This is a genomic window from Halomonas cibimaris (genome assembly GCF_055379665.1).
Genome location: NZ_AP043828.1, coordinates 113,902 through 1,036,647 on the forward strand (window position 1 = coordinate 113,902; position 922,746 = coordinate 1,036,647).

At 62.0% G+C, this 922,746-nt stretch carries 772 protein-coding genes, 24 tRNA genes, 9 rRNA genes, 2 other RNA genes, 27 pseudogenes and 1 riboswitch (2 of these 835 cut by a window edge); of the genes and pseudogenes, 372 read left to right on the forward strand and 462 right to left on the reverse strand.

What is annotated here, in order from left to right; translation table 11 throughout:
* Positions 1-439: the 3' end of an HlyC/CorC family transporter gene (locus ACZ415_RS00555; RefSeq protein WP_344702871.1), read on the forward strand. It extends 443 nt beyond the left edge of the window; only the last 439 of its 882 coding nucleotides appear in the window; the start codon falls outside the window, past its left edge; its stop codon occupies positions 437-439.
* Positions 440-462: 23 nt separating this feature from the next.
* Positions 463-1,953: an apolipoprotein N-acyltransferase gene (gene lnt, locus ACZ415_RS00560; protein ID WP_344702869.1), complete on the forward strand. Its 1,491-nt coding sequence runs from the start codon at positions 463-465 to the stop codon at positions 1,951-1,953.
* Here the strand turns inward: lnt and aroC are convergent.
* Together aroC and prmB are read right to left on the reverse strand one after the other, a co-directional pair.
* On the reverse strand, positions 1,943-3,013 hold the full coding sequence (gene aroC, locus ACZ415_RS00565; protein ID WP_344702866.1) for a chorismate synthase: 1,071 nt from the start codon (positions 3,011-3,013) through the stop codon (positions 1,943-1,945). The two genes, lnt and aroC, sit on opposite strands and share 11 nt — an antisense overlap.
* 13 nt (positions 3,014-3,026) lie before the next feature.
* On the reverse strand, positions 3,027-3,893 hold the full coding sequence (gene prmB / locus ACZ415_RS00570) for a 50S ribosomal protein L3 N(5)-glutamine methyltransferase (protein ID WP_344703095.1): 867 nt from the start codon (positions 3,891-3,893) through the stop codon (positions 3,027-3,029).
* Between the two features lie 264 nt (positions 3,894-4,157).
* Here prmB and ACZ415_RS00575 point away from each other — a divergent pair, with 264 nt between their 5' ends.
* Entirely contained in the window at positions 4,158-4,739 is a 582-nt protein-coding gene (locus tag ACZ415_RS00575; protein WP_344702864.1) for a Smr/MutS family protein, read from the forward strand.
* Here the strand turns inward: ACZ415_RS00575 and ACZ415_RS00580 are convergent.
* The 3 genes from ACZ415_RS00580 to ACZ415_RS00590 form a co-directional block, all read right to left on the reverse strand.
* Complete coding sequence (locus tag ACZ415_RS00580) at positions 4,736-5,788, reverse strand: patatin-like phospholipase family protein (protein WP_344702862.1); 1,053 nt, start codon at positions 5,786-5,788, stop codon at positions 4,736-4,738. The two genes, ACZ415_RS00575 and ACZ415_RS00580, sit on opposite strands and share 4 nt — an antisense overlap.
* Before the next feature lie 21 nt (positions 5,789-5,809).
* Positions 5,810-6,715, reverse strand: a complete 906-nt coding sequence (locus tag ACZ415_RS00585; RefSeq protein ID WP_344702860.1) for an alpha/beta fold hydrolase — start codon at positions 6,713-6,715, stop codon at positions 5,810-5,812.
* A gap of 124 nt (positions 6,716-6,839) precedes the next feature.
* Entirely contained in the window at positions 6,840-8,303 is a 1,464-nt protein-coding gene (locus tag ACZ415_RS00590; protein ID WP_344702858.1) for a sodium-dependent transporter, read from the reverse strand.
* A 262-nt stretch (positions 8,304-8,565) separates the two neighbouring features.
* Here ACZ415_RS00590 and ACZ415_RS00595 point away from each other — a divergent pair, with 262 nt between their 5' ends.
* Positions 8,566-9,816 carry a M20/M25/M40 family metallo-hydrolase gene (locus ACZ415_RS00595; protein WP_344702856.1) on the forward strand — a complete coding sequence of 417 codons (1,251 nt, stop codon included), beginning with the start codon at positions 8,566-8,568 and terminating at the stop codon, positions 9,814-9,816.
* 132 nt (positions 9,817-9,948) lie between these two features.
* Positions 9,949-11,408: pseudogene (locus ACZ415_RS00600) on the forward strand (SLC13 family permease).
* Positions 11,409-11,538: 130 nt separating this feature from the next.
* Here the strand turns inward: ACZ415_RS00600 and ACZ415_RS00605 are convergent.
* Positions 11,539-11,979 (reverse strand): DUF411 domain-containing protein, encoded by a 441-nt coding sequence (locus ACZ415_RS00605; RefSeq protein ID WP_344702849.1) that lies wholly within the window; start codon positions 11,977-11,979, stop codon positions 11,539-11,541.
* A gap of 86 nt (positions 11,980-12,065) precedes the next feature.
* Here ACZ415_RS00605 and ACZ415_RS00610 point away from each other — a divergent pair, with 86 nt between their 5' ends.
* On the forward strand, positions 12,066-12,293 hold the full coding sequence (locus tag ACZ415_RS00610) for a hypothetical protein (protein ID WP_344702847.1): 228 nt from the start codon (positions 12,066-12,068) through the stop codon (positions 12,291-12,293).
* Positions 12,294-12,322: 29 nt separating this feature from the next.
* On the opposite strand, the gene ACZ415_RS00615 is transcribed toward ACZ415_RS00610, so the two are convergent.
* From ACZ415_RS00615 to ACZ415_RS00675, 13 genes are all read right to left on the reverse strand, one after another.
* Complete coding sequence (locus ACZ415_RS00615) at positions 12,323-13,816, reverse strand: MFS transporter (protein ID WP_344702845.1); 1,494 nt, start codon at positions 13,814-13,816, stop codon at positions 12,323-12,325.
* 417 nt (positions 13,817-14,233) lie between these two features.
* Positions 14,234-14,321 (reverse strand) — tRNA-Ser (locus tag ACZ415_RS00620).
* Positions 14,322-14,427: 106 nt separating this feature from the next.
* Positions 14,428-14,961: a YiiD C-terminal domain-containing protein gene (locus ACZ415_RS00625; RefSeq protein WP_344702843.1), complete on the reverse strand. Its 534-nt coding sequence runs from the start codon at positions 14,959-14,961 to the stop codon at positions 14,428-14,430.
* A 3-nt stretch (positions 14,962-14,964) separates the two neighbouring features.
* Complete coding sequence (locus ACZ415_RS00630) at positions 14,965-15,525, reverse strand: nitroreductase family protein (RefSeq protein WP_344702841.1); 561 nt, start codon at positions 15,523-15,525, stop codon at positions 14,965-14,967.
* A gap of 46 nt (positions 15,526-15,571) precedes the next feature.
* Complete coding sequence (gene queF / locus ACZ415_RS00635) at positions 15,572-16,417, reverse strand: NADPH-dependent 7-cyano-7-deazaguanine reductase QueF (RefSeq protein WP_344702839.1); 846 nt, start codon at positions 16,415-16,417, stop codon at positions 15,572-15,574.
* Positions 16,418-16,458: 41 nt separating this feature from the next.
* Complete coding sequence (locus ACZ415_RS00640; RefSeq protein WP_344702837.1) at positions 16,459-17,232, reverse strand: ABC transporter permease; 774 nt, start codon at positions 17,230-17,232, stop codon at positions 16,459-16,461.
* The gene (locus ACZ415_RS00645) at positions 17,229-18,203 is read right to left on the reverse strand and encodes an ABC transporter ATP-binding protein (RefSeq protein WP_344702835.1); all 975 of its coding nucleotides are present in this window, start codon (positions 18,201-18,203) and stop codon (positions 17,229-17,231) included. The genes ACZ415_RS00640 and ACZ415_RS00645 overlap by 4 nt, the downstream gene beginning before the upstream one ends.
* A gap of 227 nt (positions 18,204-18,430) precedes the next feature.
* Positions 18,431-18,505: transfer RNA gene (locus ACZ415_RS00650), tRNA-Gly, on the reverse strand.
* Positions 18,506-18,557: 52 nt separating this feature from the next.
* A tRNA-Glu gene (locus ACZ415_RS00655) sits at positions 18,558-18,633 on the reverse strand.
* 18 nt (positions 18,634-18,651) lie between these two features.
* Positions 18,652-18,726, reverse strand: a tRNA-Gly gene (locus ACZ415_RS00660).
* A 35-nt stretch (positions 18,727-18,761) separates the two neighbouring features.
* A tRNA-Glu gene (locus ACZ415_RS00665) sits at positions 18,762-18,837 on the reverse strand.
* Positions 18,838-18,855: 18 nt separating this feature from the next.
* Positions 18,856-18,930: transfer RNA gene (locus ACZ415_RS00670), tRNA-Gly, on the reverse strand.
* Between the two features lie 23 nt (positions 18,931-18,953).
* Positions 18,954-19,029: transfer RNA gene (locus ACZ415_RS00675), tRNA-Glu, on the reverse strand.
* A gap of 185 nt (positions 19,030-19,214) precedes the next feature.
* On the opposite strand from ACZ415_RS00675, the gene msrB reads away from it, so the two are divergent.
* From msrB to htpX, 4 genes are all read left to right on the forward strand, one after another.
* Positions 19,215-19,613: a peptide-methionine (R)-S-oxide reductase MsrB gene (gene msrB, locus ACZ415_RS00680; protein ID WP_344702833.1), complete on the forward strand. Its 399-nt coding sequence runs from the start codon at positions 19,215-19,217 to the stop codon at positions 19,611-19,613.
* A gap of 118 nt (positions 19,614-19,731) precedes the next feature.
* Positions 19,732-20,691: a ribosome biogenesis GTPase YlqF gene (gene ylqF / locus ACZ415_RS00685; RefSeq protein ID WP_344702831.1), complete on the forward strand. Its 960-nt coding sequence runs from the start codon at positions 19,732-19,734 to the stop codon at positions 20,689-20,691.
* 53 nt (positions 20,692-20,744) lie between these two features.
* The gene (locus ACZ415_RS00690) at positions 20,745-21,992 is read left to right on the forward strand and encodes a pyridoxal phosphate-dependent aminotransferase (RefSeq protein ID WP_344702829.1); all 1,248 of its coding nucleotides are present in this window, start codon (positions 20,745-20,747) and stop codon (positions 21,990-21,992) included.
* 126 nt (positions 21,993-22,118) lie between these two features.
* Positions 22,119-23,024, forward strand: a complete 906-nt coding sequence (gene htpX, locus ACZ415_RS00695) for a protease HtpX (protein ID WP_344702827.1) — start codon at positions 22,119-22,121, stop codon at positions 23,022-23,024.
* A gap of 20 nt (positions 23,025-23,044) precedes the next feature.
* On the opposite strand, the gene pdxB is transcribed toward htpX, so the two are convergent.
* The gene (pdxB, locus tag ACZ415_RS00700) at positions 23,045-24,199 is read right to left on the reverse strand and encodes a 4-phosphoerythronate dehydrogenase PdxB (protein ID WP_344702815.1); all 1,155 of its coding nucleotides are present in this window, start codon (positions 24,197-24,199) and stop codon (positions 23,045-23,047) included.
* 118 nt (positions 24,200-24,317) lie between these two features.
* Here pdxB and ACZ415_RS00705 point away from each other — a divergent pair, with 118 nt between their 5' ends.
* Positions 24,318-24,599, forward strand: coding sequence for a hypothetical protein (locus ACZ415_RS00705; protein WP_344702813.1), 282 nt, complete (start codon positions 24,318-24,320; stop codon positions 24,597-24,599).
* Between the two features lie 158 nt (positions 24,600-24,757).
* A complete protein-coding gene (locus ACZ415_RS00710) occupies positions 24,758-25,438 on the forward strand; it encodes a CBS domain-containing protein (RefSeq protein ID WP_344702811.1) in 681 nt (226 codons plus the stop codon).
* 14 nt (positions 25,439-25,452) lie between these two features.
* Here the strand turns inward: ACZ415_RS00710 and ACZ415_RS00715 are convergent, their stop codons facing one another.
* Both ACZ415_RS00715 and rlmKL read right to left on the reverse strand, forming a co-directional pair.
* The gene (locus ACZ415_RS00715) at positions 25,453-25,788 is read right to left on the reverse strand and encodes a glutaredoxin family protein (protein WP_344702809.1); all 336 of its coding nucleotides are present in this window, start codon (positions 25,786-25,788) and stop codon (positions 25,453-25,455) included.
* Positions 25,785-28,034: a bifunctional 23S rRNA (guanine(2069)-N(7))-methyltransferase RlmK/23S rRNA (guanine(2445)-N(2))-methyltransferase RlmL gene (rlmKL, locus tag ACZ415_RS00720; RefSeq protein ID WP_344702807.1), complete on the reverse strand. Its 2,250-nt coding sequence runs from the start codon at positions 28,032-28,034 to the stop codon at positions 25,785-25,787. Before rlmKL ends, ACZ415_RS00715 begins: the two co-directional genes overlap by 4 nt.
* A 410-nt stretch (positions 28,035-28,444) precedes the next feature.
* Here rlmKL and rmf point away from each other — a divergent pair, with 410 nt between their 5' ends.
* Positions 28,445-28,654, forward strand: a complete 210-nt coding sequence (gene rmf, locus ACZ415_RS00725) for a ribosome modulation factor (protein ID WP_344702805.1) — start codon at positions 28,445-28,447, stop codon at positions 28,652-28,654.
* Between the two features lie 23 nt (positions 28,655-28,677).
* On the opposite strand, the gene ACZ415_RS00730 is transcribed toward rmf, so the two are convergent.
* The 5 genes from ACZ415_RS00730 to ACZ415_RS00750 form a co-directional block, all read right to left on the reverse strand.
* Positions 28,678-29,718, reverse strand: a complete 1,041-nt coding sequence (locus tag ACZ415_RS00730; protein WP_344702803.1) for a quinone-dependent dihydroorotate dehydrogenase — start codon at positions 29,716-29,718, stop codon at positions 28,678-28,680.
* Between the two features lie 174 nt (positions 29,719-29,892).
* Positions 29,893-34,728 carry an NAD-glutamate dehydrogenase gene (locus ACZ415_RS00735; protein ID WP_344702801.1) on the reverse strand — a complete coding sequence of 1,612 codons (4,836 nt, stop codon included), beginning with the start codon at positions 34,726-34,728 and terminating at the stop codon, positions 29,893-29,895.
* Positions 34,729-34,895: 167 nt separating this feature from the next.
* Positions 34,896-36,014 (reverse strand): tRNA (uridine(54)-C5)-methyltransferase TrmA, encoded by a 1,119-nt coding sequence (gene trmA, locus ACZ415_RS00740; protein WP_344702800.1) that lies wholly within the window; start codon positions 36,012-36,014, stop codon positions 34,896-34,898.
* A 32-nt stretch (positions 36,015-36,046) separates the two neighbouring features.
* Positions 36,047-36,862 (reverse strand): glutamate racemase, encoded by an 816-nt coding sequence (gene murI / locus ACZ415_RS00745; RefSeq protein WP_344702798.1) that lies wholly within the window; start codon positions 36,860-36,862, stop codon positions 36,047-36,049.
* Between the two features lie 127 nt (positions 36,863-36,989).
* Positions 36,990-37,538: a hemerythrin domain-containing protein gene (locus tag ACZ415_RS00750; protein ID WP_344702796.1), complete on the reverse strand. Its 549-nt coding sequence runs from the start codon at positions 37,536-37,538 to the stop codon at positions 36,990-36,992.
* 266 nt (positions 37,539-37,804) lie between these two features.
* On the opposite strand from ACZ415_RS00750, the gene ACZ415_RS00755 reads away from it, so the two are divergent.
* On the forward strand, positions 37,805-39,130 hold the full coding sequence (locus ACZ415_RS00755) for a replication-associated recombination protein A (protein ID WP_344702794.1): 1,326 nt from the start codon (positions 37,805-37,807) through the stop codon (positions 39,128-39,130).
* Positions 39,131-39,134: 4 nt separating this feature from the next.
* Here ACZ415_RS00755 and lolA read toward each other — a convergent pair whose 3' ends face one another.
* Both lolA and ACZ415_RS00765 read right to left on the reverse strand, forming a co-directional pair.
* Complete coding sequence (lolA, locus tag ACZ415_RS00760) at positions 39,135-39,788, reverse strand: outer membrane lipoprotein periplasmic chaperone LolA (protein ID WP_344702792.1); 654 nt, start codon at positions 39,786-39,788, stop codon at positions 39,135-39,137.
* A 162-nt stretch (positions 39,789-39,950) separates the two neighbouring features.
* Complete coding sequence (locus ACZ415_RS00765; RefSeq protein ID WP_344702790.1) at positions 39,951-42,854, reverse strand: DNA translocase FtsK; 2,904 nt, start codon at positions 42,852-42,854, stop codon at positions 39,951-39,953.
* A gap of 259 nt (positions 42,855-43,113) precedes the next feature.
* On the opposite strand from ACZ415_RS00765, the gene aat reads away from it, so the two are divergent.
* A complete protein-coding gene (aat, locus tag ACZ415_RS00770) occupies positions 43,114-43,872 on the forward strand; it encodes a leucyl/phenylalanyl-tRNA--protein transferase (RefSeq protein WP_344702788.1) in 759 nt (252 codons plus the stop codon).
* Positions 43,873-44,019: 147 nt separating this feature from the next.
* Positions 44,020-44,238 carry a translation initiation factor IF-1 gene (gene infA / locus ACZ415_RS00775; protein ID WP_007111068.1) on the forward strand — a complete coding sequence of 73 codons (219 nt, stop codon included), beginning with the start codon at positions 44,020-44,022 and terminating at the stop codon, positions 44,236-44,238.
* A gap of 149 nt (positions 44,239-44,387) precedes the next feature.
* On the opposite strand, the gene clpA is transcribed toward infA, so the two are convergent.
* From clpA to icd, 3 genes are all read right to left on the reverse strand, one after another.
* On the reverse strand, positions 44,388-46,664 hold the full coding sequence (gene clpA / locus ACZ415_RS00780; RefSeq protein ID WP_344702785.1) for an ATP-dependent Clp protease ATP-binding subunit ClpA: 2,277 nt from the start codon (positions 46,662-46,664) through the stop codon (positions 44,388-44,390).
* Positions 46,665-46,817: 153 nt separating this feature from the next.
* Entirely contained in the window at positions 46,818-47,144 is a 327-nt protein-coding gene (gene clpS, locus ACZ415_RS00785; RefSeq protein WP_464387786.1) for an ATP-dependent Clp protease adapter ClpS, read from the reverse strand.
* Positions 47,145-47,405: 261 nt separating this feature from the next.
* Positions 47,406-48,677, reverse strand: coding sequence for an NADP-dependent isocitrate dehydrogenase (gene icd, locus ACZ415_RS00790; RefSeq protein ID WP_344702783.1), 1,272 nt, complete (start codon positions 48,675-48,677; stop codon positions 47,406-47,408).
* A gap of 191 nt (positions 48,678-48,868) precedes the next feature.
* On the opposite strand from icd, the gene ACZ415_RS00795 reads away from it, so the two are divergent.
* From ACZ415_RS00795 to ACZ415_RS00830, 8 genes are all read left to right on the forward strand, one after another.
* The gene (locus ACZ415_RS00795) at positions 48,869-49,456 is read left to right on the forward strand and encodes a pseudouridine synthase (RefSeq protein WP_344702781.1); all 588 of its coding nucleotides are present in this window, start codon (positions 48,869-48,871) and stop codon (positions 49,454-49,456) included.
* Entirely contained in the window at positions 49,453-49,911 is a 459-nt protein-coding gene (locus ACZ415_RS00800) for an NUDIX domain-containing protein (protein WP_344702779.1), read from the forward strand. Before ACZ415_RS00795 ends, ACZ415_RS00800 begins: the two co-directional genes overlap by 4 nt.
* Positions 49,912-49,986: 75 nt before the next feature.
* Entirely contained in the window at positions 49,987-51,087 is a 1,101-nt protein-coding gene (gene mnmA / locus ACZ415_RS00805; protein WP_344702777.1) for a tRNA 2-thiouridine(34) synthase MnmA, read from the forward strand.
* Positions 51,084-51,725, forward strand: coding sequence for a high frequency lysogenization protein HflD (gene hflD, locus ACZ415_RS00810; RefSeq protein ID WP_344702775.1), 642 nt, complete (start codon positions 51,084-51,086; stop codon positions 51,723-51,725). Before mnmA ends, hflD begins: the two co-directional genes overlap by 4 nt.
* A 53-nt stretch (positions 51,726-51,778) precedes the next feature.
* Positions 51,779-53,164, forward strand: a complete 1,386-nt coding sequence (gene purB / locus ACZ415_RS00815; RefSeq protein ID WP_344702773.1) for an adenylosuccinate lyase — start codon at positions 51,779-51,781, stop codon at positions 53,162-53,164.
* A gap of 33 nt (positions 53,165-53,197) precedes the next feature.
* Positions 53,198-54,373, forward strand: a complete 1,176-nt coding sequence (locus tag ACZ415_RS00820; protein ID WP_344702771.1) for a cupin domain-containing protein — start codon at positions 53,198-53,200, stop codon at positions 54,371-54,373.
* A 260-nt stretch (positions 54,374-54,633) separates the two neighbouring features.
* Positions 54,634-56,232 (forward strand): isocitrate lyase, encoded by a 1,599-nt coding sequence (locus ACZ415_RS00825; protein WP_344702769.1) that lies wholly within the window; start codon positions 54,634-54,636, stop codon positions 56,230-56,232.
* 288 nt (positions 56,233-56,520) lie between these two features.
* Complete coding sequence (locus tag ACZ415_RS00830; protein WP_344702767.1) at positions 56,521-56,988, forward strand: outer membrane lipoprotein; 468 nt, start codon at positions 56,521-56,523, stop codon at positions 56,986-56,988.
* A 139-nt stretch (positions 56,989-57,127) separates the two neighbouring features.
* On the opposite strand, the gene ACZ415_RS00835 is transcribed toward ACZ415_RS00830, so the two are convergent.
* A complete protein-coding gene (locus ACZ415_RS00835) occupies positions 57,128-57,406 on the reverse strand; it encodes a hypothetical protein (RefSeq protein WP_344702765.1) in 279 nt (92 codons plus the stop codon).
* Positions 57,407-57,611: 205 nt separating this feature from the next.
* Between ACZ415_RS00835 and ACZ415_RS00840 the strand changes: the two genes are divergently transcribed.
* Positions 57,612-58,100, forward strand: coding sequence for an FKBP-type peptidyl-prolyl cis-trans isomerase (locus ACZ415_RS00840; RefSeq protein ID WP_344702763.1), 489 nt, complete (start codon positions 57,612-57,614; stop codon positions 58,098-58,100).
* Positions 58,101-58,177: 77 nt separating this feature from the next.
* Here ACZ415_RS00840 and ACZ415_RS00845 read toward each other — a convergent pair whose 3' ends face one another.
* From ACZ415_RS00845 to ACZ415_RS00860, 4 genes are all read right to left on the reverse strand, one after another.
* On the reverse strand, positions 58,178-59,362 hold the full coding sequence (locus ACZ415_RS00845) for an MFS transporter (RefSeq protein WP_344702761.1): 1,185 nt from the start codon (positions 59,360-59,362) through the stop codon (positions 58,178-58,180).
* A gap of 30 nt (positions 59,363-59,392) precedes the next feature.
* A complete protein-coding gene (locus ACZ415_RS00850; protein ID WP_344702759.1) occupies positions 59,393-60,019 on the reverse strand; it encodes an NlpC/P60 family protein in 627 nt (208 codons plus the stop codon).
* A gap of 83 nt (positions 60,020-60,102) precedes the next feature.
* Positions 60,103-62,136, reverse strand: coding sequence for a YbeU/YbeR family protein (locus ACZ415_RS00855; protein WP_344702757.1), 2,034 nt, complete (start codon positions 62,134-62,136; stop codon positions 60,103-60,105).
* 124 nt (positions 62,137-62,260) lie between these two features.
* Positions 62,261-62,497, reverse strand: coding sequence for a GlsB/YeaQ/YmgE family stress response membrane protein (locus ACZ415_RS00860; RefSeq protein ID WP_344702755.1), 237 nt, complete (start codon positions 62,495-62,497; stop codon positions 62,261-62,263).
* Positions 62,498-62,738: 241 nt separating this feature from the next.
* Between ACZ415_RS00860 and ACZ415_RS00865 the strand changes: the two genes are divergently transcribed.
* From ACZ415_RS00865 to ACZ415_RS00885, 5 genes are all read left to right on the forward strand, one after another.
* Complete coding sequence (locus ACZ415_RS00865; protein WP_344702753.1) at positions 62,739-63,629, forward strand: aldose epimerase family protein; 891 nt, start codon at positions 62,739-62,741, stop codon at positions 63,627-63,629.
* Entirely contained in the window at positions 63,626-63,823 is a 198-nt protein-coding gene (locus ACZ415_RS00870; protein WP_344702751.1) for a hypothetical protein, read from the forward strand. Before ACZ415_RS00865 ends, ACZ415_RS00870 begins: the two co-directional genes overlap by 4 nt.
* A gap of 4 nt (positions 63,824-63,827) precedes the next feature.
* The gene (locus ACZ415_RS00875) at positions 63,828-65,225 is read left to right on the forward strand and encodes a YcjX family GTP-binding protein (protein WP_344702749.1); all 1,398 of its coding nucleotides are present in this window, start codon (positions 63,828-63,830) and stop codon (positions 65,223-65,225) included.
* A complete protein-coding gene (locus tag ACZ415_RS00880; protein WP_344702747.1) occupies positions 65,222-66,280 on the forward strand; it encodes a YcjF family protein in 1,059 nt (352 codons plus the stop codon). The genes ACZ415_RS00875 and ACZ415_RS00880 overlap by 4 nt, the downstream gene beginning before the upstream one ends.
* Positions 66,281-66,359: 79 nt before the next feature.
* The gene (locus tag ACZ415_RS00885) at positions 66,360-68,300 is read left to right on the forward strand and encodes an exoribonuclease II (protein WP_344702744.1); all 1,941 of its coding nucleotides are present in this window, start codon (positions 66,360-66,362) and stop codon (positions 68,298-68,300) included.
* Positions 68,301-68,402: 102 nt separating this feature from the next.
* Here ACZ415_RS00885 and sucD read toward each other — a convergent pair whose 3' ends face one another.
* The 9 genes from sucD to sdhC form a co-directional block, all read right to left on the reverse strand.
* Entirely contained in the window at positions 68,403-69,275 is an 873-nt protein-coding gene (sucD, locus tag ACZ415_RS00890) for a succinate--CoA ligase subunit alpha (RefSeq protein WP_344702742.1), read from the reverse strand.
* A complete protein-coding gene (gene sucC, locus ACZ415_RS00895) occupies positions 69,275-70,441 on the reverse strand; it encodes an ADP-forming succinate--CoA ligase subunit beta (RefSeq protein ID WP_344702740.1) in 1,167 nt (388 codons plus the stop codon). The genes sucD and sucC overlap by 1 nt, the downstream gene beginning before the upstream one ends.
* A 245-nt stretch (positions 70,442-70,686) precedes the next feature.
* Positions 70,687-72,126, reverse strand: coding sequence for a dihydrolipoyl dehydrogenase (gene lpdA, locus ACZ415_RS00900; protein WP_344702738.1), 1,440 nt, complete (start codon positions 72,124-72,126; stop codon positions 70,687-70,689).
* A 108-nt stretch (positions 72,127-72,234) separates the two neighbouring features.
* Positions 72,235-73,848: a 2-oxoglutarate dehydrogenase complex dihydrolipoyllysine-residue succinyltransferase gene (gene odhB / locus ACZ415_RS00905; protein WP_344702737.1), complete on the reverse strand. Its 1,614-nt coding sequence runs from the start codon at positions 73,846-73,848 to the stop codon at positions 72,235-72,237.
* A 54-nt stretch (positions 73,849-73,902) separates the two neighbouring features.
* Positions 73,903-76,731: a 2-oxoglutarate dehydrogenase E1 component gene (locus ACZ415_RS00910; protein ID WP_344702736.1), complete on the reverse strand. Its 2,829-nt coding sequence runs from the start codon at positions 76,729-76,731 to the stop codon at positions 73,903-73,905.
* Positions 76,732-76,971: 240 nt separating this feature from the next.
* Positions 76,972-77,682, reverse strand: a complete 711-nt coding sequence (locus tag ACZ415_RS00915; protein WP_344702734.1) for a succinate dehydrogenase iron-sulfur subunit — start codon at positions 77,680-77,682, stop codon at positions 76,972-76,974.
* 26 nt (positions 77,683-77,708) lie between these two features.
* A complete protein-coding gene (gene sdhA, locus ACZ415_RS00920) occupies positions 77,709-79,484 on the reverse strand; it encodes a succinate dehydrogenase flavoprotein subunit (protein ID WP_344702732.1) in 1,776 nt (591 codons plus the stop codon).
* A gap of 3 nt (positions 79,485-79,487) precedes the next feature.
* A complete protein-coding gene (gene sdhD, locus ACZ415_RS00925) occupies positions 79,488-79,835 on the reverse strand; it encodes a succinate dehydrogenase, hydrophobic membrane anchor protein (RefSeq protein ID WP_344702730.1) in 348 nt (115 codons plus the stop codon).
* On the reverse strand, positions 79,829-80,206 hold the full coding sequence (sdhC, locus tag ACZ415_RS00930; protein WP_344702728.1) for a succinate dehydrogenase, cytochrome b556 subunit: 378 nt from the start codon (positions 80,204-80,206) through the stop codon (positions 79,829-79,831). The genes sdhD and sdhC overlap by 7 nt, the downstream gene beginning before the upstream one ends.
* A 473-nt stretch (positions 80,207-80,679) precedes the next feature.
* Here sdhC and gltA point away from each other — a divergent pair, with 473 nt between their 5' ends.
* Positions 80,680-81,966 carry a citrate synthase gene (gene gltA / locus ACZ415_RS00935; RefSeq protein WP_344702726.1) on the forward strand — a complete coding sequence of 429 codons (1,287 nt, stop codon included), beginning with the start codon at positions 80,680-80,682 and terminating at the stop codon, positions 81,964-81,966.
* 588 nt (positions 81,967-82,554) lie between these two features.
* Here gltA and ACZ415_RS00940 read toward each other — a convergent pair.
* From ACZ415_RS00940 to gltX, 3 genes are all read right to left on the reverse strand, one after another.
* Positions 82,555-82,630 (reverse strand) — tRNA-Glu (locus ACZ415_RS00940).
* Between the two features lie 48 nt (positions 82,631-82,678).
* A tRNA-Ala gene (locus ACZ415_RS00945) sits at positions 82,679-82,754 on the reverse strand.
* Positions 82,755-82,890: 136 nt separating this feature from the next.
* Positions 82,891-84,372: a glutamate--tRNA ligase gene (gene gltX / locus ACZ415_RS00950; protein WP_344702724.1), complete on the reverse strand. Its 1,482-nt coding sequence runs from the start codon at positions 84,370-84,372 to the stop codon at positions 82,891-82,893.
* Positions 84,373-84,593: 221 nt separating this feature from the next.
* On the opposite strand from gltX, the gene ACZ415_RS00955 reads away from it, so the two are divergent.
* Positions 84,594-85,130 carry a helix-turn-helix domain-containing protein gene (locus ACZ415_RS00955; RefSeq protein WP_344702722.1) on the forward strand — a complete coding sequence of 179 codons (537 nt, stop codon included), beginning with the start codon at positions 84,594-84,596 and terminating at the stop codon, positions 85,128-85,130.
* Here ACZ415_RS00955 and ACZ415_RS00960 read toward each other — a convergent pair.
* The 3 genes from ACZ415_RS00960 to ACZ415_RS00970 are packed head-to-tail and all read right to left on the reverse strand — an operon-like array spanning position 85,115 to position 87,759.
* Positions 85,115-85,714, reverse strand: a complete 600-nt coding sequence (locus ACZ415_RS00960) for a hypothetical protein (protein ID WP_344702720.1) — start codon at positions 85,712-85,714, stop codon at positions 85,115-85,117. The two genes, ACZ415_RS00955 and ACZ415_RS00960, sit on opposite strands and share 16 nt — an antisense overlap.
* 12 nt (positions 85,715-85,726) lie before the next feature.
* Positions 85,727-86,881 carry a L,D-transpeptidase family protein gene (locus tag ACZ415_RS00965; protein WP_425552720.1) on the reverse strand — a complete coding sequence of 385 codons (1,155 nt, stop codon included), beginning with the start codon at positions 86,879-86,881 and terminating at the stop codon, positions 85,727-85,729.
* Between the two features lie 44 nt (positions 86,882-86,925).
* Complete coding sequence (locus ACZ415_RS00970) at positions 86,926-87,759, reverse strand: TlpA disulfide reductase family protein (protein WP_344702718.1); 834 nt, start codon at positions 87,757-87,759, stop codon at positions 86,926-86,928.
* Positions 87,760-87,977: 218 nt separating this feature from the next.
* Between ACZ415_RS00970 and dusA the strand changes: the two genes are divergently transcribed.
* The gene (gene dusA, locus ACZ415_RS00975) at positions 87,978-88,994 is read left to right on the forward strand and encodes a tRNA dihydrouridine(20/20a) synthase DusA (protein ID WP_344702716.1); all 1,017 of its coding nucleotides are present in this window, start codon (positions 87,978-87,980) and stop codon (positions 88,992-88,994) included.
* On the opposite strand, the gene ACZ415_RS00980 is transcribed toward dusA, so the two are convergent.
* Positions 88,972-90,015 (reverse strand): succinylglutamate desuccinylase/aspartoacylase family protein, encoded by a 1,044-nt coding sequence (locus tag ACZ415_RS00980; RefSeq protein WP_344702712.1) that lies wholly within the window; start codon positions 90,013-90,015, stop codon positions 88,972-88,974. The two genes, dusA and ACZ415_RS00980, sit on opposite strands and share 23 nt — an antisense overlap.
* A 90-nt stretch (positions 90,016-90,105) precedes the next feature.
* Here ACZ415_RS00980 and ACZ415_RS00985 point away from each other — a divergent pair, with 90 nt between their 5' ends.
* On the forward strand, positions 90,106-90,741 hold the full coding sequence (locus ACZ415_RS00985; protein WP_344702709.1) for a TetR family transcriptional regulator: 636 nt from the start codon (positions 90,106-90,108) through the stop codon (positions 90,739-90,741).
* Positions 90,742-90,752: 11 nt separating this feature from the next.
* On the opposite strand, the gene ACZ415_RS00990 is transcribed toward ACZ415_RS00985, so the two are convergent.
* The 5 genes from ACZ415_RS00990 to ACZ415_RS01010 form a co-directional block, all read right to left on the reverse strand.
* Entirely contained in the window at positions 90,753-91,406 is a 654-nt protein-coding gene (locus ACZ415_RS00990; protein WP_344702707.1) for a hypothetical protein, read from the reverse strand.
* A gap of 224 nt (positions 91,407-91,630) precedes the next feature.
* Entirely contained in the window at positions 91,631-94,810 is a 3,180-nt protein-coding gene (locus tag ACZ415_RS00995) for an efflux RND transporter permease subunit (RefSeq protein ID WP_344702705.1), read from the reverse strand.
* The gene (locus ACZ415_RS01000; protein ID WP_344702703.1) at positions 94,810-96,072 is read right to left on the reverse strand and encodes an efflux RND transporter periplasmic adaptor subunit; all 1,263 of its coding nucleotides are present in this window, start codon (positions 96,070-96,072) and stop codon (positions 94,810-94,812) included. The genes ACZ415_RS00995 and ACZ415_RS01000 overlap by 1 nt, the downstream gene beginning before the upstream one ends.
* A gap of 110 nt (positions 96,073-96,182) precedes the next feature.
* The gene (locus tag ACZ415_RS01005; RefSeq protein ID WP_344702702.1) at positions 96,183-97,637 is read right to left on the reverse strand and encodes a TolC family outer membrane protein; all 1,455 of its coding nucleotides are present in this window, start codon (positions 97,635-97,637) and stop codon (positions 96,183-96,185) included.
* A gap of 117 nt (positions 97,638-97,754) precedes the next feature.
* Positions 97,755-98,594 carry a fructosamine kinase family protein gene (locus ACZ415_RS01010; RefSeq protein WP_344702700.1) on the reverse strand — a complete coding sequence of 280 codons (840 nt, stop codon included), beginning with the start codon at positions 98,592-98,594 and terminating at the stop codon, positions 97,755-97,757.
* Between the two features lie 139 nt (positions 98,595-98,733).
* On the opposite strand from ACZ415_RS01010, the gene ACZ415_RS01015 reads away from it, so the two are divergent.
* Positions 98,734-99,045 carry a YqfO family protein gene (locus ACZ415_RS01015; protein ID WP_344702698.1) on the forward strand — a complete coding sequence of 104 codons (312 nt, stop codon included), beginning with the start codon at positions 98,734-98,736 and terminating at the stop codon, positions 99,043-99,045.
* A 77-nt stretch (positions 99,046-99,122) separates the two neighbouring features.
* Here the strand turns inward: ACZ415_RS01015 and ACZ415_RS01020 are convergent, their stop codons facing one another.
* The 3 genes from ACZ415_RS01020 to ACZ415_RS01030 all read right to left on the reverse strand — a co-directional run bounded on the left by ACZ415_RS01020 (position 99,123) and on the right by ACZ415_RS01030 (position 101,397).
* A complete protein-coding gene (locus ACZ415_RS01020) occupies positions 99,123-99,974 on the reverse strand; it encodes a flagellar motor protein MotB (protein WP_344702696.1) in 852 nt (283 codons plus the stop codon).
* A 2-nt stretch (positions 99,975-99,976) separates the two neighbouring features.
* Positions 99,977-100,771 carry a MotA/TolQ/ExbB proton channel family protein gene (locus tag ACZ415_RS01025; protein WP_344702694.1) on the reverse strand — a complete coding sequence of 265 codons (795 nt, stop codon included), beginning with the start codon at positions 100,769-100,771 and terminating at the stop codon, positions 99,977-99,979.
* Between the two features lie 197 nt (positions 100,772-100,968).
* On the reverse strand, positions 100,969-101,397 hold the full coding sequence (locus ACZ415_RS01030; protein WP_344702690.1) for an OsmC family protein: 429 nt from the start codon (positions 101,395-101,397) through the stop codon (positions 100,969-100,971).
* A gap of 282 nt (positions 101,398-101,679) precedes the next feature.
* Here ACZ415_RS01030 and yghU point away from each other — a divergent pair, with 282 nt between their 5' ends.
* Entirely contained in the window at positions 101,680-102,540 is an 861-nt protein-coding gene (gene yghU / locus ACZ415_RS01035) for a glutathione-dependent disulfide-bond oxidoreductase (RefSeq protein ID WP_344702688.1), read from the forward strand.
* Positions 102,541-102,568: 28 nt separating this feature from the next.
* Here yghU and ACZ415_RS01040 read toward each other — a convergent pair whose 3' ends face one another.
* Positions 102,569-103,561, reverse strand: a complete 993-nt coding sequence (locus ACZ415_RS01040) for a lipid A deacylase LpxR family protein (RefSeq protein ID WP_344702685.1) — start codon at positions 103,559-103,561, stop codon at positions 102,569-102,571.
* Positions 103,562-103,772: 211 nt separating this feature from the next.
* On the opposite strand from ACZ415_RS01040, the gene ACZ415_RS01045 reads away from it, so the two are divergent.
* The 7 genes from ACZ415_RS01045 to ACZ415_RS01075 all read left to right on the forward strand — a co-directional run bounded on the left by ACZ415_RS01045 (position 103,773) and on the right by ACZ415_RS01075 (position 108,808).
* A complete protein-coding gene (locus ACZ415_RS01045) occupies positions 103,773-104,168 on the forward strand; it encodes a VOC family protein (protein ID WP_344702683.1) in 396 nt (131 codons plus the stop codon).
* A gap of 124 nt (positions 104,169-104,292) precedes the next feature.
* Complete coding sequence (locus ACZ415_RS01050) at positions 104,293-104,682, forward strand: DUF4870 family protein (protein WP_344702681.1); 390 nt, start codon at positions 104,293-104,295, stop codon at positions 104,680-104,682.
* A 4-nt stretch (positions 104,683-104,686) separates the two neighbouring features.
* Positions 104,687-105,616, forward strand: a complete 930-nt coding sequence (locus ACZ415_RS01055; RefSeq protein ID WP_344702679.1) for a lysophospholipid acyltransferase family protein — start codon at positions 104,687-104,689, stop codon at positions 105,614-105,616.
* A gap of 62 nt (positions 105,617-105,678) precedes the next feature.
* Positions 105,679-106,029: a DUF4870 family protein gene (locus tag ACZ415_RS01060; RefSeq protein ID WP_344702677.1), complete on the forward strand. Its 351-nt coding sequence runs from the start codon at positions 105,679-105,681 to the stop codon at positions 106,027-106,029.
* Positions 106,030-106,091: 62 nt separating this feature from the next.
* Positions 106,092-106,760 carry a thiaminase II gene (tenA, locus tag ACZ415_RS01065; protein ID WP_344702675.1) on the forward strand — a complete coding sequence of 223 codons (669 nt, stop codon included), beginning with the start codon at positions 106,092-106,094 and terminating at the stop codon, positions 106,758-106,760.
* 39 nt (positions 106,761-106,799) lie between these two features.
* Entirely contained in the window at positions 106,800-107,570 is a 771-nt protein-coding gene (gene deoC, locus ACZ415_RS01070; protein WP_344702673.1) for a deoxyribose-phosphate aldolase, read from the forward strand.
* Between the two features lie 110 nt (positions 107,571-107,680).
* Positions 107,681-108,808, forward strand: coding sequence for an aminotransferase class V-fold PLP-dependent enzyme (locus ACZ415_RS01075; RefSeq protein WP_344702671.1), 1,128 nt, complete (start codon positions 107,681-107,683; stop codon positions 108,806-108,808).
* Between the two features lie 23 nt (positions 108,809-108,831).
* Here the strand turns inward: ACZ415_RS01075 and ACZ415_RS01080 are convergent, their stop codons facing one another.
* Positions 108,832-110,247, reverse strand: coding sequence for a hypothetical protein (locus ACZ415_RS01080; protein WP_344702669.1), 1,416 nt, complete (start codon positions 110,245-110,247; stop codon positions 108,832-108,834).
* Positions 110,248-110,434: 187 nt separating this feature from the next.
* Between ACZ415_RS01080 and ACZ415_RS01085 the strand changes: the two genes are divergently transcribed.
* Together ACZ415_RS01085 and ACZ415_RS01090 are read left to right on the forward strand one after the other, a co-directional pair.
* On the forward strand, positions 110,435-111,271 hold the full coding sequence (locus ACZ415_RS01085) for a J domain-containing protein (protein ID WP_344702667.1): 837 nt from the start codon (positions 110,435-110,437) through the stop codon (positions 111,269-111,271).
* A gap of 64 nt (positions 111,272-111,335) precedes the next feature.
* Positions 111,336-111,767, forward strand: a complete 432-nt coding sequence (locus tag ACZ415_RS01090; protein ID WP_344702665.1) for a hypothetical protein — start codon at positions 111,336-111,338, stop codon at positions 111,765-111,767.
* Here ACZ415_RS01090 and ACZ415_RS01095 read toward each other — a convergent pair.
* Positions 111,684-114,122 carry a mechanosensitive ion channel family protein gene (locus ACZ415_RS01095; protein WP_425552715.1) on the reverse strand — a complete coding sequence of 813 codons (2,439 nt, stop codon included), beginning with the start codon at positions 114,120-114,122 and terminating at the stop codon, positions 111,684-111,686. The genes ACZ415_RS01090 and ACZ415_RS01095 overlap by 84 nt on opposite strands.
* A gap of 76 nt (positions 114,123-114,198) precedes the next feature.
* Between ACZ415_RS01095 and ACZ415_RS01100 the strand changes: the two genes are divergently transcribed.
* Both ACZ415_RS01100 and ACZ415_RS01105 read left to right on the forward strand, forming a co-directional pair.
* Entirely contained in the window at positions 114,199-115,206 is a 1,008-nt protein-coding gene (locus tag ACZ415_RS01100; RefSeq protein WP_344702663.1) for an amidoligase family protein, read from the forward strand.
* A gap of 49 nt (positions 115,207-115,255) precedes the next feature.
* Positions 115,256-115,930 carry a gamma-glutamyl-gamma-aminobutyrate hydrolase family protein gene (locus ACZ415_RS01105; RefSeq protein WP_344702661.1) on the forward strand — a complete coding sequence of 225 codons (675 nt, stop codon included), beginning with the start codon at positions 115,256-115,258 and terminating at the stop codon, positions 115,928-115,930.
* On the opposite strand, the gene nfi is transcribed toward ACZ415_RS01105, so the two are convergent.
* The gene (nfi, locus tag ACZ415_RS01110) at positions 115,899-116,600 is read right to left on the reverse strand and encodes a deoxyribonuclease V (RefSeq protein WP_344702659.1); all 702 of its coding nucleotides are present in this window, start codon (positions 116,598-116,600) and stop codon (positions 115,899-115,901) included. The genes ACZ415_RS01105 and nfi overlap by 32 nt on opposite strands.
* A gap of 73 nt (positions 116,601-116,673) precedes the next feature.
* Positions 116,674-118,374 carry a DEAD/DEAH box helicase gene (locus tag ACZ415_RS01115; protein WP_344702657.1) on the reverse strand — a complete coding sequence of 567 codons (1,701 nt, stop codon included), beginning with the start codon at positions 118,372-118,374 and terminating at the stop codon, positions 116,674-116,676.
* A 598-nt stretch (positions 118,375-118,972) separates the two neighbouring features.
* On the opposite strand from ACZ415_RS01115, the gene ACZ415_RS01120 reads away from it, so the two are divergent.
* A complete protein-coding gene (locus ACZ415_RS01120) occupies positions 118,973-119,533 on the forward strand; it encodes a PRC-barrel domain-containing protein (RefSeq protein ID WP_344702654.1) in 561 nt (186 codons plus the stop codon).
* 59 nt (positions 119,534-119,592) lie between these two features.
* Here the strand turns inward: ACZ415_RS01120 and ACZ415_RS01125 are convergent, their stop codons facing one another.
* The gene (locus ACZ415_RS01125; protein ID WP_344702652.1) at positions 119,593-120,507 is read right to left on the reverse strand and encodes a LysR family transcriptional regulator; all 915 of its coding nucleotides are present in this window, start codon (positions 120,505-120,507) and stop codon (positions 119,593-119,595) included.
* Positions 120,508-120,826: 319 nt separating this feature from the next.
* Between ACZ415_RS01125 and ACZ415_RS01130 the strand changes: the two genes are divergently transcribed.
* On the forward strand, positions 120,827-122,548 hold the full coding sequence (locus ACZ415_RS01130; RefSeq protein ID WP_344702650.1) for a peptidoglycan DD-metalloendopeptidase family protein: 1,722 nt from the start codon (positions 120,827-120,829) through the stop codon (positions 122,546-122,548).
* A gap of 15 nt (positions 122,549-122,563) precedes the next feature.
* On the opposite strand, the gene ACZ415_RS01135 is transcribed toward ACZ415_RS01130, so the two are convergent.
* A complete protein-coding gene (locus ACZ415_RS01135; RefSeq protein ID WP_344702648.1) occupies positions 122,564-124,225 on the reverse strand; it encodes a L,D-transpeptidase family protein in 1,662 nt (553 codons plus the stop codon).
* 97 nt (positions 124,226-124,322) lie between these two features.
* On the opposite strand from ACZ415_RS01135, the gene ACZ415_RS01140 reads away from it, so the two are divergent.
* The 4 genes from ACZ415_RS01140 (at position 124,323) to ACZ415_RS01155 (ending at position 128,495) form a co-directional block, all read left to right on the forward strand.
* Positions 124,323-125,048: a murein L,D-transpeptidase catalytic domain family protein gene (locus ACZ415_RS01140; protein ID WP_344702646.1), complete on the forward strand. Its 726-nt coding sequence runs from the start codon at positions 124,323-124,325 to the stop codon at positions 125,046-125,048.
* Between the two features lie 19 nt (positions 125,049-125,067).
* On the forward strand, positions 125,068-126,927 hold the full coding sequence (locus ACZ415_RS01145) for an ABC transporter ATP-binding protein (RefSeq protein ID WP_344702644.1): 1,860 nt from the start codon (positions 125,068-125,070) through the stop codon (positions 126,925-126,927).
* Positions 126,928-127,012: 85 nt separating this feature from the next.
* The gene (gene ltaE, locus ACZ415_RS01150; RefSeq protein WP_344702642.1) at positions 127,013-128,020 is read left to right on the forward strand and encodes a low-specificity L-threonine aldolase; all 1,008 of its coding nucleotides are present in this window, start codon (positions 127,013-127,015) and stop codon (positions 128,018-128,020) included.
* Between the two features lie 82 nt (positions 128,021-128,102).
* Complete coding sequence (locus ACZ415_RS01155) at positions 128,103-128,495, forward strand: septal ring lytic transglycosylase RlpA family protein (RefSeq protein ID WP_344702640.1); 393 nt, start codon at positions 128,103-128,105, stop codon at positions 128,493-128,495.
* Here the strand turns inward: ACZ415_RS01155 and ACZ415_RS01160 are convergent.
* The 4 genes from ACZ415_RS01160 to guaB form a co-directional block, all read right to left on the reverse strand.
* On the reverse strand, positions 128,492-128,983 hold the full coding sequence (locus ACZ415_RS01160) for a nucleoside deaminase (protein WP_344702638.1): 492 nt from the start codon (positions 128,981-128,983) through the stop codon (positions 128,492-128,494). The genes ACZ415_RS01155 and ACZ415_RS01160 overlap by 4 nt on opposite strands.
* A gap of 54 nt (positions 128,984-129,037) precedes the next feature.
* Positions 129,038-130,303, reverse strand: coding sequence for a dicarboxylate/amino acid:cation symporter (locus ACZ415_RS01165; RefSeq protein WP_344702636.1), 1,266 nt, complete (start codon positions 130,301-130,303; stop codon positions 129,038-129,040).
* Positions 130,304-130,578: 275 nt separating this feature from the next.
* Positions 130,579-132,156: a glutamine-hydrolyzing GMP synthase gene (gene guaA, locus ACZ415_RS01170; protein WP_344702634.1), complete on the reverse strand. Its 1,578-nt coding sequence runs from the start codon at positions 132,154-132,156 to the stop codon at positions 130,579-130,581.
* 63 nt (positions 132,157-132,219) lie between these two features.
* Positions 132,220-133,689 carry an IMP dehydrogenase gene (gene guaB / locus ACZ415_RS01175; RefSeq protein WP_344702632.1) on the reverse strand — a complete coding sequence of 490 codons (1,470 nt, stop codon included), beginning with the start codon at positions 133,687-133,689 and terminating at the stop codon, positions 132,220-132,222.
* A gap of 229 nt (positions 133,690-133,918) precedes the next feature.
* Between guaB and xseA the strand changes: the two genes are divergently transcribed.
* Positions 133,919-135,127 carry an exodeoxyribonuclease VII large subunit gene (gene xseA, locus ACZ415_RS01180; RefSeq protein WP_344702630.1) on the forward strand — a complete coding sequence of 403 codons (1,209 nt, stop codon included), beginning with the start codon at positions 133,919-133,921 and terminating at the stop codon, positions 135,125-135,127.
* A gap of 33 nt (positions 135,128-135,160) precedes the next feature.
* Here xseA and argA read toward each other — a convergent pair whose 3' ends face one another.
* The 3 genes from argA to ACZ415_RS01195 all read right to left on the reverse strand — a co-directional run bounded on the left by argA (position 135,161) and on the right by ACZ415_RS01195 (position 138,566).
* Entirely contained in the window at positions 135,161-136,474 is a 1,314-nt protein-coding gene (argA, locus tag ACZ415_RS01185) for an amino-acid N-acetyltransferase (protein ID WP_344702628.1), read from the reverse strand.
* A 131-nt stretch (positions 136,475-136,605) separates the two neighbouring features.
* Positions 136,606-137,874 carry an inorganic phosphate transporter gene (locus ACZ415_RS01190; protein WP_344702626.1) on the reverse strand — a complete coding sequence of 423 codons (1,269 nt, stop codon included), beginning with the start codon at positions 137,872-137,874 and terminating at the stop codon, positions 136,606-136,608.
* Between the two features lie 11 nt (positions 137,875-137,885).
* Positions 137,886-138,566, reverse strand: a complete 681-nt coding sequence (locus ACZ415_RS01195) for a TIGR00153 family protein (protein WP_344702624.1) — start codon at positions 138,564-138,566, stop codon at positions 137,886-137,888.
* Between the two features lie 151 nt (positions 138,567-138,717).
* Between ACZ415_RS01195 and ACZ415_RS01200 the strand changes: the two genes are divergently transcribed.
* Positions 138,718-139,626, forward strand: coding sequence for a CYTH domain-containing protein (locus ACZ415_RS01200; RefSeq protein ID WP_344702622.1), 909 nt, complete (start codon positions 138,718-138,720; stop codon positions 139,624-139,626).
* Between the two features lie 122 nt (positions 139,627-139,748).
* A complete protein-coding gene (locus tag ACZ415_RS01205) occupies positions 139,749-140,636 on the forward strand; it encodes an ion transporter (protein ID WP_344702620.1) in 888 nt (295 codons plus the stop codon).
* A gap of 69 nt (positions 140,637-140,705) precedes the next feature.
* Here the strand turns inward: ACZ415_RS01205 and ACZ415_RS01210 are convergent, their stop codons facing one another.
* Together ACZ415_RS01210 and ACZ415_RS01215 are read right to left on the reverse strand one after the other, a co-directional pair.
* On the reverse strand, positions 140,706-141,332 hold the full coding sequence (locus tag ACZ415_RS01210; RefSeq protein ID WP_344702617.1) for an L-threonylcarbamoyladenylate synthase: 627 nt from the start codon (positions 141,330-141,332) through the stop codon (positions 140,706-140,708).
* 87 nt (positions 141,333-141,419) lie between these two features.
* Positions 141,420-142,349, reverse strand: a complete 930-nt coding sequence (locus tag ACZ415_RS01215; RefSeq protein WP_344702615.1) for a PHP domain-containing protein — start codon at positions 142,347-142,349, stop codon at positions 141,420-141,422.
* Positions 142,350-142,516: 167 nt separating this feature from the next.
* Here ACZ415_RS01215 and ACZ415_RS01220 point away from each other — a divergent pair, with 167 nt between their 5' ends.
* Positions 142,517-142,816, forward strand: coding sequence for a YciI family protein (locus ACZ415_RS01220; protein WP_344702613.1), 300 nt, complete (start codon positions 142,517-142,519; stop codon positions 142,814-142,816).
* Between the two features lie 53 nt (positions 142,817-142,869).
* A complete protein-coding gene (gene mnmC / locus ACZ415_RS01225) occupies positions 142,870-144,906 on the forward strand; it encodes a bifunctional tRNA (5-methylaminomethyl-2-thiouridine)(34)-methyltransferase MnmC2/FAD-dependent 5-carboxymethylaminomethyl-2-thiouridine(34) oxidoreductase MnmC1 (protein ID WP_344702611.1) in 2,037 nt (678 codons plus the stop codon).
* A gap of 13 nt (positions 144,907-144,919) precedes the next feature.
* Here the strand turns inward: mnmC and ACZ415_RS01230 are convergent, their stop codons facing one another.
* From ACZ415_RS01230 to ccmA, 13 genes are all read right to left on the reverse strand, one after another.
* Complete coding sequence (locus tag ACZ415_RS01230) at positions 144,920-145,195, reverse strand: YheU family protein (protein WP_344702609.1); 276 nt, start codon at positions 145,193-145,195, stop codon at positions 144,920-144,922.
* A 25-nt stretch (positions 145,196-145,220) separates the two neighbouring features.
* The gene (gene ligA / locus ACZ415_RS01235) at positions 145,221-147,293 is read right to left on the reverse strand and encodes an NAD-dependent DNA ligase LigA (RefSeq protein WP_344702607.1); all 2,073 of its coding nucleotides are present in this window, start codon (positions 147,291-147,293) and stop codon (positions 145,221-145,223) included.
* Positions 147,294-147,394: 101 nt separating this feature from the next.
* Positions 147,395-148,864 (reverse strand): cell division protein ZipA, encoded by a 1,470-nt coding sequence (locus tag ACZ415_RS01240; protein WP_344702605.1) that lies wholly within the window; start codon positions 148,862-148,864, stop codon positions 147,395-147,397.
* A gap of 290 nt (positions 148,865-149,154) precedes the next feature.
* Positions 149,155-152,646: a chromosome segregation protein SMC gene (smc, locus tag ACZ415_RS01245; RefSeq protein ID WP_344702603.1), complete on the reverse strand. Its 3,492-nt coding sequence runs from the start codon at positions 152,644-152,646 to the stop codon at positions 149,155-149,157.
* Positions 152,647-152,657: 11 nt separating this feature from the next.
* Entirely contained in the window at positions 152,658-153,893 is a 1,236-nt protein-coding gene (gene ccmI / locus ACZ415_RS01250; RefSeq protein WP_344702600.1) for a c-type cytochrome biogenesis protein CcmI, read from the reverse strand.
* Positions 153,890-154,360, reverse strand: a complete 471-nt coding sequence (locus ACZ415_RS01255) for a cytochrome c-type biogenesis protein (RefSeq protein WP_344702598.1) — start codon at positions 154,358-154,360, stop codon at positions 153,890-153,892. The genes ccmI and ACZ415_RS01255 overlap by 4 nt, the downstream gene beginning before the upstream one ends.
* Positions 154,351-154,878 (reverse strand): DsbE family thiol:disulfide interchange protein, encoded by a 528-nt coding sequence (locus tag ACZ415_RS01260; RefSeq protein ID WP_344702596.1) that lies wholly within the window; start codon positions 154,876-154,878, stop codon positions 154,351-154,353. Before ACZ415_RS01260 ends, ACZ415_RS01255 begins: the two co-directional genes overlap by 10 nt.
* Positions 154,875-156,887 (reverse strand): heme lyase CcmF/NrfE family subunit, encoded by a 2,013-nt coding sequence (locus ACZ415_RS01265; protein WP_344702594.1) that lies wholly within the window; start codon positions 156,885-156,887, stop codon positions 154,875-154,877. The genes ACZ415_RS01260 and ACZ415_RS01265 overlap by 4 nt, the downstream gene beginning before the upstream one ends.
* Positions 156,888-156,974: 87 nt before the next feature.
* Positions 156,975-157,451, reverse strand: coding sequence for a cytochrome c maturation protein CcmE (gene ccmE / locus ACZ415_RS01270; RefSeq protein WP_344702592.1), 477 nt, complete (start codon positions 157,449-157,451; stop codon positions 156,975-156,977).
* Entirely contained in the window at positions 157,441-157,674 is a 234-nt protein-coding gene (gene ccmD, locus ACZ415_RS01275) for a heme exporter protein CcmD (protein ID WP_344702590.1), read from the reverse strand. Before ccmD ends, ccmE begins: the two co-directional genes overlap by 11 nt.
* Positions 157,675-158,415, reverse strand: coding sequence for a heme ABC transporter permease (locus ACZ415_RS01280; protein WP_344702588.1), 741 nt, complete (start codon positions 158,413-158,415; stop codon positions 157,675-157,677).
* Positions 158,416-158,426: 11 nt separating this feature from the next.
* Complete coding sequence (gene ccmB, locus ACZ415_RS01285) at positions 158,427-159,152, reverse strand: heme exporter protein CcmB (RefSeq protein WP_344702586.1); 726 nt, start codon at positions 159,150-159,152, stop codon at positions 158,427-158,429.
* A gap of 56 nt (positions 159,153-159,208) precedes the next feature.
* Positions 159,209-159,898: a cytochrome c biogenesis heme-transporting ATPase CcmA gene (gene ccmA / locus ACZ415_RS01290; RefSeq protein ID WP_425552726.1), complete on the reverse strand. Its 690-nt coding sequence runs from the start codon at positions 159,896-159,898 to the stop codon at positions 159,209-159,211.
* Between the two features lie 178 nt (positions 159,899-160,076).
* Between ccmA and ACZ415_RS01295 the strand changes: the two genes are divergently transcribed.
* Together ACZ415_RS01295 and ACZ415_RS01300 are read left to right on the forward strand one after the other, a co-directional pair.
* Positions 160,077-160,712, forward strand: coding sequence for an IMPACT family protein (locus tag ACZ415_RS01295; protein WP_344702582.1), 636 nt, complete (start codon positions 160,077-160,079; stop codon positions 160,710-160,712).
* A 38-nt stretch (positions 160,713-160,750) separates the two neighbouring features.
* Positions 160,751-161,698 carry a tRNA dihydrouridine synthase gene (locus tag ACZ415_RS01300; protein ID WP_344703087.1) on the forward strand — a complete coding sequence of 316 codons (948 nt, stop codon included), beginning with the start codon at positions 160,751-160,753 and terminating at the stop codon, positions 161,696-161,698.
* Positions 161,699-161,766: 68 nt separating this feature from the next.
* Here the strand turns inward: ACZ415_RS01300 and ACZ415_RS01305 are convergent.
* The 9 genes from ACZ415_RS01305 to ACZ415_RS01345 form a co-directional block, all read right to left on the reverse strand.
* Positions 161,767-161,843, reverse strand: a tRNA-Arg gene (locus tag ACZ415_RS01305).
* A 101-nt stretch (positions 161,844-161,944) separates the two neighbouring features.
* Positions 161,945-162,021, reverse strand: a tRNA-Arg gene (locus tag ACZ415_RS01310).
* 23 nt (positions 162,022-162,044) lie between these two features.
* Positions 162,045-162,137, reverse strand: a tRNA-Ser gene (locus ACZ415_RS01315).
* A gap of 133 nt (positions 162,138-162,270) precedes the next feature.
* Positions 162,271-162,462: a carbon storage regulator CsrA gene (gene csrA, locus ACZ415_RS01320; protein WP_344702580.1), complete on the reverse strand. Its 192-nt coding sequence runs from the start codon at positions 162,460-162,462 to the stop codon at positions 162,271-162,273.
* Between the two features lie 191 nt (positions 162,463-162,653).
* Entirely contained in the window at positions 162,654-163,904 is a 1,251-nt protein-coding gene (locus tag ACZ415_RS01325; protein ID WP_344702578.1) for an aspartate kinase, read from the reverse strand.
* Positions 163,905-164,014: 110 nt separating this feature from the next.
* Entirely contained in the window at positions 164,015-166,624 is a 2,610-nt protein-coding gene (gene alaS / locus ACZ415_RS01330; RefSeq protein ID WP_344702576.1) for an alanine--tRNA ligase, read from the reverse strand.
* A gap of 158 nt (positions 166,625-166,782) precedes the next feature.
* Positions 166,783-167,202, reverse strand: a complete 420-nt coding sequence (locus ACZ415_RS01335) for a regulatory protein RecX (RefSeq protein WP_344702574.1) — start codon at positions 167,200-167,202, stop codon at positions 166,783-166,785.
* Between the two features lie 53 nt (positions 167,203-167,255).
* On the reverse strand, positions 167,256-168,353 hold the full coding sequence (gene recA, locus ACZ415_RS01340; protein ID WP_344702572.1) for a recombinase RecA: 1,098 nt from the start codon (positions 168,351-168,353) through the stop codon (positions 167,256-167,258).
* A gap of 80 nt (positions 168,354-168,433) precedes the next feature.
* On the reverse strand, positions 168,434-168,958 hold the full coding sequence (locus tag ACZ415_RS01345; RefSeq protein ID WP_344702570.1) for a CinA family protein: 525 nt from the start codon (positions 168,956-168,958) through the stop codon (positions 168,434-168,436).
* A gap of 147 nt (positions 168,959-169,105) precedes the next feature.
* On the opposite strand from ACZ415_RS01345, the gene mutS reads away from it, so the two are divergent.
* Positions 169,106-171,676, forward strand: coding sequence for a DNA mismatch repair protein MutS (gene mutS / locus ACZ415_RS01350; RefSeq protein WP_344702568.1), 2,571 nt, complete (start codon positions 169,106-169,108; stop codon positions 171,674-171,676).
* A 160-nt stretch (positions 171,677-171,836) separates the two neighbouring features.
* Positions 171,837-172,160: a ferredoxin FdxA gene (gene fdxA, locus ACZ415_RS01355; RefSeq protein ID WP_344703084.1), complete on the forward strand. Its 324-nt coding sequence runs from the start codon at positions 171,837-171,839 to the stop codon at positions 172,158-172,160.
* A 607-nt stretch (positions 172,161-172,767) separates the two neighbouring features.
* On the opposite strand, the gene eno is transcribed toward fdxA, so the two are convergent.
* The 10 genes from eno to pilM form a co-directional block, all read right to left on the reverse strand.
* A complete protein-coding gene (gene eno / locus ACZ415_RS01360; RefSeq protein WP_344702566.1) occupies positions 172,768-174,057 on the reverse strand; it encodes a phosphopyruvate hydratase in 1,290 nt (429 codons plus the stop codon).
* 72 nt (positions 174,058-174,129) lie between these two features.
* Entirely contained in the window at positions 174,130-174,993 is an 864-nt protein-coding gene (gene kdsA, locus ACZ415_RS01365; protein ID WP_344702564.1) for a 3-deoxy-8-phosphooctulonate synthase, read from the reverse strand.
* A gap of 6 nt (positions 174,994-174,999) precedes the next feature.
* On the reverse strand, positions 175,000-176,664 hold the full coding sequence (locus ACZ415_RS01370) for a CTP synthase (protein ID WP_344702562.1): 1,665 nt from the start codon (positions 176,662-176,664) through the stop codon (positions 175,000-175,002).
* A gap of 137 nt (positions 176,665-176,801) precedes the next feature.
* Entirely contained in the window at positions 176,802-177,902 is a 1,101-nt protein-coding gene (gene aroB, locus ACZ415_RS01375) for a 3-dehydroquinate synthase (RefSeq protein WP_344702560.1), read from the reverse strand.
* A gap of 40 nt (positions 177,903-177,942) precedes the next feature.
* Complete coding sequence (aroK, locus tag ACZ415_RS01380; protein ID WP_344702558.1) at positions 177,943-178,500, reverse strand: shikimate kinase AroK; 558 nt, start codon at positions 178,498-178,500, stop codon at positions 177,943-177,945.
* The gene (locus tag ACZ415_RS01385) at positions 178,500-180,302 is read right to left on the reverse strand and encodes a type IV pilus secretin PilQ (RefSeq protein ID WP_344702556.1); all 1,803 of its coding nucleotides are present in this window, start codon (positions 180,300-180,302) and stop codon (positions 178,500-178,502) included. Before ACZ415_RS01385 ends, aroK begins: the two co-directional genes overlap by 1 nt.
* Before the next feature lie 54 nt (positions 180,303-180,356).
* Positions 180,357-180,893, reverse strand: a complete 537-nt coding sequence (locus ACZ415_RS01390; RefSeq protein ID WP_344702554.1) for a pilus assembly protein PilP — start codon at positions 180,891-180,893, stop codon at positions 180,357-180,359.
* Complete coding sequence (locus ACZ415_RS01395; RefSeq protein WP_344702552.1) at positions 180,890-181,549, reverse strand: type IV pilus inner membrane component PilO; 660 nt, start codon at positions 181,547-181,549, stop codon at positions 180,890-180,892. The genes ACZ415_RS01390 and ACZ415_RS01395 overlap by 4 nt, the downstream gene beginning before the upstream one ends.
* Positions 181,546-182,136 carry a PilN domain-containing protein gene (locus ACZ415_RS01400; RefSeq protein ID WP_344702550.1) on the reverse strand — a complete coding sequence of 197 codons (591 nt, stop codon included), beginning with the start codon at positions 182,134-182,136 and terminating at the stop codon, positions 181,546-181,548. The genes ACZ415_RS01395 and ACZ415_RS01400 overlap by 4 nt, the downstream gene beginning before the upstream one ends.
* Positions 182,133-183,197 carry a type IV pilus assembly protein PilM gene (pilM, locus tag ACZ415_RS01405; RefSeq protein WP_344702548.1) on the reverse strand — a complete coding sequence of 355 codons (1,065 nt, stop codon included), beginning with the start codon at positions 183,195-183,197 and terminating at the stop codon, positions 182,133-182,135. Before pilM ends, ACZ415_RS01400 begins: the two co-directional genes overlap by 4 nt.
* A gap of 188 nt (positions 183,198-183,385) precedes the next feature.
* Here pilM and ACZ415_RS01410 point away from each other — a divergent pair, with 188 nt between their 5' ends.
* The 3 genes from ACZ415_RS01410 to ACZ415_RS01420 all read left to right on the forward strand — a co-directional run bounded on the left by ACZ415_RS01410 (position 183,386) and on the right by ACZ415_RS01420 (position 187,981).
* Positions 183,386-185,887, forward strand: a complete 2,502-nt coding sequence (locus ACZ415_RS01410; RefSeq protein ID WP_344702546.1) for a penicillin-binding protein 1A — start codon at positions 183,386-183,388, stop codon at positions 185,885-185,887.
* A gap of 136 nt (positions 185,888-186,023) precedes the next feature.
* Positions 186,024-187,019, forward strand: a complete 996-nt coding sequence (ubiU, locus tag ACZ415_RS01415; RefSeq protein WP_344702544.1) for a ubiquinone anaerobic biosynthesis protein UbiU — start codon at positions 186,024-186,026, stop codon at positions 187,017-187,019.
* Between the two features lie 38 nt (positions 187,020-187,057).
* A complete protein-coding gene (locus tag ACZ415_RS01420; protein WP_344702542.1) occupies positions 187,058-187,981 on the forward strand; it encodes a U32 family peptidase in 924 nt (307 codons plus the stop codon).
* 14 nt (positions 187,982-187,995) lie between these two features.
* On the opposite strand, the gene ubiT is transcribed toward ACZ415_RS01420, so the two are convergent.
* Together ubiT and hemN (ACZ415_RS01430) are read right to left on the reverse strand one after the other, a co-directional pair.
* Positions 187,996-188,469 carry a ubiquinone anaerobic biosynthesis accessory factor UbiT gene (gene ubiT, locus ACZ415_RS01425; RefSeq protein ID WP_344702540.1) on the reverse strand — a complete coding sequence of 158 codons (474 nt, stop codon included), beginning with the start codon at positions 188,467-188,469 and terminating at the stop codon, positions 187,996-187,998.
* A 19-nt stretch (positions 188,470-188,488) separates the two neighbouring features.
* Positions 188,489-189,874 carry an oxygen-independent coproporphyrinogen III oxidase gene (gene hemN, locus ACZ415_RS01430; RefSeq protein ID WP_344702538.1) on the reverse strand — a complete coding sequence of 462 codons (1,386 nt, stop codon included), beginning with the start codon at positions 189,872-189,874 and terminating at the stop codon, positions 188,489-188,491.
* Positions 189,875-190,180: 306 nt separating this feature from the next.
* On the opposite strand from hemN (ACZ415_RS01430), the gene ACZ415_RS01435 reads away from it, so the two are divergent.
* From ACZ415_RS01435 to ACZ415_RS01465, 7 genes are read left to right on the forward strand one after another with little or no spacing between them, the layout of a single operon-like run.
* A complete protein-coding gene (locus tag ACZ415_RS01435) occupies positions 190,181-190,483 on the forward strand; it encodes a c-type cytochrome (protein ID WP_344702536.1) in 303 nt (100 codons plus the stop codon).
* A 57-nt stretch (positions 190,484-190,540) separates the two neighbouring features.
* Positions 190,541-192,676 carry a transcriptional regulator NosR gene (gene nosR, locus ACZ415_RS01440; protein WP_344702534.1) on the forward strand — a complete coding sequence of 712 codons (2,136 nt, stop codon included), beginning with the start codon at positions 190,541-190,543 and terminating at the stop codon, positions 192,674-192,676.
* A 3-nt stretch (positions 192,677-192,679) separates the two neighbouring features.
* Positions 192,680-194,554 carry a TAT-dependent nitrous-oxide reductase gene (gene nosZ, locus ACZ415_RS01445; protein WP_344702532.1) on the forward strand — a complete coding sequence of 625 codons (1,875 nt, stop codon included), beginning with the start codon at positions 192,680-192,682 and terminating at the stop codon, positions 194,552-194,554.
* Positions 194,555-194,559: 5 nt separating this feature from the next.
* Positions 194,560-195,915, forward strand: coding sequence for a nitrous oxide reductase family maturation protein NosD (locus ACZ415_RS01450; RefSeq protein ID WP_344702530.1), 1,356 nt, complete (start codon positions 194,560-194,562; stop codon positions 195,913-195,915).
* On the forward strand, positions 195,912-196,838 hold the full coding sequence (locus ACZ415_RS01455; protein WP_344702528.1) for an ABC transporter ATP-binding protein: 927 nt from the start codon (positions 195,912-195,914) through the stop codon (positions 196,836-196,838). The genes ACZ415_RS01450 and ACZ415_RS01455 overlap by 4 nt, the downstream gene beginning before the upstream one ends.
* Positions 196,835-197,659 carry an ABC transporter permease subunit gene (locus tag ACZ415_RS01460; RefSeq protein WP_344702526.1) on the forward strand — a complete coding sequence of 275 codons (825 nt, stop codon included), beginning with the start codon at positions 196,835-196,837 and terminating at the stop codon, positions 197,657-197,659. The genes ACZ415_RS01455 and ACZ415_RS01460 overlap by 4 nt, the downstream gene beginning before the upstream one ends.
* Before the next feature lie 31 nt (positions 197,660-197,690).
* Positions 197,691-198,230 carry a nitrous oxide reductase accessory protein NosL gene (locus ACZ415_RS01465; protein ID WP_344702524.1) on the forward strand — a complete coding sequence of 180 codons (540 nt, stop codon included), beginning with the start codon at positions 197,691-197,693 and terminating at the stop codon, positions 198,228-198,230.
* A 22-nt stretch (positions 198,231-198,252) separates the two neighbouring features.
* Here ACZ415_RS01465 and ACZ415_RS01470 read toward each other — a convergent pair whose 3' ends face one another.
* The 9 genes from ACZ415_RS01470 to ACZ415_RS01510 form a co-directional block, all read right to left on the reverse strand.
* Complete coding sequence (locus ACZ415_RS01470; protein WP_344702523.1) at positions 198,253-198,648, reverse strand: ribonucleotide reductase subunit alpha; 396 nt, start codon at positions 198,646-198,648, stop codon at positions 198,253-198,255.
* Positions 198,649-198,716: 68 nt separating this feature from the next.
* Positions 198,717-200,273 (reverse strand): cytochrome D1 domain-containing protein, encoded by a 1,557-nt coding sequence (locus ACZ415_RS01475; RefSeq protein ID WP_344702522.1) that lies wholly within the window; start codon positions 200,271-200,273, stop codon positions 198,717-198,719.
* Complete coding sequence (gene cobA, locus ACZ415_RS01480; RefSeq protein WP_344702521.1) at positions 200,270-201,133, reverse strand: uroporphyrinogen-III C-methyltransferase; 864 nt, start codon at positions 201,131-201,133, stop codon at positions 200,270-200,272. Before cobA ends, ACZ415_RS01475 begins: the two co-directional genes overlap by 4 nt.
* A gap of 27 nt (positions 201,134-201,160) precedes the next feature.
* Positions 201,161-202,363, reverse strand: a complete 1,203-nt coding sequence (nirJ, locus tag ACZ415_RS01485; RefSeq protein ID WP_344702520.1) for a heme d1 biosynthesis radical SAM protein NirJ — start codon at positions 202,361-202,363, stop codon at positions 201,161-201,163.
* Positions 202,364-202,377: 14 nt separating this feature from the next.
* Positions 202,378-202,923, reverse strand: coding sequence for a siroheme decarboxylase subunit beta (gene ahbB / locus ACZ415_RS01490; RefSeq protein ID WP_344702519.1), 546 nt, complete (start codon positions 202,921-202,923; stop codon positions 202,378-202,380).
* On the reverse strand, positions 202,898-203,365 hold the full coding sequence (locus tag ACZ415_RS01495) for an Lrp/AsnC family transcriptional regulator (RefSeq protein ID WP_344702518.1): 468 nt from the start codon (positions 203,363-203,365) through the stop codon (positions 202,898-202,900). Before ACZ415_RS01495 ends, ahbB (ACZ415_RS01490) begins: the two co-directional genes overlap by 26 nt.
* Positions 203,365-203,877: a siroheme decarboxylase subunit beta gene (gene ahbB, locus ACZ415_RS01500; RefSeq protein ID WP_344702517.1), complete on the reverse strand. Its 513-nt coding sequence runs from the start codon at positions 203,875-203,877 to the stop codon at positions 203,365-203,367. Before ahbB (ACZ415_RS01500) ends, ACZ415_RS01495 begins: the two co-directional genes overlap by 1 nt.
* Positions 203,874-204,434 (reverse strand): Lrp/AsnC family transcriptional regulator, encoded by a 561-nt coding sequence (locus ACZ415_RS01505; protein WP_344702516.1) that lies wholly within the window; start codon positions 204,432-204,434, stop codon positions 203,874-203,876. The genes ahbB (ACZ415_RS01500) and ACZ415_RS01505 overlap by 4 nt, the downstream gene beginning before the upstream one ends.
* A 78-nt stretch (positions 204,435-204,512) precedes the next feature.
* Positions 204,513-206,234 (reverse strand): cytochrome D1 domain-containing protein, encoded by a 1,722-nt coding sequence (locus tag ACZ415_RS01510; RefSeq protein ID WP_344702515.1) that lies wholly within the window; start codon positions 206,232-206,234, stop codon positions 204,513-204,515.
* Positions 206,235-206,574: 340 nt separating this feature from the next.
* Between ACZ415_RS01510 and ACZ415_RS01515 the strand changes: the two genes are divergently transcribed.
* The 3 genes from ACZ415_RS01515 to ACZ415_RS01525 all read left to right on the forward strand — a co-directional run bounded on the left by ACZ415_RS01515 (position 206,575) and on the right by ACZ415_RS01525 (position 209,323).
* Positions 206,575-206,961 carry a c-type cytochrome gene (locus tag ACZ415_RS01515; RefSeq protein ID WP_344702514.1) on the forward strand — a complete coding sequence of 129 codons (387 nt, stop codon included), beginning with the start codon at positions 206,575-206,577 and terminating at the stop codon, positions 206,959-206,961.
* Between the two features lie 3 nt (positions 206,962-206,964).
* Positions 206,965-208,221, forward strand: coding sequence for a cytochrome D1 domain-containing protein (locus ACZ415_RS01520; protein WP_344702513.1), 1,257 nt, complete (start codon positions 206,965-206,967; stop codon positions 208,219-208,221).
* A gap of 175 nt (positions 208,222-208,396) precedes the next feature.
* On the forward strand, positions 208,397-209,323 hold the full coding sequence (locus ACZ415_RS01525) for a sensor domain-containing diguanylate cyclase (protein ID WP_344702512.1): 927 nt from the start codon (positions 208,397-208,399) through the stop codon (positions 209,321-209,323).
* A 13-nt stretch (positions 209,324-209,336) separates the two neighbouring features.
* On the opposite strand, the gene ACZ415_RS01530 is transcribed toward ACZ415_RS01525, so the two are convergent.
* The 4 genes from ACZ415_RS01530 to ACZ415_RS01545 form a co-directional block, all read right to left on the reverse strand.
* Complete coding sequence (locus ACZ415_RS01530; protein WP_344702511.1) at positions 209,337-209,588, reverse strand: YkoF family thiamine/hydroxymethylpyrimidine-binding protein; 252 nt, start codon at positions 209,586-209,588, stop codon at positions 209,337-209,339.
* Between the two features lie 73 nt (positions 209,589-209,661).
* Complete coding sequence (gene dinB / locus ACZ415_RS01535; protein ID WP_344703082.1) at positions 209,662-210,708, reverse strand: DNA polymerase IV; 1,047 nt, start codon at positions 210,706-210,708, stop codon at positions 209,662-209,664.
* A 33-nt stretch (positions 210,709-210,741) separates the two neighbouring features.
* Positions 210,742-212,211, reverse strand: coding sequence for a protein adenylyltransferase SelO (locus ACZ415_RS01540; protein WP_344702510.1), 1,470 nt, complete (start codon positions 212,209-212,211; stop codon positions 210,742-210,744).
* Between the two features lie 42 nt (positions 212,212-212,253).
* Positions 212,254-213,132, reverse strand: a complete 879-nt coding sequence (locus ACZ415_RS01545) for an NAD-dependent protein deacetylase (protein ID WP_344702509.1) — start codon at positions 213,130-213,132, stop codon at positions 212,254-212,256.
* Positions 213,133-213,219: 87 nt separating this feature from the next.
* Here ACZ415_RS01545 and ACZ415_RS01550 point away from each other — a divergent pair, with 87 nt between their 5' ends.
* Positions 213,220-214,395 (forward strand): FAD-dependent monooxygenase, encoded by a 1,176-nt coding sequence (locus ACZ415_RS01550; RefSeq protein WP_344702508.1) that lies wholly within the window; start codon positions 213,220-213,222, stop codon positions 214,393-214,395.
* Here ACZ415_RS01550 and ACZ415_RS01555 read toward each other — a convergent pair.
* Both ACZ415_RS01555 and ACZ415_RS01560 read right to left on the reverse strand, forming a co-directional pair.
* On the reverse strand, positions 214,392-215,252 hold the full coding sequence (locus ACZ415_RS01555) for a universal stress protein (RefSeq protein ID WP_344702507.1): 861 nt from the start codon (positions 215,250-215,252) through the stop codon (positions 214,392-214,394). The two genes, ACZ415_RS01550 and ACZ415_RS01555, sit on opposite strands and share 4 nt — an antisense overlap.
* Before the next feature lie 63 nt (positions 215,253-215,315).
* Positions 215,316-216,800, reverse strand: a complete 1,485-nt coding sequence (locus tag ACZ415_RS01560) for a SulP family inorganic anion transporter (protein ID WP_344702506.1) — start codon at positions 216,798-216,800, stop codon at positions 215,316-215,318.
* Positions 216,801-217,052: 252 nt separating this feature from the next.
* Between ACZ415_RS01560 and ACZ415_RS01565 the strand changes: the two genes are divergently transcribed.
* Positions 217,053-218,072, forward strand: coding sequence for an isocitrate dehydrogenase (locus ACZ415_RS01565; protein WP_344702505.1), 1,020 nt, complete (start codon positions 217,053-217,055; stop codon positions 218,070-218,072).
* An 88-nt stretch (positions 218,073-218,160) separates the two neighbouring features.
* Here the strand turns inward: ACZ415_RS01565 and ACZ415_RS01570 are convergent, their stop codons facing one another.
* Positions 218,161-218,937, reverse strand: coding sequence for a ZIP family metal transporter (locus ACZ415_RS01570; protein WP_344702504.1), 777 nt, complete (start codon positions 218,935-218,937; stop codon positions 218,161-218,163).
* A gap of 65 nt (positions 218,938-219,002) precedes the next feature.
* Complete coding sequence (locus tag ACZ415_RS01575; RefSeq protein ID WP_344703080.1) at positions 219,003-220,031, reverse strand: CNNM domain-containing protein; 1,029 nt, start codon at positions 220,029-220,031, stop codon at positions 219,003-219,005.
* Between the two features lie 173 nt (positions 220,032-220,204).
* Between ACZ415_RS01575 and ACZ415_RS01580 the strand changes: the two genes are divergently transcribed.
* Positions 220,205-221,452, forward strand: a complete 1,248-nt coding sequence (locus ACZ415_RS01580; RefSeq protein ID WP_344702503.1) for a dicarboxylate/amino acid:cation symporter — start codon at positions 220,205-220,207, stop codon at positions 221,450-221,452.
* 121 nt (positions 221,453-221,573) lie between these two features.
* Entirely contained in the window at positions 221,574-223,115 is a 1,542-nt protein-coding gene (locus ACZ415_RS01585) for a cryptochrome/photolyase family protein (protein ID WP_344702502.1), read from the forward strand.
* 67 nt (positions 223,116-223,182) lie between these two features.
* Here ACZ415_RS01585 and ACZ415_RS01590 read toward each other — a convergent pair whose 3' ends face one another.
* The 11 genes from ACZ415_RS01590 to doeA all read right to left on the reverse strand — a co-directional run bounded on the left by ACZ415_RS01590 (position 223,183) and on the right by doeA (position 234,311).
* Positions 223,183-223,458, reverse strand: a complete 276-nt coding sequence (locus ACZ415_RS01590; RefSeq protein WP_344702501.1) for a TIGR03643 family protein — start codon at positions 223,456-223,458, stop codon at positions 223,183-223,185.
* A 35-nt stretch (positions 223,459-223,493) separates the two neighbouring features.
* Positions 223,494-224,672: a class I SAM-dependent methyltransferase gene (locus tag ACZ415_RS01595; RefSeq protein WP_344702500.1), complete on the reverse strand. Its 1,179-nt coding sequence runs from the start codon at positions 224,670-224,672 to the stop codon at positions 223,494-223,496.
* Positions 224,673-225,431: 759 nt separating this feature from the next.
* Positions 225,432-226,688, reverse strand: coding sequence for an ISL3 family transposase (locus ACZ415_RS01600; protein WP_464387777.1), 1,257 nt, complete (start codon positions 226,686-226,688; stop codon positions 225,432-225,434).
* Positions 226,689-226,937: 249 nt separating this feature from the next.
* Positions 226,938-227,417, reverse strand: coding sequence for a hypothetical protein (locus ACZ415_RS01605; protein ID WP_344703569.1), 480 nt, complete (start codon positions 227,415-227,417; stop codon positions 226,938-226,940).
* Between the two features lie 166 nt (positions 227,418-227,583).
* Positions 227,584-228,333 carry an IS5 family transposase gene (locus ACZ415_RS01610; RefSeq protein WP_344703567.1) on the reverse strand — a complete coding sequence of 250 codons (750 nt, stop codon included), beginning with the start codon at positions 228,331-228,333 and terminating at the stop codon, positions 227,584-227,586.
* Positions 228,334-228,743: 410 nt separating this feature from the next.
* Complete coding sequence (locus tag ACZ415_RS01615; RefSeq protein ID WP_344703565.1) at positions 228,744-229,211, reverse strand: S-ribosylhomocysteine lyase; 468 nt, start codon at positions 229,209-229,211, stop codon at positions 228,744-228,746.
* A gap of 27 nt (positions 229,212-229,238) precedes the next feature.
* A complete protein-coding gene (locus tag ACZ415_RS01620; RefSeq protein ID WP_344703563.1) occupies positions 229,239-229,586 on the reverse strand; it encodes a putative quinol monooxygenase in 348 nt (115 codons plus the stop codon).
* 327 nt (positions 229,587-229,913) lie between these two features.
* Complete coding sequence (locus ACZ415_RS01625) at positions 229,914-231,410, reverse strand: NAD-dependent succinate-semialdehyde dehydrogenase (protein WP_344703561.1); 1,497 nt, start codon at positions 231,408-231,410, stop codon at positions 229,914-229,916.
* Between the two features lie 164 nt (positions 231,411-231,574).
* Entirely contained in the window at positions 231,575-232,075 is a 501-nt protein-coding gene (locus tag ACZ415_RS01630; RefSeq protein WP_344703560.1) for an Lrp/AsnC family transcriptional regulator, read from the reverse strand.
* 2 nt (positions 232,076-232,077) lie between these two features.
* Positions 232,078-233,094 (reverse strand): N(2)-acetyl-L-2,4-diaminobutanoate deacetylase DoeB, encoded by a 1,017-nt coding sequence (doeB, locus tag ACZ415_RS01635; protein WP_344703557.1) that lies wholly within the window; start codon positions 233,092-233,094, stop codon positions 232,078-232,080.
* Positions 233,095-233,111: 17 nt separating this feature from the next.
* A complete protein-coding gene (gene doeA, locus ACZ415_RS01640; RefSeq protein WP_344703555.1) occupies positions 233,112-234,311 on the reverse strand; it encodes an ectoine hydrolase DoeA in 1,200 nt (399 codons plus the stop codon).
* Positions 234,312-234,543: 232 nt separating this feature from the next.
* Here doeA and ACZ415_RS01645 point away from each other — a divergent pair, with 232 nt between their 5' ends.
* From ACZ415_RS01645 to ACZ415_RS01670, 6 genes are all read left to right on the forward strand, one after another.
* A complete protein-coding gene (locus tag ACZ415_RS01645) occupies positions 234,544-235,479 on the forward strand; it encodes a 2-hydroxyacid dehydrogenase (RefSeq protein ID WP_344703553.1) in 936 nt (311 codons plus the stop codon).
* Between the two features lie 86 nt (positions 235,480-235,565).
* On the forward strand, positions 235,566-236,240 hold the full coding sequence (locus tag ACZ415_RS01650) for a hypothetical protein (RefSeq protein ID WP_344703550.1): 675 nt from the start codon (positions 235,566-235,568) through the stop codon (positions 236,238-236,240).
* Positions 236,241-236,288: 48 nt separating this feature from the next.
* Entirely contained in the window at positions 236,289-237,215 is a 927-nt protein-coding gene (locus ACZ415_RS01655; RefSeq protein WP_344703548.1) for a LysO family transporter, read from the forward strand.
* A gap of 36 nt (positions 237,216-237,251) precedes the next feature.
* Positions 237,252-237,479, forward strand: coding sequence for a DUF1656 domain-containing protein (locus tag ACZ415_RS01660; RefSeq protein ID WP_344703546.1), 228 nt, complete (start codon positions 237,252-237,254; stop codon positions 237,477-237,479).
* A gap of 1 nt (position 237,480) precedes the next feature.
* Positions 237,481-238,341 (forward strand): HlyD family secretion protein, encoded by an 861-nt coding sequence (locus ACZ415_RS01665; protein ID WP_344703544.1) that lies wholly within the window; start codon positions 237,481-237,483, stop codon positions 238,339-238,341.
* Position 238,342: 1 nt separating this feature from the next.
* Positions 238,343-240,409, forward strand: a complete 2,067-nt coding sequence (locus ACZ415_RS01670; RefSeq protein ID WP_344703542.1) for an FUSC family protein — start codon at positions 238,343-238,345, stop codon at positions 240,407-240,409.
* On the opposite strand, the gene ACZ415_RS01675 is transcribed toward ACZ415_RS01670, so the two are convergent.
* Together ACZ415_RS01675 and ACZ415_RS01680 are read right to left on the reverse strand one after the other, a co-directional pair.
* Positions 240,406-241,119 (reverse strand): ZIP family metal transporter, encoded by a 714-nt coding sequence (locus ACZ415_RS01675; protein ID WP_344703540.1) that lies wholly within the window; start codon positions 241,117-241,119, stop codon positions 240,406-240,408. The two genes, ACZ415_RS01670 and ACZ415_RS01675, sit on opposite strands and share 4 nt — an antisense overlap.
* Before the next feature lie 45 nt (positions 241,120-241,164).
* The gene (locus tag ACZ415_RS01680) at positions 241,165-242,394 is read right to left on the reverse strand and encodes a DUF945 family protein (protein WP_344703538.1); all 1,230 of its coding nucleotides are present in this window, start codon (positions 242,392-242,394) and stop codon (positions 241,165-241,167) included.
* 183 nt (positions 242,395-242,577) lie between these two features.
* Here ACZ415_RS01680 and ACZ415_RS01685 point away from each other — a divergent pair, with 183 nt between their 5' ends.
* The 4 genes from ACZ415_RS01685 (at position 242,578) to dauA (ending at position 247,099) form a co-directional block, all read left to right on the forward strand.
* Positions 242,578-244,014, forward strand: a complete 1,437-nt coding sequence (locus ACZ415_RS01685; RefSeq protein ID WP_344703536.1) for an ATP-binding protein — start codon at positions 242,578-242,580, stop codon at positions 244,012-244,014.
* A gap of 47 nt (positions 244,015-244,061) precedes the next feature.
* On the forward strand, positions 244,062-244,763 hold the full coding sequence (locus ACZ415_RS01690) for a response regulator (protein WP_344703534.1): 702 nt from the start codon (positions 244,062-244,064) through the stop codon (positions 244,761-244,763).
* 104 nt (positions 244,764-244,867) lie between these two features.
* Complete coding sequence (locus ACZ415_RS01695; protein WP_344703532.1) at positions 244,868-245,266, forward strand: hypothetical protein; 399 nt, start codon at positions 244,868-244,870, stop codon at positions 245,264-245,266.
* A 99-nt stretch (positions 245,267-245,365) separates the two neighbouring features.
* On the forward strand, positions 245,366-247,099 hold the full coding sequence (dauA, locus tag ACZ415_RS01700; protein ID WP_344703530.1) for a C4-dicarboxylic acid transporter DauA: 1,734 nt from the start codon (positions 245,366-245,368) through the stop codon (positions 247,097-247,099).
* On the opposite strand, the gene exaC is transcribed toward dauA, so the two are convergent.
* From exaC to ACZ415_RS01720, 4 genes are all read right to left on the reverse strand, one after another.
* The gene (exaC, locus tag ACZ415_RS01705; protein ID WP_344703528.1) at positions 247,096-248,616 is read right to left on the reverse strand and encodes an acetaldehyde dehydrogenase ExaC; all 1,521 of its coding nucleotides are present in this window, start codon (positions 248,614-248,616) and stop codon (positions 247,096-247,098) included. The genes dauA and exaC overlap by 4 nt on opposite strands.
* 124 nt (positions 248,617-248,740) lie before the next feature.
* Entirely contained in the window at positions 248,741-249,169 is a 429-nt protein-coding gene (locus tag ACZ415_RS01710) for a universal stress protein (protein WP_344703526.1), read from the reverse strand.
* 23 nt (positions 249,170-249,192) lie between these two features.
* A complete protein-coding gene (locus tag ACZ415_RS01715; protein WP_344703524.1) occupies positions 249,193-251,823 on the reverse strand; it encodes a TRAP transporter permease in 2,631 nt (876 codons plus the stop codon).
* Positions 251,824-252,064: 241 nt separating this feature from the next.
* On the reverse strand, positions 252,065-253,051 hold the full coding sequence (locus tag ACZ415_RS01720) for a TAXI family TRAP transporter solute-binding subunit (protein ID WP_344703522.1): 987 nt from the start codon (positions 253,049-253,051) through the stop codon (positions 252,065-252,067).
* Between the two features lie 286 nt (positions 253,052-253,337).
* Between ACZ415_RS01720 and tnpC (ACZ415_RS01725) the strand changes: the two genes are divergently transcribed.
* Entirely contained in the window at positions 253,338-254,780 is a 1,443-nt protein-coding gene (gene tnpC, locus ACZ415_RS01725; protein ID WP_464387731.1) for an IS66 family transposase, read from the forward strand.
* 46 nt (positions 254,781-254,826) lie between these two features.
* Here the strand turns inward: tnpC (ACZ415_RS01725) and ACZ415_RS01730 are convergent, their stop codons facing one another.
* From ACZ415_RS01730 to lldD, 5 genes are all read right to left on the reverse strand, one after another.
* Positions 254,827-255,342 (reverse strand): DUF192 domain-containing protein, encoded by a 516-nt coding sequence (locus ACZ415_RS01730; protein WP_344704085.1) that lies wholly within the window; start codon positions 255,340-255,342, stop codon positions 254,827-254,829.
* The gene (locus ACZ415_RS01735; protein WP_344704087.1) at positions 255,339-255,857 is read right to left on the reverse strand and encodes an ureidoglycolate lyase; all 519 of its coding nucleotides are present in this window, start codon (positions 255,855-255,857) and stop codon (positions 255,339-255,341) included. Before ACZ415_RS01735 ends, ACZ415_RS01730 begins: the two co-directional genes overlap by 4 nt.
* A gap of 22 nt (positions 255,858-255,879) precedes the next feature.
* A complete protein-coding gene (locus ACZ415_RS01740; protein WP_344704089.1) occupies positions 255,880-256,710 on the reverse strand; it encodes a bifunctional allantoicase/(S)-ureidoglycine aminohydrolase in 831 nt (276 codons plus the stop codon).
* Between the two features lie 31 nt (positions 256,711-256,741).
* Positions 256,742-257,671, reverse strand: coding sequence for an allantoinase PuuE (puuE, locus tag ACZ415_RS01745; RefSeq protein ID WP_344704091.1), 930 nt, complete (start codon positions 257,669-257,671; stop codon positions 256,742-256,744).
* 120 nt (positions 257,672-257,791) lie between these two features.
* Positions 257,792-258,940 (reverse strand): FMN-dependent L-lactate dehydrogenase LldD, encoded by a 1,149-nt coding sequence (lldD, locus tag ACZ415_RS01750; protein ID WP_344704093.1) that lies wholly within the window; start codon positions 258,938-258,940, stop codon positions 257,792-257,794.
* 424 nt (positions 258,941-259,364) lie between these two features.
* Between lldD and ACZ415_RS01755 the strand changes: the two are divergent.
* The 5 genes and pseudogenes from ACZ415_RS01755 to ACZ415_RS01775 all read left to right on the forward strand — a co-directional run bounded on the left by ACZ415_RS01755 (position 259,365) and on the right by ACZ415_RS01775 (position 265,529).
* Positions 259,365-261,070 (forward strand): annotated as a pseudogene (locus ACZ415_RS01755) (L-lactate permease).
* A gap of 27 nt (positions 261,071-261,097) precedes the next feature.
* Entirely contained in the window at positions 261,098-262,597 is a 1,500-nt protein-coding gene (gene glcD / locus ACZ415_RS01760; RefSeq protein ID WP_344704095.1) for a glycolate oxidase subunit GlcD, read from the forward strand.
* A 17-nt stretch (positions 262,598-262,614) separates the two neighbouring features.
* Positions 262,615-263,715 carry a glycolate oxidase subunit GlcE gene (gene glcE, locus ACZ415_RS01765; protein WP_344704097.1) on the forward strand — a complete coding sequence of 367 codons (1,101 nt, stop codon included), beginning with the start codon at positions 262,615-262,617 and terminating at the stop codon, positions 263,713-263,715.
* A gap of 14 nt (positions 263,716-263,729) precedes the next feature.
* A complete protein-coding gene (gene glcF, locus ACZ415_RS01770; RefSeq protein ID WP_344704099.1) occupies positions 263,730-264,962 on the forward strand; it encodes a glycolate oxidase subunit GlcF in 1,233 nt (410 codons plus the stop codon).
* Positions 264,963-265,118: 156 nt separating this feature from the next.
* Positions 265,119-265,529 (forward strand): heme-binding protein, encoded by a 411-nt coding sequence (locus ACZ415_RS01775; protein ID WP_344704101.1) that lies wholly within the window; start codon positions 265,119-265,121, stop codon positions 265,527-265,529.
* A 272-nt stretch (positions 265,530-265,801) separates the two neighbouring features.
* Here ACZ415_RS01775 and ACZ415_RS01780 read toward each other — a convergent pair.
* From ACZ415_RS01780 to ACZ415_RS01805, 6 genes are all read right to left on the reverse strand, one after another.
* A tRNA-Asp gene (locus tag ACZ415_RS01780) sits at positions 265,802-265,878 on the reverse strand.
* 100 nt (positions 265,879-265,978) lie between these two features.
* A tRNA-Val gene (locus ACZ415_RS01785) sits at positions 265,979-266,054 on the reverse strand.
* 27 nt (positions 266,055-266,081) lie between these two features.
* Positions 266,082-266,158 (reverse strand) — tRNA-Asp (locus ACZ415_RS01790).
* Between the two features lie 38 nt (positions 266,159-266,196).
* A tRNA-Asp gene (locus ACZ415_RS01795) sits at positions 266,197-266,273 on the reverse strand.
* A gap of 88 nt (positions 266,274-266,361) precedes the next feature.
* Positions 266,362-266,437, reverse strand: a tRNA-Val gene (locus ACZ415_RS01800).
* Positions 266,438-266,572: 135 nt separating this feature from the next.
* The gene (locus tag ACZ415_RS01805) at positions 266,573-267,118 is read right to left on the reverse strand and encodes an alpha/beta family hydrolase (RefSeq protein WP_464387732.1); all 546 of its coding nucleotides are present in this window, start codon (positions 267,116-267,118) and stop codon (positions 266,573-266,575) included.
* A 357-nt stretch (positions 267,119-267,475) separates the two neighbouring features.
* Here ACZ415_RS01805 and ccoN point away from each other — a divergent pair, with 357 nt between their 5' ends.
* From ccoN to fnr, 11 genes are all read left to right on the forward strand, one after another.
* Entirely contained in the window at positions 267,476-268,903 is a 1,428-nt protein-coding gene (ccoN, locus tag ACZ415_RS01810) for a cytochrome-c oxidase, cbb3-type subunit I (RefSeq protein ID WP_344704103.1), read from the forward strand.
* An 18-nt stretch (positions 268,904-268,921) separates the two neighbouring features.
* Positions 268,922-269,530 carry a cytochrome-c oxidase, cbb3-type subunit II gene (ccoO, locus tag ACZ415_RS01815; RefSeq protein WP_344704105.1) on the forward strand — a complete coding sequence of 203 codons (609 nt, stop codon included), beginning with the start codon at positions 268,922-268,924 and terminating at the stop codon, positions 269,528-269,530.
* Positions 269,531-269,533: 3 nt separating this feature from the next.
* Positions 269,534-269,755 carry a cbb3-type cytochrome oxidase subunit 3 gene (locus tag ACZ415_RS01820; protein ID WP_344704107.1) on the forward strand — a complete coding sequence of 74 codons (222 nt, stop codon included), beginning with the start codon at positions 269,534-269,536 and terminating at the stop codon, positions 269,753-269,755.
* Entirely contained in the window at positions 269,752-270,681 is a 930-nt protein-coding gene (ccoP, locus tag ACZ415_RS01825) for a cytochrome-c oxidase, cbb3-type subunit III (RefSeq protein ID WP_344704109.1), read from the forward strand. Before ACZ415_RS01820 ends, ccoP begins: the two co-directional genes overlap by 4 nt.
* Positions 270,682-270,840: 159 nt before the next feature.
* Complete coding sequence (gene ccoG / locus ACZ415_RS01830; protein WP_344704111.1) at positions 270,841-272,277, forward strand: cytochrome c oxidase accessory protein CcoG; 1,437 nt, start codon at positions 270,841-270,843, stop codon at positions 272,275-272,277.
* Between the two features lie 5 nt (positions 272,278-272,282).
* Entirely contained in the window at positions 272,283-272,846 is a 564-nt protein-coding gene (locus tag ACZ415_RS01835) for a FixH family protein (RefSeq protein WP_344704113.1), read from the forward strand.
* On the forward strand, positions 272,846-275,314 hold the full coding sequence (locus tag ACZ415_RS01840; protein WP_464387733.1) for a heavy metal translocating P-type ATPase: 2,469 nt from the start codon (positions 272,846-272,848) through the stop codon (positions 275,312-275,314). The genes ACZ415_RS01835 and ACZ415_RS01840 overlap by 1 nt, the downstream gene beginning before the upstream one ends.
* The gene (gene ccoS, locus ACZ415_RS01845) at positions 275,311-275,547 is read left to right on the forward strand and encodes a cbb3-type cytochrome oxidase assembly protein CcoS (RefSeq protein WP_344704117.1); all 237 of its coding nucleotides are present in this window, start codon (positions 275,311-275,313) and stop codon (positions 275,545-275,547) included. The genes ACZ415_RS01840 and ccoS overlap by 4 nt, the downstream gene beginning before the upstream one ends.
* On the forward strand, positions 275,544-276,257 hold the full coding sequence (locus ACZ415_RS01850; RefSeq protein WP_344704119.1) for a sulfite exporter TauE/SafE family protein: 714 nt from the start codon (positions 275,544-275,546) through the stop codon (positions 276,255-276,257). The genes ccoS and ACZ415_RS01850 overlap by 4 nt, the downstream gene beginning before the upstream one ends.
* A gap of 85 nt (positions 276,258-276,342) precedes the next feature.
* Positions 276,343-277,722 carry an oxygen-independent coproporphyrinogen III oxidase gene (hemN, locus tag ACZ415_RS01855; RefSeq protein WP_344704121.1) on the forward strand — a complete coding sequence of 460 codons (1,380 nt, stop codon included), beginning with the start codon at positions 276,343-276,345 and terminating at the stop codon, positions 277,720-277,722.
* A gap of 81 nt (positions 277,723-277,803) precedes the next feature.
* The gene (gene fnr, locus ACZ415_RS01860) at positions 277,804-278,556 is read left to right on the forward strand and encodes a fumarate/nitrate reduction transcriptional regulator Fnr (RefSeq protein ID WP_344704123.1); all 753 of its coding nucleotides are present in this window, start codon (positions 277,804-277,806) and stop codon (positions 278,554-278,556) included.
* A gap of 172 nt (positions 278,557-278,728) precedes the next feature.
* On the opposite strand, the gene ttcA is transcribed toward fnr, so the two are convergent.
* Together ttcA and ACZ415_RS01870 are read right to left on the reverse strand one after the other, a co-directional pair.
* The gene (ttcA, locus tag ACZ415_RS01865; RefSeq protein ID WP_344704125.1) at positions 278,729-279,631 is read right to left on the reverse strand and encodes a tRNA 2-thiocytidine(32) synthetase TtcA; all 903 of its coding nucleotides are present in this window, start codon (positions 279,629-279,631) and stop codon (positions 278,729-278,731) included.
* 116 nt (positions 279,632-279,747) lie between these two features.
* Positions 279,748-281,559 (reverse strand): DUF294 nucleotidyltransferase-like domain-containing protein, encoded by a 1,812-nt coding sequence (locus ACZ415_RS01870; RefSeq protein ID WP_344704127.1) that lies wholly within the window; start codon positions 281,557-281,559, stop codon positions 279,748-279,750.
* 286 nt (positions 281,560-281,845) lie between these two features.
* Between ACZ415_RS01870 and ACZ415_RS01875 the strand changes: the two genes are divergently transcribed.
* The 4 genes from ACZ415_RS01875 to ACZ415_RS01890 all read left to right on the forward strand — a co-directional run bounded on the left by ACZ415_RS01875 (position 281,846) and on the right by ACZ415_RS01890 (position 288,595).
* Positions 281,846-282,106 (forward strand): DUF4212 domain-containing protein, encoded by a 261-nt coding sequence (locus tag ACZ415_RS01875; RefSeq protein WP_344704129.1) that lies wholly within the window; start codon positions 281,846-281,848, stop codon positions 282,104-282,106.
* Positions 282,107-282,112: 6 nt separating this feature from the next.
* Complete coding sequence (locus ACZ415_RS01880) at positions 282,113-283,918, forward strand: sodium:solute symporter family protein (protein ID WP_344704131.1); 1,806 nt, start codon at positions 282,113-282,115, stop codon at positions 283,916-283,918.
* Between the two features lie 171 nt (positions 283,919-284,089).
* Entirely contained in the window at positions 284,090-284,614 is a 525-nt protein-coding gene (locus tag ACZ415_RS01885) for a hypothetical protein (protein WP_344704133.1), read from the forward strand.
* A 96-nt stretch (positions 284,615-284,710) separates the two neighbouring features.
* Positions 284,711-288,595 (forward strand): PAS domain-containing hybrid sensor histidine kinase/response regulator, encoded by a 3,885-nt coding sequence (locus ACZ415_RS01890; protein WP_344704135.1) that lies wholly within the window; start codon positions 284,711-284,713, stop codon positions 288,593-288,595.
* Between the two features lie 9 nt (positions 288,596-288,604).
* Here the strand turns inward: ACZ415_RS01890 and ACZ415_RS01895 are convergent, their stop codons facing one another.
* Entirely contained in the window at positions 288,605-289,267 is a 663-nt protein-coding gene (locus tag ACZ415_RS01895) for a response regulator transcription factor (RefSeq protein WP_344704137.1), read from the reverse strand.
* 250 nt (positions 289,268-289,517) lie between these two features.
* On the reverse strand, positions 289,518-291,467 hold the full coding sequence (gene acs, locus ACZ415_RS01900) for an acetate--CoA ligase (protein WP_344704139.1): 1,950 nt from the start codon (positions 291,465-291,467) through the stop codon (positions 289,518-289,520).
* Positions 291,468-291,860: 393 nt separating this feature from the next.
* Here acs and ACZ415_RS01905 point away from each other — a divergent pair, with 393 nt between their 5' ends.
* On the forward strand, positions 291,861-292,529 hold the full coding sequence (locus tag ACZ415_RS01905) for a YecA/YgfB family protein (protein ID WP_344704141.1): 669 nt from the start codon (positions 291,861-291,863) through the stop codon (positions 292,527-292,529).
* 61 nt (positions 292,530-292,590) lie between these two features.
* Here the strand turns inward: ACZ415_RS01905 and ACZ415_RS01910 are convergent, their stop codons facing one another.
* The 6 genes from ACZ415_RS01910 to ampD form a co-directional block, all read right to left on the reverse strand.
* Positions 292,591-293,283, reverse strand: a complete 693-nt coding sequence (locus tag ACZ415_RS01910) for a class I SAM-dependent methyltransferase (RefSeq protein ID WP_344704165.1) — start codon at positions 293,281-293,283, stop codon at positions 292,591-292,593.
* Positions 293,280-294,011, reverse strand: a complete 732-nt coding sequence (tsaB, locus tag ACZ415_RS01915) for a tRNA (adenosine(37)-N6)-threonylcarbamoyltransferase complex dimerization subunit type 1 TsaB (RefSeq protein WP_344704143.1) — start codon at positions 294,009-294,011, stop codon at positions 293,280-293,282. The genes ACZ415_RS01910 and tsaB overlap by 4 nt, the downstream gene beginning before the upstream one ends.
* A complete protein-coding gene (gene adk / locus ACZ415_RS01920) occupies positions 294,011-294,676 on the reverse strand; it encodes an adenylate kinase (protein ID WP_344704145.1) in 666 nt (221 codons plus the stop codon). Before adk ends, tsaB begins: the two co-directional genes overlap by 1 nt.
* A 184-nt stretch (positions 294,677-294,860) precedes the next feature.
* A complete protein-coding gene (gene aceF, locus ACZ415_RS01925; protein WP_344704147.1) occupies positions 294,861-296,891 on the reverse strand; it encodes a pyruvate dehydrogenase complex dihydrolipoyllysine-residue acetyltransferase in 2,031 nt (676 codons plus the stop codon).
* A gap of 58 nt (positions 296,892-296,949) precedes the next feature.
* On the reverse strand, positions 296,950-299,634 hold the full coding sequence (gene aceE / locus ACZ415_RS01930; RefSeq protein ID WP_344704149.1) for a pyruvate dehydrogenase (acetyl-transferring), homodimeric type: 2,685 nt from the start codon (positions 299,632-299,634) through the stop codon (positions 296,950-296,952).
* Between the two features lie 352 nt (positions 299,635-299,986).
* Complete coding sequence (ampD, locus tag ACZ415_RS01935) at positions 299,987-300,574, reverse strand: 1,6-anhydro-N-acetylmuramyl-L-alanine amidase AmpD (RefSeq protein WP_344704151.1); 588 nt, start codon at positions 300,572-300,574, stop codon at positions 299,987-299,989.
* A 137-nt stretch (positions 300,575-300,711) separates the two neighbouring features.
* Here ampD and nadC point away from each other — a divergent pair, with 137 nt between their 5' ends.
* Positions 300,712-301,566: a carboxylating nicotinate-nucleotide diphosphorylase gene (nadC, locus tag ACZ415_RS01940; protein ID WP_344704153.1), complete on the forward strand. Its 855-nt coding sequence runs from the start codon at positions 300,712-300,714 to the stop codon at positions 301,564-301,566.
* A gap of 17 nt (positions 301,567-301,583) precedes the next feature.
* Here the strand turns inward: nadC and ACZ415_RS01945 are convergent, their stop codons facing one another.
* The gene (locus ACZ415_RS01945; protein ID WP_344704167.1) at positions 301,584-302,075 is read right to left on the reverse strand and encodes a GNAT family N-acetyltransferase; all 492 of its coding nucleotides are present in this window, start codon (positions 302,073-302,075) and stop codon (positions 301,584-301,586) included.
* 174 nt (positions 302,076-302,249) lie between these two features.
* Here ACZ415_RS01945 and tsaA point away from each other — a divergent pair, with 174 nt between their 5' ends.
* Entirely contained in the window at positions 302,250-303,035 is a 786-nt protein-coding gene (gene tsaA / locus ACZ415_RS01950) for a tRNA (N6-threonylcarbamoyladenosine(37)-N6)-methyltransferase TrmO (protein ID WP_344704155.1), read from the forward strand.
* Positions 303,036-303,068: 33 nt separating this feature from the next.
* Here tsaA and purC read toward each other — a convergent pair whose 3' ends face one another.
* The 4 genes from purC to ACZ415_RS01970 all read right to left on the reverse strand — a co-directional run bounded on the left by purC (position 303,069) and on the right by ACZ415_RS01970 (position 307,387).
* Complete coding sequence (gene purC, locus ACZ415_RS01955; RefSeq protein ID WP_344704157.1) at positions 303,069-303,788, reverse strand: phosphoribosylaminoimidazolesuccinocarboxamide synthase; 720 nt, start codon at positions 303,786-303,788, stop codon at positions 303,069-303,071.
* A 58-nt stretch (positions 303,789-303,846) separates the two neighbouring features.
* Positions 303,847-304,815 (reverse strand): lipoprotein, NlpB, encoded by a 969-nt coding sequence (locus ACZ415_RS01960; RefSeq protein ID WP_344704159.1) that lies wholly within the window; start codon positions 304,813-304,815, stop codon positions 303,847-303,849.
* 115 nt (positions 304,816-304,930) lie between these two features.
* Positions 304,931-305,815: a 4-hydroxy-tetrahydrodipicolinate synthase gene (gene dapA / locus ACZ415_RS01965; RefSeq protein ID WP_344704161.1), complete on the reverse strand. Its 885-nt coding sequence runs from the start codon at positions 305,813-305,815 to the stop codon at positions 304,931-304,933.
* Between the two features lie 315 nt (positions 305,816-306,130).
* The gene (locus ACZ415_RS01970) at positions 306,131-307,387 is read right to left on the reverse strand and encodes an ISL3 family transposase (RefSeq protein WP_464387777.1); all 1,257 of its coding nucleotides are present in this window, start codon (positions 307,385-307,387) and stop codon (positions 306,131-306,133) included.
* 111 nt (positions 307,388-307,498) lie between these two features.
* On the opposite strand from ACZ415_RS01970, the gene ACZ415_RS01975 reads away from it, so the two are divergent.
* Complete coding sequence (locus tag ACZ415_RS01975; protein WP_464387734.1) at positions 307,499-307,930, forward strand: peroxiredoxin; 432 nt, start codon at positions 307,499-307,501, stop codon at positions 307,928-307,930.
* A 17-nt stretch (positions 307,931-307,947) separates the two neighbouring features.
* Here ACZ415_RS01975 and ACZ415_RS01980 read toward each other — a convergent pair whose 3' ends face one another.
* Complete coding sequence (locus tag ACZ415_RS01980; protein WP_344703170.1) at positions 307,948-309,066, reverse strand: AI-2E family transporter; 1,119 nt, start codon at positions 309,064-309,066, stop codon at positions 307,948-307,950.
* The gene (locus ACZ415_RS01985; RefSeq protein ID WP_344703168.1) at positions 309,063-309,341 is read right to left on the reverse strand and encodes a sulfurtransferase TusA family protein; all 279 of its coding nucleotides are present in this window, start codon (positions 309,339-309,341) and stop codon (positions 309,063-309,065) included. The genes ACZ415_RS01980 and ACZ415_RS01985 overlap by 4 nt, the downstream gene beginning before the upstream one ends.
* Before the next feature lie 384 nt (positions 309,342-309,725).
* Here ACZ415_RS01985 and ACZ415_RS01990 point away from each other — a divergent pair, with 384 nt between their 5' ends.
* The gene (locus tag ACZ415_RS01990) at positions 309,726-310,745 is read left to right on the forward strand and encodes an IS30 family transposase (protein WP_344703166.1); all 1,020 of its coding nucleotides are present in this window, start codon (positions 309,726-309,728) and stop codon (positions 310,743-310,745) included.
* 45 nt (positions 310,746-310,790) lie between these two features.
* On the opposite strand, the gene ACZ415_RS01995 is transcribed toward ACZ415_RS01990, so the two are convergent.
* The 3 genes from ACZ415_RS01995 to ACZ415_RS02005 are packed head-to-tail and all read right to left on the reverse strand — an operon-like array spanning position 310,791 to position 313,164.
* Entirely contained in the window at positions 310,791-311,972 is a 1,182-nt protein-coding gene (locus tag ACZ415_RS01995) for an HNH endonuclease (protein WP_344703164.1), read from the reverse strand.
* On the reverse strand, positions 311,969-312,685 hold the full coding sequence (locus ACZ415_RS02000) for an OmpA family protein (protein WP_464387735.1): 717 nt from the start codon (positions 312,683-312,685) through the stop codon (positions 311,969-311,971). Before ACZ415_RS02000 ends, ACZ415_RS01995 begins: the two co-directional genes overlap by 4 nt.
* 8 nt (positions 312,686-312,693) lie before the next feature.
* Positions 312,694-313,164, reverse strand: coding sequence for a hypothetical protein (locus ACZ415_RS02005; RefSeq protein ID WP_344703160.1), 471 nt, complete (start codon positions 313,162-313,164; stop codon positions 312,694-312,696).
* Positions 313,165-313,246: 82 nt separating this feature from the next.
* Between ACZ415_RS02005 and ACZ415_RS02010 the strand changes: the two genes are divergently transcribed.
* Positions 313,247-314,665 carry an IS1380 family transposase gene (locus tag ACZ415_RS02010; protein WP_464387729.1) on the forward strand — a complete coding sequence of 473 codons (1,419 nt, stop codon included), beginning with the start codon at positions 313,247-313,249 and terminating at the stop codon, positions 314,663-314,665.
* 176 nt (positions 314,666-314,841) lie between these two features.
* Here the strand turns inward: ACZ415_RS02010 and ACZ415_RS02015 are convergent, their stop codons facing one another.
* From ACZ415_RS02015 to tnpA (ACZ415_RS02040), 6 genes are all read right to left on the reverse strand, one after another.
* A complete protein-coding gene (locus ACZ415_RS02015; protein ID WP_344703117.1) occupies positions 314,842-315,621 on the reverse strand; it encodes a hypothetical protein in 780 nt (259 codons plus the stop codon).
* Positions 315,622-315,665: 44 nt separating this feature from the next.
* Positions 315,666-316,678 (reverse strand): IS630 family transposase gene (locus ACZ415_RS02020; RefSeq protein WP_464387722.1). Its coding sequence is split into 2 segments (ribosomal slippage): positions 315,666-316,294 and positions 316,294-316,678, totalling 1,014 coding nucleotides; the frame shifts between segments, so codons are not numbered across the junction.
* Between the two features lie 65 nt (positions 316,679-316,743).
* On the reverse strand, positions 316,744-317,157 hold the full coding sequence (locus ACZ415_RS02025) for a hypothetical protein (protein WP_344703113.1): 414 nt from the start codon (positions 317,155-317,157) through the stop codon (positions 316,744-316,746).
* Between the two features lie 94 nt (positions 317,158-317,251).
* Complete coding sequence (tnpC, locus tag ACZ415_RS02030) at positions 317,252-318,694, reverse strand: IS66 family transposase (protein WP_464387713.1); 1,443 nt, start codon at positions 318,692-318,694, stop codon at positions 317,252-317,254.
* Between the two features lie 217 nt (positions 318,695-318,911).
* Positions 318,912-319,478 carry a tellurite resistance methyltransferase TehB gene (gene tehB / locus ACZ415_RS02035; RefSeq protein WP_344701757.1) on the reverse strand — a complete coding sequence of 189 codons (567 nt, stop codon included), beginning with the start codon at positions 319,476-319,478 and terminating at the stop codon, positions 318,912-318,914.
* A 149-nt stretch (positions 319,479-319,627) separates the two neighbouring features.
* The gene (gene tnpA, locus ACZ415_RS02040) at positions 319,628-320,041 is read right to left on the reverse strand and encodes an IS200/IS605 family transposase (protein WP_344701755.1); all 414 of its coding nucleotides are present in this window, start codon (positions 320,039-320,041) and stop codon (positions 319,628-319,630) included.
* A gap of 56 nt (positions 320,042-320,097) precedes the next feature.
* Here tnpA (ACZ415_RS02040) and ACZ415_RS02045 point away from each other — a divergent pair, with 56 nt between their 5' ends.
* Together ACZ415_RS02045 and ACZ415_RS02050 are read left to right on the forward strand one after the other, a co-directional pair.
* Positions 320,098-321,213 carry an RNA-guided endonuclease InsQ/TnpB family protein gene (locus ACZ415_RS02045; protein ID WP_464387736.1) on the forward strand — a complete coding sequence of 372 codons (1,116 nt, stop codon included), beginning with the start codon at positions 320,098-320,100 and terminating at the stop codon, positions 321,211-321,213.
* Positions 321,214-321,251: 38 nt separating this feature from the next.
* Positions 321,252-322,670 (forward strand): IS1380 family transposase, encoded by a 1,419-nt coding sequence (locus tag ACZ415_RS02050; protein WP_464387737.1) that lies wholly within the window; start codon positions 321,252-321,254, stop codon positions 322,668-322,670.
* A 406-nt stretch (positions 322,671-323,076) separates the two neighbouring features.
* Here ACZ415_RS02050 and ACZ415_RS02055 read toward each other — a convergent pair whose 3' ends face one another.
* Positions 323,077-324,072 carry an LLM class flavin-dependent oxidoreductase gene (locus ACZ415_RS02055; RefSeq protein WP_344701015.1) on the reverse strand — a complete coding sequence of 332 codons (996 nt, stop codon included), beginning with the start codon at positions 324,070-324,072 and terminating at the stop codon, positions 323,077-323,079.
* Between the two features lie 193 nt (positions 324,073-324,265).
* Between ACZ415_RS02055 and ACZ415_RS02060 the strand changes: the two genes are divergently transcribed.
* A complete protein-coding gene (locus tag ACZ415_RS02060) occupies positions 324,266-324,916 on the forward strand; it encodes a class I SAM-dependent methyltransferase (RefSeq protein ID WP_344701017.1) in 651 nt (216 codons plus the stop codon).
* On the opposite strand, the gene ACZ415_RS02065 is transcribed toward ACZ415_RS02060, so the two are convergent.
* Positions 324,911-325,357: a PACE efflux transporter gene (locus ACZ415_RS02065; protein ID WP_344701019.1), complete on the reverse strand. Its 447-nt coding sequence runs from the start codon at positions 325,355-325,357 to the stop codon at positions 324,911-324,913. The two genes, ACZ415_RS02060 and ACZ415_RS02065, sit on opposite strands and share 6 nt — an antisense overlap.
* A 214-nt stretch (positions 325,358-325,571) precedes the next feature.
* Here ACZ415_RS02065 and ACZ415_RS02070 point away from each other — a divergent pair, with 214 nt between their 5' ends.
* A complete protein-coding gene (locus tag ACZ415_RS02070) occupies positions 325,572-326,144 on the forward strand; it encodes a hypothetical protein (protein WP_344701021.1) in 573 nt (190 codons plus the stop codon).
* Positions 326,145-326,209: 65 nt separating this feature from the next.
* Positions 326,210-327,676: a phospholipase D-like domain-containing protein gene (locus ACZ415_RS02075; protein ID WP_344701023.1), complete on the forward strand. Its 1,467-nt coding sequence runs from the start codon at positions 326,210-326,212 to the stop codon at positions 327,674-327,676.
* A gap of 13 nt (positions 327,677-327,689) precedes the next feature.
* On the opposite strand, the gene ACZ415_RS02080 is transcribed toward ACZ415_RS02075, so the two are convergent.
* The gene (locus tag ACZ415_RS02080; protein ID WP_344701025.1) at positions 327,690-329,156 is read right to left on the reverse strand and encodes a peptide MFS transporter; all 1,467 of its coding nucleotides are present in this window, start codon (positions 329,154-329,156) and stop codon (positions 327,690-327,692) included.
* A 275-nt stretch (positions 329,157-329,431) separates the two neighbouring features.
* Between ACZ415_RS02080 and ACZ415_RS02085 the strand changes: the two genes are divergently transcribed.
* On the forward strand, positions 329,432-329,947 hold the full coding sequence (locus tag ACZ415_RS02085; RefSeq protein ID WP_344701027.1) for an iron transporter: 516 nt from the start codon (positions 329,432-329,434) through the stop codon (positions 329,945-329,947).
* 181 nt (positions 329,948-330,128) lie between these two features.
* The gene (locus ACZ415_RS02090) at positions 330,129-331,553 is read left to right on the forward strand and encodes a 4Fe-4S binding protein (protein WP_464387738.1); all 1,425 of its coding nucleotides are present in this window, start codon (positions 330,129-330,131) and stop codon (positions 331,551-331,553) included.
* A 175-nt stretch (positions 331,554-331,728) separates the two neighbouring features.
* Here the strand turns inward: ACZ415_RS02090 and ACZ415_RS02095 are convergent, their stop codons facing one another.
* Both ACZ415_RS02095 and ACZ415_RS02100 read right to left on the reverse strand, forming a co-directional pair.
* A complete protein-coding gene (locus ACZ415_RS02095) occupies positions 331,729-332,397 on the reverse strand; it encodes a cysteine hydrolase family protein (RefSeq protein WP_344701031.1) in 669 nt (222 codons plus the stop codon).
* Between the two features lie 30 nt (positions 332,398-332,427).
* Positions 332,428-332,967 (reverse strand): GbsR/MarR family transcriptional regulator, encoded by a 540-nt coding sequence (locus tag ACZ415_RS02100; protein ID WP_344701033.1) that lies wholly within the window; start codon positions 332,965-332,967, stop codon positions 332,428-332,430.
* Positions 332,968-332,987: 20 nt separating this feature from the next.
* Here ACZ415_RS02100 and recC point away from each other — a divergent pair, with 20 nt between their 5' ends.
* The 4 genes from recC to ACZ415_RS02120 all read left to right on the forward strand — a co-directional run bounded on the left by recC (position 332,988) and on the right by ACZ415_RS02120 (position 342,976).
* A complete protein-coding gene (gene recC, locus ACZ415_RS02105; protein ID WP_344701035.1) occupies positions 332,988-336,608 on the forward strand; it encodes an exodeoxyribonuclease V subunit gamma in 3,621 nt (1,206 codons plus the stop codon).
* Positions 336,605-340,435, forward strand: a complete 3,831-nt coding sequence (gene recB, locus ACZ415_RS02110; protein WP_344701037.1) for an exodeoxyribonuclease V subunit beta — start codon at positions 336,605-336,607, stop codon at positions 340,433-340,435. Before recC ends, recB begins: the two co-directional genes overlap by 4 nt.
* Entirely contained in the window at positions 340,432-342,495 is a 2,064-nt protein-coding gene (gene recD / locus ACZ415_RS02115) for an exodeoxyribonuclease V subunit alpha (protein WP_344701039.1), read from the forward strand. Before recB ends, recD begins: the two co-directional genes overlap by 4 nt.
* A gap of 187 nt (positions 342,496-342,682) precedes the next feature.
* Positions 342,683-342,976 (forward strand): hypothetical protein, encoded by a 294-nt coding sequence (locus ACZ415_RS02120; RefSeq protein ID WP_344701041.1) that lies wholly within the window; start codon positions 342,683-342,685, stop codon positions 342,974-342,976.
* Between the two features lie 126 nt (positions 342,977-343,102).
* Here ACZ415_RS02120 and ACZ415_RS02125 read toward each other — a convergent pair whose 3' ends face one another.
* Together ACZ415_RS02125 and tnpC (ACZ415_RS02130) are read right to left on the reverse strand one after the other, a co-directional pair.
* Positions 343,103-344,128, reverse strand: coding sequence for a zinc-binding alcohol dehydrogenase family protein (locus ACZ415_RS02125; protein ID WP_344701043.1), 1,026 nt, complete (start codon positions 344,126-344,128; stop codon positions 343,103-343,105).
* Between the two features lie 143 nt (positions 344,129-344,271).
* On the reverse strand, positions 344,272-345,714 hold the full coding sequence (gene tnpC / locus ACZ415_RS02130; RefSeq protein ID WP_464387713.1) for an IS66 family transposase: 1,443 nt from the start codon (positions 345,712-345,714) through the stop codon (positions 344,272-344,274).
* A gap of 264 nt (positions 345,715-345,978) precedes the next feature.
* Here tnpC (ACZ415_RS02130) and ACZ415_RS02135 point away from each other — a divergent pair, with 264 nt between their 5' ends.
* From ACZ415_RS02135 to ACZ415_RS02150, 4 genes are all read left to right on the forward strand, one after another.
* On the forward strand, positions 345,979-346,116 hold the full coding sequence (locus ACZ415_RS02135) for a hypothetical protein (RefSeq protein WP_344703911.1): 138 nt from the start codon (positions 345,979-345,981) through the stop codon (positions 346,114-346,116).
* 196 nt (positions 346,117-346,312) lie between these two features.
* Positions 346,313-346,774, forward strand: a complete 462-nt coding sequence (locus tag ACZ415_RS02140) for a DUF4870 family protein (protein ID WP_344703913.1) — start codon at positions 346,313-346,315, stop codon at positions 346,772-346,774.
* Positions 346,771-347,379, forward strand: coding sequence for a cytochrome c oxidase subunit 3 (locus ACZ415_RS02145; protein WP_344703915.1), 609 nt, complete (start codon positions 346,771-346,773; stop codon positions 347,377-347,379). Before ACZ415_RS02140 ends, ACZ415_RS02145 begins: the two co-directional genes overlap by 4 nt.
* 30 nt (positions 347,380-347,409) lie before the next feature.
* A complete protein-coding gene (locus tag ACZ415_RS02150; RefSeq protein WP_344703917.1) occupies positions 347,410-347,700 on the forward strand; it encodes a cytochrome C oxidase subunit IV family protein in 291 nt (96 codons plus the stop codon).
* Between the two features lie 14 nt (positions 347,701-347,714).
* On the opposite strand, the gene ACZ415_RS02155 is transcribed toward ACZ415_RS02150, so the two are convergent.
* From ACZ415_RS02155 to ACZ415_RS02185, 7 genes are all read right to left on the reverse strand, one after another.
* Entirely contained in the window at positions 347,715-347,933 is a 219-nt protein-coding gene (locus ACZ415_RS02155) for a hypothetical protein (protein WP_344703919.1), read from the reverse strand.
* Between the two features lie 23 nt (positions 347,934-347,956).
* Positions 347,957-349,900, reverse strand: a complete 1,944-nt coding sequence (locus tag ACZ415_RS02160) for a nitric oxide reductase activation protein NorD (RefSeq protein ID WP_344703921.1) — start codon at positions 349,898-349,900, stop codon at positions 347,957-347,959.
* A gap of 54 nt (positions 349,901-349,954) precedes the next feature.
* On the reverse strand, positions 349,955-350,782 hold the full coding sequence (locus ACZ415_RS02165) for a CbbQ/NirQ/NorQ/GpvN family protein (protein ID WP_344703923.1): 828 nt from the start codon (positions 350,780-350,782) through the stop codon (positions 349,955-349,957).
* 109 nt (positions 350,783-350,891) lie between these two features.
* Positions 350,892-352,247, reverse strand: a complete 1,356-nt coding sequence (locus tag ACZ415_RS02170; RefSeq protein ID WP_344703925.1) for a cbb3-type cytochrome c oxidase subunit I — start codon at positions 352,245-352,247, stop codon at positions 350,892-350,894.
* Positions 352,248-352,265: 18 nt separating this feature from the next.
* The gene (locus tag ACZ415_RS02175) at positions 352,266-352,718 is read right to left on the reverse strand and encodes a c-type cytochrome (protein ID WP_344703927.1); all 453 of its coding nucleotides are present in this window, start codon (positions 352,716-352,718) and stop codon (positions 352,266-352,268) included.
* Between the two features lie 147 nt (positions 352,719-352,865).
* Positions 352,866-354,020 carry a cytochrome P450 gene (locus ACZ415_RS02180; RefSeq protein ID WP_344703929.1) on the reverse strand — a complete coding sequence of 385 codons (1,155 nt, stop codon included), beginning with the start codon at positions 354,018-354,020 and terminating at the stop codon, positions 352,866-352,868.
* A gap of 73 nt (positions 354,021-354,093) precedes the next feature.
* Complete coding sequence (locus ACZ415_RS02185; protein ID WP_344703931.1) at positions 354,094-354,525, reverse strand: MarR family winged helix-turn-helix transcriptional regulator; 432 nt, start codon at positions 354,523-354,525, stop codon at positions 354,094-354,096.
* Positions 354,526-354,679: 154 nt separating this feature from the next.
* Between ACZ415_RS02185 and ACZ415_RS02190 the strand changes: the two genes are divergently transcribed.
* Positions 354,680-355,246 (forward strand): YIP1 family protein, encoded by a 567-nt coding sequence (locus tag ACZ415_RS02190; RefSeq protein ID WP_344703933.1) that lies wholly within the window; start codon positions 354,680-354,682, stop codon positions 355,244-355,246.
* Here ACZ415_RS02190 and ACZ415_RS02195 read toward each other — a convergent pair.
* Positions 355,188-356,357, reverse strand: coding sequence for an NnrS family protein (locus ACZ415_RS02195; protein WP_344703935.1), 1,170 nt, complete (start codon positions 356,355-356,357; stop codon positions 355,188-355,190). The genes ACZ415_RS02190 and ACZ415_RS02195 overlap by 59 nt on opposite strands.
* 173 nt (positions 356,358-356,530) lie before the next feature.
* Here ACZ415_RS02195 and ACZ415_RS02200 point away from each other — a divergent pair, with 173 nt between their 5' ends.
* Positions 356,531-356,914 carry a DsrE family protein gene (locus ACZ415_RS02200; protein WP_344703937.1) on the forward strand — a complete coding sequence of 128 codons (384 nt, stop codon included), beginning with the start codon at positions 356,531-356,533 and terminating at the stop codon, positions 356,912-356,914.
* Positions 356,911-357,378 (forward strand): glycine cleavage system protein H, encoded by a 468-nt coding sequence (locus ACZ415_RS02205; RefSeq protein ID WP_344703939.1) that lies wholly within the window; start codon positions 356,911-356,913, stop codon positions 357,376-357,378. The genes ACZ415_RS02200 and ACZ415_RS02205 overlap by 4 nt, the downstream gene beginning before the upstream one ends.
* Positions 357,379-357,504: 126 nt before the next feature.
* On the opposite strand, the gene ACZ415_RS02210 is transcribed toward ACZ415_RS02205, so the two are convergent.
* From ACZ415_RS02210 to ACZ415_RS02245, 8 genes are all read right to left on the reverse strand, one after another.
* Positions 357,505-357,600: transfer RNA gene (locus ACZ415_RS02210), tRNA-Sec, on the reverse strand.
* A gap of 22 nt (positions 357,601-357,622) precedes the next feature.
* Positions 357,623-359,548: a selenocysteine-specific translation elongation factor gene (gene selB / locus ACZ415_RS02215; RefSeq protein ID WP_344703941.1), complete on the reverse strand. Its 1,926-nt coding sequence runs from the start codon at positions 359,546-359,548 to the stop codon at positions 357,623-357,625.
* Positions 359,545-360,984 (reverse strand): L-seryl-tRNA(Sec) selenium transferase, encoded by a 1,440-nt coding sequence (gene selA, locus ACZ415_RS02220; protein WP_344703943.1) that lies wholly within the window; start codon positions 360,982-360,984, stop codon positions 359,545-359,547. Before selA ends, selB begins: the two co-directional genes overlap by 4 nt.
* Positions 360,981-361,913, reverse strand: a complete 933-nt coding sequence (gene fdhE, locus ACZ415_RS02225; protein WP_344703945.1) for a formate dehydrogenase accessory protein FdhE — start codon at positions 361,911-361,913, stop codon at positions 360,981-360,983. Before fdhE ends, selA begins: the two co-directional genes overlap by 4 nt.
* Positions 361,914-362,000: 87 nt before the next feature.
* Positions 362,001-362,618 carry a formate dehydrogenase subunit gamma gene (locus ACZ415_RS02230; RefSeq protein ID WP_344703947.1) on the reverse strand — a complete coding sequence of 206 codons (618 nt, stop codon included), beginning with the start codon at positions 362,616-362,618 and terminating at the stop codon, positions 362,001-362,003.
* Between the two features lies 1 nt (position 362,619).
* On the reverse strand, positions 362,620-363,543 hold the full coding sequence (fdxH, locus tag ACZ415_RS02235; RefSeq protein ID WP_344703949.1) for a formate dehydrogenase subunit beta: 924 nt from the start codon (positions 363,541-363,543) through the stop codon (positions 362,620-362,622).
* 1 nt (position 363,544) lies between these two features.
* Positions 363,545-365,980, reverse strand: coding sequence for a formate dehydrogenase-N subunit alpha (gene fdnG / locus ACZ415_RS02240; protein WP_464387739.1), 2,436 nt, complete (start codon positions 365,978-365,980; stop codon positions 363,545-363,547).
* Positions 365,981-366,028: 48 nt separating this feature from the next.
* Positions 366,029-366,619 carry a molybdopterin-dependent oxidoreductase gene (locus tag ACZ415_RS02245; RefSeq protein ID WP_464387740.1) on the reverse strand — a complete coding sequence of 197 codons (591 nt, stop codon included), beginning with the start codon at positions 366,617-366,619 and terminating at the stop codon, positions 366,029-366,031.
* 339 nt (positions 366,620-366,958) lie between these two features.
* Here ACZ415_RS02245 and modA point away from each other — a divergent pair, with 339 nt between their 5' ends.
* From modA to ACZ415_RS02285, 8 genes are all read left to right on the forward strand, one after another.
* On the forward strand, positions 366,959-367,771 hold the full coding sequence (modA, locus tag ACZ415_RS02250; protein WP_344703953.1) for a molybdate ABC transporter substrate-binding protein: 813 nt from the start codon (positions 366,959-366,961) through the stop codon (positions 367,769-367,771).
* A gap of 9 nt (positions 367,772-367,780) precedes the next feature.
* Positions 367,781-368,491 carry a molybdate ABC transporter permease subunit gene (gene modB / locus ACZ415_RS02255; protein ID WP_311883261.1) on the forward strand — a complete coding sequence of 237 codons (711 nt, stop codon included), beginning with the start codon at positions 367,781-367,783 and terminating at the stop codon, positions 368,489-368,491.
* On the forward strand, positions 368,488-369,573 hold the full coding sequence (gene modC / locus ACZ415_RS02260) for a molybdenum ABC transporter ATP-binding protein (protein ID WP_344703959.1): 1,086 nt from the start codon (positions 368,488-368,490) through the stop codon (positions 369,571-369,573). The genes modB and modC overlap by 4 nt, the downstream gene beginning before the upstream one ends.
* A 51-nt stretch (positions 369,574-369,624) precedes the next feature.
* Positions 369,625-370,449, forward strand: a complete 825-nt coding sequence (locus ACZ415_RS02265; protein ID WP_344703961.1) for a TOBE domain-containing protein — start codon at positions 369,625-369,627, stop codon at positions 370,447-370,449.
* Between the two features lie 146 nt (positions 370,450-370,595).
* Positions 370,596-371,864: an imelysin family protein gene (locus ACZ415_RS02270; RefSeq protein ID WP_344703964.1), complete on the forward strand. Its 1,269-nt coding sequence runs from the start codon at positions 370,596-370,598 to the stop codon at positions 371,862-371,864.
* A gap of 98 nt (positions 371,865-371,962) precedes the next feature.
* Positions 371,963-373,399, forward strand: coding sequence for a di-heme oxidoreductase family protein (locus ACZ415_RS02275; protein ID WP_344703966.1), 1,437 nt, complete (start codon positions 371,963-371,965; stop codon positions 373,397-373,399).
* A gap of 26 nt (positions 373,400-373,425) precedes the next feature.
* Positions 373,426-374,481 (forward strand): imelysin family protein, encoded by a 1,056-nt coding sequence (locus ACZ415_RS02280; RefSeq protein WP_344703967.1) that lies wholly within the window; start codon positions 373,426-373,428, stop codon positions 374,479-374,481.
* A gap of 3 nt (positions 374,482-374,484) precedes the next feature.
* A complete protein-coding gene (locus ACZ415_RS02285; protein WP_344703969.1) occupies positions 374,485-375,588 on the forward strand; it encodes a DUF1513 domain-containing protein in 1,104 nt (367 codons plus the stop codon).
* Positions 375,589-375,621: 33 nt separating this feature from the next.
* On the opposite strand, the gene ACZ415_RS02290 is transcribed toward ACZ415_RS02285, so the two are convergent.
* Positions 375,622-376,494: a LysR substrate-binding domain-containing protein gene (locus ACZ415_RS02290; protein ID WP_344703971.1), complete on the reverse strand. Its 873-nt coding sequence runs from the start codon at positions 376,492-376,494 to the stop codon at positions 375,622-375,624.
* 177 nt (positions 376,495-376,671) lie between these two features.
* Between ACZ415_RS02290 and ACZ415_RS02295 the strand changes: the two genes are divergently transcribed.
* Complete coding sequence (locus ACZ415_RS02295; protein WP_344703973.1) at positions 376,672-377,547, forward strand: DMT family transporter; 876 nt, start codon at positions 376,672-376,674, stop codon at positions 377,545-377,547.
* Here ACZ415_RS02295 and ACZ415_RS02300 read toward each other — a convergent pair.
* Positions 377,544-378,257 (reverse strand): TVP38/TMEM64 family protein, encoded by a 714-nt coding sequence (locus tag ACZ415_RS02300; protein ID WP_344703975.1) that lies wholly within the window; start codon positions 378,255-378,257, stop codon positions 377,544-377,546. The two genes, ACZ415_RS02295 and ACZ415_RS02300, sit on opposite strands and share 4 nt — an antisense overlap.
* Before the next feature lie 114 nt (positions 378,258-378,371).
* On the opposite strand from ACZ415_RS02300, the gene ACZ415_RS02305 reads away from it, so the two are divergent.
* Positions 378,372-380,612: a glycosyltransferase gene (locus ACZ415_RS02305; RefSeq protein ID WP_344703977.1), complete on the forward strand. Its 2,241-nt coding sequence runs from the start codon at positions 378,372-378,374 to the stop codon at positions 380,610-380,612.
* Positions 380,613-380,622: 10 nt separating this feature from the next.
* Here ACZ415_RS02305 and ACZ415_RS02310 read toward each other — a convergent pair whose 3' ends face one another.
* The 3 genes from ACZ415_RS02310 to ACZ415_RS02320 all read right to left on the reverse strand — a co-directional run bounded on the left by ACZ415_RS02310 (position 380,623) and on the right by ACZ415_RS02320 (position 385,764).
* On the reverse strand, positions 380,623-383,676 hold the full coding sequence (locus ACZ415_RS02310; protein WP_344703978.1) for an efflux RND transporter permease subunit: 3,054 nt from the start codon (positions 383,674-383,676) through the stop codon (positions 380,623-380,625).
* Positions 383,673-384,770 carry an efflux RND transporter periplasmic adaptor subunit gene (locus ACZ415_RS02315; RefSeq protein WP_344703980.1) on the reverse strand — a complete coding sequence of 366 codons (1,098 nt, stop codon included), beginning with the start codon at positions 384,768-384,770 and terminating at the stop codon, positions 383,673-383,675. The genes ACZ415_RS02310 and ACZ415_RS02315 overlap by 4 nt, the downstream gene beginning before the upstream one ends.
* Positions 384,771-384,843: 73 nt before the next feature.
* Positions 384,844-385,764 (reverse strand): GNAT family N-acetyltransferase, encoded by a 921-nt coding sequence (locus ACZ415_RS02320; protein ID WP_344703982.1) that lies wholly within the window; start codon positions 385,762-385,764, stop codon positions 384,844-384,846.
* Between the two features lie 131 nt (positions 385,765-385,895).
* On the opposite strand from ACZ415_RS02320, the gene ACZ415_RS02325 reads away from it, so the two are divergent.
* On the forward strand, positions 385,896-386,870 hold the full coding sequence (locus tag ACZ415_RS02325) for a tetratricopeptide repeat protein (protein ID WP_344703984.1): 975 nt from the start codon (positions 385,896-385,898) through the stop codon (positions 386,868-386,870).
* 5 nt (positions 386,871-386,875) lie between these two features.
* Here ACZ415_RS02325 and ACZ415_RS02330 read toward each other — a convergent pair whose 3' ends face one another.
* A complete protein-coding gene (locus ACZ415_RS02330) occupies positions 386,876-388,051 on the reverse strand; it encodes a MalY/PatB family protein (RefSeq protein WP_344703986.1) in 1,176 nt (391 codons plus the stop codon).
* 108 nt (positions 388,052-388,159) lie between these two features.
* Here ACZ415_RS02330 and ACZ415_RS02335 point away from each other — a divergent pair, with 108 nt between their 5' ends.
* The 4 genes and pseudogenes from ACZ415_RS02335 to ACZ415_RS02350 all read left to right on the forward strand — a co-directional run bounded on the left by ACZ415_RS02335 (position 388,160) and on the right by ACZ415_RS02350 (position 390,659).
* Entirely contained in the window at positions 388,160-388,459 is a 300-nt protein-coding gene (locus tag ACZ415_RS02335) for a hypothetical protein (RefSeq protein ID WP_344703989.1), read from the forward strand.
* Between the two features lie 97 nt (positions 388,460-388,556).
* Positions 388,557-389,078, forward strand: coding sequence for a DUF501 domain-containing protein (locus ACZ415_RS02340; protein WP_344703991.1), 522 nt, complete (start codon positions 388,557-388,559; stop codon positions 389,076-389,078).
* Between the two features lie 34 nt (positions 389,079-389,112).
* Positions 389,113-389,652, forward strand: a pseudogene (locus ACZ415_RS02345) (LOG family protein); the annotation flags it as partial.
* A 35-nt stretch (positions 389,653-389,687) separates the two neighbouring features.
* Complete coding sequence (locus ACZ415_RS02350; protein ID WP_344703993.1) at positions 389,688-390,659, forward strand: NAD(P)H-quinone oxidoreductase; 972 nt, start codon at positions 389,688-389,690, stop codon at positions 390,657-390,659.
* Here the strand turns inward: ACZ415_RS02350 and ACZ415_RS02355 are convergent.
* From ACZ415_RS02355 to ACZ415_RS02370, 4 genes are all read right to left on the reverse strand, one after another.
* Positions 390,643-391,149, reverse strand: a complete 507-nt coding sequence (locus ACZ415_RS02355; protein WP_344703995.1) for a 3'-5' exonuclease — start codon at positions 391,147-391,149, stop codon at positions 390,643-390,645. The two genes, ACZ415_RS02350 and ACZ415_RS02355, sit on opposite strands and share 17 nt — an antisense overlap.
* A 49-nt stretch (positions 391,150-391,198) precedes the next feature.
* Entirely contained in the window at positions 391,199-391,687 is a 489-nt protein-coding gene (locus ACZ415_RS02360) for a tetratricopeptide repeat protein (protein ID WP_344703997.1), read from the reverse strand.
* A gap of 457 nt (positions 391,688-392,144) precedes the next feature.
* A complete protein-coding gene (locus ACZ415_RS02365; protein WP_464387777.1) occupies positions 392,145-393,401 on the reverse strand; it encodes an ISL3 family transposase in 1,257 nt (418 codons plus the stop codon).
* Positions 393,402-393,443: 42 nt separating this feature from the next.
* Complete coding sequence (locus ACZ415_RS02370; protein WP_464387741.1) at positions 393,444-394,544, reverse strand: RNA-guided endonuclease InsQ/TnpB family protein; 1,101 nt, start codon at positions 394,542-394,544, stop codon at positions 393,444-393,446.
* A gap of 77 nt (positions 394,545-394,621) precedes the next feature.
* Between ACZ415_RS02370 and ACZ415_RS02375 the strand changes: the two are divergent.
* Positions 394,622-395,649: pseudogene (locus tag ACZ415_RS02375) on the forward strand (NADP(H)-dependent aldo-keto reductase).
* Between the two features lie 117 nt (positions 395,650-395,766).
* Positions 395,767-396,549 (forward strand): peroxide stress protein YaaA, encoded by a 783-nt coding sequence (gene yaaA / locus ACZ415_RS02380; RefSeq protein WP_344701240.1) that lies wholly within the window; start codon positions 395,767-395,769, stop codon positions 396,547-396,549.
* A gap of 7 nt (positions 396,550-396,556) precedes the next feature.
* Here the strand turns inward: yaaA and ACZ415_RS02385 are convergent, their stop codons facing one another.
* The 7 genes from ACZ415_RS02385 to ACZ415_RS02415 all read right to left on the reverse strand — a co-directional run bounded on the left by ACZ415_RS02385 (position 396,557) and on the right by ACZ415_RS02415 (position 402,883).
* Positions 396,557-397,132 carry an isochorismatase family protein gene (locus tag ACZ415_RS02385; protein ID WP_344701242.1) on the reverse strand — a complete coding sequence of 192 codons (576 nt, stop codon included), beginning with the start codon at positions 397,130-397,132 and terminating at the stop codon, positions 396,557-396,559.
* Positions 397,133-397,236: 104 nt separating this feature from the next.
* Positions 397,237-397,431 (reverse strand): hypothetical protein, encoded by a 195-nt coding sequence (locus ACZ415_RS02390; protein ID WP_344701244.1) that lies wholly within the window; start codon positions 397,429-397,431, stop codon positions 397,237-397,239.
* A 316-nt stretch (positions 397,432-397,747) separates the two neighbouring features.
* Positions 397,748-397,863, reverse strand: a 5S ribosomal RNA gene (gene rrf / locus ACZ415_RS02395).
* 81 nt (positions 397,864-397,944) lie between these two features.
* Positions 397,945-400,831 (reverse strand): 23S ribosomal RNA (locus ACZ415_RS02400).
* Positions 400,832-401,031: 200 nt separating this feature from the next.
* Positions 401,032-401,107, reverse strand: a tRNA-Ala gene (locus ACZ415_RS02405).
* A 65-nt stretch (positions 401,108-401,172) separates the two neighbouring features.
* Positions 401,173-401,249, reverse strand: a tRNA-Ile gene (locus ACZ415_RS02410).
* 100 nt (positions 401,250-401,349) lie between these two features.
* A 16S ribosomal RNA gene (locus ACZ415_RS02415) occupies positions 401,350-402,883 on the reverse strand.
* Together the 16S, 23S and 5S rRNA genes with 2 tRNA genes alongside form the textbook arrangement of a ribosomal RNA operon.
* 466 nt (positions 402,884-403,349) lie before the next feature.
* On the opposite strand from ACZ415_RS02415, the gene ACZ415_RS02420 reads away from it, so the two are divergent.
* Positions 403,350-405,200 carry a sensor histidine kinase gene (locus ACZ415_RS02420; protein WP_344701045.1) on the forward strand — a complete coding sequence of 617 codons (1,851 nt, stop codon included), beginning with the start codon at positions 403,350-403,352 and terminating at the stop codon, positions 405,198-405,200.
* A complete protein-coding gene (locus ACZ415_RS02425) occupies positions 405,193-406,575 on the forward strand; it encodes a sigma-54-dependent transcriptional regulator (RefSeq protein ID WP_344701047.1) in 1,383 nt (460 codons plus the stop codon). The genes ACZ415_RS02420 and ACZ415_RS02425 overlap by 8 nt, the downstream gene beginning before the upstream one ends.
* Here the strand turns inward: ACZ415_RS02425 and ACZ415_RS02430 are convergent.
* Positions 406,551-407,222 carry a metal-dependent hydrolase gene (locus ACZ415_RS02430; RefSeq protein ID WP_344701049.1) on the reverse strand — a complete coding sequence of 224 codons (672 nt, stop codon included), beginning with the start codon at positions 407,220-407,222 and terminating at the stop codon, positions 406,551-406,553. The genes ACZ415_RS02425 and ACZ415_RS02430 overlap by 25 nt on opposite strands.
* Positions 407,223-407,332: 110 nt before the next feature.
* Entirely contained in the window at positions 407,333-408,202 is an 870-nt protein-coding gene (locus ACZ415_RS02435) for a DMT family transporter (RefSeq protein ID WP_344701051.1), read from the reverse strand.
* Positions 408,203-408,321: 119 nt separating this feature from the next.
* Here ACZ415_RS02435 and ACZ415_RS02440 point away from each other — a divergent pair.
* Positions 408,322-408,398, forward strand: a tRNA-Arg gene (locus ACZ415_RS02440).
* Positions 408,399-408,594: 196 nt separating this feature from the next.
* Here ACZ415_RS02440 and brxL (ACZ415_RS02445) read toward each other — a convergent pair.
* The 12 genes from brxL (ACZ415_RS02445) to ACZ415_RS02500 all read right to left on the reverse strand — a co-directional run bounded on the left by brxL (ACZ415_RS02445) (position 408,595) and on the right by ACZ415_RS02500 (position 427,827).
* Entirely contained in the window at positions 408,595-410,655 is a 2,061-nt protein-coding gene (gene brxL, locus ACZ415_RS02445; RefSeq protein ID WP_344701053.1) for a protease Lon-related BREX system protein BrxL, read from the reverse strand.
* A 44-nt stretch (positions 410,656-410,699) separates the two neighbouring features.
* On the reverse strand, positions 410,700-413,033 hold the full coding sequence (gene pglZ, locus ACZ415_RS02450) for a BREX-1 system phosphatase PglZ type B (protein ID WP_344701055.1): 2,334 nt from the start codon (positions 413,031-413,033) through the stop codon (positions 410,700-410,702).
* Between the two features lie 54 nt (positions 413,034-413,087).
* Entirely contained in the window at positions 413,088-414,956 is a 1,869-nt protein-coding gene (locus tag ACZ415_RS02455; RefSeq protein ID WP_344701057.1) for an Hsp70 family protein, read from the reverse strand.
* Position 414,957: 1 nt separating this feature from the next.
* A complete protein-coding gene (locus ACZ415_RS02460) occupies positions 414,958-416,265 on the reverse strand; it encodes a hypothetical protein (protein ID WP_344701059.1) in 1,308 nt (435 codons plus the stop codon).
* Positions 416,258-417,364 carry a hypothetical protein gene (locus ACZ415_RS02465; protein ID WP_344701061.1) on the reverse strand — a complete coding sequence of 369 codons (1,107 nt, stop codon included), beginning with the start codon at positions 417,362-417,364 and terminating at the stop codon, positions 416,258-416,260. The genes ACZ415_RS02460 and ACZ415_RS02465 overlap by 8 nt, the downstream gene beginning before the upstream one ends.
* A gap of 36 nt (positions 417,365-417,400) precedes the next feature.
* Entirely contained in the window at positions 417,401-420,811 is a 3,411-nt protein-coding gene (locus ACZ415_RS02470; RefSeq protein ID WP_344701063.1) for an Eco57I restriction-modification methylase domain-containing protein, read from the reverse strand.
* Positions 420,812-420,919: 108 nt separating this feature from the next.
* A complete protein-coding gene (locus ACZ415_RS02475) occupies positions 420,920-421,378 on the reverse strand; it encodes a hypothetical protein (RefSeq protein WP_344701065.1) in 459 nt (152 codons plus the stop codon).
* Complete coding sequence (locus tag ACZ415_RS02480) at positions 421,375-422,688, reverse strand: AAA family ATPase (RefSeq protein WP_344701066.1); 1,314 nt, start codon at positions 422,686-422,688, stop codon at positions 421,375-421,377. Before ACZ415_RS02480 ends, ACZ415_RS02475 begins: the two co-directional genes overlap by 4 nt.
* 14 nt (positions 422,689-422,702) lie before the next feature.
* Positions 422,703-426,137, reverse strand: a complete 3,435-nt coding sequence (gene brxC / locus ACZ415_RS02485; RefSeq protein ID WP_344701068.1) for a BREX system P-loop protein BrxC — start codon at positions 426,135-426,137, stop codon at positions 422,703-422,705.
* A gap of 51 nt (positions 426,138-426,188) precedes the next feature.
* Positions 426,189-426,740 carry a BREX protein BrxB domain-containing protein gene (locus ACZ415_RS02490; protein ID WP_344701070.1) on the reverse strand — a complete coding sequence of 184 codons (552 nt, stop codon included), beginning with the start codon at positions 426,738-426,740 and terminating at the stop codon, positions 426,189-426,191.
* Entirely contained in the window at positions 426,733-427,551 is an 819-nt protein-coding gene (locus ACZ415_RS02495; protein ID WP_344701072.1) for a hypothetical protein, read from the reverse strand. The genes ACZ415_RS02490 and ACZ415_RS02495 overlap by 8 nt, the downstream gene beginning before the upstream one ends.
* Positions 427,552-427,608: 57 nt before the next feature.
* Positions 427,609-427,827, reverse strand: coding sequence for a helix-turn-helix domain-containing protein (locus ACZ415_RS02500; RefSeq protein ID WP_344701074.1), 219 nt, complete (start codon positions 427,825-427,827; stop codon positions 427,609-427,611).
* A 144-nt stretch (positions 427,828-427,971) separates the two neighbouring features.
* On the opposite strand from ACZ415_RS02500, the gene ACZ415_RS02505 reads away from it, so the two are divergent.
* From ACZ415_RS02505 to ACZ415_RS02520, 4 genes are read left to right on the forward strand one after another with little or no spacing between them, the layout of a single operon-like run.
* Positions 427,972-428,208: a hypothetical protein gene (locus tag ACZ415_RS02505; protein WP_344701076.1), complete on the forward strand. Its 237-nt coding sequence runs from the start codon at positions 427,972-427,974 to the stop codon at positions 428,206-428,208.
* Positions 428,201-429,364: a site-specific integrase gene (locus ACZ415_RS02510; RefSeq protein ID WP_344701078.1), complete on the forward strand. Its 1,164-nt coding sequence runs from the start codon at positions 428,201-428,203 to the stop codon at positions 429,362-429,364. The genes ACZ415_RS02505 and ACZ415_RS02510 overlap by 8 nt, the downstream gene beginning before the upstream one ends.
* 10 nt (positions 429,365-429,374) lie before the next feature.
* Positions 429,375-429,695: a hypothetical protein gene (locus tag ACZ415_RS02515; RefSeq protein WP_344701080.1), complete on the forward strand. Its 321-nt coding sequence runs from the start codon at positions 429,375-429,377 to the stop codon at positions 429,693-429,695.
* Positions 429,686-429,982 carry a hypothetical protein gene (locus ACZ415_RS02520; protein ID WP_464387742.1) on the forward strand — a complete coding sequence of 99 codons (297 nt, stop codon included), beginning with the start codon at positions 429,686-429,688 and terminating at the stop codon, positions 429,980-429,982. Before ACZ415_RS02515 ends, ACZ415_RS02520 begins: the two co-directional genes overlap by 10 nt.
* Before the next feature lie 64 nt (positions 429,983-430,046).
* Here ACZ415_RS02520 and ACZ415_RS02525 read toward each other — a convergent pair whose 3' ends face one another.
* Entirely contained in the window at positions 430,047-432,269 is a 2,223-nt protein-coding gene (locus ACZ415_RS02525) for a tyrosine-type recombinase/integrase (RefSeq protein ID WP_344701084.1), read from the reverse strand.
* 500 nt (positions 432,270-432,769) lie between these two features.
* On the opposite strand from ACZ415_RS02525, the gene ACZ415_RS02530 reads away from it, so the two are divergent.
* Positions 432,770-433,753 carry an IS30 family transposase gene (locus ACZ415_RS02530; protein WP_344701089.1) on the forward strand — a complete coding sequence of 328 codons (984 nt, stop codon included), beginning with the start codon at positions 432,770-432,772 and terminating at the stop codon, positions 433,751-433,753.
* Positions 433,754-433,802: 49 nt separating this feature from the next.
* Positions 433,803-435,221, forward strand: coding sequence for an IS1380 family transposase (locus ACZ415_RS02535; RefSeq protein WP_464387729.1), 1,419 nt, complete (start codon positions 433,803-433,805; stop codon positions 435,219-435,221).
* A 572-nt stretch (positions 435,222-435,793) separates the two neighbouring features.
* Here ACZ415_RS02535 and ACZ415_RS02540 read toward each other — a convergent pair.
* The 4 genes from ACZ415_RS02540 to ACZ415_RS02555 form a co-directional block, all read right to left on the reverse strand.
* On the reverse strand, positions 435,794-435,997 hold the full coding sequence (locus tag ACZ415_RS02540) for a hypothetical protein (protein WP_344703188.1): 204 nt from the start codon (positions 435,995-435,997) through the stop codon (positions 435,794-435,796).
* 180 nt (positions 435,998-436,177) lie between these two features.
* Positions 436,178-437,545, reverse strand: coding sequence for a sensor histidine kinase (locus ACZ415_RS02545; RefSeq protein WP_344703186.1), 1,368 nt, complete (start codon positions 437,543-437,545; stop codon positions 436,178-436,180).
* Complete coding sequence (locus ACZ415_RS02550) at positions 437,542-438,216, reverse strand: winged helix-turn-helix domain-containing protein (RefSeq protein WP_301515288.1); 675 nt, start codon at positions 438,214-438,216, stop codon at positions 437,542-437,544. Before ACZ415_RS02550 ends, ACZ415_RS02545 begins: the two co-directional genes overlap by 4 nt.
* A gap of 44 nt (positions 438,217-438,260) precedes the next feature.
* Positions 438,261-438,629 (reverse strand): PepSY domain-containing protein, encoded by a 369-nt coding sequence (locus tag ACZ415_RS02555; RefSeq protein WP_301515289.1) that lies wholly within the window; start codon positions 438,627-438,629, stop codon positions 438,261-438,263.
* Between the two features lie 160 nt (positions 438,630-438,789).
* Here ACZ415_RS02555 and ACZ415_RS02560 point away from each other — a divergent pair, with 160 nt between their 5' ends.
* The gene (locus tag ACZ415_RS02560; protein WP_344703180.1) at positions 438,790-439,266 is read left to right on the forward strand and encodes a PepSY domain-containing protein; all 477 of its coding nucleotides are present in this window, start codon (positions 438,790-438,792) and stop codon (positions 439,264-439,266) included.
* Between the two features lie 231 nt (positions 439,267-439,497).
* Here ACZ415_RS02560 and ACZ415_RS02565 read toward each other — a convergent pair whose 3' ends face one another.
* Together ACZ415_RS02565 and ACZ415_RS02570 are read right to left on the reverse strand one after the other, a co-directional pair.
* Positions 439,498-439,935: a lysozyme inhibitor LprI family protein gene (locus tag ACZ415_RS02565; RefSeq protein WP_344703178.1), complete on the reverse strand. Its 438-nt coding sequence runs from the start codon at positions 439,933-439,935 to the stop codon at positions 439,498-439,500.
* Between the two features lie 60 nt (positions 439,936-439,995).
* Positions 439,996-440,565 carry a methyltransferase gene (locus tag ACZ415_RS02570; RefSeq protein WP_464387743.1) on the reverse strand — a complete coding sequence of 190 codons (570 nt, stop codon included), beginning with the start codon at positions 440,563-440,565 and terminating at the stop codon, positions 439,996-439,998.
* A 40-nt stretch (positions 440,566-440,605) separates the two neighbouring features.
* Between ACZ415_RS02570 and ACZ415_RS02575 the strand changes: the two genes are divergently transcribed.
* Complete coding sequence (locus ACZ415_RS02575; RefSeq protein WP_344703174.1) at positions 440,606-441,115, forward strand: transposase; 510 nt, start codon at positions 440,606-440,608, stop codon at positions 441,113-441,115.
* Between the two features lie 180 nt (positions 441,116-441,295).
* A protein-coding gene (locus ACZ415_RS02580) for an IS3 family transposase (RefSeq protein WP_344703121.1) occupies positions 441,296-442,470 on the forward strand; the annotation gives its coding sequence in 2 pieces (ribosomal slippage) (positions 441,296-441,551 and positions 441,551-442,470; 1,176 coding nt in all).
* 25 nt (positions 442,471-442,495) lie between these two features.
* Here ACZ415_RS02580 and ACZ415_RS02585 read toward each other — a convergent pair.
* Positions 442,496-443,014 carry a recombinase family protein gene (locus ACZ415_RS02585; RefSeq protein ID WP_344701706.1) on the reverse strand — a complete coding sequence of 173 codons (519 nt, stop codon included), beginning with the start codon at positions 443,012-443,014 and terminating at the stop codon, positions 442,496-442,498.
* A gap of 88 nt (positions 443,015-443,102) precedes the next feature.
* Here ACZ415_RS02585 and ACZ415_RS02590 point away from each other — a divergent pair.
* The 3 genes from ACZ415_RS02590 (at position 443,103) to ACZ415_RS02600 (ending at position 445,485) form a co-directional block, all read left to right on the forward strand.
* Positions 443,103-444,670, forward strand: a protein-coding gene (locus ACZ415_RS02590) for an IS3 family transposase (RefSeq protein ID WP_344701704.1) whose coding sequence is annotated in 2 segments (ribosomal slippage) — positions 443,103-443,568 and positions 443,568-444,670 — 1,569 coding nt in all. Because the reading frame shifts where the segments join, the coding sequence is not laid out codon by codon here.
* Positions 444,671-444,931: 261 nt separating this feature from the next.
* Complete coding sequence (locus ACZ415_RS02595) at positions 444,932-445,165, forward strand: antitoxin MazE family protein (protein WP_254276018.1); 234 nt, start codon at positions 444,932-444,934, stop codon at positions 445,163-445,165.
* A gap of 14 nt (positions 445,166-445,179) precedes the next feature.
* Complete coding sequence (locus ACZ415_RS02600) at positions 445,180-445,485, forward strand: type II toxin-antitoxin system PemK/MazF family toxin (protein ID WP_464387744.1); 306 nt, start codon at positions 445,180-445,182, stop codon at positions 445,483-445,485.
* 125 nt (positions 445,486-445,610) lie between these two features.
* On the opposite strand, the gene ACZ415_RS02605 is transcribed toward ACZ415_RS02600, so the two are convergent.
* From ACZ415_RS02605 to ACZ415_RS02615, 3 genes are all read right to left on the reverse strand, one after another.
* Positions 445,611-446,489 (reverse strand): AEC family transporter, encoded by an 879-nt coding sequence (locus tag ACZ415_RS02605; RefSeq protein WP_344701697.1) that lies wholly within the window; start codon positions 446,487-446,489, stop codon positions 445,611-445,613.
* Between the two features lie 747 nt (positions 446,490-447,236).
* Positions 447,237-447,938: a M48 family metallopeptidase gene (locus ACZ415_RS02610; RefSeq protein WP_344701695.1), complete on the reverse strand. Its 702-nt coding sequence runs from the start codon at positions 447,936-447,938 to the stop codon at positions 447,237-447,239.
* The gene (locus tag ACZ415_RS02615) at positions 447,935-451,297 is read right to left on the reverse strand and encodes a type I restriction endonuclease subunit R (protein WP_344701693.1); all 3,363 of its coding nucleotides are present in this window, start codon (positions 451,295-451,297) and stop codon (positions 447,935-447,937) included. The genes ACZ415_RS02610 and ACZ415_RS02615 overlap by 4 nt, the downstream gene beginning before the upstream one ends.
* A 206-nt stretch (positions 451,298-451,503) precedes the next feature.
* Between ACZ415_RS02615 and ACZ415_RS02620 the strand changes: the two genes are divergently transcribed.
* A complete protein-coding gene (locus ACZ415_RS02620; protein ID WP_344701691.1) occupies positions 451,504-451,668 on the forward strand; it encodes a hypothetical protein in 165 nt (54 codons plus the stop codon).
* On the opposite strand, the gene ACZ415_RS02625 is transcribed toward ACZ415_RS02620, so the two are convergent.
* The 5 genes from ACZ415_RS02625 to ACZ415_RS02645 all read right to left on the reverse strand — a co-directional run bounded on the left by ACZ415_RS02625 (position 451,646) and on the right by ACZ415_RS02645 (position 458,228).
* Positions 451,646-452,260 (reverse strand): Fic/DOC family protein, encoded by a 615-nt coding sequence (locus tag ACZ415_RS02625; protein WP_344701689.1) that lies wholly within the window; start codon positions 452,258-452,260, stop codon positions 451,646-451,648. The genes ACZ415_RS02620 and ACZ415_RS02625 overlap by 23 nt on opposite strands.
* A gap of 112 nt (positions 452,261-452,372) precedes the next feature.
* Entirely contained in the window at positions 452,373-454,205 is a 1,833-nt protein-coding gene (locus tag ACZ415_RS02630; RefSeq protein WP_344701688.1) for a GmrSD restriction endonuclease domain-containing protein, read from the reverse strand.
* A 57-nt stretch (positions 454,206-454,262) separates the two neighbouring features.
* Positions 454,263-455,540 (reverse strand): restriction endonuclease subunit S, encoded by a 1,278-nt coding sequence (locus tag ACZ415_RS02635; protein WP_344701686.1) that lies wholly within the window; start codon positions 455,538-455,540, stop codon positions 454,263-454,265.
* Positions 455,533-457,950, reverse strand: a complete 2,418-nt coding sequence (locus ACZ415_RS02640; protein ID WP_344701684.1) for a type I restriction-modification system subunit M — start codon at positions 457,948-457,950, stop codon at positions 455,533-455,535. The genes ACZ415_RS02635 and ACZ415_RS02640 overlap by 8 nt, the downstream gene beginning before the upstream one ends.
* A gap of 41 nt (positions 457,951-457,991) precedes the next feature.
* Positions 457,992-458,228 carry a helix-turn-helix domain-containing protein gene (locus ACZ415_RS02645; protein WP_344701681.1) on the reverse strand — a complete coding sequence of 79 codons (237 nt, stop codon included), beginning with the start codon at positions 458,226-458,228 and terminating at the stop codon, positions 457,992-457,994.
* 153 nt (positions 458,229-458,381) lie between these two features.
* Between ACZ415_RS02645 and ACZ415_RS02650 the strand changes: the two genes are divergently transcribed.
* From ACZ415_RS02650 to ACZ415_RS02665, 4 genes are read left to right on the forward strand one after another with little or no spacing between them, the layout of a single operon-like run.
* Positions 458,382-458,630: a hypothetical protein gene (locus ACZ415_RS02650; protein WP_344701679.1), complete on the forward strand. Its 249-nt coding sequence runs from the start codon at positions 458,382-458,384 to the stop codon at positions 458,628-458,630.
* Positions 458,611-459,771 carry an Arm DNA-binding domain-containing protein gene (locus ACZ415_RS02655; protein ID WP_344701677.1) on the forward strand — a complete coding sequence of 387 codons (1,161 nt, stop codon included), beginning with the start codon at positions 458,611-458,613 and terminating at the stop codon, positions 459,769-459,771. Before ACZ415_RS02650 ends, ACZ415_RS02655 begins: the two co-directional genes overlap by 20 nt.
* Before the next feature lie 10 nt (positions 459,772-459,781).
* The gene (locus tag ACZ415_RS02660) at positions 459,782-460,102 is read left to right on the forward strand and encodes a hypothetical protein (protein ID WP_017429313.1); all 321 of its coding nucleotides are present in this window, start codon (positions 459,782-459,784) and stop codon (positions 460,100-460,102) included.
* Positions 460,093-460,389: a hypothetical protein gene (locus ACZ415_RS02665; protein ID WP_344701674.1), complete on the forward strand. Its 297-nt coding sequence runs from the start codon at positions 460,093-460,095 to the stop codon at positions 460,387-460,389. Before ACZ415_RS02660 ends, ACZ415_RS02665 begins: the two co-directional genes overlap by 10 nt.
* 11 nt (positions 460,390-460,400) lie before the next feature.
* On the opposite strand, the gene ACZ415_RS02670 is transcribed toward ACZ415_RS02665, so the two are convergent.
* The 3 genes from ACZ415_RS02670 to ACZ415_RS02680 all read right to left on the reverse strand — a co-directional run bounded on the left by ACZ415_RS02670 (position 460,401) and on the right by ACZ415_RS02680 (position 465,588).
* Positions 460,401-461,390, reverse strand: a complete 990-nt coding sequence (locus ACZ415_RS02670; protein WP_344701672.1) for an IS481 family transposase — start codon at positions 461,388-461,390, stop codon at positions 460,401-460,403.
* Between the two features lie 200 nt (positions 461,391-461,590).
* Positions 461,591-463,696 (reverse strand): TonB-dependent siderophore receptor, encoded by a 2,106-nt coding sequence (locus ACZ415_RS02675; RefSeq protein WP_169330545.1) that lies wholly within the window; start codon positions 463,694-463,696, stop codon positions 461,591-461,593.
* A 224-nt stretch (positions 463,697-463,920) separates the two neighbouring features.
* Positions 463,921-465,588 carry a multidrug ABC transporter permease/ATP-binding protein gene (locus ACZ415_RS02680; RefSeq protein ID WP_026106057.1) on the reverse strand — a complete coding sequence of 556 codons (1,668 nt, stop codon included), beginning with the start codon at positions 465,586-465,588 and terminating at the stop codon, positions 463,921-463,923.
* A 375-nt stretch (positions 465,589-465,963) separates the two neighbouring features.
* Between ACZ415_RS02680 and fhuF the strand changes: the two genes are divergently transcribed.
* The 9 genes and pseudogenes from fhuF (at position 465,964) to ACZ415_RS02725 (ending at position 476,341) form a co-directional block, all read left to right on the forward strand.
* On the forward strand, positions 465,964-466,725 hold the full coding sequence (fhuF, locus tag ACZ415_RS02685) for a siderophore-iron reductase FhuF (protein WP_017429320.1): 762 nt from the start codon (positions 465,964-465,966) through the stop codon (positions 466,723-466,725).
* Positions 466,709-467,650, forward strand: a complete 942-nt coding sequence (locus ACZ415_RS02690) for a helix-turn-helix transcriptional regulator (protein ID WP_017429321.1) — start codon at positions 466,709-466,711, stop codon at positions 467,648-467,650. Before fhuF ends, ACZ415_RS02690 begins: the two co-directional genes overlap by 17 nt.
* 317 nt (positions 467,651-467,967) lie before the next feature.
* Positions 467,968-469,962, forward strand: coding sequence for a TonB-dependent siderophore receptor (locus tag ACZ415_RS02695; protein ID WP_017429322.1), 1,995 nt, complete (start codon positions 467,968-467,970; stop codon positions 469,960-469,962).
* 118 nt (positions 469,963-470,080) lie between these two features.
* Positions 470,081-470,587 (forward strand): annotated as a pseudogene (locus ACZ415_RS02700) (ABC transporter ATP-binding protein); the annotation flags it as partial.
* Positions 470,588-470,869: 282 nt separating this feature from the next.
* On the forward strand, positions 470,870-471,781 hold the full coding sequence (locus ACZ415_RS02705; protein WP_017429324.1) for an ABC transporter substrate-binding protein: 912 nt from the start codon (positions 470,870-470,872) through the stop codon (positions 471,779-471,781).
* A 67-nt stretch (positions 471,782-471,848) separates the two neighbouring features.
* Entirely contained in the window at positions 471,849-473,837 is a 1,989-nt protein-coding gene (gene fhuB / locus ACZ415_RS02710) for a Fe(3+)-hydroxamate ABC transporter permease FhuB (protein WP_017429325.1), read from the forward strand.
* Between the two features lie 96 nt (positions 473,838-473,933).
* A complete protein-coding gene (locus ACZ415_RS02715) occupies positions 473,934-474,290 on the forward strand; it encodes an ArsR/SmtB family transcription factor (RefSeq protein WP_017429326.1) in 357 nt (118 codons plus the stop codon).
* On the forward strand, positions 474,287-475,003 hold the full coding sequence (gene arsH, locus ACZ415_RS02720) for an arsenical resistance protein ArsH (protein WP_017429327.1): 717 nt from the start codon (positions 474,287-474,289) through the stop codon (positions 475,001-475,003). The genes ACZ415_RS02715 and arsH overlap by 4 nt, the downstream gene beginning before the upstream one ends.
* 27 nt (positions 475,004-475,030) lie before the next feature.
* Positions 475,031-476,341, forward strand: a complete 1,311-nt coding sequence (locus tag ACZ415_RS02725; protein ID WP_017429328.1) for an arsenic transporter — start codon at positions 475,031-475,033, stop codon at positions 476,339-476,341.
* Here the strand turns inward: ACZ415_RS02725 and ACZ415_RS02730 are convergent.
* Both ACZ415_RS02730 and ACZ415_RS02735 read right to left on the reverse strand, forming a co-directional pair.
* Positions 476,338-477,216 (reverse strand): LysR family transcriptional regulator, encoded by an 879-nt coding sequence (locus ACZ415_RS02730; RefSeq protein ID WP_017429329.1) that lies wholly within the window; start codon positions 477,214-477,216, stop codon positions 476,338-476,340. The genes ACZ415_RS02725 and ACZ415_RS02730 overlap by 4 nt on opposite strands.
* Positions 477,217-477,305: 89 nt before the next feature.
* Positions 477,306-478,502: an IS4 family transposase gene (locus ACZ415_RS02735; protein ID WP_311882096.1), complete on the reverse strand. Its 1,197-nt coding sequence runs from the start codon at positions 478,500-478,502 to the stop codon at positions 477,306-477,308.
* Between the two features lie 165 nt (positions 478,503-478,667).
* Between ACZ415_RS02735 and ACZ415_RS02740 the strand changes: the two are divergent.
* Positions 478,668-478,766, forward strand: a pseudogene (locus ACZ415_RS02740) (VOC family protein); the annotation flags it as partial.
* An 8-nt stretch (positions 478,767-478,774) separates the two neighbouring features.
* Here ACZ415_RS02740 and ACZ415_RS02745 read toward each other — a convergent pair.
* A protein-coding gene (locus tag ACZ415_RS02745; RefSeq protein ID WP_344701659.1) for an IS3 family transposase occupies positions 478,775-479,949 on the reverse strand; the annotation gives its coding sequence in 2 pieces (ribosomal slippage) (positions 478,775-479,694 and positions 479,694-479,949; 1,176 coding nt in all).
* 246 nt (positions 479,950-480,195) lie between these two features.
* On the opposite strand from ACZ415_RS02745, the gene ACZ415_RS02750 reads away from it, so the two are divergent.
* Positions 480,196-481,208 (forward strand): IS630 family transposase gene (locus ACZ415_RS02750; RefSeq protein WP_464387722.1). Its coding sequence is split into 2 segments (ribosomal slippage): positions 480,196-480,580 and positions 480,580-481,208, totalling 1,014 coding nucleotides; the frame shifts between segments, so codons are not numbered across the junction.
* Positions 481,209-481,725: 517 nt separating this feature from the next.
* On the forward strand, positions 481,726-482,256 hold the full coding sequence (locus ACZ415_RS02755) for an RNA-guided endonuclease InsQ/TnpB family protein (protein WP_222120377.1): 531 nt from the start codon (positions 481,726-481,728) through the stop codon (positions 482,254-482,256).
* A 107-nt stretch (positions 482,257-482,363) separates the two neighbouring features.
* Here the strand turns inward: ACZ415_RS02755 and ACZ415_RS02760 are convergent.
* Positions 482,364-482,561: pseudogene (locus tag ACZ415_RS02760) on the reverse strand (helix-turn-helix domain-containing protein); the annotation flags it as partial.
* Positions 482,562-482,613: 52 nt separating this feature from the next.
* On the opposite strand from ACZ415_RS02760, the gene ACZ415_RS02765 reads away from it, so the two are divergent.
* From ACZ415_RS02765 to ACZ415_RS02790, 6 genes are all read left to right on the forward strand, one after another.
* Positions 482,614-483,626 (forward strand): IS630 family transposase gene (locus ACZ415_RS02765; RefSeq protein ID WP_464387722.1). Its coding sequence is split into 2 segments (ribosomal slippage): positions 482,614-482,998 and positions 482,998-483,626, totalling 1,014 coding nucleotides; the frame shifts between segments, so codons are not numbered across the junction.
* A 154-nt stretch (positions 483,627-483,780) separates the two neighbouring features.
* Positions 483,781-485,841, forward strand: a complete 2,061-nt coding sequence (gene betT, locus ACZ415_RS02770) for a choline BCCT transporter BetT (protein ID WP_017429341.1) — start codon at positions 483,781-483,783, stop codon at positions 485,839-485,841.
* Positions 485,842-485,981: 140 nt separating this feature from the next.
* Positions 485,982-487,907 (forward strand): helicase C-terminal domain-containing protein, encoded by a 1,926-nt coding sequence (locus ACZ415_RS02775; protein WP_344703256.1) that lies wholly within the window; start codon positions 485,982-485,984, stop codon positions 487,905-487,907.
* Between the two features lie 369 nt (positions 487,908-488,276).
* A complete protein-coding gene (locus ACZ415_RS02780) occupies positions 488,277-489,359 on the forward strand; it encodes a FliC/FljB family flagellin (RefSeq protein WP_344703258.1) in 1,083 nt (360 codons plus the stop codon).
* Positions 489,360-489,495: 136 nt separating this feature from the next.
* On the forward strand, positions 489,496-489,927 hold the full coding sequence (locus ACZ415_RS02785) for a hypothetical protein (RefSeq protein ID WP_344703260.1): 432 nt from the start codon (positions 489,496-489,498) through the stop codon (positions 489,925-489,927).
* Between the two features lie 102 nt (positions 489,928-490,029).
* Entirely contained in the window at positions 490,030-492,447 is a 2,418-nt protein-coding gene (locus tag ACZ415_RS02790; protein ID WP_344703262.1) for a tetratricopeptide repeat protein, read from the forward strand.
* A gap of 227 nt (positions 492,448-492,674) precedes the next feature.
* Here ACZ415_RS02790 and ACZ415_RS02795 read toward each other — a convergent pair.
* A pseudogene (locus ACZ415_RS02795) lies at positions 492,675-494,227 on the reverse strand (IS3 family transposase).
* 252 nt (positions 494,228-494,479) lie between these two features.
* On the opposite strand from ACZ415_RS02795, the gene tnpC (ACZ415_RS02800) reads away from it, so the two are divergent.
* A complete protein-coding gene (tnpC, locus tag ACZ415_RS02800; RefSeq protein WP_464387713.1) occupies positions 494,480-495,922 on the forward strand; it encodes an IS66 family transposase in 1,443 nt (480 codons plus the stop codon).
* A 109-nt stretch (positions 495,923-496,031) separates the two neighbouring features.
* On the opposite strand, the gene ACZ415_RS02805 is transcribed toward tnpC (ACZ415_RS02800), so the two are convergent.
* The 8 genes and pseudogenes from ACZ415_RS02805 to qatA all read right to left on the reverse strand — a co-directional run bounded on the left by ACZ415_RS02805 (position 496,032) and on the right by qatA (position 503,802).
* Positions 496,032-497,288, reverse strand: coding sequence for an ISL3 family transposase (locus ACZ415_RS02805; protein WP_464387777.1), 1,257 nt, complete (start codon positions 497,286-497,288; stop codon positions 496,032-496,034).
* A gap of 42 nt (positions 497,289-497,330) precedes the next feature.
* On the reverse strand, positions 497,331-497,993 hold the full coding sequence (locus tag ACZ415_RS02810; protein WP_344703212.1) for a hypothetical protein: 663 nt from the start codon (positions 497,991-497,993) through the stop codon (positions 497,331-497,333).
* 147 nt (positions 497,994-498,140) lie between these two features.
* Positions 498,141-498,565 (reverse strand): annotated as a pseudogene (locus ACZ415_RS02815) (integrase core domain-containing protein); the annotation flags it as partial.
* Positions 498,507-498,767, reverse strand: a pseudogene (locus ACZ415_RS02820) (hypothetical protein); the annotation flags it as partial. The pseudogenes ACZ415_RS02815 and ACZ415_RS02820, both read right to left, overlap by 59 nt.
* A gap of 143 nt (positions 498,768-498,910) precedes the next feature.
* Complete coding sequence (qatD, locus tag ACZ415_RS02825) at positions 498,911-499,660, reverse strand: Qat anti-phage system TatD family nuclease QatD (protein ID WP_344703210.1); 750 nt, start codon at positions 499,658-499,660, stop codon at positions 498,911-498,913.
* Position 499,661: 1 nt separating this feature from the next.
* Positions 499,662-501,029 (reverse strand): Qat anti-phage system QueC-like protein QatC, encoded by a 1,368-nt coding sequence (gene qatC, locus ACZ415_RS02830; RefSeq protein ID WP_344703208.1) that lies wholly within the window; start codon positions 501,027-501,029, stop codon positions 499,662-499,664.
* The gene (gene qatB / locus ACZ415_RS02835; protein WP_464387745.1) at positions 501,026-501,568 is read right to left on the reverse strand and encodes a Qat anti-phage system associated protein QatB; all 543 of its coding nucleotides are present in this window, start codon (positions 501,566-501,568) and stop codon (positions 501,026-501,028) included. Before qatB ends, qatC begins: the two co-directional genes overlap by 4 nt.
* 293 nt (positions 501,569-501,861) lie before the next feature.
* Positions 501,862-503,802, reverse strand: coding sequence for a Qat anti-phage system ATPase QatA (gene qatA / locus ACZ415_RS02840; RefSeq protein WP_344703204.1), 1,941 nt, complete (start codon positions 503,800-503,802; stop codon positions 501,862-501,864).
* Positions 503,803-504,109: 307 nt separating this feature from the next.
* On the opposite strand from qatA, the gene ACZ415_RS02845 reads away from it, so the two are divergent.
* Complete coding sequence (locus tag ACZ415_RS02845) at positions 504,110-505,528, forward strand: IS1380 family transposase (RefSeq protein ID WP_464387729.1); 1,419 nt, start codon at positions 504,110-504,112, stop codon at positions 505,526-505,528.
* Positions 505,529-505,761: 233 nt separating this feature from the next.
* Here the strand turns inward: ACZ415_RS02845 and ACZ415_RS02850 are convergent.
* The 7 genes and pseudogenes from ACZ415_RS02850 to ACZ415_RS02880 all read right to left on the reverse strand — a co-directional run.
* A pseudogene (locus tag ACZ415_RS02850) lies at positions 505,762-505,935 on the reverse strand (transposase); the annotation flags it as partial.
* A gap of 6 nt (positions 505,936-505,941) precedes the next feature.
* Positions 505,942-506,466, reverse strand: a pseudogene (locus tag ACZ415_RS02855) (IS630 family transposase); the annotation flags it as partial.
* A 10-nt stretch (positions 506,467-506,476) separates the two neighbouring features.
* A protein-coding gene (locus tag ACZ415_RS02860; protein ID WP_344701659.1) for an IS3 family transposase occupies positions 506,477-507,651 on the reverse strand; the annotation gives its coding sequence in 2 pieces (ribosomal slippage) (positions 506,477-507,396 and positions 507,396-507,651; 1,176 coding nt in all).
* Positions 507,652-507,730: 79 nt separating this feature from the next.
* A pseudogene (locus ACZ415_RS02865) lies at positions 507,731-508,215 on the reverse strand (helix-turn-helix domain-containing protein); the annotation flags it as partial.
* A gap of 715 nt (positions 508,216-508,930) precedes the next feature.
* A protein-coding gene (locus ACZ415_RS02870; RefSeq protein WP_344701704.1) for an IS3 family transposase occupies positions 508,931-510,498 on the reverse strand; the annotation gives its coding sequence in 2 pieces (ribosomal slippage) (positions 508,931-510,033 and positions 510,033-510,498; 1,569 coding nt in all).
* 78 nt (positions 510,499-510,576) lie between these two features.
* A pseudogene (locus ACZ415_RS02875) lies at positions 510,577-510,657 on the reverse strand (transposase); the annotation flags it as partial.
* A 90-nt stretch (positions 510,658-510,747) separates the two neighbouring features.
* A pseudogene (locus tag ACZ415_RS02880) lies at positions 510,748-511,956 on the reverse strand (IS3 family transposase).
* Positions 511,957-512,601: 645 nt separating this feature from the next.
* Here ACZ415_RS02880 and ACZ415_RS02885 point away from each other — a divergent pair.
* Positions 512,602-512,677: transfer RNA gene (locus ACZ415_RS02885), tRNA-Ser, on the forward strand.
* On the opposite strand, the pseudogene ACZ415_RS02890 reads toward ACZ415_RS02885, so the two are convergent.
* Both ACZ415_RS02890 and ACZ415_RS02895 read right to left on the reverse strand, forming a co-directional pair.
* Positions 512,653-513,150, reverse strand: a pseudogene (locus ACZ415_RS02890) (beta-keto acid cleavage family enzyme); the annotation flags it as partial. The gene ACZ415_RS02885 and the pseudogene ACZ415_RS02890 sit on opposite strands and share 25 nt — an antisense overlap.
* 93 nt (positions 513,151-513,243) lie before the next feature.
* Entirely contained in the window at positions 513,244-514,623 is a 1,380-nt protein-coding gene (locus tag ACZ415_RS02895) for an NAD-dependent succinate-semialdehyde dehydrogenase (protein WP_344701708.1), read from the reverse strand.
* A gap of 314 nt (positions 514,624-514,937) precedes the next feature.
* On the opposite strand from ACZ415_RS02895, the gene ACZ415_RS02900 reads away from it, so the two are divergent.
* Positions 514,938-516,485, forward strand: coding sequence for a BCCT family transporter (locus tag ACZ415_RS02900; protein WP_344701710.1), 1,548 nt, complete (start codon positions 514,938-514,940; stop codon positions 516,483-516,485).
* 45 nt (positions 516,486-516,530) lie between these two features.
* Here the strand turns inward: ACZ415_RS02900 and ACZ415_RS02905 are convergent, their stop codons facing one another.
* A complete protein-coding gene (locus tag ACZ415_RS02905) occupies positions 516,531-516,839 on the reverse strand; it encodes a monooxygenase (protein WP_344701712.1) in 309 nt (102 codons plus the stop codon).
* A gap of 251 nt (positions 516,840-517,090) precedes the next feature.
* Between ACZ415_RS02905 and ACZ415_RS02910 the strand changes: the two genes are divergently transcribed.
* The 9 genes from ACZ415_RS02910 to ACZ415_RS02950 all read left to right on the forward strand — a co-directional run bounded on the left by ACZ415_RS02910 (position 517,091) and on the right by ACZ415_RS02950 (position 529,836).
* Positions 517,091-517,744, forward strand: a complete 654-nt coding sequence (locus ACZ415_RS02910) for a transglycosylase SLT domain-containing protein (RefSeq protein WP_344701714.1) — start codon at positions 517,091-517,093, stop codon at positions 517,742-517,744.
* Between the two features lie 361 nt (positions 517,745-518,105).
* Complete coding sequence (locus ACZ415_RS02915; RefSeq protein WP_344701716.1) at positions 518,106-519,779, forward strand: c-type cytochrome; 1,674 nt, start codon at positions 518,106-518,108, stop codon at positions 519,777-519,779.
* On the forward strand, positions 519,776-520,429 hold the full coding sequence (locus ACZ415_RS02920) for a TorD/DmsD family molecular chaperone (protein ID WP_344701718.1): 654 nt from the start codon (positions 519,776-519,778) through the stop codon (positions 520,427-520,429). The genes ACZ415_RS02915 and ACZ415_RS02920 overlap by 4 nt, the downstream gene beginning before the upstream one ends.
* A complete protein-coding gene (torA, locus tag ACZ415_RS02925; protein WP_344701720.1) occupies positions 520,426-522,912 on the forward strand; it encodes a trimethylamine-N-oxide reductase TorA in 2,487 nt (828 codons plus the stop codon). The genes ACZ415_RS02920 and torA overlap by 4 nt, the downstream gene beginning before the upstream one ends.
* Before the next feature lie 256 nt (positions 522,913-523,168).
* Positions 523,169-525,205 carry a TonB-dependent receptor domain-containing protein gene (locus ACZ415_RS02930; protein ID WP_344701722.1) on the forward strand — a complete coding sequence of 679 codons (2,037 nt, stop codon included), beginning with the start codon at positions 523,169-523,171 and terminating at the stop codon, positions 525,203-525,205.
* Positions 525,206-525,343: 138 nt separating this feature from the next.
* A complete protein-coding gene (locus tag ACZ415_RS02935) occupies positions 525,344-526,711 on the forward strand; it encodes a GntP family permease (RefSeq protein ID WP_344701725.1) in 1,368 nt (455 codons plus the stop codon).
* 108 nt (positions 526,712-526,819) lie between these two features.
* A complete protein-coding gene (locus ACZ415_RS02940) occupies positions 526,820-527,791 on the forward strand; it encodes a glycine betaine ABC transporter substrate-binding protein (RefSeq protein WP_344701727.1) in 972 nt (323 codons plus the stop codon).
* Positions 527,792-527,852: 61 nt separating this feature from the next.
* Positions 527,853-528,563, forward strand: a complete 711-nt coding sequence (locus tag ACZ415_RS02945) for an SIMPL domain-containing protein (protein WP_344701729.1) — start codon at positions 527,853-527,855, stop codon at positions 528,561-528,563.
* A 148-nt stretch (positions 528,564-528,711) separates the two neighbouring features.
* Positions 528,712-529,836 (forward strand): RNA-guided endonuclease InsQ/TnpB family protein, encoded by a 1,125-nt coding sequence (locus ACZ415_RS02950; RefSeq protein WP_464387746.1) that lies wholly within the window; start codon positions 528,712-528,714, stop codon positions 529,834-529,836.
* Between the two features lie 96 nt (positions 529,837-529,932).
* On the opposite strand, the gene ACZ415_RS02955 is transcribed toward ACZ415_RS02950, so the two are convergent.
* Positions 529,933-530,559 carry an exopolysaccharide biosynthesis protein gene (locus ACZ415_RS02955; RefSeq protein WP_344701414.1) on the reverse strand — a complete coding sequence of 209 codons (627 nt, stop codon included), beginning with the start codon at positions 530,557-530,559 and terminating at the stop codon, positions 529,933-529,935.
* Positions 530,559-531,008, reverse strand: a complete 450-nt coding sequence (locus ACZ415_RS02960; protein WP_344701416.1) for a tellurite resistance TerB family protein — start codon at positions 531,006-531,008, stop codon at positions 530,559-530,561. The genes ACZ415_RS02955 and ACZ415_RS02960 overlap by 1 nt, the downstream gene beginning before the upstream one ends.
* A 168-nt stretch (positions 531,009-531,176) precedes the next feature.
* On the opposite strand from ACZ415_RS02960, the gene ACZ415_RS02965 reads away from it, so the two are divergent.
* Positions 531,177-531,917: a ZIP family metal transporter gene (locus ACZ415_RS02965; protein ID WP_344701418.1), complete on the forward strand. Its 741-nt coding sequence runs from the start codon at positions 531,177-531,179 to the stop codon at positions 531,915-531,917.
* A 77-nt stretch (positions 531,918-531,994) separates the two neighbouring features.
* On the opposite strand, the gene ACZ415_RS02970 is transcribed toward ACZ415_RS02965, so the two are convergent.
* The 3 genes from ACZ415_RS02970 to ACZ415_RS02980 all read right to left on the reverse strand — a co-directional run bounded on the left by ACZ415_RS02970 (position 531,995) and on the right by ACZ415_RS02980 (position 534,997).
* Positions 531,995-533,149: an iron-containing alcohol dehydrogenase gene (locus ACZ415_RS02970; protein WP_344701420.1), complete on the reverse strand. Its 1,155-nt coding sequence runs from the start codon at positions 533,147-533,149 to the stop codon at positions 531,995-531,997.
* Between the two features lie 151 nt (positions 533,150-533,300).
* Positions 533,301-534,062, reverse strand: coding sequence for an ABC transporter permease (locus ACZ415_RS02975; protein WP_344701422.1), 762 nt, complete (start codon positions 534,060-534,062; stop codon positions 533,301-533,303).
* Entirely contained in the window at positions 534,059-534,997 is a 939-nt protein-coding gene (locus ACZ415_RS02980; RefSeq protein ID WP_344701424.1) for an ABC transporter ATP-binding protein, read from the reverse strand. The genes ACZ415_RS02975 and ACZ415_RS02980 overlap by 4 nt, the downstream gene beginning before the upstream one ends.
* A 276-nt stretch (positions 534,998-535,273) precedes the next feature.
* Between ACZ415_RS02980 and ACZ415_RS02985 the strand changes: the two genes are divergently transcribed.
* Positions 535,274-537,007, forward strand: a complete 1,734-nt coding sequence (locus ACZ415_RS02985) for an OPT family oligopeptide transporter (RefSeq protein WP_344701426.1) — start codon at positions 535,274-535,276, stop codon at positions 537,005-537,007.
* 12 nt (positions 537,008-537,019) lie between these two features.
* On the forward strand, positions 537,020-537,562 hold the full coding sequence (locus ACZ415_RS02990) for a hypothetical protein (protein WP_464387747.1): 543 nt from the start codon (positions 537,020-537,022) through the stop codon (positions 537,560-537,562).
* Between the two features lie 97 nt (positions 537,563-537,659).
* On the opposite strand, the gene ACZ415_RS02995 is transcribed toward ACZ415_RS02990, so the two are convergent.
* The 3 genes from ACZ415_RS02995 to ACZ415_RS03005 are packed head-to-tail and all read right to left on the reverse strand — an operon-like array spanning position 537,660 to position 539,754.
* Complete coding sequence (locus ACZ415_RS02995) at positions 537,660-538,910, reverse strand: molybdopterin molybdotransferase MoeA (RefSeq protein ID WP_344701430.1); 1,251 nt, start codon at positions 538,908-538,910, stop codon at positions 537,660-537,662.
* Positions 538,903-539,424: a molybdenum cofactor biosynthesis protein B gene (gene moaB / locus ACZ415_RS03000; RefSeq protein ID WP_344701451.1), complete on the reverse strand. Its 522-nt coding sequence runs from the start codon at positions 539,422-539,424 to the stop codon at positions 538,903-538,905. Before moaB ends, ACZ415_RS02995 begins: the two co-directional genes overlap by 8 nt.
* A 15-nt stretch (positions 539,425-539,439) precedes the next feature.
* Positions 539,440-539,754 (reverse strand): DUF1244 domain-containing protein, encoded by a 315-nt coding sequence (locus tag ACZ415_RS03005; protein ID WP_344701432.1) that lies wholly within the window; start codon positions 539,752-539,754, stop codon positions 539,440-539,442.
* 264 nt (positions 539,755-540,018) lie between these two features.
* On the opposite strand from ACZ415_RS03005, the gene mobA reads away from it, so the two are divergent.
* The 4 genes from mobA (at position 540,019) to moaA (ending at position 544,661) form a co-directional block, all read left to right on the forward strand.
* Positions 540,019-540,618 (forward strand): molybdenum cofactor guanylyltransferase MobA, encoded by a 600-nt coding sequence (mobA, locus tag ACZ415_RS03010; protein WP_344701435.1) that lies wholly within the window; start codon positions 540,019-540,021, stop codon positions 540,616-540,618.
* Positions 540,615-541,904: a molybdopterin molybdotransferase MoeA gene (gene moeA, locus ACZ415_RS03015; protein ID WP_344701437.1), complete on the forward strand. Its 1,290-nt coding sequence runs from the start codon at positions 540,615-540,617 to the stop codon at positions 541,902-541,904. The genes mobA and moeA overlap by 4 nt, the downstream gene beginning before the upstream one ends.
* 270 nt (positions 541,905-542,174) lie before the next feature.
* Positions 542,175-543,545, forward strand: a complete 1,371-nt coding sequence (gene iscB, locus ACZ415_RS03020; protein ID WP_464387748.1) for an RNA-guided endonuclease IscB — start codon at positions 542,175-542,177, stop codon at positions 543,543-543,545.
* 72 nt (positions 543,546-543,617) lie between these two features.
* Positions 543,618-544,661, forward strand: a complete 1,044-nt coding sequence (moaA, locus tag ACZ415_RS03025; protein WP_344701439.1) for a GTP 3',8-cyclase MoaA — start codon at positions 543,618-543,620, stop codon at positions 544,659-544,661.
* Positions 544,662-544,703: 42 nt separating this feature from the next.
* Here the strand turns inward: moaA and ACZ415_RS03030 are convergent, their stop codons facing one another.
* Positions 544,704-547,787 (reverse strand): bifunctional diguanylate cyclase/phosphodiesterase, encoded by a 3,084-nt coding sequence (locus ACZ415_RS03030; protein WP_344701441.1) that lies wholly within the window; start codon positions 547,785-547,787, stop codon positions 544,704-544,706.
* A gap of 357 nt (positions 547,788-548,144) precedes the next feature.
* Between ACZ415_RS03030 and ACZ415_RS03035 the strand changes: the two genes are divergently transcribed.
* Entirely contained in the window at positions 548,145-548,516 is a 372-nt protein-coding gene (locus tag ACZ415_RS03035) for a hypothetical protein (RefSeq protein WP_344701443.1), read from the forward strand.
* A gap of 29 nt (positions 548,517-548,545) precedes the next feature.
* Here ACZ415_RS03035 and ACZ415_RS03040 read toward each other — a convergent pair whose 3' ends face one another.
* A complete protein-coding gene (locus ACZ415_RS03040; protein ID WP_344701445.1) occupies positions 548,546-550,225 on the reverse strand; it encodes a methyl-accepting chemotaxis protein in 1,680 nt (559 codons plus the stop codon).
* 209 nt (positions 550,226-550,434) lie between these two features.
* Between ACZ415_RS03040 and ACZ415_RS03045 the strand changes: the two genes are divergently transcribed.
* The 5 genes from ACZ415_RS03045 (at position 550,435) to ACZ415_RS03065 (ending at position 554,080) form a co-directional block, all read left to right on the forward strand.
* Positions 550,435-550,977, forward strand: coding sequence for a TspO/MBR family protein (locus ACZ415_RS03045; protein ID WP_344701447.1), 543 nt, complete (start codon positions 550,435-550,437; stop codon positions 550,975-550,977).
* Between the two features lie 38 nt (positions 550,978-551,015).
* Entirely contained in the window at positions 551,016-551,399 is a 384-nt protein-coding gene (locus tag ACZ415_RS03050; RefSeq protein ID WP_344701449.1) for a hypothetical protein, read from the forward strand.
* A gap of 37 nt (positions 551,400-551,436) precedes the next feature.
* Positions 551,437-552,449, forward strand: a protein-coding gene (locus ACZ415_RS03055) for an IS630 family transposase (protein ID WP_464387722.1) whose coding sequence is annotated in 2 segments (ribosomal slippage) — positions 551,437-551,821 and positions 551,821-552,449 — 1,014 coding nt in all. Because the reading frame shifts where the segments join, the coding sequence is not laid out codon by codon here.
* Positions 552,450-552,485: 36 nt separating this feature from the next.
* On the forward strand, positions 552,486-552,623 hold the full coding sequence (locus ACZ415_RS03060) for a hypothetical protein (protein ID WP_464387749.1): 138 nt from the start codon (positions 552,486-552,488) through the stop codon (positions 552,621-552,623).
* A gap of 38 nt (positions 552,624-552,661) precedes the next feature.
* Positions 552,662-554,080: an IS1380 family transposase gene (locus ACZ415_RS03065; protein ID WP_464387729.1), complete on the forward strand. Its 1,419-nt coding sequence runs from the start codon at positions 552,662-552,664 to the stop codon at positions 554,078-554,080.
* A 329-nt stretch (positions 554,081-554,409) separates the two neighbouring features.
* On the opposite strand, the gene ACZ415_RS03070 is transcribed toward ACZ415_RS03065, so the two are convergent.
* A complete protein-coding gene (locus tag ACZ415_RS03070; RefSeq protein WP_344701988.1) occupies positions 554,410-555,297 on the reverse strand; it encodes a sirohydrochlorin chelatase in 888 nt (295 codons plus the stop codon).
* A gap of 89 nt (positions 555,298-555,386) precedes the next feature.
* Here ACZ415_RS03070 and ACZ415_RS03075 point away from each other — a divergent pair, with 89 nt between their 5' ends.
* Positions 555,387-556,274: a DMT family transporter gene (locus tag ACZ415_RS03075; protein WP_344701991.1), complete on the forward strand. Its 888-nt coding sequence runs from the start codon at positions 555,387-555,389 to the stop codon at positions 556,272-556,274.
* An 11-nt stretch (positions 556,275-556,285) separates the two neighbouring features.
* Here ACZ415_RS03075 and ACZ415_RS03080 read toward each other — a convergent pair whose 3' ends face one another.
* Entirely contained in the window at positions 556,286-556,579 is a 294-nt protein-coding gene (locus tag ACZ415_RS03080) for a hypothetical protein (RefSeq protein ID WP_344701993.1), read from the reverse strand.
* A gap of 278 nt (positions 556,580-556,857) precedes the next feature.
* Positions 556,858-556,957: riboswitch (glycine riboswitch) on the forward strand.
* A 69-nt stretch (positions 556,958-557,026) separates the two neighbouring features.
* Between ACZ415_RS03080 and ACZ415_RS03085 the strand changes: the two genes are divergently transcribed.
* Complete coding sequence (locus ACZ415_RS03085) at positions 557,027-558,274, forward strand: D-amino acid dehydrogenase (protein ID WP_344701995.1); 1,248 nt, start codon at positions 557,027-557,029, stop codon at positions 558,272-558,274.
* Between the two features lie 43 nt (positions 558,275-558,317).
* Here ACZ415_RS03085 and hglS read toward each other — a convergent pair whose 3' ends face one another.
* On the reverse strand, positions 558,318-559,712 hold the full coding sequence (hglS, locus tag ACZ415_RS03090; RefSeq protein WP_344701997.1) for a 2-oxoadipate dioxygenase/decarboxylase HglS: 1,395 nt from the start codon (positions 559,710-559,712) through the stop codon (positions 558,318-558,320).
* A 304-nt stretch (positions 559,713-560,016) separates the two neighbouring features.
* Between hglS and ACZ415_RS03095 the strand changes: the two genes are divergently transcribed.
* From ACZ415_RS03095 to cydB, 5 genes are all read left to right on the forward strand, one after another.
* Positions 560,017-560,973 carry a sensor domain-containing diguanylate cyclase gene (locus tag ACZ415_RS03095; protein WP_344701999.1) on the forward strand — a complete coding sequence of 319 codons (957 nt, stop codon included), beginning with the start codon at positions 560,017-560,019 and terminating at the stop codon, positions 560,971-560,973.
* A gap of 63 nt (positions 560,974-561,036) precedes the next feature.
* The gene (cydD, locus tag ACZ415_RS03100) at positions 561,037-562,710 is read left to right on the forward strand and encodes a thiol reductant ABC exporter subunit CydD (protein ID WP_344702001.1); all 1,674 of its coding nucleotides are present in this window, start codon (positions 561,037-561,039) and stop codon (positions 562,708-562,710) included.
* The gene (cydC, locus tag ACZ415_RS03105) at positions 562,703-564,439 is read left to right on the forward strand and encodes a thiol reductant ABC exporter subunit CydC (RefSeq protein WP_344702003.1); all 1,737 of its coding nucleotides are present in this window, start codon (positions 562,703-562,705) and stop codon (positions 564,437-564,439) included. Before cydD ends, cydC begins: the two co-directional genes overlap by 8 nt.
* Positions 564,440-564,569: 130 nt before the next feature.
* Positions 564,570-565,982 (forward strand): cytochrome ubiquinol oxidase subunit I, encoded by a 1,413-nt coding sequence (locus ACZ415_RS03110; RefSeq protein WP_344702005.1) that lies wholly within the window; start codon positions 564,570-564,572, stop codon positions 565,980-565,982.
* On the forward strand, positions 565,979-566,977 hold the full coding sequence (gene cydB / locus ACZ415_RS03115) for a cytochrome d ubiquinol oxidase subunit II (RefSeq protein ID WP_344702007.1): 999 nt from the start codon (positions 565,979-565,981) through the stop codon (positions 566,975-566,977). The genes ACZ415_RS03110 and cydB overlap by 4 nt, the downstream gene beginning before the upstream one ends.
* A gap of 114 nt (positions 566,978-567,091) precedes the next feature.
* Here the strand turns inward: cydB and ACZ415_RS03120 are convergent, their stop codons facing one another.
* Positions 567,092-567,745 (reverse strand): peroxiredoxin, encoded by a 654-nt coding sequence (locus tag ACZ415_RS03120; protein WP_344702009.1) that lies wholly within the window; start codon positions 567,743-567,745, stop codon positions 567,092-567,094.
* Positions 567,746-568,134: 389 nt separating this feature from the next.
* Positions 568,135-569,190: pseudogene (locus ACZ415_RS03125) on the reverse strand (RNA-guided endonuclease InsQ/TnpB family protein); the annotation flags it as partial.
* Positions 569,191-569,515: 325 nt separating this feature from the next.
* On the opposite strand from ACZ415_RS03125, the gene uraH reads away from it, so the two are divergent.
* Positions 569,516-569,932, forward strand: a complete 417-nt coding sequence (uraH, locus tag ACZ415_RS03130; RefSeq protein WP_344702011.1) for a hydroxyisourate hydrolase — start codon at positions 569,516-569,518, stop codon at positions 569,930-569,932.
* A gap of 65 nt (positions 569,933-569,997) precedes the next feature.
* Here uraH and pyk read toward each other — a convergent pair whose 3' ends face one another.
* The 5 genes from pyk to ACZ415_RS03155 all read right to left on the reverse strand — a co-directional run bounded on the left by pyk (position 569,998) and on the right by ACZ415_RS03155 (position 576,145).
* Entirely contained in the window at positions 569,998-571,476 is a 1,479-nt protein-coding gene (gene pyk / locus ACZ415_RS03135; protein WP_344702019.1) for a pyruvate kinase, read from the reverse strand.
* 48 nt (positions 571,477-571,524) lie between these two features.
* The gene (locus ACZ415_RS03140; RefSeq protein ID WP_344702013.1) at positions 571,525-572,412 is read right to left on the reverse strand and encodes a 2-hydroxy-3-oxopropionate reductase; all 888 of its coding nucleotides are present in this window, start codon (positions 572,410-572,412) and stop codon (positions 571,525-571,527) included.
* Positions 572,413-572,494: 82 nt separating this feature from the next.
* The gene (hyi, locus tag ACZ415_RS03145; protein WP_344702015.1) at positions 572,495-573,271 is read right to left on the reverse strand and encodes a hydroxypyruvate isomerase; all 777 of its coding nucleotides are present in this window, start codon (positions 573,269-573,271) and stop codon (positions 572,495-572,497) included.
* 177 nt (positions 573,272-573,448) lie between these two features.
* Positions 573,449-574,597, reverse strand: coding sequence for an RNA-guided endonuclease InsQ/TnpB family protein (locus ACZ415_RS03150; protein ID WP_344702017.1), 1,149 nt, complete (start codon positions 574,595-574,597; stop codon positions 573,449-573,451).
* A 291-nt stretch (positions 574,598-574,888) separates the two neighbouring features.
* Positions 574,889-576,145, reverse strand: coding sequence for an ISL3 family transposase (locus ACZ415_RS03155; RefSeq protein WP_464387777.1), 1,257 nt, complete (start codon positions 576,143-576,145; stop codon positions 574,889-574,891).
* Between the two features lie 132 nt (positions 576,146-576,277).
* Here ACZ415_RS03155 and ACZ415_RS03160 point away from each other — a divergent pair, with 132 nt between their 5' ends.
* Entirely contained in the window at positions 576,278-577,897 is a 1,620-nt protein-coding gene (locus ACZ415_RS03160) for a methyl-accepting chemotaxis protein (protein ID WP_344703744.1), read from the forward strand.
* A 148-nt stretch (positions 577,898-578,045) separates the two neighbouring features.
* Entirely contained in the window at positions 578,046-578,519 is a 474-nt protein-coding gene (locus ACZ415_RS03165; RefSeq protein ID WP_344703746.1) for an META domain-containing protein, read from the forward strand.
* A 442-nt stretch (positions 578,520-578,961) separates the two neighbouring features.
* On the opposite strand, the gene ssb is transcribed toward ACZ415_RS03165, so the two are convergent.
* Positions 578,962-579,546, reverse strand: a complete 585-nt coding sequence (gene ssb, locus ACZ415_RS03170; protein WP_344703748.1) for a single-stranded DNA-binding protein — start codon at positions 579,544-579,546, stop codon at positions 578,962-578,964.
* Between the two features lie 30 nt (positions 579,547-579,576).
* Positions 579,577-580,983 (reverse strand): MFS transporter, encoded by a 1,407-nt coding sequence (locus ACZ415_RS03175; protein ID WP_344703750.1) that lies wholly within the window; start codon positions 580,981-580,983, stop codon positions 579,577-579,579.
* Positions 580,984-581,173: 190 nt separating this feature from the next.
* On the opposite strand from ACZ415_RS03175, the gene uvrA reads away from it, so the two are divergent.
* Positions 581,174-584,023 (forward strand): excinuclease ABC subunit UvrA, encoded by a 2,850-nt coding sequence (gene uvrA, locus ACZ415_RS03180; protein ID WP_344703752.1) that lies wholly within the window; start codon positions 581,174-581,176, stop codon positions 584,021-584,023.
* Between the two features lie 96 nt (positions 584,024-584,119).
* On the opposite strand, the gene ACZ415_RS03185 is transcribed toward uvrA, so the two are convergent.
* Positions 584,120-585,226 (reverse strand): alkene reductase, encoded by a 1,107-nt coding sequence (locus tag ACZ415_RS03185; RefSeq protein WP_344703754.1) that lies wholly within the window; start codon positions 585,224-585,226, stop codon positions 584,120-584,122.
* 39 nt (positions 585,227-585,265) lie between these two features.
* On the reverse strand, positions 585,266-586,264 hold the full coding sequence (locus tag ACZ415_RS03190; protein WP_344703756.1) for an NADP-dependent oxidoreductase: 999 nt from the start codon (positions 586,262-586,264) through the stop codon (positions 585,266-585,268).
* Between the two features lie 173 nt (positions 586,265-586,437).
* On the opposite strand from ACZ415_RS03190, the gene ACZ415_RS03195 reads away from it, so the two are divergent.
* On the forward strand, positions 586,438-587,436 hold the full coding sequence (locus tag ACZ415_RS03195; protein WP_344703758.1) for a LysR family transcriptional regulator: 999 nt from the start codon (positions 586,438-586,440) through the stop codon (positions 587,434-587,436).
* On the opposite strand, the gene ACZ415_RS03200 is transcribed toward ACZ415_RS03195, so the two are convergent.
* The 3 genes from ACZ415_RS03200 to ACZ415_RS03210 all read right to left on the reverse strand — a co-directional run bounded on the left by ACZ415_RS03200 (position 587,406) and on the right by ACZ415_RS03210 (position 592,424).
* Positions 587,406-588,317 (reverse strand): DUF481 domain-containing protein, encoded by a 912-nt coding sequence (locus tag ACZ415_RS03200; protein ID WP_344703760.1) that lies wholly within the window; start codon positions 588,315-588,317, stop codon positions 587,406-587,408. The genes ACZ415_RS03195 and ACZ415_RS03200 overlap by 31 nt on opposite strands.
* Positions 588,318-588,333: 16 nt before the next feature.
* Positions 588,334-589,116: a ribonucleoside-diphosphate reductase gene (locus ACZ415_RS03205; protein WP_344703762.1), complete on the reverse strand. Its 783-nt coding sequence runs from the start codon at positions 589,114-589,116 to the stop codon at positions 588,334-588,336.
* 74 nt (positions 589,117-589,190) lie between these two features.
* Complete coding sequence (locus ACZ415_RS03210) at positions 589,191-592,424, reverse strand: LAGLIDADG family homing endonuclease (RefSeq protein ID WP_344703764.1); 3,234 nt, start codon at positions 592,422-592,424, stop codon at positions 589,191-589,193.
* A gap of 300 nt (positions 592,425-592,724) precedes the next feature.
* On the opposite strand from ACZ415_RS03210, the gene ACZ415_RS03215 reads away from it, so the two are divergent.
* On the forward strand, positions 592,725-593,267 hold the full coding sequence (locus ACZ415_RS03215; protein WP_344703766.1) for a hypothetical protein: 543 nt from the start codon (positions 592,725-592,727) through the stop codon (positions 593,265-593,267).
* Here the strand turns inward: ACZ415_RS03215 and ACZ415_RS03220 are convergent.
* From ACZ415_RS03220 to ACZ415_RS03335, 24 genes are all read right to left on the reverse strand, one after another.
* Positions 593,235-593,921, reverse strand: a complete 687-nt coding sequence (locus tag ACZ415_RS03220) for an OmpA/MotB family protein (RefSeq protein WP_344703768.1) — start codon at positions 593,919-593,921, stop codon at positions 593,235-593,237. The two genes, ACZ415_RS03215 and ACZ415_RS03220, sit on opposite strands and share 33 nt — an antisense overlap.
* A gap of 4 nt (positions 593,922-593,925) precedes the next feature.
* Positions 593,926-594,723, reverse strand: coding sequence for a motility protein A (locus ACZ415_RS03225; protein WP_344703770.1), 798 nt, complete (start codon positions 594,721-594,723; stop codon positions 593,926-593,928).
* Between the two features lie 18 nt (positions 594,724-594,741).
* Positions 594,742-595,458 carry an RNA polymerase sigma factor FliA gene (locus tag ACZ415_RS03230; protein WP_344703772.1) on the reverse strand — a complete coding sequence of 239 codons (717 nt, stop codon included), beginning with the start codon at positions 595,456-595,458 and terminating at the stop codon, positions 594,742-594,744.
* A gap of 57 nt (positions 595,459-595,515) precedes the next feature.
* Positions 595,516-595,929, reverse strand: coding sequence for a flagellar protein FlhE (locus ACZ415_RS03235; protein WP_344703774.1), 414 nt, complete (start codon positions 595,927-595,929; stop codon positions 595,516-595,518).
* Between the two features lie 60 nt (positions 595,930-595,989).
* Complete coding sequence (locus ACZ415_RS03240; RefSeq protein ID WP_344703776.1) at positions 595,990-596,535, reverse strand: hypothetical protein; 546 nt, start codon at positions 596,533-596,535, stop codon at positions 595,990-595,992.
* Positions 596,532-598,778 carry a flagellar biosynthesis protein FlhF gene (gene flhF, locus ACZ415_RS03245; protein WP_344703778.1) on the reverse strand — a complete coding sequence of 749 codons (2,247 nt, stop codon included), beginning with the start codon at positions 598,776-598,778 and terminating at the stop codon, positions 596,532-596,534. Before flhF ends, ACZ415_RS03240 begins: the two co-directional genes overlap by 4 nt.
* A 52-nt stretch (positions 598,779-598,830) precedes the next feature.
* The gene (gene flhA, locus ACZ415_RS03250) at positions 598,831-600,915 is read right to left on the reverse strand and encodes a flagellar biosynthesis protein FlhA (protein WP_344703780.1); all 2,085 of its coding nucleotides are present in this window, start codon (positions 600,913-600,915) and stop codon (positions 598,831-598,833) included.
* Positions 600,912-602,069, reverse strand: coding sequence for a flagellar biosynthesis protein FlhB (gene flhB, locus ACZ415_RS03255; RefSeq protein WP_344703782.1), 1,158 nt, complete (start codon positions 602,067-602,069; stop codon positions 600,912-600,914). Before flhB ends, flhA begins: the two co-directional genes overlap by 4 nt.
* Positions 602,070-602,108: 39 nt before the next feature.
* The gene (gene cheZ, locus ACZ415_RS03260; RefSeq protein WP_344703784.1) at positions 602,109-602,804 is read right to left on the reverse strand and encodes a protein phosphatase CheZ; all 696 of its coding nucleotides are present in this window, start codon (positions 602,802-602,804) and stop codon (positions 602,109-602,111) included.
* 37 nt (positions 602,805-602,841) lie between these two features.
* On the reverse strand, positions 602,842-603,231 hold the full coding sequence (gene cheY, locus ACZ415_RS03265; RefSeq protein ID WP_344703786.1) for a chemotaxis response regulator CheY: 390 nt from the start codon (positions 603,229-603,231) through the stop codon (positions 602,842-602,844).
* 114 nt (positions 603,232-603,345) lie between these two features.
* Positions 603,346-604,821 (reverse strand): methyl-accepting chemotaxis protein, encoded by a 1,476-nt coding sequence (locus ACZ415_RS03270; protein ID WP_344703788.1) that lies wholly within the window; start codon positions 604,819-604,821, stop codon positions 603,346-603,348.
* A 21-nt stretch (positions 604,822-604,842) separates the two neighbouring features.
* Complete coding sequence (locus tag ACZ415_RS03275) at positions 604,843-605,904, reverse strand: protein-glutamate methylesterase/protein-glutamine glutaminase (RefSeq protein ID WP_344703790.1); 1,062 nt, start codon at positions 605,902-605,904, stop codon at positions 604,843-604,845.
* 60 nt (positions 605,905-605,964) lie between these two features.
* Positions 605,965-606,831, reverse strand: coding sequence for a protein-glutamate O-methyltransferase CheR (gene cheR, locus ACZ415_RS03280; protein WP_344703792.1), 867 nt, complete (start codon positions 606,829-606,831; stop codon positions 605,965-605,967).
* Positions 606,832-606,892: 61 nt separating this feature from the next.
* Positions 606,893-607,393 carry a chemotaxis protein CheW gene (gene cheW / locus ACZ415_RS03285; RefSeq protein WP_344703794.1) on the reverse strand — a complete coding sequence of 167 codons (501 nt, stop codon included), beginning with the start codon at positions 607,391-607,393 and terminating at the stop codon, positions 606,893-606,895.
* Positions 607,390-609,759 (reverse strand): chemotaxis protein CheW, encoded by a 2,370-nt coding sequence (locus ACZ415_RS03290; RefSeq protein ID WP_344703796.1) that lies wholly within the window; start codon positions 609,757-609,759, stop codon positions 607,390-607,392. The genes cheW and ACZ415_RS03290 overlap by 4 nt, the downstream gene beginning before the upstream one ends.
* A gap of 72 nt (positions 609,760-609,831) precedes the next feature.
* On the reverse strand, positions 609,832-610,782 hold the full coding sequence (motB, locus tag ACZ415_RS03295; RefSeq protein WP_344703798.1) for a flagellar motor protein MotB: 951 nt from the start codon (positions 610,780-610,782) through the stop codon (positions 609,832-609,834).
* Positions 610,779-611,648, reverse strand: a complete 870-nt coding sequence (motA, locus tag ACZ415_RS03300) for a flagellar motor stator protein MotA (RefSeq protein WP_344703800.1) — start codon at positions 611,646-611,648, stop codon at positions 610,779-610,781. The genes motB and motA overlap by 4 nt, the downstream gene beginning before the upstream one ends.
* A 79-nt stretch (positions 611,649-611,727) precedes the next feature.
* On the reverse strand, positions 611,728-612,312 hold the full coding sequence (gene flhC, locus ACZ415_RS03305) for a flagellar transcriptional regulator FlhC (protein WP_344703802.1): 585 nt from the start codon (positions 612,310-612,312) through the stop codon (positions 611,728-611,730).
* Positions 612,309-612,641: a flagellar transcriptional regulator FlhD gene (flhD, locus tag ACZ415_RS03310; protein WP_344703804.1), complete on the reverse strand. Its 333-nt coding sequence runs from the start codon at positions 612,639-612,641 to the stop codon at positions 612,309-612,311. The genes flhC and flhD overlap by 4 nt, the downstream gene beginning before the upstream one ends.
* Before the next feature lie 105 nt (positions 612,642-612,746).
* Positions 612,747-613,025 carry an EscU/YscU/HrcU family type III secretion system export apparatus switch protein gene (locus tag ACZ415_RS03315; RefSeq protein WP_344703806.1) on the reverse strand — a complete coding sequence of 93 codons (279 nt, stop codon included), beginning with the start codon at positions 613,023-613,025 and terminating at the stop codon, positions 612,747-612,749.
* Positions 613,018-614,247 carry a flagellar hook-length control protein FliK gene (fliK, locus tag ACZ415_RS03320; RefSeq protein ID WP_344703808.1) on the reverse strand — a complete coding sequence of 410 codons (1,230 nt, stop codon included), beginning with the start codon at positions 614,245-614,247 and terminating at the stop codon, positions 613,018-613,020. The genes ACZ415_RS03315 and fliK overlap by 8 nt, the downstream gene beginning before the upstream one ends.
* Positions 614,244-614,660, reverse strand: a complete 417-nt coding sequence (locus ACZ415_RS03325) for a flagellar protein FliT (protein WP_344703810.1) — start codon at positions 614,658-614,660, stop codon at positions 614,244-614,246. Before ACZ415_RS03325 ends, fliK begins: the two co-directional genes overlap by 4 nt.
* Positions 614,661-614,667: 7 nt before the next feature.
* Complete coding sequence (fliS, locus tag ACZ415_RS03330; RefSeq protein WP_344703812.1) at positions 614,668-615,084, reverse strand: flagellar export chaperone FliS; 417 nt, start codon at positions 615,082-615,084, stop codon at positions 614,668-614,670.
* Positions 615,085-615,220: 136 nt separating this feature from the next.
* Positions 615,221-616,909, reverse strand: coding sequence for an HD domain-containing phosphohydrolase (locus ACZ415_RS03335; RefSeq protein WP_344703814.1), 1,689 nt, complete (start codon positions 616,907-616,909; stop codon positions 615,221-615,223).
* Between the two features lie 187 nt (positions 616,910-617,096).
* Between ACZ415_RS03335 and ACZ415_RS03340 the strand changes: the two genes are divergently transcribed.
* Positions 617,097-617,465: a flagellar protein FlaG gene (locus tag ACZ415_RS03340; protein ID WP_344703816.1), complete on the forward strand. Its 369-nt coding sequence runs from the start codon at positions 617,097-617,099 to the stop codon at positions 617,463-617,465.
* A gap of 340 nt (positions 617,466-617,805) precedes the next feature.
* Here ACZ415_RS03340 and ACZ415_RS03345 read toward each other — a convergent pair whose 3' ends face one another.
* Positions 617,806-618,963: an IS701 family transposase gene (locus tag ACZ415_RS03345; RefSeq protein WP_311882712.1), complete on the reverse strand. Its 1,158-nt coding sequence runs from the start codon at positions 618,961-618,963 to the stop codon at positions 617,806-617,808.
* 67 nt (positions 618,964-619,030) lie between these two features.
* Complete coding sequence (fliE, locus tag ACZ415_RS03350) at positions 619,031-619,360, reverse strand: flagellar hook-basal body complex protein FliE (protein ID WP_344701224.1); 330 nt, start codon at positions 619,358-619,360, stop codon at positions 619,031-619,033.
* A 286-nt stretch (positions 619,361-619,646) separates the two neighbouring features.
* Here fliE and fliF point away from each other — a divergent pair, with 286 nt between their 5' ends.
* The 14 genes from fliF (at position 619,647) to fliR (ending at position 632,801) form a co-directional block, all read left to right on the forward strand.
* Positions 619,647-621,419 (forward strand): flagellar basal-body MS-ring/collar protein FliF, encoded by a 1,773-nt coding sequence (gene fliF, locus ACZ415_RS03355; protein WP_344701226.1) that lies wholly within the window; start codon positions 619,647-619,649, stop codon positions 621,417-621,419.
* Positions 621,416-622,420, forward strand: a complete 1,005-nt coding sequence (gene fliG / locus ACZ415_RS03360) for a flagellar motor switch protein FliG (protein WP_344701228.1) — start codon at positions 621,416-621,418, stop codon at positions 622,418-622,420. Before fliF ends, fliG begins: the two co-directional genes overlap by 4 nt.
* The gene (locus ACZ415_RS03365; protein ID WP_344701230.1) at positions 622,413-623,177 is read left to right on the forward strand and encodes a flagellar assembly protein FliH; all 765 of its coding nucleotides are present in this window, start codon (positions 622,413-622,415) and stop codon (positions 623,175-623,177) included. Before fliG ends, ACZ415_RS03365 begins: the two co-directional genes overlap by 8 nt.
* Positions 623,178-623,192: 15 nt before the next feature.
* Positions 623,193-624,611 (forward strand): flagellar protein export ATPase FliI, encoded by a 1,419-nt coding sequence (fliI, locus tag ACZ415_RS03370; protein WP_344701232.1) that lies wholly within the window; start codon positions 623,193-623,195, stop codon positions 624,609-624,611.
* Positions 624,608-625,060, forward strand: coding sequence for a flagellar export protein FliJ (fliJ, locus tag ACZ415_RS03375; protein ID WP_344701234.1), 453 nt, complete (start codon positions 624,608-624,610; stop codon positions 625,058-625,060). Before fliI ends, fliJ begins: the two co-directional genes overlap by 4 nt.
* A 315-nt stretch (positions 625,061-625,375) precedes the next feature.
* Positions 625,376-626,746, forward strand: coding sequence for an RNA-guided endonuclease IscB (iscB, locus tag ACZ415_RS03380; RefSeq protein ID WP_464387750.1), 1,371 nt, complete (start codon positions 625,376-625,378; stop codon positions 626,744-626,746).
* A gap of 72 nt (positions 626,747-626,818) precedes the next feature.
* A complete protein-coding gene (locus ACZ415_RS03385; RefSeq protein WP_344703390.1) occupies positions 626,819-628,150 on the forward strand; it encodes a flagellar hook-length control protein FliK in 1,332 nt (443 codons plus the stop codon).
* A gap of 148 nt (positions 628,151-628,298) precedes the next feature.
* Positions 628,299-628,775 carry a flagellar basal body-associated protein FliL gene (gene fliL / locus ACZ415_RS03390; protein WP_344703388.1) on the forward strand — a complete coding sequence of 159 codons (477 nt, stop codon included), beginning with the start codon at positions 628,299-628,301 and terminating at the stop codon, positions 628,773-628,775.
* A gap of 21 nt (positions 628,776-628,796) precedes the next feature.
* The gene (gene fliM / locus ACZ415_RS03395; protein ID WP_344703386.1) at positions 628,797-629,855 is read left to right on the forward strand and encodes a flagellar motor switch protein FliM; all 1,059 of its coding nucleotides are present in this window, start codon (positions 628,797-628,799) and stop codon (positions 629,853-629,855) included.
* Positions 629,852-630,472: a flagellar motor switch protein FliN gene (fliN, locus tag ACZ415_RS03400; protein ID WP_344703384.1), complete on the forward strand. Its 621-nt coding sequence runs from the start codon at positions 629,852-629,854 to the stop codon at positions 630,470-630,472. Before fliM ends, fliN begins: the two co-directional genes overlap by 4 nt.
* Positions 630,469-630,909, forward strand: a complete 441-nt coding sequence (gene fliO / locus ACZ415_RS03405; protein WP_344703382.1) for a flagellar biosynthetic protein FliO — start codon at positions 630,469-630,471, stop codon at positions 630,907-630,909. Before fliN ends, fliO begins: the two co-directional genes overlap by 4 nt.
* Positions 630,906-631,703, forward strand: coding sequence for a flagellar type III secretion system pore protein FliP (fliP, locus tag ACZ415_RS03410; RefSeq protein ID WP_344703380.1), 798 nt, complete (start codon positions 630,906-630,908; stop codon positions 631,701-631,703). Before fliO ends, fliP begins: the two co-directional genes overlap by 4 nt.
* A gap of 33 nt (positions 631,704-631,736) precedes the next feature.
* On the forward strand, positions 631,737-632,006 hold the full coding sequence (gene fliQ / locus ACZ415_RS03415) for a flagellar biosynthesis protein FliQ (protein ID WP_344703378.1): 270 nt from the start codon (positions 631,737-631,739) through the stop codon (positions 632,004-632,006).
* A 3-nt stretch (positions 632,007-632,009) separates the two neighbouring features.
* Positions 632,010-632,801 carry a flagellar biosynthetic protein FliR gene (gene fliR / locus ACZ415_RS03420; protein WP_344703376.1) on the forward strand — a complete coding sequence of 264 codons (792 nt, stop codon included), beginning with the start codon at positions 632,010-632,012 and terminating at the stop codon, positions 632,799-632,801.
* Between the two features lie 58 nt (positions 632,802-632,859).
* Here fliR and flgL read toward each other — a convergent pair whose 3' ends face one another.
* From flgL to flgB, 11 genes are all read right to left on the reverse strand, one after another.
* The gene (flgL, locus tag ACZ415_RS03425) at positions 632,860-634,122 is read right to left on the reverse strand and encodes a flagellar hook-associated protein FlgL (protein WP_344703374.1); all 1,263 of its coding nucleotides are present in this window, start codon (positions 634,120-634,122) and stop codon (positions 632,860-632,862) included.
* Positions 634,123-634,140: 18 nt separating this feature from the next.
* Positions 634,141-636,870, reverse strand: coding sequence for a flagellar hook-associated protein FlgK (gene flgK, locus ACZ415_RS03430; protein WP_344703372.1), 2,730 nt, complete (start codon positions 636,868-636,870; stop codon positions 634,141-634,143).
* Positions 636,871-636,965: 95 nt separating this feature from the next.
* Complete coding sequence (gene flgJ, locus ACZ415_RS03435) at positions 636,966-637,991, reverse strand: flagellar assembly peptidoglycan hydrolase FlgJ (RefSeq protein WP_344703370.1); 1,026 nt, start codon at positions 637,989-637,991, stop codon at positions 636,966-636,968.
* Positions 637,991-639,064, reverse strand: coding sequence for a flagellar basal body P-ring protein FlgI (locus tag ACZ415_RS03440; protein WP_344703368.1), 1,074 nt, complete (start codon positions 639,062-639,064; stop codon positions 637,991-637,993). Before ACZ415_RS03440 ends, flgJ begins: the two co-directional genes overlap by 1 nt.
* A 110-nt stretch (positions 639,065-639,174) precedes the next feature.
* Positions 639,175-639,807 (reverse strand): flagellar basal body L-ring protein FlgH, encoded by a 633-nt coding sequence (locus ACZ415_RS03445; RefSeq protein ID WP_344703366.1) that lies wholly within the window; start codon positions 639,805-639,807, stop codon positions 639,175-639,177.
* Between the two features lie 81 nt (positions 639,808-639,888).
* Positions 639,889-640,671: a flagellar basal-body rod protein FlgG gene (flgG, locus tag ACZ415_RS03450; protein ID WP_344703365.1), complete on the reverse strand. Its 783-nt coding sequence runs from the start codon at positions 640,669-640,671 to the stop codon at positions 639,889-639,891.
* 26 nt (positions 640,672-640,697) lie between these two features.
* Complete coding sequence (locus tag ACZ415_RS03455; RefSeq protein ID WP_344703363.1) at positions 640,698-641,456, reverse strand: flagellar basal body rod protein FlgF; 759 nt, start codon at positions 641,454-641,456, stop codon at positions 640,698-640,700.
* Positions 641,457-641,483: 27 nt separating this feature from the next.
* Positions 641,484-642,767 carry a flagellar hook protein FlgE gene (flgE, locus tag ACZ415_RS03460; RefSeq protein WP_344703360.1) on the reverse strand — a complete coding sequence of 428 codons (1,284 nt, stop codon included), beginning with the start codon at positions 642,765-642,767 and terminating at the stop codon, positions 641,484-641,486.
* A 63-nt stretch (positions 642,768-642,830) separates the two neighbouring features.
* Entirely contained in the window at positions 642,831-643,523 is a 693-nt protein-coding gene (locus ACZ415_RS03465; protein WP_344703358.1) for a flagellar hook assembly protein FlgD, read from the reverse strand.
* A gap of 3 nt (positions 643,524-643,526) precedes the next feature.
* The gene (gene flgC / locus ACZ415_RS03470; protein WP_344703392.1) at positions 643,527-643,937 is read right to left on the reverse strand and encodes a flagellar basal body rod protein FlgC; all 411 of its coding nucleotides are present in this window, start codon (positions 643,935-643,937) and stop codon (positions 643,527-643,529) included.
* Positions 643,938-643,958: 21 nt separating this feature from the next.
* Positions 643,959-644,375 carry a flagellar basal body rod protein FlgB gene (flgB, locus tag ACZ415_RS03475; RefSeq protein WP_344703356.1) on the reverse strand — a complete coding sequence of 139 codons (417 nt, stop codon included), beginning with the start codon at positions 644,373-644,375 and terminating at the stop codon, positions 643,959-643,961.
* A gap of 356 nt (positions 644,376-644,731) precedes the next feature.
* Between flgB and flgA the strand changes: the two genes are divergently transcribed.
* From flgA to ACZ415_RS03495, 4 genes are all read left to right on the forward strand, one after another.
* A complete protein-coding gene (flgA, locus tag ACZ415_RS03480) occupies positions 644,732-645,331 on the forward strand; it encodes a flagellar basal body P-ring formation chaperone FlgA (protein WP_464387751.1) in 600 nt (199 codons plus the stop codon).
* 88 nt (positions 645,332-645,419) lie between these two features.
* Complete coding sequence (flgM, locus tag ACZ415_RS03485) at positions 645,420-645,686, forward strand: flagellar biosynthesis anti-sigma factor FlgM (RefSeq protein ID WP_344703352.1); 267 nt, start codon at positions 645,420-645,422, stop codon at positions 645,684-645,686.
* Positions 645,687-645,722: 36 nt separating this feature from the next.
* Entirely contained in the window at positions 645,723-646,172 is a 450-nt protein-coding gene (locus tag ACZ415_RS03490) for a flagella synthesis protein FlgN (protein ID WP_344703350.1), read from the forward strand.
* Positions 646,173-646,269: 97 nt separating this feature from the next.
* Positions 646,270-647,019 carry an SDR family NAD(P)-dependent oxidoreductase gene (locus tag ACZ415_RS03495; RefSeq protein ID WP_344703348.1) on the forward strand — a complete coding sequence of 250 codons (750 nt, stop codon included), beginning with the start codon at positions 646,270-646,272 and terminating at the stop codon, positions 647,017-647,019.
* A 104-nt stretch (positions 647,020-647,123) separates the two neighbouring features.
* Here ACZ415_RS03495 and rrf (ACZ415_RS03500) read toward each other — a convergent pair.
* The 7 genes from rrf (ACZ415_RS03500) to ilvC form a co-directional block, all read right to left on the reverse strand.
* Positions 647,124-647,239, reverse strand: a 5S ribosomal RNA gene (gene rrf, locus ACZ415_RS03500).
* Positions 647,240-647,320: 81 nt separating this feature from the next.
* Positions 647,321-650,207: ribosomal RNA gene (locus ACZ415_RS03505) — 23S ribosomal RNA — on the reverse strand.
* Positions 650,208-650,407: 200 nt separating this feature from the next.
* Positions 650,408-650,483: transfer RNA gene (locus ACZ415_RS03510), tRNA-Ala, on the reverse strand.
* A gap of 65 nt (positions 650,484-650,548) precedes the next feature.
* Positions 650,549-650,625 (reverse strand) — tRNA-Ile (locus tag ACZ415_RS03515).
* Between the two features lie 100 nt (positions 650,626-650,725).
* Positions 650,726-652,259, reverse strand: a 16S ribosomal RNA gene (locus ACZ415_RS03520).
* A gap of 448 nt (positions 652,260-652,707) precedes the next feature.
* The gene (gene pssA / locus ACZ415_RS03525; RefSeq protein ID WP_344701638.1) at positions 652,708-653,556 is read right to left on the reverse strand and encodes a CDP-diacylglycerol--serine O-phosphatidyltransferase; all 849 of its coding nucleotides are present in this window, start codon (positions 653,554-653,556) and stop codon (positions 652,708-652,710) included.
* A gap of 229 nt (positions 653,557-653,785) precedes the next feature.
* On the reverse strand, positions 653,786-654,802 hold the full coding sequence (ilvC, locus tag ACZ415_RS03530) for a ketol-acid reductoisomerase (RefSeq protein ID WP_344701640.1): 1,017 nt from the start codon (positions 654,800-654,802) through the stop codon (positions 653,786-653,788).
* A 193-nt stretch (positions 654,803-654,995) separates the two neighbouring features.
* Between ilvC and ilvY the strand changes: the two genes are divergently transcribed.
* A complete protein-coding gene (gene ilvY / locus ACZ415_RS03535; protein ID WP_344701642.1) occupies positions 654,996-655,889 on the forward strand; it encodes an HTH-type transcriptional activator IlvY in 894 nt (297 codons plus the stop codon).
* Between the two features lie 83 nt (positions 655,890-655,972).
* Here the strand turns inward: ilvY and fur are convergent, their stop codons facing one another.
* Complete coding sequence (gene fur, locus ACZ415_RS03540; protein ID WP_344701644.1) at positions 655,973-656,440, reverse strand: ferric iron uptake transcriptional regulator; 468 nt, start codon at positions 656,438-656,440, stop codon at positions 655,973-655,975.
* A gap of 33 nt (positions 656,441-656,473) precedes the next feature.
* On the opposite strand from fur, the gene ACZ415_RS03545 reads away from it, so the two are divergent.
* Positions 656,474-656,968: an outer membrane protein assembly factor BamE gene (locus ACZ415_RS03545; RefSeq protein ID WP_344701646.1), complete on the forward strand. Its 495-nt coding sequence runs from the start codon at positions 656,474-656,476 to the stop codon at positions 656,966-656,968.
* Here ACZ415_RS03545 and ACZ415_RS03550 read toward each other — a convergent pair.
* Both ACZ415_RS03550 and ACZ415_RS03555 read right to left on the reverse strand, forming a co-directional pair.
* A complete protein-coding gene (locus ACZ415_RS03550) occupies positions 656,965-657,276 on the reverse strand; it encodes an RnfH family protein (protein WP_344701648.1) in 312 nt (103 codons plus the stop codon). The genes ACZ415_RS03545 and ACZ415_RS03550 overlap by 4 nt on opposite strands.
* 89 nt (positions 657,277-657,365) lie before the next feature.
* Positions 657,366-657,800, reverse strand: coding sequence for a type II toxin-antitoxin system RatA family toxin (locus ACZ415_RS03555; protein ID WP_344701650.1), 435 nt, complete (start codon positions 657,798-657,800; stop codon positions 657,366-657,368).
* A gap of 116 nt (positions 657,801-657,916) precedes the next feature.
* On the opposite strand from ACZ415_RS03555, the gene smpB reads away from it, so the two are divergent.
* The 5 genes from smpB to ACZ415_RS03580 all read left to right on the forward strand — a co-directional run bounded on the left by smpB (position 657,917) and on the right by ACZ415_RS03580 (position 662,634).
* A complete protein-coding gene (gene smpB / locus ACZ415_RS03560) occupies positions 657,917-658,411 on the forward strand; it encodes an SsrA-binding protein SmpB (RefSeq protein WP_344701652.1) in 495 nt (164 codons plus the stop codon).
* A 43-nt stretch (positions 658,412-658,454) separates the two neighbouring features.
* Positions 658,455-658,834: a transfer-messenger RNA gene (gene ssrA, locus ACZ415_RS03565) on the forward strand.
* Between the two features lie 277 nt (positions 658,835-659,111).
* Entirely contained in the window at positions 659,112-660,317 is a 1,206-nt protein-coding gene (locus ACZ415_RS03570) for a tyrosine-type recombinase/integrase (protein ID WP_017428894.1), read from the forward strand.
* 583 nt (positions 660,318-660,900) lie between these two features.
* The gene (tnpC, locus tag ACZ415_RS03575; protein WP_464387731.1) at positions 660,901-662,343 is read left to right on the forward strand and encodes an IS66 family transposase; all 1,443 of its coding nucleotides are present in this window, start codon (positions 660,901-660,903) and stop codon (positions 662,341-662,343) included.
* Positions 662,344-662,445: 102 nt separating this feature from the next.
* On the forward strand, positions 662,446-662,634 hold the full coding sequence (locus ACZ415_RS03580) for an AlpA family transcriptional regulator (RefSeq protein ID WP_344703253.1): 189 nt from the start codon (positions 662,446-662,448) through the stop codon (positions 662,632-662,634).
* Positions 662,635-662,922: 288 nt separating this feature from the next.
* Here the strand turns inward: ACZ415_RS03580 and brxL (ACZ415_RS03585) are convergent, their stop codons facing one another.
* The 5 genes from brxL (ACZ415_RS03585) to ACZ415_RS03605 all read right to left on the reverse strand — a co-directional run bounded on the left by brxL (ACZ415_RS03585) (position 662,923) and on the right by ACZ415_RS03605 (position 670,461).
* Positions 662,923-665,004, reverse strand: a complete 2,082-nt coding sequence (gene brxL / locus ACZ415_RS03585) for a protease Lon-related BREX system protein BrxL (RefSeq protein ID WP_344703251.1) — start codon at positions 665,002-665,004, stop codon at positions 662,923-662,925.
* Positions 665,005-665,124: 120 nt separating this feature from the next.
* Positions 665,125-667,755 carry a BREX-1 system phosphatase PglZ type A gene (gene pglZ, locus ACZ415_RS03590; protein ID WP_344703249.1) on the reverse strand — a complete coding sequence of 877 codons (2,631 nt, stop codon included), beginning with the start codon at positions 667,753-667,755 and terminating at the stop codon, positions 665,125-665,127.
* 72 nt (positions 667,756-667,827) lie between these two features.
* A complete protein-coding gene (locus tag ACZ415_RS03595; RefSeq protein ID WP_344703247.1) occupies positions 667,828-669,618 on the reverse strand; it encodes a GmrSD restriction endonuclease domain-containing protein in 1,791 nt (596 codons plus the stop codon).
* Between the two features lie 11 nt (positions 669,619-669,629).
* Positions 669,630-669,950, reverse strand: a complete 321-nt coding sequence (locus ACZ415_RS03600) for a hypothetical protein (RefSeq protein ID WP_344703245.1) — start codon at positions 669,948-669,950, stop codon at positions 669,630-669,632.
* Position 669,951: 1 nt separating this feature from the next.
* Positions 669,952-670,461: a hypothetical protein gene (locus ACZ415_RS03605; protein ID WP_344703243.1), complete on the reverse strand. Its 510-nt coding sequence runs from the start codon at positions 670,459-670,461 to the stop codon at positions 669,952-669,954.
* Positions 670,462-670,615: 154 nt separating this feature from the next.
* Between ACZ415_RS03605 and ACZ415_RS03610 the strand changes: the two genes are divergently transcribed.
* The 4 genes and pseudogenes from ACZ415_RS03610 to ACZ415_RS03625 all read left to right on the forward strand — a co-directional run bounded on the left by ACZ415_RS03610 (position 670,616) and on the right by ACZ415_RS03625 (position 674,643).
* Positions 670,616-671,869 (forward strand): IS256 family transposase, encoded by a 1,254-nt coding sequence (locus ACZ415_RS03610; protein WP_344703241.1) that lies wholly within the window; start codon positions 670,616-670,618, stop codon positions 671,867-671,869.
* Positions 671,870-672,082: 213 nt separating this feature from the next.
* Positions 672,083-672,380 (forward strand): annotated as a pseudogene (locus tag ACZ415_RS03615) (transposase family protein); the annotation flags it as partial.
* A 76-nt stretch (positions 672,381-672,456) separates the two neighbouring features.
* Positions 672,457-673,713 (forward strand): ISL3 family transposase, encoded by a 1,257-nt coding sequence (locus ACZ415_RS03620; RefSeq protein WP_464387777.1) that lies wholly within the window; start codon positions 672,457-672,459, stop codon positions 673,711-673,713.
* A 51-nt stretch (positions 673,714-673,764) separates the two neighbouring features.
* A complete protein-coding gene (locus ACZ415_RS03625) occupies positions 673,765-674,643 on the forward strand; it encodes a LysR family transcriptional regulator (protein ID WP_344702361.1) in 879 nt (292 codons plus the stop codon).
* 74 nt (positions 674,644-674,717) lie between these two features.
* On the opposite strand, the pseudogene ACZ415_RS03630 reads toward ACZ415_RS03625, so the two are convergent.
* The 8 genes and pseudogenes from ACZ415_RS03630 to ACZ415_RS03665 all read right to left on the reverse strand — a co-directional run.
* A pseudogene (locus ACZ415_RS03630) lies at positions 674,718-674,819 on the reverse strand (IS30 family transposase); the annotation flags it as partial.
* A gap of 43 nt (positions 674,820-674,862) precedes the next feature.
* On the reverse strand, positions 674,863-676,371 hold the full coding sequence (gene gshA, locus ACZ415_RS03635; protein WP_344702359.1) for a glutamate--cysteine ligase: 1,509 nt from the start codon (positions 676,369-676,371) through the stop codon (positions 674,863-674,865).
* 131 nt (positions 676,372-676,502) lie between these two features.
* Entirely contained in the window at positions 676,503-676,766 is a 264-nt protein-coding gene (locus ACZ415_RS03640; RefSeq protein WP_464387752.1) for a DMT family transporter, read from the reverse strand.
* Positions 676,767-676,790: 24 nt separating this feature from the next.
* A complete protein-coding gene (locus ACZ415_RS03645) occupies positions 676,791-678,017 on the reverse strand; it encodes an NAD(P)/FAD-dependent oxidoreductase (protein ID WP_344702357.1) in 1,227 nt (408 codons plus the stop codon).
* Between the two features lie 174 nt (positions 678,018-678,191).
* Positions 678,192-679,118 carry a bestrophin family protein gene (locus ACZ415_RS03650; protein ID WP_344702355.1) on the reverse strand — a complete coding sequence of 309 codons (927 nt, stop codon included), beginning with the start codon at positions 679,116-679,118 and terminating at the stop codon, positions 678,192-678,194.
* 63 nt (positions 679,119-679,181) lie between these two features.
* Complete coding sequence (gene fghA, locus ACZ415_RS03655) at positions 679,182-680,021, reverse strand: S-formylglutathione hydrolase (RefSeq protein ID WP_344702353.1); 840 nt, start codon at positions 680,019-680,021, stop codon at positions 679,182-679,184.
* A 52-nt stretch (positions 680,022-680,073) separates the two neighbouring features.
* The gene (locus ACZ415_RS03660) at positions 680,074-681,192 is read right to left on the reverse strand and encodes an S-(hydroxymethyl)glutathione dehydrogenase/class III alcohol dehydrogenase (protein ID WP_344702363.1); all 1,119 of its coding nucleotides are present in this window, start codon (positions 681,190-681,192) and stop codon (positions 680,074-680,076) included.
* A gap of 233 nt (positions 681,193-681,425) precedes the next feature.
* Positions 681,426-681,722 (reverse strand): hypothetical protein, encoded by a 297-nt coding sequence (locus tag ACZ415_RS03665; RefSeq protein WP_344702351.1) that lies wholly within the window; start codon positions 681,720-681,722, stop codon positions 681,426-681,428.
* A 399-nt stretch (positions 681,723-682,121) separates the two neighbouring features.
* Here ACZ415_RS03665 and ACZ415_RS03670 point away from each other — a divergent pair, with 399 nt between their 5' ends.
* The 3 genes and pseudogenes from ACZ415_RS03670 to ACZ415_RS03680 form a co-directional block, all read left to right on the forward strand.
* Positions 682,122-683,114: an IS30 family transposase gene (locus ACZ415_RS03670; RefSeq protein ID WP_344702349.1), complete on the forward strand. Its 993-nt coding sequence runs from the start codon at positions 682,122-682,124 to the stop codon at positions 683,112-683,114.
* The gene (locus tag ACZ415_RS03675) at positions 683,011-684,327 is read left to right on the forward strand and encodes an ISL3 family transposase (RefSeq protein WP_464387753.1); all 1,317 of its coding nucleotides are present in this window, start codon (positions 683,011-683,013) and stop codon (positions 684,325-684,327) included. Before ACZ415_RS03670 ends, ACZ415_RS03675 begins: the two co-directional genes overlap by 104 nt.
* A gap of 15 nt (positions 684,328-684,342) precedes the next feature.
* A pseudogene (locus ACZ415_RS03680) lies at positions 684,343-684,901 on the forward strand (IS5 family transposase); the annotation flags it as partial.
* 280 nt (positions 684,902-685,181) lie between these two features.
* Here the strand turns inward: ACZ415_RS03680 and ACZ415_RS03685 are convergent.
* From ACZ415_RS03685 to ACZ415_RS03710, 6 genes are all read right to left on the reverse strand, one after another.
* Positions 685,182-686,381, reverse strand: coding sequence for a vWA domain-containing protein (locus tag ACZ415_RS03685; RefSeq protein ID WP_344703137.1), 1,200 nt, complete (start codon positions 686,379-686,381; stop codon positions 685,182-685,184).
* On the reverse strand, positions 686,374-686,667 hold the full coding sequence (locus tag ACZ415_RS03690; protein ID WP_344703135.1) for a hypothetical protein: 294 nt from the start codon (positions 686,665-686,667) through the stop codon (positions 686,374-686,376). The genes ACZ415_RS03685 and ACZ415_RS03690 overlap by 8 nt, the downstream gene beginning before the upstream one ends.
* Positions 686,668-686,684: 17 nt before the next feature.
* Positions 686,685-688,039, reverse strand: a protein-coding gene (locus tag ACZ415_RS03695; protein ID WP_344703123.1) for an IS3 family transposase whose coding sequence is annotated in 2 segments (ribosomal slippage) — positions 686,685-687,580 and positions 687,580-688,039 — 1,356 coding nt in all. Because the reading frame shifts where the segments join, the coding sequence is not laid out codon by codon here.
* Positions 688,026-689,012 carry an ATP-binding protein gene (locus ACZ415_RS03700; RefSeq protein WP_344703239.1) on the reverse strand — a complete coding sequence of 329 codons (987 nt, stop codon included), beginning with the start codon at positions 689,010-689,012 and terminating at the stop codon, positions 688,026-688,028. The genes ACZ415_RS03695 and ACZ415_RS03700 overlap by 14 nt, the downstream gene beginning before the upstream one ends.
* Positions 689,013-689,051: 39 nt before the next feature.
* Complete coding sequence (locus ACZ415_RS03705) at positions 689,052-690,917, reverse strand: hypothetical protein (RefSeq protein WP_344703238.1); 1,866 nt, start codon at positions 690,915-690,917, stop codon at positions 689,052-689,054.
* A gap of 165 nt (positions 690,918-691,082) precedes the next feature.
* Positions 691,083-692,264: a hypothetical protein gene (locus ACZ415_RS03710; RefSeq protein ID WP_344703236.1), complete on the reverse strand. Its 1,182-nt coding sequence runs from the start codon at positions 692,262-692,264 to the stop codon at positions 691,083-691,085.
* A gap of 118 nt (positions 692,265-692,382) precedes the next feature.
* On the opposite strand from ACZ415_RS03710, the gene ACZ415_RS03715 reads away from it, so the two are divergent.
* From ACZ415_RS03715 to ACZ415_RS03725, 3 genes are all read left to right on the forward strand, one after another.
* Positions 692,383-692,523 carry a hypothetical protein gene (locus ACZ415_RS03715; protein ID WP_344703234.1) on the forward strand — a complete coding sequence of 47 codons (141 nt, stop codon included), beginning with the start codon at positions 692,383-692,385 and terminating at the stop codon, positions 692,521-692,523.
* Positions 692,524-692,584: 61 nt separating this feature from the next.
* A complete protein-coding gene (locus tag ACZ415_RS03720) occupies positions 692,585-693,016 on the forward strand; it encodes a helix-turn-helix transcriptional regulator (protein WP_344703232.1) in 432 nt (143 codons plus the stop codon).
* Between the two features lie 6 nt (positions 693,017-693,022).
* Complete coding sequence (locus ACZ415_RS03725; protein ID WP_464387754.1) at positions 693,023-693,124, forward strand: hypothetical protein; 102 nt, start codon at positions 693,023-693,025, stop codon at positions 693,122-693,124.
* A gap of 61 nt (positions 693,125-693,185) precedes the next feature.
* On the opposite strand, the gene ACZ415_RS03730 is transcribed toward ACZ415_RS03725, so the two are convergent.
* The 7 genes from ACZ415_RS03730 to ACZ415_RS03760 form a co-directional block, all read right to left on the reverse strand.
* The gene (locus ACZ415_RS03730; RefSeq protein WP_344703230.1) at positions 693,186-694,316 is read right to left on the reverse strand and encodes a hypothetical protein; all 1,131 of its coding nucleotides are present in this window, start codon (positions 694,314-694,316) and stop codon (positions 693,186-693,188) included.
* 19 nt (positions 694,317-694,335) lie between these two features.
* Positions 694,336-695,154 (reverse strand): hypothetical protein, encoded by an 819-nt coding sequence (locus tag ACZ415_RS03735; protein WP_344703228.1) that lies wholly within the window; start codon positions 695,152-695,154, stop codon positions 694,336-694,338.
* 100 nt (positions 695,155-695,254) lie between these two features.
* Complete coding sequence (locus ACZ415_RS03740) at positions 695,255-696,907, reverse strand: AAA family ATPase (RefSeq protein ID WP_344703226.1); 1,653 nt, start codon at positions 696,905-696,907, stop codon at positions 695,255-695,257.
* A 155-nt stretch (positions 696,908-697,062) separates the two neighbouring features.
* A protein-coding gene (locus ACZ415_RS03745) for an IS630 family transposase (protein ID WP_464387722.1) occupies positions 697,063-698,075 on the reverse strand; the annotation gives its coding sequence in 2 pieces (ribosomal slippage) (positions 697,063-697,691 and positions 697,691-698,075; 1,014 coding nt in all).
* A gap of 401 nt (positions 698,076-698,476) precedes the next feature.
* Entirely contained in the window at positions 698,477-698,695 is a 219-nt protein-coding gene (locus ACZ415_RS03750) for a hypothetical protein (RefSeq protein ID WP_344703519.1), read from the reverse strand.
* A gap of 62 nt (positions 698,696-698,757) precedes the next feature.
* Positions 698,758-699,297 (reverse strand): gamma carbonic anhydrase family protein, encoded by a 540-nt coding sequence (locus ACZ415_RS03755; protein WP_344703517.1) that lies wholly within the window; start codon positions 699,295-699,297, stop codon positions 698,758-698,760.
* Positions 699,298-699,365: 68 nt separating this feature from the next.
* Positions 699,366-700,706: a sodium-dependent transporter gene (locus tag ACZ415_RS03760; RefSeq protein ID WP_344703515.1), complete on the reverse strand. Its 1,341-nt coding sequence runs from the start codon at positions 700,704-700,706 to the stop codon at positions 699,366-699,368.
* Positions 700,707-700,926: 220 nt separating this feature from the next.
* On the opposite strand from ACZ415_RS03760, the gene prlC reads away from it, so the two are divergent.
* The 4 genes from prlC (at position 700,927) to ACZ415_RS03780 (ending at position 706,823) form a co-directional block, all read left to right on the forward strand.
* Complete coding sequence (prlC, locus tag ACZ415_RS03765; RefSeq protein ID WP_344703513.1) at positions 700,927-702,975, forward strand: oligopeptidase A; 2,049 nt, start codon at positions 700,927-700,929, stop codon at positions 702,973-702,975.
* Between the two features lie 59 nt (positions 702,976-703,034).
* Positions 703,035-703,289, forward strand: a complete 255-nt coding sequence (locus ACZ415_RS03770; RefSeq protein ID WP_344703511.1) for a YheV family putative zinc ribbon protein — start codon at positions 703,035-703,037, stop codon at positions 703,287-703,289.
* Positions 703,290-703,568: 279 nt separating this feature from the next.
* On the forward strand, positions 703,569-704,543 hold the full coding sequence (locus tag ACZ415_RS03775) for a TAXI family TRAP transporter solute-binding subunit (RefSeq protein ID WP_425552734.1): 975 nt from the start codon (positions 703,569-703,571) through the stop codon (positions 704,541-704,543).
* A 96-nt stretch (positions 704,544-704,639) separates the two neighbouring features.
* Complete coding sequence (locus ACZ415_RS03780; protein ID WP_344703507.1) at positions 704,640-706,823, forward strand: TRAP transporter permease; 2,184 nt, start codon at positions 704,640-704,642, stop codon at positions 706,821-706,823.
* Positions 706,824-706,935: 112 nt separating this feature from the next.
* Here the strand turns inward: ACZ415_RS03780 and metF are convergent, their stop codons facing one another.
* Positions 706,936-707,778 carry a methylenetetrahydrofolate reductase [NAD(P)H] gene (gene metF / locus ACZ415_RS03785; RefSeq protein WP_344703505.1) on the reverse strand — a complete coding sequence of 281 codons (843 nt, stop codon included), beginning with the start codon at positions 707,776-707,778 and terminating at the stop codon, positions 706,936-706,938.
* A 152-nt stretch (positions 707,779-707,930) separates the two neighbouring features.
* Between metF and ACZ415_RS03790 the strand changes: the two genes are divergently transcribed.
* Positions 707,931-708,869, forward strand: a complete 939-nt coding sequence (locus ACZ415_RS03790) for an AEC family transporter (protein ID WP_344703503.1) — start codon at positions 707,931-707,933, stop codon at positions 708,867-708,869.
* On the opposite strand, the gene ACZ415_RS03795 is transcribed toward ACZ415_RS03790, so the two are convergent.
* From ACZ415_RS03795 to ACZ415_RS03810, 4 genes are all read right to left on the reverse strand, one after another.
* On the reverse strand, positions 708,846-711,971 hold the full coding sequence (locus ACZ415_RS03795) for an efflux RND transporter permease subunit (protein WP_344703501.1): 3,126 nt from the start codon (positions 711,969-711,971) through the stop codon (positions 708,846-708,848). The two genes, ACZ415_RS03790 and ACZ415_RS03795, sit on opposite strands and share 24 nt — an antisense overlap.
* Positions 711,968-713,335: an efflux RND transporter periplasmic adaptor subunit gene (locus ACZ415_RS03800; protein ID WP_344703499.1), complete on the reverse strand. Its 1,368-nt coding sequence runs from the start codon at positions 713,333-713,335 to the stop codon at positions 711,968-711,970. The genes ACZ415_RS03795 and ACZ415_RS03800 overlap by 4 nt, the downstream gene beginning before the upstream one ends.
* A 46-nt stretch (positions 713,336-713,381) precedes the next feature.
* Positions 713,382-714,347: an arsenic resistance protein gene (locus tag ACZ415_RS03805; RefSeq protein WP_344703497.1), complete on the reverse strand. Its 966-nt coding sequence runs from the start codon at positions 714,345-714,347 to the stop codon at positions 713,382-713,384.
* A 72-nt stretch (positions 714,348-714,419) separates the two neighbouring features.
* Positions 714,420-714,893, reverse strand: a complete 474-nt coding sequence (locus ACZ415_RS03810) for a DsrE family protein (protein WP_344703495.1) — start codon at positions 714,891-714,893, stop codon at positions 714,420-714,422.
* Between the two features lie 225 nt (positions 714,894-715,118).
* Between ACZ415_RS03810 and ACZ415_RS03815 the strand changes: the two genes are divergently transcribed.
* From ACZ415_RS03815 to ACZ415_RS03830, 4 genes are read left to right on the forward strand one after another with little or no spacing between them, the layout of a single operon-like run.
* Complete coding sequence (locus ACZ415_RS03815) at positions 715,119-716,714, forward strand: tetrathionate reductase family octaheme c-type cytochrome (RefSeq protein WP_344703493.1); 1,596 nt, start codon at positions 715,119-715,121, stop codon at positions 716,712-716,714.
* Positions 716,714-717,388 carry a cytochrome b/b6 domain-containing protein gene (locus ACZ415_RS03820; protein ID WP_344703492.1) on the forward strand — a complete coding sequence of 225 codons (675 nt, stop codon included), beginning with the start codon at positions 716,714-716,716 and terminating at the stop codon, positions 717,386-717,388. Before ACZ415_RS03815 ends, ACZ415_RS03820 begins: the two co-directional genes overlap by 1 nt.
* A complete protein-coding gene (locus ACZ415_RS03825; RefSeq protein ID WP_344703490.1) occupies positions 717,385-718,431 on the forward strand; it encodes an efflux RND transporter periplasmic adaptor subunit in 1,047 nt (348 codons plus the stop codon). The genes ACZ415_RS03820 and ACZ415_RS03825 overlap by 4 nt, the downstream gene beginning before the upstream one ends.
* Positions 718,428-721,658 carry an efflux RND transporter permease subunit gene (locus ACZ415_RS03830; protein ID WP_344703488.1) on the forward strand — a complete coding sequence of 1,077 codons (3,231 nt, stop codon included), beginning with the start codon at positions 718,428-718,430 and terminating at the stop codon, positions 721,656-721,658. The genes ACZ415_RS03825 and ACZ415_RS03830 overlap by 4 nt, the downstream gene beginning before the upstream one ends.
* 143 nt (positions 721,659-721,801) lie before the next feature.
* Here the strand turns inward: ACZ415_RS03830 and ACZ415_RS03835 are convergent, their stop codons facing one another.
* The 4 genes from ACZ415_RS03835 to metK all read right to left on the reverse strand — a co-directional run bounded on the left by ACZ415_RS03835 (position 721,802) and on the right by metK (position 728,127).
* Positions 721,802-723,298 (reverse strand): DUF3360 family protein, encoded by a 1,497-nt coding sequence (locus tag ACZ415_RS03835; protein ID WP_344703486.1) that lies wholly within the window; start codon positions 723,296-723,298, stop codon positions 721,802-721,804.
* Positions 723,299-723,344: 46 nt separating this feature from the next.
* Positions 723,345-724,787 carry an IS66 family transposase gene (gene tnpC, locus ACZ415_RS03840; RefSeq protein WP_464387731.1) on the reverse strand — a complete coding sequence of 481 codons (1,443 nt, stop codon included), beginning with the start codon at positions 724,785-724,787 and terminating at the stop codon, positions 723,345-723,347.
* A 270-nt stretch (positions 724,788-725,057) separates the two neighbouring features.
* A complete protein-coding gene (gene ligB / locus ACZ415_RS03845; RefSeq protein WP_344702321.1) occupies positions 725,058-726,764 on the reverse strand; it encodes an NAD-dependent DNA ligase LigB in 1,707 nt (568 codons plus the stop codon).
* A gap of 139 nt (positions 726,765-726,903) precedes the next feature.
* Positions 726,904-728,127, reverse strand: coding sequence for a methionine adenosyltransferase (gene metK, locus ACZ415_RS03850; RefSeq protein WP_344702323.1), 1,224 nt, complete (start codon positions 728,125-728,127; stop codon positions 726,904-726,906).
* A gap of 215 nt (positions 728,128-728,342) precedes the next feature.
* On the opposite strand from metK, the gene tkt reads away from it, so the two are divergent.
* From tkt to ACZ415_RS03905, 11 genes are all read left to right on the forward strand, one after another.
* Positions 728,343-730,367 (forward strand): transketolase, encoded by a 2,025-nt coding sequence (gene tkt, locus ACZ415_RS03855; RefSeq protein ID WP_344702325.1) that lies wholly within the window; start codon positions 728,343-728,345, stop codon positions 730,365-730,367.
* Positions 730,355-730,708, forward strand: coding sequence for a CidA/LrgA family protein (locus ACZ415_RS03860; protein WP_017431398.1), 354 nt, complete (start codon positions 730,355-730,357; stop codon positions 730,706-730,708). Before tkt ends, ACZ415_RS03860 begins: the two co-directional genes overlap by 13 nt.
* Positions 730,698-731,411: an LrgB family protein gene (locus tag ACZ415_RS03865; protein WP_344702344.1), complete on the forward strand. Its 714-nt coding sequence runs from the start codon at positions 730,698-730,700 to the stop codon at positions 731,409-731,411. Before ACZ415_RS03860 ends, ACZ415_RS03865 begins: the two co-directional genes overlap by 11 nt.
* 46 nt (positions 731,412-731,457) lie before the next feature.
* Positions 731,458-732,489 carry a type I glyceraldehyde-3-phosphate dehydrogenase gene (locus ACZ415_RS03870; protein WP_344702328.1) on the forward strand — a complete coding sequence of 344 codons (1,032 nt, stop codon included), beginning with the start codon at positions 731,458-731,460 and terminating at the stop codon, positions 732,487-732,489.
* 41 nt (positions 732,490-732,530) lie between these two features.
* A complete protein-coding gene (locus ACZ415_RS03875) occupies positions 732,531-733,709 on the forward strand; it encodes a phosphoglycerate kinase (RefSeq protein WP_344702330.1) in 1,179 nt (392 codons plus the stop codon).
* A gap of 115 nt (positions 733,710-733,824) precedes the next feature.
* Positions 733,825-734,889 (forward strand): class II fructose-bisphosphate aldolase, encoded by a 1,065-nt coding sequence (fba, locus tag ACZ415_RS03880; protein ID WP_344702332.1) that lies wholly within the window; start codon positions 733,825-733,827, stop codon positions 734,887-734,889.
* A 109-nt stretch (positions 734,890-734,998) separates the two neighbouring features.
* Positions 734,999-735,727, forward strand: coding sequence for an HAD family hydrolase (locus ACZ415_RS03885; protein ID WP_344702334.1), 729 nt, complete (start codon positions 734,999-735,001; stop codon positions 735,725-735,727).
* Positions 735,728-735,824: 97 nt separating this feature from the next.
* Entirely contained in the window at positions 735,825-736,949 is a 1,125-nt protein-coding gene (locus tag ACZ415_RS03890; RefSeq protein ID WP_464387755.1) for an RNA-guided endonuclease InsQ/TnpB family protein, read from the forward strand.
* A gap of 112 nt (positions 736,950-737,061) precedes the next feature.
* The gene (locus ACZ415_RS03895) at positions 737,062-737,436 is read left to right on the forward strand and encodes a translation initiation factor Sui1 (RefSeq protein ID WP_464387756.1); all 375 of its coding nucleotides are present in this window, start codon (positions 737,062-737,064) and stop codon (positions 737,434-737,436) included.
* Positions 737,437-737,803: 367 nt separating this feature from the next.
* Positions 737,804-737,962 carry an RRXRR domain-containing protein gene (locus ACZ415_RS03900; protein WP_344702338.1) on the forward strand — a complete coding sequence of 53 codons (159 nt, stop codon included), beginning with the start codon at positions 737,804-737,806 and terminating at the stop codon, positions 737,960-737,962.
* Between the two features lie 116 nt (positions 737,963-738,078).
* On the forward strand, positions 738,079-738,987 hold the full coding sequence (locus ACZ415_RS03905) for a nuclease-related domain-containing protein (RefSeq protein WP_344702340.1): 909 nt from the start codon (positions 738,079-738,081) through the stop codon (positions 738,985-738,987).
* Between the two features lie 2 nt (positions 738,988-738,989).
* Here ACZ415_RS03905 and ACZ415_RS03910 read toward each other — a convergent pair whose 3' ends face one another.
* The 4 genes from ACZ415_RS03910 to ACZ415_RS03925 all read right to left on the reverse strand — a co-directional run bounded on the left by ACZ415_RS03910 (position 738,990) and on the right by ACZ415_RS03925 (position 745,322).
* A complete protein-coding gene (locus tag ACZ415_RS03910) occupies positions 738,990-740,324 on the reverse strand; it encodes a deoxyguanosinetriphosphate triphosphohydrolase (RefSeq protein ID WP_344702342.1) in 1,335 nt (444 codons plus the stop codon).
* A gap of 145 nt (positions 740,325-740,469) precedes the next feature.
* Positions 740,470-740,585, reverse strand: a 5S ribosomal RNA gene (gene rrf / locus ACZ415_RS03915).
* Positions 740,586-740,666: 81 nt separating this feature from the next.
* Positions 740,667-743,553 (reverse strand): 23S ribosomal RNA (locus tag ACZ415_RS03920).
* Positions 743,554-743,788: 235 nt separating this feature from the next.
* Positions 743,789-745,322: ribosomal RNA gene (locus ACZ415_RS03925) — 16S ribosomal RNA — on the reverse strand.
* Positions 745,323-745,862: 540 nt separating this feature from the next.
* Here ACZ415_RS03925 and pyrB point away from each other — a divergent pair.
* Positions 745,863-746,888, forward strand: coding sequence for an aspartate carbamoyltransferase (pyrB, locus tag ACZ415_RS03930; protein ID WP_344703735.1), 1,026 nt, complete (start codon positions 745,863-745,865; stop codon positions 746,886-746,888).
* Between the two features lie 17 nt (positions 746,889-746,905).
* Here the strand turns inward: pyrB and ruvX are convergent, their stop codons facing one another.
* The 7 genes from ruvX to ACZ415_RS03965 all read right to left on the reverse strand — a co-directional run bounded on the left by ruvX (position 746,906) and on the right by ACZ415_RS03965 (position 751,542).
* Entirely contained in the window at positions 746,906-747,388 is a 483-nt protein-coding gene (gene ruvX / locus ACZ415_RS03935) for a Holliday junction resolvase RuvX (RefSeq protein WP_344703733.1), read from the reverse strand.
* Complete coding sequence (locus ACZ415_RS03940; protein ID WP_344703731.1) at positions 747,388-747,957, reverse strand: YqgE/AlgH family protein; 570 nt, start codon at positions 747,955-747,957, stop codon at positions 747,388-747,390. The genes ruvX and ACZ415_RS03940 overlap by 1 nt, the downstream gene beginning before the upstream one ends.
* A gap of 72 nt (positions 747,958-748,029) precedes the next feature.
* Positions 748,030-748,995, reverse strand: coding sequence for a glutathione synthase (gene gshB / locus ACZ415_RS03945; RefSeq protein WP_344703729.1), 966 nt, complete (start codon positions 748,993-748,995; stop codon positions 748,030-748,032).
* Positions 748,996-749,098: 103 nt separating this feature from the next.
* Positions 749,099-749,788, reverse strand: coding sequence for a CvfB family protein (locus ACZ415_RS03950; RefSeq protein ID WP_344703727.1), 690 nt, complete (start codon positions 749,786-749,788; stop codon positions 749,099-749,101).
* Positions 749,789-749,804: 16 nt separating this feature from the next.
* Positions 749,805-750,524, reverse strand: a complete 720-nt coding sequence (locus ACZ415_RS03955) for a 16S rRNA (uracil(1498)-N(3))-methyltransferase (protein WP_344703741.1) — start codon at positions 750,522-750,524, stop codon at positions 749,805-749,807.
* Positions 750,525-750,563: 39 nt separating this feature from the next.
* A complete protein-coding gene (gene secB / locus ACZ415_RS03960; RefSeq protein ID WP_344703725.1) occupies positions 750,564-751,058 on the reverse strand; it encodes a protein-export chaperone SecB in 495 nt (164 codons plus the stop codon).
* Between the two features lie 61 nt (positions 751,059-751,119).
* Positions 751,120-751,542, reverse strand: a complete 423-nt coding sequence (locus tag ACZ415_RS03965; RefSeq protein ID WP_344703739.1) for a rhodanese-like domain-containing protein — start codon at positions 751,540-751,542, stop codon at positions 751,120-751,122.
* Between the two features lie 229 nt (positions 751,543-751,771).
* On the opposite strand from ACZ415_RS03965, the gene gpmI reads away from it, so the two are divergent.
* The 3 genes from gpmI to ACZ415_RS03980 all read left to right on the forward strand — a co-directional run bounded on the left by gpmI (position 751,772) and on the right by ACZ415_RS03980 (position 755,880).
* Positions 751,772-753,337, forward strand: coding sequence for a 2,3-bisphosphoglycerate-independent phosphoglycerate mutase (gpmI, locus tag ACZ415_RS03970; RefSeq protein WP_344703723.1), 1,566 nt, complete (start codon positions 751,772-751,774; stop codon positions 753,335-753,337).
* A gap of 49 nt (positions 753,338-753,386) precedes the next feature.
* Complete coding sequence (locus ACZ415_RS03975; protein WP_464387757.1) at positions 753,387-754,505, forward strand: murein hydrolase activator EnvC family protein; 1,119 nt, start codon at positions 753,387-753,389, stop codon at positions 754,503-754,505.
* A 130-nt stretch (positions 754,506-754,635) separates the two neighbouring features.
* Positions 754,636-755,880, forward strand: a complete 1,245-nt coding sequence (locus ACZ415_RS03980; protein ID WP_344703737.1) for a S41 family peptidase — start codon at positions 754,636-754,638, stop codon at positions 755,878-755,880.
* Here ACZ415_RS03980 and ACZ415_RS03985 read toward each other — a convergent pair.
* The 4 genes from ACZ415_RS03985 to ACZ415_RS04000 form a co-directional block, all read right to left on the reverse strand.
* The gene (locus tag ACZ415_RS03985; protein WP_344703719.1) at positions 755,877-757,130 is read right to left on the reverse strand and encodes a UbiH/UbiF/VisC/COQ6 family ubiquinone biosynthesis hydroxylase; all 1,254 of its coding nucleotides are present in this window, start codon (positions 757,128-757,130) and stop codon (positions 755,877-755,879) included. The genes ACZ415_RS03980 and ACZ415_RS03985 overlap by 4 nt on opposite strands.
* Positions 757,131-757,183: 53 nt before the next feature.
* Positions 757,184-758,401: a 2-octaprenyl-6-methoxyphenyl hydroxylase gene (gene ubiH / locus ACZ415_RS03990; protein ID WP_344703717.1), complete on the reverse strand. Its 1,218-nt coding sequence runs from the start codon at positions 758,399-758,401 to the stop codon at positions 757,184-757,186.
* A 125-nt stretch (positions 758,402-758,526) separates the two neighbouring features.
* Positions 758,527-759,864 (reverse strand): Xaa-Pro aminopeptidase, encoded by a 1,338-nt coding sequence (gene pepP, locus ACZ415_RS03995; protein ID WP_344703715.1) that lies wholly within the window; start codon positions 759,862-759,864, stop codon positions 758,527-758,529.
* Positions 759,865-759,932: 68 nt separating this feature from the next.
* Positions 759,933-760,511 (reverse strand): UPF0149 family protein, encoded by a 579-nt coding sequence (locus tag ACZ415_RS04000; RefSeq protein WP_344703713.1) that lies wholly within the window; start codon positions 760,509-760,511, stop codon positions 759,933-759,935.
* A gap of 215 nt (positions 760,512-760,726) precedes the next feature.
* Here ACZ415_RS04000 and ACZ415_RS04005 point away from each other — a divergent pair, with 215 nt between their 5' ends.
* The 3 genes from ACZ415_RS04005 to ACZ415_RS04015 all read left to right on the forward strand — a co-directional run bounded on the left by ACZ415_RS04005 (position 760,727) and on the right by ACZ415_RS04015 (position 761,935).
* Complete coding sequence (locus ACZ415_RS04005) at positions 760,727-761,023, forward strand: cell division protein ZapA (RefSeq protein ID WP_344703711.1); 297 nt, start codon at positions 760,727-760,729, stop codon at positions 761,021-761,023.
* Between the two features lie 49 nt (positions 761,024-761,072).
* A non-coding RNA gene (ssrS, locus tag ACZ415_RS04010) (6S RNA) lies at positions 761,073-761,256 on the forward strand.
* 43 nt (positions 761,257-761,299) lie between these two features.
* On the forward strand, positions 761,300-761,935 hold the full coding sequence (locus ACZ415_RS04015) for a 5-formyltetrahydrofolate cyclo-ligase (protein WP_344703709.1): 636 nt from the start codon (positions 761,300-761,302) through the stop codon (positions 761,933-761,935).
* Between the two features lie 459 nt (positions 761,936-762,394).
* On the opposite strand, the gene ilvA is transcribed toward ACZ415_RS04015, so the two are convergent.
* Positions 762,395-763,909, reverse strand: coding sequence for a threonine ammonia-lyase, biosynthetic (ilvA, locus tag ACZ415_RS04020; RefSeq protein WP_344703707.1), 1,515 nt, complete (start codon positions 763,907-763,909; stop codon positions 762,395-762,397).
* A gap of 199 nt (positions 763,910-764,108) precedes the next feature.
* Here ilvA and rpiA point away from each other — a divergent pair, with 199 nt between their 5' ends.
* Positions 764,109-764,783, forward strand: coding sequence for a ribose-5-phosphate isomerase RpiA (gene rpiA, locus ACZ415_RS04025; protein ID WP_344703705.1), 675 nt, complete (start codon positions 764,109-764,111; stop codon positions 764,781-764,783).
* Here rpiA and waaA read toward each other — a convergent pair.
* From waaA to ACZ415_RS04040, 3 genes are read right to left on the reverse strand one after another with little or no spacing between them, the layout of a single operon-like run.
* Positions 764,780-766,102, reverse strand: a complete 1,323-nt coding sequence (gene waaA, locus ACZ415_RS04030) for a lipid IV(A) 3-deoxy-D-manno-octulosonic acid transferase (RefSeq protein WP_344703703.1) — start codon at positions 766,100-766,102, stop codon at positions 764,780-764,782. The two genes, rpiA and waaA, sit on opposite strands and share 4 nt — an antisense overlap.
* Positions 766,103-767,533, reverse strand: a complete 1,431-nt coding sequence (gene hldE / locus ACZ415_RS04035) for a bifunctional D-glycero-beta-D-manno-heptose-7-phosphate kinase/D-glycero-beta-D-manno-heptose 1-phosphate adenylyltransferase HldE (protein WP_344703701.1) — start codon at positions 767,531-767,533, stop codon at positions 766,103-766,105.
* A complete protein-coding gene (locus ACZ415_RS04040; RefSeq protein WP_344703699.1) occupies positions 767,523-768,611 on the reverse strand; it encodes a glycosyltransferase family 9 protein in 1,089 nt (362 codons plus the stop codon). The genes hldE and ACZ415_RS04040 overlap by 11 nt, the downstream gene beginning before the upstream one ends.
* Between ACZ415_RS04040 and ACZ415_RS04045 the strand changes: the two genes are divergently transcribed.
* Positions 768,610-769,374, forward strand: a complete 765-nt coding sequence (locus ACZ415_RS04045) for a 3-deoxy-D-manno-octulosonic acid kinase (RefSeq protein ID WP_344703697.1) — start codon at positions 768,610-768,612, stop codon at positions 769,372-769,374. The two genes, ACZ415_RS04040 and ACZ415_RS04045, sit on opposite strands and share 2 nt — an antisense overlap.
* On the opposite strand, the gene ACZ415_RS04050 is transcribed toward ACZ415_RS04045, so the two are convergent.
* Genes ACZ415_RS04050 through ACZ415_RS04065 form a run of 4 tightly spaced genes read right to left on the reverse strand, consistent with a single transcriptional unit; the run spans position 769,362 to position 773,130 of the window.
* Positions 769,362-769,949 carry a YrbL family protein gene (locus ACZ415_RS04050; RefSeq protein ID WP_344703695.1) on the reverse strand — a complete coding sequence of 196 codons (588 nt, stop codon included), beginning with the start codon at positions 769,947-769,949 and terminating at the stop codon, positions 769,362-769,364. The two genes, ACZ415_RS04045 and ACZ415_RS04050, sit on opposite strands and share 13 nt — an antisense overlap.
* Entirely contained in the window at positions 769,937-771,067 is a 1,131-nt protein-coding gene (locus ACZ415_RS04055) for a glycosyltransferase (RefSeq protein ID WP_344703692.1), read from the reverse strand. The genes ACZ415_RS04050 and ACZ415_RS04055 overlap by 13 nt, the downstream gene beginning before the upstream one ends.
* Positions 771,064-772,356: an O-antigen ligase family protein gene (locus ACZ415_RS04060; RefSeq protein WP_344703690.1), complete on the reverse strand. Its 1,293-nt coding sequence runs from the start codon at positions 772,354-772,356 to the stop codon at positions 771,064-771,066. The genes ACZ415_RS04055 and ACZ415_RS04060 overlap by 4 nt, the downstream gene beginning before the upstream one ends.
* A gap of 24 nt (positions 772,357-772,380) precedes the next feature.
* Entirely contained in the window at positions 772,381-773,130 is a 750-nt protein-coding gene (locus ACZ415_RS04065) for a glycosyltransferase family 2 protein (protein ID WP_344703688.1), read from the reverse strand.
* Positions 773,131-773,207: 77 nt separating this feature from the next.
* Here ACZ415_RS04065 and ACZ415_RS04070 point away from each other — a divergent pair, with 77 nt between their 5' ends.
* Together ACZ415_RS04070 and ACZ415_RS04075 are read left to right on the forward strand one after the other, a co-directional pair.
* Positions 773,208-774,251 carry a glycosyltransferase family 4 protein gene (locus tag ACZ415_RS04070; protein WP_344703686.1) on the forward strand — a complete coding sequence of 348 codons (1,044 nt, stop codon included), beginning with the start codon at positions 773,208-773,210 and terminating at the stop codon, positions 774,249-774,251.
* A gap of 11 nt (positions 774,252-774,262) precedes the next feature.
* Positions 774,263-775,228, forward strand: coding sequence for a glycosyl transferase family 90 (locus ACZ415_RS04075; RefSeq protein WP_344703684.1), 966 nt, complete (start codon positions 774,263-774,265; stop codon positions 775,226-775,228).
* Here ACZ415_RS04075 and ACZ415_RS04080 read toward each other — a convergent pair.
* Positions 775,198-775,926: a glycosyltransferase family 25 protein gene (locus ACZ415_RS04080; RefSeq protein ID WP_344703682.1), complete on the reverse strand. Its 729-nt coding sequence runs from the start codon at positions 775,924-775,926 to the stop codon at positions 775,198-775,200. The two genes, ACZ415_RS04075 and ACZ415_RS04080, sit on opposite strands and share 31 nt — an antisense overlap.
* A gap of 293 nt (positions 775,927-776,219) precedes the next feature.
* Between ACZ415_RS04080 and ACZ415_RS04085 the strand changes: the two are divergent.
* Positions 776,220-776,330: pseudogene (locus ACZ415_RS04085) on the forward strand (NAD-dependent epimerase/dehydratase family protein); the annotation flags it as partial.
* 205 nt (positions 776,331-776,535) lie between these two features.
* Here the strand turns inward: ACZ415_RS04085 and ACZ415_RS04090 are convergent.
* The gene (locus tag ACZ415_RS04090; RefSeq protein WP_344703680.1) at positions 776,536-777,789 is read right to left on the reverse strand and encodes an RNA-guided endonuclease InsQ/TnpB family protein; all 1,254 of its coding nucleotides are present in this window, start codon (positions 777,787-777,789) and stop codon (positions 776,536-776,538) included.
* A gap of 70 nt (positions 777,790-777,859) precedes the next feature.
* Here ACZ415_RS04090 and tnpA (ACZ415_RS04095) point away from each other — a divergent pair, with 70 nt between their 5' ends.
* Positions 777,860-778,258, forward strand: a complete 399-nt coding sequence (gene tnpA, locus ACZ415_RS04095; protein WP_344703678.1) for an IS200/IS605 family transposase — start codon at positions 777,860-777,862, stop codon at positions 778,256-778,258.
* Positions 778,259-778,397: 139 nt separating this feature from the next.
* Here the strand turns inward: tnpA (ACZ415_RS04095) and tnpC (ACZ415_RS04100) are convergent, their stop codons facing one another.
* Positions 778,398-779,840 (reverse strand): IS66 family transposase, encoded by a 1,443-nt coding sequence (gene tnpC / locus ACZ415_RS04100; protein WP_464387731.1) that lies wholly within the window; start codon positions 779,838-779,840, stop codon positions 778,398-778,400.
* A gap of 56 nt (positions 779,841-779,896) precedes the next feature.
* On the opposite strand from tnpC (ACZ415_RS04100), the gene ACZ415_RS04105 reads away from it, so the two are divergent.
* From ACZ415_RS04105 to ACZ415_RS04160, 12 genes are all read left to right on the forward strand, one after another.
* A complete protein-coding gene (locus ACZ415_RS04105; protein WP_344702482.1) occupies positions 779,897-780,415 on the forward strand; it encodes a GDP-mannose 4,6-dehydratase in 519 nt (172 codons plus the stop codon).
* Between the two features lie 73 nt (positions 780,416-780,488).
* On the forward strand, positions 780,489-781,259 hold the full coding sequence (locus tag ACZ415_RS04110) for a hypothetical protein (protein ID WP_344702483.1): 771 nt from the start codon (positions 780,489-780,491) through the stop codon (positions 781,257-781,259).
* Between the two features lie 13 nt (positions 781,260-781,272).
* Positions 781,273-781,995: a hypothetical protein gene (locus ACZ415_RS04115; protein WP_344702484.1), complete on the forward strand. Its 723-nt coding sequence runs from the start codon at positions 781,273-781,275 to the stop codon at positions 781,993-781,995.
* Positions 781,986-782,807, forward strand: a complete 822-nt coding sequence (locus ACZ415_RS04120) for a capsule biosynthesis GfcC family protein (protein WP_344702485.1) — start codon at positions 781,986-781,988, stop codon at positions 782,805-782,807. The genes ACZ415_RS04115 and ACZ415_RS04120 overlap by 10 nt, the downstream gene beginning before the upstream one ends.
* 337 nt (positions 782,808-783,144) lie before the next feature.
* Positions 783,145-784,008, forward strand: a complete 864-nt coding sequence (locus ACZ415_RS04125; protein ID WP_344702486.1) for an RRXRR domain-containing protein — start codon at positions 783,145-783,147, stop codon at positions 784,006-784,008.
* A 72-nt stretch (positions 784,009-784,080) separates the two neighbouring features.
* Positions 784,081-786,192 carry a YjbH domain-containing protein gene (locus ACZ415_RS04130; RefSeq protein WP_344702487.1) on the forward strand — a complete coding sequence of 704 codons (2,112 nt, stop codon included), beginning with the start codon at positions 784,081-784,083 and terminating at the stop codon, positions 786,190-786,192.
* A gap of 157 nt (positions 786,193-786,349) precedes the next feature.
* Positions 786,350-787,480: a polysaccharide export protein gene (locus tag ACZ415_RS04135; RefSeq protein ID WP_464387778.1), complete on the forward strand. Its 1,131-nt coding sequence runs from the start codon at positions 786,350-786,352 to the stop codon at positions 787,478-787,480.
* On the forward strand, positions 787,480-787,917 hold the full coding sequence (locus ACZ415_RS04140; protein WP_344702489.1) for a low molecular weight protein-tyrosine-phosphatase: 438 nt from the start codon (positions 787,480-787,482) through the stop codon (positions 787,915-787,917). Before ACZ415_RS04135 ends, ACZ415_RS04140 begins: the two co-directional genes overlap by 1 nt.
* 63 nt (positions 787,918-787,980) lie before the next feature.
* Positions 787,981-790,176: a polysaccharide biosynthesis tyrosine autokinase gene (locus ACZ415_RS04145; protein ID WP_344702490.1), complete on the forward strand. Its 2,196-nt coding sequence runs from the start codon at positions 787,981-787,983 to the stop codon at positions 790,174-790,176.
* A gap of 130 nt (positions 790,177-790,306) precedes the next feature.
* Complete coding sequence (rfaH, locus tag ACZ415_RS04150; protein WP_344702491.1) at positions 790,307-790,837, forward strand: transcription/translation regulatory transformer protein RfaH; 531 nt, start codon at positions 790,307-790,309, stop codon at positions 790,835-790,837.
* A gap of 125 nt (positions 790,838-790,962) precedes the next feature.
* Positions 790,963-791,721, forward strand: a complete 759-nt coding sequence (gene nagB / locus ACZ415_RS04155; RefSeq protein ID WP_344702492.1) for a glucosamine-6-phosphate deaminase — start codon at positions 790,963-790,965, stop codon at positions 791,719-791,721.
* A gap of 93 nt (positions 791,722-791,814) precedes the next feature.
* The gene (locus tag ACZ415_RS04160) at positions 791,815-795,357 is read left to right on the forward strand and encodes a DEAD/DEAH box helicase (protein ID WP_344702493.1); all 3,543 of its coding nucleotides are present in this window, start codon (positions 791,815-791,817) and stop codon (positions 795,355-795,357) included.
* Positions 795,358-795,444: 87 nt separating this feature from the next.
* Here the strand turns inward: ACZ415_RS04160 and ACZ415_RS04165 are convergent, their stop codons facing one another.
* From ACZ415_RS04165 to ACZ415_RS04190, 6 genes and pseudogenes are all read right to left on the reverse strand, one after another.
* Positions 795,445-796,023, reverse strand: coding sequence for an ElyC/SanA/YdcF family protein (locus ACZ415_RS04165; RefSeq protein ID WP_344702494.1), 579 nt, complete (start codon positions 796,021-796,023; stop codon positions 795,445-795,447).
* Between the two features lie 196 nt (positions 796,024-796,219).
* Positions 796,220-797,236 carry a UDP-glucose 4-epimerase GalE gene (gene galE, locus ACZ415_RS04170; protein ID WP_344702495.1) on the reverse strand — a complete coding sequence of 339 codons (1,017 nt, stop codon included), beginning with the start codon at positions 797,234-797,236 and terminating at the stop codon, positions 796,220-796,222.
* A gap of 153 nt (positions 797,237-797,389) precedes the next feature.
* Positions 797,390-799,714: a tyrosine-type recombinase/integrase gene (locus tag ACZ415_RS04175; RefSeq protein WP_344702496.1), complete on the reverse strand. Its 2,325-nt coding sequence runs from the start codon at positions 799,712-799,714 to the stop codon at positions 797,390-797,392.
* The gene (locus ACZ415_RS04180; RefSeq protein ID WP_344702497.1) at positions 799,702-802,071 is read right to left on the reverse strand and encodes a site-specific integrase; all 2,370 of its coding nucleotides are present in this window, start codon (positions 802,069-802,071) and stop codon (positions 799,702-799,704) included. The genes ACZ415_RS04175 and ACZ415_RS04180 overlap by 13 nt, the downstream gene beginning before the upstream one ends.
* 1 nt (position 802,072) lies before the next feature.
* Positions 802,073-802,258, reverse strand: a complete 186-nt coding sequence (locus tag ACZ415_RS04185; RefSeq protein ID WP_344702498.1) for a hypothetical protein — start codon at positions 802,256-802,258, stop codon at positions 802,073-802,075.
* Positions 802,259-802,490: 232 nt separating this feature from the next.
* Positions 802,491-802,706, reverse strand: a pseudogene (locus ACZ415_RS04190) (IS1380 family transposase); the annotation flags it as partial.
* 64 nt (positions 802,707-802,770) lie between these two features.
* On the opposite strand from ACZ415_RS04190, the pseudogene ACZ415_RS04195 reads away from it, so the two are divergent.
* Positions 802,771-803,799 (forward strand): annotated as a pseudogene (locus tag ACZ415_RS04195) (IS1380 family transposase); the annotation flags it as partial.
* Between the two features lie 232 nt (positions 803,800-804,031).
* Here ACZ415_RS04195 and ACZ415_RS04200 read toward each other — a convergent pair.
* The 5 genes and pseudogenes from ACZ415_RS04200 to tnpA (ACZ415_RS04220) form a co-directional block, all read right to left on the reverse strand.
* Positions 804,032-805,450, reverse strand: coding sequence for an IS1380 family transposase (locus tag ACZ415_RS04200; RefSeq protein ID WP_464387719.1), 1,419 nt, complete (start codon positions 805,448-805,450; stop codon positions 804,032-804,034).
* Between the two features lie 38 nt (positions 805,451-805,488).
* Entirely contained in the window at positions 805,489-806,112 is a 624-nt protein-coding gene (locus tag ACZ415_RS04205; RefSeq protein WP_344702319.1) for a hypothetical protein, read from the reverse strand.
* A 651-nt stretch (positions 806,113-806,763) separates the two neighbouring features.
* Positions 806,764-807,365, reverse strand: a pseudogene (locus tag ACZ415_RS04210) (transposase); the annotation flags it as partial.
* A gap of 48 nt (positions 807,366-807,413) precedes the next feature.
* Positions 807,414-808,238 (reverse strand): Fic family protein, encoded by an 825-nt coding sequence (locus ACZ415_RS04215; protein ID WP_344702316.1) that lies wholly within the window; start codon positions 808,236-808,238, stop codon positions 807,414-807,416.
* A gap of 119 nt (positions 808,239-808,357) precedes the next feature.
* Positions 808,358-808,771: an IS200/IS605 family transposase gene (gene tnpA, locus ACZ415_RS04220; protein ID WP_344702314.1), complete on the reverse strand. Its 414-nt coding sequence runs from the start codon at positions 808,769-808,771 to the stop codon at positions 808,358-808,360.
* 56 nt (positions 808,772-808,827) lie between these two features.
* Between tnpA (ACZ415_RS04220) and ACZ415_RS04225 the strand changes: the two genes are divergently transcribed.
* A complete protein-coding gene (locus tag ACZ415_RS04225; protein WP_344702312.1) occupies positions 808,828-809,490 on the forward strand; it encodes an RNA-guided endonuclease InsQ/TnpB family protein in 663 nt (220 codons plus the stop codon).
* Positions 809,459-810,603: pseudogene (locus ACZ415_RS04230) on the forward strand (IS3 family transposase). The gene ACZ415_RS04225 and the pseudogene ACZ415_RS04230 overlap by 32 nt, the downstream one beginning before the upstream one ends.
* A 102-nt stretch (positions 810,604-810,705) precedes the next feature.
* Here ACZ415_RS04230 and ACZ415_RS04235 read toward each other — a convergent pair.
* Together ACZ415_RS04235 and ACZ415_RS04240 are read right to left on the reverse strand one after the other, a co-directional pair.
* Positions 810,706-810,825: a hypothetical protein gene (locus tag ACZ415_RS04235; RefSeq protein WP_464387758.1), complete on the reverse strand. Its 120-nt coding sequence runs from the start codon at positions 810,823-810,825 to the stop codon at positions 810,706-810,708.
* Positions 810,826-810,907: 82 nt separating this feature from the next.
* Positions 810,908-811,942 (reverse strand): DMT family transporter, encoded by a 1,035-nt coding sequence (locus tag ACZ415_RS04240; RefSeq protein ID WP_344703622.1) that lies wholly within the window; start codon positions 811,940-811,942, stop codon positions 810,908-810,910.
* Between the two features lie 107 nt (positions 811,943-812,049).
* Between ACZ415_RS04240 and ACZ415_RS04245 the strand changes: the two genes are divergently transcribed.
* Positions 812,050-812,955, forward strand: coding sequence for a LysR substrate-binding domain-containing protein (locus ACZ415_RS04245; protein WP_464387759.1), 906 nt, complete (start codon positions 812,050-812,052; stop codon positions 812,953-812,955).
* A 282-nt stretch (positions 812,956-813,237) separates the two neighbouring features.
* Here ACZ415_RS04245 and ACZ415_RS04250 read toward each other — a convergent pair whose 3' ends face one another.
* Together ACZ415_RS04250 and tnpA (ACZ415_RS04255) are read right to left on the reverse strand one after the other, a co-directional pair.
* Entirely contained in the window at positions 813,238-813,642 is a 405-nt protein-coding gene (locus ACZ415_RS04250; RefSeq protein WP_344703626.1) for a hypothetical protein, read from the reverse strand.
* Positions 813,639-813,791: an IS66 family insertion sequence element accessory protein TnpA gene (tnpA, locus tag ACZ415_RS04255; protein WP_425552738.1), complete on the reverse strand. Its 153-nt coding sequence runs from the start codon at positions 813,789-813,791 to the stop codon at positions 813,639-813,641. Before tnpA (ACZ415_RS04255) ends, ACZ415_RS04250 begins: the two co-directional genes overlap by 4 nt.
* A 169-nt stretch (positions 813,792-813,960) precedes the next feature.
* On the opposite strand from tnpA (ACZ415_RS04255), the gene ACZ415_RS04260 reads away from it, so the two are divergent.
* The gene (locus tag ACZ415_RS04260) at positions 813,961-814,299 is read left to right on the forward strand and encodes a type II toxin-antitoxin system RelE/ParE family toxin (RefSeq protein ID WP_425552739.1); all 339 of its coding nucleotides are present in this window, start codon (positions 813,961-813,963) and stop codon (positions 814,297-814,299) included.
* Positions 814,296-814,580, forward strand: coding sequence for a NadS family protein (gene nadS, locus ACZ415_RS04265; RefSeq protein ID WP_344703628.1), 285 nt, complete (start codon positions 814,296-814,298; stop codon positions 814,578-814,580). Before ACZ415_RS04260 ends, nadS begins: the two co-directional genes overlap by 4 nt.
* Before the next feature lie 390 nt (positions 814,581-814,970).
* Here nadS and ACZ415_RS04270 read toward each other — a convergent pair whose 3' ends face one another.
* The 7 genes from ACZ415_RS04270 to ACZ415_RS04300 all read right to left on the reverse strand — a co-directional run bounded on the left by ACZ415_RS04270 (position 814,971) and on the right by ACZ415_RS04300 (position 821,689).
* Entirely contained in the window at positions 814,971-815,762 is a 792-nt protein-coding gene (locus ACZ415_RS04270) for an SLC13 family permease (protein WP_344703630.1), read from the reverse strand.
* A gap of 119 nt (positions 815,763-815,881) precedes the next feature.
* Entirely contained in the window at positions 815,882-817,018 is a 1,137-nt protein-coding gene (locus ACZ415_RS04275; protein WP_344703632.1) for an RNA-guided endonuclease InsQ/TnpB family protein, read from the reverse strand.
* A gap of 134 nt (positions 817,019-817,152) precedes the next feature.
* On the reverse strand, positions 817,153-818,145 hold the full coding sequence (locus ACZ415_RS04280; protein ID WP_344703634.1) for a site-specific integrase: 993 nt from the start codon (positions 818,143-818,145) through the stop codon (positions 817,153-817,155).
* Positions 818,146-818,159: 14 nt separating this feature from the next.
* Complete coding sequence (locus ACZ415_RS04285) at positions 818,160-819,677, reverse strand: DEAD/DEAH box helicase (RefSeq protein ID WP_344703636.1); 1,518 nt, start codon at positions 819,675-819,677, stop codon at positions 818,160-818,162.
* Positions 819,674-820,399 carry a hypothetical protein gene (locus tag ACZ415_RS04290; RefSeq protein ID WP_344703638.1) on the reverse strand — a complete coding sequence of 242 codons (726 nt, stop codon included), beginning with the start codon at positions 820,397-820,399 and terminating at the stop codon, positions 819,674-819,676. Before ACZ415_RS04290 ends, ACZ415_RS04285 begins: the two co-directional genes overlap by 4 nt.
* Complete coding sequence (locus ACZ415_RS04295; protein ID WP_344703640.1) at positions 820,396-820,596, reverse strand: hypothetical protein; 201 nt, start codon at positions 820,594-820,596, stop codon at positions 820,396-820,398. Before ACZ415_RS04295 ends, ACZ415_RS04290 begins: the two co-directional genes overlap by 4 nt.
* A 391-nt stretch (positions 820,597-820,987) precedes the next feature.
* On the reverse strand, positions 820,988-821,689 hold the full coding sequence (locus ACZ415_RS04300; protein WP_344703642.1) for a plasmid pRiA4b ORF-3 family protein: 702 nt from the start codon (positions 821,687-821,689) through the stop codon (positions 820,988-820,990).
* A gap of 78 nt (positions 821,690-821,767) precedes the next feature.
* On the opposite strand from ACZ415_RS04300, the gene ACZ415_RS04305 reads away from it, so the two are divergent.
* The 24 genes and pseudogenes from ACZ415_RS04305 (at position 821,768) to ACZ415_RS04420 (ending at position 849,992) form a co-directional block, all read left to right on the forward strand.
* Positions 821,768-821,977 carry a hypothetical protein gene (locus ACZ415_RS04305; RefSeq protein WP_344703644.1) on the forward strand — a complete coding sequence of 70 codons (210 nt, stop codon included), beginning with the start codon at positions 821,768-821,770 and terminating at the stop codon, positions 821,975-821,977.
* Between the two features lie 829 nt (positions 821,978-822,806).
* Positions 822,807-823,780, forward strand: a pseudogene (locus ACZ415_RS04310) (IS30 family transposase).
* Between the two features lie 53 nt (positions 823,781-823,833).
* Positions 823,834-825,147 (forward strand): UDP-N-acetyl-D-glucosamine 6-dehydrogenase, encoded by a 1,314-nt coding sequence (gene wbpA, locus ACZ415_RS04315; protein ID WP_344703648.1) that lies wholly within the window; start codon positions 823,834-823,836, stop codon positions 825,145-825,147.
* A gap of 13 nt (positions 825,148-825,160) precedes the next feature.
* Positions 825,161-826,108 carry a Gfo/Idh/MocA family oxidoreductase gene (locus ACZ415_RS04320; protein WP_344703650.1) on the forward strand — a complete coding sequence of 316 codons (948 nt, stop codon included), beginning with the start codon at positions 825,161-825,163 and terminating at the stop codon, positions 826,106-826,108.
* 19 nt (positions 826,109-826,127) lie between these two features.
* Positions 826,128-826,697, forward strand: coding sequence for an acyltransferase (locus ACZ415_RS04325; RefSeq protein ID WP_344703652.1), 570 nt, complete (start codon positions 826,128-826,130; stop codon positions 826,695-826,697).
* Positions 826,698-826,833: 136 nt separating this feature from the next.
* Complete coding sequence (locus ACZ415_RS04330; protein WP_464387760.1) at positions 826,834-828,756, forward strand: hypothetical protein; 1,923 nt, start codon at positions 826,834-826,836, stop codon at positions 828,754-828,756.
* A complete protein-coding gene (locus ACZ415_RS04335; protein ID WP_344703656.1) occupies positions 828,753-829,808 on the forward strand; it encodes a ComEC/Rec2 family competence protein in 1,056 nt (351 codons plus the stop codon). The genes ACZ415_RS04330 and ACZ415_RS04335 overlap by 4 nt, the downstream gene beginning before the upstream one ends.
* A gap of 28 nt (positions 829,809-829,836) precedes the next feature.
* A complete protein-coding gene (locus ACZ415_RS04340) occupies positions 829,837-830,991 on the forward strand; it encodes a DegT/DnrJ/EryC1/StrS family aminotransferase (RefSeq protein ID WP_425552740.1) in 1,155 nt (384 codons plus the stop codon).
* 45 nt (positions 830,992-831,036) lie between these two features.
* Positions 831,037-832,482, forward strand: coding sequence for a lipopolysaccharide biosynthesis protein (locus ACZ415_RS04345; protein ID WP_344703660.1), 1,446 nt, complete (start codon positions 831,037-831,039; stop codon positions 832,480-832,482).
* Positions 832,482-834,068: an asparagine synthase-related protein gene (locus ACZ415_RS04350; protein ID WP_344703662.1), complete on the forward strand. Its 1,587-nt coding sequence runs from the start codon at positions 832,482-832,484 to the stop codon at positions 834,066-834,068. Before ACZ415_RS04345 ends, ACZ415_RS04350 begins: the two co-directional genes overlap by 1 nt.
* Positions 834,069-834,146: 78 nt before the next feature.
* A complete protein-coding gene (locus tag ACZ415_RS04355; protein ID WP_344703664.1) occupies positions 834,147-834,656 on the forward strand; it encodes an acyltransferase in 510 nt (169 codons plus the stop codon).
* A 3-nt stretch (positions 834,657-834,659) separates the two neighbouring features.
* Positions 834,660-835,622 carry a sulfotransferase gene (locus tag ACZ415_RS04360; protein WP_344703666.1) on the forward strand — a complete coding sequence of 321 codons (963 nt, stop codon included), beginning with the start codon at positions 834,660-834,662 and terminating at the stop codon, positions 835,620-835,622.
* On the forward strand, positions 835,619-836,563 hold the full coding sequence (locus ACZ415_RS04365) for a GNAT family N-acetyltransferase (RefSeq protein ID WP_344703668.1): 945 nt from the start codon (positions 835,619-835,621) through the stop codon (positions 836,561-836,563). Before ACZ415_RS04360 ends, ACZ415_RS04365 begins: the two co-directional genes overlap by 4 nt.
* A 39-nt stretch (positions 836,564-836,602) precedes the next feature.
* Positions 836,603-838,219 (forward strand): hypothetical protein, encoded by a 1,617-nt coding sequence (locus ACZ415_RS04370; protein ID WP_344703670.1) that lies wholly within the window; start codon positions 836,603-836,605, stop codon positions 838,217-838,219.
* A gap of 158 nt (positions 838,220-838,377) precedes the next feature.
* Positions 838,378-839,691, forward strand: coding sequence for an AAA family ATPase (locus ACZ415_RS04375; protein ID WP_344703672.1), 1,314 nt, complete (start codon positions 838,378-838,380; stop codon positions 839,689-839,691).
* Positions 839,692-839,693: 2 nt separating this feature from the next.
* Positions 839,694-840,134 (forward strand): hypothetical protein, encoded by a 441-nt coding sequence (locus ACZ415_RS04380; protein ID WP_344703674.1) that lies wholly within the window; start codon positions 839,694-839,696, stop codon positions 840,132-840,134.
* A gap of 176 nt (positions 840,135-840,310) precedes the next feature.
* Entirely contained in the window at positions 840,311-841,729 is a 1,419-nt protein-coding gene (locus ACZ415_RS04385; RefSeq protein WP_464387719.1) for an IS1380 family transposase, read from the forward strand.
* Between the two features lie 284 nt (positions 841,730-842,013).
* Positions 842,014-843,432 (forward strand): IS1380 family transposase, encoded by a 1,419-nt coding sequence (locus tag ACZ415_RS04390; protein WP_311883841.1) that lies wholly within the window; start codon positions 842,014-842,016, stop codon positions 843,430-843,432.
* Positions 843,433-843,695: 263 nt separating this feature from the next.
* A complete protein-coding gene (locus tag ACZ415_RS04395; protein WP_344703190.1) occupies positions 843,696-844,565 on the forward strand; it encodes a hypothetical protein in 870 nt (289 codons plus the stop codon).
* A gap of 55 nt (positions 844,566-844,620) precedes the next feature.
* Positions 844,621-845,973 carry a polysaccharide deacetylase family protein gene (locus tag ACZ415_RS04400; protein WP_344703192.1) on the forward strand — a complete coding sequence of 451 codons (1,353 nt, stop codon included), beginning with the start codon at positions 844,621-844,623 and terminating at the stop codon, positions 845,971-845,973.
* Between the two features lie 32 nt (positions 845,974-846,005).
* Complete coding sequence (locus tag ACZ415_RS04405; RefSeq protein WP_344703195.1) at positions 846,006-847,124, forward strand: O-antigen ligase family protein; 1,119 nt, start codon at positions 846,006-846,008, stop codon at positions 847,122-847,124.
* 111 nt (positions 847,125-847,235) lie between these two features.
* A complete protein-coding gene (locus ACZ415_RS04410; RefSeq protein WP_344703201.1) occupies positions 847,236-848,336 on the forward strand; it encodes a glycosyltransferase family 4 protein in 1,101 nt (366 codons plus the stop codon).
* A gap of 10 nt (positions 848,337-848,346) precedes the next feature.
* On the forward strand, positions 848,347-849,462 hold the full coding sequence (gene wecB, locus ACZ415_RS04415) for a non-hydrolyzing UDP-N-acetylglucosamine 2-epimerase (protein ID WP_344703197.1): 1,116 nt from the start codon (positions 848,347-848,349) through the stop codon (positions 849,460-849,462).
* 5 nt (positions 849,463-849,467) lie between these two features.
* Positions 849,468-849,992, forward strand: coding sequence for a glycosyltransferase (locus ACZ415_RS04420; protein ID WP_464387761.1), 525 nt, complete (start codon positions 849,468-849,470; stop codon positions 849,990-849,992).
* Between the two features lie 12 nt (positions 849,993-850,004).
* Here ACZ415_RS04420 and ACZ415_RS04425 read toward each other — a convergent pair whose 3' ends face one another.
* Positions 850,005-851,162: an IS701 family transposase gene (locus ACZ415_RS04425; protein WP_464387762.1), complete on the reverse strand. Its 1,158-nt coding sequence runs from the start codon at positions 851,160-851,162 to the stop codon at positions 850,005-850,007.
* A gap of 90 nt (positions 851,163-851,252) precedes the next feature.
* Here ACZ415_RS04425 and ACZ415_RS04430 point away from each other — a divergent pair, with 90 nt between their 5' ends.
* A complete protein-coding gene (locus tag ACZ415_RS04430) occupies positions 851,253-851,990 on the forward strand; it encodes a glycosyltransferase family 2 protein (RefSeq protein WP_344701087.1) in 738 nt (245 codons plus the stop codon).
* Positions 851,991-852,087: 97 nt separating this feature from the next.
* On the forward strand, positions 852,088-853,080 hold the full coding sequence (locus ACZ415_RS04435) for an IS30 family transposase (RefSeq protein ID WP_464387763.1): 993 nt from the start codon (positions 852,088-852,090) through the stop codon (positions 853,078-853,080).
* A gap of 161 nt (positions 853,081-853,241) precedes the next feature.
* On the opposite strand, the gene ACZ415_RS04440 is transcribed toward ACZ415_RS04435, so the two are convergent.
* Positions 853,242-854,228: an IS481 family transposase gene (locus tag ACZ415_RS04440; protein WP_344701091.1), complete on the reverse strand. Its 987-nt coding sequence runs from the start codon at positions 854,226-854,228 to the stop codon at positions 853,242-853,244.
* Positions 854,229-854,385: 157 nt separating this feature from the next.
* Here ACZ415_RS04440 and ACZ415_RS04445 point away from each other — a divergent pair, with 157 nt between their 5' ends.
* The 6 genes from ACZ415_RS04445 to ACZ415_RS04470 are packed head-to-tail and all read left to right on the forward strand — an operon-like array spanning position 854,386 to position 859,698.
* On the forward strand, positions 854,386-855,558 hold the full coding sequence (locus tag ACZ415_RS04445; protein WP_344701093.1) for a glycosyltransferase: 1,173 nt from the start codon (positions 854,386-854,388) through the stop codon (positions 855,556-855,558).
* Positions 855,559-855,615: 57 nt separating this feature from the next.
* Positions 855,616-856,056, forward strand: a complete 441-nt coding sequence (locus ACZ415_RS04450) for a sugar transferase (RefSeq protein ID WP_344701095.1) — start codon at positions 855,616-855,618, stop codon at positions 856,054-856,056.
* 14 nt (positions 856,057-856,070) lie between these two features.
* Entirely contained in the window at positions 856,071-856,910 is an 840-nt protein-coding gene (locus ACZ415_RS04455; RefSeq protein ID WP_344701098.1) for a hypothetical protein, read from the forward strand.
* The gene (locus ACZ415_RS04460) at positions 856,910-857,881 is read left to right on the forward strand and encodes a sulfotransferase family protein (RefSeq protein ID WP_344701100.1); all 972 of its coding nucleotides are present in this window, start codon (positions 856,910-856,912) and stop codon (positions 857,879-857,881) included. Before ACZ415_RS04455 ends, ACZ415_RS04460 begins: the two co-directional genes overlap by 1 nt.
* Positions 857,878-858,489, forward strand: a complete 612-nt coding sequence (locus tag ACZ415_RS04465; RefSeq protein WP_344701102.1) for a sugar transferase — start codon at positions 857,878-857,880, stop codon at positions 858,487-858,489. The genes ACZ415_RS04460 and ACZ415_RS04465 overlap by 4 nt, the downstream gene beginning before the upstream one ends.
* On the forward strand, positions 858,490-859,698 hold the full coding sequence (locus tag ACZ415_RS04470) for a DegT/DnrJ/EryC1/StrS family aminotransferase (protein ID WP_344701104.1): 1,209 nt from the start codon (positions 858,490-858,492) through the stop codon (positions 859,696-859,698).
* 60 nt (positions 859,699-859,758) lie between these two features.
* Here the strand turns inward: ACZ415_RS04470 and ACZ415_RS04475 are convergent, their stop codons facing one another.
* The 4 genes from ACZ415_RS04475 to ACZ415_RS04490 all read right to left on the reverse strand — a co-directional run bounded on the left by ACZ415_RS04475 (position 859,759) and on the right by ACZ415_RS04490 (position 863,532).
* Positions 859,759-860,997 (reverse strand): hypothetical protein, encoded by a 1,239-nt coding sequence (locus ACZ415_RS04475; RefSeq protein WP_344701106.1) that lies wholly within the window; start codon positions 860,995-860,997, stop codon positions 859,759-859,761.
* The gene (locus ACZ415_RS04480; protein ID WP_344703115.1) at positions 860,982-861,731 is read right to left on the reverse strand and encodes an IS5 family transposase; all 750 of its coding nucleotides are present in this window, start codon (positions 861,729-861,731) and stop codon (positions 860,982-860,984) included. The genes ACZ415_RS04475 and ACZ415_RS04480 overlap by 16 nt, the downstream gene beginning before the upstream one ends.
* 75 nt (positions 861,732-861,806) lie before the next feature.
* On the reverse strand, positions 861,807-861,992 hold the full coding sequence (locus ACZ415_RS04485; RefSeq protein ID WP_344703111.1) for a hypothetical protein: 186 nt from the start codon (positions 861,990-861,992) through the stop codon (positions 861,807-861,809).
* 382 nt (positions 861,993-862,374) lie between these two features.
* Positions 862,375-863,532, reverse strand: a complete 1,158-nt coding sequence (locus ACZ415_RS04490; RefSeq protein WP_311882712.1) for an IS701 family transposase — start codon at positions 863,530-863,532, stop codon at positions 862,375-862,377.
* A gap of 82 nt (positions 863,533-863,614) precedes the next feature.
* On the opposite strand from ACZ415_RS04490, the gene ACZ415_RS04495 reads away from it, so the two are divergent.
* From ACZ415_RS04495 to ACZ415_RS04510, 4 genes are all read left to right on the forward strand, one after another.
* The gene (locus tag ACZ415_RS04495; protein ID WP_464387764.1) at positions 863,615-864,337 is read left to right on the forward strand and encodes a hypothetical protein; all 723 of its coding nucleotides are present in this window, start codon (positions 863,615-863,617) and stop codon (positions 864,335-864,337) included.
* A 132-nt stretch (positions 864,338-864,469) separates the two neighbouring features.
* Positions 864,470-866,422 carry a polysaccharide biosynthesis protein gene (locus ACZ415_RS04500; RefSeq protein ID WP_344702371.1) on the forward strand — a complete coding sequence of 651 codons (1,953 nt, stop codon included), beginning with the start codon at positions 864,470-864,472 and terminating at the stop codon, positions 866,420-866,422.
* Positions 866,423-866,472: 50 nt separating this feature from the next.
* Positions 866,473-866,934, forward strand: coding sequence for a hypothetical protein (locus tag ACZ415_RS04505; protein ID WP_344702369.1), 462 nt, complete (start codon positions 866,473-866,475; stop codon positions 866,932-866,934).
* 142 nt (positions 866,935-867,076) lie between these two features.
* Positions 867,077-868,243, forward strand: a complete 1,167-nt coding sequence (locus ACZ415_RS04510) for a nucleotide sugar dehydrogenase (RefSeq protein ID WP_344702367.1) — start codon at positions 867,077-867,079, stop codon at positions 868,241-868,243.
* Between the two features lie 325 nt (positions 868,244-868,568).
* On the opposite strand, the gene ACZ415_RS04515 is transcribed toward ACZ415_RS04510, so the two are convergent.
* Entirely contained in the window at positions 868,569-869,603 is a 1,035-nt protein-coding gene (locus tag ACZ415_RS04515; protein WP_344702365.1) for an IS110 family RNA-guided transposase, read from the reverse strand.
* A gap of 1,145 nt (positions 869,604-870,748) precedes the next feature.
* Here ACZ415_RS04515 and ACZ415_RS04520 point away from each other — a divergent pair.
* The gene (locus ACZ415_RS04520) at positions 870,749-871,183 is read left to right on the forward strand and encodes a hypothetical protein (protein WP_344703222.1); all 435 of its coding nucleotides are present in this window, start codon (positions 870,749-870,751) and stop codon (positions 871,181-871,183) included.
* A 476-nt stretch (positions 871,184-871,659) separates the two neighbouring features.
* Positions 871,660-872,427, forward strand: coding sequence for a hypothetical protein (locus tag ACZ415_RS04525; protein ID WP_344703220.1), 768 nt, complete (start codon positions 871,660-871,662; stop codon positions 872,425-872,427).
* 123 nt (positions 872,428-872,550) lie between these two features.
* Here the strand turns inward: ACZ415_RS04525 and cysN are convergent, their stop codons facing one another.
* The 3 genes from cysN to ACZ415_RS04540 all read right to left on the reverse strand — a co-directional run bounded on the left by cysN (position 872,551) and on the right by ACZ415_RS04540 (position 876,586).
* Positions 872,551-874,455: a sulfate adenylyltransferase subunit CysN gene (gene cysN, locus ACZ415_RS04530; protein ID WP_344703218.1), complete on the reverse strand. Its 1,905-nt coding sequence runs from the start codon at positions 874,453-874,455 to the stop codon at positions 872,551-872,553.
* Positions 874,455-875,357, reverse strand: a complete 903-nt coding sequence (gene cysD, locus ACZ415_RS04535) for a sulfate adenylyltransferase subunit CysD (RefSeq protein WP_464387765.1) — start codon at positions 875,355-875,357, stop codon at positions 874,455-874,457. Before cysD ends, cysN begins: the two co-directional genes overlap by 1 nt.
* A gap of 515 nt (positions 875,358-875,872) precedes the next feature.
* The gene (locus ACZ415_RS04540; protein ID WP_344703216.1) at positions 875,873-876,586 is read right to left on the reverse strand and encodes a hypothetical protein; all 714 of its coding nucleotides are present in this window, start codon (positions 876,584-876,586) and stop codon (positions 875,873-875,875) included.
* A 176-nt stretch (positions 876,587-876,762) separates the two neighbouring features.
* Here ACZ415_RS04540 and ACZ415_RS04545 point away from each other — a divergent pair, with 176 nt between their 5' ends.
* The 3 genes from ACZ415_RS04545 to ACZ415_RS04555 all read left to right on the forward strand — a co-directional run bounded on the left by ACZ415_RS04545 (position 876,763) and on the right by ACZ415_RS04555 (position 881,548).
* Positions 876,763-878,490 (forward strand): SLC13 family permease, encoded by a 1,728-nt coding sequence (locus tag ACZ415_RS04545; protein WP_344703214.1) that lies wholly within the window; start codon positions 876,763-876,765, stop codon positions 878,488-878,490.
* Positions 878,491-878,555: 65 nt separating this feature from the next.
* Positions 878,556-879,974: an IS1380 family transposase gene (locus tag ACZ415_RS04550; RefSeq protein WP_464387719.1), complete on the forward strand. Its 1,419-nt coding sequence runs from the start codon at positions 878,556-878,558 to the stop codon at positions 879,972-879,974.
* A gap of 407 nt (positions 879,975-880,381) precedes the next feature.
* Positions 880,382-881,548, forward strand: a complete 1,167-nt coding sequence (locus ACZ415_RS04555) for a nucleotide sugar dehydrogenase (protein WP_344701760.1) — start codon at positions 880,382-880,384, stop codon at positions 881,546-881,548.
* A 275-nt stretch (positions 881,549-881,823) separates the two neighbouring features.
* Here ACZ415_RS04555 and ACZ415_RS04560 read toward each other — a convergent pair whose 3' ends face one another.
* Positions 881,824-882,045 (reverse strand): hypothetical protein, encoded by a 222-nt coding sequence (locus ACZ415_RS04560; RefSeq protein WP_464387766.1) that lies wholly within the window; start codon positions 882,043-882,045, stop codon positions 881,824-881,826.
* A 377-nt stretch (positions 882,046-882,422) separates the two neighbouring features.
* Here ACZ415_RS04560 and ACZ415_RS04565 point away from each other — a divergent pair, with 377 nt between their 5' ends.
* Complete coding sequence (locus ACZ415_RS04565) at positions 882,423-884,006, forward strand: sulfatase-like hydrolase/transferase (protein ID WP_344701764.1); 1,584 nt, start codon at positions 882,423-882,425, stop codon at positions 884,004-884,006.
* A 5-nt stretch (positions 884,007-884,011) separates the two neighbouring features.
* Here the strand turns inward: ACZ415_RS04565 and waaF are convergent, their stop codons facing one another.
* Positions 884,012-885,040 (reverse strand): lipopolysaccharide heptosyltransferase II, encoded by a 1,029-nt coding sequence (gene waaF / locus ACZ415_RS04570; protein ID WP_344701766.1) that lies wholly within the window; start codon positions 885,038-885,040, stop codon positions 884,012-884,014.
* A complete protein-coding gene (gene rfaD / locus ACZ415_RS04575) occupies positions 885,033-885,989 on the reverse strand; it encodes an ADP-glyceromanno-heptose 6-epimerase (RefSeq protein ID WP_344701768.1) in 957 nt (318 codons plus the stop codon). Before rfaD ends, waaF begins: the two co-directional genes overlap by 8 nt.
* 122 nt (positions 885,990-886,111) lie before the next feature.
* Here rfaD and glyQ point away from each other — a divergent pair, with 122 nt between their 5' ends.
* The 5 genes from glyQ to ACZ415_RS04600 all read left to right on the forward strand — a co-directional run bounded on the left by glyQ (position 886,112) and on the right by ACZ415_RS04600 (position 892,467).
* The gene (glyQ, locus tag ACZ415_RS04580) at positions 886,112-887,086 is read left to right on the forward strand and encodes a glycine--tRNA ligase subunit alpha (protein ID WP_344701770.1); all 975 of its coding nucleotides are present in this window, start codon (positions 886,112-886,114) and stop codon (positions 887,084-887,086) included.
* A complete protein-coding gene (gene glyS, locus ACZ415_RS04585) occupies positions 887,086-889,152 on the forward strand; it encodes a glycine--tRNA ligase subunit beta (RefSeq protein ID WP_344701772.1) in 2,067 nt (688 codons plus the stop codon). Before glyQ ends, glyS begins: the two co-directional genes overlap by 1 nt.
* Positions 889,153-889,265: 113 nt before the next feature.
* Positions 889,266-889,835: a D-glycero-beta-D-manno-heptose 1,7-bisphosphate 7-phosphatase gene (gene gmhB, locus ACZ415_RS04590; protein WP_344701774.1), complete on the forward strand. Its 570-nt coding sequence runs from the start codon at positions 889,266-889,268 to the stop codon at positions 889,833-889,835.
* Positions 889,836-890,028: 193 nt separating this feature from the next.
* Positions 890,029-890,523, forward strand: a complete 495-nt coding sequence (locus ACZ415_RS04595; protein ID WP_344701776.1) for a DUF3015 family protein — start codon at positions 890,029-890,031, stop codon at positions 890,521-890,523.
* Between the two features lie 87 nt (positions 890,524-890,610).
* Positions 890,611-892,467 (forward strand): Lnb N-terminal periplasmic domain-containing protein, encoded by a 1,857-nt coding sequence (locus ACZ415_RS04600; protein WP_344701778.1) that lies wholly within the window; start codon positions 890,611-890,613, stop codon positions 892,465-892,467.
* Positions 892,468-892,612: 145 nt separating this feature from the next.
* Here ACZ415_RS04600 and gyrB read toward each other — a convergent pair whose 3' ends face one another.
* From gyrB to dnaA, 4 genes are all read right to left on the reverse strand, one after another.
* Positions 892,613-895,033 (reverse strand): DNA topoisomerase (ATP-hydrolyzing) subunit B, encoded by a 2,421-nt coding sequence (gyrB, locus tag ACZ415_RS04605; protein ID WP_344701780.1) that lies wholly within the window; start codon positions 895,031-895,033, stop codon positions 892,613-892,615.
* 39 nt (positions 895,034-895,072) lie between these two features.
* Positions 895,073-896,221, reverse strand: a complete 1,149-nt coding sequence (gene recF / locus ACZ415_RS04610; RefSeq protein WP_464387767.1) for a DNA replication/repair protein RecF — start codon at positions 896,219-896,221, stop codon at positions 895,073-895,075.
* Positions 896,222-896,293: 72 nt separating this feature from the next.
* On the reverse strand, positions 896,294-897,397 hold the full coding sequence (gene dnaN, locus ACZ415_RS04615) for a DNA polymerase III subunit beta (RefSeq protein ID WP_344701783.1): 1,104 nt from the start codon (positions 897,395-897,397) through the stop codon (positions 896,294-896,296).
* A gap of 63 nt (positions 897,398-897,460) precedes the next feature.
* Positions 897,461-898,924 carry a chromosomal replication initiator protein DnaA gene (gene dnaA, locus ACZ415_RS04620; protein WP_344701785.1) on the reverse strand — a complete coding sequence of 488 codons (1,464 nt, stop codon included), beginning with the start codon at positions 898,922-898,924 and terminating at the stop codon, positions 897,461-897,463.
* A 615-nt stretch (positions 898,925-899,539) separates the two neighbouring features.
* Here dnaA and rpmH point away from each other — a divergent pair.
* From rpmH to ACZ415_RS04650, 6 genes and pseudogenes are all read left to right on the forward strand, one after another.
* Positions 899,540-899,674: a 50S ribosomal protein L34 gene (gene rpmH / locus ACZ415_RS04625; RefSeq protein WP_344701787.1), complete on the forward strand. Its 135-nt coding sequence runs from the start codon at positions 899,540-899,542 to the stop codon at positions 899,672-899,674.
* A 13-nt stretch (positions 899,675-899,687) separates the two neighbouring features.
* Positions 899,688-900,068, forward strand: a complete 381-nt coding sequence (gene rnpA, locus ACZ415_RS04630) for a ribonuclease P protein component (protein ID WP_344701789.1) — start codon at positions 899,688-899,690, stop codon at positions 900,066-900,068.
* Positions 900,069-900,193: 125 nt separating this feature from the next.
* The gene (yidC, locus tag ACZ415_RS04635) at positions 900,194-901,888 is read left to right on the forward strand and encodes a membrane protein insertase YidC (RefSeq protein WP_344701791.1); all 1,695 of its coding nucleotides are present in this window, start codon (positions 900,194-900,196) and stop codon (positions 901,886-901,888) included.
* An 86-nt stretch (positions 901,889-901,974) separates the two neighbouring features.
* Positions 901,975-903,363, forward strand: a complete 1,389-nt coding sequence (gene mnmE / locus ACZ415_RS04640; RefSeq protein WP_344701793.1) for a tRNA uridine-5-carboxymethylaminomethyl(34) synthesis GTPase MnmE — start codon at positions 901,975-901,977, stop codon at positions 903,361-903,363.
* 298 nt (positions 903,364-903,661) lie between these two features.
* Positions 903,662-905,359 (forward strand): annotated as a pseudogene (locus ACZ415_RS04645) (TonB-dependent receptor plug domain-containing protein).
* A 176-nt stretch (positions 905,360-905,535) separates the two neighbouring features.
* Positions 905,536-907,086, forward strand: coding sequence for a Na+/H+ antiporter NhaC family protein (locus ACZ415_RS04650; RefSeq protein ID WP_344701795.1), 1,551 nt, complete (start codon positions 905,536-905,538; stop codon positions 907,084-907,086).
* Positions 907,087-907,118: 32 nt separating this feature from the next.
* Here the strand turns inward: ACZ415_RS04650 and ACZ415_RS04655 are convergent, their stop codons facing one another.
* Positions 907,119-907,991 (reverse strand): LysR family transcriptional regulator, encoded by an 873-nt coding sequence (locus ACZ415_RS04655; protein ID WP_344701797.1) that lies wholly within the window; start codon positions 907,989-907,991, stop codon positions 907,119-907,121.
* A gap of 149 nt (positions 907,992-908,140) precedes the next feature.
* Between ACZ415_RS04655 and ACZ415_RS04660 the strand changes: the two genes are divergently transcribed.
* From ACZ415_RS04660 to ACZ415_RS04675, 4 genes are read left to right on the forward strand one after another with little or no spacing between them, the layout of a single operon-like run.
* A complete protein-coding gene (locus tag ACZ415_RS04660) occupies positions 908,141-909,607 on the forward strand; it encodes an aldehyde dehydrogenase family protein (protein ID WP_344701799.1) in 1,467 nt (488 codons plus the stop codon).
* Between the two features lie 52 nt (positions 909,608-909,659).
* Positions 909,660-910,667, forward strand: a complete 1,008-nt coding sequence (locus ACZ415_RS04665; RefSeq protein ID WP_344701802.1) for a dipeptidase — start codon at positions 909,660-909,662, stop codon at positions 910,665-910,667.
* Positions 910,668-910,698: 31 nt separating this feature from the next.
* Positions 910,699-912,492, forward strand: coding sequence for a hypothetical protein (locus ACZ415_RS04670; protein ID WP_344701804.1), 1,794 nt, complete (start codon positions 910,699-910,701; stop codon positions 912,490-912,492).
* Complete coding sequence (locus ACZ415_RS04675; RefSeq protein WP_344701806.1) at positions 912,489-913,262, forward strand: Ldh family oxidoreductase; 774 nt, start codon at positions 912,489-912,491, stop codon at positions 913,260-913,262. The genes ACZ415_RS04670 and ACZ415_RS04675 overlap by 4 nt, the downstream gene beginning before the upstream one ends.
* Here ACZ415_RS04675 and ACZ415_RS04680 read toward each other — a convergent pair.
* The 9 genes from ACZ415_RS04680 to rdgB form a co-directional block, all read right to left on the reverse strand.
* The gene (locus ACZ415_RS04680) at positions 913,259-914,134 is read right to left on the reverse strand and encodes a Brp/Blh family beta-carotene 15,15'-dioxygenase (protein WP_344701808.1); all 876 of its coding nucleotides are present in this window, start codon (positions 914,132-914,134) and stop codon (positions 913,259-913,261) included. The genes ACZ415_RS04675 and ACZ415_RS04680 overlap by 4 nt on opposite strands.
* A gap of 139 nt (positions 914,135-914,273) precedes the next feature.
* Positions 914,274-915,464, reverse strand: coding sequence for a lycopene cyclase family protein (locus tag ACZ415_RS04685; protein WP_344701810.1), 1,191 nt, complete (start codon positions 915,462-915,464; stop codon positions 914,274-914,276).
* Positions 915,461-916,507 (reverse strand): phytoene/squalene synthase family protein, encoded by a 1,047-nt coding sequence (locus tag ACZ415_RS04690; RefSeq protein ID WP_344701812.1) that lies wholly within the window; start codon positions 916,505-916,507, stop codon positions 915,461-915,463. Before ACZ415_RS04690 ends, ACZ415_RS04685 begins: the two co-directional genes overlap by 4 nt.
* A 7-nt stretch (positions 916,508-916,514) precedes the next feature.
* Positions 916,515-918,104: a phytoene desaturase family protein gene (crtI, locus tag ACZ415_RS04695; protein WP_344701814.1), complete on the reverse strand. Its 1,590-nt coding sequence runs from the start codon at positions 918,102-918,104 to the stop codon at positions 916,515-916,517.
* On the reverse strand, positions 918,101-919,228 hold the full coding sequence (locus ACZ415_RS04700; RefSeq protein ID WP_344701816.1) for a polyprenyl synthetase family protein: 1,128 nt from the start codon (positions 919,226-919,228) through the stop codon (positions 918,101-918,103). The genes crtI and ACZ415_RS04700 overlap by 4 nt, the downstream gene beginning before the upstream one ends.
* 110 nt (positions 919,229-919,338) lie before the next feature.
* The gene (locus ACZ415_RS04705) at positions 919,339-920,109 is read right to left on the reverse strand and encodes a bacteriorhodopsin-like (protein WP_344701818.1); all 771 of its coding nucleotides are present in this window, start codon (positions 920,107-920,109) and stop codon (positions 919,339-919,341) included.
* 383 nt (positions 920,110-920,492) lie between these two features.
* Entirely contained in the window at positions 920,493-921,206 is a 714-nt protein-coding gene (locus tag ACZ415_RS04710) for a YiaD family glycine zipper/OmpA-like lipoprotein (RefSeq protein ID WP_344701820.1), read from the reverse strand.
* A 38-nt stretch (positions 921,207-921,244) separates the two neighbouring features.
* Positions 921,245-922,414, reverse strand: a complete 1,170-nt coding sequence (gene hemW / locus ACZ415_RS04715; protein WP_344701883.1) for a radical SAM family heme chaperone HemW — start codon at positions 922,412-922,414, stop codon at positions 921,245-921,247.
* An 8-nt stretch (positions 922,415-922,422) separates the two neighbouring features.
* Positions 922,423-922,746: the 3' portion of an RdgB/HAM1 family non-canonical purine NTP pyrophosphatase gene (rdgB, locus tag ACZ415_RS04720; protein WP_344701822.1), read on the reverse strand. 297 nt of this gene lie beyond the right edge of the window; only the last 324 of its 621 coding nucleotides appear in the window; the start codon falls outside the window, past its right edge; the stop codon is at positions 922,423-922,425.

Genomic DNA, 922,746 nt, shown 5'->3' on the forward strand with positions numbered 1-922,746 from the left:
ATCCAAGCGGCTCAACAGCCTGCTCAAGGAGTTTCGCGACACCCACAACCACATGGCCGTGGTGGTGGACGAGTACGGCGGCACCGCCGGCATTATCACCATCGAGGACATTCTCGAGCAGATCGTCGGCGATATCGAAGACGAGCACGACACCGACGAAGACGATGATATCCGTCCGCTGGAAAACGGCCGCTTCGCGGTGCGCGCGCTGACGCCTATCGATGACTTCAACGCGCGCTTTCACACCCGCTTTGCCGACGACGAGTTCGACACCCTGGGCGGGCTGGTGATGCAGCAGTTCGGCCACCTGCCGCGGCGCGGCGAGCAGGCAAGCATCGGCGGCTTTTCCTTTACCGTGCTCAACGCTGACAACCGCCGCATTCGCCTGCTGGAAGTTGCCCCCGATCCGGAAGGCGATGCCGCGCTCAGCGACGCTTGATTTACCCTTACAGGAACCGCTCAATGAAGGGACGCCCCGTTCGCCGCAACGCAGCGGCAGTCTACGGCCAGCCCTTGGCCGCGCTCGTGGCCGGGATATTCACTACCCTGACCGCCTCTCCGTTTTTTCTCTGGTGGCTCGGCCCGGTGGCGGCCGGGCTGATGTATGCAGGCCTGTTCCGGCTGACCCCCGGTCAGGCCGCGCTCAAGGGCTGGGCCTACGGCGTGGGACTGTTTGCCAGCGGCACCTCCTGGGTGTACGTATCGATTCACGATTACGGCTACACCGGCATGGGGCTGGCGGTGTTTCTCACCGCGCTGTTCGTCGCCGTGCTGGCGCTGTTTTTTGCCGTCACGCTGTGGGTATATCGGCGCTTTTTTACCCCGCGGCTGGCGTTTTTATCGTTTGCCGGCGTCTGGGTGCTCGGCGAGGTGCTGCGCACCTATTTATTCACCGGCTTTCCCTGGCTGCTTTTGGGTTCAAGCCATGTAGACTCACCGCTGGCGGGCTTTGCGCCTATCGGCGGGGTTTATCTCTTGTCGCTGCTGGTCGCGCTGAGCGGCACCCTGCTGGCCGAGCTTTTGCTCTGCCGCCGGGTCTGGACGCTGGCACCGCTGGCGGCCATCTGGCTTTCCCCGCTGGCCCTGCCCAATCAGTGGACCACCCCGGCGAGCGACACGCCGACGCGGGTGGCGCTGTTGCAGGGCAATCTTTCTCAGCTGACCAAATGGACCGCCGAGGGCCAGCGCGCCGCCGCCAACACCTACGCCCGGCTGACCCGGAACGTGGCCGACGGCGTGGAGCTGATCATCTGGCCGGAAACCGCCCTGCCCATGGCCGAGCGCGACGCCCGCGCGGTGCTTTCCCGGGTGCAGGCCAACCTGGCGCCTGACACTGCTTTGATGACCGGCATCGTTCAGCGCAACGCCGCCGGGCAGTATTTCAACAGCGTCATCGGCGTCGGCAACGTCGAGGGCAGCTACCAAAAAGAACACCTGGTGCCGTTTGGCGAATATCTGCCGCTGGAAAGCGTGCTGCGCGGGGCCATCGCCTTTTTCGACCTGCCCATGTCCACCTTTGCTTCCGGGCAGAGCAAGCAGCCGCCCATGCAGGCCGCCGGCGTGGCGCTGGGCAACGCCATCTGCTATGAGATCATCTACCCTGAGCTGGTCGCCCGGCGCGCCCGCAACAGCGGCGCGCTGATTACCGTATCCAACGATACCTGGTTCGGCGGCTCCATCGGCCCCCACCAGCATTTGCAGATGGCCCGGCTGCGGGCGCTGGAAAACGGCCGCTACGTGCTGCGCGCCACCAGCAACGGCATTACCGCGATCATCAACCCGCAAGGTGAGATCAACGCCCGGGCCCCGCAGTTTGAAGCGGCAACGCTGACCGGTGAGTTTTACGCCATGAAAGGCATAACACCCTTTACCCGGCTGGGCAGCTGGCCGGCCTGGCTCGTGGCCGGCGCGCTGGCGCTGCCCGGCGTGATCCGCCGCCGCGCTACCCGCTGAACTCACCGTTCTGGCCGCGCTGGCGCAGCCAGTGGTCCATCAGCGCAAGCGCTACCATGGCCTCGGCAATGGGCGTGGCGCGAATGCCCACACAGGGATCGTGTCGGCCACGGGTCACAACCTCCACCGCCTCGCCGTGCACGTTAACCGAGCGCCCCGGCGTGGTAATGCTGGAAGTGGGCTTGAGCGCCAGGCGGGCGACAATCGGCTGGCCGCTGGAAATCCCCCCCAGCACGCCGCCGGCGTGGTTGGACAAAAAGCCGTCTTCCGGCGTCATCTCATCGCGGTGCTCGCTGCCGCGCTGGCAGACCGCCGCGAATCCCGCGCCGATTTCCACGCCCTTCACCGCGTTGATGCCCATCAGCGCGTGGGCGATATCCGCGTCCAGGCGGTCAAACACCGGCTCGCCCAGGCCCACCGGCACGCCTTCGGCCACCACCGTCACCTCAGCGCCCACGGAGTCCTGGTCCCGGCGCAGCTGGTCCATGAACGCTTCAAGTTCGGGCACGCGCTCGGCGTCGGGGCTGAAAAACGCGTTCTGCTCGACGGCGTCCCAGCTTTTGAACGCCATTTCGAACGGCCCCAGCCGGCTCATGTAGCCGCGCACGCTAACGCCGCGCGCCGCCAGGTACTTCTTGGCCACGGCCCCTGCCGCCACGCGCATGGCGGTTTCCCGAGCGCTTGAGCGCCCGCCGCCGCGGTAGTCCCGGCGGCCGTACTTGTGGTGGTAGGTGTAGTCGGCGTGGGCCGGGCGGAACTGATCCTTGATCCTGGAGTAGTCCTTGGAGCGCTGATCGGTGTTTTCGATCAAAAGCCCGATGGGCGTGCCGGTGGTCCTGCCTTCGAACACGCCGGAGAGAATCCGCACCCGGTCGGCCTCTTTACGCTGGGTGGTATGGCGCGAGCTGCCCGGCCGGCGGCGATCGAGATCGCGCTGCAGGTCTTCCTCGCACAGTTCAAGCCCCGGCGGGCAGCCGTCAATGGTCGCGCCGAGCGCCTCGCCGTGGCTTTCGCCGAAGGTGGTGACGGTAAACAGTTTGCCAAAGGTATTGCCTGACATGGGCGTTATTTCCTCACGCGAAAGACGCCGCACAGGCGTCGAGTTCAGCGGCGGGCAGCGCAAATACGCCGTGCCCGCCGCGCTCGAATTCCAGCCACACAAACGGCACATCAGGGAAGGCCGCTTCCAGGTGGCGATCAGAGTTGCCGACTTCCACGATCAGCCAGCCGTCGTCGGTCAGGTGCTCGCGCGCCTCGCGCAGCATCCGCCGAACGATATCCAGCCCGTCGCGGCCTGCCCCCAGCGCAAGCTCAGGCTCGTGGCGAAACTCTGCCGGCATGGTCAGAAGGTCCCGGGCGTCCACGTAGGGCGGATTGGCCACGATCAGCTCGAAGCGCTGGCCGCCAAGGCCGTCGAACACGTCGGACTCAAGGGCCCGTACCCGGTCGCCCACGTCGTGGCGGGTGATGTTTTCCCGGGCCACGGCAAGCGCGTCCCGGCTGATATCGGCAAGGGTCACCTCGGCGGTGGGCAGGTACAGCGCGGTGGCAATGCCGATACAGCCCGAACCGGTGCACAGGTCCAGCACCCGGGCCGGCGGCAGCTCGCTGAAAAAAGCGCCAAAGCCGTCTTCGATGAGCTCGGCGATGGGCGAGCGGGGAATGAGCACGCGCTCGTCGACGTTGAACGCAAACCCGGCAAAAAACGCCTCGCCCAGCAGGTACGGCAACGGCTCGCGCCGGGTGATGCGCTTGCGCGCCAGCGCCACAATGCGCGTGCGCTCCACGGGGAGCAGCCGGGCATCCAGCACCGCCGGGTCCACGTCCCAGGGCAGGTGCAGCGCACCGAGCGTGAGTGCCACGGCCTCGTCCCAGGCGCTTGCGGTGCCGTGGCCGTAGTGCAGCCCGGCCAGGTGAAATTCACTGGCCACCCAGCGCATGCAGTCGCGCAGGCGGGGCAGCTCGGCGGCAAGCGCGGCGTCGGGCTGGGCAAGCGTGGAAGCAAAACGGGGCGAGCGGCGGGCAACGGGTGACAAAGCGGTCACGAAAGCTCCTTGAAGGATAAGCGGGCGAACAAGGCACCGCGGCGCGGCGAAGGCCCATTGTACCTTTCGCGCCGGCCGGTTCACAGCGGCGCCAGTCACGCTATACTGTGCGCTTTACGGTTTCTTTTTGCTTTTGCACCTATCGACGACGAGCCCGCCATGAACCGCCGCCGCCACGCACCCGACGACGATCCTGCCGACGACTTCGGCGCCTTTCGCCAGGCGCTTGAGGCCGCCGGCGTGCGGCGCATCAGAACCAACAGAGCGGACACCGGCAAACCTCGGCCGGCCGTCGCCGACAAGGCGGCGCGGCGCAAGGCGGCGGTGGAAAGCCAGACGCTCAACACCACCGGGCGCACTTCGGACGGCCGGGTGGAAGCCGTGCGCCCGTCGGAATATCTGGAGTTTTCGGTGCCGGATCTGCCCTGGCGCACGCTAAGCCAGCTAAAGCGCGGCAAAACCGGCTGGCAGGCCGGGCTGGATCTGCACGGCTACACCCTGGAAGAGGCGCGCCTGGAGCTTGAGAGCTTTCTGCGCGACGCCGCCGGCCAGGGGCTGCGCTGCGTTATCGTGGTACACGGCAAGGCCTGGGGGGCCACGGCGGACTTCCCCGTGCTTAAAAGCCACACCAACGCCTGGCTGCGCGAGTGGCCGGGGGTGCTGGCGTTTTGCTCGGCGACGGACGTGGACGGCGGCACCGGTGCTGTGTATGTGCTGCTGCGCCGGGCCGCGCGCGGTTAGTCACCGGCCACCGGATGATCCCCGACCGGCGGGTCCTCGGCGCAGGGCAGCGTGCGATGCCCTTTACTGCCCAGGTGACGCTCAAGGGCCTGATCGCCCAGATACCGCCCCAGCCGGATCAGCTCGTCGGCACGGTGAAACTCGTAGGCGCTGCACACGGTCTTGGGCACATCAATCATCACATCCGGCGAATAGCCCGCTACCTTGTACTTGGCAAGCGCCGCCTGGGTAATATCAAACGACTGCAAAATCATGTCCAGCTTGCCCCATTCGTGCTTGCCGCGCTCTTCGGCGCCGGCCGGGTCGGCCTCGTCTTTGTCGCCTCCCGGGTTTCCCAGCCCTTGCCACAAACGCCGCGTGGCGCTGCGCACGTCTCGCATCCAGCGGCTGACCACCTCTGTGCCATCGCTTTCGGCGGCCACCCGCTTTGCAGGCGCGCTGCCGGGCAACAGCTCTTCCAGCATCACCGGCTGCGGAGTGTGCGCTGTAACGTTGACCGCCACGACGATATCGGCCTGGTGCGCGGCCAGCACCGGCATGATCGGCAGCGGATTGAGCAGCCCGCCGTCTACCAGCACCTGATCGCCCAGCGTCACCGGGGTGATCACCCCGGGCACGGCAATAGAGGCGCGAATGGCGCGCAAAAGCGAGCCGTGCTGAAACCAGACCTCGCGCTGGCGCACCATGTCGGTGGCAACCGTGGTCACCGGCATCGGCAAGTCTTCCAGCTGCACGTCGTGAATTAGGGCGTCAAGCTTTTCCATCACCTTGTTGGCACGCATGGCGCCCATGGGGCTCCAGGTAACGTCGACCAGGCGCAGCACGTCAAGGTAATCCAGCCGGCTTACCCAGTCACGGTACTCCGGCAGCTTGCCCGCGGCGTAGACGCCGCCCACCAGCGCGCCCATGGAGCAGCCGGCAATGGAGACAATCTCAAAGCCGCGCGCCTCCAGGGCGTCGATCACGCCGATGTGAGCGTAGCCGCGCGCCCCGCCGCTGCCCAGGACCAGCGCCACCTTACACGAACGGGCGGACGCTTGTTTGTTCATGGCTTTCTCCAAGTGCAAGGCTTAAGCGGCCGCCAGCCCGTTGATCACCGCCTCAACCACGCCGCTGATACGCCCGGGCTCCAGGTGCAAATGGTGCCCGCCGGGCACTACACAGCGCGTCAGGTGCGGCACCGCTGACCGGGCCCGGATGGCAAAGGCGCGCTCGCCGAGAATCCCCTGCTCGCCCTCGATCAGCTGCACCGGGCAGCGGATAGCGGCCAGCAGCGCAGGCACCTGCTCCGGGGTAAAGCGCACCGGAGACGGCTTGAGCAGCCGGCTGTCGGTGCGCAGGGTAATGCGTCCGTCGTCCAGGGTGCGGCTGTTACGCGCCACCAGCGGCTCTGCGGTGGCCGCATCGATAGGCGTCACACCGCCGGCCACCCGCGCGGCTACCGCACCGGCCAGATCAGCGTAGACGGGCATACGCGAAGGCCCCGCGCGGTGGGCCAGCAGCCCGCGGCGCAGCTGCGCCGCGGCGTTTTCCGCCGGCGTTGACAGCATCCCCAGCCCGTCGATCAGCACCAGCCGGCTGACGCGCTCGGGCAGCGCAGCGGCCACCAGGCAAGCCACCGCCGCGCCCATGGAATGGCCCAGCAGCACGGCATCGTTGGCGCCCAGCTCGTCCATTGCGTTGAGCACGTCATGGGCGTAGTCCCACAGGGCGTAGTCGTCGTTGGCGCCGGCGTTGCCGGCGGAGCGCCCGTGGCCGCGAAAATCCAGCGCCACGATGCGCACGTCCAGCCGCGCGGCCAGCACAGGCGCCAGCCGTGTAAAGCTTGCGGCGTTGTCCAGCCAGCCGTGCAGCGCCAGCCACAGCGGGGCATCATGGCGGCCCCAGCCAAGCGCAGCCAGCTGCCCCTGTGCCAGCGTAAGCGCGGTGACGCCCGACGCCTCAGCGGCTACCATATCGGCATCAATGTCTTGCATTGGTTTTTACCTTTTTCTATCGCCAAGGAGGCAACATGACACCGCACCGTTATACCACCGCACGCAATCGCATTTTTTTCATCGCCGTGATCGCCGCGGCTGTCGTCGGCGCCTGGCTGGTGCGCTAGCGCGCTACCGGTGCCCGGCCCAGCCGCGGACTCAGCCATTCGCCGGCTGCGGCCATGGCGACCAAAATCCCCAGCAACCACGGCCAGTGATCGGCAAACGTTACCTGGTAAAGGCCCAGCGCATCGATGAAAATCACCACGATGCCCAGAGGACTTACGTAGCGCACCATGAAAAGCCACAGCGCATACAGCGCCGGCGGCAGGGCCAGCTCCTTGCGAAAGAGCTCGCCGTCAAGCACAAAGCCGGCCAGCACCACCATGCCCAGCCCGCCCAGCGGCATCAGCAGGCGCGAGGTCAAGTAGTCCAGCCAGTCGAAGAAGTTCTTGCCCAAAAGCGTCCAGTCCGCACCGACGTTAAACGACAGCATCGCCAGGGTGCTGATCAGCCACAGCACGATACCCGCCCCCCAGGCCGCCTGGGGGCGCGAGAGCCCCTTGTTGTCGCACAGCCAGGAAAGCGTGGCCTCAATCATGGAAATCGACGAGGTCAGCGCGGCCATGGACAGCATGACAAAAAACAGCACGCCAAACAGCGTGCCAAACGGCATGGACTGAAACGCCAGCGGCAGGCTCATGAAAATCAGCCCCGGGCCTTCACCGGGGTCCATGCCGTTGGCAAAGATCGCCGGAAAAATCGCCAAGCCCGCCATCAGCGCCACCACGGTATCGGCAATGGCCACGCCGATGGCGGTGCGCCCGATGGAGGCGCTTTTCGGCAGGTAGCTGCCGTAGGTCAGAATCGCCCCGGAGGCCAGCGACAGAGTAAAAAACGCGTGCCCCAAAGCGGCCAGCATCCCCGCGCTCGACAGGCTGCCGGCGTCAAAGGCGAACAGAAAGCGCACCGCGTCGATAAAGCCGCCGGAAAACGCGCCGTAAACGATCAGCAGCAACAGCATCAGCACAAGCCCCGGCATCATCCAGCCAACGCTTTTCTCAATGCCTTTCTGCACGCCCTTGCCGACGATAAACATGGTGGCCACGGTCACCAGCGTGCTCCAGAAACCCAGGTTCAGCGGGTTTTGGTTGTTGGCGCTAAACACCGCCACCATGTCATCCACGCTTGTGCCGGCCAGGCCGCCGGTGAGCATCTTCCATACGTAGGCAAACGACCAGCCGGCCACCACCACGTAAAACGACAGCACCATAAAGCCGCAGAGCATGCCCATCCAGCCCACCAGCGACCACACAGAGCCGCGACCGGACTCGTTGACGACCCGACGAATGGCATCCACGGGGCTTCCGCGACCGCGACGGCCGAACGAAATTTCGGTCATCATCACCGGCACACCCACGGCAAAAATGCACGCCAGATACACCAGCACAAAAGCGCCGCCGCCGAACTCGCCGGTAATATAGGGAAACTTCCAGATATTTCCCAGCCCCACCGCCGAGCCGGTGGCCGCCAGTAAAAAGCCCCAGCGGCCCAGCCACTGCGCGCGTGGTTGTTGTGACGTCGTCATGGATACTCCGTTATTTGCGTGCGTTGTCCGGCCATGGCCTGTGCGCCGTAAGTGTAGGCGATTTTACCCGACCCGTAGCGCTGCGCCTATGGCCCGGCACGCGTTGCCCAAAACGGCGTGGCTGAACGCCTTGGGTTCTGCCCTTGTCGCCCCCACTCTATTGCCACTGGCAAAGGCAAGCGCCTGCCTTTTACAACCGTTCACTCCATAACGCTCCGCGCGCGCTTTCTTCGCGCCGGGGCGTTTGCCTTAAGGACGCACCATGAGTCAATCCCAAGCCCCCTGGAAACAGCCCATGCCCGCCGCGCAGTTTTCCCTGATGCGTGACATTCTCGCCGCGCCCAGCCCCGTGGGCCTGGAAGCGGCCATGACCTACGGCGTGCTCAAGCCGCACTTCGAGCGCTTTGCCCCCAAGGGCTGGCAGGTGCATCAGTTCAAGGGCAACGCCGGCATCGTGCTCGATACCCACCCCGGCCGTGACGACATGTTCAAGCTGATGCTCATCGGCCATGCCGACAAAATCCGCATGCAGGTGCGCTCTATCGGCGAAGACGGCAAGATCTGGATCAACACCGACTCCTTTCTGCCCACGGTGCTCATCGGCCACGAAGTCAAGCTGTTCAGCGAAGACCCGGAAAAACCCGGCGAGTACCGCTGCCTTGAGGGCGGCACGGTGGAAGCGCTGGGCGCCATCCACTTCTCTGACCCGGCCCAGCGCTCAGGCGAAAAGGGCATCAAAAAAGAGCAGATCTATCTTGACCTGCAGATTCACGGCGACAACAAAAAGCAGCAGGTGGAAAACCTCGGCGTGCGCCCGGGGGATTCGATTATTTTCGACCGCCCCATCCGCGAAGGCTTCAGCCCGGATACCTTCTACGGCGCCTACCTGGATAACGGCCTGGGCTGCTTTGCCACCGCTGAAGTCGCCCGGCTGATCGCCGAGGCCGGCGGCACCGACAGCGTGCGGGTGATGTTTGCCATCGCCAGCTACGAGGAAATCGGCCGCTTCGGCAGCCGCGTGCTGGCCGGCGAGCTCAAGCCCGACGCGCTGATCGGCGTAGACGTCAACCACGACTACGTGGCCGCCCCGGGCATCGGCGACAAGCGCATGCAGCCGCTGGAAATGGGCAAGGGCTTTACCATGTCGGTGGGCTCGATCGCCAGCGAACAGCTCAACCGCGTAATCGCCCAGGCCGCCAAAGCGAACGACATTCCGCTGCAGCGCGATATCGTCGGCGTGGATACCGGCACCGACGGCATGGCCGGCGTGCTGGCAAGCGTGGACTGCGCGGCCACGTCCATCGGCTTTCCCATCCGCAACATGCACACCATCTCGGAAACCGGCAACACCCGGGACGTGCTGGCGGCCATTCACGGGTTGACCCACGCCATTCAGGCGCTGGACAAAATGCCCGATCTGGACCGCGCATTTCTGGACAACCACCCACGGCTGGACAACGCCCGGCCGCTTGACCACCAGGGCTGCGAAGCGCCGCAAAGCGACGACGAATAAGCCCCGGCAAGGTGGCATCCTTCGCGCCGTTCGCGCGGCCAACACACACTCGCTGCCCTGCGTTCGCGCCGGCCCCAACGGGCCGGCCAGCGACGCTTGCCCCGGCAGCCGCAAATACTCCGGGAGACACTCATGGGAGAATATGAACAAGCGCACGAAAACGCTTCCGGTTCGGGCACTGCTGCACGTATCGGCCTGATTCTGGGGCCTTTGTGGCTGCTGATCGCATGGATTTTGCCGGCCCCGGCCGGCATGTCGGAGCCTGCCTGGTCGTGTCTGGGCATTGCGATGCTGATGGCGACCTGGTGGTCCACCGAAGCCATTCCGATTCCGGCTACTTCGCTGCTGCCCCTGGTGCTGGTGCCGGCGTTTGGCATTGACACCGTCAAGGCCACCTCGGCCAGCTACGCCAACCCCATTATCTTTTTGTTTCTGGGCGGCTTTCTGATCGGCATCGCCATGCAGCGCTGGGACCTGCACCGGCGCATTGCCCTGCTGGTATTGCGCCTTGTCGGCGCCCAGCCCCGGCGACAGATTGCCGGGTTCATGCTGGCGACGGGCTTTTTGAGCATGTGGGTGTCCAACACCGCCACCTCGATTATGATGCTGCCCATCGGCATGTCCGTGATTACGCTGCTCGATGACAGCGATCCCAAAGAGCTTGCGCGCTACGCCACCGCGCTGCTGCTGGCGATTGCCTACTCCGCCAGCATCGGCGGTATTGCCACTCTGATCGGCACGCCGCCCAACGCGCTGCTGGCGGGCTATCTGCTCAACGAGCAAAACATCGACATCGGCTTTGCCCAGTGGATGCTGGTCGGCGTTCCCGTCAGCCTTTCCATGATGGCGCTGGCCTGGCTGTGGCTTAGCCGCGGCGGCTTCAACATCAACACCGGCAAGGACAGCGGCGCCATGATCCGCCAGGAGCTTGAGCGCCTGGGCCGCATGAGCCGGGCAGAAAAGCGCGTGGGCTGCGTGTTTGTGCTGGCCGCGCTGGCCTGGATCTGCCGCCCGCTGCTTAACAGCGCCGGTCTCGACTGGCTTTCGGATACCGGCATTGCCATCGCCGCCGGCATTGCGCTGTTTCTGATTCCCAGCGGCCAGCACAGCGGCCAGCGCCTGCTCAGCTGGCCGGAGGCGGAAAAGCTGCCCTGGGGGGGTGCTGCTGCTCTTTGGCGGGGGGGCTGGCGCTGGCCGGGGCCATTACCCAGTCAGGGCTGGCCGACTGGATCGCCGAGCAGCTTGCCCTGCTCAGCGCAGTGCCGCTGATTGCGCTGATTGCCGCTGTGGTGCTGGTCATTATCTTTCTGACCGAGGTTACCTCCAACACCGCCACCGCCGCGGCCTTTCTGCCGCTGCTGGGTGCTCTGGCGGTATCCATCAACCACGAGATACTGCTGATCACGGTGCCGGCCGCCATTGCCGCCAGCTGCGCGTTCATGATGCCGGTGGCCACGCCGCCCAACGCCATCGTGTTCGCTACCGGGCATCTGAAAATCCAGTCCATGATTCGCGCCGGTTTCGCCCTCAACCTGGCGGGCAGCGCCGTTGTTACCCTGCTGGTGTATCTGCTGATTACGCTGCTCTGGTAGCGCTTTGCCCTGCGTCGCTGGCGCCATGAAACGCGCAAGCGATCAACAAAGCCTGACAAGCCCGGCCCGCACAGCAGCGCGCCCCCGGTGGCAACCACCGGGGGCGCGCTGTATCGCCTTCGCGTTCGGCTTAAAGCGTCATGTAGGGCGCGGCCTCATGTTCGCTGAAGGTATAGACGTGATACGGCTCGGTTTTGGCCCCCGGCATACCCGGCGTGCCGCTGGGCATACCGGCAAGCCCGATGCCCGCGGTATCCGGCGCGTCGTCGAAAAACGCATCCAGCGCAGCCATCGGCACATGGCCTTCTACCCAATACGCCCCCATTTTAATCGTATGGCAAGAGCCTCGGCCGTAGGGTATGCCGGCCTGTGTTTTCACATCTCCCATATCCCTGTCACTGATCACGGTAACGTCAACGCCGTGTTCTTCCAGATGGCGTGCATAGCCGTCGCAGCACAGGCACTGGGGATTTTTATAAAGCGTGGCGGTTGCCGGCAGCGCGGCCTGGGCGGCGGTAGCGCTCAGTGAGGTCAGTCCTGCCAGCAATAGCGGGGTGAATACGCGACGCATGGCGTTCTCCGTATAAGTTCATTGATCAGCCCGGCGCTTTACGCCACCTATCGCGGCCTGCCGGCGTCCGGCTGAGCTTACAACCTATGGGCAACCCGCAGGTCAAGGATCACGGGGCTGAAAATAATGCGCGCAAACATCGCCGCTCACACCCGTTTGAACGGCGCGATAGCGCGAAAAATACCGGTTTTGCTCATATCCCGGCGCAGGGTAAACGCCTCGATCGCCGCGACCGGATCGATATCCGCCAGCGCATCGAAATGCACCCGCTCCCAGCAATCGCGCGTTACCTTGACGCGGTAATGCGCCGCTGAAGTCGAAATGCCATACGCTCCTCTTTTGCCTACCTGTCTGCCGGCATGGGCGCACTGCGCGCCCGCTCGCGCTGATCCTTAAGCGCCACGACCAGCGACATGGCAATCACCAGCGCGATAATGCCAAAGCCGCCGGCCGCCGCTACCGGCCAGGAAACCCTCTCCAGCAGCGCAAACACCGCCGCGGTGATCACCGCAATGCCGATGGATGTGCCGATGCGCTGGCCGGTTTGCATGATGGCGCCGGAGCTGCCGGCGTAGGCCAGCGGCACCTCGGCAAGCGTCAGCGCCTGATTCGGGCTGACGACCGCGCCCTGGGCCGTCCCCACCAGCGCCAGCGAGGCCATCAGCCACCAAGGGCTGATGTAGCCGCCGGCGTGCAGCAAAATAACGACCATACACAGCAAAAGCCCGGTAATCGCACAGCACAGCCCGCCGATGACCACCTTGCGCCCGTAGCGGGACACCCGCTTGCCTGCCCAGTTGGCCGCAATAGCGGACATCAGCGCCGAGGGAATCCCCACCGCCCCGGCCTCAATGGCCGAACGGCCGATGCCTTGCTGCATGTAAAGCGCCACCAGCACCCAGATGCTGGTCATGCCCAGAAAATACAGCGTCATGATCAGCGAGCCGTTGGTAAAGCTGCGCGTAGCGAAGATATCCAGATTGACCATGGGGCTGCATCCCTGGCGCTCATAGTGGCGCTCCCAGCGCACCCAGATCACCGCCAGCGCGATGCCCGCCGGCAGCCATAGCCAGGTCAGCGGCGCGGTACGCGCCTCCATGAACGGAAACAGCACGGCAAACACCGCAAGCCCGAGCAAAAGCGAGCCCACCGGGTCCAGCAGCCGGGCGATATGCAGCAGGCGATGCGAAATACCAACGCGGCCCCGCGGGCCACGATCCAGCAGCGGCCGAGGAAACCAGGCAAACGCCAGGATCAGCGTCAGCACGCCGATGGGCACGTTGACCAGAAACGTCAGCCGCCAGCCGATGTCCGCGCCGCCAAGTTCGATCAAAAGCCCGCCAAGCAGCGGGCCGATCCCTACCGATACGCCTACCACGCTGCCAAAATAGCCAAACGCTCGGCCGCGTTCGCTACCGCGGAAATACTGCTGGATCATGCCCACGCCCTGAGGGTTCAAAAGCCCCGAGCCCACGCCCTGAACAAAGCGCGCGGTGTTCAGCGCCGTGGCGTTGGGCGCCAGGCCCGAGGCAATGGACGCCGCGGTAAAAAGGGCCACCCCGATAATGAAAATACCGCCACGGCCCATGATATCCCCGGCCCGACCGGCCGCTACCAGCACAACGCCAAACGTCAGCGCATAGCCTGAAAGCACCCACTGCAGGTCAGACTGCGACGCGCCCAGCCCTTTTTGCACCGCCGGCAGCGCCACGTTGACGATACTTACGCTGATCAGCGACATGGCGATGGCCGACAGCAGCACTATCAGTACCCGCCAACGCACCGGGTCCTGGGTGATATCAATATCTCTTGATGTCGTTTCAGACTGCGCTTGCACGAATCCACACTCCCCTGCTCGCTGAAAACCCTGCCGGCGCCCGAATAACACCAGGTCACACGCAGCGCCCGGGCGGCGGTATCCGCAGCGCTATGATAGATGCGCAGGCCCCTTTCAGCCAGAAGGCGTACCCGCTTGAGGCGCCACCACGCGGCGTGTGCACGATTTTTGAAGTGCCCGCCGGGACCGGCGCAGAAAAGCGAAAATCCGCGATGCCAGGTGCCAAAGCAGGTGGCCTTGCACAAGAAGGCCTTCAAGTAAACCGAGCTGGGTATGTGGCGTGCGATGCCCGGGCCCTATTGAAAGAAGCCCAAAAGGCCAGATGCTAAAAGGCCGATGCCAATGGGAAGCAGCGTGCGGATGGAAACAATACAGGCAAAGAAAAAGCCGCTGAAGTCAGCGGCTTAATCAAAAATCTGGCGGAGGAGGAGAGATTCGAACTCTCGAAGCCTTTCGACTTACTCACTTTCCAGGCGAGCTCCTTCGACCACTCGGACACTCCTCCGCAATCTGTTGTTCTACGCGCTGCAGGCGCTTGCCTTTATCCGCGAGAACGGCGCGTATAGTAATGACTCCCACAGGAAATGGCAAGGAGTTTTTACCGCTGGCCGCTAGAGCCGTCCGTTTGCTGCCGGCAACACCACATAGCGACCGCTGGCATCAAGGCAGCACGTATCACCGCTGAAGACCGTCTGGCGCAGGATGATGCGCCCTTTGCCGCCAGCGCGCAGCGATTGGGCAAGCGCGGCACCGGCGGCGGCATCAGCGGGAAAACAGGCCAGCCGGTAGTCCGCTGTAACCGGGGCCACAAAGCGCTGGCTGGCTTCGGCCACCACCACGCTGCGAGCCAGCCCCCGGCGGCGCAGCCATAGTGTAAGCCAGCACCAGCCGGCAAGCGTCGTCTGGGCAGCCAGCGCCCCGCCAAAGCCGGTGCCCTTGTCATTCAGGCCGGGGGCCAGCGCCAGCGACCAGTGCAGGCAATCGCCTTCCCGGCGCATATCCGTGATGCCCAGCTCGCCGGCAAGCGGGATGGCCTTTTGCAGCCAGTCCTGAAACGTTGCCATATCGTCGTCGCGGCCCGTTTCGGGCAGCGGGAGCGGCGGGTAAGCGATGCCCGGCGTGCGCTGTGGCTGTGGCTGTGGCATACGTTAGTCCCAGCGCTCAACAAAGTCGGCGGTATCATGCTCGGCCACCGGCTTGTGCCGGCCGCCGAGCGTACCCAGGTAGACAAAGCCGATCAGTTCATCGTTTTCGTCAAGCCCCAGGCCTTTGTGCACGACCGGATCGAAGGCGTATCGGCCGGTGCGCCACATGGCGCCAAACCCTTGAGCGTGGGCCGCCAGCAGAATACCGTGCCCGGCGCAGCCGGCGGAAAGCACCTGCTCAAGCCTGGGCACGCCGGGCACATCCGGCGTGACACGAGCCACCACGGCGATCACCATCGGTGCGCGCAGGGGTTTTTTACGCGCGGCGGCAAGCACGGTGTCGCTGGCGTCGGGGTCTGCCTGAAATTCAGCCTCGGCGTAGAGCTCGCCCAGGCGCTCGCGGCCTTCACCGGTGAATTCGATAAAGTGCCAGGGGCGCAGCTCTTTATGATCAGGGGCGCGCAGGGCCGCCTGATAGATCGCCTCAAGCGCCTCGCCTTTCGGGGCCGGCGCGCCCAGCTTGCCCATTGAGCTGCGTTTATGCAGAAGCGTCATTGCATCCATCAGTGCCTCCGTTCAAGCAGTAGAAGGCGCTACTCTAGCGCGGGGGTTACTGCCGCGCCAGCCGCAGCGGGCTCGGCGGGCGCAGGCCCGGCGTGGCGCGCCAGGGGCTGATATCCAGCCCGCCCCGGCGCACGTAGCGGGCCAGTACCAAAAGCTCCTCGGGGGCGGCTTTGGCCATCAGGTCGGTAAATATCCGCTCGACGCAGTGCTCGTGAAAGCCCTGGTGCTGACGAAAGCCTACCAGGTAGCGCAAAAGCCCTTCGCGGTCGAGTGCCGACCCGCGATAGCGCACCATCACGCTGCCCCAGTCGGGCTGGCCGGTCACCGGGCAGTTGGATTTCAACAGGTGCGAGTGCAGGGTTTCTTCGACGATCTCGTCGCTGCCCTCGGCCAGGCGCAGGTGCTCGGCGCTGGGCGTGTAGTCGTCAATGGCGATGTCCAGATCATCGATGCACTCGCCGGGCAGCCGGCGCGGGGTGAGCGCCGCGTCGTCCACGCCGAGCAGGTCAACGCCCACGCGCCCGCCCGCCGCGGCGGAAAGGTCGCGCTCAAGGGTAGCGGCCACCTCGGCGCTATCAGCGAAGCGCGTCTGGTTGAAGCCGTTGAGGTAGAGTTTGAACGACTTGGACTCGATCAGGCTGGGTGCGTCCGCCGGCAGGCGAAAGCGCCCGACCGCGATCACAGGCTTGCCCCGGGCGTTGAGCCAGGAAAGCTCGTAGCCGTGCCATTCGTCCTCGCCGACAAACGGCAGCGCAGCGCCTTCAGCCAGCCCCAGCGCGGCTCGGTTTTCTGCCCGGGGCAGAGGGAAAAGCAGCGAAGCATCGTAGCGGTCAGGATAGGCAGCGCTGCGCCCCAGCGGGGCATGTTCCAGGCTTGCAGGCGTCGCGTTCATGGCAATTTCCTTGTGTCTGTGCAAAAAGGCACGATCGGGCCTTAGCTGCGAATGCCGTAGCCGCGCTCCAGCATGATCAGCGCGATGGTATACAGTACGGTAATAAACGCAAACGAGGCCGTGAGCGCCCAGACGGCGGGAATGTCCGAGACGCCGAGAATGCCGTAGCGAAAGGCGTTGACCATATACAAAATCGGATTGAGCATTGATACGCTCTGCCAGAAATCCGGCAGCAGCGAGATGGAGTAAAACACCCCGCCCAGATACGTCAGCGGCGTCAGCACAAACGTCGGCACAATGGAAACGTCGTCAAACTTGTTGGCCAGCAGCGCGTTGATAAAACCGCCAATGGCAAACAGCGCCGAGGTCAGCATCACCACCAGCAGCGTCATCAGCGGATGCGCCACGGTCAGCTGGGTGAAAAACAGCGACACCACGGTGACAATCGCGCCCACGCCCAGCCCGCGCGCCATGCCGCCCAGCACAAAACCCGAGAGCACCACCCAGCTGGGCATGGGCGAGACCATCATCTCTTCCACGCTGCGCTGAAACTTGTTGGAGAAAAAGCTCGACGCCACGTTGGAATAGCTGTTGGTGATCACCGCCATCATGATCAGCCCGGGGACGATGAAATCCATATAGCTGAAATCATCCATGGTGCCGATGCGCGAGCCGATCAGGTTGCCAAAGATGATGAAATACATCGCCATGGTGATCGACGGCGGCAAAAGCGTCTGCGGCCAGATACGGGTAAAGCGCTTGATTTCCTTGACGACCAGCGTCCACAGCGCGACCAGGGTCTGGGTGGCGTTCATGCGCTTGCCTCCTTTTGCTCGCTCGGCGACGCGTTTTGGCCGGCATCGTCTGCGCGGTCGTTGACCATGGATACAAACATTTCTTCCAGCCGGTTGGCGCGGTTGCGCATGGACGTGACCTCGATGCCCTGCCGGCTCAGCGCCTCAAAGATGCTGTTGAGCCGCTGGCCGCGACGGATGACCACCGCCAGCTGGGCCGGCTCGCTTTGGTAGACCTCAAAGCCTTCGATATGCGGCACCGCATCCAGCGGGCGGGTCAAATCCAGCAGGAAGGTTTCCGCATTCAGCTCCGCCAGCAGCCGGCGCACGCTGGTGTTACGGATGATATCGCCGTGATTGATAATGGCGATGTTGCGGCACAGGCTTTCGGCTTCTTCCAGATAGTGGGTAGTGAGGATAATCGTTGTGCCCTCTTCCCGGTTGATCCGGCGCATGTACTCCCACATGCTGCGCCGAAGCTCGATGTCTACCCCGGCGGTGGGCTCGTCAAGAATCAACAGCTTGGGCCGGTGCATCAGCGCCCGGGCGATCATCAGCCGGCGTTTCATGCCGCCGGAGAGCATTCGCGCGCTGCCGTTACGCTTGTCCCACAGGCCCAGATCGCTTAAAAGCTGCTCGGCCCGGGGCAGCGCTTCGCGCTTGGGCATGCCGTAATAGCCCGCCTGGGCGATGACGATATCGATCACCCGCTCGAACTGGTTGAAGTTGAACTCCTGGGGCACCACGCCCAGCTGGTACTTGGCGCGGGCGAAGTCGCGGTCGATATCAATGCCGAACAGCGATACCTGCCCGGCGGTTTTCTGCACAAGCGAGCACACCACGCCGAGGGTGGTGGACTTGCCTGCCCCGTTAGGGCCCAGCAGAGCAAAGAAATCGCCCTGCTCCACGTCCAGATCAATACCTTTGAGTGCGTGAAAGCCGTTGCCGTACACCTTGGTCAGGCCACGGATCGACAATGCCGGTTCGGCCATGAAACTGTCCTGTCAGCAGGGGTGAGACACATGTGAAGCGTTTGCGTGAAGCGTTAGCCGCCTTTGACATTAGGGCATTTGCCAGCTTTTCAAGGCGCAGGGCTGCGAGCGGGCGGGCATCGGCGGCAAACAGACACGCCAAATGCGACCGTTAGCAAAGCTAATGTCGTGATCAAACAAGGCGTGAAACATCGATAGGTACGGCCGGATGCGGCCTTGACTGCGCCTGGAGCGGGAAAGGAGATTCGAACTCCCGACCCTCGCCTTGGCAAGGCGATGCTCTACCGCTGAGCTATTCCCGCAGCGCTTGGTGTGGCACGACGCTCAACGATAGCTGATACGACGTGTAGCGAGTGGCGTCCCATAGGGGGTTCGAACCCCTGTTACCGCCGTGAAAGGGCGGTGTCCTGGGCCACTAGACGAATGGGACACAGGTTGACCGGCTGACTGGAGCGGGAAAGGAGATTCGAACTCCCGACCCTCGCCTTGGCAAGGCGATGCTCTACCACTGAGCTATTCCCGCACGGTGCTGTCGTCAGACGGCTGCTCGCTGCCGGTTGGCGTCCCATAGGGGGTTCGAACCCCTGTTACCGCCGTGAAAGGGCGGTGTCCTGGACCACTAGACGAATGGGACGCTGTATAACAACCGAACTGGAGCGGGAAAGGAGATTCGAACTCCCGACCCTCGCCTTGGCAAGGCGATGCTCTACCACTGAGCTATTCCCGCAAACCGATACCTGACGTGACAAGTGGCGTCCCATAGGGGGTTCGAACCCCTGTTACCGCCGTGAAAGGGCGGTGTCCTGGACCACTAGACGAATGGGACGCGGTGCCGCCTCGTCGAGGTGGCGCGTATAGTACTCAGCGGGGTAAAACGTGTCAAGCGTTTATCTTTGCCACCCTCGGCGTTGGCGATACGGCGCGTTATCCTCAAAGGCAGGAATCCGGCAAAGACAGGAACAATTTGCCCGGAACACGCGTCGTACTCGTTCATCACCACAGGAGAATCCGATGGCCAAACTGGAAAAAACGCCCGCACAGTGGCGCGAGCAGCTTACCGCCGAGCAGTACCGGGTCACCCGAGAAAAAGGCACCGAGCGCCCTTTCACCAGCGACTGCGACGCACACAGCGGTCAGGGCCTGTACCACTGCGTATGCTGCGACGCACCGCTTTTTGAAAACGAGCACAAGTTCAATGCCGGCTGCGGCTGGCCCAGCTTCGACCGCCCGCTCGGCCGGCAAAGCGTGGAAGAACACTTCGATACCAGCCACGGCATGAGGCGTACCGAAGTCGTCTGCGCCCGGTGCGATGCCCACCTGGGGCATGTCTTTCCCGACGGCCCGCCGGACACTACCGGCCTGCGCTACTGCATCAACGGCGTAGCGCTGGACTATCGTCCCGACGAGTAGCGCGCCTTTGCAATATATCAGCCGCCGCAGACCAGCCAGCCCGGGCGCCTTCTGGTAAACTGAGCGCCCGTTTTTTATCGCGCCGCCGGGCGGCGCTGGAACCCCTCAGGAGAATGCCATGCTGGGCTGGTTTCCCGGTCATATGAACAAGGCGCGTCGCCAGATCAAAGAAGCGCTGCCCGAAATCGACGTGGTGATCGAGGTGCTCGATGCTAGGCTGCCCTACTCCAGCGCCAACCCCATGCTGGCCGAGCTTGCGCGGCACAAGCCGACGTTGAAAATTCTGTCCCGGGCGGATCTGGCCGACCCCGAGCGCACCGCCGAGTGGGTCGCCCATTTTGACGCCCAGCGCGACACCCGGGCGCTTGCCATCACCGTCACCAACCCCCGCGAACTCAAGCAGATACCCGCTGTTTGCCACACGCTTGCCGGGCACGTGCGCGCCGACCGCGACGTTCGGGTGATGGTCATGGGCATCCCCAACGTGGGAAAGTCCACCCTGATCAACGGCCTGGCCGGGCGCAAGATCGCCAGGACCGGTAACGAACCCGCGGTCACCAAGCGCCAGCAGAAAGTGCCCGTCGGCCAGCGCGTAGCGCTGATCGACACGCCCGGCGTGCTGTGGCCCAAGATCGAAAACCAGGCAAGCGCCTATCGCCTGGCCGCCAGCGGCGCCATCCGCGATACCGCCATCGACTATATCGACGTTGCCGTTGTCACCTGTGCCGAGCTGGCACGGCGCTACCCCCACGCCCTTTGCGCGCGTTACAAGCTGAAAACCCTGCCCGCCTACCCGGGCAGCGAGCGCGCAGCACAGGCAAGCGTGGACAGCGACGGCCCTGCGCGCCCGGACTTTCTCGCCGCGGCCGGCTTTGACGGGTACGCGATTCTCGATGCCATTGCCCGCAAACGTGGCGGTCTGCGCGCCGGCGGCGTGGCGGATATGCATCGCGGCGCCGAAGTGCTGCTCCACGAGCTGCGCGACGGCAAGCTGGGCCGGGTCACGCTGGAAACGCCGGCCGACATACCCGCACCCGAGACGTTCACCGGCGCCGACGATACCGCTGCCGACGCCTGACCTATTGCGCCCTGCCCCGACCCGACTTTGCCTACTTTTACTGGAAGCGCACCATGGACACTCCCAAGCCCTCCGAGCCGGCAACGCTCGACAAGTCCCACAAGCTGGATAACGTCTGCTACGACATCCGCGGGCCCGTGCTTGAGCACGCCAAACGGCTGGAAGACGAAGGCCACCGCATTCTCAAGCTCAACATCGGCAACCCCGCGCCGTTCGGCTTTGAGGCGCCGGAAGAAATCCTGCAGGACGTGCTGCACAACCTGCCCACCGCCCAGGGCTACTGCGATTCCAAAGGGCTTTACTCCGCGCGCAAGGCGATCATGCAGGAGTGCCAGCGCAAGCAGATTCCCGGCGTCGGCATTGAAGACATCTACATCGGCAACGGCGTATCCGAGCTGATCGTCATGGCGCTGCAGGCGCTTTTAAACGACGGCGACGAGCTGCTGATCCCGGCGCCGGACTACCCGCTATGGACGGCGGCCGCCAACCTTTCGGGCGGGCGCGCGGTGCACTATCTGTGCGACGAACAGGCCGACTGGGCGCCGGACATGGACGATATTCGCCGCAAGATTACCGCCCACACCCGGGCCATCGTACTGATCAATCCCAACAACCCCACCGGCGCGGTGTACCCGCCCGAGGTCATCCGCGAGCTGCTGGCCATCGCCCGCGCTCACGGTCTGGTGGTGTTTGCCGACGAAATCTACGACAAGATTCTCTACGACGAAGCCAGCCACACCGCCGCCGGTGCGCTTGCCGACGACGACCAGCTGGTCATCACCTTCAACGGCCTGTCCAAAAGCTACCGCTGCGCCGGCTTTCGCTCCGGCTGGATGACGCTGTCCGGCAGCGTGGCCAAGCAGCGCGCCCAGGGCTTTATTCAGGGGCTGACGATGCTGGCCTCCATGCGCCTGTGCGCCAACGTACCCGCCCAGCACGCCATTCAAACCGCGCTTGGCGGCTATCAGTCGATCAACGATCTGATTCTTCCCGGCGGCCGGCTGCGCGCCCAGCGCGACATTACCTACGAAAAGCTCAACGCCATTCCCGGGGTCAGCTGTGTGAAGCCCCGGGGCGCGCTTTACGCCTTCCCCCGGCTGGACCCTGCGGTATTCAACATCCAGGACGATCAGCGCCTGGTGCAGGACCTTTTGCTCCAGGAAAAAATCCTGCTGGTGCAGGGTACGGCGTTCAACTGGCCGGAGCCGGACCACGTGCGCATCGTCACCCTGCCCTGGGCTGACCAGCTGGGCGATGCGCTGGACCGCTTTGCCAACTTTCTGTCGCGCTACCGCCAGTAGCGCAAAAAACGTTGAAGCCCCGGGCTTGCAAAGCCGGCGATCGTGCCTATATCTAGCTGACCTGGCGCCCGCACACTCGGGCGTCCTGCTTTCCCTGTCATCCTGGCGTTACGGAGACCCACGACGATGATGCGAATTGTACTCTTCCTTGCCACCAACCTGGCGGTATTGCTGGTCGCCAGCCTGACGCTGCGCCTGCTCGGCGTAGAGAGCTATCTGACCAGCCAAGGGCTCAACTTCACCAGCCTGCTGATTTTCTGCTTTGTCTTCGGCATGGCCGGGTCCATGGTGTCGCTGTTCATTTCCAAGTGGATGGCCAAGCGCTCAACGGGCACGGTGATCATCGAATCCCCCTCCAATGCCACCGAGCAGTGGCTGGTGGATACCGTCGCCGAGCTTGCCCGGGAGGCAGGCATCAAAACGCCGGAGGTGGGGATTTTCCCCGCCCAGCAGTCCAACGCCTTTGCCACCGGCTGGAACAAAGACGATGCGCTGGTAGCGGTATCGGCAGGCCTGATGAACCGCATGCGCCGGGAGGAAATCCGCGCGGTGCTGGCCCACGAGATCGGCCATGTGGCCAACGGCGACATGGTCACACTGGCGCTGATTCAAGGCGTGGTGAACACCTTCGTGATGTTTTTTGCCCGGGTGGTGGCCCACCTGATCGACCAGTTCATGCGCGGTGACGATGAAGACGGCGAAGGCCTGGGCTTTTTCGGCTATTTCGCCGTGGTGATGGTAGCCGAGGTCGTGTTTGGCATCGCCGCTTCCACCATCGTGGCGTGGTTCTCGCGCTTTCGCGAATACCGCGCCGATGAGGCCGGTGCGCGCCTGGCCGGCAGCGGCGCGATGATCGCCGCGCTTGAGCGGCTAAAAGTCGAAACCCAAGCGCCCGACGAAATGCCCGACACCCTGCGCGCGCTGGCCATTACCCAGGGCCAGACGCGCTCGCTGATGGAAAAGCTGTTTGCCAGCCACCCGCCGCTGGATGACCGCATTCGGGCCCTTCAGGAAGCCTCCTACCGGCAGTAAACCACACCGCTGCATCTGGCTCAGGCGGCCGGCGACGCTTCAACGTTGCACCCGGCCGCCGCCAGCGGCCCGGCAAGTGCTCGGGCCTCGCCTGTCAGCCGTACCGTCAGCGTGGCCAGCTCCCGGCGCAGCGGGTAGTGCGCCCGGCAGGCGTCAAACCCGGCGGCCATCCCCGATTTGTTTGCCCGGCGGGCCAGCAGGTCGTGATCGCGGCGCGTATCGTATACCGCTCGCACACAAAGCCTCAGCGCATCTTCCACCGGCATAATCCGGCCAAGCGTCAGCTCGGCCAGCGCCGCCGGCGGGCAGATATCATCCAGCGTCAGCGTGCCGGCGACTTTTTGATGCGCCGCCAGCGCGCGATGAATCATCAAGCTGCCGCGCAGCTTGCCGTCCAGGCTATAGCCGGCAATATGCGGCGTGGCAAGCGCTGCCCGGGCATGCAGTGCGGCATCGATTCCCGGCTCATTTTCCCAGACATCCAGCAGTGCGGTGATATCGCCCGGCCCGTCCAGGCGCCGATACAGCGCGTCGCCGTCAATACAGTCGCCGCGACCGGCGTTGAGCACCCACGTTCCCGGCCTGAGCGCGGCAATGCGGCCGGCATCAAGCAGATGGCGAGTCGCATACGGGCCCTTGCGCACCAGCGGCGTGTGCAAACAGAGCACATCGCAGCGCGCAATCAGCGCCTCCAGGGAGACAAAGCCTGCACTGCCTTCACGAGCCGCGCGGGGCGGGTCGCATACCGCAACGTCTACTCCCAGCCCCTCAAGGCGCGCCTGCACCCGGCGGCCCACGCTGCCGGCGCCGACGATGCCAACGCAACGCTCAAGCAGCGGCCTGCCTTCGCGTTCGGCCTGGCCAAGCAGCGCGGCCAGCACGTAGTCCGCCACGGCCTCGGCGTTGCAGCCCGGCGCGCTGGCAAAGCCGATGCCCTGCGCGGTGAGGTAGTCACGGTCGATATGATCGGTACCGATGGTACAGGTCCCCACAAAACGCACCGGCGTATCCGCCAGCAGCGCCTCGTTTACCGGGGTGACCGAGCGCACGATCAGAACATCGGCGTTGTCCAGATGGGCACGGGTGATCTCGCGCCCGGGTATCCGGGTGATCCGGCCGAAGGCGCCAAAGCAGGCGTCAGCGGCGGGAATATTGGCATCCACAATCAGGTGCATGGCGTTTTTTATCTCGACCTTTACAATACGCAGGCAAACGGCCGCATCAGGCAGCGGCGCGCCGCAGGCGTGGTGAATACAGCATCCAACAGGCAGCGTAACGACAAGAGGGTAGCGCGTGATCGTACGGTGGGAAACCGAGCATGACTATGTGCTGATTCATATCCATCAGGATATGTTCAACGACTGGATTTTCAGCCGCGCCTGGGGGCAGATCGGCACCCAGTTCGGCGGGCTGGAACACCGCCTGGCAGACAGCCTGGAGCAGGCGCAGATGTGGCTGGATGACGACGCGACCATTCAGCGCTCCCGGGGCTTTAGAAAGGTGCTGGATGTCGCCGCCGAAACCCCCGAAGGCCGCCAGGCCATGCGTCAGCTTTCCCTGCTTGACGCTCTCTGAAAGCCCGGCCGCCCGCCTGCAACGCTTTTGGCGCGCACAGGTGCGCCGGCCGTCACCAAAGCGCAATCCAGAGTTTGCGTCTACCGTATAAGGTGTAAAGTGTAGGCATACCGGTTTGATGCAACGCTTTTAGCCCAACGTTCTGGAGGTCACTGCTCATGCAAGCTGCCGATGTAATGACGCCCGACGTCATCTCCGTTCACCCCGATGGGGATGTCAGCGAAATCGCTACGCTGCTGCTGACCCACGGCATCAGCGCTGTACCGGTCGTTGACGATAACAACGGCGTTGTCGGCGTTGTCAGCGAAGCCGACCTGATGCGCCGCATCAAAAGCGAGACCGCGCCCAGCCGCTCCTGGTGGCTGAACATGCTGGGCAGCAGCAATAGCGCCGCGGACTACGTCAAAAGCCACGGTCGTCGGGCAAAAGACGTCATGACCCCCAACCCGGTGACCATCACCGAGGATACGCCGCTGCATCGCATTGCCCGGCTTTTGGAAAAACACCACATCAAGCTGGTGCCGGTGGTCAAGCATGGCCGCATGACCGGCATTGTCAGCCGCTCTAACCTGCTGCGCGGCTTCTCGGCGCATCGCATTCAAGCCGGTGGCGGCAATGACCGTGAGATCCGCGACGCCATTCTTGAAGAAATCAAGAAAAGCGCCGGCATGATGGTCTATCGCCCGAACGTTATTGTAAGCGACGGCCACGTACAGCTCTGGGGGCTGGTCAAAAACCATACCCAAAAACAGGCGGTGAAAATCGCCGCCGAAAACGTGGCCGGCGTCAAAACAGTCGAAAACAACCTTGGCCTGACGCCCCAGGGCATGGGCGGCTAACGCCGCTGTTCACACTACCCCAGATAGCGCCGGCCGCCGCGCTGGTAGGCCGCCGTGGCCTTGGGCGCTTTGGGCGGCGAAAGCCAGGCGGCCAGGGCGGCCTCATCCAGCCAGCCGCGGCGGCGCAGCCACTCTCCCAACCTTTGAGGATCCAGGCCGCGGTCAAGCTCGTCGCCGTCACAATCGGCAAGCACCGGAATGCGCACGCCGTAGCGCTGGACAAGCGTATCGTCTTCGCTTATTTCGATGTGCTCAACCACCGCGTCATCGTTTACCAGCGCGTGCACCAGCCCTTCCAGCTGAGCGCAAAGATGACAGCCCAGGGTGGTGTAAAGCCGCAAATAAATCATGCGCCCTCCCCTTTATCGCCCGCCGAGGCGTGACGGATCACGAATACGTGATGCATGCCGGTGCTGCGCTGAAAGTCCGGATCGAAGGTTTGGGCCGAGATATCTTCCACCGCGTAGCGCTCGGCCACCTCACCGTCGAGCTTGAAGCGGCGCTGGTTGTTGGAAAACACCAGCGTGCCGCCGGGCGCCAGCCGCGCCATGGCAAGCTCGATCAGCCGAGCATGATCGCGCTGCACGTCGAGAGTTTCGCGCATCTTTTTGGAGTTGGAAAACGTCGGCGGGTCCATAAAGATCAGGTCAAACTCGGTGCTCGCGGTTTCCAGCCACTTGATGCAGTCCTCGCGCTGCGTGCGGTGGCGCGACGGGTCCAGCCCGTTCAGAGCAAAGTTGTCTTTCGCCCACTCAAGATAGGTGTTGGACATATCCACGCTGACGCTTTCGGTCGCACCGCCCAGGGCGGCCTGTACCGTAGCGCTGGCGGTATAGCAAAACAGGTTCAAAAAGCGCGTGCCGGCGGCCTGCTCGCCGAGCAGCCGGCGCACCGGCCGGTGGTCCAAAAACAGCCCGGTATCCAGATAGTCGCGCAGATTAACCCACAGCCGCGCCCGGCCTTCCGTCACTTCAAAGCGCTCGCCGCTGGCGCCGCGCTTTTCATACTGGGCCTTGCCCGCCTGACGCTCCCGGCGCTTGACGTGGATATGCTGGGGCGACACCTCAAGCACTTTTGGCAGCACCTCCAGCGCGTCGAACAGGCGCTTTTGCGCCTGGGCCGGGTTGACCGTGCGCGGCGGCGCATACTCCTGAACGTGGACGCGATCGCCGTAGATATCCACGGCCAAAGCGTATTCGGGCATGTCGGCATCGTAAATACGGTAGCAGCGCTCGCCGCTTTTCTTGAGCCACTTTTTCAGCCGTTTGCGGTTTTTCATCAGCCGATTGGCAAACATCTGGGCGTTTTCCGGCATCGGCGACGACGCATCCGGCTGGCCTTTAGCGTCGGGCTGCTGTGCCTGCACCGCGGGGCGCTCGTCTTCCCGGCCGATGTCCATCAGCAGCAGCTTGGCGTCCAGCGGGCCGTTTTTCAGCGCATACTGCTTGTGCGCGCGCATGCCCAAACGGTGGCCAAGATCCGGATTGCCGGTAAACAGCGCCAGCGTCCAGCCGGGAAAAAGCGCCTTGGCCTGCTCGCCGATGGTAGCGTAGAGGTTGACCAGCTCGGCCATCTCGCCCAGCCGCTCGCCGTAGGGCGGGTTGGTGATGACCAGGCCCGGGCCCTGTGCGTCCACGCTATCCCGGGTCAGCGCGGCCACGCCTTCACCCTTGAGCGTTAGCAGCGCGGGAATGCCCGCACGCATGGCGTTGGCCTTGGCCGCCGCCAGCGCCGCGGGGCTTTGATCAAAGCCGTAAAACGCGTTTTTACAGCGCTTGCGCCCGATCGAGGCGCGCGCACGGGCCTCGCGCACCAGTTCCTGCCAGGCGGCGGCGTCAAACTGGGCCCAGCCGTGAAAGCCAAAGCGCTTGCGATGAATGCCCGGCGCCTGGTCGGCAGCCATCAAGGCCGCCTCGATCAGCAGCGTGCCGGCGCCGCACAGCGGGTCGACCAGCGCCTCGCCGCGTTTTGCCCGCTCCGGCCACCCGGCGCGCACCAGCAGTGCGGCGGCAAGATTTTCCTTGAGCGGCGCGTGCCCCACGTCCCGGCGATAGCCGCGGCGGTGCAGGCTCTCGCCGGCCAGATCCACGCCCAGCGTTAGCGTCTGGCGGTGCAGATGGGCGTAGATAGAGACGTCCGGCGCCTTGTTATCCACCGTGGGGCGCGCCCGCCCCGCCCGGCTCAGCGCGTCGACAATGCCATCCTTGACCGTTTGCGCGCCGAACAGCGTATGGCGGATACGTTCGCTTTTGCCGTGAAAATCTACCGCCAGGGTCGCACCCTCGGCGATGTGGCGGGTCCAGTTCAGGCGCGAGGCGGCGTCGCGAATCTGCTCCGGGGTCGTCACGCTTATGTCCTGGGAAAGCCGCACGATCACGCGATTGGCAAGGCGCGACCACAGGCACAGGCGATAGGCATCCGCATGGGTAGCCGTTGCCCATACGCCGGCTACGGTCGTTTTCACCGGCGTGGCACCCAGACGGGTCATTTCATCGGCCAGCAGGGTTTCAATGCCCTTGGGGCAGGTCACCAGAAGTTCCAGCGCGTCGGCGGCCGGTGTCGGCGAGGGGGGCAGGGTTTGGCTCGGCTCGGTCATGGTTATCGGGCGCCTTCGGCGCGACATTCCTGATCAATAAAAAGAAAGCAAAAAAGATAAACGCCACATTGCGGCGTTAAATAACGCGCCAACGCTCGACAGGCGACGTATTGTGGGCTAAGCATAAGAGGTGTAGCTACATACAACGCATGCGTTATCCGCCGCGCCCGCAGTACGAGCACGGCATCAGGGTGACCGGCACCGCGCCCCGCATGAGAATGCCGGGCAACGCTGTCGGGTTGGTCCCCCCGCTCTTTGTTTGTCATCTTCGTCCGGCTTATCGGACGAAGCATCGAGTCAGCGTCTACGCCAGGCATCGACAACACGGCCAGGCATCGACAACACGATAGATGCCCTTCTGCCGGCTGGGCGCTGTTTTTCGTCAAGGCTATCAACCACGAGGTTAGCCCATGAAACGACAAAAGCGTGATCCCTTTCAGCGAGCCTATGTCCGCGGTTACAAGGCCGGCATCGGCGGGCGCTCTCGCGACGAGTGCCCAAGCGATAACGTCAACGTGCGTGAGTATTGGATGAGCGGCTGGCGCGAGGGTCGCGGTGATCAATGGGAAGGCATGACCGGCGTTGCCGGTATTCACCGCAGTCCCACCGCGACCGTCTGACGGTGCCCTTTGCCAGGCCCGCCTCAGGCGGGTCTGGCCGGCGCGGCCGCGGTCTTTTCGGCAAGCGCCCGGGCGCATTCGCCGACAAGCCGGGGGCCTTGAAAAATCAGCCCCGAATACAGCTGCACCAGATCGGCGCCGGCGGCGATTTTCTCCTGTGCGGCGCCGGCGCTGTCGATCCCGCCCACGCCGATGATGACGATATCGGGCAGGTGCTCTCGCAGCCGGCGAATCACGCGATTTGACGCCTCGAACAGCGGCTTTCCGGAAAGCCCGCCGGCCTCTCCGGCCTGGGGGTCATCCCTGACCGCTTCGCGAGAAACCGTTGTGTTGGTGGCGATCACACCGTCAAGCGCGTTGCGGGCGATACTGCCGGCCACCAGCGCTACTTCCTCGGCTGTCATGTCCGGTGCAATCTTGACCAGCAAAGGCACGCGCCGGCCGTTTTCCGCATCCAGCTCGCTTGTACGCGTGCGCAGCGGCGCCAGCAGCGCATCCAGCTGTTCGCCGAACTGCAGCGTGCGCAGCCCCGGCGTGTTGGGCGAGGAAATATTCACCGTCACATAGTCGGCATGCGGGTGTACCGCTTCCAGGCAGGTCAGGTAGTCCCGCAGCGCATCGTCTACCGGGGTTGCCAGGTTTTTGCCGATGTTGACCCCTACCACGCCGGAAAAGCGGCGTTTTTGCACCTGTTCAACCAGGTGCGCCACGCCGTTATTGTTAAACCCGAAGCGATTGATAATCGCTTGATGCCCGGCCAGACGAAACATCCGCGGCCTGGGATTGCCGGGCTGCCCCTTGGGCGTCACCGTTCCCACTTCGATAAAGCCAAAGCCCAGCGCACCCAGCGCATCCAGATGGTCGGCGTTTTTATCCAGCCCGGCCGCAAGCCCCACGCGGTTGGCAAAACGCAGCCCCAACAGCTCCACCGGGTCATCCACGCGCGTGCCAGCCGCCTGCGCCACCCCGCCGATGCGATGCAGCCAGTCCAGAGACGTAAGCGCAACGCTGTGCGCGGTTTCCGGGGCCAGGCGGAACAATAGCGGGCGAGCAAGGTGGTACATCGTCTCTCCAGGCGGTTGGCGGCGACGGCAAACGGTAGCGGCAAGCAATGCCGGCCAGTATAGCGCAAAGCCGGCGGGTATAAAAAAACGCAGCGCCAAAAAAAGCGCCCCGAGCGGCGCTTTTACGTCGCTCGGGGCGCCGGGCAGGCGGCTTTTCAGCAGCGCAGAGCCGCTTTATCTATCGCGATTTGTCTCGCTGCCGCTTTCGGCAAGGCCAACCAGCGCGCGTATCGCCACGGTAAACAGGGCAAACCCGGTCTGGTTGCCGCTGCGCACCTCGTTGATCAGGCGACACCAGCGGCTGTGCAGCTCAACGTTTTGCTCCAGCCACTGCGCGACCTTGTCTTCGGCGCTGCCGCTGCCGGCTTCCAGGGTCAGCACGCTGGTGGTCAGCGCCAGCTGCTGGCGGTCGATATCGTCGCGGAAGGTTTCCCGCGCCTGGGCCTGCCAGGCATCGCGGGCTTTCAGCCGGGTCACCTGCTGGATCATCCACGGCAGTTCCAGCCGGCTACCGATCTCGTAGAACACCTCGGCGACGCGCTGGGGCGCCTCGTCGGTCTGGCGCGCGGCCTGAATAATTCCCAGCCCGGCATAAAGGCTCGGTGCGGCGGCCACCTTGGCCGCCAGGGCGTCAGGCACGCCGGCCTCGGTAAGCTCGTCCCGACGCGCCTGCCAGGCGCTGAGCTCTTCACCGCTTAAAAGCTCGCCGATGCTGTCCTGCAGCGAGGCAAGACGCGGGCCGAAGTATTCGATGGTCTCGGCCACCGAAAGCCCGGTGTGCTGGCGCAAAAACCAGCGCGTGGCGCGGCGGATCATGCGCATCAGATCAAGCATCATGGCGTACTGAACGTGTCCGGGCACTTCGTTGTCCAGCGCTTCGATCGCATCCCACAGCGCGGGCAGGTTGAAGCTGTCCCGGGCGACGATGTAGGCGCGGGCAATTTCTGCACGGCCAAGCCCGGTCGAATCCATCAGCCGGCGCACAAACACGATGCCCATGCGATCCACCAGATCGTTGGCAACCTGAGTGGCGACGATCTCGCGCTTCAGGCGATGGTCGTACATCTCGTTGGTGTAGCCTTCAACCAGCGTCTGCGGGAACAGGCGCTCAAGATGCTGCTGGACATAGGGGTCATCGGGAACGTCGGAGTCGTTCAGATCGCCCTTGAGCGTGCTCTTGGCATAGGAAATCAGCACCGAAAGCTCCGGCAGCAGCATGCCCTGGGCATTGGCGGAGCGCTCTTTGAGCACGTCATCTGCCGGCAGATATTCAAGCTCGCGATCAATGATGCCGGCGTCTTCCAGCTCGCTGATAAAGCGGTGGTACGGGCCGATGCCCTGCTGGGAAATCCGCTCGGACAGATCCAGCGCCTGGGTCTGGCGATAGTTGTCCTTGATGACCAGATCGGCCACTTCATCGGTCATTTCGGCCAGCAGCTCGTTGCGCTGCTTGTCGGTCATGTCGCCACGCTTGACCACTTCATCAATGAGGATCTTGATGTTGACCTCGCGGTCCGAGCAGTTCACCCCGCCGGCGTTGTCGATGAAGTCGGCGTAAACGCGCACGCCCTTGGCCGCCGCCTCGGTCCGTCCCAGCTGGGTACAGCCCAGGTTGCCGCCTTCGCCGATAACCCGGCAGTTAAGCTCGGAACCGTTGACGCGCAGGGCGTCGTTGGCCTTGTCGCCTACCTCGGCGTGGGTTTCGCCAGAGCCTTTGACGTAGGTGCCGATCCCGCCGTTCCAGACCAAGTCCACCCGGGCGGTGAGCATGGCACGGATCAGCTCGTTGGGTGCCAGCCGGTCTTCGCTGATGCCGAACACCTTTTGCATCTGCTCGGTGATGGCAATGGACTTGGCGCTGCGGCTGAACACTCCGCCGCCTTCGGATATCAGCGCGGTGTCAAAGTCTTCCCAGCTGGAGCGCGGCATGTCGAACAGGCGCTTGCGCTCGACGTAGGTGGTTGCCGCATCCGGCGTTGGGTCAACGAAGATGTGCAGGTGGTTGAACGCGCCTACCAGCTCGATCCGGTCTGAAAGCAGCATGCCGTTGCCGAACACGTCGCCGCCCATGTCACCCACGCCTACGGCGGTAAAGGTGTCGCGCTGGGTGTTGACCCCAAGCCCGCGGAAGTGGCGCTTGACCGATTCCCAGGCGCCGCGTGCGGTAATCGCCATGCCCTTGTGGTCGTAGCCGTTGGCACCGCCGGAAGCAAACGCATCGCCCAGCCAGTGGCCGTACTCCAGCGAGATGTCGTTGGCGATGTTGGAAAAGGTTGCCGTTCCTTTGTCCGCCGCCACGACCATGTAGGTATCGGCGTCGTCGTGGCGAACCACGTCCCGCGGCGGCACCACGTCGTTGCCGTTGAGGTTATCGGTGACGTCAAGCAGCGCGCGAATAAAGGTCTGGTAGCAGGCGATCCCTTCGTTCTGGCGGGCTTCGCGGTCGGCATTGTCGGGCATCTGCTTGCAGACAAAACCGCCCTTGGCTCCCACGGGCACAATGACCGAGTTTTTCACCTGCTGCGTTTTCACCAGCCCCAGCACCTCGGTGCGAAAGTCCTCCAGCCGATCAGACCAGCGCAGCCCGCCGCGGGCTACCTTGCCGCCGCGCAGGTGCACCCCTTCCACCCGGGGCGAGCAGACAAAGATTTCATACATCGGCCGGGGCTTGGGCATGCCGGTCACCTGAGACGGCGCCAGCTTGTAGGCAATGTAGGCCTTGTGTTCGCCGTTATCGTCGCGCTGGTAGTAGTTGGTGCGCAGCGTGGCCTGGATCAGCTCTACGTAGCGGCGCAGCAGCTGGTCATCGTTGAGGCTTTCAACCTGCTCTAGCTGCTCGTTGATCCGCGCAAGGCAGGCATCCGCATCGCGGGATTGCAGCATGGGATCAAAGCGCAGCCGGAACAGCTCAACCAGCTCTCGGGTAATGCCGGCGTGGTTGTTAAGCGCGGTGGCAATGTAGCCCTGGGACATGCCAAAGCGGATCTGCTTGAGATAGCGGGCATAGCCGCGCAGCATGGCCACTTCACGCCAGTCAAGCCGGGCGTTGATGATCAGCCGGTTAAAGGGATCATTGTCGGCCTGGCCGGCCCAGATGCGCTTGAACGCCTCGGCGAAGTCGTCGCGCATGTCGCCCAGGCTGATCTCGTCGCCGCTGTGCTCCAGGTTGAAATCGTGAATCCAGTAGCGCTGGTCGGCGCCAGCGATTTCGTAAGGGCGCTCGCCGACCACGCGCAGCCCCAGGTGCTCCATCATCGGCAGCACATCGGACAGCGGAATCTGGGCGTTGCGCTGGTAGAGCTTGAGCTTGACCCCGCCGTTTTGCTCTTCCAGCGGGCGATAGTGCGACAGCGCCAGCGTGTCGCTGTGGTCCAGTTCCAGCAGATGCTGGATGTCATATACCGCCGTACGGGCGCTGAAGTCTTCGCGGTAGCTGGCAGAAAAGGCGCCGTCGAAACGCGCCATCAGCGCGTTGGCCCGTTCTTCGCCGAAGCCGTCAACCATGGCCGAGTGCAGCTCATCGCGCCAGCTGCGCGCCAGCTGGGCAACTTTGCGCTCAAGCCGGGCCAGGTCGAACGTACCGGGGCGCTCGCCGTTAAAGCGCAAGATCAGCTGAATGCGCGCCAGCACAGACTCGGAAAGGTAGGTATTGAAGTCGCCGAAGTGGGCGTCCATTTCCTCGCACAGCAGCTGCTGGATACTTTCCCGCAGCCGGGTGGAAAACACGTCCCGCGGCACGAAAATCAGGCAGGAATAGAACTTGCCGCTCAAGTCCTGTCGCACAAACAATCGCACCTGGCGGCGTTCGCGAATATTGAGAATGCCCTTGGCGGTTTCTGCCAGCGCCCGGGTGTCGGTATGAAAAAGGTCGTCGCGAGGGTACACCTCAAGCACCTGTAGCAGCTGCTTGGCGTTGTGGCCTTCATCGCCAAAGCCGACCAGGTCCATTACCGCTTTGAGCTTACGCCGCAGCAGCGGAATGTTGCGCGGCGACTCGTTGTACACGGTGGCGGTAAACAGCCCGAAAAAGCGCCGCTCGCCGATTACGTTGCCGTCGTCGTCGTAGCGGTCAACGGTGATGTAGTCAGGATAGGTCGGCCGATGCACGCGGGAGTGGTGCGCGCTTTTGGCAAACGACAAAAGATGCGGCACCAGCACGTAGCCGTGCTTGTCGTCCAAGCCTTCCGGCGCGCGGATGCGTTCGTCATAGCGCGGCTGGTTGAGGCGAAACACGCCAAGCAGGCTGTCGTCGTCGCGCGTAAGCACGCCGTTTTGCAGCGTATACTCGTCGTAGCCCAAAAAGGTGAAGTTGTCCTTGCGCAGCCACTCAAGAAAGGCAATGGCTTCTTCGTGATCGTCCGGGTCGACCTGGGGCGGGCAGGCCTTTTCCAGCTCCTGGATGGCATCGCCGATACGCGCGCAGATACCGTCGTAGTCGGCCACCGCCGTGCGCACGTCGCGCAGCGCCTCGTGCAGCTCCTGCTCGATGGCGTCCAGCGCTTCGGCGTCGCTGTGGCGATCCACTTCGATGACGATCAGCGACTCTCGCTCGTCCGGCGCGTTTTCACCGCGCACGGTAGCCACGCTTTGCAGCTCGCCGCCGGCGCTGCGCTGTGCGGCCAGTATCGCATTGTGGATGGTGTGGACGGTAAGCCCCCGGCGATTCAGGGCAATACGCACCGAGTCCACCAAAAACGGCATATCGCGGTGCAGCACGGCAACCAGGGTGTGCGTGGACTGCCAGCCATGCGCTTCAAAATCCGGATTAAACACCCGCACCTTGGGGCTTTCCGGGTCGTGGTGCTGCAAAAATTGCCAGATGGAAAGCGTGGCCCCGTAGAAGTCGTCCAGGCGTCGATCCATCAGATCTTCCACCGGTACCGTGGCGTAGAACTGCCGCGCAAAGGTGTCTATAGCGGCAGCCCGCCTGGGCTCCAGGCGAGCATCCAGGCGCTCTTTGAGCTGCTTCAGCAGATCCTGCCGGCTTTCTTCAATCGCAACGTAATGCATCCATCACCTCGACTGCCAGACCGCTATCCGGCCGTAAATGAAAGGGAGAGACGTTCGTCTCTCCTCCGAATAGCTTACGCCAGCGAGGCTTTTGACCCAAGCCTTTGCCCATTTGCTCATACTGCATGCCCGCTGCGCATGCCCCGGTGGGTGGCCGTATAGCCATCTCAAACGCTGTCGCGGCGCACCAGCAGCACGCCGCATTCGCAGTGGTGGGTAAACGGAAACTGATCAAACAGCGCCAGCCGTTCGATGCGGTGGGTGGGCGCAAGCCGGGCCAGGTTTTCCGCCAGGCTTTCCGGATTGCAGGAAATGTAAACAATGCGCTCATAGCCGCTGATTTGCGCACAGCTGGCTGCGTCCAGCCCCGCCCGCGGCGGGTCCACCAGCACGGTAGAAAACGCATAGTCGTCAAGCGCCATCTCGGCGACGCGGCGCCCGCCCTTTTCGCCTTTCAGCGCCTGGGCGAACTCTTCGGCGGACATCCGCGCGACGTGGACGTTATCCACGCCGTTGGCGGCCAGATTGATACGGGCGCTGGCCACCGAGGTGCGCGAAATCTCGGTGGCCAGCACTCGGCGGAAGTTGCCGGCCAGGGCCACGGTAAAGTTGCCGTTGCCGCAGTAAAGCTCCACCAGGTCGCCTTCGTGGCTGCCGGCGGTTACGTCCTGCGCCCAGGCGAGCATTTTTTCACACACCCGCGCGTTGGGCTGGGTGAAGCTGTTTTCCACCTGCTGGTAATCCAGCGCCCGGCCGTTAACGTAAAGCCGCTCCCAGACGTGGTCTCGGGTGAGCACTCGGCGCTGCTTGCGCGAGCGGCCGATGATCATGATCCCAAGAGCGCGCTCCAGCGCCCGGGCCTTTTTTTCCCAGGCGTCGTCCAGCGGGCGGTGGTATACAAGCGTCACCAGCGCCTCGCCGGAAAGCGTGGTCAGAAACTCGATCTGAAACAGTTTACGACGCAGCACATCGCTGCCCAGAAACGCCTTGCGCAGCTCCGGCATCAGCGCGTTGATGGCCTCGCTTGCCACCGGGTACTGGTCCAGACGCACCGTCGTTTTGTGCTTGTTGCCGGCCTCGTCGCGTGCCACCTCAAACATGGCGTAGTAGATATCGTCGCCTTCGTGCCAGAGGCGAAACTCGCAGCGCTGGCGGTAGTGGCTGGGCGGCGAATCGTAGACTTCCATCTCCGGGGTTGCAAAACCTTCAAAAAGGCGGCGGACGGTGTCGCATTTGGCCGCAAGCTGGGCGTGATAGCGCTGCGGCTCCACCTGAGGTATGGCCAAGGGCTTCTCCTGTTGTTCAACGACGGATAGCGTTAATAAGCGGCGACGTTGCCGCCGGCAAGAGGTAACGGCGCGGGAGGCTGAAAGCCGTAGACGGCAAGTGCGCGGGCCAGCGCGGGGCCCGGGGCCGTCGCCAGCGCCGGGGCCTGGCGGCCGGCGGCCAGCGGTGCTGCCAGCTGGCCTACGCGCCGGGCAACGGCATCGCCGGAATCCACCCAGGCAAGGGGCGCCGGCGCCAGCGCGGCAAGCCTGGGGGTCAAAAGCGGAAAATGGGTGCAGCCCAGCACCACGGTATCCAGCGGTTCCGGTGTCGCCTGCGCGCCGGCGGCCTGCCAGAGCGGCGTTAAAGCGGCATCCAGCCGTGCGGCATCGGGCTCGCCGCCGGCAAGCCAGTTTTCCGCCTCGGTGACCAGCGCATCGGCAGCGATGCAGCTGACCTTACAGTCGGCGGCAAAGCGCTCGATCAGCCGCCGGGTATAGGGCCGGCGCACCGTGGCCGAGGTGGCCAGCAGCCCCAGATGGCGCGTACGGCTGACCGCCGCTGCGGGCTTGATGGCAGGCACGGTGCCTACAACGGGAATATCCAGCGCGGCGCGCAAAGCCGCAAGCGCCAGGGTGCTGGCGGTATTGCACGCTACCACCAGCACGGCCGGGCGGCAAACGCCAACGGCGGCGGTACACACCGCTACAATGCGCTGCACCAGGGCGGCGTCCGGGCGCAGCCCGTAGGGCAGCCAGGCGTTATCGCAGGCGTAACACAGCGCCGCATCCGGGTAGTGGCGGCGCAGGGCCGCCGCAACCGACAGCCCGCCGACGCCGGAATCAAAAATCAGCACGGGGCCGGTCATGGCAGAAAAGCGACCTCCTCGGCGTAGCGGCTCGGGCACAGCCCGCTTTGAAAGACATGAAAAACGGGGCGGCTAGTCTAGCACGCCCCGCGGTCAGGATTCTCGCTTGTTCTATTGCCGCTGCCCTCTAGCCGAGGGGCGGTACGTCGGCCTGCTCAAGCTCTGCATAAAGCTCGGGATAGGCCTCTTTGAGATGCTCAATCTTTCTGTCGGCGTTGTTGGGCATCGTCTGCTTGAAAAAATCGGTGCCTTTGGCGTCAAAGCGGTTTTCCAGCAGCGGAAAGAGTTCTTCACGCTCTTGGCGCAGATATTCCCGGTGCGCTTCCAGATACTGCTTGAGATCTTCGGCAAAGCGATCCATGGGCAGAACGTGATCCATCAGCACCATGTCGATATCGTCGGAAAGCGCTTCCAGACGGGGCCTGAGCTTTTGGTAGTCGGCCAGCATCTGCTCGGCGACCTCTGCGTGTTCGGGGACGTATTGCTTGAGCTGCTCGACAAATCCCTGCTCAAGGGAAACCGCAAAATCTTCCATGTAGGAAAGAATGTAGTCCACGACTTCGCGCATCAGATGAAAGTTGGGACGCTCTCCCTGCCGGAGAACCCGATATTTCAAATCCAGCACGTGGAGCATGCGCGCCATGTTGGCGTGGTCCAGGCTCAGCTGTTTAATCATGTTGCCCCTCCTTTTTACCGTGCGTGTCACCAGACGTTACGCCTGCGCGGATGCGCTCGACCGGCCGGAAACACGCTGGCTTTTATGCACTTGACGCCTCGTGCGAAGCTGCGCTCGACTCTTTTCGCGCTGGCTGAAACAATCAGCCTAGCAAAAACAATCCTGCCTGACACAGTAGCCGGGCGCCAATGGGACTGCCATCGTATCAGCCAAGCGGCACCGGCCCTAATGACCGCCAACGGTACGGCGCTTTTAACGGAGTTTGCATGGATCTTTTTTCTTCCCCCGCCGGCCAAGCCCCGCTGGCCTACCGCATGCGCCCGCGCCGCCTTGCCGACTACATCGGCCAGCAGGCGCTGATAGGCGAAGGCAAGCCGCTCAAACAGATGGTGGATACCGCCACGGTGCGCTCCATGATCTTGTGGGGCCCGCCGGGCGTGGGCAAGACGACGTTAGCCGACATACTCGCCCAGGCATCGGGTGCGGCACTGGAATCGCTAAGCGCGGTAATGGCCGGCGTCAAGGACATCCGCACCGTAGTCGAGCGCGCCCGTGCGCTGGCGCCGACGCCGGTGGTTTTGTTTCTCGATGAAATTCACCGGCTCAACAAAAGCCAGCAGGATGCACTGCTGCCCCACGTGGAATCGGGGCTTTTGACCTTGATCGGTGCAACCACGGAGAACCCTTCGTTTGAGGTCAACTCAGCGCTTTTGTCCCGGGCGCGGGTCTATGTGCTCAAACCGCTCACCCATGAAGAGCTGATAGCGGTGCTGCGCCAGGCGCTGGAAGACCGGGAAAACGGCCTGGGCGACCGGCGCATTGCCATAGAAGACGGCGTGCTCGACGCCCTGGCACGGGCCAGCGCCGGAGACGCCCGCCGGGCGCTGGGACTTTTGGAAGTTGCCTGCGACTTCACCCGCCCCGATAACGGCGGCGAAACCCTGGCGCTTGACGCGCTGGATGACGTCATCGGCCATCAGGCAGGCGCCATGGATAAACAGGGCGACGGCTACTACGACCTGCTCTCGGCGATTCACAAGTCCATTCGCTCGTCCCGGCCGGACGCCGCGCTTTTGTATATTGCCCGCTTTATTCAAGGCGGCGGCGACCCGCTGGACGTGATCCGAAGGCTTACCGCCATTGCCTCGGAGGACGTAGGCAACGCCGACCCCCGGGCCCTGCCGCTGGCCATGGCCGCCTGGGACGCCTACCTGCGGCTGGGCGATCACGAAGGCCAGCGGGCCATGGCCCACGCCGCCATTCATCTGGCCGTAGCGCCCAAGAGCAACCGCATCGACCGCGCCTGGAAGGCAGCGCAGAAATACGCCCGGGAGCAGCCCCGGGTCGAGGTGCCGGCCTACCTGCGCAACGCCCCGACAAAGCTGATGGCGGAGCTTGGCCACGGCGAGGGCTACCGCTACGCCCACAGCGAGCCCGACGGCTACCCCGCCGGCAGCGCCCACAGCTGCTGGCCGGAAGCGCTGCCTGCGGCCCGTTTCTATGAGCCCAGCGAGCTGGGCCACGAAAAGCGTTTTGCCGCCATCATGGCCTGGCGCGCCGAGCGCGACGCCGAGGCCGACGGGCAAGGCTGAGGCGTTACGGCGCCTGCTCGCGAATCACGTCCACCCCGTCGGGGATATCAAAGCGGAACCGCGCCTCGTCAATCGGCGCGTTCTGGCTGATGCCGGAAAAGCGGATCGCGGTGCGCTGGCCGGTGCTGTCGGTCATCCACAGCTCGGTCAGGGTGTCGCCATCAAAGGTGATGCTGAGCTCTTCAAACAGCGTATCCGGCGACACGGGCATCAGGGTAAAAACGTCGTCGCCGTTGTCCTGTTCGTAAAACACATCAAAGCTTTCGGTAAGCGCGCCGGCGCGGCCGGACAGCAGCAGCGCAGGCGTGTAGGTCACCCGGTGATCCAAATTCTGCACCGTGACCTGCTCCAGGTCCGGGTCATACAGATACACCTCGTCGCCGTCGGAAACCACGGTCTGGCTATACGGGGCGTCGACCTCCCAGCGCAGCATCCCCGGGCGCGACAGCCACATTTCCCCTTCTGCCTGCTGCAAACGCTCGCCGCTGCTGTCGAGAATCTGCTGATCAAAGCGGGCTTCGTAGGTTTCCAGCGGATCAAGCCGCTCGGTCAGGCGTTCGGCGGCTTCGCTGGCCCACGCCTGAGAAGCGGCAATAAAGCCCAGCGCGCTGGCTGCCAGCGCAAATGAAAACGAGCGCGGTGTCTTGATATGGCGCATCTATGTCTCCCTTGGGCCCTTTCATTTCCCTGAGGCCCTGTCAACGCAAGACCGGCCACGTCACTGCCGGTCGACTATCGGTAAAGGCTGCCCCACTATGACGCAAAAAGCGCCGGCAGGTTTCCCTTACCGGCGCTTTTTCCCGATTTTTTCACCTTGCGGTCAATCTCTTACCGGCGGCGGCGCCAGCACTTCGCGAGCGCCGTTGCTGCCCATGGGGCTGACCACGCCGGCGCTTTCCATGGCGTCTACCAGGCGCGCCGCGCGGTTATAGCCGATCTTGAATTTGCGCTGCACCGAGGAAATCGAGGCTTTCTGCGTCTCGGTGACAAACTGCACCACTTCATCATAGAGCGCGTCCTGCTCGGCATCGTCGCCGTCGCCCCCTTCGGCTTCAAGGCCGGCCAGCGCATCGGCGGACACCCCGCCGGAGAGGATCTCTTCGATATAGTCCGGCTCGCCGCGGCGGCGCAGGTCTTCGACCACTCGGTGGACTTCATCATCGTCGACAAAGGCGCCGTGCACGCGGTTGGGCGGGCCGGACCCGGCAGGCAAATACAGCATGTCGCCGTGACCCAGCAGGCTTTCAGCGCCGCCCTGGTCAAGAATCGTGCGCGAGTCGATCCGCGAGGACACCTGAAACGCCATGCGCGAAGGAATGTTGGCCTTGATCAGCCCGGTAACCACGTCCACCGAGGGCCGCTGGGTGGCAAGAATCAGGTGAATACCGGCAGCCCGGGCCTTCTGCGCCAGCCGCGCAATGAGCTCTTCGACCTTTTTGCCCACGATCATGAACATATCGGCAAATTCGTCGATCACCACCACAATATAGGGCAGCTTTTCGAGCACCGGCGGGGTCTGGTGCATCTCCCAGGGCTGGGGCTCCCACAGCGGGTCGGCCACCTGGGCGCCGGCGCGCTCGGCCTCGTCCAGCCGGGCGTTGAACCCGGCAATGTTGCGCACGCCCATGGCCGCCATCAGCTTGTAGCGGCGCTCCATCTCGGCCACGCACCAGCGCAGGGCGTTGGCGGCTTCTTTCATGTCGGTCACCACCGGGGCGAGCAGATGCGGTATGCCGTCGTAGACCGAAAGCTCCAGCATTTTGGGGTCGACCATGATCATCTTGAGCTCGTCGGGCTTGGCCTTGAGCAGCATGGAAATCAGCATGGCGTTGACCCCCACGGACTTGCCCGAGCCGGTGGTGCCGGCCACCAGCAGGTGGGGCATCTTGCCCAGATTGGCGACCACCGGGCCGCCGCCGATGTCCTGGCCCAGCGCCATGGTCAGCGGCGACTCCTTGTCCTGATAGACGTCGGAATCGATCACCTCGCGCAGGCGGATCATCGCCCGGCGCGGGTTGGGAATCTCGATGCCCACGGTAGGCCGGCCGGGGATGACCTCGACCACGCGCACGCTCTTGACCATCAGCGAGCGCGCCAGATCCTTCGATAGATTGGTAATCTTGGACGCCTTGACCCCGGCCGCCGGGCGGATTTCAAAGCGCGTGATCACCGGTCCCGGCCAGGTATCGACCACATCGGCCTTGACGCCGTACTCGCGCAGGCGCACTTCCAAAAGTTCCGCCATGCTATCCAGCTCTTCACGAGAATAGTTGGGCTGGTGCGGCTCGGGCTGGGTCAGCAATCGGTAGCTCGGCAGTTCGCCTTCGGGTTCGGGCATGTCATCCAGCACCGGGCGCTGGCTTTGCAGATGCTCTACCGTCCACAGCGCCGGCGTTTCGCGCTCGGCCACCGGTGCCGGGTCCGGCCAGACCGCGCCGCGCGCTTGCGTCGCGGCGTATAGCGGCTCATCCACTTCGTCATCTTCTTCCCAGACGGGTTCGGGTACGACTTCAGGGCTGCGCCGAGCGGCAGCCGCCTGCGTTCGCTCCGGCTCCGGCTCCGGCTCGGGTTCAAGCTCAGGCTCAGGCTCAGGCTCAGGCTCAGGCTCAGGCTCAGGCTCGGGTTCCGGTTCCGGTTCCGGTTCCGGTTCCAACTCAGGTTCGAATTCGGGTTCCGGCTCTGGTTCCGGCACCGGTTCCAACTCGGGTTCAGGTTCTGGCTCTGGCTCAGGTTCTGGCTCCGGCATCGGTTCCAACTCGGGTTCAGGTTCTGGCTCTGGCTCAGACAGCGGTTCCGGCTCTGGGTCTGGCGCTGGTTCCGGCTCTGGCTCTGGCTCAGGTTCCGGCACCGGTTCTGGCTCTGGCGCTGGTTCCGGCACCGGTTCGGGTTCGGGTTCGCCATCCGTATCGGCCACCGGAGGCGTTTCCGGGGTCAACCCGCGGTCCGCCGCCCTGCCGCTGAAATACGCCGCGGCGTCCCAGGCGGGATCAACGGCCGCGTTCTGCTCCGCGGCCGGCGCGCTCGCCGCCAGACTCGGCTCGCGCCGGCTTGGCGGTTCCGGCGGCGGCTGTGCCGATGCGGGTGTATGGGTCTGTGCCCTTTCACGTGTCTTGTCGCGCCTTTTTTCGCCGGCACGCACCGCGCGGGCTTTCACCCAGCCGGCCAGCTCATACGCAAAGCGCCCGGCCTCGTCGGCGACGCGAAGCCAGGACATGCCGCTGAGCAGTGGAAAACCGCCGACCATCAGCGCCGCGGCGATCAGCCCCGTTCCCGCACTGCCGACCAGCGGGCCCAGCGCGCCGATAAGCCCTTCTCCGAGAATGCCGCCGGAGCCGTAGGGCAGCACGCTTTGCGGATGATAAAAGTGCAGCGCGCCCAGCATGGTGGTGCCCAGCATCAACAGCACAAGCCCGCCGGTGTGCACCGCCAGGGCGACAGGGTCCAGGGTGAAGCGCACCTGACGTGAACGCATCAGCCACCAGGCGGCAAAGCCACACACACCCGGCCACCACAGCGCGCTGGCGCCCAGCAGCGAATACAGCACGTCGGCAAGCCAAGCACCGAGCGTGCCCATCCAGTTGGCCACGTCGCTTTCCGGCCCGCGATACGACCATCCCGGGTCACCCGGCGCGTAGCTGAAAAGCGCCAGCAGCAAAAACACGCAAAGCGCCAGCAAGACAACGACGACGCCCTCGCGCGCAGCACCCTGCAGGCGCACGCCCATACGCCGCGCACCTTGCGTTGCCGCCTTGACGCGCCCCCGGGGCGCTTTGCCGGACGTGTTCGGCTGGCGCCTGTTTCCCGCATTATTGACTGTCAAGCGACCCCCTGTTGTATCCCTGAATCTTGGAATAAGCCTGTATCTGACCCAGGCCGATCAGGATTTCATGGCGTTCTCGAACGGCCTGCGACGTGGCATCATACCGGGCATCTTTCTGCCGTCACAGGGCTTGTTGTCCCCTTGCCTGTTACCGGAGCACGCCATGCTACCCTGGCTATCTTCGCCCACGCCTGTCTTTCCCTGCGCCAGTGCTGCCCTGGATGAACCCAACGGCCTGCTGGCCGCCGGCGGCGCGCTGACCCCGCCGTGGCTGGTCAGCGCTTACCGCCAGGGCATCTTTCCGTGGTTCGCCGACGGCGACCCGATCCTGTGGTGGAGCCCCGACCCGCGCACGGTGCTTTTTCCCGAGGCGTTCAAGCAGCGCCGCAGCCTGACCAAAAGGCTGCGCCACGGCGGCTTTACAGTCACGCTGGACGGCGATTTTGCCGGGGTAATGCGCGCTTGCGCGGCGCCCCGGGGCGAAGAGACCGGCAGCTGGATCACCGCCGAGATGCACGCCGCCTACTGCCGGCTGCATCGGCTCGGCATTGCCCACAGCCTGGAAGTGCATCAGGGCGATACCCTGGTCGGGGGACTTTACGGCGTGGCTATGGGGGCGGTGTTTTTCGGCGAGTCGATGTTTTCCCGCGTGCCTGACGGCTCCAAGGTGGCACTGGCCTACTTGAGCGCCGCCATGCGCGCCCACGGCGGCAGGCTCATCGACTGCCAGATGCATACGCCGCACCTGGAAAGCCTTGGTGCGATAACCGTGGCTCGGTCGACGTTTCTCGCCTACCTTGACGCCTGGCTGCCCGAGATTCACCCCGACCCGTGCGCCCGCCCGGCGGCTGCGCCGCGCATGCCCCGGCCCGCATGGCTCGACGCTCTGGCGGCTCCCAATCGCCGCCGGCTGGTCATTTAGCCGAAATTCACCGCAGACTTTTGCCTTGACGCAAGGCTTGCGGCACAATATAGCGCGTTTTCTCTGCCCGGGGCCGTCTCCGGGCAGGCGCTCTCCCTTTGCCGGGAGAGCTGTTCTCATTCATTGACTCAGTGAGGATCGGCCTATATGGCACGTGAAGATCATATTGAAATGGAAGGCGTGATCGTTGATACCCTTCCCAACACCATGTTCCGCGTTGAGCTGGAAAACGGCCACGTGGTAACGGCCCATATTTCCGGCAAGATGCGCAAAAACTACATCCGCATCCTGACCGGTGACAAAGTCAAGGTTGAGCTGACACCGTACGACCTCTCCAAAGGCCGCATCGTCTACCGCTCGCGCTAGCGCCGGCCGCGCCATGCGCTTTCGGGCAGGCCGACCCGACACTGCCCGCTATCTCCTGCCCTTCGCATAACGCCAGCCCCGGATACGCAAGCGCCCCGTCATCGACAGGGCGCCTGATGGCCGTGTAACGCACGCAGCCGAGCGCCCGCTCAGGGCGCATCCGCCATTTCCGCCTCCGTTGACAGTTTCAGCTCGTCGTTTTCCAGGCGGACATAGACCGTGCCGCCGTGATCGGCCAGCTCGCCGAAAAGAATCTGCTCGGCCAGCGGCTTTTTGAGCTTTTCCTGGATCAGCCGTGCCATGGGGCGGGCGCCCATGTCCGGGTCGTAGCCCTGCTCGGCCAGCCAGTCCCGGGCGCTGTCGTCCACTTCCAGCTGTACGCGTTTCTCATCGAGCTGCGCCTGAAGCTCGATGAGGAATTTGTCCACCACGTTGCGCACCACCTCGGTAGGCAGCGAGCTGAACTGGATGATGCCGTCCAGCCGGTTGCGAAACTCCGGCGAAAACGTCTTGTTGAGCACCTCCATGGCGTCGGTGGAGTGATCCTGGGTCTGAAAGCCGATGGAGCGCCGCGCGGCCAGTTCGGCGCCGGCGTTGGAGGTCATGATCAAAATGACGTGGCGGAAATCGGCTTCTCGGCCGTTGTTGTCGGTGAGCCGGCCGCTGTCCATCACCTGAAGCAGCAGGTTGAACACTTCCGGATGCGCCTTTTCCATTTCGTCCAAAAGCAGCACGCAGTGGGGCTGTTTGGTAATGGCTTCGGTCAACAGTCCGCCCTGCTCGTAGCCTACGTAGCCGGGAGGCGCGCCGATCAGCCGGGAGACGGTATGGCGCTCCATGTATTCAGACATGTCAAAGCGCACAAGCTCGATGCCCATGATGTGCGACAGCTGGCGCGCCACCTCGGTTTTGCCCACCCCGGTGGGGCCGGAAAACAAAAAGCTGCCCACGGGCTTGTCCGGGGACGTAAGCCCCGCCCGGGAAAGCTTGATGGCCGCCGCCAGGCTGTCGATGGCCTTGTCTTGGCCAAACACCAGCATTTTGAGATCGCGATCGAGATTTTCCAGCAGCTTGCGATCCGAGCTCGACACGCTCTTGGGCGGAATGCGCGCGATGGACGCCACCACCGCTTCCACTTGGTCGACGTCGATGGTGTCAATGCGCATTTCCGGCGGCAGCAGCCGCTGATGGGCGCCGGCCTCGTCGATCACGTCGATGGCCTTGTCGGGCAGGTAGCGGTCGTTGATGTAGCGATCCGCCAGGCGCGCGGCGCTTTCCACGGCGGCATCGGTGTATTTCAGATCGTGATGCGCCTCAAAGCGCGAGCGCAGCCCCTTGAGAATCTTGATGGTGTCGTCCACCGACGGCGCCAGCACGTCGACTTTCTGGAAGCGCCGGGCAAGCGCGCGGTCTTTCTCGAAGATGCCGCGAAATTCCTGAAAGGTCGTGGAGCCAATACAGCGCAGCTCGCCGGAAGACAGCAGCGGCTTGAGCAGGTTGGAGGCGTCCATGACGCCGCCCGAGGCCGCGCCGGCGCCGATCACGGTATGGATTTCGTCGATGAACAAAATCGCGTTGGGCTGTTTTTTCAGCTCGGCCAGCAAAGCCTTGAGGCGCTTTTCAAAGTCGCCGCGATATTTGGTGCCGGCCAGCAGCGCCCCCATGTCCAGCGCGTAAACCACCGCATCGGCGATCACGTCAGGAACGTCTTCTTCCACCACCCGCCGGGCCAGGCCTTCGGCCACCGCCGTCTTGCCCACGCCGGCTTCACCCACCAGCAGCGGGTTGTTCTTGCGCCGGCGGGCGAGAATCTGCACCACCCGTTCAAGCTCGTGATCGCGGCCGATCAGCGGATCAATCTTGCCCAGCCGGGCCTGCTCGTTGAGGTTGGTGGCGTAGCCGGTGAGCGGGTGCGAGGCGCTGTCGCCGGTGCCCTCTTCGGCGTCTTCGGCTTGCTGGTGGGAAGGTGAGGACGAGTCACCGTGGCCTGCGGCCTTGGAAATGCCGTGGGCGATGTAGTTGACCGCGTCCACTCGCGCCACGCTTTGCTGTTTGAGAAAGTAGACCGCCTGGCTTTCCTGCTCAGAGAAAATGGCAACCAGCACGTTGGCACCGGTCACTTCGTTTTTACCCGACGACTGCACGTGAAACACGGCGCGCTGCAGCACGCGCTGAAAGCCCAGCGTCGGCTGGGTTTCGCGCTCGCCCTGCCCTTCGGGAATCAGCGGCGTGGTCGAATGGATAAAGTCCTGCAGGTCGGAACGCAGCTTGTCCAGGTCAGCACCGCATGCCTTGAGCACATCCACGGCGGCGGCGTTGTCTAAAAGCGCCAACAGCAGGTGTTCGACGGTCATGAACTCGTGGCGCTTGGAACGTGCCACGGTAAAGGCCGTATTCAGGGTCAGTTCAAGTTCTTTGCTCAGCATGGCAGTCCCCTTTTCGCTACTTCCGCCCGGGGCATATCGCCACCTGGGGCTGGCATCGGATCCGTTTCATCCGCCGGCACTCTCAACATCGGGTACAAACCCCTCACTTGCAAGCCTTCCGGCGAGGTTTTTGTCAACGCTTGCCGCGCACCGCTACTCGTCGGCTGCCTGGATATCGCTCATCAACGGGTGCTCGCACTCCCTGGCATAGTCGTTGACCTGACGGCTCTTGGTTTCGGCCACGTCGCGGGTAAAAAGGCCGCAGCTGGCCTTGCCCCGATGATGCACCGTCAGCATGATTTCAATGGCGGCTTCGCTATCCAGGTAAAAAAAGTGCTGGAGCACCTCGATGACGAAATCCATCGGCGTGTAGTCGTCGTTGTGCAGCACAACCTGATACATGGGCGGCCGGGCAAGCGCAGGGTCGGCCGGCGCCACCGAGACGGCATCGTCGCCTTCCGGCGAGGCCGGCCGGGTCATGCCCGTCTGCGGCGGGCGGTTCACACAAAAGGTCAGCATAGGCAAAAAAATCGCATCGTTCACGCCGAACGGGACAGCTGCAGGTGCGCACCGCTTGGACGCCCCGCCCGGCCAAGAGTTCAGAGCTCCGGCGAATGCCGGGCCCGCGAAGAAACGCCGCACAAAATAGCACAGCCGGGCACGCCGGCATAAAAAAGCCCCGCCCGCGCGAGGTGCGGACGAGGCTTGCAGCCGTGGCAATGCCGGTTTGCCGTGTAGCGGTTACATGTTGTCAGCGACCGCCTGGCCAAACTCAGAGCACTTGAGCAGCACGGCGTTGTCCATCTGGCGGTGGAAGTCGTAGGTGACTTCGCCTTTGGCGATGGCTTTTTCCATGCCCTTGATCACAAGCTCCGCGGCTTCCGTCCAGCCCATGTAGCGCAGCATCATCTCCGCGGAGAGGATCAGCGAGCCGGGGTTGACCTTGTCCTGGCCGGCATACTTGGGTGCTGTGCCGTGGGTGGCCTCAAACATCGCTACCGAGTCGGAAATGTTGGCCCCCGGGGCAATGCCGATGCCGCCCACTTCGGCTGCCAGCGCGTCGGAGATGTAGTCGCCGTTGAGGTTGAGCGTGGCGATCACGTCGTATTCCGCCGGGCGCAGCAGAATCTGCTGCAGCATCGCATCGGCAATCACGTCCTTGATGACGATATCCTTGCCGGTGTTGGGGTTTTTCATGGTCATCCACGGGCCGCCGTCCAGAAGCTCGGCGCCGAACTCTTCTGCGGCCAGCTCGTAGCCCCAGTTTTTGAACGACCCTTCGGTGAACTTCATGATGTTGCCCTTGTGCACCAGCGTCAGCGAATCGCGGTCGTTGTCGATGGTGTACTGGATGGCCTGGCGTACCAGCCGCTTGGTGCCCGCCTCGGACACCGGCTTGACGCCGATACCGCACTGCTCGGGGAAGCGAATGTTGGTCACACCCATTTCTTCGCGGAGAAATTTGATGACCTTGTCCGCCTCGGCCGAACCCGCCTGCCATTCAACGCCGGCGTAGATGTCTTCGGAGTTCTCGCGAAAAATCACCATGTCGATGTCGGCCGGCTTTTTCACCGGGCTGGGTACGCCTTTGAACCAGCGTACCGGGCGCTGACAGACATAGAGATCCAGCTTTTGACGCAGCGCGACGTTAAGCGAGCGAATGCCGCCGCTGACCGGCGTGGTCAAAGGCCCCTTGATCGAGACCACGTAGTCTTCAACGGCGCGCAGGGTTTCCTCGGGCAGCCAGGTATCGGCGTCGTAGACGTGGGTGGCTTTTTCGCCGGCGTAGACTTCCATCCAGTGAATCTTGCGCTCGCCGCCGTAGGCCTTGGCCACCGCCGCGTCAATGGCGATCTTCATCGCCGGGGTAACGTCGGTGCCGGTGCCGTCGCCCTCGATGAAGGGGATGATCGGCTCGTGGGGAACGTTAAGCGTCTTGTCGGCGTTGACCGTAATCTTGCTGCCCTTTTCCGGGACAACAATGTGCTGATAATCCGCGTGGTTAGCGCCCATGAAAAACTCCCTTGTGGGGGTCGACCCCCGGGCCGGGTTGGCCCGGAGCCGACAGATTGATTCAGTGCGTCACCCAGTGTAACACCGCCGCACACAGGCACAGTAGCCTTAAGCGCGCGCACTGATCTAAAGTCGAGTATGCTGTGGTTTTTCCTGCTTCCTTCTGACGTTGGAGCGCGACCGACGCCGCCATGAGCCAACTCTATCTGCTGCACAAGCCTTACCGCGTGCTCAGCCAGTTCCGGGACGACCGGGGCCGCGCGACGCTGGCCGACTATCTGCGCGCCAAGGGCGTCTACCCGGCCGGCCGACTGGACTACGACTCCGAAGGCCTTTTACTGCTCACCGACGACGGCGGGCTGATCCACCGCATCGCTCACCCGCGCCACAAGCAGCCCAAGACCTACTGGGCCCAGCTCGAAGGCGAGATCGACGACGAGGCGCTGGCCGCGCTGCGCCAGGGCATCACACTCAACGACGGCCCGACACGGCCGGCCCGAGCCCGGCGCATTGCCCCGCCTACCGTGGCCGAGCGCACCCCGCCGATAGACCCCAGGCGCCACCCGCGCACCGGCTGGATCGAGCTTGAGATCAGCGAAGGCCGCAACCGCCAGGTACGCCGCATGACCGCCCACGTGGGCTTTCCCACCCTGCGTTTGATCCGCGCAGCCGTTGGCCCCTGGCAGCTGGGTGATCTGGCCCCGGGCGAGTGGCGCCGTGAGACCTTGCACATGCCGCGCACGACGCGGGGGAAAAGCCGCCGGAGAGCCGCACGATGACACCTGACCGCCAGCGCCCCCATATCCGCTCAACCGTGGCCTGCGTGATGCAGCGCGGCGAGCGCTTTTTGATGGTAGAAGAGGATCGCGGCGGGCCCGTGACGCTTTACAACCAGCCTGCCGGGCATATCGAACCCGGCGAAGGGCCCATGGCTGCGACGCGGCGCGAGGTACGAGAAGAAACCGCCTGGGACATCACGCTCGACGGCTACCTGGGGCTTTACGTGTTTGAGCTCAACGGGCTGACGTTTCACAGCCACGGCTTTATCGCCTCGCCGGTACGCTTTCTGGATACGCCGCTGGACCCCGACATCCACGCCACGCACTGGCTAACGCTTGACGAGATTCGTGCGCTGGACGCTGCCGGGCGCATGCGCAGCCCCCAGGTACTGCCGCGCATCGAGGCAGCGCTGGCCGGGCGGCGCTTCCCCCTGGCGATGCTGCACGAGAACTGATCGCCCGCTCGAAGCACCGCCGGCCCATCGTGTATACTCAGGCCCTATCTCTGGCTATTTCAATTGAGGATGCCCATGCCATCCACCCAAGGCAAAGTGATCGTCGGCATGTCCGGCGGCGTCGACTCTTCCGTTTCCGCCCTTTTGCTGCTTGAGCAGGGCTACGCGGTTGAAGGCCTGTTCATGAAGAACTGGGACGAAGACGACGGCACCGAATACTGCACCGCCAAGCAAGACCTGGCGGACGCCGAGGCGGTGTGCGCAAAGCTCGGCATTGTGCTGCACACGGCCAACTTTGCCGCCGAATACTGGGACAACGTCTTCGAGCACTTTCTCGCCGAGTATCAGGCCGGGCGCACGCCCAACCCGGACATCCTGTGCAACCGCGAAATCAAGTTCAAGGTCTTTCTCGACTATGCCGAGATGCTGGGCGCCGACAAGATCGCCACCGGGCACTATGTTCGCCAAAGGCAGGGCCGTTTGCTCAAGGGGCTGGATGCCAACAAGGATCAAAGCTACTTTCTCCACGCCGTGCCCGAGGCCGCCATTGCCCGCACGCTGTTCCCCGTAGGCGAGCTGGAAAAGCCCGAAGTGCGAAGGCTGGCCGAGGAACACGGCCTTGCCACGGCGCGCAAGAAAGACTCCACCGGCATCTGCTTTATCGGCGAGCGGCGCTTCAGCGATTTTTTAAAGCAGTACCTGCCCGCCCAGCCCGGCACCATCGAAACCCCGAACGGCGACGTGATCGGCACGCATCAGGGGCTGATGTACTACACCCTGGGCCAGCGCCAGGGCCTGGGCATCGGCGGGCTTTCCGACTACTCCGAAGACCCGTGGTACGTGGCGCAAAAAGACCTTTCCCGCAACGTGCTCGTCGCCGTGCAGGGCAAGCACCACCCGCTTTTGTATAGCGACTCGGCGGCCACCGAACCCATGGAGTGGATCGCCGGCCACCCGCCGGCGGCTGAAGGCCGTTTTCGCGCCAAGACGCGCTATCGCCAAAACGACCAGCCCTGCACGCTTGTAACCCGCACCGACGGCGGCGTTGACGTGCGCTTTGACGACCCTCAGCGCGCGGTCACGCCGGGGCAGTCGCTGGTCATCTACGACGGCGATATCTGCCTGGGCGGCGGTGTCATTCGCGATACGTGGAACGCCAAGGAGGCTGCGGCATGAGTCACGCCACCCCCATTCACCGCGCCCCGGACGACCCGGCCACGCGCCAGGCACTGGCCCTGGCCGGCGTGTTTCAGGCCGCAAGCGTGGTTGACGAGCTGGCGCGCAACGGCCACGCCGACCCGCGCGCCTGGGAGACGCTGATCAACGCCACCGTGGATACCAACCCGGAAAGCTTCGAGGCGATTTACGGCGGCCATCCCAACAACCTGCGCCAAGGGCTTGAAGTGCTGGAAGCGCTGGTGGGCCGCAAACAGGCCAGCCCGGTCATCATGCGCTACGGCTTTTCGCTGATTTTGCTGATGAGCAAGCTGCGCAACAACCGCGACATGCTCGATCAGCTGGGCGAATCCCTGGGCCGCGTGCAGCGCCAGGCCGAACACTTCGGCGCCACCCACGAAAACGTGGTGTCCAACCTCGGCGAGACCTATCAGCAAACGCTTTCCACCTTCAAGCATCGCATCGTGGTGCAGGGTGATCCCACCATGCTGCAAAGCCCGATGATGCCCGAGCGCGTGCGCGCCACGCTGCTGGCCGGCGTGCGCTTTGCCCTGCTGTGGCACCAGCAGGGAGGGCGCCGCTGGAAGCTGATGTTTCAACGCGGTGCGCTGCGCCGCGCGCTGGATGATTTACGCTAGCCCGCGAGCTTTGCGCCCGCGCCCGTGACGACTGACCGATTTGGAAAACACCCATGCAACTCTCCGCCCTGACCGCCCTTTCCCCCGTTGACGGCCGCTACGGCGCCAAAACCGCCGCGCTGCGCGAACACTTCAGCGAGTTCGGCCTGATTCGCGCCCGCGTTATTGTCGAGGTGCGCTGGCTCCAGCGCCTGGCGGGCCACGGGCAGATTGTCGAAGTGCCGCCGCTTTCCGCTGGCGCCGCGGCCTTTCTCGACGGCCTGATCCGGGATTTCAGCGAGGCCGACGCCCAGCGCATCAAAGACATCGAGCGCACCACCAACCACGACGTGAAAGCCGTGGAATATTTCCTCAAAGAGCGCATTGCCGGCCATGCTGAGCTCAATGCGGTCAGCGAGTTCATTCACTTCGCCTGCACCTCGGAAGACATCAACAACCTCGCCTACGGCGTGATGCTACGCGACGGCTTGAACGCCCTGCTGCCCACGCTGCACGAACTCGTCGAGGCCGTCGCCCGGCTGGCCGACGAGCACGCCGCCCAGCCAATGCTCTCGCGCACCCACGGCCAGACCGCAAGCCCCACAACGCTTGGCAAGGAAATGGCCAACGTCGCCTACCGCCTGAAACGCCAGCTGGTCGCCGTCGAACGGGTCAACGTACAGGGCAAGATCAACGGCGCGGTGGGCAACTACAACGCCCATCTGATTACCTACCCGGAAGTCGACTGGCAGGCCAATGCGCGCACCTTCGTGGAAGGGCTGGGGCTTGTGTTCAACCCCTACACCACCCAGATCGAGCCACACGACTACATCGCCGAGCTGTTCGATGCGCTGGCGCGTTTCAACACCGTGCTGCTCGATTTTAATCGCGACGTCTGGGGCTATATTTCGCTTGGCTACTTCAAGCAGAAAACCGTCGAGGGCGAAATCGGCTCGTCCACCATGCCGCACAAGGTCAACCCCATCGACTTTGAAAACTCCGAAGGCAATCTGGGGCTTTCCAACGCGGTGCTGGGGCATCTGGCGGCGAAGCTGCCGATTTCCCGCTGGCAGCGTGATCTCACCGACTCCACCGTGCTCAGAAACCTGGGCGTGGGCCTGGGCTACGCGGTGATCGCCTATCAGGCAGCGCTGAAAGGCCTCGCCAAACTGGAGGCCAACCCCGAACGGCTGAACGGCGATCTGGCCGCCAGCTGGGAAGTGCTGGCCGAACCGATCCAGACCGTGATGCGCCGCTACGGCATCGACAAGCCCTACGAGAAACTCAAGGAACTCACCCGGGGCAAGCGCATCGACCAGGCCGGCTTTGCCGCCTTCATCGACGCGCTGGCACTGCCCGAAGACGTTAAAGGCGAACTCAAAGCCCTGACCCCGGCCCGCTATATCGGCAACGCCAAAGCCCAGGCCCGCGATCTCACGCAGCAGCTACGCACGCTATAACGCTGTCAACCGGCTACCTCCAAGGATACCGCCATGAGCCACCACGATACGCCGCTGACCCTGCTGGGAGACCTGACCCCGGCGGAGTTTATGGCCGAATACTGGCAGCAAAAGCCGCTTTTGATTCGCGGCGCCATGCCCGACTTTTTATCCCCTATTGACGCCGACGAGCTGGCCGGCCTTGCCTGCGAAGACGGCGTGGAAGCGCGCCTGGTCGAAGAGCACGGCTCAGACGGCCCCTGGCAGGTGTCCCACGGGCCCTTTGACGAGGCCACGTTTGCGCGTTTGCCCGAGCGCGACTGGACGCTGCTGGTACAGGCCGTGGACCATTATGTGCCCGCCATGGCGGATCTGCTGGACGCGTTCGATTTTCTGCCCCGCTGGCGGCTCGACGACATCATGGTCAGCTACGCGCCCCCCGGCGGCAGCGTCGGCCCCCACGTGGATCAGTACGACGTGTTTCTGCTTCAGGCCGCCGGCCACCGCCGCTGGCAGCTGGGCGGCAAAACGCCGGACGACGCCCCGATCCTTGAAGGCGTGGATCTCAGGATTTTGCAAACCTTCGAGGTCGAGGCAGACTCCGACTGGGTGCTCGAGCCCGGTGACATGCTCTATCTGCCGCCGGGCTGGGCCCACCACGGCATCAGCGAAAGCGATGAGTGCATGACCGTTTCCGTCGGCTTTCGCGCCCCTTCCGCCGACGAAGCCGTGACCTCCTATGCCGACTACCGAGGCGAGCAGCTGCCGGCGTCGCTGCGCTACAGCGATGCCGCAATGGCCCCAGCCGAGAACCCCGGTGAAATTGACGACGCCGCCCTTGAGCGCATACGCCAGCTCATCCTTGACACCCTGGATACCCCACAGCAGATCAGCCAATGGTTCGGCCGGGCCATGACCCAGCCCAAATACGTCGATCAGCTGGTCCCCTTCGACCCGCCGCTGGACGAGGCGACCCTTGTCGAAAAACTCGAACAGACGCCGCTGCACCCGGCCCCGGGCGCGCGCTTTGCCTGGCGTCGCGACGGCGATGCCACCACGCTGTTTGCCGACGGCGAAGGGTACCCCTGCACGCCGGAGCTTGCCGTCAGGCTGTGCGACAGCCGGCGACTGCACGCCGACGTACTCAGCGACTTTCCCGGTGCTGCACCGCTGCTGACCCGTCTGGTCAACGCCGGCAGCCTCAACTTCCCGCTGGACGACGACGCCTAGCCCTGCGCGGTATCGCACTTTTTGCCAGGCGCCGGGCGCCTGGCCTTTCCCCTCCTTCAAGACCCCCGCATGAAGCTGCACTACAGCGACGGCGATACAAACCGTCCCGTGTCGTCACGCTACAACCCCGCCTGCCCCTAAGCGCCAATTGTCTGTGGATCGCGGCTGACAGATAGTGACGGCAAGGCTTCAGCGGCGCCGCGCCGTCGAATGCCGCTGGCGATGCCACGCCAACCTATCCACACCGGAGGAAACCGCTCATGACAGGACTGCTCGAAGACATCAAAGCGCTCAAGCAGCTGCGCGACGCCCAGGGTGACAAGTGGGACAACATCAACGCCGAGCACGCAGCGCGTCTGCGGCGGCAAAATCGCTTTCAGACCGGACTGGACATCGCCCGCTACACCGCCGCCATCATGCGTAACGACATGGCCGCCTACGACGCCGACAGCGCGCGCTACACCCAGTCGCTGGGCTGCTGGCACGGGTTTATCGGCCAGCAAAAGATGATCTCCATCAAAAAACACTTTGGCGACACCCAAGGCCGCTACCTGTACCTTTCCGGCTGGATGGTCGCCGCACTGCGCAGCGAGTTCGGCCCCCTGCCCGATCAGTCCATGCACGAAAAAACCTCGGTCGCCGACCTGATCGAAGAGCTCTACACCTTTCTGCGCCAGGCCGACGCCTGGGAGCTCAACCACCTGTTTCGCGACCTTGACGACGCCCAGCAGGCAGGCGACGACGCCCGGGCCGAGTCGCTGATTCGCCAGATCGATGCGCATCAAACCCACGTCGTGCCCATTATCGCCGACATTGACGCCGGCTTTGGCAACGCCGAGGCCACCTACCTGCTGGCGAAAAAATTCATCGAGGCCGGTGCCTGCTGCATTCAGCTGGAAAACCAGGTCTCCGACGAAAAGCAGTGTGGCCACCAGGATGGCAAGGTCACCGTGCCCCATGCGGACTTCATCGCCAAAATCAACGCCGTGCGCTACGCCTTTATCGAGCTTGGCGTCGATGACGGCGTGATTGTTGCGCGCACCGACTCCCTGGGTGCCGGCCTTACGCAAAAAATCGCCGTCACCGACGAGCCCGGCGACCTGGGCGATCAATACAACAGCTTTCTCGACGGCGACGAAATCGAAAGCGCCGCAGAAATCGCCAACGGCGACGTTGTGATCAAGCAAAACGGCAAGCTGGTCAAGCCCAAGCGTCTGGCCTCCGGCCTTTACCAGTTCAAGCCCGGCACCGGCGAAGACCGCGTGGTGCTCGACTGCATCACCAGCCTGCAAAACGGCGCCGATCTGCTGTGGATCGAAACCGAAAAGCCCCACGTCGGCCAGATTGCCGGCATGGTCAACCGCATTCGCGAAGTCTGCCCGGATGCCAAGCTGGTCTACAACAACTCACCGTCGTTTAACTGGACGCTGAATTTCCGCCAGCAGGTATTCGACGCCTGGCAGGAAGAAGGCAAGGATGTCTCTGCCTACGATCGCGCCGATCTCATGAGCGAGCGCTACGACGACACCCCGCTTGGCCAGCTGGCCGACCAGTGGACCGCCAACTTCCAGCGCGATGCCGCCCGTGAAGCCGGCGTGTTCCACCACCTGATCACGCTGCCGACCTACCACACCGCCGCGCTTTCCACCGACAACCTGGCCCGCGGCTACTTCGGTGAAGACGGCATGCTGGCCTACGTCGCCGGCGTCCAGCGCGAGGAAATCCGTCAGGGCATCGCCACGGTCAAACACCAGGACATGGCCGGCTCCAACATCGGCGACGACCACAAGGAGTTCTTCCACGGCGACGCCGCGCTCAAGGCCGGCGGCAAGGACAACACCATGAATCAGTTCGGCTGATGGTCATCCGGCAGAGCGCGCCACGGGCGTATCGCCAGGCAAGCTAAACAACACAAGGGAGGCCAGCGCCTCCCTTTTTTGTGCCTGTCGGTTTTGCGCCCGCCGGACCGAGGCGACGACTTCGCGGCCATGCGCAGCCATGCACGCAAAAGCGTTTTCAGAGGGGGCGGAAATCATCAGGGTGTTAATGAACAGCGTTTCAGCCTATGCTGCACGGCGTAAAACCGCCTTGAGCGGCGGGACTTATCCTATTACGCTGTACGTAACATACTGATTGGAGGATGTACCATGAAGCGACTACTGCCCGTAGCTGCCGTCAGCCTGCTAACGCTTGCCGGCTGCGTCAACACCTCTCCCTACTCGGGGGATGTGTACAGCGGCAACCAGGCCAAGGCCAGCCAAAACGTCACCTACGGCACCGTCGTGGCGGTGCGCCCGGTACAGATCCAGGCCGATAGCCGCACCGGTGGGCTGCTCGGCGGCGGCACCGGCGCGCTGATTGGCGGCGTTCTGGGCAGCCAGATCGGCGGCGGCAGCGGCAAGAAAATTGCCACCGCCGCCGGCGCGATCGGCGGGGCCGTAGCAGGTACCGCAGCGGAAGACCGCGCCAACCGCATCAACGCCGTTGAGCTGGAAATTCGTACCGAGTCCGGCAACGACATCGTGGTCGTGCAAAAGGCCGATCGTCAGTTTCAGCCCGGGCAGAAGGTTCGCCTGATTGGCTCAGGCTCCAACGTCAGCGTTGCACCGTACTAATCTCGCCGTACTAATCTCGCCGTACTAACCTCACACCGTACCAATCTCGCCGCCTGCACCGTGCAGGCGACGATCAAGCATAAAAAAACACCGGCTTTGATAAGCCGGTGTTTTTACGATCAGACGTTTGCCCGGCGCCTTACGCAGCTTTTTTACCGGCAACGCCTACCGCCTTGGCAACCACCAGCGCGACAATACCCAGCAAAATCACCACCAGCAAAACGTCGACCGGGCGCACCAGAGCCGTTGCCCCCAGAATCGCGCTGGCCGCCACCCAGACAAACCGGTTTTTGCCGTGGCTTTGCAGCATCGCAGGCAGCATCTTGTCGATGCCCTGACTGACCCCCTTGTTCCAGCGCTTGTTGGCAAAATAGACGATCAGCGCAAAGGCAACGACCCAGATGACAAAAATTGTCATAGAAAGACTCCAGAAGGCAGCAGTTCGGACGTCAAAAGCAAACGTCATAATAAAGAAGTGGCGTTAGGGTAGCTTTGCTCTGTAAACGGCGCAATAGCGACAGGGGGTTGCGGCAAGGAAAATCCCCGCGACCCCTGACATTGGGCCCGTTTCCACGTTACCATTTGCCGACACGACTCCAATGCACTCACCGAAAGGTTCTTTCATGCAAATTGCGCAAAACTCGGTCGTCGCGTTTCACTATACCCTGACCAACGATGCTGGTGACGTGCTTGACAGCTCCGAAGGTCGCGAACCTTTAACGTATTTGCACGGTACCGGTAACATCATCCCGGGCCTGGAAAAGCAGCTGGAAGGCGCCTCTGCCGGCGAAAAGCTCAACGTCAGCGTAACGCCGGAAGAAGGCTACGGTGAGGTTCAGGAACAGCTGATGCAGGAAGTACCGCGCGACGCTTTCCAGGGCGTAGAAAGCGTTGAGCCGGGCATGCAGTTCCAGGCGCAAACCGAAGGCGGCCCGCTGATGGTCACCGTCAAAAAGGTGGAAGGCGACACCGTAGTGGTTGACGGCAACCACCCGCTGGCCGGTCAAAACCTGACGTTTGACGTGGAAATTGCCAGCGTCCGTGAAGCCAGCGCTGAAGAAATCGAGCACGGCCACGTGCACGGCGAAGGCGAAGGCAACGCCGAGCACTAAACGCGCTTTTGTCTACCGGACATCGCAAGTCAAGCGGCCCCAGCGGGGCCGCTTTTTTTATCGCCGGTTATCGCCGGTTATCGCTGGCGTCGCTCGACGACGCGTAGCCAGGCCGCAATGGCGAACGTCACCGCAAACAGCACCCACGAACCCAGCGTTACCCCGGCCCAGCCGTTCCACAGCCAAAACGGCTCCAGCCAAAAGCCGCCAAGGCTGGCTCCGGTGTAATAAAACACCAGATAAAGCGCCGAGGCGCTGCCTCTTGCATGCCCTGCGTTGCGCCCAACCCAGGCAGACGCCAGCGAATGCGTCAGGAAAAAACCGAAAGCGTTGACGACAAGCCCCAGAATAATCAGCGCCAGCGAATCGGCCCGGGTCACGGCGGTGCCCACACACAAGATGGCAACGCCGGCTATCATGCAGCTTGCCGGCGTAAAGCGTCCGGCTAGCCGGCCGGACAGCATGGACGCCGCAGTACCGCTGAGATAGGTCAAAAACAGCAGCCCCAGGCTGCTCGCTGCCAGGCCGTACGGCGCCTGCGAAAGCCGGAAGGTGATGTAGCTGTACTGGTTGATAAACACCATGAAATTGATACCGCCCAGCACATAGGCACCCACCAACACCGGCGTTTGCAGGTGCTGATAAAGGCTGACGACGGCGGTGCGCAGGTGGAACGGCCGCGGCACAAAGGTCTGGCTGCGCGGCAGTAGTCGCCAGAACACGGCACTGCCTGCCAAGGTCATGCAGCCCACGGCTATAAAAGCCGCCGACGCACCGCCCAGATCCGCCGCCGCGCCGCCCACGACGCGCCCGCTGATACCGCCCAGCGAGTTCGCGGCAATATAAAGCCCCACAGCACCGGCCAGAGCCGGCTTATCAAACGTATCCGCCATCCAGGCAATGGCCACCGCCGGCAGGCCGCCGAGCACAAAGCCTTGCAGCAGGCGCAACCCCAGCAAAGCAGAAAAGCTGGGCGCAAACGCCAGCATTATAGACCCGATACCCGCCAGCAGCAGGCTGTAGCGCATGATCCCTTCGCGCCCGACAGCGTCTGACAGCGGCCCGAACACCAGCAGCGCCGCCGCTAACGAAAGCGTTGCCGCCGACATCACAAAACTGACCGCAAGCGTGGAGACGTCGTAGGTTCGGTGCAGCTCGGGCAGCAGCGGCTGAGGCACATAGAGGTTGATAAAGACGAGAAAGGAGCCCAAACACAGCGCGAGCGTGGCCCGCCACCAGGCCGGCGTATAAAGGCGGATCATAAAAAGCGACTCACCCCGAGGGCCCAGGCGTTACAGCACACGGCTTAACCGAGCCATTTGCGGACGCTCCAGCGTGCGGCGCGACTGCCAGTAGTAGCGCTGCCAATACGTGTTATCCAGCGCCGAAATGGTAACGCCCTGCGAGACCGAGGCATGGAGAAAATAGCCGTCACCCACGTAGATGCCCACATGGCGACTGCCCGGCGGACGGAAAAACACCAGATCGCCGGCGCGCAGGTGGCGACGCTTGATCGCATGCCCCTTGTTCACCAGCCCGCGGGTGGTGCGCGGCAGAGACACGGCAAACGTATCCTGATAGACGTTTTGCACCAGGGCCGAACAGTCTATTCCCCGCTGCGTGGTGCCGCCCAGCCGATACGGCGTGCCTGACCAGCGCTTGTGCTGCTTTAACAGCGCCCGACGTATGACCAGCGGCGGCGGGTTTCGCAGACGCGACAGCTGAGTGACGGGATTGTCCACCGGCGACATCAGCGCTTCGTCGTCGCCGGGCACGCCCGGCAGCGACGAGGCAAAATCGTCTCCCGGCGGCTCGCCACCGGCTCCGCCGCTGCTCGCACATCCGGCCAGTATCACAGCCAGCGCCAGCGCACAGGCATAGCGAACCACTCCAGAGAAATAGCATGACACCACAGCCATGGCAGTCCTTACTTCAGCAAAATAAAAGGCCCGGCAGCCGCAGCCGGCGATAGCCCGCTTCTGGCAGGCCAGCCCTCCCCGGCTCAATGCAGCGTTTGCCGATCACCCGGCAGCGTATCAATATGCAGCGGTGCAAAATGGCGCGGCCGGCTGCCGGGAAAATCCAGGCTGGCCCAGACGCCCGCCAGCACCGGTGCGCCGCAGCACCAGGCCACCAGCGCATGGCGCAGCCCGGCGAGAAAACTTTCGCGCTCGTCAGTCTCGCCCATGAAAAAGGAAAAACCGGCGTAAAGGCCGTCGGCGTACTCCTGCCAGCCGCCGTAATGGTTTTCAGCCAGCACGTAGGCACGCTCCAGCACCTCCGTCAGCCCGCGGGCATCCAGCCAGCCAAGCTCGCGACCGGCAATGGCTAAATCCACGGTCTGGGCGATATCCCAGGCGGCCATATCACGCTCGTTGCAGCCGTCTTCGTTATCGCGCACGCGCTTTAGACGCAGCACGTGATGGCGCTCTTCCAGCGGGCTGGCGCCGGTTTGTGAAATCGCGATCTCTTCTTCCAGGCGCTCGCGGTTCAGCGTATAGGGCGCGTAGTTGATCTGATAGTCCTGGCGGTCGCCGGCCTCCAGCATGTAATCGATAAACCCGCGCAGCTCATCGGCGCTATGCAGCTGGTAGTGCTCTTCCATCCAGGCGACCAGCGCCTCGCGTTCGCGACGGCTTTCCGGGCTCGGCTGGCGCCATGTGGTGCTGTTCAGCGGCCCTACCAGCGCCATGGCGGTAAAATGACGCAGCGACGGGCGCGGGTGAGGCTCGCACCACGCGCCGGGCTGCCAGTCTACCCAGTGGAACACGCTGCCCGGATCGTGCAGATGCCAAGCGATATCGTGGCACAGCCCGGCCTGGTCGGGTTCGGGCAGGCAGCGCTCCCAGGCCAGCCAGGCTTCCAGCAGACGCGTGGGTGTGGTGTAAAAATGACACAGGCAGCTTTTCAGCGACTGCGCCATGGTCAAAAGCGCCGCCTCGTCGAAGCGCCGGGTATCCAGAGCGGTATGCAGATAAAACGCGAACTTTTCCGCCATATGCACGGTAGCGGCGTAGCGGCTGGCCTGGCCCAGCCGGCCGCGCTCCGCCAAGGCCTCACGCGATGGCCGGCCAAACGGCGTACGCGACGGCGGGTAAACGCCGTGAGCGGCGTCCGCTGCCATCTGGTTGAGATGGTGCGCCTCGGCCGGCAGCCAATAGCGCCCCAGTGCCTCGGCGCCCTCGTCGGCGTAAAGCTCCAGGGCATCCTTGAGATAGCGCTCGGCGTCCGCGCGGTGCTGTTCCGGCAGCGGTAGCCGCGGCTCGCGCTGGCGCAGCATAAGCGCCGGGTCGCGCACGCCGGCAAGCGCCTGCAGCCAGTGGCCAAGCGTGGCGCGGTAATCGCGCATGGCCGCGCGCGAGGCGGCAAGGCCTGGCGGCGTCAGCAGTGCCGCCAGGGCGTGCTGCCACGGCTGCTCCGGGGCGTTCAGCGCCGCCGGCGGCGGCAGCGTATGCGCCGCACCCCGGCAGTCCGTGCCGCTGAACAGGCCAAGACCGCGCAGATAGGCACAGAGCACCTGTTGCCAGTCGTCATAGCGCCGGTGCAAAAGATCAGCGGCGTGACCGGCAAAGTGCGCCACCTCAGCCTCGCTGAGAAAACCACAGCCGCCGCCGGCCCAGGCCAGCTCTGCCAGACGCAGCCAGTCCCACGCCGCCCACTCCAGCGGCTCGCCTGCGGCGACCCATTCGCACAGCAGCGCGGCGTAAGGGGCGCTGTGGTTTGACGTTTGTTGCTGCCATTCCCTGCGTTTGGCCACGTTCATGGCCTTGAGCGCGGCGGCATCCACATCCCAGCGCTGGCGCTCACCCTGGGCGGCCAGCCACAGCATGGCCTCTATCAGCGCCTCGCGGGCGTTAATCTGCCAGGTTTGAGCAAGCCACAGCTCGGCGGCAGGCCAGCGGCCATAGGCGTCAGGGCAGGCAATACCCAGGCTCGAAAGATTCTTGTGTGCCTCAGCGGGCAGCGCGCAAGGCGCAGCATCTGCCGTGCACAGTGTTAGCTGTTGGCCCCACCAGGCATGTAACGCGTCGAGCAAAAGATTCCCCTATAGCACCACGGGCCCGCCAAAGCGGCCGGCACACAACGGCGCTTAGTGTAACGGGACGCGCAAGAGAACGGAAAGCGTGATCACACATGAGGCGCAAAACGCCAGCCCGCGGTCACCGCACTTTGCTCACGACCCACAGCAGCACGGCCGAGCCCGCCACGGCGGTCACCAGCGAGCCAACAAATCCCCCGGCCTCCAGCCCGACCAGGCCAAACAGAAAGCCGCCGATAATGGCGCCGACCACCCCGACACCAATATTGCCGACAATACCAAAACCGCCGCCGCGCATCAGATTGCCTGCAATCCAGCCGGCCAGACCGCCGATGATCAACCACGCTAACAGTCCCATGGGCCTCTCCTTTTATCGTTATCAACAAGAGAATTATCGTTATCAACAAGATCACGGCAACGCGAAAGGTGCACCGCGTATCTTGCTTGTCTTACCATAGCAGACGACTTAAGGTGCCTTGCATACACGCCACCGATCAATGCCCCGCATCGCCACACAGGGCTCATGCACGCTATTTTCGCGATGGCTTTTTTCTGTGCGGCGCGCGGGACTCACTTCACGACGATCACCAGGACGCTCCATGATCCCCGACTCGCTTCAGCAGCGGCTTGAAACAACCGATGGCCAGCAAACTCTCACCTGGCAAGGGCGCGAGCTGGTGCTGTTCAACCAGGACTGGGGACAGCTGGCCGTGGCGCTTACCGGCGCCCAGGTGGTGCACTTTCAACCCACAGGCGACACCGCCCCCTGGCTGTGGTTGACGCCCACACCTGCGCCGCCGCCGGCCCCCTTGCGCGGCGGTATACCGCTTTGCTGGCCGTGGTTCGGCGACGAGCGCTACGCTGATGAGCACCCCGACCGACCGGGGCCTTTCCACGGCACGGCGCGGCTGGCCCCCTGGCGGCTGGACGGCGTTGACGAGCACGAAGAAGGCATCGAGGTGCACCTGTCGCCGGAGCAGCGCCTGCACGGCCGGCTCAATGCCCGGGCGGTCATTCAAGCCAACGCCCGGCGCCTGCACGTGGAGCTGATCAGCGAAAACGTCGGCGACGCCCCGGTCAAGACCAGCGCTGCCCTGCACACCTATGTGGCGGTGAGCGATGCCTTTGCCTGCCGGCTGGAAGGCCTTGCCGGTGCCCGCTATCTGGACAAGCATCGCGGCTTTGCCGAAGGCGAACAGCAGGGGGTTCTGGCGCTGGGTGGCGCCGTGGACCGCATCTATCACAGCAACGCCGCCGTTGACGTGGACGACGGCCGGCGCCTTCTGCGCGTGGCCAAAGAGCAAAGCGACTCCACCGTCGTCTGGCACCCCGGTCAAACGCCGCTGGATGACACCCCCGCCGCCGCGGCGCGCGGTTTTGTCTGCGTTGAAGCGGCCAATACCCGGCTGGACCCGGTATGGCTGGTGCCCGGCGCCCAACACCTGCTGGGCACAACCCTCACACGCCCAACAACGGAGGACTCGGCATGAACCTTTCGCTGTGGATCGATGCGTTCTCCATGGTCTTCAACATTATCGGCATGGTACTGGGCGTCGGCGGGCTGCTGCTCGCCCAGCGCTCTCACCGCCGCTGGCCGGGCTATGCGATTACTGCGCTCGGATTTATCGTGGCAACGCTGCCGTTCTGGTATCAGCTGCTTAACACCGTAACAGGGGCGGAATAGCGGCGTGGCTGCCGTACACGAAACCCTCGGCCGAGAGCTTGGCAACCTGCTGGAGCGCGGCCGCGATCGCCAGCTGCGTCTGGCCGTCACTGGCCTTTCCCAGGCGGGCAAAACGGCGTTTTTGACCTCGCTGGTCAACCAGCTGCGCCACGCCGGCGTGGAAGCTCGCCTGGATCTGCTGCCTGCCGCCCGCGACGGTCGCCTGCTGGGTGCCCAGCGCCTGAACCAGCCGGACCTGGGCGTGCCGCGCTTTCCCTACGATCCCGCCATGCAGGCGCTGAACGCCACCCCGCCGCGCTGGCCTGCCCCTACCCGCGGCATCAGCGAGCTGCGCCTGGAGCTGCGCTATCGTCCGTCGCGCAGCGGCTGGCTGCGCAGTACCACCTCGCATCTGACGCTGGACCTTTTCGACTACCCCGGCGAATGGCTGCTGGACCTGCCGCTGCTGGACCAAGACTACTACCAGTGGTGCCAGACCCGGCCCTACGCCCAGGGTGAACAGCGCCGCGAGCTGTTTGCTGAATGGCTCACTGCCGCCGAGGCGCTTGACCCGGCGGCAGAGGCCGACGAGGCCGTGCTTGCCGAACTCGCCGAGGCCTACGCCAAAGGCCTTAGACGCGCCAAGCAGCGCGGCTTTTCGCACCTGCAGCCCGGCCGCTTTTTGCTTCCCGGCGAACTCGACGGCGCCCCGGTGCTGCAGTTTTTCCCCCTGCCGCACCTGGAGCAGTCCCGAGAAGCGCTGAACGCCCTGCCCGATTCCAGCGTTTACGCCACGCTTGCCGCACGCTTTCGCTACTACCAGAAACAAGTGGTGCAGCCGTTTTATCGCGATCACTTTCGCCGCTTTGACCGCCAGATCATACTGGTGGACGTGCTCGGCGCACTGAATGCCGGGCCAGAGCGCTTTGAAGATCTGTCGCGCGCCCTTGGCGAGCTGATGCAAAGCTTTCGCTACGGCAAGCGCAGCCTGCTTAACCGGCTATTCACCCCGCGCATCGACCGGCTCGCCGTGGCCGCCACCAAGGCCGACCACGTCACCCCCGAACAGCACGACAACCTTGTGACCCTGCTCAACACCCTGCTGCAGGAGCCGCTCAAGGATCTGCGCTTTGCCGACGTGCCGGTCAAGGCGCTCTCGCTTGCCGCCATCCGCGCCACCCAGACGCGCACCGTCAGCCAGGGCAGAACCCAGCTGCCGGCGCTGCGCGGCACCACGCTTGAGGGCGAAGAGGTGCTGGTCTACCCCGGCGACGTGCCCGCCGCGCTGCCGGACGCCGCCTTCTGGCAGCGTCAGGGCTTTGACTTTCCGCATTTTCGCCCTATGCCAAAGACGGCCGAGGCGCTGCCGCACATTCGCATGGACGCCGCCATCGACTGGCTGATCGGAGACAAACTGACATGAGCTCGCCCAGGCCACGCCGGCACTTTGCCCTTGGCGGTGACAGCGTCGCCAAGCCGCAAACCCAGCGCCACGATACGCTGCGCGGCGCCTACCGCTTCGACGACACCGCCGAGGAAAAGCCGACACCCCACGATACCGCCAGCCGCGATGCCCTGCCTGAAGAAAGTCTCGGCGCGCCGCGCAAGCGCCGCTGGGGGCTTTTGCTCACGCTTTCCGGCGCCACCGCACTGGGGACCGCCGAGCTGGTTACCGGCCTGCCCGACGCCGTTAGCGGCGCCCGCTGGCTGGACGCCGCCTGGCAGCTTTTCGGCCTGGCGCTGGTCGGGCTGGGCGCCGCTGCCATGCTTGGCGAGCTGACCCGCCTTGGGCGCCTCAAGCGCCACGCCAAACTGCGCAGCGCCCTGGCCGCTCTACCCCAGCGCTCGCCACGCCAGGCCAGCGAGCTGGCCGGCCGGCTGCAAAGCCAGCTCAACCTCGCCGATGACGACCCGCACTGGGCGGCGTTTCATGCCGCCCGCGAGCCCCACCACAGCGGTACCGAAACGCTCGCGCTGCTTGACCATCACCTGATTGCCCCGCGGGACCGCGAGGCGCGCAGGCTGATCTCGCGCATGTGCGGGGAAACCGCCGTCATGGTCGCCGTCAGCCCCTTGACGCTGGTGGACATGGCGCTGGTCGCGTGGCGCAACCTGGCCATGATCGATCGCATCTGCCGGCTGTACGGGCTGGAGCTGGGCTATGCCAGCCGCCTGCGCCTGTTCAAGACGGTGCTTGCCAACATGGCCTTTGCCGGCGCCAGCGAGCTTGCCAGCGAGGCCGGCATGGACATGCTCTCGCTGGACATGACCGGCCGGCTTTCCGCCCGCGCCGGGCAAGGGCTCTCGGTGGGGCTGCTGAGCGCTCGTCTGGGGCTGCGCGCCATGCGCCTGTGCCGCCCGCTGGCGTTTGCCCCGGGCCAGCAGCCAAGAATTGGCGATTTACGCCGGGAGCTTTGGCATCAGCTGCGCCGGCTGGACGCCTCGCCTCAGCCGGGCGAGAAAACGCCCCCGCCTTGAGCTGGACTACCGTCGTGATTGGCGCCACCGCTTCGAATCCGTATAGTGGCAGCCTATTCTTGCCAACCGATTGAGCCTAATGTTGCAGAACAACTCCTCGCTTGCTCAGCTCAAGCAACAGCTTCGTGATACCACGCCCCGCGCCGAAGGTCTGGTCAAGGGCACCGACCGCGGCTTTGGTTTCCTCGAAACCGACGACGGCGATTCCTACTTTATTCCGCCCCCTGCAATGAAGCAGGTCATTCACGGCGACCGCGTGGAAGCGGTGATTCACGAAAACGGCGACAAGGCCTCCGTCGAACCGGAAACGCTCATCGAGCAGGGCCTTGAGCGCTTTGTTGCCCGGGTGCAAAAGCGCGAAGGCCGCCTGGCCGTGGTGCCCGATCACCCGTCAATCCGCAATGTGATCAAAGCGCGCATCAAGCGCGGTCTGGACGAAAACAGCATTGCCGACGGCGACTGGGTGGTCGCCCGGCTGGTGCGTCATCCGCTGAAAAAAGACGACCGCAGCTTCTTCGCCCAGATCGACGAGCTGGTCGCCAAGCGCGACAATCCGGCCGTGCCGTGGCGCGTGACCCTGGCCCGCCATGCGCTGGAGCAGGAATGCCCCGATGCCGGCAGTGAGTGGCCGCTGCACGACGAAGGCCTGACGCGCGAAGACCTCAATGCCACGCCGCTTTTCACCATCGACAGCGCCTCCACCAAGGACATGGACGACGCCTTGCACGTGGTTGCCCGCGACGACGGCGGCTGGCGCATGACCGTCGCCATCGCCGACCCCACCGCCTACGTGGGCGAGGAACACGCCGCCGACAAGGAAGCCCGGGTACGCGCGTTTACCGTCTATCTGCCGGGGCAGAACGTCACCATGCTGCCCGAGCAGCTGGCCGACGATCTGTGTTCGCTGTGGGAAGGCAAAAAGCGCCCGGTGCTGGCCTGTACGCTCGATATCAACGCCGACGGCAGCCTGGGCGACTACCGCTTCTTCGCCGCCGAGGCGACCTCGCATGCCCGCCTGTCCTACGACAACGTCTCCGACTGGCTCGAAGGCAAAGGCGACTGGGCGCCGGCCGACGCGATTGCCCCGCAGCTTACCGCCCTGCGCGAGCTGACCGAGGCGCGCACGCGCTGGCGCGAAGAGCACGCGCTGGTATTCAGCGGAAGCCCCGACTATGAGTTCGAGCTGGACGCTGCCGGCAACGTGCTGGGCATTCACATCGAAGAGCGGCGCATCGCCAACCGCATGATCGAAGAATCGATGATTGCCGCCAACGCCTGCTGCGCGGACTATCTTGCCACCCACGTGGGCCACGGCATCTTCAACGTGCACCGCGCCTTTGAGCCGGAAAAGGCCGAAGACGCCCAGGCGTTTCTCGCAGAGCAGGACATCAACGTCGACACCGATGCTCTGCTTGAGCTTCCGCGCTACAAAGAACTCAAGCGCGAGCTCGAAGGTCGCGAAGACGCGTGGCTCGACGTGCGCCTGCGCCGCTTTCAAGGCTTTACTCGCATGTCCGCGCTGCCCGGCCCGCACTTTGGCCTGGGGCTTGCCGCCTACGCCACCTGGACCTCGCCGATTCGTAAATACGGCGACATGGTCAATCACCGCCTGATCAAGCACGTGCTCAAAGGCGAGCAGGCGCCGGCCGAAGCCAGCGAAGCGCTCACCGACCAGCTTACCGAGCGCCGCCGGCTCAACCGCATGGCCGAGCGCGACGTCAAGGATTGGCTCTATGTGCGCTACCTGACCCCGGACGCCGAAGCTCAGACGACTTTTGATGCCGAGATTATCGCCATCAACCGCGGCGGCATGCGCGTGCGCCTGGTCGACAACGGCGCCACCGCTTTTGTCCCCGCGCCGCTGATGCACAGCGACCGGCGCAAGGTCGTCATCGACGACAAGGAAGGCCGCATCCAGATCGAAGACGTCGAACGCTACAAACTCGGCGACAGCGTGCGCGTGGATCTGGTCGAAGCCCGGGAAGACACCCGCTCGCTGGTAGCCCGCCCGGCGGAATAAGCGGCCGCTCGGCCGACGCCGGCTTTTCGCTCACACAGCAAAACCGCCCGGACCTTGAAAAGGCCCGGGCGGTTTTTTATACGGCGAACGAAAGTGCTGTGCTTACCAGCCGGTCACGGCTTTCAGCGCATCGCCGATGCCTGCCAGCGAACGCACCGTCTTGACCCCGGCGTCTTCCAGCGCGGCGAATTTTTCATCCGCGGTGCCCTTGCCGCCGGCGATGATCGCCCCGGCGTGGCCCATGCGCTTGCCGGGAGGGGCCGTCACGCCGGCAATGTAGGAAACCACCGGCTTGGAGACGTTATCCTTGATGTAGGCCGCCGCTTCTTCTTCTGCCGTACCGCCAATCTCACCGATCATGACGATCGCTTCAGTTTTGGGGTCGTTTTCAAACAGCTTGAGCATATCGATGAAGCTGGAGCCCGGAATCGGGTCACCGCCGATGCCTACACAGGTGGACTGGCCAAAGCCGTGGTCGGTGGTCTGCTTGACCGCTTCATAGGTCAGCGTACCCGAACGCGAAATAATGCCCACACGGCCCGGCTGGTGAATATGGCCGGGCATGATGCCGATCTTGGACTCGTCAGGCGTGATCACGCCCGGGCAGTTCGGACCGATCAGGGTCACGCCCAGCTCGTCGCACTTCACCTTGGCCTGCAGCATATCGAGGGTAGGAATACCTTCGGTAATGCACACGATCAGCTTGATGCCGCCGTTGGCCGCTTCAATGATCGAGTCTTTGCAAAACGGCGCCGGCACGTAGATCACGCTGGCATCCGCGCCGGTTTGCGCAACGGCTTCCTTTACCGTATTGAATACCGGCAGCCCCAGATGCTCTTGGCCGCCCTTGCCCGGGGTTACGCCGCCGACCATCTGCGTGCCGTAGGCAATGGCCTGTTCGGAGTGGAAGGTGCCCTGGCCGCCGGTGAAGCCCTGGCAGATGACCTTGGTATGCTTGTCGATGAGGATACTCATTACTTGCCCTCCGCCGCGTTGACGACCTGCTGTGCCGCATCGGTCAGGCTGGTCGCGGCGATGATGTTAAGACCGCTTGACGCCAGCTTTTCCGTACCCAGCTCGGCGTTGTTACCTTCCAGGCGCACGACCACCGGTACGTTGACGCCTACTTGCTCAACGGCGCCGATGATGCCTTCGGCAATCATGTCGCAGCGCACGATGCCGCCAAAGATGTTGACCAGCACCGCCTTGACGTTGTCATCCGAGAGAATGATCTTGAACGCCTCGGCTACGCGCTCCTTGGTGGCACCGCCGCCCACGTCGAGGAAGTTGGCCGGCTTGCCGCCGCTGAGGTTGACGATGTCCATGGTGCCCATGGCCAGACCGGCGCCGTTGACCATGCAGCCGATGTTGCCGTCGAGCGCGACGTAGTTCAGCTCCCACTTCGCGGCGTCGGCTTCGCGCTCGTCTTCCTGGGACGGATCACGCATGGCCTGCAGGTCCGGATGGCGGTACAACGCGTTGCCGTCCAGATTGACCTTGGCGTCCAGGCACAGCAGATCGCCTTCGCCGGTAATCACCAGCGGGTTGATCTCCAGAAGTGCCAGGTCCTTGTCGTGGAACAGCTTGGAAAGCCCCAGAAAAATCTTGGTGAACTGCTTGATCTGGGCGCCTTCCAACCCTAGTGCAAACGCCAGCTCGCGTGCCTGGTAGGGCTGAGCACCGACCAGCGGATCGATTTCCGCTTTGATGATTTTTTCCGGCGTTTCCTCGGCGACCTGTTCGATTTCCACGCCGCCCTCGGTGGACGCCATGAACACGACCCGGCGCGTTGTGCGGTCAACCACCGCCCCCAGATACAGCTCTGAGGCGATATCGGTGGCGTTTTCTACCAGGATTTTGGAAACCGGCTGGCCCTTGGCGTCGGTCTGATAGGTCACCAGGTTTTGCCCAAGCCACTGCTCGGCAAAGGCTTTCGCCTCTTCCGGAGTCTTGACCAGTTTGACGCCACCCGCCTTGCCACGACCACCGGCGTGCACCTGGGCTTTGGCCACCCACTGCTCGCCGCCGATCTTTTTGCAAGCGTCTGCCGCGTCTTCCGGGGTGTCGACGGCAAAGTTCTTGGACACCGGCAGGCCGTAGTCGGCAAACAGCTGTTTGCCTTGATACTCGTGAAGGTTCATCGCTTCATGCCATTGGTTGCATGTGATTCAAACGATGGGCGACGCTCGCCCCCCATCCCCGCGCTTTGACGATCGCGCTTGAGTGCATTGATGCTCAGTGCATTGATGCGCAGTAAGCGGTGCGTCATACAACGATGCATAGTACAGCGGTGCGTAGTACGACGATGCATAGTACGACGACGCATAGTACAAAGACGCCAAAGCAGCGCACCACCCGCAGGCGGTGCTGATTTTTCTGGGTTGGATTATTTACGTTTCTTGCGATTGGCCATGTGGATGGCATGGCCGTCAACGGCCAGAGCCGCTTCGTGGACCGCCTCGGACATGGTCGGATGGGCATAGCAGGTCAGCGCCAGATCTTCAGCGCTGGAGCCAAACTCCATAGCAATGACGCCCTGGGCAATCATTTCACCGGCGTGCTGGCCTACAATATGCAAGCCCAGAATACGATCGGTTTTGGCATCGGCAATGACCTTGGCGCTGCCTTCGGTGGCATTGTTCGCCATGGCGCGACCGCTGGCGGCAAACGGGAAAGCGCCCGTTTTAACCTCGATGCCCTGATCCTTGGCGTTTTGCTCGGTCATGCCTACCCAGGCCACTTCCGGCGCGGTATAGATAACGCTGGGAATGGCGTCGTAGTTCACCTCGGCTTTGTGCCCGGCGATGATGTCGGCCACCATGATGCCCTCTTCAGACGCCTTGTGCGCAAGCATCGGGCCGCGCACGCAGTCGCCGATGGCATAGACGCCCGGCACGCTGGTGCGGCACTGATCGTCCACGGTAATAAAGCCGCGCGGATCAAGCTCAACGTCAACGCCGTCTGCAATGACGCCTTTGGTGTAGGGTTTACGGCCTACGCACACGATCAGCTTGTCAAAGGTCATTTCCTGCTCGCCGTCGGCGTCTTCATACTTGACGACGACTTCCTCGCCCTTGACCTCTGAGCCGCTGACCTTGGCACCCAGCTTAATGTCCATGCCCTGCTTTTTAAGCTGCTTTTGGGTTTCCTTGGCGATGCTGGCGTCGACCATGGGCAGAAAGTCATTCATGGCTTCAAGCACGGTCACGTCAGCGCCCAGGCGATTCCACACGCTGCCAAGCTCCAGGCCGATAACGCCGGCCCCGATCACGCCCAGACGCTTGGGCGTTTCTTCAAACTCCAGCGCGCCGGTGGAATCAACGATCAGCCCTTCGGTCAGCGGCGTTGGCGGAATTTCTACCGGCACGGAACCTGCCGCCACCACAATGCTGTCGGCTTCGTAGGTCGCCGTCTTGCCGTCAAAGTCGGTGACTTCCACCTGCTTGTTACCGATGACCTTGCCGGTGCCGTTAAGGGCGGTCACGCCGTTGGCCTTGAACAGCCCCGAGATGCCGCCGGTCAAGTTTTTGACGATCTTGTCCTTGCGCGCCATCATTTTCTTGACGTCCATGGACACATCGCCACCGACGATGCCCAGCTCGTCAAAATCATCGCGGGCTTCCACGAACTTGTGCGAGGCTTCCAGCAGCGCCTTGGACGGAATACAGCCCACGTTCAGACAGGTGCCGCCGTGTGCGACCTTGCCCTGCTTGTCTTGCCACTTTTCTACGCAGGCGGCTTTCAGCCCCAGCTGCGCTGCGCGAATAGCGGCGACGTAGCCGCCGGGGCCGGCACCAATAACGATCACATCAAACTTGTCAGCCATTTCGGCTCCTTTGTCCGGGCTGCCTCGCCCCGCACCCGGGGCGATGACAATCGTAAATGAAGTTTCTTGGCGCGTCAGTATCCTATCTGCTTGCTCTCAGATGCAGGCTTATACGTTGAGCAGCAGGCGCGCGGGATCTTCCAGCAGCTCCTTGATCGCCACCAGAAACTGCACGGCGTCTTTTCCGTCGATCATACGGTGGTCATAGGATATCGCAAGATACATCATCGGCCGTATCTCGACCTTGCCGTCTACTGCCATGGGCCGCTCCTGGATCTTGTGCATGCCCAGGATAGCCGTCTGCGGCGGGTTGAGAATCGGCGTGGATAGCAGCGAGCCGAAAATGCCGCCGTTGGTAATGGTAAAGGTGCCGCCCTGCATTTCATCGATGCCCAGCTTACCGTCGCGGGCGCGCTTGCCAAAATCGCCGATGGTTTTTTCCACGTCGGCCATCTGCATCTGGTCGGTATTACGCAGCACCGGCACTACCAGGCCGCGGTCGGTCGACACGGCAACGCTGATATCCTGATAGCCGTGGTAGACGATCTCTTTGCCGTCGATGGAGGCGTTGACGTCGGGGAAACGCTTGAGCGCCTCGGAAGCTGCCTTGACGAAAAAGCTCATGAAACCGAGCTTGACGTCGTGGGCCTTCTGGAACCTTTCCTTGTACTCGGCGCGCAGCGCCATGATCGCGCTCATGTCCACCTCGTTGTAGGTGGTCAGCATGGCCGCGGTCTGCTGGGCCTCGACCAGACGCTTGGCGACGGTCTGGCGCAGCCGGCTCATGGGCACGCGCTTTTCCGGACGCTGGCCTTCCACCGGGGCCGGCGCTGCCTGGGCTGCGGCGTCTGGCTTGTTCGCCTTCGATGCCGCTTGGCCCTTGGCTTTCTGCTCGCCGCCGGATGCCTTCTTGGCGCTACCGTCGTTCAGCGCTTTTTGCACGTCTTCTTTAAGAATGCGTCCGCCCTTGCCGGTTCCCTTGATGCGCGAGGCGTCAAGATCGTTCTCGGCGACCATCTTGCGCGCTGCCGGCGCCAGGATCTTGCCGTCGAGCTCTTCGTTGGCGCTGCCCTCACTTTCAGCATCGTCGCTGGCCGCTGCCTGCGGCTGGGCATCGCCGCCGTCTGCGCTGCCGGCTCCTTCGGTAAATACAGCCAGCAGCTCTTCGGATTCGACCTGGCTGTCGGCCTCGGCCTTGATCTCGGTAAGCGCGCCGTCGGCCGGAGCAACCACTTCGAGCACGACCTTGTCGGTTTCGATCTCGGCCAGCACTTCATCGCGCTTGACCGCTTCGCCGACCTTTTTCTTCCAGCCGGCTACCGTGCCTTCCTGTACCGACTCAGGAAAAGAGGGCGCCTTGATATCATGCTGCTGGCCGCCGTCGGTCTTTTGCGTATCCGCTTTCTGCTCTGCGCTCGGCGTATCGGCACCTGCATCGTTGGACGATGCCTTGTCGCCTTGCTTGCTGCTACCGCCCTGGGACGCAGTTTCGTCAAGATTACCCAGCACCTGCTCGGACTCGACGGTGTCCCCTTCATCGGCGAGAACATCGCCTAGCGTGCCTGCCTGCGGCGCGACCACTTCCAGTACGACCTTGTCGGTTTCAATTTCCACGACAAGTTCGTCGCGCTCAACGCGATCACCGGGCTTTTTATGCCAGGTAGCCACCGTGCCTTCCGCTACGGACTCTGGAAAATTCGGCGCTTTGATCTCGATAGCCATATCGTTCCCCTAATGTGTTCGCTAAACCGGTAGATTCATCAACCGGACGGGCGCTTACAGGTTGAAGGCGTCTTCCACCAGTTGGCGCTGCTGTTCGGCATGCACGGACATATACCCCGCTGCCGGCGCGGCAGATGCGGCACGGCCGGCAAATTTGAGCCTGCCGCCAAGCCCTTCACGCAGCCTTTCGGCAACGGCGCGCATATGATGCTGACTGGGGTACCAGGCCCCTTGGTTCAGCGGCTCTTCCTGGCACCAGACGATATCTTCAACGTGCTGATAAACCTGCAGCACGTCCAGCAAGGCGTCTTGGGCAAAGGGGTAAAGCTGCTCTATGCGAATAATGGCCGTGTCGTAGCGCTCGTTTTCCTCACGCCAGCTGACCAGATCGTAATAGACCTTGCCGGCACACAGCACCACGCGGGTTACCTCTTCGGCCACCAAGTCTGCCTGGTCAGGAATCACCATGTGGAACTTGCCGTACGCCAAATCTTCCAGGCTTGAGGTGGCCGCTTTGTGGCGCAGCAGCGACTTGGGCGACATCACCACCAGCGGCTTGCGCAGCGGGCGTATCACCTGACGACGCAGCAGGTGGAAAATCTGTGCCGGCGTTGTCGGCACGCAGACCTGCATATTGTTCTCTGCACACAGCTGCAAGAACCGTTCAAGACGCGCCGAGGAGTGCTCCGGCCCCTGGCCTTCATAGCCGTGAGGCAGCAGCATGGTCAGCCCGCACAGCCGCCCCCACTTGGTTTCACCGGAGGAAATAAACTGGTCCACCATGACCTGGGCGCCGTTGACGAAATCGCCAAACTGCGCCTCCCAGATCACCAGATCGTTGGGCGCGGTGGTTGCGTAGCCATACTCAAAGGCCAACACGGCCTCTTCGGATAGAAATGAGTCATGGATGGTAAAGCGCGGCTGGCCGTCGCTGATATTTTGCAGCGGCACATAGGTGCTGCCGTCTTTCTGGTTGTGCACCACGGCGTGGCGGTGAGAGAACGTGCCGCGCCCGGTGTCCTGGCCGGTAATCCGTATCGGATGGCCCTGATCCAGCAGCGTGGCGTAGGCCAGAGTTTCACCGAATCCCCAGTTGACGGCCTGCTTGCCGGCCTGCATCTTGCGCCGCTCGGCATAGATTTTTTCTACCTGGCGCTGCACCCCGACGCCTTCGGGAATATCGCACATGCGCTTGGCCAGCTGCTGCAGGCGCTGCATGTCAAAGGAGGTATCGGCGTAGCCGGTCCATTCATGGCCGATGTAGGGCTGCCAGTTGACGAAAAGCGCTTCGTTGGGTTTTTGCACCAGGGCATTTGCCACATGATTGCCCGCCATCAGGTCGTCGCGGTACTTTTCCACCATCGAAGCGGCTTCGTCTTCGCCGATAACACCCTGCTTCACCAGCCTTTCGACATACAAAGCGCGTGCCGAGGGATGGTCTTTGATCTTGGTATACATCATCGGCTGCGTGCCGGAGGGTTCGTCAGCCTCGTTATGGCCGCGACGGCGGTAGCAAACCAGATCAATGACTACGTCTTTCTTGAACTGGTGGCGGTAGTCAAGCGCTACCTGGGTGGCATGGATGACCGCATCGGGATCGTCACCGTTCACATGGAAAATCGGCGCCTGCACCATCTTGGCGATGTCGGTGCAGTACTCCGTGGAGCGCGCATCCTCCGGATGTGAGGTGGTAAACCCGATCTGGTTGTTGATCACGATATGCACGGTGCCGCCGGTGCGGTACGCGCGGGTCTGGGACATCTGGAATGTTTCCATCACCACGCCCTGCCCGGCCAGGGATGCGTCCCCATGGACGTTGATCGGCACGACCTTTTCACCGCTGGGGTCCTGGCGACGATCCTGGCGGGCACGCACCGAGCCTTCCACTACCGGGGCGACGATTTCCAGATGCGAGGGGTTAAACGAAAGCGCCAGATGGACTTCGCCACCCGGTGACATGACGTTGGAACTAAAGCCCTGGTGATACTTGACGTCGCCCGAGCCGCGTTCAATGACTTTTTTGCCGTCAAACTCGTCGATCAAGTCGGCCGGGTTCTTGCCCAGAATATTGATCAGCAGGTTCAGGCGACCGCGGTGGGCCATTCCGATGACAATTTCCTTGGCACCGTAGCCCCCTGCGCGCTGAATGAGCTCGTCCACCATGGGAATAAAGGCTTCGCCGCCCTCAAGGCCAAAGCGCTTGGTCCCGGGGTATTTCGAAGCCAGGTAGTTTTCCAGCCCTTCTGCGGCGGTCAACCGTTCAAGCACGTGCCGGCGCGCTTCATTGCGAAACGTCGGTGCGCTGCGTACCGATTCAAAACGCTGCTGGAGCCAGCGCTTTTCTTCGGTATCGACGATGTGCATGAATTCGCAGCCGATGGAGCGGCAGTAGGTGCGCTCCAGCGCGTCGACGATATCCCGAAGCGGCGCCTTATCAAGGCCCAAAAAAAACGAACCGGTCTGAAACTCGGTATCCATGTCAGCTTTGGACAGCTGATGGAATGACAGGTCAAGATCGGGAACAGGGGCAGGATCGCGCAGGCCCAGCGGATCAATATTGGCTTTCTGGTGTCCGCGGAAACGGTACGCATTAATTAGCTGCAGTACCTTGACCTGCTTTTTGCTCACACCGTCATCTGCCGGGACAGCGCCAGAGCGCTGCGCCTGACCCAGCTTGTAAAACTGCTCGCGCACCGGTGAGAGCGGCACGTCCTGGACGGCGTCACCGTCAAGCTCCGATAGCTCGTCAAAATAGCGACGCCATTCCTCGGGAATAGCGTCGGGATCGTCGAGGTACTGCTCAAATAGCGCTTCCACATAGTGAGCGTTACCGCCGCTCACGTGGGACGAGCGCCACATCAACTCCATTATGCCTTGTTGCATTTCTCGGTCACCCTGCACTGATGGGGTGGTATCGCTGCGCCGGGCGCGGCGACATCGCGATGGCGTAAAACGGTGCGACGTGGCGTCGCACCGTTTGATGAACCATGATAACAAGCCATGCGCTACGGTTTAAGTAGTCGTTTGCAACTTAGCGTGCTAAGTCACGTAACTCAAGTCGCATACGCCACGGCGCTGCACGCCTCAGTCACCGGCAGCACAAGGCTGACGACCAACCCCGGGCTAGGTGGCCTCGGCGATCAGCATTTCACGGATTTTGCCGATGGCACGCGTGGGATTGAGCCCTTTGGGACAAAACGCCACGCAGTTCATGATGCCGCGGCAGCGAAATACCGAGAACGGATCCTGCAGATCGGTCAGCCGCTCGCGGGTCGCCGTATCTCGAGAGTCGGCGAGAAAGCGGTAGGACTGCAAAAGCCCTGACGGGCCGACAAACTTGTCCGGGTTCCACCAGAAAGACGGGCAGGCCGTAGAGCAGCAGGCGCACAGAATGCACTCGTAGAGACCGTCAAGCTTTTCACGGTCTTCCGGCGACTGCAGCCGCTCGATAGCCGGCACCGGCTCGTCGTTTTGCAGGTAGGGCTGGATGCGCTCGTACTGCTTATAAAAGATCGCCATGTCCACGACCAGATCGCGGATCACCGGCAATCCCGGCAGCGGACGCAAGGTGAGCTTGTCGTTTTTTACCACTTCGGAAAGCGGCGTGATGCAGCCCAAACCGTTTTTGCCGTTCATGTTCATACCGTCAGAGCCGCACACCCCTTCCCGGCAGCTACGACGAAAAGCAAGCGTGGCATCCTGCTCTTTCATCATGTGCAAAACGTCCAGCACCATGACATCGCGGCCTTTGGTGTCGACCTGAAACTCCTGCATGTACGGCGCAGCGTCGGTCTCAGGGTTGTAGCGGTATATCGATACCTGGAGATGTGACATCGTGACTCCCTCTCGTCTGCGGCGTATCAGTAGGTACGAATCTTCGGTTCGAACGTATCGACGGTCTTGGGCTTGAAATTGACGTCACGCTTGCCGAGGCTTTTCGTTTTGGGGCAGTAGATCGAATGCTTGAGCCAGTTGACGTCATCACGGTCCGGGTGGTCGTAGCGCGAATGAGCCCCCCGGCTTTCCTTGCGCTCAAGGGCGGATATCGCCGTGGCTTCGGCCACTTCCATCAGGTTATCCAGCTCCAGCGCCTCGACCCGCGCGGTGTTGAAGGCGTTGGACTTGTCCGGCAGGTAGGCGTTGTCGATACGCTCGCGCAGGGCTTCCAGGCGCTTGACCCCTTCCTGCATTTTTTGCTCTTCGCGGAACACGCCGAAATCGTTTTGCATGATCTCTTGCAGCTCGCGCTTGAGCTCCGGAATCGATTCGCCGTTTTCCGCAGAACCGTTCCAGCGATCCAGACGCTTCATGGCCGCCTGAACGTCGGACTCGTTGGCATCGAGGTATTCGACGCCTTCGTTGAGCGCACTTTCGATGAACTTGCCCGCTGAACGGCCAAAAACGACCAGATCCAGCAGCGAGTTGCCGCCCAGACGGTTAGCCCCATGCACGGATACGCAGGCAACTTCGCCGCAGGCAAACAGGCCGTTAATCACCTGATCATTGCCGTTGTCGTCTTGCTTAATCGCCTGGCCGTGGATATTGGTAGGAATGCCGCCCATCATGTAGTGGCACGTCGGCACAACCGGAATGGGCTCGTGGACCGGGTCAACGTGGGCAAAGGTCTTGGAAAGTTCGCAGATACCCGGCAGACGCTTGTTGAGCACTTCTTCGCCCAGGTGATCAAGCTTGAGGAAGACGTGATCGCCGTCATCGCCGGCGCCGCGGCCGTCAAGCATCTCCATGACCATGGAGCGGGCAACAACGTCACGGCTGGCGAGGTCTTTGGCGTTGGGCGCGTAGCGCTCCATAAAGCGCTCGCCGTCTTTGTTGATCAGATAGCCGCCTTCGCCGCGACAGCCTTCCGTGACCAGGGTTCCGGCGCCGTGAATGCCGGTGGGGTGGAACTGCCACATTTCCATGTCCTGCATGGGGAAACCTGCCCGCAGCGCCATGCCGATGCCGTCGCCGGTGTTGATCAGCGCATTGGTGGTCGAGGCGTAGATACGTCCGGCACCGCCGGTGGCAAGCACCGTCGCCTTGGACTTGACGTGCACCACTTCACCGGTTTCGATGCACATGGCAATACAGCCCACCACGTCACCGTTTTCGTTTTTTACCAGATCAACCGCGTACCATTCGTTGAGAAAGGTCGTGTTGTTTTTGATGTTGTTCTGATAAAGCGTGTGCAGCAGCGCGTGCCCGGTACGGTCAGCCGCGGCACAGGTGCGCGCTGCCTGACCGCCTTCGCCGAAGTTTTTCGACTGGCCGCCGAAGGGGCGCTGATAAATACGGCCGTTATCAAAGCGTGAGAACGGCAACCCCATGTGCTCAAGTTCGAATACGGCCTTGGGGCCTTCAGAGCACAGATACTCCGCCGCGTCCTGGTCGGCGATGTAGTCGCTGCCCTTGACGGTGTCATACATGTGCCACCGCCAGTCGTCTTCCGGGTCGGCAGCGCCGATCGCGCAGGTGATGCCGCCCTGGGCCGAAACCGTGTGCGAACGCGTGGGAAACACCTTGGACAGCACCGCCGTTTGCTTGCCGGATTTGGCAAGCTCCAGCGCCGCTCGCAAACCGGAGCCGCCGCCACCGATGATAATGGCGTCAAATGTCAGGCTACGCAGGTTAGACATGAATCAGGCTCCCCACAGAAGTTGAATGCCCCATACCAGGTAGACAAAGATGGCCAGAATGATAAGCATCTGGACACCTACGCGCTGATAGGTAGCGTTGAGATAATCGGTGGTCACAGTCCATAGACCTACCCAGGCGTGGGCGGCCAGAGAGACAAAGGCCAGCAGCGAAAAGATGCGCATCCAGGTCTGCTCGAACAGACCGCTCCAGGTGTAATAGTCCAGCTCAGGATGCAGCAGCAGATAAGCCACCATAAACACCGTATACACGGCAAGAATAACAGCGGATACGCGCTGCATGAGCCAGTCAGAGACGCCGTTACGGCCAAAACTGGTGATACTGGTTACCATACCCATACTCCTGCCAGAATGATCAGAACGACGCTGACAATTACGGTAGCCTGCGCCTTCTGGATGCCGCCTTCATGCGTGACGCCGATGTCGGCATCCATGAACATATGCTTGATGCCGGCCACGAAGTGAAACGCCAAAACCGACAATAGTCCCCAAGCAATCAGCTTGGCCAAGATATTGTGGGCCAGCGCGCTGCTCGCCGCGTCGAAGCCGGCAGGCGAAGACAGCGAGACACTAAGCGCCCAAAAGGCGAAGATCAGGCCCACAAACATAATGATACCGGTAATGCGATGCACGATCGACGTCAGCGCCGGCAAAGGAAAGTGGAACGTTGTAAGATCGAGGTTTACGGGTCGTTTGCTATTCACGGCTCTATACACACTCTCTTGGCCCGCTCGGCGGCGGTCAGGCATTTGCCCGGGCGGGCAGTGGTTGCTGGTAGGGCTCGGCCGTTGCCAAGTCGGACACACCGCCTTTTCGCCAGCAGCGTGGTATGCAAATTATATAAATCCGACACCTGACTGACAAACCAAACCCGGCGTTACTCGACCATCGTGCAAGAAATTTGCCACGCGGTCGTCGCTGCTACACCGTGCTGCGTGATCTGCTTGCACCACGCGTTACATGGGCAGGCGATGCGCTAACGGCACAGGCCCAATCATAGACAAAAACTGTTCGATATTACAGCTTGCGTATAGCCATTCTACTTTTTTCACGTACTGTTTGGCCTGATCGCTAATTGACAATCCTTGGGGCCCTTTTATAGTGGAGCGGCCTTTTCGCCGGCGCGGCAAGCAACAGCAACACCGTACGTCCCACCCGAATTCGAAAGGAGGCCTGCATGGCTGACAGGAAAGCAACACTGACCGTAGACGGTATGGATCAGGCGATTGAGCTACCGGTTTACTCCGGCGCGCTGGGGCCCGACGTCATCGACGTTCGCAGCCTGGGCGCCAACGGGCTATTTACCTATGATCCAGGCTTCATGGCAACGTCTTCCTGCAAGTCGGCCATCACCTACATCGACGGTGGACAGGGCGTGCTGCTTCACCGTGGCTACCCGATAGACCAGCTGGCGAAGCATTCCAACTTCGTCGAGCTGTGCTACACCCTGCTGTTTGGCAACCTGCCCGACGACGAGCAGTACGCTGCCTTTCAGGCACGCATCCGTAACCACACCATGGTTCACGATCAGATCAACAACTTCTTCAAGGGATTCCGCCGCGATGCGCATCCCATGTCGATTCTGTGCAGCGTGACCGGCGGACTGGCCGCTTTCTATCACGACCACATGAACATCGCCGAGGAAGAAGACCGCGTCATCAGCGCCGTACGCCTGATTGCCAAGATGCCAACCATCGCTGCCATGGCGTACAAGTATAACATCGGCCAGCCGTTCAATACGCCGTGCAACGAGCTGAGCTACGCCGAAAACTTCCTTTACATGATGTTTGCCACGCCCAGCGAGACCTACCGGGTCAATCCGGTATACGCCAAGGCGATGGACCGCATCTTCATGCTGCACGCTGACCACGAGCAGAACGCCTCGACGTCCACCGTGCGCATGGCCGGCTCGACCGGCGCCAACCCCTTTGCCTGCATCAGTGCCGGCATCGCTGCACTCTGGGGCCCGGCTCACGGCGGCGCCAATGAAGCCGTGCTGAAAATGCTTGATGAGATCGGCGACGACTCTGAAGAAAACATCCAGCGCTTCATCGACAAGGCCAAGGACAAAAACGACCCGTTCAAGCTCATGGGCTTTGGCCACCGCGTTTACCGCAACTTCGATCCCCGCGCTCGCGTCATGAAGGAAACCGCCGACGAAGTGCTCGCCGAGCTTGGCCACGCCAACGATCCCCAGCTCAAGATCGCCAAGCGGCTGGAGCAGATCGCGCTGGAAGACGAATACTTTATCGAGCGCAAGCTCTACCCCAACGTCGATTTTTACTCAGGCATTGTGCTCAAGGCCATGGGCATCCCGACCAACATGTTCACCGTGATCTTTGCGGTATCGCGTACGATCGGCTGGATTTCCCACTGGCACGAAATGCTCAGCGACAGCTACAAGATCAGCCGGCCACGCCAGCTCTACATCGGCAACGACCAGCGCGACTATCCGCAAAACTAAATCGCGGCGGTTCCCGCGCGGCATCCACTGCCGCTGCCGGTTGCGTATCAGGCCACCTTCGGGTGGCCTTTTTTATGGCCAGCGCCTTGGCATATCGGTCTTGCCAAAACATCTGAAAACGCCCGAATAGGCCTTGACTTTTCCTCACGACGGCGCTGAACAGGGTTTTCCACACTAACTGTGGATAACCCTGTTTACAACCGTTAGAAAACGTCCCGCAGTCGGCATTAAGAGCGGCTCTGCCTCAAATTGATCACTTTTTAACCTGCAGCAAGTCGTTGTTTTATAACAAAATAAAGATAGCAATCTTTTTCTTCGGGCAATAACAGGCAGTTGTGCACAGCAGCCGAGAGCGGAACAGACGAAGTGGACAAGTCAAGGGGAAAACGCCGCAAAAATCCTTGTTTTTGATGCGCGACAAGGTATCACGAATCAGGCAAGCACCAGCATACCGCCCCGCCGGCACGGCGCCATGGGAAAGCTGCCATAGGGCGTCGTCAGGTCCATACCGTCAGGTACGCAAAAGCCGGCCGGAAGCCCAGGCGGAAAAAATAAAGGAAAGCAAAGCAGCGGCAGTCAAGACAGAAGTGGCGTCCCATAGGGGGTTCGAACCCCTGTTACCGCCGTGAAAGGGCGGTGTCCTGGACCACTAGACGAATGGGACGCAGTCGTGCCGAATATGGCAGGAAGCAAGGTGCTTCGGGGAAGAAAATGGTGGAGCCTAGCGGGATCGAACCGCTGACCTCGACACTGCCAGTGTCGCGCTCTCCCAGCTGAGCTAAGGCCCCACATGTCTCGAAGACGAAGCGTATAATACGTATGCTTTTTGGCCACGTCAACAAAAAAGCGCCGCTATTTTTGCGGCGCCTGCTGCTCTATGCCTCTATAAAGAGACCTCCATAAAAGGCCCGGCCTGATGCTCTGTCAGCCAAGGTCGCGGTACGCCTTTTCCAGACGCTTGGCCTGCTTTTTCGACACGCCGCCCAGCACACTGATGGCGTGACGCAGCCGCGCGCGGGTCATGTCGGAGCCCAGAATCGCCATGGCGTCCATAACCGAAGTGCTCGCACTAGAGCCTGTGATCGCAATAAACACCGGTGCCAGAAATTCTTTCATTTTGAGGTCGAAATGGCCGGCCAGATATTTCACCTCTTCAAGCAGCGCTTCCTTGTGCCAGGCGGGCAGTGTTTCCAAACGCCACACCAGAAACTGCAGCAGCTTGACCAGCGTCTCGCGCTCAAGCTTGACGCCGTCGAACGCAGCTTCAGTGATCGCCGGCAGGCCGGAGAAGAAATGCCCGGCCAAGGGCGCTACCTGAGACAGCGTCTCTACGCGCGGACGCACCTGGGGCAAAATCTGCTTGACGTAGGCCTCGTTGAACGCCCAGTCGCGCAGCGCCTGCAAAAAGGCGTCGTCGTCCAGATCCTCGCGAATATATACGCCGTTAAGCCAGGTCAGCTTCTCCCGATCAAACACCGGCCCGCCAAGCGACACCCGGTAAATGTCGAAGACTTCGATCATTTCTGCCAGCGTAAACTTTTCCCGTTCGTCAGGCATCGACCAGCCCATGCGGCCCAGATAGTTGGTGACCGCCTGAGGCAAAAAGCCCATGCGACGGTAATAGTTGATCGACGTTGGGTTTTTGCGCTTGGAGAGCTTGGACTTGTCCGGGTTGCGCAAAAGCGGCATGTGGCACAGCACCGGCATATCCCAGCCCAGATATTCGTACAGTAGCTGGTGCTTGGGCGCTGAATTGATCCACTCTTCGCCGCGCAGCACGTGGGTAATAGCCATCAAATGATCATCAACCACGTTGGCCAGATGATAGGTGGGCATGCCGTCGGATTTCAGCAGAATCTGAGCGTCGACCTGTGCCCAGTCCACCTCGATACGCCCGCGCAGCATATCGTCAACCACGCATACGCCCTCCTTGGGCACCTGCATACGTACCACAAAGGGCCAGCCCTCGTCGGCGCGGCGCTGCTGCTCGTCAGCATCAAGCGCCAGATCATCGGGCTTAAGCGCCAGGTGCATGCCGGCGGCCTTGCGCGCCTCGCGCAGCTCATTGAGCTCCTCCGCGGTGCGATAGCACTTGAAAGCGTGCCCGGCATCCAGCAGCTGCTGGGTATATTCGGCGTAGATATCGCCGCGCTCGCTCTGCCGATAAGGACCGTACGCCCCGCCGACATCAGGGCCTTCGTCCCACTCGATACCCAGCCAGCGCAGCGAATCGAGAATCATCTGCTCGGACTCCGCGGTTGAACGCACACGGTCGGTATCTTCGATGCGCAAGATGAACTCACCGCCGTGCTGGCGCGCAAAACACAGGTTAAACAGCGCCACATAGGCGGTGCCAACGTGGGGGTCGCCCGTGGGCGACGGCGCAATACGGGTACGTACGGTCATGGTGAAATCCTTAGTGTCACAAAGGGGTGAGCGTCGTAGACAAAAACGTGGCGCCATTATACGCACCGCGGCCGCAACCAACAGTGGCGCAGTTCGCAGCCGAGCATAAAAGGATAACGCCTCGTCAGCGGGTATGGGCTTTATCAGGATGCGCGTTAGGGCACAATCGCCTACCATGTCGTTGCTACACACGACCGTCAGGCTCATCAACAGGACGACGTATGGAACCTCTAGGCGCTCGCATCAAGCAATTAAGGCTTACGGCCAGGCTCAGCAAGGCCGCTCTTGCCCGTCGCGTGGGTGTCTCCGACGTGACAGTTTCCTACTGGGAGTCCGGGGCCATTCGACAAATCGGTCACGCACGCCTGGTGGCCCTGGCCGAGGCTCTGAGCTGCCCGCTGTCGATGCTGCTTGAAGGGAAAAACGGCGCGTCGCTCGCAGTGCTGACCCATACCGGCCCGCTGCCCTGGGAGCAGCACTGGGTAACCCCCACGCATACAGACGGCATACCGTTGGATGTACCCTGGAGCGGGCCGGCTTTTATGGCAACCCCGGCTGCCGATACTTGTTTCGCGCCGCTGGCTCAGAAAGATTTGGCGCTGTTCGGCCCGGCCGCCGCCTTTCGGCATGCCGGCCACTATCTGGTGCGCCGGGATGACCGCGTTGACCTGGCGCATTACCGCCAGCCGCCGCCAACGCACACGCCGCTCTGTGCGGTGCTGCTGGCACACTGGCAGCGCGCCTACTCTTGGGAATAGCGCACACCGATTTCACGCTGGCTACGCTTGGGCATGCTCCCAATCGAGAAGTCTCGCGTATAGGTAATGATACGCCCCAGCCCGTGGGGCGCATCGCGCACCAGCTCGCCTTCCAGCCACTCGCCGTCATCGCCGATGCGACGACGCACCGTCAGCGGCTGCACGCTGGCCTCTGACAGCTGCACTCGCACGCTGTAGCTACCGTCCGGTACGCCGCTGCCAAACCCCAGCGGACCGGCCTGAAACTGCCTGCTGCGAACCTGCGCGCGTTCCTGCCAGCGAGCCCCGCTGGCCTCTCGCTCAATAACCACCACCAGCTGTGCCTCGTCGGGCAGGTTTGTATGCCCGGCCACCATCAGCCGACGATCCGGGCGCATGGTCACCTCCGCGCGCAGCGTAGCCGTCAGCGGCTGCACGTCCTGCGGCGGCGGCGCAGGCTCTGCCTGTACCACCGACTCGTCGGCCGTGGGCGAAGTATCGGGCGCTGCGTCCTCGCTGCCACCACAGGCCGACAGTACCGCGGTCAGCAACAGTACCGTGGTCAGCATCCGTAAAGGCCAGATGCGTATACGCCGCATGAGCATGGCTGCCTCCGTTTACGCGTCCCCGCGCTGTTCAGGTGTCTTATATGACGTTTCAACTGACTGCCGCCAGCTGCGAAACGCATCAAACCAGTGACGCGGCTGCTTTCGGGGCTCGATCACCGCCTCGGGCAGCGGTGCCAAGGGCGTAGGCTGCCAGCTGCCGGCGTCAAGCGTTGCCGCCAGGCGCGTATAGTCCAACACGGCCTGCTCTGTGCCGGGGGTTTTTTCCAGCGCACCGATGAACGCGTCCATGCCTGCCTTTTGCTCCTCCAGCGGATAAGACTGCACATAAAGACGCTTGCCGTCGCGGCCAATCTTGACCGGCATATCAATGATATTGACCCGCTCGCCTACCCCCACGCGCGTAAAGAGCGACTGCACCGTCTCGGGGCGCAGGCGAATACAGCCGTGGCTCACACGCATGCCCACGCCGTCCGGGCGGTTGGTGCCGTGGATCAAGTAGCCGGGCAAATCCAGCAGGATCGCCCGCGTGCCCAGCGGATTATCCGGTCCCGGTGGCACCACCGAGGGCAGCGAATCGCCTTTTTCGGCCGCCTCCTGGCGGATGGAATCAGGAGGATACCAGGCCGGATCTTTCAGCTTCATGGTTGTTTTGGTGACGCCCAGCGGCGTGGTGTAGCCCTCGCGGCCGATGCCGATGGGATAGGTCTCGACAATCGGTGTCTCGCTCTGAGCGGCGTCAGGAAAATAGTACAGCCGCAGCTCCGCCAGATTGATGACCAGCCCTTCCCGGCGGACAGGAGGCAGTATATAGCGCGCGGGGATCGTCACCTGGCTACCCGGCTTGGGCACCCAAAGGCTGGTATCCGGATTTGCCCGGCGAATTTCTTCGTAGCCCACTTGGTGCTCAGCGGCGATATCGAGCAGCGTCTCGTCTTTTTTTACCGTGACGCGATACGCCTCGCCCACCATATTGCCGTTTTCCGGCAGGGCATAATGGCCTTTCGGCAGCGCCTCTTCAGGCTGCGCCTTGGCCATGGCCGCCGCGGACACGGTAAAAAGTACCGCGCCCAGCGCAAGCACGCGGAAACGCCAAGCGGCGCTGAAAAAACAATGAGAACGCATGATCAATATCGTCTTGCCGTGGTTGTAAAACCTGCCAGCGCTGCAGGTCAGCGCCGCCAGATGCTGTTCAGAACGTTTCATGGCATCAGTGTATCAGTGCTGCACACCCCGCGCGCGCCCGCAGATCACCGGCTTTGCCCGTCCGCCGCGGCGCGACGCAGCGCACGGCGCAGCGTCGCCCGGGACAGCTGGCCCAAGTGGCTGTCTACCAGCGCACCGTCGGCACTATAGAACAGCGTGGTCGGCAGTGCGGCCGAGCCGGCTATTTCGCCGACGGCGCCGCTGCGATCCAGCAGGACATTATCCAGCGCCAGCGCCTGATGGTCGAGAAAATCGCGCACCGTAGGCGCCGCCTCGCCCTGGTTGGCAAACACGAACAGCACATCCGTACGCTGCTGCTGGGCACGTTCCAGCATCGGCATTTCCTTGCGACACGGCGGGCACCAGGTGGCCCAGAGATTCACCACCATCGGCTTGCCTCCGGATTGGCGCTGCAGTTCAGGCAAACGAATTGAAGTGCCGTCCAGCGCTTCCAGCCGCGCTTTGGGCGGCCGGCTGGCCTGGTTTTCCATCAGACGCATGGCGCCGCCGGTCAGCCCCCAGGCAAGCAGCCCGGCAAACGCGGCCATGAACAGCGGCCGGCGCAGCGCGCGACGCCGCCAGCCCAGATACATGCCCCAAATCCCTATGGCCAACACCCCGGCCACAGGATCAAACCCGCCGTCACGAACGTCAACCCACGCCAGCGGATCAAGCCCATAGCTGTCGAAATAACGCCCGACAAACACCAGCCGCGCGGCCACCACGCCCACCAGCGCCAGATTGATAATCGTATCGCTGATGGCAACGTCCCGTCGCCCGGCGGAAACTTTCCCGGCGATCAGCGCCACCAGAAAGGCCAGCACAATCAGTGCCTGCCCCACGGAAACGGCCAGCGGCCCCAGCGTCAGCGATAACATTTATCCCCCTCTCAACGGCGATATAACCAGAATACAAGGCCGGTCATGCTAGCCACCCCAAATTAAGCGTGGGTTACCCGGAAAAAGACCTCGCCTAAAAACGACAGCGCCGGCCCAGGAGCACTATGGCTTTGTGCCGTTGACGCTTTATTGCGTAGAATAGCCGCCCGCCCCTTTTTGACGCCCTTTCGCGCACGCCTAGATACATGCTCATGCCCATGACCACCGAGTACCCCGCCAATGCCGCCCGCCGCTTTTCTGTGGCGCCGATGATGGACTGGACGACCCGGGACTACCGCGCCCTGGCGCGTACGCTGACCCGCCGCGCGCTTTTGTACACCGAGATGGTCACCACCGGGGCGATTTTGTACGGCGCGCCCCGGGAGCGCTTTCTGGGCTACGACGCTGTGGAGCACCCGCTGGCGCTGCAGCTGGGCGGAAGCGACGCCGGCGAGCTTGCCGAGTGCGCGGCGATTGCCGAGGCCTGGGGCTACGACGAGGTCAATTTAAACGTCGGCTGCCCAAGCGACCGGGTGCAAAACAACCTGATCGGCGCCTGCCTGATGGCCTACCCCGAAAAAGTGGCCGCCGCGGTAAAAGCCATGCAAGCAGCGGTGTCCATTCCGGTAACGGTGAAATGTCGCATCGGCGTTGACGACCAGGACGAGGAGGAAGACCTGGAGCGGTTTATCACCACCGTAGCCGATGCCGGCGGCGAAATATTCACGGTTCATGCGCGCAAGGCCTGGCTTGCGGGGCTCTCGCCCAAGCAAAACCGCGACGTGCCGCCGCTCAACTACGCCCGAGTGCACCGCCTTAAGCTGCGCCATCCGACGCTGCATATCGGCCTCAACGGCGGGCTGAAAACCCTCGACGCCTGCGCCGGCGAGCTGGAGCGCGTCGATAGCGTCATGGTCGGCCGCGAAGCCTACCAGAATCCCTGGCTTCTGGCCGACGTGGATCGGCGGCTGTACGGGGCCGCCAACCCGGCGACCACTCGCATGGACGCGGCGCGGGCGTTTCGCTCCTATATCGCCAGGCGGCTGGACGAAGGCGCAAAGCTCAACCACGTCACACGCCATACGCTGGGACTTTTTCAGGGCTGCCCCGGCGGGCGCCAGTTCCGCCGGCATTTGTCGGAAAACGCCCACCGCGAAGGCGCCGGCCTGAGCGTTTACGACGACGCGCTGGGGCAGATCAAAACAAAGCGAGTTAAAACGCCGGCGGCGGTGTAAACGTCGACTGAAACGTTTCTATGGCGGTTTCCGCCTCCTCAATGGCATCAAAGCGGGCAATGTGAAACAGCGCCTCGCCTTCGTTGACCAGCGGCAAGCGGCTTGTGCCGATCACAATACCGTCGGCAACCGCTCTCACCTCCCCTTCGTCATTGCCGAAGGGATCCGCCACCCGGCCCAGCAGATCACCTCGGGCCACGCGCGCGCCAAGACGCACGCGCGGGCGCAGAATGCCGTCAATGGGCGCACGAGCCCAGCCCGAACCGTTGGCGATTTCGGCCGGTGCAGGGCGACGACGGCGATGTTCTCCGGTCAGCATGCCCAGCCGGCGCATAACGCGCAGAACACCGCTAACCCCCGGGCCAATGGCCCACTCGTCAAAGCGCAGCGCCTCCCCGGCTTCATAGGTCAACACCGGGATATGTCGGTGCTGGGCGTAGTGGCGCAGGCTACCGTCGCGCAGCTCAGCATTGAGCACCACCGGCGCGCCAAAGGCATCGGCCATGCGTTCGGTGTCACTGCCCGGCGTCAGCCGCGCACGGATCTGCGGAAAATTGGTGCGATGCAGCGCCCCGGTGTGCAAATCAATGATGTGGGTGGCGTGATCGACGATCTGCTGGCGAAACAGCGCAGCAATACGCCCGCCGAGCGAGCCCGCTTCGCTGCCGGGAAAGCAGCGGTTAAGGTCGCGCCGGTCGGGCAGGTAGCGCGTTTGCTGTAAAAAGCCGAAAACGTTGACCACCGGCACGGCAATCAGCGTACCGCGCAAAGCGGCAATGGATTTCACGTGCAGCAGCCGGCGGACGATTTCCACGCCGTTGATTTCATCGCCGTGAATCCCCCCGCACACCAGCAGCACCGGGCCGCTTCTGCGCCCGTGTACCACCTCCACCGGAATATGCAGCGGCGTATGGGTATAAAGCCGTGCCACCGGCACGTCGATTTGCCGGCGCGTGCCGGGTGCGACGCTTTCCTGACCCAGATGAAAAGGCGCACGCGCCGGCGAAGAGGGGCTTGTCATGGTTGGCGCCATCCATACACTTTTGAATGTAAAACAGCCGGCAATCGGGTAAACTACGGCGGCTGTCTTTATTGCTCAGGTTGCTTACTCATGGCCCGAAAAACCAAAGCCGAAGCGGCCGCCACGCGGGAAGCGCTGCTGGATGCGGCCGAAGACATGTTCATGGCGCACGGCGTTGCCCGCACTTCGCTTGACCAGATTGCCCGTCACGCAGGCATGACCCGGGGGGCCGTATACTGGCACTTCAAGAACAAGGCCGACCTGTTCCATGCCATGCTCCAGCGCGTGCGGCTGCCGTTTGAAGAACTCGTAGACAAGCTCGATGATACAACCGTCGACCAGCAGCCGCTGGAAGCGGTGCGGCTGGCCTGCCTGAGCGGCTTTATCCATCTGGAACAGCCCCGCTACCGGCGCGTACACGCCATTTTGCTGCACCACTGCGAGACCTTTGGCGATATTGACCCGCTCACCATGCAAAACGAGATGGCCGCAGAAACCTGCGGTGCGCTGAGCAAGTACTTTCATATGGCCGAGACGCTCAACCAGCTGCGGCCGTGCCTGGCTGCGGACATTGCCGCCCAGCTGATGCAGGCCATGCTGGCCGGGCTGTTTCACGACTGGCTGCGCAACCACGAACGCTACTCCATCTATCGTGAAGGCGCGCGCCTGGTCGAAACACAGCTTGCGCTCATGCAGCACGCCCCTGCCCCGCCGGCCACCGGCTAGCACACAGCGTGCTAGCGCGCCTTGCGCCTAAGCAGCAGGCGCTTGGCATGAACCCGCGCGCTGCAGTAGGCACTTTGGGACACGCTGCGATAGGCGTTTTCCCCGGGGAGAAACTTCACCAGCACGCGATGCTCGCCTGCATTTGCGGCCGCATCACTTTGCGGCTTGCCGTGCAGGCGCACCTCACAGCCCGGGTCACTGAGCAAAACGGCGCCGGCCCAGCCATCGGCATCCGGCTCATCGATGACTTTTACAACCTCTCCCAGCAGCGTACGACGCTGACCGTGGAACCAGCGATGAACCCTGTGGCACAGGCGCGCGGCCAGCGGTGATACCAGCGCAAAGGCGCCCCACAGCACGGCGATGCCCACGGGTATGCGAAAAAGTCCCAGCGACAGCCGGCTAAGCAGCAAAAATTCCACGGCCAGCGTCACCAGTCCGGCCAGCAGAATCAGCACGCTAAGCGCAAAAGTGGCCGGCACCCCGCCAAATCCCAGCGATACCAGCGTGCTGGCAGTATGTTCGTATCCCAGGCTGTCGCGCTCAAACAGCTCAAGCGGTGCCAACCGCACAGCGACGAGCAGCCAATAAAGCCCCAATACCACCACCAGCAAGGTGAACAGCACCATCGGAAAGCTGATAAACAGTGCGCTACCCCCTTCCATTCCTTACCCCCTCTTTCCATCGCTTGGCGGATCCCCATCGCCTGGCCGCTTTCTCAGCACTCGGCTGTCCCTGCCGCGACAGGCCCCGTCAGCATAGGCCGCGAATCGGCGATACACCTTAGCCTGCTTTATTCCACTCATACCATAAAAAGCACCGGCCATATAGCCGGTGCTCTTTCTTGCTGCAACACCCGGTCCGTTTACGCCGGGTAGCCCTTCAGCCGTTACGCTGACGCATTGCCGTTTTGTTCCGCGTGGTCGTGCGACTGGGCGCCGCGTTTGCGGTGCATCCAGTCGGCCACTCTGGCAATCATGGCGTAAAAGGTCGGTACAAAGCAGCTTGACACAATGGCAACCGTTGCCATGCCCACCGACACCGTAGTGCCGATATGGTGGCTGCTGGTATCACTTGCCCCGGTCGCCAGCGCCAGCGGCAGCGTACCCAGAATAAACGCGAAGGACGTCATGACGATGGGGCGAAAACGCAGCTCAGCGGCGATGATCGCGGCTTCGCGAATGGATTTGCCCAGCTCCTTGCGCTGCAGCTCGGCGAATTCCACGATCAAGATCGCGTTTTTCGCCGCCAGGCCAACCACCACCAGCATGCCGATTTCCACGTACACGCTGCTGTCCAGCCCGCGCAGGGCAATGCCGCCGATGCCGCCAAACAGGGCAAAGGGCGTCGCGGTCAGCACCGCCAGCGGCAGCGACCAGCTCTCGTACTGGGCCGCCAGGATCAAAAACACCATGAGCATGCCAAAGACGATGGCAAGAGCCGCCGCGCTGCCCTGGGTCGATTCCTGATAGGCCGTACCGGTCCAGCCCATGCCCCAGCCGTCGCCCAGCGTTTCCTGAACGATCTGTTCCATGGTGTCGATGGCCTGCGTGGAGCTGTAGCCCTCTGCCGGCTGGCCCTGGAACTGCGCGCCCAGGTACACGCCAAAGCGTGACACCACTGACGGTTTGACCTGACGCTTCAGCGTTACAAACTCGGCCAGCGGAATACGCTCACCGTTGCCGCCGCGCACGTAGACGTTGTTGATATCGTCCGGTGTCTTGCGAAACTCGTCTTCGTTTTGCAGATACACCTGGAAGTTACGGTTCTGGTAGCTGAAATAGTTGACAAACCCATTGCCGAACGTATTCGACAGCGTGGAGTGCAGCGCCGGCAGCGATACCCCGTAGCTCAGCGCTTTTTGCTGGTCGATCTCGGCGCGATAGCCCGGCACGTTAACGCTAAAGGTAGTAAAGACCTGGCTTAGCCCCGGATGCTGGTTGGCCGCCTGCATCACCTTCATTGAAGCTTCATAAAGCTCCTTGGACGACGCACCGCCAAACGATTGGAGATAGCCGGTAAAGCCCCCGGTCGTCGACAGCCCGATAATCGGCGGCACGTTAAACGCCCTGGCCGTGCCGCCTTCTACCTCGGCGCCCAGCTGCATGATTTTGCCGACCAGCTGCTCTGCCGTCAGGTCACGCTCGGCCCAGTCCACCATGTTGATAAACATGATGCCGCGTGCGGTGTTGACCGCGCTTGAGAGCATGTCGTAGCCGGCTACCGCCGAGGAATATTCCACGCCGGGAATCGCCTCGATACGCTCGGAAAGCCGTGACATATAGTCCCGGGTGCGCGCCAGCGACGCCGAATCCGGCAGCGAGACGCTGGCCAGCACGATGCCCTGGTCGGTCTCCGGCACCAGCGAGGCGGGCGTGCTTTCATACAGCCACCAGGTAGCACCGCCGACGAGCACCGTCAGCAGCAGCGCCAGCCCCCAAAAGCGCACCAGTACCTTGACCACTGCCATGTACACCGCGGTAATGCCGGCAAAGAGCCGATCAAAAAGCCGCAGCGGCGTGTGCAGCGCGCGATTTAGCTTGGACTCTTCACCGTCTGATTTGCGCTTGATGAAAATCGCCGACAGCGCCGGGGTAAACGTCAGCGCCATCAGCGCCGAGAACATCACCGAAATGGCCACGGTCAACGCGAACTGCTGATAGATCTGCCCGGTAAAGCCGCCAAGGAAAGCCACCGGCACAAACACCGCCGCCATGATCAGCGAAGTGGCAATGATGGGCCCGCCGACTTCCTGCATCGCGCGCACGGTGGCCTGACGCACGGTCAGGTCCTCCTCGCCAAGCACCCGCTCGACGTTTTCCACCACGAGTATGGCGTCGTCCACCACGATGCCGATCGAGAGCACCAGCGCAAACAGCGTCAGCAGGTTGATGGAAAAGCCGAAAATATAAAAACCGGCAAAGGTCGCAAGCACCGAAACCGGCACCACCGACATGGCGATCACCGTAAAGCGCCAGTTCTGCAGGAAAATAAACAGAATCACGCCAACGATGAGGAAGGCTTCGATAAAGGTGTGCACCACGGTTTCCACCGAGGCATCGATAAACAGCGTTGTATCGTAGGGCACCACGTAGTCAAGCCCTTCGGGGAAGCGCTTTTTGAGCTCCTCCATGGTGCTTTTGACCGCCCCTGAGGTTTCCAGGGCGTTGGCACCGGGCTGCTGGTTGATGATAATCGGCGCCATCGTGCCGCCGTTAAGGCGCGCCTCGACGCCGTAAAACGACGCTCCCAGCTCAATACGCGCCACATCGTCAAGGGTCAGCGATGAGCCGTCAGGGTTGGTGCGCAGGGCGATGTTGCGAAAATCATCTACATTGTTCAGTCGCCCGCCGGCGGTAATGGTGTAGGTGAACGCCCGCGGCTCGCTCTGCGGCGTGGCCGCCAGGCTGCCCGCCGGCACCTCGGTATTCTGGGCGCGAATGGCCGAGGCGACTTCCGCCGGCGTCAGATCATACTGCGCCAGCTTGTTGGGGTTCATCCATACGCGCATGGCGAACTCGCCGCCGCCCAGCACTTCGGCCTCGCCCACGCCGGGCACCTGGCGAAGCTCGTCGAGGATATTCAGCGTTGCGTAGTTTTGCAGATAGACCCGGTCGTAGTCGCCCTGGGGGGAAATCAGCGAGACCAGCATCAGAATCGAGCTTGAGCGCAGCTCTACGGTAACGCCCTGATCCTGCACCGCTTCAGGCAGCTGCGACAGCGCCCCCTGCACGCGGTTGTTGACGTTGATGGTGTTGATATCACCGTCGGTGCCGATGTCAAAGGCGATCGACAGGCTCATTGAGCCGTTGTCCGCACTGGTCGAGGTCATGTAGAGCATGTCCTCGACGCCGTTGATCGACTCGGCCAGCGGCGCGGCGACGGTTTGCGCTACCGTTTCGGCGTCGGCGCCGGGAAACTGCGCGCTGACCGATACCGTGGGCGGCACAATGCTTGGGTACTGCTCGATCGGCAGCACCCGCATGCTCATTATGCCGACAACGGTGAGAATAATGGCGATGACCGTGGCAAAAATCGGCCGCTTGATGAAAAAGTTGGAAAAATTCATTACGACGCGTCCTCGCCACCCGACGCGGCCTCTGACGATGTGCCATCGGTGCTGGCACCGTTACCCTGTGCCTGCTGGCCCTGGGCCTGCTGCTGCGCTTTTGACGCTTGCATCAGCGCCGCTGCATCGCCGTCAAACGGCTGGGGCTTGATCGGCGTACCCGGCGTGATGCCGGCCGGATCGCCGACGATCACGCGATCACCGGCCTCCACGCCGCCGTTTAACACCTGCCAGGGGCCGGCCAGCTCGCCCAGCTCAACGGTGCGCGCCCGAGCGGCGTTATCGTCGTCGAGCACGAAGACCTGCGGGCCCATCAGGCCCTGGGTCAGGGCAATTTCCGGCACCGCCAGTACGTCAAAGCGCTTTAGCCCTTCCAGGTATACGCGCACGTACTGGCCGGGCAGCACCCGGGCGTCAGGGTTGGCAAAGTTGGCGTTGGCCTGCACGGTGCTGGTGGCCTCGTCGACGGTAGCGCCGAGAAAGTCCAGCTTGCCGGTCAGCGCACTGGCGCTGCCGGGCAGTTCAAGGCGCGCACCGATATCTTCAATCACCATGCCGTCTTGTAGCTGGCGGCGCAGCTCAAAGGCGTCGCGCTGGGGCAGCTGAAAGCGCACCTCCAGCGGATCAAGCGGGGTGATGGTGGCAAGTTCAGTACCCGGGTTGACCAGGTTGCCAACGTTGATCCGGCTCAGGCTGATCATGCCGGATACCGGTGCCTGAACGTCTGCGTAGTCCAAATCGATCTGCGCGCTTTCCAGCGCCGCGGACGCCTGGGCTACGCTTGCCTGGGCAACGCGCCGGTCGGCCAGGGCCTGATCGTACTGCTGGCGGCTTACCGAATTCTGGCTGAGCAGGCGTTCAAAGCGCTCGGCGTCGCGCTGGGCGCGTGCAAGCGTGGCCCGGGCGCTTTGCAGGTCTGCCTCGCGCTGGTTGACCGCTGCCTGATAGCGGTCCGGCTCGATCTGGTACAGCGTTGCGCCTTTTTCTACCATTTCGCCGGGCTCAAAGAGCTTGTCTTCCAGCGTGCCGCTGACCCGGGCCACCAGCGTAACGGCATCGTCACTGCGCAGAAGCGACGGATAGGATTTATCCAGCGCGATGTCTTGACGCTCAAGCGTTGTGACTTCCACCGGCCGGGGTTGCTGCTGGCTGCCCTGCTGCTGGCCATTTTCCGACGGCTCTTCACTACCGCAGGCGGCCAGCAATACGCTGGCCGCCACGGCGAGTGCCGTACGGCCCACGCTACTCAACGATGTTTTCATGATGTCCTTGTATCCGTTAACGCCCTGACAGAATGGGCGAAGCCTACAACCATACATGGTTGAATGTAAATACACGTGCCGCCGGGGTTGCCCGGTGGCACGTGGATCGCTCAGGGCGTGCGCGTAGGCCGCTTGCCGATGCGGGTGACGCTATCCGCGTTCTCTTCGGGCAGCGTGAAGCTGACGCTGTCTTTGCCCAGCCAGCCGTTCACCTCGTTCAGCGCATCGACGTCGAGCACGCCGGAGCGCTGGCGCAGGGTCAGCAGGTTGATCACGTAGTCATAGCGGGCGCTGGCGTAGTCCGCCATGGCGTTATACAGATTCTGCTCGGCGTTGAGCACGTCCACAATGTTGCGCGTGCCCACTTCATAGCCGGCCCGCGTAGCGTCCAGCGCACTTTGGTTGGACACAATGGCCTGGCGGCGCGCCTCTACCGTGGAGACGTTATTGCTCACCTGGGTATAGCGCGAACGCACCTGCTGGACGGCTTCGCGGCGCTGGTCTTCAAAGTCATACTGCGTGGATTCCAGCCGGTAGGTGTTCTGGCGGATTCTGGCCGTGGTGGTGCCGCCGGTGTAAAGCGGCAGGCTAAACTGCACACCGACCCGGCCTTCGGCGCTGTGCCCTTCCACGCCGTCGGCGTCGTTATCGTCGTAGTTATAGTTGGCAAAAGCGTTGACCGTCGGCAAGCGGTTGGCACGGGCAATGGCTACGTCGCTTTGGCTGACTTCAACGCCGGCCTGGCTGGCCAGTACTCGGGGATTTTTTTCCACGGCCAGCTCAACCCAGTGCTGGCGGTCGGCCGGAGTCGGCGCCTGAATGGGCACGTCGTCCTGCAGCGCTTCAATGCTTGCGTAGCGCTTGCCGGTCAAACGCTCCAGGGCTTCAAAACGCACCTGCAGATCGCTTTGCGCGGCGATACGCTCGGCCCGGGACTGGTCAAAGCGGGCCTGGGCCTCTTCAACTTCGGTAATGGCGATCAGGCCAACGTCAAACTGCTCCTGGGCCTGCTCCAGCTGGCGGCCGATGGCGCGCTCCTGGGCGCGGCGGGCTTCCAGGATTTCGTAGGCGCGCAGGATCTCAAAATAGGCCGAGGCCACGTTAATCAGCACTTCCTGCTCGGTGGCGGCCAGCTGGTAAAGCTGCTGATTGACTTGACGCTCGGCTCTTTCCACCTCGCGGCTGTTGATGGCATCAAACAGCGCCTGGGTGGCTTCCAGGCTAAGGCTTACGCTGTTGATGCTGTCGTCTACGGCGGCCCCGGTGCCGGCCGTTCCGGGCCGGCGCCGGCTCTGCTCTTGACGCTCGAACTGCTCGCTATGGGCAGCGTTGCCCTGGGCGCTGAGCTGCGGCAGCAGATTGCCCTGCTCGGCGTCCCGAGCGGCTCGGGTACTCCGGGTGGTGGCCTGGGCGGCCCCTAACGCTGCGTTATTGTCCAGCGCGTCCTGGGCAATGGTCAGCAGATCCGCCGACAGGGCAGGCGTTGCCCAGGCCGCCGCCACTAACGAAGGCAACAGCGCGCGACGCACCGAAACCAGAACAGAAGAGAGGGGCTGTCGCAGCATGGCGTCTTCCTCGTTACATGATGGTTACAGATCGGCTTTGAGCCGGAATTTACATACATTATCGCATGTTAGCATGGCAAGCACAGCGCTTTTACGCAGCGATACCCGGCCCCGCCGCTAGCCGGCGCACTCCAGACGGGAAAGCGCACGGCGTACGCCGCCGAGATACCCGGCACCGAACAGCAGCAGGTGATTGAGCAGCGGATAAAGCTGAAACAGCGCTTCCCGCCGCGGCCAGTCGTCCGGCGCACTGCCTTGCCAGTACGCTTCGAAAAAGGCCGGGCCGGGCGCACCGAACAGCGTCAGCATGGCAATATCCACTTCCGGGTAGTGGGCGTATACCGCCGGGTCAATCACGCCAGGGCCACAAGGCGTATACAGCACGTTGCCCGCCCACAGGTCACCGTGTATCAGCCGGGGAGCCGCCGGTGCCAGCCAGTCTTCCAGCGCGTTTGCCTGGCGGCGCAGGCGATCCGCTGTTGCCTGGTCCAGCAGGCCCTGCCGGGTGCATGCGTCCACCAACGGCAGCAGGCGCCGGTCACGCTGAAAAGCGCGGCCGTCCGGCAGCGAAGCGTTGGGCTGAGGCGTTTGCCCGCAGGCGTTGTCGCGATGCCAGCCGTGCTGCTGCCGAGGCGTCTGATGCAGACGCCGCAGGCCCGTGCCCAGCGCAGCAGCGTCACCGCTGGCGGCGGTTTCCAGCGCCTCGGTCAACAGCCAGCCGTGTCCGCAGCCCAGCACCTCGGGCACCACCAGCCCGCTTTGCGCCCGGGCCAGCGCAGCCAGGCCCTCGGCTTCACCTTCCAGCCGCTCGGGCGCATCGCGCTTGGCGATAACGTCGCCTTCCGCGGTCGTCAGCCGGTACACGGCGTTGCTGTCCGCGGCGCTGATCAGGCGAATGGATGCTTCATCGGCGGCAAGTCCCTGCTCTTCCAGCAGGGCGCGCAGTCCGCTTTCCATGGTGCTCTCCTTGTGCTCGACGCCGAAATCGCAAGTGGCCCGCGGTATTTTTATCCGCGGCCGGGCGTGACAGGCGTCGCTTTTCTCCCCGCTTTTTTGGCAAGATAGTCGTCATTGCTCAACCATGCCGGGAGGCGATATGTACAAGCTGGCGTTTTATGTGCCCGTCGACGCGGCAGAAAGCGTCAAGGAAGCGGTGTTTGAAACCGGCGCGGGGCGTTTGGGCCACTACGAGGCGTGCTGCTTTCAAACCCGGGGCACCGGGCAGTTTCGCCCGCTGGCCGGCGCCGAGCCGCACATCGGCCGCGTTGATGCGCTAACCCACGTCGAGGAGCTCAAAATAGAGCTGGTGTGCGCCGACGACGCTATCCACGCCGCCGTCGCGGCACTCAGGCTTGCCCACCCGTACGAAGAGCCGGCCTTTGATGTCTGGCAGCTGGCGGATATATAAAGCCGGCGAGCGGTGTTGTCTCGCTTCACAGACAGCAGCGTACGCCCTGATTCAACGTTATTGCTTCGGCTTTGCCGCTACGATTCGGCCGGGGCGGAAGACGCTTCACCAAGCGTGTTAATCCCTTGGGTACCGCGCTCCTCGGTTGCCTCGGTGAGGTCAATGGTAATCTCTACCCGCCGATTTTTCGCCCGGCCGGCGGCCGTGTCGTTGGACGCACGCGGGCGCGTGGAGGCAAACCCCTGAACGACCAGGCGCTGTCGCGACAGCGCCCGGTTTTTCTGCAAGATATTGGCCACCGAGGCGGCGCGCAGGGCAGAAAGATCCCAGTTGCTGTGAAAGCGCTCGGTATTGATGGGCACGTCGTCAGTATGCCCGCCAATCGCGATATTGCCCGGCAGCCCGGCAAACACTTCGGCCATGTCTTCCAGCAGCGTGGCAAACGAGCCGGTCACTCGGTCTGAGCCCGACATGAACGTTCCCCTCTCTTCGATGCGGATCACGACCCGAAAGCCGTCTACCTCAACCTGGGTGACATCGCTGTTGCCCGAGGCCTCCAGCAGCGATTTGATCTGCTGCGCCAGCTCTTGCGTTTGTTCCCGGTGATGGGTTTCCAGCATCTGACGCATGGCTTCAAGCTGCGGCCGCTCCTCCATGGTGCGCTGGCGAATTTCATCCAGCAAGGTGCGATCAGGCACCGCCGGGGAAAACTTGTCCAGCGCGGCACTGGTACCCTTGGGAATCTGCATGGCTTCAATGTCACGCTGCACGCCGAAGGCCTGGGACAGCTCGCCGGCAATGCGACGGAATTTCTCCGCGTCAATTTCGGAAAACGACAGCAGCAGCACGAAAAAGCACAGCAGCAGCGACATCAGGTCCGCATAGGTAATCATCCACTGCGGAATGTCCATCGACGGCTTTTTGCTCATGGCTAGCCCCGCCCTCCGGTGGGGTTGGCAGCGGCTTCGGCGTCCTCGTCACGGGCGCGGCTTTCCGGGGGCAAATAAAGCGCCAGCATCTGCTCGAGCACGTGCGGGTTTTTGTCGCCCTTGATCGCCAACACCGCATCGATCCACAGCTGCTGCATCTTGGCTTCCTGGTTCATGCGCAGCCACAGCTTGTCGGCAATGGGACTGGCAATCATGTTGGCGATCATCGCCCCGTAGAGCGTGGTTAACAGTGCCACTGCCATGGCCGGGCCGATCTTTGACGGATCGTCCATGTTGGCCAGCATCTGCACCAGCCCTACCAGCGTGCCGATCATGCCCATGGCCGGCGCCACCTCGGCAAACGCGGAAAACACCCGCCCGCCGGCTTCGTTGCGCTCCAGGGTCAAAAGGCGTTCCTTGGCCATCATCTCCTTTATCATCTCAGCGCTGAAGCCGTCCGCCAGCATCTGCAGCCCTTTGGCCAGATACGGCGAGTTGACCTCTTGGCTTTCCAGCACCAAAAGCCCCTGTTTACGCGAGAGCTTTGACAGCTCGATAAGCTCATCGATGCTCTCCTGGGTGCTCGGCAGCTGAAACTTGAACGCCCGAGCCGCCGCCTTGAAGGCAAACTTGAACTGGGTAATGCTGAATTTGGCCAGCACCACAAACAGCGTGCCGCCCACCACCAGCAAAAGCCCTGTAGGGTTGAGAAACACTTCGGGCGAGGTGCCCATAATAACCGAGGCGCTGACCAGCACGGCCGCCCCCAGCAGTCCTATTAGCGTTGCGAGATCCACAGTCTCTCCTGAATAGTCGCGTTCAACGGCCGTCGCCGGAACGCAGATGGGTCATAACCGCATGAGCCAATGCGTGAAACACTAGCACGGCAGCACCCGGGGATTGTACTGCGGGCCGCAATCGCCTGGCGCAAAAAAGCCCTGAGGCGATCAGGGCTTTACGTGTAGCCGGCTCGTCAGCCGGCACCGCGTCACACTCAGGCGTTATTCAGCGTGGCGTTCATGGTGATGTTGGCGTTGAACAGCTTGGAAATCGGGCAGCCCGCTTTGGCGCCTTCAGCCGCCTTCTGGAAGGCCGCATCGTCAGCGCCGGGCACGGTGGCCGTCACATCCAGGTGAACCGCCGGAATCTCAAAGCCGTCGTCGCTTTCCTGGATAGTGACCGTGGCTCGGGTGTCAACGGCGTCCGGCGTGTAGCCAGCTTCGCCCAGCACCAACGACAGCGCCATGGAGAAACAGCTGGCGTGGGCGGCCCCCACCAGCTCTTCGGGGTTGGTGCCCTTTTCATCGGCGAAACGCTGGCCGAAGTTGTACGGGCGCGCGTCGAGCACGCCGCTTTCACTTGAAACCGTGCCCTTGCCGTCTTTCAGTCCACCTTCCCAGTGTGCGCTTGCGTGACGATCCATAGCGATACTCCTCAGCGTTAGTCGTCGATTGACGTCCGCCTTCTCGCGCCCAGGTCAGCGCTGCGAGAAAACGGCGTCCGGCGTTTTCATCCTGCAGCGAAGGTCGGGCTTTATCAAGGCGGCGCAAACGCCTGGCGATGTTTTTGCGGCTTTTTCGCGCGTATGTTATGCCTTTCGTACCGCGATCACACGATGCCCGACGTAATGGTTCCCCTGTTGTAATACTGCAGGCTGTGATACCGCTCGTTGTGATCGATACAGAGCCGCTGCAAGGAGACCATAATGCACGATACATCCTACACCCTGCCGCGTGTCTGGCAGTGGGAAACCGATAACGGCGGCAAGTTTGCCGGCACCAACCGTCCTACTGCCGGGGCGACCCACGACAAGGCGCTGCCCGTGGGCGAACACCGCTTTCAACTGTATTCGCTGGCCACGCCCAACGGCGTCAAGGCCAGCATCATGTTCGAAGAGCTCTTGGCCCTGGGCCACGACGCCGAGTACGACGCCTGGCGGATCGATATCGGCGAGGGCGAACAGTTCAGCAGCGGCTTTATCGAGGCCAACCCCAACGCCAAGATTCCGGCCCTGTTCGATTACGGCCAGGCCCAGCCCCAGCGGGTGTTTGAGTCCGGCACGATTCTTTTATATCTGGCCGAGCAGTTCGACGCCCTGCTGCCCCGGGCTGTAGCGCCGCGCACGGAAACGCTCAGCTGGCTATTCTGGCAGATGGGCAGCGCACCCTTTGTAGGCGGCGGCTTTGGCCACTTTTACGCCTACGCCCCGGAGGCGATGAAATACCCCATCGACCGCTACACCATGGAAACCAAGCGCCTTTTGGACGTGCTCAACCGGCGGCTGGCCGAAACTCGCTACCTCAACGGCGACGCCTACAGCATTGCCGATATTGCCAGCTGGGCATGGTTTGGCCAGCTGGCCCTGGGCCGCGTTTACGACGCCGCGGAATTTCTCCAGACCCATGACTATCAGCACGTCATGCGCTGGGCCCGGGATATCGCCGAGCGCGACGCCGTCAAGCGCGGCTGCATGGTGAACCGCGCCTTCGGCGAGCCCCACGAACAGCTGCTTGAGCGCCACAGCGCCAGCGACTTTGAACACAAAACCCAGGACAAGATCGGCTGATCTTGCCGCCGACAGCGCCTGGCCTTGGCTAGAGCGCTGTCCTCAGCGTCAGCGCAGCAAAGCGATCGGGATCTTGCTGCCCGTGAAATTCCCGGCTGCGCTGAACGGCGGCAAAACGCATCTGCCATGCGTCCCAGCCAACAGCAAATCCGGCTGTCACGTCGCCGACCCATTCGCGCCGGTCAACGGAGTGGCTGCTGGAAAACGTGTTGCCGTCAAGCAGCAGGTTGTGGGCCACGTAATAGCCTTCCACCCCGGCAAACGCATACCAGTTAACGCCGCTTTCGTTGAGAAAGCCGGCGCTGCTAGACGGGCTGGGCGCCAGGCTGGGAATGCTGCGCGCGGCATCGCCAAAGCGCACGCTATAGCCGATGCCGGCATGGGTGCGCAAATTGCCCAGCGCCGCGGTGACCAGCGGGCCGGACGCCAGCTGCTTGCCGGCAAAAGGCGCCTTTTGCCACCACTGGCGGCGCAGGCCCAGATTCACAATGGCCTCGTCGTCGAGCTGATGCTCCCAGCCCTGGGGGCGATCACTGCCGACCAGGCGATGCACTTCCTGCTGAATGCTGTCGGCAAGCGACGACGGCCCAACCACCCCTACATCCAAATGCAGGTCTGTGGCGGTATGGCCGTACGCTGTCGCCTGGCTATCAAACAGCGACACGCCGCCCAGCATCAGCCCGGCATAGGGGCGATCACGCTCGATCAGCGCGGATGTCTCGATATCGTTGGGCGTGTAAATGCGGTGCGCCAGCCGATATTCGGCCCGCTGAGTGCGCTGCACCAGTTCGTCAGGCAAGGCCCGTCCAACCCGCTGGGTCCAGTGCTCGGGGGCTGGTGTAAAATCGTAGCGCAGCGTGACGCCGCTGGTATAGTGGCCGTCATCGGTGCTGACCGTGCCGTCGTTGGCAATCGTTAGGCTAAAGGCATCGCTCGCCCGGGCCGCAGTCGGCAGACCGGCCATGGCCAGCCCCGCCGCTACCAGCGTCAACGCCTGCCTGACGCTACACATTTGCTTCATACCCTGCTCCTTGAAAAATAAAACGTCGTAGTAAATCATGATTGGATGCAAAAGTCCTTAGCCGGCTCAGCGCCTTGCCGGGCCCTTTTCGCGCCGGTGTGGCCGTTCTGCGCGCTCACACATGGCACGGCTTTTGCGTCTTCATACCCCGTCAGCGTATTCTTGACGTCATCCGTTTTCGCCTTAAGACGTTTGACGTAAGGAAAGTGCCATGCTTTCAGGATTGGACCATCTGGTGGTAACCGTCACCGACATGACCCGCGCTGTGGATTTCTACTCCCGCGTGCTGGGGCTTGACGTACGCTATCGCGACGCCCAGCGCGTTGATCTGATGCTTGGCGACACCGCGCTGCGCCTGCACCAGACCGATACCGATATCGCGCCCACCTCGGCCACGCCTACGCCGGGCAGTCTGGATCTGTGCCTGCGCTGCCAGCTGCCGCTGGAGGCGTTTCGCCAGCACCTTGACGCCTTGAGCATTGATGTCGAACTGGGCCCGGTCGATCGCCAGGGCGCCAACGGCCCTATCCAGTCGCTTTATCTGCGCGATCCCGACGGCAATCTGCTGGAAATTGCCCGCCCGGTACGGCAGGCAGAAAAAACCTAGGCGCCCCGGGCCGATGCACCGCGCCGCGCACCGGGGTAATATGGCCGGCACAGGCCGGGCGAGACGCCAGGACACGACCAGCAACGCCGGCACGCAGACGATCAAGACACGACGAGGTAGGCACATGGATGAAGATACCCGGCAACCGGTGTATCGCGAAGACGCGGGGGCACGGCAAGCGCCTCGCTCGCCGGACACCACCCTGGCAACGGTGGTATATGCGCTGTATCTGGCAAGCTTTGTCGTCGGCTTTACCTCCATTATCGCCGTGATCATCGCCTATCTCCATCGCGGTGACGGCCCGGACTGGCTGGATGCGCACTATCGCTATCAGATCCGCACCTTCTGGATAGGGCTGCTGTACGCGCTGGTTGCCACTCTTCTGACGCTGGTCTTGATCGGCTTTCCGCTGCTGCTGGCACTTGCAGTATGGCTGATCGTGCGCTGCGTAAAGGGCTTTAAGGGCCTGCAGGAAAAGCGCGCACCGCACAACGTACATAGCTGGCTGTTGTAATACCATGCCTTATCCCTCTTTTCCGCCACGCCGTACCCGCGCCGGCGCCGTTGCCTGGCTGTGGCAGCGGCTGGCCGGCTGGCCGCTCGCTCGCCTGTGGCGCCTGGCACGCCTGGCCGGTGCGCTGGTCTACCGCTTCAGCCGGCGCGAACGCGAGGTAACCCGGCGCAATCTGGCCGTCGTCTACCCCGCGCTTGCTGCCCGGGAGCGCCGCGCGCTGACCCGGCGCAGCCTGCGCCACTCCGCCGCCACCATGCTGGAGCTGGGGCACGCCTGGATGGCACCGCCAGCGCGCGTAGCCGCCGGCATCATCGCCGTGCACGGCCGCGAAAAGCTCGACGACGCTCGACGTGACGGCCGCGGCGTGATCGTGCTCGCCCCGCATTTCGGCAACTGGGAGGTGCTCAACTTCTGGCTGTCGAGCCACTTCCCGTTCACCGCCATGTATGAGCCGCCCAAAATGACCGCGCTGGACCCGATCATCCGCCACGGCCGGCAGCGCCAGGGCGCCGCGCTTGTGCCCACCAACGCCCGCGGGGTAGCCGCACTGCTCAAAGCGCTCAAACGCCACGAAGCCGTGGGCATTCTGCCCGACCAGGAACCCGGCTGGGGCAGCGGCGTGTTTGCGCCGTTTTTCCACCGCGATGCCTACACCGCTACGCTGCTGCCCAGGCTGGTCGCCCGCACTCAGGCGCGCGTGGTGACCGGCGTGGCCCGGCGCGTACCCGGCAAGGGGTTTGCCATCCATTTTCTTGACGCCGACGTACGCGTCTACAGCACCGACGACGTCACCTCCGCCACCGGCGTCAACGCCTGCGTGGAAGCCGCCATCCGCCTTGACCCGGCGCAGTATCAATGGGAATACAAGCGCTACCGCAAAGTCATCGAAGAGCAGCAGGGACGCGCCGACTACCGTGATTTCCAGCTGTATTGACGCCATAGCGCAGCCGACGCGCTGCCGTCTATTTGAGACCTTCTGCATGTGAGACCGCCCGCATGACCAACCTCGATACCCCATACGTGAACACGCGTACGCCGCAAATCGTCTACGCCCTGTTTCTCGGCGGCATCGTGACGGCCAACGTGACGCTGCTGATCGGCGTAATCATCGCCTACGTCTACCGCAAGGGCGCCGCCCCCTGGCTTCAGGCCCACTATCGCTACCTGATCCGCACGTTCTGGATCGGCACGCTGTATTTCTGTGCCGTCTTCGCCTTGAGCGTCTTTGCACTGGGTGCCATCCTGTGGCCGCTTTTGGCGGTATGGCTGGTCGTGCGCTGCATCACCGGGTTTATCGCCGTGCGCCGGGGCCTGCCGCCGGCACGCCCGGGCAGCTGGCTCTGGTAAGCTGGGCGCGCCGCCCCGGGCCGCTGCCCGGCACAGATGAATAGACAGGGAGACTGCAACACATGGGGTATCAGTTCAGCGATTTGACCCGCGCCTGCCCGCGTAACTGGCGCGCCTACATCGAGCATGATTTCGTCCGCCAGCTGGGTGCGGGCACGCTGGAAGACGGCGCTTTTCGCCACTATTTAAAGCAGGACTATCTGTTTTTGATTCATTTCGGCCGCGCCTATGCGCTGGCCGCATACAAAAGCCCCACCCTTGCCGATTTGCGCCAGGCGCTGGAGGGCATGAAGGCGATCATCGATATCGAACTGGGTCTGCATATCGACTACTGCCGCCAGTGGGGCGTCAGCGAGCAGGAACTGGCCGCGCTGCCCGAAGCCCGCGCCACCCTGGCCTACACCCGCTACGTGCTGGATACCGGCAGCCGCGGTGATCTGCTCGACCTGCACGTAGCGCTTTCGCCCTGCCTGGTCGGCTACGGTGAGATCGCCAACTGGCTCAACGCCCAGCCTTTCACCCGGCGCGGGGCCGACAACCCCTTTGACGCCTGGATCGCCATGTACGAAAGCGACGAGTTCCAGCAGGCCATGCAGGCCGAGGTTGCCTGGCTCAACGAACGCCTGAGCGAAGTATCCCCGGCGCGCTTTGCCGAGCTTACCACCATCTTCAACGACGCCACGCGTCTGGAAATCGATTTCTGGCAGATGGGGCTTGATCGCGCCGAATAGCCCGCCGTCTGCTACCTAACATCAACCAGTGAGACTCCCATGCCTGCTTCGATCAACTTGCTTCAAGCCGCGCGCCAGGCGCTGGCGCTGCTGGACGTGACCCGCCTTGCGGCGGCGGATAGCGACGCCGATATCGAGTCGCTGTGCCAGCAGGCCAAAACGCCTTTCGGCCACCCGGCCGCGGTGTGCGTGTATCCTCAGTTTGTGGTGGCCGCGCGGCGCGTGCTGACCGCCCACAAGCTCAACGGCGAGGTCAAGATCGCCGCGGTCGCCAACTTTCCCCACGGCAACGACGACATCATGGCCGCGGCGCGACAAACCCGCGAAGCGGTGGCCTCAGGCGCAGACGAAGTCGACGTGGTGCTGCCCTGGCGCGCCCTGCTCGACGGCGACGAAGAGACCTGCCTGGAGTTTGTCGAAATGTGCCAGGCAGCGTGCGGCGGCCAGGCGCTTTTGAAAGTCATCCTTGAAACCGGCGAGCTCAAAGACCCGGCGCTGATCAAGCGCGCCTGCGAGCTTGCCATTGAAGGCGGCGCCGACTTTCTCAAGACCGCCACCGGCACAGCCGGCGTGGGCGCCACGCCCGAGGCCGCAACCGTTATGCTCAACGCCATCAAGAACAGCGGGCAGGACGTGGGCTTCAAGGCCGCCGGGGGCATCCATACCGCCGAAGACGCCGCCGTCTACCTCACGCTGGCAAGCGACATCATGGGGCCGGCATGGATGACCCCGCGCCATTTCCGCCTGGGCGCCACGACGCTGCTGCCTCATCTGGTATCCACGCTGGCAGGCGCTTCCGACATCGCCTGACGGCATCTACGCCCCGGTCTCTCTTTTCCCGGGGCGGCATTGCTCGTATTCTTGCATTATCCCTTATCCAGCGCGCCGTTCGCCGGCGCGCAGCCACTCAGGAGAGCATCATGGCCGGCCTGCTGCCCAACATCGACCCGGAAGGACTGCTGGAATATTCCGTGGTCTATACCGACCGCGCGCTGAATCACATGTCGCAACGTTTTCAAGGCGTCATGCGCGACATTTCCGCCACGCTGAAAGACGTCTACTGCGCCCACGCCACAGCGATTGTGCCGGGTAGCGGCACGTTCGGCATGGAAGCCGTCGCCCGCCAGTTCGCTACCGATCAGTCCGTTTTGGTGATCCGCAACGGCTGGTTCAGCTACCGCTGGACCCAGATCATCGAGCAGGGCCGGCTGACCGAGCAGCACACCGTACTCAAGGCCCGCCGTCAGGTTCCCGGCGACGAGCGCTCGCCGTTTCTGCCCGTACCCGCTGACGAAGCCGCCGCACGCATCCGCGCGGAAAAACCCGCCGTGGTCTTTGTGCCTCAGGTGGAAACCTCCGCCGGCATGCAGCTGCCCGACGACTACCTGCGCACGGTGGCCAAGGCCACCCGCGAAGTCGGCGGCCTGTTCGTGCTCGACGCCATTGCCGCCGGCACCCTCTGGGTCGACATGGCCGATCTGGGCATCGACGTGGTGGTCACCGCGCCGCAGAAAGGCTGGAGCGGCTCGCCCTGCTGTGCCATGGTGATGCTCTCCGAGCGCGCCGAAAAGCGCCTGGCCGAGACCCGGAGCACAAGCTTTGCCTGCGATCTCGCCCGGTGGCACGGCATCATGCAGGCGTACGAAAACGGCGGCCACGCCTACCACGCGACCCTGCCCACCGATGCGCTGCAGACCCTGCGCGATATCATGTTCGAGACTCGCGACTACGGCTTTGCCCGCGTCAAGCAAGAACAGCAGGTGGTCGGCGAGGCGGTTCGCGCCATGCTCAAGCGCCACGGCTTTATCAGCGTGGCCGCCGACGGTTTCGATGCGCCGGGCGTGGTGGTGTGCTATACCGAAGACCCGGGCCTGCCGGCCAAGCTCGCCGAGCAGGGCGTACAGGTCGCCGGCGGCGTGGCACTGGCCTGCGACGAAGGCGAACATTTCCAGACCTTCCGCATTGGCCTGTTCGGGCTGGACAAACTGCACCACCCCGAGCGCAGCGTACGCCATCTGGAACGCGCGCTGGACGCCCTCAAGGAATAGCTCCCCGGCTTTGACCGACCCGCTCAGGCATCGTCACTGTCAGCCACCTTTTCCACATCGACGATGCCTGACCGGCTGACCACGACCTTCCAGCGCGCCAGACGCGCGCGGCCGTGGTTTTCCGTTTGCCGCACCACCAGATTGAACAGATGACGGCGCTCCACCCGCTCGCGCACGGCCTGGCCGTTTTTAAGCCGATATATGTGATGGGCGCTGCGGCTCATCAGCTGGGTCAGCAGCGACATGTCCAGCGTCAGGGTTTCCCGGGTATGGCGGTAGCCGCTTAAAAAGCGCGTCGGCGACATCCGCGAGCGGGAACGGTAGTGCAGCACCATTTCTTCACGCTGAGTCACCTTGCGCCGGCGCATATCGCGCACGTCGCTATCCAGCGCGGCATAGCGCTTGTAATCAAACCATTCCAGCTGGCGCCCGACCGGCTCGTTGCGCGTAGCGTCGCGATACTCCCGCCGCCACTTGGGCCGCCCCTTGCGCAGCCAGTGCCACAGCGTATTGCGCAAGTCGTCTTTGAACACCTCGCGCATGGCATACAGCACCGCCATTGCCAGGATGAATAAAACGGTAATATCACCCAGCTGATCGCGCACCTGCAGCACGCCAAACGATACAAACGCCATGGCGACCGCCGTTGCCAGCGCCTTGACCGCCTTTTGCTCGCCGCTGCCAAGCTCTCGGGTGCGCTGCCTTAGCGTAATCGGATGCTCGATCAGCCGGCGCAGCAGGCGCATCTTGTTCGACATCCGCGTCGCGTCCTGCCTTACCCGCTCGGCGTTATACTGCTGGGCCCGGCGGTAGTCGCTTTCACTTTCGCAGATGGCAATCAGCTCGCGCTTCAGCGACGTAAGCGCCGCGCGGCGCGGCATGTGGGCGACCAGCGCTAAAAGCTGCTGTTCGGTAAACCACGACACGTAATTATCGATATTGGCAAAGTATTTATACAGCCGCTCGTCTTTGGGGCGGTTACGCCGCAGCCGCTTGAGAATACCGTCGCTTAGCGCCTGCATTTCACGCAGCGACTGGGCAAACGCCTCTGTGCTGGGCGCTTTGGTCGGCGCGTCTTCCTCGGCCGTCGACGCCTGCTTAAGCTTGCGCGCGCTGTCCAGCAGCGTGCGCGTGGTGCGCTCCAGCGCCTCTACGTACTGGTAGGCATAAAGGCTAAGGCTCAAACGGTAGGAGGCGCTGTCCAGGCGGTTACGACTGGCAAGCCGGCTATGCACCAGCGGCAGATGGTGCTCGTCGCTGTAATAGGTGCGCGCGGTATGAATGGCGCTGTGATAAAACACTTCCTCGGCGATCAGCCGCGTACTAAGCCCCAGCTCGCCGGGCACAAACAGATACACGTCAAGCGTGTGGGACGTTTCTTCTTTCAGATACCGCGACAAACGCAGTTGAAAGCTGTCTTTACGCTCTACGTGAACCACTTGGGCCTCTCTTGTGGGTTAGCGGGCTTGTCGGTTATCGGCGGGCCATCCGCCGCTCGGCAGACTTGCCATCCGCCGCCGGTCACGCCACCATTGCCGACTATTCGCGTCTTGCCTACTGTTTTATCTACTGCCTTGCCTACGGTCTTGACTACGGTTTTGGCCAATGATCGCCGGGAGCCAGGGAATGCCGATTGCCCGCTTTTCAACCTTTGAGCTGGTGCTGCTACAAAGCCACCAACAAGCGGATACGGCAACGCTTTTGCTGCTGGCCTGGGTGCTTGATCACTGCACCACGCTCACCCCGCATCAGCGCTATTGGCGGCTGGCGCGAAAGGCTGAAGGGCTTGCCCACGGGCATGATCTGGCCCCGCTTTTGCGCATTGCCGGCCAGCGCGACACCCACGCCGTACAGCTCGCCGCCGAGGTGCTGCACCGCCAATGTAGCGCCGAGCAGGGGCACGGCATCATTCAAAAGGCCATCGCACTGGCCGTGGAAAACGGCCGCCTGTCGCCTGCCAACCACTACATTCTTCGCTTTCTGGCCGACCTGCTTGGCATCCCGCCGGCCATGCTGGAAACGCTTTTCCAGGCGCTCACCGGCAGCGCCCTGCCACCCCCGGACGACCCCAGCCGCGAGGCCTACTGGCGCGCGCGCAACACCGCCTACTACCGGCGCCAGGCCGAGCGAGACGCCGAACAGGCCCGCGCGCAGCAGCAGCGCGAGCAGGAGCAGGAGCAGGAACAGGCCCGCCAGCATCAGCAAAAAGAGCGCGAACGGCGCGAACGGCACGGCCGCGCGTCCGCCGCGGCGCCGGATCGCACCCTGCAAGCACTGGCGATTCTCGGACTGGACCCGGGGGCCAGCCGGCGCGATATTCGCCGTGCCTATCGGCGCATGGCCCAGCTGCATCATCCCGACCGTTTTTTTGCCGAAAGCGAGCAGGCCACAGCCCGGGCGTCGCAGCGTTTTCAGCGCATCAAAAAGGCCTATGATTACCTTATGCAGCGCACGCCTGCCTGACACGGCGCCTGACCGCGTTGCCGCACGCTGCCTGGCGCCATCAACACCGACACGGAGCCCGCCCATGCGAGATTTGTATCAGCGCCTGTCCCTGCCGCCGGACGCCACCGACACCCAGATTCGCCAGGCGCTGGAGGCCTGCTCCAACCGGGCCCTGCAAAAAGACGCCAGCGCCGTACTGACGGTGGCTGAACATCGCCAGGAGTATGACGCGCTGCACGCCACGCTCGCCGATATCGGCCGGCTGCGCGCACGCCTGGGCCTTTGCCACGGCGCCCACTGGCAGGGAAGTATCGCCCATGATTTTGCCCGCTCACCGGGCGAGGCCGTTGACCAGCACCAAGCACTGCGCCGGCGGGTACGCCAGGCCGCCGTGCGCTACAGCCGCTGGCAACGCCTGGGCGGCCCCTGGCTAGCTGCCGTCGCCCTCATCGCCGCTGCCTGCGTGGGTTTCGCCGGCGGGCTCGCCCTGTGTCTGCGGCTGGGTGCGATATAGCGCCTGTTCGCGGGCCTTCTCCTGCCTTGTGGGCTTGGGCGCGGGGCGAGGCGGCGTGGGCCGGTGGGTCTGCTCCGGCGCCTGCTCACTGGCACCGGCCGGCGCTTCGCTGGACACGGTATCGTCCAGCGCTGTCACTTCGTCGCGGCTTGAGCTTTCGTCATCCCAGCGCTCGGAGCTGGCTTCCATGCTCAAGCTGATGCGCGGCACGCCCAGATCCACCTGCTGGGCTTCCATACGCTGTTTCAGCAGCAGATTGAACGCCCGGGCCACGTCCCACTGCATTTCCGGCGCGGTACGAAAGCGCATGCGCAGAATCGGGCAGCCGTCTTCAAAGGCGTGAATGCCCTGCATTTCCAGCGGCGCCCAGATGTAGTGGCGCATCATGGGGTTGTTACGCAGCTCTTGGGCGGTTTCCTGCATCAGCGTGATGGCGTCGTCGATGCGCATGGTGTATGGAATGCGAATCTTCATCAGCGCAATGCCGAACTGGCGCGACATGTTGTGAATGGAGTCAAAACGGCTAAAGGTGATGATATGCACAATGCCGTCCAGGTCGCGCAGGCGCACGGTGCGCAGCGTCAAGCCTTCAACGGTGCCCATGTGGCCGTTGATCTCGACGAAATCACCTACCGCCAATGAGTCCTCGATCAGGATAAAAATCCCGGTAATCAAGTCCTGCACCAGAGTCTGGGCGCCAAAACCGATGGCCAGACCGATCACACCGGCACCGGCCAGCAGCGGCGTTACGTTAACGCCCAGATTGGCCAGCCCGGCGATGCCGGCAATGACCAGGATGGTGACAAAAATCACGTTGCGGATCATAGGCGTGATGGTCTGGGCCCGGGCCTGGTTGACCCGCCGGCCCTGGGAGCGCGCCGAGGACACCAGCGCCCGCTGAATGGCGGTGTCGGCAAAGATCCACACCAGCCAGGCAATCAGCACCGTAGCCCCCAGGCTTACCAGGGCCTGGCCGATACGCGCGCCGGCCACGCCGTCCCGGGCAATGCCGAACAGCGAGCTGCCCCACACCTGCATGAACAGCTCAGCAAACACCATCCAGGCACAGATGTGTGCCAGCACAAAGCCCACCCGCGCCAGACGGCGGCGATATTCCCGGTAGCGCGGCGGACGCCGGCGCTTTTGGCGCCGCTCGCCGTGACGGCGCAAAAGCCCGGTCACCACCAGCGTCAGCACCAGCAGGCTCGCCGAGATAATCGAGCGCGCAAGCGCTGTACCCACATCCCCCACGCTGATGAAAATCGCCAGCAGCGAGCCGCCCACCAGCAGCAGCGCCGGAATATGCCAAAGCCCGCCCAGCGCCCGGCTCAGCTCAATGGCGGTACCTGCGTCCCGGCGCTGACGATAGCGGCGATTACAGATCAAATGACGAATCGGGCGCTTGAATTTGATAATAAAGCGCGCCGCCACCAGCGCTGCCAGCATGTTGGCCAGCACCGAGACCAGGCTGGAAAAGTCCTCGCCCAGCATGCCGACCAGTCGGCTGGAAATCAGCGCATCACCCAGCGCGATCAGCGCGCCGATCACAAACAGCCCGCGCAGCGCACGCTCCTGGAGCAGACGCACGGCGGTAAAGCGGTGGCCGCTGCTGAAAAAGGCAATCACGGTTTCAAACACCACCGACAGCGCCCGGCCGCACACGCAGACATACGCCAGCACCAGCACCACGGTACGCCCCGGGCTTGGCGACATGATCTGGCCCAGGCTGAACACCACGGCGAAAGCCAGCGTCCAGGGCAGCATGCGGCGAAAGAAGTGGATCGCCATCAGCCTGCCGGGCGGGTTTCGCGGCAGATCATGGGGCCAGCCCCGGCGCGTGGCGAGCAATCGCCCCGCGGCAATCATCACCACCAGCAGCACCGCCCAGAACGTGCCCAGTACCGCACCGTCAACGACGGCGCGAATCGTGCCGTCACGTCCGGGCCGGTTGAGCAGCTCGCGCAGCTCGTTTCCCCCTTCGCGCAGCTGCTCTTCCCACTGTTCAATGGGTGAGCCGCCTTCCTGGGCCTGCTCGTTAATGTCGGTGAGGGTATCGGCAAGCGCCCCCAGCAGCCCCTGGCGGCCGCCGCTTTGCTCCACCGAGGCATCGGCGGCGGTTTTGAGATCGCGCAGGGACTTGAGCAGCTGCTCGCGCTGCTGGCTGTCTTCCAGCGTGGCAATGATGTCATCGAGCGACTTTTGCAGCGATGCGCTATCGGGCTTTTGCTCCTGAGAGGCCTGCGGGTTAAGCCCGGGAATCGACACGCCCTGGGCCTGAGCCGGCGAGGCCAACATCAAAGTCGCGGTAAGAAGCGCCAGAATCAGTGCGCTAAACGTAAGAAAGTGCTGTCGCACGTGGCTCTCCTGAACGTGTGGGTCCTGCCCGATATGATAGTCTAGCCGCTCGTTGATCAATTCCACAGGACGCGAGATGACGCTGCAAGCGCCCCCCACCCCCCGCAATCCCCAGGGCCAGATGCGCCGTGTCGGCGTGGAAATCGAGTTTGCCGGCCTGCCGCCCCGGGATACCGCACTGATTGTACGCGAGCTTTTCGGCGGTGAGCTTAACGCGGAGAGCCCCCACCGGCTACAGGTAAGCAACACCTGCTGGGGCGAGTTTGTCATCGAGCTGGACACCCAGTATGCCCACCCTGACCAGAAAGTGCTCGATGACGGCGCCGCACTGGACGGCGAATGGGCGCGCCACCAGCATCAGCTGCGCGCCGAATTTCACGCCAAGGCCCGAGAGCTGATCGGCGATATGGTCACAGGGCTTGTGCCGACCGAGATCATCTGCCCGCCGGTGCCCTGGAACGAGCTGGAGCGCCTGGACCGTCTGTTTGACGCCCTGCGCGAACACGGCGCCAAGGGCACCGATGCCAGCCTGCTGTACGGTTTTGGCCTGCACCTCAACCCGGAAATCGCCTCGCCAAAAGCCGACGACATCCGCGCCATGCTCCAGGCCTATATGCTGCTGGCCCCCTGGCTGCGCGACGAAATCAAGGTCGACATCACCCGCGAGGTGCTGCCCCACGCCAACCCCTTCCCCAAGGACTACGCACTGAAGGTGCTTGCCGCCGACTACCGGCCTGACATGACCGAGCTTATCGACGACTACCTGCACGATAACCCCACGCGCAACCGCGAGCTGGATATGCTGCCGCTTTTTGCCCACCTCTGCCCCGAGCATCCCCACGCGCTGCTGCACAGCGGGCTTACCAAGCCCCGGCCCACGTTTCACTATCGGCTGCCCAACGCGCAGCTCTCCGAGCCCGAGTGGGGGGCGGTCACCGAGTGGAACCGCTGGGTGGAAGTGGAAAAACTCGCCGCCGACCGCCAGGCCCTGACACAGCGCAGTGCCGCGTACGTTGCCGACCACGGCCGTCCGTTTTATCGCCGCTGGCTTGACGCGCTGCTGCGCCCCTGGCGCTCGCGCTGATCGATACGCGACTTCTTTATTCGCCACCCACCAGGAAAACCCAAGCCGTATGTCACGTCCTCTTATCGGCATCACCACCTCCGACCGTAAAAGCCGCCTGGCCTGGTGGTTTGACTGGTTCGCCGTCTGGCGTCACGGCGGCCGCCCGCTGCGCCTGTCGCCGAACCGCCCCCGCCCCGAAAGCCTGGACGGGCTGATCATCGGCGGCGGCGATGATATCCAGGCCAACCTCTACGACGCCGAGCTCCAGCTTGACGTGCGCGTGGACCCGCTGCGCGATGAGCTGGAGCTGGCGCTGCTGGAGCACTTCATCCCCCGGAACACGCCGGTGCTGGGCATCTGCCGGGGCGCTCAGCTGATCAACGTCCACCTCGGCGGCACCCTGGACCCGGACATCTATACCACCCACGAAGGGCTCAAGCGCCGGCGCACGGTGCTGCCGCGCAAGACCGTAGACATTACCGAAAACAGCCGCCTGCACCGGCTTCTCGGCGTGCGCTGGTGCCGCGTCAACAGCCTGCACCACCAGGCGGTCAACCGCGCAGGCAGGGGCGTGGATATCGTCGCCCGGGACCGCAACGGGCTGGTGCAGGGCATCGAGTCCCGGGAACACGACTTTCTTATGGGCGTGCAGTGGCATCCGGAATGGCTGATTTTCAACCGCCCACAGCAGCGTTTGATTCGCGCGCTGGTCAGCGCCGCCCGGGCCCATCGCGGCGGCTAGCCAGGCGGTCTGCCTGCCGCGTGGGCTCGGGCAGCTTGGTGCGGTACAGGCAGCGCTTGACCCACTCAAGCGCCGCTGCCTGGCTGATCCGGTGGCCGGGCGAGACGTACAGCGGCTTGACCCGGGTGCGCGAGCGCAGCACCGTGCCGATCCGCTCGCCCTTGTCTTCAAGCCACACGCTGTCACCGCGCGTCTCACCCACCTCCGCGTGGCGGCCGCAAAGCCGCGACTTGGCCACCCCGACGGTGGGCACGTCCAGCCACAGCCCCAGGTGCGAGGCCACGCCCAGCCGGCGCGGGTGAGCCAGCCCCTGGCCGTCCACCATCACCAGCTCAGGGGTGGTTTCCAGCCGGGCACAGGCCCCCAGCGCCGCCGGCGTCTCGCGAAACGATAAAAGCCCGGGGATGTAGGGCATGCGCGTAGGCTCGCGGTAAACCACCTGCTCGATCACCTCGAACGGCGGCCCCGCTTCGCGCCATTTCAGCACCACCGCCGCGGCTCGGGTGGTAGCGCCGCTGTCTTCAAAGCCGATATCCACCCCGGCAATATGGCGCACCGGCGCTATGCGGTCTGACCGCTCCACGCGCGGCGCCAGGCGCTTTTGCAGCGCTACGGCCTCGCCCGGCGTCAGATGCCAGTCGTGCAGGGGCTGCGGGGGCAGCAAAGGCATAAGGACCTCCTGATAGCGAAACACCCCCGTGCCGTAGGCACGAGGGTGTCAGCGTTTCGCTCAGCGCCGTGGCTCAGGCATGTTCGCGACGGCGAACCGGAGCCTCACCGTCCCGGCGGCGGCGCGGGGCGCGTTCTGCACCGCCCCGGTCTTCGCTGATTTCCAGCGGGCGCCCGGAGACTTTTGCCCGGGCCATCTTGGCCAGCAGCGATGCCGGCAGGCCCTTGGGCAGCTCGACCACGGAAAAGGCGTTGCGGATATCGATACGCCCGATGCGCGCCCCTTCGATGCCGCCTTCGTTGGCCAGCGCACCGACCAGCTGGCCGGGCTTGACGCCGTCCTTGTGACCCACGGAGACGCGGTAGCGGGTCATGCCTTCGCTGGGGCCGCGATCCCGGCGCGGGCCGCTCGCGTTACGGCCTTCGCGCGGGGCGCGCTCTTTACGCGGCGCCTGCAGCCGGCCGATCGGCGCTTCGTCGGCGCGGGCCATCTGGGCAAAAGCGCAGGCCAGCTCGACGGGATCATGGCCTTCCTCGACCAGGCGCTCGACCAGCGCTCGCTGCTCGTCGGCGCCCTGGGTCAGCGATGCCACCACGCGCTCATGGAAGACGTTGTCCCGATGGGCACGGATCGCCGCTTCGTCGGGCAGCGCCATGTCGGTCATTTTCTGGCCGGTGGCCTGCTCCATCCAGCCAACCTTGCGGCCTTCGCGGAAGCCGGCAAAGGTGATCGCGATGCCGCTGCGCCCGGCCCGGCCGGTACGCCCGATGCGGTGGGTGTAGGCTTCGCTGTCCTGGGGCAGATCGTAGTTGATCACGTGGGTGATGCGCGGCACGTCCAGGCCGCGGGCGGCCACGTCGGTGGCGATCAGCACGTCGACCTTGCTGCGCTTGAGCCGCGTAATGGTGCGCTCGCGCAGGCTCTGGTCGAGATCGCCCGACAGGCCGGCGGCGTTGACGCCGCGGGCGGTCAGCTGCTCGACAAGGGTGGTGCAGGCCGCACGGGTGCGCACAAAGACGATGGCGGCATCCACCGGCTCGACTTCCAGAATCCGCGACAGCGCTTCCAGCTTGGCGCCGCCGTCCACGCGGACCACGCGCTGCTCGATGTTGTCCGCTGTGGTAGTGCGCGACTCGATGGTGACCTTGACCGGCTCCACCAGATAGCGGTTGACGATACGCTCGATTTCGGTCGGCAGCGTCGCCGAGAAAAACACCCGCTGGGCGTTTTGGGGCGTGTCGGCCACCACGCGCTTGACGTCGTCGATAAAGCCCATGCGCAGCATTTCGTCGGCTTCGTCCAGCACCAGCGCGGACAGACCGTCAAGCTTTAGGCTGCCGCGATCCAGATGATCAATCACCCGGCCCGGCGTGCCCACCACAACCTGGGCACCGCGGCGCAGCGCGGAAAGCTGCTCGCGGTATTCCTGACCGCCGCACAGGGTCGCCACTTCCAGCCCCTTGATGTTCTGGCCGTACTTGCCAAACGATACGGCCACCTGCTGAGCCAGCTCGCGCGTGGGGGCCAGCACCAGCACCTGGGGCTCGCGCCGATCCATTTCCAGCCGAGACAGCAGCGGCAGTGCAAAGGCGGCCGTTTTGCCCGTGCCGGTCTGAGCCTGGCCCAGCATATCGCGGCCTTCCAGCAGCGCGGGAATGGTTTTTGCCTGAATCGGCGATGGCTCTTTATAGCCCTGGCTTTCTACTGCGGACAAAACGGCGGGCAATAGGGCAAGATCGCCAAAACTCGGCGAAGCGACAGAAGTCGAGGTCATTAATCACACCTTGGTAGGCCGGCCATGCCGGCAAAAATCATCAAAAGCGTCTCTGACTCCGGGCCTGAACGATGCCGGCCAAGCCGGGCATTGCCGCCGCATCGGGCGTTAGCAGGTAACAGGAGCCGGTTTCACGCGGTCCGCTTCAGCAACGGCTGACAGCTCAACAACGGCTGAAAACAAGGAGTCTGAGACGCCGGTCGCACCTGGCATAGGGTCGGCGCGTGTATACGGCGCCGGCCACTGTGGCGACCTTCTGCGCTCGCCTTACCGCTGAGGGCCAAGGCCAAGCGCGCCATCTTCACATCAGTCAGCATCCGCAACGGCCGATGCTGCTCATACGCTCGGCGGTCAATGCCGGCGCTACGTCGTGATGGAGGGGTCAACACATGCGAGGAGCGCGCACTCTATCACCTCTGCCGGTGCCACGCCAGCTTTTTACCGACGCGCCTGCAATAGCGCTGCCGCTTTCATCGTTTTTATCTATTTGCGACTTTGCAGTCTTGCGCTGGCCGTCTAGCGTGTAAGGAGCGAGCGAAGCGCTGCTGCCCTACCGGCAGCACCGCCGGAGCCGAACTCACCAACAAGGAATCACGCCATGCGCCAACATATTCTGATGACCTCACTTGGCCTTTGCGTGCTCAGCATTTCTTTGGGCACACAGGCACAAAGCACCCGGCCGAACGCAAACGCCGACCCCCAGGGCATCTATTCCGCCGACAGCATCATGGAGGCTGATGTCTATATCGTGAACGGCTCGGATAAGCCGATCGGCGAAGTCGAGGATATTCTGCTCGACGAGCAGATGAAGGTATCCGGCCTGGTGGTGGAAAGCGGCGACATTCTCGGGCTTGGCGGCCGCGAGCTGGTCGTGGCCACGCCCTATTTTTCCCTGCAGACCTACGCCGACAAAGAAGACGACGACGTCAACCGTACCGAACACCGGGTCATGATCAACGCCACCTCCGAAGAAATGGAGCAGTTCCCGGCCTATAGCCGCGACTGGTGGCAACAGGCCAAGGCCAACGCCAAGAGCGCTTGGCAAACGACCCAGCAAGGCGCCGAAAGCGCCTGGCAAACCACCCAGAAAAGCGCCAGGGAGATTTGGCAAAAAACCCGGCAGGCCACCTCTGACATGACCGAGGACAGCGCCAACTAGCGCGCCCTGCCGGACGATCGGCGCGGCCGGCGCCTTGATGAACCGGGCTGGGCGCGCCGCTATTCGCGCAGGTGCTCAGGCGGCGTTTCTTCCAGACGTGCGACCGCCTGGCGCAGCGCCTGCGCCATGGCCCGGGTGGCCGGGCCGGCGCGATCGCGATCAGTGAAGTAAAGCTGCATGGGCACGTGGCGCACGCCGCCGGCGGTTAACGGCAGCGCTTTCAGCGAGCCTTCACAGAGTGCCGCGGCGATTCGGGTTTCCGGCAGCCAGGCAAATCCCAGCCCGCGCCGGACCATATCCAGCGAGGTGCTCAGGTGCCCTACCGTCCAGCGCCCTTCCGCCTTTAGCCAGCCGGCGCTGGTGGCCTGTTTCAACGCGGAATCGCGCACCACCAGCTGGCGGTAGTGTGCCAGATCGCGCAAATCCAGCCGGCGCCCGAGCCGGTGCAGCGCATGCCCCGGGTGGGCCACGGCAATAAAGCGCACGCTGCCCAGCGGCTCGCCCAGCACATCCCGGGCTTGCAGCCCCGTTACCACCAGATCGGCCCGGCTTTCCTCCAGCATCTCAATGCCGCCGTTGAGCACGCTTTCATAAAGCTGCACGCGCACCTGCGGATAGCAGCAGGCAAACGTTTCCAGCGCGCTTGCCTGTGCCGCTTCGGGAAAAATCTGGTCGATCGACACGACCACCTCGGCCTCCAGGCCCGACGAGAGCCGCTGAGCCACGTCCTCAAGGGCCGTGGCGTGCTCGATCAGCTGGCGTGCCCGGCGCAGCAGCAGCTTACCGGCGTCGGTCAGACAAACCTGGCGCCCCACCGGCTCAAGCACCTTGACGCCAAGCTGCTCCTCTAGCTTGTGCACCGCATGGTTCAGCGTAGAAGGGCTTTTGTGAACGGCCTGGGCTGCCCGGGCAAAGCCGCCATGATCGACCACGGCAACCAGCATCTGCCACTGGGCAAGAGTGACGCGCGACATGACATTTCCTCAAAAAACACGGCGCTGACGAGACGGCCGCACCGCGGCGGCCGCTGCGCAGTCTGCCCGTAACGCGCCGGGCATGCCAACAAAACGGTGGCTCATCTCATGCGTAGCCGTTTTGACGATAACGCAAAATCGCCGGGCAGCAGAATGTCCAATTTTCCCCCTCAATGAAGCAGGTAGCTTAATATTATTGTATTAAATATCGCCTCTGTGTACGAACGTACAGTCTAGGCACCCCACCGCGCATGCGTTAAAGTTCCCGAGTTTACTGCTTTATATACTTTTTCTGACATTATCTGGCGGCCTTTTCCCCATGTTGCGAATCCTTCATTCGCTGCCCCGCACACACAAATTTTTACTGTTACCGGTGGCGACCATGGTCACCGTGCTGGGCGGGCACAAGTTACTCACGACCTATCATCAATACAGCCAGCCGGCTATGCCGGCCGACAGCGTGCTGGTCCCGCTGGCTGACGATAGCGCACCCGGCCTGCCGGCGCTGGCCGACGCCGACGCTCAGCGTGAAAAAACGCCCATTGCCACGGCCATCGGCGAGGCCTCCCGCCTGCTGGATGCCGGCCAGGGCGCTTTCTCGCTGCGCGGCCTGCCCCTGGACAAGCTCAAGGCAACGGAAGTCATCGACCTGGACGTGGTACAGACGGCATCGGCCGACGCGGTCGAAACGCCCCGTGCAACGCCCACCGAACGCCTCGCCCCGGCAGACACGGCAGCGCTTGACGAAGGCGCGCAGCACATGGCGGTGGTGATCGGCACGCTGGCCGGCAACATGACGGTCAGCGAGCCAGAAGCCACTCCGGTGGCCGATGCCACGTCCTATGAAGACTACGGCATCGACCGCTTCGACGAGGTGTCCTTTCTGCCGCTGGAGCTTGAAGCGCAAAAGCCCTACGTGCCCCGGTGGCAAACCCATATCGTCAACGCCGGCGAGACCTTTGCCGTGATGGCCCAGAACAAGCTGGGCCTGGGCTACAGCGAAGTGCTTACGCTGTTGGACAAGCTGCCCGACGCCGAGATGCTCACCCGCTGGCGCGCCGGACAGCGCTTTGACTACCGGGTCGATGAAAACGGCAGGCTGTTGACGCTTAAAATGATGAAAAACACGCGCAGCGGCGTGCTTGTCACCCGTCAGCAGGAAGATCTTGAAGTTACGGCCATCGAGCGCGAAGGCAAGCCCGTTCAGCGCCTGTACGCCGGCAGCGTCAGCGGCAGCTTTGCGCGCTCCGCCCAGGCCACGGGGCTGGATAGCGGTGCCGTCACCGAGCTTACGCGTCTATTGGAAAAAAAGTTCGACTTCCGCCGAGATAGCCGCCGGGGCGACGCGTTTCAGGTGCTGGTCGAATCCGACATGATCGACGATGAACCCCTGGACTCCCGCGTGCTGGCGGTGAAATACCAGGGCCAGCGCATGGACCTGACGCTGGTGCGCAACGCCGATAACAACCGCTTTTACACGCCGGACGGCCATAGCCTTGACCCGGCCTTTGCCCGCTACCCGTTCGAGGGCAGCTACCGGCTGAGCTCCAACTTCAACCCCAACCGCCATCATCCCGTCACCGGCCGCACCAGCCCGCATAACGGCACCGACTTCGCCATGCCCATCGGCACACCGGTGACCGCGCCCGCCGGCGGGCGCGTGGAGCGCGTGGTCAAGCACTACGCCGCCGGGCGCTATATCGTCATTCGCCACGACAACGGCTATCGCACCCGCTATCTGCATCTTTCCAAGCCGCTGGTGAAAAAGGGCCAGCGGGTGGAAATGGGCGAGCGCATCGCGCTGTCCGGCAATACCGGGCGCAGCACCGGCCCGCACCTGCACTATGAAGTCCACGTCAACAACGCGCCGGTTAATGCGATGAAGGTCAAGCTGCCGGAAAATACGCGCCTGCACGGCGATTCGCTGGTCGCTTTTCAGCAGCAGGCAAGGCCCATGATTGCCGCGCTGGAAAGCGGCGATACCGGTACCGTAAGCGTGGCCGCCTACCGTCCCGAGGCAAACGCGCAGAACGACAACTAGCACCGCTTCCGGGCGTTACAGCGCGCCCAGCAGGGCGGCATCGCGGCGATACACGTCCGGACGAAACACCACCTCGCCGCGGGCGCTGGGCCAGGCCGTCAGATACACCAGCGCCAGCGGCACTCGCCTTGGCAGATAAACGTTGCGGTCGCTTTTGCCGCGGCGCAGCAGCATATCCAGCCGATAGTCGCTGCCGGTGTCGTCGAGCAGCATTCGCACCAGCTCGCGCACGCCTTCTACCCGCACGCAGCCGGAGCTCAGCGCTCGCCGGTCGCGGTTGAAAAGCCCCCGGGACGGAGTATCGTGCAGATAAATCAGCTGATCGTTGGGAAAGCGCACCACTACGCGCCCCAGCGGATTACCCGGCCCGGCGGCCTGGCGCAGCATGACGTTGCCCGGCGACTGCCAGTCGATGCTCTGCGGATCCAGCCGGGTGCCGTCCGGACTTAATACCCGCATGTTACGCCGGGCCAGATAGCCCGGATCACGCCGGATATTGGGCAGCGCGTCTTCGCGCCAGATGGTGGGCGGCACCGTCCAGGTGGGGTTGACGGTCAGGTGGGTAATCACCGAGTGCAGCACCGGCGTTTCGCGCCCGGCGCGGCCGACGATCACCTTCGACGACCAGCGCTCGCCGCTCGGGCGGGTATAGTGCATGCGGTAGCCGGCGATATCCACCCACACGCCGGGCTTGCGTGCCGTTACCGGCGGCATCCACCGGGCGCGCTCCAGATTGACGCGCAGCGTTGCCACCCGCGGGCCGACCGCGGCGTTGAGCGCCCGGCGCGTTTTGTGGCCCACCACGCCGTCCTCGTCCAGCAGATGGCGGCGCTGGAAGGCTTTGACCGCCGCCTCCAGGCCGGCATCAAAACGCTGCGGATCAGGCGCGCGGGCCGCCACCCGGGCGTAGGTGCCGGGGTCGCCGAACAGCGCTTCGGATATCCCCCAGTAGGCCAGTCTGCGGCGTAGAATCGCCACCTCCTCGCCGGTATCATCCGGTCGCAGCGCGGCGCCATCGACGGGCAGCAGCGGCGTGTTCGTTTGCCGAGCCCGGCGGGCCAGGGCGCGATACTTCGCCAGCGCCCGGCGCAGCTGCCCGTAGGCGGCGGTGTCCGGCCGGGCCAGCGCCAGCGCCCTGGCCACGTCGGCATCTCGCACGGCGTCCACCACCCGGCTCATGGCGTACGTGCGCGCCGGCCGCGGCGTCTCCCAGCCGGCCACCTGCTCGCCGGGGTCAAGCCTGCCCCGCTGCAAATCGTCCAGAGCGCCAAGCAGGGTTTGGGTAGCGCGCACGTCAAAGGCGGCCCGGGCCTGTGCGCTTGCCCTCCGGCTGCGCGCAAACGCCTCCCTCAAAGAGTCCGGCCCGTCCCAGTAGTCGGCGGGGTCGAGGCCGTCGCGCGGCAGCGTTTGCAGCGCCGCGGCCAGCGACTCCACCTGTTCAAGCCGCAACCAGGCCGGCTGCTGCTGCGTACGCTGATAAAAGGCCGCCACAGGATCGCCCGCCCGGCCTGTCACTCTGGCGATTTCTTCTGTCACGGCCCCGGCCGGCGGCGTTTGGGCCGTCGCGGGGGCAGCCGCCAGCGCGACGCTGAGCGCGAAAGCCGCCAGCCCTATCGCCTTTCCCGGCGCTGCTTTTCCCGGTGCTGCGCCGCTTTTTCTCCGCCGCGTCTTATCCATTGCCTTCCCCTTGCGTTACGATACGTCCTGGACTTGCCATAAGCCAAAGCACGGCGGCCCGGCCGTTCATTTCTCATACATCTTCAAGGATGATGACATGGCGTTTCGACTCAAAGCCTCGGCGCTGCTGCTGAGCGTGTCCCTTTTCAGCGTTACGTTACCACTGCCGGCGGCGGATTTCTTCGCGCAGCTGGCCACCGCGCCGGCGCTCGGCACGCCCTCTCTTCACCGCCGGCTTGGCCAGCTGGCACCGGGCGCCAGCCCCCAGGCGCTGCGCATGGCCGCCGAGGCGCTTGCCTGCGCCGACCCGAACGCCCGGCGCCTGGCGCTGATTGATTTTTCCCGGCCGTCTACCAAGCCGCGCCTGTGGGTGTTTGATCTGGAACACCACCGGCTTTTGTTCAAAGAGCTTGTATCCCACGGCCAGGGCTCCGGAGATGCCCGGGCGACGGCGTTTTCCAACGTGCCCGACAGCCACCAGTCGAGCCTGGGGCTGTTTCGCACCATGAACAGCTACTACGGGCGCAACGGCTATTCGCTGCGCCTGGACGGCCTGGAACCCGACGTTAACGACCACGCCTTCGAGCGCGCCATCGTCATTCACGGCGCGGACTACGTCAGCGAAGCCTTTATCGACAAGACCGGCCGGCTGGGCCGCAGCCACGGCTGCCCCGCGGTGCGCACCGCGGTCACCTACCCGCTGATCGACAGCATCAAAGACGAGCAGTACGTGTTTGCCTACTATCCCGACGAGGAATGGCTGGCAAGCTCGGCCGAGCGCCGCTGCGACGCGGCCGCCGGGCAACAGCTGGCTCAGCGCTAGCGCAGCCGGCCCTATCACCTTGTCTGCTTTTCATGCCTCTCGTCATCGTCCCGCCGGTGCAGCACCGCTGAGCGGATTTTTCGGCGTCTTTCGCTACAGCCGGCGAGCGCTTGCGCTGGTGTGGCAAACCTCCCGGCCGATGATGCTGGGCCTTGCCCTGTGCACGCTGGTAGCCGGGGTATTGCCCGCGGTGGCCGCCTGGGTGGGCCAGCTGATCGTTGACGGCGTGGTGGCCGCCATGGAGGTTCAGAAAACGACGAGCGCCCCGCCGCTTGCTCAAAGCCTTGCGCCGGTGCTGTGGCTGGTGGCGCTGGAAGGCGCAGTGATCGGCCTGATCGCCATGGCCCAGCGCGGGCTGGACGCGCAAAAATCGCTTTTGCGCGCGCGGCTGGGCCACCGGGTCAACGTGATGATTCTGCAAAAGGCCGGCACGCTGTCCCTTGCCCAGTTCGAGGACTCCGAGCTTTACGACAAGCTCACCCGGGCCCGGCGCGAGGCCTCCACCCGGCCGCTGGGGCTGGTCAACAAGACGTTTTCGCTTTTGCAAAACGCCATTTCGCTGGGCAGCTTCGGCGTGCTGCTGGTGCAGTTTTCGCCCTGGGCGCTGCTGATTCTGGTGGCGGGCGCGCTGCCGGTGTTTGTCTCCGAGGCGAAGTTTTCCGGCGAGGCGTTTCGGCTGTTTCGCTGGCGCTCGCCCCAGTCGCGGATGCAGATGTATCTGGAAACCGTGCTCGCCCGGGAAGACAGCATCAAAGAGGTCAAGCTGTTCGGCCTTGAAGGGCTGTTTCTTCAGCGCTACCGGGCCATATTCAACCGCCTGTTCACTGAAGAGCGCCGCCTGACCCTGCGCCGCGAAGGCTGGGGCTTTGCGCTGGGGCTTCTGGGCACGCTGACGTTCTACGCCGCCTACGGCTGGGTGGTGGTGGAAACCGTAGCCGGGGCGCTTACCCTTGGCCAGATGACCATGTACCTGATGGTGTTCAAACAGGGCCAGAGCGCGCTTTCGGCAAGCCTCACCGCCATCAGCGGCATGTACGAGGACAACCTGTACCTTTCCAACCTCTACGAATACCTGGAGCAGCCGGTAGAGGAAGAAGCCGGCACCGCCACCCGGGGCCAGACGCCCGGCGACGGCCTGCGCTTTGAAAACGTCAGCTTCGCCTACCCCGGCGGCAAGGAAGTGCTCCACGGGATTTCGCTGCACCTGACGCCGGGCCAGAGCCTGGCGCTGGTGGGGGAAAACGGCTCGGGCAAGACCACGCTGATCAAGCTTTTGACGCGGCTTTATTCCCCCACCGCCGGGCGCATTGTGCTCGACGGCACGGACCTGCGCGACTGGGACGCGGTGGCCCTGCGCGAACGCGTGGGGGTGATCTTTCAGGACTTCGTGCGCTACCAGCTGCCGGTGGGCGAGAATCTCGGCGTCGGCGACACCCACGCCTTTGACGATGAGGCCCGCTGGAAGCACGCCGCAAGGCACGGCATGGCCGACGACTTTATCCGCGACATGCCCGAGGGCTATCACACCCAGCTGGGGCGCTGGTTCAAAAACGGCCAGGAGCTTTCCGGCGGCCAGTGGCAGAAAATCGCCCTGTCCCGGGCCTACATGCGCGAAAACGCCGATATTCTGGTGCTCGACGAGCCTACCGCGGCCATGGACCCCGCCGCCGAGGCCGAGGTGTTTTCCCGCTTTCGCCAGCACAGCCGGGACAAGATGACGATTCTGATCTCGCATCGCTTCTCAACGGTGCGAAGCGCCGAGCAGATACTGGTGGTGGACGCCGGGCGGATTATCGAGCGCGGCACCCACGCCGAGCTTTTGGCGCAAAACGGCCGCTACGCCGCGCTGTTCCGCCTGCAGGCCCGGGGCTATCAGTAGCGGGAAGCGGCGCCCGCCCGGCTTTATTTCTCACCCGCTTTGTTTTACCACCGGGCCTGTCCCACTTTTTTTTCAGGGAGCCACTATGATCGACCTGCGCAGCGATACCGTCACCCGCCCTTCTCCGGCCATGCTTGAGGCCATGTGCGCCGCCCCGGTCGGCGACGACGTGTGGGGCGACGACCCCACCGTCAACGCGTTTCAAAAGGCCGTGGCCGACATCACCGGCAAGCAAGCCGCGCTTTTATTTCCCAGCGGCACCCAAAGCAACCTGATCGCGCTAATGGCCCACTGCGGGCGCGGCGACGAGTATATCGTCGGCCAGCAGGCCCACACCTATGGCTATGAAGGCGGCGGTGCTGCTGTGCTGGGCAGCATTCAGCCCCAGCCGGTGGAAAATGCCGCCGACGGCACTTTGCCGCTGGACAAGATCCGCGCGGCGATCAAGGACGACGACGTCCACTTTGCCCGCACCCGGCTTTTGGCACTGGAAAACACCATCGCCGGCAAGGTCATCCCCCACGACTACACTCAGGCGGCCACGGCACTGGCCCGCGAACACGGCCTGGCCACCCACCTGGACGGGGCACGGCTGTTCAACGCCTCCGTGGCCACGGATACGCCGCTGGCGGCACTCTGCGAGCCGTTTGACAGCGTTTCGCTGTGCTTTTCCAAAGGACTCGGCGCCCCCGTGGGCTCGGTACTTGTCGGCTCCACCGAGCTGATCGAGCGCGCTCGGCGGTGGCGCAAGGTAGCCGGCGGCGGCATGCGCCAGTCCGGCATTATCGCCGCGGCCTGCTGGTATGCGCTGGAGCATCATCTCTCGGGGCTTGCCGAAGATCACCGCCGGGCCAAAGCGCTGGCCCAAGGCATGGAAAAGCTGCCCGGCGTGCGCGTCACCTCGCAGGCCACCAACATGGTGTTCGCCGACTTTGCCCCGCACGCCGCGCCGCTGGCCGGCTGGCTTGGCGAACACAGCATCTTTATCGACCTGCTGGGCAGCGCACGGCTGGTCACCCACCGCGACATCAGCGACGCTGATATCGATCAGGTGCTCGCCGTAATGCAGGCCTACTTCACGCAGCACGGGTAAGACCGCCACGGGCTGGCGTCACACGCTACCCGACGACAGCCAAAGCGTGCTACGCTTTGTGCCCAACCCGGGAGGAACGCCAATGGCTACCCGCTCTTTCCCTGCTACGCTGGCGGCCGGCGCACTGGCCGGCGCTTTTTTGAGTATTGCCGTAAGCACCGCGGCGCTGGCCGATGCCGCGCCTGTAACGCAAAAAGGCAAGGCCTCCTACTACAGCGACCGTTTTCAAGGTGCGCTCACCGCCAGCGGCACACCTTTCGACCAGCAGGCGCTGACCGCCGCCCACCTGACGCTGCCCATGGGCACCAAGGTCAAGGTCACCCGTCCGGATACCGGAAAGAGCGTCAAGGTGGTGATCAACGACCGCGGCCCCTACGTGCGCGGGCGCATTATTGACCTGTCCAAGCGCGCGGCGCGCAAGCTGGAATTTATCGAGCGCGGCGTGACCAAAGTCAAGGTAACGGTGCTCGACTAGCGCGACGCGGCCGGTTGCTGATGATACCGGCGATGCAGCGACTCCATGGTCTCGGCAAACTCCGGCACCGGGCCGTCGACCTCAAGGCCGGGCACGATTTCCTGGATGGGCAGGGCCTTGACCGGCGGCGGCGCCACTTCCATCGCGCTTAGCCACTGGCCGAGCTGCTTTGACGAGCTGACGTAGACAATGCGCCCAAGCCCTACCCAGCCGTGGGCGGCGGCGCACATGGGGCAGTGCTCGCCGGAGGTATACACGGTGGCGGCGGCACGCTCTGCCGGCGTCAGGTTTTCCACCGCCCAGTAGGCCAGGGCGATTTCCGGGTGGCGGGTGCTGTCGCCGCTGGCAATGCGGTTACGCTCTTCTTGGAGCACCTTGCCCTGGGCGCTGACCAGCAGACTGCCAAACGGCTCGTCGCCGGCTTGCAGCGCCTCTTTGGCCAGTTCGACGCTGCGCGTCAGATAGGGCATTTCGTTTTCTGCGATCATCACGGCCTCCCGATGGTTGAACGGTGTTTGCCTCTCTACGCCCCGCCGACGCTATCAGCTTTTTGCCCCGCAGGCAGCCCCGACCGACTGCTCGCTGAGCCTGCCGCCTTCGCTGCGGCTAATAATCGAGGTGCCCACCAAATCTCCGGTGACGTTGAGCGCGGTGCAGCCCATGCCCACCAGCGCATCAATGGCGGTGAGCAGTGCCACCGTCTCGATGGGCAGCCCCACCTGAGCAAACACCGTGGCGATCATGATAATCCCTGCGCCGGGCACCCCGGCAGTGCCCACCGAGACCAGCGTACCGATCAGCACGATCTGCACCATGCTCATGAAATCCAGCGGCGCACCGATAACGTTGGCGGCAAACACCGCCGAGATGGCAATGCGAATCGCCGCGCCGTCCATGTTCAGCGTCGCCCCCAGCGGCAGGCTGAAGCCGTAAATGGGCTTGGGAATGCCCAGCCGGCTGGCCGCGTTGACCGTCAGCGGCAGCGTCCCGGAGCTGCTCTGGGTGGCAAAGGCCGTGGCCATGGGCGTGCGCGCCTCGCGAAAAAACGCGCCGATACGCACGCCGAACAGGCGCATGGCGCCGCAGTACAGCGCCAGCTGAATCGCCAGCGCCAGATACAGCACCAGCACCATATCGCCCAGCGACAAAAGCGTACCCATTCCCTGGCGGCTCACGGTATCGGCAACAATGGCAAAAACGCCGATGGGCACATAGTGCAGCACCCCCGCCATCACCTTCAGCGTCATTTCATTGAGCGCTTCAAGCACCTCGAAAAGCCGCTCGCCGACGCCGGACTGCCGCTCGCTGCCGGACTCGCGCAGCTTAAGCAGCGCGATGCCGAACACCAGCGCGGTAAAAATGATGCCCAGCATGTTGAGCTCGGTGAAGGCCTCAAGAATATTGCCGGGCACGATCCCCAGCAGCACGTCGATCAGCCCCGGATTTTCCGGCACCGAAAAGCTCGCACTGTCGTCAAGCGTCATGCCGCTGCCGGGGCTGAACAGCGAAGCCACGAAAAGCCCGACCACGATCGCAAACGCCGTGCTTGCCAGGTAGTAAACGAACACCTTGCGCCCCACCCGGCCGACGCTGCCTTCACGCGACTGGTTCACGCCCACCATCAGGGTAAACAGCACGATAGGCACGATCAGGAAAGTCAAAAGCCGCAGCAGCAGATCCCCCAGCGGCGCCAGCCAGCCGACCGTTTCCTGGCTGCCCAGCAGGCCAACGGCCACGCCGGCCACCAGCGCAATCGTGACCCGCGCGATCAGCGAGGTATCGGCGTATTTTTTCCATATCCAATGCATATCAACCACCGTGGGTAAGCGAATCAAGGGCTAGATGCGGGCGACACAGTATAATACAACCGCTTTATTACCAAGCAGGCTAATTAGAAATTTTAGTATTCCCAACATGAATAAAAGGCGGTTCAGCACGGCCGGCAAGCGCATGAGCGTGGCGGCATACTGCCCCGGCGAACGGCTTGCCACCTTAACCAAAAGCCGCGGCTTCTCCCATAAAAAACCCGCCTTGCGGCGGGTTTTGCTGACTGACTTCAAGCGGCTTTCAGCGCAGCAAGCGCTTACTCCCACTCAATGGTCGCGGGGGGCTTGGAGGAGACGTCATAGGTGACGCGGGAGACGCCTTCCATCTCGTTGATAATGCGGTTGGATACGGTTTCCAAAAGCTCGTAGGGCAGGTGCGCCCAGCGGGCGGTCATGAAGTCGACGGTTTCCACCGCGCGCAGGGCGATGACCCACTCGTAGCGGCGGCCGTCGCCGACCACGCCCACGGACTTCACCGGCAGAAAGACGGCAAAGGCCTGGCTGGTTTTGTCGTACCAGCCGGAACGGCGCAGCTCTTCGATGAAGATGGCGTCCGCTTCGCGCAGGATATCGGCGTATTCCTTTTTCACTTCGCCAAGAATGCGCACGCCCAGGCCCGGCCCCGGGAAGGGGTGGCGGTAGACCATGTCCGCCGGCAGGCCGAGCTCAACGCCGAGCCGGCGCACTTCGTCCTTGAACAGCTCGCGCAGGGGCTCGACCAGCTTGAGCTTCATGGTGTCGGGCAGCCCGCCAACGTTGTGGTGGGACTTGATGACGTGGGCCTTGCCGGTCTTGGCGGCGGCGGATTCGATCACGTCCGGGTAGATGGTGCCCTGGGCGAGAAAGTCCACGCCGTCAATTTTGGCGGCCTCTTCGTCAAACACTTCGATAAAGGTGTTGCCGATACGCTTGCGCTTGATTTCCGGATCCGCCTGGCCGGCCAGCTTGTCAAGAAAGCGCTGCTCGGCGTCTACCCGAATCACGTTGACGCCCATGTGGCTGGCGAAGGTTTCCATCACCTGCTCGCCTTCGTTTTTGCGCAAAAGGCCGTTGTCGACGAATACACAGGTGAGCTGATCGCCGATGGCGCGGTGCAGCAACGCCGCGACCACGGAGGAATCCACGCCGCCGGAAAGGCCCAGCAGCACGTGGCGGTCGCCCACCTGCTCACGGACACGGCTGACCTGATCTTCAATGATCTGCGCCGGTGTCCAGTTGGTTTCTGCCCGGCAAATGCCGACCACAAAGTGTTCGAGAATCCGCTGGCCCTGCAGCGTGTGGGTCACTTCGGGGTGGAACTGCACGCCAAAAAACTGCTTGTCTTCCCGGCTCATGGCGGCAACGGGGCAGCTTGGCGTGGATGCGGTCACGGTAAAGCCCGGCGGCACTTCGGCCACCTTGTCGCCGTGGCTCATCCACACTTCCAGGGTGCGCTTGCCGGAGTCGGTATCGAGCCGGTCGGCGATGTCTGCAAACAGCGCCGTTTCAGCGTCAATGCCCACCTCGGCAAAGCCGAACTCGCGCTTGTTGGCGCCTTCCACCTTGCCGCCCAGCTGCTCGGCCATGGTCTGCATGCCGTAGCAGATGCCGAATACCGGCAGCCCCAGCGTAAAGACGCACTCCGGCGCCCGGGGCGAGCCCAGCTCGGCCACGGATTCCGGCCCGCCGGCAAGAATGATGCCGTTGGGGTTGTAGGCACGGATTTCTTCTTCGCTCATGTCAAAAGCGCGCACTTCCGAGTAGACGCCCAGCTCGCGCACGCGCCGTGCGATCAGCTGGGTATACTGGGAGCCGAAATCAAGAATCAGGATTTTATGGGCGTGGATATCAGTCATCGCGAAGTCTCTTGAAAAGCAAACGGCGGGATTGCCCCGCCGCCGTAGAACGCGCTTGCCGTACTAGCCGGCGCGGTAGTTGGGGGCTTCCTTGGTGATCTGCACGTCGTGGACGTGGGACTCGTTGAAGCCGGCGCCGGTAATCTTGACAAACTCCGGCTGAGTGCGCATTTGCTGAATATCGCGACAGCCGGTGTAGCCCATGGAGGCACGCAGCCCGCCCATCATCTGGTGGACGATCGCCCCCATCATGCCTTTATACGGCACGCGGCCTTCAATGCCTTCGGGCACGAGCTTTTCGGCGCTGGCGGCCGGGTCCTGGAAGTAGCGGTCGGCGCTGCCCTGGTTCTGGGCCATCGCCCCCATGGAGCCCATGCCGCGGTACGCCTTGTAGGTACGGCCCTGGTAGAGCTCGACTTCGCCGGGCGCTTCTTCGGTGCCGGCCAAAAGCCCGCCGACCATCACCGTGCTGGCACCGGCGGCCACGGCCTTGGCGAGATCCCCGGAGAAGCGCACGCCGCCGTCGGCGATCAGCGGAATATCGTAGGGCTCAAGGGCGGCGGCGACGTTGGAGACCGCGGTAATCTGCGGCACGCCCACGCCGGCGACTACCCGGGTGGTGCAGATAGAGCCGGGGCCGATGCCCACTTTGACGCCGTCGGCGCCGGCGTCGGCCAGCGCCCGGGCGGCATCACCGGTGGCGATGTTGCCGCCGATCACCTGAATCTGCGGAAAGGTCTGCTTGACCCAGCGCACCCGCTCGATCACGCCCCGGGAGTGGCCGTGGGCCGTATCCACGATAATCGCATCCACACCGGCCTCGGCCAGCGCGGCGATGCGGTCCGGCGTTTCCGGGCCGGTGCCCACAGCGGCGCCGGCCAGCAGGCGGCCGTCGCTATCCTTGGCGGCTCTGGGATAGGTGCGGGCCTTTTCGATGTCCTGAAACGTTACCAGCCCGCGCAGGCGAAAATCGGCGTCGACCACCAGCATTTTCTCAACGCGGTGCTCCTGCATCTTGGCCTTGATCACGTCAAGGGTGGTGCCTTCAGGCACGGTGACCAGCCGCTCGCGCGGGGTCATGATGTCGGCCACGCTGTCGCCGTGGTTGGGCTGAAAACGCATGTCGCGCTCGGTCACCAGCCCCACCAGCGTTTCACCCTCGATGACCGGAAAGCCGGAAAAGCCGTTTTCCCGGGCCATGGCCAGCAGCTCGGCCTGCTTGGCCTTGGGGTTGACCGTTACCGGATCGTTGACGATGACGCTTTCGTGCTTTTTGACCTTGCGCACTTCCGCCGCCTGCTGGGCCACGGTCATGTTCTTGTGAATGATGCCGATGCCGCCTTCCTGGGCCATGGCGATCGCCAGCCGTCCTTCGGTGACGGTGTCCATCGCCGCTGATACCAGCGGGATATTAAGGGCGAGATCGCGGGTCAGGCGGGTCCTGAGGCTGACGTCGTTGGGCAACACGTCGGAGAAACCGGGAACAAGGAGAACGTCGTCAAACGTCAGCGCTTCTTGGGCCATACGTAGCATAGCGGCAACACCCAGGTTGAGAGGGAAGATGGGGCATGAAAAGATAATCGCGTATTGTAGCGCTCTGTCCGGCTTTTCAGCAATGTCAATCCGCACTATCCGCCTCGCCCAGCCGGCCTTCGCCCGACGCTGAGGCCTGGCGCTAGGGCCTTGATCCTGCGGGATTTTTCCTGACCGGACAGGCAACTTTTACGCACCGAACCGCCGGCGCAGCCGCCCTCAGGAACCCATGCCGCCCAACCGTTCCACGCCGCTTTCCGTTTGCCAGCTCAACCAGCAGGCGCGCCGCTCGCTGGAGCGCGACCTGGGCGAAGTCTGGGTTGAAGGCGAGCTTTCCAACGTTACAAGCCCGGCCTCCGGGCACCGTTATTTCACCCTCAAGGATGACAGCGCCCAGGTGCGCTGCGCGCTGTTTCGTGCCCGGGCACGCTTTGTGGCAGCACCGCTCAAAGACGGCCAGCAGGTCAAGGTGCGCGCCCGGGTATCGCTGTTTGAGCCCCGGGGCGACTACCAGCTGATCGTGGAAGCGGTGCAGGCCGCCGGGGTCGGCGAGCTGCTGGCGACCTTCGAGCGGCAGAAAAAAGCGCTCGACGCCGAGGGCGTGTTCGCCAACGCGCGGGCGCTGCCCCATCCGCCCCGACGGCTGCTGGTCATAACGTCGGCCACCGGGGCGGCGGTGCACGACGTGCTGGCGGTACTGGAAAAACGCTGGCCGCTGGTGGAGGTGACGGTTGTTGCCGTGCCGGTGCAGGGCGACAAAGCCGCACCGGCGATGATCGCCGCGCTGGCGCTGCTGAACCGCCAGACGCGCCTGGACGCACAGCGCGACGCCGTGCTGCTCACCCGGGGCGGCGGCAGCCTGGAAGATCTCTGGGCGTTTAACAGCGAACATCTGGCCCGGGCCATCCATCACTCGCGGCTGCCGGTGATGTCTGCCGTGGGCCACGAGGCGGATACCACCCTTGCCGACTTCGCCGCCGACTGCCGAGCGCCCACGCCCTCGGCCGGCGCCGAGCAGCTGGTGCCCGAGCGCGCCGCGCTGAAGGCGGACATCGCCGCTTGGCAGCGCCGGCTCGGCCAGGCGATCACGGCGCGGCTGGAACGCGACAGCCAGCGGCTGGACGCCCTGCGCGCCCGGCTGCGCCACCCACGCGAAAGGCTCAGCCACCACCGCCGGCAGCTGGATACGCTGAACGCCCGGCTCCGGCGCGCCATGCGCCAGCAGTGGCAAACCCACCAAGCGCGCCTCAGCGGCGCTGCCCGCGAGCTCAACGCCGTCAGCCCGCTGGCGGTGCTGGAGCGCGGCTACGCCCTTCCCCGAGATGCCCGGCGCCAGATCATTCGCCGCGCGGCAGATACCACGCCGGGCCAGCGGCTGACGCTTCGGCTAAGCGAGGGCTCGCTGAGCGTCGAGGTCAAAAGGCGCTATAAACAATAAAGCCAGGCCGCGGCCTTGCCGGCATCGCCGCGGCTAGTCCAGCACCTTGAACAGCACCTTTGAGCGCCGCGCATGGTTATAGGCATCGCGCTTGAGCGGCGGCAGTTCGTCAAGACTGGCCGGGCAAAAGCCGCGCTCGGCAAACCAGTGAACGGTGTGCGTGGTGAGCACAAAAAGCGCACCGACGCCGCGCGTTCGCGCACGCTGCTCCAGCGCCTCAACCAGCCGTTCGCCCCGGGCGCCGCCGCGGTAGTCACGGTGCACCGCTACGCAGGCAATCTCGGCCACTTCGGTCCTGTCAAACAGCTGCAGCGCCCCGCAGCCGATCACCATGCCGTCGCGTTCGATGACCAGATAGTCGTCGATTTCATGCTCCAGGCGCTCCCGGGAGCGGGCCACCAGCATCCCGCGCGCCTCCAGCGGTTCGAGCAGCTCCAAAAGCCCGGCGACGTCGGCAAGCGTGGCCGGGCGCAGCTGCTCATAGCGCTGCCGGGTGATCATGGTGCCTACGCCGTCGCGGGTAAACAGCTCGCCGAGCAGCGCATCGTGATTGCGCCAAGACAAAAGGTGGGTGCGCGCCACGCCCTCCCGAGCGGCCGCGCAGGCCGCCTGCAGATGGCGAGCAAGCTCGCCGTCCGGCGCGGCTCGCTCAAGGTGCGGCGCGGCGTCATGGGGAGGCAGCTGGCGCAGCAGCGTGCCCTGCTCGTCACGCAAGCCGTCGGATTCGCCCAGCAAAATCAGCTTGTCGGCTTCCAGCGCCACGGCGGCGTGGCGGGCCACCTCGGCGGCGTCCAGGTCGAACACCTCGCCGGTGCTGGAAAAGCCCAGCGGCGGCAGCAGCACCAGCGAGCCGTGATCCAGCAGCCCGTCTATGGCCGCTGCGCGCACCCGGCGCACCTCGCCGCTGTGGTCAAAGTCAACGCCCTCGCGCACGCCAAGCGGCTTGGCCGTCACCAGGTTGCCCGATACCACGCTCAGCTCAACGCCGTGCAGCGGGGTGCTGGGCAGCCCCAGCGACAGCCGTGCCTCCAGCCACAGCCGCTGCTGCGCTGCTACCTGCTCGACCCGGCGCATCACGGCGGCATCGGCAACCCAGCGGCCGTTTGCGCGTTCGGGCACAATATTATCCGCCGCCAGGGCGGCTTCTACCTGGGGGCGAACGCCGAATACCACCGTCAGGCGCACGCCAAGCGTGTGCAAAAGCGCCAGATCCTGAATCAGCGGCTCGCCGCGTTCCGCGCCCAAAGCCTCCCCTTCCACCAGGACAACAAAGGTCCGGCCACGGTGCGCGTTGATGTACGGCGAGGCGTGACGAAACCAGTCAACAAAGGGAAAGTGGGTATCCACGGGTGACTCTCCGGTGGCGGTGATACAAAAGACAAAGGCCCAATGAGAAGACAGGAAAACCCGACGCAAGGGGCGAACGGCCAAGCGGCGCCCGCAGGCGCCGCTTGGCTAACACTTATACCCGCGCCGGATTACGCGCCGAACATGCCCTTGAGCATAAAGAAAAACAAAATCGCCAGGCCGGCACCGGCAGGCAGCGTAATCAGCCAGGACATGGCAATGGTGCCGATCACCCGCAGGTTGAGCGCCGTCATTCCGCGGGCAAGCCCTACCCCGAGCACCGCGCCGACCAGCGTCTGCGTGGTCGAGATCGGCAGCCCCGTGCCCGAGGCCAGCACCACGGTGGCAGCGGCCGCCAGGGTCGCGGCAAAGCCGCGGCTGGGCGTAAGCTCGGTGATGCCGGTGCCCACGGTGGCAATCACCCGGTGGCCGTAGGTGACCAGCCCGACCACGATGCCGCCGCCGCCCAGCACCAGCACCCACCAGGGCACCAGCGCAGCGCCGTTGATGTCGCCGCCGCTTTGCACCACGCTGATGACCGCGGCCAGCGGACCTACAGCGTTGGCCACGTCGTTGGAGCCGTGGGCAAAGGCCATGGCACAGGCGGTAAACAGCATCAGCACGCCGAACACCCGCTCGACGTTGGCGTAGCCAAACTGATCTTCGTGGGTGTTGACGTACTTGACGCGACGCTCAAGCACAATGCCAAGGCCGGTAATCACCGCCCCCACCACGGTCGAAAGCCCCAGGCTTTGCACAAAGCTGATGTCCAGGCCGACGTGCTTGAGCCCTTTGGTCATGGTCACCATGGAAATGATGAATCCGACCAGAAACATATAAAGCGGCACGTAGCGCTTGGCCGCTGCCAGCGGATCGCGGGCATCAAAAATCAGCAGATGCACCGACTTGAACAGCACAAATCCGACGGTGCCGGCAAGCATCGGGGAAACGACCCAGCTGGCCGCAATCGAGCTGACAGCGCCCCAGTCCACCGTGGAAGCCCCCAGGCCGGCCACGGCAAAGCCGACGATGGCGCCGACAATCGAGTGTGTCGTAGAGACCGGCCAGCCCCTGAGCGAAGCCAGCAGCAGCCAGGTCCCCGCCGCCAGCAGCGCGGCGAGCATGCCATACACCAGCAGGTGCGGGTCGTCGCGCAACAGTTCAGGGTCAATGATGCCTTTACGGATTGTATTGGTGACTTCGCCGCCGGCAAGCCAGGCACCGAGAAACTCAAACACCACCGCGATGATAATCGCCTGCTTGATGGTGACCGCCCGGGAACCCACTGAGGTTCCCATGGCATTGGCCACATCGTTGGCCCCAACCCCCCAGGCCATAAAAAAGCCGAACGCACAGGCCAACAAAATAAAGACGTCGCCGTGCTGAGCAATAACCTGCATGCTGCCCCCTTTTAGCGTGCGGTAAGAACCTGCAGACGACTGCCCACCCGCTCGGCGCGGTCAGAAAGCTCGCCGATACCGTCGATGATCTTGTACATAAAGATCACGTCTACCGGCGGCAGCTGTTCTTCCAGCTCGAACAGCTGACGGCGGATCGCCACCTGCTGGCTGTCGGTCTGGTGTTCCAGCACATGAAGCTCGCGGATCATGTTTTGCATAACGTCGGCGACGTTGCGGCCAAAGGCTGAATCCAGCAGCTCCTGGAGCTCTTCCAGCGCCTGGCGCGCCTGAACCACACACTTGACGCTGGTGCGAATATAGTCGCGCATGGGGCCGGCCAGCGGCTGGGGCACCTGCATCTTGCGCCCGACCATGATCCCGGTAATGTCGCGCACCTTGTTGGCGATCTTGTCCTGAACGCTGATCAGATCCAGCAGATCCGAGCGCGATACCGGCAAAAACATGGTGTTGGGCAGGTTCAGCCGCAGTTCGGTCTTGAGCTCGTCGGCCTCATGCTCCAGGCGGGTGACGTTTTCACGCAGCTGAGCCGCGCTGTCCCAGTCGCCATCCAGCGTGGCCTCAAAAAACGGCAGCAGCTGGTCGGCGCATTCGTTCGCCTTGACGATGTGGGCCAGCAGCGGCTGGAATGGCGAACGGCCAAACATGGCGGAGAAAGGATTCGAAGTAACCATAAAGTTTTCAAGCCTGTTGTCGAAAAACCCGAAAATGGCGGGCGCCATTATAGAGACTGGTCTTGCCGCCGTCACAAAAAGTTCGATAAATCGTCAAACTTTCCGCCGATTGTCGCCTATCCAACCGCCTTATAAAGAGAGCGCATGTGCCATGTCCGATTCCGCCCCTTCTTTTGCCGACGTAGCACCTCAGGAAATCGAGCTCAAGCTCGCCTTGACCCCTGAAGCGGCCGACACGCTGCCTTGCCATCCTTTGCTGGCCGCACACGCACCGGCCGTCCAAACCCTTGCCAACACCTACTACGACACCCCTGAAGGCACGCTGGCCGCCGCGCGCATTGCGCTGCGGCTGCGCCGAATGGACGGCGTTATTCTGCAAACATTGAAAACCGCCGGCCACGGCGGCGGCGGGCTTTCCACCCGCAGCGAGTGGGAATGGCGCGTCGCCGACGACGCGCTGGACCTGGCCGGGCTGGCCGCGCTGGCCCCGGTACAGGCGCTGGGCGATGCAGCGCTGTCACGCCTTGCCCCGCAGCTGCGCACCGACTTTACTCGCCGGCGCTATGAAATACGTTACCGCCGCAGCGTAATCGAAGTGGCGCTGGACAACGGCGACATCATCGCCGGAAAGCGCCGCGCGCCCATCCGCGAGCTGGAGCTGGAGCTCAAGGCGGGCAGCCCGGATGCGCTCTGGGCGCTGGCCGACACGCTTGCCGAAAGCGCAGCGCTGCGCCCGTCAGACAGCAGCAAAGCAGCCCGGGGGAACGCGCTGGGAAAGGCCCGCTGGCCGCTGCCCGAGGCGCACACCCCCGCTGAACACTTTCACCGTGCCTTGCTGGCCCTGGACGCCTGGCACGACAGCGGCCGTACCACTTTTCTCAACGCCGCACGACACGCCCTGGCTGCGCTGGCCGCCGCCTCTGAGCGGCTGCCCCAGCAGCAGCAGCCAGCCCTTACACTGTGCAACGGGCTGGGAAAAGACGGCCAGCCCGACGTGGCGTTCGGCCGGGCCGCGCTCATACTTGCCCGAGGATTCGCCCGGGGCGCGCCGCTTAGCTAGACTCTCGTTGACCCGAGCTTTTTACGTCGCCGCCTGTTGGCCCGACCGCGCTGAACCGGGCGCGGGTTGACGGTGGGCTGTGCGTTCGCCGCGACGCTGCCAGGCCACTAGAGGAAAGCCCCATGAGCTTGAAACCCGCCGCAGAAGGGCTGCGCACGCACCTTTTCCACATCATTTTTGAGTCCAACACGCCTGCCGCGAAAAGCTTCGACATTGCGCTTATCGTCGCTATTCTGGCCGGCACAGCGGCCATCATGCTGGATAGCGTCCCGGCGTATCACCAGCGTTTCGCCGCGCTGTTTGGCTATGTGGAATGGACGCTGACGGTGGTGTTCACGCTGGAGCTGGCCGCGCGCATCTACTGCCTTGAGCGCCCATCGCTGTATCTCAAAAGCTTCTACGGCCTTGTGGATATCGTCGCAATTCTACCTGCATGGCTGGTGCTGATAATTCCCGGCTCTCAGGGGCTGGTGATTGTGCGCCTTCTGCGGGTGCTGCGAATTTTCCGCATTCTGCGGCTGATGGAGTTTGTCGGCGAGGCGCAGCTGCTGATGGACGCTATACGCCGCAGCATTCGCCAGATCCTTTTGTTTTTTGTCAGCATTTTGATGGTGGTGACGCTGTTTGCCGCGCTGATGTATACCATCGAGCCGGCCGAGGCCGGCTTTTCCAGCATCCCGCGTTCGGTCTACTGGGCGATTGTCAGCATGACCACGGTAGGCTACGGCGATATCGTCCCGGTCACCGCCCTGGGCCAGGCCATTACCGTGCTGCTGATGCTGCTGGGCTATTCGATCATCGCCGTGCCTACCGGCGTGTTTTCCGCCCAGGTCATTCGCTCCATCCGCGCCGACCGTTACTCCGATGAAGCCTGCCCCGGCTGCGGCCACGACCGCCACGAAAAAGGCGCCTATTACTGCCTTTTGTGCGGCACCTGGCTGGACGAATACAGCGAGGACCCGCGCCAGGCGGAAGAAGTCGAGGACGACGCGCCGTCGCCGAAAGGCTGACAAGGCGCGCCGGCGGCGCGAAAACGCCGATGTGTGCGCTTAGTACGCGTGCGCTTAGTACGCGCGCACTTAGTACTCGCGAAACGGCGTCACGTCGCCGCGCCCTTCCCGCACGATGATCGGCGGCAGCTCGCGCAGATCAATCACGCTGGTGGGTTCCAGATGGCAGGCGCCGCCGTCGATGACCAGATCCAGGTGCGCGCCAAAGCGTTCACGTATCTCCTCGGCATCGGTCATCGGCAGATCGTCGTCCACGGGGATCAGCGTCACGCTCATCAGCGGCTGGCCCAGTGCCTCAAGCAGCGCATGGGTAATGTCGTGGTCGGGGACGCGCACGCCGATAGAGCGGCGCTTGGGATGAAGCAAAAGGCGCGGCACTTCGTTGGTTGCCGTCAGGATGTAGGTATAGGGCCCCGGCGTGTGCGCCTTGAGCAGGCGAAACTCGGCGTTGTCCAGCTTGGCGTAGGTGCCGATCTCGGAAAGATCCGAGCATACCAGGGTAAAGTTGTGCTTTTGATCCAGCGAGCGTAGCCACTTGATTTTTTCAATGGCTTTCTTTTCGCCCATCTGGCAGCCCAGGGCATAGCCCGAATCGGTGGGATAGGCGATCACCCCGCCCTGGCGGACAATCTCCACGGCCTGATCTATCAAACGTTTCTGAGGGGTTTCCGGATGGATCTGGAAAAACTGCGTCATCGTCGTCTCTCCTTGCTGTGCTAAAAACTTGTGCTGAGAACTCGTGCTGAAAATCTGGGGCAAAAACAAGCGCTTTGCACCGCCATGCTAAACCAGACGCAGGCGCGGATGCTGCCATATCGGCGGTGCCGCCGTGCGCGGCACAGCGCTCATGCTGCCCGGCGCGGCGTGGCCGCCGGGAAAGTGAAAGTCGCTGCCCATGGAAGCATAAAGCCCAAGCGTTGCCAGCTGGCCGGCCAGATCTCGGGTGGTGTCCGGGTTTTGCTGGCCGCTGACCAGCTCCACCGCCTGGCCGCCGGCCTCGACAAAGCGGTCGATCAGCTGGCCGCGCTTGCGCCGGGTCAACCCGTAGCGCAGCGGGTGTGCCAGCACCGCCACGCCGCCGTCTGCCACCACCCAGCCCACGGCCTCGCCGAGCTCCGGCCACTGGGCCTTGACGTCGCCTTTCTTGCCGCTGCCCAGGTAGCGCTTGAACGCCTCGGGAAAATCCTTCACCAGACCGTCTGCCACCAGCGCTCGGGCAAAATCCGGCCGCCCCAGCGGGCGCTCGCTGCCCGCCTGGGCGCGCGCCTTGGCCAGGGCATCGGTCAAGCCGGCTTTTTCCAGCCGCTGTGCAATAACGCCGGCGCGTTCAATGCGCGCCCGGCGCTGATGCACAAGCCCCTCGGCAAGCGCTCCCCGGGCGCCGTCGGGCATCAGGGCAACCAGGTGAATGCCGATGCCCTGCCAGCGAGTGGAAAGCTCGCAGCCCGGCAGCAGGCCAATGCCCGCCCGGCGCGCCGCCGCCTGCGCCTCGGCCACGCCGTCCATGGTGTCGTGGTCGGTGAGCGCTATGTGGCGAAGGCCGCGTTCAGCGCACAGCGCCACCAGCTGGGTAGGCGACAGCGCCCCGTCAGAGGCGGTGGAGTGCATGTGAAAATCCAGCGGATAGCGGCGATCGGCGTCGAGGCTGTCGGGCAGCGGGTCGGCGACCGTGGCAGAAACTGCGGCAGCCGTGGTAGAAGTTACGATAGGCATAGGCATGACGCCGGGTAGGAAGTTTGTCAGAATTGAGCGCGGCAGACCGCTTGTCAGCAGCCCCGCCCTGGCGGCGCGTGCCGCGCTGCGCCATGCCTTTATAGTGCGGGCCACGGCCACAACGGTCAATGACACCTCGCCCGCCCCTGTCTTCAAGGAGTCCCCCTATGCTTTACGCCATTATCAGCGACGACGTCGAACACAGCCTGGAGCGCCGCCTGACCGCCCGGCCGGATCATCTGGCACGGCTTGAGGCGCTGCGCGACGCAGGCCGGCTGGTGCTGGCAGGCCCTCATCCGGCCGTTGATACCGACAACCCGGGCGAAGCCGGCTTCAGCGGCAGCCTGGTCGTCGCCGAGTTCGAAAGCCTCGACGCCGCCCGGGCCTGGGCCGATGCCGACCCCTACGTGATCGCCGGCGTTTACGCCCGCGTCACGGTCAAGCCGTTCAAAAAAGTACTGCCCTGAGCGGCGAGCAGACGCACGCTTTTTCACCCCCTTCGACCACGGCGGATGCTTTCGTGACCCACGCAAACGGCGAATCGCGCTTTTCTCCCTTGCCCGCGCTCGAAGCGCTGCCGGCCCCGACGCTGGGCTGGGAAAACGGCGCGCCGCACTCTCACGCCTTTGACGACGTGTATTTTTCCCGCCAGGATGGGCGCGCAGAAACCGAGCACGTGTTTATCCACGCCAACCGCCTACCCGAGCGCTTTGCCGCCTGGCGCGAGCCGCGCCCCTTTGTCATCGGCGAAACCGGCTTTGGCACCGGGCTGAACATGCTCTGCGCCTGGGCGTGCTTTGCCCACCACGCCCCGCCCGAGGCCCGGCTGCACCTGGTTTCCACGGAAAAATACCCGCTGAACGGCGAAAGCCTGGCCCGGGCGCTGAGCGCCTGGCCGGATCTCGCCGCTGAAGCCGAGTCGCTCTGCCGTCAGTGGCCGGAAGCGGTGAGCGGCGTCCATCGGCTGCAGCTCGGCGACCGGGTTATTCTCGACCTGCACTTCGGCGACGCCTGCGAACGCCTGGCGCTGCTGGACGGCAGGGTCGATGCCTGGTTTCTTGACGGCTTTGCCCCGGCGCAAAACCCCGAGATGTGGCACCCGGCGCTGTTTGCCGCCATGGCCGCACGCTCGCGCCCGAACGCCACCTTTGCCACCTTTACCTGCGCGGGCGTGGTCAAGCGCGGCCTGGCGGCGGCAGGCTTTCACTGGCAGAAAGTGCCGGGCTTCGGGCGCAAGCGCGAGATGCTCGCCGGCCACATCGACGCCCCGCCCGATGATACCCGGCGCCAGGCTACGCCCTGGTTTACCCCGCCGGCCGCCGGGCCGGCAAAAAGCGCCATCGTCATCGGCGCGGGAATCGCCGGGGCCTGCGTCGCCGAGGCCCTCGCTCGGCGCGGCGTGGCCGTCACCGTGGTAGACAAAAACGCGCCGGCCGCCGGCGGCTCGGGCAACCGTCAGGGCGCGCTGTACGTCAAGCTCGCCGCCGACACCAACCTGCAAAGCCGCTTTTATCTGGCCGGGCTGATGTATAGCCGCCGCTTTATGGAAAACGTCGATCCCGGCGGCACGCTGTGGCAGCCAAGCGGCGTGCTGCAGCTGGCGCTGGGCGAAAAGGAAGCCGCACGCCAGCAACGCTTTGCGATGCATCACCCGCTGCCCGCGGCGCTGGTCGGCCAGCGCAAACAGAGCGATTTACGCGGCGAGGCCGGCCTGGATGTCGCCGGCGAACAGGGGCTTTTGTACCCGCAGGCCGGCTGGGTGCGCCCGGCTGCGCTGTGCAAGCGTCTGCTGGAACATCCCACTATCACGCTCATTCAAGGCGAGGCCGAACGTCTGGAGCGCTTGGAAAACAGCGAAAACGGCTGGCAGGTGATACTCGCCGACGGCCGAACGCTTGCCGCCGATCAGCTGGTCATTGCCAGCGCGCACCGGGCCAATCGCTTTGCCCAAACCCGCGAGCTGGCGCTGCAGCCGGTGCGCGGCCAAATCAGCGAAATTCCGCTGCCTGCAGGCGTAGCGGGCCCCGAACGCGTAGTATGTGCCGGCGGCTACGCCCCGCCGGCGCTGAACGGCGTGCTCACCGTCGGCGCAAGCTTTGTGCCCCGCGACACGGATACCGCACTGCGCGAGGCCGACCACGCCCACAACCTCACCGAGCTGGAAAAGATGCTGCCCGCGCTGTATCGCCGGCTTAAGGCGGCCGGCGCCGAGCTTGACCCCGCGCAAATGCAGGGCCGAGCCGGCGTTCGCGCGGCCAGCCCGGACAAAACCCCCTACGCCGGCCCGGTGCCGGACGCCGCCGCCTGGGCGGCGGACTACGCGGCGCTTAACAAGGACGCTACCCGCACGTTCGACACGCCCGGCCGGCACCACCCGGGGCTTTGGATCAGCGCCGCCCACGGCTCGCGCGGGCTTTCAAGCGCGCCGCTGTGCGCCGAGGTGATCGCCTCGCGCCTGTGCGACGAGCCGTTGCCGGTGGAGGGGCCGCTGGCGGACCACCTGCACCCCGGCCGGCGGCTGATCCGCGCGCTAATACGCGGCGAAGAAAGCGGTTAGCAGCCGTAAAAGGCTAGATATCGCCTTCTTCTTCGTCGTCGGCGATATCCCGGCCAAACGTGCGCCACTGCTCAAGCGTCATCACCTCAGTCATCTCCAGCTCAAGGTCGTGGGCGATCAATAGCTCGCCGCGTTCCAGCTGCTGTTTAACTTCGTTTACCCAGCCGGCCATGCCCGCGCCGGTGGTGTCGGTGGTGTCATAGCCCTGCCGCGTCACAAACGCCTCCAGCAGCGCGGTCAGCGTATCCGCCGGCAGCATCCGCGCCGGCACTTCGATAAAGCGGCTCATGCAGCCCTCCGTGATCGTGATTCGCTCAGCGCGACGTGTCGTTTTCCCACGCTTGTAGCCGGGCGATAAACTCGGCTTCGTCGAGCACCTCAACGCCCAGCGTTTCGGCCTTTTCCAGCTTGCTGCCGGCGGCCTCGCCGGCCACCACGCAGGCGGTCTTTTTTGACACGCTGCCGGCCACCTTGGCCCCCAGCCCCTGCAGGCGGGCCTTGCCTTCGTCCCGGGTCATGCTTTCCAGCGTGCCGGTCAGCACCCAGCTCTGGCCTTTCAGGGGCGTGGGGCCGGCGGTAACTTCCTGCTCGTCCCAGTGCACGCCGGCGGCGCGCAGCGCCTGGATGGTCTCGCGGTTATGCGGCTGGCGGAAAAACGTGTGGACGTGAGCGGCCACGATAGGGCCGACGTCGTCCACGGCCTCAAGCGCTTCCTGATCGGCGTTCTCCAGCGCATTCAGGGTGCCGAAGTGCGCAGCCAGCCCGGCGGCGGTAGCTTCGCCCACCTCGCGGATGCCCAGCGCGTAGATAAAACGCGGCAGGGTGGTGGCCTTGGCCGCTTTTAGCGCGTCCAGCAGGTTCTGCGACGATTTTTCGCCCATACGCGGCAGCGTCTGCAGCTGCTCGGCGGTAAGCGCAAACAGCTCGGCCGGGGTTTGCACCCAGTCGTTGTCCACCAGCTGGGCAATCAGCTTTTCTCCCAGCCCGTCGATGTCCAGCGCCCGGCGGCTGGCAAAGTGCTTGAGCGCTTCCTTGCGCTGGGCCGGGCAGAAAAGCCCGCCGGAGCAGCGCGCCACCGCCTCGCCTGCGGGGCGCTCCACTTCGGCCTCGCACACCGGGCAGCGCTCGGGGAAGACAATCTGCTGCGCATCCGCCGGGCGCTTGTCGACGTCGACCCGCACCACCTGGGGAATCACGTCGCCGGCCCGGCGAATCGCCACGGTGTCGCCGATGCGCACGTCGAGCCGGGCAATTTCGTCGGCGTTGTGCAAGGTGGCGTTGGATACGGTAACGCCGGCCACGGTGACCGGAGAAAGGCGCGCTACCGGGGTAATCGCGCCGGTGCGCCCGACCTGAAACTCCACATCGTCAAGGCGGGTGGTTTCCTCCTGGGCGGGAAACTTGTAGGCCGTGGCCCAGCGCGGCGCCCGGGCCACAAAGCCCAGCTCGCGCTGCTGGCGCAGGTTGTCGACCTTGATCACCACGCCGTCGATGTCAAAGCCCAGCGTATCGCGGCGCTCGCCCAGCGCCTTGCAATAGTCCACCACGGCCTGGGGCCCGGTGAGCCGCTCAAGCTCGCGGCTGGTATGAAAGCCCAGCTCAGCCAGACGCGCCATCCGTTCGCTGTGGCTGGCCTCGCCCGAATCCGGCGTGATGCGCGCGGTTTGATAGGCGTGAAATTCCAGCGGCCGGGTATCGGTAACGCTTGGGTCGAGCTGGCGCAGGCTGCCGGCGGCGGCATTGCGCGGGTTGGCAAACACCTTGCCGCCCTCCTCACGCGCCTTGGCGTTGAGCCGCTCAAAACCCGCGTGGCGCATGATGACCTCGCCGCGCACTTCCAGCAGCGCCGGCACGCTATCGCCGCGCAGCGCCAGCGGCACCGAACGCAGCGTGCGCAAATTGGCCGTAATGTCTTCGCCGGTGCGCCCGTCGCCGCGGGTGGCCCCGCGCACCAGCTCGCCGCGCTCGTACACAAGCGAAACCGCCGCGCCGTCGAGTTTGGGCTCGGCGGTAAAGGTTACCTCGTCGGGCTCGCACTCCAGCCGCTCGGCCACGCGCTGGGCAAAGGCGAAGACTTCGTCGCGGTCAAAGGCGTTGGCAAGCGAGAGCATGGGCACGGCGTGCTCAATCTCGGCGAAGCCATCCGCCGGCGGCGCCCCTACCCGCTGGGTGGGCGAGTCCGGCGTCACCAGCGCGGGATATTCGGCTTCAAGCGTTTGCAGGCGGCGCAGCGTGCGGTCGTAGTCGGCGTCGGTCAGCGTCGGCTCATCGAGCACGTAATAGCGATAGTTGGCGTCGTCAAGCGCGGCACGCAGGGCTCGGGCCTGGTCATCCACGGCGGCGGGCAACGGCTGAGCAGACGGCGATGAGAAATCAGACTGGCGCATGGCGGCAAACTCTCGGGCGGATAAGCGAAGACAAGCGCCCCATGATAAAACACAACACCCGCCTGGCGGCGGGTGCGTAGCCGGGGCCTTGCGCGGCGGGCCTACTGCGCCTGCAGCTGGCGGTGCAGCCGATGTCGGCGCTCAAACTCGTGCACCCGCTGGCGGGCAAACTCGATGGTTTGTGCGGTCATCACGCTGCGATTTTCGTCTTTGAGCTCGCCGCCCATATGGCGCACCACGACCATGGCCGTCTCCACCATGGCCTCAAAGGCGGTCGTGCTGTCCTTGGCACCGGGCAGCGGCATGAGAAAAGTGATGCCGGGGCAGGTAAACGGCTCGCCGTCTTCCACGGGAAACGATCCCGGCTTCACCACGTTGACCATGGAAAACTGCAGCTCGCTGTCTTCGCTTTCGGTCTCGAAGCGGTGAAAAACGCCAAGACCGCGGCTATAGCGCAGCCCGCAGGCCATCAGCAGCTTCAGCAGGCGTACGCCGTCAAACCCTTCGGGCTCTCGGGACATCACGCTGATAACGACCACTTCGTCAGCGGCACTGAGCGTCTTGCGGGCATAGCCGCCGGGTATATCGTTGCGCAGGGCTTTTTCCAGCACCGGGTCCATCGGCGGATCGTCCGCAGGACGGGGGTCGATCGGGGCGTTGTCGGCGTGCGCGGCGTCGGCCTGGCGCGCCGGCTCCGCGGGCCGGGCGTGTTCGGCCTGGGCGTCGTGGCCGGCCTGGCGCTTGTGCGCCTCGCGCTCGGCCTGCTCTTTGGCTCGCACCTCGGCCCGGTGCGCCTTGTCCTGCCGGCGACGCTTTTTGGTTTCCTGCTTGGCGCGGCGACGCTCGACAAAGCGCTGTTTGACCGAACGGCTCATGCCTTCGATGTCCACCAGCCGATATGCTTCGTCGTCGTCATGCTCTCTATGGTCGTCATACTCTCGATGGTCGTCATATTCTCCATGGTCGCCATACTCTCCATGGTCGTTATGATCGCGGTCGTCATGATCGCCGACGGTATCGCGGCGCAGCTGACGACGCGACGCCGGGCGATGGCTGACCTGATGCGCTCGGGCGTCGTCCGCCTCAGCGCGTAGCGCCATGTCGGCTACGTTCTGCTGTGTACCATCCTGCGAGGCTTCATGCGCCGGCGCGGTTTCTTCCCGGGCCGAGTGCTGCGGCGCTGCCTCGGGCGGGCCTTCGGCGGCAGGCACGCGCAGCCCAGGCTCACTGTGCGGGCGGGCTTCACGGCGCGACGCAGAGGAAGACGAGTGGCGAAACCCAGCGAGCACGCGCGAAGGCCCGGGATGCTCGGGCTCTTGGCGCTCCAGCGGCGGTTTTTCGCTCAGACCGGTGTAATCCGCCGGCTTGGTCACGCGGGCACCGCCGTTGGGCAGCTCCCAGTCGACCTCGGCATCGCGCGAGGCTTGTTCGGCATCACGGCCGGCCGCACTGCTTTCGGCCTGATCCAGACGCGGAACGCGGCGCTGGCGTTGAAGCCGGCGAATGCCGTCAATGACGATGAGCGAAACCAGCGCCAGCCCCAAAATGATGAGCCACTCTCTTAGTTCCATGTTGCACTTTCCATGGGTCGTTTTCCGGTTTTCTAGCCGGCTGCTTTTATCGGCTATATAAGCCGATGGCAAAGCGTCGTTGTAATAATTGCCGTATGTAGCTACAGCACCTGACGTATCGTTGCGGCCGTTCTACCTGAAGCATAGCTTGATTGCCATAAGCAGCGCCAGTTCTTGCGATTTTTCACCTTTGCGTGCTTTTTTTCGCGGCTTTTAGCCCCGTTGTTCGCCGCTATCTTACAGGATGAGCCGACGCTATCCGACCTGGGGCCCCGGCTTTTGCGCCAAGGTCAGGCACTGGCAAGCGCTGCGGCCTCTTCGACGCCTACCGCGACCAGACGCGAGACGCCGGGCTCTTGCATTGTGACGCCCATGAGCCGCTCCGAGGCCTCCATGGCAATCTTGTTGTGGGTGATATAGATAAACTGCACGGTCTCTGACATTTCCTTGACCAGCTTGGCATAGCGGCCCACGTTGGCATCGTCCAGCGGCGCGTCTACCTCATCGAGCATACAAAACGGTGCAGGATTGAGCTGGAAAATGGCAAACACCAGCGACAGTGCGGTCAGCGCCTTTTCCCCGCCGGAAAGCAGATGGATGGTGGTGTTTTTCTTACCCGGCGGGCGCGCCATGATCGCAACGCCGGTGGCCAGCAGGTCGTCGTCGGTGAGCGTAAGCCAGGCCGTGCCGCCGCCGAACACCCGGGGAAACAGCGCCTGCAGCCCGGCGTTTACCTCGTCGAAGGTGGCCTTGAAGCGCACGCGGGTTTCCTGATCGATCCGCCGAATCGCTCGCTCCAGCGTCACAAGCGCCTCGGTCAACTCGTCGTGCTGGGCTTCAATATAGTCGCGCCGCTCGGCCTGCTGGTCGTATTCCTCGATGGCGGCCAGGTTGATCGCGCCCAGCCGGCGAATCTTGTCCGCGGTGGCCTCAAGCGTGGCCTGCCAGCGGGCCTCGTCGGCATCAGCAGGCAGGGTCTTTTCCAGCGCCTCGGCGCTGAGTTCAAGCTCGGCCAGCTGCGCCTCCTGGGCGGCGGCCTTGAGCGAAAGCGCCTGGGCGTCCATGCGCCGCTGCTGAAGCTGCTCGCGGTTTTGCTCCAGGCAGCGCTCGTGGTTCTGCCGGGCCTGCTCGTCGTGGCGCAGCGCTTCAACCAGCGTCTGGGCCTGATCTTTGATGTCGGTCAGCCGGCGCTCCTGCTGTTCGCGCTGGTGCAAAAGCCCTTCGAGCTCCTCGGCGGCCAGCTCGTCAGGCTCAAAAAGCGCTTCAAGGCTTTCTTCCAGCTCGGCGATACGCAGCGCCAGGCGCTCTTCGCCTTCGTCGCTGCGCGCGCGCTGGGCGTTCAGGCTGTCGCGCTCAACCGTCAGCCGCTCGCGCTCGATCGCCCGCTCCTGCTGACGGACCTTCAGTGGGGTCTGCTGCTGTTCAAGGCGTTGGCGCTGCTCGCGCTGCTGCTGGCTTTCGGCGCGGGCGTTTTCACGGCGTTCGCTGGCCTGCTCCAGGCGTGCCATGGCCTCGCTCCAGCGTTCGCGCTGCTCTTCAAGCGCAAGCGTCAGTTCGGCGTCGTCTTCGTCGAGCCGGGAAAGCTCTTCGTCAAGCTCGGCGGCACGGCTTTGCAAGTGTTCGATGCGCTGGGCGTGGCTGCGTTCGGCCAGGGCTGCCTGCTGCAAAACGGCGGCGTGCTCGCGCTCCCGGCGGGCATGGTCTTCCCCGGCGGCTTCCAGCGCTTTGAGGCGTTCGCGGCCGTCGTCGAGCGCGCACTGCGCCTGCTCCAGCGCCGCCGCTTGCTTTTCCTGCTGCGCGGCAAGCTCGGCGTAGCGCCGCCGGGTCACCAGCAGGGCATCCACGCCCTCGCCTGCGGCCTGCTGGCGCACAAACCCCGGCGCCTGCCACACGCCGTCCGGGCTGAGCACGCTTTCTACGCGGTCTAGCGTGGGCGCCAGCGCGCCGGCCTGGGCGGCACGCTCCACACAGTAAATACGCCCCAGCCAGTGGCCCAGCGCGCCCGCGCCGCGCACCTTTTCGGCCAGGGTTCCCGGCGCCGCCGGGGCGTCGGCGTTATCCAGCAGGCACCAGTCAGCGGCCAGCGCCTCGGGCAGCGCGGCCAGCGCCCGGGGGGCAACCATGCGTGCGCTGAGCCAGGGCGACAGCAGCCAGGAAACGGCGGCCTCCCAGCCCGGGGCCACCTCGATCACTTCGCCAAGCCGTGGGGCATCGGCCAGGCCGCGCTGTTCCAGGGCCGCTTCCAGCGCCGGGTCGTGGTCGGCAAGGGCGGCGTCCATCAGCGTTTTCAAGGAGGTCTGCTCGCCTTCCATGCGGCTGAGCGCGGCGCGGGCCTCGTCTCGGCGCCGACCCTGTGCGCTTTGTTCTTCCCGGGTGCGGGCCAGGGCTTCCCGGTCGTGTTCGCGCTGCGCAGCCAGGCGCTTCGCTTCGCGTTCGGCGTCTTCCAGCGTGGCCTGAAGCTCGGCGTGGCGGGCCTCAAGCTCGGCCAGGTCGTCCATGTCGCTGCGCTGGCCGCGGCGGCGGTCGCGCTCGGCGCGCAGGCGCTGGATGCGCTGCTCCAGATCGCGCAGCTGATCCTGACCGCGCTCGGCGTCACGGCTGGCCTCGCGCCAGCTTTCGTCGGCGGCGTTTCGGGCCTGCTCTGCCGCTTCCAGCGCCGGGGCGGCATCGCTCAGCTCGGCGTCGAGCTGCGCCAGCTGTTCTTCCAGCGCCTCCATATCCGGCAAGAGCGTTTCCAAACGCTCGTCGATGGCGGCCAGGCGCTCGCCGTCGCTTTCGCTGATCCGGCGCTGTTCGTCGCGCTCCCGGCGGGCCGCGTCGATGTCGGCGGCCAGCTGCGCCCGGCGGCTTTTACGGTGGCTCTGGTCCTGCTCGATGCGGGCAATGCGGGTGGTGGTGGCGTAAAACGCCTGCTGGTGGCGGTCGAGCACCTCACTTAGCTCATCGTGGTGCTCGCGCGTCTGCTCAAGGCGGGTTTCGCACTGGCGCACGCCGAAGAGGTCTTTCTCCACGGCGGTTTCCAGCTCGCGCACCCGGCTTTCCTGATGGCTCTGCTCGGCGCGCAGGGCCCGGCCACGCAGCAGCGCCAGTTCGCCTTTCAGGCGGTGCTCCTGCTGTTTGAGGGTCTGGTAGCGCTTGGCCGCCTCGGCCTGGCGCTTCAAGCGTTCGAGCTGTTTATCCAGCTCTTCGCGGATGTCGTCGAGGCGGTCGAGGTTTTCCTGGGTGCGGCGCATGCGGTTTTCGGTTTCCCGCCGGCGCTCTTTGTATTTGGCAATCCCTGCCGCTTCTTCAAGGGTCGCACGCAGATCGTCGGGACGCGCCTCGATCAGCCGAGAAATCATGCCCTGGCCGATGATGGCGTAGGAGCGCGGGCCAAGCCCGGTGCCCATGAACAGATCGGCAATGTCGCGGCGGCGGCATTTCTGGCCGTTGAAGAAGTAGGCCGACTGGCCGTCCCGGCTGACCTGGCGCTTGACTGCGATTTCAGCGTACTGGGCGTACATGCCGCCCATGGCGCCGTCGCGGTTGTCGAACTTGAGCTCGATGGAGGCCTGGCTTACGGGCTTGCGCCCGGTGGAGCCGTTGAAGATCACATCGGCCATGGATTCGCCGCGCAGGGTCTTGGCCGAGGATTCGCCCATGACCCAGCGCACCGCGTCGATGATGTTCGACTTGCCGCAGCCGTTGGGGCCGACAATGGCGGTCATGTTGCCGTCGAAGGGGACGCTGACCGGGTCTACAAAAGATTTAAACCCGGCCAGATGAATGGCCGTTAAACGCATGCCGGCAGGGCTTACTCGAAGACGCGGTTGACACGGACGTCAACGGCGTCGCTGCCTTCAAGCGCGCCTACGGCCACCTTGTCAACATCGCCAAACAGATCCCCCGGCTGCGGGGTGGCCTGGCCCGAGGGCGAGACGCGCACCACAAGCCGTACGCGATCGGTATCGGCCATGGAGGCCTGCGGCGACATGGCGTCGCGCTCACTTAGCGTCACCGTTTCAGGCAGCGCGGCCACGGTGGTGCGCTTGACCGCCAGCGGCGGCTTCTCACCTTCCAGGTCCCGGGCGGTAACAAACACGGTGGCATCGCCGGGGACTCGATCACGCAGCGCCTCGTCCAGGGCGACGCGTACTTTCACGCCCTGCCCCGGCTCGACGGCGTCCGGTTCGATGCCCAGGCGCTGCTGGGCGACCTTGATGCCCTGTTTAAGCGACTGCACGGTCTCCGGGTTTTGCAGGTTGGCAGCGGCCCGGCGCCAGCGGTCGATGGCCGCTTTGTAGTTACCGTTGTCGAAGGCGTGAACCCCCATCACGCTGAGCATGGTGGGCTCGCGCGGGTCTTTTTGGCGAATCTCGTCGACCAGCGCCTCCAGTTCGGCGGTGAGCTTGCGATCCGCCATGAAAAAGCGAATCTGCGCCAGCTGGGCCAGAAGCGACGGGTGCCGGCCTTCCAGCTCAATCAGGTTTTCCAGCGCGTTGGCGGCTTTTTGCGGCTGGCCGGTCTGGCGGTACAGCGGAAACAGCTCGCCCCAGACGCTGGGATTATCCGGCTGGCGCTGGGCCTGGGCTTCCATGCGTTCCAGATACATGGCAAGCGAGCCCTCGGGGTCGCTTTGCACCTCCTGCTGCACGGCGTACAGCGCCAGATCGCCTTCGGCGCCCTGGCGCTGATACCAGACCACGCTTGCCAGCACCACGGCCAGCATAAGGGCCGGCACGGCAAGACGCCCTGCTCGGGCTGCCTTCAGCGGGCGGTGCGACAGGCGCCGGGTGTCATCCAGCAGATTGCGCTCCAGCTCCAGGCGATCTTCGTCGTATTGCGTCTGGCTGACGTCGCCCCGCTCGCGGGCGGCCTCAAGAGAGGCCAGCCGGCGGTTAAAGATCGCCACGTTCTGCTCGGTGGCGGTATCGTTGGCGTCGTTATCAACCAGGGTATCGTGCAAACGGCGGGACTGGCGCAGCGGCAGCGCCAAAAAGCCGAGCGCCAGCAAAAGCAGTACGGCAAACCCAATCCACAGCAGCGTCATGAAGACCTCTTGCGCTTAGTCAGTTCATCCAGGCGGGCCTGCTCGTCTGCGCTCAGCGACGCCGCCGAGGCGTTGCGCCGGGTGCGGACAATCAGCGCCACCAGCAGCGCCCCGGCGAGCAGCAGCGCGACGGGGATGCCCCACAGCAGGTAGGTACGGTTTTCCAGCCGCGGATTGTACAAAATGTACTCGCCGAAGCGGTCAACCATGTGATTGACGATCTCGGTATCCGATTTGCCGTCCTGCAGCAGCGCGTATACGCGGTCGCGCATGTCGCCGGAAATGGGCGCGTCGGAATCGCCGATCGCCTGATTTTCACACAGCGGGCAGCGCATGGAGCCGGTGAGGTCGCGGTAGCGCTCCTGCATCACCGGATCGTCAAAGTCGCGCACTTCGATACCCACGGCCACCGCAGCGGCGGGCAGCGTCAGCAGCAAAGCAAACAGCAGCCAGCGAATCAGCGCCATTTTTTCACCTCCGGCACGATCACCTCGCGCACGTCTTCCGGGGCGATGTAGCCCGTGTGGTGGTAGCGGATTACCCCGTCGGCGTCGACCAGAAAGGTTTCCGGCGCGCCGTAGACGCCCAGATCAAAGCCCAGGTCCCCGTCGGGGTCGAAAATATTCAGCTCGAAGGGATTGCCGTACTCGGCAAGAAACTGCCTGCCCTTCTCGCGCGTATCTCGGTAGTCCACGCCCACCATGCGGATGCCGCGCTCGGCCAGGTCCAGCAGCTGGGGCATTTCCTGCTTGCACGCCGGGCACCACTCTCCCCAGACGTTCACCAGCGTGACTTCGCCTTTGAGCAGGCTTTCATCCACGGTGCGATTCGGATCTTCCAGGGTGGAGGCGCTGAACGCCGGGAAGTCCCGCTCAATCAGCGCGGAATCGCGGTACGACGGGTCCATGCCCAGCCGATAGTAGAAAAACGCCGCCAGCCCCAAAAAGGCGATAAGCGGCAAAAACAGCAGCAGTCGGCGCTTCATGCGGTGGCCTCCCGAGACGCGGTGGCAGGGGCAGCGCCGGCGCGCTCGGCGTGGCGATCCCGCGCCGGCACGCGGCGGTAGCGTTTGTCGATGACGGCGATTACGCCGCCGGCGGCCATGAGCAGCCCACCCAGCCACAGCCAGCGCACCAGCGGTTTGTACTGCAGGCGCACAGCCCAGCTGCCGTCACCCAGGTCTTCGCCCAGGGCAACGTAGAGATCGCGGGTAAAGCCGGCGCGCAGGGCCACCTGGGTCATGGGCATGCCGGTCGCCAGATACAGGCGTTTTTCCGGCCGCATCATGAAGTGGGTGCCGTTTTCACGCTCGACGCGCAGGGTCGCGGTATCGGCCAGATAGTTGGGCCCGCGGCGTTCGCGCAGGTTCTGCAGAGTAAAGGTGTAGCCGGCCATTTCGACCGAGTCGCCGGGCGCCATGCGCACGTTGCGCTCGATGTTGTCGTTGGACACCACGGCCACGCCGACCATGGTCACAGCAATGCCCAGATGCCCCAGCACCATGCCCCAGTGGGCCAGCGAAATTTTCTTGAAGCCGCGGCCAACGCTGCTGGAAGCGCGCACCCGGGCGACAATATCGCGCACCATGGGCAGCACAATCCACAGCGCCAGCATCATGCCCAGCATGACCTTGGCGTTCCACTCGGGCCCGTAGAACAGCGGAATCGTCGCCCCCAGCACCAGCGCGGCGACGCCGGAAAGCCACACCCGGGAGAGCAGCTCGCGACCCGGCATCTGCTTCCAGCGCGCGACGGGGCCAAGGCCCATGAACAGGCTCATGATCGCCGTCAGCGGCACAAACAGCGAATTGAAGTACGGCGGGCCCACGCTGATTTTGCCAAGCCCCAGGGCGTCAAGAATCAGCGGATACAGCGTGCCCAGCAGGATGGTCACGGTCATGATGACCAGCAGGATGTTGTTGACCAGCAGCAGCGAATCCCGGGACAGCCAGGTAAAGCCCACCTTATGGCTGACGCGCGGAGCGCGCAGGGCAAACACCAAAAGCGACAGCGTCACCGTAATGGCCAGCAGCACCAGGATAAACAAGCCCCGCGAGGGGTCGTTGGCGAAGGCGTGCACCGAGGTCAATACGCCAGAGCGCACCAGGAAGGTGCCCATCAGCGAAAGCGAGAAGGTGGCAATGGCCAAAAGCACCGTCCAGCTTTTGAACGAGCCGCGCTTTTCGGTCACCGCAAGCGAGTGGATCAGCGCGGTGCCGGCAAGCCAGGGCAGAAGCGATGCGTTTTCTACCGGGTCCCAGAACCACCAGCCGCCCCAGCCGAGCTCGTAGTAGGCCCACCAGCTGCCCAGCGCAATGCCCACGGTGAGAAACGCCCAGGCGGCGTTGGTCCAGGGGCGCGCCCAGCGGGTCCAGGCGGCGTCCAGCCGGCCGCCCAAAAGCGCGGCAATGGCAAAGGCAAACACCACCGAAAAGCCGACGTAGCCCATATAGAGCATCGGCGGGTGCACGACAAGGCCGAAGTCCTGGAGCAGCGGGTTAAGATCGGTGCCGTCTTCGGGCATGTTGGGCAGAAGACGTGCAAAAGGGTTGGAGGTCACCAGCACGAACAGCAAAAAGCCGGCGCCGATCAGCCCCAGAATGCCGGTCACTCGGGCCACCATGTCGCGCGGCAGCCTGCGCGACCACAGCGAGGCCAAAAGGCCCCAGGCCGACAGCATCAAACTCCACAGCAGTACCGAGCCTTCGTGGTTGCCCCACACCGCGCTGAGCTTGTAGTACCACGGCAGCAGCGAGTTGGAGTTGTTGGCCACGGTGGCCACGCTGAAGTCGTCGGCCATATAGCTGGCCGTCAGGCAGGCGTAGGCAATCGCCAGAAAAACAAACTGCCCGGCGGCCATTGGACGGTCAAAGGCCATCCACAGCGGCCGCCGGGTCGCCGCGCCGGCCAGCGGCACCACGGCCTGAATGATGGCCATCAACAGCGCAATAATCAGCGCAAAGTGGCCAATTTCGGGAATCATCTTGGTCAACATGGGGACTCCGATAAAGCGGCTGCAGCTGCGGGCACGGCTGCGAGTCGAAGGGCAAGCACAGCGGCGAAAGCGTTGGTCACTCCCATGCTATTCACCCGCGGCCGAATCGGCGGCCTTTTCGGCAAAATCCGACGGCTGATAGCCGGCGTCTTCCAGCGCGTCGGCTACCTCCGGCGGCATGTAGTTTTCATCGTGGCGGGCCAGCACCTGATCGGCGCGAAGGCGCCCGCCCTTTTGCAGCTCACCGACCACGACCACGCCCTGCCCTTCGCGAAACAGATCCGGCAGGATGCCGCTGTAGTACACGTCCAGATCGTCGACGTAGTCGGTCACGGTGAACTCAACGTTCAGGCTTTCCGGATCGCGCGCCACGCTGCCTTCCTTGACCATGCCGCCGGCGCGAATCTGGCGTTCGAACGGTGCTTTGCCCTGGGCGATTTCCACCGGGCTGAAAAACAGGTTGATATTGCTGCGCAGCGCATACAGCGTCAGCCCCACGGCCACCGCGGTCAGGCTAACCAGGCCGACAATGACATAAAGTTTCTGCTTGCGTTTAGGTGTCATGATGACCTCCCCCGGCAGCTGCGTTTCCCGCCACTGCTGCGTTGTCCTGATGCGTCTGCTCGCGCCGGTCGCGGCGCTTCAGGCCCTTGATGAGCTGGCGACGCTCAAGGCGTGCATGCCACACCGACGCCAGCAGAAGAAACAGCGTAACGCCCCAGGCCGACCACACATAAGGCGCATGGCCGCCCATGGCGATAAAGTCCGCAAACGATGTAAACGCCATCTAGCGTGCCTCCCGGAACATGTCTTTTACCCAGCGCTTGCGAAACTCCCGGCGCAGAATTTCGCTGCGCGTGCGCATCAGCGTCAAGGCGATAAAAAAGCTGTAAAACCCTACCACCATCACCAGCAGGGGCAGCCACATATCCACAGGCATTGCCGGCTTGGAGGTGACGCTGAAGGTGGCCGGCTGATGCAGGGTATACCACCAGTCCACCGAATATTTGATGACCGGGATGTTGATAACGCCGACCATGGCCAGCACCGAGGCGGCCCGGGCGCCGCCGTCACGGCTGGAAAACGCGCCGCGCAGGGCAATCACGCCAAGGTACAAAAACAGCAAAATCAGCATGGATGTCAGCCGGGCATCCCACATCCACCAGGTCCCCCAGGTAGGCACGCCCCACACCGCACCGGAAAAAAGCGCCACAAACGTCATGGCAGCCCCGAAAGGCGCCATCACCTTGGCCGCCATATCGGCAATCTTGATCTTCCAGACCATAAACACCAGCCCGGCGGCGGCCATGCTGATAAACACCGACTGGGCCAAAAACGCCGCCGGCACGTGGATATAGATAATGCGAAAACTGTTGCCCTGCTGATAGTCCGCCGGCGCAAAGGCCAGCCCCCATACGGTGCCGGCCATGATCAGCACCCCGGCTACGGCCCAGAACCAGGGCTGCAGTTTGGCGCTGATGGCGTAAAACCATTTAGGCGACCCGAGCTTGTGAATAAACGCCCACATAGTGGTTTTCCTCAACCGTTAAGACTGATGCGCAGCGCAGCGGCAATCGCCCAGGGCGAAAGCGCCAGCGACGCCGCCAGCAGCGCACCCAGTATAGCCAGATGGGCACCGGCACCATCGCCCATGATCGCGGCCTGTACGGCCCCGGCGCCAAAGATGAGCACGGGAATATAAAGCGGCAGTACCAGAAGCGAAAGCAGCACGCCGCCCCGGGAAAGCCCCACCGTCAGCGCCGCGCCAATGGCGCCAATCACGCTCAGGCTGGCACTGCCCAACGCCAGCGACAGCGCCAGCACGCCGTAGCTTCCCGCCGGCAGCGAAAGCATGATGCCCAAAAGCGGCGCCATCAGCGCAAGCGGCAGCCCGGTCAACAGCCAGTGCACCGCCACCTTGGCCAGCGCCAGCGCGGCCAGCGGCTGCGGGGCAAGCAGCAGCTGTTCCAGACTGCCGTCGTCAAAATCGCCGCGAAACAGGCTATCCAGCGACAGCAGCGCGGCAAGGAGCGATGCCACCCACAAAAGGCCCGGTGCGATGCGCTGCAAAAGATCCGGATCCGGCGAGATACCGATGGGAAACAGCGTAATCACCAGAGCAAAGAACACCAGCGGGTTGATCACCTCGCCGCGGCTGCGCAGCATCAGCACCAGATCGCGCTTGAGCGTCGCCCCAAGCGCAACCCCCACGCTGCCCCCGGCAGGCTGCCAGGCGTTTGCCGCCGTTTCTGTTTCGTTTGCCATGGCCTTGTCCATTGCTTGGCGCCTCGTTGCTTGCCGCGTTTTATACCGCACGGCCTTTATTGGCCCAGCGGCAGCCGCCGTAGCCGGGGGGATGCTGCCAGCTCGTGGTGGGTGGTCACAATCACACAGCCCCCGGCCCGGGCATGCTCGTCAAGTGCGGCCTCCAGCGCCGCCACGCCGTCGCGGTCAATGGCGGTAAACGGCTCATCGAGCACCCACAGCGCGCGCGGCGTCAGCGTCAGCCGTGCCAGCGCCACCCGGCGCTGCTGGCCGGCAGAAAGCTGCCCGGCGGGCACGTCCTCAAAGCCTTTCAGTCCCACGCGCGCCAGCGCCTCAAGGCGGTCTTCCTCGCCGCCACGCTCGCCGCCCAAAGCCTGGTACCAGGCCAGGTTTTCCAGCGCTGAAAGCCCTGCCTTGACCCCCGGCGAATGCCCCAGATACAGCAGGTTGGCCAGAAAGGCATCGCGCATCTCGCGCAAGGGGCGACCGTTCCAGAAAAGCGTTCCTTCATGGTCACTCAGCTGGCCGGCGAGAATCTTCAGCAGCGTCGTTTTGCCACAGCCGTTGGGCCCTTCCACCCGTACGATTTCACCGCTTTTGATATCCACGTCAAGATCGGTAAACAGCCAGCGATCGTCGCGTTCGCAGGCAAGCTTGCGGGCTTGAAGGCACAGGCTCAAGGGGACTCTCCAGGCAGATATTGGCGGACCGGACTTTACACGTAAAGCCCCGGGCTCGCCAGCCATAATGCGACGCACGGCCACACCGCTGGCGCCACCGCACGCTGAGCTGTGTAATGTAAAACCCGTGCACAGCGCGTACGCCGTTTGTGCGGCCACGGGCCCGGTGCAATTGCCAGCCGTTCACCGGCGATGTCATCATTCTGCGTTGCGTTCAACACAACGCCCATGCAACGGAGCCCCAATGCGCTACCTCATTCCCTGTCCGGCGACGGATGCCCCTCGGGTAACGGAGATCGACGTCGAAAAAAGCCGGTTTATTGCCTGGCTGTGCCGCACGCCCACGCCGACGGATGCCGAACGTCTGCTGGCCGCCGCCCAAAGCGCGCACCCCGGCGCCACCCACCACTGCACCGCCTTTATTGCCGGTGCGCCCGGCGAGCAGCAAGCCATCGGCTTTGCCGATGACGGTGAGCCCGGCGGCACCGCCGGACGGCCGATGTATCAGGTGCTCGACGGCAGCGGTCTGGGCGAGATCGGCTGCGTGGTCATTCGCTATTTCGGCGGCACCAAGCTGGGTACCGGCGGGCTTGCCCGCGCCTATGCCCAGGCGGTGAGTACCGCGCTGGAAGGCTTGCCGACCCGCGAGGTGGTCGAGCGCGATGCCTACACGCTGCGCCTTGGCTTTGCCCAGGAAGCCGAGGCCCGCGCCTGGTGCAGCGATAACGACATTCCCGTGACCGCCGCGGACTACGACGGCGAAGGCGTTTGCCTGACGCTTGGCTGGCCGCGTGATATTGCCGTTGATTCGACACCGCTGGAAAACCGCCTGAAAGCCAGCGTCACGCTGAGCGCCGCGTCCCGGGACGCCACTTCATGAGCCGCCCTACGCCATACGGCCGCATCGGCCTTGCTCCCATGGAAGGCGTCATCGACGCGGTCACCCGCGAGCTTCTCACCGCTCGCCCGGGCTTTGACTGGACGGTAACCGAGTTCGTTCGCGTGGTGGACGCTCGCCTGCCGCCCCGAGTGTTTTACAAACACTGCCCGGAGCTTGAAACCGGCGCCAACGCCACGCCTACCGGCGTGCCGGTGCACCTTCAGCTGCTCGGCTCTGATGCGGCAGCGCTGGCGGCCAACGCCCGGCAGGCACTGAAGCTTGGCGCTACCGGTATTGACCTGAACTTTGGCTGCCCGACCAAACTGGTCAATCGCCACGACGGCGGGGCCTCGCTGCTGCGCCGTCCGGAGCGGGTGTACCGGGCTGTGCGGGCCGTGTTTGATGCCGTCGGCGAGCGGATTCCCGTCACAGCCAAGATTCGTCTGGGGTTCGCCGACAGGCAATTGGCCGTAGCCTGCGGCCAGGCCGCCGAGCAAGGGGGTGCTTGCCGGCTGGTGGTACATGCCCGAACTCGCAACGAGGGCTATCGCCCGCCGGCCCACTGGGAGTGGATCGGCAAGATACGGCGCCACCTGGCCATACCGGTGGTCGCCAACGGCGATATCTGGACGCTGGAAAACTACTGGAAAGCGCGCACGCTATCCGGCTGCGATGACGTGATGCTCGGCCGCAGCGCGCTGGCCGACCCTTGGCTTGCCGGCCGTATACGCCACTGGCAGCGTACCGGCGAGCGCCTGGCCGACACCACCTGGCCGATGCGCGCCGAGGTGCTGCAGGCCTATGCCCGCCGCCAGCGCCAAACGCTGCCCGAGCGCATTGTTACCTCGCTGGTCAAACAGTGGCTTTCACAGATGCGCCAGCGAAGCGGCGAAGCCGACCTGCATTTCCACCGCGTTAAGCGCCTGACAACGCTGGACGAGCTGCTGGCTGCGCTATCAGCCAGCACGCCCCCGGCCGGCCAATAGCCCAGACGACGCGCCGGCCTTGAACAGCAAAAAACCCGCTTCTCGAAAGAAGCGGGTTTTTCATAAACTGGTGCGCCCGGGAGGATTCGAACCTCCGACCACCTGATTCGTAGTCAGGTACTCTATCCAGCTGAGCTACGGGCGCTTTTTCAGGCCTTGCCTGTATAAAGGTTGCCAAGGCGTGCGTCAGGTTTTGGCAAAACGCTGTCAGGTGCGCAAGCGATAGCGTCGATCCTGATACCTTGGTGGTGCGCCCGGGAGGATTCGAACCTCCGACCACCTGATTCGTAGTCAGGTACTCTATCCAGCTGAGCTACGGGCGCATACCGTTTTGCGTGTGCAGTCATGGCGGAGAGAGAGGGATTCGAACCCTCGATAGGGCTACAAACCCTATACTCCCTTAGCAGGGGAGCGCCTTCAGCCACTCGGCCACCTCTCCTTAACGGCACGGCGCGAATATTACCGATATCAGCCTACCCTGTCTACCCTTTCGTCGATTTTTTTCGCGCTTTGCCGAGCTGGCGGGCGTTATGACCCGGCGTATGCGGGCACGGGGCGGACCAGCCAACCTTTCAGCTTTCCTCGTTTCCTTCGCTATCAAGCTCACGCTGGATGCGCTGATAAATTTCTTCGCGATGGACAGCCACGTCTTTAGGCGCATTAACGCCGATACGCACCTGGTTGCCCTTAACACCGAGCACCGTCACGGTGATCTCGTCACCAATCATCAGGGTTTCACCAACGCGGCGCGTCAGGATTAGCATGGCTGATCTCCTTCTCAGACGTTGATTGCAGCATGCCACCGCCGTCGGCGATGGCCGGTTATGATGCGTCCTGGCATCGTGGTCGCTCACGGTGTCGGCGCGTAGCGCACTCTTCCCGTTGAGTCAGAGCGCGCCGCCAGAGGGTAACAGAGCCTCCCTCAGCGGCGTAGAAGCTTGTAACGATGGCATCGTTAGTCTTGTTCAATATCGGCCTGGTCTAATCCAAACGCCTTGTGCAGCGCCTTGACCGCAAGTTCCATGTGCTTTTCATCGATGACCACGGAAATCTTGATCTCGGAGGTGGAGACCATGCGGATATTGATGTTTTCCTCGGCCAGCACGCGAAACATCTTCGATGCCACCCCGGCGTGCGAGCGCATCCCTACGCCCACCAGCGACACCTTGGCGATGTTGTTATCGCCGCGCAGCTCGCCGCCGCCCAGATCGGGCAGAATGGTTTCTTCGATGAGCTTTCTGGTGGTCTTGTAATCGCCCTTGGCCACGGTAAACGTGAAATCCGTGTAGTCGCCGGCCGGCGCTACGTTTTGCACAATCATGTCGACTTCGATGTTGGCCGCAGCGATCGGATCCAGAATGCGCGATGCCACCCCGGGAATATCCGGCGTGTTCAAAAGCGTCAGCTTGGCTTCGTTTTTATTAAATGCGATACCGGAAATCAGCGGTTCTTCCATAGAGTCCTCGTCTTTGTCGGATTCTGCCACAATAAGCGTGCCGGGGCCGTCCTCGAAACTCGACAGCACCCGAAGGGGGACGTTGTATTTGCCGGCAAATTCAACCGCGCGAATCTGCAAAACCTTCGAGCCCAGGCTTGCAAGCTCCAGCATTTCTTCGACGGTGATGGTTTCCAGCCGGCTGGCCCTGGAGCATACCCGCGGGTCGGTGGTGTAAACGCCGTCAACGTCAGTGTAGATCTGGCATTCGTCGGCGCCCAGCGCCGCTGCCAGCGCCACGCCGGTGGTATCCGAGCCGCCGCGCCCGAGCGTGGTAATGTTGCCGTCTTCATCAACGCCCTGAAAGCCGGCGACCACGACGACTTTACCGGCATCGAGATCGGCTTTGACATCATCGGTTTCAATGCGCTGAATGCGCGCTCGGGTATAGGCGCTGTCGGTATGAATGCCGACCTGGGCACCGGTATGCGAAGTGGCGGGCACGCCTTGCTGCTGAAGCGCCATGGCTAAAAGCGAAATGGTCACCTGCTCGCCGGTGGACAGCAGCATGTCCATTTCCCGCGGGTCGGGATCGCCGTTGAGCGAGGACGCCATATCGGTCAGGCGGTTGGTTTCGCCGCTCATCGCCGAGACCACCACCACGACCTGGTGGCCCTGATCGCGAAAGCCTTTGACTTTTGCTGCGACGGCCTTGATGCGCTCAACCGAGCCCACTGAGGTGCCGCCGAACTTTTGTACGTATAGTGCCATAGAGAGTTGTTTTCCTTATACGCTCGGGAGTGAAAAGTACAGAAAGTACGGAACGAAAAAGACAGGCAGAGACAAACAGGGCCGGGGCAGCCCCGCCCCGGCCCTGTTTTTCAGCGTAGCGCGTTTTCCAGCCAGGCCGGCACGCTGTCAAGCGCCTGTGGCAGCGCTTCCGGCCGGCTGCCGCCGGCCTGGGCCATATCCGGCCGGCCACCGCCTTTGCCGCCCACCTGGGAGGCGACGTGGTTGACCAGCTCGCCGGCTTTGATCCGGCCGGTCAAATCCTTGGTGACCCCGGCAATCAGACTCACTTTCCCGGCGTTTTTGTCGGCTGCCCCCAGCACGATGACCCCGGAGCCCAGCTTGTTTTTCAGCTGGTCCAGCATGCCGCGCAAATCCTTGCCGGAGACGCCGTCAAGCTCGGTGGCCAGCAGCTTGACGCCGGCCACCTCGCAGACCCGGCCGAGCATGTCGCTGCCGGCGGCGCTGGCAAGCTTGGCGCGGGCCTGCTCCAGCTCTTTTTCCAGGGTGCGGTTGCGCTCCAGCAGCGCCTCGACCTTGGTCTCGACCTGCTCGGGCTTGGCTTTCAGCCGCTCGCCGAGGCGGTGTACGCAGGCCTCCTGTGCGTGGAAGTAGGCCAGCGCGGCTTTGCCGGTAATCGCCTCGATACGGCGCACGCCCGAGGCAATGCCGGCTTCGCTGACGATGTGAAAGCAGCCGATATCGCCGCTGCGCGCTACGTGAGTGCCGCCGCAAAGTTCGATGGAAAAATCATCAGCGCCGATGGTCAGCACGCGCACGCTGTCGGCATATTTGGCCTCAAAAAGCGCTGCCGCACCTTTGTCCTTGGCCTCGGCCAGGGTCATCTCTTCGACCAGGGTGGGCGCGTTGGCCAGCACCTGCTCGTTGACCCGCCGCTCGACCTCCGCCAGCTGCTCGGCCGTCATGGACTCAAAGTGGCTGAAGTCAAAGCGCAGCCGCTCGGCGGTCACCAGCGAGCCCTTTTGCTGGACGTGATCGCCCAGCACCAGCCGCAACGCCTTGTGCAACAGATGCGTCGCGGAGTGGTTGCGCACCGTCGCCTGGCGCAGGGTAGCGTCTACCTCGGGGTGCGCCTCGGCGCCGACGGTCAGGGTGCCTTCTACCATCACGCCCTGATGCAGGTGATGGCCGCCCTGCTTTTGCGTGTCGGTGACCTGGAAGTGCCCGCCGGCCACAAACAGATAGCCGGTATCGCCGGCCTGGCCGCCGGACTCGCCGTAAAACGGCGTGCTGTCAAGCACTACAATGCCTTTCTGACCGGCCTCCAGGGCGGCCAGGTCGTTGCCTTCGGCATCAACCAGCGCTACCACCCGAGCGTCGCCCGAGAGCTGCTCGTAGCCGGTAAAGCGCGTCTCGCCTTCGATATCCACCGCGGCGGTATAGTCGGCGCCGAACTGGCTGGCCGCCCGGGCGCGCTCGCGCTGGGCCTCAAGCTCGCGCTGAAAGCCCGCCTCGTCGGGCGCCACGCCGCGCTCGCGGCAGACATCCGCGGTCAGGTCAAACGGGAAGCCGTAGGTGTCGTAAAGCTTGAACACGGTTTCGCCGGGCAGTACATCGCCGGCAAGCTCGTCGAGGGCGGCGTTCAAAAGGCCCATGCCGTGCTCCAGCGTGCGGGCAAACTGCTGCTCTTCCTTGAGCAGGATGCGTTCGATCTGCTCGCGCGTTTCACGCAGCTCCGGGTAGGCGTCGCCCATCTCGGCGTCAAGCGCGGCCACCAGGGTATGGAAAAACGGCTCGGCAGCGCCCAGCTTGTGGCCGTGGCGCACCGCCCGGCGGATGATGCGGCGCAGCACGTAGCCGCGGCCCTCGTTGGACGGCATCACACCGTCGGCAATGAGAAACGCACAGGAGCGGATGTGGTCAGCGATCACGCACAGCGACGGCGCCTGAGTATCATCGTGGCCGGTCGCCTTGGCGGCTGCCTTGAGCAGGTTCTGGAACAGGTCGATTTCGTAGTTGGAGTGCACGCCCTGCATCACCGCGGCCACTCGCTCAAGCCCCATGCCGGTGTCAATGGACGGCTTGGGCAGCTCGTGCAGCGTGCCTTCAGCGTCGCGGTCGTACTGCATGAACACCAGATTCCAGATCTCAATGTAGCGGTCGCCGTCTTCCTCGGCGCTGCCGGGCGGCCCGCCCCAGACGCCTTCGCCGTGATCAAAAAAGATCTCGGAGCTGGGCCCGCAGGGGCCGGTGTCGCCCATCTGCCAGAAGTTGTCTTCGTCGAGCTTGGAAAAACGCTCAGGGTCCACGCCGATCTCGTCTTTCCAGATGCGCTCGGCCTCGTCGTCGCTTGTGTGCACGGTCACCCAGAGCTTTTCCGCCGGCAGCCCCAGAGTCTCGGTGAGAAACGTCCAGGCGTAGCGGATGGCGTCGCGCTTGAAATAGTCGCCGAAGCTGAAGTTGCCCAGCATTTCAAAAAAGGTGTGGTGGCGGGCGGTATAGCCGACGTTGTCCAGGTCGTTGTGCTTGCCGCCGGCGCGCACGCAGCGCTGGGCCGAGGTGGCGCGCACGTAGGGGCGCGGATCGCGACCCAGAAACACGTCCTTGAACGGCACCATGCCGGCGTTGGTAAACAAAAGCGTCGGGTCGTTACCCGGCACAAGCGGGCTGGTCGGCACAACGGTATGGCCGTTTTGCGCGAAAAAATCCAGAAAGGCCTGTCTGATGTCTGCGCTTTGCATAGGGTATCCGTAACGAGAAAGCGTGATGCCCCAGGGCGCTTGATACGCTACCCGCCGGGGTCGCAAAACGCCATTATAGCGAACTTGGGCGCCGACTAAAGCCGCCGTGCAACGCAAGCGCCGCATCCGACAGGTCCGGCAGGCGCGCTAAGGCGGCGTTAAAGGCAGGCCAGCGCATGGCGAATCTGGTCAAATTCAAAGCCCCGGGAGGCCAAAAAGCGCTCCCGGCGGGCGCGCTCTTTGGGGGAATCACCGGGGGTGGAGAAACGCCGGGCCAAGGTGTCCGCGGCCAGCGCAAACCAGTCAACGTTTTCTTGCGCCTCCACCTCGGCAATCGCTCGGCGCTGCACCTCGGATGCCACGCCGCGCTGAGAAAGCTCGCTTTTGATACGCCGCACGCCCTGGCCGCGCAGCACCCGGGCACGCACAAAGCTTTCGGCAAAGCGCGCATCGGACTGCAGCCCCTGCTCGGCCAGGGTATCCAGGCAGTCGGCAATGACGCCCGACTCGACACCCTTGCGCGCCAGGCGGTGCTCCAGTTCGGCCCGGGCATATTCGCGCCGGGCCAGAAAGTTCATCGCCATCTCCCGGGGAGACGGCGAACCATGCTGAAAGCCTGACGGAGCCACGCTTACAGCGGCTCTTCACCGCGCGGCGCGGTGGGCTCTTCGGCCGCTTTCTTGTCCTTTTTATCCTTGCCCGCGCCGGCCGGCTCTTCTTCCTTTTTGGGCTCGGGCTGCGCCAGCAGCTGGGCGCGGATCTGGGATTCGATCTCTTCCATGGTATCGGGGTTGTCTTCCAGGTATTGGGCGGCGTTGGCCTTGCCCTGACCGATTTTCTTGCCCTGGTAGCTGTACCAGGCGCCGGCCTTGTCGACCAGGCTGCACTGTACGCCAAGGTCGACCACTTCGCCGGCGTGGTAGATGCCCTTGCCGTAAAGAATCTGGAATTCGGCCTGGCGGAACGGCGGCGCGACCTTGTTTTTAACCACTTTCACCCGGGTTTCGTTGCCGGTCACCTCGTCGCCGGACTTCACCGAGCCGGTACGGCGAATGTCCAGGCGCACGCTGGAGTAGAACTTCAGCGCGTTGCCGCCGGTGGTGGTTTCCGGGCTGCCGAACATCACCCCGATCTTCATGCGGATCTGGTTGATGAACACCACCATGCAGTTGGCGTTTTTGATATTGCCGGTAATCTTGCGCAGCGCCTGAGACATCAGCCGCGCCTGCAGGCCAACGTGGGCATCGCCCATTTCGCCCTCGATCTCGGCGCGCGGGGTCAGGGCTGCCACGGAGTCGATGATGATCACATCAACGCCGCCGGAGCGTACCAGCATGTCGGTGATTTCCAGCGCCTGCTCGCCGGTATCCGGCTGGGAAACCAGCAAATCGTCAAGGTTGATGCCGAGCTTTTCGGCATAGCTTGGGTCAAGGGCGTGCTCGGCGTCGACAAAGGCGCAGACTTTGCCCTGCTTTTGCGCCTGGGCGATCACCGATAGCGTCAGCGTCGTCTTGCCCGACGACTCCGGGCCGAAAATCTCCACGACGCGACCGTAAGGCAGCCCGCCGATGCCCAGGGCAATATCCAGCCCCAGCGAACCGGTGGACACCGACGGCATGGCTACCCGGGGCGCATCGCCCAGACGCATAACGGTGCCTTTGCCGAACTGTCGATCGATCTGGCCAAGCGCGGCTTCCAGCGCCTTGCTGCGGTTTTGATCCTGAGCCATTCAGTACTTCCTCTCTATAGGCTGTATAATTAACCAGCATTATGCCAAAAAAATGCCGACAAACAAAGGCCGTCCCCGCGTTACGCTGCCTTGTTGTATCCGTCCAGCGCTTCTACCAGCCGGGCCATGGCCTGACGCACGGCTTGTTCGCGCACGGCCTGACGGTCGCCGGGAAAATGCAGACACTCCGCTCGCGGGTTTTGCTCGCTGCCCCAGGCAAGCCACACCGTGCCTACCGGCTTGTCGTCGCTGCCGCCGCCGGGGCCGGCCACGCCGCTCACCGCCACGCCGATATCGGCACCGCTTGCCCGGCAGGCACCGGCCACCATCGCCTTGACCACCGCTTCGCTGACCGCGCCGTGATCGTCCAGCGTAGCCTGGCTTACGCCGAGCATGCGAGTTTTGGCCGCGTTGGCGTAGGTAACAAAGCCGCTGGCAAAGTAGGCCGAGCTGCCCGCCGCCGAAGTAATGGTTTCGGCGATACCGCCGCCGGTACACGACTCAGCGGTGGTGACCTCAACGCCGTGCTCGCAGCAAAGCTTACCCAGCCGCTGGGCCAACAGCGATAGATCCAGGTTTTTCAGGCTCTCAACGCTTGGCGCCATGCGCCCTCCTTCATGTCGTGGGTGGGTTGGGCGTAGAATACCCGCATACGTTGACTCAACGAAACGTCTGTCACGCATTACGCCCGTTCATCCGCCTACGCCCGCCGGGCATGCAGGTGCCCCGGCGCCGCCAACGTCAGGATAGCCATGACCACCACGACCCCGGCGCACACGCCGATGATCGCGCAGTATCTCAACATCAAACGCGACCACCCCGACGTTTTGCTGTTTTACCGCATGGGGGATTTCTACGAGCTGTTTTTCGACGACGCCCGCCGTGCCGCCGCGCTGCTGGACATCACCCTGACCCAGCGCGGCAAGTCCGGCGGCCAGACCATTCCCATGGCGGGCATTCCCTACCATAGCGCCGAAGGCTATCTGGCACGACTGGTCGCGGCCGGCGAATCGGTGGCGATCTGCGAGCAGATCGGCGACCCGCATGCCAGCAAAGGCCCCATGGAGCGCCGCGTGGTGCGTATCGTCACGCCCGGCACGCTCCACGACGAAGCGCTGCTCGACGCCCGAAAGGATAACCTGCTGGCCGCCGTTGCCCCCGCGCGTGATGCCTGGGGGCTTGCCTGGCTGGAGCTTTCCAGCGGGCGCTTTTCGGTGCTGGAAGTGGAAAGCGAAGCGGAGATGCTCGCCGAGCTTACGCGGCTGTCCCCGGCGGAGCTGATTTTGCCCGAGAGCATGGCGCTGCCCGACGCGCTTGCCAACCATCGCGGCCTGCGCCGCCAGGGCGAGTGGCTGTTTGACGCCGAAAGCGCCACGCGCATTCTCTGCCGCCAGTTCGCGGTCAACGACCTGCGCGGCTTTGGCTGCGCGCATCTGCACGCCGCGCTGATCAGTGCCGGGGTGCTGATCGACTACGCCCGGGACACCCAGCGCTCGGCTCTGCCCCACGTCAACGCCATCGGCGTGGAAAGCCGCGATGACACCGTGGTCATCGACGCCGCCAGCCGGCGCAACCTGGAAATCGACCAGAACCTCGCCGGCGGGGCCGACAACACCCTGGCAAGCATTATGGATACCTGCACCACGGCCATGGGCTCAAGGCTGCTCAAGCGCTGGCTGAATCGTCCGCTGCGCCAGCGCGACGTGGTTAGCGCCCGCCAGGCCGGCGTGGCGCTGCTGGGCGCTGACGCCGCCTGGATGGCGCTGCGCGACACGCTCGCCGGGGTGGGTGACGTAGAGCGCATCCTCGCCCGGGTGGCGCTTTACAGCGCCCGCCCCCGGGATCTCGCCCGGCTGCGCGATGCGCTGGCCACGCTGCCGGATCTCGAACGCGACCTCAGCGCGGTGGAAAACGGCAGCGCGCTGGACGCGCTGCGCCCGCACATCACGCCCTACCCCGACATCGCCGATACCCTGGAACGGGCGATCATCGACAACCCGCCGGTGGTGCTGCGCGACGGCGGCGTCATCCGCGAAGGCTTTGACGCCGAGCTCGACGAGCAGCGCGGCATGGCTGAAAACGCCGGGGAATACCTGGTGCGGCTGGAAACCCGGGAGCGCGAGCGCACCGGCCTTGCCAACCTCAAGGTCGGCTACAACCGCGTACACGGCTACTACATCGAGCTGCCCCGGGCCCAGGCCCGGGAGGCGCCGGCGGACTATATTCGCCGCCAGACGCTGAAAAACGCCGAGCGCTTTATTATCCCCGAGCTCAAGGAGTTCGAGGACAAGGCGCTGTCGGCCAAATCCCGAGCGCTGGCCCGGGAAAAACACCTCTACGACGCGCTGCTGGAAACGCTCAACGCCGAGCTTGACACCCTGCAGGCCACTTCCCGAGCGCTGGCCGAGCTGGACGTGCTGTGCACCTTTGCCGAGCGCGCCGAGACGCTTGGCTGGATACGCCCCACCCTGACCGACAAAACCGGCCTTGCCATTCACGCCGGACGCCATCCGGTCGTCGAGCAGGTCAGCCGCGAGCCGTTTGTGCCCAACGACGTAGCGCTTAGCGCCGAGCGCCACATGCTGGTGATTACCGGGCCCAACATGGGCGGTAAATCCACCTACATGCGCCAGACAGCGCTGATTGCCCTGCTCGCCCACTGCGGCAGCTTCGTGCCCGCGGATAGCGCCGACATCGGCCCGCTGGACCGCATCTTTACCCGCATTGGCTCATCGGACGACCTGGCCGGCGGGCGCTCGACGTTTATGGTGGAAATGACCGAAACGGCCAACATTCTGCACAACGCCACCGCCCAGAGTCTGGTGCTGATGGATGAAATCGGCCGCGGCACCAGCACCTTCGACGGCCTGTCGCTTGCCTGGGCCAGCGCCGAGCACCTGGCGGACACCCGAGCGCTGACGCTGTTCGCCACCCACTACTTCGAGATGACCGCGCTGCCCGAACAGCGCAACGGCGTGGCCAACATCCACCTGACGGCCACCGAGCACGGCGAGGATATTGTGTTCATGCACCGCATCGAAGACGGGCCGGCAAGCCAGAGCTACGGGCTCCAGGTCGCACGGCTTGCCGGCGTGCCGGCGCCGGTGCTGCAACGAGCCCGAGAAAAGCTCGGCACCCTGGAGCCGCCGGACGATGCGTCAATGACCGCCCAGCCAAGCGTCGAAGCGCCGGCTTGCCGGCAAACCGATCTCTTTGCCCAGGCGTCACATCCGCTCATCAAGGCGCTGGAAACCCTCGACGTGGATGACATTTCGCCGCGCCGGGCGCTTGAGCTGTTATATGAATGGCAGGGCCGTCTGTAATATACTTCCGGGCCACCAACGTGCGGGCAAAGCACCCGGAACACGCTGCCCTATCGGCGCCCGGCGCCGACTTTTACCTGCTTCGCCGCGTTTGCCTTTTACAACGTGACTGATGACCAGCGGCCGAACCAACGCTTGGCCGCGCAAGAGGGATACCGCGATGACGTTTGTCGTGACAGAAAATTGCATCCAGTGCAAATACACCGACTGCGTGGAAGTCTGCCCTGTGGACTGTTTCTACGAAGGGCCCAACTTTCTGGTGATTCACCCGGATGAGTGCATTGACTGCGCGCTGTGTGAGCCAGAATGCCCGGCCGAGGCCATTTTTTCTGAAGATGAGCTACCCAAGGGGCAAGAGCAGTTTATCGAGATCAACGCTGAGCTGGCAGAAGAGTGGCCCAACATTGCCGAAAAGAAAGACCCGCTGCCCGACGCCGAGGCGTGGGACGGCAAGAGCGGCAAGATCGACAAGCTTGAGCGCTGAGGGCTTTGCCTGATCGCCGGCTGTGACCGGCGATCAGGCATAAAAAAAGCGGCCCGCAGGCCGCTCGCTTCCAGCATTCCTCTGGCGCTTCCTGTGCCAGACCCCGACGCTTCCCCGAAGGGTTTTCGTCGACGTTGTCCCTTGGCGCTTTCCCTGCCGGGGCCGACGGTTCCTGTCTCACCCGGCGCGCCTTGATCACACGTTACAGCGTGGTGCTGCACTGTGCGTATGCGTCGTCGCGCTTGCGCGCGGCGCTGGCATCCTGCCTGCGAGCTGTCTTTTCCAAGCGCTTTCTCTTCCAAGAAGCTTCTTTTTCAAAAGCCCGCTCTTCCAAGAACGTGCTTTTCCAAGCACATGCCGGCTTGTTCGCTCTCCGGCTCGCTTTTCCTGTGCACAGTATCTGCATATTACGCATACACTTCAAGACCGCCAGAAACACAAAGGGCGAGCCGTTTCGGCCCGCCCTTTACGCTGACGTTGTATAAACAAGCAGTTATCGGCTTTCGCAATCGCGGCTCGGCGCATTAAGCGCGATTATCGCCGCTCTGTGTAAGCAATATCTTACATAAAAAGAGACATCGCCGCCGCTTTTTCTGGCCGCCCGGCTCTACTGGCCTTTGATGGCCTTGCGCCCGGGATACACCGCGCCTTCCAGTTCAGACTCGATGACCAGCAGCCGATTATATTTGGCCACGCGATCCGAGCGGCACAGCGAACCGGTTTTGATCTGGCCGGCCGCGGTTGCCACCGCCAGATCGGCAATGGTGGTGTCTTCGGTCTCGCCGCTGCGGTGGGAAATGACCGCGGTAAAGCCGGCGTTCTGCGCCATTTTGATGGCGTCCAGCGTCTCGGACAGCGAACCGATCTGGTTGAACTTGATCAGAATCGAGTTGCCGATGTGCTCGTCGATGCCGCGCTTGAGAATCCGGGTGTTGGTCACAAACAGGTCATCCCCCACCAGTTGAACCCGCTCGCCCAGCCTGTCGGTCAGCGCTTTCCAGCCGTCCCAGTCGGACTCGTCCATGCCGTCCTCGATAGAGACGATCGGATAGTCCTCGCACAGACCGACCAGGTAGTCGGTAAAGCCGTCGGCGTCGTAGCGCTTGCCTTCGCCGGCCAGATGGTACTGGCCGTTGTCGTAGAACTCGCTGGAAGCGCAGTCCAGCGCCAGGGTAACGTCGTCCCCCAGCGTGTAGCCCGCCGCTTCCACGGCCTGCTTGATCACGGCAAGCGCCTCGGCGTTGGACGCAAGGTTCGGCGCAAAACCGCCCTCGTCGCCAACCGAGGTGGAAAGGCCGCGCTCGGCAAGCACCTTTTTCAGCGCGTGGAACACTTCGGCGCCGACGCGCAGCGCTTCGCTGAAGCTTTTGGCGCCCACCGGCTGAATCATGAACTCCTGGATATCCACGTTGTTATCGGCATGCTCGCCGCCGTTGAGGATATTCATCATGGGCACCGGCATGCTGTACACGCCCGGCGTGCCGTAAAGCTCGGCGATGTGGGCGTAAAGCGCCACGCCCCTGGCGCTGGCCGCGGCCTTGGCGGCGGCCAGCGACACCGCCAGAATGGCGTTGGCGCCCAGCGTGGCTTTGTTGTCAGTGCCGTCGAGCTCCAGCATGGTGCGATCCAGAACACGCTGGTCGCAGGCGTCCAGGCCGATAAGCGCCTCGCGAATCCTGCCGTTGACCGCGTCTACTGCCTTTTGCACGCCCTTGCCCAGGTAGCGGGCCTTGTCGCCGTCGCGCAGCTCAAGCGCTTCACGCGAGCCGGTAGAGGCCCCGCTCGGCGCACAGGCATCGCCGGTGGCACCGCCGGCCAGGTACACCGTGGCAAACACCGTGGGATTGCCCCGAGAATCCAGCACTTCCAACGCGCGAATATCAACAATCTTGCTCATCAAGGTGTCCTTTTTATCGTGACCGAAAAGGTCTTGTCTGTGGCGCACGGCAAACCCGAGCCGGCAGTGCGATTAGCCGGTGGTCAGCGGGGCAAACCCCTTGACCGCTTCGTCCAGCGTGGCGAGCTGGCGCAAAAACGGGGCCAGCTGCTCCAGCGGCAGCGCACAGGGGCCGTCGCAGCGGGCGCGGTCCGGGTCGGGGTGGGCTTCCAGAAAAAGCCCGGCAAGCCCGGTGGCTACGCCGGCCCGGGCCAGCTCAGCCACCTGGGCGCGGCGGCCGTCGGCGCCGTCTGCGCGCCCGCCGGGGCGCTGCAGGGCGTGGGTAACGTCGAAAAACACCGGGTAGCCGGTTCGTTTGAGCTCGCCGAAACCGAGCATATCCACCACCAGGTTGTTATAGCCGAAGCTTGTGCCGCGCTCGCACAGCATGAGCCGGTCATTGCCCGCCTCGCGGCACTTGGCAATGATGTGGCGCATCTCGTGCGGGGCGAGAAACTGCGGCTTTTTGATGTTGATCACAGCACCGGTTTGCGCCATGGCCACCACCAGATCGGTCTGACGGGCGAGAAACGCCGGCAGCTGGATGATATCCGCCACCTCGGCGGCGGGAGCGGCCTGCCAGGGCTCGTGCACGTCGGTGATCACCGGCACGCCGTAGCGCGCCTTGATGTCGGCGAGCATCTGCAGCCCTTTTTCCAGCCCCGGCCCGCGAAACGCGTGGATGGAGCTGCGGTTGGCCTTGTCGAAGCTGGCCTTGTAGACGTAGGGCATCGAAAGCGCCCGGGTAGCCTCGACAAAAGCGCAGGCCACCTCGTCGGCCAGCGCCGCAGACTCCAGCACGTTCATTCCGCCCAGCAGCATCAGCGGCAGCGAATTGGCAGCGCGCAGGCCGGCGACTTCAACACAGCGTTCGTCAACGTCGAGCAGCTGGCTCATGCAGGACTACTCCTGGTGCGCGGCTTTTGCCGAATGGGCGCGGGTGCGGGCGGTCTTGTGCTCGACCGCTGCGCTGATAAACCCGCTGAACAGCGGATGGCCGTCCCGGGGCGTTGAGGTGAACTCCGGGTGGAACTGACAGGCCACATACCAGGGATGTTCGGCAAGCTCGACGACTTCCACCAGCGTGCGGTCAACGCTGCGCCCGGAAACGATCAGCCCGGCTGCCTCCAGCCCTTCAACGAACTGGTCGTTGACCTCAAAGCGGTGGCGATGACGCTCGACGATTTCATCGGCGCCGTAGGCATCGCGCGCTCGGGTGCCCGGCTCCAGGCGGCAAATCTGGCCGCCCAGGCGCATGGTGCCGCCCAGATCCGAGGCGGCGTCGCGCAGCTCGATCTTGCCTTCGGCGTTGAGCCATTCGGTAATCAGCCCCACCACCGGGTGCTGGGTATCGTGGGTGAACTCGGTGGAGTTGGCGTCTTCCCAGCCGGCGACGTGACGGGCAAACTCGATCACCGCCACCTGCAGCCCCAGGCAGATGCCCAGATAAGGTACCTTGTTTTCCCGGGCAAACTGCGCGGCCATGATCTTGCCTTCCACGCCGCGTTCGCCAAAGCCGCCGGGGACCAAAATGGCATCCTTGCCCGCCAGCCGCTCGGTGCCGTGGCGCTCGATGTCCTCGGCGTCAACGTAGTCGATGTTGACCTTGATGCGCCCTTGAATGCCGGCGTGAATCAGCGCTTCGTTGAGCGACTTGTAGGCATCCAGCAGCTCCATGTACTTGCCCACCATGGCGATGCTCACCGATTTCAGCGGGTTGAGCTTGGCGTCAAGCACGTGAATCCACTCGGTCAGGTCGGCTTCACCGGCGTCCAGGCGCAGCTTGTCGCAGACGATATCGTCCAGGCCGTGCTCGTGGAGCATCAGCGGGATGCGATAGATCGTGTCGGCGTCCTGAAGCGGCACCACGGCGCGCTCTTCTACGTTGGTAAAAAGCGCGATCTTGCGCCGCTCGGCTTCCTCGAGCTCGACTTCGCTGCGACAAATCAGGATATCCGGCTGGATACCGATGGAGCGCAGCTCCTTGACGCTGTGCTGGGTGGGCTTGGTCTTGGTTTCCCCGGCGGTGGCGATGTAGGGCACCAGCGTCAGGTGCATATAGATCGCCCGGCTGGCGCCCAGCTCGCTTCTGATCTGGCGGATGGCTTCAAGAAACGGCAATGATTCAATATCGCCTACGGTGCCGCCGATTTCCACCAGCGCCACGTCGAAGCCTTCGCCGCCGGCGTAGACCCGACGCTTGATCTCATCGGTAATGTGCGGGATCACCTGCACCGTGCCGCCCAGGTAGTCACCGCGGCGCTCGCGGCGCAGTACGTGCTCGTAGACACGCCCGGTGGTGAAGTTGTTGCCCTGGGTCATCCGGGTGCGAATGAAGCGCTCATAGTGGCCCAGATCCAGATCCGTTTCGGCGCCATCCTCGGTGACGAATACTTCACCGTGCTGAAAAGGGCTCATGGTGCCCGGGTCGACGTTGATGTAGGGGTCGAGCTTGAGCATGGTGACCTTGAGGCCGCGCGCTTCAAGGATCGCCGCCAGCGAGGCGGAGGCGATGCCCTTGCCAAGAGAGGACACAACGCCGCCGGTCACGAAGATATATCGTGTCATGGAAAACCTGTCGAAACGTGATCAGAAGGCACGGCAGAGAGCCACGCCAGGATGGGGCGGCAGAATAGCAGAATCGCCGATAAGGCTCAATTTGCCGGTGGACAAAACGCCTTCAGCCGCAAGACACGAAGCGCTGCTTATGGATAGCCGTCCAACAGGTCGTCGAGCGTCGCAGCCGGCGTCTCAGCGCTGATGCAGGCCTCCCCCGGCGCGCGCAGCAAGACCAGGCGCAGCGTATCGTCAATGTTTTTCTTGTCTCTTCGCATGTGCGTCAAAAACGCCTCGCGGCCCATGCCGCGCGGGGGGTCAAGGGGCAGCCCGGCGGCTTGAATCACGGCCCGACAGCGCTTGAGCGCGCCGGCATCGATCCAGCCCAATCGGTGGGAAAGCGCCGCCGCCATGGCCATGCCCGCGCCCACGGCTTCGCCGTGCAGCCAGGCGCCGTAGCCCTGCTCGGCCTCAATGGCGTGGCCGAAGGTGTGGCCCAGGTTCAAAAGCGCGCGCACGCCCTGTTCGGTTTCATCTTCGGCCACTATCTCGGCTTTGATCGCACAGCTTCGGGCAATGGCGTAGGCCAGCCGATCGCCGCTGCCGTCACGCAGCGCGGCCATGTTGGCTTCCAGCCAGGCGAGAAAGTCGGCGTCGCGGATCAGACCGTATTTGATGACCTCGGCCAGGCCGGCGGAAAGTTCGCGCGCCGGCAGCGTAGCCAGGGTGTTGATATCTACCACCACGGCCCGGGGCTGCCAGAACGCGCCGATCATGTTCTTGCCCAGCCGATGGTTGACGCCGGTCTTGCCGCCCACCGAAGAGTCCACCTGGGCCAGCAGCGTGGTGGGCACCTGAATAAACGCCACTCCGCGCTGGTAGCTGGCGGCGGCAAAGCCGGTCATGTCGCCGATGACGCCGCCGCCCAGCGCAATCAGCGTACAGCGGCGGTTGAAGCCGGCCTCAAGCAGCGCATCCCAAATACGCTCGACGTATTCCACCGACTTGTAGGCTTCGCCGTCGGGCAGCACCACCGTGCGCACGTCCAGCCCGGCGGGCAGCGCTGCGCGCAGGGCATCCAGATACAGCGGGGCGACGGTCTCGTTGGTGACAATCATCACCTGCCGGCCGGCCAGGTACGGCGCAATGGCGTCGGCGCGGCCGATCAGGCCGGTGCCGATATAAATGGGGTAGCTGCGCGCCTCCAGGGCAACGCTGAGCGTGCGCAACACGCCGTCGATGGGCTTCATGGCATTACCTCAAGCGATTGAAGGGGCGAAACGGCAGCGATCAGGGCGCTGCTCGGGTATCGCTGTGCTGCAGCGGGTCCGCCAGCCGCCGCACACGGCGCAAAATGTCGTTGACCACGGAACGGGGCCCGCGCCGGTCGGTGCGAACTATCAGATCTGCCGTGGCGCGATACAGCGGGTCGCGCCGGGCATACATGGCGTTCAGCACCTGCTCGCGGTTGTCACACTGCAAAAGCGGCCGGCTGCGGTCCCGGGCGGTACGCCTGAGCTGCTGTTCGACGGTGGTGAACAGATACACCACCGTGCCGCGCTCGCGCAGGGCGCGGCGGTTTTCTTCACGCAGCACCGCGCCGCCGCCGGTGGCCAGCACAACGTCTTCACGCCGGGTCAGCTCGTCGATCATGTGCATTTCCCGCTGGCGAAAGCCGGCCTCGCCTTCCACATCGAAAATCCACGGAATATCAGCACCGCAGCGCGCCTCGATCACGTGGTCGCTGTCGAGAAATTCCCGGGACAGCTCACTTGCCAGCAAGCGGCCGATGGTGCTTTTGCCGGCCCCCATGGGGCCAATTAAAAAAAGATTGGGTACCTGCTGCATTAGCGAACCGCCAGACCATCGTCGAGAAGCCGTGGAGTGATAAACACCAGCAATTCTACCTTTTCGTTGCGCTTTTCGGTAGAACGAAACAATTTGCCGATCACCGGCAAATCCCCCAGCAGCGGCGTCTTGGCAACCTGGCGCAGCTCTTCGGTGCTCAAAATACCGCCAAGCACCACGGTCTGGCCGTTATCCACCAGCACCTGGGTTTCGATGGTGTTGGTGTCGATGGGCGGCTCGCCGTCGAATTCAGAGTCGCGAAAGCTGTCTTTGTTGATCACAAGATCCATGATGATGCGATCATCCGGGGTGATCTGCGGGGTAACCTCCAGCGAGAGGTTCGCCTCTTTGAACTCGGTGTCCGGGTTATCGTTGCCGTCTACGCTCTGGTAGGCCCGCTCTTCCCCCTGGCTGATGGTCGCCTTGCGCCGGTTGGCCGTAATAATGCGCGGCTGGGAAATGGTCTGGCTTTTGCCTTCGCTTTCCAGCGCCTTGAGTTCAAGGTCCAGCAAGATATCGCCGGACAGGTAGCCAAATCCGAAGGTGGTAGCGCCGCTGCCCCCGGGCCCCATGTCGACAGAAAGGCCGTTGTTTTCCCGGGCGCCTGATGCGGTAACCGCGCCGCTAAGGTCGACATTGCCGTTGCTGCTGCCGGAGGACAGGCCCCATTTAACGCCCAGTTCCTGAGAGGCTGAATCCCGGGCAATCACAATGCGCGCCTCGATCTGCACCTGGCGCACGGCCACGTCCAGACGATCCAGCGTATCGATAATCACGCCAAGCTGCTCGGCGGTATCCTGCACCATCAGGGTGTTGGTGCGCTGGTCAACGGCGACGCGGCCGCGCTCGGTCAGCAGGCCAAATCCGCTGCGGCCGCCGCTGACCTGCCCAAGGGTCTGCCCGCTGCGGCCGGCCTGGGTCTGGCCGGCACTACGCCTCTCGCCTGCATCAGGGCTTTCGCTTGCCGTACTGCCGCCGCGCAAAAGCTGTGCCAGATCCTCTGCGCGGGCGTATTTGATCTCGATAAAGCGCGTCTGCAGCGGCGCCAGGGTTTGCTGCTGGGTACGCGCCTGCAGCCGCTGGCGCTCCATCTCGGCAAGTTCTTCCGCCGGCGCTACCACCATTACATTGCCGTTTTTACGGCTGGCAAGCCCCTGGCTTTGCAAGATCAGCTCCAGCGCCTGGTCCCAGGGCACGTTGTTCAAGTTCAGCGTAACCCGGCCGTCGACGCTGTCGCTTGCCACAATGTTCAGGCCGGTAAAGTCGGCAAGCGTCGAGAGCACGGCGCGAACCTGAATATCCTGGAAGTTCAGGCTCAACCGCTTGCCCGAATACTGCGCCTTCCCGCCGGCATCGGGCGCTGAAGGCGCGTTTGGCAGCGCCGTCCCGGCCGGCTCGATCACCACGGTGACGACACGGCCGCTGTGCGACGTCACCATGGCGTAGGGGCCGTCGATGCTCAGCTGCAGCCGGGTGCTGCCAGGGCTGACCTGGGGCACGATACGCGTCACCGGCGTGCCGAAATCCGTTACGTCATAGATCTGGTTGAGCGCGGCGGGCAGCGGGCTGTCACCCAGGTCCACCACAACGCGATTATTGCCGCTTTTGCTCACCTCCGGGCGCACGCCGCCGTGCTTAAACGTAATCGCCAGCCGGCCGGCATCTGCCGGGCCGCGGTGAAAATCGATATCCTCCACCGCCGCTCCCGGCTGCGCCACGGCCGGCTGGGCGCCCGCCGCGCTCAGCCACAGCGCGGCGCATACCAGCCGTAACACTCCGGCCTGCCGCCGTATTATTGTCATCAGCATGTCTTGTCCAACGTTGGTAGCGTCATTTTGTTGATAGGGCACGCGCCGTCACGCGCCGTTTTCATCGCGTGCAAGCGCCATGTCAACACGGCGCTTTTGCCAGCCTTTGCGCGGGGTAAAAATGCGCTCCACCACCACCAGCCGGCGCGGCGCAATCTCATCAACCCGGCCGAAGTTGACGCCTATATAGCTGCCCACGCGCACCGCCGTCACATCTCCCTGGGGCGTTTGGATCAGCGCGCGCTGGCGTTCGCCCATGTGCATGGTGCCGACCAGCTCAAGCTCGGGTAGCGGATAGCGCTCCAGCGGTTCCGGCGTGCGGTTTTGATCGGGGGCCAGCTCGCCGTCAAAGGTTTTGCTGACATTCTGGCGCGCCAGCTCTTGCGGCGCCATGAACGGGCTGCGCTGGCCGGCGTAGGCGTAGTCGACCGGGGTATACACCGGCATGGCCGGCACGCTGACGCTGGCCGGCTTGTCGGCGGCGCGCTGCATGTCGTCAAGCCTTGCCGAAAGCCGGTCAAGCCCGGGATCGGTACAGCCGGCGACCAGCATGACGACAGCCGCCATGGCCAGCAGGCGCATCATGGCCCCTGCTCTTGGCTAGGCGAGCGGGCGGCAGACGACTGATAGCTATAGGTGCGCGCCTGCATGGAAAGGCTGAGCGTTGCCCCGGACGGCTCGGACAGCGGCTCAAGAATAAAGTCGTGCTGGGTGACCACGCGCGACAGAGCGGCCATTTCCGCCACGAAACCGGCAATCTGATGATAGCTGCCCCGCACCCGGATACTAAACGGGTGCTCTACGTAAAACGTCTTGTCCACCGCCGGCTTTGAGCGGATATGGTCAATGGTCAGGTGATTTTCCACCGCCGCATCGTTGATGCTGTCGAGCAGCGAGGGAATTTCCACCGACGTCGGCAGCCTTCTGCGCACTTCCTGCATCTGCGTACTCAGCTTATCCAGGCGCTTTTGTACCTGGGGCAGATAGGCCGCCTTGGCCGCCTTGGTGCGAAACGCATCGAGCAGGCGATGCTCTTGCTCTCTGGCCTGGGCAAGCGCTGCGCTGTGATCGCGCACCACCAGCCAGCACACGGCTGAAAATGCAAGCACCAGCAGCAAAGCTGCGCTGATCAGCTTTAAAAGCGCCGGCCAGCTGCCGGCTTCGCTGAGCTCAAGCGCTTGCCAGTCAACGCGCTTGAGCTGGCGCCATTCTCTTGCAAGCCGGTCTCGGGTGATGTTCACGATGGCTCCTCCCGCCGCGGCTCCGCTGCGCTTTCTGCTGGGGGGCGGTCATCCGGGGGCTGCTGCTCCACCCGGAAGCGAAACTGTCGCACGGTATCGCTTTCGCTTTCCACTTCGGAAAACTGCGGCACGCCAAACGTTGGCAGCTGGGCAATACGCCGCAGCTGTTCGGAAATCTGCCGGTCGCTACCCGCCCGGGCCGTGACGCTGACCTGGCTGCCGGTGCGCTCCAAGCGCTCGTAAACCACGCCCTGGGCGACGCTTTTGGCCACGGCATTGAACAGGCGAAGGGTCTGCAGGCGCTCTCCCTGCAGCGAAGTGAACAGCGCCAGCTGTTCGTTGAACTGCTCAACCTGGCGCTCGTAGCGCTCAACGTCTTCAATAGCGCGTTCCAGCTGCCGGGTTTGCTGGGTAATGTAGCGGTTGCGCGCCTGCTGGCTTTGCAGCGCGGCCTGATAGTATTGCGCCACGCCGAAGCCGAGTGCCGTCCCCGCGATCACCATGCCCGCCAGCCACAGCTGCATCCGGCGCGTACGCCGCTCGCGCCGCGCCTGGCGCCAGGGCAGCAGATTGATGTCTACGCTCATTGCGGCTTCCTCATGGCCAGTCCGCACGCGGTCAGCATGGCCGGCGCATCGCTGGTCAGCGCGTCCCGGTCAATATGTCGACTCACCGCCATGCGCGCAAACGGGTTTGCCACGGTTACCTGCATGCCGCTGTCCGCCGCGATACGTTCGGCAAGGCCGGGAAGCACGCTGGAGCCGCCGGCCAGCACGATTTCTCTGACTTCGTGATGCCGGCCGGCCGAGTAATACAGCTGCAGCGAACGCCCGACCTGCTGCACTATCGTGTCGAGAAACGGTTCGAGCACTTCTGTTTGATAGTCATCGGGCAGCCCGCCGTGCTTTTTGGCATAGCCGGCTTGTTGTACCGACATGTCATAGCGATGGCAGATCGCATCGGTCAGCCGGCGCCCGCCGAAGACGGTATCGCGGCTGTACACGATGTTTTCACCGCGCATGACGTGAAAAGCGTTCATCGTCGCACCGACGTCCACCAGCCCGATACAGGCGTCAGGATCACGGCTGCGCTCGCCGAGCTGCTGGCGGAGCACCTCGAAGGCACGTTCCATGGCAAACGACTCAACGTCCACCACCACCGGCTCCAGGCCGGCCAGCTCAAGCGTGTCGGTCAGCTGCGAGATATCCTGATGCCGGCAGGCCACCAGCAGCACGCGCTGCTCGTCTTCGTTCAGCGCTGACGGCCCCAGGCAGTAAAAATCGAAGGCCACTTCGTTGAACGGAAACGGAATATGATGATCCGACTCGCTGATGATGCGCGCCTCGATTTCCTCTTCGCTTAGCGAGGCCGGAAGCAGCAGCGTTTTGGTGATGGCTGAGCTGGCCGGTACGGCAACGGCGGCCTTGCGCGTGGAAGGCCGGGCATGCTTGACGGCGCGGCCAAGCACATCGGCAACCGCATCGATGTCTTGTATACGGCGCTCGTCGACGGTGCCGTCAGGCAGCGGCCGCACCGCGTAGCTTTCTACCTGGTAGCTGTGGCCTGCGGGCTTCAATTCAAGCAGCTTGACCGTCACCGAGGTAATATCAATGCCGATCAAGCCGTTTTGTCTGTTCCAAAAGCGCATGACGTTGCTAAGGCTCCGCATGTACCAGAAGATAACGATGTTACATTATTTTAACGCCGGTGATACACGCCGCCGACGCGACGGCATCAACGCTGGTGGGCAAGGCGCCGGCTTTCTATAATGTGCCGGCACAGGTGCCGGTCTTCGGCCCGACATGCTCTTTCTTTTTTCACGGGTACCCTGTTTCCATGACGTTTTTTCGCACTCTTGCGCTTTCTCTGATCGGCATACTCACCGCCCTGGCGGGAGCCGTGGCGCTGGCAACGATCGGTGCCGCTCTGTATTTTGCCCCCGGCCTTCCCGACGTGCGCCAGCTGGAGGACTTCGATCTCCACACGCCGCTGCGCATCTACACCCGGGACGGCCAGCTCATCGGCGAGTACGGCGAAGAACGGCGCATTCCCGTGGCCTATTCAGACATCCCTCAGCCGCTGATCAACGCCCTGGTCGCCGCGGAGGATCAGCACTACTTTGAGCACCCCGGCGTCGACCCCCGGGGGCTTTTGCGCGCGGCGGTGGAGCTTGCCCGCAGCGGCGGCGACATCCAGTCCGGCGGCTCCACCATTACCATGCAGGTGGCACGCAACTACCTGCTGACGCTGGATCAAACCTTTACCCGCAAGATTCGCGAGATACTGCTCGCCCTGCAGATGGAGCAGGTGCTCGACAAACAGGAAATCCTGTCTCTCTACGTCAACAAGATCTTTCTGGGCCACCGCGCCTACGGCGTGGCCGCCGCGTCCAAGACCTATTACGACCGCCCGCTGGCCGAGCTGACGCTTGCCGAATCGGCGATGATTGCCGGGCTGCCCAAGGCACCCTCGGCGTTCAACCCGCTGTCCAACCCTGAGCGTTCGCTGATTCGGCGCAACTGGATTTTGTTTCGCATGCGCGAGCTGGGCTTTATCGACCCGCAGGCCTACCAAAAGGCCGTACAGTCGCCCATCACCGCCCAGCGCTACGAAACGCAAACGGAGGTAGAGGCCGCCTACGTCGCAGAGATGGCGCGGCAGTTCGCCATTGAGCAGTTTGGTGACGCCGCCTACACCGGCGGCTACCATATATACACCACCATCGACAGCGAGCTGCAGCCGGTAGCGCGCCAATCGCTGGCCCGCGGCCTTCTGGCCTACGACCGCCGCCACGGCTTTCGCGGCCCGGAGCAGCGCGACATTCCCGCAAGCCTGGTCGAAGCCCAGGAAAACACCGCCACCCAAGGCCTTGAAGAAGAGCTTGCCGAATCGCCGGAAATCCGCGAGACCGCCCGTCAGGCCGCCGAACGCAGCCAGACCGAGGTGGAAGGCATCGAAGGCGACGTGAGCAACTGGGTCCAGGTGCTCAAGCGCACCCCGCGCTACGGCCTGCTAAAGCCGGCCATTGTGATCGGCAGCGGCGATCGTGAGATGCGCGTGCTCACCGACGACAAACAGATCCACACCCTGCGCTGGGACGGCCTGAAATGGACCGGCAAGGGCAGCGCCGAGGCGATTGCCCGGCGCGGTGATCTGGTCCGCGTTATCGACGGCGATGACAGCGCCCTGCGCCTGTCCCAGCGCCCCAACGCCGAAGGCGCGCTGATTGCCCAGCGGCCGCGCACCGGTGCGATTATCGCGCTGCAGGGCGGCTTTGACTTCAACGCCAGCAAGTTCAACCGCGCCATCCAGGCCCGCCGCCAGTCCGGCTCGATCTTCAAGCCGTTCATTTATCTGGCAGCGCTCAACGACGGCGAAATGAGCGCGGCAAGCGTGGTCAACGACGCCCCGGTGGTCGTCGACGACGGCAGCGACTCGCTGTGGCGGCCGGTGAACTCCAGCCGCGACTTCAACGGCCCCATGCGCCTGCGCCCGGCGCTGGCGCGCTCGCGCAACCTGGTTACCATCCGCATTTTGCAGAGCATGGGGCTTGGCTACACCATCAACTTTCTTGAACGCTTCGGCTTCAACCCGGAACACCTGCCCCGGGGGCTATCGCTGGCGCTGGGCAGCGCCAGCCTGACGCCGCTGGAAATGACCAACGCCTATGCCATTCTTGCCAACGGCGGCTTCAAGGTCGCGCCCTGGTACATCAAGCACATCGTGCGCGATGAGAAAAGCGGCAAAACCGAGGTATACAAAGCCGACCCCGTGGTCGCCTGCCGCGACTGCGCCGACGATCAGCAAAGCGTCGAAATCGAAGGCAGCACCTACACGGTTGCCCAGCGCATCGCCGACCCTGAGGCGGTCTACATCCTGCGTGATATGCTGCGCGGTGTGATCGAGCACGGCACCGGCCGCGGCGCGCTGACCCTTGAGCGCGGCGACATCGTGGGCAAGACCGGCTCCACCAACGCCCTCCGGGACGCCTGGTTTGCCGGCTTCAACGGCAATATCGCCACCGCCGTCTGGGTGGGCAAGGACAGCAACCAGACCATCGCCGAATACGGCTCCCAGGCGGCTTTGCCAATCTGGAAAGCCTTCATGGGCCGTGCCCTGGAAGGCACGCCTGAAGCCTGGCCGGACAAGCCCGAAGGCGTGGTCAAGGCGCGCATCGATCCGGATACCGGCCTGCGCCTGCGTTCGGGCCAGCCCGGCGGCATCAGCGAGCTGTTTGACGCCGATCACCTGCCCGGCTATCAGCCCCGGCGCATCAGCCGCGAGCTGGAAAAGGCCAGCGGCTCTCAGGGCTCCGGCACCGCCGAGTCGATTTTCTAGCCTTTCGGGCCAGGCCGGGGTGTCGGCGCACCCTGCAATATCGTGCGCCGCTTCCCTGCAGGGCATGACCTGTGTCAACCGCTTCCGGCAGGACCTCTTTTACCATGACGGGCTTACCTGTAACGGGAGACGTATCATGGAGCTTGTCTGCCCGGCCGGCAATCTACCCGCGCTCAAGCGCGCCATAGATGAAGGTGCCGATGCCGTTTATTTTGGTTTTCAAAACACCACCAACGCACGCCAGTTTGCCGGACTGAACTTTACCGACAAGCGCGCCCGTGAGGGCATCGACTATGCCCACGCCCGGGGCAAGCGAGTGTTCTGCGCGATCAACACCTACCCCCAGCCCGACGGCTGGGCCATGTGGACCCGTGCGGTGGACGACGCCGCCGCGCTTGGCGTTGACGCGCTGATTCTCGCCGACATGGGGCTTTTGGACTACGCCGCCCGGCGCTATCCCGATCTTTCTCGCCACCTTTCCGTGCAGGGCTCGGCCACCAGCCATGAAGCGCTGCGCTTCTACCACGAGCAGTTCGGCATCAAGCGCGCGGTGCTGCCCCGGGTGCTGTCGATTACCCAGGTGCGCGATCTGGCCAAGCACTCGCCGATAGAGCTTGAAGTGTTTGCCTTTGGCAGCCTTTGCATCATGGCCGAGGGGCGCTGCTATCTGTCGTCGTATCTCACCGGCGAGTCGCCCAACACCCGAGGCGTGTGCTCGCCGGCGGCCCACGTACGCTGGGAAGAAACCGACTCAGGGCTTGAGTCGCGGCTCAACGGCGTGCTTATCGACCGCTACGGCCCGGGCGAAAACGCCGGCTATCCGACTTTGTGCAAGGGCCGCTTTGAAGTCGAAGGCGAGACCTACCACGCCATCGAAGAACCCACCAGCCTGAATACCCTGGAACTTCTGCCCGAACTTGCCGAGCTGGGCATCAGCGCGGTGAAGATCGAGGGCCGTCAAAGAAGCCCGGCCTACGTCTCCAAGGTCGCCGGCATCTGGCGCTCGGCGATTGATCGGCTGGACGCCGCCCCCGGACGCTTTCATCCCGATCCGGCCTGGATTGCAGGGCTTGGCGAGGTTTCCGAGGGCTCCACCACCACCCTTGGCGCCTACGAACGCCGCTGGAAATAGCTCTTTGAAAAATAGCTCTTTGAAAACGGGAGGAAGACATGGCTGATCGCTCTGATTCACCGCTGCGCCTGGCGCTGGGGCCGGTGCTGTTCTACTGGACCCGGGAGCGCTACGCGCAGTTTTACCGCGACGCTGCCGACTGGCCGGTGGATATCGTCTATCTCGGCGAGTCGGTGTGCTCGCGCCGCCGGGACATGAAGCTTGACGACTGGCTGGGAATCGGCCGCGAGCTTGCCCAGAGCGGCAAGGAAGTGGTGCTTTCCAGCCAGACGCTGATCGAGTCCGAAGCCGACCTGCGCGATCTGCGCAAACTGTGCGACAACGGCGAGTTTTGCGTGGAGGCCAACGACCAGAGCGCGGTGCAGCGCTGCGCCGGCGCGGGCCTTGCATTTGTCGGCGGCGCGGCGCTCAACCTGTACAACGCCGCGGCCATCGGCGTGCTGGAGCGCGCGGGGATGACGCGCTTTAACGCGCCGGTGGAAATGTCCGGCGAGGAGCTGACCCGGCTGCTGGCGGACAGCCGCGAACAGGGCGTGGACGCCGCCTGCGAGGTGTTTGCCTACGGTCACCTGCCGCTGGCGTGGTCGTCGCGCTGCTTTACCGCCCGGCGCTACCAAAAGCCCAAGGACCGCTGCCAGTTCGTCTGCCAAAAGCATCCGGAAGGCCTGGCGCTGCGCTCTCAGGAATCAAAGGAAGTGTTTACCCTGAACGGCATCCAGACGCTGTCTGGCGCCTGCCAGGATCTGCGCCACGACGTCGCCTCTATTGCCGCATCCGGGGCAAGCGTGGCGCGCTTAAGCCCGCGCGCTGAGGGCATGGACGAGGTGGTAGCCGACTTCGATGCGGCCCGGCGCGGTGAGCTGGCGGCCCCGGATCCGCTTACGCTTATCGAGGCTGAAATCTGCGACGGCTACTGGCACGGCCGCCCGGGCATGGAGCACACCCGGGCGAATACGGCATAGCCTGATACGCACTACTACCGTGCAACCAGGGCGTCAAGGCGGCGCAGCACCTCGCCCAGACGCCCTTCGCTCAAGCCTTCCTCGCGGCCGTCGAGAAGGTTTTTCACCGTAAGCCCAAGCTCGGTGTCGCCTTCGATCATCAGCCGGCGCTGAAAGAACATCGCGTCCGGATCTTCCCGGCGCGTCGCCAGGCACAAAAACTCCCGCCAGCCGCCGCGTATGGTGGCCTCCCCGGCCTCTTTGCTCAAAACAAAGCGCGCGTCGTCGAGCGCAAGCGTCAAGCGCACGCCCAGATCTTCCACGTCAAGGGTCACCCGACGGCCTTCGAGCGCATCGAACTCGCCCTCGGCCAGCGGCTCGGCGAAAGTGCGGTTGAGCAGCGGCTCCACCGCGCGGCGCTTGAGTGCAAGCGGTACGCGCGGGTCCACCAGCGCGATCAGCCGCGCCGGTGAGGGCAGCACGCGGGCAGCAAACGGCAACGTTGACATAAAAACTCCTTGAAAGCGCTTATACCGTGCGCGAATAGCGCGCCTCGGCGGGGTTTAAATAGGCATCAAAGGCCATCGCCAGGTTGCGCATCATCAGCTGGCCGGCCGGCAGCACGTCAAGGCGGTGCTCTCCTACCTCTACCAGCCCGTCGGCCTGCATCTGTGCAAGCGATGCCAGGGCATCGGCAAAATACTCGGTGAAGTCAATGCCATGGTCGGCCTCGATGGTCTTGAAATCAAGCTCGCCGTGGCACATCAGCGTGCTGATCACGTCCCGACGCAGGCGATCGTCGTCGGTCAGGCGGTAGCCGCGCATCACCGGCAGCCGGCCGCTTTCCAGACGATGCTGATACTGGGCGGTTTCCTTGACGTTCTGGCTGTAGGTGTCGTCGACCTTACCGATGGCGGTGACCCCAAGACCGATCAGATCACAGTCGGCATGCGTCGAGTATCCCTGAAAATTACGCTGCAGGGTGCCGTTGTCCCGGGCGCGCGCCAGCTCGTCATCGGGCAGGGCGAAATGATCCATGCCGATATACACATAGCCTGCCGCCATCAGCCGCTGGATAATCAGCTCCAAAAGCTCCAGTTTGCGCTCCGGCGGCGGCATGTCTTCGTCACGGATCAGCCGCTGCGCCTTGAACAGCGACGGCAGATGGGCATAGCTGTAGGTGGCGATGCGATCCGGGCGCAGTGCCACAATCTTGTCCAGGGTGGCATCGAAGCTGGCCACCGTCTGCAGCGGCAAACCGTAGATCAGATCCACGCTGATGGAGGCGTACTCGGCATCGCGCGCCGCCTGCATCAGGCCTACCACCTGCTCTTCGCTCTGAACCCGGTTGACCGCACGCTGAACGTCCGGGTCAAAATCCTGCACGCCAAAGCTCAGGCGGTTAAAGCCCAGGGCGCGCAGCTCGTGAATCTGCTCGGCGGTGACGGTGCGCGGATCGACTTCCAGCGAGAACTCGCGCTCTTGTGGCGCGGCAAAGTGAAAGGCGTTGTCGAGCGCGACCATCAGCTCGGCCAGCTGGTCGTTGCTCAGATACGTCGGCGTGCCGCCGCCCAGGTGCAGCTGGGTCATGCGTCGGGAGGCGTCAAACAGCTCGCCCTGCAGGCGGATTTCATTTTTCAGCCAGTCCAGATATTCCGCCGCCCGCTCGCGGTTGTGGGTAATAATCTTGTTGCACGCGCAGTAGTAGCACAGGCTTTCGCAAAACGGGATATGCACGTAGGCCGACAGCGGCTTGGGTGATTCAGCGTTGTTGCTGCGCGCAGCGGCGGCGCGGTAGTCGTCTTCGGCGAAGGCCGCGTGAAACTGCGGTGCGGTAGGATAGGACGTATAGCGCGGCCCCGGGCGGTCGTATTTTTCCACCAGTGCGCGATCAAACAGCAGCTCGTCTTGCATGACATCCAGACCTTTTTCGTCTTTACGTTGGCGGCCACCACGCGGCGTGGTGGCCGCCGATTTCCCCCGGAATATACCAGCCGCGGACCGTGCGACCCGTGCGGCCGAATGCCACGCAGCCCCGGGGTAGCCACACCGTATATCTTCAGGAGCAGGCGCGCCATCTTAGGATAGACATCCGCGGGAAACCTGACCTGTGTCAACGTTCGTCGCAGTGGTGCTGCCTACCCTTGGAACACGCGTTCGGCGCTGCCCGTTTGTGCCGGCAATGCGACACACCACAAAAGATGCATAAGGAATACATATATGAAACGCCTTGCCGTGGCTCTACTGCCCTTCGCTTTCGCCCTGACCGCCACCGCCGTCCAGGCCGACGGCGAAGCGACCTACAACCAGGCCTGCATGGCCTGTCACATGACCGGTGCGGCCGGCGCGCCGATTCGCGGCGACGCCGACGCCTGGGCACCGCGCCAGGAAAAAGGCATGGACACCCTGTACGACCACGCCATCAACGGCTTTCAGGCCATGCCGGCCAAGGGCGGCCAGCCGGCCCTTTCCGATGATGAAGTCAAAGCCGCCGTGGACTATATGCTCGAACCGACGCTGTAGCGTTTGCACGACGAGCCGTTCTTTTTCCTTTAGCACCCTCTCGCCGAGGAGCGCCCCATGCACTACCCCGCCCGCCGGCTGCGCGCCGTCTGTTGCTGGCTTTTGGCATTGAGCCTTGCGCTTGTTGCCACCGCAAGCCAGGCCATGAACCTGGCCGATATCGAGGCGGGGTTCCCCTCGGCCAATCGGCTGGAGCCGGCTGACTCCCAGTGGCCGGTCAGCCGCGTGATGCGCGGCGATACCCTGCTTGGCTATGCTTTCGAGACCGTCGACATAGCCCCCATTCCCGCCTACTCGGGCAAGCCCATCAATATACTGGTGGGCATCGATACCGAGGGTAAAATCGCACAGACCGACGTGCTCGGCCACGACGAGCCGATCATGCTGGTGGGCATTCCCGAGTCGAAGCTGGAAAACTTTGCCGACGCGCACGTAGGGGCGCACGTCAACGACCGCCTCAAGGTCGGCGGCGAGCTTGACGCCGTCTCCGGGGCCACGGTCACCGTGATCGTTGCCGGCGACACCATCATGCGCGCTGCCCGCCGGGTAGCCGCCGAGCAGGCGCTGATTGCCGACCCGTCCGCCATGCCGCCCGCCCGTGTAAAGAAAGGCGTCTACACGCCGGCCGACTGGCAGGCGCTTACCGGCGACGGCACGATTCGCCGTTTGCATCTAAACCACGGCGAGGTGGACGAAGCCTTTGTGGGCACCCCGGCCGAGGACTACATGCACACCCCGCAGCCGGCGGACAAAACCTTCATTGAGCTTTTTTACACCTACCTCAACGCGCCTACCGCCGGGCGCAACCTGCTCGGCGACGACGGTTACGCATCGCTGATGGAAGAGCTTGAGCCCGGTGAGCACGCCGTCGCGCTGATGGGGCGCGGCGACTATTCGTTCAAGGGCTCAGGCTACGTGCGCGGCGGGATTTTCGACCGCGTGGAGCTGACCCAGGGCAGCCGCTCGATCAGCTTTCACGACAGCGACCATATCCGCCTGGGAGAGCTTGCCATTGATAACGCCCCGGCGTTCAAAGAGCGTGACGTCTTTATCATCCGCGAAGACGCCGCCTTTGACCCCGGCGCGCCCTGGCAGCTGTCGCTTTTGGTGCGCCGCGCCTCCGGCCCGCTGGATACCGAATTCGTCCGCTTTGACGCCGACTACTCGATCCCCGAGGCCTACGTCGAACGCCCCGAGCCGCCGGTAGAAGAGCCCATCTGGGTGCAGGTCTGGCGCGACAAGGCCTTTCAGATCGGCGTGCTCGGCGCGGGGCTTTTGGTGCTCACCGGCATTATGCTGTTCCAGGACGTGCTCGCCCGCCATCCGCGCGTTCTCAATCCGCTGCGGCTCGCCTTCAAGTTCTACACGCTGTTTTTCATCGGCTGGTACGCGCTGGCGCAGCTGTCGGTGGTCAACATCCTGACCTTTACCCACGCGCTGATCACCGATTTCAGCTGGGGCTCTTTTCTCATCGATCCGATGATGTTTATCCTCTGGTCGTTCGTCGCGCTCACCTTGCTGCTCTGGGGGCGGGGCGTATTCTGCGGCTGGCTGTGCCCGTTTGGCGCGCTGCAGGATCTGGTCAACCAGGCCGCGCGCAAGCTCAAGGTCAAACAGATCGAGGTGCCGTTTGGCCTGCACGAGCGCCTATGGGCGATCAAATACATTATTTTGCTGGCGCTTTTTGCCGTGTCGCTGCACTCGCTGGGCACCGCCGAGCGCTACGCCGAGGTAGAACCGTTCAAAACGGCTATTACGCTGCGCTTTCAGCGCGACTGGGCCTTTGTGGCCTACGCTCTGGGGCTGGTAGTGGTTTCCGCCTTCAACCACAAATTCTACTGCCGCTACGTGTGCCCGCTGGGCGCAGGGCTTGCCATTCCCGCCCGGCTGCGCCTGTTCGACTGGCTCAAGCGCCACCGCGGCAGCTGCGGCACGCCCTGCCAGATCTGCGAGCACGAATGCGAGGTCGGAGCCATTCATCCCGACGGCCATATCAACGCCAACGAGTGCCACTACTGTTTGGACTGCCAGATTACCTATCACGATGAACAGCGCTGCCCGCCCATGGTGAAGCGGCGCAAGCGTCGGGAAAAGGCAGCGCGCATGGCCGCTGACCGGCCCGCCGTTGCCACCCACGACCCCAAGGCCGGAAGCAGCCAACTAGAGCGTATTCCCGCCCTGCAACAGGAGTAACACATGAGCGAGAAACACAACGACGTGAAAAACCTCGGCCGCCGCCACTTTCTGCGCAACAGCGCAGTCACCGGCGTGGCCGGCGCGGGCCTTGCCAGCGGCTTTGGCACCGGCGCGCTGATGACCAGCCGCCAGGCCAAGGCGGAAGAAAGCGGCATTGAGGTCGCCCCGGGCGAGCTCGACGAATACTACGGCTTCTGGAGCGGCGGCCACTCCGGTGAAGTGCGCGTGCTTGGCGTGCCTTCCATGCGCGAGCTGATGCGCATTCCGGTATTCAACGTCGACAGCGCCACCGGCTGGGGGATTACCAACGAATCTCTGGAAGTGCTGGGCGAGTCTTCGCGTTTTCTCAACGGCGACTCCCACCACCCGCACGTTTCCATGACCGACGGCAGTTACGACGGCAAGTACCTGTTCATCAACGACAAGGCCAACACCCGCGTGGCGCGCATCCGTCTGGACATCATGAAGACGGACAAGATCACCACCATTCCCAACGTCCAGGCCATCCACGGGCTGCGCCTGCAGAAAGTGCCGCACACCAAGTACGTGTTTGCCAACGCTGAGCTGCCGATCCCGCAGATCAACGACGGCCGGGATCTGGAAGACCCCGACAAGTACGCCACCATGTTCAACGGCATCGACGCTGAAACCATGGAAGTGGCCTGGCAGGTAATCGTCGACGGCAACCTGGACAACACCGACGCCGACTACACCGGCCGTTTTGTGGCGTCCACCTGCTACAACTCGGAAATGGGCATGACGCTTACCGACACCATGCGCGCCGAGCGCGACTGGGTGGTGGTGTTTGACGTCGAAGCCATTGAAGCCGCGGTCAAGGCCGGCGACTACGAAACCCTGGGCGACTCCGACGTGCCGGTGCTCAACGGCCGTCACGGCACCCAATTCACCCGCTACATTCCGGTGCCGAAAAACCCCCACGGCGTGAACACCTCGCCGGACGGCAAGTACTTCATCGCCAACGGCAAGCTCTCGCCCACCTGTTCGATCATCGCTATCGACAAGCTGCCGGCGCTGTTTGACGACGCCATCGAACCTCGCGGCGCGGTTGTCGGCGAGCCCGAGCTGGGGCTTGGGCCGCTGCACACCACCTTTGACGGCCGCGGCAACGCCTATACCACGCTGTTCATCGACAGCCAGGTGGCCAAGTGGAACATCGCCGACGCCATCCGCGCCTATAGCGGCGAAGACGTCAACTACCTGCGCCAGAAGCTCGACGTGCACTACCAGCCGGGGCACAACCACGCCAGCCTGACCGAGACCAAGGACGCCGACGGCAAGTGGCTGGTGGTGCTGTCCAAGTTCTCCAAGGACCGCTTCCTGCCGGTGGGCCCGCTGCACCCGGAAAACGACCAGCTGATCGACATTTCCGGCGAAGAAATGAAGCTCGTCCACGACGGCCCGACCTACGCCGAGCCCCACGACTGTATTCTGCTGCGCGCCGACCAGCTCAACCCCAGCCGCATCTGGTCGCGTACCGATCCGTTTTTTGCCACCACCCGCCAGATGGCCGAAAGCGACGGCATCAACCTGGAAGCCGACAACAAGGTGGTGCGCGACGGCAACAAGGTGCGCGTCTACATGACGTCGGTAGCCCCGCAGTTCGGCATGACCGAGTTCAAGGTCAAGCAGGGCGACGAGGTGACGGTGGTCATCACCAACCTGGACCGGGTCGAGGATCTGACCCACGGGTTTTGCATGGTCAATCACGGGGTACAGATGGAAATCTCCCCCCAGCAGACCGCAAGCGTCACCTTTACCGCCGACAAGCCCGGCGTGCACTGGTACTACTGCAACTGGTTCTGCCACGCCATGCACATGGAAATGACCGGCCGCATGCTGGTAGAAAAGGCCTGACGCCTATGCGCAAACGCAGCTGCGGCACCGGCAACGGTGCCGCCTTGAACCACCTCAAGGCCGCCCTGACGGCGGCCTGCCTCGGCCTGATCAGCGTTTTCTGGCCGGGCACTGCCCTGCTTGCCGCCGAATGGACGGCAACGCCGGGCCAACCTCTTCAGCCGCTGGTGGCCAACGCCGCCGGCGGTGACCTGATTATATTGCCCGAAGGCCGCTACCCCGCGCCTTTGGTGCTGGATAAAACGCTGACCCTGCGCGGCAAAAGCGGTGCGGTGATCGACGGCGGCGGCGACGGCCACGCCGTGGTCATCAAAGCCCCGGAGACCGTCATGGACGGCGTGGGCGTAGAAAACTGGGGCAGCGATCTGACCGCCATGGACGCGGGCATTTTTATCGCCCGCAAGGCCACCGGCAGCGTGGTCAAAAACGCCCGGCTCCAAGGCCCGGGCTTCGGCATTTTTCTTGACGGCGTACACAGCGCGGTCATCAAGAACAACGTTATCCGCGGCGACGCCGGCCGGCGCTCTCAGGACCGCGGCAACGGCGTGCACCTGTTCAACGTGGAAAACGTCCGCGTGGAAGGCAACGACATCCGCCGAACCCGCGACGGCATCTACATCGACACCAGCCGCGACACCCTTTTGCGTGGCAACCATATGCAGGATCTGCGCTACGGCGTGCACTACATGTACGCCCACGACAACCGCCTGGAAGGCAACGTCACACAAGACACCCGCACCGGCTATGCGCTGATGCAGTCCAAGCGGCTCACCGTGGTGGGCAACGACTCGCAAAACGACCTGCGCTACGGCATTTTGATGAACAACATCACCGACTCCACCCTGCGCGGCAATCACATCCGGGGGATTCGCCAGCAGGGCGGCGCGGGGACGATCAGCGGCAACGACGGCAAGGCGCTGTTTGTCTACAACGCCCAGTTCAACCGCTTTGAGAATAACCGGCTTGAAGGTAGCGACATCGGTATTCACCTGACCGCCGGCTCTGAAGATAACGTGGTAACCGGCAACGCCTTTGTGCACAACCGCCAGCAGGTCAAATACGTCGCTACCCGAACCCAGGCGTGGAACGGCAACTACTGGAGCAACTACCTGGGCTGGGACATGGACGGCGACGGCGTGGGCGACACCGCCTTTGAGCCCAACGATGCCATGGACCGGCTACTATGGCGCTACCCCGCCGCCAGAATCCTGATGGACAGCCCCGCCGTGCTGGCCCTGCGCTGGGTGCAGCGTCAGTTTCCAGTATTTCGCCCCCAGGGCGTGCGCGACGGCGCGCCCTTGATGGCCGACCCCGCACGGCCCGCAAGCGCACCCCCAGGCCCCAAGGAGACCACGCCATGAGCCACGCGCCCACACCGGTGATCGAGTTTAACCGCGTGACCCTGCATCACGGCGCGCTGACCCGGCTTGATGCCCTGAGCTTCAGCGCCGGCCAGGGCGAAGTGCTGGCGCTGCTGGGCCACAACGGCGCGGGCAAGACCACCACCATGCACCTGATTCTCGGCCTGCTCTCGCCGGGCAGCGGCGCGGTCACCGTGCTGGGCCATGCACCGGACGGCCGCCACGCCGCCGCTCTGCGCAAGCGTCTGGGCTATCTGCCGGAAAACGTCAGCTTCTATGAAGCCCTTACCGGCGTTGAGGTGCTGACCTACTTTGCCCGGCTCAAGCGCGCCGACCGCCGCCAGATCACCCCTCTGCTGGAAAAGGTCGGGCTTGGCCACGCCGCCCGCCGCCGGGTCAAAACCTACTCCAAGGGCATGCGCCAGCGGCTGGGGCTGGCCCAGGCGCTGCTGGGCGAGCCCTCGCTTGTGCTGCTCGACGAGCCCACCACCGGCCTGGATCCGGCGGCCACCCGCGACTTCTATGCCACGCTGGACGAGCTGCGCGGCCGGGGCGGCAGTGTGGTGCTGTCCTCGCATATTCTGCCGGGCATCGAGCCCTACATTGACCGCGCGCTGGTGCTCGGCGGCGGCAAGCGCCTGGCCCTTGGCAGCATGCAAGACCTGCGCAAAGACGCCGCACTGCCGGTGGTGATCCGCGTACGCGGCCGGCTTACCGACACCGACCGGCAGTCGCTGGCGCAGCCGCCCGGAGTCGCGGTACTGGCGCAGGACAGCGCGCACGCCGAGCTTGCCGTGCCCGAAAGCGCCAAGCTCGCTACCCTGCGCCGGCTCGCCGCGCTGCAGGGCGTCACCGATATCGCGGTGGAGCCGCCGACGCTTGAAGATCTTTACCGGCACTTTTCCCAGAGGGTAACGCCATGAACGCCATTGTGATTATCGCCGGCAAGGAGTTCCGCGACGGCCTGCGCAACCGCTGGGTGCTGTCCATCACCCTGGTGCTGGCCGTGCTCGCCGTGGGCATTGCCTGGGCCGGGGCGGCGGCCAGCGGCGGGCTGGGCTTTACCTCGCTTGCCAGCACCCTGGTCAGCCTGACCACGTTGGCCGTGTTTTTGATTCCGCTGATCGCTTTGCTGCTGGCCTACGATGCCGTGGTCGGCGAGCGCGAAGCAGGCACCTTGCTGCTGCTGCTTACCTATCCGGTCAGCCGCTCGGCGCTTTTGCTGGGCAAATTCTGCGGCCACGGGCTGATTTTGGGTGCGGCCACCGCGCTTGGCTTTGGCATCGCCGGGGTGACCATTGCGCTGGGCGCTGACGGCGTGGCGCTGGGGGCGCTTGCGCGCGGCATGGGACTGTTGATTGCCAGCACCGTGCTGCTGGGCTGGATCTTTATCGCCTTTGCCTACTTGATCAGCGTGGGTGCGGCAGAAAAGCAGCGCGCAGCGGGGCTGGCGCTGGGGGTATGGTTTTTCTTCGTGCTGGTGTTTGACATGGCGCTGCTGGCGCTTTTGGTCAGCGTCAAGCAGGGCGGCGACTGGCTTTCCTGGCTGTTGCTGTTAAACCCCACCGAGTGCTTCCGGCTTTTGAACCTGGCAGGCTTTGCCGCCGCCCGGGAGCACGCCGGCGTCACCGCCATTGCCGCCCCCGGGGCGTTTCATCCGGCAACGCTGACCGCTCTGCTGCTGGGCTGGGCGGCTCTGCCGCTGGGGCTTGCCCTGTGGCGCTTTCAGCGCCGCGCCGCCTGAACGCTCAACGCTTTCTATCAAGGAGAGGCCCATGCCCCGTTTATCACGCTTTTTCTTCCTCGCCGGGCTGCTTGCCGCCGCCCTTGTGCTGGCCGGCTGCGGGGAGTCTGCGCCCGAAACGCTGGCCGCCCCCGAGCCCATTGCCTCCGGCGACAGCTGCCACGTCTGCGGCATGACCGTTGCCGCCCACCCCGGCCCCAAGGGCGAGGCGTTTATGAGCGCCGACGCCCGCGCACTGAAGTTCTGCTCCACCGCGGAGCTGTTAACCTTTCTGCGCCAGCCGGAAAACGAAGCGCAACTTTCCCACGCCTACGTTCACGACATGGGAGCGACCGACTGGAACAGCCCCGCTGACGAGGCGTTTATCCGCGCCCGTGAGGCCGTCTACGTCCTCGGCCACAGCCGCCGCGGCAGCATGGGCCACACCCTGGCCCCCTTCGCTGACAAAAACGCCGCCGAAGCCTTTATAAAAGACCACGGCGGCAAAATCGTTGGGTTTGACGACATTACGCTGGAACAGCTGGCCAACCTCGGCGGAGGCGCAACACCTTCACACACGACATCGCGTTAAAAAATGCGTGACCTGCCCGACCTCAGCCGTTGAGGCTCATCGCCTCGCCGCTTTTATCGAAGGCAATAAACGAGTCGACGTTGCCCATCTGCAGCGATTCGGTCATTTTGCTCAGCTGGTTCTGGATTTCTTCGTCGCCGTGCACATCGTCCATGCCGGCGACAAAGAACAGGTCCCATTCAGCGCCGGTCTGCTCGGCTTCCTTGAGCAGCGCGTTGAAGTCCTCAAGCTCGTCCGGCGTTTTATCCGCACAGACCGTGGGCACCAGCACGCCGCCCTCGCCCTGCTCAAAGCGCCGGCGCTGCTCGTCGTCGGGGAAGTCAGGAAGCTCCGCCTTGGCAAACACCAGCAAAAGCCGCTGGGCGCGCGGCTGGCTGCGCGCCTCGCCGAGAAGATCGTTGAAACTGGAAATGGCCATGTCGGCCTCCTTGATATCGCTGACGGTAAACAGGCGAGTGTGACGGCTGTGCTCGGGAAAACCAACCGCTAGTGGCTGGTGCCTTCCTCATAGCGCGTTTTGTTCCACACGTTGTACTTGCCCGAGGGCTTGCTCATGGGAATGCGCTTGAGCTCCTCCAGCGTATCGCCGTCATAGACGATCACCGCACCGTCGTCTTCCCAAAGGCTGAGCAGCAGCTTTTCGCCGTCGCGGTCAAACTCCACGTGAGCGGCGGTCTTGCCCGGCTCCGGGGTCAGCGTTTCAACGATCTCCAGGCTTTGTTTGTCGATGACGTGGACCCGATCGCGGTTGGGGCCGAAAAAGACGTCCACCCAGGCGTAGGGGGAGTTTTCGTGGCTGCGCATGAAAAAGCCCGGACCGTCGGTTTCCAGGGTTTTGACCGTCTCCCAGGTGCCCATGTCGATGATCGACACTTCAGCCCGGCCCAGGTGCGGCAGCGCCATCACCCGCCGGCCGTTTTGCTCCCAGGTAATCCCTGAGCCCAGATGCGGCATGCCTTTCAAGGGCAGGTCAGCCACTTTCTCGCCGCTGTCCAGGTTGACCACCATACCGCCCTGCCCGCCGCGGGACGCGCCGATGACGTGCTCGTAGCCCGGGTCAAAAAAGAAGTCGTCAAGGTAGTCCGGCACCGCAATGCGGCGCACCTTGAAGCTTTCCAGGGCCGGATCACGACTCGGCGCCAGCGGGGTTTTCATGTGGCCGGTGGACACCACCGATTCGGTGGGCAGCGGCCAGGGGATCTCCCAGACTTCCTTGATGTCCTTGAGCGCGGCAATAAAGCTGCCTCGGGGTGGAGCGGCGTACACCGCACTGACCCGGGAGCTTTTTCCCGCGGCGTTTTCCACCGGATAGACCTGCATCACATCGAGGTTGTGAGCGTCAAACAGCACCAGGCTGTGGGGCAGATAGTTGGCCGCCATCACGTAGCGGCCGTCACCGGAAACGGCAATGTTGCGCATGTTGATGCCGGCGCGCACCTCGGCCACGACTTCCAGGTTGTACAGATCGTACTTGGTGATCCAGCCGTCCCGAGAGCCGAAGAAGACGTAGCGCCCGTCCGGGGTGTACTTGGGCCCGCCGTGCAGCGCATAGCGCGTTTCAAAACGGTGGATGCGCTCGAAGGTGTCGCCGTCGAGAAGGCTGGCGTGGTGGTCGCCGGTTTCCACCACGATAAACAGATTCAGCGGGTCGGCATCGAAGCGCGGCGTATCCGGCAGGCTGCCGTCCGGGTGCATCACCGTGTGGCTTGCCAGAATCTCTGCTTCGCCAAAGCGCGGCTGTACCGCCGGCGGGCGGTACAGCCACTCGGCCAGCGCCTCGATTTGCCCTTCGGCCAGCGTCTCGCCGAAGGCGGGCATTTGGCTGGCGGGGCGGCTGTTGGCAATCACATCCACCGCGGCGGCGGGCTTGAGGCGCGACAGGTTACCCGGCAAAAGCGCCGGGCCGATGCCGCCAAGGCGGGTCTCGCCGTGGCAGCTGGCGCAGTGGGTCTGATAAAGCGCGGCGGCCGCGTCGGGGTCGGCTGCAAACGCCGGCGTGGCGGCCACCCATAGCAGCGGCAGGCAAAAAGCAAACGGCTTCATAAAGCAACTTTCTCCCGTGGAGCAAGAGCCAGCGTAGGCACCTGCGCCGGCGTGGCCGACGGGGTCGGTACGCTCAGCGTTGCCGGCATCAGCGTCTCGGCCAGCGCCACGACCTCGCCTACGACCATCAGCGTGGGGGGCACCAGCTCTTCCCGTTCGATGGCGGCGGTCATGTCACCCAGCGTGGTAATAATTCGGCGCTGCTCAGGCGTGGTGCCGCGCTCAATCAGCGCCACCGGATGCCCGGGGGCAAGCCCTGCGCGCATCAGTTCACTGCTGATCAGCGCGGCGTTGGCAAGCCCCATGTAAAACACCGTTGTATGGTGCGGCGTGGCAAGCGCCTGCCAGTCCAGCACCAGCTTGCCGTCGCTTTTGCAGTGGCCGGTCACAAAGGTCACGCTCTGGGCGTAGTCGCGGTGGGTCAGCGGGAAGCCGGCGTAGGCCGCACAGCCCTGAGCCGAGGTAATGCCCGGCACGGCGTGAAAGGCAATGCCGTTTGCCACCAGCACTTCAGCCTCTTCGCCGCCGCGGCCGAAAATATAGGGATCGCCGCCTTTCAGGCGCACCACGCGCCGGTTTTGCCGTGCCAGGCGCACCAGCAGCGCGTTGGTTTCGTCCTGGGTCAGCGCATGGCAGCGCGACGCCTTGCCTACATAAAACGCCTCGGCATCGGGCCGGGCCAGCGCCATGACCTCGGCGGAAACCAGCCGGTCATAGACCAGGCAGTCGGCCTGCTCGATCAGCGCCAGCGCCTTGAGCGTCAAAAGCCCGGGATCGCCGGGGCCGGCGCCCACCATGGCCACTTCTCCCGGTGCCAGCGTCGCCCCGGCCACGTCATATACCACGCGATGTAATGCCATGCCATCACTCCTTGAACGCTCGCGGCGCTAAACGATTTCCACGGCTTGAATGGGGGTGAACGGCGCATGCAGCTGGCGCGTTGGGGCGTCAGGCAGGCCGATTTCGGCGTTGGTCAGATAGCAGCCGGGATCTTCTTCCCAGGGGTCACCGGTGACTTTCCACGCGCGCACCCGGGTATTGCCGTTGCAGATGGGCAGGTACTGGCATTCGCCGCAGCGCCCCTTGAGCGGGCGCGGCCGCTGGCGAAAGCCTTGCATCAGCGGGTCTTGCGTGTCGCGCCAGATCTCGGAAAACGGACGATCGCGGACGTTGCCCAGGTGGTGATCCCACCAGAAAGTGTCCGGGTGAACGTTGCCCAGGTTGTCGATATTGGCAATATACTCCCCCGAGGCGTTGCCGCCCCAGTGGGTCAGCCGCTCGGTCAGCGCCGGCACCTGGTCGGGGAAGTGCTTTTGGGCCCACATGAGCATAAAGGGACCGTCGGCGTCGTTGTTGCCGGTGACGTACTCGCGCACAATGCCGCGCTCAAGCTCATCGCGGCAGTGGTCGAAAAGCTGCGTCATCGCCGCCCGGGTCATCTCGTGCCAGGCATCGTTTTTGCTGTGGCGCCGGCCGCGCCCGCCGTAGTTGAGGTGGGAAAGATAGAACTTGTCGACGTCGTGGTGCTCGATCAGCGCTAGAATATCGCCCAGCTGGTCGGCGTTTTCCCGGGTGAGAGTAAAGCGCAGCCCCACCTTGATGCCGCGCTCCTTGCACAGCTTGACTGCGTGCATGGACTCGCGAAACGCGCCCTTTCGCTGGCGAATCACGTCGTGGGTGGCTTCCAGCCCGTCAATGCTGATGCCCACGTAGTCGTAGCCTACCTCGGCAATGGCGTCGATGTTGTCTTCAGTGATCAGCGTGCCGTTGGTGGAAAGCCCGGTGTAGATGCCAAGCTCCCGGGCACGGCGGGAAAGCTCGAAAATATCCGGGCGCATCAGCGGCTCGCCGCCGGAGAGTATCAAGGCCGGGACATGGAACGCTTTGAGGTCGTCGAGCACCGCGTGCGCCTCGGCGGTATCGAGCTCCCCGGCAAAGTCGATATCTGCCGATGTGGTGTAGCAGTGCTTGCAGGTCAGATTACAGCGGCGAATCAAATTCCAGATGACCACCGGCCCTTTGGGCTTGCGTGCCGGCGCCACCGGAGCCGGCGCCATCAGCGACTGCATATAGCGCGTTACGCGAAACATGGCGTCTCCCTCACTTACGATGTGGCCGCGCCCGCCAGACGCAGGCCGGTCTTTTTCAGAATCCGCGAGCTATACAAAATGCGATAGCCGCGGCAGGCACTGCCCAGCCGCAGCCGCAGCTTTTCCGCCTGGTGCTCTACCTCGTCGCGGCTTTTGCCGTGCAGCATGGCAAAAAGATTGTACGGCCAGTGCGGCAGGTGCCGCGGGCGGCGGTAGCAGTGGCTGACGCCTTCGACGCCGGCAATCTCCCGACCCAGCCGTTCAATCTCGGCCTCGTCCACGTCCCATACGCTCATGCCGTTGGCCACATAGCCCAGCCGATAATGGTTGGGCACCGCCGCTACCCGGCGAATCACGCCGGCTTTTTGCATGGCCTGCATGCGCTTGAGCACCTCGGCACCGCTGGTGCCGATCTGCTCGCCCACCGCCTTCCAGGGGTCGGGATAAAGCGGCAGGCCCGCCTGGGTGGCCAGCACAATGGCGCGGTCAGTGGCATCCGGGGTAAACGCCGGCATGGCCGCGGCACGTTCCGGCTTAGACCGGCAGATGGAGTCGCACATGAAACTCCTCCTCTTTGGGCATGTTATAGACGCCAAGCCCTGTCTCGGCCTCGATCTCGGCGATCACCTCGGCGATGCGTTCGGGCGTTTCGGTCGCCAGCACAAACCACATGTTGAGCGAATGCTCTCGGCGATAATTATGCGCCACCTCAGCAAAGGCGTTGACCTGCTCGACCACTCGTTCGTAGTCGTCTTCGGGTACCCGCAGAGCAGCGAGCGTAAGCCCGCCGCCCAGCCGTTCGGCGTGATACATGGGGCCAAAGCGGGTAAGCACGCCGCGATCGCGCAGCTGCTCCAGGCGGTACAAAAGCCGGCCTTCGCTGAGGTTCAGCTCGTCGGCCACCCGGGCAAAGGGCCGCTCGACCAGCGGCAAACCGTCCTGCAGGCGGTTGATAATGGCGCGGTCAACGGCGTCCAGCTCGGCAGACGGGGCGGTATTCATCAGCGTGTCTCCTCTGCTTGGCCGGTATGGTCGATATAGCGTGCGCCGCGCTGGCGATAGGCGTGGTGGCTGAACAGCACCTGATGGGCCACGTCATCCAGCCCCTGGCGGGCAATAATGGCGGCAAGCTCGGCCAGCACGCGCGCCCGGCGCACGCCGTGAATCATGCAAAACAGGTTGTACGGCCAGTCCGGCAGCCGGCGCGGGCGGCGGTAGCAAAGCGTCACCGCAGGTTCAGCGGCAAGGGCCCGGCCCACCTCGCCCACGCGGTCGTCGGCGATGTCCCATACCACCATGGCGTTGGCCGCCATGCCCAGCCGGCGGTGACGCACCACAAGACCCATGCGCTTGATCAGGCCGTCGTCCTGCCAGCGCCGGGCGCAGGCCATGGCGTCGGCCTCGGTCATGCCGGCCTGGTCGGCAAGCGTGCGCCAGGGGCGCGGCGTAAGCGGCAGCCCCTGCTCCAGCAGACTTTGCAGGCGGCGCTGAGCCTGTGCATCGTGCGGGCTCACAAGAACGTCTCCGTGGTTTGACTCGGCTCTGCGTCCGGCTCACGCCTGTCCAGCTCGGACCAGGGCAGCGGAAACGCCAGGTCGATATGAAAGCTCTCGACCATGGGCAGGCGCAGTATGGGGCGCTCGATGCGCCGCTCAAGGGCATCGAGGCGCGCTTCCAGCTCGGCCGGGTCCGGGGCGGTCATCACAAACCAAAGGTTATAGCCGCGGGCGGCGTCGCGCAGGTAGTTGTGATTGATGCCCGGCGCGCGGTTGATCTCGGCGGCCACGGCGTCGCGTTCGGCATCGTCGGCGGCCACCGCCGCAAGCAGGCTGGCACCGGCCCGGGCGTGGTCGAACACCGGCCCTACGCGGCTGATCACGCCCGAAGCGTGCAGCCGCGCAAGGCGGTCTAGAATCTCGTCTTCCGTGCTGTCAAGGCGCTTGGCCAGCGCACGGTAAGGGTGTGGCTCGATGGGAAGGCCGCGCTGGCAGGTATCCAGCAGCCGGCGATCAAGGGTATCCAGCTCGCTGGCGTCAAGATCTTGCGTTTTTTCGTGCATCCGCTGCAGCATAAGCAGCTCCCCGCTATCGGCATCCATCGTCTTGCGTGTGCCGGGCCGGCAAAACATCGCCGGCCCGGCGTTTTCAGCCTAGTAGATATCTTTCTGCGTGTTTAGCACGTTGAACTTGCCGGTCGGCGTGACCAGCCGCTCGTCTTTGATGACTTTCTTGAGCTCGCGCGTTTTGTCATCCACAACGACCAGCGCGGACTTCTGGTCCATGGTGTTCCACACCGAGAACCATACTTCGTCACCCGCCTGGTTGTACTCCGGCTGCACCACGCGCTTGGGTCCTTCGCCCACGTCGGCCCATTCGGCAATGGGCAGCACCTCGAAGCCGGCCTCCAGGTTGTTGATGTCGAACACCGCAACGCTCTGGCTGATATCCTCACCGGGGTTCAGTGCGGTATCCACGTAGAGGTTGTCGGACTCCGGGTGCGTCTTGACAAACAGCGAGCCGCCGCCCTGGCCGTCGATGCTGCGCACGACTTTCCAGGCGTTTTCCGGATGGCCTTCAGGATCGGTGCCGATCAGCTGAATGGTGGCATCGCCCAGGTGGCTGGTCGCCCATACCGGCCCGAACTCGGGATCAACAAAGTTGGCGCCGCGGCCCGGGTGGGGCGTTTTGCCCACGTCAACGATGGTTTCCAGCTCGCGATCCTTGGCGTCGATCACCACGATCTGGTTGGACTCGTTGGCCGCGGTCAGGAAGTAGCGCCCGGACGCGTCCCAGCCGCCGTCGTGCAGAAAGCGCGAGGTGTCGATCTCTACAGTAGAGATGGCGTCCAGGTCTTCATAGTTGACCAGGCGCACCTTGCCGGTTTCCTTGATGTTGACGATGAACTCGGGATGCTGGTGGGAGCCCACGATCGCCGCTACGCGCGGTTCCGGGTGATACTCTTGCGTATCCACGGTCATGCCGCGTGTGCTGACGATTTTCTTCGGCTCCAGCGTCTGACCGTCCATGATCACATACTGGGGCGGCCAGTAGGCACCGGCAATGGCCAGGTCGTCTTCGTAGCCTTTGAACTTGGAGGTCTCGACCGAACGCGCCTCCATGCCGATCTTGATGCTGGCCACGATGCTCGGGTCTTCCATCCACAGGTCGATCATGTCGACCTTGGCATCCCGGCCGATAACGAAGATATAGCGCCCGGACGCCGACATGCGCGAAATATGCACCGCGTAGCCGGTATCCAGCACCTTGGCGATTTCCTTGGTGTTGCCGTCGATCAGCGCAATCTGGCCGGCATCGCGCAGGGTCACCGAGAACAGATTCTCGATATCCCAGTCGTTCATCTTCTCGGTGGGCCGGTCTTCCGGGGCCACCAGCACTTCCCAGGTGTCGAGCATTTTGGGCATGCCAAACTCCGGCGGTACCGGCGGCTCGTGCATGACGTACTTGGCCATCAGCTCGACTTCATCTGCGGTGAAATCGCCCGAGGTGCCCCAGTTGGGCATGCCGGCGGGCGAGCCGTAGTTGATGAAGGTTTTCAGATATTCAAGCCCGCGCTGCTGGGTAATGTCGGTGGTCAGCGGCTTGCCCGTGGCCCCCTTGCGCAGTACGCCGTGGCAGCCGGCACAGCGCTGAAAATAGATTTCCTTGGCTTTTGCGAATTCCGCTTCGGTTAAATCTGGCGCGCCCGGCGTGCGTACCGCCTTGGCCGATGCGGCATCCACCGCCGACTCGCCCCCTTTGTACGCCGCCTCAGCACCGTCCACGTCTTTGTGCTGAGCGTTGGCAGCGCCCATACCCAGCGCTATCGTGGCAATGGCCACGGCCAACGGCGTCCGGTATCCCTTCTTGCTCATCATCGTCACACCTCTATGTCATAGACCGATAGCAGCATCGGATTGCACGGTTTTCGTCAGGTACGATGCTTATTGTTGTGGAAACCAGTGTGGCGCACAAAGATGCCTTTCTCATACTCATTAACGCTTTTTGCGCGCGTAACCGCCGCCTTTCTTGATGTACGTCAATCGCCACGTTTGCTACCTCTCAAGAGGTATTGCGCTTTTAAAAAAAATTCAGAACATCCGAGCAAAGGCGCTTTATTGACGTACATCAAGATATCGAGAGCGGCGGGCAGCAAGACTGTAAACAAGTATATCGGAGACCTATTTCGTTTCCGGCCGGAGTTCGGGAGGGAACATGGCGCCAAACAGCGATCGCAACCCAGCGCGGAGAACGCGCCATACCGTCAAAAGGCTGTTCGCCGCCGGCCTGCTGGCGCTTGCCGCCGGCGCAGCGGCGAACGACGAACTTTCCACCGCGCGCCAGGCCGAGCTTGACACCCTGCTCTATCAGGATTGCGGCTCGTGCCACGGCATGACGCTGCGTGGCGGGCTAGGCCCGGCGCTGGCCCCGGCACGCATGCAGGCCTACGGCGATGAAGCCTTGACCGCGCTGATTCTCAACGGCGTACCCGGCACGGCCATGCCGGCCTGGAAGCACCTGCTTAGCGCCGAGGATGCTCGCTGGCTCGCCGATCAGCTGATCCACCACAACCCGCTATCCGAACATGCGCCAAAGGAGTAACCCATGATGATGCCTGATCGCTTGCGCCCTCTCCGGCCACTGTACCGAGGGGTGCTGACCGCCGCAGGCCTTGCTCTGCTGGCCGGCTGCGCTGCGCTTTCACCCGCCGAGCTGCGCGGCACCGGTGATTTGGGCGTGGTTGTCGAACGCGCAGCAGGCCGCATCGCCGTCGTCGATACCAGCGCCCACCGAGTGCTGGAGCGCGTCGACGGCCTGGGCGATTTGTCCCACGCATCGGTGAAGTTTGCCCGAGACGGCCGCTTTGCGTTTGTTTTCGGCCGCGACGGCGGGCTGAGCCGGGTGGACCTGCTGAGCGGCGAGATCACCCACCGGATTATCCAGTCGGGTAACAGCATCGGCGGGGCGATTTCCCAGGACGGCTCGCTGGTCGCCGTGTCCAACTACGAGCCGGGCGGCGTGCGCATCTTCGACAGCCAAACCCTGGAACCGGTGGCCGAGTTTCCCGCCCTGTACGAGGACGACAGCGGCGAGGAGCAGCGCTCCCGGGTCGTGGGACTGGTGGACGCCCCGGGCAATCGCTTTGTCTACAGCCTGTTTGACGCCGGCGAAATCCACGTGGTGGACATAAACCAGGAGTCGGGCGCCGGGGAGGCACAGGGCGGCGAGGCAGCATTCGACGTCACGCGCTTTACCGACATCGGCAAAAAGCCCTACGACGCGCTGATCGGCCTGGACGGACGCTACTACATCGCCGGGCTGTTCGGCGAGGATGGCCTGGCGATGCTGGATCTGTGGCATCCGGAAAACGGCGTTACCCGCATTCTGCCCGACTACGGCCGCGGCGAGGAACGCTTGCCGGTGTACAAGATGCCGCACCTGGAAGGCTGGACCATGGCCGGACGCCAGGCGTTTTTCCCCGCCGTTGGCCGCCACGAAGTGCTGGTCGCCGACACCGCCGACTGGTCGCTTGCCGATCGCATCCCCGTTCACGGCCAGCCGATTTTTGTCATGAGCCGGCCGGACAAGCGCCAGCTGTGGGTCAACTTCGCCCACCCGAACAACGACGTGGTGCAGGTCATCGACACCGAAAAGCGCGAAGTCATCGCCACGCTATCCCCCGGCGAGGCGGTGCTGCACATGGAGTTCACGCCCAAAGGCGAGCAGGTGTGGGTATCGGCCCGGGACAGCGATCGGGTAACGGTGTATGACACCCGCACGCTGGAAGAAGTCGCGCGGCTGAAAAGCGCCTCGCCCAGCGGCATTTTCTTCACCGACCGGGCGCAGCGTATCGGGCTTTAGCCCGGCCTGCCCTTAGCGGCTATAAACACCCCCGCGGCCGCTGGCCTGTCGCGGGGGTATTGGCATTGCACCCGTTCGGCATCACAGGCTATCCTGCGTTTCTTTCGTATCACGCCGTACCGTCATGCCGGGCCCAGCGCCGGCCTCGTTGTCGTGTGCCGCCGGAGCTTAGCCCATGAATCATCCCAACCGCCCGGCCTCGCCGTCCGCTTGTTTGCCCTTTACCACAGCGGATGTGCTGCGCGCCACGCCGCTCGGCGCCTGCGTAACCGATGCCGACGGCTTTTTCGAGTTCGTCAATCCCGCCTACTGCGAATTTTACGGCTACACCCAGGAAGAGCTGGTCGGCCAGCATTTTACGCTGGTGGTACCCAAGGCCAGCCATTCGACCATGCGCCACCTGCACGACGACTTCATCGCCGGGGACGACCGGGGCGAGCTGCATCAGGAATGGGAAGTACGCCGTAAAGACGGCCAGCTACGCACCATCATCGCCGAAGCCACCCGCATGATCGGCGACGACGGCCGGCCGCGCAAAATGACGTTTATTATCGACATCAGCGTACGCAAGCGGCTGGAAGAGCGGCTGCGCCAGGCCAACGAACACCTGGAGCACATGGCCCGCCACGATCCGCTTACCGGGCTTTTGAACCGTCGTGCCGGGCTTGCCCGGCTGGAAGAAGAAGTCACGCGCTGCCGGCGCTACGCAAGTTCTTTAAGCGTTGCCATGTGCGACCTGGATGCCTTCAAGGCCATCAACGATACCCACGGACACGCCACCGGCGATGCGGTGCTGGAAGCGCTTTCCCAGCTGATCAGAGACGATATGCGCCGCACCGACATCGCGGTGCGGCTGGGCGGCGAAGAGTTTTTGCTGATTATGCCCGGCGTCACCCCCGCCAGCGCCGAACAGGCCGTAGACCGCCTGCGCCGGCTGATCGCAGAAACGCCGGTCACGCCGCAGCGCCTGACCGTCACGATTTCTGTAGGCCTGGCCGGCTTTGACGGCGAGACGCCGGAACGCCTGCTGGAACATGCCGATCGCGCCATGTACCGCGCCAAACGCGACGGGCGCAACCGGGTCGTGAAGGCCGCCGACTGACGCCCGGACGGCATCAGCCGCGCGGGCGGCGGTCGCCTTCAAGAAAGTTGGCGGTAAACGCAGCCTTGCCGTAGGTCTCAAACGACCACTTCATCAGCGCCGACAGCGCATCCATCACCGCGTCGAACTCGCCGAATACCTGAGTGCTCATACGGTTGGAATAGACTTCCAGCCCGCTGGCTTCCAGGCGCTTGACCACCTCGCGTACCGGCGGCTTGAAGTCATCGGCGAGCGGATAGTAGCTAAGCTGTACGGACAGATACATAGTGCCTCCTGGGCGTTGATGACTACGCCCCCACGCTAACACAGACGGCGCGCTTGCGACGGCGGCCACCGGCTCAGAAAAGCGCGAGCTGCTGCGCCGGCGCCGGCTCGGCCAACCGATAGCCCACGCCCAGCAGCCGCACCGGGCGGCGGCCGCGCTGCCAGCCGGCGTCAAGCAGTGCGGCAAAGGGCGCCTCATCCACCACGCTGCCGGCGTGTTCCACGGTGGTCTGGGTGAAGTCGTTGAACTTGATCTTGACCATAGCCCCGCGCACCCCGGGCGGCGGGTCCAGCCGGCGGTAGCGGCGCGTTAAATCATCGATCAGCGCGCCCAGCTCGCCGTGGCAGGCGGCAAGCGTGGGCAAATCTTGCGGATAGGTCTGCTCGGTGCTCACCGATTTGCGCTCTCGATGCACCTTGACCGGGCGCTCATCGATGCCCTGGCTCAGCTCATAAAGGCGCTTGCCAAAAACGCCGAAGTGCCCGACAAGCTCGGGGAGCGTGCGTTTGCGCACGTCCGTGCAGGTTTCAATGCCCAGCGCGGCGAGCTTTTCGGCGGTGCGCGGCCCCACGCCGTGGAGCTTGGTGACCGGCAGCGCGCGGACAAACTCATCGATGGCCTCCGGGGGCACCACGCAAAGCCCGTCGGGCTTGTGCCAGTCGCTGGCGATCTTGGCCAGAAACTTGTTGGGTGCCACGCCGGCGGATACGGTAATCCCCACCTCTTGCGCCACCCGGGCGCGAATGGCCTCGGCCATCAGCGTCGCGCTGCCTTGATAGGCGCTCACCCCGGTAACGTCCAGATACGCCTCGTCCAGCGACAGCGGCTCGATGCGCTGGGTCAGCTCGCGATAGATGGCAAACACGTCCTGAGCCACCGCCTTGTACTTGGGCATATCATTGGGAATCACGGTTAAGTGCGGGCAGCGCTTGAGCGCCTGGGCCATGGGCATGGCCGAGTGAATGCCGTATTCCCGGGCCGGGTAGTTACAGGTGGCAACCACGCCACGGCGCTCGACGCTGCCGCCGATGGCAATGGGAATCTCGGCAAGCGCGGGGTTGTCGCGCATCTCCACCGCGGCGTAGAAACAGTCGCAGTCCAGATGGATGATTTTACGCAGCGCCGGCGCGTCAGAGGGCATGATCGTGGCGACTCAGGTGCCGCAGAAGGTGCGCAGCACGCGCTCATCTGCCGTGGCCGGCGCGGCCAGCCGGCGGGCATTCGCGGTGTCGTCAAACGGTGCGATCACCGCGGCGAGCAGCGTATAAAAGGGCTGATAGTCGCCGTCTTCGGCGGCGCTGATGGCCTCCTGCACACGATGGTTGCGCGGGATAATCACCGGGTTGGCCCGGCGCATGGCGGCCAGCCGCTCGGCGCTGTGGCCGGCCGTCTGCTCACCCTGCCAGCGCTCAAGCCATTGCACCACTTCTCCGGGCGCCTCGCCGAGCGCCAGCAGAGCGTCGCGGCGCGCCTCACCGGGGTCGGCGGCGAGGTGATACAGCGCATCGAACGTCGCGGTCATGTCCATTTTGCCCCGCTGCATGACGTTTTCCAGCGCCTCCATCAGCGGCGTGGCGCACTCGCTTTCAGCGGCAAGGCCAAGCTTGTCGGCGCTCACTTTTCTGCGCTCTTCGGCAAAGACCTCGTCGAAGCGGCGCAGCGCGGCGGTGGCTTCTTCCACCAGGGCATTTTCCTTACCGTCCATCAGCATCAGCAGGCACTCGGCCAGCCGGGCCAGATTCCACTGGGCCATGGCCGGCTGGCGGGCAAAGGCGTAGCGACCGCCCTGGTCGATGGAGCTGAACACCTTGTCGGGCTCGAACGCTTCCATAAAGGCACAGGGGCCGTAGTCGATGGTCTCACCGGCGATGCTGGCGTTATCGGTGTTCATCACGCCGTGGATAAAGCCCACGCCCATCCAGCGGGCCACCAGGTAGGCCTGGCGGCGCATTACCGCGTCGAAAAACGCCAGATAGCGGGCGTTGCCGTCGTGGGATTTGACCGCTGGAAAGTGGCGCTCGATGGCGTGCTCCACCAGGGCTCTGAGCGCTTTTTTATCCCCCCGGGCGGCGGCAAACTGAAAAGTGCCCACGCGCAGGTGGCTCGACGCCACTCGGGTAATCACCGCGCCGGGCTCTGCGGGCATGCGCATGACCTGCTCGCCGGTGGCCACGGCGGCCAGCGCCCGGGTGGTGGGTATACCCATGGCCGCCATGGCTTCGCTGACCAGGTATTCGCGCAGCACCGGCCCCAGCGGCGCGCGGCCGTCGCCGCCGCGGGAATACGGCGTGCGCCCGCTGCCCTTGAGCTGAATATCTCGGCGCCGGCCGTCGGCGTCCACCACCTCGCCCAGCAGCAGCGCGCGGCCGTCGCCAAGCCTGGGGACAAAGTGGCCGAACTGGTGGCCGGCGTAGCCAAGCGCCATGGGCCGGGCGCCGGGCAGCGGCGCACTGCCGCTGAAGTAGTCGGCGAGCGTGGCGTCGTCGGGCTGCTCGTCCATGCCCAGCTCTCTCGCCAGCGCCGTGTTGAACACAATCAGGCTGGGCGCAACCGCAGGGGTGGGCCGGCAGTCGGCCCAGAGCGTGTCGGGCAGCTCGGCGTAGCGGTGATAAAGCGTAAACACAAGGCGCTCCCTCAAACCTCAAACAACGTATAGATATGCAGCCTATGCCGCCCCGCTTTGCTGTTTTAGCTGTGCCACGGCGTATTCCAATACCGGGGTGAGCGGGGCGCACCATTTCTCGCTGAGCATAGGGTCGGCGCGGGTGACGCCAAGCGAGAGCGAGGCCAGCGGCATGCCCCGGGCGTGGGCGTCGCGGAAAAATCGGTAGCCGGAAAACACCATCAGCGAGGTACCCACGGCCAGGGCGGCGTTGGCGCGGAAAAGCCCGGCGCGCGCGGCCTCGCGGCGCGCCTTGGGCACCACGTCACCGTAGTACACCACGTCAGGCTTGAAAATGCCGCCGCAGCGCCGGCAGTCGATCACCTCAAAGGTGCTGAAATCCAGCTCGATGTCGGCGTCGCCGTCCGGGGCGTGGCCGGCGTCAAGCCCGGTGAAGGCCGGGTTGCGCGCGGCCATCTCGGCGTGCAGGGCATAGCGCATGATGCTGTAGCCGCAGCTTGTGCAGCTCACGGTATCGGCCCGGCCGTGCAGATCAATCACTCGGCGAGAGCCCGCGCGCTGGTGCAGGCGGTCCACGTTTTGCGTGACCAGCTGTTCGACAAAGCCCATGGCCTCAAGCTCGGCCAGCGCCCGGTGGGCCCCGCTGACCGGCGCCCGGCGCATCGCCTCAAAGCCCGCCAGCGCGCGGGCCCAGTAGCGCTGGCGCACCGCTTCAAAGGCCATGAAGTCGCCGTGCTGCACCGGCGGCGAACGCTTCCATTCGCCCCTGGCGTCGCGGTAGTCGGGAATGCCGCTGTCGGTGCTCACCCCGGCGCCGGTGATAATCCACAGGCGCTGCTCGCGGCGAATAAACGCGGCCAGGGCTGCCCCGGCCCGGGCAATAGCGTCTGCGCTGTACGCTGCTGTGTACGCTGCCGACATCGGCTTCTCCTCTAGGCAAGGCCTATATAACTCGACGATACTGGCCGTGCTATGCACACCATCATTTTACCCACTGGAGGACGCATCATGCAGCGCGATCATCAAATCGTTATCGTCGGCGGCGGCATGGTAGGCGCTGCGCTGGCGGCAAGGCTGGGCCATGCAGGCGTCAACGTGGGGCTTGTGGAGCGCGGCGACGCCCCGGTAAAGCCCGAGGGAGACTTTGATCTGCGCATCTCGTCGCTCAACGCCCGCTCGCTTGCGTTCATCAAGGCCGGCGGCACGTCTATTCCCCCGGAGCGCAGCCACGTGTTTCGCCGCATTGAAGGCTTCAGCCAGAACGGGCGCGGCCACAGCGTGTTCACCGCCGAGGAAAGCGGCCTTGAAAACTTCGGCTGCTTTGTGGAAAACAAAGCGCTGCGCTACGCCCTGTGGCAGCGCCTTGAGCGCCTGCCCGGGGTGACGCGCTACACCCGCTGCGCGCCGCTTTCCACCGTGGCCGGCAGCGAAGCTCGGCTTTTGGAGCTGGACAACGGCAAAACGCTTTCCGCCGCGCTGGTAGTCGCCGCTGACGGTGCCCATTCGCGCCTGCGCGAGATGGCAGGCATCGACGTCAGCCGCTACGACTACCGCCAGCGGGCGCTGATCACCAACGTCGAGACCGAGCTTGCCTCGGAGGAAACCAGCTGGCAGTGCTTTACCCCCACCGGCCCCATGGCGCTGCTGCCCCTGCCCGGCCACTGCGCCTCGCTGATCTGGTACGACCGCGACGGCACCACCCGGGCCCGGGAGATGCTCTCCGACGACGCGCTGGCCCGAGCCATCGAGGCGGCCTTTCCCAAACGGCTGGGCAATATCCTGCGCGTTACCGGGCGCGCCAGCTTTCCGATCAAGCGCCAGCACGCCAAGCGCTATATCGGCAAGCGCCTGGCGCTGATCGGCGACGCCGCCCACGTCGTCCACCCGCTGGCCGGCCAGGGGCTCAACATCGGCCTGCACGACGCCGACACCCTGGCCGAGCAGATTCTTGCCCGGCGCGACGCCGGCAATGCCGGTACCCTGCGCCGCTTCGAGGTCAAGCGCCGGCTGGCCAACCAGGCCATGCTCGCCGCCACCGACGGCTTTCACCACCTGTTTACCGGCCCGCGCCCGCTGCAAAAGCTCGGCGACTGCGGGCTGGAAATGGCCGAGCGGCTGCCCGCCGCCCGGTATTTCATGTCGCGCCAGGCCAACGGCCTAAGCCCGTTTACCCCGCGGCGCTAGCGTAAAATCAGCACCGGAACATGGGCGTTGCGCAGCATGCTGGTCGTGGTGCTGCCCACCAGAAACTGGCGGATACGCGAATGGCCGTAGGCGCCCATCACGGTGATGTCGATCTCGTTGTCGGCTTCAAAGGCGTGCAGCGTGGCCTCGACCTCACCGGCACGAATCGAGCCCTCGGCCTCAAGCCCGGCCTGCTGCAAAACGTCCACCGCCCAGGCCAGCGCCATGCGGTGCTCGGCGGTGTCCGCACCCACGGAAACAACGTGGCAGAAAAGCCCGGAAAAAAGCGGGCTCCTGGCGAGCATTTCTACGCCCTTGCGCGCCGTTTTGCTGCCGTCAAAGGCAAACATCACCCGCTTGGGCCGGGTAAAGCCGGCGCGCGGCACCATCAGAATCGGCCGGCGAATCTCGCGCACCACGCGCTCCAGATTTGACCCCAAATGGCCGCTGGCCTGATCGGCGCTTTCTCCGCGCTTGCCCAGCACCAAAAGCCGCATCTGGCTTTCGTACTCGGCCAGGGTATCCACCAGCGTGCCGTTACGCTGGCGCGAACGGGCGTCTTCCACTCCCTGTTCCCCGGCGCGGCGGCAGGCTTCTTCCAGCATCAGCCGGCCCTGCTCGCGGTTGATGCGGGCGCGTTTTTCATCCAGATCCGCCAGCTCGTTGAGCAGCGCCTCCCGCGCGCCCAGGGGCAGATTACCCGATAGATCCGGCTCATCCACCGTGGACGGATGGTTGTCCACCGCGTGCAGAAACGTCAGCGGCGTGGCAAGCGCGGTGCTTGCCCAGGCGGCGTAGTCGCACACGCTTGCGGAAAACGACGAGCCGTCAACGGCGGCCATTACGTGTTCGGTCATCTTGGCTCTCCTTAACAGGCCGGGCCGGGCGTTGCCGGCGCCGGCGTAGCGGGTACCCTGGCGTCAGCCCATGAGTTTTTCCACGGCCTGTGCGTCGTTGTGAATCGCATAGCGGTCAACGATGGTGGCGCTGGCCTCGTTAAGACCGATCAGGTTGACCTCGGTGCCTTCGCGGCGGAACTTGATCACCACACGATCCAGCGCCTGCACCGCGCTGATGTCCCAGAAATGCGCCCGGGACAGGTCGATGGTGACGTGATCCACGCTTTCCTTGAAGTCAAACGCTGCGCCAAAACGCTCGCAGGAGGCAAAAAACACCTGCCCGACGACCTGGTATTCCCGGGACTTGCCGGTTTCAACGTCGCGCGAGCCGACGTAGAGAATATTGCCCACTTTGTTGGCAAAGTTCATCGCCGCCAGCAAAACGCCGACGAACACGCCCAGCGCCAGGTTGTGGGTGGTCACGGTTACCGCCACCGTTGCCAGCATCACCATGTTGGTGCTCATGGGGTGTTTTTTCAGGTCACGGATGGATTCCCAGCTGAACGTACCGATGGAGACCATGATCATCACCGCCACCAGCGCGGCCATGGGAATCAGCGAGACAAAGTCAGAGAGAAACACCACCAAAAACAAAAGTCCCACGCCCGCAACCAGCGTGGAGGTGCGCTGACGGCCGCCGGATTTCACGTTGATCACCGACTGGCCGATCATCGCACAGCCGGCCATGCCGCCCAAAAGCCCGGCACCGATGTTGGCAATCCCCTGGCCTTTGCACTCGCGGTTCTTGCTGCTTTGGGTATCGGTCAGGTCGTCAACGATGGTGGCAGTCATCATCGATTCCAAAAGCCCCACCACGGCCAGCATCAGCGAGTAGGGAAAGATGATCTTGAGGGTTTCCAGGGTCAGCGGCACGTCCGGCCAGAGAAAAATCGGCAGGCTGTCGGGCAGCTCGCCCATGTCACCCACGGTGCGAATCTCCATGCCGGTCGCCAGATACACCGCGGTGAGCACCAGAATACACACCAGCGGCGACGGCACCATCCGGCCGATTTTCGGCAGATAGGGAAAGCCGTAGATGATGCCCAGACCGGCCGCCGTCATGGCGTAGACGTGCCAGGTCACCCCGGTAAGCTCAGGCAGCTGGGCCATAAAAATCAGAATCGCCAGGGCGTTGACAAACCCTGTGACCACCGAGCGCGAAACAAAGCGCATGAGATCGGCCAGGCGCAGGTAGCCGGCGGCAATTTGCAACACCCCGGTCAAAAGCGTCGCGGCGAGCAGATACTCAAGCCCGTGCTCTTTCACCAGCGTCACCATCAGCAGCGCCATGGCCCCGGTGGCCGCCGAGATCATTCCCGGGCGTCCGCCGGCAAAGGCGATGATCACGCAGATGGCAAACGAGGCGTAAAGCCCCACCTTGGGGTCGACGCCTGCGATAATGGAAAAGGCAATGGCTTCGGGGATCAGCGCAAGGGCCACCACGACGCCCGACAGCACATCGGCTCTCAGGTTGGAAAGCCAGGTTTGCTTGAACGACTCAATCATTGATCCGTCCCACGGTTGGAGGTTGAGGCAAAGGGAGACGCATTCTACCTGTCCCCCGCGCCAGGTGCATGCCCCGCCGCCGGCGGTTGCGATCCCGCCCTGCCGAAGACCATCCGTTCAGGGTGACGTTTTACGTCCGCTTGGCGTACCATAGCGCCGCAGATGCGCGCGGTGAGGCCGTTCAGGTCATCCCGCGCCTTGTTCTTTCATCCGGCGCGTCCGCCGTTCAGCGTTTAGCTTAAGGAGCATGAAATGAGCCAGTCTATTGCAGTCATCAAGGGCGACGGCATCGGCCCCGAGATCATGGATGCCACCCTGCGCGTACTCGACGCGCTGGACTGCGGCTTTGACTATGACATCGTTGATGCCGGGCTGGGCGCGCTTGACCAGCACGGCACGCTGATCCCCCAGACCACGCTGGACACCATCGAAAAGCACGGCATCGCGCTCAAGGGCCCGCTGACCACGCCCATCGGCAAGGGCTTTTCCTCGATCAACGTGCAGCTGCGCCGCCATTTTGACCTCTACGCCAACGTGCGCCCGGCGGTGAGCTTTCCCGGTACGCGCTCGCGCTACGCCGACATCGACATGATTACCGTGCGCGAAAACACCGAAGGCGCCTATCTATCCGACGGCCAGGAAATGCTCGACGAGGGCAACACCGGCATCTCCCAGATCAAGGTGACGCGCAAGGGCTCCGAACGCATCGTGCGCTACGCCTTTGAGCTGGCCAAAAACAAGGGCCGCAAGAAAGTCACCGCGCTGCACAAGGCCAACATCATCAAGACCGCCTCGGGGTTGTTCCTCGACGTTGCCCGCGAGGTCGCCAAGGAATACCCGTCGATCGAGTTTGAAGAAATGATCGTGGACAACGCCTGCATGCAGCTGGTGATGGACCCCTACCAGTTTGACGTGGTGGTCACCACCAACCTGTTCGGCGACATCACCTCCGACCTGTGCGCCGGTCTCGTCGGCGGGCTGGGCCTGGCGCCGGGGGCGAACATCGGTGAGCAAGCGGCCATTTTCGAGGCCGTCCACGGCTCCGCGCCGGACATTGCCGGGCAAAAAATCGCCAACCCCTGCGCTTTGCTGCTGGCCGCCGCCCAGATGCTTGACCACCTGGGCATGAACGCCAAGGGCACCGCCATCCGCGAAGGCATCCGCGACGTGCTGGAAAAGCGCCGCGACATGGTCACCCCGGACATGGGCGGCAGCGGCACCACCGACACCTTCGCCGAGGCGCTGGTGGAATACGCCACCGCCCGCGCCTGAAGCCGCCGGGGAAAAACGCCATAACCGCATCCTTCCCGGGCTTTTCGGCACCGGCCTGACGGGCGCGGCCTTGCCAGAATCGCGCCGCTCAGCCCAGCCAGACGTCCAGAAACAGCATGATCACAAGCCCCAGCGCAAGGCCCAGCGTGGCCTTGTTCTGGTGCCCGCTGCGGTGGGTTTCGGGGATGATTTCGTGGCTGATGACGTAGAGCATGGCGCCGGCGGCAAACGCCAGCCCCCAGGGCAGCAGCATCTGCGAAAGCGTTACCACCCCGGCACCGAACAGCCCGCCAAGCGGCTCGACCAGCCCTGTCAGCAGGGCAATGCCGAACGCACGCCCGCGTGAATAGCCTTCGCCCATCAGCGCCACGGCCACCGCCAGCCCTTCCGGCATGTTCTGCAGGCCGATACCCAGCGCCAGCGGCATCCCGCCTTCCAGACCGTTGGCCCCAAAGCCTACGCCCACCGCCAGCCCTTCCGGCAGGTTGTGAATGGAAATGGCGAAGACAAACAGCCATACCCGGCGTAGCGAGGCGGCCTCGGGCCCCTCACGCCCCTGGGTAAAATGCTCGTGGGGCAAGCGTTCGTTCAACAGGGCAATAGCCCCCATGCCAAAAAGAATGGCCAGGCACACGATCGCAGCCGGCACAGCGCCGCTGGCATAGTGCTCGCCGGCTGCATCCAGCGCGGGAATAATCAGCGAAAAAAACGACGCCGCCAGCATTACCCCGGCGGCAAACACCAGCGCCAGATCACGAAACGCGCGCCCGGGCGTTTTCCCCATCAGCACCGGCAGCGCACCCACGGCGGTCATCATGCCGGCCGTAAGGCTCCCCAAAAATCCCAATAACAACGTGTCTTGCATGATTGATCAGCCCGTTTGCCTGCGTTTGCCGTAATAGCCCGGACTACCTTAACGCGGCCGGCGCCTCAGGGCGATTGGCGGGCCCGGCGAATCCGCTGCAGCCAGCGCTGGCGGGCATAGCTTTGCAGGTTGTCTACGCGGTCGGTTTCATCGACGATCTCTTGGCCCAGCAGGGTTTCGATCACGTCTTCCAGGGTAATCAGCCCGACAAAGCTGCCGTGGGCATCGTATACCGCGCGCATGTGATGATTGTCATCGAGCATGGCGGTAAACGCCTGCTCGACGTTGTCTTCCGCGGCCAGCCGGCCGATGGGGTGCATCATGGATTTCATGGTGGCGTCCCGCTCGGCCTGGTACATATCGACCTTGTGCACGTAGCCAAACGCCTGCTCGCCGCTGTCCATCACCGGAAAGCGGGTAAACGGCGTCTGGCTGTACTGCGCCTCAAACGCCCCTACCGTCATGTGCGGCAGCACCGTCTGGCATACAATGCGCGGCGTCATCGCCTGTGACACGGGAATCTCGTGCAGGTTGAGCACGTTGGTAATGGTGCGGGTCTCGTCGGCGTCGAGCACCTGTTTTTCCTGGCCCACCCGGGCCAGCACCTTGATCTCGTCGCGCAGGTCAACGGCGTTCTCGTCGCGCCCGCCCAGCCGGCGCGTCAGCTGCTCTGAAAGCCAGATAAACGGCAGCAGCATGGCCGTCATCACCTTGAGTACCGGCGGCAGGATCACCGCCAGGCGCTTCCAGTGCGTGGCCCCGAGCGTTTTGGGGATAATCTCGGAAAACACCAGAATGCCCAGCGTCATGACCGCTGAAACCACGCCGACCCAGGACTCACCGAACACCGTCGCCGCTCGGGCGCCCACGGCGGTGGCCCCTACCGTGTGCGCGATGGTGTTAAGCGTAAGAATCGCCGCCAGCGGGCGGTCTATATTGGCCTTGAAGCGCTCAAGCGAGGCGTGCAGGGCCGGCTTTTCCTCGCGCAGCCGGGCAATATAGCTGGGCGTGATCGACAGCAAAACGGCCTCAAGAATCGAACACAGAAACGAAAAGCCGATGGCAACAACGGCAATAACGATCAGCAGCAGCATAGGCCCTCGGCGCGATGGGAATACCGCGCCGTTATAGACGCGCACCGCAATAACCGTCAAGGCCTGGCCGCGCCGCACCGTTGAGAGAAATACGTTTATCCTCCGATGTATTTACCGTTAGAATCGCTGCACTGCTGTACAACAACAGTTACAAACATCATAGGAGACGCATCATGGCAGCCGGTTCCCCTATTCATTTCTGGCGACGCATACCGCTTTGGCAGCGCATTCTTGCCGGTTTGTTTCTCGGCATTATCGCCGGCGCGCTGATGGGCGAAAACGCCGGCGTGTTCAAGCCGCTGGGCGATATTTTCATCAGCGCGATCAAGATGCTGATCGTGCCGCTGGTATTTTCAACGCTGGTGGTGGGCATTACCGCCATGCGTGACCCGCAAAAGATGGGGCGCATCGGCGCGCGCACCATCGGGCTTTACCTGATCACCACCGCGTTTGCCATCGCCATCGGACTTTTGGCCTCGACGCTGTTTCAGCCCGGTGCCGGGGTCGACATGAGCTTTGACCAGCCCATGCAGGCCAACGAAGCGCCGTCGCTGGTGGAGATACTGGTCAACCTGGTGCCGCAAAACCCCATCGACGCGCTGGCCGAGGGCAACATCCTGCAGATCATCGTGTTTGCCATGGGCCTGGGCATTTCGCTGATGCTGATCGGCGAGAAAGGCGAGCCGGTAGTACGTCTTTTCGAAAGCTTTGCCGAGGCCATGTACAAGCTCACCGAGATCGTCATGGCGTTTGCCCCCTTCGGCGTGTTCGGCCTGATTGCGTTTGTCGCCGGCAACTACGGCCTTGCGGTGCTGCTGCCGCTGGCCAAGGTCATCGGCGTGGCCTATCTGGCAAGCGTTATCCATGTGCTGGTGGTGTACAGCGGGCTGCTCAGCCTGCTCGGCCGGCTTAATCCCAAGCGCTACCTGAGCGGCATCATCGACGCGCTGGTGGTGGCCTACTCCTCGGCGTCGTCCTCCGGAACGCTGCCGGTCTCGATCCGCTGCGCGCAGAAAAACCTCGGCGTCTCCGAAGGTGTATCAGGCTTTGTGCTGCCGGTGGGTGCCACCATCAACATGGACGGCACCGCGCTGTACCAGGGCGTGGTCACGCTGTTTATCGCCCAGATGCTCGGCGTTGACCTGAGCATGGCCGACTACGGCATGATCATCCTGACCGGCACGCTCGCCTCCATCGGCACCGCCGGCGTGCCCGGCGCGGGGCTGATCATGCTCTCCATCGTCATGGCCCAGGTCGGCCTGCCGCTGGAAGCCATCGCCGTGGTCGCGGGCATCGACCGCATCCTCGACATGGCCCGCACCAGCGTCAACGTCGCCGGCGATTTGATGGTGACAACGCTGGTGGGCAAAAGCGAAGGCGAACTGGACGAAGAAATCTACAACGGCCCCAACAAGGCCTGATGCGTTAAGTAGCTTGCAAGCAAGCGCCCTTTTCGCCGTGCGGAGAGGGCGTTTTTTTTCGTCCGGTTACCGCAACGGCTGCCTTCCTTTCGTTGCCCCCGGTTTTCCTGCAGGAGCGCCCATGACCACCGTTACCCTTGTTCTCGGCGACCAGCTGACGCCCAACATTGCCGCGCTGCGCGGCACCGACCCGGCCGATAACGTCGTTTTGCTGGCCGAGGTGGCCGACGAGGCCACCTACGTCGCCCACCACCAGCAAAAAATTGCGCTGGTGTTTTCCGCCATGCGCCAGTTCGCCCGAGAGCTGCGCGCGGCCGGGCAAACGGTTGAGTACGTTGCTCTGGACGATGCCGACAACACCGGCTCGCTGATCGGCGAGCTGGAACGGGCGGTTAACCGCCATCAGGCCCGGGCGGTGCACGTGACCGAGCCCGGCGAGTGGCGCCTGGCGCACGACATGGACAGCTGGCCCGAGCGGCTGGGGGTGCCGGTTCATCGCCACGACGACGACCGCTTTTTCTGCACGCCGGCCGAGTTTTCACGCTGGATAAAGGGCCGCAAGCGGGTGCGCATGGAGGACTTCTACCGCGCCATGCGGCGCAAGTACGGCGTGCTCATGGACGACGACGAGCCCACCGGCGGCCAGTGGAACTTCGACACCTCAAACCGCAAGCCGCTGCCCCGCGAGGGGCTGGATATTCCAACCCCGCCGCGCTTTACGCCGAACGCCGTCACCCGCGAGGTGATCGAGCTGGTGGGCACCCGCTTTGGCCGGCACTTCGGCACGCTCGACGCCTTTGCCTGGGGCACCACCCACGCCGACGCCGAGCGCGCCCGGGACCATTTCATGGAACACGCGCTGCCGCTGTTCGGCGACTACCAGGACGCCATGCGCACCGGCGAGCCGTGGCTGTTCCACAGCGTGCTCTCGCCGTACCTGAACATGGGCCTGCTTGACGCCCGGGATCTGATCGATCGCGCCGAGGCTGCCGGGCGCGAAGGGCACGCGCCGCTGAACGCCGTGGAGGGCTTTATCCGCCAGATTCTGGGCTGGCGCGAGTTTGTTCGCGGCATTTACTGGCACGGCATGCCCGAATACGCCGAGCACAACGCCCTTGGCCACACGCGCAAGCTCCCGTGGTTCTACTGGACCGGCGACACCGACATGCACTGCTTGAGCGAGGCCATCGGCGCGACGCGTGACCACGCCTACGCGCACCACATCCAGCGGCTGATGGTCACCGGCAACTTCGCCCTGCTCACCGGCGTTACGCCGGCAGAGGTCTGCGACTGGTATCTGAGCGTCTACGCCGACGCCTACGAGTGGGTCGAGCTGCCCAACACGCTGGGCATGTCGCTGTACGGCGACGGCGGCCTGCTCGCCTCCAAGCCGTATGCCGCCAGCGGCAAGTACATCCAGCGGATGTCGAACTACTGCAAAAGCTGCCGCTACAGCGTCAGCCGGTCAACCGGCGAGAAGGCCTGCCCATTCAACGCGCTTTACTGGCACTTTCTCATGCGCCAGCGCGACACCCTCGGCGACAATCACCGCCTGCGCATGCCCTACCGCAACCTGGACCGCATGGCCCCGGAAAAACGCGAAGCGCTCTGGGAGCAGGCGGAAGGCTTTTTGCACCGGCTTGAGAGTGGCGAGCGCGTCTAGCGGCGCCGGTGCCCCGCGCCGCTCAGGGCCGCTGGCCATTGCGGGAGCGCGTCGTGCTGCCGGCACGTCAGGGCTTGTACTGCGTAGGGCAGTAAGCGCGCAGCACCCCGGCCGGGCGCAGCTGGCGGTGCTTGGTTTTACGCCCGCTCACCCGCTTGCGCCAGCGCCGAAAGGAGCGCGCCTTAAGCTGATCGCGCATAAAGGCCACGACCTGCTTTTCGTTCAGGCCGTAAAGCGTTTCAATCGCCTCAAACGGCGTCCGGTCTTCCCAGGCCATTTCGATAATGCGCGAGGTGTCGGCCGGGCCGAACCGGTCGATTCGCTGCTGCGTGTCTGATGACATGCCGCCTCCTGAAGCAAACGTTTCTCTATCCCCGCCTATGCCGGCGTTAAACACCACAGCGAGGTCACTTCCGCGCTGCGTGCGGCATGGAGCGGGTCTGAGCTGTCCTGGCTGCGGCCGTGCTTGGGCTGGGTATCGAGCCGGTATTTCACGTCCAGCTTCGCCTCGGCAAACCACGCCAGCAGCTGGTCTCGGGTGCGCAACTGCAGATGCTCGGCCAGATCGGACAGAATCAGCCACACCTCACCTTGCGGTGCCAGATGCGCACGAACGCCCTGCAGGAAGCCGCGCAGCATCCGGCTTTTGGGGTCGTAAACGGCAAGCTCAAGCGACGAGCTGGGCTTCCCCGGCAGCCAGGGCGGATTGCACACGATCAGGTCGGCCAACGGCTGCCCCGTCGGAAACAGGTCAACCTCCTGCAGCTGTACTCCCGAGAGCTCTGAGCGCTCAAGATTATCTTCAGCGCAGGCCAGCGCCCGGGGGTTGGAGTCGGTCGCGACGACCTGCCCCGCCCCGCGCTTCGCCAGAATAATCGCCAACAGCCCCGTACCGGTGCCGATATCAAAGGCCACGTCGTGTTTGGCCGGTAGCGGCGCCTCCTGCATCAGCGGCACATACTCATGCCGCGTGGGCGCAAACACCCCGTAATGCGGAAAAATCGGTTGATCCAGCCCGTCAATGCGAACGCCTTTCTCGCGCCACTGGGCGGCCCCCAGTGCACCCTGCAGGTCGCGCAACGAGATCAGGCACGGCTCATCCAGCGGGCCAAAAGCGGCCTCGCAGGCGGCGCTCAGGTCAGGCGCACGGCGCAGGCCACAGGCATAGCCGGCATCCAGCTCCAACAGCAGCCGCCCCAGCGTTCTCGCCCGCTGGGCCTGAGCCTGACGCTGCTGGTGGAAGGCGTTGGCCGTGGTGTTTTCGGCTGAAGTCTTTTTGGCAGACCTGGCGGCTTTGCTGGCCTTGCGCTGCTCGGTCCGCTTGATACGCCGGTTCATGGCCTGCATGAGCTGCAGGGCATTATGAAAATCCCCGCGCCACAGCAGGTAGTTGCCCTCGCACGCCAGGCGGTAAGCGTGATCGGCCGTCGTCTGGTCATCCACGGGTACGATATGCGCCGGCGCAGTGTAACCACTCTCGGAAAGCCAAAGCGCCTGGCGAGGCGTTTGCCCCTCCTGCCACTGCACGTACGGTTTTTCTGCCTGGGACACGTTCATACCTTTATTTTGTGGATTTGTGGGATAAGCGCAGGGCCTTGGCCCGCTCCGGCTTTTCGATAGCTGACCAAGCGCTACGATAGCAGATTCACGCCTTTGGTTGACGCCGCCTGGCTATCACTCAGTTCAGTGTCTCCATGCGAAGGTGCGAGAAATGGTAAATAGATTGGTAAATTCTGCATTGCTCCTCATGTGAGTGCTATATCCAAAAGCAGCATTACGGATGCAGTTAAAATCACTGTATCCGCGATCAACAAACCTTCGGCTATTTGTGGTTTTAGCTGTTTTTCGTTTCACTTGTTAAAAAAATCTCATTGGCTACCGCCCCAATAACAGACACTACTGCAGAATGCTCTAAGAGCTTGTTAAGAATACCTTTAGCCTCTTCCTTCTGCTCAGGCGGAACCTCAGAAGATTCAATCTTCTTTACTAAGGCCTCAAAAGAATTGATTATACTTTGGATATTATAGTCGCCTACTCAAACTTACTGAGATCCGTAAATATTAATAGTTTGACTTGATCTCCTCATGTCAACTTGCCCACCTTTTCGATATTTGATTTCGATATTTGATCTGATAGTGGGCACCCATTCAGGACACGCTATGCCTATAAAAGGTGGCTTCAGTAATGATGCTACGTTCATCTTTGCCGCTCGGCGGATTACGTAGTATGACATCGCATTCTTCTACGTCAGTTGTCTCATTGAGTATAAATATGGTCCCGCCAGGAAAGGATGCTTTATATGGGTTCTTCGTCGTTTCATGTGGATTTGGCCTGATCCAGCAGGCGGCCCACCGGGCTGCCGATCAGGTAGATCATCGCGATGAAGTTGGCCTCGTTCCGGTAACCACGTGCGCGTGACTTGGCCGCCTGGAAGAGTCCGTTCATGCCTTCCAGCCGCGCGTTGGTCAGTCCCGATATCCAGCGCCTCACCACCTGCTCGGCATGTCGCTCCAGCGTCGTCAGGGCCTTCGCCATCGGCTTGAGCAGTGCCTGGCCGGTGACGGCCTCCCGCATGACCTTGAGGTAGTTCGTGATGCGCCACCGGGCGGCACGCGGCGTCGGCGCCTTCTGGATCCAGCGCAGCTTTTCCTTGATCACCCAGGCATCGCCGGTGGCCCCCTGATCGGCTACCAGCTCCTGGAGGGCAGCGACCTGCTTGGCCGTCATATTGCCGTTATCCAGGTTCTTCAAGACCGCCCACCGGAGGGCTTTGGGATGCCCCTTCTCACGGCGTTCCTTCTTGCGGACCTCGTCCAGCGCCTTGGTGAAGGTCTGCACGATGTGGAACCAGTCGACCGTCACTTCGGCGTTGGGCAGGTGCTCGGCCACGCCGCTGAGGAACGCCTGAGACATGTCGCAGACCACCTCGACCACGTTGTCCGGGTCACCGCCATGCGCCGCCAGGAAGGCGCTGAAGGCCTTGATGGCGGCCTTGCCATGGCCCGGGACGGCGAAGAGCACCGGCTCCTGCTTGCGCTGCATGTCGAGGAACACCGTGACGTAGCGCTGGCCGCGCCGGGAGGCCGTTTCGTCCACGCCGACAGTGGCCACGCTGGACAGATCCAACTCACCCAGCATGCGCCCCACGTAGTGGTGCACGATGCGCCACAGGCGCTTGTCCGAGATCTCCAGTTGCCGGGAGACGGCCAGCACCGGCATCTCCTTGACCAGCGACATGGCCGCCTGCTCAAACAGCAGGGTGAAGTCGCTGCCAGGGCGGGCCCAGGGCACCTCGATGCGCTTGACGCCATGCTCGGGGCACTTGGTGCGAGGCACCCGCGCATGCAGGTAACAGTGGTGCTGGAAGAAGTTCAGATGCCGCCACGTCTTGTCGGCGAAGTCATGGGCCGGGCAGGCCTTGCCGCACTCAGGGCAGGGGTAGAGGCTGCCCCGCTCGGCCTCGACGTAGAGGTCCAGGCGGTGGGGCGAGACGGCGGTATCCAGGTGCTGGTCCTTGAGAACCCAAGGTGCTTCCAGGCCCAAGCCGAGGGTCAGAATCTGGGTGCCGTCCATGCCATACCTCCTGTCCATGTGGAGGTCATATCCTGGCCCAGCTCAGGGGGCGAATTCCACACCCAACGACGAAGAGCCTTTATATGGGCCTATTACCGAGCTGTCGGCTTTTTCAATCCTTGCATCCTCTTCAAATCTCCTCAGAAGGCTCATGTTTTCTCCTCTTTAACGCTTGCAGCATGCGCACCCAAGGCATGGAGCCGAATGCGCAATGTAATGGGTGTCGCCGTGCCTGCTCTTGTTAGGCATTCATATTTTGGATTTAAAATAAGCGTGCATGTCACTTTCTAACTGCCCAGTAGACTCACATTTAACGGAAATTGTCTCTAGCGCATGACCATATAAGTTTCGCCTTACAACTTGCGCGTTTGCTTTTAAATTCACCGATATTTTCGATGTATGTTCGTCAATATCCCGAACTAATACATTTAGCCTTGAGTTAATATTCTCAAAACCACTACCAAGGCCACCAGCCTCTCCGCAGTTCAAATAGTAGCCAATACCAACAGAACCATTTTGGGCTGTCAGAAGGCCAGACTCCTTTTCTATTTTTTCTAAACTTATTCCATTCTCTGCAAAAAAATCTACAGAAATATCCCACGCTTTTTCAAAAGGTATTTTATAGGTCTGCTGCCTCTCTACATTTATTTGAGGTGCAGCTTTATGCGTTGCACAACCTTGCAAAACCAATCCAGAGATAAGCATAGCTAAAAAAATATTTTTATTCATTTTTAATCCCTTATTATCATAGGCCTAACAGGTATCAGACGGAACGCTCGGATATTGAATAAACGTTACGGCTCGTTTAACACAATTATCCAGCGTGATTTTTTATTAACTCATTGACATTATGAAATATCAAGAATAGTTCGGCAGCCTAGGGCCTGTTGACGTTTCACATTGGCAGCCATAAAAAGCCGCACGCCAAGGCCACCATGCTCTCGTAGTTTCGCTTGAGCTTATCGTATCGCGTCGCGATGGCGCGATACGGTTTCAATCGAGCAAAGGCGTTCTCAACCAGATGCCGATAGCGATATAAGCCTCTGTCCAGATTGGCATTTCCTTTCTTTGAGTTGCGTTTGCGTGGAATGACGGCAACCATGCCCTTGGCTTCGATCTGTTCACGGATACGCTCGCTGTCATAGCCCTTGTCAGCCACCAGCGCATCACCCGCCGGCAAGTCGTCAATCAACACCGGCGCTTCCCTGCTGTCGTGCACCTCACCGCCCGTTATCCTGAAGGCAATCGGCAGCCCATAGGCATCAACGGTCAGATGGATCTTGCTGGTGTTGCCTGCACGACTTTTGCCAATGGCTTCGGCGTCTTCCGTGGCAGCCCCCGTGCTGTCCTGGTGTGCCTTGACATAAGAGCCATCAATGAACAGCCACTCGACATCAGGATCTTCCACCAGAGAGCTGAAAATCCTCATCAGCTTTCCACTCGCTGACCAGGCGTTGAAGCGCTTGTAGACCGTGTTCCAGAGCCCAAACGCCTCCGGTAGGTCCCGCCACGGGCAGCCGGTGCGCATCCGATACAGAATGCCTTCCACCGTGGTACGCAAGTCGGCCTTGTCATAAATACCGTGTTGAAGCAGGATAGATTTCAGCTTCGACCAGTGTTCATCCGTGAGCATTTGTCGGGGCATGGCAGGCTTGCAGTTTGTTGGTGTAGGAGCCTTTATTCTGCGAGCTTGCCCCTATCCTGCCAATACCCCTGCCATGAAACGTCAACAGGCCCTAAGCAGAATTCGCATGCTTGCGTATTTTGCCTGGACCAACAAACTGTATGCACAGCAGGCCGCCGAAGCTGACGAGTTGTATTCATAATCTTTGAGCCTGCATCTTCGCGGACTGAAGTCCGCTTCCACCATGCAAGCTACCTCTGCGCCATGGTGGCGTCAGCTGGCTAAATAAGCCTTAGCTTTCTCAAAGCTAACTTAGCATTTCTCCATTCTCCCTTCCACATTCCTGCTACATTTCTCATGTTTTTTTCGTAGCCGCACAAAAAAGCGCCTCCGCAGAGGCGCTTGTCGCTATGTCTCAAAGCGTTGCCCTATCAGGCAAACACTTGCGTCCACTCGTCGCGCTTGGCGAGGAGGTCGCGGGCGAGTTCCTGGGCGCCTTCCAAGCTGTGGCTGGCGGCCCAGCCGCACTGCATTTCGTTGCAGGCGGGGACTTCGGTGGCGTTGATCACGTCTTTCAGGGTGTTTTCGACGATATCCAGCACGGCGTCGTAGTCGTCATGGTTGATCATGGCGATGTAGAAGCCGGTCTGGCAGCCCATGGGGCTGATGTCGACGACCTTGTCGGTGTGGTTGCGCGAGTGCTCGGCCATCATGTGCTCAAGGGAATGCAGCGCGGGCATTTCCATGTGGCCCTTGTTGGGCTGGCAGATGCGCAGGTCGTACTTGTGGATCTGGTCGCCGTGGGCGCCCTCTTTCACGTCCGCCAGGCGGATGTAGGGTGCCTTTACCTTGGTGTGGTCGAGATTGAAGCTTTCGACGTTCATCTTTTGTTCGGCCATGGTGCCTCCTGTGTTGCTGATCCGGGTTTAGACTGCGGGTGCGTCAAAATCGTTCGGCTCGTCGGTGTAGACGCAGACGTTGGCGTCTTCGATGTCGCCGTCGGGAGATTCGAGGTTGTCGGCAAAGAACTGCTGAATTTCCTTGCGCTGGCAGTGGGCCTCGAAGGCTTCGCGGTTGGCCCAGACTTCGTGAAACACGATGGGGTAGCTCTCACCCTGGGCGAAGGGGCTGTCGATTTTGCGCGTAACCGTGTAGCGCAGGCAGGCATCTTCCCGGTGGGCGTTGGGCTCCAGCGCCTGCAGCGCCTTGAATACGGCGTCTTCTTTACCCGGCTTGGGTTTGAAGCTGGCGATGCAGTAGATTTTTTGTGACATAACGCAGTCCTTGGGCAGCGGGGTGTAATCGGCGGCCCCATTATGCGATGCGGGGCGGGGACTTACCAACCCGCCAGACCTTACGCTGCAACGGGCGTCTCAGCCGCGGCGCTGCTGATACCGCTTGACGCCGTAGAGACCGCCGGCCAGCAAAGCGACGTTGGCGACGGCCAGGGCTATACCGATCATCTGCAAGGTCATCATGTACCCTCCCCGTTTTTATCATGGTCGGCTGATAGCGTAGCAAAAAGCCTGTTCAAACATCCTGCCCCAACGCAAAAGCGCCGCTGCATGGCAGCGGCGCTGTGGTAGCACACCGGAGCGTGATCAGCTGCCGGAGGCGGAGGGCATGCCGCCGAGGCAGAAGAACTTGGTTTCGAGGTATTCCTCGATGCCGGTGGAGCCGCCCTCGCGGCCGAGGCCGGACTCCTTCACCCCGCCAAAGGGCACCGGCGCGCCGGTCATCTTCACCGAGTTGACGCTGACCAGGCCAAACTCCAGGCCGCGCATGATTTTCCAGATGCGGCGCATGTCGTTGCTGTAGACGTAGGAGGCCAGGCCGTACTCGGTGTCGTTGGCAAGCTCGATGGCTTCTTCGTCGGTTGCATACGGCAGCACGCCGGCCACCGGAGCGAAGTTTTCCTCGCGCCAGACCTTCATTTCCCGGGTGATGCCCGTCAGCAGCACCGGCATAAAGAAGTTGTCGCCCGCTACCGGCGGCTGGGTGCTTTCGTGTAGGGTCGCGCCCTTTTGCACCGCGTCGTCGACGATGCTCTGGGCCTTTTCCACCGCCTTGTCGTGGATCAGCGGGCCAAGGTCGGTGCCGTCTTCCAGGCCGTTGCCCACCTTGAGCGCGGACATGCTGTCCTTGAACGCCTCGATAAAGGCGTCGTGGATGGACTCGTGCACCAGAATGCGGTTGGCCGCCAGGCAGTCCTGCCCGGAGGTCTGGTACTTGGCCGCCACCGCCGCCTGGGCGGCTTCGGTCGGGTCCATATCCGGGCCGACGATGAACGGCGCGTTGCCGCCAAGCTCCATGGAGAGCTTCTTGACGGTGCCGGCGCTCTGCTCCATCAGCAGCTCGCCCACCCGGGTGGAACCGGTGAACGACAGCGCCCGGATGCGCGGCTCGGCGCACAGCACCTTGGACACCGCCGCCGGCTCGCCCAGCACCACGTTGTAGACGCCGGCGGGAATGCCCGCGCGCTCGGCCAGCTCGGCCAGCGCCAGCGCCGTGAACGGCGTTTCGTTGGAAGGCTTGTTGATCACCGGGCAGCCGGCGGCCAGGGCGGCGGCGGCCTTGCGGGTGATCATCGCCAGCGGGAAGTTCCACGGGGTGATCAGCGCGGCGATGCCTACCGGCTCCTTGATCGAGCCAAGCGCGGCGTTGGGCATGTGGCTGGGAATGGTCTCGCCGTAGGTGCGCTTGCCCTCTTCAGCAAACCAGCGAATGAAGCTCGCGCCGTACTGCACTTCGCCCCGGGAGTCGTCGAGCGACTTGCCCTGCTCCAGGGTCATGATGGTGGCCAGGTCTTCGCTGTGCTCGTGGAGCTGCGCGTACCACTTCTGCAGAATCTCGCTGCGCTCGTCGGCGCGCAGCGCCCGCCATCCGGCTGCCGCCGCCTCGGCGGCGTCGACCGCGGCGGTAATCTGGGCGTCTTCCAGCACCGGAATGTGGCCCAGCACCTCGCCGGTGGCAGGGTCGGTCACGGCTTCTTCGCGGCCGCCCTCGCCGTGGGTCCACTTGCCGTTGATGTAGGCGTACTGGCGAAACAGGCGCGGGTCCTGCAGACGATCGGAAAGCGTGGTAGATAGTGCCGTCATGCGCCCCTCCTTTCGGGTATCCGTATCTTGCGGTAGTGACCGTTCGATACCCCAAGGGTAAGGCAGTTAGCGCGAAAAGTGCTTTTGAAAGCGCCGGGCAAAGATGCGTTTTTTTTGGCATCGCCGGCATAAACCGGCGGTTTTTTTGGCGAGCGGCGAAGCACTCAGGCCAGCTCATCCTCGCTGATGGCCGACGTGGCGCGCTTGACCGTCTTGGTGACGATATAGGTGAAATAGCGTTCGATGCCGGCGTCGGATACCAGCCAGCGGTCCATGGCGCGCTGGTAGCTGTCGATGCTTGCCACCTCAAACTTCACCAGGTAGTCCACCCCGCCGCCCACGGCCACGCATTCGGTGGCCTCGGGGGTTTCCATGACCAGCGTTTCAAACGCAGAAAAGCTCTCCACGCTGTGCTGGGCGAGCTCGATCTGCACCCACACCGAGTTGCCCGGCATCAGCACTTGCGTGTTGATGCGGGCGCTGTAGCCTTCGATGATGCCGGCCTGCTCCAGGCGCTTGACCCGCTCCCAGCAGGGGCTGACCGAGAGGTTGATGGCCTCGGCCAGCTTGGACTTGGTGATGCGCCCGTCCCGGGACAGGATGGCCAAGATCTTCACGTCGAAGCGGTCGAGCTTCAGCCCGGCGGTTAAAGGGTTTTTGGTCATAGTCAGCCGTCAAGGCGCTCCACCACGTCGGCAATCACCGCGATGGTGTCGCCAATGTGGGCAAGGGCCGGGGCGCGCCGCGCCATCAGCACGCCGCCGCGCCGGGCGTAGTACACCGCAGGCGCGCTGCCGGTGCGGGTGACATCAAAAATCCGCGCAATGGCCTGGCCTTCGCGCACTTCGTCGCCCAGGCCTGCCAGCAGCTCCAGCAGTCCGGAGTGCTCGCTTTGCACGTAGCAGCTGGCATCGGGCATGTTCAGATACACCTGCGGGGTATCCGGCAGCGCCGGCTCGCCTTCAATCAGGCCGTGGTGCATCAGGAAGTTGCGCACGCCGCGCTCGGCGATCTCGACACTTTCCGGGGTGGAGGTGCCGCCACCGCCAAGCTCGGTGGTAACGAACACCTTGCCCTGGTTCTCGCACACGGTGTCGAACAGGTGGGTGGCGTCGAGCTCGAACATCACCATGGCGTAGGGCGCGCCGAAGGTCTTGGCGCTTTCCAGCGCGGCGGCCTGCTGCTCTTTATTGTCGAGCACGTGGGAGGCAGCGTAGGGCAGGATGTCGAGGGTGCGCCCGCCGGAGTGCAGGTCCAGCACCGCGTCGGCCATGGGCACCATGTAGCGGGTGAAATAGTCGGCGATCTGCTCGGTGGCGCTGCCGTCCGGGTCGCCGGGGAAGCTGCGGTTGAGGTTGCCGCCGTCCAGCCCCGAGGTGCGTTTGCCCGCGGTCACCGCCGGGGTGTTGAAGCACGGCACGATGATCACCCGCCCGGTGACGTCTTCGGCCTTGAGGGTGTTGGCCAGCTTTAAAAGCGCGGTGATGCCTTCGTACTCGTCGCCGTGGTTGCCGGCGGTCAGAAGCGCGGTGGGCCCTTCGCCGTTTTTCACCACGGTCACCGGCACCATCACCGCCCCCCAGGCGGAGTCGTCCACGGAAATCGGCAGGTTGAGAAAGCCGTGCTGCACGCCGTCGGCGCTGAAGTCTACCGTCGGCGTCATCGGGCTTGGGCGCTTGCTCATAAATTCGCTCCTGGGATCTAGTGCACAAACAGCTGGCGCGGGAAGTGGGCCAGGGTCTCGCAGCCGTTTTCGGTGATCAGAATGCTCTCGGTAATCTCAAGCCCCCAGCCGTCTTCCCACAGGCCGGGCATGAAGTGGAAGGTCATGCCCGGCTCCAGCACGGACTCGTCCGACGGGCGCAGGCTCATGGTGCGCTCGCCCCAGTCCGGCGGATAGGAAATGCCGATGGGATAGCCGCACCGCGCCCCGCCGCGGTCAAAGCCGTATTTGTTCATCGCCGAGCCCAGCGCCTTGGCGATATCCGCCGTGCGGTTGCCAGGCCTGGCCACTTCAAGGCCCTGTTCAATGCCTTCCAGCAGCGCGGATTCCGCGCGCAGGAATTCCCGGGGCGGGCGGCCCAGAAACACCGTGCGCGAGGTCGGCGCGTGGTAGCGCTTGTAGACCCCGGCAATCTCGAAAAACGTGCCCTCGCCTTCGCGAAACGGCGTGTCGTCCCAGGTCAGGTGCGGCGCGGCGGCGTCCTTGCCCGTGGGCAAAAGCGGCACAATGGCCGGGTAGTCGCCGCCGTAGACCCGGCCGTTTTCATCGGTGAAGCCTTCGATGGCGACCCGATAGATCTCGGAGACCAGCTTGCTCTTGGCCAGGCCCGGCTCGATCATTTCCAGAATGCGGGTGTGCATGCCCTCAACGATTTTGCCGGCAATGCGCATGTAGGCGATTTCTTGGGGCGATTTGATCGCCCGGCACCAGTTGACCAGGCCGTTCGCGTCGGCAAAGCGCGCGTGGGGCAGCTCCCGGCGCAGGCACAGGTAGGCCTGGGCGGAGAAATAGTAGTTGTCCATCTCCATGCCCACCACGCCGCGATCCCAGCCGCGCTGGGGCAGAATCGACTGGGCCAGGTAGTCCATGGGGTGCATGTCCGGGTTCTGGACGTAGTAGTCCGGGTAGTAGGTGATGTTTTCCGGGCTGATCCAGCAGGTCAGAAGCGCGCCGTTGGCGTCCATGCGCCGGCCATACCACATGGGCTCGCCTTCCAGGCCCACCACCACGCACTGGTGAACGTAAAACGACCAGCCGTCGTAGCCGGTGAGCCACGCCATGTTGGAAGGGTCGCTTACGATCAGCGCATCAATGCCCCGGCCGGCCATTTCCGCGCGCACCTTCCATAGCCGGGTGGCATACTCCTCACGTGTAAAGGGCAGTGAAACCTGAGACATCGAACAACTCGGCGTTGGAAGTGATCAAAACCGGGCAGCACCGGCGCACAGGCGCCAGCGGATCCGGACCGCCAGGCGACTGGCCCGCCACACAAGGCCGGCCAGGGTCGTCTTCAAGGATACTAGCACTCTGGCGCGGCTGCCGGTCAAAGCCTTTATTACAACAATCGCAATCCGGCATGCTAGTGGCCCCGCGCCCGAAGCGCGATGACTGCCGTACCAAGGAGAACGCATGAAAATCGTTGTGCACATGGATAACGCCCGCCGCTGGTGCGCCGCGCTTGAGCGCGCCTTTCCCCACGCCAGCGTCGTCACTGCCGATGCCCCTGAAAAAGTGCGGCAAAACGCCGACTACCTCGCCGTCTGGAAGCCGCCCGCATGGCTGCTGGCGGAACAAACCCGGCTGAAAGGCATCGTGAATCTGGGCGCCGGCGTGGATGCCCTGCTGGCCACCCCCGGGCTTCCCGACGGCGTGCCCATCGTCAAGCTGCGCGATGCGGGCATGGCCGAATCCATGGCCGACTACGTACTTTACGGCGTGCTGCACTTCTACCGCAGCTTTGATGCCTACGCCCGCCTTCAGGCCGACGCCCGCTGGGCGCCTCAGACCGTGCCCGCCAAGGCCGAGTGGCCGGTGGGCGTGCTGGGGCTTGGCGCTATCGGCGCCCACGTCGCGCAGGCGCTTTCCCGGGCCGGCTTCCCGGTCACGGGCTGGAGCCGCACCGCCAAGGAGATCGACGGCGTTGACTGCCATCATGGCGACGCCGGCCTTGACGCCGTGCTAAGCCGCGCCCAAACCCTGGTCACGCTGCTGCCGGACACCGACGCCACCCGGGGGCTGATCAACGCCGAACGGCTCGCCCAGCTGCCCGCAGGCGCGACCCTGATCAACCCCGGACGCGGCGCGCTGGTGGATGAGGCAGCGCTTTTGGCCGCGCTTGGCAATGCCGATCAGCCCGGCCGCCTGCGCGGCGCGCTGCTGGACGTTTTCACCGCCGAGCCGCTGCCCTGTGACAGCCCGCTTTGGGATCATCCAAAAGTATGGATCACCCCGCACGTATCGGCGCCTACTCCGCTTGACGGGGCGATTGATCAGGTCATCGACTACCTGCGCGCCTTCGAGGCCGGTGAGCCGGTGAGCACCGTCAACCCGGCGGCCGGCTACTGACGCTCGCCGCGCCGGGCGCTATACTGCGTGCCGTCTGCGACCGTCTGCCGCGCGCGAGCGCGGCCCACCGTTACAGGAGAGACGTCATGCCCATCATGACTCGCGTCTGGCCCGTCGCACTGGCACTTTGGCTGCTCACCGGGCCGGCCTGGGCCGCCCCGGAAAAGGCGCCCACGCTGCGCCCGATGCAGGCGTTCACCGCCCAGTACCGGCTGAAAGTCGACGGCTGGCCCGGCGCCGGCCTGACCCACAAGGTGCGCCGGGAAGGCCGCCACTGGAAAAGCGCCATGCGCTTCTCCATCGCCGTGGCCAGCGGCCGGGAGCGCAGCCGCTTCACCGCCGGCGAGCACGCCACGCATTCACTGCACTACTACAGCGGCTACTCACTGTTTGGCATCGGTGACAGCTACGAGCTGGCCGATGCCGACATCGCCACGCTGGATCGCCAGACCGCGCTGATCCATCTGGCCCGGCGCGCCGGGCGTGAGCGCTGCAGCCAAAGCGCCCCGTGCGACGTAGGCTTTGTCGACCATCGCGGTCGCGACGAGGCCTTTCACTACTATACCGACGGCACCGAGCAGGTCACCGTGCCCGCCGGGCGCTTTAACGCCCTCGCTGTGGTGCTGTTCGATGCAGAAAAACCCGACCGCAATATCCGCATCAACTACCACCCCGACTATCCCGGCCTGATTGTCGAGGCCGGCTACTGGAAAGCGGGCAAGCGCGAAACCCACATTACGCTGACGCAGCTCCAGCCCTGATGCGGCTTTAGCCCCGCCCAGCCACTGACCGAGGACGCCTTTGCGCCTATGTTTTCCGGACTGCTCATCGTGCTGCTGCCGCTGATTGCGGGCTACCTGGTTCGGGTGCGCTCGCCGCGCCTGCAAGGCTTGATCAACCACGCCGTCAACGGCTCGGTCTACGCCATTTTGCTGCTGATGGGGATACGCCTTGCCGGTCTTGAAAACCTGTCAAGCCAGCTCTCCCGCCTTGGCGGCAGCGCGCTTTTGCTGTTTGTGCTGACCGGCGCCTGTAACCTGGCGGCGCTGTGGTGGCTTTCGCGCCGGCTGGCACTGCGCGCGGGCACGTCACCTGCGGTCAAGGATGCGCCGGTGAGCAAGCTGGCCGCCATGCAAAGCTCGCTTTTGCTGATAGGCGCCGTCGCAGGCGGCGTCACCCTTGGCGTGACGCTGGGCCCTCTTTTGGGCCCTGGGCTGTTCCACGGCGCTGAAGTGCTGGCCGAATGGGTGCTGTACGTTCTGCTGGCGCTGATCGGCTGCCAGCTGCGCAACTCCGGCATGCCGCTCAAGCAGATTCTGCTCAACCGCGCGGGCCTTGCCATTGCCCTGACCCTTGCTGCCAGCTCGCTGGTGGCCGGGCTTTTGGCAGCACCACTGCTCTCGCTTGGGTGGAACGAGGGGCTGGCCATGGCCTCAGGCTTTGGCTGGTATTCGCTCTCGGCGATTCTCATCGGCGACCAGCTCGGCCCGCTGCTGGGCGGGGTGGCGTTTTTCAACGACCTGGCCCGGGAGCTTCTTGCCTTTGTGCTGATTCCGCTGATGATTCATCGCCATACGGCGCTGGCGATTGGCTACGGCGGTGCGACCTCCATGGACTTTACCCTGCCGGTGATCCAGCAGCACGGCGGCGTGGCCTGCGTGCCGGTGGCGGTGGTCAGCGGTTTTCTGCTGTCGCTTTTGTCCCCGCCGCTGATGCTGTTCTGGCTGTCGCTTTAGCGCAGGCAAAACGCCCAACGAGAGGAGCAAAAGGCAATGGGACTTCACGAACAGGCCCTGGGCGGGCTGCTGCTGCCGCCGCTTTTGGTGTATGTGGGCATCGGTCTGGCCGCCACCCTTGCTCTGCGCGCGCTGCTGTACCGGCTGCAGCGCGGCCGGCGGCTGTGGTTTGAGGCGTGGTTCGATACCGCGCTGTTTGTGCTTTGCACAGCGGCCACCGCCTGGCTGTTTGCCGCGCCTTTTCCCGCTACCGGAGTCTGGTGATATGTCCACGCTGCTGCGCACGCTGATCACGCTGACCGTTGTCGCGCTCGCCGCGGCCGCCGGGTGGTGGCTATGGCAGTACTATCTCTATACGCCCTGGACCCGGGACGGACGCGTGCGCGCCAACATCGTCACCGTAGCGCCGGACGTTGCCGGGCGCGTCACCGCGCTCAGGGTAGAAGACAGCCAGCACGTAGCCCGGGGCGACACTTTGTTTCGCATTGATCCCAAGCGCTATCAGGCCCGGGTCGCCAAGGCCAAGGCCGTCATGGAGCAGCGCCAGGCCGAGCTGGAGCTGGCGCGCCACGAAGCCTCGCGGCGCAGCCGGCTGGGGCGTGGCGCCATCAGCGCCGAAAACCGCGAAATGTCACGCATCAACAGCCGCGTAGCGGCCGCGACGCTGGCACAGGCACAAAGCGCTCTGGACAGCGCCCGGCTTGATTTGGCGCGCACCCGGGTCACCGCCCCGGTGGCCGGCAACGTGCTCAATCTGGCCTTCAGCGAAGGCAACTACGCCCGTGCCGGCCAGCCGGCGCTGGCGCTGGTGGAAGCCGGCTCCTGGTACGTCACCGGCTACTTTGAAGAGACCAAGCTGGCAGGCGTACAGCCGGGCGATTCCGCCCGGATCAAGCTGATGAGCGCCGAGCACGAGCTGACCGGCCACGTTGCAAGCATCGGCCGGGCCATCGCCGACCCCAACACCGCGCCCAACGAGCAGCTGCTGCCCAAGGTGCAGCCCACCTTTAGCTGGGTGCGCCTGGCCCAGCGCATTCCGGTACGCATTGCGCTGGATACCGTTCCCGACGGCGTCACGCTCAGCGCCGGTATGACCGCTTCTGTACACATCGAGCCGGACGCCTGACGTGCGCGTTACCGCCTCGCCCTGGTACCGGGCCTACCTCACGCCCGATGCGTCGGCGGTCCGGTTTGCGCTGAAAACCACTCTTGCCATGCTGCTGGCGCTGTATATCGCCCTGTGGCTGGATCTGGAGCGCCCTTACTGGGCGCTGATTTCGGCGGCGTTTCTACAGATTCGCCCGCTCAGCGGCATGGTGCTGGAGAAGGGCTTAAGCCAAATCAGCGGTACCCTGGTCGGCGCGGCGGCCGGCATTACGCTGATGGCGCTGTTCGCCCAGGCGCCGATACCCGCGCTTGCCGGGCTGACCGTCTGGATCATGCTGTGCACCTACGCAAGCGCACTTTTGCGCAACAACGCCGCCTACGGCTGCATCATGGGGGCGGTCACCGCCATGCTCATCGTGGTCATCGGCGCCGGCGCCCCGGAACGCATTTTCTCCATCGCCGTAGCGCGGATTTCCGAGCTGGCGCTGGGCGCCACCTGCGCGACCCTGGTCAGCGCGCTGCTGTGGCCAAGCCGGGTCAGCGACCATCTGGGCCGCCAGGCCGATGACGTGGTCAACCAGGCCTTTTTACACGCCGCCTGTCGTCTGCGCGACAGCCACGACCCGGCTCGGCTGGAGGCCACGCTCACCGGCACGCTAACCCCACTCACCCGGCTGGAAGGCGACAGCCAAACCGCCCGCTACGAAGGCCCGGAAGGCCCCGGGCGCATCCGCGCCAGCCACGTGCTGACACGCCACACCCTGCGCCTGATGGCTACGCTTCACGCCCTGCAGCAGCTGCTCCACACGAAAAGCGAGCGCAACGACGACAAGCGCATAAAAAGCGACACCCGCCGGCTCGCACAGCAGCTGTCCGACGGCTTTGACCGCGCCGCCCGCGGCAGCGGCACCGAACCGGCACGGCAAACGCTTTACGCCCTGCGCCGCCGGGCGCTGAACACCCCGGAAACGCGGCTGACACCGCTTGAACAGCGCTGTCTTTTGGGCCTGCGCGAGGCGCTGGGTCACGCGCTGATCATGCTGGACGCCCGGGACGCCATCGCTCACCCATCAGGCAAGGCCCTGCGCGGCGCGGCGCTGGCATGGCATCGCGACCACTGGGTTGCCGGCGTCAACGCCATTCGCGCCGGGGCCATTTTCGCCACGCTGGCGGCGTTTTGGCTGGCAACCGGCTGGACCAACGGCCAGGTGGCCATGCTGCTGGGCACGCTGTTTTCCGCGTTTTTTGCCAGCCGCGACAACCCCGTCGCCGCGTGTATGGCCTTTGCCAAGGGCATACTGGCGGCCGTTCCCAGCGCGTTTGTTTTTGGCCATGTTCTGCTCGCCCAGGCCAGCGGTTTTCCCATGCTGGCGATGATTTTTCTCACCCCGCTGTTTCTCGGACTGCTGGGCGCGGCCAACCCCAAACTGATGGGGTACTGTTTGGCGTTTACCATCGGCAATATTTTGCTGACCATGCCCGGCAACGGCATGGATTTCTCCTTTGATGCCTTCGTCAACCGCGCGCTGGCGATGCTGGTGGGGCTTGGCGTGGTGGTCGTTGGCTTTCGCCTGCTGCCCGGCCCCGGGGCGACGCTCAAGCGCAAACGGCTGGTCTGGGCTATCGCCCGGGACCTGCGGCGGCTGGCCAGCGCGCCGGTCAACGCCCGGGAAACGCAGTTTATCGGACGCATGGCCGACCGCCTGCTGCAGCTGTCCAAACACGACGACAGCCTGCCCGACGCCCAGCGCCACCTGTTCAGCCTGGGGCTGACCGGGCTTGACGCGGGCTACGCCTGCCTGCGGCTGCGCCGGCTGGAAGACATCGGCCCTGCCTTTCATCACGCCCGAAACGCCTTTATCGCAGCGCTGGCCGAGGACTACGCCGCCAGCGCCCGGGGCGAGGCGCCCTTGCGCATACGTAAAGCGGGCGACGCCCTGCTCGACGCCGCCCGCCGTGAAACAAAACCGGGTGCCGGCCCCGGGCTGGATGCGCGCCGCCAGACGCTGCTGGCAGGGCTGGTCGAGCGCCTGGCGCTCTCGCTAAAACGCCAGGCCCGGCGCGCACGCGAAGTGCGCGCCGGCTAGCCGGCCAGCATGCTGCCCACAAGGCCGATCAAAAAGCCGGCCACGGCGCCAAGCGCCGGCATCCAGGCGTTTTCCAGCCGGGCCTGGGGGGCGATATCTTCAAACACCAGATACAAAATACCGCCGCTGGCAAACAGCAGCAGCACGCCCATCACCTGCGGATAATGGCCCAGCCAGTAATAGCCCGCCAGCGCCGAGGCCGGGCCCAGCAGCGCCATGGCGCAAAAGGCGGTGAGCACGGTGCTCTGGGCCAGCCGGCCCGCGTGCGCCAGCTCCTCGAAGGCGTTGAAGCCCTCGGGCAGGTTTTGCAGTGCAATCAAAAACGCCAGCAGCAGGCCGGTGCTTTCCCCGGCGGCAAAGGCCGCGCCCAGCGCGATGGCCTCGGGCACGAAGTCCGAGAGCATGGCCACCAGCTGGCCGGCGGCGCTTTTCATCCGGTTGAGCCAAATATCCAGCGCAAAAAACGTCACGCCGCCGGCGGCAAAGCTGAGCGCGGCGGCCGGCGGCGCGAGTCTGGCCGTGCCGTCAGGGACCAGCACCAGCGCAATGGCCGAGATCAGCGCGCCGCCGCCAAAGGCGACAATAAAGTGGCGCCACTCGGTGCTCAGCCAGTCCGGGTGCAGCTCGTCAAACCGGGCAAACACCGCACCGGCAGGCATCGCCGCGCCGGCTCCCAGCGCCAACAGCAGTATCAACAACGCTTCGGGCACCACACACCTCCCTGCTTTTCCTGCGGTTTCTCTTCTGCCCCGGCATCAGCGCGCCAGGGCCTCTTCCAGCGGCTCGCCTTTATACAGCGCCCGGCCGTCTTTCCAGCCGAAGACGTGGGGCGGCTCGCGGTTGAGCAAAAACGCCTGCAGCGCCGGGGGCGCCAGCTCTACTATCATGGCGTCGGGCAGCATTTCGAAGACAAGCCTGGCGTTCAGCCGCGACGTAAGCTCGGCACGCGCCGCTTCCAGGCGCAGGCCGTCGCCGTCAAACGCCATTCGGCCGGAAAGCTGCGCCTCGGCGCGGCCAAGCATGGGCAGCGCGACGTCCAGCGACAGGGTTTCAAGCTCAAGCGCCGGCGAGCGCGACAGCAGCGTGTAAGCCTGCTCGGTCAGCGCGGTGCGCAGCGCCCGGATCAGGGCCGGCTGCCGGGCTGCGGATAACGCCTGCTCGGCTACGGCGTCTAGCGCGGCGTAGTCCAGCCTCTTGGCGGTCAGATCAAGCTCGACTCGGCCGGGTGTACTGTCCATGAAAACCACATCACTGGCCCCAAGGTGCAGCCGCAACGCATAGGCATCGCCGTCGAGCGCGGCGGTGTAGCGAAGGTCGGCACCGCCGAGACCTGCGATCTCCAGGGGCGTGCCGTGATCATCCAGCACCCACCGGACATCGTCCACGGCAAAGCGGCCGTGGGAGCGGCCGCTGCCGGCTTCGCGATCAATGTCGTGCTCAAGCTCGGTGACCACGTCGCTTACGCGAAGCTTGCCGTCGGCGTCGGCGTCGGCGTCGGCGTCGGCAAACGCAAGGGTGGCGGTGCGCACGTTGAGGGCAAAGTGTTCGCGTTCCCGGTCGATGTAGCCGTCGCCTTCCACCTGGCCAAGCGTCAGCGCGCCCTCGGCAGCGCCCAGCTCGTCGGCGTTGAACGCGTAGCCCTGACGGCCGCTGCCAAGCCCGGCGGTAAAATCGACCTTGCCGCTGAGCGCCGCGCCGTCAAACGTCACGCGGCCCTTTGCGGTGCGCGACAGATAGCCAACGTCTACGGCCAGCTCGCCGCCAAGGCCGGGCACGCCGGTCGCGTCCAGGCGCGCCGTCAGCAGCGCCTTGCCCCATCCTCTGTGGGTTTCTATTTGGCTTACGGCAATGGCCGGTTCGGCTTCAAGCGCGCCAAGGTGCCGGCGAAGCTTTTTTTCTGCGACGCTGCCCACCACGGCGTGGGCAACCAGGCCCCCCGCTACGAGCGCGACGCCGGCCGCCACAATGCTTTTTTTATTCACCATCAACGTCTCTGTGTTTGCTACGCTCTGTGCGGTTGGCGGCCTGAAAGCCGGCCGTCGCACAGCGTTCAACGCGCCATGCTAGCATGGCAGGCGGCCAGGCATTGAGAGGCCTTCGAGCGCGCCGTTGCAGCCGATCACCACCGTCTTGCCGGCCACCCTGCGCTTTGCGCCACGTTTTTCGCCATGTTTTTCACCACCCTGGGGGCGCCGTTGGGAAACACCTTGTGCCACGCTCGCTACCGGCGCCTGTCACAGCTGGGGCTTAAGCTCTTTGCGATTATTCTCAGCGTCAACGTGGCGATTTCCGGGGCGGTGTTTCTGGCCGTCTCCTACAGCATTGATCGCGGCTTTCTGGACTACCTCAACCAGGCCCAGGAGCGCCGCGCCATGCGCCTGGCCGAAGGCCTGACCGAGCGCTGGCAGCAGTACAAAAGCTGGGACTGGCTGGAAAACGACCCGCTGCGCTGGCCCACCATCGTGTATCACGAGCTGGGGCGCGGCAACGCCCAGCGCCCCTCGCCGCTGGGTGAAGCCCAGGACTTCGCCCTGCGCACGCCGGACGGCCGCTTTATCGTCGCCCCGCGCCACGCCGACGATACGCCGGCCCGCTGGCACTGGATGGCGCTAAGCGTTGACGGGGCGACCATCGGCTCACTGGGCTTTCGCCCCCCGCAGCAGATCCTCAAGCGTATGGAAAATCGCTTTCTCGATCGCCAGCGCAGCAACCTGTCATTGATCGTCATCTCGCTGGGCATTGCCTCGCTGCTGCTGGCCGGCGGGCTTTCGTGGTGGCTCGGGCGGCGCGCACGCACGCTGACCGCCGGCGCCCTGCAGCTAACCCGAGGGGACTATCACGTGCGCCTGCCCGTACAGGGCCGCGATGAGCTGTCCCGTCTGGCGAGCGATTTCAACGTCCTGGCCTCCACGCTTGAGGCCAACCGCAACGCCCGCGCCCGCTGGGTATCGGATACCGCCCACGAGCTGCGCACGCCGCTGGCCGTGCTGCGCGGCGAAATCGAGGCCATGCAGGACGGCATTCGCCCGCTCAACGCCGACAGCCTGGGCTCGCTTGCCCAGGAAGTGGAACAGCTCGAACGCCTGGTCACCGATCTGCGCTTGCTGTCCCAAAGCGACGCCGGGGCGCTGGATATCCGGCTGGCCCCGCTGAACCTGAGCGATAGCCTGCAAAGCCATCTCGATACCGCCCGTCGCCTGCTGGAAGATACCGGGATAACGCTGACTCATACGCTGACCGACGCCCTTTATATTCGCGGCGACGCCCAGCGGCTGCGCCAGCTGTGGCACAATCTGCTCGACAACAGCCGCGCCTATACCCGCGAGCCGGGCACGCTTGCCGTTACGCTGACCCGAGACAACAACGAAGCGGTGCTGGTATGGGAAGATAGTGCGCCCGGCGTGCCCGAGGGCGAACTGGCCCGCCTGACCGAGCGCTTGTATCGCGTGGAAGGCTCTCGCAGCCGCTCAAGCGGCGGCAGCGGTCTGGGCCTTTCCATTGTCAGCGCTCTGGTGCACGCGCACGACGGCCGCCTGGACGCCTGTGCCTCGCCGCTGGGCGGGCTGCGCTGGACGCTGCGCTTTCCGCTGTTACCGCCAACCTGACGCTACCCCAACCACGCCGCCGCCAACCGATTTCTCGTGAGTGACCTATGCCCGCTGCTGCTTCGCTACTGATCGTTGAAGACGAACCCAAGATTGCCCGTTTGATGGCCGACTACCTGCAAACCCACGGCTTTGAGACAGCCACGCTGGACAACGGCAACGCGGTCATGCCGTGGCTGGAGACCCACACTCCGGCGCTGATCCTACTCGATCTGATGCTGCCGGGCGAAGACGGCCTGTCGCTGTGCCGCCGTATCCGCCAGCGCTACCCGCAGACGGCCATCATCATGGTCACCGCCAAGGTTGAGGAAGTGGATCGCCTGCTGGGGCTGGAGCTGGGTGCTGACGACTACATCTGCAAGCCCTTCAGCCCGCGCGAAGTAGTCGCCCGGGTCAAGGCCGTGCTGCGCCGCAGCCAAGCCCCACAGGATACCCCGCTTGCCGTCGACGATCCCGCCGGCCCGGTGCGGCTCGACGAGGAAGGCTGGCAGGCCGTGGCCGACGGGCAGGACCTGGGCCTTACCGCAGTGGAGTTCCAGCTGTTGCGGGTGATGATGCGTGCCCCCGGGCGCATTTTCAGCCGCGAACAGCTGATGGATCATATGTACCGCGACAACCGCATTGTGTCCGAGCGCACCGTTGACAGCCACGTCAAGAAACTGCGCAAAAAAATCAGCGAAGTGCTGCCCGAACGCGACATCATTCGCTCGGTATACGGCGTGGGCTACAAATACCAGCCGGACGAATAAGCGAACTATCATGCTTTTTTCATATTGACTGCAAGGATTTTGCACCGCCGTACGCGACGCTCAGGGCATGGATATGCCATCTTTTTTCGTCGAGGAGTGACGCCATGACATCGCCCGCTACGCTACGTCAACGTTTTGCCCCTGCCCTGCTCGCCGCGGCCCTGATACCGCTGGCGTTTGCCGTTCACGCCGCTCCCGGCGGCCAGGGCAACAGCATGCAGGCCGGCGAGATGCCCGCCGCGCTCAAAGAGCGCATGGAGCAGCGCCGCCAGGCGGTGTATGACCAGGCCGGCATTGATAAAGCGACCCAGAAAACGCTGAACGCCGCGCAAAAAGAGCACTACCAAGCCATGCAAAAGCTGCGCCAGGACTACCGCCAGCGCATGCAGGATATCCTCACCGATGAGCAGCAGCAGGCCCTTCAGCAGGCCATGCGCGACGTTCAGCGCGACGCCATGAAGCAGCGGGGCCAAGGGCAGGGCAAGCCCGTACCGCAGCCGTAACGGCGAACGTTCCCCGGAACCGGGCAGCAGCTGGTATAATGGCGTGCGGCGCAAAGCCGCGCGCCTTTTTTTATCTGCCTGTTTGTGTCCGGAGTCGTCATGTCGCGCCCGCGGTCTTCCTCTTTTCGTTTCCCCCTTCCCGGCCGAGCCCTGGTGCAAGCCTGGCAGGCGGGGTATAGCCCGGGCCGGCTGAAAAACGATGTGCTGGCCGGCTTGACCATCGGTGTGGTCGCCGTACCGCTCTCCATGGCGCTGGCCATTGCCACCGGGGTCGCACCCCAGCACGGGCTTTATACGGCGATCGTGGCCGGTGCGCTGATCGCACTTTCCGGCGGCTCACGCTTTAATATTTCCGGGCCCACCGCGGCGTTTGTGGTCATTCTCTTTCCCATTGTCGCCAGCTACGGCCTGGGCGGGCTGCTGATCGCCACGCTGATGGCAGGCATTATCCTGATGGCGCTGGGGCTTGCCCGAATGGGCAGCCTGATTCAATACGTTCCTTATCCTGTAGTGCTGGGCTTTACCGCCGGGATCGGCATGGTCATTGCCCTGCTGCAGCTGCCGGACTTTTTCGGCCTGGCAGGCCTTGAGCTTGGCGACAGCACCCCGGCCAACGCCTGGCTGATCGCTCGATCGCTGCCCGGCCTTGCCCCCGAGGAGCTGGGGATCGGCGTTATTACCCTCGCCACGCTGATTGTCTGGCCGCGCCTGAAAACCCCGGTGCCGGCACCGCTTGCCGGCCTTGCCGTGGGCACCCTGGCGGCGCTGCTGCTTGCCGCGCTGGGCGTTGAAGTCGACACCATCGCCTCGCGCTTTGACTGGACCATTGACGGCCAGAGCGGCAGCGGCATTCCCCCGCTGGCGCCTTCCTTTCAGCTGCCCTGGCATTTTCCCGGCGCCGACGGCAAGCCGCTCACGCTGGACTTTGCACTGATCAAGGCGCTGCTCGGCCCGGCACTGGCCATTGCCCTGCTCGCAGCCATCGAATCGCTTTTGTGCGCGGTGGTCGCCGACGGCCTGACGCGTACGCGCCATGACCCCAACGCCGAGCTTTTAGGCCAGGGCCTTGGCAACATCGTCGTGCCGTTTTTCGGCGGCATTACGGCCACCGCGGCGCTGGCGCGCACCGCCACCAATATCAAAAGCGGGGCGTTTTCCCCTCTGTCGGCCGTCGTGCATTCGCTGGTGGTGCTGCTTGCCGTGGTAGCGCTGGCCGGCGTTTTAGGACGGGTGCCCATGGCCGCGCTGGCCGCGCTATTGCTGATCATTGCGTGGAACATGAGCGAGGCGAAAAATTTCGTACACACGCTGAAAAGCGCGCCGGCAAGCGATGTTGGGGTGCTGGTCATCTGCTTTGGTCTCACCGTGGCCTTCGACATGGTGGTCGCCGTTGCCGTGGGCATCAGCCTTGCCGCTGCGCTGTTTATCCGCCGCATGGCCCAGCTGACCGAAGCCGAGCACCTGCCCGGACGGCCCGCGGGCAGCCCGGAACTTCCTGCGGGTACGGCGCTTTACCGCATCAGCGGGCCGATGTTTTTCGGTGCTGCAGAAAAGGCCATCGCTACCCTGCGCACGGTGGATCAAAACGTGCATACGGTGCTGCTTGATATGCGCACCGTGCCAAGCGTTGACGCCACCGCCATGGTGGCGCTGGACGGGCTGCGCCGGGAGCTGGCCGAACAGCACATCGGCCTGATCTTTATCGGCCTGCCCGCGCGTTTGCAGCTCAAGCTCAAGCGCGCAGGCATTCGTCGCCGCGCAGGCGAGCTGGCCATGGCCGACAGTACCGAGCGCGCCGCGCAGATCGCGCGGCGCTGGCAGGGAGCGGACTAGAAAAAGCCCATGGGGTTGATGTCGTAGCTGACCAGCAGATTCTTGGTCTGCTGGTAGTGCCCAAGCGCCATCTTGTGAGTTTCCCGGCCTATGCCGGACTTCTTGTAGCCGCCGAACGCTGCGTGGGCCGGATACTGGTGATAGCAGTTGGTCCACACGCGCCCGGCCTGAATGCCGCGCCCCATGCGAAAAGCCACGTTGATATCCCGGCTCCATACCCCGGCGCCAAGGCCAAACTCGGTATCGTTGGCAATGGCCAGCGCCTCGGCTTCATCCTTGAAGGTGGTAACAGCGACCACCGGGCCGAAGATCTCTTCCTGGAAAACGCGCATCCTGTTGTTGCCCTTAAGCAGCGTCGGCTGGATGTAATACCCCTGGTCGAGGCTGCCTTGCATGGTTTCCCGGTCGCCACCGGCAAGAAACTCAGCGCCCTCTTCCCGGGCTACTTCCATATACGACATGATCTTGTCGAACTGCTCGCGGGAGGCCTGAGCGCCCACCTGCACGTCGGTATCCAGCGGGTTGCCGCGCTTGATGGTCAGCGTACGCTCGATCACTTTGGCCATGAAGGCGTCGTACATGCTTTCCTGCACCAGCGCCCGGGACGGGCAGGTGCAGATCTCGCCCTGATTCAAAAATGCCAGCACCAGCCCTTCCACGGCCTTGTCGATAAACTCGGGCTCGGCGTTCATGATGTCGGCAAAGTACACGTTGGGCGACTTGCCACCGAGCTCCACGGTGGAAGGAATGATGTTTTCCGCGGCACACTTGAGAATATGCGAGCCCACCGGGGTGGAGCCGGTAAAGGCAATCTTGGCAATGCGCGGGCTGGCGGCAAGCGCCTGGCCGGCTTCTGCACCGAAGCCGTTGACGATATTGATCACCCCCGGCGGCAGCAGATCGCCGATCAGCTTGATCAGCTCAAGAATCGAAGCCGGCGTCTGCTCGGCGGGCTTGAGCACCACGCAGTTGCCGGCGGCAAGCGCCGGCGCCAGCTTCCAGGTGGCCATCAGCAGCGGGAAGTTCCAGGGGATAATCTGGCCCACAACACCCAGCGGCTCGTGGAAATGATAGGCCACGGTGTTGGCGTCAATATCCGCCGCGGTCCCTTCCTGGGCGCGAATGCAGCCGGCAAAGTAGCGAAAGTGATCCGCTGCCAGGGGCAAATCGGCGTTGAGACACTCGCGTATCGCCTTGCCGTTGTCCCAGGTTTCCGCTACGGCCAGCTTTTCCAGGTTTTGCTCAATGCGGTCAGCGATGCGCAGCAATAGGTTGCTGCGCTCGGCCGGCGACGTGCTGCCCCACGCCGGCGCCGCGGCGTGGGCGGCGTCCAGCGCTTTGTCCACGTCTTCGGCGGAGGAGCGGGGAATGGCGCAGAAAACGGCGCCGTTGACCGGGCTTACGTTGTCAAAGTATTGCCCGTTGACCGGCGGCACAAACTCGCCGCCGATGTAGTTGCCGTAGCGCGCCTCGAAGGTGATCAGCGCATCGGGGCTGCCGGGGTTGGCATAGATCATGATGTGACTCCTGCACGTAGGTGGAAGGATCCCGCCCAGTGTTGGCCAATTTTGCGCGTCTGTCACATCATCCAAACGTCGTAGAGCGGCGCCAGGCGCCGCTCTGCCCCGACAGCGCCCTCGCTTAGCGTACTATCATGACCGATATGCGGGTATGGTGCACCACGTGCTCGGAGTTGGGCCCGAGCACGTAGTCGACAAACCGGCGCTTAGTGTGCGATGCCATGACGATAAGCTCCACCTCCAGCTGTTCGGCCACCTTGATGATCGCCTCCCAGGGCGAGCCGCCCACCACGATGCTCTGAGCCTGAATATCATCCGGCACCTGCTCATCGATAAAGGTGCGCTGGGCATCGACGACGGCAGCTTCGGCATCGCGCGAGAAGTTTTTGGGCAAATAGGCGCTCACCATGGGCATTTTGGCGCCGGGCCGTACGGTCAGCACGTGCAGCGAGGCGTTAAACGTCCGGCACAGGGCGACCGCCGTAGGCAGCGCTTTATGCCACGAGGCCTCTTCGTCCAGGTCTACCGGCAAGAGTATTTTGCGATACATGCGCTTCTCCTTTTAAACCATTCTCACAGGCTGGCCGCGGCCGGGCTTGCCTGTGCGCGCCGCCGACGACGGCGCTGTAGCATGACCACCAGACCAAACACGCCAAGCGCCGGCAGCCACATCCACTCTTTGGTCCAGCGGTCCACCGGCGCCTGCACCCGGATGATCTGCTGGTCAAAATCAAAGCCCAGTTCCGCCGCCTGGCTGCCATAGGTCACCATATCCACTATCGCCTTGCCGTCGTCGGTGATCAGCTCAAGCCCCAGCGCATCCAGCCGCTCAGCGCCGCTTTCACCGTCCGGCACCGGCAGCGTCATATAGGTCGTCATGGGCTCGCCGTAGGCGTCAAGCCCGCTGACCTGCAGGCGCAGCGTGCTGTCGGCATTAACGTCGCCCAGCGCCTGAACAAACTGCGTTGGCGCAATGTCGCGGTACGGATCGTGCAGCTGATCCATCCAAAAGCCCGGCCGGAACAGGGTAAACGCCACCAGCAGCAGCAAGGCAGACTCGTACCAGCGGTTGCGGGTCAGCATATAGCCTTGGGTGGCAGCGGCAAAAATCAGCATAGCGCCGGTGGCCACCACAAAGATCAACACCCCCTGCAAGGGACTTACGTCGATCAGCAGCAGGTCAGTGTTGAAGATAAAGAGAAACGGCAGCGCGGCGGTGCGCAGGCTATAGTAAAACGCCTGAAAGCCGGTACGAATGGGGTCACCCCCCGACACCGCCGCCGCCGCAAAGGAGGCAAGCCCTACCGGCGGCGTCACATCCGCCATGATGCCGAAGTAGAAAACGAACAGATGCACCGCAATCAGCGGCACCAGCAGGCCGTTTTGCTGGCCAAGCTGGATAATCACCGGCGCCAGCAGCGCCGAGACCACGATATAGTTGGCCGTAGTGGGCAGCCCCATGCCGAGAATCAGGCTGAGCACCGCGGTGAAAAACAAAATGAGCAGCAGATTGCCCATGGCGATGGTTTCCACCACGTCGGCCAGCACCAGGCCCACGCCGGTTTGTGATACGGCCCCGACGATAATACCCGCCGTCGCGGTGGCAATACCGATGCCGATCATGTTGCGTGCACCGGCGACCAGGCCGTTCCACAGGTCCAGCGCACCTTCCCTGATGTCCGGGCCCACGTTGCTGCGCCCGCGCAGCGCGGCGGTAATCGGGCGCTGGGTGAGCATGATAAACACCATGAACATCGTGGCCCAGAAGGCAGACAGCCCCGGAGATAGCCGCTCGACCATCAAACACCAGATCAAGATGATCACCGGCAGAATATACGGCAGCCCGACCATCACCGTCGGCCGGGTTTGCGGCAGGGTGTAGATGGGCTGATCCGGGTCGTCCAGCTCAAGCTCCGGATAGCCCACCGCCAGCTTCAGCAGTGCCAGATAAACCGCTACCAGCCCGAGGGAAATGACCCAGGGCGCCGCCGCCCCCAGCACCGGCTTGAGCCAGCCCAAACCGTAGTACACGCCCAGCCCGGTGATCATCATCAGCAGCAGGCCGGCCAGAAACCCGGCCACTTTACGCACAAGCGGCTTGGCCGGATTGCTGCTTTGCAGTCCTTGCATGTTGGCCTTGAGCGCTTCCAGGTGCACGATATAAATCAGCGCAATGTAGGAAATCAGCGCCGGTAGAAAGGCGTGCTTGATCACCTCCACGTAGGAAATGCCAACGTACTCCACCATCAAAAACGCAGCCGCCCCCATTACCGGCGGCATGATCTGGCCGTTGACCGAAGACGCCACCTCCACGGCACCGGCTTTTTCCGCCGGAAAGCCCACGCGCTTCATCATGGGAATGGTAAAGGTGCCGGTGGTCACGGTGTTGGCAATCGACGAGCCGGAAATCAGCCCGGTCATGCCCGAGGCGACAACGGCTGCCTTGGCCGGGCCGCCCTTGTAGTGGCCCAGCAGCGAAAACGCCACCTTGATGAAATAGTTGCCGGCGCCCGCCTTGTCCAGCAGCGCACCGAACAGCACAAACAGGAACACAAAGCTGGTCGACACCCCCAGCGCGATGCCAAACACCCCCTGGGTGGTCAGCCACTGGTGGTTGATCAGCCCATACAGGCTAACGCCCTTGTGCGCCAGCATGCCGGGCATCCACGGACCGGCCAGCGAGTAGGTCAAAAATACCAGCGCCACGATGGTCAGCGGCGGCCCCAGAGCGCGGCGCGTGGCCTCCAGAAGCAGCACAATGCCCGCGACGCCGACGATCACATCTTGCAGTATCGGCGCGCCGGGGCGCTGGGCCAGCCCCTCGTAGAACAGAAACATATAGGCACCGCAAAACGCTGCCAGCCCGGCCAGCACCCAGTCCTGTAGCGGGATATGGTCACGCGGCGAGCGCTTGAGCGCGGGATAGGCCATATAGGCCAGAAACAGGGCAAACGCCAGGTGTACCGAACGCGCCTCGGTGGCGTTGAAGACCCCGACGCCGAACACAAACGGCAAAGGCGAGGCAATCCACAGCTGGAAAAGCGACCAGACAGCGGCAATACCCACCAGCAGTTTGCCCGGAGCGCCAACGGGTTTACGCGCACCGGAATCGGTCGAGGCGACCATATCGTCGAGATCCACTTGCGGCTCCGGTGCGGTTGCGGAGTGCGCGGTCTGCGACGCTTCTTTGCTGTGCTCTGTCATAAGCAAGCCCTGCACAAAAATGGATAACAAAGCGCAATGACGGGAGCAGAACAACGCCGCCCCTTGCGCGCGGAAGGCGATTTTCGTCGTCTCTGGCCGCCGGTGCAATCATTGTTTTAACACGATAGCCTGCCAAAGGCTGACAGGCACGTTTTACACCGCGACAACAACGCCCCAAACGCAGCGCGCGGCCCTTTGGGCCGCGCGCATGAACACATGGACGAACTTCAGCTCCGCCGGTTTACTCGCCGTCGATCCAGCCCTGCTCGCGGTAGTAGCGCGCCGCACCTTCGTGCAGCGGCGCGGACAGGCCGGTTGTAACCATCTCTTCCGGGTCGAGGTTTTCAAACGCCGGGTGGAGGCGCTTGAAGCGATCAAAGTTGTCGAACACGGCCTTGACGGTCTGGTAAACCACTTCGTCATCGGTCTCGGCGGTGGTGACAAACGTTGCCGCCACCCCGAAGGTTTCCACGTCGTCAGGGTTATTTTTGTACAGCCCGCCGGGAATGGTCGACATGGAGTAGTAGGGATACTCTTCGACAATGCCCTGAATGTCTTCATCGTTGAGCGGGATCAGGTGGGCATCCACCGTCGTTGTCGCTTCCTGAATGGCGCCGTTGGGGTGGCCGACCACGTAGGTCATGGCGTCAATGTTGTTATCCGCCAGGGCCGAGGCCATTTCTGCGGCATCCAGCTGGGAGGCAAGCGCAAAGGTGTCCTTGTCCCAGCCCTTGGCGTCCATGACCACTTCCATGGTGTTACGCTGCCCGGAGCCGGGGTTGCCGATATTGATGCGCTTATCTACCAGATCGTCGAGGGTTTCAATACCCGAATCGGCCCGCGCCAGCAGCGTCAGCGGCTCGCCGTGGATACGAAACACGGCCCGCAGGTCTTCATAGGCGTCGCCTTCAAAGCCGCCGGTGCCTTCGTAGGCCTGATACTGAATGTCAGACTGCAGCACGCCCATATCCAGCTCGCCGGACTTGATGCCGTTGGCGTTGGCCACCGAGCCGCCGGTGGACGGTGCGTTACAGCGGATGTTGTGCTCTTCGTTACCCTTGTTGACCAGACGGCAAACGGACTGGCCCACCACGTAGTACACCCCGGTCTGGCCGCCGGTGCCGATGGTGACGTAGCGCTCTTCCTGCGCCACGGCCGGTGCGGCAAACGTCGCCGCGGCCAGCAGCGCGCCGGAAAAGGCGGCAGTAGAAAAAACATGGCGTTTCATGGGTGTTCCCCTTGATGTTGATGTTATTAATGAATTGCCGTAGCGCCGGCTGCTGCCGGACCGGCCTGTGCATTATTCGCGCCGCAGCCAACCATAAAACAGGCGCTGTCAAACTGCAAAATAGGGCGCCGGCCGCCTTATTGCAAGCGTTTCAGCGCCCTTGTGCCAAGCGTTCACGCCGCTGAAAAGTGCTGGTAACTATTCAGGTGGCGTCGGATGAGACTCGCCAACCCGCTGTTCCTTCAGGCATAGTACCGTCATTCGACTCCCCCACCCAGCAGGCAACATGACCATCAGCGATATCAACGTCGACGAGGCCCTCGAGCAGGTCCGTCAGCAGCTCAAGGAAGACCGCACGGTCTCTCCTTCGCTGCGCGCCGCGATCGACGTCCTGATGCTGCTGGTCAAGTTGATGTCGGACCGGCTGGCGACCAGCAGCCGCAATAGCAGCAAGCCGCCGTCACAGGACCTCAACCGCCAACGCCGCTCCCGGGCAAAGGGCGAGCGTCGCCCCGGCGGGCAACCGGGTCACGAAGGCAGGACGCTGGAGCCGGTCACCGACCCCGATGAGGTCGTGTCGTTGCGCGTCGATCGCCGCACTCTGCCCAACAAGGGGAGAGCGTATCACTCGGTCGGCGTTGAGAAGCGTCAGGTCCAGGACATCGTGATCCAGTCGGTGGTGACCGAGTACCAGGCCGAGGTGCTGGAAGATGATCGGGGCCAACGCCATGTAGCGCCGTTTCCCGACGGCGTGACCCGCCCGATCCAGTATGGCCCGCGTCTCAAGGCGCATGCCGTCTATCTCTCCCAATACCAGCTGCTGCCTTATGCGCGCATTCGGGAGCTGCTGACGTCGCAGTATGGCCTGTCACTGAGCACCGGCACCCTGTTTGCCTTCAACCAGGAGGCCTGCCGACGAGCCGAGCCCTTTGCCGAGTGGGTGATCCCGGCGCTACGTGAAGCGGCTACCGTGCATGCCGATGAAACCGGGATGCAGGTCGGTGGCAAGCGCTACTGGCTGCATTGCGCCTCGAATGAGGCCTTGACCTACCTGGCGCCTCATGCAAAGCGCGGCCAGGAGGCCATGGACGCCATCGGCATCCTGCCTTACGTCCAGGGAGTACTGGTGCATGATCATTGGAAGCCCTATTACCGCTACCACGATTGCCGGCACGCGCTGTGCAATGCCCATCACCTTCGCGAACTGACCGGCGTCCGGGACCACGACCAGCAAACCTGGGCGACGTCGCTGCATGATCGGCTGTTGGCCATGAATCGCGCCGTTGATGAGGCGGGAGGCAGCCTCCCGTCAGACGAGGCGCAGCGCTGGCGAGTTCGCTACCGGGACTGCCTGGCGGAGGGTGAGGCCGAATGTCCGCCACCGGCCAGGCCACCCCCCGGAACCCGTGGGCGCACCAGGCGCACCAAAGCGCGCAACCTGCTCGAACGCCTCCGGGCGTATGAGGATGACGTGCTGCGCTTCCTCGAGGATCCTGCCGTTCCCTTCACCAACAACCAGGGAGAGCGCGACCTGCGGATGACAAAGGTCCAGCAGAAGATCTCGGGCTGTTTCCGCTCGTGGGAGGGGGCGGAGATCTTCTGTCGGATGCGCAGTTTCCTCTCGACGGCCGTTAAACAGGGCCTGGCGGCGCACACGGCGCTGGAGCAACTGTTTGCCGGTGAGGTGCCTGCCTTCATGCGAGAGGACGAGCTGGATCAGGCGGCATGAGCTAAATAGTTACAAGTGCTGTAGCAATGCGCGGCCAGCGCCGAGCTTATCCCGCCCGGCACTGCCCGGAAAGCGCCGCTGCCGAAACGCAGTCGCCTATTGTCATACCGTGGCGAGCAAAATAGCCGGCGTTCACCTCAAGCGCTGCCTGATACGGCGCGCCCGGCGCATACACCGGACACTGTGGCGCATTCGCCGAGGCACAGGGCGGCATGGTCTGCAGGCTGACAATGCGCCCGTCGCCGTCGATAAAGGCAATATCCAGCGCAATCAAAGTGCGATACATCCAAAAGCCGCTGCTCCCCGGCTGAGTTTGCCCGTACACAAACAGCATGCCGTGCCCCTCGCCAAGCTGCCGGCGGCCCATCAGCCCCCGCTCGCGTCGAGCCGGCGTGTCCGCGATCTCAACTTCCAGCCGCTGCGGTCCGTTTTTCGTATGAATCACCGCCGTATGGCGATCCGTTACTGCCGGCGTTTCGGCCCGCAGCCAAGAAGACGGCAGAAAAAAGGCGGCGGGCAGCGCAAGCGAGGCGCCCAGCAAGCGCCGGCGGGTGAGCGTCATGGCTGTTTCTCCCGGGGTTTTCCGTCGTCTTTGTGCGTAATGCGCAGATCCAACGGATACTCATCGCAGTTGTTGCCGTCGCCGCCACGGTCTACCACCAGAAATTCGCCCTCACGCTCCAGCACGGATTGAATCGCGTGCCAGACGCCGGCGCGGTAGTTCACGCCCTGACGGCCGTCGGTGACGAACGCGCGCACCTCGGCCGGATCAACGGTCTCGCCGGCCGGAGCGACCACCACGATAAAGCGCTCTTCGTGCAGCGGCATGAACGCCTGGCTGCCCTGGGGGTGGCGCTCGAGGAACGTAAGCTCCAGCGGCGTGGTGATCGGCTGGCTGACGAAGATGCTGATCAGCGGGTGGGCGTTGTCGCCCAGCGTCTCGACCTTCGCCAGATCGTGGTGGCGCTGGGTCAGCCCTGCGTTGATGGCAAACGAGTTCGAGGTGCGGGTGTCGATCACGTCACCGAACGGCGCAAAGGCTTCGGCCGTCAGCGGCTGTGCAACAAGTTCCAGCATGGTCTCTCCTTGTCGTTGCGCCTTACAGGGCATTGATCTTGAGCTTGGGGTGGCGGTTGACGTCTTTGTACAGCAGGTAGCGAAACGGCCCGGAGCCGCCGGCGTAGCAGGCCTGGGGGCAGAAGGCGCGCAGCCACATGAAATCACCGGCTTCCACTTCCACCCAGTCCTGGTTGAGATGATAAAGCGCCTTGCCTTCCAGCACGTACAGGCCGTGCTCCATGATGTGGGTTTCGTCGAACGGAATCACCCCGCCCGGTTGGAACGTCACAATGGTGACGTGCATGTCGTGACGAATATCGGTCGGGTCGACGAAGCGCGTGGTGGCCCAGCGGCCGTCGGTGTCCGGCATGGCCGTCGGCTGGATGTCGTTTTCGTTGGTCACAAACGCTTCCGGCACGTCGATACCGTCGACGAATTCGTAGGCCTTGCGAATCCAGTGGAAGCGTACCGGCGCGTCGGCTTCGTTGCGCAGCTGCCAGTCACTCCCCGGCGGAATGAAGGCATAGCCGCCCGGCGTCATGGTGTGCTTCTCGCCTTGCAGGGTCAGCGTCATTTCGCCTTCCACCACGAACAAAACCCCTTCGGCGTTGGGCTCGGGCTCGGGTTTGTCACTGCCGCCGCCGGGCTGAACTTCCATGATGTACTGGGAAAACGTCTCGGCGAAGCCGCTCAGCGGGCGCGCCAACACCCACAGACGCGTGTCGCTCCAGAACGGCAGGTGGCTGGTGACGATGTCCTGCATCACGCCCTTGGGAATCAGCGCGTAGGCTTGTTTGAAGACGGCGCGGTCAGCCGTCATCTGTGACTGCGGGGGATGGCCGCCGCGGGGGGCGTAATAGGTATGGCTCATGTCGGCTCCTGATTAACGGTTGTGGCGGCGATCAGCGCCCGGGAGCGGGGTGCTCTCTGGCCCAGTGGCGCGCGATATCCACGCGGCGTGCGACCCAGACCCGGTCGTGGGACTCGATGTAGTCCAAAAAGCGCTGCAGCGCGCGGAAACGCCCGGGGCGACCCAGCATCCGGCAGTGCATGCCCACCGAGAGCATTTTCGGCGCGTGTTCGCCTTCGGCGTAGAGAACGTCAAACGCATCGCGCAGGTAGGTAAAGAAATGCTCTGCGGTGTTGAAGCCGCCGGGGGAGGCAAAGCGCATGTCGTTGGTGTCAAGCGTGTAGGGCACAATCAGATGATCGTGCTCCCGGCCCTGGCTGTCGGCCTTGCGCGTCCAGAACGGCAGGTCATCGCCGTAGTAGTCGCTGTCGTACAAAAAGCTGCCCTCATCCAGCACAAGGCGGCGCGTGTTGGGGCTATCGCGGCCGGTATACCACCCCTCGGGCTTCTCGCCGTAAAGCCGCTGGAAGATTTCCATGGCTTTTTTCATGTGCTCGCGCTCGACGCTTTCCGGCACTTGCTGGTAATGAATCCAGCGATAGCCGTGGCATGCCACCTCGTGGCCCAGATCCTTGAACGCCCGGGCCACTTCGGGGTGGCGCTCCAGCGCCATGGCCACGCCGAATACGGTCAGCGGCAGGTCGCGCTTCTTGAACTCGTTGAGAATGCGCCAAACGCCTGCGCGCGAACCGTATTCGTAGATGGACTCCATGCTCAGGTGGCGATCGGGAAACGACGGCGCGCCGATCATTTCGGAGAGAAACTGCTCGGAGCCTTCATCGCCGTGGAGCACGCTGTTTTCCGCGCCCTCTTCGTAGTTGAGCACAAACTGCACGGCAATCTTGGCGTTGCCCGGCCAGTTGGCCTGGGGCGGATTGTTGCCGTAGCCGATCAGGTCACGCGGATAGTCACGTTGGGACATAACACACTCGCTTTCAGGTAGGACGTGGAGCGCGCGGCCGAGCGGCCGCACGCCAGAAGATGGCATCTGCTGCCAGCGCCATGGTCTTCGGCGGCGATATGCCGGTCGCCGCCTTGCTTATCAACCCAGCGTAGAGGCGCCGACCAGCAGATCCGTATCAATCTGGCTGACCGAGCTTGCCCCCGTCAGCACCATGGCGACCCGCATCTCCTTTTCGATGAGGTCGAGCAGATTGTATACGCCGGCCTCACCGCCGGACGCAAGCGCATAGATATAAGAGCGCCCCAGCATGACGCAGTCGGCGCCGAGCGCAAGCATACGCACCACGTCAAGGCCTGAACGCACGCCGGAGTCGGCAATCACTTTAATTTCCCCCTGCACCGCCTCGGCAATTGCCGGCAGAGCGCGCGCGGTGGAAGGCGTGCCGTCGAGCTGGCGCCCGCCATGGTTGGAAACCACAATGCCGTCCGCGCCGAAGGCGACGGCATCTCGGGCATCGGCAGGGTCGAGAATGCCCTTGATCACCATCGGGCCGTCCCAGAACTCGCGAATCCACTCAAGGTCTTTCCAGCAAATCGACGGATCAAAGTTTTTCCCCAGCCAGCCAATGTAATCCTCAAGCCCTGTCGGGTGGCCGCGATAGGCCGATATGTTGCCCAGATCATGCGGCTTTCCCTTAATCCCCACGTCCCAGGCCCAGCCAGGGTGCGCCATGGCCTGAAGCATTCGCCGCGCCGCCGCATTCGGGCCGCTCATCCCCGAGTGGGCATCGCGATAGCGGGCCCCCGGTACCGGCATATCCACCGTAAACACCAGCGTTGTCACCCCGGCCGCTTTGGCCCGCTCAAGCGCATTACGCATAAAGCCGCGATCCTTGAGCACATACAGCTGAAACCACATGGGTCGATCAATCGCCGGGGCCACTTCTTCAATCGGACAAACGGATACGGTGGAGAGTGTGAAAGGAACGCCCTTCCTTGCGGCCGCGCGGGCGGCCTGCACTTCACCTCGCCGAGCGTACATGCCGGCCAGTCCGACCGGGGACAGCGCAACCGGCATTGAGAGCGTCTCGTCAAAGAGCGGCGTCTCCAGGCTGAGCTGGGACATATCGTTGAGCACTCTCTGGCGCAGGGCCACATCGGCAATGTCTTCCACGTTGCGCCGAAGCGTATGTTCCGAGTAAGCGCCGCCGTCAAGGTAGTGAAAAAGAAAGGGTGGCAAACGGCGCTTGGCCGCTGTGCGGTAGTCATGGGAAGAAGAAATAATCATCAAAAAAGCCCCTTCGGCCTCGGTATTAATAGCGCTTTCAGCATCGTTTTTCGCCAGTCTACGCTCTCTGCTGCTGCCGGCAGAAAGCGCAAGCCGATTTTATCGAAATCGTCCCACCGCTTGAGCGATGCCTTCAGGCCGCCCAACCGGCTAGATTCATCCCCTGCCGCCGCATGGCCAAGCATCCAATGGTCTAACGGCTCGCGGCTTCAGGTATCTCAGCGGTCAATGAAACCTCTTTAAAATCAACCCGAAGTGTCCGTTCAAGCAAGTCTTTTCCCGGCCTTGCGCTATATCCCTTGGTCTAACCGGCGATGAAACGCTTGCCACTCTTCGCCTCTTTCTCTTACCTTCATGGATACGAAAAAAGACCGACATCTGCCCCCATAGCAGAATAAAATCAATATAACGGGACCTTCCTGACATGACTGACACCACGCTTGCACTTCTTGCATTTGTGCCCCTGGTGCTCGCCGGTACACTGCTGATCGGTTTTCGCCTGGCGGCCAAAGTCGCCATGCCCATCGTATTTGTGGTGACCGCTCTGATCGGGTGGCTAGAGCATGGGACATGACGCTAAGCCGCATTGCCGCCTCAACGCTGCAAGGGCTGATACTGACGATTTCCATTCTGTGGATTATTTTTGGCGCCATCTTGCTGCTGAATACGCTCAAGCATTCCGGCGGCATTACCGCTATTCGTAAAGGGTTTTCAGGCATCAGCCCTGACCGGCGCGTGCAAGCCATTATCGTGGCCTGGCTGTTTGGCTGCTTTATCGAAGGCGCTTCCGGCTTTGGTACACCGGCCGCCGTTGCAGCACCGCTGCTGGTTGCGCTGGGCTTTCCCGCGCTTGCCGCCGTTGTGGTCGGCATGATGATTCAGTCCACGCCGGTCTCCTTCGGGGCCGTGGGCACGCCTATCGTAGTGGGCGTGACGGGCGGCCTGGACCGCGAGGGCATTACCCAGCAGCTTCAGGCCGGAGATGCCACCTGGATGGAGTACTTTCGCCTGATCAGCAGCGAAGTCGCCATCATCCACGGCATCGTCGGTATCCTGATGCCGCTGATCATGGTGATCATCATGGTGCGCTTTTTCGGCGCCAACCGCTCCTGGAAAGAAGGGCTTTCGATTACGCCTTTCGCTCTTTTTGCCGGCGCAGCCTTCGTGGTGCCCTACATGATTGCCGGGGTAGTGCTGGGGCCTGAGTTCCCCTCGATGATCGGCGCCATGGTTGGCCTGGCCATTGTGGTTCCCGCGGCGCGGCGCGGCTTTTTGCTGCCCCGGGACACCTGGGATTTCCCGCCATCCGAGAGCTGGCCCGACAACTGGATTGGCAAGCTGGAGCTCAAGATGGACGACATCGCCGGCAAAGCTCCGATTTCCACCTGGATGGGCTGGGTGCCCTACGTACTGCTGGCCGTTTTTCTGGTCGCATCACGCACTATTGCGCCGCTGAAAAACGCGCTGACAGAGTTTGCCCTGGGCTGGAGTGACATTCTCGGCGAAGGCATTGGCGGCAGCATTCAGCCGCTGTACCTGCCCGGCGGCATTCTGCTGTTGGTGGTGCTGGTCACAGCACTGCTGCATCGCATGAAACTCAAAGAGCTTACCGCTGCGTTCAGCGATTCATCGCGCACCATTCTGGGCGCCGGCTTTGTGCTGATCTTTACCATCCCCATGGTGCGTATTTTGATCAACTCCGGCGTCAACGGCGCTGATCTGGTTTCCATGCCGGTTGCCATGGCCCAGTTCGTGGCAGCAAGCGTAGGCGACGTTTACCCGTTCTTTGCCCCTGCCGTCGGTGCGCTGGGCGCCTTTATTGCCGGCTCCAACACCGTATCCAACCTGATGCTTTCCGACTTCCAGTTCAACGTGGCAAGCCAGCTGGGTGTCTCCACCGCATTCATGGTGGCGCTGCAGGCCGTTGGTGCGGCGGCAGGCAACATGATTGCCATCCACAACGTCGTCGCGGCATCCGCCACCGTAGGCCTTTTAGGCCGCGAAGGCACAACGATCCGCAAAACCCTGCTGCCCACGCTTTACTACATTATCGCCGCCGGCATACTGGGTATGGCAGGACTTTATCTTCTGGGTCTGGCCGATCCGCTCAGCACGGTTTTGGCCGGCTAGGTCCATCGCTTATTGGCAGGAGGCGCCATGAGTATTCTGTACGACGAGGCCATCGACGGGCCGCTGGCAACGTTTGCCAAAGCCGATGTGCTAGGCGATCTGCAGCAGCACATCCCCACGCTTACGCTGCTGCACCGCGAAGAAGACCTGCGGCCGTTCGAGTGCGACGGCCTGGCAGCCTATCGGGTAACCCCCATGCTGGTGGCAATGCCCGCAACGCTGGATGAGGTGCAGGCCCTGCTCAAACGCTGCCACGCCCTTGGCGTACCGGTGGTCACGCGCGGTGCCGGCACCGGGCTTTCCGGCGGCGCGCTCCCCCTTGAGCGGGGTATCCTGCTGGTGATGTCGCGCTTTCAGCATATCCTCAGCATTGACCCCGACGCGCGTACGGCCCGGCTGCAGCCGGGGGTGCGCAACCTGGCCATTTCCGAGGCGGCGGCACCGTACGGGCTTTATTACGCCCCGGACCCGTCCTCCCAGATTGCCTGCTCCATCGGCGGTAACGTCGCTGAAAACGCCGGCGGGGTGCACTGCTTGAAGTATGGCCTGACGGTCAACAACGTCATGCGCGTCGATATCCTGACCGTTGAAGGCGAACCCATGACGCTGGGCGCGGAGGCGCTGGACGCGCCGGGCTTTGATCTGCTCGCACTGCTCAACGGCTCGGAAGGCATGCTCGGCGTGATCACCGAAATCACCGTTAAGCTCTTGCCCAAGCCGGAAGTGGCTAAAGTGCTGATGGCAAGCTTTGACGACGTTGAAAAAGCCGGCCAGGCCGTTGGCAACATCATCGCCGCCGGCATCATCCCCGGCGGGCTTGAAATGATGGACAAGCTTGCCATCCAGGCCGCCGAGGACTTCGTTCAGGCCGGCTACCCGCTGGATGCCGAAGCGATTTTGCTGTGCGAGCTGGATGGCGTGCAGGCCGACGTGGATGACGACTGCGATACCGTACGCAACGTGCTGGAAAAAGCCGGCGCCACGGATATTCGCCAGGCCCGCGACGATGCCGAACGCGCCGTTTTCTGGTCCGGACGTAAAAACGCCTTTCCCGCCGTGGGCCGGCTTTCGCCGGACTATTACTGCATGGACGGCACCATCCCCCGCCGCGAGCTGCCCGCAGTGCTCAACGACATCGCAGCGCTCTCCCGGGAAAGCGGTTTGCGTATCGCCAACGTGTTTCATGCCGGTGACGGCAATATGCACCCTCTGATCCTGTTTGATGCCAACCGCGAAGGCGAGCTGGCGCTGGCCGAAGAAGTCGGCGGCAAGATTCTTGAGCGCTGCGTGGCCGCCGGCGGTTCCATTACCGGCGAACACGGCGTTGGGCGTGAAAAGATCAACCAGATGTGCAGCCAGTTCGGCGGCGATGAAATTACGCTGTTTCACGCCGTCAAGGCGGCCTTTGATCCCCAGGGACTGCTCAATCCGGGCAAGAATATTCCCACGCTTGCCCGGTGCGCCGAGTTTGGCGCCATGCACGTCCACAACAACGAGCTTGCCCATCCGGACATTCCCCGCTTCTGACCGCTGCAGGACCGACAATGACAGAAAGCCAGATTCAACCGCCCGACCACGACATCGCCTCGCAGCTGTGCGAGCAGGTCAAACAGGCCTACCAGCAGCAAGCCCCCTTGCGTATCGTCGGCGGCGATACCCGTGCTTTTTACGGCCGCCCGGTAGAGGCCGCACCGCTACACGTTGCCGAGCATCGCGGCATCGTGCACTACGATCCGGTCGAATTGATCGTCACCGCACGTGCCGGCACACCGCTCGATGAGCTTGAAGCCGTACTTGATGACAGCGGCCAGATGCTCGGCTTTGAGCCGCCGCGCTTCAGCCCGCAAAGCACGCTCGGTGGCGCCGTAGCGACCGGCATGTCCGGACCGCGTCGCCCCTGGGCCGGCGCCACACGCGACTTTGTTCTGGGCACGCGCGTCATCACCCAGCACGGCGAGCTGCTGCGTTTTGGCGGTGAGGTAATGAAAAACGTCGCCGGCTACGACATGTCGCGGCTGATGACCGGTGCCCAGGGCACCCTTGGCGTTATTGCCGATATATCGCTTAAAGTGCTGCCGCAGCCTCCGGCACGCGCAAGCCTGCGCGTGGCGCTAACGCTCGATGAAGCACTGGCGCGCCTGGCTGAGCTGGGGCGCCGACCGCTGCCCATTACTGCGGCAGTCTGGCACGACGGCGCGCTGTACCTGCGCCTGGAAGGCGGGCACAGCTCTGTGGAGGCCACCCGTCAAGAACTTGGCGGCGAGCCGCTGGAGGCCGGCTTCTGGGAAGCGCTACGCGACCTGCGCCATCCTTTCTTCCAATGCTCTTCCGGCCAGGCGCTGTGGCGGCTTTCGCTTCCGCCCAACACGCCGCCGTTGACGCTTGGCGACACGCAGGACTCGATACTCTATGACTGGGCCGGCTGTCAGCGATTCATCAAAACAACGCTTGACGGCGACACCCTGCGACGTGCCTGCCAGGCCGCCGGCGGCCACGCCACCTGCTATACGCCCGCCGCCGCAGGGGGCGCTCAGGAGCCTTTTACTCCCTTGAATCCGGTAGTGGAAAAATACCACCGCCGGCTGAAAGAACAGCTGGATGCTCGAGGCATTTTCAACCCTGGTCGTCTTTATGCCGCCTTTTAATCCGGAGTGCCGCGATGCAAACGCACTTTAGCGACGCCGATCGCCAGAAACCCCACATTCAACAAGCCGATGAAGTGCTGCGCGCCTGCGTGCACTGCGGGTTTTGCAATGCCACCTGCCCCACGTATTTGCTGCTTGGCGACGAACGCGACGGGCCCCGTGGGCGTATCTATCTGATGAAAGAGCTGCTGGAAAGCGCCGATGACGACACGCAAGCAGCCGAAAAGGCGCAGACGCACCTTGACCGCTGCCTCACCTGTCTTAACTGCGAGACAACGTGCCCGTCCGGCGTGGAGTACGGCAAGCTGCTCAACATTGGCCGCGCCGAAGTTCAACGCCGCGCCCCGCGTTCGGTAAGCAAGCGCCTAAGCGATTACGGCCTGCGCAAGATGCTGGTCAACCCGGCCCGATTCAAAGCGCTGCTGCGCCTTGGGCAGACATTTACACCGCTGGTCCCCGGCAAGCTGCGCAACAAAATGCCGGCGGCACCCGTGGACGCCGGCTCACGGCCGGCAGAGGATCGGCACGCGCGGCGCGTACTGCTGCTGGAAGGCTGCGTGCAGCCCGGTCTCTCTCCCAACACAAACGCCGCCACGGCAAGAGTGCTTGACCGGCTGGGCATTAGCGTGACGCCGGTAGCAGAAGCAGGCTGCTGCGGCGCCATCGACTTTCACCTCAGCGCTCAGGAGCAAGCCCGGGAGCGCATGCGCGCCAATATCGATGCCTGGTGGCCCTACGTGGAGCAAGGCGCAGAAGCCATTGTGCAAACTGCCAGCGGATGCGGCGCCTTCGTCAAGGAATACGGCGAAATGCTCAAGGATGACCCGGATTACGCTACCCGGGCAAAAACCATCAGCAGCATGGCCCGGGATATCGTGGAAGTGCTGCGTAAGGCGCCGCTTGACAAGCTGGATGTTCGCTCGGACCAGCGCCTGGCCTTTCAGTGCCCTTGCACTCTTCAGCATGCCCAGCAGCTTGGCGGCGCGGTGGAAGACGTTTTACAAAAGCTGGGATTCGCGCTTACTCCAGTGCAAAACGGCCATCTGTGCTGCGGCTCAGCCGGCACCTACTCCATCACCCAGCCTGAACTTGCCACCCAGCTGCGCGATAACAAGCTGGACGCGCTGGAGGCCGGCCATCCCGACGTCGTCGTGACCGCCAATATCGGCTGCCAAACTCACCTGGCCGGTGCCGGTCGCACCCCTGTGCGCCACTGGATTGAAGTGGTCGACGACACCTTGGTATAAGAAGCGGTCTATCATCGACTGCAAGGCTGCACATTCCGTGCAGCCTTGCCATGTTGCCAACACGCTTTTGCGTCGGCAGTTCCCCGTGCGGTGCCCTCGCCTGCGTACTTTTACACCGCATCCATAAACACACACCCGCCATACAAGGACTTCATCATGCAAACCAAAGCCATTCTAACCCAGGCAGACGTTACACGTGTTCTGGACGCCGCTCAGCAGGAAGCTGACCGGCAAGGCTGGAACATCACCGTGGCCGTTACCGATGACGGCGGCCATCTGCTGGCACTTCGCCGGCTTGACGGCGCAGCCCCTTTCACTGCCGATACGGCCACGCATAAAGCGCGCAACGCCGCCGTCGGCCGCAAGGAAACCGAGGTGTTTGAAGACATGATCAACAAAGGGCGAACGGCCTTTGTCAGCGCCCCGCTCCAGGGGCTGCTATCCGGCGGCGTTCCGATTATCGTAAACGACCACGTAGTAGGCGCAGTGGGCGTCTCCGGCGTCAAGCCCGATCAGGACGTTGTAATCGCCAAGGCAGGCGTGCACGCCCTGGATGCTCAGGCATAAAAGACGCCTCGATCCTGTAGCCGGCTGGATAAAAGACCTCGGACATTGTTCCGGGGTCGAAAAAACATCGGCGCAGGGCCGCTTGCCGAACACAGCGGTTGGCACAGGCGACAGGCGACAGGCGACAGGCGACAACGCCTATTTCCGGCGCACCGGCACTGGCTGTCAAAGCGATACGAAAGATGATGGTGGCCGGCAAGAAGTCAGCCAGATCGCGATCTATAAAAACGCTTGCGAAGAAGCATTGCTGAGAAACTGCGGGGAAGCGCTTATGGCGGACCGGACGAGACTCGAACTCGCGACCTCCGGCGTGACAGGCCGGCATTCTAACCAACTGAACTACCGGTCCGCTAATAAGCGGTTTGAAGCGTATACGCTGTGCGCTTGCCTCTCTCGCTGTTTACAACAGGCGAACGGGAAGACGTGCGATAAAACTTCAAACTTGAACGTGGTGGGTGGTACTGGGTTCGAACCAGTGACCCCCAGCTTGTAAGGCTGGTGCTCTACCAACTGAGCTAACCACCCACGTTTAACAGGTATGTTTCCTTACCGTGGCGGACCGGACGAGACTCGAACTCGCGACCTCCGGCGTGACAGGCCGGCATTCTAACCAACTGAACTACCGGTCCACTCGGGTACGGAATGAAAAGGCAAAACGTCTGCTGCGTGGCGGACCGGACGAGACTCGAACTCGCGACCTCCGGCGTGACAGGCCGGCATTCTAACCAACTGAACTACCGGTCCACACAAACACTGCAGTGTTTTTCTTTTCTATACAGCAGGGCATGCCCCGCTGCAGCGTGTCGTATCATTCAAACGTTTGCCGTTTGAGTGGTGGGTGGTACTGGGTTCGAACCAGTGACCCCCAGCTTGTAAGGCTGGTGCTCTACCAACTGAGCTAACCACCCGTCGATCACGTGGCGCTGCATTCTACAGAGTATCGGCTGCGTGTCAACACTTATCGGCCGCTTTGACGTTTTTCGACGATGGTCCCATTTTGCCGGGCCGATCGGTTCGAAAAACTGCGCAGCGCGTGCTGTCATTTACCGGGCTCTGCCCTCAGCGCGGACGAAGCATGCCGCACATCTTGCTGCTTCGTCAATCAAATTCTGCTGGCTCAGCCCTGTTACCTGGCGCGGCACGAAGTCGTGATCGGCCTGGCGAAGCCATTTAAGCGTCACATTGGCCGGCAGGGAATACGTCATGACTTCTGCATAGGTGCCGAAGGGGTCGCGTTCTCCCTGCAGTATCAGCGCCGGGCAATCCACGCTGGGCCAATGCGCCAGACGCTGTTTTTCCGGGCTACGCGGCGGATGAAACGGATAGCCGGCGATAACCAGACCGTCAACCGCACGCTGAGCGGCTAACAGGCTGGCTATACGACCGCCCATGGACTTGCCGCCCAGCCAGACTGGCCCTTTCACCTGGGATACGATAAGTTCATACCAGCGAGCAAACGCAGCAACCAGGGTGGCTGCCGGAGGCGGCGGGCGGCGCCTGCCGGTTTCGCTGATGCGCTGCATGTAGGCAAACTCAAAGGTCAGCACCTGTATGTCATGCTCTGCCAGCGCTGCGACAAACTGACGCATAAAGGGCGAGCCGGTGCCGGCCCCTGCACCGTGAGCAAACAGTAAGCGACCGCCACGCGGCCTGCCGCAGGCACGCAAAAAGCCGTGATTTGCCACTAAAAAATCCGTATCACCGCACTGCTGCAGCGCATCTGCAAGCCGATTTTCAGCGACTTTCACCGGCGCTGCTGGTGCACGGCGCAACGTAGCGTCGTTCATCAATATAGTCCTTGCATACGTTCGTCAGGTTCAGCTTCCGCGCAGGCTGCGCTAGAATCCACCGTGAATATTGACCTGCATCATCAAGCGGGTGGCCGCACTCGTACAAAGTATACTCTGTACGAGGTACCCCCTAACCGCGTTCGATGGGAACATAAAATGAACACAGCACTGGAACATCCGACCTACAATTACAAGGTAGTTCGGCAGTTCGCGATCATGACCGTTGTGTGGGGCATTATCGGCATGACGCTTGGCGTCATCATTGCCTCCCAGCTGGTCTGGCCGCAACTCAACCTCGGCCTGCCCTGGACAAGCTTCGGGCGCCTGCGTCCGCTGCACACCAACGCCGTTATCTTCGCCTTTGGCGGCTCGGCGCTTATCGGCACGTCCTACTATGTCGTTCAGCGTACCTGTCAGGCGCGGCTTTTCTCCGACAAGCTCGCCGCCTTTACGTTCTGGGGCTGGCAGGCGGTAATCGTCGCCGCCATTGTCTCTCTGCCGATGGGCTATACCACTACCAAGGAGTACGCCGAGCTCGAATGGCCGATCAACATCCTGATCGCCGTGGTGTGGATTTCCTACGCTGCGGTCTTTTTGATGACCATCAAGCGGCGGACGACCTCGCATATTTACGTGGCGAACTGGTTTTATGCCGCGTTCATTCTGACCATCGCCGTGCTGCATATCGTCAACAACGCCGCGCTGCCGGTCACGCCGATGTATTCTACCTCCATCTACGCCGGGGCCGTTGATGCCATGGTGCAATGGTGGTACGGGCATAACGCCGTGGGCTTCTTTTTGACCGCCGGCTTTCTCGGCATGATGTACTACTTCGTGCCCAAGCAGGCCGAGCGCCCGGTCTATTCCTATCGCCTGTCCATCGTCCACTTCTGGGCGCTGATCATGGTGTATATGTGGGCCGGCCCGCACCACCTGCACTACACAGCACTGCCCAACTGGACGCAGTCGCTTGGCATGGTGCTGTCGATCATTCTGCTCGCACCGTCCTGGGGCGGCATGATCAACGGCATGATGACGCTCTCCGGAGCCTGGCATAAGCTGCGCACCGATCCGGTTCTGCGCTTTCTGGTGGTAGCCCTGTCGTTTTATGGCATGTCGACTTTCGAAGGGCCGATGATGGCAGTGAAGACGGTCAACGCGCTGTCGCACTACACCGACTGGACCATCGGGCACGTACACGCCGGGGCGCTTGGCTGGGTGGCCATGATCACCATCGGTTCGATGTATCACCTGATTCCGCGCCTGTTCGGCCGCGTTGAGATGCACTCCATCAACCTGATCGCCGTGCACTTCTGGCTGGCCACCATCGGCACCGTGCTGTACATCGCCTCCATGTGGGTCAACGGCATCATGCAGGGCCTGATGTGGCGCGCGATCAATCCTGACGGCACGCTGATGTACACCTTTGTCGAAGCCGTTGAAGCCAGCGCACCGGGCTACTTCGTCCGCCTTATCGGCGGCCTGTTCTGGGTCACCGGCATGCTGATCATGGCCTACAACGTCTACATGACGGTCAAGCGCCGCGAATCTGTCAGCGAGCAGCCGGCACCGCAAGCCGCCTAACCGGGAAAGTGAAGACCGATGAAACACGAGATTGTTGAAAAAAACGTAGGCCTGCTTGCCGTATTGATCCTGGTTGTGATCAGTTTCGGCGGCCTGGCCGAGGTGGTACCGCTTTTTTTCCAAAAGCAGGTCAACGAGCCGGTCGAGGGGCTTGAGCCCCTCTCCGCGCTGGAGCTGGAAGGCCGCGACATCTACCGCCGTGAAGGCTGTGTGGGCTGTCACTCGCAGATGATTCGCCCGTTCCGCGCCGAAACCGAGCGCTACGGCCACTACAGCGTCGCCGGCGAGCAGGTCTACGAATACAACTTCCTGTGGGGCTCCAAGCGAACCGGCCCGGATCTGGCTCGCGTCGGCGGTCGCTACAGCGACGACTGGCACCGCGCCCACCTGTACAACCCGCGCGATGTGGTGCCGGAGTCCATCATGCCGGCTTACCCCTGGCTTTTCGAAAACACCCTGGACGGCGAGGACATCTCCGCCAAGATGCGCACGCTGAAAACGCTGGGTGTTCCGTATACTGACGAGCAGATTGCAAACGCCACGGCTGAAGTGGAGGGCACCCAGGAAATCACCGCGCTGATTGCCTACCTCCAGCAGCTGGGCACCGTGCTGAAAGGTACTCGATAAGTTATGGATTCGGGAGATTTTCAAGGCGTCGTCACGCTAGTCCTGCTCATTGCTTTCGTAGGTATTATCGGCTGGGCCTACTCCAAACGCCGCAAGCCGGACTTCGACGAAGCGGCCAACCTGCCCTTCGCCGACGACGATGACGAGCCACCCGCCCGCGACAAGCCTGCCGCGTCAGAAGACGCCGCACAGTCCCGCCAAGACAAGGGAGACAAAAATACATGAGCTATCTATGGGGTGACTCCCTCTCCGGCTTCTGGAGTGCCTGGATCATTATCATTTCGCTGGGCACCATCGGGCTCAGCGCCTGGCTTTTGTTTGCCAATCGCCGCACCGACAAAACGCCCGACGCTGATGGCAACGTGGAAACCACCGGCCACGCCGCGGACGGTATCGAGGAGTACGACAACGCGCTGCCCAAGTGGTGGTTTCAGCTGTTCGTTGGCACCGTCATCTTTTCACTGGGCTATCTGGTGCTGTATCCGGGGCTTGGCAACTTTGCCGGGCTGCTCGGCTGGTCTCAGGAAAGCCAGTGGGAGCAGGAAGTCGCACAGGCCGAAGAGCGTTTCGCGCCGATCTTTGAGCAGTATCAGCAGGTGCCCATTCCGGAACTGGCAAAAGACCAGGAGGCCATGCAGGTTGCCGAGCGCATCTTTCTCAACAACTGTGCCGTTTGCCACGGCTCCAACGCCAAGGGCGGCTACGGCTTTCCCAACCTGACCGACGACGACTGGCTGTACGGCGGCAAGCCGGAAAACATCGTCATGACGCTCAATAACGGACGTAACGGCCTGATGCCGTCCTGGCAGCAGCTGGGTGAGGAAAACATCGAAAATCTGACCCAGTTCGTGCTTTCGCTGTCCGGCGAAGACCATGACAGCGCCCGTGCCGAAAAAGGTCAAAGCACCTTCATGTCGGTCTGTGCAGCCTGTCACGGGCCCGACGGCACCGGCAACACCGCACTGGGTGCGCCCAACCTGACCGACAATACCTGGCTGTACCAGCAGCCCGGCCAGCCGATTGCCGACTCCATTCGCCAGACGCTGCGTAACGGCCGTAACGGTCACATGCCGGCTCAGGCAGCCTACATCGGCGAGGACAAGGTGCACCTGGTGGCGGCCTACGTGTACAGTCTGCGCTACGACGACTGATCACCGCTGCCCCGGCAAGCAAGGGAAGCGAAAAAAGGGTGCGGCCGGGGGCCGCACCCTTTTTCCATGCATAATCCAGTACACTAGCGTAAATGATAGCCTGCTGTGGCAAGCTGTTACTCCCTCTTGTTTTCTGCCTTTCTGAGCTGCGATACCGCCATGGACAAGATTCCTAGCCAAGACGTCACACCGGATCCGGTAGGACATCACACGCCTGCCGAACGGCCCGCCACCCAAGAGATGTACGCCAGACGCCGCCACATTTACGTGCGCGAAATCAAAGGACTGTTTCAAAAGGTCAGGCGCAGCGCCAACTGGGCTTTGATGCTTACGTTTTTTGTGCTGCCGTGGATCAACATCGGCGGCCGTCCGGCGGTCTGGTTTGATCTGCCTGACCGCGAATTCCATATCTTCGCCGCGACGTTCTACCCGCAGGAATTCGCTTTGCTCTCGTGGCTTTTAATCATCTGCGCGTTCGGATTGTTTTTCATCACCGTGTTCGCCGGCCGCGTCTGGTGCGGCTACACCTGCCCGCAAAGCGTGTGGACGTTTCTTTTCATCTGGATCGAGCATCGCACTGAAGGGCAGCGCAATCGTCGCATGAAGCTCGACAAACAGTCGATGAATGCCGACAAGCTCAAACGCAAGGCTGCCAAGCACGCCGCCTGGCTTTTGGTATCGCTGGCGACCGGGCTGACGTTTGTGGGCTATTTCACCCCCATTCGCCAGCTCGCTCCCGATCTGGCAACGCTCAGCGCCAACGGCTGGTCGTACTTCTGGGTGGGCTTTTTTCTGGTATTTACCTACCTTAACGCCGGCTGGCTGCGTGAACAGGTGTGCATCTACATGTGCCCCTACGCCCGCTTCCAGAGCGTCATGTTTGACCGCGATACGCTGATTGTGTCCTACGATGCTGCACGAGGCGAGCCGCGCGGCAAGCGCAAGAAAAGCCTGTCTCACGAACAGGTAAAAGAAGCCGGCTACGGCGACTGCATTGACTGCGATCTGTGCGTGCAGGTGTGCCCCACAGGCATCGATATCCGCAACGGGCTGCAATATGAATGCATTACCTGTGCCGCCTGCATTGACGCCTGCGATAGCGTCATGGACAAAATGGGCTACCCTCGCGGGCTGATTCGCTACACCACGGAAAACTCGCTGGAAGGCAAGAAAACGCACATCCTGCGGCCCAGGCTGATCGGCTATTTCATCGCCCTCGCCGTGATGATCGGTGCTTTTGTCTGGGCGGTAGGCGATCGCACGCCGCTGGACTTCGACGCCGAGCGTGATCGCACCCAGCTCTATCAGATGACAAACGACGGCCAGATCAGCAACGTCTACAGCCTGACCGTACGCAACCTGGGCGGCATCGATCATACCTATCGCCTGAGCGTCTCCGGGCTGCCCGGACTGTCGCTCGACCGCCAGCGCATTGCGGTACCGGCAGGCGAATCGCGCCAGGCCGTGGTCACCATCAAGGCCGACCCCGAGGTGATTGAAAAACCCAGCCATGCCATCACCCTTACGCTCGAAGCCGAAAGCGACGGCAGCATTCAACTTGAGCGCGACACGCGCTTCATCGGCAACCTGAGGTAGTCACGATGGCCCGCGACCCCGCATCGGATACCGAGCATTCAACGCTTTACGAGCCCTGGTACAAGCAGTTCTGGCCGTGGTTTTTGATCAGCATCCTGCTGTCGTCGGTGGCGTTTGGCACCACGTATGCGATCTTTTCGATCAAATACTACGATGGCGTCATCGAAGACGACTACTACAAGCACGGTAAAGCCATCAACATGGTGCTGGCCAAGCAAAACCGTGCCCGCGAGCTGCGCCTTGCCGGCGATCTGCGTATCGATCCGCTAACCCGCGATATCGTGCTCGATCTGGAAGGCGCGCGCCGGCCTGACGAGCTTGAGCTGAAGCTTATTTTCCCAACGGAAAGCGATCACGACCAAACCTTCGTGCTGGAACACGTGCGCGAAGGCCGCTATCTCGCCCAGGGCCCGGATAACCTGCAGTACCGCTGGTACCTGCAGCTGCAGCCTGTGGCCGACGACCCCGAGTGGCGGCTGATCGGTGAAGCCCGCCTGCCCACGGAAAAGCGCATCAGGCTGCATCCCGGCGGTCGCACGAAAAAAGCCGAAAGCCCCGCGGAGAGCTAATGGCCGCATCCGCTGACTGCTATCACTGTGGCAGCCCGGTGCCGGACAGGGCACCGTGGCACATCGAGCTCGACGGCGAGAAGCACCCGCTGTGCTGCCCGGGCTGCGAGGCCGTGGCCCATGCGATTGTGGAAGGCGGGCTGGAAAGCTACTACCGTTTTCGCACCGAACTGCCCGAGCGCCCCGACGAGCAGACAACCGCCCGCGCCGATACCTGGGCGGTATTCGACGACCCCGAGCTGCAGGCAAGTTTCGTTCATGCCGAAGACGACGGCCGCGTCCACGCCACCCTGGCCGTGGAAGGCATTACCTGCGCGGCCTGCGCCTGGCTGATTGAACATCGGCTCAACGCGCTTTCCGGCGTTACCTCAAGCGCGGTCAATCTTACCCACCACCGCCTGCGCATTGCCTGGGACCCGGCGCGCATCAAGCTCTCCCGGCTGCTCGCGGAAATGGCCGCCATCGGCTACGTCGCCCAGCCCTACGAGCCGGATCAGGCGCAAAAACGCCTTCAGCGCGAAGAGCGCATGACCGTTCGCCGGCTGATCGTCGCCGCCGTGGGCATGATGCAGGTGATGATGTTTTCCATCCCCATCTATTTCGCCGGCCGCGACGGCATGTCGGCCGACTTCTACGCGCTGTTCCACTGGCTGTCCTTTGCCCTGGCCACGCCTGTGGTGCTGTTCTCCGCCCAGCCGTTTTTCCAAAACGCCTGGCGCGACGTGAAAACCCGCGCGCTGGGCATGGATGTGCCGGTGTCCATTGCCATCGGCTGCGCCTACCTTGCCAGCGCCTGGGCCGTTATCACCGGCGACGGCGAGGTATACTTTGACTCCGTTGCGATGTTTACCTTCTTTCTGCTCTTCAGCCGCTACATCGAGACCCGGGCACGGCGGCGCAACGGCCAAAGCGGTAACGCCCTGAGCGGCGTGCTGCCCACCTCCGCCACGCGCCTGGAAGACGACGACAGCGAGCGCATTGTGCCCGCCAACCGTCTTGCCGAGGGCGACCGCGTGCTGATCAAACCCGGCCACGATGTTCCCGCTGACGGCGTGATCGAACAGGGCGAGTCAAGCCTGGACGAATCCATGCTTACCGGCGAATACCTGCCGGTCACCCGCTGCGTGGGGCAACGTGTGGTGGGCGGCAGCCAGAACATGGAAAATCCGCTGGTGATACGCGTTACCCGGGCCGGCGCCAATGCTCGGGTAGCGGGGATACTCGACCTGACCGATCGCGCCTTTGCCAGCCGCCCCCGGCTTGCGCAGATGGCGGCGCGCATGGCCCACGTGTTCGTTCTGCGCCTGCTGATGGTGGCCGCTGCTGTGGCGGTAGTCTGGTGGTTTATCGACCCGTCGCGCATGCTCTGGGTGATGCTCTCGGTGCTGGTGGTCACCTGCCCCTGCGCGCTGGCGTTGGCCACGCCCACCGCGCTCACCGCCGGGCATGGCCAGCTGCGCCGGCGCGGCGTGCTGGTCACCCGGGCCGATGCCCTGGAAACCCTCTCCGCCGCGCACCGGGTCATTTTCGACAAGACCGGCACGCTCACCCGGGGCGAAATGCAGCTGGTAGACACTCGCCCGCTTACCGACGACCTCACCGCTGAGCGCGCCCGGGCGCTGGCGGCCGCGCTGGAAGCCCGCTCGGAGCATCCCATTGCCCGGGCGTTTGCGCCCTTCCGCGATGCCACGCTTAGCGCCGTTGATATCCACAGCACCACCGGCCAGGGGCTCGAAGGTCGCATTGACGGCCGGCGCTGGCGGCTGGGCAAGCCGGCCTTTGCCTGTCACGACCCGGCCAGCCCCAACCACGCACGCCCGGCCGCCCCCGACGACGGCCAGTGGCTGCTGCTCACTGAAAACGCCGCACCCCGGGCCTGGTTTCGGCTACACGACGCGGTGCGGGAAGACGCCGCCGACACCGTGGCCGCGCTGAAAGCCCACGGGCTTGAGGTTGAGCTGCTTTCCGGCGACACCGCCGCGGCGGTAAGCGAACTCGCCGCGGCGCTGGGCATCGCCACATGGCACGCCGGCCAAAGCCCGGAAAACAAACTTGCGCGCCTTCAGACGCTGCAAGCAGAGGGAGAAAGCGTGGCGATGATCGGCGACGGCATCAACGATGTGCCGGTGCTTGCCGGCGCCGACGTCGCCATTGCCATGAACGGCGCCACCGACCTTGCCCGTACCCGGGCCGATGCCGTGCTGTTAAGCCCCAGGCTTTTGCGCATTGCCGAGGCGGTTGAAATAGCCCGTGCCACGCGGCGTATCATGCGCCAGAACATGGTGTGGTCGGTATGCTACAACGCCGCTGCACTGCCGCTTGCCGCCGTTGGCGTAGTGCCGCCCTGGCTTGCCGCCATCGGCATGTCGGCAAGCTCGCTGGTGGTGGTGGGCAATGCTTTGCGCCTGACGCGCTGGCAAACTCGCCCGGCGCCTTCTGTCTCTTCTCCGTCTCCGGTGGCCGCATGAAAATTCTGTATTTGCTGATTCCCATATCGCTGCTGTTTTTGAGCATCGCCGTCTGGGCGTTTTTCTGGGCAGTGAAGAACAACCAGTTCGATGACCTGGAAGGCCCGGCGTATCGCATTCTCTTTGACGAGGATGAAAACGACCTGACACCGGACGAGCGCGAACGCCGCCGGCACAACGCCGAGGCCGCACGCGAGCGGCGCCGGCAGGCAAAAGAGGACAAAACACCATGAACCCCGCCGGACTTGAGCTGCCGCCGCTGCTGGCGGCCTTCGTTTTTGGGCTGATGGGCGGTGCCCACTGCATCGGCATGTGCGGCGGCATCATGAGCGCGCTGACCTTTGCCGTTCCGCCCAGCATGCGCCACCCGGCCAGGCTGTCCGGGCTGCTTTTGAGCTACAACCTCGGACGCATCTGCAGCTATATGATTGCCGGTGCACTGGTCGCCAGCCTGGGCACGGTGTTCTCGCTTGCCCCGGCCACCCGCGTGATACTGCAAGCGTTCGCCGCTGTGATGCTGATTTTAATGGCGCTTTATATCGCCGACTGGTGGAAAGGCCTTTTGAAAGTCGAGGCCGTGGGCCGACGATTCTGGCGCCACATCGAACCGCTCGGCCGGCGGCTGATGCCGGTCGTCAAAGTACCCCAGGCGTTCGCTCTGGGCGCGGTATGGGGCTGGCTACCCTGCGGGCTGGTGTATTCCATGCTGGCCTGGAGCTTGGCGATTGCCGAACCGGGGCGCGGGGCGCTGCTAATGGGCGCTTTCGGCCTTGGCACCCTGCCCGCTCTGCTGGCCACAGGCCTTGCCGCACGCCAGCTCAGCGCGCTGATTCGCCATCCGGCCACCCGCACCGTCGCCGCGCTTAGCATCATCGGCTTTGCCCTGTGGCAGCTATGGTCGCTTTATCGCATGGCCGGCATGTCCGCAATGAACGGCGCTTAATTGATATAGCTCAACTCCTTCATCACCGGCCACGGCTAGGATAACGCTATCACCGTCGCGTTCTTTCCCACCGGAGTTGTCTGCCATGGCCAGCGCTGCCCCTTCGTCTGTCGATATTGCAGCGCTGACTGCTGCCCGCCAGGACGCCCTACACCGCCATTATGCCGCCGGCGGGTCGCACTATCACGTCTATCCCAACCCCGAGGCGTTTGACGCTACGTTCAGCGGTGACGACCTGTGCCGGGCGCTGGAGCACAGCAACGCCAGCGGCCGCGGGCTGTCTGTGTATGTGCACGTGCCTTTTTGCCGCCAAAGCTGCGGCTACTGCACCTGCCCGCGCATTATCACCCGCGATACCTCCCGGGCCGAGCCCTACCTGTCTCGGCTGGACCGCGAAATGGTGCTCACCTCACGGCACCTGGACAGCGCACGCCCGGTGGAACAGCTGTACTGGGGCGGGGGTACGCCGACCTTTCTGACCCTTGCCCAGATGAGCGATCTGCTCGACCGGCTTGATGCCCGTTTCGGGCTGTCGTCGTCGCCGGAACGCGACTACGCCATCGAAATCGACCCGCGAGAGGCCGACGTTTTTACCCTGCGCCACTTGCAAGTGCTGGGGTTTAATCGGCTAAGCCTTGAGGTGCTGGATTTCAATCCCGACGTGCAGCAGGCCATTCGCCGCCATCAGCCGCGCGTTATGACCGAAACCCTGATGGAAGAAGCCCATCGGCTGGGATTTCGCTCGCTGAACCTGGCTATCAGCTATGGCCTGCCTTCCCAGACACGGCACAGCTTCGCTGAGACCCTGACCGAGATCATCGCCCTGAACCCGGCGCGTATCTCCCTGCAGGACTACGCCTATCATCCCCGGCGCGGCCCGCGCCAGCCGCGCATTCATAACGCCGCGCTGCCCTCCTCCGCAGACCGCCTGGCCATGCTGCAGATCGCCATTGAGCGGCTTGTCCAGGCAGGCTATGTGCACATCGGCATGGATCACTTCGCCCGGCCGGACGACCGCCTGGCCGTAGCGGCCCAACAGCAGACGCTGGGGCGCAACCGGCAAGGCTACACCACGCACGGGCATTGCGATCTGCTGGGCCTTGGTATATCAGCCACGTCGCGCATCGGCCACACCTACGCGCAAAACCCCGCTCGGCTCGGCGATTACGCCAGCGCCCTTGACACCGGCCGGCTCGCCACGGTGAGCGGTTTCCATCTGGACCGCGACGACCGGCTACACCACGCCGCCATTGAACGGCTAATGTGCGATGCCCGGCTGGACCTGACAGCCCTGGGCCGGGATTTCGCGATCGACGCGCCGCGCTATTTTGCCGGGGCCCTTGCCCGGCTGAGCGAAGCGCAGCGCGACGGGCTCATCGAACGCCAGGGCAACATACTCAGCGCTACGCCCAACGGACGGCTCGTGCTTCATCGGCTGGCTCGGGCCTTCGACGCGCATCGTTAGCGGCAAAGCGCCGCCGGCGACTTGTGGCCCCCCTGCGCTTGCTCCCATAATACCCCCGTGACCTACTTCACGGAGGATTCCATGCCGGAACAACTCAGCCGTCGGCGCCCCATGCTGCACGAAACTCGCTGCCAGACCTGCAGCCTGAGTTCGCTATGCCTGCCGCTTGCCCTTGAGCTGGAGCATATGGATCAGTTCGATGCCATTATCCGGCGTCGCGCCCCGCTCAAGAAAGGCGAACCGCTGTTTCGTCAGGGCGACATCTTTACCAGCGTTTTTGCCGTTCGTTCGGGCAGTCTCAAGCAGATTGCCATCGAAGGCGGCGGCAATGACCAGCTCACCAACTTCTACCTGCCCAGCGAACTTGTAGGGCTCGACGGCATCGATGAAGAGCGCTACCCGGGCAGCGCCATCGCGCTGGAAACCACCACCGTCTGCGAGATTCCCTTCGACCGCCTGGATTTGCTCTCCGAACAGCTGCCGGAGCTGCGCGTGCAGCTGTATCGCAGCATGAGCAAGGAGCTGCGCGATGACCGCCGCATGATGCGCCTGCTGTCACGCAAGACCGCCGATCAGCGCATGGCCAGCTTTCTGGTCACCCTCTCCGATCGCTTTCGCCGCCGGGGCTACTCGCCCTACAGTTTCCGGCTGTCCATGTCCCGGGCGGACATCGGCAACTACCTAGGGCTGGCGGTGGAAACGGTTAGCCGCATTTTAAGCCGCTTTCAAACGCAGAAGCTGGTGGCCGTCTCCGGCCGCGAGGTCAATATTCTGGGGATGCCACGCCTTCTTGCCCTGGCCGAGGAAGAAGCCCAGGAAGCGGCGTCTTCGTGAGATAGCCCCGACCGCATTCGCGCAATAAATTGCGCTCCCACACCGCTACCCGAAAAGCCGGCGCGTTTTAGCTCGGCCCGGCCGCTCTCAAACAATAGGGCGCGGGTTTTGTGGGAGCGGACTTTAATCCGCGAAAAATGGCTACCCCCGACACGCCGCTTAGCGATGCGCTCTATCCCACGTTGAGCGCCTGGATGCGCCCGGCGAGCGCGTCTTCCTGCTCGGCTTCCAGATGCGCAAAGTCAAACAGCTTGCGGTCGGCAAGCTGGGAAGGCGCTACGTTGGTCACCGCCTTGAACATGCTTTCCAGCCGGCCGGGGTAGTGTTTGTCCCACTCGTCAAGCATCGCCTTGACGTTCTGGCGCTGCATGTTGGGCTGGGAGCCGCACAGGTTGCAGGGAATAATCGGGTATGCCATCTGCCGGGAATACTCGGCGATATCGGCTTCCTTGCAGTAGGCCAGCGGCCGAATGACGATATTTTTGGCGTCGTCCGAAAGCAGCTTGGGCGGCATGGCTTTCAGGCTGCCGCCGAAAAACATGTTGAGAAACAGCGTCTCCAGAATATCTTCACGGTGGTGGCCAAGCGCAATCTTGGTGGCGCCGATTTCCTCGGCAAAGCCGTACAGCGAGCCCCGGCGCAGCCGCGAGCACAGCGCGCAGGTGGTCTTGCCTTCCGGCGTTTTTTCCTTGACCACCGAATAGGTATCGCGCTCAAGAATATGATAGTCCACGCCCAGCCCGTCCAGGTAGTCAGGCAGTACGTGCTCGGGGAAGCCGGGCTGCTTCTGGTCAAGGTTGACCGCCACCAGCGAGAAGCGCACCGGCGCGCTGCGCTGCAGGCTGCGCAGCATGTCGAGCATGGTGTAGCTGTCCTTGCCGCCGGACAGGCACACCATGATCTTGTCGCCCTCCTCGATCATGCGATAGTCGATAATCGCATGGCCGGTCTGGCGGCGCAGACGCTTTTGCAGCTTGTTGAACTGGCGTTTGCGCTCCACGTCATCGGCGGACGGGGCATCGGGCGTCGGCGGCGCGACGGGTTCGTAGCGTTGCACGGGGTCGGAATGCGGCATAGGAAGTCTGTGCGATTAATGGGAAAGGAAAAGCGCGGCAACGACACCGCCGCTGCCGCCATGATAGCCCCGCTAGTGTAACAACAGCGGGCATTGTCCCACCAATAGCGCCGTGTTCAGGAATACTCCAGATGATAGCGGTGCGACAGCCGCTGCTTGAGGTCCTTGACGATATGCATGGCTTCACGCAGCAGGTCGCGCTCCAGCGACGACAGCGCCTGGACGACCACCCGATCGCGCTGCCCGCTTGCTTCATCGGCCTCCAGCTGACCTTTGAGCCTGAGCTCGCTGAACAGCGACAGCGCCTCGCCCACGTCGTCGGCAAAACCGCGTTTCAGCCGGCCATCCGCCACCAGCGCGTCCAGCCGGGCAAACGTCGATGTGGCGGCAATGCGCCGTTCCAGCGCCATGGTGCGCACGCCGTGAACAATGGGGAAAATACCGCCTTTTTTGATATCAATGCCGTGCTGGGGCTTTTTCAACGAGCCGAACAGGGTTAGCGGCGTCGAAAAGCGCAGCGCCGCCCGGGCAAAGTAGGACAGCAGCAGCTCGTCTTCGGCGCAGTGCTCAAACAGCGTCTCGCGCACGCGCGCCAGCAGTGCCGGATTGCCGGCCACGGCGTGAGCGTCGAGCATAATCGCCAGCTTCATCAGGCTGTCGCCGTCGCGGTCGGCGGCCCAGCGGGCAATGCGCGCCTGCCACTGGCTGACGCTGCCCCGCCATTCGGGGTTGGACACCATAATGTTGCCCGGGCAGGGCGGATAGCCAAGCGCGGCCAGCGCCTCGCTGAAGCGCTCTGTGGTGGTGCCGACAGCGGGCCAGTCGAGATCGTCTTCCAGAATCAGGCCGTTGTCCTGGTCGGTCTTGAGAATCTGCTCGCCGCGTCCTTCGCTGCCCATCACCACCAAACAGCTGGCGCTGCGGTAAGCCTCTTCGACGCAGAAGGTCCAGGCCTTGTGGATGATACGGCCGTTGAGTGCGGCAAGCAGCTCCATGGCAAAGCGCAGCTTGACGCCTTGCGCCATCAGCGCGCTGACCAGCTCCGGGGTGCGCCGGCTGGCGGCGGCCAGCGCCGGCAAGTCGGCGGCCTGCTCTACCTGCAGGCTCACCACGTAGCTGCGGCTGGAAAAATAGCTCAGCACGTCGGCCAGCTCGACCACGCCCACCGGCGTCTGTCCGTCCAGCACCACTACCCGGTCGATCCGATGGCGCGTCATCAGCACCAGCGCCTCGAACAGATACTGCCCCGGCGCGACCGTGACCAGCGAATAGCGCGCCAGCCCGCCTACCGCGCTTTGCCGTGAGGCCTCTTCCACCACCATGGCGTTGAGCAGGTCGGTCTTGGTCAGCATGCCCAGGCCGCTGTCGCCCTCCACCAGCAGGCTGTCGGCGTGGTGGCGGTTAAGCTGTGTGACCGCAGCGGCAATATCGCTATCGGCACGTATCCGCCGGGGCGTACGCATGCAGTCGCTCGCCTTTGCCAGCATGAACCCGGCCATGGTTACCCCGCCCTGGGCACGCTTTTCCATCAGCCGCTGAGCCTTGCGCGCCAGCGACTGACGAAAGTAGGCGTCAAACTCCGGGCAGGCCCGGCACAGCTGCTGAAACAGCACCCGAGGGATGCGATAGCACAGGCATTCCTGCTCGGCGATGAAGCGATAGCGGCTCTGGCCGTTGATCATGCTGATGGCGCCAAACACATCACCGGCGGTATAAAGACCGATACGCGCGGCGCCGTCCGGCAGCGTTGGGTCCACCTCGGCGACCTCTCCGCGATGCACCAGGTACAAGTATTCGCCGGCCTGGCCGGTATCCAGCATTACCTCGCCGCGATTGAAACAGGCAAGCTCCATTCCTCGCCGGGCATGCTCACGCCCTGCCGCGTCAAGCAGGGAAAAAGGTGGCTGAGACAGATCGGCATCGACCATGGCGCCCTCGACGGCAAAAAAGCAGATGGCATCAGTATTGACGCTATACCCCCCTTCGGCACCTATACCATCGTCACATGCCGTTTCAGCGGGCGCGCCCGGGCAGGGCCATGCCCCGGCCGGGAAGCTGATACCTTGGTGTCAAGACCAAAGTCTGGATTTCTTTCCGGCGTTTTTTGCCCACTATAAAAACACGTCGCGCTGGGACGGCGTACCGGTACTATCCGCTGCTGTCGGACGGCGCCGGCTTGCTCCAACCTAACAATCACAAGCGGAGAACCACGCCATGACAGATGACACCACCAACGCTACCGCCTATTGGCGAGCTAACGTGCGTACCATTCTAGGCTGCCTGGTCGTTTGGGCCTTTGTGTCCTACGGCTGTGCCATCCTGCTGCGCCCGCTGTTAGCGGGTATCCCTGTCGGCGGGACCGATCTGGGCTTCTGGTTTGCCCAGCAGGGCTCCATTCTGACGTTTATTGCGCTGACCTTCTTCTATGCCTGGAAGATGAATCGGCTTGACGCGAAATACAGCCTCGGGGAGTAAGCCAGCATGGATCAGTTCATCATCAACATTCTCTTTGTAGGCGCATCCTTTGCGCTGTACATTGGTATCGCCATCTGGGCGCGTGCCGGCTCCACCAAGGATTTCTACGTTGCCGGCGGCGGCGTTCACCCCATCACCAACGGCATGGCCACAGCGGCCGACTGGATGTCGGCGGCGTCGTTCATTTCCATGGCCGGCCTTTTGGCCGCGGGCGGCTATGCCAACTCCACCTATCTCATGGGCTGGACCGGCGGCTACGTGCTGCTGGCGATGCTGCTGGCCCCCTACCTGCGCAAGTTCGGCAAGTTTACCGTGCCGGCCTTTATCGGCGACCGTTTCTACAGCGACACCGCGCGCCTGATCGCCGTGGTCTGTTTGATCATCGCCTCGACCACCTACGTTATCGGCCAGATGACCGGGGCAGGCGTGGCCTTTTCGCGCTTTCTGGAAGTCTCCAACACCGCCGGCATCTGGATTGCGGCGCTGATTGTCTTTCTTTACGCCGTATTCGGCGGGATGAAGGGCATTACCTACACCCAGGTCGCCCAGTACGTGGTGCTGATCATCGCCTACACCATCCCGGCGGTGTTCATTGCCATGCACCTGACCGGCAATCCGATTCCGATGTTTGGCATGTTCAGCACCCACGCTGAATCCGGCATGCCGCTGCTCGACAAGCTCGACGAAGTGGTCACCGCGCTTGGCTTTAACGCCTACACCGCTGATGTGGACAACAAGCTCAACATGGTGCTGTTTACGCTGTCGCTGATGGTAGGTACCGCCGGGCTGCCCCACGTCATCATCCGCTTTTTCACCGTGCCCAAGGTGGCGGATGCGCGCTGGTCAGCCGGCTGGGCGCTGGTGTTTATCGCGCTTTTGTACGTCACCGCGCCGGCCGTTGGCTCCATGGCCCGGCTTAACCTGGTCACCACGGTCTATCCTGACATGGCCCAGCAGACCGAAGACTACGACACGGCCGCACAAAACCCCATTCTCTACGAAGATCGCCCCGGCTGGATTCGCTCCTGGGAAGACACCGGCCTGATCCAGTTCGAGGATAAAAACGGCGACGACCGTATCCAGATGTACAACGACAAAAGCGAAGCCTTTGCCGATACCGCCCAGGCGCGGGGCTGGGAAGGCAATGAGCTTTCGGTCAACAACGACATCCTGGTACTGGCCAACCCGGAAATCGCCAACCTGCCGCCCTGGGTGATCGGCCTGATTGCCGCCGGCGGGGTCGCCGCGGCCCTTTCCACCGCGGCTGGCCTGCTGCTGGCCATTTCCTCGGCGGTAAGCCATGACCTGATCAAAAACACCATCAACCCCAACATCACCGAAAAAGGCGAAATGCTCGCCGCGCGAATTTCCATGGGCGGGGCGATTTTGCTCGCCACCTACCTGGGGCTCAATCCGCCCGGGTTTGCCGCGCAGACCGTGGCACTGGCCTTCGGTATCGCCGGTGCATCGCTGTTCCCGGTGCTGATGATGGGCATCTTCTCCAAGCGCATCAACAACCGCGGCGCCGTCGCCGGTATGCTCACCGGGCTTTTGACCACGCTTTTGTATATCTTCACCTACCTGGGCTGGTTCTTTATCCCGGAAACCAACATGCTGGCCAACACGCCGGAAAACTGGGTGATGGGTATTTCCCCGCAGTCCTTCGGGGCGCTGGGGGCGATCATGAACTTCGCCGTCGCCTTCGCCGTTTCCAGCGTTACGGCGGCACCGCCCAAGGAAATCCAGCTGCTGGTGGAAAGCGTGCGCTACCCCAAAGGGGCCGGTAACGCACCCCATCTGAGCCAGCACTGACCCATGAGGGCACCACACTGATACGGATCAGCACTAACCGGGCGGGCTTCCATACGGAAGCCCGCCTTCTTTCCGTGCGCTTTGTGTTTTCACCGCGTCTGCGTTTGTATACCCTTTCGGTCACCGCACTACGCTTGTCGCGTAACTACGCGCTCTTACAAGGATATGTCCATGATCTGGCATTTGATCGCCGCCGTTTTCTCTGGCCTTGCCGCTGCGGGTATCGGCCTTTTCCTGCGTCAACTCAGCGGTAAACGACTGCCCAAGTGGCTGGTACCGGCCTGCGCCGGGCTGGGGATTCTGGGCTACCAGGTCAGCGCCGAATACCAGTGGTTTGACAACAAAAAAGACCAGCTGCCGGACAGTGCGGTGGTCATTTCCACCGAGCGCGGCAGCGCCGTTTGGCGCCCCTGGACGTTTGTTTATCCCATGGTCAACGCCTTCAGCGTGGTCGATCGCGATAGCCTCACCTCCGAAATGCGAGATGAGACCTCAGTAACCGAGCTGATTATCTACCACTTCAAGCGCCACTACCCTGATGTGGTAACGCCGAGGCCCTATCTGCTCAACTGCGATTCCCGCGAGCTGGTGCCGCTGGATGACGCCACCGGCAAGCCCGTGGTCGACGCCATGCGCACCCTGCGCGACAACGCCCCGCTATACATCACTGTCTGCCGGCCGCCCCGGGAGGTCTGACAGCGGCCTCTGGCCTGACGCACACGGCCATTTCACCTAGAATGGGCGTTTTCCTACCGGCGGTCCGGCCGCCGTACGCCACGGCGGGAGCGTTCGATGTTTTACGCAGGGCTACTCATTGCGGTATCGCTTTTATACATCGCGGTGCTGTTCGGTATTGCCTGGTACGGCGACCGCCGGGCGCGCACCCACGGCGCCAGCCGGCGCCGCCCGCTGATCTACAGCTTGGCGCTGGCGATTTATTGCACCTCCTGGACGTTTTACGGAGCGGTAGGCCAGGCCGCTACTTCCGGCTGGTCGTTTGCCAGTATTTTTGTCGGCCCGGTGCTTACCTTTCTGCTGTTCTGGCCGGTGCTGGCGAAAATGATTCGCGTCGCCAAGCACCAAAACATCACCTCCATTGCCGACTTCATTGCCTCACGCTATGGCAAGACCCAGTCGCTTGCGGTGTTTGCAAGCCTGGTCGCGCTCATCGGCACGCTGCCCTACCTCGCCCTGCAGCTTAAAGCCGTAGCCTCGTCGTTCAGCATTCTGACCGACAGCGCCAGCGCCACCCGTGCACCGCTTTTTGGCGACGCTGCTTTTTACATTGCCGCGGTGATGGCGCTGTTTGCCATTCTTTTCGGCACGCGTCATACCGATGCCACCGAGCACCACGAAGGGCTGATTCACGCCGTAGCGTTCGAATCACTGGTCAAGCTGGCCGCGTTTGTGATTCTCGGCGCGGTGGTCACCTGGGGGATGTTCAACGGGCTCGGCGAGCTGGTGCACTACGCCGACGGCCAGCTCGGCCTTGAGCGTCAGCTGGCCGAACAGGATTTCGCCCACGGCTTCTGGGCCCAGACGCTGCTGGCCATGCTGGCGATTTTTTGCCTGCCGCGCCAGTTTCATGTGGCCGTGGTGGAAAACACCCATACCGACGATGCCCGCAGAGCGCGCTGGCTGTTTCCGCTGTACCTGGCGGCGGTCGCGTTTTTTGTTTTACCGCTGGCCGGGGCCGGGCTGTGGCTGTTTGGCGGCACCGACATCCAGCCCGACACCTATGTGCTGGCGCTGTCCATGGCGTCCGACCACGACTGGCTGGTGCTGCTTACCTTCATCGGCGGCTTTTCCGCCTCCACCAGCATGGTGCTGGTCGCCACCGTGGCGGTATCGATCATGGTGTCCAACGAAATCGTCATTCCCGCGCTTTTTCGCCTGCGCTGGTTTGATACCCAGGCACGCGACTATGGCCGGCTGGTGCTGCGCGTCAGGCGCTTTACCATCGTGGCCGTACTGGTCATGGCCTACGGCTTCTACCGTCTGCTGGCCGAATTTACCTCGCTTTCCTCCATTGGCATGCTCTCGTTCGCCGCCGTCGCCCAGTTTGCCCCGGCCTTGATCGGCGGGCTTTACTGGAAGCGCGGCAACTGGCTGGGCGTTAGCACCGGGCTAAGCGTGGGCTTTGCCGTCTGGGCCTATAGCCTGCTGGGGCCTGCGCTTGTGAATGCCGGCGTGCTGCCCGGCGGCTGGATAACCGCCGGGCCGCTGGGCATCGGCTGGCTCTCGCCTACCGCGCTGTTTGGCCTGCCGCTGGGCGATCCTTTTACCCACGGCGTCATGCTCTCGCTGGGGCTCAACCTTTTCTGCTATATCTTTATCTCCCAGCTGAGCGCTCAGCGGGTCGTCGAGCGCATCCAGGCCTCGCTGTTTGTTGACAGCGTAGAAACCCGCCAGACCTCGATCAATCGCCCCTGGCTGGGGGCAACCACGGTGGGGGACCTAAAAGCGCTGTGCGAACGCTTTCTCGGCGCCGATCAGGTAGCACGCGCCTTTGGCGACTTCGCCCGGCGCGGCGGCACCGACCTTGCCGACGACGCCCGGGCATCCATTGACGTCATTCAGTTTACCGAGCGCTTTCTGGCATCGGTGCTGGGCGCCTCTTCGGCACGTATCGTGGTCAACTCGGCGCTGCAGGGCCGCGGCATCGGCATTTCCGATGTGATCTCCATTGTCGATGAGGCCTCCCAGGTACTTGAGTTCAATCGCGCGCTGCTTCAGGCCACCATCGAAAACGTCCGCCAGGGCATCAGCGTGGTCGATCAGCACATGCGGCTGGTGGTCTGGAACCGGCGCTACCTGGAGCTGTTTCACTTTCCCGATCATCTGATCCGGGTGGGCGCGCCCATCGACCGCATCTTTCGCTATAACGCCCACAGCGGTGAGTACGGCCCGGGCGACCCGGAAGAGCACGTAGAGCTTTTGCTCGACAATATTCGCGAAGGCCAGCCCCACCGCTACGTGCGCTACCGCCAGGACGGCAGCGTGCTGGAAGTGCAGGGCAACCCCATGCCCGGCGGCGGCTTTGTCTATACCTACCAGGATATTACACGGCAAAAGCGCACCGAAGAGGCGCTGATTCGTTCGGAAAACAACATCCGCATCTACACCGACAACGTGCCGGCGCTGATCGCCTATTTTGACAAGGACTGCCGCTACCTGTTTACCAACCGCGCCTACGAGCAGGCCTTTGGCGTGGATCGCCACGCCGTGATCGGCCGGCGCTTTGCCGATGTCATGCCCGCTGACAAAGCCCGCGAACGCGCCGATTGGATCCGCCAAACGCTTGCCGGCGAACGGGTCAGCTTTGAACTGGCCATGCCCATCGGCGGCGAGCGCCACTACATGCTGGTGACCTACACGCCGCACTTCGATGACAGCGGCGCTATTCTTGGCTTTTTCGCGCTCTACCAGGATATTACCGAACGCCGCCAGGCCGAGCTCGCCCTCCAGGAAACCAACGAAACCCTGGAAGAGCGGGTGGACGAGCGCACCCAAGAGCTTTTTCGTGCCAAGCAGCTGGCCGAGGATGCCAACGCCTCCAAGACCCGCTTTCTCGCCGCGGCCAGCCACGACCTGCTCCAGCCGCTCAACGCCGCGCGGCTGTTCACCTCGGCGCTGGCACAGAGCAGCGAAGCGCAAAACGACCGGCACACCATCGGTCATATCGACAACTCGCTGCAGGCCGCCGAGGAGCTTTTGGGCACGCTGCTGGATATTTCCAAGCTCGATGCCGGCGCTCTGACCGCTCGGCGCAGCCATTTTGCTCTGGCCGATATTTTCCGCCCGCTGCGCGCCGAGTTCGAGGTAATGGCCGCCGAGCGCGGATTAGACCTGACCGTCGTTTCCACTCGCCAGTGGGTAGATTCCGACGCCCAGATGCTGCGCCGCATTGTGCAGAACTTTCTTTCCAACGCTTTGCGCTATACCCGGGAGGGGCGCGTACTGCTGGGCTGCCGACGCGCGGGGCAGCGGCTGCGCATTGAGGTCTGGGACACCGGCCCGGGCATTGCCGAGGCCAAACAGGCAGAAATCTTTCAAGAATTCCGCCGCCTGGATCAGGCCTCACGCCACCGTGAAAGCGAGAAGGGTCTGGGGCTTGGCCTGTCCATCGCCGAGCGCATGAGCCGGGTGCTGGATCATCCTATCACCGTGCGCTCTCGGGTCGGCGCGGGCACCGTGTTCAGCGTCAGCGTGCCGGTCGTGGCTGCCCGGCAGGTGGAGAACCCAACGTCCGAACCCCGCCGCCGCGCCGGCAACAAGCTGGCCGGCACACGCATTGTGTGCATCGACAACGAATCGCTGATTTTAGAAGGCATGGCCGCCATGCTCGGCGGCTGGGGCTGCGAAGTATTCACCGCCACCAGCATCGGCGGCGCCAAATCGATTCTGCGCAATATGGAAGGCGATCCGGATGCGATACTCGCCGACTATCATTTGGACAACGAAGTCACAGGGCTGATGGCGCTGGACGCGCTGGCCGAGCGCCAGCACGGCGAGGTGCCCAGCATTGTCATCACCGCAGACCGCACCGAAAGCGTCGCCGATGAGGTGCGCCGTGCCGGCTATCATCTGCTGCAAAAGCCGGTACGCCCGGCGGCGCTGCGTGCGCTGCTGACCCGCACGCTGCAGGCCAGCCGTGGCGCACAGCCAAACGACTAGCTGCGGGCCTTAAGATTCAACCCGGGGCGGATCTACCTCAAGTTTCTGGGCGGCAATGACCGCCTGGGTGCGCGAGTGCACGCCGAGCTTGCGTAAAATAGCGGTGACGTGGGCCTTGATGGTGGCCTCGGACACGTTGAGCTCATAGGCAATTTGCTTGTTCAACAGGCCCTCGGTGAGCATATTGAGCACGCGAAACTGCTGGGGCGTCAGCGATGCAATGGCCTCGGCGAAGCGTGCTTCTTCTTCGTTGGCGTCATCCAGCACGCCGGAAAGCGCCTCGGGCAGCCAGACCTCCCCGTCAAGCACCTCGCTTACCGCCTCGGCAATCAGCGCCAAGGAGGACGACTTGGGAATAAAGCCCGACGCGCCGTAGTCCAGCGCTCGGCGCACCACGTAGGGTTCATCGCTGCCGGAGATGACGGCCACCGGAATATCGGGCATTTGCCCGCGCAGCTGAATCAGCCCGGAAAAGCCGTTGGCGCCGGGCATGTGCAGATCCAGCAGTACCAGGTCGGCATCCGGATGCCGATTAACGGCCTCCGTGGTGGCTTCCATGGTATCGGCTTCGACGATTTCTGCCTGGGGCGTTAGCTGGCGCAGCGCTTGGGTCAACGCTGCACGAAACAGCGGGTGGTCATCGGCAACGATGAACTTATGGGCAATAGCCATGGGGTTTCCTCCGGGTCCTTGAGCGGCCGCCAGGTGCCTGCCGTCGCAACGCGGCGCGCCTGCGGTGAGTGTCGCGCCGCAAACGGCGCGGCACTCGCCCGATGGTACCCCAAGGGCTTTATTCTGCCCAAGGATACCAGGCCCGCCCGGCGCATTTTTTAGCGGTGCGACGGCATCGTCGCAGGCGCCCTTACGCAGCAGTGCCGGCACGAGGCCGGCACGGGTCAGGATGGGCAAAAATGGCAGCCGCTTAGCGGTTGGCGCGATGCTCGATCAGCTCGTCGACAACGCTGGGATCGGCCAGCGTACTGATATCGCCCAGGCCGTCGCATTCGTTGGCAGCGATCTTGCGCAGAATGCGCCGCATGATCTTGCCCGAGCGGGTCTTGGGCAGCGACGGCGCCCACTGAATCACATCCGGCGAGGCGATCGGACCGATATCCTTGCGCACCTGCTGGATCAGCTCTTTTTTGAGCTCGTCGGAGGCTTCGTAATCGTCGGTCAGGGTCACGTAGATGTAGATGCCCTGGCCCTTGATGTCGTGGGGATAGCCCACCACGGCGGCTTCGGCAACGGCGTCGTGGGCAACCAGCGCCGATTCGATTTCGGCGGTGCCCATGCGGTGGCCGGACACGTTGAGCACGTCGTCTACCCGGCCGGTAATCCAGTAGTCGCCGTCGGTGTCGCGGCGGCAGCCGTCGCCGGTAAAATACACGCCGTCGTAGGTCGAGAAATACGTGTTGACGAAGCGCTCGTGGTCGCCCCAGATGGAGCGTGCCTGGCCCGGCCAGGAATCCAGAATCACCAGATTGCCCTCGGCCTGGCCTTCCAGCACGTTGCCGTCGCTGTCCATTACCGCAGGCCGCACGCCGAAAAACGGCTTGGTTGCCGAACCGGGCTTGAGATCTATGGCCCCGGGCAGCGGCGCAATCATGATCCCGCCGTTTTCGGTTTGCCACCAGGTATCCACAATCGGGCAGCGCTCTTTTCCCACCACCCGATAGAACCATTCCCAGGCCTCGGGGTTGATCGGCTCGCCCACCGTACCCAGAAGACGCAGGCTGTCGCGATGGCTGGAGTGCATGGTCTCGTCGCCGTGGGCCATCAGCGCACGAATGGCGGTAGGGGCCGTGTAGAGAATATTAACCTGGTGCTTGTCGACGATTTCGCCTATGCGCCCGTGGGACGGATAGGTCGGCACGCCCTCAAACATCAGCGTAGTGCCGCCGTTGGCCAACGGCCCGTAGACGATATAGCTGTGCCCGGTGATCCAGCCCACATCGGCGGTGCACCAGAACACCTCACCCGGCTTATAGTCGAAGACGTACTGATGAGTCATCGACGCGTAGGTCAGGTAGCCGCCGGTAGTGTGCTTAAGCCCCTTGGGAGCGCCGGTAGAGCCGGAGGTATACAAGATGAACAGCGGATCTTCGGCGTTCATGGTCTCAGCCGGGCATTCCAGCGCCTGCTTGTCGACCATGGTGTGGAACCAGGTATCGCGATGATCGTGCCAGTCGATATCGCCGCCGGTACGCTTGACCACCATGACGTGTTCGCAGACGTCGGTGCCGTCGCGGGTCAGCGCGGCGTCGACGTTGTCCTTGAGCGGCACGTGTTTGCCGCCGCGCACGGACTCATCAGCGGTGATGATAACGCGTGACTGCGCGCCGACCACCCGCTGAGCAATGGCATCCGGCGAGAAACCGCCGAAGATAACCGAGTGCACCGCGCCGATACGCGCGCAGGCCAGCATCGCCATTGCGGCCTCGGGCACCATCGGCATGTAAAGCGTTACGGTATCGCCCTTGCCCACGCCCATTTCCTTGAGCGCGTTGGCGACCTGATTGGTGCGTTCGTAAAGCTCGGCGTAGGTAATATGGCGCGAATCCGCCGGATCGTCGCCTTCCCAGATGATGGCGGTTTCGCCGCCGCGATGGGCCAGGTGCCGGTCCAGACAGTTGGCGGCTACGTTAAGCTCGCCGTCTTCAAACCAGCGAATATCCACGTTGTCGCGGTCAAACGACGTGTTTTTGATCCGGGTCGGCGTCTTGATCCATTCCAGGCGTTCGGCCTGCTCAGCCCAAAAGGCTTGGGGGTCTTCAATGGAGCGCTGATACATGGCCTCGTACTGCGCTTTGTCGGCCCAGGCGTTGGCGGCGAATTCATCGCGCACCGGATGGACTTGTGGTTGTTCGCTCATGGTGGCCTCTCCGTGAAAACACATTGCCTTGTAAACGTTCGCCTGCGGCGTCGTAGCCGCGGCTGCGGCCGTGTCATCAACGACGGCGGCGGCGTTTAACGGCAATGCTTGGTTGTTGTGTTTCCCCCTAGCATAAACCTCGGTAGCGCTCCCTTCCTCTTAGACATTGGTATTAAAATTATTATTTTAATAACAGTACCTTATGCGTCAATCTCGGATGCAGGCCGGGGCAAAAAACCCGCGTGTTACTGCATCACCGAAAGCGGTAACGCCCGCCGCCGAATTCGCTCCGCCAGCGCGTCATTCACCCGGCGGCACAGAGGCCGCGGCGCATTTGGTGCTAAACTGGCCGGCCTGATAGTGATCGTTTTACGCCATTCCACGAGGCTTTCCATGTCTGATTCCGATAACGCCGCTGCCGTCCCCGAGCCGCTAGTAAACGATGAAGCCCTTGAACGGCTGGATGAATTTCTGGATTCCGACCGGGTAGACGAGGACGCGCTGGATCTGATTTCAACCCACGGCTTTATGGTGGCGCTCGCCGTGGCTCCCTGCCATGTGCCCGACGAACAGTGGCAGGCCGAGCTGTTTCAAGGTGAGCCAGCCTACGCCGACCAAACGGAGCGTGACGACATAACCGGCCTGCTGGCCGCGCTGCGCGATAACGCCATGGCGCTGCTGGAACAGGGCAGGCTTCCCGAGCTGCCGTTCGAGCTGGTGCTTGACGGGCTGCCCCCGGAAGAAACGCCCGTTGGCGACTGGTGTGCGGGCTTTATGGAAGGCGTCTTCCTTGATGAAAGTGCCTGGTTTGCCGACGACGACGAAGCCGCCGCTGCCCTGCTGCTGCCGTTTATGCTGCTTTCGGGCCTGTTCGACGATGAGCCGGATATCGCCGAGCTGGCCGGCGACGCCCGGCGTCTGGAAGCGCTGACCGCCCAGCTGCCCGAGCTGGTGCTGGACGTATACCTGCACTATCGCGTGCCCTCGGAGGCATCCGGCGGCAAGCCCAAACCGCGGCCCAAGCAGGCCAAGGCGAACAAAAAAGCCAAGCCCCGCCGCTAGCCGCCCGATGCATCAAGACCGCCCCCCACAATCCCCGCTCTGCCACAGCGGCTGTATTGGGCTAGCGCCCCGGGCGCAGCGAGCGGTGCACATAGATGTCATAGCGGCTGGTCTTGCCCTCAAGGGTATGCGCGACCCTGGGGCCTTCGACAGCCGGCGCCTTACGCGGGCGCTTGACCACCACCCGGTGGGTGGCTACATCCAGTGCGGCTTCAAGCAGCCGCGGGGCGTCGGCGTCGTCGCCGGCCAGCCGGCGAAAAAGGCGCATCTCCTTTTTCACCAGCGCAGACTTCTCGCGGTGGGGAAACATCGGGTCCAGGTGCACAACTTCAGGGGCAAAGCCGGCAGCGGCCACCAGCGCGCTCAGCTCGGCGGCGGCATCGCCCGGCGCCAGCTGCATGCGCGCGGCAATCTCGGCGGTGTCGGCATCGCCGGCGGCGCGCTCAAGGCCGTCGGCCAGCAGCGCAACAATCGCCGGCACACGTTCAATCAGCAGCACCGGCGCGCCCAGACTTGCCAGCACAAAAGCATCGCGGCCCAGTCCTGCGGTGGCGTCCACTACGCTTGGCGTCACGCCCTTGGCCAGTCCGCAGGCCTTGGCAATCAGCTGGCCGCGCCCGCCGCCGAAACGGCGCCGATGGCCAGCCTTGCCGCCAACGAAGTCCACATACAGCGGCTTACCGTCGCGCGCTTCATCGCCGACAAGCACCAACCCTTGGGCGCGGCGCTCAAGCGCGAGTCCGGCGGCCGTCATGGCAGGCGCTGCGCCGCCGACTTTTTCCACGCCACCTCATTGCGCAAATACACCGGCTGGGCCAGGTGCGCAGGCTGGCCTCGGCCGGCGTCGAAATCCCGGGCGGCAAGCCAGGCCATTTCTTCGGCGCGCGGCTCCAGCGGGCCGTCATCCAGTGCGGTATCCAGCGGCGCAAGGCGCGCATTGAACGCAGCAGAAAACTCATCCGCCAGCGCCATGGCAGAGCCCACGGCGGCAAAGCGCTCGCCGGCCGCATCGGGCAGGGCCAGGCGCTCGGGGGCCAGCACCGCTTCTTCGCTCAGGGCCTCAACGCGGCCGTCTACGCAGCGCCAAAATCCCGCGTAGACCTCGTGCATGCGCGCATCGATCAGCGTGGCGATGTGCTGCGCACCAAAGCGGCGATGCGCCTGAAGGGCTAGCGCTTCCAGCGTAGACACCCCAATCAGCGGGCAGTCGAGGCCAAACGCCAGCCCCTGGGCGGTGCCGGCGGCAATGCGCAGCCCGGTAAACGAGCCGGGCCCGCGGCCGAAGGCCACCGCGTCAAGCGCGTTCGGCGCAATGCCGGCCTGGGCCAGCACTTCGTCCGCCATGGGTAAAAGCCGCCGGGTATGCGCCCGAGGCGTCAGAGCAAAGCGCGCCAGACAGCTTTCGCCTTCGCTGCTTTGCTGCCAAAGCGCCGCCGAACACGCGCTTGACGAAGCGTCCAGAGCCAGCAGATAACGTGCCATTATGCCGTCTGCTGGTCCAGTGCGCGGGTCACCTGGCGGGTAATTTCCTCAACGCTGCCAACGCCTTCCACGCGGTGATACTCCGGCGCGGCTTCCGGGTCCTCTTTGGCCCATTGGCGGTAGTACGCCACCAGCGGCGCGGTCTGGTCGTGATAGACCGCCAGGCGGTTACGCACGGTCGACTCCTGATCGTCTTCGCGCTGAATCAGGGTTTCGCCGGTCACATCGTCACGGCCCGGCTCCTGGGGCGGATTGTGCTCGATGTGATAGGTGCGCCCGGAGGCCGGATGCACCCGGCGGCCGGCCAGGCGGTTGACGATTTCCTCGTCCGCCACGGCGATTTCCAACACGTGGTCGATTTTTACGTTGGCTTCCTTCATGGCGTCAGCCTGCGGAATCGTCCGCGGAAACCCGTCGAAGAGAAAGCCGTTTTCGCAGTCCGGCTGGCTGATGCGCTCCTTGACCAGATCAATGATGATGTCGTCGGACACCAGCCCGCCGCTGTTCATGATGTCTTTGACCTTGAGCCCCAGCTCGCTTTCTTCCTTGATCGCGGTACGCAGCATATCGCCGGTAGAAATCTGAGGGATGTTGTAGCGCTCGCAGATAAACTGCGCCTGGGTGCCTTTACCTGCGCCGGGTGCGCCTAGAAGAATCAATCGCATCGTCGTTGTTCCTTGAATGAGCAAAAAAGGTCGTCGTAAAAAAGCTGGACACCGACAATAACGGCGGCGCCGTGATGGCACAACGGTCCATTGGGCGTAGCGCCGCGACAGGGCAGCACTTTGCCGATGACCACATAAAAACGGCGCCCGCAGGCGCCGTTTGCGTCCCCGTCGCCGGCATGGCTTACAGCAGCAGGCGACGGATGTCGGTCAGCACGGTGGACAAAAACACCGTAAAGCGCGCCGCGTCCGCCCCGTTGACCGCACGGTGATCATAGGACAGCGACAGCGGCATCATCAGGCGCGGCTGGAACTCGGCGCCGTCCCACACCGGCTTGGTCTGCGCTTTGGAAACGCCGAGAATGGCGACTTCCGGGGCGTTGACGATGGGGGTAAACGCCGTACCGCCAATCGAGCCCAAGCTTGAGATGGTAAAGCAGCCGCCGGACATGTCCTCGCGCTTGAGCTTTTTGCTCTGGGCTTTTTTGCCCAGCTCAGCCATTTCCCGGGCGATTTCCAAAAGCGATTTCTGGTCGGCGTCGCGCAGTACCGGCACCATCAAGCCGTCCGGCGTGTCCACGGCGATGCCGATATGAACGTACTTTTTCCACACCACGGTTTCGCCGTCGCTTTTGAGGCTGACGTTGAACTGCGGGAACTGCTTGAGCGCAAAGGCGCACGCCTTGACCAGAAAGGGCAGCGGCGTGAGCTTCGCGCCCTGGGCTTCGGCCTCGGCCTTCATCGACTTGCGGAAGGCTTCCAGCTCGGTGATATCGGCCTCGTCAAACTGCGTCACGTGGGGCAGGTTCACCCAGCTGCGGTGCAGGTTGGTTGCGCCCATTTTCATCAGCCGGCCCATGGGCTTTTCTTCCACTTCGCCGAACTGGCTGAAGTCCTGGTCCGGGATCGGCGGAATGCCGCTGCCTCCGGCGGCCGGGGCCTGCTCGCCGGCGGTGGCCGGCGCCTGGCCGGACAGCGCCTTTTTGACGAACGCTTGCACGTCTTCCTTGAGCACGCGGTCTTTCGGGCCGGTGGGCGGCACCTGGGCCAGATCCACGCCGAATTCCCGGGCGAGCATGCGCACGGCGGGGCCGGCGTGTACGCGCTTGCCGTCTTTGGCCGGCGCAGCACTGGGCGCGGCGGCCGGCTTGTCGGCGCCGGACGCGGGCTTCTGCGCGGCCTGTTTTTCCGGCGCGCTTTTCTGCTCGGACTGCTTCTGCTCGGTCTGCTTTTTCGGCGCAGGCTTTTTCTTCGCGCCGGCGACTTCGACGATGCCGATCACGTCGCCTTCGGACACGCTGTCGCCGACCTTCACGGAGACTTCCACCAGCTTGCCCTTGTAGGGGCTGGGCACGTCCATGGAGGCCTTGTCGGATTCCAGCGTAATCAGCGCGTCTTCTTCTTCGATGTCATCGCCAGCGCTTACGGCGATTTCGATGATTTCCGCGCTGTCGCCGATGTCCGGCACGCGGATTTCCTGACGCGCAGGCTCGCCGTCATCGCCGTCATCCTCGTCTTCGTCGGCCGCTTCCGGCTCGCTCTGGCTGGCCGCCGAGGCGCTGTCGTCGGCAGACGTGTCCTGAGAAGCGTCTTCGGCCGCGTCGCCGCCTTCGCCTTCGACTTCCATCTGGCCGATCACGTCGCCTTCGGAGACGCTGTCACCCACCTTTACGGAAAGCTCAACCAGCTTGCCGGTATGCGGGCTGGGCACGTCCATGGAGGCCTTGTCGGATTCCAGCGTAATCAGCGCGTCTTCGGCATCGATCTCGTCGCCAACGCTTACGGCGATTTCGATGATTTCCGCGCTGTCGCCGATGTCCGGCACTGTCACGTCGACGGTTTGCTTGCCGCCGGCCGCCTTTTTCGTCGGTGCCGCGTCTTCTTTCGGCGCGTCTTCCTGCTTCGGCGCTTCTTTTTGCGCCGACGCTTCTTTCTTCGCCGGCGCTTGTTCGGCCTGGTCGTCGCCGGCGTCTTCGCCGCCTTCAACTTCCAGCTCGACGATGTCGTCGCCTTCAGAGACGGTGTCGCCCTCTTTCACCAGCACTTTGAGCACCTTGCCGGCTTTCGGCGAGGGTACGTCCATGCTGGCCTTGTCGGACTCCAGGGTGATCAGCGCGTCTTCCGCTTCGATGACGTCGCCTTCCGACACCGCAATCTCGATGATTTCGACATCGTCGCCGCCGATGTCGGGCACTTTGATGTTTTCGCTACTCAAGGTCGCGCTCCTTCCAAATCGGGTCGAGCCGGCGGGGGGTGCCCCGCCGGGCAGCGGATCAGCTGGTCAGCGGGTTGGGCTTGCTGGCATCGATGCCGTACTTTTTCAGCGCCTCGCCCACGACCTTGCGCTCGATGTCGCCGCGGTCGGCCAGCGCTTTCAGCGCCGTTACGGTGACAAAGTAGCGGTCCACTTCGAAAAAGTGGCGCAGCTTCTCGCGGGAATCGGAGCGGCCGTAGCCGTCGGTGCCGAGGACATGATAGTCCATGGGCACCCAGGCGCGCACCTGATCGGCGTAGAGCTTCATGTAGTCGGTAGCGGCAATCGCCGGGCCCTGACGGCCTTCCAAACACGCGGTAACGTGCGGCTTGGCCGGCTCCTGATCGGGCTTGAGAAACGCCTGGCGATCGACTTCCAGCGCCTCGCGGCGCAGCTCGTTGAAGCTGGTCGCGCTCCAGGTGTTGCTGCCCACGCCCCAGTCTTCAGCAAGCAGCTCGGCCGCCGCTTCGACTTCGCGCAGAATGGTGCCCGAACCCAGCAGCTGAACGTGGCCCTTGCCCTTCTTGCCCTGGGTATGGCCCAGCAGGTACATGCCCTTGATGATGTCGTCGGCGGGCACCTCGTCAAGCGCCGGGTGCTCGTAGTTTTCGTTCATCACCGTCATGTAGTAGAAGACGTTTTCCTTGTCCTGGTACATGCGCTTGAGGCCGTTTTGGACGATGACCGCGACTTCGTGGGCATAGGTCGGATCATAGCTGCGGCAGTTGGGGATGGTCGATGCCTGAATCAGGCTGTGGCCGTCCTGGTGCTGCAGGCCTTCACCGTTGAGCGTGGTGCGCCCGGCGGTGCCGCCGACCATAAAGCCCCGGGCCTGCATGTCGCCGGCCGCCCAGGCCAGATCCCCGATGCGCTGAAAGCCGAACATCGAATAATAGATGTAAAACGGCAGCATCGGCAGGCCGTTGTTGCTGTAGGACGTGGCCGCGGCAATCCACGAGGACATGGCCCCTGCCTCGGTGATGCCTTCCTGCAGCACCTGGCCGGACTGGGACTCGCGATAGTACATCAGCTGGCCCTTGTCCATGGGCTCGTACTTCTGGCCTTCGGCGGCGTAGATGCCGAACTGGCGGAACATGCCTTCCATGCCGAAGGTGCGCGACTCATCGGGCACGATGGGCACCACGCGCTTGCCGAACTGCTTGTTTTTGATCAAACCGTTCAGGATGCGCACAAACGCCATGGTGCTGGAAAACTCGCGGCCCTTGGAGCCTGCCAGCTGCGAGGCAAAGATCTTGTCGTCCAGGCCGGGGATGTCAATGGCCTCGAAGTCTGCATGACGCGTCGGCAGGTGGCCGCCCAGACGCTCGCGCTGCAGCTTCATGTACTTGACTTCCGGCGCGTCCTCGTCCGGCCGGTAGTACGGCATTTCCTTTTCCAGCTGCTCATCGGTCAGCGGAATCTCGAAACGGTCGCGAACCTTTTTCATGACGTCGATGTCGTCGATCGACTTGATCTGGTGCGCTTCGTTGTCGGCCTCACCGCCTTCGGCGGTCAGCCCGTAGCCCTTGACGGTATGCGCAAGAATCACCGTGGGGCGCTCGTTGGCGTTGTGGAACGCTTCGTAGTAGGCCGAGTACACCTTGACCGGATCGTGGCCGCCGCGGTCGAGCTGGCCGACTTCCTCATCGGTCATGTCCGCGACAAGCTCGGCGGTTTCCGGATACTTGCCGAAAAAGTGCTCGCGGGTGTAGGCGCCGCCCTTGGACTTGCAGTTCTGGTACTCGCCGTCGACGGTTTCGTCCATCAGCTTTTGCAGCATGCCGCTTTTGTCTTTCTCAAACAGGTGATCCCACTTGCGGCCCCAGATCACTTTGATGACGTTCCAGCCGGCACCGCGGAACATGCCCTCAAGCTCGGTGACGATGCTCTGGTTGCCGCGCACCGGGCCGTCCAGGCGCTGCAGGTTGCAGTTGATCACGAAGTTGAGGTTGTCGAGCTTCTCGCGGCTGGCAAGGTGGATAGCGCCGAGAGTTTCCGGCTCGTCGCACTCGCCGTCGCCGAGAAACGCCCAGACCTGGCGATCCTTCATGTCCTGCAGGTCACGATTGTGCAGGTACTTGATAAAGCGCGCCTGGTAGATGGACATGATCGGACCGAGCCCCATGGACACCGTGGGCAGCTGCCAGTAGTCCGGCATCAGCCAGGGGTGCGGGTAGGACGACAGGCCGTCCCCGTCCACCTCTTCGCGGAAGCGATCCATCTGCGCTTCGTTCAAGCGGCCTTCCAGAAAAGAGCGCGCGTAGATGCCCGGCGAGCTGTGGCCCTGGATATACACCAGGTCGCCGGGGTGATCGCCGTGGGGGGCGCGGAAGAAATGGCCAAAGCCCACGTCGTAGAGCGTGGCCGCCGACATAAAGCTCGCCAGGTGGCCGCCGATCCCCGGATTCCGGTTGTTGGCCCGGGTGACCATGGCCGCCATGTTCCAGCGGATCAGCGAGCGAATCCGACGCTCCATGTCCAGATCGCCCGGCATGCGCGCTTCGCGATGCGGCGGAATGGTGTTGCGATGCGGGGTTGTCACCGAAAACGGCGCCACGCCGGAATCCTGGCGCATGCGATCGGCCAGGCGGGTCAGCAGGTAGCGGGCACGCCCCTCGCCTTCACGATCCAGCACCGATTCCAGAGCTTCCAGCCACTCTGTGGATTCGACCGGGTCAAGATCTTCTCGTGTCTCCAGACTCATACAGGTCTCCGAATGACGATAAATGACGGTGGCCCCGCAAACCGGGGGCCCGGGTGGCCGCGGTAGTCGTTATGCCACCACAGGCCTGCGTTCGCCGGCGCGCCTTGCCAGCGCAAAATGGAAAACCATTCTACATTCAATAGATGGCGTTCGGCAAAATGTAGTAAATCTACACAAAGATAGGAAAAGAACGTATTTTCTGGGAAAAACGATACCGTAAAGCCGCTGCTTTGCCAATTCTTCTCACCATAAAATCTTCGGTTTCTGCCCGTCCTTTGCGGCGGCAGTCAGCCCTTTCAGCGCACAGCGCTCGGCGTTATAAATCAACCGATGCGTAGTTAAACTACTTGTTTTACAGACCCGCCAGGCCGTTTTTCACCAGCGCTCGGTCAAGGTATGCCCAGTCGAACGCCGGGCCGGGGTCGGTCTTGCGTAGCGGCGCTACATGGGCATGGCCGGTCATTCGCCCCGCGCTGAGCGAGCGATAGCGCACGCGCAGCCAGCCAATCAGCTCGGCAAGCCGGGCGTACTGGGCGCGGCGAAAAGGCGTGTCGTCGTCGCCTTCCAGCTCAATACCCACGGCAAAGTCGTTGAGCGCCCGGCGCAGCGTGCCGCTTTGCGGATCGCGCCAGCAGGAACGCCCGGCGTGCCAGGCCCGGCGCTCGGGTTCGACAAACTGCACGCAGGCGCCGTCCCGACGAATTAAAAAGTGTGCCGAAACGCGCAGGTCAGCAATGTGCGCAAAAAACGGGTGGGCATCCGCGTCCAGCCGGTTGGTAAACAGCGCTTCGATGGCGTCACCGCCGAACTTCCCCGGCGGCAGGCTGATGGCATGCAGCACGATCAGCGAAACTTCATCGGCAGGGCGCGCATCGGCGTTGGGCGACGCCACCCAGCGGGCCGACGGCCACCGGCCCGCGGCGTGATGTGTCTGGCTCACACGGCCTCCTTATGGCGGATGGCACGGGCTTTTCGCCCGATGTTGAAGGGGTATCATGCTTGTTTTCCTGCGGCCACAGTGGCCTATAATGGCGGTTTATCCAATCGCTTTAGTACCGTTTGGGAAGGCCAGCCATCATGCATTACTACACCGCTCTTGCTGAAGAGATACGCTCAAGCGCCGCTCATCTGCTGGCCGAAGACCTCGGCCCGGGCGATATCACCGCCGATTTGATTCCCGAATCGCAGTGGGCAAGCGCCCGGGTGATCACCCGGGAAGACTGCGTGCTGTGCGGCGTGGCCTGGGTCGACGAAATATACCGCCGGCTGGACAGCCGCGTATCGCTCAGCTGGCAGGCGGCCGACGGCGATCGTCTCGCTGCCGGCCAGTGCTTTCTGACTCTGGAAGGCCCGGCGCGCAGCCTGCTCACCGGCGAGCGCGCCGCGCTCAACGTGCTGCAGACGCTGTCGGCCACGGCCACGGCCACAAGGCACTACGTTGATATGCTCGACGGCACCGGCGTGCGCCTGCTGGATACGCGCAAGACGCTGCCCAACCTGCGCCTGGCGCAGAAGTACGCGGTGACCTGCGGCGGCGGCCATAACCACCGCATCGGCCTGTGGGACGCGTTTTTGATCAAGGAAAATCACATTGCCGCCTGCGGCGGGATCAAGGCGGCGGTGGAGCAGGCGCGCAAGCTGTCAGGCGAGCTGGACGTGGAGGTAGAAGTAGAAACCCTCGACGAGCTGGACCAGGCGCTGGCCGCCGGCGCGGATACCATCATGCTGGACAATTTTTCGCTGACGGATTTGCGCGAGGCCGTCGCCCGCACCGCGGGCCGCGCCGTACTTGAAGCATCAGGCAACGTCGACGACGCCACGCTCAGCGCCATTGCCGATACCGGCATCGACTGCATTTCCAGCGGCGCGCTGACCAAAGACATCAAGGCCGTTGATCTATCCATGCGCCTGGTGGAGCAAAACGCGGCCTGATCGCCCCGCGTGCCGGGTCAGGTTTCCACGGCACGCAGGCGCTTGCGCAACCGGTAACGCTTGAGCTTTTCTCCGCCGCGTTCAACCCGCTGCTCGCCGAGGTTTTCCCAGCCTCGGCGCTCCAGGCGCTCAACCAGCGTCAGGCTGGCTTCGATCTCAACGACATCGCGGCCCTGCTCGACCAGCAGGCGCTCGGCGTGGATCAAAAGCGTCGTGCCGATACCGCGCCCGCCAAGGGACGGCCAAACGTACAGCGTTTCGATTCTGGCACTTGCCGTATCCAGCTCGACAAAGCCCACGCAGCGCCCGTCACACACCGCCACCAGCGTTGTGTAAAGCGAATGCCGGGCCGCCCAGGCGCTGGCCTTGCGCGGCAGCACGCCGGCCCAGGCGCGACGCTGGGTCAGCGAGTAATGGCCCGCAGCACCCTGCATAACGGCGTGATAAAACACTTCGGCCTGGTCGGCCGCATCGCGCGCCAGCGCCTCGCGGTAGATCATGCGCGGCATTGCGCTGCCGCCCGCGGCCGTGCCGGTCTGGCCGTTGTCCGCACAAAACCTCGCCATACGACATGCCTCTCTTTTACCAACGATCCACCAACGTACCTTATACTGGGCCCGCCTTCACCTTTTCTTCCTTTTTGGCCGGCCGGGCAACGCCCGCCCGCCGCGAGGCAGCGACGCATGCACGACCCCTGCTCCCCTTTGCTTTCCGCGCCTGATGGCTGGCCGCTGCGCCCGATCGGCTGGGTCGCCAGCGACTACCCGGACAAGTTCGGCGTGCCCCGCCAGCCGGGCCTGGCGCCGGCGGCAAAAACGACGCTTACGCTGGCGGCACCGTTCAACGATCCGCTGGCGGTACGCGGCCTGGATGCCTTTAGCCATCTGTGGCTGACGTTTGTGTTCCACCAGGCGCCGGGCAGCGCGCGTTTCGCCCCGCTGGTACGCCCGCCGCGCCTGGGCGGCAATCGCAAGGTCGGCGTATTTGCCAGCCGCAGCCCCAACCGCCCCAACCGGCTGGGGCTGTCGCTGGTCGAGCTTGAGCGGGTGGAAGCGGAGGGCGGCGTGCAGCTGGTGCTCGGCGGCTGTGACCTGGTCGACGGCACGCCGGTGGTGGACATCAAGCCGTATATCCCCTGGCTTGAAGCCCGCCCCGAGGCCCGGGCCGGCTTTGCCCCGGCACCGCCGCCGGCGGTCGAAGTGGTGTTCTATCCCGCCGCCTGCGCCGCTATTGAGCGGCGCGCCGACGGCGCTTCCCTTGAAGCGCTGATCACACAGGTGCTGCGCCAGGATCCGCGGCCGGCCTACCGCCACGGCCAGGCCCAGCCCGAGCGAGTTTACGGCGTGCGCCTGCGCGACGTGGACGTGAAGTTTCAGGCGCTTGCGCCCGACCCCGGCGCTGACGCTCATACAGGCGTTCTCACAGACACAAAAATGGCCACTACCTTGGCGGTAGTAGCCATAGAATAGCGGCCATTGAAACGTTACCGGGCTCCCCTGGCGTCAGGCCTCGGGAAACGTGATACCGATGCGCCGGCCGACTTCTTCGTAGGCCTCGATCACCCCGCCAAGCCCCTGGCGAAAACGATCCTTGTCCAGTTTTTCTCGGGTATCGGCATCCCACAGCCGGCAGCCGTCCGGGGAAAACTCGTCGCCGAGAATGACCTGGCCTTCGTGGATGCCAAACTCCAGCTTGTAGTCCACCAGCAAAAGATGCCCCTCGGCAAACAGCTGCTTGAGCACGTGGTTGACCTTGAACGTCAGCGCTTTCATGCGCGTGAGCTGCTCAGGCGTCGCCCAGCCAAACGTCTCGGCCAGCGACTCGTTGATCATGGGGTCGCCGCGCTCGTCGTCTTTGAGGAACAGCTCGAAGGTGGGCGGGTTCAGGGCCGTGCCCTCTTCAACGCCCAGGCGCTTGACCAGCCCGCCGGCCGCCACGTTGCGCACCACGCACTCCACCGGAATCATGTCCATTTTCTTGACCAGGCTTTCGGTCGCGGACAGGCGCTTGTCGAAGTGGGTAGGAATCCCCGCGTCTTCCAGGCGCTCCATGATAAACGCGTTGAACACGTTGTTGACCATGCCCTTGCGCTCAAGGGCTTGCTTGCGCTTGCCGTCAAAGGCGCTGGTGTCATCGCGAAATTCGAGCACCAGCCGGTCAGCAGCGTCGGTGGTGTAAACAGACTTGGCCTTGCCGGCGTAGAGTTCCTGGCGCTTTTCCATGGTACGTCCTCTTGCGTCGACACAGCAGCTCGACGCGGTCAAATGATGGCATCTTAACTTAACGTAGATAGCCGGACACGCGCTCCAGCAGCTCGCGCCGGGCGTCAACGCTGAGCGCTTGCTGGCCGACACTGCGGGCGCGCAGCCGGCTTTTGTCGCCCTGGGTTTCCAGCACCAGACGCACCCGCCGGGGGTCGTCATCGGCGAAGGGGTTCAGCTGGGCCAGCACCCCTTGGCGACGGTGATCCAGCGTCAAATAGCGCACGGTAAACGCGTGGCGCTCGGGATCGCTGGCCAAAAGCTCGCGCTCGCCGGGCTTGTTGAAGTCCAGCGCCAGATAGTAGGCGATTTCGGCCCAGGCGCGATCCGCAGAGTACGGCATGCGCACGCTCACCTCGTCGCCTGTGCGCACCAGCTGTACGGCAAGCTGCTCTTCAACCCGGCGGGCGTTGAGTGAAGAAAGCGTATCCTCGCCGCCGCCGCGGCGGCGCAGATAACGCTCAAGGCGCTCAAGGCAGTCCCCCTGCGACTGGCCGGCGCGTTCGCAGTGCACTTCGCTGGCGCCGGGGCGCACGGCGTTATCCAGTCGCAGCGTTCCCTGGCCGGTTTGCAGCACCCCGCGCGAGGGCACGCTGCGCTCAATGCCGCCGGCCCGCGTGCGCGCAAAGCGCTCAAGCCGAGGCCAGACCCCGGCCGGATCATCCGCCACCACCAGCCAGCGCCTATCGTTGACGCGGCGGGACGTTACATACCCTTCCTCCATGCCCCGGGCGGCGGTCAGCGGGCGCGGCGCGCGGGCTTCTACCGGCGTATCCGGGCGCGCCGACGCCGAGCCGTCTCCGGGCGGCATGGGCAGCGCCGGCTGTACGCGGCTTGCATCTCGGGTATCGGGCAGCGTCAGCGGTGGCGTCGGCGCCGAGTCGACGTAGTCGAGGTTGCGGTCATCGTAAAAACCTTCCCGAGCGCAGCCGGCAAGCGCGACTGCGCCTGCCAGAGCCAGCGGTATCCATTTGAGCGCAGCGTTCATCCAGCCACCTTATGCGTTAAGCGAATTCCGTGGGACCAGGCGCTACCGGCGCGGGGCGTTTCCAGTACACCGCGCCGGTGGTGCCAGGGTCGTGCAGGTTGCGTCTGCCGCGGCATCAGTCGTCGATCACGCCGGCCAGCTGCAGCGCCTCGCTGATGGTGGCGTGATATTTCTCCGAAAGCCACGTCAGCGGCAGGCGCACCCCGGCGTCGGCGTAGCCCATACGGTTAAGCGCCCACTTGACCGGAATCGGGTTGGCTTCGATGCCCAGGTTGGTGTGCAGCGGCATCAGCCGGGTGTTGATTGCGTGCGCGGCGTCGGCATCGCCGGCCACCGCTGCGGTGCACAGCTCATGCATGGCGCGCGGTGCGACGTTGGCCGTCACTGAAATATCGCCGTGACCGCCCATCAGCATGAAATCGCAGGCCGTGCCGTCATCGCCGGAGTAGAGCATAAAACCGCTGCCTTTCAGCCGCGCGATCAGGTCTTCAGCGCGCTCCAGGTTACCGGTGGCGTCTTTCAGCCCGATGATATTGTCCACCTCGGCCAGACGCATCACCGTCTCGTTGTAAAGATCCGAACAGGTGCGCCCGGGGACGTTATACAAAATAACCGGCAGGTTGCTGCCCTCGGCGACCGCCTTGAAATGCTGATAAAGCCCTTCCTGGGTCGGCTTGTTGTAGTACGGGCATACCGAAAGGCAGTAATCGGCGCCGACTTCGCTGGCGTAGCGGGCAAGCTCCACGGCCTCGGAAGTGGCGTTGGCGCCGGTGCCGGCAATCACCGGAATACGCCCGTTGACCTGCTCCACCACGGTGCGAATCACGTCGAAATGCTCGGCAAACGACATGGTCGTCGGCTCGCCGGTGGTGCCTGCCGCAACAATGGCGTCGGTGCCGTTTTCCAGATGGAAGTTCACCAGGCGGCGCAGCGCCTCCCAGTCGATGTCGCCATTGACCTTCATCGGCGTCGCCAGAGCGACAATGCTGCCTGTGATCATCCGCTTGTACCTCACGCAAAAGGGGGGACGCGCCGCCGAATACGGGGCGCGCGCATGGAATTCAAAAAGCCACGCCGGCGGCGGAGTGCCACGCGCGGCGGCTCCACGGTAAATGGTACTCAGGCGGTGAAAGCCTGTACAGCGCAAAGCGCTGCGACTTGAGCAGGCACCGAGCGGAAACACGCTTTTTTGACACGCGCCGGCCACTTGCGTGTAATCGGCGTGATAACGTTGATTGCCATCCCGCATTCAAGGAGTTTTGCATGAGCGTCGACATCGGCCAGCCCGTACCGGATTTTTCGGTTCTTCGTCGTTTCATGTGGATTTGGCCTGATCCAGCAGGCGGCCCACCGGGCTGCCGATCAGGTAGATCATCGCGATGAAGTTGGCCTCGTTCCGGTAACCACGTGCGCGTGACTTGGCCGCCTGGAAGAGTCCGTTCATGCCTTCCAGCCGCGCGTTGGTCAGTCCCGATATCCAGCGCCTCACCACCTGCTCGGCATGTCGCTCCAGCGTCGTCAGGGCCTTCGCCATCGGCTTGAGCAGTGCCTGGCCGGTGACGGCCTCCCGCATGACCTTGAGGTAGTTCGTGATGCGCCACCGGGCGGCACGCGGCGTCGGCGCCTTCTGGATCCAGCGCAGCTTTTCCTTGATCACCCAGGCATCGCCGGTGGCCCCCTGATCGGCTACCAGCTCCTGGAGGGCAGCGACCTGCTTGGCCGTCATATTGCCGTTATCCAGGTTCTTCAAGACCGCCCACCGGAGGGCTTTGGGATGCCCCTTCTCACGGCGTTCCTTCTTGCGGACCTCGTCCAGCGCCTTGGTGAAGGTCTGCACGATGTGGAACCAGTCGACCGTCACTTCGGCGTTGGGCAGGTGCTCGGCCACGCCGCTGAGGAACGCCTGAGACATGTCGCAGACCACCTCGACCACGTTGTCCGGGTCACCGCCATGCGCCGCCAGGAAGGCGCTGAAGGCCTTGATGGCGGCCTTGCCATGGCCCGGGACGGCGAAGAGCACCGGCTCCTGCTTGCGCTGCATGTCGAGGAACACCGTGACGTAGCGCTGGCCGCGCCGGGAGGCCGTTTCGTCCACGCCGACAGTGGCCACGCTGGACAGATCCAACTCACCCAGCATGCGCCCCACGTAGTGGTGCACGATGCGCCACAGGCGCTTGTCCGAGATCTCCAGTTGCCGGGAGACGGCCAGCACCGGCATCTCCTTGACCAGCGACATGGCCGCCTGCTCAAACAGCAGGGTGAAGTCGCTGCCAGGGCGGGCCCAGGGCACCTCGATGCGCTTGACGCCATGCTCGGGGCACTTGGTGCGAGGCACCCGCGCATGCAGGTAACAGTGGTGCTGGAAGAAGTTCAGATGCCGCCACGTCTTGTCGGCGAAGTCATGGGCCGGGCAGGCCTTGCCGCACTCAGGGCAGGGGTAGAGGCTGCCCCGCTCGGCCTCGACGTAGAGGTCCAGGCGGTGGGGCGAGACGGCGGTATCCAGGTGCTGGTCCTTGAGAACCCAAGGTGCTTCCAGGCCCAAGCCGAGGGTCAGAATCTGGGTGCCGTCCATGCCATACCTCCTGTCCATGTGGAGGTCATATCCTGGCCCAGCTCAGGGGGCGAATTCCACACCCAACGACGAAGAGCCGATTTTTCCGCCACCGCCACCGGCAACACCACCGTGACGCTCTCGGCGCTTCGCGGCCAGCAGGTTGTCGTCTACTTTTACCCCAAGGCCAGCACGCCGGGCTGCACCACCGAAGGCGGCGACTTTCGCGACCGCAAGCCGGCGTTTGACGCCGCCAACACCGTGATTCTCGGCGTTTCCCGGGACGGCATCCGCGCCCAGGAAAACTTCAAGGCCAAAGAGGGCTTCAACTTCGCGCTGATCGCCGACAAGGACGAGGAAATCTGCCGAATGTTTGATGTGATCAAGCTCAAGAAAATGTACGGCAAGGAGCATCTGGGCATCGAGCGCAGCACCTTTCTCATCGATGCCGACGGCCATCTCGCCCAGCAGTGGCGCGGTGTAAAAGTGCCGGGCCACGTCGACGACGTACTGGCCGCCGCCCAGGCCCTCAACGCCCAAAGCCAAAACAAGGGCCGCGCATAGCGCCGGGGGCTAGCCGGCTACAGGTCGTCATCAGCGTGATCGGCCGTGGCGTTTTCCTGCGCCAGGCGCCGGTCACGCTGGCGCAGCCCTCGCGGCCAGGCATACACCAGCGCCTTGAGCAGCGTGGCCAGCGGAATGGCAAAAAACACGCCCCAAAAGCCCCAGATACCGCCAAAAAACAGCACCGCGACGATGATGGATACCGGGTGCAGGTTGACCGCTTCGGAAAACATCACCGGTACCAGCACGTTGCCGTCCAGCGCCTGAATCACGCCGTAGGCCAGCAGCACGTAGGCCAGCTCGTCGCTCAGGCCAAAATGAAAGCCGGCCACCGCCGCTACCGGCAGCGTGGCCAGCGCCGCGCCGATGTACGGCACCAGCACGGAAAGCCCCACCAGCACGCCTAAAAGCGCCGAATACGGCACCCCGAGAAAGGCAAAGGTGGCAAACGCCACCGTGCCGACGATGATAATTTCAATAAACTTGCCGCGAATATAGTTGGCGATCTGGGCATCCATTTCCTGCCAGATGCGCGACAGCAGCGTGCGCTTGCGCGGCAGCAGCGACAGCGTAAAGCCGATCAGCGCATCGCGGTCCTTGAGCATGAAAAACACCAGAATCGGCACCAGCACCAGATAGATGATCAGCGCCATCACGTTGCCAAGCGAGGCCAGCGACAGCGACAGCGCGCGCTGGCCCAGCTGGCTGATCTGGCGGCTGGCCGCCCCTACCCAGTTCTGCACCTGGTCCGGGGTAATCAGGTTGGGATAGCGCGCCTGCAGCTCCCCCAGCCAGTGCTGGCCGCTGGCAAACATTCGCGGGGTTTCCTGCACCAGCCCCACCAGCTGATTCCAGATCAGCGGCAGCAAAATCAGCGCCAGCGCCAGCACTACGCTCAAAAAGCCCAGAAACACCACGCCCACCGCTAAAAAGTGCGGCACGCGCCGGCGCGTCAGCGCGTTGACCGCGCCCTGGAGCAAAAAGGCAATGACCAGCGCGGTAAAAAACGGCGCCAGCATCCGGCCAAACCAGATGACCGCGGCAAAGCCGGCAATCAGCACCAGCAGCAGGATCAGCGCCTCCTCATCGGAGAAATAGCGGTCTACCCAGTTTTTGACAATAGTGCGCAGCGTCATGACGCGCGGCCCTCGGCCTTGCGCAGCCGGTAGTAGTACACGCCGTCTACCTGGCGGCGATCTTCCAGCACGTGCGCGCTGTGCTCGGCGAACGAGGCCATATCACGCCAGGAGCCGGCATCGGTGGCCCGCACTTCCAAAAGCTGCCCGCCTGCCAGACGATGCAGCGCCTGCTTGGCCTTGAGCAGCGGCAGCGGGCAGGCCAGCCCGCAGGCGTCCAGCACCGCATCAGGGGCGCTACCCGGGCGCGGCGCTGTTGGTGTAGAGTCTGACATCACCCCTCCGTTGTATTTTGGATTTACGACTCTGCCTTATCGGGCATTGTCGCATACACTGCCACGGTGACGGCGCCCCACCCCGATCGCACTTCAACGTTTGCAGCACTCAATGCGGCATTGCGCCGATGATGTGTCAATGCACAATGCAGCCTAAGTGGCGCTGGCGCATCGCGCAAACCCGCCCGCACTGGGCGAGCGCTTATGCGGATGCCCGCTAGTTTCTCACCAACAGTTTTACCAGCATTGGCTGTCATCGAACCCATCAAGCGGCAACCAAAAAACTACCAGCAGTTTTGTGGAGCAGGATATTGTTCAAAAATAAGCGCATCGGCGGTCTCAATGACCAAGTGCAACATCTGACCCATCAGGTACGGTGTTGCCATGATCCATTGCTACCGCCATCTCACAGCTGAAGACCGAGCCGCCATCATGATGATGCGAGCCACTCACTCGATACGCGCCATCGCGAGTCATCTGGGCCGTGCACCAAGCACCGTGTCACGAGAACTCGCTCGTCACACCGTCGACCCCAGCAAGGGCTACGATGCTAGCCTAGCAGGCTACCGAGCACGCTTGACGCGTCATCGGCCACGTCAGCGACCCAAGCTGCATCCCGGTGGGGAGTTGCTTGAGGTGGTGACCTACCTGTTACGCAAGTACTGGTCACCGCAGCAGATAGCCCGCACACTGAAGCGTATGTCTCCTAACGATTCACGTCGACAGGTCTCGCATGAGGCCATCTACAACGCGCTCTATGTGATGCCTCGTGGCTCACTCAAGAAAGAGCTCATCGCCTGCTTGCGACAGGGTAACGGTAAGCGTCGGCCACGGAGTCGGGGTAAGGATCGGCGTGGTCAAATCCCGGACCTGGTCAGCATCCACCTACGGCCTCCCGAGATTGAAGACCGTCAGATGCCCGGCCACTGGGAGGGCGACCTGATCATGGGCGCTAACAACCGGTCCGCCGTTGGCACGCTGGTGGAGCGCACCACACGGTTGGTGATCCTGGCAAAAGTGGATGGCACCACGGCGACGGCCGCGGCCGTTGGCTTTAGCGACAAACTCAATGAGGTGCCGCGACGCCTGCGCCTATCCATGACCTATGATCAGGGCAAGGAAATGGTGAAGCATGCCGAGATCACTCAGAAAACCGGCACCGCGATCTACTTTGCTGACCCGCATAGTCCATGGCAACGGGGCTCCAACGAGAACACCAACGGGCTATTGCGGCAATATTTGCCGAAGGGCACGGATCTATCGGTCTATAGCCAGGCGGAACTCGACGCCATTGCCGACTCACTGAACACACGCCCGCGCGAAACGCTAGGCTGGCGAACGCCATTGGAGGTCTACGCCGAGGTGCTTAAGAATTCAACCGCCGGTTCGAACACTCTTCAATAGCGTTGCACTTGGAACTTGAGACCGCCATCACTTACAGGAAATGGTTTATTTTTTATCAGAGACACCAATCTTCAGCATACGAAGAAATTTACCAGGATTTTCAAAAAACTCTCCAACACTATACAAATTCCAATTTATTAGTTTAGCTTTCGCAGCATCTTCTTTACTAATAGCAACACCCACTCTGCAAGAAGGCCAAGCCAGCTCTGCTCTAATCACAATATTTCCATCAGTACCTCTTATGCCGAAACCAACCTCAGGGAGCGGGCTATTAAACGCTTTTAGATGATAAATTATGCCATTTATCCCTGGATCTGCCAACATAAAAACAGAATGCCAAGTTTGGATATTAGCTTTTCTCTGCTCCTGGCGTAATTGAGCTATTTCTTGGCGTATTTTATGTGGTACAGCCATATGTCCATGGTTTGATTCCTTGCTATGACAATCAATGCATAGTGCCTTAAGATTATTTTCAGTGTTATCGCTGCGCACTCCGTTGATATGGTGCGTATGCAGCAGATAAGGGTGCTGTGAAAGGTCAACCGCACAATTTTCGCAGCGATAGCTCTTTGCTGCGCGGTAGCTTTGCGAAACTTTCTTCCAGTCTTGAGTATAGCTTTCCGATGCGCCGGGCTTACGGCTTGGGTGGTACGGAAAGAAAGAGTCGTACTGTTCAAAAAAGCGGACAAACGAGAAATTATTAAAAGCCGCTTTGTTTCCAGGTACCGCGTAACCCCCGTAGTTCAGTTTACGCAGACATAGCTTGCAGACTTTCAGATCAGTCATTGCCGTTTGCTCGCGGCCGCCGTAGCTTCGCCCTGTGATATGAAAATACTCGCTATGATCGCGGGTGACCACGTAGCGCTCAAAGCGGCCTCTAGCCCGCATTTCTTCGAGTTTTTGACAAAAGGAAATATGTACCCTGTTACCTTTAGCTCCTTCTATTTCAGCATCTTCAAAACGCGAACGGTGGTCCTGAATATAAAGCAGCACCTGCTGACCTTGCCACATCAGCAGGTCGCCCGGCGTCTCCAGTTGACTCAAATCAGAGACTTCAAGGCCGCCTTCGGGGATCTCCAGCTCAGGGGGTGGAGTTGATGCTGCCTGAAGTTCTTTTTTGACCAGCGGCGGGTTCTCTGCATTCAGCGTCAACGGATCTATATCTACTGGTGGACCCATCCGTGTAACAGCAGCAATTAGTGAGCTAAAATCAACGTCCAGCTTCACGAATCCACCTCGGTGAGAATCTCACGAATCTGAGCTTCGGCATTGGTCAGGATGCGAAAGCTGACGCGCCTTGAGCTTTCAGCATCCTCTTCTCCAGCAGCGTTTTTAATCAGATGCGATGACGAAAGACCTACCGCCGCGGTAGTTTGTTGGACCCAGCTTTTCTGCTGCTGGGTTTCCGGCAGATCGTACAGATAGCTCAGCACCGAGCGCGTTCGATCCTGAGACAGCTGCATGTTGCGAAAGTAAGCCGTATCTTCGCTCACACGGCTGTTCCAACGACTGGAGGTATGCCCTTCTATACGAATCTCGTCGATAGAATCGTGGAAGGGCGTCAGCACGTTCAGGTAGCGCGGGTAAAAATCCTTCAGAATACTTTTAAAGCGCGGGCGCAGCTGAGCCGAACCGGTGGCAAACAGCACTTCCGGCGATTTAAATGTCAGCGCAAGCGTGTCGGCGTCAATTTCAGCCTGCCAAGTATCCAGATCGTCGGCAAACTCATCCAGCAGCGCCTGATAGATCGCTACCTGGGTTTCCTGATAGGTCTCCGCGACCTGCGTGACGTTCTCGCGGACTTCCAGCGCATGGCGCATTAGAGCAATCGAGATCAGCAAAAACACCATCATCAATCCGGCCATCAAGTCCGAAACGCTTAACCAATGGTGCTCGTCCTCGCTGCCTGATGCGCTGCCACGACCAAACAGCGCCTGCATTCGGCTCATCAATAGGCTCCTGAGTTGGCTGACTGCACCACCTTCTGCATTTCAGTCGTCAGCTTCTGGTAGTCTTGGGTAAAGCGTCCGCTGATTTGCCCCAGCGCGCTGCCCATTTCCGTCATCACCCGCTGCAGTTCTTGCTGCATGCTTTCGTCGATACGCTCCATCTGCGCATTAATGTGCTCTCCGGTGCGGGTAACAGCCTGTTGCATGGCAGCTTCTACCTGCTGGTACGCATTGCTGAGTTGAGCCTGGTATTGCTCGCCGGCGTCTTCCAGCGAACGCTGATACTGCGCCTGTAGGTTTTCCAATGCCTCACTGGCCTGACTCTGCGCCTGGCGCAGCTGTTCCTGGGCCTTGTCGCTCGCCTCGCTCATGGTGCCGGTCATTTTGTGGTGCTCATCCGCGACCCGGGTCACCAATTCCTGCACCTGCTTTTGCACGCTGGTAATGGCCGTTTCGTATTCTTCTTTCAACTGACGGTTGCCTTCCTCCCGGCTTATTCATGAGGCTGGCTTGAAAATAAAGATGGCGAGGGGTTTCTCTTGTAGAATCAGGATGTTCCAGCCAGAACTTGATTCAAGAGGACCTCTCGCCATGGGTGAAAGATTATCGTCGTGGACGCCTTCCTGCAATGGTTCTGTTCGGGCCGAGCTAAGCGGCCACCGCACCACCAGCGACAGCGGTGCCCTGCTGCTGCGTGAAGCCCTCGACAACAGCGGTGTCATCCAGGCGCTGGAAGAGAGCCTGGTCGACCGGCGTGATCCACTGCGTATTCGTCATTCCCTGGCCAGCCAGCTGCGAACCGTCGTGTTGCAGCGCGCCATGGGGTGGATCGACCTGGACGATACCGACACGCTGCGTCACGATCCGCTCTGGCAGCTGGCGTGCAGCGATGCACGCGGGATGACGCCTCTGGCACAGGACCGTCCGTCGCAGGCGACGCTGTCGCGGCTGCTGGCCTGCCTCGGAGGGCCCGATAACATCGATACCGTGCATGAAGGCCTGTTGCGCCTGGCGATCTGGCGCCTGGCATCGCTGAACCACGGCGAGCAGCCCGATAACCTGACGCTGGACATCGACGGCCTGCCGATCGAGGTCCATGGTCGTCAGGGTGGGTCGGCCTTTCACGGGCTGTACGGCACACGCATTTATTCGCCGCTGGTGGCCTCGCTGGCCGAAACCGGTGACATGGTCGGCGGCCTGCTGCGCGAGGGTAACGCGGGCCCTGCCGAGAACGCCGATACCTGGATCCCTCACCTGGTACGGCGCCTCAATGAAGGCACCGGTGCGACAGTGACAGTGCGTATCGATGCCGGGTTTACCGGCAACGATACGCTGCTGGCCATGGAAGAGCGTGATATCGGGTACCTGGGCCGGCTGCGCAGCAACAACACCCTTCAGACGCTGGCGGCGCCGTATCTCAAGCGGCCGCCCGGCCGACCCCCGGACCAGCCCCGGGAATGGTGCCATGACCTTGAATACCGGGCCGACAGCTGGCCCGAGCCACGGCGCGTCGTGCTGGTGGTTCAGGAGCGCCCCGACGACCTGTTGCTCCACGCCTTCTTCCTGGTGACCAACCTGAGTCGGTACCACTGGCCGCCGGAAAAGGTGTTATCACTGTACCGCAAGCGCGGCAGCGCCGAGGCGCACATGGGCGAGGTCAAGTCGGCGCTGGATGTTCACCTCTCGTCGACCGATCGCGGCGCCTCCACCGAGCAGAACGTGATGGATCGCAACGAGGCGAGTCTTCTGCTGAGCCTTTACGCCTATCAGGTGCTGCATGGTCTGCGTTGCGTGCTGGAACGGCAAACCCGACAGGGCTGGAGCCTGATCCGAATGCGTGAGCAGGTCCTCAAGGTGGCCGCCACCCTGATCCTCCACGCCCGACGTATCACGGTCCACCTCGGCGCCGCAGCCGATAAATGGTGGCCGACTCTGCTGAAAGGGCTACCAAAACTGACAGCGTTGCGCTGACGCCTCAGCGGTCGCATAAGCAAGACAGTGAGACGCCGGTCCTGTCGATGACCGGCGGTTCCGGCTGCCCGGATGACCGACGACAAGGCAGGGAAGGGGCTGAATAACGGCGATAGCAGCCGGACAGAGCGTCACCGGAAGACGGTGCCGTCTCGAAATCGGCGTTCGGCGACGAGCTACCGGCTCCCCGGGGCTTCAGGATGCCCAGTCAGCGTTCCGGTGAATAAGCCGGGTTCCTGCAAGCCGGTCGCGCTCTCTTCCAGCGTCTCTTTCATGCTGTGGCTGCCGGCGGCCAGATCTTCGGCGGCGTGCTGTGCCGCTTGGCTGATATCGCTTACGGTGTCTTCCACCTGACGGCGAATCTCGGGTACGGCTTCCACAGCGCGATCACGCATATCCCGGAAAGCCCCCAGATGCGATTCAAGATCATCCAGCTGGCGCTGAGTGGTGGCCAGCAGGGGCTCAAGGCCGCTCATGGCGTCAGGAATCGAGGCAGCGCTGTCGCTGATATGCGAGAGGCTGGTTTCGGTTTGAGTAATTGCGGTCACGCCCTGTGCGTACTGATCGCTCATCTCGGCCAGCTGCTGGCGATAGTTTTCCTGCCATTCCACCAGCGATTTGACCGAGGCATCCAGCGCTTTGAAGTTTTCACCAAACTGCTCGGTAAGCTGATTATTAAAGTCTTGAATGACTTCTTTCAGCGCGTTAATAACCTGCTCGGTGGCAGACTTGGACATCATCTCGGCAAAGTCATGCAGCTGCGTCGAGAGGTTTTGCGCAAATTTATCAAAGCTTGCCCGCTGGTCTTCGGCCTGTCGGTTCAGCGCCTCAGCCGCCTCTGCCTGGCGTTCGGCTTCCCTGGCAACCGCTTTGTGGTTATCGTCCTGATTCTGGCGCAGCAAACGAATCTGCCCCGTCAGCGTATCGCTGTCGTCTCCGGCAATGGCCTGATGCAAACGTTCTAGTCCTTCATTTTGCTCGCGCATCAGCTGATAAGTGCTTATTCAAAATTAATCGCGTATTCAGTGCCATAACCACCAAGTAGGCGGTGTACCTCATCACAGAGGCGATCAAAAGAGAGATAGGCTCCCAGCGGCAACCATGCATACTTCATTTGCCGCCACAGTATCTCAATCAAGTTCAGCTCTGGTGAGTAAGCCGATAGGTAAACCAGGTGCACGCGATGCGACATCCACTCAAGTATCTTCCGCCTGAAGGCCTTGGAGCGATGCATGCTGGCGTTATCAAGCACCACGACAGCAAAGGTATCGGGATCTTTCTGCGCCACAAACTGATCGAACGCCTCGATAACAATTTGCGTGGTGACCGACTCAGTCGTCGTGTGATAAACCAATTTCCCCGCTCGGCTGAGGAATCCCAGCACGTTCAGCCTTCGGCTATGTGAGTAGGCCGTTATCTCACATGGTTCGCCGACAGGGCTCCAGGCGTAAGGGACTGACGACGACTGTGAAAAGCCTGATTCATCAAAATAGTAGAGCTCATGGTCACCGAGATCTTCCCATTGCTGAAGTACCTTGATGAGGCCTTGGGTGTTGCGGAAATCCGTTTCGTTGCGCCGTTCCTTCAGCGAATGCCGGATCCGTTTGAAGCTGAAACCGTTTTTTTTAGCGCTCTACGAAGCGTGATCAGGCTAACAATTTTCCCCGTTTCTTCCTGAAAGCGGGCATGCAAGGAGCGAAGCTGATGGGGTTGCTCAGCGACCAGCTCCTGTAGCCGCTGATGGTCCGCATCATCTAGGGCCGGTGTGCGTCCACTCCGTGGCTTGTCGATCAACCCGTCGAGGCCCGACACTTCCCACTTCTTGAGCCATATGGATACGGCATCACGGCGAACCTGCAGTATCTCACTGATTTGGTTGATTGTATGACCCTGATCACTCAGCAAAATAGCATGGGCACGACGGCGCAGAGCGCACTTCTCACCATGGTGATAAGCAGAAAGCAGCGTGTGCAGTTCAGATTCAGATAGTGATTCGACGAAGCGCCTTGCCATTATTCTGTCCGCTTTTTGTCAGAAATTTGGGCACCCATTATGCACGAATATTTTGGATCAGGCACTTAAATATGCTCCGGGCCCACTTCATCAGGGCCGGTGCCTACATCCTGCTTGGGCTGCAGCCAGGGCATACCGGTCGCCACTTTATAGACCATGGTCATCGTCATGCCGAAAAGACTAGTCATAAAGGCCGTCTGTAGCCCGCCCAGCAGTAGACTGATGCTGTCGTCGATATTATCGGGATCAAAATGCAACAGCCCGATCACGATACCCACAAAGGTACCTAACATCCCCAAGGATGTCAGAAGGTTAGGCGTGTAATGCGTTAGGCTGCGCAGCCAGTCCTTTATATAGCAGACAATGGCTGAGAAAAATAAAACGAGAATCAATAAAAAGAAAACGCCAGTCACATTGCTCGCATCGGTATTGCGCAGCCATGTTTCCAGCAATTCGGGTAACTCCAAAAATATACCCATATGTGAACTTCCTTTGTTGCGTGCTTCGGTTATATATGGACCTACCGATATATTGAATCAGCCCGGTAGGAAAAAAGCATTGTAACTATTTAGCTCATGCTGCCTGATCCAGCTCGTCCTCTCGCATGAAGGCAGGCACCTCACCGGCAAACAGTTGCTCCAGCGCCGTGTGCGCCGCCAGGCCCTGTTTAACGGCCGTCGAGAGGAAACTGCGCATCCGACAGAAGATCTCCGCCCCTTCCCACGAGCGGAAACAGCCCGAGATCTTCTGCTGGACCTTTGTCATCCGCAGGTCGCGCTCTCCCTGGTTGTTGGTGAAGGGAACGGCAGGATCCTCGAGGAAGCGCAGCACGTCATCCTCATACGCCCGGAGGCGTTCGAGCAGGTTGCGCGCTTTGGTGCGCCTGGTGCGCCCACGGGTTCCGGGGGGTGGCCTGGCCGGTGGCGGACATTCGGCCTCACCCTCCGCCAGGCAGTCCCGGTAGCGAACTCGCCAGCGCTGCGCCTCGTCTGCCGGGAGGCAGCCTCCCGCCTCATCGACGGCGCGATTCATGGCCAACAGCCGATCATGCAGCGACGTCGCCCAGGTTTGCTGGTCGTTGTCCCGGACGCCGGTCAGTTCGCGAAGGTGATGGGCATTGCACAGCGCGTGCCGGCAATCGTGGTAGCGGTAATAGGGCTTCCAATGATCATGCACCAGTACTCCCTGGACGTAAGGCAGGATGCCGATGGCGTCCATGGCCTCCTGGCCGCGCTTTGCATGAGGCGCCAGGTAGGTCAAGGCTTCATTCGAGGCGCAGTGCAGCCAGTAGCGCTTGCCACCGACCTGCATCCCGGTTTCATCGGCATGCACGGTAGCCGCTTCACGTAGCGCCGGGATCACCCACTCGGCAAAGGGCTCGGCTCGTCGGCAGGCCTCCTGGTTGAAGGCAAACAGGGTGCCGGTGCTCAGTGACAGGCCATACTGCGACGTCAGCAGCTCCCGAATGCGCGCATAAGGCAGCAGCTGGTATTGGGAGAGATAGACGGCATGCGCCTTGAGACGCGGGCCATACTGGATCGGGCGGGTCACGCCGTCGGGAAACGGCGCTACATGGCGTTGGCCCCGATCATCCTCCAGCACCTCGGCCTGGTACTCGGTCACCACCGACTGGATCACGATGTCCTGGACCTGACGCTTCTCAACGCCGACCGAGTGATACGCTCTCCCCTTGTTGGGCAGAGTGCGGCGATCGACGCGCAACGATACGACCTCATCCGGGTCGGTAACCGGCTCCAGCGTCCTGCCTTCGTGACCCGGTTGCCCGCCGGGGCGACGCTCGCCCTTTGCCCGGGAGCGGCGTTGGCGGTTGAGGTCCTGTGACGGCGGCTTGCTGCTATTGCGGCTGCTGGTCGCCAGCCGGTCCGCCATCAGCTTGACCAGCAGCATCAGGACGTCGATCGCGGCGCGCAGCGAAGGAGAGACCGTGCGGTCTTCCTTGAGCTGCTGCCGGACCCGCTCGAGGGCCTCGTCGACGTTGATATCTCTGATGGTCATGTTGCCTGCTGGGTGGGGGAGTCGAATGACGGTACTATGCCTGAAGGAACAGCGGGTTGGCGAGTCTCACCCGACGCCACCTGAATAGTTACAAAGCATTAAGCGTGAGGTTGAGAGCAACGCGTAGAAAGCGGGGACTTCGGATAAACCGGCACTTTCCAGCCGGCTTATATATCCACATTCACTCTTATTTAGACGGCTTGGCCGCCCGGCTAAGCTACTCAGGCTTGCGCGCCAGCAGCGTGGCAAACTGTAGCCGGGCGCCGTTGTGCATGGTGCCCGGCTCTTCGTTGTATTTGATCAATTCCCAGCCGGCGTAGGCCTCGCGCAGCTGGCCTTCTTGCAGGGTGAAAGGAAACGGCATCGGGCAGGGGTATTGCGGCGTACTCATGGCGCAGACGATCAGGTTGTAGCCGCCGGGACGGGTGTGCGCCTGCATATCGGCCAGCACGGCGGGCACGCTTGCCGGGTTGAGAAACATCAGCGTGACGGTGCAGGCAATTAAGCCGTAGTCGGCGTCAAGCGCGGCCGAGTTGATGTCGTAGACCCGGGGTGTGACGTTGGTGATGCCTTCGGCGCTGAGAATTTGCTGCAGGCTGTTGATGGCCCCGGGATTGTTGTCCACGGCGGTGACGTCAAAACCGCGTTCGCCGAGATACAGCGCGTTGCGCCCGTTGGAGCAGCCCATGTCCAGCGCGCGGCAGGGCTCGATCACCTTGCATGCCTCTACCACTTCGCTGTGGGCGGGGTTCAGGCCGTAGCGGCCGTTGAGATCAGCAGTCATAAGATCACCTTGAGCGGTTAAACGAAGGTCTGCATGGTAGCGCGTCAGGTGCGTCGGCCGAAGGCAATACCCGAGCTTTTTTTAGCAAAAATCCGCGTAAACCTCCGCCCAGTGCGGGCGGAGATACAAGCGGGAACTGCGAAGCAGTTCTAGTCTGGTATCTTCTGCCCCTGAACATAGGCTTTAAGCGTCTCGCTAGTGGCACCGCCTGCACTACAGGCGAAATACGACCGTGACCACAGCGCGGTGTTTTTGCTCAAACGCGGGATATGCGTATTCAGGTAACGCACGCGTCGAGACGACGTGGACTTCAAGTTGTTGACCAGTACGCTGATCGACAGCTTCGGCGGATATTCCACGAGCAAATGGACGTGATCTTGCTCGCCATCGAACTCAAGGATGCGGCAGTCGAGCTTTTCACAAGCAGACTCAAACGCCTCCTGAAGCTGGCCGATCATGTAGCCGTCGAATACCTTGCGGCGATACTTCGTCGTGAAGATGAGGTGAACAACCAGCCGCGTGACGCTGTACCGACCTCGTCGGTAACCTTCTTGTACACTCACTTGATTTTATCCTTCTGATACCTTAATTTATAGGCATTGTAGCAGTGAGCACTGACATGCTTAAGGCCATCAAGGTACGCATTTACCCCACCACCGAACAGGCGGATTTACTGAACCGCCAGTTCGGCGCGGTGCGTTTCTGCTACAACACCGGCCTTCGCATCATGTCCCATCGCTACAAGCGTCACGGCCAGTCGCTGAGCGCCAAACACGACATCAAGAAACTGCTGCCGGTGGCCAAAAAATCGCGTAAATACGGCTGGTTGAAAGAGGCGGATTCGATAGCGCTCCAGCAGGCGTGCATCAACCTTGACCAAGCCTTCCAGCGCTTTTTCGATCCCACACAGAAAGCCGGTTACCCGCGCTTCAAAAGCAAGCGAGGTCGGCAGTCGAGTTACCACTGCGTCGGCGTTAAAAGCGGCGACAACTGGATCAAGGTGCCGAAGATTAAAGCCATCAAGGCGCGTATTCACCGCCCGATGGAAGGCAAGCTCAAGAGCATCTCGCTGTCGCGCACCGTCACCGGCAAGCACTACGCCGCGCTGCTGTTTGAAACGGGGCAGGACGCCCCGGAACGTCTGCAAGACCTCGATGCCTCAAGCGTCGTCGGCCTCGACATGGGCTTGTCGCACCTCGCCATTGACTCGAACGGTCATAAAACACCCAATCCTCGCTTTCTCAAGCAGGCGCAGCGGAACCTCAGGCGAAAACAGCAAGCATTGTCGCGCAGGCAAAAAGGCAGTGCCAATCGGGCTAAAGCCCGCCTGCTTGTTGCCAAGGCGCACGAGCGGGTAGTGAACGCCCGCAAGGACTTCCAGCACAAACTGTCCCGACAAATCGTTGACGATAATCAAGCGGTGATCGTCGAGACGCTGAAAGTCAAAAACATGTTGAAAAATGCCAGACTCGCCAGGCACATTGGCGATGCGTCCTGGCACGCCTTGGTCGCCAAGTTGGCCTACAAAGCAGAGGAAAAGGGAAAGCATCTGGTCAAACTTGACCCGTGGTTTCCCAGCTCCAAAACCTGCCATACATGCCATCACAAGATGGACGCCATGCCGCTAAACGTCCGGTCGTGGGCGTGCCCCGCCTGTCATACACGCCACGACCGGGACATCAACGCGGCCCTGAACATCAAGCATCAACCCGGCTTATTCATGAGGTCGGCTTGAAAATAAAGATGGCGAGGGGTTTCTCTTGTAGAATCAGGATGTTCCAGCCAGAACTTGATTCAAGAGGACCTCTCGCCATGGGTGAAAGATTATCGTCGTGGACGCCTTCCTGCAATGGCTCTGTTCGGGCCGAGATGAGCGGCCACCGCACCACCAGCGATAGCGGCGCCTTGCTGCTGCGTGAAGCCCTCGACAACAGCGGTGTCATCCAGGCGCTGGAAGAGAGCCTGGTCGACCGGCGTAATCCACTGCGTATTCGTCATTCCCTGGCCAGCCAGTTGCGAACCGTCGTGTTGCAGCGCGCCATGGGGTGGATCGACCTGGACGATACCGACACGCTGCGTCACGATCCGCTCTGGCAGCTGGCGTGCAGCGATGCACGCGGGATGACGCCTCTGGCACAGGACCGTCCATCGCAGGCGACGCTGTCGCGGCTGCTGGCGTGCCTTGGGAGTCATGACAACATCGATACCGTGCATGAAGGCCTGTTGCGCCTGGCGATCTGGCGCCTGGCATCGCTGAACCACGGCGAGCAGCCCGATAACCTGACGCTGGACATCGACGGCCTGCCGATCGAGGTCCATGGCCATCAGGGCGGGTCGGCCTTTCACGGGCTGTACGGCACACGCATTTATTCGCCGCTGGTGGCCTCGCTGGCCGAGACCGGTGACATGGTCGGCGGCCTGCTGCGCGAGGGTAACGCGGGCCCTGCCGAGAACGCCGATACCTGGATCCCTCACCTGGTACGGCGCCTCAATGAAGCCACCGGTGCGACAGTGACAGTGCGTATCGATGCCGGGTTTACCGGCAACGATACGCTGCTGGCCATGGAAGAGCGTGATATCGCGTACCTGGGCCGGCTGCGCAGCAACAACACCCTTCAGACGCTGGCGGCGCCGTATCTCAAGCGGCCGCCCGGCCGACCCCCGGACCAGCCCCGGGAATGGTGCCATGACCTTGAATACCGGGCCGACAGCTGGCCCGAGCCACGGCGCGTCGTGCTGGTGGTTCAGGAACGCCCCGACGACCTGTTGCTCCACGCTTTTTTCCTGGTGACCAACCTGAGTCGGTACCACTGGCCGCCGGAAAAGGTGTTATCGCTGTACCGCAAGCGCGGCAGCGCCGAGGCGCACATGGGCGAGGTCAAGTCGGCGCTGGATGTCCACCTCTCGTCGACGGATCGCGGCGCCTCTACCGAGCAGAACGTGATGGATCGCAACGAGGCGAGTCTTCTGCTGAGCCTTTACGCCTATCAGGTGCTGCATGGTCTGCGTTGCGTGCTGGAACGGCAAACCCGACAGGGCTGGAGCCTGATCCGGATGCGTGAGCAGGTCCTCAAGGTGGCCGCCACCCTGATCCTCCACGCCCGACGTATCACGGTCCACCTCGGCGCCGCTGCCGATAAATGGTGGCCGACTCTGCTGAAAGGGCTACCAAAACTGACAGCGTTGCGCTGACGCCTCAGCGGTCGCATAAGCGAGAGAGTGAGACGCCGGTCCTGTCGATGACCGGCGGTTCCGGCTGCCCGGATGACCGACGACAAGGCAGGGAAGGGGCTGAATAACGGCGATAGCAGCCGGACAGAGCGTCACCGGAAGACGGTGCCGTCTCGAAATCGGCATCCGGCGACGAGCTACCGGCTCCCCGGGGCTTCAGGATGCCCAGTCAGCGTTCCGGTGAATAAGCCGGGATCAAGGCATCGTGCAGTTAAAGGCGGCAGGGCTGTCCGTCTCTGCCTACTGAGGCTCGCGTAAAGCCGGCGTACTGTCGGTAGCAGCTGTTGAAGTGGGAAGCCCCGTCCGTGGCGCATTAGCGCGTAGGGCGGGGAGCAGTCACCGTATGCGCCGTATCCACCGGCGCCGTTTAGCCACGGCACAGCTCGGCCAGCAGCTCAAGCGAGCGCAGGCGATCCTCGCGGTCGTAGACATCGGTCACGACCATCAGCTCGTTGGCGCCGGTTTGCTGCAAAAACGCCTCCAGCCCTTCGCGCACGCGTTCGGGCTCACCTACCACTGCCGCGCCCAGGTTTTGTGCTACGGCGGCCTGCTCGCGGGGCGTCCAGTCAATATGCTCCACCGGCGGCAGGCTTTGGGTGCTGCGGCCGCGATGCAGGTTGAGAAATTTCTGCTGGGCGGTGGTGTTCAGGTAGTGGGCGTAGGCGTCGCTTTCGGCCACGATCACCGGCAGCCCCACCATGGCGTAGGGTTCATCCAGCACTTCAGACGGGCAGAACGCCCGGCGATACAGCGCCAGCGCCTCTTTAAGGTGGGCCGGGGCGAACTGCGCGGCAAAGACAAACGGCAGCCCCAGCTGCCCGGCAAGCCGGGCGCTATAGCCGCTGGAACCCAAAAGCCATACCGGAACGTGGGAATTTTGCCCGGGCACCGCGCGAATGCGCTGCCCCGGCGCGGGCGTGCCCAGATAGCGGCGCAGCTCGGCCAGCCGCTCGGGGAAGTCTTCCACCCCGGCGAACGGGTCGCGGCGCAGCGCGCGCATGGTGGCCCCGTCGGATCCCGGCGCGCGGCCCAGGCCCAGATCAATCCGGCCGGGGTGCAAAGCGTTCAGCGTGCCAAACTGCTCGGCGATGACCAGCGGGGCATGGTTGGGCAGCATGATCCCGCCGCTGCCCACGCGAATGCGCTCGGTCTGGCTTGCCACATGGCCGATCAGCACCGACGTCGCCGCGCTGGCAATGCCGTCAATGTTGTGGTGCTCGGCCAGCCAGTAGCGATGATAGCCCAGCGCATCGGCCTTTTGCGCCAAAGCTACGCTGTCTGCCAGGGCATCGCCTGCGCTTTCCCCCTGACGGATCGGCGCCAGATCCAAAACGGAAAGCGGGGTTTGATCGAGTAACGACATACCGGCCTCGCTGCTGATTGCGGTGACAAATTCCAAGTAAAACAAAAATATAGCGCGCCGTCAGGGTAGGCAGCCCCTTGGCGGACCTTCGCTGCTGCTGACATCGGCGGCCAAAAAACGTAGCGTTTTGCACACATGCCGCTACAGGGCCTGCTTGCGCGGCCCACGCTGAGCGCGACCACGGAGATATCGTATGTTCAACACCACCGCCTGGAATCGAATCCGCTACGATCTGTACGCGCCCGTCTACGATGCCGTGGCCGAGCGCGCCTTGCGTCAGGCGCGGCGTGCCTCGCTTTCGCAGATCGAATGGCGGCCGGGCATGCGCGTGCTGCTGGTAGGCGCGGGCACCGGGCTTGATCTGCCCTGGCTGCCGGACGATATCGCGCTTTACGCAACGGATCTCTCGCCGGCCATGGTGCGGCGGCTGCAAAAGCGCGCCGATGCCCTGGGTAAACACGCGCAGATAGAACAAATGGACGCCGAACGGCTCACCTACGCCGACGGCGACTTTGACGCGGTGATCATGCACTTGGTGCTGGCGGTCATGCCCGACCCGGCCTGCGGCCTTGACCAGGCCTATCGAGTGCTGAAAAGCGGCGGCCAGCTGTGCGTGCTGGACAAGTTCCAGCCGGATGCCCGCCCGGCCGGCCTTGCCCGGCGCGCGGCAAACGCGGTGACCTCGGCCATTGCCACCGACATCACCCGCCAGGCGCGGCCGCTGCTGGAAGGCGCGGGATTTGTCATAGAAAAGGATACGCCGGTACTGCTGGGCTCGCTGGTGCGTGCGCTGGTGGCGCGCAAGCCCTCCACCCGCCGTGTAGAACACCGCACCGATTCATGAGTTGGTGCCGGCGTTGGCGGCGCTGTATTCGCCGCCCACGGGAAACACCAGATCATAGGCCCAGTTGAAGACAAAGGCGTAGACGACGTAGAAAAGCGAAAACGAAATATCCATCTGAAAGGCGTGGAAAACAGACATCTCCAGATACCAGGCGATAAACGGCAAAAGCGCCATCAAAAGGCCGACTTCAAACAAAACGGCGTGCAGCACGCGAATGAGCAGGGTTTTGCGCACCTCACCCCGCAGGCGCTTCATGGCGTGGTCAAATCCCAGGTTATAGGCGTAGTTCCAGCAGGTGGCGATAGTCGCCCCCACCACGGCAATCACGCCGATATCGTTCATCGGCTTGGCGAACAGCCAGCCGCCCAGCGGAATCACCAGCAAAAGACCAATTATTTCAAACGAGATCGCATGGCGAAGACGATCCTTGACGGTGCGCATGCAACCCTCCCAGCCGTGCGGCGTATCCAAGTAGTCGGCCAGTGTAACCAACAACCGCCCGCACTTTCAGCCCGAGGCTTTGGCCATGCACCGCGCTGGGCGGCCAGCGGCGTTTCTCCCGGTGCCGCCTGTGCTAGGCTTGGCCCGATTTTACCGCCGTTGCGCACGGCAATACCGGCATACCAACGCGTGCAAGGCACGCTCAGGAGATTTCATGCGAGTGATTCAGGTCAACGAGCCGGCCCAGCGTGACGCCTGCCTGGCGCGGCTGTGTGCCGACACCTTCGGCAGCGAATCGGGCCTTACGCCGCTGCTGCGCTTTGCCGGCGTCACCGGCGTGCTGTTCGAGCAGCAGGCGGCCCGGGTGCTGGCGCTGGTGGACGATGATTCGCGCCCGCTCGCCCTGGCCCTGCTGGTGCTCGACAAGGCCAACCAGGGCATGACGCCGATGCTGATGCTGGATCTTGACACCCCGGCGGGCAGCTCCCCGGCCATGGTGCTGATCCACGAGCTGGCCCAGCGCGCACCGCTGCGCGTGGACGCCAACGACGACGCCGAGCAGCAGCGCCTGACCCACGCCGGCCTTGGCCGCTGGTTCGACGGCCCCCACGGCATCCGCATCGGCCTGAACGACAAGCACCCGGCGACCGCGCTTGCCGACATCGCCACGCCGCTCAGCGTTGACGACACCGCCGTGGCCCAGGGCTTCAAGCGCGACCGCACGCTGTTCGAGCGCTACAAGCAGCGCTTTACCGATAGCCTGGCGAATTTTCCCGCCGCGCTGTAACACCGCCACGTCACGGAGTTCTCATGCTCGGCTCGGGAAAGCGGCGCTTGCGAGGTCAACGCATCATGCCTGGAATCCTGTTACTGCTGCTGGCGGCCTGGCTGAGCATGGGGCTTTGGCAGCGCTACAAGCCGCTGCCCGCAGGCGTCGGCGTCGCCTGGCCTGCCCGGCCGGCGGAAAACGTGCGGCTGCTCACCGATGAAACCTGGTACGACGCCGACGGGCAGCGCCACGTCGATCAGGCGATTTTTGACGAAGTGCTGGCCCTGATCGGCCAGGCGCGGCGGCTGATCGTTGTGGACATGTTTTTGTTCAACGACTTCGCCGGCAGCGCCACAGGCGACGACGCGCGCCCGCTGTCGCGCGAGCTGACCGCAGCGCTGATCGCCCAGAAGCGCCGCTACCCCGAGATGACCGTGAGGGTGATCACCGACCCGCTCAATACGCTTTACGGCGCGCAGCAGCCCGCGCACTTTGCGCGGCTGCGCCGGGCCGGCGTGGAGCTGATCATCACCGACCTTGCCCGGCTGCGCGCCTCCAACCCGCTGTGGTCGGGGCTTTGGCATCTGGGGCTGAACCGGCTGGGCAACGACGCCGGCGGCGGCTGGCTGCCCAACCCGCTGGGGCACGGCCAGATCACCCTGCGCAGCTATCTGGCGCTGGCCAACGTGCGTGCCAACCACCGCAAGACGCTGGTGGTGGATGACGGCGACGGCTGGACCGGGCTGGTGACCAGCGCCAACCCCCACGACGCCAGCAGCCGCCACGACAACGTCGGCCTGCGCTTTAGCGGCCCGGCAGCACTTGACCTGCTGGCTTCCGAACGCCTGCTCGCCGGCTGGTCGAGCAGCGGAAAAGCGCCTGACGCGAGCGCCTGGCCGGCGGCCTCGGCCAAACCGGCCAGGCAAGCGGCACCGGCCACTGACAGCGACGGCCCGCGCCTGCGCATTCTCACCGAAGCGGCCATTCGCGACGCTGTGCTCACCCGCATCAAGCGGGCAAAGCGCGGCGAGCGGCTGGATATCGCGATGTTTTATCTCTCCCACCGCCCGCTGATCGCCGCTCTCAAGGCCGCCAGCGCCCGCGGCGTGGCCGTGCGCGTGCTGCTCGACCCCAACCGCCAGGCCTTTGGCCTGGCCAAAAGCGGCGTGCCCAATCGCCCGGTCGCTGCCGAACTCCACGCGGCCGGCATCGACGTGCGTTTTTGCATCACCCGCGGCGAGCAGTGCCACACCAAGCTGCTGCTGCACCGCCAGGCCCCGAGCGACCCCGCCGCCCGCGCGGCGATGATCCTGGGCTCGGCCAACTACACCCGGCGCAACCTGGACAATCTCAACCTGGAAACCAACGTCGCGCTTGCCGGCCGTACAGACACGCCGGCGCTTGCCGGTGCCGCCGCACTGTTCGAGCGCCAGTGGCGCTCCCCGGCCGAGCGGCGTACCAGCCGGCCCTTTCTCCCCGAAAAGGCCCCCGGCCCGGTCACCTATTGGCGCTACCGGCTGATGGAGGCCACCGGGCTTTCCAGCTTTTAGCCGCGGCCGGGCGTCAGTCCACTCCCTGCATGGTCTTGCGGATAAACGGCAGGCAAACCAGCAGCAGCGCCCCGCTGCCCAGGGCAATGACCGCCATGGTCACGAAATAGGTCACTTCGGTTTCCGGGGTGTAGAGGCCGCCCAGCTCGCCGCCGGAGGCAAAGCCCAGCGACATCGACATGAAAAAAAGCGCCAGCATCTGCGTTTGAAACGCCCGGGGCGCCAGCTTTGTCGAGACCGAAAGGCCAATCGGCGAAAGGCACAGCTCGGCACAGGTAAAGCCAAGCAGCAGCACCACCAGCACGGAAAGCGGCATGCTGTCCGCCAAGCTACCCAGAAACGGCACATAGCCAAGAAAGGTCAGCCCGATGATGCCCATGGCCAGCACGAACTTGCCCGCAGACGAGGGCTGGCGCTTGCCAAGGGTGGTCCAAAGCCAGGCAAACACGCCGGAAAAAACGATGATGGTCAACGCCTGCACGGACACCAGCCAGCCCACCGGCACCGTCCAGCCCCAGAAGTCGCGATTCACGCGCTGGTCGAAAAACGCGGTAATGACGGTATAGAACTGGCTGTAGAGCGCCCAGAAAACCGCGCTGGTCAAAAACAGCGGAATAAAGGCGTACACCCGGCGCTTTTCTTCATTCGTTACCCGATCGGAGCGCAGGATGACGTAGAAGTACGCCACGGAAGCGCAGGCAATAATGCCCAGCAGCACGGCGGCAAGGTTATCGGCGCGCACCCAGCCCGCGGCGATGGCCAGGGCAAGGCCGGCAACGGCCGCGGCGCCGGCGACGGCGTAGCGTTTGGCACTGCCTTCATCCAGCGGCGTCGGCGCGGCCTTTTGCGCCTCCGGCAGCTGCTTGCGTCCCTTGGCATACTGCAAAAGGCCAGCGGCCATGCCCAGCGCGGCGATGCCAAAACCGTAGTGAAAGCCGGCGCTTTGCTGCAAAACCCCGGTGAGCAGCGGGCCGGCAAAACCGCCGACGTTAATGCCCAGATAGAACAGGGAAAAACCCGCATCCCGCCGCGGGCTCCCCGGCGCGTAGAGCGAGCCCACCAGCGACGAGCAGGTCGCCTTGACCCCGCCGCCGCCCAGCGCGATGCACACAAGCCCCACGGCCACGCCGTGGACGCTGGGAATAAGCGCCAGGGCCGCATGCCCCAGCATGACGATAATGCCGGAGTAAAAAAGCGTGCGTTCAGCGCCGAACACCCGATCGGCAAACCAGCCCCCGAGAATCGCCGCCAGATACACCCCGCTGCCGTAGGCGCCGACAATGCCGATCGCCACCGGCTGGCTGATCGCCAGCCCGCCGCGCGTTGTCTCGTAATACAGGTAGATCAGCAGGATCGCCTGCATACCGTAGAAGGAAAAGCGCTCCCAGACCTCCATGCCAAACAGCGTCGCAAGCGGCCAAGGGTGGCCAAAGAAAGTGCGTTCGCGTCGGGCACGGCTGGCGTTTGGCAGGTCGTTCATGTTGGCTCCACATCACTATGCGGCTAGTGATTGATTAAGGCATTAAGCGGACTCGCCGTCGAGCAAGCGGCAGGGCTCGCCGTGCTGTTCAAGCGCGGGGCATTGTATAAAACATGTGCAAATAATTTGGCAAGGCATACGCTAAAACTTTATGCCGCCGGCGGCATTTACCGCGGTGCATCGTCGCATAGCGCAGAATATTATTGAGACCGAGTCTCATTCATGCAAAATGATGCCGTATACACGGTACACGCCCACTCTTGCAAGGAGCCTTTATGCAACGCCTGCCCCTGATCGCCCTGCCGCTGGCCGCCTTCGCGACCCAAGCGCTGGCGCTTGAATACCCCGTCGGCGAGCCTCACCAAAAAAACGGCATGGAAATCGCCGCCGTCTATCTGCAGCCGGTCACCATGGCGCCTGCCGGCAAGCGGGCCGCCGAGAACGCCGATGTACATCTGGAAGCCGATATCAGCGCGCTGCCCGAAAATCCCTACGGCTTCGCTCCCGGTGCCTGGGTGCCCTACCTGGAGATTGACTACGAACTGATCAAAGACGGCAGCGAAACGCCCATTGAAGGGCGCTTTATGCCCATGATCGCCAACGACGGAACCCACTACGGCGCCAACGTCAAGCTCGACGGCCCGGGCAAGTACCGCCTGACCTACACCGTTAGCGCACCGCAGTTTGCCCGCCACATTGACAAGGAAACCGGCGTGCCCGAGTGGTACGACACTTTCCAGGTGGACTACACGTTCGTATACGCCGGCACCGGCAAAAAAGGCGGCTACTAACGCCTATTGCGTGACGGCCGGCGGCCAACCGCTGTCGAAAGCCAAACGCCACCCAAGGAGGCAGCATGAGCGCACAGGCGCCAACGATCGTGGGGTGTAAAAGCGCCGGGGGAACGCAGGCCACAAGCGCTGCCTGCGCCCGGCTCAGCCGGCACCTGAACGCCGGCACGGGGGCTCTCTGATGGGCGGCTGTCAGACAGCGGCCGGCATGGCGGCGCCGCGCAACCCGCGGCTGGCGGCGCTGGGCCAGGCCCTGCAGCGCCATCGCAAGGCCATTCAGGTGATCCAGTGGCTGGTGGTGGGCATCTATGCCGTGCTGCTGCTGGTGCCGGCCTGGCTGCCCCTGCCCGACCACCAGGCACATATTCTTTCCAACCTGACGGTGTTTTCCGCCTTTGTCTTCTGGGGTATCTGGTGGCCCTTTGTGCTGGTCAGCATGGTGCTGTTCGGCCGGCTGTGGTGCGGCGTGTTCTGCCCGGAGGGCTCACTTTCCGAGGCCGCCAGCCGGGTGGGGCTGGGCCGGCCCATTCCGCCCTGGATACGCTGGAAGGGCTGGCCGTTCGTGGCGTTTCTGGGCACCACGCTGTACGGCCAGATGGCCAGCGTCTACCAGTACCCCACCGGCGCCCTGGTGGTGCTGGGCGGCTCCACCGTGGCGGCCGTGGTGGTGGGGCTGATCTACGGCAAGGGCACCCGGGTGTGGTGCCGCCATCTCTGCCCGGTCAACGGCGTGTTCGCCCTGCTCGCCAAGATTGCCCCGGTGCACTACCACACCGACAAGGCCGCCTGGGAAGACTTCAACCGCCGCGCCCGCCAAGGCGAAGTCGTGCGCCACTCCGCCCCCAACTGCGCGCCGCTGATTCCGCTGAAACAGCTCGACAGCACCAGCGACTGCCACATGTGCTCGCGCTGCAGCGGCTACAAGGGCGCGATAACGCTGCAGGCGCGCAAGCCCGGCAGCGAGCTTATCGCCCCGGCGCGCGATCGCCCGGCCAGCGTCTGGGAGTTTGCCCTGCTGGTCTTTGGCCTGCTGGGCATCGCCATCGGCGCTTTTCACTGGACGGCCAGCCCGTGGTTTGTGCCGCTCAAGCAGGCCATCGCCACCTGGCTGGTCGGCCACGGCTGGCTGTGGCCGCTGGAAACCACCGCCCCCTGGTGGGTGCTGACCAACTACCCGGCGCAAAACGACGTTTTCAACCTGCTCGACGGCGCGCTGCTGATCGGCTACATCCTCGCCACCGGGGTGGTGATGGGCACGCTGCTCAGCGTTAGCCTGGCACTCGGCAACCGCGCGCTGGGCGGCTGGTCCTGGCAGCGGCTGTGGCATTTGAGCTACGCGCTGATTCCGCTGGGCGGGCTGGGGGTGTTTCTCGGGCTTTCTACCGTCACGGTAACGCTGCTGCGCGGCGACGGCCTGCGCATGCTGTGGGTCAACGACGCCCGAGCGGCGCTGCTGATCGCCACCGCCGCCTGGTGCGCGCACCTGGGCTGGAAAATCGCCGGGCGCTACGCCACGGGCTTCAGGCGTCTGGGCGGGTTTGCCGGCACGGCGCTGGCCATCGGCGTGGTACTGCTGGCGTGGTGGCTTATGTTCTGGGGGTGGTAGCGTTAAAACGGCGGCGGGCAGCGCCCGTCGCCGTCGCGGTATAAGCGTTAAGCCGGGCCTTATTTACCCAGCATCGCGTCCACGCGTTCGCGGTTGTCGTCGATCCACTCGGCAGCGGAAGTCTCGAACGGCACGCCGTCATCCTCGTACGCGGCCATCATTGTAGTGGCCGGCGTTACCGCGACGGTGCGACAAGCTTGCCGAACGTTTCACGCAGCGTTTCCGGCGCGAAGGGCAGCGCGTCAGCCTCGCTGGCCTGCCAGGCGGTGTAGTCGCCGCCGCCCAAACAAGCGATCATGTTGTCGGTATCCAGCATTTCCAGGGCATACACCCAGTTGGCCATGATCGTCAGCGCGGCCATGTGCGCGCCCTCGTTGGACGCGGTGCACATGTCGTGGACCAGCTGCAGGCGGTAGTCGCGGAAGTAGGCATCGAAGACCGAGGTCATCAAACAGCCGTCGGTCACCACCCCGCCGATAATCAGATGCTTGACGCCCAGGCTTTTCAGCATCAAATCCAGGCTCGTTTCAAAAAAGGCGCTCCAGCGGTATTTGTCGATCACGATATCGCCGTCCTCGGGCGCCACCTCGTCTAAAATATCGATGCTGTCGCAGTTGTCGGCGTAATACAGCGGCTCGCCGCTGGCGTGGCGGGGCTCGTCCAGGGAAAGCCCGACGCCGTCGTGGCGGTTGATCTGGCGGGTATAAATCACCGGAATACCCGCCGCGCGACAGGCCTCGATCGTGCGCTGGGTGTTGCGCACCACCTCGTCCATGCCGAACAGGCCAAAGCCGCTTTCTTTCTGCAAATCGATGACCACCAGGGCCGTATCACTTATCGTCATGCTGTGTTGTCTCCGGTTGGATGCGCGCTATCAGCGCTCACGCGCTTGAGGGGTTTCGGCAGGCTCGGGCCGAGGGAAATGGGCGAAAATCTCGCCGGACTCCATGGCGTTGGCCAGCCGCATGATCCATGTCAGGTAGGCTTTGGAGCCGTTCACTCGCGCAGCGTCCTTTGCCGCGATTTCGCGAATGTCGCTGTCGGCCGCGTTATCGGCCAGATCGCGCATCTGAGGCTCTACCTGCTCCACTGCCTTGTGGATAACGTCGCGCTCCAGGCGCAGCATCTTGACCATGAAGCTCAGGAAATTCTGGAAAAAATCCCGCTCGGCGATATAGTGATCCTTGCGATCGCCTTTTTTCCACACCTTCACCACCATGCCGGTCTCCATGAGCTCACGGATACCCGTGCTCACGCTGGCCTTGCTCATGGCCACTTCGTCTTTGATGTCATCCAGGGTCAACGGCACTTCGGCGAAGTAGAGCACGGCGTAAACCCGCCCCGCGCCTCCTTTTGTATCCACAATCGGCGTATCATGGCCGGCGACGGGCACGGACGCGGGCGCCGTCGCCATCCTCGATCGCGGAGACCTTCATGACTGACGCCGCCAATTCCCAGGGCCTGATTGTGCTGCAGGGCAATCGCATGGAAGACCTGCGCGATTTGACCCTGGCATGGCTGGGCCAAACGCCGCTGCATCCGCTGGCGCGCACGGTATTTCTGGTACAGAGCAACGGCATCGCCCAGTGGCTCAAGACCTCCATTGCCGAGCATCAGGGCGCGCCGGGCTACGGCGTCTGCCTGGGTACCGAAGTTGCGCTGCCGGCGCGCTTTCAATGGCAGGCGTATCGCAGCGTGATCGAAGCCGTGGAAGGGCCGGGCACGGTGCCGGCCACCTCGCCCTACGACAAAGCCCGCCTGTGCTGGCGGCTGCTCGCACTGCTGCCCGAGGCTCTGGACAACCCGCTGTTTGCCCCGCTTGCGCGCTACCTGCGCCGCGACGACGAGCAGCGCAAGCACTACCAGCTGGCCGAGCGCCTGGCCGATCTGTTCGATCAGTACCAGGTCTACCGCGCCGACTGGCTGAACGCCTGGGAAGCCGGCGACGACGTCATCACCCTGCCCGGCAACCGCACCGCCCCGGTGCCCGAAGAGCAGCGCTGGCAGCCGGCGCTGTGGCGGATGATCCACGCCTCGCTGGATAGCACCCAGCGCCACAGCCACCGCGGCGCGGTGCACCGCCGCTTCAAGGCCGCCGCCGAACGGCTCGACGAGCGCCCGGCCGAGCTGCCGCCGCGCATCGTGGTGTTCGGCCTTTCCTCGCTGCCCCAGCAAACCCTGGAAGTGCTGGCCACGCTCTCAGGGCTGAGCGAGGTCGTGCTCTGCCTGCTCAACCCCTGCCGCTTTTACTGGGGCGAGATCATCGAAACCCGTGAAGCGCTGCGCCGCCACGCCCGCCAGCAGCGCCGCCGGGGCATGCCCGCAGCGCTTCACCACGCCCCCGAGCAGCTGCACCTGCACGCCCACCCGCTGCTCGCCGCCTGGGGCAAGCAGGGCCGGGACTACCTGCAGCTGCTAAGCGAACACGACGCCACCGACGTCGCCGCCATGAACGCCGTGCTCGACCGCTCCGTGGACCTGTTTCTGGCACCGCCCACCGATTCGCTGCTCGGCCAGCTGCAGGACGACATTCTCAACCTGCGCCCGCTGGCCGAAACCCAGGCCACCTGGCCGGCGCTTGACCCCGCCGACGCCTCGATTGCCTTTCACCTCTGCCACAGCCCCCAGCGCGAGCTTGAGGTGCTCCACGACCAGCTGCTTGACGCCTTCGCCGCCGACCCCACGCTCGAACCCCGCGACATCATGGTCATGGTGCCGGACATCAACGACTACGCCCCGGGCATCGACGCGGTGTTCGGCCAGTTCGCCCCGGGCGAGGCGCGCCATCTGCCCTACCACATCGCCGACCAGCAGCAGCGCCACCGCGAGCCTTTGCTGGTGGCGGTAGAAACGCTGCTGTCGCTGCCGCAGCTGCGCTTTCGCGCCAGCGAGATTCTCGACCTGCTCGACATCGCCCCGCTGCGCGAACGCTTCGGCCTGGCGGAGAGCGATCTGCCCACCCTGCAGCGCTGGATCGGCGAGGCCAACGTGCGCTGGGGGCTGGATGCCGCCCAGCGCAGCGAGCTGGGCCTGCCCGAACACGACGAGCTGCACACCTGGCGCTTCGGCCTGGAACGCATGCTCATGGGCTACGCCGTGGGCGAAGCCGACGACGACGCCGACGACTGGGCCGGCATCGTCCCCTACGACGAAGTTGCCGGGCTCGACGCCGCCCTTGCCGGCCCTCTCTACCGGCTGATGCTTACCCTCGGCGAGCTGCGCACACAGCTTGCCAAGCCGCGCTGCGCCGACGACTGGAGCGCCACGCTGACCGCCATGCTTGACGCCACCCTGACGCCCACCGGCAGCGCCGAGCAGGCCCTGCGCGAGCGGCTGCAAACCGCCCTGGAAGACTGGCGCGACGACATCGCCGCCGCCGACGCCGGCCTTGCGCTGCCGCTGGCGGTGGTGCGCGAGAGCTGGCTTTCACGCATTGACGCGCCCCAGCTGTCCCAGAGCTTTGTCATGGGCCGGATCAGCTTTGCCACGCTGATGCCCATGCGCGCCATTCCCTTTCGCCATATCGTGCTGCTGGGCATGAGCGACGGCGCCTACCCGCGGCGGGCCGACGTCATGGATTTTGATCTGATGGCCATGCGCGGCCACTACCGCGCCGGCGACCGCTCGCGCCGCGACGACGACCGCTACCTGTTTCTTGAAGCGCTGCTATCCGCCCGCGAACGGCTGACCATCAGCTGGTGCGCGCGCAGCCCCCAGGACAACGGCGAGCAGCCGCCGAGCGTGCTGGTAGGCCAGCTGCGCGACCACCTGGGCAAGGGCTGGCACCTGGCCGGCCAGCCGCCCCACGCCGAGCGCACCCCCGGCGAGGCCGCCAAGCTTGCCCGGGCGCTGCTCGCCACGCTGACCACCGCGCACCCGCTGCAGCCCTTCGGCGCGGCGTATTTTCGCGCCGACTCAACGCTTTTCACCTACGCCGACGAATGGCAGGAGCTGCATCACGCCGGCGAGGCAGACGACGCCGAGGCAACGCCAGACGCCGCCCTCACCGCCTGGCAGCCCGAAGGGCCCATTGCGCTGGCCGCACTCACCGGCCTGCTGCGCGACCCGATCAGCGCGCTTTTTCACCAGCGCCTGGCCACGCGGATGCACGACGACGATGCGCTCACCGAAGACGACGAGCCTTTCGCCTTTGCCGGGTTGGAGAAATGGCACCAGCGCGACGCCCTGATCCAGCCGCTGGGCCAGCGGCTCGCCCGCACGCCCGCCAGCACCGACGACGACCTCACCGCACTGTTCGACCGTCAGGTCGAGCGCCAGCAAAACGCCGGGCAGTATCCGCCCGCACCGGTCGGGCCGATCATCCGCCGCCAGCTGCTGGCGCGGGTGCCCGCCGCGCTGAGCGCCTATCGCGATCTGCTGGCGCGCTACCCCGAGCCGCTGGCCGTCGCCCCGCGTATCGTCCACGCAAGCGACGTAGCCCCGGCCGAGGGCAGCCCCCCGCTCACCCTGGACGACACCCTGACGCATCTGCACGCGGCGTCCAACGATCCCGCAGACGTTGCTCGCATTGTGCTGCTGACCGGCGAAATCCACCGGGGCGACGACCTGCGCTGGCCGCATGTTCTGCGCCACTGGCCGGCGCATTTGGCCGTGCAGCTGCGCTATCCCGGCGCTGCCAGCCATCTGGTCTCGCCCAGCGGCACGCTGGAGATTCCCGGCATGCCCGCCGCCGACGCGAAAACCCGGCTGAACGCGCTGATGGACGGCTGGCTGCGCGGCATGCGCAGCGTCACCCCGACCCATCCCGATCTGGCCTTTGCCGCCCTGGCCCGCTACCCCGCCGCCGGCGATGAACACTGGCCGCCCCTCGGCCTTGCCGACGACGGCGAGCTCTACCAGAGCTGGGAGACAAGCTGGGCCTATCTCCCCGAACGCAGCCCGCTGGTGCTGCGCGAGTTTGCCACCCTCGACGCCCTGGTGACGCACCCCGACTTCGGCCGCGCCAGCCGCGAGCTCTACGCCGACGTGCACACCTGGATCGGCGGCGCACGCCCGCGCGCCCATCGCCATAACGCCGAAGAGACCACCTCATGAGCCAGCTTCCCCTGACGCTGCCCCTGCGCGGCAACCAGCTGATCGAGGCCAGCGCCGGCACCGGCAAGACCTTTACCATTGCCCTGCTGTACGTGCGCCTGGTGCTGGGCCACGGCCAGCCCGACAGCGACGATTCACAGCGCGCCAACGGCTTTTTCCGGCCGCTGATTCCCCCGGAAATTCTCGTGGTCACCTTTACCGAAGCCGCCAGCCGCGAGCTTCGTGAGCGCATCCGCGCCCGGCTGGTAGACGCCGCCGACGCCTTTCGCGCCGACGCCGGCGACGACGGTCTGGCCGCGCGCGACCCGCTGCTGGCGGCGCTGCGCGATGACATGGCGCCGCACGCCTGGCCCGGCTGCGCCCGGCGTTTGACCCTGGCCGCCGAGTGGATGGACGACGCCGCCATTGCCACCATTCACGGCTGGAGCCAGCGCATGCTCAAAGAGCACGCCTTCGACAGCGCAAGGCTTTTCCGCCAGGAAGTGGTCAAGGATCTAACCGAGCTCACCCGGGAAGCGGTCACCGACTACTGGCGCACCCGGGTCTACCCGCTCACCGAGGGCCTGGCCGCCGCTATGCTTGACCTGTTTCCGTCCCCGGATGCGCTGCACGGCAAGCTGCGCCCCCTGCTGCAGCGCGACGATGCCCGGCTGGTGTTCGGCGGCGAGCCGCTGGCCGCCGGCGACTTCAGCCGGCAGCTGAACGCCTACCGCCACGCCAGCGAAGCGGCCGAACGCCTGGCAGAAGACGCCCGCCAGGCCTACCTCGCCGACGCCGGCGCGGTGCACGATGCCCTGCACGCGCTGCGCGACGCGATGAGCGGCAACACGTTCCGCGGCGTCAAGGACGACGCCACATTCGCCGAGTGGCTAGCCCAGCTGGCCGCCTGGGGGCGCGGCGACATCACCCTGGCGGAGGCCGGCTTTGTCACCAAGCTCGCCCGCGGGCGTCTCAAGCTGAAAAAGGGCCACGCGCTGCCGGACATGGCGCTGTTTGATCGCCTGGAAGACTGGCGCACCTACCGCGACGAAAGCCAGACGCTGGAACGCGAGCTGGCCCCTCGGGTGCTCGCCGACGCCCGAGACTGGGTCCGCCGGCGCCTCGCTGACACCCTTGAGGCCAACGCCCAGCTGGGCTTTGACGACATGATTCGCGGGCTGGCCGAGGCCCTCGACGGCGACGGCGGCGACGCCCTGGTGCGGCGCATCCGCGAGCAGTTTCCCGTGGCCATGATCGACGAGTTTCAGGATACCGACCCGGCGCAGTACCGCATCTTCGAGCGCATCTACTTTACCCCCGACAGCGCTTGCCACAGCACGCCCGACGCCGCCCCGGAGGCGGGCGTGACGGCTGACGGCGAAGAGGCCGCCGCGCTTGTGCTGATCGGCGATCCCAAACAGGCCATCTACGGCTTTCGCGGCGGCGATATCTATACCTATCTTGCCGCCCGCCGCGCTACCCGCGGCCGTCATCACAGCCTGGACACCAACTTTCGCTCCGCCGAGGTCACCGTCGAGGCGGTCAACCGCCTGTTCGCCCGCGCCGAGCGCCGCCACGCCCGCGCGGCCTTCCGCTTTGCGCCAGCTGCCGATACCCCGGGCGCCGAGGCGCACAACCCCCTGCCCTTTGCCCCCGTTCAGGCCAACGGCCGCCGGGAAGTGCTGCACCTCGACGGCCGCCCGGCCGCGGGCCTGACCGGCTGGCTGCTGAGCGACGCCGACCACGACGCCGGCCTGCTCAGCAAAACCGCCTACCTCAAGCGTGCCGCGCACCGCTGCGCCGATCGCCTGGCCCAGTGGCTCAACCAGGCCGACGCCGACCCCAGCGCCGCCGGCTTTATTCCGCCGGACGGCACCGCGGCGACCCCGCTGCGCGCCGGGGACATCGCCATTCTGGTGCGCGATCGCCGGGAAGCCGCCGCCATACGCGATGCGCTCAGCGAACGGGGGCTGGCCAGCGTCTACCTGTCCGATCGCGACAGCGTCTTCGCCACCGCCGAGGCCCGCGATCTATTGCAGTGGCTCAAGGCCATGGCCAGCCCCGAGTCGGTGACCCTGCTGCGCGCGGCGCTGGCCACCGCCACCCTGGGCCTTTCGCTTGCCGAGCTGGACCGGCTGCAGCGCGACGAGACCGCCTGGGAGCGCGTGCAGGAGCGCTTTATCGGCTATCGCCGGCGCTGGCAGCGTCGCGGGGTGCTGCCGGCGCTGCGCCAGCTTTTGCACGACTACCGCATTCCCGCCCGGCTGCTGGCCGCCGAGCAGGGCCAGCGGCGGCTGACCAACCTGCTGCACCTGACCGAATGGGCCCAGCAGGCCAGCGACACCCTGGACGGCGACCACGCCCTGCTGCGCCTGCTCGCCGAGCATCTGCAGGAACCCGGCAAGGACGAGCAGATTCTACGGCTGGAAAGCGACGCCAACCTGATCCAGGTGGTCACCGTGTTCAAGGCCAAAGGGCTTGAATATCCGCTGGTGTGCCTGCCGTTTCTCTGCACCTACAAACCCATCAGCGGCCAGTCCGGCACCCCGCTTTACCATGACGCAGACGACCGCCCGGTGCTCGAACTTGCCACCAGCCAGCAAACGGCCGGGGAAAGCTTCGCCCGGGCCGACGACGAGCGCCTGTCAGAAGAGGTGCGCCTGCTCTACGTCGCCCTGACCCGCGCGCGCCACGCCACCTTTGTCGGCCTGGCACCGCTGCGCCTGGGCAAGGCCAAAACCGCCACTCTGCACAAATCAGCGCTGGGGTATCTGCTGGCCGGCGGCGAGCCGATCCCCGATCTTGCCGACCTGCGCCAGCGCTGGGCTGCGCTGGCCGAAAACAGCCCGGCCATCGCCCTGGAGGAAGAGGCCGGCGCGCCGAGCCGCTACCGCCCGGTGGCCGCGCCGGTGCCGGCCAAGCCCGCGCGCACTCCCGGCCACCGCGCCTTTGCACCCTGGTGGATTGCCAGCTATTCGGCGCTGCAACAGCGGGGGGCTGCCGCCCCGGAAACTCCCAAGGCCGCGGTGCTCGACGAAGGGCTGGAGGAAGAAACAAGCGCCGCCCCGGCGCTTGCGCCGCTGCACCGCCGGGCACCGGCGGCGGACACGCTGCACGCCTTTCCTCGCGGGCCCGGGCCCGGCACCTTTTTGCACGGCATTCTGGAGGCTCTGGCCGAGCACGGCTTCGCCGCCGCGCGGCACGATACCGCACTGCTCGAACGGCTGGCGCGGCGCTGCCAGCGGCGCGGCTGGGACGACCACATTGATACCCTGCGCCACGCCATGGCGCAGTGGCTGGCCACCCCGCTCATCGACGACGGCACGCTAACGCTTGCCGAGCTTGCCCGCTACCGCGCCGAGCCTGATTTCTGGTTTGCCACCGCCGACGCCATGACCCCGGCTTTGGACAAGCTCACCCGGGCGCACCTGTTCCCCGGGGCGTCCCGCCCGCAGCTGGGCTACCAGCGGCTCAACGGCCTGCTCAAGGGCTTTATCGACCTGCTCGCCGAGCACAACGGGCGGTTTTACATCATCGACTGGAAATCCAACTGGCTGGGGCCCGACGACGACGCCTACCACGCCGACGCGCTGCGCCGCGCCATGCTCGACAAACGCTACGACATGCAGCTCGCTCTCTACCTGGTCGCGGTGCACCGCCACCTGCGCCAGACGCTGCCGGACTACGACTACGAGCGCCACGTCGGCGGCGCCATGCTGGTGTTTCTGCGCGGCATCCAGGCGCCGTCCCGGGGCGTTATCCCCATCAAACCGCCGCTGGCCTTTATCGACGCGCTGGATCGCTGCCTGGCCGGCGACCGCGCCGCTGCCAAGGAGGGCTCGCCGTGAGCCACACCGACGACGCCACGCTGCGCCTGGCCCGGGCGCCCTATCCAAGCGCCGATCAGGCGCTGACGGACAACGCCGCCCTGCTCGGGCTGCTGTTTGCCTGGGCGGAATACGGCTGGATTCGCGATCTCGACGCCGCGCTGGCCCACCGCTTGGCGCAGCTGGCGCCGGAAGCCGAGCCCGCCGGCCTGCTGGCCGCCATGCTGGTCAGCCACCAGGCCGGCCAGGGGCATTTGCTACTGGACCTGGAGCGCGCCCGCCGGGCGCCGGAGAGCCTGCTTGCCGTCTCCCGCGATGACGGCGCCCCGCCGCCGCCGGAAGCGCTGATCCGCCGGCTGCCCGCCGGCTGGGCCGATGCGCTGCGCCGCTGGTCGGCCGTGGGCGAAGGGCCGGGCAACACCCCGCTGGTGCTGGAAGACGACCATCTCTATCTGCGGCGCTACTGGCGCCACGAGCAGCAGGTATCCCGGGGCATTGCCGCGCGCCTGACGCCGGCCGAAGCCGTCGAACCGGCCGGCCTGCGCCCGGTGCTGGACGTGCTGTTTCCGCCCGACAGGGCCGGCGCCGAACGCGCCGGTTCACAAAAGCTGGCCTGTGCGCTGGGCGCGCGCGCGCCGTTCACGGTGATCACCGGCGGCCCGGGGACCGGCAAGACCACCACGGTCATCCGCCTGTTGGCGCTGCTGCAGGTGCAGGCCATCAGCGAGCGCGGCGCACCGCTGGCTGTACGGCTGGCGGCGCCTACCGGCAAGGCCGCAGCGCGCCTGAGCGAGTCGATCAGCGGCCAGATCCAGGCGCTGGATGCGCTGGCGCTGCCCCACGCCGTGCAGGTGCAGGCGGCCATTCCCCACGAGGTTGCCACCCTACACCGGCTGCTGGGCGCGCGGCCGGGGACGCGCCACTTTCACCATCACCGCCGAAACCCGCTGGCGCTGGACATGGTGGCCGTGGACGAGGCCTCAATGGTGGATATCGACATGATGGCCGCCCTGCTCGACGCCCTGCCGCCCCACGCCCGGCTGGTACTGCTGGGCGACAAGGACCAGCTGGCCTCGGTGGAAGCCGGCGCGGTGCTGGGCAGCCTGTGCGCCCGGGCCGAGGCCGGCCACTACCAGCCGGCGATCAGCCGCTGGCTCGCCGCTGCCACCGGCATGGCGCTGCCGGCCGCGCTGGAAGACAGCCACGGCCGCCCGCTGGATCAGGCCGTTGCCATGCTGCGCCACTCTTTTCGCTTTGACGATGCCAGCGGCATCGGCCGGCTGGCCCGGGCCGTCAACGCTGGCGACAGCGCCCGGGCGCTGGCCGTGCTCGACGACGATGCCTACCCCGAGGTGCAGCAGCAAACGCAGGGGCTGATGACCCTCGCCCTCGACGGCACCGGCCGACCCGGCGGCTGCGGATATCGCCATTACCTCGGCGGCATTAGCGCAGAGCGCCCCGCCGCCGGCGCCGCCAAAGCCGACTGGGACCGCTGGGCCGCCGGCGTGCTAAAGGCCCACGCCCAGTTTCAACTGCTGACTCCGCTGCGCACCGGGCCCTACGGCGTCGACGCGCTCAATCCGCGCATCGAGCAGGCGCTGGCCCGCGCCGGGCTGATTGCACGGCCCGCCCGAGCAGCCGGCGCCCAGCCCAACCCCTGGTATGAAGGGCGCCCGGTGCTGGTTACCGGCAACGACTACAGCCTCAAGCTGATGAACGGTGACATCGGCATCGCGCTGGCGGTCCCCGCCGAGTTCAACCGCGAAGACGCCGCGATCATTTTGCGCGTGGCCTTTCCCGCCGGGGACGGCCAGGGCGGTATTCGCTGGGTGCTGCCCAGCCGGCTGCAGCAGGTAGAAACCGTCTACGCCATGACGGTGCACAAATCCCAGGGCTCGGAATTCGTCCACACCGCGCTGGTGATGCCGGATGCGCCCTCGCCGATTCTCACCCGCGAGCTGGTCTACACCGCCGTAACCCGGGCGCGCCAAACCTTCACCCTGCTAAGCGCCAGCACCCCCGTGGTGGAAGGCGCCGTGCGCCGCCGCATCGCCCGGCAGAGCCGGCTGTTTACATCTTAAGCCCCGCGAACGGGCTTGGGCTGGAAACAGCGGGACGGCGCGGCGGCCCTGCAAAAAAATTAGCAAGCTAATTAGTCTGATAAATACTTTCAATTAGCCGCGTAGCGCCGCCGGGGGCATCATGGAGCCATTACCGAGGGCGGCCGGCATCAAGGCCACGCCCCTGTCACTGTTACGGAGTTCGACCATGAAGAAGTCACTGCTTTTTTCTCTCGTTATTGCCGCTATTCTACCCGCCGCGGCCAGCGCCAGCGACAGCGCGGTCATCCAGCAGGCCAACCGCAGCATTGCAGAACCGATTGCCGCGACCGCGCCGGCTTCGCTGCCGGCACGGGCAAACGTTGAAGCCAAAAACGTGCTGGGGCACAGCGCCGCGCTGACCCAGGCCGAGTTCGTGCTGATGGCGCGCGCCAACCAGACCGCACAGCTGCCGGAAACCCAGCATCATCTGGACACCCCGAAGCAGCCGGCCGACTGGTAAGCCGTCCGTGCCTGCATAGCAAACGTGCCTGCATAGCAAGCGTGCCTGCATAGCAAAGGCAAAAAAGCCCCGTTCCTGAAAGCAGGAACGGGGCTTTTGCGTTTTAGCACCAGAGTAAATCGCAGCCTAGCGAAAACCTTCCAACACCACTTTGCCCTTGGCCGTGCCGGCTTCGATCAGCGCGTGGGCCTGGCGCATATGGGCCGCGTTGATCGGGCCCAGCACGGTATTCAGCGTTGTGCGAAGGCGCCCGGCATCCACGTCGCGGGCCACGCGGTTGAGCAGCCGGTGCTGCTCGATCATGTCCGGCGTTTTAAACATCGGCCGGGCAAACATGAACTCCCAGTGCAGGCTGGCCGCCTTGGTCTTAAGCCCGGCCATGGGCATGGGCTGCTCGGTATCGTCGATGCTGACGATGCCGCCCTGGGGGCGAATCAGCTCGACGGCGGCGTCCCAGTGGCCCATGTCGTTGAAGATCGCAATATGGTCAACGTGCTCGATGCCCAGCGCGCGCACCTGCTCCACCATAGGCTCGCGGTGGTTGACCACGTGATCGGCGCCGAGCGCTTTCACCCAGCGGGTGGTTTCTTCCCGGGAGGCGGTGGCGATCACTTCAAGCCCTGCGGCTTTTGCCAGCTGAATGCCGATGGAGCCCACGCCGCCGCCGGCGCCGATGATCATCAGGCGCTGGCCTTTATCCGCGCCGTCCGGATCAATGCCCAGCCGCTCGAAAAACGCTTCAAACGCGGTAATCGTGGTCAGCGGCAGCGCGGCGGCCTCGGCAAAGTCAAGCGTGGCCGGTTTGGCCCCGACAATGCGTTCGTCCACGCACTGGTACTCGGCGTTGGAGCCCTGGCGGGTGATGTCGCCGGCGTAGTACACCTCGTCGCCGGGCTTGAACCGCGTCACCTCCGGGCCCACGGCCTCAACGACGCCGCTGGCATCAAAGCCCAGCACCCGCGGCTCGCTGTGCGGGCCGTCGGCGCCGTCGCCCTTGGGGCGACGCAGCTTGGTATCGATAGGATTGACCGAGACCGCCCGGACCGCTACCTGCAGGTCCCGGCCCCGCGGCTCCGGTTTGGGTAGATCAATATCCAGCAGTGCCTGCGGGTTATCCACGGGCAGCTGCTGGGTGAACGCAACCGCTTTCATTACGTCTGCCTCCTTATGCGCGATGCATCAAGATGCGTGGGCTGCCGTGCAAAACGGCAGCGACCGATCCAGTGTGCCCGTAACGCCGCTGAAAGTTAATGCCGGGCGCAGCCGCGGGGCTTTGCCGCTTGTAACTATTTAGCTCATGCTGCCTGATCCAGCTCGTCCTCTCGCATGAAGGCAGGCACCTCACCGGCAAACAGTTGCTCCAGCGCCGTGTGCGCCGCCAGGCCCTGTTTAACGGCCGTCGAGAGGAAACTGCGCATCCGACAGAAGATCTCCGCCCCTTCCCACGAGCGGAAACAGCCCGAGATCTTCTGCTGGACCTTTGTCATCCGCAGGTCGCGCTCTCCCTGGTTGTTGGTGAAGGGAACGGCAGGATCCTCGAGGAAGCGCAGCACGTCATCCTCATACGCCCGGAGGCGTTCGAGCAGGTTGCGCGCTTTGGTGCGCCTGGTGCGCCCACGGGTTCCGGGGGGTGGCCTGGCCGGTGGCGGACATTCGGCCTCACCCTCCGCCAGGCAGTCCCGGTAGCGAACTCGCCAGCGCTGCGCCTCGTCTGCCGGGAGGCAGCCTCCCGCCTCATCGACGGCGCGATTCATGGCCAACAGCCGATCATGCAGCGACGTCGCCCAGGTTTGCTGGTCGTTGTCCCGGACGCCGGTCAGTTCGCGAAGGTGATGGGCATTGCACAGCGCGTGCCGGCAATCGTGGTAGCGGTAATAGGGCTTCCAATGATCATGCACCAGTACTCCCTGGACGTAAGGCAGGATGCCGATGGCGTCCATGGCCTCCTGGCCGCGCTTTGCATGAGGCGCCAGGTAGGTCAAGGCTTCATTCGAGGCGCAGTGCAGCCAGTAGCGCTTGCCACCGACCTGCATCCCGGTTTCATCGGCATGCACGGTAGCCGCTTCACGTAGCGCCGGGATCACCCACTCGGCAAAGGGCTCGGCTCGTCGGCAGGCCTCCTGGTTGAAGGCAAACAGGGTGCCGGTGCTCAGTGACAGGCCATACTGCGACGTCAGCAGCTCCCGAATGCGCGCATAAGGCAGCAGCTGGTATTGGGAGAGATAGACGGCATGCGCCTTGAGACGCGGGCCATACTGGATCGGGCGGGTCACGCCGTCGGGAAACGGCGCTACATGGCGTTGGCCCCGATCATCCTCCAGCACCTCGGCCTGGTACTCGGTCACCACCGACTGGATCACGATGTCCTGGACCTGACGCTTCTCAACGCCGACCGAGTGATACGCTCTCCCCTTGTTGGGCAGAGTGCGGCGATCGACGCGCAACGATACGACCTCATCCGGGTCGGTAACCGGCTCCAGCGTCCTGCCTTCGTGACCCGGTTGCCCGCCGGGGCGACGCTCGCCCTTTGCCCGGGAGCGGCGTTGGCGGTTGAGGTCCTGTGACGGCGGCTTGCTGCTATTGCGGCTGCTGGTCGCCAGCCGGTCCGCCATCAGCTTGACCAGCAGCATCAGGACGTCGATCGCGGCGCGCAGCGAAGGAGAGACCGTGCGGTCTTCCTTGAGCTGCTGCCGGACCCGCTCGAGGGCCTCGTCGACGTTGATATCTCTGATGGTCATGTTGCCTGCTGGGTGGGGGAGTCGAATGACGGTACTATGCCTGAAGGAACAGCGGGTTGGCGAGTCTCACCCGACGCCACCTGAATAGTTACTGCCGCTTTTTTGCGAGGCGTTGTCTTTGCAAGATTTATAGGTATAATCACGCGCGAAACACGCTAGATGGCTTTTCTCAAGGCGAGTCGTTTACCACCAACGCCCACCGCACAAGCAAAGCCACTCCCGCAATATGCAACGTCTTTTGATACGTCGACGTCAGGAGCCATCATGCTACGCACTGTCCTTCTCACGCTGTTTTTCGCCGCTACCCTTACGCTGGTCGGGCTCGCCCAGGCCCAGACGCACGCGCCGTCGCATACGCTGCAAGCAGAGGCCATGCAGCCCGTTTCAGGGACAGTGCAGTAACGCGGTTGCGGGTGTACGCGGATGTTTGCTTAATAAAGGCCGGCGCTAATGCGCCGGCCTTTTGCCGTGCGCTTTTGACGCAAGAAACGACGCAACATTGACCCAGACCAAGCTACCGAACGGACACTGCTATATAGTAGTATATAAAATACATCTTAGGCCGGGCATTGCCGGCCGCCGACCTGCGAGGTGATCCATGCCTGCCGTTCCCGAAACGTCCCGCACAACGCCCAGCGACGCCGATATTCCCACCCTGAACAAACAAGACCCCGGCCGCGGCGCTGCCGTTATCGTTTACTGGCTGCTGCTGGGCAGCATCATGGCGGTGATTACCGCGCCCATCGGCGCGCTGGTCGCGCATCTGAAATATCGCCAGGCCGCGCCCTGGGTGCAAAGCCACCTGCAGTTTCAGCTGCGCACCTTCTGGCTGGGCGTGCTCGCCGGCGCAGTCTTTGCCGCTGTCTGGCAGCTGCTGGGGATGGTCGGCGTTTCGCCGCTCGGGCCCTGGGCCATGGGCTACGCCTTTTTTACCGCCTGCTTTATCTGGCTGATCGGACGCTGCGGCGTGGGCGCGGCACGGCTGATGACCAATCGGCCGATTCCGAACCCCAAAAGCCCGGCCTTTGGCGGCCGCGACGCCGCGCCGGCGGACTCATGAGTGAAAGCGACTCTACCCCGCATCGCGCCGAGATAGCGGCGGATGCTGACCTGCCCAACCCGGGCTGGGGGCCGCTGTCGGCGCTGCCGGGCAACCCCTTGATGTGGGTGCTGATTTTAAGCGAGCTGGCGGTATTCATGGCGTTTTTCGTGCTCTATATCAGCGAGCGCGCCGCCCAGCTCACCCTGTTCGATGCCTCCCAGCAGCAGCTGAACCCGCTAATGGGCGGGCTCAACACCATGGTGCTTTTGACCAGCGGGCTGCTGGTCGCCTTCGCCGTAGAGGCCGTGGCGGCCGGCAACGTGCGCCGCACCCGCCAGTGGCTGGCCGGCGCGGCCGGGCTCGGGGTGGTATTCGGCGCCATCAAGGTGCTGGAATACGCCGGCAAGTTTGCCGGCGGCATCACCCCTGAGACCAATACGTTTTTCGGCTTTTACTACGGGCTGACGGCCTTTCACTTCGCCCATGTGCTGTTCGGGCTGGTGCTTTTGGGGCTGGTGAGCTGGAAAACCAGCGTGGAAAACGTCGAGACCGCCGCGGCTTTCTGGCACATGGTGGATCTGATCTGGATTTTACTCTACCCGCTTTTGTATCTGCTGCGCTGAGCGGCTGCCTCACTTCAAAGGAGATTTCTCATGGTAACGCTGCCCGGCAAACGCCGCCTGCTGATCACCTGGGGCACGCTCATGGCGCTGACGGTGGTCTCTATGGTCTCGGCGCGGCTGGATCAAAACGGCTGGCAGGCGCTGCCGTTGTGGTCGGCAGCGCTGGTGGTGCTGGTGACCGGCTTCAAGGCCCAGCAGGTGATGATGGTGTATCTCAACCTGCGCCAGTCCAGCGGTGCCTGGAAAGGCGCTTTTGTCGGCATCATCACACTGACGCTATTGCTGATTAGCGCGGGCTATCTCTACGCCCGCCTGACGTAAGCAGGCTCTGGCGCTCAGCGCGCCGGCAGCCGAGCCCAGTGCTCCAGCCGGCGGCCCAGCCGCATCAGGGCGTACACCGCCACGGGCATGATCAGCATCAGCGCAATACCCCAGTCGCGATTGTTGATCAGCCACACCAGCGGCAGCATCACCGCTAGCGCCGCGGCGAACCAGACAAGCAGCGCCAGATACAGGCGCGGCTTGTTAAACGACTCTCCCCACGAAGTTCCCATCGCAGCTTCTCCTTTCAGCGCCGTCAGGTGGCAATAATCTGGCGATAAATGCCCGGCAGCGCCAGCGACAGGTGCTCCGGGCGCTCAACAATGGCATAGCCGCCGCGGCCGAACAGGCGCGGGATGTACTGGCCGGCCTGGCGGTCGATGGTCACGCCGAACACGCGCACCTCTTCGCGCCGGGCTTCCAGCACCGCCTTGCGGGTATCTTCAATGCCGTAGCGGCCTTCGTAGTAGTCGTTGTCGTTGGGCTTGCCGTCGGTGAGCATCAGCAGCAGCCGGTGGCGATTGGGCCGCTTGGCAAGCTCGGCGGTCAGATGGCGAATCGCCGGGCCCATGCGCGTGTAGCTGCCGGGCTTGAGCGCCGAGATGCGCCGGGTGACCCGCTCGCCCATGGGCTCGTCAAAGCTTTTTAGCGTATTGACGAAAACCTTGTGGCGCCGCTGGGAGGTAAAGCTGTGAATGGCATAGTCGTCGCCGCAGCCGGCCAGGCCGTGGCCCAGCACCAAAAGCGCTTCCTTGGCCACGTCCAGCACGCGCCGGTCGTCCAGCCAGGCTTCGGTGGAAAGCGAGACGTCCACCAGAATCGACACCGCCAGATCCCGGGCCTGGGTGCGGCTGTCGATGTACAGCCTATCGCTTGACTCGCCGGTGGCGGCAAAGTCGCAGCGCGCGCGAATCACCGCGTCCATGTCCAAATCGCTGCCGTCGAGCTGGCCGCGCAGCAGCTCGCGCCTGGGCCTTAGCGCCTCGAACTCGCGGCGCACCCGGCGGATGCGCCGGCGGGTCAGCGCGTCCGGCGTCCAGTCTTCGCCCTCTTCGCTTTGCTCTTCGCTGTGCACCACGCAGTGCTCGGGCAGATACGCCTGCTTGCGGTGGTTCCACTCCGGATAGACGTGGCGCCCTTTCAGCCGGCCGCCGGCGGCCTCGTCCGGCGCCAGGTCAAGGTCGAGTTTGAGCTTGGACGCCGCCTTTTTACGGTTCGGCGAGAGCACGATTTCTTCCATCTGGTCGGCGGCCTGGCGGGCGTCTTCGTCCTCGTCGTCCACATCGCGGTTGAGATTGACCATCTCCGCCCAGGAGAGCATTTTTTCCGAAGCGTTGAGCATGAAAGGATCGTCGCGGTCGGCCTGGTCCTGCTCGCGGCGGTCAGCCTGGCGTTTGCCCTGATCGTCCTCGTCTTCATGGCGGGTCTTGAGCTCGGCGCCGTCGTCGTCCTCTACGGCGTCTTCCTCGGCGCTGCGGGTGCCGATGGAGACGCCGTAGCCCCACAGCGGCACCGGCAGCGGCGGGCGATACCCCTGGGGCGCGCGAAATTCATCCAGCGCGGCGTGAGGGTCGCGAATGGCCTGCTGCAGCGCAAGCGCCAGCCCGCTTTGCGGGTCCGGCGCGCCCAGCTCGGCGCACAGCGCGGTTTCCAGCGCTGCCTCGACCGGGGGCAGGCGCCGGCGAGCCGGGCGAACGGCCAGAAGCGCGGCACACAGCGCCATATAGCGGTCTTGTAAACCGGGAAAGCGCTCCAGCGCCGCCCGCCAGCTGCGCCGGGCTTCGCGCAGCCGGCACACGTCGGCCTGCAGCGGGTCTGCCGGCAGCGAGATCGGGCGCACCTCGGCCAGATAGGCGGTAAGCCACAGGTACAGATCGCGGTTCAGCGCCGCTTCGGGAAACAGCGCCAGCCGCGGCGGCAGCAGCAGGTGCTCTTCGTCCCGCCGGGCCTGGTCAAGGGCTTCTTCATCCAGCCCTAGCCGCTGGCGCAGGCTGAGCCGATGGCGCGAGGCGCGCCGCTTGATCGCGGCTATCTCAACGCCGGCATCGCCGCCGGCGGCGCGGAAGAACACGCCAAGCAAGGCCTGCACGTCGTCAAGCGTCACCGCCGCATCGGGGTAGTCCGGGTAGCTTTCCGCCCGGGACGCCCAGCGGTGCCAGTGGCGACCGACAAACTCCTCAACCTCAAGAAAATCCAGCATGGCGGCCTCCCGCAGGTGCGTAAAAAACGTGGATGCGTCGATGCGTCAACGGTGTCAGCCGAACGTGGCGTGCACGGCTTCCATCAGCCCTTCTTGCACATCAATATCGTCGGTCAGCGGCTCGACGATGGTTGCCCGGGCGGCGTCCACAATGGGCATGCCGGCGCGAATCAGGGTGGCGCAGTAGACCAAAAGACGGGTGGAAATGCCCTCTTCCAGATCCTGGCCTTTCATGCCGCGCAAACTTGCCGCAAGGTTGACCAGCGCCGCGCAGCGCTCAGCGGGCAGGCCGCTTTCCCGGGCGACGATGTCGCGCTCCACCGCCGGCGGCGGAAAGTCAAACGACATGGCGACAAAGCGCTGGCGGGTGCTGGGCTTGAGGGATTTGAGAATATGTTGATAGCCGGGGTTGTACGACACCACCAGCATGAAGTCGTCCGGCGCTTCGAGCAGCTCGCCGGTACGCTCCAGCGGCAGCACGCGGCGGTCGTCGGTGAGCGGGTGCAGCACGACGGTCACGTCCTTGCGTGCCTCGACCACTTCGTCGAGGTAGCAGATGCCGCCTTCGCGCACCGCGCGGGTCAGCGGCCCGTCCACCCAGCGGGTTTCGCCGCCCTGGAGCAGATAGCGCCCGGTCAAATCGGCGGCGGTCAGGTCGTCGTGACACGATACCGTATGCAGCGGCTTGCCAAGCTTGGCCGCCATGTGGCTGATAAAGCGGGTCTTGCCGCAGCCCGTAGGCCCTTTGAGCAAAAGCGGCAAACGCTGGGCAAAGGCCTGCTCGAACATCTCGGTTTCGTTGCCCACGTTCTGGTAGTACGGCACGGCGGCGTCCGCGTCGGAGGCAGCCGCGCTAGAGGCGGTCACGGTGGATAAAGCCATGAAACACTCCCGGTAAAAAAAGAATACGGCCCGGTAAAAAAGAATTCGGCAGAGTAAAGCGTCAACAAAGCACGGATAGAAAAGGCCCCGCGTGCGGGGCCGATGTGTCTCAGGCGTTGTCAGTGCCGGCTGTCATTTGGGTGCCGCCTACGGGCAGCTGGACGCGCCGCGGGCCGAAAAAGGAGTAGAGCAGCAGTCCCGCGCCAACGGCCACGGCGATGCCGGTACCCAGGCGCATGGCATAGAACAGCCCCAGCTGGTCCTGCACTTCCATATAGTTCATGCCCAGCACGCGCTGCAGGTGGGTCTGCACCACACCGGCAAAGGTCAGCGTGAAGGTCATAAAGCACATAGCCCCGGTTGTGATCCAAAAGCCCCACATGTTCATCACCTGGTTATACGGCTGGCTGCGACGCAGCGACGGCATGGCAAAGGTCATCACGCCGAGGATGATCATCACATAGGCGCCGTAGAACGCCAGGTGGCCGTGAGCCGCGGTCACCTGGGTGCCGTGGCTGTAGTAGTTGACCCAGTGCAGAGTGTGCATAAAGCCCCACACGCCGGCGCCGAAGAACGCCACCGTCGGGCAGCCCAGCGTCCACAGCATGGCGGCCTTGTTGGGGTGGTTGCGACGGCCTTTCCAGAACATGGTAAAGGCGAACATCACCATGGTGAAAAACGGTGCAACCTCAAGCGTGGAGAAAATGCTGCCGATGGGCTGCCAGTAGCTCGGCGCGCCGATCCAGTAGTAGTGGTGGCCGGTACCCAAAAGCCCCGAGAACAGCGCCAGACCGACGATGACGTAGAGCCATTTTTCGATCACCTCGCGGTCCACGCCGGTCATCTTGATCACCAGATAGCCCAGCAGCGAGGCCATGATCAGCTCCCACACGCCTTCTACCCACAGGTGCACCACCCACCACCAGTAGAGCTTGTCCACGGCGAGGTTGGTGGGGTTGTAAAAGGCGAACAGCCAGAAGACCGCGGCCAGCCACAGACCCAGCATCAGCACCATGTTGATCGCGGTCTTGCGGCCCTTGGCCAGCGTCGCGCTGGTGTTGAACAAAAACAGCAGAAAAGAAATGGTGATCAGCACCTTGATCCAGAACGGCTGCTCCAGGAACTCGCGCCCTTCGTGGATGCCGAACTGATAGCCCACCAGTGCGGCGGCACCGGCAAAGGCAAAAATGCCCAGCTGGATATAGGCAAGCCCGGGACTGGCGATTTCACGCTCGGCCTCTTCGGGCATCAGGTAGTAGGTACAGCCCATAAAGCCGATCAAAAGCCACACGATCAGCAGGTTGGTATGGCTCACCCGCATGATGTTGAACGGCATGAAGCTTGCCATGAAGTCCGGCCAGACATAGACCGTGGCGGCCAGCAGTCCGAAAACGATCTGCAGGGCGAATAGCGCCATGGCGACCATGAAGAACGGTAGCGCCACCTTTTGCGTTTCGTATTTCATTGAGGTGTTCTCCTTGGGTTAGCCGGCCGGATGCGGCGGCCAGTCTTGGGCGTCGATACCGTCGGTCCATTCGAGAAAATCGATCAGCGCGCTCATTTCCTCGTCGCTGAAGTCGTAAGCCGGCATCTGCCGGCGTCCCGGCACGTTGAGCGGCTGCGCGCGAATCCAGGCTTCAAGGCCGGTGCGTGCGGCCTCGGCGCTTTCATGCCCGCCGTAGCGTTCCCAGACGTTGGACAGCTCCGGGGCGAAGTAGGCGCCTTCGCCCATGATGCTGTGGCAGTTGATGCACATGTTCTTTTCCCACACCTCTTTGCCGTGCTTGACCGATTCGGTCAGCCCGGCGCTGTCGGTGGAAACGTTCACCATGTACCAGTGGCTGTGCACGGTCAGCGCCGTGAACAGCAGAAAAAAGAACAGCGACCCGCCATAGAAAATATTGCGGGCCGCCGATCTGGTGAGTCCTTCGGCCATGAGTCATCCCCCTTTGCTCGCCCGGCCGATGACGACGGTCGCCGGCCTGCGGTTTTATAAGATGCACTTTTAATGCATCTTTATTGTAACGCATACGCCTTTGAGAAAACGTTGATAAAGGTCAAAAAGGCGTGATAAATCGCCGCATCAGCGGCGAATATAAAGCGGCACGCGGTCGTAGCCGCCGGCAGGATAGCGCGCGCGCACTGCCGGATCATCGTCTACCAGGCGGATTTCCCGCGTGGCACCGATCAGCGCCCGGAGAAAATACACCAGCTCCATGCGCGCCAGCGGTGCACCGGGGCAAACGTGCACGCCGGCACCGTACAGCAAATTGCGCTTGGGGTCACGGTCGAGGCGCACCTGGTCGGGCTCGGGGAAAACGTCCGGGTCGCGGTTGGCCGCCCCCCACAGAATCGTCAGCCGCTCGCCCTGCTCGATCTTGCGCCCGCCGACCTCCACCGGGCAGGTGGCAATGCGCCGGTTGGACATCAGCGGCGCGTCCAGGCGCAGAATTTCGTCGATCAGCTCAGAGACGATCTCCGGCTCGTCGCGCAGGCGCTGCTGCCAGTCCGGATTGGCGGCGAGAAAGCGCATCAAAATGCCGATGCTCGCGGAAATGGTACCCAGCTCCCCCACCGTCCAGTTGCGCATCAGGCTGACCAGCTCTTCATCGGTGAGCGGGCGGCCGTCGACGGTTTCGTTCATCAAGCGCGTGGTCACGTCGTCCGGCGGCGTGTCCATATTGCGGCGCACGTCCAAACGCTCGCGAATCACCCCGTCAAACTCCAGCGCCAGCTCGCCCAGCGCTTCGCGATCGCCGGCAAGCGTTGCCGCCTGCTGGCGCTTGACCCAGTCGCGCAGGGGCTCATGCAGGCTTGCCGGCCAGCCCATGAAGGCGCACTGAATTTCCAGCGCAAAATCCTGGCCCATAGCGGCCATGGCTTCGACCTTGCCGTCATGCGGCAGGCGGTCGACCACGCCTTCGGCAATGGCTCGGCAGCGGGGCGAGAATTCGTCCATGGCTTCTCTGTTGAAATAGGGCTCGATGATGCGGCGAAACTTGGTGTGCTCCGGCGGATCCATGGCGTTGGGCACTGACAGGTGCCGGCTGGCGGCGTTGCTGAAAGTCGCATGATCCTGCAGCACGCGCATCACATCGGCGTGGCGCAGAAGCGACCACTGCAGATAGTCGCTGAACGCCACCGGGCAGCGGCTGCGCATGGCGTCATAGGCTTGAATCTGGTCGGCCTGTACCGCGTCGCTGCGCGGGTTCCAGTCGTTGTGGCGGGAGGGGTTCATGGTGTCTCCTGAGAAAAGATGAGCGATAGCGCGCAGGGAAACATGCCTCGGCTGGCGCGCGTACTGATACAGGTCAAAGCGGCTCTGGCTTGGCTCCGTCATCGGGCGGGCCAACGGGGCAAAAGGTATCCCGGAACCGGCGCAGCTCCGGCTGGTGCTGCGCGGCGATTGCGTGGGCCAGGTCAGCCCCGCGGGGCAGCAGATGGACTTCGCTGCGGCGGCGGTCCTCACGGCCGCGGGCACGCCTGACCAGGCCGGACTGCTCGCAGCGGTCCACCAGCATCACCGTGCCGTGGTGTTTGGCCTGAAGCCGCTCGGCAAGCTCACCGACCGTGGCCCACTGGCGGCCCTTGCCGGCCAGCAGGTGCAATAAAAGCTGATACTGCAGAGGCGTCACGCCGTAGCGGCGGCAGATATCTTCGCTGTGGCGCAGAAAACACCGCAGCTGATAGCGAAACGCCGATAGCTGCTGAAAATCCTGCGGGGAAAGAGAAACGTCACTCATGGCGCTGTCCGCGGTTGCCGCCCCGTACCTTGACAAACGTCCGGGGTCGGCCTAATGGTGAAACGTAAAACATCATACTATGATACTTTTCGCCGTCTGACGAGCGATCCCTTGTCACCCTCAACGTTTGCCATCCACCCTTGAGGACACCGCCATGAATCCCACTACCGTGATCAAACTTCCCTTCACGCGCCGGGCGGGCTGGAAAGAGCTGCAGCGCCGCCGGCCCTCCATTGCCAAGCTGGCGTTTGGCCTGGTGCTGCCCATGTCGCTGCTCCCGCCGGTGCTTTTGTATTACGCCGGCACCCACTACGGCGATGCCTTCACCGCCGGCTTTGGCGAGCGCGAATGGCGCTTTATCACCACCATTTTGTTTTTGTCCGAAATGCTGACGTTTTTCGTCATGGGCTGGCTGATTCATACGGTGGTCAATATCGCCGAGGACATGCGCATCGACTACCAGGACGCCTACCTGCTGGCCGCGCTGGCACCGCTGCCGCTGTGGTCGTCGGCCTTGGTGCTGCTCATCCCCAGCCTGCTGGTCAACGCGCTGGCCGTGCTGGTGGCGCTGGGCATTTCCTGCAGCCTGGTCTATCAGGGGCTCGGCGCGCTTTGCTCGCGCCAGGGCCAGGACATGACCACCCTATCGGCCACCTACACCGTCATGGCCGCCGGGGTGCTGGCCTGGGGGCTTTTGATGGCGATCGTCTGGGCCTATTGATCCACCGCAAAAGCCGCCAGGCAAGTATCAGCCAGGCCGCACTCCAGCACAGCGCCGCGCCCCACAGCGCGGCTTGGCCGCCGCTGACTCGCAGCGCCGCCGCGGCCGCAAACAGCAGCGCCAGCGGCATAAAGGCCGGCTCGTCTTCCGGGTGGGCTTTGGCCCGGCTAACCGCCTGGCGCAGCATCACCGAGCTTGACAACGTGCCCAGCGCACCCACAGTGACGGCGTGCAGCGCCGTACTGACCGGCATGGCCCCGGTCAGCGACAGCGCATACAGCCCAAGCCCTATGGCCAGCCAGGCGTAGCCCGCCATCAGCGCCAGCAAATCCGCCCGAGCCCGGCACTGCCAGGGCGCAAACCCCCACAGGCGACGGGCCACCAGCACGCCGGCCGCCAGCGCCAGCAGCGCGGCCGCATAGCGCCCCTGCGGCAGCCACAGCGTAAGTGGCAATACGCCCAGCAGCACAATCAGCGCCGCTTCGAGCCGGGGCTGCACCCCCGCACCGCTTTTGTTGAGCCGGCGCTTGAAGTAGCCGTTGACCGCCGGGGCAATCAGCCGCCCGCCCATGAACACCATGAGCAGCGCAAGCCACAGCACGCCGGCCTCAAGCAGCGAGTGCGCCGGCCAGCCGCTTTGGTGGCGCGCGGCCAGACTCGCCACGGCCACCAGGCAAATCAGCCCGATCAGCGGTGCCAGCACTTTATTGCGCCACTTTTTCGCGGCGAAAAAGCGCGGCACGACCCACCACGCCACCGCGGCGGCAAAAAGCGCATCGGCAAGGCTTGCCGCTACCAGCCAGCCGCCGCCCGCCGTGTCCAGCCGGCCGATAAGCCACAGTGCCACCAGCGCGGCCAAGCGCCTTGTGGCCAGCGGGCCCAGCAGATAGCCGGCGATCACCGCCAGGGCAAAGCCGAACAAAAGCTCCCGGGCGTGCCCGGCCGGCGTGGCCAGCGGCGCAGGCCAGGGCAGCATGCCGTACATTGCCGCAAGCGACAGCGGCACCAGCAGCGCGGCGTGGCAGGCCGCCAGCGGAAAAAACGCCTGCCACGCCGGCACGCGGTCGCGCCGGGCAGCAGAAAAAAAGCGAGAAACAGCGACTGATAACATGGCCACAAAATACGACGTTATCGGTCTTGATACCAGCGCCGGGCCGCGCTTGCCGGCACCGCACAAGTGGCTCAAAATGGCGTTTTACCCGGCGTTAACCCGCACGTTTTGATACGGCACGTTTCTAATACAGCGCTTTTCTAATACAGCACGTTTCCAATAAAGAGGTAGCTATGGCCGAAACGGCCCGACGCGTTTTGATTCTGGTGGTCAGCGGGCCGAGCACGCCGGCGCGCTGCGCGGCCCCCTTTCACATTGCCACGCTGCTGGCCTGCCTGGACGCCGAAGTGACGCTCTATCTGACCGGCGAAGCCGCCGAGCTTGCCCGCCCCGGCGTTGCCGAGGCGCTTTACGCCGAGCCCGACGGCGCGCCGGTGATGCATTTTCTGCGCCAGGCCAAAAAGGCCGGCGCAGGGCTTTACCTATGCCGCAAGCCGCCCGCGCCGGGCCGGGCACCGGCAACGCCCGAGACACTGCTCGACGAAGTTGACGGCTACGGCAGCGGCGGCGAGCTTGCAGCGATGATTCTGGAATATGACAAGGTGCTTTCCCTGTGAAACTTGACGGCTTGACGTTTCCCGACGACCGCCTGTACGCCCCGGAACACAGCCTGTGGCTACGCGAAGAGCCCGACGGGCAGATCACCCTGGGCCTGAGCGACTACGGCGTGGCGCTTTACGGCGCGATCTTTGCCTTTACCCCCAAGCGGGTAGGCCTGCGCATCGAGGCCGGACGCAGCTTCGGCGTAGTGGAATTTGCCAAGGCCGCAGCGGCGGCCAAAAGCCCGCTGGCCGGCGTTGTCAGCGCACACAACCCGCAGCTTGAAAAGCGCCCGGCGCTGATCCATCTGGACCCTTACGGCGAGGGCTGGATGATCCGCCTGACGCCAAACGACTGGCCCGCCGCCCGCGCCGGCCTGCTGGCCGGAGAACACGCCGTTGCCGCGTTTGAAAAACAAGCCGAATGCGACGGCTTCGACCCCGACGACACCAGCGTGCAGGCCTACCGGCGCGGAGGATAAATACGCACGCATTGCCGCCATCCACGCGGGCGGGCGCAAGGATCAAACAGAAAAAGCGAAAAAGAAGGGAGGCGAAAGAAGAAAGGCAAAGAAAAACGCGGAACGTAGCGGAAGAAAGGGGAAAAATGGCGGAAGGCAGTGGGAGTCGAACCCACCCAGGAGCGGCTGCCGCCCCCAACCGGATTTGAAGTCCGGCCGCACCACCGGATGCGATTGCCTTCCTCGATACGCGTCGCCGCCTATTTTAACGCGTTCTGACGCGCTGAACCATGCTGCTTTCCTCACGAATGCCGCGCAGGTTGCCAAATCGGCGCGTTATACCGATGCGATCAAGGTATTCCAACAGCTGCACACAGCGCTTGCGCCCCAGCCCCAGCCGATCGCGAAACGCCACGACGCTCAGCCCCGCATCGCTTTCGGCAAGCGCCATGGCCTCGGCCGCCAGCGCTTCGACGGCTGCGGCAGGATAAAACAGATCCCCCACCACCTGATGCAGCTCCCCCATGCGCGCCAGTTTGCGCAGCAGCGCGCGCACCCGGGCCTCGTCGACGTTTTCACGACGCGCCAGATCGCGCACCCAGGGCGGATTGTTACCGCCTGCCTCAAGCAGCGGCCACAGCCGCGCCTTGAGCGCTTCTTCCTCGGCGCTCAGGCGTATCCGATGCTCCGGCAGGTGCAGCCAGGGGCCGGAGGCGCGAATCGCGCCGGCCCCCAGCGCTTCATCCACCAGCGCGGTATACACCGCCGGCTCCAGATACGCCAGGCCGAAGCGGCGCAGCCGCGCCCGATCCGGCCCCGGCTCGTCGGGCTGCTGGGCGTGAAACGCTGCCAGCGCCGCCGTCAGCGCCTCGCCCAGCGCCTGCCAGCGCGCCCTGGCAAAAAGGCGCTCGCCGCGCCGGGTGCTCACCGAGCGCACCTCCGCGGGCAGACGCCGCAACGCCCCGGGATAGTTGTACTGGCGCACCAGCGCGTCAGGGGCAAGGCCGTTGCGCGCGGTTTGCAGCCGGGCCAGCAGCGTCGCCTCCAGCCCGCCGCCGGCCAGCAGCGCAAGCTCGGCCAGCCGCTCCGGGGTGCGCCGGCTTCTGGCGGGCGCCTGGGGGTCGAGCACGCGCCCGCCGCCCAGGGTAAACCAGGCCGACTGATCGCGCAGCACCACGGCGTCGCCGTGTACCGCATGGGTATAGCCTTCCAACACCAGCTGGGCCGGCCCTTCCTCGCCCGGCGCCAGCGTCTTGCCCGCCAGCAGCGCTACCCGGCCCATCAGCCGCTGGGCGCCGAGGTGGACGTGCACCGGCGTCCAGTGGGCCAGCGCTCGGGGCGCGTCTTCGAGCACTCGCAGCTGGATATCCAGCCGCCGACTCGTCCCCCGCAGGGCCTCGCCCACCAGCCAGCTGCCCCGGGGCAGGTGTTCGGGCCGCAGGCGCTCGCCGGCAAGATTGAGCGCCACGCGCTGCCCCGAGGTGGCCGTTTGTGCCGGGCGGTTCTGGGCGTGCAGGCCGCGTACCCGAAGCCTGCGCGCCCGGCCGTGCTCGTCTTCGCTCCACAGGCTGTCGCCGACGCTTATGCGCCCGGCCAGCGCCGTGCCGGTCACCACTACGCCGGCCCCGGCGACGCTGAAAGAGCGGTCCACCGAAAGGCGGAATTCGCCCTCATCGCTGCGCGCGGCTATCTCCCGGGCCTTTCGAGAAAGCGCCTCGCGCAGCGCATCGACGCCGTCGCCGGTGTGGCTTGACAGCGCAAAGCACGGCGCGTCCGAATAGCCGGTGGCGGCCAGCAGCCGGCGAACGTCGGCTTCGACGGCCTCGCTGCGGGCGGCATCAACGCGGTCGGTCTTGGTCAGCACCACCCACAACCGGGTAATACCCAGTAGCCCGAGAATGGCCAAGTGTTCCCGGGTCTGCGGCATCACGCCGTCGTCGGCGGCGACCACCAGCAGCGCGATATCCACACCCCCGGCGCCGGCCAGCATGTTGTGGATAAATTTTTCATGCCCCGGTACGTCGATAAAGCCAAGCGTGGTGTCGGCGTCCAGCGCCGCGTAGCGGTAGCCAAGATCAATGGTCATGCCGCGCTCGCGCTCTTCCCGGCGGTGGTCGCCGCCGGCCCCGGTCAGGGCGGCAAGCAGCGCCGTCTTGCCGTGGTCAATGTGTCCGGCGGTAGCCACGATCATGCGTTATCGGCTCCTTTTCTGGCAGGGTGCGGCGCTTTCTCCGCGGTCAGCTGGGCGATAAACGCCGCTTCGTCATCCAGCTGGCGCAGGTCGAGCCACAGCGCCCCGGCTTCGATGCGGCCCACCACCGGAATCGGCAGGCCGCGAAGCGAGTCCGCAAGCGCGGCCAGCTTGCCGCCGGCGTCTCGCCGGGGGCCGTTCGGCGTCAGGCACAGCGCGGCGCTGGGCAGCCGCGCCACCGGCTGGGCGCCGCTGCCGATCATGCCCTGGGCATCGGTAACGTCTACCTGCCAGCCCTCTCCCAGCCAGCCGGCCAGCCGCGGCGCCAGGCGTTCGGCCTGGGCGCGGATGGCCTCCGCCGGCCGGGCCAGCAGCGCAAGCGTGGTCAGGCGCTCGGCCAGCCGATCAGGGTCGCGGTAGAGCCCGAGCACGGCTTCCAGCGCGGCCAGGGTCAGCTTGTCCACCCGCAGCGCGCGCTTGAGCGGGTGGCGCTTGATGCGCTCGATCAGCTCGCGCCGGCCCACGATCACCCCGGCCTGGGGGCCGCCGAGCAGTTTGTCGCCGCTGAAGGTCACCACGTCGGCGCCGGCGGAAAGCGAGTCCTGTACCAGCGGCTCTCGGGGCAGGCCGTAATGCGACAGATCCACCAGGCTTCCGCTGCCCAGGTCTTCCACCAGCGGCACGCCCTGGCTCCGAGCCAGCCGTGCCAGCTCCTCGGTGGGCACGCTGGCGGTAAAGCCTTCGATGCGGTAGTTGCTGGGATGCACCCGGGCGATCAGCCCGGTCTGCTCGCCCAGGGCATTGGCGTAGTCGTGCGGGTGGGTGCGATTGGTGGTGCCCACTTCGCGCAGGGTAACGCCGGCCTGTTCCATGATATCGGGAATGCGAAAGGCGCCGCCGATTTCCACCAGCTCGCCCCGGGAAATGACGCCTTCGCGCCCGGCGCCCAGGGCGGTGAGCGCAAGCAGCACCGCGGCGGCGTTGTTGTTGACCACGGTGGCCGCTTCGGCGCCGGTGAGCTCGCACAGCAGCGGCTCGACCAGGCTGTCGCGGTCGCCGCGCCGGCCGTCGGCGAGGTCAAACTCCAGGTTGAGCGGGTAGCGCGCCGCCTGCACCACCGCTTCAACGGCGGCGTCAGGCAGCAGCGCGCGGCCCAGATTGGTATGCAGCACGGTACCGCTGAGGTTGAAAAGGCGCTGCACCCGGGGGCGCTGGCGGGCCTCAAGCCGGCGCGCCAGCGCCTCGACCAGCGCGGGAAGTTCCACGGCTTCCGCCGTTAGCGCGCCGCGGCGAAAAGCATCGCCCAAGGCGGCAAGCTCGCTTCGGGCCGCGTCGCGCACCGCCTGACGGCCAAAGCGTGCCTCAAGCTCGGCTGTGCCGTCAGCGCCCAGCAGGCGATCCACCGCCGGCGGGCGCAGCCCGGGCGGTGCACTCATGATGTTTCCTGGCCGCCGGGAATCAGCAGCAGATTGGGCGCGCGCCGCCGGTAGCCCTGCTCGTCCAGGCGCAGGTCCAGATCCAGGCTCGCAAGGTCTGCAGATACTACTTCGCCTTCCGGCGCCTGCTCCAGATACAGCTGCTTGAGATAGGTGTGACACTCCGGGCAGGCCTCGGCCTTCACGCCGTAGGGGGCATCGTCGAAGTGCAGGTAGTCAAGCTCTTTGGTGCTCAGGCAGTGGCTGCACTTGAGGCGCACGTAGTGCCACTCGGTGGCGCACAGCGAGCACATCAGGTAGCGCACGCCGTCGATGGGGCGGCGATGGCGAATCACCCCGGCCACGGGCAGCGAGCCGCAGCAGGGGCACAGCGTCTGGTCTTCGCGCTCGCGAATTCTGTCGGCGTCGACCTCGCCAAGCCAGTAGCGCCAGGCCAGCTGCAGCGCCGCGCCGAGAAAAGGCGCCAGCGCTGCGGGCACATCGCCAAAGCGCCCGCCCAGCAGCGCCTGCGCCCAGGCCTTGCGCGTTTCACCGTCGGCGTCGCGCAGCGCGGCAAGCGCCTCGCTCACCGCAGCGGCGGGTGTGGGCTGCTCGGCGGCAAAGGCGTCGAGCCAGGCGTCCAGCAGCGTTTGCCAGCCGGCGGTTTGCACCAGGGTATCCACCGCCAGCGGCGGCATGTCGTGGTGATACGCGGCGTCCAGGTCGCCGGCGGCAAGCGCCGGCACGTCGGGCGGGGCGTCCAGCACCTGCTGCTGGGCCCGGGCCACGCGCGCCATAAGCGCCAGATACTCGCCCATGGCGTGGCCGTCGGCCAGCTTTTCCAGCCGTTCGGCGCGAAAGCGAAACTGCCCGTCCGGCGGCAGCTGAACAAAAGGTGGCGTGGTGGCCGAGGCTTCAATCTGGCCCGGCTCAAGAATGGGGGAAGACACAGCGGCCCTCCTTGTCAGTTCGGCATGCGGATTACGCCCCGCCGCCGGCACGGTGGCCGGCGGCGGGGCGTAGCGTTTCAGCGCGCGTTATTTGCGCATTTTTTCATCGTGCCACAGCGGGTGGTGCTTGCGCGCCCAGGCCTGGCTGACCTTGCCGTGCAGCATCGCGCCGACCGAGCCCTTGACCCAGATGGCCGCATAGATGTGCACGATAATGGTCGTGACCAGCACAAAGGCGGCAAAGGCGTGAAGCAGGCTGGCAAAGCGAATCAGCCCCACGGCAAAGGCGCCGCTGAAGTACTCGCGCCAGATCACGATGCCGGTCAGCAGCAGCACCGCAAGGCTTCCCACCAGCACCCAGAACAGAAGCTTCTGGCCGGCGTTGTACTTGCCCACTTTTGGCAGCTTGTCGTCGCGCTTGGCGAGCACGTCGCGCCAGCGGGAAAGCCACTGGCGGTCCCGGCTGTGAATGCGGTTGCGCCCGGCGAAACGCCAGGCCATCAGCGCAAACAGCACGCTCATCGCCACGCCGATAAAGGGGTGGAGAATCCGCGTCCAGGGGCCGCCGCCGAACAGGTGGCTAAGCCAGAACAGCGCCGGGTGAAACAGCGCCAGCCCGGAAAGCGCCGCCAGCACGAACAGCAGTGCGACCGCCCAGTGGTTGCTGCGCTCGTTGGCCGTATATCGCTGGATATCCCGTTTCATGTCAGTGCCCTCCTCGGTCGGCGTCGTGGCGTTTGTCACGCTCGCCGGCCGGCGGCGGCGTCACGTCGTCCACGTCATCTTCCTCGACGCGGTTGGGGCCTACGCGCACGTAGTGGAAGAACCCGGCCAGCGCCGTGGCGCCCATGGCCAGCATCGCCAGCGGCTTGGTCAGCCCTTTCCAGGCGCCGACCATCGGGCTGATGCTCGGGTCCCGGGGCAAGCCGCTGTAAAGGCCCGGCCTGTCGGCGTGGTGCAGCACATACATGACGTGGGTGCCGCCCACGCCGGCCGGATCGTAAAGGCCGGCGTTGTCGAACCCGCGCGACTGCAGATCGGCAATGCGCCCGTCGGCGTGCTCTTTCATGTCGTCTTTGGAACCAAAGACGATAGCGCCGGTGGGGCAGGTTTTCACACAGGCCGGCTCCAGGCCCACGCTTACCCGGTCAGAACACAGGGTGCACTTGTAGGCCTTGTTGTCCTTCTCGGAAAGGCGCGGCACATCAAACGGGCAGCCGGTGATGCAGTAGCCGCAGCCGATGCAGTTGTCCTGGTTGAAATCCACGATGCCGTTGGCGTACTGGATGATCGCGCCGGGGCTCGGGCAGGCCTCCAGGCAGCCCGGCTCGACGCAGTGCATGCAGCCGTCCTTGCGGATCAGCCACTCCAGATCGCCCTTTTCGGTTTCGTGCTCGGCAAAGCGCATCACCGTCCAGGAATCGGCGGTGAGGTCGTCGGGGTTATCGTACACCCCGACGGTGCTGCCGATCTCGTCGCGCACTTCGTTCCACTCCATGCACGCCACCTGGCAGGCCTTGCAGCCGATGCACACCGAGGTATCGATGAGCTTGGCCACGTCCAGCTGCTCGCGCACCGAGGGGCTGGGCGTGGTGGTGGCCGAACGCGCGATAACGTCTTGAGTCGCCATATCAAACCCTCTCCACGTTCACCAGGAACGACTTGAACTCCGGCGTCTGGGTGTTCCCGTCGCCCACGAAGGGGGTCAGGGTGTTGGTGACGTAGCCGTTCTTGGCCAGCCCCACATAGCCCCAGTGCAGCGGAATGCCCACGTGGTGCACGGTTTTGCCGTCGACCTCCAGCGGCTTGATGCGCTTGGTGACCACCGCCACCGCCTCGATATAGCCGCGGTTGGACGATACCCGCACCCGGTCGCCGGCCTTGATGCCGAGCTCGTTGCCCATGGCCTCGCCGATTTCCACAAACTGCTGGGGCTGCATGATCGCATTGATCCGGCAGTGCTTGGTCCAGAAGTGGAAGTGCTCGGTGAGCCGGTAGGTGGTGGCCGCATGGGGGAACTCCTCGGCGCTGCCGAATAGCTCCATGTCGTTGCGGAACACCCGCGCGGCGGGGTTGCTGGTCACTTCCGGCCTGTCCGGGTTCAGCGGGTTGCGCCCGATGGGCGTTTCAAACGGCTCGTAGTGCTCGGGGAAAGGCCCTTCGGCCATGTTGTCCCGGGCAAAGAAGCGCGCCACGCCTTCAGGGTTCATGATAAACGGGCTGACGTCCTCTTCCGGCGCCGAGTTCACGGGGAAGTCCGGCACGTCGGTGCCCGTCCACTTGCTGCCGTCCCACCACACCAGCGGCTTGTTCTTGCTGTCCCAGGGCTTGCCGGCGACGTCGGCCGAGGCGCGGTTGTAGAGAATCCGGCGGTTGGCCGGCCACGACCAGGCCCAGCCCAGCGTCTGGCCCATGTTGTAGGGGTCGGCGTTATCGCGCCGCGCCATCTGGTTGCCTTGCTCGGTCCAAGCCCCGCAGAACAGCCAGCAGCCGCTGGCGGTAGAGCCGTCGGCGCGCAGCTGGCCGAAACCTGCCAGCTGCTTGCCGGCGCTCACCTCAACTTCGCCGCTGTCGGCGTTGCGCACATCTTCAATGGCGTAGCCGTTGAACTCCCGGGCCACTTCATCCGGCGACGGCTCGTCGGGGCGCTTGTAGGACCAGTCCAGGTTCAGGATCGGGTCAGGGAAGGCGCCGCCCTCACGCTGGTACAGATCGCGCAGGCGATGGAACATCCCGCCCATGATGGTGATGTCCGGCCGCGCCTCGCCCGGGGGCTCGCCGCCCTTCCAGTGCCACTGCAGCCAGCGCCCGCTGTTGACCAGCGAGCCGTCTTCTTCGGCAAAGCAGGTCGTGGGCAGGCGAAACACCGTGGTCTGGATGTTGGCGGTATCAACGTCGTTGTACTCGTCAACGTTTTTCCAGAACTCGGAAGTTTCGGTCATCAGCGGGTCCATCACCACCAGGTAGTTCAGCCGCGACAGCGCCGCGCTGATCTTGGCCTTGTTGGGGAAGGAGCCGATAGGGTTGAAGCCCTGGCAGAAATAGCCGTTGACCTTGCCTTCGTACATCATGTCGAAGAACTTGAGCACGTCGTAAAGCGGCTCGTCGAGCTTGGGCAGCCAGTCAAAGCCCCAGTTGTTGTCTTGGGTCACGGCATCGCCGTACCAGGCCTTCATCAGGCTGACGTGGAAGCTTTCGTAGTTCTGCCAGTAGGACACCTGCCCGGGGCGCAACGCCTGCGGCGCACGCTTGGCAATGTAGTCCTCGTAGCTCTGCTCTTCATCCCGCGGCAGGGTCATGTAGCCCGGCAGCAGGTTGGAAAGCAGCCCCAGGTCGGTCAGCCCCTGAATGTTGGAGTGGCCGCGCAGGGCGTTGACCCCGCCTCCGGGCATGCCGATGTTGCCCAGCAGCAGCTGCAGCATCGCACCGGCGCGAATCATCTGCGAGCCTACCGAGTGCTGCGTCCAGCCCAGCGCATAGAGGATGGTCATGGTCTTTCCGGGCACTGAGGTGCCGGCAATTTCATCCCACACTTCCAGCATGCGCTCGATCGGCGTACCGCAGATGCGGCTGACCATCTCCGGGGTGTAGCGGCTGTAGTGCTTTTTCATCAGCTGATACACGCAGCGCGGGTGCTCAAGCGACATGTCCACCCGGGCATAGCCCGCGTCGTCAAGCTCGTAGTCCCAGGCGCTTTTGTCCGGATAGGTGCGCTTATCGGCGTCGTAGTCGTTGAACAGACCGTCTTCAAAGGTAAAGCCGCGCTTTACGATAAACGGCATATCGGTGTAGTTACGCACGTATTCGTGCTGGATACGCTCGTGTTCCATCAGGTAATGGATCAGCCCGCCCAAAAAGGCGATGTCCGTTCCGGTACGAATCGGCGCGTAGGTATCCGCCACCGAGGCGGTCCGGGTAAAGCGCGGATCCACCACCAGCAGCTTGGCCTGGTTGTGCGCCTTGGCCTCGGTCACCCACTTGAAGCCGCAGGGGTGGGCCTCAGCGGCGTTGCCGCCCATTACCAGCACCAGGTTGGCGTTTTTGATGTCGCACCAGTGGTTTGTCATGGCACCACGGCCAAACGTCGGGGCAAGACCTGCCACCGTCGGGCCGTGTCAAACGCGCGCCTGGTTATCGAACCCCAGAATCCCCAGCGAGCGCACCACCTTGTGGGTCATGTAGCCGGCTTCGTTGGACGAGGCGGAAGCCGCCAGAAAGCCCGTGGAAAGCCAGCGGTTGACGGTGTCGCCGCTGTCGTTTTTTTCCACGAAGTTGGCGTCGCGATCGTCCTTGACCAGCCGGGCGATGCGATTCAGCGCCTCGTCCCAGCTGATGCGCTTCCACTCGTTGCTGCCCGGCTCGCGCACCTGCGGGTAGTGCAGGCGGTTGGGGCTCTGGATGAAGTCGACAAGCCCGGCGCCCTTGGGGCACAGCGTGCCGCGGTTGACCGGATGGTCGGCGTCGCCTTCAACGTGGAAGATATCCTGGCTGACGTTCTTGCCGCCGCTGCCGCGGCTGTAGAGAATAATGCCGCAGCCGACAGAGCAGTAAGGGCAGGTATTGCGCGCTTCCTTGGTGTTGGCCAGTTTGAAATGGCGGATCGACTCGGCATAGGCCGGCTCCGGCGCCATGCCCAGCGCGGCAAGGCTGGACGCCCCGATCCCCGCACCGCAAAACTTGAAAAATTCCCGACGATTCATTTCCATCGCGGACTCTCCTCTCGTTGCTTCCGATCTATCGGGCCCTGGCCGCCCTCTTGGTGGAGCTTGGGCGCAGCGGCCATCGGATATGGCAACCGTCATTGCCAGCATGGCGCACCCTGCCGGCATGAACATGAAAATAGGGGCCGCGCGGGCGGCCCTGCTGGTTTGCACATTCAGTTTAGCATGCGCTAACGGCTCACACATCGTCCTTCCACGCCTGCGTCTTATGCCTTGGTCGTAAGGAATGCACGTTTTATCCGCCTGGCACGGCTGCGCTTGCAACTCGCCGGCCGCCGTGTTAGCTTCGCTATATACTCTACTATATAACGGTATGTTCTCTTTATGTGCACCGCGACTTCGCTTTCTTCTCCGCCTCTTTCCTTGCCCAAACCGCTGCGTCTGGCAGTCGCCCTCGCGGCGCTGGGCCTGGCCGGCGCCGCCCAGGCGGGCACCCTGCACGTCGCCGCTGCGGCCTCCATGACCGACGCCATGAACGAAGCCATTGAAACCTACACCGCCGAGCACGACGACGTGGATATCGTGCCGGTGTACGCCTCTTCCTCGACCCTGGCCCGCCAAATTGCCAGCGGCTCCCCGGCCGAGGTTTACGTCTCCGCCAACCAAAAGTGGATGGACTGGCTCGAAGACGAAGGCGTCAACGTGGAGCAGCGTGTCGACCTTTTGCAAAACCGCCTGGCGCTGGTCGCCCCGGCAAACGAAGCCGGCGGCGACTTCACCCCCGGCGAAAGCGGCAAGCTTGCCGGCCTGCTGGATGACGGCGAGCGGCTGGCCGTGGGCGACCCGGACCACGTCCCCGCCGGCATCTACGCCAGGCAGGCATTTGAAGCCCTTGGCGAGTGGGATGCCCTCGCGCCGCGGCTGGCCCGGGCAAGCGATGTACGCAGCGCTCTTGCCCTGGTCGAGCGCGGCGAAACCCCCGCCGGCGTGGTCTACCAGACCGATGCCCGGGCCAGCGACGGCGTTACCACCCTGGGGCTTTTTCCGCTGGCTACCCACGACGCCATCGTCTACCCGGCAGCCGTCATTGACGCTGAGGATAGCGACGAGGCGTCAGCCTTCCGCGCCTGGCTGGAAGGCGACGAGGCGGTCGGCATCTTCGAGGGTTACGGTTTTGCCTCGGCCCTTGATCGGTAAGGATACGACATGCTCTCAGCGGCAGAATGGGACGCCATCCAGCTCAGCCTGCGCATCGCGCTAAGCGCGGTGGGCTGGATTCTGATCCCCGGCATTGCCGTGGCCTGGCTGCTGGCCCGGCGGGAGTTTCGCGGCAAGGCGCTGCTGGACGGTATCGTCCACCTGCCGCTGGTGCTGCCGCCGGTGGTGATCGGCTACCTGCTGCTGGTCTCCATGGGCCGGCGCGGCGTGATCGGCCAGTGGCTCCACGAGCTCGCCGGCATATCCCTGCCCTTTACCTGGCAGGGGGCCGCCGTGGCCAGCGGCGTGATGGCGTTTCCGCTGTTTGTCCGCGCGGTGCGCCTTTCCCTGGAGGCGGTGGATCCCAAGCTTGAGGCCGCGGCCTACACCCTGGGCGCAAGCAAATGGCGGATTTTTCTCACCGTCACTCTGCCGCTATCGATCCCCGGGCTGGTGACCGGCACCATGCTGGCCTTTGCCCGAGCGCTATCCGAGTTTGGCGCCACCATCACCTTTGCCTCCAACATTCCCGGCGAAACCCGCACCCTGCCGCTGGCGCTGTACAGCCTGATACAGACGCCGGGGCAGGAAGCCGCCGCCGCGCGGCTGTGCGTGATTGCGGTGGTGATCGCCATGGTCTCGCTGGTGGCGTCCGAGTGGCTTTCGCGCAACGCCCGCCGGCGGATGAGCGAGCGCGACGGCCAGGAGGCGGCGCCATGACGACGACCGGACTTCAGATCAGCGTTGAAAAGCGCCAGGGGCGCTTTACCCTGGACGCCGACCTCGCGCTTCCCGACCGTGGCGTCAGCGCCCTGTTCGGCGCCTCGGGCAGCGGCAAGACCACCCTGCTGCGGCTGATTGCCGGGCTGGACAGGCCCGATGCCGGCCACGTCACGCTTGGCGCCCGAACGCTGGCGGACACCCCCAGCGGAACATTTCTCCCGCCCAGCCAGCGCCGCATCGGCGTGGTATTTCAGGAACCCCGGCTCTTCCCCCACTACCGGGTGCGCAAAAACCTCACCTACGGCATGCCGGCACAGGCTCGCCCGCGCTTTGACGCCATCGTCAGGCTTCTCGGCATCGAGCACCTGCTCGCGCGCATGCCGGGTACGCTCTCCGGCGGCGAGGCCCAGCGGGTATCTATCGGCCGGGCGCTGTTGACCGATCCGCAGCTGTTGCTCATGGACGAGCCGCTTTCGGGGCTTGACGGCGTGCGCAAGCAGGAGCTTTTGCACTTTATCCTCACGCTGGTGCGCGACGTGAATATCCCCGTCGTCTACATCAGCCACGACCCGGCCGAAATCACCGCCATTGCCGACCACCTGGTGGTGCTGGAAAACGGCGGCGTACTGGCAAGCGGCGCGCTGGAAGACGTGCTGCTGCGGGTGGACCTCACGCGCCAGCTGGGCGGCTTCGATGCCGCCTCCCTGCTCGACGTCAGCGTGGTCGGTCACGACATTGACTACGGCCTGACCGAGCTTGCCGTGGACAGCGAGCGCCGCCTTCAGGTGCCGCTACACGACGCGCCGGTGGGCTCTCGCCTGCGCCTGCGCATTCCCGCCCGGGACGTGGCGCTGGCGCTCACCGCTCCGACAAGCACCAGCTATCGCAACCGCCTCTCGGCCCGAGTGCAAGCCGTCACCCCGCTCCCCGACGACGCCACCGCCGTCGAAGTAGTGCTGGCGCTTGGCGAGCAGCGCCTGCGCGCCCGGCTGACGCGCAAGTCCCGGGACGAGCTGGGCCTGGCAGAGGGCCAGGCGGTCACCGCGCTGATCCGAAGCGTCGCCTTTGATACGCGCTGACGATAGGCTTGGTGACTCTTTTCGTTTGCTTTCCTCTGCCAGGAGGCTGCCATGGCGGATTCTTCCGCTCACCAACACATTGCTCCGCTCACCCTCGACGGCCAGCTGTGGCTCAACGCCGGCGAGCAGCGCCTGGCCAGCCACGGCCGCATGCGTCTGCTGGCCGCCATCGCCGAGACCGGCTCGATTTCCGCCGCCGCCCGGGCCATCAAGATGAGCTACAAGGCCGCCTGGGACGCCGTGGACCAGATGAACAACCTCGCCGGCGAGGCGCTGGTTGAGCGCAGCGCCGGCGGCAGGGGCGGCGGCACCACCCGCCTGACCGCCGCCGGAAGCCGGCTAATCGAAGACTTCAACGCCCTCGACGCCCTGCACCGGGACTTCGTCGAACGACTCAACCGCGAGGCCGAAAGCCTCAGCGACAACCTGCCACTGTTAAGGAAACTCAGCATGAAAAGCAGCGCACGCAACCAGTTCAGCGGTACCGTCTCCGCTATCCGCCAGGGCGCGGTCAACGACGAGGTCGAGCTGACCCTGCCCGGCGGCCAGCGGCTTGTCGCCGTGATCACCCAGGAGAGCGCGGCCTCCCTTGGCCTGGCCGAAGGCAGCGAGGCGTTCGCGCTGATCAAGGCGTCATCGGTGATTATTGCGGTGGAGACCGAGGGCGCCAGCCTGTCCGCGCGCAACTGCCTGGCCGGCACCGTGGAGCGCCTGGTCCCCGGCGCGGTAAACAGCGAGGTGGTGCTGGCCCTTGACGGCGGCGAGCGCCTGGCGGCGATCATCACCCGCGAAAGCGTCGAGCATCTGGGCCTTGCCGAAGGCTCTCCGGCCAGCGCGCTGTTCAAGGCCTCGAGCGTGATTGTCGGCACCCGCTAAGCGGCGCAGCGCTTTACCCCCTGCCCGGTCGCTGAGCAAACGCCGGCGGCCGGCGTCATTTAGCCATGTCGAATAATATTGAATATCATTTGCCTCATGCGGTAACGTGCGCAAACATTCCGACTCGCATACCGAGGACACGTCGCATGAACCGACACCCGCTCGCTGCCGTTGTTTCGCTTGCCGCCCTGATGCCGCTGGCCGCCCAGGCCGCCAACGACGCCACGCCTGACGCGGTCATCGCGAACTACGCCGATATCGCCCACGCCACCTACGAGGACTCGCTGACCGCGGCGCAAACGCTCAACGAGCGCATCGATGCGCTGCTGGAAAACCCCACCGCCGAGACTCTGGCCGCTGCCCAGCAGGCCTGGCTCGAGGCGCGGGTGCCCTATCAGCAGTCCGAAGTGTTCCGTTTCGGCAACGCCATCGTTGACGACTGGGAAGGCCAGCTCAACGCCTGGCCGCTGGATGAGGGCATGATCGACTACGTCGAGACCGACGACTACCAGCACGAGCTGGGCAGCGACGGCGCCACTGCCAACATCGTCGCCAACGACACCATCACCGTGGGCGGCCGCGACATCGACGTCAGCGAGCTGACCCCCGAGGTGCTGGCCGACCTCAACGAGATCGGCGGCTCCGAGGCCAACGTGGCCACCGGCTACCACGCCATCGAGTTTCTGCTCTGGGGCCAGGATCTCAACGGCTTTGACGCCGGCAACGGCGACCGCCCGGCGAGCGACTACGCCGCCGGCGACGACTGCACCCACGGCCACTGCGGCCGCCGCGGCGAGTACCTCGACGCCGTGTCCGACCTGCTGGTCGACGACCTTGCGTGGATGACCGAGCAGTGGGCCGAGAGCCAGGACGACAACTACCGCGCCGAGCTGCTCTCTGAAAGCGACGAGGAAGGCCTGCGCCGCATCCTCTTCGGCATGGGCTCGCTGTCCCTTGGCGAGCTTGCCGGCGAGCGCATGAAGGTGGCGCTCGAAGCCAACTCCTTCGAGGACGAGCACGACTGCTTCAGCGACAACACCCACAACTCGCACTACTTCAACGGCCAGGGCATTCAGAACGTCTACACCGGCATCTACGAGCGCACCGACGGCAGCGTCGTTTCCGGCCCGGCCATCGCCGACCTGGTGGAACAGGAAAACCCCGAGCTTGCCACCACCCTGCGCGGCCAGCTGGAAACCACCATGGACAAGCTTGGCATGATCAAGCAGGCCGCCGAGGCCGAAAGCTCGCCCATGGCCTTTGACATGATGATCGCCCCGGGCAACGACAAAGGCAGTGCGATGATCAACGACGCCATTCTCGCGCTGGTGGCCCAGACCGCCTCGCTTGAAAAGGCCGCCGGCACGCTTGGCATCACCTCGCTGCAGCCCGACACCGCCGGGCACAGCTTCTAAGCATCCGCCGCCCAGGCTGAACGTTGAACAACCGCCCTATGGCCCGGCCGCCAGGGCGGTTTTTGCCGTCAAGACCGCCAACTTCCACGAGGCAGCCCATGACATCGCCTTCTCTGACGCTTATCGCCGGGCTTGCGCTATCCGGCCTCACCCTTGCCGCCCCCGCTTTCGCTGCTGACGCTGCCGGCGCCAGCACCGCCGGCGGCTTTCCCGTGCAGGAGACCCGGCTGACCGGCGGCGCGGGCTCGGTGGAGCAGTTTGACCACAACGCCTATTCGCTGCCGCTGGACAACCTGGCCATGACCAAACGGCTGGACTTCAGCGTGGGCAACAGCTTTTTTCGCAACCCCTGGGTGGTCGCCCCGTCAAGCACCGCCGCCCGTGACGGGCTGGGGCCTTTGTTCAACACCAACAGCTGCCAGGGCTGCCATATAAAAGACGGCCGCGGCCACCCGCCCACAGGCGACGAGACGCCCATCGCGCTGTTTCTGCGCCTGTCGCTGCCCGCCGAACAGGGCGATGACGAGACCCTGAAAAAGCTGGGCGTGGTGCCGGTGCCCGGCTACGGCCGCCAGCTGCAAACCGCCGCGATTCCCGGCGCCGAGCCCGAAGGCAACATGGTCATCGAACACGAAGCCCGCGAGGTCACCCTGGAAGGCGGCGAGACGGTGACGCTGACCGAGCCGCGCTACCGCATCGAAGCCCCCGCCTACGGCGCGCTGCCCGAAGATCTGAAAACCTCGCCCCGGCTGGCCCCGCCCATGACCGGGCTGGGGCTTTTGTCGGCGATATCCGACGACGACCTGCGCGCCGCCGCCGACCCGGATGACGCCAACAATGACGGCATCTCCGGGCGCATCAACCACGTCTGGGACGAGCGCCGGCAGGAAACCATGGTCGGCCGTTTCGGCTGGAAAGCCGGCGAACCCAGCGTCGAACAGCAGAGCATGCACGCCTTCGCCGGCGACATGGGGCTGACCTCGAGTCTGGCCCCGGCCACCGACTGCACCGCCGCGCAGCGCTGCGACGAGTTCGAAAGCGGCGGCAAGCCCGAAGTCAGCGACAAGGTCGCCGACTTCATCACCTTCTACGCCGAAAGCCTGGCCGTACCCATGCGCCGGAACATGGACGATCCGACGGTGGCGCAGGGCGCCCGCCAGTTCAACCGGCTGGGCTGCGCAGCCTGCCACACTCCGCGCCAGCAAACCGCCGACGACGCCTCGCGAGCGGCGCTTGCCGGCCAGACTATCTGGCCCTACAGCGACCTTTTGCTTCACGACATGGGCGAGGGCCTTGCGGACAACCGCGCCGAGTTCGAGGCCACCGGGCAGGAGTGGCGCACCCCGCCGCTTTGGGGCATCGGCCTTGCGCAAACCGTGAATCCCCGGGCGCGCTTTCTGCACGACGGTCGCGCCAAGACCCTTGAAGAAGCCATTTTGTGGCACGGCGGCGAGGCCGAACCGGCCAGGGAGCGCTACCGTAAGCTGCTGAAAAGCGAGCGCCAAAGCGTGCTGCGTTTTCTCGAATCGCTGTAACTCCCCTGTTTGATCAAGGAACCCGCATGGCTCACCCAAGCTCTTTATACCGCGCCGGCCTGACAGCGTTCGCGCTGCTGATGGCCGCCAATACCGCCAGCGCCGGCGAAACCCCGCGCGAGCAGTGGCACCGAGCGGCCGCGCAGCAGTACTCGGCCCTGGCCGGCGCCGCCGAGACGCTCGAACAAAGCACCGCCGACTACTGCGATACCCCCAGTACCGATGGCCGCGCTACGCTGGAGGACGACTGGCTTGACGCCTATCAGCGCTGGCAGGCGGTGCGCTACGTTCAGTTCGGCCCCGTCGAGCAGCAGAGCCGAGGCTGGCAGCTGCAGTTCTGGCCCGACGGCAAGAACCTCGTCGGGCGCAAGGTGAAAACGCAGCTGAACGCCGACACGCCGCCCACGCTCGAGGACGTGGAGCAGGCCGGGGTGGCGCTGCAGGGATTCCCGGCGCTTGAGTACCTGCTGTACGACGACGCCATGGACGCCACTGCGCTCAAAAGCCCTAACGCCTGCGGGTTTTTGAGCGCGGTGAGCACCAACCTGGTCCACGTCACCCGGGCGCTTGAAGACGACTGGCAGTCGTTCGGCGAGCGCTTTATCGGCACCGACAGCTACACCCATACCCTGCTGCAAAGCGCGATCCAGAGCGTGGAGCTGCTGGAAGAAAAGCGTTTGGCGAGCCCCCTGGGGCTACGCGGCAAGCCGGCCAGCATCTATCGCGCCGAGGCCTGGCGCAGCGGGAAAAGCGTAGCGCTGATGCGGGCAAGCCTTGAAGGCCTCCAGAAAGGCCTGATGCCGGGGCTTACCGCGCTACTGGAAAGCCGCGGCCACCCAGCGCTTGCAAACAAGCTGGAAAAGCAGCTGAAGGAGGTAGCCGCGCGGGCCGACACGCTACCCGACGGCCTGGCCCCGGCCATCAAAGGTGAAGGTTCTGGCTCCGAGCCCGAGAAAAAAGCCGCCTTTGCCGACTTCCAGGGCTTTTACGTGCAGCTAAGCCAGCTGCGCCGGCTGCTGGCCCGGGACGTCGCCGCCGCCACCGGGCTGCGCCGGGGCTTCAACTCGAGCGACGGAGACTGAGCGATGACCGTCAACCGAACCCGCCGCCGCCTGCTTGCCGCCGGTGCCGGGGCGCTTGCCCTGCCGGCGCTGCCCTCCCTTGCCTGGGCACTACCCGGGCGAAAACACGCCGACTGGCTGTTCAGCGCCGTGGACGACGCCCGCGGCAACCACCGCATTGCCGCCATCACCCCGAACGGCGAGCAGCACTTTACTCTGGCCATCCCCGAGCGCTGCCACGGCGGCTGCCTCTCGCCCACGGCCCCGCGCGCGGTGGTGTTTGCCCGGCGGCCGGGGCAGCATTTTTACGTGGTGGACGGCGACCGCCGCGAAGTCAGCCACCGCGTCGCCGCCGACGGCGGCCATCACTTTTACGGCCACGGCGTGTTTGCGCCCGACGGGCGCTATCTCTACGTCACCGCCAACCGTCTGGAAGACGCCATGGGGCTGGTGCGGGTATACGACGCCGAAGACGACTATCGCCACGTCCGCGATATCGAGCTTGACGGCATCGGCCCCCACGAAATCCGCCTGCTGCCCGACGGCGAGACGCTGGCGGTGGGGCTCGGCGGCATCAAGACCCACCCGGACTACGGCCGGGTCAAGCTCAACCTGGGCGAAATGGACCCGGCGCTTTTGCTGGTCAACCGCCAAAGCGGCGAAGTGATCGCTCGCCATCGGCCGTCTCACCATCAGTTGAGCTGCCGGCATCTGGACGTGGCCGCCGACGGCACGGTGCTCGCCGGCTACCAGTTTCAAGGGCCGGAGTGGGAAACCCACCCGCTGCTCTGCCGGCTGGGGCCGGACGGCGCGTTCTCGGAGCTTGCGCTGGGGGAGGCGCTGACCGCCAGCCTGCAGCAGTACACCGCAAGCGTCGCTGTGAGCCGCCGCCGGGCGCTGGCGCTGGTGACCGCGCCGCGCGGCCACAAAGTCATCATGCTCAACTATCAAAGCGGCGCGCTGTTGGCCGAATACGCCCTGGCCGACGCCGCCGGGGCGCGCTGCGACGGCGCTGGCGGCTTTGTGGTCTCCTCCGGGCGCGGCGGGCTGTATCGCGTCACCCCCGGCACGCCCAGTGCAGCAGCGCTTGCCGATCTTGCCCTCCAGTGGGACAACCACTTGACCTGACTTACCCGCCCCGGTACCCGATGTGGCGCTGCGTCAGGCGTTTGCCGGCTGCTCGGCGAGCTGGCGGCGTATCAGCTCGCCGAGCTTGCGCGCCGGCTCCGAAGGCCGGTGCGGCGCCCAGTGCAGCGCCAGCTCAATGCTTGGCAGCGCCGGCAGCCCGCTGGACTCATCCAGCGGCTTGAGCATCGGCGTGAGCATGCTGCGGGTAATCACCACAACGGCCAGCCCCGCAATGACCAGCGGCTTGAGCCCGCTCATGGACTGGCTGGTATAGGCCACTTGCCATTGGCGCCCGGCAGATTCCAGCGCCTCCTCGGCCACCTCGCGAAACACATCCGCCCCGCGTGAATACAGCGCCAGCGGCAACGGGTCGCGCAAAAGCGGCTGGTGCTGCAGCCCTACCGCCCAGAGAAGCGGCTCCCGGCGAATCACTTCGCCGCCCGGCGAGTTGCGCTGGCGGGTCACCAGTGCCAAATCCAGCTCATCGCGCTTTACCCGGCTCACCAGATCGGCGCTGGTGCCGCAGATCACTTCCAGCTTGACACCGGGATAAAGCTGATGGAAGTAGCTAAACACCGCCGGTAGCAGCAGGGCATAGTCTTCAGGGATGCCCAGGCGCAGCTCACCGCTGACCTGGCGGGCCTGCATGTCCTGCCATGCCTCGTCGTTGACCGTCAGCAGCCGCCGGGCGTGGGTCAGCAGGCGTTCACCGTCGGCGGTAATCTTCAGCTGCCGCCCCAGGCGCTCGTGGAGTTCGATATCCAGCTGCGCCTCCAGGCGCTTTAGCTGCATGCTCACCGTGGACTGGGTATAAGACAGCCGCCGGGCTGCGGCAGTCACGCTGCCGGTATCGGCCACCGCGACCAGCGTACGCAGCAAAGTAAGGTCAAACGTTGGGGTACGCATAAGGCTCCTTGTGCATTGCCGGCGTTTGCGTTGCTGGCCTTTCCAGGCGCTTAACGGCCGGCGCTTCACGGCTATTACATCACAATCCTTGATATGTACTATCAAAAACTATCGATTTTATGATGTTTCGTTGCGGGCTATGCTACACGAAAGCTGTTCAAGGCAAGGAGCTATCGTATGCATCAAATTCATCTTTTGACCCAGCGTTATTTCAGCGTTGCCGCTGCGTTAGTTGCCGTTGTGCTGTGGAGTGCCGCCCCGCTGCTGTCCGAACAGGCCCGCGGGCTTGCCCCGCTGCCGCTGGCGGCGTTTACCCTGCTGGCCGGTGCCCTGGCTACGCTGCCGCTCAGCCGCCGCCAGCCGACCGGGCACTTAAGCCTGCGCTGGCGCCTGGCCATCTGGATGGGATTGCCGCTGCTGACCACCGGCGCAGTAAGCAGCTACTTTCTGGGTATGCGCCTGGCCCCGGCGTCGGACGCCGCCCTGATCACCTACACCTGGCCTGTGCTGTTTATTCTGCTCAGCCAGTGGCTCACCTTCGGCCGGGTACGTTTTGCAAGCGTGCTCGGCGCGCTGATCGCCTTTGCCGGCGCAGCACTGCTGATGGCCCCTGAAGCCGGCCGCAGCAGCGAGAGCTCGCTTATCGGCTACGGCTTTGCCGCCCTTGCCGCGGTGTGCTGGGCGCTGTATTCCTGGCTTTGCCAGGCCACGCCGGTCACGCTGACCCCGCTGATGCCGCGCATTCTGCTGATCGCAAGCGTGGTGACGGCGGCGGCGTTTGTGCCCTTTGCCGAAGGCCACATTGCGCTGCCCGATAACACCACGCTGCTGGCGGGGCTGGCCATTGGCCTTGGGCCGTTCGGCATCGCCATGGTGGCCTGGGACAAAGCGCTGCGCCTGGGCAAGGCCAGCGTCATCGGCAGCCTCGCCTACGGCGTGCCGGTGCTGGCGGCGGCGTTTCTGGTACTGGCGGGCATGAGCGTGCTGGACTGGCGCCTGCCGATCGCCGGGGCACTGGTGGTGGGCGGCTGCCTGCAGGCCAGCCGGCGCTAATCAACGCGCCGGGGCGCCGAGCGGCTGTTGCGACGTGAAGCGCTGCGCCTTGCCGAATAGCGGCGCAGCCCGTACAGCAGTGCCACGCCCAGCGCCAGCCCGCCCAGCGCCCAGAACACCTCACCGTGGCCGCGGGCCGTGGCCAGCGCACCGAGCTGGCTGCCCAAAAGCGTGACGCCGGCAAGCCCGGGCACGATGCCCAGAACCGAGCCGACCATGTAATCGCGAAAGCGCAGATGAAAGGCCCCGGCCATCATGTTGGTCAGGGTAAAAGGCGCCAGCGGCAGCAGATTGATCACCACCATGGCGCGCACGCCGCGCCCGGCCAGATAGCGCGATAAACCGTTCAAATGCCGGCCGCCGTAGGTAAGCAGCGCATCGCGGCCCAGCCAGCGACCCACCGCGTACGACACCACCGACGAGCACAGCGTGCCAAGCGTGGCGTACACAAAGCCCCACACCGGGCCGAACGCCAGCCCGGTTACCGCCACCAGAATGCTCAGCGGAAACATCACCAGCAGTGCGGCCATATACACCCCGGCCACGGCGATAAACGCCCAGGGCGCATCCCGCCAATCAGGTACCTGTGCCACCCAGTCGCGCACCCGCGCCACGGTCAGAATGTCGTGCACGGCAAGCCACTGCCATAGCGCCGCCAGCGCCAGCAGCACCACCAGCGCACCCAGCGCAATAGTGAGCGATCGTGTCATGTGATTTTTCCCGTTGCGCCGCGCGCTGCCCCGGGCCGGCAAGGCGCAGCGGTCGTATTTCGTGCTATGTTCGCCGGCATCATGTGAAGCCCCCGCCCGAGGAGAACCAAGCGCGTGCGACGCCGGCGACTTATCCCGTGGATTTTCTATCTCAACCTGACGCTGATTGCGGCCCTTTTAGGGTACAAAGTCTATCTCAATTTCTTTGAGCAGGATTTTGCCGCCAACCACGCCGTTCAGGTCAAGCAGATCGAGGCGCTGCTCGAGCAAAAGGCGCACTACCGCTTTGCCGTGCTGGGCAACATCAACAACTCCGTGGGCATTTTCGAGCGCAAGATCATCCCGCTGCTCAACGACGGCGACTACGACTTTGTGGTTTCGGCGGGCAACGCCGTCTCCAGCGGCGGGGAGGACAAGTACCGCGCGCTGTTCGGCACCCTTTCAAGGCTTGAGATGCCTTATCTGCTGACCTTTGGCCCCGGCGAAGAAAGCCGCATCGGCGGGTTTCGCTTTTACGACCACTTCGGCCCCTATCACTTCAGCTTTGCCGCCGGCAATTCGCGCTTTACCTTTCTCGACAGCACCGGCACCACCGACTACGGCTGGCAGCGCCGCTGGCTCGATGAGCTGCTCGCCGCCGCCCACGCCGATAACCACTTTGTGTTCAGCGCCTATCCGCTGTACCCGGTGGACTACTCGGGGCTTTTGCGCCTGGACGACGATTACCTGTTCCCCGAGGGCGCGCGCCGGGCGTTTACCCGGCTGATGGAAAACGCCGGCGTCGACGCGGTGTTTTCCAGCGAACTGGCGCTGTTTGACCGCCAGACCCACGCCGGCACCGACTACGTGGTCACCGGCGGCGCCGGCGGGCTGGTGCTCAACCAGGGCCGCAGCCGCTATCACTTCGTCGCCGTGGACGTGGACGGCGAGCGCGTGACGCTGGAAGCAAAGCCGCTGGACATCGGCCAGCATCCGTTTTGGCGCACGGCGGAAAGCCTGTGGTTTTTCATCTATTCGCTGTTTTACGTGGGCTATCTCAACTTTATCCTGCTGGTGGCCATCTTTATCGCCGTGGCCATCTGGCTGTATCACCGGATCTTTACCGAGCAAGACTACTACCCCGACTTTGATATCGACCCCGACGCCGACGACGGCACGCCGCTGCGCACGGTCATGTTTACCAACAACTATCTGCCGTTTATCGGCGGCGTGCCGATTTCCATCGAGCGGCTCAAGCGCGGACTGGCCGCGCTGGGCCATCCGGTGATGGTGGTGGCCCCGCGCTATTCTCGCCAGGCCGACGACGAGGCCGACGTGCTGCGCCTGCGCTCGCTGCTGCCGCTGGGCAAGCACCAGGAGTTTCGTCTGGCCAACGTGTTCAGCGTGCAGATGGCACGCCGGGTGCGCGCGTTCAAGCCCGACGTGATCCATGTGCACCACCCGTTCTGGATCGGCCGGGCCGGCCAGCTGCTCGGCCGGCTTTTGGGCGTACCGGTGATGTATACCTACCACACCCGGCTTGAGCACTACGCCCACTACGTCCCGCTGCCCGGGCCGCTGTTTCGCAACTTTATCTCTCATGCCTTGGTCAAGCGCTTTGCCAACGGCTGCGACGCGGTGATCGTGCCCACCAGTTCGGTGGAAGAATATCTGCGCATTATCGGGGTGAAAAAGCCGATTTTCGTCCAGCCCACGGGCATCGAGTACGAACGCTTTGCCCACGTCGACGCCGAGGCGGTGAGCACACTGCGAAACCGCCTGGGCCTGGCCGACAAGCGCGTGCTGGTGTCCATTTCGCGGCTGAGCCGGGAGAAAAACATCGACTTTCTGCTTGACGGCCTGCGCCTTTTACACGACGGCGGCGAGCACAGCGCCCACCTGCTGCTGGTCGGTGAAGGCCACGACCGCCGCCGCCTCGAAGCGCGCGCCGCCGCGCTGGGGCTTGGCGAGCACGTCACGCTGGCGGGTGCCGTAGCACCGGAAGACATCCCCGCCTACTGCCACGCCGCCGAGCTGTTTGTGTTTGCCTCGCGCTCGGAAACCCAGGGCATGGTGGTGCTTGAGGCCATGGCCGCCGGGCTGCCGGTGGTGGTCATCCGCTCCAGCGGCATCGAGGATATCGTCAGCCAGGGGAGCAACGGCTATAAAACCGCCCCGGACGTCACCGCCTGGAGCCGCGCGGTGGCCGAGCTGCTGCATGATGCCGACAAGCGCCGGCGCATGGGCCGCCAGGCAGCCGCGTTTGCCGCCGGCCATCGCGTTGAGCACTTCGCCCGTAGCGTGCTGCGCGCCTACCGCTACGCGCTGGCGGTCAAACGCAAGCGCAGCGGCCGTCAGCGCGATAAAAACGCCTGACGCCGCCCGGCTAGTCGTTTTGCGGCTCCGCGGCAATGCGGAACCACAGCGCATAAAGCGCGGGCACAAACAGCAGGGTAATCAGCGTGCCCGCCGCCACCCCGCCGATCAGCACAAAGGCCAAAGGCCCCCAGAAGCTGTCCAGGGTCAGCGGGATAAAGGCAAAAATCGCCGCAAGCGCGGTGAGCACCACCGGGCGGGCGCGCTGTACGCCGGCCTCGACCACGGCCTCGCGCAGGGCCATGCCCTGCTCGCGGTTATCGGCCACCTGCTGGGTGAGTATCAAGGTGTTGCGCATGAGAATGCCGGCAAGGCCAATAAGCCCCAGCATGGCGACAAAGCCGAACGGCTGGCCGAACAGCAGCAGTGCGGCCACCGCGCCGATCAGCCCCAGCGGCGCGGTGGCGACCACCATGAACGTGCCGGAAAACGAACGCATCTGCAGCATGATAAACGTCAGCATCAAAATCACCATCAGCGGCTGCAGCGCGGCAATCGAGGCCTCGGCCTTGGCCGACTGCTCCACCGAGCCGCCGATGTCCATGCGGTAGCCCGTCGGCAGGCCGTCGCGCAGAGCACCCAGCGCCTCCCACACCTCGGCGCTCACGTCCTTGGCCTGGGCGCCGGCCACCTCGGCGTTGACTGCCACAAACGGCGCGCGGTTGTAGCGCTTGATGACCGGCTGCTCGAACGACACTTCCAGATCACCCAGCTGGCCAAGCGGCACGCGCTTGCCGTCCCGGGTTTGCACATCGAGGCTTTTCAAACTCTCCACGTCGCTTGCCGCCGCGCGGCCCACGGCGGGCGCCAGGCGGATGCCGTCGCGCAGCCGGGTGATAGTGACGCCGTCAAGCTGGAACTGCAGCTGGCGGGCCACGTCGTCCGGGGCCAGCCCCAACAGGCTCAGGCGGTGGCTGTCCATGCCTAAGCGCACTCGGGGCACCTTGGCGTCCCACGCCAGATGCGGGTCACGCACATGGGCGTTTTGCGCAAAGACCTCGCGCACGTCGTGGCCTATTTCACGCAGGGTGTCGGCGTCCGGGCCGAGCACCCGCACGCTCACCGGCCACTCCACCGGCGGGCCGTAGAGCAGGGTCTGCACGCGCACCCGGGCCTCGGGGAATTCGCCGCTGTCCACGTGCTGATTCAGCGTCTCAATCAGCGCATCACGGGACTCGATGTCGTCGGCTACGGCGATCAGCTCGGCAAAGGCGGGGTTGGGCTGCTCTGGGGCGGCGGAGATGAAAAACCGCGGCGCACCGCGGCCCACGTAGGCGGAAAGCGAGGCCACGCCGTCGGCCTCGTCCACCAGCGCCTCCAGCTTGCGCGCGGTGGCGTCGGTGGCGTCAATGGCGGTGCCGTCGGGGTGGTGGATGGTCACCAGCACTTCAAGCCGGTCGGAGCTGGGAAAGAACTGCTGCTCCACCGGCCCGGCCATGCCGGCCACGGCCAGCAGCAACAGTGCTGCGGTCAGCCCCACCACGGTTTTGCGGTAGCGCACACAGCGGCTGACCAGCCGGCGCAGGCGGCGGTAGTGCGGCGTCTGATAGACGTTTTCTTCGCTGGTGGCGCGCCTGTGGCGCACCGGCATCAGCTTGACGCCCAGATACGGCGTAAACACCACCGCCACCACCCACGACAGCGGCAGCGCAATGGCCAGCACCCAGAAGATATTGCCGGCGTATTCGCCGACGTTGGAGCGGGCAAAGCCGATGGGTACAAAACCCGCCACGGTGACCAGGGTGCCGAACAGCATGGGCGCGGCGGTGACCTTCCAGGCGTGGCCGGCCGCACTTACCCGGTCCCAGCCCTGCTCCATTTTCACCATCATCATTTCAATGGCGATAATGGCGTCGTCGACCAAAAGCCCCAGGGCGATAATCAGCGCGCCCAGGCTCACCCGGTCGAGATTGATGCCCATGGCCTTCATCACCACAAAGGTCATGGCCAGCGTCACCGGAATGGCGATGCCCACCACTACGCCGGCGCGCAGCCCCACGGCGAGCATGGTCACCAGCATGACCACCACCACGGCGATGAGAAACTTCACCTGAAACAGGTTCACCGCCCCGGCAATGGCGTCGGCCTGGTTGGTCATCACGTCAAGCTCGATGCCCAGCGGCAGCCGGGCGCGCTCGCCGGCCCAGAAGTCGTCCAGGCGCTCGCCCAGCGCCAGGCCGTTTTCGCCGTCGCGCATCACCACGCCCAAAAGCAGCGCGTCTTTCTCAAAGGCGCGCACCATAAAAGCCGGCGGGTCCTCATACCCGCGGGACACCTCGGCGATATCGCCCAGCCGAATCAGCTCGCCGTCGATGCGCAGCGGCACATCGGCCAGTGCCTCCGGGTCGGAGACGTCATTGTCCAGCCGCAAATAGACGCGCGGGCCGGCGGTATCCAGAAAGCCCGCGGGCAGCAGCTTGTTATGCGCTTCAATGGCATCAAAGACGTCCCCGGGGGCCATGCCCAGGCTTTGCAAGCGCGGCATGTCAAAGTCGATCTGCACGCGCTCGTCGCGCTCGCCCAGCACTTCGGCGCGGTTGACGCCGTCAAGGCGCTGCAGCCGGTCGCGGATGCCCTCGGCCTCGCGCAAAAGCTCGCGCATGGAGAGTTCGGGCGCGGTCAGCGCCACCAGCGAGAAATACACGTCGCCGAAGTCTTCGTTGATGATCGGCCCCACTACGCCGTCGGGCAGGCTGCCGGCGGCGTCCTGCATGCGCCGGCGCACCTGATAAAAGCGGTCGGGCACGGCCTCGCCGGGGGTGGATTCCTCGAATTCGATCTGCATGTCCGCCCGCCCGGGGCGAACGGTGGTTTCCACCCGGTCGATGTTGTCCACCGCCTGAATCTGCTTTTCCAGCGGGTCGGCAATGTGGTTTTGCACCTCTTCCGGCGTGGCGCCGGGCCACAGCGCCGAGACCATCATCACGCGCATGGTGAAGTCCGGGTCTTCCGCCCGGCCCATGGAGGCAAAGGCGTAGAGCCCGGAGGCCAGCGCCACCAGCAGAAAAAACAGCGTGACCGAGCGCTCGCGCACCGCCAGCGCCGAGAGGTTGGGAAAGCTCACGATGCCGGCTCCTCGGCGCCCGGCGGCGCCAGCGCCTCAACCGGCATGCCCGGGTTGAGCAGGTGGGTGCCCAGCGCAATCACCGCCATGCCGGCCTTAAGCGCCTCGCCGCTGACCAGCGCCCGGTCACGTTCGATCCGCGCCACGCTGACCGCAAGCGGGCGCGCCTGGCCCTCAACGATGCGCCACACCTGCGCGCCCTCGCCGCGCGCGTCCACCGCCGCCACCGGCACCCGGTACAGCGGGGCCGCCGCGGCCCGCCGGTCAGACGCCGCGGCGAAACGCGTTTTCACCACCTCGCCCAGCCCCACCCCCGCGGGCAGCGCGCCGTCAATGCGGTAGCGCGCCTGCCAGGTGCGGCTGGCCGGATCAACCGAGCCGGACACCTGGCGACGCTCAAGCGCCAGCGTCTCATCGCCCAGCAGCAGCTCGCCGGCGGGCGGCGGGCGCACGTTCGAGGGAAACGCCACTTCAACCTCCCGAGGGCCCGCCTCGGCAAGCCGGGCCACCGGCTGGCCGACGCCTACCACCTGGCCCGGCTCACCGCTGACCCGGGTTAAAAGGCCGTCGCTTTCCGCGCGCAGGGTGGCGTAGGCAAGCGCGGTTTTCGCCTGCTCGACCTGTGCCCGGGCAGACGCCTGCCGGTCGCTGCGCTGCTGCGCTTCCAGCTCGGCGCGATCAAAGGCCTGCCGGCTGAGGTAGTCGCGGGCAAACAGCGTGCGGGCGCGTTCAAGGTCTGACTGCGCGACCGCCGCCGAGGCCCTGGCTGAGGCCAGCTCGGCTTTGGCCGCGTTCAGCGACTGGCGCAGATCGCTGTCGTCCAGCGTCATCAGCACCTCGCCCTTGGCAACCGGCTGGCCGGCATCCACGCGGCGGGTGGCAATCTGGCCGGCAACCTGAAACGCCTGGGGCGTTTCGTAGCGGGCCCGCACGGTTCCGGTCAGGCGCAGGGTCGGCGCGGCGACCTCGGCCACCGACGCGGTTTTTACCCGCCGAGGGGCCGAGTTTTGCGGGCCTTTCGGCGCATCACCGCAGCCGGCAAGCAGCAGGGCGGCACATAAAGCGGCATATAAAAAAGCAGCGAGTGGGCGCATGGCGGTCTCTGGGCTGGCTTGAGTCAGTGGCTCAAGCGTAAATCAAACGCTTGTTTATTAACATGCGCAAGCGTCAGCCCGACCGCTTGAGCCAGGCATAGACGTGGCGCTGCGCATAGCCGACAAAGCCCGCCCGGGCGTACAGCCGGCGTGCCGGGGTGTTGGTGGTATCCACCGAAAGCAGCAGGCGACGCGCCCCGGCGGCGTGCGCGCGGGCAAAGGCTGCGTCAAGTACCGCCCGGCCCAGCCCCTGGCCGCGCGCCTCGGGTGCAAGTCCCATCAGTAAAACCTCCATGCCGTCCACCGCCGGGCGCGGCGCCAGCAGAAGCGCGCCGACGGGCTGTGGCGGTTCGCGGTCGTCAAGATAGACCGCCGACCAATGGGCCGGGGCCGTATCGTCCTGCTGATAAAAGCCCGTCAGCAGCGCGGTGGCCCCCAGCGTTTCGCAAAGGGCAACGCAGTCCAGCGAGTTCTTCTGCACATCGGCAATCACCGCGATCTGGCCGGCGCGGTCAAGCGCATCCCAGGGGCCCAGGCGCACGGTCGTCGCTGCCGGGGCTACCGGCGCGGTGAGGTATTCCAGCGGCGCCACCAGCATCATTCCGGCGTCTTTTAGCGCGGCGGCGGCGTCAGCGTCGTCAGGGCCCAAGACCGCCTGGCAAAGGGCAAAGCCGCGCCGGCGGACCCAACGGCGTGCGCCGCGCAGCAGGGCGCCGCGCGCGCCGCACGCACAGGGCGGCCACAGCTGCGCGGTGTTGCCGGGCAGCGGCTGCACCCAGAGCGCGGCCTTTAGGGTTTGGCCGCGCAGCGCGACCAGCAGCCCGTCCCAGCCGTGATCGGGCGTTTTTTGGTGGTCAGCCACCGCCTGGGCAAGCTCGGCGCGACCGGCGCCATGCCCGGCGGCGGCCAGCTGCATGATGGCCTCCTGGCGCCGCGCCGGCGGGCACGGCACGACGCGATCGCCGCCGGCGTCAAAGGTGTCAGGGGCGGGCACGGGGCGAGCGCTCCTGTGGCGGCAGACCAAGATACGGCGCGTACCTTGAATACGAGCAAGTTCGCCTGCATATCCTAGCTAGCTTATCCATTGATTCACTCATTGATTCGTCCGTTAAGTAGAGAGCCGCCATGTCGATTATTGACCCGCGTACCGGCGAGGCGCTGACCGCGCCGGTTGAGCAAAGCGATGCAACCTCTGCCGCCGCACCGCCCGGCACCGCAGAAAACGGCAGCGCCGCGCCGGGCACCGTGCGCCCGGAAGACGTGATTGTCGACGTCGACGCCGGCAACATTCAGCAGATTCTGGAAGCCTCCATGCAGGTGCCGGTGCTGCTGGACTGCTGGGCCCCCTGGTGCGAGCCGTGCAAAACGCTGACGCCGGTGCTGGAAAAGCTCGCGGTGGAATACCGCGGCGCCTTTATTCTGGCCAAGCTCGACGTCGAGGCCAACGCCGAGATCGGCAGCCAGCTGGGCGTGCGCTCGGTGCCGGACGTCAAGCTGGTCAGCCAGGGCGGGCTGGTCGACAACTTTACCGGCGCGCTGCCGGAAAAAGATATCCGCGAGTGGCTGGGCCGCTATTTTCAGCCGCCGGAAGACGCCCCGACAAGCCCTGAGGAGCTGGCGGAGGCGGCCATGGAAGCCGGCGACGCGGCAACCGCCCGAGAAATCTATCAAGCACAGATGGAGCAGTACCCGGAGCATTACCCTTATCAGGTGAGCCTGGCCCGAGCGCTGGCGGCCGAAGGCCGCGGCGACGAGGCGCGGGGCCTGCTCGACAACCTGCCGCCGGAAGAGCGCGACGCCGCACCGGCGCGCGGGGTGCGTGCCAGCATCGAGTTCAGCGAGCGCGCCCTGCCCCACGCCGAGATCGAGGCCCTCGCCGAGCGCGACGACAGCGAGGCGCGTTTTCAGCGTGCCCTGCGCCAGCTCGCCGACGGCCAATACGAAGCGGGGCTGGAAGGGCTGCTGCGGCTGATGCAAAGCGATCGCGGCTACGGCGACGACGCCGCGCGCAAAACGCTGCTGCAGGTGTTCGACGCCCTGGGCGCCGAACACCCGCTGACCGTGGCCTATCGGCGCAAGCTCTTTGCGCTGCTCTATTAATAAGCCTACGCCTGGCCTTCGCCCTTGAGCAGCGCATCCATACGCTCAAGGGCAGCGTCAAGCTGGGCGGCCGTGGTCCCGAAATTCAGCCGCACAAAGCCGGGGCTGGCAAAGTCCGCGCCGTCGGACAGCGCCACCCCGGCACGCGCCAGCAGCGCCTGCTGGGGCGAATCCCCCAGCCCCGCATCGCGCATGTCAAGCCAGGCCAGATAGGTGGCTTCAGGCGTGCTCATGGTCACCCCGGGCCAGCGCGCGACGTACGCGGCAATCCGCGCACGATGGCCGCGCAGCGTCTCAAGCAGCGCCTGGCGCCAGGGCTCGCCCTCGGCGTAGGCGGCCTTCGCCGCTTCCATCCCCAGCACGTTGCACTCGGGTAAAAGCCCCGCCGCCGCCGTGCTGAAGCGTTTGCGCAGCACCGGATCGGAAATGATCGCACAGGCGGTGGAAAGCCCTGCCAAATTGAAGGTCTTGGACGGCGCCCAGAGCGTCACGGTGCGCGCGGCAAGCTCAGGGTAGGCCGCCGCCAGCGGCCGGTGACGCGCGCCCGCGTCCAGCAGCAGATCGCAGTGCAGCTCGTCGGAAACCACGTAGAGGTCATGGCGCACGACAAGCTCGGCAAGACCGGCCAGCTCGTCATCGCGCCATACCCGCCCGGTGGGATTGTGCGGCTGGCACCACAGCAGCAGGCGGGTTTGCGGGGTAATGGCGGCTTGTAGCGCTGCAATATCCAGCCGCCAGCCCTCGCCGGTCGCCTCCGGCGGGGCCAGGGCGGCCTGCTGGGCGAGCCGGCCGGTATGGCGGGCCACGTCCAGAAACGGCGGATAGATCGGCGTGACGGTTAACACGCCGTCACCGGGCTCGGTTAGCGCCATGCAGGCTAAATGCAGAGCCGGCACCACGCCGGGCAGCCACTGCTGCCACTCGGGCTCAATGGCCCAGCCGTAGTGGGCCAGGCTCCAATCGCACAGCACACCGGCCAGATCGGCCGGCGCGTAGGCATAGCCGAAAACGCCGTGCTCCACGCGGCGCGTCAGCGCTTCAATCACCGCCGGCGGCGAACGAAAATCCATATCCGCGACCCAAAGCGGGAGCACCTCACCGCCGTAGCGGTGCCATTTTTTCGAGGAATAGCCACCCAAGGGGTGGCGCCGCTCGATCGGCGTGGCAAAATCAAACGCCATGAGCTCTCTCCGTTTATATAAAAGCCGATAGTTTGCGGTGCCCCAGCGACGCCGCCACGGCCATTGTTTCGCAACCCGCCGCCGTCGGGAACCGTCAGGAGCCACCCTATGGCCATCCGCTACAATCTTTGGCTTGATCCGGACAATACCGCTCAACACCGCGCCATGGAAGCCGAGCTGGAAGGCTACTTCATGGCCCGCTTCGCCGACTACCCGCACATTAGCCTGGCCGATGCGGACCCTTACGACTATGATGCGCCGTTCAACCGGCTCTACGACGTGCTCATCGCCCGTGCCGCGGAGTTCTGCGAGCGCCGCTGGGGCTATGTTGCCACCCCCGCCCAGCTCAATCGCTGCTTTTTTCGCGCAGTAGGGCGCTCCAGCAAGATCGTGCCGGACGAGCCCTAGGCTGCGCTACGTTTTCTTTTTACGCGCTATTTTCCTTACGCTCTGTTTTTACATCCTGTTTTATGCCCTGTTTTTACGTCCTGTTAGAGATACCGCCATGCTGATCCGAACCGCGCACGCCCCGTCGGCGTCCGAGCTTGATATCATCACCTGTCAGCTGGGCCGTGCGCCGCGCGGCATCGAGGCCGTTGCCGCCGTGGACGGCGAAAATACCCCGCTCGCCCTGCGCATGGCGCCCATCGTTGCCGGCGCGCCTTTTCCCACGCTGTACTGGCTGTCCAGCGAGCGGCTGAGAGTGGAAATTTCGCACCTGGAAGCCGCCGGCGTGATCAAGCAGCTGGAACAAAGGCTACAGGAAGACGCCGACTTTCTCGCCGCCTATCACCAGAGCCATCGCGACTATATCGCCGAGCGCTGGGCATGGATGAACGAGGCGCAGAAAGCCGACATCGCCCGCCGAGGCTACACCCAGGTGCTCACCGAGCGCGGCGTGGGAGGCATCAGCAACTGGGATCAGGTGCGCTGCCTGCACACCCAGTACGCCCATCACCTGGGCGGCCACAACGCCATCGGCCAGTGGCTGGACGATACCTATCGGCTGGATCGCTGCCTGCCGTAAGCGCTGCTTTCTCTTTACCCACAAGGACTTTTTCATGGCCCGTTTTTGCGTTTATCTTGGCTCACGCAGCGGTGAGCACCCCGACTTTTGCCAGGCCGCCACGGCGCTGGGCCGGATGCTGGCCCGGCGCGGCCATACGCTGATTTACGGCGGCGCACGCATCGGTCTGATGGGGGCGCTGGCCAACGCAGCACTGGACGAAGGCGGTGACGTCATCGGCGTGATGCCTGACCACCTGGTCGAACGCGAACAGGCCCATCTCGGCCTGACCGAGCTCATTCGAGTGCGCGACATGCACGCGCGCAAGGCCGCCATGGCCGCCCGCGCCGACGCTTTCATGGCCCTGCCCGGCGGCATCGGCACGCTGGAGGAGCTGTTTGAAATCTGGACCTGGGGCTATCTGGGGCTGCACGACAAGCCGCTGGGCGTGCTCAACGTGCAGGATTTCTACACGCCGCTGCTGAGCTTTGTCGACGCCACGGTCGAACACGGCTTTTTGCATCCGGCCACCCGGCACATGCTGCTCGACGCCGCCACCCCCGAGGCCTTGCTTGACGCGCTGCAAGCCAAGCTTAAGCTAGCAGCCTTTCCCATCATCAGGAGTGTTGCATGTATGCCATGCATTTTAGCGGGCAGCAGGCCCGCTGGCAGGAAACCGCCGAGCTTGATCCGCCGCGCCCCGGTGAGGTGCAGCTGCGCGTTGCCTACGCCGGGGTCAACCGCGCCGATCTGATGCAGCGCGCCGGCCACTATCCGCCGCCGCCCGGGGTAAGCGATATTCCCGGGCTCGAAGTCAGCGGCACGGTGATCGGCGTCGGCGCAAACGTCCGCTCGCTGGCCGCAGGCGACGAGGTCTGTGCGCTGCTGGCCGGCGGCGGCTACGCCGAAAAGGTCAACGTGGATGCCCGGCAGGTGCTACCGCTGCCCCGCGGTTTTTCGCTGCGCGACGGCGCGGCACTGCCCGAGGTGTTCGCCACCGCCTGGCTGAATCTGTTTATGGAAGGCAACCTTCAGCCCGGCGAGCGCGTGCTGCTCCACGCCGGCGCCAGCAGCGTCGGCCGCGCGGCGATTCAGCTGTGCCGGGCGTTTGACCGGCCGTGTTTTGTCACCGCCGGCAGCCAGGCCAAGCTGGATGCCTGCGCCGCACTCGGGGCCGACGAGGGATTCAACCGCCACGACGGCAGCTTTGTGGACGCGGTAAAAGCCTGGGGCGGCGCTGACGTGATTGTCGACCCGGTCGGCGCAAGCTATCTGCCCGACAACCAGCGCGTGCTCAACGCCGACGGGCGGCTGGTGCTGATCGGCCTGATGGGCGGGCGCCACGCCGAGCTGGATATGGGCAGAATGCTGGTGAAGCGCCAGCGTTTGATCGGCTCCACTCTACGCGGCAAATCCCCGGCCGCCAAAGGCGAGATCATGCAGGCGCTTTACACCCACGTCTGGCCTTTGCTGGAAAGCGCCAGGCTCAACATCCAGCTTGACCGCTGCTGGCCGATAGAAGAGGTCAACGACGCCCACGCCTGCATGGAGCAAAATGCCAACGCCGGCAAGCTGGTGCTGCATATCAGCGCCAGGCAGTAAGCGCCCGCGTGTGGGCATAGGTAAGCTGGAGCAGGCGAGCATCGTCGCCGGCGCGGTGGCGCTGAATGCCGTGCTGGGCCATCAGCGCCTCCCGGGTCGGATACCATAGCGCCTGCTGCTCTTCGCTGAGCAGCAGGCGCAGCGTCTCCAGGCGAAACGCCGGCAGCATGCCGGCATGGTGAAACAGCAGCGAAAGCCAGGTGTTGTCAAACCCCCAGCTGTCGCTGTAGACCTTTTCCAAACCGCCCAGCTCGTCGTTGAGCCAGCGGGCCACTTGAATGACGGGGTGGCCTTCGCGCTCAAGGCGTTCACGCGATATGCCGTGAAGCCGCTCGGCCTGGGGGTCCCAGTGCGTCCAGTCCCGCCGGGGCTGAATCAGCAGCGCACAGCCGCTGCCGTCGCCTCGGGCAATGCCCACTTCAATGGGGTAGCTGCCGCGCCCAAAGCCGGACGCTTCGATATCCAGCAATGTCGGTAGCGTCTCGTTCACGGGCTTTCTCACTGGGTCAAGCGCGCGGCGGGGTCGCCGCCGGGTCGGGTTACGATGCGCCGGCGGTCAGCGTGTCGTCGGCCAGCTGCTGCCAGTAAGCTGCCTGCTCGCCGTCGACGGCAAGGCCCAGCTCTCCCTGGCGATAGGCGCGCACCAGCCGCTCGGCGGCAAGATAGTGGCCGGCCTTGGCCGCTCGGGCATACCAGGTAACGGCATATTCGTCCCGACGCGGATACTGCGCGCAGCCGTGCTCGTAGATCCGCGCGACCTGATACTGCGCCTTGAGGTCTCCTGCGTGGGCCGCTTCTACCACGTAGCGGGCACCGCGGGCCTTGTCCTGAGGAGAGGCGCTGCGGTGAAACAGCATATGGCCGTACACCGATAGCGCATCCGGATGCCCGGCCTCGGCGCAGTGCTTGAAAAGCCTAAGCGTCAGCCGCTGGGTGCGCTTTGATCGCGGCAGCAGCCAGCGGGTATGAAAAAGCCTATCGGCCAGGCGATACTCAAGACGCGTCAACAAAGATGATGCCTGCAACATGGCGAACCACCTTGCCTGTCAAGTGGAATCCGGAAAAGCCGCCAACAGCGCACTTGCGGCTACCCTAGTGTGCCCTTGTCCGACCGGCAGCCGGCCAACGGGCTGGCAAGCATACGCCCGGCGCTGCAAGGACTCAACCCCCGTCATTTGCCGCCTGTCATCCCCCTCGCTACCATACGCTTTACGCGCCGGCAACGACGTTACGTCCGCGTCTTCAGGCCTTTCAAAAGGAGATCATCATGCAAACGCGCCCTTTGGGTAACACCGGCATCAACCTGACACTTCCCGCCCGCCGCGCACTGCGCTTTGGGCGAGGGTTCCCGGGTCACCCCGAGAACCTTCCTGCTTCAACACGCCTTCACTAGGCCGTGACGATTAGGCCACAGCCCCCGATCCAGTCGCTCCACAGGCTACCCCCGCCCGTCCGGCGGTTTCGATATTCCGGTTCTTCGTCGTTTCATGTGGATTTGGCCTGATCCAGCAGGCGGCCCACCGGGCTGCCGATCAGGTAGATCATCGCGATGAAGTTGGCCTCGTTCCGGTAACCACGTGCGCGTGACTTGGCCGCCTGGAAGAGTCCGTTCATGCCTTCCAGCCGCGCGTTGGTCAGTCCCGATATCCAGCGCCTCACCACCTGCTCGGCATGTCGCTCCAGCGTCGTCAGGGCCTTCGCCATCGGCTTGAGCAGTGCCTGGCCGGTGACGGCCTCCCGCATGACCTTGAGGTAGTTCGTGATGCGCCACCGGGCGGCACGCGGCGTCGGCGCCTTCTGGATCCAGCGCAGCTTTTCCTTGATCACCCAGGCATCGCCGGTGGCCCCCTGATCGGCTACCAGCTCCTGGAGGGCAGCGACCTGCTTGGCCGTCATATTGCCGTTATCCAGGTTCTTCAAGACCGCCCACCGGAGGGCTTTGGGATGCCCCTTCTCACGGCGTTCCTTCTTGCGGACCTCGTCCAGCGCCTTGGTGAAGGTCTGCACGATGTGGAACCAGTCGACCGTCACTTCGGCGTTGGGCAGGTGCTCGGCCACGCCGCTGAGGAACGCCTGAGACATGTCGCAGACCACCTCGACCACGTTGTCCGGGTCACCGCCATGCGCCGCCAGGAAGGCGCTGAAGGCCTTGATGGCGGCCTTGCCATGGCCCGGGACGGCGAAGAGCACCGGCTCCTGCTTGCGCTGCATGTCGAGGAACACCGTGACGTAGCGCTGGCCGCGCCGGGAGGCCGTTTCGTCCACGCCGACAGTGGCCACGCTGGACAGATCCAACTCACCCAGCATGCGCCCCACGTAGTGGTGCACGATGCGCCACAGGCGCTTGTCCGAGATCTCCAGTTGCCGGGAGACGGCCAGCACCGGCATCTCCTTGACCAGCGACATGGCCGCCTGCTCAAACAGCAGGGTGAAGTCGCTGCCAGGGCGGGCCCAGGGCACCTCGATGCGCTTGACGCCATGCTCGGGGCACTTGGTGCGAGGCACCCGCGCATGCAGGTAACAGTGGTGCTGGAAGAAGTTCAGATGCCGCCACGTCTTGTCGGCGAAGTCATGGGCCGGGCAGGCCTTGCCGCACTCAGGGCAGGGGTAGAGGCTGCCCCGCTCGGCCTCGACGTAGAGGTCCAGGCGGTGGGGCGAGACGGCGGTATCCAGGTGCTGGTCCTTGAGAACCCAAGGTGCTTCCAGGCCCAAGCCGAGGGTCAGAATCTGGGTGCCGTCCATGCCATACCTCCTGTCCATGTGGAGGTCATATCCTGGCCCAGCTCAGGGGGCGAATTCCACACCCAACGACGAAGAGCCGATATTCCTGGCCGCGTTGATATCGCGGTCAATGGCCTGGCCGCAGCCGTCACAGTGCCAGTGGCGCTGCGACAGCGGCAGTCTTTCAATCCGGTGGCCGCAGTGGTGGCACGTTTTGCTGCTGGGCAGCCATTGGCTGACCTGAATGAGCTGGCGGCCCGCCCAGTCGGCCTTGTAAACCAGCTGGCGCAGGAACTCGCCCCAGCCGGCATCGCTGATGGCTCTGGCCAGTGTCTTGTTCTTGAGCATGCCGGCAATATTCAACGTCTCGACGCAGATCACTTGGTTTTCGTTGACCAGCGTCCGAGTCGCCTTGTGCATGGCGTCGCGGCGGCAGTCCGCGATTTTGGCATGCAGACGCGCCACCTTGCGGCGCATTTTGTGGCGGTTGTTCGAGCCTCGCTGCTTTTTGCTCAATCGGCGTTGCAGGTAGGCCAGTTTGGCGGCATACCGCTTGAGATAGCGCGGGTTGCCCGACTTCTGCCCCTGACTGGTGATGAACAGGTCGGTCAGCCCCAGATCAACACCTACGGTGTTAGGAGAGACCGGCAACGGCTCGGGCGTGAACTCGCACAGACAGCTGATGAAGTAGCGGTCTGCACGGTCGCGTGAAATCGTCACGCTGGACGGGGCGCCGGGCAGTGGCCGGCTCCAGCGGATCGGTAGCGGTGTTTTCGTTTTGGCGATAGTGATCTCGCCGTCCCGATAGCGGAAGGCAGCCTTGGTCAGCCTAATGGATTGCCGGCCATCCTTGGCTTTGAAGCGCGGATAGCGCGCCTTGAGCGTCGGATTGAAGAAGTTGTCGAAGGCCGCTTTTTGATCGCGCAGGGCTTGTTGCAGGATCACGCTGGACACGTCCTTCAGCCACGGATATTCCGCCTTGAGGGCCACCAGCCGCTTTTCTGCTGCCGAGTGGGTGAGCGTTTCCCCGCGCTGCTGATACGCTTCGGTGCGATAGGCCAGGGTGTTGTTCCAGACAAAACGCACGCAGCCAAAGGATTGAGCTAATAGCTCAGCCTGCTCGGGCGTCGGATAAAACCGTTCCTTGTAAGCGCGTTTCGTCATTTTGTATAAATATCAGGTGGTGATGGAACCTTCAACCCCGGCACCGCGTTGCGGTGCGCGCTTTTATCACCGCCCGCATGGGGCGATGCTTTACGCGCTATTTGGTAAGCCGGCTGTGTCTGGGCACCATGACGTTTGGCGAGCAAAACAGCGAAGCCGAGGCGCATCAACAGCTGGACCGCGCCGTCGCGTTTGGCATCAACTTCATTGATACCGCCGAAATGTATCCGGTACCGCCGCGTGCCGATACCCAGGGACGCAGCGAGCGCCACATCGGCTCCTGGCTTGCCCGGCGCGGTTCGCGAGACGACGTGATTCTCGCCACCAAGGCCGCCGGCCCGGGAGCGGGAGTGGCACACCTTCGCGGCGGCCCGCGGCTTACCCGCGGGCATTTACACCGGGCTATCAACCAAAGCCTTGAGCGGCTGCAAACCGACTATGTAGACCTCTATCAGCTGCACTGGCCCGACCGCCAGGCGAATTTTTTTGGCCCGCTGGGCTATGAACACGACGAAGACGAAGACGCGACATCGCTGGAAGAAAGCCTCTCAGCGCTCAAGGAACTGGTCGACGCCGGCAAGGTGCGCGCCGTCGGCCTGTCCAATGAAACGCCGGGGGCGTAATGAAGGCGCTGGCACTGGCCGAGCGGCTGGGCCTGCCCCGGGTCGCCTCCGTGCAAAATCCCTACAACCTGCTCAACCGCAGCTTCGAGGTAGGGCTCGCAGAAATCGCCCATCGGGAAAACGTCGGCCTTTTGGCCTACTCGCCGCTGGCCTTCGGCACGCTTTCCGGCAAATACGTAAACGGCGCCCGCCCGGCCGGGGCACGGCTGACGCTGTATGAACGTTTCCAGCGCTACGCCGCGCCCAAAGCGGAAAAGGCCATCAAGGCTTACGTCGCGCTTGCCCGGGACAGCGGGCTTGAGCCATCGCAGATGGCGCTGGCCTATGTCAATTCACGGCGCTTTCTGACCAGCAATATTATCGGTGCTACGACCATGGCACAGCTGGAAAGCAATCTGGAAAGCGAAGCGCTGCGCCTTGACGACGACGTGCTTGACGCCATCGACGCCATCCATCAGCGCATGCCCAACCCCTGCCCGTGATCGCCTTGCCAGCAACCCGTCTCTTATCGGCTTGATAGCGCCGGCCTTGGCCGGGGCTTGCTATCATTGAGACGGCAATCGCCCCGTGTTTTTCCCTACTGGTTTATGGAGCGCTTTATGCTAAGCGTTATTTCCCCGGCCAAAAAGCTGGACTTCGACACGCCGCCCACAGCGGCTGAGTACACCAACCCCGACTTTCTTGCGCAGAGCCAAACGCTGATCGACATTCTGCGTACGTATTCGCCGCAGCAGATCAGCGAACTGATGGGCATCAGCGACAAACTGGCCGGTTTGAACGCCGCACGCTTCGGCGAGTGGCACACCCCGTTCACTCCGGACAATGCCAAGCCGGCAGCACAAGCCTTTCAGGGGGATGTGTATACCGGGCTTGACGCCGCACGCTTCAGCGACGCCGATAACCGCTTTGCCCAGTCGCATCTGCGCATTCTCTCCGGGCTTTACGGCGTGCTGCGTCCGCTGGACCTTATCCAGCCCTACCGTTTGGAAATGGGCACTAAGCTTTCAAACCCGGCGGGCAAGGATCTTTACGCTTTTTGGCGCTCGACCGTGACCCGGGCGCTAAACGACGCCATTGCCGAAAGCGGCTCCCAAGTGCTGGTCAATTTGGCATCCAACGAGTACTTCAAGGCCATAGAGCAAAAAAGCCTTGATGCCCGGGTTGTGACACCGGTTTTCAAAGACGAAAAAAACGGGCGCTACAAGATCATCAGCTTTTATGCCAAAAAGGCCCGGGGGCTAATGAGCGCCTGGATTATTCACCAGCGCCTAAACGATGTTGCCGGGCTGGAAGAGTTCAACGCTGCCGGCTATCGCTTTAACGCGGCCGCCTCAGAAGGCGATACGCTTGTCTTTAGCCGGCGCGAACAGGACCGCCCCTGAGCCTGAGTCAAAAAAACGTAAGCGGCCGCGCCGAACGGTCTCGCAACAGCTGCCGGTGCGCCTGCTGAAACGTCTTTGTATCGCAGCGATCAAGCCACTCATAGGCGGCCATATCCGCTGTGATACTGACGGCCCCGCCGGCAGCGGCACGCTTGCGGGCCAGGCTTGCCTCATCTTGGCGGCGGCTGACCGTGGCCTCGCTCAGCCAGTACACCTCATAGCCTGCCTGCAGCAGGCCAAGCGCTGTTTGCAGCACACACACGTGCGCTTCTGCCCCGCAGATCACAACCTGCGGCCGGCCTGCCTGCGCTAGCGCATTGCGAAAGTCGGCCTCGCCCATTGCGCTGAAATGCTGTTTGCAAAAAAGCCGGTACTGTTTCAGCGCACCCAACAGCTCAGGCGCACTGGCACCGATTTTCTCCGGCGCCTGCTCAGTCACCCAGACCGGCACACCCACAAGTTCCGCCATCCGGGCTAGCCAGCCGGCTTCGTTTACGGCCTGCCGGCCGCTGTCAATCACCGGCAGCAAGCCTGTTTGAGGGTCTACGATCAGCAGCAGGCTATTTTCACGGTACAAACGCATTGTGTATTCTCCGCTCGTACACTCGGGGAGCACTTAGGCAGTGCCATAAGCCCCAAAAAGCCGCTTTAAGCGGCTTTTGTACGGCACGTTCGTCGACAAAATCGTTATTCAGCCGCTTGTTCGGCCGATTCCTGAAGCTCGTTACCCATTTCCTCAATGTTCTCGCCGGCCTGTTCCATACTTTCATCGATACTTTCGCCCGCTTTTTCAGCCGGCCCCTGCTCTTCACATGCAGCCAGACCGCCTGTCATCATCAGTACGCCCAATACCGCTGCCCGTTTTTTCAGCCCTGCATTCATGATCCATCCCCTCTTCTGTACGCTTTAGCGTTGTGCGTTGGTTCTTTCTGCCAAAGGTAGCAGACCCTGGCAAAAGGGGCATACTGCTGCCGGCGCTTTCATATTAGCTGCACGGCCTTGCGCATTGTCTGCCCGGCACGGATGTCACGGCGAGTTGCAAAACGCTACCTCAGATTAAGGGCTGGCCTGATGGCGGGTATCTATGGCCTTGACTACGGCTCTATGGCTATTTTTTTCTGACGCGCTTTTTCTTACACACTTTTTCTTCCGCGCACACAAAAAACCCGGCACGTGGCCGGGTTTTCTGCGTATTGATGCCTGACGATGTCCTACTCTCGCATGGGGAGGCCCCACACTACCATCGGCGCTGAACGGTTTCACTGCTGAGTTCGGCAAGGGATCAGGTGGTTCCCGCTCGCTATGGCCGTCAGGCGTAACTGGTGGTCTATCAAGCTGTGCGATACGTCTCTTGTATCCGGTCGTTGTCCTGCAACCCGACCCCTTGGGTGTTATAGGGTCAAGCCTCACGGGCCATTAGTACACGTTAGCTCAACGCCTTGCAGCGCTTCCACACCGTGCCTATCCACCAGCTCGTCTTGCTGGGCCCTTCAGGAGGCTCGAGGCCTCGGGGATGTCTCATCTTGAAGGAGGCTTCCCGCTTAGATGCTTTCAGCGGTTATCCCGTCCGACCTTAGCTACCCGGCAATGCCACGGGCGTGACAACCGGCACACCAGAGGGTCGTCCACTCCGGTCCTCTCGTACTAGGAGCAGCCCTTCGCAAACATCCTGCGCCCACGGCAGATAGGGACCGAACTGTCTCACGACGTTCTAAACCCAGCTCGCGTACCACTTTAAATGGCGAACAGCCATACCCTTGGGACCGACTTCAGCCCCAGGATGTGATGAGCCGACATCGAGGTGCCAAACACCGCCGTCGATGTGAACTCTTGGGCGGTATCAGCCTGTTATCCCCGGAGTACCTTTTATCCGTTGAGCGATGGCCCTTCCATACAGAACCACCGGATCACTAGAACCTGCTTTCGCACCTGCTCGACGTGTCTGTCTCGCAGTCAAGCACCCTTGTGCTCTTGCACTCACTGCACGATGCCCGACCGTGCTGAGGGTACCTTCGTGCTCCTCCGTTACGCTTTGGGAGGAGACCGCCCCAGTCAAACTACCCACCACACACGGTCCTCGATCCGGATCACGGATCAGAGTGAGAACGCCAATGATGCCAGGCTGGTATTTCAAGGATGGCTCCCCCCGGTCTGGCGACCGGGGTTCCAAGCCTCCCAGCTATCCTACACAGGCAACATCAGCGTCCAGTGTGAAGCTATAGTAAAGGTTCACGGGGTCTTTCCGTCTGGCCGCGGGTACACCGCATCTTCACGGCGATTTCAATTTCACTGAGTCTCGGGTGGAGACAGCGTGGCCATCATTACGCCATTCGTGCAGGTCGGAACTTACCCGACAAGGAATTTCGCTACCTTAGGACCGTTATAGTTACGGCCGCCGTTTACCGGGGCTTCGATCAAACGCTTCGGCGAACCTAACGTCATCACTTAACCTTCCGGCACCGGGCAGGCGTCACACCCTATACGTCCGCTTGCGCGTTGGCAGAGTGCTGTGTTTTTAGTAAACAGTTGTAGCCACCTGGTATCTTCGACCGCCTTCCGCTCCGCCCGCGAGGGGTTTCACGTACCGGCGGCGTGCCTTCTCCCGAAGTTACGGCACCATTTTGCCTAGTTCCTTCACCCGAGTTGTCTCAAGCGCCTGGGGATTCTCACCCTGACCACCTGTGTTGGTTTGGGGTACGGTCGCATCGTATCTGGTGCTTAGAGGCTTTTCCCGGAAGCGTGGCATCAATGACTTCAACACCGTGGTGTCTTCGTCTCGTCTCTCGGCCTTGAGCCGCCGGATTTGCCTGGCGGCTCAGCCTACGGACTTTCACCAGGACAACCGTCGCCTGGCTCACCTAGCCTTCTTCGTCCCCTCATCGCAATACGATCCGGTACGGGAATATTGACCCGTTTCCCATCGACTACGCCTTTCGGCCTCGCCTTAGGGGCCGACTCACTCTGCTTCGATTAGCGTCGAACAGAAACCCTTGGTCTTCCGGCGAGGGCGTTTTTCACGCCCTTTATCGTTACTCATGTCAGCATTCGCACTCGTGATACCTCCAGCGAGCTTCTCAACTCCCCTTCATCGGCTTACACGACGCTCCTCTACCGCTCATCCACAGGATGAGCCCGTAGCTTCGGTACCTGGTTTAGCCCCGTTACATCTTCCGCGCAGGCCGACTCGACTAGTGAGCTATTACGCTTTCTTTAAAGGATGGCTGCTTCTAAGCCAACCTCCTAGCTGTCTGAGCCTTCCCACATCGTTTCCCACTTAACCAGGATTTGGGGACCTTAGCTGACGGTCTGGGTTGTTGCCCTTTCCACAACGGACGTTAGCACCCGCTGTGTGTCTCCCACGCTGCACTCACCGGTATTCGGAGTTTGCCTCGGGTTGGTAAGTCGGGATGACCCCCTAGCCGAAACAGTGCTCTACCCCCGGCGGTGATACGTGAGGCGCTACCTAAATAGCTTTCGAGGAGAACCAGCTATCTCCGGGCTTGATTAGCCTTTCACTCCGACCCACAGCTCATCCCCGCATTTTTCAACATACGTGGGTTCGAGCCTCCAGTTGCTGTTACGCAACCTTCACTCTGGCCATGGGTAGATCGCCCGGTTTCGGGTCTATTGCCAGCAACTCGACGCCCTGTTAAGACTCGGTTTCCCTACGCCTCCCCTAGTCGGTTAAGCTTGCTACGGACAATAAGTCGCTGACCCATTATACAAAAGGTACGCGGTCACAGAACAAGTCTGCTCCCACTGCTTGTACGCACACGGTTTCAGGATCTATTTCACTCCCCTCTCCGGGGTTCTTTTCGCCTTTCCCTCACGGTACTGGTTCACTATCGGTCAGCCAGGAGTATTTAGCCTTGGAGGATGGTCCCCCCGTCTTCAGTCAAGGTTACACGTGCCCCGACCTACTCGATTTCACGCGTTTGGATTTTCGACTACGGGGCTATCACCCGCTATGGCGGCGTTTCCCAACGCCTTCGTCTAATCGGCCACGCGCTTAAGGGCTGCTCCCCGTTCGCTCGCCGCTACTGGGGGAATCTCGGTTGATTTCTGTTCCTCGGGGTACTGAGATGTTTCAGTTCCCCCGGTTCGCCTCGTATTCCTATGTATTCAGAATACGATACTCACCTTGTGGTGAGTGGGTTTCCCCATTCAGAGATGCCCGGGTCGCAGGTTGTTTGCCACCTCGCCGAGCCTTATCGCAGGCTTCCACGTCTTTCATCGCCTCTGGCTGCCTAGGCATCCACCGTGTGCGCTTCATTGCTTGACCCTATAACCCGAAGGAGTCGGGGTCGCAATGACAACGATTACCGGATACGCTTGAGACGTATCACATGATCACTTCATCTGAAATGATCGTTTATCAGCTTGATATACCTTGTTAAAGAGCAACTGTTCAGTGAACAGTGATAAGCACGGCCAAGCGGCCGTCGCTTATCAGTGGTCACGGGACAACAAACGGCAAGGAAATGGTGGAGCCTAGCGGGATCGAACCGCTGACCTCCTGCGTGCAAGGCAGGCGCTCTCCCAGCTGAGCTAAGGCCCCAGTGATTGCCATGCGGCATGGCTTGCCACCAAAACTTGTGTACACCGACGCGGTACTACGCAAGCTGGTGGGTCTGGGCAGACTCGAACTGCCGACCTCACCCTTATCAGGGGTGCGCTCTAACCAACTGAGCTACAGACCCGGAATAACCGCGATGCCTGTGGCACGGGCTACCGTTTGTGCTCTGTTTACTTGATCAGGTAATTCATTGTGGGCACTTGCCGAGCGGGTGACGCATCGATTAAGGAGGTGATCCAGCCGCAGGTTCCCCTACGGCTACCTTGTTACGACTTCACCCCAGTTGCGAACCACACCGTGGTGATCGCCTTCCGAAGTTAGGCTAACCACTTCTGGTGCAGTCCACTTCCATGGTGTGACGGGCGGTGTGTACAAGGCCCGGGAACGTATTCACCGTGCCATTCTGATGCACGATTACTAGCGATTCCGACTTCACGGAGTCGAGTTGCAGACTCCGATCCGGACTGAGACCGGCTTTATGGGATTCGCTGACTTTCGCAAGCTCGCTGCCCTTTGTACCGGCCATTGTAGCACGTGTGTAGCCCTACCCGTAAGGGCCATGATGACTTGACGTCGTCCCCACCTTCCTCCGGTTTGTCACCGGCAGTCTCCCTAGAGTTCCCGACCGAATCGCTGGCAAATAGGGACAAGGGTTGCGCTCGTTACGGGACTTAACCCAACATTTCACAACACGAGCTGACGACAGCCATGCAGCACCTGTCTCTCGGTTCCCGAAGGCACCAAGGCATCTCTGCCAAGTTCCGAGGATGTCAAGGGTAGGTAAGGTTCTTCGCGTTGCATCGAATTAAACCACATGCTCCACCGCTTGTGCGGGCCCCCGTCAATTCATTTGAGTTTTAACCTTGCGGCCGTACTCCCCAGGCGGTCGACTTATCGCGTTAACTTCGCCACAAGGGTCTCAAGGACCCCAACGGCTGGTCGACATCGTTTACGGCATGGACTACCAGGGTATCTAATCCTGTTTGCTACCCATGCTTTCGCACCTCAGCGTCAGTGTCAGTCCAGAAGGCCGCCTTCGCCACTGGTATTCCTCCCGATCTCTACGCATTTCACCGCTACACCGGGAATTCTACCTTCCTCTCCTGCACTCTAGCCCAACAGTTCCGGATGCGATTCCCAGGTTGAGCCCGGGGCTTTCACAACCGGCTTATCAAGCCGCCTACGCGCGCTTTACGCCCAGTCATTCCGATTAACGCTTGCACCCTCCGTATTACCGCGGCTGCTGGCACGGAGTTAGCCGGTGCTTCTTCTGTGAGTGATGTCCTTCGGCCGGGGTATTAACCCGACCGCGTTCTTCCTCACTGAAAGTGCTTTACAACCCGAGGGCCTTCTTCACACACGCGGCATGGCTGGATCAGGCTTTCGCCCATTGTCCAATATTCCCCACTGCTGCCTCCCGTAGGAGTCCGGGCCGTGTCTCAGTCCCGGTGTGGCTGATCATCCTCTCAAACCAGCTACGGATCGTTGCCTTGGTAGGCCGTTACCCCACCAACCAGCTAATCCGACATAGGCTCATCCGATCGCGGGAGCCAAAGCCCCCTTTCTCCCGTAGGACGTATGCGGTATTAGCCTGAGTTTCCCCAGGTTATCCCCCACGACCGGGCAGATTCCTATGCGTTACTCACCCGTCCGCCGCTCGACGCCTGAAGTGCAAGCACTCCATCGTTTCCGCTCGACTTGCATGTGTTAAGCCTGCCGCCAGCGTTCAATCTGAGCCATGATCAAACTCTTCAGTTTAAAATCATATAGTGCATAAGCTGCACCAAACTTGGCTCAAGGTTTCAAACGTCTCAGATAAAACCCGAAGGTTTTTGACGAGACACTTGCCTTGATAATAGGTGATTTGCCACCCACTCAGGCAAGCGCCCACATGAATTACCTGATCAACTTGTTAAAGAGCGTTTCGCAAAGCCGGCTTTTTGCTGGCCGGGCGGCAACGTTTCGTTGCTGCTGCGAAGAAGGCGTATTCTACGCTTTCCGTAACGCTTGTCAAGGACGTTTATAAAACCGGCTCGCTACAACAAAAAAATGAGCCAAAACGCTAACTGTCTGACAAACAAGGGCTTTTAAGCCCGGTCACCGCTAACAACGCGAGGCGTCGTCGGCAGCGGGTGCGTACTGTATGATCTATTCGAACGTTTCGCAATAGGCAAAGGGCATTTTTTTGCGCATGAACCCTCCAAGCCACCGGCGCCTGGCTTTTATGCTGCTACTGCTGGGGCTTGCCCTGTGCATCTGGCAGGCGGCACGCATGGCCCATGAGCAAGCGCTGGCCGGCCTAAGCGACGATGCGCGTAACGAGCTGCGCCTGTCGGCTGCCAATCTACGGGGCTATCTGCTGCGCTATGACTACCTGCCCCAGATGCTGGCCTCCCGCGAGCGCGTAAAACGCTTTCTTGCCGCGCCAGAAAAGCAAAGCCCCATGCCGCTGAACCTGCAGCTTGATCGTTTTCGCTTTACCGCCGGCGTTTCCGACGTTTACCTGCTCAACCGTGAGGGCACCACCGTTGCTGCCAGCAACTGGCATCGCGCCGACACCTTCATCAGCGAGAACTATGCGTTTCGTCCGTACTACCAGGAGGCCATGGCCGGCGGCGAAGGGCGCTTTCACGGGCTGGGCACCCAGTCGCGGGCTCGCGGGTATTACTTTTCGGCCCCGGTGTGGCTGGATGACACCGCCCCGGATGCCCAGCCGGCCGGCGTGGTGGTCGTCAAAATCCTGCTCGACGAGGTCGAGAAAGGCTGGTCAGCGCAGCAGGCCGAATTTTTGGTCACCGACGATACCAACGTGATTTTCATGGCCAGCCGCGAAGCGCTGCGCATGAACGCCCTGCAGCCGCTGAGCCCGGCCCAGCGCCAAACGCTGCGGCAAACCCGCCGCTACGCCCGCCAGCCGCTGGACCCCTCGGGCATTCATATTGAGCATGCCTACCGCGACAACGCCCGCATCGTGCGCTTTACCCACGGCCCGCTAAAGGGCGGGCGCTACCTGAACCTGACCTACCGGCTTGGCGATTTCGGCTGGAACATGCACATTCTCAAGCCGCTGGACGCCGTGGTTCAGGCCCAGTGGCTGGCGGCCCTGCTGGCCGGCGGGCTTTACGGCGTGGTGGCGCTGGGCGGCGGCATTACCTGGCAGCGCCTGCGGCTGCGCCGCGAGCGTGAAGCCTTTGCCGAGCGCGAACGCCGCACTCTGGCCCAGGCACGCGACGAGCTGGAAGACAGCGTAGCCCGGCGCACTCGGGATCTGCTTGCCAGCAACCGGCAGCTTTCCGCCGAGATCGAAGAGCGCCGCCGCGCAGAGGCCAGCCTGCGCCAAACCCAGGACGAGCTCATTCAAGCGGCCAAACTTGCCGTGCTCGGCCAGCTGGCGGCGGGCGTCAATCACGAGCTCAACCAGCCGCTGGCGGCCATACGCGCCTACGGCGAAAACGCCCGGCGCTTTATTGCGCTTTCGCAGCTGGACCAGGCCGACGCCAATCTTGAACAGATCGTCGAGCTGACCCACCGCATGGCCGACATCAGCGCCCAGCTGCGCCAGTTTTCCCGCAAGAGCAGCGAGCGCCACGAGGCCATCGCCGTGCAGTCCTGCGTGGCCTACGCGCTGCGCCTGTTTCAAACCCGCCTTAACGACGGCCACATGCGCCTGGAGCAGCACATGCCGGAAACGCCGGTCTGGGTGCTGGGGGATCTGGTGCGCCTGGAGCAGGTGATCGTCAACCTGATCAGCAACGCCCTGCAGGCGGTACAGGACACGCCCCGGCCTGTGATCGGCATTACCCTGGAGGTGGCCGAGGCCAGCATCCGCCTGCACGTTACCGACAACGGCCCCGGCATGGCCAAGGCCCACCTTTCCCGAGTGTTCGAACCGTTTTTCTCCACCCGCGCGCCGGGTACCGGGCTGGGGCTGGGCCTTTCCATCTCCGCGCGGATCATGGAAGATCTGGGCGGCCGCCTGACCGCCACCAACCGCGCGGAAGGCGGCGCCTGCTTTACGCTTGCGCTGCCCCGCTCAGCCCCGCCCGCTGAAACGCCGGAGACCTCCCATGCATGAGCCTTCAAGCCTGCCGGTGATCGTCGTTGACGATGAGCCGCACCTGCGCATTACCGCCGGGCAAACCCTGACCCTTGCCGGCTACACCCCGCACTGCTTTGCCTCCGCCGAGCAGGCGCTCAGCGCGCTGCCGCGGGATTTTCCCGGCGTTGTCGTCAGCGACATCCGCATGCCGCGCATGGACGGCATGACGCTGCTGCGCACGCTGCAGCAACAAGACCCGACCCTGCCGGTTATTTTGATTACCGGCCACGGCGATATCTCCACGGCGGTGGAAGCCATGCGCGCCGGCGCCTGGGATTTTCTGGAAAAACCGTTTGCCGGCGACCGGCTGCTGGACGTGGTGCGCCGCGGCGTCGAAAAGCGCCAGCTAAGCCTGGAAAACCGCCGGCTCAAAGCCGAGCTGGAAGCCCAGCAGGCCGCGCTGGGGCCGCGGCTGGTAGGCCGCACCGATGTGATATCGCGCCTTGCCACCATGATGCAGCGCATCAGCCAGATTGAAGCCGACGTGCTGGTGTTTGGCGAAACCGGCACCGGCAAAGACCTGGTCGCGCGGGCCATTCACGAACGCAGCCAGCGCCGCCACGCGCCGTTTGTCGCCATCAACTGCGGGGCGGTGCCGGAAAGCATCATCGAATCGGAACTGTTCGGCCATGAAAAAGGCGCCTTTACCGGCGCAGTGCAGCGGCGCATCGGCAAGTTTGAGCACGCCAACGGCGGCACCGTGTTTCTTGACGAGATCGAATCCATGCCGCTGGCCCTGCAGGTCAAACTGCTGCGGGTATTGCAGGAGCGGGCCGTTGAGCGGCTGGGCGGCAACCAGCCGGTCACGCTGGACATCCGCGTGATTGCCGCCACCAAGACCGACCTCAAAGCCGCCGCCGAGCGCGGCGACTTCCGCGAAGACCTGTACTACCGGCTGAACGTGGTGGCGCTTTCGCTGCCCGCCCTGCGCGAGCGCCGGGACGATATTGCGCTGCTGTTCCAGCACTTTGCCGTCGTGGCGGCAACGCGCAGCGGGCTTGAAGCCCCGCCGCTGAACGGCCACGACACCGCCCTGCTGCTCGCCCACGACTGGCCGGGCAACGTGCGCGAGCTGCGCAACCTGGCCGAGCGCTACGTGCTGCTGGGGGCGGCCTTTGACTACCGGCTGGGCGCGCTGCTGGAAGGCGAAAGCCACGACGCCGCCGATGCCGGGCTCACCCATCAGGTAGAGCTATGCGAAAAAAGCCTGATTCACCAGGCGCTGGCTCGCCACCAGGGCCAGGTGACCGCCGTGTGCCGCCAGCTGGGCGTGCCGCGCAAAACCCTCTACGACAAGCTCAAAAAGCACGCGCTGAAAGCCGACGACTACCGCCACCAGTCCGCCCCCTGAGCCAGCAGCGCGCCCAGCACCTCCCACGGCGGCAGCCAGGGCATCAGCGCCGCCGTGGCCGCCAGCATCAGCAGGCTTGATGCCGGCCGGCTCGCATCGGCCAGCTTGAGTGCCGTGCCAAACGAGCGCTTGAGCCGCGCGCCTTCGATATCCACGCTGTAAAGCTCATCAAGCAGCAGATGCACCACAAACCCCAGCAGCACCGCCAGCCCGTGGCTCCAGGCCAGCCACGCCGGCTGGGCCAGCCAGTGCAGGCTGAGCGCGGCCACCGCCCAGCTGCACATCACCCCCGCCAGCAGCGAATGCCAGCCGCCGCGGTGCACCGTCAGGCGGGCAAACAGCGCGCTGGCAACATAGCGCACCGCCACATACACCCCCGCGCAGGCCAGCAGCAGATAAGGCGGCGCCAGCCGCGGCTGCAAGAGTGCGGCGGCCACGGCCAGCGCCAGCAGCCCCAGCAGGGTAAAAATCAGCCGGCTGGAGCGTGAGTGGTCGGCATCGATATCCGGCAGAATGCCGCCCAACGCCGTGAGCGCGCAGACCGCCAGCGCCTGCACCGGCGACCACGCCTGCGCCTGATAGCCGCCATAGGCCAGCACCACCCCGCCGGCCGCGGCCACGGTGCTGTGCGTGCGAAAGTTAGCCATGAGAACGAAAGTTAGCCATGTTAGCCATGAGAGCGCGCCTTGGAAAAGCCGGACAAAATACCAGATTCCGGCCCGCGGCCCTAGACGTAGCCCGGCGAAACGCCAAAAGCCTACCCGCGCGAAGAAAAGCTGAGTGCTGTGACCGTTACCAAAATCAGCCCGATGCCCAGCAGCTGGCCGGCCGCCAGGGTTTCACCGAGCACCGCCACGCCAAACAGCGAAGCGGTGACCGGCTCCACCATGGCCACAATCGACGCCACGGCCGGGCTAATGCGGCGAAGCCCGATGACGTAGAGCACAAACGACCCCCCGGCGCCCACAAGGCCCAGCAGCACAAACAGCGGCAGGTAGCGGTCGCTGAGCACCGCGTACACCTGCCCGACCTCCGCCAGGGCCAGCAGCACAGCGGCCAGCACGGCAAAGGCAACGGTCAAAATCGCCTGGGGGCTGCCATGGGGAGCGGCATAGGTAAAGCCGAAAATAAACACCGCATAGGAAAGCCCCGCCAGCAGCCCGGCAACGCCGCCCACCAGGGTGACGCTGCCGGCCCCGGCCGCATACACCTCGGTGAGCAGCACAATGCCCAGCAGCGTCGCGGCGATGGCGGCCCACTTGCCCGGCGTAGGCCGCTCCAGGCCCCCAACAAAAGACACCAGATAGACAAACACCGGCGCGCAGTACATCAGCGTAGCGGCCACGGCCACGCTGCCCTGCGCGATGCTGATAAAGTAAAAGGCAAAGTTGCCGGCCACGCCCAGCCCGGCCACCACCGCCCCGCCCCACAGCCGGCGGCTGGCAAAAGGGCGGTGCCCCGGGCGCAGCGCCAGCCAGCCGGCAACGCACACAAGCCCAACGGCGCCGCGATAAAACGAAACCACCAGCGGCGGCCAGCCCGCGGCCATCAGCACCCCGGCCATGCCGCCGGAAAGCCCCCAGCCCAGTGAAGCCAGCATCACCAGTAGCGCGCTGCGTGTTGCCATGGTGCCTCCCGTTGCAGTGCTTACACAGCATAAAGGCGCCGCGCCGCCCCATCCAGCGCCTGCCCGCCGAGAACCGCTGGACACAGCGCCCCGAGGCCGTTAGGATACGCCCCCATCAAGCGCCCATAGCTCAGCTGGATAGAGTATCGGCCTCCGAAGCCGAGGGTCGCAGGTTCGAATCCTGCTGGGCGCACCAGATTTTTCAAGGCCTTACGTTAACGCGTAGGGCCTTTTTTTATGCGTGTGTCAAATCTGTGTCATTTCTGCGCCACGTTTGCTGACACATCGCTTTGCGCTCCATTTTCATCTAATGACCTCTGGCCGCGCGTTGGCACAGAATTTTGACACAAGCCTGGTCGTGAAGCGCCAGCTGATCACGGCTGATTGCCTGGCTAATCTCCCAACGACTTAAGCAAAGCGTCACGTGCATCCAGATAAAATTGGATATCTACCTTGGTGGCCATCTCATCCGAGAGATCGAATAGCAGCTTTCGGCAGGTAACCGGCATCAGGATGGCCGTAGCGCCTTTCTCCACGGCGATTTCCACCAGGGTGACTGGGTTATGAATCGGTTCAATAGAGCCACCTAGATTTATCTCACCGACGACAATCAGCCCCCCGCGAAGGCTGCGCCTGAGCAATGATGAGCTCATGGAGATAAGCGCCGCCACGCCCAGCTTAGTACCAGCCTTAGCGGCGTCGAAAGCGCGTAATTGCACGTTGAACTCATGCTGTCGGGGCTCCTTGTCGCCAACCAGTTGCCCGGCGCGCGCATAGAGGTTCTGCTCGGCGTAACCGATGCTCTCCTTGAAAGCGGGTGGAACGGGCTTGTTGAGGATCTTCACGCCGGTGCCGGGCCCCTCATTGACTTCGATGCGGAACAGGCCCGGGTGCTCGTCCTGGCCGTTGCTGGCTTGGCCGCCGGGGCTGATGCTCCACACCTGGCCGGGTTCCAGCGGGTCGTTTCCGATGCTGCTGTCGCTCTGCAGCTCCGGGGTGGCCACAAACTTCTCCACGCCATCCTCGCCCATGGTGTAGCTGAAGTGAGTATTGCGGAACTCGGCGGCGCCGATGCGCTTCTGCTGCTCCTTGACCCGTCGGCGTGCCTCCATGCCGATATGAATGGCCCACTCCAAGTCGTCGTCGCTGGGATATAGGTCATCGCCGGGATATAGCAGTTTCAACAGACCACTAGCGGTTTTGTTGACGGCGTTGGTATCACGGCCGGATAGGGCTCCACCGAAGAAAACACGCCCCTGCCACTGTGAAACGCGGCTCTGGTTGCGCATCTGGCTCCAGCACTCCGAGAGGAAGTCGCTAACCAGGCCGAAGTGATCGGTGAGCAGCTCCTTGCTGACCTTGGGCACATCCCAGCCGGGCAGAAAGGCATGGATGCGATCCATGAAGGCGGTATCGTGGCGCATCTCTTCCGGCAGTGGCCCAAACAGATGGCTGATGCGCTGCTGGTGTTCCACATCCACTTCGAAGTTGCCGACAAGCACGATGGAACCGTCGGCGCGAATGCTCTCCTTGCCACGGGAGAACTCCCCGCTCTCCATATAGCCCTTCATGATGTTGACGCCGTCTTTATTGTCGAACGAAATACCCGACACTTCGTCAAAACAGACCACATCATACTGGCATACCAAACCCCGCTGCCCACTAGCATTGTTGACGAACATTTTAGCTACAGTGGCCTTGCCGCCAGAGATCAGATGGGCATAGGGTGATACCTGCTGGAACAAGTGGCTCTTGCCGGTACCCCGGGGCCCCAGCTCTACAACGTTATAGTTGCGCTCCACGAACGGCACCATGCGCAGCAGCATGGCGTCCTTCTGGCGCTCGTCGAGGCCCGCCGGTTCGATGCCGGTGGAACGCAGCAAGAAGGCTTTCCATTCCTCGGTGGTGAAGTGCGGGCGGGCCTTGGCCAGCTCGTCGAGCACGTCGCGTTTGGAGAGCTGGATCTCGCGCAGGGCGCGGATGCCGAAGGGGCGTCCACCTTGCTCCTGGGCGATGCTGGCGTCATATTCAAGGGTTACTTCTGCATAGAACCCCCCAGTCAGCATGCGTTCATGCGTGCTAACCAAGTCATCGGGGATTCGTACGTCATTCAAGCGGAGGCTTGGCAAGCTTGCCATGTAGGTATCGTTTTTGGTGTCCAAACGCGCCTGGATCAGATCGATGATCTTGATCTCGCCCTTCTCGCGGGCGCGAGCCTTGAACAGCTCCTCCTCGCCGGCCTTGATAGTGCGCGATTTCAGCTGCCGCTGCACCACCTCCAGGCCCTCCTCGATCTCCTCCGGATCGGTGCTGGCACAGTAGCGGCCGAGCAGGAACTCCACGACATAGGTCGGCACGGGAAATTGGCTGGCAAAGGTTCGCACCAAGTCCTTGCGCACCAAGTAGCCATCCAGCAGCTCGGCTGCCTTGCGATCCAGATCATCGAGTTCCATGACGTCTCCTATGTCACCGAGAAGCAAGATTCAGTCATTGAGGGCTATGCGTTTCCACCAATAGTGGTAGAGCGCTGCGCCACCACCTGGCCGTTGTTATCTAGGAGAACGGCGTAAGCGGTTTCTCCTTCGAGGTCATCATCTTCGATCACCACCGAGGCCTTGCCGCCGGCCTTGAAGGGTTTGGGCGAGACCGCAAGGCTGCTGCCCGAGTCCCCGGCGTGGCGGCGTATATCCAGGGTCAGGCAATCGCTTTCGCCCTCCACCACCAGGGTGCAGCGCAGCCCCTTCCATACCAGATCGTCGATCAGCGCCGAGGGCTTTGGACCAGCGCTACCTGTCACCACTAGCTCAGGGATCACGCACTCCTGCAGGCTGAGCCCGCCATGGGTATAGGTCTCCCCCGCCTTGAAGCAGTGGATGCTCTCCGCCAGTGCGAAGTGTACGTGTTCGTTCCAGTACCATGGGAATCGGGCCGCATCGGTGTAGGCGCCCGACTTGAGCTCGGCGCAGCGCCCCCACTTGGTTTCCACCAGACTGGCCGGCAACTCGGTCTTGGGCAACTCCCCTGGCAGCAGCAGCCAGCCGTGATCGGTCACCACACGCACCTGTGACCAGCCCTGGGCCAGCAGTGCCTGAATTCGCTCGGCCACTTCGGCCAGCATGTCATCCACGTTCTGAGCCAGCTTCCAGCCCCGTTCATGGCCGGCATGATCGATATCACCGAACTCGCACCAGGCCGGCCGGGAAGTGTCCAGGGTTTCCTTGTGCAGCTGCTCTACCTGACGACGCTCCAGCACCTGCCAGCCGTTATCACGCAGCAGCTTTTGGAATAGATGGCGAGTGATAGGCGTGAACTGGTAGCCGTCCGGCTCGTCCTGTATGGCGTCGCTGTCCAGAATCGGCGCTACCGCATACTTACCGGTACCAGTGACACTGGGAAGTGCGGCCCAAGCGGTATGCTCGGCAACGTCAAGCCCCCGGTCGAAAAGGCGCTGAGTCAGGCGCTTGCCGCAGTCAAATCGCAGACCATCCACGAACAGCACACACTCGCCGGGGCGGGTATTGGGCGACACCTCGCCACGCTTCAGGCCGTCCACCCCTGGCTGCCACACCTTCTGCAGGTGGCGGGCAGCCTCGTCGGCCCAACGCAAATACATCGTGCGAATCGCAGTAAAGATTGCCTCCTGCTCGCGCTGGCCAGTGATTTCATCCAACGCCCTGAGCAAGGCATCGTCGGCTTTCCAGCCTCTGCTGGCGTAGGCTTGGCGCATATCCTCAGTCTGGCCGCCTGCTAGGCTGCGTTTAGTCACTTGGGCTAGTTCCGCCAGAGGAGCCAACGCCTTTGCCAACGGGCTTTCTCCCAGCTCGGCCCACACCCCGTCACGGCGATATCCGTGCTCCTGCTCCAAAAGCGCCAGTTGCTCCCGTGCCTCATGCGCAGGCAGCTGGCCCAGCGAGCAAAGGCTTTGATAGAGGCGCTCCTCCTCCTGGCGATTGAGTTGTGGCCAGACGGCCATATCGTCAGGTTCGGGGAAGAGCCCCAGGTCAGGCGGGGTGAGGTGGCGCAGCTGTTCGATCAGCTGTGGGTAGTGGTGGGGGGCTTCTGTGAAGCGGGTCCAGACGGTCTTCCAGTTGCCCTGACGCTGCGTAAAGCGCTCCAGGGCATCCAGCACGCTCTGCTGCTCCGGATGAATGCCATAGCGTGAGTGACACACCTGACAGAAGGCCTGCCACTCATGGTCGGGCCGGCTGGCTTTCATCGCCTCGGGCTGGTTGAGCCAGTCCAGCAGATCACGCACCGGGTCGCCGCCGGTGAGCAGGGTATTGAACGCCTCGGCGTCCAGGTGGCGGCCCTGCAAGTCTGTCAGTGACTCCCGGAGCAGGCGGGGCAGGGCGGCCAGCAGCGCCTGGCGTGTGGCGGCATCACCGGCCACATCCAAACCCAGTCCACCCTGCTGGGAGGTGAGAAACGCGCGTGGCGTCCAGTCCTTGGCGTTGATCTGCGACCAGAGCGCGCCGCGGTACTGCAGCTCGGCCAGCGGCTTGAGCGCTTCCGGGCACTCGCTGACGGCGCGTAGATCCTGCCGGCCCACGCCGGGCAGATAGAGGATCGGCGGTGTTTCTGCATCCAGCTCGATGCCCTCCACGGTGCCGGCGATGGCACAGCGCAGCCAGATCGCCGGCCCACGGCGTTTCTCTGGCGCATAGTCGCCCAGCACCAGTAGCTCAGGCAGCGCGGCCTGGATCTGTGAGATCACCGGTTCCCACAGCCGCTCGCGGTCAGGCCACAGGATGCAAGCGGGAGCGACCTGCACATCGGAGTTATAAGCAGCGGCGCCGCGGATGGCTCTGACGAGCTGTTCCATGATAGCCATAGTATGGCCTGTCTCCTCACTGCAGATGCTGAAAGCCCAATAGATTAACGGAAATCAGTAAGTCACCCGAAAACTGCCGGGCTTATGTCCGCTCTGTTCGGATAGACAATGGCACTTTGGGTCCCCGGCACGTTTCCCGCAGAAGCTGCAGGGCGCATAGGAGGCTCTCTCATCCCGCTGCAGGTCGGTCAGTTCGTCGGCTCGATGAAAATGGCCGCCTGGCCTGCCCATCTCCTTTTTGATCAGGGCTTCACCTGGCACCAGCGAGAGATCCTCGCGACTTGCCACATTGGGTCGCAGCAGGATACCTCCTACTGGCTGTTCGCTGTGGCTGCTGCGACCTTCAGGCTTTTTTGCAGAGTTCTCGGCGCCTTTACTTTGCTGCTGCGGCTCGTTCATGGAACGGCCCGTGATGCCTTGCATGATATCCAGCCCGAACTCCAGCGAGTGGATATCCGCATTGTCGCTATCCTCCCTGATGGCAGACTTCGCCGATGCGTGCAGGATCAGGTTATCGTCTACCTCCAGTTGAAGCATGAGCCGTTCGAAGAGCTTTGCCATTGATGGCTCGATCTTGACGTTCAAACAGGCCAGAGGCTGACGTGCATCATTGACCTGAACATGACGCCCATGGCGGGTAGGTGAGAGCAGACTAATCTTGCCGACACCATCGCGAGGATCGGTGCAGTAAAGCGTCAGCCTTTCTGCCTCGCTGACCTCACCGGCAGTGGGCATCTCATAGCCCGCGCCAATGACAGGGAAGTACTGGTTGCGTGCCACGTGGACCTCAATATTCTTGGCCAGCCGCAAGCGTGCCTTGTCATGGGCAATCCAGGCAGCCCCTTCCGAGATTATGGAGAAGCCACGATCGGAGATCTCTACGCGGGTGGCGCCGAACATCTCATAGAGTCCCGACTTGATTGCTGGCATGTTAACGATGCCGCCGGTTGCGAGGCACAGCGAGATATCGGAAGTGGTCAGGTCGGCAGCCTCGATCAGGGTCTTGGCACGCTTAACCCCCTGTCGGATCTTCTGGCCAATGATCTTCTCAAGCTCGATGCGGGTCAGCAGGATATCGACATCGGCATCCTTCACGTCATTTCGGAAGTATCCCGGGATGTAGATGGGCTCCTGCTCCCGAGAGGAGAGCTTGATCTTGGCTTCCTCGGCCCGGGTGAGGAGGCGCAAGCTGGCATCCGGGTTGATATCCGCCTCCTCTGAGCCGAGCCCTGCCGCCTCGACGGCGCGTTTCTCGACCTCTCGGCGAATTGCCTCGTCCATCACGTCACCACCGAGTTCGTCAGTGCCGTCGTTGCGGATCTGCACAAGCATGCCGTTCTGTACCTGGCAGAGCGTCAGGTCCAAGGTGCCGCCGCCCCAGTCGAAAACCAGCAGATATTGCCCCTCCAGGCGACGGATCTCGTTCTCGGGGTCCTCCTTGGTACGTAGGTAACCATAGAGTGCTGCCATGGGTTCATGGACGAACTGCTCGATTACCAGGCCAGCCTGGTGGAAGGCCTCGCGAAGTTCGCGACGCTGCCTACCGTCCATATCGACGGGAATCGTGACGACAGCTCGGCTGACACCCCGGTCATGCTGGTAGCGCCGATCTTCCTCTGTGCCCGTTACCACGTGTTTGACGACATCTGCCACCATGTCCCGAGGGCGCCGTGGGATACCATCGACATGCACATGCTCCCGATTAAGCAGCATCTTGGGTGAGCGCACCACGTTGCCGATCACGCCAATCTCGTGGGTCATGAGGCGCTTTTTGGCCTCGCTCCCACAGATGACACTGTCGCCCTCGTAGCAGACCACCGAGGGATAGGGTTCCTCTCCCTGGTCGAATACCACCGTCTGACCACCAATCACCTGGCTGATTAGGCTGTTGGTGGTGCCGAAATCGAAGCCGAAGACTTCCATGTCATTCTCCTTCTGTATCACTCAGGATCTTCTTAAGTTGCCCTAGCGTCTCATCCACATAGTGGGAGACAATATGCAGCTTGGGCGGATCGCGTTGCAGAGCGATCAGTGCCTCCTCCAGGCGGGGCACTTCGCTCCTCAGTGCCTTGACTACCTGGGAGCGTAACCGGTGCTTGTCATCTTCCAGGTGGACACTGGTGGTCTTGGCATTCTGCTTCTCGTGATGAAGTGACTGCTCAAGCTCTTTTACCCTTGCCAGCAGGGCGTTGTGCTCACGGCGTAGGGCCGAGTGCGCCTGGCGTGCCTGGTCACGCTCGTTGGTGAGGCGCTCTACGTCTCGCTCCAGCCGCTCAAGGTCGCTGGCCTGGCGGGTCCTGGTATTCTCGATCTGGAGTGATAGCCAGCCCAGCGGAGAGAAGTCAGTGGATGCTTGAGCGTAGGCCGACTTCAATAACGCCTCTGTCGCTTGGGTGGGATAGTGGGTTCTGGTGGTAAACAAGCCCTCCGCTCTCAGGAAGCGCAGGATCTCCTCCTCTCTGGCCCACCCCTGGTTGGCCTGCCAGATCATGCTCAAGAACAACAGGTTGCGCAGCTTGGCCTGGCGCTTCTTCTTATCCTTGGCGGGCATCTCCTTGTTGGTCGCAATCTGCTCCGTTCTGGCGGCATAGCGCCTGAAGAGCTCCTTGATGGGGGGACGCTCCTCGTCGGTGAGCGGTAGCCAGTCATCGACAGATTCCATGGCGAGGTCGAACCCTTCGCGGCCAGCATCAACGGCGAACTTCAGTAGCAGATCCTTGATGGTGCGATTGCTGTGGATCTCGAAGGCGGCGAAGGCCAGGTTCAGGGTGCGGGCAAGCGAGGCGTCCTCACGCTGGGCGAGCTCAAGCAGCCCCGAGCGCTGGACAGCTAAGAGGGTGCGTTCCTCCAGCTTCTTCAAGGCCGGCTCGGTAATCTTCTTCGGCACGCCCGAGGATGCATAGAAACGCTGGATGATATCGGAGACGCGTGTAATGTCCTTGCTGCCCTTCGACCGGGTGGAAGTGTCAGATGTCTTATCCAGTTCCTGGTTGGACCTGTCGCCTGATTCGCTGCCCCTACTAGAGCCGATCGGGTGGCCTTGTCCGCCTTGCTGGCTCCCTCGATGTTCCTGAGACCCCTCTAGGAGGGCATCAGGTGCCGAGGGCTCAGTATCTGACTGCTTATTGGCGTTGAGAGCTTTGCCCGCCTGGGCCTTGCCCCGTGAGGCGACACCCGTGGTTTTGTTAAAGATCGGGACAAACTTTTTCTCGTCCTTCGGGGCATCACTCATTCTCTACTTCCTCGATGATTCGGGTGGCCAGGGCCTCGAACAGCGGGCTGTAGCGTAGCTTCCTAGCCCAGCTGGAGGCCTGCTCATGGTCGCCTGCTTCCCAGCAGCTGTTCATGGCCAGGGCTTGGATCTTGACCCGGTCGTGATCGGTGGTGAGTCGCTTGCTGGCCAGGTGAACCAGCTGGGGTAACTGCTCCCGCTGCTCAGTTAGCGGCAGGCTGCAGAAGCGCATGATCTCGGCGGTCAGCGTGTCCACCGGCAGGTTATGGCCGGAAGCGATCTTGGCATCGGGCGCAAGGCAGCGCTTGCCGGCTCGCAGCCCATTCAATATCTGGCAGGCGATGGCGACCTGGCCGCCGGGTGCCTGGGCCTCCGCCTCGCAGAAGGCGTTGTCGTTGAAGTTGACCAACGCCTTGATCAGATTGGCCAGTGGGCGGTTGAGAAAGCGTAGCGCCTCGCGGGCGGTGTGGTACTTCGCTGAATAGTCATCATGGCTCAGGCTGGTGCCGCCGCGCTGATCTTTGGCCAGTACGCCGTAGAGGAAGTCGCTGACGCCTTCCAGGTAATACCGGGCTCCGTCCTCCTGCTTGGCCACCGTGATGAACTGGGCAATACGGTCACTTTCCAGCGGCTGGTTTACGATCAGCGTATTGAAGGCTCGCTCCACCGTGGCCAGCTGCGCCTCGGTGGGGATATCGAATTCGATATGGTAGGTCACCGAGTAGTCGGCGCTGGCCAGCGTGACCTCATGGAAGCCCGAGGTGATCTCGCTAAGCCGCTTGCATGCCTGACGAGTAGTGACCTCCTGCAGGTCGATCATGATTCGCTCTGCCTGTTGGGTCACCCAGTCTTCCTGCGGAAACCGGCTGGCTACTACTTCTCCCCGATCCTTGACGGTGCGGCTACCCACCAGCAGCTGCGGGCGCTTGAAGGGGTGCTGGTCAAAGACGTGTTGTCGACGAGCCTCGCGATCCGCGAAGACTTCGCCGCACTTGTCACATCTGAAGGTGACGGGTTGGTTGGGCTCCGTCGGAATTTCGGGAATCAGCACGCTGCCCCCGGCGTTGCCGGGGTCCACCGCATCGGTGATCTTGGCCATCGTTAGCCTCCCTGCGCTTTACAGCATGATTTTTTATTAATTTCTCGCCGCTTTCTTCGCTGCCAGCGTGAGGTGGTAGTCGTTGATCCGGTCACCTTTGGCGCCGCCCAGCTGGGGCCCGAGGTCATACCAAGGGGCCGATTCCACATCCTTGCCGCGGTCTTTTTTCCAGTGGATATTGGGCTTATGGACCAGCACGCCGGCGCCCTTCTTTTTCACGTCGGGAACCATCATGAAAGGACGAATATTGAGGCGAACGCCGTCGTTGAGATCGGGGTGCCAGCCGATGGGCTGCTCTTCCAGCGGCTTCCAGCGCACGAAGATGTCATAGGGCTCCTCACCCTCAAGAATCAACTCCAGGCTCTTTTGCAGTGCCTCGGCGGCGGCCAGACGGGCCTCGGCACCGTCAATGCCATCAGCTATCTGCTTCTTCTGCTGGGTGATCCAGTCGCCCAGGTAGGTATAGGTCAGGGTTTCCAGGTTTTTGTAGTCGAGCTTATGGTAGTTCACCAGCGCCGAGAAGCCGTCCTTGAGGCCGTCCCAGATGTGCCAGATGAAGGGGCGGTTCTGGAACAGCTTGCAGTGCTGTGCGAAGAACTTGTCACGCAGCCAGCTCTCCAGGTCCTTGCCGGCGTGATCGACGCTCTCCAGCAGCTTGCCACGGGTGGTGGCGGACCACTGATCGCCGTAGGCGTCGGCTAGCAGCCCCTCCAGCCGATCCACGGCGCGCCGCTCACGGCGCACAGCGGGCAGGCAGACGATGCCGTCACGGTCGGCATGGCCGAGCAGCGCCTCACAGCGCTTGACCCACTCGCGTTGCTCCTCGGCCAACTCCATCTCCGGGTCAAGTTCCGCCGGCCAGCGGTAGCCCAGCAACCGGGCCACGGCGACTTGAAGCACCGTGTCGTCGGTACGCAGCGGGCCATGGCCGGTCCATTTGGCCTCATAGTCCCAGATTACTGAGCCGCAGGGGTGGCCATGGAAGATCCACTGGGTGGGGTCGTCGGAATAAGGGTGAGGTAGGCCAAAAGGGTAATCTTTTTGTGCTTGTACCTTGTAACCCCCTAAATCAACAGAAACCTTGACAAATGTAGCATTAGTTACGTTTCTTTTTTGATCTATTTTTTCAAGCTCATCTTTGAATTCTTTTGATTTTATATAGGCCCAAAGTGTAGCTGTGTCGAGTTGGTTTTTTGGTATTATTGCTGCACTGCTTTGATCATATAGCTCTCCGCTGTAAATGGATGCTGGGCACGGCTTAGTTAATCTGATACATACGCCTTTTTTTCCCCAGGCATCTCTTCCTTTTATATATGCTTGATGTGAGTTAGCTAAAGCGCCTTTTCCATCTTCCCATAGTAGAGTGCCAGACCTTCCGCTGAAGTGGAGGGTTGACTCTGTTGGCATTTGGAAAAGGGCCCACTTTTTTGGATTATAATTTCTCTCCCAGAAATTTGAAACGAATCGGTCGGTATCTCCATTTTGCAGTCCGACAAATGATCTCGCATGCAGGCTTAGTAGCTCACCTTTACCAGTCTCATCTAGCAATACCCTGCTATCTGGGCTGTTTAAGCTATCCGATTGTTTTAGAAGCCTTAATTCCCCTGAGTAGAGTTCTAAAGCTTTTTCACTTGTTTCTTTTTTTGCGGATGCGTCTATTCCGAAGAATGAGCTGTTTTTTTCAACTTCAAGCGTCTGCTCTTTTTTCGATGAAAAGAGAATTGCCTTTACAATCTCCCCGCTTATTGTTTCAAATGCCCCTGGTCCAAGTCTGGCAATTGATGATATTTTTGTAAAGTTAAGGACTTTCTCCCGAAATTTTTTATATGTTTTAAGGAACATCCAGTTTTGTGGAAGCACGGTAGATAAGAACCCGTGATTGGCGCAGAGATTCATACACCTTTCATAAAATGCAGTTTCTAATGAAACGCTCCCAGCTGGAAAGTTCTCATCAATGTGATGTTGAATGCCTTGCGAAAGGTCGGCTGCTTTTTTATAGGGGACATTCGTAATGATCCACTGGTATCGCTCACCAAGCAAATTAGCTGCCTTAGCCAGGCCTTGGGCGGTGACGGCTGCTTCATGCTGCTCGTCGCTGTTTTCCTGGCTATTTTCCTTGGAGAGCGCCTGATTCAAAGCCTCAGAGAGTTCCTCCCATTGGGCGACCTTGGCGGCGCTGGTGCGGGTGGGGTCGAGCAGGCTGCCAAGGATCGGGGCATCCTTGAAGCTGTCGTAGAGCCAGTCCAGGGCGATGGTAAGGTTCTTTTTGCCAAGGCCCAGTGCCTTCCACTCCTCCTTGGCCACGCTGATGGGCAGGCCGGAGCAGGCCAGGTGCATTTCCGGCAGCTTGCGATAGCCGCCAGCTTCGGGGTAGCGCCAGGCGGTAAGGGCAAGGGCAAAGGCGGCGAGCTCCACACAGCGCTGGTCGATCTCCAGGCCGTGCAGGTTGTCGCGCAGCACCGCTTCCACGGCATCGCGGGCGGAGAGGCCCTCCAGCTCCATGCGCATGGGCACCAGCATCAGCAGGGTGGCGACCAGGAAGTGGCCGCTGCCGCAGCATGGGTCCATGGTCTTGAGATCAGCGAGGCTCTGCGGCCAGGTGTCGAAGGTGCCAGCGGCGGGTGTCCAGTGGCCGGTCTCCTCGTCCTTGACGAAGCGCAGGTACTCTAGCGGCACGCCCGGCAGGCTGGCCTTGTCGCGCAGCTCCTGCTCGCTCTCGGCATTGGCTAGATCGGTTTCCGAAAGGCGCCGGGCGGCCCACCAGGCGCCCAAGCTGTTATCCAGCAGGAAGCTGACCATATAGGGCTCGGTGAATAGCTGGGTGACCGCGGGCAACTCGTCGGCTCCGATCTTCACCTCGGAGTCATTGATTCTCTTCTTGTTATCGGTCTGCCAGAACTGATACACCCAGCCCAAGCTGTCGCTGGCGTGGAACACTTCCCCCGGCAAGCCGGCCAGCAGCTCTTCCAGCTCGCGCTGATACTCGGCGGCCAAGGTCAGCTCGAATACCGGACTGTCGACGCGAAACACCTGGGGCAGCATGGTGCTGGCCAGCTGTGCCGCCATGGCCCAGCCGCTGGGGTGTCCTTCCTCTTCGGCCAGTTCCTCGCATTCTTCCAACGTCACGGCAACGCCGTCATACATCAGCAGCTCGGTCTCGGCCAAAAAGCGGGCAAACAGCATGCGGTGCCAGTGCTCGTAAGAAATCTCGTCCATCAGCCGTGTGACCGCTTGAGCGCCGTTTTTAAGCGGGTCGCCAAGGCTGCGGGCATGGGCACGCAGCCGGCGACGCAGGGCGCGCTGATCATCGCTTAAATAGCCGGGCGGATTTTCTTCGCCAACCCCAAGCTGACCAAGTGCCGCCTCGGCGGCCTGTTTGGCCACCGGGCGGGCCTTGCGTACGGCGCGGTCGAGCTGGTTGCGGAGTGTCTTGTCGAGTGGCTGCATGCTGATGTCCTTGTTGTTTCTTTCCACGGTATCTCTGTGAATGCGTATTCCATTGCACGTGAGCATTGATTTGCGCATTGGGCGGCATTTAATGCTCAATTTTGTGCATTACGGTGCCGAGCGGTCGTAGCCTGCAAGGTGGTGATCTAGAGACCAGATCATGACTCGGCGCTGCGGGTTCTGCTCACAGAGCCGGTGCCAGTCGTGGATGATGGAAAGGTCTCCCAGACCGCTGCCACTGCCGGCATGGTCGGGGAACTCTGCCAACCAGGCTTGCAAGTGCTCGGCCTCCAGGAAGTTGATCGGCTTGAAGGGGCTCTGGCCGTTCAATGCCGCCCCAACCTGCTGAACAAAGCGCTGGGCGCAGGCTCGGCGCTCGCGGCCATCGCCGTGCTGGCCGATATGGTTGCCAGTCTCCAGGATCGTCGCCATAGGCAGGAAGAGAGATTCCCCTCGGGTGAGCCGATCTTCCAGTTCCGCGAGGACGTCAGCGTAGTGGCTGTCCATACCGGGAACCCTGAGCATCTCCACGAATACCGAAGTATCAATCAGGCAAATTGCACTCATCCCTGAGACTCCAAGTCCTGCTTGAGCTGCTCCAGCCAGGCCAAGGCACTGTCGCGGCGCTGCTCGGATGAGGTATCGTCCTTAAGGAAGCGTTCCAACACTTTGCGCGTCATTAGCTGGCCCAGCGGCCCTTGGGCCACCAGCTCGCTGTAACGCGGCATGTCACCAAGGCGTACCAAGCGGCTATCACCCTGCTGCGGGTCACGGTAGCAGCACAGCACATCAGCCAAGGCGGCATCCGGCAGAGCGTCCAGAAGCGCGGGATTATGAGAGGTCATCAGTACCCGCAGCTGCCGCTGGCTGGCCACCTCGCGAATTTGATTGACAAGCACATCGGCGCGGCCAGGATGTACGCCATTGTCGACTTCTTCGATGATCAGCAGCGCGCCCTCGGCTGCCGAGAGCAGCGCGGCACCCACGGCCAGTACGCGCAGGGTGCCATCGGAGAGCAATGGAGCGTCCACCAAACGCTGCTGCTCGCCGAACGTCTCTTCCAGGCGAACCATGACGTCCTGCCGAGGCGTTTCGATGAACTGAATGTCGGTAATATCCTGCTCCGGCAGCGAGCGAATAAAGTCGAGCAGTGCCTGTTTGCTTTCCGCGTTCTGGCATAGTTGATAGAGCACGGCGGACAGGTTACTGCCATCTTCCTTAAGGAATTTATCTCCGGCATATTTGTAATCACGCATCTGTGCTGGACGCGGATCCAGAAAAACAATATTACGCAGCGTATCACGCAGAGCACGGGTCACCTGGGGTATCAGCTCTTGCGCTTTGGTATGTTTTTGCTGAAACCGTCCTGGGGTTTCCAACTGGTAAAACACCGCCTGGCCGTTGGAACATGGGATATGTGGCTTGCTGGGGCCTTTCATAAAATTATTGTAGGCGATGCTAATTTCATCGCTATGCTCATTGGGCTCGCTGTCCACTCGGTAGAGCGGCACCGTTTGGTCGATGCTGGTGATTTGCTCATTTGCGACGACGAGACGACTGCTTAACTGATCGATCGTAATAGAGAAATCACACCACTCGTCGGGGGCATCGGCCAGGTGGGCATCCAGTGTGAATGGCTCCCCTTCAAGGCGAAACAGATCGCGTGCCTGGCCGCGCACTACGGTATCTCCCCCCTGGATGTCACGTTCAATATCATCCAGCCGCATGCCCTTTGCCAGCCAGTTGAGCAGACGAATAGCCTCCAGCGCATTACTCTTGCCAGACGCATTAGGCCCTACCAGAAACGTTAGCGGTGCCAGATCCAGCCTGGCCTGCCGGTAGCTTTTGAAATTGGTCAATTGAATGGATGTCAGCATGAGATAGACCTTGGTTACTGAGTAATCACCGGCCCGTTTTGGAGGGCTTCGCGCAACTCATGGCGAGCCTCATCCAGCCAGGCCTCGATATCGGCCTCGCTCTTGAGAGTGCGGCGCGCCAGGCTGACAAACTGCACCTCGGGCTCCATCTCCTCAGCAGCCTTGACCAGCACTTCGTCGAAGCGGCTGGAAAGCGCGGCGATGCGGTCGGCCAGAGCGTCGGGACGCACGTGGTTCAGAGTCTCCAGCACCTGGTCGGTAGCGCCGAGGGTGATCTCGGGCGCATCGGCTGCTGTCAGTCGCTTGGCGGCCAGCAGATCGTAGCGCTGATCCGGTGAGAGTTGCTGCCAGTTGTCGTCTGCCTCCAAACGCTGCATGCCGGCGGCGTGTTCGTCCGCATAGCGCTGTTGGAGTTCGTTGAAGGTGTCACGAAACTGCTGGGTGAAGTTAGCCAGCAGCGGCTGGACGGGGTCGGGGTCATCCAGCAGCGAGCGATGCTCGCGGATCTGGCTGACCTGGACGAGCAGCGGCTCTGCATCGGGCAGGCTCTTGGCATGATCGGCCAGGCGCTTGAGCGTGACCCATTCAGGGCGACGCTGCTGAAGCTTCTCGGCAGTGGCCTGCCACTCGTCGATGGCGGCGAGCAGTTCGGCCTGGTTGCTGACGATGGCCTTTAGCTGATCGTTACCACTGCTAGTGCGAATGGCTTCAAGAGCATCCAGACGGGGGGCTTCCGGTGTCGGCGGTTCACCCCCGGCCTGTTCGGCCAGGGATCGGAGTCTGTCAGCGAATTCGGGTGCCTTGGCTGACTCCTCGCCGGACTTGGCGTGCACGCCGAGCTTCTGCATCACCTTGCGGATCTTGATGCGCTCGCCAGCGGAGATGGTGGTGGCCTCCACGCGAAACTCGGTTTTGCCGATGGCGCGGCGATCAAGCTGCTGAGGAGCGGTACCATCACTGGCACGGATCTGCCCGGCGATCAGCAGCACCTGCAGGGCGCCATCGATGGCGTCCTGGGGCCAGCCGTAGTCGCCGTGCTCGAAGTGGTCGCGGATCTCGCTGCCTTTCTTGCCGTTGCCCAGATAACTAAGAATGGCCTTGCACACCGGATGGGCTTGGGGCTCGCCCTCGTAGCCCACGGCCTTGAGAGCATCGGGGGCACCCTGCTTGGCCTTGGCGTAGACTTTGTCCCAGCTGGCATGGTCAGCCTGATGGAACTTGGGATGCAGGCGAGTCAGAGCGTTCTCGGCCCCTTCTTGAATCGCCTCACGCAGGGTCGAGCCAACGATTTCGTTACCGCCGCCCTGAAACGTTTGGGCACCGTTAAAGGCTTCTCCCAGTAATTCGCGAATACGCCGTTGGGCGGCGTCGCGGGTGGTCTGCATGGCGGAGCGAGCTTCTTCCCCTTCGGGAGTACCTGGAGTGCCGCGTGTTTCCAAAGTAGCGCTGGCGGCCTTGAACTCAATTAGCCGGCTACGTAGTTCATCAGCAGAGCGCTTGGGGATGAACACAAATAGCGTAGGGGATTCCGCCCCTGCCTGAAGGGCGTCAGCGCGCACTTGGCTAATGTCGTCGGACCAGCCGTTGCGCACCCATACATAGAGCTTTTCGGCTGCATCACGGGGCAGCTCTACGTCAAAATACGGGTGGAGCGGGCGCGGCACTTTGGACTCACCATGAGGCACGCTAAGATTGCCGACTTGCTTGGCAAAGTGCTGACGGATCAAGTCGTCACGCTCGGCCTCGATCTGATGCGTGGCATTGCCCAGACCGCTCTGGTGAGACAGAAAGGCATCGTTCCAAGCGGCGCTTTCCTCGGTCTGGATACGGTACTCATCACCCACTTTGATGATGAATTCACATTTGTCGAGCAAGCCAGGCAAGCGACTGCGCAGCGAGCTGCTGCCCGCCTTGAGGTCATCGACCAGCAGATCGGCGATGTTGGCCAGCGTTGGATACAGACCGAGCTCGGTATTGGTGCTGGCCACCTTGTTGATGATAAAAACAATGGCGCAGGCACGAGCCGTCAGCTGCTCTTCTTCACTGCCTTTGTGCCACTGCAGGCTGGCATCGTGAAGCTTGCGCGGCAGTATGCGGAACTGCAGTAGTTTGTCCGACAAGTTGAAATAAAGATAATCGGCAGCAATTACGTGACCAAGCGGCTCATCCAGATTTGTCTTGATGGCGGAATGTATCAGGCTAAGCTGGCCCCGGATCTGACTATCGGTGCCGGTCTGGTCAAGCACTCTCAGAGCGGCATCCCAGAAGCGTCGGCGTACCGGCAGGATGGGATAGTCCTGGGCGAAGTACTGAATGTCTTGCTGACGATGGGCGATGGAGGTTTCTGACAGGTGACGAGAGATCTCACCTAAGTTATTCTCCATCATCTCGGTAACGGGGCTTTTGGCCTCGGGCTTCTTGGCTAACAGCACCTGGCGGATAACGGCATCAACGTCGGCATCCGACAGTTCAACACGGAGCGTAAAACGGCCTTGAAGGCGAGCCAGGTTGCTGGTGCCGGTGATGGCGGTTTGGCCAGTGCCGATCACCATCAAACGATTGCCTATTTGTTTGCCACAAGCTTCAATTGCCTCTTGAACTTCGATGGAGCGCTGACCATCAGTACCGATATACTGCTGAACTTCGTCTAGCACTACCAGTGTGAGTGGCATTTTTCCATCACGACACAGCGCCTGCCGAATGGCACTCACCATATCATCGCTGCTGACGTCATCCACGTTTGGGTAGAGGTTCATCAGTGTCGGGGCGCAAGCTTGAGTGCTGCTAAAGAGCTCGGGCTTTGCGTCCACTAATGCATGATGCAGTGTGGTGGAGACCGTAAACATCTCGACTTCTTTCTGCCAGGGCTTTCCCTCGGCTTCGACAGCCTGTTGGATTTGCTCAAAAATCCCCTCTTCTTTTAGCCACATGACAAAGCGAGCGGCAGGATACTTAGCAGGCAACCCGGCCGCACGAAAGAGTATCGAGAGAAGTGCCATACGCGCGCTGGTATCCCGCGCGCTGGTACCAAGGGTACCCGATGCGGAAAATAGCCCCCCGTGACGCTTCCCCTGAGTGGAGAGCTCTTTGAAGAGATCCTGAATTTCTGGAGGCAAATGAACGAGGCCGCGTGCGGCGGCACCGTCATCAAGGGTGACGTCTTCCCAAAGATTGCGCAGCATCTTGGCCATGTGCGACTTGCCCGACCCGAAGAAACCACTGATCCATACGCCCGGCTGCTGGGTGGCACCACTACTCAAGTTACTTAGGTAAGTATCGAGGATATCCTGCATGCCCCTGGCGTACTGGCCATCGCAGACGAAGGTCTCCAGCTCATAGCGCAGCGCTGCCTGGGCAAGTTCACTTCGGTCATCGTTAACATAAGCAACGCCCTCGTTGACCAGGCTCTGCTGAGATGGATCTTTGGCGTAGATATCACGGTTGCGCATGCGTCCGTTCCCCTGGGAAAGCGAAGTTAAAAATTTGTTCGTGGCGCTGGCTTAGCGCACGCCATCAGCGGTGATGGGCGTAGCCAAATAGTTCCAGCCGTCGTAGCCGTCCAACAGTCGGTAGTTATTGTTCTCAAAACTGCCTGGAAACATGACCACCAAGCGGCCGCTAACATGGTGAGCGAAGCTATCGACTACGGCCTTGACCTTGAGAAAACCAAAGAGGCTACCCACACCATACAGGGCTATCACATGGTTGCTGCCTGCATTTTTTTCCCTGACGGTGTTAATAAAGCGCTCTTCCAGCCACTCCAGATAATGATGATCAATCATCTTGAGTTGGCTAGGCATAGCAAAGAAGGCCTCAGCATACTCCTGCTCGCCCATCCACTGGGCAAAGGTGTCGGTAAGGTCGAAGGTAACCCACTCATGACCTTCCTGCCGCGTCGCTAGTTCGAATTCCCCCAGATGGGCGCGAACGCGCAACTCCTCGGTTTCTGGATAGATACAAAAGACCACGCGCTGAGCAGCGGCAGCATCGTCACGCCAGGGCAAGCCGACAAAACGACTATAGGAGCCCACCAATCGATTGATTTTACTCATGGCTGCTGTCCTGCTGAAAAGCCGGCGTGGCGTCGCCGTATGTCAGCGCACGTTCAACCACGCTATTTTGCGCTGGAAAAGCAACGTCGATGACGTTGTCAATGTGGCGCATTACGATCCAACCTTTTGCTGAGGCTTGTGCTGCCAATTCCAACACACGCTCATCACCCGCTTCCAGAAGCCGGCAATACAGACTGCGTAGCAAAAGCTCTCCTCTGTCACCCTGCAGCCAAGAGAGATACAGGGCATATGCGACGGCACCTGGCGTCACAGGAGGCTGCCGGCGTATTTTTTTGCTTCGCCCCTGGAGGTGCCCTGACTTCGTTAGGCTGCTATTGATGTTTTGCGCTGATGATTTCCGCGTAGCCGGGCTAAACCGGTTGGGCCAGAGCGTCTCAATCTGCTCCTCTAGCCATACCCTGGCTATGGATGTTCCGCAGGGATTGGCGAGAATGATCGAGACAGTGTCGCGTAACAAACTATCGCGTGCCATTGAGGCTAGCAAAGCAAGCATCGGACGTGCCGCCTCATCGCGAGACCAAAAATAGCGCAGCCCTGCGCTTACCGGGTTGTCGGGATCCAAACCATATAGTTCAGCCAAGTGTCGCGCCGTTAATTGGCGAGTACGCCCTGAGCGTTTACCCAAACAGTTATATTCGCATATTGCGATGCGATAGTCAGTGGGGGCCGCATCAGCGGGCACGTGCTCAAACAAGGTCAAAAGCTCGTCCAGCATGATGGTGCGTGAAGAGTGTACGCCGCCTTTACGGGTGATAAAGCCCAAGCTCTCAAGGATAGCGGTAGTTAGCATTTTCGATTCCAAAACAGTGTTTTAAAGCAGCGTGGCCTGAATCGTATATATGTATTTCTACTCAGAGCGCTTGGATAGTGGCACATACTCAAAAAGCTCCCCCACCTGGCAGTCAAAATAGCGGCATAGCTCCGCCACCACCTCCAGCTCCACGCGGCTGGCCGTTTCGTGATACAGCCGCGTCACGGTGCCTCGGTTGATGCCGGTATCACGTGCAACATCGACAATTTTCAACTTTCTCTCCCCCATGATGCGGGACAGGTGACACTTAATCATCACGCCTCCTAGCCCTTTTTGATCTACAGAAGAACAAAAAGGGTTGCAAAAGATCTTTTATGGGCTATATTGGTCTCCAGAAGGGCATTTGGCCTTATATGAAGCCTTATTGTTCTTCTGGAGCCTACCACAAGGAGGCAGGCTATGTCTGTTCATTATCTGACCACCAGCGAGCTCGCCGAGCGGATCAAGTACGACATCCGCACCATTCGCGAGCGCCTGAAAGACAATGTGCTGATCGAAGGCATCCATTACATCCGTCCGTTTGGCGGCCGCAAGATTCTGTACCTGTGGGAGCCCATCGAGCGCGATATGCAGCTGTATTCCAAGGAAGAAAGCCTGGGTGTGCCAATGGCGGGTGGAGGTACTTGTCATGGGTAGGATTGCCGTACGCAAAGAGACGCAGAAGCTGTTTTTCGATTTTAACTACTTGGGCAAGCGCTGCCGCGAGCAGACGGCGCTACCGGATACGGCGGCGAACCGTAAAAAGCTTGAGCGGATTCTGCAGAAGATCGAGGCGGAAATTACGCTAGGCACGTTCGATTACGGCCGCTACTTCCCTGATAGCCCGCGTGCCAAAAAGCTCAGCAAACGCGCGCTGACCAGCGTAGGCGGCTATCACGCGACGCCGCTGCTGCGCGAGTTCGCCGAGACGTGGTTTGCCGAGAAGGAGATCGAATGGCGTGAGACGCAAATCGTGACGGTGCGGGGGTGCTTGGATCAGCACATTGTGCCTGCCTTGGGGGATAAAGAGGTCGGCAGCATCACCCGCGCAGAGATTCTTGAGTTCCGAGCGTCCCTCGCTAAAGTTCGCTCCCGGAACGGCAAGACACTCTCTGCTAGCCGTATCAACCACATCATGACGCCTTTGCGCATGATGCTGAATGAAGCCGCCGACCGCTACGAGTTTAGCTCATCGTTTCGCGGGATTAAATCGCTCAACGTGCCGCGCACCGACGTGGAGCCCTTCACGCTGGAGGAGGTGCAGCGCATCCTCCAGCGGGTGCGCCCGGACTTTCACGAGTATTACGCCGTGCGCTTTTTTACCGGTATGCGTACCGGTGAGATCGACGGCCTGACCTGGGAGCACGTGGACTTTGCACGGCGCCAAATTCTGGTGCATCAGGCGCTGGTCGCGGGTGAGTTCGTCCCCACCAAAACCGACGGCTCGTTTCGCTCTATCGATATGTCGCAGCCGGTGTTTGACGCCCTCAAGGCGCAGTACGAGGTAACCGGCAAAACCGGCTTGGTGTTTACCACCAGGAAGGGTACGGCGCTGTCGCATCGCAATGTGACCAAGCGGGTGTGGTACCCGCTGCTGGAAGAGTTGGAGCTGCGCCCTCGCCGCCCATATCAGACGCGCCACACCGCCGCAACGCTGTGGCTGGCAGCCGGTGAAAGTCCGGAATGGATTGCTCGGCAAATGGGCCATACCACCACCGAGATGCTCTTCCGCGTGTATTCGCGTTTTGTGCCCAACCTGACGCGTCAGGACGGCTCAGCCTTTGAGCGCATGCTGGAACAAAAACAGGCGTAAGGAGACGATGATGTATACCTTGGATGCTATCAAAAAAGCCCGCGAAGATATCGAAAGGTCGCTCCGGGCTGAACAAAATACAAAAATTCAGCGCCGTGTGGAGCGGCGCCTGGCTGAGTCTCTGGCAGCTGCCACCAGCATCGCCAGCGGCAGCGGACTGGTAATGTGGTTGGGCAACGGCGATGAAAAAAGCAATTTGGATGCGCTGGTGACATGGACAAGCTTCACGCTCAAGCAGCTGGGCCTTGAAGCCAACCGCCAGGCTATTCCGCATCTGCTGGCCGAGCTGGAACGCACCCTGTGGGCCTGGGAGGATCAGTCATGGCATTAACGCAAACGCAACAAGCAGCGAAGGCTGGCCGCGTGTTTGAGCATGAGGTGTACGTGGCTGGGGTCGAGGGTCCCGAGTGGCTGATGGAGCACCGAGTCTGGGCGCTGTATGTGATCGGCGCCAAGGGCGGCTGCCACTTTTACCTTACCGATCGCCACGTTAACGCGCACGGCGTACCGCAGATGGGACAGCGTATTCAAGCCACGGCTAAATGGGCCAAGTTCATCAGCATCCAGCTGTGCTTTCTCACGGCGTATCACGTAGTCAGCGACCCTCTGCCACGCTGATACTACTTCGATTTACGGCAAGACCTATCCCCAGCCCGCAGATATTGTAGGCTGGGGATACTTTTTATGTCTCGGCCTCAGCGCCATGTACCTCGTCGCTGCTGGTTAATCCCAGGACCAGCAGGGCCATAAAAGCGGAAAAACGCACTGCCTCCCATAGCGGCTGCTGAGTGCTGGAGTAGCTGGCTTCGCGGGTAATTTTCAGGTCAGCATTGCCGTACCAGTGCCGCGTTTTACCCGATTTAGATGCCGCTGGCACCAGCTCTATGCGACGCTGCGGAATGTCTGTTTCCTGCGCCCAATAGCTTTTTACCGCTTTTTTCTTGGCTGCTTCTTCCACCTCTACCACCAGCCACGTATGGATCATGCAGCGTAACGGCCTGAGCATACGGCGAATGCAGCGGATGGCATGGGCATCCGGCAGCGTGATATGGCCGGTGCTTCGCTGCATGTGCCGGCGAAATATTGCCAGGCTTTCTTTGGCTTCATCGGGCTTATCATGATGCCAATCCAGCAATTGATGAAAGAATTGTCCCGCTTCTTTGAGCACACGGGGCTTGATCGGTGGTGCCATGCAGCGGTACAGCTCGGGCATGTAGAGATACTGCGCTGCCGCCAACTCGTCGCGTCGATCCTGCTGCTCTCGGCGACTGAAGCGCTGTTTATCCCGGCGCGTCTTTTGCTGCATCAGCCGCTCGCCGTTATCCACCCATGCCGCCAGCTGGTCGGGCGCCACGACAAACCGCCTGGCCGTTTGCTCGATCGCAGTATTCGGGTCGATGCCTCGGTATTCCTGCTGCTCGATAAGCCGCAGGCCCTGGTAAATTGTGATGGCCTCTGGCCACTCGAAGGCGGCATCCGTCAGCGTATCCAGGGGGTTGTCGGCCGGTGGCCGGTATAGCTGCCAGGCATCTTCCTGCGGCATCGCCGCGCAGTAGTGCTTCCAATCACCTTGGGTCGGTTCCAGCAAGTCGCTGGCATGGGTTTCCCGACGGAGCTTATGTCGGCTGCGCCAGCTGCTCAGCGATGTTTTGGAGCTCGCGTTCAGCAGCTCCATTTGCATATCTATCGTCACCAGCGGATCAATGCGCTGGCGCAGGGTATGGCCCAGCGTCCAGTCTACCAGGTGGGAATACGTGTCCAGGGTTTCATCGGGGCTGGCATGCCCGGCCCAGAGTGCCAGCTGCCAGAGCCGCTTGCGTGAAGGGCTGGTGTGCGGCACAAGACCTGCCTGCGCGGATATATCAGCGTCCAGGTTGGGCATGGCGATGTGGCCTTCATCATCGTGCTGCCAGGCATCTGGTAACAGCTCACCGGGCGTTCGCTCCAGCAGCCGCAGCAGCGTGAAGGTGACAAAGCTATGACGCAGGTGATGGTAGCGCAGCGTTGCATCGCCGCTTACCGTTTTGAGCGCCGTCTGAATGGGCCTGAAAATCTCCTTGTCACCCAGGGGCAAGGTGCCGCCACCGCTGCGGCAAAATAGCAGGTGTTTTTCAGCCGCCTGGGTGGTGCTTTCACCGCGACGACGCTGGCACCAGTCGATTAGCTGGCGCTTTTCGTCCGGCATTAAAAGCCATAGCGGTAGCCGCCGTTTGGCCGAGTACGTTTTGCCCTTGTGGAACTGGTTGGCACGAATCAGCAGCTCGCCCGGCACCTCGTCATGATCCAACACGTAGGCTACGTCGCGTACCAGCAGCGACGCGCATTCGCTGCGCCGTAGGCCCATCCGATACCCCAGCATCAGCGCCAGCGACTGCATGGTACGAAAGCGCTTGGGCTGCCGGGAGCTCTCAATAATCGCCAGGGCGCGCCGATACTCCGCCGGGGTAATGATATTGGTATCCGCCAATGACGCCGTGCCCTTGCCCACTTCCAGCTCAACATCCGGCGCGGCCTGGGTGTCGATCACATAGTCATGAAACTGCCGTAACCGATTTTGCACGCGCGCACGGCTGCCGGGATTTTTGGCGTCGCTAATCACACGCTCATAGAGCGCCTGCCACTCGCCGGCATCCAGTGCTTGAACGTCGTCAATCTCATAGCCATGAGCCAGCAGCGGACGTGCAATGTTGGATAGGTACGTTGCGACCGAACTGACTGCCAACCTGGACTTGACGCGGCCGCCGTGCTGCATCAGTGATTTTGCCCAGCCGGCCAGCAGCTTCAGCAGCGGGCTGTTTTTATCCGATTCTGTTAAAAAACGCTCGATATGCTGTAGGCTGGCCTCGCGTCCCGTTTGGCCCGTAGACGTTGTGAAACCACTCTGGAGCTTTCGTAGCTGCTGCATTTGGTCAGGCAGCTCGGAAGCCCTTGGCGGAACCGGTGCATAGGTCAGGCCGGTAGCATCGGTGTCATCCTGATGGCTCGCCAGCGTGATCGTTTGCCCGGTAGTCAGCCGATGCCAGGTCGACGGTCGTAGCGACGGCGCAGCACTCGTACTGCCGGCGTAGCTCGTCAATAGGGGCATCATATCCAGCGATGTCGAGGTGTGAGCGGCGGCGATAAACCAGCCCAAGCTTTTGGGTGGCCTCGCCGGTGCTACACGCTTGGCGTAATAGAAAAAGCAGGTTTCCACGTTGATTCGAGAGGGCCACGCTTGCCCCACTCGTTGATAGTAATTCAGCAGTAGCAGCTGGTTCATCGGGCTTAAAAACAGCCGGCGGTACAGCGTGTTAGCTTCAGTATCCTGAATTCATAGAATAACTGCAGCACTTTGGACCACAAGGTAGAGGCAGGAGGGCCAGTGCCGGTACCCTCCCTGCTTTACCGACCAAAGTGAAGCAGAGCATGGGATACCAACAGCTGACCCAGACACAACGATACCAGATTTACGCCCGCCATGACTTGGGCAGGAGCCAGCGACAGATCGCCAGGGAACTGGGGCTCCACAACAGCACGATTAGCCGTGAGCTGCGCCGCAACGCGACGGCCAGCGGCTATGATCCTGAACAGGCTCAGGCTTGCAGCGATCACCGACGCCGTACCGCCCGCAAGTGGACGAAGCGCTTGCCCAGCTTGATCGCAGCGGTGGCCGACCGACTTCGTGAAGAATGGAGCCCAGAGCAGATCAGTGGATTCATGGCACCGTTGGCCGGTATCGGCGTCAGTCATCAGTGGATTTATTCCCTGGTCTGGGAGGACAAGGCCCGCGGCGGCACGCTTTGGCAGCATCTCCGGCAGCCCAAGAGGCGCAGCAAGCACCGTGTTCACGCCAAAAGCGCAGGGCTTGGCAAGATACCTGGTCGCGTAGGTATCGAACATCGCCCAGCCGAGGTTAAGAGTCGGCGCTACATCGGACACTGGGAGGGTGACACGGTGCTTCAGGGACATAAGCAATCAGGCATCGTCACGCTGGTTGAGCGACGCAGCGGCTATCTATTGGCGGCACGGCTACCCACCATTACAGCGGCGTTGACGAAAGCGGCCATGATCCGCCTGCTGAAGCCTCGTCGAGGTGCGGTGAAAACGATCACGCTGGATAATGGCTCGGAGTTTTCGGAGCACCAGGCCGTGGCGAGCGCCGTAGCAGCGAGAACCTACTTTTGCGACGCCTATTGCTCAGGGCAACGTGGCACCAATGAAAACACCAATGGCTTGATTCGGCAGTATTTTCCCAAGGGAACTAGCTTCCGCCAAGTCACCGATGCCGAGCTACGCAGGGTGGTGAGAAAGCTCAATGACCGCCCCCGAAAACGACTCGGCTATCGAACACCGGCACAGGTGTTCCTGGGGGAGTACTCTGGAGCACTGAATACCCCGGCTTATTCATGAGGCTGGCTTGAAAATAAAGATGGCGAGGGGTTTCTCTTGTAGAATCAGGATGTTCCAGCCAGAACTTGATTCAAGAGGACCTCTCGCCATGGGTGAAAGATTATCGTCGTGGACGCCTTCCTGCAATGGTTCTGTTCGGGCCGAGCTAAGCGGCCACCGCACCACCAGCGACAGCGGTGCCCTGCTGCTGCGTGAAGCCCTCGACAACAGCGGTGTCATCCAGGCGCTGGAAGAGAGCCTGGTCGACCGGCGTGATCCACTGCGTATTCGTCATTCCCTGGCCAGCCAGCTGCGAACCGTCGTGTTGCAGCGCGCCATGGGGTGGATCGACCTGGACGATACCGACACGCTGCGTCACGATCCGCTCTGGCAGCTGGCGTGCAGCGATGCACGCGGGATGACGCCTCTGGCACAGGACCGTCCGTCGCAGGCGACGCTGTCGCGGCTGCTGGCCTGCCTCGGAGGGCCCGATAACATCGATACCGTGCATGAAGGCCTGTTGCGCCTGGCGATCTGGCGCCTGGCATCGCTGAACCACGGCGAGCAGCCCGATAACCTGACGCTGGACATCGACGGCCTGCCGATCGAGGTCCATGGTCGTCAGGGTGGGTCGGCCTTTCACGGGCTGTACGGCACACGCATTTATTCGCCGCTGGTGGCCTCGCTGGCCGAAACCGGTGACATGGTCGGCGGCCTGCTGCGCGAGGGTAACGCGGGCCCTGCCGAGAACGCCGATACCTGGATCCCTCACCTGGTACGGCGCCTCAATGAAGGCACCGGTGCGACAGTGACAGTGCGTATCGATGCCGGGTTTACCGGCAACGATACGCTGCTGGCCATGGAAGAGCGTGATATCGGGTACCTGGGCCGGCTGCGCAGCAACAACACCCTTCAGACGCTGGCGGCGCCGTATCTCAAGCGGCCGCCCGGCCGACCCCCGGACCAGCCCCGGGAATGGTGCCATGACCTTGAATACCGGGCCGACAGCTGGCCCGAGCCACGGCGCGTCGTGCTGGTGGTTCAGGAGCGCCCCGACGACCTGTTGCTCCACGCCTTCTTCCTGGTGACCAACCTGAGTCGGTACCACTGGCCGCCGGAAAAGGTGTTATCACTGTACCGCAAGCGCGGCAGCGCCGAGGCGCACATGGGCGAGGTCAAGTCGGCGCTGGATGTTCACCTCTCGTCGACCGATCGCGGCGCCTCCACCGAGCAGAACGTGATGGATCGCAACGAGGCGAGTCTTCTGCTGAGCCTTTACGCCTATCAGGTGCTGCATGGTCTGCGTTGCGTGCTGGAACGGCAAACCCGACAGGGCTGGAGCCTGATCCGAATGCGTGAGCAGGTCCTCAAGGTGGCCGCCACCCTGATCCTCCACGCCCGACGTATCACGGTCCACCTCGGCGCCGCAGCCGATAAATGGTGGCCGACTCTGCTGAAAGGGCTACCAAAACTGACAGCGTTGCGCTGACGCCTCAGCGGTCGCATAAGCAAGACAGTGAGACGCCGGTCCTGTCGATGACCGGCGGTTCCGGCTGCCCGGATGACCGACGACAAGGCAGGGAAGGGGCTGAATAACGGCGATAGCAGCCGGACAGAGCGTCACCGGAAGACGGTGCCGTCTCGAAATCGGCGTTCGGCGACGAGCTACCGGCTCCCCGGGGCTTCAGGATGCCCAGTCAGCGTTCCGGTGAATAAGCCGGGAATACCGCAGGTGCTGCGCTTATTGTTTGAATTCAGGTATGGCAACTATGTTGACAGACTCCGTAGCGGCCTCATCACAAACGCCATTAACCGAGTGCTTCATCACCTCAGGATCGCTGAGAATTTCAGTCAATGCGGGAACATCGTCGAGGGATAACCGACGTAAAACCAATCTCTCCGTTTCACAAACCTGCACCATAGCCTCCCTGTGCATAACAGCTATTAGACGGAACGCTCTGATATTGAATGAACGTGCCGGCGCGTTTAACAAAATTATCCCGCGTACCTTTCTTTTCCTAACTCATTGATATTATAAAATATTAAGAATAGCTCGGCAGCCTAAGCAGAACTCGCGCGCTTGCACGTTTTTCCCGAACCAATAACACTGTATGCATAGCCATCTAAAGAGGAGCGCCACATGAATATGCACAGCAGGCCGCCGAAGCTGATGGTTCGAGTGAAGGCCACCTGCGCATAAAACGCTATAGCCCGCGCATCGAGAAGACCTACTGTTACTGGATACGCTTCTTCATCCGGTTCCACACGTGCGGCATCCTGCGAGTATCAAAATCTTCTAAAGCGAAATTAGCATTTCCGCACCCACCCTTCCACATTCCTGCCACATTTCTCATGCTTTTTTCGTAGCAACACAAAAAAGCGCCTCCGCAGAGGCGCTTTTCCATCAGGGCGGGCGGCTGTAAGCTTCATCCGGTGTGGTCTGCGTTATTTACCCGCGACGACGGGCAGTTCCACCACCACTTTTAACCCGCCAGCGCTGGCGCGGCTGAGCTGCATACGGCCGCTGTAAAGAGCCACCAGGTCAGTCACAATCGCCAGCCCCAGGCCACTCCCCGGGCGTTGTTCGTCCAGTCGTTTACCGCGCTGTACCGCCTGCTGACACTCCGCTTCGGACATGCCGGGGCCGTCATCGCTAACGGTTAAAGTTAACTGCTGCTCGTCTCCTGTTACCTGTAGCTGCACAGCGCCGTGTGCCCAGCGCAGCGCATTGTCCAGCAAGTTGCCTACCAACTCCTGGATATCCTGCGCATCCATATGCACCTTGATGCCACCCGCCCAGGTGGGGCGCAGCGCAATGCCGCGCCGCTGGGCAAGCCTGGCCAGCCCATGGAGCAGCGGCGCCAGGGTAGCGTGCAAATCAATGGGCGCAAAGCGTACACCCTCGCCCGCTGCCGATGCCCGCGCCAGGTGGTGGCGTACCGCGCTATCCACGCGCGCCAGCTCCACTTCCCAGGCGGCGCGGTTCTCTTCCGGCAGTTGGCGTAGCTGTAAGCGCATCACACTCAGCGGGGTTTTCAGCGCATGGGCAAGGTTGCCAGCGGTGTGGCGGCCGCGTTCGATCAGGCGCTGATCGCGGGCCAGCACCGCGTTCATCGAGGCTGCCAGGGTCGCCAGCTCATCAGGCAGGCGGGTATCCAGCTGCTCCGCATTCCCCTGCTCTACATCCTTTAGATTGGCGTGCATGCGGCGCAGCGGTGCCAGCCCCCAGCGCACCTGCAGCGCCAATACGCCCAACAGCAGCACGCCCAGGCCGGCCAGGCCACCCCACAGCAGGCGCTGAAATTCGCCAATATCCCGAGCTAATGAATCGTCCTGCGCGGCCACACTAATATGCAGCGGCGCGGCTAACGGCGCCAGGTAAATATCGCGCTCTACCACCCGCAGCGACTGGTCTCGGGGGCCAGATATCGAGCGGGCGCTAATCGCGTCATTGGCGATGACCGGCAGGCGCTGATCCCACAGCGAGCGCGAAGTCAGGGTGTTTTCCGCGCCATCGGTAATTTGCCAGTACCAGCCGGAATAGGCATTTTCAAAACGCGGGTCGCCTAGCGCCCGGTCGTGTACAAGCTGCTGTTCAAGGCGGTCATAGGTAACGCCCGCGATGATGACGTTCAGGGTGGCCCCCAGGCGCTCGTCAAAGGCCTGCGTGGCCGAGGTACGATAATGATGAGACAGCAGCGTACCCGCGATGGGCAGCGCCAGCCCGACCATCGCCAGAGCGGCCAGCAGTAGCCGCACGCTGATGGAACGCTTGGCCCAGCGGTCTTTCCAGGCGGTGGTATGCTGGCTCATTCGCCAGCCGGCTCTTCAGCCAATAGCCGATAGCCCTGACCACGCAGGGTAGCAATGCGCCAGCTACCCAGTTTTCGGCGCAGCCGGCTGACCTGAACATCAATCACGTTGGAGTCCGGTTCGTGGTCGCGGTCGTAAACGTGCTCTGACAGCTCGGTACGGCTGACGATCCGCGGCGCGGCGTGCATCAAATAACCCAGCAGACGGGTCTCCTGGGCGGTTAACCCCACCGGGCGACCGGCAAGCGAAACGTGCTGAGTGTGCGTATCCAGACTCAGCTCGCCCACTTTCAGCACCGGGTGGGCGTGGCCATGACTGCGGCGCACCAGGGCGCGCAGGCGGAAGAGCACTTCCGCCGATTCGAACGGTTTGGTGACGTAATCATCGGCACCGGCGGTAAATCCTGCGGCTTTATCGGCCCAGCGCTCTCGGGCGGTAAGGATCAGCACCGGCAGGTCGATGCCATCCTCCCGCCATGCGGAAAGCCAGCGAGTGCCATCGCCATCGGGCAGTCCAATATCCAGAATCAGCGTGTCGTAGGCTTCCGTGCGCACTAGAAAATCAGCGTCCTGGCCCGTCGCCGCATGCTCTACCAACCAGTCTCCGTCGCGTAGCGCCTGGCTGAGCTCACGGGTGAGCGCCTGGTCATCCTCTACCAACAAACACTTCATCGGCTAACTACCCTTCCTTTTATATGGCAAATGGGAGCAATAGGCTAACGGCGCATATCGTTGATACGCACCCCTTCGATGGACATCAGCTGGCCGTTATGGCCGTCAAACTCGAACTCGACGACTTGCCCTTGCGGGCCCAGCAGCTTGATTTCGTATTCGACCTCTCCCTCTTCACGCTCCACCTCAACCTCCAGCACTTCACCTATATAGTGGGCTTCCAGCCAATCCAGAATGGAGTCGAGGGACACCACTTCACCACGGCGTACTTCGCCGTGTAACGACTTCCAGTGCTGGTCACCCGCAGCGCTGCCCACCAGCAGTAGCACCAGCGCTAAACCAGTGACATTGCGGCGAGCGCTTCGCTGGAAGCTGCCCAGCGGCTGTATAAGACGGCGGAAGAGTTTACGCATAATGCCAGCATGCCAAAAACAACATGAATGCTAGATGAACAGCTTCTTCAGCTTAAGGAAAGTATCGCAGTGGTATAAATTCCCCATCGCATCCGCTGAATGCGATTAATCCATTCTCGTACAGACACTCGTGTACAAATGCGTAAGGAAGGAATTTGCCATGAACACCATGAAAAAAATGCTGCTGATCCCGACCTCTGCCCTGCTGCTTGCCGCTGCTGCGGGTAGCGCCCAGGCCGACTCACTGCCGATGGATCGCATCGATGACGTATTGACCCACGCCAATGAATACGGCTTCAGCCACTACGAAGAAGTCAGCATTGAAAACCGTGGCCGCGTAGAAGTGGAAGGTTGGCTCGACGATGAGTGGTACGCCGACGTGGAATTTTCCCTCGATAACGGTGAAACACTACAAGAGCAACGTGAGCGCCTGATCACCAGTGCCTGGGGTATGAGCGAAGACGATATCCGCCAGGCGCTCGACGTGGCAAGCCAGGAAGGCATGGTAGAGTTTGAAGATCTCGATATCGACAAGACCGGTATCATCGATGTGGAAGGCCGCGATAAAGATGGACGTGAGCTGGAAATCAGCGTGCGTCAGGGCTCTTCCGAAGTCACCCAGATTGAGCGCGATTAATGTCTCCAGCTAAGCGCTTGGCGGGCTCCCCACGGGGAGCCCGCTGCGTTTATGGTAGGCCGTTGAAGCATGCCGCTAAACTTATCGTGCCGACTTTATCGGGGAAGCTGAGCGTAGCTCCGTGTTGAACAAAGGCGTTAACAGTCTATCTGACACTCCCCGCCAGCCCAGCAGACAAAGCGGCTTCCCAGCCTGATGGCGGCGGTGTCCAAGCTTTTGGTCACCCAGTCATCAGGATAAGCCGTGATCGGCTGCCTGCTTGTACTGCTTGAGCTGGCAGACACGCTCTTTAAGCAGCTCGATGGCATGGCTGGCAACGATAACGGGCTGCAACGTGCCGCCGCCGGATATGCTTTCCGACCACCAGAACTCGGTCTCCGCCTCACGAAATTTAAGCCACGCCAGCTGGGCTTTCTTCAGCGCGGCCTGCTCATCCGCCGCAAGGCTCTCCATCAGCTCCTGATACGCCATGTTCAGCTCCGTATCCCAGCCCTTGTACGCCCGGCCCTGGGCGTTGCGCATATCCAGCGTAACGCCACCGCTCGCGTCCATGTCCCGCTCAAATTGCACGTCGATGGGGTGCGGATGACCGGAATCGCAGAAAGTCTCTGCGGCAAGTGCCAGCGGCGCAAACGCTGCCAGGGAAAGAACCAGAACGGTTTTTTTCATGATATCTCCAAGTAAACGGGGCGAGACAGCAATAAGCGTACATACCGCCGGTAACCAGGCCTATGCCGGCGTTAAACACCACAGCGAGGTAACTTCCGCGCTGCGTGCGGCGTGGAGCGGGTCCGTGCTGTCCTGGCTGCGGCCGTGCTTGGGCTGGGTGTCGAGCCGGTATTTCACGTCCAGTTTTGCCTCGGCAAACCACGCCAGCAGCTGTTCTCGGGTACGCAGCTGCAGGTGCTCGGCCAGATCGGACAGGATCAGCCACACCTCCCCCTGCGGTGCCAGATGCGCACGGACGCCCTGCAAGAAGCCGCGCAGCATCCGGCTTTTGGGGTCATACACGGCGAGCTCCAGCGCCGAGCTGGGCTTCGCCGGCAGCCAGGGCGGGTTGCACACGATAAGGTCGGCCAGCGGCTGCCCCGTCGGAAACAGGTCGACCTCCTGCAGCTGTATTTCCGAAAGTGCTGAACGCTCAAGGTTATCGGCCGCGCAGGCCAGCGCCCGCGGGTTGGAGTCCGTGGCAACGACCTGCCCCACCCCGCGCTTCGCCAGGATGATCGCCAATAACCCCGTACCGGTGCCGATATCAAAGGCCACCTCGTGCCTGGCCGGCAGCGGTGCGTCCTGCACCCTATGCGTCAACGTAGTTGTCACCCAAACGGATTGAGAGGTGATCAACGTGCGTTACCCCGCAGAGCGTAAGGAAGCCATCCTCAAGAAGATGGCGCCGCCCATGAACATGACCATCCCGGAATTAGCCGAACAGGAAGGCATCACCGCGACAACCCTCTACAATTGGCGGAAACAGGCCAGAGCACGAGGACAGGTTTTGCCATCACGTTCTACCCAGCCAGATCAGTGGACCAGCCAGGAGAAGTTCCAGGTCGTCCTGGAGACAGCTCCGATGAACGAGGCTGAAGTCAGCGCCTACTGCCGCGAGCGCGGGCTCTACCCCGAGCAGGTGGAGGCCTGGCGGGATGCCTGCATGAACGCCAACGACGATGCGGCAGCGCAGGCCAAGCAGCAACGCCAGGCCCGCAAGGAGGAGCAGAAGCGGCTCCGTAAGCTGGAGCGCGAGTTGCACCGCAAGGACAAGGCCCTGGCCGAGACGGCGGCGCTGTTGGCCCTGTCAAAAAAAGCCGAGGCGATCTGGGGCACGACCAACGACGAGGACGACTGACCAGCCTCCCGGATCGCCAACGCATCGTGACTCTGGTGCAAGACGCCCAGCGTGACGGTGCTCGGCTGGCCAAAGCCTGTCAGGTGATGGGTATCAATGTGCGCACCTGTAGTGGCATAGTGAATCTGGCCACCTGATTTTGAGTGTATGATCACTCACAGAGACAGTCAGGTGCAGATGATGACGAAGAAGAGAACGTTCAGCCCGGAATTTCGCTTGGAAGCGGCCCAACTCGTGGTCGATCAGGGTTACACGCTGAAGGCGGCGTGCGAGGCCATGGGAGTTGGTAAATCCACCATGGAGTATTGGGTTCGCAGGCTTCGGGCTGAGCGGGCAGGCAAGGCGCCGCTGAAAGGTGAGGCTCTGACGCCGGAACAGCGTGAAATCCAGGAACTGAAGCGCAAGCTGCGGCGGGTGGAGGAAGAGAAGGCAATATTAAAAAAGGCTACCGCTCTCTTGATGTCGGACTCCCTGAGCAATTCTCGATAATCGAGCGACTTGAAGAGAGCTATGCGGTGCAGCACTTGTGTCAGGTGTTTGGGGTGCATCGCAGTAGCTACCGGGCCTGGCGTGGCCGGGATAGAAGGCCTTGTGAGACTGAGCAGAAGCTGCTGGATCAGGTTGTCAAGGCGCATACCGTCAGTAACGGCTCTGCCGGCGCTCGCAGCATCGCCAACATGGTTACGCAGGCTGGAACACCGTTGAGTCGTTATCGGGCCAGCAGGCGGATGAAGCAGTTGGGGCTGGTGAGCTCACAGCCGCCAAGTCACGCCTACAAGAAGGCTGATCAGCCGCACCTGGATATCCCGAATGCTCTCGATCGGGAGTTCGATGTAAAGGAGCCCAATCAGGTATGGACCGGCGACATTACCTATATTTGGACAGGGATACGCTGGGCTTATCTGGCGGTGGTCATCGACTTGTATGCCCGTAAGCCCGTGGGCTGGGCATTGTCCTTGTCGCCGAATACGGAGCTGGTGAAGAAGGCACTGACCATGGCCTACGAATCGCGTGGAGAGCCACCGAACATCCTGTTTCATTCGGATCAGGGTTGCCAGTACACCAGCCTGGTATTCCGACAGACGCTCTGGCGCTACCGGATGACGCAGAGTCTCAGTCGCCGTGGGAATTGCTGGGACAATGCCCCGACAGAGCGCTTCTTCAGGAGTCTGAAAACGGAATGGATGCCAGAGATTGGCTACCCCAATGTTGCGTCGGCGAAGCAATCTGTCACTGATTATATGATCGGTTATTACAGCAGCCTCAGGCCGCACAAGCATAACGGTGGGCTGCCGCCGAATGTGGCAGAAAAGAACTACTGGAATGCTCAAAACTCAGTGGCCAAAAACACTTGACCACTACAATCAGGAGTCAGTAGCACTATGTTGGGGCATCGGACTGGCTAGCCTTCAAGGCGGCGTAGAGGGCCGTCTTGCTGACCTTGATCCGTGCAGCGGCCTCGCGGACATTCAGCCCATTGGCCAGGTGCTCCATTGCCCGCTTCAATTTGTCGTCGGTGACGACGGGTTTGCGGCCTCCTTTACGGCCACGAGCGGCGGCAGCGACCAGTCCCGCCTTGGTGCGATCCCGAATCAGGTCGCGCTCGAACTGCCCCAGGGCGCCGAACACGTGGAAGATCAACCGCCCACCGGGCGTGGTGGTATCGATGGCTTCGGTCAACGACCGGAACCCGACACCACGCATCTCCAAGGTGCTGACCACCTCGATCAGATGCGGCAGCGAGCGCCCCAGTCGATCCAGTCGCCACACGACCAGCACATCCCCGTCGCGTAGGAACTCCAGGGCAGCCGTCAGGCCGGGGCGTTCCGCCTTGGCCCCAGAGACGGTGTCATCGAAGATTCGCTCGCACCCCGCCTTGTGAAGCGCATCGGTCTGCAAGGCGGAGTCCCCCCCAGTGTCAGGATGAGTGTCGTGCCCTCTGGTACCCTGTTCTTATAAACCGATCAGGGGGCAAAAGGAGACGCTCATGCCTCGCTACTCCGAGGAACGCCGACAAGCCGTGGTGGCCAAGCTGCTGCCACCCCACAACCTGACCCCGCACGAGGTGGCGGAACAGGAAGGCATCTCAGTGGCTACCGTCTACAAGTGGCGCAAGGAGGCCCGTGCCGAAGGCCGTTGCCTGCCGGATGCCCTGGGCAAGGGCGCTGACGGCTGGTCCTCTCGAGACAAGTTCACTGCCGTGGTCGAGTCTGCTGCGATGAATGCCGAGGAGATCGCCGAATACGGCCGGCGTCGTGGCCTGTACCCCGAGCAGTTGGAGCGGTGGCGCCATGACTGTGAGCAGGCAGCCAGCCTGTCGCATACCGAACGCCAGCGTGAGGCCGATGAAGCCAGGCAACAGCGCAAGCGCATCAAGCAGCTGGAGAAGGAGTTGGCCCGCAAGAACGAGGCTCTGGCCGAAACCGCTGCGCTGCTGGCCCTGAGAAAAAAGGCGAGGGCGATCTGGGGGGGCGAGGACGAATGATCAGCGGCCCGGATCGCCAACATGCTGTCGAGCTGATCGACGAAGCCCGCGCCAACGGCGCTCGTCTCGAGCCTGCCTGTCGTGCGCTGGGGCTCACCGCCCGTACGTATCAACGTTGGACGCGTGACGGTGGCCTCCAGGAGGATCAGCGCCCTTTTGCCGAACGGCCGGTGCCCGCCAATGCCCTGACGGCCGTTGAGGAGCAGGAGATCCTCGACGTGTGCCACCGGCCGGCATTCGCCAGCCTGCCACCCGACCAGATCGTCGTGCGGCTGCTGGACGAAGAAAGCCGCTACATCGCCTCGGTATCGACGTTCTACCGGGTATTGCGACGGCATCACGAGGTCGTCCCCCGCGGGCGTGCCAGAGCGCCGAGGCACCACGCCAGGCCCACGACCTACCTTGCAACCGGCCCTAATCAGACCTGGTCCTGGGATTGCACCTGGCTCGGTGGGCCGATCAAGGGTGAGCATTATTACCTGGTGATGATCCTCGATATCTTCAGCCGCAAGATCGTTGGCTGGGAGGTCTTCCTGGCCGAGTCAGAGCTCAACTCGCGCACCGTCATCGAGCGGGCCGTGCTGGCCGAGAAGGTGGTCAACCAGCCGCTGGTGCTACATGCCGACAACGGCAGCCCGTTCAAGGGCGCCACACTGCTGGAGAAGCTGCACGACCTCAACATCACGCCGTCCTACAGCCGGCCACGGGTCAGTAACGACAACCCCTACTCCGAGGCGGCGTTCCGTACCTGCAAGTACCGGCCGGATTACCCGGTGGACGGCTTTGCCAGCGTCGCTGAGGCACGGCAATGGGTGCATGGCTTCGTCCACTGGTACAACCATGAGCACCGCCACAGCGGCATCCGCTTCGTGACACCGGCCGAGCGCCATGCTCGTCAGGACAAGGCCATCCTGACGCGGCGTCACGCGCTGAACCTGGCGGCCCGGCAGGCCAACCCGTCGCGCTGGAGCGGAAAGACTCGCAACTGGACACCCATTGAAACCGTCTCGCTCAATCCGGAGCGGGAACCCCAGGTCACGCTGGCTGAACCAGAAAAACAGGCGGCGTGACAATGATCAGACACGACAACTTGCTTGACATCTACCGGTCCTGCTCCGCCGTCGAGACCCGCGCATAGCCGATCAGTGCCATGGACCGCCTTTTTGTCCGTTTATCCGTCCGCCTATCATATTGTCCGAAAACCCATCAAACAAGGTTATTCTCGGACAATGTCCGGCTTGGCCGTCTAATGATCGTTTTCTGGACACCCTTCGTTGCATGTAACGGAAGGGAGCGCTACCCTGTTACATGAAACGGACGGAGGATTCGCCATGGTAGCAACCGACAACGTGAACAACCGGGTGAAGAGGCACCGTGCCGCCTTGCGCGCGGCCGGCCTGCGCCCGATCCAAATCTGGGTACCGGATACTCGCCAACCCGGCTTCGCCGAAGAGGCCCGCCGCCAGTGCGCTGCCGTCGCGGCCGCCGACGCCGGGGATCAGGATCTTCAGGACTTCATGGATGCCGCTCTCCTGGACCTGGACGACGACGAGTGTGACGCATGAGGCGTGGCGACCTGGTGACCATCGCCATTTCGGGTGACTTCGGGAAGCCGCGTCCCGCCCTCATTATCCAGTCGGATCAGTTTGCCGGAACCGGCAGTGTGACGGTGCTGTTGCTCTCCAGTACCCGGGTCGATGCCCCACTGATCCGCCTCGATGTGGCACCCACCCCCGAGAATGGTCTGCAGCGACGCTCCCAGATCATGGTGGACAAGCCCATGACGGTGAAGCGAGAGAGGGTGGGAGAGGCCTTCGGCCACCTCGATGACAGCACCATGGTCGCCGTCAACAGAGCGCTGGCTGTCTTCCTGGGCTTCGCGTGAGCGTGGACCACCATCGCTGCCCCATGCCTTCCTGAGACCTACCCAACGCTCAGCCTGATTGTCTTCTCCAATCGGGATGATCAGCTTGGTCCGAAATTTGGGGACCGCTTCACTGGACCCGATATCTACATTAGCCAGGCCAGCAGCAGCGGCAGGTAGAGCAGCGAAAGCAGGGTCGAGCAGAACACCAGACTGGCGACATACTCCGGTCCACGCCGTGCCTTCTGGGCAAACAGGTAGTTGAACACCGCCACCGGCATGCTCATCTGCAGCACCACGATGCTGTGGGCCAGCGGTGGCAGACCCAGCAGCGTACCGATGCCCCAGGCCAGCGCCGCGGCGACCGGGATGCGCAGCAGGCTGAAGCCGATGCCGGAACGCAGGCTCTTCACCTGAATGTTGGCCAGCGAGACGCCCAGGGTGATCAGCATCAGGGGTACGGTAAAGCCCGAGATCAGCTCGACGCTGTTAGAAAGCCAGCGGGGCAGAGCGGTGCCAGTCAGCAGCAGGGTCAGCGACAGCAGGATGGCGTAGACGGTCGGCGTGCGCGCCAGGGTACGCAGTGGGTTGTCGCTACTACTGGCCATCACCGAACCCAGGGTGAACTGGAACAGCGAGACGGTGACCATTACCGTGATGCCGTAAGCGAAGCCGGCGCTGCCGAAGGCATAGAGCACGACCGGCAGGCCCATGTTGCCGGTGTTGGGATACATGGTCGGGGCCAGCAGCACCCGCCAGTCTTGGCGAAGCAGGCGTGCCAGGGGCCAGGTCATCGCCGCCATGGTGCAGATCACCAGCGCCGTGGCCAGCATGGTGCGGCCGAAGTTGCCGGCCTCAATCTCGGCACCGGAGAGTGAGGCGATCACCAGTGCCGGCGTGCCGATATTGAAGACTAGCCGAGTAACGAACTCTACCGGGTAGGGTTGGCCGAGGCGAACCCAGAAAAAGCCTAGGCCCGCCCCGGCCAGTACCGGGGCCATCACGGCGAAGAGTTCGGCAAGCATGCAGGCGCCTCAGAGTAGTGAAGGGTCCGCCATTGTCTGGAATCGGCACAGAGTTTGGCAAGGCGGTGTTTATAGGGGGGATGCCACGTCGTTAGCACTGCCCGGCGCATCAAGCCAGGCGTCCAGGTGGTGGGGCGTTGGCCATCGAGATAGAGCAGGATGTTCGCCAGCGGCCGAGTTGATCAGCGTTACTGCTCAAAAATTTGGTGTGGTGATAAAGCATCCTTCATAAACCAAACGGGCCAAAGGTCAAAAGTGTCCGACATCCGGACACCCCAAAATCACGGTGTGTGCCAGCTTGTGCCAGGCCGGAAGGCGAAGGGCGGCGTTAATTGGTGCAAAAAGCCGCCGCCGGAAAAGATAAACCCATAAAATTTATGGCGTATTATGCTGATATATATAAGTTTTTGCGTTTCTAGGGTTTATGGAAGCCGGCGGCGCAGGTTAGAAGATGGTGCCGCCGAACCGGCCTCCGAAGCCGAGGGTCGCAGGTTCGAATCCTGCTTGGGCGCACCAGATTTTTCAAGGTCTTACGTTAACGCGTAGGGCCTTTTTTTATGCGTGTGTCAAATCTGTGTCATTTCTGCGCCACGTTTGCTGACACATCGCTTTTCGCTCCATGTTCATCTAATGACCTTTGGCTGCGTTATGGTACGGGGATTGGCACAAGAATCTCGGCGATAGCGAGTCAGGAAGCTGGCATTCACGCCATGGTTTTCGATACACCTGCGACTGCTTGTTGGTCAGCTACACTCCCTCCACCTCAATACCATGACGAGCGAGCCAGCTCTTGCGCTGCTCGTAGTCCGGCATTGCGTGTTCGAGGCGGCGCCAGAAGGCTTGGGTGTGGTGAGGCTCGTGCAGGTGAACCAACTCGTGTACGACCACGTACTCGGCAATATGGCGGGGCAGTAATATGGTCTTCCAATGGAAATAGATCCGGTTGCCCTTGCCGCAGGAGCCCCAGCGGTAGCCAAGATCCTGAACTGCCACGCCGGTGGGCGCGGCATTCATCCGCTGAGCATGCTGCTTGACCCTGGCGCCAAGCCAGTCTCGGGCGCGTGCGCTGTACCAGTGGATGAAATGCTCGCGGGCATTGGTTAGACAATCCTCGCGCAGATAGAAGCGCCCAGCGACTAACTTAAGTGGGGCATCTTGTGAATTGTTGGGCACTCGCTTGAGCCGATAGCTGCGCCCCAGGTAGAGAAAACCCTCACCGTTGACGTACTCCTTGTGGGGCAGTTGGCGACGGCGTTCGGCCTTTTGCGCCAGCTTTTGGTAGATCCATAGCCGTTTTTCGAGCACAAAGTCGCGAAGATGCTGCGCATCAGTGCCGGTGGGCGCTGCGATTATCAGTTCGCTGTCGCGGTCCACGGTAATCTCTAGCGTTTTGCGGCGAGAGCTCTCGCGCACGTCAAAGGTCAAATCGTCCACGACCAGCTGCGTCATGTGTTCACCAGCCTGTTATGGTTGCTGCGGGCCAAGTCAAAAAGCCGTTCGGCGGTGGCTTCGGCTTGATCCATGGGCACTAGGCTGCCCATCATCAGCTGGCTGAACAGCTCCTGCTTGAGGCGCTCCTGATCTGGGATGTGAGATGGCTTCCAGAAATCGGGGATGGCAATCTCCTGCTGGATCGTGGCCACCATGTCCTCAGTAGTACTGAGCAACTTTTGTGCCGTGGCAGCTTCTATCGTCTTCATATCCAGACTGGCGCTGGCCAACAGCTCGCGCCAGAAGGGCTCCGCGTGAGCGGGCATTTCGGGGACTGTCTCGCCATCTAACGTGGCACCATCCCGTAATTGATCGATCAGTGCCTTGAGTGCCGCCACCTGTTTGTCCCACTGGCCATCGAGCTCATCCAGCAGCTGCTCCAGGCGCTCGCTCAGCTGGCCATACTTCACCGGGTCCTCGTCCAAGTGCTTGCGTACGTGGGAGCGCACGGCGTGCTCCATCTCCGAGGCCTTGGCGCGACCGCCCACTTGGCGGCCGATATGCTCGTCGAACTCGGCGTCGGTGAGCTGTACCGGCGGGATGCGTGGGTTGATGCCAAGTGAGATAACGTAATCGTCGATCAGCTTGCGTACCTTGTTGCCGATGTCGCGACCGGGCTCCTGAGTGTCCTTGTAACGGTTGCGCGCCAGCGCGTGGATATAGGCGAGCCGTTTGGCGTCATTGACGAACTCCAGCCCCTCAGGGCGCGGCAGCACATCATCCAGGCTGCGGTTGAACTCCTTGAGCTTGACCAGGAATTCGGCCCGCAGTCGTTCGTCGGCGAGCACCTGCACCGCCTCCTCGGCGTCATCCAGGCTGTCCACGCCCTGGGCGCGAAATACATCGACTACCCGAAGGTGACGGTCACGCAGTAACGGAATCTCGTCCTTGAGGCTCTGCAGGGCGCCCTCGATGTCCTCCTCGCTGTAGGCGGCCAGCGCCTCCTTGAGGTGGTTGGCCACACCGAAGTAGTCCACCACGATGCCGTGGGTCTTGCCATGGCCGGTGCGGTTGACCCGAGCAATGGCCTGCAACAGCTCGGCCTCGCGCAGTGATCGGTCCAGGTACATCACCCCCTCGATAGGCGCGTCGAAGCCGGTGAGCAGCATACTCTTGACGATCAGGAAAGCTAGCGGGTCGTGCTTGGTGGGATCCTTCGGGGACGTGCCACCCAACGGCGGCAGCGGCTTTTTGAAGCGCTTGACGTGGTTCTCGACGGCGGCGCGGTCGCTCCACTTCGCCCAGCTGGGATCGTCGTTGTTGCCGCTGCTGAATACCACCGCAAACTCAAGCTCGCCGAGCACCTGACGATAGCGCCAGGCCTGGATCGCTGCCTTGACCCGCAGGGGCCGATTCAAAAGCTGTGTATCGTCCAGCGCCTTGTCTTCGGGAGAAAGTGCCACCGCCTCCTCCAGCAGATCGACCTTGGCTTGCTCAAGGGCTTCGAAGAAGCGCAGCGCCGCACGGCGGCTGTAGGCTACCAGCTGAGCCTTGTAGCCGTTGGGGAGGATGTGGGTAACGTAGTGACGCAGAATGTCATGGGCTTTCTCCTGAATCAGCTGCGGCGCCTCGAAGATCTGCCCCTTGGTGGCGTACTTCTTCTTGATCGCTTCCAGCTCCTCCTTGCTGTGATCACGGAACAGGTCTTCGAACAGGCCGTCGAGGCTGGCGCCGTCCTTGATCGCCCCCTTGGCAGTGCGCCCCTCATAGAGGATCGGTACCGTGGCACCGTCCTGCTCGGACTCCTTGATGGTATAGCGGTCGATGTACTCGCCGAAGATGTCGTGGGTGCGCTTTTTGTCACCCATGATGATGGGCGTGCCGGTGAAGCCGATGCGCGCAGCGTTGGGCATGGCGCGCATCATATTGGCGTGTAGATCGCCGGCCTGGGTACGGTGAGCCTCGTCCACCAGGATCAGGATGTCCTCGCTGGTATTGAGCACCTCGAAGGGCTCGCTGAGGGTCGGTTTCTTGGTGGGTTCGGCGGCATCACGGCGGCCGCTGTCTAGTCCACCAGCGGGTACGTCATTGCCCGCCTCAGCTTCCGCTTCGCTTTCGGTATCAGAGTCGTGATATTGCTGGTCTCTGTATTTCTGCACCGTACCGAACACCAGACCGGGACCATCGCGGCTCAGCAGCTTCTTGAGTTGGGTGGTATTGCCCGCCTTCTCGACGCTCTCGCCGGTGAGTGCGGCGGTGGCGGAGAGCTGGGCCTGCAGGTCCTTGCGGTCGGTGATGACCACTACCTTGAAACGGCGCAGCGTCGGATCGGTGCGCATCTTGCGCACCAGAAACACCATGGAGAGGCTCTTGCCACTGCCTTGGGTGTGCCAGACGATGCCGCCACGGCGATCGCTCTCACCATCCTCGCGGCGGGTCTTGCCGCTTTTCAGGCGCTCTATGGCTCGAGTGACGCCACGGAACTGCTGATAGCGGCACACCAGCTTGATCGCCTGGCCGCCAATATTCATGAACAGCGTGTAGTGGCGCACGATATCGAGCAGGCTGGTGCGGGTGAGCATGCCGGCGATCAAGCGCTGCTGGGCGGAGAGTTCGGCCACGCCCAGATCGATGGCAACCTCCGCTTCTCGCATCGGGGCCACCGTCTTCCAGCTCAGGTAGTGAGCGAAGCGAGCCCCAACGGTGCCAACGCGGGCCTCATCGAAGTTGCTGGCCACCAGGAACTGGCAGGTCGCGAACAATGCCGGAGCACCTTCGTGCTCCCCGACCTCGTTCTCTAGAAAGCGCTGGTCGTGGTAGCGACGTAGTTGATCCGCCGCCTCACTAAGCCCCTCCGGCACGGTGCGGCTTTTGCACTCCACCACCACCAGCGGAATGCCATTCACGAATAGCACCAAGTCCGGGATCACGTGGCCCTTGGCGGAGTCGTGGCCGGGTGGGCACTTCACCTTGAACTGGTTGACTACGGTAAAGACGTTATTGTCCGGCTCGTCCCAGTCGATATAACGCAACACTTGCCCGCGGCCGCCATCCCAGCCCTTGAGCCCCTCCACCGCCAAGCCATCATGGAGCAGCTCGGTGGCCTGTTTATTGGCCTCCAGCACCTTGCTGGCCGACAGCCGGGTGATGGCCGCTACTGCCTGATCCAGGCGCGTTTCATCGAGCCAGGGCTGGCCATCACGCTGGTTGATCGCCCGCAGCCGCTCGCGCAGCACTGGCTCCATCACCACTTGGGCAAAGCTCTCGCGGTGGGTCACGGCGGGATCATCCACCGAACCGGCCAGGTATTCCCACCCCTGGTGTACCAGCTGGTCGATAAAGGGCTTTTCGACATCCGTGTATTCGGGGGACGACATGGCGGCTCCGTCGTTTACATGAGCGTTATTATATAGTAGCGAAAGCAGTGCTCAGCGGGAACGGCTCGGTGATCTTGCCTGCCTTTTCGCCTCACAGGCGATAGCTCGCTTGACCTCTATCGCGGGGGCTACAGCATTATCGATGGCCTTGGGTGCAAGCTGCTATGCTTGTGTATAAAATAGACGCATCAGATCAGGAGATAGCCATGACGGTACCCAACAAGCAAAACGAACATCGCAAGGTTAGCCGTGAGGCCTTGTTGGCGGCGGTAGCCTCTTCAACCGCCGTTGAAACCGGACAGTCAAGCCAGGATATCCAGGCTCAATTACGCGCTGAGAAGTCTCGCTTTAAGTCCCTGCCGCTTGCCTGATCTGCTCCACCATCGGCTCGTAGTCGCCTGCTAAACCGGCATGAATCGCGCGAATATAATCCATCTTATTCGCCGTCCAATCGTCATAATTCAGCAGCCCCAGTCCCGCCTGGAACGCCATGGCATCTGCCAGCAGGCGAGCCAGGCGACCGTTTCCTTCCCGAAACGGGTGCACCAGAATCAGCTCGACATGCACCTGCGCAATGGCGCGTATCGCTTCCTTGCGTTGCATGCCATGGCAAGGCGTCAACGGCATCAGCCATTTCTTATCCAGCTCGCACAGCAGGTAGGGTAACTGAGCCGCCGCTGCGAATGGAAAGCCATCTTTTTCCATGTTGACCTGTCGCTCTTCTCCGGCCCAGTCGTAAAGGGTGCCAAGCCAGCGGCGATGCCACTGCTTCAGCAGTGCAACATCCAATGGCTTGTCTTCCTCCAGTGACGCGAACACTTCCTCGTAGAGCTTGAATAGAAGCACGGCCTCAGCTTCGTCCAGGCTATCCTGATCGGTGATGCCGAGTTTGTTAGCCATGACTCGGCCATCGGAACCGGGTTCGGCACTGCCTTGGGCCCCTGCGGTGCGATATCTATTCATTCAAGCTCTCCTGAAGACAGAGTTATCTGTGGCTTGCCATCATTTTTAATCGCAGACGGAAAACGCTGGCAAATGGCTTGAGCCGTATCCAGCTCCGGCTCAGGCCTCGGCATTACTGAACGAGAGCATCTTCAGCCATCTCGGCGCCTTCATCCGCCCCCGCCAGCGGCTGTTTGCCCATGGCTTTTGCGATGATTTCCAGCAGCAGGCGCTTACGCTGCTGGTAGAAGGCATCGAAGTCGTCAGCACGCAGGGCGTCGGTAGGAATACGGTGCCCCTCGAGGATGGTGTTCATCGCTGCGTCATCAAGCTGGACCTGCTCGTGGTTCTGCAGGCGGGCCAGATACTGCGACGGCGCATCGCCACCGATCATGCGGTTGGTGCTGGCAGAAATCGGCGTTTTGTTGATGATGGCGTTGTAAACCCGGTGGGAGATTCCCCGAGCTTCGCACCAGGCACGCGGGAAAATATGGTGAATATCGAGATTCACGTCCTGTTTATCCAATTCCTGAATATCGCCCTTCCAGAAAAAATCCTCGGCACCCTCACGCAGGACCAGCACGTTGATGCCCTTATAGGCGGCACTGTTGCGGCTACGCAGGGATTCCAAGCGGGTGGGGTCGAAGGAGGCGTCGGTCACGGTGCGCGGCAGGTCCGCACCGTCCTCGATCCAGTTCATTAGCTCCTCTAAATCAAGGGCAATGCGAGTATCAACGGAGCCGCCGTAGAGCTCGCCCAGCACGCCGCTCCAGAACCAGCGCGAGAGCTTGGCGTGGATAAGCGGTTCGCGCCAGCGGTTGCCGAGCAGTGTCACCACCGCCGCCAGTGGCACCAGCTGGGTGGCGTAGGGCAGTTCGCGTCGGTTATAGAAGCATTCGCCCTTGAGGAAGTAGGCTGCCTCGATAAAGCCTTTCTCCACGGCATCGGCCCAGCGCAGGTAAGCATCGAGCGGCAGGTCGAGCACCGAGGCACGCTTGGCACTGACCGGGCGCACCTGCTTGCCCGTCTTGCCGGCGGCCAGGTCGTCCTGCTTGCGTTCACGGGTATACAGCAGGGTGATGGCCTGCAGCAGATCGGTACTTTCAACGTCTTTCAGCAGTTCATGTTCTGCGAAACGGGCCTTGCGCGAAGGCACTTTGCGGATATCCGAGCCGTACCAGTCGTCGCGCAGGTTGTAGCCTTCGGCGGCGTAGCTGGCGGTGATCAGCTCAAACACCGAGAGCTGCACGCCGCCGGTATTGACCTTCTCGAACACCAGGCAGACGGCTTCCTTGGAGGTCTCCTTCTTTAGCTCAATTACCGGCAGCTGGTAGGACCGAAAAGCATTAATGACACCCTTGCGAAACTTCATATAGGTGCTGAAATTTTCGGGCGCAAATTCCTGCAGCGCCTCTTCATAGTCATCCGAGTTGATGATCTGATCGCAAGGAAAGTAAAGCTGTTCGCACTCCAGCTGACGGGTGGACAGATCCAGGTCCACGTCGCGGGCGAAGTTTTTGCGCGTCTGGCGGTTACTGTCTACCGCGATCACGGCATCTTCCAGGCGATCTTCGCCTTCCAGCGCCATTCGGATATCAAAGTAGTAATGCCGTTTTATGTCCTTGCCTTTGGCGGTGCGAGTATCCACCGGAGAGTCCAGGCCTACCGCCTGGGTTAAACTGGTCAGGCGCTGCTGGCCGTCGAGGATCAGATGATCCGGATCTGCGGTAACCGTGTTCGGGTCGATGCCCTCTACCGGGCGCGTTTGGAAGCGCACCTCGCCGCCGGTTTCCATTAACATCACCGCCCCCACAGGGAAGGAGCGCGCGATACTGACCAACAGACTCTTAACATGGTCGTTGTCCCACACCCAGCCGCGCTGAAAGTCCGGAAGCTGGATCTTGCCGGTGGTGATGTCCTTTAGAAGGTCGGGTAGCGAGCGCTTGGTGCTGTCGAAGGTGGTCATGGCAGCTCTCTTTGCGGGGTGATCCTGGTGGTGTGATATTGATGAAAAAGCCTCGGTCTATGCCGAGGTCTGGGCCTGATCGAGTAGCGGGGTGACACGGACGCGGCCGGTAAGGAGGTCGTCCATGAGAGCACCTTTCAACTGTTTATCCTTTTCTAAAATTTCTGTTTCAGAATTTATTTTGGTATCGACCTTCCTAAGCCTATCAATGATTTCTATCTGCTCTTTCTCAGGAGCTATTAATGTCAGTGTTTTAATAAAATCTTTTTGAGATAAGAAGTCTCGCGCTGACCCCTGGGACATTCTCATATGACGGGAAATAGCGTCAGGTAGTATTGAATAAAGATAGTCTCTTGACATTGGATGTTGCGGCTCTAACCTCCACATGTTCTGGTTTTGTAAGGCGGGACAAATTGAAGCCGGAACACGTCCAAGTTTCCCTGTGGTGGCACCGACCATGACTAACACTATTTCACCACCCAAAAGCTGTTGCTGCTTTTGCATCTCAAAGAAGGTCGAAGGTAAGAAGACCATTTCATCTCTATTTATACTGCTTTTTCCTATATCTGATACACGAAAACTAGGCGTCCCAGAAGAGCAGTAATCAGATGCCGAAAAAGCAAAACCCAAGTTAATAGTCAATATCCTTTCAAGGGGTAGGCACTCCCACTCCCTCGGAATCAGCCCCAGCGGCGATTCCTTGTAGAGCCCTGGCGCCTGCTCGGGGCTGGGGCGCAACTGGCCGTTTTCGTCGATACCGCGGGTCAGCAGGTCGTGGAGCAGGCCCTCCTTGACTTTCTCCAGTTTGGCGATCAGCGCTTCGGTTTTGTGGATCTGGGTGTCGATAGCTTCAAGCACGTCAGCTATTTTTGATTGCTGCTCAACTGGAGGCGCAAACAGCTTGAAGCCGCGCACGTCATTATCAGTGACAGCAGGATAGTTTGAACCGACAGCAGAATTAACCGATTGTCGCAGTATGCCATTGCCAAGCAAGGAGAAAAAAAGGTACCTGCCTTCAGCCGATTCGCAATGAGGACGGATAACAGTAAAGCCAGTGGATGCGACAAGGGGTTCAGTTTGTTTGTTTGGCATATAGCCATGAGATTGGAGGTTAGGCCTAACAGTGCCAAAGAGGGAGTCGCCTGGGTTACAGACGCGGCGAGCACGGCTTGGCGCTTTCTTAAAAGAGAACCTCTGTAATTTTCCCCAGTCAATGCTTCCATTACCAACAGAGCCAAGATCAATGTATAGGAATGCAAAATCCTGATCAGTGTTTGCGGAGAGTGTATCTGGATTGATATCTGCTAGTTTTTCAATTGTCTTCCACTCATACATATCCCAGCCCCTCCAGGTACTGCTGCAGTTCTTTGGCAGCGGCGTCGCGCTTGGTTTCGATGTCGGCGTGGGTGACACGGTACTTGTCCCACCAGGTCTCGAAGGCGGCGATGACGTGCTGGCGCTGCTGGCGGATATAACGCTCGAGGATGCTCTTGAGGTCGTTGAACAGAATAGTGCCCACTAGCTCAGCGGCGGCGTCCTCGTTCAGCGCATCGACGGCAGTATTGAGCTGTTGCTCGAAGCTAGCGATCTTGGCCTTGTGCTGTTTACGCACTTGAGTACGCTCCCTCTTCCACGCTTTGATGTCTTCCGGCATGGGAGCGTCGTCCTCGCTGGCTTCGTCTCCGTCGTCACTGCCTTCGGGGGCGGGCTTGGCCTCGGCGGCCTTGATGCGGGCGTCTAGCTCAGCGGTGTGGGCGGCGAGCGCTTCCAGTTTAGCCACGTAGTCTTCCAGCAGAAAATGCACCAGACGATGATTCAGCGGGTTAGCTTTGCTCTGGTCGTCGTCTAGCAGGCTTGCGATGGCGGTGCGCCAGGCGTCTACCACACCCAGACAACCGCGAGCCTGCAGGGTGCGAAACTCGTTCTTGTTGTCGAACCAGAAGCCCGCGATGATGCCGCGCACCGCGAAGCGGTCGAGCATAGCGGTGGGCTCCAGCGCCGCCGAGAAGCTGCCCAGCAGCACGTCGCGCAGTTGGGTGAGGCGGCCGCCATTGCCGGAAAGACCGGTGATACTGCCGCCATGTTCGTCCCACCAGCGCTCAAAGGCCGTCATCACCCTGCCCTCCTTGGCGATGAGCCCGGTATTCTCCTCAATGGCGGGCTTGAGGTCGCGCTTCTCGCTCAGGTCCTCGGCGAAGTCCACGTAGTCTGGCTCTTGCTGGCGTTCGCTGAAGAGCACCATGGGGTCAAGGCCCTGGGCGTCGAATAGCGCTCTCTTGGCCTCAATCTCAGCCACCGGCACGCCACCTTTCAGGTGGGCGCGCACGTCCTGGGGCTCCGGCGACGGGGTGTTGTCGGCGTAGCGGCGGATGTTGAGGTTGTAGTCGTTCTCGCGCAGCTCTTCGAGAGGCACGGCGCGGGCGAAGCCGGGAACCTCTGTAAAGGACTCGAAGGTGCTAGCGGTTTTCTCGATGTGCTCGGGCAGCAGGTGGTTCTGGGCGCGGCCTTCGTAGTATTCGCGATCGGCGTTGATAAATAGCACCTTACCTCTGCGCGCCTCGGGCTTGGCGTTCTTGGCGCGTAGAATAAGGATGCTGGCCGGAATGCCGGTGCCGTAGAAGAGGTTGGGGGCCAGGCCGATTACCGCTTCGACCAGATCGTCCTCCAGCATGCCCGCGCGGATGCGCTTTTCATCGCCGCCGCGGAACAGCACGCCGTGGGGCATGACGGTGGCCAGGCGGCCGTCCGACTTGAGGCAGGCGACCATGTGTTGCAGAAACATCAGGTCGGCTTTCTTGGCGCCCTCGGGCACGCTGCCGTAGTGGAAACGTTCGGGGAAGTTCTGGCTCGGCGTGTAGCCAATTGAGAAGGGTGGGTTGGTGAGGATCCGGTCAAAACGCACCAGTTCGCCGCCCTCGACGTGCTGTGGGTCGGTGAGAGTGTCGTCGTTGCGTAGATCCGCACTGCTCACCCCGTGCAGCAGCATGTTCATCTTGGCGATGGCCCACACCGAGCCCGACGCCTCCTGACCGAACAGGTTGAGTCGGCGGGGATCGCCGCCCTGTTCCTCCAAGTATTCTTTGGCGTGGATCAGCATGCCGCCGGACCCCATGCAGGGATCATATACGCTGTGATTTTCCTGCGGATCCATTAGCCGCACCATCATGCGGACCACCGGGCGCGGGGTATAGAACTCGCCGCCTTTCTTGCCCGCGGAATCGGCGAAGTCACGGATCAGATACTCATAGGCGGCACCCAGCAGGTCGGGGAACTCGAAGTCCTCGTTGCGCAGCCGGTACTCGCTGAAGTGGCTGATCAGGTCGCGGAGTTTCTTGTCTGGCAGCGTGGTCGAACCCACCTTGCGGGTGAAATCGATGTGCTCCAGCACCCCGGCAAGGCTGGGATTGTGTTCTTCCAGGCCGGCGAGCGCCTTGTTCAACACATTGCCGACGCCCTGATGGGCTTCATTGAGCAGATACGGCCAGCGCGCCTGCTTGGGCACGTAGAAAGTGGCCTTGTACCAGCTTGGCATCTCGATGACCTGGACGATATCGATCTCGCCCTTACCGGCCTGGGCGAGCTGCTCGCGCACTTCCTCCTGACGCTGTTCGAACACATCCGAGCAGCGCTTGAGAAACAGCATGCCGAAGATGTATTCCTTGAATTCCGAGGCGTCCATGCGCCCACGCAGGATATCGGCGGCCTTAAACAGGTGCCGTTCGAGTTGATGAAGGGTGAGAATCATGGAGGTCCTTGAGGAATATGCCTGGGGGAATGCTTGCAGCGCTACTCGGGCTGCTCGTTCATCGGAACGTACTCGATAATCTCTTCAACGCGGCAGTCAAAATAGGCGCATAGGCGGTCTACCTGCTCCGTACCGGTGTTGTATCCACGCTGGTTGGCAATTTTGGAAAGCGTCGTGCGGTGTATGCCGGTGGCCTTGGCTACCTCATCCAGCGTTACCCGGCGGTTTTCCTGAAACCCCTTCTCGGCCAGCATCTCTTTTAAGCGGAATCTAATCATAAGCTTACCTTGGTTGACTAGGCATAGCCTATCAAACTCATGGCGCAACCGCATCTTATGTAGCGATGAAGCAACAAAAGATGCTTGACACCTTCTTTCTGTCGCCTACTATGTAGCGTGAAGGCTACGTAAGGCCACTAAGGAGGACATACGATGTCTACTAGCTACTTAACCACCAGCGAGCTCGCCGAGCGGATCAAGTACGACATCCGCACCATTCGCGAGTGCCTGAAAGACGATGTGCTGATCGAAGGCATCCATTACATCCGCCCATTTGGCGGCCGCAAGATTCTGTACCTGTGGGAACCCATCGAGCGTGATATGCAGTTGCATTCCAAGGAAGAAAGCCTTGGCGTGCCAATGGCGGGTGGAGGTGCATGCCATGGGTATTGCCGTACGTAAAGAGACGGGAAAGCTGTTTTTCGATTTTAACTATCTGGGCAAGCGCTGCCGTGAGCAAACGGCGCTATCCGATACAGCAGCGAACCGCAAAAAGCTTGAGCGGATTCTAGAGAAAATCGAGGCGGAAATTACGCTTGGCTCGTTTGATTTCGGCCGCTATTTCCCTGATAGCCCGCGTGCCACAACGCTAAGCAAGCGCGCGTTGACCAGCGTAGGCGGCTATCACGCGACGCCGCTGTTGCGCGAATTCGCCGAGACGTGGTTTGCCGAGAAGGAGATTGAATGGCGTGATACGCAGATCGTGACGGTGCGGGGGTGCTTAGATCAGCACATTGTGCCGGCCCTGGGGAATAAAGAGGTCGGCAGCATCACCCGCGCAGAGATTCTTGAGTTCCGAGCCTCGCTCGCCAAAGTCCGGTCCCGGAACGGCAAGACGCTCTCTGCTAGCCGTATCAACCACATCATGACGCCTTTGCGCATGATGCTGAATGAAGCCGCCGACCGCTACGATTTTAGCTCATCGTTTCGCGGGATTAAATCGCTCAACGTGCCGCGCACCGACGTGGAGCCTTTCACGCTGGAAGAGGTGCAGCAAATTCTCCACCGGGTGCGTCCGGATTTTCGTGAGTATTACGCCGTGCGCTTTTTTACTGGCATGCGTACCGGCGAGATCGACGGCCTGACCTGGGAGCACGTGGACTTTTCTCGGCGTCAAATTCTGGTGCATCAGGCGCTGGTCGCGGGTGAATTCGTCCCCACCAAAACCGACGGGTCGTTTCGTTCCATCGATATGTCGCAGCCGGTGTTTGACGCTCTCAAAATGCAGTACGAGGTGACCGGCAAAACCGGACTGGTATTCACCACGCGTAAGGGCACGCCGCTCTCGCATCGCAACGTGACCAAGCGGGTGTGGTACCCGCTGTTGGAAGAGCTGGGGCTGCGCCCTCGCCGCCCATATCAGACTCGCCATACTGCCGCGACGCTGTGGCTGGCATCCGGTGAAAGCCCGGAATGGATCGCTCGGCAAATGGGCCATACCACCACCGAGATGCTCTTCCGCGTGTATTCGCGCTTTGTGCCCAACTTGACGCGTCAGGACGGCTCGGCCTTTGAACGCATGCTGGAACAAAAACAGGCGTAAGGAGACGATGATGTATACCCTGGATGCCATCAAAAAAGCCCGCGAAGATATCGAGATGTCGCTGCAGGCTTCGCAAAAAACGAAAATTCAGCGCCGTGTGGAGCGGCGCCTGGCTGAGTCCCTGGCGGCGGCTACCAGCATTGCCAGCGGCAGCGGGCTGGTGATGTGGCTGGGCAACGGTGATGAAAAAAGCAATTTGGATGCGCTGGTGACATGGACAAGCTTCACGCTCAAGCAGCTGGGTCTTGAAGCCAATCGGCAGGCCATTCCACACCTGCTGGCCGAGTTGGAACGTACTCTGTGGGCCTGGGAGGATCAGTCATGGCACTAACGAAAACTGCACAGACGCCGCAGGGCGGGCGCACTTTTGAAGGTGAGCTTTATATCGCCGGCGTGGAGGGCCCAGAGTGGCTGATGGAGCACCGAGTCTGGGCGCTGTATGTGATCGGCGCCAAGGGCGGCTGCCGCTTTTATCTTACCGATCGCCACGTTAATGCGCATGGCGTACCGCAAATGGGGCAGCGCATTCAGGCCACGGCTAAATGGGCCAAATTCATCAGCATCCGGCTGTGCTTTCTCACGGCGTATCACGTAGTGAGCGACCCGCTGCCACGCTAATGCTACTTTGACTACGTGTCGGGTCCCGTGTGATTGACAACTCGTTTGGTAAATAGCTCAGGTCGCTTGGCCTGCCACTCCTTCATCGCCGTGATCGGTGATTGATGATGCAGCGCCTTCTGAGAGATGTGGTGATTGTACAGCCAAGCGTAGCGTTTGAGCGTCTGCTCCAGGTCCTCGCCTGAGGTATAGCGCCGGGTCGCCAGCACGTCGCTGATGCGGCCGTTGAACCGCTCTACCATACCGTTTGTCTGCGGCCTTCCCGGCTTGATCAGGCGATGGTCGATACCATGGGTCTGGCACTGCTGGTCGAAGGGGTGGCGGCCGCTGGGCTTGCGCTCACCTGCCCGCGTAAAGCGATCGGTGAACGACTTGCCGTTATCAGTCAGCACCGTCTGGATCGTGAAGGGAGCCTTCTCCTCCACACGCTTCATGAACGCCTTGGCATCCTTGGCGGACTGGCTGCTCCTGACCTCCAGATAGACCCAGCGTGTGGCACGGTCGATGGCGACATACAGGTAGCGCTTCTGCTCCTCGTCGGGCATCTGGGGCAGGTGCTTGATGTCGATATGCACGTACCCGGGCTCGTAGTCCTTGAAGGGCTTGTGCCGGGGCTTGTCATCATCTCCGGCATCCTGACGGGCCAGTTCTGCCAGTGTCGGCACCTCGCGGCGCTTGAGCATGCGATGCAGGCCTGAGCGGGACAGTCGAGGGTTCAAGAACTCACGTGCCACGACAAGCAGGTCATCCAGACCGAGGCGCAGGAATTCGCGGGCGGCGATCAGCACCTCCTCCTGCTCGGACGTGAGCGTGGCCAGCAGGTTATGACGCGTATGGGGCCGATCATAAACATCCTCACGGTACCGCCAACGCCGGATGGTCGCGGTGGAGACGCCAAACTGGCGGGCCAGCTCGCTATCCGTGATGCTGGAGGGTGCCGCCTGGATCTCGGCACGAATCTTCGGTGTCGTCGTGGCCTGCTTATGCAGCTTGATGTCCATGAACCTGCTCCCGAATGAATTGCTGTAGAAGCTCTCTGGCTGCGAGCAGAGGATAACTCCTATAGCTCATTTGATCATCCGGGACCCTACAGATAGCCTCGAAAGCGACTCGGCTACCGGAAACCGGCACAGATCTTCCTGGGGAAGATTCAGGATCGCTGAACACCGCAGATGCTGCACTCATTATTTGAATTCAGGGGTTAGAACCGGTACTTCAGGCTCCCAACTACGCTGCGCTCTTCCCCATAATAGCACCAATACTCACATCCGCTGACGTACTCCTCGTCGGTCAAGTTGTTGACGTTGACCTGGGCGGTCCACTGTGGAGTAAGATCATAGCTGGCCTTAGCGTCCCACAAGGTATAAGAATCTACCTGAGTATCCGAGTATTGCGGGCTATCCTTAGATTCGCCCACATAACGTACGCCACCACCGATATTCAGGCCGCGTAACAACCCCTGGGCCTCATAATCCATCCACAGTGAAGCCTGATTGCGAGGAATCAGGCCGGCGCGAACATCTTTCTGAGCCTGGCTGAGATCAACGCGCACGTCGGTATAGGTATAGGCTGCAGTAACCTTGAGTTCATCGGTAACATAACCCACGCCCTCGACTTCAAAGCCCCGGGACTTACGCTTGCCACCTTGACGATTCGACGACTCGCCGCTGACGTAGAGGGTGTCAGATTCTTCGAGATCAAAGACCGACGTAGTCACATAGCCGTCGAGCCAGCTCGGCGCGTACTTAACGCCCAGCTCCCACTGCTCACCTTCACTCGACTGGTAAACATTACCGTCAGGGTCGGTACCAATCTGCGGCGAGAATGACTCACTATAGCTTAAATAGGGTGAAACACCGTAGTCGCCGAGGTACATCATACCGCCAGAAAAGGTCATCTCATCCTCGCGACCCCCGCCATTATCCTGACCGTCAATACGATTGGTCACGTCAACGCTGTCATGACGAAGGCCGGCGAGAAAGATCCAGCGATCATCCATACGCAGCTGATCTTGAGCGTAGAAGCCAAGCTGCTCCTTGCCCTCCTGGTGTTCAGTGCCACTGCGTGACGACGGTGTGAAGTTGCCATAGTCAGGATCGAAGATATCGAAGGGACCACCGAAAGCAGCATCGTCGTAATTGTCGTAGTTGATATCCAGGTCTTGATAGTCGAAGCCAAGCAGCAAGGTGTTCTCTAGACGATCAGTATACCAGTGGCCGATCGCGCGGCTATCCACTGTGATGGCATCGTAGTCACCATCGCGGTAAGTCATTCCACGCTGAGCATGGCGATCATCGAGCATATACGACACATAGACATCACGCTCGAGCAGATCCAGATGACTATAGCGCAGGTTCTGCTCAAGGTCCCAGGTATCGTTGAGGCTGTGACTCAGCTCATAGCCCAGCGCCCACTGCTCGTGCTCCTGCCTCTCATAGCCGGGCTCGCCCAGGTTGTCCTCGGGATCAAGCTTGCCAAACGGCGTATTGTTCACAGTGCCATGGGGCAATTTGAAGCCGTTGGTCGGCGTCCCGTGATCTTTCAGATAGCTGGCAAGGAAGGTAATGCCGGTGTTATCCGAAAGGTCCACCTCTAGACTTGGTGCCAGATAAACGCGCTGGTTGTCAGTATCCTCAATGGCGCCATCACCTTCGCGGAATAACCCAACCATGCGATAGCGAGCGTCATCGCGGTCGGCCACGGGGCCAGACACATCGATACCCACCTGCTTATGATCATTGCTTCCGGCCTGCAGCTCGACCAGGCCCCGACGCTCTTCGGTAGGCCGCTTGCTGACAGCGTTGATCACGCCGCCCGGAGGGGCTTCCCCATACAGGATGGAGGCAGGCCCCTTGAGTAACTCGACGCTTTCAAGACCAAAGGGTTCGGTGCTCCACCAGAAGTAGCCGCCTTCGCGAAACTGGCGCAGCCCATCCTGATAGGTGGAATCCTCGGCGTTGAAACCGCGAAGGTAGAACCAGTCGGCCTTGTTGTCCTGCCCAAAGGGCTGAGACAGCACGCCGCTGCGGTATCGAAATACCTCGTCATACTTATTGACCTGGCGGTTATCAAGCTCTTCGCGAGATACCTGGGAAGTGGAGCGCGGCGTCTCCAATATCGGCGCATCGACCTTGAGCGCTGTGCCGGTTACAACCATGGTATCGGTATTGACGTCGGCAACGGCGTCAGATTGCGCAAGGGCCAAAGGCGAGATGCCTAGCAAGGAGAAGGAGAGCGTTAGCCCCATGCCACGGCGAATCGCTACGGTTACGGGAGACAGCCCGGAAAATGGCGGGAAAGTTTGCATCGACAAAGGCCTTGATATGGCAGCGGGAAAAGATCATGGCCGGCTTACCGGGTCGCATGTGAAACATGCTCCGGGATGCTAATCGTTTTTATTTGCAGGCGCAATCACGCGTATTCCAGCGTCGTCTGCTGGCAACGATTACCTCACCATACGGGCGCGGATTTCTGACATTGGCATAAAGGCGCCGAAAGCTCCGAAACCGATAGCCGGACGCTGCGGGTCTCTCACAGGTCTTCGTTCAGCCTCGCGACGGCGTCTTTACTGACTCGCTCACGACTGGCTCCGGTCAGTTCGCTCAAGTGGCCCGCTCGCATTTCGTAGAGACGATCAGCATGGTGAAAATAATGATCGTCGTGGCTGATCGCAAATACCGTCTTGCCCATGTCCTTGAGCAGCGGCAGCAGGTCGCGATAGAAGAACCGACGGAACTGCGGATCCTGATCGGCGGCCCACTCGTCGAGCAACAGAATATCGCGCTCTTCGGCCACCGCCATCAGCAGAGCTAGACGCTTGCGCTGCCCCTGGGATAGCGCTGGGTTGGTCACCCGCTGACCGTCAAAATGAAGTTTCTCGCGCATGGCAAGATGCTCAAGCCAAGTATCAACCAGAGACGAGTCAGCTGCCTCACCGCTGGGGCCAACAAGCCTGTCAAAGGGATGAAAATCGGTGAATACGGCCGAAAAGCGCTGGCGAAAGGCCTCCCACTCGCCCTCGCCAATCGCATACCCGTCAAGGCGAATCTCACCACCCTGGGGACGATACAGCCCCGTCAGCAGCTTCGCCAGCGTCGACTTGCCACTCCCGTTTCCGCCGATCAAGAAGACCATCTCGCCGCGTTTCAGCGTCAGATCAATGGGCCCAACAGCAAAGCCTTCACGGGCTTCGCTCGCGGCGTAACGAAAGCTGACGCCCTTCAGCGTCAGGGACTCCCAGGCATCATCCCGGGTTTCTCTGCCGGCAAAGCCCCCGCGGTACTCGGTCAGAGCAAGGCTATGAAGCTTGTCGAAGGCCACCTGAGCGCTGAGCAGCGTTGGCAGCGCACCGACAGCCGAGATCAGCGGCGTGCGCAGGAATAGAAGCGTCAGCGAAAAGGTGGCGGCCACCTCGGTCGTCGCCCAACCGAGGCCGTTGGCAAGATAGAAGACCACGCCAATCGCACCAAGCATCATGATGTTGGACCAGTTCAGCGCACTCAAATGAAAGGTATCAGCGCGAATAATGTGATGACGATAGTGACACGCATCGCGGTCGTAGTCGTCCTCGTAGAGGCTTTGTGCACGCGCTCGGTTAAGCGCCAACTCCTTTCGCCCATGAATCACCGCCTCGAAATCAGCGTAGAGTCTGTCCTCGGTTTCTCGCACCTGAGCGAGGTGGCGATAAACCCGCGCCACCAGCCAGGAGCCACCGGCAATGGTGGCGCCTACCCAAACCGCCGTGACCCCGAGCAGGCTAGGCGACAGCCACGCCAGATAAGCCGCGGAACCAAGGGTCAGCACGACGCCTTGAATCAGCTCGGGCAACCGCACAAAGGCGATAGTGATATTGCGTATATCGCTGGACAGGCTGGCCAGCAGCTCGGCGCTGCCGAGGTGCTCCAGGCGCTCGATGTCGGTATCAAGAACCTGCTTCACCAAGCGCCCACGCAAACCGTAGACGAAGTGGTGACCCAGGGTAGTCAGCGCCAGCTGGGCACCCAGGGTCACCACAAGCAGCAATACGATCACCCCCAGAAACATCGGCAGCACATGGCCTGGATTTCCCACGCTCTCGATCAATCGCTGATTGATGAAGGCAATAGCACCGATGCCAAGCGCTGCGCTAACCAAGCTCAAGACCATCACTGCAAGAAAAGGCCAGCGATAGTGGCGATAGACGACGCGTAGAAGGTCCACGGCAGCACCCGACGTTGTTGGAGGCGATAAAAGATAAGGCGCCGCTCAGTTCCTGAAGAACGGCGGCGGCGTATTGTGGCTCAGTGGAGTAGACCGAGCAAAGCCCCTATCCCCCGCCAGCCCGGCGCTATCCCTCTACTCCCCTGAAAGCAGCGTGCTGTCGAGTCCAGATGATCGCTTAGATCGTTTTCCACCGATGCCGGATACGACCACCTCTGACTGAATTCAAGCAACAAATACAGCACCCGAGGTGGTGAAATTAATGCAAGACATCGCTATTGAATTTAATAACTATTCGCATTTAGTATATGTAGGGTCCCGCTGAAAACTTTACCTAACCACTGTGGTGGTCTCCCGCCCGCTTTCGGATACGCCATGACGCTCGCCCTTTCACACCTCTACTACGGTCCCCTTGAGCACTTTACGCCCCCGGTCATCGGTGAGGCCTTTCCAAGTGATGCCATCTGCGGCGAATCCTTGTTGGACGCCTCCGTGCTCAGTGATCTACTGGCTCGTTTTGCTCTCCAACACGAAGGAGACGACCTCAAGGCTATCGCTTCGCTATGGTCAAAGTGGCATTTCGCCAACGTAGCAGCGCCGGCGCTGGCTGCTAACCTGCTGCTAGCACGGGAACTGCCGCTGGCGCTCGACGAAATGGCCATCATCACCAATGAAGAAAGCCGTACCACGCAGCTTGTCCTGCTTCACGAAGGCAAGCCGCTGGGCTCTCTTGATGCCTTTACCCGCTTCGAGCAGCTTCTTCAGGGCCACATTGCCCCTTTGATAGAAAAGCTAGCCGGTCTCTCGGGTGCTTCACCCAAAGTATTCTGGAGTAATTTCGGCAACTACTTCGAATACTTTTCCCACGCTACGGCGGAGCACCCCATGGCCCTGTCAGGTTTGGCCGAAGAACCTCTACGCCTGATCAAGCATCGCGCCTATCCCGATGGACGACGCAACCCGCTGTTCATGCCGGTGCGTTATCTGGCCGATAAAAGTGAAAAGAGCTGCCGCACTCGGCGGCTCTGCTGTCTTCGCTACCGCCTGCCCGAATTTTCCTACTGCGGCAACTGCCCGCTGGAATGCACACGGTCTCAATCCACCTCAGGGGACGCACCGCGTGCAGATCTACGCTGAAGACTTGAAAAAATTTGGCGCGCGCCACGGCATCCTCTATCGCTTTGGCGACAACGATTTCCTCGGCGAGAACCAGGCAAGTCAGATGCCGTCGCGCCCGATCCTTAGCGGTCACGTGCTCGAAGAAACGCCCCGCCCCGGCTGGCTGATGACCTTTTCCGACGTCGACGTACTTGAACCCTACGACTCCTGTTCGCGTCTGGTCGCCCCGCTATTTATCTGTATCGTTCTAAAGGGGTCGATCGACGTCTGCATCGGCTCGCGGCGACATCGGCTAAATGCCGGCAATGCCATGAGCGCCCGTCTCGCCGAGCAGTTGCCGCTACAGGTCCACCAGGCCGCCGGCCAACGCCTGATAACGCTCAATCTGGCGCTGGAAGGTGACGCTATCGAGGCGCTGAGCCAGCAACCCGCCATCGGGCCACTGCTTGCAGCCGATAGGCCGCACCTGCATCTGTGGACGCTGCCAGGCTATGTGACGCCAATGCTTGAGCAAGTCACTGCCCCTCAGCCGTCTGCCGGCCAGCACTGCCTGCTGCTAGAGGCGATCTGCCTGCAGCTGCTATCCCACGGGCTGCCCCACCGCGACTACATCCGCTGTTCAGGCATCTCACCCGGCGAGCGCGAACGTCTTGAACGAGTCAGACGCCGGCTCCATAACGCTCCCACCGAGTCTCATACTTTGGCAGATCTCGCGCTCCAGGCCTCGATGAGTCAAACAAGCCTACGCACCAAGTTCCAGCGCTGCTTCGGTCTGTCGCTATTCGACTACCTGCGCGAACGTCGGCTGCAGCTTGCCTATCAACTCCTCCAACAGGGTTATAGCGTGCAACAGGCGGCTCACTTGGGCGGCTACAATCACGCTACTAACTTCTCCACTGCCTTCCGCCGCCGCTTCGGCATGTCGCCAAGCGCCTTGGCCTGACGCTTATGTCATCTCGCATAACGCTTGCGTCATTGCGCATAGCCGCAAATGGCCCTCGAAATGTAATAATTTGCATTACCAATAAAGTTCAATCTCGGCCTCAATCCGTCGGCCCCAAGGCGAGAGGCCCCGACCGGTAAGTGAATGACATGCACTTTTGCCCATTGCTCTCCTCTCGACGGCCTTACTCCGTGAAAGTCGGACCTGCCCTGCTGGCGGCCAGCCTCTCTTCGGCAGCGTTGGCGCAAGACACCGCGTTTGATGCGGCCACCGCCAATAGCAGCGGCTCTGCGGCTGACGCCTCAGCGCTCACTCCCATGACCGTGACTGGCCAGGCTGCGACCAAAACCGAGACACCGTTTCGCGAAACGCCGCAGGCGACGTCCACCGTCACCGCCGAGGACATTGAGCAGCGCGGCGCCCAGACCGTTCAGCGCGCACTCGACTACTCTCCCGGCGTCTATACCAACCAAGTCGGTGCCTCGAACCGCTACGATTACATCGTGCTGCGCGGGTTTTCCGATGGCAGCCTGAGCAACACCTTTCTCGATGGCCTGAAACTGATGGGAGATACCAACTCCTACAGCTCGCTGAGTATCAATCCGTACATGCTTGAGTCTATCGAAGTGGTCAAGGGGCCGGCGTCGGTCCTCTATGGCCGAGCCTCCCCCGGCGGTCTGGTAGCACTGAGTAGCAAACGCCCAGAGTTCACCGCCACACCCACCGGCGAGGTGCAGATCGGATTCGGCGACAATAACCAAAAACGCGCTGCTTTTGATATCACCAGCAGCATCGATGACCAACAGCGCGCTGCCTTTCGCCTCACCGGTGTTGCCCAGGGCGCAGACACCCAGTTCGGGCCGGTCGAAGAAGAGAGCTATGCCATTGCACCGTCGTTGACCTGGGACATTACCGATGCCACGACTCTGAATCTGTCGGCCTATCTGTCCAGAGAGCCGGAGGGTGGCTATCACTCCGGCCTCCCCTATGAAGGCGCAGTGGACAGCCGTTTCGGGCCTCATATCGACAATGAGTTTTTCGAAGGCGAAGACGACTACGACAAATTCGAGAGCGACCAGGTCCTGGTTGGCTACGATATCGAGCACCGCTTCAGCGACGACATCAGTGCTCGTCAGAAGGTGCGCTACCTGAAGTCTGACGTGGAGCTCAACCAAGTCTACGCCTTCGGCTGGGCCAGCGACACTGAGCTCAACCGCTACTACTCCGGCGGCGACGAATCGCTCAAGGCTTGGACCGTCGACAACCAGTTTGAGGCCAGCGTTGCCACCGGCCCCATCGAACATCGTGTGCTCACCGGCCTCGACTACCAGACCCGCGACAATGACGTGGTCTGGATCTCCGGCACTTTTCCTGCCATTGATGCCTTCAACCCGAGCTACGGTGCCGATCCCATCGGCGACATCGCCGTCACCACCCGTGAGCAGCACAAGCTCGAGCAGACCGGCGTCTACCTGCAAGACCAGCTGAGCTGGGACCGCTGGCACCTGGCGCTCGGCGGGCGCTACGACTGGGTCAACATCGAAAACGAGAATCGCGATACCGGTGCCGTAAGCAAACTGGACGACACCCAGCTCAGCGGCCGCGCAGGCTTGCTGTACGCCTTCGATAACGGCATCTCTCCCTACGTGAGCTACTCCACCTCGTTCACTCCAACGAGCTTCGTCGACGCCGCGGGCAATCTGCTCGAGCCGACAGAAGGTGAACAGGTCGAGACCGGGCTCAAGTTTGAACCCAACGGCACCCAGGACCAATATTCGGTCACGCTGTTTCATATCAACCAGAAGAATGTAGCAACCAAGGAGCAACCTACCGACCCCTACCGCGCCGTGGGCGAGATCGAATCCCGGGGCATCGAGCTCGAGGCGAACACTCAGCTGACCGAAGCGCTACGCCTGCAGGCGGGCTATACCTACACTGATATTACCTACTCAGAGAGTGACGATGGCAACGAGGGCAACAGCGCTATCTACGCGCCGAAACACAGCGCTTCCGTGTGGGGCTACTACGATTTCATGAAGGGGCCGCTTACCGGCCTTAACACTGGACTTGGCGTACGCTATCACGCCGATATTCAGGCCGACCGCGCCAATACCGAGATGGTGCCGGACTATACGCTGGTCGATGCGACCCTGGGCTACGACTTCAGCCAGGTTGGCCTTGAGGGCATGTCCGCCCGCCTCAACGTCAACAATCTGCTGGACAAGGAGTACGTGGCGTCATGCAACTCGCTGGACTTCTGCTACTTCGGCGCCGAGCGTAACGTCAATGCCACTCTGAGCTATCGTTTCTAGCGGCCGAAAAGAATGGCGTATTGACATTTCCGCTGGAATTGATAACCATTACCTTTTCGTGTTTTTCAACTCCTCCTACAGCATCATCTCTCGCGCGGGAGATGATGCGGAGACCATGATGCTCGACGTTCACGCCGCAAGCTTTGAAATCCAGGGTAAACGCCTGCTACACCCTACAACGTTGAGCTTCAAGACGGGACGTATCCATGGCCTAATCGGCCACAATGGCTCAGGCAAATCCACTCTACTCAAGCTGCTTGCCCAACAGCAGCAGGCTACCCGTGGTGCCATACACTTCGCTGGCCGCGAGCTGTCTACCTGGGGCCAGCGTGCCTTCGCCAGGGAAGTCGCCTACCTGCCTCAGCATCTGCCCAGTGCCGAAAGCTTGACCTGTCGCGAGCTGATTGCCTTTGGCCGCTATCCATGGAAAGGCTTGCTTGGTCGCTCCCGCCGCGACGATATTGAGCGCATAAACCGTGCCATGGCGTTAACTCATACCGGGTCTTTCGCTGATCGCTTGGTGGACACCCTTTCCGGTGGTGAACGCACGCGGGTGTGGCTAGCCATGCTGCTTGCACAGGGCAGTCGCCTGCTGCTGCTCGACGAACCCTTGGCGGCCCTGGATGTTGCCCATCAGGTTGAAGTCATGTCGCTGGTGCAGACCCTATCCCGGGAGCTGGAACTGGGCGTTGTTATCGTGCTGCACGACATCAATATGGCTTCGCGCTACTGCGATCATCTGGTCGCCCTGCATACCGGCCGGGTCATTGCCGAAGGCTCACCGGCACAGTTGATGCATAGTGACCTGCTGGAAAAGATCTACGGTATCCCCATGCAGGTCATGCCCCACCCTAGTGGGGAGCATGCCGTTGCCCTTGTGCACTAACGCCCCCTCTCTGTCAACACCATGATTTATCGCTACTATCACGCCTTTATAACTCTGCCCCTAACGCTGGCTTTGGTCATAGCGCTGGCGTCCCCGGCCTTTGCCGGTCCCCGGATCGCCAGCCTCGACTGGACCCTGGCCGAGACTCTCATCGCGTTAGACGCGCCGCCGATAGCGCTGGCTCAGACCGACGACTATGCAAGCTGGGTGGGTCAATCAACGCCTATGTCGGTCACCGACATAGGCCTGCGCACCCAACCCAACCTCGAACTGCTGGCGAACCTCGCTCCCGATCGCATCCTGATTTCGCCGATGTTCGCCAATCTCGCACCGCGCCTCTCCACCATAGCGCCGGTGGAAACGCTTTCGATCTATACCCCCGACAAACCGGTGTGGCCAGAGCTTGAGGCGCTGACACGCAAGCTGGGGGAGCTAAGCGATCACGAAAAAGCCGCGGAACGGCTGGTTGCATCCTCCAGAGCTGAGATCGATTGCCTGGCCTCACGCCAGCCGGCAGCACCCCGGCCGTTGATGATCGTCCAGTTCATGGATGCTCGCCATGTCCGTGTATTCGGTGCCAACAGCCTGTTCGACGCTGTCATCAATCAGCTTGGCCTGACTAATATCTGGAAAGAGCCGACTAACGCCTGGGGTTTCAGCCTGGCGGGCCTTGAGCGCCTAATCAGCCTCGAGCAAGCACGCCTGGTCATCATCGAGCCCTACCCCGCGGGCGTGGCCGAAGCGCTGAAAACCAGCGGTCTGTGGCAAAGCATCCCCAGTGTAACCCGCGACGACGTTATCACCCTGCCGCCAACCTGGAGTTTCGGCGGCTTACCGTCGGCGATGCGTTTCGCCAAAACACTGACAGCGGCACTGAGCGACGCTCAATCACAAACGCTCGGCGCCTGCGCAAACGGTAAACCGCCAGAATGAGCGTCCAGCACCTCGCCAATCATCTGCAGGTTTGACACCACCCCAGACGTCACCACGGAGAACGCCCATGGCAACGAGTGAGCGGCGGCCGCTATCGGTATTGACTGCGCCAATCCTGGCCGGCAGCCTACTTCTGACGGCCTTCCTCTTAGGGCTGGTGGTGTCGCTTGCGCCATTGAACGGCCTAATAACGGCATTCAAGAGCCTGTTCACCCCCGCTGTCGGAGTGGATGGCTTAGTGCTGCACTACAGCTGGTGGCCGCGCCTCACAATGGCATTGCTCGCCGGCGGCGCCTTAGGGCTTGCCGGCGTGCTGATGCAACAAACGCTGCGCAATCCTTTGGCATCACCCACGACCTTGGGCGTCGCCAGCGGCGCTAACCTAGCACTGATGACGGCAACTCTTGTAGCTCCCGGCCTGCTTGTCGCCGGTCGCGAGTGGGTCGCCCTGGGCGGCAGTGCCAGCACCATGGCTCTGGTCTTCAGTATTGGCTGGCGACGTGGGCTGTCACCGGGCGTCGTCGTGCTCGGCGGCCTGGTAGTGAATCTCTACGCTGGCGCCCTCGGCATGGTGCTCCTGCTTTTCCATCAGGAAGAGTTAAAGGGCCTGCTGGTGTGGGGCGCTGGGTCATTAGCCCAGAATGACTGGTCGTCAGTGGCCTATCTGGCACCGCGACTGGCCATTGCCGGGCTCGCATCGGCCTGTCTGATCCGGCCCTTGGCGCTTCTAGAGCTCGACGACGCCAGCGCCAAGAACCTCGGCATTTCGCTCAAGTGGCTGCGCTTGGGCGGGCTTGGCCTCGCCGTATTCCTCACCGGCTGCGTGGTCAGCGTGGTTGGCATCATCGGCTTCATCGGCCTTGCGGCACCCAATATCGTGCGCTTGGTCGGGGCCCGGCGTCTCAAGGCACGACTCATCGGCTCGGTTCTCCTTGGGGCCCTGCTACTCGCCACAACCGACCTACTGCTGCAAGGATTTGCCGGCAGGCTGCCGACGCTGCTTCCTACTGGCGCCACCACTGCTGCCCTCGGTGCCCCCCTGTTATTATGGCTAATTCCACGCCTGCGTATGACCGCCCGCCGCCCGCCCAGCGCCAGCAGCAACGAATCCTTTCGTCACCCCCTGCCGGGCCGGTTGATGATCGTCTTGATGGTGCTGATCGCCGTTGCCGCCCTCGCCGGCCTAACTATCGGCCAAGGCCCCAATGGATGGGATCTGGCACTCGATCCTCCGGTACTTGAGTGGCGCTGGCCACGCCTACTGGCCGCCGCCGGAAGCGGTATCCTGCTGGCGATTGCCGGCACCCTGATTCAGCGTGTGACCGCCAATCCCATGGCGAGCCCTGAGCTACTCGGCATCAGCGGCGGGGCCGCTATTGCTCTGATCATCACGCTATTTTTGATCCAGGGGCCCAGTAATTTGCTGCTGGTAGGCAGCGCAACACTAGGCGCTCTGATCACCCTTGGCGTACTGTTGGCACTTAATCACTCCAGTGGATTTCAGCCAGAACGACTATTGCTATGTGGCGTCGCCATTACTGCGCTGTTTGATGCGGTACGCTCCATCACGCTCGCCGGCGGCGACCCACGAGGTCAGCAGGTGGTAGCGTGGTTATCTGGCTCTACTTACTACGTTGACCCTATTTCGGCGCTGGTGGTGCTGATCGCTGCTTTACTGCTGGCTCTAGCCACACAGCCGCTGGGGCGCTGGCTGGATATTCTCCCGCTTGGCGCAGCGGCCGCGCGAGCGCTAGGCATTCGCGTGGAAAGCGCCAGGCTCGCTCTGCTTTCCTTGGTAGCGCTACTCACCGCCGGAGCCACGCTGATTGTCGGGCCCCTGTCGTTTGTCGGCCTACTGGCGCCGCACATGGCGCGCATGCTTGGTTTCTCGCGGGCTCGCAGCCACATGGCAGGCGCGGCTCTGCTCGGCGCCCTGTTGATGGTCGTGGCTGACTGGCTCGGGCGCCAGCTGCTGTTTCCCCAGGAAATTCCGGCCGGCCTGGTTGCCTCACTGATCGGCGGTAGCTATTTTATGTGGGGGCTGAGGAAGCTTTAAGATCATCAACAAAAAGAGGCGGAAAAGTGCTGACGGGCAAGGCCCTGTATTATGTAGTCTCTTGTGCTTTCTTTATATTTCTGTAATTCTCGACATATGGACACGAATAAAGCTCTCGAAGCCTTCGCGGCGCTTTCCCAGGCGACCCGCCTAAACACCTTCCGCGTACTGGTGCGCCACGAGCCGGAAGGCCTTCCGGCCGGTGAGATCGCACGCCTGCTGGACGTGCCGCATAACACCATGTCAACTCATCTGGGCGTGCTGTCTCGCGCGGGGTTAGTCGTTTCGCGCCGCCAGAGCCGCTCGATTATTTACCGAGTCAGCCTCAACCACATGCGCGAAACGCTCGGCTTCCTGGTGCGCGACTGCTGTGCCGGGCGCCCCGAGCTCTGCGAGCCGCTGCTCGAAGACCTGAAGCCCTGCTGCCCACCGTCGAAGGAAACCGTTTCATGACGCACGACCCACTCCCCAACATCGATCCGGAGCAACTGAATGCCATCGATATCAACGCTCTGGTGGGCCCGGACGAGCCGCGTCATGCCCCGCGTATCCTGGTGCTCTACGGCTCGCTGCGCGAGCGCTCCTATTCGCGCCTGCTGTCCGAGGAGGCTTCCCGCCTGCTGCGCTGGTACGGCTGCGAAGTGCGCACCTTCAATCCCGCCGGCCTGCCGCTGCCCGACGATGCCGACAGCGATCACCCCAGGGTGCAGGAACTGCGCGAGCTGGCCGAGTGGAGCGAGGGTATGCTGTGGGTCAGCCCCGAACGTCACGGCGCCATGACCGGCATCATGAAGGCCCAGATCGACTGGATCCCTCTGGCGCTGGGCGGCGTGAGACCGACCCAGGGCAAGACCCTGGCGGTGATGGAGGTCTCCGGCGGCAGCCAGAGCTTCAATACCGTCAACCAGCTGCGCCTGCTCGGCCGCTGGATGCGCATGCTGACCATCCCCAACCAGTCCTCCGTGCCCAGAGCCTTCAACGAGTTCGACGAGGCCGGGCGCATGCTCCTGTCACCGCTTTACCAGCGCGTGGTCGACATCTGCGAGGAGCTGGTGAAGTTCACCTGGATGACCCGAGGGCGGTCGGCCTACCTGACCGATCGCTATTCGGAGCGGGTCGAGAGCGCCGAGGCCGTGTCTCGGCGCGTCAACCAGTCAACGCACTGAGACCACCCACCGGAAAAGGAGCCCTGCATGCTGGCGTTCGCCATCTTTGTTATCACCCTGGTGCTGGTGATCTGGCAGCCCAGAGGGCTGGGCATCGGCTGGAGCGCGCTGGGCGGGGCCGCGGTGGCACTGGCCACCGGCGTGGTCGGCTGGGGTGATGTGGGCATCGTCTGGCAGATCGTCTGGGATGCCACCTTTACCTTCGTGGCGCTGATTATCATCTCGCTGATTCTCGACGAGGCGGGCTTCTTCGCCTGGGCCGCCCTGCACATCGCCCGCTGGGGCAACGGCCGGGGCCGCCTGCTGTTCCCGCTGATCGTGCTGCTCGGCGCGATGATCGCCGCGCTATTCGCCAACGACGGTGCCGCTCTGCTGCTGACGCCCATCGTCGTCGCTATTCTGGCGCGGCTCGATTTCCGCCCTGAAGCCGCTCTGGCCTTCATCATCGCCACCGGCTTCGTCGCCGACTCAACCAGCCTGCCGCTGGTCATCTCGAACCTGGTCAATATTGTCAGCGCCAACTACTTCGACATCGGCTTCAGCCGCTATGCCCAAGTGATGCTGCCGGTCGATCTGGTATCGCTTCTCGCCACGCTGGTGGTGCTGGGCCTCTACTTCCGCCGTGACATTCCCGCCCGCTACGAGGTTGAACGACTCGAGGCACCCGCCACGGCGATCCGCGACCGTCAGGTTTTCCGCGCCGCTTTCCCGCTACTTGCCGTGCTGCTGGTCGCGCTGTTTTTAACCACCCGCTGGCCGATTCCCTTCGCCGCCATCATGGGGATAGCGGCGCTGGTGCTGATGGCGATTGCCGGGCGCTGGTTCAGCTCGAGCCACGTGCACGTCATCTCGCTGAAGAAGGTCATTGGCAACGCCCCCTGGCAGATCGTGCTGTTCTCGCTGGGCATGTATCTGGTGGTCTACGGCCTGGGCAACGCCTGGCTCACCGCCGAGGCCGCCCGGGTACTGGAGTGGCTGGGCCACCAAGGCACCTTCGTGGCCACCCTGGGCACCGGTTTCGCCTCGGCAATTCTGGCGTCGCTGATGAACAACATGCCCTCAACCCTGGTGGGTGCCCTGGCGATCGACCAGGCCCAGGTGTCAGCGACGACCCAGCAGCTGATGCTCTATGCCAACGTTATCGGTAACGACTTGGGGCCCAAGTTTACGCCTATTGGCAGCCTCGCCACCCTGCTATGGCTACACGTGCTGGCCGGCAAGGGCTACCGCATCGGCTGGGGGCAGTACATGAAGGTTGGTCTGGTTATCACCCCACCCGTGTTGCTGGCTGCGCTGGTCGCCCTGGCGCTCTGGCTGCCCATGCTGCCGCTCGGCTAATGTGCACTGCCTAGCACCGGCTTGATGGCATTGAGCATACGCTCTGCTCTCGCCGAAAGCGGCCACTCGGCGCGATGCAGCAACCATAACGTATCCACGACGGCCGGTTCGCCGGTGACAACGCGTATCGCCTCAGGGCGAGAAAATGCCTGACGCGCGAATCGGGGCAGCACGGTAAACCCTAGCCCCAGCGCCACCGGTTCAAGAATCAAGCCAACTTGATTGGTAAAGCCGTGATTCGGCAGACTGCACACGCCGGAAAAGCCGGGAAAACGACGGCTTAGCAAGCGCGTGGCCATCTCATGACCGTCGGGATGATCGATAAAACCCAGCCGTGCAAGATCGGCCCACTCATCAGCCTTGGCATGGGCCGGCACCACAAGCTCCAGCGCCTCACGCGCAAAGACCGATACGGCCAAACGTGGATCATCCTGCGGCAGCGTCACGATCCCCAGCTCAAAACGATTTTCGAGAACGCCCGCCACTATCTCCTGAGTCGGGGCGAAGCGATGGTAAATGGATAGTCCAGGCGTCGTGCGCTGTATTTCCAGCAGGTGAGGGTATAGCGCTAACCCAATGCTTCCCGGCGTGATTAGGCTGACTTCTCCTTGCTGGCCATCGTCGTCCGTCAGCCGTTGGTGCAAACGGTGATTCGCTACGCCCACCTCGCGACTGTACTCGCATAGCGCATGACCCGATGGCGTGAGTTCCAGCCGGCGCGGATGGCGGATAAACAACGCCCCCACTTCCCCTTCCAGACGCTTGATGTGCTGACTGACCGCTGCCTGAGTCAAGTCCAGCCGTTCGGCGGTACGCGTGAAGTTACCCAGCTCAACCAGGGTGGTAAAAGTACGGAGCCACTGAGGATTAATCATAACGAAAACTTATCATTATCATAACGACATGTCGATTCACCTTATAGCAAAGGCCGCATAAAATCTGACGAATCCCCACGAATATGTTGCTACTCGCCGCATAGGCTCTGCTCCCTGACTTCCTCGCGAAGTCGTGCTCGGAGGGTTGTCCAAGCAGGCCAAGGCACGGCGTCGGGTTGATGACGACGAAGACATTCCAAGCCCAGGCGCCACACGGAAAGCACGCTCCGGTGCCGGATACTGTTGCTCTGATAGCGCCGCTGTTGCCCCCGGGCTCGGACATCCAGGCCGGCCACCATCATGGCCACGTTCGCCAACATGGCGATCAGCAGCAGGACCTCGATGCGCTTGCCCTGGCGAGACTGATGCATGCCGAAGCCCAGCCCGAACAAGGGGCTTTTGACATCGCGGAACCCTTCCTCAATCTGCATGCGCTGTCGGTAGATCGTTACCACTTTATTCGCCAGCGTTGAGCGGTCCGGCAGATTGCTGACCAGCACCCAGGGCTCCTGCTGACGCCGGGCGATCGTCCGGCTGCCGCCGTCCCGAGAGATCCGGCCTTGTTTATTGCGATGCTTACGTCCCCGTGGCGGTCGATAATAGAGCACCATCTGAGCGCGGAACGGATGGTTTTCGGCGATCCGGACGGAGCCCCACGCCTGCGGTTCCGATGTCGCGTGTTGAAACAGGGTCTTCACGGGTTGCCATGCTTCGCCTGACGCCTGGTAACGGGCGGGCTGACGGACCCGTCCAACGATATACCAGCCGCGCGCTTCAACGGCCCGAAACCACGGGTTACGAAAGCCGGCATCGGTCACCAGGATCGGCGTGGCCTTGTCGGGCAGGATCCTTGCCAGCGCATCCAGCAGATAGGCTTCACAGTATGGGCATCCTTCCTTGTGATGAACCTTCTCGAAGATGGGCAGCGATCGCCCGGCGAAGGGCACCGCCGCACGCAGCAGGAAATGCCTGCCGCGGTCATCAATCGGCGACCAGTCCACCAGAATCAGTGGGCGTGTTGTATGGCCGATCAGCAGCGAGGCCATGAGCCAATAGAACAGCGGTCGTTCCTGATGAAGGTGAGGGTTGCCTAATAGTCGATCGACTCGTTTGATGGCGTGCTTGGCATCCGTCGAGCTCGGCAACGCACGGCCAATGGCCGTTAATCCCAGACGTCGCTCGCCCAGCAGAGCGCCAACGGTATCGAGGACGGTCTGTAGCCGCTTGGCATGGATCACGGAGAGTGAAGACGTCAGCAAGTTATGCAAGAATCGAGGGGCCTGCATGGGTCTCCTTCGCATGTTGTTGTGTGTCGTAACTCACAACATGCATGACTCATGCAGGCTTTTTCAATCCTATCATGCTGATTTTATTACCCATTTCATGGGGATTCCTCAGGCATAAAATGGCATTCGTTAGCTGATTCACCTCCCTTGCCAACAGGAGCTTTTATGCCTCAGGTTTACCCCCGCACGTTTTCCCATATCGGCATTTCCGTGCCCGACGTTCAAGCAGCCATCGACTTCTATACCCAGGTATTGGGCTGGTACTGTAGTGGTCAAGTATTTTTGGCCACGGTATTTTGAGCATTCCAGTACATGGTTTCAGCCGCATTGGGCGGCATCCCATCGTTATGGGTGTGCGGCCTCAGGTCGCTATAATAATGGATGATGTAATCCGTGATCGATTGCCTTGCCGCCGCCATGTCACGGTAGCCGACCTTCGGGATCCATTCGCTCTTCAGGCTCCGGAAAAAGCGCTCGGTCGGCGCGTTATCCCAGCAATTTCCTCGGCGGCTCAGGCTTTGTGTCATCTGATAACGCCAAAGGCTCTGACGAAAATCCAGGCTGGTGTACTGGCACCCCTGATCAGAATGAAACATGACATGGGCCGGCTTACCACGTGACTCCTGAGCCATCATCAATGCCTTGCTGACCAACTCCGTATTCGGCGAGCGGGACAGCGCCCAGCCGATGGCTTTGCGCGAAAAAAGATCAAGCACCACCGCCAGATAGGCCCAGCGCGCTCCTGTCCATATAAACGTGATGTCGCCTGCCCAGGTTGTGTTGGGTCTTTCGACATCGAATTGACGATCCAGGTGATTGGGGATATCCAGATGCGGCTGGTGGGCCTTTTTATAGGCATGCCGTGGGGGCTGCGTGCTTACCAGTCCCAGCTGCTTCATTCGTCTACCCGCGCGGTACCGGCTCAGCGGCGTTCCCGCCTGTGTCACCATACGGGCAATACTGCGTGCACCGGCAGAGCCCTTGCTGGCAGCGTGTGTTGCGGTGATTTTCTGCCGCAATGCCTGTTCCGTCTGACTCGGCGCTGCATGGCGGCTACGCCATGCGCGATAACTGCTGCGGTACACCCCAAACAGGCGACACAGGCGCTTCACCGCGTAGCTCTCTTGAAGTCGCTCGATTAGCGAGAACTGCTCGTGGAGTCCGACATCAAGAGAGCGGTAGCCTTTTTTAGAATGGTTTTTTCCTCTTCAGATCGACGCAGGCGGCGTTTTAAATCCTGAATTTCGCGCTGCTCCGGGGTCATGGCTTCGCCTTTTTGCGGTGCTTTACCCGCTCGTTCGGCGCGGAGCTTGCGAACCCAGGATTCCATGGTGGTTTTTCCGACGCCCATCGCGGTGCTGGCGGCCTTCACTGTGTAGCCCTGATCAACCACCAGTTGCGCTGCTTCCAGACGAAACTCCGGGTCAAAATTTCTTTTCCTGGTCATTCTGTCCACCTGATTTTTTCTCTGTGAGTGATCATACACTCAAAACCAGCTGGCCAAACTCACTATGCCACTACACTATGCCACTACAGTCCAGTCCACCACTTCTTAATCACCCAAGCATCTGATTCGGCATTCTGATAAGCCGCCAGCTCTTGGGGTGCCGCCAGCTGCCCGGGCGTAAGTGCCTGATCCAAAATATTCGTGCATAATGGGTGCCCAAATTTCTGACAAAAAGCGGACAGAATAATGGCAAGGCGCTTCGTCGAATCACTATCTGAATCTGAACTGCACACGCTGCTTTCTGCTTATCACCATGGTGAGAAGTGCGCTCTGCGCCGTCGTGCCCATGCTATTTTGCTGAGTGATCAGGGTCATACAATCAACCAAATCAGTGAGATACTGCAGGTTCGCCGTGATGCCGTATCCATATGGCTCAAGAAGTGGGAAGTGTCGGGCCTCGACGGGTTGATCGACAAGCCACGGAGTGGACGCACACCGGCCCTAGATGATGCGGACCATCAGCGGCTACAGGAGCTGGTCGCTGAGCAACCCCATCAGCTTCGCTCCTTGCATGCCCGCTTTCAGGAAGAAACGGGGAAAATTGTTAGCCTGATCACGCTTCGTAGAGCGCTAAAAAAAACGGTTTCAGCTTCAAACGGATCCGGCATTCGCTGAAGGAACGGCGCAACGAAACGGATTTCCGCAACACCCAAGGCCTCATCAAGGTACTTCAGCAATGGGAAGATCTCGGTGACCATGAGCTCTACTATTTTGATGAATCAGGCTTTTCACAGTCGTCGTCAGTCCCTTACGCCTGGAGCCCTGTCGGCGAACCATGTGAGATAACGGCCTACTCACATAGCCGAAGGCTGAACGTGCTGGGATTCCTCAGCCGAGCGGGGAAATTGGTTTATCACACGACGACTGAGTCGGTCACCACGCAAATTGTTATCGAGGCGTTCGATCAGTTTGTGGCGCAGAAAGATCCCGATACCTTTGCTGTCGTGGTGCTTGATAACGCCAGCATGCATCGCTCCAAGGCCTTCAGGCGGAAGATACTTGAGTGGATGTCGCATCGCGTGCACCTGGTTTACCTATCGGCTTACTCACCAGAGCTGAACTTGATTGAGATACTGTGGCGGCAAATGAAGTATGCATGGTTGCCGCTGGGAGCCTATCTCTCTTTTGATCGCCTCTGTGATGAGGTACACCGCCTACTTGGTGGTTATGGCACTGAATACGCGATTAATTTTGAATAAGCACTTAAGGCCTCGTTGTCTAGACTTTCCCGCAAGGTTTAGCGCCGCACTCCGGGATATCTCTGCCCGCGGTGTTCCCTCTTGCGCACCTCGTCCAGTCGCCTAATGAAGGTCTGCGCGAGATGGAGCGACGAAGGTAATCGACTCTGCGCTGCATATTCGAATATCGCCGTAAGCAGCTCGCCAAAAAAAGCTCGTTCACCTTTGGCGGCCAAAGGTCAAAAGCGGTACAAAAGCGGACATATCAAAATCACGGTATGTGCCGGTTTGTGACAGGCAGGGTGGCGAAGGGCGGCGTTAACCGGTGCGTAAAACCGCCGCAGGAAAAGATAAACTCATAAATTTTATTGAATATCATGCTGATATATATATGGGTTTTTAAGTTTATGGGGTTTATAGGAACTGGCGGAGCAGGTTAGCAAAAATCCGCGTAAACCCTCGCCCAATGTGGGCGGGAATACAAAGCACGGCGGGAATTTGAGCTGTGTATCGGTGTACTCAGGGTAAGCTGAAAAGCATGACCTTGTCGCGCACCGTCACCGGCAAGCACTACGCCGCGCTGCTGTTTGAAACGGGGCAGGACGCGCCGGAACGTCTGCAAGACCTCGACGCCTCAAGCGTCGTCGGCCTCGACATGGGCTTGTCGCATCTTGCCATTGACTCAAGCGGTCGCAAGACTGCCAATCCGCGTTTTCTCAAGCAGGCGCAGAAAAACCTCAAGAGAAAACAGCAAGTCAAGAACATGATGAAAAATGCCAGGCTCGCCAGACACATTGGCGATGCGTCCTGGCATGCCTTGATCGCCAAGTTGGCCTACAAAGCAGAGGAAAAGGGAAAGCATCTGGTCAAACTTGACCCGCGGTTCCCCAGCTCCAAAACCTGCCATGCATGCCATCACAAGATGGATGCCATGCTGCTAAACGTCCGGTTGTGGGCGTGCCCCGCCTGCCATACACGCCACGACCGGGACATCAACGCGGCGCTGAACATCAAGCATCAAGGCATCGTGCAGTTAAAGGCGGCAGGGCTGTCCGTTTCTGTCCAATGAGGCTCGCGTAAAGCCGGCGTACTGTCGGTAGCAGCCGTTGAAGTGGGAAGCCCCGTCCGTGGCGCATTAGCGCGTCGGGCGGGGAGCAGTCACGCGACTACATAGTGTTCGGGATCATAGCCACTGGCCGTCGTGCTGCGGCGCAGTGCACAGCTAATCGTGCTGCTGTGGAGCCCCAGTTTCCTGGCGATCTGTCGCTGGCCCCCGCCCAAGTCATGATGGGCGTAAATCTGGTATCGTTGTGTCTGGGTCAGTTGTTGGTTCTCATGCTCTGCTTCACTTTGGTCGGTAAGTGCCTGATCCAAAATATTCGTGCATAATGGGTGCCCAAATTTCTGACAAAAAGCGGACAGAATAATGGCAAGGCGCTTCGTCGAATCACTATCTGAATCTGAACTGCACACGCTGCTTTCTGCTTATCACCATGGTGAGAAGTGCGCTCTGCGCCGTCGTGCCCATGCTATTTTGCTGAGTGATCAGGGTCATACAATCAACCAAATCAGTGAGATACTGCAGGTTCGCCGTGATGCCGTATCCATATGGCTCAAGAAGTGGGAAGTGTCGGGCCTCGACGGGTTGATCGACAAGCCACGGAGTGGACGCACACCGGCCCTAGATGATGCGGACCATCAGCGGCTACAGGAGCTGGTCGCTGAGCAACCCCATCAGCTTCGCTCCTTGCATGCCCGCTTTCAGGAAGAAACGGGGAAAATTGTTAGCCTGATCACGCTTCGTAGAGCGCTAAAAAAAACGGTTTCAGCTTCAAACGGATCCGGCATTCGCTGAAGGAACGGCGCAACGAAACGGATTTCCGCAACACCCAAGGCCTCATCAAGGTACTTCAGCAATGGGAAGATCTCGGTGACCATGAGCTCTACTATTTTGATGAATCAGGCTTTTCACAGTCGTCGTCAGTCCCTTACGCCTGGAGCCCTGTCGGCGAACCATGTGAGATAACGGCCTACTCACATAGCCGAAGGCTGAACGTGCTGGGATTCCTCAGCCGAGCGGGGAAATTGGTTTATCACACGACGACTGAGTCGGTCACCACGCAAATTGTTATCGAGGCGTTCGATCAGTTTGTGGCGCAGAAAGATCCCGATACCTTTGCTGTCGTGGTGCTTGATAACGCCAGCATGCATCGCTCCAAGGCCTTCAGGCGGAAGATACTTGAGTGGATGTCGCATCGCGTGCACCTGGTTTACCTATCGGCTTACTCACCAGAGCTGAACTTGATTGAGATACTGTGGCGGCAAATGAAGTATGCATGGTTGCCGCTGGGAGCCTATCTCTCTTTTGATCGCCTCTGTGATGAGGTACACCGCCTACTTGGTGGTTATGGCACTGAATACGCGATTAATTTTGAATAAGCACTTAAAGCAGGGAGGGTACCGGTGCTGATCCTTCTGCCTCTACTGTGTTGGCCCAAGTGTAGCAATTATTCCATGAAATCAGGACACTGAGGGAATCATCAAGGAGTTAAAAAATGAAACGCCGTGACTACGCGATTGCCGGGGGTGCGGTATGAGCATCGAGACCGCAGATCCCGAACGACCTTCGGAGCATTCAGACAAGGCGATTCTTCCCCCGGTCAACTGGCCCGTGTTCATCTGGGCCGCTATCGGGTCAATAGCGATCACCCTGTGGGCGCTTATCACTCCCGAGTCCGCTCAGCAAACGCTGGGTGCTGTGGTGGGGTGGGCCTCGGGCTGGTTTGGGTGGTTCTACGTCCTGCTTGCCGGCGGGGTGCTCACCTTTGTGATCTATCTCGCCTTTTCGCGTTTTGGCAACACCAAACTTGGGCCGGAAAACTCCAGGCCCGAGTTCTCAACCCTCGCTTGGGCGTCCATGTTGTTTGCCGCCGGCATCGGTACCGACCTGATGTTCTTTGCCGTCGCCGAACCCGTCACCCAGTACCTGCATCCGCCTTCGGGTGCAGCAGAAACCGTTGACGCTGCCCGGCAAGCAACCGTATGGACATTGTTCCACTACGGCCTCTCCGGATGGGGTATGTATGCGCTGATGGGGATGGCCCTGGCGTACTTCGCCTATCGAATGAAGCTTCCCCTCGCCGTGCGCTCCGCGCTGGCCCCGGTCTTCGGTAAGCGCATTCACGGCCCCTTGGGCGACACCGTGGACTTTGCCGCACTTCTGGGCACGATCTTCGGCGTGGCCACCTCGCTGGGGATCGGCGTGGTGATGGTCAACGTGGGGCTCGCCACCGTACTGGGAGTGCCGGTGAGCACCGCTACCCAGGTGGCGATTGTCATCATGGGCGTGGGCGTGGCCATTCTCTCGGCGGTATCAGGGGTCGATAAAGGTATCAAGTTCCTGTCGCTGCTGAACGTGTTCTCCGCCATCGGTCTGAGCCTGTGGATCCTCATCACGGGGAAAACCCAATACCTGTTGGATGGCCTAGTGCTGAACATCGGGGATTTCGTCAACATGTTCCCCGACATGGTCCTGCAGACCTTTGCCTTCGAGGAGACCGGCAGCTGGATGAGCGACTGGACCCTGTTCTTCTGGGCCTGGTGGGTCGCGTGGGCGTCTTTCGTTGGCATGTTCCTTGCCCGAATCTCTCGCGGGCGCACGATTCGCCAGTTCGTCATCGGCACGCTGACAATCCCGTTTGCGTACATCCTCATGTGGATCTCCATTTATGGCAACTCGGCGCTGGATATTATCCGCAGCGGGGACGCCGAATTCGGTGTCCAGACCGTTCTCAACCCCGAGAGCGGCTTTTACGAACTGCTCTCGCACTACCCGGCGTTCATGTTCATCGCCGGGCTGGCGACGCTGACCGCGCTGCTGTTCTACGTCACCAGCGCCGACTCCGCCGCGCTGGTCATGGCGAACCTATCCTCGCGCCTACCGACGCCCCAACACGATGGACGGGCCGCGCTGCGGATCTTCTGGGCGATCACCACTGGTGCGCTTACCATCGCCATGCTCATCGTGGGCGGGATCGGCGCCTTGCAAAGCGCCACGGTCATCATGGGACTACCGTTCTCCTTCGTGATGATTCTGGTAATGGTCAGCCTGTACCGGTCGTTACGGGTAGAAGCCCGGCGCCTGGACAGTGGCAAGCAGGCCATGCCCCGTACGTTGTCAGGGCGCACCGCTCGTGGTGGAGAGATGCGCTGGCAGCAACGCCTGGGGCGGATGCTCACCTTCTCCAACGCGGGACGGGCACGGGAATTCGAAGAGAAGGTCCTGTTGCCCACCTTCGGTGAAATCGTCGATGAATTCAGCGAGCGTGGCATCACCGCGAAGTGTGACAAGTACGTCGACGAGGAAGGTGACAGCTGCATCGAACTTGAGATTGACCCCTCATCCGAGCACCCCTTCCGCTACCAGGTGTTTCGCAAGGAAGCACCGATACCGCATTTTGGCGGGCGTCCGACCCAGGTGGCAGACAAATTCGTGCGCATGGAGGTCTACCTCGACGTCGCCGATGCGCAAGGCTACGACATCATGGGCTACACCAGAGAGCAACTGCTGGATAACGTGCTGGATCAATACGAACGCCACCTGGAGTTTCTGCAGATGCAGGAATTTGCGCTCACTGACCAAGAGGTAAACTGACGCAAACGCGTGCAAGTGAACGTACCCGGGGTGCCCGGTACAGGGAGGCCAGTAGGCCTCCCTGTTTTTATTGTGCGCCAGGAATGGCGCGTAGCACCGGCAGGTGCTGTTCCTGAGGGTTGTGTCTCGGGAAGTACGCGTTGCTCAACGGCTTGAGCGAGTTCGGCAAGCTGCATTTTGTTGAAGGCGACACCGGTATTGGCAAATCGCTGGCCTACCAGCTGGTGCTGGCCGACTGGGTAGCCAACGGCAAAAAGCAGGGCGGTAAGCACGCGGCCAGGCGCGGGCTGATTTCCACCTACTCCCGAGCCCTGCAACGCCAGCTGCTGGCAGCGGATAACCTCGCCGTGGTGCAGGGATATCTGCGCCATGCGGGGCTGCCGCCGTTAAGCTTTGCCCTGCGCATGGGCCGGGAGAACTACCTATCGCCCGAGCGGCTGGCACTGGAGCTGGGCGTTACCCAGCTAAGCGATGCGGTAGACAACGTGCGCCTGCCACAGGCCCAGCGCCGCCTGGCGAAGTGGGCGCTTGAAAGCGACGGCTGCCTGATGGATCTGGACGCAGCACTGCTGCCCGAAGGTGTGCAGCCGGCGGATATCGCCCTGCGCCCCCAGAACCCGCTGCCGGAGGCGCTGGCCGCTCAGCAGGAGCACGCCCAGCAATGCGATATCGTGGTCATCAACCACGCGCTGCTGGCGCTGGATCTGGTGACCCAGCGCCAAATCACCCAGATGCAGGCGCCTCACGTACTGCTGTTGGACGAAGCCGAACACTACTCCGAAATGGCCGAAGAGCTGCTGAGCCACCGTATTTCGCTGCAGTCGGCGGCTTCTGTCCTCAAGCGCCTCAAGCAGCGCGGCGTGGCCGAGCAGTGGCAAACGCTGGTAGACAACATGGCCAGCACCGAACACGCGGGCAGTGCCGGCAGCATGGGGCAAGGCCAGCGCGAGGGGCTGCAGCAGGCAGTAGAAGTGCTGCTCAAACGCCGCCCGCGTGAAAGCAGCCACGACCCAGCGCTATGGCGCGAATGGCAGCACCTGCGCCACAGTGCCGAGCAAATCGCCCGTCGCCTGCGCGAAGCCAGCCGTTATCTGGTGCTGGACTACTCGCCGGTACGCGGGCTACCCGGCGTGGTGGCCCGCGCGCCCGGTGCCGCTTCTAGCTTGAAGGCCGGGGCCGGCGAGCGCGTGACGTTTCTTACCTCCGCCACCCTGTCGGACCTGGACCACGCGCCGGGCGAGACACCCAACTTCCGTTATATGCGCAGCCGCCTGCAGCTGCCGGTAACCCATAAGCGCAGCGGACTACAGTGCAGCTTCCAAGCACGCCGCTTTGGTACCCTGCGTTTCCGCCTGCCCCGTGGGCTGCCACACCCGCTGGCTCATGAGGCCGAGGGCTGTTACCGCCTGGCCGATGATTTTTGCCGTCAGGCGCTGCCCTATATAGTCGACCGCCCCGGCCGCACCCTGGTGCTATGCGCCAGCTACGCCGACGTCGCCGCGCTGGAAGCCGCCTGGCCCCAAGCCCACGTTCATCGGCTGGTGGCCCACCGCCAAGGCACCGCGCTGGGCGAATTGGTCGCCGGGCTAAAAAACGACGCGATTTTAGTAACCCCCGCCGGCTGGGAGGGGCTCTCCCCTGCGCGGGAAGGCCACCAGGCCTACTGGCAGCATCTGGTGATCGTGCGCAACCCGCGGCCGCTGCGCAGTCGAGTCGAGCAGCACCTGATCGAAGACCTGCTCTACCGCCGCGACGTACCGGCGGAAGATGCCACGCGCATTGCCCACGGCATGCTTCAGCGCCAAAGCACGGTGCGCACCCTGCACAAGCTGCGCCAGGGGCTGGGCCGCGCCATCCGCCACCCGGATGATGACGTACAGGTCACCCTGCTGGAACCGCGCATTCCCCGCCCTTCGGGCTACCCGCCCGTCAAGGGCGTATACGCCAGTCGCGTACTGCTGGGCGCCATCCCCGCGCGGTTTATGTACGCCTACCAAAACGCCGAAGAGCCCGGCGGCAGCGCAGAGCAAGACACCGCCCAAAGCCGCCTCGCCGCACTGCTGTAGCGCTGCCGCGAGGCCTGCCGGAACGGCCACAGCATCTACTGCCGCGTCACCGCGAGCGCAAGCGCGGCGGTCTCCTTGCACGCCCAGTCCGTACAAGGCCCGGAACGTATTGATAAGCGCCGGGCGAAGCAGGCCTCAAGGTCTGTCTGCCTCTGCCGATATACCTTCCGCAGGGTGAGTCATGGCGAGCACGGCGAAGCCATCTCGGGGTTTCTCACTATCGCTACCCAGTATCACACAAACCGTTACAAACTTTTTTACCCAAAATCCTAAAGCTTTTCCTGCACCTGCCGTTAACCTTAATACCGGCGCACAACGTGGCCGAAAAACTGGCCTCGAAGGTCAGAAGAACCCGAAAGGAGAATCACCATGTCCGTGATCAACACAAACATCACTTCCATGATTGGCCAGCAGAACCTGCAGAGCTCCCAGTCAAATTTGACCACCAGCATGGAGCGTCTGTCCTCCGGCCTGCGCATCAACAGCGCCAAGGATGACGCGGCCGGTCAGGCCATCGCCAACCGTATGCAAGCGCAGACCACCGGTCTGAGTCAGGCTCAGCGTAACGCCAACGACGGTATCTCCATCGCCCAAACCGCCGAAGGCGCGCTCGATCAGATCAACGATAACGTACAGCGTATCCGTGAGCTGACCGTTCAGGCGCAGAACGGCACCAACTCCAAGGATGACCTTCAGTCCATCCAAGATGAAATCAATCAGCGTACTGCTGAAATTGACCGCGTTTCTGATGAGACCAACTTTAACGGCGTTAAAGTGCTCTCAAGTGATACAAGCGTTTCTATCCAAGTAGGCGCAAACGATAATGAAACCATCAGTGTTGGCTTGGAAAAAACCGACTCCGATCAGCTTGGCCTTGGCAACCTAGATGTTACCAAGTTTGCTGCCCTAAAAGCAGAGGACTTAGACTCCAGCGGGACTTCCCTTGAAATTGTAGATAGTAGTGATGCTGCACTTGAGAACGCTACCGTTATCGAAGGCTTTAAATTAGATAGCGATGGTGAAGTAGAACTTGATGGCGATGGCAACACACAAGCTGTTAACTATATCAAAACAGAAGACGGTAAGTTTTTCGAAGCATCAACAGCAACAGCTGATGGTGTTGTAACGGCGAAGGCTGGTGATGCAGTAACTGACAGTGACAAACTCATTGAAGCGGGTCTCTCTCCCTTAGAAAATATCGATAATTCACTGAAAACTATCGATGGCTTCCGCTCAGACTTGGGTGCGATTCAGAACCGTTTTGAGTCTGCCATCGAAAATCTGAGCACCAATGAGACTAACCTCTCTGCCGCTCAGTCGCGTATCGAAGACGCCGACTATGCCGCTGAAGTGGCCGACATGACCAAGAACCAGATCCTCCAGCAGGCAGGCACCTCGGTTCTGGCCCAGGCCAACCAGCTGCCGCAGAACGTACTGTCTCTGCTGGGCTAAGCTGAAGCTCTTAATAACCGCCCTGCGGGGCGGTTTTGAGACTGGATTTTGACGGGCCCCGATGGGGCCCGTTTTTTTGCAACTGAATATAAAAACTGATGTTATCAAGTATCCATTTAAATAAAAGGTTTTTTCAATGCTGTTGTTCGTATCAGCTGTTGCTTTTTTAATAGCTTTTATTTTATGCCTTTTTGCTTACTCACTAGTTATTAGAAGTGAGCGTGGCCTTTTTTCTCAAATCCTTTTCAGTCTTAGAGTGGGTGATAGAGAAAAGGCTAGTCGCGACGTTGAAAAGTTGTGCAAGATACTTAATTGTTGCCCTAGCGTTGTTGAGGCCTATAAAGAAAATGAAGAAAACTCAAAGGAGGTATACAGGAATTTTTTAGGATTTTGCTTATCTATTTTTATTGCTTTGTCAATTTTTCTTTTGATTGTTGTTGGCTTGATAAGCGCAGAAGCAGGCCTGCCTATAATAACTGGGGCAGCAGGTTATGGTTTGTCATCTTTGTCTACAAGAAGGGTTCATAATAGAAGAAGCGAAAATAAAGCAGACATGAATAGCGAATAATACCGCAGAGTAGCTGCAGTATTTTTTCTGCAATTATCCTTGTTACCATTAGACTGCCTAATCCATTGTCACTACCCGGTAGTTTTCAACCCAGGAACTTCCATGACCGAATCCAGCACCACTCCCGCCGTTGACGTAAAAGCCGAGCTTGAGGCCATCAGCCAGCTGGTCAACTCAAGTGAAAAAGCCGATTGGGAGGCCGCCCTTGAGCGGCTGGAGGCACTGGAGGCCGAGCACCCCGCTAGCGCCGAGGCCCAGTGCCTGCGCGGCTACGCCCACGCCAACCTGGAGCACCCCCAGCGGGCATTAAATGCGCTACTGGAGGCCTCTTACCTGCGCCCCAACGATTTCAAGCTGTTCCACCAGCTGGCCAAGCAGCACGCGCGGCTGGGCCACGACCGCGCCTGCCTGGGCGCGCTGCGTCGCTGCCACCAGCTAGCTCCGAAAAACGTTGAGATTAAGCGCATGATGGCCGCGCTCTGTTTTATCACCGGCCAGCGTAACGAGGCGGAAAAGCTGCGTCGTCAGGCAGTGCGTGAAAAACCCTTTTATATTTCCGGTAGCGCCACGGAAAACACGAAGATACGCGTGCTGGTGCTGCAAACGGCGTACTCCACAGATTGGAGTGTCAACCGGCGAGATTTCACTAAGCTGATGGGCGAAGGCCACAACAACCTGCCAGGGCTTCTGGACGAACGGCACATTCAGCGTATTACCCTTTACGTGGATGAGCTGGCTAACCACCCAGAAATTATCCGCAAGCTGCCGGCATTTGACGTGATTTACAACGGCATTACCGACGCCGAACGCTGCGAGCACGCGCTGGGGCTGGCCATGCAGCTTTGCCACAAGCTGAATAAACCGGTTATTAACCAACCAGAGGCCGTGCTTAACGCCTCGCGGGAAGGTAACTACGCCCGTTTTAAAGACCACGAGGCGATTATTCTGCCCCGCGCGGTCAAGCTGGAAAACGTCACCGGCAGCTGCTGCGGCGCCGTGCGCGAGGCGCTTGAAAAGCACGAGCTTGAACTACCACTGATTGTGCGCGTCGCCGGCTACCAGGGCGGTAAATTCATGCACAAGGTTGAAGACGTGGACACCCACGACTTTGCCGATATTGATGAATTGTTGGCCAAGGGGCCGGAAACGCTCTACTGCATTCGCTACCACGACAGCGGGATCGACCACCCCCGCGCGCCGGGGGCGACGCTATATCCCAAATACCGCGCTTTTATGGTGAACGGTAAGCTTTACCCTATCCATGCTTTCTTTGGGCATGGCGAGTGGAATGTTCACAAGGTAACTCATGACCCAACAGCAAAGCGCTTTCCCTGGTTAATAGATGAATGGGAAAAAGAGTATCTAGAAGAACCTAGTAAAGTTCTTCCTGCGGGAATGTGGGATACATTAGAGATTGCGCTCCGTCAAGTTGACATAGATTACTTGGGCGTTGACTTCTCTGTTGTTACGGAGCCAGGGGATGCTGAAAAGCTGGTAATTTTTGAAAGTAACCCAGCAATGCGTAATTGGCTGGATCGGTACCCTCCAGAGTCACTCACTTACTCTATGTATTATCGTGTCACTTATGCCGTACACGATATGCTTGCCCAGCGAGCCGGAGTGAAGCAGTGGGACTTTGAGCTGCACCCCGGCCAGCCAGAAGAAGAGGAAAGCGCCGCCCCCGAAGAACCGACGTTCGACTGGCAGTTTACCGACCGGCTGATCGCCGTGGATAACGCCGCCCACCTGCCGCGTCAGGCCAACTTCCATGAACGCATGGCGTCCAATGCCTTTGCCGTGGTGGCGTTTGATCCGGCCAGCCGCGTGGTAGCAGGCAACGTCGCGAGCGTGGAGGAGTTCCAGCATATACCCCACGCGCTGCTGGGCAACGGCCAGCCAGCCACGCTTTACACCACGCTGGATGAAGCCCTGACCGCCACCCTTGAACCGCTGCCCGCCGAGCGCCAGTCAGAGAGCCAGCGCAGCGGTGCCCAGGTGCTAACGCGCCTGCCGGTGAACACGCTGCGGCTGGACGACATCGACGGCCTGGCACGGCTGGACTGGCTGATTCTGGACGAACGCGCCGACGCGCTGGCCGTGCTGGAAAACGGCGCACGCGCGCTTCAGGATACCTTGCTACTGCAGGTAGGCGTGGCGTTTACCCCCACCTACGTAGGCCAGCACGGGCTGGACGCCGTCAGCCACTGGGCCAGCCGCCACGGCTTTGCTTTTTATCGCCTGCACGAGCCCAGCCACCAAAGCCACCTACCCGAACGCGACGGGCTCGCCCGCACACAGGCCACCCAGCTAACCCGCGCCGAAGCGCTGTTTATCCCCAACGCCGAGCGCATGGCCAAGCTGGACGACAACGCCCGCCAGCGCCTGGCGTTCCTGCTGGATACGGTCTACGGCATTCACGACCTGCCCTACCGCCTGCTGGCCGACTGCGACACAACGCTGGCCGAGGACTACCTCAAGGCGCGGGGGTATGTGAAAGGCCAGGCTAACAGCACGCAATAGCACTGCTATCGCCACGGGGCTTGGCTGCCAGCCGCCAAGCCCTTATCGAGTGAAGAATATTTCAGAAAGCAAAAGGATAAGGCATGGGTGTTCAGTTTGGCCCCAGAGAGCTTGGCCGCAGATTCTTCGACACGACCCTTATCCGTTTAACGCCCGCAGCACGGGTAAATTTGTAGCGCAGCGAAAAATTTGTCCCCGATGCCTGTCAAGCTTGTTGGAACACGGGATCACGCGGCTTCTAACTGCTGATCCTGCATGAAGATCGGATCTTTTTGATCGGGATTCAGCCAGGCCGTCCGGCGTGGCGTCCAGTTGCGGGTGGCGCCGCTCCACCGACCCGGATGTTGCCGTTTCGCCTCGGCATAGATGGCCTCCCGCCTTGCCAGGACCTCGTCATCCTGGCCGGCATGCCGCTCCGCCGGGGTGACGAAGCGGATGGCGCTGTGGCGGTGCTCGTGGTTGTACCAGTGCAAGAAGCCGGTCACCCACTGCTGCGCCGCTGACAGGCTCTCGTAGCCGTCCGCCGGGTAGTCGGGCCGGTACTTGCAGGTCCTGAACAGCGACTCCGAGAAGGCGTTGTCATTGGAGACTCGGGGACGGCTGTACGACGGGGTGATGTTCAGTCGCTGCAGTGTCGCTTGAAGCGTCGACCCTTTCATAGCGGAGCCATTATCAGCGTGCAACACCAACGGTGTGTTGATGCAGCCTTCGCGCAACACGGCGCGCTGGATAACCTCGCTGCTGTTGGCCATGCACTCCTGGTCGAAGACCTCGGCATCGACGATCTTGCGGCTGTAGATGTCGACGATCATGTAGAGATAGTAGAACTGTCCCCGCACCTGGGTCGGTAAGTACGTCACATCCCAGCTCCAACAGGCATTGGGACGTGTCACGCGGTGTCGCTGAGGATCCCCCTTGGGGCATGGGGTACGAGCGCGGCCACGCTGGTGCTGCTCGCCATGCTCCCGGAGGATGCGGTAGTAGCTGGACTCTGACGCCACGTAGAGCCCTTTCTCGTCCAGCAGCCGCGGCACGATCTGCCCGGGCGGCAGGCTGGCGAACTCGGGACGATGGCAAATCTCCAGCACCTGCTGACGCTCTTCAGGTGACAGGGCATGGCTCGGGACAGGCCGCACGGCCTGAGGCCGGTGATCCTGATCGCCCCGACCCCAACGGCGATAGGTGTTGGTACCGATGCCGAGCTCTGCGCACGCGGTTTGCAGGCGGGCTCCCTCGGCACGCGCCTCATCGATCAGCTGTACGGCGTCCTGGCGATCTGAAGTGCTGATCATTCGTCCTCGTCCCCCCAGATCGCTCGGGCTTTTTTTCTCAACGCCAGCAGCGCAGCGGTTTCCGCGAGTGCGGCCTCCTTGCGGCGGAGTTCACGCTTGAGCTCCTTGTTCTCCTGGCGGTCCGCCTTGCGGGCTTCATTCTGCTGCTTGGAGGCGGCATCACTCCGGTCGTTGGCGCCTTCGCAGCTCGCCCGCCAGCGCTGAATCTGCTCAGGATAGAGGCCGCGCTTCCGGCAGTACTCAGCACGCTCGGCCTCGCTGAGGGCAGCCGTCTCCAGAACGGCGTGGAACTTGTCTTGCGAGCTCCAGCCCTCGGGATCATCGCTCTGGTCTGGTAGCAAACGGCCCGCTTGCCGAGCCTTCTTGCGCCAGTTGTACAGCGTCGCTGAGGAGATGCCTTCTTCCTGGGCCACTTCCGCCACCGTGCGGTTGTGCGGCGGGAGCAGCTTCTTGAGGATGGCTTCCCGGCGCTCGTCGGAGTACTTCATCGGAACCTCGTCACGCCCCACATCGTTCAGAGTCTAACAGCCGCTGAGGCTCCATCTAGCTTGACAGTGGGGGTCCCTGTGCCTGCGATTGTTATGAATCTTGGATTCAATCAATAGCAGCAAAATTAAGGCTAGAAACCATTTGCGATATATTTAATTTGTAACTATTCAGGTGGCGTCGGGTGAGACTCGCCAACCCGCTGTTCCTTCAGGCATAGTACCGTCATTCGACTCCCCCACCCAGCAGGCAACATGACCATCAGAGATATCAACGTCGACGAGGCCCTCGAGCGGGTCCGGCAGCAGCTCAAGGAAGACCGCACGGTCTCTCCTTCGCTGCGCGCCGCGATCGACGTCCTGATGCTGCTGGTCAAGCTGATGGCGGACCGGCTGGCGACCAGCAGCCGCAATAGCAGCAAGCCGCCGTCACAGGACCTCAACCGCCAACGCCGCTCCCGGGCAAAGGGCGAGCGTCGCCCCGGCGGGCAACCGGGTCACGAAGGCAGGACGCTGGAGCCGGTTACCGACCCGGATGAGGTCGTATCGTTGCGCGTCGATCGCCGCACTCTGCCCAACAAGGGGAGAGCGTATCACTCGGTCGGCGTTGAGAAGCGTCAGGTCCAGGACATCGTGATCCAGTCGGTGGTGACCGAGTACCAGGCCGAGGTGCTGGAGGATGATCGGGGCCAACGCCATGTAGCGCCGTTTCCCGACGGCGTGACCCGCCCGATCCAGTATGGCCCGCGTCTCAAGGCGCATGCCGTCTATCTCTCCCAATACCAGCTGCTGCCTTATGCGCGCATTCGGGAGCTGCTGACGTCGCAGTATGGCCTGTCACTGAGCACCGGCACCCTGTTTGCCTTCAACCAGGAGGCCTGCCGACGAGCCGAGCCCTTTGCCGAGTGGGTGATCCCGGCGCTACGTGAAGCGGCTACCGTGCATGCCGATGAAACCGGGATGCAGGTCGGTGGCAAGCGCTACTGGCTGCACTGCGCCTCGAATGAAGCCTTGACCTACCTGGCGCCTCATGCAAAGCGCGGCCAGGAGGCCATGGACGCCATCGGCATCCTGCCTTACGTCCAGGGAGTACTGGTGCATGATCATTGGAAGCCCTATTACCGCTACCACGATTGCCGGCACGCGCTGTGCAATGCCCATCACCTTCGCGAACTGACCGGCGTCCGGGACAACGACCAGCAAACCTGGGCGACGTCGCTGCATGATCGGCTGTTGGCCATGAATCGCGCCGTCGATGAGGCGGGAGGCTGCCTCCCGGCAGACGAGGCGCAGCGCTGGCGAGTTCGCTACCGGGACTGCCTGGCGGAGGGTGAGGCCGAATGTCCGCCACCGGCCAGGCCACCCCCCGGAACCCGTGGGCGCACCAGGCGCACCAAAGCGCGCAACCTGCTCGAACGCCTCCGGGCGTATGAGGATGACGTGCTGCGCTTCCTCGAGGATCCTGCCGTTCCCTTCACCAACAACCAGGGAGAGCGCGACCTGCGGATGACAAAGGTCCAGCAGAAGATCTCGGGCTGTTTCCGCTCGTGGGAAGGGGCGGAGATCTTCTGTCGGATGCGCAGTTTCCTCTCGACGGCCGTTAAACAGGGCCTGGCGGCGCACACGGCGCTGGAGCAACTGTTTGCCGGTGAGGTGCCTGCCTTCATGCGAGAGGACGAGCTGGATCAGGCAGCATGAGCTAAATAGTTACTTTAATTTTTTCTTTATGCAGTAGAGTCTGATCATGTCCCAGATATTACTCTCACAACCTTGCAATACGATCCAGAATATTGGGTTCTTCGTCGTTTCATGTGGATTTGGCCTGATCCAGCAGGCGGCCCACCGGGCTGCCGATCAGGTAGATCATCGCGATGAAGTTGGCCTCGTTCCGGTAACCACGTGCGCGTGACTTGGCCGCCTGGAAGAGTCCGTTCATGCCTTCCAGCCGCGCGTTGGTCAGTCCCGATATCCAGCGCCTCACCACCTGCTCGGCATGTCGCTCCAGCGTCGTCAGGGCCTTCGCCATCGGCTTGAGCAGTGCCTGGCCGGTGACGGCCTCCCGCATGACCTTGAGGTAGTTCGTGATGCGCCACCGGGCGGCACGCGGCGTCGGCGCCTTCTGGATCCAGCGCAGCTTTTCCTTGATCACCCAGGCATCGCCGGTGGCCCCCTGATCGGCTACCAGCTCCTGGAGGGCAGCGACCTGCTTGGCCGTCATATTGCCGTTATCCAGGTTCTTCAAGACCGCCCACCGGAGGGCTTTGGGATGCCCCTTCTCACGGCGTTCCTTCTTGCGGACCTCGTCCAGCGCCTTGGTGAAGGTCTGCACGATGTGGAACCAGTCGACCGTCACTTCGGCGTTGGGCAGGTGCTCGGCCACGCCGCTGAGGAACGCCTGAGACATGTCGCAGACCACCTCGACCACGTTGTCCGGGTCACCGCCATGCGCCGCCAGGAAGGCGCTGAAGGCCTTGATGGCGGCCTTGCCATGGCCCGGGACGGCGAAGAGCACCGGCTCCTGCTTGCGCTGCATGTCGAGGAACACCGTGACGTAGCGCTGGCCGCGCCGGGAGGCCGTTTCGTCCACGCCGACAGTGGCCACGCTGGACAGATCCAACTCACCCAGCATGCGCCCCACGTAGTGGTGCACGATGCGCCACAGGCGCTTGTCCGAGATCTCCAGTTGCCGGGAGACGGCCAGCACCGGCATCTCCTTGACCAGCGACATGGCCGCCTGCTCAAACAGCAGGGTGAAGTCGCTGCCAGGGCGGGCCCAGGGCACCTCGATGCGCTTGACGCCATGCTCGGGGCACTTGGTGCGAGGCACCCGCGCATGCAGGTAACAGTGGTGCTGGAAGAAGTTCAGATGCCGCCACGTCTTGTCGGCGAAGTCATGGGCCGGGCAGGCCTTGCCGCACTCAGGGCAGGGGTAGAGGCTGCCCCGCTCGGCCTCGACGTAGAGGTCCAGGCGGTGGGGCGAGACGGCGGTATCCAGGTGCTGGTCCTTGAGAACCCAAGGTGCTTCCAGGCCCAAGCCGAGGGTCAGAATCTGGGTGCCGTCCATGCCATACCTCCTGTCCATGTGGAGGTCATATCCTGGCCCAGCTCAGGGGGCGAATTCCACACCCAACGACGAAGAGCCGAATATTGGCTGACCATCATCAAGGTTATCAAGGCTCAAAATCCCTGAGCGCTCTATCTCCTGAAAAATTGAATGCAGGTTGTTTCGATCTAGCTGCGTAACTCGCTCAATTTCATAAGGGTCAACGTATATATTTTCGGTTTCTCTGCCTAAGAAATTTAATTCATACTTTGCCCTAGATAAGGAAATTGCAAAAATCTGTTTTGCATCCGGAGAAAGAGAAGCCAGCTTATCTATCGCTGCATTAAATGCTGTTACTTCTTCATCGACATGTTCTGGCTCACGCAGTTCTTCTCCAAAAACTTCAATGTAAAGAGTTTTCAGACTAGAAACTTTACCAACGACTATTCCTGAGGTCACATCGGCTATCGTAGACTGCATTTGATGAACAAAGCGGTCAATATTGCTGTAGATTTCTTCATGCTGCCGCTTTATCTCCTGCAATCTTGAAACAGGGTAAACTTGCTCTTTGTTAGTTTCTATATGATGGTCATAGCACATCAGCATCAAGTTTTCAAAGGATCTACGAGCCTCATTAGACATGCTAGGATTAAAGCGCTCCCCCCCAGGCATCGCTGCTTCAATGTGGCAAATCTGACCAACGAAATTGCCTTCGTTGTTGAACATGGGGTGACAGCATCCTGGATAAGCGCATTGATTACCTGATAAAGAATATAGTCTTCTCAAAGTATCTGATGACGGCTGTAGTCTTTTCGGTGTTTCCATAAGCTTTACCTATCCTTATATGTCCGACGTGGCGCTTCATAACAGGTATTAGATGTCGGGTCCCGTGTGATTAACAACCCGCTTGGTAAATAACTCAGGTCGCCTAGCCTGCCACTCCTTCATCGCCGCGATCGGTGATTGATAATGCAGCGCCTTCTGCGAGATGTGGTGATTGTACAGCAAGCGTAGCGTTTGAGCGTCTGCTCCAGATCCTCGCCTGAGGTATATCGACGGGTGGCCAGCACGTCGCTGATGCGGCCGTTGAGCCGCTCTACTATAACGTTCGTCTGCGGCCTTCCCGATTTGATCAGGCGATGATCGATACCATGGGGCTGGCACTCCTAGCCGAAGAGATGGCGGCCGCTGGGCTTGTGCTCAGCAGCCCGTGTGAAACGATCGGATAATGACTTGCCGTTATCCGTGAGTACCGTTTGAGTTTTGAAGGGGAGCTCTTCCACCCGCTTCATGAGTGCTCCAAAGCACTTCCCCCAGAAACACTTGTATAGGTGCTCGATAGCCGAGCCGGTGTCGTGGCCAGTCAATTAGCCTTCTCACTACCCTTCGTAGCTCGGTGTCAATGACTTGGTGGAAATTGGTACTCTTGGGAAAACACTGCCGAATCAATCTGTTGGTGTTTTCAGTGTTCCCGCGTTGTTCCGAGCAGTAGGCGTCGCACAGGCTGTGTCACCTTGGCGGCAGTAGCCTTTTCCTTGAAGATATTCATGACCACGGTCGCCTTACGCTTGTCGTTCCATCACTTGATTGAGTTGTCGTTACTCATAATGTCCCCCTGATGACTGCGCTTATAATTTGTGCAGTTATAGAGGGGGGGCAATATCCCTCAAGTTCTTCAAAAGGCAGTCTTGCAAAATTTTAATATCAATATTTTTAATTTTCGCCATTTCTATAAGTGCTGGCTGTACGTCTCCAGGCCTTACGGGCAAGTTAGATTTCTTTACAAAAGGGCCATCTGTTTCCGTAAGCAGTCGATCGCTAGGAATCTCGCATAGAATACGACGTCCCTTTAGGGAACTAAGCATCCGCTCATTCACGGAAAAATAACACCCCAACTGAACACCACGCCGCACCTCGGACATAGTTCCTGTGAACCAGTGTAAGACTACTTTCCCACGGTCAGCTGGTAGATATTCCTCGACCAGGTCGAGAACATGCTTCGCAGATCGCACACTGTGCACACTTAGAATTTTATCTCCTGCCTGCGCACAAAGATAAAGAATTGAACGAAAAACTGCCCTTTGCTGCTCAAATGACCGATAGTGACGCGGGCCAGCATCCAAGCCAACCTCTCCGATATATCGCGTTTCGGGAAGGAGCTGCTCAAACAAGCTTAACTCATTCGCTCTCTCCGAAACCAGTTGAGGGTGAAGCCCTAACCCGGCATGTACGAATTCACTATTACTCGCCAACTGCCTGTTTCGCGGGAAAGCTTTGGGAGTAGTGGTAACTGCCAAGGTTGCCGTTTGTCGTGCCTCACACTCCGCGATCGCACCCTTCAGATCAGGATAAAGGTCGAGGTGACAATGAAAATCCACAAATTCAGTACGCATATCATTGACTCGGTTTGGCGGTAACGCCATCAAGCAGTTCGGCCACTTCCAAGATACCCCGTCGGAATACGTCGGCATAGTCAGGCACCTCGGCCGGCGCAGCTGTTAACGGCCCGGGCTTGTGAATCAGAATATTAACTAGTTCTGGCCGATCAGCTAATCGCTTGGCCATGAGCTGAAACGATCTTACATGTTCGCCCTCCGACCTGTCAGTAAAGAGGGTTTGCGCCGCAAGGTCCGAAATGGTGTAAACCGTAGGATCGCTTGACTGGAGTCCAGCCGCTAAGGAGGCGCGACGGATGAGACATGGAACACAGTAGCCACAATGGCGCGGTGACAGTTTCTTGTAACGCGCTTTCGCCGGAGAAGAGCACGACATCGAATTACCAACTACCTCTTTAAGAAAGTCCAGGTCCGTACAGGAGCTCACCATCTCTCCTTTCGTGCTGTGCCGATACCGGTTCAAAAGCGTTGCTTGGATGCCGATACTATCAAGCAACTGGTTTATGCCTGCCATGAAGTGGGGATGTGCCGTTCGCGTACTTAGCGCGCCAAACCTCAGAGGATCTAGCGGAACATTGAGTGCGATCAAACCATTTTCAGGCACATTCACAGTGACCGGCTTCTGGAATGCTGAGGCCGCCAGAGACGCTAGAGCGAAAAACAAAAAAGATCGCCCACGCTGGGTATCCTCGACCTCGCCAGTATCCAGGTGGTTATGATCAAACCCGAGGTGTACCCGAATAGCTTGGGGCTCAACTGAGGGAAACCGTCGCCGTATACGCTCAAGGAGATATGTTTGGGCCTTCGCTGTTTCTCCATCCCAGTAGTGACTGACAAGGAGGGGATACTTACCGTCATTGATAAGATCGATCGCACCAATCAAGCTGTCCAACCCGCCGGAGAATAAACAAACCTCGTCAAAGCCGTCGAGTAAAAAGTTTTCGGTTGGCTTAACTATTGATGACATGTGCTCCGGACGAGCTCGGAAGAAGAGTCGCCAATGGTCACCGGTTAGAAATTTCAAGAGCGATTCAATTCGCCGAGATAACCGCGCCCACAGAGACGGGTCTGAAACCGGCACATAGAGATCGATCTCCCGTGTCCAACCATCCTGAGCGTTAATATTCCTTGACACACGCGTATCACCGGCGTTGACCATAGCGGCGACCAGCACAAGATCTACTGCCTCTTCTGTTGGCTCCAGTCCTAGTGAGGACAGTTGATCGAGTGCGTGCCCAATTCCGAAGTCTATCCTTCGGTCAGCGTTCAGGAAGTCGATCTCATAGTCCGCAGAGTCCCTCTGGATAATCCGAACGTTCGCCTTATCATCGGCACCAAGGCGTCCAATCAGACTAAACCTTTTCATAACGCATCCCCCATAGCTTGCATAAGGTTAAATGCGGCCTCGTACAGGTCGAAAACGAAGTCATCAATCTGTTGACCAGTCACATCTGCCAAGTTAGACCCAAAAGACGAAAACCTGTCCCGAACACAACCCTCTACGAATTCATGTAACATACGCTGCACCCGCTCTACCGAAGTAAGATCGGGCGAGACGCGGATGCTGTTCGTGCCAACCTCGTTCAATATCTTACCCTCAATAGATCGACTAACAACGCCGATAAAGAACTCCTGAAGATCGGCGGGCGTCATGTCGTCAAAATTACCGACGCCCTCGGCTGCCATTGTAGCAATGGTTTCGAGCATCGCATCACGTGCGATCGCCTCATCGATCGTCCCTCCCGGCGGGCACAATGCGTCCGTCAACGCGACGAATACGTCTACGGCTGGCGCACCTGCAAGTCCGTCAAGGTTGAATGGCCTCAATGCCTCTGCAGGCCCTTGTGTAGCAAAAGTGCGCGCGAGACCGGCCAAGCCACCGGCTGTAGCCCGAGAGTTAGACATGCGGCGCGAAGCCCCTCTCCCACCACCACTTGCAGCTACATATCGTCCCGCGCCGCGACGAATAGCCCTGCCGTCAGAGGTTCTGGCTCCCCGCGTAAGGCTTCGACGCGCGTTACCAAGTCCTGCGCCAGCAGATGCTGGCTGTATTGGAGGATAGGTAGTTGATGACACCTCACCGTCACTATCACCACTGCCGTCAGGCGATTCGCCGCCTTCCGGCGCAGCAGGTGGATCATCGACCCAGCTTGGCACCAGCCCGGTCTTTGAGCCGCCAAAAGATCCTGAAGTCCCCATTAGTGTCTCTCCCCACCTTTACCCATTTGCCCCGCCGCCTTGGCCGCGACCTGCAAGGGTTTATTGTCATCCTGTGCAGCCCATTCTGAAAGGAGCGTCTTGAATTCCTCCTTCACATCCTCCGACGACAATGCATTCGTCCACCCTGTTACAGCCCATGGACCAAGTTTGGACACCGGCAGCCCCTTGAGAAAGGCAATAAGGGAAGACTGCAAAAACGCGTGATGCTGACAGATTACTGCGAGACCCAGCGCACCGACTGGCTGCTCACTAAAATCTTCCGCTACAGTGGCTTTGGCTCGCAAGGCATCAAAAAGCTGCTCGGCTTCGGAGCCAGGCAGACGCGCCACCTCCGCAGAAGCCTGCCGCACCTGAAGCGGTGGACCACTGAGCTTAGCGAGTAGCTCATCAAGCTCTCCGAGCGACGTGACCGCGCCGAAAACGCTGCGTCTATCACGAGTTACGAAGACGTATGGCCTAAGATCGTATTCGGCAAGTGGTGGATCGATCCTGGCCCACTGCTTGGCCCACTCCATATTAGGCCAATCTGGTAATTCTGATGCTTCGAAGGCCACGTCGCCCTCTGTATCATCTTTCTTACCTCCCTTAGCATTCTTCGGTTCTTGCCTTTCACCACGGACCACAGCTTCAAGCCCGGCCAGCTCCTCAGAGGCCCCTGTCCCTGCCGAACCTCGCGCAATTGCATCGTAAACCTCCGGCGCAAAGCGTTCCGCCAACATGATTTTCGCCAAAACAGTTGGATTCAGGTCATCGCCAAACCCCCTCTCCTCCGCGATTGCAAGGCGTAACGCCATCGTATTGATAAAACGTTTCACCTGCCGGGGATTGCCGCGCGCACCGTCAGTCAAGATAGGCGCTATCCGGTAAGCAAGGTCGAGTGCCCGCTCTACCGAGAGCGGCACGGCCCCTAGCGCCTCCGCAACTCCGTTGCGATCGAGACCCGGGCCTTTCCATGGGCGCCGCAAAATCTGGCGTGCAAAAGCAACCAACTTCTGAAACTCATCCGACTGCTCACCGCACTCGTTCAGTACAAGTAAAAGGGTGATATAGATACGAGTCTCGGCATACCCTAGAGACGGCAGACGAAACGGAACCTGAATCAGCTTTTCGAGATAGTTTCGCGCATATGTTGCTGGCCCAGCAGCCACCGGAAGATCTGGGAAATGCTGCCTCACAGCATATTCGATCATGCCCTCGTCGGCAGCGATGACGAATGCAGCCTTAGGCACAAATAGGAAGAGGCGAATGGCCTCCAGAGTTTCAATTGCGGTCTCGGGAAGACAGCGATCCAGATCATCTACTAGCACAACCAAGCGATCGATATCAGCGCGGCGCAAAAGCTCCTCAAACTCCTCACGAAACGCATGCATCTGCTGTGGTGCAGTTTCAGGCTCCGCCTCCTTGAGATATTGCCCTGCCTGCTCGACGACTGACCGCAGGTCACCTTGGGTGATCGAGTCAGCCGACTTTCCGATCAGGCTTGACGTAGTGCCGTAAAGTTCCTTCAGCGTGTCCGGATGGGGGACGCCGGTCGCTGCAGTAAAGGCCATGCCACCGACTTTGCGCGCAAGCTTCATCCAGTCGACCCTACGCAAAACCGTTTTTGCCTGGTCAACAACCTGGGTCGACACTGACTGGCGCCGCAGCAGTTCCTCTACAATTGTCTCGATAAGGACTGCTTTTGCGTCCTCGTACCCTTGAAATAGCCATCCATTGAATCTCACGCAAAGGACACGCTCACGGTCGGCAAAAGCCTCCTCTACCATCATCAAAACACTTGACTTTCCAGCGCCCCAGTCACCGTGAACGCCAACTGTTAGCGGTTCGTCTGACTTCTCATTGACTAGGCGCACTACGGTATGTGCAATGGCTTCATAATATAGTAAATCAACAGATGTTTCGTTATCAGCAACAATCATACAGTCCCTTTTGTATAGTTCTTTTTTGTTGTATTTCTCTTGGATTAAGTTATATTTAAGTGCATGGTATGAGGTGTTGTGTGAAGATTATAAGTTATTTTGTTTTTTGATACCTTAAAGCCTGAGATAATAGAATAACTGCAGCAGTTTGGCCAGCACGGTAAGTGCTTATTCAAAATTAATCGCGTATTCAGTGCCATAACCACCAAGTAGGCGGTGTACCTCATCACAGAGGCGATCAACCCGGCTTATTCATGAGGCTGGCTTGAAAATAAAGATGGCGAGGGGTTTCTCTTGTAGAATCAGGATGTTCCAGCCAGAACTTGATTCAAGAGGACCTCTCGCCATGGGTGAAAGATTATCGTCGTGGACGCCTTCCTGCAATGGTTCTGTTCGGGCCGAGCTAAGCGGCCACCGCACCACCAGCGACAGCGGTGCCCTGCTGCTGCGTGAAGCCCTCGACAACAGCGGTGTCATCCAGGCGCTGGAAGAGAGCCTGGTCGACCGGCGTGATCCACTGCGTATTCGTCATTCCCTGGCCAGCCAGCTGCGAACCGTCGTGTTGCAGCGCGCCATGGGGTGGATCGACCTGGACGATACCGACACGCTGCGTCACGATCCGCTCTGGCAGCTGGCGTGCAGCGATGCACGCGGGATGACGCCTCTGGCACAGGACCGTCCGTCGCAGGCGACGCTGTCGCGGCTGCTGGCCTGCCTCGGAGGGCCCGATAACATCGATACCGTGCATGAAGGCCTGTTGCGCCTGGCGATCTGGCGCCTGGCATCGCTGAACCACGGCGAGCAGCCCGATAACCTGACGCTGGACATCGACGGCCTGCCGATCGAGGTCCATGGTCGTCAGGGTGGGTCGGCCTTTCACGGGCTGTACGGCACACGCATTTATTCGCCGCTGGTGGCCTCGCTGGCCGAAACCGGTGACATGGTCGGCGGCCTGCTGCGCGAGGGTAACGCGGGCCCTGCCGAGAACGCCGATACCTGGATCCCTCACCTGGTACGGCGCCTCAATGAAGGCACCGGTGCGACAGTGACAGTGCGTATCGATGCCGGGTTTACCGGCAACGATACGCTGCTGGCCATGGAAGAGCGTGATATCGGGTACCTGGGCCGGCTGCGCAGCAACAACACCCTTCAGACGCTGGCGGCGCCGTATCTCAAGCGGCCGCCCGGCCGACCCCCGGACCAGCCCCGGGAATGGTGCCATGACCTTGAATACCGGGCCGACAGCTGGCCCGAGCCACGGCGCGTCGTGCTGGTGGTTCAGGAGCGCCCCGACGACCTGTTGCTCCACGCCTTCTTCCTGGTGACCAACCTGAGTCGGTACCACTGGCCGCCGGAAAAGGTGTTATCACTGTACCGCAAGCGCGGCAGCGCCGAGGCGCACATGGGCGAGGTCAAGTCGGCGCTGGATGTTCACCTCTCGTCGACCGATCGCGGCGCCTCCACCGAGCAGAACGTGATGGATCGCAACGAGGCGAGTCTTCTGCTGAGCCTTTACGCCTATCAGGTGCTGCATGGTCTGCGTTGCGTGCTGGAACGGCAAACCCGACAGGGCTGGAGCCTGATCCGAATGCGTGAGCAGGTCCTCAAGGTGGCCGCCACCCTGATCCTCCACGCCCGACGTATCACGGTCCACCTCGGCGCCGCAGCCGATAAATGGTGGCCGACTCTGCTGAAAGGGCTACCAAAACTGACAGCGTTGCGCTGACGCCTCAGCGGTCGCATAAGCAAGACAGTGAGACGCCGGTCCTGTCGATGACCGGCGGTTCCGGCTGCCCGGATGACCGACGACAAGGCAGGGAAGGGGCTGAATAACGGCGATAGCAGCCGGACAGAGCGTCACCGGAAGACGGTGCCGTCTCGAAATCGGCGTTCGGCGACGAGCTACCGGCTCCCCGGGGCTTCAGGATGCCCAGTCAGCGTTCCGGTGAATAAGCCGGGATCAAAAGAGAGATAGGCTCCCAGCGGCAACCATGCATACTTCATTTGCCGCCACAGTATCTCAATCAAGTTCAGCTCTGGTGAGTAAGCCGATAGGTAAACCAGGTGCACGCGATGCGACATCCACTCAAGTATCTTCCGCCTGAAGGCCTTGGAGCGATGCATGCTGGCGTTAAGTGCTTATTCAAAATTAATCGCGTATTCAGTGCCATAACCACCAAGTAGGCGGTGTACCTCATCACAGAGGCGATCAAAAGAGAGATAGGCTCCCAGCGGCAACCATGCATACTTCATTTGCCGCCACAGTATCTCAATCAAGTTCAGCTCTGGTGAGTAAGCCGATAGGTAAACCAGGTGCACGCGATGCGACATCCACTCAAGTATCTTCCGCCTGAAGGCCTTGGAGCGATGCATGCTGGCGTTATCAAGCACCACGACAGCAAAGGTATCGGGATCTTTCTGCGCCACAAACTGATCGAACGCCTCGATAACAATTTGCGTGGTGACCGACTCAGTCGTCGTGTGATAAACCAATTTCCCCGCTCGGCTGAGGAATCCCAGCACGTTCAGCCTTCGGCTATGTGAGTAGGCCGTTATCTCACATGGTTCGCCGACAGGGCTCCAGGCGTAAGGGACTGACGACGACTGTGAAAAGCCTGATTCATCAAAATAGTAGAGCTCATGGTCACCGAGATCTTCCCATTGCTTGTAGTGGTCAAGTATTTTTGGCCACGGTATTTTGAGCATTCCAGTACATGGTTTCAGCCGCATTGGGCGGCATCCCATCGTTATGGGTGTGCGGCCTCAGGTCGCTATAATAATGGATGATGTAATCCGTGATCGATTGCCTTGCCGCCGCCATGTCACGGTAGCCGACCTTCGGGATCCATTCGCTCTTCAGGCTCCGGAAAAAGCGCTCGGTCGGCGCGTTATCCCAGCAATTTCCTCGGCGGCTCAGGCTTTGTGTCATCTGATAACGCCAAAGGCTCTGACGAAAATCCAGGCTGGTGTACTGGCACCCCTGATCAGAATGAAACATGACATGGGCCGGCTTACCACGTGACTCCTGAGCCATCATCAATGCCTTGCTGACCAACTCCGTATTCGGCGAGCGGGACAGCGCCCAGCCGATGGCTTTGCGCGAAAAAAGATCAAGCACCACCGCCAGATAGGCCCAGCGCGCTCCTGTCCATATAAACGTGATGTCGCCTGCCCAGGTTGTGTTGGGTCTTTCGACATCGAATTGACGATCCAGGTGATTGGGGATATCCAGATGCGGCTGGTGGGCCTTTTTATAGGCATGCCGTGGGGGCTGCGTGCTTACCAGTCCCAGCTGCTTCATTCGTCTACCCGCGCGGTACCGGCTCAGCGGCGTTCCCGCCTGTGTCACCATACGGGCAATACTGCGTGCACCGGCAGAGCCCTTGCTGGCAGCGTGTGTTGCGGTGATTTTCTGCCGCAATGCCTGTTCCGTCTGACTCGGCGCTGCATGGCGGCTACGCCATGCGCGATAACTGCTGCGGTACACCCCAAACAGGCGACACAGGCGCTTCACCGCGTAGCTCTCTTGAAGTCGCTCGATTAGCGAGAACTGCTCGTGGAGTCCGACATCAAGAGAGCGGTAGCCTTTTTTAGAATGGTTTTTTCCTCTTCAGATCGACGCAGGCGGCGTTTTAAATCCTGAATTTCGCGCTGCTCCGGGGTCATGGCTTCGCCTTTTTGCGGTGCTTTACCCGCTCGTTCGGCGCGGAGCTTGCGAACCCAGGATTCCATGGTGGTTTTTCCGACGCCCATCGCGGTGCTGGCGGCCTTCACTGTGTAGCCCTGATCAACCACCAGTTGCGCTGCTTCCAGACGAAACTCCGGGTCAAAATTTCTTTTCCTGGTCATTCTGTCCACCTGATTTTTTCTCTGTGAGTGATCATACACTCAAAACCAGCTGGCCAAACTCACTATGCCACTACAGCTGAAGTACCTTGATGAGGCCTTGGGTGTTGCGGAAATCCGTTTCGTTGCGCCGTTCCTTCAGCGAATGCCGGATCCGTTTGAAGCTGAAACCGTTTTTTTTAGCGCTCTACGAAGCGTGATCAGGCTAACAATTTTCCCCGTTTCTTCCTGAAAGCGGGCATGCAAGGAGCGAAGCTGATGGGGTTGCTCAGCGACCAGCTCCTGTAGCCGCTGATGGTCCGCATCATCTAGGGCCGGTGTGCGTCCACTCCGTGGCTTGTCGATCAACCCGTCGAGGCCCGACACTTCCCACTTCTTGAGCCATATGGATACGGCATCACGGCGAACCTGCAGTATCTCACTGATTTGGTTGATTGTATGACCCTGATCACTCAGCAAAATAGCATGGGCACGACGGCGCAGAGCGCGCTTCTCACCATGGTGATAAGCAGAAAGCAGCGTGTGCAGTTCAGATTCAGATAGTGATTCGACGAAGCGCCTTGCCATTATTCTGTCCGCTTTTTGTCAGAAATTTGGGCACCCATTATGCACGAATATTTTGGATCAGGCACTTAGAGGTAAGAAAGATGGCCTCAAGCTCTTGGTATGGATTGACCTGTCAGCGGGTGGCTGTGACTAACGACATGTTGCGTTCTCTATGCTCATGGCTCATGGCTCAGGAAGCGAAGGGCTATTAGCGACGGTGGATCTCTCTGATATTCGTGGGTTGGTTACCGACCTGTCATCACTTCGTCGCGGAGCTGCCCTGGTCTACGATCGAGGGTCACCTTACCCCGGAGGGTAGGGCTTCATAGGAGGCACTGGGGTTCTCCTACCGGCCCAACGCTCCCTGAGCCATAAACACGAGAAGCGCATGGTTAAGCTGTCGCCCGACTGCCGTGGGGCTGCCCATGGCTTCGCAGGCGATGGCCCACAAGAAGCCCGCCAACTCGCGAACGACCGCCGTAGTCACCTGCTGTTTGGCCTTGCCCGTGGCGGCTAACCGGCGATAACGCCCCCACAGACGTTTCTGTGCCTCCCAGGCGCACCGGGGACGTTCGCTCGGCACGTTGTTGGATAATGCGGGTTTTACGTGCCGGGTAGTGATAGCTCCAGTCCGACTCCACCAACAGGAGTCTATGTGACCGTTGCCCGCCTTGTCGACGACTGCCGCCGCTGGAGTGCCGGTAGATGTCAAGCAAGTTGTCGTGTCTGATCATTGTCACGCCGCCTGTTTTTCTGGTTCAGCCAGCGTGACCTGGGGTTCCCGCTCCGGATTGAGCGAGACGGTTTCAATGGGTGTCCAGTTGCGAGTCTTTCCGCTCCAGCGCGACGGGTTGGCCTGCCGGGCCGCCAGGTTCAGCGCGTGACGCCGCGTCAGGATGGCCTTGTCCTGACGAGCATGGCGCTCGGCCGGTGTCACGAAGCGGATGCCGCTGTGGCGGTGCTCATGGTTGTACCAGTGGACGAAGCCATGCACCCATTGCCGTGCCTCAGCGACGCTGGCAAAGCCGTCCACCGGGTAATCCGGCCGGTACTTGCAGGTACGGAACGCCGCCTCGGAGTAGGGGTTGTCGTTACTGACCCGTGGCCGGCTGTAGGACGGCGTGATGTTGAGGTCGTGCAGCTTCTCCAGCAGTGTGGCGCCCTTGAACGGGCTGCCGTTGTCGGCATGTAGCACCAGCGGCTGGTTGACCACCTTCTCGGCCAGCACGGCCCGCTCGATGACGGTGCGCGAGTTGAGCTCTGACTCGGCCAGGAAGACCTCCCAGCCAACGATCTTGCGGCTGAAGATATCGAGGATCATCACCAGGTAATAATGCTCACCCTTGATCGGCCCACCGAGCCAGGTGCAATCCCAGGACCAGGTCTGATTAGGGCCGGTTGCAAGGTAGGTCGTGGGCCTGGCGTGGTGCCTCGGCGCTCTGGCACGCCCGCGGGGGACGACCTCGTGATGCCGTCGCAATACCCGGTAGAACGTCGATACCGAGGCGATGTAGCGGCTTTCTTCGTCCAGCAGCCGCACGACGATCTGGTCGGGTGGCAGGCTGGCGAATGCCGGCCGGTGGCACACGTCGAGGATCTCCTGCTCCTCAACGGCCGTCAGGGCATTGGCGGGCACCGGCCGTTCGGCAAAAGGGCGCTGATCCTCCTGGAGGCCACCGTCACGCGTCCAACGTTGATACGTACGGGCGGTGAGCCCCAGCGCACGACAGGCAGGCTCGAGACGAGCGCCGTTGGCGCGGGCTTCGTCGATCAGCTCGACAGCATGTTGGCGATCCGGGCCGCTGATCATTCGTCCTCGCCCCCCCAGATCGCCCTCGCCTTTTTTCTCAGGGCCAGCAGCGCAGCGGTTTCGGCCAGAGCCTCGTTCTTGCGGGCCAACTCCTTCTCCAGCTGCTTGATGCGCTTGCGCTGTTGCCTGGCTTCATCGGCCTCACGCTGGCGTTCGGTATGCGACAGGCTGGCTGCCTGCTCACAGTCATGGCGCCACCGCTCCAACTGCTCGGGGTACAGGCCACGACGCCGGCCGTATTCGGCGATCTCCTCGGCATTCATCGCAGCAGACTCGACCACGGCAGTGAACTTGTCTCGAGAGGACCAGCCGTCAGCGCCCTTGCCCAGGGCATCCGGCAGGCAACGGCCTTCGGCACGGGCCTCCTTGCGCCACTTGTAGACGGTAGCCACTGAGATGCCTTCCTGTTCCGCCACCTCGTGCGGGGTCAGGTTGTGGGGTGGCAGCAGCTTGGCCACCACGGCTTGTCGGCGTTCCTCGGAGTAGCGAGGCATGAGCGTCTCCTTTTGCCCCCTGATCGGTTTATAAGAACAGGGTACCAGAGGGCACGACACTCATCCTGACACTGGGGGGTGCTCACTGGGCACCAAGCCCAGGTAGGCCATCAGCTGTCGCGGTGAGTCAAAGCGGCTGATGTCGCCCAGCTCGGCCACACAGTCATGTAACGCTACTGAAGAGTACTTGTGCCTGCGACCGATTTCTTGAGCACGCCCGCATAAACTTCCAGCGTCTTGCTGTAGTGGTCAATTAATTCCGGACAGTACGTTAAGTTTTTCCTCAGTTACCACGGGCGATATCTCACCGTTGAAGGCATGAGGACGCTGTCGGTTGTAATAGCCCATCAGATAGTCACCAATATCCTGACGAGTCGTGTGCAGCGCCGTATAACCCAGCGCAGGTATCCATTCCGTTTTCAGACTGCGGAACAGGAGCTCCATCGGGGCGTTGATGCTCCTATGTCAAAGCACGGCACCGGCAGCCTGTAAATCCTTGATGATGGGCGGATAGAGCTCACGAACAATGTAGCGCTTGAGACACCGGTGGATCTCAGCAGTTGCCACGACGGCTCATGCTTTGCTGCATGCGATAATGCCATAGCCGCTGAAGGAACGACCGGCTGGCATACTGGCTACCCTGATCCGGGTGGAACATGACACCGTCCGGTTTGCCGCGCGATGTCCAGGCATGATCCAACGCCTTGATGACCAGCCCACCACACGTCGTGCATACAGATCCATGACCACCGCCAGATAGCTCCATTGCTGCCCTGTCCAGATGTAAGTGATATCGCCACACCAGGCACGGTCGGGGCGACTAACTGTAAACTCCCGAGCCAGCAAGTTGGGAAAATCCGGCTTTTCCACCGTTGCCGTCCAATAGGCATATGGCCCTGGCTGTCTGGAGGCAAGGCCAAGCTCACGCATCAGACGACGCACTTTGAAGCGTCCGTTGGAGATGCCGACCTGATTGAGTAACACCTTGATCGTGTGGCTACCGGCTGAGTCTCGACTCTGGGTAAACACGCGACGAACCATCGCTCTCAGGGACAGTCGATTGGCATCGATGTTTTGCCGCCGCTGGCGGTAGTCGTAGTAGCTTGAGCGACTGACATTGAACGCATCACAGACCATGGAAACCGGCATTTGCTCACTCAACTGGTCTATTAGCGCGTACGATTCATTCCGTCCTACATCAAGAGAGCGGTAGCTTTTTTTAGTATGTTTTTCTCCTGCTCCAGCCGCTGGCAGCGGGCTTCCTACTCCTGAATACGCTGTTGTTCCGGGGTCAATGTTCTGGAGGCCGGTGTAATACCACCGCGCTCATCGCCGCAACGTATTTTCGCCAACATCCAGAGAGCGGTTGGCTGCCGCTATCGAATAGCCTTGATCCAGCACCAGGATAGCAGCTTCCTGCTTGAATTCCGTGGAAAAGGAACGTCGTTTTCTGGTCATGAGACACCTCGTTCAGGGTGGCAAGCTTACCACCCAAGTGAGTGTCCGGTTTCATTAGACCAATACACCGGGGAGTCCGCAGACGAACGGTATGGTAGAGCGGTTTAACGGCCGCATCAGCGACGTGCTGATTATCACCCTGTCAGCCGGCCATATACCTATGGCCAGTTACTTGCGCACGGTGGCAGCAGCGGCCGATAGCTATCAAGCTGGGCTTGCAGACTGTCCATGCTTCGTCTATTTTCACCCGCCGGCATAGCTGGTGGCTTCTTGTGACGTTCCGATTAAGCACCTCGACTGTGTACGAAAGCTAGCCCGCAGACTGCGAGCTGGCCATTCAAAAACAGATATCAATCTGCCGGGCGACAGGCCGAAGCGCAACGAATGGCTACCGCTGGAATCACGTCACCATTTTTTTTGGTGCGACGATATCGCTTCCCTCAAAAAACAGCTTGGCCAAGGGTCAAAAGTGTCCGGAAATCGGACACGCCCAAATCACATTATGTGCCACGCTGTGTCCAGCCGTATGGCGAAGGGTGGCGTTAATCGGTGCTGCATACGGTTCTTAAAAAAGGTAGTTTTTACAAAAATTTATTATAAGCAGTTGATAAATGGATGTTTTCAGGTTTTCAGAAACTACCTCGGAACAAAATAGAGCTCAGTAAAATTGGGAAAGACCGGCCTCCGAAGCCGAGGGTCGCAGGTTCGAATCCTGCTCTTGACGCCGGCAGCCTGCACCAGGCGGGCATGCTCGCGCAGCCAGTCGGCGGTGTTGATGTAGACCATGTCGGCAAAGTTGAGGCTGCCGCAGTCCAGGGTGCAGAGTTCCGGCAGCAGCTCGCCCACCGGCTCGTGGCGCTGGGCCGGGGTCTGGATGTCGGTGCCGGGGCCGCCGCGGGTGGGGTCGTTGGGATCCGGGGTCCAGTCGCCGCCGCCGCCGGCGGTGATGTTCATGACAATGTCGGTATCCGCCTCGCGGACCCGCTCCATCACCTCGCGGAAGTGGTCGGTGGAGTGGCTGATACCGCCGGTTTCCGGGTCGCGGACGTGGATGTGCGCCACGCTGGCACCGGCGCGAGCGGCCTCGATGCAGCTGTCGGCGATCTGTTGGGGCGTTACCGGTACGTTGGGATTCTTACCGGTGGTGTCGCCGGCGCCGGTAACGGCGCAGGTGAGGATGACATTGCGGTTCATGGGGACCTCTTGGCAAAACGTTGATGCCAGTGTCCCCTGTCCAGGTTATAACAAAAGTGCAAAAAGCGACGTTAATTTGTCGAAAAGCGTCGCTTATTGGTCCGCAATCATCACGGATTTGACGTTGACGAACTCTTTCATGCCGAAACCGCCGTGCTCACGGCCGTAGCCGCTGTCTTTAACACCGCCGAAGGGCAGCTGCGGCTGGGCGATGTTGTAGCCGTTGACGTTGACCATGCCGGTATCGAACAGGTTGCGCGCGATGTCGACGGCGCGCTTTTCGTCTCTGGAGAAAATGCCGCCGCCCAGGCCGTAGCGGGAATCGTTGGCCACGCGGATGGCCTCGGCTTCGTCTTTCACGCGAATCAGGGAGGCCACCGGACCGAACAGCTCTTCGTCATAGGCGGGCATGCCGGGTTTCACGTCTTCCAGCACGGTGCTGGGGTAGAAATAACCCGGGCCGTCGGGAATCTCGCCGCCAAATACGCAGGTCGCCCCGGCGTCCACGGAGCGCTTGACCAGGTCGTGCAGGGTGTCGCGCAGGTCTTCCCGGGCAATCGGGCCGAGCTGGGTATTTGCGTCGGTGGGGTCGCCGTATTCGATCTGGCGCATCTTCTCGACGAACTTGTCACGGAACTGCTGATAGACCGAATCCACCACGATAAAGCGCTTGGCCGCCACGCAGGTCTGGCCGTTGTTGTAGATGCGCCCCTGTGCGCAGATTTCCGCTGCCTGGTCGATGTCGGCGTCGTCCAGCACCAAAAAGGCGTCGTTGCTGCCCAGCTCCAGCACGGATTTTTTCAGGCACTCGCCGGCCTTGGCGGCCACGGCGCTGCCGGCGCGCGGGCTGCCGGTCAGCGTGACGCCGCGCACGTATTCGTGCTCGATGAGCGGGTTGACCTGATCCGCGTCGATCAGCAGGTTGCGAAACACGTTGTCCGGTAGGCCAGCCGCGCAAAAGAGCTTTTCAATCGCCACCGCCGAGCCCCAGACGTTGGGGGCGTGCTTGAGCAGCACGGTGTTGCCCGCCATGATGTTGGCGATGCTGTAGCGTATGACCTGATAAAACGGGAAGTTCCAGGGCTGAATGCCCAAAATCACGCCCGTGGGCTGGTAGCTGACCAGGGCTCGGCCGCCTTGCAGCTCGCGCTCTTCATCCGCCAGCTCTTTCCCTGCGTTATCGGCGCTGTATTCGCAGATGGCCGCGCACAGTTCGATCTCGCCGCCGCCCTGGGCAATCGGCTTGCCCATTTCCCGGGTCATCAGAGCGACGTACTCCTCCTTGTTGGCCCGCAGCCGCCGGGCGATTTCGCGCAGGATGTGGCCGCGCTCTTCAAGGCTGGTTTTGCGCCATTCAAGGAAGGCCTGGTGTGAGTCACGAACCGCTTGCAGCGCCTGTTCGTCGCTGAGCATTTCATAGGTGGCGATGGGCTCGCCGGTGGCCGGGTTGATGGTTTGATGTGTCTTTGCCATGTCGTCCTCCCTTGTGGATGGTCGAGCGCGTAGCGGCGACGCAAACGATGCATCGGCGGCGCGCCGGGCTACCCCCAACGTCTGCCCTTTCAAGCGCTATTTCAAGCCGCCCCCCCAAATCTTGCCGCCGTGTTTCACCGGCCTGATGTATTCTGCCGGTCTGATATATTCTGTTGGTCTGATATATTCTGTTGGTCTGATATATTCTGTTGGTCTGATATAGTATTCGGACGCCGGCGCCATGCTCTGTGCCCTGTGCTTTTTGAAACAGGCGATTGGCGCGCAACACGCTCGCTTTACGGAAGCCCGATACCATGCCATCGCTCAAGAAAATGAGCCTGTTTATCACCTCCGCCACCGTTATTGCCCTGCTGCTGCTGTGGGTAGGCTGGCAGGGTGACGTGGCAGCGGCGCTGTTCTCCCGCCTGCAGGACACCATGGCAAGCTCTACCGGCTGGCTGCTCATCCTCATCATGAACGCGGTGCTGCTGTTTTCCCTGTATCTGCTGTTTACGCCGCTGGCTCGGATTCGCCTGGGCGGGCCTGACGCACGCCCCGAGTTCAGCCGCCTTGACTGGTTTGGCATGCTGTTTGCTGCCGGCATGGGCATCGGGCTTTTGTTCTACAGCGTGTCCGAGCCGCTGCAGCACTACGCTTCATTTGGCCCGTACCTGGATAGCGATGCCGCAACCGCCCAGGTGTCTATGGAGATGACGTTTTTGCACTGGGGGCTGCACCCTTGGGGCATCTACGCGCTGGTCGGGCTGACGCTGGCGTTTTTTCACTATAACACCGGTCACAGGCTCAGCTTTGAGGCGCCGCTGCGTGAGCTTTTGCCCCCCGCCTGGGCGCGCCGGGTGGGCTGGGTGGCCAATATGGCCGCGGTGATCGGTACGATTTTTGGCATCACCACCTCTCTCGGGCTCGGTGCCAGCCAGGCCAGCGCCGGCATCGCTGAGCTCACCGGGCTGGACGCCAGCCTGGGGCTCAACCTTGGCGTGATCGGCGTGGTGTGCGCACTTGCCATGGTCAGCGTGCTCAGCGGGCTGGGTAACGGGGTTCGTCTACTCAGCAAGCTCAACTTGATCATCGCGGCAGGCCTGATGCTGTTTGTACTGTTTGCCGGCCAGCCGCTTTTCATTTTCAAGGCGCTGGGTGAGCATCTGGGCACCTATATAAACGACCTGCCTAAGCTGTCTACGTGGAATGAAACCTACACCGGCACCCAATGGCAGTCGCAGTGGACGATTTTCTACTGGAGCTGGTGGATTTCCTGGTCGCCGTTTGTGGGCATGTTCATCGCTCAGGTATCCCGGGGCCGGACCATTCGCGAGTACCTGCTTGGCGTACTGTTTGTCCCGACGCTGTTCAACTTTCTGTGGATGACGGTGTTTGGCAGCAACGCGCTGTTTTTGGAGCTTTTCGAAAATGCCGGCTTTGCCGAGATCGTCACCGTTGCCCCCAACGAGAGCCTTTATCGCCTGCTCGACTATCTCCCGTTCAGCACCTTTACCACGGGCGTGGCCGTGCTGGTGGTGCTGATATTTTTCGTCACCTCGGCCGACTCCGGCGCGCTGGTGGTCTCAACGCTTACCTCAAACGGTAACGCCCCCAGCTGGCGGCAGCGCTTCTTTTGGGTCGCGGCGGTGGGGCTGGTGACCGCCTTTCTACTGCGCGCCGGCGGGCTGGATGCGCTTCAGTCGGCGGCCATTGCCAGCGGGCTGCCGTTTGGTCTGCTGCTGCTGACGTTCATCCCGGCGCTGCGTATTGCCCTGCGCCGCCCCTATGTGCGCCCCGATGACCACGCTACGCCACCGCGCGATGCAGCGGCGAACAAGCCGGTAGACGACCCCCGCAACTGATGCAGCGGGCCCACCCGGCCTGCTTTCCAGCCGGGTGATCGCCGCCTACCGGCCGAGCGGCCCACCGTTGATGCGTGACAAAGGCTCGTTGACCTCAAAGATCTGCGCTTCGATACCGGCAATGCCCATCTCGCCAAGGCGCGCGCTGTGCTTTGCAAGGTAGGCCTCGGCACTGGCCGTATCATCGAAAAGATACACCCCGCCGGCCTGGCAGCGCTCAGGAGACTGCGTCCAGAGTTTCCAGCGCAGGCCGGGCTCTTCGTTGATGCTGGCGGCGAGTTCGGCCATCATCTCGTGCATGGCCTCGCCAAAGGGGCCGTTAAAGGGAAAGTACACGTGCAGCATGGCAGGCATGGTCAGCTCCGATTCGGTAACGTGTGTTCATTACAAATCGCCTCTAAAGGCGTCCGATTAAAAATCCGCCGTCAAAGACGATGAGCGCGTAGCGCGGCGGGCAGGGAGTGTCAGCGTTTTCAACGCCCGTCTTGAGTGCTTTGGTCTATTATAAGCATCCTAACCTATTATAAGCACTCTGGTCTGTTTGCAGGCCTTTGAACATACCCGGCCTGCAAGCGAGTGCGCTGCAAAAAAGGAGCTTTACGACCATGCAATCCCGCTGCCGTCCGGCATCGCTTTTAAAGACGGTCAGCGTGCCGGCGCTGGCCGCCCTGCTGACCGGCTGTGCCATGCTGGCGCCGGCGCCGCCGCCCAACCAGCAAAATATCTGCGAGATCTTTCGCGAACAGCCCGACTGGTACGACTACGCCCGAGACGCGCAGGCGAAATGGGGCACACCTATCGCCACGCAGATGGCATTTATCCAGCGCGAGTCCAGCTTTCGCAGCCATGTAAAACCGCCGCGAAGGCGGCTGCTGGGCTTTATTCCCTGGACGCGCCCCTCGTCGGCCTACGGCTACGCGCAGGCTCAGGACCCGGTCTGGGGAGAATACAAAGACGACGCCGGGCGCCTTTTTGCACGCCGCACCCACATGAAGCACGCCACCGACTTCATCGGTTGGTACAACGCCCGCACGCACCGCATGACAGGGCTCTCCCTTCATAACCCCGAGCATCTGTATCTGGCCTATCACGAAGGACAGGGCGGCTATCAGCGCGGCTCCTATCGGCGCAAGCCGGCGGTCCGTCAAGCGGCCCGTCAGGTATCGCGCAGCGCCTCACGCTATCAGCGTCAGCTGGCGGCCTGCGAGGCAGAGTTTCGGTGCGACGGCCTGCTGGAGTTCTGGCCTTTCTGCCGATAGCGGCTCATGCACACCGCGCGGGCCGCTCTCAGCTAACATAAAAGAAACTGATAATAAAACATATATAAAAAGCATCTTTTACTTTTCGGATTGTTTTACTGAATACGTATAGTAAAACGGCACCGTTGACGCGCATCAACCAAAGTGCAGTTTATGGGGCATCGCACCTGCCGCCAGCATCGTAATTTATTAAGATACTATTATATACTGTTTCATAAATACGTAAAAACTCGTACCGTCTATTAAGAAAATACAACAATAGCCGATTTTTCAAGTTCGATTATTCGAGCTGTGTATTGCGTAAAGACGCGTATTGCGTAAGCGACGCGCAACCGTCTTGCGCCAACCAAGGGAGCATGCCATGCCAAGCAAAGGCAAAAAAATTTCCGTGACGGTGGTGGCACTTGCCGCCGTCGGCGTCGCCGGATTCCTCGTCCTCACCTCCCCCTGGATGTGGTCGGCGACACACGACATTCCCGATATTGAAAGCGCCAAGGGCGAGGCCGATCTCGACAACGGCCGGCGCATTTTCGTCGCCTCCGACTGCGCCACCTGCCACGCCACCACCGGCCAAGAGAGCGACGAACAGCTGGGCGGCGGCATGGTGCTGGATACCGCCTTCGGCAAGTTTCACATGCCCAACATTTCGCCCGATCCGGAGCACGGCATCGGCGGCTGGAGCCTGGCCGAGTTTGACCGCGCACTGCGCGAAGGCGTCGGCCCCGGCGGCCCCTGGCCCGACGGCAAAAACCTGTATCCGGCGTTTCCCTACACGTCCTATGTGCGCATGGCGCCGGAAGACGTACGTGACCTCTACGCCTACATGATGGCGCTTCCGGAAAGCGACAAGGTCGTGCCCGACCACGAGCTCAAGTTCCCCTACAACCTGCGCCGGGGCATCGGTGTCTGGCGGCTTGCCTTTCTTAACGACAAAAGCACCCAAGAGATCGGCGTAAGCACGGACAGCCTGCCGGAAGGGGTGGACCACGAGCAGTTCGAGAAGGGCCGCTACCTGGTGGAAAGCGCCGGCCACTGCGTTGAATGCCACTCGCCGCGCACCTTCATGGGTAACGTACCCGGCGACATGCGCTACGCCGGCGGCGAAAACCCCGAAGGCACCGGCTACTTCCCCAACATCACCCCGGACGAAACCGGCATCGGCTTTTGGTCGGCCGCCTCCATTGCCAACTACCTGCATACCGGCATTAGCCCCATCGGCCGCAAGGCCGGCGGCGACATGGCAGAAGTGATCGAAAACACCTCCCAGCTCCCCTGGGAAGACGTGCAGGCCATGGCCGTTTACCTGAACCACCTGCCGGCCATTGATAATCCGGCGCCGGGCATGCCTGAACCCAACCGCACCGAAGAAGTGGTGATGCTCGATAACGTGGTGGACAACCGCCCGCCGCTGCCCACCAGCAAGCCGCAGAAAATCGACGTGGGCGAGCGCATCTACGTTGCCGGCACCAAGTCGCTGTACCTTTCTGCAGACGCCTCCCGCGGTGAAAACGAAGACGGCAAGCTTCTTGGCGGCGCCTCGCTTGAAGTGTTGGATCGCAAAGACGACAGGCTCAAGTTCGAGATCACAGGCTGGCAGCCGGCCAACTCCCCCATGGTGATCTATCAGGAAAAAGGCCAGCGGGTCATCATGGCCGCCCTTGGCGACGACGCCATTGAGGCCACCCAGCGCGGCGAAACCGAAACCGATCCTGACACCGATCAGCTATGGCGCCCGGTGACGCTGCAGGCCTGGTCTGACGTCGGCGACGTGAACGTTGACCTCGATGCGCTCTGGAGCTACAGCAAAAACGCCTACCAGACCAGCTGCTCGTCCTGCCATACGCTGCCGGCGAAGGAGCACTACACGGCCAACCAGTGGGTCGGTACGCTCAAGTCCATGGAGCGCTTCACCACCTTCAGCGACGACGAATACCGCCTGATCCTTGCCTACCTGCAAAACCACTCAAGCGATCTGTCGCCCGACCAAACCGGCAAGCCGGTGCCCAAGCACGCCAGCGAAGGAGTGCCGCAATGAGCCGCGAAGCCGACATCGCCACGCTGATGGCCGCGGCAGACTGGCTTGGCGGGGCCTTTGCCGCCCCGCCCGACGCAGAATGGGTTGAAGCCAACGCCGCCCCGGCCGGGCGCGATGCGCGGGCGCAAATCGGTGAGCGGCTGCGCGCCCAAGAAACGGCCCGGGCCATTGACCGGGCCCTTACCCGGGAAGCCCCCGCAGCGCTTGCCGTCACGCTGCAGCGTCGCTATACGGCGCTGTTCGAGGGCATCTTTCCGCCCAGCGCCGTGCTGCCCTACGAAAGCGCCTGGCAGCCGGGCACCGATGGCACGGTGCTCGGCGGCACGCCGGTGGCCGAGATGGAAGCCACCCTGCGCGCCCTTGACCGGCACGTCAGCGGCGCGTACCGCGAGCCGGCGGACCACCTGTCCGTTGAACTTGCCGCCCTTGCCATGGCCCTGGGCGAGAGCCAGACCGCCCTCGCCCGGGCCATGACCCGCCGGCTTCAGGGCTGGGTGCCGGCCTTTTGCGCGGCGCTGTCCCGCCAGGACGCCGACGGCTTTTACGCCGCCGCCGGCGATTTAGTGCTTGCCCTGATCGGTGAGTCTGCCGCTGCGCTTGAGGGAGAAGAAGCGATAGCGACCGAACGAATTGAAGGAGAGTCCGCATGAGTACCAAGTTTTCCGACGCTTCCGTCAGCGCCTTCTCCCGGCGCCGTTTTCTCCAGGGCTCTGCCGCCACCGCGGCACTGGGCTCTCTGCCGTTTTCGATGTCGCTGCTAAGCCGCGGCGCCTGGGCCCAAAGCGGCCGGCAGGCCATTCTTTCGGGCAGCCACTGGGGGGCTTTCAAGGGCATCGTCGAAGACGGCCGCGCCATCGAATTCAAGCCCTGGGCCAAAGACCCCCACCCCACCCCGATGCTGGCAGGCGTGCGCGATTCGATCTATTCCGCCTCGCGCATCCGCTACCCGATGGTGCGCCGCGCCTGGCTGGAGCAGGGACCGGGGGCCGACCCGGACAGCCGCGGCGACGGCGACTTCGTCCGCGTTACCTGGGAAGAAGCGGTTGACCTGGTCGCCAGGGAAATTACCCGGGTGCGCGACACCTACGGCCAGCAGGCGGTGTACGGCGGCTCCTACGGCTGGAAAAGCCCCGGCAAGCTGCACAACTGCAAAACGCTTTTGCGGCGCATGTTGAACCTGACCGGCGGCTTTACTTCAAGCATCGGTGACTACTCCACCGGGGCGGCCCAGGTGATTTTGCCCTACGTCAGCGGCTCCATCGAAGTCTACGAGCAGTGCACCACCTATCCGGTGCTCGCCGAGCATACCGAGCTGATGGTGTACTGGGGCTGCGATCCGCGCAACAACTCCCAGATCTCCTGGCAGATCGCCGACCACGGGGCCTTCGAGGGCATGGAGGCGCTCAAGAAAGCCGGCGTCAAGGCTATTTCCATCGACCCGCTGATGACCCAGACCTGCGAGTACCTGGACGGCGAATGGATCGCCCCCAAGCCGCAGACAGACGTGCCGCTGATGCTGGGCATTGCCCATACGCTGTACAGCGAAGACCTCCACGATCAGGCCTTTCTCGACCGCTATACCAGCGGCTTTGACAAGTTCCTCCCCTACCTGACCGGCGAGACCGACGGCCAGCCCAAGGATGCCGACTGGGCGGCGGAGATCTGCGGCCTTGAGGCGGACACCATTCGCGATCTGGCCCGGCGCTTTGCCGGCCACCGCACGATGCTGGCGCTGGGCTATTCCATGCAGCGCCAGCACCACGGCGAGCAGTCCACCTGGATGCTGGTCACCCTGGCCTGCATGCTCGGCCAGATCGGCCTGCCCGGCGGCGGCTACGGCCTTAGCTATCACTATTCGTCCGGCGGCGCACCGACTCACGAAAGCCCGATTCTCAAGGCCATCGGCGATGCCGCCGGCGGCGGTGACGGCGGCTCTGTCGACGAGTCCGGCAGCGATATCATGATCCCGGTGGCGCGTTTCGTCGAAACCCTGCTCAACCCCGGCGAGACCATGCAGTTCAACGGCAGCGAGATTGAGCTTCCGCTGGTCAAGCTGGCCTACTGGGCAGGCGGCAACCCCTTTGCCCACCACCAGGACCGCAACGAGATGCTCCGCGCCTGGCGGGAGCTGGACACCTTTATCGTGCACGACTTCCAGTGGACCGCCACCGCGCGGCACGCGGATATCGTTTTGCCCACCACCACCTCCTACGAGCGCAACGACATCGAGCAGCTCGGCGACTACGCCCTGAGCCATGTCGTGGCGATGAAAAAGATCGTCGAGCCGCAGTTCGAGGCGCGCAACGACTTCGACATTTTCGCCGCCATTGCCGACAAGATGGGCAAGGGCTACGAGTTTACCGAAGGCCGCACCGAGATGGACTGGATTCGCGGATTCTACGAAGGCGCCAAGATCGAGGCCCGCGCCAAGGGCATGGAAATGCCGGTCTTTGACGTGTTCTGGGACTCCAACGAGCCGCTGGCTTTCCCGTTAAAGGACGAACAGAAATACTTCGTCAGGCACGAAGCCTTCCGCGAAGACCCGATCCTCAACGCCCTGGGCACCGCCACCGGCAAGTTCGAGATCTACTCCCGCGCCGTCGCCGAGTACGGCTACGACGACTGCCCGCCGCATCCGACCTGGCTTGAGCCCATCGAGCGGCTTGACGGCCCCACCACCCGCTACCCGCTGAGCATTGCCAGCAACCACCCCCGCGGGCGTTTGCACTCGCAAATCTGCGGCACCTCCTTCCGCGAGACCTACGCGGTGCAGGGGCGCGAGCCCTGCTGGCTCAACCCTCGGGATGCCAGCGCGCGCGACATCAAGGATGGCGACGTTGTGCGCGTGTTCAACGATCGCGGGCAGCTGCTCGCCGGCGCGGTGGTCACCGAAGACATCATGCCCGGCGTCATCCGCGTGCAGGAAGGCGGCTGGTTCGACCCGGTCACTCCCCGCAATATCGGCAGCCTGTGCAGCTACGGCGACGTCAACGTGCTGACGCCGGGCATTGCCACCTCCAAGCTGGCCCAGGCCAACTGCGGGCAGACCGGGGTCGCCGACGTTGAGAAATTTACCGGTGACCTGCCCGAGGTCACGGTATTTTCCCAGCCGGCACCGCGCAACGCCGGCTGACGCGAACCGGCACAGCGCGTAACGCCGTTCCTCTAACCGGGCCGCCAACGCGGCCCGGTTTTTTGTGCTCGACGTTTACGACACACGTTTGCGGCACACGTTTGCGGCGAACGCTGGGCAACGATTCCACGCCGTCGCGGCGGCGCTGTAGCACGAAAAATTCCCGTATGGATGCGATAGTTATTGCAAATAAAAAGTATTCCCATTAGCTTATAGCGCGTTGCTAATTCACACACCGCATCCGTCAGGGAACCTCATGTCATTTCTTCCGCCCCGGCAGGCCTTACGTCCCCACTCCCGGTTTTCCCAGCGCGGGCTGGCGCTGGCCATGGCCGGACTCGCCAGCGCCGCTGTCCAGGCCCAAGACACCGCCAAGCTTGACGATGTGGTGGTCACCGCAACCGGCCACCAGCAGCAGACCAAAAATGCGCCGGCCTCAATCAGCGTGATCGATCGCCAAACCCTTGAAGACAAGGCCTACCGCGACGTCACCGACGCGCTGAAAAACGTGCCCGGCGTCATCGTCACCGGCGGCGGCTCCTCAAAGGACATCAGCCTGCGCGGCATGGGCGCCAAATACACGCTGATGCTGGTGGACGGCAAGCGCCAGGGCTCCCGCGAGACGCGCCCCGGCAGCGACGGCCCGGGCATCGAGCAGGGCTGGCTGCCGCCGCTTTCCGCCATCGAGCGAATCGAGGTCATCCGCGGGCCGATGTCATCGCTTTACGGCTCTGACGCGCTGGGCGGGGTGATCAACATCATCACCCGCAGCGTCGAACGGGAATGGGGCGGCAGCGTCACCGTCGACACCACCATTCAGGAAGACGCCGACTCCGGCGACCGCCAGCAGAGCCGCTTTTACGTGGGTGGGCCGCTCACAGAAGACGTGCTCGGGCTCAAGGTCTACGGGCAGTACACACAGCGCGACGAAGACCGCATCGTCAACGGCTACAGCGACCAGCGCCTGGCCAACGCCACGGCCGAGCTGAGCTGGAACGTCTCCGAGGATCACGATCTGTCCCTGGAAGCCGGCTATAGCGAGCAGGAGCGCACCACCAATCCCGGCAAGTCCATCGCCGAAGAAGGCCGGCGCGGCCCCAACACCCGCTCCACGGATGAATACGACCGCCGCCACTATACGCTCAGCCACCAAGGCAGCTGGGATATCGGCACCTCAGACAGCTACGTGCAGCACGAGAAGGTCCGCAACCCCAGCGCCCGGGGCGGCATCGACTACGAAAACACCGTGTTCAACACCCAGACGGTGCTGCCTTTGGGCATGCACATGCTAACGCTTGGCGGCCAGTACGGGGCGCAAAAGCTCACCAGCCAGGGCAACACCCTGGCAGACGGCGAAGGGCAGATCGACCGCTGGCAGTGGGCGCTGTTCGTTGAAGACGAGTGGATGCTCACCGAAGACTTCGCCCTTACCGGCGGCGCGCGCCTGAACAAGGATGAAAACTACGGCACCCACTGGACGCCGCGGCTTTACGGCGTGTGGAACACAACACCGCAGTGGACAATAAAAGGCGGAGTGACCAGCGGCTATCGCGCCCCGGACCTGCGCTACACCGCGCCGAGCTGGGGCCAGGCCACCGGCGGGCCCGGCGGCAACGCCCTGCTCATCGGCAACCCGGATCTGGAGCCGGAAAAAAGCCTGAACAAAGAGCTGGGGGTGCGCTGGGACAGTGACGGCGGCGTTCAGGCAGGGCTCACCGTCTTTCACAACAAGTTCAAAGACAAAATCGCCGAGGACCCGGTGTGCTACAGCGGCGCCTACCGCGGCGACGACGTAGCACCGGAGTGCATCGTGGCAGGCGACGACCACGAATACGCCTATATCGATACCCGCAAGAACATCGACAAGGCCGTGACCCAGGGCATTGAAGCCACGCTGACCCTGCCGCTGGCCGAGACCTACTCGCTTACCGCCAGCTACACCTATACCGACTCCGAGCAGAAAAGCGGCGATGACAAGGGCGCATCGCTCAACAACCTGCCCGAGCACATGGCCAATGCCACCCTGGACTGGGCGCCGCAAGGCCCGCTTTCCGCCTGGACCCGGGTCAACTTCCGCGGCCGCTCCAGCGGCGCGCCGCAGTTTCACGGCAGCAGCGGCCGGGAAATCCCCTCCTACACCTTCGTTGACGTGGGCACCACCTATCAGCTCACGCCCAGCGCCAAGCTGTTTGGCGGCGTGTACAACGCCCTGGACAAAAACGTGAACTACGCCGACTTCGAAAAGGTCCTCGACGGCCGCCGCTACAATCTAGGCCTTACCGTGGCGTTTTAAGCGCCGGGTGCCCGCGCCAAAGTGCGGGCACAAAACGCGGCCGCCTCTTTACTTTTTCCTGGCGGATGCGTATTAAAGCATCCGGCGACGCGGCGACTCCGCCGCCCAACAGAAAAACGCAACCTGCCGGGGATCACCATGGGTCTGATCGTGACATTACTGCTGGTGGTGGGATGTATCATCCTGGCCACCAGCAAGTTCAAGCTGCATCCGTTTCTTGCTCTGCTGGGCGCGGCGTTTATCACCGCATTTGCCTACGGGCTGCCGATCGACTCGATAGTCGAGACCGTCACCGCCGGCTTTGGCGGCATTCTGGGCTACATCGGTCTGGTCATCGTGCTGGGTACCATTATCGGAGTGATCCTGGAAAAAAGCGGCGCGGCGATCACCATGGCCGACGTCATGATCGCCAAACTCGGCGATCGCTTCCCTACGCTGACCATGTCGGTGATCGGCTACATCGTCTCCGTTCCGGTGTTTTGCGATTCCGGCTTTATTATCCTCAATTCACTGAAGGAGTCGCTGGCCAAAAAGCTCGACACCTCGCCCATCGCCATGAGCGTGGCGCTGGCCACCGGGCTTTACGCCACTCACACCTTTATTCCGCCCACGCCGGGGCCCATTGCCGCTGCGGGCAACCTGGGGCTTGAATCCAACCTGGGGCTGGTGATTGCCGCCGGCATTCCCGTGGCTGCGGTAGCCGCCCTTGCCGGCATGTTCTGGGCGCGGCGCTTCGTCAATACCCAGCCGGACGTGGACGATACCCTGACGGAAGTTGATGCCCGCCACCAGCACCAGGACTGGGAAGCGCTCAAGGCCAGCTACGGTCGCCTGCCCCGGCCGCTGGCGGCGTTCGCGCCGATCATCGTGCCCATCGCGCTGATCTGCATCGGCACCGTGGCCCGGCTGCCCGCCGCGCCCTTCGGCGAAGGCAGCGTCATGGCCGTGCTCAGCCTGCTGGGCCAGCCGCTGGTCGCCCTGCTCATCGGTCTTTTGCTGTCCACAACGCTGCTGAAAAGCGACAGCAAGATCAGCGAGTTCAGCGAGCGCATCAGCGAAGGCATCGTCTCTGCCGCGCCCATTCTGCTGATTACCGGGGCCGGCGGGGCGTTCGGCGCGGTGCTCAGCGCCTCGCCGCTGGGCGACTATCTGGGCAGCACGCTTTCCGCCCTGGGCATCGGCATTTTCATGCCGTTTCTCGTCGCCGCCGGGCTGAAGTCCGCTCAGGGATCGTCCACCGTAGCCCTGGTGACCACTTCAGCGCTGGTCGCGCCGATGCTTGACGCGCTGGGCCTGGGCAGCGACATGGGCCGCACGCTGACGGTGATGGCCATCGGCGCCGGGGCGATGACCGTTTCCCACGCCAACGACAGCTTTTTCTGGGTGGTTTCGCGCTTTAGCCGCATGAGCGTGGGGCTTGCCTACCGCGCCCAGACCCTGGCGACGCTGGTACAGGGCGTCACCGCCATTGTGCTGGTCTACCTGCTGTCGCTTTTGCTGCTGTAGCCGCTTTTTGCCCTCCGTGCGCTTGGGCGGGTAAGCTTTGGCTCTGACCTTTTCTTCGTCAACGTTCGGTGCATGGACGTTTCATTCGCGGATTTTCAAGGAGCCATCATGTATTCCCACCAACGCTTTGTTCCGCCCGCCCTGGGCGCCGCCGTGCTCATCGGCGCGCTTGCCGCCGGCGCTGCCGCCGCAGCCGAAGAGCCCGCCGAGGTGCGCTTTGCCGTGCCTTCCTGGCCCGGGGTCACCGTCAAAAGCGAGCTTGCCGGCCAGCTGCTGGAAGCGCTGGGCTACGCGCCCCAGCAGCAGGAGCTGGGCTCCACCATTGCCTACGAAGCGCTGAACCAGGGCGATGTGGACGTCTACCTCGCCGCTTGGCTGCCCGGCCAGAGCGCCTCCTACGATACCGCCATGAAAGAGGGCGTGATCAACGATCTGGGCAACAACGTCGACGGCGCACGGCTGGGCTTTGCCGTGCCCACCTACGTCTATGATGCCGGCGTGACTTCGGGTGAGGACCTCAAGGATCCTGAGCTGCGCGAAAAATTTGGCGATACGATTTATGCCATCGAAGTAGGCTCGGGCATCAGTGAGATTCTTGACGATAACAGGGACAAGGACACCTACGATCTGACCCGGTGGAACGTATCCGAAACCTCCACTCCGGGCATGCTGAGCACGGTCAAGTCCGCACTACAGCGCGAAGAGTGGGTCGTCTTCACCGCCTGGACGCCGCACTGGATGAACATCGAATACGACGTGCGCTACCTTGACGACCCTGAAAACTTCTGGGGCGACGAAAGCGGCCGCAGCAACGTGCGCACCCTGGTCACCCAGACCTTTGCCGAGCAGCAGCCCAACGCCACCCGGCTTCTCAACCAGCTGCGCTTCAGCGCCGACGACCAGAGCGCGATGATCTACGGCTACAGCTTTGACGAAAAGCCCGCCGACGACGTCGCTCGCCAGTGGCTGCAAAACCACCCCGCGCAGGTCAAGACCTTTGTCGACGGCGTAACTACCCGCAGCGGCGAGCAGCAAGCCTGGCCCGCCGTGCAGGACGCGCTGGAGATTCCCGACGCCTGATCGGCCCCCCGCACGTCACTGGCTAATCCAGCATCCATCCAGCCCAACACAGAGGGTCGCTATGCGTATCGTTCCCGCGCTGATTTTAGGCGCCGCCGGCATTATCGCCGCTACCTTCATCGGCAGCGGCCTGACCGATCTGGGCACCGGCGACCGCTACGTGACGGTAAAAGGCCTGGCCGAGCGCGACGTCACCGCCGACACCGCCCTTTGGCCGCTGCGCTTTGTGGCAACCGGCGACACCCTGGAAAACGCTCAGGCCAACGCCCGGGAGAGCCAGCGCGCCGTCATGGCCTTTCTGGACCGCCAGCAGATCGACACCGACGCAGTAGAGCTGCAAAAACTCAGCGTCAACGATACCAGCGCCGACCCCTACCAGAGCAGCGACGGCGGGCCGACCTTCATCATCAACCAGACCCTCACCGTGCGCAGCCAGAATATCGATCGCGTGCGCCGGGCCGCACAGGCCATCGGCGAGCTGGTGGATGCCGGCGTGGTGCTGTCGTCCGACTACGGCGACAGCGGCCCTAGCTATCTGTTCAGCCGGCTCAACGACATCAAACCGGAAATGATCGCCAACGCCACCGCCGCCGCCCGGCAGTCCGCCGAGCAGTTTGCCGAAGACGCCAACGCCGAGGTGGGCAAGCTTCGCCGTGCCAACCAGGGCGTGTTCCAGATCCGCGCCCGGGACCACGCCGCCGGCGTCAGCCAGACCCAGCAGGCGGAAAAGACCGTCCGCGTGGTCACCACGGTGGACTATTACCTGAAATAAGCGGTGGCGCCCAGGCGCCGGACACGCCTGATGGAACGGGTTACCAAATAGCGCGTAAAGCATCGCCCCATGCGGGCGGTGATAAAAGCGCGCACCGCAACGCGGTGCCGGGGTTGAAGGTTCCATCACCACCTGATATTTATACAAAATGACGAAACGTGCCTACAAGGAACGGTTTTATCCGACGCCCGAACAAGCCGCCTTGCTGGCGCAATCGTTTGGCTGCGTGCGTTTTGTCTGGAACAACACCCTGGCCTATCGCACCGAAGCGTATCAGCAGCGCGGGGAAACGCTCACCCACTCGGCAGCAGAAAAGCGGCTGGTCGCCCTCAAGGCGGAATATCCGTGGCTGAAGGACGTGTCCAGCGTGATCCTGCAACAAGCCCTGCGCGATCAAAAAGCGGCCTTCGACAACTTCTTCAATCCGACGCTCAAGGCGCGATATCCGCGCTTCAAGGCCAAGGATGGCCGGCAATCCATCCGACTGACCAAGGCTGCCTTCCGCTACCGGGACGGCGAGATCACTATCGCCAAAACGAAAACACCGCTACCGATCCGCTGGAGCCGGCCACTGCCCGGCGCCCCGTCCAGCGTGACGATTTCACGCGACCGTGCAGGCCGCTACTTCATCAGCTGCCTGTGCGAATTCACGCCCAAGCCGTTGCCGGCCACGTCCCGTACCGTGGGTATTGATCTGGGGCTGACCGACCTGTTCATCACCAGCCAAGGGCAGAAATCCGGCAACCCACGCTATCTCAAACGGTATGCCGCCAAACTGGCCTACCTGCAACGCCGGCTGGCGAAAAAACAAAAAGGCTCGAACAACCGCCACAAAATGCGCCTCAAGGTGGCGTGTCTGCACGCCAAAATCGCGGACTGCCGCCGCGACGCCATGCACAAGGCGACTCGAACGCTGGTCAACGAAAACCAAGTGATCTGCGTCGAGACGTTGAACATTGTCGGCATGCTCAAAAACAGAACACTGGCCAAAGCCATCAGCGATGCCGGGTGGGGCGAGTTCCTGCGCCAGCTGGCCTACAAGGCCGACTGGGCGGGCCGCCAGCTCATTCAGGTCAGCCAATGGCTGCCCAGCAGCAAGACGTGCCACGAGTGTGGCCACCGGATTGAAAGACTGCCGCTATCGCAGCGCCACTGGCACTGTGATGGCTGCGGCCAAGCCATTGACCGCGATATCAACGCGGCCAGGAATATCGAAACCGCCGGACGGGCGGGGGTAGCCTGTGGAGCGACTGGATCGGGGGCTGTGGCCTAATCGTCACGGTCTAGTGAAGGCGTGTTGAAGCAGGAAGGTTCTCGGGGTGACCCAGGAACCCTCGCCCAAAGCGCAGTGCGCGGCGGGCGGGGAGTGTCAGAGCACGCTCAGGCCTACCACGGCAAAGGTCGCTGCGGTCAGGCCCAGGCCCAGTAACAGCGCCAAGCCGTCCCGGGCCACCAGCCCCAGCCCCAGCAGCGTTAGCGCAAGCCCTGCGCCGTTGGCGCTGAAGGGGATGAACTCCATCGGCGGCATGGCCAGCGCAATGGCGATGCCCGTAAGCGCGGTAAGCCGGCTGCCCCAGTAGCCGGTGAGCCACGGCAGGCGCACGCGCAGCAGCCGGTCTACCCAGCCGGCAGGCTTTTTCAGATACGCCAGCGCCTTGTCGAGCTTGTCCCGGGAGATGCTGCGCCTGAGCAGCCAGCCGGGCAGCCAAAAGCGCCGCCGCCCGGCCAAAAGCTGCCCGGCGGTGAGCAGCACCAAAAGCGCCATGAGGGTGGGCATACCGGGAATATCGCCGATCAGCGGGGCCAGCGTAATCAGCCCGGCAACGAGCAGCATGGGCCCGAAGGAGCGCCGGTCGATGGCGGTTAAAATGTCTTCTACGCTGACCCTGGGGTGGCGGCGTTCAATGCGCTCCAAAAGCGCCAGCAGCTGGGTCAGGCTCGCGGTGGGCGGAACGTTTTCAGGCGCCAGCGTGCGATCGGCGGGAGCATCCGACATCAGCGCGGCTCCGTTTCGAGCTTGGCGCGAATAAAGTCGCCGTGGCTGACGTATAAAAGCCCTGCCAGCCGGCGAATACGGTGCTCTTCCTGAGGGTCGATCGTGCCGTCGACCCAGGCCATCTGCCACATCAGTTTGACCAGCTCAAAGCGCTGAACCTGATCGTAATGGCGGCTGATCAGGCGCACAAAGCGGTAATGATCAACCGATTCATCGGTGGTTTTTTCGGCCAGCGCCATAAGCTCATCGACGTCGGCGGCCTTTACGGAAAGCCTTGAGACCAGCATGGTGCGCAACGCCTCGCGTTCGCTGGCGCTTGTGTCAAAGTCGGCGCGCATGATCTCGCACAGCAGCGCCGCACAGGCCAACTCCAGGGTAAGCGCAGGATTCTGGCTGCGTTCGGGCGCGGCCAGTGCGCGCTGAAAAAACCGGGTGACAGCGTCCAGCATGTAGGGCTCCCGTTTATCGACGTATAGCATCACAAGTACACAGTGTCGCCTGTGACCGCGCGCGCCGGCCAAAGTTGCAGCGTCTACGTTTCTATCCGACGCTGCCCGGCTCGCCTTTGTCTCTTTTTCTATCTTCTTTCTACTTTTGACTCGTCAACGAGGCCGCCCATGGACACTTCGCTCTGGTTTATCATCGCTGCCGCTATGCTGACTGCCGTTATGACCGGGGTCGGTGCGCTGCCCTTTTTGTTCGTCAAAAGCCTGGGGGCGCGTACCATGGGCTGGTCCAACGCCGCCGCGGCCGGTTTGATGCTGGCCGCAAGCCACAGCCTGATCGCCGAGGGGGTCGCCCTTGATATTACCCTGACGTTTGCCGGCGTGCTGCTCGGGCTGGGCGCGATCGTCGTGTCGGACAAGCTGCTGTCCAACAAAGGCGAGGTTGAAATAGCAGAGCTCAGCGGCGCTAACGCGACCAAGGCGCTGATGATTCTGGGCATCATGACCGCCCACTCTTTTGCAGAGGGCGTGGGCGTAGGCGTTTCCTTTGCGGGCAGCGACGGGCTTGGCGCTTTCATCACTACCGCCATTGCCTTTCACAACGTGCCGGAAGGTTTGGCCATTGCGCTGATTATGGTCCCGCGCGGCACTCCGGCCTGGAAAGCCGGCCTATGGGCCATCTTCACCAGCCTGCCGCAGCCGCTGATGGCGCCGCCCGCTTTTCTCTTTGTGGAAACCTTCCGGCCGCTGCTGCCGGTCGGGCTCGGGGTTGCCGCCGGGGCGATGGTCTGGATGGTCTTTTCGGAGCTGTTTCCGGAAGCGTTAAAGCGCGTCAGCCATAGCTCGGCTGCCACGGTGGCCACCCTGGGGTTTGCCGCTATGATGGCCTTCCAGATGCTCGTACTCGCCTAGCAAAGAAAACGCCCCGCCGATGCAGCGCGGGGCGTGGTGCGGCCGGGCCTTTACCGGGCGCCGGCTTAGCGGTGCGCTTACATGGCCGCGCGGAAAATCGCGGCCACTTCCTCATCGTTTAGCCGGCGCGGGTTGGTCGCCGCGCATACGTCTTGCTGCGCGTGCTTGACCATGGTGTCGATGTCTTTTTCCTGCACGCCCAGCTCGCTGAGCGTGCGGGGAATGCCCACGTCGCTGGACAGACAGCGGATGGCGTCTATCGCCTGCTTGGCGGCGTCGCGCACCGCCAGCCCCTCGATGTTTTCCCCCAGGGCCTGGGCAATGTCGGCGTAGCGCTCCTGCGCGGCCATCAGGTTGACCTCGCAAACGTGGGGCAGCAGCAGCGCGTTGCACACGCCGTGAGGCAGATCATACATGCCGCCCAGCTGGTGGGACATGGCATGCACGTGGCCAAGGCTTGCGTTGTTGAACGCCATCCCGGCCAGATACTGCGCATACGCCATGCGATCGCGCGCTTCCAGGTTATCTCCGCGCGCCACGGCCACGCGCAGGTAGCGCGAAATCAGCTGCATCGCCTGCAGCGCGCACGCATCGGTAATCGGGTTGGCCGCTGTGGAGACATAGGCCTCTATCGCATGGGTCAGCGCATCCATGCCGGTCGCAGCCGTCAGCGAAGGCGGCATATCCACCATCATCGATGGATCGTTGATCGCCAAATCCGGCGTAACGCGCCAGTCAACGATGGCCATTTTCACGTGGTTGGACGTATTGGTGATGATGGTAAAGCGCGTCAGCTCACTGGCCGTGCCCGCCGTGGTGTTGATCGCGATAAAAGGCGGCAGGCCAGCGGCCGACTGATCAAGCCCTTCATAGTCGGCGATGGCGCCGCCGTTGGCCACGACCAGGCCGATGCCCTTGCAGCAGTCATGGGAGCTGCCGCCGCCCAGTGAAATCAGCATGTCGCACTGGGCGCGCTGATAGACGTCTACGCCCTGCTCGACGTTTTCGTCGGTGGGGTTGGGGACGGCGTCATCGAAAATTTCGTAGGCAATGCTCGCCTGCTCAAGCAGATCGGTGACCTGTTTGGTGTACCCAAGCCGGGTCATGCCCTTGTCGGTCACGATCAGGGGCTTTTTCCCGTTCAGAGACGTTACGCGCTCGGCAAGCTCCGAAAGGACGTTGGCTCCGAACAACGATACAGAAGGCATGAAAAAACCAGCAGTTTGACTCATGTTCCATTCCTCGCTATAGGCCGCAGCCCAGAGAAGCCGCTGCGGCTTGGGTTTGTCCACCGATGATAACCCGGTTACCACAGACGGTGCTTGACGCATGGCAACAAAGCACAGCAAGACAGGCCATACGGTGTGGCAAAAGGCCGCACTCTCAGGGTTTAAGGCGGTAGCCGGTGCGAAAGATCCACGCCACGGTGGCCAGACACAGGCACAAAAACAGCGCAATCACCGCAACGCTGGCGCCGACGCTTACGTCGCTGATGCCGTAAAAGCTCCAGCGAAAGCCGCTGACCAGATACACCACCGGATTGAACAGCGTCACGCCCTGCCAAAACGGCGGCAGCATATCGACGGAATAAAAGGTGCCGCCGAGAAACGTCAGCGGGGTAATCACCAAAAGCGGCACCAGCTGGAGCTTTTCAAACCCGTCGGCCCAGATGCCGATAATAAAGCCAAGCATGCTGAAGGTTACCGCGGTGAGCACCAGAAACAGCAGCATCCACAGGGGGTGCTCGATGCGCAGCGGCACAAAAAAGTTGGCCGTGACCAGAATGATCAGCCCCAGCAGTATCGATTTCGACGCCGCCGCGCCCACATAGCCGATGACGATTTCCAGATACGAAATCGGCGCGGACAAAAGCTCATAGATGCTGCCGGAGAACTTGGGAAAAAAGATGCCGAACGAGGCGTTGGACACGCTCTGGGTCAGCAGCATCAGCATGATTAGCCCGGGCACGATAAAGGCGCCGTAGCTCACCCCTGCCACCTCGGAAATGCGCGAGCCGATGGCTGCGCCAAACACCACAAAGTACAGCGAGGTGGAGATCACCGGCGAGACAATGCTTTGCAGCAGCGTGCGGCGCACCCGGGAAATTTCGGCTTTGTAGATGGCGCGAACGGGATAGAAATTCATGCCGGCTCCTCGATCAGGTCAACAAAGATATCCTCCAGCGAACTTTGCCGGGTGTGCAAATCCTTGACGCGGATATCAGCGGTTTTCAGTGCGCTCAACAGCGCGGCGATGCCGGGCTCCCCCTCTTCTCTGGCCGCGCCGTCGTAGGTGTAAACAAGCGAGGCGCCGTCGTCGGCCAGGCGCAGGGCAAACGGTGCCAGCGCATCGGGCACGCGCTCAAGCGGGGTGTGCAGCTGCAGGGTGAGCTGTTTGCGACCAAGCTTTTGAATCAGCGCGGCCTTTTCTTCCACCAGCACTACTTCACCGTGGTTGATCACGCCGATACGATCGGCCATTTCCTCGGCTTCCTCGATGTAGTGGGTGGTGAGAATAACGGTCACGCCGTCGTCGCGCAGCCGGCGCACCACGTTCCACATCTCCCGGCGCAGGGCAACATCGACCCCGGCGGTGGGTTCGTCAAGAAACAATACCCGAGGTTCGTGAGACAGCGCCTTGGCAATGAGCACCCGGCGCTTCATGCCGCCGGACAGCGTCATCAGGCGGTTGTTGCGCTTGTCCCACAGGGCCAGCGCGCGCAGCACCTTTTCGATATGCGCCGGATTTGGCGGGCAGCCGAACAGCCCGCGGCTAAAGCTCACCGTGTTCCACACCGTTTCAAAGGCTTCGTTGGTCAGCTCCTGGGGCACCAGGCCAATGCGCGAGCGCGCGGCCCGGTAGTCGCGGATGATGTCGTAGCCGGCCACGCGGATCTCTCCGCTGCTGGGGGAGACAAGCCCGCAGATAATGCTGATCAGCGTGGTTTTGCCCGCACCGTTGGGGCCGAGCAGAGCAAATATTTCGCCGCGCTGGATCTCAAGATCCACGCGCTTTAGCGCCTTAAAGCCGCCCTCGTAGGTCTTGCCCACGCCGTCAATACGGATAATGGGATCGTTCACCGCGCGCTCCTTGCCAACGTGTAAGGTCGTCTAGGTTAGCACGCCTGGCAGAGCACGCGGCACACCGCGATCTGGCCCCGGCCTGGCCGCTGTACCTTCGCACCCGGCCGCCCCGCAGAAGGGCGGGCCCTTGGCCAGGCTTGAATAGCGCTGCCTTTTCAGCGTGAGACCGCTTTCCTATGTACGTCATCTGTATTAGCATTTTTCAATACCTGCAGAGCGTGCGCCATGCACGCGTTTTTTTCGTCCATTCATTGCATAAAGCCTGGAAACAGCATGTCTGATAAAAGCCCTCCCGCCGGTCCGCTGATGCGCGGCCCCTATCCGGAACTCACGCCCCATGCCGTCATCGTGGGGTATTTTCTGGGTATTATTCTGGCCGTTTCCATTGGCTATGCGTCCTTGAAGCTGGGCTTTTCCATTGAAGGCTCAGAGCTTGCCGCGATTTTGGGTTTTGGCATCCTGCGCGGCATGCTGCGCCGCCGCTCGATTGTGGAAAACAACGTGGTGCAAACCGTGGCCTCGGGGGTCAACGGGGCCTCGTCCGGCATGATGTTTTCCGTGCCGGCCATTTTCATTCTGGGTTACGGCACCGAGTTTAACCCTTACGTTCTCACGTTCGGCGCCATCGCCGGGGCCTTTTTGGGCATCGCCTTTATCATTCCCCTGCGTAAACAGATGATCGACTACGAACGCCTGACCTACCCCGGCGGGGTGGCAGTGGCGTCGATTTTGAAATCCCCCGGCGCCGGCATCCGCAAGGCATCGCTGCTGGTGGGGGCGATGCTGCTTTCCGGTGTAGTACACATCGTCTCGCTGGTTTCAGGCGTGGAGTACTGGCCGCTGTTTGAACAGCTCGGGCTACCGGCGTATCTCAACGGCACCTGGTATCTATCGCTGATGACCGTCGCCGTTGCCTTTATCGCCGGACGCGGCGGGCTTGCGTTTATCATCGGCGGTTTTGTGTGCTATTGGGTTTTAGCCCCGCTGCTGGCGCTCACCCATGCGTTTCCCGTCATTGACGGGGTCACCATCACCGACCCTGACGCGCTGCGCCTGATACTTTTCCGGCCTACCGGGATCGGCATGCTGATCGGCGGCGCCGTTGTAGGCGTGTTCTTTGCCCTGCCGCTTATTACCTCGGCGATCAAATCGATGCAGTCATCGGCCAAGAGCAACGCAGCGCTAAGCCGTGACGAAATGCCCATCAAGCTGCTTTACTTTGCGGTGATAGGGGCGGCCATTTTGCTCGGCGTAATGGCGGTCACCTCGGCCAGGGAAGTGGGTCTGCTGCGCGGCGTCACCATGGCCGCGCTGGGTACTGTGTGGATCTGGATGGCAGGGATTATCCTGTCGGAATCCATTGGCCGCACCAACTGGTCACCGCTTTCGGGAATTACCCTGATTGCCGTAACCCTGCTGATCATGGTGACCCAGATGTTTGGCGGCATGAGCACCGGCCCGGCGATCATCGCCGCAATTACCGTCGGCGCTGCGACATGCGTGGCGATGAGCCAGGCCACCGACCTGATGCTGGATTTGAAAACCGGCTACCTGGTCGGGGCGACCCCGCGCCAGCAGCAACTGGGCCAGTTCATGGGGGCGTGGCTTGGCCCTATTGTCGTGATCATTTTGATTTTCATGCTGCACAAGGCCTTCGGCCTCGGCGGCAAGGAGTTTCCCGCGCCGCAGGGGCAGGCGCTGGCTTCCATGATTGAAGGCATTACCGGCGGCGATGTGCCGTCCGCAAAATACATGGCAGGAGCGCTGCTGGGCGGTCTGCTTTCCCTGCTGCAAACCGGCCTGGGCATTACCGTCGGCCTGGGTTTTTATCTGCCCTTCAGCATTGTTTTAACCTACGCCGTTGGCACCCTGGTGCGAGAAATCGTCGACCGTACCAAAGGCAAAAAGTGGGCAGAAGATAAAGGCATTCCGATTGCCGCCGGCCTTATCGTGGGCGAAGCCCTGGTCGGTGTGGGCAACGCCGTTTACGTTATAGCCGCCGCCTAAAAGGAAGATATGATGAAAAACGTAGCCTTTGTTTTTGTGATTCTGGCCTTTTTAGGCGGTGCTTTTCTTACCTCGCTTGATGCCGAAAAGGTTGACTGGCTTTTTTTCCTGCCCATCGTCACGCTTGGCTTTATAGGGGCGTTCTTTTATATCAGAGCGTCCAACAAAGCCGCGATTCACGGCGACACGCTGAAAAACAACCAGGCGGTGATGGCCACCTCGCTGCATCGTATCGTGGCGAATCTCGACGCCCTGGAAGGTCGCAAGGACAGCATCCCGACCTATGAAATGCGCTTTGAAATTGATCGTGTATTTCGCGATGACTTGATGCGCTTTGCCGATGCCCGTAACAGCATGAAACACCTTTTCGGCATTCAATGTTTTGCCGACATCATGAGCTCCTTTGCCGCCGGCGAGCGCTATATCAACCGCATCTGGTCGGCCTCGACCGATGGCTATATAGACGAGGTGTTATTGTACATCTCGAAAGCCAACGCCCAGTTCAAACATGCCCAAGAGGTCTTCGATGCTGCCCAAAGGCAGGTGAATTCTTGAGCTCGTCGAGCCAAAAGCGCCGGGAAGGCGACGCGGCGTAGGCGGCCATACGCAAGGGCGGCTGCCGGCGCCGCGAGCCCGCCGGCAGCCCAGCGGTTTATCCGCCGGCAAGCCACAAACAGGTGACCGCATCGCCCTTTGCCACCGTGGCATCGGGCGGTACATCCACCAGCACATCAGCGTCTACGCAGGACGACAGCACCCCGGAGTTCTGGTCGGCAAAAGCTGTCGCCACCGGGCCCTGGGGGGTGAACGCCAGCGCGGCGCGCATATAGTGGCGGCGCGGGCCGGTACGGGTGGCAAAGTCGGCGGTGGCGGTCATCGCCGGCAGCGTGGCAAGCGCGGCGCAGCCGGTCAGCGCGCCCATCAGCGGGCGCAAGAAAAGCCAGGCGCCGACAAAGCTTGACACCGGATTACCGGGCAGCCCCACAAAGCGCGCCTCGCCGCCCTCTTTGGCCTCGCCGCCGTGCTTGGGTAAACGCCCCAGGGCCAGCGGTTTGCCCGGGCGAATGGCCAGCCGCCAGAGATCCAGCCGGCCCAGGCGCTCCAGGGCGTTTTTAACGTGATCTTCCTCGCCTACGCTAACCCCGCCGGTGCTGACCACCACGTCGGCCACCTCGGCGGCCTCACGGATGATCGCTCGGGTCTGGCCAACGTCGTCAGGCACGTTCACCCGGCGGACCACCTCGGCGCCGAAGCTTTCCAACAGACGCGTCAGCATGGGGCGGTTGCTGTTGTAGAGCTGCCCCGGCCCCAGCGGCGTGCCGGGGTCGATCACTTCATCGCCGGTGGATAAAAGCGCCACCTTCGGCCGGCGGCGCACCGCAACCTCGACGATACCCTGCCCGGCCAGGTGCCCCAACGCGGCGGCGTTGAGCCGGGTACCGGCGGCCAGCAGCTCTTGGCCGTAGGCCACGTCTCGGCCGCGCCGGCGGATGCTGTCGCCGGCGCTCAGCCCGTCGGGGAACACGGCATGGTCGCCGTCGCGCTCAACGCGCTCTTGCATCACCACGCAGTCTGCCCCCGGGGGCAGAGGCGCGCCGGTAAAAATCCGCGCGCAGCTGCCGGGCAAAAGCGCCTCGGGGGCGCTGCCGGCGGCTATGCGCTGGCTCACCGGCAGCCGCTTGCCGGCGTCTGCGGCGCGCAGGGCGTAGCCGTCCATGGCGCTGTTATCAAACGCCGGCACGTCAAGACGCGCAATTTGCGCATCGGCCAGCACGCGCCCGCCGGCCTGCTCCAGCGCCAGCCGCTCGCCGGCCAGCGGAGTGACGCCTTCCAGCAGCGCGCCCAGCGCCTGCTCTACGCTGCCCGGCTCGGCAGAAAAGTGCGAACAGGTATGCTCAGCCATGCTGCCCCCGCCCCGGGATCACCAGGCTGGCAAAGTTGCACGGCTTGTGGCGGCTGTCGAGCTGCTCGGCAAGGATGCCGTCCCAGCCGGTGCAACAGGCACCGGTAGAGCCGGGCAAGCAGAAAATGACGCAGCCGTTGGCAAGCCCGCCGAACGCGCGGCTTTGCACCGTGGAGCTGCCGATTTCATCGCCGCTGAGCTGGCGAAAGCGCTCGCCGAAGCCCTGCACTTCCTTGTCCAGCAGCACCGTCACCGCTTCAGGGGTGGAGTCACGGCCGGTAAAGCCGGTGCCGCCGGTGGTCAGCACTACCTGAACGTCAGGATCAGCGATCCAGCCGGCGACGATGGCGCGAATGCAATAGACGTCGTCTTTGACAATGCGCTTGGCCACCACCTGATGGCCGGCGGCGGTGGCCCGTTCGACAAGCGTCCGGCCGCTTTTATCGGTATCCTCGGTGCGGGTGTCAGAAATCGTCAGCACGGCAACGTTCAGCGGTACCGGCGCCTCGCTCATGGGCTCGTTCATCGGCTAGGCCTCCTGCTTTTGTGCCTGGCGCGCCTCGAAGGCGGCCAGCTGTTCGGGGGTGGCTTTTTGCTGGTAGCGGGCTTTCCACTCGCTATACGGCATGCCGTAGACATACGCTCGGGCGGCGTCGTAGTCGAGCGCCTCGCCGCGCTGCTCGGCCTCGGCCACCAGCCACTTGGCCAGGCAGTTGCGACAGAAGTCCGCCAGGTTCATCAGCTCGATGTTTTGCACTTCCTTGTGCGCGTCGAGGTGGCGCAACAGACGGCGAAAGGCCGCGGCTTCAAGCTCGGTACGGGTTGAAGGGTCCAGCGCTTGCATGAAAAATCTCTTCTAACGGGCCGCTTGAAAAGCAGCGTAAATGACGGTGGAACAACGCGTCCGGCCAGCTTAACAAAATGCACGCCGGCGGCCAGGGCCGGCATGGCCGTGCCGATCGCCGGAAACACTGACCGATCGGTCAACAAACGGGCTGGACAAAGCACCAGCCGCAACGCCATCATTCCCATACTCGACCGGTTGACTCAGGTATAGCACGCCCCGCCGCACAGCCAAAAACGCCGGCGGCGGGCCACGGAGACCCGCATGATTTCCCCCCATGATCTTACAGGGCTGATTCTCGCCGGCGGCCAGGGGCGCCGCATGGGCGGGCGCGACAAGGGCCTGGAGCGGCTGGCCGGACGGCCGCTGGTAGCACACGTCAGCGAGCGCTTTGCCGGCCGGGTCAGCGAGCTTTTGATCAGCGCGAACCGTCACCCCCGGTGCTACGCGCGCTACGCAGATCGCGTACTGGCCGATCAGCATCCCGGCTATCCCGGCCCGCTTGCGGGGCTCTACGTCGGGCTCTGCGCGGCGCGAACGCCCTGGCTTGTGGTGGCACCGTGCGATACGCCGGCGCTGCCCGACGACATCGCCGCGCGCCTGATCCATGGCCTGGGCGAGGCCGACATCGCCGTGGCCCACGACGGCCAGCGCGCGCACCCGGTAGTGGCGCTGCTGCGTACCGATCTTAGCGAGGCGCTGGGCCAGGCGCTTGACGCCGGCGAGCGCTCGGTCAGCGGATTTTACGCCGGCCACCGCGTGCGCTACGTAGCGATGGCCGACAGCGCCGCCGGGCTTGTCAACGTCAATACGCCGGCGGATAAAACACGCCTTGAAGCCACACGGGCCGAGGAGGCCTTATGAGCGCATCGTCATCCCCTTGTACCACCGAGCCGCTGTCCTGCTTTGCACTGGATGATCAGCTGCTCAACGTAGATCAGGCCCGTCGCACCCTGCTGACGCTGGTCGAAACGCCGCTTTGCCACGAACGCGTGGCACTGCCCAACGCCCACGGCCGGCGGCTGGCGGAGCGCATTATCGCGCCGATCGACGTGCCGCAAAATACCAACGCCGCCATGGACGGCATCGCCCTTGCCTGGCAGCCCGGCCAATCCCGCTGGCCGCTTGTCGGCCGGGCGCTGGCCGGGGTGCCCTTTCGGGCGACGCTATCTGCCGGTGAGTGCATAACCATTGCCACCGGCGCGCCGCTGCCGGCCGGCGCCGATACCGTGATTATGCGCGAACAGCTGACCCAGCACGACGATGACGTCGTGGTCAGCACTCCTGAGCGCGTGCGCACCGGGCAGAACGTACGCAGGGCCGGTGAAGACATTGCCCGGGGCAGCGTAGCGCTTGACGCCGGCGAGCGGCTCGATGCCGCAAGGCTCGGCTTTGCCGCCTCTCTGGGCGTTGACGAGGTGACCGTGTATCGCCGTCCTCGGGTGGCGGTTTTCTCTACCGGAAGCGAAGTCACCGCCCCGGGCGAGGCCCTGCCGGAGGCGGGCATTTTTGATGCCAACCGCTTTACCATCAGCGGGCTTTTACGCGAGCACGGCGCCGAAGTGGTTGATCTGGGCATTCTGCCCGACTGCCCGGCCACCATCCGCCAGGCCCTTGATCAGGCCGCCAAAAAGGCCGATCTGGTGCTGACCAGCGGCGGGGTTTCCATGGGCCAGGCCGACTACACCCGCGAAGCCCTGGGGGCGCTGGGCAAGCTGGCCTTCTGGCGCGTCGCCATGCGCCCGGGCAAACCGCTGGCCTGCGGCTGGCTGGGCGAGGCGCGCACGCCGTTTGTCGGCCTGCCGGGCAACCCGGTGGCCGCCATGGTCGCCTTTTTACAGTTTGTCGCACCGCTGCTCGGCCGGCTTCACGATCAACCCGATCCCACGCCCCGGCGGCTAACCGCCGCGGCGGATGAAGCGCTGAGCGGGCGCGAAGGCCGCTGCGACTTTATCCGCGGGGTGTACAGCGTAAGCGCCGGCGGGCAGCTGACGGTGCGCAGCACCGGCGCTCAAGGCTCCGGTATACTGGCGTCAATGGTAGATGCCAACTGCCTGATTGAACTACCCGACACCTGCGCGGCGGTATCGCCGGGCGAGACCGTCACGATTCAGCCGCTGAGGAGAGATTCGTCAACTACCTCTCCCTGAAGGGAGAGGCTTGTGAAAACAGGCCCGGTTGACCAGGGAGAGCGGGCAACATGGCCACTACGTTGATAGCAGGTCGTCAAGACTCACCGCCGAATGCTTCCTCAGTTCGGCGCTCTGAAAGGTCGGGATCATGCGGGCGCAAGGTAAAACGCCGAAGGTCTTGACCGCTGCCGCCAGGCAGGAGCCGGTTATCGACATTCCCGAGGGGAGACGGATCGAACGATCCGCGACACAAGGCCCGTAAGGGCATGAACACGGGAGGAAATCGCCATGGCGGTTTTCGTATGGGATAAACACAAGCAGCCGTTGATGCCGTGCAGCGAAAAGCGTGCCCGATTGCTGCTGGAACGCGGTCGCGCCGTAGTACACAAACGCTACCCGTTCACGATCCGGCTCAAGGATCGGGTAGGCGGCGACACGCAACCGCTTCGCCTGGGCATTGACCCCGGCAGCAAGACCACGGGGCTGGCGCTGATGCGTGAATCGGACGGTGAGCAGCGCCATGTGCTGTGTCTGTTCGAGCTTTTGCATCGCGGCTTCCAGATCAAAAAGGCGCTGGAGCAGCGCGCCGCGTTTCGGCGCCGCCGCCGCTCGGCCCATCTGCGCTACCGGGCGCCACGGTTTAACAACCGCACGCGCAAAGCCGGCTGGCTGCCACCATCGTTGCAGCATCGTGTCGATACCGTCACGGCCTGGGGGGAACGGCTGCGCAGGCTCGCCCCCATCACCGCGCTGGATCAGGAGTTGGTGCGCTTTGATACCCAGCGGCTCGACAATCCGGAGATAAGCGGCGTCGAGTACCAGCAAGGCACGCTGCTCGGTTACGAGGTGCGGGAGTATCTGCTGGAAAAGTGGGGGCGGGCATGTGCCTACTGCGGCGCCACCGAGACGCCGTTGGAAGTCGAGCATGTTGAACCACGCAGCCGGGGCGGTTCCAACCGCATCAGCAATTTGACGCTGAGTTGCCGCGCCTGCAACCAGGCGAAGGATACGTTGCCGCTGGCGGACTTTTTCGCCACCGACAAGGGCTTGAAGAAGCGCCTCAAGGCCACCGGTATGTCGGCAAGCGCGCAGCTTGAACGCGTACAGCGCCAGCTCAAGCAGCCGCTACGCGATGCCAGTGCAGTCAATGCGACCCGCTGGGCGCTGTTTAATGCCCTCAAGGCCACCGGCTTGCCGGTGACGGTCGGCACGGGTGGCCGTACCAAATACAACCGCCAGCGGCTCGGCATCCCCAAGACCCACGCCCTGGACGCCGCCTGCGTCGGCCCAATGGACGCCTTGCACCATTGGCAGGTGCCGACGCTGACGATCAAGGCCACCGGACGCGGCAGTTATCAGCGCACTCGGCTGACCCGGCACGGCTTTCCGCGTGGCTACCTGATGAGACAAAAACAGGTTAAGGGCTTTCAGACCGGCGACATGGTGAAAGCCATCGTGCCCGCCGGCAGGAAAGCCGGCACGCATACGGGCCGTGTGGCCGTGCGCAAAACCGACCGCTTCAACATCCAGACGCAACAGGGGGCAGTGCAAGGCATTTCGTACCAATACTGCACCCTGATTCAGCGCGGTGATGGCTACGGCTACCACCTCACACCATCCATCAACCACAAGGGAGGAGCGGGACAGGCGGTAGCGTAATCCGGGTCGCCCTGCGGGCGACGCGCTATCCCTCCCGGCACTCGAAGTACCGGGTATCCCGCGCAAGTTCTGATGACGCGCGATCCACAACCAACGCAACGGCCACACCGTTCACAGCGGCCGCCCCAGCAGCAGCTGATCGACAGCTTCGGCCGGCGGGTCAACTATGTGCGCATGTCGGTCACCGACCGCTGCGACTTTCGCTGCGTGTACTGCATGAGCGAAGACATGACGTTTCTGCCCCGGGCCCAGGTGCTGACGCTGGAAGAAATGGGCATGATTGCCCGGGCCTTCACCGAGCTTGGGGTGGAAAAAATCCGCCTGACCGGCGGCGAGCCGCTGGTACGCGGCGGCATTACCCAGCTGGTGGACCACATCGGCGCGCTGCCCGGGCTTGATGATTTCACCATGACCACCAACGGCGCCAGCCTGCCCAAGCACGCCGAGGCGCTCTATGCCGGCGGGCTGCGCCGGCTCAACATCAGCCTGGACTCGCTGGACGCCGAGCGCTTCAAGCGCCTGACCCGCACCGGCAACCTTGACAAGGTCATCGAGGGCATCCGCGCGGCCAAAGCGGCCGGCTTTGCGCGCATCAAGCTCAACGCGGTGATTCTCAAAGGGCGCAACGAAGACGAAGTGCTGGACCTGGTGGAATTTGCCCGGAATGAGGGGCTGGATATCAGCTTTATCGAGGAAATGCCGCTGGGCGATGTCTCCGATCATTCCCGGGCAGAAACCTACTGCTCCAGCGACGATGTGCAAAAGCGCATCGAGGCGCGCTATCCGTTGATTCCCACCACCGAGGCCACGCCGGGGCCGTCGCGCTATTTCCGCATGGCGGACAGCGACTCGCGCATCGGCTTTATTTCACCGCACAGCCACAACTTCTGCTCCACCTGCAACCGCGTGCGGGTCACGGTGGAAGGCCGGCTGCTGCTGTGCCTGGGCAACGAGCATTCGGTGGACCTGCGCGCGGTGCTGCGCCGCTACCCGGGCGACATGGACGCGCTGAAAACCGCCATTATCAATGCCATGCCGCTCAAGCCCGAGCGCCACCACTTCACGACCGACGGGGACGTACAGGTGGTGCGCTTTATGAACATGACCGGTGGTTGACGTTCTCCCCTGCCTGCGCGCTTGGCGTCTCACAAAGCGGTTTTACGTCGCCGCCCCGCGCCACCGGGCTTCAAGCTCATCTACCGGCAGCGGGCGGTCGAACAGGTATCCCTGATAGGCGTAGCAGCGCCGCGCATAAAGCCATTGGCGCTGCTCGTCGGTTTCCACGCCTTCGGCAATCACGGCAAGCCCCAGGCTATGCGCCAGCGCGATGGTACTTGCCACAATGGCGCTGTTGGCCTCGCTTTGCGGCAGGTCACGAACAAAGCCCTGATCAATTTTCAGCTGATCCAGCGGCAGGTAGGCCAAATAGGCCAGCGACGAATAACCGGTGCCGAAGTCGTCCAGCGAGAACTGCACGCCCTGCTCGCGCAGGTGCTGCATTTTCTCGCGCGTTTCGTTGCGAGCATCGACAAACAGCGTCTCGGTCACTTCCAGCTTAAGCTTCGCTGCCGGCGCGCCGGTGCGCTGCAACACGGCTTTTACCCGAGGCACGAAATCGTCTTCGGTAAACTGCACGGGGCTGATGTTGACGGCGATCTCCCAGTCCGCGGTGCGCGCATCACGCTGCCATGCCACCAGCTGCCGGCAGGCGGCTTCCAGCACCCAGATGCCGACTTCGTTGATCATCCGCGTGCTTTCCAAAAGCGGGATAAACGCACCCGGAGAGACCATGCCGCGCTCAGGATGCGACCAGCGCAGCAGCGCCTCCACGCCGGTGAGCTCGCCGTTTTCGTCAACCTGCGGCTGGTAAAACAAGCGCCACTCGTCGTTTTCCTGCGCCCGGCGCAGGTCGGTTTCCAGCTGCGCCCGGCTGACCAGCTCGGCCTGCATCTTCGGGTTGAAAAAGGCCAGCGTGTTGCGCCCGGCTGCCTTGGCCTGAAACAGCGCTATGTCGGCCTGCTGCAGGCAGGACTCCGCGCCGGATTCGCTGCCGTCGAGCGTGGCGATGCCGATGCTGCCGGTGATCATGACCGTGCCGGTATCCAGCACCACCGGCATACTGATGGCGTTGAGCAGCCTGTGCGTTATACGCTCGGCCTGCTGCGCCGCCGCTGCGGGATCGGCATCCAGCGCGCGAAGCAGCACGGCAAACTCGTCCCCGCCCAGCCGGGCCAGCGTGTCGGCGTCGGCAAGCGTGCGCTTGAGCTCGCGGGCAATGTGCTGCAGCAGCTGGTCGCCAGCGTAGTGGCCCAGGGTATCGTTGATCTGTTTGAAATTGTCCAGATCGACAAACAGCAGCGCATCGTGGGTCGAGCTGCGCCGGGTGTCTGCCAGGCTTTCGCTCAGGCGATCAAGAAGCAGGCGGCGGTTGGCAAGCCCTGTCAGCGGGTCGTAAAACGCCAGCCGCTGAATTTCGCGTTCGGCGGCTTTGCGCTCGGTAATGTCACTTAGCGTGGCGACGTAGTGCGTCAGCTCACCGCGGTCGTCGTGCACCGCACTCAGGGTCAGCCATTCCGGATAGACGTCGCCGCCTTTGCGCCGGTTCCAGATCTCGCCTTCCCAGCAGCCATAGCGGTTCACGCTGCGCCAAAGCGATTGATAAAAGGCGGCGTCGTGGCGCCCGGAACTGAGCACGCGGGGATTTTTGCCCAGCACGTCTTCTTCTGCGTAGCCGGTAATGTGGGAAAACGTTTCGTTGACCTTGAGAATATGGCCCTGGGCGTCGGCGATCATCATGCCCATATGGGTATGAAAGGCGGTAGCGGCAATACGCAGATCGGCCTCGTTGGCCCTTGTCTGGGTGACGTCGCGCACCGTCACCATAACGCCGCTGAAGTGCCCGTCGCCGGTGGCCAGCGGGCTCAGTATCGCCTGAAAGTAGTGCGGCTGCCCCTCCCGCCAGGTTTCGTAGTCGAAATCGATCGCCTGGCCGCTGCGTCTGACATCTTCAAAGATCCGGCAAAACTGCCGGCTGGCAGGCTCAGGCAGCGTCTGTGCGTAGCGCGCGCCCAGCTTTGACTGCGCCGGGTGCAGCAGCGCTTGCCCCTGCGGGACGTGAACGTAAGTAATACGGCCCTCGGCGTCGAGCACAAAGATCATGTCCTGGATCGAGCACACCAGCGCTTCCAGACGCGCCTCACGCATCTGCGCCTGGGCGCGCGCGGCTTCGCGCTCGCCGATACGCTCGGCCAGCTGGCGATCAAGCTGCAGGCGGCCAAGGTAGTGGCACACCACCCAAAAGCCCAGCAGGGCCACGGCGCCGGCAATCAGCACCAGCGACCACAGACGCTGCGTCCAGCCGGCCAGCACCACGTCAATGCGGTCACCGACTATCACCGTGTACGGCAGATCGGACAGCTTTTCCAGCCGGTACAGCCGCTCGACGCCGTCCAGAGGCGATACCAGCCGCATTGAGGCGGAGCGCGCATCGCCTTGCAAAAAAGCGGCCAGGGTGTCGCTGTCGGTCAGTGCGTTAAGCCCGCCTGCGCTGTCGATGCTGGGGCGGCGAGCCAGCAGCTGCTGGCGGTCGTCGATCAGGGCCACGCTTTCGCCGTCGCGCATGGCGAGACGCTCCAGAGGGCTGTCAAACACCCGGGGCGTAAGCCGGGCGGTTACCAGCCCGGCAAAATCGCCGGCGGCATCGCGCAGCCGTCGCGTGTAGGCAATATAGTAATTCTGCGTAAAGGCCGACCAGTACAGCGGGCTTGTGTGCTGGTCCCGCGCCGGATCGTTGATAAACGTCCGATAGTAGGCCATCCCACTCAGATCAAAGCCGGGCGGGTGGTAGCCGGCCGAACTGGCGCGCACCCGGCCTTGCACGTCAATGACCGCAAGCTCGTCGATCAGCGGCAGCATATCCCGGCGCGCGGCCAGCGCATCCGCCAGCGCGTAGGGGGTGTGCAGCACAGCGTCAAACGGCGGCGCAAGCAGCGGCGCGACCCCCGTCAGCGCCTGATCGCTCAGAGCGAAGGTGGTGTTGACCCACTGGGCAATCAGATCCGCACGGGTGGCGTTATGCCCGTCGGCGGTTTCAAGCTCGCGCTGATACTGGTCGTAAAGCAGCCAGGAAAAGACCGCCAGCATCACCGCCAGCGCCACGCCGTAAAAAATAAACGCGCGGCAGCGAAGACGCCGGCACGTGCGCTCAGTGATGTCGTAAGGAATGCGGGAAGCGTCGGTCATGGCGCAAGCAGATCTCTGTCGTCGTCGCGGCTGCCACGGTAGCACGACGAGTCAGGCAGAGCCGTTATCTGTCTACTCGCAATGCCGCCTGCATTGCCGATTGCTGCTACATTACCAGTTACTATATCAGTTGCTATGCCAGCTACTATGACATAGTTATGACAGCTAACGCAGCATCGTACAAGGTGCGTCCATGCAGTAAGCCCTGCTGGCGATACACACCCGCTGCGGCCGCGCAGCAAAGGGGCCGCGGCCGGCGTCGAGCGGTGGCGCAGGGGCATGGCGTTGACAGGCCGATACAATGCCGCTAGCGTTAGCTTAAAGCAAATGAGAATCAATATAAAAGGCACCCCGGTCATGAACAGCGAAGCCCGCCAGCTGCGTCAGACACTGATCTTTCTACGCACCTCGTTCGAGGCGATACAGCATTCCATTGCCGGCCGCCTGGACGATCCGCTGCCGTGCTGGCTGGACGCCAGCCTGCTTGCCATGCTGTCAAGAGAGCTTGACCGCTGCCAGCAGCAGGCTGAACCGCTGTGTGCCGATTCCGGCCGGCAGCTCAGCGTCGCCGCGGAGCACTGTGATCGATTGCTAAAGCAGTGCCCCGGCGTGCTCAGCAGCACCCTGTGCCATCGCCAGCTGGCCGCGATTTTGCTGCCGCTGGGCCATGCCGTGGCCTGCCTGGAACGGCCGACAAAAAAGCGCCGCTGGCCCTGGCAGCGGCGCTGAATCCGTCGGCGCGCCGCATACAGCGGCCGCTAGAACGTTTCCCAATCGTCGTCGTCGCTTGCCTGTGACGTATCACGGCCGGCCGGCGCGGGCGCGGCTGCAGGCGCCGCTGCCGGCCGCGATGGCGCCAGTGCCGGCTGCTCGGTCTGGTGGTCCAGCTTGAAAAAAGCCACCGCATCGGCCAGCTCGCCGGCCTGGGACTCCATGGAAGCCGAGGCGTTGGCCGTTTGCTCCACAAGCGCTGCGTTTTGCTGGGTTACCTCGTCCATCTGATTGATGGCGGTGCTCATCTGATCAATCGCGGATGTTTGCTCGTCAGAGGCGCGGCTGACCTCTTCCATCAGGCTGGATACCTTGCCGATGTTGCCAACGATCTGCTCCATGGACTCGCCCACGGCCTCGACCAGAACGCTGCCCTCCTTGACCACGTCGCCGTTTTCCACAATCAGCTGCTGTATTTCCTTGGCCGCATCGGCCGAGCGCTGAGCCAGGCTGCGCACTTCCTGGGCGACAACGGCAAAGCCGCGCCCCTGCTCACCGGCGCGGGCCGCCTCTACCGAGGCGTTCAAGGCCAGAATGTTGGTCTGAAAGGCGATGCCGTCGATCAGCTTGACGATGCCGCTGATTTTATCCGAGCTCTGCGTAAGCTCGTGCATTTTGCCCACGGCCTTTTCCACCTTTTCGCCGCCGTCGCTGGCCGACTGGCTCGCCGTGTGCGCCAGCTGGTTGGCCTCGCTGGTATGGCGGGTGTTGTTTTTCACCGTAGCGGCCACTTCTTCCATGCTTGCCGCGGTTTGCTGAAGGCTTGAGGCCTGCTCTTCGGTGCGCTGTGACAGGTCCACGTTGCCCGTGGAAATCTGCCCGGACGCCGTGGAGATCGAGTCGGCGGATACCTGGATGCGCCCGATCAGCTCGCTGAGCTTATGCTGCATGGCCGCAAGCTCTCGCATCATGTCGCCGATTTCATCGCGCGTGGTGCTGGCAATGGTGTTGCTCAAATCGCCCTGCGCCATGGCGTGGAAGTGGCCCTTGACCAGCGCCAGCGGGCGAATAATGCGCCGAACCAGCAAAGTGCCCAGCACAGCGCTGATGATCGCAGCCGCAATCAGCGCAGCGATCATCAGGTTGCGCATAAACGCCACTCGGTCTTCGGCGTTTTCGTAGGCGCTTTTGGCCTGCTCTTCTTCCTCGTCAATCAGCGCTTTCAGCGTTGCGCTCATCCTGTGGTAGGCCGGCAGCGCCTCGGTAAAGGCCGTCTCGTTGGCCCGGTCATACTCGCCTGCCAGGTACAGCGGCATAATCGGGTTGATCGCCGACAGCAGCGCTTTGTACTGCCTGCGAAACTGCTCCACCGTTGCCGCGCTGTTCACGCCGAGGATGCCATCGCGCAGGTTCGTCCAGGCTTTGTCCAGCGCCGACATGTCGGAGACGATGTTGTCCATGTGCTGCTGGACTTCATGGTCGTGCAGATCGCTCACGGCCAGCGCCGGATCGTGCTGCCCGGCCAGCGTCAGCTCCAGCACCATGTCCTTGGCATAGTCGTTCAGCGAGGTGATCTGCTGCGTGGACCGCAGGCTATCCTGATAGAGCTTGTCCACGGCACGGCTGGATGCCGCCATGCCGACAAACCCCATAGCGCCAATAAGCAACATCAGCGACAGCATCAAGCCAATCATGGCAACGAGGTAGGACTTGATAGTCAAACGCATTGTGTCTCCTTTTAGCGACGCAGGTCCGTCTGGCAACGCAGGTACGTCGGCAGGCATGTAGATACGTCATTATTATACCTGAATTGTCGCCCCAATTTAGCGCCGCGGCTGACCTGTATCAAAAGATTCAAGGATATTCCCCGATGCCATAACGCCGGCGCCCTTGCAACACGCCGCCGGCTTGCCCGGACAGCAGCGTCGCGGGCAAAATGCTCGTTTCATGTCACAACGGTGTCGGCCGGCGCCGTGCGGCGCTTACGGCCAAAGCCGGGGAGGTGGAAGTGTTATTGTCAGTAACCAGCCTGCTGGTGTCGCTCGGCCTGGTCATTGCCGCGGCATCGAGCGGTGCCAGATTTCGCCCCGACGACTGGTATCGTCAGCTGAAAAAACCCGCCTGGACCCCGCCGAATCTGGCCTTTCCCATCGCCTGGGGCGTGCTGTATCTGCTCATGGCGCTTGCTGCCTGGCGGGTGTTCATGGCCGAGCCTTCGGCGTGGCGCACGGCAGGGCTTGTCGCCTATGCGCTGCAGCTGGCCGCCAACGCCGCCTGGTCGTGGCTGTTTTTCGGCCGCCGGCAGATACTGCTGGGGCTGGCGGACATTGCCCTGCTGCTGGGCCTGATTGTGGTGACCACCGCCCTGTTCTCCCACGTCAGCGCCCTTGCCGGCTGGCTGATGGCCCCGTATCTTCTCTGGGTTATGCTGGCGCTGGCGCTTAACGCCAGCGTTTGGCGGCGTAACCGCGGCGCCTAACGGCGATCGCTTCGGGACAACACAAAGAGGATGCACGCATGGAAACCCTGCCGCTTGCCGAGATATTGGCACTCGTTTCGCTCACGCTGGGGCTGACAGCAGCGGCTATTTTTTCCGGCATCGCCCTTTCCCGGCGGCGCAAGCAGGCCGCTGACAGCTCGCCGCCGGCTCCCAAAAGCGCAGCCGGCGAGCCGGCGTCACCCCACGCGGAAGCGCAAAAGCCGGCAGAGCGACGGCAAAACCCCCGCCAGCATTCGCTTTTTTTGATTTTTACACAGCCCGGCCGCGCCACCGATCAGCGCCTGATCGACTGGCTGAAAGAAAAAAACGCCACCTACGACCCGCTGACCCAGGTATTTCACATCAAGGGCAATCACCCGGCCAACCCCGTTAAGTGCCTGATCCAAAATATTCGTGCATAATGGGTGCCCAAATTTCTGACAAAAAGCGGACAGAATAATGGCAAGGCGCTTCGTCGAATCACTATCTGAATCTGAACTGCACACGCTGCTTTCTGCTTATCACCATGGTGAGAAGTGCGCTCTGCGCCGTCGTGCCCATGCTATTTTGCTGAGTGATCAGGGTCATACAATCAACCAAATCAGTGAGATACTGCAGGTTCGCCGTGATGCCGTATCCATATGGCTCAAGAAGTGGGAAGTGTCGGGCCTCGACGGGTTGATCGACAAGCCACGGAGTGGACGCACACCGGCCCTAGATGATGCGGACCATCAGCGGCTACAGGAGCTGGTCGCTGAGCAACCCCATCAGCTTCGCTCCTTGCATGCCCGCTTTCAGGAAGAAACGGGGAAAATTGTTAGCCTGATCACGCTTCGTAGAGCGCTAAAAAAAACGGTTTCAGCTTCAAACGGATCCGGCATTCGCTGAAGGAACGGCGCAACGAAACGGATTTCCGCAACACCCAAGGCCTCATCAAGGTACTTCAGCAATGGGAAGATCTCGGTGACCATGAGCTCTACTATTTTGATGAATCAGGCTTTTCACAGTCGTCGTCAGTCCCTTACGCCTGGAGCCCTGTCGGCGAACCATGTGAGATAACGGCCTACTCACATAGCCGAAGGCTGAACGTGCTGGGATTCCTCAGCCGAGCGGGGAAATTGGTTTATCACACGACGACTGAGTCGGTCACCACGCAAATTGTTATCGAGGCGTTCGATCAGTTTGTGGCGCAGAAAGATCCCGATACCTTTGCTGTCGTGGTGCTTGATAACGCCAGCATGCATCGCTCCAAGGCCTTCAGGCGGAAGATACTTGAGTGGATGTCGCATCGCGTGCACCTGGTTTACCTATCGGCTTACTCACCAGAGCTGAACTTGATTGAGATACTGTGGCGGCAAATGAAGTATGCATGGTTGCCGCTGGGAGCCTATCTCTCTTTTGATCGCCTCTGTGATGAGGTACACCGCCTACTTGGTGGTTATGGCACTGAATACGCGATTAATTTTGAATAAGCACTTACCGTTGCCAACGCCTTCCCACCGGGTGAAATGCCTGACCTGCTGCGCCGGCGCGACGCCGCCGACGATCCTGTCAAAGGCATCAGCCTGCTGGTCAAACCGCCGCTGCGCCGCCGGAGCAACGATCAGGTGCGTCTTTACCCCGGCTTATTCATGAGGCTGGCTTGAAAATAAAGATGGCGAGGGGTTTCTCTTGTAGAATCAGGATGTTCCAGCCAGAACTTGATTCAAGAGGACCTCTCGCCATGGGTGAAAGATTATCGTCGTGGACGCCTTCCTGCAATGGTTCTGTTCGGGCCGAGCTAAGCGGCCACCGCACCACCAGCGACAGCGGTGCCCTGCTGCTGCGTGAAGCCCTCGACAACAGCGGTGTCATCCAGGCGCTGGAAGAGAGCCTGGTCGACCGGCGTGATCCACTGCGTATTCGTCATTCCCTGGCCAGCCAGCTGCGAACCGTCGTGTTGCAGCGCGCCATGGGGTGGATCGACCTGGACGATACCGACACGCTGCGTCACGATCCGCTCTGGCAGCTGGCGTGCAGCGATGCACGCGGGATGACGCCTCTGGCACAGGACCGTCCGTCGCAGGCGACGCTGTCGCGGCTGCTGGCCTGCCTCGGAGGGCCCGATAACATCGATACCGTGCATGAAGGCCTGTTGCGCCTGGCGATCTGGCGCCTGGCATCGCTGAACCACGGCGAGCAGCCCGATAACCTGACGCTGGACATCGACGGCCTGCCGATCGAGGTCCATGGTCGTCAGGGTGGGTCGGCCTTTCACGGGCTGTACGGCACACGCATTTATTCGCCGCTGGTGGCCTCGCTGGCCGAAACCGGTGACATGGTCGGCGGCCTGCTGCGCGAGGGTAACGCGGGCCCTGCCGAGAACGCCGATACCTGGATCCCTCACCTGGTACGGCGCCTCAATGAAGGCACCGGTGCGACAGTGACAGTGCGTATCGATGCCGGGTTTACCGGCAACGATACGCTGCTGGCCATGGAAGAGCGTGATATCGGGTACCTGGGCCGGCTGCGCAGCAACAACACCCTTCAGACGCTGGCGGCGCCGTATCTCAAGCGGCCGCCCGGCCGACCCCCGGACCAGCCCCGGGAATGGTGCCATGACCTTGAATACCGGGCCGACAGCTGGCCCGAGCCACGGCGCGTCGTGCTGGTGGTTCAGGAGCGCCCCGACGACCTGTTGCTCCACGCCTTCTTCCTGGTGACCAACCTGAGTCGGTACCACTGGCCGCCGGAAAAGGTGTTATCACTGTACCGCAAGCGCGGCAGCGCCGAGGCGCACATGGGCGAGGTCAAGTCGGCGCTGGATGTTCACCTCTCGTCGACCGATCGCGGCGCCTCCACCGAGCAGAACGTGATGGATCGCAACGAGGCGAGTCTTCTGCTGAGCCTTTACGCCTATCAGGTGCTGCATGGTCTGCGTTGCGTGCTGGAACGGCAAACCCGACAGGGCTGGAGCCTGATCCGAATGCGTGAGCAGGTCCTCAAGGTGGCCGCCACCCTGATCCTCCACGCCCGACGTATCACGGTCCACCTCGGCGCCGCAGCCGATAAATGGTGGCCGACTCTGCTGAAAGGGCTACCAAAACTGACAGCGTTGCGCTGACGCCTCAGCGGTCGCATAAGCAAGACAGTGAGACGCCGGTCCTGTCGATGACCGGCGGTTCCGGCTGGCCGGATGACCGACGACAAGGCAGGGAAGGGGCTGAATAACGGCGATAACAGCCGGACAGAGCGTCACCGGAAGACGATGCCGTCTCGAAATCGGCGTTCGGCGACGAGCTACCGGCTCCCCGGGGCTTCAGGATGCCCAATCAGCGTTCCGGTGAATAAGCCGGGTTTACGTAGAACTTGCCGATGAGCTTCAGGCACTGCTGGGCGGCGATATGCTCGACGATCAGCGCAAGCCCGCCACCCGAGAGACCTACCGCCGCATCATCGGCGAGTGATCGCGGCCTGTTCGCCCGCTTCGGGCGAAAGCCGGCACAGCGCCCGGCCGGCCAGCACCTCGGCGACGCGCGAGGCCAGAATAGCAACGATGCCGGGATGTTCCCCTACCAGCGCGGTAGCACTGATGTCGCGGCCCGGCCGTTTTGTGGCCGCCGCGCAGATCTCGGCGATATCGCCGCCTTCCCCGGCGTGGCGCCCGGGCGAAAGAAACAGCAAAGCCAGCACCAGATGATGCTCGGCCAGGGCGTCACTTTCCAGCGCCTGGGCCAAAAGCGGCTCGTTAAAGCGGTAAGCATCGCCTTCGCGGCGCTCCATGGACGCCGGCAGCACGCGGATCGCCTCGTTTGCCAGCAGCACACTGAGCTGGCCGGCCAGGCGATTGCGCACCGCCGTCACCTCAGGGGCGGGGCTGCCATGGTCTACCAGCACCACGCTGAACGGCGCGCCGCGCGGCGCGCCGGCGCGCACGTTATCGGCCAGTATCTGCGCCAGGCGCAGATCCACCGGGGCCTGCTCGTCCACCAGCGGCTTGGCCACCGTAACCGCTACCCCGGGAAAACGCGCCTGCATCTCCCCCATCCGCCGGGGCAGATAATCGGTCAGCGCCCGGCTGGGGCCGAAGAAAAACGGAATGACGATGATTTCCTTCGCCCCCTGCGCGGCGGCCCGCTCAGCGGCCGGACCCAGGGTGATCGCCGGTTCACCGTCCAGCGCTTCGGCGGGAATCTTGTACGAATGCAAAAGCGAGGCCGCCTGTACCGGCTCACCGCAGGCGGCGCTCAGCTGAGCGGCGACTCGGCGCAAACTGTGCGTGGCGCCGGCGCGTAGCGAGCCGTTATCCACCAGAAAAATCGCGCGTTTAGGCTCTGACATGGCATCGTCCTTCTATTGGGGAATGGTGCTATACCCGCAAGCCGGCATAGCATGTGGCGCCTTAACCGCTGTACGAACCAGGAAGCACCATGCCGACATCCTCCCGGTCCACCGCCGTTTCACTTTCCAGCCTGCTGCTTGCCGTTGCCGGCGCCGTGGGCATGGCCACCATCGGGGTCATTTCACGGATTACCGGGCTAAGCGCCGAAAGCATCACGTTTTATCGGCTGGGGCTTGGCGCCTTTTTTCTGCTGCTTTATCTGCTGCTTACCCGGCGCGGCCGCTACCTGCGCTACGCGCCGGGCTGGGGTGTGGCGCTCAGCGGCGGTTTTCTCGCCGCGTTCATTCTGTTCTATGTCCAGGCCATGAACTATACGCAGATGGCCAACGCCATTTTAATGGTGTATCTGGCGCCGGTGGTATCTGCCGTCATCGCCCACTTTCTGCTGGGTGAGCGGCTAAGCAGCACCCAGATTGCCTGCATTGCCACGGCGCTTTTCGGCTTTGCCATGATGCAGGAATTTCGCCTGCAGCTACGCGGCGGCGACGACGCCATCGGCCTGGGCTTTGGCCTGCTGGCAATGCTTGCGTACAGCGCGTTTATTCTTACCAATCGCGGCCTGCCGCCGCGTCTTAACGACCGCACCGGCGCGTTCTGGCAGCTGTTTTTCGGCGCGCTGGCCATTTTGCCGTTCGCCCTGCTCAGCCCTGATGGCCTATCGGCGGCCCCCTGGCAGTGGCCGTGGCTGCTGGGTGCCGGCCTGGTGCCCGGTTTTCTGGCGCTGCTGTTTGCGGTGCTGGCCATCAACCGCCTGCCTACGGCCCTGTACGGCACGCTTGCCTACTGCGAACCGCTGGCGGTTGTGGTATTCGGCTGGAGCCTGTTCGGCGAGGCGCTGACGCCGCTGCAGCTGGCCGGCGGTGGCCTGGTACTGGCCGGCGGCATCCTTCAGGCACATCTGGGCCGGCGTCGCTGAGCGCGAAAACGCTACACGGTCAGCCAGCCCAGCACCAAAAGCCCCAGGCCCACCTGCACGATCGTCCCGAGCAGCCTGCCGCGCAGCAGCGCGCGAAACCCGCCCAGCAGCAGAAAAAGGCCCACCGCCAGCACCAGGATGCTGAAAAACGAGTCACTGATGCCAAGCGATCGGGTCAGCCCGCTCACCACGTCGTTCACCGCGGCCAAGACATTGGCAAAAAGCGAGCGTAAAAACGTCACTACCGCCTGGATGGCGTTACCGATGGCCTCGCCTGCATCGTCAAAAAATCCGCTAGCCGCCATGTCATCGCCCCTTTCGTGTTTGCAAGTGATATCGCGTTGGCAAGTGCTGGCGACCATCATCCCTTTATCCCGCCGCCGGGCGCAACGTTGGCCGACACCAGGCCGGCGCCTATAGACTTTTTTTGCATTGCATCACCGGCCCTGCCCGGGGTATTACATACCCAGCGCACGCGGGAGAGACTGCCCCGGCGCGTACGTGGCAAACGCGTACGCCGCCCGGCGGGCAGCGCCGAAGGAGCAACAGCCCCGGAAACTCTCAGGCAACCGGACCGCCTGCGCCACAACATTCCGAAGAGCGGCCGGCCTGAATGCGCCGGCACACCGAAGGAGCAAGCGCTGCAGGCGTGAATCTCTCAGGTTCAAAACGGAAGGGGCGAGCGCCAAACGCCGACCAACAGTCCGGCTACGCTTTTTTATCACCCCCTTGACCCTTTCCGGGAGCACATCATGCGCCATATTGCTGTTATCGGTGGCGGTATCACCGGTATTACCACCGCCTATAGCCTGTTGAAGCGCGGCTTTGACGTGAGCGTTTTCGAACAAAACCGCTACGCCGCCATGGAAACCTCCTACGCCAACGGCGGCCAGCTGTCGGCTTCCAATGCCGAGGTCTGGAATCACTGGCCGACCATTTCCAAGGGGCTGCGCTGGATGCTGCGCCGCGATGCGCCGCTGCTGGTCAACCCCAAACCCAGCTGGCACAAGCTTAGCTGGTTTGCCGAGTTTATCCGCGCCATTCCCCGCTACGGCGACAACACCGCGGAAACCGCCCGGCTGGCCATTGCCGCCCGCGAGCATCTGTTTGCCTGGGCCGAAGAAGAAAACATCGATTTTGACCTCAAGAATGAAGGCATCCTGCATATTTATCGGGACAAGGCCGGCTTTGACCACGCCGCCGAAGTCTCCAAGCTGCTGGCCCGGGGCGGGCTTGAGCGCCGCGCAGTCACCCAGGAAGAAATGCGCGCCATCGAGCCGACGCTTGCCGGCGAGTATTACGGCGGCTTTTATACCGAAAGCGACGCCTCGGGCGATATTCACAAGTTCACCCATGGGCTGGCACAGGCGGTAGAGCGCCGCGGCGGCAAGATTCTCTACGGCCACCGCGTACACGATCTCGGCGCCGGCCACAGCGGTGCCTGGATCACCTCGGCGGCCGACGACCAGGCCCCGGTACGCCAAACCTTTGACGGCCTGGTCATCTGCGCGGGTACCGCCAGTCGCACGCTGGCCGCCAAGCTTGGCGACCGCGTCAACGTCTATCCGGTCAAGGGCTACTCCATCACCGTAGAGCTTGACGACGACGCCTCGCAGCGCGCCGCGCCGGCGGTCAGCCTGCTTGACGATGAAACCAAACTGGTGGCCAGCCGCTTTGGGACGGATCGCTTCCGTATTGCCGGCACGGCCGAGTTCAACGGCTTTAACAAAGACATTCGCGACGACCGCATTCGTCCGCTGATCCGCTGGGTGGAGGAATGCTTTCCCTCCGTGAGCACGCGCCGGGTGGTGCCCTGGGCCGGGCTGCGGCCGATGATGCCCGACATGATGCCCCGCGTGACCCGGGGCAAACAGCCGACGGTGTTTTACAACACCGGCCACGGGCACCTGGGCTGGACGCTTTCCGCGATTACCGCAGAGCTGCTGGCCGATAACGTCAGCGCCGCGGCAGCGCCCGGGGTGGAAGCCCACGCGCGCTAGCTTTTACGGCCGCCGCACCGCCTGGCACGGCGGCCCCTCACGTTCAGCGGGCCTTGAGCGCTTCCAGCGCCGCCTCCAGAGAGGCCCGCTCGCGCTGCGCGTACAGCGCAATTTCGTCGATCACTTCTCTGCCCAGCGCGGCCTCAAACGCCGTCTGGCTGTCTCTGGTGTGGTTACCGGGGCGACGGGCGGACTCATCAACCGACGGTGAATCCGCCGACAGGTTCGACTGGAAAATGCCCGCCGCACTCACCGGAAGAAAGTCCTCATACACCATGGGCGTGGCCGCCAGCGCGCCGTCGGCAATCAGCGCCTCAATATGCGCCTCGCCCGGGGCCTCGGCCGGGCGCTGGCGGCTCCGCCGGTCAGCGTCCGCCACCCGATAGTGGAAAAACGCCAGTCCCTGGCGGCGTAGCGCGGCTTCGTCGTCGGGGAACGCGGCAAACGCCTTTGTCAGGCGCGCCTGATGGGTGGCGTTGTCCGACGTTTGGGGCTGCGCCTTCACCTCGGCCAGCAGTCGATCGTACAGCGCGCGCCCCTTGGCCGTCAGCGCCGCGCCGCGCTGCTCGATCTCGCCGAAGCGAGCGGTATGCGAGCCTGCAGCAGCGCCAAAGCGCACCGGCTCGTTAAGCGCTTTAAAGCTGGTCTGGCGCAGCAGCAGCGGGCAGCGCCTCGGCGGCGGCCCTTCAATAAGGGCCTTGGGGGTGATGCCCCGTTCGGGCATGCGCCGCTGGACTTCGTCGATATCCAGGGTGCGCGGGGTCAGATGGTTGATGTGCGGGCCGCGAAAACAGACGACATCGGCAATCAGCGGATGCTCGGCGCTGAGCGCGTCGTAGGTAGGCTTGTCCACCGTGGCATCGCTGTGCCAGCGAAACGTTTCCAGCGCCTCGGCGACAAAAGCGTCGGCATCGGCGTCGTCAAGCCCGCCCCGGACCTCGCAGCGCTCGATCAGCGTTTTGACGCCAGGGGTAAAAATGTCCCGCGCGTCAAGCAGCGCCAGCGCTTGCTGGCGCAGGGCGTCTGAAGCGATCAGCTCCGGGCGCAGCAGCGAGGTAAAAACGCGAAACGGGTTTTTCTGCAGGGCGTCGTCGGCGACCGGCCGAAACGCCGTGGAGTGCACCGGCACGCCGGCCGGGGCCAGGTCATAATAGCCCACCGGATACATGCCCATCACCGCAAACAGGCGGCGCAGCATGGCAAGCTCATCCGGGGTGCCTACGCGTATGGCGCCGTGGCGCTCCACTGCCAGCCGGTGCAACCCGCCGGCCGATGCCAGACCGGCGGCAAGCGCTTCGTCGGCGGCCAGGGTATCCCGGTTGACTTCCTCCACCAGCTCAATCAGCGCGCCGTACTGGGGCACTTCCCGGCGGTACATCGCCGACATGGCGCCGGCAAAGCGCGCGCGTATCTGATCGGGGCTTATCCACTGGCTCATAAAAACTCCTTGCTCATAAAGACTCCTTGTCAAGCTGCAACGTGTCTGCCCACTATACCCGGACGGCCGGTCATGATACCTGCTCGAATAAACCCGCTTTTTGCACCAAAGCGCCATCGCCGCGGCTCACACAATCGTTGGCTGCCCTGCATACAAGCCTGAAGGCCACGCTTTGCCGGTTTGCCAGTCAGGCAGGTAGCGCGCATACTTTATGCGTTTATTGCCTTGCGTGGCGCCGCCGGCGGGCATGAAACAACAACCCGATAGGCTCGCCGGCACGGCCGCTCGGCGAAGGGAACTTGTGATGGTTCGCAGTCAAAAACAACCGCGCCGGCAAGCGTCAGCGCCATGTGCCGACACCGCCCTGCTACAGCGCTACCGGGCTGCGTTTTTGCAGTCTCGCGAAGCCATTGTGTTTGTCCGCCGGGATCGCATCATTGATTACAATCCGGCGGCGCTGGCGCTGCTGGGCATCGAGGGCAACGCTTGCCTGCCCAAGCTGGATCTGATGCACTTTTTCCCGGCCCAGCAGCCCGGCGGTAAAAATAGCCGCACCCTGGGCAGCCTCTACGTCAAACAGGCCATGCGCCACGGCAAGGCGCTGTTCGAATGGCGCCTTCGGGCGCACAGCGGGCGCGTCTTTCCCGCCGAGATCATGCTCAGCCGGATTGACATGCCCGGCGAGGTTCTGCTGCAGGCCACCGTGCGCGATATTTCCCGGCAAAAGCGCCTGGAACAAGAGCTTGCGCGCAATGCCACCACCGACTATTTAACCGGCGCGCATAACCGCCAGCGCTTTGACGAGGAAATACGCCGAGCGCTGGCCCGGCGGCGGCGCAAACAGGTGTGCTCGGCGCTGATTCTGCTCGACATCGATCACTTCAAGCCGGTCAACGACACCTACGGCCACGCCGCGGGCGATAACGTGCTCATCGAGCTGGTGGCCCTGCTCGACGCCAATTTGCGCATCCCCGATATTCTTGCCCGCTGGGGCGGTGAAGAGTTTGTCATCGTGCTGCCCGATACCGGCCAGCGGGAGGCGCTTCAGCTGGCCGAACGCCTGCGCGAGCTGATTGCCGCCCACGCCTTTAGTACAGTGGGCCGCATTACGGCCAGTCTAAGCGTGACGACCCTGGCGCCGGACGATACGCCGAGCCGCTGTCTCAAGCGCCTTGACGACGCGCTTTACCAAGCCAAGGATCAAGGCCGCAACAAGGTGCTGAAGGCGGCACCCGCCGTCATTACCCCTTCAGCGCACTAGCGCAGCCGTTGGCGCACGCCGGCGCAGGGCTTACGCTGGTGGCCTGTCCCGCAAGGAGCCTGCATGCCTGCGCTTACCGCCCACCGATTACTCACCGATCTTGCCGCCACCCAGCGCCGCCGCCTGGCTCTGGCCGTGGCCTGCGGGCTGCTGGAAAGCGCCCTGGCGCTGCTCGCAGCGGCGCTGTTTGCCTGGGTGGCAAGCGCGCTGCTGGTCAACCACCAGCCGCTGGCGCGCACCGCGCCGCTGCTGGCGCTGTGGCTTGCCGCGCTGCCCCTGCGCGGCCTTTTCGGCTACGCTCGGGAAACCCTGGCCCAAAACGCCTCGCTGGCGGTGCGAAAGCGCCTGCGCCGCCGGCTGTTGGATCACCTGGCCGAGCTGGGCCCGGTCGCGGTGGCCGGCCACCATACCGCCTCGCTGGCGTATCAAGCGGTAGAGCAGATCGAAGCGCTGGACGGCTATTTTGCGCGCTTTCGCGTGCAGCTGGTGCTGGCCGTGGCGGTGCCGCTGCTGGTGCTGGGGGTAACGTTTTACCTGGACTGGCTGGCCGCGATTTTTCTGCTGCTGGCCGCACCGCTGATTCCGCTGTTCATGGCGCTGGTGGGCATGGGTGCCGAGCGGCTCAACCGCGAGCAGTTTGCCGCCGTTTCACGGCTTTCAGGCCACTTTATCGACCGGGTGCGCAGCCTGACCACGCTGCGCCTGTTCGGCCAGACCCGGCGCGCCGGCCACAGCGTTCACGCCGCGGCAGACGGCTACCGCCTGCGCAGCATGCGCACCCTGCGGCTGGCGTTTTTATCTTCGGCGGTGCTGGAGTTTTTTGCCTCGGCGGCCATTGCCGTGGTGGCCATCTACGTCGGCTTCGGGCTTTTGGGCTATATCGAGTACGGCCCCGCCGACGAGCTGACGCTGTTCAGCGGGCTGCTGATTTTGCTGCTGGCACCGGAATTCTTTCAGCCGCTGCGCAGCCTGGCCCAGCACTATCACGACCGCGCCGCCGCCCTCGGCGCAGCCGAACGCATCGCCGAGCTGCTCAACCAGCCGGTGCCGGCCAACCGCCGCGGCGACGCCACACACCCCGCCCCGGCAAGCGACAAAGACCTGCTGGTGCTCGATGCCGCCAGCGTAGCCCACCCGGGCCGCGGCACGGTGCTGGGGCCGGTGACCGCGACGGTCAAGCGCGGCGATACCGTGGTGGTCACCGGTGCTTCAGGCAGCGGCAAATCCACGCTGCTGCAGCTGGCGGCCGGTTTTGTCGCCCCCGAGGAAGTCGGCACCTGCCGGCGCGCCCGGAACCTGCGCTTTGCGTGGATGGACCAGCGCCCGCTGCTGGTGCACGGCACGCTTGCCGACAACCTGCGCCTGGCCGACCCGCAGGCCGACGACGCCGCGCTGACCCAAGCCCTAAGCAGTGCGCACCTGGGCGAGCTGCTGGCACGCCTGCCCCAGGGGCTGGCGACTCCGATAGGCGAGCACGGCGCCGGGCTTTCCGGCGGCCAGGCCCAGCGGCTGGCGCTGGCGCGCATCTTTTTATCCGCCGCGCCGCTGGTGCTGCTGGACGAGCCCACCGCGCGCCTGGACAGGCACAGCGAACAAGCCGTGATGGCCGCGCTAGCCGATCTTCAGGCCGCCGGGCGCACCCTGATGATTGCCACCCACCATCCGGCGCTGATCCGGCTGGCCAGCCGCCGCTGGCAGCTCGATCACGGCCGGCTCAAGGAGCTTTTCCATGGCTAAAGCGCCCTCTTTGATCACCGCGCTGCGCCCCTGGCTTGGCGTGCTCGCCGGGCGGCGGCGCCGGCTGTGGCTGGGCGGGGGGCTCATGGCGCTGACGCTGCTCTCGGCGCTGGGGCTGTTTGCCGTATCCGGCTGGTTTATCACCGCCACGGGGCTCACCGGCCTGCTGCTCGCCGCCGGCGCGGCGGCCACGCTGGACGTGTACGTGCCCGGTGGCGCGATTCGCCTGTTTGCCGTCACCCGTACGGCCAGCCGCTATCTGGAGCGGCTTTATAACCACGACACCGTGCTGCGCCTGCTCGCCGATTTGCGCACCCGGCTTTTTACCGCGCTGGCCGGCCAGGACAGCCGGGTACTCGCCGGCCGCCGGGCCAGCGACTGGCTCAACCGCCTGACCGCCGACATCGACACCCTGGACAGCCTCTATCTGCGGCTGCTGGCCCCGCCCGCCGTGGCGCTGCTGGCCGGCGCCCTGCTCAGCGCCGGCGCGGCGTTTTTTGTGCCGCAGGCAGGCGCGGTGCTGGCGGCCGTGCTGCTGGCCGGCTGGCTGTGGTTGACCCTGGGGCAGGCGCGGCTGGGCATGAGCGCCAGCCGGCGCCACGTGGACGAGCTTGAGGCGCTGCGCGGCGGGGTCATTGACACCTTGCAGGGGCTGGCAGAGCTCGAAGCCTACGCCACTCTGGCCCACCGCCGGCGCCGGCTTGAAACGCTGGAAGCGCGCCTGCACGCAAGCCAGCGCCGGCTGGGGCGCCGGGTTGCGCTGGGTAACGCCGTGCAGGTGTGGCTGGTGGGCAGCGCCACGCTCGCCACGCTGTGGCTGGCCGCCCGGGCCTTTCAGGCCGGCGGCATCAGCGGTGCGGTGATGGTCATGCTGCCCATGGCGGTGCTGGCCATGAACGAGGCGTTCGGCGCGCTGCCGGCGGCCTTTACCTGGCTGGGGGCCACCCGCGGGGCCGCCGAACGCCTCAATGAGCTGAACGCCACGCCGACGACAACCCCGCCGGCCGCAGCGCCCCCGCCGGAAAACGCCCTGACGCTGACGCTTGAGCGCGTCGGCGTGCATTACCCGGATGCGCTGCAGCCGGCGCTGAGCGCGCTGTCGTTCACGCTCGCGCCCGGCGAGCGCCTGGCCGTGGAAGGGGCGTCGGGCTCGGGCAAATCAACGCTCACCGCCCTGCTCGGCCGCCAGCTGGCGCCGTCAGAAGGCCGTATTACGCTGGGCGGCGTAGCGCTCGACGCCTGGCCCGACGCCGCGCTGCGCCGCCGAGTGGCGGTACTGACCCAGCAGTCCGAGCTGCTCGATGATAGCCTGGCGGCGAACCTGCGCCTTGCCAGCCCGGACGCCGATGACGCCGCGCTATGGCGCGCGCTTGACCAGGTTGCGCTCGCTGACTGGGCCGATGCGCTGCCGCAAGGGCTCAACACCCGGGTGGGTGAAGGCGGCCGGCGTATTTCCGGCGGGCAGGCGCGCCGAGTGGCGCTGGCGCGGATTGTACTGCGCGACCCCGCGCTGGTGGTGCTCGATGAGCCTTTCGCCGGCATCGACCGCGCTACCGCGCAGGCGCTCAGCGCCGCGCTGGACCGCTGGCTTGCCGGGCGCAGCGTGGTCTATCTTGTCCACGAGGCCGACGACGCGGCGCTGGCCGGCATCGCACGCCGCGTGACTCTCGTTGAAGGACGCCCGGCCGCTGCGACAATACACCATGGCACACCACCTGCCGCTCGGTAATAAGATATACGTAAAACGCATAGTCGGCGCTGAAGCGGCCGCCCTCTCATCTCGTTTTCCCTGACGATCAAACGCCGGCCGCTCCGTCGCCGTCTCCCCTGTATCGGCTCTCTTTTCCTCGGAGGTCATCATGGAGCTGGATCCGCTGCTGCTCTCCAGGCTGCAATTTGCGTTCGTGGTGCTGTTCCACGCCATTTTCCCGGTGTTTACCATCGGCCTGGCATCCTACATTGCCCTGCTGCACGGCCTGTTCTACAAAACCCAAAACCCTGCCTGGGACCGTTTGGCCCTGTTCTGGACCAAGGTTTTCGCCGTGGTCTTTGGCATGGGCGTGGTGTCGGGCATCGTCATGTCGTTTCAGTTCGGCACCAACTGGAGCAACTTCTCTCAGGCCACGTCCAACTTTTTAGGGCCGGTGCTCAGCTATGAAGTACTCACGGCGTTTTTCCTTGAGGCCGGCTTTCTCGGCGTGCTGCTGTTCGGCCGAGACAAGGTGCCCGAAGGCGCGCACCTGTTCGCCGCGCTCATGGTGGCGCTTGGCACGTTCATTTCCTCGTTTTGGATTCTTGCCGCCAACAGCTGGATGCAGACCCCGGTGGGCTATGAGCTGGTCGACGGCCAGTTCCACATCACTTCCTGGAGCGAGGCCATCTTCAACCCGTCGTTTCGCTATCGCTTTGCCCACATGGTCATGGCGTCATTTCTGACCGGGGGCTTTGTGGTGGCCGGCGTCAGCGCCTGGTTTCTGCTGCGCCAGCGCGACGTCGAGGCCAACAAGAAAGCGCTTTCCATGTGCCTGTGGCTGCTGCTCTTTTTGGCACCGGCCCAGGCCGTGGTCGGAGATTTCCACGGCATCAATACCCTTGAGCACCAGCCCACCAAGGTAGCCGCCATGGAGGGCAACTGGGAAACTCAGGCCGGCGCACCGCTGCTGCTGTTTGCCCTGCCCGACCAGAGCGCCCAGACCAACCGCTGGGAGCTGGCCATTCCGCATCTGGCCAGTCTGATTCTGACCCACGATGTCAACGGCACGGTGCCCGGGCTCGAGGAGGTGGCCGCTGACAAGCAGCCGCCGGTGTTTATCGTCTTCTGGGCGTTTCGCATCATGGTCGGTCTGGGCCTTGCGATGATTGCCGTGGCGCTGGCCGGGCTGGTGCTGCGCCGGGGCGGGCGCGTCTACCGCCATCCGCTCTATCTGAAAACCCTGGTGGGCATGATCGGCGCGCCTTTCGTGGCGGTATTGGCCGGCTGGGTGGTCACCGAGTCCGGCCGCGCGCCCTGGCTGGTCTACGGTGTCATGACCCACGCCGAGGGGGTAACGCCGTCTCTTTCCGGCGGTACGGCACTGTTTTCGCTGATCGGTTACATGGCGGTATACGCTGTGGTGTTCATGGTGGGGATCTACTACCTCACCCGGGTTATCAAAAGCGGCATGCTGCCCGAGCCCGACGAAGTCCACGGCGAGGTGGAGCGCGCCAAGCGCCCGCTGTCCGCTGTGCATACGCCTTTTGACGACAACGACCTGCGGGAGGCCAAGTCATGAGTCTGGATATTACGCTTGTGTGGGCCGGCATTATCGGCTTTGGCGTCATCATGTATGTATTGATGGACGGCTTTGATCTGGGGCTGGGGATTTTGTATCCCTTTGCCCCGGATGAAACGTCACGCGATGTGATGATGAACTCGGTCGCCCCGGTATGGGACGGCAACGAAACCTGGCTGGTACTGGGCGGCGCCGGCCTGCTGGGTGCCTTTCCGCTGGTGTATTCGGTGTTTCTGCCGGCGCTTTACATCGGCGTGTTCCTGATGCTTGCGGGCCTGATTTTCCGCGGCATTTCCTTTGAATTTCGCTTCAAGTCGAAAAAAAATCGCCACTGGTGGAACCGCGCGTTCTGCTGGGGCTCGGTGGTGGCAACCTTCGCCCAGGGAGCGGTGGTCGGTGCCTATATTCAGGGCTTTCCGGTGGAAGACAGGGTCTTTGTCGGCGGGCCTTTCGACTGGCTGACACCGTTTAGCGTGCTGACCGGGCTGGGCTTGATGGCCGGCTACGCCCTGCTCGGGGCCACCTGGCTGATTTTGAAATCCGACGGCTACGTGCAGGATTGGGCCTACCGGATTACGCCCCGGCTGCTGCTGGCGGTGCTTGGCATTTTTGCCATTGTCAGCCTGTGGACACCGCTGGTCAGCGTTGATGTGCGCGAGCGCTGGCTCAACCAGCTGCACGTGATCTGGGTCTTGCCGATTCTCGCCATGGCCTGCGCCGCCGCCCTTTATCGGGCGGTCAAACGCCGTGAGCAAGGTCGGCCTTTCCTGATGACGCTGGGGCTTTTTGTCTTTACCTACCTGGGCATGATTGCCAGCAAGTGGCCGGTTATCGTCCCGCCCGACTACACCATCTGGGACGCCGCCTCGGCGCCGGCCTCGCAGATGTTTCTGCTGGTCGGCACGGTGCTGGTGATTCCCATCGTTCTTGCCTACACCGCCTGGTCGTACTGGGTGTTCCGCGGCAAGGTAAAAGCGGATGACGGCTACCATTAACCCACTCGCTGCCGGCAAACCGCAAGAAAACCGCCTCGCTTTTTGCGAGGCGGTTTCTTTTTTGCCTGCATGCCCGTTCAGCCTGCTTGAGTTTACTGCGGCGGGCGGAGAGTGTCAGTGCGGCTGGCGGGTTTTGCGCACGTAGGGCAGCGGCGCCTCGAACTCGCCGAACCTGGCCCGGGCATCGTCGTCAGAGACGGTCGGCGGAATAATCACATCTTCGCCGACGCGCCAGTCGGCCGGTGTGGCAACGCCGTGGCCGGCGGCCGTTTGCAGCGCGTCCAGCGCGCGCAGAATCTCACCGAAGTTACGCCCGACGTTCATCGGGTAGGTCATGGACAGCTTGAGCTGCTTGTCCGGGCCGATGATAAATACCGAACGTACCGTGGCGCTGTCCGCCGGCGTGCGGCCGTCCGGCAGGTAGGCCTCAGCCGGCAGCATGTTGAACAGTTTAGATACCTTGAGATCTTCATCGGCAATGATGGGAAAGCCCACATCGCTGCCGCAGTAGGTTTCGATATCGTCAATCCAGCCCTTGTGCTCTTCCACGCCGTCCACGGAAACGCCGATCACCTTGGTGCCGCGCTTTTTCCACTCGGCATCGAGTCTGGCAACGGCGCCGAACTCGGTGGTGCACACCGGGGTAAAGTCCTTGGGGTGGGAAAACAGGATCGCCCAGTCATCGCCGATCCAGTCGTGAAAACGGATGGGGCCCTGGCTGGTTGACGCTTCAAAATCCGGAACGGTCTCGTTGATACGTAGCGACATCGTTGACTCCTGACGGTTATATGAGCAGCGTCTTGGATAGGTGCGGGATGATCAAATACAAAAGCCATCATAGCGCAGCGAATTTTTATAGCCAAATCGCATTAAATAAAAAATTATTATTACTTAATTACGATAACCACCTGGCCAAGCGGCAAACGGAAACAACACTTTTTTACAAAATTCAGCCGTACCGACAGTGTCTTGCCCGCAACGATCCCGAGTCGCAAAACCTCAACACCGTGGACGGGCTTTTGCTGCTCGGCGGCGGCGTACCGCTGATACTCCCCGCCCGCTGCGCTATGCGCTTTGGGCGAGGGTTCCCGGGTCACCCCGAGAACCTTCCTGCTTCCACGCGCCTTCACTAGACCGTGACGATCAGGCCACAGCCCCGATCCAGTCGCTCCACAGGCTACCTCCGCCCGTCCGGCGGTTTCGATATTCCTGGCCGCGTTGATATCGCGGTCAATGGCCTGGCCGCAGCCGTCACAGTGCCAGTGGCGCTGCGATAGCGGCAGCTTTTTGATCTTGTGGCCGCAATGGTGGCACGTCTTGCTGCTGGGCAGCCACCGGCTGACCTGAATGAGCTGGCGGCCCGCCCAGTCGGCCTTGTAGGCCAGCTGGCGCAGGAACTCGCCCCAGCCGGCATCGCTGATGGCTCTGGCCAGTGTTCTGTTTTTGAGCATGCCGGTGATGTTCAACGTCTCGACGCAGATCACTTGGTTTTCGTTGACCAGCGTCCGGGTGGCCTTGTGCATGGCGTCGCGGCGGCAGTCCGCGATTTTGGCGTGCAGACGCGCCACCTTGCGGCGCATTTTGTGGCGGTTGTTCGAGCCTCGCTGCTTTTTGCTCAGTCGGCGTTGCAGGTAGGCCAGTTTGGCGGCGTACCGTTTGAGGTAGCGCGGGTTGCCCGACTTCTGCCCTTGGCTGGTGATGAACAGGTCGGTCAGCCCCAGATCAATACCTACGGTGTTAGGAGAGAACGGCAACGGCTCGGGCGTGAATTCGCACAGGCAGCTGATGAAGTAGCGGCCTGCACGGTCGCGTGAAAGGGTGACGCTGGACGGGGCGCCGGGCAATGGGCGGCTCCAGCGGATCGGCAATGGCGCCTTTGTTTTGGCGATAGTGATCTCGCCGTCCCGATAGCGGAAGGCGGCTTTCGTCAGCCGAATGGATTGCCGACCATCCTTGGCCTTGAAGCGCGGATATCGCGCCTTGAGCTTGGTGTTGAAGAAGTTATCGAAGGCCGCTTTTTGATCGCGCAGGGCTTGTTGCAGGATCACGCTGGACACGTCCCTCAGCCACGGATATTCCGCCTTGAGGGCCACCAGCCGCTTTTCCGCTGCCGAGTGGGTGAGCGTTTCCCCGCGCTGCTGATACGCTTCGGTGCGATAGGCCAGGGTGTTGTTCCAGACAAAACGCACGCAGCCAAACGATTGCGCCAGCAAGGCGGCTTGTTCGGGCGTCGGATAAAACCGTTACTTGTAGACGCGCTTCGTCATTTTGTATAAATATCAGGTGGTGATGGGACCTTCAACCCCGGCACCGCGTTGCGGTGCGCGCTTTTATCACCGCCCGCATGGGGCGATGCTTTACGCGCTGATGAGTAAAAATTGACAATGCGGTTATTGGCGCCATTGGCGTAGCCGGTGCCGGCGGCTCGGCCATTGACGAAGGCTGTGCCCTTGACGCTATCAGCAAAGTACTATAAAAATTCGCCCGCATGCCGAAATACGTATAACGTCTGAACAACTTTATTTCCGGAGACGCACCATGAGCACCAAACTGACTGCAGCGCTTGCCACCGGCGCTTTGGCTGCCACCCTGGCTACCACCGCCATCGCCGCTGACAACCCCTTGAGTGTACACGTGCTCAATATCGAAAATGGCCTGCCCTCGTCCGGCGTTGATGTCACCCTGGAGCAAAAGCAGGACAGCGGCTGGAAGCAGCTCAGCGCCGCGACGACCGGCGAAAACGGCCGTATTAATGCGCTCTACCCCGAAAACACGGCACTGGCCAACGGCACCTACCGCGTAACGTTTGAGACCGGCGAATGGTTCAAAAACCATGAAACCGCAACGTTTTTCCCCGAAATTCCGGTGGTCTTCTCCATTGACGGCGAGCTGGATCACTACCACATTCCGCTGCTGCTGAGCCCGTACGGCTACTCAACGTACCGCGGTAACTGATCCCCGCTTGCCAACGCCTGCCCGGACGGCGGCATCGCCCTGCGTAAGGCTTGCCCGAGCAGGGCCTAGGCGCCGCGCCGGTGGTCGGCGGTAACGCTGAGAATCGTCAGCGTGTTGGTGCCGCCATGGGCATTTCTGTGATCGCCGCGGGTGACGATGACGTGGTCGCCGACGTGGGCAAGCCCCTCTTCGACCAGCAGCGCCAAGGCGTTGTCGTGAAGCGCGCTGGCCGCCATGTGGCTGGTATCAAAGGCCAGCGACACCACGCCGCGATACAGCGCCATGCGCCGCTGGGCGACAGCGCTGTGTGCAAGCCCCACAATGGGCAGGCCCGAGTGAATGCGCGAGGCCATCAGCGCGGTATAGCCGCTTGATGTCATACAGGCAATCGCGGCCACGCCTTGCAGGTGGTTGGCGGCGTACATCGCCGACAGCGCCACGGTCTCGTCGCTGCGGGTAAAGCCCTGGTGAATCCGGTGGCCGGATTCCTGAGCGCTGCGTTCACGCTCGGCCCCCAGGCAAACGCGATCCATGGCTTTTACGGTGTCGACCGGAAAGTCGCCGATGGCCGTCTCGGCGGAGAGCATCACCGCGTCGGTACCGTCGAGTACGGCGTTGGCCACGTCGAAAACTTCGGCTCGGGTGGGCAAAGACGATTCAATCATCGACTCCATCATCTGAGTGGCGGTAATCACCGCACGATTCAGGCTGCGCGCGTGCTTGATAATGCGCTTTTGCACGCCAATCAGCTGGGAATCGCCGATCTCCACGCCCAGATCACCCCGGGCCACCATGACCGCGTCGGATGCCCGGATAATGCCGTCCAGGGTGTCGTCATCGGCTACGGCCTCGGCGCGCTCGATCTTGGCCACCAAACCGATTTCCCGGCCTTTCTCGCCCAGCAGCCGACGCGCCTGTTCTATGTCGGCGGCGCTGCGCGGAAACGACACGGCCATGTAGTCCACGCCGATATCCAGCGCGGTTTGCACATCCTCTTTGTCCTTGTCGGTCAGCGCCGGTGCGGACAGGCCGCCGCCGAGCTTGTTGATGCCTTTGTTGTTGGAGAGCGTACCGCCGACCACCACGCGGGTGTGGACTTCACAGCCCTTGACCGCGTCAACGTCAAGCACCAGGCGGCCGTCATCCAGCAGCAGGCGATCGCCCATGCTCAGGTCATCCGCCAAGGGCTTGTAGTCGCAGCCGACCCGGGTGGCGTCGCCGGCGTCGCTGTCAAGCTCCATGTCAATAACGAAGGGCTGACCTTCTTCGAGCTCGACTTCGCCGTCCTTGAAGCGGGCGATGCGAATCTTGGGGCCCTGCAGATCGGCAAGGGCGGCGACGCTTTTGCCGATGCGCTGGGCAATGTCACGCACCTGCTGCAGGCGGCTGCGATGCTCGGCTGCCGTGCCGTGGGAAAAGTTCAGACGCACAACGTCAACGCCGGCGCGCAGCATGCGCTCCAGCTCGCCCTCACGGTCACTTGCCGGCCCCAGGGTGGCAACAATTTTTGTGCGGCGAATGGGCGTATAGGCGCTGTTGTTGATACGAACGTTATTCACATAAACGGTATTCATTTAAACCTCAGCGGCGGACTACTGCCCGATTTCGTGATTGGCCAGCTGTTCCAGCACACAGGCGATGCTCGCATGGTCCCGTTCGGCGCCGCCGCTGGCAACGCAGGCCTGCAGCAGCTGCTGAACGTTGGCAGTACCCGGCAGCGACAGGTTCAGCGTCCGCGCACCCTCCAGTGCCAGGTTGAGGTCTTTATGATGCAGCTTGACCTTGAAGCCCGGGTCGAAGGCGCGGTTGATCATGCGCTCGCCGTGAACGTCGAGAATTTTCGACTGCGCCAGCCCGCCAAGCAGCGACTCGCGCACCTTGGCAACGTCGGCGCCGGCCTTGGAGGCAAACAGCAGGCCTTCGGCAACGGCTTCGATGGTCAGCGCCACCACGATCTGGTTGGCCGCTTTACAGGTCTGGCCCGCGCCGTTTTCGCCGATATGGGTGATAGATGAGCCCATCACTTCAAGCACCGGCTTGCCGCGCGCAAAGGCCGCTTCGCTGCCGCCTACCATCACGGTAAGCGCGGCATTGATGGCGCCGCCTTCGCCGCCGGATACCGGCGCATCGAGATAGTCACCGCCGGCCTGCTTGATGCGCTGGGCAAAGTCCTGGGTGGACATCGGCGCGATGGAGCTCATGTCGATCACCAGGGTATCTTTTTTCAGGCCCTCGATGACGCCGTCTTCGCCGAACAGGACTTTTTCCACATCCGGGGTGTCCGGCACCATGGTGATGATGATCTCGGAGTGTTCGGCAACCGCCTTGGGGCTTGCGACCACGTTAGCGCCTTTTTCCTTGAGATCAGACGGCAGCGGCGAGCTGTGCAGCGCGGTGTAGATGTCGTGGCCGGCGTCCAGCAGGTGGCCCGCCATCGGGCGACCCATGATACCCAGTCCAATAAAACCGATCTTGCTCATGTCGTTCTCCTACGCAAATTGTGTGTCGCCAAATAGCGTGTCGCCAAACAGCGTGTTGCAGCATGCACCGGGCGTTGACGGATCAGCGCACGCTGTCAAGCCAGTCCAGCCCTTCCTGGGTGCCGGCGGCGGGCTTGTACTCGCAGCCGATCCAGCCGCTATAGCCCAAGCGGTCAAGGTGGCTGAAGAGAAAAGGATAGTTGATTTCACCGGTGCCCGGCTCGTGGCGGCCCGGGGTGTCAGCCAGCTGCACGTGGGCAATGCGCTTGAGGTGCTTTTCGATGGTCGGCGCAATGTCGCCTTCCATAATCTGCATGTGGTAGATGTCGTACTGCAGTTTAAGATTATCGCTGCCCACCGCGTCAAACAGCGAAAGCGCCTGCTCGGTGCGGTTGAGGAAAAACCCCGGGATGTCGCGGGTGTTGATCGGCTCGGCGATCAGCAAAATCCCTTCGGCCTTGAGCTTGTCCGCGGCAAAACGCAGGTTGTCGATCAGCGTCTTGCGCGCCTCTTCGTCGCTTACGCCTTCCGGCTGCTTGCCGGCCAGGCAGTTAAGCTGAGCGTTGCCCAAAACCCTGGCGTATTCGATGGCCTGATCCACGCCGTCGCGAAACTCGTCCACGCGGTCCGGGTGACAGCCGATGCCGCGCTCGCCGCCGGCCCAGTCGCCCGCCGGCAGGTTAAACAGCACCTGCTCCAGGCCGTTGTCGTCGAGACGCTTTTTGATCTCGGACGCTTCGAAGTCGTAGGGGAAAAGGTACTCCACGCCCTTGAAGCCGGCCTTGGCGGCGGCCTGGAAGCGGTCGAGGAACTCCACCTCGGTAAACAGCATGCTGAGGTTAGCAGCAAAGCGAGCCATGGCAGCTTTCCTGTGTTAGCGGATATGTTCTTCCCCGGCCCCTGGGCCGGGCGCGTCGTGCGGTTCGTTGTGGCGACATTGGTATGGGTCGTCTTATTGTGCTTTACCATGGCGCGGCCGCGTCTTGACTGCTCCCCTCCCTTCGCGCTTTAGCGCATCAGGAAGAGGATTCCCACTTCATCGAGAATCGGACGCAGGGGCGTGCCCTGTGCCACTTACATTCTCTCCAAGGGCTAACACCGCCAGCCCGGCGGCTTTAATGTTGACCGCGGCGTTGATGTCGCGGTCATGGTGCGAGGAACACTCCGGGCAACACCAGGCGCGGATATGCAGGGGCATGTTGTCCATGACATGGCCGCAGTCAGAGCAGCGTTTGCTCGACGGATACCAGCGGTCGATCTGAACCAACTGCCGACCTGCCCAGAGTGATTTGTATGTTAGCTGGCGCACGAATTCGCCCCAGCCGGCATCGCTGATCGACCTGGCCAGCGAGCGGTTTTTGACCATGTTCTTGACCGACAGGCTTTCGACGCAGATCACTTGGTTCTCGTTGACGATCTGGCGGGACAGCTTGTGCAAGTTGTCCTTCCGGCAATCGGATATTTTGGCGTGAAGTCGGGCGACTTTCCGGCGGGCTTTGGCACGATTCGCCGAGCCAGGCGCTTTCTTGCTCAGCCGTCTTTGTGCCCTGGCCAGTCTGGCCGCGTACTTTGCCGTGTGGCGGGGATTGCCGATTCGATGCCCGTCGCTGGTCACAAACAGGTCTTTCAGGCCGAGGTCGATACCGATCATTTTTGGCACCACGGCCAGAGGTTTCGCTTCCTCCTGGCATAGGCAACTGATGAAGTATCGACCCGCGACATCCTTGGAAACGACGACGGTGCTGGGCGTGGCGGGAAGCTCGCGGCTCCACCGAATCGCCAGCGGCTCCTTGCACTTGGCAAGAAAAATCCGGCCGTCGCGGTACTTGAACGCCGAGCTGGCAAATGTTGCCGACTGGCGATGGTGCTTGCTCTTGAAGCGTGGGTACCGGGCCTTCCCGGAAAAGAAGTTCTTGAAAGCAGCCTGCTGATGCCGCAGGCATTGTTGCAGCGGCACCGAGCTGACTTCCGACAGGAAAGCCGTCTCCGGCGCCTTCTTCATTCGGGTCAGGAAGGCACTGGCATCGTTGTAGCTGACCGTTTCCTGACGCTGATAGAACGCATCGGTGCGATACCGCAGCACTGCATTCCAGACGTATCGCACGCACCCGAACGTCCGCGCCAGCAGGACTTCCTGCTCGGGCGTCGGATAGAATCGGTATTTGTAGGCACGATCAACCGTCATTCTTACAAGCTATCTCAAGTTATGTAACATGGCAATCATTAAAGCCCGAGGTGCCCATCGGGCACCGCGCTTATATCCCCTCCCTTCCCCCGCCGGGCGTCAGGAAAGGGTTTTACGCGCCTTTGGATAAAAAGGGCAGCACGCCTCTTTTCGACCTTGGTCGCTAGCCGGAAAAGCCTGATGCGCTGTCTCTTGCCCTGACGCAAGCGTCGGCAGGGAAAAAAGTGGATAATGCCGAAAATGATGCCGTGAATACGCCCTGTTCACGGCATTATTGGGTTCTTCGTCGTTTCATGTGGATTTGGCCTGATCCAGCAGGCGGCCCACCGGGCTGCCGATCAGGTAGATCATCGCGATGAAGTTGGCCTCGTTCCGGTAACCACGTGCGCGTGACTTGGCCGCCTGGAAGAGTCCGTTCATGCCTTCCAGCCGCGCGTTGGTCAGTCCCGATATCCAGCGCCTCACCACCTGCTCGGCATGTCGCTCCAGCGTCGTCAGGGCCTTCGCCATCGGCTTGAGCAGTGCCTGGCCGGTGACGGCCTCCCGCATGACCTTGAGGTAGTTCGTGATGCGCCACCGGGCGGCACGCGGCGTCGGCGCCTTCTGGATCCAGCGCAGCTTTTCCTTGATCACCCAGGCATCGCCGGTGGCCCCCTGATCGGCTACCAGCTCCTGGAGGGCAGCGACCTGCTTGGCCGTCATATTGCCGTTATCCAGGTTCTTCAAGACCGCCCACCGGAGGGCTTTGGGATGCCCCTTCTCACGGCGTTCCTTCTTGCGGACCTCGTCCAGCGCCTTGGTGAAGGTCTGCACGATGTGGAACCAGTCGACCGTCACTTCGGCGTTGGGCAGGTGCTCGGCCACGCCGCTGAGGAACGCCTGAGACATGTCGCAGACCACCTCGACCACGTTGTCCGGGTCACCGCCATGCGCCGCCAGGAAGGCGCTGAAGGCCTTGATGGCGGCCTTGCCATGGCCCGGGACGGCGAAGAGCACCGGCTCCTGCTTGCGCTGCATGTCGAGGAACACCGTGACGTAGCGCTGGCCGCGCCGGGAGGCCGTTTCGTCCACGCCGACAGTGGCCACGCTGGACAGATCCAACTCACCCAGCATGCGCCCCACGTAGTGGTGCACGATGCGCCACAGGCGCTTGTCCGAGATCTCCAGTTGCCGGGAGACGGCCAGCACCGGCATCTCCTTGACCAGCGACATGGCCGCCTGCTCAAACAGCAGGGTGAAGTCGCTGCCAGGGCGGGCCCAGGGCACCTCGATGCGCTTGACGCCATGCTCGGGGCACTTGGTGCGAGGCACCCGCGCATGCAGGTAACAGTGGTGCTGGAAGAAGTTCAGATGCCGCCACGTCTTGTCGGCGAAGTCATGGGCCGGGCAGGCCTTGCCGCACTCAGGGCAGGGGTAGAGGCTGCCCCGCTCGGCCTCGACGTAGAGGTCCAGGCGGTGGGGCGAGACGGCGGTATCCAGGTGCTGGTCCTTGAGAACCCAAGGTGCTTCCAGGCCCAAGCCGAGGGTCAGAATCTGGGTGCCGTCCATGCCATACCTCCTGTCCATGTGGAGGTCATATCCTGGCCCAGCTCAGGGGGCGAATTCCACACCCAACGACGAAGAGCCCATTATTGCTTGCTTCACCTTGTTTATCTGTCCTGCTATCGGAGAACAAAGCGAATGAAACTCTGGGACAATCTCACCATGCGCATGAGCTGGACGCTGGTCCTGCTGACGTTTCTGGCAATGATGCTGGTGCTAAGCGGTGCCGGCCTCTACGCCGTCGACCACAGCCGCCAAAGCATCCGGCAGCTGACCCAGGTCAACGTTAGCCAGCAGTCAGCGCTCAATCGCCTCAATTCCGCACTGCAAAACATTCGTCTGGATCTTGCCGATCTTTACGTCGATCGCGTTGAACAGAACAGCCCCGGCGCAGCCGCCAGGCGCCAGCAAGTCGCCGAGCTTGATGAAACGCTGGATCAGGCCAGCGCCCTCTTTACCGAATTTGTTGACCTGCCGGCCGCCGAGCAGCACTCAGCGCTGATTACAGCGCTTAAAGACAGTTTCGTGCGCCTGCGGGATGCCCACCTGCAGCCGCAGCTAAACGCTTTGGCACAGGGCGAGCTGGCGGCGTATCGCAGCGGCCGCGAGGGCTCCCGGCGCGCCTACGACGCCTTTTATCAGGATGCCGCGCGCTTTTTTCGTACCGTAGAAGAGCAGGGCGGCGCGCGCCTGGAGCGCTTTGATACCGTGGTCGACTTTGCCACCGCGATCATTATTGCGGTGTTCGTCTTCGCACTGGCAGTGACCGCGCTGATCTATTGGGGGGTCGGTGCGAACCTGATTCGTCCTATCAAACGCTTGATTCAGCAGTTCGACATCATGGCTGAGGGCGATCTTTCCCACCGCCTGGAAAGTCGCGGCAGCAATGAGATCGGCCAGCTGTACGCCGCGCTCGACCACATGCAGCAGGCGCTGCTCAATACCGTCACCACCGTGCGCGACAGCAGCAGCGAGGTCTATGACAGCGCCAGCCATATTGCCCAAGGCAACCAGGACCTGTCCGCCCGCACCGAGCGTCAATCGGCCTCGCTGACCCAGACGGCCTCCAGCATTGAAGAAATGACCTCAACCATGGAGCGCAGCAGCGACAATGCCTCTCAGGCCAATCGCGTAGCGGAGGAAACCGCCGACAAGGCAGAAAACGGCAGTCACGTGGTGCAAAGCGTAGTCGAGCGTATGCAAGAAATTCGCCAAAGCTCACGCCAGATTACCGACATCATCACGCTGATCGACTCCATCGCGTTTCAAACCAACATTCTTGCGCTCAACGCCTCGGTAGAAGCCGCCCGCGCCGGCGAGCACGGCCGCGGCTTTGCCGTCGTCGCCAGTGAAGTGCGCCAGCTCGCCACCCGCAGCGCCAGCGCCGCTACCGATATCCACAAGCTGATCGACACCACCGCCCAGCAGGTAGAAGCCGGCGCCGAGCAGGCCGATTTGGCCGGCGATACCATGAACGATATCATTGCCTCGGTCAGGCGCGTCACCGCGCTAATGGAAGAAATCGACGTCGCCACCCGAGAGCAGCGCAGCGGCATCCAGGAGATCAACACAGCGATCAGCGACATGGAGCAGACGACCCAGCAAAACGCCACCATGGTGCAGCAGGCAAGCACAGCGGCCCAGCAGCTGCAAAGCGAGGCCGACCGCCTCAACCAGATCGTGGCGCGCTTCACCCTGCCTCGGGATAACGACGCCGCCGCAGACGCCGCGCAGCACCCGGCCCTGCCGGCGTTTTAATCCAAAAGCGGGCAAAGCGCCGGCCGCTTTTGCTGCATTCACATAAACCTGACACGCTATCAGCTTGGCACGCTATAAGCCCGGCACGCTGATTGCGCGTGCCACTGCTACGGCACATCGACTTACCCTGACGAATGCGAGAAACAACATGCAGCGCACGATAAAAACCGCAGGCGGCTCCATGCTTTTGGGGCTGGCCCTTGCTCTGACCGGCTGCGCAAGCAGCCACACCGGCGAGCAGCCGGCCGCCGATAAAACGCCGGACGTAGCACTGACCGACACCTACTGGAAACTGGCCGCGCTGGAAAACGGCCCGCCGGTCACCGCCCAGGATAACCAGCGCGAAGCGCATTTTGTCCTGCACAGCGAAGGGCAGCGCGTCGCCGGTGCCACCGGCTGCAACCAGCTGATGGGTAACTACAGCCTAAGCGAGAAACGCCAGCTCCGCTTTGCCCAGCTGGCCACCACCATGATGGCCTGCCCGGATAGCCAGGGAGTGGAGCGCGCGTTTCTCGATGCGCTCAACCAGGCCAGCGGCTGGGACATCAGCGGCAAAACGCTGACCCTGACCGGCGCCAACGACGCGACGCTTGCCCGCTTCAAAGCCGTGCACCTGTATTGAAAGCGCCTCGCCAGTTGTTTTTATACGCAAAAGCCCCGTCAAAACGGGGCTTTTTTGCGCTCGGACGCTTGCTTGTGGCCGCCAGGTGTATGGTTCCGAAAAGTAGTGGCCAGGGTTTTCATGAAATCTCTTGGGTTCCTCCTGCCAGCGCCTTCTGCTTGCATACATACGAACATGTATGTATGTTACAAGCCCTTAAATCATTGTTAAAATTCCGGTTTTGTACTCTGTAGTGGCCGGGTTTTCCGGCCGCTACATCGCTGTGCAGCGTAGGGGCCTTGGGCAGACTGTCAAAACCAGCTGGCCAAATTCACTATGCCACTACATTTGTGATGGCGAACCTTTTCTCTACGTTTTTCACCCGAAAATAAAAAAACCCCGCTTCGCGGGGCTTTATGGATCACCTTAATTTTTAATCGTTACAAATTACAGTTGCCATGATCTAGAACGGAATTTCGTCGTCGAAATCGTCGAAGCTATCCGGGCTGGGTGCGCCGTAGCTGCCGCCGCCCTGCTGCCCGGGCTGGCCCTGCTGTGGCGGCTGCTGAGGGGCAGGCTGCTGAGACGGCTGGCCGGGATAGCCCTGCGGCTGCTGCGCCGGCTGCTGGCGAGGCTGCTGGGACGGCTGGCCGCCCGGATAGCCGCCCTGCTGCGCATAGCCGCCCTGGTAGTCGCCGCCGCCACCGCCGCCGCGGGAGTCCAGCATCTGCATGTCGTTACACACTACCTCGGTGGAGTAGCGGTCCTGGCCATTTTGATCCTGCCACTTGCGGGTTTGCAGCCGCCCTTCAATGTAGACCTTGGAGCCCTTGCGCAGGTACTGCTGGGCAATTTCCGCCGTTTTATTGAACAGCACAATACGATGCCACTCGGTACGCTCCTGGCGCTGGCCGCTGGCACGGTCCATCCACGTATCCGTGGTCGCCACGTTGAGATTGGCCACCGCCGTGCCCGAAGGCGCAAAACGCACCTCGGGATCCTGGCCGAGATTGCCGATAAGAATGACTTTATTGATACCGCGAGCCATCAAATACTCCTTGATGCGTCCGTAAAGGTGTCAGCCGGCATCGCCGGCATCAGGGGAATGCGTAGCCGCCGCCGGCAGCAGCCGGGAAAGCGCCGCCTGGTCGAGCGTTTGGCGGTTCACCTTGAGGTAGGCCACCTGCTCTTCGGGCACAAGCATAACGTCTTCCACGCCGGCAACCCGGGCCAGGCGCTCCAGCAGCGCCTTTTGGGTAGCGGCCGAGGCGCCGTCCAGTGCCACCACCTCGCTTGCCAGCGGCGGGGGCTTGGGCAGTGACCACATGATACCCCACCAGGCCAGCGCCAGCGCCGCGCAGCCTAAAAATACGGCGTTGAGCCCAAAGGCACTGGACAGCCAGCCGCCCAGGGTTCCGCCCAGAAACGCGCCCAGAAACTGGCTGGTGGAATACACACCCATGGCCGTACCCTTGGCGCCGGCCGGTGCGAGCTTGCTGAGCATGGACGGCAGCGTCGCCTCAAGCAAATTGAAGCCGGTGAAAAACGCAAGCAGCAGCACAAAAAGCCCCGCGCCGTGAGACAGCGGCAGGCCCAACCCGGCCAGGCTCAGCGCAACCGTGGCAATGGCCAGCAGGCAAACCGGCTTTGTCAGCTGCTTTTTTTCCGCCACGATCACCAGCGGAATCATCAGCACAAAGGCCCCGCCCATAATCAAAAGGTAGGCAAGGCCGTGCCACGATTTGTCGATACCCGCCTCCACCAGCCGCAGCGGCACCGCCACAAAGCTCGCCATCAGCGTCAGGTGCAAAGCGAAAATCGACAGATCAATGCGCCACAGATCGGGCCGGGTCAGCACGCGGCCCAGCTGGCCGCGGTCCATCCCCACGTCCCTGTGCTTGACCCGGCGCGGCGCGGCCGGCACCCAGCGCCAAAGCACCGCCAGCCCCACCGCGGTCATCGCCGTGGTAAACCAGAACACGCCGGCAAGCCCGGTCACGGCGGCAAGCCAGGGCCCCAGCGCCATGGCCACGGCAAAGGCCACGCCGATGGACAGCCCGATGGTGGCCATCGCGGCGGTGCGTACCTGCTCGCGGGTCTGATCGGCCAGAAGCGCCATGATCGCCGCTGCCACCGCGCCGCTGCCCTGCAGCGCGCGCCCGGCAATAATGCCGGTGATGGAGTCGGCCAGCGCCGCCACCATGCTACCCAGCGCAAACAGCACAAGCCCCGCAGCGATTATACGCTTGCGCCCGAAACGATCGGATAAAAGCCCGAAGGGAATCTGCAGGCAGGCCTGGGTCAGCCCGTAGACGCCCAGCGCCACGCCCACCAAAAGCGGTGTAGCACCGGCCAGCTCGTCGGCATACAGCGCCAGCACCGGCAGCACCATGAAAAGCCCCAGCATACGCGAGGCATAAAGCCCGGCAAGGCCGCTGATAGCGCGGCGCTCAGCAGGCAGCAGCAGTGCAGAAACCTTGGCCATAGAGTCTCAACGTTAGGAAAACGCGCCTGAGGCACACGCCCGGGCAGCGCTGAAAAGAGCGGGGAGGCGTTTTATTCTAGCGCGCTTGACGGCCAGTGAAAACGCCGGCGGCGCCACATCGCTGCGCGCTTTGCCCAGACGCCGCGGCAAACCGTATACTGGCGCCTTTGCCGCGCGTAATGAGGTCGTAATGGAAAGCATTCAGGTCAGGGGCGCCCGCACCCATAACCTCAAGGAAATCGACGTGACCCTGCCCCGGGACAAGCTCATCGTGGTCACCGGGCTTTCCGGCTCGGGCAAGTCGTCGCTGGCCTTTGACACCCTCTACGCCGAGGGCCAGCGGCGCTACGTGGAGTCGCTTTCCACCTACGCGCGCCAGTTTCTGTCGATGATGGAAAAGCCCGATATCGACCATATCGAAGGGCTCTCGCCGGCGATTTCCATCGAGCAGAAATCCACCTCGCACAACCCACGCTCAACCGTGGGCACCATTACCGAGATCTACGACTACCTGCGCCTGCTGTTCGCCCGCGCCGGCACGCCGCGCTGCCCCGAGCACGGTGCCGACCTCGAGGCCCAGACCGTCTCCCAGATGGTCGACCAGGTGATGAACCTGGAAACCGGCACCAAGCTGATGCTGCTGGCTCCGGTGATCAAGGGCCGCAAGGGCGAGCACCTGCAGCTTTTGGCCGAGCTGCGCGCCCAAGGCTTTGTGCGGGTACTCATCGACGGCCAGGTGCTGGAGCTTGACGACATCGCCCCGCTGGACAAGCGCAAAAAGCACGACATCAGCGTGGTGGTCGACCGCTTCAAGGTGCGCGACGATATCGCCCAGCGGCTGGCGGAATCGTTCGAGACCGCGCTGACCCTGGCCGACGGCACGGCGATGATCCATTACATGGACGGCGACGCCGAAGACCTGGCGTTTTCCTCGCGTTTTGCCTGCCCCGAGTGCGGCTACTCGCTGGCCGAGCTTGAGCCGCGGATGTTTTCGTTCAACAACCCCGCCGGCGCCTGCAGCGGCTGCGACGGGCTCGGGGTGCAGCAGTACTTCGACCCTGCCAAACTGATCAGCCACCCGGAGCTGTCGCTGGCTGAGGGTGTGATCAAGGGCTGGGACCGGCGCAACGTCTACTATTTTACCCAGCTGAAATCCCTTGCCGACCACTACGGCTTTGCCCTGGAAACGCCCTGGCAGGAACTGAGCGACAGGCACCGCAACATCGTGCTCAACGGCACCGGGCGCGAGCCGGTGCCCTTTGCCTACGCCAACGACCGCGGGCGCAAAGTGACCCGGGAGCATCCGTTTGAAGGCGTATTGCCCAACCTCAAGCGTCGCTTTCACGAAACCGAATCCACCATGCTGCGCGAGGAGCTTTCGCGCTACGTCACCTCAAGCGCCTGCACCCGCTGCCACGGCACCCGGCTGCGCCGGGAAGCGCGCCACGTCTTCGTCGACGACTACACCATTGCCGACGTGGTGCGCATGCCCATCGGCCAGTCCCAGGCATACTTCTCGACCCTTGAACTCTCCGGCCGGCGCGGCGAGATTGCCGCCAAGATCGTCACCGAGATTCACTCTAGGCTGGAGTTTCTGGTCAACGTGGGGCTCGACTACTTAAACCTTGAGCGCAGCGCCGACACGCTCTCCGGCGGCGAGGCCCAGCGCATCCGGCTGGCCAGCCAGATCGGCGCGGGGCTTGTGGGGGTGATGTATATCCTCGACGAGCCCTCCATCGGGCTGCACCAGCGCGACAACGACCGCCTGCTCAAGACTCTTGAGCGGCTGCGGGACCTGGGCAACACCGTGATCGTGGTGGAGCACGACGAAGACGCCATTCGCCAAGCCGACCACGTGCTGGATATCGGCCCCGGCGCCGGCGTTCACGGCGGTGAGATCGTCGCCCAGGGCACGCCGGAAGAGGTCATGCACACCCAGGGCTCGCTCACCGGCGAGTACCTGCGCGGCGAGCGCGAAATTGCCGTGCCGCCCCACCGCATTCCCGGCAATCCGGAAAAGCAGCTGGTGCTTGAGGGTGCTACCGGCAACAACCTGCAAAACGTGACGCTGACGCTTCCGCTGGGCTGTTTTGTCTGTGTGACCGGCGTGTCGGGCTCGGGCAAGTCGACGCTGATCAACGGCACGCTGATGCCCATCGCCGCCCGGGATTTAAACCGCGCCACCACGCTGACGCCGGCGCCGTACAAGTCACTCGACGGACTCGATCAGCTGGACAAGGTCATCGACATCGACCAGAGCCCCATCGGGCGCACGCCGCGCTCCAACCCGGCCACCTACACCGGCATTTTCACCCCCATCCGCGAGCTGTTTGCCGGCACACAGGAAGCGCGCTCGCGCGGCTACAAGCCCGGGCGCTTCTCGTTCAACGTCAAGGGCGGGCGCTGCGAGGCCTGCCAGGGCGAGGGCATGATCAAGGTGGAAATGCACTTTCTGCCCGACATCTACGTGCCCTGCGACGTGTGCAAGGGCAAGCGCTACAACCGCGAAACCCTGGACATCCACTACAAGGGCAAGACCATCGACGAAGTGCTGCAGATGACCGTGGAGGAGGCGCTGGCGTTTTTCAGCCCGGTGCCGGCCATCGCCCGGCGGCTGCAGACGCTTCTGGACGTGGGGCTGTCCTACATCAAGCTGGGGCAAAGCGCGACCACGCTGTCCGGCGGCGAGGCCCAGCGGGTCAAGCTCGCCCGGGAACTGGCCAAGCGCGACACCGGCCAGACTCTGTACATCCTCGACGAGCCCACCACCGGGCTGCACTTCGAGGATATCCGCCAGCTTTTGGTGGTGCTCCACCGCCTGCGCGACCACGGCAACACGGTGCTGGTGATCGAGCACAACCTGGACGTGATCAAGACCGCCGACTGGCTGGTCGATCTGGGCCCCGAAGGCGGCTCCGGCGGCGGGCACATCATCGCCGAAGGCACGCCCGAGCACGTTGCCACCGTCGAAGCCTCCCACACCGGGCGCTTTCTCGCGCCGATGCTTGAGCGGGCGAAAAAATCGACGGCAAAAAAATAGCGCCCCGCAGGGCGCTATTGCCAAAGGCGCCGGCATAGCGGGCGCCAGCTCGAAACCACTGGCCGATAAGGCCAGTGGTCAAGGGCCGCTAGTCGGTCATGAAAGGTCGGTCATGAAAGGATAGTCGGTGTAGCCTTCGGCGCTGCCGCCGTAAAAGGTGTCGGGATCGGGCTCGTTGAGCGCGGCCCCCTGACGGAAGCGCTCGACCAGGTCGGGGTTGGCGATGTACGACCGGCCAATGGCCACCGCATCAGCGATGCCCGCGTCGATAATGCGCTCAGAGCGCTCGGCATCGTAAAAGCCGCAGAAGATCAGGCTGCCGGTGAAGCGCTCGCGCAGGCCGCGACGGAAATCGTCGGTCAGGGTAATGTCGCCACCCGCCCAGTTGGGCTCGTTGATGTGCAGATAGGCAATGCCGCGCTCGCTCAGCTGGCCGGCGAGATAAAACGCCATGGCCTCGGGCTCGTCGTCGGTCAGGCCGAAGATTTCGATAAACGGCGACAGGCGCACGCCCACGCGGTCAGCGCCGAATACCTCCATCACCGCGTCCACGACTTCCAGCGGAAAACGCGCGCGGTTTTCAAGCGAGCCGCCGTAGCGGTCGGTGCGCTGGTTGCTGCCGGTGGCGAGAAACTGGTTGAGCAGATAGGCGTTGGCGGCGTGCACCTCAATCATGTCAAAGCCGGCGCGCTTGGCACGCACCGCCGCTTGACGGTAGTCGTCCACGACCTCGGCGATTTCTTCCGTTTCAAGGGCCCGAGGCGTGCTGGTGGGATGGCGCCCGGCGCTGCCGTCGTCAAACTCCACAAAGCACTGGGCACCTTCCCCTTTCAGCGCGCTGGGCGCGACCGGCGGCTGGCCGTCGGGCTGCACCATCTCGTGGGAAACGCGCCCTACGTGCCACAGCTGCAGCGCCATGCGTCCGCCCTTGGCGTGCACCGCATCCACAACGCCTTTCCAGCCGGCTTCCTGCTCGTCGGTCCAGATGCCCGGGGTATACACATAGCCCCGCGCGGTGGGGGAAATATTGGTGGCCTCGCTGATAATGAGCCCCGCGCCGGCGCGCTGGCCGTAGTAGGTCTGCTGCAGCGCGCCGGGGACGCTATCCGGCGTGCGCGCCCGGGTCAGCGGCGCCATGAGGATACGGTTGGGCAGCGTCAAGCTGCCAAGGTTAACCGGTTGAAGTAGCGTTTCGTGTGCCATGGAGCATCCTTATACACAATGAGCAAGGGAAAAGAGACGTTACAGCTTGACCAGCATTTTGCCCTGATTGCTGCCGGAAAACAGGCCGAGAAAGGCGTCAGGCAGGCTTTCAAGCCCTTCGTGGACGGTTTCCTGATAGTCGATCTCGCCGCTGGCCACTCGGGGGCCGAACTCGTTGATAAAGTCGGTGTGGTGTTCCCAGTGGTCGAAGACGATAAAGCCCTGCATCCGCGCCCGGCGGATCAGGATCATCGCCAGGTTGCCGGGCCCGGCGGCGGGCGCGTCGTCGTTGTAGCGGGCGATCATGCCGCACACGGCGATGCGAGCCCCCACGCGCAGGTTGTTGAGCGCGGCTTCCAAGCAGTCGCCGCCGACGTTTTCATAGTAGACGTCAAAGCCTTCAGGGCAGGCGTCTTTTAGCGCCGCACTCAGCTCGGCGGCACTTTTACCCCGGTAGCTCACCGCCGTCACGCCCTGAGACTCAAGCCACTCAAGCTTTTTGGGATCGCCGGCAATGCCCACCACGGTGCCGCCGTTGGCCTTGGCCAGCTGTACGGCCAGCGAGCCCACCGCGCCGCCGGCCGCGCTCACCAGCACGTTGTCGCCCTTTTGCATGTTGGCGATCACGTTAAGCCCCACCCAGGCGGTGGTGCCGGGCATGCCCAGCACGCCCAGATAGGCCTGCTCGGGCACATCAAACTCGGGCAGCGGCTCGGCCTGATCCGCCGGCAGCTGGGCCACATCGCGCCAGCCGGCCATGTGGCGCACCTTGTCGCCCTGCTTGAAGCGCCCATCGCGGGATTCAATCACCTCGCCCACGGCGGCGCCTTCCAGCGGCTCGCCCAGGGTGAACGGCTCGATGTAGGTGGTCACGCCGTCCATGCGGCCGCGCATGTAGGGGTCCACCGACAGCCAGGCGTTGCGCACGCGAATTTCGCCGTCTTCAAGCGGGGCAAGCTCGCGGGTTTCCAGCGCAAACAGGTCTTTGGACGGCAGGCCCTGGGGATGCTCGTGAATGGTGTAGTAGCGGCTTTGCATAGCGAGCTCCTGTCGAGTTATGTGGCCAAGCGCCGCCGAGAGGCGGCGCGAATGCTCACACTGTATGCCTTTCGTCCCGTATCACGCCAATGCAAGATGCTTAAAAGCATTATGCATAATGCTGATATCATACGCCTTGAAGCTGTTTTCCATGACCCCAAGGGAGGTTTGCCATGCAACTCTCGGAGCTGGCCCGCCATGACCTGAACGCGCTGGTGACGCTGCACGCCCTGCTCGATTCGCGCAGCGTCACCCGCGCGGCCCAGCGGCTGAACCTTAGCCAGCCGGCGGTATCGCGCACGCTGTCACGGCTGCGTCAGGCCTTCGACGACCCGCTTTTTGTACGCACGCACCGCGGCCTGCGCCCCACTGCCAGAGCTCAGGCCCTGGGGCCGCCGCTGGCCAGGCTGCTGGAGGAACTCGGCGCTTTGCTGGCACCGCCGGCGTTTGATCCGGCAAGCACTACCCGGCGTTTCCACATCGCCACGACCGACTACGGCATGCACGCCTTTCTTTCCCCCCAGTGGCAGCGGCTGAAACGCCAGGCGCCGCACCTGCGTCTGGAAATACAAAACGGCAGCGAAGACATCGAGCAGCAGCTCGCCGAAAGCGGCCCGGAGCTTGCCCTGTGCGTACCCGGCGAACGGGTGCCGGCCAGCGTCCACGGCCGGGAGGTGGGCCGCGATGCGTTTGTCTGTGTGATGCGCCGGGATCATCCGCTGGCTCAGGACAGCCGGCAGGAGCTGACGCTGGAGGCGTTTTTGCGCGCCGACCATCAGCTGATCAGCATGGGTGGGGATGACCGCGGGGCGGTCGATTTAGCGCTGGCGCGGCAAGGCCAAAAACGCCGGGTCAGCCTGCGTCAGCCACACTTTCTGGCGGCGTTTTCCACCACCGTGGGCAGCGATCTTTTGCTGTGCGTGCCGGGATGCCTGGCGGCAAGCGTGGCCGACCACTGGCCGCTGGCCGTGCGAAGGCTGCCCCTTGCGGTGCCTTCCTTTGCCTACTGGCTGGTATGGCACGAGCGCCACCAGGCCGATGCCGGCCATCGCTGGCTGCGCCACACCCTGTTTGACGGCCTGGCGGCACGCCATCGCGCACTCAGCCAGCGCCCGCTCATTGATCCGGACGGCTCATTGCGCTACCAGTTCAGCCCCAGCCCCAGGTTGTAGGTAGTATCGTTGAGGTCTTCCACGCTGTTTTTCACCCAGTCGGTTTCTACCGACAGCTGCAGCGAGGCCCAGTCGGTCAGCGGATAGCGCAGGCCGGTTTTACTCGCCAGCAAAAAGCTGGTGCTGCTGGACAACGCCTGACCCGCGCGGCCGTTGGCGTACACCTCAAAAAGCTGATTCCACAGATAGCGGTTGAACTGCCACTGCAACACCCCGGAGTGGAACGTCTCATTGTGCCGGCGGGCATATTCATAGCGGTTGCGGGTTAAAAGGGCCGAGAGCGAAAACGCGCCGCGCTCGTTGTCCCACAGCTGATAGCCCGGCCCCAGGCCAAGCGAGAAGCGCCGCTCAAGGGCCTCGTTCCAGTCGCGGTAGGTGCTCACCCGCCCCTGCCAGAAACGCTGCGAGGTAAAAAACCGTTCCGGAGCGTAGGACAGACGCCAGTCGTTCTTGCGCCGCTTGCCGTCGCGGTATTCACGGTGATAGCCGGCGCGCCAGGTATGGCGCCACCGGCCGGCTTCGATACGCTGGCGCACATCCAGCTCAAGCTCTTGAGTGTCGGCGGCACTGTGCTCATATTCAAAGGCCACATCAATACCGCCGGTAGCCGTGAACGGACGATCAATCGACGACGTTGCAGCGCGGGCAGGCGCCGGCTTGGGCTCGGGCTCGGGCTCGGGCGGCGCCTCCAGCGCCACGCGTTCGACGCGGCCCGCAGCGACTGCGATTTCACCGGCGTAGTCGGTCTTGATACGCACGTGCGATGCGGTTTTTTCCACCACTTCTCCGGTGACACGGTCACCGTTTTTCAGCCACAGGGTATCGGCGCGCAGCGGCAGCGCCGCCATGACCATACTCGCCACCCCCCACGCTTTGATCACACGGGTGGCAACCTCATCAGCCACACTTGGACCAGCCGCAGCCGGCATAGCAGGTCGGGCAGCCGTCCATCATGATCAGCTCACCGCGACATTCCGGGCAGTGGCCGACCACCGCCGGGCCGGCCGCCGGCGCCGCAGCATCGCCGCCAATCGGCTCAACCGTGCCGGTTTCGGGCGCGCTGGCGTCTTCTTCCTCGGGCTGAAAGGCGGGGCCGTGCGCCATGCGCTGAGCGTAGCGCTCGACCAGCGCTTCCACCGGCACCTGATTGCCGTCCTGGTCGAGAAAGCCCCGGCGATACAGGATTTGCTGGATCGACCAGGCAATGGCCGAGACTTCCGAGTCGTGAAACACCGGCTTGCCGTAGCGGTTCCAGCCGCAGCGCACCAGCCCCTTGTCCCAGGCGACCTTGCGCAGATCCGCCACCGCCTGGGTCACATAGCCACCCCGGGCGGCCAGCGACAGGCTGCGCATGGTGGCGGTGATCCACTGGTGTTCGCTGGAAAGCTGCCCGGAAGGAAAGAAAAATTCCACCGGGCGCTCAATGACCACGCGCTTACCGCCGACCACGCCTTCCACCGGCATGAACGACACCAGCAGGTAGACTTTTTTGCGCCCTTCGGCGCCGACGTAGGAGATCTTCTCCGACACCGCTTCCAGCGTCCCTTCGGGGCGCGAGGCAATGCGCAGGGTCAGCGGGTTTTCCTCCGGCAGGGTCGCTTCGCGTTCAGGCTCGGCGGCGGCGGGTTCATCCTGCTTGATGCGGTAGCCTACGATTTTTGAGGTAATTTCAACGGCCATGATGGTCTCCACTTAACAGAAGGTCTAAAGGACGGACACGGAATAACGCCCGGGCGGCCCCGGGCGCGAGGCGCTTACCACTTGCCGTACGTGCCTTCTTTCAACGCATCAAACAGGTTGGCGGCGTTATGTTCCTCGCCATCGTAAATCACCGTGTCATTGCCGTTAAGCTCGACGGTTTCGCCGTTTTCCAGCTCGAATTCGTAGGTGGTGCTCTTGAGATCATCCTCGCGCACCAGCACGCCCTGAAACGCCTCGGGGTTGAAGCGAAACGTCGTGCAGCCCTTCAGCCGGCTTTCGTAGGCCTGCAGGTACAGGTCTTCAAACTGCTCGAAGGGGAACTCCGTGGGTACGTTCACCGTCTTGGAAATCGCCGAGTCGATCCACTGCTGGGCGGCGGCCTGTACCGCTACGTGCTGCTCGGGAGTGACGCTGTCGGCGGTGATGAAATAGCCCGGCAGATCACTTTCCACGGCGTCGGCGGCGATAAAGTGGCGGTATGCCGCAAGCTCGAACGACACCACCTCGACCTGCTCTTTGGTTTTCTTGCCGGTCTGGATGACGTTGCGGTAGTAGCGATGCGAGAACGACGGCTCAATACCGTTGGAGGCATTGTTGCCCATGGACAGCGAGATCGTTCCCGTCGGTGCAATCGAGCTGTGGTGGGTAAAGCGCGCGCCGTGCTCGGCAAGCGCTGTCACCAGCTCAGGGTCGCGCTCGGCGATCTTTTCCATATAGGCGCTGTAGCGGGCGTGCAGAATGCGCCCGGGCACCTTGTCGCCCACTTCGTAGCCGTCTTTGGCAAGCTGAGGGCGCTGGCGCAGCATCCGCGGGGTCAGCGTGTGCTCTTCTTCCAGCACCGGCGCCATGCCCTTTTCTTTTGCAAGCGCAAGCGCCTGTTTCCAGCCCTCGATGGCCAGATGCCGGCTCACCTCTTCGGTGAACTTAAGCGACTCCTTCGAGCCGTAGGGAATCTTGAGCATGGTCATGGTGGAGCCCAGCCCCAGAAAGCCCATGCCGTGGCGGCGCTTGGCTTCGATCTCGCGCTGCTGCTCGGGCAGCGGCAGCCCGGCGATTTCCACCACGTTATCCAGCATGCGGGTAAAGATCGCTACCACCTCGCGGTAGCGCTTCCAGTCAAAGCGCGGCTTGTCGCTGAACGGATCAATCACAAAGCGCGTCAGATTCACCGAACCCAGCAGGCATGCGCCTTCTGGCGGTAATGGCTGTTCACCGCAATTACCTGTCACCAACCCATTGAATATAAGGTTGTTTTTATCATTTTGGGTCGTATCAAAGACCGCTTCTTTACCGATATATTCAATCGAATCAATGCTTGCCGCATAAGACGTGTCGACAGCGCTTGAGCGCATGCTTTGCCACTCTTGGTACTTGCCGTTTTTACTCTCGGTCAGAAAGCCGATTTCCTGCATAAAGCGATCACGGGAGCTTGAGCCAATCAGCAGCTCGTAGTCGGCCTTGCACTGGTATTCACGCTGACCGCCGCGTCCGTCCGGGAGCATCCGCTGGCCGGCGTTACGCCGCTTGAGAATCCGGCAGAAGATACCGAAGTTGCTCAGCAGCATCTGTACCTCTTTAAGCAGCTGGGGCTCACCGGAGGCCAGACGAATGGTGCAGTAGGCGTTCTTGTCATCGCGCTGTACCGTGCCGTCGGCCTGAAATAGCCCGCGCAGGTATCCTTTAACGCACGCTTCGCTGCCCCGCCAAACCACTTCCGGCACCTTGAGCTTGGTGCTCCTGGTAAAACCGTAGTGCTCCAGCAGCCGCGCCAGAATCACCGAGCGGATAAACAGGTGCTGACGCTCGGCAACGGCAACCGGTGCTACCTGATATTGCCGGCCGTTTTGGGCGGAGTGGGCGATCAGTTCATTAATGTATTCCGCCGTGACGTCAGCCAGCGGCCGGTCTTCGCCCCAAAAGTTGACGCATACGGCTTCCTTGCCATTGCCGCGGTTGGTGAAGTGGCCGTCGCCAGCAATCAGCCCCAGCAAAGTGCCCAGCTTCTCGTTGCCCTCGGGGCCAAACTGGCCCTTGCCTGACTGCACCCAGATTTGATCGCCGACCTTGACGTCCTTCAGCGGAATCTTGCCCCGCTGGGTATAAAAGTCGTGCCAAGCCGTGGCTTTAATTTCATAGCCTTCACGAGTCGTCACTCGATATACATCGGCTTGTTGTGCCGTCATAAAAGCCGATACGGCGGGGCGTGTCTCCACGCCTTCGCTGCCGTTTTCCAGCGCCCTGCGATCTACGCTGACCTGCAGCTCGGCCCCACGCTGATACAGCTCGCCAATGGGCACTTGCCCAAACTGAGTATGCAGCCGCGTATCCGCCGTAACGCACGGATTGGTCGCGCGGATATCTTCGCAGAACCAGTTGTTGTTCAGGCGGTTGACCTGGTCGATGAGGATAAAGCCCGGCTCGGCGTAGTCGTAGGTGGAGGCCATGATGGTGTCCCACAGCTCCCGGGCCTTGATCACCTCGACGATGCGGCAGGCCACGCGGCCCTCACTATCCACGGTGTAGCCGTCTTCGATCACCGGCCAGTCACGGTAAATGATCTCATCTTCACTGACGTCGTCTTTCTCACCCGGGTGCAGCGGGAACGCCAGCGGCCAGTCGGCCTTTTGCTTGACCGCTTCCATGAACTCATCGGTAATCAAAAGCGAGAGGTTGAACTGGCGCAGCCGGCCGGCTTCGCGCTTGGCCTGGATGAACTCGCGCACGTCCGGATGGCCCACATCGAAGGTGCCCATCTGCGCGCCGCGCCGGCCGCCGGCGGAGGCCACGGTGAAGCACATCTTGTCGTAGATATCCATGAACGCCAGCGGGCCGTTGGTACCGGCACCGGCGCCGAACACAAAGGCCCCCTTGTGGCGCAGGGTAGAGAAGTCGTAGCCGATGCCGGCGCCGGATTTCAGCGTCATGCCCGCGTCCACCACGGAATCGAGGATATCGCGCATGGAGTCGCGGATGGTGCGCGACACGGTGCAGTTGATCAGGCTTACCGCAGGCTTGTAGGCTTCTGCGCCGGCATTGGATAAAATCCGCCCGGCGGGCACCGCACCGTTTTCCAGCGCCCAGCGAAACTTGGGCAGCCACTGCTTGGCCTTGTCACCTTCCACCTCGGCCAGCGCCCGGGCCACCCGCTCAAAGGTGGCGTTAACGTCGCCGTCCACCGGCTCGCCGTGGCGGTCCTTGAGGCGATATTTGGCATCCCAGATTTCCCGCGAGGGGGCCTGCAGCGGCACATCGTTGGACGACTTAACGGCCTTGGCAGCAGTACTCATGACGCAAAACTCCTTCCCCTCGGGGGAATAAAAAGACGACTAAACGGCGGCATTATACGTAGTGGCGTGCGGAAGTACAGAAGCGCAGCTTCATCAATATAGAGCAAAAAATTGCAGAAATGTTACTACATATAGTTATCAAGGCAATTTTACGCGGCAAAACAATCGCCTGGCTGTTACTCCGACACGCCTCGCTATAGGCTTGGGCAGCTGGCCGCCGGCACCCAGGTTTCGTTTCCACCATCACAGGCAGACACTTCGATGACACAGCACCGGCAGTACGCCCTACGCACAAAGCGGATGATGATTTTCGCCGCGCTGATTGCCGGCATGCTCACTGGCGGCAATGCCCAAGCAGCGGCGTTCGACGTAAGCGATGTGGCTACCCACGGCGACTGGCAGACGGCCACGCTTTCCCGCGAGACGACGGATACTCAGGAGCGGCACTTTCGCGCCGTGGAAACCGCCAGCTACAGCGACGCCAGTTTGAGCGTGAACGCCACAGCCGGCGTCTGCGATATGCCCTGGCTGGAGATGCGGGTAGCGCTCAAAGGAGAAAAGCAGACCGCCGCACTTGTGCCGGCGCGGGTGCGAGTAGACGATAAAACCCTGCACACCCCGGTTGCCGAGTTTTTTACCCAGCCGGAAAACGACGGTTTCTACGCGCACTTCTATCTGCATCACCCCGGTGAGCTGTTTGACGAAATGCGCGAAGGCGAGCAGCTATTTTTAGGCTTTGAGCAAAAGGGAAAGGCGCCCTGGTACATGATTTTCCAGCTCGACGGCGCCGGCGCCGCCATGAACCAGGCGCTAGCGCGCTGCCGTCGCGCGTCCGGCGTCTGAGACCCGGCGCAGCACCAGCTCTACGCGGCGGTTGGCCGCCCGCCCCTTCGGCGTGGCGTTGCTTTCCAGCGGCCGGGTCGCGGCGTAGCCCACCGCGCGCATGTGCTCAGCGTCAAGCCCCTGGCCCTGCAGATAGCGCAGCACCGCAATGGCCCGGGCAGCGGAAAGCTCCCAGTTGGAGGGATAGCGCGACGTGGCAATGGGCACGTTATCGGTGTGACCTTCAATGGATATCTGGCCGTCAAAGCTGGCCAGCACATCCACCAGGCTTGCCACCACGCCACGCCCCTGATCGGTCAGCCGCGCCCGGCCGCTGGCAAACAGCAGGCTGTCGTCGATGCGCAGCGTCACGCTTGCCTGGCCCTGGCTTACGTCAACGCCGGGGATGCTCAGCCCGGAAAACGCCGGCTCAAGGCCGCTGTGTCGGGGCTTGATGCCGGTGGCCAGCGCCGTCAGCGAAAACGCCGGTACGCCGGCAGATGCCTGCTCGCGGCGCTGGCTGTTCTCGCCGCCGGGCGGCGCCAGCGCCAGCAGCAGCACAAACAGCGTAACCAGCAGCGTCAGCACATCCAGATAGCTGGTCAGCCAGCTTTCATCGTCGCCGCTGTCCGTGGGCGGCGGCTCAAGCGTGCGGCGCGTATCCCGGTCGAGCATGGCGCTATTCCTTTTTCCGTGCTTTCACTCCGGGATCGCGAATTTCGTCGTGATAGTTGGCCACAAAGGAGTTCAGCGTTTCTTCGATAAACGACGGCAGGCGGCGCTTGGTGATCAGCGAAATGCCCTCCAGCACCATGTTCATGGTGATCAAGCGCTCTTCGGTGCGCCGCTCAAGCTTGACGGCAATGGGCTTGAAAATCAGGTTGGCCAGCAAAATGCCGTAGAAGGTGGTCAGCAGTGCCACCGCCATACGCGGGCCGATAACGTCCAGGTCCCCGGCGTCCATCACCTCCAGCATGTTCACCAGCCCCACCAGCGTGCCGATCATGCCAAACGCCGGGGCATAGGTGGCCATGGTGCGAAAAATCTGCGCCTCGGCGTGCTCCCGGGCTTTCAGCCGGGCAATGCGCCAACGCAGCATGTCGAAAATCTCGTCTTCCTTGGTATTGGCAATCACCAGCTGAATGCCCGAGCGCAGAAAGGGGTTGCGGGTATACTGCAGCTGCTCTTCCACCGCGCGCACATCCCCCTTGAACCACAGCCGCGACATGTCCACCAGTTCTTTGATGTCGTCGCGCACATAGGTGTTTTCCCGCCGGAACACCACGCCCACCAGGCGCACCACGCGCACCACCTCACGCAGCGGGTAGCTGATGAAGGTGGCCGCCAGGGTGCCGGTCACGACAATGGCAAGCCCCGGCAGGTTGACAAAGCTCCCGGGGGATTCTGCGGTAAAAAACAAAACGCTCACCAGCAGTACGATGCTGGCAAACATGCCGATCAGCGTTGACGGGTTCATCGACGGCTCCTTGCCGGATTAAATATCTGTGGATCGGGCCGATTCGTGCAGCTTGGCCCGCAGCCGGCTGACCGCCTGGCTGTGGAGCTGAGAGACCCGAGACTCGGTAACGCCGAGCACCGCCCCCACCTCCTTGAGGTTGAGCTCTTCTTGATAGTAAAGCGCCATCAGCAGTTTTTCGCGCTCGGGCAGTGCGTCGATGGCGGCGGTGAGCCGGGCACGCTGCTGCCGGTCCAGCAAGGCGTTGAACGGCAGGCCGGCATCCGCGCTGGCGGCGGGCTCGCCGCTGTCAGCCACCACCTCTTCGTAGGGCAGCAGATAGCCGTTGTTGGTGTCGTGAAGCAGCTTTTGATAGTCGGCCAGCGCCATGTCGAGTTCGCCGGCGATCTCGGTTTCCTCGGGTGCGCGCCCCAGCCGCTGCTCCAGCCGGCGCACGGCTTCATCTACCGAGCGCGACGCCCGGCGCACGCTGCGCGGCAGCCAGTCCCGGGTGCGCAGCTCATCCATCATCGCCCCGCGGATGCGCTGGCTGGCAAAGGTGGCGAAGCTGGCACCCTGGCTGGCATCAAAGCGGCTCAGCGCTTCCAGCAGGCCGACCGTACCGGCCTGGATCAAATCGTCAAGCTCGATGCTGGCCGGCAGCCTGACCTGAAGGCTGAGCGCCTGGCGCCTGACCAGCGGCATGTACGCGCCCAGCTGGTCCTGCTGTTGGTATCTGCCTTGTGCTGTATACATCGTCTCGTCTCACGGCCCCTGGTCATCGTTATCCCGGCATGTTACTGCCGCGCCGGGTCAGCGGAAGCTGACGATTAGCTGCATGCCCTCGATTTGAAACGGCGGCTGTCCGGGCGGCAAACGAAAGCGGAAATATAGCGGTGCCCCGGCGCGGTAGCCGGCAAACGCCCGGGTGGCCCCGCGCCGGCCTGCAAGCGCTACGCAGCCCCGGGGATGGCACAGCCAGGCATCAACGCTTTTACCGGGCGGCGTGGCAAAGCGCCACTGCACGCGTTCAATGGCGCGGCCGTCCGCGTGGGCCGCAGCCGGCGGCGCAACGCGGCGGGTGGCCGTCGAGCGGTCGCTCATGGCCACCGTCGTCGCCGGCACTGCCGCCACCCAGCTGCCGGTAGCGGCTATAGCCGCCGCCGGCAGCCCAACGCTTAACACAAACAGCGCGACCAGCATGGCCGTGCCTTGTCTTCTTTGCATTGCGCTCTCCTGACGGCTTCTTTCCGGCGGCGCTGGCGACAAAATAACGCCTTTTTGCGCTTATTGAGCCAAAATCAGCAGCTTCACGCCGACATAGCAACGCGCTGCATCGTGCAAGTTATCCAGCAAACCGGCGCGTGGCAAGTGCGGCTCGTGCAGTGCCAGCAGGCGCCGGGGGCCGCCGTTTTGGGCCAGCTGGCGCAAGGTGCGATAGGTGTCGGTGAAGGCATCCGCGTTGCTCTCGACCCACAGGGCCCAGCGCGCATGCTCTCGCGTCAGGCGGGGTAGCGCCGGGTCATCGGGCATTACCAGGCGCACGTCCCAGTCGTCCGGGGCGCCTGCCCAGCGCCGCCCCAGCGCGGCCCACTGGCCTAGCCGCGCCTTGACGCGCTCGACGTAGCGCGGCCCGCGCCCGGGAAGCCCCACAACCATCAATACGGTGCGCCGGCGCGCAGGCCGGGCGTTAACCACCGGCGCTTCGGCGGCCGGCGCGGCCGGGGTCGCCGGTAGCGGCGCTTCCTGAGCGCTGTCGTCGGCCTGATGACGGCGCTGCAGGCTGGCCCATTGGCGCAGCCCGGCGGCCTGATCACGGGGGGAAGCGCTCACGCCACGCCCTCCCGGCTGACGCTGCTTAGCTGGCGAATGGCATCCCGGGCCATGAGCGCATGAAGCAGGGCATCAAGCAGAGCCGTATCGCGCCGGCGCGGGCGAGCCCCCGAAAGCGCCAGCAGGTCGTGGCGCAGCGCCGCGGCTTCGTCGTCGTCGGCTGCGTCCAGATGGTGGGCCGCCGCCGCCGCGCCGCTGGCCATGAGCAGGCGCACCTCGGTCGTGACCTCGCCGCCGTCGTCGTCTTTGAGCTGGCGAAAGGCGCGCCGGGTCAGCGGCCCAACCCCTTCCCCCTGCAGCTGGGTCAGCAAAAGCGAAAGCGCCTCGGACCCCAGCCGGCGCGGCGTCAGCCAGTAGCGACGCACCACGATTTTTGCGCTTTCCGGATCGCACACTTCTCCGTACCACCCGAGCATCGCTGTGCCCCTGTCGTCGGTAACTTCGGCGTAGACGTTTTTCAGCTGCATGGGGCGCGCGCGAAAGCGCACGTCGACCTGATGGGTCGGCGTGCTGTCGGCAAACAGCTGGCGCAGCGTCAAACGTTGCCCGCCGTCGTAGACTCGCTGAGCCCCGCTCACCTGGCTGACCCAGGTCAGGCGGGCGTCTTCCAGCCAGTCTCGCGTGGCCCCGTCAGGCAATGCGGGCAGCAGGTGCACCGCAACGCCTGCCTGCTCGGTCAGCTCGGCGAGCCGCGCCTGCCAGCCGGCAGGCCGGCGATTTTGCAGCCAGGGCAGCGCCAGCGCCGCGCCGTCGGGGTCAAGCCCCATATCCGGCAGCGCCCAGTCGCAGCCGCGCTCGTTGCGCCGCGGCGACCAGCGCATGCCCAGCACCGTGTCGGCGGGCGGATAGTGCGCCAGCAGCCGATCGAGCCGCGTGCTCTGCACCGCGCGCGGCAGCGCCGCCAAATCCCAGCACTGTTCCAGGGCGTCAAAACCGCCCACCCGGGCACGCAGCCGCGTGAGCACCGAGGCCAGCCGCCGGCCCTGGCCCAGCACGTCCCGCGACCAGCGGGGCAGGCGCAGCGGCGCAGGCGGCGCCTTGTCGCCGTCAGCGCCGTGGGCAGCGGCGCTCTCCAGCGCCTGGGATATCAGCGCCGAAGCATTGGCCGGCGCCATGTCTTCCGGCACGCGCTGGCCGTGGGAGCCAAACAGCACGCGCAGGCCGTGGCGCATGGTAATATCCAGCACCGGCCCCAGCCGGCCGGCCTCGTCTTGTTTGGTAATAACGCAGTCGTCCAGCGCTGCGCCGGCCGCACGGGCGGCCTGGCGATAGCGCAACACCACCTCTTCCAGAGTTTCAGGCTGGCTGGCGGCGTTGAGCAGCAGCGCCATGCGCACGTCTGCGTGACCGCCCTGCAGCTGGGCAATCTGCTCGATCACGCGCTGGTCGCGCTGGCTCATGCCCACGGTGTCGATGATGACCCAGCGCTTGCCTTCCAGCTGCACAAGCAGCTCATCGATGGACTGCTCGGCGTCCAGCGCGTGCATGGGAATATCCAGCAGGCCGGCATAGATGCGCAGCTGCTCGTGGGCGCCGATACGAAAGCTGTCGGTGGTCACCAGCGCCACCGGCTCGGTGCCGTGGCGCATGACAAAGCGGGCGGCGAGCTTGGCGGTGGTGGTGGTCTTGCCCACCCCGGTGGGGCCCACCAGCGCCACGATACCGGGGCGATCAAAAAAAGCCTGCTCTTCTTCCAGCACGGCCAGCCGCGCCGTGAGCTGCTCACGCAGCCAGGCCAGGGGCGCATCGCTGTCGTCGGGCTCGGCGGCCGTTTCCGGCGGCAGTGCGGCCAAAAGCTCGGCGGCCATCTCGTCGCTGATGCCGATATCGCTGAGCAGCCGCTGCAGGCGCGCCGGCCAGCTCGGCGCCGCCGGCGAGGCCGTGGCGGCCGTGCTGCCGGCCAGCAGCGTGCGCATCTCCTGCATTTCCTGAAGCAGCCGCGCGCTCATCGTAGTCATCGCATCGGCCGTGGCACCCGGCGCGTCTGCGCTGTGCTCTGCGGGCAAGGCCTGCCGAGCCTCGCGGTGCAGCCGGGCGTAGTCAGCGCCGGGCGGTTCAGACGCGGCCGGCGCGGTGTCCGTGTCGGGTGCCGCGCCGGCCACCGCCGAGTCGGCCATGGCAAGAATTTCCACACCGCCCTCGGTGCGGCGGTTGGCAACGATCAGCGCATCGTCACCGAGCGCCGCGCGCACCTGGCGCATGACCTCGCGGCTTGTGGCACCCACGAAACGTTTTACGCTCATGTTTCATCCTTTGCCTGGGTAACGTGTTGCAGTATACGCACGACCGCCGCGGCTACTGCCCGCCCACTATAGTAACCACGCGCAGGGTGCGGTCATCAGGAATTTCCGCCTGGGACATCACCACCAGCTGGCGCAGCCGGCGGCGCAAGAAGCGCGCAAGCACCGCGCGCAGCGAGTGCTGCACGACCAGCACCGGCGGCTCGCCGGCGTTTTCGTGGCGGCCCAGGGCCTGCTCGGCCTGATTCATCAGGGTATCCGCAAGCCCCGGCTCCATGGCGCCGTTGCCGCTCATGGCCTGCAGCAGGATCTGCTCCAGCTGGCCGTCCAGCCCCATGACGTTGAGCGTCTCCTGGCCGGCAAACCACTGCTGGGTAATCGCCCGGCCCAGCGCCACGCGCACAAGCGAGGTCAGCTCGCCGACGTCCTGCTGCTGGGGCGCGTATTCGGCCAGGGTATCCAGCACGGTGCGCATATCGCGGATGGAGACGTCTTCATCCAGCAGGTTTTGCAAGATGCGCTGCAGCACGGTGAGCGAAATGGCCTTGGGCACGACTTCCTCGACCAGCGCCTTTTGCTCTTCGCCAAGCTTGTCGAGCAGCTTTTGCACTTCCTGACGGCCGAGCATTTCCGGCGAATGGCGATGCAGCAGGTGGTTGAGGTGAGTGGCAATCACGGTGCTGGCGTCCACCACGGTATAGCCGTATACCTGGGCGTGTTCGCGCTGGCCGCTGTCAATCCATACCGCCGGCAGGCCGAACGCCGGGTCCTGGGTGGCCGTGCCCTGCAGCTCGCCGGACACCTGGCCCGGATCAATCGCCAGCCATTTGCCCGGCTGGGCCTCGGCGCGGCCGATTTCCGCCCCCTTGAGCGTTAGCACATAGGCGTTGGGGTCAAGCTCCAGATTATCGCGGATGTGGACCACCGGCGGCAAAAACCCAACGTCCTGGGCGAACTTCTTGCGCACGCTTTTAATACGCCCCAAAAGCTCGCCCTGCTGGCGAGCGTCCACCAGCGGAATCAGCCGGTGGCCCACTTCAAGCCCCAGGGTGTCTACCAGCTGCACGTCATCCCAGCTGGCTTCCGGGGCTTCCTGCGCCGCCGGCGGCGGCTCGGCTGCCATGTCCTGTTCGACCAGCTGCTGGTCCCGGCGGCGGATCAAAAACCACGCCAGCCCCGCCAGCAGCAGGGTGAAGATGATAAACACCAGGTTGGGCATGCCGGGAATCACGCCCAGCAGGCCCATGACAACGGCGGCCAGAATCATCACCTGCGGGTTGACGAACAGCTGGCTCATCATCTGCTGGCCGACGTCCTGATCGGTGTTGACCCGAGAAACCGTAACGCCGGCGGCGGTAGAGATCACCAACGCCGGAATCTGCGCGACCAGGCCGTCGCCGATGGTCAGCAGGGTATAGGTCTGGCCGGCATCGGCAAAGCTCATGCCGTGCTGGAGCATGCCGATCAAAAGCCCGCCGATGACGTTGACCACCATGATCACCAGCCCGGCCATGGCGTCGCCGCGGACGAACTTGCTGGCGCCGTCCATGGAGCCGTAGAAGTCGGCTTCCTGAGCGACTTCTTCACGGCGCTTTTTGGCATCTTCTTCGCCGATCAGCCCGGCGTTCAAGTCGGCGTCGATGGCCATCTGCTTGCCGGGCATGGCGTCGAGCATAAAGCGCGCGCCGACTTCGGCAATACGTCCCGCACCTTTGGTAATGACCATGAAGTTGATCACCACCAGAATCAAAAACACCACCAGGCCCACGGCAAAGTTGCCGCCGACCAGAAACGTACCGAAGGCTTCGATGACCTTCCCCGCCGCATCGCCCCCCTCATGGCCTTTCATCAGCACCACGCGGGTAGAGGCGACGTTAAGCGACAGCCGCAACAGCGTGGTAAACAGCAAAACGGCGGGAAAGGCGGCAAAATCCAGCGGCTTTTCCGCAAACATGCTGACCAGCAGAACCAGAACCGCCAGCGCGATATTGAAGGTAAACAGCAGATCCAGGATGAAAGGCGGCAGGGGCAGAATCATCATGCCCAGAATCATCAGGATCAAAAGCGGCCCGGCGAGCAGCTTCATGCGCACATCGCCCATCCAGCCACGCTGGTTAAACAGCTGGGTCATGCTTTTCATGAGGCTGCCTCACCGCCGGCCTGGCGGCTGTCCATTTCCGGGGGTACCGGAAGATTGCTCGGGGTCGGGGGCACCTCGCCTCCTTGGTCTGACGCGTGCTTCAGGCGATACGCCCAGGCCATGACTTCGGCCACGGCGGTGTACAGCTGGGCAGGAATTTCCGCGTCCAGATCCACGTGATGGTACAGCGCCCGGGCCAGCGGTGCGGCCTCCAGGCGGGGAATACGGGCGTCTTCACCCACCTCGCGTATCTTGGCGGCCACGGCATCGGCGCCTTTGGCCACCAGCCGGGGAGCGCCCATCTGCCCTTCCTGGTATTTCAGCGCGACGGCGTAGTGGGTCGGGTTGGTGATGACCACATCGGCCTCGGGCACCTGACTCATCATGCGTCCGCGGGCCATGGCCTGCTGCTGCTGGCGAATGCGGCCCTTGACCTGGGGGTCGCCTTCGGATTCCTTGTGCTCGCGCTTGACCTCGTCTTTGCTCATACGCAGCTTTTTGGCGTGGCTGTAGAGCTGGAACGGCACGTCGATAAGAATCACCACGATCAGCGACAGCACCATCAGCCCCGCCGCCTGAGCGGCCATCATGAGCGCGGTGGCCAGGCCCTGGCGCACCGGCAGGTCCATCAAGGAAAGAAACTTGCCGATATTGAAGTACAAAAACGCCGCCACTACGCTGCCCACCAATACCGACTTGGCCAGCGCCTTGGCCAGCTCGATCAGCGCCTGCAGGGCAAACATGCGCTTGATCCCCGAAAGCGGGTTGAGCTTGGAGATTTTCGGCTGCATGGACTTGGCCGATATCAGCCAGCCGCCCAAAAGCGCCGGTGCCACCAGTGCGATGACGGTCAGCAGCAAAAACAGCGGCAGCATGGAAAACAGCATCTGCTTGCCGGCATTCAGCGCGACCACCAGCATGGGGGTGGTTTCCAGCGCCTGGCGGCGGTCAAACACAAACGCCTGCTCCATGATCGCGCCCAGCTGGTCGTAGAGCGCAGGCCCCATGCCGGCAAGGCCGATAACGCCGCCGAGCAGCATCAAAAACGTGGTCAGCTCCCGGGAGCGGGGTACCTGACCTTCTTCGCGCGCCTTTTCTTCTCGTCGGGGCGTGGCCTCTTCGGTTTTTTCCTCGTCGCTGTCGCTATCTGCCATGGCTGCCTGCTGGTGTAAAACGCCCCGCGCCCGGCAGGGTTAAAATCCCAGATTGTCGAGCAGGTCGTCGACCTGATCCTGGTCGGATACGACGTCGGGCACATCATCCTTGACTTGCGGGCCGTTCAAAAGCTCGTCGTCGCGTCGTGCACTGTCGCTTTTCCACTGATCCTCGGCCTTGCGCTGCAGGGTTTTCCGTGCCTGGGCTTCGGGCATGCTGTCGATGAGCACCTGGACGAGCTGCTGTTCGATCGCGCGGATCACGTCCATCATCTTTTTGATCACCTGGCCTGTCAGGTCCTGAAAGTCCTGGGCCATCATGATTTCCAGCAGCTCTTTATGGGTGGCGGCGGTCATATCCGGCACCTCACCGAGGTACGCCCGGGTGTCTTTGACCAGCGCCTTGGCATCGCCCAGCTCCTGCGGGGCCTGAAACCACGCATCCCAGCGGGCATCCAGCTTTTGGGCAGCTTCACTGAGCCGGTCTTGCACAGGCTGGGCGCGATCGATGGCGTTCAGCGAGCGCTCGGCGGCCTGTTCGGTCATCGCCGCTACGTAATGAAGGCGATCGCGAGCGTCGGGAATGGCCTCGGCGGCCTTTTCCACCTCTTTGTCCAGGCCCAGTTCGCGCATGTTCTCGTGGAGCATACGCGTCAGCTTGCCAATACGCTGAATCAGTTCTTCGGGGGCCTCTTCAGACGGCTTGGCAAAACCGCTCGGCTTATGCTGGCTCATGGTCATGTCTCCCTGCTTTCCCGCACTGTGTCACCGCTTATTTACCCATCTTGTCGAAAATCTTGTTGAGCTTTTCTTCCAGCGTGGCGGCGGTAAAGGGTTTGACCACGTAGCCGTTGGCTCCGGCCTGGGCGGCGGCGATAATGTTTTCCTTTTTGGCCTCGGCCGTTACCATCAGCACCGGCAAGTCTTTAAGCGCATCGTCCTGGCGAATTTCCTTGAGCATTTCCAGCCCGTCCAGGTTGGGCATGTTCCAGTCGGATACGACAAACTCGAAATTGCCCGCCCGCAGTTTGTTCAGCGCATCCTGGCCGTCTTCTGCTTCTTCCACGTTGGTAAAGCCAAGCTCTTTGAGCAGGCTGCGCACGATGCGGCGCATGGTGGGAAAATCGTCGATCACCAGAAAACTCATGTTCTTGTCGGCCATTGCGTTTCCTCTTGCGTACAGTTGGTATTCATGGCGTGCAGCGCTGCCGGCAGGGCCGGCTGCCTGTCATAAAAAAAGGGATGAAAATTCTTTAAAACTCTTCCCAAAAATTCTTTAAAACTCTTCCCAGTCGTCCAGCTCATCCTTGGCCGGCGCCGGTGTGCTACGCGATGCGCCCGCGTAGGTGGGCCGAACGGCACTGCTCGCCGCAGCCGGCAGCGCCGGCGAACGCACGCCCGGCGACGAGCCCGCCTGTTGGCCGGCCAGGCGAAACACCGCAACGGTGTCTTGCAGCTGGCCGGCCTGTTCCTTGAGCGCCTCGGCGGCGGTGGAGGCCTGCTGGACGAGCGTGGCGTTTTGCTGGGTCACCTGATCCATCTGCCCCACGGCCTGGCTTACCTGCTCGATACCGTCGCTTTGCTCCTGGGAGGCGGCGGAGATTTCATCCATGATGTCGGTTACCCGGCGCACCGAGGTGAGCGTATCGGCCATGGTCGAGCCGGCCTGTTCGACCTGCGTCGACCCTTCATTTATCTGGGTCACCGAGGCGTCAATCAAGGTCTTGATTTCGCTTGCGGCATCGGCGCTGCGGCTTGCCAGGTTGCGCACTTCCGCGGCAACGACGGCAAAGCCGCGCCCTTGCTCGCCGGCACGGGCGGCCTCGACCGAGGCGTTAAGCGCAAGAATGTTGGTTTGAAAGGCAATGGAGTCGATCAGCCCGGTAATATCGGCCACCTGCCGAGAACTTTGGGAGATGCCGTGCATGGTCTTGACCACTTCGTCGACCACCGCACCGCCGCGTTCAGCGGTTTGCGCCGCTTCCTGGGCCAAACCGTTGGCTTGGCGCGCGTTTTCTGCGTTCTGGCGCACCGTCGCCGTCAGCTCTTCCATGCTTGAGGCGGTCTGCTGCAGCGAGGCCGCCTGCTCTTCGGTACGCGAGGACAGATCGGCGTTGCCCCCGGCAATGTCCTGGGAGCGGGCGTGAATGTTGCCGCTGCCCTCGCGAACGTTGCCCACGATGCCGACCAGACTTGTCTGCATCTGGCGCATGGTAGCAAAGAGCTGGCCGATTTCGTTGCGGCTGTCCACTTTGATGTCTTCGCTCAGATCCGCCCGGGCGATGGCTTCCAGCCGGGCAACGGCTTCGCGCAGGGGAACAACCAGCACCTTGCGAATGCCCAGGTACAAAAGCAGCGTCAGCAGCGAAGACAGCGCAAGCACGGCAATGCCTGCCACGGCAAAGTCGGCGCGCCTTTGCCGGTAGTCGCTCACCACTTTGGCTCCGCGGCCGCCGGTGATCGCCGCAAGCTGCTGCGAGGCATCGTCGAGCCGGCGCAGCGCCCCGTCCCTCTCGGCGTTCGAGGGGGCACCGCTTGCCAGCACCTCGCGGGCCCGGGCGATCTGCTCACCTGTGCGGTTTACAACTTCTACGTGTTCGGCGTTAAAGCTTTTCAGCGCCAGCAGGCTATCGTTGGCCGACTGGCTTGCCATCCAGCCAAGAGCCGCTGTAAGCAGCACAAGCGCAAGGGAGCACAGCATCACCCCGTTAATGACTTGGCTAATACGGAATCGGCGTAGCAGCGTACCCATGAGGCTCTCCTTGGCGGCAGATTAGACGCGCTGCGCATGGCCGGAGGCCGCGACCAGCGACAGCATGCGCCCGGGAATGTCATCGAGTGCCAGCACCTCCTGGGCCGCGCCGGCGGCCATCGCTTCGCGCGGCATGCCAAAGACCACGCAGGAGGCTTCGTTTTGCGCAAGCGTCGCTGCACCGGCCTGGCGCATTTCCAACAGTCCCTGAGCCCCGTCTTTGCCCATGCCGGTGAGAATCACGCCGATCGCATTTTTTCCCGCCTGCTGGGCGGCCGAGCGAAACAGCACATCCACCGATGGACGATGCCGATTGACCGGCGGGCCGCTATCAAGCCGGGCAACATAGTTCGCCCCGCTGCGCGCCAGTTTCAGGTGCTGATCACCGGGGGCAATATAGGCATGACCCGGCAGCACCCGCTCGCCGTCCGTGGCCTCCTTGACGGTAACCCGGCACAGGCGGTTGAGCCGTTCGGCAAACGAGCGGGTAAACCCGCCGGGCATGTGCTGGGTGATCAAAATTGCCGGCGCGTTGGCCGGCAAGGGTTCAAGCACCGCCCGAATGGCTTCGGTGCCGCCGGTGGAAGCACCGATGATGATCAGTTTTTCGCTGGATACCATCGGCGCACTCAGCTCTTTTCTCGGCGGCGTGTTTTTGTGGCGTGCCTGGCGCGGCCGCGAGCGCGCCGCGGCGCGCAGCTTCTCGGCGATCTCGGCGGCATATTCCATCATGCCGCTGCGAATCCCCAGGCCGGGCTTGGCGACGAAATCCAGCGCGCCAAGCTCCAGCGCTTTCAGGGTGATTTCCGAGCCGGACTGGGTCAACGACGACACCATCAGTACCGGCATGGGCCGCAGGCGCATCAGTCGTTCGAGAAAATCCAACCCGTCCATGCGCGGCATTTCCACGTCCAGCGTGATGACGTCGGGATTGTGCTGCTTGATCAAATCGCGCGCCACCAGCGGGTGCGGCGCCACGGCAACCACCTCCATGTCCGGCTGGGCATTGATAATTTCGGTGAGCAGATCCCGAATCAACGCCGAGTCGTCAACGCAGATGACTTTTATTTTCTTTGTGCTCAAGGCACGCCTCCTGTGACCTGGACGACGGACGCACCAGCGCGTCCTGCTGGCGATCTCATGCTACTTTGCCAGGGTATAAACGGTTTGCCCGCGCAGCTTGAACTCGGGGCTGATGTAGGAAAAGTTTTCGGAATGGCCGGCAAACAATAGCCCGTCCGGCTTGAGCAGCGGCGCAAAGCGCCGAAGAATATCCGCCTGGGTCTGTTTGTCGAAATAAATCATGATATTGCGACAGAAAATGGCATCGAAAGGCCCGTCCAGCGGCCAGCGCGGCGCCAGCAAATTCAACGGCATGAACTCCACCATCGCGCAAAGCTCCGAGCGCACCCGGGCAAAACCGGCATGGCGCCCCGTGCCGCGCTGGAAAAAGCGCTTCATGCGCGCCTGGTCAAGCTTGCGCACCTGCTCCAGCGGATACACCCCCGCCTGGGCTCGCTTGAGCGCATCGGTATCGATGTCGGTGGCCACAATGCGGGACTGGCTGGCCTGTGCGCCCAGGGTTTCCTGCAGCGTCATGGCCAGCGAATAAGGCTCCTCGCCGGTGGAGGCGGCAGCGCACCATATCTTGACCGGCCCGCGCACCTGGCGTACGTGCTCGGCCAGCAGCGGAAAATGGTGCGCCTCGCGAAAAAAGGCCGTCAGGTTTGTGGTCAGCGCGTTGGTAAAAGCCTGCCACTCGCGCGCCTCCGGCTGCTGCTTGAGCCGCGCCAGATAGTCGCTAAAACGCGTCAAGCCGTGGTGGCGCAGCCGTTTGGCCAAACGGCTGTAGACCATTTCGCGCTTGTGTTCTGCCAGCACAATGCCGGCACGCTGATAGATCAGCTCGCAAATGCAGCGAAAGTCGGCATCGGTGAGAATAAGATCGCGCGCGGCGTAGTCGCCGCTGCGCTTAACACCGGTATCCGTGCCGGCAGCAAATTCACTCAAAACGACTCCTTTAGCCTGACAGGCGCCTGTTTTTCGGCGCTTGCGTGCCGAATCGGCAACGCTACGATTCCTGGGTGCTGTCGACCAGGGCCATTTCCTCGCTGGTGAGCAGCTTGTCGATATCCACCAGTACCAGCATGCGATCGTCAAGGCTGCCAAGGCCGTTGAGGAAATCCGAGGACAGCGTCACGCCGAATTCCGGCGCCGGCTTGATCTGCTCCGGGGTCAGCGTCATCACATCAGACACGCTGTCAACCACGATGCCGACAATACGATCGGCCACGTTGACCACGATCACCACGGTCTGGCCGCCATACTCGACGTTTTCCAGACGGAATTTGATGCGCAGATCGACAATGGGCACGATGACCCCGCGCAGGTTGGTCACGCCCTTGATAAAGTCCGGGGCGTTGGCAATCCGGGTGACGTTTTCATAGCCGCGAATTTCCTGCACCTTGAGAATATCAATGGCATATTCTTCATCGCCCAAAGAAAACACCAGAAACTCGCGGTTTTCCGCTTCGGCAGCGGCGAGCACCGCATCGTTGTTGGCTTGGCTCATGACGGCTCAGCCTCCTTTTTGGACAGGACCGTGGGGGAATCGCCGGTATGTCGGCCGGCTTCTTTCTGCTTGCGGCTCAGGCGATGCAGGCCGGTAATGTCAAGAATCAGGGCAACGCTGCCGTCACCCAGAATCGTCGCGGCGGACACGCCCTGAACCTTGCGATAGTTGTCTTCCAGGTTTTTGACCACCACCTGCTGCTGGCCAACCAGCTCGTCGACCAGCATGGCATAGCGCCGCCCTTCCCCCTGAACGATCACCGCAATGCTCTTGGTCGGATCGGTAATGGCATCCTTGACGTCAAGCACTTCGTGAATGGCGATCACCGGCAGGTACTCGTCGCGGACCTTGAGCACGACGTCGTCGCCGGCCATGGCGTACATATCCTCCCGGGCCGGCTGCAGCGATTCCAGCACGGCGGAAAGCGAGAGAATAAACGTTTCGCTGCCCACCTTGATCGACATGCCGTCGAGAATCGCCAGGGTCAGCGGCAGCACGATACGCGTGTTGGTACCTTCGCCCTTTTTCGACTGAATTTCCACACGGCCGCCCATGCCCTGGATATTACGCTTGACCACGTCCATGCCCACGCCGCGGCCGGAAACGTCGGTCACTTCGCTGGCCGTGGAAAAACCCGGGGCGAAGATCAGCTGCCAGACGTCTTCATCGGACATGGTATCGGACACGTTGAGGCCGTTTTCCCGGGCCTTGGCCAACAGCCGCTCGCGATCCATGCCGGCACCGTCATCCTTGACCTCAATCAGGATATTGCCCCCTTGATGCCGCGCCGCCAGCGTTAGCCTGCCGGTACGCGGCTTGCCGGCCGCTTCGCGTTCGTCGGGCATTTCGATGCCGTGATCGAGGCTGTTGCGCACCAGGTGGGTAAGCGGGTCGGTGATACGCTCTACCAGGCTTTTATCAAGCTCGGTGGACTTGCCTTCGGTCACCAGTTCGATGTCTTTTTCCAGCTTACCGGCGGTATCGCGCACCACTCGGGGAAAGCGGCTGAAGACAAATTCCATGGGAATCATGCGGATCGACATGACCGCTTCCTGCAGATCGCGGGCATTGCGCTGCAAAAGGTTCATGCCGTTTTGCAGTGCACCGTTATCGTTGGCCTGAGCATCCAGATCGCTGACCGTCTGATCCAGCATCGACTGGGTGATAATCAGCTCGCCGACCAGGTTAATAATCTGGTCGACCTTGTCCACCGATACGCGGATAGAGGACGACTCGGCGCCGGCCTTTTTCTTTTTCGGCTTGGACTTGGGCTTGGGTTTGGGTTTGGGCTTCGGCGGCGCCTTGGGCGTATCTGCCGCGGCGCTTTCCGGCTGTGCCGGGGTATCCGCCTGCTGCTCGGGCGCCTGCGGGGCGGCAGGCGCTGCGGCGACGGCCGGCTCAGCGGTTTTTTCCGGCTCATCGTCCGCTGCGGGCGCTATATCGATTTGGCCCGGCTCAACAATAAAGCACATGACCGCTTCGATATCGTCTGCGCTGGTCGAACCGCGGAGAATGATCTCGTAGCGCGCCTCGTCTCCGGACTGCTCCACGATTGTGCCCAACTGATTCAGCTCTTCGACCAGCAGCGCACGGTCTTTTTCGTCAACGCCCAGCAGCAGCACGCGCAGCGCCTGCTCTGCTGAGGCAGAGCTCGCCGCGGGCGTGATGTCTACCTGTTCGGGCTCAACGATAAAGCACATGACCGCTTCGATATCGTCGGCCGCAGTCGTTGTGCTGATCGTCACCTCGTAGCGAGCATCATCGCCTGCCTGTTCAAGCACCGTTCCCAGCTGTGCTAGCTCTTCGACCAGCAGCGCGCGATTTTTCTCGTCTACGCCCAGCAGCACAACGCTAAGCGTGGCTTCGCTCTCGTCGTCGGCGGGCGAGGCGTTAGCGGTATCTTTTTCAGGTGCCGTCTCTGGCGCGGGCTCGGATGGCGCAGCCGCTGCGGGCGCGCCGGCGGCCTCAAGCTCTTTGCCCATTTCTTCCAGGGCAATTTGCTGCAAGGCCTGGCAGATGCGCTCAAAGGTTTCGCGATCGGGCTCTTCCTCGTTGCGATAGGCATTTAGCTGGTCGTGCATGATGTCTTTGGCCTCTAAAAACGTATCAACGAGGTCGGTACGCAGCGCAAGCTCACCTTGGCGCGCGTGATCAAGCAGGTTTTCGAAGATATGCGTGGTTTTTTGCAGCACGCTAAAACCAAAAGTGCCCGCGCCGCCCTTGATCGAGTGGGCGGCACGAAAAATGGCGTTGAGCTGCTCACCGTCCGGATTATCCACATCCAGGGCCAAAAGGTGCTGCTCCATGTCGGCGAGCAGCTCTTCGGCCTCTTCAAAAAACGTATCGAAAAAATCGGTTATATCCATGCCGTCCCACCTTGCCAGCTCGTCGTTGTATACCTTGAAGTGCGCTGCACCCGCCTTACTTTGCTGCGGCGTCTATTTTGCTACGGCGTCTATCACGCCCGCCGGGACGTTGATCTCTACACCTGTTTCGCTTTCTACCGCTGGCGCTACGGTTTTTTTGCCCGGCAGCGGTGAGGGCATCTCGGTCATGACGTTCGGCCGACGAATCGCCCGGGCAATCTCCGGCAGCAAGACCAAAAGCTCGATCCGGCGATTGGCCGGATCATCGGGCTGGGTATCCGGTAAAACGACCCGATCGGCAAAGCCGGATACGCGCAACAGCTGAGCCGGGTCCAGCCCGCCGGCAATCAGTTCGCGCCGTGAGGCGTTGGCGCGTTCGCTGGACAGCTCCCAGTTGCTGTAGCCTCGGAAGTTACCGGCGTAGGCGACGCTGTCAGTATGGCCGCTGATGCTTAAATCATTGGGCAGCTCGTTGAGCAGCGGCGCGATCGTACGCAGCAGATTGCGCATATACGGCTCGACCTGATCGCTGCCGAGTTTGAACATGGGCCGCTGCTCGGTATCAAAAAGCTGAATACGCAAGCCTTCACGGGTCAGATCAAAGTGCATCTGGTCGCGCATCTGACGCAGCTCTTCGTCCTCGGCGATTGCCCGCTCGATACGCTCTTGCACGTTGCGAAAAAAACGCCTTTCCTCAACGCTTGGGCGCGAACGCTGCAGGCTGTCAATGCGCGCGCGCTCGCCTTCGCTGTAGGTGGGATCCGGCCCACCGCCGGGAATCGGGCTGGTGCTTCCCGACCCCTCCCCACCGGTAATCGCGGTAACCAGCGGCGTGCTGAAATATTCGGCAACCCCCTGGCGCTGCTCTTTGCTTGCCGTGCTCAGTATCCACATCACCAGAAACAAGGCCATCAGCGCGGTCATGAAATCTGCCAGCGCGATCTTCCAGGCGCCGCCGTGGTGGCCCTGCACCACCTTCTTGCGCCGGATGACAATCGGGCGCCGCTGTTCCCCTTGGCTCATGCACCGCCTGCTTTCTTGGCTTCGCGCACATAGTCTTCCAGCTCAGAAAACGTCGGCCGCTCTGCAATGTGCAGCGCTTTACGCCCGAACTCAATGGCGATCTGCGGGGCGTAGCCGTGCAGGCTGGCCAGCAGCGTCACGCGGATGCACTGCAGCATTTTTTCCGCTTCCTTGGCCTGACGATCCAAGTGGCTGGCGGCCGGCATGATAAAGCCGTAGCCCAATAAAATACCCAAAAAGGTGCCCACCAGGGCATGGGCAATCATTTCTCCCATTTGCGAGGCGCTGGCATCGGCATAGGTCAAGGCCTTGACCACCCCCATCACCGCCGCCACGATGCCAAACGCCGGCATGGCATCGCCCACCTTGTGAATGGCATCGATCGGAATGTGCGCCTCCTGCTCGAAGCCTTCGATTTCGTGGAGCATCAGCTCGTCGATTTCCATGGGCTCCATGCCGCCGCTGACCATCAGGCGCAGGTAGTCCGTTAAAAAATTCAGAATGTGCGAGTCGGCCAAAAGCGCCGGGTGCTCCTGGAACAGCGCACTTTCTTCGGGATTGTCGATATCCCGCTCGATGCCCAGCATACCTTCTCGGCGAATTTTCGACAGCAGTTTGAACTGCAGCGCCATCAGCTCCATGTACAAGGCCCGGTTGTACTTTTTGGTGCGACGCAGCTTGGGGAAAATCTTGAGCGTGGCCTTGATGGCCTTGCCGTTGTTGGACGCAATGAAAGCCCCTACGCCGGCCCCGCCGATGATCAAAAGCTCCAGAGGCTGGTAGATAGGCCCCAGGCTGCCGCCGGCAAGCACATAGCCACCAAACACCGACAGCATTACCACGAAATAACCTAGCAACAGAATCACGGGCGGAGTCCTTTGGCCTTTATCGTAAACGGGCGCTGCGACGCACATCGGCCGGCGCTATGCGTGGGGCCGGGCTATCTTATCGCGTCGGCCGTACCGCACCGTTGTTGAGTGATTGATCCTGGCGGGCGGCGTTTTTTTCTGCCTTGGTCCTGCGCGTCTTGCCGGCCCGAGACGGCGGCTGGCAGATGCCGCACACGTAGTCTTGGGTGGGGGTATGCGCATGGCTGACAAAGCGCCCGGCGCAGCGTGTGCAGGTCGACAGCTGCAGGATATCGCTTTCAAAAAAGCGCACCAGCGTCCATGCTCGGGTGAGCCCCAGCACCGGCTCGGCATTTTCCAGCTGCATTTGCTCGTCGTAGAGCCGATATGCTTTGACAAAGGCTTCAATTCGCTCGCAGCACGTCTGCTCCATAAAGCTTACATACATCGTATAAAAAAGCGACGAGTGGATATTGGGCAGCCAGGTAATAAACCAGTCGGCGGAAAAAGGCAGCATCCCCTTGGGCGGCGAAGTGCCGCGGACTTCCTTGTACAGCCGGATCAGTCGGGTGCGGCTAAGTTCGGTTTCGGTTTCAAGCACCTGAAGCCGCGCGCCCAGCTCGATAAGCTCAATCGCCAGCTGTACCTGGTGCATTTCATCCATCAGGCTTTTCTGGCTCACCGACGCGCCCTTTCATCCGGGCGTTCAAACGGGGTATCGGCGAGCAGCAGCGCCGCATGCAGCCCGGATAATCCCTGATCGCGCGGATCCTGGGTTACCTGTTGCAGGCGCTGGGCGCTAATGCTGGCAAAATGACACAGCAGCTGGTTGCTGCGCGACAGCTGCGTGAGCTGGCGCGCGTTGAGGGAAAGCAGCAGGTCGGCCGTCTCTGCGTCTACCTTCAAGCGGAACATGCCGGCTTCACGATCCTCTCCCAGCAGCCGCTGTGCCAGCAGCAAATAGGCCAGGTTCATTTCCTGTATTTCATCAATAAAGCTCGTTTGACTCATGGCATCGCTTTCGGTTTAGCGCAAATATTGGCGTTGTTTTTTTGCGCTTTTTTGCACATTACATTTTTAAACAGTGCCTACAATGCAAGTATGAGGCGCCGAGTGTCAACGTAACGGCGTAATATCCTCCCCGGAAAGCTCAAAAACCCAGACCAAAAGCTCTGCGATCACCTGATACAGGCTAGCGGGTATCTCCTCGTCGATATTGAGCTGCATCAACAGGGCAACGATCTCCGGGGCATCGTGGACATAAATGCCCTGACGCTGGGCTTCAGACATAATGCGCTCGGCAAGCTCGCCATAGCCCTTGGCCACCACGCGCGGCGCGTTGTCCTGGCCCTGATACGCTAACGCAACGGCTCGGCGGCGCTGCTCTTCACTCATCGCTATCCTCGCTCAAATAGCGCGCCTGCACGTTAACCTGCTTCAGCGCCAGCGCAGACAGCCGCGCTTCCAGCTGCCCCAGCCCCTGCTCCAGCCGCTCATGCACATGCCGGCTAGCGGTGGATAAATCCACGTTCAGCGTTTGCCGATACAGCCGCAAAGACACGTCAAACGCGCCCAGATCAGGCACTTCCAGGCGAAGGTCGGTCTGCCAGTTTTCCTGTGACGAAGCCCCGCCCCCGCTGTCTTCTTCACCTTGCTCTTCCTGCTTTGCCTGACGCTCGGGCACGGTGATCGCCAGCGCCATGAAAATGCCGGCCCATACGTCACCTTCCCAGCGAATGGTCGGCGTAACCAGCATTTCCAACTGCTGACGCACCAGCCCTTGAAGGCTTTCGTGTACCACATCTCGGGATCTATGCGCAGCGGCCTGCGTATCGCGCGTGCTGTTTATTTCTACGTCAGCGCCTTCTGCCCCGGCCGCAGCACCCGCAACCTGATGGGCCGTTGCCGAGCTTGGCAGCAGCACACTTCCCGGCGTGATGAAACCGGCGCTGCCGGTCGTGCCCTGGGGGGTAGTCGAGGCCTGGGCCGGCAGCGCAAAAGGCACCGGGGTCGGCAGCGACAGCAGCGGCGGCTGGGCTGCCACAGGATTACGCATCACGGCAGCACCCGCGCCGGCCAGCGCCCGGCTGCCGGTGGCCTCCGGTAACGCGCGCACGCCGAGCTGCATCTGCGGCTCGCGCAGCAGCTGCTGGCGCGACATATCACCTTGAAACCAGCGTTTGACATGGGCTTCGTAAAACAGTCCGCTATCGCGCACGCTGGCCTCCAGGCGCTGGGCCAGCACCTGGGGGGAGGCAGCCTCGGTTTCTGACATAAGCGGCGCCTGGGGGCGCAGCGCAGAAGGCGGCGCGGGAAAGCGCATCAATACATCGGCAAGGCTGCGCGCCGCGGGGCTGAAGTGCGTTTGCGTGGAACCGGGCGTACCCGACGGAAGTGCGGCGCCACGCTCGCTACCCGGCGCTGCCGGCAGCCGCCCGGCGTTACCGATGCGCGGATCGGCACGGGCGTCCAGGCGCGAGTCGCTGCGCAGCGCGCCGGGCCCTTCCCCCGCATCAACCGGCCGTACAGGCGGGTTGAGCTCCTTGGGTCCCGGCGTGCCTCCTTTGCCCAGCACCTGGTGCAAGAGGGTGTCGATCAGCGGCGTGATGGTGCTCACCGAGGCCTCGGTGCGTCGTCTTCTTCACGATGTGTGTAAAACGCATCGGTTTTGCCCTGCTGCGGGCCGTACGCGCGATGCAGACGCCGCTCTTTTTGCGACACGGCAATCAAGCGGCCAAGTTCATCGCGCCTTGCGACCAGCTGGCGGCGCGTGTGCGCGTCGTAGTCCAGTATACGCTCCAGCAGCTCGGCCTTGCGCTCCTGGTGCTTTGGGTCCAGCGCCACGGTAGCTTCCAGATCACGCAGCTTGTCCACAAGCATCAGGTAATGGGTGCGCTGATCGATCAGTTCAGCCCAGTGCCCGACGCTGGCCAGCTCGTGCATGTGCGCGGCGCTTTCCAGAAGCGCTGCATAAGCGTCCAGCAGCGCCTGCTGGGCGGTGGCACGCGGGGGATGAGTCGGCGCGCTCATGGAAACCTCATGCACTCTGCGACTGGCCGATGTCACGCCACGCAGACGCAATTTCATCCAGCAAGCTTTCCGCGCTGTCCAGGCTTTCCTGGTCATTGCGCAAGTTGGCCTGCAGCAGCAGCCGGGCGATGTAGTCATAGAGCGTTCCCAGCCGCTCGGCAATTTCACCGCCCTTTTCTTGATCGAGTGCTGCCATCAACCCGTTATTGACGATGTCCAGCGCCTTGGAAATGGACTTGCCCTTTTCCACAACGTTACCCGACTGCATGTGAATACGCGCCGCACGAATCGAGGCGCGGGCACCGTCAAACAGCATGACAATCAGCTGGTGCGGGCTTGCCGACATCACACCGCTTTCCACGCCGACCCGCGCATAGGCATCGGCTCCCTTACCGTAGGCGGCCGCTCCGCGAGAATAAGTCATAAACGTAGCCTCTTCTGTGTTCAACTCGCCACCCGTGCGTGCAGCGGCGATACGGATGCCGGCAGATTGCCGTGCCGGCAAAAAAAATATCGGCGGCCGGCGCCGTGACTTTAGTCGCCTGGCCGCTTTTCGCCCTTCAGGTTGATACCGCCACCTCGCTTACCGGCTTGCCCAGCCGCTCTGTCAGATTTTGGCGCACCTGCTCTTGCAGATTTTTGGCTGTGGGCGGCTCAGGGTGTGAAGTTATCTGCACTTCCAGCGGGTTGCCCTGGTCGTCAACGCGCAGCACCCAGGCCAGCTGCTCGCTGGAAAAACGCACCAGCGAGCCCACCGGCAGAACCTTGAAGTGGGCGACGTAACGCTTGATCCAGCGCGGATCAAACTGGGCCGGCTGGCGCAGCAGGTGGCGATAGACCTGCTGGACGGTACGCGCCGGGCGATCAGCACGATCACGGCGCATGGCTTCGACCACATCCACCACGGCGGCGGCACGCGCAAGCTCACCGAGCTGCTCACCGGTCACGCCTTCAGGATAGCCGCTGCCGTCCATGCGCTCGTTGATACCGCCGATCATCGCCCGGGCGACGCTTGCCGAAAGCCACTGGCAGCCGCGCAGCCGCTCTATAATCAGCGGCACGTGCTCTTGCAAGGCGCGGCGGTGCGAGTCGTCAAAGCGGTCCGCCTGGAACAGCACCTGCGGCACCAGCGCCTTGCCCAGATCGTGCACCATGGCGCTTGCCGCAACGGCCTTGCGCACCTCGGGCGGCATGCTGCCCCCGACCAGATCCAACAGCTGCACCGCCACCGCCAGGCTGTGGCGCACCAGCAGCGGTTCACGGGTCATGCAGCGCGTGGCGAACAGCAGCGCCTCGCGGTCTTCTTCGTGAAGGCGCAGCAAGCGATCGGCGTAGTAGGAAAGCTGGCGGGAATCCACGTTGCTGCCGCTTTGCAGCAGCAGCATCTGCGCGTCCAGAAACGCGGCCACCTTGGCCAGGCGTCGGGCAACGGGCGTGGCATAGTGGACAAACTGCCGCCGCCCGATATGCGCCTCCGCCGAGCGCTTTTGCGCTTCAAACAGCGGCGACGGCTGACGCTCGTCCTGGCCCTCCTTGCTATAGCGAGCGGATTCCCGCTCGATTTCACACACGAAATACCATATCTGGCGCTCTTGCTCGGCGCTGCACTGCGTAAAACACAGCCCGACGCGCAGCAGCTGCTGATCGGGATCGGTTTTCTGGTGTCGCACTTCGCCATGAATGGCGAAACGCGTGCCGTCCGGAAATGTCATTGTCAGCTCAAGCGGGCTGTCCTGGGCCTCGGCAAGAATGCCGCTCGCCGTTAGCGGCAGCTCCAGCTGGCAGCCGCTCTGGGACAGATCGCGCAGATCGCCCTGTACGGCGGCGTGATTGACGCCCTGAAGCGTCACGGTCACTTTCATGCCCATGCGCAGCTCGGCGCGAAACGCTTCACGGCGCTGCAGCACGCCAAGCGATGTGGGATAGTCGCTGCAGCATAGATAGCGCCCGCCCACGTACCGGACCTCGGTTAGTACCAGCCGCGGCGTGCGTACCACCTGCCCCCGGACCTGGCCACGCAGGTAAAACGCCTCTCCTGCCTGCAGCCGGGGCAGCCAGTGCTCAACCGACGACAGGTCCATGACCAGCACCTCCCCGGGATGCTGCTCTCGCAGCACAATCGGCTCAGGCCCGGCGGTGGCGTCAGCAAGGCACAGCGATGTGCCGCCGCTTTCAATAAGCGCCTCAAGCAGCTGTGCAATTTCTCTCGCCACGCCTACCGTTTCGTACTCTGTGTTCTGCACGTCCATTATTGCCCTGCTCCTGTGCGCGCCTTAAAGCAAACCGCCCGATCTTGTCAAACAAAACGTTTTATACTAAAGCTTTTTAGCGGCATTGCCGATACGCTACAGGTTGCCAGACAGGAAAAAACGGCGCGGCGACGATCAAACGGCCACACACGCAGCGTTGCAGCGCCACTGCCAAGAGGAAGGACTCATGCATTCTCCCTGGATTGATGCGTCAAGCACGCCTTCACCGCCAACGCTTCACGACACCGCCCCGCGACAGCGCCTGAAAGGCGCATTGAGCGCGCTGCCACCGGCGGATAGCGCACCTTTCGCACACCCGCATCCCCCCGCACCTCAGCCGCTCAGCAGCGCCGATCTGGTCGACCCCGTGCAGCGCATCAACAGCGTTATGCGCCAGCACGGCCTGGAGTTCGACCTGAGCGACGAGCGCGTTGTCACCCGCGTGATCGATCGCGAATCAGGCGAGCTCATCCGCCAGATTCCGGCAGAAGAGGTGCTGCGTATCGCCGAACGGCTGAACGAGCGGCAGGGCAATCTCGTCTCTTCCCGGGCATAGCCGGTCATACAGCACGCAGGCCATGTACAAAGCTGTGCGTACATGCGCGCAGAGCCGTACACCGCTACGTACACCGCCGTACACAAAAGAGGGCGCTGCGCGGCTAGCACAGCACCCGGTAATGGCATACAGTCTGCTTGGCGCCGGGCCTAGTACTACAGTCGTAACTACAGCCGTGATCGTTCATGCATTGCCATCCGGGCTTGCTGCTGCCGACAGTGGCACTGCCAAGCCCGGTACTGGTGCTTTCGTCGCCAGTCCGACCAATGAAGCACATGGGACAGGGCCTGTTGTCCTTGCCATAGACATCTCCCGATTAGTCGCCTGAGCTCGGAGAGTGTCAACTGAATCCTGTCGGTACGAGTTTTTTTTGCTGGTGACTCGCTTGCCGTATCGCCACCAGCAAGGCGTGGGCGAGCAGCGACAAAGTAATGTGGCGATGCCAACTGGCCCAGCGCCTCACCTCATACTCATCCAGACCGCATTCCCCCTTGGCCGTCTGAAAACCCTGCTCGATTTTCCAGCGCTGACCCGCGACTCGAACCAGCGTCTCTATCGATACCCAGTCCCTGGGCGCGTGGACCACATAATAGGCCAACTCATCCGGTGTCGAGAGGCTACGTCGGATCAGAAGATAATGGCCCCAGCGGCGTGCCTCTTCCGTAGGCTGCAGCCTTGTCAGCGGCGTCAACGCCCAGTCGTACCTGCGTTCGCCCTTGCTGCCTGAGCCAGCGGATAGGGTCTGCCATGCGTCATCCGGCAGTGCCGCCGCGATCTCGTCGGCTCGCGTGTACTGGAAACTCTTCCACCACAAGGGTTCGTTGCAAGCCACTTCTAAAACAAAGGGTTGTGAGCGATCCTCCAGCCACAGACGCAGGCTGCGGTTACCGCCATAGACGCTATCCCCCGTCACCCAGGCGGCCGGTATGTCCTGATCCATCGCGCGCTCCAGCATCCGGCGAGCGAGCTCGGGTTTGCTGGCAAATTCGACGTCATCAGGGATGCCCGCACGCCGACAACGCTCGCGGTCCTGTGTCCAGGATTTGGGCAAGTACAGGGCGCGATCCAGGAAGGCATGCCCTGCCGGGCTAGCGTAGAGAAGAAAGACCCCGATCTGACTATTTTCGATACGGCCGGCGGTGCCACTGTACTGGCGTTGCACGCCGGCCGAGTGCTGACCTTTCTTGATAAAGCCGGTCTCGTCCAGGACCAGGACACCCTCAGGCGAGCCCAGCGTATCGATGACCCATTGGCGGAGAATATCGCGTGCTGCGTCCGCATCCCAGCGGGCACGATCCAACAGGTACTGCACCCCATCTGGGGTGGCATCCCCGAGCCACTCGGCAAGATGCCAGCTATTCTTACGTTCGCACTGACTAAGCAGACCCTGGAGGTAGCGTAGTGCGCGATCGCGCGTTTCCGAACGCGGAAAGAGCGGGCCTAACCGATCTGCCAGGTCATCCAACAATGCTGAGACAGAGAGATCCAGTTCTTGCATCCTTCACCCTGTGATCGCTTCCATATCAACCACATGCATTGTAGCTTATTCAGTTACGACTGTAGTACTAGACCTGCATGTTCATTACGTCGCGATAGGCCGATACCATTCGGTTGCGCACCTGAAGCCCCATCTCAAAGGCGACGCCGGCCTTTTGCATGTCAACCATGACATCGTTGAGCGCCAGGTTGGAATCGCCGCGTTGAAACGCCTCGGCCTGGCTTGCCGCCGTCTGCTGCAGGTCGTTAATACGCTGTAGCGACGCTGCAAGCTCACCGCCAAAGCTGCCCGGCTGCTCAGCGGCCCCGGGCTGGGTGACTGTTTCAGGGCGCTGGCCGGCCTGACTCGCCAAACTTTGCATCTGCTGTAGCGCGGATTGAATTGCGGGCGTTGTCATGGGCATGCCTTTAACGCTAAAAAATGAAATAATGGCATAACATTACCATCGGCGCGATGAGCCTTATGCGAACAAATGCGTATAAAACTCCGGGCTTTTCCTACCTTCAGGGCAGGTCGATCACCGGATAATAGCGCTCATCACGCCTCCGCCTGCTATACCGGTGGCACTCATGCGCTGAGTCCACCCGCCTGCGGACCATCGCGATTGACGGATAACAGCCTATGCTTTCTTCGGTGATGCGCCTTGACCATCGCCGGTTTTGTCTGCTTACCCGGAGGGTGGGATGAGCGAAACCGGTGCAACGGCAGGCCGTCAAAACACAAGCGCTGCCTCGCAAAGCGGCGCAAACCGCAGCGACAGCGCCGCGTCAATGACCGGGCGCATCACACAGCAGCTGCGCAGCAACCCGCTGGTTGCCCTGCTCATTGCCGGGGCGGCCAGCATTGCCGTTGTCGCGGCCCTTTTGATGTGGGCCAGCAGTCCCGACTACCGGGTGCTGTATAACAACCTCGATCAGGCCGACGGCGGACGCATCATTACCGAGCTTGACAGTCGCGGCGTGCCCTATCGCTTCAGCAACGGCGGCCAGGCGCTGATGGTGCCCGGCGAAAAAGTACACACCCTGCGCCTGCAGCTCGCCGAACAGGGCCTGCCGCAGGGAGGCAACGTAGGGCTGGAGCTGCTTGACGATCAAGCCTTCGGCATCAGCCAGTTCGCCGAGCAGGTCAACTACCAGCGCGGTCTGGAAGGCGAGCTGGCCCGCTCCATCGAGTCGCTGGGCCCGGTCAAGGAGGTCCGCGTTCATCTTTCCATGGCCAAACCGTCGGTGTTCATCCGTGACCGCGAGCCGGCCAAGGCCTCGGTGGTACTCACGCTGCTGCCCGGCCGCGTGCTGGGCCAGGGGCAGGTCAGCGCCGTGGTGCACATGGTGTCCAGCAGCGTGCCCGAGCTGGCCGCCCAGGACGTCACGGTCGTCAACCAGAACGGCCGTTTGCTGTCGGCCGATACCGGCCAAAACAGCGACCTGGACGGCTCGCAGCTCAAGTACATTGCCGAAGTCGAGCGCTCCTACCAGCAGCGCATCGAAAATATCCTGACCCCGATTGTCGGCGCCGAAAACGTGCGCGCCCAGGTGGCCGCCCAGATCGACTTCTCCCAGCGCGAGCAAACCTCGGAAACCTACGGCCCCAACCAGCCGCCCAACCAGGCCGCCGTGCGCAGCCGCCAGCTCAGCGTCTCGCTTAACGGCGACGACCCACTGGCATCGGGCGTTCCCGGCGCCTTGAGCAATACGCCCCCGGGCGCGGCCATCTCACCGATCAACGCCGCCGACGAGCCGGCAGAGGACGGCCAGGACAATCCGCCAAACAACGCCCAGGCGGGCGAAGGCGAGGACAGCAGCTCGGTCAGCCGTCTCAACCAGGACGACGTCATCAACTACGAGGTTGACCGCAACGTTGAGCACGTACAGTACCGTCGGGGCCAGGTGCAGCGCCTTAGCGCTGCGGTGGTGGTGGACTACCGCGACGAACAAAACGAGGAAGGCGAATGGCAACAGGTCGCTCTAAGCGACGAAGAAGTCAGCCAGATCAAAAGCCTGGTACGCCAGGCCATGGGCTTTACACCGGTGCGCGGCGATGCCATCGAAGTTGTGAACACGCCCTTCGCCAACGTCGTCGAGGAAGAAACCGTAACGCCCTGGTGGCAGCAGCGCGACGTGCTGACCCTGCTGGCAAGCTTGGGCCGCTACCTGCTGGTCGGTCTTGCGGTGCTGCTGCTCTACCTGCTGATTTTGCGTCCGCTGATCAAGCGCTACACACAGCCGCCGGCTATGGCATCCGCGCCCGGCGCTACGCTGAGCACAAGCGTCGGCGAAGATGACAGCGACGCAGACACCGCCGAAGGCAGCGAGGCCGATGACGGCTCGTACGAAAAACCCAAGCGCAAGCGCAAAACGTCGCTTTACGAACACAACCTCAACGATCTGCGCGAAATGGCCCAGGAAGATCCGCGCATGGTCGCCATGATTCTTCGCAGCTGGATGAACGCCCAATGAGCGCAGTTGAAGCAATGAGCGGCGCCCGCAAGAGCGCCATTTTGTTACTCGCCCTGGACGAAGACAGCGCCGCTGACGTCTTTCGTTACATGGGGGCCAACGAAGTACAGGAAATCAGCCTGGAGATGACCCGTCTCCAGCAGGTATCCCACGAAGATATGAAAGCCGTGCTGGAAGCCTTTCACAAGGAAACCGAAGATTTTGTCGCCCTCAACCTCAACTCCAGCGACCATGTTCGCTCGGTGCTGACCAAAGCGCTGGGCAGCGAACGCGCGACCAGCCTGATCGAAGACATTCTCGAAACCACCGGCGAAAGCTCCGGTATCGACTCGCTGAACCTGATGGAAGCCTCGATGGTCGCCGAGCTGATCCGCGACGAGCACCCCCAGATCATCGCTACCATTTTGGTACACCTGGAGCGCCATCAGGCCGCCGACGTTTTGGAGCTTTTCGACGAGAAGCTGCGCAACGACGTGGTGCTGCGCGTTGCCACCTTCAGCGGCGTGCAGCCCGCCGCGCTGCAGGAATTGACCGAGGTACTCAGCAGCATGCTCGACGGCCAGAACCTCAAGCGCAGCAAGATGGGCGGGGTACGCACCGCCGCCGAAATTCTCAACCTGATGAACTCGTCCCAGGAAGAAGTCGCCATCGAGACGGTGCGCTCCCACAGCGAAGATCTGGCGCAGAAAATCATCGACGAAATGTTTTTGTTCGAAAACCTGCTCGACCTGGACAACCGCGCCATTCAAATGGTGCTTCAAGAGGTCGAGACCAACTCGCTGGTGGTCGCACTCAAAGGCGCCGAAGACGTGCTGGTGGACAAGTTTTTGCGCAACATGTCCCAGCGCGCCGCCGATCTGATTCGCGAAGACATGGAAGCCCGCGGACCGATCCGCGTCTCTCAGGTGGAAACCGAACAGAAAGCCATTCTGCAGATCGTACGCCGCCTTGCCGACGCCGGCGAGGTAGTGCTGGCCGGTGGAGACGACGCCTATGTCTGATCGCCCCGGCGCCGAATTCGACCGCGACGGCAGCTGGCAGCGCTGGCAAATGGGCGAGCTCAAGCAGCCCACGCGCGCCAAAGACCCCCAGCCCGGCGCCTCCCAGCAGCAGCGCCGCGCGGCCGCAGCGCGCAAGGCCGCCGAACAGGCGCGCCAGCGCGAAGCCGAAAAACGTCAGGAAGAATACGCCAAACTCCGCCAGCAGGCCGAAGAAGACGGCTATAAAGCCGGCTTTGAGCGTGGCCGAGAGGAAGGCCGGGAGCAGGGGCTAAGCGAAGGCCGCCAACAGGCCCAGCAGGAGCTGGAAAAGCAGCTCAAGGAAACGCTGGCCCCGCTTGAGCCCCTGGCGCGACGCTTTACCCAGGCGCTGGACCAGCTTGACGACAGCGTGGCGCAGTCGCTGGTTGAACTTGCCCTGTCCACGGGCAAGTACCTGGCCGGCGACGCGCTAAGCGCCTCGCCCGAGCAGGTACTGGAGACCGTACGCGCACTGCTGCACACCGAGCCGCCGCTGGTAGGCCAGCAGCGGCTGTGGCTACACCCCGACGACCACGCGCTCGTCGCTCACCACATGGGTGACGAGCTCGACGCCGCCGGCTGGAAGCTCCAGCCCGACGCCCAGCTGGCCCGTGGCGACTGCCGCATCACCAGCGAACAGGGCGAAGTGGACGCCACCTTCGAAAGCCGCTGGCAAGCCATCAACGCACGCAAACGCACGCGCGACAGCGCCACCGGCGCGTCCGACACCGATGCATGAGGCCACTGTAACACCATGAGCCACACCTCCTGCCCTCACCAGCAGCGCTGGCATACCGTGCTGCGCCGCACCCAGCAGCGGGTCGAGCGCCTGCCGCGCACCCGCATCAGCGGACGCGTGGTGCGCGCCACGGGCATGGTGATCGAAGTGGTCGGGCTGAAGGTGGCCGTGGGCAGCGCCTGTCACATTGAGCTGCCCGGCATGGACGACCGCCCGGGGCAGCGCCGCCGCCAGGCCGAGGCCGAAGTGGTAGGGTTTGCCGGCGACAAACTATACCTCATGCCCCTGGAAGAAATATCCGGGCTTATGCCCGGCGCGCGCGTCACACCGCTGGGCGAAAACAGCGGCCACAGCGCCCGGCGTTTCCCGCTGGGCGAAAGCCTGCTGGGCCGCGTGATCGACGGCAACGGCACGCCGCTGGATGACGCTGAGCCGCTGGACGAAGCGCCCCGCGACACCCTCGATACGCCACCGCTCAACCCGCTGTCACGCGCGCCCATCGACACCCAGATTGACGTGGGCATCCGCGCCATCAACGCGCTGTTAAGCGTCGGCCGCGGCCAGCGCATGGGGCTGTTTGCCGGCTCCGGGGTCGGCAAGTCAGTGCTTTTGGGCATGATGGCGCGCTATACCCGAGCGGACGTCATCGTCGTCGGGCTCATTGGCGAGCGCGGCCGCGAAGTGCAGGATTTTATCGACAACATTCTCGGCCCCGAGGGCCGCCGGCGCGCTGTCGTGGTCGCCGCCCCGGCGGATACCTCGCCGCTGCAGCGCCTGCAGGGGGCGGCCTACGCCACCCGGCTTGCAGAAAACTTCCGCGACGACGGCCATGACGTGCTGCTGATCATGGATTCGCTGACTCGCTACGCCATGGCCCAGCGTGAAATCGCCCTGGCCATCGGCGAGCCGCCGGCCACCAAAGGCTATCCGCCGTCGGTATTCGCCAAGCTGCCCGGGCTTGTGGAGCGCGCAGGCAACGCCGAGCACGGCGGCGGCTCCATCACCGCCTTTTATACCGTGCTCACCGAAGGCGACGACCAGCAAGACCCCATTGCCGACTCGGCCAGGGCCATCCTTGACGGCCACATTGTGCTCTCGCGCAGCCTGGCTGAAGCTGGGCACTATCCGGCCATCGATATCGAGGCTTCGATCAGCCGTGCGATGACCGCCATCACCGATGCAGCCCAGCAGCGCCAAGCGCGGCGACTCAAGCAGCTTTTTTCACGCTACCAGCGCAACCGTGACCTGATCAGCGTCGGCGCCTATACCCCCGGGCACGATCCGCAGCTGGACGAGGCCGTCAATCGCTTCCCCGATCTTGAACGCTTCCTCCAGCAGAACATTGAGGAATGTGCGACGATAGACGCCTCGCGACAGGCGCTGGCCAACGTTACCGGCCAGCCGACGCAGGCCTCAGCAGGAGGGCAAGGATGAGTCATTCGCAGCTCGACATGCTCAGCGACCTGGCCCGGCAGGCCCGGGATCAGGCCGGGCAAACGCTCGCTCAGGAGCGCCAGGCCGAGCAGCAAACCACCGCCCAGCTTGACGCGCTCAAGCGTTACCGCGCCGAGTACAGCGCGCGCTTTCAGGCGGCCATGCGCGAGGGTATCGACCCTGCCAGCATGTACAATTATCAGCAGTTTCTCGCCTCGCTGGACACCGCGCTTGAGCGCGCGCGCCAGGCTCTCAACGAACAACAGCAGCGAGTGGCGAAAAGCCAGACGCAGTGGCGCCAGCAGCAGCGTGCGCTCTCGTCCTACGACACCCTGACGGAGCGCCGCCTGCGCCAGGCGCAGCAGCGCCAAGGCCGTCAGGAACAAAAACACAACGACGACCTGGTCAACAGCCGCACGGCACGCCGGCTGTCGGAAGCATCGTATTAACGGCGAAGGGGATTGCCGTCAACTACCTCTCCCTGAAGGGAGAGGCTTGTGAAAGCAGGCCCGGTTGACCAGGGAGAGCGGGCAACATGGCCACTACGTTGATAGCAGGTCGTCAAGACTCACCGCCGAATGCTTCCTCAGTTCGGCGCTCTGAAAGGTCGGGATCATGCGGGCGCAAGGTAAAACGCCGAAGGTTCTGACCGCTGCTGATAGCGTATCGTCGGCAGGAGCCGGTTATCGACATTCCCGAGGGGAGACGGATCGAACGATCCGCGACACAAGGCCCGTAAGGGCATTGATCAGGAGGAAATCGCCATGGCGGTTTTCGTGTGGGATAAACACAAGCAGCCGTTGATGCCGTGCAGCGAAAAGCGTGCCCGGCTGCTGCTGAAACGCGGTCGCGCCGTGGTGCATAAACGCTACCCGTTCACGATACGACTCAGGGATCGGGTGGGCGGCGACACGCAACCGCTTCGCCTGGGCATTGACCCCGGCAGCAAGACCACGGGACTGGCGCTGATGCGTGAATCGGACGGTGAGCAGCGCCATGTGCTGTGTCTGTTCGAGCTTTTGCATCGCGGCTTCCAGATCAAAAAGGCGCTGGAGCAGCGCGCCGCGTTTCGGCGCCGCCGCCGTTCGGCCCATCTGCGCTACCGGGCGCCACGGTTTAACAACCGCACGCGCAAAGCCGGTTGGTTGCCGCCCAGCCTGCAGCATCAAGTCGATACAGTGATGGCGTGGGTAAAGCGGCTAAGCAAGCTCGCCCCCATCACCGCGCTGGATAAGGAGCTGGTGCGCTTTGATACCCAGCGGCTCGACAATCCGGAGATAAGCGGCGTCGAGTACCAGCAAGGCACGCTGCTCGGTTACGAGGTGCGGGAGTATCTGCTGGAAAAGTGGGGGCGGGCATGTGCCTACTGCGGCGCCACCGAGACGCCGTTGGAAGTCGAGCATGTTGAACCACGCAGCCGGGGCGGTTCCAGCCGCATCAGCAATTTGGCTCTGTCGTGTCATAACTGCAACCAGGCGAAGGATACGTTGCCGCTGGCGGACTTTTTCGCCACCGACAAGGGCTTGAAGAAGCGCCTCAAGGCCAATGGTCTGTCGGCAAGCGCGCAGCTTGAGCGCGTACAGCGCCAACTCAAGCAACCGCTACGCGATGCCAGTGCAGTCAATACGACCCGCTGGGCGCTGTTTAATGCCCTCAAGGCCACCGGCTTGCCGGTGACGGTCGGCACGGGTGGCCGTACCAAATACAACCGCCAGCGCCTCGGTATTCCCAAAACTCACGCCCTGGATGCCGCTTGCGTCGGTCCAATGGACGCCCTGCACCAATGGCAAGTGCCAACGCTGACGATCAAGGCCACCGGGCGCGGCAGCTATCAGCGTACTCGGCTGACCCGGCACGGTTTCCCTCGAGGCTACCTGATGCGACAAAAACAGGTACACGGTTTTCAGACCGGCGACATGGTGAAAGCCATCATCCCCGCCGGCAGGAAAGCCGGCACGCATACGGGCCGTGTAGCCGTCCGCAAAACCGGCCGCTTCAACATCCAAAGCCAGCAAGAGGCAGTGCAAGGCATTTCGTACCAATACTGCACCCTGATTCAGCGCGGTGATGGCTACGGCTACCACCTCACACCATCCATCAACTACAAGGGAGGAGCGGGACAGGCGGTAGCGTAATCCCGGTCGTGCTGCGCACGACGCGCTATTCCTCCCGGCACTCGAAGTACCGGGTATCCCGCGCAAGTTCTGATGAACCTTCACGCTTTGCTCGCCAACACTGCATCGCAGGGGCAGCCCGAAACGGGCGCACGCCGCTCCGCAGAAGGCACACAGGCCGGCAGCTTTTCCCGGGCGCTGGGCCAGGCAACGGCGTCCGGTGCCGGCCACCTTGAGCGCTCGCGTCCGGCTGCCGACCCGGGCAACGCCGCTAGCGCCCAGCGCATTGATCGCCAGCTGGAAGCGCTGGGGCTCAGCAAAGCCCAGCGGCAAAGCAGCGAAATACAGGCGCTGATGGAACACATTCGTCAACACCCTGAAATGGCCCAGGCGCTGCAGACGCTTGCCGACACGCTCAGCCCCGGCACGCCCCAGGCCGCGCCGGCCTTGTCCGGCAACACACCCGAGCTCAACGATATTGCACAGCGGCTGGATCTGCTGGCCGAATTCAGCCCGTCAGCCGGCAGCGATAGCCAGGCAGCGCAATGGCGCGAGGCGCTGGACGATCTGCTGCAGAGCGAGGGCGACGGCTCGCCGGCAGCACCGCTGGCCGGGCTGCTGGCCGCCATGACCCAAACCGCCGGCGGCAGCGATAAAGCGCTGCCGACGCAGAGCAGCGGCCTGTCCGTGGACGCGCTGCTGGCCCAGGGCAACAGCCAGCCCCGGCAGGCAGGCGACGCCGCAGCCCTCGCCGGTCGTCCCGCAGAAACCGCTGCCCTCGCCAGCGCACTTGCAAGCGCCAGCCAGACAAGCCAGGACGGCGCGATCAGCGTTTCTGCCTCGCCCCTGAACGGCACGGCGCTACGCGCGGCCTTGACCACCGCCAGCGATGCCGCCGGCCATGCCTCGCCCCAGGCGCTCACCGGTGCACTGGCGTCCGCCGGTGGCAATAGCGCCGCCGGCATGGCCGGCGCACCGGCTCAGGCAAGCGTGGCCGCACCGCTGGGAAGCCCCGCCTGGCCCCAGCAGCTAGGCCAACAGCTGGCCCAGTTCAGCCGGCGCGGCGGCGAACAGCAGGTGCAGCTGCAAATACATCCGGCCGAGCTGGGGCCGCTTTCCGTCTCGCTGAAAGTCAGCGAGCACGGCGGCACCCAGGCGCATTTCCTCTCCTCGCACGCCCAGGTGCGCCAGGTGGTTGAACAGGCCATTCCCCAGCTGCGCGAAGCGCTGGCCGAACAGGGCATTGCCCTGGGCAACACCTCGGTGGGCGAACAGACATCCGGGGACGAACCGGCTTTCGCCAACGGCGGGCAGCCCGGTACGGCCGCCGGCAGCGGCGCTGATGCCGAAGGAGCGGAGAGCCTTGAGCCGGCGACCCGCGCACAAACGCTAGCCGTTGACGGCCGCGTTGACCTTTATGCTTGATACCTGAACGTGAAAAGCGTTGCTGCTTTATACAAGCCGGCATACGAAACGCAAAGATGGGCTCCCAAGGCGGGCCTGTTCCTTTCATCAAGCGCGAAGATCTGGGGCATAATGTCCGGTTCGCGCACGACATAGACAGGAAATACATATGGCAGAAGCAAGCGGCGGTTCCAAAAAACTGCTCTGGATCATGGTGATTTTGGTGGTGCTCTCGTCGCTCGGGGCAGCCGCTGCCATCTACATGGTCATGAGCAAAGGCGGCGATGCCGACGCCAGCGCGGCCGCACAGGAGGTCGCCGAGCCAAAATCACCGATTTTTCAGAAGATCGAGCCGTTTACCGTTAATCTGGCCGGTGATCGCAGCGGTTCTCGCCTGCTGTATACCGGCATTACCCTACGCGTAGGCGACGAGCAGAGCAAAAAGCTGCTTGCCGATCACATGCCACAGGTACGCAGCCGCCTGCTGCTGCTGCTGTCGGACAAGCAGGCCAGCGAGCTTTCCACGCCCCAGGGCAAGGAAAAACTGTCTGCCGCCATTATCGACCGGCTGAGCCAGCCGCTTACCGAAAACCAGCCTCCCCTGGATCTTCGCGAAGTGCTGTTCACCGAGTTTATCGTGCAATAATCCCGCCCATCCGGAGCCATCATGTCGCAGGACGATTTACTGTCCCAGGAAGAAATTGATGCCCTGCTGAAAGGGGTCAGCGGTGACGATGAGCCGGCGACACCATCGGCTCAGCAGGATAGCGAACCCTCACGCATACGCCCTTACGACCCGTCGACCCAGCACCGCGTCATTCGCGAACGCCTGCATGCACTGGACTTCATCAACGAGCGGTTTGCACGTTATTTCCGTACCGGGCTTTTCAATCTTATTCGGCGCAGCGCCGACATTACCGTGGAGTCGGTGCGCTATCAGAGCTTCAGCGACTTCTCGCGTAACGTGCCGGTGCCGACCAACCTCAACCTCGTGGCCTTGAAACCGCTACGCGGCTCAGCGCTGGTGGTATTTCCCCCCAGCCTGGTGTTCATGGTGGTGGACAACCTGTTCGGCGGCGACGGACGCTTTGTCACCAAGTCAGACGGTCGCGATTTCACCAACACCGAGCAGCGCATCATTCAGCGCATGCTCAACCTGGCCATTGAGGCCTATCAGCAGGCCTGGAAAGTCGTGTACCCGCTGGATATCAGCTTTCTGCGCTCTGAAGTGCAGTCCAAGTTTGCCAACATCACCAACTCGCCCAACGAAATCGTGGTGAACACCAAGTTCAACCTGGAAGTGGGTAACCTTTCCAGCAGCTTTCAGATCTGTATACCCTACGCCATGATCGAGCCGCTGCGTGATCTGCTGGCCAACCCGATCAACGACAGCAACCACGACCAGGACGGCTCATGGAATCGGCGCATGGCCGCCGAGCTGCGCCATTCCGAAATCGAGCTGGTGGCCGAGTTCGCCCACATTGCCAGCCACATCGGCCAGGTCATGGGGCTCAAACAGGGCGATGTGCTACCCGTCGACATTCCCGACACCGTAACGGCCCACGTTAACGGTGTGCCGGTCATGGAATGCCAGTTTGGCAGCCAGAACCAGCAGCGCGCCCTGCGCGTACAGAAAATGTTTGATCACGCCGCCATGAACAACATATCGCCCAGCGACTTCACCGCCAAGTCGACGCGACAGAAAGCCAAGGAATCCAACGCATGACTGATCCCAATAAGCCGGATGATCAGACGCCCTCTGATGAGCCGTCCGCGACGCAAAGCCACAATGCTAGCGACCCGCAGAGCGTGTCCGACGACGACTGGGCGGCAGCCATGTCCGAACAGGGCGTAAGCGAAAACGACGCTGCCGATGCGGCGTTTGACCAGGCCGGCGCGGCACCGGACAGCGGCGAGGAAGCCGACCCCTGGGCCGCTGCCATGGCCGAGCAGCAGGCTGCGGAACAACAAGAGCCGGCAGAGGACGATTCCACAGCCCAGCAAGCGCCGCAGCCCCAGGCGCGGGAAGCCAGCAGCGACGTGTTTCCGCCCCTGGGCGGTGAACAGACCAGCGATACCTCGCGGGATCTGGAAATGATCATGGACATTCCGGTCAAGCTGACCGTCGAGCTGGGGCGCACCCGGCTGACGATCAAGCAGCTGCTGGAGCTGGCACAGGGATCGGTGGTGGAGCTGGACGGCCTGGCCGGCGAGCCCATGGATATCCTGATCAACGGCTATCTCATCGCACAGGGCGAGGTGGTCGTGATCGAAGACAAGTACGGCATTCGCATCACCGAAATCATTACGCCTTCCGAACGTATTCATAAGCTCAACCGATGAACGCTGATACCGCCTCAAGCAGCGCCGCGGATGCCGTCGGCAGCAGCGAGACGCTGCTGGGCATGGCCGCCCTGGGCAAGACGGCGGCAGCGCTGGGGCTGGTCATTGCCATCATCCTGGTGTGCACCGTGCTGCTCAAGCGCTGGCAAAAGCGCTATCAGCCACACAGCACTCGCCTTCAGGTCGTCGGCAGCGCTGCGGTGGGCAGCCGCGAACGCGTGGTGATCGTCGAGCTTAACGACACCTGGCTGGTGCTTGGCGTAGGCAGCGGGCGCGTCAACAAGCTTCACGAGTGCCCGGCACCGCCGCGCCAGCCTGACGCAGCACCCGATGCGCCCTCGGCTTCGGGGTTCGCTGCGCACTTTGCCCATGCCCTGCACAAGTCGAATCCACACCAGACGCCTCCCACTCGCTCAACCCGCAAACGTTCGCTATGAACCACAGGTACAGGCGGTCAACTCGTCTCTCGCGCTGCTGCCCGACACTCGGCGGCATCCTGCTCTGCTTGCTGCTACTTGCCGGTTTTACGCTGTCAGGCACGGCGCTGGCCCAGTCCATCCCCGGCGTAGTGACCCAGCCGCTGGAAGACGGCGGGCAAAAATGGTCGCTGTCGCTGCAGACGCTGCTGTTTTTAAGCTCGCTGGCGTTTCTGCCTGCCCTGCTGCTGATGATGACCAGCTTCACCCGCATCATTATCGTGCTGAGCCTTCTACGTACCGCCATGGGCACCCAGGCCACGCCGCCCAACCAGGTGCTGCTCGGTATTGCCCTGTTTTTGACTTTTTTCATCATGTCGCCGGTGCTCGATCAGGTCTACACCACCGCTTGGGTACCGCTGACCGAAGACAATATCGGGCTGGAAGAGTTTTTGCGGCTGGCTCAGGCGCCGTTTCGAGAATTCATGCTGGCGCAAACGCGGGAGCCGGATATTTCTCTGTTTGTGCGCCTGGCCGATATCGGCCCGCTGCAGGGCCCGGAAGAGCTGCCCATGCGCGTGCTGCTGCCGTCTTTTGTCACCAGCGAGCTCAAAACGGCGTTCCAGATCGGCTTTACCATCTTTATTCCGTTTTTGATCATTGATCTGGTCGTCGCCAGTACGCTGATGGCGCTGGGTATGATGATGGTGCCGCCCATCACAATTTCGCTGCCGTTCAAGCTGATGCTGTTTGTGCTGGTAGACGGCTGGCAGCTGATTATCGGCTCCATGGCGGAAAGCTTCTATATCATTTAGCGCCGCCGCTTCACCGCTCGAGGAGGGCTTGCCATGACCCCGGAAATGGTAATGAGCATCGCCTATCAGGGCATGCGCGTCACGCTGTTTCTTGCCGGCCCCATTTTGCTGGCAGCGCTTTTGACGGGGCTTTTGATCAGCCTTTTTCAAGCCGCCACCCAGATCAACGAAATGACCCTGACGTTTATCCCCAAGATTCTCGCCGTTTTTGCGGTGCTGGTTATTGCCGGGCCCTGGCTGATCGGGCTGATCACGGATTTCACCCACCGGCTATTCACCAATATTCCCTCCATGGTGATGTAGCCAGTGGTCGAGGTCACCTTCGCTCAGCTTCAGGGCTGGCTGGTCGCGTTTTTCTGGCCGTTTGTGCGCATTACCGCTTTTATGGCCGTCTCCCCGCTATGGGGGCATTCCAGCGTGCCCAACCGGGTCAAGGTGGGGCTGGCAGCGCTGGTGTGCGTGGCCGTTGCGCCTTTTTTACCGCCCATGCCGGACGTAGCACTGATGTCCTGGACCAGTATCGGCATCATCATCGAGCAAATTCTGATCGGCCTGGCCATTGGCCTGGTCATGCACATCATTTTTGCCGTGGTCCAGGCCTCGGGCGAGTTTATCGGCCTGCAGATGGGGCTGGCTTTTGCCAGCTTTTACGATGCCGCCAGCGGTACCAACATCATGGTGCTGTCGCGCATTCTGTACATGGTAACGCTGCTGATGTTTCTGGCCCTCAACGGCCATCTAATGGTGCTGGAAACGCTGGTCATGAGCTTTCAAACCCTGCCTATCGGCGTGGATACGCTCAACGCCAACGCCTTTGAGCTGCTGGCGCGCTACGCCGGCACCATTTTTGCTTCGGGTATGCTGCTGGCCCTGCCGCTGGTCGGCTCGCTTTTGATCATCAACTTCGCGCTGGGTATTCTCAACCGCTCGGCCCCTCAGCTAACGGTGTTCAACATTGGCTTTCCCACCTCGCTCACCGTTGGGCTTACGCTGATGATGGTGCTGATGACCGATCTGGGGCGCTTTCTTGAGCGGTTATTCCACCAGGGGCTGAATTTTATGCAGGGCCTGATCGAGCTGATGGCCCAGGTGAGCTGAACTCGCCCCGGCCACTACGCCAAGGCCCGTTCCAGGGCCCGTGCGTGCGCCAGGCGGGCTAGCGCAGATAGTCAAACAGCGAGCTGCTCTTGATATTGGCAAACGCCTGCTGCGAGGCCTGCATGCCGACCTGGCGCAGGCTGTACTCGGAGATGGTATCGACGTAGTCAAGATCGACCAGATCCGATAGCGTCTGCTTGTAGTTCTGCATGCGATTGGCGCCGACGCCGTCCACCACGTCCAGCTCGTTGAGCCGTGCCCCGGCCGAAGCGCGAACGGTCAGCACGTTATCCAGCGTATTGTCCAGATTACGCATGGCCGCGTTGACCGTATTGCGAAAATCCGCCTTGGCCTGCGGACTGTCGTTGGGCGCCTCCAGCACGCGAATGGTCTCTTCCATGGTGCTGAACAGATCCGCTGAATGCTCGCTGCCGCCCGCCTTCTGTACAGCGACGGTATCGCCGCTGGCAGGCTCGCCTTCAAGCGTGATATTCAAACCGCCAAAGGAGACGGTCTGGCCGTCTTCACCGCCGCCCGTGTATTTTGTATCCACTACCGGGTTGCTCGACGTGTCATCCAAGTTATTGACAATAACATTCATATCACCGCTGTTATCATCGAACTTGATTTCAAAATTATCGCCGTAGCCGTCAGCATTAACGTCTGCCGTATTCGGCCCGGTAAACGTCACGTTGCCCTTGTTGCCGGTGCCTGCATCAGCATCAATCGGCGGCGTCTGGGCAATGTAGCCCGCACCGCTGGGCACGCTTTGGAAAATATCCTCGCCGTTGGAGGTCACCGGCATCAGCCGGGAGGCATCGATGCGCTGCTCGCGATTGTTGCTGTCGCCTGCGTACTGCACCTGCCCATCGGCATCCTTGACGAAAGGCGGTTTGTTATCGGCATAGCCGCCAAACAGATAGCGGCCGTTGCCGTCAGTGGCATTGGCCTGGCCGATCATGGTCTCGTAGATGCCGCGCATTTCGCTGGCGATGGACTCGCGATCAACGTCGCTTAGCGTGTCGCTTGAGGCCTGCACCAGCAGGGTCTTGGCACTGGTCACCGCATCGCTGACGCTGTTGAGCACGCTTTCCGTCTGGGACAGCGCGTTGCGCGCCGACACCCGGGCGTCAGCATACTGCTGAGTCACCGCTTGGGACTGATCCACGCCCACGGCGCGAGAAGCGGCCTGCGGATCATCGGACGGATTGACCACCCGGCGGCCGCTGGCCATCTGCTCATTGACTTTCATGAACTCCGCCTGCTGCCGGTTAATCGACGCAGCGCTTTGCTCAAACATCGTGACAGAACTGATACGCATAGCGTGAACTCCCGATTATCAGCGCAGGTTGAGAATAGTATCCATCACCGAAGACGCCGTATCGATAACTTTGGCATTGGCCTGATAGAACTGCTGATACTTCACCAGGTTGGCGGCTTCTTCATCAAAGTTGACGCCGGACTCCGACTGCTGAACCGCTTCCAGCTGATCGGTCAGCCCCTGGCGGGCCTCGAGGTTCACCTGGGTAATATTGGTGCGGTTGCCCACATCGCTGACCATCGCACCGTACGCGCCGCTCAGCGTCGCACTGCCGGCGACGAGATCCTCGCTTTGCAGATCCTGCAGCGCCAGCGCATTGCGGTTGTCGCCGGGGCCGGTGGTGCCGGTGCGCCCGGTAAAGGTCACCCCGCTGGTGCCGCCGGTGGGCAGCTGGTCCACGGTAAAGCTGAGCACGGTTTTGCCGGTGGCGTCGTCTTTAATGGTGAGGCGTTCGCCGGGAGCCAGGGTGTCGGCACCGCCGCTGTTTACCGAGAGTACGTTGTCAATCTCGCTGCCGTCTTCCTTATAGACGCTGAACACGCCTTCGGGCGGCGGATTGCTTGGCACCGAGCCGGCATCTGGCGAGACGAAAAGGTTGTTGTCGCTGTCCGCGCCGAAAAAGCCCAGGCTCAGCGAACCGTCGTCGGCGGCTTTTACCGCAAAACTGGGCGGACGGTAGTCGCTGTCCATGTCCTGGAAGGCCGGAGCGACCTCAATATCACTGACTTCCAGCTGGCCTTGTACCTGGCCGATGGGGCCGCTATCGCCGTTCACGCCGCCGGTCCCTGGCGTGCCGGGCATATCGTCCCAAGTGGCCTTGATGTCAAATCTACCGTTACCTGAGACTAGCAAAAATAGAGGCTCTTTTACTTCATCAATATTGACTCTCTCTTCTCGATAGTTCGTGTCTGTACTTAGATCGTTAGGGGAAGTGTCAAATCTGTTGCCATCTCCTGTATAGGTGAAATTCATGTCTGCATAATTTGATGTTGCAGGATCTGAGAGGTCTGCGGAGTACTTATCCTTTCGGTTTAGAAGGTGGCTGCTATCGTACTTTGTTCCTTCATCAAAACCGTTAATGAGGGTAAATATATTTTCTTCTACATCGTTTGCTGATTTGATAATAATTCCATCAGCATTATTTTTCCAAGTATAGTCTGTTTCTTTACCTTCCCAAACCGAGGGATCAGCATCCGTTCCTTCCACTGGCGTGCCTATTAGATGCTTGCCGTCTCGGGTAAAGAGCTGGATATCGTCGTCCGCTCCGCGATCGTATAGATGAATGGTGACATTTTTTGCTCCCGTAGGAATAAATGCGAAGGGCTCAAGACCTGATTCAACTCCTTTCTTTATTTCGCCGCTTGTCAGCTCTTCATTGATGACTCCGGTTTCACCCAGCCGGTCTTCGCTTTGCCCTTGAAAATCTACCTGATCGTAGGGCATGGGCTGCACCGGCCCCAGGGCGGCAGCAATCTTGTCCAGATCGCCGATGGCGGTTTCCATGCCTGCACCGGCTCGGCGCACGGGCTGCACTTCAAACGTATCATCGGCCGCGGGCGTACCGGAGAATGTCATTTCAACACCGCCAAAGGACAGCGTATTGGTACCACTATCCCACTCGGAATCTACTTCAGCGCCGTTATCATTACGAGTCACAACAGGGCTACCGCTTTCCATCGTCACGGTGTAATCAGTGGCACGCAGCTGGTCGATATTGCCGTTATCAAAACGAATTGCGTCAACGTTGGCCGTATTGTTTGAACCGCTATACGCTTGGGGCTCGCGGACGTTAAAGAAGTTTTCCCCCTGATTGCCGTCAAGATCCACGCCCATCCTGTGCTGCTCGTTGAACGTCATTGACAGCGATACCGCCAGCTGGCCAATCTGGTTTTGGGTCTTGTCCAGCGTCTCTGAGCGAAACGACATCAGCCCACCGAGTGAGCCGCCTTGCACGGTATCTTCTTCCAGCTCGACGAGATTACCGCCGCCGTCACGATAGCCGACAACGGTACGCTGGGGATCGGCGTCAGATTGCATAGCTTCAAGCTTAAAGGAATCGGTGCCGGTGACCAGCGGCTGGCCGTTGGGCAGGCTGACGTTATAGGTCTTGCCGTCTTGGACGTTCAGGCGCAGGTCCATTCGCTCGTTGAGCTCGGAAACCAGCCGGTCACGCTGATTCAGCAGGCTGTTGGGCGCTTCCCCGGTGCGCGCGCGGGCCAGTGAAATCTCGCGATTGGCATGGGCAATCTGCTTGGTGGCGTTGTTGATCTGGGTGACTTCGTCTTCTATCTGGCCGTTGATATTGCCCTGCATATCCTGCAGATAGCCGTCGAAGGAGCGAAACTGGGCGCTCATGGTGTCCGCTGAACCCAGCACACCCTGCCGGGCGGCCGGGTCAGACGGGGCGCTGGCAAGATCTTCCAGTGAGGAGAAGAATCCTTGCATAAGCGGGGCCAGCCCTGCCTCCCGATCCGCCAGCAGGTTGTCGATTTGTGATACCTGAGACGCGTAGGTTTCCAGCGCGCTGGACTCGCTTTTGGCGCTGTTGAGCTGGGTTGCCACGTATTGGTTGAACTGGCGCTCGATATCGTTAACGCGCACGCCGCCGCTGCCCACCGAGCCTTCGCCCAGCTGGGTAATTTCGCGATTATAGCCCGGCGTGAACACGTTGCTGATGTTGTTGCTGGTAGTTTGCAGGGCATTTTGCGCGGCGTTGAGACCGCTTAACCCGGTAGAAAACATGCTCATGATGTCAATCCTTTAAGCCGATGCCACCGTTATCGGCAAGTTACGGCCAAACTTGAACGCTTTACGACACGGTTAGCGCAAAACGCCGGGGTGGCTTAGCGTGCCTGCGCCAGCCTGCCGGCATCGCCGGGGAGCGGCCCCAGGGTATCCATCACCGCTACCAGTTTGGCGGCATAGCCCGGGTCGGTGGCATAGCCGCCTTCCTGCAGCGCCAGCGCCGCGCGCCGGGCATCCGGGGCGTTAACTACGCCGGCATAGCGGGGGTTGTTGCCGATAAGGCCAGCGTAGTCGGTAAAAGCGTGCTCGAAGGAGTCATATACGCGAAACGTATCTACCTTCTGAACGCGGCGACCGTCGATATATTCGTGGGTAGTGACCGCAGTCGTATCGCCCTGCCAGCTAGTGCCCGCCTTGATGCCGAACAGGTTGTGGCTATTGCGCCCGCTGGAGGTGGTTATCTCGTGGCGGCCCCAGCCGGTTTCCAGCGCTGCCTGGGCTAAAATCAGCTTCGCCGGCACTCCGGTGGCATCACTGGCGGCCTGTGCCGGCCGGTCTAACGCCTGCATAAACTGCTGTACGTGATCACCGGCTGGCGCCCCACTTTTCGCTGCAGCCGTTTGCCTCGCATCAGGCGTTTGACGCACTGCATCCAGCGCTTGCCAAAACCCTTCGCCTGCGGGCGAAGCGGGGCGTAAACGCGCCTGCGTACTATCCGCCGGCGATGAATCGCTCAGCTCGCGCGGCGTCCCTCGCGGAATACCGGCAATCAGCGATGAGGTATCAGCCGGGAGTTGGCTATCCGCACTGCCGGGCAGCGCGCCCTGGCGTTCCAGCTGGGCGACCAGCGCATCGGCCAAGCCGACGCCGCGGTCCGCCACTACCTGCGACCACTGCTTATCCATCATTGACTGGTACATGTCCAGCGCCTGGCTATTGACCAGACCGGATTCGGGAATCGCATCGCGCATGCTTTTCACCATCATCTGCACGAAAAGCGCCTCGAACTGCTGAGCTGCACCCTTCACGCCCTCCTTGGGGTCAGTACGCGCGGTGTGCTGCATGCGCTGAAACCCTTTCACGTCCAGCGCAAACTGATCGGCCATATTTCGGGTCACGGCCATTAGATTACCTCCAGCTCGGCACGCAGAGAGCCCGCGCTTTTAAGCGCTTCCAGTATGCTCATCAGATCCGTAGGGGTCGCACCCAGCGCGTTCAACGCATTAACCACGTCGTTGAGCTGGGCCCCTTCCACCGTCTGCAGATAGGCCTCTTGCTGCTCGATATCGATATCCGTGTCGGGAACAACGGCGGTTTCCCCTTCGCCCAGCGGATTCGGCTGGCTGACGCCGAACTGGGTATCGATCATGATGGACAGATTGCCGTGCGCTACTGCTGCCTTGCGCAGCGTCACGGCATTGTTCATCACCACTGAGCCGGTGCGGGAGTTGACGACCACCCGGGCCGGCGCCTCGGTGGGGGTGACGCGCACGTTTTCCACCCGCGCCATGAAGTTGACCCGGGCGTTATCGCTTGCCGGGCCGTCCAGGGCAATCACGCCGCCGTTACGGGCGTAGGCTACACCGCGGCCAAATTCACTGTTGATCGCCGTCACCATGCGCTGTGCGGTGCCGAAGTCTGCCTGGTTGAGCTGCAGCTCAAGCGTACCGCCGTTGGCTCCGAGGTTAAGCGGCACTTCTTTTTCCACCAGCGCCCCGCCGGGAATACGCCCGGCGGCCTGATGGTTGATCTGAACACTGCTGCCGCCGGCCTGAGCACCGGCGCCGCCTACCAGCATGTTGCCTTGGGCGAGCGCATAGGTATCGCCGTTGGCCCCTTTCAGCGGCGTCATCAGCAGCGTACCGCCACGCAGGCTGTCAGCGTTGGCAATGGAAGATACCACCACGTCCAGCCGCTGCCCCGGGCGGGAAAAGGGTGGCAAGTCCGCCGTCACCATAACAGCGGCAACGTTACGCAGCTGCAGGTTGGTGCCTTCCGGCACGCTGACCCCCAGCTGGGAGAGCATGTTGGTCAAACTCTGGCTGGTAAACGGTGCCTGAGTGGTTTGGTCACCGCTGCCGTCCAGGCCGACCACCAGGCCGTAGCCGGTCAGCTGGTTATCGCGCACCCCGGCAAACCCCGCCAGCTCGCGAATCCGCTCGGCATGGGCCGGTAGTGCCAGGGCCGTACATGCCATTGCCAGCGCCAACAGCGGCAGAAACCGCCGGCGCCACGCGCGGCTCAGTCGTTTTAGGTCAGGTTGCATTGCTTGCCCGTCTGTTCGTCTACCGCTTGCGCCGATCCGCGTTAGAAAGGCGATACGTTGAGGAAAAAGCGCTGCAGCCAGCCCATGTGCTGCGCTTCGTTGATATAGCCATCGCCGACGTATTCAATGCGCGCATCGGCCACCTTAGTGGAAGGCACCGTGTTCTGCGCGGTCACTGTGCGCGGGTTCACCACCCCGGAAAAGCGAATAAATTCGGTGCCCTGGTTAATGGCGATCTGCTTTTCGCCGCGTACACGCAGGTTGCCGTTGTTCAACACTTCAAGCACAGACACAGTGATGGTGCCGGTAAAGGTATTGTTGGCACGTGAGCCGCCACCGCCGGTGAAGTCGCTTTCCCCGGAAATGTCAAAGCCGTATTCGGCCAGCCGATCCAAAACGTCGGGCAGCTGATCAAGCTCCAGGCTAGCGCTGCCGCTGCGATCGGCATTGGACTGTGAATTCTTGCTCGCGCTGACTTCTTCATCCAGCACAATGGTGAGGATATCGCCGGCGGCCCGCGGACGACGATCTTCAAACAGCGGCTGATATCCCTGCCGCACCTGATAGATAGAGCCGTTGGCTACCGGCGGCGGCCGATCCACCACTGCAATACGCTCCTGTTCGCCCACCACCGAGGCATGGGGTATCTGGGCACAGCCGCCCAGCACAAGCATGGTGAAAACGAGCAGGCCAAGCAGCCAACGTGGCCGGTAACACCGTCGGGGCAGGATGAGAAAAACCCGTGACATATGGCGTTACAGCTGGCTCAAGCGCGCCAGCATTTCATCGCTTGTGGTAATCGCCTTGCTGTTGATTTCATAGGCGCGCTGCGTCTGAATCATGCTGACCATCTCTTCCACGACGCTGACGTTGGAAGTCTCCACGTAGCCCTGCATCAGCGTGCCGGTACCGTTGACGCCCGGCGGATTCTGGTTGGGCGCACCGGATGAGCCGGTCTCCAGATACAGGTTGCCGCCGATACTCTCAAGGCCGGTCGGGTTGTTAAACGAGGTCAGGTTAATCTGGCCAACTTCATTATCTACCGGATTACCCGGCTCGCGCACGCTAACGATGCCCTCTTCGCCGATGGAAACCGATAGCGCATTGGCCGGAATAAAAATCGCCGGCTCCAGCGGATAGCCGTTGGCGTTGACCATCTGGCCGTTCTCATTGAGCTGAAAGCTGCCGTCGCGCGTATAGGCGGTGGTGCCGTCGGGCATGAGCACCTGAAAAAACCCCTTGCCCTCAATGGCCATATCCCGGGAGTTTTCGGTCTGCTCAAGCCCGCCCTGGGTGTGCAGGCGCTCGGTGGCTACCGGGCGCACCCCGGTGCCCACCTGCATGCCCGAAGGCAGCCGATCCTGCATGTTGTTCTGCGCGCCGGGCTGGCGCATATTCTGATACAGCAGGTCTTCAAACACCGGGCGCGAGCGCTTGAAGCCGTTGGTGCTGACGTTGGCCAGGTTGTTGGAAATGACGTCAAGCTTGGTCTGCTGCGCTTCAAGCCCGGTCTTGGCCGTCCACAGTGATTTGATCATATACGATTCCTTTACATTAAGGCCGATCAGCCCTGCATCGAAAGCACGGCGTTGGCCCGCTGGGCGTTCTCGTCTGCGGTGCTGATCACCTTCATTTGCATGTCGTAGCGTCGGGCAACGTCGATCATGGACACCATGGCGTCCACGGCGCTGACGTTGCTGCCTTCCAGCGTGCCGCTGACCAGGGTCGCTTCGTCATCGGCCGCCAGAACGCCCGGAACGCCTTCGGCGTTTTCCGGCGCGCGAAACAGGCCGTCATCGCCGCGGTTAAGCTCACCGGGCGCCGGCGTCACCAGTTTGATGCGCCCCACGTCAACCAGCGCTTCCGGCCCTGAGCCTCTGGGAATAGCGCTCAGCGTGCCGTCAGAGCCCATAAACACTTCCGATCCCTGGGGCACGTTGATCGGGCCGGCATCGCCGAGGACCGGCCGGCCAACGCTAAGCAAAATGCCGTCGGCGTCAATCTGCAGGTCTCCTCGACGCGTATAGGTTTCGCTGCCGTCTTCGGCCTGCACCGCCATCCAGGCATCACCTTTCATGGCTACGTCCAGCGTGCGCCCCGTGCGTTCAAGGGGCCCTTGGGAGTAATCGGTCGCCGGCGTGGTGGTCACCGCAGACGTGCGGGTAGGCAGGCGGCCCTCGCCCATTACCGGCACCGAGCGTACGGCATCCAGCTGGGCGCGAAACCCGGTGGTCGAGACGTTGGCGAGATTGTTGCTCACCACCGATTGCTGATCCATGCTGTGTTTGGCACCGCTCATGGCGGTATAAAGCATCCGATCCACGCTTGACTCCTCGAAACTACAGCAGCGTTAGAGGTTGATAATCGTCTGCAGCAGCTCGTCCTGCGTGCTGATGGTGTTGGAGTTGGCCTGATAGGCGCGCTGGGAGACGATCATGTCCACCAGCTCCTGGGCCATATCGACGTTGGACGTTTCCACCGCACCGGGCTCAATCAGCCCGCGCTGGCCGCTGCCGGGTACGCCCACCAGCTCCTGGCCGGACGCGCCGGTGGCAGACCAGAGGTTATCCCCTTCAGGCTTCAGGCCTTCCGGGTTGCGAAAGTCCGCCAGGGCAATTTGACCTGCCGCGCGCGACTCCTCGTTGGAGTAGTTACGCATGATGGTGCCATCATCCTGAATGGTGGTGCCTACCAATGAGCCGGATGTGTAGCCGTTCTGACTAATATCGTTGACGGTGGAGCCATTGGCATATTGGCTGGTACCGGCAAAGTCCACTTCAATCTGCTGAGACGTGAGCGTATCGCCGAACTCACTAGTAGCAGTATTCCCATCCGGATCTATCACCGCCTGCGGACTGTCTAGGTCAATGGCAAAAGGTTCAAAGTCGGGATTTAGACGGCCGTCGGTAGTGAAATCAAAGTCTTGACCGTCAGCAATATCAGAAAACGCATAGGTCGGCGCACCTTCAGGCCCACCCGACATCCGCGCATCCACTCGCCACTTGTTGGGGTCAGTTTTGGTAAAATACGTCGTCAGATTGCGCGCACTGCCTTGGGAGTCGTAAACCGTGGCGTTGGTCGAAAAGGAATATTCGCTAGGGTCCAAGCCATTAGCAATATCTTGCGCCGTAAATGTTGGCTTTAACTTCCCTTCTCCCGCATCGAGATTGAGCGATATATCTAGGCCTGTCGTCGCGCTGGCTTCGAGACCACTCGAATCAACGGTAAGTGCTTCGACATCTCCGCCGGGCTGCACTTCGCCGTTGGCATCCGCGCTGTAACCCATGATTTTTGCACCCTGGGCGTTCACCAGGTTACCGTCAGCGGTCAGCGTCAGCTGGCCGTTGCGCGAGTAGCCGACTTCACCGCTGGGCTGCTGAAAACGGAAAAAACCATCGCCGGCAATCGCCAAGTCCATATTACGGCCGGACGATTCGATATTGCCCTGATTGAAGTTTTGCAACGTGGTGGAAACTTTCGTTCCCAGACCAATACGCGACTGAGCGAACACGTCGGCAAACTGCACCTCAGAGCTTTTAAAGCCCACGGTTTGCGAGTTGGCGATGTTGTTGCCGATGGCACCAAGTTTTTCCCGCTGCGCGTTAAGGCCGCTGAGTGCCTGTGAAAAGCTCATGCTTGTTTCCCCTGAAAATAGCTCAAACCAAAATCGTACCGGCCTGTACCGGCGACGCGGCGTTTAGAGAATCTGTTTGATGTCGTTCATGGCGACCTGGCCGTAGACGCCGCCCAGATCAAGGCGCACATCCTCGTTGGCGGTGGCCGGCGTCACGCCCTGCACCAGGGCATAGTTCAGCGCCGTTGACGGCATTTCTTCACCGTCAGCGTTGAAGGCGTTCAACGAAACGTTGTAGGCACCGTCCGGTGCTGCCTCCTTGCCGTCGGTCTGGCCGTCCCAGCTAAAGGATTCCACGCCCGCTTTGACATTTTTGATCTCTCGGGTGGCAACGACTTCACCGCTTTGGTTGGTCAAAGTGACTTCAACCCGGCTGGCCGGACTTTCCAGCTCGATACCGAACGGCGTCGTATGGGTCTTCCCTTCTTCACCCGTGCTCACCTTGACGTTATTACCGGGTACCAGCACAGCATTGCCGATCAACCCCGAGGCCTGGAGCATCTGTGAGGCATCTACTTGCTGGGTAATGCCGTTGAGCGTGTCGTTGAGCTGCTCGATGCCGCTGACGGTATTGATCTGGGCAAGCTGTGCGGTCATGTCCTTGTTTTTCATCGGATCCATGGGATCCTGGTTTTGCAGCTGAGTAATCAGCATGGTCAGAAAGCTTTCCCGCAGCTCGCCCGACTGGCCCTGGTTAAGCTTCGGACCGCCGCTTTGCGTATTAACGTTGTTGAGAACACTCGGATCGATATTCATGGTTTACCCTTGGCCGAGACGCAGCGTTTGCATCAGCATTTGCTTGCTGGTGTTGAACACTTCCACGTTGGCCTGATAGGAACGTGAAGCAGAGATCATATTGACCATTTCCTGGGCGGGCTCAACGTTGGGCTTGGCAACATAGCCTTCCTCGTCTGCCGCCGGATGATTGGGCATGTACTCCATGCGCAACGGCGAGGTATCTTCGACGACTTCCGTAACCTTGACCCCGCCCACCTGGTAGCGGTTGTTTTGCGCCTGCGTCTCAAACATCACCTGCTTGGCGCGGTAGGTCTCACCGTCAGGGCCGGCTACGCTGTCAGCGTTGGCCATGTTGCTGGCGGTTACGTTCATTCGCTGCGACTGTGCGCTCATCGCCGAGCCGGCAATATCAAACGCGGAAAACATTGCGATCTCCCTGTGTCTTCAAACGGCTTATTCCGGCTGCATGGCCTTTTTGAGCCCCTGGATGCGGCTGTTGATCATGGATAGCCCCACCCGATAATTAACGGCGTTATCGGCAAACGCCGAGCGTTCACGGTCCATATCCACCGTATTGCCATCAAGGCTTGGCTGATCAGGAATGCGATAGAGTAAACGGCTCTGCTGCGCACCGCCCCAGGCCTGCCCTTGCCCGGGCAGGTGGCGCTCTGAGGTCCGCGCAAGCGACAGGCCGCCCTGGCTGGCAGATTCGCCGGCTTTTTTCAGCTCGCTGGCAAAGTCAATATCCCGCGCCTTGTAGTTCGGGGTATCGGCATTGGCAATATTGGCGGCCAATACGTCGTGGCGCGCCTTGCGCAGCGACAGCGCCTGCTGCTGGAAGGTAAAGGCAGACTCAAGCTGATCAATCATCCCGGTGCTCTCGAAAAATAAAACGGAATTTGCTGATGCTCTACCATACTCTCTGCTCTGTCACGCCAAAGCATCAAACAGGCATTTCCTGGACCATTATTTCAGGCGATGCTTCCCCGTGCGTTTTCTTATACTAGCGACTACTGCTGCCCCGGCACGTTCAAACCAAGCCCAACACGCTCTACGAACTGGCATCCACTATGCTTCCATCCTTGTTCGCCCGGCTGCCTCCGAAAGCCGCACGCCGGCGCCGTATCCTCTCATATTTAACGGGATACGGTCTTGCGGCATTCACCGTGCTCGCGGCATCCGCTGTGTTAGCAGCGTCCACGGCATCGGCCAGCAGCGACGCGCTGATGCAGGATATACAGCAGTTTCTCCATCAGCGCGCTCGCACGCTGGGCGACGACATCATGATTGAAGTGCGCCCTCCGTCTCCTCATCTGCCTGCCTGCGTAAACCCTGAACCGTTCCTTCCTGATGCCGACAGGTCGCCTCTAGGCCGGGTTACCGTGGGTGTACGCTGTGGCTCGCAGCATCGCCAAGTACGCTACGTGCAGGCAAAAGTGGATGTTATCGGTCAATACGTCGTTGCAGCTGAGGACATATCACGCGGCACTCGTCTCACAAAAGGGCTGGTCCGCAAACAGTCCGGCAATCTCGGCGATCTTTCCTCACGCACGCTCATCACCGTGGAGGAGGTTGTGGGTAAAGAGGCGCGTCGTCCAATTCGCCGCGGCAGCAGCTTTCAACAGCAGGACGTTCGCGCTCCGCTACTGATCAGGCGCGGCGATGCCGTCACGGTTATGGCCCAGGGCAAAGGGTTTCGCGTCACCCGAGAAGGCAAGGCCATGGAAGACGGCAGTCAAGGGGAGACCATTCGCGTGCGCCTGGCACGACGCGAAATCCTCAATGCCCGCGTAGTCGGTGAGGGCCGGCTGGCCATTGGTTTTTGAATTTGGCACTAAAGTTTTCACCCGCTTAGCCGATACGCTGAGATAGCTGGCGCCCCGGCGCCATGACCGTTAACGGGAGGCACACAGCGTGAAAATCAGCCATATCAACATACCGCCCAGCCCCGGCCAGGCCCCGCAGCGCGGTGAGCCTCAAAAGGCCCAGCGAGAGGCATCCGCAGCCTCTCAGCCGCCGTCGTCGGGCGTGTCTCATATTCGACAGCAGCACGTTGATACGACACAAGACATCGATACGCTTAGAGTCGAAGAAATACGTTCGGCCATCCGCGATGGAAAACTCGAAATACACGCCGAGCGCATTGCCGAAGGACTCATCAACAGCCTTGACACGCAATAACCGCAGGGCACACAGACTACGACAGGAGATGGATCCATGAGCCTTGCTCGTCTGCTTTCCGATCAGCAAACACGTTTGGATAAGCTGATCGCCCTGATGGAACACGAACGGAGCCTTTTGACACAGGGCCACATTGACGGTAGCCGTCTGGCCCGTATTGCCGAGGATAAACAAACGCTGCTCGCCGAGCTTGAGAGCATGGAAACGCTGCGGCACAGCGTACAAAAGCGGCTCGGCTATCCGGATAGCCCCGACGGCGCTCGGCAATCGGCAACGGATGCCGGCTGCGCTCGCAGCTGGCAGGCGCTGCTGGAAAAAAGCGAGCGCGTCGCACGCATGAACGAGCAGGTCGGTCAGATGGTTTCGCTGCGCATGACACACAACCAGCGTATGCTCGATTATATACACCGGCTTGCCGAGAAAACGCTCTACACGCCTGACGGCCGCAATAGTGCTCAGTCAGGAAGAATCAGCGCCTCAGCCTGACGCTTTCAGCATAGCCTGAAACCGCACTAAACTGGACAGATGCTAAACAAAGAGCTTCAATAATAACGGAAATGTAGCGTTTTTATTAAGGAACAGCATGTTTAGCCACCTACCTGACGCCTATACCGCGGTGGTCACCGGTACCAGCGGCGGTATCGGAAACGCCATAGCCAAAGCCCTGCTCGCGTCTCCCCAGCTGGGTAGGCTCATTGCAGTCAGCCGCTCTACCACGCCTTCTTTGGATCATCACGATGCGCGCGTGACGACGCTCGCTTTGGATGTGACGCAACAAAATGATCGCAAGGCGTTACGAGAGCACCTTGACGGTCAACCTGTGCACCTGCTGTTCAATGCGATTGGCACGCTACACGATGAGTCTCTTGATATACATCCGGAAAAGCGCCTGGAGCAGCTTAGTGCCGATGCGCTGGCTCATTTGATGCACGTGAACGCCTCAACGCCTATATTGCTTCTGGCAGCACTCAAGCCTTCTCTTAAGGGAAAACATCCTGCAATTTTTGCGAGCCTGTCAGCGCGCGTCGGCTCCATCAGTGATAACGGCTTTGGCGGCTGGTATAGCTACCGGGCCAGTAAAGCCGCACACAACATGCTGATGAAAACGGCATCCATTGAACTGGCCCGCCTGAACAAGGCATCTATTGTGCTATGTTTGCACCCCGGCACGACCAATACGCCGCTTTCCGAGCCGTTCCAAACCCGGGTGCCGCCAGGCAAGCTGTTCTCACCGGCGTTTGTGGCGCAGTGCCTGATTGACGTTATGGCAGCGCGCACCCCGGAAGATACCGGCAGTTTCTGGGACTGGGATGGCAAGCCGATCGAGTGGTGACACGCCCGGACAGAATCAGGCAGAAAACTTTACACAAATTCTGCACACAAACCTTACGCGCACACAAAAAACCCGGCGCTTGGCCGGGTTTTCTGCGTATTGATGCCTGACGATGTCCTACTCTCGCATGGGGAGGCCCCACACTACCATCGGCGCTGAACGGTTTCACTGCTGAGTTCGGCAAGGGATCAGGTGGTTCCCGCTCGCTATGGCCGTCAGGCGTAACTGGTGGTTTATCAAGCTGTGCGATACGTCTCTTGTATCCGGTCGTTGTCCTGCAACCCGACCCCTTGGGTGTTATAGGGTCAAGCCTCACGGGCCATTAGTACACGTTAGCTCAACGCCTTGCAGCGCTTCCACACCGTGCCTATCCACCAGCTCGTCTTGCTGGGCCCTTCAGGAGGCTCGAGGCCTCGGGGATGTCTCATCTTGAAGGAGGCTTCCCGCTTAGATGCTTTCAGCGGTTATCCCGTCCGACCTTAGCTACCCGGCAATGCCACGGGCGTGACAACCGGCACACCAGAGGGTCGTCCACTCCGGTCCTCTCGTACTAGGAGCAGCCCTTCGCAAACATCCTGCGCCCACGGCAGATAGGGACCGAACTGTCTCACGACGTTCTAAACCCAGCTCGCGTACCACTTTAAATGGCGAACAGCCATACCCTTGGGACCGACTTCAGCCCCAGGATGTGATGAGCCGACATCGAGGTGCCAAACACCGCCGTCGATGTGAACTCTTGGGCGGTATCAGCCTGTTATCCCCGGAGTACCTTTTATCCGTTGAGCGATGGCCCTTCCATACAGAACCACCGGATCACTAGAACCTGCTTTCGCACCTGCTCGACGTGTCTGTCTCGCAGTCAAGCACCCTTGTGCTCTTGCACTCACTGCACGATGTCCGACCGTGCTGAGGGTACCTTCGTGCTCCTCCGTTACGCTTTGGGAGGAGACCGCCCCAGTCAAACTACCCACCACACACGGTCCTCGATCCGGATCACGGATCAGAGTGAGAACGCCAATGATGCCAGGCTGGTATTTCAAGGGTGGCTCCCCCCGGTCTGGCGACCGGGGTTCCAAGCCTCCCAGCTATCCTACACAGGCAACATCAGCGTCCAGTGTGAAGCTATAGTAAAGGTTCACGGGGTCTTTCCGTCTGGCCGCGGGTACACCGCATCTTCACGGCGATTTCAATTTCACTGAGTCTCGGGTGGAGACAGCGTGGCCATCATTACGCCATTCGTGCAGGTCGGAACTTACCCGACAAGGAATTTCGCTACCTTAGGACCGTTATAGTTACGGCCGCCGTTTACCGGGGCTTCGATCAAACGCTTCGGCGAACCTAACGTCATCACTTAACCTTCCGGCACCGGGCAGGCGTCACACCCTATACGTCCGCTTGCGCGTTGGCAGAGTGCTGTGTTTTTAGTAAACAGTTGTAGCCACCTGGTATCTTCGACCGCCTTCCGCTCCGCCCGCGAGGGGTTTCACGTACCGGCGGCGTGCCTTCTCCCGAAGTTACGGCACCATTTTGCCTAGTTCCTTCACCCGAGTTGTCTCAAGCGCCTGGGGATTCTCACCCTGACCACCTGTGTTGGTTTGGGGTACGGTCGCATCGTATCTGGTGCTTAGAGGCTTTTCCCGGAAGCGTGGCATCAATGACTTCAACACCGTGGTGTCTTCGTCTCGTCTCTCGGCCTTGAGCTGCCGGATTTGCCTGGCGGCTCAGCCTACGGACTTTCACCAGGACAACCGTCGCCTGGCTCACCTAGCCTTCTTCGTCCCCTCATCGCAATACGATCCGGTACGGGAATATTGACCCGTTTCCCATCGACTACGCCTTTCGGCCTCGCCTTAGGGGCCGACTCACTCTGCTTCGATTAGCGTCGAACAGAAACCCTTGGTCTTCCGGCGAGGGCGTTTTTCACGCCCTTTATCGTTACTCATGTCAGCATTCGCACTCGTGATACCTCCAGCGAGCTTCTCAACTCCCCTTCATCGGCTTACACGACGCTCCTCTACCACGCATCCGAAGGATGCGTCCGTAGCTTCGGTACCTGGTTTAGCCCCGTTACATCTTCCGCGCAGGCCGACTCGACTAGTGAGCTATTACGCTTTCTTTAAAGGATGGCTGCTTCTAAGCCAACCTCCTAGCTGTCTGAGCCTTCCCACATCGTTTCCCACTTAACCAGGATTTGGGGACCTTAGCTGACGGTCTGGGTTGTTGCCCTTTCCACAACGGACGTTAGCACCCGCTGTGTGTCTCCCACGCTGCACTCACCGGTATTCGGAGTTTGCCTCGGGTTGGTAAGTCGGGATGACCCCCTAGCCGAAACAGTGCTCTACCCCCGGCGGTGATACGTGAGGCGCTACCTAAATAGCTTTCGAGGAGAACCAGCTATCTCCGGGCTTGATTAGCCTTTCACTCCGACCCACAGCTCATCCCCGCATTTTTCAACATACGTGGGTTCGAGCCTCCAGTTGCTGTTACGCAACCTTCACTCTGGCCATGGGTAGATCGCCCGGTTTCGGGTCTATTGCCAGCAACTCGACGCCCTGTTAAGACTCGGTTTCCCTACGCCTCCCCTAGTCGGTTAAGCTCGCTACGGACAATAAGTCGCTGACCCATTATACAAAAGGTACGCGGTCACAGAACAAGTCTGCTCCCACTGCTTGTACGCACACGGTTTCAGGATCTATTTCACTCCCCTCTCCGGGGTTCTTTTCGCCTTTCCCTCACGGTACTGGTTCACTATCGGTCAGCCAGGAGTATTTAGCCTTGGAGGATGGTCCCCCCGTCTTCAGTCAAGGTTACACGTGCCCCGACCTACTCGATTTCACGCGTTTGGATTTTCGACTACGGGGCTATCACCCGCTATGGCGGCGTTTCCCAACGCCTTCGTCTAATCGGCCACGCGCTTAAGGGCTGCTCCCCGTTCGCTCGCCGCTACTGGGGGAATCTCGGTTGATTTCTGTTCCTCGGGGTACTGAGATGTTTCAGTTCCCCCGGTTCGCCTCGTATTCCTATGTATTCAGAATACGATACTCACCTTGTGGTGAGTGGGTTTCCCCATTCAGAGATGCCCGGGTCGCAGGTTGTTTGCCACCTCGCCGAGCCTTATCGCAGGCTTCCACGTCTTTCATCGCCTCTGGCTGCCTAGGCATCCACCGTGTGCGCTTCATTGCTTGACCCTATAACCCGAAGGAGTCGGGGTCGCAATGACAACGATTGCCGGATACGCTTGAGACGTATCACATGATCATTTCGTCGGAAATGATCGTTTATCAGCTTGATATACCTTGTTAAAGAGCGACTGTTCAGTGAACAGTGATAAGCACGGCCAAGCGGCCGTCGCTTATCAGTGGTCACGGGACAACAAACGGCAAGGAAATGGTGGAGCCTAGCGGGATCGAACCGCTGACCTCCTGCGTGCAAGGCAGGCGCTCTCCCAGCTGAGCTAAGGCCCCAGTGATTGCCATGCGGCATGGCTTGCCACCAAAACTTGTGTACACCGACGCGGTACTACGCAAGCTGGTGGGTCTGGGCAGACTCGAACTGCCGACCTCACCCTTATCAGGGGTGCGCTCTAACCAACTGAGCTACAGACCCGGAATAACCGCGATGCCTGTGGCACGGGCTACCGTTTGTGCTCTGTTTACTTGATCAGGTAATTCATTGTGGGCACTTGCCGAGCGGGTGACGCATCGATTAAGGAGGTGATCCAGCCGCAGGTTCCCCTACGGCTACCTTGTTACGACTTCACCCCAGTTGCGAACCACACCGTGGTGATCGCCTTCCGAAGTTAGGCTAACCACTTCTGGTGCAGTCCACTTCCATGGTGTGACGGGCGGTGTGTACAAGGCCCGGGAACGTATTCACCGTGCCATTCTGATGCACGATTACTAGCGATTCCGACTTCACGGAGTCGAGTTGCAGACTCCGATCCGGACTGAGACCGGCTTTACGGGATTCGCTGACTTTCGCAAGCTCGCTGCCCTTTGTACCGGCCATTGTAGCACGTGTGTAGCCCTACCCGTAAGGGCCATGATGACTTGACGTCGTCCCCACCTTCCTCCGGTTTGTCACCGGCAGTCTCCCTAGAGTTCCCGACCGAATCGCTGGCAAATAGGGACAAGGGTTGCGCTCGTTACGGGACTTAACCCAACATTTCACAACACGAGCTGACGACAGCCATGCAGCACCTGTCTCTCGGTTCCCGAAGGCACCAAGGCATCTCTGCCAAGTTCCGAGGATGTCAAGGGTAGGTAAGGTTCTTCGCGTTGCATCGAATTAAACCACATGCTCCACCGCTTGTGCGGGCCCCCGTCAATTCATTTGAGTTTTAACCTTGCGGCCGTACTCCCCAGGCGGTCGACTTATCGCGTTAACTTCGCCACAAGGGTCTCAAGGACCCCAACGGCTGGTCGACATCGTTTACGGCATGGACTACCAGGGTATCTAATCCTGTTTGCTACCCATGCTTTCGCACCTCAGCGTCAGTGTCAGTCCAGAAGGCCGCCTTCGCCACTGGTATTCCTCCCGATCTCTACGCATTTCACCGCTACACCGGGAATTCTACCTTCCTCTCCTGCACTCTAGCCCAACAGTTCCGGATGCGATTCCCAGGTTGAGCCCGGGGCTTTCACAACCGGCTTATCAAGCCGCCTACGCGCGCTTTACGCCCAGTCATTCCGATTAACGCTTGCACCCTCCGTATTACCGCGGCTGCTGGCACGGAGTTAGCCGGTGCTTCTTCTGTGAGTGATGTCTTTCGGCCGGGGTATTAACCCGACCGCGTTCTTCCTCACTGAAAGTGCTTTACAACCCGAGGGCCTTCTTCACACACGCGGCATGGCTGGATCAGGCTTTCGCCCATTGTCCAATATTCCCCACTGCTGCCTCCCGTAGGAGTTCGGGCCGTGTCTCAGTCCCGATGTGGCTGATCATCCTCTCAAACCAGCTACGGATCGTTGCCTTGGTAAGCCGTTACCTCACCAACCAGCTAATCCGACATAGGCTCATCCGATCGCGGGAGCCAAAGCCCCCTTTCTCCCGTAGGACGTATGCGGTATTAGCCTGAGTTTCCCCAGGTTATCCCCCACGACCGGGCAGATTCCTATGCGTTACTCACCCGTCCGCCGCTCGACGCCTGAAGTGCAAGCACTCCATCGTTTCCGCTCGACTTGCATGTGTTAAGCCTGCCGCCAGCGTTCAATCTGAGCCATGATCAAACTCTTCAGTTTAAAATCATTGTGATTCTTGCTTTCCGCCGCCCGAGGGCGTTGGAAAAAGCGAATCAATCTTGGCTCAAGGTTTCAAACGTCTCAAACAAAACCCGAAGGTTTTTGACGAGACACTTGCCTTGATAATAGGTGATTTGTCACCCACTCAGGCAAGCGCCCACATGAATTACCTGATCAACTTGTTAAAGAGCGTCTCGCAAGGCCGTTATGTCGGCCTGCAAAACGGCGATGACTTGCCGTCTCTGCTGCGAGGAAGGCGTATTCTACACGCCTTGAAGTGGTTGTCAACTGCGATTCTTTAAACCGCCACGATTTTAAACTCGCATAAATTGTTGACACCCAAGGCCTTTTTTGGGCCTTTCACCGCGGGCAACGCTTGGCGTCGCCTGCAGCGGATGCGTACTCTACGGGCTGAGGCGGCGTTTGGCAAGGGATGGCAGGAAATAAATTATTGCCCGGGTTTTAACTTACGCATCACTGCCTGAACTGGCCCTGACGCAACGTAAGCGCCAAAGAGCAGCAGCAGCATGACAGAAGGCTCGACGGAAATCATCACAAAGCCCAGCACAACCGCTAACAGCACGACAAAAGGCACCGGCTTTTTGAAGTCAATATCCTTGAAGCTGTAATAGCGCACGTTGCTCACCATCAGGATCCCGGCGGCGGCTACCAGCCCCAGCATCAATAGCTTAAAACCCAGCTCATTGGCTTCAAAGCTGTTAAATGTCCATACGCTTGCCGCCACCAGCGCCGCGGCCGAAGGACTAGGCAGCCCGATAAACCATCTTTTATCCACGCTGCCAATCTGCACATTGAAGCGCGCCAAGCGCAGTGCCGCACAGGCGACGTACAAAAATGCCACCACCCAGCCGGTCTTGCCGATATCCTGTAAAATCCAGGTAAAGGCCACCAGCGCCGGGGCCATGCCGAACGAAAGCATATCGGCCAGGCTGTCATATTCAGCGCCGAACTCGCTTTGCGTATTGGTCATACGCGCCACGCGGCCGTCCAGACCGTCCAGCACCATGGCGATAAAGATTGCCACGGCAGCCGCTGAAAAATCGCCGTTAATACCCGCCACTACGGCAAAAAATCCGGAGAACAGCGCCGAGGTGGTAAACAAATTGGGCAGCAGATAAATGCCTTTGCGACGCACTTTCTCCCCGCCTTCCATGGATTCTTCTACCACCTCGGTCTCTCGCATGAAGGCAGCGGCAAGGTCTTTGTTGCGCCGAGTGCCCGCCTGATCGTCGCGGGATGCCGAGGACGGCACGCTATCACGATTCTCTTCAGTCATAGCAAATACCCTGCACCACAGTGAACATCCTGACTCATGAGTGGCCTCCCCTCTGAAATAAAAATCTGTTGCGTCCCAGTTTGCATTCTACATGGCAGCAACGCACCCATCATCGGCAAGGCCCCAAACCTTTGAGCGCAAAACGCAAAAAAGCGCGCACGGTCGTGCCGTGCGCGCCTTGATACGCCGCCATATCGCGGCCGCCTATCGCTAAGCGAAGCGACTTGGCTTAGTTCTTCTCTTTATCCACCAGCTGATTGGCAGCAATCCAGGGCATCATGCCACGCAGCTTGGCACCGACCTTTTCCATTTCGTGCTCGGCGTTGAGGCGACGGCGCGCGGTCATGGAAGGGTAGTTCGTCTCGCCTTCAGTGATAAACATCTTGGCGTATTCGCCGGTCTGAATATCCTTCAGCGCCTTGCGCATGGCTGCGCGTGACTCTTCGTTAATCACCTTGGGCCCGGTAACGTATTCACCGTACTCTGCGTTATTGGAGATGGAGTAGTTCATGTTGGCCACGCCGCCTTCATACATCAGGTCGACGATCAGCTTGAGCTCGTGCAGGCACTCAAAGTATGCCATTTCCGGCGCATAGCCTGCTTCCGTCAGGGTCTCGAAGCCTGCCTTGACCAGCTCGACGGTACCGCCGCAGAGCACGGCCTGCTCGCCGAACAGGTCGGTTTCCGTCTCATCCTGGAAGGTGGTTTCGATGATGCCGCTACGGCCGCCGCCGATGCCCGCTGCATAGGACAGCGAGAGCTCTTTGGCATTGCCCGATGCGTTTTGATGAACTGCGATCAGGTCCGGAATACCCCCGCCCCGCACAAATTCACTGCGCACGGTATGGCCCGGCGCCTTGGGCGCAATCATGACAACATCCAGATCGCTACGCGCTTCAATCTGGTTGTAATGGACGTTAAACCCGTGGGCAAATGCCAGCGTGGCGCCTTCCTTCAGGTTAGGCGCCATCTCGTTTTCATAAATGGCTTTCTGGTTTTCATCCGGCGCCAGCATCATGACCACGTCAGCGGCTTTGCACGCCTCAGCGACGGTTGCCACCTTCAGCCCGGCAGCTTCAGCTTTAGCGGCAGACGCAGAGCCTTCGCGCAGCGCTACGGTAACGTCCACGCCGGATTCCTTGAGGTTGTTAGCATGGGCGTGCCCCTGAGAACCATACCCCACGATCGCAACCTTTTTTGCCTGGATAAGTGACAAATCGCAGTCTTTATCATAATAAACGCGCATAGCAGAAACTCCAGAACGGTATAATCAGTGTCAACAGCGTGCACAGAAAAGGTTCGAAAAACACCCTTTTACGCTGCCTGGCTTGCAAGGCAGCAAGCGCTACGGCATGCCACTGACTCTACGCCACCACCGCTATTGCGTAAAACGCTATATTTGCAATATAACATTGCAAATATAGCAACACGGAGCCGCCATGGATTTTCGCACGCTGCACCACTTTATGCTGCTCGCTGACACACTCCATTTCGGCCGCGCCAGCGAGCTGTGTCACATCAGCCCGTCAACGCTTAGCCGCTCCATACAGCAGCTGGAAAACACCTTGTCGGCAACGCTTTTCGAGCGCGACAATCGCCACGTGGCCCTAACGCGACAGGGACTGACATTTCAGCGTTACGCCCGTGAGACACTGGAACAGTGGGAAGCCGTTAAGCGCTCTCTGGCCGATGAGGCCGAAAAACTCACCGGCTCTATCAGTATTTACTGCTCGGTCACCGCAAGCTACAGCTTTCTATACACTCTGCTCAGCGATTTTCGCCGCCAGCATCCGGGGATTGAATTAAAGCTGCGCACAGGGGACCCGGCGGAGGCCATGAGTCGAGTGCTATTCGGAAGCGACGATATGGCGATTACGCCAAGACCTCGGCATCCGCCAGCGGCGCTGGGGTTTAAATCACTCACGCGCTCGCCGCTTGTGTTTATTGTCCCAAGCGCAGCTTTGAGCTGGCTGCCGCACCGCCCGGAAAGTTCAACCGCAGCGCAGTGGCGCGACGTTCCCATGATCTTGTCCGAGGCCGGCCTGTCACGCGAGTACACCGATACCTGGTTCAAGGCGCTGGGGATTATCCCGCACATCTACGCCCAGGTAGCCGGCCATGAAGCCATTGTCAGCATGGTGGGGCTGGGGTTTGGCGTGGGCGTTGTGCCACAAATCGTGCTGGATAACAGCCCCCTGGCAGATCGCGTTCGGGTGCTCAGCGTCAAACCAGAGCTGCCCCACTACGATGTCGGACTTTGTATGCTGAACCGCCGCCTGAAAAGCCCCAGACTCCGGGCACTGTGGGACGCTGTTAACGAACACAGGCGTTAACACGCAAAAACGGCAGGCCGCAGCCTGCCGTTTGCATCATCTTGGAAAGGTTTTGCATGGTGCTAGAAAAATGAGCCCCGAGGCTACTTTTTTGGCGCAACGCCTCTTGGCCGTGGCACGCTTTCCTGACGCATGCTGTCCGAGCCGCGTGGGCGCACGTATAGCACAAGCGCGTGATCGATGAGTTCAAAACCGTGCTCTTCTGCGATTTCCTGCTGACGCCGCTCGATCACTTCATCCATGAATTCGAAGATTTCGCCGCTTTCCAGGCAAACGATGTGGTCATGATGTTCTTCCTGGGCCATCTCGAACAAGGCATGCCCGCCGTCAAAATTGTGACGAATAACCAGCCCAGCCGACTCGAACTGAGTCAACACCCGATAGACGGTGGCCAGCCCTACATCCTCGCCCGCATCAATCAGCGTTTTATAAACTTCTTCAGCGCTTAAGTGATGCTGACCCGAAGCGTTTTCGAGAATCTGCAGGATTTTGACTCGCGGCAGGGTCACTTTCAGCCCGGCTTTACGCAGTTCATTATTCTGGTCGGCCATGATCACTCTTCGCAGTAGCAGGTTAGGTCGGTTATGATCGACCAAAACCACGATAGTGAAGAACAGGCGCAAATGCAAAAACTGACGAGAATCATCGCTTTTTCCCTTACCTTGGCCAGCGTAAGCGGCTGCAGCAGCCTGGGAATCTATAAACGCGACATTCCCCAGGGCAACCTGGTCACCCAAGAGATGGTTCAGCAGCTGCACAGCGGCATGAGCCAGCGTCAGGTCACACGCATCATGGGCAGCCCCTTGCTCAAGGCACCGTTTGATGCCCGCGAATGGGACTACGTGTTCCAGCTGGACAAGGCCTACGGTGACGTTGAGACCCGGCGCGTCACGCTGACGTTCAACGATGCCGGCCAGCTGATCAACATGGAAAAAGATGGCGCCATTGCCGATGATCTACCTCTGAACGTGAACACCACTCCGGGCGCCGCTAACAAGGTCGATCCGCTGAATACGCTACCCAAGGAAAGCACCCAGGTGCCAACGCCGGATGCCGGGCCGGCCAGCGCGCCGCGCTAACGGTCGCGCTGACGCTGAGCCCTGGCCTGCCTGGCAGCCTTGGGGTCGATCACAAGCGGGCGATAAACCTCTACGCGATCACCGTCACGCAGCCGGTAGCTGTGTGGCGCACGGAGTGCTTTGCCAAAAATGCCTATCGCCGGCTGGCGAAAAATAGCGTCCGGCACTTCAGGAAAAAGGCCGGGCAAATTAGCCCGCTCAACCGCCTCGGCTGCGGTGGTGTGCGGCTCAACCTCAAGGCTGATCAGCCGCTGCCGGCACGGCAGGGCAAACGCCACCTCAATATGCAGTAATCGGCCTGTTGGCACACCTGGCTCCTCGTCACTTTCCGCTTTTTCGCTTTCTAGCGCAGCCTTTTCCGCTGAGCTTGCCCGGACATTAGACGGCTGCATACCGATCAGCGGCCGTAGAGCTCATCGGCACGGCGGGTAAACGAATCCACCAGCTGAACGGCAATCTGCTGAAACAGCTTGCCAAACGCCATACTCAAAAGACGGTTGGCAAACTCGAACTCCATCTCCAGACTGACCTGGCACATGGCATCGTCTACCGCAATAAACTGCCAGCGCCCCTTGAGCCGCTTGAACGGCCCTTTCACCAGCGACATTTCGATTCGCTCAGGGGCATAAAGATCATTACGCGTGGTAATGGTCTGCTCGACACCGGCGCGCCCGAGCGTCATCTCCCCCACCAGATGAGTCTCGTCACGCTCAAGCAGGCGAGCACGGCGGCAGCCGGGTAAAAACTGCGGGTATTGCTCAAAGTCGTTCACCAGCTCAAACATTTGCTGGGGCGTATGCCGCACCAAGGCGGAACGATTCACGGTTGGCATTGACCTCTCCGCTGACTTCACAGTGCCCAAGGCGTATCATTGGGGCAAATTTTCACAGATGGTACCACGCCTTTTCCATTCACGAAGGGCAACCCACTGATCAATGACGAGGTGACATGGCCACGAAGAAGGGGAAAACCAAAAAAGGGCCGGGCAGCAGCGTTATTGCCCAGAACAAAAAGGCGCGCTTTGAATACCACATCAACGAGACGTTCGAAGCCGGGCTTGCGCTTGCCGGCTGGGAGGTCAAAAGTCTGCGTGCGGGCAAGGCCCAGCTTACCGACACCTACATTCTCGTGCGTCGAGGTGAGGCCTGGCTGCTGGGCAGCCACATCATGCCGCTGGACACCGCCAGCACCCATGAGACTGCCGATCCCACGCGCACCCGCAAGCTGCTCTTGCACCGCAAGGAAATCGCCAAGATTTTCTCCGTAACCCAAGACAAGGGCCATACCTGCGTGCCGCTCAAGCTGTACTGGAAACGTAATCTGGTCAAGTGTGAACTGGCGCTGGTCAGCGGCAAAAAACAGCACGACAAGCGCGCTACCGAAAAAGCCCGCGACTGGCAGCGGCAAAAAGGTCGCATCATGCGGGAACAAAACAAAGGATAGCTGGTCAATGAGCAGTGAGCACGTTAGAATGCTCACACGTTAAGGGGGCGACATGGTCTCGACGCTGATGACAACCCCTGCGGTGCATGCCGAGAGTGTGATGTATCTCGTAAATTCAACATCACGAAAAATAGTCGCAAACGACGAAAACTACGCTCAGGGCGCGCTGGCAGCGTAAAAACTGCTAGCTTCTTGTCCGGCTCCAAAGCCATGTGCCTGTTCATGGCAGCGGAGATACGAGCTAAAACTGACAGGATCGCAGTTGGCGGCGCCTTCACGTCGACTGTTAAACTTTGGAAGGCTCGCGTGACTGAATCCTGATCGTCGGAGTCGGTCGCGCTAAAACAAAAGACGAAATCTAAGCATGTAGAGCCAATGGGCGAGTATCGGCGGACGCGGGTTCAATTCCCGCCGCCTCCACCAACATCAGGTTTCAGGAAGCACCAAAACGTTCCACAAACCGCATGAACAGGGGCCTCCGGGCCCCTTTCTTGTGTCTGGACGTCCCAAAATGATTCTTGACACCCCACCTGCCTGGGGGCATAAATGGGGGCATAACGTCGAGATCAATATGCTGATGCCCCCAAATGGAAGTAAAAGGCACAAAGCCCAGAACCACGGGCTTAACGCCCATGCGCTTTGTGCCAAGACCTGCTTTCCCTTGGGGGCATAAGCCAAAATTCGCCCCAAGGTGCCCCCAATGAGTCGCCAAATTAATAAGCTAACGGCTACGGCCATCAAGGCAGCCAAGCCCCAGGAAAAAATCTACAGGATGCCCGACGGTGGTGGCCTATACCTGGAGGTAGCTAAAACCGGCAGCAAGTACTGGCGCATGAAGTATCGCTACGGCGGTAAGGAAAAGCGTCTGTCTATCGGCGTATATCCAAACGTATCGCTGGCATCGGCACGCGAAGTCCGCGACGATGCAAAACGCCAGCTCGCTGAAGATATAGACCCCAGCACGGCCAAGCGCATTGCTCACCAGCAAGGTGTAGATGCATCAGCCAACACTTTTGGCGCTGTTGGCATGGAATGGCTTGAGCAGGTTCATCAGCACGATGTGGTGCCCGCACATTACATGCGCAACAAACGCCGGCTGGAACGTGACGCTTTTCCGATTATCGGCAAGCGCCCGCTGGCCAAGATCACGCCGCCCGAACTGCTGGATTGCCTGCGTCGCATCGAAGCACGCGGCCACATTGAGACTGCCCATCGCGTAAAAACATTGTGCGGCCAAATATTCCGATACGGCATTGCCACAGGACGAGCGGAGCGTGACCCAACTCCAGACTTGCGTGATGCTCTCCGATCAAGCAATACGCGGCATCATGCTGCGATTACTGATCCAGAAGAAGTCGCTGTCCTGTTACGCGCCATAGAAGGCTACGGTGGCCAACCTGCGACCATTGCCGCTCTCAAAATAGCGCCGCTGGTTTTCACTCGGCCGGGGGAATTACGGCAGGCGAAATGGGCTGACTTTGATCTGGAAAAAGAAACCTGGTCTTTCCATGTGAGCAAAACAGGGCAGCCTCTTATCGTGCCCCTCCCAACGCAGGCAGTAAAAATCCTACGAGACCTTCACGGCCTCACCGGGCGTTCAGAATTTGTTTTTCCCGGGGCACGTAGCGATCAGCGCCCAATGAGCAACGCTACGCTGAAAGCCGCATTAGATAGAATGGGGTTCAAGGGCGAGATGACCGCCCACGGCTTTCGCGCCATGGCACGTACTATCTTAGCCGAGCAGCTAAATTTTCCAGAGCACATTATTGAGCAGCAGCTGGCGCATACCGTGAAAGACGCTAACGGACGCGCCTACAACCGTACCAAATATCTCGATCAGCGGCGGGAGATGCTGCAGGCCTGGGCTGATTATTTGGAGAACTTAGTAGACCCATCATCGGCCTAAATTTTGAGGCCCGCATAATTATTTAGCACTTCAGAGTCCTTCCTCTGCATTCATGGCGCGGGGCATACCCAAGCCTCGACTCGCCTAGCTACAGCTTCACGGCCGGCGCGCTCGGCTTTTTATGGCGCGCACCGGCATCGTCTACGTCGGCAGCACTACCCAGCGCGCCAGCTCCCACCGGCTCAGCCTCAACAGATCTGCTGTCGGAAATGCGCTGTTGAATGTCCGCGGAAAAAGGCTTCCAGCCGGGTAAAAATTTGGCGAAAGTTTCTGTAGCCGCGTCACCTGACATACAGCCATCGGGACCCGACATGGCACCGCCAGCTAATGACACTGCGCCTGGTAGCACGGCCTTATCTGCTGAAGGTCTAATGGCAGGTTCCGGCTCATTGACGTTTGAAACCACCGCTCACGCGAGCCTATATGAAGCAGATGTGGCGTTTTGCAAGCGCCTCATAGCGTTGCGGTTCCAGTCAAATTGAAAAAAATTTGTAACTATTCAGGTGGCGTCGGATGAGACTCGCCAACCCGCTGTTCCTTCAGGCATAGTACCGTCATTCGACTCCCCCACCCAGCAGGCAACATGACCATCAGCGATATCAACGTCGACGAGGCCCTCGAGCAGGTCCGTCAGCAGCTCAAGGAAGACCGCACGGTCTCTCCTTCGCTGCGCGCCGCGATCGACGTCCTGATGCTGCTGGTCAAGTTGATGTCGGACCGGCTGGCGACCAGCAGCCGCAATAGCAGCAAGCCGCCGTCACAGGACCTCAACCGCCAACGCCGCTCCCGGGCAAAGGGCGAGCGTCGCCCCGGCGGGCAACCGGGTCACGAAGGCAGGACGCTGGAGCCGGTCACCGACCCCGATGAGGTCGTGTCGTTGCGCGTCGATCGCCGCACTCTGCCCAACAAGGGGAGAGCGTATCACTCGGTCGGCGTTGAGAAGCGTCAGGTCCAGGACATCGTGATCCAGTCGGTGGTGACCGAGTACCAGGCCGAGGTGCTGGAAGATGATCGGGGCCAACGCCATGTAGCGCCGTTTCCCGACGGCGTGACCCGCCCGATCCAGTATGGCCCGCGTCTCAAGGCGCATGCCGTCTATCTCTCCCAATACCAGCTGCTGCCTTATGCGCGCATTCGGGAGCTGCTGACGTCGCAGTATGGCCTGTCACTGAGCACCGGCACCCTGTTTGCCTTCAACCAGGAGGCCTGCCGACGAGCCGAGCCCTTTGCCGAGTGGGTGATCCCGGCGCTACGTGAAGCGGCTACCGTGCATGCCGATGAAACCGGGATGCAGGTCGGTGGCAAGCGCTACTGGCTGCATTGCGCCTCGAATGAGGCCTTGACCTACCTGGCGCCTCATGCAAAGCGCGGCCAGGAGGCCATGGACGCCATCGGCATCCTGCCTTACGTCCAGGGAGTACTGGTGCATGATCATTGGAAGCCCTATTACCGCTACCACGATTGCCGGCACGCGCTGTGCAATGCCCATCACCTTCGCGAACTGACCGGCGTCCGGGACCACGACCAGCAAACCTGGGCGACGTCGCTGCATGATCGGCTGTTGGCCATGAATCGCGCCGTTGATGAGGCGGGAGGCAGCCTCCCGTCAGACGAGGCGCAGCGCTGGCGAGTTCGCTACCGGGACTGCCTGGCGGAGGGTGAGGCCGAATGTCCGCCACCGGCCAGGCCACCCCCCGGAACCCGTGGGCGCACCAGGCGCACCAAAGCGCGCAACCTGCTCGAACGCCTCCGGGCGTATGAGGATGACGTGCTGCGCTTCCTCGAGGATCCTGCCGTTCCCTTCACCAACAACCAGGGAGAGCGCGACCTGCGGATGACAAAGGTCCAGCAGAAGATCTCGGGCTGTTTCCGCTCGTGGGAGGGGGCGGAGATCTTCTGTCGGATGCGCAGTTTCCTCTCGACGGCCGTTAAACAGGGCCTGGCGGCGCACACGGCGCTGGAGCAACTGTTTGCCGGTGAGGTGCCTGCCTTCATGCGAGAGGACGAGCTGGATCAGGCGGCATGAGCTAAATAGTTACAAAAATTTATGCAGTAGGGCAAAAATCTCAGCGCGACCCTCTTATTAGCTGATGTATGCCGAAGAAACATCCATCTATTAGGAGGTCACATGGCCCTACTGCGACAGCCCGAAGTTCTGCAAAAATGCGCGCTAAGCCGTTCGGGACTCTACCGGCTCATGGAGGCGGGGGATTTTCCTCCGCCTGTCAGCATCGGCACGCGTAGCAAAGCGTGGGTGGAGCAAGAGGTTGATGAATGGATCGATAGCTTGGTTCGTCAGCGGGATGCCGAGAGCTAAAAATGTATGCCACTACACTGCAGGGTATGACCATCGCGTGTGATGGTTTGCCCCAAAGGGCTCTGAATCAGTTCAGGTTCGATACTCATGATCATGTCTCGTGATTAGCGGCGCCGAGAATAATATTGACGCAGCAGTGGATGTGCTTGCCTGCGGATAACCCTAACAGTGAGGACATCCTGAGAGTGCTATTGCAAAAACTCCTGAGCGTGAAATCACGGCACTTATCCGCTCACATGGCATTGTCATCTTTTCTTCTGCAGTTGAGCCTTACCTGGGGAGGCTCGGCTACTCCACCCCGAGCGCCTTCACCACGGCGTCCACCGGCTCCGAGTAAAAGCTGGTCTGAAACTTGGTGAACAGCTCGGCCGGAATCGTGGCGATGTCTGCGGCGCTGGCCATGGGCAGGGTGACGCGCTTGCCGCCGGCGTCAAACGCGACCTGCAGGCATTCCGCCAGGTTGTCGACCTTCTTGAGGTTGCCACCCAGGCTCATGTCGCCGAGAACAACCATCTGGCTTTGCGCGGGCTTGCCCAGCAGCGCCGAAGAAAACGCCACCAGGCTTGCCAACGACAATTCGCGCAGCGTGCCGGTGTTCTGCAAATCAACCACGTGCAAATGGAAGTCATGCTCCAGCACCTTGCGCGAGCCGCTGATACGCCCAGCGTTGGCCTTGAAGTAGTCGAACGCCAGTTTGACCTGTTCCTTGGCCTCCATGGAGCTGCCCAGGCCTGACATGGCAAGCTTGCCACTGCCGGCGGTGACCTGCATTTCGATGCGGTAAACCCCGGGCATGCCTTTTTCGCTAAGTCCAATGGTATGTATCACGCCGGGGTTGCCCAGCCCGTCGGGGATCAGCCCGCCGCCGCCCTGCTCTTTGACCGACACAAAGTGCTCTTCCAGGGTGTCCTTGTCGATGTAGCTGAAATGGACGTCGTAAAACTCCATGCCGCCGATCTTTTTCAACTGCTCCTTGATGCGGCGGCGTACCTGCAAGGCGTACTCCAGGCAATCGCGCACATCGTCTTTTTGGTACTCCCCGTGCGGGAACAGCAGCTTGAGCAGCCCGGATACCGTCTTGCGCACGGCAATCACGTCGCGCTGGTTGAGGTTGTCGCCCAGGCGGAAGTAGACATCAATAGCATCGGCAAAGCTGCGGCGGCGCATCTCGCGGAAGTATTCGGCCAGATAGTCAACGATGAACCCGTAGCGCTGGGTGAAGAAAGACGGCCGCATCTTGGGAATTTCCCAGCCGGGAATATAGGCATGGAAGCGGTCAAAGAACGCGGCGTCGATCATCGCTTCGGGAAACGGCGTCAGCAGGTGGCTGGTTTTCACCAGCGACTCCACGCTCTGGTTGATGTTGCCGACAAACACCATGGACGCCGACGCTTCCATCTGCTCGCGGCCCCGGGCGAAGGACCCCGACGCCATATAATCCTTCATGATCTGCACGCCGTCGTTGTCCTTGAACGAGATACCCGCCACCTCGTCAAAGGCCACCAGATCCCACATGCCTACCAGGCCAATGCGCCGCGTGCTCATGTTATAGAACAGGTTGGCCACCGTGCTTTGGCCGCCGGAGACCAGAATGCTGTTGGGCGAACATTCCTTATAGATATGGCTCTTGCCGGTCCCGCGCGGACCCAGCTCGCAGACGTTGTAGTTGTTCTCGACAAACGGAATCATCCGCGCCAGCAGGTGCCACTGGACTTCGGCATCCAACTCCGCTGGCTCCATGCCGATAGCGCGCATCAGCCCCTCGCGCCACTGCTGAGTGGTAAAGGCGCGACGCCCGTCAAAAAGCTCATCCATGTTCATGTGCGGCATCTGGATGGGCTTGAGCTGGCTCACGCCAAACGGTGAGCCATTCTGCCCTTCTTCATGGTAATAGCTCAGGGTGGCTATCACCCAGATACCGCCGACCAGCAGCTTTTCGTGCTCCTTGACGATGCCCGCAGAAATCTCGGCGTCCTTGATGCCCAGGTTACCGAAGGCGGCCTCGTAGCGGTCCTTTTTATCGTTCAGGCGCACTGCGACCCGGTCGATGACTTTATAGCTGCCGCGCTCACGCACCAGCGACTTGATCTTCTCGGCTTCGTCAGGGCGCACGTAGTTATCGGCGAGGATTTGCTTGACGTTGTCCAGCCCCTGGTCAATCACCTCAGGATCGTCAGACGCGCAGTACATGCCAAGCAGATACTCCAGCACATATACCGGCACGTTGGCGCCTTCCTTGACCCGCTGGGTCAGATCCTTGCGCACCACCCGGCCGGCAAAATGGCTGTTGAGCAGCGCATCGAGGTCGCTCTCCTGATCGGCGGGTAAAGCTGCCTCCGCCTGCGGCTCGTGGTCGGTACTCAACGTCACGCTACATTCTCCATCATACTGTCCATGCTCTACCTGTTCCCCGAGGTTGCCCTCCTGGATGCCTCCATACGCTCGCTACAGGGTATCAGCACCGGGCAATGGCTGCGCTTGGCCGTCGACTCAAAAGAAGTCATCGGTAAACGCCAAGTCAATCACCACACGGTAACGCTCCAGCTCGGTGCCCAGGTCCTTGTCACGCAGCACCAGAAAATAGTCGCGCTGGCGGTCAAAATCGGTGCCAGAAAGCGACAGACGCGCGGCTTTTATCCGCTCATTCATGTTGTCGCTGGTACTATCAAAGGTCAGCGTTTCCTCACTGGAGACCATTTCATTGTCCGCAAAAATCGCCACGGCCAGCGTGATGGGTTTCAGCTGCTCGTTGACGGCTTCGGTCTGCAACAGCTCAAAGCGCTGAATGTTGTTGACCATTTTCAGAGATGCCTTGGGCGAAATCACATCGACTTTGCGGCGGGTACGCTTCTCGACTTTTTCACCGCGTAGCTGCTTGACGGTCAGCACCGGCACGGCGATTTCCTGAGGCATGATGCCGCCGTGAACAAACCGCGCGCCGCCGACGAAATGAAAGCGGTGCGCCCCCTTGGGAATCCAGAATTCGGTCACACAGGAAGTACCCGCTGTCTGTTGAGTGCGGCCATGCCATACGCTGGGGTTATCCGGTAAATTCGCGCCCAATACGTAGCGCTTTTTGCTCTTGAACGTGCCACTGGGCTTTTCATTCAGGCGAGTCCGGTCGCTGTCGTCCAGTGTGCTGCGCTGAAACAGGAAACCGTGGTCGGCCGTGACCAGCACGGTGCTGGTATTGAAGTGCATCAGCACCTTGCGCGTCAGCGAGTCCAGCTCTTCAATGGCGTCCTCCACGGCGGCAAAGGTCTCGCTCTCGGTGCTGGCGGTGTCCCCCCGAGCATCGATGACGTTGTGGTAGACGTAGACCAGTTGCACCCCCTTGAGCGCTTCGCGGCCCTGATCCCGAGACCAGCCCTTGAGCGTCTCGGCGGTGACCGCCAACGCCTGCCCGCCCACGGCCTCATTCAGACGCTGACTGCGGTTGTCGGTCCCCTGGCTCGATTTGCCATCCACCAGCACGCTATCGCACCCCGGCTGATATTCAAGCTCACGGTGAGGCAGCAAGGAAGCCATCCCCAACGTGGTGTAGCTGGGCACCACGCCTAGCTGGGTGCTCAGGGAGGCTTCGCTGTAGCGCTTGGCGTTGATGCGCTCACGCAGCTCCTCGGCGGCTTCATAGCGGAACGCATCGCTGATGATCACCACCAGCCGCTTATGGCGGTGGGCGTCCAAGTGTGGGCTGACGGTATCGCGGTAAAAGTGCTGCTGGTGGGGAATACGCGGCAGCTTCCAGTCGCGCAGCCGGTCTTCGGCGTCAATGCGCTCGCTCCAGTTGCGGGTCAGCTGGCCCAAAAACCACGTCTCATAACAATGCTCCACGGCGTCATCAAGCGGCTTCAGCAGCTCTACGCCGGCGCTGTCAGACGCCACGGCGTAGTGGCGATAAGCGGTATCAAAGCGGTACAGCTCATCGCAATACGCCTGATACAGCGCCTCGACGCTTGAATAATGAAACCCATCAGCATGCTTTTGGCGCAGCGAAAACAGCTCAATAGCGGCGGTCAGTGCGGCGTACAGCTGACGATAGAACTGGCGGCGCTCGTCGTTTTTATGCCGCGATGCCCAATAGCCGTCCAGCCGCTTGGCGATAACGTCACGAAACGTCTCCAGCGCACGCCCGTCTGCGTTTGGGATCGCCTGGCAAAGCTCCACGATAAGCCGCTTTTCAACCGCCTCAAACGTGGCGACGTCGGCCAACTGCTCCAGCGGCACCTCACGGATCTTGTCTTCTATCCGTAGCGCCTCGGCTACCCAGCCGGAGATCACGTCGAACGCCGGATAAAAGCGCGAGCTGTCCCGCCAGCGTGAGAGTAGCGCCCGCGACGTCGCCCGCGCATTCACCGAGGCAATGGCATGGCCTTGCGCCCAGTCGGGAATATCCGCAATGCTCTCGCAATAGCCGGTGGTCAGCAGGCGTAGCATCAGCGGGCCAAATGCCAACGTGGCCTCGCCGCCAAGCTCAGCGTCGCTTGCCGGGTAGCCCACCTCCAGCTGCAGCGCCCGCACCAGACTCGGCACCAGTCCGTATTTGGCCATCGCTTCCAAGGAAGACGGATTATTCTCAAGCCCGGCGTCTTCCTTCACCGCCTCGTCAGCCAAGTGAAACAGCAGCGTCGCTACGTCTGCCGTGGGCGCGCCCACGACCGCCGCACACATAACGAGATCCAGCCCGTCCTCGTCCAGCTCCGGCGTCACCAGCCGCTTGAGCGCGGCGAAGCGGCTTTTGGCATTCAAAAACACCTTGCGCTGCGCCAGATGCTCGCGCAGTGCGTGTCGCGCAAAGCCCAGCTCGTTGAACATCAGTGACGTAGGCTCAGCATCGAAGCGGCCGGCATACAGCTTTATATCCAGCAGCCAATCATTCTCCGGCGCCGGCTCGGCATAGGGGAAATACAACAGCGTGGGCACATCCGGCTCGTCCAGCTCCAGGCGAAGCTTCACGCCGAAGGTAGACTGACCCTCCATATTGAGTACCTGCACCCCGTCCAGCGCGAGTTCGTCCAGAGCATCAACAAAGCTCTCGGCGGCGTCGTACCAGAAAACCAGGCGATGGCCTTCCGAAAAAAAGACTTTTTGGAGCCCCTCCTGGAGTTGGTCAGGCTTCATATACGCCACCTTGTCGACAGATCATGATGGATGAAAGTAGTGATATATATATGGATCGCCATCACCATTCGCTCACAGCGCCTCATAGTAATCACGGATCATTTTTGCCATCAGCTCCCGTCGTGCCTCCAGAAAATCCTGATAGTTATGTGCGGTAACATCATGAATAAAATCAGGAATTGCGTTGTCCCGGAGGTTTTCTTCCAGGTCCGCCTGAACGGTAATTTCGCCTATTTTCAGCCCACCCGAGTCAATTTGCTCGGCCACCCAAGCCATATATTCCTGTGGGGGATGATCCTTGATAGCGATATTGATGGGTGTTTCCGTGAGAGCCAGGTTGGCAATCTGGTTGTAATCTCCCTGCTTGGGAAAGCCGTTCTTGATCAAGTAGTTCTTCGGCACAATATGGTGCATATCACCGTGCCCCTCGATCATCTGAGCGACACTGACCGACTTGGACAAAAAGCCGCGCCCGCCGTTATTGACTCGTGCCGCAAGGTAAATCTGAAAAGCCGGGCTACGCTTGCTTGGCGATACCAGCTGCTGATGCAGTGCGACGTCCCAAAACCCGTCGCCCAACTCTGAGGATTCGATAACACGCAAATAGTCTGCTGCACCCTGTTCGCTGATACGGCGCAGGTCCATTTCCCAGGTGGACTCAAAACTGCCCACGGCACGGCCCGTCAACAGCGTCATCACGAACCAGCGCTTAACGATTTTCGCCCGTTCTCCCTCGTTCAGCTGATCATCATCGCGCAGGCGCAAATACAGTGCGTAGGCAAAGTTCAGCGCGTTTTTTGAGCCGATCATACTGGCATCGATAAAGCCTGCCGATTTGATCATCATCACAAAGCGCTCCAGGTGCGTCTTGCGTACCAGTTGATCCAGTGCGCTGGAAAACCGGGCATACGCATCAGGAATGCGGCTCTCATCGATCTTGCGGGTTTCCGGGTCAAGGCCGGATAGCTCACTGACAATCGCGCTCGCCTTGCCCCGACTGAAGCCTACCAGCCCGGCAATCCGGATAACGTCGGTATATTCGGGCTGAAAAAGCTCATCAGACTGATTCTTGAGCCACTGAATTTTGCCCAGATGCTCCGAATCGGCAAATTCCTTATCATTTTCACTGATGTCATCAAAGGCATGGCCGGAAACGCTGAGATGGCAAAAGTAGTCGATCAGTTTACGAAGATTGCGCCCTTCATCGCCGTAAGTGGCAATCTTGCTCATCACAAAGTCAGCGCTGGAAAGCGGCACCCCCTTGGCGTTAATGCGCACGAAGATCTCGGCCACGGTCTCCACGTCCAGGTCATCATTCAGGGAAATAACCCCAACCTGGGCATGTTCAATATTCGCTAGCTTGCCGACCGCCGCTTCAACCTGCCCCTCGTCTGCGTCAGGGTTTTTCTCGAAATAACGGCGCAAAAACGTGAGCTGGCTCGTGCCGGCAAAAATCTCGCTGATATCGTGGATCCACTGACTGCTGTTTCTGATCGCGGGCGTCAGCGTGGCAAATTCTTCGGTTAACGGATTGAAGGAGACGACAATACGCTTTTTCTGGTAGCGCTTTCCTACCACAGGCTGTCCGGCAATAGCGGCTCGCAAAGCGGTTACGCGCTGCTGACCATCGATCAAAATCTGCTGATGCGCGGCAACTTCACCCCCTTTCAGCTTGGCGCCCACTGACTGCCAGGTAATCAGATAACCAACCGGATAGCCTTTGTACAAAGAGTCCATCAGGTCACGCACCTGAGACGTCTTCCAAACAAAGGGGCGCTGTAGCTCCGGGATTGCAATTTTGTCACTGCGGACATCGGCCAGCACCTGGCTGACGGCGGTTTGCTTTACTTCGTACTTTGCCATTTCATCACTGCTTATTTTTGAAACTCTAACTCCACCGCCGACTCATCGCCGCAGTGGATGAAAAACCGCCCCTTGGCGGTACCTGAAGCCGTCAGCTCAAACCAGCCACGGCCGGATTTTATGTTGCCGTCATCGTTGCCCGACCAGGAAAAGTCAACGCGCCGGCCATCGTCTGACAGGCGGTAGTCCAGTTGGCCTTCGACGGCGCCAAACATGAAAAAACCCAGTCCGTCTTCGTCAAACTGAAAATGGCCGGATTGGATCAGGTCGACAAAGTCCTGATCCCATTCTTCCATCCAGGTGATGCGCCAGTAGCCGGTGAGGTTGCTCATTTTAGCTCCTTGCCTGGCTGACGACCTCAGCCAGTCGATTTTTGAATGCGTCCAGCGACGGCAGATCAATGCGCTCCCACTCGATGCCACCTAACTTGGCCAGTTCAGCCAGCTCATCGGCGGAGGTTTTGCCATTCAGCGCCTGGCTTAGTTGATTTTTCAGCGAATTAGGGCTTCTGTCGTTGCCCGATTCATCTTCCAGCCTAGCGCAGTGCTGATACGGCGACTGCGGCTTGAGCGCGCACAGCAGCCAGGCCTCGGATTTCGGCTTGGGAATCATAGCGACGCCATCGTCAAAGTTCTCCGCCGCAAAGCCTGCCATCATGGAATCGTATTTGGCCTGCCACTCTCCGCGCTCGGCGGATGATGTACCGTCAGCATCGCGAAACAGCACGGCAATCACACGGTCGTTGACGTCGTTAGCCAGTGCTACGGCACATCTTGCCAGTGCACGTGCGTTATAAAAGTAGTAGGCGGTTTCACCAGGTTTTTTCTTGCCGCGCAGGCGCATGGTCTTCCCAGCAGGCGTATGCTTGTGCCTGACTAGGTGTTGCTTGGCGGCAAAGAGATATAGTCAGATCTTGTGTATGGAAGGAAAAAGGGAAGGTGGCGTATCCTGTTGATTGATCACTACCACGATCTCAACCAACACGAGAGGATACGCCATGACGGATTCTACCCTTTCATCCGTGACGCCACCAAACACCGGTGCCAGCGACCCGTTGCATGAGTTGCTGCGCCAGGGAGCCCGGGACCTGATCGCCCGGGCCGTGGAGGCGGAGCTGAGCACGTTTTTGGCGCAGTATGCCGACAAGACACTGGAAGACGGCCGCCGCGCCGTCGTGCGTAATGGCTATCTGCCTGAGCGCACGGTGCAAACCGGCATTGGCGACGTCGAGGTCAAAAGCCCTCGGGTCCGTGATCGCAGCGGTGACGGGGCTACCTTCACCAGTGCGCTGTTGCCGCCTTATCTCAAGCGGGCACGCAGCATCGAGGAGCTGATCCCCTGGCTTTACCTGAAGGGGATCTCGACCGGCGATTACCAGGAGGCGCTGGCGGCCCTGTTGGGCGATAAAGCCAAGGGACTATCGGCCAATACGGTATCTCGGCTCAAGAAGCAGTGGGAAGACGAGTATCGCGATTGGCAGCAGCGGGATATGTCGGACCCGCGTTATGTCTACTGGTGGGCCGACGGTATCTACAGCAATGTGCGCATGGACGACCGCCTGTGTCTGCTGGTGGTCATCGGTGTCACCGAGCAGGGTCGCAAGGAGCTGGTGGTCGTCGAGGATGGGCGTCGGGAGTCGGAAGCCAGCTGGATCGAGCTGCTGACAGGGTTGCGTGAACGCGGGCTGACAACAGCCCCAAAGCTCGCTGTCGGCGACGGCGCCATGGGGTTTTGGGCCGCCCTGAGCAAGATCTACCCGGAGACGGACCAGCAGCGCTGTTGGGTTCACAAGACCGCCAACGTACTGAACAAGCTGCCCAAATCCGTGCAACCCAAGGTCAAGGCGGATCTCCGTGAGATATGGATGGCCGAAACGCGCGACGAGGCGCACAAGGCGTTTGACCGCACCGTAAAGCGCTTCGAGGCCAAATATCCGAGAGCCATGGAATGCCTGGCGAAGGATCGGGAGGAAATGCTGGCTTTTTACGCTTACCCGGCAGCGCACTGGGCGCATATCCGCACGACCAACCCGATTGAATCAACGTTCGCCACGGTCCGCTTGAGGAGCAAGCGCAGTCGAAGCTGTGGCTCCCGAGACACCACCCTGGCGATGGTATTCAAGTTGCTTCAAAGCGCTCAACAGCGCTGGAAGCGAATAGCCGGGTTCAACAAGCTGGAGCAGGTCGTCAATGACGTCAGGTTCCAGGATGGAGAACCCTTGACCGATCAGTCAGACAGGACGGCCGCCTGACCGGCCATACACAACTTTTGACAATAGCTCGGGTTTCCTGCAGCCCCCTGCCCTTTGATGATATACCCTTATGCAGTATTCAAAGCATAATATAAAGAAAACCAACGTATGACCATAGAAGCTTGTTATTGGACGGTTTCCTTCAGCAATTTAGGTTCTGCCTGAAAAGTCGCAGCTGTTATGCTGTCTCTGTGTATTGAGCAGGAGACCGTCATGGCAGGCCGTTATGAGCTTACCAATCAGCGCTGGCTAATGATCAAGGACATCGTTTCTCCACCGCAGGCGATGGGACGTCCACGCCGGGATGGTCGCCAGATGCGCAACGGTATTATACTGTGGAATCTCTGCTCGGGAGCACAGTGGCGTGATAACGGGACTTTCGACCGAATTTTGACTCGCTTACATCTCCGTCTGCGTGAAGATGGCTATATAGATCTCGACACATGGATGGTGGGTCCCACGTCCATCAGAGCGACTCAGCCAGCCAGCCAGCGGTGCCGGCAAAAAAGGGCTCTTCGTCGTTGGGTGTGGAATTCGCCCCCTGAGCTGGGCCAGGATATGACCTCCACATGGACAGGAGGTATGGCATGGACGGCACCCAGATTCTGACCCTCGGCTTGGGCCTGGAAGCACCTTGGGTTCTCAAGGACCAGCACCTGGATACCGCCGTCTCGCCCCACCGCCTGGACCTCTACGTCGAGGCCGAGCGGGGCAGCCTCTACCCCTGCCCTGAGTGCGGCAAGGCCTGCCCGGCCCATGACTTCGCCGACAAGACGTGGCGGCATCTGAACTTCTTCCAGCACCACTGTTACCTGCATGCGCGGGTGCCTCGCACCAAGTGCCCCGAGCATGGCGTCAAGCGCATCGAGGTGCCCTGGGCCCGCCCTGGCAGCGACTTCACCCTGCTGTTTGAGCAGGCGGCCATGTCGCTGGTCAAGGAGATGCCGGTGCTGGCCGTCTCCCGGCAACTGGAGATCTCGGACAAGCGCCTGTGGCGCATCGTGCACCACTACGTGGGGCGCATGCTGGGTGAGTTGGATCTGTCCAGCGTGGCCACTGTCGGCGTGGACGAAACGGCCTCCCGGCGCGGCCAGCGCTACGTCACGGTGTTCCTCGACATGCAGCGCAAGCAGGAGCCGGTGCTCTTCGCCGTCCCGGGCCATGGCAAGGCCGCCATCAAGGCCTTCAGCGCCTTCCTGGCGGCGCATGGCGGTGACCCGGACAACGTGGTCGAGGTGGTCTGCGACATGTCTCAGGCGTTCCTCAGCGGCGTGGCCGAGCACCTGCCCAACGCCGAAGTGACGGTCGACTGGTTCCACATCGTGCAGACCTTCACCAAGGCGCTGGACGAGGTCCGCAAGAAGGAACGCCGTGAGAAGGGGCATCCCAAAGCCCTCCGGTGGGCGGTCTTGAAGAACCTGGATAACGGCAATATGACGGCCAAGCAGGTCGCTGCCCTCCAGGAGCTGGTAGCCGATCAGGGGGCCACCGGCGATGCCTGGGTGATCAAGGAAAAGCTGCGCTGGATCCAGAAGGCGCCGACGCCGCGTGCCGCCCGGTGGCGCATCACGAACTACCTCAAGGTCATGCGGGAGGCCGTCACCGGCCAGGCACTGCTCAAGCCGATGGCGAAGGCCCTGACGACGCTGGAGCGACATGCCGAGCAGGTGGTGAGGCGCTGGATATCGGGACTGACCAACGCGCGGCTGGAAGGCATGAACGGACTCTTCCAGGCGGCCAAGTCACGCGCACGTGGTTACCGGAACGAGGCCAACTTCATCGCGATGATCTACCTGATCGGCAGCCCGGTGGGCCGCCTGCTGGATCAGGCCAAATCCACATGAAACGACGAAGAACCATATATTGACAATCACCATATCTGCAATGGAGTCGAGATGTCTATTTGGGAAGGGGTAAGCGAATTCGTGGCAGTCGCTGAGACAGATAGCTTTACCCAAGCATCCAAACGATTAGGTATCTCTACCGCTCAGGTCAGTCGACAGGTCAGCGCATTAGAAGCCAGGCTGTCAACCAAGTTGCTTTATCGAACAACTCGAAAAGTCTCCTTGACCGAAGAAGGGCAGATTTATTATCAGCACTGTCGACAGGTTCTCGACGGATTGGAAGAAGCCGAGCGAGCCATCACCAACCTGCAGCTTACGCCAAGAGGCAGGCTACGGATGACGGCCCCCGTAACATACGGCGAGAAGGTTATTGCTCCCCTGATCAACAACTTCGTGGTTCGCTATCCGGAGCTTGAGGTACAGCTTCACCTGACCAATCAAAAAATGGACTTGGTCGCCGAAGGGTACGATCTCGCGGTGCGTATGGGGGAGCTGGAAGATTCTAGCATGATGGCAAGGCGGCTATCCTCGAGAGCTCAGTACGTATGCGCCTCTCCGGAGTACCTTTCCAATCATGGTACTCCCCATTCCTTGTCGGAGCTGGAACAGCATAACTGTCTGCAGGGGAACCTGGATTACTGGCGTTTTAATGAGAGGGGAAAATCCAGAAAAACCAGCGTAAAGGGAAACATCACTTGCAATAGCGGCTGGACGCTCCTCGATGCTGCGCTAAAAGGCATCGGGATCGTTCAACTGCCAGATTACTATGTGAAACAGGCCTTGGATTCGGGGAAATTAATATCTCTACTGGAACATTACCAGGAAGACGATGAAGGCATTTGGGCAGTTTATCCTCATAACCGACATCTGTCACCGAAAGTACGCATGCTCTTGGACTACTTTAGTGAGTCGCTGAACCGAGGCTCATGATTATACAACTTTTCAACGCCTAGCAGATTCGCATGGTAGTCTCGAGTTACAACTGTAACCCTATTGAAGGGTTCCCGGACCTTACCGTTGCCGTACCGCAAACAGGCGATGAGCACTCTCTTGAGAGCGCCCCGGGGCATCATATAGATCACGTTATAGATAGCCTCATGGGATACTCGATGGGCCAGGTATTGCGCTTGATCATTGAGATCTCTGTTATTACACTGTCTCCAACCTGGCTTGTTCCGTTAATGAGTCAATTGCCAGCCGTCGATGATACCGATACTGATGAGAATCCAGGGGGGAGCTGCGCCATTGCTCTGTCAACCTTGCTGCCTGCATTAACATGGCACTATGATAATCTTTCCCTTGAAGCTGTTTCAACATTCGTGCCGAAGGCGTCAACTCGGGATGCCGCAGTAGGGCGCTGAAGTGAGTCACAGCCCGAACATGGCCCTGTCCGGCTTTATCAAGCAATTGGGCAATCTCAGTCAAGTTGGCGAATAGCCTGTTGCTCCATTCCAGGAGGCTGATCTCACCCGCGGTCGTTTCCAGCAGCAAACCCACGTTTCGGCCATTTTCGGCGACTCGGATTTGATTTTTTCGCAGTCTCTGTTGTTCTTCGGCCGTGATCGACGGGCTATCTTGCAGCAGGCAAAACAGCAGAAACGTATCTAGTAAGCGCACCTGAGTCTCATCTATGCCCAGCGGCAGAAAGGGATTGATGTCCAGGTTACGCACTTCAATGTATTCCACGCCCTGCGCAGCCATGGCCTGCAGCGGTGTTTCTTCGGCTCTAGTCACCCGCTTGGGGCGGATATCGCTGTAATACTCGTTCTCCAGCTGCAGAATATTGTCGTTCAACTGGCGGCATTCACCCTCCACCTCGACACCGATCCGGGAATAACGCGGATGCGGTGTATTAAGGGCCCAATCCAGATCCCGGCTGTACTCTGCCAGGCTATTGGTGCTGATATTAAGCGTGGCCTGAGCATCATTCTGGTACCCGAGCCCACTCATACGCAAAGAGGTAGCGTGGGGCAGATAAAGGGTATCCTTGCCCAATTTGGCCAGCCTATGCGGACGGCCAGCCATAAAAGATTGGCTGAGCGCGGGGGAGGCACCGAACAGGTAGAGTAGCAACCAGCCGTAGCGACGAAAGTTGCGTATCAGGGCAAAATACTGGGCCGAGCGGAACTCGACCAGCGAGTCCTGACTGCCCAGCAACCGCCGGTAGCCCTGCCAGAAGCTATCGGGCAGGGAAAAATTGTAATGGATGCCGGCAATACTTTGCATGATACGTCCATAACGGACATCCAGCCCCCGGCGATAAACATGCTTCATCCGACCCAAGCGGGAGCTGCCGTACTCGGCGATGGGAATGCTGTCGTTGCCCTGCAGGGCACAGGGCATGCTGGCGGGCCACAAGTACTCGCCGTCTAACTGACTGGCGGTGTAACGGTGCAACTTCTCCAGAAACCCCAGTGTCTCGTCAACCTGCTCACCGGCGGGGGTAATAAACTCCAACAGAGACTCGGAATAGTCGGTGGTGATATAAGGGTGAGTGAGCGCCGCTCCCAGAGCAGGCGGGTGAGCCGTCTTTGCCAGTACGCCACCTGCGGTGACCCGCAAGGCTTCTTTTTCGATGCCACGGCGAATATGGGCCAACTGCGGCAGTAGACCGCTGGCGGCAAGTTGGGCTAAGCGCGGGGTAAGGGGTGACGTCACAAGGTACCTCTATATCATGTAAATCAATCAGGCAAACAGGCCGGTATCGACCGTATTACCGGACCAGAAGCCCGGCAGGCGCTGGATATCACCCATCCCTGGTGAATCAGTGGCTGTATCCCTGAGACAGCTTAATTAATGCGATCCCGCCGACGATTAACACCATGCCGCCCCATACCGACCAATCCAGGTATTGTCGTACACAATGTAGACAGCAAGGTCACCGTCATGACTGCCAACCCCGCCCACAGGGCATGGGCAACACCGAGCGGCATCCCTTTCATGGCCTGCCCTAGACACAAGAAGTCGATCAAATGCCCCATGATGACCAGTACCGCAGGGACGGGCTTGTTGAAGCCGCGGCTGTCCTTTAACGCCACATGGGAAGCACACACCGTATCGGAAACAGCCAGCTCATCTTAGAGCCCTTTATAGTGGGGATTGAGGATGTCTTTAAGGCGTTTAAGCAGTATCAGTGCCGTGACCCTGCCCCAACCGAACAACACCTGCTGATGCAGCCGAAAAATGGCGTCGTAGAGAGTGCGGATCAACCGCCCTTTCAGTATCAACTTGTTATTAGCCAGGGCACCTACCGCATTGTTATGGCCAATGGCGATGACCATGCCGCCGTCATGGAACACGAAAGGTTGCAGTTTGCGACCCTTTAACCGTCGCTTGAACTGCGTGGCCAGATGGCATGCCGCCTGGTTTGCCGCCTGCGCCCTGGGCGGTACGAAAGAACCGTCCGGCTGAGGGCATTCGGCACTGTCACCGATAACGAAGATGTCCGGGTCCTGCCAGGTCTGCAGGGTGGCGGACACCTTCAACTGGTTGAGGTGATTGGTCTCCAGGCCATCCAGCTCAGTCAGCCAGTCGTCACCTTTAATCCCGGCGGCCCAGAACTGCAGATCCGAGCCAATACGTTCACCATTGGCAGTAAACAGGCAACCGGCCTCCGCCCGCTGAATGCGGGTTCTCACCCTCACATCAACGCCCTGGCGGATCAGTGCCCGACGGGCCTGCTCCGAAAGTCTGACCGGGCCTGCAGGCAGGATCCGTTGTGCCGCTTCAATGAGAATGATCTGTAAGTGCGCGGCTTGGCTGTAACGCCCCAGACGCTGGCTGACCTTGGCGAGCTCGGCAGCTAACTCAACCCCGGTGGCACCAGCGCCAACGATCACAACACGGCGAGGCTCATTAGCCCTGAGCAGTGGGTTGATGTGCTGCCAGGCTTGCTGAGCCTGGTGCGGTGAGTCCATAAACAGGCAATGTTCCGATACGCCTGGGGTGTTAAAGTCATTGCTGCTCGCTCCTACTGCCATCACCAGATAGTCGTAGTCAAGTTCAGTGGCCTGACCATCGATGCCGCGCAGGTGCAGGATCTTGCCGCTGCGGTCCAGCCCGGTCATGGAGGCCTGGACATAACGGTAGCCGCTGCAGACCGCATGTTGAAAATAGCTGACCGCATTCAGCTCATTATCGAAGGTGCCGGCAGCGATCTCATGGAGCCGGGGTTTCCAGTAATGGTGGGAGGACGGCTCTACCAGGATCACTTCATGGTCCCGACTGCCTTGCAACTGACTGCCCAGTCGGGTGACCAGCTCAAGACCGGCGGCCCCGCCGCCGACAACTACGATTTTTGACATTGTGACCCCCAATCAGCGAGCCTTTGGTCATTATCCGAAGGAAAAAAAGAGTTTCGGGACAGGTTCCCGAATGAATTGCTGATATCATATTGTCATTTCACCTGGCCATTAACAATCGGCTTAATATACAAATTACTTTTTACTGAGTGTAATAATCGGCAAGGTGATAGCCGTTTATTGCAGGCAGCCCCCCTGGGGAGTAATGGCAGGCGGAAGTTCGGTTTCTTCCAGGGCTCTTAGCAGGCTGATTTCAATGGCACGGGACATGGCCATCAGCGGAAGGTCGTTAGTGGATAAACCAAACGGCTCTTCCAGTTCTTCGCTCAGGGCATCCAGCCCGAAAAAGGCGTAGGCGATCACGGCGCAGACCAGCGGCGTGACCGCGCCCAGGGACGCCACCAGACCAAAAGGCAACATCAGGCAGTACAGATACGTAGTGCGGTGCACCAGCAGCATATAGGCGAATGGCAGCGGCGTATTCTGAATGCGCTCGCAGGCCGCTAACACGCTGGTCATGGACGTCAGCCGTTCATCGACGCTCTGGGCGAAGAAGTCCGACAGTAATTGCTCACGCCGGCAGTAACCAAGTTTTTCTCCCATCAGGCGCAGCAAAAATTCCGGTTTGTTGTCCGCCTCTGCCAGCGCCGCATAGTGCTCCGCATCGACGTAGCCGGCGATGTCATCCCAAGCATCGGTGCAGCGCAGCTTATGGCGCAATGCGTGCACGAAGGCGATGACCAGGAGCACGAAACGCCGCCGGGTCAGCAGGTTTACCTCCGATTCCAAATCCATAAAGGCGTTCATCTGGCGCGCCAGGCTTCGCGTATCCACCACCAGCTGTCCCCACTGCTGCCGCGCCTCCCACCAACGGTCGTAACTGGCGTTGTTGCGAAAGCCGAGAAACAGGGACAGGGCGATACCCAGAAGTGCGAACGGCGTGGTGACATAGGAGGGGAAAAAACCCGGCCGGTAATACTGTACAGCAGCGACCACGGCGCTGAGCAACGCGACGAACAGAATCTGCTTGTAAATCTTCTGAATGATGGAGCCGCGTAGGGTAAAGAACAGCCTGAAGGGGTTGGGTTTCGATCGGACAATCATCGCTTTCTCCTGGGGTGGGCAGCACCGTGGCGACGCGTTTGCCGCGGCGCCACGGCTTGGGCCTTACAGACCCAGGTGTCGGGCATGAAAACGCAGGTGCTGCTCGATAAAGCTGGCAATGAAATAGTAGCTGTGATCGTAGCCGTCGCGACCATGGAGCTCCAGGGGATAGTCATTGGCCCTGGCGGCCGCTTCCAGCATCTCCGGCTTGAGCTGCTCGACCAGGAAGTCGTCGGCTTCGCCTTGATCCACCAGGGCCGGCACCTTGGCATCGGTCTGGCGCATCAACAGGCTGGCGTCATAGCTTGCCCAGCTGTCGGTATTCTTGCCCAGGTAGGCCGAAAATGCCTTCTTGCCCCAAGGGCAATTGACCGGGTTGCTGATCGGACTGAAGGCCGACACCGAACGATAGCGTTCCGGGTTGCGCAGGGCGATCACCAGGGCACCGTGGCCACCCATGGAATGACCGGCTATGGCGCGCTTGTCGCTGACCGGGAACATGGCCTCGATCAACTGGGGCAGCTCATTCAGCACATAGTCATACATGCGGTAATGGCGATTCCAGGGCGCTTGGCTTGCGTTGACATAGAAGCCCGCGCCCTTGCCCAGATCATAGCCGTCATCATCGGCCACCTCATCGCCGCGGGGGCTGGTGTCCGGCGCGATAATGGCCATGCCCAGTTCGGCAGCGATGCGCTGGGCACCGCCTTTCTGCATAAAGTTTTCATCGGTGCAGGTCAGGCCAGACAGCCAGTACAGTGCCGGCACCTTGCCACCGCTTGAGGTCTGCGGAGGCAGGTAGATGGCAAAACGCATGGAGCAATTCAGGGTTTCTGAATAATGGCTGTACTGTTTATGCCAGCCATCGAAGCTCTTGTTGCAGCTCAGATTTTCAATGGTCATAAGGTACCCTTAAAAAAAGCGGGTCGCCTGCGGGGGCAGGCGACCGCCTGGCTTACTGGTCGAAATGAATGACGGTACGGATGCTCTTGCCTTCATGCATGAGTTCGAAGGCATCGTTGATCTTCTCCAGCCCCATGGTGTGGGTGATGAAGTCATCTAGCTTGAACTCGCCCTGCATGTAACGCTCGACATATCCCGGCAACTCAGAGCGCCCCTTGACGCCGCCAAAGGCAGAGCCTTTCCAGACCCGACCGGTGACCAGCTGGAACGGACGGGTGGAGATTTCCTGACCGGCGCCGGCCACGCCGATAACGACAGACTCGCCCCAGCCTTTATGGCAGCACTCCAGAGCGGAGCGCATCACGTTGACGTTGCCGATACACTCGAAAGAGTAATCCACACCGCCGTCGGTCAACTCGACGATCACGTCCTGGATCGGCTTGTTGTAGTCTTTCGGGTTGATGCAGTCGGTGGCACCCAGCTTGCGGGCCAGCTCGAATTTGCTCTCATTGATGTCGATGGCAATGATGCGGCCGGCCTTGGCCATGGTGGCGCCGATAATAGCCGACAGGCCGATGCCGCCCAGCCCGAAGATGGCCACGGTCGCGCCCTCTTCCACCTTGGCGGTGTTCATCACCGCCCCCATGCCGGTGGTCACGCCGCAGCCGAGCAGGCACACTTCCTCCAGCGGGGCTTCCTTGTTGACCTTGGCCAGGGAGATCTCCGGCAGCACCGTGTATTCGGAGAAGGTGGAGCAGCCCATGTAGTGGTAGATGGGCTGGCCGTCCTTGTAGAACCGGGTGGTGCCATCGGGCATCAGACCCTGGCCCTGGGTCTCGCGGATCTTCTGGCACAGGTTGGTCTTGCCGGATTTACAGAACTTGCACTCGCCGCATTCCGGGGTATACAGGGGAATCACGTGATCCCCCACCTGAACGCTGGACACGCCTTCGCCTACCGCTTCAACGATACCACCGCCTTCGTGGCCGAGGATCGCCGGGAAGATGCCTTCGGGGTCCTCGCCGGAGAGGGTGAAGGCATCGGTGTGGCAGACACCGGAGGTCACCACGCGCACCAGCACTTCGCCGGCCTTGGGTGGCATCACATCCACTTCCTCGATGGACAGCGGCTGGTTCGGCCCCCAGGCGACGGCGGCTTTGGATTTGATCATCTGAGTCATCAGGCTCTCCTGTGGTTACAGTGCGGCGGCAAGATGGCCTTGCCTTCTCGCTAGCGGCGATTATATTTGTCTCCGGATGAATGATAATAACCCGTAACGACAAATCACTTTTACGGTATAGAAAAAGTTTTTTGATTTCATTCCGAGGGATAAAAATGCTGAGTCCTGGCGTGGTTAATCATTACCAGACGCTCATCGCTCTATTTCCATCCCAAGAATAATGATTATCGCTCGGTGGCTTCGCGGGCCAGTTGCATGGCATTCTCACTCACGGCGATATGGCTCGGCGACTGGTGGTAGGCGCGAAGCTTGAGCCGGACCTCGGCCATGGCGGCACTGTCGCCTGCGGTGTCGAAGTCTCGAGCCACGACCTGACGGTCGTAATCGCCGTCGACCTGTCGGGTGAGGGCCGACAGCGGCTCCTGGTTGAGCCGCAGGGCTCGATCGGTGGCTGGATCAGCCTGGGCGGACAAAGGCAGAGCGGCGAGCAGCAGACTGGCAGCGATTGACTTGGTTTTCATGGAAGTTTCCTCTTGTTACTTGAAAATGGGTCTTGGCTTTTAATGGGAAGCTAGCGAATCTCAGCGATAACCCCTGCCTTGATTCGATGTGAGCATTCTATTTTTTTCACAAATCGAGATAAACATGGCAATTATAAAATGATCATTTCACTACAGTAATAATACGGCTCTTCGTCGTTGGGTGTGGAATTCGCCCCCTGAGCTGGGCCAGGATATGACCTCCACATGGACAGGAGGTATGGCATGGACGGCACCCAGATTCTGACCCTCGGCTTGGGCCTGGAAGCACCTTGGGTTCCTGGATTCATAGAATAACCGCAGCACTTTGGACCACGAGGTAGAGGCGGGAGGGGCAGCGCCGGTACCCTTCTCGGCTCACCTACCAAAGTGAAGCAGAGCATGGGATACCGACAGCTGACCCAGACCCAACGATACCAGATCTATGCCCGTCATGACTTGGGCATGAGCCGACGTCAGATCGCCAGAGAGCTTGGCATCCACAACAGCACGGTCAGCCGGGAGCTGCGCCGCAACGCTACCGACAGCGGTTACGAGCCTGAGCAGGCGCAGGCCTGCAGTGATCATCGGCGACGCACTGCCTGGAAGAGGACAAAGCGCTTGCCCAGCATGATTGCCGCTGTCGTCGACCGGCTGCGAGAGGAGTGGAGCCCAGAGCAGATAAGCGGTTTCATGGGGCCCTTGTCTGGCGGCGGCGTCAGTCACCAGTGGATCTATTCCTTAATCTGGGATGACAAGGCCTGCGGTGGCGATCTCTGGAAGCACCTCCGCCAGCCCAAACGGTGCAGCAAGCATCGGGATCAAGCCAAGAGCGCAGGACTCGGCAAGATTCCCAACCGCGTGGGCATCGAGCATCGCGCGGCTGAGATCGATGAAAGGCGCTTCATTGGCCACTGGGAGGGTGACACCGTGGTCCAGGGGCACAAGCAGTCGGGCTTGGTCACGCTGGTCGAGCGCCGTAGCGGCTATCTGCTGGCGGCACGGTTGCCGAGGCTTTCGGCGGAGCTGACGCAAAAGGCCATGATTCGGCTGCTAAAACCTCGCCGCGGTGCTGTCCAGACCATCACCCTGGACAACGGCTCGGAATTCGCTGATCACGAGACCGTGGCCCAGGCGGTAACGGCAGCGACGTACTTCTGCGATCCCTACTGCTCCGGGCAGCGTGGGACCAATGAGAACACCAATGGCTTGATACGACAGTACTTCCCCAAGGGAACGGACTTTCGACAGGTCACCGATGCCAAGCTGCGCAAGGTGGTCGAGAAGCTGAATGACCGACCCCGAAAGCGTCTCGGCTATCGCACACCGGCACAGGTGTTCCTGGGGGAATATTCAGGAGCCCTGGATACCGCAGGTGCTGCGCTTGTTGCTTGAATTCAGGGTTCTCAAGGACCAGCACCTGGATACCGCCGTCTCGCCCCACCGCCTGGACCTCTACGTCGAGGCCGAGCGGGGCAGCCTCTACCCCTGCCCTGAGTGCGGCAAGGCCTGCCCGGCCCATGACTTCGCCGACAAGACGTGGCGGCATCTGAACTTCTTCCAGCACCACTGTTACCTGCATGCGCGGGTGCCTCGCACCAAGTGCCCCGAGCATGGCGTCAAGCGCATCGAGGTGCCCTGGGCCCGCCCTGGCAGCGACTTCACCCTGCTGTTTGAGCAGGCGGCCATGTCGCTGGTCAAGGAGATGCCGGTGCTGGCCGTCTCCCGGCAACTGGAGATCTCGGACAAGCGCCTGTGGCGCATCGTGCACCACTACGTGGGGCGCATGCTGGGTGAGTTGGATCTGTCCAGCGTGGCCACTGTCGGCGTGGACGAAACGGCCTCCCGGCGCGGCCAGCGCTACGTCACGGTGTTCCTCGACATGCAGCGCAAGCAGGAGCCGGTGCTCTTCGCCGTCCCGGGCCATGGCAAGGCCGCCATCAAGGCCTTCAGCGCCTTCCTGGCGGCGCATGGCGGTGACCCGGACAACGTGGTCGAGGTGGTCTGCGACATGTCTCAGGCGTTCCTCAGCGGCGTGGCCGAGCACCTGCCCAACGCCGAAGTGACGGTCGACTGGTTCCACATCGTGCAGACCTTCACCAAGGCGCTGGACGAGGTCCGCAAGAAGGAACGCCGTGAGAAGGGGCATCCCAAAGCCCTCCGGTGGGCGGTCTTGAAGAACCTGGATAACGGCAATATGACGGCCAAGCAGGTCGCTGCCCTCCAGGAGCTGGTAGCCGATCAGGGGGCCACCGGCGATGCCTGGGTGATCAAGGAAAAGCTGCGCTGGATCCAGAAGGCGCCGACGCCGCGTGCCGCCCGGTGGCGCATCACGAACTACCTCAAGGTCATGCGGGAGGCCGTCACCGGCCAGGCACTGCTCAAGCCGATGGCGAAGGCCCTGACGACGCTGGAGCGACATGCCGAGCAGGTGGTGAGGCGCTGGATATCGGGACTGACCAACGCGCGGCTGGAAGGCATGAACGGACTCTTCCAGGCGGCCAAGTCACGCGCACGTGGTTACCGGAACGAGGCCAACTTCATCGCGATGATCTACCTGATCGGCAGCCCGGTGGGCCGCCTGCTGGATCAGGCCAAATCCACATGAAACGACGAAGAACCCAAAAAAGGGGGATCCATAGAGCCAGTGGATCATGCGCTCGGCCGCAGTCGCGGTGGGTTGACCACAAAGATACATCAGTTGTGCGATAGTCGGGGCTTTCCACTTGCCTTTTCTTGTCAGCAAGTCAACGCGCCGATTCGGCCTACATGACGGAGCTATTGGAGAAGGTCCGGTTGCCGGGTCGTTTGGCCGCCCTCGCAAACGTAGCCGTTATATCGTGGCGGACAAGGGATACGACAGCGATGCGTTGCGCCATTGCTGCACGCGATATGGCATGCGCCCGATCATCCCGCAGCGTCATATTCACCGACGCCCGCGCCCCAGCCTACCGCATCAGTTTGATCGGCCGAAATATCGCTAGCGTAACGTGGTGGAGCGTCTGTTTGGCTGGCTGAAGGAAAAGCGTCGGCTAAATACGCGTTATGACAAGCTGGCCAGCAGCTTCAAGGCCATGGTGACGCTGGCGTGTATCGAACGATGCATGAGAGCCGACTTTTCAGACAGTATCCAAGCACCATTCGATCATACAAGCCCTACATTGCGTGCCGTTGGCATATAGCCTTCCAGCGTGTCGAGTCAAGCAAGCTGATTAGCCTTTATAGTGTAGGTCTCGACAATGCGCCCTGAAGAAATTCCAACTTGGCATCAGGGTAAGCGTCAAAAATATATAAGGTTATATCAGTAAGGATGATCCTGCCCCAACAATATAGCATCGTGAAGCCTGTGGTGATTGGGATAGCCACGCTGGAGCCTGTCGTAAACAACCACGCGGGGGCACTGCATGATATCGTGTTGCAGATAATCCATCTCAGGCACTCACAGGTCAGCATACCGGCATATCAATCAACGTGAGATTCAACGAGGACTGCCATATCGCCCCATGCTGTAGGCTTTTGCCCTTTTGGGGTCAAGCACCATAGTACCGGATAGCCAGGATCACTTTTCAGCGCGTCTATATGGCCGTCGGTAAAGGCTACCAGCACGTCCGGCGGCGTGGTTTCCAGCACGGTAAACACCGGGCGGATATCGCTGCCGCCGCCGCCGTGGCATTCCCACTGGTGCAGACGGTACAGCTCGCTTTCATCCAGCGTGGTGCGCCGGGCGACTTGCGCATCAAACTCCAGCACGTCGAGCCGTACCCGGTCGCACGCGCCTAAAATCCCTGCGAGCTCGCTTAAAAAGTGCGGCAAATCCCGCTGGCAGCTGCCGCTGGTGTCCAGCGCTACCGCCAGCGAGAGCGTTTGGCTACGCAGGCTGGGCAGGTACAGGCCCTGGTACACATGGCGGCGCGAGGGTGGCAACCACCGGCGGCTGCCACCGAGCGTATTTTGTATAAACGCGGCCAGTACCTGCTGCCAGGGCACCTCCGGCCGGCGCAGGCCCTCCACCAGGGTACGAATATGGGCCGGCAGGCTGCCCTTGCCGTCCTGGCGCTCCGTCTGTTGCGCCGTCGCTATCAGCCGCTGCTGCCAGCGCCGGGCGTTGTCGGCACTCACCGGGCGCGGGGTGAAATCGGGGTCGTTGACCTCGCCCGTGCCGCTCAGCGCGCCGATCAGGTCGTGTACGTCCAGCGTTTGACCGCGGGGCGGCCGCGAGCTTGTGCTCAGCCGCGCATAGATCTGCTCGGCGGATTGGCCAGTAAAGTCGGCGTGATACAGCGCATCGTCCGGGCAGTGGCCCAGCAGGCCCTTGAGCAGCGCGTTGATTTCGTAGTCGCAGGCGTGGTTCCAGCGCTCGGGCTCGCGGCCAAGCTCGCGGCGGTGATGCCCCAGCGCGCAGTGCCACACTTCATGGGCAAGAATAAAGCGCCGGTCGGCGTCACTGCGCGAGGCCATAAATTCGGCGTTAACGAATACCGCCTCGCCGTCGGTGCCCGCGGTGGGTAGGCGGTCGTCGACCACCGCTATCAGGTTCAGCTGCATCATCAGCCGCGCGGTAAACGGCTGGCGCGTCATCAGCCAGGCGCGATCCTCTTCGCAGGTCTGCTGCACGCGGCGCTTTAGCTGCTGCTCACCGGCGTTGGGCGCGCGCTTAGCCATTCAGCCAGTCCTTTTGTGCCTGTGCCTGTGCCTCTTGATGCTCGGGCAACGTGACGTCAGAGCCGGCTGCCCCCATCTGGGCACTGAAGTGCTGATAGAACACCTCGCCGTGCTGCTCGCTCCAGGCGGTAAAGTCCGGGTGGCTCAAAAGCGCCAGCGTTCGCCGCTGGGTGGCGGCTTCGTCCGGCCCCTGCAGCGCATCCAGCAGGCAGAGCGTGGCAAAATCGGCGGTGAGTTCACGGCTGATGGCAAAAAAGCGCCCCAGCCGCTTTTGAACTGACCCCATAAAGTTGGACGGTTCATTTAGCTGGCATCCAAGGCCTGAGTCCTGTACTGCACAGGGCTCAGGCCTTTTAGCGTCAACTTAATGCGTTCGTGATTATAGTAGTGGATGTAGTGATCGAGTCCTCGCTGCAGTTGCTCAAGCGTCTCGAACCGATTCAGATAAAAGTACTCGGCCTTGAGGGTGCCAAAAAAGCTCTCCATCGCTGCATTGTCCAGGCAGTTGCCTTTACGTGACATGCTTTGAATCAGGGTTCGCTCCTTCAGCAAGCGCCGGTAAGCCGGGTGCTGATAATGCCAGCCTTGATCGGAGTGCAGCTGCGGCTTGTCCGCTGGCTCCAACCGAGTCAACGCCTTGTGCATCATATCGATCACCAGGGAGAGCACTGGGCGCTTGCCGGTCTGGTAGGCCACGATTTCGCCGTTATAGAGATCCATGACCGGCGATAGATAGAGCTTCTGGCCGTTGACGCTGAACTCCGTGATATCGGTGACCCACTTCTGGTTCGGACGTTGTGCCTGGAACTGACGATCGAGCAGATTGGGCGCGATTCGTCCTACGCTTCCTCGATAGGATCGGTATCGTTTTCGGCGTACCAGTGACCTCAGGCCCAGACTCTTCATCAGTCGCTGCACGGTCTTGTGGTTGACTGTCTCGCCCGCCTGTTTCAAGGCCGCGGTGATGCGACGGTAACCGTAACGCCCCCGATGGTGATCGTAGATTTGGCGTATACGCGTTTTCAGAGCCGCGTCTTTGTCACCGGTGCTCCGGGCCTTGCGTTGATAGTAAAACGTGCTGCGAGAGAGACCGGCCGCTCGCAGCAGCAAGGCGAGGGGGTGCTCATGCCTTAATCCCTGGACGACTTGCGCTTTTTGCCTCGCGCCACGTCCTGCTCTGCCTGGATCAAGGCATCGAGCTTTTTTAGATAGGCGTTCTCGGCACGCAGGTAGGCGAGTTCTTTCAGCAACGCCTCTTGAGAGCGCTCTTTATCAGGTAGGGGCGGTGAAGGAGGCTTCTTTGACATCGGGCGGCGTCCTTTGCGCTGAGGTTCCAGGGCAGTCAGACCCCCACTATGGTACTGACGCTCCCATCTGCCAATAGCGCTGCGCTCGCGGATATCGAACAGGGCCGCAGCCTGGCGTTGTGACAAGCCATCCCGCCACATTCGCTCAAGCACCTCCCGCTTGAAGGCCGCACTGTGGTGACTGTACTTCTTGCGCAGGCCCGACACGCCATGCTGTCGATAGGTTGCCAGCCATTGCCGGATGGTGGACACATCCACGCCATACTGGCGAGCCACTTCCCCCTGGCTGATGTCGTCGCGTAAACACTGCCGAATAACCCGCAGCTTGAAGCTCTCGTCATATTTCGCCATCAAAAACACCCCGAAGGTTGGATGATGTCCAACTTTCGGGGTGCAGTTCATTTTGCGTCGCGGCACTTTCCGTTACCACGTCATTCACATCCTGCCATAGCGCATGGGCCAGCCCCGCGCAGAAGGCATAGCGCTGGTCGGCGCGCTCGGGAATGATGATGGGTGCCTGGCCGGCAAGCATCGCGGGAATATCCGGCAGCTTTTGCGCCCACTGGCGAAACGCCAGAAACTCGGTGCCCGCCCCCTCACCGACCAGCCCATGAACGGTAAGCGCCTGCACCTCGTCGGGCAGCTGCGAGCCGTAAGTCAGCGACTGGGCCACCCGCGCCCAGCTGCGCGGGCTGGGCCAGCCCTGTTCGACCGCGCCTTCCATGTCGAAAAAACACTCGGGGCGAAAGCGCAAAAAGGCGATCACATCCGGGTGCAGCCCCTGGCCGCGCGCCCAGCGCGTCCAGACGTCCAGATCCGGTGCCAGGTTAAGGTGGCAAAAGCGGTTGGCCAGCGCGCTGGAGAACGTCTGCGCCACGGCGCGGTCGGCTTGACGGTTGCCTGCCGCAACGACCAGCCACCCCGGCGGCAGGCGGTACAGATCTCCCAACCGACGATCCAAAATCAGCTCGTAGGCGGCCACCTGCAGGCTGCGATCGGCGGCGGTCAGCTCGTCAAACAGCAGTATCCCGCGGCTCTCGGGATCCCGGGGCCATTCGCCGGCCAGCAGCCAATCCACCACGCCGCGTTCGCGGTCCGGCACCGGCAGGCCGCGCAGATCCACCGGCTCACGCTGGGCCAGGCGGATATCGATAAAGCCGACGCCTTCGCGCTCGGCGACCTCACGCACAATCGCGCTCTTGCCCACCCCGGGCGCGCCCCAGAGCATCACCGGCGGAAGGTCGGCGGCAAGCTCGGAATGTTCGTGAAGCTGGCGCAGCTGGTGAGTCAACAGCGTCTGGGCGTTATCCGGCGTGGCGTACATGGGCAGTTCTCCTGACAGGTATGGCAGTTAGCGCTTGGCTCAAGCGTGGGCGGCGTGGGCAGCGTGTTCAGCAGGCGGCGGCATCAGCGCCAGCTGCACCAGCGTCTGGCGGACTCCCTGAATCCGTTTGACCGTCTCCGGATTCACCCGCCGAGAGAAGAAAAGGGGCAGCACCAGCTCCCCATCGTCTGCCGTCAGGTAGCGCTGTAGCCATTCATCCGGCTGGCGGGAAAGCGTCATCAGCAGCGCACGGGTCTGCCCCGGTGCCAGGCGCAGCAGCTGCCCGGCGCGATGGGCCAAATCCTCACCTGTGGTCATTTCCAGCGTCGCGCAGAGCACGGCCTGACGCTGGGCCGCGCTGATATCCGGCACGTTCAGCAGCCGCGGCAGGTAGCCGGCGATGCCTTCATGCTCACGCTTCAGTTCGACACCCGGCCAAGTGTCCTTGCCGTATAGCTTTGTCAGTATCTCAAGCGCCAGCCCGGCAATCGCCGGTCGCGCCGATTCAGCGGTGGCCAAGCGCAGCACCTGCACCAGTTTCTCCTGATCCAGATACCCCTTTTTGGCATACACCGCTTTGCGCAGGGTGACGCCGTAGCGGCGGGCATCTTCACTGTGGGGTACGCATAGCGCCCACAGCTGCAAATCATCGCGCAGGCCTTCATCCTGCCGGTCGTCGGGGAGTTTCCAGTGCCAACGGGCATCGGCGTGCTGGTAATGCGCTAATGACAGCGCCGGTTGGCGACGCTTGCGCGAGCTGCGGCACTGGCGGGCGCTCAGGGTGCGGCGGCACTCCCAAAGGCGCGCCGGGTCAACGCCCTTTTCGGCCAGGCGACGCAGCGAGGTCAAGCTGTGAAATACCGCGTGGGGCGTTTCGCTGCGGGCCATGACTTCCAGAAGCCCCTCCAGCAGATCATCTTCGCCGCCTTCCACGCGTGTCAGAGTTTGGCTTAGCGTGGCCTCATCGATGACAAAGCGCGCGCGGTCCAGCAGCGGCGCCGGCACGCTGCCATAGCAGCCCACCTCCTGATCATCCGGCAGCACGACATCTTCAAGGTCACGACAGTGGTACAGCGACAGTCGGTCCGCCTGCTCAAGCGTCAAGCGCTCCAGCGCCGGCGCATGCAGCTGCACACCGCCCCAGCAGCCGGTAAGCGCAAGCGCCGGCGTGTTGCCATGTAGCACCAGCCGGCCGCCGGCACTTTCCTGTTCGTCTTCTGCCGCTTGCGCCGGCTCGGCGGGAACCGCCTCAGCTTGTGCCAGCACTCCGGCGCGTCGCACCTCTACCGTACCGTGGCCATTCAGCACCAGCGCTTCCAGCCGGGTAGCATTGTCCAGCCGCACCCGGGGCGAGCCTTTCACCGTGCACTGCGTCACTCGCTCGGCATTGGCAATCAACCATTCCGTTTGACTCAATAACGCCAGCTCACCGGGCAGCACGGCCGGGTTCATAACGACGGCCAAGTCACCTTCAGCCTCCGCGCCTGGCGTCAGATCATCAGGCAACGCGTCCTGCCCAAGCAGCCGCGCACCGCGCCAAACGCCAGTGTCTTTGCCGGCACGCACGCTGAACGTGCCCGCCTGCCAATCGGCGTCAATCTCGGTCACGGCGCCGTGAATCACAAGCGTTGGCGGCAGCGTTAACGCAAACAGATGCACTACAGCGCCTTCACTTCCCGCCGGCAGGTATAGGTGGCGCAGTACCGGAAGCTCGCTGAGCTGCAGGTGCAGGCAGACATCCGCACGGCAGCCGCTGAGGTCAATCGCTTCCAGCTGCCGGTCGCCGTGTATGTCCAGCGCCCGCAGATGCGGATTATCAAGCGTCAATCGTCGCCCGCCATCGGCATTGCCGACCGCGCCAACCAGTGCTGCCCCGCCGCTGCTGTCCAGAGTCAGTGTCTCCATGCTGTCTCTCCCTGTGCTGATACCCTTTCCGCTTGGCCTGTCTCACGCGCTTACCTTGCCAGTGTATCGAACGCATGCGACATAATGCGTCGCATAGGGATGGCACGACTCGTAGCTTCCTCCTGTGTCACCCATCACACACGCCAGGCGATACGCACCGCCCCGCTAGTCGCTACTCTCCATTCGTTCGGTCAATTTGCGGAACTCTTCGCGAATGTCGGCGTTTTTAAATTCGGCGGCGTCAGGCACCTGAAGGTTGGATAGAGTTTCAAAGGTATTAATGCCATCACGAATCAGCGTGGCAACGCTGGCGCTTAGCGCCACGGTGCGATAGGTATTGGCAGCGACATCTTCCTCACGGCGGCTAACGGCAAGAGCCTTGCTAACTTTTTGCCGCTGGCTATTCACAATCCGTTTGTATAGCGCAATGGCGCGTTTAGTCAGCCGGTTGGCGTCAATGTTTTGCTGTAGCGTCGTTTTATTTCCCTGCCGCATCAGGCGCTGCGATTCAGCAATCAGCGTATCGGCTTCTTTCTCGAAAGCTGCAAGCTTGGGCAATACCTCATCGTCAATTTTGGCAATAAAGCTTTCCTGCATATGGACCACCAGCTTGTGCAGTATCACCAGCATTCCATAGTAGCGTTTGGCAAACTCCAGGTTTTCGCCGTTTGCCTGAGTTAACTCTTCGAGCCGCAGTGTCACCTCGCGTACGCTGTCAAAGACTACGCCCATGGAGATAACATCCTCCCCGATAGCCGAGCTCAGCCACAACTCCAGCTGATCCGGCGGCATCGGCATACCCAGATCGCCCAGCGCCCGTGACATGGCACGGCGCATATCCAAAAGCTCCCGACGATAGGCTTCAAGATTTTCCTCACGAGCCTCAATCAGCAGGTCATAGTCGCCACGAGTTGTGGCAGTAAAGCCTTTCAAGGTGTCAGTGGGCGTATATTTAGTCAGCATGCCAGCATCGGTATCAGACGCCAGCATGCGCTTTTGGCGCAGTTCAGCAAGCGTGGTATTTTCCTTGCGAATGCTGTCTTCCACCTCTCGGTAGTGCTCACGCATTTCCGCTAGCCCCGGCACATCGAGCACACCAATCGCGTCTTCCACCAGCTTGGTAATGTCACTTTCAGCGCTGGCCTTATCACGCTTAATCCAGTGGCTATCGGGCAACGTCTGCAGCTCATCAAAGTAACCGGCGGCTTTGCCCAGCAGATCAAACGCTTTTGACTGGTCAATGTCGGTATCAACCGGCTCTACATTGCTTGCCGCTAATGCTGGCAGCGGCAGTGCTAACATGCCTGCAAGCCAGACGGCCCTTACGGTGTGATTCAGTTTTTTCATGTTCGATCCCTCACGCATCGCCCCTATGAGCACCTTTTACTAATATCTTATAGTCGCCGCTTTTAACGCCGCACGCTAGACTGGTCAGCGTTTATGACTCGCCCGCCAAGGTGCCTTCATGTCTGAAATGCGCGATACGCTGTTCCGCTATTTAACCCTGCTGCAGCTGATCCCTCGCTACCCGGGCCGCGCATCGACGCCGGTACTGAAGGAGAAACTGGCCGAGCGCGTCTTTCAGATCGACACCCGCTCGCTATAGCGCGACTCCCAACGGCAAGGCGCTGATACCCGCTGAGCTCAACGCCGAAACCTGGCAGACCGTGACTGAAGCACTGCTGGAGCAAAAAGCGATTGATGTGACATACCTGTCGCGCAGTAGCGCAACGCAAAAACTGCTGACGCTTCATCCTCAAGGGCTGGTCAGCCGCCATAGCGTGACCTACATGCTGGCCACGGTGCACGACTACGCCGATATTCGTCAGTTTGCTCTGCACCGCATCAAGCAAGCAGCGCTCAGTTCAGCGCCATGGCGCGCACAGGAAGCCTTTGATATTGATGCGTATATTCAAGGTAGCGCCTTTGGCTATCGGCAGGGTCAGCAAGACGTAATGCTAAGCGCGGATATTGCCCGGCCGGGCGCTTGGCTTTTGCAGGAAACGCCCCTATCTGAAGAGCAAAGTATCGAGCCACTTCCCGATACCGATTGGCTGCGGCTAACCGCCCGCGTACCCGACGATCAGCAAACCCTGTAGTGGTTGATGGGCATGGGAGCCAACGTCAAGGTGCTCGAACCGGCCGCCTGGCGCAATGAGCTAAAAGCCACCGCCGAGCGCGTGCTGGCGCAGTATGCTGATTGCTGAGCCACCCATCATGCCCGTGACGCATAAAGCATACGGCTGAAAGCCAACAGCTATGCCGCGACTAACCCAAAATTCGATACGTGTCTGGCAAACCGCTTTGCTTCCTAGCCTCTTCGGCCTGTTGCTCCAGACGCTCCCGAAGCGCCTTTGCCCTAGCCTGCTCTTGCGCTTGAAATGCTTGGCGTATCTGCGCTTCTAAATTGCCCCAGCTATCGTGGAGCTCCGCTTCCATGGCCGGGCGATGCTTCGCCTCTGCACGCTGAAGCGCAATATATTCGGTACCGACTGTCGCCGCTATGCCCACAGTCGTCACCACGATGCCGACAATAGGCGTACCAACAAACGACGTACCGGCTCCCGCGGCTGAAGAACGAGTGACTTGAATGCCAACCCTAGCGGCAAATTTAATCAGCTGCTGACGCACACGCTGCATGGCCTTGCCGGCCACCAAGCGTTTGGCGGTAAAGCCCGTAGCGATACTTGCCGGTACTACGCTTGCGCTATGTGGCTGTAGCGCAGCTGATATGTCTGGCTGGCTTTGTTTGCGCTGAATTATCTGATCCAGGTTCACGGTGGTGGGCATGGCATCGTCTTCCGTGGATACACCTTCCAGCGCTCCGCTACTCTCGGGCGCATAGCGCTCTTGCAAACCCACCAAGGTATTCTGCTGCCACTGCTGCTCTGCGTTTGTCACGATGGCATGATGCTGCCGGCTCATCTCGGTTAAAGAGGCTTCAAGAGCAACTTTACGGACGAGGCGCTCTTCAAGCTGTTCATGCATCCACTCATCCAAGTCACCTGTCAATGCAATGCCCAGCCGGGTATAAGTAGCGGTTGCAGAAAAATACCAGTCCAAGTACCCATCGACCGCCGCATGATAGTCAGCTTCCAGCTTCTCCAGCTCCGCATCCTGCCACTCTTGCGTACTGCTCTGCAGGGTGCTCTCGAGTTCGCCCAACCGCTGACCTAAAACGCCTTGCAGATCGGCTTGCTCAGTAGCATCCAGCACCATAGGCTCGCCATGAATGATAAATCGTACCGCGTCGTTGTCGCTTTGGCGCATGCCGTTATGCCCCAAGCCAACTGCCAATAATATGGCCAGCAGCACCAGCCCCAACAATACTCCATAAAGCGGAGGCTGCCGCACAGCCACGTCAACCATAGCTGGAGAAGAAACCACAGACTGTTTCATATCGCGCCACCCTCTGAGTTCAGCGGCTAATATCGTGTTTGCCACGCCCGCTGAAATGATGGCGTAACGCCGCTATCCCCGCCAGCAATCGTGCATATGACCAGGCTAACGTCGCCTGCATCAGCAGCAATATTGCCCAGGCAAGCACCGCGACACCATGATCAAGCTCAAGACGAGCCAACGCATTTTGCATCAGCCAAAAACCAGTGAGTTCAAAAGCGCTGGCCAGCCGCTCTAAACTGCCCAGCAAGGTATGGCCGGCACCCGCCGGGATATGCATCTGCACCGCCGACTGCCAAGCGATATCCACCAAATAAGGTTGAGGCTGCCATAGCCGGCTCAGCATAAACCCCAGCGACAAAAAAGCTGCTATGCACAGCACGCTAAAGCGCCGCACCAGCGCTGGGCGATACGTTTCTATGATATGCGGCCAAAATCGTACATTCAGACGACGCTGACACACACCAAACAGCCCTGTAACCAACACCAGCAAAGCCATATCGACTTCATCCAGCCTACGCAGCCCCACCAGCAGTATCAGCGCCAGCAAAATACTCGCCAGTTGGGCTCGTACCGCCATAAAAACGCCGCCTCCAAGCCGGCGATGCCAAGGTGACTCCCGCTTTATATACTGCCCCAGCCAGGCATGACGCCGCAGCCTGGTCGACTCCAGCGCACCGATAAACATCACCTGAGCAGTCGCTGCCCACAGCGGCCAAAACAGTGTACCCGCCGGCCCCTCTGGCAATAGCTGCCAGCCAACCAGCACCCCAGCCGCTATCAGCATGCCGAGCAACGGCCGCCAGCGTTTATGTAAACAGGATGATAAACCGCGCATATATCGGTATTTCCCTGGCTGTGGTGACTGTCACCCCTGAGTTTGGAATATCCAGTGCAAAATGGTTTAGCCACCAGCTACGTTCTGATTTCGAACCACTTTAGCCTTTAGCCAGCACCAAAACCTTAACCCGCGCCCGCGAAGCGCCGACATATTCAAGCTTGGGGTTTGCCGCCCAGCTGCTGGCACCAATGTCTACCAGTATCACCACTGCGGCCTCCAGTCCTTTGACGGCGGCGACGTTGAACATACGCTCGGCATAGCGGGGCTTTTCGGCAGCAAGCGTCTGCAGCGGTTGGCTATTAGCTACCTTGAACGGAGTCAGCAGCAGCATATCCGCGGGCGTAAAACCGTCATTTTCCAGCTCAGTCAAGGCGCTTTCCAGCAGCGGCCACTGGTCTTCAGGCTTCTGCCAGCGCTGAACGCTTACGGCGTTTTCGCTGGTGGGCAGGTGCTCGCCAGGCTCCGCGGCCGCGGCGTGACGCTCTTTGAGCCAGCAAGCAATTTCATAGGCGTTGCGGTAGTTGCGATGCAGCGTGAACGGGTACGGCACCATGCCGTCAAACACGTCGGCCGGCAGTTGATAGTCGCGGGCGTAGAGGTTCTGCTCCGGGTCCGCGAGTAGCGTTACGCTGGCGTCTTCCTTGAGCATTTCATGGAGCGGCAGCCACCAGTCGGGCACATAGTCCTGGGCTTCATCCACCACCAGCGCATCCCAGCTTTCCGGTGACTGCTGCAACGCTTCGATGAGTAAATCCGGTGCGGTTTCGTTATAAAAGCGTCCCAGCTCACGCGGATCTTCAGGGACGAGCCAGTCAAGGCCAGCGGCGCCAGCTCGGTGTTGGCAGAGCTCATGAAAGGTCGCTACTTCGATGGTTTCCAACTGGCTGTCCGCCATGGAAGCACGGTGAGATTCGGCCAGCGCGATGTTAAAGCACAGCAGCAGTACATTTTGCCCCTCACGCGCCAGCTGCTCGGCTCGCATTCGTGCCAGCACGCTCTTACCGGTGCCGGCACCGCCGTAAATCGCCATGCGCGGAATATGCTCCAGCAGGCGCAGTACCCAGCGTTGCTCTTCACTCAACCGAAACAGCGCGTCTTCTACATCGCGAGCTTGCTCGGCCACACTCGACGTTAGCGCACAGGCCGGGCGCAACAAGTGATGCTGGATAATCGTCGCCTGCTGCTTGCTCAGCGGCAGCGCATTCAGCGCCGTTTTACCGGCCCAGGCGGTGTTTTCAAACCGTGCGATCAGCTGCTCGGCGGTCAGCTGAGCCAAATCTCCCTTGAGCAGCAAATGCTCGCGATTCAACGTGAGCTCAGGAAAGGTGCCCTGCCACTCACGGGTATCCGGCAATACCAGCACCGGCGCAATGGGCAATTTCGTGCCGGGCAGTACGTGGTTGATAGCTTGCACCAGGCTGCCAGTCTGTTTTTTCAACTGCTCCAGCGGCGTGGTCGTCAGTTTGTGCGTGGCGTGATTACCTTCGCTCCACCACTGGCCTTCGCCGTCCAGCCACACGCCGCCGCCCTTCACTTCCCACAGTTGGATGCCGTACTGCGGATGAAACAGCAAAAAATCCACCTCGCCCACCCAAGTGCCCTTGTCGTTGCGGGTTTGAGTTGCCAAGCCGTGCATCACCTCCAGTCCGGGGAATTCCAGCTCGCGTAGCGCACGGTAAATCCGTGCCTCCGCTCGGGAAGGCAAGGCATCAAGCTCGGCATCGCTTAGACGAGGGTAAATCGCGGCCATGGTGTCTCCGTTTTTTCAGGCGTGAGCAGCACAAGGCCCTACGATACCCAAGCGGGTGCGGGTACAGGAAGCCATACACCTCCCCCTGCCGGAAGCTAAAACGGGTTACGCGACATATATTGTCGGATTAGAGATGTATATAATGACGTAAGTGCTTATTCAAAATTAATCGCGTATTCAGTGCCATAACCACCAAGTAGGCGGTGTACCTCATCACAGAGGCGATCAAAAGAGAGATAGGCTCCCAGCGGCAACCATGCATACTTCATTTGCCGCCACAGTATCTCAATCAAGTTCAGCTCTGGTGAGTAAGCCGATAGGTAAACCAGGTGCACGCGATGCGACATCCACTCAAGTATCTTCCGCCTGAAGGCCTTGGAGCGATGCATGCTGGCGTTATCAAGCACCACGACAGCAAAGGTATCGGGATCTTTCTGCGCCACAAACTGATCGAACGCCTCGATAACAATTTGCGTGGTGACCGACTCAGTCGTCGTGTGATAAACCAATTTCCCCGCTCGGCTGAGGAATCCCAGCACGTTCAGCCTTCGGCTATGTGAGTAGGCCGTTATCTCACATGGTTCGCCGACAGGGCTCCAGGCGTAAGGGACTGACGACGACTGTGAAAAGCCTGATTCATCAAAATAGTAGAGCTCATGGTCACCGAGATCTTCCCATTGCTGAAGTACCTTGATGAGGCCTTGGGTGTTGCGGAAATCCGTTTCGTTGCGCCGTTCCTTCAGCGAATGCCGGATCCGTTTGAAGCTGAAACCGTTTTTTTTAGCGCTCTACGAAGCGTGATCAGGCTAACAATTTTCCCCGTTTCTTCCTGAAAGCGGGCATGCAAGGAGCGAAGCTGATGGGGTTGCTCAGCGACCAGCTCCTGTAGCCGCTGATGGTCCGCATCATCTAGGGCCGGTGTGCGTCCACTCCGTGGCTTGTCGATCAACCCGTCGAGGCCCGACACTTCCCACTTCTTGAGCCATATGGATACGGCATCACGGCGAACCTGCAGTATCTCACTGATTTGGTTGATTGTATGACCCTGATCACTCAGCAAAATAGCATGGGCACGACGGCGCAGAGCGCACTTCTCACCATGGTGATAAGCAGAAAGCAGCGTGTGCAGTTCAGATTCAGATAGTGATTCGACGAAGCGCCTTGCCATTATTCTGTCCGCTTTTTGTCAGAAATTTGGGCACCCATTATGCACGAATATTTTGGATCAGGCACTTACCATGGACCACTACACCACGGGACTAACCACCAATGTCGGCACAAAAGATGTGCCTGCCAGAATGCTGCCGGGTTGGGCTGCATGTCCATGACTAACTGCGATAGCACTGATAATCCGAAGGTCATCGGTTCAAAACCGGTCTTATCTATAATACCTATCGCATCCAGAGCCGAGCCAACATTCTATCCATCACAACTTGAACCCCAATTTTGTAGCAAAAAGCTGCGGGGGCATATCAGGGGGCATAAACAAAAATATCCCCGCAAAAAATATTTAAAAACAAATATTTAAAGGCACAATTAGTTGGACGCCGCCTCCACCAACATCAGGTTTCAGGAAGCACCACAACGTTCCAAAACCGCATGAACAGGGGCCTTCGGGCCCCTTTCTTGTGTCTGGACGTTGCCTATGTGCGCGTGCGCCAGCACGCGGCGCAGGCTGTACGGATTTTGAGTGCGCAGCATCAGCTTGATCACAGTGGCGTAGCAGTCGTTGTTGCGTTGAATGCCGGGAATTGACTGCTCCCCTCCCTTCGGGCTTTCGCGCATCATGAAGAGAATTCCCACTTCATCGAGAACCGAACGCAGGGACGTGCTTAAGGCCCGTGCCGCGCTCAGCGCTCTGCCAGGAACTGATCCTTGAGATGAACGTAGTTTCCCGCGGTGTAGGCAAAAAAGGCCCGCTCGCTATCCTTGAGCGGGCGCATTGGCCGGGCCGGGTTGCCGGCGTATACGTAGCCGCTTTCCAGCGTTTTTCCCGGCGTTACCACCGCGCCGGCGGCAATGATCACCTCGTCTTCCACCGTCGCCCCGTCCATCACGATAGCCCCCATGCCTACCAGAATACGGCTGCCCAGGGTGGCCCCGTGCAGAATTGCGCGGTGGCCCACGGTCACGTCGTCGCCCACGGTCAGGGGGAAGCCTTCGGGGTTGAAGTCGCTTTTATGGGTGATGTGCAGCACGCTGCCGTCCTGCACGCTGACTCGCGCGCCAATGCGGATACGATGCATATCGCCGCGAATCACCGACGTCGGCCATACCGAGCAGTCATCTCCCAGCACAACATCGCCGATGACGACACTGGCCGGGTCTACGTAAACCCGCGCGCCCAAACGCGGTGTCAAGCCTTGAAACGAACGAACGGCAGCGGTCATGTCTTCTCCTCGACTAACGGCATTGGTTCCAAAAATAACGGCATCAGCCTCCGCATGCGTCACAGCGTTCAAAGAAAAGCGCTGAGCAGCACCACAAACGTTAGCGGAATCGCCACCCAGCGTACCACGCCCTGCCACAGCGCAAAGCCGCGTTCGCCGGTGCCCAGCGCCCGATGCGCTGCCGCCCGGGGCATGATCCAGGCGGCAAAAATCGCCGTCAGCACGCCGCCCAGCGGCAGGAAAATATCCGGTGGAACGCTGCTGACCAGCTCAAACACGTTGCGCCCCAGCAGCGGGCGAAAGTCCGCCAGCGTAGAGAACGAAAGCGCCGACAAAAGCCCCAAAAGCCAAACCCCCAGCCCGACCAGCAAAGTGGCCCGCCGGCGGCCGAACCCCGCCCCCTGGAGCGTCGCCACCATGGGCTCGGCCAGGTTGATCGCCGACGTCCAGGTCGCCAGCAGCAGCAGCAGGAAAAATACCGCCAGCCAGTAGGCCCCGCCGGGCAGTTCGGCAAAGGCGATGGGCAGGGTGACAAACATCAGCCCCGGGCCGTCGGCCGGGTTCAGCCCTTGGGCAAACACCACCGAAAAAATCGCGATCCCTGCCAAAAGCGCCACGCTGATATCCAGTACCGCTACCGTTACTGCCGCCTTGGGCAGGCTTTGTTCATCGGGCATATAGGCGCCGTAAGCCATCAGCGCGCAGGCGCCCACCGCCAGCGTAAAGAACGCGTGCCCCATGGCATGGACGACAACGTCCAGCGTAATGGCGGCAAACGACGGCTTGAACAGCCAAACCAGCGCAGTGCTAAAGCCCTCCGTGGTCGCCGCGTAAACGGCCAGCAAGATCAGCAGCAGGTATAAAAGCGGCATCAGCAGGTTGTTCAGCCGCTCCAGCCCCTTGGCCACGCCTGCCGCGACCACTCCCATGACCAGCAGCAAAAACAGCGTATGGTTGAGCACCAAAAGCCCGGGGCTTGCCAGAAACGCCTCAAACCCCGCGCCCACTTCCGCCGCCGTCGCGCCGCTGAACCGGCCGCTGAGGGAAGCCAGCAAAAACTCGATGGACCAGCCCGACACCACCGAATAAAACGACAGAATGCAAAACACCGTCAGCGCGCCGAACAGCCCCAGCCAGCGCCAGTGGCACGACGCGCCGGCCTGGGCGGCCAGCGAACCCAGCGAGCCCATGGGGCCGCGCCGCCCGGCGCGGCCGATAAGAATCTCCGCCATCATCACCGGGATGCCCAGCAGCAGCACAAAGGCCACATAAACCAGCAAAAACGCCGCGCCGCCGTTTTCCCCGGCGATATACGGAAAGCGCCAGATATTACCCAGCCCTACAGCGGCCCCGGTCACCGCCAGAATAAAGGCACGCTTTGACCCCCAGCGCTCAAGCGTCTCGCTCATTGCTGTGTTCTCGCTTCATCAATGACTCGTGAATCGTAGCGCCCGGCGGCGCAGCCGCAATGCCACCGGCCGCAAGGCAGGTCCGCAAGCCTAGCAGGCGCCCTGCCCGGGGCCAAACGCAGGCATTGAAACACGCCCGGCTCGCCCACATTTTGTCAGGTAACGCTTATTTTCGCGGCGGCGGATCGCACCCTTGTCGCCGCGCCCAACCGAGGTCGCTATGTCCGCCAATCCCCTGCTTGCCACGCACGCATTACCGCCGTTCGGCGATATCCGTGCCGAACACGTCGAACCCGCCATCCGCCAGCTGATCGACGAAACCCGCGACGCCGTTGAAGAGCTGGCCCGCCAGGCGCAGGAAACGCCCCCCACCTGGGACAACTTTGCCGCGCCGCTGGAAGCGGTCAACGACCGGCTCGCCAAGGCCTGGGCGCCGGTCTCGCACCTCAACGCCACCATGAACACGCCCGAACTGCGCGAAGCGTATCAGGCCTGTATCGCCAAACTTTCCGAGTTCAGCACCTGGGTCGGCCAGCACGCCGGGCTGTTCCACGCCTGGCAGGCGCTGCGCGACGGCCCCGAGTGGGAAGCGCTGGATGCCGCCCAGCGCCGTACCGTGGAGAACACCCTGCGCGATTTCCGGCTGGCCGGCGTAGCGCTGCCCGAGGCGCAAAAAGCCCGCTACGGCGAGATTCAGGCGCGGCTTTCCGAGCTGTCCAACCGGTATTCCAACAACGTACTGGACGCCACCCAGGCCTGGCACAAGGATATTGACGACGCCGAAACGCTTGCCGGCGTGCCCCAGAGCGCGCTGGATACGCTCAAGGCCACCGCCGAGGCCAAGGGCGTGGACGGCTACCGCATTACCCTGGACTTCCCCTGCTTTTTCCCGGTGATCAGCTACGCCGACAGCCGGGAGCTGCGCGAGGAGGTCTACACCGCTTTTACGACTCGCGCCTCAGATCAGGGCCCTCAGGCCGGCAAGTTCGACAACGCCCCGATCATGGAAGAAATCCTTGCCCTGCGCCACGAAATGGCCGAGCTGCTGGGCTTTGACACCTACGCAGACCTGTCGCTTGCCACCAAGATGGCCGACTCGCCGGCGCAGGTACAGACTTTTCTGGACGATCTGGCCAGCCGCGCCGTTCCCCAGGCGCAGCGGGAGTTTTCAGCGCTGGAAAGCTTCGCCCGCAGCGAGCTGGAACTCGACCGTCTGCAGCCCTGGGATATCGCCTACGCCAGCGAAAAACTGCGCGAAAAGCGCCACGCCATTTCTGACGAGCAGCTGCGCCCCTACTTCCCCGCGCCGCAGGTCATCGACGGCCTGTTCAAGGTGGTCGAACGCCTTTACGGGCTGCGCTTTGTAGAAAATACCGACGTGCCGCGCTACCACGACGACGTGCGCTATTTCCAGATCGTTGAAAACGACACGCCGATTGCCGGTTTCTACCTCGACCTCTACGCCCGGGAAGGCAAGCGCGGCGGCGCGTGGATGGCCGACTGCCGAGTACGCCGCCAGACCGCCGACGGCCTGCAGCTGCCGGTGGCGTTTTTGACCTGCAACTTCACCCCGCCGGTGGACGAGCGCCCGGCGCTTTTGACCCACGACGAGGTCATCACGCTGTTCCACGAGTTCGGCCACGGCCTGCACCATATGCTCACCAAGCAAAGCATCGCCGATATTTCCGGCATCAACGGGGTCGCCTGGGACGCCGTTGAGCTGCCCAGCCAGTTCATGGAAAACTTCTGCTGGGAGCGTGAAGGGCTCGACCTGATCGCCGCCCACGTGGACACCGGCGAGCCGCTACCCGAGGCGCTGTTTGAGCGTCTGCAGGGTGCCAAGAACTTCCAGTCGGCCATGGGCATGGTGCGCCAGCTGGAGTTTTCACTGTTTGACCTGCGCCTGCACGTGGAGTACCAGGCCCCCAGCGCCGCCGACATTCAGGCGCTGCTGGACGACGTGCGCATGCGCGTTGCCGTGACGCCCCAAGCCTCGTTCAACCGCTTTCAGAACGGCTTTGCGCATATCTTTGCCGGCGGCTACGCGGCGGGCTACTACAGCTACAAATGGGCCGAGGTGCTCTCCGCCGATGCCTGGAGCGCCTTTGAACAGGCCGGCACCTTTGACGCCGAGACGGGCAATCGCTTTCGCTCGGAAATCCTCGAACAGGGCGGTGCGCGCGACGCCGCCGAGCTGTTCGAGGCGTTTCGCGGACGTAAGCCAAGCGTCAAGCCGCTTTTGCGCCACAGCGGCATTGAAGCGGCCTGATACGATTTCCATCCCGGCGTGGCAAGGCGCCGCGCCGGGACGCCACGCAGGAGACACGCATGTCATCGGTCAAACGCTTTATCGCCGGGGTCGTCTGCCCGCGCTGTGCCGCTATGGATCGCATCCGCGCCTGGGAGCAAAACGGCGTTCGCTATCGCGAGTGCGTCCACTGCGACTTTTTCGAGCAGCTGCCCATTGACGAGACATCCGCCGAGGAACTCACGACCCGGGTCAACGCAGTGCGCGACGAACAAAAACATCAGGACGAAGTGGTGCCGGTTCGCATTCTCGATCCGGGCAAGCCGCCCTCTTAGCCGACACGCCTGCCTTATAACGACCGGCGCCTGTGTGGTTTTCCGCACAGGCGCCGGCTGTCGCTGTGCGCTTTTCCCCACACCCCTCCAAGGCACGCAGGCGTCGCCTTTGTCACGCCTTGCCGTCAAAAACGGATAAGAAGCTGATTTATTTGATGTCATCCAAAAACGGCACAGGGCTTGCAATAAATTGGAAGCGTGCCGGTTGATCGACGCCGCGGCGTCGGGCACGCCGACCCAACACAACAACCAGCGATGCATCAGCACATGGGGATGACAATGCGCACAACCACCACCACCGCCCTGCTTCTTGCCGGAAGCGCTTTTTTTGCCGCCGGCGCTCAGGCTGACAAGGCCGACTGGCCGGACAGCTTCACCGTGGGTACCGCAAGCCAGGGCGGCACCTATTACGTGTACGGCTCAGGCTGGGCCAACTTTATTGCCGATGAGCTGGGTATTTCCGGCGGCGGCGAGGTCACCGGCGGCCCGACGCAAAACCTGGCACTGGTCCACAACGGCGACGCTGCCTTTGGCCTGACCACCATGGGCCCGGCGGCCGACGCGATTAACGGCGAAAGCCCGCTGGCCCCCGGGGTTAAAATGGACAACGTCTGCGCCATGTTCCCCATGTACGAAACGCCGTTTTCCATCACCGCACTGGAAGGCTCGGGCATCGAGTCCATTTCCGACATTCCCGACGGCGCGCGCATCGGCTTTGGTCCGGCCGCCTCCACCTCGGACACCTACTTTCCCGAGATTCTCAAAACGCTGGGCGTGGAGTTTGACCGGCGCAACGGCGGCTGGACCGACCTTGGCGGCCAGCTGCAGGACGGCCTGCTTGACGTGATTGCCTTTGCCGCGGGCATTCCGATTCCTGCAGTCAGCCAGCTTGAAGTGCAAACCGACGTCAACATCATTGAGTTCACCGAAGACGAGATCGATACCGTGCTGGCCAACTTCCCAGTAGCGGAATTCATGATTCCCGCCAGCACCTACTCGACCCTTGAGCAGGACTCGCGGGTGGTCTCCATGTGGAATTTCGCCATCACCGGCTGCGATATGCCAGACGACTTCATCTACGAAGTCACCAAGCGGACCATGGAAAACAACGACAAGATGCGCTCGATCCATCGCAGCGCCGAAACCACCGTGCCGGAGAATATCAAGCACAACACCGTGCTGCCTTTCCATCCGGGTGCGGCCCGCTGGTACGAGGAAAACGGCTACGACATCGATCCCGAACTGACCCGCTGATCCGCACTCGGCGACCGCTGCCCCGTGCCGGCAATGCCGGACGGGGCAGCGTACCGCTTTCACCCCTTCCGTTCGTACTACAATTGAGGGTGACGCATGAGTCACAACGCCAATCACCAAAGTGACGATAGCACCGCTGTAACATCGCCCGAGACCATCGCCGACGGCGTCGATGAGGACATGGTAGAGGCGAATCGCCGCCTTTTTACCGGCTGGCCGCTGTGGGTCGTCACCGCCCTGGCCATTGCCTACTCGCTGTTCCATCTGATTTCGCTGAATATCTATCCGCTGGAAACCTGGACCTATCGCATCATCCACATCGCCGGGGCGCTGGTGCTGGGCTACGGCCTTTACGCCGGCACCGCCTTTGCCGAAAGCGAGCGCGAGACCTCTCCGGGCTGGCTGAAAGGGGCAAGCCTGGCGCTGCTGCTGCCCGCCGCCTATGCCCTGGTACAGGTTTTTTTCATGTACCAAACGCTTGGCGGCGGCGCAATGCGCATCGACCCCGGCGTGGAAACCTTTCACTTCGGCCTGCCGCTGATGGCGGCCAGCGCCGGGGGCATCGTGCTGAGCTGGTTTTACCGGCAGACGCGCGGCCGCCTGAGCCCGCCCGATCTGGCGCTGGCGGTGTGCGCGCTGGCAAGCGCGGGCTATCTGATTTTGGTCTACGGCACCAACATCCGCATGACCACCGGCACCTCCTTTGCCCCGCCGGGGATTACCTGGGCGGCCATTGCCGGCTCGCTTTTGATCCTTGAGCTCACGCGCCGGGTCGCCGGGCTGGCGCTTGTGGTTATCGCCGCCGTTTTTCTGGGCTATGTGTTCATCGGCCCTTATCTACCGGGCTTTTTGAGCTACCCGGGGCTGTCGCTGCAGCGCTTTTTCAGCCAGGTCTACACCGACATCGGCATTCTTGGGCCGACCACGGCGGTATCGTCGACCTACATTATTCTGTTTATTATCTTCGCCGCCTTTCTGCAGGCCTCCAAGGTAGGCGACTACTTCGTCAACTTTGCCTTTGCCGCGGCCGGCCGTGCCCGGGGCGGTCCGGCCAAGGTTTCCATCTTTGCCTCGGGGCTGATGGGCATGATCAACGGCACCTCCGCGGGCAACGTGGTCTCCACCGGCTCGCTGACCATTCCGCTGATGAAAAAGGTCGGCTACCCGGCTCGCAGCGCCGGCGCCATCGAGGCCGCCGCCTCCACCGGCGGGCAGATCATGCCGCCGATCATGGGCGCCGGTGCGTTCATCATGGCGGAAATTACCGGCATTCCCTACACCGAAATTGCCATCGCCGCGATCATTCCGGCGGCGCTGTACTTTCTCTCGGTCTACTGCATGGTGGATTTCGAGGCAGCGCGCAAGGGCATGCGCGGCATGCGCAAGGAAGAAATTCCGCAGTTTCGCCGCCTGATCAAGCAGGTTTATCTGTTCGCGCCGATCGTCATCCTGATTGTGGCGCTGTTCATGGGCTATTCGGTAATCCGCGCCGGGACGCTCGCCACCGCATCCGCCGCCGTGGTGAGCTGGATTTCGCCCAACAAGATGGGCATTACCGCCATTCTTCGGGCGCTGCAGCTGGCCGGCACCATGGCCATTCAGATCATCGCCGTGTGCGCCTGCGCGGGGATTATCGTCGGCGTCATCTCGCTGACCGGGGTGGGCGCGCGCTTCTCGTCGCTGCTGCTGGGTCTTGCCGGCTTCAGCCAGCTGCTGGCGCTTTTGTTTGCCATGTGCATTTCCATTCTGCTGGGCATGGGCATGCCCACCACCGCCGCCTACGCCGTGGCCGCCTCGGTGGTAGCGCCGGGCCTGGTGGATCTGGGCATTGATCCGCTGATCGCACACTTCTTCGTTTTCTACTTTGCCGTGGTCTCGGCGATCACGCCACCGGTAGCGCTGGCCTCCTACGCTGCGGCGGGCATCTCTGGCGACAACGCCATGGGCACATCAATGGCCTCGTTCAAGATCGGCCTGGCCGCCTTTATCGTGCCGTTCATGTTCTTCTACAGCCCGGCGATGCTGATGGAAGGCTCGCTGCTGCAGGTACTGCGCGTGGGCGTTACCGCAACGCTTGGCATCGTTTTGCTCTCGGGCATGGTACAGGCGTGGTTTTTCGGCCCGGTCAAGGTCTGGCAGCGCCTGGCCATGCTGGTTGGCGCGGTGTGCATGATCTACGGCGGTCTGTATACCGACGTGATCGGGCTGGCGCTGGGGGCGGGCCTGTTCATCATGCAGCGCCGGCACCGCGATGACGGTAACGCGGTGACCGCCGGCTAGGGCGTGGCGGCACTTCTCGCTGACCGACAGCAAAACCCCGCTTTACGAGATAAAGCGGGGGTTTTGTCTTATATATGGCGTGAAAACGGCTTTCGAGGTGTACGCCTTGAGGTTACGCCTTGAGGTTATCGACGATCTTCAGCACCGGCGCCGACTGGTTCAGGGTATAAAAATGCAGTCCCGGCGCGCCGCCGTCGAGCAGCTGCTGGCACAGCCTGGTGACCACCTCGGTACCAAATTCGCCGATGGCTTCGCTGTCGTCGCCGTAGCTTTCCAGCTGCTTGCGAATCCAGCGCGGAATCTCGGCACCGCAGGCGTCGGAAAAGCGCGCCAGTTTGGTGTAATTGACGATGGGCATGATGCCGGGAATGATCGGCTTGTCCACGCCCAGCGCCCGGGCCTTGTCGACGAAATGGAAGTACGCCTCGGCGGTGAAAAAGTACTGGGTAATCGCCATATCGGCGCCGGCGTGCATCTTGCGGGCAAAGTTTTCCACATCCCGATCCAGATTGGGCGCCTGTGGATGAGATTCCGGGTAGGCCGCCACGGCGATCTCGAAATGATCACCGGTTTCTTCGCGAATAAACGCCACCAGCTCGTTGGCATAGCGCAGCTCGCCGATGCTGGCCATGCCCGAGGGCATGTCCCCGCGCAGGGCCACCAGGCTGTCAATGCCTTCTTCCCGGTACTGGGCGAGCAGATCGCGCAGCTGGGCTTTTTCACTGCCGATGCACGACAGGTGCGGGGCGGTGGTAATGCCGCTTTCGCCTACGACGCCGACGGCCTCTCGGGTGCGCTGCTGCGTTGAACCGCCGGCACCGTAGGTGACGGAGAAAAAACGTGGCTGCCGGGCCGCCAGGGCATCGCGCGCCTGCACCAGCCTGTCCCGACCGACGGCGGTGCCGGGCGGAAAAAATTCGAAGCTAACGCCTAACGGATGTTGTGAGCGGGTCATGCAGGATCCTCATACAAAAAACGGTGTTAACAGGCGCACCCACATCGGATATGTTGCGCCATTGTGTCTTTTTACCCCCGCGGCGGCCAATGAAAGATCCGGCGCTGGCACTTCAATGGCGCTCATGTTGGCGCCCCTACCAGGATAAGCCGATGGACCATATCGCCCCGGGCGCGCTTGCCGGCCCGCTTACCATGCTGCTGAGCTTTGTCGGCCTGGGCTTTATTGCCGCCCGCCGGCTGGCGGTGGATCCGCGCCCCATTGCCACCCTGCTGATTTATCTGGTCGCGCCGTTTACGTTTTTCCGCGCGCTGATGAACGGCGGCCCCACGCCGAGCTACGTGCTGCTCACGCTGATTTTGTTCTGTTTATCCAGCGCCATTGCGCTTACCGTGCGCGCACTGACTCGCCACCGCTTCGGCGCCCAGGAAGGCGCGCTGCTGGCGTTTTCCTCGGGCACCGGCAACACCGGCTACTTTGGGCTGCCGGTGGCGCTGATCGTGCTGCCCCCGGCGGGGGTTACCCAGTATCTGTTCTGCATTCTGGGCATCACCCTGTATGAGTTTACCGTGGGCTTTTATCTGAGCGCACGAGGCCAGTTTTCCATCCGCCAGAGCCTGACAAAGATGGCCCGGCTGCCGCTGATTTACGCTTTTCTCGCCGCGCTGCTGCTGGCCCAGTTTGATCTGGCCCTGCCCGAGGCGCTGATGACCTCGCTGGATGTCTTCCCCGCCACCTATACGCTGTTGGGCATGATGATCATCGGCATGACGCTAAGCCACGTGACGCTGGCCGCCTGGGACACCCGCCTGATACTTGCCTGCACCGTGCTGCGCTACGGCGTCTGGCCGCTGGCCACGCTCGCCACGGTACTGGTGCTGCAAACCTTCTTTGCGCTGTCGCCGGCGCTTGCCATGGCGATTTTGCTGCTGGGCGTGGTACCCATGGCCGCCAACGTCGTGGTGGTCGCCATGGAGCTTGGCATCCAGCCGCAGAAAGGGGCGCTGGCCGTGCTGGTGACCACCCTGCTCGCACCGCTGGTCATTCCGCTGTATCTGGCCGGCATGCTAACGCTGACCGGGCTTGCCTGACACTTCCCGGCCGCCGCGCGTGGGCGCCTGCGCCCAGCCCAGATCGTCGAAGATCACGTACAGCGCCGGGATCACCGCCAGCACCAGCACGGTGGAAGTCAGCAGGCCAAACACCACCGCAATCACCAGCGGCTGCACCGCCGCCGCCTGGGCGCTGGTCTCGGCCAAAAGTGGCAAAAGCCCGGCGACGGTGGTGCTTGTCGAAATCAGAATGGCGCGCAGGCGGTCGCGGCTTGCCTGGCCCGCCGCGGCGATGGCCGACTGCCCTGTTGCGCGGTAGCGCTTGATGAAGTGAATCAGCAGAATGGCGTTGTTGACCACAATGCCGGCCAAAGACGCCGCGCCGATCAGCGAGGGCATCGACAGATAAAAGCCCATGAGCACATGGCCCCAGAGCGCGCCGACAAACGCCAGCGGGATCGCCAGCATAACGATCAGCGGTTCGACATAGCTTCGAAACTGAAAGGAAAGGATGACGAAGATGCCGAGCAGCCCGATCAGCAGCGCGCGCCGGATCGAATCGCCGGTCTCCGCCGAGCGGGCGACCTGACCCTCGAAAGCGACGGCCACCCGGGGGTGACGCCTCTGGAAATCGGGCAGCCAGCGCCGGCGAAGATCATCAACGATCGCCTGGGCGTTGGCCGATGTCGCATCCACGTCGGCGGTCACGGTAACGGTACGCTGGCCATCGACGCGGGTAATCCGCGCCCAGTCTCGAGCCTTTTCAATGCTGGCGACGACGTCAAGGGGCACCCGGCCACCGTCCGGGAGCTGCACGGTCAGATCCTGCAGGTCATCCAGGCTCTGTCGATCCTGCTCGGCATGGCGCACCAGAATGTCCACGTCCCGCTGGCCGATGCGCAGGGTGTCGCTGATTTGCCCGAGCACGGCGGCGCGCAGCTGCGTGGCGATCTCCTCGGCGGTCAGCCCCAGCCCGTGGGCGCCTTCGGCCAGGGACAGGCGGCGCTCGGGCTTGCCCGGGCGCAGATCGTCGATGACGTTATACACGCCCGTATAGCCGGCAAGATGCTCGGAAAGCGCCACAGAAGCCGTCTTCAGTCCGGCCAGGCTTTCCCCCTGCAGGCGCACCTCGATGGGAATGCCCGCCGGCCCGAATCCCGGCTCCTGGATGATCAGGCTGAGCAGGCCGGGAATATCGCCGATCTCCTTCTGCCAGGCCGCGGTCAGCTCATTCAGGCTGACGCGGCGCCGCTCGGCGCCAAGCAGATCGACAATCAGCGTCGCTACGTGGGCGCCGGCCTCGCGAGCGCTGGGATTGTGGTTAAAGCGTACCTGAACGGCGCGCACCAGCTTTTCTCCCTCCGGCTGCTCGGAGGCCAGGCGCGCATCAAGCCTGTGCAGGGCGCTCTCAACCCGGGAGGCCACCGCCTCGGTGCGTGATAGCGGCGTGCCCTGGGGCATCAGGATGCGCGCTTCGAGCACGTCGCCGTCGATTTCCGGCATCGCCTCGCTGCCGATATGGCCGCCGGCAAGATAGCCGCCGGAGCCCAGCAGCAGGACCAGCACGCCGCCCAGCAGGGCGTAGCGAAAGCGAATCGCCCTGTCCACCAGGCGCCCGACGCCCTCGCGAAAGCGCTCGAAACCGCGCTCAAAAGCGGCGCGCCGCCGCGACGGCTCGGCCTGCAGGCGATGCACACTGCCCTTCAAATGATGGGGCAAAATAAAAAAGGCCTCGATCAGGCTCGCCGCCAGGGCGGCCACCAAAACGACCGGCAGCACCTTGAGCACCTCGCCCATCTCGCCGGCCAGAAAGGCGAGCGGCACAAAGACCGCCGCCGTGGTCAGAAACGACGATACCACCCCGGGAAGTACGCCCTGTGTGCCTGCGACGACCGCTTCCAGCGGCGTTGCGGCCTTTTGCGCCCGGGTGGCGATGCTGTCGGTGATCACAATGGCATCGTCCATGACGATACCGATCGCCATCAGCAGCCCCACCAGGGTGATCATGTTGAGCGTCAGCCCGGCCAGCCCCATGACCGCAAAGGCGCCCAGAAAGGCCACCGGCAGGCCCAGCACCGCCCATAGCGCCAGCCGCGGCCGGAAAAACAGGCTCATCACCAGCACCACCAGGGCAAACCCCATGACGCCGTTTTCGACCAGCATCTGCAAACGGTCGCGCACGATGCTGGTCATGTCCTGGGTCAGGGTGAGCGAGACATCACCGTCCAGGCGCTGGCGCTCGCTTTTAACCACCGTCTGCAGGCCCTTCATCACGTCCAGGGCGTCATCGCGCAGGGTCTTGTGCACCTCCAGCACCAGAGCGCGCTGGCCGTTGAACCAGACTTTCTCTTCCTCGCGCTCAGGCGTTTCCCGCAGGGTCGCAATCTGGCCCAGGGTCAGCTCGCCGCCTTCGGCGCCGGAGACCACCACCACGTCCTGCAGCTCGCGCAGCGTGTGGCGCTGGTCGGTAAAGCGCAGCTGAATGTCCTGCCGGGAGGTTTCCAGAATGCCCAGCGGCATGTCGATATTCTGGCGGGAAAGGGTCGCCGCCAGCGCGCTTGCCGAAAGCCCGTACTGCCCCAGCACCTGCTGGGGGATTTCGATGTGCCACTGGCGCTGGGAAAGCCCCTGAATCGCAACCCTGGCCACGCCGGGCAGGCGCAGCAGCCGGCCTTCCAGCGTCTTGGCGTAGTCTTCCAGATCGGACAGCGGCATGTCGCCGCCCACCGCTACCGCCGCGACCAGATCGCTGCGGTGCAGCTCGCGCACGACCGGCGGGTCGGCGCGTTCGGGGAAGTCGGTGATGGCTTCCACTTCGGTGGAGATATCGTCCAGAAAACGGCCGATATCGCCGTCGTCTTCCATGGTGGCCGTAGCGCTGGCCAGGTTGTTCTGCGCCACGCAGACGAACTCGTCAAGAAAGTCCACGCCGGTCAGCGCATCATGAAGGCGACGGCAGATCTGATCCTCGACGTCCGCGGCGGTGGCGCCGCGATACTTCACCTCGATGCCCACCTCGCCGGGCCGGTAGTCGGGAAAGGTCTCGCGCTTGAGGTCGGGCACGGCAAACAGCCCCGCCGCCAGCAGCAGAATCAATACCAGATTGGCCGCGGTAGGATGGCCTGCAAACCAGCGAATCATCGCCGCTCTCCCAGCGCCCGGCGGCGAAGGCGCCGTGCCAGCTCCTCGTCGCGCTGCGGCTCGATCGCCATGCCGCTGATGGCCGGCATCAGGTCGTCCACGATCACGCTGTCGCCTTCCTCAAGCCCTTGTGCCACCACCGCCAGATCGTGCTGTTCAAAGGCGACCTGCACCGGCCGGCGCACAAGGCGCTGATCGCTATCCACCACGTAGACCTCGCCCTGATGCACCGCCGTTGCCGGCACCGCTATCTGCGGCGTTGGCGCTTTGGCGGTCAGGCGCACCTGGACGTACATGTCGCGCACCAGCGCGGGCCGGGTCAGCGGCGCCACCTGCCGGTAGGGATCATCGACTTGCACCACGACCCGGGCGGTGCGGGTGGCCGGGTCCAGGCCGTTGGCGATGCGCACAACCCGGGCCGGCCAGCGCGCGCCCTTCCCGGCCACCAGCGTCACCTCGGCATCAATGGCGGAGAAATCCAGCCGCTGGGCGATGTCCAGGCCCGCGTCTTCGGCATCGCGCACGGTCTGGGTGCCGAGCAGGCGGCGCAGCATGTCCATCGGCACCTGAGCCACCACTTCGGCGGCCTCGATGCCCTCGGCGCTAAACAGCCGCTGCCCGGCGTTGATGTACTGATGCCGCTCGGCTTCGACCTCGCCCAGGCGCAGGTCATAGGGCGCTTCAAAGCGCGTATCCTCGAGATCCCGGCGGGCCTGATCCAGGCGCGTGGTCATCCGCTCGACTTCCGCTTTCAGGCGCTGGCGGCGCGCGGGGATGAGCGCCAGCTCGTTTTCCAGCGACTGCACGGTCTGACGCTGGGCCAGGGTCGCGCGGCGCTCATCGCCCAGCCGCGAGCGGGAGACCGAGCCGCCGTTGGCCAAGCGCTGGATGCGCGCCAGCTCCTGCTCGGCCAGCGTCAGGCGCTCACGCTCCAAAGCGACCAGGCGCCGGGTATTCTCCACTTCCCGCTTCAGCTGCGCCTGCTCCGCGGCCAGGCTGGCCAGCTGGGCCCGGGCCTCGGCTTCGGCCAGCCGATAGCGGCTGGGGTCGATCTCCAGCAGCAGGGTGCCCTTTGCCAGCAGCGTGCCGCTTTCCAGGCCCGCGTGGCGCGCAACGACGCGTCCCGGCACGTTGGCCGTGGCGTTCCAGGTGCGGGCGGGCTGTGCGGTGCCGTAGCCCCGGGCCTCGACGACAAAGGGCAGCGGCGCGGCGTCAACGACGCGCACCGTAGGCACCTGAAAGGTATCTTCACCGCGCGTGGGAGTTTGGCGATGAATGATGGACACCGCGATCAGCAAAATACCCGCCGCCAGGCCTGATGCAATCACCAGGCCGCGCCCCCAGCGCCTGAACAGTGCGCTCATCTTTCCCCCTTACACCGGGCGTCGCGGCGGGCGCGCAGCTAAGCGCTCAAGCCGGCTCGGGCCCAAAAAAGCGTTCGCTAAGCGTTACATACCAGGCGGCAGACTGCACCTGGAGAATGTAGGCCACGGCGATAAGCAGTGCCGCATCCGCGCTGGCCTCGCCGAAAGCGTTCATGGCCAGCGCCAGGGCAATGGACAGGTTGCGCATGACCGTGCCGTAGACCAGCGCAATCGCATCCCCTCGCGGCAGCAGACGTCTGGCAACGAAGGTGCTGAAGACGTAGTTGAAGCTATAAAGCGCCAGCAGCGGCACGAGGATATCGAGCAGCATGGCCGGCTGCGCCACAAGCGCTCCTCCCTTCAGGGCCATGGCCACAAACACAATGCCCAGCACCCCAAGGGTTGAAAGCGGCGGAAACCGCGGCGCCCAGCGCTGCTGGTAGCCCTGCTGGCCGTAGCGGCGGATCAGATACGCCTGGGTCAGCTGGCCTGCCAGCATGGGCAAAAACACCACCAGCACGATTTGCAAAAAGACCGCCAGCAGATCCACCGGCACCGTCGCCCCCATCAGCCACTGCACGTAAAACGGCGTCGCCAGAGAGCCAAGAATCAGGCCCACCACCGTCATCTTGACCGCGGCGGCCAGATTGCCCTTGGCAAATCCGGTCCAGGCAATGGTCATGCCGCTGGTCGGCAGCAGCGCGGCCAGCAGCAGGCCAAGTGCGAGATAGGGCTGGTCAGGGAACCAAAACCGCCCCAGAGCGAAAGCAACGAAAGGAACGACCGCAAAGTTGATGGCCTGAGCCAGCAGCTGGGCTTTGACATCTCCGCCCTCGGCCAGCTTGCGCAGTTTGAGGTTGACCATCATCGGGTACACCATCAGCAGCGTCAGCGGCACGATCAGCGCTTGCAGCCAGTCCGCCGGCGCCGCCAGGCCATAGGCCAGCCCCAGCAGCATTGCCGCCGGAATGGCCAGGGTCAGATTGCCGGTCACACGGGAAAGCAGGCTCATTGAGGCCTCCTCCTCTACGACGAGTACGCCTACGGCAAAAGGCCGCCACCGCAGCGGCCTTTTGCACAACGATTAAAAATGGAAAACCCGCGTGTTGGGAGCCCGCATCATTTCGGCCATGGCCGGCGGCTGAGCCACGCTTACCCCCTCGCGCAGATCGCTCTTTTGATATTCGCTGTTGGGCAGATAGAGCGCGCAGACCGCGACGTCCGCACCGTCGTCCATGATCGTTTGCAAAAGCCCTTCGGGCTTTATGTCCTTGGGTGCCAAAGCGGATTCGCTGTGATAGTCCGAAGCCGCCAGATCACCCGCCTGATCACACAGCAGAATATTCAGCGCTACCCCCTGCTGCTGCATGGTGCGCGACAGCACCATCGCCATGCCCTGGGTCTGCAGCGAATCGCTGGTCACGATCACCATGGCCTTCTGTGCGGCAGCTGGCTCAGCGCCACCTTCATCGCTTGCCAGGGCACCGGCGCTAACGCCCAGCCCGAGCGCAAGCGCCGTCAGCGGGGCAAAAAAACGTGTAAAGCGAGATGCAGTCATCGGTTTCTCCTTGGAATGTGTCTTGCGATAAGAATACGTCGCTCGACAAGAAAGATCGCCCATCCCGGTACGGTCGTGGAAGGGCTGTGACACTATAGCTTTTTAATTTACTTTTAAATATAATATTTTTATTGAAATTAAAGAAGGCCCAGCAACGACACAGCAAAGCGCCGGGCTGAGACAAAACCGCACGGCGTACAGAAAACGGGGTCAGGGGGGAGAGGCATGGCGCAGGCATACACAAGGCGAATGGCGTGGCGGCTTTTTGTTGCCGTGCTCATCCTGGCAGCAAACCCGGCGGCGGCGCTGGAGCGCCAGGCGCCCTCAACGGCCGATCACGCACGCTTCGAAGAGCTGCAAGGCCCGTTCAGTTCAGGCCCCGAGGTAACCGAGGCATGCCTTGGCTGCCACACCGAGGCGGCCGATCAGCTTCAGGCCACCACCCACTGGACCTGGGAATACCTGCACCCGGAGACCCGGCAGCTGCTGGGCAAGCGCCACGTCGTCAACAGCTTCTGCGGCTCGGTGGCTTCCAACGAGCCGTTCTGCACCAGCTGCCACACCGGCTACGGCTGGGACGACATGCGCACGCCTCCCCCCGCGCCTGACAATCGCGTCGACTGTCTGGTCTGCCACGACACCACCGGCGACTACTGGAAATCCCCCACCGGCGCCGGGCATCCCGCCTACGAGCTTCCCGATGCAAGCGATGCAGACGCCAGACCGCCGCCCGATCTGGCCCGGGTTGCCCAGCGCATCGGCCCGACCGGCAAGCAGAACTGCGGCAGCTGCCACTTCTACGGCGGCGGCGGCGACGGCGTAAAACACGGCGACCTGGATTCATCGCTGCTTGATGCCCCTCGGTCGCTGGACGTGCACATGTCTGCAGACGGCGCCGATCTTGCGTGCGCCGACTGCCACACCACCTCGGCGCACAGCGTCAGCGGCAGCCGCTATCTGGCCAAGGCACGGGATACCCAGGGCATCGACGTGCCCGGCCACACCGACTTCACCCGGGCGTCCTGCGCATCCTGCCACGGCGTGTCCCCGCATCGCGCGACCCGGCTGAACGATCACGTCGACCAGGTTGCCTGCCAGAGCTGCCACATTCCTGAGTTCGCCCGCGGCGGGGTGGCCACCAAGACCTGGTGGGACTGGTCCACCGCCGGGCGCCTCGGCGAGGACGGCGAGCCGCTGACGATTCGCGACGACGACGGTCATCTGGACTACCTGAGCACCAAAGGCAGCTTCCGCCACGGCGAGAACGTGGTGCCCGAGTATCGCTGGTTCGACGGCGAAGTGCGCTACACCCTGCGCAGCGACCGGCTGGACGACAGCCGCCAGCCCATCGAGATCAACAGCATCAAGGGTAGCCATGCCGATCCGGCCTCACGCATCTGGCCGTTTAAAATCATGCAGGGCAAACAGCCCTACGACCCGGTCAATCAGCACCTGCTGGTCAATCACGTCTACAGCGCCGACGACGACACCGCGCTGTGGACAAACTTTGACTGGGCCAAGGCGCTCAAGGCCGGCACCGAATACGCCGACCAGCCCTACAGCGGCGAATTCGCCTTTGTGGAAACGCGCATGCACTGGCCGATCACCCACATGGTCGCGCCGGGCGAAGACACCCTGGCGTGCAGCGAATGCCACGCCCGCGAGGGGCGGCTGGCGGCGCTGACGGATTTCTATCTTCCCGCCCGGGACCGCAGCGTCTGGCTGGATAGAGCGGGGTGGAGTGCCGCCCTGCTGGTGCTGATCGGCAGTTTGGGCCATGCCGGCGGGCGCATGCTGGCCCGGCGGCGGAGGAATCGCTGATGAAACGCGAAATGATCTACAAACGCTTCGAACGCTTCTGGCACTGGAGCCAGGCAGCACTGATCTTTCTTTTGCTGTTCACCGGCTTTGAAATCCACGGCAGCTACCGGGCGCTGGGCTTTGGCACCGCCGTCTGGCTGCACGATCTGGCGGCCTACGCCCTGATCGGCCTGTGGATGCTGGCCACCTTCTGGCATTTCACCACCGGCGAATGGCGCCAGTACATCCCCACCACCGACAAACTGGGGGCGGTGATCCACTACTATCTGATTGGCACCTTCACCGGCGCCGAGCACCCCTTCCGCCAGACCACCCAGGCCAAGCACAACCCGCTGCAGCGTTTGGCCTACCTGAGTTTCAAGCTGGTGATCTCGCCGGCTATCTGGATCTCGGGGCTTTTGTATCTGTTCTACAACCAGTGGCCCGCCGGGCTGCAAGACAGTATGCGCCTGGGGCACGTGGCCCTGGTACACACCGCCGCCGCTTTCACGATGCTGGTTTTTGTGATCGGCCACGTTTATATGGCGACCATGGGCAAGACGGTCTTCAGCCTGATCAAGCCCATGATCACCGGCTATGAAGATGCCCGGGAGCAGCCGCCCGCAAAGGATGCGCATAGCCGAGCACCTAACGAAGCCCCGCCTCAACCCGCGGAGAGGGAAACACCGCTATGACCGGGATCTTCCGCCTTTTTGTGAGCGGCATCATCGCCGCCTTGCTTAGCGTCAACGCCCAGGCGCAGCTTGCCACCGCCCCGGTCGAGCGGGATGCCCTGCAGGCGTCGCTGCGGCTCGACGGGATGATCGAGGCCGTACAGCAAAGCACGGTCTCCGCCCAGACCGCGGGCACGGTGATGCGCCTGCCCTTCGACGTGGACGACCGGGTGGCCGCCGGCGAGCTGATCGTACAGCTGGAAGACAGCGAGCAGCGCGCCCGGCGCGACCAGGCCCGGGCCGGCCTGGAAGACGCCCGGGCCAGCCGGCAGGATGCCCGCCAGCGCTTTGCACGCATGCAGTCGCTGCGCGAGCGAAATCTCGCCTCGCAGCAGGACTTTGACCGGGCGCGCAACGCGCTGGCCGGCGCCCGGGCCCGGGTGCAGCGCGCCGAAGCCGCCCTTGCCGAAGCCCGGGAGCAGCTGGAATACACCCGCGTCAAAGCACCCTATAGCGGCATTCTCACCGAGCGCCACGTCGAAACGGGGGAATCGGTCACGCCCGGCCAGCCGCTGCTCAGCGGGCTCTCGCTGGAGCGGCTGCGGGTGGCGGTTGAGCTGCCGCAGCGCTACGCCGAACGCACCCGCTCACAGCGCCAGGCCCGGGTGACCCTGGCAGACGGCCGTGTCCTGCAGACCGGCGAGATGACCTTCTATCCCTATGCGAGTGAGCAGACCCACACCTTTCGTCTGCGCCTGGCGCTGCCGGCACCCGGCGAGGGGCTCTATCCGGGCATGCTGGTCAAGGTGGACGTGCCCGTGGCCGAACGCGAAGCGCTGTGGGTGCCGGCCGGCGCGGTCTTTCACCACAGCGAGCTGACGGCGGTCTTCGTGCTGGATGACCAGAACCGTCCCCGCCTGCGCCAGATCCGCACCGGCATCGAGCGCGACGGCCGCGTCGAGGTGCTGGCCGGGCTCGACGAAGGCGAGCAGGTAGCGACAAGCCCGGATGCCCTGTTGGGCAGCCAGCGGCTGGCGGTCGACGCTGAGGCAGGCCGCCCATGAGTGCCTCTCTGCCCCCGGTCGGCCCTTCCGGGGCCATGGCGCGCGCCTTTCAGGGCTCCCCGCTGACCCCGCTGCTGGCGCTGATGGCGATATTGCTGGGTATTCTCGCCGTGGTGATCACGCCCAAGGAAGAAGAGCCGCAGATCGATGTCACCCTGGCTGATATCTTCGTCGGCCTGCCCGGGGCCAGCGTCGCCGAGGTGGAAAGCCTGATCGCCGTTCCCGCCGAACAGGTGATGAGCGAGATCGAGGGCATCAAGCACGTCTACTCGGTCTCCCGCCAGGGCGAGGCGGTGATCACCGTGGAGTTTGAGGTGGGCCTTAGCCGCCAGGAAGCGCTGGTGCGGCTGTACAACCAGGTCTACTCCAACCAGGACTGGCTGCCGGCGGATCTCGGCGCCAGCCAGCCGCTGGTCAAACCCCAGGGCATCGATGACGTGCCCATCATGACGCTCACCCTGTTTGACCCCAGCGGCCAACGCACCGGGGCGGAACTGACCCGGCTTGCCCACACGCTGGAGGTGGCGCTCAAGCGCGTGCCCGGCACTCGCGATATCTACACCGTGGGAAAAACGCCGGACCGGGTGGAGGTGCGCTTTGATCCGGCGCTGCTGAGCGGCTACGGCCTGAGCGTCGCGGACGTTGAAAGCGCGCTGCGCGCTGCTAACGCCAGCGGTCAGGAAAATCGCATTACCCGCGGCGGTGTATCGATTCCGCTCAAGACAGGCACGCTGCTTGGCGATGTCGAGACCGTGCGCCGGCTGGTGGTGGGCATGCACCAGGGCGCGGCGGTGTTTCTCGACGATGTCGCCACCGTCAGCCGCGGCGACAGCGTCCCGGATCGCAGCGTGATGATGGGCTTCGGCCCGGCGGCCGACGACGCCCGACCCGGCACCGCCGGCGAGCTCTACCCCGCCGTGACCCTTGCCGTCGCCAAAAAGCCCGGGGAAAACGCCAGCGATATCACCACCGCCGTCGAAAAGCGGCTGGAAGGCCTGCGCAACCGAGCCCTGCCGGACGGCATCGAGGTGGTGGTCAGCCGGGACTACGGCGAGACCGCCTCGGCGAAAGCCCGCAAACTGATCTCGGATCTGATCTCCGCGACGCTGGGCGTGGTGCTGCTGGTCCTTGCTGCCATGGGCTGGCGCCAGGCGCTCATCGTCGGCGTGGCGGTGCTGGTTACGCTGCTTTTGACCCTGGTGTTTTCCTGGGCCTGGGGGTTCACGCTCAACCGGGTGTCGCTGTTCGCGCTGATCTTTTCCATCGGGATTCTGGTGGACGACGGCATCGTCATCACCGAGAACATCAACCGACGCATCCGTACCAGCCGCCATCCGGTCAAGGCCATCATCCCGGTGGCGGTGGACGAGGTGGGCACGCCCACCATCATGGCAAGCCTCACCGTGATGGCGGCGCTGCTGCCCATGGCCTTCGTCACCGGTTTGATGGGGCCTTACATGAGCCCGATTCCCATCAACGCCTCCGCCGGCATGGTGATCTCCCAGATCGTGGCCTTTGTGGTGTCGCCCTGGCTGGCCCTGCGCCTGCTCGCCCATCAGCAGGGCGTGGCCGCCCAGGCCGAAGCGCAGGCCGCCAACTCCGCCGAAGGCGTCAACCCCACAACCCGGCGCTGGTTCGCTCGGCTGCTCACGCCGTTTCTCGGCGCCCACCGCTGGCGCCGGCGGCTGCTCGCCCTGGGCGTGATCGGCCTGACCCTGACGGCCGCTTCGCTGCCGGTATTTCAAGCGGTCATCCTCAAAATGCTGCCCTTTGACAACAAGTCCGAGCTGCAGATCGTCGTGGATATGCCGGAAGACACGCCCATGGAGCAAACCCAGCGGGTGCTGCTGACCATGGGCGAGTATCTGGAAACGGTCGACGAGGTCACCCACTGGCAGGCCTACGCCGGCACCGCCTCGCCGATGAACTTCAACGGCCTGGTGCGTCAGTACTACCTGCGAGCCGACCCCTACCAGGGCGATATCCAGATCAATCTGGCCGATGAGTCCCGGCGCGAGCGCCAGTCCCATGAGATCGCCACGGCCATCCGCCCGGCGCTGCAGGCCATCGGCGAGCGCTTCGATGCGGCGGTGAAGGTCGTCGAGGTGCCGCCCGGCCCGCCGGTGCTCTCTCCGCTGGTGGCCGAAGTGTACGGCGTGAACCATCAGCGCCGCGCCGCGCTCGCCCAAGAGCTGGCCGGGCGCATGGCAGGCGTGGAGGGGCTGGTGGATATCGACACCACCCTGACAGCGCCTACCCGCCAGTGGGATCTGGTGGTGGATCGCGCCCGGGCCGCACGCCTCGGCGTCTCCCAGGCCCAGGTGGTGGAAGTGCTTCAGACCGCTCTGGGGGATCGCAACGCCGGCTACCTGCACGACGAGCATGCCAAGTACCCGGTGCCGATTCGCGTTATTCTCAGCGAAGGCGACAAGGCCCAGCAGGCAGCGCTGCTGTCACTGACGGTGAAAAGCCGCAGCGGCGAGTCGATCCCGCTGGCGAGCATCGCCAACTTCCGTGACGCGCCGTGGCAGGGGGCGCGCTATCACAAGGACCTGCTGCCGGTGACCTACGTCACCGCCGACATGGCAGGCCAAGTGGATTCGCCGCTGTACGGCATGTTCGCTCTGGTAAGTGAGCTGAACGCTGAACCGAACAGCCCCGAGCAGTACTTTGTGCGCCAGCCGCCCCTGGCCGAGCTCGGCGCGCTGAAGTGGGACGGCGAATGGCAGATCACTTTTGAAACCTTCCGCGACATGGGCGCGGCCTACAGCGTCGGCGTGCTCATGATTTTTGCACTGCTGGTGGCCCAGTTCCGCTCCTATGTGCTGCCGCTGGTGATCATGGCGCCGATCCCGCTGACCCTGATCGGCATCCTGCCGGGCCACGCCCTGCTCGGCCGGGAATTCACCGCCACCAGCATGATCGGCATGATCGCACTTGCCGGCATCATCGTGCGCAACTCGATTTTGCTGGTGGTGTTTATCAAGCAGCTGCGCGACGAAGGCGTAGCGCTGGACGAGGCGGTGGTGCTGGCCGGCGCGGTGCGCATCAAGCCCATTGCGCTGACCGCCGTCTCGGCGATGGTCGGCGCCTACTTCATCCTCAGCGACCCGATCTTCAACGGCCTGGCGATCTCGCTGGTCTTCGGGCTGGCCATGTCCACGCTGCTGACCATTCTGGTGGTGCCGCTTTTGTACTATGCGCTGGCGCGGCGCGGCTGGCTCTGACGGGCAGGGGGTTTCCAGCCGCTTTGCACGCCGGCTATTGCCCACGACAAAAATCGGGCCGGGTGCATGACGCGCCCGGCCCGATTGAAGGTTGGCATCAAAGCGGCCGCCGGCCCGGGCCGCTACCCGGGCCGGCGCCCTACCTAGTGCGGAATGAAAGCGGGGATGCCCGGCAGCATACCCACGGCTGCCATGATTACCAGCAAGATAACAAAGGTAATGCCCGGCAGGACCCAGCGATCCATGTAGTGCAGCCTTCTGCCGCGTTCCTTGTCCCCGATAAGCCCCAGGTTATCGAGCAGCATGGCTACCGACCAGCCAAATACCGGGTTCACAAAGGCAGAGCCAAACACCACGATGCCGGCCGACTGGCTGCTGCGAATATCGCGCGTCATCTGCATACCGGCCTCCAGCAGCGGCATGAAAACCCCGACCATCAGCGCTACGTTAAGCACCGGCGGCCATACGGCCAGATCCATGGGATATCCCCAAAGCGCGGCGATAACGCACATGATGCCGGTCAGAATAGCGCCGCCGGGTATCGGACGCTTGGCAATCGCGGCGGGGATAATGTATGTCCCCCAGGACGAGGACAGGTTGCCGCCGCCAAGCGCGCTGCCTACTGCCTGGCGCACCGCTGCCACGCCCATGGTGTCGTCAACCCGCATCAGCACCTTGTCGGCCTTGCGCGGATAGTTGATTTCCTGGAACACGCGCTGCCCCATCACATCGGGTGACCACATGGCCACGGCCAGTATGGCAAACGGTGCTGTGCTGAGAAATTCGCTAAAGCCGGGCAAGCCGATTTTCCACCCGGTATCCGCACCCCACCAGTACGCCGGTGACAGCGTGGGAAAGCCGGGCTCGGTCACAAATTCAAAAGGCGCCCCCAGGGCAAAGGCAATCAAAAAAGCGATGCCCGAACCGAGCGGAATCGACAGCCAGCGCATTTCCAGACGCGCCAGCAAGGCGTACATGACAATGGTCACCAGAATGACCACAAAAGCCACATAGCCCATGCCGCTTGCATTGGCCCAGTCGGTTAGACTGCCAATCTGGCTGAGCAGCCCGATCGCCCCCAGATAGATCAGCAGCCCGCCGCGAACCCCGTCACTGGTCAGGGCCATCAGCTTGCTGCCTCCTCGGCTTATGCCAAGAATCAGGCCGAAAAGGCCGACCAGCAAGCCCAGCGACAGCGGATGCCCGCCGGCGGTTACGATCAGCGGAATAAGAGGAATCATCGGGCCGTGCGTGCCGGCCAGGTTAGCGGTCGGGTTAAACATCCCGGAAAACCCAATGACAAACAACACCGCAATCAGCATTTCAAAGCGAGTGTTTTCGACAACGAAAGCATCCGAAAGATTAAGCGGTCCTGCAAAAGCCCCCACGACTGCGGCGACCATCACAATTTTGCCAATGGTCGCCGCTAAAGCAGGAATCATGTCTTCCGGTTCAATGCGGTAGTCTTTAAAAGGCAGGTTGAGCGCCCAGCGCTTGGGCGACATGATCGACAGTTCGTTATGCAGATAGTCGGCACGACTGCCAAACTCGCGGCTTGGCCTGTGCTTTTGCTGATAGCCCGTGTCATCAGCCTCGGTCTGTTGCTCTTGTACGTCACGCTTTTTATCGTCTTGTGTCACGCGCCCTCCTTGTAATAAGCCTGTTAATTTTTTGTAACTATTTAGCTCATGCCGCCTGATCCAGCTCGTCCTCTCGCATGAAGGCAGGCACCTCACCGGCAAACAGTTGCTCCAGCGCCGTGTGCGCCGCCAGGCCCTGTTTAACGGCCGTCGAGAGGAAACTGCGCATCCGACAGAAGATCTCCGCCCCCTCCCACGAGCGGAAACAGCCCGAGATCTTCTGCTGGACCTTTGTCATCCGCAGGTCGCGCTCTCCCTGGTTGTTGGTGAAGGGAACGGCAGGATCCTCGAGGAAGCGCAGCACGTCATCCTCATACGCCCGGAGGCGTTCGAGCAGGTTGCGCGCTTTGGTGCGCCTGGTGCGCCCACGGGTTCCGGGGGGTGGCCTGGCCGGTGGCGGACATTCGGCCTCACCCTCCGCCAGGCAGTCCCGGTAGCGAACTCGCCAGCGCTGCGCCTCGTCTGACGGGAGGCTGCCTCCCGCCTCATCAACGGCGCGATTCATGGCCAACAGCCGATCATGCAGCGACGTCGCCCAGGTTTGCTGGTCGTGGTCCCGGACGCCGGTCAGTTCGCGAAGGTGATGGGCATTGCACAGCGCGTGCCGGCAATCGTGGTAGCGGTAATAGGGCTTCCAATGATCATGCACCAGTACTCCCTGGACGTAAGGCAGGATGCCGATGGCGTCCATGGCCTCCTGGCCGCGCTTTGCATGAGGCGCCAGGTAGGTCAAGGCCTCATTCGAGGCGCAATGCAGCCAGTAGCGCTTGCCACCGACCTGCATCCCGGTTTCATCGGCATGCACGGTAGCCGCTTCACGTAGCGCCGGGATCACCCACTCGGCAAAGGGCTCGGCTCGTCGGCAGGCCTCCTGGTTGAAGGCAAACAGGGTGCCGGTGCTCAGTGACAGGCCATACTGCGACGTCAGCAGCTCCCGAATGCGCGCATAAGGCAGCAGCTGGTATTGGGAGAGATAGACGGCATGCGCCTTGAGACGCGGGCCATACTGGATCGGGCGGGTCACGCCGTCGGGAAACGGCGCTACATGGCGTTGGCCCCGATCATCTTCCAGCACCTCGGCCTGGTACTCGGTCACCACCGACTGGATCACGATGTCCTGGACCTGACGCTTCTCAACGCCGACCGAGTGATACGCTCTCCCCTTGTTGGGCAGAGTGCGGCGATCGACGCGCAACGACACGACCTCATCGGGGTCGGTGACCGGCTCCAGCGTCCTGCCTTCGTGACCCGGTTGCCCGCCGGGGCGACGCTCGCCCTTTGCCCGGGAGCGGCGTTGGCGGTTGAGGTCCTGTGACGGCGGCTTGCTGCTATTGCGGCTGCTGGTCGCCAGCCGGTCCGACATCAACTTGACCAGCAGCATCAGGACGTCGATCGCGGCGCGCAGCGAAGGAGAGACCGTGCGGTCTTCCTTGAGCTGCTGACGGACCTGCTCGAGGGCCTCGTCGACGTTGATATCGCTGATGGTCATGTTGCCTGCTGGGTGGGGGAGTCGAATGACGGTACTATGCCTGAAGGAACAGCGGGTTGGCGAGTCTCATCCGACGCCACCTGAATAGTTACAATTTTTTTTGTTTCGCCGATAGTACGGCACAACGCTATGCGACTTGACATCCTCCCCTCCCTTCGCGCTAACGCGCCTCAGAAGGAAGTTTTACGCGCTATTGGATAACGATGCAAAAAACGAAAGTATACAAGGCGCTGGCGCGTACCGGCCCAAACCGGGCCGCGCCTGAGCGGGTTAAAAGCCGTCAACACCGGCCGCTGCTAACCGGCGGGCCAGCGCCTTGACCCGGGGGTCGCGGAAAAATGCCGTCAGCGCCGCTGCGCGAACCGGGCCCACGCCGGAAAGCGCCTGCCAGTCCGCCGCGTCATACCGGCGTAGCGCGGCCCAGTCACCGTCTGCGCGCTCGCCGCCCGGCGGTGCACCCAGCGCCTCAAGCCACGCCTTGAACGGCTGCGCTTGCGCCGCGGCAAAGCGCTTTATGAGCGTCTGGGCGCTCACCTCGCCGATGCCTGCCACCCGCTCCAGTTCGGCCTGGTCCAGCGCCAGCCAGTCCAGCAGGCCGGTCACCGCGCCGGCGTCCATTAACGCCTGCCAGGTGCCTTCACCCACGCCGCGCATATCAAGCGCATCGCCCAGCCAATCGAGCCGCGCCAGCAGCTGGCTTTCACAGCCCAGCGGATAGGCGCCGGCATCGTCAAGCGAGAAACAGCTCAGCCGGTGGTAGTCATCTGCCGCCGGCACCGTCAGCGGCTCGCGCTCGGCAGCCTGCCAGACAACGCCGTCAAACGCCGGAATCGTCAGCCCGCCGAGCAGTACGGACAGCTGATCGCCGGCGCGAATATCCAGCTGGCGCCAGCGCTGTAGCGAGCCCAGCGAAACTCGGCTAACGCGCCGCCCCTCAAGCCGCACGGGGTCAAGATAGATCAGCGGTGTGACCCGCCCGGTGCGCCCGATACGAAACTCGATGCCGCGCACGCCGGCAAGCGCCCGCTGGCTGGGGTATTTCCAGGCCATCGCCCACGCCGGCGGCGCGGCGTGCCACTGCCGGCCGCCGGGCCGCTTGCCCTGCTTGAGCACCACGCCGTCAGAGGCAAACGGCAGCGGCGCGCGGTACCAGTGCCGGCGCCAATAGGTAGCGTCGCGGCGATCATCCAGCCGATGGGTATACGCAGCGGTTGCAAACCCCAGCGCGGCCAGCCGCTCAAGACGGTCGGGCATCGCTTCGGGGCCGTCAGGCCAGCCCCAGACAAAAAGCCCTACGCGCGAAAGCTCAGCGGCGCTCGGCGCTGCCTTGCGCATAACGCCGGCGACCCGGTTACGCGCCCGGTGGCGCGCGGTGCTGGCCTGTACGTGCTCATCAAGGCGCCAGTACAGCTCACCCTGCAGCACGGCCGATACCGGCTCGGGCAAAACGGTGGGCACGGCCGGCAGCCGGCGGGCCCGGGCCGTCCAGTTCTGGCCGCGCTCACCGTCACCGCGGCTGACGGCGGCCATCAGTTCACCGTCGACATAGCGCAGGGTGACCGCCACGCCGTCCACCTTGGGCTGAACCCACAGATCGTCCCGACGGCTTGACCAGCGCTTCACGCCGGCTTTATCGGTTTTGGCAAGCCCGGTCTGCGCTACCGGGTGGCGGCGTACGCTGTCAGCGCCGGCTGAGCGGCTCGTGGTGATGCGCCGTTCAGGCGTATGGCGCCGCGAAACCCCCGCGCACGCTCGCCACGTTTCCAGCCGCGCTACGGCCTGATCATAGAGCGCATCATCAATGGGTGAGCGAGCGTTTTGATAATAGGCACGGTCCCACTTGGCAATGCGCGCTTCAAGCGCCTGCACTTCGCGCGCAAGGCGGCCTTCTTTCCAATCCGGACAGTGACCAGCTGCCGCTTTTGCGCTGCTGATCAGCAGCGCAAAAGCGGCTGCCATCCCTGGCATTAAACGCATGATGCTTACTCCGTTGTTGTTGCTGGCAAGGCTTGCCCTTTCAGCGTAGGGGAAAAGGGATATATCGCCCGGCGCCAGCACACGGGCAAAAAAAAGCCCCGCTTGCGCGGGGCGTTAAGGCTGCAAATACCGCGCTGTATCACTCCAGCCCGGCTGCACGGCGCAGCGTGTCCACGCGATCAAGGCGCTCCCAGGGAAACGCAACAAAGGTTTCCACCTGCTCTTCGCCCCGGTCGTTGGTCCAGCGATAGCTGTGCTCGAACGGCTCGCGGCCGAAGTGGCCGTAGGCAGCGGTCAGCTGGTACATGGGGTGCTCAAGATCGAGCATCCGGGTGATGGCATAAGGGCGCAGATCGAAGTGCTCGCGCACAAGCGCTGTGATCATGGCCTCAGGGACCTTGCCGGTGCCGAAGGTATCCACCGAAACAGACGTCGGCTCGGCCACGCCGATGGCGTAGGACACCTGAATTTCGCACTTGTCGGCAAGCCCGGCGGCCACAATGTTCTTGGCCACGTAGCGCCCGGCATAGGCCGCGCTGCGGTCGACCTTGGACGGGTCCTTGCCGGAAAACGCCCCGCCGCCGTGGCGCGCCATGCCGCCGTAGGTATCCACAATGACCTTGCGCCCGGTCAGCCCGCAGTCGCCGACCGGGCCGCCGATGACGAACTGGCCGGTGGGGTTGATGTGGTACTGAGTGTCTTCGTCAAGCCACTCGGCGGGAATGACCGTCTGGATGATTTCGCGCTTGATGATCTGGCGCAGCTCTTCTTGATCGATGCCGGGGTCGTGCTGGGTCGACAGCACCACCGCGTCTATGCCACAGGGGTTGCCACCGGCGTCGTAGCGAAAGGTCAGCTGGCTCTTGGCATCCGGGCGCAGCCAGGGCAGCAGCCCTTCACGGCGCAGCTGAGACTGCTTTTCCACCAGGCGGTGGGCGTAATACGCCGGGGCGGGCATGTAGGCGTCGGTTTCGTTGGTGGCGTAGCCAAACATCAGCCCCTGGTCACCGGCGCCCTGATCTTCCGGCTTGGCGCGATCCACGCCCTGGGCAATCTCCACGCTTTGCTTGCCGATCAGGTTGATAATACCGCAGGTGCCGCCGTCAAAGCCGACGTCTGACGACGTATAGCCAATATCGGTGATCACCCCGCGCACCAGCGCTTCCAGATCGATCCACGCCGAGGTGGTAATCTCACCGGCAATGATCGCCACGCCGGTTTTGACCATGGTTTCACACGCGACGCGCGCCTGTTTATCGCGGGCGATAATGGCATCCAGCACCGCATCGGAAATCTGGTCGGCGATCTTGTCGGGGTGACCTTCGGAAACCGACTCGGAGGTAAACAGGGTATATTCGCTCATCGCGCTTGTGGCCCTCTGTTCTGGTAGCAAGCCCTGAGCGGAGAACTCCGCCTGCCGCGAAGCCAACCGCGTCAACGCCGCCGTCCTTCAGGTAAACGTTATCGTCAAGGGAGTGGAGTTTACACCCTGACCGCAGCGCTTCCTAGGATTTGCCGCCATGGGCGAAGTCAGCGACAATAGCAGCCTCCATTTTGTTTGCAGGCGAGGAGCACCCCATGCCGTCCCGATTTGAGCTGGCCAATGCCGTTCGCGCGCTTTCCATGGACGCCGTACAAAAGGCCAATTCCGGCCATCCCGGCGCGCCCATGGGCATGGCGGACATCGCCGAAGTGCTGTGGAACGACTACCTCAAGCACAGCCCGGAAGATCCCAAATGGGCCGATCGCGACCGCTTTGTGCTCTCTAACGGCCACGGCTCCATGCTGCTCTACTCGCTTTTGCACCTGACCGGCTATGACCTCAGCCTTGAGCAGCTGCAAAACTTCCGCCAGCTCCACGCCGCCACCGCCGGCCACCCGGAATACGGCTACGCCCCGGGCATTGAAACCACCACCGGCCCGCTGGGCCAGGGGCTGGCCAACGCCGTAGGCATGGCCCTTGCCGAGAAAACCCTGGCCGGCCAGTTCAACCGCCCGGGCCACGCCATCGTCGATCACCGTACCTGGTGTTTTCTCGGCGACGGCTGCCTGATGGAAGGCATCTCCCACGAGGTGGCATCGCTTGCCGGCACCCAGAAGCTGGGCAAGCTGGTGGCGTTTTACGACGACAACGGCATTTCCATCGACGGCGAGGTCGACGGCTGGTTTACCGACGACACCGCCAAGCGCTTTGACGCCTACGGCTGGCACGTAGTCGCCAACGTCGACGGCCACAAGCCCGAAGAAATCAAGGCGGCCATCGAGCTTGCCCTGACCCAGGACGACAAGCCCAGCCTGATCGTGTGCAAGACCGTGATCGGCTTTGGCGCGCCCAACAAGCAGGGCAAGGCGTCCTCCCACGGGGCCGCGCTCGGCGATGACGAAGTGGCCGCCGCCCGCGAGCAGCTGGGCTGGCATCATGCCCCCTTCCACATACCCGAAGAAGTGTACGCCGGCTGGGAGGCATGTGACGCCGGTCGCAAGCGCCGGGCCGACTGGGACGCGCGCCTTGCCCGCTACGCCGAGGCCTTCCCGGAAGACGCCGCCGAGCTGACCCGCCGTTTGAAAGGCGAGCTGCCCCAGGCGCTTTCCAGCCAGGCGCTGGTGGAAAAAGCCCAGCAGGACGGCAACACCACCGCCTCGCGCAAGGCCTCGCTGGCGGCGCTCAACGCGCTGGGCCCCCAGCTGCCCGAGCTGCTCGGCGGCAGCGCCGATCTGGCACCGTCGAATTTAACGTTCTGGGACGGCGCTGCAACGATCACACCCGAAACGCCCGGCGGCAGCTACCTGCACTACGGCGTGCGCGAATTCGGCATGGCCGCGATCATGAACGGCATTGCGCTGCACGGCGGCTTTATGCCCTACGGCGCTACCTTCCTGATTTTCATGGACTACATGCGCAACGCCGTGCGCATGTCGGCGCTGATGCACCAGCAGGCCATCTACGTCTTTACCCACGACTCTATCGGGCTTGGCGAAGACGGCCCCACCCACCAGCCCGTCGAACAGCTGACCGGGCTGCGCACGATTCCCAACCTCTGCGCCTGGCGGCCGTGCGACGCGGTGGAAACCGCCGCGGCCTGGGACGCTGCGATCAAACGCCGCTCGGGCCCCACTGCGCTGGTCCTGTCCCGCCAGAACCTTGATCATCAGCCGCGCACCCAAGCCCAGCTGGCCAATATCCAGCGTGGCGGGTACGTGTTGAAAGACAGCGAGGGCACCCCGGAGCTGATTATCATCGCCACCGGCTCCGAAGTCGGCCTGGCGATGAACGCCGCCGCCAAGCTGGAAGCCTCCGGCACCGCCGTACGCGTGGTCTCCATGCCGTCTACCCAGCGCTTCGACGGCCAGGACGCCGAGTACCGCGAAAGCGTGCTGCCGGCAGCGGTGACCAAACGCCTGGCGATCGAAGCCGCCCACGCCGATTACTGGTACAAGTACGTGGGGCTGAACGGCCGGGTGGTCGGCATGACTACCTACGGTGAATCCGCGCCGGCGGGTGATTTGTTCAAGCACTTCGGTTTTACCGTGGATCACGTGGTCGAGCAGGCCCGGGCGCTGCTGGAGTCAATGCCTTTATCGGTGACGTCATGCCTGCGCTGAACGGTTTTTTGTGGCTACTGCTGTGCTGGCTTGCCGGTGAGCTGATCGTCCACTACACCGGCATTCCTGTTTCTTCCGGCGTGATCGGCATGCTGTTGCTGTGCGGCGCCCTGGCGATAAACGGCGGCGTGCCGGAAAGCGTTGCCGCTGCTGCCCAGCCGCTGATCGCGATGCTGGCGATGCTGATCATGCCCGGCGTTACCGGTGTGTTTTTCATGATCGATCAGCTGGCCGGACAGTGGACCGCCATCATCATCAGCCTGATCATAGGCACCCTGTTCAGCGTGTTCACCACGCTTTGGCTGCTGCAGCGCCTGATGCGGGATGACCATGCTGGGTGAGGCGCTGCTACAGCGACTGAGCGCCACGCCGCTGTTCGCCGTGGCGCTCACGCTGACTGCCTATCTGGTCGCCATGGCGCTGCTCAAGCGCCTGGGCCGGCCGCCCTGGCTGCCGGCCATTGTGCTCGCCACCGCCCTGCTTGTCGGAGCGCTGGTGCTCACCGGGATGGACTACACGACCTATCAGGAGGGCGCTCGCTGGCTTACCGTACTGCTGGGCCCGGCTACCGTTGCGCTGGGCATGCCGCTGTACCAGCTGCTGCCTCGCATTCGACAGCTGTGGCGCCCGCTAGCCGTATGCCTGCCGATATCAGCCACCATGGCTATTGTCTACGCGCTGGGCATTGCCTGGCTCATGGGAGCCACCCCCGAGACTATCGCCTCGCTTGCCGCCAAATCGGTCACTGCCCCCATTGCCATCGGCATTACCGAGCAGATTGGCGGCAACGTCTCCCTGCTGCTGGGTGCGCTGCTGGTTACCGGCGTGGCCGCCATCGGCTTTGTCAGCCTGGCCGCACGGCAGATGAACATTACAGATGAGCGCATTATCGGCTTTGCCCTCGGCGTTAACGGCCACGCGCTGGGCACGGTGCGCGCTTTTGAAATTGGCCCGACCGCCGGCGCCTTTGCCTCGCTGGGCATGAGCCTGACAGGCACTTTTACCGCGCTGCTGCTGCCGCTGGCCTGGCGGCTGGTGGTCTGAACACGCCCGGGCCCTCACTCGATTCAGCATGGCGGAGAGTCACACCATGAGCGACACGCGATACCGCATTGCCATCAACGGCTACGGCCGTATCGGCCAGTGCGCACTGCGCGCACTGATCGAGCGTCAGCTACCCCACGTTGACGTGGTGGCCATCAACGAGCTGTCGGATGCGGCTACCATCAGCTACCTGACCCGTTTTGATACCACCCACGGGCGCTTTCCCGGCACGGTAGAGGCCAACGACGGCCACCTGATCGTCAACGGCCACCCCATTCGCCTGTTAAGCGAGCCGGACCCGGCAAAACTGCCCTGGGGCGAGCTGGGGATCGATCTGGTGCTGGAATGCTCGGGCAGCTTCAAAGACCGCGCCACCGCGATGCAGCACATCAACGCCGGGGCCAAGCAGCTATTGTTCTCCCAGCCGGCGGGAAACGACGTCGACGCCACCGTTGTCTGGGGCATCAATCAGGACACATTGTCCCTTGAGCAGCCGGTGATTTCCGCGGCGTCGTGCACCACCAATTGCCTGGTGCCGCTGCTCACGGTGCTGGATGAAACGCTGGGCGTGGAGCACGGCGTCACCACCACCATCCATTCGGCGATGAACGACCAGCCGGTGATCGACGCCTGCCATCAGACCGACCTGCGCCTGACGCGCTCGGCGATGCAGTCCATCGTGCCGGTGGATACGGGCCTGGCCCGGGGCATCAGCCGGCTGATGCCCCACCTGGCCGGGCGCTTTGAATGCCTGCACGTGCGCGTGCCCACCATCAACGTCTCGGCCATGGACGTTTCGCTGACGGTGCGCCACGACACGCACGCCGCCGCGGTCAATGCGCTGCTGGCCGAGGCCGCCGCTGCACGACTCGACGGCGTGCTGGGCTACACCGAAACGCCCACGGCATCGGTGGATTACAACCACGACCCGCGCTCCGGCATTATCGACGCCACCCAGACTCGAGTAGCCGGTGCGCGGTTAATCAAACTTTTATGCTGGTTCGATAACGAATGGGGCTTTGCCAACCGCATGCTGGATATCACCCAGCGGCTGGCCGAGCTGCGCGCCGCTGCCTGATACCGCCCCAGAAGTAAATCAAAACGACGAGGACGTTGCCCATGAACGTGAAACGCATGACCGACCTTTCGCTTCGCGGCCAGCGCGTGCTGATCCGTGAAGACCTCAACGTGCCCGTCAAGCAAGGACAGGTGGCAAGCGACGCCCGCCTGCGCGCGGTGCTGCCCACCGTCCGCGCCGCCGTTGACGCAGGCGCCAAGGTGCTGCTGATGAGCCACCTGGGTCGCCCCACCGAAGGCGAACCCGCTGACGAGTTCTCCCTGGCCCCGGTGGCCGAGCGCCTGGGCGAGCTGCTGGAACGCCCGGTCACGCTGGTCGCCGATTACCTGGATCGCGCCCCCGAACTGGCCAACGGCGAAATCGCCCTGCTGGAAAACGTACGCTTCAACGCCGGCGAGAAAAAAGACGACGAAGCGCTTGCCCGGCGCTACGCCGCGCTGTGCGACGTCTTCGTCATGGACGCTTTCGGCACGGCTCACCGCGCTCAGGCCTCCACCCACGGCGTGGCGCGCTTTGCCCCGACCGCCTGCGCCGGCCCGCTGTTGGCCGCCGAGCTTTCCGCGCTGGAAAAAGCGCTGGCCGCCCCCACACGGCCGATGACGGCGATTGTCGGCGGCGCCAAGGTCTCCACCAAGCTTGACGTGCTCACCGCACTGGCCGACAAGTGCGACCAGCTCATCGTCGGCGGCGGCATTGCCAACACCTTTATCGCCGCGGCCGGGCATAACGTCGGCAAGTCACTCCACGAGGCCGACCTGGTGGAGCAGGCGCGCACGCTGATGGAAAAAGTCGACATTCCGCTGCCCACCGACGTGGTCGTTGCCACCGAGTTTGCCCAGTCCGCCCCGGCGATGATCAAGCCGGTGGATCAGGTGGAAGATCACGAGATGATCCTCGATATCGGCCCGGACAGCGCCGAGCACCTGGCCGGCATGCTCAAAAACGCCGGTACCGTGCTGTGGAACGGCCCGGTCGGCGTATTCGAGATCGATCAGTTCGGCCACGGCACCGAGCGGCTGGCCCGGGCCATCGCCGAAAGCGACGCTTTCTCCATTGCCGGGGGCGGTGATACCTTGGCCGCCATTGACAAGTACGCCGTGGCCGAGCAGGTATCGTACATTTCCACCGGAGGCGGCGCCTTTCTGGAATACGTTGAAGGCAAGGCACTGCCCGCCGTCACCGCCCTGGAAGCCGCCGCCGGCTACGCCCAACGCTTGTAACAAACGCCTTGTTGAGACATGATCTCAACATTGACGCTCAACGCCACGTACAGCCGCGCCGATGCCTCGGTGCGGCTTGGCTTTTCTTTTCGCGACCTATAATCAAGGTGACTTCATGGCTTTGATCAGCATGCGCCAGATGCTGGACCACGCCGCCGAACACGGCTACGGCATTCCCGCGTTCAACGTCAACAACCTCGAACAGATGCGCGCCATCATGGAGGCCGCCGACCAGACCGATTCGCCGGTCATCATCCAGGCCTCTGCCGGCGCGCGCAAATACGCCGGCGCGCCCTTTTTGCGCCACCTGATTCTGGCCGCGGTGGAAGAGTTCCCCCACATTCCCGTGGCCATGCACCAGGATCACGGCACCAGCCCCGGCGTCTGCCAGCGCTCCATTCAGCTGGGCTTTTCCTCGGTGATGATGGACGGCTCGCTGGGCGAAGACGGCAAAACGCCGATGGACTACGACTACAACGTTGACGTCACTCGCCGCACCGTGGAAATGGCGCATGCCTGCGGCGTTTCCGTGGAAGGCGAGCTGGGCTGTCTGGGCAGCCTGGAAACCGGCATGGCCGGCGAAGAAGACGGCATCGGCGCCGAAGGCAAGCTCGACCGTGAGCAGCTTTTGACCGATCCGGAAGAAGCCGCCGCGTTCGTCAAGGCGACCCACGTGGACGCGCTGGCCATCGCCATCGGCACCAGCCACGGCGCCTACAAGTTTACGCGTCCGCCCACCGGCGAAACCCTGTCGATTCAGCGCATCAAGGAAATCCACGCGCGCATCCCGGATACCCATCTGGTCATGCACGGCTCGTCTTCCGTGCCCCAGGAGTGGCTTGAGGTGATCAACCAGCACGGCGGCGACATCCCGGAAACCTACGGCGTACCGGTGTCGGAAATCGTCGAGGGCATCAAGCACGGCGTGCGCAAGGTCAACATCGACACCGACCTGCGCCTGGCCTCCACCGGCGCGGTGCGCCGCTTCCTCGCCGAGAACCCAAGCGAGTTCGACCCGCGTAAATTCCTCAAGGAAACCGTTAGCGCCATGCGTGACCTGTGCATCAGCCGCTACGAGGCCTTCGGTGCGGCGGGCAACGCCAGCAAGATCAAACCGATCAACCTTGAAGAGATGTACATGCGCTACGCACGCGGCGAGCTGACCCCCAACGTCAAGTAGTTCAAGCGTTCCCCCGCCAGGGCGGCCCGAGTGGCCGCCTTTTTTGTGCCGGTAGCCGGGTCACAGGCTTTGTGAGACACTTGGCGCGTTCGCACTGCAAGGTACCGCCATGTTTCTGCCCCTGCTGCTCTTTGATTGCGACGGCACGCTGGTTGACAGCGAACCGCTGCTGGCAGAAGAAATGGTCACGGGCCTGAATGCGCTGGGACTACCGCTTACCGCCGCTGAATATCTGGTTCGCTTCCGCGGCGTGCGCTTTCGCCACATCGCACGCCGGCTGCAAGAACAATACGGCGCCGTGCCACCATCCCGGCTTGCGCGCATGGAAGCCGCCATGCGCGCCAACCTGGCCCGGCGCATGACCGACGAGCTAAGGCCCATCTCCGGGGCCATCGATGCGCTTGAACGCTTGGCCGCGTACCCTCGCGCGGTCGTCTCCAACGGCACGGAACAAAAAATCCGCGCCGCACTCACGACCACAGGACTCAGCAGCCGTTTTGATACCCCCATATTCAGCGGCTATACCGTCAACTGCTGGAAACCTGAGCCCTGCCTGCACTTACATGCTGCGCGCGCGCTGGGATTTGCCCCGGCGAACTGCATCGCCATTGATGACGCCCTGGTGGGCGTTGAGGCGGCGCTCGCCGCGGGCATGACGGTGATTCATCTCAACCGTTTTCCCCAGGCCGAGACGACGCCGGCCAATGCCATTATGATACGCTACATGAACGAACTCCCCGGCGTGGTTGCCGGCCTGGCAAGCGGGGCCTCGCGCGCCAAGAGCGCTCACGAGAGCCTGCCAAATCAGACGCCACGCCTTGACGCTTTTACCAAATAGCGCGTAAAGCATCGCCCCATGCGGGCGGTGGTAAAAGCGCGCACCGCAACGCGATGCCGGGGTTGAAGGTTCCATTACCACCTGATATTTATACAAAATGACGAAATGTGCCTACAAGGAACGGTTTTATCCGACGCCCGAACAAGCCGCCTTGCTGGCGCAATCGTTTGGCTGCGTGCGTTTTGTCTGGAACAACACCCTGGCCTATCGCACCGAGGCCTATCAGGAGCGGAAAGAAACCGTCTCACATTCCGAAGCAGAGAAGCGACTGGTGGCGCTCAAAGCGGAATTTCCGTGGCTGAAGAACGTGTCCAGCGTGATCCTGCAACAAGCCCTGCGCGATCAAAAAGCAGCCTTCGACAACTTCTTCAACACCAAGCTCAAGGCGCGCTATCCGCGCTTCAAAGCCAAGGATGGCCGGCAATCCATTAGGCTGACCAAGGCTGCCTTCCGCTATCGGGACGGCGCGATCACTATCGCCAAAACGAAAACACCGCTACCGATCCGCTGGAGCCGCCCACTGCCCGGCGCCCCGTCCAGCGTGACGATTTCACGCGACCGTGCAGGCCGCTACTTCATCAGTTGTCTGTGCGAGTTCACGCCCGAGCCGTTGCCGGCCACGTCCCGTACCGTAGGTATTGATCTGGGGCTGACCGACCTGTTCATTACCAGCCAAGGGCAGAAATCCGGCAACCCGCGCTATCTCAAACGGTATGCCGCCAAACTGGCCTACCTGCAACGCCGACTGAGCAAAAAGCAGCGAGGCTCGAACAACCGCCATAAAATGCGCCGCAAGGTGGCGCGTCTGCACGCCAAAATCGCGGACTGCCGCCGCGATGCGATGCACAAGGCCACTCGAACGCTGGTCAACGAAAACCAAGTGATCTGCGTCGAGACGTTGAACATTGTCGGCATGCTCAAGAACAAGACACTGGCCAAAGCCATCAGCGATGCGGGTTGGGGCGAGTTCCTGCGCCAGCTGGCCTACAAGGCCGACTGGGCGGGCCGCCAGCTCATTCAGGTCAGCCGGTGGCTGCCCAGCAGCAAGACGTGCCACCATTGCGGCCACAAGATCAAAAAGCTGCCGCTATCGCAGCGCCACTGGCACTGTGACGGCTGCGGCCAAGCCATTGACCGCGATATCAACGCGGCCAGGAATATCGAAACCGCCGGACGGGCGGGGGTAGCCTGTGGAGCGACTGGATCGGGGGCTGTGGCTTAATCGTCACGGTCTAGTGAAGGCGTGTGGAAGCAGGAAGGTTCTGGGGGTGACCCAGCAACCCTCGCCCAAAGCGCAGTGCGCGGCGGGCGGGAAGTGTCAGAGGAGAACGATGATGGCATCGCTACGCGACCAGCTTGGCGGGCTGGTGTACTCTACCGAACACGGCGATACCTGCCCGGACTGCCGCGAGCCGCTGGCGCAATGTTGCTGCGCGGCACTTGCAGAACAGCAGCGCCTTGAAACGCTGGACGGCACCGTGCGTATTCGCCGGGAAACCAGCGGCCGCAAAGGCAAGGGGGTTACTACGCTTACCGGCATCAAACTCCCTGCCGACGAGCTCAAAAAGCTCGCCAAGCAGCTGAAAAAACGTTGCGGCACCGGTGGCGCGGTCAAAAACGGCGTTATCGAGATTCAGGGGGACCACCGCGATACGCTGTATCAGGCGCTGGTGGCCATGGGCTATACCGTCAAGCACGCCGGCGGCTAAGCACGACTGCAGCGCCCGTTTTCTTTTTATACATAGGCCCTATCCACGACAAAGGCCCCACCCACGGCAAAGGCCCTTCGTCAACTACCTCTACCTAAAGGCAGAGGCTTGTAAAAACAGGCCCGGTTGACCAGGGAGAGCGGGCAACATGGCCGCTACGTTGATAGCAGGTCGTCAAGACTCACCAGTGGATGCTTCCCCAGTCTGCTGCTCTGAAAGGTCGGGATCATGCGGGCGCAAGGTAAAACGCCGAAGGCCCCGACCGCTGCCGCCAGGCAGGAGCCGGTTATCGACATTCCCGAGGGGAGACGGATCGAACGATCCGCGACACAAGGCCCGTAAGGGCATTGATCAGGAGGGAATCGCCGTGGCGGTTTTCGTATTGGACAAAGGCAAGCAGCCGTTGATGCCGTGCAGCGAAAAGCGTGCCCGGCTGCTGCTGGAACGCGGTCGCGCCGTGGTGCATAAACGCTACCCGTTCACGATCCGGCACGTGGAGATGGCTACGGCTACCACCTCACAATAACCACTCACCAACGGAAAGGAGGAGCGGGACAGGCGGTGGCATAATCCGGGTCGCCCTGCGGGCGACGCGCTATCCCTCCCGGCACTCGAAGTACCGGGTATCCCGCACAAGTTCTGATGACCTGGCTGGCATACCTGTTACCCCTCATCTTTTTGTTTCCCATGGCCGCACTGGGCGCTGTGGCACTGGCTTTGCGCAACCTGCACGATGTCCCCATTCGCTCACCGTTTGACGCCAACCCGCTGCGCGGGCCGGGTCAGGCACTGCGCGCACGGCTGGATCAGGCATTTTCCACGCTTTTTCTCAACGGCTCGCTAGGCCCGCTGATTAGCCTGGCGCCGCTGATGTACGGCATGGGCCGCATGCTGTTTGCCCAGCGCCAGTTCTGGGTGGAGTGGGCCCTTTACGGCATGCTGAGCACCGTTTTGGTGCTGATCTTTTCTCTGCTGCTAGTACGTGACTACCAGCGGATACGCCGCCTCAAGCTGGGGCTTGCCTGCGAGCTTGCCGTCGGCCAGGAGCTGGATCGGCTGCTCTATCTCGAAGCCCACACCTACGCGGTGTTTCACGATGTTCCCGCCGGGCACTTTACCATTGACCACATTGTGGTCACGCCGGGCGGTATTTTTGTGGTAGAAACGCGTGCCCGAAGCCGGGCGCTCGACGCCGAAGGGCGTGAAATCAAACAGGTCGCCGTTGAGCGTGAGCGTCTACGCTTTCCTCACTGGCAGGAGCGCCGGCCGCTGTACAAGACGCGCCAGGCGGTCAGCTGGCTTAGCGACTGGCTTGAACGCCAATGCGGTGTTCCGGTGCCCGTGCGCGGGGTTCTCGTTTTACCGGGCTGGGATATCGATACCCAGGAAGCGGCCAACGACATCATGGTCGTTAGCGGCGAACATCTGGCAGCCCAGCTGACCGCTATCACGCTTGGCAAACTGGACAAGACGGTTCACGGCAGCATCGTTGACTGGCTGCGACAGCGCTGCCCGCAGCAGGAAAAGCCCCTGCGTCAGCCGTCTGCCTGAGCTCACCCGTTGCCCCTGAGCCGGCCTCCCATCTCCTGGGCCAGATCGACCGCGTAGTGGTCAGTCATGCCGCCAATAAAATCCAGCATTCGCCGATAGCTGGCGTACAGGGGCCATTCCTGGGTCGGCGTGTTTTCGCCGATCAGAGCTAGCACACGCTGGTGTTTAAAGGATAGTGCGCCATGGTAATGCAGCTCATGCGCTGCCCCGATAAATGCTTCGAGCAGAATACCCAGCGTGGTGTAGGCACCGATCTCGAGCTTGGCCTTGCGCTCGTTCTGGAAAATCCGTTCCCGGGCAAGTGCTTTGGCTGCCGCAACGCCGTCGCTCAGGTCACCGTGGCATAGCGTCAGCAAATCCCGATCCAGTTGCCCCGTCAGCAGTGACGCTTCGTGCTGTACAAACACCTCTGCCACGTCATTCACCGCACGTTCCATCGCCGCACCACGCAGCAAGGCGATACAGCGACGTTGGGAAGCATCGCGCCGCTGCATCTCAGCGTACTCGGTAGGCAGCCCGCCGGCGATGCGTTGAAGAATACCGGCCACTTCTTCGTAGCGCAGAATGCCCATTTCCAGTCCGTCTTCGAGATCCAGCAGGGCATAGCAGATATCGTCAGCGGCCTCGACCAGCCACGCCAGCGGATGCCGACACCATCGGTCTTCGCCCTGGGGCAGAAGCCCCAGGTCGGCTGCGACATCACGCAGCAAGGATACCTCCGACTGATAGGCGCCGAACTTGCCGCCGGCGGTTTGCTGCGTCACCGCCCAGGGATATTTCAGCAGCGTACCCAGCGTCGCGGCCGTCATGCGCATACCGCCGTTAAACTGGTTGTACTCGATCTGAGTGATGACGCGAAAGCCTTGGGCATTGCCTTCGTAGGTCAGCAAATCGTCGCGCTCGGCGGGCGTCAGACCGTCCAGCCAGCCGGCATTATCGGCGCGCTGAAACCAGTCACGAATAGCGTATTCACCCGCGTGGCCAAAGGGGGGATTGCCGATGTCGTGGCCCAGACAGGCGGTCTGTACGATCACGCCCAAATCCGCCGGGGTAATGCTCTCCGGCAGACGGTCCTGCAGCAGCTCGCCCACGATCATACCCAGCGAACGGCCCACACAGCCCACTTCCAGCGAGTGGGTCAGTCGAGTGTGGATGTGATCGTTTTCGGTTAGCGGATGCACCTGGGTCTTGCGCCCGAGCCGGCGAAACGAGCCGGAAAACACAATTCGGTCGTGGTCTTTATGAAACGGCGTGCGGCCGATCTCGTGTGAAATATCGCGGCGCTTATCGTGCAGGCGTCGTGGAGAAAGCAGCTTTTCCCAACGCATCATCGTCATGGCGTTTTCTTCTCCCTGGAGCTCGATTGTGGCACACAGTCGACGCCCGTTGGTCCATTATCGGTGGTCAGCAACCGGTTCCCCGCTGTTTTTCTTCCGCGCACACAAAAAACCCGGCGCGTGGCCGGGTTTTCTGCGTATTGATGCCTGACGATGTCCTACTCTCGCATGGGGAGGCCCCACACTACCATCGGCGCTGAACGGTTTCACTGCTGAGTTCGGCAAGGGATCAGGTGGTTCCCGCTCGCTATGGCCGTCAGGCGTAACTGGTGGTCTATCAAGCTGTGCGATACGTCTCTTGTATCCGGTCGTTGTCCTGCAACCCGACCCCTTGGGTGTTATAGGGTCAAGCCTCACGGGCCATTAGTACACGTTAGCTCAACGCCTTGCAGCGCTTCCACACCGTGCCTATCCACCAGCTCGTCTTGCTGGGCCCTTCAGGAGGCTCGAGGCCTCGGGGATGTCTCATCTTGAAGGAGGCTTCCCGCTTAGATGCTTTCAGCGGTTATCCCGTCCGACCTTAGCTACCCGGCAATGCCACGGGCGTGACAACCGGCACACCAGAGGGTCGTCCACTCCGGTCCTCTCGTACTAGGAGCAGCCCTTCGCAAACATCCTGCGCCCACGGCAGATAGGGACCGAACTGTCTCACGACGTTCTAAACCCAGCTCGCGTACCACTTTAAATGGCGAACAGCCATACCCTTGGGACCGACTTCAGCCCCAGGATGTGATGAGCCGACATCGAGGTGCCAAACACCGCCGTCGATGTGAACTCTTGGGCGGTATCAGCCTGTTATCCCCGGAGTACCTTTTATCCGTTGAGCGATGGCCCTTCCATACAGAACCACCGGATCACTAGAACCTGCTTTCGCACCTGCTCGACGTGTCTGTCTCGCAGTCAAGCACCCTTGTGCTCTTGCACTCACTGCACGATGTCCGACCGTGCTGAGGGTACCTTCGTGCTCCTCCGTTACGCTTTGGGAGGAGACCGCCCCAGTCAAACTACCCACCACACACGGTCCTCGATCCGGATCACGGATCAGAGTGAGAACGCCAATGATGCCAGGCTGGTATTTCAAGGGTGGCTCCCCCCGGTCTGGCGACCGGGGTTCCAAGCCTCCCAGCTATCCTACACAGGCAACATCAGCGTCCAGTGTGAAGCTATAGTAAAGGTTCACGGGGTCTTTCCGTCTGGCCGCGGGTACACCGCATCTTCACGGCGATTTCAATTTCACTGAGTCTCGGGTGGAGACAGCGTGGCCATCATTACGCCATTCGTGCAGGTCGGAACTTACCCGACAAGGAATTTCGCTACCTTAGGACCGTTATAGTTACGGCCGCCGTTTACCGGGGCTTCGATCAAACGCTTCGGCGAACCTAACGTCATCACTTAACCTTCCGGCACCGGGCAGGCGTCACACCCTATACGTCCGCTTGCGCGTTGGCAGAGTGCTGTGTTTTTAGTAAACAGTTGTAGCCACCTGGTATCTTCGACCGCCTTCCGCTCCGCCCGCGAGGGGTTTCACGTACCGGCGGCGTGCCTTCTCCCGAAGTTACGGCACCATTTTGCCTAGTTCCTTCACCCGAGTTGTCTCAAGCGCCTGGGGATTCTCACCCTGACCACCTGTGTTGGTTTGGGGTACGGTCGCATCGTATCTGGTGCTTAGAGGCTTTTCCCGGAAGCGTGGCATCAATGACTTCAACACCGTGGTGTCTTCGTCTCGTCTCTCGGCCTTGAGCCGCCGGATTTGCCTGGCGGCTCAGCCTACGGACTTTCACCAGGACAACCGTCGCCTGGCTCACCTAGCCTTCTTCGTCCCCTCATCGCAATACGATCCGGTACGGGAATATTGACCCGTTTCCCATCGACTACGCCTTTCGGCCTCGCCTTAGGGGCCGACTCACTCTGCTTCGATTAGCGTCGAACAGAAACCCTTGGTCTTCCGGCGAGGGCGTTTTTCACGCCCTTTATCGTTACTCATGTCAGCATTCGCACTCGTGATACCTCCAGCGAGCTTCTCAACTCCCCTTCATCGGCTTACACGACGCTCCTCTACCACGCATCCGAAGGATGCGTCCGTAGCTTCGGTACCTGGTTTAGCCCCGTTACATCTTCCGCGCAGGCCGACTCGACTAGTGAGCTATTACGCTTTCTTTAAAGGATGGCTGCTTCTAAGCCAACCTCCTAGCTGTCTGAGCCTTCCCACATCGTTTCCCACTTAACCAGGATTTGGGGACCTTAGCTGACGGTCTGGGTTGTTGCCCTTTCCACAACGGACGTTAGCACCCGCTGTGTGTCTCCCACGCTGCACTCACCGGTATTCGGAGTTTGCCTCGGGTTGGTAAGTCGGGATGACCCCCTAGCCGAAACAGTGCTCTACCCCCGGCGGTGATACGTGAGGCGCTACCTAAATAGCTTTCGAGGAGAACCAGCTATCTCCGGGCTTGATTAGCCTTTCACTCCGACCCACAGCTCATCCCCGCATTTTTCAACATACGTGGGTTCGAGCCTCCAGTTGCTGTTACGCAACCTTCACTCTGGCCATGGGTAGATCGCCCGGTTTCGGGTCTATTGCCAGCAACTCGACGCCCTGTTAAGACTCGGTTTCCCTACGCCTCCCCTAGTCGGTTAAGCTTGCTACGGACAATAAGTCGCTGACCCATTATACAAAAGGTACGCGGTCACATGACGTGCATGCTCCCACTGCTTGTACGCACACGGTTTCAGGATCTATTTCACTCCCCTCTCCGGGGTTCTTTTCGCCTTTCCCTCACGGTACTGGTTCACTATCGGTCAGCCAGGAGTATTTAGCCTTGGAGGATGGTCCCCCCGTCTTCAGTCAAGGTTACACGTGCCCCGACCTACTCGATTTCACGCGTTTGGATTTTCGACTACGGGGCTATCACCCGCTATGGCGGCGTTTCCCAACGCCTTCGTCTAATCGGCCACGCGCTTAAGGGCTACTCCCCGTTCGCTCGCCGCTACTGGGGGAATCTCGGTTGATTTCTGTTCCTCGGGGTACTGAGATGTTTCAGTTCCCCCGGTTCGCCTCGTATTCCTATGTATTCAGAATACGATACTCACCTTGTGGTGAGTGGGTTTCCCCATTCAGAGATGCCCGGGTCGCAGGTTGTTTGCCACCTCGCCGAGCCTTATCGCAGGCTTCCACGTCTTTCATCGCCTCTGGCTGCCTAGGCATCCACCGTGTGCGCTTCATTGCTTGACCCTATAACCCGAAGGAGTCGGGGTCGCAATGACAACGATTGCCGGATACGCTTGAGACGTATCACATGATCACTTCATTGGAAATGATCGTTTATCAGCTTGATATACCTTGTTAAAGAGCACTGCCAAAAAGCAGTCGTAAACAGGCGGGCTGTTGCCCCCGTGCTTATGACTGCACTTCGACAATCGATCAGGTAATTCATTGTGGGCACTTGCCGAGCGGGTGACGCATCGATTAAGGAGGTGATCCAGCCGCAGGTTCCCCTACGGCTACCTTGTTACGACTTCACCCCAGTTGCGAACCACACCGTGGTGATCGCCTTCCGAAGTTAGGCTAACCACTTCTGGTGCAGTCCACTTCCATGGTGTGACGGGCGGTGTGTACAAGGCCCGGGAACGTATTCACCGTGCCATTCTGATGCACGATTACTAGCGATTCCGACTTCACGGAGTCGAGTTGCAGACTCCGATCCGGACTGAGACCGGCTTTATGGGATTCGCTGACTTTCGCAAGCTCGCTGCCCTTTGTACCGGCCATTGTAGCACGTGTGTAGCCCTACCCGTAAGGGCCATGATGACTTGACGTCGTCCCCACCTTCCTCCGGTTTGTCACCGGCAGTCTCCCTAGAGTTCCCGACCGAATCGCTGGCAAATAGGGACAAGGGTTGCGCTCGTTACGGGACTTAACCCAACATTTCACAACACGAGCTGACGACAGCCATGCAGCACCTGTCTCTCGGTTCCCGAAGGCACCAAGGCATCTCTGCCCAGTTCCGAGGATGTCAAGGGTAGGTAAGGTTCTTCGCGTTGCATCGAATTAAACCACATGCTCCACCGCTTGTGCGGGCCCCCGTCAATTCATTTGAGTTTTAACCTTGCGGCCGTACTCCCCAGGCGGTCGACTTATCGCGTTAACTTCGCCACAAGGGTCTCAAGGACCCCAACGGCTGGTCGACATCGTTTACGGCATGGACTACCAGGGTATCTAATCCTGTTTGCTACCCATGCTTTCGCACCTCAGCGTCAGTGTCAGTCCAGAAGGCCGCCTTCGCCACTGGTATTCCTCCCGATCTCTACGCATTTCACCGCTACACCGGGAATTCTACCTTCCTCTCCTGCACTCTAGCCCAACAGTTCCGGATGCGATTCCCAGGTTGAGCCCGGGGCTTTCACAACCGGCTTATCAAGCCGCCTACGCGCGCTTTACGCCCAGTCATTCCGATTAACGCTTGCACCCTCCGTATTACCGCGGCTGCTGGCACGGAGTTAGCCGGTGCTTCTTCTGTGAGTGATGTCTTTCGGCCGGGGTATTAACCCGACCGCGTTCTTCCTCACTGAAAGTGCTTTACAACCCGAGGGCCTTCTTCACACACGCGGCATGGCTGGATCAGGCTTTCGCCCATTGTCCAATATTCCCCACTGCTGCCTCCCGTAGGAGTCCGGGCCGTGTCTCAGTCCCGGTGTGGCTGATCATCCTCTCAAACCAGCTACGGATCGTTGCCTTGGTAGGCCGTTACCCCACCAACCAGCTAATCCGACATAGGCTCATCCGATCGCGGGAGCCTAAGCCCCCTTTCTCCCGTAGGACGTATGCGGTATTAGCCTGAGTTTCCCCAGGTTATCCCCCACGACCGGGCAGATTCCTATGCGTTACTCACCCGTCCGCCGCTCGACGCCTGAAGTGCAAGCACTCCATCGTTTCCGCTCGACTTGCATGTGTTAAGCCTGCCGCCAGCGTTCAATCTGAGCCATGATCAAACTCTTCAGTTTAAAATCATATAGTGCATAAGCTGCACCAAACTTGGCTCAAGGTTTCAAACGTCTCAAATAAAACCCGAAGGTTTTGACGAGACACTTGTCTTGATAATAGGTGATTTGTCACCCACTCAGGCAAGCGCCCACATGAATTACCTGATCAACTTGTTAAAGAGCATCTCGCAAGGCCGTTATGTTAGCCTGCAAAGCGGCGATGACTTGCCGTCTCTGCTGCGAGGAAGGCGTATTCTACACGCCTTGAAGTGGTTGTCAACTGCGATGTCATAAACCGCGTAACCTGTTGACACCCAAGGCCTTTTTTGGGCCTTTCACCGCGGGCAACGCTTGGCGTCGTCTGCAGCGGATGCGTACTCTACGGGCTGAGGCAGCGTTTGGCAAGGGATGGCGGGAAATAAATTATTGGCGCCGCCTTTCGACGCCAAAAAGCATATCGGAACCGGCGCTGCTAACGAGTAAACTGGACGCACCGCTTACCCATAACTGCCTGCCAGCCTTGCCAAGGCTGCCATTTGCCTGCCTCAGGGAGCCCATTTGATGAACCCACACCTGCTTTCCGTCGACTCGCTGGACCGTGATCACGTTGACCACTTGCTGCATGTGGCCGGCCGCATGGAGCCCATTGCCAGCCGCCGCCAGGTAACCCGAGTGCTGGAAGGCGCGGTGCTGGGTAACCTGTTTTTCGAAGCCAGCACCCGCACTCGGGTGAGCTTTAACGCTGCGTTTTGCCGCCTGGGCGGCAGCGTATGCGATACCACCGGCTTTACCTTTTCATCCATGGCCAAGGGTGAATCGCTGTACGACACCAGCCGCGTCATGAGCGGCTACTGCGACGCCATCGTCATGCGCCACCCCGAGCAAGGCTCGGTGGCCGAGTTTGCCAGCGCCACCAACGTGCCGGTCATCAACGGCGGCGACGGCCCGGGCGAACACCCCAGTCAGGCACTGCTGGACCTTTACACCATCGATAAAGAGTTCGCCCAGCGGGGCAAAACGCTTGCCGGCGCGCATATTCTATTAACGGGGGATTTGCTTCACGGGCGCACGGTGCACTCGCTGATCAAGCTTTTATCGCTGTACCCGCCCATGCGCATCACCCTGGTGTCGCCGCCGGGGCTGGATATGCCCTCGGCACTGGTGGAGCTGGTGGCTTCCCGCGGCCACCGTATCGAGCTGCGCGACAGCCTGGCCTGCGACTTCAGCGACCTGGACGTGGTCTACACCACGCGCATTCAGAAAGAGCGTTTTACCAGTGAAATGAGCGAATCCTTTGCCGGCGTTTCTCACGAATTCGTGGTTAACAAACGCTTTATGGACGCGCGCTGCACGCCGGATACCATCGTCATGCACCCGCTGCCTCGGGACAGCCGCCCCGGCGTCAACGATCTAGATGTGGACTTGAACGGCGATCCCAGGCTGGCCATTTTTCGCCAGACCGACAACGGCATTCCGATGCGCATGGCGATATTTGCCACGCTGCTGCAGGTAGAAGAGTTGATTGAAAAGGACCTGCGCCCGGTGCGCTGGTTTGTCCCCAAGCGGCTGGGCACGCTAGACGAGTGAATAGCCTTGAGGCGGGGTTACGTACCGCCTCGCTGTGGCCGGGTTGAGTCGCCGGCGCGGCCGCCGGGCAAGCCTTCCCGGTGGGCAAACCAGCCTTCCAAAATCAGCACCGCGGCAATGCCGTCAACGCTCTCGGCACGGTAGTTGCCCCTGTGGCCGGCTTCACGGGCAATCTGCTTGGCCTCCCGGGTAGAGCCGCGCTCGTCGACCATGTGGCAGGGCTTGCCGTAGCGCCCGTGCAGTCGATTGCCGAATTTGCGCGCCCGCAGGCTCATTTCGGACTCGCTGCCGTCCATGTGCAGCGGCAACCCCACCACCAGCACGTCCGGCTGCCATTCCTCCAAAAGCCGGGTTACAACATTCCAGTCGGGAATGCCGTCCCGGGCGGTGAGCGGCTCAAGCTCCCGGGCGCTGTGCAGCATTTCATTGCCCACCGCCACGCCAATGCGCCGGGCACCAAAGTCAAATGCCAGCACCAGCCGCTGCCCTTCTGCGGCCATCAGGCGTGCCCGGCGTCAGGCGTCATCAGGTTTAAATCCACGCCGAGAATACCCGCCGCGGTGCTGAGGCGCTCGGCCGGCGGCGTTTCGAACAGCACGTGTGACGCTCCTTCAACGATCAGCCAGGCGTTTTCCTTGATCTCATCTTCCAGCTGGCCCACATCCCAGCCGGAGCAGCCCAAACAGACGACGAAGCGTTCGGGCCCTTCATTGTTGGCCAGCGCCTGTAGCATATCCATCGACGTGGTCAGTGCAATTTCGTCGGTTACCTGCACGCTGGAATCCCAGTCGCTGCTTTGGCCACGGTGCAGAATAAAGCCGCGATCCTTGTGCATGGGGCCGCCATAATACACCGGCGCATTGCGGTGCAGGCTTTGGCTGCCGCCAAGCTCCAGCTGCTCGAACAGCGCATCAAGGGTGATTTCCAGCGGCTGGTTGACAATCACTCCCATGCTGCCGTTGTCGTCGTGGTCACAAAGATAGATCAGGCTCCCGGCAAAGTGGGTCTCGTCCATGTGCGGCATGGCCAGCAGGAAATGATTTTTCAGATTTTGCGTTAAGCGTTGCATGCGCCTCCTAGCGCCGCCGGCGATTCGCCGGCGGCTGAATTATCAATGACCATGTAATGATGGGGCACGCCGTTAGCGTGGCGCACTCAGGCGACGCGCGACCGCGTCGAGCAGCTGGTCGGCGATACGCGTGCCGCGCTGGTCGTCAATCTCACGCACGCAGGTGGGGCTGGTGACGTTGATTTCGGTAATCGAATCACCGATAACGTCGAGCCCGACAAACAGCAGCCCAAGCGCGTCAAGCGTTGGCCGCACCTGCTCGACCAGCCATTGCTGGCGTTCGGTGAGCTCACGGCTTTCTCCGCGCCCGCCGGCCGCCAGGTTGCCGCGCGTTTCCCCGGCCAGCGGCACCCGGGCCAAACCGTAAGGCACCGGCTCGCCGTCGATGAGCAAGATGCGGGTGTCACCTTCCTTGATGGCCGGCAGGTAGCGCTGCACCATGACCTGGCGCGTACCGCCCAGCGTCAGCTGCTCAATCACCGCGCCGAGATTGCGCCCGTCCGGGCCGATGTGAAAAATACCGCTGCCGCCCATGCCGTCAAGCGGCTTGAAGATCACATCGCCATGCTCGGCGTGAAACGCGCGCAGCACGTTGTCCCGGGCGGACACCAGCGTGGGTGCGCAGCACTGGGGAAACTGCTGGGCAAAAAGCTTTTCGTTGCAGGTCAAAAGCGCCCGGGTCGGATTGACGACCAGCACGCCTTCGCGCTCGGCAAACCCCAGCAGATGCACCGCATGGGTAAAATCGGCGTCAACAGGCGGGTCTTTGCGCATGAGGATGACGTCGAGCTCGGAAAGCGGCCGGGAGTCGGCTTCGCCCAGGTCATACCAGTGATCGGGGTCGCGGTGTACCGTCAGCGGGCGCATGCGGGCGTAGGCCTGGCCGGCGTTGAGAAACAGGTCTTCCTGTTCCATGTAGTGCAGCGTATAGCCCCGATCCTGGGCGGCCCACAGCATGGCCATGGTGGTATCTTTTGTATAGGCAATATCGGCGATGGGATCCATCACCACGCCCAGATGCAGATTTGACTGGCTCATCGCAACAACCATTCGAAATAGAGCGCACCGGGCCGGCGCGCCCGTGGGTATATGACAGCCCTGCAGTATGCCTGACGCCGCGCGCGGCACCAAGCAGAGGGCATCAGTCCAGCGCGCCGGGCACCAGGCGCACGGCATGGGGCTCAAGGGTGATCAGCTGGCGCTTGTACAGCCGGCCGGTGGCCTGCTTGTAGGCGCTTTTGCTCACCCCCAGCCGCGCTTTGATGTCCGCCGCGGCGCTTTTATCGCCCAGCGGCAGGTAGCCGCCGCTTTCGCGCAGGGCCTTGAGAACCTTCTCGCCCACCACGTCAAGGCGTGCGCTGCCCGGCGGCAGCAGGGAGATATCCAGCCGGCCGTCGTCCCGGCGCTGCTTGACGAACCCGCCAAGCGTCTGCCCGCGGCGCAGGGGCTGGCTGATGTCGTCGGCGTAAATCAGTCCCCAGTAGCGGTGGTTGACCACGACCTTCATGCCCAGGTCGGTACGCTCGGCGACAACCAGCGTGACCGCCTCGCCGCTTTCCAGCGCCCAGGCGTCGTCGCTCAAAAAACGCTCCAGGCGCATGGACGCCACCGGCCGCCCCCGGTCGTCTTCGTAAAGCATGACCAGCACGCGCTTGCCCGGGTCCGGGCGGAACAGCTGCTCGCTAAACGGCAGCAGCACGTCCTTGGGCTGCCCCCAGCGCAGAAATGCGCCGGTATCGTTTACCGTTACCACCGGCAGGTAGGCCACCTCACCCATGCGGGCGACGGTATCTGTCGCGCTATAAGAGGGGCCGGAAGTCTCGTTGGGCATAGCAAAAACGTCCTTCTCAAAGATCGCCGAAGCGGTACTGCAAAAGCGTAAGCGCAGCCACGGGCGCGGTTTCGGTACGCAGGATACGCGGGCCCAGGGTCAGCGGGGTAAACGCCGCGGCCTCGGCGGCCGCCACGTCGTCTGGGGCCAGGCCGCCTTCCGGGCCGATCAGCAGCGCCGCCGCGGCGGGCGCGTCCGCCGCGTCCAGCCCGCTGTGGGTGGCCGGATGCAGCATCAGCCGCAGCGGCTCGTCGCGCGCGTTAAGCCATGCCTCAAGGGTTTGCGGCGGATGCACCGGCGGCAGCGTCGCCCGCCCGCACTGCTCGCAGGCGCTGGCGGCCACGGCTTGCCAGTGGGCGAGCTTTTTGGCTTCGCGCTCGCCTTTCAAGCGCACATCGCCGCGGCGGGTATACAGCGGGGTGATCGCCGCCACGCCCAGCTCCACGGCTTTCTGGATGGCGTAGTCCATGCGCTCTCCCTTGGAGATCGCCTGGCCCAGATGCACCGCCAGCGGCGACTCCCCCGCCCCGGGCCATACGGCCTCCACGACCACCGTGGCCTGCTTGCGCGTCACGTCTGCCAGGCGCACGCCGGCCTCGCGGCCGTTGCCGTCGAACACCACCAGCGGCGCACCCGGGCCCAGGCGCAGCACCCGCGTTAGATGGCGCGCCGGGCCGTCAGGCAGCGTAACGTTACCGCCCGGTTCAAACGTTGCCGGCACGTAAAGGCGCGGCATCTTGCCGTGGGCGGCGTACCAGTCGGCGGCCTGCACGGCTTACTCGGCGCTTTGCGCCTGGGCTTCGCGCTGTTTGCGCTGGGCGTACATGGCGTCAAAATTGACCGGCGCCAGCATCAGCGGCGGGAAGCCGCCGCGGTTGACCAGGCTGTCCACGCACTCGCGGGCGTAGGGGAACAGCAGGTTGGGGCAGAACGCGCCCAGGGTCTGGTCCAGCTGCTCGCCTTCAATGCCGCCAATGCGGAACAAACCGGCCTGCTCGACTTCCACCAGAAACGAGGTGGTACCGCTTTCGCTGTCGTTGACCTGAGCGGTGACCTTGACGGTGACTTCGTACTGGTCATCGTCGGTTTGCTTGCTGGAGGTGTTCAGGTCCAGATTGACCTTGGGCTTGAACGGCTGTTTGAACACCTCGGGCGAGTTGGGCGCTTCAAACGAAATATCCTTGACGTAAATACGCTGCAGCGAAAACGTAAGCTTGGGCTTGCTGTCGTCCGCCGCGCCGGCCTGCTGGGGGGTGGTGTCTTCCGCCATGTGAAACTCCTGAAAGGGTCGATCTACGAAGCTCGTGCCGGCCACGCCGGCGCCGATGCGCTTATTTTTTGACTACCGGCAAGCCGTCGGCCTGCCACTGGGCCATGCCGCCGCTCAGCTTCAGCGCGCGCTCAAAGCCGGCCTTGGCCAGCTTGGCCTGAGCCACGCCCGAGCTCTGGCCGTGCTTGCAGACGACAATGACCGGCTTGCTCTTGGCCTTGTCCAGCTCATTTATGCGCTCATCCAGCTTGCTCTGGGGAATATGCCGGGCACCGGCGATATGGCCGGCGCGAAACTCTTTGTCTTCGCGGATATCCAGCACCACGGCGTCTTCGCGGTTGATCAGCTGCGTGGCCTCGCCCGGCGTCACCCCGTTGCTTGCCGCGCGACGGGCTTCATACGCCAGCCAGGCGAGCAGTACGGCAAAAAAGCCCCCCACCAGCAGCAGATGGTTTTGGGCAAACTCCAGCAACCGTTCGATTATCTCGGGCATCGCGCGCTCAATCTCTTGTTCAATAGTGGGTCAACAATACACGGCAATACGACAGCCGGCAGCGCGGGCTGTCGTCAAGCGCCCCAGTATACACGCCCCGAACGGCTGCGAGCAGGCCCCGCCATGACGACAGCCGCCCGCCTGCGTTATAGTGCGAACGACTGGCATTCGCCCCGACGCTGCGCCACACCGGCGCCTGGCCCAATGACGAGAGGTTTTCATGGACACTCCCCGCACGCCGCGCCCGGTGGCGCTGATCATCCTCGACGGCTACGGCCATAACCCGGACAGCCGCCACAACGCCATTGCCGGGGCGCATACCCCCAACATGGATCGGCTATGGGCCGATCGTCCCCGGGCCTTCGTCCATACCGACGGCCACCACGTCGGGCTGCCCGACGGCCAGATGGGCAACTCCGAGGTCGGCCACATGAACCTGGGCGCCGGGCGCATCGTGTTTCAGGATTTTACCCGGATCACCCAGGCCGTGGAAAACGGCGATCTTGACCTCAACGCCGCGCTGACCACCCCCATCGACGACGCCGTGGAGCACGGCCGAGCCGTTCATCTTATGGGCCTTTTGTCCCCCGGCGGCGTGCACAGCCACGAAGACCACATCATTGCGCTTGCCGAGCTTGCCGCCCGCCGCGGGGCCCGGCGCATCTACATGCACGCCTTCCTCGACGGCCGCGACGTGGCCCCCCAGAGTGCCATGGCCTCGCTTGAGCGCACCAACGCCCGGCTCGCCGAACTGGTCGGCCCGGACAACGGCTTTATCGCCTCGGTCATCGGGCGCTTCTACGCGCTGGACCGCGACAACCGTTGGGAGCGCGTGGCCCAGGCCTATGAGCTTTTGACCGAAGGCCGCGCCGACTTTACCGCCGTCAGCGCCGAAACCGCCCTGCGCGACGCCTATGCCCGGGGAGAAACCGACGAGTTCGTCTCCGCTACCAGCGTACGCATTGCCGGGGAGCCGCTAGTGATCGAAGACGGCGACGCGGCAATCTTTGCCAACTTCCGCGCCGACCGCGCCCGGGAGCTGGCGCGGGCCTTTGCCGAACCCGACTTTGACGGCTTTGCGCGCACCTCGCGCCCGGTGCTCGCCGGCGAAGGCCTGGTAATGATGACCGAGTACGCCGACGACATCCCCGCCCCGATCGCCTTTCCCCCGGATCACCTGTCCGACACCCTGGGTGAGGTCGTCTCCCGGCGCGGGCTCAAGCAGCTGCGCATCGCCGAGACGGAAAAATACCCCCACGTAACGTTTTTCTTCTCCGGCGGCCGCGAAGAAGCCTTCGACGGCGAAACGCGCATTTTGCAGCCCTCGCCCCAGGACGTGCGCACCTACGACGAAAAGCCGGAAATGAGCGCCTTTGCCGTCACCGACAGCCTGATTGGCGCCATCGACGACGACGCCTTTGACCTGATCATCTGCAACTACGCCAACGGCGACATGGTCGGCCACACCGGCGACTATCACGCAGCGGTCAAGGCCATTGAAACCGTCGATCAGTGCGTGGGCCGCGTGGTCGAGGCCATTGAGCGCGCCGGCGGCGCCTGCCTGATCACCGCCGACCACGGCAACGCCGAGCAGATGGTGCACCCGGTCACCGGCGCGCCCCAGACCGCCCACACCACCTTCCCGGTGCCGCTGGTCTACGTCGGCACGCGCCAGGGCGAGCTCGAAGACGGGCGGCTGTGCGATCTGGCGCCTACGCTTTTGACCCTGATGGATCAGAAAATTCCCGCCGCGATGACCGGCAAGCCACTGATTCGGCTGCGCTGAATTGCGCCGCAGGCCAAGGCTGCGACGCTGGGCCGGCGGCGCGCTGGCGTTGCTGGCCTGTATGCCCCCGGCGGTGCAGGGCCAGGCGCAGGCGCGCCCCGACGCCACCGCCGCCCGGGAAAAGCTCGACGCCCTGGGCGAAGAAATCCGAACAGCGTCACAGCGTCTTGAAGCCACCGCCAAGGCGCGCAGCGACGCCCAGAACGCGCTGCGCGAGGTAGAAGAGGCGCTGGCCGAGCTTCACGCCCGGCTGGATGAAGTGCAGGCCAAGCGCCGCCGGCTCGGCAAAGAAAGCCGGGCGCTGAAAAAGCGCCGATCTCGTCTGGAAGCGACCCGCCAAGCGCAGATGGAAGCGCTGGGCGAGCAGCTGGCCGCGCTGTACCGGCTGGGCGATGCCCCGCAGCTGAAGCTGCTGCTCAACCAGGGCGACCCGGCCAAGATTGACCGCATGCAGGCCTACCTCAACCGCCTGAGCCGGGCGAGAAAAAAACGCCTCGCCGACATCGCCCGGCTGGACAAAGCGCTTGCCGACAACGCCGCCGAGCTGGCCGAGCGCCGAAAGCGCCTGGAGGCGGCCAACGCCGAGCTGAAAGAAAAAAGCGCGACCCTTGCCCAGCGCACCGCCCAACGCCGCACGCTGCTGGCCGACATCGGCGAGCGCGAAGAAAGCCAAAGCCACCACCTGGCCCGGCTCAAGGGCGATCGCGAAGCCGCCGAGGCGCGCCTGCGCCAGATCCGCGAGCAGATGGCCCGGCTATCAAGCCCCGCCCCCAGCACGCAGATGGCCCAAACCCGGGGCGATCTGCCCTGGCCTACGGCAGGCCAACTCAGCGCCGGCTTTGAAAGCCGCCAGGGCGTGCACCGCAACGGCATTGTCATCAAGGCCGGCGCCGGCACCCCGGTCAAGGCCGTGCACGCCGGGCGCGTGGCATTTGCCGGCTGGCTGCGCGGCTTTGGCAACCTGTTGATCGTTGACCACGGCGACCACCTGATGACGCTTTACGCTCACCTGCAGCGCTTCGAGCGCTCGCCCGGCACGCGAGTGGCCGAAGGCGACGTTATCGGACGCGTGGGCAATACCGGCGGCCAGCCCCGAGCGGCGCTGTATTTTGAAGTGCGCCGCGGCGGCGAACCCATCGACCCCGGGCGTTGGCTTGCACGCCGCTGAAAGGATAAGCTGGCGCCACTGACGCTTTTTTCGGCGGCCCCTGCCGCCCACGCCTCGCGGAGCCCCCATGCCATTTGCCACCCCTTTATTGCCCGCCGTCCGGTACCCGCTGGCCGTCATGCTACTGGCCATGTGGGCCCTGCCGGGCACGGCCGCCGCGGCGCCGGACACCGATGACGCGGAAAACGCCCTGCCGCTGGAAGATATCCAGACCTTTGCCGAGGTGTTTGAGCACATCAAGCGCGCCTACGTCGAAGACATCAACGACCGCACCCTGATGCGCAATGCCATGCGCGGCATGCTCAACGAGCTGGACCCGCATTCAAGCTATCTCGACGAAGAGCAGTACGACAGCCTGCGCGAAAGCACCGAAGGGGCGTTTGGCGGCATCGGCATCGAAGTCGGCATGAAAGACGACCGGATCACGGTGGTAACGCCTATCGACGATACGCCGGCTTCCCGGGCAGGGCTTGCCTCGCGCGATGTCATCGTGCGTATCGACGGCACCTCCACCGAGGGCCTGTCCCTGCACGAAGCGGTCAACCTGATGCGCGGCGAGCCGGGCAGCGAGCTGGATATCACCGTGCTGCGCCAGGGCGAAGACAGCCCGCGCACGTTGACCCTGACCCGCGAAAACATCCAGACGGAAAGCGTCAAACACGACATGCTGGCGCCGGGCTACGGCTACCTGCGCATCAGCCAGTTCCAGACGCGCACCGCCGAGCAGGCCCTCGCCGCCCTCACCGACATGCAGGCACAAAGCGACGGCGGCGCGCTCAACGGCCTGGTGCTGGACCTGCGCAATAACCCCGGCGGGGTGCTCCAGGCCGCGGTGGATATCGCCGATCTGTTCCTTGACAGCGGGCGCGTGGTCTACACCGAAGGCCGTCTGGCCAACAGCCAGATGTCGTTTTCCGCTACGCCCGCTACCCCCGCCGGCGACGTAGCACTGGTGGTGCTGGTCAACGGCGGCAGCGCCTCGGCGGCGGAAATCGTCGCCGGCGCGCTGCAGGACCAGGGCCGCGGCGTCATCATGGGTACGGAAAGCTTTGGCAAGGGTTCGGTACAGCAGGTCATGCCGCTGGGCGAACGCGAAGCCCTCAAGCTCACCACTGCGCTGTACTACACCCCGGACGGCCGCTCGATTCAGGCCCAGGGCATCGAACCTGACATCAAGGTCGTGCGCGGGCGGCTGGAAGTCGCCGACAGCCGCTTTGAACTGCGCGAATCCGACCTTGAAGGCCACCTGAACGCCACGGGCAAAAGCGCAGCCCGCGACGCGTCAAGCGCTGCACGCCTGCGCGACGACTACCAGCTGAGCGAGGCGCTCAACCTGCTCAAGGCGCTCAACGTGGTGGACCGCCGCCGGCGCTAGCGGCAGCTTTCGGGCAGGCGGCCGCGCTCCCCGGTCGCCTGGCGCATCATCGCGCGCTTGAGCGGTACCAGCCGGTCAAGCCCGTTCATGCCCATATTGCGCGCCAGCAGCACGCCGGGGTGCTCTACGCCAAACAGCGTCTTGAAGCCTTTCATCAGCGCCAGTACGGCGGCGTTGTCTCCCCGGCGGCGGCGCTCGAAACGCTTGAGCCGGCGCGCATCGCCCCAGGGCGCGCCGCGCTGAAAGGCCGCGATGACTTCTTCGGCCAGCACGGCGGCGTCCATCAGCCCCAGGTTGACGCCCTGCCCCGCCAGCGGGTGAATGCTGTGCGCCGCGTCGCCCACCAGCGCAAAGTGCGGCGCCGTATAGCGCCGGGCATGGCGCTGCACCAGCGGAAACGCATACGCCCTGTCGCATACCTCCACCGCTCCCAGGCGGTGTTCAAGGGCACGGCCCAGCGCCTCGCCCAGCGCTTCGGGCGTCATCGCCTTAAGCGCCTCGGCGCGCTCGGGCGCCACCGACCAGACAACCGAGCAGTAGCGCTCGTCGCCGGCCACCGTCAGCGGCAAAAACGCCAGCGGCTGGCCGGCAACGAACGCCTGGCGCGCCGTCGCCCCGTGAGGGCGCTCGCAGCGTACCGTGGTCACCACGGCGTGCTGGTGCATGTCGTCTTCGGCTACGTCGATTTCCGCCATATCGCGCAGCACCGAGCGCGCGCCGTCGGCGGCAACCACCAGCGGCGCGCCCAGCGTGGTGCCGTCTTCCAGCTTCAGCCAGCGCCCGGTGGCGGTGGTCTGCAGTGCGGTAACCCGCTGGCCGAAAAACGTCGTCACCCCGGGATGGTCCAGCACCCGGGCATTCAGCGCCGCGGTGGTCAGGCTGTTTTCCACGATGTAGCCCAGCGCGGCCACCCCGGCCTCATCGGCGCTGAAGGCGATATCCCCGCTGCCTTCGGTGTCCCACACGCGCATGTAGCGATACGCCGTCACGCGCTTTTCCGCCATCAGCGGCCAGGCGCCCAGATGCTTTAGCAGGCGCACGGAAACCGGCGACAGCGCGCTGACCCGGGGCGCCGGCGCCTCGCCGAGCGTATCCAGCGCAAGCGGCCGGGGCTGCGCCTCGACCAGCCCAACCTGCATGCCGGCATCCGCCAGCAGCGCACAAAGCGCCGTGCCTACCATGCCGTTGCCCACAATCAGGGCATCGAACGTCGTCGCCGGCGTTTTTGCCGCCTTGGCTGTCTTGGTCATCGTGCTCCCCTTGCCTTGTCAACAAAACGCCCGCGGCCGGGCGCGGGTGAACGTCAGCGCTCCAGCCCCATGGCCCGCCGGGCCACATCGCGGCGCAGCGGCCCGGCCAGATTAAGGCCCGCCAGGCCCGCCGCACGCAGCGACGGCAGCAGCGGCAGCCGCGCGCCGAACAGGCGGATCAGCCCGTCGCTGAAGCGCACCACGTCGCGCCGGTCCCGGGCGCGCTTGCGGTCAAAAGCGCTCAGCGCGGCCATATCACCGGCTGCACCGCCCGCCGCCAGATGCTCGGCCAGCGTGTCCACCAGATCCACCACCCCGCGCAGCGCCAGGTTAAACCCCTGCCCGGCCACCGGGTGCAGCGCGTGGGCGGCGTTGCCCAGCACCGCAAGCCCCGGGCGCACGGTCTCTTCCGCGGTCACCAGCGATAGCGGATAGGCGTAGCGCTTGCCCACCCGAGTAAAGCGCCCGGCGCGATCGCCGAACGCGCGCTGCAGCGCGGCGAGAAAGTCGCCGTCGGACAGTGCCATGCGCGCCTTTTCTTCGCCGGCCGGGTGCGTCCACACCAGCTCCATGGCGTTGCCCGACAGCGGCAGCAGCGCAATTGGGCCGTCAGCGGTAAAGCGCTCGTAGGCCACACCGCCGTGGGGCTCGCTGACCGCCACGTTGGCAATCAGTGCGGTCTGCGCGTAGTCCGCCGCACGGCTGGCAATGCCCAGCTGCTCTTTTAGCCCGGAGCGGCCGCCGTCGGCCAGGACCGTCAGTCCGGCGGTGAGCGTACTGCCGTCCGAAAGCGCCAGCCGATGCCCCGCCTCGGTCGGGGCAATGTGCGCCACCTTGGCCGGGCAGTGCCAGTCGAGCGCCAGTTCGGCGAGTCGGGCGTGCAGCACCCGGCCCATCCAGGCGTTGGCAATCACATGGCCCAGGGCGTCAACGTGGAGATCATCGGCATCCAGCCGCGTCACGCCCAGCCGGCCGCGCTCGCTGATGTGGATGCGGCGGATCGGCGCGGCCTCTCGGCGCATGGCCTGCCACACCCCCAGCCGGTGAAAGCGCTCCGCCGAGCCGGCGGCAATGGCGCTGGCCCGGGCATCGAAACTGGGCTGCCATTGGTCCGGCTGCGCGGCGGCCGGCAGCGGCGCGGCCTCGATAATCGCCACTTTCAGCCCGTGGCGTTCGATCAAAGGGGCCAGCGCACAGCCCAAACTGGCCCCCACCAGACCGCCGCCGACAATGACGACGTCGTGCGTAAGGGGTTGCGCGGGTGTCTGCATGGCTGCCTCCTGAACGGCGTTTTCTACACGGCTGATGAGTATTGTCCGCGAATCGGCACCGCGGGAACAGGCCGGCCATTCATAACGTACATTACGTAAAGAAAAACCGGCCGTGACATGGCGGCTCACTTTTTGGCCATCAGCGCCTCGATGTCTGCTACCTGCTTGGGCACATCGGCGGTAAGCACCTCGTGCCCCTCGGCGGTGACGGCCACATCGTCTTCGATGCGGATGCCCATGCCGCGATAGGCCTCGGGGATATCGTCGTCTGCGGGAATATACAGCCCGGGCTCTATTGTCAGCACCATGCCTTCTTCCAGCGGGCGCGGCGTGCCGTCGGGCCGGCGATATTCGCCTACGTCGTGCACGTCCAGACCCAGCCAGTGCGAGGTGGAATGCAGATAGAAACGCCGATAGCTGTGATCCGCGATGCGTTCGTCAACGTCGCCGGACAAAAGCCCCAGCGCAATCAGCCCGGCCGTCAAATCGCGGACCACGCCTTGATGGATATCAATGAGCGTAGCACCGGGGCGAATCGCCGCCACGGCGTTTTCCTGGGCGGTGAGCACAACCTCGTAAACCTCGCGCTGGGCGGCGCTGAAGGTGCCGTTCACCGGAAAAGTGCGGGTGATATCGCCGGCGTAGAGGGCAAACTCGGCACCGGCGTCGATCAGCACCAGGTCGCCGTCATTGAGCGGCGCGGTGTTTTCCACATAGTGCAGCACGCAGGCGTTGACGCCGCCGCCGACAATGCTGCCGTAGGCCGGGCCGCTGCCGCCCTGCCAGACAAATTCGTGCTCCAGCTCGGCCTGCAGCTGGTATTCAAAAAGCCCCGGGCGGCTGGCGCGCATGGCCCGGCAGTGGGCCCGGGCCGATATCTCGGCGGCGTGGCGCATCAGCGCCATTTCATCCGCCGTCTTGAGCTGGCGCATGGCATGAATCAGCGGAGTGACGTTGTGAAAGCCGCTGACCGGTGGCGCCCCTCGACGGCCGGCGGTCGAGTCGGCGTAGGCCTGCTCGGCCAGCGCCAGGGCGCCGTCGTCGTCAAAGGGCACAAACAGCTGCTCGCGCCCGGCGAGCAGCCGGTGCAGGCGCTCGTCGCGCTCGGCATTTTCCACCGCCTCGTCCACGCCATGTTCGGCCACCATGCCATCCGCCCCCAAGCGCCGCCCCGTCCAGGCTTCAAGCGTCGGGTCGCGATCCTGGCAGAATACCACCGTCTCGCCGGCGTCGCGGCCGGGCAGCAGTACCAGCAGCGCATCGGGCTCAACGATGCCGGTGAGGTAGTAGAAATCGCTGTTCTGGCGAAAGGCGAACTCGCTGTCCTTGGAGCGGGTGACCAGGCCGGCGCCGGGCAGCACCACGGCGGCCGTGGCTGGCAGCCGGGCGATGAGCGCGGCACGGCGCGCGGCGTAGGCATCGGGGGTAATCGCCGCCGGGCGCGGCATGGACTCGGGTAGCATGAAGGCTCCTGGTTGGTGAGGGGGAAAAGGTCCGATTGGTGAGGGGGAAAAGATCCGAGCGAAAAGCGCTAGTGCAGCGTCGCGTCGCTTTGCTCCACCTGGGGCTGGCCGGGATGCTGCTCGGTGTAGAGCATCATGGCGGCCATCCGCGCGTGCTCGGTGAGCGCGAAAAGGTCGTTTTCGTTTTCCGGGCTGTCGTCGAGGTCGGTTTCGATACGGGCCAGCACCGGCAGATCGTCCAGCGCTTCGCGCAGGGCAGCCGACCACTGCCGGCGCAGGGCGTCGTCCACGGTATCATCGAGCACCTCGACAAAGCCCAGCGCCCACTCCTGCAGCCCCTGGGCCTGCTCGGCCAGGGAAAACAGCTCGTCGGGCAGCAGCGGCGCGTAGTTCATTTCGCCGGCGCCCAGGGCTTCAAGGGTTTGCCGGCGCCAGCCCAGCAGGCGCTCGGCGCTCGGCGCATCCTTGGGCTGCTCGATCCCCAGGCTTGAACACACTTCGTCCAGCCAGGCCTCGGCGCTGACGTCCTTGAGTGCCAGCAGCGCACACAGCCGGCCGTCGAGAAACGCCGGCGACTGCATGCTGCCGTGAAGCAGAAAGGTATCGGCGATATCGGAAAATTCCTGGCGTTCATCAATCAGGGACATAAAAAGGCCATCCGTTACGGCACAGTGAATAAGACAGGGTACGGCAAGCGAGCGGACAGCGCCGCGCGTTGACCCCGGCGCGCAGGCTCTCTTATAGTTGAAGCGCTTTTATCGCCCGGGCCGGTACCGCGCCGCCACGGGCCTCGCCTCGCTTTACTTGCCCATGCGGGCATGTTAACGCATAGATTCCTCGATGGCCTGCGCTGGAGCAACGGATGAGTGACGCCAAGCGTCCAACCACAGAAATCACCCTGCTGGGGCGGTATTACACCATTGCCTGCGATGCGGGGACAGAAGACAAGCTGGAGCGCGCCGCACGCTACCTGGACCGCGCCATGCACGGCATTCAGTCGCAGAGCACCGCGTTGAGCAACGACCGGGTCACGGTGATGGCCGCGCTCAATATCACCCATGAGCTGCTGGAAGCGCTTGACGAAAAGCGCGACCGCGACGCCGAGCTTGCCCGCCTGGACGAGCGCCTGGACGAGGCGCTGAAAAAACGCCAGGAATAAGGCGCCGCCCGGACTTTGGCCCGGGCCCGGCGCTCTGGTAAGATGAAGGCGTTCTCTGGGGTGTGCGCCAGTCGTTATCGTCCCTCGAGCCTATGCGTAATACCCAGGGAGGCCAAAAGCTAGTCGAGCCTGTGCGCATGTCCGTGCGACGGAAAGCCTGACGGCTTGGCTGCGGCCACCCACCTGAACCACAAGGTTCAGGGCCACAACGACAGCGGCATCCTGGAGAACCCTTGCCTACCGCTTTTCCCATATTCCAGCTTCAGGGCCTGCAGCGTGCCCCTGCCTGACGCAGCATCCGCCTCGCCGTTACGGGCCAAGAACGCCCTGCGCCGCGAGCTCAGGCGCCGCCGCCGCGTGCTCACGCCGCGCCAGCAGCGCACCGCCGCCGCCGGCCTGTGCCAGCGATTGAAAACCTTGCCGGAACTGCGGCGCGCACGCCGTATCAGCCTGTATCTGCCCGTGAGCGGCGAGATTGATCCGCTCCCCCTGCTGCCCTGGCTTTACCGCCGCGGCGTGAACGTTTACCTGCCCGTACTGCGCCCTTTTTCCGCCAACTCACTGTGGTTTGTGGCGTATCGCCCGGGCACGCCCATGATCAAAAACCGCTTCGGCATCCGCGAGCCCGCCCCGCGCTTTAGCGCCCGCCGCGCCAATCGCCTGCCCGCCTGGGCGCTGGATACCCTGATCGTGCCGCTGGTGGGCTTTGATGCGCACGCCAACCGCATGGGCATGGGCGGCGGCTTTTACGATCGCACCCTGGCTTTTATGCGCCACCCGGGGCCAAAGCCTACGCTGATCGGCGCAGCCCACGCCTGCCAGCAGGTTGACCGTCTGCCCGTAGAGCCCTGGGATATTGCGCTGACCGCCATCGTCACCGACACCGCCGTGGTGCGCCCGCCCCGGCGCTGAAGCAGACAAAAGAAAAAAGACAAAAGAAAAAAGACAAAAGAAAAAAGACAAAAGAAAAACGGGCTGTGCCGCCATGGCACAGCCCGCGTATTGATCATCAGCCCCCCGGCGGCGACGCTCAGCCGCCTGCCAGCGCCTGCGCATAGCCTGTGGCAAGAACGCCCAGGGCAAATACCACCGTCAGTGCCATGATCATGTCCGGCTTTTTACGACGCATACCGCTTCTCCGAAGTAACAAATCCGGGCCCGGGGCGGTGCGCGCGTCCGTTCATTTTGCCGGAACCAAGCCTAAACCCCGTGCCCCTGGAAAACATAGCGCGTCAGGTGAGCAAAACGCCGCTTCAGCGTTTTGGATGACGCGTCTCATTATTGGCCCGGTGACTATAAGCCGCCGGGCTTTACGCTGACAATGAAAAAAGCCGCCGTTTATCCGCGCACTTCCGGCAACGGCGGCGCTTTTCAGGCCATGAACAACCGGTAGGCCGGGTTGTCGCTTTCCCGCCAGTAGCGATAGCCGATCGCGTCCAGGTGCTCTTCGACATGCTCGCTGTCGCCGTTGGGTACCTGCATGCCCACCAGCACTCGGCCGTAGGCCGCGCCGTGGTTGCGATAGTGAAACAGCGAAATGTTCCAGTCATGGGGCAGCTGGGTGAGAAAGTGCATCAGCGCCCCGGGACGCTCGGGAAACTCGAAGCGATACAGCGCCTCGGCCACGTTGGCGCTCGGCCGGCCGCCGCTCAGGTGGCGGATATGCACCTTGGCCAGCTCGTTGTCGGTCAGATCTTCCACCTGATAGCCGGCTTCCTTGAGCTTTTCGATCACCGCCTGGCGATCATCGCCGCCGGGCTTGACCTGCACGCCGACGAAAATATGCGCATCGCTGTCGTCGGCGTAGCGGTAGCTGAACTCGGTGACCATACGCTTGCCCAGGGTGCGACAGAATTTTTTGAAACTGCCGGGCTTTTCGGCAATGGTCACCGCAAGAATCGCCTCGCGCTGCTCGCCAAGCGAGGTGCGCTCAGCGATATGCTGGAGGCGGTCAAAGTTGGTATTGGCACCGGAGTTGATACACAGCAGCGTCTCGCCCTTGGCCCCGGTTCGCTGAACGTATTTTTTCAGCCCGGCAAGGGAGAGCGCGCCGGAGGTTTCCGACACGGCACGGGTATCCTCGAAGATGTCCTTGACCGCGGCGCACATTTCATCGGCGGTGACGGTGATCACATCATCGACCAGATGCTGCATCAGGGTAAACGGCACCTCGCCGATCTGTGCTACGGCCACGCCTTCGGCAAACACGCCGACCTGATCCAGCGTCACCCGCTCGCCGGCATCCAGCGCGGCCTTGAGGCTGGCGCTGTCTTCAGACTCCACGCCGATCACGTTGATGTCCGGGCGCAGATACTTCACGTAGGCCGCCACGCCGGCGATCAGCCCGCCGCCGCCCACGGGCACAAAAATGGCGTCCAGCGCCCCGCTGTGCTGGCGCAGTATTTCCACCGCCACGGTGCCCTGTCCGGCAATCACGTCGATGTCATCAAACGGCGGAATATAGGTATAGCCGTGCTCTTCTACCAGCGCCTGGGCGTGGGCGGCGGCCTCGCTGAAGGCGTCGCCCTTGAGCACGACCTTGGCCCCCCGGGCGCGCACCGCCGCGACCTTGATGTCCGGGGTAATGCGCGGCATCACAATGGTCGCCTTCACTCCCATCTGCGTTGCCGCCATGGCCAGCCCCTGGGCGTGGTTGCCGGCCGAGGCGGCGATCACGCCCCTGGCCTTTTGTGCCTGTTCCAGCTGGGCCATTTTGTTGTAGGCGCCGCGAATCTTGAAAGAATGCACCGGCTGTAAATCTTCACGCTTGATTAAAATCGTGTTGTTAAAGCGGCGTGAAAGAAACGGGGCGGGGGAAATCGGCGTCTCGCAGGCCGCCTCGTACACACGGGCCTGGAGAATTTTCTTCACGGTAGCTTCAAGCATTCGAATATCTCACGGGAAAGGGCCGCACGCCGGCGATGGAAAAGGGCCGCTCAAGTTTTATACACAAACCGGACAGCCCGCTATTGTTAGCAGATTGCCCCGGGGCGCGTCCACAGCTCCGGCGTGTCGGCAGCGCGGCGGCATGGCGCTATACTGTGCGCCGCACGCCCCATGATGACCCCTCAACCCGGAGCTTGACATGACCCAGGACGCACTCAAGGCCGCCGTGGCCGACGCCGCCGTTCAGGAAATTTCCCCCTGGCTGGATAAAAACACCGTGCTCGGCATCGGCACTGGCTCCACCGCCAACCTATTCATCGACCGGCTTTCGCCGCTGCGCGATCGCTTCCGGGGCGCGGTGGCAAGCTCGGACGCCAGCGCCGAGCGGCTAAAGGCCCTCGGCATTGAAGTGCTGACGCTCAACAGCGCCGGCATTTTGCCCTTCTACGTTGACGGCGCCGACGAAGTGAACGCTGCGCTGCAGATGATCAAAGGCGGCGGCGCCGCCCTCACCCGGGAAAAAATCGTCGCTGCCTGCGCCGAGCGCTTTATCTGCATCGCCGACGGCTCCAAGCAGGTCAAAAGGCTCGGGCAGTTCCCGCTGCCGGTGGAGGTGATTCCCATGGCGCGCTCCCATGTCGGCCGGGAACTGGTCAAGCTGGGCGCTGAGCCGGTCTACCGCCAGGGCGTGATCACCGACAACGGCAACCAGATCATCGACTGCTACGACTTCACAATCGACGACCCGATCGAGATGGAAGCCCGGCTCAACGCCATTGCCGGCGTGGTCACCAACGGGCTCTTTGCCGCCCGCGGCGCCGACGTGCTGCTGCTGGGTAAAGAAGACGGCGTAGCGCGCACCACACGGCGCTAGGCAAAACGATCGTCCGGCGCAACAAGCCGGCCCAGCCCGGCAAGCGTGCGCTCCAGCGCCCCGCGCTGCTCGGCCACCACGGCTCGGCCGGCCCGGCCGCGCTTGCGAGCCCGGGCCGGATCGTCAAACGCGCCGATCAGCGCCTGGGCCAGCGCCCTGGCATCCGCCACCGGCTCAAGGGCACCGGCGGCTTTCAGCGGCTCGGCCACGTCCTCGAAGTTTTCCAGCGAAGGCCCGGTGAGCACCGGCCGCCCCAGGCTTGCCGGCTCCACCACGTTCTGCCCGCCCAGCGGCACCAAACTGCCGCCGACAAAGGCCACGTCGCCGGCGGCGTAGAGCGCGCCGAGCTCGCCCAGGGTATCGCCCAGATACACCGCCGTCTCTTGCGTTACCCGCTCATCCCGGCTGCGCCGGGCCAGCGCAAAGCCGGCGGCGCGGCATTCGTCGGCCACGGCGTCAAAGCGCTGCGGATGGCGCGGTACCAGTACCAACAGCGCTTCGGGATAGCGCTTGCGCAGCGCGGCGTGGGCATCAAGCAGTGCGGCTTCTTCGCCGTCTCGGGTGGAGCCGGCCACCCATACCGGGCGCTTGCCAACGGCGGCGCGCAAGCGCTCACCCACCGCCTGCGCTGCGGCATCCGGAAACACCTCGAACTTGAGCGAACCGACAACGTCGGTGCGTTCGGCCGCCATGCCGAGTTTGGCAAAGCGCTCGGCGTCGGCGGCAGACTTGGCTGCCAGCCAGCTGACATGGGCCAGTGCCTGGCGCATCAGCGGGCGAACACGCCGGTAGCGGGCAAAGGCCCGGGGCGAGAGCCGGCCGTTGACCACCGCCACCGGCACGCCGGCGCGGCGGCAGGCGTTTAGCAGGTTGGGCCACAGCTCGGTTTCGAACATTACCGCCAGCGCCGGGCGCACCCGGGCGACAAAGCGCCGCGCGCTGCCCGGCCAGTCCAGCGGCACAAAGCGGTGCGCCAGCCGCGCCGCGGCCGACGCATCCAGCCGGCCGGCGAGCGCTGACACCTGCTCGGCGCCGGTGGCGGTCATGGTGGTCACCAGCAGCCGGTGGCCGGCATAGCGCGCCAGCAGCGCCTCGATCAGCGGGCGGGCGGCGCGCACCTCGCCCACGGAGGCGCAGTGCAGCCACAGCGTGGGAAGGCCCTGAGCGTCCGACAGGTTCAGCCCCAGACCCAGCCGCTGGCGACGCGGATAAGCGGGCAGCTGCTCACGCCGCACACGCTGGATAATCAGCGGCGCCAGCGCGTACAGCGCGGCCGAGTAGACAAGGCGGGGAGAAATGCAGCGCGGCCGGCGTGCCATCTAGCGCCCGCGGTCGAGAATGGTATTGATCATCGCCGAGGTGGAAACGCCGTCTTCAAAGCCCAGCACTTTCACCTCGCCGCCGTGGGCGCGTACGGCCTCACCGCCGGCGATGTCTTCCGGACGGTAGTCGCCGCCCTTGACCAGCACGTCAGGCAGCACCGCTTCGATCAGCGATTGCGGGGTGTCCTCGCCAAACGGCACCACCCAGTCCACCGCGCCCAGCCCGGCCAGCACCTGCATGCGCCGCTGGAGCGGGTTGATCGGGCGGCCGTCGCCTTTCAGCCGGGCAATGGAGGCGTCGTCGTTGACCGCCACCACCAGCCGCTCGCCGAGCCTGCGCGCCTGTTCCAGATAGGCCACGTGGCCGGCGTGGAGAATATCAAAGCAGCCGTTGGTCATCACCACGCGCTCGCCCCGGGCCTGAGCGGCGCGCACGGCGTTGACCAGCGGCGTCTGCTCCACCACGCCGAATTCGCCCAGGGCGTCGCCGTGCAGCGCGGTATACAGCTCGCCAAGCGACAGCGTCGCGGTGCCGGGCTTGGCCACCACCAGCCCGGCGGCCAGGTTGGCCAGCGTTATCGCCTCGGCAAAGCCGTGCCCGGCGGCCAGCGCCAGCCCCATCATGGCGATGACGGTATCGCCGGCGCCGGTCACGTCGAATACCTCTCGCGCCCGGGTGGGCAGGTGCAGCGGCGGCTCGCCTTCGCGGATCAGCGTCATGCCTTTTTCGCTGCGGGTAATCAGCAGCGCTTCCAGCTCCAGCTCAGCGCGCAGGGCTTCGCCCCGCGCGGCCAGCTCGGCGTCGCTGTCGCAGCGGCCGACAATGGCTTCAAATTCGCCCAGGTTGGGGGTGATCAGGCTGGCGCCGCGGTACTTGCGGAAATCGGTGCCCTTGGGGTCGACCAGCACGCGTTTGCCCGCCCGGCGGGCGGTCGCAATCAACGCCTCGACGCGGTTGAGCGTGCCCTTGCCGTAGTCGGAGAGAATCAGCACGTCGTGCTCGGCCAGCGCGGCGTCGACGTGGGCCGCAAGCTCCGCGGTGTCGACATTATCCAGGCGCTGCTCAAAGTCCAGGCGCAAAAGCTGCTGGTTGCGGCTCATCACTCTAAGCTTGGTCATCGTCGGCACATCGGCGCTGTGCTGAAAGCGGGCGCTCACATCAACCGCTGCCAGCAGCCCGGCCAGCAGCCCGGCGTTGTCGTCGTCGCCCACCACGCCGGCCAGCGCCGCCTTTGCCCCCAGCGCGGCAATATTGAGCGCGACGTTGGCCGCGCCACCCGGGCGGTCGTCGGCGTCTTCCACCCGTACCACCGGCACCGGCGCCTCGGGGGAAATCCGCGAGGTGGCGCCGTGCCAGTAGCGGTCGAGCATCACGTCGCCGGCCACCAGCACGCGGGCGTGTTCCAGCGCGGAAAGATCAATGTTCATGGCGCGCTCCTTGGTGGGCGGTGGCGTCCAGCAAGGCATCCAGCTGGGCAATGACTTCGTCGGTCTCGATCAGGGTCATGGCCTCGGCGTGGCGCACGCGCTGGCCCCAGGGCACGTCCTTGACGGACTTGTTCAGGTAGGCGCGCACCGCACGGGGATAGGCGTTGACGACAAATTCGCGCCACAGGTAGGGTGCTGCGCGATCCGGATTGGTCGTCGCGTAGAGCCCCAATGTGGGCGTGCTCAGGGCGTTGGCCATGTGCACCGGCCCGGTGTCCGGGGCGATGGCCACGCGCGCCTTGTCGATCAGCGCCAGCAGGCCCTTGAGCGAGGTCGCCCCTACGGCGTTGACGACGCTGCCCGGCTGGCACAGCGCGGCGATCTGCCCGGCGGTTTCCTGCTCCAGAGGGGTTGCCCCGCCGGTGAGCACGCTTTTCAGGCCGTGCTGCACCCAGGCATGCTCGATCACGCTGGCATACCCGGCGACCGACCAGTTGCGAAAGTTGCGCAGCCGCGCGTTGCTGCAGGCATTGATGACCAGATACGGCGCCTCGCCGCTGAGCAGGCGGGCCTCGTCATAGGCCTGGGCCGGCACCGGCAGGTGCCACTCGGGCCGGTCGTCTTCCACCCCCAGCGCCCGGGCAAAGTCCATGAACGAATCCAGCACGTGAGCGTTGGGGTGGGGGGCCAGCCGGTGGCCGGTAAACCAGTGCTGAAAGTCCTTGGCCCGAGCCTTGTCATAGCCCAGCCGGGCATCGGCCTTGAGCCCCAGCGACAGCACGCTGGCGCGCAGGGCCTGCTGCATGTGCAGCAGCACGTCAAAGCGGGTATCGGCCAGGCTGCGCCACAGTTCGCGCATGCCGGCAAGGCCGCTGGCCTTGTCGTAGACCACGAACTCGACGCCGGAAAGCCCCGCCAGTAAGCTATGCTCGCCCTTGCCGATGATCCAGGTAATGCGCGCCTCGGGGAAACGGCGCTGCAGCGCGCGGATCGTCGGCACAAGGTTGCAGGCGTCGCCCAGCGCGGAAAGGCGCAGCACGGCAATATGGCGGGGATTGGCAGGCAGAGGGGACTTCATGCGCTTAGCGGCACTCCGGCAGAAAAAGAGTCTGATACTACACGATGCCGACATTCTATGTGAGGCGCAGGGATTGCGCCAAAAATCGCGCGCCGATCGCCCCGCGCCGTTCACGCCGGACGACTTCTCGCCGGAGGTCTGGCGCCGGCGCGGGTGCGTCACCGGCGAGGCCCCGGGGCGCGGCAGCAGCCTGTTCATTCGTCCGGTGGCGGACGCCGCCGAGCAGTGGGTGCTGCGCCCCTACCGGCGCGGCGGGATGGCCGCCCGGGTGAGCGAGGCCCGCTACCTGTGGACCGGTGCCGAACGCACCCGCGCCTTTCGCGAAATGCGCCTGACCGCCCGGCTGTACACCCAGGGCCTGCCGGTGCCCCGCCCGGTGGCCGCCTGCGTCACCCGCCACGGGCTGGCCTACGAGGCCGCGCTGATCACCCGGCGCCTGCCCGGCGCCACCGCGCTTGCCTCGCTGCTGGATACATCGGCCATCGCCCCCGAGCGGCTGGCGCGCGTGCTGACCCGCGTCGGCGCAATGATCCGCCGCTTTCACAATGCCGGGCTCGATCACGTGGACCTCAACGCCCGCAACATCCTCGTCGACGCCGACGACACCCCCTGGCTGATCGATCTTGATCGCTGCCGGCTGCGCGCGCCGGGTAAATGGCGCCAGGGCAACCTTTCGCGGCTGGAGCGCTCGCTGGGCAAATTTGCCGCGCCCGACGCCGCGACCCGCGCCATTCAGCATATCAACGCAGGCTATGAGGGCTGACGGTCCTGCATGGTTGTCACATACGGCATCACCGTTTTGGCCATGAACCGGGCCCACTTGCGCCGTATTTTGCGCCGCCCCAGCCAGGGAATGTATTCCGCCAGCGGAATCGCCTCCGAGGCGCCCAGCCCGTCAATGAGCATAACCGTGGTGGCGTCTTCTTGCTCGATGACCAGCAGGTTGCTCATCACCAGGTCGCAGGGGACGACGTTATAGGCCAGCAGGTAGGCCTTGAGTGCTTCAAGCCCGTCCCGGAAACGCGCAATCTGGCCCGGCGTCAGCGGCTGGGCGGCGTATTTCCTGACGTCAGGGGGCAGCGCGCCTCGCTCATCGAGCACCAGCTGCTGCTCGATGCCGATCATGCCGGCTTTCTCCACCGCGCCGAAGAACTCGGGGATCAGCGTGAACGGCACGCCCCGGCGTTTCAGCCGGCGAAAGTAGCGCCGTTCGCGGCGGGTCTGCTTGGCCTTCTCGCGCCGACTGAGCTTGATACAGCGCGCCGGGTCGTCCGGATGCTGATAGCAGATGCGCTCGTCGCCTCGGCCAACGATTTTCCACCGGCTCAGGTCTGGCATGGGTGCGCCTGCTTTTGCCGGTATACGTCCAGAATGCACCGGTAGTTTTCTGCCATAACGGCGTCGATATCCAGCGACAGCGCCAGCGCTCGGCAGCGCTGCCCAAGTCCGGGCGCGTGCCGGCGGGCCGCCCAGTACGTCATCGCGTCCGCCAGCGCCCGGGCGTCGTCGGCGCGTTCGAGCACCGTGGCCACCTCGGGGGTTACCACTTCCTGGGCGCCGCAGTGGCGGGTGGTAATCACCGGGGTACCGCAGGCCAGCGCCTCCAGCACGGTAAAACCGAACGGCTCGTAGCGGGCCGGCAGCAAATAGCAGTCGGCCAGCGCAAAATAGCGCTCGGGGGCGGACTGCTCACCGAGAAAGCGGCAGCGCTCGGCCACGCCCAGCTGCCGCGCGAGCGCCTCGTATTCGGCCTGGCGGGAGTCCCGACCGACAATCAGCAGCGTGGCATCACTCTCCAGCAAGGCGAACGCCTTGAGCGCGGCGGCAAGCCCCTTGCGCTCGTAGCCGGTGCCGAGAAACAGAAACGTCGGCGCTTTTGCCGACTCGAGCCCCAGCTCACGGGCCAGCTCATGAGGTTCATCGCCCAGGCGCGCGGGGTCGAAGCGGCGGGTATCGACGAAGTTGTGGATAACCGAGCGCCGCTCGGCCGGCACGCCGTAGGCCTCGGCGATTTCGCGGTCGCTCTGCCGGGAGTTGGAAACCACGTGGTAGTACGCGCCCGGCGCCATGGCTTTGGCCTCGATGCGCGCGGCGATCCTGTCCTTGCGCCGCTGCTGACTCTGCGGCTTTGCGGCCAGATGATGATGCACGGTGCCCCCGCCGATGCGCAGCAGGTCATGGGTCCAGGTCTTGCCCAGCCCGTACACCAGATCATAGTCCGCCGCGCGGATGTGGCGCTCGACGGCCCGGGCAAAGCGCCACATGCGCTGGGCTTTGCCAACGCTTAAAGGACGCAGGCGGACAAAGCGGATGGCCGGGTGCGACGGCGCTACATGGGAGCGGCAGATAATCGTCACGTCCTCGCTGCGCTCGGCCAGATAGCGCGACAGCGCGTTGAGAAAGCGCTCGGTACCGCCCGAGGCGGCGTGGCGCATATGAACAAGGGCGATTTTCATCGCTCGGCCCTCCCGCCCGACGCCGCCGGGGTAACCGGCCGGCAGCGGCAATAGCTTTGCAACGTCCCCCACCAGATCACCAGCCAGAACGCGTACACCATTACACCGCTGTTATGGTTAAAACCGGCCTGAGTCAGGCTGAAATCCACATGGGCCACGCACAGCAGGGCCCCGGCCGTGGCGAGCGCACGCACGGTCAGATCAGGATCACGCAGATAGCCGGCAAACAGGCGCAAGGGCAGCAGCAACAGCACCAGCAGCGCAGCCAGCCCCAGCACCCCCTGCTTGGCCAGGGTATCCAGGAACTGGTTGTGGGCGTGGTCAAACTGCTGCGTGCCGGGGTGTACGACGCCTGTGTCCGCCAAACGCTTCATGCCGGCCTGATAGCCCGCCTCGCCCCAGCCCGTCAGCGGCTTTTCCAGCGCCAGATGCGCCGCGCCCTGCCACATTTCAAAGCGCCAGCCAACCGAGGTCGTCACCCGCTCACCGCTGACGTACAGCGAAATGTCGCTTACCGCCTCGGCGATACGCTGCTTGACGCCGGTTTGCGGCAGGCTATAGGCCGCCGCCGCGGCCGCCACGATAACGACCAGCGCCAGCGCCAGCGCTTTGACCGACGCCCGGCGGCCATAGGCCCGGTACAGCACCCAGAAGACCAGCGGCAGGCCAACCCAGCCCCCGCGGCTGCCAGAAAGAAGCGAAGCCAGAATACCGCCCGCCGCTCCCAACCCCAGAAGAGCCAGCCAGGCCCAGCGGTGCGAACGCTGCCACGCCCAACCCAGCCCCGCCAAGCAAAAAATACCGAGCAGCAGGCTGAGATTGCCAAACTGAATCGGATGCAAATAGCCGTTTACCCGGACCGCTCCCTGATCGAGCTGCCACAGCGCAAGCCCGGCCGCGCCCACGGCACCGGCCACCAGCCCTGTCCAGACGGCGGCCAGCCGGGGCGGATAGGCCATTACCCACAGCAGTACCGGCACGGCCAGCCAAAAGCGCAGCGGCCGGTCCACGCTGCTTAAGCTCTGGTCGTGCCACAGCGCCCCGGCCATCACCACGGCGGTATAAGTGCAAAGCGCCAGCATCAGCCAGCGGTCATCGCGCTGCAGCCGCAGGCCCGGGCGCCACACGGCCAGAGTACAGCTGGCCAGCAGCAGCACGGCCGGGCCCAGCGAATAGCCCGAAGGCAGCACCAGCGTAAGCGCGGCGAAAAGAAAAACGGCGGCGCCGGTCAGCCAGCATCGCGACGTATCGGCGATAGAGGCTGAGAGCGGTAAAGCAGCATGGGGCATGGGCGTGAAGTATCCAGAGCGCGGTTAGAGATTGCGGACGCGGCGTTTCATGTATTTCCAGAATACGCCGTTGGCGTTGGCCACGGCGATCACCAGCCCGCGCCAGCCGTCGAGAAAGCCCCGCTGCAGCAGGTAGGTGCGCCAAAAGGCAAAAAACGCTTTCAGCACGATCACCACCACCGGGTAAACCCGCAGCCTGTCCGAGCGTGCACGAATGCCGGAATAGCGGTTGATCTTGTCCAGAAACTGGCCAAGTTCGGTGACGGCCAGATGCGTCAGACAGCCTTCCAGACGCACCGCCCGGGTGGCGGAAGATACCGCCACCGACTCATGCACCATGGCCTCGTTAAAGCTGTGCCGGCAGCGGTTGAACACCCGCACCAGCCAATCGTTGCCCCAGCCGGCATGGCGCACAGGCCGGCCCAGCAGCCAGTTTTCCCGCCGCACCTCTACCACCTGGTGCACCTCGGCTTCGGGCAGCCAGCCGGCCAGCGCATCAAGCAGCGAAGCCGTCGGGGCCTCGTCGGCGTCCAGCGAGAACACCCAGTCGTTGCGCGCAAGCAAGACCGCTCGGCGCTTGGTAGGCCCAAAGCCTAGAAATTCGCCCTGGTAGAGTGAAACGTTGGCATAGCGCCGAGCGATCTCAAGGGTGTCGTCGGTGGAGCCGTTATCGTAAACCACCACTTCACCGACGGCGTCAAGCGCGTCCAGCGTGCGCGCAAGCGTCGCTGCTGCGTTACGCGTAATGATCACAGCGCTGAGCTTGGCCAGCATGGCAAACATCCTGTCGAAATAGGAAGCGAATGCTACTATAGCCGCTTTCGATCCCAAAATGTTTCAGCGAGGCGGCCTTGCACATCATTCACGCCAACCTGGCTCGCGGTTTTCGCGGCGGCGAGCGGCAAACCGTACTGTTAATTCAGGCGCTTGCCGGCCGCGCCGACGTGGCACGCCAAACGCTGGTATGCCGGCCGGATTCCCCGCTGCGCGCATCACTTGCCCGGACCCCCGGCGTGCGCTTTGTCAGCGCTCGCCATCAGCTGGCCGGCCACCGCCGGGCCGGGCGCGCTACCGTGGTGCACGCCCATGAGGCCAAGGCCGTGCACTGGGCCTGGCTGCATCGCCGACTGTGTCGCACGCCCTACCTGATCACGCGGCGGGTAGATACGCCGGTCAAGCCCAAGCGCAGCAATCGCATATTCTATCGCGAGGCCTACCGCTGCGTGGCGCTTTCCGGCGCGATTGCCGCCGAGGTACGGCCGCTTACCCCGCACCCGGTCGAGCAGATCCCCAGCGCGTTTACCCCGCTGGCGCCGGATCTCGACGTCACCCGCTCCTTTCGCGCGCGCTACCCTGAATGCTTGCTGATCGGCCACGCCGGCGCGCTGGTGGATCGCCACAAGGGCCAGCGCGTACTGCTCGACGCCGCCCGCCGGCTACAGCACACCCACCCTGATATGCTGTTCGTTTTTTTCGGCCGTGGAGAAGACGAAGCCGCGCTAAAAGCAGAAAGTACCGGGCTGGATAACATCGTCTGGGCCGGATTCAGACCCAACGTCGGCGACTACCTGGCAGCGCTGGACGTGTTTGCCTTTCCTTCGCGCAATGAAGGGCTGGGCTCGGTACTGCTGGACGCCATGCACGCCGGCGTTCCCGTGGTGGCAAGCGAGGTCGGCGGCATACCGGATATCGTCCGCGACGGCGAAACCGGGCTGCTGTTTCCCCCCGGCGACGGCGAAACTCTGGCCGGCCAGCTGACCCGGCTGCGCGCCCCGGCGCTGCGCCAAAGGCTGGCGCAAAACGCCGGCGCGCAGCTGATCCGCTATTCTCCCGAAGCCATGGCCGATGCCTATCTGGCTCTCTATCGCCCCCTGGCGCCATCCCCTGCTGCATAACCGGTGTTCCCATGTTGAGCGGAAAACACGCCTACCAGGCGCACAAGCTGACGTTTTATACCGCCGGTCTGCTGGGAGCTGTGCCCCCGCGGGGCCTGTTCCGGCGGCGTCGCCGAGCCTTGCTCGCCGCCTTTGACGCCCTGCCCGCCGCCGAGCAGGAGGCCATCATGGCGCGGGTGGCCTATTACAACCGGCTGGATGCCTCGACGCCGCTGGGCGAAGGCGCAACCTGCAACCGTACCTTCGCTCTCCGCGCGCAAAAATCCACCTATCACCTGGATTTTTACCGCATCGCCAAATACTTCTCGCCCAAGGCCGCCTACCACTACCGCTTTGGCGACAAGACCTGCGTGCCCGAGGTGCCCACCTTCGTCAAAAGCCGGCCTATTCATGGCAATAACGCCAACTCGGTGCTGCTCAAGCTCGACAGCGTGCGCCACTTTTATACCGTGAAGGACACGCAGAGCTACGCCGATAAAAAAGACGCGCTGGTATGGCGAGGTGCTGCGCACCAGCCCCACCGCAGGCGCTTTCTTGAACAGTGCTACGGCGCGCCGCGCTGCGACATCGGCGCCACCGACAGCAAATCAGAAACGGCCCCTTACCAACGGCCATTCATGCCCATCGAACAGCAGCTGGAGCACAAGTTCATCTTCAGCATCGAGGGCAACGACGTTGCCACCAACCTCAAGTGGATCATGGCATCGAACTCGCTGTGTTTCATGAAACGACCGATTTTTGAAACCTGGTTCATGGAAGGCGCGCTAGTGCCGGGCTATCACTACGTTGAAGTCAAAGACGACTTCTCTGACTTAGAAGCGCAAATTGACTACTACCTGACCCATCCCGAAAAGGCCCGGGCCATTATTCGCAACGCCAACCGCTATATTGCCGAGTTCTTCCGGCCCCGGCACGAACGGCTGATCGCGCTTAAGGTTTTTGAGCGTTATCTCCGGCGCACTGAGCAAGCCATATAGTTTTTCAAAAACTTTTTATATTTGAAATCATCAACGTAGCGTCGCAGCTTGCGTAAAGCTCTTAGCCACTTATTTTTTTGCCCAACCGCCTCACCTTTCTTCCTTTCATACTGAATGCTTGTATCAAAATCAGCATTATGCGTTATTGCCTTGTCAATTAATCCGACCGGCGCAACACCGTGCTTCCAAACCATGCCGATATAATGATCTATTGGCATGTAGATAACTTTAAGCGCAGCCAGAAATTTGACGGCCCCTACCGGAGAAAGATAATAACCAACGGTTCCCGATCGGTTCTTCTTGTTAAGCATAAAGTTATCATCCAGCTTATGACCATCGCTTCTTTTTTCCAACTTTACATAGTCAAACGCTGAGTCCTTTATCTTTTTTATTTTTATGAAAAAGTCGGGACGCAACTCACAGTCATCTTCAAGTACAACAATCGGTTTACCGCTTTCGGCACACTTTAGCCATGCACCGACGTGAGAGGAGAAACAGCCTTTCTCACCTGGCATTAAAGCGTATGAGCGATATCGCCTTGACTTTTTTTCATCATAGAGCGCTTCGAACCATTCGGGAATAGAGCTGGCTTCATAGGCATCCAAAAACTGCCATTCGTACGGACATCCTTCCAAGAGGGAAGAAATATTCGCTCTTCTATCAACGTCTGACACTCTTGAAATAACAACTACCTTCATTAGACATCTAATCCTTACAAATAAATTTTGCATTCCAGTTATTTTGCATTTCATGTATCATAGTATCATGGCTTTCACATTACGAGATTACCAAAGGTGGGTTTACCAAATAGCGCGTAAAGCATTGCCCCATGCGGGCGGTGATAAAAGCGCGCATCGCAACGCGGTGCCGAGGTTGAAGGTTCCATCACCGTCTAGTGAAGGCGTGTTGAAGCAGGAAGGTTCTCGGGGTGACCCAGGAACCCTCGCCCAAAGCGCGGTGCGCGGCGGGCGGGGAGTATCAGGAAGCCAACGTGGCCGGCACCTTGACGCTGTGCCAGGCTATGGCCGCCGCCGGAGTGTACCGGCTGGTATTCAGCTCCTCGGCCACGGTGTACGGCGACGGCCATCCGATGCCCATCCACGAGGGGCTGCCCACCGGCCAGCCTACCAACCCGTACGGTACTTCCAAGCTGATGTTGACATCCTCCCCGCCCTTCGCGCTTCCGCGTCTCAGGAAGGGGATTCCCTTTCGGGTGGCAACCGGTCGCCCAGTTGACTGGTTCCTGCTGCTGGCGGTTTTGCTGCCCCGCTCACTTCACAGGCGCTACGGGCGTCGTCCCGCCCTGATCAGGTCTTACTGGTTCGGGGCCCGAGAAGGTCGAGGCCCCGGTGAAGCACGTTTATCGCCCCTACGACATCCGCGTTTTCAGCGAAGCCACAGTGTGTGCACAGGAAGGCGGCCTGCGTCTTGCGGTTGTCCGCCGACTTGTATAAACAAGCTGGGCAGGTCTGGCTCGTGTAGTGAGGCGCTACTGCTACGAACAGGCCGCCAGTCCATGACATCTTGTACTCTAGCTGGCGTCTAATTTCGTACCAGCCTTGGTCGAGAATCGACCGATTTAGGCCAGCTTTCTGCCGAACGTTACGCCCCGGCTGGGCAACCGTTCCCCGCGCAGACTTGGACATGTTGGCGACTCGAAGGTCTTCAACGGCAACCATGGCGTGGTTATTGCTGATCGTCGTTGTAGCCTTGTGCTGGTAGTCGCGACGCACGTCGGCGATACGCTGGTGGATACGCGAAACCTTCCGTCGCTGCTTCTTCCAGTTGGCGGAGCCGCGCTTCTTGTTCTTCAGCTTACGCTGTGCCGTGGCCAGCCGCCCCTGCATGGCGGCGAAGCTACGTACCCCAGCGAATGCGGTGCCGTCACTCAGCGTCATGTTCTTGGCGATGCCCATGTCGATACCTACGGCACCTTGATCGGGCGCTCGGGTTGGTTCGACTTCGACTGAGCACATGACAGCTACGTGCCAGTTGCCACACGCATCGAGCGAGACGGTCGCATTACGCGGCTCGCCCTCGATGACGCGTGATTGACGCATCTTTAGCCATCCCAGCTTATTCGGCAGCTTGATTCGGCGGTGATCGAGGGCACAGTACTTCGGGAAATTGACGAAGCGCATGGTTGAGTGGTGCGCGATCCGCTTGGCCCGGAAGACCGGGAAGCCACGCTTCCCCGAGCACCAGTCCTTGACGGCCTTATCCCTAAGGTCTCGCTGACGCTGTTGGAGATTGTCCGTGTAGGCTTCTTTCAGGAACGCGAGCCCTTCCTGCCTCTTCCACTGAGTGACCAGCTTGTTCAGGCCTGCTGAGCTGGGGAAGTGCTTGGCCAGCTCGATACGCTCGCGCGGCGCGAGGTCGTTGAGCTGCTTGTACAATGCCTTTCTGTCACCGTCGGCACCCAGCTGCCGCTGGGCGATGTCGAGCATGAGTTCGAGGGACTTGTTATAGACCACCCGACCGCAGCCAGCCATCCGATAAAGCAAAGTCTCGGCTTCTGGCGTTGGATTCAGCTTGAATCGGTAGGCTTTCAAGACCTTCATGATTGAACTCAGCGTGTGGTATCTTATGCGCCACTATAATGGGCGAATTAAGCAAAGGTCAACATTCAGTATGTATAAGATCAACAAAGCAAGGCACAGCGCCTATCTGCTCCACGTCCACATCGTCTTCGTGACGAAGTACCGTCGGAAGGTTCTCGGCGATCTTCACCATGCAGCCTTCCGGAAGATTGCCGGCGAAGTTTGCGCTGACTTCGAGGCCGAGCTTCGGGAATGCAATGGTGAAAGTGACCACGTACATCTGCTGGTCGAGTACAGCCCCAAGGTGCAGCTCACGAAACTGGTTAACTCCTTGAAGGCAGTAACGTCCCGCCGGATGCGGGCGGAGTTCAACGATTTACGGGGTGCCTACGACAAGCCAGTACTCTGGAGCCGGTCGTACTTCGTCGGATCGTGCGGGGGAGCGCCGCTCGAACTCGTGACCCAGTACATCCAAAATCAGCGGGGCTGACGCCCCGCGCCGCATTCACCCCACACCTTGATCGGTGTGGGCACCCTGCGGTTTAAGGGTGGGCGCGCACGAAAGCGGACGCATCGGCGAAGACCCGCACGGCAAGCCCAACAATCTAGTGCCGTTGTAACTATTTAGCTCATGCCGCCTGATCCAGCTCGTCCTCTCGCATGAAGGCAGGCACCTCACCGGCAAACAGTTGCTCCAGCGCCGTGTGCGCCGCCAGGCCCTGTTTAACGGCCGTCGAGAGGAAACTGCGCATCCGACAGAAGATCTCCGCCCCCTCCCACGAGCGGAAACAGCCCGAGATCTTCTGCTGGACCTTTGTCATCCGCAGGTCGCGCTCTCCCTGGTTGTTGGTGAAGGGAACGGCAGGATCCTCGAGGAAGCGCAGCACGTCATCCTCATACGCCCGGAGGCGTTCGAGCAGGTTGCGCGCTTTGGTGCGCCTGGTGCGCCCACGGGTTCCGGGGGGTGGCCTGGCCGGTGGCGGACATTCGGCCTCACCCTCCGCCAGGCAGTCCCGGTAGCGAACTCGCCAGCGCTGCGCCTCGTCTGACGGGAGGCTGCCTCCCGCCTCATCAACGGCGCGATTCATGGCCAACAGCCGATCATGCAGCGACGTCGCCCAGGTTTGCTGGTCGTGGTCCCGGACGCCGGTCAGTTCGCGAAGGTGATGGGCATTGCACAGCGCGTGCCGGCAATCGTGGTAGCGGTAATAGGGCTTCCAATGATCATGCACCAGTACTCCCTGGACGTAAGGCAGGATGCCGATGGCGTCCATGGCCTCCTGGCCGCGCTTTGCATGAGGCGCCAGGTAGGTCAAGGCCTCATTCGAGGCGCAATGCAGCCAGTAGCGCTTGCCACCGACCTGCATCCCGGTTTCATCGGCATGCACGGTAGCCGCTTCACGTAGCGCCGGGATCACCCACTCGGCAAAGGGCTCGGCTCGTCGGCAGGCCTCCTGGTTGAAGGCAAACAGGGTGCCGGTGCTCAGTGACAGGCCATACTGCGACGTCAGCAGCTCCCGAATGCGCGCATAAGGCAGCAGCTGGTATTGGGAGAGATAGACGGCATGCGCCTTGAGACGCGGGCCATACTGGATCGGGCGGGTCACGCCGTCGGGAAACGGCGCTACATGGCGTTGGCCCCGATCATCTTCCAGCACCTCGGCCTGGTACTCGGTCACCACCGACTGGATCACGATGTCCTGGACCTGACGCTTCTCAACGCCGACCGAGTGATACGCTCTCCCCTTGTTGGGCAGAGTGCGGCGATCGACGCGCAACGACACGACCTCATCGGGGTCGGTGACCGGCTCCAGCGTCCTGCCTTCGTGACCCGGTTGCCCGCCGGGGCGACGCTCGCCCTTTGCCCGGGAGCGGCGTTGGCGGTTGAGGTCCTGTGACGGCGGCTTGCTGCTATTGCGGCTGCTGGTCGCCAGCCGGTCCGACATCAACTTGACCAGCAGCATCAGGACGTCGATCGCGGCGCGCAGCGAAGGAGAGACCGTGCGGTCTTCCTTGAGCTGCTGACGGACCTGCTCGAGGGCCTCGTCGACGTTGATATCGCTGATGGTCATGTTGCCTGCTGGGTGGGGGAGTCGAATGACGGTACTATGCCTGAAGGAACAGCGGGTTGGCGAGTCTCATCCGACGCCACCTGAATAGTTACGTGCCGTTTATCGCCCAGGTGGCGGTAGGCCGGCGCGAGGCGCTGTCAGTCTTTGGCAACGACTACCCTACCCCCGACGGCACCGGGGTGCGCGACTATATCCACGTGATGGATCTGGTCGAAGGTCATCTGGCCGCCATGCAGGTGCTGGCCTCGCGCCGGGGCGTGGGTATCTGGAACCTGGGCACCGGGCGCGGCTATTCGGTGCTGGAAATGATCAAAGCCTTCGAGAAAGCCTCCGGCCGGCCGGTACCGTACCGTATTGAACCGCGCCGAGAAGGCGATATTGCCGAGTGCTGGGCGGACCCAACGCTTGCCCGGGAAGCATTCGACTGGCAAGCTCAGCCGCGGGCTGGACGCCATGCTCACAGATACCTGGCGCTGGCGGCGGCAGAATCCCAGCGGGTACCCGGCTACTTGACGCTACGCCAACCCTGCGGCGGCTTTAACGACTCTGCCAAACGCTGGCAGGCATTGCGCTGAGCGGCTGCCTTGTTCATTTTCATACGCTGTACCAGTACTCTATCAAACGATAGAACTTAAGGAGACATTAGCAATGAATAATAAGATCGCGTTATTAGCAGCCATGGGAATGCTGAGTGCTCCGCTGGCCATGGCCCAAAGCACCAGCGTACCGGCCTCTGCCGCACAGACACAGGCAGGAGTGCAAAGCGGCGGTGCTTCAGGCCTTGCAAATGCGCTGGGCGTTAGCACCACCACGTTGACTGTGGGGGCCGCCGCAGCGGCAGCCGTGGCGGTCGGCGTTGCCGCTAGCGCCAGTGGCGGATCTGGAAGCTCTTCTGGTGCCCCGGATGAAGGCCCCGGTGGCTCTGGCGGCGATGGCTCTGGCGGCGATGGCTCCGGCGGCAATGGCTCCGGCGGCGATGGCTCCGGCGGCGATGGCTCCGGCGGCGATGGCTCCGGCGGCGGCAATAATGATGGCGACGACGAATCCGGCGGTAACGGCGGCGGTGACAACGATAGCAACGATGGATCAACCGGCACTACTGGCACTACCGGAACCAACGATTCTGACGACGACGAATCCGGCGGTAACGGCGGCGGTGACGACGATAGCAACGATGGATCAACCGGCACCACTGGCACTACCGGAACCAACGATTCCGACGACGACGAATCCGGCGGTAACGGCGGCGGTGACGACGATAGCAGCGATGGATCAACCGGCACCACTGGCACTACCGGAACCAACGGTTCCGACGACGACGAATCCAGCGGTAACGGCGGCGGATCCGGCGGCAACGGTGGCGGCAGCACCGGCACTACCGGCACGACTGGAACTACCGGCACCACCGGCACCTTTTAACTGGGAAACCTACATGCCGCATGCCACAGCAAACGGCCTACAATCCGAAGCCGCTCAAGGGCGGCTCTCTTATGTAGCCAAACAGATCGCGCCACTGCCGGCGTGGTCTATCGGGCTGCTGATGCTTTTTCTGTTAGGCGGATGTGTCAACGGCCGCACCTCGGCGACAGCCGATGTATTCGCTGAAGTTTTTGCGCCGCCGGATGACCAAACCAGTCGCGCGGCTGACATTCCCTTTGCGAGCTTATCCATCGACACAGGCGAGCGCAGCGGACTCGTCGTGCTGGGCGCCATCAGCGGCTCTAATACTTTCTGGCCAACGGGTCACCACGGTCTCATCTCCCTGCGTCACGACGGTCTACAAGCCACGGCAGGCCTGAGCGAAGACCTGCTTGATACACGTTACCCACAAAGCGAGAAAGACACGCCGCCGCCATGGCGGCAAAAATCGCCCCGTTCCTTCGATCTTATTCGCACCTGGCAAGACACCGAAGGACTGATTCAAACTCTAAGCGCGGATGGCCAATTAACATGCGGACCTGCAAAGCAACGCAAGCTTCCGCTGGCGACACTAAAGCTGGAGCCCTGCACGCTAACTCTTGACTGGCAAGACGGTCGCACAACCCAAGGCACGCTTTGGCGCGCCCCGGACAGCCTTCACGTATGGGCAGGCGAAGAGCAAGCCTGGCCCGACGGCCCAACCATTCGTTGGGAGGTCGCACGACCATGGTGGTAGCAGCGAAGAAGATGCATACGGCTTCGGCGATACACCTGAAACGTCGACTGGGCGCTTTCACAACGGCAATGTGCCTGGCGCTGGCACCGTTGCCTGCACTGGGGCAGACCAGTTCAACCAAACTTTCTGAAGGGTGGCTCAATAGCTTATCGTCGGCTCCAGCCATTGTCTGGAGCCATGCCTTCGCGCTGCGCGATAACACTGCCGCCACCGTAGACAGTAAGCGACGCCGGCTGATAGCCGAGCTGGAAACACTCATTACCAGCGCGCGGCTCAACAACGGCGGGGCAAGCGCTGACGGGCTAACCGTTTGGCGCCAACGGTTAGCAGAAGATAAAAGCTTGCCGGCCAGAACGCCGGGGCGTTTTGATCTACCTTGGCTGGGCGCCCATCCGCGCCAGGACCCACCACTTGCCAAAGTAGCCCTGTGGGGCAGTTGTAAACCGCCGGCCTGGGTCGAGATATGGCATCTAAAAGGCGTAACTCGGCTGCCCTGGCAGGCAGGCATGACTCTGGATGAAGCGCTCAAACAGCTACCACCAGATGCCTATGCTAGCGCCGATAATGCCTGGCTGATTACGCCAACGGGGAAGCAACACCGCCGCGGCATTGCTGCCTGGAACGCCGAGCCTACCCCGCTAACGCCCGGAAGCCGGGTAACGCTGGCGCTGCCTGATACTAAACGTTCTCTTTCCGGTTTACTTTCTTCACGTTCTTCAACGGCAAGCCGGCTTATTAACCAGCGCTTGCCTACCTACCTGGCTACACGACTTCCCAGTGACGATTGCACGATATGGCGCAAGGATACGTGACACGCGATACAGCGCGGGCAATAGCCGGCAAGGAACGAGTCAACTACCTCTCCCTGAAGGGAAGAGGCTTGTGAAAACAGGCCCGGTTGACCAAGGAGAGCGGGCAACATGGCCGCTACGTGGGTAACAGGTCGTCAAAACTCACCAGTGGATGCTTCCTCAGTCTGCTGCTCTGAAAGGTCTGGATCATGCGGGCGCAAGGTAAAACGCCGAAGGTTCTGACCGCTGCTGATAGCGTATCGTCGGCAGGAGCCGGTTATCGACATTCCCGAGGGGAGACGGATCGAACGATCCGCGACACAGGGCCCGTAAGGGCATTGATCAGGAGGAAATCGCCATGGCGGTTTTCGTATGGGATAAACACAAGCAGCCGTTGATGCCGTGCAGCGAAAAACGCGCCCGATTGCTGCTGGAACGCGGTCGCGCCGTGGTACATAAACGCTACCCGTTCGCGATCCGACTCAAGGATCGGGTGGGCGGCGACACGCAACCGCTGCGTTTGAAGCTCGATCCGGGCAGCAAGACGACCGGATTGGCCATGGTGCGGGCGTATCTGCTGGAAAAGTGGGGGCGGGCATGTGCCTACTGCGGCGCCACCGAGACGCCGCTGGAAGTTGAGCATGTTGAGCCACGCAGCCGGGGCGGTTCCAGCCGCGTCAGCAATTTGGCTCTGGCGTGTCACGATTGTAATCAAGCCAAAGGCAACCAACCGCTTGGCGACTTCTTTTCCCACGACAAAGGGCTAAAAAAGCGCCTGAAACAACACGGCCACACCGCCTTGGTGAGGCTTGAGCGCGTACAGCGCCAGCTCAAGCAGCCGCTACGCGACGCCAGTGCGGTCAATGCAACCCGCTGGGCGCTGTTTGACACCCTCAAGGCCACCGGGCGCGGCGGTTATCAACGCACTCGACTGACTCGGCACGGTTTCCCTCGTGGCTACCTGATGCAACAAAAACAGGTACACGGTTTTCAGACCGGCGACATGGTGAAAGCCATCGTGCCCACCGGCAGGAAAGCCGGCACGCATACGGGCCGTGTGGCCGTGCGCAAAACCGGCCGCTTCAACACCCAGACGCAACAGGGGGCATTGCAGGGCATTTTGCACAAGCATTGCACCCTGATTCAGCGCGGTGATGGCTACGGCTACCACCTCACGCCATCCATCAACCACAAGGGAGGAGCGGGACAGGCGGTAGCGTAATCCGGGCCGCCCTGCGGGCGACGCGCTATCCCTCCCGGCACTAAAAGTACCGGGTATCCCGCGCAAGTTCTGATGACGAAAGGATTGCTGCAGGCAGCTCTTTTACCACTGTGGCTGGCAAGCAGTGATGCAATGGCCGGCAGCCTGTTCGGTAGCACAGGAGAAAATAATCTAGGCAAGGGGCAAAGCGATTTTGGCGGCATCGGCCTGATGCAAACCCCTACCGCGCGCATGGCTCCGATGGGCAGCATGATGGTTGGCTGGAGCCGCACAGCTCCTTATCGTCGCTATAACGTGTTCTTTCAGCCCGCCGAATGGCTGGAAGGCGGCTTTCGCTATTCCGAGATCGAAAACCGTGATTATCAGGCGGCTTCCGGCGATCGCAACCTGCTCGATAAAGGCCTGGACGTGAAACTTCGCCTGCTTCAAGAGTCGCGCTACGCGCCGCAGCTTGCGCTCGGCCTGCGAGACGTAGGCGGAACAACGCTGTTTGGCGCCGAGTATCTAGCCGCCAGCAAGCGCTGGCACGATTTCGACTTCACTTTGGGGTTGGGCTGGGGATATCTCGGCCATGCTGACGATGCCGGCTCACCGCTGGGCTGGGCGGACGATCGCTTTGACCATCGCCCAGATGACAGCGGCGGCGACCAGGGCGGCGAATTTGCTCTGGATGCGCTATTTCGCGGGCCGGTAGCAGCATTCGGGGGTGTGGAATATCAGACGCCGTGGGATCCGCTGGTCATGCAGCTGGAATACGAGGGCAACGACTACAGCAATGAACCGTCAGGATCCAAGCTTGAACAGGATAGCCGCTTCAACATCGGCGGGCGTCTGGCGCTGACCGATGGCCTCTCCTTACACAGCGGCTGGCAGCGTGGGAATACCGTGATGATGGGGCTTAACTACCGGTTTAACCTGGCCGGCATAAGCCAGATCAAACGCGACCCGCCGCCGGTTGCCACCGATGCCGGGCCGCAGAGAAACTGGCAAGCCGTCAGTAACGCACTGGCAAGCAATGCGGGAATTGCGGTAAGCCGCATTAGCCGCGACGGCCGCGACCTGACCGTCAGCGGCGAACCCATGACCTATCCGTCACTGATGGAAAGCGAAAAGCGCGCCGGGCGCATCCTGCACGCCCAGGCAGATGCCGGCGTGGAACGCTTTCGTTTTCGCTGGGAAAGCCGCGGTTTGGCGCTGCGCGAAGACGTACATGACCGTGAAGCCATGCTGGCGGCAGCAGACTCTGAAGAGTACGAGAGCGATCATCTGTACGGCATCTATTCCCACGCCGATCTGGCAATTGATGCCACAAGTGAACACGGCGAGACGCTCTACCATCATCGCTTTAAAGGGTTCAGCTGGAACTTGGCACCGCGACTTGACCAGAACCTTGGCGGTCCGGACGGCTATTTGTTTCGCCTGTTGGCCGTGCTGAACGCGGAATACCGCACTGATCCCAACGGTTGGTTTTCCGGCGCGGTGGCCGGCACTATCTGGGATAATATGGACAACTACGAGTACATCTCAAATTCCGAGCTGCCACGTGTACGGACCTATATCGGCGAATACCTCTCGAAATCTCAGGTTGGGATTGAAAATCTGCAGTACACCCGTACCGCCCAGCCGGGCGATAACTGGTACGCCATGGGCTATGGTGGCCTGCTGGAAATGATGTATGCCGGCGTCGGTGGCGAGGTGCTATACCGCCCCTTCAACAGCGGCTGGGCGGTAGGCGCTGACCTCAACTGGGTGCGGCAGCGTGCGTTTCAACAACGCTTTGAGCTGCGCGATTACAGCACCTGGACCGGCCACCTTAGCGCCTACGTTGAGACCGGATTTGAAGACGTTCTGGCAAAGGCCAGCGTTGGGCGCTACCTGGCCGGCGACATAGGTACCACGCTGGATTTCTCGCGCGAATTCGACTCTGGCGTGCGCATCGGCGCATGGGCAACCTGGACAGATGCCGGCGACGATTACGGCGAGGGTAGTTTCGACAAGGGGCTTTATCTGTCGATTCCCTTCAATGCACTGTTCACTCGCTCGACTCGCTCACGGGCCACCGTTGCCTGGAAGCCGCTCACGCGCGACGGCGGCGCCAGACTTGGTCGGCGCTACGGGCTCTATGGCCTCACCGAAGAGCGCAACCTGGGATCATATTGGGAGAAATACCCGGACAGCTGGTAATATGCCAATGCTTTTAACGGCGATGATGGCGCTTGCCAGCCGCCGCCGTAACAACAGTACGCTGCCAGATACAACCACAGGCTTCGGGATGCGCCACTGCACTCTGGGCGGCAGCGTGCCCGAACACGCGTCGCTCGACTTCTCAGGGCCCAACACCATGCGCCATTTACCTCCTATCAAGCTTATCGCCACCCTGGGCTGCACTCTCTGGCTTAGCGGCTGCGCCTTTGCCCCCGGCAGCTACTTCGCGTCCGATACCGCAAGCGCTCCGATCAACGACCTTGTCGACGTTGAACCCATCACACCCGGGCTGATCAATGCACAGCGTGCCGCACCGGACCGTGACACTATGCGCCAGGCCAGCCAAAAACAGCGCGCCAGCATTGATGGCTACCAGTACCGCATCGGCAAGGGCGACGTACTGAGCATTACCGTATACGACCATCCGGAGCTGACCATCCCCTCGGGCAGCGAGCGCAGCGCCGCCGAGGCCGGTAATACCGTGCACGACGACGGCACCATTTTTTACCCTTTCATTGGCCGTATCGACGTACAGGGCAGCACCGTGCGCGAAGTGCGCAGCCGCATCGCCCGGCGCCTGACTCCCTACATTGCCGAGCCTCAGGTTGAAGTTAAAGTGGCGGCCTTCAAATCCCAGGACGCGCTGATCTCCGGCGAAGTGAAAAACCCGGGACGACAACCTATTACCAACGTCCCCATGACCGTGCTGGACGCCGTTAGCCGCACCGGCGGGCTGACCGATCAGGCCAACTGGCACGGCGTGCAGCTGATGCGCGACGGCGAAATCCATACTCTTTCGCTTTACAACATGCTCAACAAAGGCCAGCTGGGCGACGACATGCTGCTAAAAGACGGCGACGTGCTGCACGTTCCCGAGCTGAACGAGCAGAAAGTGTTCGTCATGGGGGAAGTGGGCGAGCCGCAAACGCTGCCCATGGGGCGTTCACGCATGAGCCTGACCGAAGCCCTTAGCCGCTCGGGCAGCCTGGAAAAGACCCAAGCCGACGCCAGCGGCATCTTTGTTTTCCGCCGCCAGCCCCAGCGCAGCGACAAGCTGGCCACGGTCTATCAGCTTGATGCACGCAACGCTGCCGCCATGGTGCTGGGCACCGAATTCAAGCTTGCGCCCACTGACGTGGTCTACGTGACCACCACCCCGCTCGGACGCTGGAACCGCGTTGTCAATCAGATGCTGCCTACCATCACCTCGGTGTATCAGATTACCCGCACCGCCCGAGACGCCAACGACCTGCGGGACGATTTCTAATGTTTCAGCACATTCTCATCGTTTGCACCGGCAACATCTGCCGCAGCCCGGTCGCCGCCGCCTTACTGGCGCGTGCCCTACCTGAGCGCCGCGTTGAGTCTGCTGGTCTGGGCGCGGTCGTCGGCCACGGCGTTGAACCCACGGCCCGCCGTCTGGGCGAAGCCGACGGGCTCGACCTGGCAGACCACCAGGCACGGCAGCTTACTGCCGGCATGCTGCACGCCGCCGATCTGGTACTGGTCATGAGCGAAGGCCAGCGCCGCGCCGCCGGCGAGCTCGCCCCCGAAGCACTGGGCAAAACCATGCGCCTGGGGCGCTGGCTGGAAAACGGCCAAGGCCGCGACATCCCCGACCCCTATCGTAAAAGCCCGGAAGCATTTGAACACGTCCACCAGCTGCTAAAAGATGCGACCCACAGCTGGGCAACGCGCCTATAACCTTCGTCTTTTACGCTTTGCCCCAGCGGCGCTGCATCACCCAGCTCGGAGAATTCACCCGACATGTCAGATTTGCAAAACCCTGAAACCAGGCCCGCCTCAACGGCGGACGACGAAATCGATCTCGGCCGACTGTTTGGGCTGCTGCTTGACCATAAGTGGTGGATCATCGGCATCACCGCGCTGTTTGCCATTATCGGCGTGGTTTATGCCCTGCTGAGCACGCCGATCTACCGCGCCGATGCACTGATCCAGGTGGAAAAGAAGGCAGGAATCAGCAACCCCCTGGAAGACGTGCAAGCCATGCTCGGTGAAGAGCCCAAAGCCGACACCCAGATCGGCATCCTGCGTTCGCGCCTGGTGCTGGGTCGCGCCGTGGATCAGGAACGCCTGGACCTGTCGGTAACGCCTACCCGCCTGCCCGTCATCGGCAATTTTCTGGTACGCCAAGGCATAGAACGCCCGGGCTTTGCCAGCAGCAGCGTCTGGGCCGGCGAGACGATCAACGTCGGCAACTTCCAGGTAGACGGCCCGCTTGAGGGCGAAGCGTTTACCCTTATCGCCACTGAAGGCAACGGCTATCGGCTACGCCACAACGACAAGCCCCTGGGTAGCGCTCAAATCGGCGACAATGCCCGTTTCATGAACGGCCAGGTCAAGCTGCGCGTCGCCGAACTCACCGCCGCCCCCGGTGCCGAATTTACTCTGGTCAAGCGCTCGCGCCTGGTCACCATTAACGACCTGCGCTCACGCCTTAGCATCAGCCAGCAGGGCAAGGACAGCGGCCTGATCGAGCTTGCGCTAACCGGCGCCGAGCCCGCCCGCGCCAAGCGCGTTCTGGACGCCATCAGCACGGTCTATCTTAACCAGAACATACAGCGCCAGAGCGCCGAGGCCGAGCAAAGTCTGGACTTTCTGGAGCAGCAAGAGCCCGAAATACGCCAGCAGCTGCGCACCGCGGAGAATACGCTGAACCGCTACCGCACCGAGCGCGACAGCGTCGATTTAACCCAGGAAACCAAATCCGTTCTGCAGCGGCTGGTCAACATCGAAGCCAAGCTCAACGAGCTGGACTTCAAGGAAGCGGAAATTTCCCGACGTTTTTCTCCCGGCCATCCCACCTACTCTGCCTTGTTGGACAAAAAGCAGCAGCTCGAAGACGAACGTGAACGGCTCAATGAGCGGGTTGAATCGCTGCCGGAAACCCAGCAGCAGATTCTTCGCCGCACCCGGGATGTCGAGCTCAACCAGGAAATCTACCTGCAGCTGCGCAACAAGATCCAGGAAATGAAGATCGCCAAAGCCAGCACCGTAGGTAACGTGCGTATTCTCGACCACGCCGCGGTACAGCCCGCCCCGGTCGCTCCGAAAAAGAAACTCATCGTGGTGCTGGCCACCCTGCTGGGCGGCATGCTGGCGGTAGGACTGGTGCTGGTGCGTGGTCTTTTTAATCGCGGTGTGGAATCGCCCGAGCAGATTGAAGAAGCCGGCCTGCCCGTTTATGCCACAGTGCCGCTTTCCGACACCCAGCACCAGCTGACCCGGCGCATTAAACGCCGGCGCGAACGCCACGGACAAAGCGTCATGGCCGGCATACTTGCTCACCGCGAGCCCGCCGACACCTCCATCGAGGCGCTGCGCGGGCTGCGCACCAGCCTGCACTTCGCCATGATGGAAGCCGCCGACAACCGCCTGATGGTCAGCGGCCCCAGCCCCGGCGTTGGCAAAAGCTTTGTTTCAGTAAACCTGGGCGCGGTATGCGCCCAGGCCGGGCAGAACGTGCTGGTTATCGATGCCGACATGCGCAAAGGCCACCTTCATCACGCCTTTGGCGGCCAAAGCAGCAGCGGCCTTTCCGAGCTGCTAAGTGGTAAGGCCGCGCTCGACGATGTGCTGCGCAGCTCAGAGCAGGCCGGACTGAACTACGTTGCCCGGGGCAGCGCCCCGCCCAACCCTTCAGAGCTGCTGATGCATAAGAACTTCAGCGACTTTCTGGAGCAGGCCAGCCAGCGCTATGACCTGGTGATTATCGACACCCCGCCGATACTTGCCGTCACCGACGCCGCCATAGTCGGCAAACAGTGCGGCACCAGCCTGATGGTCGCGCGCTTCCAGAAGAACCCGGCCAAAGAACTGGTCATCGCCAACCGTCGTCTGGAAACCACCGGCGTGACGGTCAAGGGCGCCATACTCAACGCCATGGAGCGCAAAGCGGCTACCTCCTACGGATATGGCTACTACAACTACTCGTATAACTAATATACTCCCGCCAATAATGGACGACGCCTCTTGAGTCTTCTGGAGGCGTCGTCAGAAATCGCTAACACGATTTGCGGCAACCTATAGACACAATGGCCTCACGTGAACGTTGCTGACGAGGAGAGTTTTCTTGAAACAAGAGCAAACGCCCGAGACTGACGTACACACGAAAAGCCATCCAGCTTCCTGGTATGTCGTCCAGTGCAAGGCCGGCGAGTCTTTTCGCGCAGCCGACCACCTGGATAACCAGGGGTATGAGGTGTTACACCCGGTTCTCGAGCGAAAGCGCCGCCGCCGAGGCAAACTGACCCTTGTATGCGAACCGTTATTTCCGTTTTATCTCTTTATCAGGCTCGACAAGATCTCGAGCAATTGGGCACCCATTCGCTCCACTCGCGGTGTCCTGCGCATTGTCACGTTCGGTTATGTGCCAGCCGCTGTTCCCGACACGCTGATCGAGCAGCTTGTGCATGGCTCCGATGAGCCTGACGGCGTACACAGTCGATTTTCTCCCGGCGACAGCGTTCAGATTGCCGACGGTCCCTTCAAGGGGCTTGAAGCTATCTTCCAGCATGCCAAAGGCACTGAGCGCGCCGTGGTGCTACTCAATATGCTGCAACATCAACGCTCGGTAGAAATGCCCGGTGATCACCTGCTCTGACAATATCCTGTCCGAACAGACAGGAGCTTATGACAGCTGGTGACAACGTACCGGCTTTGCTATTGATGGACCCCGGGATTCACGCGGAATTTTGCTACTAGACCACACATCGCGGACACCATGCTATGTATCAAGTTTTCAACACCGCAGACGAGGTTTCGCATTTCGCTGCAAAGCGGATCCTGGATTGCATAGCAGCCTCTCCTGATATGGCCCTGGGCCTGGCGACAGGCAGCACGCAGGAATCTTTATACGCGCAACTGGTTCGACTGATCCGACAACGCTCAATCGACGTATCGAAGCTGACGACTTTCAACCTGGATGAGTATATTGGGCTTGGAGAGTGGCACCGCCAAAGCTATCGTTACTATATGCACGAACATCTCTTCAAGCACCTGCCACTCTCCAGGCAAAGGCTACATGTGCCTGATGGCCTGGCCGATAACCCGGAAAAGGCGTGCCAGGCATACTCGGAGGCGATCCGAGCAGCGGGCGGCCTGGATTTTCAGCTCCTGGGGATCGGCTCCAACGGTCACATCGGCTTCAACGAGCCGTACACACCGTTTTCCAGCCGCACCCATACCGTGGCGCTGTCCGATCAAACGCGTCTGGATAACGGGCGCTTTTTCTCCGCCCACAGTGAGGTACCCACCCATGCGATGACGCTGGGTATACAGGATATTCTGGAAGCGCGGGAAATCATGCTTCTGGCGACAGGTCGCCATAAGGCCGATACCATGGCTCAGCTATACCATGGTGATGCCAACGAAGCGTTGCCGGCTTCAGCACTTAAACATCACCATAACGTCACGATCGTCATGGACCGGGAAGCCGCTTCCGGGCTCCCCGAGCACATGCAAAATGCAAATCCCAGGACCCGTTAACGTCCCTTGGGCAAAGCGCGGTCATCTCGAACTCGACGCTCTGGCCTGTCTTGCTCCTGCTTCCTTTCTGTCCGAGCTTTTTAAGGTGTTCTCATGCACAGTGCCATGCTGATGGACGATGCATTAATCTTTTACCGGGCGCTTCAGCGCCATGACTGGCCCACCTATTTTGACCGGAATACGCTGAAGCGCGGCAAGCGTTACGCTGAGCAAGGATTTGTATCAGGGCCAATAAGTCTGGAGCATGAGGATAATAGCCTGGCACTGGCAGGACAGGTCGAAGGTAGCCTCAAGCGCCCATATCGTACGGAAATTGAGATTACCATCGACCCTCACGAACCCGACATGCTGGCGATCTGCACATGTCCCGTGGGAGTCGGTTGTAAACACGCCGTCGCGCTTATTGAAATCTTTCTCCACTATCTCGATGAAAAAGGCTGGACAGCAGCCATGGCCGGCTCTCCACAGCCCGAGGCTGAGGTATCCACCCCCCGGAATGACGACACGCTTGCCAGGTTGCAATGGGAAAGCTGGATTCGTCAGATGGAAGAAGTGCCCCCCGTGGCGCCCGAACACCAGCGCGTCGGCCATGAATATCGCCTGGGCCTACTGTTGGATGTCGGCATGGGACGCTTTTTCAGCAGTGTCCCCAAGCTGGCCGTGATGCCGGTTTGGCTGCGCCCTTCACGACAGCGCGGTCGTGGTAGCGGCTGGGTGGCACCCCGCCGCATCGAATTTGCGTCTGACGGCCAGCTGCAACCCTCACCCGAGGATGGCTGGACGGCCACTGCGGAAGAGGCCGTTGACCGGCTGCTGCACGGCGAAGCAGGTCATATGCATGCCAGAAACCAGGGTCAGTGGCGGCTCGTGTCCACCGATTTACAAGCCCGTGCCTTATGGCGCTTGTTGGAAAGCGATACCCCTCCCCTGCTGTTTTATCAGCAGCAAACAGGCCCTCTGCTGCAGTTTGGAGATCCCTGTCAGCTGGTATCCGACTGGCAAACCGATGACCAGGGCGTTCAGCGGCTCGTGCCATTAACAGAGCCGGCCGATAGCGTATCGGAAGACGCTGTTTTTGCGAGCGTCGGCCGTGACCTCTGCTATCTCGACCCGACATACGAGTACCTGGGCCACCTTGAAGGCACACCAGAGCGTCTGGCCCATGTATACCGCGCCCCGCCATTACCTCCCGGCATCAGCGAATGGCTGGACGATCAGTTTCAACAATCCGACGCATTGGCCCGAACACTGCCAACGCCTCACCGGGTAGAAGAACAGGTGTTGGCGGATGTTTCGCCACAACTCAAAGCCACCATGACGATCGCCATGGGGCAGGTCGGCACGCACCGTGGCATATTGCTTTCCCCTCAACGTGACGCACTGCCCTATTGGGTTCACGTGGGCGCTGCCATTATTCAGTTTAACTACGCAGGCATCGATGTAGCCCCCGAGGAAGGCGACACCGCCACCGGGTATCGTGACGGCAAGCAGCTGACGGTACAGCGCGATGGCAACAAGGAAGTGGCGCTGATCCAGAGCCTGCCTTCCGGCATGGTGCCCCTTGAGCAGCTGTATAAAAACGATGCCTTTCCCGATTATCTGAATCTACCGGGCTGGACCCTGCTGCTGCCAATAGACGGCACGCCACCGACCAGCGCCGAAGAGTGGTCCACACACCTGGCGGCGCCCGATGAATGGTGGGACATGATCGATCAGCTGCGTGAAGCCGGCTGTCGTATCGAGTTTGACCCTGACTTTCCGGAAGAGCCGGTCGTGGTATCCCCGGATGCCTGGCATGGCGAACTGGAACCGGCCGGTAACGGCTGGTTCGATCTGGCATTGGATATTGAAGTCGAGGGAGAAAGGCTCAACCTGCTGCCCATTCTTCGCCAACTGCTTCAGCGCTCGGACTTTCCTCTGGAACCCGAGGAAAATGAGCCGGAAGACGCGACCTGGACTCTGGCGTTGCCGGACAATCGCCAGCTGGAACTGCCGCTGACCAGGCTGCGCTCATTGATGGCGCCGATTCTGGACTGGCTGGATGACCGGGATGATCCCGGTGCCGCAGTCCCCCTCCCCGTCACAGCGGCCGAGCAAATGGCGCCCCTGGCGGAAAACGAACGCTGGGCCGGCCGTGAGCACATGACCGACCTGGCCGACAGGCTGCGCCAACTGCCTACGACCGTGGAAGAACCTCCCGATTTTGCCGGTGAGCTGCGTGACTACCAGGCACGCGGCGTGGCCTGGATGCGCTTTCTGGCCGAACTGGATACAGGCGGCATTCTTGCGGATGACATGGGGCTGGGCAAAACCATACAGGTGCTGGCTCATATACTCGATGAGCGCGCTCGCGGCACGCTAACAGCTCCCGTGCTGGTGGTAGCCCCCACCAGCCTGGTAGGAAACTGGTGGTCGGAGACGGCCCATTTTGCCCCGGAACTGACAGTGGTAGCGCTGCAAAGCGGCAAGGCAAAGCGTATGCGGCAATTTGATGAAGCGCTTGCCGACGCCGACCTGGTGATCACAACCTATGCCTTGATCAACCGTGATCTGGAGCGCCTCCAGGAGACCCACTTCGGGCTGTTGGTACTGGATGAAGCCCAGGCAATCAAAAACGCTGCCAGTCAATCGGCACGCGCCGTACGCCAACTTAACGCCGAGCGCACCCTGGCCATGACCGGCACACCGCTGGAAAACCACCTGGGCGAGCTATGGGCACAGTTGGATGTGGTCGCCCCCGGGGCCCTGGGGTCCCAGCAGTGGTTTGGGCGGCATTTTCGTACGCCCATCGAAAAAGACGGCGACGTAACGTTGCGAGAACGCCTGACACGACGTATTTCACCGTTGATGTTGCGTCGTGGAAAGCAGCAAGTGTTGGCCGAGCTACCCGACATCACCGAGCAACGTCACGATATCACGCTGAGTGGCGCTCAGCGCGAGCTGTATGAAAGCCTGCGCCTGGCCCAACATCAGCGGGTACAGCAGGCCATCGCCGAGCGGGGTCTGGCCGGCTCGGGCATCGTGATGCTGGATGCACTACTCAAATTGCGTCAGGTATGTTGCGATCCACGGCTGGTGAAGTTGGACAGCGCTCGCAAGGTACAGCAGTCGGCCAAATTGCAACGGCTGCGAGAGCTGGTATCGCCGCTGGTCGAGGAAGGCCGACATATTCTGATTTTCTCCCAGTTTACCGAGATGCTGACGTTGATCGGTGAAGCGCTGGAAAAGGATGGCATTGCATTCACCACGCTAACCGGTGAGACACCCGGCAAGGCCCGAACAGCGCGTGTGGCGTCATTTCAGCAGGGCGATATCCCCGTGTTTTTGATCAGCTTGAAAGCCGGCGGCACCGGGCTGAACCTCACGGCTGCTGATACCGTGATTCACTACGATCCCTGGTGGAACCCCGCCGTGGAGGCACAGGCTACCGGCCGTGCGCACCGTATGGGGCAGAAAAACCCGGTATTCGTCCACAAGCTTGTTTGTGCAGGCTCCGTTGAGGAGCGCATTCTGGATCTGCAGTCTCGCAAGGCGGACCTGGCAGCATCCATTCTGGAAGGCGGCGAGGAACGTCAGAATGGCGGGGTACTGTTCGACGAAGACGATCTGGCGCTGCTGTTTGCGCCAGTCGCATAGTCTTGTAGCTCCTCGCTACCCTGACAACTTTGGCTACTGTAGTGGCATCGTCCATTTGGCCGGCTGGCTGTATGCATCCGGCCTCTTTCAATGCTCGGCTTTAACCATCAGCAGGCCCAGTGCCTCATAGATAGCACGCTCGGTTTTGCGCAGGTGGCCGGCGGAAGGCACCCAGTATCCCAGGGAGTTTTCCTGCCCGCTGTCCAGCAGGTAGTGCGTCGGCGCGGCAATCGGATCCAGCCCTGCCCGCTGAAAGTGGCGCATTGCACGCGGCATGTGGGAAGCCGACGTCACCAGGGTGACCCTGGCGCCATCACCAAGTAAGTCGTGTACTGCGCGAGCTTCCTCTCCCGTGTCTGTTGGCTGGTCGAGTATGCGTAGCTGCGCCTCATGCACGCCCAGTTCCCTGGCCACTTCGGCGTAGCCCTGAGCGATAGGCGCTTCACCTGGGTCGCGACTGGCCCCGGTTACCACCAACGGCAAATCGGGCGCCTGGCGCCACAGTCGTATGCCCTCCATCAGACGCACAGCGGAACTGTCATACAGCCGCCCGGTGCTCGACCAGGGTGCCTCCGGCCGCCAGCCACCGCCCAGCACTACCACTGCGTCAATGCCTGGTTCACTGGGCAAGGTGTCGCGCGCCGGGTAGTGCGTCTCGAGTGGCATCAGCAGGCGCTCGGCCACCGGCCCCCAGCTGGCCAGTGCCAATAGGCCGACCCCGATGATGGCGAACGACCGCCCCGACCGCCGGCATCGGCGCCCCAGCAGTACCAGACCCACGACTAATAGCCCCAGACTGATGGGCAAGGGCATCAGCAGTTGAGCCACCAGACTTTTGGCTAGCGCGTACATATTAATGCACTTATGCGCCGTAGCCGTTCGGGTTTTGCTGCTGCCAGCGCCAGGTATCGGCCAGCATGTCATTGAGTCCGCGTTCGGCCTGCCAGCCGAGCTCTTCGCTAGCCAGCGCCGGATCCGCCCAGCACTCGGCAATATCGCCTTCACGGCGCGACTCAATTTGGTACGGCACTGCCTGGCCTGACGCTTTTTCAAAGGCCTCGACCATTTCCAGCACCGAATAGCCGCGACCGGTGCCCAGATTCCAGATGCCGACGCCCTGCTGGCCTGCCAGCACCTGCATGGCGGCCCGATGGCCTTCGACGAGATCCATCACGTGGATATAGTCGCGGACGCCGGTGCCGTCCGGTGTGGGATAGTCGTTGCCAAAGATCGATAGCGCCTCGCGCCGCCCTACTGCTACCTGGGCGATAAACGGCACCAGGTTGTTGGGCTTGCCGTTGGGGTCTTCACCGATGCGACCGCTTTCGTGTGCGCCTACCGGATTAAAGTAGCGAAGAAGTGCAATCGACCAGCGCTCATCGGCGCGGGCCAAATCACGCAGCACGTTTTCCACCATCAGTTTGGAGGTGCCGTACGGATTGGTGGGCTGCCCTGTCGGTAGGCCTTCGTGAATTGGCATAGGATGGCCATCGCCATACACCGTGGCCGACGAGCTGAATACCAGCCGGTATATCCCAGCCGCTGCCATGGCCTGGCACAGCGTTAATGTGCCCGCTACGTTATTCTCATAGTAGCGAAGCGGCTCGGCGACGCTTTCGCCCACAGCTTTCAACCCGGCAAAGTGCAGCACGTCGCTGATGGCGTGCTGAGCAAACAGCGCGTCCAAGGCGTCACGATCGCGGATATCGCCTTCAATGAACGTAGGCGTTTTGCCGGCCAACTCAGCCACTCGGCGTAGCGACTCTCGGCTGGCGTTAGCCAGATTGTCGAGCACGACCACGTCGTGTTCTGCCTGCAATAGCGTCAGCACCATGTGCGAGCCGATGTAGCCCGCGCCGCCGGTGACCAGTATGGCCATACTTAACTCCTTGAGATGTATTTGTCTTGAACGTGTTTGGCGTGTTCCATCCTTCGCCCCACAGGGTACCCACACCAACCAAAGTGTGGGGAGAATGTGGTGCGGGGCGTTAGCCCCGCTGGTATTGACTCCTGCCTTGCCGGCAAGGATCGATCAAGCGCGTGCCTGCGGCGCTAACACGTCGCTATGTATTATCCCTAGCGTATGAGCGTAATGTTGCAGCAAAGTGCCGGCATCGCGATGTCCGATCCATTTGGCAACATGCAACAACTGGGTACCGCGTGCCAGCGTGTCGTCCCCCTCGGCACCACAGAAATGCGCTAGCGTCGCGTCCAGTGCGGTATCACAAAACATCCAGTGGTACCGATGGTGTAATGTCGCTTTGAACGCCGGCTTTTGCGCTGCGTATAAGCGAAGCAGCGTCCATGAAACCGCTGCGTGGCGCAGGCCATGGAAATCGATATCCTCACCCAGCACATAACGCATCCAGCCGATGACAGGCGTGATGAGGGATTCACGGGCGAAGGCATCGGGCGAGTGCCGAGGGCCAAACAGTGCTATGTCAGCAAGCAGGCTAGCTGAGCACTCTTTTCTTCTATTGTTGACCCAGGTATTCATTTGCTCAATCACAGACGGCGGTGCCATCACGTGGAGCGCAACGCGACGCCTGGCGGCTGACGTTTTCCCACCTTCGACCTCGATCCAGCATGTATGCTCTCCCTCACCTGCGCCATTTTGCATCACAACATTGTTAAGCGTGAGTGATAACACTTCAGAGGCTCGAAGGCCGCCGTAGAATCCAAGCGCAATAACCAGCGCCATCATTTGTCGCGGATCACCGGCAGGTACATGATCGACCAGGCTGTTCCACACCGTTTCCATGTGATCCGGTGACAGGATCCTGGTGCGCAGCACGCTGGGCGCTAATGATGAGGTGGCGTTGCGAGGCAGAGTAATGCCTTCCAGGGCACCATATTGCTGACAGAACGCCATAAACTGACGCATCGTTTTATAAAATGCCGCCAAAGTACCATCCGACCAGTTTGCGCCTGACGTCGCGGCCTCCTGCAGTTCCAACACCACATCGTCATCCCAGTCGCTCAGATCCAGTATCGCGTTTTGCAGCATCATCGTGATCGGTGTGAGTCGCGAAAGCTGGGTCCGGGCTGTACCCACCTTGTTGCCCTTGGTACGCAGCTGATGATAGAGAAAATGCAAAACCCACTGCGGGTAACTGCCGCTATGGCCAATGAGCCTCACCAGCTTTTTTTCATGCCGCAACAGTCTGTCTTTCATAGGCGGTTCAAATCGAGCAGCGCTGACCTTTTTTGTATCCATCTCTGCTACTTCAGCCAAAAACTGCCGCAGCAAATTCTTGGCTTGCCGCGCCCAGCCCACCGGCAAATGATCCGTATCAATCAATGCCAAACCGGCCGGTTGGGTTTGCTGTCCGAGCTCAGGCACTGGAGCAGAAGCGTTTGCAATTGTAGGCCTATCAGGCAGCCGGCCGTACCGCTCGCCAGGCGTGTACCAGTGCGCGGTTTCGCTTTCTGACAAAAGCGGCACTGGCGTGCAGGTGGGTAGCGGATACTGTCGCAACATGCGAGCCCAGAGTGGCGGAATGCCGCGTAGCAGCGGCACATACTGGCTGGCATTCACCAACGTTGACCAGGTGCGTAAGCGGCACCAGTTATCGCTGTCGGCATTCTGCTCTCGTTCTTTGAGGCATTGCTTCGTCGCCGTTTTGAGACGCGTACGCAGCTGTTTAACTCGCTGACGATAATCCAGCGGGGCCCCCTCGGGAGAAAATAGCAGCCAGCCGGTAGGTCGCTTGTTGCCCTCTCGAGATAGCACGGCGCGTAGCGGCACCCAAACATCATCAGGCAGCCGTATTTGATAATGGCCGCCCTCTGCTAACTGCTCTCCGGGGGCGGCGGGAATCGCCCACCATCGCTGACTGATATGCTCACGGGTGAGCATCGCAAGCGTTCCAAGAGCGGTTGTTTCCCCCATCCCAAATCGCGTCATCAGCCGAATTGCCAACACGAGCAACCACGCATCTGGCTGGGCAGTGCGGCGACACCAGCTGAGTATATTTTTATCGAGCTGCACCATCTGTTCGCCAATGTCGAGTGAACGTGCCGTTGTCGGCCAAGGCGTGGGGCGGTGCGTCGGGATCGGCTCAGGTATCAGCACCGCTTGCATACCGGGTATCTGATTGAGCTGCTGCAATACTCGATTGACACGTTTACGCGCGTGCTTTCGGGTTATCGGACGTTTATCCGACAGGCGCCACTCAAACAGTCCGTCAGCAAGCGTTTCTACAAACGCAGTATCCAAGTCCACGCTTGAGACGGGTACATCACCAAAAATAGCCTCGAGGACCCACTTGGTATCGGGCAGGCTGACCGGCTGCACGATGCTGCGTTTCTCATTCTGCCATTGCCCAATCAAGCGCACTGCGTTCAGTCGTGCCATGGCAACTTCTCCCACTTCAAGGACTTATAACCACATAACTTTAACCAGTTATTTAACCGGCGGCGTAGCCCACCGTCGTGATTGATAGTTGCTTCGGCACGTACTGATGACAGGCTGCGGCCATCGCTAGCATGGCCCAGCAGCGCATCAACTTCTGCATCGGAAACCCTCTCTCGCAGCCAGCTGGCAAGCGAATGTCGGGCTACGTTATCAGCTAGATCTTTCGTAGTCGTCAGCGGTAATGATTGTAGGTCGGACCAGCACATATCACGCAATATTAGTCGGCGGCTACGCCCCTTCTCTTCTAGCCAATCCGGCGTGTTACGATCGCTGGTGCGACGATCTTCGACCGTGATATCTTCATCACGTAACTGACGCAACAAAGCATCAGTCCAACACTGAAGTTTAAACAACGCGTTTTTAATATCTGTCAGCAATGGAATCACACGTGATTCTACGCCGCGAGCTGAGTTTTTATCATGAAGCCATTGCCATTTCCCGGAAAAAGTATTTTGACTCTCGGGGCCAATCGGTCGCGCACCCGTAGATAATTGCCAAGCCAGCAGATGGTATGCCGCGACATATTGGTAAAGAGCTATAAGGCTTCGACGCGGAAATTCTTGACCGCTCCACCACATCGCGAGCTCATCAATAGGCAAACCCATGGCTTCTCGCAGTTCTGCGAATAATGGCAAAAATGCGCATGGCGGTTGTGCTACGGCAGACCCTACTGTATTACCATCGCTATTGCTATCCGCTTTAACTTCAGTGCTATTCGGCTTCGTGTCAGTATAAATGATGCCCAAACTTTTTATTGTATGAGTAAAAACATGCTGAACTTCGGTGCGTGGTATACTGCGGTAGGCCGCCGGCGCCGACAGCGTTAAGCCGAACTGTCCCGTTAGCATTTCAGCGGCGACATCGTCACGCGCATGGGGACGACGCCATAGCCAGCTGGTGGCTCTAAGTCTGTTTGCCGTTGGGATAATGCCTGCATGCCTTCGAAAGTTATTTTTCAATTTACGGTTCAGTTCACCGAGAACCCCTCGGAAAGGACGATCATGTTGACTTGGTTCGGGATCTGAAAGAGCCGTCGCTAAAATATCAGGCAACTTCAGAATTACCCATTGACAATATTTATCTTTGTTGGATTTGTTAGCACCTGGGCCATCGAGCAATCGATACCACAGCTCATTGGTCTCAGGAAAAAAGATTGGGTGGTCTTTAGTGATCGCGGCAATATCTACATCATCTTCCGAAAGCGTCTCAAGCGTTATTATGCGCTTAACCGGCATGCCGGTAGTTAACAATAAAACAGCTAGAGCATATTCAATCGGTTTTAATGATACTGCGAGGGACTCCTTTACTTTTTCAGGAGTGAGACGCGACAAATCATTCACGGTAGATAAAGAAGCAGTCGCCGCGCTATTGATCCAGCGTTGAACTATTTTTCGATCATCGCTGGGCGTCAATGCTGAAGAGGTTTTTCGTTGCAGAACTGGCTGCTCATTTTCTTCTGCATTGTCAGCAGCTGTAGATGTGCTGATAGGATGAAAACCCAGGACAGTCGCTTCTGTATCTGCGAGCTCATCGGCTTTTTGATTTTTGTCTGGATCAGGCGGCTGAGATACACGGGTACGTTTCGGCGGAGACACGCTGGCCAATTTTTTAACTCTCACATCATGCCAATCATCTGTTTTTTCGCGCTTTTTCTGAGCACCGCCCCGTCGTCCTCCAGGCGAGCGACGGATCAACTCCCCAGGGCTGAGTTCATCCTGATAAATTTCAGTAAAAATTTGATAAGACCGATCAAGTTGCCGTCTTTGACTATATAAGGCATCACTTCGGATAGCGGAATAAAAGAACTTATCAGGTTTTTCTGCTTCCTTATCAGCTTGATAATCAGCTCCGATGACTGCCATTAAAACATGTCGAACAGCAAGCACATGACTATAAAAATTGTGTCGAGACGTATTAAGTCCCGTCGTTAAATCTGAAAACCAATCATTAATCAGCTGACGCCCAAGAGAATACTTATGATCGCCAGCAGTGCCCAGAAACCTGGGGTTGGTCATCGCAAAAAACACGGGGTATAACGACCCAATTTTTCTGGGACGCTCAAATGGGATATTTTCATTCGATGAAAGATTTTGGATGGCACCTTTCAAATCAAGATCATCATGATCCCATCCAAAAACCTCAACGGCGTTTTTTAGCGATTTAATACTAAGAGGTGGTTGAACATAACGAACCACTTGCATGATGGCTTTTTCATCATGCGTAGGAAGGCCAGATTGATCAATAGCTTCTTTCCACTGATCATAAATCTCGCCTGGATAAAAAATCTCATCAGACATGCTACTCTAAATCCTTTTGAAGTGTATCAAAAAGCTGTGCCGTTTGATGCTTCTCAGCTTTCACTTTACTATGATCAGCGTCACTCTTAAGTGTAGCACACACCTCATTATCACCCGACGCCTCATCATCAACTTTTTTGTTTTCTTTTTCTTCTACAACACTATCATAACAGCTCTTCTTATCCACCCGGCTTATTCACCGGAACGCTGATTGGGCATCCTGAAGCCCCGGGGAGCCGGTAGCTCGTCGCCGAACGCCGATTTCGAGACGGCATCGTCTTCCGGTGACGCTCTGTCCGGCTGTTATCGCCGTTATTCAGCCCCTTCCCTGCCTTGTCGTCGGTCATCCGGCCAGCCGGAACCGCCGGTCATCGACAGGACCGGCGTCTCACTCTCTTGCTTATGCGACCGCTGAGGCGTCAGCGCAACGCCGTCAGTTTTGGTAGCCCTTTCAGCAGAGTCGGCCACCATTTATCGGCTGCGGCGCCGAGGTGGACCGTGATACGTCGGGCGTGGAGGATCAGGGTGGCGGCCACCTTGAGGACCTGCTCTCGCATCCGGATCAGGCTCCAGCCCTGTCGGGTTTGCCGTTCCAGCACGCAACGCAGACCATGCAGCACCTGATAGGCGTAAACCCGGCTTATTCATGAGGCTGGCTTGAAAATAAAGATGGCGAGGGGTTTCTCTTGTAGAATCAGGATGTTCCAGCCAGAACTTGATTCAAGAGGACCTCTCGCCATGGGTGAAAGATTATCGTCGTGGACGCCTTCCTGCAATGGTTCTGTTCGGGCCGAGCTAAGCGGCCACCGCACCACCAGCGACAGCGGCGCCTTGCTGCTGCGTGAAGCCCTCGACAACAGCGGTGTTATCCAGGCGCTGGAAGAAAGCCTGGTCGACCGGCGTGATCCACTGCGTATTCGTCATTCCCTGGCCAGCCAGCTGCGAACCGTCGTGTTGCAGCGCGCCATGGGGTGGATCGACCTGGACGATACCGACACGCTGCGTCACGATCCGCTCTGGCAGCTGGCGTGCAGCGATGCACGCGGAATGACGCCTCTGGCACAGGACCGTCCGTCGCAGGCGACGCTGTCGCGGCTGCTGGCGTGCCTTGGGAGTCATGACAACATCGATACCGTGCATGAAGGCCTGTTGCGCCTGGCGATCTGGCGCCTGGCATCGCTGAACCACGGCGAGCAGCCCGATAACCTGACGCTGGACATCGACGGCCTGCCGATCGAGGTCCATGGTCGTCAGGGCGGGTCGGCCTTTCACGGGCTGTACGGCACACGCATTTATTCGCCGCTGGTGGCCTCGCTGGCCGAAACCGGTGACATGGTCGGCGGCCTGCTGCGCGAGGGTAACGCGGGCCCTGCCGAGAACGCCGATACCTGGATCCCTCACCTGGTACGGCGCCTCAATGAAGGCACCGGTGCGACAGTGACAGTGCGTATCGATGCCGGGTTTACCGGCAACGATACGCTGCTGGCCATGGAAGAGCGTGATATCGCGTACCTGGGCCGGCTGCGCAGCAACAACACCCTTCAGACGCTGGCGGCGCCGTATCTCAAGCGGCCGCCCGGCCGACCCCCGGACCAGCCCCGGGAATGGTGCCATGACCTTGAATACCGGGCCGACAGCTGGCCCGCGCCACGGCGCGTCGTGCTGGTGGTTCAGGAACGCCCCGATGACCTGTTGCTCCACGCTTTTTTCCTGGTGACCAACCTGAGCCCGGCTTATTCACCGGAACGCTGATTGGGCATCCTGAAGCCCCGGGGAGCCGGTAGCTCGTCGCCGAACGCCGATTTCGAGACGGCATCGTCTTCCGGTGACGCTCTGTCCGGCTGTTATCGCCGTTATTCAGCCCCTTCCCTGCCTTGTCGTCGGTCATCCGGCCAGCCGGAACCGCCGGTCATCGACAGGACCGGCGTCTCACTCTCTTGCTTATGCGACCGCTGAGGCGTCAGCGCAACGCCGTCAGTTTTGGTAGCCCTTTCAGCAGAGTCGGCCACCATTTATCGGCTGCGGCGCCGAGGTGGACCGTGATACGTCGGGCGTGGAGGATCAGGGTGGCGGCCACCTTGAGGACCTGCTCTCGCATCCGGATCAGGCTCCAGCCCTGTCGGGTTTGCCGTTCCAGCACGCAACGCAGACCATGCAGCACCTGATAGGCGTAAAGGCTCAGCAGAAGACTCGCCTCGTTGCGATCCATCACGTTCTGCTCGGTAGAGGCGCCGCGATCCGTCGACGAGAGGTGGACATCCAGCGCCGACTTGACCTCGCCCATGTGCGCCTCGGCGCTGCCGCGCTTGCGGTACAGCGATAACACCTTTTCCGGCGGCCAGTGGTACCGACTCAGGTTGGTCACCAGGAAAAAAGCGTGGAGCAACAGGTCATCGGGGCGTTCCTGAACCACCAGCACGACGCGCCGTGGCGCGGGCCAGCTGTCGGCCCGGTATTCAAGGTCATGGCACCATTCCCGGGGCTGGTCCGGGGGTCGGCCGGGCGGCCGCTTGAGATACGGCGCCGCCAGCGTCTGAAGGGTGTTGTTGCTGCGCAGCCGGCCCAGGTACGCGATATCACGCTCTTCCATGGCCAGCAGCGTATCGTTGCCGGTAAACCCGGCATCGATACGCACTGTCACTGTCGCACCGGTGCCTTCATTGAGGCGCCGTACCAGGTGAGGGATCCAGGTATCGGCGTTCTCGGCAGGGCCCGCGTTACCCTCGCGCAGCAGGCCGCCGACCATGTCACCGGTTTCGGCCAGCGAGGCCACCAGCGGCGAATAAATGCGTGTGCCGTACAGCCCGTGAAAGGCCGACCCGCCCTGACGACCATGGACCTCGATCGGCAGGCCGTCGATGTCCAGCGTCAGGTTATCGGGCTGCTCGCCGTGGTTCAGCGATGCCAGGCGCCAGATCGCCAGGCGCAACAGGCCTTCATGCACGGTATCGATGTTGTCATGACTCCCAAGGCACGCCAGCAGCCGCGACAGCGTCGCCTGCGACGGACGGTCCTGTGCCAGAGGCGTCATTCCGCGTGCATCGCTGCACGCCAGCTGCCAGAGCGGATCGTGACGCAGCGTGTCGGTATCGTCCAGGTCGATCCACCCCATGGCGCGCTGCAACACGACGGTTCGCAGCTGGCTGGCCAGGGAATGACGAATACGCAGTGGATCACGCCGGTCGACCAGGCTTTCTTCCAGCGCCTGGATAACACCGCTGTTGTCGAGGGCTTCACGCAGCAGCAAGGCGCCGCTGTCGCTGGTGGTGCGGTGGCCGCTTAGCTCGGCCCGAACAGAACCATTGCAGGAAGGCGTCCACGACGATAATCTTTCACCCATGGCGAGAGGTCCTCTTGAATCAAGTTCTGGCTGGAACATCCTGATTCTACAAGAGAAACCCCTCGCCATCTTTATTTTCAAGCCAGCCTCATGAATAAGCCGGGATCCACTGATGCTCCTTTGCTGTCTTTTCCGTTCTCCACTGATTTTCCATACCGGACATCTGAAACCTTATGATTAATAGAACTTGGGCTCAAGCACAGCGGAGAAAATAAGCTCTGGTAATGCCGCGGAGCCAACGACTCTCCATCAAAAAGCTTGTCTTCAATAATACTTTTTAAGTAGCTATCACTTTCTATCTTCCGCATCACCGTTTCCCAAAGCATATTTTTTCCTATCTTTTTTTGATAACCCAGGAGCTCTAGCTGAGAAAACAAAAACTGATATAAAACGACTTCTTCTTTATCGTACTCTTCAGGATCAATAGCATATGTCATCAAACTATGAGGCATTACTGCTTTTTTATTAACACCTTTATAACACTTCACCTGATGAATCAGCGAACTTTTGTTCAGAAGCTGCTCACCACCCCCTTCTTTTAACATAGCGATGGGCGGATGACTAAGCCGAACATTTGTAAGACTTTTGTTAGTCAGTAAGTCGGATGTGTTCAGCAGCTCATGCACTGACCTTTCAATCTGCTGAACCGTGATAAAACAACTAATACCCGGCAAAACCTGAATTGTAACTTTATGACTCATGCTGCTCTGCCCTACACTGAAATATTAAAAAAGACTTCCCCGCTGTTTTGATATAAACCAAAACAAGTATATAAGTTTATATTTATAAACAGTCTCGCTTGCGAGAAGCGTTTAGACTTGAGCAAAACACAGACGCAAAAAAGCATTGACTGCAGAAGCGCATTGCTTTTGCAATCATGCTTTTCGTGTGCATTGAGCTAATTCAATAAATCAACGTTACGCTGAACGGATTCGTCCGTTCAAAAACGTCGATTCAATGCATATGAGTGCAGGCAGAACGCTGCAAGACATATATTTCAGTGCAGTTGAGCCGCAACATGATGTTCATTTGCTACAGACACAACTATATTGACGCGCCAATTAGCCATTTTTCTGAGCTAGATTGGGCAATTTAGGCATGAGTTCACGCTGCATTACGCAACATTGAAAACATAGTTACATCAGCTGTACTTGACGCAGCTAGGCTAATAGCGGCCGAAGCTTTCTATTAGCGAGTTACCTTTCAGAAACTACTTACCTCCTCCTTTCTTGTCAACCCCTTCAACTACATTTATTCATGAGAGCATCTTGAAAACACGAATGGCGGTTTTTTCCTTTATAATCAAGGCTTTACTAGAAGAGGACAACACAGGAGGCCCCATGGATGAAAAATTATCGCCGTGGACGCCTTCCTGTAATGGCTCTATTCGCTGGCCAGCCAGCGCCAAGGCGAATGGTGATACGTCGGGCGTGCAGGATCAGCGTAGCGGCCACCTTGAGGACCTGCTCACGCATCCGTATCATGCTTCAGCCCTGCCGAGCTGTTCCAGCAGACAGCGCAGGCCATGCAGCATCTGATAAGCATAAAGGCTCAGCAGCAGGCTGGCTTCGTTTCGATCCATGACATCCTGCATCGTGGAAGCACCGCGATCGGTCGACGAGCGATGAAGATCAAGCGCCGATTTAACCTCGCCCATGTGCGCCCCGGCGCTGCCAAGCCTGTGATATAGCGACAGCACCTTATTCGGTGGCCATGGCACCGACTCAGGTTAGGGACCAGGAAGAAGGCGTGGAGCAACAGGTCGTCGGAGCACTCCTGAACCACCAGCACGACACAGCGTTGGCTGGAGCCATTTGTCGGCCAGGTATTCAAGATCATGGCACCATTCACGGTGCTGCTCCGGGAGACGACCGGGTGGCCATTTGAGATAAGGTGCTGCCAGCGTCTGAAGAGGTTTATTGCTGCGCAGTCGGCTCAGATACTCGACATCACGCTCTTCCATACTACGAACTAGAAGATCCCTACTTTGCAGACTGGATCGTCAGCCACCTCTGCCTTTAGGCAGAGGTGGCTGACATGAAGGGTTTGGTTGTGGCGGCTCCAGAAGCTCCAAGTAAGCCGCCATACTTCGCTCGACCCCCTGTCCAACCAATCGAGCGATGGCGTCATAATCACCGGTGGTACAGGCGGTATCCAGCGCGTCGTAATAGTCGAGCCGTTCATTTACGCGAATGATGGACGGAGGATAGCCTGCTTTCATTAACTCGCAATTCATGAGCAAGCGTCCCGTTCGGCCATTGCCGTCTATGAAGGGGTGAATCTCGACAAATCGAGTATGTAGCTCCGCTATATGGCGTACGGGATGGTATCCCGTTTGGCTATGCGTCCAGGATAGCAGTCGCTGTATCGCCTCCTCGACATGCAGAAAGTCAGGCGGGGTGGTGCTGGCGCCCGTAATACGGACGTTTTCACGGCGATATCGGCCCGCTTCGTCACTATCTATGCCCCGCAGCACCAACGCGTGCAGATCCTTGATATCACGCTCAGAGATTGGCGTGGGCTCTGCGACCAGCATTTCAAGAAACTCAATCGCATCCCGGTGGTTGATGGCTTCGAGGTGCTCACGCATCGTCTTGCCGCCGACGGTGATCCCCTCCAGCACCACTTTCGTTTCACGTAGCGTAAGGGTGTTGCCCTCAATGCCGTTGGAGTTGTACGTCCATTCCAGAGCCAAGTGTTCGCGCAGGGAAGCAGCAGTGTGTTTAGGCAACGGCCTATGGCTATCGATCCGCGCTTTATCTCGATCTATTCGAGAGAGCATAGCTTGCAGGCTGTACATGCTTCCTGTGCTTTCATTCGCTGGCATCCCTGGCTCCTTGTGGCGTTCGAATTAAGCACTGCGGCTGTGTACGAAGGTTAGCAAAAATCCGCGTAAACCTCCGCCCCAATGCGGGCGGAGATACAAGCGGGAACTGCGAAGCAGTTCTATTCTGGTGTTTTCTGCCCCTGAACATAGGCTTTAAGCGTCTCGATAGTGGCGCCGCCTGCACTACAGGCGAAATACGACCGCGACCACAGCGCGGCGTTTTTGCTCAAACGCGGGATATGCGTATTCAGATAACGCACGCGTCGAGACGACGTGGACTTCAAGTTGTTGACCAGTACGCTGATCGACAGCTTCGGCGGATATTCCACGAGCAAATGGACGTGATCTTGCTCGCCATCGAACTCAAGGATGCGGCAGTCGAGCTTTTCACAAGCAGACTCAAACGCCTCCCGAAGCTGGCCGATCATGTAGCCGTCGAACACCTTGCGGCGATACTTCGTTGTGAAGATGAGGTGAACAACCAGCCGCGTGACGCTGTGCCTACCTGGTCGGTAGCCTTCTGGTACACTCACTTGCTTTTCTCCGTTTTATACCTTAATTTATAGGCATTGTAGCAGTGAGCACTGACATGCTGAAGGCCATCAAAGTACGTATTTACCCCACCACCGAACAGGCGGATTTACTGAACCGCCAGTTCGGTTCGGTGCGCTTTGTGTACAATACCGGCCTTCGCATCATGTCCCATCGCTATAAGCGTCACGGCCAGTCATTGAATGCCAAACATGACATCAAGAAACTATTGCCCGTGGCGAAAAAGTCTCGAAAGTACGGCTGGTTGAAAGAGGCGGATTCCATTGCCCTTCAACAGGCGTGCCTCCATCTCGACCAGGCGTTCCAGCGTTTCTTTGACCCCAAACAAAAAGCCGGTTACCCGCGCTTCAAAAGCAAGCGAGGTCGGCAGTCGAGTTACCACTGCGTCGGCGTTAAAAGCGGCGACAACTGGATCAAGGTGCCGAAGATTAAAGCCATGAAGGCGCGTATTCACCGCCCTATGGACGGCAAGCTCAAGAGCATCGCGCTGTCTCGCACCGTCACCGGCAAGCACTACGCCGCGCTGCTGTTTGAAACGGGGCAGGACGCCCCGGAACGTCTGCAAGACCTCGACGCCTCAAGCGTCGTCGGCCTCGACATGGGCTTGAACTGGTCTAATTGGAGCGGACACCCCGGTAAGCCTCATACTGGAGGCATTGGAGGTGTTCATGACCAAGAAGACGCGACGTCGGTACTCTGACGAATTCAAAGCTGAGGCGGTCAACATGGTTCGAGGAGAGGGTTATGCCATCTCCGAGGCTGCCAGGCGGCTGGATATCGATCGCAGCCTGCTGGATCGCTGGTGTCGCCAGCAACGTGACCGGGAGGATGGTGTGACTGACGGCCAGGCAGATGAGCGGGATGCCGAGATCAAGAAACTTCGCGAAGAAGTTCGTAAGTTGCGGATTGAAAAGGAGGTTTTAAAAAAGGCCACGGCCTTCTTCGCGAGAGAGTCGAGCTGAGATACCAGTTCATCGAGTCGGAGAAGGCCTCCTTCCCAGTGGCGGTGCTGTGCCGTGTCATGGACGTCAGCCGCAGTGGCTTCTATGCCTGGCGTCAGCGTGAACCCGATGAGCAGCGCCAGTGCCTGCACCGGGAGGTCAAGGACATCCATGAGCAGAAACGTGGTAGCTATGGGAGCCGGCGAATGGCCAAGGAACTCCATCGCAGAGGTCACACGATCGGTCGTTATCAGGCGCGTAGCCTGATGCAGGAAGCCGGTGTCGCCTGCCGACAGCGTCGCCGCTACCGGCATACGACGGACAGCGACCACGGGCTGCCAGTGGCTCCCAACCTGCTCAAGCGGCAGTTCATGGTGCCTGAGCCCAATCAGGCGTGGGTGGCCGACATCACTGCCATCTGGACTCTGGAAGGCTGGTTGTACCTGGCGGCCGTGCTGGACCTCTACGACCGACAGGTCATCGGCTGGGCCATGGCCGACCATATGAAGACATCACTCACCCTGGACGCCCTGGAGATGGCCATTGGCCGCCGACGGCCTCCCCGGGGAGTGCTCCACCACTCGGATCGTGGCAGCCAGTATGCCTCTCGTGCGTATCGCGAACGACTGGCAAAGCACGGGTTCCAGGCCTCCATGAGCCGGAAGGGGAACTGTTGGGACAATGCGGTCATGGAGCGCTTCTTCGGCTCTCTAAAGAGTGAATGGCTGGAGGGACAGCGGTACTGGACCCGCCAGTCAGCGAGGCGCGACGTCGTGACCTACATCGAGATGGAGTACAACAGCTGCCGGCTCCACTCGACCCTTGGCTACCACGCGCCGAGGGAGATCGAGAAAATCGCGGAAGCAGCTTAATAAAAGTGTCCGCTACGACTTGACCAGAACACCGTGAGGTGGACCCAATCAGTTGGACAGCTTGGAGGCGCCATTAAGCTCTGATCCAGCTGTGTTCCCGGCTCAAGCTGCCAGGGTCGTGAGCTGTTGGTAGTGCACCTGATTCGGTGTGTGATAATCAAGGCCTTGATGATACCGAGTCCGGTTGTAATGCCGGAAGTATCGGCTGAGCGACTGCTTCAAGTGATGGCCGTCCTCGAAGGCCGTGAGGTAGACGCATGTGCACTGGAATGCTCAAAAGGCCATGGCCAAAAACACTTGACCACTACAAGCGCTGCCGGGCCTTCGCCCATGATCTGGCCGTTATAAGGTGACGGGACCACGTTAACAAGCCCAGCGGCGGCATGGCGGGCATGGGGATCGCCGGGAAGGCATCACGCGCCTGGTTCGCGGAAGGTGCGCGGCCTACCGCCCTACGCCTTTCAGGGGCGAAGAATGGACGCGGCAAGGCAGTCTGGGTAATGGCCCCGCTAACAAAGATGGCCGCCACCGCCACCATCAGCGGGGCGCTCAACGGGGCCCAGCCCAGCGCAACGACGAACAGCGAGGAAAGCACCGGCACCAGGTAGGTCAGGATACCCAGCACGGTGGTCGAGCAGCGTTTCAACGCAAACCCCCAGGTCATGAAGGCCACCCCATACGGCCCCACGCCGATGACCGACGCCATCAACCAGTCCTCGACGGTGCTCTTCCCGACAGAGGGCTCAAAAAGCAGGTGCAGGCACAGCGCGATGACGGCGACACCGCCGAACAGGCGCTTGTAGTCGGTCGGGCGTGACTGGCTATCCGCCTTCAAGTAGAGGGAGAAGACGATCCACGACAGCCCGGCCGCCACCCCCGCCGCATAGGCGAGCGGCGGGGTGGGAACGCTTTCACTGGCCGTCAGAATCAGGGGTACCAACCCCGAGAATGCCACCAGCGCGCCCAGCAGCGTCTCGATGCGCAAGCCGCGCCCTGCCAGCCGGTCGGCAACGAGCATGAACCCCACCGGCCAGGTATACGTCACCAGGGTCACCTTGGCGGGGTCGCCCTCGCTCAGCGCCAGAAAGTAGAAGTAGAGCGCGCCCGTGAGCCCGCCAACGCCCATCAACCAGAACCTCCCGCTACCAACCGGTGCTGGCCTCTGCCCTGGCTCACGAAAGCGTTCCAAGCCCTGGGCCATGCCGGCGGCCGCCAGCATGGCGACAGCAGCTGTCAGCATGGGAGGCAGCTGCACCAGCTCGCGCAAGAGTGGCAGGCTCGCCCAGAGCGCCACCGTCACGAGCCCAGCGAAAAACCCCATGGATGATGACTTTTGCATGTCTCCCTTCTCCTCTTCGATGATCCATGAATGCCTTTGTGGCGTTTATTTTCTCAACGCCACCGGTATCATGGAAACGAAGTCTTATGATGAGGTCATCGGGAAACGTGATAACAAATCCCAGCGATCACAGGCCACTGGATCTTGTCCTGCTCAAGACATTCGTCAGCGTGGTGGACAAGGGTGGCTTCACCGTGGCGGCCGAGCCGCTTCATCTGGCGCAATCCACCGTCAGCGCTCACCTGAGTCGTCTGGAAACGGACCTCGGCTGCCAGCTGCTGCAGCGAGGGCAAAAGGCGGCCGTTCCGACGCCGGCCGGCGAACGTCTGCTGATCCATGCGCGGCAGATGCTGCGCCAGAATGCCCTGGCCTGGCAGGATGTGCAGGAGCAGCGGCTTGCCGGCGTGGTTCGCCTGGGTATCCCCGACGACTATGTCATCTACCTGCCTGAAGCGCTGTCGGCCTTCGAGGCACGCTTCCCCGGCGTTGAACTGGAAGTCCACTGCGATCTGAGCGTCGAACTGGTGCAGAAGATCAGAGCAGGGGCCCTCGATCTGGCGATCACCACCCGCCAGCCCAGCAGCCCGGGGGGCGAAGTCCTGTGTCGCGAGCCCATGGTGTGGGCGGGAGCTACCGGCCACGACACCCACTACCGCTTCCCCTTGCCGCTCGCCGTTTCCCGGCAGGGGGTGTGCATCTTTCGTGATCGGGCCATTGCCGCGCTGGATGCGGCCGGGATGCCCTGGCGGATTGCCTACGCCAGCCCCAGCCTGTCGGGGCTCACCGTCGCCGTTCGGGCGGGGCTTGCCGTGACGGTGCTCACCCCCTCCATGCTGGGGACGGGGCTACGTCGGCTGGGCCGCGAAGAGGGATTGCCGACGCTTCCGTTCGCGGAGATTTCACTTCATCGCAGCCCCGGGCGACCCACCGAGGCAACGCAGCAGCTGGCTTTCCAGCTGCAGGCTCATATCCGGGAGAAGCAAGGGGGACAAGGTGGCGCTGCCTCGCGCTGACGTTGACTCGGTTGGGTACAGCGCGGGAGGCATCGAAAGGAGATCTTCGGAAACATAGCCCTGGCGGACATGACGTGCCTCTGGCGGGGATGGCCTGTGGGGCGACTGGATCGGGGCTGTGGCCTAATCGCCACGGTCCAGTGAAGGCGTGTTGAAGCAGGAAGGTTCTCGGGGTGACCCGGGAACCCTCGCCCAAAGCGCGGTGCGCGGCGGGCGGGGAGTGTCAGTGCGCGAATGCCAGGCGGCGGGGTTCTTCGTCCGCGCTGAGTTCGCGGATGCGGCTCATAACAGCAGGCTTTCCAGCGTGCTGGCTTGAAAGATCTTCTGCCCCCAAGCGCCCAACTGTTCTGAATCAGCCTCGTTCAGCTTTTCCTGTACCCACTCGGGACAGTCGCCATACTTGGAAATAATCATTTTTTTCAGCAGCTTGGCCTCGCCTTTGACTTCACCTACCTGACGTTCTTTAGCCAACGCCTGGCGCTCCAACGTATTCACATAAGCCATTTTCTTCTCCTCCTGTATCTCATCGACCTCATGAGAAAATATCGGTTCCAACCCGTACGGCAGCTGTATCATCCAGTCGATGATGTTAAAAAGACGCACGATGTCCTCACGTTCATACCCCCGCTCAAACAGCAGGCGCGTCAGCGCGACCTTGGTGTCCTTGCGCGTTGCGCCGTCCTTCAACCGCTTGGCGGTTTCCAGAGATAGAACGAGCTTTTTGACAGACCCCTGCGTTGGCAGAACACGCGCTGCGATAGGCCGCTGGCAGCCTGCTCATCGATCCAGGCCTGCCACTGCTCGGCAGGGTAACGGGGAGAGCGTTGTGACGTCATGAGGATGGATGCTCCGTCGATGAATGACGGGACGAGCGTAGGGGATCAGGCAACATCAGGGAATGACGCGCCGAAATGACCGGTTACGGGTCAACGCATTCATCGACAGCATTCGTGCTTATAGTGTACCCTGTACACTTTAATGCTTCAACGATAGGAAACATTGAAGGTGACCCATGCCATCGAGTTCATTGAAACCCCGACGTTTACTCGGCAAATTCTGGCAATGGCCACCGATGACGAGCTGAAAGAGCTTCAGCGTGGGCTGATCGCTCAGCCGGACAAGGGGGATCTCATCCAGGGCACCGGCGGGCTACGCAAGATACGCATGGCCCTAGGATCACAAGGCAAGCAAGGCGGCGCACGGGTGATTTACTTTCTGGCGACAGCCGACGTGATTTATCTGATACTCGCCTACCCCAAAAGCACGAAAGACAGCCTGACCGCCAGCGAGAAGGTCACATTGAAAGCCCTGACTCAAACCCTGAAGGGAGAGGTGACGCCATGAGCATTTTCAACGAACTCCAGACATCGCTGAACGAAGCCATCGATATCCAGCAGCATAATGCGTCGGCCTCTCGCGTGACGCGCCACGAGGTGGCCGATGTCAAAGCGATCCGCGCGGAGCTGAACGTCTCCCAAGCCGCGTTTGCTGATGCCATGGGAACCAGCGTGGATACCATCAAAAGCTGGGAAGCGCGTCGCCGTAATCCGACGGGACTGGCCGCCAAGGTACTGGCCGCCATTTCGCACAACCCGGCGTTTTTTCAGGAGCTGGCGACGCATTAATCAGCCGGTCAACGCCTTACTCCACCTGCGGGGTAAAGGCGTGGCCACAAGCCCGGCACTCGTAATTATCCAGCACCTTGCTGTCCAGCTCGTCGCCGAGTTTGGCGCCGCTAACACCGCCGGCAGCTCCTCCGACTAATCCACCTAAAAGAGATTTTCGGAAACATGGCCCGGGCGGACATGACGTGCCTCTGGCGGGGGTAGCCTGTGGGGCGACGGGATCGGGGCCGTGGCCTGATTGCCACGGTCCGGTGAAAGCGTGCTGAAGCAGGAGCGTTCTCGGGGCGACCCGGGCCCCCTTCCCAAAGCGCCTTGCGCGGCGGGCAGGGCGTGCCTGCGGCTTTGGGCATACTCAAGCGCGTAAGCCGTCTGGTTTCCCAGCAGCGCCTATTAAAAGGGAAACACCAACGGCGTGAGAAGCAGCACACCCGCCGAATAGGCCAGGCTGACCGGCAGGCCGATTTTGAGAAAGTCCCTGATGCGGTAGCGCCCGGAGGAATACACCATCAAATGCGTTTGGTAGCCGAACGGGATTAAAAAGCAGGCGCTGGCCCCGTAGGCCACGGCCATGACGAACGGCAGCGGGTCGGCACCGAAGGCCTGAGCCGTACTCCAGGCCACGGGGAAAGCCAACGCAGCGGCGGCATTGTTGGTGACGGTTTCGGTCAGCAGCAGCGTCAGCAGGTAACACCCGGCAAAGGCGGCATAAATACCGTAGCCGCTGAAGGCATGCTGCATCCCCGTGGCCAGCAGCGCGGCCGCGCCCGACTGTTCCAATGCCTGGGCCATCGCCAACGCCGAGCCGATAATCAGCCACAGGGAAAACGGAAAGCGACGGCGCAGCTCGTCCACGGTGAGAATCCGCGTCGCCAACAGCCCGGCCAGCAGGACCAGCAAGCCGTGAAAGAGCGGCACCACCCCCAGACTGGCGCTGGCGATCACCGCCCCAAACCCGGCCAACGCCCCGGCGCTTTGCCATGGCTTCAGCCGCGGCCGAGTAAAACTGCCGCTGAGCAGGTGAAAGTTTCGGTCCAGATTACGGTGCTGACGAAAGTCCGTCCCAACAGCCAGCAGCAAACAATCTCCCACGCGTAGCGGTATCTGCCCGAGCTGGCCTTCCAGCCGTCGTTCCCCTCGACGTATGCCCACCACGCCGGCATTGAACATACTGCGAAAGTCCACGTCCTGCAGCGTTTTGCCGGGCAGCTGTGACTGCTCCCCGCCCTAAGCGCTAACGCGCCACGGGTGGGGCTTCCCACTTCAACGGCTGCTACCGACAACGTGCCGGCTTTACGCGAGCCTCAATGGGCAGAGACGGACAGCCCTTCCGTCTTTAACTGCAGGATGCCTTGATGCTTGATATTCAGCGCGGCGTTAATATCCCGATCATGGCGTGTATGACAGGCGGGGCACGCCCAGGATCGAACGCTTAACGTCATGCTGTCCATTTTGTGCTGGCATGCGTGACAGGTCTTGGAACTGGCAAACCACGGGTCAAGTTTGACCAGGTGCTTTCCCTTTTCCTCTGTCTTGTACGCCAGCTTTGCCATCAAGGCATGCCAGGACGCATCGCCAATATGCCTGGCGAGCCTGGTATTTTTCATCATGTTCCGGACTTTCAGCGTCTCGACGATCACCGCTTGGTTGTCGTCAACGATCTGCCGAGACAGTTTGTGCTGGAAATCCTTGCGGGCATTCACCACACGCTCGTGAGCTTTGGCGACGAGCAGGCGGGCCTTGGCCCGCCTGGCGCTGCCTTTTTGCTTGCGCGACAACGCCTGTTGCTTGCGCTTGAGGTTTTTCTGCGCCTGCTTGAGAAAGCGCGGGTTGGCCGTTTTATGACCGTTTGAGTCAATGGCGAGGTGAGAAAGCCCCATGTCGAGGCCGACAACGCCGGCTGTATCGACTGCCTTGAGCGGAGCCGGTGCTTCCTGCTCGGTTTCAAACAGCAGCGCGGCGTAGTGCTTGCCGGTAACAGTGCGCGACAGCGTGATACTCTTGAGCTTGCCGTCCATCGGGCGATGAATACGCGCCTTGATGGCCTTGAGCTTCGGCACCTTGATCCAGTTGTCGCCGTGCCTGACGTTGACGCAGTGGTAGCTGGACTGCCGGCCCCGCTTGCTTTTAAAGCGTGGATAACCGGCTTTTTGTTTGGGGTCGAAAAAGCGCTGGAACGCCTTGTCGAGATTGATGCACGCCTGCTGAAGCGCCATCGAGTCTGCCTCTTTCAACCACCCGTACTGTCGAGACTTTTTCGCCACCGGCAATAGTTTCTTGATGTCATGCTTGGCATTCAAGGACTCGCCGTGACGCCGGTAGCGATGGGACATGATGCGAAGGCCGGCATTGTACACAAAGCGCACCGATCCGAACTGGCGGTTCAGTAACGATGCCTGTTCAGAGGTGGGGTAGATGCGTACCTTGATGGCCTTCAGCATGATGTCACACCAGCTATGTATATAGATTCACCTTAAGTCTGAGGGAACCCCAAGATTAAGACCTGTTTTTTGCCGGACATTGCGCCCGGGCTTAGCAACAGTGCCAGCACCCTCGTTGGCGTTCCTAAGCCCCATCACAACGTAAAGAAATCCCCGCCATGGTCTTCAAACGCATCAGCGATGCGAATGTATGACTCCAGCATTTCCTGATCGCGATGGCCGCTAACCCGCTTGATTTGAAAATAACTTTTGCCGCGCAGATGCGCCTCGGTAATGAAGCCCGCGCGGAAGCTATGCGGTGAGTATCCCCTATCCCATAAGCCGGCCACCTTGAGTGCCCTTTGCATTCGTGCCACCAATGCATTCGCTGACATTCGGCCGGCGCCTAGCCGCCCCCGGGATGACACCGCACGAAAGATCGCCCCGTTTTCAATACGTGAAGCCGCAAGCCAGCGCTCCAGCATCGCCACAGGGCAATACTCCGTCCCCGGGGGTGCCCGCATGATGTTCTTGGTTTCAATCTGTCCGGAACGATTGGTTTTGCTGTGATGCAGGGTCACGATGACCCCTTCCGGTCGCCATTCCAGGTCTTCGCAAGCCACCACAACCACTTCGCTACGGCGGAATGCGCCATAAAATGACAGTAAAAACAGGGCGCTGTCGCGCAGGCCATGCAGGGTATGACGATCCAGGGCGTCCAGCAGGCGATGCAGTTCCTTGAGCCGGAGAGCGGGAGCGGATGCCTGTCGTGTGTCACGCGTTTTCTTGATGCCGCGTATCACGCTGCGTACGGCCTGGTGTTTTACCGGCGAAGGCAGATTGTGATAGCGATGCCACATGTTTAATGAGTTGGCATACCGCTGAATGGTGACGGGCGCTTTGCCCGCCTGGTTCTGCTCGGACAGAAAGTTCGCGACCTCCACCTCGGTGGCCGGCAGCTGACCACCGGCCTGGCAGTAGATCTTCAGGTCGGCTCGCATGGCCCGGACCGTGTTGGGTGAGACGCTCTCTGAGAGAAGGCGTCGAGCCTCGCGCGATAGCCCTTCGACCGACGCGAGAACGCCGCCCGGTTCATAGGGATGCGGCTCTTGCGCAATAAGTGACGGCGTGTCGTGATGGCGACCCATGGTATCCCCCTCCTTCAAGATGTCAGCCGCAGCGCCACCAGGCGCTCAAAAAAGGCATGGGAAAACGCCACATCCGCCTGGTAGGGACTCATGTGGGCGTCGGCTTCAAACGTCAACGACACGTCCGATGAACCCGACGTATCTGCCTCTGATCCGTCGGCGGGTGATGCCGCGCTGTCAGGGGGAGCGTCAGTCGTTGGCGGTGCCATGCCCGGCGCCGATGTGTTCGCTCCCTGCGTTTCATCAGGTGGCGTGGCGACGGTGACCGTGGCCAGATCTTCGGGCAGGTCATCACTCAGCCGGCGTGCATAGTGGCGCAGCAACGGTTCATTCAGGGCGTATAAGTAGCAGGTCGCATCGTGGTTGCCGATGCGCCGAATGATCCGCCCCAGTACCTGTCGGAAAAACGCTTCGGTGCGGACGTGGCTGAGATAGCAACAGACATGCAGCCGTGGGATATCCACGCCTTCACTGACCATGCCGACCGAGACAATCCACGGGGTGGAGCCCCCACGAAAGCGCTTCAGTTTTGCGTGGGCATTCGGTTCACGGCTGGTGACCAGGCAAACGTCCTGCCCTTTCTCTTCCAGCCGCTGGGCAATCTCTTCGGCGTGCATGATGTCAGTCGCCACCACCAGGCCGGCGGCGTCCGGATGTTGTTGGCGCACCGCGGTCAGGCGCTGGTTTCCCAGCGTCAATAGCCGATCGATCAGAGCATCATCCCGTACCAGGCTCGCGTAGTGGACGGCCGGGTGGGTCAGCAGGCGCGGGATGTTGGAAAAGCGGTGGGTTTCCGGGCGACCGGTTTTCAGGTGAAACCCTTTCAGCGTGATGGAGCGATTATCGACCAGCTCCATCTGAGGGTGGCGGCAAACGCCATCGGCGATAGCGTCACGCAGCGTATACACGAAATCGGGCTGAAGTTGACGCTGCTGGGCTGGCGCTTCCGTTTCGTCGCTATCGTCATCGTGATCTTCCACTTCCAGGTAGCGCAACAAGGGTAAACAGCTACCGTCGGTGCGCCACGGGGTGCCGGACAGCGCTACCGTCAAGCGCACGTGCCGCTCCAGTGCCATCAGGGCCTTGCCCCACTGATTGGCACCGGCCGACGCCCCGTTATGGCCGGCAGCATGGTGGCTTTCATCCCAGATCAGGAGGATGCGCGCCCGTTGTCCCAGGCGCATAAGATCGTTCAGGCGATTTTTCAGGGCATGATAGGTAAAGCCGGCGCCCAAGGCGCCCAGCTTGCCATTCATGCTGAGATCGGTGACCTCTTCGAGCGATGCCACTGCGCTGCTGACAACAGCGCGGGTCGGTCCCAGGTAGAGGACATAATCAATCGCATCCTGCTCCAGCAGGACTTTGGCCAGCGACGCGGCAAAGTACATCTTGCCGGCGCCCGGCGTGGCCTGGCACAGAAAGTGTGGTGTTTGCGGCGACAGTGTTTGCAGCGCCTGCTGCAGGCACTCGGTCTGCCAGCGCCGGAGGGGCGGCAGGTCCAACGCTATCGCTTGATCCAGGTGCTGACTCATGCTTCGCCCTCCCCACGGTCTTCGTCCGCCAGGGTGCGACGCAGCTTGATATTTGCGTCCAGCTTGCCTTTCAGCTGGCTGCCCTGGGCGATGGCCGCGTCCAGTAACGGATTGATGCGGTCTGATTCCTGGGGAAACTGAACCAGTAGCTGGCGCAGGTGCTCGGACTCCCCCATGACGGTTTCCATCTCGGTTCGCAGGGCATGTCGTTCCAGGTCCAGATGGGCATGCAGCTCACTGTCTGTTGTGGCTGGCTGATCGGTTGGAGACGTCGGTGGTGTCTCGGGTGACGTATATGTTGTATGCGGCACTGGCGATGACTGCCGAGCGATATGCGGCGGTTCCGCCGTGCATGAGGATGCTGCTTCCTCAAATGCGCGGTTATCCTCAGTCGTAGGCGGGTCTTCGGGCACGTTATCGATGTTCAGGCGGAATACTTTCCGGCATTTGCCCTGCAGCCCGACTTGTTCAAGCAGGCCGTGGTTTTCCAGGCTGCTCAGCCGGTCACGTACCCGGTAGCGCAGCGTGGTCTGATCCATCCCCTCGAACTCGGACTGCTGGAGCAGGAGATCGCGCAGTGAAATGATAGTGAAAGCCGTATCTGAACGAGCGTGATCCAACAGGAGATTGTCGAGTGCTTCGGCAATCATGCGGTCGACCGGATCGCTCTTGTGGCTTTTCTGAACGGGCAAGGTATTGGCGGGATCTACGCGCGGGCTCATGACGTCACCTCCTGATGCTGGGAGATGGTGTCTGCCGTCCGGGACAGGGCGTTGGCCTTACGCATATGCGCGTTATAACGGCGGTAGCGCACTTTCAGGCTGCTGTTGGACTTCAAGGCAGCGATGGCCATGGCGCGGTGAGCCGCAGCTCGTGCGCGGGGATTATTACGATGGTGGGATACGGTCAGATGGACCATGGGTAGGACTCCTGTATCAGTGGAGTCACCCGCATTGCTGTCAATCAATGGGGGCGACGGTACACGGGTTGACAGACCGGAGATACAGGAACCCGGCAGGCCGAAGCCTCCCACGCACCGCCGCCATAACAGCAAAAAAGCGCCGCTGTGGCGCTTGTGCGCCTGAATCGTTCCGGGCTGTCAATCCCGATCGAGCAATTTGGCTCGATGACCTGACGTTAACAAGGCCCCATACTTCTGTAAAGCCCCTATCAACGTCTCCATGTGACACCAGGAATCGCGTGCTAAGGGCGCTGCCTGCCCGATGCCGTGGACCAAGGGGAAGAAGGCCAGTCTCCCTAAGAAACATTCGCCGCGGTGGTCGAGACCACGGTGATGAATGCCGAAGACGTCACCGATTCTTGTCGATTTCCTCCTGCAGCGTCTCCATTAGTTCTTCAATGTTATGGATGCCCTGCGCCTTCAGCGACTGCTCCATGTCGAGTGATTGTGACTGCTGCGGTAGCGCTTGACGTGGCTCACAAGCCCCCTCACCCAAGCGCCGGAAGCCAGCCTGAAAAGGCACGAGTATATCGGCGATTTCCGCCTCATCCAGCGCCTCTGGGTCGAACTCACCATCGAGCGACTCCAGCAAATACTGACCATGCTCATCCTGCTCGCCAGTGGCAGCTGCCTTCAACGCCGCATAGCCCGGTATGCCACCGATATCTTCTGGTGGGCAGGCCATGGCACCGTCGATAAACCGCGGGCAAGGATCGGCTTTCTCCAGGCCCGTCTCCTCGACGACGAGGCGGTGCTCCCAGCCATCGCCAAAATCATAGATATATTGGAATACACCCTCCTTGGCACGCGCCGCCATCGCCTTCAGCTTGGCGTTGCGCGCCAAAGCAATGGGCCGATCGCTCCATTCGTCTGGCTCCCCGTAGAAGCGGCCGTTGCACTCGAATTCATAGAGGTGGCAATCCGCCCACCCCATCACGTCCTGGATCAGTTCATGGAGACGGTGCAGATTGATCTGCTCCGGTACCACCACGCGGCGCCAGACCAGCGGGTCGGTACCAAGCAGCTCGATGCGCAAGCGAATATCGGCCATGGATGTTCTCCGGTAAGAAGACGTGTAGCACCATGGTAGCTCGCATCGTTTGCGGGTCCAGCCCAGGAACCAAGAAACTTGAATCTGGTGCAGTACCTCAGCAAGGGGGCCGAGACCAGAGTGCGAGTGCGCATCGATGCCGGGTTTACCGGCAATCCTACGCTGGTCGCCATGGAAGAGCGTGATATCAAGTACCTGGGCCGGCTGCGCAGCAACAAGGCCCTTCAGACGTGGCGGCACCGTATCTCAAGCGGCCGCCCGACCACCCCGGACCAACCGCCGGAATGATGCCATGATCTTGAATACCTGGACGACAGCCATGAGCGCAAGCCGGACTGAGAGCTATCGAGGCTCTGAGCACCTCATCCACCTCATGCTTGCCATGCCGCAGAGCTTCCTCAAATGGATGCACCTGCAGTGGTGTGCTAACATGCGCCGCTTAGAAATTCCGCCCATGAAACATCAGGGCGCTCGGGCAAACATGAAACGCAGCTCATACAGCCGGTTTGCCCGGTGAGTTCTACCAACACAACATGCCCTACTCCACCCTTGTGTGGGATAGCAAGTACATCGGCCTCAAGGGTAAGCCGTGAACCCTTGTGCGGTAGCGTGCGCGAATGGTCGAAAATGGCGCGAAACAGGGCCAACATCAAGCGGTCGAGTGATGCAGTGGCAAGAAGCGGCGCCAAGCCTTGGCGCCGGACAACCATGTATGGTTGTCGATAACACCGTTTCTTAAGTTGTTGATTTTAAATATGGTTATCGATAAGCGGGCTCTATCGATAACTCTCAAAAACAGTAATTAAAGCTCCAAAGGCGTGGCCGCCTACCGTGTATATCGAAACCCATTCTGGCTTTACCAAGAAGAGAGCGAAACCAGCCGTGGCCTATCTCATGTAGGTTTTCGGATGGAAGAGCATCCTTAGCAGAATATTTTCAAAGATGACGCAACCATCAGCGATCTTTTCCGATGGTTTCAAAACGCTCGATGTCATCATTAATCATTTAAAAAAATCCTGGATTCATAGAATAACCGCAGCACTTTGGACATCACGGTGGAGGCAGGAGGGCCAGCGCCGGTACCCTTCTCGGCCCACCGACCAAAGTGAAGCAGAGCATGGGATACCGACAGCTGATCCAGACCCAACGATACCAGATTCACGCCCAACGGGGTGTCGGCATGAGCCGGCGACAGATCGCCAGAGAGCTTGGCATCCACAACAGCACGATCAGTCGAGAGCTGCGCCGTAACAACGCCGCTGAGGGCTACGATCCTGAACAGGCTCAGGCCTTTAGCGATGACCGGCGCCGCACCGCCTGGAAGTGGACGAAGCGTCTGCCCAGTATGATCACCGCCGTCGTTGAAAGGCTGCGCGAGGAGTGGAGCCCGGAGCAGATCAGCGGCTTCATGGCGCCTCTGGCTGGGATCGGCGTCAGTCATCAGTGGATCTATTCCCTGATCTGGGACGACAAGGCTTGCGGTGGTGATCTCTGGCGGCATCTCCGTCAACCCAAGCGTCGCAGTCGGCATCGTGCCCAGGCCAGGAGCGCAGGGCTCGGCAAGATCCCGAACCGTGTGGGCATCGAGCACCGGCCTGCTGATATTGATGGCCGGCTTACCATCGGCCACTGGGAAGGTGACACGGTGCTTAAGGGACACAAACAGTCAGGCCTTGTCACGCTGGTCGAGCGTCGCAGCGGCTACCCAGGATCTCGGCAGAGCTGACGAAAGGGGCCATGATCCGCCTGCTGAAACCTCGCCGGGGTGCTGTCCAAACCATCACGCCGGACAATGGCTCGGAATTCGCCGACCACGTAGCTGTGGCAAAGGCAGTGACAACAGCAACGTACTTTTGTGACCCCTACTGCTCCGGACAGCGTGGGACCAACGAGAACACGGATGGCCTGATACGGCAGTATTTTTCCTAGGGAACCGACTTCCGACGGGTCACCGTTACCGAGCTTCGCAAAGTGGTCAGGAAGCTGAATGATCGCCCCCGAAAACGGCTTGGCTATCGGACACCGGCGCAGGTGTTCCTGGGGGAATACTCAGGAGCCCTGGATAGCGCAGGTGCTGCGCTTATTGGTTGAATTCAGGAAGAAAAGCATAGTTTCAGGTTTCATCCGCTACTGGACCATAACAAATGGGCAATGAAAAAACGCAGCTGGTTAACAAGCTGCAGTCGCAAGAAGCAGTCATCGGCATCGTCGGTCTGGGCTATGTTGGCTTGCCGCTGATGCTGCGCTACAGCGCCATCGGCTATCGCGTGCTGGGCTTCGATATTGATCAGGAAAAAATCGACACGCTCAACGGCGGTCAGAGCTATATCGAACACATCCCCACTGACAAGGTCGCCGCTGCGACAAAAAGCGGCTTCACGGCCACCGCGGACTTCAGCCGTATCGCAGAGGCTGACGCGGTCATCCTTTGCGTACCCACGCCGCTCAATAAGTACCGCGAGCCGGACATGAGCTTCGTGCTCAGCACTATGAATGCCCTCAAGCCCCACCTGCGCGCCGGCCAGGTCGTTTCGCTGGAAAGCACCACCTATCCGGGTACCACCGAAGAAGAGCTGCTGCCCCGGGTGGAAGAAAGCGGGCAGACTGTGGGGGAGAGCATCTTCCTGGTTTACTCACCCGAGCGCGAAGACCCCGGCAACGGCGACTTTGAAACGCATACCATTCCCAAGGTAGTCGGCGGGCATACGCCGGCGTGCCGCGAGGTAGGCGTAGCACTCTACGCCCCGGCCATTGATCGTATTGTGCCGGTCACCTCCACCAAGGCGGCAGAGATGACCAAGCTGCTGGAGAACATCCACCGCGCGGTGAACATCGGCCTGGTCAACGAAATGAAGGTCGTCGCCGATCGCATGGGCATCGACATTTTCGAAGTGATCGACGCCGCTGCCACCAAGCCCTTCGGCTTCACGCCCTACTACCCCGGCCCGGGTCTGGGCGGGCACTGCATCCCCATCGACCCCTTCTATCTGACCTGGAAAGCGCGCGAATACGGCCTGCACACACGCTTCATCGAGCTCTCGGGCGAGGTCAATCGCGCCATGCCGGAATACGTGGTGGGCAAGCTGATGGACGGGCTTAACGGCCACGGCAAGGCGCTAAAAGGCAGCCGCGTGCTGGTGCTGGGCATCGCCTACAAAAAGAACGTGGACGATATGCGCGAGTCCCCGTCAGTGGAAATCATGGAACTGATCAAGGCCAAAGGTGCTGAGGTCGCCTATAGCGATCCGCACGTGCCGGTCTTTCCCGAGATGCGCGAGCACCACTTCGAGCTAAGCAGCGTCGAAGCATCGGCAGAAAATCTGGCGGAGTTCGATGCCGTGGTGCTGGCCACCAATCACGACCGCTTTGATATCGAACTGATCAAACGCCACGCGCCGCTGATTATCGACAGCCGCGGCACTTACCGCGAGCCCGCCGCCCACATCATTAAAGCGTAAGGTTAGAATCTCCATGAAGAACTTTGCTCTGATCGGCGCCGCCGGTTACATCGCCCCACGGCACATGAAAGCCATCAAGGAAACCGGCAACCACCTGACCGTTGGCTATGACATCAACGACTCGGTCGGGATTATTGATTCCATCTCGCCCCAGAGCGAATTCTTCACCGAATTCGAACGCTTTCAGGAGCATGCCTGGCAGCTCAAGCGCGACCCGGCCACCACGCTGGACTACGTCGCGGTATGCTCGCCCAACCACTTGCATCATGCCCATATTGCCGCCGGCCTGCGCCTGGGCTGCGATGTCATTTGCGAAAAACCGCTGGTGCCCACACCCGAACTTCTGGACGAGCTGGCGCTGGTCGAAAAGGAAACCGGCCGGCGAGTCTACAATATTCTGCAGCTGCGTCATCACCAGGCAATTATCGACCTCCAGCAGAAAGTAGCGCAGGAGCAGCGCAGCGACAAGCACGAGGTGGAGCTGACTTATATCACCTCCCGCGGCAAATGGTACGTGGAAAGCTGGAAAGGCGACCCGCGCCGGTCCTTCGGCGTAGCTACCAATATTGGTGTACATTTTTTCGACATGCTGCACTTCATCTTCGGCGACCTGCAGAAGAGCGTGCTGCACTACGCCAGCAACACCAAAGCGGCCGGCTATCTGGAATACGAAAAAGCCCGAGTCCCGTGGTTTCTCTCCATCGATGCCAGCGACCTGCCGGAAGAGGTCAAGGGCAAACAGCCCACCTTCCGCTCCATTACCGTAGACGGCGAGGCCATCGAGTTCTCCAGCGGCTTTACCGACCTGCACACGGTCAGCTATCAGGAAATCCTGGCCGGGCGCGGCTACGGCATGAACGAGGTCCGCCACTGCATCGAAACCGTCAATACGTTGCGTAACGCCCAGCCGCAGAAGCCCGAGACAGGCGAAGCCCATCCCTTCCTCAACAAGCTGGTGTGAGATGAGCAACTCGAACGTAATGATTCATGATTCCGCCATCGTCGATGAAGGCGCCCAAATTGGCGACGGCTCTCGGGTCTGGCACTTTGTCCACGTATGCGGAGGCGCTCGCATTGGCAAGGGGGTGTCCCTGGGCCAAAACGTCTTCGTCGGCAACAGGGTGCTCATCGGTGACCACTGCAAGGTGCAGAACAACGTCTCGGTCTACGACAACGTAACCCTCGAAGAAGGCGTCTTCTGCGGCCCCAGCATGGTGTTCACCAACGTCTATAACCCCCGCTCGCTGGTCGAGCGCAAGGACGAATACCGCGATACGCTGGTGAAAAAAGGCGCCTCGCTGGGCGCCAACTGCACCATCGTCTGCGGCATCACCATCGGCGAATACGCCTTTGTCGGCGCCGGCGCCGTTGTCAACCGCAGCGTGCCGGCTTACGCTCTCATGGTAGGCGTCCCGGCCAAACAGATCGGCTGGATGAGCGAACACGGCGAACAGCTGGCGCTGCCGCTCACCGGCCGGGGTGAAACCGTCTGTCAGCAAACGGGCGCCACCTATGTGTTACAGGATGGGGTTATTCTGAAAAGGGAGTAAAGGCATGCAGCAGCTTCCTGAAGCCGTTGGTCTAGAGCAGGATCTCATCACGGATCTTGAATCTGCACGCGGATCCGCTCGGCTGTGGCAAATACAGGGCTCCCCTTTCGCCGGCAAGAGCAGCCTTCTCAGGGGGTTGGCAATCACACTGCGTGACAAGGGCCAATCACCGATTCTCGTGCAGCCTCCGGCCAGAGCCGCAGATGCCGGCGTGATGGCCATGGTGGAGGTCGCGGTAGGCCTGCATAGCCATGGGCATATCGGCACAGACAAGCTAGCGCTGATACGCAGCGACGAAAAAAGCTGGCTGGATAAGCTCGAGGCGCTGAAGAGCTGGCTGGAAGACAGCGCTGAAGGTGTAGTGCTGCTCTGCGACGAGCCGGAACACTGGCACTCTTCCGCAGAGGAAGACACAGATCACTTTCGTCAGCAGGCCAGCGCTGTGATTGACTGGCTGCTGCGCGCCCCCTGCCACCGAGTGGTTACCGGTGCCGTGGAAAGCGGTATCAGAAGCCACCGTAGCTGGCACCTCAAGGCCGCTTCAAATGCCCGCGACTGGCTGCACGAAAGTAGCGATTGGGGCGCCCTGGCAGACACCGCGCAAGCGCTGGCAAGGAGTGGCGTACGCAATCTGGAAAGTCGCTCGCCGCTGGAAGTCCGCCTTTTGCTGGCGCTTGCGGAAGCCATAACGGTAGACGCCGCCGTGCGCTGGTGGGGACAAGGCAAACCGCGCCGCGAACTCTCGCGCAAGCTGGTGGAAGCGCTGCAAGGGCATCCGGCCATGGACGCCGTTTTGCCGGCTTGGGGCCGCATCAGCCTGTCACGGCGGCCCCTGGGCAACGCCGAGCTGGATGTACTGGATGCGCCAAAGGCGGCAAGCCGAGCGGGGGCGCTGTTGCGCTACTGCCTGATGTATCCCGAGGCGCAGGGCTACCGCTTGCACGAGCTGCTCAAGGCCGACGCCCGCGACAACGCCTACTGGCTTTCTGCCAGGGAGCGTCATAGCGCTCACCGGCAGCTGTATGATCGTTATTGCCAGCGTTTCGAGCAGCGCAATGCCGACGACGCCATGCTGCTGATAGAAGAGTGCGAGGCTTTCCACCACGCTATGCATACCAACGACGTAGCGCTTATGCAGCGGGCGCGCCCGTATTTTGCCACCCAGCTGGATATCGTCGGACGGCTTCTCTCAAGAGAGCGCCGCGAGTACCGCCGGGCAGCCGAGGTGTTCCAGCGTGCTCATCGTTGGGAGCCGCATGATGCCTATGCGCATCACTACCAGGCCTATAACCTGGACATTCTCGCCGAGCAGAGTGTCACGGTCGAAGCGCATTACCGGCGCGCGATCGAGCTGGAGCCGGACAACGTCTGGTGGCATTCGCGCTGGATCAGCTACCTGATCACACGCGGGCGCGCGCAGCAAACGCACAATGCCTGGCTGGAAGTGCTCGATCAGTTCGGGCTTCCCGACGTCGATATCACGCCATCGGTCTACAAGCACCTGCATACCTGGATCGGGCGCCTGTTGCTTCATCGTGGGCAGCTCGACATGGCCGACGAGGTGCTGCAAGGAATACCTGACAGCATTATTCAGAGCGAACCGGGCCTGCAGGCGCTGAAACGACGCCTGACAGCCCTACTCCAGGCGCGCCGGGGAGAAGCCTTCTTCCCCTTTTCCATCGCCCCGGACACCCAGTGGAACGGGCCTCACCTCGCCCCCTCCCGGCAGGGAGAGCGACCCTTGGACCACTGGCTGCCCGGGCGAGTGGATGCCGTTTCCGAGGATGAAGTCGTCCTTCACGTTGCCGAGCCTCCGCGGCAGGACGAAAGGCCGCAGGCGGGCACCATCGAGATGGCGACGCACCAGTTCAACGCCTGCTCGGAAGATACCACCGCCGAGCGGCTACAGGCAGGGCAGTTTGTCGAGCTTGCCTGGTATGCCGACCAAGAGATGCCGCTGATCCGCGTACATCCGGCCCACGAGCTCCACGATCCCGATCTGCCGCCTCTGTTTCCGGACCCGGCGCGCTACCTGCGCCGCTCGGGCTGGGTGACATGAAGCTCCGCGACGATCTGTTTTATCTGATTGTGTTTGGCCCGGGTTTTGGCGAGAGCATCGTGCTGCGCACCCCGGAAACCGGCTGGGTCGTGGTAGACGGCTGTCGCCTGCCGGGAGCAGGAGAAGGCCAGAGCCCGGCCGTAAAATTGCTCCAGCAACATGAGGCGCAGTGGTCGGCTGTCGTACTGACTCACCCGCATCTGGATCATGCGTCTGGCCTGGATGATGTGCTGGCGCACGGCGGCAACGGGCCGATTGGGTGTTATCCGCATCCGCTTGGTCTGCCCCAAAGCGGCAATACGGCCGACGATCCGGAAGCTGCTTATCGCGCGGGCAGCGTGGAGCAGGTCCTGGCCGCCATTCACGACTGCTGGGAGCAGAACCCGGAAACGCGCTGGGAAATAAAGCGTGACACATCCAGGACAGTTGGCCCTCTGCGCCTGACCGCCCTGCACCCCGATAGCAACGCCGTTCGGCAAGCCGAGGTTTCAGGTAACCGTAACCGGCTATCCACGGTGCTGCTGGCAGAGTGGAAAAACTGCCGATTGCTGTTGGGAGCGGACGCGGAAGCCACGGACTGGGCCAGTATCGCCGAAGAATACCCCGATCTGGCGGCCCATACGGCGCTCAAATATCCGCATCACGGGTCAGCCGGCGCCTGGCATGCTGCCTATGCCACGGAAAATGACGGCGCGGCCACCTGGCTGATGACGCCTTATAACCGTGGCCATAAACTCCCACGATTTGAAGACGGACAAGGTCTGCATCGCGCGCTTATGGCTCATGCTCCGATCCATCTGACTGGCCTTCCAGCTCGGCACGACTTGCAGCGCCGGACACCTTTCGAAACCACTCGCCAGGCGCTGCGAGACGGCCATGCGCCGCAGGCCGCCACCAAGTCGCTGCCGGGCGGTTTCAACATGACGATAAAACCGCAGGCTACCGCGTTCGAGGGCTTTGTGGCCGCAGGCTTCGATGCGGACGGCAACCTGATCGACCTTCAGCGCGGTGCCGGAGCGGTCACTATCAACGAGGAGACATCGAGTGCGTAACGAGACAGGCGTTTCCAGCCAGTCCCCTATTGCCTTTATTGATCTGGCCGCCCAGCAGGCGCGCATCAAAGATGAGATCGACGCCGGCATTCAGCGGGTGCTCGCCCACGGCAAGTACATCCTCGGCCCCGAAGTCACCGAGCTGGAAGAAAAACTCGCCGCCTACACCGGCGCCAGGTACTGCATTAGCTGCGCCAACGGCACCGATGCCCTGCAGATCGCCCAGATGGCGCTGGGCATCGGCCCCGGCGACGAGGTCATTACCCCCGGCTTTACCTATATTGCCACCGCGGAAACCGTCGCCATGCTGGGCGCCAAACCGGTCTACGTGGATATCGATCCGCGTACCTACAACCTCGACCCCGCCGGGCTGGAAGCCGCCATTACCCCGCGCACCAAAGCGATTATTCCGGTCTCGCTGTACGGCCAGTGCGCCGACATGGACGCCATCAACGCCGTTGCCGAAAAACACGGCATCCCGGTGATTGAAGACGCCGCCCAAAGCTTCGGCGCCATCTACAAGGGTCGTCAGTCGGGTAATCTCAGTACCATCGGCATTACCAGCTTCTTCCCCAGCAAGCCGCTGGGCTGCTACGGCGACGGCGGCGCGTTGTTTACCAGCGACGACGAGCTGGCAACAATCATGCGCCAGATTGCCCGCCACGGGCAGGACAGGCGCTACCACCACCGTCGCGTGGGCGTAAACAGCCGGCTGGATACCCTGCAGGCCGCCATCCTGCTGCCCAAGCTGGACATCTTCGACGAGGAACTCGCGCTCCGCCAACAGGTCGCCGAGCGCTACACCCAGTTGATTCTTGCCACGGAAACCACGGAAGATACAGAAAAAAATAGCCTGAGCCCTTCCGTGCCTTTCAGTGGATTCTGTGGCAAAAAGTTTATAACGCCCTACGTGGAGCCCCACAACACCAGCGCCTGGGCGCAGTACACCCTTCGCGTGGATAATCGCGAGGAGGTACAAACTAAATTAAAAGAAGCCGGCATTCCCACGGCGGTGCACTACCCGATACCGCTGAACCAGCAGCCCGCGGTGGCGGATACGGCGGCACAGCTACCCGAAGGCGATCGGGCAGCGCAGCAGGTGATCTCGCTGCCGATGCATCCCTACCTTGAGAGCGACGATCAGCGCGCCATCGCAACCGCGCTGCGCGGCGTAGCGGAATAACGACCCCATGCACCTGATCATCATATATTCGGGGAACCTGCCGTCATGACCCTGGCATCGCTCAAGGCGCGGGCCGTACGGCTACTGCCCAATAACGCCTTCGCCCGCAGCGTCAGCGTTCTGGTTGGCGGCACCGCCGGCGCCCAGCTACTGATGGTGCTGGCATCGCCGCTATTGACGCGCCTGTACACGCCCGACGACTTCGGGCTGCTGGCCGTTTATGCCGGCCTGCTGGGCGTTCTCGCCGTCATTGCCAGCCTGCGCTATGAACTGGCGATTCCGCTGCCGGAAAGCGATCAGGACGCCGCCAGCATCGTCGTGCTTTCGCTGCTGTCGGTTCTGGGCGTTACGCTGATTACCGCAGTACTCGTACTGATGGCAGGAGACTCCATCGCGTCTGTACTCGGCGTGCCGCAGCTGGCAGGTTTGCTGTGGCTGCTGCCGCTCGGGGTGTTGCTGCAGGGGTGCTACAAGGTCTTTAACTACTGGGCGATACGCACCAAACAGTTCCCGCTTATCGCCAAGACGCGCTTACGGCAAACGCTGGGCACGCTTGCCATCCAGCTGCTCGGCGCCGAGGCCGGTAGCATATCGCTGCTTGGCGGTCAGGCAACGGGCCAGGGCGTTGGCAGCATCACCCTGGCGCGCGCCGCGCTGCAGCGCCCCGAGCTGCGCCGCTGGCGCTGGCGGGATGTGTGGCACTCGGCTAAGCGCTACCGGGATTTTCCGCTTTTCTCGACCTGGGGGGGCTTCTTCAATAGTGCCGGCCAGCAGCTGCCGCCGTTACTTTTCGCCTCACTGTTCAGTGCCGGTGCCGCCGGCCTTTATGCGCTAGCTCATCGCGTACTGACCCTGCCGATGTCGATTGTGGGGCAGGCCGTGGGCAACGTGTTTTTTTCCAGTGCCGCCGAGGCCTACCGCGAAGGGCGCTTGGGGCCGCTCGTCAGCAACGTACACGAGAAACTGGCACAGATCGCCATGCCCCCGGCACTCGTGCTGATCGTGATAGGCCCCGACCTGTTTGCCCTGGTGTTCGGTGAGCAATGGCGCAGTGCGGGCGACTTTGCACGCTGGATGGCCCCTTGGCTCTATATGGTCTTTATTACCTCGCCGCTGAGCACCCTGTTTTCCGTAATGGAAAAACAGGCGCAAGGGTTATTGTTTCAGGTCATTTTACTGCTGGCGCGGGTGGTTGCCATCACGCTGGGCGCCTGGCAGGAAAACCTGATAGTCGCCGTCATGCTGTTTTCCGGCGCCAGTGCCCTCTGCTGGGTGGGCTTTCTCGCCTGGATCACCCGTATCACGGGTAATACAAAAGGCATGATGCTACGGCCTGCTGCCAGCACCTTCTTCGTATCCCTGGCTTCAGTGGCGCCTTTATGGCTAGGCACTCATTGGCCGACATTCAGCGTTATATGGTGGCTGCTGGCGATGGCGACAGCCGGCTTGATGGCTATTCATTATTGGCGTCTATTTCGTAAGGCATTTTGATGGCACAGATAAAGACACACTTTGGTTCTCCGCGCTGGCAGCATGCAACTACCTCACCGGAGCAATACTACGCGCAATGCGGCCGCATCTGGCAGGATGTCGACACCCTTCAACAGGCACTCACGCTGAATGCATTTAGCCAGGCGCTGACAGAACTCAACGGTTTTTACGCCGTTGTGCAGCAGCAGCCCGGGAAGTTGTTCGCTGCCGTCGATCACATCCGCTCGATACCGCTATTTTATGGGCAGCGTGACGCTACAGTTTTCCTCTCCGACGAGGCCGAATGGGTTCGCCAGCAAGTCGGCGATGAAGTAATGGACGACCTGGCTCGAGAAGAATTCCAACTGACAGGCTACGTCACGGGCCCAGACACGCTCTTTCCCAACGTCAAACAGCTCCAGGCCGGCGAATGTTTGATGATCACGGAACATTCAAATGCGCCCACCGTCGAGACACAGCGCTACTATCGTTTCTTGCATACCGAACCGCAGGATTATGACAAGGCCTTGCTCGAAGACCAGCTGGACCGTATCGCAGTAGCCAGCATTCAGCGTTTGATTGACCATGCCGACGGTCGTCAAATTGTCGTACCGCTCAGCGGCGGATACGACTCGCGCCTTATCGTATCGCTACTCAAACGTCTGGGCTATGAAAATATTCTTACCTTTACCTACGGCGTCCCCGGCAACAAGGAGTCCCGATACAGCAAACGGGTAGCGGACGCTCTGGGCCTGCGCTGGCATTTCGTGGAATACAGCAACGAACTGTGGCGCCAAGCCTGGGAAAGCGAAGCGCGCTGGCAGTACCAGAAATGGGGGTCGGGGTGGACCAGTGTGGCTGTGGTTCAGGACTGGCTGGCGGTCAAGATCATGAAAGAAAAAAGCGTGATCGATAGCGACGCCGTTTTCGTACCCGGGCATGGTGGCTTTGTCGCAGGAAGCCACATTCCCGATGCCGCCTTTACCGGCGAGGCGCTGGACCTTGACGATGTCTGCCACGCTCTTTTTCAAGGGCATTACAACTTAGCGCCTGCTGACCTCTTCACGACCCAAGTAAGCAGCTGGAAAACAAGAATCAAGGAAAAAGCCGAAGCAACAGAAATAAAAACGGCATGGCAATACGCGGATGCCTATGAAAAGTGGGAGTGGCAGGAACGTCAGGCAAAGTTTATTTGTAATTCGGTAAGAGTTTATGAGTTTTTTGGCTACGACTGGTGGATGCCGCTCTGGGACAAGGAGTTCGTCGATTTTTGGCAGGATGTGCCCTTGGCGTTAAGAAAACATAAGGCATGGTGCATAGGATATATAAAAAAATCTTACAATGAGCAAGCAACAGATAAAATTGAAAATTTGGGTAACGCATCCAAAAGTCCTATTGCTCATATAAAAAAGAAAGCATCCAAGATACCATTCGCCAGAAAAGCATACTCTTGTATCAAGCTAAAAAAACAAAACCAACACCCGCTAGCATTGTATGGCCGTCACGACGAAAAAGAGCATAAGAGTCTAATCGAGAAGGGTGTTTCTATTGTGGGACTTAATGCTCACGACTTTTTGAATCACCCTGAAAATAAAGATAAAAGTTAATTCATTAAGCGGTGTCTTATACGCTCCATAGTATCCATTAAGCTTGACATAAGCTTTTTTGGTAATTAAAGGTAAAGTATGTTGAGAAAAATATTGTCTTTTTTGGGAGGGGATGGGTTTGGTAATCCAAGCTTCAAAGCGATACTTCTCTTAAAGCATTTTTGTATTCAGAAGATGCTGCGTATAAACCATCTTGCTGGCTGGCCTGTGCATTGGACTTCTAAGGTTATAAGCCCTGAAAAAATTGAAAGAGGGACGAGATGTCCTGGACTAAGCATGGGTTGTCATATTGATGGAAGAAACGGCATAAATTTTGGAAAAAACGTATGGATTGGCCCAAGAGTTTCGATTATATCGATGAACCACAACCCTAATAACTATCATCATTATATTGAAGGTGGCCCAGTCATTATTGGTGATAATTGTTGGCTGGGGGCAAACGCAGTGATATTGCCGGAAGTGAAAATAGGTGAGCATACGATTGTTGCGGCGGGATCAGTCGTAACCAAATCCTTTCCGGACAGCAACCAACTGTTAGCGGGAGTTCCTGCCAAGGTCGTCAAAAAGCTTGATGACTACAAGGGGTAAGGAATGAGGATAATAACCTTTCTATCAAAAATACGGAGAAAAATCTTAGCTCTCCTCTTAAGATTTCTCTCTCCCGCTATCAGAATTTGGGAAAACCATTTTTTTCATTCCGATAAAAAGACAGAGCATCCGCCTGTCTTCATCATCGGTGCGCCTCGAACCGGCTCTACCATTCTCTACCAGGCATTAACCAATGCCTATCAGTTTGCCTATATCGACAACACGGCCTGTGCGTGGCATCGCAACCTGCGTTTTGGTTTATGGCTGAGCCGGAGAAAATACGGCGATGCCCCTCACGATAACTTCAAGGCCGAGCACGGCAACACGAGCAATTTTGGCGGCCATGCCCCCAGCGAATGCGGGCAGTTCTGGTATCGGTGGCTGCCGAAAGACCGCCACTTTATCGACCACCATGAGGTGACGCCCAAGATGGTGGCCGAGATTCGCCGGGAAGTGTTGGGTGCTTCTGCCTGCCTACAGCGCCCGTTACTCTTCAAGAACCTGAACGCCGGCCAGCGGCTGCGGCTGATTCACCAGGCCTTCCCCGATGCCAAGATAATTTTTGTCCGCCGCGATCCCAGGTTCGTCATTCGCTCCATACGCAAGGCCCGGCAAAAAACCGGAACTCGGGCAGGCCAGTGGTGGAGCATCATGCCACCGAATGTGGATGACCTGCTGGCCCTGCCTGAAGGCGCCATGTGTGCCGCCCAGGCTTATTACCTGGAAGAGCAGATAGACAAGGATTTGATGTCCTTCCCCGAGGAAAACGTACAAAGGGTCCACTATCAGGACTTTGATGACAAACTAATACACCGCCTCGGTGCATGGTGCAACGTTGCTCCTCGGGAAGGCGGGGAACTACCCGCTTTTCACCATGACGACCCGCACAATTTGCCGCGGCAAGAGCGTGAAGCACTGGCAAGCCTGGCAGAACAATACCCGTTCAAGAAGGAACTTTTCGTTTGAAGGATATCTATCGCGCCCTGTGCCAAACCGAACCCACCATCCCCCTGTTCTCCCAGGCCTGGTGGCTGGATGCGGTAGCCGGTGATAGCTGGGATGTGGTGCTGGCAACCAAGGGCGAGCAGGTCATCGGAGCATTGCCCTACGTGACACGGCAAAAGGGAAGGCTGACCCTACTGACTCAGCCGCCGCTCACGCAAACGCTGGGTCCTTGGGTGCGCCCGAGTCAAAAGTCTTACCCCAAGCGGCTGGCATACGAAAAAGATGTGCTGGGAGCGCTGGCCGACCAGCTGCCGCGCTACCACCACTACGCGCAGAACTGGCACTGCGGCTGCCAGAACTGGCTGCCCTTTTACTGGCGCGGCTTCGAGCAAACAACGCGCTATACCTACCGCCTGCCCATGCAGGAAGAAGAGCAGCTATGGAAGGGGCTGCAAGAGAATATCCGACGCGAAATACGTAAAGCTACAAACAAGCTCGACGTTACCGTGCGGGAAGGCACGCTGGACGAACTTCTGGCCCTCAATGAGATGACGTTTGTCCGGCAGAACCGCTCTGCCCCTTACAGCCGCGATTTTGTTAAGAGGCTCGACGCCGCCGCCGCGGCGCGCGATGCCCGCGACTGCCTGGTCGCCGAAGATGCTCAAGGCAGGCTGCATGCCGGCGCCTATATTGTCCGCAGCGTCAACACCGCCTATTACCTGATGGGCGGCGGCGACCCGGAGCTGCGCAGCAGCGGCGCGACTAGCTTGGTGCTGTGGGAAGCCCTCTGCCGGCAGCCAGAAGCTGTAGAGGTTTTCGACTTTGAAGGCTCCATGATCGAGCCGATCGAGCGCTTTTTCCGCGCGTTCGGCGCCGTACAAACCCCCTATTTCGCCGTCAGCCACACCCCGTCGCGCGTCCTGCGACTGGCGATGGCCGTGCGTTCACTGCTGAAGAAGTAGCGGCCGCAGCGGGCCTTCTCTCCCGGGTTGCATTGATTCATGGATACCGTTCTCTCAGCACCCAAGCCGCAAGGCGTGGACGACTGGCTGTGCGATGTAGCAGGCCAGGAAACCTTCTACACCGCACTGTCTCGCCATCTCGCCAAGCAGCTTACGCGGCAGGCGAGCGGCGTGAGTTTGGCCGACGCCGAGGCCTTTATCGACGCCGGGCTTTACCACGCCCGCCAGCGCGACGAGGCCTCGGACGATAGGCTGATGTCACTGGACGCGCCGGAAGACGAAGCCGTCGCCCCATCGATCAGCCTGTTCGAGCTGGATCTCGACTTCGCCCGCCGGCAAACCCCGCTGATTGTTCGCGCTATCCACTTCCCAGCCTGCGACGAACGCCTTGGGTATGATTATGCGGCGCTGCTGAGACTGTTCCCTGCGCTGTACTTTATTGATTGCCATTTTACCTGCGAGCCGCTATCGCTGGGATATAGCACCCATAGCCGCTTTGAAGACTGCACGTTTGACCTGCCCTGGCGAGTAGAAGACGGCAGCGGCCCGGGGCAGGATCACGTGCTGTTTGATCGCTGTCGGTTTGAGCAAGGGATAGCCATTCAAGGCAACGAACTGGGGCAGTCGCCGATTGACAGCGCCCTGGCCTTCTTTCGCGACGGCGTGATTCGTGGGTGCCTTTGCCTGCAGAACATGGCGACCGACATCCCCGTTTTTGCCAATACCCTGGCCGAAAAAACGCAGATCGATCGAATAGCGCTCGAGCACTGCGAGCTCGGCGGCCGCTTTACACTCGCCAACACCGGCCCCATTACCGATATCTCGTTCAACAGCACCGTGTTTCTGGACAAGTTCGCGCTGATCCACTGCCCGGTTGGCCGCTTCAGCGCCAAAAATGTCAACTTCGAAGGCCTGGCGGATTTCTACCAGTCTACCTTTGAGAGCTTTTTGGTTCGCAAGTCGATTTTTCGTGATTTCGCCGGCTTTGAAGATTGCCGCTTTGGCGCCGCGGACAAGAGCGGTGGGCGTATCACGCTGCGCTATGTCAGCTTCTACAGCTTTACCAATTTTCGCAGCGCGACGTTTCACCTTCCCCTCGACCTGCGCAGCACCAACCGCCGCGAGCCGCCCAACTTTCTCGATGCGACCTTCAGTCCGCACGCGCGCAAGAGCACCGATCGGGAAACGTTTCGCATCATCAAACACTCATTCGAGGCGGTGGGCAACCGCATAGAGGCCAACGCCTATTTCGCCCACGAGATGGAAGCCTACCGCCGGGAGCTAAGCGAAGCGGCCCGCCGCGACGGCCGTCACAAGCGTTTCTGGGAGCGCCTGCTGGTCTCGCTCAATTTCGTCCTCTCGCGCCACGGGCAAAGCTACTGGCAGCCGCTACTGGGCGTGTTTGCTTGTGCCGGTGTAATTGCCTTGCAGCAGGCCAACTGGCATCGAGGCTGGCTGACCTGGCCCGCCGCCACGCCCGACGTTATCCCGGCGCTGGGCGCCACGCTGAACGCCTGGGCCAGCGGCATGGTCATCTTTCGCCCGCTATACGCCGCCTTTCCCGGGCAGGAAGCGTTCATCCTGCTGATGGCGGTACTGCTTTCCACCTGCCTTTGGCATTTTCTGGTCGCCTCCCGGCGGCACCATCGGCGTTAGACGTATCATCCGCGGCCACACCCGCCTTAATGGCGAAAAACGCTGTGTCATAACAAAAAACTGGTGTAAGATCGCCGTCGATCCGCTGCCGGTGTGGGACAAGCGCAAACATGGCGCGCTACTTGCCGGCTTTGGCCCGACTTTAAAGGTATACCGCTATGCTGGTCAGTTTCTCGGTGGAAAACGTCCTGTCGTTTCAGGAAGGGCAAGCCCTGCGCATGGAAGCCGTGAGCCGTGGCAAGGACGACATCAATCCGCTGAACGCTTTCCCGGCACCGGGAAACGATCACACCCGGCTGCTGAAAAGCGCGCTGATCTTTGGTGCCAATGCCAGCGGCAAGTCCAATTTCATCCGCGCGCTGTCCCTGTTTCGGCGTATTGTCCTGCATAGTCAGGCGGCACTCGAGGAGCACGACACCCCTACCGGTCACGTTCTTCCGTTTTTACTGGCCCGGGAAAGCGCGCAACAGCCCTCCGTCATGGAAGTGGTTTTCTACGAAGCCGGCATCCGCTACCGCTATGGCCTGGAAATACAGGCCGGCCGCGTCGTGGGCGAATGGCTGTTTTATACCCCCAGCGCCCGGGAAACCATGCTCTTCAACCGCGAAGGCCAAGAGGTTGAGTACAATAAGCAGGGCTTTGCCGAGGCGGCGCCGTTTGTCAAGGAAGGCAGGGTCCAGCAAACGCGAGACAGCGTTCCCTTTGTCGCGTTGCTGGCCAGCCACGACGGCAAGCATTCGCAACACCTGGTGCGCTGGGTGAACCGCCTCGCCGTCATCAGCGGCACCCAGGAACAGGGCTACATGGGCTTCACCATTGAGCTAATGAAGAAAGACGCCGAGTTCAAGGCCTGGCTGCTGGAGATTCTCGACTATTTTCAGATCGCCGACCTCAACGTTGTGGAAGTCGAAATGCCCGAAGTAGGGTTGGATGTACCCGACGACCAGGTAGAGCTACAGAACCTTCTGTCGTCGTTGAACCGCCTGTCCAAAAAGCAGAAATCACAAAGCCTCAAGGTCACCAAGCGCGTTGTCGCCGGGGAAGAAACGACCCGCATGGAGTTTCCGCTGTCGTTCGAGTCGGAAGGCACCAAAAAGCTGATTCATTTGCTGGGCCCCATTTACGACTCGATAAAAAACAAGCGCATTCTGGTGATCGATGAACTGGAAGCCAAGTTTCATACGCTTCTCACCCGTTTCTTGTTTCGCATCTATCATCAGAAAAATGCGTCAGGCAGCCAAATCATCGCCGCAGCGCACGACACCAGCCTGATGGCTACCGAGGACTTTCGTCGCGATCAGATCTGGTTCGTCGATAAGGACTCCCGAGGCAGCAGCGAGCTCTACTCTCTGGTGGAATTCAAGGAACGCGCCCGGCAGCTCAAGGCCCACTATGGTCGGGACTATCTCGCTGGTGCCTTTGGCGCCGTATCGCTTTTCGAGCGCGTTGAAAATATCGAAGAGATGATGTAGCCATGGCCGCGAAGAAACGCAAAGCGATGGCGGGCGGCAAACGGGCCACGGAAACCCGCGAGCCCAGAGCTACCGAAAAGCCCTGCGTTCTGTTCAGTTTCAAACATTTCCATGATGCTGACGATACCGGGCAGTCGCTGTCGAACTGGGCAGAAGACAACCCCGGCCAGCTTGCCGGCCTGCTGCAAAAAATGGCCCATATCAGCCAGCAGACGGTGCCAGAGGCCCGCCAGGACACGACGCTCACGCTTTACGGCCGCTTCCCCGAGTCGGCCAACACCGACTTTGCCTGCCCCCGCCACCTTCAAGGTCAGAAAAACTGGGGCGTGATACGCAACATCGGCGGGCAGAAGCCACGAGCCGCCGGCTTCTTGCAGGGCAACATCTTCTACGTGGTGTTTCTGGATAAGCACCACCAATTCTACAAAAGCAGCCGACGCTAGCGTCTGCGCAACGGACTACCAGCCTGGCTGCCTATCGGCTTTGGCGCATAGGGTGGCTAACTTTAGCCGCATGACGTTATGGATTCGGAAAAACTTTTGAAGAGACTTCAGCCCGGCTTATTCATGAGGCTGGCTTGAAAATAAAGATGGCGAGGGGTTTCTCTTGTAGAATCAGGATGTTCCAGCCAGAACTTGATTCAAGAGGACCTCTCGCCATGGGTGAAAGATTATCGTCGTGGACGCCTTCCTGCAATGGTTCTGTTCGGGCCGAGCTAAGCGGCCACCGCACCACCAGCGACAGCGGCGCCTTGCTGCTGCGTGAAGCCCTCGACAACAGCGGTGTTATCCAGGCGCTGGAAGAAAGCCTGGTCGACCGGCGTGATCCACTGCGTATTCGTCATTCCCTGGCCAGCCAGCTGCGAACCGTCGTGTTGCAGCGCGCCATGGGGTGGATCGACCTGGACGATACCGACACGCTGCGTCACGATCCGCTCTGGCAGCTGGCGTGCAGCGATGCACGCGGAATGACGCCTCTGGCACAGGACCGTCCGTCGCAGGCGACGCTGTCGCGGCTGCTGGCGTGCCTTGGGAGTCATGACAACATCGATACCGTGCATGAAGGCCTGTTGCGCCTGGCGATCTGGCGCCTGGCATCGCTGAACCACGGCGAGCAGCCCGATAACCTGACGCTGGACATCGACGGCCTGCCGATCGAGGTCCATGGTCGTCAGGGCGGGTCGGCCTTTCACGGGCTGTACGGCACACGCATTTATTCGCCGCTGGTGGCCTCGCTGGCCGAAACCGGTGACATGGTCGGCGGCCTGCTGCGCGAGGGTAACGCGGGCCCTGCCGAGAACGCCGATACCTGGATCCCTCACCTGGTACGGCGCCTCAATGAAGGCACCGGTGCGACAGTGACAGTGCGTATCGATGCCGGGTTTACCGGCAACGATACGCTGCTGGCCATGGAAGAGCGTGATATCGCGTACCTGGGCCGGCTGCGCAGCAACAACACCCTTCAGACGCTGGCGGCGCCGTATCTCAAGCGGCCGCCCGGCCGACCCCCGGACCAGCCCCGGGAATGGTGCCATGACCTTGAATACCGGGCCGACAGCTGGCCCGCGCCACGGCGCGTCGTGCTGGTGGTTCAGGAACGCCCCGATGACCTGTTGCTCCACGCTTTTTTCCTGGTGACCAACCTGAGTCGGTACCACTGGCCGCCGGAAAAGGTGTTATCGCTGTACCGCAAGCGCGGCAGCGCCGAGGCGCACATGGGCGAGGTCAAGTCGGCGCTGGATGTCCACCTCTCGTCGACGGATCGCGGCGCCTCTACCGAGCAGAACGTGATGGATCGCAACGAGGCGAGTCTTCTGCTGAGCCTTTACGCCTATCAGGTGCTGCATGGTCTGCGTTGCGTGCTGGAACGGCAAACCCGACAGGGCTGGAGCCTGATCCGGATGCGAGAGCAGGTCCTCAAGGTGGCCGCCACCCTGATCCTCCACGCCCGACGTATCACGGTCCACCTCGGCGCCGCAGCCGATAAATGGTGGCCGACTCTGCTGAAAGGGCTACCAAAACTGACGGCGTTGCGCTGACGCCTCAGCGGTCGCATAAGCAAGAGAGTGAGACGCCGGTCCTGTCGATGACCGGCGGTTCCGGCTGGCCGGATGACCGACGACAAGGCAGGGAAGGGGCTGAATAACGGCGATAACAGCCGGACAGAGCGTCACCGGAAGACGATGCCGTCTCGAAATCGGCGTTCGGCGACGAGCTACCGGCTCCCCGGGGCTTCAGGATGCCCAATCAGCGTTCCGCCCGGCTTATTCATGAGGCTGGCTTGAAAATAAAGATGGCGAGGGGTTTCTCTTGTAGAATCAGGATGTTCCAGCCAGAACTTGATTCAAGAGGACCTCTCGCCATGGGTGAAAGATTATCGTCGTGGACGCCTTCCTGCAATGGTTCTGTTCGGGCCGAGCTAAGCGGCCACCGCACCACCAGCGACAGCGGCGCCTTGCTGCTGCGTGAAGCCCTCGACAACAGCGGTGTTATCCAGGCGCTGGAAGAAAGCCTGGTCGACCGGCGTGATCCACTGCGTATTCGTCATTCCCTGGCCAGCCAGCTGCGAACCGTCGTGTTGCAGCGCGCCATGGGGTGGATCGACCTGGACGATACCGACACGCTGCGTCACGATCCGCTCTGGCAGCTGGCGTGCAGCGATGCACGCGGAATGACGCCTCTGGCACAGGACCGTCCGTCGCAGGCGACGCTGTCGCGGCTGCTGGCGTGCCTTGGGAGTCATGACAACATCGATACCGTGCATGAAGGCCTGTTGCGCCTGGCGATCTGGCGCCTGGCATCGCTGAACCACGGCGAGCAGCCCGATAACCTGACGCTGGACATCGACGGCCTGCCGATCGAGGTCCATGGTCGTCAGGGCGGGTCGGCCTTTCACGGGCTGTACGGCACACGCATTTATTCGCCGCTGGTGGCCTCGCTGGCCGAAACCGGTGACATGGTCGGCGGCCTGCTGCGCGAGGGTAACGCGGGCCCTGCCGAGAACGCCGATACCTGGATCCCTCACCTGGTACGGCGCCTCAATGAAGGCACCGGTGCGACAGTGACAGTGCGTATCGATGCCGGGTTTACCGGCAACGATACGCTGCTGGCCATGGAAGAGCGTGATATCGGGTACCTGGGCCGGCTGCGCAGCAACAACACCCTTCAGACGCTGGCGGCGCCGTATCTCAAGCGGCCGCCCGGCCGACCCCCGGACCAGCCCCGGGAATGGTGCCATGACCTTGAATACCGGGCCGACAGCTGGCCCGAGCCACGGCGCGTCGTGCTGGTGGTTCAGGAGCGCCCCGACGACCTGTTGCTCCACGCCTTCTTCCTGGTGACCAACCTGAGTCGGTACCACTGGCCGCCGGAAAAGGTGTTATCACTGTACCGCAAGCGCGGCAGCGCCGAGGCGCACATGGGCGAGGTCAAGTCGGCGCTGGATGTTCACCTCTCGTCGACCGATCGCGGCGCCTCCACCGAGCAGAACGTGATGGATCGCAACGAGGCGAGTCTTCTGCTGAGCCTTTACGCCTATCAGGTGCTGCATGGTCTGCGTTGCGTGCTGGAACGGCAAACCCGACAGGGCTGGAGCCTGATCCGAATGCGTGAGCAGGTCCTCAAGGTGGCCGCCACCCTGATCCTCCACGCCCGACGTATCACGGTCCACCTCGGCGCCGCAGCCGATAAATGGTGGCCGACTCTGCTGAAAGGGCTACCAAAACTGACAGCGTTGCGCTGACGCCTCAGCGGTCGCATAAGCAAGACAGTGAGACGCCGGTCCTGTCGATGACCGGCGGTTCCGGCTGCCCGGATGACCGACGACAAGGCAGGGAAGGGGCTGAATAACGGCGATAGCAGCCGGACAGAGCGTCACCGGAAGACGGTGCCGTCTCGAAATCGGCGTTCGGCGACGAGCTACCGGCTCCCCGGGGCTTCAGGATGCCCAGTCAGCGTTCCGGTGAATAAGCCGGGTTCCGGTGAATAAGCCGGGTTCAGGAAGAAATGGAATTCACCCTCAATTTACCAGTTTTTATCTGGGAAGCAGTCGCCAATTTTGCGTCTATTCTTCTGGCCGGTTTAATCATTGCTTTCGTTACCACTTTTTATCTTAAGAAAAAAGACGAACGCACCCGAGTGGCCGGTGTGATTCTGGAAAAACGAGTGGATGCACAGCAGGAAATCCTGCGATTCATGGAAAGTAGCACGCAGAAATTTGAAGTGCGCCAGAATGAAGCATCACTACTACGAGAATTGCTTTTAAAACTGGATATGCATCTGCCTTATGATCCACATGTTCAATATGCCGATATCTTCACATCAACAAAAAAGTTTCGTGAATTTGCGCATGGCGTACAGGGATTTGAAGGTCTGCTTGAAAAACACAAGCTTTGGCTGGATGTAAAGGTGCGACGGCATATATTGACTATGCAGGCTTATTTTGCATCCATAAATGCGTTGCTTATCTCTTTTAACCGTGTTCCGCTACCCAAAAACATTACGCTGAGTGAAAAAGATTTCACAGAGCTGAGCGACAGGCTATTATGGATGCTTGGGGCTGTTCTGGACGAAGAATTCAACCGCCTGGTAATGGATCTTGAGGTGCTGCTTGTAGGCTCGATTTATAAGCTCGACCTAACCAGACCCAAAGCAGGAATTTTCGCTAAACGTCATGCCGGGAAAGAAATTAAGCGAGTAGAAAATTTTTTATATGAGAAATCCTTGCTGGGTGCTTATATTCGCCAGGCACCCATACTGGTTATTCTGCTCTTACAGGCTCATAAGAATATAGAAATATCTGAAGAAGAAGCAATGGATTACTATATGCGCGTTACTGGGACCTCGGTTACAGATAAACCAAGAGTTTTTATGTAAAAATATTTCCGTTTCACTCCGTTTCTTTAGTGGTCCTAATAAGGTTTTATCTTTCATGCCTCAGTTTTCTAATCAGGCCCTTGATTGGCTTTCTTCAATCCTTGAAGAGCGCTTCGGGCATGCTTTTACGCTTACCCAGTCTCAAAATAGTCTTAGGCTCTCCCTAGCCATATCGCCACAAGGTTATATCTTATTCCCTAGGCTGGAAACAGCCTTCCACCAGTCGCGCTCGGATTTTCCTTGCGGCAGCTGGGATGCCGCCGCCGCAGGCTTTACGCCCGTGCTCGGCGAGCCGCTGCCCACGCCGGCCATGCCGCACCCGCCGGCGCGGCTGGTGGAGCCAACCGAACATGGCGACGTCACCATCCACTACGACATCCTCGGCCTGACGTACTGGATGCTCACGCGGCTGGAAGAGGTCGGCCGTACCGACCTCGACGAGCACGACCGCTTCCCGGCGACGTCGTCGCACGCCTACCGCCACGGTTACCTGGAACGCCCCATCGTTGATGAATGGCTTGACCTGCTCGGCCAGGTAATCAAGCGCCAGTGGCCCGAGGTCAAACTCAAGCAACACCGGTTCAGCATGAAGGTGTCGCACGATGTGGATCGTCCAACGCGCTATGGCTACCAGCCGCTGAAAGGGCTGGTTCGTACCATGGGTGGCGATATTCTTAAACGAAGAGATTTCAAGCATGCGCTACTCGCGCCTTGGATTCGTTTGAATTCCAAGAAACATCTACATCCGAAGGATCCTTACAATACCTTCGATTGGATTATGGACCAGTCAGAAAAACATGGGCTGACCAGCGCATTTTATTTCATCTGTGGTCAAACCCATCCAACAAAAGATGCGCTTTACAATATAGAAGATGAGCCTATTCGCCACCTTATCCGACGCATTCATGACCGTGGCCATGAGGTAGGCTTGCACCCCAGCTATAATACCTATCAATCTCCTAAACTTATTGCTGGCGAGGCTAAACGCTTGCGTGCCGTTTGCGCCGAAGAAGGCGTCGAACAAGATATATGGGGCGGGCGGATGCATTATCTACGCTGGGAAACGCCCACGACCCTGAACGCCTGGAATGACGCAGGAATGAACTATGATTCAACCCTGGGCTATGCCGACAGGCCGGGGTTTCGCTGCGGCACCTGCCATGAATACTCATCTTTTGATGCACTTAGCCAACAGCCACTATCTTTGCGAATAAGACCTTTGATAGTTATGGAATGTTCCGTAATGGCTCCGCAGTATCTTGGTCTGGGTGCCAGCAATGCAGCACTGGATAAATTTTTCCAGTTAAAATCTAAATGCCATAGTGCTCGTGGCTGCTATACAGTGCTTTGGCATAACTCAGAGCTTTATAGTTCCGCCATTAAAAAATTATATAAAAACTTATTATGATCTACTTATACCCTGTTGCGCTAGCAGTTTTGATGGCTTTATCAGGCTTTTTATTCGATTCTGATTGGATTGAGTTTGCCAGTAAATACTATCCTGTTGTTTTTTTAGGGATCGGAGCAGCATCACTTATAGTTATGTTCCTTTGGGCCGGAAGGAAAAAAAATATTATAGAGAAGCCTTTTTTGATACTCGGCTCAGGCATAGGGTTTTTTATAATTATCGGATTATCATCTTCTATCTTCAGCGGTGCTGGGAATATATTGGCTCTTGGTATGAAAATATCAACCCTCATTTTTAACTTATTTTTTGCATTTTTCTCATACAAAATTTTTAATGATAAAAAAAGATTCAGGATTTTCGCGAAAACCATGGCAGGCATATGCTTTACGGCCTCTATTGTTTTAATTGTTAGCGGAAACACTTCTTTTAACCTTAATTGGGTAGGAATAACAACAACTTACTCCGTTTTATTCTTGATTCTCTCATCTCACAAAACCTCTTTCTTCAGTAATTTGTTTTTTTTGTCTTTGCTATTATTTTTTGGGTTTTCTTTAGGGGCTCGGGGAGTAGAAGCCGCTGCAGCGTTATGCCTTTTATATACTGCATTTACTCTTTTATTAAGTCGGCGCTTTGAAAAAAAAATAAACTCATTTATTTTTTACCTAATGCCTGCAGTGAGCTTAATTGTAGCTATCGCAGGAGTATGGTTATACAACAGCGACATTTATTCTTACTTAGTATCTTTAAGCATTGAGAACACTGGGAAAAGTCTCGATTCGGGTCGATTGGGGCGATGGGACTTGGGCTACAGACTTCTCCTTGAACGCCCGTTTTTTGGCTGGGGTGTTGATGCGCACATATCGCGTGCCGGTAATACGCAAGGTTTTGGCGATCTTCATAATTTATGGTGGGAGTTTGCTTTTCGAGCAGGAGTCATAGGATTATCTTTTTTTATAGTTTTATTTTATTACCTTGCTTATAGATTTTCTTCTTGTGCTCTAGCCGACAGAGCCGTTTGTGCCTATATTATAATTTTCATTTTTTTATCAGTTTATGCCTTAGGAGGCGTTACACATTGGCCAGGAGCATTTATGTTTTGGTGCTTGATAGGAATATTATTAAGGATAAGTCATAATAATGATAAACAATGACTAACAAGAGCACCCAAGACGGTTAGAACCACTATCTCTATAAAGTTGATTTAGCTGTAAGCTCTTTTACCTAATTTTATAATCAATCAAAAGGAAAATATTAACTTGATTGTGGCCCACCTCACCTCCGTCCACCCCCGCACCGACACCCGCATTTTCCTCAAGGAATGCACCTCTCTCGCGAATCACGGCTATACCGTTTCTCTTGTAGTTGCTGACGGCAAGGGCGATGAAGAAAAAGCGGGCGTTAAGATCCACGATGTCGGCGCTTCCAAGGGGCGCCTGGACCGCATTCGTCATGCGCCAGGGCGGGTACTGACGAAAGCGCTGGCGCTGGATGCTGATGTTTACCATCTGCACGACCCTGAGCTGATCCCGATTGGCCTCAAGCTGAAAAAGCGCGGCAAGACGGTGATTTTTGATGCCCACGAGGATGTGCCCAAGCAGCTGCTGGGTAAGTCCTATCTTAACAAACCAGCGAAATGGGCACTATCCAAGTCGTTTGCCGTGTATGAGCGCTGGGCCTGCCGTCAACTGGATGCGGTAATTGCCGCTACGCCCTATATTCGCGATAAATTCATCGCAATGGGCATACGTTCGGAAGATATCAATAACTACCCGCTGCTGGGTGAACTGGCCAGCGACCAGGTGGATTGGTCTCAGAAAAAGAATCAGGTGTGCTATGTGGGTGGTATTGGCCGGCTACGCGGTATTCTTCAAGTCGTTCAGGCGATGGGCTTTGTTGGCTCTGACACACGGCTGCAGCTAGCCGGTAAATTTAGTGATGTAAGCGCTGAGCTGGCTGCTAAGGCTGACGAGGGCTGGAAACAGGTCGATGCTCTAGGGTTCGTTAATCGTGAGGGCGTGTGTGATCTCTTAACCACATCGATCGCGGGGGTCGTGACATTTTTGCCTTCCCCTAATCATACTGATGCCCAGCCTAATAAAATGTTTGAGTATATGAGCGCGGGTGTTCCTGTTATTGCTTCTAACTTCCCACTTTGGAAAGGGATCATCGAAGATAATCAGTGCGGACTGTGTGTCGATCCGTTAGTTCCCCAGGCCATTGCCGACGCCATCGGCTATCTCGTATCGCATCCCGAAGAAGCGGAACAGATGGGTCGCAACGGTCAGCGGGCCGTGCAGGAACGCTATAACTGGGCTATCGAAGAGCAAAAGCTGCTCGATCTCTATCAATCACTCAACGAGTAACGAGTCACTTATGCCCCGCATTCTCACCGTCATCGGCGCGCGGCCGCAGTTCATCAAGGCGAGCGTCGTCTCCCGCGCCATCCAGCAAACGGCTGGCATTGAAGAAATCATGCTGCACACCGGCCAGCATTTTGATGCCAACATGTCGGATGTGTTTTTCAACCAGCTGGGCATGCCCCGTCCGGCCATTCAGCTGGATATTCACGGTGGCTCGCACGGTGAGATGACCGGGCGCATGCTGACCGAGATCGAGCAGGCCATTGTGGAACACAAGCCGGATCGCGTGCTGGTCTACGGCGATACCAACTCGACGCTGGCCGGCGCGCTGGCGGCGGCCAAGCTGCATGTGCCGGTGGCGCACGTAGAAGCCGGGCTGCGCAGCTTCAACACGGCGATGCCGGAAGAGATCAACCGCATTCTGACCGACCAGATCAGCGATCTGCTGTTCTGCCCCACCGCAGCGGCGGTTAACAACCTGAATGCCGAAGGCTTCGGGCAAAAACCGGTGCGTGTTTTACAGCCCGGCGACGTGATGCAGGATGCCGCGCTGTTCTTCTCCCGCCACGCGGTGGCGCCGAAGGGATTGCCTTCGATGATATCGGCCACGGAAGGACACGGAACATCACGGACAAATGGTGACGGTGGTGGGTTTATTGTCGCGACGCTGCACCGCGCCGAAAACACCGACGACCCCGAGCGTTTGGCCGCCATCGTCACCGCGCTCAATCGCGCGCACCGCGAGGTGGCACCGGTGGTGCTGCCACTGCACCCGCGCACCCGGGCCGCCGTCGAGCGCGCCGGTTTAACGCTTGCCGTCACCACCATTGACCCGGTGGGCTATTTCGAAATGGTATGGCTGCTTAACCACTGCGGCCTGGTGCTGACCGACAGCGGCGGCGTGCAAAAAGAGGCCTTCTTCTTCGGCCGAGCCTGCGTCACCCTGCGCGACCAGACCGAATGGGTCGAGCTGGTAGAAGCCGGGGCCAACGAGCTGGTGGGCGCTGATCAGGCGCGTATCGAAGAGGCTGCCCGGCGGCATTTCGGCCGGCGCGTTGTTGATACGGACCACCTATACGGCGGCGGCAAGGCCGCGCAGGCGATTGTGGATACGCTAACAGGCAGCTAACGCTTATGAGAATTATCTACCTTCACCAGTACTTCAACACCCCCGAAATGTCGGGCGGCACCCGTTCCTACGAGATGGCGCGGCGCATGGTAGCGGCCGGGCATGAGGTGCACATGATCACCGCCTATCGCGAAGATGATAAGCCGGGGGAGTGGTTCACAACCGACGAGGCCGGCATACAGGTGCATTGGTACCCCGTGCCGTACTCCAACCATATGAGCTATGGGCAGCGCATCAAGGCGTTTTTTGCCTTCGCCTTCGCCGCCAGAAAGAAGGCATTGGCACTTGAGGGCGATATCGTTTTCGCCACCAGTACGCCGCTGACCATTGCCATCCCCGGCGTGCTGGCCTCTAGTACTACAGTCGTAACTACAGCCGTGATCGTTCATGCATTGCCATCCGGGCTTGCTGCTGCCGACAGTGGCACTGCCAAGCCCGGTACTGGTGCTTTCGTCGCCAGTCCGACCAATGAAGCACATGGGACAGGGCCTGTTGTCCTTGCCATAGACATCTCCCGATTAGTCGCCTGAGCTCGGAGAGTGTCAACTGAATCCTGTCGGTACGAGTTTTTTTTGCTGGTGACTCGCTTGCCGTATCGCCACCAGCAAGGCGTGGGCGAGCAGCGACAAAGTAATGTGGCGATGCCAACTGGCCCGGCGCCTCACCTCATACTCATCCAGACCGCATTCCCCCTTGGCCGTCTGAAAACCCTGCTCGATTTTCCAGCGCTGACCCGCGACTCGAACCAGCGTCTCTATCGATACCCAGTCCCTGGGCGCGTGGACCACATAATAGGCCAACTCATCCGGTGTCGAGAGGCTGCGTCGGATCAGAAGATAATGGCCCCAGCGGCGTGCCTCTTCCGTAGGCTGCAGCCTTGTCAGCGGCGTCAACGCCCAGTCGTACCTGCGTTCGCCCTTGCTGCCTGAGCCAGCGGATAGGGTCTGCCATGCGTCATCCGGCAGTGCCGCCGCGATCTCGTCGGCTCGCGTGTACTGGAAACTCTTCCACCACAAGGGTTCGTTGCAAGCCACTTCTAAAACAAAGGGTTGTGAGCGATCCTCCAGCCACAGACGCAGGCTGCGGTTACCGCCATAGACGCTATCCCCCGTCACCCAGGCGGCCGGTATGTCCTGATCCATCGCGCGCTCCAGCATCCGGCGAGCGAGCTCGGGTTTGCTGGCAAATTCGACGTCATCAGGGATGCCCGCACGCCGACAACGCTCGCGGTCCTGTGTCCAGGATTTGGGCAAGTACAGGGCGCGATCCAGGAAGGCATGCCCTGCCGGGCTAGCGTAGAGAAGAAAGACCCCGATCTGACTATTTTCGATACGGCCGGCGGTGCCACTGTACTGGCGTTGCACGCCGGCCGAGTGCTGGCCTTTCTTGATAAAGCCGGTCTCGTCCAGGACCAGGACACCCTCAGGCGAGCCCAGCGTATCGATGACCCATTGGCGGAGAATATCGCGTGCTGCGTCCGCATCCCAGCGGGCACGATCCAACAGGTACTGCACCCCATCTGGGGTGGCATCCCCGAGCCACTCGGCAAGATGCCAGCTATTCTTACGTTCGCACTGACTAAGCAGACCCTGGAGGTAGCGTAGTGCGCGATCGCGCGTTTCCGAACGCGGAAAGAGCGGGCCTAACCGATCTGCCAGGTCATCCAACAATGCTGAGACAGAGAGATCCAGTTCTTGCATCCTTCACCCTGTGATCGCTTCCATATCAACCACATGCATTGTAGCTTATTCAGTTACGACTGTAGTACTAGCGAGGGTTGGAGAAAATACTTGAAGGATAATGATTGTGTAGCCGTGCTGTTGCCAACGTTTAAGCCGGGAAGTTATATTGAAGCTTGTTTAAGCTCGCTAGATGCTCAGATTTTAGATAAGTCTAGGTTTTCTGTTTATATAGCATTAAATGGCCCTCGTGATCCATATTATCAGTATGTTGTAGACTTGTTGGAGTTCTTCGAGTTTAGGTGGAGTTTGTTTTATTTGAGTCGACCTGGTGTTTCGAATGCTAGAAACGTATTGTTAGAAAAATCCACGGAATCATATGTTTGTTTTGTCGACGATGATGACGTTTTAAGTGAAAATTATATAGAGTCTCTGCTGAAGGCCTCCGATCCACATACTATTGAAATTTCTAACGTTAGGCAGTTTTCCGACAGATCTGAGGACGTAACGCTTGATTATATCGGAGTTAGCTACCAAAAGTTGCGTGATGAAGAGGACTCAATTTTCAGATCAAGAAAATACTTCTCATCGCCCGTCGCCAAGGTTATTCACAGAAGCATAATTGGTGATTCAAGATTTGATGTTCGTGTATCTCGTGGAGAGGATGCTTTATTCATGGCGAACCTCTCGCCTCATGTGTATAAGATCCGAAAAGGGGTTCCTGAAGCCTACTACTGTGTCAATAAAAGGGTGGGTTCAGCAACCAGGCGAAAGATAAGTCGAGTGCAAGAGGCAAAACGAATAACTTATCTACTTCGGTGCTACAGTTCTATGCTGTTGAATCCCTGAATTCATAGAATAACTGCAGCACTTTGGACCACAAGGTAGAGGCAGGAGGGCCAGTGCCGGTACCCTCCCTGCTTTACCGACCAAAGTGAAGCAGAGCATGGGATACCAACAGCTGACCCAGACACAACGATACCAGATTTACGCCCGCCATGACTTGGGCAGGAGCCAGCGACAGATCGCCAGGGAACTGGGGCTCCACAACAGCACGATTAGCCGTGAGCTGCGCCGCAACGCGACGGCCAGTGGCTATGATCCTGAACAGGCTCAGGCTTGCAGCGATCACCGACGACGTACCGCCCGCAAGTGGACGAAGCGCTTGCCCAGCTTGATCGCAGCGGTGGCCGACCGACTTCGTGAAGAATGGAGCCCAGAGCAGATCAGTGGATTCATGGCACCGTTGGCCGGTATCGGCGTCAGTCATCAGTGGATTTATTCCCTGGTCTGGGAGGACAAGGCCCGCGGCGGCACGCTTTGGCAGCATCTCCGGCAGCCCAAGAGGCGCAGCAAGCACCGTGTTCACGCCAAAAGCGCAGGGCTTGGCAAGATACCTGGTCGCGTAGGTATCGAACATCGCCCAGCCGAGGTTAAGAGTCGGCGCTACATCGGACACTGGGAGGGTGACACGGTGCTTCAGGGACATAAGCAATCAGGCATCGTCACGCTGGTTGAGCGACGCAGCGGCTATCTATTGGCGGCACGGCTACCCACCATTACAGCGGCGTTGACGAAAGCGGCCATGATCCGCCTGCTGAAGCCTCGTCGAGGTGCGGTGAAAACGATCACGCTGGATAATGGCTCGGAGTTTTCGGAGCACCAGGCCGTGGCGAGCGCCGTAGCAGCGAGAACCTACTTTTGCGACGCCTATTGCTCAGGGCAACGTGGCACCAATGAAAACACCAATGGCTTGATTCGGCAGTATTTTCCCAAGGGAACTAGCTTCCGCCAAGTCACCGATGCCGAGCTACGCAGGGTGGTGAGAAAGCTCAATGACCGCCCCCGAAAACGACTCGGCTATCGAACACCGGCACAGGTGTTTCTGGGGGAGTACTCTGGAGCACTGAATACCGCAGGTGCTGCGCTTATTGGTTGAATTCAGGTCCTAAATTTGATAAGTTGTTGTTATGAGTCGTTTGGCGGCGACAGTTTTACATGTAAAGAAAGTTATTAAGGGAGTTTAGATTTTTTATATCTGCAGAATCTCTTATGTACAGCTCTGGGCTTGATTGCAAGTATATTTATGTTGTCGCCTTGCTAAGTGTCGGGTCCCGAATGATTGATTACGCGCTTCCAGAATAATTCGGGCTTTTCTTGCTGCCACCGCTTCATTTCACCAATGGGCGTTCGGTGGTGCAAGGCTTTCTGGTTGATGTGGTGGTTATATAGCCAATTATAGCGCTTGAGCGTGGACTCAAGATCCTCTCGAGAGTCGAATCGGTGTGTGTTCAGCACATCGCTGATGCGCCCATTGAAGCGCTCTACCATGCCGTTCGTTTGTGGCCGGTAAGGGCGAATCAGACGGTGCTCTATCGCGTGGCTCTCACAGAGCCGGTCCACTTTATGCTTGCCCGTCGGCCGACGCTCTCCGCCTGCGGCAAAACGATCGGTGAAGCACTTGCCATTGTCTGTCAGCAACGTCTTGATGTTGAACGGGGCTTTCTCACGAACGTGGCGTAAAAAGACCTCGGCATCATGAGCGGACTGGTGCTCGCGTACCTCCAGGTAAACCCACCGGGTCGCTCGGTCAATCGCCACGAAGAGATAGCGTTTCCGGCTTTCGTCAGGCATCTGCGGCAGATATTTGACGTCAACATGAATATACCCCGGCTCATAGCGTTTAAACGGCTTGTGAGGCGGTGCCTGCGCTGCTTGCTCCTGTTGTCTCAAGTGGGCCAGGCTCGGCAACTCGCGGCGCTTCATCAGGCGCTCAAGGGCAGAGCGCGACAGATCCGGGTGAAGGAACTCTCTGGCCACAGTGAGCAGGTCATCGAGACTCAGACGCAGATATTCACGCAGTGCGACGACGATCTCTTCCTGTGCCGGCGATAGGGTTGTCAGCAGGTTATGGCGCGTATGCGAGCGGTCATACTGAGTGGTGCGATAGCGCCATCGCGCGATGGTAGGGCCCGATACGTTGTAGCGTCGTGCCAGCTCACTATCGCTGACGGCGGCCGGCGCTTGCTGAATCTCATGACGTATACGGGGTGTGGTGGTCGCTGTTTTATGCAGTTTGATATCCATCACGATGCTCCTGAATGAACGACGCAATGAGGTCACGCGCTGCCAGCAGAGGATAACTCCTATGGCTCAATCTATCATCCGGGGCTCTACAGCTAAGATTTGTAAGATAGTTGTTCTTCATATTTATCAGTAAATCTTTATTTATTTGTGGACTTTTATGAAAAAAATCTTAATTGTTGCTCCTTTTTGTTCTTTGCCTGGGGAGCAAGGCTTTAGTAGGTTCTTATATCTGGCTAATCTTTTGTCAAAAAGATACGATGTCACATTATTAACTAGCAGTTTTAGGCACTCAACAAAGTCTCAAAGAGAGCAACGTGAAGATTGTTTTTCTTACAAGGTAAAAGTCGTCTTCGCGCCTAGTTATTTTAGTAATGTTTCACTGAAAAGAATCTTTAGTCATAGGGTTTTTTTTAGAAACTTTAAAGATTGGTTCATGCGGAATGGCACTGATTTCGATTTGGTTTATTCAGCATATCCTTTAATAAGCACTAATGTTTTTCTCGTGAAAAATAAAAATGTATTTAACTATAAGTTGATAATTGATGTGCAGGATGTGTGGCCGGAATCTATATCTGCGGCTTTTCCATTCGTTAAAAATTTCCCATTGTGGATGATCCCATACACCAGCAGGGCCGATTTTTGCTACAAGGGTGCAGATGCCCTAGTCGCTGTGTCAAAGACCTACCTTGATAGGGCGATGTTAGTTTGCGATATTCCAGTTGGAGCTGTTGTATATATAGGAAGTGATTCGGATAAGATTGAAAGTGCTCAAGTATTGAATCTGGACGAAAGAAAATTAAAGTTGGTGTATATTGGAAGTCTCGGGCATAGCTATGATATTAAAACGGTTGTTTTGGCTGTTAATGAAATGATTGAAGCTGGGCTCCCTGTAGAGTTGCATATATTTGGTGGGGGTCACCAAGAGTCGGAGTTAAAGGCTGTGGCCGGCCAAGATATTAACTTTCACGGGTATGTTGACTATGACAGGATGATATCCTTTGTAAAGTCGTGTGATTTGGGAGTGAATGCTTTGAAAGCCAGCGCGCCCCAATCTATTACGAATAAGCTTTCCGATTATTTTAGTGTTGGTATTCCTATGTTGAATAGTCAAGCTACAGAAGAGCTTCATACACTATATGAAGGTTACCCACATGTAAATTACACGGCAGGTAGCGTCGATAGCTGTAAGGCCGCAATTGCGCGTGCTCTTGGGGATCCGTCGTTTAGAGGGAAGTATCCTAAGGAGATTTTTTATCGTAAGAATTGTTATAAGATAATCGAAGATAGGATTTCATCCACGTTAAATATAAATGAATTTAGGCCCAAATAAACTTAATGAATTCGTTTTATCGTAGTGCTATCTGATTAAATTATATTAGGTATTTTAATGATCAAGCGTACATTCGATGTTATCGCCGCGAGTGTAGGGTTGTTATTGCTGGCCCCTGTACTCACGGTCGTTTTTATTAGAGTGCGTAGAAAGCTTGGCACCCCAGTATTTTTCCGACAAGTTCGCCCCGGCATGCATGGCAAACCCTTCGAGATGATCAAGTTCCGTACCATGCGCGACGCCATCGATGCCGACGGCAACCCCTTGCCGGACTCTGAGCGCATCACGCCCTTTGGCCGGTTTTTGCGTTCCACCAGCTTGGATGAGCTGCCGGAGCTATGGAATGTATTGAAGGGAAATATGAGTGTAGTAGGGCCGCGGCCGCTGCTGATGGAGTATATGGACTACTACACCGAGGAAGAGATGCTTAGGCATATTTTTCGACCTGGAGTTACGAGGTTGGCGTATCTACATAATACCATAGGAGGTAGTAAATGATAGGCTACTGCTTCATGATCGACCATGCCGTTCATTGGCGTAGCAATCAAGGTGGTCTTTTCCCATTATCGCCCCCGGGGACGCTTCGGAATTTTGATGATAGCTCTGCCAAAAACCTGTTAGAAAAAACCGGAAAATTATTTTGTCGATGGGAGACGTGTTTCGGTCAAGTTTCCGATTCCAATTGGTGGCATATCATTAAAGATAAGCCAGAAGTTATCGAGAATCTCCCAAAAAAAACACGTTACATGATTCGTAAAGCGGATAAAGCTTATGAGGCACGTCCTGTTGAACTGTCAGTTATACGCGACAAGGGCTATCCGGTTTATGTGCGAGCATATGAGCGCTATGACACCCATGAACCAATGTTCTCTGAAAAAGAATTTCGTGATGCTATCGAAACTTTGCCTGCAGAGACAGAGTGGTGGGGTGTTTTTAATCGGGAAACCAACGATCTAGTCGCGTTTTCAGAGAACTATGTAGAAAACGGCACTTGCTTTTATGTAACCATGTGGCTTGAACCAGAGGCCATGGCAAAATTCGTAGGTTATCTAATTTTCCATGAAATGGAGCTTCATTATCTTCAAGATCGCGGTTTTCAGTATGTATCTGATGGTGCAAGGAGTTTGAGCCATGACACAAATATCCATGACTTCCTGATTCGAAAATTCAACTTTCGTAAAGCCTACGCAAAGTTGCACGTTGTCTATAAGCCGTGGCTCGGGGCTGCGGTCTCCTGTGCCTATCCTTTTCGGAATCTAATTGGTAAGGTTTCTCTTGGCCCATTTAAAAAAGCATCCATTTTGCTCAAACAGGAAGAAATTCGACGTTCTTGTGCAAGGGTGGTTGGTTGATGGCCGGTCGTTCGTCTCTTGCTGTCAGGTTGGCAAGGCAAATTCAGCAGGCGCCTTTGTGTTTATTTCGATTTGTAGAGTGGCCCTTTGTTGCCGTATTCGGTAGAAAGAAGGGGCCTACACCCGCAATTTTTGTTCTAGCTGTACCGCGCAGTGGTTCTACGGTTACCTACCAAACCATCTGCCACGGCTTGGCGGTTAATTACTTATCCAACCTTTGGCACTTATTGTACCAGTTACCACTGGCGGGCGGTTGGTTGTCGGCGAAAAAAGCTCGGCACCATCAATCTGATTTTACTTCTCAGCATGGGTTTGTGGCTGGTCTGGACGGGCCGGCAGAAGGGCTTCGTTTCTGGCAATGGTGGCTGGGCTGCGGGTTGTCTGATGCAGAATGTTCAGCCCTTACAACTAACAAGCTGAATAAGCGCACGAACTATCTACGCCGGGTGTTTTCGGTGCTGGCACGCAATAGCGAACCCTTTGCAACAGCCTACCTGGGCCACACTTTGGTGCCAGACACGGTAGAGCGAGCTTTTCCAGGTGCCGTATTGATTCGTCTGAAGCGTGAGCCTGTTTCTAATGCCTTGTCTTTGCTCAAATCTATGCGCAGAGGCAATTCCGGTTGGTTTTCGGTTAAGCCCCGTGAATGCGAAGGCTTGGACACAGCCACAGAGCATGAACGGGTGGCAGCGCAGGTCTATTGGCTTAATCGCCGACTGGATGATGCAGCCTGTGTAAGTAAAATGCTCACGGTTCATTACGAAGAGCTTTGTGAAAACCCGGAAAGAGAGATTGAGCGGATTCGACAGTTCTGTGAACGCATGGGGCTATCAATAGCACGTAAATTTAATTTGCCCAAAAAATTTCATTTTAATAAAGTTGATTTGAATTCTGATTCCGACGCGATAGCAATTCGTCTGGCGTTGACTGAGCTCGAAGCAAAACACGGGAAACTGGAGTCAGTTGAGTGAGTAAAACGACTCTTTCTGCCGGGCAGGCAGCGGCAAAACGTTGCTTTGATTTTGTAGTTGCATTTTCAGGACTAATCGTTACGTGGTGGCTCATCCTCCTTGCATGGTTGGCGGCAACGATTGATACACGCTCCAATGGTTTTTTTATTCAAAAGCGTGTTGGAAAAAACGGCAAAATTTTTCGAGTGGTGAAAATCAAGACCATGCGCCCTGTTGCAGCCTTTGACACCACGGTTACACGCCGCGGCGATCCTCGTATTACTCCTCTGGGAGCTTTCTTTCGTCGCACCAAGATTGATGAGTTGCCACAGCTTTGGAATGTACTGTTGGGTGAGATGAGCTTCGTTGGTCCTCGGCCGGATGTTCCTGGTTATGCAGATAAGCTGAAAGGCGAGGAACGGGCCATGTTGTCGATCCGACCCGGCATTACCGGGCCGGCCACGCTCAAGTATCGGAATGAAGAAGAGTTGCTGGCTGCCCAGAACGATCCGGAAGCCTATAACCGAGAAGTGATCTGGCCTGACAAGGTACAGGTAAACCTTGAGTACATTCGTAACTGGTCGCTACGGCGCGACATTCGGTACATTCTGAATACGGTGTTTCATTAAATGTTAAATGGACCTTTCTCACCTTGGCCATCTTTTACTCTAGAAGAAGCCGATGCGGTGCAGCGCGTGCTGCTTTCCAACCGGGTAAGCTACTGGACCGGTCAGGAAGGCCGCGAATTCGAACGAGAATTCGCGGCCTTCGCGCAAACGGAGCATGCCATTGCCGTCTCCAACGGCACCACGGCGCTGGATCTGGCGCTTGTCGGGCTGGGCATCGGCGAGGGGAAAGGTCGAGAATGCGACGAGGTGATCGTCACCTCGCGCACCTTCCTGGCCTCGGCTTCGAGCATCGCCAACGCCGGGGCGGTGCCGGTATTCGCCGATGTCGATCGCGATTCGCAGAACATCACCGCGGCTACGGTTGAAGAGAAGCTCACCGCCAACACTCGGGCGATCGTCGCCGTGCACCTGGCGGGCTGGCCCTGCGAGTTGGACGCGCTGATGGCGCTGGCCGATAAACACGGCCTTACCGTGATCGAGGATTGCGCCCAGGCCCACGGCGCCACCTACAAAGGCCGCAGCGTGGGTAGTATCGGGCATGTCGGCTGTTGGTCGTTCTGCCAGGACAAGATCATGACCACCGGCGGCGAAGGCGGCATGGTCACCACCAACGATGAAGCGCTTTGGCGCAAGATGTGGGCCTACAAGGATCACGGCAAGAGTTGGGAGGCGGTGTATGAGCGTGAGCATCCACCGGGATTTCGCTGGCTGCACGAGAGCTTCGGCACCAACTGGCGACTAACCGAGATGCAATCGGCCATCGGGCGCATTCAGCTGGCGCGCATGCCGCAGTGGACGGCCGCGCGCCAGGCCAATGCCTGGCGCATCTGGCAGGCGGCTAGCGAGTGCCCGGGGCTGCGCGTGCCGGCGATTCCCGACCATATCGAGCACGCTTTCTACAAGTGCTACGTGTTTGTTGAACCAGACGAGCTTGCCAGCGGTTGGGATCGCGATCGTATCATCAGTGAAATGGTGGCCCGAGGCGTGCCCTGCTTTTCCGGCTCATGTTCCGAGGTGTATCGGGAGAAGGCCTTCGACGGCTATTCAGGCAGCCCGGGCTGGCGCCCTGAGCATCCTTTGCCCGTGGCCCGTGAGCTTGGCGCAACCAGCCTGATGTTTCTGTGTCACCCTACCCTGACCAAGGCCGAAGTTGACAAGACCTGCTGCGTGCTGAAAGAGGTGATGGCCGAGGCAGCGGTCAAGACTTAGCGTATCGCACCACCGAAACCTCAAAACGTAGCGAAAAGGTATACATGACTCAGACACGCGCTACTGGCTTAACCGGTAGAGGATCAGGTTGGCCAGCAGCGATTCCGAGAGGACGTCGTCTTTGCCCTCTTTTGGTAGCACAACATGGAAGTCGGCCTGCTGCGGGTTTGGCCAGCGCCGTTTACTCTGTATGACCTGCGTTGTGATACGCTGGAAAAGCTGCTCTTCATCGATGACTATCAAGCCGGCATTTTCATTGTGGTCGATACCCTGTAGCGCAGTCAGTGCGGCCTCCTCATTGCCAGGATGTCGGTGCTGAGCCCAAAGCATGCGGACCTTGGCGGCGTCAATCGGAAGCTGCAGAAAGAAAAATAACTCCGGCTTTCCACAGCGGCGTAGCTCGCGGGTCATGCCGAGAAAGCCAGTGCCACCCAGGTATTGGTGTAGCGGCGTCGGGAAAGCGTCCGGGCTTGTGGCCAGAAATGGCAGCTCTTCGGTCAGCTCTTGGACGAGCCACGCCAAGGCCGAATAGCCTCCGTCTGGGTCACGGCAAGTGGCATTGTTGGCGGCGCCCGAAATACTTGGCGAAAGCTGCCCCTTGAACACATTGGTATGTTGGCTGCGTCGCGGAATGATCAGCGCGCCATCGCAGGTACGCAGCAGGCAGCTGATACCGAGATGGTTTTCCGGCAGGGCACTGTCGAGTTTACTGAGTTGAGGCCCCGGCTCCAGCAGATCGCGATAGGTCAAGCCACCTGGCAGGCTAAATTCTGGCAACAGATTGGTGGCCAAATAGTTGTAATAAAAAGATTTCTGGAACTGAAGGGTGAAACAATCCGGGGTGGCCTGCCAATGATGGGTCGCCAGCGTCAGGCCGTTGTAGTCGTAACGATCCACAGCATTAAAGCGTTTGAGAATGGTATCCAGGCCATGTTCGGCCACGATCCATGGCAGCTCGTACCAGTCATCCTGTAATTCAAAGCGGATGGCGCCGATAAGCATCGGGCTAGCCGGCGCCCATTCCAGCACGCTGTGGCTCACAATCAGGTCATGCCGTTTGGTCAGGCGCGCAACCTCGCTGGCTCGACAGATATCCGGTGATAGGCCGCACAGGGCCCGAAGCTTGCCGGAAGTTTGACGCTGTAGCGCCAGAAAGCGATGGCTTTCACTTCGATACTGCTTGAGATAGAAACGGGTATCGAGCGAGTAGCGCTGTCCTTCTTGCTTGCTGGTGTTGCGGTAGAGCAACATCAGCGCCGCCTGTACTAGGGCCTGTTGACGTTTCACATTGGCAGCCATAAAAAGCTGCACGCCAAGGCCACTATGCTTTCGTAGTTTCGCTTGAGCTTATCGTAACGCGTCGCGATAGCACGATACGGCTTCAATCGAGCAAAGGCATTCTCAACCAGATGCCGGTAGCGATATAATCCTCTGTCCAGGTTGGCATTTCCTTTGTTCGAGTTGCGTTTGCGCGGAATCACGGCAGCCATGCCCTTGGCTTCGACCTGCTCACGGATACGCTCGCTGTCATAGCCCTTGTCAGCCACCAACGCATCACCCGCCGGCAAGTCGTCAATCAACGCCGACGCTTCCCTGCTGTCATGCACCTCACCGCCCGTTATCCTGAAGGCAATCGGCAGCCCATAGGCATCAACGGTCAGATGGATTTTGCTGGTATTGCCTGCACGACTTTTACCAATGGCTTCGGCGTCTTCCGTGGCAGCCCCCGTGCTGTCCTGGTGTGCCTTGACGTAAGAGCCATCAATGAACAGCCACTCGACATCAGGATCTTCCACCAGAGAGCTGAAAATCCTCATCAACTTTCCACTCGCTGACCAGGCGTTGAAGCGCTTGTAGACCGTATTCCAGAGGCCAAACGCCTCCGGTAGGTCCCGCCACGGACAGCCGGTGCGCATCCGATACAGGATGCCTTCCACCGTGGTACGCAGGTCGGCCTTGTCATAAATACCTTGTTGAAGCAGGATAGGTTTTAGCTTCGACCAGTGTTCATCCGTGAGCATTTGTCGGGGCATGGCAGGCTTGCAGTTTGTTGGCGTAGGAACCTTTATTCTGCGAGCTTGCCTCTATCCTGCCAAATCTTCCTGTCATCAAACGTCAACAGGCCCTAGTGAAAATTGCACAGTATTGACCAGCAGTGAGAGATCCATGCCGCGGGTGATATCGACCAACAAGGCATAGGCGCCCAATATAAGGTGCAACGATAGGGCCGCCAGCAGGGCGTGCCGCCAGCGCTGCCGGGAGAACAAAATGCTCAGGTAGTCAGTGATGGACAATTCGCTGCCTCTTTGCACTTGGGCTTGGAGAGCGATTGTACTGAGTCGTCAGATAACTAGCGAATGGAAGAGCCTTGATGGCACGGTTTCAGCAAGTGGCGGGATTATGTGTTCCAGGTAATCCGCCTGGCAACGAGGATTTGATTGTAGTCAACGAGCGTCTTGCCTTTGCGCTGGATGGCGCAACAGGGCTAGTACTACAGTCGTAACTACAGCCGTGATCGTTCATGCATTGCCATCCGGGCTTGCTGCTGCCGACAGTGGCACTGCCAAGCCCGGTACTGGTGCTTTCGTCGCCAGTCCGACCAATGAAGCACATGGGACAGGGCCTGTTGTCCTTGCCATAGACATCTCCCGATTAGTCGCCTGAGCTCGGAGAGTGTCAACTGAATCCTGTCGGTACGAGTTTTTTTTGCTGGTGACTCGCTTGCCGTATCGCCACCAGCAAGGCGTGGGCGAGCAGCGACAAAGTAATGTGGCGATGCCAACTGGCCCAGCGCCTCACCTCATACTCATCCAGACCGCATTCCCCCTTGGCCGTCTGAAAACCCTGCTCGATTTTCCAGCGCTGACCCGCGACTCGAACCAGCGTCTCTATCGATACCCAGTCCCTGGGCGCGTGGACCACATAATAGGCCAACTCATCCGGTGTCGAGAGGCTGCGTCGGATCAGAAGATAATGGCCCCAGCGGCGTGCCTCTTCCGTAGGCTGCAGCCTTGTCAGCGGCGTCAACGCCCAGTCGTACCTGCGTTCGCCCTTGCTGCCTGAGCCAGCGGATAGGGTCTGCCATGCGTCATCCGGCAGTGCCGCCGCGATCTCGTCGGCTCGCGTGTACTGGAAACTCTTCCACCACAAGGGTTCGTTGCAAGCCACTTCTAAAACAAAGGGTTGTGAGCGATCCTCCAGCCACAGACGCAGGCTGCGGTTACCGCCATAGACGCTATCCCCCGTCACCCAGGCGGCCGGTATGTCCTGATCCATCGCGCGCTCCAGCATCCGGCGAGCGAGCTCGGGTTTGCTGGCAAATTCGACGTCATCAGGGATGCCCGCACGCCGACAACGCTCGCGGTCCTGTGTCCAGGATTTGGGCAAGTACAGGGCGCGATCCAGGAAGGCATGCCCTGCCGGGCTAGCGTAGAGAAGAAAGACCCCGATCTGACTATTTTCGATACGGCCGGCGGTGCCACTGTACTGGCGTTGCACGCCGGCCGAGTGCTGGCCTTTCTTGATAAAGCCGGTCTCGTCCAGGACCAGGACACCCTCAGGCGAGCCCAGCGTATCGATGACCCATTGGCGGAGAATATCGCGTGCTGCGTCCGCATCCCAGCGGGCACGATCCAACAGGTACTGCACCCCATCTGGGGTGGCATCCCCGAGCCACTCGGCAAGATGCCAGCTATTCTTACGTTCGCACTGACTAAGCAGACCCTGGAGGTAGCGTAGTGCGCGATCGCGCGTTTCCGAACGCGGAAAGAGCGGGCCTAACCGATCTGCCAGGTCATCCAACAATGCTGAGACAGAGAGATCCAGTTCTTGCATCCTTCACCCTGTGATCGCTTCCATATCAACCACATGCATTGTAGCTTATTCAGTTACGACTGTAGTACTAGGCGAGCCACTGTTGCAGGATGTTGCAAGTGATGCACGGTGGTTTGTTGAGCGTTTTTCCGAGCTGTTACAACTCAAGTGGCAGAATGAGCCTGTGGTGCTTGCTGCACTGCAACACGCCTTGGCGGGCGTGACACGGGAATGGCACATCCATTGTAACCAGCCGGTTGCCGCTCATCGGCTTCCCTCTGCGGGACTCGCTCTGGTCGCTCTGGAAGGCGAAGAATTGGTGATGTTGCGCCTTGGCGACTGTGAAGTCTATTCGCTTGACGATTGTGGTGCCAAGCGTGTGTTTCCTGATTCTCCCTTGCTGGCATTCGATCAACGAGCGATTGCAGCCGTCACGGAACGGCGCGGCCAGGGTCAACCATTCGCTGAAGCAGTAGGTGCCATTCATCCCATGCTTGTGTCGCATCGCGAGCGACTCAATACACCTCAGGGCTATTCAGCGTTGAGTGTGGCACGCATTGACCAAATGGTACCCGAGGTGCGACGCGTTAAGGCGTGTGACGTCAGCCGTGTGCTGCTTACCAGCGATGGGTTTTCGGCGGCCTGGCAGGGATATGGACTCGAGGATCCGGCTCACTGGCTCGCCGATGAACGTATCGATGAGCGTCTGGATGACACGCTGAGACAGCTTCGCCTGCTGGAAGCCGACGACCCCGAGGGCGACCGCTTCCCTCGACTCAAGCCGCATGATGATGCCACTGCTGTAGCGCTAGATATACTGCCTTGAGTGGCCTCTGTTGGTGGGCAAGATCAGTGTATCTTATGGCGGCTGCCATTTATTCTGCATTATTTATTGATCTTTCTCTGTTTCTGTCACGCTCGGCGCACATTCAGAGAGCTCGTTTAGGGAAATACGTCCATGATAAGACTTTTACAACCGCTGTTTTCCCTGCCAAGGCGCGCCAAACGGCTGATTCAGCTAACAGCCGACGTAGCGCTGATTACGCTGAGCTTCTTGCTGGCCATGCTGCTGCGTCTGGACAGTTCCGACTTTCTCAGCCAACCCGGGGTCTGGCTGGTCTTGCCGGTGATGATACCGGTCAGCCTGTTGATTTTTATGCGGCTGGGGTTTTACCGCGCGGTCATTCGCTATATGAGCGTCAAAGCCTTCAAGACGATTATGCTCGGCGTGTTGGGCTCGGCGCTGACGCTGGCTGTGGTCAACTATCTTTATCAGCTGCCGGTGCCGCGCTCGGTTCCTTTTATTTACGCGCTACTCGCCATGTTTACCATCGGCGGCGTTCGCTTTGGGCTGCGGGCCATCTATATGCGCGGCCAGCTGCGCTATAAAACCCGCGTGCTAATTTACGGTGCCGGCTCGTCAGGGCGGCAGCTTACGCTCACCCTGCGCCACGGCAACGAATACGAGCCCATCGCCTTTATCGATGATTCGCCCGGCCTGCACCGAGCGCTGGTGATGGGCATGACGGTATACGCGGCGCAGGATATTGAACGGCTGATCGCCAACTACGGCATCGACAAGGTATTGCTGGCCATTCCCAGCGCCACGCGCCAGCGTCGGCGTGAGGTGCTGGAGCGGCTGGAGCCGTTGGCCGTGCCCGTGCAAACCATCCCCGGCATGGCCGATATGGTCTCGGGGCAGGCCAAAGTCTCCGAAATGCGCGACGTGGCGGTGGAAGATTTGCTGGGGCGCGATCCGGTGCCGCCCACACCGGCGCTGATGCGCGCGAACATTTACGACAAGGTGGTCATGGTCACCGGCGCCGGCGGCTCCATCGGCGCTGAGCTGTGCCGGCAGATATTGCGCCAGTCGCCGCGTCGTCTGCTGCTGCTGGAAGTGTCTGAATACGGCCTTTACCAGATAGAGCAGGATCTCAAGTGGATCGCCGATCACGAAGGTTATACAGCAGTGCACGTGCACGCGCTGCTGGGGTCGGTACAGCACCGTTCGCGTATCGAAACCATTTTGCGCACCTACCAGGTGCAAAGTTTGTACCACGCGGCGGCCTACAAGCACGTGCCGCTGGTCGAACACAACATGGTGGAAGGGCTGCGCAACAACGTGATGGGAACGCTGGAAACCGCCCAGGCTGCCGTGGCTGCCGAAGTGGAGTCCTTCGTATTGGTATCAACCGACAAGGCGGTACGCCCTACCAATGTGATGGGTGCTAGCAAGCGGCTGGCAGAACTGGTATGCCAGGCGCTGGCGTCGCGGCAGGCAGGCACGCGTTTTTCCATGGTGCGCTTTGGCAACGTGCTGGGCTCCAGCGGCTCGGTCGTACCGCTGTTCCGCCGCCAGATTGCCGCGGGCGGCCCGGTTACCGTGACCCACCCCGACATCACTCGGTACTTCATGACCATTCCCGAAGCGGCCCAGCTGGTCATTCAGGCGGGCGCCATGGGGCAGGGTGGTGATGTATTCGTCCTCGACATGGGCGAACCGGTCCGCATTGCCGGCCTGGCGGAACGCATGATTCGGCTGACGGGCCTGGAACCGGTGCTGCCGGCCGAACACGAGCAGGCACCGGACGCGGCCGAAAATGTCCATATCGGCGACATCGCCATCCGTTACACGGGGCTGCGTCCCGGGGAAAAACTCTACGAAGAGCTGCTGATTGGCGATAACGTATCGGCGACGCGTCACGAACGGATCATGACGGCGCATGAATCCGCGCTCACGTGGCCGGAGCTTGAGGAACTGGTTCACCGGCTTTTCACCGCTTGCCGTCATTTTGATTACGGTGAAATACGCCAACTACTGATCAATGCCCCGCTGGATTACCAGCCCAGCAGTGCACTGTGTGACTTACTGTCTCACGCCCCCGCTGCCCCGCAGCCGGTTACCCATTAGCGCCCTTTACCGCAGGGGCATCAAGCCATCCCCAACGTTGAGAAAGCGGCATGTACGAGCTGGCCAAGACGCTGGCCGCCCAACTTCTGATGCCGTTACCCCTTTGCCTGGGGCTGATGGGGCTGGGCACGCTGCTGCTGAGGTGCCGGTACCGACGGGCCGGCTGGCGACCCAGCGCTCCCTGGTCGAGCACTGCACGTTTGAATGACAGCTCCGCTATTCGCCTGATGGAGGGGAAACGCCTATGGCGGCAGGCGCCTGACCTGCCGCTGATCGTTACCGGCGCCAGCCGTGATCCTGAAGAGGCGCCGATTGCCCAGGGGTACGGCGACGCCGCCGGCCGGGAGCTGAGCATGTTTCAGTTTGCTCTGGTGGGCCTGCCGGTGGCGCTAATTTCGCTGGGCGTCCTGCTCTGGCGGGCGAGCAGCCTACCGAGCCACCCGGCAGAGAACACCCGAGATCGGCTGGTCTACTCGTCAGCCTTGCCTATTCCGCAGGTGTCCTCGTGCTGACACCGCTCATCTTTCCCTTTTAAGCCAATGCTCGCTTGCCCCGGGCGCGCGACGCTCAGCGTGACGATCACGGGTGCGCTGGCATGGGTGGCATGAAACGGCCGCGCTGCTCTTTTACAGAAAACGGACGAAAAGGAACACTATGAACATCGCTGTTGCCGGCACCGGCTACGTCGGCCTTTCCAACGCCATGCTGCTGGCCCAGCATAACGACGTGGTCGCCGTGGATATCGTGGCGGAAAAGGTCAGCCTGCTGAATAACGGCGTCTCGCCCATCGAGGACGCCGAGATCAGCGACTTTCTCGCCAACCGCTCGCTAAACTTTCGCGCCACGCTGGACGGTGAGGCGGCCTACCGCGAGGCCGATATCGTGTTGATCGCCACGCCCACCGACTACGATCCGGACACCAACACCTTTGATACCTCAAGCGTGGAGGCGGTGATCAAGGCCGTCATGGCGGTCAATCCCGAGGCGCTGATGGTGATCAAGTCCACCGTGCCGGTGGGCTACACCCGGGAAGCCAGCGAACGCTTTGCTACGCAAAACCTGCTGTTTTCACCGGAGTTTTTGCGCGAAGGCCGGGCGCTGTACGACAACCTGCACCCTTCGCGGATTATTGTCGGCGAACGCTCGGCACGCGCCGAGCGCTTTGCCCAGCTGTTGAAGCAGGGGGCCGTCAAGGACGATATCGCGGTATTGCTAACCAACAGCACCGAGGCCGAGGCGATCAAGCTGTTCGCCAACACCTATCTGGCCATGCGGGTGGCGTATTTCAACGAGCTGGACAGCTACGCCGAGTCCCACGGCCTGGACAGCCGCCAGATCATCGAAGGCGTGGGGCTCGACCCGCGCATCGGCGACCATTACAACAACCCCAGCTTTGGCTACGGCGGCTACTGCCTGCCCAAGGATACCAAACAGCTGCTCGCCAACTATCGGGATGTGCCGAGCAACATCATCCAGGCGATTGTCGATGCCAACCGCACGCGCAAGGATTTTATCGCCGAGAAGGTGCTGGCGCGGCAGCCCAAGGTCGTCGGGGTGTATCGGCTGATCATGAAGTCGGGGTCGGATAACTTCCGCGCCAGCGCCATGCAGGGGGTGATGAAGCGCATCAAGGCCAAGGGGATTGAGGTGATCGTGTTCGAGCCGGTGCTTGAAGAAGCCACCTTTTATGGCTCGCGGGTCGTGCGCGACCTTGATGCGTTCAAGCAGGCCGCCGATGTGATACTCAGCAACCGTATGGTCAGTGAGCTGGCGGACGTCCAGGATAAGGTCTATACCCGCGACCTTTTCGGTAGTGACTGAGTAGATGTTTGGTGGCTGTATCATCGCGGACTAAAGTCCGCTTATATGGACCCGTCCTGTTGTGCAAGCTAGAAGCAACCACGCATAAAGGTGAGGACTGCACGCTTATATCCGGCCTGTTGGTGGCACCTGCGGTGCCTGGCCCTGATGGAATACGCGCTCTCTGCTCTGATCTCCCACTCGGCCTCGCCATGGGCCTGCGCACTTCACAGAGTGACAGAGAGTCGGTCTGACCCGTTATGCCATCGAAGCATCTCGCCTGCGCAACCTCGGGGTTGGGTAACTTATCGTATGCTGAACGAACTCGCCTGTTTATTCGGTATCATTAAGCGGCCTCCTGCGGCTGGTAGCGGCGTTCATGGGCCAATAGCGACCAGCAAATCCGCGCCATCTTGTTTGCCAGGGCCACAATGGCCTTGCGTTGTCCAAGACGCGCCGCTAATGAGCAGGCCCAGCGGGACAGCCGGTCGGGCTGTTCCTGGCGCTGAAACTGGCGTAATGCCGCGCGGGCACCGTGCACCAGCTGCCGTCGAACCTCGCCATTGCCGCGTTTGGTGATACCCATTAACTGATGGCGGCCACCACTGGAATGCTGGCGTGGCACTAGCCCTAACGAGGCGCTGAACTGACGCCCGTTGGGAAACCGTGCCGGATCGCCCAGGTGGCTGAACAACAGCGTGGCGTTGATCGGGCCGATGCCGGGCAGACTCATCAGCCGCTGCATGTCGGCTGACGCTTTGGCCTGTCGCTGCAGCCGCTTGTCATAGCGCGCGATCCGCGCATCGTTCTCGAGCCACTGGTCGAGCAGGTCGTTCAGCAGGGTGTGGAGTTCTTCACCCAGCCGCGCCCGTTGCTCGTCCAGGCGTTCACGGATCACACCCTGGCGTATTACCGCATGCCCTTGCGACACGATCAGGCCAAACTCTCCCAGTAGGCCGCGCAGCTCATTGCCGATGGCGGTGCGCTCGCGCACTAACCGACTGCGCACCCGGTGCACCGCTTGCAGGGATTGTTGCGCTTCTGTCTTGATCGTCACCCGAGGCGTCGCCGGGCGTGCTGCGGCCTCGGCGATAGCCGCGGCATCGCGTGCATCATTCTTGTGGCCCAGCACGAAGGGCTTGACCGCCTGCGGCGGCAGTAGTTCTGCCTCATGGCCCAGGGCGCGAATTTCGCGTGCCCAATAATGGGCCGAGCCGCACGCCTCCATGGCGATGCGGCAAGGCGGCAGCTGGGCCAGCGTGAGCCGCAGCTGATCACGCTTAACCTGCTTGTTAAAGACGTTATGGCCGCGCGCATCGGCGGCGTGCAACTGAAAAACGTGTTTGGCCAGGTCAATGCCAACAATGCTAATCTGTTTCATGGATGGGCCCTCCTTTCAGATGCCGTCAGTGTTCTGTGCACTGCTAGCTAGATGTCATATCCAGCTTGGCACAGAAGGACGGGTCCATCCCATTTCCCACCAAAGATTCAGCTCCCACCACGTAGCGGGCCCATAGCCAGCCGCGGCTCGTGACTCGATCCCGGGGTAGGAGCCGCACTTTAGTGCGCGATAGCAGGCCGTAGGCCTGTCAGGGTTCGGTGGCACCGCCATCGCTGACTGAAGTCAGCTCCCACCAGAAATCCAGCTTCTGCCGGGCTCCAACTACCCGGTAGGAGCCGCACTTTAGTGCGCGATAACAGGCCGCAGGCCTGTCAGGGTTCGGTGGCACCGCCATCGCTGACTGAAGTCAGCTCCCACCAGAAATCCAGCTTCTGCCGGGCTCCAACTACCCGGTAGGAGCCGCACTTTAGTGCGCGATAGCAGGCCGTAGGCCTGTCAGGGTTCGGTGGCACCGCCATCGCTGACTGAAGTCAGCTCCCACCAGAAATCCAGCTTCTGCCGGGCTCCAACTACCCGGTAGGAGCCGCACTTTAGTGCGCGATAACAGGCCGTAGGCCTGTCAGGGTTCGGTGGCACCGCTATCGCTGACTGAAGTCAGCTCCCACCAGAAATCCAGCTTCTGCCGGGCTCCAACTACCTGGTAGGATCCGCACTTTAGTGCGCGATAACAGGCCGCAGGCCTGTCAGGGTTCGGTGGCACCGCTATCGCTGACTGAAGTCAGCTCCCACCAGAAATCCAGCTTCTGCCGGGCTCCAACTACCCGGTAGGAGCCGCACTTTAGTGCGCGATAACAGGCCGCAGGCCTGTCAGGGTTCGGTGGCACCGCCATCGCTGACTGAAGTCAGCTCCCACCAGAAATCCAGCTTCTGCCGGGCTCCAACTACCCGGTAGGAGCCGCACTTTAGTGCGCGATAACAGGCCGCAGGCCTGTCAGGGTTCGGTGGCACCGCCATCGCTGACTGAAGTCAGCTCCCACCAGAAATCCAGCTTCTGCCGGGCTCCAACTACCCGGTAGGAGCCGCACTTCAGTGCGCGATCAGGCCGTAGGCCAGTCAGAGGTTGGTGGCACCGCCATCGCGAGGTTTGCAAGCGATGTGGCGGCCTTCGTCCGAGGATGTTAAGTATGCCGCAATTTCCTGTTGTTGACATTGAGCCAGAATGGGTAATCGACGATGAACCCATGGGGACCAAAGAAAAAGCCTGGATCGAACGGCCCGGTGATATCCATCCCTGGCTGTTCAAGTTCTCCCGTGTCAATGACGGGGTGGCAACTGGCGAGCACTGGGCCGAAAAAGTAGCAGCAGAGGTGGCTGAACTGTTGAGAATACCCCACGCCACGGTGGAGCTTGCTCGTTTTCAGCAGCGTTGGGGGAGCCTGACTCGCAGTTTTGAAGCACTGCATCAGGAGGATGTAGAGCTGGTACATGGAAATGAGCTGCTCGATGGCGTCATCGAGGGGTATGATCGTCATAAGCTTCGCGGCCAGCACGATCACACGTTACAGAATATCCTGAAGGTGGTGGACCGGATTACACAAGACGACCCTGAGCAACGATAAAATACCTTCCGTCATGTTGGTGGATTCATCGTTTTGGATGCATTGATACTCAACACCGATCGCCATCACGAGAACTGGGCCATGCTGCGTAAGACAGTTCCGAGAGGGCAAGTCCAGCACTGGCTTGCGCCCTCGTTCGATCACGCCTCATCATTGGGGCGGGAACTCACCGAGTTTCGACTGGCCAAGTGGCAGCATGAGCCATGGCGTGTCGAATGGTATGCCAAGCGCCCCCATGGAGGTATCTTTTTGAAATCCGAAGGGCGGCGGGGCGAAAACCCTCTCCACTTGGCAGAAGTCTCATATCGACGCTGGCCGCTATATCTGGCTCCCTGGATCACAAGGCTACAGCGGCTGGGCTGCACGCCTCTGCTGGACATAGTTGAACGGGTGCCCGAAAGCTGTATCAGCGAGCTTTCCCGAAGCTTTTCCAAGGAGCTGCTAACCTATAACTGTAACCGGCTACGGAGATTGCAGTGAACTCTACCCTTTATCTGGCATGGCAGGATCGGCGCCAGCGTGCCTCGGGTAAGCCAGCAACGCGCCGCTGGTATGTTATCGGTCGGCTGGATGCCGAAGGCAAGGATTATGTATTTCGCTATACGGAGGGGGCGAAACATGCGCGGCAGGAAGCCGGCTTTCAGCCTCTCGACGCCTTTCCTGACTTGCAGCGCTGCTACCGCTCCGAGGAGTTATTCTCGGTATTCCGTAACCGGATTCCCAACGCTCGGCGTAAGGACTATCCGGCGCTGATGGCCCGCCTGGGGCTATCTGAGCAGGTGGTCGACCCTTTCGAAATCCTGGCCGTGACCGGTGGCACACGCCAGACCGATAATCTGGAAGTCTTTCCGCGTATCGCCACGCAACCGGATGGCAGTTTCCGCTGCCGGTTTTTCCTGCATGGTTGGCGCTATGTCAGCGAAGCCGCACAGCAGCGGCTGCAGCAACTGCGTGAAGGCGACACACTTCGAGTGGCTCTAGAACTCAACAATCCAGCCTCCGGCCTGGCTATTCAGCTTCAGGCGCCTGATAGTTACTTGATGCTGGGCTGGGCTCCTCGTTATCTGAATCAGGACCTGGCAGACGCGATGCTGACCGCGCCGGCGATGCTGGAAGCCCGGGTGGCCAAAATCAACCTGCCGCCGTCACCCCACAACCAGCGAGTCTTGATCGAATTTCGTGGATCGTTATCCGATAGCGGGGAGCCGATGATGGGGTCTGAGTACCAGCCGCTGGTAGCCTGAATCAAGTCACCAGCCGCAGCTGGCTATGGGCCAACTACCCGGTGGGAGCTGACTTCAGTCAGCGATGATGTAGCCATCGAACAATGCTGGGCCGACCCGTCGTCGGCCCCTGCCAGCGGCGGCCTAGCCGATCAGCCCGCGCTCGCGCAGCGCGTTAATCACGGCGTCGGCGGCTTCGTCCTCGCTCATCTGCGCCGTTGGCAGATGAATTTCCGCCCCCTCGGGTGTTTCATAGTCGGAGTCGATGCCGGTGAAGTTTTTCAATTCGCCGCGGCGCGCCTTGCGGTAAAGCCCCTTGGGGTCGCGGGCTTCGACAACGTCCAGCGGCGCGTCGACGTGAATCTCGATGAACTCGCCGTCTGCCAGCAGGTCGCGCGCCAGCTGGCGCTCGTCGCGGAACGGCGAGATAAACGCCGAGAGTACGATCAGCCCGCTATCCACCATGAGTTTGGCCACTTCCGCCACCCGGCGAATGTTCTCCACGCGGTCGGCGTCGGTGAAACCCAGGTCGCGGTTGAGGCCGTGGCGCACGTTGTCGCCGTCCAGCAGGTAGGTGTGCTGCCCTTGGGCGTACAGGCGCTTTTCCACCCGGTTGGCGATGCTCGACTTGCCCGCGCCGGAAAGCCCGGTAAACCACAGCACCGCCGGCTTTTGGTGCTTGGCGCTCGCTCGGGCCTGCTTGTTGATGTCCACGTGCTGCATGTGGATGTTGTCGCTGCGCCGCAGGGCAAAGTGCAGCATACCCGCGCCCACGGTGTTGTTGGTCATCCGGTCGATGAGGATAAAGCCGCCGGTGTCCTGGCTGTCGCGGAAGGCATCAAACGCCACCGGCCGATTGACGCTCAGGGTACAGACGCCGATGTCGTTAAGCGCCAGCTGCTTGCTCGCGGTGTGCTCCAGGGTGTTGACGTTGATCCGGTATTTGATGTCGGTCACGGTGGCGGAGACTAACTGCGTGCCCAGCTTCATCAGATACGGCCGCCCGGGCAGCAGCGGTTCGTCGTGCATCCACACCAGCGAGGTTTCAAACTGGTCGGCAGTGCGGGCCGGTTGCTCAACGCCCGAGATCACGTCCCCACGGGAAATATCGATCTCGTCTTCCAGCAGCAGGGTGACCGACTGCCCCGCGACCGCTTCGTCCAGATCACCGTCGAAGGTATAAATCCGCGCTACGCGGCTGCCGTTGCCCGAGGGCTGCACGCGAATGGCGTCGCCGGGCTTGACCACCCCGCTGGTAATCATGCCGCTAAAGCCGCGGAAATCCAGATCAGGGCGGTTGACCCATTGCACCGGCAGGCGCAGCGGCGCCTGCTGCAGCGCTTCGTCCTCGATCTCGACGGTTTCCAGGTAGCCCATCAGCGTGGTGCCGTGGTACCAGGGCATGTTGGCGCTGTGCCGGGTGATGTTGTCGCCCTTGAGCGCCGAGAGCGGAATAAACGTCACGCTCTCGAGCCCCAGCTCGGCGGCAAACTCACGGTATTCGTCCACAATGGCGTTAAACCGCGCCTCGGCGTAGCCCACCAGGTCCATTTTGTTGATCGCCACCGCCACGTGGCGCATGCCCATCAGTGCCATGAGAAAGCTGTGGCGCCGGGTCTGGGTCTGAATGCCGTGGCGGGCGTCGACCATAAGGATCGCGGCGTCGGCGGTGGACGCGCCGGTCACCATGTTGCGGGTGTACTGCTCGTGCCCGGGGGTATCGGCAACGATGAACTTGCGCTTGTCGGTGGAGAAAAAGCGGTAGGCCACGTCGATGGTGATGCCCTGTTCGCGCTCGGCGGCCAGGCCGTCGACCAGCAGCGCCAGGTCCAGCTCATCGCCCTGGGTGCCGAACTTGCGGGAATCGGCCTCGATGGAGGCCAGTTGGTCTTCAAACAGCAGCTTGGACTCAAACAACAGACGGCCGATCAGCGTGCTCTTGCCGTCGTCGACGCTGCCGCAGGTAATAAATCGCAGCAGCCCCTTGTGCTCGTGGGCCTGCAGATACTGCTCGATATCGTCGGCGATCAAATCGGATGTATGCGCCATTAAAAGTACCCCTCTTGCTTTTTCTTCTCCATCGATGCGGCGCTGTCGTTGTCGATCACGCGGCCCTGGCGTTCTGACGTGTGGGTCAGCAGCATTTCCTGAATGATCGCCGGCAGCGTGTCGGCCTCGGACTCGATCGCCCCGGTCAGCGGGTAGCAGCCCAGGGTGCGAAAGCGCACCTTGCGCATCATCGGTACTTCGCCGGGTTCCAGCGGCAGGCGTTCGTCGTCGACCATGATCAGCGTGCCGTCGCGCTCCACCACCGGGCGCTCGGCGGAATAGTACAGCGGCACGATGGGAATGCCCTGCAGGTGGATGTACTGCCAGATATCCAGCTCCGTCCAGTTGGACAGCGGGAACACGCGGATCGACTCGCCCTGGTGGCGGCGCGTGTTGAACAATTTCCACAGCTCGGGGCGCTGGTTTTTGGGGTCCCAGCGGTGCTGCGCGGTGCGGAACGAGAATATCCGCTCCTTGGCGCGGGATTTTTCCTCGTCGCGCCGGGCACCGCCAAACGCCGCATCAAACCCGTACTTGTCCAGCGCCTGCTTGAGGCCTTCGGTCTTCATCACGTCGGTATGAATCGCCGAGCCGTGGGTAAAGGGGTTGATATCCTTTTCGACCCCTTCGGGATTGACGTGCACCAGCAGCTCCATGCCGCTTTCCTTCGCCATCCGGTCGCGGAATTCGTACATGGCGCGGAACTTGTAGCGGGTATCCACGTGCAGCAGCGGAAACGGCGGCGGCCCGGGGGCAAAGGCCTTGCGCGCCAGGTGCAGCATGACCGCACTGTCCTTGCCCACGGAATAGAGCATCACCGGGTTTTCCGTCTCGGCGACCACCTCCCGCATGATTTGGATGCTTTCGGCCTCGAGCCGTTGTAAGTGCGTAAGCGATGTCATGTCATGGTTGTCCTTGGTTGATAAAGCGTTCTTCGCCGTTGGTTGCCACAGGCCTGACAACAGGGTGGGAGCACCCACAAACCGGGTGTAAACGCACTTCAGTGCGCGAAAGCAGGCCGCACAGGCCTGCCGTGTTCGATGGCTAAACCATCGCTGACTAAAGTCAGCTCCCACCAAACCCTGCTTCCACCGGGCCTGCTGCCATAATTCATCGCTGACTAAAGTCAGCTCCCACCAGGTAGTGGGCCCATAGCCAGCGGCGGCCAGTTACCTGATTCAAGGTGGGAGCGCACTTCAGTGCGCGAAAGCAGGCCGCCAGGCCTGCCGTGTTCGATGGCTAAACCATCGCTGACTAAAGTCAGCTCCCACCAAACATTCAGATCCCACCGAACCCTGCTTCCACCAGGCCTGCTGCCATAATTCATCGCTGACTGAAGTCAGCTCCCACCAAACATTCAGCTCCCACAAAATATTCAGCTCCTACCCGGTAGAGGGCTGCCGGCCATAACACGAACTCAGCCACGTCTCCCCATCTTGACGACATAGAATTCCGGCTGCTCGTCCAGCCAGGCCTGTATCTCGGGGCTGGCCGCCAAGTCCGCGCCGTGGAAAATCAGCCCTGCGGGGGCGTTTTGCGCCAGCGCAGCAAAGGCCAGCAGGTAGTCCTCGGCACGCGGCGGGTGGGGAAAACAGCGCATCCACAGCCGTCCGCGGGGGCCGTGAAAGTACAGCTGATACACCGCACGCTGCGGATGCCGAACGCGGCGCGCGCCGCCTTGCCAGCGCTGGGTAGCACGCGGCAGGCGCTGCCACACCGGCGCTACCGTCTGGCGAAACCAGCGACCGCGCGCCGAGCGCTCGGCGCCCCACTGCTCGAGCGGCCAGGGGGAGGGTTTCAACCCTTCGTCTGCCCACCAGTGCTCCACGCTGCGCCGGGTGAGCGTAGCGCCCTGCTCGGCGCCCACGTCTGCCGCCAGCGCGGCGCTGGACCAGCCCGGCTCACCCGCTGGCGGCGGCGTATACACCCGGTGCCACAGCGCCTGCTGCACGTGTGAGGTCAGCCGCGACGCCTGGCCCTGACGGCGGCCGCGCTCGCGCACCGGTACGGCCGCCCAGCCGCCCTGGCAGAACGCTTTCCACGCCGCTGATACCGTCGGCGCAGAGAGGCCGGTTTGGCGCGCCGTTTCGGCCACTGTCACACCGTCCAGCCGCCGCCTGACGGCGTCCAAACGGCGCTCGTTAATTATTTCAGGCGAAAAATGTTTTATACTCAAAAAACTTTTAACTTATTGTTTATAAAAGATTATTGTTAAAACAACATAGCAATTATACCGGCTCGATAGACGTTATCATAAAAGCCCGCGTAACATACGGCAAGCCAGTTTACCGTTGTTAAGGATGTCGTATGCTCGCCTGGGCCGTTGTTGTTTCTCTGTGCCTTTTTCTCGCGGTGCTCGTCAGTGGGCGCGTCAAGCCCGCTACCGCCTTCACTGGCCTTGCCACGCTTTACCTGCTCACCGGCCAGGTGGATACCGCGACGCTTCTGCAGCAATACACCAACCCGGCGCTGGCCACCCTTCTTTTGCTGATGCTGGTGTCGTTGGCGCTGGAACGTTCGCCGCTGCTTGACTGGCTCTCCGACCGCCTGCTGAGCGGCAGGCCGCGCTTGGCGACGGCAAAACTCATGGGGGCCAGTGCGATACTTTCGGCCTTTCTCAACAACACCGCGGTGGTGGCGGCGTTTCTCGGGGCTATCTCGCGTCAGAGCCGGCTGGCCCCGTCGCGGCTGCTTATTCCGCTGTCCTACGCCTCCCTCATGGGCGGGATTACGACGCTGGTGGGCACCTCGACCAACCTGGTGGTCAATTCGTTTTATTTGAACGCCGCCGGCCGGGAGCTGAGCATGTTTCAGTTTGCTCTGGTGGGCCTGCCGGTGGCGCTGATTTCGCTGGGCGTCCTGCTCTGGCGGGCGAGCGGCCTACCGCGCCATCCGGCAGAGAACACCCGAGACCGGCTGGCCTACTTTCTCGCCGCCGAGCTGACTGACGATTCGCCGCTGGCCGGCAAAAGCATCGAAGCCAACGGCCTGCGCAGCCTGGACGGCCTCTACCTGCTGGAAATCGAGCGCGACGGCCGGCTGCTGAGCCCGGTTGCGCCGGAAGAGCGGCTGCAGCCCGGCGACACGCTGGTTTTTACCGGCGAGGTGAACAAGGTTCAGGCACTGCAGCGCTTTCCCGGCCTCCGGCTATTTGGCCACCAGGCAAGCGACCTGCTGGCGACGAACCTGGTCGAAGTCGTGGTATCGCACCAGTCGGAGCTGCCGGGCAAGACGCTGCAGGAGGTGGATTTTCGCAGCATGTTCAGCGCCGGGGTGGTGGGTATCCGGCGGGGCGAGAAACGCCTGGAAGGTCAGCTGGGGCAAATACCGCTGCGCGTGGGCGACTGCCTGCTGCTGGCCGTCAGCGCCGATTTCCGCCAGCACCGCAACCTCGACCGCAATTTCCATCTGCTCAGCGGCAGCTTTACCCGCCCGCAGCTCAGTCGCCGGCAAAGTGCTTATACCCTGGGCGGCTTTGCCGGCGTGATCGGCGGCGCCAGCTTGGGGCTGGTGCCGCTGTTTCACGGTCTGCTTTTGCTGATGGCAGGGCTTTTGGCCTCTCGGCTTCTCAGCGTCGACGAGCTACGCCGGCGCTTTCCGTTCTCGCTGTGGTTGATCATCGGCTCGGCGCTGGCCATGGCTCAGGCGCTGGAAAACTCCGGCGCCGCCGCCCTGCTGGCTCAGGGCATGCAGGCGCTGTTCAGCGGCTACGGCGTGTATGCCGCCTTCGCCGGCTGCTATGTGTTCACCCTGCTGCTGACGGAAACCGTCACCAACAACGCCGCCGCCGCGCTTGCCTTTCCTGTCGCCTGGAGCACCGCGCAGGCTTTCGGCGCCGACCCGCTGCCGTTTGTCATGGCCGTGGCCTACGGCGCCAGCGCCTGCTTTTTAATTCCCTTCGGCTACCAGACGCATCTGATGGTCTACTCACCGGGACGTTATCGGATCAGCGACTTTCTCAAAACAGGTCTGCCCGTGAGCCTTGCCTATTCCGCCGGTGTCCTCGTGCTGACACCGCTCATCTTTCCCTTTTAACCCGGCTTATTCATGAGGCTGGCTTGAAAATAAAGATGGCGAGGGGTTTCTCTTGTAGAATCAGGATGTTCCAGCCAGAACTTGATTCAAGAGGACCTCTCGCCATGGGTGAAAGATTATCGTCGTGGACGCCTTCCTGCAATGGTTCTGTTCGGGCCGAGCTAAGCGGCCACCGCACCACCAGCGACAGCGGCGCCTTGCTGCTGCGTGAAGCCCTCGACAACAGCGGTGTTATCCAGGCGCTGGAAGAAAGCCTGGTCGACCGGCGTGATCCACTGCGTATTCGTCATTCCCTGGCCAGCCAGCTGCGAACCGTCGTGTTGCAGCGCGCCATGGGGTGGATCGACCTGGACGATACCGACACGCTGCGTCACGATCCGCTCTGGCAGCTGGCGTGCAGCGATGCACGCGGAATGACGCCTCTGGCACAGGACCGTCCGTCGCAGGCGACGCTGTCGCGGCTGCTGGCGTGCCTTGGGAGTCATGACAACATCGATACCGTGCATGAAGGCCTGTTGCGCCTGGCGATCTGGCGCCTGGCATCGCTGAACCACGGCGAGCAGCCCGATAACCTGACGCTGGACATCGACGGCCTGCCGATCGAGGTCCATGGTCGTCAGGGCGGGTCGGCCTTTCACGGGCTGTACGGCACACGCATTTATTCGCCGCTGGTGGCCTCGCTGGCCGAAACCGGTGACATGGTCGGCGGCCTGCTGCGCGAGGGTAACGCGGGCCCTGCCGAGAACGCCGATACCTGGATCCCTCACCTGGTACGGCGCCTCAATGAAGGCACCGGTGCGACAGTGACAGTGCGTATCGATGCCGGGTTTACCGGCAACGATACGCTGCTGGCCATGGAAGAGCGTGATATCGCGTACCTGGGCCGGCTGCGCAGCAACAACACCCTTCAGACGCTGGCGGCGCCGTATCTCAAGCGGCCGCCCGGCCGACCCCCGGACCAGCCCCGGGAATGGTGCCATGACCTTGAATACCGGGCCGACAGCTGGCCCGCGCCACGGCGCGTCGTGCTGGTGGTTCAGGAACGCCCCGATGACCTGTTGCTCCACGCTTTTTTCCTGGTGACCAACCTGAGTCGGTACCACTGGCCGCCGGAAAAGGTGTTATCGCTGTACCGCAAGCGCGGCAGCGCCGAGGCGCACATGGGCGAGGTCAAGTCGGCGCTGGATGTCCACCTCTCGTCGACGGATCGCGGCGCCTCTACCGAGCAGAACGTGATGGATCGCAACGAGGCGAGTCTTCTGCTGAGCCTTTACGCCTATCAGGTGCTGCATGGTCTGCGTTGCGTGCTGGAACGGCAAACCCGACAGGGCTGGAGCCTGATCCGGATGCGAGAGCAGGTCCTCAAGGTGGCCGCCACCCTGATCCTCCACGCCCGACGTATCACGGTCCACCTCGGCGCCGCAGCCGATAAATGGTGGCCGACTCTGCTGAAAGGGCTACCAAAACTGACGGCGTTGCGCTGACGCCTCAGCGGTCGCATAAGCAAGAGAGTGAGACGCCGGTCCTGTCGATGACCGGCGGTTCCGGCTGGCCGGATGACCGACGACAAGGCAGGGAAGGGGCTGAATAACGGCGATAACAGCCGGACAGAGCGTCACCGGAAGACGATGCCGTCTCGAAATCGGCGTTCGGCGACGAGCTACCGGCTCCCCGGGGCTTCAGGATGCCCAATCAGCGTTCCGGTGAATAAGCCGGGTTTAAGCCAATGCTCGCTTGCCCCGGGCGCGCCGCTGGCACGCACTACGGCGCGGTCGGTATCATGCGCGTCGTTATCGCGCGACGCTCAGCGTGACGATCACGGGTGCGCTGGCATGGGTGGCATGAAACGGCCGCGCTGCTCTTTTACAGAAAACGGACGAAAAGGAACACTATGAACATCGCTGTTGCCGGTACCGGCTACGTCGGCCTTTCCAACGCTATGCTGCTGGCCCAGCATAACGACGTGGTCGCCGTGGATATCGTGGCGGAAAAGGTCAGCCTGCTGAATGACGGCGTCTCGCCCATCGAGGACGCCGAGATCAGCGACTTTCTCGCCAACCGCTCGCTAAACTTTCGCGCCACGCTGGACGGCGAGGCGGCCTACCGCGAAGCCGATATCGTGTTGATCGCCACGCCCACCGACTACGATCCGGACACCAACACCTTTGATACCTCCAGCGTGGAGGCGGTGATTCGCGCCGTCATGGCGGTCAATCCCGAGGCGCTGATGGTGATCAAATCCACTGTGCCGGTGGGCTACACCCGGGAAGCCAGCGAACGCTTTGCTACGCAAAACCTGCTGTTTTCACCGGAGTTTTTGCGCGAGGGCCGGGCGCTGTACGACAACCTGCACCCTTCGCGGATTATTGTCGGCGAACGCTCCGAACGCGCCGAGCAGTTTGCCGGCCTGTTGAAACAGGGGGCAGAAAAACGGGACATCGCCCGGCTGTTGACCCACAGCACCGAGGCCGAGGCCATCAAGCTGTTTGCCAATACCTACCTGGCCATGCGCGTGGCCTACTTCAACGAGCTGGACAGCTACGCCGAGTCCCACGGCCTGGACAGCCGCCAGATCATCGAAGGCGTGGGGCTCGACCCACGTATCGGCGATCATTACAACAACCCCAGCTTTGGCTACGGCGGCTACTGCCTGCCCAAGGATACCAAGCAGCTGCTCGCCAACTATCAGGACGTGCCCAGCAACATCATCCAGGCCATTGTCGATGCCAACCGTACCCGCAAGGACTTTGTCGCCGAGCAGATCATCAACCGCCGGCCGCAGGTGGTGGGGGTGTATCGCCTGATCATGAAGGCCGGCTCGGATAACTTCCGCGCCAGCGCCATGCAGGGGGTGATGAAGCGCATCAAGGCCAAGGGGATTGCGGTGATCGTGTACGAGCCGGTGCTGGAAGAAGCCACCTTTTATGGCTCACGAGTCGTGCGTGACATTGATGAGTTCAAGGGCGCCGCCGATGTAATACTCAGCAACCGTATGGTCAGTGAGCTCGCGGACGTCAGGGATAAAGTCTATACTCGCGACCTTTTCGGTAACGACTGACCGGGGCCGCTTGCCACTTCTAAACGCGGCTGGTCACGCTGGTCGCTGGGCAAATAATTAACTTTCGCTAATTAAAGTGACACGACTTTTCTTTCCCCTCTCGCCTTATGGCTTCGGTCGCATGGCATCAAAAGTCAGGTAACAAAACAGCAATTTTTGATGCCATCACTTCCTTCCTCTCGCCAATAATTTGACTTTTCTTCCCGCCTTTTCTTCGATTATTCTATTTAGCGATTGCTAAATTTATGGCAAATCCTGCAATTTTGCGGGAAATCTCATTCCGCAGTTTCCTCTGCAAAATTGCAGACCGCCACTGTAAAAATGCAGAATCGGTTGATGCCAAACCGGTGCGATTTTTCGGCTAATCCTGCAAAATTGCAGAAAATCGCATTCCGCCAAACGCCCTGCATTTTTGCAGAGCCACCGTGCAAAACAGCAACAGTCGGCAGCGTTTGAAATGAGCCGATTCTGCAAAATTGCAGAAAATACGATTCCATGGAAAGCCCTGCAAAATTGCAGAACGGCCTGCAAAATTGCATATCGGTGTCTCGTAAGCTATTGATTTTATTATACGGTGGCGATAAGTCGGGAATTATCGCCAACTATAACACCCCCGCGCTGTTCCACCTTTAGATCTACGCCAGCAAAGACGCTCTGGCCGAGGCACAAGGACCACCAATGAGCACTACAAGGAAATGCCGGTGCGCGCGGTGGTCAACGAGCTGATCGCCGATTTGCGCTTCGCCAGCGCTATTTGCCGGCAGCGGCACGGCCTTCGGGTCGTGCCGTTTTCATCTCCGTGATACGCTTTCGCCGTGATGCACTCGGGCTTATTTTTCATGAAAGATCACTACCTAAACCTTCGCGTTTCAGCATGCTTTCGCGCTTAGCGCCCGCTGCGTGGCTGCCCGCCACGGCGCTGGGCCTGGGGCTTGGCTATACGCTGATTACCCTGACGCGCCTGCCGTGGTGGACGCTGCCCGGCATTGCCGCGCTGGCCGGCGCGCTTGGCCTGCGGGTGCGGGCGGGCATGGCAGCCGGCGGCTATCGCCGGGCGCGGCCGTGGTCGCTGGTGCCGCTGTGCCTGTGGGGGCTTTACGTCTACCTGGCGGACAGCTTCGGCAACGTGGATCTCAGCGCGGTATTTTTCCATCTGCAGGCAGGCATTGCCGACCACGGCGGTAGCGAGCGCCTTATCGCCGCCGGGCTTTACACGCTTTCCATGCTGGGGCTGCTCTACGCGTTTACCTGGCTGGTGCGCCGGGATACGCGGCTGCGCCGCATCGAGCCGCTGATTGCGCTGGCGCTGCTGGTGAGCAATCCGCTGCTGGTCGGCGTCGGGCAGCGCAGCGCGGCGGTGGTTACCGAGGGCGGCAACTGGCTGGACCGCCACTATCGCCCGCCCGTTATCGAGCCGCAGCCGGCCCCGCCTAACCTGCTGGTTCTGTATCTGGAAAGTTTGGAGCGCACCTACGCCGCCCCGGCGTTTGGCGATGCCTACGATGACCTGCGTGCGCTGGGCAAAAACGGCGTGGTGTTTGACGGCGTCGAGCAGATCAGCAACACCGGCTGGACCATGGCCGGGATGATCGGCAGCCAGTGCGGCACGCCCTTGATGCCTGCCGGGCTGGTGCACGACCGCCAGTTTGCGCCGCTGGCCGAGGTGGTGCCGGGGGTGGACTGCCTGGGCGATGTGCTCAGCGAACAGGGCTACCGGCTGAGCTTTCTCGGCGGGGCAAGCAAGGCGTTCGCCGGCAAGGGCACGTTCTATCAGGGCCACGGCTTTGACCGCGTGCTGGGCCTGGACGAGCTTCGCCCGCGCCTGAATGATGCAGACTACGTCAACGACTGGGGGCTTTACGACGACACCCTCTACGACCTTACCGTTGAAGAAATCAAGCGCCTGGACGCCGAAGGCGACGGCCCCTGGGGCATGGTCAACATCAGCCTTGCCGCCCATGCGCCGGTGGGCTTTCCTGCCCGGCGCTGCCGCCGGCGCCAGGGCCAGTGGGACGGCGACGATATTCTCTACTCGGTGAGGTGTTCGGCCTGGCTGGCGCGCCGGCTGGTTGAACGGCTGGACGACCAAGGGCTTTTGGACAACACCCTGGTGGTGGTGGCAAGCGATCATTTGTCCATGCGCGTCTCGGCGTGGGACAAGCTTGTCGGCCTGCCCCGGGAAAACACCTTCATGCTGCTGGGCAACGGCCTTGAGCCGCGGCGTATTTCCCGGCGCGCCTCGATTGTCGATGTGTTCCCCACCGTTCTTGATGCTCTGGGCTACCCGCCGCAAGAGAACCGCGCCGGGCTTGGCGTTTCGCTTTTACAGCCGGAGACCCGCACGCTGCTGGAGCGCTACGGCAAAGACAAACTCAACGCCCGGCTGCTGGAAGAAAGCGCTCTGCAGCGCAGACTGTGGGAGGGGCTTGCGCCCAACCCCGGCCGCGCCGGCCGCTGACCGGGCTAGCCGTCGGTGGCGATGCGCCGGGTAACGGCGTGATACAGCGGCTCGGGGTAGAGATGGTTCAGGCAGTTAGTGTGGCCCAGCGGGCACACCCGCTTGAAGCACGGCGAGCAGTCAAGTGCCAGATAGTGAATCTGGGCGTTGGCCGTAAGCGGCGGCGTATACGCAGGCGAAGACGAGCCGTAAATCGCCTGCACCCGGGTGCCCACGGCGGCGGCCACGTGCATCAGCCCGGAATCGTTGGTCACCGCCTGCTCGCTGCCCGCCAGCAAGTCCACCGCGTCTGCAAGGGAGGTCTCGCCGCACAGGTTGCGGGCGTGCGCAAGCCCTTCAACGATGGCCTCACCGGCCGGATGATCCTTCGGCCCGCCGATCACGCGTACGGCATAGCCGTCTTCGCTCAGCCGTGCAGCCAGAGCGTGGAAGTAGCGCAGCGGCCACTGCTTGGCCGGGCCGTATTCGGCGCCGGGCATCATGGCAATGGCCGGGCGCTTGCCCAGCCCGTGCTGCTCGCCCAGCCGCGTCTGGCTTGCACGGTCGACTTCAAGGCGCGGTTCCGGCAGCGCAAACGCGCCGCTTGCGGTCTCGGCCTCGGGCAGCCCCAGCGCCACAAAGCGCTTGACGGTCTGGTCGAGCACGGTCTTGTCCAGCGCGCGGCGCTCGGTTAAAAGTCCGTAGCGCTGCTCGCCTAAAAACCCTACCCGCTCAGGGATGCGCGCCAAAAACGGCACCAGCGCAGCCTTCCACGAGCGCGGCAAAACAATGGCCCGATCGTAGCGGCCGCGAAGCTGTCGGGCCAGCGCCCGGCGGGCCTTCCAGCCGAACTCGCCGTGGCCCACCGCCAGCGGGTGCACGGCGTCCACCTCGGCCATGCGCTCAAGAATCGGCTCGGACCAGGGCGGCGCTACCACGCCGACGGTGGCCCCCGGGTAGCGACGTTTGAGCATGATGAACAGGCTCTGGGCCATGACCATATCGCCCACCCAGGACGGGCCCACCACCAGCAGGCGCGGGGCTTGTTCAGCCATTCAGCCACTCCAGATAGGCCGTCACGCCCTGGGCGACGGTCTTGAATGCCACGTCGCAGCCGGCCGCGCGCAGGCGGCTGATGTCCGCCCGTGTATAGCTCTGATAGCGGCCCTTGAGCGCTTCGGGGAAATCGACGTAGTCGATACGGCCCTTGCCGTAAAAGTCGATCACCGCCTCGCCGATGGCCTTGAACGGCTCGGCCCGGCCGGTGCCCAGGTTGAAAATGCCCGAACGCTCGGGGTTGTCCAGAAACCACAAATTGACGTCCACCACGTCACCCACGTAGACGAAATCCCGGCTCTGCATGCCCGCTTCGTAGCCGTCCCAGGCACCGAACAGCTTGAGATTTTCGCCGTTGCTGATCTGGGTGTGGTGGTGAAACGCCACGCTTGCCATCTTGCCCTTGTGCTGCTCGCGCGGGCCGTAAACGTTGAAGTAGCGAAAGCCCACCACCTGGCAGGAAAGCGTGTCCCAGCGCTCGCGAACGTGCTGGTCAAACAATAGCTTGGAATAGCCGTAGACGTTGAGCGGACGCTCGTATTCGGGGGCTTCCTTGAACACGCTGCTGCCGCCGTAGGTCGCCGCCGATGAGGCGTAGAGAAAGGCAACGCCGTAGCGGTCGCAGTAGTCCAGCAGCGTGCGCGAGTAGGCGTAGTTGTTCTCCAGCATGAACTTGCCGTCCCACTCGGTGGTGTCCGAGCAGGCGCCTTCGTGGAAGATCGCCTCGATCTGCGGAAGGTCGGTGGGCTCGCCGGCAAGGGCCGCGCGCACGTCGGCCAAAAAAGCGTTCTTGTCGCGGTAGTCGGCAAGCGTCAGGTCCGCCAGGTTGGCGAACTGGGTGCCGTCGGTTAAATCGTCCACCACCATGATGTCGGTGCGCCCGCGCGCGTTGAGCGCCTTGACGATGTTGGCGCCGATAAACCCGGCGCCGCCTGTGACTACGATCATGCTGGCTCCTTTTGTGAAATCGCTGGCGCCGCGCCGGTCTCAACGCGACGGGCGCCTATAACCTGTCTGCCATGAATTGTATACTTGACGGTCTGTGAATTCATGGTCAACGGGGCTTTGCGATGAGTGTTTCAACCAATAGCGCGACACCCGACGTGTCGACGTTCCAGGGCTTGATCCTGGCCTTGCAGCAGTACTGGGCCGAACAGGGCTGCGTGGTGCTCCAGCCGCTGGATATGGAAGTGGGCGCGGGCACTTTTCACCCGGCAACGTTTCTGCGCGCCATCGGCCCGGAAAACTGGAACGCCGCCTACGTACAGCCGTCGCGGCGCCCCACCGACGGCCGCTACGGAGAAAACCCCAACCGCCTGCAGCACTACTACCAGTTTCAGGTGGTGATGAAGCCGTCGCCGGCCCACTTTCAGGATTTGTACCTGGGCTCGCTCAAACGTCTGGGGCTGGACCCGCTGGTCCACGACGTGCGCTTTGTCGAGGACAACTGGGAATCCCCTACGCTTGGCGCCTGGGGGCTGGGCTGGGAGGTCTGGCTCAACGGCATGGAAGTCACCCAGTTTACCTACTTTCAGCAGGCCGGCGGCATTGAGTGTTTCCCGGTCACCGGCGAGCTGACCTACGGTTTGGAGCGCATCGCCATGTACCTGCAGGACGTGGATAGCGTCTACGACCTGGTGTGGACCGTCGCCCCGGACGGCAGCCGCGTGACCTACGGCGATGTCTACCTGCAAAACGAGCGCGAACAGTCGGCCTACAACTTTGAGCACGCCGACGTGGACTACCTGTTCAAGGCCTTTGACCATCAGGAAAGCGAATGCGCCCGCCTGCTGGACGCCGGCCTGCCGCTGCCCGCCTACGAGCAGGTGCTCAAGGCATCCCACACCTTTAACCTGCTGGACGCCCGCCACGCCGTCTCGGTGACCGAACGCCAGCGCTTCATCCTGCGCGTGCGCACCCTGGCCCGCAACGTGGCCAGCGCCTACTACGCATCTCGCCGCGCGGCCGGCTTCCCGCTCGCCGCCGAAGCGCTGCGCAATGAACTGCTCAATGATGAACCTGTGAACGACCAGGGAGACGCCTGATGGCCACGGATACGCTGCTACTCGAACTTGGCTGTGAAGAACTGCCGCCGGCGGCCCTGGACGCTCTGTCCGACGCCTTTGCCGAGGGCATAAAAAGCGGCCTGGAAGCCGCCGAGGTGCCCTTTGGCCGGGTGCGGGCGCTTGCCTCGCCGCGCCGGCTGGCGGTGGTCGTTACCGAGCTTGCCGCAAGCCAGCCCGACCGCGAAATCGAACGCCGCGGCCCCGCACTCGCCGCCGCCTTCAAGGACGGCGCGCCGACCAAGGCCGCCGAGGGCTTCGCCCGCTCCTGCGGGGTGGCCGTGGATCAGCTGATCGAGCTGGAAACGCCCAAGGGCACCTGGCTTGGCTTTCGCGAACGCCAGGCAGGCGAGCGCGTCAGCGCGCTTTTGCCCGGCATTCTCAACAAGGCGCTCGACGCGCTCCCGGTGCCCAAATACATGCGCTGGGGCGATACCCGCACCGAGTTTTCCCGCCCTGTGCACTGGCTGGTCGCGCTTTACGGCCGCGAGGTCGTCGCCGCTGAAGCTTTGGGGCTGAGTGCCAGCCGCACCACCTACGGCCACCGCTTTCACGCGCCGGACGCGCTGCAGCTGGCCCACGCCGACGACTACGTCGCCGCGCTGGAAAACGCCTTTGTGCTCGTCGATCGCGAACAGCGCCGAGAGCGCATCCGCGAGCAGGTGCTGGCCGAGGCCGAGGTCAACGAGGCCACCGCCGTCATCGACGAGGACCTGCTCGGCGAAGTCAGCGGGCTGGTGGAGTGGCCGGTGGCGCTGACCGGCAGCTTCGATGCGCGCTTTCTGGACGTGCCGGCGGAGTGCCTGGTGTCGTCCATGCAGGGCCACCAGAAGTATTTCCATTTGCTCGACGAGCACGGCCGGCTCAAGCCGCTGTTTATCACCGTGGCCAACATTGAAAGCCGCGACCCCGCGCAGGTCATCGCGGGTAACGAAAAGGTCATCCGCCCGCGCCTGGCCGACGCGGTGTTTTTCTTCGACGCCGACCGTAAGCGCACCCTGGCCAGCCGCCGGGCCGAGCTTGGCAGCATGGTGTTTCAGCACAGGCTGGGCACGCTTGCCGACAAGGCGCGGCGCAGCGAAGCCGTGGCCGCCTTTATCGCCGAGCGCATCGGCGGCGAGCCGGCCCACGCCAAGCGCGCGACCCAGCTTGCCAAGTGCGATCTGGTCACCGAAATGGTGCAGGAATTCGCCGAGCTGCAGGGCGTGATGGGGCGCTATTACGCCGCCGAAGACGGCGAGGCCAGTGAGGTCGCCGTCGCGCTTGAGGAACAGTATCTGCCGCGTTTTGCCAGCGATTCTATTCCGCAAACGGCCACCGGCAAGGCCCTTGCCCTTGCCGACCGGCTGGATACGCTGACCGGCATTTTCGGCATCGGCCAGCGCCCCACCGGCGCCAAGGACCCCTTCGCCCTGCGCCGGGCCTCCATCGCCGTGATCAATATTCTGGTCGCCGGCGAGCTGGATCTGGACCTGCGCGAGCTGCTGACGCTGGCCGCCGAGCAGCACGCCGATCTGCCCGGGGCCGACACCGTGGTCGACGACGTGCTGACCTACATGCTCGACCGCTTCCGCGCCTGGGGTCAGGATGCCGGCATCAGCGCCGAGATGTATCTGGCCGTGCGCAAGCGCCCGGTGACCAAGCCGCTGGACTTCGCTCGCCGGCTATACGCGGTCAAGGCGTTTGCCCAGCGCGACGAAGCCGCCGCGCTTGCCGCCGCCAACAAGCGCGTGTCCAACATCCTCGCCAAGCAGGACCACGACGGCAGCACCGGCGTAAACGCTGAGCTGCTCAGCGAGCCGGCGGAAAAGGCGCTGCTGGAAGCGCTGGGCAACCGCCGCGAAAGCGTGGCCCCGCTGCTGGCCGAAGACCGCTACACGGACACCCTGGACGCCCTGGCAACGCTGCGCGAGCCGGTCGACCGCTTTTTCGACCAGGTAATGGTCATGGCCGACGACGACGCCGTGCGCCGCAACCGCCTGGCGCTGCTGGCCAGCCTGCAGGCGTTGTTCCTGGAAGTCGCGGATATTGCCGAGCTGCCTCAGTAACCCGGGCCGCACCATAACGGACGAGAAAGCCCGGCACTTGCCGGGCTTTTTTTATGCGCCACCTTCGCGCACCGTGTCATGTTTCACGTGAAACACTTATCCAGGATCAAGATATGAAGGCGATAACCGCCCCGCTATCCCTTTTGCCAACGCGCCTGATCATGCTCGATCGGGACGGGGTGATCAATCAGGACTCCGACGCCTACGTCAAAACCATCAACGAGTTTGTCGTCTATCCCCAGGCCGTTGACGCCATCGCCCGGCTGAGCCGGGCCGGCTATGCCGTGGCCGTTGCCACCAATCAGTCGGGCATTGCCCGGGGCTATTTCAATATCACCACTCTGGAACAGATGCACGCGCACCTGCACGCACAGATAGCAAAAGCCGGCGGCCGGCTCGATGCCGTTGCCTACTGCCCCCACGGCCCGGAAGACGGCTGCAGCTGCCGTAAGCCGCTGCCCGGCCTGCTCTATCAGCTACGCGACAGACTGGGCCTTGAGACGCTTGCAGGCAGCTGGATGGTTGGCGACAGCCTGCGCGACCTGCAGGCCGGCACGGCCGCCGGCGCCCGCCCAGCGCTGGTGCGCACCGGCAAGGGCGCACGCACTGAAGCCAGGTGCTACGCCGCCGATACGCCGGTGTTCGACGACCTAGCAGGTTTTGCCGACTGGGTGCTGGAATAAGCGCGGTTTGCACACAGGGCAGAAAACATCAGAATAATTGATTAACTATATTTAACTTTTTGACTTATTGTGCAAAAATCATGCATTCATTTTTCGTACTTCTTACCAATAAAAACATACCAGATATCGGGCATAGGTTGGCCTGCCCGATCCATCGCCAAGGCCAACATCAGGAACAAGGGATGACACCTGGATGAAATTTTCTTTTACAACCGCCGCCGCCCTCACTGGCAGCCTGCTTGCCTTGAGCGCCACATCAGTCAGCGCTTCGGATGACATCAATCCATGGCAGCACTGCGGCATCGGCGCCGCTATCTTTGACAGCAACACCACGGCTGCCGCGCTTTCCAACGTTATCTGGGATTCGGGTACCACGGCCGTAACGTCGGCGACGATGTCTCCCGAGACTTGTAACAGCAAGGAAGTGGAAGTCGCCCAGTTTATCGATGAAAGCTACGATCAACTGGCACTGGAAACCGCCATGGGGGAAGGTGAGTATCTTAATGCAGCACTGAGCCTTATGAACTGTCGTCACAGCGCCACTCAAGACAACGTGGTACGCCAGCTTCGTTCGGATCTGTCGGCCGCCAGCGCAGTGTCCAGCTACACAGAGCAGCCCTACGCTGCAAAAGCCTACGACTACTACAAAAGCCTGAACCAGGCCACGGCCGACTGCAGCGCTAGCTAAAATCCAATAGCAGGTGATGTATAAAGGCCGGCCAGCCCGGCCTTTTTTATCCTTTCCTTTCTTGCACGCCCCACAGGTACTATCTCCATGCGACGCCTTACGGTGGCGCTGACGGCGGCTCTATGCCTGTCAGTTAGCACAGCTCATGCTCGTTTGAATGCTCTGGCCGGCGACCCCCAGTGGCTTTCAATGCTGCATTTCGACCGCGACGGTTTATTTGATCAGCCGCGCAGTGCCGTACTCGACAACGACTTTTTTTTTGCCCCGGATGGCCGCCATTCTCCTCAGCGGGAGTTACGTGCCACCCTGAACGCTTTGCGTCAGCCGCCGGTAGAGGGCAAGACTCACGCACGCTGCCGATTTCCCGCGCGCGCTTTGTGGCTCACCCGCAAACTCGGGGAGCAGTGGCCTGAAGCCTCCTGCCCGGAATGGGAAGCCTGGCAGCAACGGCACGGACAAACAGCGCCTACACTGATATTTGCTTCTGGCTACTTGGGCAATCCGGCTTCTTTTTTTGGCCACTTGATGCTGCATCTTGAGCAAAAGGCCTCACCGCAGGACGCTGCGTTTTCCTACCTGATGGATACAAGCCTCAATTTTGGCGCTGACGTACCCGAAAACGACGGACTTGCCACCTATATGGCCAAAGGGCTTTTGGGTGGCTACCGAGCCCGATATTCGCGTGCGCCTTTCTATCGCAACACCACGCTGTATTCAGAACGCGAGATGCGCGATCTCTGGCAGTACCGCCTGGCACTGTCAGAGCCCGATCGTGAGCTTTTGGTCGCTCATCTTTATGAAATCATGGGACACGATTATGAATACCTTTTCCTTACCCAAAATTGCGCTTCGCGTATTGCACGCACCCTAGAACTTGTCGTGGATGAGGACCTGACACCTGGCCATGCCCCCTGGGTCGCACCGGAAGCGCTGATTCGTGCCGTCGGCAAAGCCCATATGGACGGCACGCCGCTACTTGCCGACGTCCGCCACGAACCTTCAAGGCGGCTAAAAACGCAGTGGCGATACCACGACCTTACGCACAACGAGCAGCAGGCCGCTCAGGCCGTTTGGCCATTGATCAATACGCTTGCGTTGCACGCCCCGCGTTTTCAGCGGCTGAAAGAAAAGCGCCAATCGGCCGTTCTCGATACGCTGCTGGGGCATGCTGCTTTTCTCAAACAAACCGGAGAGGCAGCAGAGCTGGCCGGCATTGAGCGGCAGCTGCTTCAGGCACGCCTTGAATTACCTGCCGGAGCAGCTGCGCTCCCTGAGCGCGATATCCAACCAATCCATGAAAGCACGCCGCCGGGGCTCGTACGGATTTCCGGCGTTCATAACAGCGAACTGGGCAACGCGGCCAGGCTAACGCTTCGCCCTCTGCAGTATGACCTTCTGGACAGCAATGCCTCACGCATGCCGGATGCAGCACTGGAGATGGCACGGACAGAGCTGGACTTCCACGAAGGTTCTGTCCGGCTGCGACGCTTCGATCTATTCCACATCACGAACCTTCACGCTCGCAGCGTGCCGCTCCCTGATCTGCCAGGCACGGCCTGGCATGCCTCCGGCAGCGTTTACCGCGCCCGCCTGAGCTGCGATAACTGCCTTGAGGGCGGCGTGACACTCCTGGCAGGAAAATCATCCCGACTAGGCCGGCACCTCCCCTTTGCGCTGTTCGGAGGACAGCTGCGAACCACGCGACATCAGACAGGCCCGCTCGCACCTGCCGTACAGCTGGGCCTTCTCAGCAACTGGAGTACGCATCAGCGTACACTGATGAAAATCACTCGAACTGATGCCTTGAAAGGCAAAGCAGGTCAAACAACACGCTGGGAAGCGCAGTATCGATGGCGTCTGGGCAAAACCCTTGACCTTCGCGCAGGCGTAGAAGGAGATGATCAGGCGCATGAAATTCGCGTCGGTTTTTCAACCTACTGGTAAATTTTCAGGCTAGCGCTTCTTGTTTTGCGCCCAAATAAAAACGCCGCTTGAATAAGCGGCGTTTTTTGTTGCACGTACTGCGCAAAACTACGATACGAGCCCGATAGGTTTCACGTGAAACATGGCCGTTGTCGTTTATGCACGATCAAATATCAATATTGGCCACCAGCGCGTTGGACTGGATAAAGTCACGGCGCGGCTCGACTTCATCCCCCATCAGGGTATTGAACATCATGTCTGCGGCGATGGCGTCTTCAATGCTCACGCGCAGCATGCGCCGGCTTTCCGGGTCCATGGTGGTTTCCCACAGCTGCTCGGGGTTCATTTCGCCCAAGCCCTTGTAACGCTGTACGGAAAGCCCGCGCTGGCCTTCCTGCATCAGCCAGGCGAGTACCTCAGCGAAGCTTGCAACCGGCTTTTTGCGCTCGCCTCGGGTAATGTGGGCACCCTCTTCCAAAAGCCCGGCAAGCGCCTCGCCCATCACCGTCATGGCCCGGTAGTCGGCGCTTTCGAAAAAATCCAGCCCCCAGACGTAGCTGTTGGTAACGCCGTGGGCCACCAGCGATACCGCCGGCAGATGCAGCCCGCGCTCTTCGTCTTCGTGCAGGTAAAAATGGTAGCGCGGCCCGCCTTCGTAGGCGGCCTTGCTGTCCATGAGCTGCTGAACCTCATCAATCCAGTTTTGCATGGTGACGCGATCTTTCAGACTTTCTTCGCCGGAAAGCGCCGAGGCCTGCACCATCTGTTCCAGCACGGTGAACGGATAAATCCTTGAGAGGCGTTCGATGCGATTCATCACTCCGCGGTACTGGGTTACCAGCGCTTCCAGCTGCGAGCCGCTGATGCCCGGCGCGTCGGCGTTGACGTAGAGCTGGGCGCCGTCCAGCGCGGTGCTGGTGAGGTAGTCCACCATGGCCTGCTCGTCTTTGAGGTAGAGCTCCTGCTTGCCGCGCTTGACCTTATAAAGCGGCGGCTGGGCGATGTAGACATGGCCGCGTTCGATAAGCTCGGGCATCTGGCGGAAGAAAAACGTCAGCAGCAGCGTGCGAATGTGCGAGCCGTCAACGTCGGCGTCGGTCATGATGATAATCGAGTGGTAGCGCAGCTTGTCCGGGTTGAACTCTTCGCGACCGATGCCGCAGCCCAGCGCGGTGATCAGCGTGCCGACTTCCGCCGAGGAGAGCATCTTGTCAAAGCGGGCTTTTTCGACGTTGAGAATCTTGCCCTTGAGCGGCAGGATCGCCTGAATGCGCCGGTCGCGCCCCTGCTTGGCGCTGCCGCCGGCGGAGTCGCCCTCCACCAGATAGAGCTCGGACAGGCTGGGGTCTTTTTCCTGGCAGTCGGCCAGCTTGCCCGGCAGCCCGGCGATATCCAGCGCGCCCTTGCGCCGGGTCATGTCCCGGGCCTTGCGCGCGGCTTCACGCGCGCGGGCGGCGTCAAGCATCTTGTTGACAATGGCCTTGGCTTCGTTGGGCTTTTCCACCAGGTAATCGGCCAGCAGCCGGCCCATTTCCTGCTCGACGGCGGTTTTCACCTCGCTGGAGACCAGTTTTTCCTTGGTCTGGGACGAAAACTTGGGGTCCGGCACTTTTACCGAAACAATCGCCGTCAGCCCTTCCCGGGCGTCGTCACCGGCGGTGCTGACCTTGGCTTTTTTCAGCAGCCCCTCGGCTTCGATGTAGTGGTTGAGCGTGCGCGTCAGCGAGGCGCGAAAGCCGGCCAGGTGGGTGCCGCCGTCGCGCTGGGGAATATTGTTGGTATAGCAGAGGATATTTTCGTTGAAGGTATCGCTCCACTGCATGGCCACTTCCACTTCCACGCCGTCGTCACGCTCGGCGGTAAAGTGAAACACCGGATTGAGCACCGTTTTGCTGCTGTTGAGGTGCTCAACAAACGCCTTCAGGCCGCCTTCGTAGCGAAACAGCTCTTCCTTGCCGCTGCGTTCGTCCATCAGCCGGATGGCAACGCCGGAGTTGAGAAACGAAAGCTCGCGCAGGCGCTTGGCCAGGATGTCGTAGTGGAATTCAATATTGGCGAAGGTTTCCGCCGAGGGACGAAAGTGCACGCGGGTGCCGCTTTTGTCCGTGGTGCCCACCACGCCGAGCGGGGCCCGGGGAACGCCGTGGTGATATACCTGCTCAAACACGTCACCCTGGCGCCAGACGGTCAGCCGCAGCTCTTCGGACAGCGCGTTGACCACGGAAATGCCTACACCGTGCAGCCCGCCGGATACCTTGTAGGAGTTGTCATCAAACTTGCCGCCGGCGTGGAGCACGGTCATGATGACCTCGGCGGCGGAGACGCCCTCTTCTTCATGGATCTCGGTTGGAATGCCCCGGCCGTTATCGCTTACGGTGACCGATTCGTCCGGATGAATGACCACGCGGATCTCGCTACAGTGGCCCGCCAGAGCCTCATCGATGGAGTTATCCACCAGCTCAAATACCATATGGTGCAGCCCAGTGCCGTCGTCGGTATCACCGATGTACATGCCCGGACGCTTGCGCACCGCGTCCAGCCCCTTGAGCACCTTGATGCTGGATGAATCGTAAGCCTGATCGCTCATTGACCACTCCGTCGTGAAGTCTGTCGCGTTCCGTGTCGCCTAGCCTTCCACCAGCCGGCCTGACGCCGGCCGGCCCGGCTCCTCCCCGTCGGCATGTTTCACGTGAAACATTTTGGCCGCCGCCTGGGGGAGCCAGCGGGCACCCGGTTCAACGCTGGTAATAAATGCTTGGCACTGCATGGCGCCCAGCAGCTCGCCGAAGCGCTGCCGATAGCCGTCGTCCAGCTCTGCCGGCAGGTCATCAATCAGATAAACACAGTGCCGGCCGGGCGCGCTGGACGCTGACATGCTTTCCAGAAGCCGGCCCTGAGCCAGCTTGAGCGCGCTCACCACCAGTTTCTGCTGGCCTCGGGAAAGCACCTCGATCGCCGGTTTTTTGTACACCCGAATGCGCAGATCCGCCCGCTGGGGGCCCTGCTGGGTAAACCCCATCTGGGTATCGGTGCCGCGCCCGGCGAACAGCGCCTCGCTCAGCGAGCGCTGCCTGTCCCAGCCACGGGCGTAGTGCAGGGTCAGCCCGCTAAGCGGCAGCAGCGCTTTCAGGGTTTCTTCAAACACCGGCAAAAAAGCGCGAAACCACTCGCGGCGCAGCCGATCCACGGCCTCGCCGTGAGCGGCCAACTCCTGCTCCCATACGTCCAGCTGGGCGGCGTCCAGCGCGCCGTCCATTCTACCACGCCTGAGAAGCGCATTCCGATGTTTCAGCGCCCGGCGTGCGCCCTTCCAGGCGGCTAAAAACGCATGTTTCACGTGAAACACGCCCCAGTCGAGAAACTCCCGCCGCCCCGCCGGTGAGCCCTCCAGCAGGCGAAAGGCATCCGGATTGATCAGCTGTAGCGGCAGGGTTTCCACCAGCTCGGCCAGGCGCACGCCGCGCTCGCCGCGCAAACGCAGCTCCAGTTCACGCTCGTCACGCAGCCGGCGAACGCCAAGCGTGGCACCGCCGCTGCCGTCTTCCCGAGCGGCCAGGCGGCCGAACAGAGCCAACTCGCGGGCGTCGTGCTGGATGACGTTTTTCAGCTGGCGGGTACGAAACGAGCGTCCCATGCCCAGGATATGAATGCCTTCCAGCAGGCTGGTCTTGCCGCTGCCGTTGGCGCCGGTGATCAGGTTGATACCGGCCGCCGGCGCCAGAGACAGCGGGTCAAGGTTGCGCAGCCCGTGAAACGTTAGCTGCTCGATACTCATGCAGGACTCATGTGGGCACCCAGTGGCAATAAACGAAAAGAAAACGGCGCTACAGCCACAGTTTGCGCGGCATTACAGTCGCATAGGCATAATTACGTAAAGCGCATCGCCGCCGCCGGGCTCTTCCAGCAGCGCACTGCTGTTGGGGTCGGCCAGAGTCACCTGCACACGGTCTTCGCCCAGCACGCTCATCACATCGATCAGATAGCCGACGTTAAAGCCCATCTCCATGGCCGGGCCGTCGTATTCCACAGCGACGCTTTCTTCGGCCTCTTCCTGTTCGGGGTTGTTGGCCATGACCTTGAGGTTGCCGGCCTCCAGGTATAGCCGTACGCCGCGGTATTTCTCGTTGGACAGAATCGCTGTGCGCGACAGCACCTGGCGCAGCTCGGCGCGCTCGGCCAGCATGACCTTGTCACCCCCGCGCGGTATCACCCGTTCGTAGTCGGGGAATTTGCCGTCGATGAGCTTGGAGGTGAACGTAAAGTCGCCGGTGTGGGCGCGCACGTGGGTTGGCCCCAGGGTGAGGCTGACCGGCTCGTCGCTGTCGTCGAGCAGCCGCGTGAGCTCAAGAACGCCCTTGCGCGGCACGATCAGCTTTTGCGGCGCGTCAACGTTGACCTCAAGCTCGCGCGAGCACATGGCCAGGCGATGGCCGTCGGTGGCCACGGCGCGTAGCAGGCCGCTTTGCATTTCCAGCAGCATGCCGTTGAGGTAGTAGCGCACGTCCTGCTGGGCCATGGCGAAGGCTGTGGCGTCCATCAGGCGCTTGAGCGTGCCGCGAGGTACGCTGAGCTCCTGGCTGGCGTCGGTGCCCTCAATGCCGGGAAATTCTGCCGCGGGAAGCGCAGACAGGGTGAACCGCGAACGCCCGCTGACCAGCAAAACGCGCCGATCTTCCACAGACAGCTCGATTTCGGCCTGCTCGGGCAGCGATTTGCAGATATCCATCAGCTTGCGCGCCGGCACGGTAATCGCTCCCGGCTGCTCTACGGCGCTGGCCACGGTGCGCCCGATCAGCTCGACCTCAAGATCACTGCCGGTCAGGGCCACCTGATCACCGTCGATGTCAATCAATACGTTGGAAAGCACCGGCAGCGTCTGGCGGCGTTCCACTACGCCTGCCACCAGCGTCAGCGGGCGCAGCAGCGCTTCTCGGGAAATGGAAAATTTCATCAAGGCTCCGGTTTCGACTTGAAGGATTGGAATGGCGCCATTTGCGCCTTTTGAAAGGCGCCGTCAGCTGGTCAAAAGGCGCAGCAGATTTTTATAGTCTTCGCGAATATCGGCGTTTTCTTCCTGCAGCGCACGCACCTTGCGGCAGGCGTGCAGCACCGTGGTGTGATCGCGCCCGCCGAAGGCATCGCCGATCTCGGGCAGGCTGTGGTTGGTCAGCTCCTTGGCCAGCGCCATGGCCACCTGACGCGGACGCGCCACCGAGCGCGAGCGCCGTTTGGAGAGCAGATCCGCCACCTTGATCTTGTAATACTCGGCCACGGTGCGCTGGATGTTGTCCACCCCCACCTGCTTGTCCTGCAGGGCGAGCAAATCCTTGAGCGACTCGCGAATGAAGGTTTGGGTAATAGGCTTGCCCATGAAGTGCGAGTCGGCAATGACTTTTTTCAGCGCGCCTTCCAGCTCGCGGACGTTGGAGCGAATCTTCTGGGCGATAAAAAACGCCGCGTCGTGGGGCAGGTCCACCTTGGCCTGATCGGCTTTTTTCATCAGGATCGCAACCCGGGTTTCCAGCTCCGGCGGCTCGATGGCCACCGTCAGCCCCCAGCCAAAGCGTGATTTCAGCCGCTCTTCGACGCCGCTGATTTCCTTGGGGTAGCGATCCGAGGTCAAAATCATCTGCTGGCCGCCTTCCAGCAGCGCGTTGAAGGTGTGGAAAAACTCTTCCTGGGAGCGCTCCTTGCCGGCGAAAAACTGAATATCGTCGATCAGTAAAGCGTCGACGCTGCGATAGAAGCGCTTGAAATCGTTGATGGCGTTGAGCTGCAGCGCCTTGACCATGTCGGCGACGAAGCGTTCGGAATGCAGATACACCACCCGGGCGTTTTCCCGACGCCCGGCCAGAGCGTTGCCCACCGCATGCATCAGATGGGTTTTACCCAGCCCCACGCCGCCGTACAAAAACAGCGGGTTATACGCCCCGCCGGGGTTTTCCGACACCTGACGCGAAGCGGCCCGGGCCAGCTGGTTGGATTTGCCCTCAACAAAGGTATCGAACGTGAAATTGGCATTCAGCCCGCTGGTGTGTTTGAGACTGCCTTCCACCTGCACCTGCCGTTCGCCCGAGGGACGCGGCGTTTGCTGGCTAAGACCGTTGACGGCGTGCTCGCCGCCTGCGCTGCTGCGAGGAGGCGAATGCGCCGCCGAGCCGGTGCTGGCCGGTGCGGCCGACACCGGGTTGCCCAGCTCCCGCGGGTCAGGGGCGGATGCAGCGGCGGCGCGGCGGCTGCCTACGCTCAGGCTGACGCGAGGCGGCTTGGCAGGGGCAAGTTCGCGCATCAACTCGCTGATTCGCTTGGCATATTTATCGCTTACCCAGTCACGCACGAAGCGATTGGGGGCCAGCAGAAAAAGCTCGTTGGCTTCTCCCTGCTCGGCCTGCAGCGGGCGTATCCAGGTATTGAACTGCTGGGAGCTAAGCTCATCTTGCAAGCAGTCCAGGCACTGATGCCAAAGCGCGAGTGACACTTATCTCACCATGGGATTGAAAAAGGTCGGCCATTGTAGCGCTCAGCGACGCTGTTATCCACATGCAAATACGCACGACTCTGCCTGTGGATAACCTCTTGGTAACATGGTGATTTCTCGTTGATAACCGCTGGATAACTCGGGGGATAACCGAATTGCTCCAAAGCGTCCACTGCTTCGTCACAGGTTATGCGCACTTTTTCCAACGCTTACCCACAGACTTTTCATCTATCTAGCCGTTTGATTCACGCAGTGAAAAATGAGTTATCCACAGATATGGCCTGCACCAATAATAACAACAGCAGTAGACCTTTAATAACAATAGTAACTGTTATGTCCCGATGCCCGCGCCTGTGCGGCATGGCCGTTTTCCCCATTTATCCCGGGCGTGGGTCCAATCAAGCCAGACCCGAATTCGCTCAGAAACGCCGATAACGAATCACAAACCGGCAAAACGCACGCCGGTCGCTTTGGAATTCGCCACGGAAAAATTGCACCGGGCGGATGGAAGCTCTACAATTTGCGGTCTTTCATTGGATATCCCCGTGCGGCGGCTGCCGGACAGGGGCTTCCAGCATTGATGTTTCGTCCTAAACCACGTGGGAATCACCAGTTATGAAACGCACTTTTCAACCCAGTGTTATCAAGCGCAAGCGCCTGCACGGCTTTCGTGCCCGCATGGCCACCAAAAGCGGTCGGGCGGTCATCACCCGCCGCCGTGCCAAAGGCCGTAAGCGTCTGAGCGCCTGATCAAGCGTTGGGTGTGTCCCGTCAAGGTTTTCCCCGCGCGCTGCGTCTGCTAAGCGCCGGGGATTTCCGTTACGTTTTTGCGCAAGCCGATCTGAAAATCCACGCGAAAGGCATGCTGGCACTGGCCCGTTTCAACGACGGCGATCATGCGCGCATCGGTCTGGTAGCGGGCAAGAAAAACGTCAAGCTTGCCGTCGAGCGCAACCGCTTCAAGCGCCTGACCCGGGAGTCGTTTCGCCTGCGCCAGGAAACGCTGCCTGCCGTTGACGTGGTGATACTTGCCCGGCGCGGCGTAGACGACATGGACAACGCCATGCTGCAACGCCAGCTACACGGGCTATGGAAACGGCTAAAGCGCGAAGCCTTGCGGCGCAGCGGCGCCCCCAGGACATAACGTGACGCTTGATGCCAACACGCCGCTCGACCCCGGCCTGCCGTACGGCAGGCTTTTGCACGTCATGGGTCGGGTAAAACAACACTGCGCCATTGCATGTTCATCACCCAGCGGGCAGAACCCTCATGGACGTTAAACGACTGATATTAGTGATTCCACTGGCAGTACTTGCGTACCTGCTGGTGGTCCAATGGAATCAGGACTACGGGCAATCGGCAAAGCCTGCGCCTGCCGTTGAAAATACCCGGCTTGATAGCGCTACAAACGGCAAAGCCGGTACGGCCAGCACCGACGACAACGGCCTGTCTGTTCCTGATAAAACGCCGTCTGCCAAGACCGACGACGATGCCAGCCTGGCCGATGCCGGCGATGAAAGCCGGGGCCGCGACGTGATCGCTGTGACCACCGACGTGCTTGACGTGCGTATCGACCCGCACGGCGGCGACATCGTGTATGCCGCCCTGCCGCAGCACAAGCAGACGCTGGACACCGAGCGCAACTACGTGCTGCTTTCCGACAACAGCGTGCGCAGCTACGTCGCGCGTTCCGGCCTGCAGCTCGGCGGTGACGCCAGCCGTATTGCGTTTACGCCGGAAAAAACCGAATACCACCTAAGCGAAGACGAAGATCGGCTTGACGTCGACCTGAAAGCAGAGGTCAACGGCGTTGAAGTGACCAAGCGGCTACGCTTTACGCGCGGCGACTACGCGGTCAACGTGCGCTATCTGGTCGACAACCAAAGCGAGACACCGGTGGATGCGCGCTTTATCGGCCAGCTGGTCCGCGATGACAGCCCGGACCCCTCCACCGGTTCCGGCGTAGGCATGCGCTCCTTTTTGGGGGCGGCCTACTCTACCCCGGAAAACCGCTATGAGAAGGTCGACTTTGAAGACATTCAGAAAGGCAACGTAGAAAACCGCGAAGCCGAGGGCGGCTGGATCGCCATCCTGCAGCACTATTTTGTCTCTGCCTGGGCGCCGCCGCAGAACCAGCAAAACCTGTACTACGTCACCACCGATGCCAAGGGGCGCAACGTCGCCGCCTTTGCCGGCCCCACCAAAGAGCTTGGCGCCAGCGAACAGACCACGCTTGATGCCACGCTCTACATGGGGCCCAAGGTGCAGGACTACCTGGAACAGGTCGCCCCCAACCTGCGTTTGACCGTGGACTACGGCTGGCTGTGGTTCATCGCCAACCCGCTGTTCTGGCTGCTGGACAAGATCCACGACGTGATCGGCAACTGGGGCTGGTCGATTGTGCTGCTCACCGTGCTGGTGAAGGCCGCGCTGTTCCCGCTGTCGGCCAAGGCCTACCGCTCCATGGGGCGGATGCGCAAGCTCGGCCCGGAAATGAAGCGCATCAAGGAACGCTTCGGCGACGATCGCCAGAAGATGTCCCAGGAAATGATGAAGTTCTACCAGAAGGAGAAGATCAATCCGCTGGGAGGCTGTCTGCCTATCGTGGTGCAGATGCCGGTCTTCATTGCGCTTTACTGGATGCTGCTGGAATCCGTCGAGCTGCGCCACGCGCCGTTCATGTTCTGGATTCAGGACCTGTCGATCAAGGATCCGTACTTCATCCTGCCGATTCTGATGGGCATTTCGATGTTCGTTCAGCAGCAGCTCAACCCCACGCCGCCGGATCCCATGCAGGCCAAGATCATGAAGATGCTGCCGGTGATCTTCACGTTCTTCTTTTTGTGGTTCCCGGCCGGTCTGGTGATCTACTGGGTGGTCAACAACGTGATTTCCATCACCCAGCAGTACTTTATCACCCGACAGATCGACAACGATCCGAGTATTGGCAAGGGCAAGACCTAGCGTTTGGTTGAGCCTGTTACCGTACCCTCCGAACCCCCGCCCCTGCGGGGGTTCGGCGTTCCGGCAGCTGCCCACAGAGAGCCCCTATGGCCGATTACTTTTACACCCCCGATACCATTGCCGCGCTTGCCACCCCGCCCGGTCGCGGCGGCGTAGGCATTATTCGCCTGTCCGGCCCGCACAGCCGGGAAATGGCCGCCGCCGTTCTCGGCCGCTGCCCGGCCCCGCGCTACGCCCACTATGGCCCTTTTTACGGAAGCGCCGCCCTGCACGGCGAGCGCGAGATTATCGACGAAGGCATTGCGCTGTTTTTTCCCGGGCCGCATTCGTTTACCGGCGAAGACGTGCTGGAGCTGCACGGCCACGGCGGCCCGGTACTCATGGACCTGCTGCTTGAGCGCTGCGTGGCGCTGGGCGCGCGGCTGGCCCGGCCCGGCGAGTTTTCCGAGCGGGCGTTTCTCAACGACAAGCTCGACCTCGCCCAGGCCGAAGCCATTGCCGATTTGATCGACGCCACCTCGCGCTCGGCGGCACAAAACGCCGTGCGCTCGCTACAGGGCGAATTTTCCCAGCGCGTCGCCGGGCTGGTGGAGCGCCTGATCGAGCTGCGCATCTACGTCGAGGCGGCGATCGACTTTCCCGAGGAGGAAATCGACTTTCTCGGCGATGGCCGCGTGGCAGCCATGCTCAACGCCGTCATGGCCGAACTGCGTAAGGTGCGCGCCGCCGCCGGCCAGGGCGCGCTGATGCGCGAGGGCATGAGCGTGGTGATTGCCGGGCGGCCCAACGCCGGCAAGTCCAGCCTGCTCAACGCGCTCACCGAGCAGGACACCGCGATTGTCACCGACATCGCCGGCACCACCCGGGACGTGCTGCGCGAGCATATCCACATCGACGGCATGCCGCTACACGTCATTGACACCGCCGGGCTTCGCGACACGCCCGACGCCATCGAAAAAATCGGCGTGGCCCGGGCCTGGGAAGAAATAGAAACCGCCGACCGCGTGCTGCTGCTGGTCGACGCCGCTACCACCGACGCTACCGATCCGCGCGCGATCTGGCCCGAGTTTGTCGATCGCCTGCCGGATACTGGGCGTTTGACGCTGGTGCGCAACAAAATCGATACCAGCGAAGAAACGCCGGAAACCGACTTATCCACAGCCCACCCAACCGTGCGCCTGTCGGCCAAAACCGGGGCGGGTGTGGATAACCTGAAAGACCACCTGAAATCCATCATGGGCTTTAACGCCACCACCGAGGGGCGTTTTTCCGCCCGCCGGCGCCATCTGGACGCCCTGGACCGCGCCGCCGCGGCGCTGGACAGCGGCCAGGGCCAGCTCACCGGCTTTGGCGCCGGCGAGCTGCTCGCCGAAGATCTGCGCGACGCCCAGCAGGCGCTTGGCGAGATCACCGGCGAGTTCAGCGCCGACGACCTGCTGGGCGAAATTTTCGGCAGCTTTTGTATTGGCAAGTAAAGCGGGACGTTTGAAGCAATAAATGAATGCGAATCAATTTCAATCGCTTTATTTTTCGCTATAATGCGGCCCGCCGTACACACCACATCACAAAGGCACCCCCATGAAGAGAACACACTGCAAACGCATCGCGCCCTGCTTGGCCGGCCTGACGATATTGCCGGCGCAGATGGTTTTGGCGGCTGACGCTGAGCTCGAAGAGATGGTGATTACCGCCAGCGCAGGGCTGAAAACCACACGGCTTGAAGCGCCGGCCACCGTGACGGTGATCGATGCCCAGGAGCAAAGCAAATACCAAATGGCCGCTGACGTGGGGGAACTGATCGCTGATGCACCCGGCGTGAACGTATCGTCGCAGTCAAACGGTTCACGCGGTGTTCGCATTCGCGGCATGAGCAACGAGTACACCCAGGTGCTGTTGAACGGCCGGCGCTCCTACACCAAAGAGGCCTTGTGGCGCGGAAGCGATAACGCCTTGAGCCTTACCCCGAGCATTGCCATTGACAGCATCGAGGTGATCCGCGGCCCCATGTCGACGCTTTACGGAGCGGATACGATGGGCGGGGTTGTGAACGTGAAAACCCGCAAGCACAGCGGCGTTGCAGAAGGCGCTGTGAGCGTGGAAGGCCAGCATAACCAGGGGGACGAAAACGGCAACGGCCAGGTGTACGGCGTGTATTATTCAGCGCCGGCAACCGAATCTTTGAGCTATACCGTTTACGGCAACTATCTGGATGTCGACGAGTCGTTCTACGACGATCATCCCGACGCCACCAAACACCGCTCTCAGGAAAACTACAACCTGGTCAACCGGTTTGATGTTGCCCTGGATGAGCAAAACAGCCTGGATCTTGAAATTCAGCTGTCAGAAGAAAACCAAACGGGCACATCGCTGTTTCGAGGGCGTTCCTATGAGCAAGAGCGCGCCCTGAACCGCTACACCCTTGGCTACGGCTACCAGTCCGCCACCGCCGAGGCAGACGCCCATGTGTACTACAGCGACTTTGACGTTGACTACGACACGCCTGCCTCTGACATCACTGAGACAGACTACGGCAGCGATGCACAGGCGGTCTTTTTTATAGAGGACCATACGGTGACGGTGGGTGCTGAAGCGCGAAACGCGGAAATAGAAAACACGCGCATTGCCGGCGGCTCAACCGATAGAACCAGCTCCGCTGCGTTTGTGGAAACAACCCTGGCGCTGGCCGACACAACGAAGCTGACCTTGGGCGGGCGCTTCGATCACGACACCTTGTTTGACGATGAATACACCTACCGGGGCTATCTGACCCAGTCGCTAACCGATAGCTGGAGTTTGAAGGCGGGCGCCAGCACCGCTTTCAAGGCCCCTACCATGGCGCAAATATCGCCCTCCTATTCCGCGCCGGGCTGCGCCGGCAGGTGCAGCGTCAACGGTAACCCTGATCTGAACGCCGAAACGGGCACGTTCAGCGAACTGGGCGCGTACTACGCAAACGGCGCCACCTCTGCCAGCGCCACCCTGTTCTACAACGAAGTTGACGACATCATCAGGATGGCAACAAATCCCAGTCCCACAAACGATGATGTGTCTTTTATCAACGTCGACGAAGCGACGCTCAAGGGAGTAGAACTCTCTGTAAAGCAGCAGTTTGCAAAAATGGACCTTGATCTTTCCTACACCTACCTGGATGCGTAGGACAATCGCGGTGACGTTCTCGTCGGCACCTCAGAGCATGAAGCTTCGTTGAAAGCCAACTGGTTCGCCAGCCCCGTGATGGATGTATTTGCCAGAGCGCAGTACAGAAGCGAGGTAACCGGTGAGCTGGGCAATAACGACGTTGCCGATGCCTATACCACGCTAGACGTCGGCATGCGCTACAGCCTGCTGGCCGATGTTGATGTAAAACTGGGGCTTAACAACATAACAGATCAGGAAATATCAAGCCCGGATACCTACAGCGAGGTGCTCAAGGGCCAGACCTACTATGCCGGGCTGAGCTACCGCTTCTAGGGATCAGCCAGCGTTTGCTGCCTTGACCTGGCCGCTTCAAGCAGCTGCATTCCGGCGGCCGGGACAAATATGGCCAGGTGCTTTCGCGAAGCGGGGATCAATGCGCTAGTATTGCCGACCTCGACGCCGCCGCGTCTTTGAAACTGGCAACAACGATACCCTGAGAGAGAGCCACGATGTCCTTTGGCCTATATTCCCTGCTTCCCCCTTTGCTCGCCATCGTGCTGGCGCTGGCAACCCGCAACGTGATTCCTGCCCTGTTCTGCGGGGTCTGGCTGGGCGCCACCATGCTCAGCGGCGGCAACCCGGCGGCCGGGCTTTACAGCAGCTTCGGTGATTTCATCATTCCAAGCGTGGGCGACGAATGGAGCGCGACCGTGCTGATCTACTGCGCCCTGTTCGGGGTGCTGATCACGGTGCTGCAGCGAACCGGCGGCGCCCAGGCCATTGCCCGTTCGATTGCCACCCGGGTGGCCTCGCCCCGGGGCGCTCAGGGCGCCGCCATGGGATTTGGCGTGCTGATTTTTTTTGAAGACTACTTCAACGCGCTGACGGTGGGTAGCGTCATGCGCCCGATTACCGACCGCATGCGCGTTTCCCGGGAAAAGCTGGCCTATATCGTCGACTCGACCTCGGCGCCGATGTGCCTGCTCGGGCCGGTCTCTACCTGGGTGGTGTTTGTCATGGGCCTGATCGGCACCCAGCTGACCCAGATGGACATGGCCGGCTCAGAGTATCTGATCTATCTGTCGTCGATACCGCTCAATTTCTACGCCTGGCTGGCGCTTTTGCTGATTTTGATCATGGTGATAACCCAGCGCGACTTCGGCCCCATGGCCCAGGCCGAAGCGCGCGCCCGGGAAACCGGCAAGCTGCTGGCAGACGATGCTCAGCCGCCTTCGGATCGCGAAGTCGCCGAGATGGCGGGCGTCGCCGAGGAGCATTCGCTCAAGCGCAACATGCTGGTGCCCATCGCCGTGCTGGTGGGGCTGATCCCGGTGCTGTTCCTGTGGACCGGCAACGTCGTTGAAAACGGCTTGATCGTCGCCATGGGCGAAGCCGACGGCGGCAAGTCGATTTTGATCGCTACCTTTCTCGCCGTCAGCGTTGCCCTGGGCATGGGCCTTGCCCAGCGGCTGTTTGATTTTCGCGAGGCCATGGAGCTGGTGGTAACCGGCATCAAGAGCATGACGCTGGTCTACATCATTTTGACGCTTGCCTGGTCCATCGGCAGCGTGACCGAGGCGCTGGGCACCGCCGACTACCTGGTCACGCTGGCCCAGGCCGGCGTCGCGCCGAGCCTGATTCCGGTGCTGCTGTTTCTTATCGGCTCGCTTGTCGCCTTTACCACCGGCACCTCCTACGGCACCTTCGCCATCATGATCCCCATTGCCATGCCGGTGGCCATGGCGCTGGACATGCCGCTGGCGCTGGCCATCGCGGCGGTGCTCAGCGGCGGCATCTTCGGCGATCACTGCTCGCCGATTTCCGATACCACCATTCTCTCCTCGGCGGGCTCTTCCTGCGATCATATCGACCACGTTCGCACCCAGCTGCCCTACGCGCTGAGCGCCGGCACGGCGGGAATCGTGGCGTTTTATATCGCCGGGGTGACGGGCAGCGCCTGGCTGGGCGCCATCACCGGCACCGCGACGCTATTGATCGTGATTACCGGCCTGAGACGGTTCTGGCGGCCGGCGTCGAGCGCATCAAAAAGCGCGACATAGCGCGCTGCAGGGCAGGCCTTAAGGCGGCGCGGCTAGCCCAGTGCCCGGGTAACGAAATCCGCCATGGCGCGGGCGCCGGGTGAAAGGCTGCGCCCGGCCAGGCGCAAAAGGCCGATTTCCCGCGTTACCCGGGGCGCGCTCAGCGGCACAAAGCGCAGGCGCTCGTACTCTTCGGGAAATGCCAGCCGGGGCAGGGTAGTAACACCCAGCCCCGCCACCAGCATGGCGGTTAGCGACACCATGTTGGAAATATAAAAAGCGTGGTGCTCGCTCAGTGCGGCGGCGTCGGTGCCCTGCAACAGCCGTGAGGTGCCGTTGCCGATCAAGCGCTCTTCTACAAGCTCCCGCCAGTGCACGGCCTGCCGGCCGGCGAACGGATGATCATCGCGGCAGACCACGCCCAGCGCGTCGCGCAGCAGCGGGGTAAAGCCCAGCGCCGCCTCTTCCTCCCACAGGCTGGTCAGCCCCAGATCGACCTCGCCGGCGAGCACCTGATCACGGACGAAGTCGGCGTTGCCGTCGTGCAGGCTCACTCGAATGCCCGGATAGTCGGCGACAAAATCGGCTAGCAGCTCGGGCATCAGCCGGCTGGCCACCGACGGCACCGCGGCCATGTCCAGATGCCCGGCCTGGCGCTCTACCTGCGCCGTAAGCTCCCGGCCCAGCCGGTCGTGCTGGGTTAAAAGCTCGCGAAAGCGCGGCACGCAGTAGCGGCCGAACGGCGTGAGCGTGGCCTGGTTGCCGCGCTCAAAAAGCGCCTCGCCCAGGCGGCTTTCCAGCTCGCGTATCGCCATGGAAAGCGCCGGCTGGGTGCGGTGTACCTTACGCGCTGCGGCGTGAAACCCGCCCTGGTCGACCACCGCCAGCACGTAGCGCAGCGGCGTTATTTTAAGCTCGGGCAGCATGGCACATCTCCGGAAAAACGCCGCGAGAAGCGGGGCAATCGCTGTGCAACGCAGCGGTAAGAAAAAGTGATCATTCAGTATTAATTATTGATTATCTTTATACATGCCGCGCCCCTAGCCTGTCATTACCGACTTTCAAGGAGGCAGTCATGACACACGCAGCGTCCCCGTCTCGCACGCAGAGCCATGCGCTTTATCTCAACGGCCGGTGGGTCGAAGGTGAAAGCCACGTGGAAAACCGCAACCCGTCCGACCTGAGCGACGTGATCGGCCACTATGCCCAGGCAAGCGTGGCTCAGATGCACGAAGCCGTTGCTGCCGCCAAGCAGGGGCAAAAAGCGTGGGCCAAGACCGGCCTTGAGCACCGCTACGGCGTGCTGATGGCGATTGGCGACGAGCTGATCGCGCGCAAGGCCGAGCTTGGCGAGCTGCTCGCCCGGGAAGAAGGCAAGACCCGGGCCGAAGGCGCGGGCGAGGTGCACCGCTCGGGGCAGTTTTTCCACTACTACGCCGCCGAAGTGCTGCGCCAGATCGACGAGCGCGCCGAATCGGTACGCCCGGGCGTGGAAGTCGATATCCGCCGCGAGCCGGTGGGCGTGGTGGGCATTATCAGCCCGTGGAACTTCCCGCTGGCTACCGCGGTGTGGAAGATCGCCCCGGCGCTGGCGTTCGGCAACGCCGTGGTGTTCAAGCCCGCCAATCTGGTGCCCGCGAGCGCCTGGACGCTGGCCGAGATCATCAGCCGCCAGGACATGCCCGCCGGCACCTTCAACCTGATCTTGGGCCCCGGCAGCTCCGTGGGTGACGCGCTGATTTCAAGCCCCGAGATTCACGCCCTGAGCTTTACCGGCTCGCTGGCCGTGGGCCGTCGGGTGGCGGCTGCCACCGCGGCGAACCTGGTCAAGTGCCAGCTGGAAATGGGCTCCAAGAACGCCCTGATCGTGGCCGACGACGCCGATCTGGATCTGGCCGTGGAGGCCGCCTTCAACGGCGCGTATTCGGGCACCGGGCAAAAGTGCACCGCCTCGTCCCGGCTGATCGTCACCGAGAAGGTCCACGACGCCTTCGTTGAGAAACTCACCGCAAAGCTTGAGCAGGTCCGGGTCGGCCACGCGCTGGAAGACGGCGTGCACTTCGGCCCCGTGGCAAGCCAGAGCCAGCTGGAATCCAACCTCGAATGGGTCGAACGCGCGCAGCGGGACGGCGCCACGCTTGCCTTCGGCGGCGAGCGCCTCGAGCGCGACACCGACGGCTACTTCATGGCACCCACGCTGTTTGTCGACACCACCAACGACATGGCGATCAACCGCGAGGAAGTCTTCGGCCCGGTGGCCTGCGTGATCAAGGTGGCCGACGCCGATGAGGCCATCGAAGTGCTCAACGACACCCAGTACGGCCTGACCGCGGGCATCATCACCGATTCGCTGGCGCTGGCCACCGAGTTCAAGGCCCGGGCCGAAACCGGCTGCGTGATGGTCAACCTGGCCACCGCCGGCACCGACTACCACGTGCCCTTCGGCGGGCGCAAGAACTCAAGCTTCGGCCCCCGTGAGCAGGGTCGCTATGCCCGGGAATTCTACACCGTGGTCAAGACCAGCTATGTCAAAGCCAACTGAGTCAAGGCCAACCGAGTCAAGGCCAACCGAGTCAAAGCGTAAGGAGGCTGATATGTCACAGGACATGCTGATCGTCGACGGTTTGCAGTATTCCAACTGGTCCCGGGAGATTTTCCAACAGATGCGCGAGGGCGGCGTCGACGCGGTTCACGCCACGCTTGTCTACCATGAAACCACCCGCGATACGCTCTCCCGGCTGGGCGAGTGGAACCGCCGCTTCGAGGCGCACAGCGATCTGATTATGCCGGTACGCGAGCCGGCGGATATCCACCGCGCCCGCCGACAGGGCCGGGTGGGCGTGTTTCTCGGCGCGCAGAACTGCTCGCCCATCGAGGACGATATCGACATGGTCGAGGTCATGCGCGATCTGGGGCTTTTGATCATGCAGCTGACCTACAACAACCAGAGCCTTCTGGCCTGCGGCTGCTACGAGTCCGAAGACAGCGGCATTACCCGCTTTGGCCGTCAGGTAATCCGCGAGATGAACCGGGTGGGCATGGTCATCGACATGTCCCACAGCGCCGAGCGCTCGACCCTTGAGGCCATTGAACTCTCCGAGCGGCCGGTGATCATTTCCCACGCCAACCCCGCGGCCTGGCAGCCGGCCAAACGCAACAAGTCGGACAAAGTACTCCACGCCATCGCCGAGAGCGACGGCCTGCTGGGCTTTTCGGCCTACCCTTTCCACCTGAAAAACGGCCCGGACTGCACGCTGGCCGAGTACTGCGAGATGATCGCCCGTACCGCCGACAAAATCGGCGTGGAGCACTTAGGCATCGGCACCGACCTATGCCAGAACCAGCCGACATCGGTGCTCGAGTGGATGCGCAACGGCCGCTGGTCGAAGGACATGGACTACGGCGAGGGCAGCGCGGCCAACGCCGGCTGGCCCGACCCGCTTTCCTGGCTGCGCGACAGCCGCGATTTTCCCAACCTGGTGGCCGGGCTGCGCGAGGCGGGCTTCGCCGAACACGAAGTCGCCGGCATCATGGGGCAGAACTGGGTCGCCCTGCTGGAACGCACCACCGCGCCGCAGTGCGCGGTGGCCTCAGTTGCCTGACGCGCGCCATTGCCGTCTCGGGAGGTGTGAGATGATAAACCGTATTTCCCCGCGTGAAGAAAACCTGCGCCTGCGCCCGCCGGAGCGGGTGATGGATCTGGAGCGGCTGGGCAGCCTGCACGCCAGCCGGCTGAGCTTTACCCGCAGCCTGATCCGACAGATGGCCCGCCAGCGCTGGCAGATCAGCGCCGCCCGTTTCGACCTGGATGATGCAGGCCACGGCACGGTGATCTACCGGCTGCAAACGCCGCGCGGGCGCTATCACGGCGTGATCTTTTCCCAGCCGCTGGACGACGAGGCGCGCTCGGATCGGGTCATCGCCGAGGCCTGGGATGTTACTTTCGGCGTGGTTGAAGGCGAGGTCGACGAGGCCCTGCTGGAACAGATGGCCGCCAACGTGCCGCTGCAGGAAGCCGGCCGCCAGCATCCGCGTCTGCTGGTGCTGTCCCGGGCCAACCGCAGCCTGCGCAACTTTGATGCGTTCACCCGGGCGCTGGCCGAGGGTTACCAGCCCGACCCGGCCTGGCTGACTCGGGCCGGCTACCTGTATCGCACCACCGCGGTGTACGGCAACGGCAAGTTCGGCATCGCCGATTTTGGCCGGCTCAAGGACAATCCCGACTTCCAGCGGCCGTTTTCCGCCCAGATGCTGGCGGTCTATCTGCTGCGTCACTTTTCCATCCAGCAGGTGGAGCATATTGCCCGCCGCCAGGCGCCGGCGACCGCCGTAGGCCTGGCCACGCCGCTGAAGCGCTATCTGGGCATCGGCAACGCCACCGGGCTTGGCATGGCGCCGTTTTTGATCAACCACCCGCAGCTCATCGAGCAGTGGGTCAAAAGCCGCGAGCAGGCGCTGGCCCAGATCAGCGCGCAAACGCCGGACGAGGCCCAGCGCGAGCGGCTGCTGGCGCTGCTGGAGCGCGCCCGGCGCCATCTGGAGCAAACGATCACCGGAGACGTTCAACAGGGCGAGCGCAACCGTGAAACGGCCGCCGCGCTGCCCGACGTGCGCGCCTGGCTTGAGCAGGTGCCGCTGACCGCCGATCTCTGGCGCGAGCTTACCGAATGGAGCCATCGCACCCTGCCGCTGGAAGCCCAGGAGCTGATCAACACCCTGCTGCTGGAGCTTTATCCGGCCATTGTCGAGCCGTTCGAAAACCGCATGGGCGTTGATGAACGCCTGGAGCTCACCCCGGAAATGCCGCTGGTGCACTTGAAGCAGCTCATTGAAACCCACTACGACTGGGCGCTGGCCGTTGACTTCGACGCCCCGGACAGCCGCTACTGGTTCTGGTACCGCTCGGTGGAAAAAGAAGAGCCGCGCCTTGGCGTACGCGGCCATGAGCCCGGCGCTGACCGCGAACTCAAGCTGGCGATTGCCCCACGCGTGGCCGACACCCACCGCGCCGTTGAGGCATATCTCGGTGATAACCCCCACGCCACCACGGTGGAATTCCTGATCGCACACTGTCGCCACAAGGACATCGTACGGCGCATTCAGACCATGGCCGAAACCCCTTACGGTGAGATTCGTGCCAACCTCTGGGCCCGGGAGATGAAGCCCATGCACCTGCTGCGCGCCAAGCTTGCGTTTTTCGGCGCCGGGCGCTTTGATCCCAAGTCGGACCGCTGGGTACGTATTACGCTGTTCCAGGGCGCGCCGCTGGTCGAAGAGCTCAACGCCGAGCCCGACGACCTGCGCGATTTTGACGACTGGAGCTTTCCTCTGGAGCCGTCGCCTGAAACAAGCGCACCCGACTCGGCCTGTCTTTCACACCGCACCGCTTCACACCGTACTGCGGCCACGAACGGAGTCGCCTTATGAAGGTCTCCTACAACGAACTACAAGGGCTCTGCCGCAAGGCGTTTCTGGGCATGGGCTTTGGCGACGGCGATGCCAGCGACGCCGCCGACATGGTCGCCTGGATGCAGCTTCACGAGCTTGACGGCCTCCAGGCGCTCAACCGCGGGCTTGACTACCTGCTGGCTGAGCAGTTGGAAGGCGCACGCACGCCGGTGATGCTCTACGCCGACGGCGATCTCGCGGTGCTCGACGGCCAGGGCGGCAGCGTGCTGGGCAGCTCCAGCCTGGCGCTGGAGCTTGGATTTGCCAAGGCCCGCGCTCGGGGCCTTGCGGTGATCAAGATTCGCCGCTGCCACAACCGCCAGCTGATCATGGGCTATCTGGCGCGCATTGCCGGGCGCGGGATGAACGCCACCGCCTTCTGGCGCAACGCCCAGGCCCCGCTGACCGAACAGGTCGTCGGCTTTCGCGCGGGCGGCTCGGTGCCCGAAATCCGCGTGTACGCGGTGACCCAGGTGCCCGAAGAAAACGCCCACAACGACGGCGTTACGCTGTTATTTGCCAACCACGTGGAGCTGCTGCCTTCCATGCGCTCGGAATACGCGTATGACCTGCTGGCCTGCCATAGAGAATCCGACCTGCTGGCCAGCCGCGAGCGCGCCATGCTTGACGGCATCCTTATCGATGACGCCGTCTGGGACAGGCTCAAACACCTGGCTACGCGCATACTGGTCGAGTCCACCGAGGCCTCGCGCAGCGGAGCCGGGCCGGGAACAGACGACAGTGATTAAGGTATCGCCCGGGACGCCTTGGGCGATACCATCCACAGGCCGACCAGCAAGGCGTGGGGCACGGTCAGCACGGCCAACCCCCAGAACACCACTCTGACACCGTCCGCTAGCCAGTCCGCCTGCAGCGCGGCGTACGTACCCCCGCGCTGCAGGCCCCACCATGCCAGCAGACCCAGCACGATCGCCCCGAGCGTGGCGGGCGCGGCGCGCCGTGCCAGAGCGGCCGCGTTAAAGGCCGGCTGCTGGCAGCGCTGCGCGGCCAGCAGCGCCAGAAAATGGCGCATGCTGTGCACCGCACAGAAATAAAAGGCAAAGCCCAGCAGCGGCGGCAAGGCAAGCAGCAGACCGCCCACGATACCCAGCTCCATCAGCAGGGCCGCGCGGCTGTCGCGAGCCGTTTTAACCAGAACACCGGCCAGCAGCGCTCCCCAGGCGAGCAGCAGCCCATACCCTGCGATTTTTACCAGCGGTACCAAAGCGCTGGCTTGCTGCTGGAGTAGCCAGGCAAAAAGTGCGGCCACCTGCTCTGGATGGCCGACCATGGGGCCAACGATGGGCAGGCTCCCACTTAGCCATCCGGCAAGTGAAGGCGTTTGTGCGGGCAGAAACAAGCGATCCGTGGAGGCGAAGTGCCAGGCCGAGAGGCACAAAAAACCCACCAGCGCAAGCGTTGGCTGCCATACGATAAACGCCACCGTCAGCGCCATCAGTATCAGATAGCCGCCTAGCCAGAGGGCGCTGCTGGAGCGCTTGGTCGCGCTAAGCGCTCTGATGAGAATCGGGTCCGCCCCGCCGTGTGACATGCCGAAAACGGCGATCGGTAACAGCACGACCCAGAACTGGCCGGCAAGATCCATGGTGGGCAACCACACGGATGCGACACCGCATGCCATAGCCGTGATGACCAGTCCCAGGCGGTGGCGTCGAACGGTAGTGCTTGCAAGCGCTGGCATGAGAAAACCTCCCTTTTACTCGGCTTTTTAGCCCGGCAAACAGCTCAGCCCCTGAACGTCAGGCGCTATGGGTGGGGGTAAAAGCGGCACGCAAAAAAGGCCCCGGCGGCAGCGCGCGCATGATGGCAAAAAGATCGCTCAAGCGGGGCTGATCGCCGAGAAAGCGCCTTTGCTGTGCGGCGCTGCTGCCCTGAAACAGCCGCATGAACCAGTCAGGCGCCTGCTCGGGATGCCGGCGTATGGCGTGCAGAAAAACCTTGTCCATCCACTGAAGCGAAGACGGTCTGATACGTGGTGCGACGAGATTCCAGCGGCCGGACGCGTGGGCCTGGCGCAGCTGGCGCGCCACGTCGGCAGCGCCTTGCTGGCAGCTGGCAAACATGTAGCCGGTGGCAGGGCGCATCCATCCGCCGCGAATGCCGGCGGAGAGATAGCGTGGCCCCCGGCGCGGCGGCAAGACCGGCATCATCGGCAAACAGCCGGTTTCATGACGCGTCACCGACCAGCCCGGCCTTAGCCGTTTGTCCAGCCATTCGCCCAGCGCAGGCGGCGTTGCGTGCTGGTTCAGCAGCGCCTGGCAGTCCTCGTGCGCGCGATCGGCATGAAAACAGGTCCACTCAACCAGCAGCCGATGGGCTCCCAGGGGCAGCACATAGATGAAATGAATACCGCTCGATGCCGGCTGAAAGTCCATCAAACGGGCGGTAGACGGCGGATAGCCATGATCCGGGGCCGCAATTTCCAGACCGTGAAAGACCTGCCACACACCGCCGTGGGCGACAAGCGCTGTGCTCGGCGGCGGGCGCGTATCGATGACGGCCCTGGCCCTGAGACGACCGCTCGACGTGGCCACGTCGAGCGCGCTGTCGGAAGAAGTCACCGCGTCCACCGCCACGCCCCGGATCATGGTGAACTCCTCGCGCTCAGCCAGTGCGGCGTAGGCGCTGCGCCTGAAGTCGGTGGCCGTGATCATGGCGTAGCCGTGCCTGCCGTCTTCGCGCTCGACCGTTTGTCCGGCGTGGCGCACCTGCCAGCGTGGCCAGCGGTGGCTGATTGCTTGACGAAACGGGTGCGGCTGCTGATCCCAGAAACACCAGGTGCGATCCTGCGTGTCTTCGCGGCGCGCATCAAGGATATGCACCTGCGGTGCCGGGGCCTGCGAGGAAGTCGTGGTGGCCAGCCAAGCGGCAATGCTCAGCCCGGCAAGGCCGGCGCCAAGGATCGCCACGTCCGTATCCGCCGAGTTCATGGCGCGTCTCCGGCCGGGCCAAGCCCGTAGGGAGACAGGCAGTGGCCCAGCGGCGTGTGCAGGCTGGCGTCGTGTTGGCCCCGGCGCCCAAAGGCGAACAGCGCCGGCATGGCCCGTATGCTTTGATAGCCTTTGCTGACGGCTGGAACCACAACGCGGCCGGCCCAGTACGCGCGCTCGTCCAGGCGCTCAAGGCGCTTGCCGATGGCGCGATACACGCGCAGCGCCACGCCGATAGCCAGCCGGGCACGCCACGGAAGATACGCCAGCCCCTGCCAGCCGCTGGCGTAGTAGGCATCGGCCTGCGCTACCAGCCGCCGGGCGGCCAACCAGGCCTGGCGGCGCGCGTGCGCGTCTCCCTCAGCGATGGCCTCGGCCGTTACATCGCCGGTCAGCCAGCTACGCGGTAGATACACCCGGCCGCGCCGGGCATCTTCCAGCACATCGCGCGCGATGTTGGTCATCTGCATCCCCATGCCCAGATCAATGGCGTGCGGAAGTGCGCACGCCTGGTCGCGGACGTTGAGCAGCGGACACATCATAACGCCGACGGTGCCGGCCGCGCCGTAGGCGTAGCGCAGCAGCGCCTGCTCGCTTGTCAGGTGCAGCGGCGAAAGATCCGTTTGCATGGTGGCCAGCAGGTCCTGCATGGCATGCACGGCCAGCGAATTCTCTGCAAAAAGCGCGTCTATATCGGCCTGGATATCCGCAACGAGGCGCTGCTCGTCCGATGACAGCGCAGCGTTGGCCGCGCCTGCGTCCGCGACGCGGCCCGGGGCCTGCACGTCAATGATCAAAGGCGAGGTGCTTGAAGCCGGTCGGCGCGCCGCCAGGCGCTGTTGCAGCGCTGCCAGCAGCCGCGCTGCCCTGTCGCGCTGGGCATCGTTGGCGGCGTTATCCGCAATGTCGTCCACCTGGCGGCATACATGATAAAGGCGCGCCCCCGCATGCAGCTGATGCTCCGGCAGAAAGCGGCCGGCCCAGTGAAAACTTCGGCCGTGGCGGCGCAGCGTTGCCCGTGACTGTGAAGGAGAGGACGTCATGTTGACCTCACGCCGTTTTGGAAGCGGCGGCACCGGGTCGGGTTGCCGCGTCTTCTTTAACAAGCCGGGCGACAACGCCTGCCGACGAAACCACCCCCGGAACGCCTGCGCCCGGATGCGTGCCGGCTCCTACAAAATACAGGTTGCGATAGTGCGGTGAGCGATTGTGAAAACGCAGGCCGGCCGACTGTGTCAGCGTGGGGGCGATGGAAAAGCCGCTGCCGAACGGGCTGGAGAGCGCGCCGTGAAAATAACGCGGCGATACCGTGTGCGTTGCGCCGAGCTGATCCAGCACATCCGGCATCAGGCGGCGTTGTAACATGGTGAAGATCTGATGCGTCAGCCGAGGCTCAAGGGCATCCCAGTCGTGGTGTCCCTGCAGGTTGGGCACCGGCGCCAGCACATAAAACGCATCGCCGCCCTCGGGGGCCATCTGCGAATCCGTAGCGCCGGGACGGTGCAGATAAAGGCTGAGGTCGTCGGGCATTTCATGCTTGTCAAAGATAGTGTCGAGGATCTCTTTGTAGGTATCCCCGAAGACGATGGTGTGGTGCTCAAGCTCAGGATACGGGCGCCGGGTTGTAAAATAGACGACCAGCAGGCCCATCGACTGCTTCATGCGCCGCCGCCAGGCGTTGAGCCAGCGGCCCCAGGGCTTCATCGGCAGCCAGCGGTCGTAGACATGCAGCGGATCGACGTTGCTGATGACGATGTCGGCGCGGTGATATTCGCCGGAGACCGTCTTTGCCCCGATCACACGGCTGCCGTCCACGTCCAGCGCACTTATCTGCTGGCGCGTATGGATGACGCCGCCGTGACGCTCAAACAGCGCCGCCAGCGCCTGCACCAGCGCGCCGGTGCCGCCTTTGGGATACCAGACGCCGCCGCGGCGCTCAAGGGCGTGAATCAGGCCATACAGCGAGGACGTGCGAAAAGGGTGGCCGCCGACCAGCAGCGACGGTACGGAAAAGGCCCGGCGCAGGCGTTCATCGGCAAAAAAGCGGGAAACAAAATCGTACAGGCTTCTATCGGCGCGCAGGCGAACCAAATCCGGCAACACCTTGAGCATGTCCGTGACCCGTGTAAAAGGCTGCTCGGCCAGATCGACAAACCCGCGCTGGTACATCTTCTCGGTTTCAGCCAGAAAATCGTGGTAGATCGCCCCCTGCCCCGGCGCGATGCGATCGATTTCTTCGATCGTTTCACTGACCGTGCCCTTGTATTCAAAACGGCTGCCGTCGGCAAACTCCATCCGGTAGAAAGGGTCCACCGGCAGCAGCGTCACGTGATCGTGAAAGCGCTCGCCGAAGCGTTCGAAAAGCGCTTCGAAAATAAACGGGGCTGTAATCACGGTGGGGCCGGCATCAAAGCCAACCCCGTCCAGTTTGAACACCCGGGCGCGCCCGCCAAGGTCACCGTGACGTTCCACAAGTTCTACGTGCCAGCCGTCGGCAAGAAGGCGCAGGGCCGCTGCCAGACCGCCAAAGCCTGAACCAATGACCAGGGCCTTTCCGATTTTTTCTTTCGCGCCGGCACAGGCAGACGAGGTGTCGGGCGAGGCCATGTTGGGTAACGGTGTGCTGGGTGGCGCGGTCATGAGGCTCGCTCTCCGTAAGGCTGACGGCAGGGTTGGTACCTGTCTCTCTGGCGTGTAGTTGTATGGTACCTGTCTCGATCCAGCGCCGCGGCGTGCAGGTGGCTTAGCAGCCGTCGCTGCAAGTCCGCAAGCATCTGTCGCAGCGTCGTGCCAAGCCCTTCGGGAAAACAGGGCGTGATCTTTTCGGCGCGCGCCAGCGCAGACGCCGCGTGTCGGGCGGCGCGCTGCACCGCACGGGCACCGGCGTCGTCGCTTTGTGGCCGGCCTGCCGGCCAGTGGCGCGGCCAGGCGTGATAGGGATGAAAGGCATCCGGCTGCGAGCGCGAAGGGCAGGCAAGGTCAATATCATCCAGGTCGTCGATGATTTGATAGGCCAGCCCTGCCGCGCCGGCGAACCGCTGTAGCAGCAGGCGCTGTTCGCCGGAGACCGTGCCGCCAAGGGCGCCGGCTTCCAGCGGCAGTGCGATCAGAGGAGCGGTTTTGGCCAGAGTCGCCTGCAGATAGGCGCTCAGCGAAGGGGGGTTGTCATACGCTTGGCGTGCGGTCTCCTGGCGTGCGGCCGGCGGGGCCACTTCAATGCTCTGCCCGGCGATTACCTGACTGGTCTGCCGGGTCAAAAGCGTTATCAGCGCCAGACGGTGTTCACAACGGTCGCTTTCGAGCGCGGCGCGAAAGGCCGTTGTTAAAAGAAGATCGCCTGTGCATACGGCAACGTGGTGGTTATAGCGCTTCCACACGGCTGCCTTGCCGCGACGTATTGTATCGCCGTCGCAAAGGTCATCATGCACAAGCGAGGCGTTATGAACGAGCTCTGCGGCGGCGGCCGCCGCCGTCCGGTGGGCCTTTGATGCGCCATAGGCCTGTCCGCTGAGCAAAGCCAGCCGTGCGCGTAGAAGGCTGCCGCCGGTATCCAGGTGATAAAGGCTCGCTTGGGTGGCAGGCCAGCTAGCCGGTGCGCTTATGCTGGCCTGCATCAGAGAGGTGACGCATTCGAGTTCGTGATCCACGTCGAGGATGTCCGCGGGCGCACAGGGCGCCTTTTCGCGACGTGGTGCCAACGATGGCGCATCGATGTGTTCAGCGACGGTGAAATCAGCAGTTTGATGAGCCGTTACATTGACCATGCCAATATCCTTTAGCTCGGGGCCATCCGTGGCCGGGTGAAGCTCCTTGATCTTGAATCAGTGCTTATTGGAGCGTTGAGCTTTCGCTGCCGTCCCTGTCAGCACTCGCTTTAGACTGCTTCATTCTCCGTGTTTTCGACTGCCTTTGACTTGCGCACTGCGATTGTGAAGATGAATACGCCAAAGAGGGCTTTCGCGACGATGTCGGCAATAGTGTAGCCCACTTCAAGCGCTGTGATGGCGGCACCACCGGTCAGACCCACCAGGGGGAAGAGGTAGACGATGGGGTAGAACAGCCAGGCGCCGATCACCAGGTATACCGCAATGTTGATCAGTCCTTTCACTTCTTCAGGCTGCTTGGCAATGGAGTCTTTCAGGCCAACGACCAGCTGGTGGACGATGAAGACGAACGGGATCATGGACAGTACCCAGAACACAAAGCGCAGCCCGCCGGTGCTGGATACTTCGCCGGGATAGCCAAGCACGATCATCAGTGCGGCTGCACCGCCGAGCATGGTGGTTTTCTTGATCGTTTCCTGGCGTGTCAGGTTCATGACCAGGATCAGCTCGATCAGCAGCAGCGGTACGGTCAGCAGCCAGTCCACGTAGCGATAGGCCTGGTTAAAGGGCGAACCCGTGGCCACGACTTCTCCTGTGGTGACATCGGCTGCGGCTCCCCACGAAAGCATGATCTGCAGGTAGTGGTATGCCGCGATGGCCGTTACCAGCCCTGTGATGGTGACGGCCAGGCGGTAAGAGGGGGCGAGTTCAGACTTCATGAGCCAGAAAAACAGGGACGCGGCGGCCATGACGGCAAAGCCGAACGAGTACCCGTTCTGTATGAAGGTGTATTGCCCAAGGGATAGCGTTTCAAGTTCCATTATGATCTCCAACGGCGATTGCTGGTTTAGGCAGCTATCACGCACGCTTCGCTGAGATGGAGGGCCCAGACCATCGCGGAAAAGCGCGGATGACGCGTTATAAAGTCCTTTCCACAACAGCTGTACAAAATCCTTTTTCTGTACAGCTACAATCAGCGTAGCCGGTGCGGTGTGAAAATACAACGCTTATGTGATGCGGTATTAAAAACGCATCTTTTCGGGCCAACACCCGCCGGTGCCCGCCCCCTTGAACACTTTGGCCAGACTCGATAGCGCAGCGCCGGGCCGGTGTTTTCATGCCGGTCCAAAAGCGCAAAAAAAGCCCGCCATGCAAGGCATGGCGGGCTCAGACGGCGACCGATGCACCGTTCAGGGAGCGGCCGTTAGCGGGGCGGGCGCTGGCCGCCGCGACTGCCGGCGTCCCCGGTAGGCGTCAGCGTGATTTCCACGCGGCGGTTCTGCGCGCGGCCGGCGTCGGTATCGTTGTCCGCTACCGGCTGATTTTCACCGTAGCCTGCGGTATTCAGGCGCATGGCGGATACGCCGTTTTGGGTCAGATAGCTGCCCACCGACCGGGCGCGGCGCTCGGACAGCTTCTGATTGTAGCCGGCATCGCCGGTGCTGTCGGTGTGGCCGGCGATGTTGACCCGGGTATCCTGATACTCACGCAGCACGCTGGCCACTTCGTTGAGCGCGCTTTGCGCCTGGCCGGTCAGCTGAGCGGAGTCGAACCCGAAGGTCACCTGGCTTGGCATGTTGAGCACGATGTCGTCGCCGCGGCGGTCGACTTCGATGCGTGAACCCTGCAGCCCTTGGCGCAGCTGCTTTTCCTGGCGGTCCATGTAGGCGCCTACGCCGGCGCCGGCGGCAGCGCCCACGGCCGCCCCGATCAGCGCGCGGTCGCGGCGGCTGGTGCTGCCGTCACCGGAAAGCGCGCCGGCCACCGCGCCCACGGCGGCCCCGACGCCGCCGCCCATCGCCGTCTTGTTGGAGCGTTGAGTCTGGCTGCCCTGCTGGCCGCCGTAGGGATTCTGGGCGGCACAGCCGGCCAGCAGAATCGCCGCCGCCAAAGGGGCCATTGCTCGAACCATTCGCATTGCTCTACTCCTTTACGGTCATTGAAACGTCGCGGTTGTTATCCGTTGCTGATGTCTGCCAGCAGTTCATTCAAGAATAATAGACCTTGAGGCGTCGGTTGCAGTCTGTTTGACGTTTCCTGCAAAAGTCCTTTTTTGACGCTGTCTTGCAGCAAAACCTGCAGCGCGCCGAGGGGCTGTCCGGTATGCGCCGGCCAGCGTGCGGCATCCACGCCCTCGGTCAGGCGCAGGGCGTTCATGCAAAATTCCAGCGGCAGCTCATCGGCCGGCACCTCGCGCTTGCCCGCTACAAACCCTCGCATATCCCAACGACGCTGCAAATAGGCCTCGGGCTGGCGGGTTTTCCAGCGCCGCTCAATGGTCCAGCGGCCCTGGCGGTCCACGTCGCTGAGCTTGCCGTGCGCCCCGGCGCCGATCCCCAGGTAGTCGCCAAACGTCCAGTAGTTGAGGTTGTGCCGGCTTTCGTGCCCCGGGCGGGCGTAGGCGGAAATTTCATAGCGTGACAAACCGGCCTGCTCCAGACAACGGTGGCCGAGCTCTTGAATATCGTACAGGGTATCTTCCTCGGGCAGCACGGGCGGGCGGGCGTAAAACGCCGTATTGGGCTCCAGGGTAAGCTGATACCAGGACAGGTGCTCGGGCGCCAGCGCCAGCGCCTGTTCCAGATCATCAAGCGCCAGCGCCGGAGTTTGGCCGGGCAGGCCGTGCATCAGGTCGATATTGAGGTTGTCAAACCCGCCGGCCCGGGCCTGCTCTACCGCGCGCACGGCTTCCTCGCCGTCGTGAATCCGGCCCAGCGCTTTGAGCTGGGCACGCTGAAAGCTCTGCACGCCGAACGACAGGCGGTTGATGCCGGCCGCTCGATAGCCGCTGAAGGCGTGGTATTCGGTGGTGCCGGGGTTGGCTTCCATGGTGATTTCGATATTCGCCGCGAAAGCCAGCCGCGCACTTATTGCACTGAGCAGGGTCTGGTAAAACTCGGGGGACAGCAGACTTGGCGTGCCGCCGCCGATAAAGATCGACACCAGTTCACGTTCGCCGGCCAGGGGCAGGTCCTGATCCAGATCCTCCAGCAGCGCGGCCAGATAGTCGCGCTCCGGCAGCGCCCGGCGGCCGGATTCATGGGAGTTGAAGTCGCAGTAGGGGCACTTGCGCACGCACCAGGGCGTGTGGATGTACAGCGACAGCGGCGGGCGCCGCTTCGCCATCGGCTCGGTCATGCTGCCCCCTTGCCACCGGCTGCGTTCAGCGCTTCCACCAGCGCGCTGAGTGCGCGGCCGCGATGGCTCAGGCGGTTTTTTTCCTCGGCCGGGAGTTCTGCGGCACTCATGGCCTGAGCGGGCAGCCAGAACAGCGGATCATAGCCAAAGCCGCCCGCACCTCGGGGGTGGGCCAGCACTTCGCCCTCCCAGCTTTGCTGGACGATGATCGGCACCGGGTCCAGGGCATGGCGCAGATACACCAGCACGCACCAGTAGCGCCCGGTGCGCTGGCCTTCGGGGCAGTCGGAAAGCGCCTCCAGCAGCTTTTGGTTGTTGCG

What these genes read in the sequence shown, in the direction of transcription:
- lnt (WP_344702869.1), top strand. Translation starts at nt 463, where the DNA reads ATGAAGGGACGCCCCGTTCGCCGCAACGCAGCGGCAGTCTACGGCCAG.
- aroC (WP_344702866.1), bottom strand. Translation starts at nt 3,013, where the DNA reads ATGTCAGGCAATACCTTTGGCAAACTGTTTACCGTCACCACCTTCGGC.
- prmB (WP_344703095.1), bottom strand. Translation starts at nt 3,893, where the DNA reads ATGCGCTGGGTGGCCAGTGAATTTCACCTGGCCGGGCTGCACTACGGC.
- ACZ415_RS00575 (WP_344702864.1), top strand. Translation starts at nt 4,158, where the DNA reads ATGAACCGCCGCCGCCACGCACCCGACGACGATCCTGCCGACGACTTC.
- ACZ415_RS00580 (WP_344702862.1), bottom strand. Translation starts at nt 5,788, where the DNA reads ATGAACAAACAAGCGTCCGCCCGTTCGTGTAAGGTGGCGCTGGTCCTG.
- ACZ415_RS00585 (WP_344702860.1), bottom strand. Translation starts at nt 6,715, where the DNA reads ATGCAAGACATTGATGCCGATATGGTAGCCGCTGAGGCGTCGGGCGTC.
- ACZ415_RS00590 (WP_344702858.1), bottom strand. Translation starts at nt 8,303, where the DNA reads ATGACGACGTCACAACAACCACGCGCGCAGTGGCTGGGCCGCTGGGGC.
- ACZ415_RS00595 (WP_344702856.1), top strand. Translation starts at nt 8,566, where the DNA reads ATGAGTCAATCCCAAGCCCCCTGGAAACAGCCCATGCCCGCCGCGCAG.
- ACZ415_RS00605 (WP_344702849.1), bottom strand. Translation starts at nt 11,979, where the DNA reads ATGCGTCGCGTATTCACCCCGCTATTGCTGGCAGGACTGACCTCACTG.
- ACZ415_RS00610 (WP_344702847.1), top strand. Translation starts at nt 12,066, where the DNA reads ATGGGCAACCCGCAGGTCAAGGATCACGGGGCTGAAAATAATGCGCGC.
- ACZ415_RS00625 (WP_344702843.1), bottom strand. Translation starts at nt 14,961, where the DNA reads ATGCCACAGCCACAGCCACAGCGCACGCCGGGCATCGCTTACCCGCCG.
- ACZ415_RS00630 (WP_344702841.1), bottom strand. Translation starts at nt 15,525, where the DNA reads ATGGATGCAATGACGCTTCTGCATAAACGCAGCTCAATGGGCAAGCTG.
- queF (WP_344702839.1), bottom strand. Translation starts at nt 16,417, where the DNA reads ATGAACGCGACGCCTGCAAGCCTGGAACATGCCCCGCTGGGGCGCAGC.
- ACZ415_RS00640 (WP_344702837.1), bottom strand. Translation starts at nt 17,232, where the DNA reads ATGAACGCCACCCAGACCCTGGTCGCGCTGTGGACGCTGGTCGTCAAG.
- ACZ415_RS00645 (WP_344702835.1), bottom strand. Translation starts at nt 18,203, where the DNA reads ATGGCCGAACCGGCATTGTCGATCCGTGGCCTGACCAAGGTGTACGGC.
- msrB (WP_344702833.1), top strand. Translation starts at nt 19,215, where the DNA reads ATGGCCAAACTGGAAAAAACGCCCGCACAGTGGCGCGAGCAGCTTACC.
- ylqF (WP_344702831.1), top strand. Translation starts at nt 19,732, where the DNA reads ATGCTGGGCTGGTTTCCCGGTCATATGAACAAGGCGCGTCGCCAGATC.
- ACZ415_RS00690 (WP_344702829.1), top strand. Translation starts at nt 20,745, where the DNA reads ATGGACACTCCCAAGCCCTCCGAGCCGGCAACGCTCGACAAGTCCCAC.
- htpX (WP_344702827.1), top strand. Translation starts at nt 22,119, where the DNA reads ATGATGCGAATTGTACTCTTCCTTGCCACCAACCTGGCGGTATTGCTG.
- pdxB (WP_344702815.1), bottom strand. Translation starts at nt 24,199, where the DNA reads ATGCACCTGATTGTGGATGCCAATATTCCCGCCGCTGACGCCTGCTTT.
- ACZ415_RS00710 (WP_344702811.1), top strand. Translation starts at nt 24,758, where the DNA reads ATGCAAGCTGCCGATGTAATGACGCCCGACGTCATCTCCGTTCACCCC.
- ACZ415_RS00715 (WP_344702809.1), bottom strand. Translation starts at nt 25,788, where the DNA reads ATGATTTATTTGCGGCTTTACACCACCCTGGGCTGTCATCTTTGCGCT.
- rlmKL (WP_344702807.1), bottom strand. Translation starts at nt 28,034, where the DNA reads ATGACCGAGCCGAGCCAAACCCTGCCCCCCTCGCCGACACCGGCCGCC.
- rmf (WP_344702805.1), top strand. Translation starts at nt 28,445, where the DNA reads ATGAAACGACAAAAGCGTGATCCCTTTCAGCGAGCCTATGTCCGCGGT.
- ACZ415_RS00730 (WP_344702803.1), bottom strand. Translation starts at nt 29,718, where the DNA reads ATGTACCACCTTGCTCGCCCGCTATTGTTCCGCCTGGCCCCGGAAACC.
- ACZ415_RS00735 (WP_344702801.1), bottom strand. Translation starts at nt 34,728, where the DNA reads ATGCATTACGTTGCGATTGAAGAAAGCCGGCAGGATCTGCTGAAGCAG.
- murI (WP_344702798.1), bottom strand. Translation starts at nt 36,862, where the DNA reads ATGACCGGCCCCGTGCTGATTTTTGATTCCGGCGTCGGCGGGCTGTCG.
- ACZ415_RS00750 (WP_344702796.1), bottom strand. Translation starts at nt 37,538, where the DNA reads ATGATTAAACAGCTGAGCCTGGACCACGCCAACATGGCGCGCATGCTC.
- ACZ415_RS00755 (WP_344702794.1), top strand. Translation starts at nt 37,805, where the DNA reads ATGGATCTTTTTTCTTCCCCCGCCGGCCAAGCCCCGCTGGCCTACCGC.
- lolA (WP_344702792.1), bottom strand. Translation starts at nt 39,788, where the DNA reads ATGCGCCATATCAAGACACCGCGCTCGTTTTCATTTGCGCTGGCAGCC.
- ACZ415_RS00765 (WP_344702790.1), bottom strand. Translation starts at nt 42,854, where the DNA reads ATGGGCGTGCGCCTGCAGGGTGCTGCGCGCGAGGGCGTCGTCGTTGTC.
- aat (WP_344702788.1), top strand. Translation starts at nt 43,114, where the DNA reads ATGCTACCCTGGCTATCTTCGCCCACGCCTGTCTTTCCCTGCGCCAGT.
- infA (WP_007111068.1), top strand. Translation starts at nt 44,020, where the DNA reads ATGGCACGTGAAGATCATATTGAAATGGAAGGCGTGATCGTTGATACC.
- clpA (WP_344702785.1), bottom strand. Translation starts at nt 46,664, where the DNA reads ATGCTGAGCAAAGAACTTGAACTGACCCTGAATACGGCCTTTACCGTG.
- clpS (WP_464387786.1), bottom strand. Translation starts at nt 47,144, where the DNA reads ATGACCCGGCCGGCCTCGCCGGAAGGCGACGATGCCGTCTCGGTGGCG.
- icd (WP_344702783.1), bottom strand. Translation starts at nt 48,677, where the DNA reads ATGGGCGCTAACCACGCGGATTATCAGCACATTGTTGTCCCGGAAAAG.
- ACZ415_RS00795 (WP_344702781.1), top strand. Translation starts at nt 48,869, where the DNA reads ATGAGCCAACTCTATCTGCTGCACAAGCCTTACCGCGTGCTCAGCCAG.
- ACZ415_RS00800 (WP_344702779.1), top strand. Translation starts at nt 49,453, where the DNA reads ATGACACCTGACCGCCAGCGCCCCCATATCCGCTCAACCGTGGCCTGC.
- mnmA (WP_344702777.1), top strand. Translation starts at nt 49,987, where the DNA reads ATGCCATCCACCCAAGGCAAAGTGATCGTCGGCATGTCCGGCGGCGTC.
- hflD (WP_344702775.1), top strand. Translation starts at nt 51,084, where the DNA reads ATGAGTCACGCCACCCCCATTCACCGCGCCCCGGACGACCCGGCCACG.
- purB (WP_344702773.1), top strand. Translation starts at nt 51,779, where the DNA reads ATGCAACTCTCCGCCCTGACCGCCCTTTCCCCCGTTGACGGCCGCTAC.
- ACZ415_RS00820 (WP_344702771.1), top strand. Translation starts at nt 53,198, where the DNA reads ATGAGCCACCACGATACGCCGCTGACCCTGCTGGGAGACCTGACCCCG.
- ACZ415_RS00825 (WP_344702769.1), top strand. Translation starts at nt 54,634, where the DNA reads ATGACAGGACTGCTCGAAGACATCAAAGCGCTCAAGCAGCTGCGCGAC.
- ACZ415_RS00830 (WP_344702767.1), top strand. Translation starts at nt 56,521, where the DNA reads ATGAAGCGACTACTGCCCGTAGCTGCCGTCAGCCTGCTAACGCTTGCC.
- ACZ415_RS00835 (WP_344702765.1), bottom strand. Translation starts at nt 57,406, where the DNA reads ATGACAATTTTTGTCATCTGGGTCGTTGCCTTTGCGCTGATCGTCTAT.
- ACZ415_RS00840 (WP_344702763.1), top strand. Translation starts at nt 57,612, where the DNA reads ATGCAAATTGCGCAAAACTCGGTCGTCGCGTTTCACTATACCCTGACC.
- ACZ415_RS00845 (WP_344702761.1), bottom strand. Translation starts at nt 59,362, where the DNA reads ATGATCCGCCTTTATACGCCGGCCTGGTGGCGGGCCACGCTCGCGCTG.
- ACZ415_RS00850 (WP_344702759.1), bottom strand. Translation starts at nt 60,019, where the DNA reads ATGGCTGTGGTGTCATGCTATTTCTCTGGAGTGGTTCGCTATGCCTGT.
- ACZ415_RS00860 (WP_344702755.1), bottom strand. Translation starts at nt 62,497, where the DNA reads ATGGGACTGTTAGCGTGGTTGATCATCGGCGGTCTGGCCGGCTGGATT.
- ACZ415_RS00865 (WP_344702753.1), top strand. Translation starts at nt 62,739, where the DNA reads ATGATCCCCGACTCGCTTCAGCAGCGGCTTGAAACAACCGATGGCCAG.
- ACZ415_RS00870 (WP_344702751.1), top strand. Translation starts at nt 63,626, where the DNA reads ATGAACCTTTCGCTGTGGATCGATGCGTTCTCCATGGTCTTCAACATT.
- ACZ415_RS00880 (WP_344702747.1), top strand. Translation starts at nt 65,222, where the DNA reads ATGAGCTCGCCCAGGCCACGCCGGCACTTTGCCCTTGGCGGTGACAGC.
- ACZ415_RS00885 (WP_344702744.1), top strand. Translation starts at nt 66,360, where the DNA reads ATGTTGCAGAACAACTCCTCGCTTGCTCAGCTCAAGCAACAGCTTCGT.
- sucD (WP_344702742.1), bottom strand. Translation starts at nt 69,275, where the DNA reads ATGAGTATCCTCATCGACAAGCATACCAAGGTCATCTGCCAGGGCTTC.
- sucC (WP_344702740.1), bottom strand. Translation starts at nt 70,441, where the DNA reads ATGAACCTTCACGAGTATCAAGGCAAACAGCTGTTTGCCGACTACGGC.
- lpdA (WP_344702738.1), bottom strand. Translation starts at nt 72,126, where the DNA reads ATGGCTGACAAGTTTGATGTGATCGTTATTGGTGCCGGCCCCGGCGGC.
- odhB (WP_344702737.1), bottom strand. Translation starts at nt 73,848, where the DNA reads ATGGCTATCGAGATCAAAGCGCCGAATTTTCCAGAGTCCGTAGCGGAA.
- ACZ415_RS00910 (WP_344702736.1), bottom strand. Translation starts at nt 76,731, where the DNA reads ATGCAACAAGGCATAATGGAGTTGATGTGGCGCTCGTCCCACGTGAGC.
- ACZ415_RS00915 (WP_344702734.1), bottom strand. Translation starts at nt 77,682, where the DNA reads ATGTCACATCTCCAGGTATCGATATACCGCTACAACCCTGAGACCGAC.
- sdhA (WP_344702732.1), bottom strand. Translation starts at nt 79,484, where the DNA reads ATGTCTAACCTGCGTAGCCTGACATTTGACGCCATTATCATCGGTGGC.
- sdhD (WP_344702730.1), bottom strand. Translation starts at nt 79,835, where the DNA reads ATGGTAACCAGTATCACCAGTTTTGGCCGTAACGGCGTCTCTGACTGG.
- gltA (WP_344702726.1), top strand. Translation starts at nt 80,680, where the DNA reads ATGGCTGACAGGAAAGCAACACTGACCGTAGACGGTATGGATCAGGCG.
- gltX (WP_344702724.1), bottom strand. Translation starts at nt 84,372, where the DNA reads ATGACCGTACGTACCCGTATTGCGCCGTCGCCCACGGGCGACCCCCAC.
- ACZ415_RS00955 (WP_344702722.1), top strand. Translation starts at nt 84,594, where the DNA reads ATGGAACCTCTAGGCGCTCGCATCAAGCAATTAAGGCTTACGGCCAGG.
- ACZ415_RS00960 (WP_344702720.1), bottom strand. Translation starts at nt 85,714, where the DNA reads ATGCTCATGCGGCGTATACGCATCTGGCCTTTACGGATGCTGACCACG.
- ACZ415_RS00965 (WP_425552720.1), bottom strand. Translation starts at nt 86,881, where the DNA reads ATGAAACGTTCTGAACAGCATCTGGCGGCGCTGACCTGCAGCGCTGGC.
- ACZ415_RS00970 (WP_344702718.1), bottom strand. Translation starts at nt 87,759, where the DNA reads ATGTTATCGCTGACGCTGGGGCCGCTGGCCGTTTCCGTGGGGCAGGCA.
- dusA (WP_344702716.1), top strand. Translation starts at nt 87,978, where the DNA reads ATGACCACCGAGTACCCCGCCAATGCCGCCCGCCGCTTTTCTGTGGCG.
- ACZ415_RS00980 (WP_344702712.1), bottom strand. Translation starts at nt 90,015, where the DNA reads ATGACAAGCCCCTCTTCGCCGGCGCGTGCGCCTTTTCATCTGGGTCAG.
- ACZ415_RS00985 (WP_344702709.1), top strand. Translation starts at nt 90,106, where the DNA reads ATGGCCCGAAAAACCAAAGCCGAAGCGGCCGCCACGCGGGAAGCGCTG.
- ACZ415_RS00990 (WP_344702707.1), bottom strand. Translation starts at nt 91,406, where the DNA reads ATGGAAGGGGGTAGCGCACTGTTTATCAGCTTTCCGATGGTGCTGTTC.
- ACZ415_RS00995 (WP_344702705.1), bottom strand. Translation starts at nt 94,810, where the DNA reads ATGAATTTTTCCAACTTTTTCATCAAGCGGCCGATTTTTGCCACGGTC.
- ACZ415_RS01000 (WP_344702703.1), bottom strand. Translation starts at nt 96,072, where the DNA reads ATGAAAACATCGTTGAGTAGCGTGGGCCGTACGGCACTCGCCGTGGCG.
- ACZ415_RS01005 (WP_344702702.1), bottom strand. Translation starts at nt 97,637, where the DNA reads ATGCTGCGACAGCCCCTCTCTTCTGTTCTGGTTTCGGTGCGTCGCGCG.
- ACZ415_RS01010 (WP_344702700.1), bottom strand. Translation starts at nt 98,594, where the DNA reads ATGGAAAGCGGACTGCGCGCCCTGCTGGAAGAGCAGGGACTTGCCGCC.
- ACZ415_RS01015 (WP_344702698.1), top strand. Translation starts at nt 98,734, where the DNA reads ATGTACAAGCTGGCGTTTTATGTGCCCGTCGACGCGGCAGAAAGCGTC.
- ACZ415_RS01020 (WP_344702696.1), bottom strand. Translation starts at nt 99,974, where the DNA reads ATGAGCAAAAAGCCGTCGATGGACATTCCGCAGTGGATGATTACCTAT.
- ACZ415_RS01030 (WP_344702690.1), bottom strand. Translation starts at nt 101,397, where the DNA reads ATGGATCGTCACGCAAGCGCACACTGGGAAGGTGGACTGAAAGACGGC.
- yghU (WP_344702688.1), top strand. Translation starts at nt 101,680, where the DNA reads ATGCACGATACATCCTACACCCTGCCGCGTGTCTGGCAGTGGGAAACC.
- ACZ415_RS01040 (WP_344702685.1), bottom strand. Translation starts at nt 103,561, where the DNA reads ATGAAGCAAATGTGTAGCGTCAGGCAGGCGTTGACGCTGGTAGCGGCG.
- ACZ415_RS01045 (WP_344702683.1), top strand. Translation starts at nt 103,773, where the DNA reads ATGCTTTCAGGATTGGACCATCTGGTGGTAACCGTCACCGACATGACC.
- ACZ415_RS01050 (WP_344702681.1), top strand. Translation starts at nt 104,293, where the DNA reads ATGGATGAAGATACCCGGCAACCGGTGTATCGCGAAGACGCGGGGGCA.
- ACZ415_RS01055 (WP_344702679.1), top strand. Translation starts at nt 104,687, where the DNA reads ATGCCTTATCCCTCTTTTCCGCCACGCCGTACCCGCGCCGGCGCCGTT.
- ACZ415_RS01060 (WP_344702677.1), top strand. Translation starts at nt 105,679, where the DNA reads ATGACCAACCTCGATACCCCATACGTGAACACGCGTACGCCGCAAATC.
- tenA (WP_344702675.1), top strand. Translation starts at nt 106,092, where the DNA reads ATGGGGTATCAGTTCAGCGATTTGACCCGCGCCTGCCCGCGTAACTGG.
- deoC (WP_344702673.1), top strand. Translation starts at nt 106,800, where the DNA reads ATGCCTGCTTCGATCAACTTGCTTCAAGCCGCGCGCCAGGCGCTGGCG.
- ACZ415_RS01075 (WP_344702671.1), top strand. Translation starts at nt 107,681, where the DNA reads ATGGCCGGCCTGCTGCCCAACATCGACCCGGAAGGACTGCTGGAATAT.
- ACZ415_RS01085 (WP_344702667.1), top strand. Translation starts at nt 110,435, where the DNA reads ATGCCGATTGCCCGCTTTTCAACCTTTGAGCTGGTGCTGCTACAAAGC.
- ACZ415_RS01090 (WP_344702665.1), top strand. Translation starts at nt 111,336, where the DNA reads ATGCGAGATTTGTATCAGCGCCTGTCCCTGCCGCCGGACGCCACCGAC.
- ACZ415_RS01100 (WP_344702663.1), top strand. Translation starts at nt 114,199, where the DNA reads ATGACGCTGCAAGCGCCCCCCACCCCCCGCAATCCCCAGGGCCAGATG.
- ACZ415_RS01105 (WP_344702661.1), top strand. Translation starts at nt 115,256, where the DNA reads ATGTCACGTCCTCTTATCGGCATCACCACCTCCGACCGTAAAAGCCGC.
- nfi (WP_344702659.1), bottom strand. Translation starts at nt 116,600, where the DNA reads ATGCCTTTGCTGCCCCCGCAGCCCCTGCACGACTGGCATCTGACGCCG.
- ACZ415_RS01115 (WP_344702657.1), bottom strand. Translation starts at nt 118,374, where the DNA reads ATGACCTCGACTTCTGTCGCTTCGCCGAGTTTTGGCGATCTTGCCCTA.
- ACZ415_RS01120 (WP_344702654.1), top strand. Translation starts at nt 118,973, where the DNA reads ATGCGCCAACATATTCTGATGACCTCACTTGGCCTTTGCGTGCTCAGC.
- ACZ415_RS01125 (WP_344702652.1), bottom strand. Translation starts at nt 120,507, where the DNA reads ATGTCGCGCGTCACTCTTGCCCAGTGGCAGATGCTGGTTGCCGTGGTC.
- ACZ415_RS01130 (WP_344702650.1), top strand. Translation starts at nt 120,827, where the DNA reads ATGTTGCGAATCCTTCATTCGCTGCCCCGCACACACAAATTTTTACTG.
- ACZ415_RS01135 (WP_344702648.1), bottom strand. Translation starts at nt 124,225, where the DNA reads ATGGATAAGACGCGGCGGAGAAAAAGCGGCGCAGCACCGGGAAAAGCA.
- ACZ415_RS01140 (WP_344702646.1), top strand. Translation starts at nt 124,323, where the DNA reads ATGGCGTTTCGACTCAAAGCCTCGGCGCTGCTGCTGAGCGTGTCCCTT.
- ltaE (WP_344702642.1), top strand. Translation starts at nt 127,013, where the DNA reads ATGATCGACCTGCGCAGCGATACCGTCACCCGCCCTTCTCCGGCCATG.
- ACZ415_RS01155 (WP_344702640.1), top strand. Translation starts at nt 128,103, where the DNA reads ATGGCTACCCGCTCTTTCCCTGCTACGCTGGCGGCCGGCGCACTGGCC.
- ACZ415_RS01160 (WP_344702638.1), bottom strand. Translation starts at nt 128,983, where the DNA reads ATGATCGCAGAAAACGAAATGCCCTATCTGACGCGCAGCGTCGAACTG.
- ACZ415_RS01165 (WP_344702636.1), bottom strand. Translation starts at nt 130,303, where the DNA reads ATGCATTGGATATGGAAAAAATACGCCGATACCTCGCTGATCGCGCGG.
- guaA (WP_344702634.1), bottom strand. Translation starts at nt 132,156, where the DNA reads ATGACTGATATCCACGCCCATAAAATCCTGATTCTTGATTTCGGCTCC.
- guaB (WP_344702632.1), bottom strand. Translation starts at nt 133,689, where the DNA reads ATGCTACGTATGGCCCAAGAAGCGCTGACGTTTGACGACGTTCTCCTT.
- xseA (WP_344702630.1), top strand. Translation starts at nt 133,919, where the DNA reads ATGCCGCCCAACCGTTCCACGCCGCTTTCCGTTTGCCAGCTCAACCAG.
- ACZ415_RS01190 (WP_344702626.1), bottom strand. Translation starts at nt 137,874, where the DNA reads ATGCAGGTTATTGCTCAGCACGGCGACGTCTTTATTTTGTTGGCCTGT.
- ACZ415_RS01195 (WP_344702624.1), bottom strand. Translation starts at nt 138,566, where the DNA reads ATGGTTACTTCGAATCCTTTCTCCGCCATGTTTGGCCGTTCGCCATTC.
- ACZ415_RS01200 (WP_344702622.1), top strand. Translation starts at nt 138,718, where the DNA reads ATGTCCGATTCCGCCCCTTCTTTTGCCGACGTAGCACCTCAGGAAATC.
- ACZ415_RS01205 (WP_344702620.1), top strand. Translation starts at nt 139,749, where the DNA reads ATGAGCTTGAAACCCGCCGCAGAAGGGCTGCGCACGCACCTTTTCCAC.
- ACZ415_RS01210 (WP_344702617.1), bottom strand. Translation starts at nt 141,332, where the DNA reads ATGACGCAGTTTTTCCAGATCCATCCGGAAACCCCTCAGAAACGTTTG.
- ACZ415_RS01215 (WP_344702615.1), bottom strand. Translation starts at nt 142,349, where the DNA reads ATGCCTATCGTAACTTCTACCACGGCTGCCGCAGTTTCTGCCACGGTC.
- ACZ415_RS01220 (WP_344702613.1), top strand. Translation starts at nt 142,517, where the DNA reads ATGCTTTACGCCATTATCAGCGACGACGTCGAACACAGCCTGGAGCGC.
- ACZ415_RS01230 (WP_344702609.1), bottom strand. Translation starts at nt 145,195, where the DNA reads ATGAGCCGCTTTATCGAAGTGCCGGCGCGGATGCTGCCGGCGGATACG.
- ligA (WP_344702607.1), bottom strand. Translation starts at nt 147,293, where the DNA reads ATGCGCCAGTCTGATTTCTCATCGCCGTCTGCTCAGCCGTTGCCCGCC.
- ACZ415_RS01240 (WP_344702605.1), bottom strand. Translation starts at nt 148,864, where the DNA reads ATGGAACTAAGAGAGTGGCTCATCATTTTGGGGCTGGCGCTGGTTTCG.
- smc (WP_344702603.1), bottom strand. Translation starts at nt 152,646, where the DNA reads ATGCGTTTAACGGCCATTCATCTGGCCGGGTTTAAATCTTTTGTAGAC.
- ccmI (WP_344702600.1), bottom strand. Translation starts at nt 153,893, where the DNA reads ATGACGCTGCTGTGGATTGGGTTTGCCGTACTGCTTTTGCTGGCGCTC.
- ACZ415_RS01255 (WP_344702598.1), bottom strand. Translation starts at nt 154,360, where the DNA reads ATGGCGCTGATTCGCTGGCTGCTGTTTGCTTTGCTGCTGACGCTGCCC.
- ACZ415_RS01260 (WP_344702596.1), bottom strand. Translation starts at nt 154,878, where the DNA reads ATGAAGCGCCGACTGCTGCTGTTTTTGCCGCTTATCGCCTTTTTGGGG.
- ACZ415_RS01265 (WP_344702594.1), bottom strand. Translation starts at nt 156,887, where the DNA reads ATGTTGACCAAGATGATTCCCGAAATTGGCCACTTTGCGCTGATTATT.
- ccmE (WP_344702592.1), bottom strand. Translation starts at nt 157,451, where the DNA reads ATGACACCTAAACGCAAGCAGAAACTTTATGTCATTGTCGGCCTGGTT.
- ccmD (WP_344702590.1), bottom strand. Translation starts at nt 157,674, where the DNA reads ATGGCGTTTACATCGTTTGCGGACTTTATCGCCATGGGCGGCCATGCG.
- ACZ415_RS01280 (WP_344702588.1), bottom strand. Translation starts at nt 158,415, where the DNA reads ATGTGGGCGTTTATTCACAAGCTCGGGTCGCCTAAATGGTTTTACGCC.
- ccmB (WP_344702586.1), bottom strand. Translation starts at nt 159,152, where the DNA reads ATGGCAAACGAAACAGAAACGGCGGCAAACGCCTGGCAGCCTGCCGGG.
- ccmA (WP_425552726.1), bottom strand. Translation starts at nt 159,898, where the DNA reads ATGGCTGGCGAGCCCGGGGCTTTACGTGTAAAGTCCGGTCCGCCAATA.
- ACZ415_RS01295 (WP_344702582.1), top strand. Translation starts at nt 160,077, where the DNA reads ATGCGCTACCTCATTCCCTGTCCGGCGACGGATGCCCCTCGGGTAACG.
- ACZ415_RS01300 (WP_344703087.1), top strand. Translation starts at nt 160,751, where the DNA reads ATGGAAGGCGTCATCGACGCGGTCACCCGCGAGCTTCTCACCGCTCGC.
- csrA (WP_344702580.1), bottom strand. Translation starts at nt 162,462, where the DNA reads ATGCTAATCCTGACGCGCCGCGTTGGTGAAACCCTGATGATTGGTGAC.
- ACZ415_RS01325 (WP_344702578.1), bottom strand. Translation starts at nt 163,904, where the DNA reads ATGGCACTATACGTACAAAAGTTCGGCGGCACCTCAGTGGGCTCGGTT.
- alaS (WP_344702576.1), bottom strand. Translation starts at nt 166,624, where the DNA reads ATGCAAAGCGCAGACATCAGACAGGCCTTTCTGGATTTTTTCGCGCAA.
- ACZ415_RS01335 (WP_344702574.1), bottom strand. Translation starts at nt 167,202, where the DNA reads ATGAACTTTCTGGCCCGGCGCGAATATGCCCGGGCCGAACTGGAGCAC.
- recA (WP_344702572.1), bottom strand. Translation starts at nt 168,353, where the DNA reads ATGGCTCAGGATCAAAACCGCAGCAAGGCGCTGGAAGCCGCGCTTGGC.
- ACZ415_RS01345 (WP_344702570.1), bottom strand. Translation starts at nt 168,958, where the DNA reads ATGGCGCCAAGCGTTGAGAGCCTGAAAAACCTGGATCTATCGCTGTTG.
- mutS (WP_344702568.1), top strand. Translation starts at nt 169,106, where the DNA reads ATGACCACCACGACCCCGGCGCACACGCCGATGATCGCGCAGTATCTC.
- fdxA (WP_344703084.1), top strand. Translation starts at nt 171,837, where the DNA reads ATGACGTTTGTCGTGACAGAAAATTGCATCCAGTGCAAATACACCGAC.
- eno (WP_344702566.1), bottom strand. Translation starts at nt 174,057, where the DNA reads ATGAGCAAGATTGTTGATATTCGCGCGTTGGAAGTGCTGGATTCTCGG.
- kdsA (WP_344702564.1), bottom strand. Translation starts at nt 174,993, where the DNA reads ATGAGCCAGCTGCTCGACGTTGACGAACGCTGTGTTGAAGTCGCCGGC.
- ACZ415_RS01370 (WP_344702562.1), bottom strand. Translation starts at nt 176,664, where the DNA reads ATGACACGATATATCTTCGTGACCGGCGGCGTTGTGTCCTCTCTTGGC.
- aroB (WP_344702560.1), bottom strand. Translation starts at nt 177,902, where the DNA reads ATGAAGCCCATCGACGGCGTGTTGCGCACGCTCAGCGTTGCCCTGGAG.
- aroK (WP_344702558.1), bottom strand. Translation starts at nt 178,500, where the DNA reads ATGCAGCAGGTACCCAATCTTTTTTTAATTGGCCCCATGGGGGCCGGC.
- ACZ415_RS01385 (WP_344702556.1), bottom strand. Translation starts at nt 180,302, where the DNA reads ATGACAATAATACGGCGGCAGGCCGGAGTGTTACGGCTGGTATGCGCC.
- ACZ415_RS01390 (WP_344702554.1), bottom strand. Translation starts at nt 180,893, where the DNA reads ATGATGCGCCTGCTGGCCATGGCGGCTGTCGTCATGCTGGTCGCCGGC.
- ACZ415_RS01400 (WP_344702550.1), bottom strand. Translation starts at nt 182,136, where the DNA reads ATGAGCGTAGACATCAATCTGCTGCCCTGGCGCCAGGCGCGGCGCGAG.
- pilM (WP_344702548.1), bottom strand. Translation starts at nt 183,197, where the DNA reads ATGCGCTTTTGGAACAGACAAAACGGCTTGATCGGCATTGATATTACC.
- ACZ415_RS01410 (WP_344702546.1), top strand. Translation starts at nt 183,386, where the DNA reads ATGACGTTTTTTCGCACTCTTGCGCTTTCTCTGATCGGCATACTCACC.
- ubiU (WP_344702544.1), top strand. Translation starts at nt 186,024, where the DNA reads ATGGAGCTTGTCTGCCCGGCCGGCAATCTACCCGCGCTCAAGCGCGCC.
- ACZ415_RS01420 (WP_344702542.1), top strand. Translation starts at nt 187,058, where the DNA reads ATGGCTGATCGCTCTGATTCACCGCTGCGCCTGGCGCTGGGGCCGGTG.
- ubiT (WP_344702540.1), bottom strand. Translation starts at nt 188,469, where the DNA reads ATGTCAACGTTGCCGTTTGCTGCCCGCGTGCTGCCCTCACCGGCGCGG.
- hemN (WP_344702538.1), bottom strand. Translation starts at nt 189,874, where the DNA reads ATGCAAGACGAGCTGCTGTTTGATCGCGCACTGGTGGAAAAATACGAC.
- ACZ415_RS01435 (WP_344702536.1), top strand. Translation starts at nt 190,181, where the DNA reads ATGAAACGCCTTGCCGTGGCTCTACTGCCCTTCGCTTTCGCCCTGACC.
- nosR (WP_344702534.1), top strand. Translation starts at nt 190,541, where the DNA reads ATGCACTACCCCGCCCGCCGGCTGCGCGCCGTCTGTTGCTGGCTTTTG.
- nosZ (WP_344702532.1), top strand. Translation starts at nt 192,680, where the DNA reads ATGAGCGAGAAACACAACGACGTGAAAAACCTCGGCCGCCGCCACTTT.
- ACZ415_RS01450 (WP_344702530.1), top strand. Translation starts at nt 194,560, where the DNA reads ATGCGCAAACGCAGCTGCGGCACCGGCAACGGTGCCGCCTTGAACCAC.
- ACZ415_RS01455 (WP_344702528.1), top strand. Translation starts at nt 195,912, where the DNA reads ATGAGCCACGCGCCCACACCGGTGATCGAGTTTAACCGCGTGACCCTG.
- ACZ415_RS01460 (WP_344702526.1), top strand. Translation starts at nt 196,835, where the DNA reads ATGAACGCCATTGTGATTATCGCCGGCAAGGAGTTCCGCGACGGCCTG.
- ACZ415_RS01465 (WP_344702524.1), top strand. Translation starts at nt 197,691, where the DNA reads ATGCCCCGTTTATCACGCTTTTTCTTCCTCGCCGGGCTGCTTGCCGCC.
- ACZ415_RS01470 (WP_344702523.1), bottom strand. Translation starts at nt 198,648, where the DNA reads ATGGCCATTTCCAGTTTCAACGATCTTCTCGGCGAGGCGCGCAGCCAG.
- ACZ415_RS01475 (WP_344702522.1), bottom strand. Translation starts at nt 200,273, where the DNA reads ATGAAGCCGTTTGCTTTTTGCCTGCCGCTGCTATGGGTGGCCGCCACG.
- cobA (WP_344702521.1), bottom strand. Translation starts at nt 201,133, where the DNA reads ATGGCATTACATCGCGTGGTATATGACGTGGCCGGGGCGACGCTGGCA.
- nirJ (WP_344702520.1), bottom strand. Translation starts at nt 202,363, where the DNA reads ATGTTTCGCGTAACGCGCTATATGCAGTCGCTGATGGCGCCGGCTCCG.
- ahbB (WP_344702519.1), bottom strand. Translation starts at nt 202,923, where the DNA reads ATGTGCGACTCCATCTGCCGGTCTAAGCCGGAACGTGCCGCGGCCATG.
- ACZ415_RS01495 (WP_344702518.1), bottom strand. Translation starts at nt 203,365, where the DNA reads ATGAATACCGCCCCGTCTGCCGAGCTGGACGCCGTTGACCGCGCCATT.
- ACZ415_RS01505 (WP_344702516.1), bottom strand. Translation starts at nt 204,434, where the DNA reads ATGCTGCAGCGGATGCACGAAAAAACGCAAGATCTTGACGCCAGCGAG.
- ACZ415_RS01510 (WP_344702515.1), bottom strand. Translation starts at nt 206,234, where the DNA reads ATGAGCAAGAAGGGATACCGGACGCCGTTGGCCGTGGCCATTGCCACG.
- ACZ415_RS01515 (WP_344702514.1), top strand. Translation starts at nt 206,575, where the DNA reads ATGGCGCCAAACAGCGATCGCAACCCAGCGCGGAGAACGCGCCATACC.
- ACZ415_RS01520 (WP_344702513.1), top strand. Translation starts at nt 206,965, where the DNA reads ATGATGATGCCTGATCGCTTGCGCCCTCTCCGGCCACTGTACCGAGGG.
- ACZ415_RS01525 (WP_344702512.1), top strand. Translation starts at nt 208,397, where the DNA reads ATGAATCATCCCAACCGCCCGGCCTCGCCGTCCGCTTGTTTGCCCTTT.
- ACZ415_RS01530 (WP_344702511.1), bottom strand. Translation starts at nt 209,588, where the DNA reads ATGTATCTGTCCGTACAGCTTAGCTACTATCCGCTCGCCGATGACTTC.
- ACZ415_RS01545 (WP_344702509.1), bottom strand. Translation starts at nt 213,132, where the DNA reads ATGTCGGCAGCGTACACAGCAGCGTACAGCGCAGACGCTATTGCCCGG.
- ACZ415_RS01550 (WP_344702508.1), top strand. Translation starts at nt 213,220, where the DNA reads ATGCAGCGCGATCATCAAATCGTTATCGTCGGCGGCGGCATGGTAGGC.
- ACZ415_RS01555 (WP_344702507.1), bottom strand. Translation starts at nt 215,252, where the DNA reads ATGACCGAACACGTAATGGCCGCCGTTGACGGCTCGTCGTTTTCCGCA.
- ACZ415_RS01560 (WP_344702506.1), bottom strand. Translation starts at nt 216,800, where the DNA reads ATGATTGAGTCGTTCAAGCAAACCTGGCTTTCCAACCTGAGAGCCGAT.
- ACZ415_RS01565 (WP_344702505.1), top strand. Translation starts at nt 217,053, where the DNA reads ATGAGCCAGTCTATTGCAGTCATCAAGGGCGACGGCATCGGCCCCGAG.
- ACZ415_RS01570 (WP_344702504.1), bottom strand. Translation starts at nt 218,937, where the DNA reads ATGCAAGACACGTTGTTATTGGGATTTTTGGGGAGCCTTACGGCCGGC.
- ACZ415_RS01575 (WP_344703080.1), bottom strand. Translation starts at nt 220,031, where the DNA reads ATGCTGCTGCTGATCGTTATTGCCGTTGTTGCCATCGGCTTTTCGTTT.
- ACZ415_RS01580 (WP_344702503.1), top strand. Translation starts at nt 220,205, where the DNA reads ATGGCAGCCGGTTCCCCTATTCATTTCTGGCGACGCATACCGCTTTGG.
- ACZ415_RS01585 (WP_344702502.1), top strand. Translation starts at nt 221,574, where the DNA reads ATGACCACCGTTACCCTTGTTCTCGGCGACCAGCTGACGCCCAACATT.
- ACZ415_RS01590 (WP_344702501.1), bottom strand. Translation starts at nt 223,458, where the DNA reads ATGTCATCAGACACGCAGCAGCGAATCGACCGGTTCGGCCCGGCCGAC.
- ACZ415_RS01595 (WP_344702500.1), bottom strand. Translation starts at nt 224,672, where the DNA reads ATGAACGTGTCCCAGGCAGAAAAACCGTACGTGCAGTGGCAGGAGGGG.
- ACZ415_RS01600 (WP_464387777.1), bottom strand. Translation starts at nt 226,688, where the DNA reads ATGGACGGCACCCAGATTCTGACCCTCGGCTTGGGCCTGGAAGCACCT.
- ACZ415_RS01605 (WP_344703569.1), bottom strand. Translation starts at nt 227,417, where the DNA reads ATGAATAAAAATATTTTTTTAGCTATGCTTATCTCTGGATTGGTTTTG.
- ACZ415_RS01610 (WP_344703567.1), bottom strand. Translation starts at nt 228,333, where the DNA reads ATGCCCCGACAAATGCTCACGGATGAACACTGGTCGAAGCTGAAATCT.
- ACZ415_RS01615 (WP_344703565.1), bottom strand. Translation starts at nt 229,211, where the DNA reads ATGGCCGAACAAAAGATGAACGTCGAAAGCTTCAATCTCGACCACACC.
- ACZ415_RS01620 (WP_344703563.1), bottom strand. Translation starts at nt 229,586, where the DNA reads ATGTCACAAAAAATCTACTGCATCGCCAGCTTCAAACCCAAGCCGGGT.
- ACZ415_RS01625 (WP_344703561.1), bottom strand. Translation starts at nt 231,410, where the DNA reads ATGACGGCACTATCTACCACGCTTTCCGATCGTCTGCAGGACCCGCGC.
- ACZ415_RS01630 (WP_344703560.1), bottom strand. Translation starts at nt 232,075, where the DNA reads ATGACCAAAAACCCTTTAACCGCCGGGCTGAAGCTCGACCGCTTCGAC.
- doeB (WP_344703557.1), bottom strand. Translation starts at nt 233,094, where the DNA reads ATGAGCAAGCGCCCAAGCCCGATGACGCCGACGGTAGACTTCAGCGCC.
- doeA (WP_344703555.1), bottom strand. Translation starts at nt 234,311, where the DNA reads ATGTCTCAGGTTTCACTGCCCTTTACACGTGAGGAGTATGCCACCCGG.
- ACZ415_RS01645 (WP_344703553.1), top strand. Translation starts at nt 234,544, where the DNA reads ATGAAAATCGTTGTGCACATGGATAACGCCCGCCGCTGGTGCGCCGCG.
- ACZ415_RS01650 (WP_344703550.1), top strand. Translation starts at nt 235,566, where the DNA reads ATGCCCATCATGACTCGCGTCTGGCCCGTCGCACTGGCACTTTGGCTG.
- ACZ415_RS01655 (WP_344703548.1), top strand. Translation starts at nt 236,289, where the DNA reads ATGTTTTCCGGACTGCTCATCGTGCTGCTGCCGCTGATTGCGGGCTAC.
- ACZ415_RS01660 (WP_344703546.1), top strand. Translation starts at nt 237,252, where the DNA reads ATGGGACTTCACGAACAGGCCCTGGGCGGGCTGCTGCTGCCGCCGCTT.
- ACZ415_RS01665 (WP_344703544.1), top strand. Translation starts at nt 237,481, where the DNA reads ATGTCCACGCTGCTGCGCACGCTGATCACGCTGACCGTTGTCGCGCTC.
- ACZ415_RS01680 (WP_344703538.1), bottom strand. Translation starts at nt 242,394, where the DNA reads ATGGTGAATAAAAAAAGCATTGTGGCGGCCGGCGTCGCGCTCGTAGCG.
- ACZ415_RS01685 (WP_344703536.1), top strand. Translation starts at nt 242,578, where the DNA reads ATGTTTTTCACCACCCTGGGGGCGCCGTTGGGAAACACCTTGTGCCAC.
- ACZ415_RS01690 (WP_344703534.1), top strand. Translation starts at nt 244,062, where the DNA reads ATGCCCGCTGCTGCTTCGCTACTGATCGTTGAAGACGAACCCAAGATT.
- ACZ415_RS01695 (WP_344703532.1), top strand. Translation starts at nt 244,868, where the DNA reads ATGACATCGCCCGCTACGCTACGTCAACGTTTTGCCCCTGCCCTGCTC.
- dauA (WP_344703530.1), top strand. Translation starts at nt 245,366, where the DNA reads ATGTCGCGCCCGCGGTCTTCCTCTTTTCGTTTCCCCCTTCCCGGCCGA.
- exaC (WP_344703528.1), bottom strand. Translation starts at nt 248,616, where the DNA reads ATGATCTATGCCAACCCCGGCAGCCCCGATGCGCTGATCACCTTCGAG.
- ACZ415_RS01710 (WP_344703526.1), bottom strand. Translation starts at nt 249,169, where the DNA reads ATGTATCGCAAAATACTCTTGCCGGTAGACCTGGACGAAGAGGCCTCG.
- ACZ415_RS01715 (WP_344703524.1), bottom strand. Translation starts at nt 251,823, where the DNA reads ATGACAGAGCACAGCAAAGAAGCGTCGCAGACCGCGCACTCCGCAACC.
- ACZ415_RS01720 (WP_344703522.1), bottom strand. Translation starts at nt 253,051, where the DNA reads ATGAAACGCCATGTTTTTTCTACTGCCGCCTTTTCCGGCGCGCTGCTG.
- tnpC (WP_464387731.1), top strand. Translation starts at nt 253,338, where the DNA reads ATGACCATCAGCGATATCAACGTCGACGAGGCCCTCGAGCAGGTCCGT.
- ACZ415_RS01730 (WP_344704085.1), bottom strand. Translation starts at nt 255,342, where the DNA reads ATGACGCTCACCCGCCGGCGCTTGCTGGGCGCCTCGCTTGCGCTGCCC.
- ACZ415_RS01735 (WP_344704087.1), bottom strand. Translation starts at nt 255,857, where the DNA reads ATGCTGGAACTTGTTGCACAGCCGCTGACGGCCGAAGCCTTTGCGCCG.
- ACZ415_RS01740 (WP_344704089.1), bottom strand. Translation starts at nt 256,710, where the DNA reads ATGAGCCATACCTATTACGCCCCCCGCGGCGGCCATCCCCCGCAGTCA.
- puuE (WP_344704091.1), bottom strand. Translation starts at nt 257,671, where the DNA reads ATGTCCCAACGTGACTATCCGCGTGACCTGATCGGCTACGGCAACAAT.
- lldD (WP_344704093.1), bottom strand. Translation starts at nt 258,940, where the DNA reads ATGATTATTTCTTCTTCCCATGACTACCGCACAGCGGCCAAGCGCCGT.
- glcD (WP_344704095.1), top strand. Translation starts at nt 261,098, where the DNA reads ATGAGTATTCTGTACGACGAGGCCATCGACGGGCCGCTGGCAACGTTT.
- glcE (WP_344704097.1), top strand. Translation starts at nt 262,615, where the DNA reads ATGACAGAAAGCCAGATTCAACCGCCCGACCACGACATCGCCTCGCAG.
- glcF (WP_344704099.1), top strand. Translation starts at nt 263,730, where the DNA reads ATGCAAACGCACTTTAGCGACGCCGATCGCCAGAAACCCCACATTCAA.
- ACZ415_RS01775 (WP_344704101.1), top strand. Translation starts at nt 265,119, where the DNA reads ATGCAAACCAAAGCCATTCTAACCCAGGCAGACGTTACACGTGTTCTG.
- ACZ415_RS01805 (WP_464387732.1), bottom strand. Translation starts at nt 267,118, where the DNA reads ATGCGTCAGTTTGTCGCAGCGCTGGCAGAGCATGACATACAGGTGCTG.
- ccoN (WP_344704103.1), top strand. Translation starts at nt 267,476, where the DNA reads ATGAACACAGCACTGGAACATCCGACCTACAATTACAAGGTAGTTCGG.
- ccoO (WP_344704105.1), top strand. Translation starts at nt 268,922, where the DNA reads ATGAAACACGAGATTGTTGAAAAAAACGTAGGCCTGCTTGCCGTATTG.
- ACZ415_RS01820 (WP_344704107.1), top strand. Translation starts at nt 269,534, where the DNA reads ATGGATTCGGGAGATTTTCAAGGCGTCGTCACGCTAGTCCTGCTCATT.
- ccoP (WP_344704109.1), top strand. Translation starts at nt 269,752, where the DNA reads ATGAGCTATCTATGGGGTGACTCCCTCTCCGGCTTCTGGAGTGCCTGG.
- ccoG (WP_344704111.1), top strand. Translation starts at nt 270,841, where the DNA reads ATGGACAAGATTCCTAGCCAAGACGTCACACCGGATCCGGTAGGACAT.
- ACZ415_RS01835 (WP_344704113.1), top strand. Translation starts at nt 272,283, where the DNA reads ATGGCCCGCGACCCCGCATCGGATACCGAGCATTCAACGCTTTACGAG.
- ACZ415_RS01840 (WP_464387733.1), top strand. Translation starts at nt 272,846, where the DNA reads ATGGCCGCATCCGCTGACTGCTATCACTGTGGCAGCCCGGTGCCGGAC.
- ccoS (WP_344704117.1), top strand. Translation starts at nt 275,311, where the DNA reads ATGAAAATTCTGTATTTGCTGATTCCCATATCGCTGCTGTTTTTGAGC.
- ACZ415_RS01850 (WP_344704119.1), top strand. Translation starts at nt 275,544, where the DNA reads ATGAACCCCGCCGGACTTGAGCTGCCGCCGCTGCTGGCGGCCTTCGTT.
- hemN (WP_344704121.1), top strand. Translation starts at nt 276,343, where the DNA reads ATGGCCAGCGCTGCCCCTTCGTCTGTCGATATTGCAGCGCTGACTGCT.
- fnr (WP_344704123.1), top strand. Translation starts at nt 277,804, where the DNA reads ATGCCGGAACAACTCAGCCGTCGGCGCCCCATGCTGCACGAAACTCGC.
- ttcA (WP_344704125.1), bottom strand. Translation starts at nt 279,631, where the DNA reads ATGCCGCATTCCGACCCCGTGCAACGCTACGAACCCGTCGCGCCGCCG.
- ACZ415_RS01870 (WP_344704127.1), bottom strand. Translation starts at nt 281,559, where the DNA reads ATGGTCGATGCCGATCTGTCTCAGCCACCTTTTTCCCTGCTTGACGCG.
- ACZ415_RS01875 (WP_344704129.1), top strand. Translation starts at nt 281,846, where the DNA reads ATGACAGATGACACCACCAACGCTACCGCCTATTGGCGAGCTAACGTG.
- ACZ415_RS01880 (WP_344704131.1), top strand. Translation starts at nt 282,113, where the DNA reads ATGGATCAGTTCATCATCAACATTCTCTTTGTAGGCGCATCCTTTGCG.
- ACZ415_RS01885 (WP_344704133.1), top strand. Translation starts at nt 284,090, where the DNA reads ATGATCTGGCATTTGATCGCCGCCGTTTTCTCTGGCCTTGCCGCTGCG.
- ACZ415_RS01890 (WP_344704135.1), top strand. Translation starts at nt 284,711, where the DNA reads ATGTTTTACGCAGGGCTACTCATTGCGGTATCGCTTTTATACATCGCG.
- ACZ415_RS01895 (WP_344704137.1), bottom strand. Translation starts at nt 289,267, where the DNA reads ATGGCTATTGCCCATAAGTTCATCGTTGCCGATGACCACCCGCTGTTT.
- acs (WP_344704139.1), bottom strand. Translation starts at nt 291,467, where the DNA reads ATGAGCGAACAACCACAAGTCCATCCGGTGCGCGATGAATTCGCCGCC.
- ACZ415_RS01905 (WP_344704141.1), top strand. Translation starts at nt 291,861, where the DNA reads ATGTCTGATTCCGATAACGCCGCTGCCGTCCCCGAGCCGCTAGTAAAC.
- ACZ415_RS01910 (WP_344704165.1), bottom strand. Translation starts at nt 293,283, where the DNA reads ATGACGGCCGCCGGACTCGCGCTTGAGCGCCGCGCCCAAGGGTTGGTG.
- tsaB (WP_344704143.1), bottom strand. Translation starts at nt 294,011, where the DNA reads ATGGCACGTTATCTGCTGGCTCTGGACGCTTCGTCAAGCGCGTGTTCG.
- adk (WP_344704145.1), bottom strand. Translation starts at nt 294,676, where the DNA reads ATGCGATTGATTCTTCTAGGCGCACCCGGCGCAGGTAAAGGCACCCAG.
- aceE (WP_344704149.1), bottom strand. Translation starts at nt 299,634, where the DNA reads ATGAGTCTGGAGACACGAGAAGATCTTGACCCGGTCGAATCCACAGAG.
- nadC (WP_344704153.1), top strand. Translation starts at nt 300,712, where the DNA reads ATGCATTACTACACCGCTCTTGCTGAAGAGATACGCTCAAGCGCCGCT.
- ACZ415_RS01945 (WP_344704167.1), bottom strand. Translation starts at nt 302,075, where the DNA reads ATGCCGCGCATGATCTACCGCGAGGCGCTGGCGCGCGATGCGGCCGAC.
- tsaA (WP_344704155.1), top strand. Translation starts at nt 302,250, where the DNA reads ATGCACGACCCCTGCTCCCCTTTGCTTTCCGCGCCTGATGGCTGGCCG.
- purC (WP_344704157.1), bottom strand. Translation starts at nt 303,788, where the DNA reads ATGGAAAAGCGCCAGGAACTCTACGCCGGCAAGGCCAAGTCTGTTTAC.
- ACZ415_RS01960 (WP_344704159.1), bottom strand. Translation starts at nt 304,815, where the DNA reads ATGAACGCTGCGCTCAAATGGATACCGCTGGCTCTGGCAGGCGCAGTC.
- dapA (WP_344704161.1), bottom strand. Translation starts at nt 305,815, where the DNA reads ATGATCACAGGCAGCATTGTCGCTCTGGCGACGCCGATGAAGGTCAAT.
- ACZ415_RS01970 (WP_464387777.1), bottom strand. Translation starts at nt 307,387, where the DNA reads ATGGACGGCACCCAGATTCTGACCCTCGGCTTGGGCCTGGAAGCACCT.
- ACZ415_RS01980 (WP_344703170.1), bottom strand. Translation starts at nt 309,066, where the DNA reads ATGACGCTGCGCACTATTGTCAAAAACTGGGTAGACCGCTATTTCTCC.
- ACZ415_RS01985 (WP_344703168.1), bottom strand. Translation starts at nt 309,341, where the DNA reads ATGTCAGACTCTACACCAACAGCGCCGCGCCCGGGTAGCGCCCCTGAT.
- ACZ415_RS01990 (WP_344703166.1), top strand. Translation starts at nt 309,726, where the DNA reads ATGATCCATTGCTACCGCCATCTCACAGCTGAAGACCGAGCCGCCATC.
- ACZ415_RS02000 (WP_464387735.1), bottom strand. Translation starts at nt 312,685, where the DNA reads ATGCAGGCGCTGTTTGGTCGTGGCAGCGCATCAGGCAGCGAGGACGAG.
- ACZ415_RS02010 (WP_464387729.1), top strand. Translation starts at nt 313,247, where the DNA reads ATGTTCCAGCCAGAACTTGATTCAAGAGGACCTCTCGCCATGGGTGAA.
- ACZ415_RS02025 (WP_344703113.1), bottom strand. Translation starts at nt 317,157, where the DNA reads ATGGGTATATTTTTGGAGTTACCCGAATTGCTGGAAACATGGCTGCGC.
- tnpC (WP_464387713.1), bottom strand. Translation starts at nt 318,694, where the DNA reads ATGACCATCAGAGATATCAACGTCGACGAGGCCCTCGAGCGGGTCCGG.
- tehB (WP_344701757.1), bottom strand. Translation starts at nt 319,478, where the DNA reads ATGACTGCTGATCTCAACGGCCGCTACGGCCTGAACCCCGCCCACAGC.
- ACZ415_RS02045 (WP_464387736.1), top strand. Translation starts at nt 320,098, where the DNA reads ATGCTTAAGGCCATCAAGGTACGCATTTACCCCACCACCGAACAGGCG.
- ACZ415_RS02050 (WP_464387737.1), top strand. Translation starts at nt 321,252, where the DNA reads ATGTTCCAGCCAGAACTTGATTCAAGAGGACCTCTCGCCATGGGTGAA.
- ACZ415_RS02055 (WP_344701015.1), bottom strand. Translation starts at nt 324,072, where the DNA reads ATGTCGTTACTCGATCAAACCCCGCTTTCCGTTTTGGATCTGGCGCCG.
- ACZ415_RS02060 (WP_344701017.1), top strand. Translation starts at nt 324,266, where the DNA reads ATGTTCAACACCACCGCCTGGAATCGAATCCGCTACGATCTGTACGCG.
- ACZ415_RS02065 (WP_344701019.1), bottom strand. Translation starts at nt 325,357, where the DNA reads ATGCGCACCGTCAAGGATCGTCTTCGCCATGCGATCTCGTTTGAAATA.
- ACZ415_RS02070 (WP_344701021.1), top strand. Translation starts at nt 325,572, where the DNA reads ATGCGAGTGATTCAGGTCAACGAGCCGGCCCAGCGTGACGCCTGCCTG.
- ACZ415_RS02075 (WP_344701023.1), top strand. Translation starts at nt 326,210, where the DNA reads ATGCCTGGAATCCTGTTACTGCTGCTGGCGGCCTGGCTGAGCATGGGG.
- ACZ415_RS02080 (WP_344701025.1), bottom strand. Translation starts at nt 329,156, where the DNA reads ATGAACGACCTGCCAAACGCCAGCCGTGCCCGACGCGAACGCACTTTC.
- ACZ415_RS02085 (WP_344701027.1), top strand. Translation starts at nt 329,432, where the DNA reads ATGCAACGCCTGCCCCTGATCGCCCTGCCGCTGGCCGCCTTCGCGACC.
- ACZ415_RS02090 (WP_464387738.1), top strand. Translation starts at nt 330,129, where the DNA reads ATGGGCGGCTGTCAGACAGCGGCCGGCATGGCGGCGCCGCGCAACCCG.
- ACZ415_RS02095 (WP_344701031.1), bottom strand. Translation starts at nt 332,397, where the DNA reads ATGACGATAAGTGATACGGCCCTGGTGGTCATCGATTTGCAGAAAGAA.
- ACZ415_RS02100 (WP_344701033.1), bottom strand. Translation starts at nt 332,967, where the DNA reads ATGGCGACGGCGCCCGCGTCCGTGCCCGTCGCCGGCCATGATACGCCG.
- recC (WP_344701035.1), top strand. Translation starts at nt 332,988, where the DNA reads ATGACTGACGCCGCCAATTCCCAGGGCCTGATTGTGCTGCAGGGCAAT.
- recB (WP_344701037.1), top strand. Translation starts at nt 336,605, where the DNA reads ATGAGCCAGCTTCCCCTGACGCTGCCCCTGCGCGGCAACCAGCTGATC.
- ACZ415_RS02120 (WP_344701041.1), top strand. Translation starts at nt 342,683, where the DNA reads ATGAAGAAGTCACTGCTTTTTTCTCTCGTTATTGCCGCTATTCTACCC.
- ACZ415_RS02125 (WP_344701043.1), bottom strand. Translation starts at nt 344,128, where the DNA reads ATGAAAGCGGTTGCGTTCACCCAGCAGCTGCCCGTGGATAACCCGCAG.
- tnpC (WP_464387713.1), bottom strand. Translation starts at nt 345,714, where the DNA reads ATGACCATCAGAGATATCAACGTCGACGAGGCCCTCGAGCGGGTCCGG.
- ACZ415_RS02135 (WP_344703911.1), top strand. Translation starts at nt 345,979, where the DNA reads ATGCTACGCACTGTCCTTCTCACGCTGTTTTTCGCCGCTACCCTTACG.
- ACZ415_RS02140 (WP_344703913.1), top strand. Translation starts at nt 346,313, where the DNA reads ATGCCTGCCGTTCCCGAAACGTCCCGCACAACGCCCAGCGACGCCGAT.
- ACZ415_RS02145 (WP_344703915.1), top strand. Translation starts at nt 346,771, where the DNA reads ATGAGTGAAAGCGACTCTACCCCGCATCGCGCCGAGATAGCGGCGGAT.
- ACZ415_RS02150 (WP_344703917.1), top strand. Translation starts at nt 347,410, where the DNA reads ATGGTAACGCTGCCCGGCAAACGCCGCCTGCTGATCACCTGGGGCACG.
- ACZ415_RS02155 (WP_344703919.1), bottom strand. Translation starts at nt 347,933, where the DNA reads ATGGGAACTTCGTGGGGAGAGTCGTTTAACAAGCCGCGCCTGTATCTG.
- ACZ415_RS02160 (WP_344703921.1), bottom strand. Translation starts at nt 349,900, where the DNA reads ATGCTGGATTTTCTTGAGGTTGAGGAGTTTGTCGGTCGCCACTGGCAC.
- ACZ415_RS02165 (WP_344703923.1), bottom strand. Translation starts at nt 350,782, where the DNA reads ATGGCTTTATCCACCGTGACCGCCTCTAGCGCGGCTGCCTCCGACGCG.
- ACZ415_RS02170 (WP_344703925.1), bottom strand. Translation starts at nt 352,247, where the DNA reads ATGAAATACGAAACGCAAAAGGTGGCGCTACCGTTCTTCATGGTCGCC.
- ACZ415_RS02175 (WP_344703927.1), bottom strand. Translation starts at nt 352,718, where the DNA reads ATGGCCGAAGGACTCACCAGATCGGCGGCCCGCAATATTTTCTATGGC.
- ACZ415_RS02180 (WP_344703929.1), bottom strand. Translation starts at nt 354,020, where the DNA reads ATGAACCCCTCCCGCCACAACGACTGGAACCCGCGCAGCGACGCGGTA.
- ACZ415_RS02185 (WP_344703931.1), bottom strand. Translation starts at nt 354,525, where the DNA reads ATGAGTGACGTTTCTCTTTCCCCGCAGGATTTTCAGCAGCTATCGGCG.
- ACZ415_RS02190 (WP_344703933.1), top strand. Translation starts at nt 354,680, where the DNA reads ATGAATCCCACTACCGTGATCAAACTTCCCTTCACGCGCCGGGCGGGC.
- ACZ415_RS02195 (WP_344703935.1), bottom strand. Translation starts at nt 356,357, where the DNA reads ATGTTATCAGTCGCTGTTTCTCGCTTTTTTTCTGCTGCCCGGCGCGAC.
- ACZ415_RS02200 (WP_344703937.1), top strand. Translation starts at nt 356,531, where the DNA reads ATGGCCGAAACGGCCCGACGCGTTTTGATTCTGGTGGTCAGCGGGCCG.
- selB (WP_344703941.1), bottom strand. Translation starts at nt 359,548, where the DNA reads ATGATCGTGGCTACCGCCGGACACATTGACCACGGCAAGACGGCGCTG.
- selA (WP_344703943.1), bottom strand. Translation starts at nt 360,984, where the DNA reads ATGAGTGCACCGCCCGGGCTGCGCCCGCCGGCGGTGGATCGCCTGCTG.
- ACZ415_RS02230 (WP_344703947.1), bottom strand. Translation starts at nt 362,618, where the DNA reads ATGAAACGGGATATCCAGCGATATACGGCCAACGAGCGCAGCAACCAC.
- fdxH (WP_344703949.1), bottom strand. Translation starts at nt 363,543, where the DNA reads ATGGCGACTCAAGACGTTATCGCGCGTTCGGCCACCACCACGCCCAGC.
- fdnG (WP_464387739.1), bottom strand. Translation starts at nt 365,980, where the DNA reads ATGACAAACCACTGGTGCGACATCAAAAACGCCAACCTGGTGCTGGTA.
- ACZ415_RS02245 (WP_464387740.1), bottom strand. Translation starts at nt 366,619, where the DNA reads ATGGAAATGAATCGTCGGGAATTTTTCAAGTTTTGCGGTGCGGGGATC.
- modA (WP_344703953.1), top strand. Translation starts at nt 366,959, where the DNA reads ATGTGCACCGCGACTTCGCTTTCTTCTCCGCCTCTTTCCTTGCCCAAA.
- modB (WP_311883261.1), top strand. Translation starts at nt 367,781, where the DNA reads ATGCTCTCAGCGGCAGAATGGGACGCCATCCAGCTCAGCCTGCGCATC.
- modC (WP_344703959.1), top strand. Translation starts at nt 368,488, where the DNA reads ATGACGACGACCGGACTTCAGATCAGCGTTGAAAAGCGCCAGGGGCGC.
- ACZ415_RS02265 (WP_344703961.1), top strand. Translation starts at nt 369,625, where the DNA reads ATGGCGGATTCTTCCGCTCACCAACACATTGCTCCGCTCACCCTCGAC.
- ACZ415_RS02270 (WP_344703964.1), top strand. Translation starts at nt 370,596, where the DNA reads ATGAACCGACACCCGCTCGCTGCCGTTGTTTCGCTTGCCGCCCTGATG.
- ACZ415_RS02275 (WP_344703966.1), top strand. Translation starts at nt 371,963, where the DNA reads ATGACATCGCCTTCTCTGACGCTTATCGCCGGGCTTGCGCTATCCGGC.
- ACZ415_RS02280 (WP_344703967.1), top strand. Translation starts at nt 373,426, where the DNA reads ATGGCTCACCCAAGCTCTTTATACCGCGCCGGCCTGACAGCGTTCGCG.
- ACZ415_RS02285 (WP_344703969.1), top strand. Translation starts at nt 374,485, where the DNA reads ATGACCGTCAACCGAACCCGCCGCCGCCTGCTTGCCGCCGGTGCCGGG.
- ACZ415_RS02290 (WP_344703971.1), bottom strand. Translation starts at nt 376,494, where the DNA reads ATGCGTACCCCAACGTTTGACCTTACTTTGCTGCGTACGCTGGTCGCG.
- ACZ415_RS02295 (WP_344703973.1), top strand. Translation starts at nt 376,672, where the DNA reads ATGCATCAAATTCATCTTTTGACCCAGCGTTATTTCAGCGTTGCCGCT.
- ACZ415_RS02300 (WP_344703975.1), bottom strand. Translation starts at nt 378,257, where the DNA reads ATGACACGATCGCTCACTATTGCGCTGGGTGCGCTGGTGGTGCTGCTG.
- ACZ415_RS02315 (WP_344703980.1), bottom strand. Translation starts at nt 384,770, where the DNA reads ATGCGCCCACTCGCTGCTTTTTTATATGCCGCTTTATGTGCCGCCCTG.
- ACZ415_RS02325 (WP_344703984.1), top strand. Translation starts at nt 385,896, where the DNA reads ATGTCGATTATTGACCCGCGTACCGGCGAGGCGCTGACCGCGCCGGTT.
- ACZ415_RS02330 (WP_344703986.1), bottom strand. Translation starts at nt 388,051, where the DNA reads ATGGCGTTTGATTTTGCCACGCCGATCGAGCGGCGCCACCCCTTGGGT.
- ACZ415_RS02335 (WP_344703989.1), top strand. Translation starts at nt 388,160, where the DNA reads ATGGCCATCCGCTACAATCTTTGGCTTGATCCGGACAATACCGCTCAA.
- ACZ415_RS02340 (WP_344703991.1), top strand. Translation starts at nt 388,557, where the DNA reads ATGCTGATCCGAACCGCGCACGCCCCGTCGGCGTCCGAGCTTGATATC.
- ACZ415_RS02350 (WP_344703993.1), top strand. Translation starts at nt 389,688, where the DNA reads ATGTATGCCATGCATTTTAGCGGGCAGCAGGCCCGCTGGCAGGAAACC.
- ACZ415_RS02360 (WP_344703997.1), bottom strand. Translation starts at nt 391,687, where the DNA reads ATGTTGCAGGCATCATCTTTGTTGACGCGTCTTGAGTATCGCCTGGCC.
- ACZ415_RS02365 (WP_464387777.1), bottom strand. Translation starts at nt 393,401, where the DNA reads ATGGACGGCACCCAGATTCTGACCCTCGGCTTGGGCCTGGAAGCACCT.
- ACZ415_RS02370 (WP_464387741.1), bottom strand. Translation starts at nt 394,544, where the DNA reads ATGACGAAACGCGCTTACAAGGAACGGTTTTATCCGACGCCCGAGCAG.
- yaaA (WP_344701240.1), top strand. Translation starts at nt 395,767, where the DNA reads ATGCTAAGCGTTATTTCCCCGGCCAAAAAGCTGGACTTCGACACGCCG.
- ACZ415_RS02385 (WP_344701242.1), bottom strand. Translation starts at nt 397,132, where the DNA reads ATGCGTTTGTACCGTGAAAATAGCCTGCTGCTGATCGTAGACCCTCAA.
- ACZ415_RS02390 (WP_344701244.1), bottom strand. Translation starts at nt 397,431, where the DNA reads ATGAATGCAGGGCTGAAAAAACGGGCAGCGGTATTGGGCGTACTGATG.
- ACZ415_RS02420 (WP_344701045.1), top strand. Translation starts at nt 403,350, where the DNA reads ATGCTGCTACTGCTGGGGCTTGCCCTGTGCATCTGGCAGGCGGCACGC.
- ACZ415_RS02425 (WP_344701047.1), top strand. Translation starts at nt 405,193, where the DNA reads ATGCATGAGCCTTCAAGCCTGCCGGTGATCGTCGTTGACGATGAGCCG.
- ACZ415_RS02430 (WP_344701049.1), bottom strand. Translation starts at nt 407,222, where the DNA reads ATGGCTAACTTTCGCACGCACAGCACCGTGGCCGCGGCCGGCGGGGTG.
- ACZ415_RS02435 (WP_344701051.1), bottom strand. Translation starts at nt 408,202, where the DNA reads ATGGCAACACGCAGCGCGCTACTGGTGATGCTGGCTTCACTGGGCTGG.
- brxL (WP_344701053.1), bottom strand. Translation starts at nt 410,655, where the DNA reads ATGGAACTCGATGATCTGGATCGCAAGGCAGCCGAGCTGCTGGATGGC.
- pglZ (WP_344701055.1), bottom strand. Translation starts at nt 413,033, where the DNA reads ATGGCTATCATGGAACAGCTCGTCAGAGCCATCCGCGGCGCCGCTGCT.
- ACZ415_RS02455 (WP_344701057.1), bottom strand. Translation starts at nt 414,956, where the DNA reads ATGGAAGTCTTCGGCTTCGATTTCGGCACCACCAACAGCCTAATCAGC.
- ACZ415_RS02460 (WP_344701059.1), bottom strand. Translation starts at nt 416,265, where the DNA reads ATGAGTGATGCCCCGAAGGACGAGAAAAAGTTTGTCCCGATCTTTAAC.
- ACZ415_RS02465 (WP_344701061.1), bottom strand. Translation starts at nt 417,364, where the DNA reads ATGGCCAAGATCACCGATGCGGTGGACCCCGGCAACGCCGGGGGCAGC.
- ACZ415_RS02470 (WP_344701063.1), bottom strand. Translation starts at nt 420,811, where the DNA reads ATGCAGCCACTCGACAAGACACTCCGCAACCAGCTCGACCGCGCCGTA.
- ACZ415_RS02475 (WP_344701065.1), bottom strand. Translation starts at nt 421,378, where the DNA reads ATGAGTGCAATTTGCCTGATTGATACTTCGGTATTCGTGGAGATGCTC.
- ACZ415_RS02480 (WP_344701066.1), bottom strand. Translation starts at nt 422,688, where the DNA reads ATGCTGACATCCATTCAATTGACCAATTTCAAAAGCTACCGGCAGGCC.
- brxC (WP_344701068.1), bottom strand. Translation starts at nt 426,137, where the DNA reads ATGCGCAACCGTGATATCTACGCCAAAGATCCATCTCAGCAGAGCCTG.
- ACZ415_RS02490 (WP_344701070.1), bottom strand. Translation starts at nt 426,740, where the DNA reads ATGAGTAAAATCAATCGATTGGTGGGCTCCTATAGTCGTTTTGTCGGC.
- ACZ415_RS02495 (WP_344701072.1), bottom strand. Translation starts at nt 427,551, where the DNA reads ATGCTAACTACCGCTATCCTTGAGAGCTTGGGCTTTATCACCCGTAAA.
- ACZ415_RS02500 (WP_344701074.1), bottom strand. Translation starts at nt 427,827, where the DNA reads ATGATTAAGTGTCACCTGTCCCGCATCATGGGGGAGAGAAAGTTGAAA.
- ACZ415_RS02505 (WP_344701076.1), top strand. Translation starts at nt 427,972, where the DNA reads ATGTCTGTTCATTATCTGACCACCAGCGAGCTCGCCGAGCGGATCAAG.
- ACZ415_RS02510 (WP_344701078.1), top strand. Translation starts at nt 428,201, where the DNA reads ATGGGTAGGATTGCCGTACGCAAAGAGACGCAGAAGCTGTTTTTCGAT.
- ACZ415_RS02515 (WP_344701080.1), top strand. Translation starts at nt 429,375, where the DNA reads ATGTATACCTTGGATGCTATCAAAAAAGCCCGCGAAGATATCGAAAGG.
- ACZ415_RS02520 (WP_464387742.1), top strand. Translation starts at nt 429,686, where the DNA reads ATGGCATTAACGCAAACGCAACAAGCAGCGAAGGCTGGCCGCGTGTTT.
- ACZ415_RS02525 (WP_344701084.1), bottom strand. Translation starts at nt 432,269, where the DNA reads ATGCAGCAGCTACGAAAGCTCCAGAGTGGTTTCACAACGTCTACGGGC.
- ACZ415_RS02530 (WP_344701089.1), top strand. Translation starts at nt 432,770, where the DNA reads ATGGGATACCAACAGCTGACCCAGACACAACGATACCAGATTTACGCC.
- ACZ415_RS02535 (WP_464387729.1), top strand. Translation starts at nt 433,803, where the DNA reads ATGTTCCAGCCAGAACTTGATTCAAGAGGACCTCTCGCCATGGGTGAA.
- ACZ415_RS02545 (WP_344703186.1), bottom strand. Translation starts at nt 437,545, where the DNA reads ATGAGCCAGCATACCACCGCCTGGAAAGACCGCTGGGCCAAGCGTTCC.
- ACZ415_RS02550 (WP_301515288.1), bottom strand. Translation starts at nt 438,216, where the DNA reads ATGAAGTGTTTGTTGGTAGAGGATGACCAGGCGCTCACCCGTGAGCTC.
- ACZ415_RS02555 (WP_301515289.1), bottom strand. Translation starts at nt 438,629, where the DNA reads ATGCGTAAACTCTTCCGCCGTCTTATACAGCCGCTGGGCAGCTTCCAG.
- ACZ415_RS02560 (WP_344703180.1), top strand. Translation starts at nt 438,790, where the DNA reads ATGAACACCATGAAAAAAATGCTGCTGATCCCGACCTCTGCCCTGCTG.
- ACZ415_RS02565 (WP_344703178.1), bottom strand. Translation starts at nt 439,935, where the DNA reads ATGAAAAAAACCGTTCTGGTTCTTTCCCTGGCAGCGTTTGCGCCGCTG.
- ACZ415_RS02595 (WP_254276018.1), top strand. Translation starts at nt 444,932, where the DNA reads ATGGTAGCAACCGACAACGTGAACAACCGGGTGAAGAGGCACCGTGCC.
- ACZ415_RS02605 (WP_344701697.1), bottom strand. Translation starts at nt 446,489, where the DNA reads ATGCTTGCCGAACTCTTCGCCGTGATGGCCCCGGTACTGGCCGGGGCG.
- ACZ415_RS02610 (WP_344701695.1), bottom strand. Translation starts at nt 447,938, where the DNA reads ATGACGCAGCTGGTCGTGGACGATTTGACCTTTGACGTGCGCGAGAGC.
- ACZ415_RS02615 (WP_344701693.1), bottom strand. Translation starts at nt 451,297, where the DNA reads ATGTCGTCCCCCGAATACACGGATGTCGAAAAGCCCTTTATCGACCAG.
- ACZ415_RS02620 (WP_344701691.1), top strand. Translation starts at nt 451,504, where the DNA reads ATGACGGTACCCAACAAGCAAAACGAACATCGCAAGGTTAGCCGTGAG.
- ACZ415_RS02625 (WP_344701689.1), bottom strand. Translation starts at nt 452,260, where the DNA reads ATGAATAGATATCGCACCGCAGGGGCCCAAGGCAGTGCCGAACCCGGT.
- ACZ415_RS02630 (WP_344701688.1), bottom strand. Translation starts at nt 454,205, where the DNA reads ATGACCACCTTCGACAGCACCAAGCGCTCGCTACCCGACCTTCTAAAG.
- ACZ415_RS02635 (WP_344701686.1), bottom strand. Translation starts at nt 455,540, where the DNA reads ATGTATGAGTGGAAGACAATTGAAAAACTAGCAGATATCAATCCAGAT.
- ACZ415_RS02640 (WP_344701684.1), bottom strand. Translation starts at nt 457,950, where the DNA reads ATGATTCTCACCCTTCATCAACTCGAACGGCACCTGTTTAAGGCCGCC.
- ACZ415_RS02645 (WP_344701681.1), bottom strand. Translation starts at nt 458,228, where the DNA reads ATGATTAGATTCCGCTTAAAAGAGATGCTGGCCGAGAAGGGGTTTCAG.
- ACZ415_RS02650 (WP_344701679.1), top strand. Translation starts at nt 458,382, where the DNA reads ATGTCTACTAGCTACTTAACCACCAGCGAGCTCGCCGAGCGGATCAAG.
- ACZ415_RS02655 (WP_344701677.1), top strand. Translation starts at nt 458,611, where the DNA reads ATGGGTATTGCCGTACGTAAAGAGACGGGAAAGCTGTTTTTCGATTTT.
- ACZ415_RS02660 (WP_017429313.1), top strand. Translation starts at nt 459,782, where the DNA reads ATGTATACCCTGGATGCCATCAAAAAAGCCCGCGAAGATATCGAGATG.
- ACZ415_RS02665 (WP_344701674.1), top strand. Translation starts at nt 460,093, where the DNA reads ATGGCACTAACGAAAACTGCACAGACGCCGCAGGGCGGGCGCACTTTT.
- ACZ415_RS02670 (WP_344701672.1), bottom strand. Translation starts at nt 461,390, where the DNA reads ATGGACATCAAGCTGCATAAGCAGGCCACGACGACACCGAAGATTCGT.
- ACZ415_RS02675 (WP_169330545.1), bottom strand. Translation starts at nt 463,696, where the DNA reads ATGCAAACTTTCCCGCCATTTTCCGGGCTGTCTCCCGTAACCGTAGCG.
- fhuF (WP_017429320.1), top strand. Translation starts at nt 465,964, where the DNA reads ATGACGCTCGCCCTTTCACACCTCTACTACGGTCCCCTTGAGCACTTT.
- ACZ415_RS02695 (WP_017429322.1), top strand. Translation starts at nt 467,968, where the DNA reads ATGACCGTGACTGGCCAGGCTGCGACCAAAACCGAGACACCGTTTCGC.
- ACZ415_RS02705 (WP_017429324.1), top strand. Translation starts at nt 470,870, where the DNA reads ATGATTTATCGCTACTATCACGCCTTTATAACTCTGCCCCTAACGCTG.
- fhuB (WP_017429325.1), top strand. Translation starts at nt 471,849, where the DNA reads ATGGCAACGAGTGAGCGGCGGCCGCTATCGGTATTGACTGCGCCAATC.
- ACZ415_RS02715 (WP_017429326.1), top strand. Translation starts at nt 473,934, where the DNA reads ATGGACACGAATAAAGCTCTCGAAGCCTTCGCGGCGCTTTCCCAGGCG.
- arsH (WP_017429327.1), top strand. Translation starts at nt 474,287, where the DNA reads ATGACGCACGACCCACTCCCCAACATCGATCCGGAGCAACTGAATGCC.
- ACZ415_RS02725 (WP_017429328.1), top strand. Translation starts at nt 475,031, where the DNA reads ATGCTGGCGTTCGCCATCTTTGTTATCACCCTGGTGCTGGTGATCTGG.
- ACZ415_RS02730 (WP_017429329.1), bottom strand. Translation starts at nt 477,216, where the DNA reads ATGATTAATCCTCAGTGGCTCCGTACTTTTACCACCCTGGTTGAGCTG.
- ACZ415_RS02735 (WP_311882096.1), bottom strand. Translation starts at nt 478,502, where the DNA reads ATGCAGGCCCCTCGATTCTTGCATAACTTGCTGACGTCTTCACTCTCC.
- ACZ415_RS02755 (WP_222120377.1), top strand. Translation starts at nt 481,726, where the DNA reads ATGACCTTGTCGCGCACCGTCACCGGCAAGCACTACGCCGCGCTGCTG.
- betT (WP_017429341.1), top strand. Translation starts at nt 483,781, where the DNA reads ATGAGCATCGAGACCGCAGATCCCGAACGACCTTCGGAGCATTCAGAC.
- ACZ415_RS02780 (WP_344703258.1), top strand. Translation starts at nt 488,277, where the DNA reads ATGTCCGTGATCAACACAAACATCACTTCCATGATTGGCCAGCAGAAC.
- ACZ415_RS02785 (WP_344703260.1), top strand. Translation starts at nt 489,496, where the DNA reads ATGCTGTTGTTCGTATCAGCTGTTGCTTTTTTAATAGCTTTTATTTTA.
- ACZ415_RS02790 (WP_344703262.1), top strand. Translation starts at nt 490,030, where the DNA reads ATGACCGAATCCAGCACCACTCCCGCCGTTGACGTAAAAGCCGAGCTT.
- tnpC (WP_464387713.1), top strand. Translation starts at nt 494,480, where the DNA reads ATGACCATCAGAGATATCAACGTCGACGAGGCCCTCGAGCGGGTCCGG.
- ACZ415_RS02805 (WP_464387777.1), bottom strand. Translation starts at nt 497,288, where the DNA reads ATGGACGGCACCCAGATTCTGACCCTCGGCTTGGGCCTGGAAGCACCT.
- ACZ415_RS02810 (WP_344703212.1), bottom strand. Translation starts at nt 497,993, where the DNA reads ATGTTCAACAACGAAGGCAATTTCGTTGGTCAGATTTGCCACATTGAA.
- qatD (WP_344703210.1), bottom strand. Translation starts at nt 499,660, where the DNA reads ATGCGTACTGAATTTGTGGATTTTCATTGTCACCTCGACCTTTATCCT.
- qatC (WP_344703208.1), bottom strand. Translation starts at nt 501,029, where the DNA reads ATGAAAAGGTTTAGTCTGATTGGACGCCTTGGTGCCGATGATAAGGCG.
- qatB (WP_464387745.1), bottom strand. Translation starts at nt 501,568, where the DNA reads ATGTCTAACTCTCGGGCTACAGCCGGTGGCTTGGCCGGTCTCGCGCGC.
- qatA (WP_344703204.1), bottom strand. Translation starts at nt 503,802, where the DNA reads ATGATTGTTGCTGATAACGAAACATCTGTTGATTTACTATATTATGAA.
- ACZ415_RS02845 (WP_464387729.1), top strand. Translation starts at nt 504,110, where the DNA reads ATGTTCCAGCCAGAACTTGATTCAAGAGGACCTCTCGCCATGGGTGAA.
- ACZ415_RS02895 (WP_344701708.1), bottom strand. Translation starts at nt 514,623, where the DNA reads ATGGCAAAGACACATCAAACCATCAACCCGGCCACCGGCGAGCCCATC.
- ACZ415_RS02900 (WP_344701710.1), top strand. Translation starts at nt 514,938, where the DNA reads ATGCCATCGCTCAAGAAAATGAGCCTGTTTATCACCTCCGCCACCGTT.
- ACZ415_RS02905 (WP_344701712.1), bottom strand. Translation starts at nt 516,839, where the DNA reads ATGCCTGCCATGCTGCACGTGTACTTTCCCTTTAACGGCCCCTTTGGC.
- ACZ415_RS02910 (WP_344701714.1), top strand. Translation starts at nt 517,091, where the DNA reads ATGCAATCCCGCTGCCGTCCGGCATCGCTTTTAAAGACGGTCAGCGTG.
- ACZ415_RS02915 (WP_344701716.1), top strand. Translation starts at nt 518,106, where the DNA reads ATGCCAAGCAAAGGCAAAAAAATTTCCGTGACGGTGGTGGCACTTGCC.
- ACZ415_RS02920 (WP_344701718.1), top strand. Translation starts at nt 519,776, where the DNA reads ATGAGCCGCGAAGCCGACATCGCCACGCTGATGGCCGCGGCAGACTGG.
- torA (WP_344701720.1), top strand. Translation starts at nt 520,426, where the DNA reads ATGAGTACCAAGTTTTCCGACGCTTCCGTCAGCGCCTTCTCCCGGCGC.
- ACZ415_RS02930 (WP_344701722.1), top strand. Translation starts at nt 523,169, where the DNA reads ATGTCATTTCTTCCGCCCCGGCAGGCCTTACGTCCCCACTCCCGGTTT.
- ACZ415_RS02935 (WP_344701725.1), top strand. Translation starts at nt 525,344, where the DNA reads ATGGGTCTGATCGTGACATTACTGCTGGTGGTGGGATGTATCATCCTG.
- ACZ415_RS02940 (WP_344701727.1), top strand. Translation starts at nt 526,820, where the DNA reads ATGTATTCCCACCAACGCTTTGTTCCGCCCGCCCTGGGCGCCGCCGTG.
- ACZ415_RS02945 (WP_344701729.1), top strand. Translation starts at nt 527,853, where the DNA reads ATGCGTATCGTTCCCGCGCTGATTTTAGGCGCCGCCGGCATTATCGCC.
- ACZ415_RS02950 (WP_464387746.1), top strand. Translation starts at nt 528,712, where the DNA reads ATGACGAAACGTGCCTACAAGGAACGGTTTTATCCGACGCCCGAACAA.
- ACZ415_RS02955 (WP_344701414.1), bottom strand. Translation starts at nt 530,559, where the DNA reads ATGTCGGATGCTCCCGCCGATCGCACGCTGGCGCCTGAAAACGTTCCG.
- ACZ415_RS02960 (WP_344701416.1), bottom strand. Translation starts at nt 531,008, where the DNA reads ATGCTGGACGCTGTCACCCGGTTTTTTCAGCGCGCACTGGCCGCGCCC.
- ACZ415_RS02965 (WP_344701418.1), top strand. Translation starts at nt 531,177, where the DNA reads ATGGACACTTCGCTCTGGTTTATCATCGCTGCCGCTATGCTGACTGCC.
- ACZ415_RS02970 (WP_344701420.1), bottom strand. Translation starts at nt 533,149, where the DNA reads ATGAGTCAAACTGCTGGTTTTTTCATGCCTTCTGTATCGTTGTTCGGA.
- ACZ415_RS02975 (WP_344701422.1), bottom strand. Translation starts at nt 534,062, where the DNA reads ATGAATTTCTATCCCGTTCGCGCCATCTACAAAGCCGAAATTTCCCGG.
- ACZ415_RS02985 (WP_344701426.1), top strand. Translation starts at nt 535,274, where the DNA reads ATGTCTGATAAAAGCCCTCCCGCCGGTCCGCTGATGCGCGGCCCCTAT.
- ACZ415_RS02990 (WP_464387747.1), top strand. Translation starts at nt 537,020, where the DNA reads ATGAAAAACGTAGCCTTTGTTTTTGTGATTCTGGCCTTTTTAGGCGGT.
- ACZ415_RS02995 (WP_344701430.1), bottom strand. Translation starts at nt 538,910, where the DNA reads ATGGCTGAGCATACCTGTTCGCACTTTTCTGCCGAGCCGGGCAGCGTA.
- moaB (WP_344701451.1), bottom strand. Translation starts at nt 539,424, where the DNA reads ATGAGCGAGGCGCCGGTACCGCTGAACGTTGCCGTGCTGACGATTTCT.
- ACZ415_RS03005 (WP_344701432.1), bottom strand. Translation starts at nt 539,754, where the DNA reads ATGCAAGCGCTGGACCCTTCAACCCGTACCGAGCTTGAAGCCGCGGCC.
- mobA (WP_344701435.1), top strand. Translation starts at nt 540,019, where the DNA reads ATGATTTCCCCCCATGATCTTACAGGGCTGATTCTCGCCGGCGGCCAG.
- moeA (WP_344701437.1), top strand. Translation starts at nt 540,615, where the DNA reads ATGAGCGCATCGTCATCCCCTTGTACCACCGAGCCGCTGTCCTGCTTT.
- iscB (WP_464387748.1), top strand. Translation starts at nt 542,175, where the DNA reads ATGGCGGTTTTCGTATGGGATAAACACAAGCAGCCGTTGATGCCGTGC.
- moaA (WP_344701439.1), top strand. Translation starts at nt 543,618, where the DNA reads ATGACGCGCGATCCACAACCAACGCAACGGCCACACCGTTCACAGCGG.
- ACZ415_RS03030 (WP_344701441.1), bottom strand. Translation starts at nt 547,787, where the DNA reads ATGACCGACGCTTCCCGCATTCCTTACGACATCACTGAGCGCACGTGC.
- ACZ415_RS03035 (WP_344701443.1), top strand. Translation starts at nt 548,145, where the DNA reads ATGAACAGCGAAGCCCGCCAGCTGCGTCAGACACTGATCTTTCTACGC.
- ACZ415_RS03040 (WP_344701445.1), bottom strand. Translation starts at nt 550,225, where the DNA reads ATGCGTTTGACTATCAAGTCCTACCTCGTTGCCATGATTGGCTTGATG.
- ACZ415_RS03045 (WP_344701447.1), top strand. Translation starts at nt 550,435, where the DNA reads ATGCTCGTTTCATGTCACAACGGTGTCGGCCGGCGCCGTGCGGCGCTT.
- ACZ415_RS03050 (WP_344701449.1), top strand. Translation starts at nt 551,016, where the DNA reads ATGGAAACCCTGCCGCTTGCCGAGATATTGGCACTCGTTTCGCTCACG.
- ACZ415_RS03060 (WP_464387749.1), top strand. Translation starts at nt 552,486, where the DNA reads ATGCCTGACCTGCTGCGCCGGCGCGACGCCGCCGACGATCCTGTCAAA.
- ACZ415_RS03065 (WP_464387729.1), top strand. Translation starts at nt 552,662, where the DNA reads ATGTTCCAGCCAGAACTTGATTCAAGAGGACCTCTCGCCATGGGTGAA.
- ACZ415_RS03070 (WP_344701988.1), bottom strand. Translation starts at nt 555,297, where the DNA reads ATGTCAGAGCCTAAACGCGCGATTTTTCTGGTGGATAACGGCTCGCTA.
- ACZ415_RS03075 (WP_344701991.1), top strand. Translation starts at nt 555,387, where the DNA reads ATGCCGACATCCTCCCGGTCCACCGCCGTTTCACTTTCCAGCCTGCTG.
- ACZ415_RS03080 (WP_344701993.1), bottom strand. Translation starts at nt 556,579, where the DNA reads ATGGCGGCTAGCGGATTTTTTGACGATGCAGGCGAGGCCATCGGTAAC.
- ACZ415_RS03085 (WP_344701995.1), top strand. Translation starts at nt 557,027, where the DNA reads ATGCGCCATATTGCTGTTATCGGTGGCGGTATCACCGGTATTACCACC.
- hglS (WP_344701997.1), bottom strand. Translation starts at nt 559,712, where the DNA reads ATGAGCCAGTGGATAAGCCCCGATCAGATACGCGCGCGCTTTGCCGGC.
- ACZ415_RS03095 (WP_344701999.1), top strand. Translation starts at nt 560,017, where the DNA reads ATGGTTCGCAGTCAAAAACAACCGCGCCGGCAAGCGTCAGCGCCATGT.
- cydD (WP_344702001.1), top strand. Translation starts at nt 561,037, where the DNA reads ATGCCTGCGCTTACCGCCCACCGATTACTCACCGATCTTGCCGCCACC.
- cydC (WP_344702003.1), top strand. Translation starts at nt 562,703, where the DNA reads ATGGCTAAAGCGCCCTCTTTGATCACCGCGCTGCGCCCCTGGCTTGGC.
- ACZ415_RS03110 (WP_344702005.1), top strand. Translation starts at nt 564,570, where the DNA reads ATGGAGCTGGATCCGCTGCTGCTCTCCAGGCTGCAATTTGCGTTCGTG.
- cydB (WP_344702007.1), top strand. Translation starts at nt 565,979, where the DNA reads ATGAGTCTGGATATTACGCTTGTGTGGGCCGGCATTATCGGCTTTGGC.
- ACZ415_RS03120 (WP_344702009.1), bottom strand. Translation starts at nt 567,745, where the DNA reads ATGTCGCTACGTATCAACGAGACCGTTCCGGATTTTGAAGCGTCAACC.
- uraH (WP_344702011.1), top strand. Translation starts at nt 569,516, where the DNA reads ATGAGCACCAAACTGACTGCAGCGCTTGCCACCGGCGCTTTGGCTGCC.
- ACZ415_RS03140 (WP_344702013.1), bottom strand. Translation starts at nt 572,412, where the DNA reads ATGAGCAAGATCGGTTTTATTGGACTGGGTATCATGGGTCGCCCGATG.
- hyi (WP_344702015.1), bottom strand. Translation starts at nt 573,271, where the DNA reads ATGGCTCGCTTTGCTGCTAACCTCAGCATGCTGTTTACCGAGGTGGAG.
- ACZ415_RS03150 (WP_344702017.1), bottom strand. Translation starts at nt 574,597, where the DNA reads ATGACGGTTGATCGTGCCTACAAATACCGATTCTATCCGACGCCCGAG.
- ACZ415_RS03155 (WP_464387777.1), bottom strand. Translation starts at nt 576,145, where the DNA reads ATGGACGGCACCCAGATTCTGACCCTCGGCTTGGGCCTGGAAGCACCT.
- ACZ415_RS03160 (WP_344703744.1), top strand. Translation starts at nt 576,278, where the DNA reads ATGAAACTCTGGGACAATCTCACCATGCGCATGAGCTGGACGCTGGTC.
- ACZ415_RS03165 (WP_344703746.1), top strand. Translation starts at nt 578,046, where the DNA reads ATGCAGCGCACGATAAAAACCGCAGGCGGCTCCATGCTTTTGGGGCTG.
- ssb (WP_344703748.1), bottom strand. Translation starts at nt 579,546, where the DNA reads ATGGCTCGCGGTATCAATAAAGTCATTCTTATCGGCAATCTCGGCCAG.
- ACZ415_RS03175 (WP_344703750.1), bottom strand. Translation starts at nt 580,983, where the DNA reads ATGGCCAAGGTTTCTGCACTGCTGCTGCCTGCTGAGCGCCGCGCTATC.
- uvrA (WP_344703752.1), top strand. Translation starts at nt 581,174, where the DNA reads ATGGAAAGCATTCAGGTCAGGGGCGCCCGCACCCATAACCTCAAGGAA.
- ACZ415_RS03185 (WP_344703754.1), bottom strand. Translation starts at nt 585,226, where the DNA reads ATGGCACACGAAACGCTACTTCAACCGGTTAACCTTGGCAGCTTGACG.
- ACZ415_RS03190 (WP_344703756.1), bottom strand. Translation starts at nt 586,264, where the DNA reads ATGCAAAGCCGCTACTACACCATTCACGAGCATCCCCAGGGCCTGCCG.
- ACZ415_RS03195 (WP_344703758.1), top strand. Translation starts at nt 586,438, where the DNA reads ATGCAACTCTCGGAGCTGGCCCGCCATGACCTGAACGCGCTGGTGACG.
- ACZ415_RS03205 (WP_344703762.1), bottom strand. Translation starts at nt 589,116, where the DNA reads ATGGCCGTTGAAATTACCTCAAAAATCGTAGGCTACCGCATCAAGCAG.
- ACZ415_RS03210 (WP_344703764.1), bottom strand. Translation starts at nt 592,424, where the DNA reads ATGAGTACTGCTGCCAAGGCCGTTAAGTCGTCCAACGATGTGCCGCTG.
- ACZ415_RS03215 (WP_344703766.1), top strand. Translation starts at nt 592,725, where the DNA reads ATGATGATTTTCGCCGCGCTGATTGCCGGCATGCTCACTGGCGGCAAT.
- ACZ415_RS03220 (WP_344703768.1), bottom strand. Translation starts at nt 593,921, where the DNA reads ATGCTCGACCGGGATACGCGCCGCACGCTTGAGCCGCCGCCCACGGAC.
- ACZ415_RS03225 (WP_344703770.1), bottom strand. Translation starts at nt 594,723, where the DNA reads ATGAACCCGTCAACGCTGATCGGCATGTTTGCCAGCATCGTACTGCTG.
- ACZ415_RS03230 (WP_344703772.1), bottom strand. Translation starts at nt 595,458, where the DNA reads ATGTATACAGCACAAGGCAGATACCAACAGCAGGACCAGCTGGGCGCG.
- ACZ415_RS03235 (WP_344703774.1), bottom strand. Translation starts at nt 595,929, where the DNA reads ATGCAAAGAAGACAAGGCACGGCCATGCTGGTCGCGCTGTTTGTGTTA.
- flhF (WP_344703778.1), bottom strand. Translation starts at nt 598,778, where the DNA reads ATGAGCGTAAAACGTTTCGTGGGTGCCACAAGCCGCGAGGTCATGCGC.
- flhA (WP_344703780.1), bottom strand. Translation starts at nt 600,915, where the DNA reads ATGAAAAGCATGACCCAGCTGTTTAACCAGCGTGGCTGGATGGGCGAT.
- flhB (WP_344703782.1), bottom strand. Translation starts at nt 602,069, where the DNA reads ATGGCAGATAGCGACAGCGACGAGGAAAAAACCGAAGAGGCCACGCCC.
- cheZ (WP_344703784.1), bottom strand. Translation starts at nt 602,804, where the DNA reads ATGAGCCAGCATAAGCCGAGCGGTTTTGCCAAGCCGTCTGAAGAGGCC.
- cheY (WP_344703786.1), bottom strand. Translation starts at nt 603,231, where the DNA reads ATGGCCGACAAGAACATGAGTTTTCTGGTGATCGACGATTTTCCCACC.
- ACZ415_RS03270 (WP_344703788.1), bottom strand. Translation starts at nt 604,821, where the DNA reads ATGGGTACGCTGCTACGCCGATTCCGTATTAGCCAAGTCATTAACGGG.
- cheW (WP_344703794.1), bottom strand. Translation starts at nt 607,393, where the DNA reads ATGAGCCAAGCCAACAACGATGCGGTGCTCGCCGCTGCCGAAGCGGAA.
- ACZ415_RS03290 (WP_344703796.1), bottom strand. Translation starts at nt 609,759, where the DNA reads ATGGATATAACCGATTTTTTCGATACGTTTTTTGAAGAGGCCGAAGAG.
- motB (WP_344703798.1), bottom strand. Translation starts at nt 610,782, where the DNA reads ATGAGCCAAGGGGAACAGCGGCGCCCGATTGTCATCCGGCGCAAGAAG.
- flhD (WP_344703804.1), bottom strand. Translation starts at nt 612,641, where the DNA reads ATGAGTCAAACGAGCTTTATTGATGAAATACAGGAAATGAACCTGGCC.
- ACZ415_RS03315 (WP_344703806.1), bottom strand. Translation starts at nt 613,025, where the DNA reads ATGAGTGAAGAGCAGCGCCGCCGAGCCGTTGCGTTAGCGTATCAGGGC.
- ACZ415_RS03325 (WP_344703810.1), bottom strand. Translation starts at nt 614,660, where the DNA reads ATGAGCGCGCCGACTCATCCCCCGCGTGCCACCGCCCAGCAGGCGCTG.
- fliS (WP_344703812.1), bottom strand. Translation starts at nt 615,084, where the DNA reads ATGACTTATTCTCGCGGAGCGGCCGCCTACGGTAAGGGAGCCGATGCC.
- ACZ415_RS03335 (WP_344703814.1), bottom strand. Translation starts at nt 616,909, where the DNA reads ATGGACGTGCAGAACACAGAGTACGAAACGGTAGGCGTGGCGAGAGAA.
- ACZ415_RS03340 (WP_344703816.1), top strand. Translation starts at nt 617,097, where the DNA reads ATGCATTCTCCCTGGATTGATGCGTCAAGCACGCCTTCACCGCCAACG.
- ACZ415_RS03345 (WP_311882712.1), bottom strand. Translation starts at nt 618,963, where the DNA reads ATGCAAGAACTGGATCTCTCTGTCTCAGCATTGTTGGATGACCTGGCA.
- fliE (WP_344701224.1), bottom strand. Translation starts at nt 619,360, where the DNA reads ATGACAACGCCCGCAATTCAATCCGCGCTACAGCAGATGCAAAGTTTG.
- fliF (WP_344701226.1), top strand. Translation starts at nt 619,647, where the DNA reads ATGAGCGAAACCGGTGCAACGGCAGGCCGTCAAAACACAAGCGCTGCC.
- fliG (WP_344701228.1), top strand. Translation starts at nt 621,416, where the DNA reads ATGAGCGCAGTTGAAGCAATGAGCGGCGCCCGCAAGAGCGCCATTTTG.
- ACZ415_RS03365 (WP_344701230.1), top strand. Translation starts at nt 622,413, where the DNA reads ATGTCTGATCGCCCCGGCGCCGAATTCGACCGCGACGGCAGCTGGCAG.
- fliI (WP_344701232.1), top strand. Translation starts at nt 623,193, where the DNA reads ATGAGCCACACCTCCTGCCCTCACCAGCAGCGCTGGCATACCGTGCTG.
- fliJ (WP_344701234.1), top strand. Translation starts at nt 624,608, where the DNA reads ATGAGTCATTCGCAGCTCGACATGCTCAGCGACCTGGCCCGGCAGGCC.
- iscB (WP_464387750.1), top strand. Translation starts at nt 625,376, where the DNA reads ATGGCGGTTTTCGTGTGGGATAAACACAAGCAGCCGTTGATGCCGTGC.
- ACZ415_RS03385 (WP_344703390.1), top strand. Translation starts at nt 626,819, where the DNA reads ATGAACCTTCACGCTTTGCTCGCCAACACTGCATCGCAGGGGCAGCCC.
- fliL (WP_344703388.1), top strand. Translation starts at nt 628,299, where the DNA reads ATGGCAGAAGCAAGCGGCGGTTCCAAAAAACTGCTCTGGATCATGGTG.
- fliM (WP_344703386.1), top strand. Translation starts at nt 628,797, where the DNA reads ATGTCGCAGGACGATTTACTGTCCCAGGAAGAAATTGATGCCCTGCTG.
- fliN (WP_344703384.1), top strand. Translation starts at nt 629,852, where the DNA reads ATGACTGATCCCAATAAGCCGGATGATCAGACGCCCTCTGATGAGCCG.
- fliO (WP_344703382.1), top strand. Translation starts at nt 630,469, where the DNA reads ATGAACGCTGATACCGCCTCAAGCAGCGCCGCGGATGCCGTCGGCAGC.
- fliP (WP_344703380.1), top strand. Translation starts at nt 630,906, where the DNA reads ATGAACCACAGGTACAGGCGGTCAACTCGTCTCTCGCGCTGCTGCCCG.
- fliQ (WP_344703378.1), top strand. Translation starts at nt 631,737, where the DNA reads ATGACCCCGGAAATGGTAATGAGCATCGCCTATCAGGGCATGCGCGTC.
- flgL (WP_344703374.1), bottom strand. Translation starts at nt 634,122, where the DNA reads ATGCGTATCAGTTCTGTCACGATGTTTGAGCAAAGCGCTGCGTCGATT.
- flgK (WP_344703372.1), bottom strand. Translation starts at nt 636,870, where the DNA reads ATGAGCATGTTTTCTACCGGGTTAAGCGGTCTCAACGCCGCGCAAAAT.
- flgJ (WP_344703370.1), bottom strand. Translation starts at nt 637,991, where the DNA reads ATGGCCGTGACCCGAAATATGGCCGATCAGTTTGCGCTGGACGTGAAA.
- ACZ415_RS03440 (WP_344703368.1), bottom strand. Translation starts at nt 639,064, where the DNA reads ATGGCATGTACGGCCCTGGCACTACCGGCCCATGCCGAGCGGATTCGC.
- ACZ415_RS03445 (WP_344703366.1), bottom strand. Translation starts at nt 639,807, where the DNA reads ATGCTTGTGCTGGGCGGCTGTGCCCAGATACCCCATGCCTCGGTGGTG.
- flgG (WP_344703365.1), bottom strand. Translation starts at nt 640,671, where the DNA reads ATGATCAAATCACTGTGGACGGCCAAGACCGGGCTTGAAGCGCAGCAG.
- flgE (WP_344703360.1), bottom strand. Translation starts at nt 642,767, where the DNA reads ATGAGCTTTTCACAGGCACTCAGCGGCCTTAACGCGCAGCGGGAAAAA.
- ACZ415_RS03465 (WP_344703358.1), bottom strand. Translation starts at nt 643,523, where the DNA reads ATGAATATCGATCCGAGTGTTCTCAACAACGTTAATACGCAAAGCGGC.
- flgB (WP_344703356.1), bottom strand. Translation starts at nt 644,375, where the DNA reads ATGATTGATCAGCTTGAGTCTGCCTTTACCTTCCAGCAGCAGGCGCTG.
- flgA (WP_464387751.1), top strand. Translation starts at nt 644,732, where the DNA reads ATGCAGGATATACAGCAGTTTCTCCATCAGCGCGCTCGCACGCTGGGC.
- ACZ415_RS03490 (WP_344703350.1), top strand. Translation starts at nt 645,723, where the DNA reads ATGAGCCTTGCTCGTCTGCTTTCCGATCAGCAAACACGTTTGGATAAG.
- ACZ415_RS03495 (WP_344703348.1), top strand. Translation starts at nt 646,270, where the DNA reads ATGTTTAGCCACCTACCTGACGCCTATACCGCGGTGGTCACCGGTACC.
- pssA (WP_344701638.1), bottom strand. Translation starts at nt 653,556, where the DNA reads ATGACTGAAGAGAATCGTGATAGCGTGCCGTCCTCGGCATCCCGCGAC.
- ilvC (WP_344701640.1), bottom strand. Translation starts at nt 654,802, where the DNA reads ATGCGCGTTTATTATGATAAAGACTGCGATTTGTCACTTATCCAGGCA.
- ilvY (WP_344701642.1), top strand. Translation starts at nt 654,996, where the DNA reads ATGGATTTTCGCACGCTGCACCACTTTATGCTGCTCGCTGACACACTC.
- fur (WP_344701644.1), bottom strand. Translation starts at nt 656,440, where the DNA reads ATGGCCGACCAGAATAATGAACTGCGTAAAGCCGGGCTGAAAGTGACC.
- ACZ415_RS03545 (WP_344701646.1), top strand. Translation starts at nt 656,474, where the DNA reads ATGATCGACCAAAACCACGATAGTGAAGAACAGGCGCAAATGCAAAAA.
- ACZ415_RS03555 (WP_344701650.1), bottom strand. Translation starts at nt 657,800, where the DNA reads ATGCCAACCGTGAATCGTTCCGCCTTGGTGCGGCATACGCCCCAGCAA.
- smpB (WP_344701652.1), top strand. Translation starts at nt 657,917, where the DNA reads ATGGCCACGAAGAAGGGGAAAACCAAAAAAGGGCCGGGCAGCAGCGTT.
- ACZ415_RS03570 (WP_017428894.1), top strand. Translation starts at nt 659,112, where the DNA reads ATGAGTCGCCAAATTAATAAGCTAACGGCTACGGCCATCAAGGCAGCC.
- tnpC (WP_464387731.1), top strand. Translation starts at nt 660,901, where the DNA reads ATGACCATCAGCGATATCAACGTCGACGAGGCCCTCGAGCAGGTCCGT.
- ACZ415_RS03580 (WP_344703253.1), top strand. Translation starts at nt 662,446, where the DNA reads ATGGCCCTACTGCGACAGCCCGAAGTTCTGCAAAAATGCGCGCTAAGC.
- pglZ (WP_344703249.1), bottom strand. Translation starts at nt 667,755, where the DNA reads ATGAAGCCTGACCAACTCCAGGAGGGGCTCCAAAAAGTCTTTTTTTCG.
- ACZ415_RS03595 (WP_344703247.1), bottom strand. Translation starts at nt 669,618, where the DNA reads ATGGCAAAGTACGAAGTAAAGCAAACCGCCGTCAGCCAGGTGCTGGCC.
- ACZ415_RS03600 (WP_344703245.1), bottom strand. Translation starts at nt 669,950, where the DNA reads ATGAGCAACCTCACCGGCTACTGGCGCATCACCTGGATGGAAGAATGG.
- ACZ415_RS03605 (WP_344703243.1), bottom strand. Translation starts at nt 670,461, where the DNA reads ATGCGCCTGCGCGGCAAGAAAAAACCTGGTGAAACCGCCTACTACTTT.
- ACZ415_RS03610 (WP_344703241.1), top strand. Translation starts at nt 670,616, where the DNA reads ATGACGGATTCTACCCTTTCATCCGTGACGCCACCAAACACCGGTGCC.
- ACZ415_RS03620 (WP_464387777.1), top strand. Translation starts at nt 672,457, where the DNA reads ATGGACGGCACCCAGATTCTGACCCTCGGCTTGGGCCTGGAAGCACCT.
- ACZ415_RS03625 (WP_344702361.1), top strand. Translation starts at nt 673,765, where the DNA reads ATGTCTATTTGGGAAGGGGTAAGCGAATTCGTGGCAGTCGCTGAGACA.
- ACZ415_RS03645 (WP_344702357.1), bottom strand. Translation starts at nt 678,017, where the DNA reads ATGTCAAAAATCGTAGTTGTCGGCGGCGGGGCCGCCGGTCTTGAGCTG.
- ACZ415_RS03650 (WP_344702355.1), bottom strand. Translation starts at nt 679,118, where the DNA reads ATGATTGTCCGATCGAAACCCAACCCCTTCAGGCTGTTCTTTACCCTA.
- fghA (WP_344702353.1), bottom strand. Translation starts at nt 680,021, where the DNA reads ATGACCATTGAAAATCTGAGCTGCAACAAGAGCTTCGATGGCTGGCAT.
- ACZ415_RS03660 (WP_344702363.1), bottom strand. Translation starts at nt 681,192, where the DNA reads ATGATCAAATCCAAAGCCGCCGTCGCCTGGGGGCCGAACCAGCCGCTG.
- ACZ415_RS03665 (WP_344702351.1), bottom strand. Translation starts at nt 681,722, where the DNA reads ATGAAAACCAAGTCAATCGCTGCCAGTCTGCTGCTCGCCGCTCTGCCT.
- ACZ415_RS03670 (WP_344702349.1), top strand. Translation starts at nt 682,122, where the DNA reads ATGGGATACCGACAGCTGACCCAGACCCAACGATACCAGATCTATGCC.
- ACZ415_RS03675 (WP_464387753.1), top strand. Translation starts at nt 683,011, where the DNA reads ATGACCGACCCCGAAAGCGTCTCGGCTATCGCACACCGGCACAGGTGT.
- ACZ415_RS03685 (WP_344703137.1), bottom strand. Translation starts at nt 686,381, where the DNA reads ATGGCTAAGCGCGCGCCCAACGCCGGTGAGCAGCAGCTAAAGCGCCGC.
- ACZ415_RS03690 (WP_344703135.1), bottom strand. Translation starts at nt 686,667, where the DNA reads ATGGGGTCAGTTCAAAAGCGGCTGGGGCGCTTTTTTGCCATCAGCCGT.
- ACZ415_RS03700 (WP_344703239.1), bottom strand. Translation starts at nt 689,012, where the DNA reads ATGTACGCCACGCCGGATAACGCCCAGACGCTGTTGACTCACCAGCTG.
- ACZ415_RS03705 (WP_344703238.1), bottom strand. Translation starts at nt 690,917, where the DNA reads ATGGAGACACTGACTCTGGACAGCAGCGGCGGGGCAGCACTGGTTGGC.
- ACZ415_RS03710 (WP_344703236.1), bottom strand. Translation starts at nt 692,264, where the DNA reads ATGAAAAAACTGAATCACACCGTAAGGGCCGTCTGGCTTGCAGGCATG.
- ACZ415_RS03715 (WP_344703234.1), top strand. Translation starts at nt 692,383, where the DNA reads ATGTCTGAAATGCGCGATACGCTGTTCCGCTATTTAACCCTGCTGCAG.
- ACZ415_RS03725 (WP_464387754.1), top strand. Translation starts at nt 693,023, where the DNA reads ATGGGCATGGGAGCCAACGTCAAGGTGCTCGAACCGGCCGCCTGGCGC.
- ACZ415_RS03730 (WP_344703230.1), bottom strand. Translation starts at nt 694,316, where the DNA reads ATGAAACAGTCTGTGGTTTCTTCTCCAGCTATGGTTGACGTGGCTGTG.
- ACZ415_RS03735 (WP_344703228.1), bottom strand. Translation starts at nt 695,154, where the DNA reads ATGCGCGGTTTATCATCCTGTTTACATAAACGCTGGCGGCCGTTGCTC.
- ACZ415_RS03740 (WP_344703226.1), bottom strand. Translation starts at nt 696,907, where the DNA reads ATGGCCGCGATTTACCCTCGTCTAAGCGATGCCGAGCTTGATGCCTTG.
- ACZ415_RS03750 (WP_344703519.1), bottom strand. Translation starts at nt 698,695, where the DNA reads ATGATGCGCGAAAGCCCGAAGGGAGGGGAGCAGTCAATTCCCGGCATT.
- ACZ415_RS03755 (WP_344703517.1), bottom strand. Translation starts at nt 699,297, where the DNA reads ATGACCGCTGCCGTTCGTTCGTTTCAAGGCTTGACACCGCGTTTGGGC.
- ACZ415_RS03760 (WP_344703515.1), bottom strand. Translation starts at nt 700,706, where the DNA reads ATGAGCGAGACGCTTGAGCGCTGGGGGTCAAAGCGTGCCTTTATTCTG.
- prlC (WP_344703513.1), top strand. Translation starts at nt 700,927, where the DNA reads ATGTCCGCCAATCCCCTGCTTGCCACGCACGCATTACCGCCGTTCGGC.
- ACZ415_RS03770 (WP_344703511.1), top strand. Translation starts at nt 703,035, where the DNA reads ATGTCATCGGTCAAACGCTTTATCGCCGGGGTCGTCTGCCCGCGCTGT.
- ACZ415_RS03775 (WP_425552734.1), top strand. Translation starts at nt 703,569, where the DNA reads ATGCGCACAACCACCACCACCGCCCTGCTTCTTGCCGGAAGCGCTTTT.
- ACZ415_RS03780 (WP_344703507.1), top strand. Translation starts at nt 704,640, where the DNA reads ATGAGTCACAACGCCAATCACCAAAGTGACGATAGCACCGCTGTAACA.
- metF (WP_344703505.1), bottom strand. Translation starts at nt 707,778, where the DNA reads ATGACCCGCTCACAACATCCGTTAGGCGTTAGCTTCGAATTTTTTCCG.
- ACZ415_RS03790 (WP_344703503.1), top strand. Translation starts at nt 707,931, where the DNA reads ATGGACCATATCGCCCCGGGCGCGCTTGCCGGCCCGCTTACCATGCTG.
- ACZ415_RS03795 (WP_344703501.1), bottom strand. Translation starts at nt 711,971, where the DNA reads ATGATTCGCTGGTTTGCAGGCCATCCTACCGCGGCCAATCTGGTATTG.
- ACZ415_RS03800 (WP_344703499.1), bottom strand. Translation starts at nt 713,335, where the DNA reads ATGAGCGCACTGTTCAGGCGCTGGGGGCGCGGCCTGGTGATTGCATCA.
- ACZ415_RS03805 (WP_344703497.1), bottom strand. Translation starts at nt 714,347, where the DNA reads ATGAGCCTGCTTTCCCGTGTGACCGGCAATCTGACCCTGGCCATTCCG.
- ACZ415_RS03810 (WP_344703495.1), bottom strand. Translation starts at nt 714,893, where the DNA reads ATGACTGCATCTCGCTTTACACGTTTTTTTGCCCCGCTGACGGCGCTT.
- ACZ415_RS03815 (WP_344703493.1), top strand. Translation starts at nt 715,119, where the DNA reads ATGGCGCAGGCATACACAAGGCGAATGGCGTGGCGGCTTTTTGTTGCC.
- ACZ415_RS03820 (WP_344703492.1), top strand. Translation starts at nt 716,714, where the DNA reads ATGAAACGCGAAATGATCTACAAACGCTTCGAACGCTTCTGGCACTGG.
- ACZ415_RS03825 (WP_344703490.1), top strand. Translation starts at nt 717,385, where the DNA reads ATGACCGGGATCTTCCGCCTTTTTGTGAGCGGCATCATCGCCGCCTTG.
- ACZ415_RS03830 (WP_344703488.1), top strand. Translation starts at nt 718,428, where the DNA reads ATGAGTGCCTCTCTGCCCCCGGTCGGCCCTTCCGGGGCCATGGCGCGC.
- tnpC (WP_464387731.1), bottom strand. Translation starts at nt 724,787, where the DNA reads ATGACCATCAGCGATATCAACGTCGACGAGGCCCTCGAGCAGGTCCGT.
- ligB (WP_344702321.1), bottom strand. Translation starts at nt 726,764, where the DNA reads ATGCGTTTAATGCCAGGGATGGCAGCCGCTTTTGCGCTGCTGATCAGC.
- metK (WP_344702323.1), bottom strand. Translation starts at nt 728,127, where the DNA reads ATGAGCGAATATACCCTGTTTACCTCCGAGTCGGTTTCCGAAGGTCAC.
- tkt (WP_344702325.1), top strand. Translation starts at nt 728,343, where the DNA reads ATGCCGTCCCGATTTGAGCTGGCCAATGCCGTTCGCGCGCTTTCCATG.
- ACZ415_RS03860 (WP_017431398.1), top strand. Translation starts at nt 730,355, where the DNA reads ATGCCTGCGCTGAACGGTTTTTTGTGGCTACTGCTGTGCTGGCTTGCC.
- ACZ415_RS03865 (WP_344702344.1), top strand. Translation starts at nt 730,698, where the DNA reads ATGCTGGGTGAGGCGCTGCTACAGCGACTGAGCGCCACGCCGCTGTTC.
- ACZ415_RS03870 (WP_344702328.1), top strand. Translation starts at nt 731,458, where the DNA reads ATGAGCGACACGCGATACCGCATTGCCATCAACGGCTACGGCCGTATC.
- ACZ415_RS03875 (WP_344702330.1), top strand. Translation starts at nt 732,531, where the DNA reads ATGAACGTGAAACGCATGACCGACCTTTCGCTTCGCGGCCAGCGCGTG.
- fba (WP_344702332.1), top strand. Translation starts at nt 733,825, where the DNA reads ATGGCTTTGATCAGCATGCGCCAGATGCTGGACCACGCCGCCGAACAC.
- ACZ415_RS03885 (WP_344702334.1), top strand. Translation starts at nt 734,999, where the DNA reads ATGTTTCTGCCCCTGCTGCTCTTTGATTGCGACGGCACGCTGGTTGAC.
- ACZ415_RS03890 (WP_464387755.1), top strand. Translation starts at nt 735,825, where the DNA reads ATGACGAAATGTGCCTACAAGGAACGGTTTTATCCGACGCCCGAACAA.
- ACZ415_RS03895 (WP_464387756.1), top strand. Translation starts at nt 737,062, where the DNA reads ATGGCATCGCTACGCGACCAGCTTGGCGGGCTGGTGTACTCTACCGAA.
- ACZ415_RS03905 (WP_344702340.1), top strand. Translation starts at nt 738,079, where the DNA reads ATGACCTGGCTGGCATACCTGTTACCCCTCATCTTTTTGTTTCCCATG.
- ACZ415_RS03910 (WP_344702342.1), bottom strand. Translation starts at nt 740,324, where the DNA reads ATGACGATGATGCGTTGGGAAAAGCTGCTTTCTCCACGACGCCTGCAC.
- pyrB (WP_344703735.1), top strand. Translation starts at nt 745,863, where the DNA reads ATGAACCCACACCTGCTTTCCGTCGACTCGCTGGACCGTGATCACGTT.
- ruvX (WP_344703733.1), bottom strand. Translation starts at nt 747,388, where the DNA reads ATGGCCGCAGAAGGGCAGCGGCTGGTGCTGGCATTTGACTTTGGTGCC.
- ACZ415_RS03940 (WP_344703731.1), bottom strand. Translation starts at nt 747,957, where the DNA reads ATGCAACGCTTAACGCAAAATCTGAAAAATCATTTCCTGCTGGCCATG.
- gshB (WP_344703729.1), bottom strand. Translation starts at nt 748,995, where the DNA reads ATGAGCCAGTCAAATCTGCATCTGGGCGTGGTGATGGATCCCATCGCC.
- ACZ415_RS03950 (WP_344703727.1), bottom strand. Translation starts at nt 749,788, where the DNA reads ATGCCCAACGAGACTTCCGGCCCCTCTTATAGCGCGACAGATACCGTC.
- ACZ415_RS03955 (WP_344703741.1), bottom strand. Translation starts at nt 750,524, where the DNA reads ATGCCGCGCCTTTACGTGCCGGCAACGTTTGAACCGGGCGGTAACGTT.
- secB (WP_344703725.1), bottom strand. Translation starts at nt 751,058, where the DNA reads ATGGCGGAAGACACCACCCCCCAGCAGGCCGGCGCGGCGGACGACAGC.
- gpmI (WP_344703723.1), top strand. Translation starts at nt 751,772, where the DNA reads ATGGACACTCCCCGCACGCCGCGCCCGGTGGCGCTGATCATCCTCGAC.
- ACZ415_RS03980 (WP_344703737.1), top strand. Translation starts at nt 754,636, where the DNA reads ATGTGGGCCCTGCCGGGCACGGCCGCCGCGGCGCCGGACACCGATGAC.
- ACZ415_RS03985 (WP_344703719.1), bottom strand. Translation starts at nt 757,130, where the DNA reads ATGACCAAGACAGCCAAGGCGGCAAAAACGCCGGCGACGACGTTCGAT.
- ubiH (WP_344703717.1), bottom strand. Translation starts at nt 758,401, where the DNA reads ATGCAGACACCCGCGCAACCCCTTACGCACGACGTCGTCATTGTCGGC.
- pepP (WP_344703715.1), bottom strand. Translation starts at nt 759,864, where the DNA reads ATGCTACCCGAGTCCATGCCGCGCCCGGCGGCGATTACCCCCGATGCC.
- ACZ415_RS04000 (WP_344703713.1), bottom strand. Translation starts at nt 760,511, where the DNA reads ATGTCCCTGATTGATGAACGCCAGGAATTTTCCGATATCGCCGATACC.
- ACZ415_RS04005 (WP_344703711.1), top strand. Translation starts at nt 760,727, where the DNA reads ATGAGTGACGCCAAGCGTCCAACCACAGAAATCACCCTGCTGGGGCGG.
- ilvA (WP_344703707.1), bottom strand. Translation starts at nt 763,909, where the DNA reads ATGCTTGAAGCTACCGTGAAGAAAATTCTCCAGGCCCGTGTGTACGAG.
- rpiA (WP_344703705.1), top strand. Translation starts at nt 764,109, where the DNA reads ATGACCCAGGACGCACTCAAGGCCGCCGTGGCCGACGCCGCCGTTCAG.
- waaA (WP_344703703.1), bottom strand. Translation starts at nt 766,102, where the DNA reads ATGGCACGCCGGCCGCGCTGCATTTCTCCCCGCCTTGTCTACTCGGCC.
- hldE (WP_344703701.1), bottom strand. Translation starts at nt 767,533, where the DNA reads ATGAACATTGATCTTTCCGCGCTGGAACACGCCCGCGTGCTGGTGGCC.
- ACZ415_RS04045 (WP_344703697.1), top strand. Translation starts at nt 768,610, where the DNA reads ATGCGCTTAGCGGCACTCCGGCAGAAAAAGAGTCTGATACTACACGAT.
- ACZ415_RS04040 (WP_344703699.1), bottom strand. Translation starts at nt 768,611, where the DNA reads ATGAAGTCCCCTCTGCCTGCCAATCCCCGCCATATTGCCGTGCTGCGC.
- ACZ415_RS04050 (WP_344703695.1), bottom strand. Translation starts at nt 769,949, where the DNA reads ATGCCAGACCTGAGCCGGTGGAAAATCGTTGGCCGAGGCGACGAGCGC.
- ACZ415_RS04055 (WP_344703692.1), bottom strand. Translation starts at nt 771,067, where the DNA reads ATGAAAATCGCCCTTGTTCATATGCGCCACGCCGCCTCGGGCGGTACC.
- ACZ415_RS04060 (WP_344703690.1), bottom strand. Translation starts at nt 772,356, where the DNA reads ATGCCCCATGCTGCTTTACCGCTCTCAGCCTCTATCGCCGATACGTCG.
- ACZ415_RS04065 (WP_344703688.1), bottom strand. Translation starts at nt 773,130, where the DNA reads ATGCTGGCCAAGCTCAGCGCTGTGATCATTACGCGTAACGCAGCAGCG.
- ACZ415_RS04075 (WP_344703684.1), top strand. Translation starts at nt 774,263, where the DNA reads ATGTTGAGCGGAAAACACGCCTACCAGGCGCACAAGCTGACGTTTTAT.
- ACZ415_RS04080 (WP_344703682.1), bottom strand. Translation starts at nt 775,926, where the DNA reads ATGAAGGTAGTTGTTATTTCAAGAGTGTCAGACGTTGATAGAAGAGCG.
- ACZ415_RS04090 (WP_344703680.1), bottom strand. Translation starts at nt 777,789, where the DNA reads ATGAAGGTCTTGAAAGCCTACCGATTCAAGCTGAATCCAACGCCAGAA.
- tnpA (WP_344703678.1), top strand. Translation starts at nt 777,860, where the DNA reads ATGTATAAGATCAACAAAGCAAGGCACAGCGCCTATCTGCTCCACGTC.
- tnpC (WP_464387731.1), bottom strand. Translation starts at nt 779,840, where the DNA reads ATGACCATCAGCGATATCAACGTCGACGAGGCCCTCGAGCAGGTCCGT.
- ACZ415_RS04110 (WP_344702483.1), top strand. Translation starts at nt 780,489, where the DNA reads ATGAATAATAAGATCGCGTTATTAGCAGCCATGGGAATGCTGAGTGCT.
- ACZ415_RS04115 (WP_344702484.1), top strand. Translation starts at nt 781,273, where the DNA reads ATGCCGCATGCCACAGCAAACGGCCTACAATCCGAAGCCGCTCAAGGG.
- ACZ415_RS04120 (WP_344702485.1), top strand. Translation starts at nt 781,986, where the DNA reads ATGGTGGTAGCAGCGAAGAAGATGCATACGGCTTCGGCGATACACCTG.
- ACZ415_RS04125 (WP_344702486.1), top strand. Translation starts at nt 783,145, where the DNA reads ATGGCGGTTTTCGTATGGGATAAACACAAGCAGCCGTTGATGCCGTGC.
- ACZ415_RS04130 (WP_344702487.1), top strand. Translation starts at nt 784,081, where the DNA reads ATGACGAAAGGATTGCTGCAGGCAGCTCTTTTACCACTGTGGCTGGCA.
- ACZ415_RS04135 (WP_464387778.1), top strand. Translation starts at nt 786,350, where the DNA reads ATGCGCCATTTACCTCCTATCAAGCTTATCGCCACCCTGGGCTGCACT.
- ACZ415_RS04140 (WP_344702489.1), top strand. Translation starts at nt 787,480, where the DNA reads ATGTTTCAGCACATTCTCATCGTTTGCACCGGCAACATCTGCCGCAGC.
- ACZ415_RS04145 (WP_344702490.1), top strand. Translation starts at nt 787,981, where the DNA reads ATGTCAGATTTGCAAAACCCTGAAACCAGGCCCGCCTCAACGGCGGAC.
- nagB (WP_344702492.1), top strand. Translation starts at nt 790,963, where the DNA reads ATGTATCAAGTTTTCAACACCGCAGACGAGGTTTCGCATTTCGCTGCA.
- ACZ415_RS04160 (WP_344702493.1), top strand. Translation starts at nt 791,815, where the DNA reads ATGCACAGTGCCATGCTGATGGACGATGCATTAATCTTTTACCGGGCG.
- ACZ415_RS04165 (WP_344702494.1), bottom strand. Translation starts at nt 796,023, where the DNA reads ATGCCACTCGAGACGCACTACCCGGCGCGCGACACCTTGCCCAGTGAA.
- galE (WP_344702495.1), bottom strand. Translation starts at nt 797,236, where the DNA reads ATGGCCATACTGGTCACCGGCGGCGCGGGCTACATCGGCTCGCACATG.
- ACZ415_RS04175 (WP_344702496.1), bottom strand. Translation starts at nt 799,714, where the DNA reads ATGGCACGACTGAACGCAGTGCGCTTGATTGGGCAATGGCAGAATGAG.
- ACZ415_RS04180 (WP_344702497.1), bottom strand. Translation starts at nt 802,071, where the DNA reads ATGTCTGATGAGATTTTTTATCCAGGCGAGATTTATGATCAGTGGAAA.
- ACZ415_RS04200 (WP_464387719.1), bottom strand. Translation starts at nt 805,450, where the DNA reads ATGTTCCAGCCAGAACTTGATTCAAGAGGACCTCTCGCCATGGGTGAA.
- ACZ415_RS04205 (WP_344702319.1), bottom strand. Translation starts at nt 806,112, where the DNA reads ATGAGTCATAAAGTTACAATTCAGGTTTTGCCGGGTATTAGTTGTTTT.
- ACZ415_RS04215 (WP_344702316.1), bottom strand. Translation starts at nt 808,238, where the DNA reads ATGCCAGCGAATGAAAGCACAGGAAGCATGTACAGCCTGCAAGCTATG.
- ACZ415_RS04225 (WP_344702312.1), top strand. Translation starts at nt 808,828, where the DNA reads ATGCTGAAGGCCATCAAAGTACGTATTTACCCCACCACCGAACAGGCG.
- ACZ415_RS04240 (WP_344703622.1), bottom strand. Translation starts at nt 811,942, where the DNA reads ATGCAAAAGTCATCATCCATGGGGTTTTTCGCTGGGCTCGTGACGGTG.
- tnpA (WP_425552738.1), bottom strand. Translation starts at nt 813,791, where the DNA reads ATGACGTCACAACGCTCTCCCCGTTACCCTGCCGAGCAGTGGCAGGCC.
- nadS (WP_344703628.1), top strand. Translation starts at nt 814,296, where the DNA reads ATGAGCATTTTCAACGAACTCCAGACATCGCTGAACGAAGCCATCGAT.
- ACZ415_RS04275 (WP_344703632.1), bottom strand. Translation starts at nt 817,018, where the DNA reads ATGCTGAAGGCCATCAAGGTACGCATCTACCCCACCTCTGAACAGGCA.
- ACZ415_RS04280 (WP_344703634.1), bottom strand. Translation starts at nt 818,145, where the DNA reads ATGGGTCGCCATCACGACACGCCGTCACTTATTGCGCAAGAGCCGCAT.
- ACZ415_RS04285 (WP_344703636.1), bottom strand. Translation starts at nt 819,677, where the DNA reads ATGAGTCAGCACCTGGATCAAGCGATAGCGTTGGACCTGCCGCCCCTC.
- ACZ415_RS04290 (WP_344703638.1), bottom strand. Translation starts at nt 820,399, where the DNA reads ATGAGCCCGCGCGTAGATCCCGCCAATACCTTGCCCGTTCAGAAAAGC.
- ACZ415_RS04295 (WP_344703640.1), bottom strand. Translation starts at nt 820,596, where the DNA reads ATGGTCCATCTGACCGTATCCCACCATCGTAATAATCCCCGCGCACGA.
- ACZ415_RS04300 (WP_344703642.1), bottom strand. Translation starts at nt 821,689, where the DNA reads ATGGCCGATATTCGCTTGCGCATCGAGCTGCTTGGTACCGACCCGCTG.
- wbpA (WP_344703648.1), top strand. Translation starts at nt 823,834, where the DNA reads ATGGGCAATGAAAAAACGCAGCTGGTTAACAAGCTGCAGTCGCAAGAA.
- ACZ415_RS04320 (WP_344703650.1), top strand. Translation starts at nt 825,161, where the DNA reads ATGAAGAACTTTGCTCTGATCGGCGCCGCCGGTTACATCGCCCCACGG.
- ACZ415_RS04325 (WP_344703652.1), top strand. Translation starts at nt 826,128, where the DNA reads ATGATTCATGATTCCGCCATCGTCGATGAAGGCGCCCAAATTGGCGAC.
- ACZ415_RS04335 (WP_344703656.1), top strand. Translation starts at nt 828,753, where the DNA reads ATGAAGCTCCGCGACGATCTGTTTTATCTGATTGTGTTTGGCCCGGGT.
- ACZ415_RS04345 (WP_344703660.1), top strand. Translation starts at nt 831,037, where the DNA reads ATGACCCTGGCATCGCTCAAGGCGCGGGCCGTACGGCTACTGCCCAAT.
- ACZ415_RS04350 (WP_344703662.1), top strand. Translation starts at nt 832,482, where the DNA reads ATGGCACAGATAAAGACACACTTTGGTTCTCCGCGCTGGCAGCATGCA.
- ACZ415_RS04355 (WP_344703664.1), top strand. Translation starts at nt 834,147, where the DNA reads ATGTTGAGAAAAATATTGTCTTTTTTGGGAGGGGATGGGTTTGGTAAT.
- ACZ415_RS04360 (WP_344703666.1), top strand. Translation starts at nt 834,660, where the DNA reads ATGAGGATAATAACCTTTCTATCAAAAATACGGAGAAAAATCTTAGCT.
- ACZ415_RS04370 (WP_344703670.1), top strand. Translation starts at nt 836,603, where the DNA reads ATGGATACCGTTCTCTCAGCACCCAAGCCGCAAGGCGTGGACGACTGG.
- ACZ415_RS04375 (WP_344703672.1), top strand. Translation starts at nt 838,378, where the DNA reads ATGCTGGTCAGTTTCTCGGTGGAAAACGTCCTGTCGTTTCAGGAAGGG.
- ACZ415_RS04380 (WP_344703674.1), top strand. Translation starts at nt 839,694, where the DNA reads ATGGCCGCGAAGAAACGCAAAGCGATGGCGGGCGGCAAACGGGCCACG.
- ACZ415_RS04385 (WP_464387719.1), top strand. Translation starts at nt 840,311, where the DNA reads ATGTTCCAGCCAGAACTTGATTCAAGAGGACCTCTCGCCATGGGTGAA.
- ACZ415_RS04390 (WP_311883841.1), top strand. Translation starts at nt 842,014, where the DNA reads ATGTTCCAGCCAGAACTTGATTCAAGAGGACCTCTCGCCATGGGTGAA.
- ACZ415_RS04395 (WP_344703190.1), top strand. Translation starts at nt 843,696, where the DNA reads ATGGAATTCACCCTCAATTTACCAGTTTTTATCTGGGAAGCAGTCGCC.
- ACZ415_RS04400 (WP_344703192.1), top strand. Translation starts at nt 844,621, where the DNA reads ATGCCTCAGTTTTCTAATCAGGCCCTTGATTGGCTTTCTTCAATCCTT.
- ACZ415_RS04405 (WP_344703195.1), top strand. Translation starts at nt 846,006, where the DNA reads ATGGCTTTATCAGGCTTTTTATTCGATTCTGATTGGATTGAGTTTGCC.
- wecB (WP_344703197.1), top strand. Translation starts at nt 848,347, where the DNA reads ATGCCCCGCATTCTCACCGTCATCGGCGCGCGGCCGCAGTTCATCAAG.
- ACZ415_RS04420 (WP_464387761.1), top strand. Translation starts at nt 849,468, where the DNA reads ATGAGAATTATCTACCTTCACCAGTACTTCAACACCCCCGAAATGTCG.
- ACZ415_RS04425 (WP_464387762.1), bottom strand. Translation starts at nt 851,162, where the DNA reads ATGCAAGAACTGGATCTCTCTGTCTCAGCATTGTTGGATGACCTGGCA.
- ACZ415_RS04435 (WP_464387763.1), top strand. Translation starts at nt 852,088, where the DNA reads ATGGGATACCAACAGCTGACCCAGACACAACGATACCAGATTTACGCC.
- ACZ415_RS04440 (WP_344701091.1), bottom strand. Translation starts at nt 854,228, where the DNA reads ATGGATATCAAACTGCATAAAACAGCGACCACCACACCCCGTATACGT.
- ACZ415_RS04445 (WP_344701093.1), top strand. Translation starts at nt 854,386, where the DNA reads ATGAAAAAAATCTTAATTGTTGCTCCTTTTTGTTCTTTGCCTGGGGAG.
- ACZ415_RS04450 (WP_344701095.1), top strand. Translation starts at nt 855,616, where the DNA reads ATGATCAAGCGTACATTCGATGTTATCGCCGCGAGTGTAGGGTTGTTA.
- ACZ415_RS04455 (WP_344701098.1), top strand. Translation starts at nt 856,071, where the DNA reads ATGATCGACCATGCCGTTCATTGGCGTAGCAATCAAGGTGGTCTTTTC.
- ACZ415_RS04460 (WP_344701100.1), top strand. Translation starts at nt 856,910, where the DNA reads ATGGCCGGTCGTTCGTCTCTTGCTGTCAGGTTGGCAAGGCAAATTCAG.
- ACZ415_RS04470 (WP_344701104.1), top strand. Translation starts at nt 858,490, where the DNA reads ATGTTAAATGGACCTTTCTCACCTTGGCCATCTTTTACTCTAGAAGAA.
- ACZ415_RS04475 (WP_344701106.1), bottom strand. Translation starts at nt 860,997, where the DNA reads ATGGCTGCCAATGTGAAACGTCAACAGGCCCTAGTACAGGCGGCGCTG.
- ACZ415_RS04480 (WP_344703115.1), bottom strand. Translation starts at nt 861,731, where the DNA reads ATGCCCCGACAAATGCTCACGGATGAACACTGGTCGAAGCTAAAACCT.
- ACZ415_RS04490 (WP_311882712.1), bottom strand. Translation starts at nt 863,532, where the DNA reads ATGCAAGAACTGGATCTCTCTGTCTCAGCATTGTTGGATGACCTGGCA.
- ACZ415_RS04500 (WP_344702371.1), top strand. Translation starts at nt 864,470, where the DNA reads ATGATAAGACTTTTACAACCGCTGTTTTCCCTGCCAAGGCGCGCCAAA.
- ACZ415_RS04505 (WP_344702369.1), top strand. Translation starts at nt 866,473, where the DNA reads ATGTACGAGCTGGCCAAGACGCTGGCCGCCCAACTTCTGATGCCGTTA.
- ACZ415_RS04510 (WP_344702367.1), top strand. Translation starts at nt 867,077, where the DNA reads ATGAACATCGCTGTTGCCGGCACCGGCTACGTCGGCCTTTCCAACGCC.
- ACZ415_RS04515 (WP_344702365.1), bottom strand. Translation starts at nt 869,603, where the DNA reads ATGAAACAGATTAGCATTGTTGGCATTGACCTGGCCAAACACGTTTTT.
- ACZ415_RS04520 (WP_344703222.1), top strand. Translation starts at nt 870,749, where the DNA reads ATGCCGCAATTTCCTGTTGTTGACATTGAGCCAGAATGGGTAATCGAC.
- cysN (WP_344703218.1), bottom strand. Translation starts at nt 874,455, where the DNA reads ATGGCGCATACATCCGATTTGATCGCCGACGATATCGAGCAGTATCTG.
- cysD (WP_464387765.1), bottom strand. Translation starts at nt 875,357, where the DNA reads ATGACATCGCTTACGCACTTACAACGGCTCGAGGCCGAAAGCATCCAA.
- ACZ415_RS04545 (WP_344703214.1), top strand. Translation starts at nt 876,763, where the DNA reads ATGCTCGCCTGGGCCGTTGTTGTTTCTCTGTGCCTTTTTCTCGCGGTG.
- ACZ415_RS04550 (WP_464387719.1), top strand. Translation starts at nt 878,556, where the DNA reads ATGTTCCAGCCAGAACTTGATTCAAGAGGACCTCTCGCCATGGGTGAA.
- ACZ415_RS04555 (WP_344701760.1), top strand. Translation starts at nt 880,382, where the DNA reads ATGAACATCGCTGTTGCCGGTACCGGCTACGTCGGCCTTTCCAACGCT.
- ACZ415_RS04560 (WP_464387766.1), bottom strand. Translation starts at nt 882,045, where the DNA reads ATGGAATCGTATTTTCTGCAATTTTGCAGAATCGGCTCATTTCAAACG.
- ACZ415_RS04565 (WP_344701764.1), top strand. Translation starts at nt 882,423, where the DNA reads ATGCTTTCGCGCTTAGCGCCCGCTGCGTGGCTGCCCGCCACGGCGCTG.
- waaF (WP_344701766.1), bottom strand. Translation starts at nt 885,040, where the DNA reads ATGGCTGAACAAGCCCCGCGCCTGCTGGTGGTGGGCCCGTCCTGGGTG.
- rfaD (WP_344701768.1), bottom strand. Translation starts at nt 885,989, where the DNA reads ATGATCGTAGTCACAGGCGGCGCCGGGTTTATCGGCGCCAACATCGTC.
- glyQ (WP_344701770.1), top strand. Translation starts at nt 886,112, where the DNA reads ATGAGTGTTTCAACCAATAGCGCGACACCCGACGTGTCGACGTTCCAG.
- glyS (WP_344701772.1), top strand. Translation starts at nt 887,086, where the DNA reads ATGGCCACGGATACGCTGCTACTCGAACTTGGCTGTGAAGAACTGCCG.
- gmhB (WP_344701774.1), top strand. Translation starts at nt 889,266, where the DNA reads ATGAAGGCGATAACCGCCCCGCTATCCCTTTTGCCAACGCGCCTGATC.
- ACZ415_RS04595 (WP_344701776.1), top strand. Translation starts at nt 890,029, where the DNA reads ATGAAATTTTCTTTTACAACCGCCGCCGCCCTCACTGGCAGCCTGCTT.
- ACZ415_RS04600 (WP_344701778.1), top strand. Translation starts at nt 890,611, where the DNA reads ATGCGACGCCTTACGGTGGCGCTGACGGCGGCTCTATGCCTGTCAGTT.
- gyrB (WP_344701780.1), bottom strand. Translation starts at nt 895,033, where the DNA reads ATGAGCGATCAGGCTTACGATTCATCCAGCATCAAGGTGCTCAAGGGG.
- recF (WP_464387767.1), bottom strand. Translation starts at nt 896,221, where the DNA reads ATGAGTATCGAGCAGCTAACGTTTCACGGGCTGCGCAACCTTGACCCG.
- dnaN (WP_344701783.1), bottom strand. Translation starts at nt 897,397, where the DNA reads ATGAAATTTTCCATTTCCCGAGAAGCGCTGCTGCGCCCGCTGACGCTG.
- rpmH (WP_344701787.1), top strand. Translation starts at nt 899,540, where the DNA reads ATGAAACGCACTTTTCAACCCAGTGTTATCAAGCGCAAGCGCCTGCAC.
- yidC (WP_344701791.1), top strand. Translation starts at nt 900,194, where the DNA reads ATGGACGTTAAACGACTGATATTAGTGATTCCACTGGCAGTACTTGCG.
- mnmE (WP_344701793.1), top strand. Translation starts at nt 901,975, where the DNA reads ATGGCCGATTACTTTTACACCCCCGATACCATTGCCGCGCTTGCCACC.
- ACZ415_RS04650 (WP_344701795.1), top strand. Translation starts at nt 905,536, where the DNA reads ATGTCCTTTGGCCTATATTCCCTGCTTCCCCCTTTGCTCGCCATCGTG.
- ACZ415_RS04655 (WP_344701797.1), bottom strand. Translation starts at nt 907,991, where the DNA reads ATGCTGCCCGAGCTTAAAATAACGCCGCTGCGCTACGTGCTGGCGGTG.
- ACZ415_RS04660 (WP_344701799.1), top strand. Translation starts at nt 908,141, where the DNA reads ATGACACACGCAGCGTCCCCGTCTCGCACGCAGAGCCATGCGCTTTAT.
- ACZ415_RS04665 (WP_344701802.1), top strand. Translation starts at nt 909,660, where the DNA reads ATGTCACAGGACATGCTGATCGTCGACGGTTTGCAGTATTCCAACTGG.
- ACZ415_RS04670 (WP_344701804.1), top strand. Translation starts at nt 910,699, where the DNA reads ATGATAAACCGTATTTCCCCGCGTGAAGAAAACCTGCGCCTGCGCCCG.
- ACZ415_RS04675 (WP_344701806.1), top strand. Translation starts at nt 912,489, where the DNA reads ATGAAGGTCTCCTACAACGAACTACAAGGGCTCTGCCGCAAGGCGTTT.
- ACZ415_RS04685 (WP_344701810.1), bottom strand. Translation starts at nt 915,464, where the DNA reads ATGAACTCGGCGGATACGGACGTGGCGATCCTTGGCGCCGGCCTTGCC.
- ACZ415_RS04690 (WP_344701812.1), bottom strand. Translation starts at nt 916,507, where the DNA reads ATGACGTCCTCTCCTTCACAGTCACGGGCAACGCTGCGCCGCCACGGC.
- crtI (WP_344701814.1), bottom strand. Translation starts at nt 918,104, where the DNA reads ATGACCGCGCCACCCAGCACACCGTTACCCAACATGGCCTCGCCCGAC.
- ACZ415_RS04700 (WP_344701816.1), bottom strand. Translation starts at nt 919,228, where the DNA reads ATGGTCAATGTAACGGCTCATCAAACTGCTGATTTCACCGTCGCTGAA.
- ACZ415_RS04705 (WP_344701818.1), bottom strand. Translation starts at nt 920,109, where the DNA reads ATGGAACTTGAAACGCTATCCCTTGGGCAATACACCTTCATACAGAAC.
- ACZ415_RS04710 (WP_344701820.1), bottom strand. Translation starts at nt 921,206, where the DNA reads ATGCGAATGGTTCGAGCAATGGCCCCTTTGGCGGCGGCGATTCTGCTG.
- hemW (WP_344701883.1), bottom strand. Translation starts at nt 922,414, where the DNA reads ATGGCGAAGCGGCGCCCGCCGCTGTCGCTGTACATCCACACGCCCTGG.